This window comes from Streptomyces sp. CA-146814 (genome assembly GCF_050942385.1).
Lineage (GTDB): Bacteria > Actinomycetota > Actinomycetes > Streptomycetales > Streptomycetaceae > Streptomyces.
In genome coordinates this window covers 1,245,001-2,158,133 of sequence record NZ_CP192068.1, presented here as the reverse complement: position 1 = coordinate 2,158,133, position 913,133 = coordinate 1,245,001, and the positions used below count along the sequence as shown (strand labels likewise).

The following is a 913,133-nucleotide window of genomic DNA, read 5'->3' as shown; positions in this document are numbered from 1 at the left end:
ACAGGGCCAGGCGCAGGGGCAGGCCTCGGACGCGGGGTCGGGGTCGGGGTACGGATACGACCCGTACGGCCGGTCCCAGCAGCCCTACGACCCGTACGCGGGACAGCAGGCCCAGCAGCAGGACCAGAGCGGCCAAGGCACCGACCAGGGCTACGGCCAGGTCCAAGGCCAAGGTCAAGGCCAGGCCCAAGGTCAAGGCCAGGGGTACGGCTACGGGGGCTACACCGACTACGGCTACGCCACCGGGCAGCAGCCCGCCGCCGTCGACACCGGCCAGTGGAACATCCCGCAGCAGGGCACCGCCCCCGCACCGGAACAGGCACCGCAACACGCCCCGCAGCAGACCCAGCAGACCCAGCAGCCCACGCGCGAGCGCGCCCCCGAGCCGGAGCCCGAGACCGAGGCGGACCCCTCCGTCCCCGGGCAGCGCGGCTCCGCGCCGGACTACCGCACCGAGCAGTTCTCGTTCATCGAGGAGCCCGACGAGGACTCCGAAGACGTCATCGACTGGCTGAAGTTCACCGAGAGCCGCAGCGAACGGCGCGAGGAGGCGCGGCGCAAGGGCCGCAACCGGATGATCGCGCTGATCGTCGTCGCCGTGCTCGTGGTGGTCGGCGGCGTCGGGTACCTCTGGTCCGCCGACATGCTTCCCGGCCTCTCGGGCCCGGAGGAGAAGAAGTCCGTCGCCGTCGGCGCGCAGCAGCGCGACGTGATCGTGGTGCACCTGCACAACACCAAGAAGGGCGGCACGTCGACAGCTCTGCTCGTCGACAACGCCACCACCAAGCAGGGCACCACCGTCCTGCTGCCCAACACCCTCGCCGTCGCCGGTGACGACGGAACCACCACCACGCTGGGCAAGTCCGTCGACGACGACGGCAGGACCGGCACCAGGGAGTCGATCGAGACCCTTCTCGGCACCAGGATCAGCGGCACCTGGCGGCTGGACACCCCGTACCTGGAGATCCTCGTCGAACAGGTCGGCAACATCGAGATGGACACCGACATCGATGTGCCCGACGCCAAGAAGGGTGCCGCGCCCCTGGTGAAGAAGGGGGAGGCGCAGACGCTCAGCGGCCCGATGGCCGTCGCGTACGCCACCTACCTCGCGCCGGGGGAGGCCGAGGCCAAGCAGCTGGCGCGGTTCGGCGAGGTCATGCGCGCGGTGCTGCGCAAGATCTCGGAGGACCCCAAGGCCGCGACCGTCACCGTGGAGACGCTGGCACAGGTCCTGGACCCGTCGCTGCCCGAGAAGGACCTCGGGGCCTCGCTCGCCAAGCTGGCGTCCCGGGCCAAGGTCGGCGACTACAAGACGGCGATGCTGCCGGTCCAGGACGACGGCACCCTCACCGACGCGGCCACCCGCAGCGTCGTCAAGGACATCCTCGGCGGCACGGTGAAGGCTCCCGAGGAGGGCGCGCCCCTGAGGGTCGCCGTCCGCAACGCCACCGGGAACGCCGACGCAGGCGAATCCGCCCGGATCACGCTGGTCAACGGCGGTTACGCCTTCGTGGACAGCGGCAAGGCCGAGACCGAGGCCGAGTCCGTCGTGCTCTACCGGAGCGCCGGGGACAAGGGGAAGGCCACCGAGGTCGCCAAGACCCTGGGGCTGCCCGCCGATGCCGTGAAGAAGGGCGAGCCGGCCGCCAACGCGGACGTGTCCGCCGTGCTGGGGCAGGACTACAAGAGCAAGTAGCGGGACGGCAAGAGCAGGTAATCGTCGGCGGGAGGGGCTGTCGGCGGTCCGTGAGACCCTAGAGGTTGCATCCGACCGCCGACGAAAGCCTGCATGTGACCGCCACGGACCGCTCCATCGAGCTCATCAACGCCGCCGCTCAGGCGGCCGCCGACCGGCTCGCGCACGACATCATCGCCTACGACGTCAGCGATGTGCTGTCGATCACCGACGCCTTCCTGCTGGCCTCGGCCCCCAACGACCGCCAGGTCAAGTCGATCGTCGACGAGATCGAGGAGAAGCTCCAGAAGGAGCTCGGCGCCAAGCCGGTGCGCCGTGAGGGCGACCGCGACGCCCGCTGGATCCTCCTCGACTACGTCGACATCGTCGTCCACGTCCAGCACAGCGAGGAGCGCGTCTTCTACGCGCTGGAGCGCCTGTGGAAGGACTGCCCGGAGATCGCCCTCCCCGAGGACGCGGTCAGGACCCGAGGCAAGGCCGAGGAGCACGCACAGCTCAACGGCAGCACGGAAGGTGACCAGAGCTGAACGGCAGTCGCAGCGGCCGGGGCCGCAGGATCGTCCTCTGGCGTCACGGCCAGACCGCGTGGAACCTGGAGCGCCGATTCCAGGGCTCCACGGACATCGAGCTCACCGAGGAGGGCGTCGGGCAGGCCCGCAGGGCCGCCCGGCTGCTCGCCTCGCTGCAGCCCGACGCCCTCGTCGCCTCCGACCTCCGGCGGGCGGCTGCCACGGCCGCCGAGCTCGCCGCCGTCACCGGCCTCACCGTGGCCCACGACGCCGCACTCCGTGAGACGTACGCGGGGGAATGGCAGGGCCTGACGCACGGGGAGATCGTCGAGCGGTACGGCGAGCAGTACGCCGCCTGGAAGCGCGGCGAGCCGGTGCGCAGGGGCGGCGGTGAGCTGGAGACCGAGGTCGCCGACCGGGCCGCGCCGGTCGTCCTGGAGCACGCCGAGAAGCTGCCCGTCGACGGCACGCTCGTCGTGGTCAGCCACGGCGGCACGATCAGGACGACGATCGGCCGTCTCCTCGGCCTGGAGGCGCACCACTGGGAGGGGCTCGGCGGGCTGTCGAACTGCTGCTGGTCCGTCCTGGGCGAGGGTGCGCGTGGCTGGCGCCTGCTGGAGCACAACGCCGGCACGCTGCCGGAGCCGGTCCTCGGCGACGACGACTAGGCCGCCCCCTGGGGCCGCTCGGCCGCTGTTCGCGGGCCGTCCACGGGCGGCCACGGCCGGATTTCACTTTCCGGCAGGTCACAGGCTAAAGTTCTTCTTGTTCGCAGCGCGGAAACGCAGGGAAACAGAGCGAACAGCGGGGCTATAGCTCAGTTGGTAGAGCGCCTGCATGGCATGCAGGAGGTCAGGAGTTCAATTCTCCTTAGCTCCACAATCGAAGATCCCGTCCCCGTCTGGGGGCGGGATCTTCTGCATAGGGGGCGTGAAGCGGGCTGACCCCCTTGCGGGGTCATGGCAGAATCGGAGCGCCGGAGGGGGCGACGGACCGATCGGGAGGGAGCGCGATGCCTGCGAGTCGCGAACACGTCCCCGGCCTGCCCCTTGTCCCGGCCCCGTCCCCCGGTCCCGTAACGTCCGAAGATCGATCCCGGCTCGGCTGTCCGTCCTGCGGTTCGTCCCACGTGGCCCAGGTTCTGGGCGACAACGGAGGGGTCTCCTACGTGTGCACGGCCTGCGGCCACAGCTGGAGCTGACTGATGGGTGCACACAGGCGTAAGTGCGACTGGTGCGGCAGCGGTACGCCCATTGTCAGGGACATGGACCCGATCAACCCGGAATACCAGTACTGGTGCGAGGAATGCGCCCGGGCGCTGATCATAAAAGGCGACCCCATCGAGACCTACCGGGAGCTGGAGGGGGAGCCGATCTACGGGCGGCTCCTGGAGGAGCACTGCACGCTCAAGCGGTTCTACTCCTTCGCGACGGCATGATCCTCCGGGCCTCTGACCTGCGGCTGACGGCTCAACGCTCAGGATAATTCGGGCATATGGGCATGCATGGGAAACGATTTGGTGAAGCACCGGGGGGACCGTGTAATGTTCTCGATGTCGCCAAGGGAAACCGGGCGGCAAGCAGCAAGGGGCTATAGCTCAGTTGGTAGAGCGCCTGCATGGCATGCAGGAGGTCAGGAGTTCAATTCTCCTTAGCTCCACAAGATCCACAATCTTGGCAGTGAAGAAGCGGGCCACCCGATCCGGGTGGCCCGCTTCTTTCGTCCTGTGCGGTCCGGTCAGTCGCGTCCGCTGCCCAGGGCCCGCCGGTTGACGGCGGGCAGGGCGGGCCGCTGTTGCTGCCGCTCGGCGGCGGCCGGCTGCTCGATCCGCAGGGCCAGCGCGGGACAGCGCCGTACAGCCCGCTGGGCGCGTCCGCGCAGATGCATGGGGACCGAGGCGTCCGCCAGCGCCGGATAGCCGTCGGGGCTCAGTCTGATGAGCTCGGGGACGATGTCCGCGCAGAGGCCGTGCCCCTGGCAGAGCGTCCAGTCCACCGCCAGCTTCTCGCCGCTCGGGATCGACTCCTCCACGTCCTGGTAGCCGGAGGCGGGCAGCGGCAGCACCCCGACCGTCTCGCGGCCGCAGCCGCCGTCCAGGACATGGGCGGCGAGGTCGTCGGTGAACGCCGACAGCGTCGACATGAAGAACCGCGCCGACCCGTCCGGATGCTTGCACGCGCCCCGGCCCTTCACGGCCTGGGTCACCTCGCGCAGGGCCTCCAGCGCGGCGGGCCCGCCGCCGTTCAGCACGTCGGAGAGGCCGCCGGCCGCCGCGGGGAGCCCCAGCTTGCACGGGCCGCACTGCCCGGCGGTCTCGGCGGCCAGCCAGTTCGCGATCCGGAGGGACTCGCCGAGCGGGCAGGTGTCCGGCCCGATCGGCAGGATCGCGCCCGCACCGAGCGCGCCGCCGACGGTGGCCAGGGACTCGCGGGATATGACCGCGTTGTGGGAGGCGACCGCGTCGATCCAGTTGCCGTGGTACCCGCCGGTCAGCACACCCTGGGGGAGCGGCGGGGCTCCGGCCAGCTGGAGGATGTACCGCAGCGGCACCCCGGTCGGCACCTCGACGACCATGGGCCGCGCCACGGCGCCGGAGACGGTCAGCAGGACGGTGCCGGGTTCGTCCGGCAGCCCGGTGTGCCCGTAGCGGCGGGGGCCGATCCGGGCGGCCACGGCGAGCTGGGCGTACGTCTCCGCGTTCGACAGCAGGGTCGGTGAGCCGCCGACCCCGGTCTCCGCCGCCCGCTCGCGCCGGCCGGGTGGCAGGGCCGGGCCGCCGTTCGCCGCCCGGATCACCGAGGACGCCTCGCCGGAGACCATGCGCTCCGGGGTGCGGATCACCCGGGCGCGCAGTTGCTGGCCGCGCCGGTCGGAGAGGCCGCGCTCGGCCAGCGCCGCGCGTACGGAGACCTCGGTGGAGTTACGGGTCACGGCGACGACCAGGGTGCGCGCGCCGAGCGCCTCGGCGGCCAGCAGGGCGCCGTCCAGGATCAGGTGCGGGGCGCGGTTGAGCAGGACGGTGTCCTTGCGGCAGGCGGGCTCGCCCTCGCTCCCGTTGATCACGACGACGGGCCGCACACCGCGCCGGATGGACGCCTTCGCCACGGCCCGCAGCTTCTTCCCGAAGGGGAATCCGGCGCCGCCCCGCCCGCGCAGGGATATCGCCTCGGCCAGCCCCGCCAGCCGCTCGCCGGTCATCGGTTCGAGGGGTCCGTGCACCTTCAGGTGCATGGCGAGGTCGAGCCGCTCCACCAGGTCGAAGCCGGTGGTCAGCTGCGGCAGGCCGACGACGCGGACCTCGGGAACGTCGGGAAGAGGGGCATTCACGGTCGGTCTCCTGCGGGTGCGTGCCACGGTTCGCCGGCCGGGGGCGCGGAGAACGGTCCGGCCGACGGCTCAGCGCCGGTGCCGGGAGTGGGAGTGCTGTGGGTGGCTGTGGTGGAGGGGCCGGCCGAGGGGGCGGCCCGGGACGGTGACTCGTAGGCGGGTACGTAGGTGGCTTCGTAAGGCGCTTCGTAAGGCACTTCGTAGGCGGGCGTCCGGGCGCTGCTGGTCTGGCCGCTGCTGGTCTGGGCGCTGTCGAAAGAAGGCGTCGCGTCAGCTGTGCTGTAGGTCGGTGCGCTGTAGGTGGGGGCGCTGTAAGTCGGCGTGCTGTGGGTCGGCGTGCCGTGCGCAGAGGTGCCGTACGTCGGTGTCTCGTACGGAGGCGTGGTGTGGAGCGGTGGTGTGTACAGCGGCGGTTCCTGCGGGGGCGCGTAGGTGTGTTCGGCTCCTTGCGGGCCGTGGTGGGCCTGTGCGGGCGGTGCGGGGGACGGGGCCGGCCATCTGGAGCCGGGCGGGCGTGTGGCGTCCCCGGCCTGCGAGACGAAGCGGTATCCGGCCGATATGCCCGGCCCGCCCGCCGATCCGATCCCGGAGCCGCCCGCCGTTCCGATGCCCGGCCCGCCCGTCGGCTCGTCGGCGAGCCGGTCGGAGCTGCGGGGCGGTGGCTCGTACGCCTGGGGCTGGACCCCGTACAGCAGTTCCGTCGGCGCCTCGTGCAGGGAGTGCGTCTCGTGCGGCGCGTGCAGCGAACCGGACAGCGGTACGGGCGGTGGCATCGGCGGTGGTGCCGGCGCCGACAGGGTGCGCGGGCGCACCGGAGTGCCCCGGACCTCCCGGTCCGGCTCGCTCCACCCGGCAGGGTCTCCCGCAGGCGCCTCGCGCTCCGTGCCGGGCCGTGAGGACGCGCGCAACACCGGGTCCGGGGTGTCGAAGCCCGCGTCCGCGTTCATCAGCGTGGTGATCCGGTCGGTGATGCGGCGCTTCGTCGGGCGCGGCAGCAGCCGCAGGCAGAGAGCGCCGGCGACGGCGGTGAGGCAGAGGCCGTACATCACGACGACCCAGGTGGCCGGTGCCCGGCCCGCGTACAGGCCGTGGATCAGCGCGGCGCACCAGGCCGGGTAGGCCAGGGCGTGCAGAGCGCGCCACCGGCCCGCGATCCCGCCCGCCTCCCGGGGCGAGCCCAGCGACTGTCCGAGCCGGGTGGCCGTGGGCGAGGGGTGGGCGAACGCGCTGCGCAGGGCACCGGTCGCGGCCGTGACGACCATGAGGAGCCCGGCCAGCGACCCGAAGCCGATCAGCCCCGCCGTACCCGTGACACCGAGGCCGAAGGGTATGAGGGCGCCGATCACGGAGACGTGCCCGAGGGCGATCTTCACGGTGCCGTGCAGCAGCAGGAAGCCGAGCGCGGCGATGGCCGTGGCCCGGTGGATGCCCTGGCAGATGATCCGCTGACGGGTGGAGAGGAACAGCCGGTCCGTGGCCAGCAGGCCCCAGGCGACGGCCGCGCTGAGCGACACCAGCGACAGGACGCCGGTGGTGAAATCGAGGGTGGCGCGGAAGCCGTCGCTCCCCGCGACGGCGAGCAGAGGGACGAAAACCAGGGCGGTGACAGTCAGGCCGCCCTGTACAGGCCGACTCATTCCGGGGCTCATGCTGGGGGATACGCGGATCTTGCGATGAGAGTTCAGAGGGTTCATGGGGGCGACTCCGAATAGTTCGGCAAAGCGGTCCCGTTGCCGCATGCTAGGGCGCCCCATACCAACCAGTACGAGCTTTGCTCGGTTGCCCCGATAGAAGTCGGTACGCCGAGTAACCTCTTCGTTTCGCACCCTAGGGAGGCCGTTTTCCGGGCGCTGCGGGGCCGTTTCCCGGCGCTGCAGGGGACGGCGTCCACCCACCGGTTGCTCTCCGCAGCCCTCCGTGCCCGTGCGGTACCCTGACGCCATGCGTGCCGTACGCCTTCTGCTTAGCGAGCCGCGCTGAACAGTCCCGACCGGTGAGAACGCCTGGTCGGAGTCAGCGCGGCGTCCCCTCCTGTGCGAGGGGATTTTTCGTTTCCCGGCAGATGACGATCGATGGAGCTTTGAGGATCATGAGCGAGACGAATTCCGCAGCCGAGACGGCCGCGCCGCACCGCTACACGGCGGCGATGGCCGCCGACATCGAGGCACGCTGGCAGGACTTCTGGGACGCCGAGGGGACGTACGAGGCGCCGAACCCCACCGGGGAGCTGGCGGGCGATCCGGAGCTGGCCGCCAGGCCGAAGAAGTTCATCATGGACATGTTCCCGTACCCCTCGGGCGCCGGGCTGCACGTCGGACACCCGCTGGGCTACATCGCCACCGATGTCTACGCCCGCCACCAGCGGATGACCGGCCACAACGTGCTGCACACCCTGGGCTTCGACGCGTTCGGCCTGCCCGCCGAGCAGTACGCCGTCCAGACCGGCACGCACCCGCGGGTCTCCACCGAGGCCAACATGGAGAACATGAAGGTCCAGCTGCGCCGTCTGGGTCTGGGCCACGACAACCGCCGCTCGTTCGCGACGATCGAGGCCGAGTACTACAAGTGGACGCAGTGGATCTTCCTGCAGATCTTCAACTCCTGGTACGACACCGAGGCCGACCGGGCCCGCCCGATCGCCGAGCTGGTCGAGCAGTTCGAGAACGGCACGCGGGCGACGCCCGACGGCCGTGAGTGGAGCGCGCTGACCGCCGCCGAACGCGCCGACCTGCTGGGCGAGTACCGCCTGGCGTACGCCTCCGACGCGCCGGTCAACTGGTCGCCCGGCCTGGGCACCGTGCTGGCCAACGAGGAGGTCACCGCCGACGGCCGCTCCGAGCGCGGCAACTTCCCCGTCTTCAAGGCCAAGCTGCGCCAGTGGAACATGCGCATCACCGCCTACGCCGACCGGCTGCTGAACGACCTGGACGGGCTGGACTGGCCCGAGGCGATCAAGCTGCAGCAGCGCAACTGGATCGGCCGCTCCGAGGGCGCACGGGTCGAGTTCCCGGTCGACACCGCCGGTGGCATCACCGTCTTCACCACCCGTCAGGACACCCTGTTCGGCGCCACGTACATGGTGCTGGCCCCCGAACACGACATGGTCGAGCGGATCATCCCGGCCGCCTGGCCCGAGGGCACCCACCCGGTGTGGACCGGCGGGCACGCGAGCCCGGCCGAGGCCGTCACCGCGTACCGCAAGCAGGCCGCAGCCAAGTCCGACGTCGAGCGGCAGGCCGAGGCCAAGGACAAGACCGGTGTCTTCACCGGCGCGTACGCGACCAACCCGGTCAGCGGCGAGAAGGTCCCCGTCTTCATCGCGGACTACGTCCTGATGGGGTACGGCACCGGCGCGATCATGGCCGTACCGGCGCACGACGCGCGCGACTTCGCCTTCGCGCGCGCCTTCGAGCTGCCGATGCGCTGTGTCGTCCAGCCGTCCGACGACCGCGGCACCGACCCCGCCACGTGGAACGACGCCTTCAGCTCGTACGAGGCGAAGCTGGTCAACTCCGCCAACGACGAGGTCTCGCTGGACGGCCTGGGCGTCGTCGAGGCCAAGGCGAAGATCACCGACTGGCTGCGGGAGCACGGCGTTGGCGAAGGCACCGTCAACTTCCGGCTGCGTGACTGGCTGTTCAGCCGCCAGCGCTACTGGGGCGAGCCCTTCCCGATCGTGTACGACGAGGAGGGCATCGCCCACCCGCTGCCCGAGTCGATGCTGCCGCTGGAGCTGCCGGAGGTCGAGGACTACTCGCCGCGCACCTTCGACCCGGAGGACGCGTCCGCCCAGCCCGAGACCCCGCTGTCGCGCAACGCGGACTGGGTCGACGTGACGCTGGACCTGGGTGACGGTGCCGGTCCGCGCAAGTACCGCCGCGAGACCAACACCATGCCCAACTGGGCCGGTTCCTGCTGGTACGAGCTGCGCTACCTGGACCCGACGAACGACCGGCAGCTGGTCGACCCGTCGATCGAGCAGTACTGGATGGGCCCGCGCGAGGGTCAGCCCACGGGCGGCGTCGACCTGTACGTCGGCGGCGCCGAGCACGCCGTACTGCACCTGCTGTACGCGCGGTTCTGGTCGAAGGTGCTGCACGACCTGGGCCACATCTCGTCGGCCGAGCCGTTCCACAAGCTGTACAACCAGGGCATGATCCAGGCCTTCGTCTACCGCGACGCCCGGGGCATCGCCGTCCCCGCCGCCGAGGTGGAGGAGCGCGACGGCGCCTTCTATTACGAGGGCGAAAAGGTCAGCCGCGTCCTGGGCAAGATGGGCAAGTCCCTGAAGAACGCGGTCACGCCGGACGAGATCTGCGCCGAGTACGGCGCCGACACGCTGCGCCTGTACGAGATGGCGATGGGCCCGCTGGACGTGTCGCGCCCCTGGGACACGCGTGCCGTGGTCGGCCAGTACCGGCTGCTGCAGCGGCTGTGGCGCAACGTGGTCGACGAGGAGACCGGCGAGGTCACCGTCGTCGACACGGAGCCCGGCGAGGAGACCCTGCGGGCCCTGCACAAGGCCATCGACGGGGTCGGCCAGGACCTGGAGGGGATGCGGTTCAACACCGCCATCGCCAAGATCACCGAGCTGAACAACCACCTGACGAAGGCGGGCGGCCCGCTGTCGCGGTCCGTGGCCGAGCGGCTGGTCCTGCTGGTCGCCCCGCTGGCCCCGCACATCGCGGAGGAGCTGTGGCGCCGCCTGGGCCACGCCGAGTCGGTCGTCCACCAGGACTTCCCGGTGGCCGACCCGGCGTACGTCGTCGACGAGACCGTCACCTGTGTCGTCCAGATCAAGGGCAAGGTCCGGGCCCGCCTGGAGATCTCGCCCTCCATCACGGACGCGGAGCTGGAGGCGCTGGCCTTGGCGGACGAGGCGGTCGTCGCGGCGCTGGCCGGCGCCGGGATCCGCAAGGTGATCGTGCGGGCGCCGAAGCTGGTGAACATCGTCCCCGCATGACCCTTTTCGTACGGAGTTAGGGCCATCCCCTACGGGCAGGTTGGGGGTTCCGAAGGAACCCTCGGCCTGCCCGCTCCGTTTACGGTGGAGAGGGCGACCGGTACCGGCGGGCCGCATCGAGACACCGAGGGGCATTCATGGAAGCCGCGATCACGATCCTGGCGCTGCTCTTCGTCGCGTTCGTCGCGCTGGGCGTCTATATGACCGTGAAGGCCGTCGGCGCGGCCAAGCGCGGCGTGGACCGCACGATCACGCAGGCCCGTCGCACCGTGGAGGACACCACGCTCCGGGCCAAGAGCTTCGGCCAGCCGGGTGTGGCCGGTGAGCTGGCGCAGCTCCGGCTGGCCCTGCGCACCTCGATGCGCGCCACCCAGGACGCCCTGCACGCCGGAGTCGCCGAGGACTCCTCCCTCGCGGAGTCGGTGGGCCTCTTCCGGCGGCTGAGCGCCCACGGCCTGGAGCTCGACGAGGAGCTGAAGCGGCTGGAGCGCGAGCCCGACCGGGCGACGGTCGCCGGCCTGCTGCCGCAGCTGAGGGAGCGCACCGAGCGGATCACCCACTCGGCGGACTCGCTGCGCTGGGCGGCCCGGGACCGCGCGCGGCAGTTCGCCGACGACGACCTGGACGCGCTCAACGCGCAGATCGACATCGAGGCGGGGGCCCTGCGGCACTGGACCGTGGAGGAGCAGCAGCAGTCCGGGCAGGGGCCGGGCGCCGGGGCGCCGCAGAGGCGCGACACCGGGGTGGACTGGCCCGAGCCCGCTGCCGGAGGCGGCAGCAGCAGCACGGCGGACGACTCCTGGGGCGGACCGGCCGGCGAGGAGGCCCCGCAGGCGATCACCGCTCCGGACCCGCGCCTGCGGACGACGTACCCATGGCAGAAGTCGGCCCGGCCGGAGACGACCAACTGACGGTTGCGCGGTGACCGGACGCGTTCCGACCGGACGCGTTCCGAAGTGACCACGAATGATCGCGGGGCCGGGGCCGGGCTCCCGCACTCCCACCTCGGCAGGTAACCTCCGGCTCATGTCCCGCCATGTCGCTGTCGTCACTGATTCAACGGCCTACCTGCCGCACCGGACGATGGAACGGCACAGCATCACCGCGGTGCCGCTGACCGTCGTCCTGGGCGATCAGGCGCTGGAGGAGGGCACGGAGATCTCGGCCCGCTCGCTCGCCCTGGCCCTGCAGAAACGCCACTCCGTGACCACCTCCCGCCCCAGCCCCGAGGTCTTCGCCGCGACCTACCGGGCGGCGGCCGAGGGCGGCGCCGACGCGGTGGTCTCGCTGCACCTGTCGGCGGAGTTCTCGGGTACGTACGACGCCGCGCTGCTCGCGGCGAAGGACGCGCCGGTCCCGGTGCGCGTGGTGGACACGGGCATGGTCGCCATGGCCCTCGGCTTCTGCGCCCTCGCGGCCGCGGAGAGCGCGGAGGCGGGCGGCAGCCTGGACGAGGTCGTGGCGGCGGCGGAGAAGCGGGCCGCCGGAACATCCGCTTATTTCTATGTCGACACGCTGGACTATCTCCGCCGGGGCGGCCGTATCGGTACGGCCCAGGCGCTGCTGGGGTCCGCGCTCGCGGTGAAGCCGATCCTCCAGCTCGACGGTGGCCGGATCGAGATGCTGGAGAAGGTACGGACGGCGTCCAAGGCCATCGCCCGCCTGGAGGAGATCGTCGCCGAGCGGGCCGGTGCGGCGGCGGTGGACATCGCCGTCCACCACCTCGCCGCGCCGGAGCGCGCGGAGCGGCTCGCCGAGCGGCTGCGGGAACGGGTGCCGGGGCTGGCCGACCTCCATGTCAGCGAGGTGGGCGCGGTGATCGGGGCGCACACGGGGCCGGGGCTGCTGGGTGTGGTGATCTCGCCGCGGTGACGGTGATCTTGTATCGGTGACGGGGGCGGCGACCGTGTCGCGGTGATGGCGGCGGGGCACTGGAGGTGATGGCGACGGAGCCTCGGAGGTGATGGCGGCGAACCTCGGACGGGTGACCGAGATATCCACAACTGGCCGGTTGTCCACAGGAATCGGGGCTGCTCAGCGGGTTCGGGCGGTTGTGCCTAACGTCGTGAGGCATGGCCCTTCGAACTCCTCGGGTGTCGATGCCCGACCACGCGTCCGTGACTTCTCCGTCCTTGTCGCCGTTGCCGACCTCTGCCGCCGTGAGGGTGGCGGCGGCCGGGCGCCCGATGCGGCGTGGGCCCGGCAGCCGGCCGAGCGGGCGGGCCGGGGTACGTCCCGGTGCTCGGCCCGGCGCCCGTCACGGGCCCGCGCGAGGCCGTGCCGCCCTTGCCGCGGCGGCCGCTCGGCGTCGGGCGGACGCGCTGATGACGGGTGCGGTTCCGGAGGCCGGCCCGGGTGTGGTTCCGGCGACCGCCCCGGGTGTGGTTCTTGAGCCGAGCCCGGCCACGTACGCCCTGCACGACGCCCGTCCGGGGGAGGGCGCCCCGGACCGGCCGGAGGCGCCCCCGCGGGTCGGTCGTGTGGTGGCCGGGCTGTGGGACCGGGTGCCCATGGGGGCGCGGCTCGGGTGGGGGCTGGCACCGCGGACGATCGCGGCGCTGGCACTGGTGCTGGTGGCGGCCGCCGGCCTGGCCGCCTTCCATTTCTGGTCCGCGCGTCCGCAGGGGGTGCGTGCCCCCGAGACGGTGGAGGCCGGGGCCGCGGCGGTGGTCGACGATCCGTTACGGGCCGGAGGCGCGGGCTCGGTACCCCGACCGGTTGCCGGTGCACCGCCCACCCCTCCTCCCGAACCGGCCGGGGAGATCGTCGTGGACGTCAGCGGCAAGGTGCGCCGGCCGGGTGTCCAGCGCCTTCCGGCCGGTTCGAGGGTGGCGGACGCGCTCCGGGCGGCGGGCGGTGCGCGCGCCGGGACCGATCTCTCGGGTCTCAACCGGGCGCGCGTGCTCGTGGACGGCGAGCAGGTCGCGGTGGGACTGCCGCAGGCCCCGGCGGCCCTCGGCGCGATGGACGGGACGGCGGGCACACCGGGCGCGCCCGGTCCGGCGGCACTGCTGAGCCTGAGCGCGGCGACCAAGGAGCAGCTCGAAACCCTGCCGGGGGTCGGGCCCGTGCTGGCGCAGCACATCATCGACCACCGCACGGAGAACGGCGGATTCCGGTCCGTCGACGAGCTGCGGCAGGTCAACGGCATCGGTGACCGCCGGTTCGCCGACCTCCGACCGCTCGTACAGCCGTGAACAGCCCCACGGCGGCCGTGGCCGACCGGGCCGACCGGGACACGACTGGTGTGCGGGGCACGGCCCGTGCACGGGAGGAGGGGGCGACGGACCTCCGGCTCGTCCCGCCTGCGCTGGCGGTCTGGGCGGCCGCGGCTCTCGCGCTGGGGCTGCCGGGACGCCGGGTGGCCGCAGGGGCGGTGGTCTGTGCCGGGGTGGCGCTCGTGCTCCTGGTGGCCGGGACCGCTGCGCGGAGGAGGGCAGCAGCCGCGTCCTCCGGATCCGGGCGGCCCGACGCGCCGCAAGGATCTACGCGGGCTGCCGCACCGGCAGCATCCAGGTGGGCCGCCGCAGCGGGCAGAGGCAAGTGGGCCGTCGCTGCCGGAGCCGTGCTGCTCTGCGCGGCGGCCGGCGGTGCCACGGCAGGGTTTCACGGTGCCGATGTGAGGCGAGGGCCCGTTCCCGGGCTGGCGCAGGAGCACGCACGGGTGGACGCCGAGGTGCGGGTCGCCTCGGATCCCCGGCCGACGCGTCCCGGCGTACGGGGCAGCCACAGCACCCCGGACACGCTCCTGATCAACGCGGACATCACCGAGGTGGCCCCACCCGGCGGCCACCGCACCCGGGTCCGTACGCCCGTGCTCCTCATGGTCTCGCCCGGCGACGACCGGGCGAGGTGGCAGGAGCTGCTCCCGTCCACCCGGCTCCGCGTCGGCGGCCGCCTCTCGCCCCCTGCCCACGAGGGCGAACGCCTGGCCGCCGTCCTGCGGGTGGACACCGAGGGGCCACCCCGGATCACCGGCCCCCCTACGGCGGTCCAGCGCGCGGCCGGCGAGCTGCGCTCCGGGCTGCGGGAGGCGACGGACGGCCTCGACGCGGACGCGCGGGCGCTGCTGCCGGGGCTGGTGGTCGGGGACACCTCCAGGGTCCCGCCGGACCTCCACGACGCCTTCAAGGCCACCGACCTGACGCACTTGTTAGCTGTTTCCGGAGCAAACCTGTCGATCCTGCTCTTCCTCCTCATCGGCCCGCCCGGTTCGGCAATGAACAGTGAGAGGCGCGGCCTGGCGCCGAAGTTGGGCATCTCGCTGCGCGGAACCGCGTTGCTGGGCGGCGGGCTGACGCTCGTGTTCATCGTCGTGTGCCGCCCGGAGCCGAGCGTCCTGCGTGCGGCGGCCTGCGGCCTGATCACGCTTCTCGCCATCGGGACCGGCCGCCGCAGGTCCCTGCTCCCCGCACTGGCGGCGGCCGTGGTGCTCCTGGTGCTGTACGACCCGTGGCTGGCCCGGAGTTACGGGTTCCTGCTGTCGGTCCTGGCCACGGGCGCCCTGCTGACGCTCGCGCCGCGGTGGAGTGCGGCACTGCAACGGCGGGGGATGCCGGTGCGGTTCGCCGAAGTGCTGGCGGCGGCGGCCGCGGCGCAGGCGGTGTGCGCGCCCGTGGTGGTGGTGCTGGCCTCGCGGGTGAGTCTGGTGGCGATTCCGTGCAACCTGCTGGCGGAGTTCGCGGTGGCGCCCGCGACGGTGTTCGGGTTCGCGGCGCTGGCCGTCGCGCCGGTCGCACCTCCGGTGGCCGAACTGCTGGCCTGGGTCGCTGGTTGGCCGGCCGGATGGATCGCCGGGGTGGCCCGTACGGGGGCGGACCTTCCCGGGGCGGAGGTGCCGTGGCCCGGGGGCTGGGCCGGTGCCGGGCTTCTCGCAGTCCTCACGGTCCTCGGCGTGCTGCTCGCGCCCCGGCTGGTGCGCCACCCCTGGCTCTGCGCGGGCGCCGCGCTGCTCCTGGTCCTCGTGGTGGTGCGACCGGTCCCGCTGGCCCGGATCGTGACCGGGTGGCCGCCGCCCGACTGGGCGTTCGCGCTGTGCGACGTGGGGCAGGGAGATGCGATGGTGCTCGCGGCCGGGGAGGGTACGGGGGTGGTCGTCGACGCCGGACCCGACCCCCGCTCGGTCGACCACTGCCTGCGCGATCTCGGCGTCACCCGGGTGCCGCTGGTGATCCTCACCCATTTCCACGCCGACCATGTGCGGGGGCTGCCCGGGGTGCTGCGGGGCAGGGCCGTGGGCGCGGTCCAGACGACGAGCCTGGACGAGCCGCCCGAGCAGGCCGCGTTCGTCCGGCGCACGGCGGCCGCCGCCCGGGTCGCGACGGTGCGGGCGGTGTCCGGTGAGCGGCGTCGGGCGGGGCCGCTGGAGTGGCGGGTCCTCTGGCCGCGCGACGGGCCCGGGGGAGTCGGGGCGGTGAAGGGGGCGGGCGGGCCGAACGACGCCAGCGTGACCCTGTACGTACGGGCGGCGGGCGGCCTGACGCTGCTGCTCCTCGGCGACCTCGAACCGCCGGCTCAGCGCGGGTTGCTGCTCGGCTCCGCCGGGCTGCCCCGGGTGGACGTCCTCAAGGTGGCCCACCACGGCTCCGCCTTCCAGGACGCGGGGCTGCTGGACGGCGCGCGGCCGAGGCTCGCGCTGATCTCCTGCGGCGCGGACAACCCGTACGGCCACCCGTCGCCCCGGACCGTCGACGCGCTCACGGCCGCCGGGGCGCGGGTCCTGCGTACCGACACCCATGGCGCCATCGCGGTGACGGGGGCGGGCAAGGAGCTGCGGGCGGTGGGCCGTTCAGGAGGGGAGGGGTGACCGATCGGGGCCGGAGGCGACGGAGGAGGGCGGGACCAGCCAGGTGCCGGAGAGCATCAGGTCGCGGTCCGCCAGCTCGTTCACCTCACGCCAGGCCCGGACGGTGTACGGGGTGATGCGCAGGTACACCCACCGGGAGTCCTTGCGCGGGTCCCACGTGAGCTTCGCCGCGAAGGCGTCGCCGGTGGCGGTGGGGAGGGCCGTTCCCGCGACGATCTCCGCCTCTCCTTCGATGAGGACCACGTCACGGGTGGGGCCGAGGGTGACCCTGACCGGGCCGGTGGGGGTCACATTGACCGCCGTCGGGTTGGTCCCCCGCGTCGCCATGACCAGGGCGTCCCCGTGCCAGACGAACGACAACGGCACCAAGCAGGGGGTGCCGTCCGATGAGGCGGTCGCCACCCAGGCGTCCTCGTCCTCGCGGAGGCGGTCGAGGGTGTCGCGCAGGCGCTGTTCCGGGGTGCGGGGAGGTTCCGGGGTGCTCATGGCCGTCACGCTAACCGCCGTCCGGTGCGGGGCGCGTCGGCCGCCGGACCTAGGTCTTTCGCCCCGTGCGGGCCCGAGGCGCTACGGCTTCTCCAGCCACCCCTCGTACTCCGCGGCGAACTCGTCCAGCGCGGCCGGGTCCAGGCGTCCGGCCGGGTCTTCCACGACCACCAGCCACTGGGCGTCCTCGGCGTCGTCCTCGCCGGCCAGGGCGTCCCGTACGAGCTGGGGTTCCTCGGCGACCCCGAAGCGGTCCGCCAGCTCCCCGGCCACCTCCTCGGCGGCGTCACGGTCGGGCAGCACCAGTACGTGTCTCTCATCGTTCACCCGGACATTCTCCGGTACGGATATCTGTGCCCCGCACCCTGGGGCGGTGGGGGATCCGGGCTGTCAGTGGGCCATGGGATGCTGGAGCGCGATGGCCACCAGGAAGAATTCCACCGACGATCTGCTCGCCCCCCTCACCCTCGCCGTGGGCCAGGAGGACCTCCTCCTGGACCGTGCGGTGCAGCAGGTGGTGGCGGCCGCCCGTGCTGCCGACGCCGACACGGACGTACGGGATCTGGCGTCCGACCAGTTGCAGCCCGGCACGCTCGCCGAGCTCACCAGCCCCTCGCTCTTCGCCGAGCGCAAGGTCGTGATCGTGCGCAACGCGCAGGACCTCGCGGCCGACACGGTCAAGGACGTCAAGGCATATCTCGGCGCGCCGGTCGAGGAGATCACGCTCGTCCTGCTGCACGCGGGCGGGGCGAAGGGGAAGGGGCTCCTGGACGCGGCGCGCAAGGCCGGGGCCCGGGAGGTGGCCTGCCCGAAGACCACCAAGCCGGCCGAGCGGCTCTCGTTCGTACGGTCGGAGTTCCGGACCCACGGGCGGTCCGCGACGCCGGAGGCCTGCCAGGCCCTGGTCGACTCCATCGGCAGCGATCTGCGGGAGCTGGCCAGTGCGGTGTCGCAGCTGATCGCGGATGTCGAGGGGACGATCGACGAGGCGGTCGTCGGGCGCTACTACACCGGGCGGGCGGAGGCCTCGTCGTTCACGGTCGCCGACCGGGCGGTCGAGGGGCGGGCGGCGGAGGCGCTGGAGGCGCTGCGGTGGTCGTTGTCGACCGGGGTCGCGCCGGTGCTGATCACCAGCGCGCTGGCGCAGGGGGTGCGGGCGATCGGGAAGCTGTCGTCCGCGCGGGGCGGGCGGCCGGCGGACCTTGCCCGGGAGCTGGGGATGCCGCCGTGGAAGATCGACCGGGTGCGGCAGCAGATGCGGGGGTGGACGCCGGACGGGGTGGCCCTGGCCCTGCGGGCCGTGGCCGCGGCGGATGCGGGGGTGAAGGGCGGGGGAGATGACCCTGAGTACGCCCTGGAGAAGGCCGTTGTCGCGGTGGCTCGGGCGGCGAGGTCGGGGCGGTAGCCCTCCGGGGGCGCCGTGGTGGTGCGGGGCCCTGTGGTGACCGGTTCCGTCCTCAAGCGCCGGACGGGCTGGGATTGCCTGGGCGTCGTGCTGGGAGGATGCGGGCCCTCGTGCGAGCACCGGTTCCGTCCTCAAACGCCGGACGGGCTGGGAAGGGATGCCCCGGAAGCCTCCACGCACGGAAGCCCCGGAGCGGCGATCTGGGGAGATCGGCGGCCGGGGCTTCCGGGTGGTGCTTCGGTGCGTCGCACCCGCGTGGCGAACGCAGGTTCGGTGTGCGGCGCGGGGTGCCGGTCAGGGGCGGGAGAGAGGGCCCGTCTGGTCCGTTCCGGCGGTCACATCAGTGAGCTTCGGGAAGAAGCTCAGGCCTGGAGGGCGGCAACCTTGGACGCCAGCGCCGACTTCTTGTTGGCGGCGGCGTTCTTGTGGATGACACCCTTCGAGACAGCCTTGTCGAGCTGACGGGAAGCGTCGCGAGCGGCCGTGGTGGCCTTCTCGACGTCACCGGCAACGGCGGCCTCGCGGGCCTTGCGGATCGCGGTCTTGAGCGACGACTTGACGGCCTTGTTGCGCAGGCGCGCCTTCTCGTTGGTCTTGTTCCGCTTGATCTGGGACTTGATGTTCGCCACGAAAGAGCCTTTTCAGGTTCGTTGGATCTTCTAAGTGCGCCGCGCCGCTCGTGAGAGCCACGAGGCACAGCTGTCCACGGTAGCAGTCACCCTCCGACCGGCCCAAACCGGTCGCTGGCCCGCAGGCGTGGGACGATGGAGCCTACGTATCGATCCGACCGACGATCCGACCGACCCGACATCGACCCGAGACACGGCGTTCGGCGTCTCAAGAATCAGGACCCTGCGTGCCCGCGACTCCTTCCAACGTGCCCGAGCCGAGCCGTACCGACCCGGCGCTGATCCGCAATTTCTGCATCATCGCGCACATCGACCACGGCAAGTCGACCCTTGCCGACCGGATGCTCCAGCTGACCGGTGTGGTCGACCAGCGGCAGATGCGTGCTCAGTACCTCGACCGGATGGACATCGAGCGCGAGCGCGGCATCACCATCAAGTCCCAGGCGGTCCGACTGCCGTGGGCGCCCACCGAGGGTGAGGACACGGGGACGACCCACATCCTCAACATGATCGACACCCCGGGCCACGTGGACTTCACCTACGAGGTCTCCCGTTCGCTCGCCGCCTGCGAGGGCACGGTCCTGCTGGTCGACGCCGCGCAGGGCATCGAGGCCCAGACGCTGGCCAACCTCTATCTCGCGATGGAGAACGACCTCACCATCGTCCCGGTGCTCAACAAGATCGACCTCCCGGCCGCGCAGCCGGAGAAGTTCTCCGAGGAGCTGGCCAACCTCATCGGCTGCCAGCCCGAGGACGTGCTCAAGGTCTCCGCCAAGACCGGTGTCGGCGTGGAAGCGCTGCTCGACCGGGTCGTCCGGGACGTCCCGGCCCCGGTCGGTGTCGCGGACGCCCCCGCCCGCGCGATGATCTTCGACTCGGTCTACGACTCGTACCGCGGTGTCGTCACCTACGTCCGGGTCGTCGACGGACAGCTCAACAAGCGCGAGCGCATTCGCATGATGTCGACCGGCGCCACCCACGAGCTGCTGGAGATCGGGGTGTCCTCCCCGGAGATGACCCCGGCCGACGGCATCGGCGTGGGCGAGGTCGGCTACATCATCACCGGTGTGAAGGACGTCCGGCAGTCCAAGGTCGGTGACACGATCACCTCCCTGCAGAACGGGGCGACCGAGGCGCTGGGCGGTTACAAGGACCCGAAGCCGATGGTCTTCTCGGGGCTGTATCCGCTGGACGGCTCGGACTACCCGGACCTGCGCGAGGCGCTGGACAAGCTCCAGCTCAACGACGCCGCCCTCGTCTACGAGCCGGAGACCTCCGCCGCGCTCGGCTTCGGCTTCCGTGTCGGCTTCCTCGGCCTGCTCCACCTGGACGTGGTCCGCGAGCGGCTGGAGCGCGAGTTCGGCCTCGACCTGATCGCCACCGCGCCCAACGTGGTCTACCGGGTCGAGATGGAGGACGGCACCGAGCACATCGTCACCAACCCGAGCGAGTTCCCCGAGGGCAAGATCGACAAGGTGCACGAGCCGGTCGTCCGCGCCACGGTGCTGGCCCCCAGCGAGTTCATCGGCGCCATCATGGAGCTCTGCCAGAGCCGCCGCGGCACGCTGCTCGGCATGGACTACCTCTCCGAGGACCGCGTCGAGATCCGCTACACCCTGCCGCTCGCCGAGATCGTCTTCGACTTCTTCGACCAGCTGAAGTCCAAGACCCGCGGTTACGCCTCCCTCGACTACGAGCCCACCGGCGAGCAGTCGGCCCACCTCGTCAAGGTCGACATCCTGCTCCACGGCGACAAGGTGGACGCGTTCTCCGCGGTCACGCACAAGGACAAGGCGTACGCGTACGGCGTCCGCCTCGTCGCCAAGCTCCAGAAGCTGATCCCCCGGCAGAACTTCGAGGTGCCGATCCAGGCCGCCATCGGCGCCCGGGTCATCGCCCGTGAGACCGTCCGCGCCATCCGCAAGGACGTCCTCGCCAAGTGTTACGGCGGTGACATCTCCCGTAAGCGGAAGCTGCTGGAGAAGCAGAAGGAGGGCAAGAAGCGGATGAAGATGGTCGGCAACGTGGAGGTCCCGCAGGACGCCTTCATCTCCGTCCTGTCGACCGACGAGTCCGCCGGCGAGGGCAAGGGCAAGAAGTAGCCCCCCCCGCGTCCGTCCCCCGTCCCGCCGCTCCCGGCGACGGTCGGCCCCAGGGCCCTCACACCGCAGTAACGTGCGGAGTGAGGGCCCTTTCGTTATGAAAGCGGCGGCTCGTTGCCTCTTACGTGGCGGACGAGTGCCCTCTACTCTGATCACGCATCGATGGTTACTGGCCAGTTAAACAAGCCGAACAAGCAGGTTGCGCAGCAGGACAGCAGCACAGGACAGCGGCGCTCAGCCGCAGTAGTCGCAGTAGTCGCAGGATCAAAGAAGCCGGTCGTAGCAATGCCGCAGGCCCGGAGGACGTCGTGAGCGACACACAGACCTTGATCGATAACCGGCCGCCCTCCGTGGCGGCCCTCTTCATCGACCGCGTGGCGGCGACCCCGGACGGGGAGGCGTACCGCTACCCGGTCCCGTCGGCCTCGGGCGAGGGCCCCGACGACTGGAAGTCGCTGAGCTGGGGACAGGCCGCGAAGCGGGTCTACGCGATCGCCGCCGGGCTGATCGCGCTCGGCGTGCAGCCGGAGGAGCGGGTGGCCCTCTCCTCCGCCACCCGGGTCGAGTGGATCCTCATCGACCTCGGTGTGATGTGCGCGGGCGCCGCGACCACCACGGTCTACCCCTCGACGAACGCGGAGGAGTCCGCGTTCATCCTGGCCGACTCCGAGAGCCGGATCCTCATCGCGGAGGACGCCGAGCAGCTGGCCAAGGCCCGTGAGCGCCGCACCGAGCTGCCCGACCTCGCGCATGTCGTCGTCATCGACCCGACCGGCGTCGAGCCCGCCGAGGGCGACCCCGAGGGCTGGATCATCAGCCTCGACGACCTGGAGGCGCGGGGCAACGAGCTGCTCGCCAAGACGCCGGACGCGGTCACCGAGCGGGTCGCGGCCATCACCGCCGACCAGCTCGCCACCCTCATCTACACCTCGGGCACCACCGGCCGCCCCAAGGGTGTACGGCTGCCGCACGACAACTGGTCGTACATGGCCAAGGCCACCGTGGCGACCGGGCTGATCACCGCCGAGGACGTGCAGTACCTCTGGCTGCCGCTCGCCCACGTCTTCGGCAAGGTCCTCACCTCGGGCCAGATCGAGGTCGGCCACGTCACCGCGATCGACGGCCGCATCGACAAGATCATCGAGAACCTGCCGGTCGTTCAGCCGACCTACATGGCGGCCGTGCCCCGGATCTTCGAGAAGGTCTACAACGGGGTCGCCTCCAAGGCCCGCGCGGGCGGCGGCGCCAAGTACAAGATCTTCCAGTGGGCCGCCGGCGTCGGCCGCGAGTACGCCAAGGTCTCCCAGGACAACTACCGCCGCACCGGCAAGGCCTCCGTCCCCTTCGCGCTCGGCGCGAAGCACAAGGTCGCCGACGCGCTGGTCTTCTCCAAGATCCGCGACGCCTTCGGCGGCCGGCTGCGCGCCTGCATCTCCGGCTCCGCCGCCCTCGCCCCGGACATCGGCTACTTCTTCGCGGGCGCCGGCGTGCACATCCTGGAGGGCTACGGCCTCACCGAGACCAGCGCCGCCTCCTTCGTCAACCCGGGCGAGGCCTACCGCACCGGCACCGTCGGCAAGCCGCTCCCCGGCACCGAGGTGCGCATCGCGGAAGACGGCGAGATCCTGATGCGCGGCCCCGGCGTCATGCAGGGCTACCACAAGCTGCCCGAGAAGACCGAGGAGGTCCTGGAGTCGGACGGCTGGTTCCACACCGGTGACATCGGTGAGCTGTCGGCCGACGGCTACCTGCGCATCACCGACCGCAAGAAGGACCTGATCAAGACGTCGGGCGGCAAGTACGTCGCCCCGGCCGAGGTCGAGGGCCAGTTCAAGGCGGTCTGCCCGTTCGTCTCCAACATCCTGGTGCACGGCGCGGACCGTAACTTCTGCACCGCGCTCATCGCCCTCGACGGCCCCACCATCCTGAACTGGGCCGCCGAGAACGGCCTGAAGGGCAAGGAGTACGCGGAGGTGGTCGCCGCCCCGCAGACCGTCGAGCTGATCGACGGTTACGTACAGCGCCTCAACGAGGGCCTCCAGCGCTGGCAGACCATCAAGAAGTTCCGCCTCCTGCCGCGCGACCTGGACGTCGAGCACGGCGAGCTGACCCCGAGCCTCAAGCTGAAGCGGCCGGTCGTCGAGCGCGAGTACCAGGGGCTGATCGACGAGATGTACGCGGGATCGCGCGAGGCGTAGACGCTCGGCGCGTTCGCAGGGCGCAGAGCTGTACGCGGATGGGGCGGCCGGACACCGACGGGTGTCCGGCCGCCCCATCCGCCGTGCGCGTCCCGCCGTGCGCGTCCCGCCGTGCGCGTCCCGCCGTGCGCGTCCCGCCGTGCGCGTCCCGCCGTGCGCGTCCCGCCGTGCGCGTCCCGCCGTGCGCGTCCCGCCGTGCGCGTCCCGCCGTGACCGGCCGGGCACGCTAGCTTCCGGCGCCGCGATCGGGTGCGCTCATGTCGCCCGTCGCGGGAGTGCCGTCGGCGAGCCCGTAGCGCAGATGGACCGCGCCCTTCGGGCCGGCTGCCGGTGGCGCGAGGAGCGTCAGGTTGGTGGGCACCGCGCCCCCGTCGAACACCTTCTTGCCGACGCCGAGCACGATGGGATGCAGCCAGAGGTCGAGGCGGTCGAAGAGCTTCTCGCGCAGGAGGCTCTGCACGAGGTTCAGGCTCCCGACGACTTTCACGTGTTCGTGCCGGTCACGGATCTCGCGCACCGAGGCGGCCAGGTCCGGGCCGAGCAGCGTCGACCCCGCCCACGAGAGGTCGGGCCCGCCCCGGGAGGCCACGTACTTCGGGACGCTGTTGAAGAGCGTGGCGATCCCGTCGTCCTCGCCGCCCTCCTGGTGAGGCCAGTGGGCGGCGAAGATGTCGTAGGTCCGCCGGCCGAGCAGGAGGGCGTCCGTGCCCTCGTACGCTCCACCGATCTGCGCCTCGGTGACCTCGTCCAGCAGGGGCGCCTGCCAGCCGCCGAACGGGAACCCCGGCGGGTCCTCGTCGGGTCCGCCGGGCGCCTGGCCGACGAGGTCGAGGGTCGCGAACAGCTCGATGTGGATGAGGCCCATGGCGTACTCCTGGTGAGTCGGTGGTCTCTCCAGGGGTAGACCCGCGGACGGCCGCAGGCTCATCGCCGCGACGGAACCCGGTTTCACCACTCCTGGCCGCCGGCCGGCCCGTCGTTCAGGCCGTGGGTGTGTCCTGGGCCGCGAGTCGGACGGCCAACTCCATGCAGCGCAGACGGGCCGGGGAGAAGTCGTACGGCATTTTGCCCACGGCTTCGAGCGCTCTCATGGTGCCTGCCCTCCGTCTGCCGGAGGAACCACGGTCGGCCTCCTCCTCGTCGGCGGCAGAGTCCGGCGAGTCCCAGGTATCGATCAGGGCCTCCTCCTCCCCGGCCAGACCGGACTCCTCGATGGCGGCCTGCAAGGCGCCTTCGAAGGCGTGTCGCTCGGCGGCCACCCGGGGCACCCGCGGATCGTCGACGGCGACGGTGTCGTCGAGTACCTCCTCGGCGGCGTCGATGCGGTCGGACTCCTCCCGCAGGGCGGGGTGGGTGGCCAGGGCGATGAAACGGGTGGCCTGGATGGCCGCGCCCAAGGGGCCGAAGATCCGCTCCGTGACCAGCAGCGTGTCCAGCTCCGCCTGGCGCAGGGAGCCCTCGGGCAGGCTCTTGAAGCGGTCGGTCACGATGTCGGAGAGCAAGCCCGTACGGCTGCCTTCGGCGCGCATACGCTGCACGGCGGTCCGCTGACGGCGCAGTACGGCCTCCTGGGCGGCGAGGGAGTTCTCCAGGTGCTCCAGGGTGAGCGCGATCCCGTCGCCGCTGTCCCCGCCGCCGTCGCCGCTGTCGGTCCGCGTCTCCGCCGTGAGGGCGTCCCGGATGTCCTCCAGGGCGATTCCGGCGCCGGCCATCCTGCGGATCCACAGCAGCCGGATCATGTCCTGGTAGCCGTAGCGGCGGCGCCCGTCCCCGCCCCGCTCGGGCTCGGGAAGCAGACCGATCGCGTGATAGTGCCGGATCGCCCGCGGTGTCGTGCCGGCGAACGCCGCCGCGTCACCGATCTGCACCCGGCGCGGCGGGACGAAGGACACGTGCATGAGCGGGGCCTTTCCTCGATGGAGCGGGGAGGAAACCCACCCGACCACATGCCGTTACGGCAGGAGCGAACCCGCCCACCCTCTCGCGCCGCCACAGGGACTCCGCTGCGGGGCCGATTTCCGAAGCCTTGCGTTCGAACTGCTCGATTTTCTGCCCACTTCGGTAACTCGGTGCTTATGGGCGCGTCCGGTCTGTCACTCTGTCGGAATCATCGGACCCGGAGGAGCCGCACCGTGGCACCCATCCCCTTGCAGCGGGACCAGCGGGACACCGTGCAGCGCCCCGGCACCGCCCGTGCCGGGTACGCGCACGGCCCGCGCCTGGCCAGCCGCACCAGCCTGCCCGGCATACCTCTCGCCCCCTCCGCCGCCCGCCGGTTCGTGCGGGCCGCGCTCGCGGAGTGGACCGGGATCGGGGTGCCTGCCGCCGTGGGCTTCAGCGACCGGCTGGCCGACGACGCGGTGACCGTCACCAACGAGCTGGTCACCAACGCCGTCGTGCACGCCGGGACCACGGTCGACCTGGTCCTCAGGCTGGAGGAGGACGGCGGCGACGAGCCCTCGGCCGCCCTGGTCCTGGAGGTCACCGACCACCACCCGGCCCGCCCGGTCGGCGCCGACGAGCAGAGGGAGCCCGGCCGTACGGAGACGGAGACCGAGGCGCCCGCCGGCCTTCCCGACCCCGCCGAGTACGGGCGCGGCCTCCAGCTCGTCGCCACCCTCGCCGAGTCCTGGGGCATCACCTACCGCACCGGCCTCAAGACCGTCTGGGCCCGCCTCCCCGTCGACGACTGGAGCGGCCCGCCCGCCCCGCCCGACCAGGACTCCCTCCGGCGCGGCCTGCGCGCCGCCGAGATCCTCGCTCCCGCCGCCCGGCGCACCGAACGCGACGACGCGGTCTGGGACGGCCGGGGCGCACCCGCCTTCCTGGCCGAGGCGTCCGACCTGCTCGCCGGGCAGCTCGACGAGGACCTGGTGGCCGCCATAGCCGGCCAGCTCCTGGTGCCGCGCCTCGCCGACTGGTGCGCGATCTGGCTGGAGGCCGAGGGCGGCGGACCGGGGGCCGAACCCCGGCTCGCCCGGGTCTGGCACAGCGACGAAGCCGGTACGGAGCCCCTGCGCACGGCCCTGGAGCGCGAACCCCTCCGCCTCCCGGCCGGCGTCGGCTCCGGCCCCGTACTCGTCCCGGTGCCGTGGCCCACGCACCCCGCAGCCGGAGAGTCCACGCACCCCGCCACCGAAGAGCCCCCGCAGCCCGGCGGCCGCGACGGCGCCGCCCTCGCCTTCCGGATCACCGCGGCCGGCCGCGCGCTCGGCACCGTGCTCGTCGGCCGGGAGGGCGTCGCCCAGGTGCCCGACGCCGTCGCCTCGCTCGTCGAGGACTTCGTACGCCGCCTCGGCCTCGCCGTCGGCGCCGCCCGCGCCTACACCCGGCAGGCCACCATCAGCCGGATCCTCCAGCGCGGCCTGCTCCCCAGCAAGGTCGCAGAGATCCCCGGCGTCACCAGCGCCCTCGTCTACGAACCGAGCGACGACGGCGTGGTCGGCGGTGACTTCTACGACATCTTCCCGTGCCCCGGCGACCGCTGGTGCTTCGTCCTCGGCGACGTCCAGGGCTCCGGACCCGAGGCCGCCGTCGTCACCGGCCTCGCCCGCCCCTGGCTCCGCCTGCTCTCCCGCGAGGGTTTCGGCGTCGGCGAGGTCCTGGACCGGCTCAACCGGCTCCTCCTGGACGACGCCATGGAGGCCGCCGAGGCCGCCGCGCTGATGGTCGCCGCCGCCGGAGGCCGGCAGCTCCACGACGGCTCGCAGTCCCGCTTCCTCTCCCTGCTGTACGGGGAGGTCGTGCCGCTCCCCGGCGGCGGTGTCCGCTGCACGGTGGCCAGCGCCGGGCACCCGCTGCCGCTGCTGCTCCGTCCCGACGGCTCCGTACGCCCGGCGGCCGAGCCGCAGGTGCTGCTCGGGGTCGTCGAGGACGTGGCGTACGAGAGTCAGGTCTTCGATCTCGCGCCCGGCGACACGCTGCTCTGCGTCACCGACGGCGTGACCGAGCGGCGGTCCGGGCCGCTGATGTTCGACGACGGGGACGGGCTGGCCCGGGTGCTGGCCGGGTGCGCCGGGCTGCCGGCCGAGGCGACGGCGGACCGCATCCGGCGAGCGGTCCACGCGTTCGCCGAGCGGCCGCCGGACGACGATGTGGCCCTGCTGGTGCTGCACGCGGACTGAGACCGGTCGGGGAAGCTTCCGGCGCGAGCGACAATGGACGGTATGCCTTCCGTACTGCCCGATGGTGAGCCCGTGCCCGACGACGGGGCGCTGCCCCGCCACGCCCTGGAAGGCGCAGCCGACCGCCCGCTCGGCTTCTACCTGCACGTCCCGTACTGCGCCACCCGCTGCGGCTACTGCGACTTCAACACCTACACCGCCACCGAGCTGCGCGGCTCCGGCGGCGCGCTCGCCTCCCGCGACAACTACGCCGCCCACCTCATCGAGGAGGTCCGCCAGGCCCGCAAGGTCCTCGGCGACGACCCGCGCCCGGTCCGCACGGTCTTCGTCGGCGGCGGCACGCCCACGCTCCTGCCCGCGGCCGATCTCGTACGGATGCTGGCGTCGATCAAGGAGGAGTTCGGGCTCGCGGAGGACGCCGAGATCACCACCGAGGCCAACCCGGAGTCCGTCGATCCGGCCTACCTCGCGGCCCTCCGCGAGGGCGGCTTCAACCGGGTCTCCTTCGGGATGCAGAGCGCCAAGCAGCACGTCCTGAAGATCCTGGACCGCACGCACACCCCGGGCCGCCCCGAGGCCTGCGTCGCCGAGGCCCGCGCGGCCGGCTTCGACCACGTCAACCTCGACCTGATCTACGGCACCCCCGGCGAGTCCGACGACGACTGGCGGGCCACCCTGGACGCGGCGATCGGCGCGGGCCCCGACCACGTCTCCGCGTACGCGCTCATCGTCGAGGAGGGCACCCAGCTCGCCCGCCGCATCCGGCGCGGCGAGATCCCGATGACCGACGACGACGCGCACGCCGACCGCTACCTGATCGCGGACGAGGCCTTCGCCGCCGCCGGTTTCGACTGGTACGAGGTCTCCAACTGGGCCACCACCGAGGCCGGCCGCTGCCTCCACAACGAGCTGTACTGGCGTGGCGCCGACTGGTGGGGCGCGGGCCCCGGCGCCCACAGCCACGTCGGCGGCGTCCGCTGGTGGAACGTGAAGCACCCGGGCGCGTACGCCCAGGCACTGGCCGAAGGCCGCTCACCGGGCGCCGGCCGGGAGATCCTCGCCGAGGAGGACCGCCGGGTCGAGCGCATCCTGCTGGAGCTCAGGCTCCGCGAGGGCTGCCCGCTCGACCTCCTGAAACCCGACGGCCTCGCCGCCTCCCGCCGCGCGCTCACCGACGGGCTGCTCGATCCGGTTCCGTACGAGGAGGGCCGCGCGGTCCTCACCCTGCGCGGGCGGCTCCTGGCCGACGCGGTGGTGCGGGACCTGGTGGACTGAGGACCGGCTGCCCGCACCCGTCACGTCACTCGGGCAGCGTCACGAAGTCGATCAACTCTTCGACTCTCCCGAGCAGTTGCGGCTCCAGGTCCTTGTAGCTCCGGACCTTCGACAGGATGTGCTGCCAGGCCGCGCCGGTGTTCTCCGGCCACCCCAGCGCCCGGCACACCCCGGTCTTCCAGTCCTGGCCGCGCGGTACCACCGGCCACGCCGCGATCCCCACCGACGACGGCTTCACCGCCTCCCACACGTCGATGTACGGGTGGCCCACCACCAGCACATGCGGGTCCGAGACCTGCGCCGCGATCCTGGACTCCTTGGAACCGGCCACCAGGTGGTCCACCAGCACCCCGAGCCGCGCGTCCGGCCCCGGCGAGAACTCGCCCACGATGGCCGGGAGGTCGTCGATGCCCTCCAGGTACTCGACCACCACGCCCTCGATGCGCAGGTCGTCGCCCCACACCCGCTCCACCAGCTCCGCGTCGTGCCGGCCCTCCACATAGATCCGCCCGGCCCGCGCCACCCGGGCCCGCGCGCCGGGCACCGCCACCGAACCGGAGGCCGTACGGGTGGGGCGCGCGGGACCGCCGGGGCCGGGGCGCACCAGCGTGACCACCTTGCCCTCCAGCAGGAAGGCGCGCGGCTCCATCGGGAAGACCCGGTGCTTGCCGAACCGGTCCTCCAGGGTCACCGTCGGCCCCTGAGCCGTCTTCTCGCAGCGGATCACCGCCCCGCAGAAGCCGGTGGCGACCTCCTCCACGACCAGATCGGGTTCGGCGGGCACCTCGGGCACGGGGGCGGACCGCTTCCACGGCGGGGTCAGGTCCGGCTGGTAACTGCGCATGCGCAGACGATAATCCTCCCGCCTCCGGGCAGCCCCCCACCCCGCCCGAACCCCACCGCACGGCCCCTCACCCCACCCCGAACCGCTCCGCCAGCGCCTCCCGCTGCGCGCGGACGAACGCCGCGTCCACCACTGCCCCGTGCCCCGGTACGTACAGCGCCTCCTCGCCGCCCAGCTCAAGCAGCCGGTCCAGGGCGGCCGGCCAGCGCGAGGTGATCGCGTCCCGGCCCGCCTGCGGCTCGCCCGACTCCTCCACCAGGTCCCCGCAGAGCACCACCGGAGGCTCACCGTCCGACCCCGGGACCAGCACCGCGAGGTCGTGGCCGCTGTGGCCCGGGCCCACGTTGGCCAGCAGCACCTGACGGCCGCCGCCCAGGTCGAGCGTCCACTCGCCGGTCACCTCGTGGTGCGGCACGACCAGCGTGTCCACCGCCCGGTGCGCCTCGTCCTCCGCGAGCCCGTGGTGGACGGCCGACCCGGTCAGCTCGTCCGCCGACCGCTTCAGCAGCGCGGTGACGCCCACCGCCCCGTACACCTGCGCCCCGGCGAACGCCGCCGTCCCCAGCACATGATCGAAGTGCGGGTGGCTCAGTGCGACATGTGTCACCCTCCGGCCGAGCAGCGCCTCGGCCTGCCTCCGCAGCTCGACCCCCTCGCGCAGCGTCGAGCCGGTGTCGTACAGCAGCACCTCACCGGCCCCGGCCACCAGCGCCACCGTGGCGTCCCAGCCGGGCAGTCGACGCCGCCCGATACCGTGACCCAACCGCTCCCAGCCGAAGTCTTCCCACAACACGTCCATGGGACGACGCTATCGGCACCGTCCCGTACGGCTCGGCGGCGGCGTGGCCGGTCCGCCCTTGCCCCGGCCCCACCCCACCCCCGTACACTGACCGATGAGTAGCTGGCACTCGTACGCACCGAGTGCCAGACGGGTACCGGAAGACCGACGCCGGAGAACGACAGCTGGAGGTGTGCGCCATGCTCAGCGAACGCAGACTCGAAGTGCTGCGCGCCATCGTCCAGGACTATGTCGGCACCGAGGAGCCCGTCGGCTCCAAGGCGCTCACGGAGCGGCACCAGCTGGGCGTCTCGCCGGCCACCGTCCGCAACGACATGGCGGTGCTGGAGGACGAGGGCTTCATCGCGCAGCCGCACACGAGCGCGGGGCGCATCCCCACCGACAAGGGGTACCGCCTCTTCGTCGACAAGCTCGCGGGCGTCAAGCCGCTCTCCTCGCCCGAGCGCCGCGCCATCCAGAACTTCCTCGACGGCGCGGTCGACCTCGACGACGTGGTCGGCCGGACGGTGCGGCTGCTCGCGCAGCTGACCCGGCAGGTCGCGGTCGTGCAGTACCCCTCGCTGACCCGCTCGACGGTGCGGCACGTGGAGCTGCTCTCGCTCGCACCGGCCCGGCTGATGCTCGTCCTGATCACGGACACCGGCCGGGTCGAACAGCGTATGATCGACTGCCCCGCGCCCTTCGGCGAGGCATCCCTCGCGGATCTGCGGGCCCGGCTCAACAGCCGGGTCGTCGGACGCCGCTTCGCGGATGTCCCGCGGCTGGTGCGGGAGCTGCCGGAATCCTTCGACAGCGAGGACCGGGGGACGGTTTCCACGGTTCTTTCCACCCTCCTCGAAACCCTGGTCGAGGAGACGGAGGAGCGGCTGATGATCGGCGGCACCTCCAACCTCACCCGCTTCGGGCACGACTTCCCTGTGATGATCCGACCGGTGCTGGAAGCACTGGAGGAGCAGGTCGTCCTGCTGAAGCTGCTCGGTGAGGCCACGGACTCAGCCATGACCGTGCGGATCGGGCACGAGAACGCCCACGAGGGGCTCACCTCCACGTCCGTCGTCGCGGTCGGCTACGGTTCGGGCGACGAGGCAGTCGCCAAACTCGGCGTGGTCGGACCGACCCGCATGGACTACCCCGGAACGATGGGAGCGGTACGCGCAGTGGCACGTTACGTCGGACAGATCCTGGCGGAGTCGTAAGTGGCCACGGACTACTACGCCGTACTAGGCGTACGCCGCGACGCATCGCAGGACGAGATCAAGAAGGCATTCCGTCGGCTCGCCCGCGAGCTGCACCCGGATGTCAACCCGGATCCGAAGACCCAGGAGCGGTTCAAGGAGATCAACGCCGCTTACGAGGTGCTCTCGGACCCGCAGAAGAAGCAGGTCTACGACCTCGGCGGCGACCCGCTCTCCGCTCAGGGCGGAGGCGGCGCGGGCGGGTTCGGAGCCGGTGGCTTCGGCAACTTCTCCGACATCATGGACGCGTTCTTCGGAACGGCCTCGCAGCGCGGGCCCCGCTCGCGCACCCGGCGCGGCCAGGACGCCATGATCCGCCTGGAGATCGACCTCGCGGAGGCGGCCTTCGGCACCACCAAGGACATCCAGGTCGACACGGCGGTCGTCTGCAACACCTGCAGCGGCGAGGGCGCGGCCCCCGGTACCTCCGCGCAGACCTGTGACATGTGCCGCGGCCGCGGTGAGGTCTCGCAGGTCACCCGGTCCTTCCTGGGCCAGGTCATGACCTCGCGGCCCTGCCCGCAGTGCCAGGGCTTCGGTACGGTCGTGCCGACGCCGTGCCCGGAGTGCGCCGGCGACGGCCGCATCCGCTCGCGCCGCACGCTCACGGTCAAGATCCCGGCGGGCGTCGACAACGGCACCCGTATCCAGCTCGCCGGTGAGGGCGAGGTCGGCCCCGGCGGCGGCCCGCCCGGCGACCTGTACGTCGAGATCCACGAGCTGCCGCACTCCGTCTTCCAGCGGCGCGGCGACGACCTGCACTGCACGGTCACCATCCCGATGACCGCGGCCGCGCTCGGTACGAAGTGTCCGCTGGAGACCCTGGACGGCGTCGAGGAGATCGACATCCGGCCCGGCACCCAGTCCGGCCAGTCCGTACCCCTGCACGGTCGGGGCATCACGCACCTGCGCGGCGGCGGCCGGGGCGATCTGATCGTGCACGTCGAGGTGATCACGCCGACCAAGCTCGACGCCGAGCAGGAACGGCTCCTGCGGGAGCTCTCCAAGCTGCGCGGCGAGGAGCGGCCTCTGGGTCAATTCCAGCCAGGTCAGCAGGGTCTCTTCTCCCGGCTGAAGGACGCCTTCAACGGCCGCTGAACCCTTTTCCGCCTTTCACCGCACCGCCCATCGGTTACCCGCCGGTGGGCGGTGCGGCGTTCTGCGGGAGATCCGGTCACCGGCGAAGCTGGCTGATTCGGCCCTGTGCGGCGGACGTGGCACGATGCGGTCATGTCCTCCGCGTTGACCGATCTCTGCCGGTATCCGATCGTGCAGGCCCCCATGGCGGGCGGCGCTTCCGGACCTCAGCTCGCCGCGGCCGTCGCCGAGGCGGGCGGGCTCGGGTTCCTCGCCGCCGGGTACAAAACGGCGGACGGCATGTACAACGAGATCAAACAGCTGCGCCGGCTCACCGGCGGCTCGTTCGGCGTCAACCTCTTCATGCCGCAGCCCGCGCTCGCCGCCCCCAGTGCCGTCGAGGTCTACCGCCACCAGCTGGCCGGTGAGGTCGCCTGGTACGAGACCCCGCTCGGCGACCCCGACGGCTGCGGCGACGACGGGTACGAGGCGAAGGTCGCCATCCTGCTGGAGGACCCCGTCCCGGCGGTCTCCTTCACCTTCGGCTGCCCCACCCGCGACACGCTGGACGCCTTCGCCAAGGCGGGGACGTACACCATCGTGACCGTCACCTCCGCCGAGGAGGCCCAAGGCGCCCAGTGGGCCGGTGCCGACGCCGTCTGCGTCCAGGGCGTCGAGGCGGGCGGCCACCAGTCCACCCACCGCGACGACCCGCAGGTCGACCAGACCGGCATCGGGCTGCTGAGCCTGGTCACCCAGGTCCGCGAGACCGTGCAGATCCCGATCGTCGCCACCGGCGGCCTGATGCGCGGCTCGCAGATCGCCGCCGTTCTCGCGGCCGGCGCCGACGCCGCCCAGCTCGGCACCGCGTTCCTCATCTGTCCGGAGTCCGGCGCCCACCTGCTCCACAAGCAGGCCCTCACCAACCCGCTCTTCGTCCGCACCGAGCTGACCCGCGCCTTCTCCGGCCGTCCCGCGCGCGGCCTGGTCAACCGGTTCGTCCGCGAACACGGCCCGTACGCCCCCGCCGCCTACCCCCAGGTCCACTACCTGACCACCGGGCTGCGCCAGGCCGCCGCCAAGGCGGGGGACGCGCAGGGCATGGCGCTGTGGGCCGGGCAGGGCCACCGCATGGCCCGCGAACTGCCCGTCGGCGAGCTGATCGAACTGCTCGCCGACGAACTGGAGGCCGCCAGGGCGGCCCTGAGCATGAGGAGCCCCCGGTGACCGCACCGGTCTTCGTCGTCGAACGGATGCCCACCGGACCGGAGTTCGTGCTGGACGGACCCGAGGGACGGCACGCCGTGTCGGTCAAGCGGCTGGAGCCCGGCGAGGCCGTCACCCTCACCGACGGCCTCGGCCACTGGGCGGAGAGTGTGGTCCGGGCCGCCGAGGGCAAGGACCGGCTGACGGTCGGGGTCGAAAGTGTTCACGAGGAGCCGGAGCCCGCGCCCCGGATCACCGTCGTCCAGGCACTCCCCAAGGGCGACCGCGGCGAACTGGCCGTGGAGACCATGACCGAGACCGGCGTCGACGGGATCGTGCCCTGGCAGGCCGGCCGCTGCATCACCCAGTGGAAGGGCGAGCGGGGCGCCAAGGCCCTGTCGAAGTGGCGCAGTACGGCACGGGAGGCGGGCAAGCAGTCCCGCCGGGTGCGCTTCCCCGAGGTGGCCGAGGCCATGACGACCAAGCAGGTCGCCGCCCTGCTGGCCGGTGCCGACTTCGCCGGGGTCCTGCACGAGGACCGCGACCACGACAGCACCCCGCTCGCCACCGCCGAACTCCCGGCCACCGGCAGCATCGTCCTCGTCGTCGGCCCCGAGGGCGGCGTCTCCCCGCAGGAGCTGGCCGCCTTCGCCGAGGCGGGCGCCCGCCCGTACCGGCTGGGCCGCAATGTGCTCCGTACGTCCACCGCCGGGACGGCCGCGACCGCGCTGCTGCTGGGACGCACGGGCCGCTGGGGCTGAACAGGGCCCGGCCGCCCGGCAAGAGGCTCTAGGGCCTGTCGTCAAACTGCCGCCTGCCGGGCGACGCCTGGCACGCACTCCCCCAAGCTCTCGGCTTCGCTCGAGCAGGGAGGGACCCCCTCCGGCGTTGCCGCAATGCCCTGGTAGCTCCGCTACAAGACCATTCCGGCGCCTTGCGATCGCACGCACCAGACGCCGCCCGGCCGCCCTCCGGGCGACGACGGCAGTTTGACGACAGGCCCTAACATGAGCCGTACTGATCACCAGCGAACGAGGAGGCCCGGCGCCATGGCGGGAGAGCCGCAGACCGACTGCCTGTTCTGCAAGATCGTCTCGGGGGACATCCCGGCGACCATCGTCCGCGAGAGCGACACGACCGTCGCCTTCCGCGACATCAACCCGCAGGCCCCGACCCACGTCCTGGTCATCCCGAAGGTCCACTACCCGGACGCCGCCTCGCTGGCCGCCGCCGAACCGCAGATCGCCGCCGACGTGCTGCGCGAGGCCGGAGCGGTCGCCGCCGACGAGAAGGTGGACGCCACCGGCTACCGGATCATCCTCAACACCGGCTCCGGCGCCGGCCAGACCGTCTTCCACGCGCACGCCCATGTCCTGGGCGGCCGCGGCCTCCAGTGGCCGCCCGGATAGTTCTTCGCATCGCAGGAGCGTTTTCCCATGTCCGTACGCGAGCTGGTGGTGCTCGGCACCGCCAGCCAGGTCCCGACCCGGCACCGCAACCACAACGGCTATCTGCTGCGCTGGGACGGTGAAGGCATCCTCTTCGACCCCGGCGAGGGCACCCAACGCCAGATGCTGCGGGCCGGGGTCGCCGCGCACGACATCGACCGGATCTGCGTCACCCACTTCCACGGCGACCACTCCCTCGGGCTCGCCGGAGTGATCCAGCGCATCAACCTGGACCAGGTCCCGCACCCCGTCACCGCCCACTATCCGGCGAGCGGGCAGCACTTCTTCGACCGGCTGCGGTACGCCACGGCCTACCGCGAGACCGTCGAGCTGACCCAGACCCCGGTCGCCGGAACCGGCGGGGTCCTCGCCACCACGGCCTCGTACACGCTGGACAGCCACCGCCTCTCGCACCCCGTCGAGTCGTACGGCTACCGCCTCACCGAGCCCGACACCCGCCGCATGCTGCCCGCCCTCCTCAAGGAGCACGGGATCGCCGGACCGGACGTCGGTCGCCTCCAGCGGGAAGGCGCTCTCGACGGTGTAACGCTGGAGCAGGTCTCCGAGCACCGGCGCGGCCAGCGGTTCGCGTTCGTCATGGACACCCGGCTCTGCGACGGGGTGTACGCGCTCGCCGAGGGCTGCGACATGCTCGTCATCGAGTCGACCTTCCTCGACGAGGACGAGAAACTGGCCACCGACCACGGCCACCTGACCGCCGGACAGGCCGCCCGCGTGGCGAAGGATTCAGGCGTACGCCATCTGGTGCTGACCCACTTCTCGCAGCGCTACAGCGACCCCGAACTCTTCGAGACCCAGGCTCGCGCCGCCGGGTTCGACGGCGAACTCACCGTGGCGCAGGACCTGATCAGAGTCCCGCTCCCTCCCCGTCACCACCACTGACCCCACCAGCACCACCGTTTGCGAGACACCGTGCACCTCCCCAAGGCCGAACTCCACCTCCACATCGAAGGCACCCTCGAACCCGAACTCGCCTTCGCGCTCGCGGAACGCAACGGGGTGACCCTGCCGTACGCCACCACCGACGAACTGCGCAGGGCCTACGCGTTCGACGACCTCCAGTCCTTCCTGGACCTCTACTACGCGCTGATGGCCGTGCTGCGTACGGAGGAGGACTTCACCGAACTCGCCGACGCCTACCTCGCCCGCGCCGCAGCCCAAGGTGTCCGGCACGCCGAGATCTTCTTCGACCCGCAGGCCCACACCGCCCGCGGCGTCCCGATCGGCACGGTCATCGAAGGGCTCAGCCGGGCGCTGGAGCGCAGCGAGGAGACCCACGGCATCTCCACCCAGCTCATCCTCTGTTTTCTGCGCGACCTCTCCGCCGAAGCCGCCCTCGGCACCCTGGACGCCGCCCGCCCCTACCTGCACCGGATCAGCGCCGTCGGCCTGGACTCCGCCGAGGTCGGCCACCCGCCCGCCAAGTTCCGCGAGGTGTACGAGGCGGCCACCGCGCTCGGCCTGCGCAAGGTGGCCCACGCGGGGGAGGAGGGGCCGCCGTCGTACATCCGGGAGGCCCTGGACGTCCTCGGCGTCGAGCGCGTGGACCACGGGCTGCGCTGCATGGAGGACCCGGAGCTGGTGGCCCGGCTGGTCGCGGACCGGGTGCCGCTGACGCTCTGCCCGCTCTCCAACGTACGGCTGCGCACGGTCGACACGCTCAAGGACCACCCGCTGCCTCAGATGATGGCCGCGGGCCTCCTCTGCACGGTCAACTCCGACGACCCCGCCTACTTCGGCGGGTACGCGGGCGACAACTTCGACGCCGTACGGGACGCGCTCGCCCTGGACCCGGAGCAGCTGCGCACCCTGGCCCGGAACTCCTTCGAGGCGGCCTTCCTCGACCACGACGAGGAGCGCAGGGCGCGCTACCTGTCCGAGGTCGCGGCGTACGCGTTCGACTGACCGGGACCGCCGTCCGGACCGGCCGTCCGGATCGCGCTGCGCACCAGTCGCCTGCGCCGTACGCGGAGTTCGGTGACGGCCTGTTCCGGTGAGCCGAGCTTCGGCACCGCACCGGAGAGGCTGCCGGTGGTGGCGGCGAGCAGCGCGGCCGGGGCGCCACCGCGGCGGCGGACCGAGCCGGGCACCAGCGGACGCCCACCGGTGTGCAGCGCCACGGCGGTCACGGGCGCGGCGACCAGGAGCGTGGCCGCGCCCAGGATCAGCCCCATCGCCGGATAGCCGGCCTCCTCGGAGAGCACGCTGCCCAGCAGCGGGCCGCACGCCACGCCTACCGAGGACGCCGAGCCCGCCAGGACCGCCCAGCGGCCGCGTACGTCCAGGGAGGCGGCCAGGCCGATCAGGTAGGAGAGGACCACCGGGTAGACGGTGTTCCAGAGGATCTCGCCGGTCGCGAACGAGGCGAGGTCCCGGGCCGAGGAGCTGACCACGATGCTCCCGGCGATGACCACGGTCCCCAGCCCGATCGGCACCGCCCGGCCCACCCGCGCACCCAGCACCCCGGCGCCCATCACGCCCAGCAGACCCGCGCCGAGGGCGGCGGCGAACACCGCGCCGACGGTGACCTCGGAGAGCCCCACCTGCACCACGCCGATGCGGCTGCTGACGCCCCAGAGCGCGTTCTGCGCCATGGACCAGACGAGCATCCCGCCCGCCAGGACGAGACCGGAGCGGCGGTGCGGCAGCCGGCCGGTGACCCGGGAGGCGGACTCCTCCGGGGCCGTGGGGCCGTTCAGCCGGGTGGTCGCGGGCCAGACGAGCAGGGCGACCAGGGCGATCGCGGCGAACGGGAGGCGATGTCCGCCGCCGAGGTGCGGGATCGTCAGATAGAGCGCGCCCGCCGTCGCGGAGACGGTGAGCAGCCCGAGCGAGGACGTCCGGTGCGGGTCGCGCTGCGCGGCGATCCCGGCCGCCGCGACCGCCGTCGCCGCACCCGAGCCGAAGCCGCCGACCATCACGGAGGCCACCACCAGCGGCACGGACCCGGCCAGCGCGGCGGAGCCGTACCCGACGGCGGCCAGCAGCAGACCGGCCCGGGCCGGGGTCCGGGACCCGTACCGCTCGACCCGGCCCGCCAGCGTGAACCCGGCACTCGCCGAACTCAGCAGCAGCGCACTGCCGACCAGGCCCGCCTGCGCGGGGGTCAGCCCGAGATGGACGCTGAGGCGGCCGACGATGGTGGGCAGCAGGTAGGAGGCGAGGTAACCGGCGGTGAACACGGCAACCAAGGGCCACGCGGCACGGCGCGACGACATGGGCGTTCCTGAAGACATGCCTGAGCAGGCAGGGGGAGGGGGGAGGGTGGTGCGATGCGCGCAGGACAGGGCAGGGCAGAGCGATGCCCGGCGCACGGGAAAGGGGGAGAATGCAAGGGGGTACGGCGAAATGCGGGATATACGAGAAGTGCGGCTCTCGTCGGGCAACGTCCCCGAAGGTGCTCGCGGGGCAATTTGTATCAAGCGCTCCCAGCCGACCGAAAGTCGCCTCGCTGTGATCTGGGCCACTTATGCGTTTATGCATCTGGAGGCCGGGTATCAGCGCATGTTTATGCAGGTCAGCACCGCACGCCGAGGAACCCTCGGATCGGCGGGGAGGCTCCGCCCCGCTACCCGAATCGGGCAGACTGGCCGGATCTCACACTGTCCAGATCTGCCGCACGGCCGGGGAGCGCACGGTGAGCACTGACACTCCAGGAATCGACCCGCTACTGGCCCTGCGCGCCCCGCAGGACCCCGCCTGTGACGTCTTCCTGACGGGCACGGTCTTCCTCGACATCATCTTCACCGGCCTCGACAGCGCTCCCGTGCGCGGCACCGAGTCCTGGGCCCGCGGCATGGGCTCCAGCCCCGGCGGCGTCGCCAACATGGCCACCGCGCTCGCCCGCCTCGGCCTGCACACCTCACTGGCCGCCGCCTTCGGCGACGACCACTACGGCGAGTACTGCTGGGACGCGCTGGAACAGGGCGAGGGCATCGACCTGTCGATGTCCCACACCGTTCCCGGCTGGCACTCGCCGGTCACGGTCTCGATGGCGTACGAGGGCGAGCGCACGATGGTCTCCCACGGCCACGAGGCCCCGGCACCGGCGGCGTCCCCGGCACCGGCGGCGTCCCCGGGCCCGGCGGCGTCCCCGGATCAGGCGGCGCCCCCGGACCAGCCGGGCACGGGCCCCACGGAGACCGCCCCCGCCGCCGCCCCGGACCCCGCCTTCCCGCAGTGCCCGCCGCGCGCCCGTGCCGCGATCGCCTCGCTCGTCCCGGGCCGCAGCGAGCCCTGGGTGGCCACCGCCGCCCGGCACGGCGCGCTGGTCTTCGCCGACGTCGGCTGGGACGAGACCGGCCGCTGGGACCTGGACGCGCTGCCGGACCTGGCGCACTGCGAGGCGTTCCTGCCCAACGCGGAGGAGGCGATGCGCTACACCCGCACCGACTGTCCGCGCGCCGCCGCCCACGCGCTGGCCGAACGCGTCCCGCTCGCCGTCGTCACCCTGGGCGCCGAGGGCGCGTACGCCGTCGACGGGCGGACCGGCGCCGCCGCCCAGGTGCCCGCCATCGAGGTGGAGGCGCTCGACCCGACGGGCGCCGGGGACGTCTTCGTGGCCGGATTCGTCACCGGCACCCTCGCCGACTGGCCGCTCGCCGACCGCCTCGCCTTCGCCGGGCTGACCGCCGCGCTCTCGGTCCAGGAGTTCGGCGGCTCGCTCTCCGCACCCGGCTGGGCCGAGATCGCCGCCTGGTGGCAGCGCATCCGCACCTGCGAGAGCCAGGACCCGGCCGCCCTGGAGCGGTACGCGTTCCTGGAGGAGCTGCTGCCCACCACGGCCCGCGCCTGGCCGCTGCGGCGCGCGGTCCCCACGATCGGCTTCCGCCGGTGAACGGCCACCGGCCTCCTCGCACACACGGCCGGTAAAAGGACTCTGTGTTGTCACTGCCAGGTCGTAGGCTGGGTAATCCAGAGGTTGTCGAGCAGCGAGAACCCTGCAACGGGAGGTATGCGCAGGCCCGAGGGCCGGCCCATGACTCAGACACCCACACACCCGCAGGCGCGTGCCCAGATCCGGATCCCGGCCGCTCACCCCATGGTGATGCTCCTCGGATCGGGTGACTCGCTGTTGCGCGTGATCGAAGAGGCCTTCCCGGCGGCCGACATCCATGTCCGGGGCAACGAGATCAGCGCCACGGGCGAGGCGGCCGAAGTCGCCCTCATCCAGCGCCTGTTCGACGAAATGATGCTCGTGCTCCGCACCGGAGCGCCGATGACGGAGGACGCAGTGGAACGGTCGATCGCCATGCTCAGGGCGGCCGGCACCGGCGAGGGAGACCCCCAGGGCGAGACACCCGCCGAGGTGCTCACCCAGAACATCCTCTCCAACCGCGGCCGCACCATCCGCCCCAAGACGCTCAACCAGAAGCGGTACGTCGACGCGATCGACGAGCACACGATCGTCTTCGGTATCGGCCCGGCAGGCACCGGAAAGACCTACCTGGCCATGGCCAAGGCGGTCCAGGCGCTCCAGTCCAAGCAGGTCAGCCGCATCATCCTGACCCGCCCCGCGGTCGAGGCGGGGGAGCGGCTCGGCTTCCTCCCGGGCACGCTCTTCGACAAGATCGACCCGTATCTGCGCCCGCTCTACGACGCGCTGCACGACATGCTCGACCCCGACTCGATCCCGCGCCTGATGGCGGCGGGCACGATCGAGGTGGCGCCGCTGGCGTACATGCGGGGTAGGGCCCAGCCCGTCTTCACCAACGTGCTGACCCCCGACGGCTGGCGGCCCATCGGTAGCCTTGAGGTGGGTGACCTCGTCATCGGCTCCAACGGCGAGCCGACTCCGGTCCTCGGCGTCTACCCGCAGGGCGAGAAGGACATCTACCGCGTCAGTGCTCAGGACGGTTCCTGGACCCTGTGCTGCGGCGAGCACCTGTGGACGGTCCGGACGGCATCCGACCGCCGCCGGGACAAGGCCTGGCGGGTCCTGGAGACCAAGGAGATGATCGGCAACCTCCGAGCGGCGCACGCGCGCCGTTACGAGCTGCCGATGCTGACCGCGCCCGTCAGCTTCCCCGAGCGCGAGGTCCCGATGGACCCGTACGCACTGGGGCTGCTGCTGGGCGACGGCTGCCTCACCGGTTCCACCACGCCGTCGTTCGCCACTGCGGATCAGGAGCTTGCCGAGGCCTTGCAAGGAGCGCTCACCGGCGTCACTCTCCGCCACAAGGGCGGGCCGGACTACGTGCTGAACCGGACCAAGGTGCCGGGCGACGTGGTGACACTGGAGAACCCTGTCACCGCGATCCTGCGGGAGCTGGACCTGCTCGGGAGCCGGTCCCACTCGAAGTTCGTTCCGGACGCCTATCTGCACAATTCCGCCGAGGTCCGCCTCGGCGTGCTCCAAGGTCTCCTGGACGCCGATGGTGGTCCGGTCACGCAGTCGGACCGCACCTGCCGTATTCAGTACACGACCGCCTCGACCGTCCTCCGCGACGATGTGATCGCGCTGGTGCAGTCGCTCGGCGGAGTTGCCTACACGCGCCGTCGGCCGGCGGCGGGCCGTGCGCCCGGACGTGCCAAGGGCCGTCCGGTCCACCACCGCTACGACGCCCACATCGTCGACATCCGCCTTCCCGAGGGCATCGAGCCCTTCCGGCTGGCCCGCAAGGCCGAGAAGTACCGGGCGGCTGGCGGCGGCGGCCGCCCGATGCGGTTCATCGACAGCATCGAACCGGCCGGGCGTGAAGAGGCGGTCTGTATCCAGGTGGCGGCGGAGGACTCGCTGTACGTCACGCAGGACTACCTGCTGACGCACAACACGCTCAACGACGCCTTCATCATTCTCGACGAGGCGCAGAACACCAGCGCCGAGCAGATGAAGATGTTCCTCACCCGCCTCGGCTTCGACTCCAAGATCGTCATCACCGGTGACATCACCCAGGTCGACCTGCCGAGCGGCACCAAGAGCGGCCTCCGGCAGGTCCAGGAGATCCTGGACGGTGTGGAGGACGTGCACTTCTCCCGCCTCACCTCGCAGGATGTCGTCCGGCACAAGCTCGTCGGCCGTATCGTCGACGCGTACGAGAAGTACGACAGCCGAAACGATCAGCAGGACGGTCAGGCGGGCGGCCGGGAAGACGGCCGACGCGACCGACGTAAAGGGAAGTAGTCGCAGCGCACCATGTCGATCGACGTCAACAACGAGTCCGGAACCGAGGTCGACGAGCAGGCGATCCTCGACATCGCCCGCTACGCACTGGCCCGGATGCGGATCCACCCGCTGTCCGAGCTCTCGGTGATCGTGGTGGACACCGACGCCATGGAGCAGCTGCACATCCAGTGGATGGACCTCCCCGGTCCGACCGATGTCATGTCCTTCCCGATGGACGAGCTGCGTCCGCCGGCCAAGGACGACGAGGAGCCCCCGCAGGGGCTCCTCGGTGACATCGTGCTCTGCCCGGAGGTCGCGAAGAAGCAGGGCGAAGAGGCACCGACGCAGCACTCCATGGACGAGGAGCTCCAGCTCCTGACCGTCCACGGGGTGCTGCACCTGCTGGGGTACGACCACGAGGTTCCCGAGGAGAAGGCCGAGATGTTCGGCCTCCAGGCCGCCATCGTGGACGGCTGGCGCGGTGAGCACGGGCTCACCGGTGCGTCCCCGGCCCCGACCGTCTCGTGATCGCGCCCCTGATCACCGGTGCCGTCCTGCTGGTCATGGTCGGCTGGCTGGCCGCCTGCGCGGAGGCCGGCATCGCCCGTACGTCGAGCTTCCGGGCGGACGAGGCGGTCCGCTCCGGCCGGCGCGGCAGCGCGAAGCTCGCGCAGATCGCCGCCGACCCGACCCGCTATCTCAACGTCGCGCTGCTGGTGCGGGTGGCCTGCGAGATGTCGGCCGGGGTGCTGGTCACCTATGTCTGCCTGCAGAAGTTCCCGGAGACCTGGGAGGCGCTCGCCGTCGCGATGGGCGTCATGGTCCTCGTCAGCTATGTCGCGATCGGCGTCTCACCGCGCACCATCGGCCGCCAGCACCCGCTGAACACGGCGACCGCATCGGCGTACGTCCTGCTGCCGCTGGCCCGGATCATGGGCCCGATCCCGCAGCTGCTGATCCTCATCGGCAACGCGCTCACGCCCGGCAAGGGGTTCCGCAAGGGGCCGTTCGCCAGCGAGGCCGAGCTGCGGGCCATGGTCGACCTGGCGGAGGCGGAGTCGCTGATCGAGGACGACGAGCGCCGCATGGTGCACTCGGTCTTCGAGCTCGGCGACACCCTGGTCCGCGAGGTGATGGTGCCGCGCACCGACCTGGTCTCCATCGAGCGCTACAAGACGATCCGTCAGGCCCTCACCCTCGCCCTGCGCTCCGGCTTCTCCCGGATCCCGGTCACCGGCGAGAACGAGGACGACATCGTCGGGATCGTCTACCTCAAGGACCTGGTCCGCAAGACCCACATCAACCGCGAGTCCGAGGCCGACCCGGTCTCCACCGCGATGCGCCCGGCCGCCTTCGTCCCCGACACCAAGAACGCCGGTGACCTGCTGCGCGAGATGCAGCGGGACCGCAGCCATGTCGCCGTCGTCATCGACGAGTACGGCGGCACGGCCGGCATCGTCACGATCGAGGACATCCTGGAGGAGATCGTCGGCGAGATCACCGACGAGTACGACCGCGAGCTGCCGCCCGTCCAGAAGCTGGAGAACGGCTGCTACCGGGTGACCGCCCGGCTCGACATCGGTGACCTCGGCGACCTCTTCGGGCTCGACGAGTACGACGACGAGGACGTGGAGACCGTCGGCGGCCTGCTCGCCAAGGCGCTCGGCCGGGTCCCTATCGCCGGCGCCTCGGCCGTCGTCGACCTGCCCGACAGCCGCAAGCTCCGCCTCACCGCCGAGTCCCCGGCCGGCCGCCGGAACAAGATCGTCACGGTGCTGGTGGAGCCCCAGGAGCAGGAAGCGGAGGCGGAGACGGTATGACCCCCGAGCGGCTGCGCGCCTTCTGCCTGGAGTTCAACGCGAGCGCGGAGGAGTTCCCGTTCGGCCCGGAGACCTCGGTCTTCAAGGTGCTCGGCAAGATGTTCGCGCTCACCACGCTGGATGCCCGGCCGCTGACGGTCAACCTCAAGTGCGACCCGGACGAGGCGATCCGGCTCCGCGAGGAGCACCCTAAGGCCGTCGTCCCCGGCTGGCACATGAACAAGCGCCACTGGAACACGGTGACCGTCTCCGGCGTCCCGGACAAGCTGCTGCGCGAGCTGATCGAGGACTCCTACGACCTGGTGGTCGCCGGCCTCCCGAAGGCGGAACGGCTCCGGCTGGACCGGCCTTAGGGGTTACGTGGACGGGCCCGCGCCGGCAAGCAGGCGCGGGCCCGTCGGCGTACCCGCGTGTGGCCGGCCCGGCCCGCTTCGTATGCTCGTGCCATGACCGACAGCACCCACAGCACCGACGCCGCCGACCTCGGCGCCGAGGACCGCAAGATCGTCACCCTGGCGCGCAGCGCCCGTGCCCGCAACGGGGTGGCCGAGGGCGCCGCCGTACGCGACGAGACGGGACGTACGTATGTGGCGGGCACCGTGGCGCTGGAGTCGTTGCGGCTGAGCGCGCTGCGGACCGCAGTCGCCATGGCCGTCGCCAGCGGTGCCACCTCGCTGGAGGCCGCCGCCGTCGTCTCCGCCGCCGAGACCCCCGCGGACGAGGACCGCGCCGCCGTACGTGACCTGGGCGGACCGGAGACGCCGGTGTTCCTCGCGGGCCCGGACGGCACCCTGCGGCTGAGGGTCACGGCGGGCTGACGGGCCGGTCCCGGGGGCGGTTCCGTACGGCGTTCCGGCGCGTTCGTACGGACCGCTGTGCGGGAGTGCCGCCGCGATCGGGGAGAATGGTCGCCATGAGCGCTCGCCCGAACCAAGAATCCGCTGCCCCGCAAGCGGAGACCACCTCCCCCCACCGGGCCGGTTTCGCCTGCTTCGTGGGCCGTCCCAACGCCGGCAAGTCCACCCTGACGAACGCTCTGGTCGGTCAGAAGGTGGCGATCACCTCCAACCGCCCCCAGACCACCCGGCACACCGTGCGCGGCATCGTGCACCGCGAGGACGCGCAGCTGATCCTGGTCGACACCCCCGGCCTCCACAAGCCGCGCACGCTGCTCGGCGAGCGGCTCAACGACGTCGTACGGACCACCTGGGCCGAGGTCGACGTCATCGGCTTCTGCCTGCCCGCCGACCAGAAGCTCGGCCCCGGCGACAAGTACATCGTCAAGGAGCTCGCGGGGATCAAGAAGACCCCCAAGATCGCCATCATCACCAAGACCGACCTGGTCGAGTCGAAGGCGCTGGCCGAACAGCTCCTCGCCGTCTCCGCGCTCGCGGACGAGCTGGGCTTCGAGTGGGCCGAGATCGTGCCCGTCTCGGCGGTCAAGGACCAGCAGGTGAGCCTGCTCGCCGACCTCATCGCCCCGCTGCTCCCCGTGAGCCCGCCGCTCTACCCGGAGGGCGACCTCACCGACGAGCCGGAGATGGTCATGGTCGCGGAGCTGATCCGCGAGGCCGCGCTGGAGGGCGTACGCGACGAGCTGCCGCACTCCATCGCGGTCGTGGTCGAGGAGATGCTGCCCCGCGAGAACCGTCCGGCGGACAAGCCGCTGCTGGACATCCACGCCAACGTCTACATCGAGCGCCCCAGCCAGAAGGGCATCATCATCGGCCCGAAGGGCCAGCGGCTGAAGGACGTCGGCACCAAGTCGCGCAAGCACATCGAGGCGCTGCTCGGCACGCCGGTCTTCCTGGACCTGCACGTGAAGGTCGCGAAGGACTGGCAGCGCGACCCCAAGCAGTTGCGCAAGCTCGGGTTCTGAGCAGGCCCTAAGGAGCAGCCGGTCTCACGCGCCCTCCTTGAGGACGCGTGAGACCAGCGTGCGCTGGGCCCCGGTCAGATCGGGGTCAGCGCAGTACACGGTGCGGTCCCCGACCGTGATCCGGTACCGGAATCCGTCCGGCACCCCGGACGGCGGCGCGTCCGGGGTGCCGGACGGGGTGCCGTCCCCGGTGGCGGGCGGAGCGGCGGCGAGGACCTCCTCGGCGAGCGACTCCCACTCCGCCGCGTCCTCCCGGCCCTCGGTGTCGACCTCATGGTGGCGGGAGATGCCGGCGAAGCCGCCGGTCCTGGTGACCTGAATACGCATGGGGTCCTGTCTAGCCGGGGCCGGGTGAACGCTCAAGCCCGCCTCGCTCGGAGACGGCTCAAGCCCGCCTCGCTCGGAGACGGCTCAAGCCCGCCTCGCTCGGAGACGGTGACGCGCGCCTCGCTACGCCGTCGCCACCCCCACCTCGGACCAGGCCTTCAGCACCGCCTCCTTCTCGCCGCGCTCCCCGAAGCGGGCGCCGGCCGCCGCGACCGTCAGCCGGGCGAACTCCGCGAAGTCCGCCGTGGCCGTCAGCTCGCCGCCGGTCAGCACGTCGAACCAGATCTGCCCGGCCCGCTCCCAGGCGTTGCCGCCCAGGGCCGTGGCCAGCAGGTAGAACGCGCGGTTCGGGATGCCGGAGTTGATGTGGACGCCGCCGTTGTCCTCCTCCGTCTCGACGTAGTCCTCCATCGACGCGGGCTGCGGGTCCTTGCCGAGCACATCGTCGTCGTACGCCGTTCCCGGAGCCTTCATCGAGCGCAGCGCGTCCCCGCTGACCCGGGGCGCCAGCAGTCCGGCGCCGATCAGCCAGTCGGCCTGCTCGGCGCTCTGGCCCAGTGAGTACTGCTTGACCAGCGAGCCGAACACGTCGGAGACCGACTCGTTGAGCGCGCCCGACTGGCCCTCGTAGCGCAGGTTGGCGGTGTACTGGGTGAGGCCGTGGGCCAGTTCGTGGGCGATGACGTCGATGGCGTACGTGAAGTCGAGGAAGATCTCGCCGTCGCCGTCGCCGAAGACCATCTGCTCGCCGTCGAAGAACGCGTTGTTGTACTCGTGGCCGTAGTGGACGGAGCCGATGAGCGGCAGGCCCTTGCCGTCGATCGAGCTGCGGCCGTAGGCGGAGAGCAACAGGTCGAAGGTGGCGCCGAGTCCGGCGTACGCGCGGTTGACGCTGGCGTCCGAGGTGGGTTTGTCGCCCTCGTCGCGGACCTTGGTGCCCGGCAGCGATGTGCCGTTCTCGCAGTCGTACAGGGTGCGGTGGGGTTTGGCGGGGACCGCGCCCGCCGTGGGGGTGGCGGGCGCGGCGGCCAGGGCCGTCAGCCGGCGGCGGTCGCGGCGGAGGCCGTCGGCCTCCAGGGTGCGGCGGGCCGGTTCGGCCAGCCGGGCGTCGCCGGAGTGCGACAGCTTGTCGAGGACGTGGGGCGGCACGATGGTGCAGAAGACGGGGTGGAGCCCGTCTTCATCGGTTCGAGGCTGCATGACATCGACTGTGGCACTCCGTCACGGTCCTGTCACTGGTTGCGACGATGATTGACGAAATGGAGTGATGAGTCACCGTTTTCCCCTCATCGATGCCCGGTCCCGCATACTGATACGGACCGACACCCCGGGCCACCCTCGGCTAGGCTCGTCGCATCATGCGTTTCGGGCTGCTTCTCCTTAGCTGCCGCGGCGAGGGCCTGTAGTCGTAGGCCGACCCCCTCCCCGCGGAGTCTGGTGCTGCAGCGACACCGTCGGCCGACCCCATGTCGGACCCCGAGGAGCCCTACGTCATGACGACCCCCGTGAACCCCGCGAGCAACGCTGTCGGCCGCCCCACCCCCGTCACCAACGCGACGCAGCTCCAGAAGCCGTCCGGGATGCCGGTCCACAAGTACCGCGGTTACGAGGCCGTGGACATCGCCGGCCGCACCTGGCCGGACAACCGGATCACCGTGGCGCCCCGCTGGCTGTCCACCGATCTGCGCGACGGCAACCAGGCGCTGATCGACCCGATGAGCCCGGCCCGCAAGCGCGAGATGTTCGATCTGCTCGTACGTATGGGCTACAAGGAGATCGAGGTCGGCTTCCCGTCCTCCGGCGAGACCGACTTCGCCTTCGTCCGCTCGATCATCGAAGAGGGCGCGATCCCCGAGGACGTGACGATCTCCGTCCTGACGCAGGCCCGCGAGGAGCTGATCGAGCGGACCGTGGAGTCGCTGGTCGGTGCCCGCCGGGCCACCGTCCACCTGTACAACGCCACCGCGCCGACCTTCCGCCGCGTGGTCTTCCGCGGCTCGAAGGAGCAGGTCAAGCAGATCGCGGTGGACGGCACGCGGCTGGTCATGGAGTACGCGGAGAAGATCCTGGGCCCCGAGACGATCTTCGGCTACCAGTACAGCCCGGAGATCTTCACCGACACCGAGCTGGACTTCGCCCTGGAGGTCTGCGAGGCGGTCTGTGACGTCTGGCAGCCCGAGGAGGGCCGCGAGATCATCCTGAACCTGCCCGCCACCGTGGAGCGCTCCACGCCCTCCACCCACGCGGACCGCTTCGAGTGGATGTCGCGCAACCTGTCCCGCCGCGAGTTCGTCTGCCTGTCGGTCCACCCGCACAACGACCGGGGTACGGCGGTGGCGGCGGCCGAACTGGCCATCATGGCCGGTGCCGACCGCATCGAGGGCTGCCTGTTCGGCCAGGGCGAGCGCACGGGCAACGTCGACCTGGTGACCCTGGGCATGAACCTGTTCTCGCAGGGCGTGGACCCGCAGATCGACTTCTCGCAGATCGACGAGATCCGCCGCACCAGCGAGTACTGCAACCAGATGGAGATCCACCCGCGCCACCCGTACGCGGGCGACCTGGTCTACACCGCCTTCTCCGGCTCCCACCAGGACGCCATCAAGAAGGGTTTCGACGCGATGGAGAAGGACGCGGCGGCCCAGGGGAAGAGCGTCGACGACATCGAGTGGGCCGTGCCGTACCTGCCGATCGACCCGAAGGACGTCGGCCGCTCCTACGAGGCGGTCATCCGGGTCAACTCGCAGTCCGGCAAGGGCGGTATCGCGTACGTCCTGAAGAACGACCACAAGCTGGACCTGCCGCGCCGGATGCAGATCGAGTTCTCCCGGATCATTCAGGCCAAGACCGACGCGGAGGGCGGCGAGGTCACGCCGACGCAGATCTGGTCCACCTTCCAGGACGAGTACCTGCCGAACGGGGAGAACGCCTGGGGGCGCATCCAGCTGCGCTCCGGCCAGACCACCACCGACACCGACGGCACGGACACCCTGACCGTCGAGGCCACCGTGGACGGCGCGGACACCGTGCTGACCGGATCGGGCAACGGACCGATCTCCGCGTTCTTCGAAGCGCTGCAGGCCATCGGCATCGACGCCCGGCTGCTGGACTACACCGAGCACACGATGAGCGAGGGCGCCAGCGCCCAGGCCGCCTCCTACATCGAGTGCGCGATCGACGGCAAGGTGCTGTGGGGCATCGGCATCGACGCCAACACCACCCGCGCCTCGCTCAAGGCGGTCGTCTCCGCCGTCAACCGCGCCTCCCGCTGACCCGGCGGCGCACCCCCTCGTACAGACGTCCGCTTCGACCCCGTACGTCAGCGGTCCCAGGACCCCGATCGCCCGCTCCGGGCGGTCGGGGTTCGGCCATATTCGAAGGGTTGTGACCTCCGCGCTACTGACGCCGCCTCACGCATGTGGCTAACATCACGTCCAACACACGGCAGTGTTGCCGGAGCGTTACGGAGGTGTGCGACGTGCGGTCAGTCAAAGGACAACGCGCTCTGAGGCCGGTCCTCTGCGGTATCCGCACGGTCTGGGACGCCGTCGGCGACGGCGCCTTCTTCTGCCCCGGCTGCGGCGGCGACCGCAACTACCGCCGCCTCACCGGCCGCCGCCGGCTCACCGTCCTCGGCATCCCGCTGGCCCGCCGCGGCGAGACCGGACCCGTCGTGGAGTGCGCCGCCTGCCGCGCCCGCTTCGCCACCGACGCCCTGGACCACCCCACCACCACCCGGTTCTCCGCGATGCTCCGGGAGGCCGTCCACACCGTCACCCTGGCCGTCCTCGCGGCCGGCGGGACCACCTCCCGTACGGTCCTGGACACCGCCGTCGGCATCGTCCGGGACGCCGGGCTCGACGACTGCACCCAGGAGCAGCTCTACACCGTGGTCGAGGTGCTCGCCGCCGACACCGGCTACGGCTCCCGGACCGACCCGGCGGCCGAGGCGTGCGGCGCGACCCTCGCCATCGAGCTGCACGAGGTCCTGGCCCCGCTCGCCCCGCACCTGGCCGCCGCCGGCCGCGAGTCGGTCCTCCTCCAGGGCGCCAGGATCGCGCTCGCCGACGGCCCCTACAGCCCGGCCGAGCGCGAGGTCCTGACGACGGTGGGCGCCGCCCTGGCCCTCCCGGCCGACGACACCACCCGCCTGCTGGCAGCGGCGGCCCGCACGCCCTCCTAGGGGCTCCCGAGAGGCGCACAGGCGTACGCCCCCGTCCCGGTGTGCGCGACAATGGCCCCATGAGCTTGTTCCGGGACGACGGCGTCGTGCTGCGTACGCAGAAACTGGGCGAGGCCGACCGGATCATCACGATCCTCACCCGCGGCCACGGCCGGGTCCGCGCTGTCGCCCGGGGCGTGCGTCGCACCAAGTCCAAGTTCGGTGCCCGGCTGGAGCCCTTCTCCCATGTCGACGTGCAGTTCTTCGCGCGCGGCAGCGAGCTGGTCGGCCGCGGGCTGCCGCTCTGCACCCAGAGCGAGACGATCGCTCCGTACGGCGGTGGCATCGTCGCCGACTACGCCCGCTACACCGCCGGCACCGCGATGCTGGAGACCGCCGAGCGCTTCACCGACCACGAGGGCGAGCCGGCCGTCCAGCAGTACCTGCTCCTCGTCGGCGGCCTGCGCACCCTCGCCCGCGGCGAGCACGCGCCCCACCTGATCCTGGACGCGTTCCTGCTGCGCTCGCTCGCGGTCAACGGGTACGCGCCGAGCTTCGAGGACTGCGCCAAGTGCGGAATGCCGGGCCCCAACCGGTTCTTCTCCGTCGCGGCGGGAGGCGTCATATGCGGTGACTGCCGGGTCCCCGGCAGCGTCGTACCCTCGGCACAGGCCCTCGAACTGCTGAGCGCGCTGCTGAGCGGCGACTGGGCGACGGCGGACGCGTGCGAGGCGCGTCATGTCAGGGAGGGGAGCGGGCTGGTGTCCGCCTATCTGCACTGGCACCTGGAGCGCGGCCTGCGCTCGCTGCGGTACGTCGAGAAGTGACGCGGGCCCGTAAGGAACGTCAAGCGGCGACGCGGTACGTAAAGAAGTGACACAGGGAGACTGAGAACCTCATGGCAGTACGCGGGATCCTCGGCGGCCGTAACCGGCGCACGTACAAGACCCCCGAGCCGCACCCCTCGGGCGCGACGCCTCCGAAGATCCCCGGCGAACTGGTGCCCCAGCACGTCGCCGTCGTGATGGACGGCAACGGCCGCTGGGCCAAGGAGCGGGGTCTGCCGCGCACCGAGGGCCACAAGGTCGGCGAGGGCGTCGTCATGGACGTGCTCAAGGGCTGCATCGAGATGGGCGTCAAGAACCTCTCGCTCTACGCCTTCTCCACGGAGAACTGGAAGCGCTCGCCGGACGAGGTGAAGTTCCTGATGAACTTCAACCGCGACGTGATCCGCCGCCGCCGCGACGAGATGGACGAGCTCGGCATCCGGATCCGCTGGGTCGGCCGTATGCCGAAGCTGTGGAAGTCCGTCGTCCAGGAGCTCCAGGTCGCCCAGGAGCAGACCAAGGACAACGACAAGATGACGCTGTACTTCTGCGTCAACTACGGCGGCCGTGCCGAGATCGCGGACGCCGCGCAGGCCATCGCCCGGGATGTGGCGGCCGGAAAGCTCGACCCGTCCAAGGTCAACGAGAAGACGTTCCAGAAGTACATCTACTACCCGGACATGCCGGACGTGGACCTCTTCGTGCGTCCCAGCGGCGAGCAGCGCACCTCGAACTACCTGATCTGGCAGAGCGCGTACGCCGAGATGGTCTTCCAGGACGTTCTCTGGCCGGATTTCGACCGCCGCGACCTGTGGCGCGCCTGCCTGGAGTACGCGCAGCGCGACCGCCGCTTCGGCGGGGCGCAGGAGGCGGCGGAGGCCGCGGAGGCCGCCGAGAAGTGACGTCGTAGGACGTGAGAGGGGCCCCTGTACGCGTACAGGGGCCCCTCTCACGTTCGCGCGCTTACTTCTTGCTCGCGGCACACTCCGCACAGGTGCCGAAGATCTCCACGGTGTGCGCGACGTTCACATAGCCGTGCTGGGCGGCGATCATCTCGGCCCACTGTTCGACGGCGGGCCCTTCGACCTCGACCGCCTTGCCGCAGAGCCGGCAGACCAGGTGGTGGTGATGGTCGCCGGTCGAGCACCGCCGGTAGACGGCCTCGCCCTCGGTGGTACGCAGGACGTCGACCTCGCCCGCGTCGGCGAGGGACTGAAGGGTCCGGTAGACCGTGGTCAGGCCCACGGAGTCGCCGCGGTGCTTGAGGACGTCGTGCAGCTCCTGGGCGCTGCGGAACTCGTCGACCTCGTCGAGGGCCGCCGCCACCGCCGCCCGCTGCCGGGTGGACCGGCCGCGTACCGGCGCTGCGTTCGTGCCACTGATCGGCGCCGTGGCCACAGGTGCCTCCTCGTGTCGCCCGTACATGTGTCGGGCCATTGTGCCAGCCCGCCCGGGCGCCGCACTCAAACGCGCAGGTCGTCCGTCCCCCGGCGGGCCGCCGGTACCTCCAGGGTGCACTCGGCCCCCTTCTCCTCGCTCGTCCGGGCCCGGCGCCGGGCGAGCGGAGCCGCGAGCGCGGTCAGCGCGACGAACACCGCGATGGCCAGCAGCACGATCGTCGCGCCCGGCGGAACGTCCTGGTAGTACGAGGTCACGGTGCCGGTCAGGGTCACGGCGGTGCCGATCACCACGGAGAGCACGAACGTCACCCTGAAGGACTTGGTGATCTGCTGCGCGGCCGCCACCGGCACCACCATCAGCGCGCTGACCAGCAGCAGCCCGACGACCCGCATCGCGACGGTCACCGTCACGGCGGCGGTCACCGCGATCAGCAGGTTCAGCACCCGCACCGGCAGCCCGGTCACCCGGGCGAACTCCTCGTCCTGGCTGACCGCGAACATCTGCCGCCGCAGCCCGACGGTGACCAGCACCACGAAGGCCGCCAGCACGCAGATCGCGATCACGTCGAACTCGGAGACGGTGGAGAGCGAGCCGAAGAGGTACGAGGTCAGGTTGGCGTTGGAGCCGGTGTCGGAGAGGTTGATCAGCATCACGCCGCCCGCCATGCCCCCGTAGAAGAGCATCGCCAGGGCGAGGTCGCCGCGCGTGTGCCCGTACCAGCGGATCAGCTCCATGACGACCGCACCGGCCACGGCGACGGCGGTGGCCATCCAGACCGGGCTGGTGGAGAGCAGGAAGCCGAGGCCGACACCGGTCATCGCGATGTGTCCGATGCCGTCGCCCATCAGGGCCTGGCGGCGCTGGACCAGGTAGATGCCGATGGCGGGCGCGGTGATGCCGACCAGGACGGCCGCGATGAGCGCCCGCTGCATGAAGGGAGGGTTGAGGAATTCGAGGAACATCAGGTCAGCAGTCCCGTCCGTACGGGCTCGGCGGCCGCGTGGGGGTGTACGTGGTCGTGGCCGGGCAGCGCGTGCTGGCCGAGCGCCTCCGGCGGCGGGCCGTCGTGCGTCACGCAGCCGTCGCGCAGGACCACGGCCCGGTCGATCAGCGGCTCCAGCGGCCCCAGCTCGTGCAGCACCAGCAGCACGGAGGTGCCGAGCGCCACCTGCTCGCGCAGCGTCGAGGCGAGGATCTCCTGGCTGGCCAGGTCCACCCCGGCCATCGGCTCGTCCATGATCAGCAGCTCCGGCTCGGCGGCCATCGCGCGGGCGATCAGGACCCGCTGGTGCTGCCCGCCCGACAGGGCGCTCACGGAGTCCTTGGCGCGGTCGGCGAGGCCCACCAGCTCGATGGCCCGCTCCACGGCCGCCTTGTCGGCCTTCCTGGGCCACCGCAGCTTCGTACGGGCCAGCCGGCCGGAGGCGACGACCTCGCGGATGGTGGCGGGCACTCCGCCGGCGGCCGTGGTGCGCTGGGGCACGTAACCGATCCGGCCCCACTGGCGGAAGCGCCGCAGCTCGGTGCCGAACAGCTCGACGGTGCCGCCGGTCAGCGGGACCTGGCCGATGGCGGACCGTACGGCGGTGGACTTGCCGGAACCGTTGGCGCCGAGCAGCGCGACGACCTCGCCGCGGTGCACGGTGAGGTCCACCCCGCGCAGCACGGGCCGCGCGCCGAGGGTGGCGGTGGCGCCGCGCAGGCTGACGACGGCCTCGCGGGTGCTGTTCTCACGCTCCGGCATGAGCGCCTCCGATCCGATGGTCCTACGAGTGAAGCGGGTCGTGCGGGTCACTTCGCGCCGAGCGCCTTCTGCAGCGCGGCGAGGTTGGACTCCATGACCTCGATGTAGTCAGCGCCCTGGGACTTCTTCGTGATTCCCTCCAGCGGGTCCAGGACGTCGGTCTTGAGTCCGGTGTCCTTCGCGAGGGTCTTCGCGGTCTTGTCGCTGGCGAGCGTCTCGAAGAAGACCGTGGTGGCCTTCTCCTTCTCCGCGATGGTGTGCAGCTCCTGGATGCGCGCCGGGGTCGGCTCGGCCTCGGGGTCGATGCCCGCGATGCCCTGCTGGGTCAGCCCGTAGCGCTCGGCGAGGTAGCCGAAGGCGGAGTGGGTGGTGATGAAGGTCTTGGTGGCGGTGTTCTTCAGCCCGGTCTCGTACGCCGTGTTCAGCTTGTCCAACTCGCCGACCAGCGCCTCGGTGTTCTTCTTGTAGTCGGCGGCGTGGTCCGGGTCGGCCTTCTCCAGCGACTTGCCGACACCCTTGGCGACCTCGGCGTACTTCACCGGGTCCAGCCAGATGTGCGGGTCGGCGCCGCCCTCCTCGCCGTGGTTGTGGCCGTCGCCCTCGGAGTGCTCCTCGTGGGCCTCTTCCTCGTGGCCGTGCTCGTCCTCATGCCCGTGGTCGTCCTCGTGCCCGTGGTCGTGGCCGCTGACCTCGGCTCCGTGGTTCTCCAGCGTGGTGAGGGTCGCGGCGTCGACGGTGTTCTTGACACCGGACTGCTTGATCGCGTCGTCCACGGCGGGCTGGATGCCCTTGAGGTAGAGCACGTAGTCGGCCTCGCTGATGGAGCCGATCTGGCGCGGGGTGAGCTCCAGGTCGTGCGGCTCGACGCCCGGCTTGGTGAGGTTGGTGACCGCGACGTGCTCGCCGCCGATCCTCTCGGCCAGGAACTGCATCGGGTAGAACGACGCCGTCACCTTCAGCTGGTCGCCGTTGCTCCCGCTGCCCCCGTCGGAGGCGGCGTCGGAGGTGGAGCAGGCGGAGAGAGCGGTCAGACCGAGGACGACAGCTCCGGCGACGGCGGTGGTGGGTATCAGGCGGCGTACGTTCATGACAGTCATTTTCAACAAAAGTGGAAACGATTGTCAACAAGGCGGATGAGATGCCCGGAAGGTCACCTGGTGACGGGGCGAAGATCGTCCGAGCGCCCACCGATTTGATCCAGGGGGTGCGCCCGCCGGTAATCTGAAGCATTCGCCGTTCGTCATCGTCGTATGAAGAGAGCACCGTGGCCGCCGACAAGATCGACACCATCGTCAGCCTGAGCAAGCGCCGTGGCTTCGTCTACCCCTGCAGTGAGATCTACGGTGGTCAGCGCGCCGCCTGGGACTACGGGCCGCTGGGCGTCGAGATGAAGGAGAACCTGAAGCGTCAGTGGTGGCGCTACATGGTCACCGCGCGCGAGGACGTGGTCGGTCTCGACTCGTCGGTCATCCTGGCGCCGGACGTCTGGGTCGCCTCGGGCCACGTCGCCACCTTCTCGGACCCGCTGACCGAGTGCACCTCCTGTCACAAGCGCTACCGCGCCGACCACTTGGAGGAGGCGTACGAGGAGAAGCACGGCAAGCCGCCGGTCAACGGCCTCGCCGACCTCAACTGCCCCAACTGCGGCAACAAGGGCACCTTCACCGAGCCCAAGCAGTTCTCGGGCCTGCTCTCCACGCACCTCGGCCCGACCCAGGACTCCGGCTCGGTCGCCTACCTGCGTCCCGAGACCGCGCAGGGCATCTTCACCAACTTCGGCCAGGTGCTGCAGACCTCGCGCAAGAAGCCGCCGTTCGGTATCGCGCAGATGGGCAAGTCCTTCCGGAACGAGATCACTCCGGGCAACTTCATCTTCCGGACGCGTGAGTTCGAGCAGATGGAGATGGAATTCTTCGTCAAGCCGGGCGAGGACGAGGAGTGGCAGCAGTACTGGATGGACCAGCGCTGGAACTGGTACACGGACCTCGGCATGCGCGAGGAGAACATGCGCTGGTTCGAGCACCCGAAGGAGAAGCTCTCCCACTACTCCAAGCGCACCGCGGACATCGAGTACCGCTTCCGCTTCGGTGGCAGCGAGTGGGGCGAGCTGGAGGGTGTCGCCAACCGCACGGACTACGACCTCAAGGCGCACTCCGAGGCCTCGGGCACCGACCTCCAGTACTACGACCAGGAGGCCAACGAGCGCTGGACGCCGTACGTCATCGAGCCCGCGGCCGGTGTCGGCCGCGCGATGCTGGCGTTCCTGCTCGACGCCTACGTCGAGGACGAGGCGCCGAACGCCAAGGGCGTCATGGAGAAGCGCACCGTGATGCGTCTCGACCCGCGCCTGGCCCCGGTCAAGGTCGCCGTCCTGCCGCTCTCCCGCAACCCGCAGCTCTCGCCGAAGGCCAAGGGCCTGGCGACCGACCTGCGGAAGAACTGGAACATCGAGTTCGACGACGCCGGCGCGATCGGCCGCCGCTACCGCCGCCAGGACGAGATCGGCACCCCGTTCTGCGTCACCGTCGACTTCGACACCCTGGACGACAACGCGGTGACCGTGCGCGAGCGCGACACGATGAAGCAGGAGCGCGTCTCGCTGGACCAGATCCAGGCGTACCTCGGCGCCCGTCTGATCGGCTGCTGACGGCTCCTGTACGCCCCTGAGGGCGCGTGAGGCCCCCGGTTCCGGGTACGGAGACCGGGGGCTTCGTCGTACGGTCCACCGGGGCCCTTCCGCCGCCGTCCCGGGAGGTACGCGATGCCGTCGATCATCACCAGCAAGGTCACCAGATGGGACCAGCACGGCCGTGAACACGTCGTGCGGGTGCGGAAGTCGGGCATCGCGCGGGAGCTGACCTGCGCCACCTGCGGCTGGCGCCGCTCGGCCCAGTTCCTGCCGTGGCTCAAGGCCCAGGAGCACCTGACCGAGGCGCACCAGGCGACGGTGGACCCGACCACGGCCTGAAAAACCGGGTGCGGGTCGCTTCGGGGGCGCGGTACCGTTCCGGCATGTCTTCGTTCTTCCAGATCTACGAGTGAGAGTGCGGCGGGTGAGTCCACCCCGCCGCCACGGGGACCGGCGCGACCGGCCCCTTCGACCTTTCCCGACTCACTTCTCATCACCACGAATGGGAGAACGCCGTGGCCAAGAGCCGCAACAACCTCCTCGGCGTCGGCGGACAGCGCAAGAAGCTGTCCCGCGCCGAACAGCAGGGCGCGGGTTCCGCGCGAGGCGCCGACCGCAAGGCCGCCGAGGACAAGAAGCAGGAGCTGGTACGCAAGATGCGCGAGCGCGCCGAGGCCCAGGCGGCCACGACCGCCGAGCCGGCCGCCGACCAGGACGGCCCCGCGCAGAGCTGACACGTAGATAAGTACGACGGTGGGCCCGGATCATCCGCGATCCGGGCCCACCGCGCTTTCCCGGAGGCCTCATCGCGCTTTTCCGGAGGCCCATCGCACTTTTCCGGGGGCCCTACCGCTCGTCGATGAGCTTCCGCGCGATCGCGCCGAGGGCCGCGAGCTCCTCCGGGGTCAGGCGGTCGACGAAGTGGCGGCGTACGGAGGCGACATGGGTGGGAGCGGCGTCGCGCAAGGTGTCCCAGCCGGTCGGGGTCAGGACCAGGAGGCAGCCGCGTCCGTCGGCCGGGTCGGGCGCGCGGCGGAGGAGTTCGCGCGCCTCCATGCGGGAGGCGTGCCGGGAGAGGCGGCTGCGTGACCAGCCCATCTTGGCGGCCTGTTCGTGCAGCGTGCTGGTGCCGTCCGGGCGCTCGGACAGCGTGCTGAGCACCTCGTAGTCCGGCTCGGAGAGACCGACTGCGGCCAGGTCCTGCGCGGTGCCGACCTGGACGGCGGTGACCATGCGGTGGTACGCGCGCCAGGCGCGCTCCTCGTCGGCGGAGAGCCAGTTGACCGGGGGCTCCGCCCCATTCGTTGACATGTAACCAATCTACCGGCTAATTTCGTTTCCATGGCAACGAAACGGCTGCGCATCCTCGTCCTGACCTGCTCCACGCGACCCGGCGCGCTCGGCCCCGCCGTCGGCCGCTGGCTGACCGACACGCTCGCGGCCGACGCCGAGCTGCTCGGCGCGGACCTCGTACCGCTGGCCATCGGCGATCTGGACCTGCCGTTCCTGGACGAGGAGGAGCACCCGTCGACCGGCGTCCACCACCACGAGCACACCCGCCGCTGGAGCCGGATCGTCGACGAGGCGGACGGCTTCGTCCTTGTGACGCCGGAGTACAACTACGGCATGCCGGCCACGCTCAAGAACGCGCTCGACTACCTGAGCCCCGAGTGGGCCTGGAAGCCGGTCGGCTTCGTCAGTTACGGCCACACCTCGGCCGGCACCCGCGCGGTCCAGCACGCCAAGCAGGTGGTGACCACGCTGCGGCTGGTCCCGCTCGGCGCGACCGTCGCCCTGCGGATCGCGGACGCGCTGCGGGACGGCCGCCTGGAGCCCGAAGCGCGTCACGCGGACGCGGCGCAGGGCCTGTTGGCGGAGCTGGTACGAGCGGCCCGCGCTCTGGCCCCGATGCGCGAGCGCGAGCACGCGGCCTCCGCCGAGGGCCCGCTGCCGGGCTCGTACGCGCGTCGGCTCGGCCCGGACGACGCCGCCGAGGTGACCGTGCTCCAGCGCTGCTGCTGGATGGAGGAGGCCCTCGCCAACGACACGCTGGCCATCCCGGCGCTCCACGAGTCACCGGCCGACGTACGCGCCTGGCTGGCCGACTGGGACACCACGGGCCTCTGGCGGGACGGCCGGCTGCTCGGCATGGTCCGCACCCGCCGCACCGGCACCGACCTGCACGTCGGACGGCTCGCCGTCGCTCCCGATCTGCGCGGCCTCGGCGTGGGCCGCTGGCTGCTGAGCCGGGCCGAGTCCACGGCCGAGGAAGGCGACCGCATCGTCCTGTCCACCGGTGCCGCCAGCCACCGCAACATCGCGCTCTACCAGCGGCAGGGGTACGCCGTGCTGCCCGGCACCTGGGAAGAGGGCGTCGTGGACCTGGTCAAGCCGGCAGCGGCCTGAACGACGATGTGCGACGGAGGAGAAGAAGTGGATCAGGTGGACTGGATCGACATCCCGGCCGGGCCGGTGCGTCGCGGCACGCCCGCCGACGAGATGGCGGCCGTGGCCCGGCGCTACGCGGACACGCACGTACCGGAGTCCTGGTACCGGAAGGAGGCCCCGCGTACGGAGATTCACGTACCGGCCTTCCGGATCGCCCGGACGGCGGTCACCGTCGAGCAGTACGCGCTCTTCGCGGCGGACACCGGCCGGCCGGCGCCACGGGGCCCGGCGGCGGACCATCCGGTCATCGGGATCGCCTGGGAGGACGCGACGGCGTACTGCCGGTGGCTCGGAGAGCGCGTCGGAGGTGCGGTGCGGCTGCCGACGGAGGACGAGTGGGAGCGGGCCGCGCGGGGTGACGACGGCCGGGAGTTCCCGTGGGGCGACGAGTACCGCACCGGCCTGGCCAATCTGGTGGACCTCGGCGTCGGCACCACCACGCCGGTCGGCTCGTTCCCGGACGGCGCGAGCCCCTTCGGCGTGCTGGACATGGCGGGCAACGCCGACGAGTGGACCTCCACGCTCTACGCCCCCTATCCCGGCGCGCCCGACGACGTACCGGTCACCGAGGACTGGGCCTTCGACCGGCACATCACCCGGGGCGGCGCCTTCCGCCACGACCGGGACCTGGCCCGGTGCGCCCGGCGCCACGGCGCGTACGAGGAGGATCTCGCGGCGATCGGCGTGGGCTTCCGGCTCGCGGCCCCACCGGCCGCCGCGTAGCCGAGGGCCGCCGCGTAGCCGAGCCGACCGGGCCCCTACCGGCCGCCGCGTAGCCGAGCCGACCGAGCCCCTACCGGCCCGCCAGGTCCCTGAACCGCACCCCGGTCAGCTCCTCCGAGACCTCCCAGACCCGACGGGCCTCGTCGGCGCCGGTGAGCCGGGAGTAGAGCTTCTGCTCGGCCGGCGCACCGCCCATGTGGCCGGGCCCCTTGGGCCCGTAGAGAGCGCCGCCCCGCGAGTCGGGCGCGGTCGCGGCGTACAGGGCGGGCAGTTGGGCGCTCTCCACCGTGCCGACCAGGATGCCCCGGGCCGACAGGAACCGGATCAGCCGCACGCCCAGGGTGTCCTTGGCCCGGCCCATCTCCGGCCGGGCGGCGAGCAGGCTGGTGGGCGCGATGCCCGGGTGGGACAGGTTGCTGGTGATGCCCCAGCCCTCGGCCCGGCTGCGGCGGTCGAGTTCCAGGCCGAACAGCCCGAAGGCGATCTTCGACTGGCTGTAGGCCTTCATGCCGTTGTACGAGCGCTCCCAGTTCAGGTCGTCCCAGTTGATCGCGTTCTGGTTGGCGGAGACGCTGATCTGCGAGGTCACCCGGGCCTGCCCGGCCCGCAGGAGGGGCAGCAGGCGGCCGACGAGGGCGAAGTGGCCGAGGTGGTTGGTGCCGAACTGCGTCTCGAACCCGTCGGCGGTCGTCTGCCGGTCGGGCGGGGTCATCACGCCCGCGTTGTTGACCAGCAGGTGGATGGGCCGGCCCTCGCCGGCCAGGGAGTCGCCGAGCGCGGCGACCGAGTCCAGCGAGGACAGGTCGAGTGAGCGCAGCGACACCCGGGCGCCGGGAGCCTGCCGCCGGATCGCGTCGAGCGCCTTCTCGCCCTTGCCCTGGTTGCGGACGGGCAGGACGACCTCGGCACCGGCGGCGGCGAGGCGGGCCGCGATACCGAGCCCGATGCCGTCGCTGCCGCCGGTGACGACGGCACGCCTGCCGGAGAGGTCGGGGAGGGTGAGGGCGGGGTTCGTGCGGGGCATGCGGGTCACTCCTCGTGGGGTCCGTGAGGCCGGGTCGCTTCGACGGTGACGCCGTCGCCGCGGCCTATCCAGGGCCTGCCGATCCGCTGATCGGCGGCCCGCCGTTCGACCGGCGAGGCGACGTTACGTTCCGGGTGAGGCCGGACTCCGGGGACGCGCCCGGCCGTATGGGGGGATCGACGATCCGTGGTTGCGACGGCCGCCGGACGCTACAAAGGAGGTGGGGGCGGACGACCGGGGGCGGGGGCGGACGACCGGGAAGACGAAGACACGGACCGGAGGAGAACAGTGGAGATCGACCGCGCAGGCCTGGCGGCCTTCCTCCGGCACCGCCGGGAGCTGCTGCAACCCGAGGACGTCGGACTCCCGCGCGGACAGCGCCGCAGGACCGGCGGGCTGCGCCGCGAGGAGGTCGCCGTGCTCTGCCACATGTCGACCGACTACTACGCCCGGCTGGAACGCGAACGCGGACCGCAGCCGTCGGAGCAGATGATCGCCTCGATCGCGCAGGGCCTCCATCTCTCCCTGGAGGAGCGCGACCACCTGTTCCGCCTCTCCGGCCACACCCCGCCCGTCCGGGGAACGACCGGTGAGCACATCAACCCCGGCCTCCTCCGCATCCTCGACCGGCTGGACGACACCCCCGCCGAGATCGTCACCGAACTGGGGGAGACCCTGCGGCAGAGCCCGCTGGGCGTCGCCCTCACCGGGGACACGACCCGCTACGCGGGCTTCGACCGCTCCATCGGCTACCGCTGGTTCACCGACCCCGCCACCCGCTCGCTGTACGTGGCGGACGACCACGACTTCCTCTCCCGGATGTTCGCCTCCGGCCTGCGCGAGCTGGCCACCCTGCGGGGCGCCGGCTCCCGCGCGGCCCACTGCGCCGAGCTGCTGCTCGACCAGAGCGAGGAGTTCCGCCGCCTCTGGGACCGGCACGAGGTCGGCATCCGCCCGCACGAGGTCAAGCGCTTCATCCACCCCGAGGTGGGCGTCCTGGAACTGAACTGCCAACGGCTGCTGGACCCGGACCAGTCGCACAGCCTGCTCGTCTACACGGCGCCGCCGGGCAGCGAGAGCTATGACCGGCTGCGGCTGCTGTCGGTCGTAGGAGCACAGGCGATGACCTGATCTGACCCGCCCCGAGCGGTCCTGTGGTCCCGTCCGCGTGGTGATCGGCGCTCTAAGGTGCGGATGGGGGGCGCGATCGAGGCGAAACGAGGCGGTCTGTCATGGGGACCTATGTGCTGGTGCACGGAGCCATGCACGGTGGCTGGTGCTGGCGCTCCGTCCGCGACCTGCTCTCCCGGGCCGGCCATCAGGTCTTCACGCCGAGCCTGACCGGGCAAGGGGAGCACGCTCACCTGCTCGGCCCGGACATCGGCGTCGCCACGCACGTGGAGGATGTGGCCGGTCTCCTGCATTACGAGGACCTCAGCGAGGTGCACCTGGTCCTGCACAGCTACGCCGGTGTCCTGGCGGGCCCGGTCGCCGAGCGGGCGGCCGGTCGCCTCGCCTCGGTCACCTTCCTCGGCGCGTTCCTCGTCCGGCCAGGCGAGTGCCTGCTAAACGTCGAGCCGCCCGAGACGGCCCAGCGGTACCGTGCACTGGCAGCAGCGGGCGGGGAGGGCTGGTTTCTGCCCGCCGACGCCTCCTTTCTCGCCCAATGGGGCATCACGGAGGAGGAGTTGGCGGCCTGGGTGGCGCCCCGCCTCACCGCTTTCCCGTTGCGCTGCCAGACGGACGCCGTCGACTTCGACCCGGCACCGCTCGCGGCCCTGCCCGCGTCCTACGTACGCCACACCCGGCCGCCGCTGCCCAGCCTCGAACGGTCCGAGGACCGGGCACGAGCCCACGGCTGGGACGTCCACTCGCTCCCGACCGGCCACGACATGATGCTCGAAAGCCCGGAGGCCACAGCGCGCCTGCTGACCAGCGTCAGAACAGATCCGGGTGATGGTCCACGAGGAGCCGGGTGACGGCGTCGTCGGTGGGGTCCGTGACGAGCCAGCTGTGGGCGGAGGGGTGCGCGGCGAACAACTCACAGGCGTCGTTACGGGGGTTGAGCGCGGAACACCAGGGGAGAGGGGCGAGGGCGGCGAGCCCGGAGCCCTTCCAGCGGACCCAGACGCCGCTTCCGGGTCGTCCGCCTTCGTCCCAGAGCAGGGCGGCGTGCCGGTCGTCATGGTCGCCGCCGAGTTCGCAGAGGACATGGCCGGACTCGGGCCGTTGTCCGGGCGGCGCGAGGGCGACGAGGTGGTCCGGGGGCGGGAGGAGGGCGACGGCGGTGCACTGCTTCATGGCCGGTGGCGCTTTCGTGGGTCGTCGGATGCGTCGTCATCGGTATCGGTACCGGCCGCCCCGGCGATGAGGTCCGCGAGGGGATCGGTGATGTCCCAGGAGTGGCCGGTGGGATGGCCGGTGGGGAGGGAGCAGTGCAGGACGGCGTCGGTGCGCAGGTGCCGGAGGGCGGCCGGGCACCAGGGCGCGGTGGTGATCCGGTGGGTGCGGTCGGTCTCGGGGCCGCTCCAGAAGAACCAGAGGGCGGGCCGGTCGGGGTCTTCGGCAGGCGACAGGAGCGCGGCGTGGTCGGTGACGGCGTCGTGGTCGCCGAGCTCGCACAGCACGTAGTGGTCGAGCGTGAAGTCGTCCGGCGGGGTGTCGGGCCCGTGGGGCATGGTGACGAGGGCGGTGAGCACCTCGCTGAGGGGGAGCCGGGTGAGGGCGGTGCATTGCAGCACGGAGACCTCTTCTGCGGAGGGGGCTACAGCGGTCCGGCCGGGGCGGTGTGCCATCCGGCGAGGGTGAGGTGCAGCCCGACGGCGGGGTCGGCGACGGTGAAGTGGAGCGGGAAGCCCGCTTCGAGGGTCCGTATCGCGTCGTCCTGGCGGTACGCGTCGGTGGCCCAGAACCGCAGGCTCTCGGGTGCGTCGGTGCCGTGGAAGCGAACGGGCCGTACGTCGGCGGGTAACGCGTCCCGTACGGCGCTCCCGTGCGCGTTGGCGAGCCGGAGGGCTTGTCGCCGCAGCCACAGGAGGACGAGGCGCCGGTTGCGTACGGTGACCCCGCCGAGCGAGGCGAACCGCTGCCCGACGATGACGGTGACCTCGGCGGCGTAACGCGCGCGCATCACGCGGCCCGCCCGTGGTCGCCGGCGGCCGGGCCCCGGGTGAGGGGGCTGTTCACAGGACCTCACCCCGGCTACGGGCGTTGGCGCGGGCGGTGCGGGCGCGGAGCTGCTCTATGGGAAGCGCGGGCCGTACGTGCCGGGGCTCGACCTCCCACTCGCGCCCGCCGCCGATGGGCCGCAGCGACCAGTAGTCGCCGGCGACCCCGCGGAACTCGCCCACGCGATTGCCTCGGCTGGTGTCGACGAGGGGGGCTCCGAGGGCGGGGAGGTCAGGAGGTGGTTCTTCGGAATTCGGACGAGCGTTCACGCCGTACACCTATAGCTCCACTCTGTAGCTGAACGGCTACCGGGGCGATTCAGAGTGGCCTACCGTGAAAATCCCTTCAACTGGCTGAAGTTGAAGGAAGGGTAGGGAGCGCGGCGTGGTCAACATCAAAGAACTGAATCCCGCGAGCAGTCCGCGGGCTGCCTTCGGTGCCCGTATCCGCAGGTACCGGGTGGAGCGGGGGTGGAGCCAGGACGTGCTGGCTCCGAAGATCGGGTACTCCAGCCAGCACATCTCGGCGGTGGAAACTGTTCGCAAACCGCCAACTCTGCGCTTTGCGCGGAACTCTGATCAGGCATTTGGTACGACAGGCGCGGCTGACTCGTTCGAGCGCGAGTTCGCCGAGATGCGGAACGGCTCGCTGCTGGAAGGCTTCCCGGAGTACGTGGGGTACGAGGGGCGGGCAGTGGAGATCAGGTTGTTCGAGGTCGGCCTCATTCCCGGGCTGTTACAGACACCGGACTACGCGCGGGCCGTCGCCTACGGGGATGTGGAACGCGGGTCCATCACCTACGAACAGGCCGACGAACGCGTCGCGTTCCTGGAGGAGCGGCAGGCGGCCCTGGTGCGGTCGCAGCCGCCGATGGTGTTCGTCGTCATGGACGAGAGCTGCCTCCATCAGACTGTTGGTGGTCCGGAGGTCATGAACGCTCAGCTCCGACGGCTGGAGGAGATGGCCGCGCGGCCCAACTGGATCATCCAGGTGGCGCCGTTCAGCCTCGGCGAGCGCCGGGCATGCGACCTGCCGGTCTACCTGCTGACCATGGCCGACCGGTCCATCGTCGCGTACGCCGAATCGCAGGCGCAGGGCTATGTCGAGCGCGAAACCTCGGTGGTGGCACCGATGTTCACGACCTACCATCAACTCCAGGGTGAGGCGCTGTCGAAGGCGGCGTCTGTGGCCAAGATCAGCAAGTTGCGAAAGGGCACTCCGTGAAGACCGAATCCCCCCGCTGGTTCAAGTCCTCGTACAGCTCGAACGGCGGTGCCTGCATCGAGGTGGCCGCCAACTTCGTCGCCTCGCAGGGCATCGTCCCGGTTCGTGACTCCAAGTGCGTGGACGGCCCGGTGGTCGACGTCCGTACCGCCGCGTTCTCCGCGTTCGTCGCGGGCGTGCAGGCCGGAACGTTCGACGCCGCCTGACCGCTGCCGGTCCAGGACCGCCCCACCATGCTCGGCACGGTGGGGCGGTCCTGCTGTTCGGAGGCGGGGTGCGCGAGGGGCCCTCTGGCGTCGCTCTTAGGGCTCATGCATGGTGGAACTTCCCACGACGAAAGGGCACTTCGCGATGACCGAGCACCCGCAGTGGTTCACGTCCTCGTACAGCTCGAACGGCGGCAACTGCATCGAGGTGGCCGTCAACCTGGCCGCCGCGCGCGGCGTCATCCCGGTGCGTGACTCCAAGAGCGTGGACGGCCCGGTGGTCGACGTCCGTACCGCCGCGTTCTCGGCGTTCGTCGCGGGCGTGCAGGCCGGGACGTTCGACGCCGTAGGAAAGCCGTGAGGCGAGGAGTCCGTACGCGTACCGGCTGAGCAGCCCCCGCCCTCGCCCGCCCCCCCTTGCATCGGCCATGCTGGCCGAATTCCGCCGCTTTCCTGCGGCGCCGGGGAAATCGATAAATAGGTGAGTGATCTTCCGCTTTTGCTGGGTAGCCGGGCTCATGAGGGCCCGGGGAGGCCTTCCATTATTTCCGGGAGGGAAAGCGATGAAGAAGGTCATCCTGGCTGCGGTTTCGGTGTCTTTGGGTGCGACGGCACTGGTGGGGTGCGGCGGTGAGAGTTCCGACGACGCGTTCGAGGGAAAGAGCGCGGACACCATCGCGGCGGAAGCGGTCAAGGCGACGCGTGACGCGAAATCCCTGCGGATCGTCGGAAAGGCGGAGCAGCCCGGCGGCAACGAGATCAACCTCGATTTCCGCGTGGACGACCAGGATCTCTGTACGGGCACCATGACCGGACAGGGGGCCAAGGCCGATGTCATCCAGGTCGGGCAGAGCGTCTACGTGCGGGGCGACGAGAAGTTCTGGCAGAACACGCTGAAGGGCAAGCCCGGCACCGAGAAGGTGGTCCAGCAGGTCCAGGACAAGTGGGTGGTCTCCGATTCGGCGCAGGCCGGGGCGGAGGGGATGTGCGACAAGCAGGCCGCCCTCGCCATGCTGGACAGCGACAAGTCCGAGCGCAAGGGAATGAAGAAGGGCAAGACCACGGAGGTCGACGGCACGCCGGCGCTGATCCTGGAGAAGAAGCAGGAGAACGGCGAGAAGATCACCATGTACGTGGCCACCGAGGGCGAGCCCTACGTTCTCAAGGCGGTGTCCGAAGGCGGCGACGTGCCGAGCGAGACGGTGCTGAGCGATTACAACAAGAAGGTCGACGCGCAGAAGCCCGCCGCCGAGGACGTGGTGGACCTGAAGAAGATCAACGCCTGACGTATTCCGCTCTTCAGGCGCGCGGCACTTTCTCCGGCCTTCGAGAAAGGGGTTCCTCCACCGGACGGTGTCCGGTGGAGGAACCCCTTTCTCGACCGCAGGGCTATTTCCCGCCTTTCACCCGGTGTTGAACCGGGGCAGGATCGAGTGCTGCCGGTTTCTGCCAGGCCGCTGTGCTGGTCAGGGGGTGAGGGCGTACTCGGTGAAGTGGCCGCAGGCGGTGAAACCGAGGCGGCGGTAGACAGGTTCCCCGTCGGCGGATGCCTGGAGCACCGCGGTCTCGTAACCCGCGTCCCGGGCGGTGCGCAGGGCGGCCGCGGTGATGGCGCCGCCGTAGCCGCGGCGGCGGTCGGTGGCGAGGGTGGCGATGTTGTAGATGCCCGCGACGCCCGCGTGCAGGAAGACCTCGGCCGAGCAGACGGGACGGCCGTCGACGTAGCCGACCAGGTAGCGGGCGGGGCAGTCTGCGGTGAGGGCCGCATCGGCGGCGTCGGCGAAGAACCGGCGCACCGTGGCGGCGGGCGGGTTCCAGTTCGCGGCGAGGACCGTGGCGTAGTCGGCGAGCTGTTCCGGGGTGGTGACCGGGCGGATCTCCAGGCCGTCCACGTGTGCGTCGGGGAGGGGGTCGCGCAGGTCCTTCCCCATGCCCGTCTCCGTTTCCGACGCCTCCAGGCCGGCGGCCCGAAGATGTTCGGCGAGATGGTCGGGCGTGGAGGCGGGGCCCACCCACCAGGAGAAGGGGCGGCCGGTGGCGGCCAGGGTCCGGGCCGTCTCCGCGGCGCGGGCCGGGGCGGTGACCGGGGAGAAGCGGGCCGCCGCGACGATGTTGAAGGTGTCGTCGTCGAGACCACTGTCGGCGATCAGCAGGTCGCCGGTCTCGGTGACGGACGCGCCCTTCATGGTTCGGTGCAGGTGGCAGGCGTGCTCGGCGAGATTCTGCTCCATCGCGAGCGGAAGGTCGGCTTCGTTGACGGACAGGAGGTGCATGGGCTTCATGATGATGCATCCCAGCAGGCCGTCCGGGGCGCTCGCAGGTCCTTTTCCCGCGCCTGCTGCCGCGCCTCCTCCCGCGCTCTCCCGCGCCTGCGAACGGTTTCGGGACAACCCTCAGGAGCGAGCGTCCGACGAAGAGGCGGCCGGTGTCTCCCGGCCCAGACGGATGAGGGACCGGTCGTGGACGCGGCTGAGGAGCAGCAGGGCGCAGACGGCGCCGATGAGGGCGCAGAACATGTCCCACTGGGTGTCCCAGACGTCTCCTTGCGTGCCCAGGAAGGCGTCGGCGGCCTGGCCCCCGGTGACGGCCGCGAGCCATTCGAGCATCTCGAAGACGGCGCTGAAGGCCAGGCAGGCGCAGACGGTGAGCGGGGCGAGCCAGCGGCTGCCGCGCAACGGGGAGGTGCGGAGGAGGAGTTCGCGTACCAGGACGGCCGGGACGAAGCCCTGCACGAGGTGGCCGAAGCGGTCGTAAGGGTTGCGGTCCCAGCCGAGCCAGTCCCGCACCCAGTCCCCGGCGGGCACCTCCGCATAGGTGTAGTGGCCACCCACGATGAGGACCAGGGCGTGCGCCGCCAGCAGCCCGCACAGCAGGCCGCTCAGCGGGAAACGGTGACGCAGCAGGATCGCCAGCGGCAGCCCCACCATCACCCACACCGTCTCCAGCAGCCAGGTCGTCGGATCGGCCGCCCCGAACCACGACGCGACGAGCGCCGCGCTCACCCCGACGGCGAGGAGGGCCGGCAGACGACGCCGGGACGACAGACTCATGGCCGGCGTCGGGGCCGGGGCGGGGTGGGCACTCATGGCCTGCTCCTCAGGTTCGGTGCGGGCCCCCACTCTCGGGCCCGGCCGGAACCGCGCTCATGAGTACGTGTACTCAAACCCTCCTGGTCTTCTCCCCACGGAACCGTTCGGTGACCTTCTCCCTGAGGAACACGGTCGTCTCCGGCGGCGAGACGACGAACCTCCACTTGCCCCGCCCTCGGAGCGAGGGTGCGAAACAAGCGCGTGCGGAGGGCCTGGAACTAACGGATATTCGAGCTGCCCGGGGTCCTCCACTGTGAGAGAACCCGGCGCGCGTTCACGGTGTCGGGGTGGTCCTCGCCCAGGAGCCGCTCACTGTCGGACACCACTCGCTCCAACAGTTCCATCGCCTCCCCGGTCCGCCCTGCCTGCCAGTACGAGGCGGCGAGGTTGGCTCGGGCCGTCACGGTGGAGGGGTGGTCCTCACCGAGCAGCTGCTCGCTGTCGGTTACCACCTGCTCCTTGATCGCGATCGCCTCCCGGGTCCGCCCCGCCTGCTGGTAGGAGGCGGCGAGGTTGGCCCAGGCCCTCACGGTGTCGGGGTGGTCCTCGCCCAGGAGCCGCTCCCGGTCGGCCACCACCCGCTCCAACAGCTCGATCGCCTCCCCGGTCCGCCTCGCCTGCCAGTACGAGGCGGCGAGGTTGGCCCGGGCCCTCACGGTGTCGGGGTGGTCCTCACCGAGCAGCTGCTCCAGGTCGGCCACCACCTGCTCCTTGATCGCGATCGCCTCCCGGGTCCTCCCGGCCTGCCAGTACGAGACGGAGAGGTTGGCCCGGGCCGTCACGGTGTCGGGGTGGTCCTCACCCAGCAGCCGCTCCAGGTCGGCCACCACCCGCTCCAACAGCTCGATCGCCTCCCCAGTCCGCCCCGCCTGCCAGTACGAGGCGGCGAGATTGGCCCGGGCCGTCACGGTGAAGGAGTGGTCCTCACCGAGCAGCTGCTCCCGGTCGGTCACCACCCGCTCCTCAATCGCGATCGCCTCCCGGGTCCTCCCGGCCTGCCAGTACGAGACGGAGAGGTTGGCCCGGGCCGTCACGGTGTCGGGGTGGTCCTCACCGAGCAGCTGCTCCCGGTCGGTCACCACCCGCTCCTCAATCGCGATCGCCTCCCGGGTCCTCCCGGCCTGCCAGTACGAGGTGGCGAGGTTGGCCCGGGCCGTCACGGTGTCGGGGTGGTCCTCACCGAGGCGTTGCCGGCTGGTGGCGGCCATCGCTTGCCAGTAGGTGATGGCCGGGGCGGCCAGGCCGGTGTCACGGAGGCTGGTGCCGGCCCGGAACAGGACCGGATGCCCGTCCGGGTCCCAGAGGATGTCGGGGGCGTGGTCGGCAAGTGCGTCGGTGTTGGCACGCAGGACGGCCGCGAGGTCCGGATGTACCTGGTCCACCTCCGGCCACACCTCCAGCAGCGCGTCGGCCGCCGCCCCGGCTGCCCGGGCGAGCTCATCGGCGGTGAGTGACTCCCGTACCGCCCGCGCCGTCAGAGCGTGCACGCGCACAGCCCGCGGTTCCGCACGCTGGTCATAGGTGATCAGCGCATACCGGTCAAGTAGACGAAGCACGGTGTGGATCTGGTCGGGTGTGGCCTGCGCCTGGGAGGTGACTGGGTGCGGAGTGACGTGGGTGAGGGCAGCAGAAGCGGTCCAAAAGGCACGCGGGTGGCCTGCGGGGTCGAGGAATGCGGTGAGGTGGAGGACGGAGCGGGCGAGGGGGCCGCGGGAGTCTCGGTCGGTGGCTTCGAGGGCGAGGAGAAGGGTGGCAGTGATCTTCCGGCCGTAGCCCTCGGCGTCCGCCGTGTCGGGCAGTGCGAGTTCGAGTCGGGTCCGGCGGAAGTGGGCGTGGTACTGGGTGCACGTGAGGTCTTCGTTGACCATGTACGCGGCGGCGTGGCTCAGTGCGAGGGGAAGATGGCCGAGGGCCTGGGCGAGGGCAGGAGCCTGATCGTCGAGGAGGTGGGCGGTGTGGTCGTGGGCGAGTCGCAGGGTCAGATAGTCGGCGGCCTCCTCAGGGGTGTAGACATCGACGTCGATACGGGTGCGGTTCCCACCGGTCAGACGGGCATCCTTGAGGCGGGTGGTGGCCAAGACATGGCCGGTGCCGGTGCGGCTGGTGGGCCACCAGGGGGTGATCGCTACAGGGTCGGTGATGTCGTCGAGGACGACCAACCAGCGGCGGTCGGTGGTGGCGAGCCAGTCGAGCAGGGCGCGGGCGTCGGATTGCGGGTCCTTGCCGGTGGCGCCTGGCAGATGGATGCGGGCTGCGGCCTGCGCGTACTGGGTGATGACCTGCTGCTGCTCGGTCGCGGTCACCCAGACCACCAGGTCGACGGTATCGGTGAGGGCGTCGGCCGCGCATGCGGCGGCCAGCTGTGTTTTGCCGACACCACCCCCGCCGGAGAGGACCTGGGTGAGGACCACGGTCGTGGTGCGGGCGCGGGCGGCATCGATGTGTCGGCGCAGTGCGCTGCGGGGCTGGAAGGCCGTGGCCAGTGCCGGTACGGGGCCGACTTCTACCGGCCAGAGCACCTCGCCGCTCGGGCTCGTCGTGTGGTGAGTGTGTTCTTCGCGGATGTTGTAGACGGTGTTTCCTGTGCCGACGGCGCTTCCGTCGGTGTTCCCGCCGATGGCGATGCTGTCGCTGGCTGCGGAAACATTCGGGTGCAGGGGGGCGTGGGCACGGCTGTCCTCGGAGACAGGAGCGTGCGGGGGTCGGCCGGCGGCGGCCGTGGTGTTCTGGTCGGGAGCGGGGTGCGGAGGGCGGCTCCAGGGCCAGCCCGGGGCGCTCACTGGTCGTCTCCGCACGCGCGGGCGGGTGTTCCGGTCCCGCTCCGCATCGGGCTTGTCGTGGTGACGTGCGTGCAGATATCCACCGTCTGGTGCCCCCTGGATGGCCTGGCTACGGTCCGCCGCACCGAGGACTGGCGCGCGGCGTCTGGGTCCGGACGGATGCCTTTGAACGTAGCGTTCTTCGCTTGGCCGTTCCACCTGATCGCCGCAGTCCGAACCGGCGGCCCGCAAGGATGGTTGGAGGGGGTCTTTCTGGCCGGTTCCTATGAACTTGCCGTCGTCAGGCCGCTACGGTCGCACCAGAACTGACGGGGCATCGGAGCGCGGGCCGCCCCGGATCCAGAGGTCCGAACGGCCCGACGCGATAAGGAGGGTGGCTGATGGCGGTGACGGGGGCAGCTCGGGTGTGGGTATGGGTGACCGCGGTGATTACGAGCCTGATGTCGGTCGGCCTGGTACTCCTGGCCTTGCTGGGGGATCTCGACACCGCGGGGCAGGCCGCGACCGTGGCCGGGGCAGTCGTCGCTCTCGCCGCGCTCCTGGTCTCGGTCATCGCACTGGTCCGCACCGGTAGCGGCGGCCCCGGTGGCGGCGGCCGTCGGGTCTCTGCCGACCAAGGAAGCATCGCCGTGGGCGGCAACGTCACCGGATCCGCCGTGGGTAAGAACGCCAGAAGGACCGGCCCGTCCACGTCCCCACCGCCTACGGCCACCCCGCCCGCCAGGAACGACGACGTGAGCTCAAGGCGCGGCAGTATCGCCACCGGCGGCGACGTCACCGACAGCGCCCTGGGCGAGGGTAGCGAGCGGTGACCTGGCCGGGCAGACGGCGCCGGAACACCCCGACCGCGACCGGCCCCCTTCCCCATCAGAGGGCTGACCCGTCCTCGGTGTCCGCAGGCAACGGCGGCATCGGGGTCGGCGGAAACGTCGAGAGCAGCGCTGTCGGACCGCACAGCACCGTCAACATCTTCCACACCCCTACCCGCCCGGACAAAGCCATGTCCTGGCCGGTGGTAGTGGGCACCATTCCGGTACTGGCGACGGCTTTTCAGCCACGCAGCACCGTGCGCCGGCAGGTCAACGACGCCCGTGACCACGGCCACGCGGTCGTCCTGACGAGCGACAGCACGACCACGCGAAACCGTGATGACCCCTCGCCCCGGCCGACCGCGCCGCTGCCGGTGCAGGTGATGACCGGCGGTGGCGGGGTCGGCAAAACCCAGCTTGCCGCCGACTACGTCCGCACAGCTCTCACCGACGGCACGGATCTGGTGCTGTGGGTGCCTGCCACCGACGCCCAGCAGATCCTCACGACCTACGCGAAAGCCGCCCACCGTGTCCGAGCCCCCGGCCTCACCGGGACGGACCCGCAAGCCGACGCACAAGTCTTCCTGAACTACCTCGCTACCACCCACCGCCGCTGGCTAGTCGTCCTCGACGACATCACCGACCTCGACACCATCGAACCCTGGTGGCCCGACAGCCACCGCTCCACCGGCTGGGTCCTGGCCACCACCCGCCTCAAAGACCCCCGCCTGACCGGTGGGAACCGCACCCGTATCGACGTCGATGTCTACACCCCTGAGGAGGCCGTCGCCTACCTCACCCTGCGACTCGCCCACGACCGCACCGCCCACCTCCTCGACGATCAGGCCCTTGCCCTCGCCCAGGCGCTCGGCCACCTTCCCCTCGCCCTGAGCCACGCCGCCGCCTACATGATCCGCGAGAAGACCACCTGCACCGCCTACCTCAGCCAGTTCACCCAGCGCGCCGCACATCTGGACGAACTCCTGCCGCACTGGGCGGACACCGAGGGCTACGGCCGGGAGATCACTGCCACCCTTCTCCTCGCCCTTGAAGCCACCGACCGCGACTCCCACGGCCCTCTCGCCCGCTCCGTCCTCCACCTCATCGCACTCCTCGACCCGGACGGCCATCCCGCCAGCCTGTGGACCGCCCCCACCCTCAACACTCACCCGGACACCAGCCACGACACACAAGCCGTGCTTCGTCTTCTTGACCGGTATGCGCTGATCACCTATGACCAGCGTGCGGAACCGCGGGCTGTGCGCATGCACGCTCTGACGGGGCGGGCGGTACGGGAGTCGCTCACCGCCGACGAGTTCGCCCGGGCAGCCAGAGCGGCGGCCGACGCGCTGCGGGAGGTGTGGCCGCAGGTGGACCAGGTACGTCCGGACCTCGCCGCTGTCCTGCGTGCCAACACCGACGCACTCGCCGACCATGCCCCCGACATCCTCTGGGACCCGGACGGGCATCCGGTCCTGTTCCGGGCCGGCATCAGCCTCCGTGACACCGGCCTGGCCGCCCCGACCATCACCTACTGGCAAGCCATGGCCACCGCCAGCCGGCAACGCCTCGGTGAGGACCACCCCGATACCGTGACTGCTCGTGCCAACCTCGCCTCCTCGTACTGGCAGGCCGGGCGGACCGGGGAGGCGGTGGTGATCGAGGAGCGGGTGGTGGCCGACAGTGAGCGGCTGCTCGGTGAGGACCACCCCTCCACCGTGAGGGCCCGGGCCAATCTTGCCGTCTCGTACGGGCAGGCGGGGCGGACTGGGGAGGCGATCGAGTTGTTGGAGCCGGTGGTGGCCGACCGGGAGCGGCTGCTGGGCGAGGACCACCCCGAGACCGTGCTGGCCCGCGCCAATCTCGCCGCCTCGTACGGGCAGGCGGGGCGGGCCGGGGAGGCGATCGTGATCGAGGAGCGGGTGGTGGCCGACCGGGAGCGGCTGCTCGGTGAGGACCACCCCGACACCGTGAGGGCCCGGGCCAATCTCGCCGTCTCGTACAAGCAGGCGGGGCGGTCCGAGGAGGCGATCGAGCTGTTGGAGCGGGTGGTGGCCGACAGTGAGCGGCTCCTCGGTGAGGACCACCCCGACACCGTGGACGCGCGCCAAGTTCTCTCAAAATGCAGAGAGCCGGGGTGGTTTCTGAGAGTGGTACGCAGGCTGAGCCGGCGCGGTGGGCGGTGAGGGCCTCGCGGTAGCCCTCGGGCGGATCCGGTCGGTTGCGGAGCCGGGGTGGCGGCCGCTGTAGGGGTGAGGCCGGTCCCCACGCACGCGGGCGCCAGGACGTACCAGGGTCCGTACGTTCGCGCCTCGCCCCCGCTCGTTGGCCGCCGCAACCAGCTTCGGCGCGCTCCAGCGCAGCTGGCAGACTGGGGGCGACCTCGATCCACCTCCGTACGCCGAACGCCGAACCGCCCCCGTCAGGAAACGCCGTGCCCCACACCTCCGCCGCTCCTCGGATCGGCACTCCGGCTCCGCGCCCGCGCTCCGGCTCGCACCGGTTCTCCTCGGTGATCAGCCGGATCGCCGAGGAGATGAGCACACTCGACGACCACGGCACGCCCGCCGACTACATACCGATGCTCGCCGACGCCGATCCCCGGCGGTTCGGCATGGCAGTCGCGGAGCCGGACGGGACCGTCTACGGGGTCGGTGACTGGCGGCAGCCGTTCTCGACGCAGTCGATCTCGAAGGTGTTCGCCCTGGCCCTGGCGCTCTCCCTGGACGGCGGGCAGCTCTGGCAGGGCGTGGGGCGCGAGCCGTCGGGCAACCCGTTCAACTCGCTGGTGCAGCTGGAGTACGAGAACGGGATTCCGCGTAATCCGTTCATCAACGCCGGCGCGCTGGTCGTGACCGACCGGTTGCAGGCTCTGACCGGGGACGCCGCCGGTCAGGTGCGGGACCTGTTGCGGGCGGAGAGCGGCAACGCGGCCATCGACTTCGTCCCGCAGGTCGCCGCCTCCGAGGCGGCCTTCGGGGACCGTAACGCCGCGCTGGCCCACTTCATGGCCTCGTACGGCAACATCACGCTCCCGGTCCCGGTCCTGCTCGCCGCCTACTTCCGGCAGTGCTCCATCGAGGCCTCGTGCGCGGACCTGGCCCTCGCCGCCGGGTTCCTGGCCCGGGGCGGTGTCCGGGCCGACGGGGCGGCGCTGCTGACCCGCAGCCAGGCGAAGCAGGTCAACGCGGTGATGCTCACCTGCGGGACGTACGACGCGGCCGGGGAGTTCGCCTACCGGGTGGGGCTGCCGGGCAAGAGCGGCGTCGGCGGCGGGATCATCGCCATCGTGCCCGGCGTCTGCACCCTGTGTGTGTGGAGCCCGGGGCTCGACAAGCGCGGCAACTCGGTGGCGGGTGTGTCGGCCCTCGACCGCTTCACCACGCTCACCGGCCTGTCCGTCTTCTGACGTGCTACTTCCGTGCTGCCGGGCCTACTTGGTCCAGAACTGGCGCGGTGCGAAGCCCTCGCGCCGTAGCCAGTGCTCCGTATAGACGATCCGCTCGGCCTCGATCACGACGAGAGGGCCGGACGGGGGTTCGTCGAGCGAACGCGACCGTTCGACGTGGTCGGACTGCCAGCGGAAGGCCGGCCAGTAGTGGGCGAAGTCGGGGTCGTCTTCGCACAGCACGCGAGCCTGCCCGAAGAGCTGGGCCCCCCGGCTGCTGGCCTGTCCGACCAGCGGGGCGAAGATCCCCACCGATACGCGTGGATCGGCGGCGAGGTTCCTCATCTTCGGGGAGCCCGGAGCCGTACTGAACATCACCGCGAAGTCGAGGGAGAAGTACCGCACGGGCGTCGCGAGGGGACCTTCCGGGCCTGCCGTCGCGATCACGCACATGTTCTGCGTCGACAGCAGGTTGCGTATGCGTTCTTCCAGGCGCTCACGATCGAGACGCTTCCTCGGCGACGGGCCGGCCAGCCACGGATTGGTCACAGGCATGATCGAGTCTCCCACGCCTTGTTCTCCGGCCGCCCTGCTCTCAGGACTTCAGGGCGACGAGGCGGTATTGAGGGTCCGGACGGGCCACGTCCTGGTCCGGCAGTGCGGCGAGCCGTCGCCGTACGTCGGCCACCTGGTCCGGGGACGCGTCGGCGCACCAGAAGATGAGTCCCGCGTCGATCGCCTCGCGCCAGCTGCGCGGGCTGCGGCCCTGGCCGATGCCCGGGAACTCCGTACGGCCCGTGGGCTCCAGCCCCAGGTCCGCCGCCGCTGCGAACACCCGGGCCGAGCGGTCGGACACGCGAGGTGCGTACCGGTGCCGCAGCTCCGCCGTGATCCGGCCGATGTCGCTGTCCTCCGTGAAGTACGCGTCGTTCTTGTCGACGGTGGTGATCAGCACGCCGCCGGGCCGCAGCACCCGGGCCGCCTCGGCCAGCACCGGTTCGGGGTCCGGCAGCAGATGGAGCAGCCAGACGATCACGACAGCGTCCACCGAGGCCGCCGCGAAGGGCAGCCCGGTGGCGTCGCCCCGTACGACACCTCCCGGCATCCGCCGCCCGGCCAGGCCCAGCATCCCGGGCGAACGGTCGACGCCCACCACCGTCCGCCCCGGCCGCCGCAGCCGCTCGGTCACGATGCCCGTGCCGCACGCGATGTCCAGGACCACGCCCGAACCGCCCGGCAGGAGCCGCTCCACCGCGTCGGCGGCCGCGCGGGCTCTCGGTTCACCGCCTCGGGACGCGTCGTAGTGCCGGGCCTCTTCGTCGTAGTCGAGCATGTCCTCATCCTGTCCTGGCGGTTGCCGCGGTTTCGAACAGTCTCCCGGGGGCAACCGGCCGCCATGGAGACCAACGGAACCACCGAAGAAGCGCCGGTGACCCAGGGGGACGAGCACCATGTCCTCCTCAGCGCGGACACCAACGGCGACGGCAAGCCCGACGTGTGGATGACGGACACCACCGGTGACGGCGTCGCGGATCTCTACCAGTTCGACACCACCGGCGACGGCACGATCGACGTGACGGTGGTCGAGGGGGCGGAGGAGCCCGGCACCGACCGGCTGGTGATCGAGGGCGACGGCGGTCACCCGCAGGAGGTCTGAGGCCGTACGGAGGGCAAGCGCGGCACCACGGTCGTACGCTGCGCTGGTGCACAGCATCGAGCTCCTGCCGGACGAGGCGACCGAGCGGGTCGTACGGCGCGTGTGGCGGTCCATCGCCGACGAGGGCCTGCCCAGCCAGGCCGGCCACCGCCACCCGACCAACCGGCCGCACCTCACGCTCGCCACGGCGGAGGTCGTGCCGCCCGCCACCCGTACCGCACTGGCGGAGGCGCTCGACGTACTGCCGCTGCCGTTCCACCTGACCGGGCTGCTGCGGTTCTCCGGCCGGAGCAACGTGCTGGCCTGGGCGGTCCGGCCGGACGCGGCTCTGCTCACGCTGCACGAGCAGGTGTGGCGGATCCTGCGCGAGGCCGACGGCGACGGCCGGTCCCATCCGCTGCTCGCTCCTGGCCGATGGGTCCCGCACATCACGCTCGGCCGGGGGCGCGGTGCCGTCTGGCCCGGCCCCGACGGCCGGTGGCTTCCGCCGGGGGCGGCGGCGGTAGCGGGACGGTGGGCCGAGGCCCGTACGTACGACTCGACGAGCCGGACGACGGCGGGCATCGGCCCGGACGTGCGGTGAGCCGGGTGCCCCGGAACGAAGGGTCCCGGGGCACCCGGCACCGTACAAGGGCGTACGCTGCCTCAGCTGCCGGCCGGCCTCGGCGCCACCACGCAGTTCGACTTGCCCGACTCCAGCGCGCCGTTGACCGCCGTCATGCAGAACTCGTAGTTCCACGTCCCGGGGACCAGGAACGCGATCCCGTGGTTCGTCTCCGAGATGACCGACTCGTCGGCCGCCGACTGGCTGCCGTTGTTGATGTTGCGGATCCACACCCGGTAGCCGGCCGCCTGCGCTGAGCCCTTCCAGCTGAGCTGGACGGTCGTCGCATCGGTCGAGACGACCTTCAGGCCCGTCGGAGCGGGCGGTGTCCCCGCGCCGACGACGACGGGCCGGCCGAGGGCGGGCAGTCCGCCGCCCGCCCGGTTCCAGGTCTGCACGGCCAGGGTGTAGCGGTGGCCCGGCTTCAGCCCGTCGAAGTGGAGGGCCTTGTTCCGGGTGCCCACCGTCTGGACGAACGCGCCCGGGGTGTCCTGGTCGTACGCGATCACGCCGTAGCGGTCGATGGAGTCGGTGTACGGGCCGGTCGGCGCGCCCCAGGCGAAGTCGATGCCGGTCGCCGTGGGGCGGGTGACGATGCCGACCGGTCCGGCCGCCGTCTTGGGCCGGGCCGTGGCGCTGACGGTGGACGACCAGGCGGAGCTGGTCGCTCCGTTGTCCGTACGGACCTGGTACTCCCATTTCTGGCCGTCGGCCACCCAGGTGGTGTCGAACCGGTTGCCGATGGAGCGCGCGGTGCTCCAGTCGGGCAGCCCGGCCAGGCGGGAGCGGACCTCGTACCCGTACGCCCCGAAGACCTGGTCCCAGGTGACCACGATCCCGCTGTCCGCCGAGGTGGCCTTCACGTTGCCCGGGGTGCCGGACGGGCGGGCCGGGCCGGTGGTCGGGACGCTCGGGGCGGCGGAGCCGATGCCGAACTCCTTGTGCAGGGTGGACCCGAAGGCACCGGCGATCTGGTACTCGCCGACGGCGTTCGGGTGCAGGCCGTCGTAGGCGGCGGGGCAGGAGGCCGGAGCGCAGTCGTAGGCACCGGCCCAGTCGACGAGCTTGACCGGCGAGGAGGACGAGTGCCAGCCGGGGATGGCCTCGGCCAGCGCCTTGTTGTACGCGGTCGTCTTGGTGATCAGGTCGTCACGGCCGCCGATCTTCGCCCGCTGCGGGACGTTGGCCACGGCGAACTTGATGTTCGGCTTGGCGGCGCGGGCCTCGTCCACCAGCTTCTTCATGCTGTCGAGGGTGCCGCCGGCGTCGCTGACGAACCAGCCCATGTCGTTGAAGCCGAGGCCCACCAGCAGCAGGTCCGGCTGGTACTTCGCGACCTGCTCCTTGATCAGGGACTTGTCCTGGGCCGCCTGCCGTCCCCAGACCGCGAAGTGGTCGCTGTCGAAGTCCTGCGCGTCCTTGGCATACGCGCCGGAGGTGCGGGGCGGACCCGCCGCCGGTTCCGGCTCGCCCTGGAGACGCGGCGGCTGCGGGGCGGACGGGGTGTCCTGGGGCTTCGTACCGCTGTACGGGCCCACGAAGTCGACGGCGATCCGCTGGTCGCGGAACCACTGCCAGAGCCGGTAACGCCAGGTGTAGTCCCCTTCGTGGCCCTGGGACATGGAGTCGCCGACGACCATCACCTTGCGGGTGGAGCCGCCGGTCTCGTTGCGGCCGATGATGTCGTCGATGAGCTTCCCGCCGGGGAAGTCCATCATCACGACGCCCATCCGGTCCAGGCCGGACCGGCCGCCGAACTTGTCGCCGCGGTCCGCGTGGAACTCCGGGCACCGGTCGTTCTCGCCCTGGAGGCACTGCCGCAGGAAGGAGTTGACCCCGGTCGCCGTGGGCGTGCCGCCCGCCACGGTGTAGGGGTGGGCGCCCCCGCCTGTACCGCTGGTGTAGTTGATGTACAGCGCGCCCGGCTTGTACGGGTACTCCTTCTCACCGGGCCGTGAGGAGTCCCAGGTGCCGTTGGTCTTCCGCAGGTGGGCCCGGACCTTCTCCCACTTGCCGGCGATGTCGCTGATGGTGTCGACCTCGTACGCGTCCTGCACGTACTCCTCGTTGGAACCGCCGGCCGGGTACGGCTGCTTGATCCCGAACCCGTCGTAGATGCCGCCCTTCGTGGCCCGGTAGCCCATCAGGACCACCTTGCCGCGCACCTCACCGAGCGAGGGGACCTGGCCGGCCTGGCTCTTTCCGGTCACCGAGGGAGCCCAGAACAGGTCACGCCAGGCGGTGGACTTGGTGCTCTCGTCGCCGTCGCCGGTGTAGGAGCGGCCGTCGAGGTAGGAGTCGAAGACCTTCTTGCGCCACTCGTCCGTACGGTAGCCCTCGGCGTCCTCGCAGCCGAAGGCGCCGCCGTCGCACTCGGCCTTCAGATGCAGGAGCACCGTCTCGTCGGGCTCGTCGCGCAGGAAGTCGCGGGTCGCGTTCAGGACGTCGGTGAAGTTCGCGTACTGGTAGGCGGCGCCGTGGTGGATCGTGAACTTCAGCCCCTCGTCGCCCTTGTCGAGCCGGACCCTGATGTCGAGGGCCCGGATACCGGCGCGGAACTGGGTGGTCAGCGTCTGCGCGCTGAACCCGTGGTTCTCCTGCGTCTGCGTGATGCTGGTGGCGATGCCTCCGCACTTCCCGGTCTTCGGGTCCCGCTCGCCGCAGAGCGCGAGACTGTCGTGGGTGCCGGGCACGGAGAGCCAGGACAGGCTGGTGCCGTCCGCGATACGGGACATCCAGTCGACGTTGGACGCGGAGGCGCTGGTGATGCTGTTGTAGGCGTCACTCGCCTGCGCGGGTGTGGCGGAGAAGGTGAGCGTCGAGAGGGAGAGGGCCAGGGCGAGCCCGGCCCCGAAGAGGGTTCTCCGGCGCCTGGTCCGGCCTCTCGTCGATCGGTCGTCGGGTCTCTTCCGTAGCGGGAACGGGGACATCGGCACCTTGTCGGGGCGTGACCACGTGGGACGTGATCATCGGATGGGACATCCCGAGTCTGGCAGCGCAGCAGGACGGGAGACCTGGCCCCGAGAAGCTGTAACCAAGATCACCTGATGGGTGATCAAGTTTATTTCTACTCGCCCGGGTTGGTGCGTGGCTCCGTCCGGTGGTCGAAGTACGCCCACGCGAAGATCCCCAGCAGCGCCACACCGCCCATGGCCGCGTAGTGCACCCCGGCGGGCGCGCCCCGGGTGAGGAATCCGGTGACTCCCGCGGCCAGCGCACCGACCAGCATCACCATACGGCTGGCGAAGTACTGATCCGGGGCGGTCATCATGTTCCCCTGGCGTTCCGAGAACAGGCCCTCCGCGGCCGCCTTCACCGGACGCTCGGCACCCCGGCGCTTCTTCGCCCGGTACTCCAGCCCGTAGCCGATCAGCAGGTAGAGCACCATGACCACAGCGGCCCCCGCCCAGTCGGACGGGTCGTCCGAACCGCGCCACGCCGACACTTCCAGACCAGAGCTCATCGACGGCCCCCTTTCCGTACCGGCCCCTGTGCCCGGTCCGCGGCGGCGCATGTGAGCCAACTTCCGCCTGACGCAAGGCCGTTCCGGAGGATTTCGGTGGGCGGACCGGCCGGGGTGCGGATGCTCGGCGGGGTGCTGAAGGCCCCAGGGGGTAGGTGCCCGGAAAGAGAACGCGGCGGAGGGGGACCGGCCATGTCCGGGGCAACGGAAGAGGCGCGTACGGAGTCGGGGCGCGCGGGTGCGGTGGGAATGGTCCTCGGCGTTCTGGCGGCGGCGGCGCTGGCAGGCTTCCTGGTGGGAGCGATCCTCGGTGACGGGAGGGCGGGCGTCTCCCAGGGGCTGACGCTCGCCGCCGTCCTCGTTCTGCTGGCCGCGTTCGTGGTCGCCCTGGCCTGGTGGCAGACGCGTCGCCGGGCGGCGAGGCTGGGGCTCGGCACGGCCCGGTACATGAAGGTGGTCCGCCGGATTCGACGCGGTGAAATACCGGAGGACCCGGCGGAGTTGCCGGCCGCGATCGACAGCGCGCGGCGTGCGCGGCGTGCGTTGAACCTCCAGGACAGCCGTTTGACATGGTGGTTGCTGGGAGGCCTCGCCCTGCTGTGGCTCGTGACCGGCCTGCTCAAGGCTCTCGACGGGCACTACGTGCGAGCCGGCTACAACCTCGTGCTGGCAGGGCTGCTCCTGGTCAACCCCCTGACCATGCGCCGGCAGCGACGCCGCCTCGAAGCCGTCGAGCGAGCCCTGCGCGACCGCGGCCATCTGCGGGGCTCGTCCGACGGCACCGAGGAACCTGCCGGGCGCGCTCCCGCCGGGCCCGGACGACAGGGGGGTGGCCGCCCGGAAGATGCTGCCGCACCGGATGTTCCTGGCTCTGAGCCCAAGTAGTGGTGTCAGCAAGGAACTTCGGGGCATCCGAGGGACAGGCCGGTCCGCATCGGGATCGGGTCTCGGTGCGACCGTCCCGAAGGAGTGGCAGATGACTACGCAGTACGGCAACCAGCCGACCGGTCAGCAGAACCATGGCACGCCTCAGCGCGGGGCGAGCAGCAACGTGCTCAGCATCATCGCCATCGTCCTGGGCGTGATCGGGTTCATCATCCTGCCGATCGTCTTCGCGCTGGCCGGCCTGGTGATGGCCATCATCGCCAAGACCGTCCGGCACGAGCGGCTCTCCACGGTCGCCATCGTCGTCAGCGCCATCGGGCTGGTGGGCGGCATGATCCTGGGCGCGGTCCTCGCCAGTATGTGAGTGAGCCGGAGAACGCGGAGGAGCCCGGGGCGGACAGCGCCCCGGGCTCCTGGTCTGCGTACGCTCAGCGCGCGGCGGAGTCGGCGAGCTGCTTGATCTTCTCGAAGGGGTAGCCGCCTACGGTCACGACGACCAGGGCGTACGCCGCGAGGGCGACCAGCCCCCAGGTGGAGACCGACGCGCCACCGCCGCTCAGCAGGACGCTCCCGAGGGGCACCAGGGGAGCGAAGCCGAGGACCGCGGCGCCGGTGCACCAGAAGGCCACCAGGTCGTCGGCCCGCTTCCGTAGCGCGGGATCCGACCTCACCGCGGCGGGAACCTCGTACCCGGCGAACCGGTCGCAGACCTGGCCCCGGTACCCGGCACGGGCGGCCAGCGAGGCGGCCGCGCCCAGCAGGGCGAAGCAGCCGAAGAGAAACAGATGGGCCATGCGCACCTCACGGTCTGGTCGTGCCGGGGAGGCCCTGCGCCTGCCTTCCGCCGGCCCTCGTCGCTTCACGAGAGCATCCCCATCCTCGCAGCGGGCGGGTGGCAGGGTGGTGTCCATGCCCAGCGACCGTCTCATGCGCATCCACAGCCCCGAGTTCCAGGCCATGGCCGCCAGGGTCCTCCGCGCCACCGAACTGACCTCCCGGCTGAACGTCCTGCCGTTCGAGGACGAGGAGGGCAAGGCGGCCCTGTTCTCACAGATCCTCGGCGGGCCTCTGCCGCCCAGGACCACGGTCTACCCGCCCTTCTTCACCGACCACGGCCTCCGTCTCGACCTGGCCGACCGGGTGTTCATCAACCAGAACTGCACGTTCCTGGACTACGCGGGAATCCGGCTCGACGAGCGCGTGATGGTCGGCCCGAAGGCCACGTTCATCACCAGCGGCCACCCGGTCGACCCGGAGGAACGCCGCCACTACCTCACCGGTGGGCCCATCCACGTACAGGAGAACGCCTGGATCGGCGCCGGCGCCACGATCCTGCCGGGCGTCACCATCGGCAGGGACGCGGTGATCGCGGCGGGCGCGGTGGTGGCCGAGGACGTCCCGGCGGCGACGTTGGTGACCGGCCCGAAGGCCACGGTGAACCGCGGGTGGTGAGGGGCGTGCTCGGACGGCACGTGGGCCGCCCGTGCGCATGGTGGAGGCTGCTGGAGCACCGGGTGCACCAGAGCTGGACCGGTGGCGACGGGCGGCACTTCAGTAGGGTCTCGATGTGCGCGATGTACGGGTGGTTCTGATCGGCGGGACGTCGAACGTCGGAAAGTCGACCGTTGCCGAAGTGGTGGCGGAGAGACTCGGGTTCGCGTACCTGAGCACCGACGGGTTGGCCCGGCACCCTGGGCGACCCTGGAGAACCCCGGAGCGGGAGGTGCCGGCGCACGTGGCTGAGCACTACGGATCACTCACGGTTGACGAACTGATCGCGTCCGTTCTCGGCCACTACGATCGGCTGTGGCCCCGTATCGAAGAGTTGATCGCGACCCACACGGCCGAGGGCCATGGCCGGACGGGCATGGTTCTGGAGGGGGCGGCACTCTGGCCCGCCCACGCCGCGAGGCTCCAGGCCCCGCGCACGGCCGCCGTGTGGCTCACCGCCGACAACGCCGTCGTACGCGCCCGCGTCCGCGCGGCGGGCCGCTACGACGAGGCAACGGCCGAGGAGCAGACCCTGATGGACCAGTTCCTGGCCCGCACCGAGCGCTACCAGACACTCATGACCGAGGCCGTGGACAGGCTGGGCCTGCAACGTATCGACGCGGGCCGCGGACAGTCCGCCGAACAACTGGCCGACCAGGTGCTCACGGCAGCCGCCGCACAGACCACGGCGGGACGGCCCTAGGCAGTGTCTTCAAATGATCACCGCTGGTGGATCATGGTGTCGTGATACGTCGCCATGAACTGTCGGATGCCGAGTGGGAGTTCGTCCGGCCGCTGCTGCCCGCGTCGTTGCGGGGACGCAAGCGGTTGGACGATCGCAGGGTCCTGAACGGGATCGTGTGGAAGTTCCGGACCGGGACGGCCTGGCGGGACGTGCCCGAGCGCTATGGCCCGTGGGCCACGCTGCATACGCGTTTCCGCAGGTGGGCGGCGGACGGGACGTTCGACCGGATGCTCCGCGCCGCCCAGGCGAAAGCGGATGCGGCGGGCGACGTCGACTGGCTGGTGTCCGTCGACTCGACGATCGTCCGCGCTCACCAGCACGCGGCCGGGGCCCGAAAAGGGGGCTCCGCGACCCGGCCCTCGGCCGGTCAAGAGGCGGTCTGACCAGCAAAATCCACCTGGCCTGTGACGGGCGGGGCCGACCCCTGGCATTCGTGGTCACGGGTGGAAACACCAACGACTGCACCCGGTTCACCGCCGTGATGGAAGCGATCCGCGTGCCCCGGATCGGACCCGGCCGTCCCCGGGTCCGGCCCGATCACGTCCTGGGCGACAAGGGCTACAGCTCGAAGGCGATCCGCGCCTGGCTCCGTCGCAGGGGCATCGCCCACACGATTCCCGAACGGGCCGACCAGGCCCGCAACCGGGCCCGGCGAGGCAGCCGCGGAGGCCGCCCGCCGGCCTTCGACCGCGAGGTCTACAAGCACCGCAACGTCGTGGAACGGTGCTTCAACCGCCTGAAGCAGTGGCGCGGGATCGCCACCCGGTACGACAAGACTGCCGAGTCCTACGAAGCAGCTGTCACGCTCGCGTCACTCCTGATGTGGGCGTGACATTTGACGACAGGCCCTAGCCGAGCATTCCGGCGCGCAACACCGCCAAGGTGCGCTTGAGGATGCGCGAGACGTGCATCTGCGAGACGCCCAGGTACGCGCCGATTTCCGTCTGCGTCAGTTCCTGGCCGTAGCGCAGCCGCAACACGGTTCGCTGGCGGTCGTCCAGAGCTGCCAGGAGAGGCGCGAGCGTGTGCAGGTTCTCCACGTGCTGCAGCCTGCTGTCCTGGTCGCCGAGCGTTTCGGCCCAGCTCGGCGTGGTGCTCCCGGCACCGCTGGTGCCGGCGCTGGTGCCCAAGGGCGCGTCGAGAGAGTCGGCGGCGTAGCCGTTGGCCGCGATCAGCGCCTCTGCCACGTCGTCCTCGGGCAGACCCAGATGGACGGCCAGCTCCGAGGTCGTGGGCGCGCGGTCGAGATGCACGGCCAGATCTTCGTGGGCGGCCTTGATGGAGGAACGCAGTTCCTTGAGGCGCCTGGGTACGTGGACGGACCAGGTGGTGTCACGGAAGAAACGCTTGATTTCGCCGCTGATATAGGGGAGCGCGAAAGCGGGGAAGTCCACCTCGCGGGAGAGTTCGAAGCGCTCGATGGCTTTGATGAGGCCGATGGTGCCGACCTGGAGGATGTCTTCGAACTGCCCGGCCTGGTGGATGCGGTAGCGCCTTGCGGCGAACCGCACCAGGTTCATATGGATCTCGACCAGCGTGTTGCGGACGTACTGGTGTTCGGTGGTGCCCTCCTCCAGTTCGGCAAGGCGCGCGAAGAGCAGCCGGCCGATCTCTCGGGAGTCCTTCGGCGACGGGGCCCGCCGGCCCTGGCCGGGCGGGAAGTCGTCCGTCGTCGCACGAGCTGCGGACGGATTCCCGGTGCGAACCTTCATCAAGCATTTCCTTCGGGTGACGAGAATACCTTCACATCGAAACCTACCTGGTCCGGAGAGGAATTCTCTGACGCCATCGGGAATGCGAAAGAATGGGATGGAGTGATGAACGCGCGGGCGTACCGGAGAGGATCACGTAGGAAAAGTGGTTACCCGAAATTCCCGAGGTGATGATCCGGGGTGGTGATTCCGAGGGGAGCGCCCTCAGGGGCCGGACAGCGGCACGGCCACGGTGATCGTCTTGCCGCCGGTGGGCAGAGCCTGGACGACGACCTGGTCGGCGACCTTGTTGATCACCCACCATGCGAGGCCGGCGAGGCCGGTGCTTCCGGGCGTCGGTGCGCGCGGGCAGAGAGGAAGGATCTCCTCACAGGTGTCGGTCACGGTGATGGTGACCTCGTCGCTGTGCAGGAGGCACACGAGGAAGCAGCCGGGGGAGTGCGCCTGGTGGGGGAGCAGATCGAGGGAGTCCTCGGGATGGTGGCGCGCATCGGGGGAGTCCTCGGGATGGTGGCGCGCATCGGGGGAGTCCTCGGGATGGTGGCGCGCATCGGGGGAGCCCTCGGGATGGTGGCGCGCATCGGGGGAGTTCTCGGGGTGGTGGAGCACATGCCCGACGAGCTCGGAGGCGACCAGCATCGCGTCCTCGAAACCGGCCCGGTGCGCCCGGAGGTAGTGGTTGTCCGGCGAGCACAGCAGAGGGTGGAGAGCGAACTCCACTTCCCTGCGCGCCTCGGCCGCCGAGGCCGGCCAGCACACGTGACCGGCCGCGCCCGCTTCGTTTCCCGTCACGGAGCGTTCACCTGGCTCTCTCTGCCTCGTGGCGCTCAGGGAGCGAAGGGGTGTGAGGCGGATCCAGGCGGCGTGTTCCGCTGTCCCGGGATCTGAAGTACGGGTTGCTGATCCGTGGTTGAGGTCCGCAGGATGGCTTCCGCCGCGAGCAGAGCGTCCTGGACGGTCCGGGTGCCGGTGCTGACGCACAACGTGTACGTCACGTCCTCCAGGCTCCGCTGCAGCTCGTAGTGGGAGTCCTGGGAGTGTTCCAGCTGCAGCTCGTAGTAGCGGGCCAGCAGCGTGCGAATCGTGTCCGGGCGAGGGAGCAGCATGTGTCACCATCCGTCACATCGATCGTGTCACAGCCCTTGTGCCCCCTGTGGCCGCTCCCATCCCGGCGAGATGCCTCGTACGCCCGGACGGGCGGGTGTCGACCGGAGCCGGCCACGCGCTTCCCGAGCGTGCCGCAGTCGGACGGGTGTGACCCGCCGCGGACAGGGCAGCCGACGCACATGGCTGTTCTGCGCAGAGTCGCCCGGCCCTTGCTGGCCACGAAGTTCATCCGTGACGGGTACACGGCGGTACGCCACCCCGTCCCCCGGGACCACTCCGGTGGCACCGGCAACGATCCGGTCGCGAGACTCGCCGCCCGGTACTCCTTCCTCCCGGACGACCCCGAGCAGCTCGCCCGCCTCCAAGGCGCGGTGCAGCTCGGCGCCGGAGTCCTCCTCGCGCTGGGGCGCGCGCCACGACTGGCGTCGGCGGCCCTCGCGGTGACGCTGGTGCCGGCGGCCCTGGCGGCCTACTCCGACGGAGCGGCCGAGGATCCCGACGAACGTGCGGCCCGACGGGCCGAGTTGCTCGCCAACGTGTCCCTGGCCGGAGGCCTCCTCATCGCCGCGGCCGACACCCACGGCCAGCCCTCGCTCGCCTACCGCACCCGCCACGCCGCGGACCACGCGTCCGACGCCCTCACCCACCGGGCCCACGCCGTCGCCGACCGGCTCGGCGACGTGACGGATACGGCGGTGCACACCGTCACGGACTCCGTCGCGGCGGCCCGCAAGCACCTTCCCTGAAACACCTCGTACCGGTGACCGGCTGGCAGCGGGACTGCGGCACGGCGCACCACGCCGCTGGTCCTGTGCGGAGCCGGAATAGGGGCCCATCGCCGTCACGGCGATGGGCCCCTCTACTTTCATGGGCTTGAGCGAGTTGCGGGGGCAGGTCACGGGCACTGACGCCGTTTGCTGATGTGAGCGGCCTGTCAACAGGTGCCGGCCACGCCGTCCGGCGAAGACTCAGCGAGCCCCGGACCGTTGACGGTCCGGGGCTCACAGGCTGTTCGAGGCGCTCGTCCGCAGGTCGAACGCGAGGTGCTCGATGTCGGTGAAGCGCACCTCGTCCAGGGTGCCGACGCGACGGCCGCCATCCTGGAAGTACACCTCCCTGGGCGCTCCGGCCATCAGCCTCGGGAGATCTCACCCACGACATACGCGCCAGCCGAGATGAAACAGACCACGCCTACCCCCAGGAAGAGGAATCGGGTGACAGACTTGCCGATCACCGCGTTGCGCTCGTCCTGTCGCGCCGCGATCATTCTGCCCTGCGCCCGGGATGCGTAGATTCCGATGGCGACGAACAGCACTCCGAGCAGCACGAGCACGACAGCGACAATCATGATGAGCCTCCTGATCTGGAATTGCCTGTTGACGAAGTCTTCGGCGGCATGGCTCCCGAATTCCGTCGCCGCGTAGCAGCCGACTCCGACCGCCAGGCCCACGCCGCCGGTGGTGACGCCGAAGGCGGCTGCCGTAGCCCCGCAGGTGGCCCCTACGAGCGCGCCGCCAGCCATGCCCGCCAAGCCGGCAAAGCCTGCTTTCGTATCACCACTGGCGAAATCGCCTACGACTCCGGTGGGGTCGATGCGGTTGACGGGGTCGCCTTCGGCGTAGAGGTAGGGGTTCTTTTCCTGGCCGGAGGGGTCGGAGGTGGTGAAGCGGCCGATGTTGGGGGCGTAGTAGCGGCAAGGGCCACCCTGCCATATAGGCAGGATGGCCCTCACTTTGGGACTTTATCGCGCGGAAAATGGGTCGTCGTTCGCCCTACCTCCGATGGATCTGGCTACAGCCTCGTGAGCGTCGGAACCTCGGTGCGCAGCAGATCGAACTCAACCTCCACGACTCATGCGGGCATGAACCTGCATTCATTGCAAGGAATCCCTGCTGGCCCTGATTCCTCAGCGATCAGTCGGCGATAATGTAGCCATACCAACATCCGAGGGCGATCACAGCTATGTAGAGGGCGATCTTCCACCCCTTTTTCCCCATGCGAAATCCCTTTCAGTTTCGCGTTCTCGATGCTTTAAAGCGTACGCTTGTTTAACTCCCTTGGAAGCCTCCAACCGGGTTGGCGCATTCCCACAGGTCCGAAGCCTCCTCCTTCAAAGTTCCGTCTTCGGGTCCGCTATCTGTGGCCGAGTTGTACGTGTAGCACGCCGCGACGAAGGCGGGCGCAGGCTTTGCCCCCTTGATGACCGCCTTACCTGCCGAGACGATGGGTGAGTACCAGGCCAGTCCTGTGGGGTCGATGCGGTTGACGGGGTCGCCTTCGGCGTAGAGGTAGGGGTTCTTTTCCTGGCCGGAGGGGTCGGGGGTGGTGAAGCGGCCGATGTTGGGGTCGTAGTAGCGGGCCGCGAAGTGGTACAGGCCGGTGGGGTCCTGGTAGCCGCCGGCGAAGCGGTAGGGCTGGGGGACCTGTTCGGTCGTGCCGGCGCGCTGGACGCCGCGGGGGCTGTAGGCGTACGTGTTGACCTTCGTGCCTGCTTCGTCGGCCAGGGCCACGACGCTGCCGAGTGCGTCGGTGAGGTAGTAGTGGTTCTTCCCCCCGCGGGTCATGGAGTTCAGGGTGCCCCCGGGCTCGCGGTTGAATCCCGTGTCCACTCCGGCTGTTGAGGTGGCGGAGAGGCCGAGCGGGCCGTTGTGGAAGAAGGTGTCGCCGAGCTTGATGCGTTCGGACTGGTCGGTGGAGCCGTACTGGCCCGTGTAGGTCTTGCCGCCGGTGGTGATCGACGTCATCTGGGAGTGGTCGGTCCACTTGATGCCGGTGCGCGTGGTCTCCGGGGTGGAGGCGGCGGCGGTTTCGTTGCCGATCTGGTTGTAGGACCAGTTGGTGGTGGAGCCGTCCTTCGCGGTGATCTGCTGGGCGTCGTTGATGGTGTAGGTGGTGCCGCGCGGGCAGCCCTTGTCGGTGCCCTGGGAGGTGAGGTTGCCGGCGAGGTCGTAGCAGTACTGCCAGGAGGAGTTGAGCGTGCTGCCCTTGTTCTCCGCCGCGTAGGAGAAGCGGCCGGCGCTGTCGTACTCGTAGCTCGTCTTCGTCCCGGCGACCGCGTCCGTGGTGGTGCGGATCTTGCCGCCGTCCTTGCCGTCCGAACGGGCGTAGGTGTAGGCGAGGTCGACCAGGGTGCCCTTGGAGCTGGTGGCCTTGATCTTCTCCGGGCGGCCGGACTTGTCCGGCGTGACCGTGTGGACGGTGTTGCCGGGGTAGGTGGTCGTGGTGCGGACGTCGTTCTTGTTGTACGCGTACTTGGTGACCTTGCCCGCCGGGTCCTTCAGCTCGGAGAGCTTGTTGACCTTGTTCCAGGTGTAGTCGGTCAGGCCGGCGGGGTCCTGATAGGTGTCGACGTTGCCGGCCGGGGTGTAGGCCAGGACCGTCTGCGAGCCGTTCTGCAAGGTGCGGACCGTCTCGCGGGAGAGCGGGTCGAACTCGTACGTGATGACGCCGGTGCCGTCCGAGCGGAGGGTGAGGTTGCCGTCACTGTCGTACTCGTAGGTGACCGTCTGGTAGTTGGAGGAGTCGACCTTCTTCACCCGGTCGCGGTGGTCGTACTCGTAGGTGATGGTGATCCCGCGGGCGTCCTTGGCGGAGATCACCCGGCCGAGGTCGTCGTACTTGTAGGTGGTGGTGCCCAGCGGCGCTGGGGCCTTCACCGTCTTGAGGTTGCCCTGGGCGTCGTAGGTGAAGTTCGTGGCCACCGACTTCGAGGCGGTCATCTTCGTGGTGACCTTGCAGATCTGGCCCTCGAAGCCGCCGCAGGTGGGGGTGGCGGGGTTGTAGTCGAAGGACTGGTTGCCGCCGCCCGTGCCCTCAACGGCGACGGACTTGGTGTTTCCGGCCGTGTCGTAGGTGTAGTCGGTCTTCTCGTCGTCCGCCGTCGTCGACCGGGCGGGCCGATCCGCGCCCGCGATCGTCTGGTAGCCCTCCACGGTCGCCGATGCCCCGGTGGGGAGGGTGGAGCCGGTGGGGTTGTTGCGCGAGTCCCACCCGTACGTGGTGACGTTGCCCGGGGTGCTGCCCACACCCATGGCGTCGGTGGCCTCCTCCACGTTCCGGTTCGCGTCGTACTTCTTGGAGCGCGTCTGCTGGAGTGCGTCGGTGACCTTGGTGACCTGGCCGTCCGCGTCGTGCTCGTACTTCGTCGCGTGGGTCTCGGGGTCGGTGACCGTGGTCGTACCGGCATCGCCGTGCGAGCTGGCGGAGTAGGCGTAGGTCCAGGTCGGGCCGGTGTGGCCGGAGCCGTTCAGCTCGGTGGCGCGGAGCATCGAGGTGACGCGGTTCTGGTCGTCGTAGGTGAAGACCGTCACCCGGCCCTTCGGCGTGGTGATCTTCGTCAGGCGGCGCGAGGAGTCGTAGCCGAAGACCGTGGCCTTGCCCTCGGTGTCCGTCGTCTTCGCCAGGTCACCGGCCGGGTTGAGGTCGAAGACAGCCGTGCGGCCGGTGTGGTCCTTGGCCTGCCACTGGTTCGGATACGTCTTGACCAGATCCACCCACCGCCCGGAGCGGGCCTCCGTGATCTTGAAGCCCTTGTGTTCCGAGCCCTCGTCGTGCTGGGTGACCGTGATGGCCCCCTTGTTGCGGTCGGTGACCTTCGTCAGCGTGCCGCCGGAGTCGTAGGTGTCCTTGGAGCCGGACTTACGATCGGTCAGCGTGTACGTGCCGTCCGCGTTCTTCTTCAGGTCCTTCGAGTAGCCCTTCGGCGTGGTGAAGGTGCCGTCGGCGTTCTTCGTGAAGAACGCCGCGTCCCCGGTGGCACCGTAGAGGACCACCTCGTTCGTGAAGACGTGGAGGTACCGCTCGTACTCCTGCCACCACCGCTGCGACACCTTGCCCCACGGGGCGTCCAGCGAGTTGTACGTACGCGCCAGCCGCAGCTTCTGCCCCACACCGGCGACATCGAAGTCGGTGCCGGCCAGCATCAGGTTGCCGTTGGAGTGGTTGACCCGGGCCACCAGCGAGTCCGTGACCCGGACGTCGGAGATCTGGTGCCAGGGCACCGCCCCCTGCCCTTCCGGCACCCAACTGCGCACACCCACCGACGAACGCGCCGCAGGCGACGAGGTGCTGCCATCGGTCCGGGCCTGCTGCTTCTGTGCGGCCCGCCAGGCGGCCTCCGCCGCCGATGGCGCGGACTCCTCGACGTTGGCCGGCGGCTTGGTGGTGCCGACCTTGACCGGCGGTATGGACTCCGGATCAGCCTTCTTGCCCCACACCGACGCCGCAGCCGGAGCCGGAGCCGGGGTCGGGTCCTCGCCCGGCGCGGCCAGCGCCGGCAGTGCGGAAGCGCCCAGCGCGGCCACCACCAAGGCCGCCGTCAGAGCACTTCTGTGAGATGTACGAGATGTACGGGCACGCCGAAACGGCGTGCCGGAAGCACGCGAAACCATGCGATCCCCCCGCGGGATTCGTAGACGCGGTGACCTCCCCGGGCCACCGGAAGCCCACACGCTGCCACGGGTCCTTCACGCGACACGAACAAGTTCTCGACGAGAAATGCGTAAACGCGCCAGAACAAGCCAACTTGACTGCCCGATTCCTCCCGGAACGGTGTCCAGCTCCGCCTCTCTTTCCATGTGGCAACTGTTTCGGTGTCAACGAAATGGGGCTGAAAACCGACCGCGTGAGCGGATATTCCTCATGGTCGAACGCGTGAACAGTCAAGGTCGGGTAGAGAAGCCGCATGGTGAGGTGGGGGAGCATGGAGCGGGGCGGATCGAGGGTGTGGCCCGGGTCTCGCGGAACCGACCGGTCAACCTGTTTGGTCGACGCCGCGCTCTGCTGGTCGCACGGGATCGCCATGGCCACAGGCCGCGCCGCGTGATGACGGCCCGGGAGCCGCGGTCGCGCCGCCTGGCCATCGCGTTGCGGCCGCCGCCCCCACGTACGCGAAAGCCGAGGTCGCCGCCACCCCTCCCGCCTACGCGGAAGCCAAGTCAGCGACCCCTCCCACGTACGCGACAATGGAGCAATGACCACGCTCGCCCCCGCCCTCCCTCAGCTCCGTATCGGCCCGCACACCGTGCAGCCGCCCGTGGTGCTCGCGCCCATGGCCGGGATCACCAACGCCCCGTTCCGCACGCTGTGCCGGGAGTTCTCCGGCGGCAAGGGGCTGTTCGTCAGCGAGATGATCACCACGCGGGCGCTGGTCGAGCGCAACGAGAAGACCATGCAGCTCATCCACTTCGACGCGACCGAGACGCCGCGCTCGATCCAGCTGTACGGGGTCGACCCGGCCACCGTCGGCAAGGCCGTCCGCATGATCGTGGAGGAGAACCTCGCCGACCACATCGACCTCAACTTCGGCTGCCCGGTCCCCAAGGTGACCCGCAAAGGCGGCGGCTCCGCGCTTCCGTACAAGCGGCCCTTGCTGCGCGCCATCCTCAAGGAGGCCGTCTCGGGCGCCGGGGACCTGCCCGTCACCATCAAGATGCGCAAGGGCATCGACGACGACCACCTCACGTTCCTGGACGCCGGCCGCATCGCCGTCGAGGAGGGGGTGACGGCTGTCGCCCTGCACGGCAGGACCACCGCTCAGCATTACGGCGGCATCGCCGACTGGGACGCCATCGCGCGGCTCAAGGAGCACGTCCCGGAGATTCCGGTCCTCGGCAACGGCGACATCTGGTGCGCCGACGACGCCCTGCGGATGATGCGCGAGACCGGATGCGACGGCGTCGTGGTCGGGCGCGGGTGCCTCGGGCGGCCGTGGCTCTTCGCCGATCTGGTCAACGCCATGGAAGGGCGTACGGAACGGCACGCGCCGACCCTGCGCGAGGTCGCGGACGTCATGGTGCGGCACGCGACGCTGCTGGGGGAGTGGATCGGTGACGAGGCGCGGGGCGTCATCGACTTCCGTAAGCACGTCGCCTGGTATCTCAAGGGTTTCGCCGTCGGCTCCGAGATGCGCAAGAAGCTGGCCATCACCTCCTCGCTGGAGGAGCTGGCAGGTCAGCTGCACGAGCTGGACCTCGACCAGCCCTGGCCGGACGGCGCCGACGGACCGCGCGGGCGGACCTCCGGCAACAACCGGGTCGTCCTGCCGGACGGCTGGCTCAAGGACCCGTACGACTGCTCCGGTGTGAGCGCCGACGCCGAGCTGGACACCTCCGGCGGCTGAGTCCGTACGCGTACGAGGCGGACTGAGCACCCCGAAGCCGGTCAGCCCCGTACGTCCGGCCCCGCCCGGCGCTCCAGCGGGGCCGCGCCCGCCGAGTTCATCACGTTGAAGACGACGCTGCCCGCCCGGTAGCGGTCGTCCGTCCACTCGATGGCCCGGCCCGCCGCCGTGTACGTCAGATGGCGCTGGCGCAGAAGCGGGCTCGCCCGGCGCACCCGCAGCAGGCGCGCGTCCTCGCTGCCCGCCGCGACCGCGTCGATCAGGTGCTCGCCGTAGTGCGCGACGATGTCCGCGCGCTCCGCGATGCTGTCCATGATCGAGACGCAGTCCTCCGGCAGCTCCAGGACGGCCGGAGCCACCCAGTCCGCGTACACCGTCCGCTCGACCATCACCGGCTCGCCGTCCAGGTGACGCAGGCGCAGTACGTAGAGGACCTCGGCTCCCGGGTCTGCGTCCAGGCGCTCCGCCTCCTCGTCGGTCGCGGTCCGCACCGTGCGGGTCAGGATGCGGCTGGTGACCTCGCATCCCATCGCCTGCGCCCACTGCGCGAAGCTGTTGAGCTGCTGGAAGCTCTGGCGGCGCTCCTGACGGAGGACCACCCGGCGCGCCCCTTGCCGGGAGCCGATCAGGCCCTCGGAGGCCAGCAGCGCCACCGCCTGGCGGACTGTGCCGCGCGATACCTCCCAGCGGGCGGAGAGGTCGCTCTCGGACGGCAGCCGGGAGCCGAGCGGATAGGTGCCGGTGCGGATGGCGTGCCGCAGCGACTCGGCGATCTCCCGGTAGCGCGTAGCGCCCACACGTCCCCCTCGGCTTCATATGAACCGCGTGTTGTGTACAGGTCCGCTCTTCGGTCACGGTCCTGCCACTCACTCTAGCGTCGCCGCAGCGCGTTTCGATGCGCGGTCGTTATCTACCACAACCCCTGAATAGTGGGCTTTCCTCTTCCCGCCCTCTTGCGGCAGCAGACATGGGACGTTAACTTCCCGGACACCTGGCCCGGGCGAACTGGTGCCAGCTTGTATGAACAAGTGGCCCTCACGCTTCGCTTCAGGGAGACCTACCGTGCGCAGAGCCCGACCCCGTCCCCGTCTTCGTGCCAACAGCCGTGCCGTTGCCGCCCTCGCCCTCTCCACCGCCGCCCTCACCGCTCTCACCGCGTGCGGCGCCGCACCCGAGGAGGAGGTCACGACCGGTGCGAACGGGGTGAAGTCCACCGAGGCCACCTCGGTCGCCGACTTCGGCGGGCTGGAGAAGCTGGTCGCCGCCGCCGAGAAGGAGGGCGAGCTGAACGTGATCGCCCTGCCGCCGGACTGGGCGAACTACGGCGAGATCATCAAGAGCTTCCAGGCCAAGTACAAGATCAAGATCAAGAGCGAGAACCCGGACGGCTCCAGCTCCGACGAGATAGCCGCCGTCAAGTCCCGCAAGGGGCAGAAGCGCGCCCCCGACGTCCTCGACCTCGGCATCGCCTTCGCCCGCAGCGGCGCCGCCGAGAACCTCTTCGCCCCGTACAAGGTCGCCACCTGGGACAAGATCCCCGACAGCCAGAAGGACGCCGACGGCCGCTGGTACAACGACTACGGCGGCTACGTCTCCATCGGCTGCGACGCCGCCCGCATCAAGACCTGCCCCGAGACCTTCGCGGACCTGCTGAAGCCCGAGTACAAGGGCAAGGTCGCCCTCAACGGCAACCCGACCAAGTCCGGTTCCGCGTTCGGCGGTGTCTACGCGGCGTCCCTGGCCAACAAGGGCTCGTTCGGGGACATCCAGCCCGGCATCGACTACTTCGGCAAGCTGAAGAAGAGCGGCAACTTCATCCCCGTCGAGTCCACCCCGGCGACCGTCGAGAAGGGTGAGACGCCGATCAGCATCGACTGGGACTACCTGAACGCCGGGTACGCCGACCAGTTCAAGTCCAAGGGCGTCGACTGGAAGGTCTCCGTACCGAAGGACGGCGTCTACGCCCAGTTCTACTCGCAGGCCATCAACAAGGACGCCCCGCACCCGGCGGCCGCCCGCCTGTGGATGGAGTACCTGTACAGCGCCGAGGGCCAGAACCTGTGGCTGAAGGGGTACGCCCGCCCGGTGATGCTGCCCGCGATGACCGAGGACGGCACGGTCGACAAGACCTTCGTCTCCAAGCTTCCGGCCGTCGAGGGCACCCCGACCTTCCCCTCCTCCGAGGAGCTGGACCAGGCCAACGCCACGCTCTCCGAGAACTGGGACAAGGCCGTCTCCTGATGACCGCCTCCCACCCGTCCGCCGCCCCGGGACCCGGGGCGGCCCCCGCGAAGGCCGGCCGGAAGGCCGAAGGCCGCAGGGCCGACGGCCGTACGCGCCGCCGCCGGCGGGCGCCCCGGGCCTGGTTCGGCGCGCTCCCGCTGCTCGTCTTCGCCGGGCTCTGCTTCGGACTGCCCGCCGGCGCCCTGCTGTACGGGGCCGTCACCCGTACCGACCCGGTCGCCGGCACCACCGAGTTCACCGGCGAACACCTCCAGCGCTCGCTCCAGGGGCCCTACCTCACCTCGCTCACCGGCAGCGTCGAACTCTCCGCGCTGACCGCAGCCATCGCCACCGTCTTCGGCGTCCTCATCGCCCAGGCCGTCGTCACCTCCCGGCGCGGCGCGCTGCGCGGGGCCGTGCTCACCGCCTCCGGGGTGCTCGCCAACTTCGGCGGCATCCCGCTGGCCTTCGCCTTCGTCGCCACCCTCGGCATCTCCGGTGTGGTCACGCAGCTCGGCCACCTGGACGCGCTCGGCTGGAACCTCTACTCCTTCACCGGGCTCACCGTCATCTACCTCTACTTCCTCATCCCACTCATGGTGATCGTCGTCGTCCCGGCGCTGGACGGACTGCGCCCGCAGTGGCGCGAGGCCGCCCGCAACAACGGCGCCACCGCCTGGCAGTTCTGGCGGTACGTCGGACTGCCGGTGCTGGCACCCTCGCTGCTCGGCGGGTTCGTCCTCCTCTTCGGTAGCGCCTTCGCCGCGCACGCCACGGCCGCCGCCCTCGTCGGCGGCTCCGTACCGCTGGTCACCCTGAAGATCGCCGACGCGCTCTCCGGGAACGTCCTGGTCGGCCAGGAGAACGTGGCCCTGGCGCTGAGCCTCGACATGATCGTGATCGCCGGACTGGTGATGGCGGTCTACCTGCCCCTCCAGCGACGGAGCTCCCGATGGCTGCACTGACCACCGCCGCCCCGGCCACCGAGGCGCCCGTCCCGGTGAAGACCGCCCGCCGTCCGCGCCCGCGCTACTGGCGTGGAGCCGTCCTGGCCGTCGCCGGGCTGTACTTCATCACCCCGCTCATCTCCTCGTTCGTCTTCACGGTCCACGTACCGAACCAGGGCCTCACCTTCGAGGCGTACAGCGGCATCCTGTCCGCCGACGGCTTCACCGAGAGCCTCTTCCTCTCGCTCTCGCTCGCCGCCGCCACCATCGCGCTCGCCCTGCTGCTCGTCGTTCCGGCGCTGGTCGCGGTGCGGCTCGGACCGCCCCGGCTGCGGGCCGTCGTGGAGATCGTCTGCATGCTGCCGCTGGTGGTGCCGCCGATCGCGCTGGTCACCGGGATCGCCACCGTGCTGCGCTGGGGGCCCGACCACTTCTCGCGGACCCCGCTCTACCAGACCTTCCTGGCCGTCCAGAACGAGTCGTTCCCGGTGGTGCTGGTCCTCGCCTACACCGTGCTGGCGCTGCCGTTCGTGCACCGCTCGCTGGACGCGGGGCTGCGGGCCGTGGACGTGCCCACGCTGGTGGAGGCGGCCCGGAACTGCGGGGCGAGCCGGCTGCAGGTGATCGTCAGCGTCATCCTGCCCAACCTGCGCTCCTCGCTCGCCGGGGCCTCGTTCCTGACCCTGGCGCTGGTGCTCGGTGAGTACACGGTCGCCTCGCTGCTGGGCTTCCGGCCCTTCGCGGTGTGGATCGTCACCGTCTCCGGTGCCGAGGCCCGGATGTCGGTCGCCGTCTCGCTGCTCTCGCTCCTCATCACCTGGGCCCTGCTACTCATCCTCTCCCGCGCCGGAACCGGTTCGTCCGCCTCCGCCACCGCGATCCCGGCCGGTCCGGCCACGGTGATCCCGGCCGGTCCGGCCACGGTGACCCCGGCCGGTCCGGCCACGGTGCCCCCTGCCGGTCCGACCACGGTGACCCCGGCCGCCGGAGCCGGGGCCGGAGCCGGAAGCGGAACCGCCGCCACCCCCACTCCCGTACCTTCCGCACCTTCCGTACCCGGCAAGGAGTAGCCACCCATGTCAGCCCTGCCCACCGCCGCCCCCCGCCCCGAGCCGGCCGAAGCCGCCGCGCGGGAAGGCCGGGCCGCCACCGGAGCCCGGGTGGAGTTCCGCTCCCTGCGCCGGGCGTTCGGCCCCACCGTCGCTCTCGACGGCCTCGACCTCACCGCCCAACCCGGCGAGCTCCTCGCGCTCCTCGGCCCCTCCGGCTGCGGCAAGACCACCGCGCTCCGGGTCCTCGCCGGGTTCGAGCAGCCCGACTCCGGCGAGGTCCTCGTCGACGGCGAGGACATCACCCCGGTCCCCGCCAACCGGCGCGACGCCGGGATGGTCTTCCAGTCCTACAGCCTCTTCCCGCACCTCAACGCCCGCGACAACGTCGCCTTCGGCCCCCGGATGCGCGGTGTCGCCACGGCCGAGCGACACGCCTCCGCCCATGAGCTGCTCGAACTCGTCGGACTGCCCGACCACGGCGACCGCTTCCCGCACCAGATGTCCGGCGGCCAGCAGCAGCGCGTGGCCCTGGCCCGCGCCCTCGCCCTGCGCCCCCGCGTCCTCCTCCTGGACGAGCCGCTCTCGGCACTCGATGCCAAGGTCCGGCTCACGCTGCGCGAGGAGATCCGCCGCCTCCAGCTGGCGCTCGGGATCACCACCATCTTCGTCACCCACGACCAGGAGGAGGCCCTCTCCATGGCCGACCGGGTCGCCGTCCTCAACGCGGGCCGCCTGGAGCAGTGCGCACCACCGGCCGAGCTGTACGAGCGCCCGGCCACGCCGTTCGTCGCCGAGTTCGTCGGCACCATGAACCGGGTGCCGGGCCGGCTGACCGGGGACGGTTCGGTGGAGGTGGCGGGTGCCGTGCTCCCGGTCGACGGGGAGATCCCGGCGGGCCGAGGCCCGGTCGACGTCCTCATCCGCCCCGAGAGCATCGGCGTCAGCGCCGACGCGGACGGTACGGCCACGGTCGTCTCCGCCGCCTTCCTCGGCTCGGTCACCCGGGTCCTCCTCGACCTCCCGGACGGCGTCGCGGTCAAGGCCGACCTCCCGTCCCGGGACGCCACGGAGCTGGCTCCCGGCGTACGGGCCCGGGTCACGCCGGTCCGCCGGCCGGTGCTGGTCGTGCCCGTACGGGAGACGGCGGCACCCGATGCCGCGGCCTCCGGTGGCAAGGTGAACGCGTGAAGACAACCGCCCCCGCCGCCGTCCTCTTCGACATGGACGGCACCCTCGTCGACACCGAGGTGCTCTGGTGGGAGACGGCCCGTGAGGTCGCGGCCGGGCTCGGCCACCGGCTGACCGACGCCGACGCGCCGGAGGTCGTCGGCCGGGCCGTCGCCGACACCGCCGCTCATCTGATCGGGGTCACCGGCGGCGACTCTTCAACCCTTCCCCGTACCGCCGCCGAACTGACCGACTCCTTCTTCCGCAAGGTCGACGCGGGCGCCCCGCTCCGCCCCGGAGCCGCCGAGCTGCTCGCCTCACTCGAAGCCGCCGGAGTGCCGTTCGCGCTGGTCAGCGCCTCGCCCCGGAGCGTGGTGGACGCGGTGGTGGCCGGGTCGCTGGCCGGGGTGGACTTCGCCTTCACGCTCTCCGCCGACGACACCGTACGGACCAAGCCGCACCCTGATCCGTACCGCGCGGCCGCCGAGCGGTTCGCCGCCGATCCCGCCGCCTGCGTGGCGGTGGAGGACTCCCCGGACGGCACCGCCTCCGCCGATGCCGCCGGGTGCGCGGTCCTGGTGGTTCCGTCGCTGCTCCCGGTGGCCCCGGGGCGGGCGCGGACGTTCGCCCGTAGCCTGGAAGAAGTGGACATCGGGGTGCTCGCCGACTGCCTGAGACGTCCTTGAGACATCTCCGAGGCGTCCGAATCCTGAAACTCAGGGTCCGGAACCAGCGTGATTCGCGCCACCCTTGATCGGGGGTGCGCTCAGATGAGCGATATAGCGGTGGCTGCACTTCTGGAAGACCTGGCACTCAGTGCCAGGTGGCAGTCTTCGAGAGGTGCACTCAGGTGCGGAGTAGTCCGCTCACATGAGAGCTGAGGGTCAAGAAATGGCCATGCTGCCTTCAAGAGCTGAACGGAGAGCCGCGTCCCGCCCGCCGGAGACTTTCTTTGGATCTGCTGGCGGACGGGTGGTTGCGGCCGTATGACGACCAAGTGGACGTACCCATACACCTTCGATCTGGGTATGTTCCTCGCCGTCAGGGCAGCCACCGCGTCCTCGAGGAGTCGAGACCCGTGTCGGAAAACAAAGGTCCTCAGAAGTTCGTCTACGACTTCACCGAGGGCAACAAGGATCTGAAGGATCTTCTGGGCGGCAAGGGTGCCAACCTCGCCGAGATGACCAACCTCGGGTTGCCCGTCCCTCCGGGCTTCACCATCACCACCGAGGCGTGCAAGGTCTACCTGGAGAGCGGGCAGGCGCCGAAGGCGCTGCGCGACGAGGTGAGTGCGCACCTCACCGCGCTGGAAGAGCGGATGGGCAAGAAGCTCGGCCAGGCGGACGACCCGCTGCTGGTCTCCGTACGCTCCGGTGCCAAGTTCTCCATGCCCGGCATGATGGACACGGTCCTCAACATCGGCCTCTCCGACGCCTCGGTGGCCGGCCTCGCCACCCAGTCCGGCGACGAGCGCTTCGCCTGGGACTCCTACCGGCGCCTCATCCAGATGTTCGGCAAGACCGTGCTCGGCGTCGACGGCGACCTCTTCGAGGAGGCGCTGGAGGACGCCAAGACGGCCAAGAAGGTCACGGTCGACACCGACCTGGCCGCGGCCGACCTGAAGAAGCTGGTCAAGCAGTTCAAGAAGATCGTCCAGGACCAGGCCGGACGCGAGTTCCCGCAGGACGCGCGGGAGCAGATGGACCTGGCCATAAACGCGGTCTTCGACTCGTGGAACACCGACCGCGCCAAGCTCTACCGCCGCCAGGAGCGCATCCCCGGCGACCTCGGCACCGCGGTCAACGTCTGTTCGATGGTCTTCGGCAACCTCGGCCCCGACTCCGGTACGGGCGTCGCCTTCACCCGCGACCCGGCCAGCGGCCACCAGGGCGTCTACGGTGACTACCTCCAGAACGCGCAGGGCGAGGACGTCGTCGCCGGTATCCGCAACACGGTGCCGCTCGCCGATCTCGAGTCGATCGACAAGAAGTCGTACGACCAGCTCATGCAGATCATGGAGACGCTGGAGAACCACTACAAGGATCTCTGCGACATCGAGTTCACCATCGAGCGCGGCCAGCTCTGGATGCTCCAGACCCGGGTCGGCAAGCGCACCGCCGGTGCCGCCTTCCGGATCGCCACCCAGCTCGTGGACCAGGGGCTGATCGACGAGGCCGAGGCGCTCCAGCGCGTCAACGGCGCCCAGCTCGCGCAGCTGATGTTCCCGCGCTTCGACATCGAGGCGAAGACCGAGCTGCTCGGCCGGGGCATCGCCGCCTCGCCGGGTGCGGCGGTCGGCAAGGCCGTCTTCGACTCGTACACCGCGATCAAGTGGTCCCGCTCCGGCGAGAAGGTCATCCTGATCCGCCGCGAGACCAACCCCGACGACCTCGAAGGCATGATCGCCGCCGAGGGCATCCTGACCTCGCGCGGCGGCAAGACCTCGCACGCGGCGGTCGTGGCGCGCGGCATGGGCAAGACCTGTGTCTGCGGCGCCGAGGACCTGGAGGTCGACACCAAGCGCCGCCGGATGACGGTCGGCGGCAAGGTGATCGAGGAGGGCGACCTCGTCTCGATCGACGGCTCCACCGGCAAGGTCTACCTGGGCGAGGTACCCGTCGTACCGTCGCCGGTCGTCGAGTACTTCGAGGGCCGGATGCACGCGGGCGCCGACGACGCCGACGAGCTGGTCGCCGCCGTGCACCGGATCATGGCGTACGCGGACCGGGTGCGCCGGCTGCGGGTGCGGGCCAACGCGGACAACGCCGAGGACGCGCTGCGCGCCCGCCGCTTCGGTGCGCAGGGCATCGGGCTCTGCCGTACCGAGCACATGTTCCTCGGTGAGCGCCGCGAGATGGTCGAGAAGCTGATCCTGGCGGACACCGACGACGAGCGCGAGACCGCTCTCGCCGCCCTGCTCCCGCTCCAGAAGGCCGACTTCATCGAGCTGTTCGAGTCGATGGACGGCCTGCCCGTCACCGTACGGCTGCTGGACCCGCCGCTCCACGAGTTCCTGCCGGACATCACCGAGCTGTCGGTGCGCGTGGCGCTCGCGGAGTCCCGCAAGGACGCCAACGAGAACGACCTGCGCCTGCTCCAGGCGGTCCACAAGCTGCACGAGCAGAACCCGATGCTGGGTCTGCGCGGGGTGCGCCTGGGCCTGGTCATCCCCGGTCTGTTCGCCATGCAGGTACGGGCGATCGCCGAGGCGGCCGCGCAGCGCAAGAACGCCAAGGGCGACCCGCGCGCCGAGATCATGATCCCGCTCGTCGGCACGGTCCAGGAGCTGGAGATCGTCCGCGAGGAGGCCGACCGGGTCATCGCCGAGGTCCAGGCGGCCACCGGCACCGACCTGAAGCTGACCATCGGCACCATGATCGAGCTCCCGCGCGCCGCGCTGACGGCGGCCCAGATCGCCGAGGCCGCGCAGTTCTTCTCGTTCGGCACCAACGACCTGACCCAGACGGTGTGGGGCTTCTCCCGCGACGACGTGGAGGCCTCGTTCTTCACCGCATACCTGGAGAAGGGCATCTTCGGGGTCTCGCCGTTCGAGACGATCGACAAGGACGGCGTCGGCTCGCTCGTCCGCAGCGCCGTGGAGGCCGGCCGGGCCACCCGCCCGGACCTCAAGCTCGGCGTCTGCGGTGAGCACGGCGGTGACCCGGAGTCGGTGCACTTCTTCCACGAGGTGGGCCTCGACTACGTCTCCTGCTCGCCGTTCCGGATCCCGGTGGCCCGTCTGGAGGCGGGCCGGGCGGCGGCGCAGTCGCGCGGGAGCGACAGCCGCTGATGCGGTACGAGTGACCAACTCCGGGAATTTATAAGGGAATTGGGCCGGGTCCCTCACCGGCCCGCCATCCCGGTCGGATCCCCGGAACACCGAGAAGCGGCGGCACCCTGTGCGGGGGTGCCGCCGCTTCGCCTTGCCCGCGGAATATGTGGTGGGCGTCGCCGGAAGACCGCCCGTAGCGGAATACGCGCTACCGATGTGTCGTAGCACACATTGCTTCGTTTAATGCGCAAAGAAGTGTGGGTAGCCATCGGGTGGACCGGGGTGCGGTCCATGGATCCCCACCCATGGACCGCACCCGGCTTACCCCCGCCGGGTACGGAGCCGCACCGTCGCCCGCCGCCGCCGAACACACAAAGCCCCCCACGGCCTTCACGTGCTCATCCGGCGGGCACCGGATGCGTACCCGACGTCGTACAGCTTTTCGGCTGAAGCGGAACGGGGCGAGACGTTTCACTTCTGGCCGAAACCCCGTGGTGACCTCCTGTGACGGTCCGCATACCCTTCGGTGGGGGCAATTGCGGATGCAACAGGTGGGGGCGGTAGTGCTGCGGATCCATGTGTCCAGGCTGGACCTTTCGCGGGTGCGGATGGCCACGAGACCGGACGCGTTGTGGGAAACGATTCTCAGTTTTCATCGGCTGAGAGACCGGCGGGCTTCGACGGTCTTCGGGAAATGGCGGAGCGAAACACGGGCGCGGTTGAATGGTGAAGCACAACTGCTGGCGGCGGTCGTCCCGCCCCGCGGATATTTCCCGGATTTCCTGACGCCCTCGCAGGAAGGCGCCGAGCCTTTCGGGCTCGACGTGGGAATGGAGGCCCTGCGCGACACGCCCGCCGACCGCATCCGCCGCGAGCTGGACCTGATGGCCGCCGGCCGGCGGCGGCAGCGCGGCGGCCTGGGACCCGCGGGCCCGGACGCCGGCGCCGGCCGGATCACCGCCGCGCTGCCCGCCGCACTCTCCGAGGGCCGCGCCGAGCCGCTGGCCCGGCTCATCGGCGCCCTGCGCAGCTACCACGACGCCGCCGTCGAGCCGTACTGGCCGCACATCCGGGCCTCCATCGAGGCCGACCGGGCCGTGCGGGGCCGCGCGCTCCTGGACGGCGGCACCGACGGGCTGCTGGCCACCCTGCCGCCGATGATCCGGTGGCGGGCGCCGGTGCTGGAGGCGGACTACCCCGTCGACCGCGACCTGTATCTCGACGGGCGCGGGCTGCTGCTCCAGCCCTCGTTCTTCTGCCGGGGCACGCCGGTCGTCTACCGCGACCCGGCGCTCCCGCCCGTCCTCGTCTACCCGGTCACCCACCCCGGCGCCCCGGAGTTCGCCGAGCCCGGACCCTGGCTCGGCCGCCTCGTGGGCCACACCCGCTCCGCCGTCCTGCAGTCCATAGGCAACGGCTGCACGACCAGCGAACTGGCCCGCCGCGCCGGGGTGTCGCTCGCCTCGGCGAGCCAGCACGCCTCCGTGCTGCGCGAGGCGGGCCTGGTCCTCACCCTGCGCCACGGCAGCTCGGTGCTCCACACGCTGACGCCGCTGGGCGGTTCGCTGCTCCGGGGCGGGGCGCCGCTCGCGCTGTCCTGAGGGGCGCCGCCGGGAGACTCCTGAGGGGCGGTCGCCGGAAGTGGTCGGAAACTCGTCGCGCAGACGGCGATGAGTTCCGGGCGACCCCGCCGTCTACCCCTTCGACAGCGCCCACGGGGCAGCCCGAAGGACAGAGGAAGAGGCAACGACCATGGCTCAGATGATTTTCGTGAACCTGCCGGTGACGGACCTGGAGACCTCGAAGGGGTTCTACGAGAAGCTCGGCTACGGCATCAACCCGCAGTTCAGCGACGACAAGACCGCGTGTGTGGTCATCAGCGACACGATCTTCGTCATGCTGCTGACGGAGCCGCGCTTCAAGGACTTCACCAAGAAGGACATCGCGGACGCCTCGAAGACGACCGAGGTCATCCTCGCCCTGAGCGCCGACAGCCGCGCGAAGGTCGACGAGATCGCCGACGCGGCGCTGGCGGCCGGCGGGTCCCCGGCGGGCGAGACGCAGGACATGGGCTTCATGTACGGCCGCTCGTTCCAGGACCCCGACCACCACATCTGGGAGGTCATGTGGATGGACCAGGCAGCCGTCGAGGGCCAGGGCTGATCCACGCGGGGCCGCATCACGAGGGGCTGCATCACGCGGGGCCGCATCACGAGGGGCTGCATCACGCGGGGCCGCATCACGCGGGGCCGCATCACGAGGGGCTGCATCACGAAGGGCCGCATCACGAGGGTGTGCGCCGGGGCCACGGGGGAGCCCCGGCGCACACGAAGGGCGTCAGCCGCGGAACGGGCCCGTCACCTCGTACGTGATGCCACCGGACGAACTGCCGCTGGTGCCGCGCTGCGAGGAGAAGTACAGCCGCTTGCCGTCCGGTGAGAACGCCGGGCCGGTGATCTCCGAGGAGGACTGGCCGGTGATCCGCAGGAACGGCGCCACCGTGTCGTTCGGCGTGATCAGGCAGATCTCCATGTTGCCGCCGTCCTCCGCCACGTACAGATCGCCGGAGCCGGCCCGGGTGACGTTGTCGACGCCGGTGAGCGGGGCCGCGCCGCCCGTCACCAGCGAGTCGTCGTACGTCAGCGAGATCGACGAGGTGGTCGCGTCGTACGCCCACACCCGGTTGTCGCCCTTGGTGGTGAACCAGCAGGTACCGGCCGCGTAGAAGCAGCCCTCGCCGCCGTTGAAGACCTTGGCGCCGGAGACCTGGTGGCGGGTCTGCGTCGAGGAGGCCGCCGGGTCGGGAACGTTGGCCCAGGTCACCGGCCCGGAGGTGCCCGTACCCGCGACCAGCACCTGGAGCGTGCCGCTCGACAGGTTGCCCCAGGTGGCGGGCCGGAAGCGGTAGAAGCGGCCGTCGCTCTCGTCCTCGGTGAGGTAGATGTACCCGTGGTCGGGGTCGGCGGCCGCCGCCTCGTGCTTGAACCGGCCGAGCGCGGGCCGCCGAACGGCCGCGTTCACGCCCCACGGGTCGGTCTCGTAGACGTAGCCCCGGGTGACCTCCTCGCAGGAGAGCCAGGTCTTCCACGGGGTCGCGCCGCCCGCGCAGTTGATGTTCGTCCCCGACAGGATCCGGTACGCGGACGTCACCGTGCCCGAAGAGTTGAACCGCACCGCGCTCGCCCCGCCACCGCTGCCGGACGACACCTCGGCGTTGGAGACGTAGATCCAGCCCGACCCGTCGGCGTAGGTCGCACCGCCGTCGGGCGCGCTGTGCCAGCGGTAGGAGGTGTTCGCCACGGTCTGGCCCGACCGGGCGATGATGCGGCTGGTGAAGCCGCTCGGCAGCTGGATGCCGTTGCCGTTGGCCGCCTGCAGCGCGCCGTACGGGCCGGGGGCCGGCTGGGCGGGTGCGGCGGAGGCGGCGCCGCGCCACAGCGTGCCGCCGAAGGCCGCCGCCGAGCTGCCGACCACCGCCGTACGCAAGAAGGTCCGACGTTCCACGATTCACTCCACGGATGAGTGAGGGCCCGCCGCTCCGGACGGACCGGCGGGTCGCGCGTCAGGACTGTAGGAGTACGCAGTTGACGAGGCGTCAACCAGGAGTGAACGCCAGGGGGCCAGGGCCCGGCTTTCACTCCACCCGTACCGCGTACACCGGCACCGAGACCTCCTCGTCGTCCAGGCACCCGCCGCTCTCCAGGTCGAAGCGCTGCTTCAGCAGCGGCGAGGCCACGAACGGCCGCCCGCCCGCCGAGCCGAGCAGCCCGCGCGAGAGGACGTACGCCCCGGAGAACGGGTCACGGTTGGAGATCGCCCGCACCGTCCCCGACCGGTCCAGGAACAGCGCCGCCTGCCCGCCGTCCGGCAGCAGCACCGCGACACCGCGCCCCGGGCTCAGCAGCTCCAGGTCGCAGACGGTGAGCCAGCCGCCGGCGTGCGCGACCCGGACGACGGCGGCCGTGGTGCCCGGCGTGGTGGTGCTCAGCGTGGTGGTGGTCATCAGGACGGGGTCCCTTCGAGGGTGCGGACGGCGAGGACGGGACCCGCGAGCAGCTCCAGATCGGGTTTGATCTGGTCCCGCTCCGGGACGAACTTCACCGAGGGGTCGGGTGCGTCGGGCGCGTTGACGAAGCTCACGAACCGCCGCAGCCGCTCCGGGGCGTCGATGGTCGCGGCCCACTCGTCGCGGTAGCCGGACACATGGTCGGCCATCAGCCTCTCCAACTCGTAGCAGAGCCCCAGCGAGTCGTGGACGACGACATCCCGTACGTGCTCCAGGCCGCCGTCGATCCGCTCCAGCCAGGCCGAGGTGCGCTCCAGGCGGTCCGCCGTACGGATGTAGAACATCAGGAACCGGTCGATGAGCCGCACCAGTTCGGCGTCCGAGAGGTCCTGCGCCAGCAGATCGGCGTGGCGCGGAGTGGCCCCGCCGTTGCCGCCGACGTAGAGGTTCCAGCCGCCGGCCGTGGCGATGATCCCGAAGTCCTTGCCGCGGGCCTCCGCGCACTCGCGGGCGCAGCCGGAGACCGCGGACTTGAGCTTGTGCGGCGAGCGCAGGCCCCGGTAGCGCAGCTCCAGGTCGATCGCCATCTTCACGGAGTCCTGCACGCCGTAGCGGCACCAGGTCTGCCCGACACAGGACTTGACCGTCCGCAGCGACTTCCCGTACGCGTGCCCGGACTCGAAGCCCGCGTCGACCAACCGGGTCCAGATGAGCGGCAGTTGGTCGACCCGGGCGCCGAAGAGGTCGATGCGCTGGCCGCCGGTGATCTTCGTGTAGAGGCCGAAGTCGCGGGCGACCTCGCCGATGACGATGAGCTTCTCCGGGGTGATCTCGCCGCCGGGGATGCGCGGGACGACCGAATAGGAGCCGTTGCGCTGGAGGTTGGCGAGGAAGTGGTCGTTGGTGTCCTGGAGCGCGGCCTGTTCTCCGTCCAGGACGTAGCCGCTGGCGCCGATGGTCGGCGCGAGCGAGGCGATGACCGAGCCGACCGTCGGCTTGCAGACCTCGCAGCCCTCCCCGCCGCGCGCCTCCTCGCGGCCGTGCGAGTCGAGGAGCGCGGTGAACGAGGTGACCTCCAGGGTGCGGACGATCTCGTACAACTCGCTGCGGCTGTAGGCGAAGCAGCCGCACAGCCCGGTGTCCTGGCTCTGCGGCAGCAGCTGCCCGATCACCTTGACGCAGCTGCCGCAGCCGGTCCCGGCCCGGGTGCACTTCTTCACCTCGGGCAGTGTGGTGTGCTCGCAGATCGCGCCCTTGGTCACGTTGTGGCAGGAGCAGATGACGGCGTCGTCCGGCAGCGCGGAGGGCCCCAGCGTCACCGGCCCGCCCGCTCCGGCCGGCAGCACCAGCTGCTCCGGCGCGACCGGCAGGACGGTCCCGGTCATCGGCCGCAGCGTGCCGTATTCGGCGGCGTCCCCGACCAGCACCCCGCCCAGCAGGGTGCCGTCCGCGCCGATGACCAGCTTCTTGTAGACGCCGGAGCGGGAGTCGGCGTACACCACGTCGAGCGAGCCCTCCGCGCTCCCGTGCGCGTCACCGAAGGAGGCCACGTCCACGCCGAGCAGCTTCAGCTTCGTCGACATGTCGGCCCCGGTGAACCCGGCCTGACCGCCGCCGAGCACCTCGGCCACCGTCTCCGCCATCTCGTAACCCGGCGCGACCAGTCCGTAGACCCGCCCGTCCGATGCGAGCGCGCACTCGCCGATCGCGAACACGGCCGGGTCCGACGTACGGCACTCCTCGTCGACCACGATCCCGCCGCGCTCACCGACCGCGAGCCCGCAGTCGCGCGCCAGCTGGTCACGCGGCCGGACACCGGCGGAGAAGACGACGAGATCCGTGGCGAGCGAGGACCCGTCGGAGAGCGCCATTCCGTTCACGGCCCCGTCCGCGCCCGCGGTGACCGCCTGCGTCCCGACCCCGGTGTGAACGGAGAGACCCATGTTCTCGATGGTCCGCAGCAGCGCCGCGCCGCCGCCCTCGTCCACCTGGACCGGCATCAGCCGGGGCGCGAACTCCACCACATGGGTGCGCAGCCCGAGCCCCTTGAGCGCCCCGGCCGCCTCCAGACCGAGCAGCCCGCCGCCGACCACCGCACCGGTCTCGGCGCCCTTCGCGTACTCCTCGATCGCGAGCAGGTCCTCGATCGTCCGGTACACGAAGCAGCCCCGGGAATCCTTCCCCGGCACCGGCGGGACGAAGGGATACGAGCCCGTCGCCAGCACCAGCGTGTCGTACGGGAACACCGCCCCGGAGCGCGCGGTGACGGTCCGGGCCGTACGGTCGACGCTCTCGGCCGGGTCTCCGACGTACAGCTCGAAGCCGTGCTTCGCCATGAACTCCGGTTCCACGAGCGAGAGTTCCCCGGGCGTGCGGCCGGCGAAGTACGAGGTGAGCTGGACCCGGTCGTAGGCGGGCCGCGGCTCCTCGCAGAGCACGACGACCCGGGCCCGCCCGGCGGCCGGCGTCAGCCCGCGCGCGGCCAGCGACTCCAGGAACCGCTGGCCGACCATGCCGTGCCCGACGAGGACGAAGGTGGGGGCGGTGGTCGGGATCGTGGTCTCCGGCATGGTGGTGTCCGGCATCTCAGTGGCCTCCGTCGTCGGTGAGCAGGTGGAGCAGGGACATGGCGGGCGGCAGCGGTTCGTCGTCCTGCCAGGTACGGGCGAGTCCGGCGACCGCGCCGAGGTCGCCCAGGAGCACCCCGCCGGCCAGCCGGCCGTCCCGGACGACGACCGTGCGGTACGCGCCCCGGGTGCCGTCGGCCAGCCGGATCACGTCGTCGCCCGGCAGCGGACGGGCCTCGCCGAAGGCGGCGAGGTCGAGCCCGTCGAGCGGGCCGGGGCCTTCGGTGCCTCGGGCGCGGCTCCCGGCGCGCAGCGAGAGCCGGGTCAGGGCCCGGGTGCCTTCGTAGCGGGCCGGCCGGCCGGCCAGTACCTCGGCCAGCACGTCGGCCTGTTCCAGCGCGGGGCCGGCGAGCCCGTAGAGCGTGGCGCGGTGCTCGGCGCAGTCGCCGAGGGCGTGGATGTACGGGTCCGAGGTGCGCAGTTCGTCGTCGACCACGATCCCCTTGCGGACCTCCAGTCCGGCGGCCCGTGCGAGTCCGGTCCGGGGCCGGACCCCGCAGGCCAGCACGGTCAGGTCGGCGGCGAGCTCGTACCCGTCGGCGAGCTGGACGGCCCGTACGGACTCTCCGGTCGCCATGGTCGTGCAGCGCAGCCCGCGCACCCGGCACTCGGTGTGCACCTCCACCCCGAGCGCTTCGAGGTGGCCGCGCAGCAGGGCGGCCGCCTCCGGGTCGAGCTGGCGCTCCATGAGGTGCTCGCCCTGCTGGGCCAGGACCACCTGCGCGCCGCACTCCGCGAGCGCGCGGGCGGCCGACACTCCGAGGAGCCCGCCGCCGATGACGACCGCGCGCACTCCGGAACGTACGGCGGCGCGCAGGGCCAGGGCGTCGTCGAGCGTACGGAACGGGTGGACGCCGTCCGGCAGGGTGGCGCCGAGCCCGCGCAGCGGCGGGAGCACCGGGTTGGATCCGGTGGCCAGGACCAGCCGCCCGTAGCGCAGGACGCTGCCGTCGTCGCAGTGGACCAGCCGGTCGGCCCGGTCGATCCGGACCGCCCGCACGCCGCGCCGCACCTCGGTGGCCGGCAGCGCGATGACGTCCGGGTCGTACCGCCCGGCCAGCACGTCGGCCAGCAGCACCCGGTTGTACGGGGCGTGCCGCTCCTCGCCGACGACGGTGGCCCCGGGGACCCGCGCGGCGAGCCGGGCGCCGGCCATCCCGGCGCCGATCACCACGACGGGCGCGGCACTCTCCGTCTTCTTCCTCATGGCCAGGAGCATGCGCGGCGGGTGTTACCCAGCCGCATCCCGCCGGTTTCCCGGGCGGAACCGTGCGCTCAGCGCCGGCCGGCGGCCCCTGTGAGTTCCGGCGCCGAGGGCCCCCTTAATGTCGGGTCCATGCCCGACATCACCCTCACCACCCTGATCCTCCTCTGCCTGGCCGCGGCCGCCGCGGGCTGGATCGACGCGGTGGTGGGCGGCGGCGGGCTGCTCCTCCTGCCGGCGCTGCTGCTCGGCCTGCCGAACGTACCGGCCGCCCATGTCCTCGGCACCAACAAGGCCGTCGCGATCGTCGGCACCTCGGGCGCCGCGATCACGTACGTCCGCAGAGCCCCGGTCAAGGTGGGGCTGGCGGTACGGGTGGGGCTGATGGCGCTCGCCGGGTCGATGACCGGGGCGTTCTTCGCCGCCGGGATCAGCAGCGAGGTGCTGCGCCCGGTGATCATGGTGGCGCTGCTCGGGGTCGCGGCGTTCGTCCTGCTGCGCCCGTCGTTCGGCACGGCGGCGGCGGGCGACACCGACGCGCGGCCGGTCACCCGGGCCCGGATCGTCACCGCGATCGTGCTGGTCGGCGGCGGGATCGGCTTCTACGACGGCCTCTTCGGCCCGGGCACCGGCACCTTCCTGGTGCTCGCGCTCACCGCCGTACTCCACCTGGACCTGGTGACGGCCTCGGCCACCGCCAAGATCGTCAATGTGTGCACGAACGCGGGAGCGCTGGCGATGTTCGCGTACCAGGGCACGGTCCTGTGGCAGCTGGCGGCGCTGATGGCCCTCTTCAACCTGGCGGGCGCGATGGCGGGGGCGCGGATGGCGCTGAGCCGGGGGAGCGGCTTCGTCCGGGCGGTGCTGCTGACGGTGGTGTTCTCGCTGGTGGCGAAGCTGGGCTACGACCAGTGGACGGCATAGCCGCCGTATTGGGGCTCACCGCACGTCGGTGAGATGGGCGTAGGCCACCACGTTGCCCTGGTAGCCGGTCTCCTTGGAGAAGCCGCCGCCGCAGGTGATCAGCCGCAGCGAGGCGTGCGGGGAGTCGCCGTAGACGCGCTGGTCGGGGAAGTCCTCGTTGTCGTACACCTCGATGGCGTCGATCGAGAAGACCGCGGTGCGTCCGTCCTCGCGGACGACCTCGACGCGGGTGCCCTTGGTGAGGGCGCCGAGGGCGTAGAAGACGGAGGGCCCGTCGGCGTTGTCGACATGCCCGGCGACGATGGCGGTGCCCTGGGCGCCGGGCGGGACGCCGTCCGCGTACCAGCCCGCGAGGTTGCGGTCCTCGTCCGGCGGCACGTCCAGGCTGCCGTCGGCGCCGAGACCCAGCCGCATCATGGGCGCGTCGACGTCGATGCTCGGAATCCGGATGCGGACCGGGTCGGAGGGGCGCAGCGGTTCGGCGACCGGGGAGCCGGGCTGGAGCTGAGGCCCGGCGGCGAAGGCCTGGGCGCCGGAGGGCTGCGGCGGGATGAGCTGCTCGCCGGAGCCGTTCTGGACGAGCCAGATACCGCACAGCACGGCGATGCCCACCAGCCAGCCGCGGGCTTTCTGCGCGCTCTGGGACACGTTCGCCGTCCTCGTCAGCCGGTGCTCCGGTGGGTCTCGGGAGCCTGGCGGGTTTCGGGTCGGGGGTGGTGGACCGAGGCGGGCCGGACGCGCCCGGGGACGCGCCCGGCTCGGGTCGGTGCGGGGGAGCGGTGCGGCTCCTCGCTCCCCGGGGCGGTGGGCCGGGGGCCGCAGGCCGGGGCCCGGTGCCTGCGGCTCTTCGGGGTCTGCGGCCCTGGCCTCAGCCGGCCGGGGCCTGCGGCTCTCCGGGGCTTGCGGCCCTGGCCTCAGTTGCCGTCGGTGGGCTCGGTCCGGCGGCGCAGCAGCCACAGACCGCCGACGGCCGCCATGCCGACCACGCCGACGCCGAGGGCGACCTGCGTGGAGTTCGGCTCGACGCTGCCGCCGACCCCGGTCCGTACGTGGCCGGACGGCCGGTCGTGGTCGGGCCTGTCGTGCTTGCCGCCGCCGATCACCTTGAGGTCGCCGACGGCGTCCTTGCCGTTGTCGCAGGAGACGACGATCTCGTAGACGCCTGGCCGGGTGTCGTGCGGCACGGTGAACTGGCCGACGAGCACCTCCTTGTGCGTCCCGTGGCGGACCTCGAAGTCCCCGGCGTCCAGGGAGTTGGCGTCACCGATGCCGGAGCCCTTGGGGCCGCAGGCGGTGGTGTTCACGGTGACCTTGGCGCCGGGCGGAGCGGTGGCGGGGGTGATCTCCAGCCGGCCGAAGTCGTCGCCTGCGTACGCGGACGGGGCGGCGGTGAGACCGAGCGCTATGACGGTGGCCGCGGCGGTGGCGGTGCCGGTCATGAGGCGGGCAGGACTGCGCATGGGGATCCTCCGGGCAGACGGCGCGAGCGGTTGTGTCCTGCCCCCGACCTAACGGGCGTCCGGCACCGCATGCCTTCTGACGCCAGGTCAGCTTTCACTCGTACGGACCGGCGCGGCACTCTTGCCGTCGGGAGTCCTCGCAGGTCACGGCGGTGCGACTGGGCCGTTCGGTCCGTACTCCCGGACCGGGTGCCGATCGGGTGAGGTCGAGAACTCCAGGTTCGGCGAGAGCCTGCAGCGAGTGTGACGTACGTCACACGTATGCGCTCCCGTGAGCCGGGCACACGCAAGACACCCCCCCCACGGGACGGATCCCCGCCCCTACGGCACCCGCCCCCGCCGGGCCCACCCCCCCTGGGCCCGGTGCGGGCGGTGTCGGCTCCGGGGGTCACTCGCCGCCCGTGGCGCTCCACGAGATCAGCGGCGGCCGCACCCGGCCGCACAGCGGCTGCCCCTTCTCATCGGTCAGCCCCAGTCGCCCGGTGAGCTGCCCGGAGCGCGCGGCGGCTTCGAGGACCTCGGGCTCGATGTCGCTGAACATCAGCTTGGCGCGCCGGAACATGGAGAAGAGCCCGGCCTCGTCCACGGTTCCCCAGGACAGATAGACGAACCGCCCGCCCAGCCGATTCTGGATGTACGGCCCCGAGACGGCGACCCCGTCCGCCGTCGTTTTCGCCGCACACTCCAGAATCCAGGAAGTGCCCGGAGCGTCCCCGGGGCAGAGCCCGAGCAACTCACCGGGCCGGTCCTTGCGCTGAACGCCGACATAGATGTTCTCGAATCCGGGAAAGTCGGAGTCCGGCCCGCACGCGCGACCGGGAAGCGCGGAGGCCTCGATAAGAATCTGCATAGTCCCCATGGTCCGTCACCGCGACGGAACGACCATGGCGAGGTCGATTTCCGGCCATGTCTCAGAGCGGCTCCGCCGGCGCATCCCGATACACGGCCTCCAGCCGCCCCATCACGCCCTCCATGTCCTCATCCACGCTCGCGAAGTCCACGCTCGCGAAGTCCACGCTCGCGAAGTCCACGCTCGCGAAGTCCACGCTCACGAAGTCCGCGCTCGCAAAATCCATGCCGGCGAACTCCACCCCATCGATGCGCCGCACCGGCGCGATCCCCTGCGCGTTGCAGAGGAAGGCGCCCCGGTACGCGCCCAGCCCGTCCAGCGTCACCGTCCGCCGCACCGACGGCTCCCCGGCCGTCGCGAGGCCGCGTTCCAGGAGGGTCATGGTCGTACCGGCGAGCGCCGGGGCGTCCGGCCACACCACCGAAGTCCCGTCCCAGAAGCCGACGTTGGTGAAGGATCCTTCGGTCACCACCCCGCCCGGCGCGGTCAGCAGAGCCTCGTCGAACCCGGCCCGCGCGGCGAGCATCCCGTAGTACGTCTGCCCGAACTCGCCCGGCCGCTTGATGTGCGGCACGGCCCGCGTGTACGGCACCGACATCAGGCTCCGGGCTCCCGGAGCCATGACGGCAGCCTCGCGAACGGTGACCATGACCCGCGTACGGCTCTCCCCGGGCGGCAGGAACCCGTGCACCCGCACGGAGGCGTCCCGCAGCCCGGCCCTGTCCAGCGCGCGCCGGATCAGCTCCCTCACGTGCCCGCCGTCCAGAGGCAGGTGGAACAACTCCCGATTCGCCGCCTCCAGCCGCTCCAGATGCAGCCCGAGCCCTCGCGCCTTCAGGTCCCTCACCTGCATGGCGGTGAAGTGCCCGAACCCGAAGAGGGCGGGGACGCGGAGGTCGTCCTCGGTGGCGGGGCGACCGTCCATCTCGACGTAGGGGAGGGGGAGGGCTGATGCGCTGGGCGGGCGATGCGTCATACGACCACCGTAGGCGGGGGAGGCCGTGCCAGGGGATCGGTGAGGTTGCGCATACAGCGCCCGGGCGTGGCCCGCGTGGCGTGTGAAGTGCCTGTTCAGGTGGGGTGGGGTGAGCATGCGGGTGTCGGTCAGTCGGCAGGCAGGCCGAACCAGCGGAGGAGTACGGGCCGTGCGTCGTCGGGGGCGTCCTCGGGGCCGTGGGCATAGCGTGCGAGCAGGGCCAGATAGTCGTCGTGGAAGGCGTCCAGCTCGGCCTTGGTGAGGTGGGTGAGGCTGCGGGAACCTCGCATCCAGCCTTCGGACTCCGCCTGCCCGGCGGTGAACTGCCGGGCGAGTTCGACGTCTTCCTCCATCCTCATCCGGTCCAGCTCGGCCGACAGGGCGCGCTCGGCCTCGGTCAGCTCATCCTGCGGCGGTCTGCGGATGTCGAGCCCGCGCACACCGCGCCACCAGCGCTCCCGCCCGGTGGAGCGCTCGGGGATGTCCTCGATGAGGCCGCTGCGCTCCAGCATCCGCAGGTGGTAGCTGAGCGTCCCGGTGTTCTCGCCGAGGGCGGCGGCCAGCGTGGTCGAGGTGGCCGGGCCCGCCGTGCCGAGGTGGCGCAGGATGCGCAGGCGCAGGGGGTGTGAGAGGGCCTTGAGCGCCAGGGGGCTGTCGACCGTGCGCCGCTCGGCGGCTTCCGCTCTCCGCTCTTTCGTCATGGAGGCAGTCTACCCGAACGGCAGATATTTCTCTGCAGACCTTCCTCTGCAGAGGAAGGTCTGCAATGCTGTGGATATGACACCGAGCCGAATGACCCTGAGTCGCGCTGTCCACCGCCTCGCCGGTGCTGTCGCGGGGGCCCTGCTTGCCGGACTTGTCCTGGGGGCAGCACCCGCGCAGGGGGCTGAACGGGCCCTGGGCCTGCCCGAGTTCGACTTCTCCGCCTGCCCGGCCGTCGACGAACTGCCCGCAGGGGCGGACCCCGGGACCTGGCGCTGCGAGGTCATGCACGCCACCGGCCATCTGCGGATGGGGGCCGTCGACGAACCGCTCACCGAGCCCATGAGGATCACCTTCGCGGAAGGTCGTGTGGACGGTGAATTCCGCCAGGTCTTCGGTGAGATGACCGCTGCGCCCATCCGGGTGGGAGGCACCCCGTTGACCCTGACTCCGCGGTACGGCGGATATTCGGACTTCCTGTCCGACGACACCCGGCGCGGCGAGTTCGACCTCGCGTTCGCCATCGGCTCGGCGTACGGGCCGCCTGCCCGGCCGTCCTCGGGCTGTTCCGTGGGCAGCGACGAGGACGCGGTCCACCTCGTCCTGAAGGACACCGATCCCACCCGGGTGATATCCAGGGATCCCTTGGTCGTTGCCTTCGGTACGCAGGACGCGGAGTTCGCCGCCCCGCGCACCAGCGGCTGCGGCCCTCTGGGACGCGTGCTCGACCGCGCTCTGGGCCTGCCGTCGGCGGCGGGAGCGAACGTCTTCGCCATGGATGTCACGGTGGCCATCCGGCCCTACGCGTAAGCCCGTTCGGGCGCGACCCGCTGTCGACTTGACCTCAACCGAAGTTGAGGCTCAAGACTCGACCGCATGGACACCACCACCAAAGCCCTCACCCCTGCCCCTCTCAAAGTCGCCGTCATCCTCGGCAGCAACCGGGAAGGCCGCTTCGGGCCGGTCATCGCCGACTGGTTCCTCGGCCGGGCCGCTCGGTACGACGGCATCGAGACCGAGCTCATCGACGTCCTCACCGCCGACCTCCCCGTCTCCCTCTCCTTCCGCCCCGCCCCCGAGGACGCGGCCCGTATCGAGGCGGTCTCGGAGCGGCTGGCCGCTGCCGACGCGTTCGTCGTGGTCACGCCCGAGTACAACCACTCCTTCCCGGCCCCGCTCAAGAACCTCATCGACTGGCACCGCACCGAATGGCAGGCCAAACCCGTCGCCTTCGTCAGTTACGGCGGCAGGTCCGGCGGGTTGCGGGCCGTCGAGCAGCTCCGGCAGGTCTTCGCCGAGACGCACACGGTCTCCGTCCGCGACACCGTCTCCTTCCACAACGCGGGCGCCCTCTTCGACGACGAGGGGAACCACCGGGAGCCGGCGGACGTCGACGGCGCGGCCAAGGCACTCCTGGACCAGCTGGTCTGGTGGGGCGTCGCCCTGCGCGACGCGCGAAACCGGCATCCGTACAGCGCCTGAACGGCTCCGGGCCGACAATCGGTGCACGGGCAAGGTGCCCGCCGTACCCGAGGAGACCGACGATGACAGCGCCGCCGGCATGGCTGACCGTACTGACCACGACCGACAGCGAGGAGAAGGCCCACGAGCTGGCGCAAGGGGCGGTGGAGGCCCGGCTGGCGGCCTGCGCGCAGATCTCCGCGCCCGTCACCTCGGTCTACCGGTGGCAGAACGCCATCGAGTCCTCCGAGGAGTGGCAGGTGCTCTTCAAGACGGCGGCCGAGCGCTACGAGGAGCTGGAGGAGTACCTCCAGGGGGCGCACGACTACGAGACCCCGGAGATCATCGCCATCCCCGTCATCCGCGGCAGCGCCCGTTACCTCGGCTGGGTCACGGCGGAGACGGCTCCCGCAGCCGCCCTGTGACGGCGGCCATGAGCACCCTGGACCCCGGCCCCCCGCCCACCGACGAGCTGCCGTTCTTCGTGTACGGCACGCTGCTCCCCGGCGAACCCAACCACGACCTCTTCCTCCGGGGCCGTACGTCGAGGGAGCGGGCGGCCGTCCTGCCCCGGGCCCTGCTGTACGACGGGCCCGGCTACCCGTACGCCATCGACGGCCACGGCCGTGTCCACGGCACCCTGCTCACCGCCGCGCCCGGGGTGTACGGGGAGTTGCTCGGGCTCCTGGACCACCTGGAGGAGTACCTCGGGCCCGGCCACCCCCGCAATCTGTACGAGCGGGTCGTCCGCGAGGTCGAGCTGCCGGGGGAGGGCGGAGCGGGGGAGGGCGAACCGGGGCAGGGGCCTCCGGCGACCCGTGCCTGGGTCTACCTAGCCGCGGCCGCCGTCACCCGGTCCCTGCGGACGAGCGGCAGCGTCATCGCCGAAGGGCGGTGGATCACCGGGCGGGCTCCAGGCGGACCGCGCACACCTTGAACTCCGGCATCCGCGACACCGGGTCGAGGGCCGGGTTGGTCAGCGTGTTGGCCCGCCCCTCACCCGGCCAGTGGAACGGCATGAACACCGTGTCCGCCCGGATCGCCCCGGTGATCCGGGCCGGCGCCACCGCCCGGCCGCGCCGGGACACCACGGCGACGAGCTCGCCCTCCGCCACGCCGAGCCGCTCCGCCAGACGCGGGTGCAGCTCCACGAACGGGCCCGGAGCCGCCGCGTTCAGCTCCTCCACCCGGCGGGTCTGGGCCCCCGACTGGTACTGCGCCACCACCCGCCCCGTCGTCAGCACCACCGGATACTCCCGGTCCGTCTCCTCGGCCGCCACCCGGTGCACCACCGGCACGAACGCGGCCCGCCCGTCCGCCGTCGCGAACCGGTCCAGGAAGAGCCGCGGCGTACCCGGATGGTCCGTGTCCGGGCACGGCCAGAACACGCCGTCCTCCGCCGCGATCCGCTCGTACGTGATGCCCGCGTAGTCCGCCGCCCCGCCCGCCGAGGCCCGCCGCAACTCCTCGAACACCTCGGCCGGGTCGGCCGGGAACCCCTTGCCGTGGCCCAGCAGTCCGGCCAGCGCGTGCAGCACCTCCAGGTCGCTGCGCACCCCCTCCGGCGGGTCGAGCGCCCGCCGCCGCAGCACCACCCGGCCCTCCAGATTGGTGGTGGTCCCGCTCTCCTCCGCCCACTGCGTCACCGGCAGCACCACGTCCGCCAGCTCCGCCGTCTCGGAGAGGACGACATCCGCCACCGCCAGGAAGTCCAGGGACGCCAGGCGCTCTTCCACGTGCGAGGCGTGCGGGGCCGAGACCACCGGGTTGGAGCCCATTACCAGCAGTGCCCGCACATCCCGGCCCAGCGCGTCCAGCAGTTCGTACGCGCTCCGCCCCGGCCCCGGCAGGCTGTCCGGATCCACGCCCCACACCTCCGCGACATGGCGGCGGGCGTCCGGATCGGTCAGCTTGCGGTAGCCGGGCAGCTGGTCCGCCTTCTGGCCGTGCTCCCGGCCGCCCTGCCCGTTGCCCTGCCCGGTCAGGCACCCGTACCCGGACAGCGGCCGCCCCGCCCGCCCGGTGGCCAGGCAGAAGTTGATCCACGCGCCCACCGTGTCCGTCCCCTTGGCCTGCTGCTCCGGCCCTCGCGCCGTCAGCACCATCCCGCTCTCCGCCCCGCAGAACAGCTCCACCGCCTCCCGCAGCCGCGCCGCCTCCACCCCGCAGATCCGCTCCACCAGCTCCGGCCAGTGCGCCATCGCCCCGGCCCGCGCCTCCTCCCAGCCACGCGTACGGCTCCGTACGAACTCCTCGTCCACCCGCCCTCCCGCCACCACCAGGTGCAGCATCCCGAGCGCCAGGGCCAGATCGGTGCCGGGGCGGGGCGCCAGATGCAGGTCCGCCTGCTCGGCGGTGCGGGTGCGGCGCGGGTCGATGACGATCAGCCGGCCCCCGTTCGCCTTCAGTTCGGTGAGATACCGCAGCGCGGGCGGCATCGTCTCGGCCAGGTTCGACCCGACCAGGATCACGCATCCGGTGCGCGGGATGTCCTCCAGCGGGAACGGCAGCCCCCGGTCGAGCCCGAACGCCCGCTGGTGCGCTGCCGCCGCCGACGACATGCAGAACCGGCCGTTGTAGTCGATCTGCGAGGTCCCGAGCACCACCCGGGCGAACTTCCCGAGCGCGTACGCCTTCTCGTTGGTCAGGCCGCCCCCGCCGAACACCCACACCGCATCCGCCCCGTGCGCCGCCCGCACCCCGCCGAGCCCCTCCGCGATCCGCCCCAGGGCTTCGTCCCAGCCCGCCTCCTCCAACGCACCGCCGGGCCGCCTCCGTACCAGCGGAGAAGTCAGCCGGGCCCCTTGGCGCAGCACGGCCGGCGCGGACCGCCCCTTGCCGCACAACGCGCCCCGGTTGACCGGGAATCCGGTGCGCTCCACCACCTCGGCCACCGCCCCACCGGAGACCGGGCGCAGGCTCATCCCGCACTGGAGTGCGCAGTACGGGCAGTGGGTGGGCGTCTCGGTACCGGTCATGGGCCCAGCCTGCGAGAGCGGTATTACGGGGACGGAGGCACCCGGTTACGCCACCGGAACGCCCGCCTCAGCCTCCCGCCCACACCCCTGTGAGGTCCCAGGTCACGGCGCCGCCGACGCCGCCAGGCTTCACATCACGGCGCCGCCCGGCTTCACGTCACGGCGCCGCCGACGCCAGCGCCTCCGTCACGCCCGCCTCCTGCGGCCCGAGGAAGCGCGGGTCGGGACGGAAGAGAGCGTCCAGGGCCGCCTTGCCCGACGCGGCCAGCTCCCGGGTCCCGCCGTAATACCAGGTCGCGTCCCGGGGCTCGTCGACCGCGACCCCGTAGGCGTCGATCCCGGCGGAGCGGCACAGTGTGGTCGCCCGGTGGATGTGGAAGCCCTGGCTCACCAGCACCGCCCGGTCGACCCCGAATATCTTCTTGGCCCGCACGCACGAGTCCCAGCTGTCGAACCCGGCGTAGTCGCTGACGATCCGGTCGTCCGGCACCCCGCGCCCGGTGAGATACGTCCGCATCGCGTCCGGCTCGTCGTACTCCACCCGGCTGTTGTCCCCGGTGACCAGGACGACCTTCACCTTGCCCGTGCGGTACAACTCGGCCGCCGCGTCCAGGCGGTGGGCCAGATACGGGGTCGGCCGGCCGTTCCAGAGCCCGGCGCCGAACACCATGGCGACCTCCCGGGCCGGGGCGTCCGCCGTGGTCCCGACCCGGTCGCCCGCACCCACCCGCATCCAGGTCGCGGGCAGCAGAGCCAGCACGCAGAGGGCCATCAGCCCCTGCACGGCGAGCCGTCGGCCCCGGCGGGTGCGCGGCACCCTCAGCGCCACCCGCAGCGGCAGCCGCGCCCGCAGCCGCAGCCATGGTCCGTGTCTCTTCGCGCTGCCCTCCGGTCTCCCCGGCGCCTCCCGCACCTCCCGCGCCGCCCGTACTTCCGACGCCTCCCGCGCCCTTCGCATCCCTCGCATCCCTCGCACGCGAGCCCCCTCACCGTCCGTACCGTCGTTCGGTCCCAACTCACCTGACGAGCGAAACGCCCGAAAGGTTCGCCGACCGGCAGAAACGGGTGCAGGCCCCCGCACCGCACACCGGCCACCACCCCTCCGTGAGGCCGCGGAAAACCTCCGTGACCCTCAGGCAACGGCCCGGCAACCTCCGCCCGGCACGATCGGATTCATCACCACCCAGCCCAGCCCAGCTCGCCGCCCGCCCGCCCCACCGCCGCCTCCCGGAACGGAACCCGCAGGCCCATGCACCGCACCCGCCCCCTCGCCGTGCCCCGCCCCCTCGCCGTGCCCCGGCCCCCCGCCGCGCCCCGGCCGCCCACCAGCGCGCCCGCCCCGCCCGCCCTCCTCGCCGTCGCCCACGGCAGCCGCGACCCGCAGGCCCTGCGCACCGTCCTCGCGCTCCTGGACCGGGTCCGCGACCTGCGCCCCGGGCTCGACGTCCGCCTCGGCCACATCGAGCTGAACCAGCCGCTCCTCCCGGACACCCTGGACGGCCTGCGCGGGGCCGACGCCGTCCTCGTACCGCTGCTCCTCGGCCGCGGCCACCACGTCAAGCACGACCTGCCCACGGCCGCGGCCGCCGCCCCCTCCGTACGGACCCGGATCGCCGCCCCCCTCGGCCCGCACCCGCTGCTGGTGGAGGCGTTGTACGGGCGGCTCGTGGAGGCGGGCTGGGACCCTGCCGACGAAGGGAGCCGCCGGGCCGCCGTGGTCCTGGCCGCCGCCGGCTCCCGCGACCCCGACTCGGCCCAGGACACCCGGCGTACGGCCCGGATACTCGGCGAGCGGCTCGGCGGCGTGCCCGTGATCCCCGCGTACGCCTCCGCCGCCACCCCCACCGTCCCCGCCGCGCTGCGCGCGCTGGCCGCCCGAGGCCGGCACCGTACCTTCGTCGCCTCGTACTTCACCGCGCCCGGCCGCTTCGCGAGCGCCGCCGCGAGCGCCGCGCCCCGCACCGCCGCCGTTCCGCTCGGCGCCCACCCCGCCATGGCCCGCCTCCTCCTCCACCGCTACGACCAGGCAGTGTCCGCCACCGCGCCCTCCGAGGCAGTGAGCTTGCTCGCTTCCGCCTGACTCCCCGGCCCGCTCACGGCGCGTTGTCGGTCCCGGTCGCTACTGTCGGAACCATGGACGGCACACAGGGCGTACACGGGGCAGATCAGACACACGGCACACTCGGAGCACACCGCACACTCGGCACGCTCGGAGAGCGGGGCACCGGGAGCGGTTACGGGGCGGCCGACACCGAGCGGTTCGACACCGAGCAGGACAAGCGTCCCGGCCGCACCGCCTTCCAGCGCGACCGGGCCCGGGTGCTGCACTCCGCCGCGCTGCGCCGGCTCGCCGGGAAGACCCAGGTGGTCACGCCCGGCACGCGTTCGCTCGTCTGGGACGCCAGCCCCCGCACCCGGCTCACCCACTCCCTGGAGTGCGCGCAGGTCGGCCGGGAGCTGGGCGCGGTCCTCGGCTGCGACCCGGATCTCGTGGAGACGGCCTGCCTCTCGCACGACATGGGCCACCCGCCCTTCGGCCACAACGGCGAACAGGCGCTCAACGACTTCGCCTCCGACTGCGGCGGCTTCGAGGGCAACGCCCAGTCGCTGCGGCTGCTGACCCGCCTGGAGCCCAAGCGGTTCGTCCACGACCCGCGCACCGGCGAGCTGGTGAGCGTCGGCCTCAACCTGACCCGGGCCGCCCTGGACGCCGCCACCAAGTACCCCTGGCCGCGCGGCGCGCACCCCACCGACCCGCACTCGGTGAAGTTCGGTGTGTACGCGGACGACCTGCCGGTCTTCGCGTGGGCCCGCAAGGGGGCGCCCGAGGGCCGCACCTGCTTCGAGGCCCAGGTGATGGACTGGTCCGACGACGTGGCGTACTCGGTGCACGACTTCGAGGACGGGCTGCACGCCGGGCACATCGACCCCAACTGCCTCTACGCCGAGCCGGAGCGCGAGGACATCTTCGCCGTCGCCATCGGCCGTTACGTCCCCGCCGACACCGACCCGCAGGAGCTGGCCGAGGCGCTGGACCGGCTGATCGACCAGGAGTGGTGGCCGCACGGTTACGACGGCTCGGCCGTGGCCCAGGCCCGTCTGAAGGACGCCACCAGCCAGCTCATCGGCCGGTTCTGCACCGAGGCCGAGACCGCCACCCGCGAGGTCTACGGCCCCGGCCGCCTCACCCGGTACGGCGCGGAGCTGGTCGTTCCGCGCACCGTGCGCAACGAGTGCGCGGTCCTCAAGGCGGTCGCCGACCGTTACGTGATGCAGCGCGCCGAGCAGGAGACCCTCCGCGCCGACCAGCGCATCGTCATCGCCGAGCTGGCCGCCGCGCTCACCGCCCGCGCGCCCGAGGGGCTGGAGCCGCACTTCCGGGCGCTGTTCGACCAGGCGCCCGACGACCACTCCCGTAAGCGCGTCCTGGTCGACCAGATCGCGGCCCTGACCGACGCCTCCGCGCGATCCCTGCACGCCGCGCTCACCGCCCGCCGAGGCTGAGAGGCAGACTGGAACCTGACCACTGGGTGTGACCTGTTCCGGGCACACCCTCTTTCGCCATCACGCTGCGTGCGGGACGCTCGCAGCCGGGGGCGCCGCGCAGCACAGTACTGAGGAGGCATCAAGTGGTCGACGCACATCGGACATTCGTCATCGTCGGAGCGGGACTCGCAGGGGCGAAGGCGGCCGAAACACTCCGCGCGGAAGGGTTCACCGGCCGGGTGATCCTCATCGGGGACGAGCGCGACCACCCCTACGAGCGGCCACCGCTCTCCAAGGGCTACCTCGGCGGCAAGGAGGAACGCGACAGCGTCTTCGTCCACGAGCGCCCCTGGTACGCGGGCGCCGACATCGAGCTGCACCTCGGCCAGCCCGTCACCGCCCTCGACCGGTACGCGAAGACGGTGCAGCTCGGCGACAACACCGTCATCCACTACGACAAGCTGCTGCTCGCCACCGGCTCCGAACCGCGCCGCCTCGACGTCCCCGGCACCGACCTCGCGGGCGTCCACCACCTGCGCCGCCTCGCCCACGCCGACCGGCTGCGCAACGTGCTCGCCGCCCTCGGCCGCGACAACGGCCACCTGGTGATCGCCGGAGGCGGCTGGATCGGCCTGGAGGTCGCCGCCGCCGCCCGGGGGTACGGAGCCGAGGTCACCGTCGTCGAGCCGGAGGCCACCCCGCTGCACCAGGTCGTCGGCCCCGAGCTGGGCCAGATCTTCACCGAACTGCACAGCTCGCACGGCGTCCGCTTCCACTTCGGCGCCCGCCTCACCGAGATCACCGGCCAGGACGGCATGGTGCTGGCCGCCCGTACCGACGACGGCGAGGAGCACCCGGCCCACGACGTGCTCGCCGCGATCGGCGCCGCCCCGCGCTCGGCCCTCGCCGAGGCCGCCGGTCTGGAGATGGCCGAGCGGGCGCACGGCGGCGGCATCGCCGTGGACGCCTCGCTGCGCACCTCCGACCCGCACATCTACGCCGCCGGTGACGTCGCCGCCGTCGCCCACCCGCTGCTCGGCGTCCGCCTCCGCGTCGAGCACTGGGCCAACGCCCTCAACAGCGGACCGGCCGCCGCCCGCGCGATGCTCGGCCAGGACGTGGCGTACGACCGGGTGCCGTACTTCTTCTCCGACCAGTACGACCTGGGCCTGGAGTACTCCGGCTGGGCGCCGCCCGGCAGCTACGACGAGGTGATCATCCGGGGCGACGCGGGGAAGCGGGAGTTCATCGCGTTCTGGCTCAAGGACCGCCGTGTCCTGGCCGGGATGAACGTGAACGTGTGGGACGTGACGGAGACGATCCAGGAGCTGATCAGGGCCGGTCAGCAGCACGACCCGGAGGCGCTGGCCGATCCGTCGGTGGAGCTGTCCTCCCTGCTCTGACGACCTCCTGAAGGGTTGGGGCCTCGGTCCGGGGGGCGGGGGCCTCGGGCTGAAGGGCGGGGGCGTCGGCCCCCGCCCCCGGGGCCGGGCTCTTCGGCCCCCGCAGGAGTACGAGGAGGAGCAGGGCGGCCATCACGGCGACCCCCGCCCACATGGCCTGCTGCCAGCCGTCCACAAACGACCGCTGGGCGGCGTCCAGGAGCGCCTCCCGGTGCGGGCCCGCACCGCCGGCCGCCTCGACCGCGTTGGCGACGCCCTCCCGCGCGGTGTCCGCCGCGTCCCGGGGGATGCCGCCCAGCCGGTCGTCCACGGCGCTCCGGTAGCCGGCCGACAGCAGCGCACCGAGCAGGGCGACCCCGAGCGCGGTGCCGAACTCGCGGGTGACGTCGTTGAGCGCGGACGCCACGCCCTGGCGCTCGCGCGGCAGGGACGCGGTGATGGCCTCGGTGGACGGCGTCATCGCCAGACCCATGCCGAGGCCCATCGCGAGCATGCCGGGCAGGATCGACAGGTAGCCGCCGCCCACCGAGACGAACAGGGCCATGAGCGCCAGCCCGGCGCCGCCCAGCGCGATCCCCGTCGCCATCGTCGTACGGGCCCCGACCCGCGCCGCCAGGCGGGGGGCGAGCCCCGAGGTCAGCATCATCAGGACCGCCATCGGCATCAGCGCGAGGGTGGACAGCAGCCCGGACCAGCCCAGCACCGCCTGGAGGAACGGGAAGAGGACCACGGCGATCCCCGCCTGGACACCGAAGACCACCAGCAGCGTCACCGAACCACTGGCGAGCCGCCGCTCCCGGAAGAGCCGTACGTCCAGCAGCGCGGCCTCCCGGCGGCGCAGCTCCCGGGCGACGAAGGCGGTGGCGGCGAGGATGCCGACGGCGAGGGCGGAGAGGGTGACGGGGGCGCCCCAGCCCTTCTCCGGGCCTTCCTGGAGGGCGAAGATGAGGCCGGTCACCGCGACGACCGAGGTCAGCGCGCCGACGGTGTCGAAGGAGTGCCCGGCGTGCTCCCGGGAGTCGGGGACCGAGCGCAGCGTCATGGCGAGCGCCACCCCGACGAGAGCGACCGGCAGGAGGAACAGCCACCGCCAGCTCGCCACGTCGACGAGCAGCGCGGAGAGGAACATCCCGATGACGCCACCGCCCCCGGCGACCGCGGTCCAGACGCCGATCGCCTTTCCGCGCTCCTCCTCGGGGAAGGTGGAGGTGATCACGGCCAGGGTGATCGGCATGATCATCGCCGCTCCGACGCCGCTGAGGACGCGGGCGGCGAGCATGATCCCGGCTGTTGGCGCCAGCCCCGCCAGCACGCTCGCGACGCCGAACACGACCAGGCCCGCGATCAGCATCGGCTTCCGGCCGATCCGGTCGCCGATCGCGCCCAGCGGCAGCAGGAGCGCGGCCAGGGCGAGGGTGTAGATGTTGATGATCCACAGGACCGTGGACTGGGAGGCACCGAACTCGACGGCCAGGTCGGTCTGGGCCACGTTCAGCCCGGACACCGAGGCGATGACCGCCATCAGCGCGACCGAGACGGCGATCAGGATCATCCGGAGCTGACGGGGTCCGGGTGGGCCCGACGGTCCGGGTGGGCCGGACGGTCCGGGCGGGTTCGGCCCGGCGGCCCCGGGTCCGGAACCGGCTCCGGGCGGTGCGGGCGGATGCGTTCTCATGAGCGCCTCTCACGTCATACGGGGGCCCGGCTGTTCCGGACCCGCGCCACGACGCTAAGCGCGCTTTGCAGCAGGGGCATACGATGTTGCGCATGGAGCAAAACAATGACGAGCTGGACAGCCTCGTACGCAAGCGCATCCGGGCTCTGCGGGTGGCGCAGGGCTGGTCGCTGGAGGAGCTGGCCGGCCGGGCCAACCTCAGCCAGTCCTCGCTCAGCCGCATCGAGAACGGGCAGCGCCGCCTCGCCCTGGACCAGCTCGTCACACTCGCCCGCGCCCTGGACACCACCCTCGACCAGCTGGTGGAGACCGCCTCCGACGACGTCATCACCAGCCCGATGATCGACGGCGCCCACGGACTGATGCGCTGGGCCGTCAAAGGCGACCCCGGTATGACCGTCGTACGGCAGCGGATGACCGAGCCGCCGCCGGACAACCCGGCCCGGATGCGCGCGCACCCCGGCCACGAGTGGCTGGTCGTCCTCTCCGGCACCGCGATCCTCATGCTGGGCCACCGCCGCTTCCGGGTGGAGACCAACCAGGCCGCCGAGTTCCCGACGATGCTGCCGCACGCGATCGGCGCCGAGGGCGGCCCGTGCGAGATCCTCGGCATCTTCGACCGCGACGCCCGCCGCGGCCACCTGCGCGAGAACCGGAGCACCGGGAAGGGCTGCGCACCGGATCTGCCGCACACGACGTGAACGGTTGCGCGCCGGACCTGCCGCACACGACGTGAACGGCCGACGGGGCTACGTACTCCGACGGGGTTGCGTACTCCGCTTGCGCGCCCGGCATCGTCACCGGCGACCTTCTTGCCTGCATCGGGAGAGTGCGTGCCTTACGGGCATGGTCGCCGTAGCGTGAGGTCCATGACGCACACCCACACCCACCACGGCGAAGCCGAGATCCTCGACCTCGACGCCGAGGTCCTCGCCGACCACCTCACCGCCCTCACCGGATGGCTCCCCGTCCAGGCGCCGCCCCGCCGGATCGTCGACCTGGGCTCCGGCACGGGAACGGGCACCTTCGCGCTCCTCGACCGCTTCCCGGAGGCGCACGTCACCGCCGTCGACACCTCGGCCGCCCACCTCCAGCGCCTCCGCGAGAAGGCGTGCGCCCGGGGCGCGGAGGGCCGCGTACGGACCGTGCAGGCCGACCTCGACGCCGCCGGCTGGCCCGACCTCGGCACGCCGGACCTGGTGTGGGCGTCGGCCTCGATGCACCACATGGCCGACCCGGACCGGGCCCTGAAGGCCGTCCACGACCTGCTCGCCCCGGGTGGACTGTTCGCCGTGGTGGAGCTCTCCGGCTTCCCCCGCTTCCTGCCCGCCGACGCCCCCGAGGACCGGCCCGGCCTGGAGGAGCGCTGCCACGAGGCGAGCGACCGCTTCCACGCCGAACACGTGCCGCACCGCGGCGCCGACTGGGGCCCGAAGCTGACCGGGGCCGGATTCACGGTCGAGGACGAGCGGGTCATCACCGTGGACCTCCACGGCGCCCGCAGCGAGGCGGTCGGTGCCTACGCGCTCGGCAGCCTCCGCCGCCTGCGCCACAGCGTGGCCGGGACGCTCGCGCCCGAGGACCTGGCCGCGCTGGACCGGCTGCTCGACACCGAGGGCCCCGGCTCGCTCCTGGGCCGCGACGACCTCACCGTACGTACGGAACGCACCGTCTGGGCCGCTCGCCGCACGGCCTGACCCGCGTACGGGGCGGCGGGCGGGAACCCGGCGGGCGTCAGGTTGTCCGACCTCACCCGTAGACTTCATCCGTGGCCGGCAGGATCAACGATGACGACGTGAAGGCGGTACGGGACGCGGTCCCGATCGACTCCGTCGTGTCCGAATACCTCCAGCTGCGCAGCGCGGGCGGCGGAAACCTCAAGGGACTCTGCCCCTTCCACGACGAGAAGTCCCCCTCCTTCCAGGTCAGTCCCGGCAAGGGCCTGTTCCACTGCTTCGGCTGCCAGGAGGGCGGCGACACCATCGCGTTCGTGATGAAGATCGACCACCTCTCCTTCTCCGAGACGGTCGAGCGCCTCGCCGCCAAGGCGGGCATCACCCTGCGGTACGAGGAGGGCGGCTACAACCCCTCCCACCAGCGCGGCGAACGCATCCGGCTGATCGAGGCCCACCAGGCCGCCGCCGACTTCTACGTCCGCGCGCTGGAGAGCCCCGAGGCCGAGATCGGCCGGAAGTTCCTCGCCGAGCGCGGCTTCGACCAGGACGCCGCGACCCACTTCCGCGTCGGCTACAGCCCGGCCGGCTGGGACCACCTCACCCGCTATCTGCGCGGCAAGGGCTTCAGCGACAAGGAGCTGATCACCTCCGGCCTCTCCCAGGACGGCCGCCGCGGCCCCATCGACCGCTTCCGCGGCCGGCTGATGTGGCCGATCAGCGACACCGCCGGCGAGATCGTCGGCTTCGGCGCCCGCAAGCTCCGCGACGACGACAACGGCCCGAAGTACCTGAACACCCCCGAGACCCCGATCTACAAGAAGTCCCAGGTGCTGTACGGCATCGACCTGGCCAAGAAGGACATCGCCAAGGCCAGCCGGGCCGTCGTCGTCGAGGGCTACACCGACGTCATGGCCTGCCACCTCGCCGGCGTCACCACCGCCATCGCCACCTGTGGCACCGCCTTCGGCAACGACCACATCAAGATCCTGCGCCGCCTCCTCATGGACAACGGCAGCGCCCGCGTGATCTTCACCTTCGACGGCGACTCGGCCGGCCAGAAGGCGGCTCTGCGCGCCTTCGAGGACGACCAGAAGTTCGCCGCCGAGACCTACATCGCCATCGCCCCGGACGGCATGGACCCGTGCGACCTGCGGCTGGCCAAGGGCGACGACGCCGTACGCGACCTGGTCGAGCCGCGCACCCCGCTCTTCGAGTTCGCGCTACGGCAGATCGTCGGCCGGTACGACCTGGAGACTCCGGCGGGCCGGGCGGCCGCGCTCGACGAGGCGGCCACCGTCGTCGCCAAGATCAAGACCAGCAGCGTGCAGCGGGAGGTGGCGGTCCAGCTCGCCGGGCTCGTCGGCATCCTCGACCAGGAGTTCGTCGTCCACCGCGTCGCCCAGCTCGCCCGCTGGGCCCGTGACCGCGGCGAGAAGGGCGGCCGCGGCCCCCAGGACCGGCGCGGCGGCGCACCGCAGCAGCCCGTCCAGACCGTCCAGGCCCCCGCCGCTCCCTCCGGCCCCGCGCTCAACCTCCGCAGCCCCGCCCACCGCACCGAGCGCGAGCTGCTCAAGCTCGCCCTCCAGAAGCCCGCCCTGGTCTCCCCGGCCTTCGACGCGTACGGCGCGGACGAGTTCACCGCCCCGCCCTACGCGGCGGTGCGCCAGTGCATCGAGGAGGCGGGCGGCGCCGAACGCGGCCTCGGCGACAACCGCGAGTATCTGGTCGCCGTGATGGACGCGGCCCCCAACAACACCGTGCGCAGCCTGGTCACCGAGCTGGCCGTCGAGGTCTTCATGGGCAGGACGATCGACGAGACGTACGCGGGCATGCAGCTCGTCCACGTCCGCCTGCGCGCCGTCGACCGTCGGATCAATGACGTCCAGAGCAGCCTCGCCCGCCTCGGCAACCATGTGGCCCCCGACGATCTGGCAGCCGCGCAGAACGAGGTCTGGGTCCTCCAGCAGTACGCGCAGTCCCTGCGAGCACGAGGCGCCGACGCGCTCTAGGTGTGGTGACCCGCAGGGTTGTTCACACGGCTGTGGGTGGGTGGCCGTCGACTCCGGCGATGACCCTGACGTCCGCTTCGGAGAGGCCCAGAGCCCTGGCGATCTCCTGGGCCATAAGCGGATCCGGGTTGTGATGTCCGCTGCGCAGCATGAGGATGGTGGACCTCGAACGTGCGGTTTCCCGTGCCATCCTCGGGACCGGAATTCCGCGCAGGTCCATCAACCCGGTGAGTATCCGCGCGAACGGATGCGGCTCCAGTCGCCCGGCAGGGGCAACGGCAGGACCGAGGACCACGTCGTCGATCTTGGCCTGAAAACGGATCAGTTGGTCGCCCGCGAACCCGATCTTCGCGACGAAGGGCAGGCTCTGATCACCGCCGGGACCGACCAGGCCCGGCACGGACACCTCCGTGAACCGTGAAGGGTGGCCGTGGTGATCACTCGCGATCTCCAGAGGCCGACCCGGTTCGACGTGGCTCACCTTCCAATCGCCGTTCCACCAGGGAAGATCCGCCAGCAACGCGTTGAAGAAGGGGGGCAGAACAGTGAGGTCCACCGGGTCCGGAGGGTACTTCTGGCCTCCCCAGATGACACCAGGCCAGTACGTCAGGGCCGCGATCACGTCCGAGCTCAGCGTGCGGTCGGCAATTTCCATGTCTGTACTCTCCCACCAGCCGGCCGAGCGATCTGCCGCGACCGGGAAGACGTCGGCCGACGCGCTCCGAGCGCACACCGGGCCCCTCGTGACCGGTAACCGGCCGGTGACCGACCGGAATCAAAAAGTCCCCGCACGCCCCTCGTGGCAACCCTGTGCCGTGCCTCACACTGGGGCTCCCAGCGTCATCCGGCAGCGATCACTGGGAGGTCGCCCCCGTGCAGACCCGGACCGTGACGACCACGACCGAGCACATGTCGGCGATTCCCGTGCAGAACCGGGCCGTCCACCACCCGGAGTACCACCCGGCGAATCCGCCGGAGAACCACCCCGAGAACCGCCCGGAGACCGCGGCCCACCCGCGAGCGAGCGCACCCGAGGCCCTCATGGAGGAAGCGGAGCACACCCCCGAGCCCCGTGAGGCGCGGAGCCGGGCGGACAGCGGCGGGCCCACCTCCGACCTCTTCCGGCAGTACCTGCGCGAGATCGGCCGCATCCCGCTGCTCACCGCCGCCGAGGAGGTCGAGCTGGCCCGGCGCGTGGAGGCCGGGCTCTTCGCGGAGGAGCGCCTCTCCAGCCACCCGGACCTGGACTCCCGGCTCGCCGGCGACCTGGACCGGCTCGTCGTCATGGGCCGCACCGCCAAGCGCCGGCTCATCGAGGCCAACCTCCGCCTGGTCGTCTCCGTCGCCAAGCGGTACGTGGGGCGCGGCCTGACCATGCTCGACCTGGTCCAGGAGGGGAACCTCGGGCTGATCCGGGCGGTGGAGAAGTTCGACTACGCCCGGGGCTACAAGTTCTCCACGTACGCGACCTGGTGGATCCGCCAGGCCATGTCCCGCGCCCTGGCCGACCAGGCCCGTACCATCCGCGTCCCCGTCCATGTCGTGGAGCTGATCAACCGCGTGGTCCGGGTCCAGCGCCGGATGCTCCAGGAGCGCGGATACGAGCCGACCGCCGAAGAGGTCGCCGGCCAGCTCGACCTGACCCCGGAGCGGGTCACCGAAGTGCTGCGCCTGGCCCAGGAGCCGGTCTCCCTGCACGCGCCCGTCGGTGAGGAGGACGACGTCTCCTTCGGCGACCTCATCGAGGACGGCGACGCCGCCTCACCCGTGGAGTCCGCCGCCTTCCTCCTGCTGCGCGAGCACCTGGAGGCGGTCCTCTCCACCCTCGGCGAGCGCGAACGCAAGGTCGTACAACTGCGGTACGGCCTGGACGACGGGCGGCCCCGCACCTTGGAGGAGATCGGCCGGATCTTCGGCGTGACGCGCGAACGCATCCGCCAGATCGAGTCCAAGACCCTCAGCAGGCTGCGGGACCACGCCTTCGCCGATCAACTCCGCGGCTACCTCGACTGATCCACGCGACGGCCCGAGGCCCGCGCCTCAGTCCATCTCCGCCAGCGCCTCCGCGAACTGCGCCGCGTACAACCGCGCATACGCGCCGCCGGCCGCCAACAGCTCCTCGTGCGTGCCCTGTTCCACGATCGACCCGCTCTCCATCACCAGGATCACGTCCGCGTCCCGGATGGTCGAGAGCCGGTGCGCGATCACGAACGACGTACGTCCATGGGCCAGCCGCGCCATCGCCTTCTGGATCAGCACCTCGGTCCGGGTGTCCACCGAGCTGGTCGCCTCGTCCAGGACCAGGATGACCGGGTCGGAGAGGAACGCCCGCGCGATGGTGATCAGCTGCTTCTCGCCCGCGCTGACCCCGGAACCCTCGTCGTCGATCACCGAGTCGTACCCGTCGGGCAGCGTCCGGATGAAGCGATCGGCGTGCGCCGCCCGGGCCGCCTCCTCGATCTCTTCCCGGCTGACCTCGCGCGCAGCGCCGTACGCGATGTTCTCCGCTATCGAACCGCCGAACAGCCAGGTGTCCTGGAGCACCATGCCGATCCGCGACCGCAGATCGTCCCGGGACACCGTCGCCACATCGACCCCGTCGAGCGCGATCCGCCCGCCGGTCACCTCGTAGAACCGCATCAGCAGATTGACCAGCGTGGTCTTGCCCGCGCCCGTCGGACCGACGATCGCGACCGTCTGCCCCGGCTCCACGTTCAGCGACAGATCCTCGATGAGCGGCTTGTCCGTCTCGTAGCGGAAGGACACCTTCTCCAGCGAGACCCGACCCGTCAGCTCCTCCGGAAGCTCCCCGCGCTCCGGGTCCGTGTGCTGCTCCTCCGCGTCCAGCAGCTCGAAGACGCGCTCGGCCGACGCGATGCCGGACTGCACCAGGTTCGCCATCGAGGCGACCTGCGTCAGCGGCATCGAGAACTGCCGGGAGTACTGGATGAACGCCTGCACGTCACCGATCGACAGCGTGCCCGAGGCGACCCGCAGGCCACCGACCACGGCCACCAGCACATAGTTGATGTTCGAGATGAAGAACATCAGCGGCTGCATGAGCCCGCTGGCGAACTGCGCCTTGAACCCGGCCTCGTACAGCGCGTCGTTCTGCTCGGCGAAGTCCCGTGCCGACTCCTCCTGCCGCCCGAACACCTTCACCAGGGTGTGGCCGGTGTACATCTCCTCGATATGGGCGTTGAGCTTCCCCGTCACCCGCCACTGCTGCACGAACTGCGGCTGCGACCGCTTGCCGACCTGCGTCGCCACGACCACCGACAGCGGGATCGTCACCAGCGCGACCAGCGCCAGCAGCGGCGAGATCCAGACCATCATGATCAGTACGCCGACGATGGTCAGCAGGGAGTTGATGAGCTGGCCCATCGTCTGCTGGAGCGTCTGCGAGATGTTGTCGATGTCGTTGGTCGCCCGGCTGAGCACCTCACCGCGCTTGGCCCGGTCGAAGTACGACAGCGGCAGCCGCGCCAGCTTCGTCTGGAGGTCCTCCCGCAGCTGGAAGACGATCCGGTTGATCACCCGGATCGACAGCCGCGTCGAGACCAGCATCAGCAGCCCGGCCGCGACGTAGACCACCAGCACCGCCAGCAGGACACCGCCCACCGCGCCGAAGTCGATGCCCTCGCCCGGCGTGAAGTCCACCCCGGTGAGCATGTCGGCCATCGACCCGCTGCCCTCCGCGCGCAGCCCCTCGATCGCCTCCGCCTTCGTCGTGCCCGCCTGCATCTGCCGGCCGACCACCCCGGCGAAGATCAGGTCGGTCGCCTTGCCGAGGATCTTCGGCCCGGCCACCGACAGCGCCACGCTGACCGTCACCGCGCCCAGCATCAGCCAGAGCGAGGCCTTCTCCCGGCCGAACCGCCTCAGCAGCCGCTTGCTCGACCCCTTGAAATCCATCGACCGCTCGGTGGGCGCGCCCCCGGCCATCATCCGTCCGCCCGGACCGGCCATTACGCGGCCTCCGCTTCCGTCAGCTGGGAGAGCACGATCTCCCGGTACGTTTCATTGCCGTCCATCAGCTCGTGATGGGTTCCGCTGCCCACGACCCGCCCCTCGTCCAGCACCAGGATCCGGTCGGCGTCGCGGATGGTGGAGACCCGCTGCGCCACGATCACCACCGTCGCCCCGGCCGTCTCGCGGGCCAGCGCGGCCCGCAGCGCGGCGTCGGTCGCGTAGTCCAGCGCGGAGAACGAGTCGTCGAAGAGGTAGATCTCCGGCCGCTGCACCAGCGTCCGCGCGATCGCGAGCCGCTGCCGCTGACCACCGGACACATTGGTGCCGCCCTGCGCGATCGGCGCGTCCAACCCGTGCTCAAGCCCCTCCACGAACCCCTTGGCCTGCGCCACCTCCAGCGCGTGCCACAGCTCCTCGTCACTCGCGTCCGGGTTCCCGTACCGCAGGTTCGTCGCGACCGTCCCCGAGAAGAGGTACGGCTTCTGCGGCACCAGGGACACCGTCTTCGCCAGCAGCACCGGATCCAGCGTCCGCACGTCCTCGCCGTCGACCAGCACCTCGCCGTCCGTCACATCGAACAGCCGGGGTACGAGACCGAGCAGCGTGGACTTCCCGCTCCCGGTCGACCCGATGATCGCCGTGGTCTCCCCGGGCCGGGCCACCACATCCACAGCCCGCAGCACCGGCTCCTCGGCACCCGGATACCGGAACTCCGCACCCCGCACCTCCAGATGCCCGTGCCGCCGAAGCTCGGTGACAGGGGAGACGGGCGGCACGACGCTCGACTCCGTACCGAGCACCTCCTCGATGCGCTCGGCGCACACCTCGGCGCGCGGCACCATCATGAACATGAAGGTGGCCATCATCACGGCCATCACGATCTGCATCAGATAGGCGAGGAACGCGGTCAGCGCACCGATCTGCATCCCGCCGCTGTCGATGCGGTGCGCGCCGAACCACACCACCGCGACGGACGACAGGTTGACCACCGTCATCACCGTCGGGAACATCAGCGCCATCAGCCGCCCGGTCGCCACCGACACATCGGTCAGCTCGGTGTTGGCCCCCCGGAACCGCTCCTCCTCGTACCCGTCGCGCACGAACGCCCGGATCACCCGGTTGCCGGTGATCTGCTCGCGCAGCACCCGGTTCACCGTGTCCAGCCGCTCCTGCATCGTCCGGAACAGCGGCCGCATCTTCGCCACGATGATGCTCACCGAGATCCCGAGCACCGGCACCACCGCCAGCAGCACCGCCGACAGGGGCACGTCCTGGCCGAGCGCCATGATGATCCCGCCGACACACATGATCGGCGCCGACACCATCAGCGTGAACGCCATCAGCACCAGCATCTGGACCTGCTGGACGTCATTGGTGGTCCGGGTGATCAGCGAAGGCGCCCCGAACCGCCCGAGCTCCCGGGCCGAGAACGACTGCACCCGGTCGAAGACCGCCGCCCGCACGTCCCGCCCCAGCGCCGACGCGGTCCGGGCTCCGTAGTAGACGGCCCCGACATTGCAGAGCACCTGGAGCACGCTGACGGCGATCATGAGGCCGCCGAACTCCAGGATGTAGCCGGTGTCACCCTTCACGACACCGTTGTCGATGATGTCGGCGTTGAGGCTGGGCAGATACAGGGTGGCGCAGGTCTGGAGCAGCTGGAGGAGGACCAGCAGCGCGATGGGTTTCTTGTACGGGCCCAGATGGGCCCGCAGGAGTTTTATGAGCACGCGTGTCTCTCGGAGTCGGCGAAGGGCAGAGGCCGACCAAGTTTCGCGTACGCCGTACTCCAGCGGCGAACCCTTTTCCCCAAACTCCGGTCAAGGCTGGAGCGGGTCCCGGCCTCCTACTGGCCGCCCTCCCGCTGGCCGGCCTCCTACTGGCCGCCACCGAAAGCGCCGGGATGGATCTGATCCCGAGTCGCCCCGTACTGCTGGCGCACCGCCCGTCCGACCGCCAGCTCCTCGCCCGGCTCCAGCACCTGCGCGGCCGCGCCCTGCCAGGCCGGGGGAGTGCGCGGGTCGAGGCTGCCCTGCGAGACCCCGAGCGCCCACGCCGCCTGCCGGGCCGCGCCGAGCGCCGCGTACTGGGCGGGCTGCGGTACGACGACCTGCGTGCCGAACACCGCCGGGGCCAGCGCCTGTACGGCAGGCAGCTCGGCGGCGGCGCCCAGCAGGAACACCCGCCGCACCTCCACGCCCCGCCCGCGCAGCACGTCCAGCGCGTCGGCCAGCGAGCAGAGCATCCCCTCGAACGAGGCCCGCGCCAGGTGCTCCGGCTTCATCGACTCGCGCCGCAGCCCGCAGAGGGTGCCGGCGGTGTGCGGGAGCTGCGGGGTGCGCTCGCCCTCCAGGTACGGCAGCAGCACCAGACCGGAGGCGCCGGGCGTCGACTTCAGCGCGAGGGCGGAGAGCTCCTCCAGCCCGTCCACGCCGAGCATCTCGGCGGTCCCGCGCAACGTGCGTACGGCGTTGGAGACGTGCACCACCGGCAGGTGCATCCCGGTGGCGTCGGCGAACGAGGTGATCATCCCGCTCGAATCGGCGAGCGCCTCGTGGTGCACCGCCATCACGGACCCGGAGGCCCCGAGCGACACCACCGCGTCGCCCACCGCGACCCCGAGCCCGAAGGCCGCGGCCATCGTCTCGCCGGTCCCGGCGGAGATCAGGAGCCCCTCGGGCGTCATCCCGGCGGAGTCGGCGGGCCCGAGCACCTCGGGCAGCGCGGCCTGGTGGCCGAGGGCCAGTTCGACGAGGTCGGGCCGGTAGGCGGCGGACCCGGCCGACCAGTAACCGGTCCCCGACGCGGCGCCCCGGTCCGTGGTCCGCCGGGCGGGCCGGCCGAGCAACTGCCACACGAGCCAGTCGTGCGGCTGGAGCACGGCCGCGACCCGCTGGGCGTTCTCCGGCTCGGTCCGGGCCAGCCACCGCAGCTTCGCCACGGGCTGCGCGGCCTGCGGTACGGCCCCGACCGCCTCGGCCCAGGCCTGCCGGCCCCCGAGCGCGTCGACGAGATCGGCCGCGGCCACCTGCGCCCGCCGGTCGTTGCCGAGCAGCGCGGGACGCACGAGGTTGCCTTGCCGGTCCAGCGGGACGAGCCCGTGCTGCTGGGCGGAGACACCGATGGCCTGCACACCTTCGAGCAGCCCGCCGGAGGCCGCCTCACCGAGCGAGAGCAGCCAGGCCTGCGGATCGACCTCGGCTGCCTTGGCCTCGACCGGGTGGGCGGCATACCCCTCCCGGAGCACGGCGCCCGAGTCCGTGTCGCAGACGACGATGTGAGTGAAGGCGGAAGAACTGTCCAGCCCCGCGACTATGCCCATACGGAGATTCTGCCGCACCGCGGGACTTTCCCGTAACAGCCGCCTCACGTGACAAGGCCTACGTAAGGCTCAGCAGGTCAGGTGTTGGTCGTCCCCCAGTCGTCCTCGGCGCCGCCGTTCTGGCTGCTGCGCTCCTTCAGCGACCGGACGCGCTCGGCGACGGAGGCGGGCACCTTGTCCCCGACCTTGTCGCTGACCGAGTGGTACGCCTTGCCGGCGATGTCCCGGCCGCTGTGCGCGGCACTCTCGGCGGCGTTGCGCACGGCGGGGTTCTCCGTGAACTGCCGGGCCGACTTCTTCAACTGCTCGTAACGCTCGCGCCCGGCTCGCGTGCCGAGCACGTAACCGAGGGCCACTCCGGCGATGAACGTGAGCCGGTACCGCATGGCTGCCACCCTTCCTACGCTTGGTGCGACGTGTGCAGCCCGCCTACCCGCGAGCACCCGAGATCACCCCGGGCGATACCGATTGGCGGAGCACCCCCCTGCTTGCGCTAATGTATGTGTCGCAGCGAACGCGCGCCGCCCGGCAGCCGCCAGGCAGGTACGATTTCGAAGCAACGCAGCAATCCCCTGTAGCTCAATTGGCAGAGCAGCCGGCTGTTAACCGGCAGGTTACTGGTTCGAGTCCAGTCGGGGGAGCGCGATCCCCTGTAGCTCAATTGGCAGAGCATTCGGCTGTTAACCGGAGGGTTACTGGTTCGAGTCCAGTCGGGGGAGCGGAACGGAAGAGGACCCTTCGGGGTCCTCTTTCGCGTGCCCGCCCGGGGGCGCCCTCGGAGCCCCCGCGTGACTCTTTCGGGTCGCTTCGATCTCTCCTGCAACCGGGCAGCACGCAGCGACGTCCTCAAGATCAGCTGAAGTCGGCCAACCGAAGCGAGAGATCGTATGACCGGCTATGCTGCGACAGACGGTGCGCACACTTGTACGCGCCACGCCGAAACGGGGCGGTAGCTCAGCCGGTTAGAGCAGCGGACTCATAATCCGTCGGCCGTGGGTTCGAGTCCCACCCGCCCCACCGAGCGTCCCCAGGCAGAATCGTTTTGGCCTGGGGAAACGCGCTTTCTGGGGAACTGCGGGCTCCGCAACGGTGCAGCGAACGTGCAGCGTTCTGATTGCCTGTGAGCTTTCGTAGGGCTGTGACCTGGTGTTTTGGTCATTCTTCGTGGGACGCGTGGTGAGCGATCCCACGGCCGTTGAGGAAGGGGCCGGCCCCGCCCAGCCCGACCCGCATCGGTGCGACATCGGCCGCTTCAAACGTGGCCGGTGGGCTGCCGGCTCGAGGCTCTGACGAGTGTCTTCCGGTCTCGCGGTCGTGGGAGGGTCAACAGTGGTCCCATAGCCGCCCGGGGAAGCGGTGGGGCCGGCCTCGCCCAGGCCGATGCGGAGGATCTCGTACACGGATGATGTTGTGCCCTACGTGCCGGTACGGGTGTGCCGGGCGTTTGAGGTCACGGGCGCTTTTCTCGCGCTGACCGGGACGAGATGTGGACCGGTTCAGGAGCCGCCGGCCGAACGAGGGCCGCACCAAAAGCTGCCACGGTGGGGGCGGGGCGCCGCGATGCTCAGTCGCCCACGACGCCGGCGTCGATGCGCCGTCCGCGTGATGCATCCACCACGACGGGGATGCCGTCCGGGATTCGTCCCTGGAGCCGGTCGAGCAAGAATTCGACCGGTGGAAGATCGCCGGGGGTACGGACGCGAATGTACATCGTGCGGGATTTCGCGTCGACGCTCGTGACGGATGCCCCGGGCTTCTCGGCGAGCCACTGCTCGGCCGCGTCCTTCGTCTGGCCGACCCAGGCGTTGAGAAGGAACGTGACCACGGTGTTGGCCGTCAACGGCACGAACACGACGGCGAACAGGAGAGCCATTGCGGCGTAAGCCCTGCGGGCGGGCCGTCCGGCCGTCTTCTCTGCCTCAGCTCCGTAGCCGAGCGAGGCGAAGACCACCATGCCCCCGAAGACCAGGGCGAAGAGGTTCGACACGAACAGCACCAGCGCGCCGAGCGCCAGCCATCCCGAAGTCTGCCCGAGGCACACCCCGACGACCACCAGGGGCGGGACGAGGGAGATGGCGATCGCGACCCCTGGGAGCACCGAACCCACGTCTCGCCGGGCCAGTGCCACCGCCCCGGCGAAGCCGGTCGCCAACGCGGCAATCAGGTCCATCAGGCCCGGCGACGTCCGCGACGAGACCTGGCCGTTTGACAGCAGGTCGTAGCCGCTGGGGAGGGTCACCGACATGATCATCCCGACCGCGATCACGAGCAGGCATGCGAGGAGGACGATCGCGGCCGATCCGGTGCGGCGGCGTTGCACCGAGCCCAACGCGATGCCCATGATCGGCGTGGACAGGGGCGCGATGATCATCGCGCCGATCACCGTGGCGGTCGAGTCGGTGAGTACACCGCCGCCTGCGATGACCGACGACAGAGTCAGCATGGTCCAGAAGGCCGAACGCTTGGACGTGGTGTCTCCGGACGACAGGTCCAGATCCTCGGTCAGCTCCTCCAGCGAGCGGCGCTGGGAGGCAGGCAGAGCACGGGCACGAACTTTGCTGATCACGCCCCCAAACAACCATGGTCAGTGCCGCTCCGGCGGGCAGGACACGGACTGGTGCCCGAGCGGTGCAGGTCCCGGGCCCAGTTGAGGATCCAGCCCTCGGCCCGCGACGCCGTGAACAGCCGGCCGACTGGAGCCGGAGCGTGGAGAAGCCGACGAGCTGCTCCCTTTTGTTCTCGGCCCCGAGCACAGATGACAGCAAGCACGCCAAGGTCCCCGCACCTCCGCGCCCGAGGACCAGCGGGCCTCGCATCTTCAGGGGGGGCGGTCCTCGACGAATCGGGCCGGCGGCCGGTCCGCAGCGTGTGATCGGCGGTGGCCACGTCGTCCGGGCGGATGCGTCCCCCGACGTGTCGTGGGAGTCGCGCCCTCGACGACTCCGTTACGGCCGAGCGCGGGCGTCAAGTTCTTCACCGCCCCCGGGGCCACAGCCACCGCTCCACAGAGACCGCGTCACGGCAGTCTGCGTTAGGCCGCCCGGGGTGACTGGGCCACCGACTCGGCGCTGCGGCGGTGCGTCCCATGGACCGACGGCCACGGCACAGGCCATGTTGCTGACGCCCCCCGATCGGCGGGCAGAGGCTGGAGGCGAGGGAGATCGATGGTGGGCGGGCTGAGCATCCGCTGTCTGCTGTGAGCGGACATCCGCGCCGGGCGCTGGCTGCGCGGTTGGGGAGGCCCTTGACGGTGGACTGTGCGGTGCACGCCGCCCGGCGGGCTCCGTCGCGGCGGGGACCGAGCCGGCGCCGCCGGTTCCGTGCTACCTCCGTGACAGGTTCCTGCCGTGTGACGAGGAACAGACCGTTCGCGCAGAGTCCGTCGAGGAGGTGCCGGGCCCCCGAGCCGTTTGTCTCACCACCGTCCGGATGTACCTGACGGTGCCGCCCTCGGCTACGGCGTGGTCGTGCGGTTTGCCGTCGAAGGGCCGCCGTCCTGGTCAAGGGCTGACCTGGCTTCCGGAGGGCCGGTGGCCGCACAGTTACCCGTCTCAGCAAGGAAGGAGCCGACGATGTCGGCTGTAGGAGGCAAGGTCCCCGAGCCTGGCACGGGTGAGCCGCGGGCAGAGCTCGATGCGGAAAGGGCAGGCTCGCTCAAGCCGTTCGTCTTCTTCGGATCCGCGACGCTCATCCTGGCCATCTCGATCTGGGCGATCGTCACTCCCTCCGGCGCCGAGAAGGTCATCGGCGTAGTGGTCGACAAGATCTCCGGTTGGTTCGGTTGGTACTACTTCCTCGCCGCGACCCTGTATCTGGTGTTCGTCGTCTTCATCGGGGTGTCGAAGTACGGCACGATCAAGCTCGGTCCCAAGCACTACAAGCCTGACTACGGGCTCTTCGCCTGGGCCGCGATGCTGTTCGCGGCGGGCATCGGAATCGACTTGATGTTCTTCTCCGTCGCCGGCCCGGTGAGCCACTACCTGGTGCCACCGGAGGGGGACCCCGAGTCGCTGGAGGCGGCCCGGCAAGCCGTGGTGTGGACGCTGTTCCACTACGGCATCACCGGTTGGGCCATGTACGCGCTGATGGGTATGGCGCTCGGCTACTTCGCCTTCCGTCACAAGTTGCCCCTCGCCATCCGCTCCGCGATCTACCCGATCATCGGCCGTCGGATCCACGGCAGGATCGGTGACGCCGTCGACCTGGCGGCCATCATCGGTACGGTCTTCGGAATCTCCGTATCTCTCGGCATCGGCGTGGTGCAGCTGAACTACGGGCTCAAGGTCCTCTTCGGCGTTCCGGAGGGTCTGCCCGCACAGATCGGGCTCATTGCCGTCGCGGTGGTGATGGCCACCGTTTCGGCGGCTGCCGGGGTCGACAAGGGCATCCGCCGACTGTCGCAGCTCAACGTGCTCCTCGCCGTACTGCTGATGCTCTACATCCTGATCGTCGGCGAGCCGTTCCGGCTGCTCAACGCGTTGGTACAGAACGTCGGCGACTACCTCAGCGGATTTCCGTCGATGACACTGAACACCTTCGCCTACGATCAGCCGACCGAATGGCTGGACGCGTGGACGTTGTTCTTCTGGGCCTGGTGGATCGCCTGGGCGCCGTTCGTAGGCCTGTTCCTCGCCCGGATCTCGCGTGGCCGCACACTGCGCCAGTTCGTCGCCGCGACCCTGATCATTCCGTTCCTCTTCACCGGCCTCTTTCTGGCCGTCTTCGGCAACAGCGCACTGTTCGTGGTGCGCGACGGCAACTCCGCCTTCGGCGAGACCGCGCTCAACTCCCCCGAGCAGGCCTTCTACGGATTGCTGGACCAGTACCCCGGGGCGATGTTCAGTGCGGGACTCGCGACCTTCGTCGGACTGCTCCTCTACGTGACCTCCGCCGACTCCGGAGCCCTCGTCATGGGCAATTTGAGCTCGGACCTCCCGACACCGGTGACCGACGCCCGGACCTGGCTCCGCGTCTTCTGGGCGGTGACGACAGGCCTGCTCACCCTCGCCATGCTCCTGGTGGGCGGGGTGCAGGCTCTTACCGATGCCACGATCATCATGGGGTTGCCCTTCTCGTTCGTCATGTTCCTGATCATGGCGGGGCTCTACCTCGCGCTGCGCTCCGAACGGATGCGCGAGGAGGCGCTTACCACCACCCTGCCGGGGTCCCTCTCCGGGCGGACAACGCAACAGGGGCCTTCGGGGGCCCGGAACTGGCGGCATCGGCTGTCGCGTGCGATGTCGTTTCCGGGCAGGCGGGCCGCCGCCAGGTTCGTGGAGGACGTCTGCCGACCGGCGTTCCAGGAAGTCGCCAAGGAACTGCGTGAGCAGGGGGTGGAGGCGGAAATCCTCTCCGGCACCGACGAGGAGAACGGCCTCCCGCATGTCGGCCTTGCCGTGCCGATCGGTCCGAAGGATCAGTTCGTCTACCGGGTCTGGCCCGTCGAACGGCCGACCCCCGGCTTCGCCACCCGGTCGGTCAGCACCCACGACAACTATGTGCGCTTCGAGGTCCAGCTGGCCGAGGGCAACCAGGGTTACGACATCATGGGCTACACCAGGGAGCAGCTCATCGGCGACACTCTCGACCAGTACGAAAGGCATCTGGAGTTCCTGCGGCTGCACCACGAGGCGACGGCAGGGTCGGCTTTCCCCGACCACCGACCTGACGCCCCGGACGCGGACCAGCCGGAGTAGCGGGCGGGCTCGGCAATAGGTCAGGACCGATGTCTCCACCGGTCACACAGGTGCGTTGAGGGATCTTCGGCGTGGATCGACTGGGCTCGTCGGTACAGGCAGTCGCCTCCGAGGCGAGACCGAAGCCCCTGGCGAGTATGCCGCCACGGCCTGCTTCCGTCGTGCGCAGTCTCAGGAGTGCCCTCGCATCCGACCGGCTCGGTCTCTGCCGCCGACTCACGTCATCGAACCGTAAGCCTTGTCATGCCCGGGGGTGGTCGGGTGATTCTAGAGTGACTCCCATCCCGACAACACTGGAGTCCGCCATGCGCGCCCGCACCGTTCTGCCCGTTGTCGTCGCCGCTCTCCTCGCCCTCGCGGGATGTGGAGCGGAGAGTGGCTCCGACGAGGGGGCGGCGGGCGTACTTCCCGCGGGCTCCGCGTCCCCTGCGCGGCCGCCGGCCTCTGCCGACGCGAGCAGCGACGGAGCCGCCGAGGTCGCGGTGGCGCAGGCGCTGCGGTTCACCGCTACCACGGTGGACGGGAAGCCGTTCCAGGCCGACGTGCTGGCGGGCAAGCCGACCGTGCTGTGGTTCTGGGCACCTTGGTGCCCCAAGTGCAAGGCCCAGGCCGCGGAGACCGCGAAGGTCGCCGCCGACTACGCGGGCGAGGCCAACGTCGTCGGCGTGGCGGGTCTGGGCCGGAACGAGGCCATGAAAAACTTTGTCGCCGACACGGGTACCGGCGGTTTTCCGCAGCTTTCCGACGAGAAGGGCGAGCTCTGGAAGCGGTTCGAGGTCACCGAGCAGAGCCGCTACGTCATCCTCGACAAGAACGGGAAGACCGTCTACGAGGGCGTCCTGCCCGGAGGCGACGGGCTGGCCGAGAAGGTCGACGGACTGACCGGCTGACCCGCGATGTCCGACCTCCCGCTGGCCCTCGCGCTCACCGCAGGCGTTCTCGCCGCCGTCAACCCCTGCGGCTTCGCCCTGCTTCCCGCCTACCTCTCCCTTCTCGTCCTCGGAGCCGACAGCCCCACCCGCGGTGTCGCCGTCGGGCGGGCCCTGACCGCGACCGCCTCGATCACCCTCGGGTTCGCCGCCCTGTTCGGCATATTCGGCCTGGCGATCCAGCCCCTGGCCGGACAGGTCCAGGAGTGCCTGCCCTGGTTCACCATCACCTTCGGTGTCCTCATGGCCGCCGCCGGGGCCTGGCTGCTGACCGGCCGACAACTACCCGCCTTGATGCCGAAAGTTCGACGGGCGCCCACGGTGGCCCGGTCCATCCCCTCGATGGCCCTGTTCGGCATGGCTTACGCCACCGCTTCCCTCGGCTGCACCATCGCCCCGTTTCTCGCCATCGTCGTCTCCGCCTTCCACAGCGGCTCCACCACCGAGGGAATGGTCCTGTTCGCCGCCTACGCGGCCGGTATGGGACTCATCGTCGGCGTCGCGTCCCTGACTGTCGCCCTCACCCGCAGCACAGCTGTCAGCCACTTGCGCCGAGCCGGTGCACTCGCACCTCGCATCGGCGGCGGGCTCCTCCTCCTCGTCGGCGTTTACGTCGCCTACTACGGCTGGTACGAGATCCGTGTCCAGCGCGACCCTGCCACCGTCGACCCCGTCATCGAGGCCGTCGGCGCTGTTCAGCGCGTCGTCGCCGACATTCTGGAGGCCGTCGGCCCCGCCGCCCTGGCAGGGCTTCTGGCCTCGCTGCTCCTGTTGGCCTGGGCGATCCGTCGCCGACGAGCACGCATGGAAGCACGGCCGAGGCCTGCACGCGGCCACAACGACTGATGTGCGGGGACGTTCCGGGATGCCCCGCAGTGCACGGCCTGTCAGGGTGCGCCCACGCGTCAGGCGACGATGCTCGGGCCACCGATACGGATGCCAGTCCCGGGGCCACGCTGTCGGTTGGCGGCACCGAACCTCAAGAACGCTTCCCGACATCTGTCCAAGGCGTTCTCGGTCTTCCGGTGCGTAGGTCGGCGAAGGCCGCCTTGGCCTGTCACCTGCCGGGCCCTGTCACGGCGTTTTCGGGATACTTCCGCGCTAACGTGCCATCAGTTTGATCCGCAGCGTCATCAGGAGACCCGAGGATCGCATATGGCAGAGCAGCCACGTGAGCAATGGGCCACCCGAGCCGGCTTCCTGCTGGCGGCCATCGGTTCGGCCGTCGGGCTCGGCAATATCTGGCGGTTCCCCGCCATCGCCTACGAGAACGGTGGCGGCGCCTTCTTGCTGCCGTACCTCATCGCGCTCCTGTCGGCGGGTATCCCGTTGCTGATCATGGAGTACGCCATCGGGCGCAAGTACCGCCTGTCGCCCCCCGCCGCTCTGCGCAGGATGGCCCGGCCGGCAGAGGCGATCGGGTGGTGGCAGGTGGCGATCTCCTTCGTGATCGCCACCTACTACGCCGTCATCATCGCCTGGGCCGTGCGTTACGTGGGCTTCTCCATCGGCCGGCAGTGGGGTGACGATCCGGAGGCGTTCCTGTTCGGCGAATTCCTGCGGGCACCGGAGACACCGAGCTTCCTGGACGGCTATGTACCAGGTGTGTTCTGGCCGCTGATCATCGTGTGGGCGATTGTGCTGTTCGTCCTGGCGTTCGGTATCCGGCGAGGTATCGAACGCGCCAACAAGATCTTCATTCCGTTGCTGTTCGTCCTGTTCGCCGCGCTGGTGTTCCGCGCGCTGACGCTGGACGGTGCGGCCACCGGGCTCGACGCGCTCTTCTCGCCGAACTGGTCGGAACTCGGCAACGGCAGCGTCTGGGTCGCCGCCTACGGGCAGATCTTCTTCTCGCTGTCCATCGGCTTCGGCATCATGGTCACGTACGCGTCGTACCTGGGCCGTCGGGCCGACCTGACGGGCTCCGCGATGGTGGCGGGTTTCGCCAACAGCTCGTTCGAAATCCTCGCGGGCATCGGGGTATTCGCGACCCTGGGCTACCTCGCGACCGCTTCGGGGGTCGGCGTCGAAGACGTCGCCGGAGCGGGCATCGGTCTGGCATTCGTCGCGTTTCCCGCGGTGATCTCGGAAATGCCGCTCGGCGCCCTCTTCGGTGTGCTGTTCTTCAGTTCCCTCGTGATCGCGGGGCTTTCCTCGCTGATTTCCATCGTGCAGGTGGTCGTCTCCGCGGTGCAGGACCGGACCGGCATGCGGCGCATGCCGGCGGTCCTGGGGATCGGCGGTCTCGTGGCGCTGGTGTCGGTCCTGCTGTTCCCGACCGAGTCCGGCATCTATCTGCTCGACGCGTCCGACCACTTCATCAACCAGTACGGAATCGCGCTGGCAGCTCTGGTCGGGCTGGTCGTTATCGTCTGGGTGCTGCGGCAGCTCCCCAGCCTCCAGCAGGATGCTGACGCGACCTCCGCCATCCGGCTCGGCCGCTGGTGGCGCATCTGCCTCGGTGTCATCACGCCGCTGGTGCTGGGCTGGATGATGGTCGACAGCCTGCGGAGCGAGTTCGAAGAGAACTACGAGGGCTATTCGACCGGCTTCCTGCTCTCTGCGGGCTGGAGCGTCGCCATCGGCGCACTGCTGGTCGGGGTCATCCTCACCCTGATGCCGTGGCCGGCCGGTGGCGAGGACATCGACCTGGACACGGAGTCGCCCGCCGACCGGAAGGACCGCTGATGTCCGCCAGCGCGATCGTCATGATGGTTGTCGCCATGCTCATCGTCTGGGGTGGGCTGATCACCGCCATCCTCCGGCTGAGGAGCCACCCGGAGCCCCCGGAACAGATGCCGCCCAGTACTCACCCGGCCGAGTGACCGCGATTCCGTCACGGAACGTGACTCGCCGCGGATGAGCGGCACGGGCGGAGCTGCCCCAGCAACCCGGGGCGACTCCGGGGTGCTGAAAAGAGAGAGCTCGCCGAGCCCCACGGAGGGACAGGGCAATCCGGTGGCGGGAGCACGTGGTGCAGCGAACGCTGCACCACGTCACGGCTGACGGGGATCGAGCGGGATACAGGCGGATTGAAACGGGTGGATACGTCCGTCTTTCCTGCATCGCCGCAGGTGAGAGGCGTCACGCCTATGGGTTCGAGTCCCACCCGCCCCACCCAGTATCCCCAGGCAGAATCGTTCTGACCTGGGGAAACGTGTTTTCCCGGGGGCGTTTTCCGTGCAGCGTTCGCTGCACAGGGGTGCAGCGAACGTGGCGTTGGGGGTGTGCAGACCAGCTCTGCACGGCTGTGACCTGGGCCGTTGTGGTGCCGGGTCCGCGGGAGGGTTATGGATGCTCCCACGGCCGCCTGAGCGGCGAGATGTCCTGGTCAGTCGCAGTTGCCCTGGCTGGCGAAGGGCATCTCCGGCGAGGTGACCGCGCTGCTCACTGCCAGGCGGGGTCTCGCTGCACCTGGCTTCCAACGTCGCCTCCACGGCGGTCAACCGGCGCCTGTTCCTGCCCGGCAGCTGGGACCCCGCCTCACCGAAAGCCGATCCGGCCAAGATCGCCCGCCGTGACACGTGCGCCATTCCCGCCCAGGCGGGGTACGTCGAGAAGTGGCATCTGGCCCTCGACGTGATCGACGAGACACGGTCCTGGGGCATCGAGGTGCCCCAGGACATCGCCGACGCCGACTGCAAGGACACGGCTGCCTTCCGGATCGGCCTGGAAGAACGCTCTCTTGACTACGTGGTGGGCATCTCGACCACGACCACTGCGCAACCGGAGAACGCGCGACCATGCAATCCGGTCCATAGCGGTCGGGGCCGGCCGCCGGTTGCTACCTACCCCGAGCTGGCCCAGCGGGTGAAAAGCCTGGTCATCGCGGTCGGCGAATCTTCCGCGCGGCCGGTGCAGTGGCGGGGAGCGGCGGCAGCGGGCACAAGCGCATGTATTCGCGCTTCGTGGCCCTGCCGGTCCGGCCCGCCGGAGGTGAGATCCGGTCCCTCACCTCGGCTGGGCCGGGTCTCTGTGGCTTATGGCCGTTTGATGGTGACGTTGGCGTGGCTGCTCGCGAAGGTGGGGTCGCCGATGCGGATGTTGACGCGGACGGTGCCGGGGGTGGCGTTGGGTTCGGCTTCCATTGCGGGGTAGAGGGAGGACCATTGGCCGGGGTTGAGGTTGAGGGCTGCGGCGTTGCGGATGGTCAGGGTGCGGTTGTCGTTGGATCGTTCAGCCGCCAGTTCGACTTGATCGTCTTGTTCGCCTCTCCACATCGTCGCCCGGTCTGCGAAGAAGCACAGGCCTTCAGGGGCGGTGAAGACGACGTCGTGGGCTCCGGTCCGGTTCTGCCCGGTGTTGGTGAGCTTGAGACTGACGGGGTAGGACTCGCCTTCGCCGGGCGTGATGTGGGCTTCGTCGAGTTTGGTCTGGACGATGCTGATGCTGGGCTTTGCCGAGTTGGTGGTGACCTCGGCCCTGATCTGCACGGGGGAACGTCGGCCGATGCTGGCCGACCCGTTACTGGAGAGGCCGGGGGCGGCGTCGTCCAGGGCGCAGAGGTCGAGGGTGTAGAGGAGGGGAGCGGCGTCGGTTTCGGTGGTGTTGAGGTGCGGGTTGGCGCGGATGAGCAGAGTGCGGCCGTCGTCCTGGACCTTGTGGTCGAGGTCACCGTGCACGGCGCCCAGGGCGGTGTTCGGGTAGGTGTAGGTGGGGCGGCCGATGAAGACGAAGCCGGTGGGTGCGGTGAACCGGTGGTCGAGAACGCCGGGGTTCACCGGCTGCCCGATGGGCGCGAGCAGGCGCAGGTGGAAGCGGGCCTTCTCGCCCGGGGCGGCTTTGGGCAGGTTGTCCTGGTAGACGATCAGATCGATTTCGCCGCCGACGGGTTCGGGGACGACGACGGTGACGGGCAGGACGGCGGTGTTGTCCTTGATGTTGAGGTCTCCGCCGTACTGGATCTCCAGCGTGGACTCGTACACACCCGGTGCGGCGTCTTCTGCGGCGCGGACGCGGAACACGCCGTCGAGCGAGGCGCTGTTCGGGGCCAGCTCGGTGCCGGTGAAGGTGCGGGCCAGGCGTCCGTTGTCCGCCTGGGTGCTCTTCAGGCCGCCGGCCAGGGTGAGGACCACAGTGACGTCCTGGCCGTCGGCGGTGGCCGGACCACGGTTGTGTACACGGGCACCGATCTCGAACTCCTCACCGCGTGGAGCGGTGACGGGCAGGACGAACTTGCCGTACAGATCGGCGGCCGGCGGGGTCGGCGGGTGCAGGGACGATGCCCCGACCAGCTTGCGTACGCGATGGTTCGCACGGTCGGCGATGTACAGGTCGCCGGACGGAGCCAAGGCCACGGCGACGGGCTCATGGAGACTGATGTGTACCGCCTCTGCGCCGTCGCCGTTGTATCCGCCGTGACCGTTGCCCGCGATGGTGTTGATGATGCCGTCGGGGGTCACCTTGCGGACACGATGGTTGTCGGTGTCGGCGATGTAGAGGTTTCCTGCCGCGTCCACGGCCACGGAGTGCGGGTTGTTCAGCCACGCGTCGAGGGCGTTGCGGTTGTCACCGTTGTACCCCGGGGTGCCGTTGCCGGCGACGGTGGTGATGGTTCCGTCCGGCGCCACCTTGCGGATACGGTTGTTGCCGCTGTCGGCGATGTAGAGGTTGCCGTGCTCGTCCACCGCCATTCCGCGCGGCGAGGCGAGCCTGGCCCTCAGGGCAGGGCCGTCGTCGCCGATTGAATCGCCGGCACTGGTGCCCGCGAATGCGTGGATCTTCCCGTCCTGTGTCACCTTGCGAACATCACGGCTGGCGATGTAGACGATGCCGTCCCCGTCCACCGCCACTGCTTCGACAGTATCGAAACGGGAGTTGATGGCATCACCGCCGTCGTTGTTGTACTCGAAGTACTTGCCCTTTCCGGCGAAGAAGTAGGCTGTCCCGTCGGGCTCCACCTTGTAAACGTATCCCGCCGCAGCGATGTAGAGGTTCCCCGCTTCGTCCTTCGCGGTGTCGTAGGGACATGGGAGGTCGGTGATTGTTGTTCCGCGCAGACCTTGGCCGACGAGGGGAGAGATGGTGCCCTCGGGGGTCACCTTGCGGATACAGGCGTTGCCGTAATCGGTGATGTAGATGTTCCCCTGCTCGTCCACCATTACTGACCGGGGCTGGTTGAGCTTGGCTTCGAGGGCCGAACCTCTGTCCAGCGCGTAGCCTTTTTCGCCGTTGCCGGCGACGGTGACGAGTGTGCCGTCCCGGTAGGACGCGGTTCCGGGGTTCGTTTGCGTCATTTCAGTTCCTCCTGTTGCGGGGGCTGGGGGGCATCCGAACCGTTCCGGTGCCGGGATGCCGTGTGTGGGTGTGTTGTGGCTGCGTGCGGCGCATGGGTCGACGCGCGGAGAGGGTGGCGGGGGTCGGGGGAGTGATCGCGGTAGGCCTCGGAGTGGCAGTCCAGGACGGCCAGGTCAGGTGATCCCTGCCCTAGCGCCTCCTGTGTTTCGTTCTCTCGGCTGTCGGAGGGTCGGCCGGTCTGGTGTGGCGGGGGCCGGGCGGCCGGTACGCATGGCGTTGTCCGGGCGGCTGCGGGGTAGCAGTTTGTATACGGAGGCGCCTGCTATGAGCAGGGTGGTGGCTGCGACGACGGTGGCCAGGGTGTCGAAGCCTGTCCGGCGCCGGCAGGCGAGCGCTGATGCTCCGCCGGCTCCCAGAGCGCTGGCCAGTGGCAGGCCTGCGTACACGGATCTCCCTTCGCTCGCCGCCTGTTCCCCAACGCCGCTGTTTCCGTATGCCGCCACAGGACCGGCAGCAGGTGCTTCTGGATGCTGGCTGGGCTCCGTCAGGTCGCGCACCAGCGCTCCTCGCGGCGTCTGGCCATGTCCCACAGGGAGCGGAGGTAGACCGCGTGCTGGAACATGTCGTAGGCCAGTTCGACGGCGAGCGTGCCCGCCAGCAACTGGGACTTCCAGCCCGCGCCGTGGGCAGTGACGACCTTCTCCGCGACGAAGACCAGACCGACCGCGAGCCAGAACGGCTTGAACTCGGGCCGGCCGCGGGCCAGCATCCAGACGGTGAACACCAGATACAGGCCGAGAGCCAGCACGGACGCCCCCATCGCGGCCTGACGCACGATGTAGGGGGCGGTGACTCTGGTCAGGCCGTAGTCCCGCAGGTTCTCCAGGGCGCCGCGCTGCCAGCGCATCCGCTGGTGCCACAGCTTGGGCACCGTGGTCATCACCTCGGTGACCACCCGGCAGCCTGCGGGCGAGACGGTGCGGTAGCCGATGGTGCGCACCGCTTTGGTGATCTCGTCGTCCTCGGTGAGTGAGGCCAACGAGTAGTAGGAGGTGCCGCCGCCGATGAGTCCGTCCAGGCGTGCCTGTCTGATCTGCCGCAGGGTCGCGACGCGGAACACGGTCGCGGTCCCGGTGAGCACGTCGGCCCGGTAGGCGCGTCGGGCGATCTCTCGGGCGTAGCGCTGGAACTCGATCCGCTGCAGGAGGCCGAGCAGTCCGCCGCCCGGCTCGCCGTAGAAGATCGCGCCGACCGCCCCCACCTCGTCCGCCATGGCATCGAGGGCGCTTTCGATGAAGGTCGGGACAAGGGTGGTGTCGGCGTCCTGGACGAGCACGAGATCGTGGTCGGCCAGACCGTCGAGGGCTTGGTCGAGGGCCTGGTTGAGGGCACCGGCCTTCTTGTGGCGGTTGCCCGAGGACTCCACCACCTCCACCCCGGCCTGCCGGCCGATGTCCGCGGTGGCATCGCTGCAATTGTCGGCCACCACCGTGATCCGGTCCGGCTGCCTGCTCTGCGCACGCAAGGCCGTGATGGCCGCACCGATGCGATCGGCTTCGTTATGGGCAGGGATCAGCACGACGATACGAGGCACTGCCCTGCCGCCGGTTAACGGCCGCGCCCGGGCACGACACAGACTTCTCCGCATAACGACGCTCCTGACCGCGCACATGCGACGCCGGCGCGAGAGAGAACCGCACGCTGGCTGCTCCATCACGCCGCACAGGCATTCAAGGATAAAGCGGGGCAAATCTCTTCAATTTGATCATGGTGGGCCCTTTCGGCGGAAGCGCCACTCGCACAAGATCACCCGACGGGTCAGGCGCGTGCCGGATCACGTTGCGAAACGACTGTTCACTCCGGCGCACGCCTCTGGCCGGTGTGCGCCCCCGTATGCCGGGCGGCCGTCGCCAGCCTCAGCTCGACCGATGGCACTCCGGTAGCCCTGCCCCGCCTCGACGGAGCCGACGGTGCTGGAACTCGCCACGTTCACCGGCACGGCACCAGACCCGGAGGGGGCGGTGCGACCTCTCCCTACAGGCCGGGTCCCAAGGGGGCGGGCACGATGACAACTACCCGGCCCTCCACCGCCACCGCGACTACCTCAAGGCCATCGAACTCCTGGGCACCGAGGTCCTCCCTTCGATCCGTGCCGCACTCACCTCTCACTGAACGCCGCACCCGCCGCCGGGACCGCCCCAATGAGCCCAGCAGGCAGCGCAGCCCCTCGACCTGTGGCCGCATCCACACGAACACCGCTGCGCCCCGCCCTCATGGCGTGGCGTCCAGTCAATTGCTCTTCCTGCCATGGCAAGCACCTGATCGGCTTGGTGCGGGAGCGGGGGGCTCGCGACTCGCCCACGTGGACCTCGCCGATCGTCGGCATGTGTTGCCCACGACGGCAGGGTGGCACTACGCAGCGTCACTGCGGAGGGGGCGGCTCTGGGGTACGTTCCGGTAGATCCACGGCAGCGTGTGTGGGTGTTCGGGATCCTGGCCGGCAGAGTCTTCCCGGAGTTCGAGGGCGCGGAGAGGGTTTCGGGTGCCGGTGCAGCGAACGCTGCACCGGCACCCGATCGAGTCGGATCGAGCGGGATGCAGCCGGATGGAAACGGGTGGCTATGTCCGTTGTTTCGGCATCGTCGCAGGTGAGAGCCGTCACTCTTATGGGTTCGAGTCCCACCCGCCCCACCGAGTGTCCCCAGGCAGAATCGTTCTTGCCTGGGGATACGTGTTCCTGGGCCTGGCGCGTGCATGCCGACGGCCCCGGCCACTGGCCGGGGCCGTCTCTGCTGCTTCGGAGAAGCGGTTAGAAGCGGTTCGAGCGGTCAGAACAGCGGCTCGTACCGGAGGGAGGAGAAGTAGTCCTGCCTGTCGCCGTCACGGTGGATGTCCCACGTGGCGCAGTGGAGGGAGCCGCCGTACTCGAAGACGTTGCGGAACGGAATCGGGAAGACCTCGAAACCGTGCGAGGAGAGAAGGTCCTGGAGGGGCTTCTCCTGCTCCTCGCAGATGACCTTGGTCGGCGAGATGCTCAGCACGTTCATCGAGAGCCACTTCGACGACTGGCAGTACATCGGCATCTCGTCGTTGCTCAGGACCGGCTGGGGCACGTCGACCAGTTGCCAGTCGTTGTCGAGGAACATCTTCTCCTCGCCCTCGCGCAACGGCCGTTCCGGGTTGGTGAGGATCAGGCCGGGGCGCAGCGGTACGAAGGTGCAGTCGATGTGGGACGGGAAGAAGTCCAGCGGGAAGTGCACGGCGTGGACGCGGAAGCCGCGGGGTTCCAGGTGGCGCTTGAGCCAGTGGATGCCGGCCCGGTTGGTGGTCATCGACTCCTGGACCAGGATGTCGCGGCCCAGCCGGCTCATGTCGGCGGCGTCGAAGATCACCTCGTCCTGGGTGACGCAGAACTCGAACGAGTGCATCTTCGCGTGGCGCTCCTCCAGCGGCCACTCCCAGAAGTCCTCGCGGTACATGCCGTCCTTCATCGACGGCTTGGGCGCGGTCGTCCATCCCACCCGCGGGTCGGCGTTCCAGTACTCGTAGACCAGCTTCCGGTAGGGCTGGTACTCGAAGTAACGGGCGCGGCGCGACATGGTCGCCTCGATGATCTCGTTGCCCATGGTGATCATCACGTCGCGCGGGCAGACGGCGCAGTACTGGTTCTCGACCTCGAAGTCGGGGGTGGTGACCGGGGCGGAGAAGTCGTGCGTCTCGGGGCGGCGTACGGTCACGCCCTGGGATTCCAGGAGCCGGGCGAGACCGGTGAGTTCCTCATTGGCCAGATCGATGGCCTCTTTGGACTTCGGGCCCGTCGGGAACGGCTGGTCGGGAGCGTTGCGTATCGCGGGCCGACTGCCTGGTTCAGCCGGTTCGAAGCAGGCGTTGTCGGCGGAGCCGACCACCATTTCCTTGAGGGTGTCCCACTCGTTCCACGAGTTGACGACGGGGGGGAAGTTGTTCGGCATGTGCGGTTACCTGTCTCTGCCGGAGCGTTCGATGTGGGAAGCGGGTCAGGCCGCGTCGGTCGCGGCGAGCGAGGCGGGCCGGAGGTCGGTCCAGTTCTCCTCGATGTGGTCGAGGCAGGTCTGCCGGGTGCTGTCCGACACCACCGCGTTCCAGCCGGCCGGTACCTCGACGAACGCCGGCCACAGGGAGTGCTGACCCTCGTCGTTGACGAGCACGTGGAAGACGCCGTCTTCGTTGTCGAAGGGGTTTGTCATGGTTCCAGTCTTTCTGTTCTCGGGGTTCGGCCTGGGCTGATTCCAGGCCTTGCGTGGGCCTCAGGTGAGTGCGGTGCCGAGGGCGCGGGCGGTACGGCAGCGGAAGACGCTCTCCACGTCGACGGGCCGTCCCAGTTCCGTCTCGATCCGGCCCGCCAGGCGCAGGGCCGTCAGGGAGTCGCAGCCGAGCTCGAACACGTCTTCGTCCGCGCTGACGAAGTCGCGTCCCAGTACCTCCGCGATCAGCTCGCACATCATCTGCTGCCCTGGTTCGGCAGGTGGTGCGGGAGTGTGTTCCAGGAACCGGCCCGTCGGGAGGGCCAGCGCTCCGGGCAGCTCGATCAGCAGTTCCCGTAGACGATCGGCCACCTGCTGCCCGAGCGGTGCGTCGAACAGGTCCGGGCGGTAGCTGATCTCCAGCTCCAGCTGCCGGCCGGGTGCGGCCATCAGCTTGAGCGGATAGTGATAGGCGTCGTGGCCGACGACATCCGTCAGCCGCAAGCCGTTGTCCGGACCGCTCGGCAGGGTCTCGGCGGTCGGGAAGTTCTCGAAGACGACGCAGCTGTCGAACAGGGTCCCCAGTCCCACCGTCCGCTGGATGTCGCTCAGCGGGAGGTAGTGGTACTCGAGAAGTTCGGCGTGCTCGCCCTGGAGGCGTTCGAGCAGTTCGGCCACCGGCTCGGACGGGTCGAGACGCACCCGCACCGGCACCGTGTTGATGAACACCCCGACCATCTCCTCGACGCCGGGGAGTTCGGCCTCCCTGCCCGAGACCGTGGCCCCGAAGGTGATGTCCAGCTGCCCGGTCCGCCGGTGCAGGCACAGCGCCCAGGCGACCCGGACCAGGGTGTTGAGCGTGACACCGTGACGGCGCGAGATGTCGAGCAGCGCGGAGGTGTCCGCCTCGGAGAGGGCGACGACGATCCGCTCCGGAAGGACGCGTATCCGCGCGGTGTCCGTGCCGGGGCAGGCCAGCGTGGGCTCCTTCAGACCCGCCAGCGCCTCCAGCCAGGCCGTACGCGCCTTCTCGCGGTCCTGTTCGGCCAGCCACCGCAGATAGTCGGGGTAGTGGCCGGGCGCGGGCAGCCCGCTCGCGGTGCCGTGGTCGTAGAGAGCGAGCAGGTCGCGCAGCAGCAGCGAAGTGGTCCAGCCGTCGACCAGGAGGTGGTGCATGGTCAGGACGATTCTCTGCCTGTCCTCGCCCAGGCCGACCACGGTGCAGCGCATCAGCGGCGGGTCGGCGGGGTCGAAGCGCCGGTGCCGGTCGGCCGCCAGCACCGCCGCCAGCCGCTCGGCCTGTTCGCGCGGGTCGAGGCCGGCCAGGTCGTGGACGTGCCACGGCATGGCCGTCCGCTCCGGGATCACCTGCACCGGCTCCCCGGACCGCTTCTGCAGGAAGGCTGCCCGCAGCATCGGGTGCCGTTCCAGGAGAGCGTCGCAGGCGCTCCGGAACCGCTCGGCGTGGAGCCGGCCCTCAACCTCCAACGAGATCTGCACGTTGTAGACATCGAGGTCCCGGCTGTCGTACCGGGCGTGGAAGAGCAGCCCTTCCTGGAGCGGCGTCATCGGCAGGGCCTCGACGACCGGCAGGCCGATACGGGCGCCGAGACCGGCGAGCTCGGTGTCGTGCCGGTCGAGCGGTTCTCCGCCCAGCGGCCCGCCCTCCCGTGGCAGGGCGGGCGGCATCGCCTGCCGCGCGACGATGGCCTCCGTGCTCGTCCCGTGCTCCACCAGCGCGCGCAGAGCCGCGAACCAGAGCCGGCCCAGCTCGGCGACGTCCTGGTCGGACAGGAGCCGACGGGCCCACAGCCAGTTGGTGACCAGGCGTGGCCCTTCCGCGCCGTCGCTGACCGCCGCGGTCAGTTCGACGACGTGCGCCATGGGCATACGGGGGTCGGCACCGAGGGGCAGCACATCCGACTCGGGGGCCACGCTCCAGTCGGTGGTCCCCGCACCGCCCTGTCTCCCGAGGTAGTTGTACCCGATCTGGGGTGCGGGGCGGGCCGCCAGCTCGGCGGCAGTCGCCTGGTTCAGGTAGCGCAGCAGACCGAAGCCGGTGCCGCGCCGGGGGATGGCTTCGACCTGGGCCGTGATCCGGCGCACCGCCTCGCCGAGGCGGGCTCCGGCCGGATCGTCGTCCGGCGCCCAGTCGGCGATCCTGGCGTCGACGCGTACCGGGTACAGCGTGGTCAGCCAGCCGACGGTGCCGGACAGGTCGACGTCCTCGGACACGTGTTCGCGGCCGTGGCCCTCGACGTCAACGAGTACGGCGGTGCCATCGCCCTCAGCGGGCGAGCGGTCACGACGCCAGGCGGCGACGGCCACCGCCAGAGCCGTGAGCAGTACCTCGTTCGTGTGGGTGCCGAAGACGGCGGGCACGGTGGTGAGCAGTGGGGCGGTCAGATCCGACGGAAGGGTCAGGGAGAGTTCCCCGGCCGTCGCGTAGACGTCGTGCGACGGGGAGAGTTCCACATCGGCGAGCCTGCCGTCACCCGGCCCCCCTCCTCCGCTGAGAGTCCTCCGCCAGTGGGGCAGCTCGTCCCGCAGGGCGGGCGCTTCCGACGCGGCGTGGAGCAGCAGGCTCCACTCCCGCATCGAGAACGGCACCGGACCGGTCTCCGGGACGGCACCCGCTGCCAGGTCCTGCCAGATGCCGTACAGGTCGGTCAGCAGGATGTGCCAGGAGACCGCGTCGACGGCCAGGTGGTGGACGGTGACGAGCAATCTGCCCTGGACACCCTCGCCGGCGTCGAACCAGGTCACTCTCAGCATGGCACCGGCGCGTGGGGCGAGGGAGTCGGCGTCCTCGCGGGCGCACGCGGCGATCCGCAGACGGACGCCTTCCGGCGCGAGACCCACGACATCCACCCGGCGTACCGAGTTCCGCCAGGTGACCGGGTCCACCGGGTCCAGCGTCAGCGTCCCGTCCTCCCGGAGACGTGCGCGCAGCGACTGATGCCGCTCGGCGAGAGTCCGTACGGCGGCGGCCAGCAGGTCGGCGTCGAGTGCGGCCGGTACCCGGAGCAGTGTCGACTGGTGGTACGCGTCGGTCGTTCCGCCCTGCTCCCGCAGCCAGAGCATGATCGGCGTTGCGGGGATCACGTCCGCCGGCCACTGCGCCACCGGGTCGGCCGCGCCCGAGCCGCCGTCCGCGGACTCCACCGCGCCGGCCGGGCTCACCATGAGGAAGGCGGCGAGAGCGCTCGCGGTGCGGTGGGTGAAGATGTGCTTCGGGGTCAGGCGGAAGCCTGCGGCGCGGGCGCGGACGACGAGTTGGATGGCGGTGATGGAGTCGCCGCCGAGGGCGAAGAAGTCGTCCGCCGCCACGGCGCTGTCCACACCGAGTACCTGGACGAACAGTTCGACGAGAACGGCCTCGACGCTCTCGTCCCGCGCCTGGTCCGCCCGCTGCCGCTGCCCGGACTCGCGCGCTTCGTCCGGGGCCGGCAGCGCGGCCCGGTCCACCTTGCCGTTCGGGCTCATCGGCAGTGCGGGCAGGGTGACGAACACCGAGGGAACCATACTCGCGGGCAGCCGCGCCCCGATCCGGTCCGCCAGCGCGGCAGGGTCCGCGGACGGGTCGGCCGCGGAGACGACATAGGCCACCAACCGCTCGTTCCCGTGCCGGTCCTTCCGTACGGCTGCCGCGGCCTGGGCGACGGCGGGATCAGCCGCGACGACGGTCTCCACCTCGCCCAGTTCGATCCGGAAGCCGCGGACCTTGACCTGGTCGTCGGACCGGCCGCGGTAGACCATGGTGCCGTCGGGCCGCCAGCACGCGATGTCACCGGTGCGGTACATCCGGGAACCGGGCGGGCCGAAGGGGTCGGCGACGAAGCGGGACGCGGAGAGCCCGGGCCGGTTGACGTAGCCGCGGGCGAGCACGTCACCGCCGATGTACAGCTCGGCGGGCAGGCCCGCGGGGACGGGGCGCAGGAAAGCGTCCAGGAGGTAGACACGGGCGTCGGGGACCGGACGGCCGATCGGCACCGCACCCCCCGGCAGCGGATCGCCGGGTTCCAGGCGGTACTCCATGCATCCCACGGTGGCCTCCGTGGGTCCGTACTCGTTCACGATGGTCACGCCCGGGTGGGCCTCACGCCACTGCGCCAGCGCCTCGCCGTTCAGCTGTTCACCGCCCAGGACCAGTTCCCCGGTCGGTGAGTACCAGTCGGACGAAGCCGTCAGCACCGGCAGGTGGCTGGGCGTTGCCTTGACGAAGGTGGGCGGCGGGGTGGCGCCTTCCGGGGCGTCGAAGTCCTCCAGATCGACGATGCGCACCAGACCGCCGGAGGTCAGCGGGCCGAAGATGCCGGTGACGGTGAGGTCGAACGAGGGCGGGGAGTGCACGAGCGCCTGTCCGGCGAGGCCGGGATAGGCGGCGCGGGCGAAGGCGAGGTAGCTGTCGACCGTACGGTGCTCGACGGCGACGCCCTTGGGCCGGCCGGTCGACCCCGAGGTGTAGATGACGTACGCGGCGTCCGCGAGCCGCAGCCGCGCGCCGCGTTCGCTGTCCTCCACGCGGTGCTCGGGCAGGAGTGCCAGCTCCTCCTGGACGGCGGGGTCCGCGAGCGGGACGACCGACGGGTGCGTGATGAACGCCGGGCGGGCGGTGCCGGCGCAGATGACGACGGACGGGGAGGCGTCGTCGAGCATGAACGAGACGCGTTCGGCGGGATAGGAGGGGTCGATCGGCAGGTATCCGGCTCCCGCCTTCAGCGTGCCGAGCAGCGCCACGATCAGGGCCGTCCCGCGCGGCAGCGCCACGGCGACGAAGTCGCCGGGCTTCACCCCGCGGGCCAGCAGCAGCCGTGCCAGCCGGTTCGCCTCCGCGTCGAGCCGGCGGTAGCTGAGCGACCGCTCCCCGTCCGCCACGGCCGGGGCGTCGGGTGTGGCGCGCACCTGGTCTTCGAACCGCTGGGTGAGTGTCGCCGGTACGCGGGCGGGAACGCGACCGGACTCCGCTTGCCGGCCTCCCCAGTCGCCGATCACCTGCTCCCGTTCCTCGTGGGTGAGCAGCGGAACGGCGGCGACCGGTGTCGTGGGCTGTTCGGCGAATGTCCTGAGCAGCAACCTCAGCCGTGAGCCGATCAGTTCGACACGTTCGGCGTCGAACAGGTCGGTGCGGTAGTTGAGTTCGAGCCGCAGGCCGGGGCCGGGGGCGGCGAAGACACTCAAGGGGTAGTGGGTCGATCCGGTGATCTCCTGCTGTCCGGCCGCTTCCTCGTCCCCTTCCAGCGGCGTCACTCGCAGGCCGGCCGGACCGTCCTGTACGGCCTCCCGGTCGAAGGGCGCGTTCCCGAAGCCGGTGGAGGTGTCGAAGAGCGCGCCGAGCCCGGCCAGCCGCTGCACCTCGGCCAGCCCCAGGTGGTGGTGCGGTGCGAGTGCGGCCTGTTCGTTCTGGATCCGGGCGAAGAGAGCGGCCATCGAATCCTGGGGGGCGATCCGTACCCGTACCGGTATCGCGTTCATGAGCAGGCCCACGACCGAGTCGACCCCGGGGAGCTGTGGCGGGCGGCCGTGCACGGTCTGCCCGAAGACCACGTCGTCGCGCCCTGTCAGCAGCGAGAGGAGCAGTGACCAGGCGCCCTGAACAACGGTGTTGAGCGTGAGGCCGTGCTCCCGGGCGGTGGCGGTCAGTGCCTTGGTCGCCTGCTCGGACAGCGTCACGAAGGCCAGCCCGGGCATCGCCTCGGCGAAGGGCGCGCCAGGGGCGACGAGGGTCGGTTCGTCCAGACCGTGCAGAGCGTCGCGCCATGCCTCTTCCGCGGCGGGCCGGTCCTGGCGGGAGAGCCACCGGAGGAAGTCCGAGAAGGGGGTGAGGGGGCCAAGTCCGGCGTCGTCGCCGTCACTCCGGTAGAACGCCAACAGGTCCTGGAGGACGAGTGGCAGAGACCATCCGTCCAGCAGAATGTGATGGTAAGTCATGACGAAGGCGTGCTGGTCGGGCGCCAGACGGATCAGCGCGAACCGCATCAACGGTGGCGCCCCCATCTCGAAGCGGTGCAGCCGCTCGTCCTCGAGGAAGGCCAGCAGCCTCTTCCGCCGCCCGGACTCGGACTCCGCCGACAGATCGAGTTCCGTCCACGGCGTCTCCACGACGCGGCGTACCAACTGCACGGGCTTGCCGTTGGCACGCAGCCGGAAGCCGGCCCGCAGGACGGCATGGCGGCGGAGCGTGGCGGCGCAGGCCGCGCGCAGACGCTCCGCCGAGAGCTCCCCGGCCAGTTCGAAGCCGGCCTGGATGTTGTAGACGTCCACCGTCTCGGAGTCGTACAGCGCGTGGAAGAGCATGCCCTCCTGCAGCGGCGTGAGGGGCAGCGCCATCTCGATCGGCGACTCGGTCGCTTCGTTCACTGTGAGGTCTTCCCCGTGAGCGGTCGGTGGTGGCGGTGACAATGCGGCGGGCGGTGTGCGCAGGGCGCCGGCGCGGCCGACAGCGCGATGCTGCCGCACGGTTCGCATGCGGGGACAGGCAGCCGACCGGCAGCTTTCCCGTCCGCCCTCCGCCCTCAGCGCAGCGTCGTTCCGAGGGCGTCGAGCGCCGCTGGCGCGCCGGTGAAGAGGTAGTCGTGCCCGCCGGGCAGCAGCCGGAGGGAGAACTCGCCTGCCGCGCAGTCCCGCCAGCGCTCCAACTGCGCCCCGCTGATCAGTGGGTCGTCCGCACCGCCGAGGACATGGAGCGGGAAGTCCACCCGCTCCGGCCCGGGCGCCAGGTAGGCCTCTGTGAGGGCGAGGTCGTGGCGGACGGTGCGCAGCGCGTACCGCAAGTACGCCGGATAGCGTGACAGTTCCGAAGGAATGCCGCCGAAGCTGTTCAGCCAGGCGAGCAGCCCGGCGTCGTCCCGGTCCGATACCCGTCGGCGCACGGGGGTGTGCGGCGACCGTGCCGCGGACACCAGCAGTGCGCGTGGCGGGGTCAGGCCGCGCCGCGCGATCCCGACGGCGATCTCATAGCCGAGCAGCGCGCCGAAACTGTGGCCGAAGATCGCGTACGGCAGGTCGAACTCGTCCGAGATGCCGTCGATCACCGCGTCGGCCAGTTCCTCCATGGTCTCCGGCAGCGGGTCCGTGCCGCGTACACCTCGGCCCGGCAGCTCCACCGTCGCGAGCTCCACGCCGGAGGGCGGGGCGAGACGCCACGGGGCGAACGAGGCCGCGCTGCCGCCTGCCTGCGGCAGACAGAACAGCCGCATCCGGGGCCGGGAAGCGCGGACCCGGCCCACGATCCAGGGGCAGTCGTCCTGGGGAGCCGGCGTGCTGCGCGAGCCGGACGGGCTCCCTGAGCGGGTGGGTGGTGCGGCGGCAGTCATGCGCGTCCCGCCCCTTCGGTCGGCCGACGGTCGTGCGGGGCAGCAGCCCCTTCCGGGCATCATGGTTCGGCGGGTGGCAGCGGGCCAGGCATGGGACCGGCAACCGGTCTGCCGCCAAGTTGCCCCACGGGTGCCTGGAGAGCTGTTCCGGGGCGCGTCAGACTCCACGAGCGTCAGTCCTGTTCCGTGCCCGAGGGGTGGACCGTAATCCAATGACCACAGTTCCGGACTCGGCGACCGGCATGGCGGCCGCTCCTGGCGGGTCGGCCACCACGACCGGCTCGGCCGAATCGACCTTCTTCACACTGGACACCGTCACCGCGGACCTCATGGAGGTCGACGCGATGTTCAAGGCATTCTTGAACTGGGACTACGGCCAACGCGACAGCCGGGTGTGGAACCTCTACGAGAAGAACAAGCTCTCGCAGTGGAACGCCACCACCGACATCGACTGGGACCACGAGATCCACTTCGGGTCGGAGATGTCGGAGGAGAGCGGGGGGAGACTCGCGTCCTTCGTCGTCGGCGAGGGAAGTCCCGTGCCCCGCGAACTGCTGACGCAGTTCCGCTGGCAGTACCAGTCGTGGATGTGCAGCCAGTTCCTGCACGGCGAGCAGGGTGCGCTGGTGACCACGGCCCGGCTGGTGGAGACGGTGCCGGACATGGATGCCAAGACCTACGCGGCCTCGCAGGTCGCCGACGAGGCGAGGCATGTCGAGGCGTTCGCCCGCTATGTCGACGAGAAGCTGGGCGATTCCTACCCGATCAACCCCGGGCTCAAGACGTTGCTGCACGATCTGCTGTCGGAATCCCGGTGGGACATCGTCTATCTCGGTATGCAGGTGGTCGTGGAGGGGCTGGCAATCACCGCGCTGCGGCTCGCGAGCAGCGGCTTCGGAGACCCGATCATCCGTCAGATCACCAAGATGGTCGCGAGCGACGAGGCCCGGCACATCGCCTTCGGGGTCACCGCGCTCACCGGCATGTACGGGCAGGTGACCGCCGCCGAGCTGCGTGAGCGCGAGGACTTCCTGCTGGAGGCCATCCAGCTGATGTCGCGCCGGTTCATGCTGCGCGAGGTCTGGGAGCGGATGGACCTCGACGTGGAGAAGGGACTGCTGTTCGCGCGGACGAACCCGATGATGGCCACCTACCGGCAGATGCTGTTCCAGCAGGTCATCCATGTCCTGCGGCAGCTGGACATGCTCTCGGACCGGGTCAAGAGCCTGCTGCTGGCGGAGAACCTGGTGCGTCCCGAGATCATGGCGGTGACGCGCTGATTCCGGGCTCCTCGACCGTCGCGCCGGCGCCGATGCCACCTCGGGTGACATCGGCGCCGGCGTTCCTGCTTCCCTCGCCTGGCTCCCGTCCTACTTCTTCGCCGCGCGGAAGCTGTTGACGACGGCGATCAGGCTCGCGACCAGGACGATCAGGGCCACTCCGGTGTACACCTCGGGCGTCGTGTTGTCGGTGACGTCCGCCAGGAAGTCCGGGTTGAGGAGCTGCCGCTGCTGGAGGATCCAGGCCAGCGGCAGCACGAACACCGCCTGGGCGATGGCGTGCAGGACAGCCAGCCGGCTGGTCCAGCCGTGCGTGACCACGCGGACCAGAGCGAGCACGACGAGGCCGGCGAGCCCGATGAGGATGGGCCAGATCCACCCCGACCACAGGTCCGGGTCGAGTACGGCGATCCGCTCGCCACCGTCGGTCCGGTAGGGCTCGGAGAGCTGCTGCCAGACGGTCAGGCCGAGCAGCAGCGCGTACCAGACCGCCGTCAGGACGGCACCGAAGCCGACCTTCTGGGGCTCACGGGTCTCGGGCAGGTCGTCGGGGGTCCAGTCGGTGGTACGGATGAGAGTCCCCTTCCGGTGGCCGGCGCGCTCGGCGACGGCGAACAGCACGGTGAGTACGGTGACCATCTGGGCGCCGACCGTGAACACCGTCTCGACGCCGGCGCCCACGGCCGCCCCGAGGCCGTTGCCGTCCACGATCTCCAGCAGCACGAACACGGCGGTGAGCACCGGCAGCACGGTGGTCAGCAGGAAGACCAGCAGTCGGATGTAGGTCGGGTAGAGATCGGGGCCGATCAGGGCGAGCGGCCGGTCGGCGTAGCGCGCGGCGTGCCGGATCGGATCGCCCATCTCGCTCAGGACCTCGCGCTCGACCGTCTCGGGACGGGCCGGGTCGCGTGCTTCGATGGTGTCGGCGATGGTGGTGCGCAGCTCGTCGGCGATGTCGTCGCGCTGATCGGCGGGCAGCCGCCTGACGACCTCGTGCACGTAGCGCTCGGTGAGCGTGTTCGTGCTCATCCACTCTCCTTGGTAAGCCGTGAGATCGAGGCGACGAGGTCCTGCCATTCGCGCACCAGTGAGGTGCGTACCCGGGAGCCCTCGGGACTCACCCGGTAGAACTTCCGTGGCCGGGACTCGTCGGTGTTCCATTCGCTCGTGAGCAGGCCTTGCTTCTCGAGTCGGCGCAGCAAGGGATAGAGGGTGTTGCCGTCGACGGTGACACCCGCGTCGTTGAGTGTCTCCAGCAGTGCGTAGCCGTACTGCGGCTTGCGGAGCAGCGCGAGGCAGGCCAGGACGACCGTGCCGCGTCGCAGCTCCTGGGCCTGGCCAAGAGCGATCTCTTCTGTAGCCATGCACTGCACTGTACTGTGCGGCACACACTATTGTCACGCGTACGGTTCGTCCAGGACCGATCAGTCCGCTGCGACCGGCGCCTCCGCCTCCGCCGTCAGCGGTCGGGTCGTCGCGTCGAACTCGCCCGCGCAGAGCGCCTTCCAGATGACTCTCCGGCGTGGCTTTCCGCTCGACGTGACCGAGACACCGCCACGGGGCAGCTCGACCATGTGGAGCTCCGCGTCGCCGAGCCACTCGGAGAGAACCTCGTGGGCGGCCTCCCGCCAGCCGGGCCGCACGCCGCCGAACACCGCCACGCCGGTCGGTATCCCGTCGCGTACCCCCAGCAGGACGGCGACGCGCCGCTCGGGAATGCCCCGGTGGTGCAGCAGGGCCTCCAGGCTCTCGGCGAAGACCATCTTCCCGTTCACCTTCAGCCCGTCGCCGAGCCGGCCGATCACGAAGAGCTGCCCGTCCCGGAGGAAGCCGGCGTCACCAGTGGCGAGGCCCCCGTCATCGACGCTGGTACCTGAGGCGGACCCGGTGGTACCGATGTACCCGCTCGCGATCGACACCCCGGTGACGACGATCTCGCCGACCCGTCCGTCCGGCAGTTCCTCACCTTCCTCGGACAGGATCCGCACTGTCCTGCCCTCCAGCGGGCGGCCGCAGCCGACTACCGCCGCTCCGGCGAGAGACGCCGCGTCTCCGGCGTCCGGTGCCTGCGCCGACCAGCCCTCGCCGGGGGCCAGACCCGTCACCGCGAGGGTCGCCTCGGCGCTGCCGTACGCGGGGAGCAGCGCGCCGCGGTCGAGACCGTGCGGCCCCAGCAGCGCGTGGAAGTCCTCCAGCACCTGCCGGTCGACCCGCTCCGCGCCGATGATCACGCACCGGACCGAGTCGAAGCGCAGCTCCCGCAGGTCGGCCGGTCTCACCCGGCGAAGGATGTACGCCAGCCCGAAGTTGGGCATCGCCGTCATGACGGCGCCCTGGTCGCTGATGCAGCGCAGATACCGCAGCGGCGAGCGGATGAAGTCGTCCGGCTGCATCATCCAGCCGTCGAAACCGGTGACGACGACGTTCAGCAGGAAGCCGACGAGACCCATGTCGTGGTGGACCGGCAGCCAGCTGATCGCCGGGTACTGGGGCGCGCAGCCCAGCCACTGCCCCATGCCGGCGAGATTGGTCCGCAGCGCGTCGGCGGAGATCAGCACGCCGCGCGAGAAGCCACTGGACCCGGAGGTGAACTGGATCAACGCGGTCTCCGGCAGCGGCATCGGCCGCTCCAACGGCTCTGCCCCGGCGACGAGTTCGTCGAAGGCGACCGGCTCCTGGAGCCCCAGTCCGCTCGCGACCTTACGGATCTGCTCCAGCGACTCGTCGTCGCAGACGGTGAACCGGGGCGCGGCCGTCGCGAACAGATGGCTCGCGTGCTTCTCGTACTCGTCGGCACGCTGGAAGGCGAAGGGCGGCGGGATGGAGCACGGCGTCGCGCCGGCCGCGAGCGCGCCGAAGAACCCGGCGACGAAGCCCGGGCTGGAGCGCAGCACCAGGGCGACCACGTCGCCCTGCCCGACCCCCTGCGCCCGCAGGGCGGCGGCGGTTCTCAGCACCAGCGCGGCCAGATCACGGTAGGACCAGAAGTCCCATCCGTCGGCGGAGTCCGCGTAGTACAGGCCGCGTTCGGTGGACGGCTGGTCCAGCCAATCGAGCAGGCCTCGGTTCCGGTCTCCCAACGTCCCTGTCCTCTCCCATGGTTCACGGCACTTCCGGCACACGCGAGGCGTGGCGCCGTGCCCGGCTCGCCGCAGCATCACCCGCCTCCCGTACGAGAACCAGGCAAGCGGCCGGTAACTCGGCCCGGTCCGGGCGGCATTTCGACCAGCGCCGCTGATTGCCGGTTCGGTTGCCTGGTTACCACACGGACGGGCGATGCAGCATCGTCGCGAGATCCGGGCCTCCAGGCTCGCGGGGATGCACGAGAGAGCGGTTACGACCCGATGACTTCACGCGCCGAGAACGGTCTGCTGCCGCTGACGGCGGCCCAGCGGGGGGTGTTCTTCGCCCAACGGCTCGACCCCGCCAACCCGGCCTACAACACCATGGTCGCCATGGAGGTGCGCGGGCCGCTGGACGGCGGGCTGCTCCAGCGCGCGATCCGCCGGGCCGAGGGGGAGAGCGGAAGCTTCGACGTCGAACTGGTGGAGCGGCCGGACGGTACGTACCAGCGGCCGGTCGCACCCGGCTGTTCGACCTGGCAGGAGTACGACTTCAGCGACGAGCCGGACCCCCTCGCCGCCGCGCGGACGCTGATCGACCGCGACCGCGCGACCGCGCTCGACCTGGAGAAGGACGCGCTGTCGGCGCACATCCTGATACGGGTCGGAGCCGATCACCACGTCTGGTACCAGCGCAGCCACCACATCCTGTCCGACGCCTTCGGGTCGGTGCTGCACTCGCGCCGGATCTCCGCGTGCTACGAGGCGCTGGCCACCGGGACGGAACCCGACGGTGAACCGCTGGGCCGGCTCCAGGACCTGCTGGCGGACGAGAGCGCCTACCGTGCGTCGGCGGACTACACCGCCGACCGGGCGTACTGGGCCGGCATCTTCGCCGACCGGCCCGAGACGGCCGGTCTGGCGCCAGGAGCACCGACGACCGCGGCGGGTATGGCGATCGCCACGACGACAGTGCTTCCACCGGACGGACTGCGGGCGCTGCACACCGCCGGGCGGGCCGCCCGCACTCCCTGGACGGTGCCGATGCTGGCGGCCGTCGCCGCCTATCTGCACGGGATGACGGGGGCTCAGGACCTGACGATCGGGGTGCCCACCACCGCGCGGCTCGGGGCCAGGTCGCAGAACGTGCCCGGGATGCTGTCGAACACGCTTCCGCTGCGGATCACCGTCGACCCGGCGGCCGACCGCGCCCAACTGGTGCGGCAGGTCGCGCGGCGTCTGGGGGAACTGCTCACCCATCAGCGCTACCCGTACGACGAACTCCGGCGTGACCTGCGCATGCTCGGCACCAATGAGCAGCTGTTCGGGGTGCTCGTGAACATCATGCCGTCGGGGTCCGAGACCGCATTCACCGGGCGCGAGGCCGAGGTCATGGCCCTGTCCGGCGGGCCCGTCACCGACCTCAACATCACCTGCCACCCCGATCCGGGCGGCCGGGGCATGCGCATCGAGTTCGAGGCCAACCCCGACCGGTACGGCCTCGCCGAACTCCGCACACACCAGAACCGGTTCACGGACTTCCTCTCCCGCTTCCTCGCCGGCCCCGCAGACGTGCCGCTCGCCCGCCTCGATGTCCTGACCGCGGCGGAACGCACCCGGGCACTCGCCGCGGGCAGCCCCGGGCAGGACGTGGAACCCGTCGTCCCGCGTACCTTTCCGCAGCTGTTCGAGGAGCAGGTCAGGCGGACCCCGCACGCCTGCGCCGTGCTCTCCCCGACCGAATCCCTCGACTACGCGGCGCTCAACGTCCGTGCCAACCGGCTGGCAAGGGTGCTGGTCGGGCAAGGTGCCGGCCCCGAGCGGCTGGTGGCGGTCGCCCTCCCGCGCGGCGGTGCCGCCCTGACCGCCACGGTGGCGGTGCTGAAGTCCGGCGCGGCCTGTCTCCCGGTCGACCTCGACTACCCGCGGTCCCGGGTCACCGCCATGCTCGACGACACCGCACCGCTGCTGCTGCTCACGACCCGCGCCGCCGACGACGCCACGCTCGCCTCCGAGGTGCCGCGCCTGTACCTGGACGAGGCGGCCGCTCCCGTCGACCACCCGCCGGCGGACGGCGACACCGACGGCGGCGATCTCGACGACCGGGACCGCCGCACGTCCCTGCGCCTCACCCACCCGGCGTACGTCATCTACACCTCGGGGTCGACCGGCAGGCCCAAGGGCGTCGTCGTCACGCACACCGGCCTCGCCGCGCTGACGCGCCACCAGAGCGACCTGCTGCGCCTGACCCCCCGGACCCGCGTACTCCAGTTCTCCTCGCCCAGCTTCGACGCCTCCGTATGGGAGCTGTGTGCGGCGCTCCTCACCGGCGCCGCCGCGGTGGTCGCGCCGGCCGAACGGCTCACGCCGGGGCCACCACTGGCCGAGCTCGTCGCCGAACTCGGCGTCGACTGCCTGCTGCTGGCCCCGTCCACGCTGGCGGCCGTGCCGGCCGGGGGGCTTCCGGACGGCATCAACCTGGTCGTCGGCGCCGAGGCGTGCCCGCCAGACCTGGTCGCACGATGGTCGCCCGGCCGGCACATGGTCAACGCCTACGGCCCCACCGAGTCGACGGTCATCGCGACCCAGACCGGCGCGCTGTCCGGGCGGACCGTCCCGCCCATGGGCCGCGCCGTCCCCGGCACCCGCGTCCGGCTGCTCGACGACGCGCTGCGACCGGTGCCGCCCGGAGTGGCGGGCGAGGTGTATCTGAGCGGCGACGGGCTCGCCCGCGGCTACCTCGGCCGACCCGGAACCACCGCGGAACGTTTCGTCGCCGACCCCTTCGGCGCGCCCGGCACCCGGATGTACCGGACGGGAGACGTGGCACGGCGGTCGGAGAGCGGCGAGCTGTCCTACCTGGGCCGTGCCGACAGCCAGGTCAAGGTTCGAGGCTTCCGCATCGAGCTCGGCGAGGTCGAGAGCGTTCTCGCCGAGGCACCCGGAGTCGACCGGGCCGTTGCGGCCGTCCGCGAGGACCGGCCGGGCCACCGGCACCTGGTGGCCTATGTGTCCCCGGCGGCCTCCGGTGAGCGGCCGGATGCGGGGGCGTTGCGTGAGTTCGTGGCGGGGCGGTTGCCGGAGTACATGGTTCCGGCGGTGGTGATGGTGGTGGAGTCGTTCGCTCTGACGCCGAACGGGAAGGTGGACCGGGGGGCGTTGCCGGTGCCGGAGTTCCGGGCGGCGGAGGTGTACCGGGCTCCGGTCACCGAGCGGGAGCTGGTGTTGCACGAGGTGTTCGCGGAGCTGCTGGGGCAGCCGCGTATCGGTGTCGACGACAGCTTCTTCGATCTCGGCGGCGACTCCATCATCGCCGTACAGGTGGCGTCCGGGGCCCATCGGGCCGGCCTCGCCATCGCCGTCAAGGACGTCTTCGTCCACAAGACCATCGCCAAGCTCGCCGAGGCGGCCGAGGACGCCGGCGAGCGGGCCGCGACCCCCCGTGCCGGGAGCCTGGTGCGGATCGACGCGGAAGAACTCGACGAGCTCGAAGCCCAGTGGGGGACAGCACTGTGAGACAGACATCCCTGGAAGCGGTCCTGCCGCTCTCGCCGTTGCAGCAGGGCATTCTCTTCCACGCCCTCTACGAGGAGGGACAGGCCGACGGCGGGAACATCGACTTCTACAACGTCCAGACGCCGCTGGAGCTGACCGGGGCACTCGACACCGACCTGCTGCGTGCCTCCTGCGGCGCGCTGGTCGGCCGGCACGCGAGCCTGCGGGCAGGATTCCTGCGCCGCCGCTCGGGCGAGGCCGTCCAAGCCGTCGCGCGGGTGGTCGAGCCGCCGTGGGAGGAGATCGACCTCTCCGGCTTCGGCCAGGAGGAACTGAGGCCACGCCTCTCCCGGCTGCTCACCGAGGAGCGCGCGAGGCGCTTCGACATGGCGAAGCCGCCGCTGCTCCGGTTCACGCTGATACGGCTCGCACCTGACCGGCACATCCTGCTGATCACCAACCACCACATCCTGATGGACGGCTGGTCGCTTCCCCTGATCCTCGGCGACCTGTTCCGCATCTACGGTGACGGCGGCACGGCGGATCGGCTGGAGCCGACGGTGCCCTTCCAGGACTATCTCGGCTGGGTCGGCGAGCAGGACAGGGACCAGGCCGAGCGGGCCTGGAGGGGCGTGCTCTCGGGGGTCGACGGCGCCACGCTCGTCGCGGACGGGACAGGCACCGGCTCCTCGGACCGGGGACAGCGGCGCGTCGTGGCGGAGCTGTCCGAGCGGACCGCGGCGGAACTCACCGCCCTGGCCCGGAGCCGCGAACTCACCATCAACACCCTGGTCCAGGGCGCCTGGGCGCTGTTGCTGACCGAGCTGACCGGGCGCCAGGACGTCGTCTACGGGAACACCGTCGCCGGCCGCCCGCCGGAGCTGCCCGGCAGCGACCGCATGGTGGGCCTGATGATGAACACCGTGCCCGCCCGGGTCCGGATCGACCCGGCAGAACCGGTGGCGGACCTGCTGGCCCGTATCCAGCACGACCACACGGTCGTGATGGGTCACGAATACCTCGGCCTCGCCGAGATCCACCGCGCCGTAGGCGCCACCGAACTCTTCGACACCACCGTCGCCTTCGAGAACGTTCCCGTGGAACGGGCCGTCCAGGGCGCCTCGGTGCCCGGGCTCGACGTCGGCCTTCTGCGGGACGCCGTCGACGAGGCGTTCGAGGGCACCCACTACCCGCTGAGCCTGGCCGTCCACCCCGGCAGCCGGCTCCGCTTCGAACTCAACTACCGCGAGGACGTCTACAGCGCCGATACCGCGAGCGGCGTACTGCGGCGCCTGACCGGTCTGCTGGAGGACATCGCCGCCCGGCCCGACGAGCCGGCCGGGCGGCTCCCCGCGCGGACGGACGCCGAGCGGCGCGAGATCCTGCGCGAGGCGAGCGGACACGCCGTCGAGCGGCCGGCCGGGACGCTGCCCGGTCTGTTCGAGGCACAGGTCCGTGCGACGCCCGACGCGGTGGCCGTCACGGACGGCACGACCAGCCTCACCTTCGGCCTGCTCAACGCCGACGCCAACCGCCTGGCCCGGCTGCTCGCATCCCGTGGCGTGGGACCGGGCGACATCGTCGGTGTCGCCGTGCCGCGCTCCACGGACGCCGTGGTGGCGATCCTGGCCGTCCTCAAGTCGGGCGCGGCGTACCTGCCCATCGACATCGACCACCCCGCCGAGCGCATCGCGGCGATCTGCGCGGAGGCCCGACCGGCTCTCGTCCTGGCTTCCGTCGCCACGGCGGGCGACGTACCCGCATCGGTGCCGGCGCTGCTGCTCGACGAGACCCTTCCGCCCGCGGACGGCACGGACCTCGACGACGACGACCGCACCGGTGCGCTGCTGCCCGCCCACCTCGCGTACGTCATCTACACCTCGGGCTCCACGGGGCGCCCCAAGGGTGTGGCCGTGGAACACCGCAACCTGGCCAACATGTTCCACAGCCACCGGGTGAACTTCTTCGAACCCGAGCGGGCGAGGGCGGGCGGCCGGCCGCTTCGTGCCGCGCTCACCAACTCGCTCGGCTTCGACGCCTCCTGGAGCCAGCTCCTGTGGATGGTCGCCGGACACGAGTTGCACATCGTCGGTGACACCGTGCGCAAGGATTCTCTGGCACTCGTCCGCCACGCGGGACAAGCACGGATCGACGTCCTCGACACCACCCCCTCCGTCGCACGGCAGATGCTCGACGCGGGCATGTTCGAAGCGGCGGGGGAGCGGCACCGCGTGCGGGTCCTCGCGCTCGGCGGCGAGGAGGTGGGCGACGACCTATGGGCCGAACTCCACGCCGTACCCGGCTTGTCGGTCTACAACCTCTACGGCCCCGCCGAGTGCACGGTCGACGCGATGCTCTGGCACCCCGGCGGCTCGCCCGGTGCGGCGGCGGACGCGCCCGCCATCGGTGTCCCCGCCGACAACACCCGGGTCTATCTCCTGGACGCGTTCCTGCGGCCGGTGCCGGCCGGGGTCGTCGGCGAGCTGTACATCGCCGGTGACGGGGTCGCCCGCGGGTATCTCGGCCGCCCGGGCCTGTCGGCGGAGCGCTTCGTGGCCGACGTGTTCGGCCCGGCGGGCGCCCGGATGTACCGCACCGGCGACCTGGGGCGCCGCCGGCCCGACGGTGTCGTGGAATACCGCGGCCGGTCCGACTTCCAGGTCAAGGTACGCGGCCACCGCATCGAACTCGGCGAGATCCAGGCCGTTCTGGCCGACCACCCCTCGGTGGGCCAGGCGGTCGCGGCGGTGTCCGCCGACGCCGAGGGCGTACGGCGGATCGTCGGGTACGTACGGGCGGCCTCCGGTGAGCGGCCGGATGCGGGGGCGTTGCGTGAGTTCGTGGCGGGGCGGTTGCCGGAGTACATGGTTCCGGCGGTGGTGATGGTGGTGGAGTCGTTCGCTCTGACGCCGAACGGGAAGGTGGACCGGGGGGCGTTGCCGGTGCCGGAGTTCCGGGCGGCGGAGGTGTACCGGGCTCCGGTCACCGAGCGGGAGCTGGTGTTGCACGAGGTGTTCGCGGAGGTGCTGGGGCAGCCGCGTATCGGTGTCGACGACAGCTTCTTCGATCTCGGCGGCGACTCCATCATCTCGATGCAGCTCGCGGCCCGCGCTCACCGCGCCGGCCTCGCCGTCACCGTGAAGGACGTCTTCGTCCACAAGACCATCGCCAAGCTCGCCGAGGCGGCCGAGGACATCGAGGAGAACGGTCCCACGGGGGCGGACAGCTCCGGCGCCGGGCCGCTGCTCGCGCTGGACGACGCCGAACGGGCGGAGATCACCGCCGACGGACACGAGCTGACCGGCGTACTGCCTCTCACCCCGCTCCAGCAGGGCATGCACTTCCACGCCCTGCTGGCCGCCGACGGCATCGACGTCTACACCGCCCAGGCACCCGCACGGCTGGAGGGACCACTCACGCCCGCCGTGCTGCGCAAAGCGTTCGACGCCGCTCTGGCCCGCCACACCGCGCTGCGCGTTTCCTTCCGGCTCCTGGCATCGGGCCGTTCCGTCCAGGTGGTGCACGACGGCCTGCGCGTCCCGTGGCGGGAGATCGATCTCTCCGGTCACGGTGAGGACGAACGCCGCCGGCGACTGGCGGAGCTGGTCGACGAGGACCGCGTCACCCGCTTCGACCTCACCGCCCCTCCGCTGATGCGGGTCACCCTGGTCCGGCTCGGAACCGACGACCATGCCCTGCTGACCTCCTACCACCACGCCCTGCTCGACGGATGGTCGCTGCCGCTGTTCTTCCGTGACGTCTTCTCCCTCTACGCCCGCGGCGGAGCCGACACGGGCCGGCCGGTGGCACAGTTCACCGGCTTCCTCGGCTGGCTCACCCGCCAGGACGATGAGGGGGCGACGCGGGCCTGGAGCGAGGCCCTGGCCGGTATCGACGAACCGACCCTGGTCGCCCCGGGCGCCGACGCGGCCACCGCTACCGTGCCCCACCTGGTCACGGAGGCCCTGGACGCGGAGGGGACGGACGCGCTCACCGCCGCGGCGCGCGGCGCGGGCCTGACGCTCAACACGGTCGTCCAAGGAGCCTGGGCGGTGGCACTCGGCCACCAACTGGGACGGGACGACGTCGTGTTCGGTGCGACGACCGCCGGGCGCCCACCGGAACTGGCCGGCGTCGAGGACATCGTCGGCCTGTTCATGAACACCGTCGCCGTACGGGTACGGCTGGACCCCGCACGATCGCTCGACCAGATCCTGACCGACCTCCAGTCGCGCCAGGCCGAGCTGCGCCCGTACCACCATGTCGGGCTCCCCGACGTACAGCGGGCTCTGGGACTGGGGGAGCTCTTCGACACCGTCATCGGCTTCGAGAACACCCCCTTCGACGGGGCGGCCATCCAGGAGCAGGTCCCGGGCCTGCGGATCTCCCTCGACGAGGAGCCCGTACCCGGCGCTTCGCACTATCCGCTCAGCCTGGTCGTCATGCCCGACGAGCGTCTCAGCCTCGAACTCAGCTATCGTGCGGACCTGTTCACGGCCGAGGCGGCCGGCGCGCTGTTGGCCCGGGTGCGCAAGATCCTCGACTGCTTCGTGCACGACCGGACCGTACCTCTGGGCCGGATCGACCTGCTCACGGACCGGGAACGCGGTCAGCTCCTGGCCGCGGCGGAAGGGGCGGCCCACGAGCGGACGGCGACCTTCCCGGAGCTCTTCGAGGAGCACGTACGGGCCACACCCGACGCCGTCGCGGTGTACGACCACGAGCTGGCCCTCACCTACGGGAAACTCGATGTCCAGGCCAACCGGCTCGCACGCGCGCTGGTGGACCGGGGCATCGGCCCGGAGTGTGTCGTGGCGATCGCGATGCCGAAGTCGGCACGGTTCGTCCTCGCTGTGCTGGCGGTCCTCAAGGCCGGCGCGGCCTATCTTCCGCTGGACCTCGGCTACCCGCCGGACCGGCTCCGCTACCTGATCGGTGACGCGCGGCCGGATCTCGTCCTCACCACCGGTGAGGGAGCGGCGGTCATGGCCGAGGCCGGTGCGGGGAAGGTGCTGTGCCTGGACGGGCCTGGGCCGGATGCCGGGAACGTCACCGAACTCCTGGACCCGGAAGCGGAGCTGACCGCAGGTCGGTCCGGGGCGACTCTCACCGACGCCGACCGGATCGCGCCGCTGCGGCCCGCGAACGCCGCCTATCTGATCTACACCTCCGGGTCGACGGGCCGCCCCAAGGGCGTGGTGGTGTCCCACCTCGGGATCGCCGCTCTGATCGCCCAGCAGCGTGTCGCGCTCGCGCTCCGTCCGCAGGAGCGGGTGCTGCTGTTCGCCTCGCCGAGCTTCGACGCGTCAGTGTGGGAACTGGCCACGGCGCTCCTGACCGGGGCGAGTGCGGTGACCGCGGACCCCGACGAGCTGCTCCCCGGGCCGGCCTTGGCACGGACCGTGGCGCGCCACGGTGTGACCGCGCTCCTCCTGCCGCCGTCCTCGCTCGCCGTACTGCCCGAGGACGCCCTGCCCCACGGGGTCACCCTCGTCGTGGGCGGCGAGGCGTGCCCGCCGGACCTGGTCGCACGCTGGTCGGCCGGGCGCCGCATGGTCAACGCGTACGGTCCCACCGAGGCGACCGTCATCGCGACGATGAGCCGCCCGCTGTCCGGGCGGACCGCTCCGCCGATGGGCGGGCCGGTCGTCGGCGCCCGGGTCCATGTGCTGGACGGCTCCCTGCGGCCGACGCCCGTCGGGGTGGCGGGTGAGCTCTACCTGGCGGGCCAGGGCCTCGCCCGCGGCTATCTGCGGCGGTCCGGGCTCACCGCGGAGCGTTTCGTGGCCGACCCGTTCGGACCGCCGGGCGCGCGGATGTACCGTTCGGGCGACGTGGCGCGGCGCACGGCGGACGGGGGCCTGGAGTACCTGGGCCGCGTCGACGAGCAGGTCAAGATACGCGGCTTCCGTATCGAACCGGGTGAGGTCGAAGCGGTGCTCGCCGCCGACCCCTCGGTGGGGCAGACCGTCGTGGTCGTACGGGAGGACACCCCCGGCTCACCACGCCTGGTGGCGTACGCGGCCCCGGTGGGGACCGGCCCGCTCGACCCGGCTGCGCTCCGTGAACGCGTCGCCGCCGTGCTGCCGGAACACATGGTGCCCGTGGCCGTCGTCGCCCTCGACCGACTGCCGGTGACGCCGAGCGGCAAGCTCGACCGCGCTGCTCTGCCCGCTCCCGACTTCTCCGGAGCCGGCGGCGGCCGGGCACCGCGGACCGAGCGCGAGAAGCTGCTGTGCGCGTTGTTCGAGAAGGCACTCGGCACGGAGGGCGTCGGCATCGACGACAGCTTCTTCGACCTGGGGGGGGACTCGATCGTCTCGATCAAGCTCGTCACGATGGCCTATGCGGAGGGCCTGGACATCGCCCCGCGCGACGTGTTCGCCCACAAGACCGTGGCGGCGCTCGCCACCGCGGTCAAGGATCTCGTTCCGGCGGCGGACGCCGATGAGGCCGACTCGCAGGAACCGCTGATCACCCTGGACCAGAGCGAACTCGACGAGTTCGCCGAGGACTGGCGGTAGCCGGCCCCTCGCACATGGGGCCGACGCACCACCGAACACGCACCACCGCACCGAGCGCGATCACCGGACCACGAAAGGCCTGGACCCTGCCAGGCCGGTCCGGTGCGCACCACCACGCGGCCTGGCCACCGGCGCGGACCGCACAGGACCGAACGACGGACGACCCGAGCGGTCACGACCAGGTGAGGACAACCGACATGACCAGCAGCACCCCGACTGTTGACGTACCTTCCCCGGACGTGGCCGCGGCGGCCCTGCCGGGGAAGGACCGCGGCGACACTCCCGCCGAATACCACCTGGACACCACCGAAGTCACTCAGTTGGAGGAGGCCGCCGCACGGCTCCGGGATGCCCACGGGGCACCCGGCCTGCCGGACTTCTACGACCACGCCCACACGGCCGAGGAGCTTCTCCCCGCCGGTCTGCGCAGATTCCTCCTCTCCTACCGCAGGACCGAGAGGTCCGCGGCATGCCTGGTGCACGGCTTCCCGGTGGACGACGCGCTGATCGGACCCACACCCGACCACTGGCGCCACGCCATCCGCTCCGACGCGGCCCGGTCCCAGGAGCTGTGGTTGGCGATGTGCGGCATGGCGCTGGGCGACCCGTTCGGCTGGGAGACCCTCCAGGAAGGGCGCATCATCCAGAACATCCTGCCGATCCGGGGCGACGAGCTGCGGCAGAGCGGCTACGGCAGCGAGAGCCTGCTGGAGTTCCACACCGAGGACGGCTTCCACCCCAACCGCTGTGACTACCTCCTGCTCTTCGGGCTGCGCAACCCCGACCTGGTGCCGACCATCGTCGCCTCCGTCCGTGACGTCCGGCTGAGCGACCACGACCGCGCGGTACTCGCCGAGGCCCGCTTTCGGATCATGCCGGACACCGAGCACATACGGCAGCTGGAGGCCCTGGACCCCGCACATCCCGCGCTGGAGAAGCTGTACGGGATGATCGACAGCGCCGTTCCGACCGCCGTTCTGTCGGGCGACCGGTTCAAGCCCTACCTGCGCATCGACCGGCCGTTCATGGATGTCGCACCGGGGGACACCGAGGCCGAGGGCGCGCTCGACCGGCTGATGGCCGAGCTGCACCGGGTACAGCGGGACGTCGCTGTGGGCCCCGGCTCGCTGCTCATCGTGGACAACTACCGGGCCGTGCATGGCCGCCGGTCGTTCAAGGCCCGGTACGACGGCACCGACCGCTGGCTGAAAAAGCTCACCGTCAGCCGCAACCTGCGCCGCAACTTCAGCGGATACGTACTCGGCAACCACCGCGTCATCGTCTGAGCCGGTCGGGCGGAAGGAGCAGGAGAGGCATCATGCGCACAGTCATCGTGTCCGGCGCGTCCAGCGGTATCGGACTCGCCACCGCTGAGCGGTTCGCCCGCTCGGGCGACCACGTGGTCAATCTCGACATCCAGGCACTCACCGGGGACGCGGCGGACGGCCCTCGCGAGGGGGGAGGCGAGATCCGGACGGTCATGCTCGACATCGCCGACTGGACCGCCGTGGGTGAGGCCGTCGATCGGGTGCACGCCGAGCGCGGCCGCATCGACGTCGTCATCGCCAATGCGGGCATCAGCGTCCGGCATTCCATCCTCGACCTCACCGAGGCGGATGCCCGGCGCACCCTGGATGTCAATCTGATGGGTGTCCTGGCCCTGTGGCGGCACGCCGTTCCGCACATGCTGCGGGAGGGACGCGGGGTGCTCCTGGCGACGGCGTCCGTCAACGGGTCGCGCGGCTACCCCCTCTACGCGGACTACAACGCCAGCAAGGCGGGTGTCGCCTCGCTGTGCCAGACCTTCGCCGTGGAGCTGAGCCCGCTGATCAGGACGGCGTGTGTCGCCCCCGGCGCCGTACTGACACCCATGCAGCGCGCCGAGTACACCGACGCGATGCTCGACGAGGTCAACGAACGCATCCCGGCCCGGCGGCACGCCCTGCCCGAGGAGATCGCGGACGTGTTCCATTTCCTGGCCTCGCCGCAGGCGTCCTTCATCTCCGGTCAGCAGTTCACCGTGGACGGCGCGGAGACGGCCGGTGCCACCACAGCGTTCTTCCCCGGCCCCATCGAGCCGATGCGCTGACCCGGACGGCGGCGCCCGGCCGCCGTCCGCATCGCGCTCTCCACTGTCGCCCGCCCGTAACCGAGTCCGAGGAAACCGCCCCATGGACACCCGCCCCGCGCTCGAACAGGGCCCGCTCGACGCCGTCGATCTGGCCGATCCGCTCCTGCACGCCCACCACGACCTGGGGCCGTTGTGGCGCCGCCTGCGGGACGAGGCGCCGGTGCACTGGCAGCCCGAGAGCGACAGCCGCCCGGGGTTCTGGGTGATCAGTGGTCACGCGGACGTCGTCTCGGTGCTCAGCGACAGCGGGAGCTTCACCTCGGAGCGGGGAAACGTGCTGGACACCCTGCTCGCCGGCCGTGACTCGGCGGCCGGGAGGATGCTCGCCGTCACGGACGGGCAGCCGCACAAGGCGCTGCGCAGCGCCCTGCTGAAGCCGTTCTCGCCGCGATCCCTCGACGTGGTGGTCGAGAGCGTGCGGCGGGGTACCCGGCGGCTGGTCGAGGAGGCGGTGGAGCGGGGCGAGGTGGACTTCGCCGCCGACGTGGCCGCGCACATCCCGCTCGCAGCCATCTGCGACCTGCTCGGCGTGCCGCCCACCGACCGGCAGCACATCATCGAGCTCACCTCCTCCGCCCTGTCCACCGAGGACGGGCTCCCCGACGAGGAGGCCACCTGGGCGTCGCGCAACGGACTGCTGCTCTACTTCTCGGAGCTTGCCGCCGCCCGGCACGACAAACCGTACGACGATGTTGTCAGCCTGCTGGTGACCAAGGAGATCGACGGGCGGCCCCTCACGCACGAGGAGATCGTCTTCAACTGCTACAGCATCATCATGGGCGGTCACGAGACGACCCGCTTCTCGATGGTCGGCGGGCTCCAGGCACTGATGGAGCGGCCCGGCCAGTGGCGGGCCCTCAAGTCCGGTGAGGTGACGGTGGACTCGGCGGTCGAGGAGGTACTGCGCTGGACGAGCCCGGCCCTGCACAGCGGGCGGACCGCGACCCAGGACCTCTTCCTCGGCGACCAGTTCGTCGAGGAGGGCGACATCGTCACCACCTGGTTGGCCTCCGCCAACCGCGACGGCCGGGTCTTCGCCGACCCTGAGGAGTTCGACCTGGCGCGGACCCCCAACAAGCACCTGACGTTCGCCTACGGGCCCCACTTCTGCCTCGGTGCCTTCCTGGCCCGCGCCGAGCTGGCGGCCCTCCTGGAGAGCCTGTGCGACCTGGTCGCGGAGGCTCGCCCGACAGGCCCGCCGACCTACGTGTACTCGAACTTCCTGAGCGGTCTCTCGTCCCAGCCGGTGAGCCTCACCGGAGAGCCGACAGGGAGTCGAGCACCGCTGACATCGTCTGCCGGGGGTGGGTGCCCGGGAACGAGTGACCGCCGGGCAGCACCCGGGTCCGGTGCTCCGCCGGTGTGTACGCGGCCCACGGTCTGACCTGTGCCACCGGGACCACCGTGTCGTCCTCGCCGGCGAAGGTGAAGAGGGGGCAGCTCACGGCGACCGGGTGCGGAATGACGTAGTCCTCGGCGAGGGCCAGGTCGCCCCGGACGGCCGTCAGCAGTTCGCTCAGGAAGTCGGGGAAGGCCAGGAGTTCGCGCGGCAGCCCGCCGGTACTCAGCAGCCAGGCGATCAGCTCGTCGTCGGAGCCGGTCGAGATCGGCTCACGCATCAGGGGCAGATGCGGCGCGCGGGACGCCGAGGCCAGCAGGGCGCTGGGCGGACGCAGCCCCGCCCGCTCGATCCGCAGCGCCAGCTCGTACGCCACCACGGCGCCGAAGCTGTGGCCGAACAGGGCATAGGGCAAATCGAGTTCGGGCTCAAGGCCGTGGAGAAGGGCCTCGACCAGTGCGTCGAGATCGTCCGGTACGGGCTCGTCGATCCGCGAGCCGCGGCCCGGCAGCTCCACCGGCACCAGCTCCATGTGCTCGGGGACGTGAGGCCGCCAGGCACGGAAGGCGCCCGCGCCACTGCCCGCCCGCGGAAGGCATATCAGCCTCAGGCGCGGGTTCCCGACGGTGAACCGGGCGCTGACCCAGTCGACCGCCGACGTGCTGTCCGCTGTGCTCATGCCGGTCAGCCTCATCGCCGAGCCCGGTTCCGGCAAGGCAGGCGGGCGGCAACTTCGGCGGGGCGGCGGGTCCTCGGAGCGCTGTGCACGCCTCGACGGCCGGGCCGGGTCCACCTCCTGGGGTCATGACGACTGACGAGGCATCATGATTCCCTGGACGGACGGACGGACGGGTTGCCTGACAGGCTTCTAGTTGCCGCGCGCTTGCCGGGCCCGTTGCCTGGGCCCGGTCATCGGCAGGTCCTAGCGTCGACGGCATGACTCACACTCCTGCCGCGATCGGCACCGAGGCCATCGCTCCCGTGGTGATCGGTATGGTCCAGGTGGTCGCGCCTCGCAAGGTGGACCGGATCGATCTCGACCACCGGCTCGTCGGTGACCTCGGCTTCCACTCCTTGGTCCTCGCGGAGCTCGGATACAACCTCGAGGATCTCTTCACCCTCCAGGCGCTGAACCCTGAGGCCGCCATGAAGCTGGAGCGGGTCAGTGATGTGATCGAGCTGGTCAGCGCCGAGGTGGTTGCGGGCCGGGCGGAGCTGCCCGACGCGGAAGCCTTGGACGGCATGTTCAGCCGCTACGGCGTCGACAGCCCCCTGGTATGAGCGGCCCCGCAGGCGAGCGCCCGGCCCACGCGCTGGTCGCCGATCTGGAGCGGACGCTCGGTGACCCGGCCGCCGAGAGCGGCCCCTTCAGCTTTGCCGAGATCGTGGCGCACGAGGAGAATGACAGTCTTCCACCAGGGGCGGTGGAGCTGCTCAGATCGTGGGGATTCTCCGGATACCTGGTGCCCGAGGACTTCGGCGGCCGGCTCCGGAACCTCGAAGACCTCTTCCTGCTCACGCGTACGCTCGCGCGCCGCAATCTGACGCTCGCGGTGATGTTCGGCTCCGCGCTCCTCGGGGTCAACTCGGTCTGGCTGTGGGGGAACGACGAGCAGCGCGCACGGGTCGCGGGTGCCCTCCTGGACGGGGAACTCGCCTGCTTCGCAGTCTCCGAACCGGACCACGGCAGCGATCTCGGCACCAACGAGACCATGGCCGAGTCCGACGGTGACGATTTCCTCCTGACCGGAGAGAAGTGGCCCGTCGGCAACGCGACCCGGGGCCGCTTCGTCACCGTCTACGCCGCGGTCGACGGTTCGCGGTCCTCCCTGCTGCTCCTTGACAAGGAGCAGATGGAGAAGGGCAGTTGGACCAACCACCCGTTCGTGAGGACGGTCGGGCTGCGCGGTCACGACCTCAGCGGGATCACCTTCGACCGCACCAGGGTGCCCGCCGACGCACTCCTCGGGCGCGCCGGTGCCGGACTGGTCGGGATCCTTCAGGTGCTCCAGATCACCCGGACGGCGATCGGAGCATTGTCCATCGGCACCATGGACTCGGTGTTGCGGATCGCTCTGCGTCACGCGCGTGAGCGAGTGCTCTACGGACAGGAGATCTACCAGCTTCCGGTCATCCGGCGGCATTTGGTCCATGCCCATGTGGACCTGCTGATCGCGGAGTGCACGGCGCTGCCGGTGGCGCGTTCGCTCTCCATCGTGCCGTCCCGGCTCAGCCTGTGGTCGTCGGTGGTCAAATACCTCGTCCCGACCCTTGGCGAGGAGGTGGTGCAGGAGGCGGCCAGGGTTCTCGGAGCCCGGAGCTATCTGCGGGAAGGTGTGGCTTCCGGCGCGTTCCAGAAGCTCCAGCGCGACCATGCGATAGCGAGCATCTTCGAGGGGACCACGCACGTCAACCTCCACAGCATCGCCGCACAGCTTCCTGCGGTGGCGCGAGTGGCCGACCGTCCCGCCGTCGGCGGGGAGGAGGTCCTGCGGCAGCTCTTCGACTGGTCCGAGGACGCCCCGCAGTGGCATCCGTCGGGCAGGGCGCTGCGGCTGACCAACGCCAGTGAGGACGAGATCACCCGGGGCTGGGGTTTGGCGGCCGCCGAGGCCCGCCGGATCGCGGAACGCGAACTCGTCGGGCCCGAGGGCGCCGCGCTCGTCAAGGTTCTCAGCGAGCTCTCCCGACGCCGGACCGACTTCTACGCGCGGATCGCCGCCGAGGCGCCCGACGCCGCCTCCACGCACGGGCAGGATCAGGCCACCGAGCACAGCGTCCACCACGCGGCTGCCTCCTGCCTCTATACCTGGCTCTACTCGTTCGAGCGGGAGCGCGCGGAGCCGGGCGGCAGCGGATGGCTGGTGCTGGCGCTTCAGCGCCTGCTGCGACGGCTCGACCACACGACCGAGCTGGAGGAGAGCTGCCTGCCGTGGCTGGAGGAGCTGATGCTGTCGAGCCTCGAAGGCCCGCGGCACTTCTCGCTCCAGACGGTCAGGTCAGCTGCCGGGCCGGCGCCGGCATGAGCGGGCCGCCGTCCCCGGTGGCGCGTCAGATGGCCCGGCGTCAGGCGCTGCCCGCGAGTACAGGCCGGTCGCGGGCCTGCTCGGCGGACCGTCCGAGGTCCGACGAGGCTTCCTCCTGTGTGACCCAATGGCGTACGAGTGCGTGGACCCCGTATCTGTACTGCTGCCCCCGATTGATCTGGACCAGTGAGACGTCGGCGAGTTCGGCCAGGAGGTGGGCGACGCGTGTGCTTCCGAAACCCCCGCCCGCCTGGGCCGGGATCGCGTCCAGGGAGAACGTGCTGGGCAGCGAGGACAGCTCACGGAGCAACTCGCGATGAGGGGCGGGCAGCAGTTCGTAGCTCCACCGCACGCTGTCCGACAGCGTGCGGTGCCGCGACAGGTCACCGGCGTCGACATGTGCGAGCAGGTGGAAGAGCGTCCCGTCGTGCAGGAGAGTGGTGAGAGGGAGCGATCTGAGTCCTCGCGCGGCCACTTCTATCGCGAGTGGCATGCCGTCGAGGAGTCGGCAGAGCTGCTGAACCAGCGGCAGGCGGTTGCCCAGGTCGAGCGTCGGCAGACTGGCCCGTACCCGGCGCAGGAACAGCTCCACCGCGCTCGGGAGTTCGGTGTCCGAGCCGTCCTGCCGGTCGCACGAAAGCGGCTCGACCTCCCAGGTCTCGGCCGCGCCGACGGCCAGGGCGCGACGCGAGGTCACAATGATCTGGAGCCCGGGATGCTCGTCCAGGAGTTGCCGCGCGATCCGCGCCGTATGCTGCGAGACATGCTCGGCGCTGTCCAGGACCAGGAGCCGCCGTCCGAGCCCGGCACCGCCCCGCGCACCGCCCTTGTTGCTGCTGGTCAGGCGCCGCACTACACGCGTCAACTCAGCTGCCGAGGCGGCGGGTTCCAGATGCTGGGGCGGGATGTCGTGCAGTTCGGCGACGGCCACTCCGCCCTGGAACAGCGGGCGCAGCCGGGACGCCGCTGCCAGGGCGATGCGGGTCTTGCCCACTCCGCCGGGTCCGGTGAGAACGATCAGCCGGCTGCGCTGCGCGGCGGAGAGGACGTGCCCCAGGTCGGCCTGGCGGCCCACCAACGCGTCGCCCAAGGGCCGGGGGCCCTGCCACGGCGGGAGTGCTGTCGGGTCGGATCGGAGGTCCGGGGACTGCCCGAGCGCCGGCCCGCGCCCGCTGTCCCAGGGCGCCGGCTCGGGGAACGCGGTGGCGGTGGCGCCGAGCGCGGTGAGCAGCAGGCTGACGGAGGTCCGGCGTGGATTGGTGTTGGAGCCGGTTTCCAGATTGCGGATGGTCCGGACACTGACGCCGGAGCGGTCGGAGAGCTCCTCCTGCGTCCAGCCGGACAGTCTACGTTGATTGACCAGGAAGTCGCGGAGCTGATGAATGTCTGTTCTGTCGAAAGAGTGGTGATCCTTCAGAGTCGGCATGTAAGCCCCCCGTGAATTATTAACAGTGCCAGTCGTGCGCATCCGCGCGATGCGAAAACCCGGTCGCCGCATTCTTTATGAGAGCGGTGGTGCCGATAGGCGAGCCGTGGCGTTTGTGGCGCCGTGAGGTTCGCGTGTGCGCTGACGAGCGGCTCAGTGAAACATCTCCTGCAATTACGGAGGACCCTACTCCAAGACCTCATCCGAGTGGGAGATGTGGAGGCGGCAGAAAATTCGGCTGAGCAGGACGGCTCGGGCCGCTCCGGCTTTGACCAGCTGTGACTCGTCGGCAATCGCACGGCCCACCGGTGTACATGCTGAAATCATCAGCATGTGCCTATTCGATCCTTGTGGAGCACGTGCATGGGGAGGCGTGGGTACGGCAAGGGCATGCTTGCTCGTATCGCCTGCGCAGCGCCCGTCCAACACGTCGTCCTTCCGGGCGCCCGGACAAGAAACGCCGCACTCTTCCGAGGTCGATGGTGGCTACCGCCCCCGAAGGGGCGCTGACCGAGTCGACGAACGCTCATGACGGCTTGAAAGTACCGCATCGATGTGCTCTCGGACGGGCGAGATTGGCTTGAAATGACATTGCCGCATGGTGAAGATCACCTGTTCCGCCGGGTTGCTTGTTTCTGATTGTCCCAATTTTTACCTGCTTTCGACGCCAAATCGTCCAGAAGATCGGACGATGCATAGCTGGCCGAAAGTGCCACTACGCACAGGAGGAGGCCGGAACATGCCGCCCAGCGGCCGGTGAACCCAGCTGGGCTGCCGGATGAAATGGGTGTTTCGGGCGTCGGGGGAACTGCGAGGAACGTGCCGTCGGGCCGCAGTCGAACAGTGAAGTCCCGAAAGCCGAAACGGGTTCCCGTCCACGGCGAGAGCGCCTTGTAGGAAGCCTCTTTGGCGCAGAAGAGCAGACGGTCCAGTGGCAGGCCGGCGGCCGAGGGAAAGTCCTGCCGGAGCCAGCTCGCTTCGACGTCCGAAACGATCCGCTCCGCCATAAAGGGGGAGAGGGGCTCCCGCGGTTCCGCGTCGATGCCCAGAGCCGCGAAGTCCTTGGTCAGCGCGACAGCGGCCGCGCGATAGTTCCGGCAATGGGTCATGCTCCCCACGACCCCCGCGGGCCAACCGGGCGCGCCCAGAGGGCCGGGCACCAAGGGCGCCGGGCCCACCCCAAGGGCGGTCAGGGCCGCACGGGCGCACCCCCGCACCGTGGTGAATTCCTTGCGCCGCTCGTCGAGCACCCCTTCCACCACTGCCTGCTCGGTGGCGAAGAGGGTGACGGCGCCGTCCGGGCCGTCGTCGTCGAATGCCTCCCGTGCTCGCACCTCGGTGGGCACCACCTCAGCGATCACGCCTCGCCTCCTCCTGCTGGACAACGGGTTACGCGGGCGTCGCGATTCTTCCGGTAGCGGTGCGCCGGTCCTGCCGTCGGGGGTTCGATCCGGTGGCGGGGCGGGCCGGATCCGCGCCGGGACCATCGAGGTGTACGACCGTGGCCCGGTCGATCGAGCGGCAATTCCCGCCCCGTGAGTTGCCGGTGCGCTGCCTGGCCCGGCCCGTTCTCCATCGACCAGCATGCATCGCAGGTCGGCGGCATACGCCCGGACGAGCGTGGAGACAAAGGACAGGGGACGACTAGCCATGGCGCAGGCGCGTCCCGAGGAGACCAGGCCGGCTTCGGTCAGCCCCCCGTCACTGTGGCGGGATCGCGACTACATGTACTGGTGGTCGGGCAACGGCCTGTCGACGCTGGGCACCAGCGTGTCGACGCTCGCCTTCCCGCTGCTGGTCCTCCACCTGACCGGATCCGCCGCCCAAGCCGGCGTCATCACCGTCCTGCACATGGTCGGCAAGCTGGCTACCCTCGCGGTGGGCGGGGCGCTGGCGGACCGGGTGTCCCGCCGCGCCATCCTGTGTCTCGCACCGCTGGTCCAGGCGGTGTCGATGGGCGTCGTCGCCCTGCTGGTGTACCGGGGCGCCCCCTCGATCACCGCGATCGGAGCGATGGCCCTGGTCAGTGGTCTGGCGGCCGGCCTGCGGGTCGCTGTTTCGATGCCGGTTCTCCGCAGGATCGTCCCGAAGGAGCAGATAGCGACCGCGACTGCCCAAGGGATGGGGCGCGACATGGTCGCCCAGCTGGTCGGCGCTCCGCTCGGTGGCCTCCTCTACGCGATGGGCCGCTGGATCCCGTTCCTCTTCGACGCGGTCTCCTTCCTCTTCGTCACCTTGGGCTCCCTGTTGATCCGCCGGCCCCTCGGCCCGGATCGGCACCAGGGCGACGGGCCCAGGTCCAGCCTGGCCAAGGACGTGGGCGACGGCCTGCGCATGATCAGGCGCAGCGACTACCTGGTGTTCACGCTCATCTGGGGCGCTGTACTCAACGCCGTCGCCGAGGGCTTCATCCTGCTCTTCGTGGTGCTGATACAGCACCGGGGAGGCGGGCCCACGGCGGTCGGTCTCGCCACCTCGCTCGCGGTCACCGGTGGTGTCATCGGAGCGGTCCTCGGTCCCTTGCTGATGGGCAAGCTGGGCGCACGGCGGGTCCTGATCATCTCCGCGTGGGTCTTCATGGCCTCCTTCGCCGTGGTTGTGTCTGTCTCCCAGCCGTGGCAGATCGGCCTGGTGGTGATGGTGGCCATGATCAGCATGGTGCCGATGAACGTCGTGACCGAGTCGTACGAGGTCCGGTTGGTCCCGGACCGGTACCAGGGCAGAGTCGCGGCGACCAGTCGCTTCTTCGTCCAAGGGGTCCAGTGGATCGGCCCGTTGGGAGCGGGCATCCTCGCCGACGCGGCGGGCGTGGAGAGGGCCATCCTGGTGCTGGCCGCAGCCATGGCCCTGCTGGCTGTCACCCTGCACGCGGCGCGGCGGTATCTCAGGGTGCTCGACATCCCGCTGGCCGACGTGGAGGAACTACTCCCGCCGGGCGTCCCGCCCCCCGGTGAGGAGAGCGGGCCGACGGCCCCTCCGGAGAAAGACATCCCCACTCCGGCGACCGGTACCAAGACGCTTGGAGAGGCCCAGCAGCGGTGACGGGCCTCGGCCCGCCGACCGGAACATATGCCCGCCGACCGGAACGTATGAAGGAAACCATGGAAGATCTTGTTCAGCCCATATCGCTGACGGACGCCGCCGAAAGCCTGCGGACGGGTGCTGTCGAGCCGCAGAAGTACGCGGCGAGAACCATCGAGCGCATCGCGGAAGTGGACGGTACCGTCCAGTCCTTCGTGGCGGAGCCCGGCCGGGCGGACCGGTTGGCCCACGCGGCCCAGGAAGCCGGCCGGCGCGGGACGGAGCCGGGAGACCTGCCTCCGATGCACGGCGTTCCGGTCGGGATCAAGGACATCATCCACGTCGAGGGGCTGCCCACCGCTGCGGGTTCGGCACTGCCGCCCGAGGCCATGGCAGGAAGGCAGGCCACCGTCGTGGACCGGCTGCTCGATGCCGGGGCGATCATCGCGGGAAAGACGGTGACGGGCGAGTTCGCCGTCACGGCGCCGGGGCCCACCCGTAATCCGCACCGCCCGGAGCACACCCCGGGCGGAACGAGCAGCGGCTCCGCCGCGGCCGTCGCCGCGGGTCTGGTGCCCCTCGCCATCGGTACCCAGACCATCGGGTCGCTCATCCGCCCCGCCGCGTACTGCGGAGTGGTCGGCTTCAAGCCCAGCCACGGACGCATTCCGCTGGACGGTGTTCTCCCCGTCGCCCCGACCTTCGACACCGTCGGCATGATCACCGCTCGGGTCGCCGACGTCGCGCTGGCCGCGAGCTGTCTGTGCGACGACTGGAGGTCCGACCGTGCGGCCCCCGGCCGGCCGGTGCTCGGCATCCCGGAGGGTCCGTACATGGACTTCGCCGAGCCGGAGGCCCGTAGCGCTTTCGACGAGCAGGTGGCCGCGTTGCGCACGGCCGGCTACGACGTGGTGAGCGTCCCCATGTTCGAGAACTTCGAGGAAGAGGTCTTCGACTTCTTCGTGATCAACCTCTACGAGCTGTCCCAGGCGCACGCCGACCGGTTCGCACGCTACGAGGAGCTCTACGACGAGCGCACCGCCGAGGCCATCCGCCAGGGCCAGGGCGCCCAGGCGTCCGACCACGCCGACTCGCTGGCGCGACGCGACGCGTTCCGTGACCGGCTGGCCGCCTCCACGGCCGAGCACGGCGTCGACCTGTGGATCACCCCTGCCGCCACCGGACCGGCTCCGCTCGGCCTGGAGAGCGCCGGAGACTCGGTGATGTCCCTGCCGTGGAGCGGCGTCGGCCTCCCGTGCCTCACCATCCCCACCGCCCGTCCCACGGGCGCCCTCCCGCTCGGCTTCCAGTGCGTCGGCCGTGCCGGTGAGGACGAGTCCCTGCTGCACTGGGGCCTCGGCCTCGAAGCTGTACTCACCGCCGGGGGGACCGATACCCGTGATAATTGAAGGACGACCAGTGGAGACTCCGACGGAAATGGGCATCGTCGCGACCGGTACCGCTTTCGGCACTCCACGTGATGTGGCGGGAACCGCGCACGAGTACCTTCCCGATCCCGAGGCCGTCACCAAACTGGGCTACGAGAGCTATCACCGGGTGGCCGACGGGGTGACCGCGGTCGACCTGGCGGCTGAAGCGTGCCGCGTCGCCCTGAAGAACGCCGGCCTCGGCATCGCGGACGTGGACCTGATCGTCCTCGGCCACTCCGACATCCCTCAGTACCTGGGATGGGACCCCTCGGCGGCGGTGGCCAGGGCGCTCGACGCCCAGGGCACCCCGACCGTGCTGTTCACCCAGTCCTGCGCCGCGTGGTCGTTGGCCCTCGACCACGCGGCCGGTGCGATGGCGCTCTCGCCCGACACGGGCACCGTACTGGTGGCCATGGTCAACGTGGTCAGCGAGACGCACACCAACCGGATGGATTTCAACGGCACCATCGCCAGTGACGGAGCCGCCGCCGCTGTCCTGCGCCGGGGGCATCCACGCCTCCGCCGTCTCTCCTCCGCCAGCTTCACCAACCCTGAGTTCGCGGATCTGTTCCGTATCGACATCGGTGGTTCCGCCCACCCCGTACCGCCCCCGGGTCGTACCCACCGCGACCTGGACCCGATGATCGCGGTCTACGAGCACTTCGGCGCGGACCCCGAGCGGTTCGGGCAGTTCATCGGGGAGGTCGTCGGACGGTTCACCGACGTGGTCGATCAGGCTCTGGCGCGGGCCGGCCGGGACCGGAGCGAACTGGCCCGGCTCGTCTACTTCAACGACAGCCAACGGGCTATCCACGGTGCCGCCGACGCGATCGGCATCCACGTCGCCCGCACCAACGCCGAACTCGCCCGCCGACTCGGCCACATGGGCGCTGCCGATCAACTGGTCTCCCTTCACCTGCACGCTGAGGCCGGAGAGCTGGCGCCGGGGGACCTCGTCGCCCTCGCGGGTGTCGCCTCCCCCGGCATGCACTGGTTCTGCACGCTCCTCGAGGTGTGAGACCGGAACATCTAGACAAGGCTGTGCTCCCCATGTCACGACCCCAGGATGGGAAACAGAAATGACCACCGAGTCCGGGATCGAGCCGGAGGAACTGATCAGGATCTCCGAGGATCAGATCGCCCGATTCGTCGTCGAGCGCTTTCTCTCCGATGTCGAGTGGAACGAACTCGACCCGGATTACGATTTGTTGGTGACCGGAGTGATCGACAGCCTCGGGGTGCTGCAGATCGCGAGCTGGCTGGCGAAGCAGCACGGCATCACCCTGACCGGCCCTGAACTGACGGCCGGGAACTTCCGTTCCGTACGGACCATCCGGGCGACGGCCGAGCGCGCGGAAGCGGGTGGTGCGGCATGACCCGCTCGCTCGTCGCATCGTTCACGGCTTGCGCGGCCGCCCAGCCCGGCGCACCCGCGCTCGTCTGGGAGGACCGGCCCGTAAGTTACGGCGATCTGTACGCCATGGCGGTCAGGGCGCGCACCCAGGTCGAGGAGGCGGCGCCGGACGCCGGCCGTCCCGTCGGTCTGCTGGTACGCAAGTCACCCGAAGCCGTGGCCCTGGTGCTCGGCTGCCTGATGGCCGGCCGCTCCTTCCTCCTGCCCTCGCACGAGCTTCCCGAGGCGCCCCTGAAAGCCCTCTTCCAGCAAACGGGATGCGCGGTGGTGCTCGGCCTCGCCGACGCTCCACCCGTCGACCTGGTGGTGGAGCCAGCCGGGGCTCCTATGGGCTGTGAGGAATACCCCCCGGCTGCGGCCGTCGACGACGAAGCCGTGACCTTCATGCTCACCACGTCCGGCTCGACCGGTCTGCCCAAGGTCGTTCCGTTGTCGTCCGGAGCGGTCGGCCGTTTCACCGAGTGGGCGGCCGACACCTTCGGGATCGCGACCGGCGTCGCTGTCCTCAACTACGCGCCGCTCAACTTCGATCTCTGCATGCTGGACGTGTGGACGACGCTGGCGTACGGCGGCACCGTCGTGCTGGTCGACCCGGACAGGGGTGCCTCGGCCGGCTATCTGCGTGATCTGGTCGCCGATCACGCGGTATCCGTGGTTCAGGGTGTGCCGATGCTCTTCCAGCTGCTCGCAGAGGCGACAGCGGAAAGCGGTCCCCTCGACACGCCCGAGCACGTCATTTTCGCCGGTGACAGCATGCCCGCTCGTGTGCTGGCCGGGGTGTCCGCCACCTTCTCCAAGGCACGCTGGTACAACAACTACGGCTGCACGGAGACGAACAACAGCTTCCTCCACGAAGTGGACCAGGACCGGCCCCTCCGTATCCCGCTGCCGATCGGCCGGCCGCTGGCCGGTGTGCGCTGGCTGATCACCGGCCAGGACGGCCGGGCGTTGGCCGGCCCCGGTCAGGGTGAGCTCTTGGTCAACACCCCCTTCCAGAGCGCGGGATACGTGAACGCGCCCAACGCGAAGACCTTCGCCCCGCACCCGGACGGTGCACCCGGCCTCGTCTACTACCGCACCGGCGACGTGGTCACCCTGCACGAGGACGGCGCCCTGAGCGTGATCGGCCGGACCGACTACCTGGTGAAGGTGCGTGGTTTCCAGGTCAGCACCCAGAGTGTGGAGCAGATCCTTCTGGACCACTCGGCCGTCGCCGAGGCCGCCGTCATCGCCCTCCCCGATCCGGTCGCCGGTCATCGCCTGCATGCCCGCCTTCGGCTGACCGAGGCGGGAAGTGTGAACAGCCTTGCGCTGCGCCGGCATTGCTCGGAGCGAACGGTGCGCGCGGCGATCCCCAGCGTGATCGAGATGGTGACGGAACCGCTGCCCAGGACCTCCACCGGCAAAGTCGACCGCACTCGGATCAAGGCCTGCGTTCTCGCAGCCGAGGAGGAGCGGGCCCGGACGCCGGGGCCCTGAGGCGCCGCAGTCCGGTCGACCATGCGGCCTGGCGGTGGAACCGATGTTGCTCAGATCCCACGGTCGACGCCGACGCCGTCACACAGACCGACGCCCTGATCGGCTGTGCACCTCAGCCCTGACGTGACCTGATGCGGTGCAGCGAACGCTGCACCGCATCCGCTGGATCTGGATCGAGCGGGATTCAGCCGGACGGAAATGGGCTGCTTCGTCGGGTGTTCCGGCAGTGTCGCAGGTGAGAGGCGTCACCTCGTGGGGTTCGAGTCCCACCCGCCCCACCGGGTGTCCCCAGGCAGAATCGTTTCTGACCTGGGGATGCGCGTTTTGCGGGTGTATTCGGCGCGCATGGGCGCCCAGCGGTACCTTCGCGGCTTTGCTCCGACGGCGAAGTCCGCACTTCCACCCTGGAACTCCCGCACGCCGAACGGCTCTCCGGTCCGTCCATGGCCGAGCCCCGGCCATGGACGGACACGATCCAGAGCACTGCAGCAGTTCGTGGACGACGTGGAAGCGGGCCCCGGCGGGGCGATGGCCGACGAGTCCGGCGGCCCCGTACCGTTGTATCCCGCCGGACCGGAGGCCCTGCACCGCGAGATCTTCGACCGGATCCGCCGGAGAGGCGGCGCGCAGGCCGCGCCCTGACGGCCGGCGCGGGCCCCACGCAGGCGGTCAGGGCCTGTCGTTCACGGCTTCTCGACGACGACCACGGCGTTGCTCATCGGCCGCTCGCGCAGGGGGCCGCCCCAGTCGTCCACCGGCCGGTTGTAGAGCGTGTTCTTGGCGATGAGCGTGGTGTCGCCGCCGCTGCCCATGCCCACCGCGTCCTCGGCGCCCAGCCACTTCATCACCTCGGCCGCCTCGGGCAGCGTCGCTCCCACGCTCAGGGTGTGGTCGCGGCCGTCGATCGTGACGAGCAGCAGTTCGCCCGCGGCGGTCACCCCGGCGAGCGTACGGGGATGGCGCTGCAACAGCGTGTTGTTGGCGCGGCACTTCTGGCCCGGACCGAGCTCGGCCGGGACGCAGGACGTCTGGGACATCCCGTTGGCGGCCGGGTTCATCCACACCTCTCCGCCCCGGACCAGTGCCGGGGTACCGCCCGCCACCGCGGACAGCGTGGGCGTGGTCACGGACCTGCCGTCACGACCTCGGACCGTGGAGCCCGGCTTGAACGCCTTGCCGACCTCGCTGTGCGCGCGGAGCCAGTCGGCCCCCGTGCCGATGCCTTGGAGGACCCGGCCTCCCGGCGGGATCGGGCGCTTGCCGGCCGGAGTGTGGATCGCCTTGACGACCCAGTTGCCGTCCATGACGACGTCCACGGTGTGGTCGAGGAACTCGCGCTGGTTCGCGTACCACTGGGCCTGCCACCCCGTGGCGGGGTCGGTCCGTGTCTCGTCCCGGCGCACCGGCTCGGGGGTCGCGGCGCCCCATTCCGGGCGGAAGATCACGATCTCGTCAGGGTCGACGCAGTTGGTGTTGCGCCAGGGCTGGAGCGTCCTCAACCCGTTGGAGAGGCGGTAGTCGCCCCCGACGCCGCCGCACCCCAGGACCTGGCCGGTCGCCCGGTTGACACCGTCGATCACCCGTGTCGCGCCGTTGGGCGCGGTGATCCGTGTCTCGGAGCTGATCTCGTCGACGGCTGCCCGACCCTTGAGCCCCTCCAGCAGCAGGGCGGTTCTGCCGTTGTTCGGGACGCTGAGCAGCACGTTGTTCTGGAGGTACAGTCCCTGGGGTACGCCTTCGAAGCCTCCGAAGTCGGTGTTGCCGGGCCCGGCGATGTCGAACTCCGAGCCGTTCACCGCGACGAGCGCGCCACTGTCCTCGGCGAGCTGCCTCACGGTCTCGGAGCCCTGGACGTCCTTCCCGTGGACGGCCTTGAGCGTCACCCGGGCCGAGGGTGCGATCGTGATCACTCTGACCTGCCACGGGCCCCTGCTCGGGCCCCCGTCCTCGGCGGTGAAGAAGATCCGGCCGTTGGGGAAACCGGCGGCCGTCAGGGCCTGCCTGGCCTGGACGGCGTCCGCCCGGCGGTCGGGGGCGTACCGGCCGACCCGGACCCCGTACCCCACGATCCGGCTGTCCGTGTCGACGCTCGCCGGCACGGTGAAGGTGTCGACACGGGCGGTGAATCCGGCCGCGTTCACCTTTGCCGCCAGGTCGTTGGCGACGACGATGCTGCCGATGGTCTCCTGGCCCGTGACGGGGTGGCGGACCCAGACCGCCCAGGAGTCCGAGGCCTCGCCCTGCCAGAACTTGCGGTACGTGACACCCGGGGCGAGCACGTCGGCGGGTCTGGTGAGGGTCGGTATGTCTGCCGGGCCCAATGGCATCCGCCCCACCGGCTCGACGCCGGCCGCCACCGTGGCGCCCGTGGGCGGCAGTTGGCCTGGGGCCGACGCGCCGAGCAGCAGCACGGAGGTCACCGCCAGGGCTGCGGGAACCCGGATACACCGGGCAGATCGAAGTAGGGGGTTGTACGGCACGGCTGTCTCCGTTCGGATGCGCCCCGGTCGGGCGGATGCCTCACCCCATCACACCGGTTCCGCCCACCCCGGGGCGCCCGTTCCTCCAGGTCGCGGCGGTGCCTACCGCGTACGCCGACGGCCGCCCGGACCGCTGGGAACGGGACGTGACTACCATCCCCTGTGACCGAAACGGCCGACACGGCCGAGCCGCCTGAACCCACCAAGCGGCCTGACGCCACCAAGCCGCCTGAACCCACCGGGCCTCCCGTCCGCCGCACCCGGATATTCGCCGACCTGACCCCGCTGCGGTCCTACCCCGACTACCGGCGGCTCTGGTTCGGGAACACCGTGTCCTGGATCGGGCAGGGCATGACGGCCCTCGCCGTGTCGCTCCAGGTGTACGACATCACCGGGTCCGCGTTCTCCGTGGGGCTCATCGGGTTCTGTTCGCTCATGCCGCTCGTGGTGTTCGGGCTCTACGGCGGGGCCGTCGCCGACACCGTCGACCGGCGCAAGCTCGGGCTGTTCAGCGCCGTGGGGTCGTTCTCGCTGGCCCTCGTCCTGGCGGCCGCCACCCTCGCGGGGGTCGAGAACGTCGGCCTGCTGTACGCGATCGTCGCCCTCCAGGCCGTCTGCTTCGCGCTCAACGCGCCCGCCCGCTCCTCGATGGTCGCCCGGCTGCTGCCGCCCGAACAGCTGCCCGCCGCCAACGCGCTCAGCTCCATCACCACGACGACGGGTGCGCTCGTCGGGCCGATGCTGGGCGGGCTGATCGTCGGCTGGTGGGGGTACCGCGCCGCGTACACCGTGGACGCCGTCACCTTCACCGCCTCCCTGTACGCCATGTGGCGGCTGCCCTCGATGCTGCCCGACCGGCAGGACGGCGAGACGCGCAAACGAGCCTCTGTGCTGGACGGGCTCCGGTTCCTGGCCGGCCGGCCCAACCTCCGGATGACCTTCCTGACCGACCTGTGCGCCATGGTCCTCGCCCACCCTCGGGCGCTCTTCCCGGTCGTCGCCATACTCTGGTACGGAGGGGACGCCCGGACCACCGGCATGCTCGTCGCCGCCCCGGCGCTCGGGGCGCTCCTCGGGGGCGTGTTCTCCGGCTGGCTCGGCCGCATCCGGCTGCACGGCCTCGCCGTCCTGCTGGCCGTCGGCAGCTGGGGCGCCGCCATCGCCGTCTTCGGACTCACCCGCCACCTCTGGCTCGGGCTGCTCTTCCTGGCGATCGCCGGGTGCGCCGACACGGTGTCCATGGTCTTCCGCAACACCATGCTCCAGGCCGCCGTCCCCGACGAGATGCGCGGCCGGCTCCAGGGCGTCTTCATCGTCGTGGTGGCGGGCGGGCCCCGGCTCGGCGACTTCCTGGCCGGTTCGGTCGCCGACCTGACCTCGCCCGCCGTGGCCGTCGTCGGCGGAGGCACCGCCTGTGTCGTCGCCGTCGCTCTGCTCGCCCTGAAGTGGCGCGGCTTCGCCCGCTACGACGCCCGTGACCCGCGGCCGTGAGTGCCTTCTACCGGACGATCGAGCGCGCGATCCCCAGCTCCACCAGGTCCTGCGGCCGCAGGCGGAGCTGGTCGGCGGTGGCGCCGGTCTCCTCCGTCGGCCGCTTGAGGATCGCCGCTGCCAGCTCCGGGGCGATGACGGAGAAGTAACTGTCCACCGTGACATGGGTGTTGTCCGGTGCCGCGAGCGCCAGCGCACCGCCCGAGCCGCCCTCGCCGATCACCAGCGTCGTCACCGGGACCCGGGCCGCCGCGATCGCCGCGAAGGTATCCGCGATGGCCGCGCCCGCGCCGGCCCGTTCCGCCTCGGCGTCGTTGGCGGCGCCCGGGGTGTCGACCAGGGTGAGGACGGGGACGCCGAGCCGGTCCGCGAGCCGGATCGTGCGGGCCGCCGCGCGGTATCCGGCCGGGCGGGTCGGGGTCCCGCACTGGGCGACGTACGCGACCGGCTGCCCGTCCGCGCGTAGCCCGAAGCCGGTCAGCAGCCCGGGGTCCGTGGAGCCGCTGCGGTCGCCGTGGAGGGGGAGCCGTACGGTGAAGTAGTCGGCCAAGTACGCCTCTGCGCGCGGGCGTTGCGGATCGCGGGCCCGCGCCACCGCCTCCCGTCCGGTCGCGGGCAGCGGGGCCACCGGGCCCCTGCCGGCCGCCGATCCCGCACCGGCTTCCGTCCCGGCACCGGCTCCGGCCGACGACCCGGCCCGTGCCGTCGGCAGCGCGCGGGGCACCGGTGCGGCGGGCAGATCTTCATGCGGCCCCAGCGCGCGCAGCCACCGGCCCACCGTGCCCGGCAGCTCCCCGGCCGGGACGACCGCGTCCACCTGGCCCGCCGCGAACTGGCCCTCGGCGCCGTACGCGTACGGGTCGGCGTCCGGCGGCCGCACCCGGGACCCGGCGAACCCGACCTGCGCGCCCGGCAGCGCCAGCACCACGTCCGCGCCCGCCCCCACCGTGGCCCAGCCGCCGCCGGTCGTCGGGTCCCGGACCACGGCGAGCTGAGCGAGCCCCGCCGCCCGCAGCCGGGTGGAGGCGGCGGCCACCCGCTGGAGCTGGGTGAGCGCGACCATGCCCTCCTGCATCCGGCTGCCGCCCGTGGCGACGAGTGCCAGCAGCGGGAGGCGCCGGGCCAGGGCCAGTTCGTACGCGGCCTCCAGGCGGTCACCCGTCAGCTGACCCAACGAGCCGCCCAGGAAGCCGAATTCGAAGGAGAGGAGCACGCACTCCCGGTCGCCCACGACTCCCGTCCCGTACACCACGGACTCCGCCTCGCCCGTGCGCTCGACCGCCCGCTCCCGCGCCGCGTCGTACCCGGTCCAGCCGAGCGGGCCGTCCGGCGGCAGGGTGCGCGGCGGCGGGCGGTGCTCGGTGAAGTCCGCCGCGCCGGTGAGCAGCGCGATCGCCTCCCGGGCCGTCATCCGGGTCGACGGCTCAGCGGGCATCGAGCGACCTCTTCATGATCTTCCCCAGGTCGTTACGGGGGAGCGCGTCCAGGAAGCGCACCGTACGCGGGCGCTTGTGCGGGGCCAGCTGGCCCGCCACATGGTCCGCCAACTCTTCGGCCGGCGGCGGCGAGTCGGGGTCGGCCGCGACCACCCAGGCCACCACCCGCTCGCCGAGGTCCGGATCCGCCTCGCCGGTCACGGCCACTTCCCGGACCCCGGGGTGGGCGAGGAGCACGTTCTCGATCTCGCCCGCGCCGATCTTGTAGCCGCCGCTCTTGATCAGGTCGGTGGCCTTGCGCCCGACGATCGTGACGTACCCGTCCTCGTCCACCGTGCCGACATCCCCCGTACGGAACCAGCCGTCGGCCGTGTGGGCGGCGACCGTGGCGTCGGGCCGGTTCAGGTAGCCGGTGAACAGGTTCGGGCCGCGCACCTGGATCTCGCCGATCGCCCCGGGCTCGTCGAGCACCGTGCCGTCCTCCTCCACCAGGCGCAGCTCCACCCCGGCGAGCGGCGGGCCGACCGTGCCCGGGCGCGGTGCGCCGTCCGCCCGGATCCCCGTGTTCATCAGGGTCTCCGTCATCCCGTACCGCTCGATCACCCGCCGCCCGGTCGCCGCCGCGATGCGCTCGTGGTCGTGCACGGGCAGCGCCGCCGAACCGGAGACCAGCAGCCGCGCCCCGGCCAACGCCCGTGCCAGCGCGTCCCGTTCGGCGGCGCCCGCCGGTGTGTCCAGCACCTCCGCGAGCCGGTGGTACATCGTCGGTACGCCGAACAGCATCGTGCCCCCGGACCCCAGCTCCCGGGCCACACCCTCGGCGGAGAACTTCCCCAGGTGGCACAGCGAGCCGCCCCGGCGCAGCGGGCCGAGCACGCCCAGGATCAGCCCGTGGACGTGGAACAGCGGCAACGCGTGGACCAGGACGTCGTCACCGGTCCACCCCCAGGCGTCCTCCAGCGCGTCCAGCGATGCGGCGATGGCCCGGCGCGGCAGGACGGCACCCTTGGGCGGGCCGGTGGTGCCGGAGGTGTAGACGATGAGGGCGGGGGCCTCGGGGTCCGCCTCGACCGCCGGGTGACCGTCCGTACGCTCGAACGCCCGCGCGTCGACCGTCACCCGCCGCAGCTTCTCCAGCGCCGCGGGCAACTTGTCGTCCGGGCCGGCCAGTACGGCGGTGGGCGCGCTGTCGGCCAGGATGTGCGCCAACTCGCGTTCGCCGGTACGAGGGTTGAGCGGCACGGCCGGCACCCCGGCCTGGAGCGCCGCCACCACCGCGATCACCGTCTCCGCTGTCGGGGTGGCCCAGACGGCGACCCGGCCCGCGTCCGCGATCCGGGCGGCGAGCGCGGCCGAGGCCTCGGCCAACCGGCCGTACGTCAGGGAGAGATCACCGAAGCGGACGGCCTCCCGGGAGGCCGCCGGGCCGGTGGGGGACTGGAGCGCGGGGAGAAGGAGGGTCACGCCGGGAAGCCTAGGGCCTGTCGTCAAATGTCACGCCCACATCAGGAGTGACGCGAGCGTGACAGCTGCTTCGTAGGACTCGGCAGTCTTGTCGTACCGGGTGGCGATCCCGCGCCACTGCTTCAGGCGGTTGAAGCACCGTTCCACGACGTTGCGGTGCTTGTAGACCTCGCGGTCGAAGGCCGGCGGGCGGCCTCCGCGGCTGCCTCGCCGGGCCCGGTTGCGGGCCTGGTCGGCCCGTTCGGGAATCGTGTGGGCGATGCCCCTGCGACGGAGCCAGGCGCGGATCGCCTTCGAGCTGTAGCCCTTGTCGCCCAGGACGTGATCGGGCCGGACCCGGGGACGGCCGGGTCCGATCCGGGGCACGCGGATCGCTTCCATCACGGCGGTGAACCGGGTGCAGTCGTTGGTGTTTCCACCCGTGACCACGAATGCCAGGGGTCGGCCCCGCCCGTCACAGGCCAGGTGGATTTTGCTGGTCAGACCGCCTCTTGACCGGCCGAGGGCCGGGTCGCGGAGCCCCTTTTCGGGCCCCGGCCGCGTGCTGGTGAGCGCGGACGATCGTCGAGTCGACGGACACCAGCCAGTCGACGTCGCCCGCCGCATCCGCTTTCGCCTGGGCGGCGCGGAGCATCCGGTCGAACGTCCCGTCCGCCGCCCACCTGCGGAAACGCGTATGCAGCGTGGCCCACGGGCCATAGCGCTCGGGCACGTCCCGCCAGGCCGTCCCGGTCCGGAACTTCCACACGATCCCGTTCAGGACCCTGCGATCGTCCAACCGCTTGCGTCCCCGCAACGACGCGGGCAGCAGCGGCCGGACGAACTCCCACTCGGCATCCGACAGTTCATGGCGACGTATCACGACACCATGATCCACCAGCGGTGATCATTTGAAGACACTGCCTAGGGGCTCGGCCCGGCCGCCGCCCGGCTCCGGAGACCGATGAGGGGAGCGTCACCCGGGGGCCGGAGGCCTACGAGGGGTGCGGCACCCGGGTCCCGGCCCCGCCCCAGGGTGAGCCCTCACCCGTCGCGCTGGACGTTCCGCATCCGCCCGTACGCGTACACGCATCCCGCCAGCGCCAGATCGGACAGGAGCATGAAGCCGATCGCGTAACTGTCCTTGGCGCTGTAGATCGCGCCCATCACCAGCGGCGGTACGAAGCCGCCGAGCCCGCCCATCGCGCCGACGATGCCCGTCACACTCCCCACCTTCGGCTGCGGCGTCACCTGCGAGACCAGCGCGAACACGCTGCCGCTCGCCGTGCCGAGCCCGGCCGCCATGGCCAGCAGAGCGATGGTGCCGATCGGGTTCAGCGGCGGCTCGAAGGCCTGGACGACCGCCATCAGGGCCGCCAGCAGCAGCGCGCCGGAAGTCACCAGCGCCGGGTGGATCCGGTCCGAGAGCCAGCCGCCGATCGGCCGGAAGATGACCGTGACCAGCGCGAACCCGGCCGCCTTGGTGCCCGCCTCGGTCGGTGACATCTCGTACCAGGTCTTCAGGTACGTCGGCAGATAGACCCCGAACGCCACGATCCCGCCGAAGCCGATCGCGTACAGCGCCGACAGTTCCCACGTCACCCGCAGCTTCCCGGCCTCGCCCAGCCGGTGCACCAACGTGTCTGTGGGGACCTTCCGGCCGGGATGGTCGCTGATCAGGACGGCGGAGAGCAGGGCGAACACCACCAGCGCCCCCGCGACCACCAGGAAGGGCAGGTTGTCCCCGTGCTTCGCGATGCGCGGGGTGAAGAAGCCCGACAGCGCCACCCCGCCCATGCCCATCCCGAACACGCCCAGCGCGAAGCCCCGTTTGGCGGGCGGGAACCACGAGTTGACCAGCGGGACGCCGATCGCGAACGTCGTCCCGCCGAGCCCGAGCAGGAAGCCGACCGCGAGCATCGCCCCGTACGAGTTCTTCGCCGGGATCAGCAGCAGCACCGGCACGATGGTCAGCGCCGACACCAGCGGGAACATCAGCTTCGCGCCGTACTTGTCCGTCAGCGCGCCCACCGGGATCCGGCCGAGCGACCCGACCAGCACCGGCACGGCCACCAGGAACGACTGCTGGAACGAGCTGAGCCCGAGCCGGTCCTTGTAGTCGCCGGACATCGGCGCGATCAGGTTCCACGCCCAGAAGGTGAGGGCGAAGCCGATCGTGGCCATGACGAGATTGCGGTACGCGGCGGCGGACGGTGTCGGGGCCGGTGCGGAGGCGTCCGGCGGCTCGGGGGACTGCTTGACGGCGGTGTTCACACCTGTAAGTCAAGGACGCGGCGGAGCGCAGGGCCCGCCGGACTGCGCCGACCGGGCGACAGCGCGCTCCCGTCCGCCGGTACGCGCTCTCCTCAGCCGATATCGCCGCAAGCTGGGACAATCGCGGTATGGATCGGCTGGACAGGGAAATCCTCGGCATTCTCCAGGAGGACGCGCGGATCTCGTACCGGGATCTGGGCGTACGGGTGGGGCTCAGCGCCAACGCGGCGGGCGACCGGGTCCGCCGGATGCGCAAGGACGGGGTGATCCGCGGCTTCACCGTCATCGTCGACCCGGCCGCCGACACCCGTTCGGGCCTGGTCGTCTTCATCGATGTGACGCTGCGGCTCGACACGACGAACGAGGAGTTCGAGCGTTCGGTGCTGATGCTGCCCGGGATCACGGAGGTGGTGCACGTGACGGGCGGCCACGACTACCTGATCCGCGCCACGGCCGCCGACCCGGTGTCGCTGGACACGCTGCTGCGGCGGCTGAGACGGGAGGCCGGGGTCGCGCACTCCAACACCCGGATCGCGCTGCGGGCGGCCCCGAAGCACTGACGGCTCCGCCGCGCCGCTCGCGAGCACGCACACCGGGCGCTCACCGCGTCAGAGAGGCGTCTGCCAGGTCACCGCCGTCGGGCCGTCCCCCTCGCCCCGCCCGTCATCCGCCACCACCAGCCGCACCGCGCCCCGCCCGTCCGCCAGCCGGACCGTCGCGTCCACCGCCACGTCGATCGCCGAGACCCCGGCCCTGCGGTGCGCGGCGGCCAGCGCTCCGCGCAGCACGGCCAGCAGCTCCCGGCCCGCCTCCTCACCCACCAGCGCGTCCACCGCCCCCGTGAAGTGCACCGACGGCGGAAAACCGAGCAGCGCGGAGGCGCCGCCGGTCTCCCGCAGCACCCGGCCCCGGAACGTGCTCGGCGCCTCGGCCGGCGGCTGCTGGAGCGCGAAGATCGCGGTGCGGACCTCCTGGATGGTGGAGTCCAGCTCGTCCACGGCCCGCCCGAGCAGCTCGCTCGCGTCCTCCTCCGTGGCCGCACGCCGGCGCGTCGACTCCAGCATCATCTCCGTGGCGAAGAGCCGCTGGACCACCAGATCGTGCAGGTCACGGGCGATCCGGTCGCGGTCCTCGTACACCGCGAGCTGCTCCCGGTCCGCCTGCGCGTCGGCCATCACCAGCGCCAGGGCGGCCTGCGAGGCGAACTGGGTCGCCAGCAGCCGGTCGACCGCCGTGTACGGAGGTGCGCCGCGGTGCCGGGGCAGGGCGAGGGTGCCGATGAGCCGGCCGCCGCTCTGCAGCGGCAGCATCATGCTGGGCCCGAACCGGGACCGTACGTCGGTGGTCATCCGGGGGTCGGTGGCGGAGTCGTCGATGAAGACCGGTTCGCCGCCGAGCAGGTGGACCAGGACCGGGGAGCCGGGCGCGATGGTCGTGCCGACGATGCCCGCCGGGTCGTCGAGCGTGGAGGCGGCCACGATCTCCATGCCGCCCGCCTCGGTCGGCTGGAGGATCACTCCGGCCGAGGCACCGGCCAGCAGCCGGGCGCTCTCGGCCACGGTCATCAGGGCGTCGGCCGCGTTCCTCCCGGTCAGCAGGGCCGTGGTGACGGCCGCCGCCCCCTCGATCCACCGCTCGCGCTGCCGGGCGCTCTCGTAGAGCCGGGCGTTGCCGATCGCGATGCCCGCCTGGGCGGCGAGGACGTGCAGCAGGGCCCGGTCCGTCTCGCTGAAGGAACCCGAACTCTTCCCGGCCAGACAGAGGTGGCCGAAGAGTTCGGTGTGCACCTGGATGGGGGCGACGAGGAAGGCCGGAGCGGGCGGCCCTTCCTCCGGCGGAAGGGCCGCCCGCTCCGGGAGGAGGTGGTCGACGAGCCGCCGCTCCTCCTCCGTCATCCCGGTGGTGTAGAGCGCCTCGGTCCGGTCCTGGTCGGGCTCCAGCACACCGAGGGCGCCGTACCGGGCCCCGGTCAACGTGGTCGCGGTGTCCACGATCTGCTGGAGGGTGGCCCGGAGACCGAGGTCGCTGCCGATGCTGAGGACGGCCTCCAGGAGCATCGGCAGCCGGTCCACCGGCATCCGGGCCTAACTCGCGGTCGGGTTGAGGACCATCGGCTGGATCTTGCCGTCCAGCATCGCCCCGAGACCGAGCACCGAGCAGACGTCGGGCCGGTCGGCGATGAACACCGGCATGCCGGTCGCGTCCCGGAGCATCTCGTCGAACCCCGGCAGCAGCGCGCTGCCGCCCACCATCATGATCCCGCGGTCCGCGAGGTCGGCCACCAGATCGGGCGGGCACTCGCGCAGCACCTTGCCGACCCCGTCCAGGACGGCGGTGAGCGGGGTGTGGATGGCCTTCCGTACGGCGGCGGTGTCGACCTGCACCGAGCGGGCCAGCCCGGTCGCCACGTCCCGGCCGTGGATCTCGGTGAGGGCGGGTCCGGTGAGCTGGAGGCCGTTGCCGTGCAGCGCCAGTTGCAGCGGGCGCACGGACTGGCTCGGCAGCATCAGCGCGTGGTGCTGGCGCAGGTACTGGATCACCGCCTCGTCGATGGCGTTGCCGCCGACCGGGAGCCGGACGGCCGTCACGATCGAGCCGAGCGAGAGCACCGCGATCTGTGTGGTGGCCGCGCCGCACGCCATGATCATGGTCGCGGTCGGCTGTTCCACCGGCAGCCCGCAGCCGGCCGCCGCCGCGATCAGCGTGTCCACCAGCTCGACCCGCCGGGCGCCGAGCCCGGTGAGCGTCTCCACCGTGGCGCGCCGGGCCAGCGGATCGGCCTCGTGCGGGATGCAGGCGGCGGCGCGCAGCCGGGGCTTGCGGCGCAGCTGGCGGCGGAGCTTGTCGCCGAGCAGATGGCGCAGCATCCGCTGGGCCATCTCGATGTCGACGACGGAGCCGCCGGAGACCGGGCGGACCACCCGGATGTATTCGGGGGTGCGGCCGGTCATCTGCTCGGCGAGCACCCCGACCGCGATGAGCGATCCGGTACGGGTGTTGACGGCGGCGACGCTCGGTTCGTCGACGACGAGCCCGAGCCCCTTCACGTACACACGGGTCCTCGCGGCCCCGAGATCGACGGCGATGTGGCAACGCTGCAACTGCTCAAGGCTGACGGTCACGGCAGGTTCTCCCGAGAGCACGGATGGGGGCACCGGCGGCAGCCGGCCTCTCATCGCATCGTCGCGTCCCCCGCCGGGTCGCGCGCGCTGGGCTGCGCCGTACGAGGCCGTACGAGGGGGAGAAGCTGACGCCCCGCCAGCTCACCCCGGCAGCAGCCGCTGGAACAACCCCCAGGTGAACTCGGCGACGTACGCCTCCCCGCTCGCCGGGTCGGTGACGGCCAGCGCCCACCGGGTCGGCGCGCTGCCCTCCATGGGCCGCGCCGGCGGAAAGGCCCGCGCCACCTCGTCCACCGTGCACGACCAGGGACGGAGAGAGGGTACGGAGGTGAGCCGCGGGCCCGCCGCCTCCGGGGCCCGGACGAGCCACTCGTTCCACACGGCCCCGCCCGGCCCGGCCATCACCTCGAACCGGAGGTCCGGCCAGAGCGGCACCGGCCAGAGCAGCGCCTCGCACTCCAGGTCGCCCACGCGCCGCTTCAGCGTCAGCTCCGGCTCACCGAGCACCGAGCGGTAGCGCCGCAGCGATCCCCGGCCCCGGGGCGCGCGGACCATGGCCTGCCAGCGGCGGTTGGCCTCCCGCAGGTCGGCGAGCGAGGCGCTCAGCTCCTGGCGTGCCTCCTCGACCAGATCCGGCTGGTGGTCGGCCATCCGGCGGAGCAGGACGAGCTGGAATTCGCGCGGGCCGAAGGGGGTGGGAGCGGTCATGCCGCCCATCCTCCCGCAGGTCAGGCGTATCGGACCGGTCGTCGGCGGAATCCTCCGTTCCTCACAGGATTCTCACCTGGCCGGCTTCCTGAGGTGATCTCCGCGCGTCTAATCTGCGGGCGCCATGGATTACTGCCACCCGTGCCGACGGCATCTCAACGGAGCCCTGGCCTGCGCCGGGTGCGGGACTCCCGCCGAGGCGCTGGGCCCCTTCGCGGTGCCCGCGCCGACGCCCACGGACCACGCGCCCGCCGATGCCGCCGCGCCCGCGCCCACGACCCGCTCGCGCCGGCGTGCGCGGGGCAGCCACCGCAGACGCGGGCGTACGGTCCTGCTCGCGGTGGGCGGTCTGGTGCTGGCGGCGGGTGCGCTGAGCCTGGCGGAGCTGGCGATGGAGCCGGGCCGGGACGACACCGCCGCCGACTTCGTGGAGGACGCGCCGCGCGACCCGGACGCCCCGGTCCCGGACTCCGCCGTCGTCTCCGGTGGGCCGCAGGACCCGGGCCCGGTCACGACCGGCCGCGGCAGACCCGTGGACCCGTCGCCGTCGAGCGGCGCGCCGGCGGGCGGTCCAGCGGAGTCACCGGACCCCGACGCCACGGCCGCGCCCACCGAGTCGAAGGACCCCGGCCCCGGCTCCGGCGAGGCGACGACCGCACCCGCCGCGCCCCCGGACGCCTCGGACAGCCCGTCGGCCGACCCGTCCGGGCCGGTCGAGCCGGAGGACCCGCAGGAGCCGCCGACCGTACCGGCGCCTCCGCCCCCACCCGGAGACCCGACCGAGGAGCCGACGCCCACGCCCTCGCCGACACCGTCGCCGACCTGCACCCCGTTCCTCTGGTGGTGCCGGTAGGGGCGACGGGCCCTACGCCTCGCCCAGCATCCGCCGCAGCAGATCCCGCAGCACCGTCCGCTCCGCGTCCGACAGCTCGGCCAGCGGCTCCCGGGCGAAGGTCAGCGCGTCCCGCAGCTCCCGGGCCGTCCGCCGCCCCGACTCCGTCGCGGCGGCCAGCTTCACCCGGCGGTCGACCGGGTCCGCCCGGCGCTCGACCAGGCCGCGGGTCTCCAGGCGGTCCACGATGCCGGTCACGTTCGACGGCTCGCACTTCAGCTTGACGGCGATCTTCCGCATCGGGGTCGGCTCCATCGCCAGCAGCCCGAGAACCCGCGCCTGCGCCCCGGTGAGGGAGTGTTCGGCGGCGGCCCGGTCGTACTCCTCGTGGTAGCGCGCCACGACGGTGCCGATGAGCTCGACGACCTCAAGGGTCAGGGGGTCTGTGCGGGTGGCCATGGGGACCAGCGTACCGATTTACTTGACAATATGAAATATGAAGGAGCAGGGTTGTTTCATGTCATGAAGCTTTCCCCCGAAGCTTCCCCCGTAGGACATTGAGGAGACCCCGAGCCCATGTCTGCAGCACTTCCCGCGTCCAGCCGCGAATGGCACCTCGTCGCCCGCCCCCACGGCTGGCCCAAGGCCGAGGACTTCGCGCTGCGTGAGGCCGCCGTGGCCGCTCCGGCCGAAGGCCGCATCCTCGTCCGCAACAAGTACTTCTCCGTCGACCCGTACATGCGCGGCCGGATGAACGACGTGAAGTCGTACACCCCGCCCTTCAAGCTCGACCACCCGATGGACGGCGGCGCGGTCGGCGAGGTCATCGCCTCGAACGCGGAGGGCTTCGCCGTCGGCGACCACGTCCTGCACGGCCTCGGCTGGCGCGAGATCGCCGACGTGCCCGCCAAGCACGCGGTGAAGGTCGACCCCGACCTCGCCCCGCTCTCCGCCTACCTCGGCGTCCTCGGCATGACCGGACTCACCGCCTACGCGGGCCTGTTCGACGTCGCCTCCTTCAAGGAGGGCGACGCGGTCTTCGTCTCCGGCGCCGCCGGTGCCGTCGGCAGCCAGGTCGGCCAGCTGGCCAAGCTCAAGGGCGCCTCCCGGGTCATCGGCTCGGCCGGCTCCGACGAGAAGGTCAAGCTCCTCACCGAGGAGTACGGCTTCGACGCCGCGTTCAACTACAAGAACGGGCCGGTCCGCGACCAGCTCAAAGAAGCCGCCCCCGACGGCATCGACATCTACTTCGACAACGTCGGCGGCGACCACCTCGAAGCCGCCATCGGTGCGCTCAACGTGCACGGCCGCGCCACCATCTGCGGCATGATCGCGCAGTACAACGCCACCGAGCCGACCCCCGGCCCGCGCAACATGGCGCTGATCATCGGCAAGCGGCTGCGCCTTCAGGGCATGCTCGTCGGCGACCACGCCGACCTCCAGCCGAAGTTCGTCGAGGAGGTGGCCGGCTGGCTGGCCTCCGGGGAGCTGAAGTACCGCGAGACGACGGTCGAAGGCATCGAGAAGGGCTACGACGCGTTTGTCGGCCTGCTGCGCGGTGAGAACACCGGGAAGATGATCGTTTCGCTCGTCTGACCCGCCCCCGGGCCCGGCCCGGGTCCGCCCCCGACCCGTTCCGGTCACGCGTTAGGCTCATCCCAGGCCGTCGCGATCGTGGGCGCGAGTCGCGGCGCACCAACAGGAGGAATCCTCACATCATGACCATCCAGAAGATCGACGTCGCCTACACCGCTGTCGCCACCGCCGAGAACGGCCGTGACGGCCGCGTCTCCTCGGACGACGGCCAGCTCGACGTCGTCGTCAACCCGCCGAAGGCGCTCGGCGGCAGCGGCGCGGGCACCAACCCGGAGCAGCTCTTCGCGGCGGGCTACAGCGCCTGCTTCCAGGGCGCGCTCGGCGTCGTCGCCCGCCAGGAGAACGCCGACATCTCCGGCTCGACGGTGACCGCCTCGGTCTCCATCGGCAAGACCGAGGCCGGCGGCTTCGGCCTGGAGGTCGCCATCAGCGCGACCATCCCCAACGTCGACGCCGCCACCGCCCAGTCGCTCATCGAGAAGGCCCACCAGGTCTGCCCGTACTCGAACGCGACCCGCGGCAACATCAAGGTCGAGCTCTCCGTCGCCTGACGCACCGGCTCTGCTTGAGGACCGCACCCCGCTCCGGGGTGCGGTCCTCGCCGTTTCCGCACTGCTTCCGTACGCCAGTACGCTGACGCCATGAACGATCTCGGGGCAGGCTTCGGCTACTTGATGAAGGGCCAGCGCTGGGTCCTCGGACACGGCCGGTGGTTCGGCTTCGGGCTGCTGCCCGGACTCATCACCCTCGTCGTGTACGCCGGTGCCCTGACCGGACTCGGTTACGGCGCCGACGACTTCGTCGCCTGGGCCACCCCGTTCGCCGACGACTGGTCCTCGCCCTGGATCGGCCTGCTCCGCACCACGCTGACCGCGCTCGTCTTCCTCTTCGGCCTCTTCCTCGCGGTCATCACCTTCACCGCCGTGACCCTCCTGGTCGGCCAGCCGTTCTACGAGTCGCTCTCCGAGGAGGTCGAACGCGGTGAGGGCGGCGAGGTCCACGAGTCCGGGCTCCCGCTCTGGCGCGAACTGTGGATCTCCGCACGCGACTCCGTACGGATCCTGCTCCGCGTCGCGCTCTTCGGGATCATCCTCTTCGCCTGCGGCTTCATCCCGGTCGTCGGCCAGACCGTCGTCCCGGCGATCGGTATCTGCGTCTCCGGCTACTTCCTGGCCGAGGAGCTGACCGGCGTGACCCTCCAGCGCCGGGGGCTGCACCTGAAGAAGCGGCTCGGCCTGCTGCGCACCCGCCGACTGCTGGTGCTCGGCTTCGGCGTCCCGCTCGCGCTCTCGTTCCTGGTCCCGTTCGTCGCGGTGTTCCTGATGCCGGGAGCGGTCGCCGGGGCCACGCTCCTCGCCCGCGAGCTGGTCGACCCGGCCGCCGACCTTCCCGCCACCGCCAAGGAGCGGGCCGTATGACCGAGCTGCTGGCCGTCGCCGCCATCACCGTCCTCGCCGTCATCAGCCCGGGCGCCGACTTCGCCATGGTCGTCCGCAACAGCTATCTGTACGGGCGCACCACCGGCGTCCTCGCGGCGGCCGGGGTCGCGGCGGGTGTCCTGGTCCACGTCACGTACACGATGCTCGGCGTCGGCCTGCTGATCGCCTCCTCCACCGCTCTGTTCACCGCGGTGAAGCTCGTCGGTGCGGCCTACCTGATCTACATCGGCGTCCGCACCTTCCTGGCCCGCGCCGACCTCGACGTCGACCTCACCGACCGGCCGGGCCTCACCCGCTTCGGCGCGCTGCGCGGCGGCTTCCTGACCAACGCGCTCAACCCGAAGACGACCCTGTTCGTCGTCGCGACCTTCACGCAGGTCGTCGGCCCGGAGACCGCCCTGTGGCAGCAGGCCGGGTACGGACTCTTCATGTCGGCGGCGCACCTCGGCTGGTTCGCGCTGGTCGCGCTCTTCTTCTCGCACTCCCGGCTGCGCGGCGCGATGCTGCGCCGCCAGAAGGTGCTGAACCGGTCCATCGGCTCGGTCCTGGTCGGCCTCGGTGTCACGCTGGGCCTGGCGCGCTGAGGAACGGCAGCTGTACGAGGGGTCCTCAAAGCTCTACGAGGGTTCCCCGGGACCCCGCAACAGCCCCAGGAAGTCCCCGAACGCCTCCGGCATGTCCACCGCCTCCGGGTCCAGCAGCCACTGGTACTGCAGCCCGTCCATCACCGCCACCAGCACCACCGCCGCCCGCTCCGGGCTCAGCCCGCCCGGCAGCGTGTCGCCGTACTCGGCGCGCAGAGTGGCCGCCATGCCCGCCCGGACCTGGGTGTAGCGGCGGGTGAAGAACTCCCGGGCCGGGTGGTCCTCCGTCACGCTCTCGCCGAGCAGCGCCGAGAAGGTCCGCACGATCACCGGCCGCATCGCGTTGTACTCCACCAGCGAGCCGAGCAGCTCCAGCCGCCAGGCCCCGTCGGTACTGCCCCGGCCGCCGGTGTCCCAGCGGTCCCGGTCCTCCAGCACCGCCACCAGCAGCGCTTCCTTCGTCGGAAAGTAGTGCAGCAGCCCCTGCTGGGTCAGCCCCACCCGCTCGGCCACCGCCCCCAGCGTCGCGCCCCGGTAGCCGCGCTCGGCGATCACTTCGAGGGTGGCCCGCAGGATCTCGGCCCGCCGCTCCTCGCTCCTGGCCCGTGCCATCACCGGCCCCTTCCGTGCCGCCCGGCCCCACGTCGGCCGCGCCCACCTGGACCGTACGTCATCGCCGGACCCGCGCTCATCAACGTAACGAAGAGATAACAAAACCTACCGCTTTACCGGTCACCGCGACACCATGGAGACCTCCACCGGACTCGACCAGGAGGTACGGCCGTGGCAGCCGCATCCAGCACCAGCAACTCCGAAGCCCTCCGTCGGACCGCCGTCGACACGGCCCTCGCCGCGCTCGGCCTCGACGACAAGGCGCGCCTCCTGGCCGGTCAGGACCTGTGGTCGCTGCCCGCCCTGCCCGCGATCGGGCTGCGCTCCCTGGTGATGTCGGACGGCCCGATCGGTGTCCGGGGCGTCCGCTGGACCGCCGCCGACCCTTCCATCGCGCTGCCCTCGCCCACCGCGCTCGCCGCCACCTGGGACCCGGAGCTGGCCCGGCGCGCGGGCCGCCTGCTCGCTCAGGAGGCCCGCCGCAAGGGCGTCCACGTGCTGCTCGCCCCCACGGTCAACCTGCACCGCACCCCGCTCGGCGGCCGCCACTTCGAGGCGTACAGCGAGGACCCCTACCTCACCGGCGAGATCGGCACCGGTTACGTGCAAGGCGTCCAGGACGGCGGCGTCGGCACCACCGTCAAGCACTTCGTCGCCAACGACGCCGAGACCGACCGCTTCACCGTCAACAACGTCGTCGCCCCGCGCCCGCTGCGCGAGCTCTACCTCGCGCCCTTCGAGCGGATCGTCAGGAACGCCCACCCCTGGGGCATCATGGCCGCCTACAACCAGGTCAACGGCTCCACGATGACCGAGCACCGCTACCTCCAGAACGCGGTGCTGCGCGGCGAATGGGGCTTCGACGGCTTCATCGTCTCCGACTGGCTCGCCGCCCGGACCACCGTCGGCGCGATCACCGGCGGCCTGGACGCCGCGATGCCCGGCCCGCGCACGGTCTACGGCGAGGCGCTGGCCGAAGCCGTCCGAGCGGGCGAGGTGGACGAGAAGATCGTCGACATCGCCGTACGGAACGTCCTGCTGCTCGCCGCCCGCACCGGCGCCCTGGACCCCGCCCCGCCCGCCGTGGACCCCGCCGACCTGCCCGCGCCCGTGGACGGCGAGGCGCTGGCCCGCGAGATCGCCCGCCGCTCCTTCGTGCTCGTACGCAACGAAGCCGGTGTCCTCCCCCTGGCGCCCAACACCACCGTCGCCCTCTCCGGCGCGCTGGCCCGGGACGCCCGCGTGCTCGGCGGCGGCTCGGCGCTGGTCTTCCCGGACCATGTGGTCCCGCCGCTCGACGGACTGGCGGCCGCTCTTCCCGAGGGCGCGCTGACGTACGCGGTCGGCGCCGACCCGAGCGACGAACTGGCCATCGCCGAGGCCGGGTTCGACCTCACAGCCGTCTGCCGCGACGCCTCCGGGACCGTTCTCGCCACCGTCCCGCTGCCCAGCGGCCAGATTCAGTGGATCGGCGCCGACCTGCCCGAAGGCGTCACCCACGACACCCTGGACACCGTCGAGATCACCGGCACCTTCACCCCGCGCGAGAGCGGCGAGCACACCTTCGGCACCCGCGGCACCGGCTCCTTCGCGCTCACCGTCGACGACCGCCCGCTCTTCGACGGTACCCAGGACCGCGCCCCCGGCACCGACCCGCTCGGCGCCTTCTTCAACGAGCCGGTCGAACGCGGCCGCCTCCCGCTCACCGAAGGCGCTCCGGTCCGGGTCTCCCTGAGCCACCGCCCCGGCCCTGCCACCGGCCACCCGCTCAAGGGCGTCGCCTTCTCGCTCGTCCACCTCGCCCCGCTCCGCGACCCGGACGAGCTGATCGCCGAGGCCGTCGAGGCGGCCCGCGGCGCGGACACCGCGATCGTCGTCGTCGGCACCACCGAACGCGTCGAGTCCGAAGGCTTCGACCGCACCGACCTGAAGCTCCCCGGCCACCAGGACGCCCTGGTCCACGCGGTCGCCGCCGCCAACCCCCGTACGGTCGTCATCGTCAACTCCGGCTCCCCGGTCGAGCTGCCCTGGCGCGACGAGGTCGCCGCGATCCTGCTGACCTGGTTCCCGGGCCAGGAGGCGGGCCACGCACTCGCCGACGTACTGCGCGGGCAGGAGGAGCCGGGCGGCCGCCTCCCCACCACCTGGCCCGTCACCCTGGCCGACGTCCCGGTCTCCGCCACCACGCCCACCGGCGGCGAACTCCCGTACAGCGAAGGCGTCTTCATCGGCTACCGCGCCTGGGAGCAGGCGGGCACCACACCCGCGTACGCCTTCGGCCACGGCCTCGGCTACACCACCTGGGAGTACGACGCCGTCACTGCCACCCCGGAGTCGGCCACCGTGCGCGTCCGCAACACGGGCGCCCGCTCCGGCAGCGACACCGTCCAGATCTACCTGGCCCCCGAGCCCGTCCCGGGAGCCCCCGAGCGCCCGGCCCGCTGGCTCGCCGGCTTCGCGCGGGTCACGGCGGGCCCCGGCGAGAGCGTGGAGGTCACGGTCCCCGTCGAGCGCCGCGCGTACCAGGTCTGGGACGAGGAGACGTACGGCTGGACGACCGTCCCCGGCACGTACGGGATCCAGGCGGCCCGCTCCCTGGCGGACGTCCGGGCCACGGCGACGGTGGAGATCACCGGCGATCAGCCGAAGTAGGACTCCAGCGTCCCGCGCCGCCGCACATCGAGCGTCGCGCAGTGGAAGGAGCCGCCGAACGGCGCGTAGTGCATCAGGTCGCACGGGATCGGCTCGAAGCCCCACCGCTCCAGCGCGCGCAGCATCCCGGTGTGGTGGCGCTCCGCGATGACCCGCTTCTCGTCGACCATGAGGATGTTCATGCTGAGCCACTTGCCGCACATCGAGGTCGTCCGGAGCACGAGGTCCTTGACCGGTTCGGGCTCGGGCGCGACCAGGATGTCCCAGGAGTCCAGGACGGCGGGCAGCCGGTCGACGTCGATGTAATCGGGGTTGACCAGCGCCTTGCCGGGCGCGAGCACGAGGAACGTCGTGTCGATGTGCATGGGTGTACGGCAGCGGCTCTCGATCTCGTGGATGCGGTAGCCGGGTCCGAGGTGGCGGCGCAGCCACTCGATGCCCATGCCGTTGGTGACGTTGGAGCGCGTCACGAAGAGATCGCGTCCGGCGCGGACGAAATCCGCCGCGTCGAAGACCGGCTCGAACTCGGTGAGGATGTACCGCATGGGCTCGTCGGCCCCGGGCGTACGGAAATCCGGCTCGAAGAGCTCGTCCGTCAGCTGCGGTTTCGGCGCGGCGGTCCAGCGGGCCCCGCGCCGGAAGTAGTCCTTGAGGATCCGGCGGTAGGAGTGCGTCTCGAAGTACCGGCACGGCCACGCCATCGGGGTCTCGATGATCTCGTCGCCGATGACCAGCATGCTGTCGCGCGGGCAGGTGTTGCAGAAGCCGCGCGAGGACCAGTCCGGGGTGGCGAACCGCTTCCGGTGGTCGACCGCGTCCGGACGGGTGACGGTGATGCCGAGGGAGTGGAGCAGCGAGACGAACCCGTCCAGCTCCTGCTGTGCGGGCTCGATCAGCCGGCGCGGGTACTTGTAGCCGGCGGCGAGCCCCTGGAAGCGGGCCGCCCACGGCGGGATGTTGCAGGAGACGACGGGATGGCCGGAAGGGATCGTGGCGTCGTCGAGCCGCCCGACGACGATCTCCTCCAGCGGGTCCCACTCGTTGTGGGAACGGACCGGTGAGACGAGCGGGGCGGTGTCCTCGGCGTCCGGCACACCGGGGCTCTGCTCCACTGTCGTCATGATCAACCACCCTCGGTCGCCGACGGGCACGTCACGCTCCCCATGGTGAAGGGGGAGAGCGGGGTCCCGCCACCCGTCGGGTCCTACGCGGGGGTTCTACGCGCGGGGTCCTACGCGGGGGGTTCTACGCACAGGGCCCTACGCGGGCGGTTCGGCGGCCGTGACGGTGCGGTAGGCGATCTCCGCCAGCCGGGCCTGGCCGTCGCGGCTGGGGTGGAACCAGTCCCACGGGCTGAGCTGGGTCCCGGTGAAGCGGAAGTCGAAGACCGCGCCGCCGTCGTACCGGCAGCGCCGGTCCTTCGCGCAGACGTCCCGCAGCACCTCGTTGTACGCCACCACCCGGTCCCGCACCTCGTCCCGCCGCGCGACGGCCGCCGGCCCCAGGTCGTCCGCGTCCGCCAGCATGGACCGGCAGACGCCGAGGCTCCAGATCCTCTTGGCCCCCTCGTCCAGCCGCCCGGTCGACCAGAGCCGCTTCAGGTCCGGCACGCTGGCCACGTACACCTGCGCCTTCGGCGCCCCGGCCCGCAGCTGCCGCATCGACGCCTCGAACGACGCCCGGAAGTCCGCGACGGGCGTCATCAGCCGCACCGAGTCCCGGCAGGCGTCGTTCGCGCCCATCATCACGGTGACCAGCTCCGGCCGCTCCTTCGCCGCCAGCGCCATCTGCTCCGGCAACTGGACCATCCGGGCGCCCGACACCGCGTGGTTCCAGCTCCGGTCCGCGACCTCCGTCGTACCCAGCAGCCGGACGGCGAGACTCCGCACCAGGCTGTCGGTGCCGGTGGCCCAGGACACCTCGGGGCAGTCCGCCAGCATCGAGCAGGCGTCGAAGCCCCGGGTGATGGAGTCGCCGACGGCTGCTATGGACCCGGGCTTCGGGTTCCAGCCGGAGGCGGGGGAGGGCGATGGGGTCGGCGAGGACGAGGCGGTGGGCGCGTTCCGTGACACGCCGTCACCTGAGCTCTCGCCACTGCATCCGGCCAGCGCCGCGACGGCGACGAAAGCGAGCGCCGCCGCCCCCGCGACCCGGCGGCGCATCCGTGGGCGTGTCGTACGCTCCGTCATCCGTCGTTCCCCTCCGGTCAACCCCTGGTTTATGCCGCTGGACATGCCCCCGGCAAGCCCACGATCCCCAGGTCGTGGCCGTGCGCGCCCTGCCGGGTGAAAGCCGGCGAATCAGGGGGGCCGGACCGACGGTACGTCACACGGACGGCCCCCGCGCACGGTAGCTTTTCCCCGTCGAACCAGTGGCACCGTTCCCCACCTCGTCACGGCGGGTGGCTCCGGTACATTACGTCACGTCACACACTGTCCCTTTTCAGGAGATTAACTCCCGATGCTGTTTACTGATGACAACCTCGGGTCCTGGCCGGAAAAAGATGATCCGGAAAGAGACGGTACGGCCGCGAGGCCGCTGGGGAAGGCGTACCTCGTCCCACATGGGAGGTTCCGGTGACGACACGTGGAGTCCTGTACGTTCACTCCGCCCCGCGCGCGCTGTGCCCACATGTCGAGTGGGCAGTGGCGGGCGTCCTCGGTGTGCGGGTCCAGCTGGACTGGATCAGACAGCCGGCCGCGCCCGGCACCTGGCGGTCCGAGTTCTCCTGGAAGGGCCGCGCCGGCACCGCGTCGCAGCTCGCCTCCGCCCTGCGCGGCTGGGACCTGCTCCGCTTCGAGGTGACCGCCGAGCCGTGCCCCACCGCCGAGGGCGAACGCTACAGCTCCACCCCCGGCCTCGGCATCTTCCACGCCGTCACCGGCATGCACGGTGACATCCTGATCCCCGAGGACCGCCTGCGCGCGGCCCTGGCCCGCTCGACGCGCGGCGAGAGCGACCTGGAGGTGGAGATCGCCTCCCTCCTGGGCAAGCCCTGGGACGACGAGCTGGAGTCCTTCCGCCACGCGGGCGAGGGCGCACCTGTCCGCTGGCTGCACCAGGTCGTCTGACCGCCGGGGCTCTGCCCCGGACCCCGCCCCTCAATCGCCGGAGGGGCTTGAACGTGCGGAAGCCCGCCTCCCGACCATCGGGAAGCGGGCTTCACCCGTAAAACGCAGGGCTACACGGACCGGAACGCCAGCACCACGTTGTGCCCGCCGAACCCGAACGAGTTGTTGATCGCCGCGATCGGCCCCTCGGGCAGCACCCGGGGCTCACCGCGCACGATGTCCGCGTCGATCGCCTCGTCCAGCTCGTCGACGTTGATGGTCGGCGGAGCGATCCGGTGGTGCAGCGCGAGCACGGTGGCGACCGTCTCGATACCGCCCGCGCCACCCAGCAGGTGGCCCGTCATCGACTTCGTCGCCGAGATCGTGACATGGTCCAGGTCGTCGCCCAGCACCTTCCGCAGCGCCTTGATCTCCGCGATGTCACCCTGCGGCGTCGACGTGGCGTGCGCGTTGAGGTGAACCACCTCGGACGGCTTGAGGTCGCTGGAGTCCAGCAGGTTCTGCATGGCGGCGGCGATGCCCCGGCCGCTCGGCTCGGGCTGCGCGATGTGGTGGGCGTCGGCCGACAGGCCCTGGCCCAGCACCTCGCAGTAGACCTTGGCGCCGCGCTTGGCGGCGTGCTCGGCCGACTCCAGGATGACGACGCCCGCGCCCTCACCGAGGACGAAGCCGTCCCGGCCGGTGTCGTACGGGCGCGAGGCCTTCTCCGGCTCGTCGTTGCTCTTCGACATCGCCATCATGTTGGCGAACGCCGCGATCGGCAGCGGGTGGATCGCCGCCTCGGTGCCGCCGGCCACGACCACGTCGGCCCGGCCGGTGCGGATCATCTCGACGGCGTACCCGATGGCCTCGGCGCCGGACGCGCAGGCGGAGACCGGCGTGTGGACACCGGCCTGGGCGTTGACCTCCAGGCCGACGTTGGCCGCCGGGCCGTTGGGCATGAGCATGGGAACGGTGTGCGGGGAGACGCGGCGTACGCCCTTCTCCTTCAGCACGTCGTACTGGTCGAGCAGGGTGATCACGCCGCCGATGCCGGAGGCGATGACCGAGCCGAGCCGCTCGGGGGCGATGGACTCGTCCTCGCCTGCCTTGGCGGTGAAGCCCGCGTCGGCCCACGCCTCGCGGGCCGCGATCAGCGCGAACTGCGCCGAGCGGTCCAGCTTGCGGGCGAGCGGGCGGGGCAGTACGTCGTTCGGGTCGACGGCCGCGAGGGCGGCGATCCGGACGGGCAGTTCGGCGAAACGCTCGCCTTCGAGAGGCTTGACGCCGGACCGGCCGGCCATCAGACCTTCCCAGGTCGATGCGGAGTCGCCACCCAGCGGAGTGGTTGCGCCGATACCGGTGACGACCACGGTGCGATTGGTCGAGTTCACTGGAAAATCTTCTCCACGTGTAGAGGGTCGTGAATCAGCGGCGCCACCGCCGGGTGGCGACACAGCCGGGCTGGGATCAGCCCTGGTGCTTCAGGATGTAGTCGGCGGCGTCGCCGACCGTCTTGAGGTTCTTGACGTCCTCGTCGGGGATCTTGACGTCGAAGCGCTCCTCGGCGGCGACGACGACCTCGACCATGGACAGCGAGTCGACGTCCAGGTCGTCGGTGAAGGACTTGTCCAGCTGGACGTCCTCGACCGGGATCCCGGCGATCTCGTTGACGATCTCGGCGAGACCGGTGACGATCTCTTCCTGCGTGGCGGCCATCTTGGCGCTCCTTCGGTGGGTTTCTTCAGGGTTCGTGGTGACGGACCAAAAGGTCCGGTGTGCCTAGGGGAGGGTAACGACCGTCGCGGCGTAGACGAGACCCGCCCCGAAGCCGATGACGAGCGCGGTGTCGCCGCTCTTCGCCTGACCGGTCGCCAGGAGCCGCTCCATCGCGAGCGGGATCGAGGCGGCGGACGTGTTGCCGGTGGACTCGATGTCACGGGCGACCGTGACGTGTTCCGGCAGCTTCAGGGTCTTCACCATCGAGTCGATGATCCGCATGTTGGCCTGGTGCGGAATGAAGACGTCCAGGTCCTCGGACGAGATCCCGGCCGCGTCCAGCGCCTGCTGGGCGACCTTCGCCATCTCGTAGACGGCCCAGCGGAAGACCGCCTGGCCCTCCTGCGTGATGGCCGGGAACTTGATCTCGCCCTTGGAGTCGAGCGGCAGCCGGGAGACGTCGCCGATGTGCAGCTCGTTCCAGGACACCGTCTGCTTGATGGTCTCGGACTTGTCACCCTCGGAGCCCCACACGGTCGGGCCGATGGCCGGCTCCTGCGAGGGGCCGACGACGACCGCGCCCGCGCCGTCACCGAAGAGGAAGGCCGTCGCGCGGTCCTCCAGGTCGGTCAGGTCGCTGAGCCGCTCCACGCCGATGACGAGGACGTACTCCGCCGAGCCCTCGACGATCATGCCCTTGGCGAGGGTCAGGCCGTATCCGAAGCCCGCGCAGCCGGCCGAGATGTCGAAGGCGGCGGGCTTGCCCGAGCCGATCTTGTGGGCGATCTCGGTGGCGACGGCCGGGGTCTGCTTGAAGTGCGAGACGGTCGAGACGACGACCGCGCCGATCTGCTCGGGGTCGATGCCCGCGTCGGCGATGGCCTTGCCGGACGCCTCGATCGACATCATGGCCACGGTCTCCTCCTCGGAGGCCCAGTGGCGGGTGACGATGCCGGAGCGGGAGCGGATCCACTCGTCGGAGGAGTCGATCGTCTCGAGGATCACCTCGTTCGGCACGACCCGGGTCGGGCGGTAGCCGCCGACCCCGAGGATGCACGCGTACGGGGCGCCCTTGCTGGGCTTGATCTTCGACATGCTCGGGCTCCTTAGGCGCCTGCGTGCTCGGAGATGAGCGCGCGGGCGGCGTCGAGGTCGTCGGGGGTCTTGAGCGCGAGCGTCTTCACACCGGGCAGCGCCCGCTTGGCGAGTCCGGTGAGGGTGCCGCCGGGGCTCAGCTCGACCAGCGCGGTCACGCCGAGCTCCTGGAAGGTCTCCATGCACAGGTCCCAGCGGACCGGGTTGGCGACCTGGCCGACCAGCCGGGCGATGACCTCGGTGCCGGTGGCGACGGTGTGGCCGTCGGCGTTGGACACGTACCGCACGACCGGGTCGGTGACCGTGAGGTCCCCGACGGCCGCGCGCAGCTTCTCCACGGCCGGGGCCATGTGGTGCGTGTGGAACGCGCCGGCGACCTTCAGCGCGACGACCCGGCGTACACCCTCGGGCTTGTCGGCCTCCAGGGCGGCGATCTGGGCCGCGGTGCCGGCGGCGACGATCTGGCCGCCGCCGTTGACGTTGGCGGGGGTCAGGCCGAGCTTCTCCAGGTGCGGGACCGTCACGGCGGGGTCGCCGCCGAGCAGGGCCGCCATACCGGTCTCGGTGACCGCGGCGGCCTCGGCCATGCCGAGCCCCCGCGTCCGGACGAAGCGGAGCGCCGCCTCGTCGTCGATGACACCGGCGATCGCGGCGGCGGTGATCTCACCGACGCTGTGACCCGCGACGACGTCAGGTGAAGCGGCATCCAGAGCGGCGGCCGAGAGCAGTCCGGCGGCGACGAGGAGCGGCTGGGCGACGGCCGTGTCGCGGATCTCGTCCGCGTCGGCCTGTGTGCCGTAGTGGGCAAGGTCGAGCCCGATGGCGTCGGACCAGGCCGCGATGCGGTCGGCGGCACCGGGGAGGTCGAGCCAGGGAGTCAGGAAGCCGGGCGTCTGAGCGCCTTGGCCGGGAGCGACGAGTACGAGCACCCTCACACTCTCTCTTGTGGACGGCCCCGTACGCCGGTGGGGACAGGGACGAAGAACCGTCAGGGGAATTGTTGAAGTCCGACAAAAGTCTAGGACTGAGGATCCGTCGCGGCCAAGCGCCCCAGGATGAGGGCGATCCGCAGGGTGAACGCGGAGCGGACATCGGAGGGTGACCAGCCGGTGACGTCGGTCACACGTCGTAGCCGGTAGCGCACGGTGTTGGGGTGGACGAAAAGCATCCGCGCCGCCCCCTCCAGACTGCTCGCCTGCTCCAGATAGACACTCAGCGTTTCCAGCAGCGCCGAACCGGCTTCCTCCAGCGGTCTGTAGATCTCCTCCACCAACTGGTCCCGCGCGGCAGGGTCCCCGGCCATCGCGCGCTCGGGCAGGAGATCGTCCGCCAGCACCGGGCGCGGCGCGTCCTGCCATGCGAGGCAGGCCTTCAGCCCGGCCGCCGCGGCCTGTGCGGACCGGGTGGCCGCCAGCAGGTCCGGCACGACGGGTCCGGCGACGACCGGCCCGGCCGCGTACGGCCCGATCAGGCCCTTCGCGACCTGGAGCGGGTTGTCGCTGCCGCCCGCGATGACGACGAGCCGGTTGCCGAGTACGCCGGTGAGGACCTGGAGCTTGGCGTGGCGGGCGGCTCGCCGGATCGCCTCCACGGTCAGCTCGCTGTCGCCGTCGGGCGCGGTGCCGAGGATGACGCAGACGTGCTCGGGCGAGTTCCAGCCGAGCGCGGCGGCCCGGGACACGGCCCCTTCGTCCGCCTCACCGGAGAGCACCGCGTTCACCACCAGCGACTCCAGCCGGGCGTCCCAGGCGCCCCGGGCCTCGGCGGCCTGGGCGTAGACCTGGGCGGTGGCGAAGGCGATCTCCCGCGCGTAGACGAGCAGCGCCTCGCGCAGTACGGACTCGTCGCCCGGCGCGGCCACCTCCTCGATCGCGGCCTCCATGACCTCGATCGTCGTCCGCACCATCTCGACGGTCTGCCGCAGCGTGATCGCCCGGGTCAGCTCACGCGGGGCCGTGCCGAACACATCGGTCGAGATGGCCTGCGGGGTCTCCGGATGCCGGAACCACTCGGTGAACGCCGCGATACCGGCCTGGGCGACCAGGCCGATCCAGGACCGGTTCTCCGGGGGCATCGCCCGGTACCACGGCAGCGATTCGTCCATGCGGGCAATCGCGTTCGCGGCCAGCCGGCCGGATGACTGCTCCAGCCGTTTCAGGGTCGCGGCATGCAGATGGGCGTCGTGGGCGGCGGAATGCTCAGGATGCTCAGGATCGGGTCGGGGCACGAGGACAAGACTGCCTTATCGGGCCGGTGGATCGGTGGGGCGGGGCGAGGGTGCGGGCTACCGGTGGGTACGGGGTGCCTGGGGCCGGTGGGGTGCGGAGGGCCGGGCTACCGTGGCCGGGTGATTTCCGTACACGGGTCCGAGGACCGCTACCGGGGCGGCGAGCCGGACGCCGGCATCGAGACCCGGCACGCGCTCTCCTTCGGCTCCTTCTACGACCCCGAAAACCTCCGCTTCGGCCCTGTCCTGGCCTGCAACGAGGAGCGCCTCGCCGCCGGTGCGGGCTTCGACGAGCACCCGCACAGCCATACGGAGATCCTCACCTGGGTCGTCGAGGGCGAGCTGACCCACCGCGACTCGGCGGGTCACTCCACCGTCGTACGGGCCGGAGACCTGGCCCACCTCAGCGCCGCCGCCGGAGTCCGCCACGTCGAACGCAACGACGGGGAGGCCCCGTTGACGTTCCTTCAGGTGTGGCTGGCTCCCTTGGAGTCGGGCGGCGAACCCTCGTACACGGTCGTTCCCGGCATCGCCGACTCGACCCCGTACGCCGTGCCCGCGGCCGGTGCGATGCTGCACGTGCGCCGCCTGGCCGGGGGTGAGCGCACGGCGCTGCCGGACGCGGTGCGCCTGTATGTGCATGTGGTACGAGGCCGAGTCGCCGTGCACGGTGAGGAGTTGGGCCCGGGGGACGCGGCCCGGATCACGGGTGCGGACGGGCTGGAGGCGGCCGCGGTCGGGGAGGCGGCGGAGCTGCTGGTCTGGGAGCTGCGCTGAGGGCCTGGAGGAGTTCCCCCCTTCTGCGGCCGTCGGCGATGATGAGGCCGAGGAGTCGGGGCGGGGCGACGGGGAGGGTGGAGCCGGTGAGCGATGGTTCGAGCGCGGCCAGGAGGCGGGGATTCGTCGATACGCCCGCATTCCTCGCGCTGGTGGCGATCGTCGGCGTCTGGGACGCGGCGAGTTCCGGGTACCCGGTCCACACCCGGGTCTACGGCGGGGCGATGGGAGCGCTGGCTGCGGTGTTCCTGGTCGTCGCGTTGGTCAGGCGGCGGCGGAAACGGGCGGCTGCCGACCAGGGCTGACGTACGCGTGGAGACGGCGGAACACCGCACGGCCGCCGTGCCGTTCGCGATCAGGCGTGATGGGTCCGACGGTGGCGGGCGGGGGCTGATTCCGGCCAATGCCGTCACCGGCGGTACCGAGTGGCGCGGCGGGCGGGCGCGCCCGGTCAGCCCGCGACCTCCGCCAGGACCGCGTCCGTGAACGGCGTCCACGCCTCCGCCGCCCACGGTCCGAAGGCCCGGTCCGTCAGCGCCACGCAGGCCACCCCGGCCACCGGGTCGATCCACAGGAACGTGCCCGACTGGCCGAAGTGGCCGAAGGTCGCCGGGGAGGAGGAAGCACCCGTCCAGTGCGGGGACTTGGCGTCGCGGATCTCGAAGCCGAGGCCCCAGTCGTTCGGGCTCTGGTGGCCGTAGCCCGGCAGGACGCCCTTGAGGCCCGGGTGGACCACGCTCTGGGCTTCGAGAACCGTACGGGGGTCGAGCAGACGCGGGGCCTGGACCTCGGCGGCGAAGCGGGCGAGGTCGTCCACGGTGGAGACGCCGTCGCGGGCGGGCGAGCCGTCCAGGGTCGTGGACGTCATGGCCAGCGGCTCCAGGACCGCCTGGCGCAGATACTCCCCGAACGGAATGCCCGACGCCTTCGCGATGTGGTCGCCCAGCACCTCGAAGCCCGCGTTGGAGTAGAGGCGGCGCTCGCCGGGCGGAGCCGTCACCCGGTGCTCGTCGAACGCGAGGCCGCTGGTGTGCGCCAGGAGGTGGCGGACCGTGGAGCCTTCGGGCCCGGCCGGCTCGTCCAGCTCGACCGCCCCCTCCTCGTACGCCACCAGCGCCGCGTAGGCCGCGAGCGGCTTGGTGACCGAGGCGAGGGGGAAGCGGTGGGCGGTCGGCCCGTGCGTACCGAGGACGGTGCCGTCCGCCCGTACGACGGCGGCCGCCGCGGTCGGGACGGGCCAGGTGTCGATGATCCGCAAGCTCTCCATGGCCCCGAGCCTAACGTTCGCGCGGGCGGCACCCGCACCGCGTCCGAAAGGTGACGAAGTCACCAACTCCCGCCCCCTGAGCCGACTACTGTGCGGAGGCGAAGCGCTGCGCACCGCAGCCGGACGAGGAGGCCTCCCGTGTCAACCATGTCATCGCCCTGCGGCCCCCAGCACGCTCCCGCCGGCGATGTGGGCGCCGCGCTGCTGATGATCGACTCCCGGCTCAGGAGCATCTACGAGGGGACGAGCGAAAGTGAGGACAGGGCCGAACAGCGCGAGCTGATGGAGCACTTCACCAGCTCGATGGGCCCGCGCAGCGTCCATGACCTGCTGGACGGCGCCTGCACCCTCATCTACATGTACATGACCTGGCTACGGCAGGCGCACGAGGAGCACGACAAGGACGTCATCGAGTACGTGGTCCCTCCGCTCGTGGCCTCGATGCGCGTGATGACCCGGAGCATCCGGCCGGAGGCGATCCCCACCATGGCGGGTCTGGTCATCGCCGCCGGCACCGGCCTGAGCCCGAGCCTGTGGCGCCAGCAGTACGGGGAGTGGACGGAGGCGGAGATGACCCCGCTGGAGGCCACCTGCTTCCTGCTCGCGGAGCACATCAACCGCATCGCCGAGGACCAGGAGTTCGCCACCCGCCTGATCACCGACGCCCTCACCCGGGCCGAGGAAGAGCTCTGAGCACCTTTTCCGCTTGCTTCGAGTGCACTCCAAGGATTTAGCGTGGAGGGCATGACGGTGATCGACGGAACGTCCCGGAGCACCCCCGCGACCAGCGCACAGCCGCAGCCTTCCGCGGCTTCTTCCAACGTGAACGCCTGTACGGCCCTGCCGAAGCCGCATCCCCGGCCCACCGGCAGGGACAGCTACACCATCAGCGAGGTCGTCGCCTTCACCGGGCTCACCGCGCACACCTTGCGCTGGTACGAACGGATCGGGCTGATGCCGCACGTCGACCGCTCGCACACCGGCCAGCGCCGCTTCTCCAACCGCGACCTGGACTGGCTGGTCTTCGTCGGCAAGCTCCGGCTGACCGGGATGCCCGTCGCCGACATGGTGCGGTACGCGGAGCTGCTCCGTGAGGGCGAGTCCACCTTCGAGGAGCGGCAGGAGCTGCTGGAGTCGACCCGCCGCGATGTGATCACGCGGATCGCGGAGCTCCACGACACCCTCGCCGTCCTCGACCACAAGATCGAGTACTACGCGGGCGCCCGCACGGCGCCGGAAAGGCACAGTGCCTGATGACCGACAACGAGATGGCGCCCATCGCCACCGTCCGGCTGGGCGGCGACGGCGGGCCGGCGATCGGCGTCCAGGGGCTCGGCTGCATGGGCATGAGCGAGTTCTACGGTGACACCGACGAGCGCTCCGCCCGCGACACCCTCGACGCGGCCCTGGACGCGGGCGTCACGCTCTTCGACACCGCCGACGTCTACGGGCGCGGCGCCAACGAGGAGTTCCTCGCCCCCTTCGTGCGCGCCCACCGCGACGAGATCACCCTCGCCACCAAATACGCGCTGGTGCGCTCCGACGACCCCGAGTACCGGGCGGTGAGCAACGACCCCGCCTACATCCGCACCTCCGTCGAAGCGAGCCTCCGCCGGCTGAACACCGACGTCATCGACCTCTACTACATGCACCGCCACGACCCGGCCGTCCCGTTCGCCGAGTCGATCGGCGCGATGGCGGAGCTGGTCCAGCAGGGCAAGATCAAGCAGATCGGGCTGAGCGAGGTGACCGGCCCCGAGCTGCGCGAGGCGCACGCCGTGCACCCGGTCGCCGCGCTCCAGTCGGAGTGGTCCCTCTTCAGCCGGGACGTCGAGAGGAGCGCGCTCGGCGCGGCGGTGGAACTCGGCGTCACGCTCGTGCCGTACTCGCCGCTCGGCCGGGGCTTCCTCACCGGGTCCTTCACCGACGCGGGCAAGGACCTGTCCGAGGGCGACTTCCGTAAGCAGCAGCCCCGCTTCACCGGCGACAACGCCCGCACCAACGCGGCCCTGTTGGAGCCGGTCCACAAGATCGCCGCCGCTCGCGGGGTGACGGCCGCCCAGGTGGCCCTCGCCTGGGTGCAGCAGCGGGCCCAGGTGCACGGCCTCACCGTGGTCCCGATTCCCGGCACCCGTAAGCGCAGCCGCCTCCTGGAGAACGTGGCCGCCACCCGGCTGACGCTGACGGCGGAGGAACTGGCCCTGCTGGAGCCGATCGCGGACCAGGTGGCGGGAGACCGCTACCCGGACATGAGCCTTACGTCGGCGGCTCGCGAGTAGGCGCGGCGAGGGGCCGGGGGCGGGCTCGTGGCCATCACATGGTTCATGAAGTTCATCAGGACCAAGGACCCGGCCCCCCTCACGCCGGCCCCTGCTCACGCCAGCCCCAGTGCGAACACCGCGAACCCCGCCGCCAGCAGCCCCGCCAGCGCGCGGCGGGCATGGGCGGCGCGGGTGCCCGCCTGCCATGGGGCGTCGAAGCGGCGGGTGTACCGAGCGATCAGCACCAGCAGTCCCGCGAACACCGGCAGCCACACGATCCGGGCCAGGATCCAGCCCACCGTGTCCGGCGCGGTCGTCAGCCCCGCCACCGCCGCCGTGCCGTCGCCGAGCACCGAGGCCGGTATGGCGGCGGCCAGCATCGCGCTCTGGTGCCAGCACAGGATGGTCATCGCCGACAGGTTGACCACCACGACCGGCGCCCACAGCAGCGGCCTGCGCAACAACCGCCCCAGCCGGTCCCGTACCAGGATCGCCGCCCCGCTCTGGGCCGCCGCCAACGCCACCACCAGCAGCGACGGCGGGTGGGAGTTGGTCCGCACCTCGCCCGGCACACCGACCATCGACGCCGGGTAGTGGAAGGCCAGCAGCAGGACGGCGAAGAGCACCCCGCCCCCGAGGAGCAGCAGCCGCGCACCCCGTTTCCCGATCCGCCCCTCGCCCCACGCGACACCGAGCTGATAGGCGAAGAGCCACCCGGGCAGGATGTTCAGCACGCTCAGCCAGGACGGCATCCCGTCGGCGAAGGGCCCGTACCTCAGGAAGTCCACCACCGCGACCGACCCCAGCAGCGGCAGCGCGGCCCACCCGCCGAGCCGCCGTGCGAGGCGGACACAGAGCGGGGTGAGGGCGGTGACGACCGTGTACACGCCGACGAACCAGAGCGGCTGGATCACCAGCGTCGACCCCGTGCGCAGGGTGTCGCCCGGCACGCCGAGCCAGGACAAAGCGGCCAGCAGCACCGCCCATACGGCGGCCACTCCCAGCACCGGCCTGCCGAGCCGGACCAGCCGTCCGCGCAGCCAGGCGGCCGTGGTGGAGGGCCGGCGGTGGTAGGAGAGGACCGAGGCGTACCCGCCGACCAGGAAGAAGATCCCCAGCATCTGGAGCACCCAGCTGAGCGGGGCGAAGGCCCCGAACGCCGAGAGCGGGCTTGCGTTGTGCAGGCCGTCCGCGTCGAGCCGGAAGCCGCCGAGCATCCAGTGCCCGAGTGGCACGGCGACCAGGGCGAGGGCACGCAGGCCGTCGATGGCCCGGTCCCGGTGGGCAGGGGTGGCGGCGTTTACGCGGGCGGCGAGCCGGCGCGCACGGGAGGAAGTCGTCCTCATCGGGCCGCACCTTCCCCGGCGGCGGCTCCCCGCGCGATCGCCGCGAAGACCCGCAGCGACTCCGTGCCCGGGGCGAAGTACCCGGCGTGCCCCTCGGCGTCGCCGGCCGGGACGCGGCGGGCCCCGAACGCCGGGTCGGTGGGGTCGGTGCCGTGGCCGAGCCCGGCGAACCGCACGCTCGGCACGTCGTCGATCCAGTCGGCCGGAGCCTTCGCCGCCCACACCCGGGCCCGCGTCCGCAGCGCGTCCACATCGTCGGCCCGCATGCCGGGGGAGCCGAGGACCACCAGGTCGGTGGCGGGCAGGCGGTGGGCGGCGAGGCCGCAGACGACGGAGCCGTAACTGTGGCAGAAGACGGCCGGCTCGGGCAGCCCGTCGGCGGTCAGCCCCTTGGCGAACCGCTCCAGCCGCTCGGCGCCCGCCTCAGCGAGGCGCCCGGTCGCGGCGTCGACGCCGACACCGACCGGGGTGGTGTATCCGGCCCAGGCGATGACGGCGGTGCCCGGACCGGCCGCCTGATGCAGGGTCCTGGCCATGCCGGGCGGGGCGCCGTGGGCGGCGACCTTCCGGTCGAAGGTGCCGGCGTCGTTGTCGGAACCGGGCACCACCACCGAGATCCGGCGCGCGGTGCGCAGGTCCCCGAAGACCTCGGCGACCTGGCCGCGCCCGCGCGGGTCGAACGCGAGGATTTGGCGGCCCGGCGCGGCGAGCGAGCGGTAGCGGGGGTCGTCGGCGGTGGCGAGCGCCAGGGCGTTGGCACGGTAACGCAGCTCCAGCGGCGCGCCGTCGAGGTTCCCGACGACGGAGGCGTGCCGTACGAGGAGGAGTTGGCGCTCCCGCTCGCTCAGCTCGTCGAAGAACGCGGCGACTTCGACCGGACTCACGCGCTCCGGATCCGGCAGCTCCACTCCCAGTGCCCGGTCCGCCCGCCACGACGTGATGCCCGGCGGCGGCCCGGTCAGCGCCTGCTGCGCATCCCCCGAAACCCAGCCGGCCGTCCCCGTCACCACGCTCGTCGCCAGTGCGAACGCGACCACGGTCCTCGCGTATCGGCGCATCGTGCCCTCCCTCTCTGCCGCCGCACCGATCGGTGCGACCGGGAGGAAGGTAGGAAGACGGTGGGTGAGGAGGCGTCACACCGGAGTGCCAACTGCGAGGTGCTACTGGGGTAGGGGGTGGGGGAGGGCCGGGCCCTACGCCCCTGCGTCCCCGGCCGTCACCAGCCCCGACTCGTACGCGAAGATCACCGCCTGTGCCCGGTCCCGGAGGTCCAGCTTGGCCAGCACCCGGCCGATGTGCGTCTTCACGGTCTGCTCGGCCAGCACCAGCCGGCCCGCGATCTCCTGGTTCGACAGCCCCCGCGCGATCAGCTCCAGCACCTCCGTCTCGCGCGGAGTCAGCCCGTTGAGCCGCAGCGCCTGCCTGCCGCGCGTCGCTCCCGAGGGCCGCTGCGTCGCGAAGTCCGCGATCAGCCTCCGCGTCACCGACGGCGCCAGCAGCGCGTCGCCCGCCGCCACCACCCGTACCGCCGCGATCAGATCGGCGGGCGGGGCGTCCTTCAGCAGGAACCCGGAGGCCCCGGCGCGGAGCGCCTCGTACACATAGTCGTCCACGTCGAACGTGGTCAGCACCAGCACCTTCGGCCGGTGCACCACCCCGATCGGCGGGTTCAACAGCTCGTGGGCGGCGGCCAGTCCGTCCATCTCCGGCATCCGGACGTCCATCAGGACCACGTCCGGATGCTGGTGGCGGCTGACCTCCACACCCTTCCGGCCGTCCGCCGCCTCGCCCACCACGTCGATGTCGCTCTGCGCCGCCAGCAGCGCCGCGAACCCCGCCCGCACCATGGCCTGGTCGTCGACGATGATCACGCGGATGGTCACAGGTCCTCCGGAGGCACGGGGTCGGCTGGTGCGGCGACGGGCGGGGTGGCCGGGGGCAGCGGTATCCGGGCCGCGACCCGGAACCCGCCGTCGGGCAGCGGGGCGGTGCTCAGCGTGCCGCCGGTCAACCGTACGCGCTCACGCATCCCTACCAGTCCGTGCCCGGTCCCGCTCGTCTCCAGCGGCGAACTGCGGGTGGTGGCGGGCCCGTTGACGACCAGTACGACGAGGTCGCCGTGGTCCGGCGCGACGAGGACCCGGGTGCGGGCCCCCGGCGCGTGGCGCACCACATTGGCCAGGGCCTCCTGCACGATCCGGTACGCCGACAGATCGACGGCCGGCGGCACCTCCACCCGCCCCGGCCCCGGCTTCGAGCCCGGGTCCTTGCTCCGGCCTCCGCTCAGCTCGGCGGCGAGCGACAACTCCACCGGCAACCCCGCCCGTACCGTCGCCTCCACCAGCTGCTGGAGCCGGTCCAGGCCCGGCTGCGGAGCCCGGTCGCCGTCCGTACCGTCGCTGCGCAGCACCGACAGCAGCCGCCGCATCTCACCCAGTGACTCCCGCGCGGCCGCCGCGATGGCCGTGAACTCCTCCTCGGCGGCCTTCGACAGTCCGCTGATCCGATAGGGGGCGGAGTCGGCCTGCACGGTGATCACCGACATGTGATGAGCGACCACATCGTGCAGCTCGCGCGCGATCCGGGTCCGCTCCTCCAGCAGCGTGCGCCGGGCACGCTCGGCCTCGCTGATCGTCTCCTGCTCGGCGAGCCGGCGCTGCGCCACGCCCCTCTCCCGTACCGCACCGCCGACGAACAGCACCACCGCGCCCAGGATCGTCAGGAGCAGGGCGCTGCCGCTGCTGCGGTCCGGTGCGATCAGGTGCAGCACGGCTCCGGCGGCGCCCGTCGCCACCCAGACGGCTATCACGGTCCGCCGCGTCTCGCGCAGCCCGAGCGCCAGCAGCAGGAAGAGGTAGGCGACGATCACCGGCGGGGGCCACGGCCAGACGCCGTACCGCTCGGCGGGCTGCGCCAGCAGCACCACCGCGCCCAGGATGTCGGCCGGGAAGATGATCCACCACGCCTGGAGCGGCCGGTGGGCCAGCATCAGCAGCGGCGCCGCCTGGGCCACGCCGAGCGCCCCGGCCAGCGCGCCGGGCACGCCGTACCGGCCGGTCAGCACGGTGATCGTGACCGGGATGAAGGTCGCGGCCAGCGCGAGGACCACGGCATACGGCAGGAGCCGCTGCCACAGCTTCGGGGCGTCGGCCAGCAGCGGCGTGGACGGATGGGACGCGTGGGACAGCCCGTGGGCGAGCTCGCGCAGATTGCGGCGGGCGGCGCTCAGCAGGCCGTCGGCGGGCGGCGGAGGCCCGGCGGGGGTGGTGGACATGACGGGGTCAGCCTAGGAGCCAGAGCGCCTCCCGGGCGTCATACCGGAGTGCTGAACAGCCCGCCGCCTCCTGATACTCCGGTACGGGGTTTCACAGCTCCGCGAGCAGCTGGGCCTTCTTCGCGCTGTACTCGTCGTCCGTCACCAGCCCCGCCTGATGCAGTTCGCCGAGGTGATGTATCCGCTCGGCGATGTCCGCGGGGTCCCGCCGCCCGGCGTTCACCAGGACCGGGGCCGGAACGGCCGGTGCGCTCTGGGTCCGGCGTACGGATTCCAGTACGGCGGCGGCGAAGGGCAGCGACTCGTGCACCGGTCCGTACCCCAGGCCGAAAAGCACCGCCGCCGGATCCTGGTCCGCCGGGACGCGGCTCACGGTGGCCGAAGCGCCGTTCACCGCGATGCCCGCCGCCTCCAGGCCAGGGGTTACGGGCCCGTGCTGGTCGCCGAGGCTGCCGCCGGTGCGATGGTCAGCCGGGACGGCCGCGCGCGGCACCAACCGGAGGTAGCCGTCCAGGGCCTCGGGGGAGCGCCACTCGATTCCGGCCAATTCGCTCACCCGGTAGGTCTGGTCACCGGCCTTCCACTTCGCACTGGAGGCCCCCGTCCAGAACCACCGGAAGGAGACCCGCTCCCCGTCGAAGGCGGCTCGTCCGTCATACGCCTTGAACTGCATCGGCGCCTCGGGCGCGGAGACCAGGAACCGGTCCGCGGGCTCGTCGGACGTGGGGTCCAGACAGGACCGCAGCTCGTCCGCGTAATACTCCGCGAGCAGCTCCCGCTCCGCCGGAAGCACCAGGCGGTAGGGGTCGCACCCCTCCTTCAGCTGCCCCGCGGCAGCCTCCAGGAGCGGATCGGCACCCGGTCTCGGCACGACACGCAGCACCACCGTGTCCCGCTTGCCCGGGGTCAGCGTCACCGACGACAGCGCAGCATGCGGGATGCGGCGCTCCCGCAGGCTCTGCAGGAGCTTCGGCGTGCGGATACCCCGTTCGAAGCGGATGAGCACGGAGTCGGTGTCGAACTCCCAGGTGGCATGAATTCCGGCCAGCACATCACCCATGTGCCTCATCGTATGCGGCACAGGCGCACACGTCCCCCCTCGGCGTAAGTCCCAATTAATCGTCTTGCCACGCGGCTCTACGCGCGTCAGCTCTCCCGTTCGCCGGAAATACCACGGTGGCAAGCGCCATCGGCGGTTGCGCAGCGGACCGATCCGTAGGCGCCGACGCCGATCGCGGCGAAGTTGCCGAGGCTCTCGGTGCCGGGTTCGAAGTAGCCGCTGTGGCCTGCCGCTCCGGCCGCCGAGACCAGCCGCGCGCCGAACGCCGGGTCGACCGGGTCGGCGCCGTGGCCGATGCCGCCGAACTCCAGGTGCGGCACGTCCCGGATCCAGTCGTTTCGGTCCCGCATCGCCCAGATCCGGGCGTCGGTGTCGAGCCGTGCGGCGCTCTCGGCCCGCATGCCGGGTGATCCGGCGACCGCGATGTCGGCCACCCGGTCGGGCGCCTTGTCGGCGGCCACGCCGCACACCACGGAGCCGTAGCTGTGGCAGAACAGCGAGACCGCGGACGTGCCGGGCAACGCCTTCACCAGCGCGTTCAGCCGCAGGGCGCCTTCCGCCGCGAGCACACCGAGCGCCGCGTCCATGCCGAGACCGGCCGGTGCGGTGTAGTCGGCCCAGGCGATGACGGCGGTACGGGTCCCGGGGGAGGCGGCGCGTTCCGCCGCGTACAGGGACTTCGCCATGCCGACGGGCGCGGAGTTGACGCGGCGGCTCCGCTCCAGCGTGAGGAGGTCGGTGTCGACGCCGGGGACCACCACGGAGACCCGCGCGGCCCGTTCGAGGTCGCCGAACACCTCGGCGGCGCGGCCCCTCCCGGACGGGTCGAACGCCAGGATCTGGCGGTCCTTCGCGAGCATCGACCGGAACCTGGCCATCCGCCGGGCCGCCTCGTCTCGGCCGTCCGGTGAGAGCGCCTCGTCGCACGTACGCCGCTTCTCGACGGCCGCCGCCCGCTTCAGGGCCAGCCGGTTGGCGTGGTAGCGCAGGGTGACCGGAACCCCGTTCAGATTTCCCACGACCGAGGGGTACTTGCCGGCGAGCGCGAGTTGCTGCCCCGAGGTGAGCGTGGCGAAGAAGTGGGCCGTCCGGTAGGCGGGAGCGCCGACCTCCGGCAGCGAACGGCCCGCTATCCGATCCCGCGCCCAGGAGGCGAGGGCCAGCTCGCGCTCCCCTTCGGCGTGGTGATCCCGTACGGCGGACCAGCCTGTGGTCGCCAGCATCACGAACACGACCGCTACGGCGAGCAGCGCGCGCCAGGCGGTCAGGGTGGGGGAGGAGTCGAAAGAGGTCACTGCGCCACACCCTAGGAGACGTGCGCGTATGACCGTGATTCAGGTGAGGTACATCACCCGGCTGCAGAGGATTCAACCGAATTTCTTCACAGACGGTTATCGTCTGCCTTCTGTTTGCCGCGGGCGCCCCGGTGTCTCGCTGTCGGGTTGCGGCCGGGGGTCACTCCGCCTGACGCCAGGCGCCCGCCAGTGCCGGGACGAGCTGGTCCAGATACTCCTCCGTGAGGTCGCGCAGCGCCTCCACGCTCGGATCGTGCCCCTGGCCCCACAGCTGGCCGGTCACCCGCATGACCCCGGAGAAGGCGGCCACGGCCACCCTGGGCCGGGGGTCCTGCGTCACGTCGAGCCCCTCGCGCTCCGCGATCAGATGGGCGATCTGGTTCTCCAGGGCGATTCCGCGCCGCATATGGGCGGCGAGCAAGGAGGGGGTCGACTCGATCATCTGGTACGTGCGCATATGGAGGTCGACCGTGATGACCTCCTCGATCGCCTCGCCGATGCTGTTCCAGGCGCAGAGCACCGCCCGCCGCATGGCCTCGAAGGGAGCCTCGCAGGAAGGTCGCCGGCGCAGCTCCGCGATGAAGCGGGACTCGACCATCTCCTGTACGGCGAACGTGATGTCCTCCTTGCTCGCGAAGTAGCGGAAGAAGGTGCGCTGGGAGACGTCGACCGCCTCGACGATCTCGTCGACGGTGGTCCGCTCGTACCCCTGGGTGGTGAACAGTTCCAGGGCGGCGCGCAACAGGGCGTCGCGGGTGTGCTGTTTCTTGCGCTCGCGCAGTCCGGGCCGGGTCGCGGCTCTCTGCCCGTGGGTCACGTACCGGTCCTCTTTTCCCTCGTTTGTCCAGGTCAGCTTACCTGTGAGCTACGCGACAGCTACGGTCTCGTGAATGCGTTTGTCAACTGTCAGCGACTGTCACTAGTCTCCGCGTATGACTAGTCAGACCACCGTCGAGAAGGCGCCGCGGGAACCGGAAGACGGCCCCGTGCCCGCCGCGGCCAAGGGGCTTCGCGGCCACCCCTGGCTGACCCTGTTCGCCGTCGCCATCGGCGTGATGATGGTCGCGCTCGACGGCACGATCGTCGCCATCGCGAACCCCGCGATCCAGAAGGACCTCGGCGCCACGCTCGCCGACGTCCAGTGGATCACCAACGGCTATCTGCTCGCCCTGGCCGTCGCCCTGATCACCGCGGGCAAGCTCGGTGACCGCTTCGGCCACCGCCAGACCTTCCTCATCGGCATCGCGGGCTTCGCGGCCTCCTCCGCCGCGATCGGCTTCTCCAAGGAGATCGGCCTGGTCGTCCTCTTCCGGGTGCTCCAGGGCCTCTTCGGCGCCCTGCTGATGCCGGCCGCGCTCGGTCTGCTGCGGGCCACCTTCCCCGCCGAGAAGCTGAACATGGCGATCGGCATCTGGGGCATGGTCATCGGGGCGTCCACCGCGGGCGGCCCCATCGTCGGCGGTCTGCTCGTCGAGCACGTCAGCTGGCAGTCGGTCTTCTTCATCAACGTGCCGGTCGGCATCCTGGCGCTCGTCTTCGGCCTGGTCATCCTCAAGGACCACCGAGCCGCCAACGCACCGCGCTCCTTCGACATCCTGGGCATCGTGCTGCTCTCGGGCGCGATGTTCTCCCTCATCTGGGGCATCATCAAGGCCGGTGAGTCCTGGGGTTGGGGCGGCGGCTGGACCTGGTTCTTCCTCGGCCTCGCGATCGCCCTCTTCCTCGCCTTCGGCCTCTGGCAGACGCGGGTACGCGAGCCGCTCGTCCCGCTGGCGATGTTCCGGTCCATCCCGTTGACGGCCGGCACCGTCCTCATGGTGCTGATGGCGTTCGCCTTCATGGGCGGCCTCTTCTTCGTGACGTTCTTCCTTCAGGGCGTCCACGGCCTCAGCCCGGTCGACAGCGGTCTGCACCTGCTGCCGCTGACCGCCATGATGATCGTCTCCTCGCCGGTCGCCGGTCTGCTGATCACCAAGTTCGGCCCCCGCGTCCCGCTGGTCGGCGGCATGGTCTGCACGGCCACCGCCATGTTCGGCATGACGACGCTCAGCGAGTCCACCGGCACCTTCGCCATGTCCCTCTGGTTCGCCCTGCTCGGCTGCGGCCTGGCCCCGGTCATGGTCGGCGCCACCGAGGTCATCGTCGGCAACGCGCCCCTGGAGCTCTCCGGCGTGGCCGGCGGCCTCCAGCAGGCCGCCATGCAGGTCGGCGGCGCCCTCGGCACCGCCGTCCTCGGCGCGGTCATGTCCTCCAAGGTCAGCTCGGAGTTCGCGGGCAACTGGACGGACGCGGGCCTGCCCGGCACGCCCGACCCGAAGCTGGAGGAGGCCGCCGAGTTCGGCATGGTCCCGGTCGACGCCCTCTCCCAGGCTCCCGGCATGACGCCGGACGTCATCAACACCATCGGCGGCGTCATCCACGACACGTTCATGTCCGGCATGGGCCTCGCCTTCACCGTCGCGGGTGTCGTCGCTGTCATCGCGGCCGGTGTCGCCACCCTCACCAAGCGCGGTGCGAACGCCGAGGCGGGCGCCGGAGTCGGCCACATCTAGCCCCTGCGGCGTCAACACAGCGCACACCACAGCCCCGCCGAATCCTTTCGGCGGGGCTGTCGCCTATCAGGGTGGTGTGGGCCGTCTCCCTCTTCCGCCGGTGCCGTCCCGCTGGCCAGGGTGGTCAGGACAGCGCCGCACCACGACAGGGGCGGCGCACGACCACGGGGGTTGATCAACCATGCGTACGACCACGCGCACGAACCGTACGACCGTTCTCGCCGCGGGCCTGGCCGTCACGGCGCTCACCGCGCTCATCCCGCAGGCGCTCGCCCAGGACCGTTCCCGGGCGAGCGCGCACCCGGCCTCGGACGTCCGGCTCGGCACCTGTGAGGCGGGCCGGCTCTGCCTCTGGAAGAAGCCCGACTTCACCGGCGCCCGGCAGACGTACGAACTCTCCACCGTCGACATCGAGAGCTGCACCCCGCTCCCCAAGGGCGGCGACGCGCAGTCCCTCGCCAACCGCACCGGCCGGCCCGTCACCACCTACCAGTCGGCCGAATGCCAGGAGACGGCGGAGTTCGAGACGTACCCGGGCGGCGGGACCTGGCTGCCCCGCTCCCCGTACCAGGTGAGGGCGTTCAAGATCTGGGAGAACTAGGAGGAGCCGCTGTACGCCGAAGGGCGGCGACGCACGCGCGTCACCGCCCCTCGGATCCGTACAGCAGCTCTACGGCTACGCGTCGCCGCCCGCCGCGCCCGGATCGGCCGCGGCCACATCCAGGAGGTCGTAACGGTCCAGCGCCTTCTTCAGAGCCGACCGGTCGATCTTGCCCTCCTTCGCGAGCTCGGTGAGCACCGCGAGGACGATCGACTGGGCGTCGATGTGGAAGAACCGGCGCGCCGCACCACGGGTGTCGGCGAAACCGAAGCCGTCAGCGCCGAGCGACTGGTAGGTGCCGGGCACCCAGCGCGCGATCTGGTCCGGCACCGAACGCATCCAGTCCGAGACCGCCACGAACGGGCCCTCGGCCCCTTCCAGTTTCTTCGTCACGTACGGGACGCGCTGCTCCTCCTCCGGGTGGAGCAGGTTGTACCGCTCCACGTCCACGGCCTCGCGCCGCAGCTCGTTCCAGGAGGTGGCCGACCAGACGTCCGCCTTGACGTTCCACTCCTCGGCGAGGATCTTCTGCGCCTCGACGGCCCAAGGGACCGCCACACCGGACGCCAGGATCTGCGCCGGGACCTCGCCCGTCTCGCCCTGCTTGAAGCGGTAGACACCCTTGAGGATGCCGTCCACGTCGACGTCCTCGGGCTCGGCCGGGTGCTGGATCGGCTCGTTGTAGACGGTGAGGTAGTAGAAGACGTCCTCGTTGGCCTCGCCGTACATTCGGCGGAGCCCGTCCTGCATGATGTGCGCGATCTCGTACCCGAAGGCCGGGTCGTAGGCGACACAGCCCGGGTTGGTCGAGGCAAGCAGCTGCGAGTGGCCGTCCGCGTGCTGGAGGCCCTCACCGGTCAGCGTCGTACGCCCGGCGGTCGCACCCAGCACGAAACCGCGCGAGAGCTGGTCGGCCATCTGCCAGAACTGGTCACCGGTGCGCTGGAACCCGAACATCGAGTAGAAGACGTACACCGGGATCAGCGGCTCGCCGTGCGTCGCGTACGCCGAACCGGCGGCGATCAGCGAGGCCGTACAGCCCGCCTCGGAGATGCCGTCGTGCAGCATCTGGCCTGTCGGCGACTCCTTGTACGCGAGCAGCAGATCGCGGTCGACCGCCTCGTACTGCTGGCCCAACGGGTTGTAGATCTTCGCACTCGGGAAGAACGCGTCCATGCCGAACGTGCGGTACTCATCGGGGGCGATCAGCACGAACCGCTTGCCGATCTCCTTGTCCCGCATGAGGTCCTTCAGGATGCGGACGAACGCCATGGTGGTGGCGATCGACTGCGAACCCGAACCCTTCTTCGCAGCCGCGTACGTCTTATCCTCGGGCTGCGGCAGGGGCTTCGCACGCACCACCCGGGTCGGCACATAGCCGCCCAGACTGTTGCGGCGGTCGTGCATGTACTGGATCTCCTCCGAGTCGCGGCCCGGGTGGTAGTAGGGCGGGTAGCCCTCGTCCAGCTGCTTGTCGGTGATCGGGATGTGCAGCCGGTCGCGGAACCGCTTGAGGTCCTCGACCGTGAGCTTCTTCATCTGGTGGGTCGCGTTGCGGCCCTCGAAGTTCGGCCCCAGCGTCCAGCCCTTGACCGTCTGCGCCAGGATCACGGTCGGCTGGCCCTTGTGCGCCTTGGCCGCCGCGTAGGCCGCGTAGACCTTCCGGTGGTCGTGCCCGCCACGCCCCAGGTGCAGGATCTGGTGGTCGGTCATGTCCTTGACCATGTCGCGCAGCCGCGGGTCGTCACCGAAGAAGTGCTCGCGGATGTACGAGCCGGTCTCGGTGGCGTACGTCTGGAACTGGCCGTCCGGCGTGGTGTTCAGCTTGTTGACCAGGATGCCCGTGCGGTCCTGCGCCAGCAGCGGGTCCCAGGAGCGGTCCCAGACCAGCTTGATCACGTTCCAGCCGGCGCCCCGGAACTGCGACTCCAGCTCCTGGATGATCTTGCCGTTGCCGCGCACCGGCCCGTCGAGCCGCTGCAGGTTGCAGTTGACGACGAAGGTCAGGTTGTCCAGGCCCTCGCGGGCGGCGATGGACAGCTGGCCCAGCGACTCCGGCTCGTCCATCTCGCCGTCGCCCAGATAGGCCCACACGTGCGACTTGGAGGTGTCGGCGATGCCGCGCGCCTCCATGTAGCGGTTCATCCGCGCCTGGTAGATCGCGCCGAGCGGGCCGAGGCCCATCGAGACGGTGGGGAACTCCCAGAAGTCCGGCATCAGCCGCGGGTGCGGGTAGCTGGAGAGGCCGTTCGGCGCCTTCGACTTCTCCTGGCGGAAGGCGTCGAGCTGGGCCTCGCTCAGCCGGTCCAGCAGGAACGCGCGGGCGTAGATCCCCGGGGACGCGTGCCCCTGGAAGAAGATCTGGTCGCCGCCGTCGCCCTGGTCCTTGCCGCGGAAGAAGTGGTTGAAGCCCACGTCGTAGAGCGAGGCGGAGGAGGCGAAGGTGGCGATGTGGCCGCCGACACCGATCCCGGGACGCTGGGCCCGGGAGACCATCACGGCCGCGTTCCAGCGGGTCGCGTTGAGGACCTTGCGCTCGATCTCCTCGTCGCCGGGGAAGAACGGCTCGTCCTTCGTGGCGATCGTGTTCACGTAGTCCGTGCTGCGCATCTCGGGCACGGCGACACGCTTCTCGCGCGCGCGCTCGATGAGCCGGAGCATCAGATAGCGGGCCCGCTCACGGCCTCGCTCGTCGACGGCGGCGTCGAGGGAGTCGAGCCATTCCTGGGTCTCCTCGGGATCAAAATCCGGGACCTGGCTCGGAAGGCCGCCAATGATGATCGGGTTGCGATCGGATCCGGAAGCCACACTGTTCCTTCGCTGTTCGGTGGTGCTCTGCGGGGTCTGTTACGGGGAACGTACCCCCGGGACAACTGTGTGTGCGCCGCCTCCATCGTGCTACCGCGAGGGCCCGGACGTCATCTCTACCGTGGGGTAACCCCGAGGTTCCGAAATTTCTCCGGCGGGGCACGAGTATGGGCAGTACGCGGCGGGGTACGGGCAAACCGCAACCTTACGCCCAAGCCGTCCAAGCGTTCCCAAAGGCTGTTCGAATCCGATTGCCGGAGCGAAACGGCATAAGCTGAGGAAGGACGTAAACGGATGGGGCGACCTTGCGGAGCCCCGGAGGGACAGGCCCAGGCCCGGAGAGACCTGCCGGAGCCTGCGGTGACGTGGCAGGGAACGTCACCGTTTAGGCGGTCTCGCACGCCGGGTACTTGCGCGATTCGCCGGGCCCGTGTGGACTACGCCTACGCCCCGCGCACGCGCGTGGCTGCAGCATTTTCCGAAGACATGATCAGGAGGCATCCCGTGAGCGCGACCGCGGACCACGCGGAGGAGCGGACCAACCCGGCAGCACGCCTGGGGTTCGAGCCCGGACAGGTGGTCCAGGAGATCGGCTACGACGACGACGTCGAGCTGGAGCTCCGTGAGGGCATTGAGGCCACTACCGGCCAGGAAATCGTCGACGAGGAGTACGACGATGTCGCAGACGTCGTCCTGCTCTGGTTCCGCGACGAGGACGGCGACCTTACGGACGCGCTGGTGGATGCCATCGGTCTGCTCGAGGACGGCGGTACGGTCTGGCTGATGACGCCGAAGACCGGCCGTGACGGATACGTCGAGCCGAGCGACATCAATGAGGCTGCCCAGACGGCCGGTCTCGCCCAGACCAAGAGCATCAGCGCGGGCAAGGACTGGACGGGAAGCCGTCTGGCCACCCCCAAGGGGGCCAAGGCCAAGCGCTGAACCACTCGCAGGACCACCCGGGGCCCCCGGCGGCGCTTACGCGCTGCCGGGGGCCTTCGTACGTGCCCCGCCGGCCGTGCGTAGGGTGGGAGTCACCCGGACGGCCGGACGCGTGCGTACGGATTCGTACCGGCCGTTCCGGGAAGCGAGAAGTGGGAAGCGGCGGAAGGGATACCTGTTCCATGGCGATCGAGGTCGGCACCGAGGCCCCGGATTTCGAACTGAAGGACAACCACGGCCGGACCGTGCGGCTCGCGGACTTCCGGGGCGGGAAGAACGTGGTCCTGCTCTTCTACCCGTTCGCCTTCACCGGCGTCTGCACGGGTGAGCTGTGCGCGCTCCGGGACGAGCTGCCCCGCTTCGAGAACGACGACACCCAGCTGCTCGCCGTCTCCAACGACTCCATCCACACCCTGCGCGTCTTCGCCGAGCAGGAGGGCCTGGAATACCCGCTGCTCTCCGACTTCTGGCCGCACGGCGAGACCTCACGGGCGTACGGCGTCTTCGACGAGGAGAAGGGCTGCGCGGTGCGCGGCACCTTCATCATCGACAAGGCGGGCACCGTCCGCTGGAGCGTCGTCAACGGTCTGCCGGACGCACGTGACCTGAACGACTACATCAAGGCGCTCGAAGCGCTCTGAGGCGATCTCCTGGCGACGCCCGGCCAAAAGCCTGTTTTGGCCGGGAACCGGTCACTAGGATCCAATCGTTGATCCGATGCCAACGAACGACGGGGACGCTGGTGTCTGCCGGCCCCTGAGAAAACTACTGGAGGACTCGTGGGAGTCAGCCTCAGCAAGGGCGGCAACGTCTCGCTGACCAAGGCCGCGCCCAACCTGACCGCGGTCATCGTCGGTCTGGGCTGGGACGCCCGCACCACAACCGGCGGCGACTTCGACCTCGACGCCAGCGCGCTGCTGGCGAACGCCGAGGGCAAGGTCGCGGCGGACGGCAATTTCGTCTTCTTCAACAACCTGAAGAGCCCCGACGGCTCCGTCGAGCACACCGGTGACAACCTCACCGGTGAGGGCGAGGGCGACGACGAGGTCATCAAGGTGAACCTCGCCGGTGTCCCGGCCGACGTCGACAAGATCGTCTTCCCGGTCTCGATCTACGAGGCCGAGAGTCGTCAGCAGAGCTTCGGCCAGGTCCGCAACGCGTACATCCGCGTGGTGAACCAGGCCGACAACAGCGAGCTCGCCCGCTACGACCTGAGCGAGGACGCCTCGACGGAGACCGCGATGGTCTTCGGCGAGCTCTACCGCAACGGCGCCGAGTGGAAGTTCCGCGCCATCGGCCAGGGCTACGCCTCGGGCCTGCGCGGCATCGCGCAGGACTTCGGCGTCAACGTCTGAGCACACGCACGCCCAGCAGGACCGGGCGCGCAGCGCCGCGCCCACGCACCACCCCGTCCGGCGCCGCCCCGTGCGGCGCCGGACGCGCTCAACCGGGCGCTTTCGACGCCCGACCGCGGGTGTCGAAAGCGCCCGTCAGCGTTTCCACGACTCGGGGAGGACACACATGGGCGTCACACTCGCCAAGGGAGGCAATGTCTCCCTCTCCAAGGTCGCACCCAACCTCACGCAGGTGCTGGTCGGGCTCGGCTGGGACGCACGCTCCACCACCGGAGCCGACTTCGACCTCGACGCCAGCGCGCTGCTGTGCCGGTCGGGCCGGGTGCTCGGTGACGAGTGGTTCGTCTTCTACAACAACCTCACCAGCCCCGACGGCTCCGTCGAGCACACCGGTGACAACCTGACGGGTGAGGGCGACGGCGACGACGAGTCGGTCATCGTCCGCCTCGACCAGGTCCCCGCCCACTGCGACAAGATCGTCTTCCCGGTCTCCATCCACGACGCGGACAACCGCGGCCAGGCCTTCGGTCAGGTCAGCAACGCCTTCATCCGCGTGGTCAACCAGGCCGACGGCCAGGAGCTGGCGCGCTACGACCTGAGCGAGGACGCCTCCACCGAGACCGCGATGATCTTCGGTGAGCTCTACCGCTATCAGGGTGAGTGGAAATTCCGTGCAGTCGGTCAGGGGTACGCGTCGGGGCTGCGCGGCATCGCTCTAGACTTCGGCGTCAACGTTTCGTAACGCCGCGCACGGCGCGGGGGAGCCCCGTACACACCGGGGGAGACCCTTACATAAACACGATGGGGTAGCAGTGGTTCTGAAAACCTTCGGCTGGTCGTTCGCGGTGACCGCGCTCGGCCTGGTCGCGGCCTTCTTCTACGGGGGGTGGCAAGCATTCGGCATCGTCGCGATCCTGACGATCCTGGAGATCTCGCTGTCCTTCGACAATGCGGTGATCAACGCCGGAATCCTGAAGAAGATGAATGCCTTCTGGCAGAAGATCTTCCTCACCGTCGGCATCCTGATCGCCGTCTTCGGCATGCGGCTGGTCTTCCCCGTCGTGATCGTGGCCGTGAGCGCCCAGCTCGGACCGATCGAGGCCATCGACCTCTCCTTCAACGACCCCGAGCGCTACAAGGAACTGGTGACGGACGCCCATCCGTCGATCGCCGCCTTCGGTGGCATGTTCCTGTTGATGATCTTCCTCGACTTCATCTTCGAGGACCGTGACATCCAGTGGCTCCGCTGGATCGAGCGCCCGCTCGCCAAGCTCGGCAAGGTCGACATGCTGTCGGTCTGCGTCGCGCTGATCGTGCTGATGATCACCGCCATGACCTTCGCGACCCAGGCCCACCAGCACGGTGGCGGGCACGTGGACAAGGCGTCGACCGTCATGCTCTCGGGTATCGCCGGTCTGATCACCTACCTCATCGTCGGCGGGCTCTCCGGATTCTTCGAGGGCAAGCTCGAAGAGGAGGAGGAGCGCGAGCACGAGGCCGAGGAAGAGGCCAGGAAGAAGGGTAAGTCCGTCACCGGGGTCGCCCTCGCCGGAAAGGCCGCGTTCTTCCTCTTCCTCTACCTGGAAGTACTGGACGCCTCCTTCTCGTTCGACGGCGTCATCGGCGCCTTCGCCATCACCAACGAGATCGTACTGATGGCCCTCGGCCTCGGTATCGGCGCGATGTACGTCCGTTCGCTCACCGTCTACCTGGTCCGCCAGGGCACGCTGGACGACTACGTCTACCTGGAGCACGGCGCGCACTATGCGATCGGCGCGCTCTCGGTCATCCTGCTGGTCACCATCCAGTACGAGATCAACGAGATCATCACCGGCCTGATCGGCGTCGTCCTCATCGGCCTCTCCTTCTGGTCCTCGCTCCGCCGCAACAAGGCCATCGCCGCCTCGGGCGGAGGCGGCGGGGACATCGGTGGAAGTCCCGGTTCCAAGGCCCACGTCCACTCAGGGGTGTGACCCGGTAGGGATTGAGGAACGCTCTCTGCGGGGCGGCCCACACGGCGACGGCTCTCCGGGACTCTCCCGGACCCGGCCCGGTGGCCGCCCCGCAGTGGTGTGCCAGGCCGCGGACGGCGGGCGGGCAAGGCGACAGGCCGACACGGCGAACAGGTCGGACAGGTGGGGGTTGGGATGGGGTTCTTCGACGGCCTGTGGCCGGCGCGCGCGGCACAGTTCGACTCGGGCAACGGCACATCGAGCGCCATCGTGCTCTCGAAACGCAATGCCACGGTCTCGCTCAGCAAACAGGGCGCCCTCTCGGGCAACCTCAGGGTCAACCTGTCCTGGCGGATGCGTACGTCGGACATCGAGGGCCGCTCACGCCAGAGCGGCCGGCTGCGGCGCCCGCTCAAGCTCTTCCAGCCCGAGGTGGTGCAGGCGCACACCCAGGGCGTCGTCAACGTCGACCTGGACCTCGGCTGCATGTACGAGCTGGCGGACGGCACCAAGGGGGTCGTCCAGCCGCTGGGCAACCTGATCGGCGATCTGAACAGCCCGCCCTACATCCGGCTCAGCGGGGACGACCGCTTCGGCGCGCCCTCGGGCGAGACGGTGTACGTCAACCTCGACCAGCGCGACCAGTTCAAGCGGCTGCTCTTCTTCGTCTACATCTACGACCGGACGCCCGCGTTCGACCGGACGCACGCCAAGATCACGCTCTACCCGGGCAACGGCCCCCGGATCGAGATCGAACTCGACGAGCGCGCGCCGCAGGCCCGCTCCTGCGCGGTGTTCACCGTGGAGAACGTCAAGGGCGAGCTGATCGTGCGGCGCGAGGTGAAGTTCGTCTACGGATTCCAGTCCGAGCTGGACCGGCTCTACGGCTACGGCATGCAGTGGGGACGCGGCTACAAGTCCCGGACCTGAGCCCTCAGGACCGGATGAACTGCGGCCCCTGCGGCGGCAGGACGAAGTGCGGGTCGGGCGCGTGGGCGGCGGCCGCGGCGGGCTGCGGATAGCCGTACGCGGGCGGCGCACCGGCCGCCTGCGGGTAGCCGTACGCCGGCTGGGCGTTCGCGGCGGGCTGCGGCGCGGGCACGGCGGGCACCGGAGGCACGGCCGGGGGCGCGGCGGGTGGCGGGTAGCCGTAGGCGGGCTGCCGGTGCAGGACGGTGGCCTGGGAGTCGGGGCCCGGCGCGGAGGCGGCGTGCGGGGGCGCGGCGGGATCGGAGACGGCGTGCGCGGGAGCCTGAGCGGCACCGGCCGGCTCCTCCTCCGGCCCGTTCCCGGCTTCCGAATCGTCGACCGAGATCCCGAAGGCGGTGGCGAGACCGATCAGCCCGGTCGGATAGCCCTGGCCGACCGCCCGGAACTTCCACCCCTCGCCGCGCCGGTAGAGCTCGCCGCAGATGATCGCGGTCTCCTCCCCGGTCTCCGGCCGCACATCGAAGACGGCCAGCGGCTCGCCGTCGGCGAAGGCGGCGTCGAAGAGGAGTATCCGCAGGTCCGGCACCTGCTGAAAGGCGTCGCCGTCGGACGAGGCGGCGATGACCACCTGGTCCACCGACGGGTCGAGCGCGCCGAGATCCGCCTCGACCGTGTCCGTGAGTCCCTCGGGGACACTCCGCTTCGGCAGCCGCCGGACCAGACCGGAGGGGTGGCGGGGCTGGTTGTAGAAGACGAAGTCCTCGTCGGACCGCACACGGCCGGAGGCCCCGAGCAGCAGAGCGGAGGCGTCCACATCGGGAACGCCGGTCCCCGGGGTCCACCGCAGCACGGCCCGTACGGCCACGGCGTCGACCGGGACGTTCGAGCCCTTCAGCATCGTGTGCGTCATGGGCGTCATCCTGCCTGTCGGCGGCACGTGCGGACAACGCGGGGGGCGGCAAAGCCCCGGTCCTGTTGCGGTCCTGTTGCGCTGGTAGCGAGCCGGAGAGGGGGAAGGAGGAGGGCCGAACGGTACCGCGAGGAGAGGCCGGGTGAAGGGCGGGTAACCGGAAATTCATGTACATCGGGAACTGTTGACACTCGTCCGTACGTACTATTACCGGCCATACGTTGTCCGGCCGGTCAGGCAGTTCGGGGGAAACTCATGCGTCACTTCGGGTACATACCGCCCGCTGCCCGGGAGGGCCTGTTCTTCCGCGAGCCGTGCGAGTTCACCGCGGACTCGCCCGCGAGCCTGCTCTCCGTCGCGCTGGGCGCCACGCTCTACTCCCCGGCCACCCGGCCCACCCTGGCCGACGATGTGATGAAGCAGGCCGGGCGCGGCGTCGTCTCCATGGTGCTCTGCCTGGAGGATTCCATCGACGACGCCGAGGTGGTCGACGCCGAGGCCAACCTGGTCAGGCAGTTCACCGCGCTCGCGGAGCGGGACGCCACGGGCGCCGGACTGCCGCTCCTCTTCGTCCGAGTCCGGGAACCGGGCCAGATCACCGACCTGGTCGACCGGCTCGGCACGGCCGTCCGGACATTGTCCGGTTTTGTACTTCCCAAATTCACCGAGAAGCGCGGGACGCTCTTCCTGGAGGCCCTGGAAGAGGCCGAAGCCGCCTGCGGGCAGCGGCTGTTCGCCATGCCCGTCCTCGAATCGCCCGAGCTGCTCCACCTGGAGACGCGCGGCGAGGTCCTCCAGGGCATCGCGCGTTCTGTCGACAAGTACCGGGACCGCGTGCTCGCCCTGCGGCTCGGCGTCACCGACTTCTGCTCGGCCTACGGACTGCGCCGCGCGCCCGACATGACGGCGTACGACGTCCAGATCGTCGGCTCCGTCATCGCCGACGTGGTCAATGTGCTGGGCCGGGCCGACGGCACCGGCTTCACGATCAGCGGCCCGGTCTGGGAGTACTTCCGCCGCCAGGAGCGCATGTTCAAGCCCCAGCTGCGCCGCAGCCCCTTCCTGGAGGGCAGCGCCGAGGAGCTGCGTACGGCGCTGATCGAGCACGACCTCGACGGACTGCTGCGGGAGATCGAGCTGGACCGGGCCAACGGCCTGCTCGGCAAGACCTGCATCCACCCGTCGCATGTGGCACCCGTCCACGCACTCTCCGTGGTCAGTCACGAGGAGTTCACCGACGCGCAGGACATCCTGCGGCCCGAGCGCGGAGGCGGCGGGGTGCTGCGCTCGGCGTATACGAACAAGATGAACGAAGTGAAGCCCCACCGGGCCTGGGCCGAGCGCACGCTCCGGCGGGCCGAGGTCTTCGGTGTGGCGAGCGAGGACGTCGGCTTCGTGGACCTGCTGGCCGCCGGCCTGACGAAGTGAGCGCCCGTGGCGGCGGGTGTCGATGACCGAGCGTAGTGAGCGCGTACCGACGAGCGGGCGCGCGAGGAGAGAAGAGGCCGTGGACGTGGTGTGGTCGGGCGACTGGGTGGCCGAGCGGCTGGGGGTGGCCCTGGAGGGCGACGGGGAGCTCCAGGAGCTGCTGGGCCTCGCCCTGCGGCGCAACCCCAAGCGGGCCCACCTGCTCGTCTCCAACGTGCTGGGCAAGCATGTGCCGCAGAAGCCTTCGGTCGTGTACGGGGCCGGGTACGGGCTCGGTGAGCGCGTACGGGCGCTCCTCGGCGCCGACGAGGCCCGCCGCGCGGTGGTCCTCGGGTACGCGGAGACGGCCACCGGCCTCGGCCACGCCGTCGCGGACGGCCTGCGGGACGCCCCGTACCTCCACTCCACCCGGCGGCCCGTCGCGGGCGTCGCGCAGGCCGGCGGCTTCGAGGAGGCCCACTCGCACGCCACCTCGCACCTGCTGCTGCCGGAGGACCCCGAGCTGCTGGCGGGGGGAGCGGAGGCGTCCACTCTGGTGCTGGTCGACGACGAGTTCTCCACCGGCAACACCGTGCTCAACACCGTCCGCGCGCTCCACGAGCTGTATCCGCGCGACCGGTACGTCATCGTCGCCCTGGTCGACATGCGCTCAGCGGGCGACCGCGACCGGCTGACCGCCTTCGCCGCCGAGATCGGCGCCCGCGTCGACCTGGTGACCCGCTCCTCCGGCACGGTCACGCTCCCCGAAGGCGTACTGGAACGCGGCCAGGCCCTGGTCGCGGCCCAGGAGGCGGAGCAGACGGGCCGGGCCCACGAGGCCGACGAGCACGCCGCCCCGGTCACCCGCGTCGCGCTGGACTGGCCCGCAGGCGTTCCCGACGGCGGCCGGCACGGCTTCACCCCGGCGCACCGGGCGGCGCTCGAAGCGGCGCTCCCGGGGATGGCGGAGCGGATCGCGGACGCGCTGGACGGCGGTGCCCGCCACGGCCGCGTCCTCGTCCTCGGCTTCGAGGAGCTGATGTACGCGCCGCTGCGCCTGGGTACCGCGCTGGAAGAGGCGCTGGGATCCGACGCGGAGGTCCGGTACTCCACGACCACCCGCTCGCCCGTCCTCGCCGTCGACGACCCGGGATACGCGATACGCACCCGCCTCGTCTTCCCGGCCCACGACGGTCCGGCGGACGGCCCCGGCGACCGGTTCGCGTACAACGTGGCGGGAGCCGGGTTCGACGCGGTGGTCGCCGTCGTCGACTCCACCGCCGACACCCCCGGGCTCCACGCCCCCGACGGCCTGCTGGCCCGCCTGGCGGCCCACGCCGGCCAGGTCCTCCTCGCGGTGGTCCCGTCGTACACCCCCACACCTGTTCAGGAGCCCGCCGTGCTGCCCGAGCCCCTCCGAGGCCCCGACTTCTCCAGTTACGCGCCCGAGGACGTCGGCTGGCTGCTCCAGGACCTCTCGCACACCGAGCTGGAGGCGCCGACCGAGGAGCGCGAGGAGGCGATCCAGAGCGGCGGCGCGCACTACGCGGAGTCGCTGCCCGTCGAGTACCAGCCGAGCGCCGAGTACCAGGCCCTGTTCACGGCCGCGCTGGACGCCTCCGCCGCGCGCATCGCCCGCGCGGTCGGCACCGTCACCGAGACGGTCCTCGCCGAACGCGGCCCGCGCCCGGTCCTCGTCTCGCTCGCCCGCGCCGGAACGCCCGTCGGGGTCCTGATGCGTCACTGGGCCCGCCACCGGCACGGCCTGGACCTGCCGCACTACGCCATCTCCATCGTCCGGGGCCGGGGCATCGACGCCACCGCGCTGCGCTGGCTCGCCGCCCATCACGACCCGGCCGACGTGGTGTTCGTCGACGGCTGGACGGGGAAGGGCGCGATCACCCGCGAACTGGCGGCGGCGATCAGCGCGTTCGAGGTGTCGACCGGGATCGCCGGCTTCGACCCGGAGATCGCGGTGCTCGCCGACCCGGGCGGCTGCGTCCGTACGTACGGCACCCGCGAGGACTTCCTGATCCCCTCGGCCTGCCTCAACTCCACGGTATCCGGCCTCATCTCCCGTACGGTGCTCCGCGCCGACCTGGTCGGGCCGAACGACTTCCACGGCGGGAAGTTCTACCGCGAGCTGGCGGAGTCGGACGTGTCCGGCGACTTCCTGGCGGCGGTGACCGCGCGCTTCGACGAGGTGGCGGACCAGGTGGAGGCGGAGGCCAAGGAGCTGCTCGCCGCCGACCGGGCCCCGACCTGGGAGGGCTGGGCGGCCGTCGAGCGGATCAGCGAGGAGTACGGCATCCACGACGTCAACCTGGTCAAGCCGGGCGTCGGCGAGACCACCCGGGTCCTGCTGCGCCGGGTCCCGTGGAAGATCCTCGCCAAGCGCGGCGCGGGCGCGGACCTGACCCACATCCGGCTGCTGGCCGAACAGCGCGGCGTCCCGGTCGAGGAGGTCGACGACCTCCCGTACAGCTGTGTCGGTCTGATCCACCCCCGGTTCACGCGCGGCGCGACGGGCGCGGACGGCAAGGCGGTGCAGGGCGCATGAGCACCCCCGTTGCCGGGAACGGCTCCGCCACGCTGGTGGCGAGCGACCTCGACCGTACGCTGATCTACTCGGCCGCCTCGCTCGACCTGTCGATGCCCGACGCGGAGGCCCCTCGGCTGCTCTGCGTCGAGGTGTACGGCCACAAGCCCCTCTCGTACATGACGGAGACAGCCGCCGCGCTCCTCACCGAGGTGGCCGGCTCCACGGTCTTCGTCCCCACCACCACCCGCACCCGCGAGCAGTACCACCGCATCCACCTCCCCGGCCCCGCCCCGCGGTACGCGATCTGCGCCAACGGCGGCCACATCCTGGTCGACGGCGTCTCCGACCGGGACTGGCAGCGGCAGGTGGAGGCACGCATCGCCGACGAGTGCGCCCCCCTCACCGAGATCCGCGCCCACCTCGCCACCACCGCCGACCCGGCCTGGCTCCTCAAGGAGCGGGTGGCCGAGAACCTCTTCGCGTACCTGGTCGTCGAGCGCTCGCTGCTGCCCGAGGAGTGGGTGAAGGAGCTGGCGGTGTGGGCGGCAGAGCGCGGCTGGACGGTCTCGCTCCAGGGCCGCAAGATCTACGCCGTTCCGGTGCCGCTCACCAAGAGCGCCGCCATGAACGAGGTCGCCCGCCGCTCCGGGGCCACCCGCACGCTGGCCGCCGGGGACTCCCTCCTCGACGCGGACCTGCTGCTCGCCGCCGACCTCGGCTGGCGCCCCGGCCACGGTGAACTGGCCGACCACGACTGGCGGGCCCCGCACGTCGTGGCGCTCAAGGAGCGGGGCGGGGCGGCGGGGGAGGAGATCCTGCGCCGGTTCCTGGCGGCTTCGGCCACGTAGGTCCGGCTCCGCGCGTTCGGCTGCGCGACTGCGTGGGCTGGGGAAGGCTGGAGCCATGACCAAGGGCAACGAGACCACGATCACTCCCGAGCTGTACGCGTACATGCTGGCCCACAACCCGCCGCTGGACCCGGTCCAGCGGCAGCTGGTGGACACCACGTACGCACGCTTCCCCGACCACGCGGGCATGGTGTCGGCCGAGGAGCAGGCCCCGCTGCTCGCCTTCCTGGTCCGGCTGGTGGGCGCCCGGCACGTGGTGGAGGTCGGCACGTTCACCGGCTTCAGCGCACTGGCGATGGCCCAGGCGCTGCCCGCCGACGGCACGCTCATCGCCTGCGACATCTCGGAGGAGTGGACGGCGTACGGGCGCGAGGCCTGGGAGAAGGCGGGCGTCGCGGACCGCATCGACCTGCGCATCGCCCCGGCCCTGGACACCCTGCGCGCCATGCCCGCCGAGCCGCACATCCACTTCGCCTATCTGGACGCGGACAAGGGCGGCTACATCGCGTACTGGGAGGAGCTGGTGCCCAGGATGCGGCAGGGCGGGCTCATCGCCGTGGACAACGTGCTCTTCCACGGCGGTGTCACGGACCCGCACGCCACCGGGTCGACGGCGGCGATCAAGGAGTTCAACGACCACGCGGCCGCCGACGCCCGGATGGACAGCGTGCTGCTCACGATCGCGGACGGCCTGACGCTCGCGCGCAAGAAGTAGCGCGCGGTCTCTTTCCGCTTGCTCTGTCAAGCGGCTACTGCTTGCTCCGTTACGCGGCCGGGCTCAGCCGCAGCAACCGCCGCCGCAGCAGCCTCCGCCCCCGCCGCCGTTGGACGGCGCGGGCGCGGACGAGGCGGCGCCGCCCACGGCCACGGCGGAGAGCAGCTTGACGGTGTCGTCGTGGCCGGCCGGGCAGGAGGCCGGGTCCGAGGACTGGGCCATGGGACGGCTGAGTTCGAACGTGTCTCCGCAGGTGCGGCAGCGGAATTCATAGCGAGGCATGGCCTCAGGCTAGAGCCATCACCGCCGGACGGCTACGGCCACCTGGAACCACGCGGCTCCGGGCTCCTGGAGCGGCGAGGCTCCAGGCACGCTCCAGGCACCTGGGGCAGCGCGGACTCACGCCGCTCGGAGCAGGCAGTGCGGCTGTGGCTCCCTGGGGAACAGCGTGGCTCCGGCCACCTGGAACAGCGCGGGCTCAGGCCCCGCCGCCGCGCTCCTCGCGGATGTCGGAGACGACCCGGGCCGCGGTCTGGCGCACGGCCTCGGTCTCGGTCAGGAAGTGCCAGTAGTCGGGGTGGCGGCCCTCAAGACCGGCGATGGCCCGGTCCAGCCGTGCCACCGAGTCGTCCAGCGGCCGTGCGTGCCGGGGGTCGGGCGTGTGCCGGCCGGCCATGGCGAGGCGTTGCGCGTCCCGTACGGCGAACCGGGTCCGCTCGATCTCCTGCTGCGGGTCCTTCGCCACGGCGTCCAACCGCTGCAGCCGGTCCCCGGCGGCCGAGACCGCCTCGTCGACCGCGTTGAGCAGGGCGCGGACCGTGGAGAGCCGGGACGTGGCATCCGCCCAGCGCTGCTCGTCCCGCGCCTTCGCCGCCTCCGCCAGCTTCTCCTCGGCCTGCCGTACGTTGACGGCGGCCTGCTCCGGCACCGGCTGGAGGTCCTGCCAGCAGGCGGCCGAGAAGCGGCGGCGCAGCTCGCTCAGGACCGGCTCCACCGAGCCCGCCCGCGTCGTCAGGGCCTGTGCGCGGGTCCGCAGTGACACCAGCCGCCGGTCGATCTCGGCGGCCCGCTCCGGCAGCCGCTCCGCCTCCGCCCGCAGCGCCTCCGCGTCGCGCAGCACCACATCGGCCCGCTGGAGCGTCTCGGCGACCCCGTGCTTTCCCGCGCCCTGGTTCAGCTTGGTCAGCTCCGGGGCGAGGGCGGCGAGCCGGGCCGCGAGCTCATCGGCGCGCAGCCCCGCCGCCCGTACCGCATCGAGCGCGTTGCTCGCCCCGAGCAGCGCCTGCCGGGCCCGCTCCACGGCGGGGGCGAGCCGGGCGAGCTGGGTCTCCGCACTGCCCAGCAGCGTCCCGAGCCCTTGCCCGAACCGGTCCAGCTCGCCCTTGACCCGTACGAGATCGTCCTTGGCCCGGGTCAGCTCGGTACGGGCATTGGCGGCGACGGACGGCTCCAGATCGTCCCGGTCCAGGTCGTGGGCGTCGACGGCGGTGATGTAGGCGTGGCTGACGTCGTCGATGCGCCGTCCCAGCGCGGCGAAGTCCTCCGCCGCCTTGCGGCCGCGTGGGGAGTTGTCGACGGCGTTGATCGTCTCGATGGAGATCTTGAGGTCACGCTGGGCGGTGTCCAGCTCGTAGAAGGCCTCGGCCGCCGCGTCCCTGGCTGCCTGCGCCTCGGCACGCTGGCTCTCCCCACGCCCGCCGAACCACCGCCGGGTGCCGCCCCCGGCGAAGGCGGCGGGCAGCGTGGCGACGAGCAGGGGCACAGGCAGCAGCGCGAGGGCCAGAACATCCCGGAGCCCCTGGACTGCCGAGTCTGCCCGCCTTCCCGGCGCTCGCCGCGCATGGACCTCGCCCTGGGATCCGGCTCCGTTCCGGGCACCGGCTCCGCCCCCGGCACCGGAAACGCTCTCGACGGCGGAACTCCCACCCGCTCCTGCCTCTGGCCGCGTGTGTGTCGCCGTCACATCCCTCTCCCGTGCTGTTCCGCCCCTGCCGGTACATTCTCCCACCAGGTAAGGACGAACACACGGGCCCGATAGTTCGCGGTTCTAGTTCGCCGTTCGAACCTTCACCTCCCCGTTGTCGCTGCGGGCCTTCACCACATGGGCGCTGCTCTCGCTGCGCGGCACCTTGATGCTGACCTCGCCGTTGTCGGCGTTCGCGTTCACGGCGTACTTCTGTCCGCCCTGCGGCAGATCGATGACGATGCTCCCGTTGTCGCTGACGGTGTCCACCAGGTCGGGCACGCCGCTGAACCCCAGCCGGATCTCGCCGTTGTCCGCGCGGGCGACCACGGACTTGGTGCCTATCCGCTCGGCGAGGAGCGACCCGTTGTCGCTCTTGAGGTCGAGCGGCCCGCCGGAGTCCCGTACGACGATGTCGCCGTTGTCGGCGGAGAGCCGCAGCGGGGTGTCGAACCCGGCCGCGGCGATCCGGCCGTTGTCCGCGTCGGCCTTCACCGTCACCCCACGGGGCACCTTCACCTCGTGGCGCGCGGCACAGTTGTTGATCATGGCGTCGCACCTCACCCGGAGCGTCAGGGTGTCGTTCTCCATCTTCCAGACGGGATCGGGCCCACTCCCCAGCACGACCCACCCGTCGACCTGCCGCTCGACCTCGACCTCGTCCACATCGGCCGGCACCAGGGTCACGGTCGAGTCCTCGGCGTCGATGGTCAGCGTCTTCCCCTGCAACGCAAACGACGTGCGCTCCGCGGGCGCGTCATCGACGTCGGTGCTCCCGCACCCGGTGAGACCGAGCGCGAGCAGCGCGGCCCCGCTCCCCACGGCGAGCAGCCGGCCGGGGACCCTGCGGCGCGTGCGGGTCGGTGCGCTGGTACGGATGTCCACGATGATCGGTCCCCCAGGAGATAAGGCCGGACAGTGCCACCGGTCGTCGCTGCCGGTGTACTGCAAACCGTATGTACCGGGGCGGGGGCAGGGGCATCCGGACGGCTACCGTCTCCGAGGTGGGGTTAACCCCCCCTTCGGGGCCGGCGCTCGCGCCTCCGGACGGGCGCTTGCAACCAGCACTCCCGACCAGGACCTGCGGCTCGGGGCCGCTCCGAGCGGTTCCCGATCCGGTTTATGAACAGGTGGTCCGGTCCATGTACGCTGTTGCCTCATCCACGGGTGCGTAGCTCAGGGGTAGAGCGCTGCTCTTACAAAGCAGATGTCGGCGGTTCGAAACCGTCCGCGCCCACCGTTGCGAACGGCCAGGGCCCCGACCGTCACGGTCGGGGCCCTGGCCGTTCGTCAGCCGTCCGCAAACCCCTCGCATGCCCGCCCCGGCCCCCGCAGGTCTCAGGCGCCCGGAAGCCGCCAGGCAGCAAGGGGAATGGGCGCTCCCCGACCGACGTTGTGGAGGGGATGACCGAGGACACGCGTGGTGGCCCGTACGTCCCGCCCGAGCACGAAGCCGTACGGCAGCGGCTCCTGGCCGAACACGCCGATACGAGCGAGCGGATGGCGGCGCTGAGCCGTGACTTCGAGGCCATCGTCGAGGCGAACGCCCTGGTGGCCGTCGACGACGAGCATGACCCCGAGGGTTCGAGCACCGCCTTCGAGCGGGCCCACGTCGCCGCCTTGCTGGCGCAGGCGCGGGAGCATCTGGCCGAGCTGGACCTGGCCGTGGAACGGCTGGCGAGCGGCGACTACGGGCGCTGCGAGGTGTGCGGAGAGCAGACTCCGGCGGCCCGGCTGGAGGTGCGGCCGGCGGCCACGACCTGTGTCGGTTGTGCGGGCGGGCGCGCGGAGCGTCGCCGTTGAGCGTGCCGACGGGGTCCTACGGCGCATCCGCCGGGCACTCCATGATGGGCGCAGCCCCTATGGGTGCAGGCGTACAGGGGCGGGACGGGGAGAGGAACAGGCATGGGGCAGACACTCGCGGAGATCCTGGACGGGGCCGCGCGCGGTCGGTTTCCGGCAGCTGACGGGGGGACCACCGTGGTGGAGGCGCCGAGTGGGCGGGACAGTGGCGTGATCGCCTTCACCGCGCACTCGGTGGTGTTCACCGACGAGGATCCCGCATGGGTCCCCGCGACCCTGGCGTCCCTGGACTGCGATGCGCTGGCCGCCACCATGCACCCGCGCTTCCTGCACGCGTTCCTGGAGCGGACGGGCCGGACCACCGACACCATCGACCTCCTCACGGTCGCGCCCGCTCTCCCCGACGATCCTCCGCTGGACCTGCGGGAGATCACCGATCCCGTTCACTCCCGGGTGGTGAGCGCCCGCGGGCGGCGTGACGGCGTGCGGATGTGGGCGGTCGACGGTGGGGTGCTGGTCCTCGGGCGCGGGGTGGCGGGGCGCTGGGAAGTGGCCGTCGAGCTGGACGAGGAGGCCCGGCACCGGGGTCTCGGCCGGGCCCTGGCCACCGCCGCCGCCACCTGGTGCCCGGGGGCGAACCGCTCTGGTCGCAGCAGGCCGCGGGCAACGCGCGCAGCATCAGGGCGTTCCAGGCCGCCGGGTTCCGGCCGGTGGGGTCGGAGGCGTTGCTGCTCGGTCGGTAGGGGCGGGCTGCGGGCGGCTGACGGGTTCGGTGGGGCTACCGGTCCTGTCCGCGAGTTCCAGGGACGGCGGCGGAGCCGGGCGCGGTGAGTTCGAGTGTTCTGTCGGTGCGTCCGGCGCTCATGCCGTCGAGCCAACTCTCGTACCAGTCGAGGAAGTCGGTGGCGGGGGAGAGGTCTGGGCCCCGGTGCCCGTCGCTGTTGCCGGTGAGGATGCGGCCGGTCAGCGGGCCCGTCAGCGCGAGGACGCAGACGTCGGTGCAGCCCATTTCGATGATGTGCAGGAAGAGATCATCCGGGCCCGCCGGTCGGTCCGCTCGTTCGAATCCGCAGGGCGTTCCGGGCTCTCCGATCGGGTCCATGGCTCATCCTCTCGTGTTCAGGGCCAGGGGCCGGACGATTTTCGGAGCGGGATGCAGCCCTCGTCCGCCACCGCCACGGCCTCCCGGGATGCGCTCCCGCGAGCGCCAAGGCACCGTGGAGACATGGCCGCGCACCCGCCTGTGATCGTGTACCCGCCCTCCGCGACCGGAGCGCGGCGGGTCACCGTGCACGGGCAGATCGTGGGGCTGGCGCACGGGCGGGGTGAGGTGGCCGCGTTGTTGCGGGCCGCCGGGTTCGCGCCGGGGCCGGACGAGGCCGTCGAGCTGGACCGACCGGGGCTGATCGAATGGCGCGGCGGCGACCTCGACACCTGGAGCCCGGCCACGAACTCGTAATCCGGTGAGTACGAGTGGGCCGTCACACCCGGTGAGTACGAATGGGCCGTCACACCCGGTGAGTGCGAGAGGGCGTCACCCGAACGGGTGCGTCCAAGTGGCTTGCCGGGGCGGGCGCAGGGAACGTCGGAGCTGATCTGCACGCACCATCAGCGCAGGTCAGGACCGCAGGCGCCCGGCGTGCCTGCCCAGGCCGAGGAGTTCTCATGTCCCAGCCCAGCGCACCGACGCCCGGCAGCAGTACGTCCCGCCCCGCCGCACCCGGCGACGCCGCCGGCAACCCGTGGGCCGGCGGCGGAACGCTGTTCGCCGGGTTCCTGCTCCTCGTCGACGGTGTCCTCGGAGTGATCAAGGGCATCGCGGGGATCGCCACCAACGACGTGTACACGGTCGTCAACGAGTACGTCTTCAAGTTCAACGTCACCGCGTGGGGCTGGATCCACCTGATCCTCGGCGTGCTCCTGATCTTCGTCGGCTGGGGCATCCTCAAGGGCGCGTCCTGGGCCCGGGTCGTGGGCATCGTCCTCGTCTCGCTGAACCTGATCGCCAACTTCATGTGGCTCCCGTACACGCCGATCTGGGCCGTCGTCACCATCGCCATCGACGTCTTCATCATCTGGGCCCTGTGCACCGACCGCTCCAAGCCGGTGCTCTGACGTGGCCGACCGCACCAGGACGGAGCTCGTGGACCTCGCCGCCGAGGCGTACGTCTACGGATACCCCCTGGTGGACGACCTCTCCATGGTCGGGAGATCGCTCCGTGAAGGGTTCGGCGGGATGGCGGCCGAGCCCTTCAACCGGTTCGCCCACTCCGAGCACCTCGCCGACCACCGTACGGAGTTCGTCTCCGTCAACAACGACACCGTCTACTCCGTCGCCCAGCTCGACCTCTCCGGCGGGCCGCTGCGCCTCCACGTCCCCGGCACCGGCGGCGCGTACTACGTGCTCCAGTTCGTCGACGCCTGGACGAACCCCTTCGCGTACGTCGGCCGGCGCGCCACCGGTACCGGCGAGGGCGAGTGGCTGATCGTGCCGCCCGGCTGGGCCGGCAGCGTTCCCGGTGGCCTGCGCGGGGTCATCGACGCGCCCACCTCCGTGGTGACCGTCGTCGGGCGCTACGCCTGCGACGGACCCGGCGACCTGCCGCGCGTCCGAGCGCTCCAGGAGCGGCTCACCCTCACCCCGCTCGACGGCAGGCCCCACCGCACCGGCCTGCCCGCGCCGGAGCCCGGCGTACCCGAGGAGCTGCGATTCTTCGAGGAGCTGCGGGTGTGGATGGCCGACTTCCCGCCGTCCGCGGCCGACCAGGCGTACCAGGACCGCTTCCAGCCGCTCGGGCTGCTGGAGGAGGGGCCTTCGCCGTACGTCGCCGCCGCCCCGGACCTCGTCGACGCGTTGGCCAAGGGGCTGGAGCGGGGGCGGGCCCGGGTCGAGGGGGTCAGCCGTGCCGGGACGGGCGGCGGCGCGGGCCGGAGGCCGGGGAGCTGGGAGCTGGACCCGCACTTCTTCGACTACAACCTGGACCACTTCGGCGTCGGCACGGTCGACTCGCCGCAGTGGCGGATCGCCGACCGCGAGGCCTCCTACCTGGCCCGCGCGGTCGCCGCCCGGATCGGGCTGTGGGGGAACCACGGGTACGAGGCGGTGTACGCCCAGACTTTCCAGGACAGCGAGGGCCGGCAGCTGAACGGCGCGTACTCCTACCTCCTGCGCTTCCCGGAGCCGCCGCCCGTCGAGTCGTTCTGGTCGGTGACGATGTACAGCACGCCGGATTACCGCCTTGTCGACAATCCGGCCCACCGCTACTCGATCGGGGACCGTACGCCCGGCCTCGTCCACGCCGGCGACGGCTCGCTCACCCTCCCCCTCTCCCACGACCGGCCCGCCGACCCCGCCCACGCGGCGAACTGGCTCCCCGCGCCCGCCGGAGACTTCCGGCCCATGCTGCGGCTGTACACACCGGGTGCCGCCGTCCTCGACGGGAGGTACGAGATCCCCGTCATCGAGCGGGTCGAAGGGTAGGAGCCGGTCGCGACGCGAGCCGTTGTCAGTGGTGCGGTCCACACTGGAGTCATGTGCCGCAGCATCAAGACCCTTCGCCCGCCCGCCCTCCCCGAAGAGGCCACCGAGGAGGACATGCGGGCCGCCGCCCTTCAGTACGTACGCAAGGTGTCCGGCTTCCGCGCGCCCGCCGCGCACAACCGGGAGGTGTTCGACCGTGCCGTCGACGACATCACCGAGGCCACGATGAAGCTGCTGGACGGCCTGGAGATACGGGGCTCGGCCGCCACCCGGAGCACCGCCGAGAGCTGAGGCCCCGGCCGACGGCTCAGGGCGAGACCGGCGCCGGTGACGTGACCGGGGCGGGGCCGTTCGGCTGGCCGGGAATGGTGCCGGGGGCCGGGGCGGCCTGGGAGGTGGTGACCGAGGTGGCGGACCCGGATGCGTCCGCCGGTACGGAGGATGCCTGGAGGGCCCCCGCCGAACCCGTCCCTACTGAACCCGCCCCCGCCTCCCGCGCCGCCTTCGGGCGCTTCTTCACCACGAACGCCGCCAGCGCGCCCGCCATGAACAGGGCCAGCACCGAGACGGCCGTCCCGAACCAGGTCGAGCCGAGCCACCGGCCTCCGAAGTAGCCGAGGCCCACGCTGTAGCCCGCCCAGACCAGACCCGCCACGGCGGACCAGGGGAGGAAGTCCCGCTTCCGGCGGTGGGCCGCGCCCGCCCCGAGCGAGACCACCGAGCGGCCCGCGGGGGCGAACCGGGCGACGATCACCAGCGCCCCGCCGCCCCGGCTCAGAGCCGCGCCGAGACGTTCCTGCGCCTTGGTGAGGCGGCGCGAGCGTGCGATCGCCCGGTCCAGCCGGTCGCCGCCGCGCCAGGCGAGACGGTACGCGACGAGGTCGCCGAGGACCGAGGCGGTGGCCGCGCAGAGGATGAGGACCACGAGCGAGGGCACCTCACCGGTGGCGTCGCCCGAACCGTTGACGCCGGTCGAGCCCGCGGCGGCCGCGGTGGCGGCGGTGATCACGAGGACACCGCTGGGCAGCAGAGGGAGGAAGACGTCCAGGAGCACCGAGGCCGCGACCACCACGTAGATCCATGGGCTGCTGGTCAGTGCGGCCACACTCTCAAGCACCCGTCGACTCCCCGATCGTGTCAACGCCGCGACGTCGCAGGGGAGCGGCATGGGCGGCAGGTTCAGCTGTACAGCGTACGCGTGGAGGTTCCGCGCAGATGGCTCAGGGTCGGGTGATGTTGTGCGGGTCGTGTACACCTCGCCGGTGGTAGGGGCGTTAGGCAGGCCGAAGCGACCGGCACGAGCGAGGAGCCACAGGTGGACAGGACAGCAGAGGCAGCGGGGACGGCGGGGACGGTAGGGACGGCAGAGGTGGCAGGGGCGGCAGAGGTGTCGTCGGTGCGGGCGCCCGGGAGCGTCCGGCGGAGGCTCCTGGTCGGCGCGGCGGCCCTGGTGATGCTCGGCGGCGGCGTCTCCATCGCCCACGGCGCGGCGGACGGGCCGGACGGCGGAGGTCACGCGGCCCACACCGCCGCCGCCGGTGGTGCCGGGGAGGCGGGACCGGTCGGTGGTGCCTCGCGGAGCGGCGTGTTCTGGATGCGGGCCGACGGGGTGTTCTCGCCGCCCGGCTCCTTCGTCCCGTCCGACGCGCTGACGTACGACACCGCCCTCGTACCGGCCGCCGCGCGGATCGAGATCACGCAGTACTCCCACCGGACCAGTCACCGCGTCGGCACCCGGCTGCGCGGCCTCGTCCCGAACCGTGCGTACGGGATGCACGTCCACACCTCGCCCTGTGCGGCCGATCCCGCCTCGGCGGGGCCGCACTACCAGCACCGCGCCTCCGCCACCGCGGACCCGGTCAACGAGGTGTGGCTGGACTTCCGCACCGACCGGAACGGCGCCGGCGAGGCGGAGGCCCGGCACGAGTGGGGGTTCCGGGACGGCGGGGCGCGGTCGGTGGTCGTGCACGACGCGCAGGGCGGCGCGGGCAAGCGGGTGGCCTGCTTCACGGTGCCGTTCTCGTCCTAGCCGGCGCCTTGCCGTGTACGGCGGCGGCACCCGAGGGGAATACGGCGGTGCCCCGCTCCCCGCGACCGTCGCGTCGCGGGGAGCGGGGCACCGTACCGTCCGGGGCCGGGCCTGTGAGCCTCAGACCGAGACCGGCGTGGCGGGCTCGCGGCGGGAGTCCTCGGCCGGGGCGTGCTCGGTGCGCGAGCCGAAGAGGCGGTCCAGGGCGAAGGCGCCCGGGCCGGTGAAGACCAGCAGCAGGAACGCCCAGCAGAAGAGGGCCGACGCCTCTCCGCCGTTGCCCACCGGGGCGAGCGCCTCGGGCTGGTGGACCACGAAGTACGCGTAGGCCATCGAGCCGGAGGCGATGAAGGCGGCGATACGGGTGCCGAGGCCGAGCGCGACCAGGGTGCCGCAGACCAGCTGGATCAGGGCGGCGTACCAGCCCGGCCAGGTGCCGGCCGCCACGTCGCGGCCGCCGAGCACGCCGAAGAGGCTGGAGGCGCCGTGGACGGCGAAGATCAGGCCGACGACGAAGCGGAAGAGGCCGAGCGCATAGGGCTGGGCCCTGTTCAGGTGAAGGGGCATGGGGGGTGGGCTCCTCGGTCTGGGTGGGGGCGTGAACCGACTGAGCGCCTCAGGTTAGGGAAACCTCACCAGTACTTGCAAGTTCAACATTCTGTCGGGTGGCTGAAAATCGACTAGATCTCCTGGGTGAGTGAACGCTCAAGAACGCTCACGAGCTGGTTGTCGCCACCCACCGACTTGGCCTGGACCAATGTCAGCGCAGAGTTCCGGCCATTCAGGGTCAACGTCATCAGCTGGTTGCCGAACCACGGGCCGCCCGCTCTGCTCCAGGTGACCGGCGACGGTTCCGTACGCCCGTGGCGGGTCAGCAGGCGGCCGATGCGCCGGCCCACCCCGCTCCAGCCGAAGCGGAAGCCCAGCCGGATCGACCGGGGGACCGAGTTGTGCACGGGGGAACACGTCAGCTGGAGAACGCGGGATTCCGGGGCGCCGCCAGGGGTGGTGGCGGGCCAGTGCGGTTCGGCGATGTAGGCGTGGTGCACGTCCCCGGACAGCACACATACCGTCGCCGGAGCGTCCGGACCGCTCCCCACGCGGCACAGCAACTCCGTGAACCGGCCGAAGGATTCGGGGAACGCGGCCCAGTGCTCCAGATCGGCCGCCCGGCGCAGCTTCTCGCCGAACCGCGCCCAGCGGCCACCGCGAGCACCCGCGCACAGGGCCGCGTCCCAGGTCTCCACGTCGTGGACGAGCGGCGGCAGCAGCCACGGCAGCGAACTGCCGATGAGGAGATGGTCGTACGCGGAGGGGTCCTCCAGCACGCGCTCGCGCAGCCAGCGGGCCTCACCCTCGTCCAGCATCGCCCGGCGCCCCTCGTCCAGGACGCGGGCCGCCCGGGTGTCCACCATCAGCAGCTGTACTCGGCCGAAAATGCGTTGGTAGCTCCAGCGGGTCCGGGCCGGATCGGCGTCGGTCTCCGCCGCGAAGCGCCGGAGCGTCTCGGTGCCGTCGGGCAGGGCCGTCACGGTGGCGTACACCGGATCGGCCGCCAGCTCGGCGGGGGAGAGGTTGCCGAGGTGCTGGTAGACCCAGTACGACATCAGCCCGCTCACGATCCGCTCGTTCCACCAGGGCGTGGCGCGCATGTGCTCCTGCCAGGCGGCGCTGGTGTTCCAGTCGTCGATGACGTCGTGATCGTCGAACATCATGCAGCTCGGCACGGTGGAGAGCAGCCAGCGCACCTCGGGGTCGCGCCACGATTCGTCGTACAGGCAGGTGTACTCCTCGTAGTCCGCGACCTCCGTGCCCGGCGGCTCGCGCAGGTCGCGCCGCATCGCCAGCCTCCGCTGCGTCGCCGTCGACGTCTCGTCCGCGTACACCTGGTCGCCGAGCAGGAGCAGGACGTCGGGGCGCTCGGCGGCGGGGTCGGCGGCGAGACGGGCGGCCAGGGTGACCAGCGCGTCCGGGCCCACCGGATCGTGCCCGCCGCCCGGGGCCGCGGCCCAGCGGCACGAGCCGAACGAGATCCGTACGCCGGGTGCTTGGGGCGCACCCGCGCCCACCGGTGGCGTGGTGATGGTGCTCGGCGGCAGGCGTGCGTCCTCGGGCGGCCACACGCGCCGGTCGCCGATCAGCACCTCGTACGCCGTCGTCGTGCCGGGCGTCAGCCCCTCCACGACCACCAGCGCGTAGTGGTGTCCGGCCACCGCGAAGGTCGGGGACGACCCCGAGGCGCCGTCCGCGCACCGGACCTCCACGGTGCACGGACGGCTCGCCTCGGCCCAGACGGTCGCGGTGGAACCGGACTCCCAGTCGACGTACCGCAGCAGCGGTCCCAGCCGTAGTCCGGCCATGTCGTGCCCTCCTCGCGTCTACGTCAGGGATGGGCTCCGTAACGTACAGAACGACGGAGGAGGGTGCACGGGTTCCGGCGGCCGGGGTGGCCTGGGGGCGGTCGGGGGTGGTCGGGGGTGGCCCGGGGTGGTCGGGGGTGGCCTGGGGTCAGCAGCCGTTCAGGGCCGTCTGCAGGGCGGACTTCTCGGCGGAGTCCACGCTCAGGTTGTAGTGCTTCTTGACGTGGACCCACGCGCGGACGTAGGTGCACTTGTACGCGGCGCGCGGCGGCATCCACTTGGCCGGGTCCTTGTCGCCCTTGGCCTGGTTGACGTTGTCGGTGACCGCGATGAGCTGCGGGCGCGTCAGGTCGTTGGCGAAGGACTGGCGCTGGGCGTTGGACCAGCTGCTCGCGCCGGAGCGCCAGGCCTCGGCGAGCGGGACCATGTGGTCGATGTCCACGTCGGAGGCGGCGCTCCAGGTGGCGCCGTCGTACTGCGAGTACCAACTGCCGCTGACGGCGGCACAGGAGGCGTCCTGCTGGACGTTGGTGCCGTCGCGCTTGAGGACGACCTCGCGGGTGTTGCAGGCGCCCGACTGGGTGATCCAGTGCGGGAACTTGTCGCGGCTGTAGCCGCTGGAGGAGCCCTCGGCGCCGACGGTGAGCTGGCCGAGGTAGGTGCGCGCGGTCGCCGCGCTGACCGGGGTGGGGAGGGCGGCCTGAGCGGTCGGGGCGGTGAGCAGGACGGAGGTGGCGGCGAGGGTGGCGGTGGCGGCGGCGACGGCCGAGCGACGCGCGTAGATACCGAACATGCGAACTCCCTTTGGGGCGGGGGGTGCTGGGGCGGGCGGCATGTGGAGCCCGGCCAGCGTGGCGGCGCCAGGTTTCCTGGGGGTGGGCGTCAGGTAACAGGGTGACGACATGTGCACGTCACATCAAGAGGTGTGACGGGGCGTGTGGGAGTGAACAGACCGCCCGGTGCGTGAAGGGAGTTGCGCGGCCGGAGGTGTTCCTGGGTACGGCGCGGGGCGGTGCGGTATAGGGCTGCGGGGGGCGGCGCGGTGCGGTGTGGGGCCGTTCCGTGGGCGGCGGGAGGAGTGCCCGGCGGTTCTATCGTTGGCTCGTGCTGCTACCGGTCACGCCGGCCCTCGGGGTCGTCCTCGTCGTCCTGTTGGTGCTCGCCGCCGTTGCCGCCGCGTGGGCCCGGCTGGGGTGGTCGCGCGAGATCCTGGTGGCCGGAGTGCGGGCCGCGGCCCAACTCGCCGTGGTCTCCCTGCTGATCGGCTGGGTGGCCCAGCGGCTGGGGCCGCTGCTCGGGTTCCTGGTGCTGATGTTCGCCGTGGCCGCCTGGACGGCGGGGCGCCGCATCACCCGTAACCGCACCTGGTGGTGGGCGGCCGTGCCGATCGGGGCCGGGGCGCTCCCGGTGGTCGGGCTGCTGCTGGCCACGGGGCTGGTGCCGGTCCGGGGCCTGGCGCTCATCCCGGTGGCGGGCATCCTCATCGGAGGGGCGCTCACCGCGACCGTGCTCGGCGGGCGGCGCGCGCTGGGCGAACTCACCACGCGTCACGGGGAGGTGGAGGCGGGCATGGCGCTCGGGCTGCTCGACCGGGACGCGCGGCTGGAGATCGTCCGGCCCGCCGCGTCGGACGCGCTGCTGCCGGGGCTCGACCAGACGCGGACGGTGGGGCTCGTCACGTTGCCGGGAGCGTTCGTGGGCATGCTGCTGGGCGGCGCCTCACCGGTGGAGGCGGGCGCCGTGCAGCTCTTCGTCCTGGTGGCGTTGATGGCGGTGCAGGTGGTGGCCGTCGCGGTGGTGCTGGAGCTGGTCGCGCGCGGGTGGCTGCACCGGGAGTGGGCGCCGGGAGTGAGCGCTGGCGCCCGTCGGGGCTCAGGCGGCGCCGTCCCGGCTCAGGCGGCGCTGTCCGGGCTCAGGCGGCGCTGATGTGCAGGCGGATCGTGCCGTCGCCGGCCGTCTCCACCCGGATCTGCGTCAGGTCCTCGACGTGCGCGTCCGGCGCCAGGGCCGCGGCGCGCGGGCCGACGCCCACGACCCGCATACCGGCCGCGCGGCCCGCCGCGATGCCCGCCTCGGAGTCCTCGAACACGATGCAGTCCGCCGCACCGAACCCCAGCTCCGCCGCGCCCTTGAGGAAGCCCTCCGGGTCCGGCTTGCTGGCGCCGACCTGTTCGGCGGTGACGCGGACGGCGGGCATCGGCAGTGCGGCCGCACCCATCCGGGCCGTCGCGAGCGCGCTGTCGGCCGAGGTCACCAGGGCGTGCGGGAGGTCGGCGATCGCGGCCATGAACGCGGCGGCGCCACCGATCGGGACCACGCCGTCGACATCGGCGGTCTCCTCGGCGAGCATCACCCGGTTGTCCGCGTAGTTCTCCTCGACCGGGCGGTCCGGGAGCAGGACGGCCATCGTGGCGTACCCCTGGCGGCCGTGGACCACCTTGAGAGCGGCTTCGGGGTCCAGTCCGTGCTTGAGCGCCCACCGGCGCCAGCAGCGCTCGACGACCGCGTCGGAGTTCACGAGGGTGCCGTCCATGTCCAGCAGGAGGGCGCTTGCGGTGAGGACGGTGGCCGACATCGGCTGGCTCCAACGCGCGGGGGGTTGGTCGTGCGGTACAAGAGCAGCCCCGCCCGCCGGTCAGGGAGTGCGGGCGGGAGCTACTTTGTTCCACGAAGATACAAAAACCTGGGCCGGAAAGCCAATCCCGCCGGTCCGCCCGGTCCGGAAACCCCGCATCGCCGCTCAGCCGCGCCCCCGTCCGCTCGTCTCCGCCTCCAGCGCGCTCCGGGTGTTCGGCCCGTACACACCGGCCGCATCGCCTTCGATCGCCTTGTACGACTGGTAGATCCGTACGGCGTGCTCCACCCGGTCGTTGAAGTTCCCGTCCGCGTCGCCGTGGTAGAGCCACACCTCCTGGAGCCGGTTCTGCAACACGGCCACCTGTGGGCCCTGGTCGCCGCGCCGCAGCGAGGAAGGGGCCAGCTCGGCCGGCGGCGCGTCGGTCGGCGGCGCCGCCTCACGGGTCGCCGAGGCGGACGGCGCGTCGGGCGAGGCCGTCGCCGGAGCGGAGGCGGTCGCGCTGGGCTCGGCGCTCTCCGAGGTGGAGGGCGAGGCGGAGGGGGACGCGGAGGCGGAGGCCGACGGGGTGGACGAGGGCGATGCCGTACGGGACGGAGCGGCCGAGGCGGAAGGGGACGGGGCCGGGGCGACGGAGGCGGCGGGTTCGTCCGCGGTGTCCGGGGCGCTCGTGGTCGCCTCCGGCAGCGCTTCGCTCTGGGCCCCGTCCCGGTCGAAGAGCCCGCCGGCGAAGGCCGCCGTCCCGACCACCGCCACCACGGCCGCGCCTACGGCCAGGGCCGCGAAGGGACGCCTGCGGCGCGGCTGTACGGGGTCGGGGGCTTCCAGGGGTGCGGTGGTGCGGACGCCCGAGGCCGCGCCGAAGGCGGGTCCCGTACCGAAGGCCGGTCCGGCACCGGACTCGGAGCCCGTACCGAAGGCCGGCCCGGCACCGGACTCGGGTCCCGTACCGAAGGCCGGCCCGGCACCGGACTCGGGTCCCGTACCGAAGGCCGGCCCGGCACCGGACTCGGGTCCCGTACCGAAGGCCGGCCCGGCACCGGACTCGGGTCCCGTACCGAAGGCCGGCCCGGCACCGGACTCGGAGCCCGTACCGAAGCCGGAGCCCGTACCCACCCCCGTACGGGAGTCCACCCCGCCGCCCAGATGCAGCGGCATGGTCGTCGCGGCATCACCCGAAGCGAGCTGCGCCGGCCCCGCCGAGGGATCCCGTACCGGTCCCTCCAAGGCGTCCCCGCCCTCCGGCCCGGTGCCCTCTCCCAGCGTCACGTACGGCCTGATCCGCAGCGGGTCGAAGTCCTCCGCCGCCGCCATCTCCGCCGAGCGGGCGGCGCGCAGCTCGTCCCCCGTGAGCGGCTGCGCGCCCGTGTCCGTACCGCACCGGCAGGGCATCCGGTGCTCCGTGCCGGGCTCGCCTGCCGTCCGTCTGCCGCACTCCGGGCATGCGTGTCCGGTCATCGTGGGTCCCCTCCCCTTGAACTGCCTGCGATTATGCAGCCCGCCCCGGCGAACCCCAATGCCCCACCGGCCCACGACGGGCCACGGGCGGCGCTCGGCAGGCCATAACAGGGCGGAACGGCCAGGATGGGGGTGTAGTGGATCAGCAGATCGCAGTGGATCGGGCTGCGGTGGATCGCAGCGGATCGAGGAGACGCCCATGGCCCAGCAGCTGAGCCCGCCCATGGTCCCCGGCGAGGGGCAGTCCCGCCGGACCGTCCTGGTGGCGATCGGCGCGCTGCTCCTCGGCATGCTGCTGGCGGCACTCGATCAGACCATCGTCTCCACCGCGCTGCCCACCATCGTCAGCGAGCTCGGCGGTCTCGACCACCTCTCCTGGGTGGTCACCGCCTATCTGCTGGCGGCGACGGCGGCGACCCCGCTCTGGGGCAAGCTCGGCGACCAGTACGGCCGCAAGAAGCTCTTCCAGACCGCGATCGTCATCTTCCTGATCGGCTCCGCCCTCTGCGGCATGGCCCAGAACATGCCCCAGCTCATCGGCTTCCGCGCTCTCCAGGGGCTCGGCGGCGGCGGGCTCATGGTGCTCTCGATGGCGATCGTCGGAGACCTCGTCACCCCGCGCGAACGCGGCAAGTACCAGGGCCTCTTCGGTGCCGTCTTCGGGGCGACGAGCGTGCTCGGACCGCTGCTCGGCGGGTTCTTCACCCAGCACCTCAGTTGGCGCTGGGTCTTCTACATCAACCTGCCGATCGGCGTCGTCGCGCTGCTCGTCATCGCGGCCGTGCTGCACATCCCGGTCCACCGCGAGAAGCACACCATCGACTACCTCGGCACCTTCCTCATCGCCTCCGTCGCCACCTGCCTCATCCTCGTGGCGTCCCTCGGCGGCACCACCTGGGCCTGGGGATCGGCCCAGATCATCGCGCTGGCCGTGCTCGCCGTGGTGCTGCTGATCGCGTTCGTGGCCGTGGAGCGGCGGGCGGCGGAACCGGTGCTGCCGCTGAAGCTCTTCCGGATCAGGACCTTCAGCCTCGTCGCCGTCATCAGCTTCGTCATCGGTTTCGCGATGTTCGGGGCGATGACCTATCTGCCCACCTTCCTCCAGGTGGTCCACGGCATCACCCCCACCATGTCCGGTGTGCACATGCTGCCGATGGTCCTCGGCCTGCTGCTCACCTCGACCGCCTCCGGGCAGATCGTCAGCCGTACCGGCCGCTGGAAGGTGTTCCCGCTCGCGGGCACCGCGCTCACCGCCGCCGGCCTGCTGCTCCTCCACCGCCTCACCCCGGACAGCTCGACCTGGGAAATGAGCCTCTGCTTCTTCGTCTTCGGCGCCGGGCTGGGCCTGGTCATGCAGGTCCTCGTCCTCGTCGTGCAGAACGCCGTCTCCTACCAGGACCTCGGCGTCGCCACCTCCGGCGCGACCTTCTTCCGCTCCATCGGCGCCTCGTTCGGCGTGGCCATCTTCGGCACCGTCTTCACCAACCGGCTCATCGGCCAGCTCGACAGCGCCCTCACGGGCCGGTCCCTACCGCCGGGCGTCGACGCCGACCGGCTGGCGGCCGACCCCCGCTCCATCCAGATGCTCCCGGCCGACCTGCGCCCCTCGATCCTCGACGCGTACTCCACCTCCATCACGGACGTCTTCCTGTACGCGGCACCCGTCGTCCTCCTCGCCTTCGTGCTGGCCTGGTTCCTGCGGGAGGACAAGCTCCGGGGCTCGGTGACCGCTCCCGACACCAGCCAGACCCTCGCCTCCAACCCGGTGGAGCGTTCCTCGTACGACGAGTGCGCCCGCGCACTCTCGGTGCTCGCGACCCGGGAGGGGCGCCGGGAGATCTACGAGAAGATCACCGCGCGCGCCGGGTACGACCTGCTGCCCGCCGCCAGCTGGCTGCTGCTGCGGATCAAGCGGCACGGCACGGTCGAGCCCGCGCGGCTCGCGGAGGTGGCGCCCGTACCGCTCCGGGTGATCACCGAGGCGGCCCGGCAGGTGGAGGGGCGCGGACTGGCCCGCCGTGAGGGGCTCCAGATGATCCTCACCGACGCGGGTGCCGAGGCCGTGGTGCGGCTCTCGCAGGCCCGGGAGGACTCCCTCGCGGAGCTGCTGGGCGACTGGTGGGGGCCGGACCGGCCCACCGACCTGGTCAAGCTGGTGGCCGAGCTGACGGCGGAGGTCAGCGGGTCGAGCAAGGAGCGCCCGCACATGCCGGCACCGCCCCGCGACCACGCGGCGGACTGGCACCACGACATCGACCACCGGGACCGCCGGGACGACCACCGGCCCTGACCGGCCACCGGCCACCGGCCCGCGCCCGTGTCCACGAGGACAGGCCCTTCACAGCTCCTGAGGACGTCCAGCCCCTCCAGCTCCTCCAGACCTCACAGCTCCTTCGCGAACCAGACCTCCGCGTACGGGTTGCGCCGGTGGAAGGCCGGCACCTCCGCGTAGCCGTGCTTCGCGTACAGGCCGCGCGCCTCGACCAGGTCGAGACGGGTGTCCAGCCGGAGCAGCCGTACGCCGAGCGCCCGCGCCTCCTCCTCGATCGCGGCCAGCATCACCCCGCCGCCACCCGTCGACCGGAACGCCGGGCGTACGTACACCCGCGTCAGCTCCGCCGAACCCGGTACGGCCTCCTCCGTCAGCACCAGCCCCGCACAGCTCGCCGCCTTGCCCTCGTGGCGGCCGACGACGAACTGACCGGTCGGCGGCAGCAGCAGGTCCGCGCCGTCGTCGGCGAGCCCCTCGGCTATCTCCGCTTCGGTGGCGGGCCGCTGCCAGTAGCGGCTCGCCACCTCGTCGTAGTAGTCGCGGCGCAGCGCGGTGGCGTCGGCGGAGTCGAAGCGTTCGGCGGTCACGGTCCAGGTCATGTGCGGCATTCTTGCTCCCGCACGGCCGAAGGACGATGTGATTTATGTGCAGGGGGCACCAGTGAACCGACCTACCGCAGACGCAGACGCAGACGCAGGCACAGGCACAGGCGCAGGCGCAGGCGCCGACGCCACGACGCGGGCCCGGGCCGTCCGCCATCTCGCCGACCGCTGGATACGGGACGCGCTCGCCACCGGGAAGCCGGCGAACGGTGACAGCTTCGTCTGCTCGCCCGCCGGGCTGTGGCTGGCGCTCGCCGCCGTGGCCGCCGGAGCGCGCGGCGAGACCGCCCGGGAGCTGCGGGCGCTGCTCGGTACGGCGGACCGGGAGGCGGCACCCGCCGTGACGGCGGCGGCCCGCGAGCTGGCGCTGACCGGTGCGCTGGAGGTGGCGACCCGGGTGTGGAGCCGGGTGCCGGTACGGGAGGCGTACCGCGAGGCGCTGCCGGACGTCCGGTTCGACGACGGGATGGACCCGGCAGCCGCCGACGCCTGGGTACGGGAGGCCACCGGCGAGCTGATCGAGCGGCTGCCCCTGCAGATCACCGACGAGACCCTGCTCGCCCTGGTCAACGTCCTGGCGCTGAAGGCCCGCTGGGAGAAGCCGTTCGAGGGCTGGCTGACCCGGGACCTGCCGTTCACCGACGCGTCCGGCACGACCCGCCCGGTGCCGACCATGACGAAGGGCGTGCCGCTCGCCGATGTGTGGACGGTGGACGGCACGTACGTCGTCGAACTGCGCTGCGCCTCGGACGCTTCCGGCGGCGGAGCCCGGGTCAGGTTCGTCCTCGGCGAGCCGGGCGCGGGCGCCCGCCAGGTGCTGCCCGCCGGCTGGGCGGACCGGAGCGCCGGGGGCCGGCCGGATGCGGACCTGGTGACCATCGCGTTGCCGCGCCTCGCCCTCCGTACCCGCATCGCCGTCACCGCACAGCTGCCCGCGCTCGGCGTCCGGCTGGCCACCTCCGACGCGGCGGACTTCTCCGGCCTCTCGCCGCAGCCGCTCACCATCTCCGACGTGGTCCAGGAGTCCGTGCTGAAGGTCGCCGAGGAAGGTGTGGAGGCCGCGGCGGTGACCGTGGTCGCGATGCGGGCCGGCAGCGCGGCCCCGCCGCCGCAGCGGCTCCTGCGCCTCGCCTTCGACCGCCCGTTCGGCACCGTCGTCCTGCCCGCCGGCACCGACGTCCCGCTCTTCGCCGCCTGGCAGGCGGACACGCCCTCCGGCCCGGCGCACACCTGATCGTCCTTCCGAACAGAGATTCTCCGGACCGGAGGATGATGACAGTCAGGCAAAGAGGGGGTTGATTGTGTCTACCCCGTAGGGCAGTGCGAGGCTTCATCCGGCGCTGCCCCGAGTCGAAGGGGCGGGGCATGGAACGGCGGGAGGGGCGGCGCAGCGTGGCGAACGCGGAGCACAGTGTGCGCGGTGGCGCGGCGGCGGACGCGGTGACGAGTACGGAGACGAGGACCGGGCTGACCCGGGCCGTGCTCTGGCTGGTCGTCGCCGTGCTGGCGGTGCGGCAGATTGCGGTGGTGCTGCGGCAGCCGCCCGGCGAACGGCTCACCGATCTGGAGACCTGGATCGGCGAGAACGGTGTCCTGCGGGTGACGGGCTCGCTGTACGACAGCGGCCGGTTCACCGGCACGCCCTTCGCCGGTCTGGTGCTGAAGCCGCTCACCGCGTCGGCCGAGGCGGCCCTCGGCATCGCCTGGACCTTCGGCACCCTGCTCCTGGTGGCCGCCCTCGGTGTCGTCGCCGCGCGCGCTCTGCCCGCACCGGTGGGCCGGCGTACGGCGCTGCTCGCCGTACCCGTCGCGATCACCCTGCTCATGCTGTCGCTGCCGGTCCGCAACACCCTCCACCTCGGCCAGACCAGCATCCTGCCGGTCCTCCTGGTCCTGCTGGCCTGTTTCGCCGTCCGGGACCACCGGCTGCGAGGCGTCCTCGTCGGCCTCGCCGCCGCCCTGCAGCCGACGCTCCTCCTCTTCGCCGCCCTCCTCTGGCTGACCGGGAAGCGGCGGGCCTCCGCCGTCTCGCTCGCCACCTTCGCCTTCTGCACGGCCGCCGCCTGGGCCGCGGTGCCGGAGGACTCGTGGACGTACTGGGTGCACCACGTCGCGGGCGCCGGGCTCGGTGAGCGGCCGGACAGCCTGGCCAACCAGTCGCTGCACGGCGTGCTGCTCCGGCTCGGCTTCGAAGGACCGGCCGAGATCGCGCTGTTCCTCGTGCTCGCGGCCGCGGTCGTCGTCGTCGGTGTGCGCCGCGCGGTCCGCTACGCGCAGGACGGCCAGCTGCTCCTCGCCGTCGCCGTGACCGGGTGCGTCGTCGTGGCCGTCGCGCCGACCGCCTGGCAGCACCAGCTCCTCTGGGTGCTCCTGGCCGTCGTCGGCCGGGTCGGCAAGCGCGCCTCCGACCGGCTGGTCTGGCCCGCCGTCGTGGTGCTCGTCCTCACGCTCCCCGGCAAGATGCTCCTCCCGAACGTCGGTCCGCTCACCTTCGTACGGGACAACGGCCTGCTCCTGGTGGCGCTCGCCGCGGCCTGCGCCGCGCCCTTCCTGCCGCGCACCTCGCCGTACTGGCAGCGGCCCGTCCCCACCGACCACGCGAAGCCGGTCGCCGCGCGGTGGAGACGCGTGCCGCTCCTGCCGTTCTGGCGCCGGGCGCTCCACCGCCCGAACCTCCTGCTGGAACTCCTGCTCATCCGCGTCGTCTACTCCGCGTACGCACAGGTCCGCCTCGCCGCCACCGCGGGCCGTCCCGTCGCCGAGGAGCACGGCCGGCAGATCCACGCCATCGAGCAGTGGCTGCACATCGACATCGAACTCTGGGTCAACCACACGGTCGTGGAGATCACCTGGCTGCGGGAGTTCTTCGACTACTACTACTCGACCTTCCACTTCATCATCCCGCTGGCCATCCTCGGCGTGCTGTACGCGCGCCGCCCCACCGACTACCGCTGGGCCCGCTCCTCCATCGGCTTCGCCACGCTGCTGGCGCTCGTCGGCTTCTGGCTCTACCCGCTGGCCCCGCCGCGCCTCATGCCGGGCCTCGGCTTCATCGACACCATCCACGGCGTCCAGGACTTCGCGAAGCCCGACTACGGCACGCTGACCACCCTCACCAACCAGTACGCGGCGATGCCGTCGCTGCACTTCGGCTGGTCGCTGTGGTGCGGAGTGGTCATCGCGATTCTGGCCCCGAAGATGTGGATGAAGGCGCTCGGCCTGCTCCACCCCCTCTTCACCATCGCCGCGATCGTGGCGACCGCCAACCACTGGGTGCTGGACGCGGCCGGCGGGGCGCTGGTCGTCCTCGCGGGCTTCGGGCTGACGTACCTGCTGGCGGGCCCACGGAAGTTGGTGCCGCAGGAGAAGCCGCTGACGACGGAGCCCGCTCCCGGACCCGTACGCGCCGAGGCCGGCGGCCGGAGTCAGGAACCGGCGGCGGACGTACGCACCTGAAGCTGCTTGATCCCGTTGAGCCAGGCCGACCGCAGCCGCCGCGGATCCTCCAGCAGCCGCAGATCGGGCAGCACGTCCGCGATGGCGCTGAAGATCAGGTCGATCTCCATCACGGCCAGCGACTTGCCGAGGCAGAAGTGCGGGCCACCGCCACCGAAGCCCAGGTGCGGGTTGGGGTCGCGGGTGATGTCGAAGGCTTCCGGAGAGTCGAAGACCTCGGGGTCGTTGTTGGCCGAGGAGTAGAACAGGCCGACCCGCTCGCCCTTCCGGATGCGCTGGCCGCCGAGCTCCAGATCCTGCGTGGCGGTCCGCTGGAAGGAGACCACCGGGGTCGCCCAGCGCACGATCTCCTCGGCGGTCGTCTTCGGACGCTCCCTCTTGTACAGCTCCCACTGCTCGGGATGGGTGAGGAAGGCGTGCATGCCGTGGCTGATCGCGTTACGGGTGGTCTCGTTGCCGGCCACCGCGAGCAGGATCACGAAGAACCCGAACTCGTCGGAGGACAGGTTCCCTTCGCCCTCCGCCGCGACCAGCTGGCTCACGATGTCCTGCGCCGGACACTCCTTGCGGGCCGCCGCCAGGTTCATCGAGTACGCCACGATCTCCATCGCCGCCTCGGCGCCGACCTCCTCGGTGATCGCGTACTCCGGATCGTCGTACGCGGCCATCTTGTTGGACCAGTCGAAGATCTTGGACCGGTCCTCCTGCGGTACGCCGATGAGTTCGGCGATCGCCTGGAGCGGGAGCTCCACCGCGATGTTCGTGACGAAGTCGAACGTCCCGTCGCCCCCGGCCGCCGCCGCGTGGGCGGTCTCCACGATGGACCGGGCGCGTGCCCGCAGCGCCTGCTCCAGGGAGCGCACCGCACGCGGGGTGAAGCCGCGCTGGACGATCTGGCGGACCCGGGTGTGTTCCGGCGGGTCCATGTTGAGCATGATGAGTTTCTGGACCTCGATCTGGTCGCGGCTGATGGTCTCGTTGAAGCGGATGACCGCGGTGTTGGTGTTCGAGGAGAACAACTCGGGATGCGTGGAAACGTACTTGACGTCCGCGTGCCGGGTGACGACCCAGTACCCCTCGTCGCCGAAGCCGGAGATGTTGGCGGGCTGCGTGCACCACCAGACCGGCGCGGTCTGCCGCATCAGCGCGAACTCCGGGTGCGGGACGCGGGATTGGAGGAGATCGGGGTCGGTGAAGTCGAACCCGTCGGGCAGATGGGGGCAGCGCATGGGCACCTCTCCACTCCGGATCTGGCGGTGAACCGTCGGACGATCAGCGCGGTCTGACGCTCCATCAGAATCTGCCCGCAAGGTAGTAACGAGTTCTACAAGTCGCAAGAGCCCTGGCCGGATCCGTTCCCCGCGACTGCCGCCCACAGTCGCCCGGCCTGGTGTGGGGGCGCGCGAAAGGGGGGTACGCGGCCGGTGCGCGCCCCTTGCGCAGCCGGGCCGCCGTCATGAGACTGCTTGCAGAACTAGAACGCGTACTAGTTCCTTCCGTGGGCGCCGGGACGCCCCGACGGAAGCGCGAGGAGAGGACGAGCTCATGGCCGCGGAACCCGTCATCGTCGAAGCCGTACGCACCCCGATCGGCAAGCGTGGAGGCGCGCTCGCCCATCTGCACCCCGCCTACCTGCTGGGCGAGACCTACCGTGAACTTCTCGGCCGCACCGGCATCCAGGCCGACTGCGTCGAACAGATCGTCGGCGGCACCGTCACGCACGCCGGTGAGCAGTCCATGAACCCGGCCCGCAACGCCTGGCTGGCCGTGGGGCTGCCGTACGAGACCGCCGCGACCACCGTGGACTGCCAGTGCGGCTCCTCGCAGCAGGCGGCGCACATGGTCGCCAACATGGTGGCCGCCGGGGTCATCGACGTCGGCATCAGCTGCGGCGTGGAGGCGATGTCGCGGGTGCCGCTGGGCAGCGGCTCCAAACACGGTCCCGGCAAGCCCTGGCCCGACGAGTGGAACGTCGACCTGCCCAACCAGTTCGAGGCCGCCGAGCGCATCGCCCGCAAACGCGGCCTCACCCGCGCGCGGGTCGACGCGCTCGGCCTCCGCTCGCAGCAGCGCGCGGCCGAGGCGTGGGCCGAGGAACGCTTCAAGCGCGAGACGTACGCCGTCCAGGTCCCGACCACCGAGGAGGAGCAGGCGGCCGGCCAGGGCATGTGGCGGCTCGTCGACCGGGACGAGGGGCTGCGCGACACCTCGATGGACGTGCTCGCCGGCCTGAAGACGGTCATGCCGAGCGCGATCCACACCGCCGGCAACTCCTCGCAGATATCCGACGGGGCCGCCGCCATCCTCTGGTCCTCCAAGCGGATGGCCCGAGCCTTGAAGCTCAAGCCCCGGGCCCGGATCGTGGCCCAGGCGCTCGTCGGCTCGGACCCGCACTTCCACCTCGACGGACCCGTAGATGCCACCCGGGCGGTGCTCGGCAAGGCCGGCATGTCGCTCAAGGACATCGACCTCGTCGAGATCAACGAGGCGTTCGCGTCGGTGGTACTGAGCTGGGCCCAGGAGTTCGAGGCGGATCTCGACGGCCTGGAGAAGGTCAACGTCAACGGCGGCGCGATCGCGCTCGGCCACCCGGTCGGCGCGACCGGCGCCCGCCTGATCACCACGGCCCTGCACGAACTGGAACGCCGCGACAAGGAGTTCGCGCTGATCACGATGTGCGCGGGCGGGGCGCTGGCCACCGGCACCATCATCCAGCGGCTGTAGCGCCCGACCTGCCTCTCAGGAGCCCGGGAGCCCGGGAGCTCAGGAGTCCAGGAGCTCAGGAGTCCAGGGGGCCGTCCACCCCTAGGATCCCTACGACTGGTTGGTCTCGAACCCCACCCGCGCGTCGAACGCCGCCCGCCGGGTCGCCCGCCGCAGCGCCTTCAGCAGCGTCGGGCCGATGGTCAGCGTCAGGACCACCGTGAGCACCGCACGCCCCAGGTCCCACCCCAGCGAGGTCGCCGCGCAGTAGGCGAGGAAGCGCACCAGGTTCTCGTGGAGCGGGTCGCCCGCGACGAACGAGATGCCCGAGCCGAGTCCCGGGATGATCGTCCACCCGTACAGATTCATGATCGTGCCGTACGCGAACGCCGCCACGGACCCGTACACCGCGAGCATCGCCAGCTCGGCCCGCCCGCGCAGCCGATCCGCGCCCGGCAGCAGCCCCGCGCCCATCGTGAACCAGCCCATCGACAGCATCTGGAACGGCATCCACGGCCCCACCCCACCCGTGAGCAGGGCGGACGCGAACATGGTCACCGAGCCGAGCACGAACCCGAAGCCCGGACCCAGCACCCGTCCGCTCAGCACCATCAGGAAGAACATCGGCTCCAGGCCCGCCGTGCCCGCTCCGAGCGGGCGCAGCGCGGCCCCGACCGCCGCCAGCACGCCGAGCATCGCGACGGCCTTGGCGTCCATGCCGGACTCCGAGATCGTTGCCACCACCACCGCGACCAGCAGCGGCAGCAGCGCGGCGAACAGCCACGGCGCGTCCTGCGCGTGCGCGAGCCCGGACCCGGCACCGGCGAGCAGCGGCCACCCGAAGGCGACCACGCCGACCGCGCTCACCAGCACCAACGCGGCGACCGACTTCGGCCCGAGCCGCACGGGCCGGGGAGCCCGCACCTTCTCCGTACCACTCACGCGCCCGCCTCCAGCGCGCCGCGCACCTGCGAGACGGTCAGCCACTCCTGCGGAGCGAGGATCTTCGCGGTCTGCGGAGCGAAGGCGGGGGAGGAGACGACCACCCGGCCGGTCGGGCCGTCCGCGACGACCTCCCCGTCGGCGAGGATCACCACCCGGTGGGCCAGCTCCGCCGCCAGCTCCACATCGTGCGTGGCCAGGACGATCGCGTGCCCCTCGGCCGCCAGCGACCGCAGGACGCCGACGAGCCGGCCCTTCGCCGCGTAGTCCAGGCCCCGGGTCGGCTCGTCAAGGAGCAACAGCGGCGGCCGGGCGGTCAGCACCAGCGCGAGGGCCAGCGCGAGGCGCTGGCCCTCGGAGAGGTCACGGGGGTGTGTGCCGTCCTCCACGCCCGGCAGCAGCCCGGTGACCAGCGCCCGGCAGGTGCCCTCGTCCGCGCCCGCGTCCCGGTCGGCGGCGGCGCACTCGGCGGCCACCGTGTCCGCGTACAGCAGATCGCGCGGCTCCTGCGGGACGAGGCCGACGCGGCGGATCATGGCGCGTGGATCGGTACGGGCCGGGGCCAGGCCGCCGACACGTACGGAGCCGGAGGTGGGCTCGACCATGCCGACGAGCGCGCCGAGCAGGGTGGACTTTCCGGCCCCGTTACGGCCCATCAGCGCCACGGTCTCCCCGGGCGCCACGGTCAGCGTGACCCGCCGCAGCGCCTCGATCCGCCCGCGCCGCACGCCCAGGGACTCGACCCGGGTGACGGGGTCGGCGGGACCGGGCGCTTCGACGGCTTTCGTACGGCCCAGGAGCCGCGCGATCCGTCCGGGACGGGGGCCGCTCGACACCGGCGCAGGCGCCACGGACACGTTCATGGAAAGCTCCGGAGGCCCGGGCGGCGCGGCCGAAGCCAGCCGTTCCCGCAGCTCACCGGCCCCGCGCCGGGCGTCCCGTACCGAGAGCGGCAGCGGGTCCCAGCCCGCCAGCAGCCCCAGCTCCGCGACCGGCGGCCGGACCGGTGAGACGGCCATGATCTCGGCGGGCGCGCCCATCACGGGTGCGGCGCCCGGCGCCGGCAGCAGGACGACCTGGTCCGCGTACTGCACCACCCGCTCCAGCCGGTGCTCGGCCATCAGTACGGTCGTCCCGAGGTCGTGGACCAGCCGTTGGAGTACGGCGAGCACCTCCTCGGCCGCCGCCGGGTCCAGCGCGGAGGTCGGCTCGTCGAGTACCAGCACCTTCGGGTGCGGGGTCAGCACCGAACCGATCGCCACCCGCTGCTGCTGGCCGCCCGAGAGGGTCGCGATCGGCCGGTCCCGCAGCTCGGCCAGGCCCAGCAGATCGAGCGTCTCCTCCACGCGCCGCCGCATGACGTCCGGCGCCAGGCCCAACGACTCCATGCCGTACGCGAGTTCGTCCTCGACCGTGTCCGTGACGAAGTGGGCCAGCGGGTCCTGCCCCACCGTGCCGACCAGATCGGCCAGCTCACGCGGCTTGTGCGTGCGGGTGTCGCGCCCGTCCACCGTCACCCGGCCGCTCAGCACCCCGCCGGTGAAGTGCGGCACCAGCCCCGAGACCGTCCCCAGCAACGTCGACTTGCCGACCCCCGACGGCCCGACGAGCAGCACCAACTCCCCTTCCGGCACCGCGAGATCGACGCCGGAGAGCGTGGGCCGGTCCGTCCCGTCGTACCGCACGGAGACCTGCTCGAACCTGATCACGCCTGCTCCTTGCTGCGACGGCCGTGTTCTTCGAAGCCGCGACGGTCGTGTTCTTCCAGGCCGCGCGAGGACGGCGGTACGGGGGCGACCAGTGCGGGCAGCAGCCCGACCAGCACGGCGGCAGCGGGCCACAGCGGCAGCTCGGGCGCGGTCAGCGGGACGACACCGGGGTGCAGTGCCTCCGGATCGACCGAGCCCGCCCAGATCATCGCGGCCGCCACCACCGCACCCGACCCCGCCACCAGCCAGGCCCGCACCCCCCACCGGTCCGGCCGGTACCGGGTCCGTACCGAGCGCCGCCCGCCCAGCCGCAGCCCCGCCATCGCCGCGACGAGCCCCGCCAGCAGCACCGGCAGCCCGTACACGGCCCCTTGCGCGGCCAACAGCCCGTACGTTCCGGCGCACACGCCGAGCAGCCCGCCGAGCGTGAGGACGTTGGTGGTGTGCCGGACGGCGGGCGGAACCTCGGCGGTACGCCCGTACCCCCGCGCGTCCATCGACGCGGCCACCGCCACCGACCGCTCCAACGCCCCTTCCAGCACCGGCAGTCCGATCTGCGCGACCGCCTTCACCCCACCGGTCGGCCGCCCCCGCAGCCGCCGCGCGGTGCGGAGCCGGACCACATCGGCGACCATGTTCGGGGCGAACGTCATCGCGACGACGACGGCGACCCCGACCTCGTACAGCGCACCCGGCAGGGACTTCAGCAGCCGGGCCGGGTTGGCGAGCGAGTTCGCCGCGCCGACGCAGATCAGCAGAGCGGCCAGCTTCATCCCGTCGTAGAGCGAGAAGACCAGCTGCTCCGCCGTGACCCGGCCCCCGATCCGCACGCCCTGCGCCCAGTCGGGCAGCGGCACTTCGGGGAGCGTGAACACGGTGTGCGTGCCGGGGATCTGCGAGCCGAGGAAGACGGAGAAGAGCAGTCGCAGCGCGATGACGAAGAGCCCGAGCTTGATGAACGCCCCGTAGGAGCGGGCCCACGGCGCGTCGGTGCGCCGGGCCGCCACCACGTACCCCGCCACCCCGACCAGCAGGCCGAGCAGCAGCGGGTTGGTGGTCCGGGAGGCGGCGGTGGCCAGCCCCAGCGCCCACAGCCACCACGCCCCGGCGGGCAGCGCGTTGGAGCGGCCCGCCTCGGGCGTGTGCAGGGCACGGCGGAGCAGCCGGGCCGTCCCCGGGGCGTACGTCATCGGCGCCGGCGGGCCTGGAACACGGCGGCGACGCCCAGCAGCAGGACGGCCCCGATGCCGACGAGGAGCCCGGCGGACGGACCGCCACCGCTGTCGCTGTCGCCGTCGTCATCGGCCGCGGTCGCGGGCGCCGAGGAGGCGGAAGGGGCCTCGGAGGGCTTCTCACTTCCCTCGCCCGACACCTGCTCGCCGCAGCCCGTCCTCGGATAGCCGGAGATCGCGCAGATCATCGCGCTGCTGTCGTACCGCAGCGGCTTCGCCACCGAGGCGAGCGCCTCCGCGCTGCTGGCGTCCGGTGCGACCTGGGCACAGGCGGTGCGCAGCGCGGGCGGCTTCTCGCCGTCCGGGGCGTCCTCCGCCGTACCGGGGTCGATCACCAGCGCGACCCGCTTGGCGCCGTCCTTCGCCGGGGTGTCCGCGCAGACCGCCGCGAAGTCGGGGGCGCGGCGCGGCCGGTCGGCGTCGGCGGAGTCCTCGCTGACGGCGAACCGGAAGCCCTGGACCGTACCGTCGTCGGGGCGTACGAGGGACGGGCCCTGGGTGGCGTACGCCCAGCTCGTGCCGTCGGCCTCCCAGAAGGACCAGTAGCGGTACCCGGCCGCCTGCGCCCCGCCCGCTCCGAGCAGGACGGCGGAGGCGGCGAGGAGGACGGCGAGAAGACCGGCGACCGGAGTCCGGAGCAGCGCCGACGAGGTGCGCGTCACGGCTGCTGCTTCTTCCGGCGCATGGAGAGCAGGAAGCCGATGCCGGCGCCGAAGAACAGACCGAGGCCGACCAGCCACCACAGGCCGAGCCCGCCGTCCTCGCTCTCGGTGCCGCTGGAGGGCTGCGGACCGCTCGGCGTCGGGGAAGGGAGGGCGGTCGCGGCGGGAGCCGGGCCGGTCGCGTTGAGCTGGGCGACCAGGTCGACACCGCCGAAGTCGCGGGCGTCGGCGGCGGTGGCATGCGCGGCGAAGATCAGCTGTGCGGTCGCGGCGGGCCCGCCCTGCTCCGCCCAGGTCCTGGAGTTCTTCTCCAGCCACTCCACCGAGGCGGCGGCCTTGTCCTTGTGACCGGAGGCGGCGAGGGCGACGACCATGTCCGCGGTGTTGCCGAAGTCGGGCTGCGGCTCGTTCTCCTCGGCGCCCGGCATCGGCGGCTGCTCCAGATAAGGGGAGGCGGCGAGGGTCGCGGCGAGGTAGTGGGCGCCGTTCTGCGCGCTCTGCTCGGCGGTGAGGTCGTCGCCCTTCGTGCAGACGGGGTCCTTCACCGCGTTCGCGTCCCCGATGGCCATGCCCTTGCCCAGCAGCCCGAGCACGGCGGCCGCCGACGCGTCGTTGTTGGCGACCAGCTCGCCCTTCTTGCCCGGCTGGTAGGCGAAGGCGCCGCCGTCCTTCTTCCCGCACGGGATGGCCAGGGCCTGGAGCGCGGTGTACGGGGTGCTGCCGTCGGCGGTGGTGAGCTCGCCGACCGGGACGCTCGTACGGGCGAGGGCGCCGATCACCACGGCGGTGGAGTTGGCGTCGCTCGGGCTGCCCGGGTTGTAGCCCCAGCCGCCGTCCTCGTTCTGGACGGACTTCAGCCAGTCGGCCCCGTTGTCCGCGGCCTCCCTGTGCTGGCCCAGCTCCACGATGGCCTGGACGGCGGCGGCCGTGGCGTTGGTGTCCATCACGGTCGAGGCGTCGCACGGCGCGGAGGCGTCGCTCCGGTACGAGGTGAAGGCGCCGCTGTCGCACTGCTGCTCCAGCAGCCAGTCCACGGACTGCTGCGCCGGCGTGACGTACTCGATCTTCTGCGCGAGGAAGGCCAGCGACTGCCGCCACACCCCGTCGTACGTGGGGTCCGTGGTCCCGTAGAGCCCGAGCGGCAGCTGGACCGACGGGGACGGGCTCGGTGCGGCGACCGCGGCGGGGGCGACCGCGACGGGTGCGGCCGCGCCCAGCAGAACGGCGGTGGTCGCGAGCGCGGCTGCGCTGCGGCGTACGGTCATGGCGGGCTGTGCCTCTCCTGCGGGGGCCGGCTCTCCCGGACGCACGAGGGCACCGGGCTCCGGTCCCGTATACCTCGGTATACCTCGACGGTGCCGGCCACCGGGGCTCCGGTGACCCTGGACCACCGGAAACCCGATGGCCCGCGGGGCCCGTGGTCACACTGCCCCTGGCCGCTCACACTCCGCGACCGGAGCGGTCCCGGCTGCCGTCGGACGGACGGCTCGGACGGCTCACGGCCAGGGGCGGCCGCCGGATTCGCACCGGCTTCCCCCTGGACGGGCATGATGACGACCTACCCACTCTACCGGGCCGTAGCGTCCCTCCCCGGGGCGGCGGACCGCTCGCGTCGGTACGTCGCCGGGTATACCGCCATACCGCCAGCACGTACGTCGCCGGGTCCCCCCACGATCTACGTACGTCACCGACTCACACCGCGATGTACGTGACCGGGGCGCTGCCGGGCACCGCCTCCGCGCGTCCGAGCTTCACCAGCCGCCGCAGGTGGGACTCGGCCTCCGACACGGCGATGGACCGCGAACCGTGCGGGATCTGCTCCCAGGGCCGGTTCCACACCATCCGCTCGGCCAGCTGCCACGGGGTGAGCGGAGTGGCGAGCAGGTCGAGCAGTCCGGCCAGCCGCTCCTCGTGGTGGTCCAGCAGCTCCCGTACGCGCCCGCCCGCATCGGCGAACGCGTGCTGGTGGGCGGGCAGCACCTCGGCCACCCCGAGCCGCCCGATCCGCTCCAGCGAGGCGAGGTAGTCGCCGAGCGGGTCGGTGACGGCGGTGTCGTCCGGGTCCTCGTACAGCCCGATGTGCGGGCTGATCCCGGGCAGCAGATGGTCGCCGGAGAAGAGCCGCCCGTGCCCCGGCAGATGCGCCGGATGCCGTTCCTCCAGATGGAGGCAGACGTGGCCCGGGGTGTGGCCGGGGGTCCAGACGGCGCGGAGCCGCCGCCCGGCGAGGTCGAGCAGCTCGCCGGGGACGATGTCGCGGTCCGGCAGTGCGGCGCGCAGCCCGGGCAGGGTCCGCAGCCGCCCCGACTCGCGGGCGGCGAGGAGCGGGGCGAGGTGGTCGTCGGGGGCACCGACGTCGGCGAGCTTGCGGGTGAGGTAGTCGAGCCACGTGCCGGGCCCGGTGTCCCGGGTGCGCCGGACGATGGCGGTGTCGGCCTCGTGCATCGCGATCCACGCCCCGGAGGCCTCGCGGACCTGGCCGGAGAGGCCGTGGTGGTCGGGGTGGTGGTGGGTGATGACGACGCCGTGGACGTCGGCGACGGAGGTGGAGAGCGCGGTGAGCCCGGCGGTCAGGGTGTCCCACGACGCCGGGTCGTCCCACCCCGTATCGATGAGGACGGGCCCGCGGTCGGTGTCGACGACGTGGACGAGGGTGTGGCCGAGCGGGTTGTCCGGGATGGGGACCTTGATGCTGTGGACGCCCCCGCCGTGGTCGGTCACCTGCGGCACCTGCGGCACCTGCGTCATGGGCTTCCCATCTCTGCTCGGCGGCGTGCGCTGATCCCACTGTAACGAGAACTCGTTCCAGTGGTAGCCCAGGTCTACCAAATCGACGCCTCTCGGGTGCGGTCCGCGCCGTGGACTCCTGGAACGGGAACTGGTATCAGTTCTGACGAACAGTCAGTTGCGGTGCACGGGTTCGCTTCGCGGGAGGCAACGGCCATGACGGAACGTACGGAGCTGGTGGAACACGGAAAGCTGTTCATCGGCGGCGAGTTCACCGATCCGCTCGGCACCGACGTCATCGAGGTGATCTCCCCGCACACCGAACAGGTCATCGGCCGCGTCCCGCACGCCTCCGAGGCCGATGTGGACCGGGCGGTCGCCGCGGCCCGCCACGCCTTCGACGAGGGCCCGTGGCCGAGGATGAGCCTGGACGAGCGGATCGCGGTGATCACGCGGATCAAGGACGCCTTCGCCGTACGGTACGAGGAGTTCGCGCGCCTGATCAGCGCCCAGAACGGCACCCCGTACAGCGCGAGCGTGATGGTGCAGGCGCTGGCCGCGATGATGGTGTGGGACTCGGCGATCACGGTGGCACGCGCGTTCCCGTACGAGGAGCGGCGCGACGGAGTGCTGGGCCCGCTCCTGATCCGCCGCGAACCGGTCGGGGTGGTGGCGGCGGTCGTCCCGTGGAACGTCCCGCAGTTCACGGCCGCGGCCAAACTGGCTCCCGCGCTCCTGGCAGGCTGCACGGCGGTCCTGAAGGTCTCCCCGGAAACCCCGTTGGACGCCTACCTGTTGGCGGAGATAGCGGCGGAGGCGGGCCTGCCGCCCGGGGTCCTCTCCATCCTCCCGGCGGAGCGGGAGGTCAGCGAGTACCTGGTGGGCCACCGGGACATCGACAAGGTCTCCTTCACGGGCTCGGTAGCCGCCGGCCGCCGGGTGATGGAGGTAGCGTCGCGCAACCTGACCCGCGTCACCTTGGAGTTGGGCGGCAAATCGGCAGCAGTCATCCTCCCGGACGCGGACCTGGAGACGGCGGTCGCGGGCATCGTCCCCTTCGCCTGGATGATCAACGGCCAGGCGTGCGTGGCGCAGACGCGCATCCTGGTCCCGCGCTCCCGCTACGACGAGATGGCGGAGGCGTTCGCGGCGGCGGCGGGAGCGCTGCGGGTGGGCGACCCGATGGACCCGACGACGGAATTGGGCCCGTTGGTGGCCCAACGCCAGCAGCAACGTTCCCTGGACTACATCAAGTTGGGCCAGGAGGAGGGAGCGAAGATCCTGACGGGCGGCAGTCGCCCCGCCTCCCAGGAACGCGGCTGGTACGTCGAACCCACCCTCTTCGGCTCGGTCGACAACTCCATGCGCATCGCCCGCGAGGAGATCTTCGGCCCGGTGATCTGCCTGATCCCGTACGCCGACGAGGCCGAGGCCGTCCGCATCGCCGACGACTCCCCGTACGGCCTCAGCGGCAGCGTCTGGACGGCCGACACCGAGCGCGGCATCGACATCGCGCGCCGCGTCCGCACCGGCACGTACAGCGTGAACACCTTCAGCCTGGACATGCTCGGCCCGTTCGGCGGCTACAAGAACTCCGGCCTGGGCCGCGAGTTCGGCCCCGAGGGCTACGGCGAGTTCTTCGAGCACAAGATGATCCACCTCCCCGCCGGCCACCGGGAGGCATGATGGGCGACCGCTGGCACGTCGAGGTCGACCGCTCCCTCTGCATCGGCTCCGGCATGTGCGTCAACCACGCCCCGGACGCCTTCCACCTGGACACCGCCCGCCAGTCCCACCCCCGCGAGGAGGACCGCGACGCCGGCGAACAGGTCCTCGCGGCGGCGGAGGGCTGCCCGGTGGAGGCGATCACGCTGACGCTGGCGGGGTCGGGGGAGGTGGTGTTCCCGCCGGAGGAGTGAGGCTTCTCCAAGCCGACGGCGCCTGCCCGGTCACTGCTTCCGCTGCCTCCACAGAAGCAGCAGGAGTGCGGCCAGGGAGACGACGATGAGCGCGAGTCGTGTCCCGTCGCCCGGCAGCAGTCGGGGAAGGACTACCCCACCCACGCCGGTGATGGCCACTGCGCCCCAGAGAAACCGGTCGCGCAGGCCGCTGGAGCGCGCGGCGATGACGAAAGCGATCAGGATGCACAGGAGTCCGAGTACCACGTTCAGTATGTTCAAGATCGCTTCTCTGTGGTGGGCTGGGGAACGATGTGGGCCTGCGGGGTCCGGTGGTCACCGGACCCCGCAGGTTACTGGGAGTCACTCAGGATGTTGGGGGCATGTGCCTATCCCCACCTGCCGTCGTTCCAGGCTGACGTCTGGGTGTAGCAGCCGACCCAGGGTACGCACACCGTCATGCGAGAGCGGTCCGCGTAGTTGTAGCCTTCTTTGCCTTCTTTCCGTCGAGGTCGAATCCGTTGATCGGGTCACCCATGGCGTATTCGTAGGCGTTGGCGCTCCCCCCGTAGACGGGGTCCACGGAGCCGTGCGCGGGCGGCCCCTCGCCTCTGCGTCATCTTTGCTTATTCCATGAACCGGCCCGTCGCCCACTGGCGCTCGGCCCGGCACCTCCATCCACCCGGAACCCCAAAGCCCTTTCTGTGGCGGCGGAAACCGAGAGAAGGTTTTGGAGGCTTGCAGGGGGTACGGAGAATCCGTTCTCGACGACAAAAGAAATAAAATGCGGAGGCAGATCAATATTGTACGTTTCAATGTACGCCGACAGATCCGCGCGCCATACGAACCGTCCATCAGATACCAGTGACGAGCCGCCAGGCACCCTGAACGATCCTTTCATGACATCCAGTGTTGTTTCCATGATGTCAAAAATGGGGTGACCGGACTCAAGGTACCCCTGCACCTCTGCCTTAGGGTATGCCGCCTGGTTCCTCGCTCTATCCTGGATGGATTCGCGAAATATTTCCAAACTGCTTCCGGGTGCCATCTCCCGGAAAAATCCAATCATTTCCATTCGGTTCACCCTCTTGAGATTGTGAGGAATCTCCTCCAATATCCGTCATTGTCGATCCGCGGTGCTTGCCCGGTACCTAGGATAGGGCTCGTGCCAACCTTCTTGGTCGGTGCTCGCACGGTGGTCCTGAGCTCGTTGGCGATCTGCTGAGAAAATCCAGAACTGTCCGAACCCGAATGGCACACCATGAGACTTTACCCCCAGAATTTCCAGGAATCCGTCCCGACTGCCGTGGGCCACGACATCATTCTCACCTTCGTTCAGCGCGTTCTCAAAATTGCGCAGGCTTGACCCATCGGAGTCGATCAGTGTCCCAGTCGGGCCGTGGGTTACCGGCTGGCCGGCTGGTGCCGGAGCAATTCGTCGACGAGCTCGCTCGGAGTGCCGACATGATCGGTGGCGATGAAAAAACGTTGATCAATTATTTGCTCAGACGTCTCCTCCGTGAATCGGCGTTCAACCTGCGTGAGAGGGAGGAGCCCCTGGTGGTCCCAAGATAGGACGATGCAGTCGGCGGCAGTGCGCTCTCGGGTGGTCTACTCGGAGAGGGTAGCGCCGTCCCAGGAGAGCGTGACGTCTTCCAGGACGGCAATTTCTGTGCACTCGCTGGATGAGCGGCTATCCTGCCTGCGAGTGTTACTCGGATCGGGAGATCAACCCGACACGCACTGCCGTGAGGGACATGGTGTGTGCGCGGAACCTGACCGACATTCCCTCTGACGCGATGCTGACCGCCAACCTTTCGTCGACGTCACGCCGGATGGACACCCTCTTGCACGCCGGAGCCTCCGTCCCCGGACTATTGGGCGAACAGCCTCCGGTCGGCCAGTGCTGACAAGGTGATATCCACAGGGGTGCGGGGAATGTGCCCATGTGCTGCCAGGTCATCCACGGCCAGGAACTGCAGATGAAACTGAAGAGTGTTGTGGTCGAGACCGGACCACTCGGGTGGCGGGTGTTCCGGGTAGGAAGGCAGGTCGATCCGCGCCGTCACCGCGGGACCCCGCCAGCCGAGGTGGGAGGATCTCAGGCGCACGGAATGCAGAGGTGGAACGACGGAGTACAGGGAATCCAGGCCGTGTGCGTGCATGGCCAGGCCGGCTCCATGGCCGGTCATGGCGACGGTGCTTCTCAGCTGCGGGGATTCAGGTCGCGAACGGGATGGCCCACGTCCAGCGGCCAACCGGGACGGAAGCGCTTGACGAAGTCTGCGAAGTCGTGGCGCAGATAACGGGAATCGGACGGCTTCAGCCGGATCTGCTGACGGCTGTCGGCCCACCAGATCTCGAACGCGCTCACGGTGCCTTCTGCCGGCCAGTCCTCACCCTGTTCGGGCAGCAACAGGGCGTCGACGAAGCCACCGACGCTCAAGCTGATGTCCACGAAAATACCTATGGCGCCGGGGCGAGGAACTTTCACAACGGTGCCCTCGAAGACCTGGCCGAAGCGCAAGCCCTGGCGAATCAGGGCCCACTCGTCATCTGTCGCCACGGTCGCATCATCGCACCTTCGTCGGGATCGCAAGCGTCCGCGCCGGGCGTGCACACGGCTGCTCCCCTCCGGCGGGGTGGTCGGTCCGCCGGAGGGGAGCAGGGGGCAGGGAGGGCAGAAGGCGGGTCAGACGACCTTGAGGGTCTTGGGCCAGCCCTTGTCCGAGGCCTTGGTGAACAGGGTCTTGATGTGGGCCGGCTTCAGCTTGATGCAGGCCAGGGACTTGTAGTCGCCGTTGCCGTCCCAGCGCCACGGCGAGTCCTTGCCCTTCTTCGGGCCCTGCTTGCCGTTCTTCTTCATCTCACTGTGGATGAAGTTCGGTGCGCTTGGTGCCGTTGCTGCACTTCTTGTCCTGCAGCTTGATGACGTAGCCCTTGATGGCGCTCCCGTTGAAGTTTTTCTTGTGGAACTCGATGGTGTACGAGCCGTTGGGCAGCCACCCCGCGTTCGGCTTGCAGGCGTTCGTCGAGCCGTTGCCCGAGCCGGCCCGCCAGCTGGCGACCGACGTGTCCTTCTTCTTGCCCTTCTTCATCAGGTGGAGCTTGGAGTTGGCCGGGCTCTTCTTGTTCTTGACGAACTTGAGGTAGTGCGCCGGCGCCTTGGCCTTGCCCTTCGCCGCCAACGCCGCTGCCGCCTCCGCCGGTTGTGCGGCGGCGGGCCCGGCCGTGGCCACGGACATGCCCGTGCTCAGGAGCGCCACGGCCAGGGCGGCCGGTGCGAAGCGTGTGCGGAAGGTCTGGCTGTTCATGGAGTACATCCCCGTTCATCGCTGGTCCGGTGGGTGGGGGAGCCTCGGCGCCGCCACCCGCTGGGCCAGACCCTGCCCGTCCCGTCGGCCTGGCGTCCACGGGGATCGGCGGTGTGGGAAAAGGTGGGAGGCCAGGTTGTTTGACCTGCTGTTATGTCGTCAGCCGGGAAGCTGTGGTGGGACGTCCCACGGGCGGGACGGGCGAGGGCGGCGCCGAGCGCCATAGGCTGCATAACGCCGCATAGCCGCAATTATCAGCCTTCTTTGCGTCGCTGTGTGTGGCAGTGAAAGTTTCTGAGCAGCCCCTCGGGGGAGGGGCGACGCCAGAAAGAGGGGGAAGCGCTATGCCGCGCGGGCGCGAGCTGCCGGAGTCCTTGAGCGAGTCGGCCGCCGAGCTGGTGGTGGAGCTGCGGACGGTGAAGAGCCGCAGTGGGATGACGCTGGTGGCGCTGGAGCGGAAGACGCCGTACAGCAAGTCCTCCTGGGAGCGGTACCTGAACGGCCGCACCCTTCCTTCGGCCGACGCGGTACGGGCGTTGTGCACCGCGGCGGGGTGTGACCCGGCGCCGTTGCTGGCCCTGCGCGAGGTGGCGGTTGCGGAGGTGGCCGCGCGGAAGGAGCGGGAGGAGCGGGACGACGGTGTGGCGGCCGGCGTGGGTCCCGAGCCCCGTGCGGCTGACGCGGGACATGATCCCCGTAGGGCTGACGCCGTATCCGACCCCGAGCCCCGAACCTTGTACGGCCGACCTGCACCCCTCGCCCCGTGCAGCTGACGCTCCCGGCCACCGAACAGGCCGTCAAACGGTTGCAGGCCGGAGCGGGGATCGAGGACGACGGGCTCGTCGGGCCCGACACCTGGAAGGTGTTACGCGGATGAGCCTCCCGCCCCTGGAGCGCACCGCCGAGGAGAGTGCCTGCGCCGAGGCCTTGCGCGTCCTCCGCCGGCACAGTGGGCTCTCGCTGAAGGAGCTCGCGGCTCGGACTCCGTACAGCAAGTCGTCCTGGGAGAGGTACCTCAACGGGAAGGGCCACCCGCCGCGCGCCGCCGTCATGGCCCTGTGCAGCCTCGCCCGGCAGCCTCCCGCGCACCCGCTTGCTCTGTGGGAGCGCGCCGAGACGGCCAGGAACCGGCCCCCTCGCCGGGTCGCGCCCGCGCCCGTACCTGAAGCCGAACCCGTATCCGTACGCGAAACACCTCCGCGGACCGCGCCGCCGCGACGGCACCCCTACGCGCGCCACGTACGCGTCGCCGCTGTCCTCGCCGCCGTTCTCCTCTGCACCGGCTGGCTGGCCATGGCCGGTCCGTGGCGGTCGGAGAGCGCCGATGTTCCGGTCTCCGCCGAGCCCGAGTTCGCCTGTCGTGGACAGAACTGCACGGGCAAGGACGCCGTCGCCACCCGCTGCGGCATGCACCCCGACACGGTCAGCACCCACCGGCCCACGCCCGGCCTCCGGGTCGATCTGCGGTACGAGGCCGGGTGCGGTGCCGGGTGGGCGCGGGTCTGGGGGCAGAGCGTCGGGGACGAGTTCACCGTCTCCGCGGCGGGCGGGGAGCCGCAGACGCTCACGGTGCCGGACAAGTACGCGACCGGCGTGCGCCTCCACACGCCCATGGTCACCACCGACAACCCCGAGACCCTCCGCGTCTGCGTCCGTCTGGCCCTGGGCGAGCCTCGGCAGTGCTATCCGGCCGCGCCGCCGGCGCCCTGAGCTGCTCGCGGGTCGGCGTTACGCCAGGTCGCTGACGGACGTCCGCCGGACGGCGGGGGCAGGCGCCTGCTCCGCCGGGCTGATCCTCATGCGGGGTCGCGGTGGCGGCGCGGCGGCAGCAGCTGGCTGACGAGCAGCAGGAGCATTCCGCCGAGCAGCAGCGCGTTCCCGCCGTAGAAGCGGGCTTCCCAGGAGACGCTCGGCAGGACCTCGAAGTACAAGAAGGCTCTGCAGCACGAGTGAGGTGCCCATGAGCAGGGTGCCGAGGCCGTGGAGTGGGGGCCTGGTGACGTGGCGGCGTGCTGTGGGCACGGTCCAGCCCGTCCGGAGCGTGGCCGTTCCCATGGCGATCATCAGCAGCCCCAGGAGCATGCCTGTGCCTACTGCCCACGCCACGGTGTCGCTCCGCTCCCTTCGGTCAGGTCGATCAGGCGGCAGACCGTCTCGATGTCGATCTTGACCTGGGCGATCGACGCACGGCCCGACAGCCACGTGATCAGCGCCGAGTGCCAGGTGTGCTCGATGACCCGGACCGCCGAGAGCTGCTCCGGCGTCGGGTGTTCCAGGCCCATCGCGTCCAGGATGATCGCCGTCGTCAGGCGGGAGACCGTGTCCACCTCCGGGCTCACGCTGCGGTCCGCGAAGGTCAGGGCGCGGACCATGGCGTCCGCGAGGTGCGGTTCGCGCTGGAGGGCGCGGAAGGCGCGCATCAGGGTCTCCGCGACCCGCTGGGCCGCGTCGTCCCCGGCCGGCGGGCGCTTGCGGAGTGTGGTGTGGAGGTGCTGGAGCTGGTCCTGCATGGTGGCGACCAGCAGGTGGATCTTGGAGGGGAAGTAGCGGTAGAGCGTGCCGAGCGCGACCCCGGCCGCCTCGGCCACCTCGCGCATCTGCACCGCCTCGAATCCGCCGCGGCTGGCGAGCTGGGCGCTGGCGTGCAGGATGCGGCGGCGGCGGGCCTCCTGCCGCTCGGTGAGCGGAGGCGTCGCGCGGTCCTTGGGCGGCTGCGGCTGCGCTGCCGGTCTGGCGTCCGCGGTCATACTGCCCCCATCCGCGATCCGTACGTGGTCATGCTGTCCCCGTTCACGATCCGTGATCCACCGGTCCGTTCCCTGAGTTGCGCACCGGGCGCGCACAGCATGCCAGGGCGTCCGTCGTGGCGCGAATCACCTGATCCGGACCTCACGCCGACGCTACCTGCCGGTAGATTCGATGCACGTCGAACGATCAAGTCTGAAACTTGTTCTAGATTAGCGCTACCGGTTACGCTCCGGCGAACACGCAGTCAGAAGGGGGCCGAGTGTGACCGCTGAGGCCATAGAGACGGGCCCCCGCACGGGCGACAGCAGCTCCTCCGCCGGGGACGGCGACCGGCCGTTGCGCATCGCGCTCCTCACGTACAAGGGCAACCCGTTCTGCGGCGGCCAGGGTGTCTACGTACGGCACCTCGGGCGTGAGCTGGCCCGGCTCGGACACAGCGTCGAGGTCATCGGCGCGCAGCCGTACCCCGTGCTCGACGAGGGCGTTCCGCTCACCGAGCTGCCCAGCCTGGACCTGTACCGGCAGCCGGACCCGTTCCGTACGCCGAAGTGGCGCGAGTACCGGGACTGGGTCGACCTCGCCGAGGTCGCCACCATGTGGACCGGCGGCTTTCCCGAACCGCTCACCTTCAGCCTCCGCGCCCGCCGTCACCTCCTGGCCCGGCGCGGCGAGTTCGACGTGGTCCACGACAACCAGACCCTCGGTTACGGGCTCCTCGGCGACCTCGGGGCCCCGCTCGTGACGACGATCCACCACCCGATCACCGTGGACCGCCGGCTCGACCTGGCCGCCGCCACCAGCCGCCGCCGACGCGCCTCCGTACGCCGCTGGTACGCCTTCACCCGGATGCAGAAGCGGGTCGCCCGCAAGCTGGACACCGTGCTCACCGTCTCCGGCTCCTCCCGCGACGAGATCGTCGAGGACCTCGGCGTACGCGCCGACCGGATCAGCGTCGTCCACATCGGTGCCGACACCGACCTCTGGTCGCCCGACCCCTCCGTCCCCGAGGTGCCCGGCCGCATCGTCACCACCTCCAGCGCCGACGTCCCGCTCAAGGGCCTGGTCCACCTCGTCGACGCGCTCGCCAAGCTCCGTACCGAGAACCCCGCCGCCCACCTCGTCGTCGTCGGCAAGCGGGCCGAGGACGGGCCGGTCGCCCGGGCCATCGAGCGGCACGGGCTGGCGGACGCGGTCGAGTTCGTCAAGGGCATCAGCGATCCGGAACTGGTCGACCTCGTGCGCAGCGCCCAGGTCTCCTGTGTGCCGTCGCTGTACGAGGGTTTCTCGCTGCCCGCCGCCGAGGCGATGGCCACCGGCACCCCGCTCGTCGCCACCACCGGCGGCGCGATCCCCGAGGTCTCCGGCCGCGACGGCGAGACCTGCCTCGCGGTGGCGCCCGGTGACGCGGACGCGCTGGCCGGGGCGCTGGCCCGGCTGCTGGGCGACCCGGAGCTGCGCGCCCGGCTCGGCGCGGCAGGCCGGGAGCGGGTGCTCGCCCGCTTCACCTGGGCCCGGGCGGCCGCCGGAACGGCCGAGCTGTACCGTCAGTCGATCGCCGTCCGTAAGGCAACGGCCCGCAGGTGACGGCGATCCCGTGCACCGGCTGCCGTAACCCGCTTTTCTGAACCCGTACCTCCGACCTCGAAGGCAGGCCCTCGTGCTGACCGTCGACTTCACCCGCTTCCCGCTCGCCGCCGGCGACCGAGTGCTCGACCTGGGCTGCGGTGCCGGCCGGCATGCCTTCGAGTGTTACCGGCGCGGTGCGCAGGTCGTGGCCCTCGACCAGAACGGCGAGGAGATCCGCGAGGTCGCCAAGTGGTTCGCCGCGATGAAGGAGGCCGGCGAGGCGCCCGAAGGGGCCACCGCCACCGCGATGGAGGGCGACGCGCTCAACCTGCCGTTCCCCGACGACTCCTTCGACGTCGTGATCATCTCCGAGGTCATGGAGCACATCCCGGACGACAAGGGCGTCCTCGCCGAGATGGTCCGCGTTCTCAAGCCGGGCGGCCGGATCGCCATCACCGTCCCGCGCTACGGCCCCGAGAAGATCTGCTGGACCCTCTCCGACGCGTACCACGAGGTCGAGGGCGGCCACATCCGCATCTACAAGGCCGACCAGCTCCTCGCCCGCATCCGCGAGGCCGGACTCAAGCCGTACGGCACCCACCATGCCCACGCGCTGCACTCGCCGTACTGGTGGCTGAAGTGCGCCTTCGGGGTCGACAACGACAAGGCGCTGCCGGTGCGGGCGTACCACAAGCTGCTGGTGTGGGACATCATGAAGAAGCCGCTCGCCACCCGGGTCGCCGAACAGCTGCTCAACCCGGTCGTCGGCAAGAGCTTCGTCGCGTACGCCACCAAGCCGCACCTTCCGAAGGCCGAGGCGTGAGCACTCCCGAACAGACCGAACACCTCGTCCTGCCCGGCGTCCTGACGGCGGGTCAGGCCGCCGAGACGGTCGCCGCGCTCCTCGCCGTACAGCGTGAGGACGGGGCGCTGCCGTGGTTCCGGGGCCACCACCTGGACCCGTGGGACCACACCGAGGCCGCGATGGCGCTGGACGCGGCCGGTGAGCACGAGGCGGCGGAGCGCGCGTACGACTGGCTGGCCCGCCACCAGAACGGCGACGGTTCCTGGTACGCCGCCTACCACGACGGCGACCCGCAGCGGCCGACCGACCGCAGCCGCGAGACCAACTTCTGCGCGTACGTGGCCGTCGGCGTCTGGCACCACTACCTCGCCACCGGTGACGACGCGTTCGTCGACCGGATGTGGCCCAGCGTCTTCGCGGCGATCGAGTTCGTGCTCGGGCTCCAGCAGCCCGGCGGGCAGATCGGGTGGAAGCGGGAGGACGACGGTACGGCGGTCGACGACGCGCTGCTGACCGGCTCCTCGTCGATCCACCAGGCGCTGCGCTGCGCGCTCGCCGTCGCCGAGATGCGCGAAGAGCCGCAGCCCGACTGGGAGTTGGCGACCGGTGCGCTGGCCCACGCGATCCGCCACCACCCGGAGCGCTTCCTCGACAAGAACCGCTACTCGATGGACTGGTACTACCCGGTCCTCGGCGGCGCCATCACCGGGGCCGAGGCCACCGCCCGTATCCAGGAAGGCTGGGACCGCTTCGTCGTCCCCGGGCTCGGGGTGCGCTGCGTGCTGCCCAACCCCTGGGTCACCGGCGGCGAGAGCTGCGAACTGGCTCTCGCGCTCTGGGTGACGGGGGAGTCGGACCGGGCCCTGGAGATCCTCCAGTCGATCCAGCACCTGCGCGCGGAGGGCGGGTTGTACTGGACCGGGTACGTCTTCGAGGGCAACAAGGCCTTCTGGCCTGAGGAGTTGACCACCTGGACGGCGGGTTCGCTCCTGCTGGCGGTGGCCGCGCTCGGGGGGGACGAGGCGACCACCGCGGTCTTCTCCGGGGAGCGGCTGCCGGTCGGGCTTGAGCCGGACTGCTGCCGGTAGCCGATCGCCGGCAGGTGCTGGGCGCCGGTGCGGCCGGGCCGCCGTCAGCGGCGGATCCGGCCGGCGATGGCGTGCCCGATGAACAGGTAGACCACGGCCGCGAGACCGTAACCCGCCACGACCCGCGCCCATGCCGCGTCGAACGTGAACAGGTCGTACGACCAGCCGGCCAGCCAGGTGGCGGCGTCGTGCACCCACTGCACGAAGTCGTTGGTCCGGTTGGCGTCCAGCAGGTACATCAGGATCCAGAGAATGATGATGAAGGCCAGTATGTCGGCCACGACGGCGATGATCCTCGCCGCTGAACTGCTGCCTGAAGAACGGGTTCTGTAGGACATGGGGTCCTGGTTACCGCTTTACCCTCAGTGAAACCCGAATGGCGGTACCGGGTGGCGGCCCGTGCGGGGCCGGGCGAGCCTGGCCGGGAGTGCCGAGGTTCGTCACTCCCTGTGACGTGCCTGCCCGGGAGGCCGATGTGACCCGTTCCATGCCGATCCGTCGGCCGCTGATGGCGTTCCTGCTCGCCTGCGCCGTGCTGGTCTCCGCCACCGCGTGCGGGGATTCCGGTGATTCCGGCAGTGCGACCGGTACGGGGGTGAGTACCGGGGCGAGTGTCTCCGCGTCCGCCACCGGCCCGTCCCCTTCCGCCTCCACCGAGAAGCAGCGGCTCGCCAAGACCCGTTTCGTGGCCAACGCCGGGCTCGCGGCCGGGGCGACGTACCAGTGGATCGTGAAGCCGTACCGCGCGGGGACCTTCAAGAAGGGGGCCGATGGGCGCACCTTCGCCCTCGTCAAGGCGGGGCTCGCGGGCGGGTTCGCGTACAACCGGCTCAAGGCGGCCGCGGAGAACGCCAAGGGCGACCCGCTGCTGTCGAAGGCCGTCGCCCCGCTCACGGCCGGGATCGAGTCGCTCCAGGGGATGGCCACGAAGCTGCGCAACGGTGAGGCGGGCGAAGGGGACATCGGGGCGTTCGAGAGCGTCATCGACAGCATCAAGAACGCCGGGAAGGACGCGGGCGCCGAGGTGAAGGACAAGGTCCCCTCCACCTCGCAGCTGACGGGGTAGAGCGGCCGTCCGTTATTCAGATGATCACCGTCTGCGGCGCGGCTAGGGTCCGCGGCATGACGCTTCTTTCTTACGACCGTTACTGCGACGAGATCCTCGCGCAGACCGACGCCCTGCGCGCGACCCTCAAGGGCGCGGATCTCTCCGCGAACGTCCCCTCCTGCCCCGACTGGACCCTGCGGCAGCTCGCCGTGCATGTCGGCGGCGCCCACCGCTGGGTCGGGGAGATCGTGCGCGGTCGGGCCACCGAGGAGGTGGCGGAGGAGAAGGTGCCGGGGTTCGAGGGGCCGGGGAGCGACGCCCCGGACACGCTGGACGCCTGGCTCGCCGAGGGGGCGGCCGCCACCGTCGAGGCGTTGCGGGAGGCGGGGCCGGACGCCGAGGTGTGGACCTGGGCGTGGGAGCGGCGTACGGCGTTCTGGGCGCGGCGCATGACGCACGAGACGGTGGTGCACCGGGCGGACGCGGCGCTCGCCGCCCGGGTCCCGTACACGGTCGACGCCGAGGTGGCAGCCGACACCATCGACGAGTGGCTGCGGATCGTCTCCTTCTCGCAGGAGGAGGGCGACCCGGAGGCGGCGGACCTGCGCGGCGGTGGACGCTCGTTGCACCTGCACGCCACCGACGTACCCGGGGCGGAGTGGCTGATCGAGTTCGGCGAGGACCGCTTCACCTGGCGGCACGACCACGCGAAGGCGACGGTCGCCCTGCGCGGTTCGCTCACCGACCTGATGCTCGTCTTCAACCGCCGCCTGGAGCCGACGAGCGAGCGGGTCGAGGTGCTCGGCGACGCGGAGCTGCTGGACTTCTGGCTGGACCGGTCGTCGTTCGGGTGAGACCCGCAATTACTGAGGTTGAACTTGTGGAGTTGTTGGGGCTGATGGCTGGTCGCTCCTGCGGTATCACCGGGGTATGCGGTATCCACAAGGGAGCGGGCTAACCGCCGAGCGGCAGCAGTTCCGCGAGGAGTTGCGGGTGAAGGCGGCCGGGCGGTTCGCTCAGGGCGAGGCGATCTCGGTGATCGCCAGGGACCTACGGGGTCAGCGTCTGCTCGGTGCAGCGGTGGCGGCGGATGTGAGATGAGGGCGGTCTGCGGTCACAGGGGCCGGCATCGTTGCCGAGGCTGAGCGAGAAGCAGTTCGCCCAGCTGGAGGCGGAGCTGGCCAAGGGGCCCGCCGCGCACGGTTGGGAAGACCAGCGCTGCACCCTGGGCCGCGTGAGGACGGTGATCGGCCGGCGCTTCTATCTGACCTACACGATCCAGGGCGTGCGCAAGCTCCTGGTACGCAACGGTTGGTCCTGTCAGGTCCCGGCCCGACGCGCCACCGAGCGGGACGACGAGGCAGTGGCCGGGTGGGTCAAGGAGGTGTGGCCGTGCGCGGAAGACTCGCGACGGCCCGTGGAGCCTGGCTTGTCTTCGAGGACGAAGCCGGATTCTCCATGACGCCGCCGCAGGCGAAGACCTGGTCACAGCGCGGCCGGACCCCCCGTGGTGCGGGTTCGCGGCCGTTCCCGCAGACGCATATCCATCGCGGCGCTGACCTGCTACAAACCCGGTCACCGGTCCCGGCTGATCTACCGACCGCGCCGACGCGACGGCCGCAAGAGTCTCTCCTGGCGCGACTACCGGGACCTGCTGATCGCGCCCACCCGCAGCTCGGCGGCCCGATCGTGCTCGTCTGTGACAACCTCAACGTCCATAGGGCCGCTGCCTTGCGGGAGTTCGCCGCATCCCGTGACTGGCTGACGATCTACTACCTGCCGCCCTACGCACCCGACCTCAACCCCGTCGAGGGGATCTGGGCCCTCCTGCGACGCGGCTGGCTCTCCAACGTCGCTTTCTCCACCCTCGAACACCTCGTCCAGCGCATCTGACACGGCCTACGTCACATCCAATACCGTAGCCACCTCATAGACGGCTGCCTCGCCGCGACCGGCCTGACCATCAGAATTACCTGAGCGACCCAGCGACATCACGAGTTCAATCTCAGTAAGTCGTTTCATGCAGATATGAGGTTCAGAAGGAATGGCGATTACAGATTCGATAAGCCCCCTTGCTCAAATCGGTTGATCCACAGGTCGGCCATGTGCTCCTTATAGGTCTCGAGGATCGAGCGGGAAGGAAACACTTCGTCGGCCAGGGCGATACTCGGTCGATATCCCGCCCGAGGCGTCGACCTCGGAGGCCGGAACGCTTTACCGAAGGCGAGGGCCAAGGCCTGAGGGGTCCCGTTGTAAGCCGAGGTTGGACGACCAGGCGGCCCGCCGTCCGCACCGTTCGGCCCGCTGCACGGCGATTCGACTATCAGGATGCTAGGTTGTTCAGTTTGCCTGTCGCTTCGCCGCGGGTGGAGGTGGGGGAAATGTTCATCGGGAACGATGAACGGGGAAGTCACGAAGCTGAGTTGTTGCTCAAGTACGCCTTGATGTCGGATGCCAAGGCGTGGAGCACTCTACGGGCGGCATTCATGCCACGGCCCGCTCCCCCGGCTGCCAGAGCGTCGATCTCCTCCACCGCGGTGTTCAGATCGTCGTTGACTACCAACCGGAAGCGGTCGGCGTGTGAGATGACACCTTCGACCTCACGGAGCGCTATGGCGATGCGCTGGAAGATCGCAACCCTTCCGCCCTGCGGGTTCCGCGCACAACGATTTTCCAGTCTGCGCAGGAGTTCTGGAAGATCAGGAGGCAGTAGGAATACCATCAATAGATCAGGTAGCCCGATCCGGCCGAACTCCATGGCTCCTTGGATATCCACGTCCGTCAGGGCGGTCCCGCTCTCCCAGGCCCTCTGCAGTTCCTGGGCGCTGGTGCCGTAGAAATTACCTCCATAGCGCTTGAACTGGACGAACTTTTTGTCCCGGGCGAGATGAGCCATGCACTCGTGTGTAACGAAGTGGTACTCGACACCGTCTCTTTCAAGTACTTCGCTGTTGTAGCGTGGGGCCCGCGTGGTATGTGAAATTATTTCGCAGTAACGATGTGTTAAAAGGAGACCTCGTTTGATCGAGTCCTTTCCCACCCCAGAGGGCCCGACCAGTAGAAGAGTGGCTCGCGTAGGCGATGAGGAATCAAGATCCATATGGGGCTCGTATCCGTCGGCCAGCCTGGAAAGTTCGCTCGCCCAGTCCATCCTCACTCCTCGTCCCCTGTCGGTGGCCCAAGGGCCTCGCCGAGCTGATCTGGGGCGAACCCTGCGGGCCATACGCCACCCCGAAAACTCCCCGCTTGCGTGGCCCCGTAGAGTGGTCGATAACTTTTCGGCAGCTCGGGACTGTCGGCGGAAGCGAGCCACAGCCGTAGGAGCAAACGCGTTCCGGTACTGGCCGAATCGACGAATGCGGTCCGTGCATGGAGCGTCCGGAAGTTGTCGATCACCTGCAGGTCCCCGGGGGTCAGGATCATTTCTATCGACATTTCGGGACGTTCGAGTATCGCGTCTAGCTTGTCCATGGCGCTTCGCTGATTCGCGGTGATTCTGGGGGCGTCCGGGTAGCGCTGCGACTTCTCGATGAAGGTCCTGATATAGCGCATCACAAGCGATGAACTAGTCATGCTGAACACGGGTATTGCGTGCCAGTCGGAGAATCCTGGGAAAGCTTCACCTCGGAGATCGTTGGGTATCGGCTGATGGAGCTCGGCCCATAGTTCCGGCGATTCATTCAGTATGACGCCGTGCACGGCGGGGACGGAAGCAAGACGGCTCATTCCCCCTGCGGCTGCCTGCCGTATGCACAAGAGCGTGATTACATCGGTGCGATCTGCATGGAACGACAACGAGTCCGAACCCGTATAGCCTCGCTTCTTCCCACCATTGCGCTTAATACTGACGTCCTCCACTCGCCCGATGAGATCACCCCACCGGTTCTGTGACACCGGCCGGCCTAGAAGGTGGCCGAAAATCAAGTAGGCCCGCTCGACCAGTGAAGGATCCTCGTTCACCGGAAAGCCGGTCAGTACGGCAAATCCGAAGCCTGCTCGCAACTCCCTGCGCACGCGGGCGGCAAGAGCTCTGGACGCCGGAAGCATCTGGAGCCACAGAGCTGACTGGTAACCACCGGCCTCATGGTTCCCCAACCTCGCTGCTGCGATCAGCTCTCGTATGACAGTGGGGGGCATCTCTCTACGCCAGCGGGCTTCGTGTGGCGTGACATCCTTACGGACCCAGCCGCTACTCAAAGTGACTCTGTTCGTCACGGACGTGCTGAGTCAAGAAGTCAACCCCTTTATCGCCTCGATGACCGCGATGACCGTGCCGGAAGAAGTGGCGCTGAGCGCGAGATTCTCACTGATCCTCCTGAGCAGGGACTTATTTTCGCTGCTCATTTGTTCAAAATCGAAATCGGCGACGATGGTGTCAGCAGTGACTCCCTCAGCCAGGGTCACGTCGGTGCCGCTGATCCATTCGACGAACCGCGCAGCGTCACTTTCGGATTTCATGGCCCTCAGGAGGTGATTGGCCACTCCTGAGGAAGATATTTTCACCGTGTTGATGGTGGCCGAATCCTGAGCCACATTCACATCTCCGGTAACGTGCGACACATGGAATGATCGATCCACGATATATTCCCTTTCCGGTAGGCCTGAGTGATGATTCCTGGCGACGTCCGCGTAGCATTCGAGAGACCGCGCCAGACTGTGAGCACTTTTCCGTATCGTCGCACTCGAATGTGTCCTGGACGAGTAATGTGAAGGTCCAGTCCAAAAGAGGGAGCGTTGCCTCCGCTTTTGATAGCGTGCCAGTCCCGTCAGGTGGCGCTCCGTCCATGAGTTGGACCTAGAAATCCCTTGCGCAAACAGATCGTTCGCCAGGTACTCGCGTTCCACGCGCAGATCGTAGAGGACGGCGGCCAGCACAGGGATTGGAAGCTCGAAAAGCGGTTGATGGATGCCGAGCTCCGTGAGCATCAATTCGATGCGGCGTGCGCTGAGCGTAGGAAAGTGGGTAGGAGTGAAAACGCTCATCTCCGGGACACCGCGTCCGAAGTCCCGGAACACTGTTGCCGAGAGGCTGTCGCAGTACAAGCTGGCCCACTGGCGCGTCAGATGAGCACCCAGATCTCCTCTGAGATGGGCAGTGGCCCCTTCGGCAAGCCCTCGCAGGGATATCGCGTCCGCAATCAGATCCGCGAGGATCGGTCGATTACCGAGTTGATCCGGGAGATCAAGGAGAGCATCCAGGCGATGATCAGGAACCGGACGGCCAGCGTACAAGGTTAGGGAGAGTTGACTCTCTGGATCGACGACGCTTGTCGCCCACCATTTGCGGATGCCGAATGTCGTATTCCCTTGCTTCTCTACCCACCCCGCGCTGTACTCCTCCACCAAGCGGTTTTGCGCTGATGCGAAGAGTGGAGCGAACAGCTTCTTGTCGCTGTCGAACTGGCGGCGCCTGCTGTAGAGATTAACGCTGGGGTTGGCTCCACTGCCGGTGACACGAAGCAGATCGTTCTGGATCAGCGGGGAGAATTCCTGCAGGAGTTTGGATATCGCTATCTCTTCGTGATGGGCCGATATAGGAAAGAGAGCGGGCTCGGGGGAGACGACCGCGGATATGCGGACCAAGCGCTCGCATGTAATTAGCGGCGGTATGGAGCCTGCAGCCATGCGGGCCAAGATCTCGTGATCCGCGAAATGCAGGAAGATGCGCCTTCTCACTGTTCGTATCTCCCCGATCCTGGCGACGGGTCAACTCCAGTTTTCAGCTTGATGTAGGATCTACAGACTGAGAGCTTCGACTCCATATATGCCATGACCGAATCGACCTCGGCGACAGAAAAGCTGTCCGCGAAGAGTGAGACTGCTTCAAGCGACTTGGTTGTCACCCCAAAATCGAGAAGCTGGAACTTGACGTCGTCAAGTGTGCGGTAGGGTTCGATCGGTGTTTCGAAATGCAGTCCGTAGCTTTGGAAGAATTTTCGGGAGAACGCGACAGCCTCGGGTATCTGTTCCATGTACTCGTGTGCTTGGTAGGACGAGAATCCGGACACTACTCTTCTTATGTTCCGCTGCAGCGCAAGCGCGACCCCCTCGCATTGAATGGCCATCTGATGGCCGAGCAGAATGAGATTCGTCCGATACCTGGCGAAGTCGCTCTCGATATCGGCTATGGCTACTCTTCTGAAGATTCCGGAACTGTGCGTCAGGTGATGCTCCACCGAAACTGCTGGAAAAGCCCGGGTGATCTCCTCTACGCGCAACGGGACGACGTCTGTCTCTATGGTAGCGCCGGTACGGGCGGTCATGAGAACGAGATCACGTCCCGCATTTGCCTCCAAGCAAGCGGCTAGGGACGAGTCGCGTCCTCCAGAAAAGAGTATGAGCGACGTCTCACGCATTTTGGATGCACACTCATTTCATGGATAATGACTCATGATGAATTCATGGGCGAGGGCTCATGTGTGAAAGTTCCCGGACGAGGGTGTTGTGCACGTTTATAAAGTCCTCGGCGGCCTGGGGCGGCAATAGAGGAGTGGCGCATGATCGCCGACTCTCCACCTGTGGGCACCGGGCATCGCGAATTGCCCTGGAGCCGTTCTCGGGTAGCAGCCTTCTGGCTTCGGCCTGAAATGCTACGTTGTCGGCCGCCTTGAGGATCCTCTTATTTTCATCCGATGGTGGCATCGGGACTCCTAGAGCCTGGCCGATTGCCACGTCCATGGTTTCTGTCAGATCGGAGTATCCGGCGTACTGACCCACATCTCGCAGTCGTCTCTTCAGTGGCGTCGGCATGTCCCCCAAATAGGCCTCGTGGGAGTCGTGATGCAGTGCCAATAGGCGTAGATCCTGCCTACCCATATCAGCCACGACCTTGGAAACCAATACAGAGTGCTGGGCAACCGAGTAGAACTCCGACGTGTGACCTCCGAATCGGCAGATGCGGGACAGCGCGCCAGCGATATCCTCCAGCGTGATCGATTCAGGAGACGGGCGGGACAAATTGACTCGCCTTCCGGAGGAAGTGTCTAGCCAGCGATCTTCAGCGGACTTCATGGAGCGACTGATTCGCTTTCTCTCGCAGGGTGCGTGCTCGACCGTTTTGATCAAGGGTAGCGATCTTGCTCGTACCGCCATCCTGTCTGTTGTGCATCAAAGGATGATCCCCTAAAGCGCCGCTGCTGGCCAGTAGTTGAGCTCTTTGGATAGTGCAAAGTTCGGCGACTCATCCGGACAAGATCTCGAACGAGGCGTGACTCATATGATCAACTGGCCGCAATCCCTGATTCTCCGGCTCGTGCGGCGCAGGGGCGGAGAGGCACACGCTGGACTTAGATGGACCTGCTCAGCCCCACTTTGCGGTGAGCGACTGGGGAACCCGCCTTCCGGAAGAGGAAGACCGGAGCTCGGTGGCGGCGTGTGAGCCCTGGACCGTCAGGCTCTCCTTTCCTGGCACATCTGCGATGCGATACGGTCTACGCTCAACTCGCCACCAGGTTCGGTATCGCGACTTTGTACCGCTACATACGCGAGACGATCGACATCGTGCCCATTGCCGGGACTCTCACTGAGGTGAGGAGAGAGCTCCGGACAAGGTGTTCATCATCGTGTCCACCGCCCGCCTGTCGATCGACCGGATCGCCGCCGACGTCCTCCCCGGGAAGCGTAAGCGCCTCGGTGTGAACGTCCAGATCTTCGTTGTTCCCTTCGACCGCCTGCTGTGGGCTGTGTTGGCGCTGCCTGGGTCTTCCGAGACCTGACCGCCGCCCGCCGCCCCGGCATCGCCGACGAGGGGCTTAGCTCCGGGGCTGAAAGGGCGTACCGGTGGCTCGGCCATTCCGTGCCCAGGCCGTCGCCTCAAGCCATGGAAGCGGCGGCGATGTCGGGTCTGCTTTCTCGGTTCGCCAGGCGGTCCCGCAGCGTGAGTGCTGGGGGTCTTGATCTGGTTATCAGGCTGATCTGCGGAATGACCTAGCTGTTCAGCTCCGCCAGGACCCGTAGCGTGTGCGGGTCCGGGGCGGTGAGCAGGAGGTCGGTCACCGGGCCCTTGCGCCATTCCGCCAGTTTCTCCGCTATCCGGGCGCGCGGGCCGATGAGGGAGATCTCGTCGGCGAAAGTGTCCGGCACTGCCTGGACGGCCTCCTCCTTGCGGCCCTGGAGGAACAGGTGCTGGATGTGGCGGGCCTCCTCCTCGAACCCCATGCGGGCCATCAGGTCCGCGTGGAAGTTGCGGGCCGCGTGGCCCATGCCGCCGATGTAGAAGCCGAGCATCGCCTTCACCGGCAGCAGCCCCTCCGCCACGTCGTCGCAGACGTGCGCGCGGGCCATCGGCGCGATCATGAAGCCCTCGCGGAGACCGGCGAGCGAGGCCTCGTACACGTCCGTGCGGTACGGGGACCAGTACAGCGGGAGCCAGCCGTCCGCGATCCTCACCGTCTGCGCGATGTTCTTCGGACCCTCCGCGCCCAGCAGGACCGGGAGGGACGCCCGCAGCGGGTGCGTGATGGGCTTCAGCGGTTTGCCCAGGCCGGTGGCGTCCGGGCCCGCGTACGGGTGGGAGTGGAAGCTCCCCGCCACCTCCACCGGGGCCTCGCGGGCCAGCACCTGGCGGATCACCTCGACATACTCGCGGGTCGCGGTGAGCGGGCTCCTCGGGAACGGGCGGCCGTACCAGCCCTCCACCACCTGCGGCCCGGACAGGCCGAGGCCGAGCAGCAGCCGGCCGCCGGAGAGGTGGTCCAGGGTCAGCGCGTGCATGGCTGTCGCGGTGGGTGTGCGGGCCGCCATCTGTGCGATGCCCGTACCCAGTCGGATCCGTGAGGTGTGGGCGGCGATCCAGGTCAGCGGGGTGAAGGCGTCCGAGCCCCACGCCTCCGCCGTCCACACCGAGTCGTAGCCGAGCCGCTCCGCCTCCTGAGCGAGGGCGAGATGGCCGGGGTCCGGGCCGCGGCCCCAGTATCCGAGTGCCAGTCCGAGCCGCATTCCGTTGCCTCCAGCCGTAAGTGACGATCCGTCAGGTGGGGAGGGTGCGGGACGGACTGTACGGCAGCGGCCCCCCGCCCGGAAGGGCGAGGGGCCGCAGGCGTCACGCGTACGGGATCAGCCGCGCTGGATGCCCGTCGTGTCCTGGAGCACACCGCGACGGCCGTCCTGCGTCTGGGCGATGAGGCCCTGACCGCGCTGCTCGACCGCGAGGTACCAGGTGCCCGGCGCCAGCTCGGCGATCGGGTTCGGCGCGCCGTCCTCGCCGTACAGCGGGCGGGCCACCGGAACGGCGAACCAGAACGGGGTGAAGTCGCCCGCCGGAGCCGCGCCGCCCTGCGGTGCGGACTGCTGGGCCTGCGCGGCCTGCGCCTGCGCCGGGTCGGGCTGACCCGGCTGACCCTGCTGGCCACCGGTCTGCGCGCCCGGGTAGCCGTAGCCCTGGCTCTGCTGTGCGCCGTAGGGCTGCTGCTGGGCGCCTGGGTAGCCGTAACCCTGGCCGGGCTGGCCACCGTACGGCGGCTGCACGGCCTGCTGCGGCTTCGGGGCGCCGACGAGCGGGGCCTTGAGCGCGGGGACCAGTGGGCCGGCGACCGTGGCCGCGGCGAGCACGAGCGTCCCCAGCAGGCCGAGGATCAGGCCGGCACCGGCGTCGCTGACGTCGATGATCGTCCAGAAGGCGGTCCACAGCGCGAAGACGGTGAACGCGGTCCCGAACTGGCCGAGGTCGAGCCCCACGACCTTGCGGGGCGCCAGTCGGCCCACGATCACCAGCGCCGCGCCGATGATGCCGGCGAGGAAGACGCTCATCAGGAGCCCGAGCGAGTCCCAGGCGTTCGGGTTGGTGATGCCTGAGTAATTGAGGGAGTCGAGGAAAGAGGCGATGAACAGCACGACCGCTGCTCCGATCACCACGCCGTCGCCTCGAGTGAGGGAGCGGATATTCACGTGAAGGTCCTTAGTCGGTCGTCTCGTCGGGGCGGTCGTCGCTGCCGCCTGTGCGGCGGGCACGGCACGGAGCTCGGGGGTGGCTCCCCATCGTACGGATGAATCTATCGTCTGACCGGGCGGGTTGCGCCCGTGCCCGGTTCTTGAACAGTTATCCCCCCAATATCCCCGCAGACCCATCCCTTCCCCGCCGGGCAGACCTACCCCTTCAGGTGGGCGGCGATGCCGTCCGCCATGCCCTGGGCCGCCTTCTGCCGCCAACTCGCGTCGGTGAGCAGAGCCGCGTCCTTCGGGTCACGCATATTGCCGCATTCCACGAAGACTTTGGGCACGGTCGACAGATTGAGTCCGCCGAGATCGTCCCGGGTGTCCAGTCCGGTACCGCCGCCGATGTAATTGGAAGGCGCGCTTCCGGTCGTACGGACGAAATGGCCGGCGATACGGGCTCCGAGATCGGCCGAACTCTTCACGATCGTCGAGGTGTCCGCCCCGCCGCCCTTCACCGCGGCGGGCAGGATCACATGGAAGCCCCGGTTGCCGACCGCCGAGCCGTCCGCGTGCACCGAGACCACCGCGTCGGCCTTCGCCTCGTTGCCGATCCGGGCCCGCTCGTCGATGCAGGGCCCGAACGGCCGGTCGTCGTCGTGCGTCAGCAGGACCCGCGCCCCCTGCGCCTGGAGCAACTCCCGCAGCCGGTACGACACATCGAGGGTGAAGCGGGCCTCCGCGTAACCGGCGTCCGTGGACGTACCGGTCGTGTCGCACTCCTTGCGGCCGGTGCCGATGTCGACCTGCTCGTTGATCTCCTTGGTGTGCTCGCGGTTACGCGGGTTGTGGCCCGGGTCGATCACCACGGTCCTGCCGGTCAGCGGGCCTTGGGGGAGCGGGGTGGTGGGGGAGGGCTTCGGAGTGGGCGAGGAGGGCTCCGGGGTGGGCGACGCGGAGGCCTTCGCTCCCGCTCCGTCCGTCGTGTCCGGGGGGCCGCCGCATCCGGTGATCGTCGTCAGGCAGAGCGCGGCCAGCGCGGAGGCCGCGAGGAGCGGGCGGGCGCGGCGGGTGGGGGGAACGCTGTCGTCGTACGGCACGCGGGCGATGCTATCCGTACGGGCAGGAGGGCAGCGGAACCTCGGATCCCCGCGCCGCCACGGGTACGGGGGTGACGCGCCCGGGTACGCTCAGATCCCCGCGCCCGTGCGCCGCAGCACCCGCAGCGAGTCCGTCACGGAGACCTCGGTGAAGGCTCCCGAGGCCAGCGCCCGCAGGTACACCCGGTACGGGGCCTGGCCGCCGTCGGCCGGGTCCGGGAACACGTCGTGGATCACCAGGAGCCCGCCCTCGGCGATGTGCGGGGCCCAGCCCTCGTAGTCGGCGTTCGCGTGCTCGTCGGTGTGCCCGCCGTCGATGAAGACCAGGCCGAGCGGCCCGGCCCAGACCGCGGCGACCTGCGGGGACCGGCCGACGAGCGCCACCACGTGCTCCTCCAGACCGGCCCGGTGCAGGGTGCGGCGGAAGGTCGGGAGGGTGTCCATCAGCCCGATCTCCGGGTCCACCACGCCCGGGTCGTGGTACTCCCAGCCCGGCTGCTGCTCCTCGCTGCCCCGGTGGTGGTCCACGGTGAGCGCGCCGACCCCGGCGCTCCGGGCCGCGTCGGCCAGCAGGAGGGTGGAGCGCCCGCAGTACGTGCCCACCTCCAGCAGCGGCAGCGCCAGCGCCCCGGCCTCGGTGGCGGCCGAGTACAGGGCGAGCCCCTCGTGGACCGGCATGAAACCCTTGGCGGCCTCGAACGCGGCGAGCACGTCCGGAGTGGGAGCGGGCGCGGTCACGGGGTTCCTCCAGGTGGGGCGGGTCTGCTTACGACGGCGCTCCATCGTGCCGTACGGTCCGGCCGGCGCTCACGGCGGGGGCGGGGCCGGCCGGGGCGACAGCGGTGGAGGCCGGAGCCGCGACCGGAGCAGGCCCGGCGTCCGTGCTGCTCGCCAGCAGCACCGGGTGTCCCGACGGCCGCTGCGACGGCAGGAACGCCGCCAGCACCAGGCCCACCAGCACCGCTCCCGTCGCGATCAGGAACGAGATCCGGAACCCCTCCATGGACGGCACCTGCGCCGACCCCATCCGCACCGACGTGTTGGCCAGCACCATGCCGATGACAGCGCTCGACACCGACGTACCGATGGACCGCATCAAGGTGTTGAGGCCGTTGGCCGCGCCGGTCTCCGACGGGTCGACGGCGCCGATGATCAGAGCGGGCAGCGAGGAGTAGGCGAGGCCGATCCCGGCGCCGAGCACCACCGCGATCAGCACGGTCTGCCAGGCGGCGCTGAGCAGCCCGAGCCCGGCCCCGTAACCGATCGCGATGATCAGCATCCCGAGCATCAGCGTGGCTTTGGGGCCCCGGCGGGCCGAGATCCGGGCGTAGAGCGGGGCGACGAACATCATCGTCACGCCCAGCGGGGCCACGCAGAGCCCGGCGACCACCATGGACTGTCCGAGGCCGTAGCCGGTGGACGTGGGGAGCTGGAGCAGTTGCGGCAGGACCAGGGAGACCGCGTAGAAGGCGACGCCGACCATGATCGAGGCGAGATTGGTGAGCAGCACCTCACGGCGGGCGGTGGTGCGCAGGTCGACCAGGGGTGCCGTCGTCCGCAGCTCGAACAGGCCCCACAGCACCAAAACCGTGACGGACGCGGCGAGCAGGCCGAGCGTGGGGGCCGACGCCCAGCCCCAGTCGCCGCCCTTGGTGGTCGGCAGAAGCAGGAGGACCAGGCCGAGCGAGAGGCCGAAGGCGCCGATGAAGTCGAAGGTGCCGGGGGCGCGGAGTGGAGGTTCCGGGACGAAGGCGTACGTCAGCGCCATCGCGAGTACGCCGAGCCCGGCCGAGCCGAGGAAGAGGACGTGCCAGTCGGCGTGCTGGGCCACCAGCGCGGCGGCGGGAAGCGCGAGGCCGCCGCCGACGCCGATCGACGAGCTCATCAGCGCCATCGCCGAGCCGAGCTTCTCGCGCGGCAGCTCGTCGCGCATGATCCCGATGCCGAGCGGGATCGCGCCCATGGCGAAGCCCTGGAGCGCACGACCGGTGATCATCACGACCAGGTCGTCGGTGGAGGCGCAGATCAGCGAGCCGATCACCATCACGGCGAGCGAGGCGAGCAGCATCCGGCGCTTGCCGTACAGGTCGCCGAGCCGGCCCATGATCGGGGTCGAGACGGCGCCCGCCAGCAGGGTCGCGGTCATCACCCAGGTGGCATCGGCCGGGTCGGTGTCCAGCAGGACCGGCAGGTCCTTGATGACCGGGACGAGCAGGGTCTGCATGACCGCGACGGTGATCCCGGCGAAGGCGAGGACGGGAACGATGGGACCGGAGCGCGCTTTCGGCGGCCGGGGGAGGCCTGCTGTGTGCCGTATCTGTTTCGTCCGTCGCATCCGTGGGGCCTCCCGGGCAGCCTTGACCACCCGGGCTCCCCCCAAGTGTGTGCATGGTGAACGCTTCCCTGGCGGGCTCTATTCCGGTTCGGGCCCCGCAGCCTTCTGACTGGCCGTCAGATCTTCCGTCGCCGGGCCTTCCGTCGAAGTGAAACGTGTTCTACTCTTGCGCCGTTCCAGTGGCTGCGACCGGCGAGGATCCGCATGCGCATCGGCACGGGTATCAGCACGGGTATCGGGATCGGCACGGGTATCGGGATCGGCACGGGTATCGGCATCACCGAAGAGCACCGCGCGCTGGCGCACTCCGTACGCGGGTGGCTGGCGCGGGCCGTGCCGGCCGGTGAGGTGCGCAAGCTCCTTGACACGGGAGGCCCGGCTGCCTCCGGGGTGCGCCCCGCGCACTGGGAGGCGTTCGTCGGGCAGGGGCTGGCCGGGATCCATCTGCCCGAGGAGTACGGGGGAGGGGGCGGCGGTCTCCTGGACCTCGCCGTGGTCCTGGAGGAGGCGGCCTACGGGGCGCTGCCGGGGCCGTACCTCGCGACCGCGCTGACGGGGGCGGTGCTCGACCGGGCAGCCGGGACCGGGGGCCTGGCCCGGGGCCCGCTCCGGGACCTGCTCCGGGGGGCGCTCCGGGCTCTCGCCGCCGGAGACCGTACCGCCGCCCTCGCCCTCACCCCCGGCACCCTCACCGCCACCCCCGCCCCCACCGGCCACCGCCTCGACGGCACCGCGCCGCCCGTCCTTTCCGCCGAGGCGGCCGATCTGCTGCTCCTGCCCGCCGCCACGCCCACCGGCGAGCGCTGGTTCCTCGTGGGCGCCGGGGCCGACGGGCTCACCGTGCGCCCGCACCGCAGCGTCGACCCGACCCGGCCGACGGCGGAGGTGCGGGCCGACGCCGTTCTCGTACCGGAGCACCGCGCTCTGCCGATAGGGGACCCCGCGCTCGTCCGCGACCTGGCCGCCGTCCTCCTCGCCGCCGACGCCTGCGGCACCGCCGCCCGGAGCCTCGACATGGCCGTCCAACACGCCACCGTACGCGAGCAGTTCGGGCGTCCCATCGGCGCGTTCCAGGCGGTCAAGCACCTCTGCGCCGACATGCTCGTCCGCCTCGAACAGGCCCGCGCCCTCACCTGGGACGCGGCCCGCGCCGCCGACGAGGAGACCGGGGCCGAGGAGCGTGCGCTCACCGCCGCGCTCGCCGCCGCCACCGCGCCGGAGGCCGCGTACAGCTGCGCCAAGGACACCATCCAGATCCTCGGCGGCATCGGCTTCACCTGGGAGCACGACGCCCACCTCTCCTTACGCCGGGCCGCCCTCGCCCGCCAGCTCCTCGGTACTCCCGCCACCCACCACCTGCGCGCCACCCGCCTCGCCGAGGCCGGCGCCCGCCGCGAACTCGCCCTGGAACTCCCGCCCGAGGCCGCCCGCCACCGCGCCGAGGCCCGCCCGCACCTCACCGCCGCCCGCGGCCTGGCCCCGCGCGAGGCCCGCCGAGCCCTCGCCGCCACCGGCTACGCGGCCCCGCACCTGCCGGCCCCGTACGGACTGGGCGCAGGCCCCGTACAACAGCTCGCGATCCAGCAGGAGTTGAGCGAGCAGTCCATCCGGCTCAGCGACCTCTCCATCGCCACCTGGGTCGTGCCGTCGCTCATCGCGTACGGGACCGAGGCGCAGCGGGACCGCTATCTGCCCGCCACCCTGCGCGGCGACCTCCAGTGGTGCCAGCTCTTCTCCGAGCCCGACGCCGGATCCGACCTGGCTGCTCTGCGCACCCGTGCCGTACGGACCGCCGAAGGGTGGCGGATCACCGGGCAGAAGGTCTGGACGAGCGCCGCCCGCACCGCCGACCACGGCATCCTGCTCGCCCGCACCGACCCGGACGCGCCCAAGCACCGGGGACTCACCTACTTCCTGGTCGACATGAAGAAGGCCCGGGGCATCGACATCCGCCCGCTGAAGGAGATCACCGGAGAATCCCTCTTCAACGAGGTCTACTTCGACGATGTGCTGCTCCCCGCCGACGCCGTGGTCGGCGAGGTCGGCGGCGGCTGGCGCGTCGCCCGCAACACGCTCGGCAACGAACGCGTCCACATGGCCGACCAGATGACCTTCGACAGCGGCCTCGAAGCGCTGATCGCCCGGTCCGCGGAGACCGATGACGTGACCCGTACCCGGATCGGCGCGCTCGCCGCCGAGGCCCACGCGCTCGCCTGCATCGGGCTGCGCACCACGCTCCAGCAGGTCTCCGGCCGCGAACCGGGCGCCGGAGCCTCGGTGCGCAAGCTCGTCCAGACCGTCCACCAGCAGAAGGTCGCCGAGCTGACCCTCGAACTCCTCGGCCCCGCAGGCGCGGTGGACGAACCGGAGGCCGGTGAACGGGCCCTGCACGGCTTCCTGATGTCCCGCTGTCTGACCATCGCGGGCGGCACCACGCAGATCCAGCTCAACGTCGTCGCGGAACGGATGCTCGGCCTGCCCCGGGACTGATCCCGGCCACCACCTGAGGAGCGGAACATGAAGGCCTACATCGCCGGCGTCGGCATGACGAAGTTCGAGAAGCCCGAGACCCGCGACTGGCAGTACTGGGACATGGTCCGCGAGGCGGGCACCGCCGCGCTGGAGGACGCCGGTGTCCGGTACGAGCAGGTCGAACAGGTCCCCGTCGGCTACTGCTTCCAGCCCTCCACCGCCGGACAGCGGGCCGTCTACGAGCTGGGACTGACCGGCATCCCCGTCTACAACGTCGACAACAACTGCGCCACCGGCTCCACCGCCCTGATGCTGGCCCGGCAGTTCGTGGAAGGCGGCTCCAGCGACTGCGTCCTCGCCGTCGGCTTCGAGAAGATGGCCCGCGGGTCGCTGGGCGGTGGCACGGGAGGCGGCTCCAGCGGCAGTGACTTCGCCGCCTCGCCCGTCGCCCGGCACTACGGGATCATGGCCGCCGCCCACGGCTTCGCGGCGTCCCCGCCCACCGCGCAGATCTTCGGCAACGCGGCCCGCGAGCACATGCGGCGGTACGGGACCACGCCCGCGCAGCTCGCGGCCGTCGGGGCCAAGAACCACCGGCACTCGGTGCACAACCCGTACGCCCAGTTCCAGGACCCGTACACGGTGGAGGAGGTCCTCGCCGCCCGTACCGTCCACGACCCCCTCACCAAGCTCCAGTGCTCACCGACCTCCGACGGCGCGGCGGCCGCCGTGGTGGTCTCCGAACGGTTCGCCGAGCGCCACGGCCTGGCAGAGCGGGCCGTGGAGATCGCCGCGCAGGCCATGACCACGGACACCGACGCCTCCTTCGCCTCCGGCACCTGCGTCGACGCGGTCGGCGCTCCGATGTCCCGGGCCGCCGCCGAGCAGGTGTACGCGGCCTCCGGCCTCGGCCCCGGAGACCTCGACGTGATCGAGCTGCACGACTGCTTCTCCATCAACGAGCTGCTCACCTACGAGGCGCTCGGGCTCTGCGGCGAGGGCGAGTCCGGCAAGCTCGTGGAGTCCGGGGCGACGACGTACGGCGGGCGGTGGGTGGTGAACCCGTCGGGCGGGCTGATCTCCAAGGGGCATCCGCTGGGTGCGACCGGGATCGCGCAGGTCGCCGAGCTGACCTGGCAGCTGCGCGGCGAGGCGGGCGCGCGCCAGGTCCCGGGGGCGCGTACCGGGCTGGCCCACAACATCGGGCTGGGCGGCGCGGCGGTGGTGACGCTGCTGCGGCGGTGAGGGCCCGGCGTGTTTGCCGACGGGGGCCGGGGGCCAGGGCTGCTGCGGTGAGGCCGCCGGAGGCCGCAGGCCGGGCTGCGGCGGTGAGGTTCAGTGGCAGCCGGGTCGGGACTTCGGACCTAGGACGTCCCGGATCCCCGATCTCCGACCGATACCCGATGTACGGGGCATCCACTACCTGCGACCATGACCGGCATGGCAGACGTCCCGGCCCCCGCGCCCACCCGCACCTCCCGTTCCCGCATACCCACCGGCGCGTGGGCCGTCGTGCTCGCCGCCTGCACCGGGCAGTTCCTCGTCGTCCTCGACGTGTCCGTGGTCAACGTGGCACTGCCCTCCATGCGCGCCGACCTGGGGCTGAGCCACGGCGCGCTCCAGTGGGTCGTCAACGCCTACTCGATCGCGTTCGCCGGGTTCATGCTGCTGGGCGGGCGGGCCGCCGACATCTACGGCCGGAAGCGGATGTTCCTCGTCGGCCTCGGCGTCTTCACCGCCGCCTCCCTCGCGGGCGGCCTCGCCCAGGAGGGCTGGCAGCTCCTCGCGGCCCGGGGAGCGCAGGGCCTCGGGGCCGCCGTCCTGGCCCCCGCCACGCTCACCATCCTCACCGCCGCCGTGCCCGAGGGCCCCGCCCGGACCAAGGCGATAGCGACCTGGATGGCGGTCGGCGCGGGCGGCGGCGCGGCCGGCGGGCTCATCGGCGGGGTCCTCACCGACGCCCTCTCCTGGCGCTGGGTCCTCCTCATCAACGTGCCCGTCGGCGCCCTCGTCCTGGTCGCCGCCGCCCTGTGGATCACCGAGGGCCGCGCGGGCGACCGCCGCCGCATCGACCTGCTGGGCGCCGTCCTCGTCACCGCGGGCCTGGCCACCGTCGCGTACGGCATCGTCCAGACCGAGGCCGTCGGCTGGACGGCCGCCGCCACCCTCGTACCGCTGCTGTCCGGGGTGGCGCTGCTCGCCGCGTTCGTCCTGGTCGAGGCGCGGACGGCGGTTCCGCTGGTCCCGCTGCGGGTGTTCGGCGTACGGGCCGTCTCCTCGGCCAATGTGTCGATGTTCCTCATGGGGTCGGCGACCTTCTCCATGTGGTACTTCATGACCGTCTACGCGCAGAACGTGCTGGGCTACACGCCGTTGCAGGCCGGCCTCGCCCTGATGCCGACCTCGGCCGCCGTCATCCTCGGCTCCAAGATCGCGCCCCGGATCATGGTCCGTACGGGAGCCAAGAGCCTCGCCGTCGCCGGGGTGCTGACCACCGCCGCGGGCTTCGGCTGGCAGTCCACCATGGGCGTCGACGGCTCCTACCTCACCGCGATCATGTTCCCCGGCGTCCTGATGATGGCCGGCGCCGGACTCGCCTCCACGCCGCTGGCCACCCTCGCCACCTCCGGCGCGGCCCCCGGGGACGCCGGACTCGTCTCCGGCCTGGTCAACACCTCGCGCACCATGGGCGGTGCGCTCGGCCTCGCGGTGCTCTCCACGGTCGCGGCCGCCCGCACGGCGGGTTCCGTCGACCCGGCCGAGGTCACCGCCGGATACGCCACGGCGTTCCGTACGGCGTGCGCGGTGCTGCTGGTCGGCGTGGTCGTGATGCTGGCGTGGCTGCCGAACCACCGGACGCCTCGCGTACGGGAGGAGGAAGCGGCGGCGGCGAAGGTGCAGGCACAGGAACGGGTCTGAATCAGTCGACCTGACGTGACGTCACTCGATCTGACCTGACTCGACCTGACGTGACGTCAGCAGTCTTCCTAACTTCCTTGCGCTGAGCTATACATGGGCCATCGGCTAGAACGCGTTCTAGAACGGCGCGCTCTGCCGGTCCCCGCACGGCCTCGGTGCGGTCGGCGGTGCGGACAGGCCGCACCGAGGTCTCCCACCGTCGGTCCCTCACCGTCAAGGAGCGGCTTCGCCATGCCCATCGACACCTCAGCGGCCCTCGCCGCCGACCCCCGCCGGGCCGAGATCGCCTGGAACCACAAGGACGTCCAGCTCTACCACCTGGGCCTCGGCGCCGGCACGCCCGCCACCGACCCGGACGAGCTGCGCTACACGCTGGAGTCCCGGCTCCAGGTGCTGCCGAGCTTCGCCACCGTCGCGGGCGCGGGAACGGCCGCGTTCGGCGGGATGGGCGCGCCCGGCATCGACGTGGACCTCGCCGCCGTCCTGCACGGCGGCCAGTCCGTACGGGTCCACCGGCCGATCCCCGTCACCGGCCGGGCCGTCCAGACCTCGAAGGTGGCGGCGGTGTACGACAAGGGCAAGGCCGCCGTCATCGTGCTGCGCACCGAGGCGAGCGACGAGGACGGTCCGCTCTGGACCAACGACGCGCAGATCTTCGTACGGGGAGAAGGCGGCTTCGGCGGAGAGCGCGGGCCGTCCGACCGCCTCGCCGTACCGGACCGCGAACCCGACCGGACCGTCGAACGCCCGATCCGCGAGGACCAGGCGCTGCTCTACCGGCTCTCCGGGGACTGGAACCCGCTCCACGCGGACCCCGCCTTCGCCAAGCTGGCCGGCTTCGACCGGCCGATCCTGCACGGGCTGTGCACGTACGGGATGGTGCTCAAGGCCGTCACCGACACCCTGCTGGACGGAGACGTGTCCCGTATCGCCGCCTACCGCACCCGCTTCGCCGGAATCGTCTTTCCCGGCGAGACCCTCCGTATCCGGATGTGGTCGGTGGAGGACGGGCTGGCCCAGGTGACCGTCACCGCCGCCGAACGCGACGACGCACCGGTCCTCGCGGACACGCTCGTCGAACACTCCTGACCACTCCTGAACCCAGCAGCACTCATTCTCGGCAGCCGATTCGAGGGGAGCCGTACCCATGCGCGCAGCCGTACTGCACGAGATAGGCCAGGAGAAGCTGGAAGTCCTCGACGACGTCGAGGCGGTGGGGTTCGGCCCCGGAAAGGTCAAGCTCCGCATCCGGGCCACCGGCCTCTGTCACTCCGACGTCTCCGCGATGAGCGGCATCCTTCCGCAGCCCGCCCCGTTCATCCCCGGCCACGAGGGCGCGGGCGAGGTGATCGACGTCGGTGACGGGGTGAGCGGACTCAACGCCGGGGACCGGGTCCTCGTCTGCTGGCTGCCCGCCTGCCGGGCCTGTCCGTCCTGCAAGCGCGGCCAGCCCCAGCTCTGCCTGGCCGGCTTCATGAACGCGGGCACCCCCAACTTCAAGCGCCCCGGCGGCGACGTCTTCGGCTTCGCGGGCACCGGCACCTTCACCGAGGAGGTCGTCGTCGGCGCGGGCTGCGCGGTGCCGATCCCCGACGACGTCCCGTTCGCCATCGCCGCCCTGATCGGCTGCGGGGTCACCACCGGCCTCGGCGCGGCCATCAACACGGCGAAGGTGGAGGCGGGTTCGTCGGTCGCGGTGATCGGCTGCGGCGGCGTCGGCATCTCCACCATCCAGGGCGCCCGGGTCCAGGGCGCCGCCCAGATCATCGCCGTCGACCCGGTCGCCTCCCGCCGCGAGGCCGCCCTCCGCTTCGGCGCCACCGAGGCCGTCGCCCCCGACGAACTGGCCGACGCCAAGCAGCGCATCACCGGCGGCGAGGGGTTCGACTACGTCTTCGAGGTCGTCGGCAAGTCCGCCACCGCCCGCACCGCCTACGAGCACACCCGCCGCGGCGGCACTCTCTGCGTCGTCGGCGCCGGAGCGATGGACGACCACTTCCAGGTCAACATGTTCGAGCTGTTCTTCGACGAGAAGCGCATCCTGCCGTCGATGTACGGCGGCGGGGACGTGCTGCGCTCGTACGAGCGGGCCATCGCGCTCTGGCGGGCGGGCCGGATCGACCTGGAGTCGATGATCACCCACCGGGTCCGGCTGGAGGAGGTCAACGACGCGCTGGACCAGATGCGGACCGGGGAGTCGCTGCGTACCTGCATCGAACTCTGAACCCGGGCCCTGAACAACGACGTTGAGGAATGCCATGTCACTTCCCCTCCCGCTGGACGGGCTGTCCGCGATCGTCACCGGCGCCGGTCGCGGTCTCGGCCGCGCCGAGGCGCTGGAGCTGGCCCGGCTCGGCGCGGCCGTCGTCGTCAACGACTACGGGCAGCCCGGCCGCGACGGATCGGGCGAGGCGTCGGCCGCGCCCGCCGAGGAGGTCGCCGCCGAGATCCGCGCGGCAGGCGGCCGGGCCACCGCCCACCTCGGAGACGTCTCCGACCACGAACAGGCCCGAGAGCTGGTGGAGCTGGCGGTCTCCACGTACGGAAAGCTCGACATCCTCGTCAACAACGCGGGCATCCTCCGCGACCGGATGATCTTCTCGATGAGCGAGGACGAGTGGGACGCGGTCATCCGCGTCCACCTCAAGGGCCACTTCAACACGACGCACTTCGCCGCCGCCCACTGGCGCTCCCGCTCCAAGGAGTCGGGCGGCCCGGTGTACGGGCGGATCGTCAACACCTCCTCGGAGGCGTACCTCGCGGGCTCCGCCGGACAGCCCAACTACGCGGCGGCCAAAGGCGGGATCGTCGGCCTGACCACCTCCACCGCGCTCGCCCTCGCCAAGTACGGCGTCACCGCCAACGCCATCTGCCCGCGCGCCCGGACCCGGATGACCGAGGACGTCTTCGCGGGCTTCCAGGAACCGGCCGACGGCACGCTCGACGCACTGGCGCCCGAGCATGTCTCGCCGATCGTCGGCTACTTGGCCTCACCGGCCGCTGCTGGAGTCAACGGGCAGCTGCTCGTCGTCCACGGAGGCATGGCCGCGATCGTCGAACGGCCCAAGGTGGCGGCCAAGTTCGACGCGGCGAAGGAGACGTTCACCTTCGCCGAGCTGGACGAGCTGATCACCCCGTACTACGCGGACCGGCCACGCGGCGAGACCTTCGCGGCGGCCGAAGTGCTGGGCCTCAAGCGGGAGTAAAGAGGAGAACAGAAGGTGGGCCCGGGGGCGTACGGCGGTTCGCCGTACGCCCCCGGGCCCACCTCATGCTGCTGCGCTACGGCTCAGGCCGCCCGGGATTCCTCCTGGGCGGGCCTGCGGTGGCGTCCGTGCGGCTGCACCGACGTGTTCTCCATCGACGCACCCCCTCGGTGCTTTCCGGAACCGCCGGTCCCGGCCCCCTCCGCGCCGCCCCCCGGCGTGCGCGGCGTGGTCGTGTCGGTTCGGGCTTCAGACATCTGGGAAGTCACCCCGTTGTGATCGCTTACCTGGTACCTGTGTCGCACGTCGCACGTACGTTTTCGTGTTCTGCGGCTGCGTGGCCGGGCGCCGAGTTCAGTCAGGTGACGCCGTCCGGTGCAGAGGCGCCTGCCCCAACGGAACCGGCTTACACACGACAGGAGGGGTGACGGCGACGGACGGTTCCGTTCCGCTCGTATCGCCGTCCGTTCCGGCCGTCCCCGGCGGCGGTTCCTCGTCGCCCGGCGCGTGGAGCAGCGCCACACCGCAGGGCGTCGAGGCGTTCGCGTACGGGAGATGCAGCACGCCGTCCCGGCTCCAGTACCCGGCCCCCGCCGACCAGCCCTCCGGCGCCGCGAGCTGGTGCAGCCGCCGCCCCTGCGGACGCCAGATCCCCACCCAGCTCCCCGCCGCCCCGTCGATGCGCAGCGCGACGGCGCAGCTCTCCGGCATCAGCATCTGTCCCGGCTGTACGGCGAACGGCGTCACCGCCAGATCCGCCTGCCGCAGGCACTCCGGGAAGCGGACGGGCAGACAGCTGCCGAGGACGCCCCAGCCGAGCCGGTCGTGGCCCGGCGCGTTCGAGCGGATCAGCAGCAGCCCGCTGTCCGGGTCGGCCAGCAGCAGCCGGTCGTCGCTCTCCGGCGTGATCTGGAGCAGCGGGGTCACCTCGCCGTTCCGCTCCAGGTCCACGGCGACCGCCTTCACCGGCCCGCCGCCCGGCAGCCGCCGGTCCAGGGCCAGTATCCGGCCCGCCCGGTCCAGCCAGACGCCGCCCGAGCAGTGGCCCGGGATCTCCGCGACCAGCTCCGGCCCGAAGGCGCCGCCGGCCACCAGCCACAGCAGCGAGGAGTGGTCTCCGGGGGAGAGGCCGTACACGCTGGAGCCGTCCGGCGAAGGCGGCAGCAACGTCATCCCGTCGCACTCGACCGCGCCGAGGGCCAGTTCGCCGGTGGCGGGCCCGGTCGGGTAGAGCAGCGAGAACATCTGCCGGTCCGCCACCCGCCGCCGGATCAGCACCCGCCCGTCGGCGAGCGGCACCACCTGCGCGTCCGGCTCCTCGGGCTGGTGGAGCGGCAGCGGTACGGCGTAGGGCTCGGGCCCGTCCAGCGTCCAGCGCTCCGGGTACCAGGCCCGCTGCCCGCCGGGCGGGACGGGCGCGGCCGTCAGCCGGGCCCCGTACGCGCCGTCCGCGGTGAGCGTGAAGGTGCCGGGGGCGGGGGCGGGAGGCGGCTCGGCCCAGGGGGCGGCAGACCGCTCCGGCGGGGCAGCCTGCGCGGCCCGCTCCGGTGCGGCCGCCTCCATGGCCCGCTCCGGCACGGCAGCCTCCGCCGCCCCGACGGGTTCCTCCGGCTCGCCGGACTCTTCAGGGCCGGGATCCGCCGTCGTGGCGGCCCCGGCGGTTCCGCCCTCGATGGCACAGGCAGTCATGGGCTCGTCACCTCCGGCTACGCAAGCTAGTTTTCGCACTTCCTGCCGGACAACACGTGCCACCTCACTTCACACATAAGGGTGGTGATGCCCGGATTCTCCTGAGGTGAGGGGGGTGGGTGTGCTGCTGACGGCGGCGGCCGCGCCGGTCTGCTGGAGCGACCACCCGGGCTCCCCGCCCCACCTGCTGACGTGACGATGCGTGTCCGGCCGCCGGTCCTGGCGTACAGGTCCGGCGGCCAGGGGCGGCGGGCCTGCCCGGACAGGTAGCCTTTCCCCCGTGCCCCGTCTGTCTGAAGTCATCGCCGCCCTCGACGCCCTCTGGCCCCCCGAGCGGGCCGAAGGATGGGACGCGGTCGGCACGGTCTGCGGCGACCCGGACGCCGAGGTCGACCGGGTGCTGTTCGCCGTCGATCCGGTCCACGCGATCGTCGACGAGGCCCTGGAGCTCGGCGCCCAGCTGATCGTCACCCACCACCCGCTCTATCTGCGCGGGACGACGACGGTCGCCGCCGACACCTTCAAGGGCAAGGTCGTCCACACGCTCATCAAGCACGGCGTCGCGCTCCACGTCGCGCACACCAACGCCGACACCGCCGACCCCGGCGTCTCCGACGCGCTGGCCGGCGCCCTGGACCTGCGCGTCACCGGACCCCTCGTACCGGACCCCACCGACCCCCACGGGCGGCGCGGACTCGGCCGGATCTGCGAGCTGGACCACCCCGAGACCCTGGCCGACTTCGCCGCCCGCGCCGCCGCCCGGCTCCCCGCCACCGCGCAGGGCATCCGGCTGGCCGGCGACCCGGAGGCCCTCGTCCGTACCGTCGTCGTCAGCGGCGGCTCCGGCGACAGCCTCTTCGACGCCGTACGAGCCGCCGGGGCCGACGCCTTCCTCACCGCCGACCTGCGCCACCACCCGGCCTCCGAGGCCGTGCAGCACGCGCCGCTCGGCCTGGTCGACGCCGCGCACTGGGCCACCGAATGGCCCTGGTGCGAGCAGGCCGCCGCGCAGCTCGACGCGCTTTCCGACCGCCACGGATGGGACCTTCGGGTCCACGTCTCGAAGCAGGTCACCGACCCCTGGACCACCCACCATTCCTCTGGAGCCCCCAACTGAACGCCGCGCCCGCCGACCAGATCCGACTTCTCGACGTCCAGGCCCTCGACACCCGTCTCGCGCAGCTCTCCCACAAGAGCCGCTCGCTGCCGGAGCACGCCGAGATCGAGCAGCTGAGCAACGACCTCGCGCAGCTGCGTGACCTGCTGGTCGCCTCCTCCACCGAGGAGAGCGACACCACCCGCGAGCAGACCAAGGCCGAGCAGGACGTCGACCAGGTGCGCCAGCGCGCCGTCCGCGACCAGCAGCGCCTGGACTCCGGCGCGGTCTCCTCGCCCAAGGACCTGGAGAGCCTCCAGCGCGAGATCACCTCGCTCGCCAAGCGCCAGGGAGACCTGGAGGACGTCGTCCTGGAGATCATGGAGCGCCGCGAGGCCGCCCAGGAGCGGGTCGCCGAGCTGACCCAGCGGGTCGCCGCCGTCCAGGCCAAGGTCGACGACGCCACCGCCCGCCGGGACGCCGCCACCGCCGAACTGGACGCCGAGGCCGCCACGGTGACCAAGGACCGCCAGGTCGTCGCCGAGGTCATCCCCGCCGACCTGATGAAGCTGTACGACAAGCTCCGCGCCCAGCAGGGCGGGGTCGGCGCCGCCCGCCTCTACCAGCGCCGCTGCGAAGGCTGCCGCCTGGAGCTGAACATGGCCGAGGTGGGCGACGTGAGGGCCGCGTCCCCGGAGACCGTCCTGCGCTGCGAGAACTGCCACCGCATCCTGGTCCGCACCTCGGAGTCGGGCCTGTAATGAGCGCTGCCCGCCGGCTGGTGGTGGAGGCCGACGGCGGCTCCCGGGGCAACCCGGGGCCCGCCGGTTACGGCGCGGTCGTGCTCGACGCGGCCACCGGCGAGACGCTCGCCGAGGCCGCCGAGTACATCGGCGTCGCGACGAACAACGTCGCCGAGTACCGGGGCCTGATCGCCGGTCTGACGGCCGCGAAGGCGCTGTTGCCGGACGCGGGGGCCTCCGGGCCGGACCTGGAGGTCCACGTCCGGATGGACTCCAAGCTGGTGGTCGAGCAGATGTCGGGCCGCTGGAAGATCAAGCACCCCGACATGAAGCCGCTGGCGGCCCGCGCCGCCGCGATCCTGCCGCCGTCCTCGGTCACGTACGAGTGGATCCCGCGCGCGCAGAACAAGCACGCGGACCGGCTCGCCAACGAGGCGATGGACGCGGGCCGCGACGGCCGCCGGTGGGAGGCGTCCGCCTCCACCGCCGAACTGGACGCCCCCGCCCGCACCCCGCTGCCCGACCGGGGCCCGCCCGGCGACGCGGCGGCGGGAGCGGCGAAGGCGCGGGCGGCACTGGCGGCGGCGCGGAGCGGGTCGGACACCGGGACGCTGTTCGAGGTCGACGCCGGTGCCGCTGCTGCGGAAGAACCCGGGCCCACCGACGTCACCGAGGCCCCCGAGCCCACCGACGTCACCGAGGCCCCCGAGCCCACCGACGTCACCGCTGTGGCCGCGACCCCGGTCCCCCAGGTCGGCTGGGCCGCCGCCCCCGACCTCGGCGCACCCGCCACCTTCGTCCTGCTCCGGCACGGCGAGACGCTGCTCACCCCCGAGAAACGGTTCTCCGGAAGCGGCGGCACCGACCCCGAACTCTCCGCGGTCGGCCGCGACCAGGCCGCCCGGGCCGCCGTCCACTTCGCCGCGCTCGGCACCGTCCAGGAGATCGTCAGCTCACCGCTGCGCCGCTGCCGGGAGACCGCGGCCGCCGTCGCCGACCGCCTCGGCCTGGACGTCCGCATCGAGGACGGCCTGCGCGAGACGGACTTCGGCGCGTGGGAGGGGCTGACCTTCGGCGAGGTGCGCGAGCGGTACGGGGACGACCTGACGGCCTGGCTCGCGGACCCGGAGACCCCGCCGACGGGCGGCGGCGAGAGCTTCACGGAGGTCGCCGAGCGGGTCGCGGCCGCCCGGGACCGGCTGACCGCGCGGTACGCGGGCCGCACGGTCCTGCTCGTCACCCACGTGACCCCGATCAAGACGCTGGTCCGGCTGGCGCTGGAGGCTCCGGCGCGGTCGATGTTCCGGATGGAGCTGTCGGCGGCCTCGATCTCCACCGTCGCGTACTACGGGGACGGCAACGCCTCCGTACGCCTGCTCAACGACACCTCGCACCTGCGCTGAGCGGCCGGGGGCCGGCGAACCGGAGGCGGGGCTTCACGCCCCGAGCGCCGCCGCCTCCGCCGCGAGCCGGGCCACCCGGTCCCAGTCCTTCGCCGCGATCGCGTCACCCGGCACCATCCAACTGCCGCCCACGCACGCCACGTTCGGCAGCGCGAGGTACGACGGTGCGGAGGCGAGCGAGATGCCTCCGGTGGGGCAGAAGCGGGCCTGGGGGAGCGGGGCGGAGAGGGCCTGGAGATAGGCGGTGCCGCCCGCGGCCTCGGCCGGGAAGAACTTCATGTCGCTCACCCCGCGCTCCAGCAGGGCCACCACCTCGGAGGTGGTCGAGACGCCCGGCAGGAACGGCACACCGGACTGCCGCATCGCCTCCAGCACCGCGTCCGTCCACCCCGGGCTCACCAGGAACCTGGCGCCCGCGTCGACGGTGTCCCGTACGTGCTGCGGCGAGATGACCGTGCCCGCGCCGACGACCGCGCCCGGCACCTCGGCGGCGACGGCGCGGATGGCGTCGAGCGCGGCGGGCGTCCGCAGGGTCACCTCGATCGCCGGGAGCCCGCCCGCCACCAGCGCCCGCGCCAGCGGCACGGCGTCCGCCACGTCATGCAGGACGACGACGGGGACGACGGGGGCGAGGTCCAGGACGGAGGTGTCGGAGGGAGCGGCGGGCGGCGGCGAAGCGGGGGAGGAGGTCATGGGCCCCATCCTGCCGCGCCACGAGCGGTATCTGCAACGCCCGTTGCGGAGGACGCAATGCGACCAGGTGCGTCTCAGGTGGATCTCCGTCGCCCACCACAACTCAGCAACTCAGTGGATCTCCGTCACCACCACATCGAGCGACCACGGCCGCCCGGCGCGCGCGGGGGCCTCGGCCTCCACCACGTACCCGAGATCCCGCAACGCATCCACCAGTTCGGCCGGATCCTTGGGCCGAGCCCCCGCCGACAGCAGATCCCGGACCATCCGCCCCTTGGTCGCCTTGTTGAAGTGGCTGACGACGGACCGCTTCTCCACGCCGTCCACGATCTGCGACTGGAGCACCCGGACACTCGCCGTCCGCGCGGCCACCTCACCCTTCGGCTTCCACGCCGCCGCGTACGCCGAGGACCGCAGATCCAGGACGAGCCCGTTCCCGGCGGCCTCGGGCATGACCGCCTCCATGGGCGTACGCCAGTACGCGCCGAGCGCGCCGAGACCCGGGAGCTTCACGCCCATCGAGCAGCGGTACGGCGGAATCCGGTCGCCGATCCGGACCGCGCCCCAGAGCCCGGAGAAGACCAGCAGCGACTTCGCCGCGCGCCGGCGGGCGTCCGCGTCCAGGGAGGCCAGGCCGAGGGCGTCGTACAGGACACCGGTGTACAGCTCTCCGGCCGGCCGGGTCCCGGCGGTCCGCAGCTCGGCGTTCTTCCCGACCTCGCCGCGCAGCCCCACGCTCAGCCCGAGCACTTCGCGGGCCTTCTCCTCGTCCGCCTGACAGAGCTCGACCAGCTCCTCCAGCACCGCCGCCCGTGCCTCGGAGAGCCCCGGCAGCGACAGCGACTCCGGCTTCAGCGGAGCCCCGCGCCCCGAAGCGGCCTTTCCTTCGGAGGGCGGCAACAGCACGAGCACGGCGGTTCTCCTTCATACGCACGACGAGCGGTCCCGGCGGGCGTGCGGGCACTCCGGGGTCCTCGGCAAGGGTACGGGGGCGGGGACGGGCTTCTTGTACGGTGCCGGGGCCCCGGCACGCGCCACGGGGTATCGGGCCCCCGCCCCGTGACGATCCCCGGATGCCGCCCGCCCCATCCCCGCCTACGCTCGGTCCATGCCCCGCCGCCATCTGCGTATGACCGGAGCGGCCGACTGCTCGCTCGGGGCCGCGCTGCGCGACCTGCGTACCGAGCTCGACCTGCCCGCCGACTTCCCGGCCGCGGCTATGGCCGAGGCGGAGGCGGCCGTCCGGGACGCGGACCTGTCGGCCCACGAGGACGCCACGGACCTGCCCTTCCTCACCATCGACCCACCCGCCTCCACCGACCTGGACCAGGCGATGCACCTGAAGCGCCGGGGGCGCGGCTACCGGGTGCACTACGCCATCGCGGACGTCGCCGCCTTCGTCCGCCCCGGCGGCGCGCTCGACGCCGAGGCCCACCGCCGGGTCACCACGCTCTACTTCCCCGACGGCCGGATCCCCCTCCACCCCACGGTCCTCTCCGAGGGCGCCGCCAGCCTCCTCCCCGGCGCAACCCGCCCGGCCGCGCTCTGGCGGATCGACCTGGACAGCGACGGGCGAACGGTCGCCACCGACGTACGCCGGGCCCTGGTCCGCAGCCGCGCGAAGCTCGACTACGCGGGTGTGCAGCGGCAGATCGACGCGGGCACCGCCGAGGAGCCCCTCGCCCTGCTCCGCGACATCGGCCGGCTGCGCGAGGAACAGGAACGGGCCCGCGGCGGCATCTCGCTCGACGTCCCCGAACAGGAGATCACCGAGCACGACGGCTCGTACGGCCTCGTCTACCGTGCCCCGCTCCCCGCCGAGGCCTGGAACGCGCAGGTCTCACTTCTCACCGGCATCGCCGCCGCCCACCTCATGGCCGAGACCGGCACCGGCGTCCTCCGCACCCTGCCGATCGCCCCGGACGGTGCCGTCGCCCGGCTGCGGTGCTCCGCCCGCGCCCTGCGCATCGACTGGCCGCACCACGTCCCGTACGCGGAGGTCGTCCGCTCCCTGGACCCGGAACTCTCCCACCACGCGGCGTTCCTCCAGGAGTGCACCACCCTGCTGCGCGGCGCCGGATACACCACCTTCGACCACGGCGAACTCCCCGACCCCGCCGTGCACGCGGCCGTCGCCGACCTCTACACGCACTGCACCGCGCCGCTGCGCCGCCTCGTCGACCGGTACGCCTCCGAGCTCTGCCTGGCGGCCACCGCGGAGAGGGAACCTCCGGAGTGGGTACGGGAGGCCCTCCCCGCCCTCCCGAAGGAGATGGCCGAGGGGACGCGCCGCGCGAACACCGTGGAGCGGGCCTGCGTCGACCTGGTGGAGGCGGCGCTGCTGGAGGGGCGGGTGGGTGAGCTGTTCGACGCGTACGTGGTCGATGTCGGGGACCGGAACCCGGCCACCGGCACGGTCCACCTCCGGGACCCGGCGATCGTGGGCCGGATCGAGGGCGGTACGGCTCCGCTCCCGCTCGGCGAGCGGTTGCGGGTCCGGCTCACGCGGGCGGGCCCGGCGTCGAAGACGGTGCTGTTCGCTCCGGCGTGACCGGCTGCCGCCTGACCTGCTTCGGCCCGACCGGCTCCCGCGTGACCGGCTTCCGCCCGAGCGCGGCGACGGCCGCCCGAGCATCGTCGGCATGGAACCGGAGCGTACGCGCGCTCCCGCGCCGCCCGAGCGGCCGGACGAACTCCACCGGCTCCGCCAGCTCCACGGTCACCGTCGTCTGGCTCCCCACCGCCAGGTCCAGGACCCCGTCCTCACCGACCCGCACGAGCCCGCCGCCGTCGTAGCGCCGCTCCACCCGCGCGGCGGTGATGAGCGAGGCGGGCACCGGCAGGTCGAACAGGGCGCCGTAGCGCAGCCGCAGCGAACCGTCGGCCCCCACCACATGCGGCCGGGTCACGCAGGCCGCGTGCAGGGCGACGATGAGCACCGTCCCGTACACGCCGACCACGAGCAGGATCAGGTGGACCAGCGGCCAGGGGATCACCAGGGCCAGCACCACGGTCTCCAGGACGGAGGCGAAGAAGAACGCCCACATGGTCCCTGTCTGCGGCTCGGTGTACGAGAAGGGCAGCGCGCCCTCGGGGATCCGGTGCCGACGGCGTACGGCCCACACCCCCAGACTGTGCAGCGCCCGCAGCTCGTGCATCATCAGCCGCCGCACCGCCACCGGCACCACGGCACGCACCGCCGCCAGCGCGGCCGCCCGCCGCGGGTCGCCGGTCCGCCGCCGTGCCGTGTACAGCGGCCACATCACGGCGGCCTCCAGCGCGAGCACGCACACGACGAGCGCCTCGGCCGCCAGCAGGACCGCACCGGTGATCCGTACGCCTCCCAGCAGGCAGACCACCAGCGCCAGTTCGGCGGGCAGCAGCACCACCCACAGGGCGGCCCGAGCCGCCCGCAGAGCTGTCACTCTCACTCCGACCTCCCTCGCGTCGCGCGGACCCGGACGGCCAGCGCTTCCATCACCCGGCGCACCACCTCGCGCTGCGCGGGCGGATAGTCCTCCAGCAGCACCCGCCCGAACCCCGTCGGCGACGGCTCCCCGTCCGGGATCACCGCCAGGACCTCGTCCGGTACGGCGGCCACCAGCTCGGCCGCCAGGGGCGCGATCCGCGGATCGTCCACCCCGGCCCCGGCCAGCTCGTCCAGCCGCTCGTACAGCGCGCCGACACCGGGCTCCTCGGCCAGCGGCCGCAACGCCGCGTACAGCTCGGCCCCGGCCCCACCGCCCGCCGTGTCCAGCAAGGCCAGATGCTCCCGGTCCTTCGCCGCGGCCGGCGACCCGCCGGCGGGCGCACTCTCCAGGAGCGCGGCCAAGGCGGGCGAGAGCGGCCCGTCCGAGGTGAGCGGCGCCTCCAACAACGCCGCCAGCACCTCCCGCCGCTCCCGGATCTCCCGCTCCTGCCGCGCCAGATCCGCGTCCAGCTCCCCGAGCACCTCGACCAGCTCCCGCCCCTCGTCATCCGCCAGCACGTCCCGCACCTCGTCCAGCGAGAGCCCGATCTCGGTCAGCCGCCGGATCCGGGCCAGCAGCACGGCATCGCGGACGGTGTAGGCCCGATACCCGTTGGCCCGCCGACCGGGCTCGGGCAGCATCCCGATGTGGTGGTAGTGCCGAACGGCCCGGGAGGTGACTCCGACGAGCGCGGCGATCTCTCCGATACGCATGCGGCCAGTAGAAACCCTGACGCTGCGGCAAGGTCAAGCGCGGTTCGGCCGCCTCCGCCCTCTGCCCGTGGACTTGTGCCACGATCGGGGGAAGAACTCCCATCTCACGGACGGCTGGTCCCCCGATGTCCCAGTCTGGCGAGCGACCGAGGAAGGGGCGTGACATGACTGCCATGGCGCACGAGCCGCTCACGCAGGCGGAAGTCCTTCTGGAAGGCTTCCTGGCCCTGGACACACCGGAAGGCTTCCGGGCGGAACTGATCGAGGGGGAGATTGTCGTGACGCCGCCGCCGGACGGGGACCACGAGGACTACATCGGGCTGATCGTGGACCAAGTCGCCAGACGCGCCCGTACGCGCATGCAGTTCTCCGGGAACAAGGGCCTGAAGCTTCGCAGCGGCGGCGGCTGCCCGAAGAACCACGCCATCCCCGACGGCACCTTCGCCCCTCTTGACCTGAGACTGTTCCGCGGCGCCGACCCCTGGATGCCCTGCGAAGGCGTCGCCCTCGTCGTCGAGGTGACCTCCACCAAGCCCCAGGCCGACCGCGAGGCCAAGCGCCGCTGCTACGCCCGCGGCGGCATCCCGCTCTATTTGCTCATCGACCGCGACGCGGGCTCGGTGACCCTGTTCAGCGACCCGGAGGACGCCGACTACCGCCAGCACCTCACCATCCCGTACGGCAAGCCGCTCCCGCTCCCCGAGCCCTTCGCCTTCGATCTGGAGACCGGGGACTTCGGCTGAGCTGCCGATACGGCCCGGTAGGATGGCGGATACGGCAGACGAGCCGTGCGGACGGCCGCGTGAGGATCCTTCGGGACTCCTCCCGAGGAACGTCCGGGCTCCACAGAGCAGGGTGGTGGCTAACGGCCACCCGGGGTGACCCGCGGGACAGTGCCACAGAAAACAGACCGCCCGGGACTTCGGTCCCGGGTAAGGGTGAAACGGTGGTGTAAGAGACCACCAGCGCCTGAGGTGACTCAGGCGGCTAGGTAAACCCCACCCGGAGCAAGGTCAAGAGGGGTCGTTCCAGAGATGGAGTGGCCCTGCGTGAACGTTCGAGGGCTGCTCGCCCGAGTTCACGGGTAGACCGCACGAGGCCGGCAGCAATGCCGGCCCTAGATGGATGGCCGTCTCCCCGGCCGCCGCGAGGCGATCGGGAGACAGAACCCGGCGTACAGCGCGACTCGTCTGCCGGTGAGCGACAAGGGCCTCCGACCAGGTGTCTCACTTGGGCGGGGGCCCTTTCTCCTCCGTCGGCGGGTCCGTCGGCCAGCGGTCCGTCAGTTCTTCCGCGTACACCTGGGAGAGCGGCTGCGGACCCACGTACTGCTGGCAGGTGCACTGCCCGGCCTCGTAACGCAGCGGCTTCTTGTTCTCGTCCCAGGCCGTCGGGACCTCGACCTGTTCATGGCACCGGCCCCGCCTGTCGTGCTTGGCGAGGTGGTGGGTGCAGCCGCAGACCGGCTCCGGCGACTTGTGCGCGGCCTCCAGCGCGAGCCGCTCCTGCTTCGCGGCCTCCAGCAGTTCCAGCTTCCGTTCGTGGCGGTTGCGCAGGGCGGTGCGGACGGTGTCGGCGGCCCAGGCGAAGCCGCCGGTCCAGAACAGGATGAGAATCCACCAGAACCAGCTCATCGCGACCTTCCTCCCCCTGGACCCCCGGCCCTCTCTCGCGCCCGGGGCCCACACCGCCGTAGTAGACCAGCAATCGTGGACGGGCCTCAAGGCCGCCACGAGCCCGTCGGCGTAGCGGGTCAGATGACCGGCGGGCGGCCCAGCCTCGTCATCCGCCATACCGTCGACCAGCGCATCGGGCGCCGTTCGCCGCACGGGGTGCGGACGCCCTCGGCGAAGCCGCCGGCCCAGGCGCGCAGGCCCTTCGGGTCGCGGGTGCGGGCCAGGGTGAGGAGGGTCCAGGTGGAGAGGTAGGCCGGGACCAGGGGGAGGGGCAGGTTGCGGCGGGCGAGCCAGACGCGGTTGCGGGCCGTCATCCGGTAGTAGACCGCGTGCCGGGCCGGGCTCGTCTTCGGGTGCTGGAGCAGCAGCTCCGGCTCGTACAGCACCTTCCAGCCGGCGTCCAGCGCGCGCCAGGCGAGGTCCGTCTCCTCGTGCGTGAAGAAGAACTCCGCCGGCCACAGGCCCGTCCGCTCCAGCATCTTCATGGAGAAGGCATGGCCGCCGCCGAGGAAGGCGGTGACCTCGCCGCCGCGCATCGGGTCGCCCGCCCGCAGTCGCGGCACGTGCCGCCGCTGCGTCTCGCCGGTCTCGTCGGCGATCCGGAAGCCGACGATGCCCAGCCGGTCGTCGGCGGCGAAGTGGTCCCGGACCCGGCGGAAGACGTCCTTGTCGACCAGGAGACCGTCGTCGTCCAGCTCGATCACCACGTCCACGTCACCGATCTCGGCGAGCCGGCGCAGCCCCTCGTTCCGGCCGCCCGGGCAGCCCAGGTTCTCCGGCAGCTCGATGGTGGTCACCCCGCCGTCGAGATCCGCCAGGCCGGGGGTGGCGGCGTAGTCCGGGAGCTCCGTGCCGTTGCCGATGATCACGAGCCGGGTGGGCCGGACGTCCTGCATCGCGACCGACGCCAGCAGCGCCTCGACCGCCTGCGGGCGGTCGCCCATGGTCACGATGGATACGCCGATGCGTGGTGCGGACAAGTTCGGTACTCCTGGAGCTCGGCTGCCGTGCGGCTGCTGGTCGGCGGCGGTGCCCGCGATCGTAACGCCTCGGTGTTCAGTTCGAGGTTACCGCCCGGCCATCCACGGGCCCGTCGCTGTTCAGGAGCCCGTACACGGCCATGTCCCGGCGCTCGTCGCCCACCTGCTGCCAGCCGCGCAGCAGCCCCTCGTGCCGGTACCCGACGTCCACCGCGATCCGGGCGGAGGCGGTGTTCCACGGTTCGATGAAGAGCTGGAGGCGCGGGACGCGGAGGTCGCGCAGGGCCCAGCCCGTCACCGTACGGAGCGCGGCGCGGGTCACGCCCTGGCCACGGCCGGAGGCGACCATCCAGTACCCGATCGACGCCCGGCCCTCCGGCAGGTCCCGCAGCCAGAGCCCGATGGCGCCCACCGGCCGCCGGTCCCGCGAGCGGACGATGGCGAACGGGTACCCGGCGCCCGTCGCCGCCCGCTCCCACTGCCTGCGGACGAAGGCCTCGGCGGCCACGTCCGAGTAGCGGGGCGGGATCGTCGAGATGAGCGGGATGTACGGGTCCTGCGCGGCCTCGCGGACCAGCGGCAGATCGCTCATCTCCCACGGGCGCAGCACGAAGTCCGGGCCCGCGGACATGCTCGGGACGGTCAGCGGTTCGGGGCCGGGCCGGGGGTCCGTGCCCGCCTCCGGGTCCGTCTTCGCGTCCGCGCTCGCGTTCGCGTCGGACCCGGAGGTCGTGCCGGACGTCGTGTCGGGGGCGGGCTCGGACGTGGCGTCAGGCTTGCGGTCAGCCATGCCCGTATCCTCCCGCGATCGGCGCGGTTCCGCCCCTCGGCCCGCCGGAGCTCGACCGGCCGCACAGCCCCCGGCGGCACGTCGATAAAGTGCTGGAATGATATTCAGCAAGGCCGGGTTCGGGGGAGCGGTCGCGGACTTCGAGGCCGCGGTGGTGGCCCAGGACGCGAAACGGTCCGGCAAGGCGTTCGTCCGGTTGCAGGAGACCTTCGGGCAGGCCAAGGAGGCGGAGCTGCTGGCCGGCGGACCGCGCCTGGCCGCCGTACTGGAGCAGGTTCCGCCCGGGCCGCGTGCCGTCGTCGCGGTCCTCGTCGGGGCCTGCGTCGAGCGCGGCGCGGATGCCGAGCGCTGCGCCCCTGGCGTACTGGCCGGGCTGCGGGCGGCGGCCGAAGGGGCCGCGGCGTTCGCGGAGGCGTGGGCGGCGACCGGCGGCGGGGCGTTTCCGGAGCCGGACGCCGGTGAGCCGGGCGCGGAGACCGTCGAGCGGGCGGGGTTCGAGGCGGCGGTCGGCTGGTGGACGCTGCGCCAGTGGGAGATGGCGGCCGTCGCGCTGCTGAACCACCGGGCGGTACGCGCCGGTCTCGGCGGCCCGGACGAAGAGGCCGCCCACCAGGCCGTACGCGCCGAAGCCCGCGGCCGCCCGGACGATCAGGCCGTACGCGGCGAGCCGGACGAGCAGGCCGTACGCGGCGGCCCGGACGATCAGGCCGTACGCGCCGAGGCCCCCAGCAGCCGCCACGCGCTCCTGCGCCTCCTCGCCGCCGTGGAGCACGCCTCCGGTCAGCAGTTCCGGTCCCTCGGCTACGCCCTCCAGGTGCTGGACGGCGAACCCCTCGTCGCCCTCCACCGGCCGAGCGGTACCGGCTACGCCCTGCGGTTCTTCGGTATCGGCGACAACTTCCAGCTGCACACCCTGCTCGCCGACGCCCTCATAGGCGGCGGCCATGTGCAGGGTTACGCCCCCTCGCCGCAGGAGGTCGCCGTCTGCCGGGAGACTCCGGGGCAGGTGGACACCGTCGGCTCCTTCGAACTGGTGGCCCCGGACGGCGCGCGGCTCTGGAACGAGGGGAACCCGGCCGACATCCCTCTCGTCGACGGCGTCCGCCTCCTGGTGCTGGACGAGCCGGCCTACCGGCGGTCCTGGCCCGCGGGCCGTTTCTTCCCGGGCATGCGCGGCGACCTCATCCTGGAGCGCGCCCTCGAAGCCGAGGAGACGGAGCGCTGGTTCGCCCATGTCTCCCCGGCCAAGGAGCTCACCGGCTGACCCGGGGCGTGTCCGGCGGACCTCGACCCGGTCCGCCGGACACGCCCCGGCCCGTTCCGTACGCCTCAGCCGATCCTCGTGCCCGTTCCGCTGACCCGCACCCGGTCGTCCCCGGCGCGCAGCTCCACCGTGAGCGTGCCGGGGCGGCCCAGGTCCGCGCCCTGGTGGAGGGTGAGCGTGGCCGTCTCCGGGACGAGGCCCAACTCCCGTACGTACGCGCCGAACGCGGCCGCCGCCGCTCCCGTCGCCGGGTCCTCCACCACCCCGCCCACCGGGAACGGGTCCCTCACGTGGAAGACCTCCGGCGCCTCGCGCCACACCAGCTGCAGCGTCGTCAGGTCCAGCCGGCGCATCAGCGCCTCCAGCCGGGCGAAGTCGTAACGGAGGTCCGCGAGCCGCTCACGCGTGGCGGCGGCCAGCACCAGGTGGCGGGCGCCCGCGTAGGCGATCCGGGGCGGCAGGGCCGGGTCGAGGTCGGCGGCCGGCCAGTCCAGGGCCGCCAGCGCCTCCGCCAGGTCGGCCGGGGAGGCCTCTTCGACGTGCGGGGCCACGCTGGTCAGGGTGGCGCGCAGCTCGCCGGCCTCCCGGACCACGGTGACCGGCACCGTACCGGCGGCCGTCGCGAACTCCAGCGCGCCCGGACCGTCCCGTTCCGCCAGCGCGACGGCCGTGGCGACCGTGGCGTGGCCGCAGAACGGCACCTCGGCCTTCGGGCTGAAGTACCGGATCGTGTAAGCGCCTTCGCCGGTCCGCTCCGTGAGGAACGCCGTCTCGCTGTAGCCCAGCTCCGCCGCGACGGCGAGCATCCGCTCCTCGTCCAGACCCGACGCGTCCAGGACGACCCCGGCCGGGTTTCCGCCCTCCGGGTCGGCGGAGAAGGCGGTGTAGCGCAGGACCTCGGGACCGCGATCAGGTGTCATGAGGGGGCCAACCCTGCCGCCGCTCCCGGCATTCCCGCCCGGCTCCTCGCCGTACGGCTGCCGCGGTCCCCCCGAACCGCGGCAGCCCCACCAGCACGGTGAGCGTCAGTGGCAGTTCTTGACGCCCTTGTTCTTCGGCGTCGACTTCGGCCAGGAGCAGGAGTCCTGGAGCTTGCCGTTCGGCTTGATCAGCCGGGCCTTGTCGCCGGTGTTGTTCCAGACGTACGAGCCCCGGTTCCAGTGCACGGTGCCCGAGACGTTCTTGCCCTTGCCGGTGCGGAGCTTGACGGTCTTGCCCGCGCCGATGGCGTAGCTGCCGAAGGTGTAGGTGAAGCCGGTGTTGTCCTTCACCTGGTAGCCCTTGAGCTGGACCTTCTTCTTGCTGTTGTTGTGGATGTTCACCCACTCGGCGTTCAGGGACTTGTTCGACCGGTCGTCCTTGCCGGGGCCGTCGTACTGGATGGTGCCGAAGTGCAGCCCGCCCTGGTGGGCGGCCGCCGTGGCCGGAGCCGCCGTGGCGAGGAGCGAGCCGGCCAGTGCGGTGGCGGCGGCCAGGGCGATCGGCGCAGCGGTGCGTATGCGCATGCGGTGTTCCTTCTGTGTCGTTCTGGTGAAGGCGTAACGAGATGCGATCATACGGTGAGTACGCGCTTGCTCTCCCAGGAGTAACGAAATCCGCAAAGTCGGTCGCCCGGCGGCAACTTCGGACAGAAACGGTCACTCCGGGAGCCCGGCACGGCGGTCCAGCCTCCTCAGCCCCGTCCCACGTACGGCATGTTCGTCGCCATCACCGTCAGGAACGGGATGTTCGCCTCCAGCGGCAGCTCCGCCATGTGCACCACCGTCCGCGCCACATCGGCCGCCGCCATCACCGGCTCCACCGCCAGCTCCCCGTTCGCCTGGCGGATGCCGGTCCGCATCCGCTCGGTCATCTCGGTCGCCGCGTTGCCGATGTCGATCTGACCGCAGGCGATCCGGTACGGGCGGCCGTCCAGCGACAGCGACTTCGTCAGCCCGGTGATCGCGTGCTTGGTCGCGGTGTACGCCACCGAGTCCGGGCGCGGCGCGTGGGCGGAGATCGAGCCGTTGTTGATGATCCGGCCGCCCTGCGGATCCTGCTCCTTCATCAGCCGGTACGCCGCCTGCGCGCAGAGGAACGCCCCCGTCAGGTTCACGTCCACCACCGCCCGCCAGTCCGCCGCCGCGAGCTCCTCCACCGGCACGCCGCCCGGCCCGAACGTGCCCGCGTTGTTGAACAGCAGGTCCAGCCGGCCGAACCGCTCCCGTACGGCGGTGAAGAGCGCGGCCACCTCGTCCTCGTCGGTGACGTCCGTGGTGACGCACAGCGCGTCCGGGGCTCCGGCCGCGGCGGCCGTCTCCGCCAGCGGCTCCGCCCGCCGCCCGGCCAGCGCGAGCGACCACCCCGCGCCCGCGAGGGCGAGCGCGACGGCCCGCCCGATCCCTGAACCCGCACCCGTGACGACGGCGACTTTTCGATCAGTGTTCATGGCCCGGGAGCGTACGGGAGAGGTCGGTGCACAGGGCACACGGTGCTCATCGACCCGCCATGCGGATGTTGTGCACGCGACAACGGCGCGTCGCGCGCCGGCGGTGCGCTGGATTCCGACACCATCCGGCAGCATCCGGCAAGCGAGGGGCATATGACAGCCGCACAGAACTTCACGGGGCCCGGCCAGGGTGTCCGATCCGTCCGACCCGCCGAACTCACCGCCGCCACAGCGCCCTTATCCCGTCCGAAGAGCGGCCTGGGCGGCCGGGACGGCTTGGGCGGCCTGGGCCGGGGCGGCCTGGACCGCCGCCGATTGCTCACCGGCGCGGGAGCCGTCGCCGCGCTCGCCTTCTCGATGAACCTGCCCGCCGCCGGTACGGCCGCCGCCGCCGAGCTGGACGCCCGCCGGATCACCGAGGACCCCTTCACCCTCGGCGTGGCCTCCGGCGACCCGCTGCCCGCCTCTGTCCTCATCTGGACCCGGCTCGCGCCGCGCCCGTACGAGCCCGGCGGCGGCCTCCCGGCGGGCCGCGTCCAGGTGAGCTGGGAGCTGGCCCACGACGAGGGCTTCCGCCGCATCGTGCGGCGCGGGTCGGTCACCGCCCACGCCGAGTTCGGCCACAGCGTCCGCGCCGACGTCCAGGGCCTGGACCCCGGCCGCGGCTACTTCTACCGCTTCCGCACCGGCAGCTGGACCAGCCCGACCGGCCGCACCCGCACCGCGCCCGCCGCCGCGACCCGTAACAGCTCCCTCACCCTGGCCGCCGTCTCCTGCCAGGCGTACCACGACGGGTACTTCACCGCCCACCGCCACCTGGCCGCCGAGGACGTCGACGTCGTCTTCCACCTCGGCGACTACCTGTACGAGTACGCCGTCACCGCCACCGGCGGCGCCCGCAACTACACCGACCGCCGCCTCCCCGCGCACTACAACCGCGAGACCATGACCCTGGAGGACTACCGGCTGCGCTACGGCCTCTACAAGTCCGACCCGGACCTGATCGCCGCCCACGCCGCCCACCCCTTCGTCGTCACCTGGGACGACCACGAGACCGAGAACAACTACGCGGGCGAGATCCCGGAGAACGACGTGGAGCCCGAGGAGTTCCTGCTGCGCCGGGCCGCCGCGTACCGCGCGTACTGGGAGAACCAGCCCCTGCGCACCCCGCAGCGTCCCACCGGCCCGGACATGCGCCTCTACCGCCGCCTCACCTTCGGCCGGCTCGCCCAGTTCGACATCCTCGACACCCGCCAGTACCGCAGCGACCAGGCGTACGGGGACGGCTGGCGCACCCCCGGCCCGGAGTCCGAGGACCCGGCGCGCACGATGACCGGCGCCGCCCAGGAGCGCTGGCTGATCGACGGCTGGCGCACCTCCGCCGCCACCTGGAACGTCGTGCCGCAGCAGGTGACCTTCGCCCAGCGGCGCGATGTGCCCACCGCCGCCTACAAGCTCTCCATGGACGCCTGGGACGGCTACCCGGCCTCCCGGCAGCGGGTGCTGGCCGGGGCCGAGTCGGCCGGGGTGGAGAACCTGATGGTCCTCACCGGTGACGTCCACGTCAGTTACGCCTTCGACCTGAAGAAGGACTTCGACGACCCGGCCTCCCGGACCGTCGGCACCGAGATCGTCACCACGTCCGTCTCCAGTGGCAAGGACGGCGCGGAGCGGCCCGCCAACTGGGAGAACCAGACCCGCGCCAACCCGCATATGAAGCACTACAACGGGCGGCGCGGCTACGCGCTCGTCACGCTCACGGAGAAGCAGGCCCGCGCCGACTTCCGTACGGTGTCGGCCGTCACCACGCCCGGAGCGCCGGTCACCACCGCCGCCTCCTTCGTGACCGAGGCGGGGAACCCGGGGCTCACACCCGCGTAACCGGTTCTACGCAACCAGGCTCAGCGGTCCGCCGGGTAGCGGACGCCGATGCGGTCCCGTACCGCGTCGAGCGTCCGCATCACCGCGAGCGTGCCCTCCAGCGGTACGAGAGGCGACTGGGTCTCACCCGCCCGGACCGCGCGTGCCACCTCGGCCGCCTCGTACTGCATCCCGGACAGGCCCTGCGGCCCCGGACCCGAGGTGACCGTCTCCGGCTCCCTGCCGGGCCGGTGCAGCACGAAGTGGTCCGGGTGGAAGAAGTCGCGCGGCAGGTCGATCCGGCCTTCGGTGCCGATGACGGTGGCCGCCGTCGGGTGGTGGCCGACGATCGAGCAGGAGAGCAGCGCGGTGGCGCCTGACTCCCAGCCCAGCAGCATCCCCGTGTTCAGGTCGACGCCCTCCGGCGAGAGCAGCGCGTCGGCCTGGATCCGGTCCGGCTCGCCGAGGAGCAGGTGCGCGAAGGAGACCGGGTAGACGCCGAGGTCCAGCAGCGCGCCGCCACCCAGGTCCGGGTCGCGCAGCCGGTGGCCGGGGGCGAAGTCGCCCGCGAAGCCGAAGTCCGCCTGTACGGTACGGATCTCGCCGATCGCCCCGTCCCGCACCAGCTCGGCCAGCCGGCGGACCACCGGGTTGAGGTAGGTCCACATGGCCTCCATCAGGAAGAGGTTGTGGTCCCGCGCGAGGCCCACCAGCTCCTCGGCCTCCCGGCTGTTGAGCGTGAACGCCTTCTCGCACAGCACATGCTTTCCGGCGTTCAGCGCGAGCGCGGCCGCCGCGTGGTGCGCCGAGTGCGGGGTGGCGACGTACACCACGTCCACCGCGTCGTCGGCGACCAGCTCCGCCCAGCTCCCGTAGGCGCGCGGGATGGAGTGGCGGTCGGCGAAGGCCCGCGCCGAGGCCTCCGTACGCGAGGCGACGGCCACCACCTCGGCGCCGGGCAGCGCCTGTACGTCCGCCGTGAAGGTCGCGGCAATGCCGCCCGTCGCCAGAACGCCCCAGCGCACCGTCTCGCCCATGCCCGTGCCACCGCCGTAACAAAAGAGGTATCGACCACTCCGGCCGAGCTGAGAGCATAGATGCGGATTCAACGATGTGGAGAAGAGAATGCCGGACAGCGGCGGCAGCCGGGCCCAGCGAGAGCACATACCCACCTCCGGGACCGGTCCCGGACCCGACAGCGCGCCCCTCACCCCGCACGGTGACGCCGGCGCCCTCTCCGTCGACCCGGGAGCCCCGCAGGTCACCGCCCCCGCCGGCCTCCCGGCGGTCCCGGAGGCAGGCGGCCTCACCGCCCCCGCCGTCAAGGCGGCCCGGCGCACCGGGTTCCTGGTCACCATGGTCCTCGGCGGGCTCACCGCCCTGCCGCCGCTCTCCATGGACATGTACCTCCCGGCGCTCCCGGCCGTCACCGACTCCCTCGCCGCGCCCGCCGCCACCATCCAGCTCACGCTGACCGCCTGCCTGGCCGGAATGGCGCTCGGCCAGCTCGTCGTCGGCCCGATGAGCGACCGCTGGGGGCGCCGCAGGCCGCTGCTGCTGGGCATGGTCGTCTACGTCATCGCCACCGCGATCTGCGCGCTCGCCCCCTCCGCCGAACTCCTCATCGGCTTCCGCCTCCTCCAGGGGCTCGCGGGCGCCGCGGGCATCGTGATCGCCCGGGCGGTGGTGCGCGACCTCTACGACGGCGTGGAGATGGCCCGGTTCTTCTCCACCCTGATGCTGATCTCCGGCGTAGCGCCGATCATCGCGCCGCTGATCGGCGGCCAGGTGATGCGGTTCACCGACTGGCGCGGCATCTTCGTCGTGCTCACCGGCGTCGGCATCGTGCTCACCCTGGTCGTCTGGAAGTGGCTGCACGAGACGCTGCCGCCGGGCAGCCGCCACACCGGCGGGGTCGGCGAGGCCCTGCGGACGATGCGCGGGCTGCTGGCCGACCGGGTCTTCACCGGCTACATGGTCACCGGCGGACTGGCCTTCGCCGTCCTCTTCGCGTACATCTCCGCCTCGCCCTTCGTCGTCCAGGAGATCTACGGAGCCTCGCCGCAGACCTTCAGCCTGCTGTTCGGCCTCAACTCGATCGGCCTGATCGCCGTCGGGCAGATCAACGGCAAGCTCCTCGTCGGCCGGATCAGCCTGGACAAGGTGCTCGGCTTCGGCCTCACCGTCATCGTGCTCGCGGCGGTGGCGCTGCTGCTGATGACCACGGGCGTGTTCGGTGAGGTGGGGCTCGTGCCGATCGCGGCCGGGCTCTTCGTGCTGATGTCGGCGATGGGTGTGGCGATGCCCAACACCAACGCCCAGGCCCTCATGCGGACCAAGCACGCGGCGGGCTCGGCCTCCGCGCTGCTCGGCACGTCCTCGTTCCTGATCGGCGCGATCGCCTCGCCGCTGGTCGGGATCGCGGGGGAGGACACGGCCGTGCCGATGGCGGTCGTGCAGCTGGTGTGCGCGGTGGCGGCGGTGGGCTGCTTCCTGGGGCTGTGCCGGCCGTGGCAGCGGGCGGGGAAGGAAGCCCTCTAGGGGGTGTCTTGCCCCCTTTCCGGAGGGCCGGAGGGTCAGTCCGTACGGGGATAGCCGAGCAGACGCGTCCGCTCCTGGCGGTCCGTCCAGCGGAACACCCCGACCCCCGTCGCCTCCAGTCCCGGCAGCCGGGCGTTGCGCGACAGCTGCTCGACCGTCCAGTTCGCGAGGTCCACCGCGACCGGCAGCCCGACGCCGGAGAGCGCCTCCGCGGCGTCGCGCGCGTTCTCGGCGCCGTACGCGATGCCGTCGTCCGTCACCGTGGCCAGCGTCAGATGGGCCGCGCCGTCCGCCGCCTCGAAGCAGTGGCCCCGGCCCGCCTCCAGGTCGAAGGCCAGGTTCCCGGCGATCAGGTGGTCGCCCGAAGGGGAGAGGACGGCCTGCGGGTAGCGGCCCGGCTTTATGGCGGGCCGGTGGCACTCCACCGAGACCAGCGCCTTGCCGGTCGCCGCGTCGTGCACCGTCCACAGCTCGTGGGTGGCGGCCCGCTTCGCCTTCTTCGCCAGGGCCCACTTCGCCAGCACCCGGTCCCCGGCCACCGAGGTCACCACGCCGCTGCCCCGGTCGACGCCCTTCGGCGCCACGTTCCGGCTGAACCAGCCGCCGCGCACCCAGAACTCCCGGGCCCCGCCGACGAGCAGGCCTGCCTCGGTCTGCCCGTACACCTCGGTGAGCTGCTTGCAGGCCGGGCAGCCCTTGGGGTACTTCAGCTCGTCCGCGCTCAGTTCGGAGACCGTGCCGGTGACCGGGTCGACCAGCGCGCTGTTGGCCTTGCCGTCGCTGACCACGATCTCCGGGCCGTTCGTGTCGACGTCCGGGGCGCCGGACCACGGCACCTCGACGCGCTGCCGGGCGCCGTCCGTCACGTCGTACACGTCGAGCGAGACGAAGGTGGACGCCGGGGTCATCCCGTCGCCGACCTTCCCGTACGACCAGGTCACGAAGTACTGCCGGTCGCCCGCGGTGACGGTGGCGAGCCTCGGGTAGTGCAGCGGGTCCGGCGGCCGCCAAACCTGGCCCTGCCAGCCGAGTCCGCCGGTGGCGGTGTCGACGGTGCGCAGCCGGTAGCGGTTGCCGTCGAGGCGCTCCAGATAGGCGAGGCGGCCCGTCGCGTGGGAGACGGCGACCTCGGGGGAGGAGCCGATGATCTCCCAGCCCCGGTCGGTCGTGTACTGCGGCGGGACGGTGAGCCGGGTGACCGTCCCCGCGCTCGGCATCACCCGCTTCACCGGGACGGTGTCCTCCGGGTCGGAGCCGCAGGTCGCCAGGGAAAGGAGCAGGGCGAGGAGGACGACCCCGCCGACGAGGGCCAGCCGCACGACCTTCTGCCTCATGGCTCCCCCGATGGAACGGACGTGATCCGGTGCCTGGTGCTGTGCGTCTCGTGCCTCGCGGCACACGGCCGGTGCGCGCCTTGTGCCGATCTCGCGCGGGCCAGCGTAGCAACCGGCTTTCGACGGCGTGGAGTTCGTGGAAAACCGGTTACGCGGCTCCGCCGCAGGGGCCCCGTACCCCTCCCGGGCCGGGCCGGGCGGAATGCGCCGGCCGGGTCGCCTCCGCCTACAATTCGGCGGTGAACGCCACCCTCCCCACCGCCCAGTCCCTGCGCGCGGCCCTGGCCGGGCTGCTCGACGGGCTGCCGCCGAAGCAGGCCGCGCAGGCCGTCGACCGGCTGATCGCCAGCTACCGCGGGGAGACCCCGACGAACGCCCCGATCCTGCGGGACCGCTCCGACGTCGTCGCGTACGCCGCGTACCGGATGCCCGCCACCTTCGAGGCCGTACGCTCCGCCCTCGGCGCCTTCGCCGAGGCCGCGCCCGACTGGTCGCCCGCCACCCACACCGACGTCGGCGGCGGCACGGGAGCGGCGAGCTGGGCGGTGGCCGAGGCCTGGGAAGGCGCGGCGACGACCGTCCTGGACTGGGCCGAACCCGCCTTGGCACTGGGCCGCGAACTGGCCGAGGCGTCCGGGGTGCCGGGGCTGCGGGAGGCGCGCTGGGAGCGGGCCCGGATCGGCGCGGCGCTGGAGCTGGCACCGGCGGACCTGGTCACCGTCAGCTACGTACTCAAGGAGCTGACCGCGCAGGCCAGGGCCGAGCTGGTCGACGCGGCCGCCGAAGCCGGGCAGGCCGTGGTGATCGTGGAGCCGGGCACCCCGGACGGCTACGCGCGGATCATCGAGGCCCGGGACCGCCTGATCGCCGCCGGCCTGCGGATCGCCGCCCCGTGCCCGCACAGCGCCGCCTGCCCGATCGAGCCCGGCACGGACTGGTGCCACTTCTCGGCCCGGGTCAGCCGCTCCTCACTGCACCGCCAGGTCAAGGGCGGCTCGCTCAGCCACGAGGACGAGAAGTTCAGTTACGTCGCCGCCACCCGCTTCCCCACCACCCCGGCGCCCGCCCGGGTCACCCGCAAGCCGCAGATCCGCAAGGGCCAGGTGCTGCTGGAGCTCTGCACCCGCGACGAGGGCCTGGACCGCTCGACGGTCACCAAGCGCCACGGCGAGCTGTACCGGGCGGCCAGGAACATCGCCTGGGGCGATCCCTGGCCGCCGGAGGGCAGCGGCTAAGCCGGGCCGTGACGCGGCACGAGCCTGCTCAGACCGGACCCCGCGTCCTCCTTCCGCAGCCCCGGGGCGGCGCGCCGGATCCGTTCGGCGATGGGCTCCAGCGCGAGCACCGCGTCGGGAAGCAGCGGGACGCCGGTCCCGTCCCACAGCGCGATCGAATCCCACGCATCGGGGTCGGAGACTCCGCGCCGGTCGACGATGACGGCCCGGGTCGGCACGGGCAGACGCGTCGCGGCGGCCATGACGGCCGACTCGACGCGCCGGGCCTCGTCGGGGCGGAGGCCGTCCAGCCACAGCGTCTGCGTCTCACGGTCGACCGGTACGGCCCCGTGCGTGTCGACCACATTGATGTCCGCCGTCAGCCACCAGTTGAACGTGAGCGTGGCGAAGCGCCGCCCGATGAGACCGGCCAGCTCCTCCTGGCTCATGGGGACGTCGTTGCCTTCGATGTCGAGCACCAAGGCCGCGTTCCTGTTCGGGTGGATGAGCTTGATCCCGAACTCCGAGAAGATCTCCACCTGTTCGGCGAAGTCGGCAGTGGTCACGCCGTCCCGGTACCACTGGATGAACCCGTCAGCCATGGCCGGCGCCTCGACGGCTCGGCAGTGCGAACATCCCTCAATTCCCCCTCATAGGACACCACCGGACTCATGCCGGTGTTTCCTCACATACTCGTCGCATGGACGCCGTTTCCCCAAGGAATTACGGCGTCCACGTCCGGCCGCAGGGTGCCCCGGGTGTTCGTCAGCCCCGCAGCTCCTGCGTGCAGCACTTCACGCTGCCGCCGCCCTTGAGCAGTTCGCCCAGGTCCATCGGGACCGGCTCGAAGCCCCGGTCCCGCAGCGGGTCCAGCAGGCCCGTCGCCGCCTGGGGCAGCAGCACGTGGCGGCCGTCGCTGACCGAGTTGAGACCGAACGCCGCCGCGTCAGCCTCCCGGGCGAGCAGCGCGTCCGGGAAGAGGCGGCGCAGCACGGCCCGGCTGCCGGGGGAGAAGGCGTCCGGGTAGTACATGATCTCGTCGGCCACCGCGTCCAGCACGCAGAGCGCCGTGTCCAGGTGGTAGTAGCGCGGGTCCACCAGGTCCAGGCCGATGACCGGCAGCCCGAAGAACTCCTGGGCCTCGTCGTGCGAGAGCGGGCTGGAGCGGAAGCCGCGGCCGGCCAGGAGGTAGGAGGCGGTGACCGCGAAGTCGCCCTCGCCCTCGTTGACGTGGTCCGGCTCCCGGATGTCGGTGAAACCGTTCTCCCGGAACCACTCGCGGTGGGCCTCGGCCTCCTCGTACCGCTCCCGGTAGGCGAACAGCGCACCGAGCACCCGCCCGTCGATCACGGTGGCGCCGTTGGCCGCGAAGACCATGTCCGGGAGGTCCGGGCGCGGAGTGAGCAGCTCGACGGTGTGGCCGAGCGAGCGGTAGCGGTCCCGCAGGTCCTCCCACTGGGTCTGGGCCAGCGGCAGGTCGACGGGCTTGGACGGGTCCATCCACGGGTTGATGGAGTAGGTGACCCGGAAGTGCGCCGGAGCGCACATCAGGTAGCGACGAGGGGTGGCGTCACGGTTCAACTGGGGCTCCTCGCGATCGGCGGCCGGGGCCGCGGAACGGTGGGATGCGCACGGTCTGTGCGTGAGCCCATGGTGCGCCGTCCGGGCCGGATCCGCAGTGGACCGATCGGGTGGTTCGGCGGATCCTCCTACGGAGGCCTGACGGCGGCCCGTCTCCGAGATCGTCCTACGGAGCCCGACGGCGGCCCGTTTCCGAGATCGTCCTACGGAGCCCGACGTGGCCCGTTTCCAGCGGATTCCGGCAAGACGATACGTATCGGCTCGTCCGGTACTAGATTGGACCCATGGCACCCCACAAGGCACCCGACTCCAGCCGCCGCAGCGACCGCTCCCGCCGGGCCATCTACGACGCGGCCCTCGCCCTCGTCGGCGAGAGCGGCTACCGGCGTACGACGATCGAGGGTATCGCCGCCCGCGCCGGGGTCGGCAAGCAGACGATCTACCGCTGGTGGCCCTCCAAGGCGGCCGTCCTGATGGAGGCCTTCCTCGACCTGGCTGCCCGGGCCGCCGAGGAGGCGAACCCGCAGGCCGGCGGTGGTGCGGAGGTGGACGGCGCCGAGTACGGCATCCCCGACACCGGTGACCTGGCCGCCGATCTGAAGCTCGTCCTGCGCGCCACCGTCGACGAGCTGAACGACCCGCTGATGGAGGCCCCCACCCGGGCGCTCACCGCCGAGGGCATCGTCGACGCGAAACTCGGCGCCGAATTCGTCGAGAAGCTGCTCGACCCGCAGCTCGCGTTGTATGTCACACGACTGGAGGCCGCCAAGGAGGCCGGACAGCTCCGTCCCGACGCCGATCCGCGCATCGCCCTGGAGCTCCTGATCGCGCCACTGACCCACCGCTGGCTCTTGCGGACCCTCCCGCTCACCCATGCGTACGCCGACACGATCGTCGACTACGCCCTCGGCGGGCTCACCCCGCGACCTTGATCCTTATCCGTTATGTGATGACATCGGACGTGATGGTGCTCACTCGGTGCAGTGGTACACGGCCCCACTGGTGAACTCTGGCCACCCCAGCCGCCGGATGGTGCGACCATGGACGGGCAACGCTGAGGTGAAATGCTGAGGTGAGGGGATAGATGGGCGCCGATTCCGGCCGTTTCCGCGGCACAGAGAGCAGGATCTCCCACTGGCTGCGGCGACGTCCCAAAGCACCGGAGGCCGAAGCCGACGGGACGGCCCGGGTGGAGCTGCTCCTGGCGGTCGCCGACGCGGGCATGCCCATCGCTCCCGCCGCCCACCCCCTCGGCTACCGATGTTCGTGCGAGCGCATCGGCTGTCCCACCCCCGCCCGGCACCCCATCTCCTTCGCCTGGCAGACGCAGTCGACGACCGACCGCGCCCAGATCGAGCGCTGGGCCCGCAGCCAGCCGCTGGCCAACTTCATCACCGCGACCGGCATGATCCACGACGTGCTGGACGTCCCGCTCACCGCCGGCCTCAGCGCCCTGGAGCGTCTTCTCGCGGCGGGCATCGACGTCGGCCCGGTCGCCCGGTCCGGCGAGGACCGGATGCTCTTCTTCACCGCCACCCGTGGCACCCCCGAGGACGAGGACGAGTGGTGGCCCTGCGAGCTGGACTGCCATCCCGAGACCATGGACGCCCATCCGGGCCTGCGCTGGCACTGCCGCGGCAGCTACGTCCTCCTGCCGCCCGCCCGGCTCCCCGGTGAGCTCGACGTCCACTGGGTGCGCGGCCCCGAGCACGAGCTGCCCGACCCGCTGAACCTGCTGGAGACGCTCACCGACGCCTGCGCCCGGTACGCGGGCAGCGCCGAGCAGAGCGAGCTGGACCACGACTCGATCGCCTGGCCGTTGAGCCGTTGAGCCGTTGAGCTGCTGAGGGCGGATCGGACCGGTGAGGACGGGGCGAACCGTCGAGGGTGCGGGTCCAGGGGCGTTCCGAAGCGCCCCTCACTCGCCCTTCGCCGCGATCAGCCCCGGCAGCCGGTTCAGCATCCGTACCCGGCCGCCCGAGCCCGCGGCCTCGCCGCGCGCCGGCACGTGCACCAGCTGGCTGGAGATCCGCTCCTTGGTGAGGCTGTTGGTGACCTCGCCGGTCATCAGCGCCTTCACATCCGCGTTGACCTCCGGCTTCAGCCCCTCCGCCGTCACCTGCCGCTCGAAGTGCTTGCTGTTGAAGAAGACCAGCGCCCCGCCGTCCTCGGTGCGCAGCCCGAGCGGCCCGAACGTGCCACCGGTCAGCGGCTGGTCGACGTACTGGTACGAGAACCCGGGCCGCCGGGTCGTACGGCGCGTCTCGCGCCACTGCGAGGTCGTCGTGCCCGCCGCGAACACGTCCGGCGTGCCCTTCTGCAGGTACTCCGTGTACGCGATGCTCAAGTCGGCCGGAGACACGGTCAGTTCCGTGCTCTGCGGCTCCACCGGCGTGGCGAGCCCGTCCTCGTCCCGGGTGAACTCCGGCATCTGGGACGGCAGGACGACCCCGAGGTACGACGCCTTCCACAGCGCGTCGGGACCGCTCCGTACGAACACCACCAGCCAGCGGGTGTCCAGCTTCCCGCCGTCCTCGTCCCGGTTGGAGTCGGTGTCCGCCAGGAACCAGCGCGGCCACCCTGCCTTCTTCGGGATGATGTAGGTGGCGTCCGTCAGTTCCAGGGGCCTGTACGCCTTGTTGCCGTCCGGGCTGTACGTCTGCCGCGCCTTCAGCCCGGCCTGGTTGATCGCGCCGAGCGACCCCGTCACCCGGTCCGCGTCCAGCGCCGGATCGTACGTCTTGTCCGCCGCGTTGTAGGCGTTGACGAAGTCCGTCAGCGCCTGGGCGGCCTCGGACTCCGTCGCCCCCGGCAGCACTTCCAGCTCACCGTGGACCGTCACACAGCCGCTCGCCGTCACGCACAGCGCCGTGGCCGTAGCGAGCCCCGCCGTCAGTCGACCCAGCCTTGTCATCCGTTGCTCTGCGCCTTCTGCATCCGTCGCCCGCACTGACCGTCGAAACCCTACCGGGGCCGCGTACGGCGTGCGGGCGCGGACCGGATACAGCGTCCACACCGTGACCTGGCGGCCCCGGAGCCGGAGTTCGGGAAGCCGGAGTTCAGGCCGGGCGGCGTACGGGGACGACCAGCGGGGTCCCCGTACGCGGATGCGGGAACACCTCCACCGGCTGCCGGTACACCTCGCCGAGCAGCTCCCCGTCGAAGATCTCCCGAGGCGGCCCCACCACCGCGATCCGCCCCTCGTGCAGCACGGCCACCCGGTCCGCGTACGCCGCTGCCAGCCCCAGATCGTGCAGGACCACCACCACCGCGTCCCCGGCCGCCGCCCGCTCCCGGCAGATCCGCAGCACCAGCTCCTGGTGGCGCAGGTCCAGCGCGGCCGTCGGCTCGTCCAGCAGCATCAGCGGCGCCCGCTGCGCCAGCACCCGGGCCAGCGCCACCCGGGCCCGCTCACCGCCGGAGAGTTCGGAGAACGGGCGGGCGGCGAACCGGGTCACCTCGGTGGCCGCCATCGCCGCCGCCACGGCCGTGTCGTCCTCGTCCTCCAGCTCCGTACCGGCCCAGGGCGCACGCCCCATCCGTACGACGTCCTCCACCGGGAACGGGAAGGAGAGCACGGCGGACTGCGGCAGCACCGAGCGGCGCAGGGCCAGTTCGGGCGCGGTCCACTCGGCGGTGGAGCGGCCGCCGATCAGCACCTCGCCGCTGCCCGGGGCCAGGTCGGCGGCGAGCGCGGCCAGGAGCGTGGACTTGCCGGCCCCGTTCGGACCGACCAGCGCCACCACCTCGCCCGCGTGCGCGGTCAGGTCGACGGCATCCAGCACCTGCCGCCCGCCCAGCCGGACCGAGACCCCGGTGGCCTGGACGGCGGGCGAGCCGGGTGCGACGGGCGAGGGCAGCTCCCGGCTCCGTACCGCGAACAGGTCTCTCAGCGTCCTCATGCCCAACCACCTTGCTTACGACGGGTCCTGCGCAGCAGCCAGAAGAAGAACGGGCTGCCGAAGAGCGCGGTCAGCACCCCGAGCGGCAGCTCGGCGGGGGCGGCCACGGTCCGGGCCGCGAGGTCGCCCGCGACCAGCACCAGCGCACCGCCGAGCGCGCTGCCGGGGACCAGGAAGCGGTGACCGGGACCGTTCGCCATCCGCAGCAGGTGCGGGACGAGCAGCCCGACGAACGAGATGATCCCCGCCACGGCCACGGCGGCTGCCGTCAGCAGCGCCACCACCAGGACGAGGGTGATCCGCAGCCGCTCGACGTCCACGCCGAGATGGCGGGCGGGCCGTTCACCGAGGGCCAGGAGGTCCAGCTTGCGGGCGTAGAACGGGGCGATGAGGAGTCCGGCCAGGGCGCAGGGCAGGACCGCCAGCACCTTGGGCCAGGTCGCCTGGGAGAGCGAACCGAGCTGCCAGAAGGTGATCTGGGTGATCTGCGCGTTGTCCGCGAAGAAGATGAACAGCCCGATCAGCGCACCCGCGAAGGCGTTGACGGCGATACCGGTGAGGATCAGCGTCACCACCTCGGTCCGGCCGCCCGAGCGCGAGAGCGTGTAGACGAGCAGCACGGTGGCGAGACCGGCGATGAACGCGAAGACGGTGATCGTCCAGTTGCCGAAGAACGTCAGCCCGAGCGCGATGGAGGCGACCGCGCCGACCGCCGCGCCCGCCGAGATCCCGATGACACCGGGTTCGGCGAGCGGGTTGCCGAACACGCCCTGCATCAGGGCGCCCGCGCAGCCGAGCGAGGCGCCGACGAGCAGCGCGAGGACGACGCGGGGGAGCCGGACGTTCCACAGGACGCTCTCGCCGACCCGGTCCAGCGGCTGTCCGCCGAGCCCGATCCGGTGCTGGAGCGAGGCCAGGACGTCACCGATGGGGATGGAGTACGCGCCGATCGCGGCGGAGAGCAGACAGCCGGCGAGCAGGGCGAGCGAGAGTCCGGCGGTGAGGACGAAGGCTTTGCTGCGCGGGGACTTGGGGGTGGCCTTCGCTTCGGCGGTGCCGTCGGGGGTCATCTTGGAGAGCGGCTCTCCGGCAGCCGGGGCCTTGGAAAGGGCCGCCCCGGCCCTCGGGCCCGTGGACTCCGGCTCCCCGGTGCGTTCCTCGTACGACGTCGTCACTGGCCCGTGCCGCCCTTCGGGTACAGCTGCTCGACGATCTCGGCGAGCACCCGGTCGGTGCGCGGGCCGTAGTTCAGCAGTACGCCGTCGTCGATCGAGACGACCCGGCGGTCCATCCCGGCGGGCGTCTCCGCGATGCCGGGGATCTTCACCAGACCGTCCATGCCGCCCACCGAGTCGAGCCCCTTGCTCATCAGCAGGATCGCGTCCGGCGCGGCCTTGGCGAGCGCTTCGCTGGTGATGGCGGTGAAGTCCTTGTTCAGCCCGGACGTCTTGCCCGCGTCGACCGCGCCCGCCGCCTCCAGCAGCGAACTCGCCCCCGACTCCGCGCCGCCCAGCAGATAGACGGAGGCCGAGCCGCGCAGGTAGAGGAAGGCGACCCGCGGCTTCTTGCCGTCCGCGTGGTCCGGGATGGTCTTCTGGACGGCCGCGATCCGGGACTCGGTCCGCTTCTTCAGCTCGGTGCCGGCCGCCGGTACGCCGAGCACCTCGGCGACCGTGTCGATCCGGCGGCCGACGTCGGCGAGCTCCTTGGCGGGGTCGACGACGACCAGCGGGATGCCCGCGTCGCGGATCTGGTCGATCGCCTCGCGCGGACCGGTGGTGGTGTCCGCGAGGACGACGGTCGGCTTGAGCGAGAGGACGCTCTCGGCCGAGACGTCGTGGGCACGGGTCACCACCGGGAGCTTCTCCGCCTGTTCGAAGGTGGCGGTGATGTCCCGGGCGACGACCTGCTTCCCGAAGCCGAGGGTGAAGACGATCTCGCTCAGCGAACCGGTGAGCGGCACGATCCGGTCGGTGGAGTCGACCGTCACCTTCTTGCCGTCCGCCGAGTCCACCGTCACCGGCAGCTTCGGCGCGGGCGCGGCGGCGAGCGGCTCGACCCGGTCGGCGTCGGCGGAGCTCTTGGCGGGCGTCGATGCGGAATCGTTGCCTCCGCCGCAGCCCGTCAGCAGCAGGGCGAGAGCCATCGCGGCGGTGAGGGCGGCGCCCGCCCGGCCGCGGACCGGCCGACGGCCGAAGGCCCGCTCGGTGTCCGGGCCCTGAGGGGCGAAGTCCTGCGTGATGCGCACGGGGCACCGTCCTGTCGTTCCGCGGTCTGTGAAAGGTGGTTCAGATGTGACGTATGTGTCGGTGGTGTGGAGGTGCCGGAGGGGTTCCGGCCGGGGCTGGGAATACCTTAGGTTAGCCTTACCTGCACATCCAGCCCTCGGAGGGGTCCCTCATGCTGCCGTCCAGATCCGCCCGCGCGCTCGCCGTCGCGCTCCTCGCGGTGCTGCTGGGAGCGATGCTCCCCGCCACCACCGCGCAAGCGGCCAGCCGTACGGTGCAGGGCGGACGGCTGGACTGGGGCATCAAGTCCTCCTTCCAGAGTTACGTCACCGGCCCCATCGCCCAGGGCAGTTGGAGCCTGACCGGCGGCGCCGCCACGGTCGGCGGCAGCCAGTTCCGCTTCCACTCCGCCAACGGCTCCTACGACCCGGCGACCGGCGCCTTCAGCTCCGGGTTCTCCGGCGGGGTGCACTTCACCGGCCACAAGAAGGCCGACGGCACCAACGAGCTGGACCTCGTCATCAGCCGCCCCACCATCAGGATCAGCGGCGGCAGCGGCACGCTCTTCGCCGACATGGTCAGCAAGGAGCGGGGGACCGGCAAGGTCTCCAACCGCTCCCAGGTGCCGCTCGCCACGCTCGGCCTCGGCGGCATCAACATGAAGGGCGGCTCCACCCCCATCGCCCTCAGCAACGTCCCCACGACGCTGACCGCGCAGGGTGCGTCCGCCTTCGCCGGCTACTACACCGCCGGTACGCCGCTCGACCCGATCAGCCTCTCGGTGGACACCGAGGGCGCGCCGGCCGAGCAGCCGAAGCCGGCCCCGTCCGAGAAGAAGGACGAGGACGCCAAGAAGGACGAGGACGAGAAGAAGGACGCCGAGAAGGCCAAGAACAAGGAGAAGGCGGGCCGGTTCGAGGACGCCGCCGTCGACTGGGGCGTCCGCCGTACCTTCCGTGAGTACGTCACCGGCTCCATCGGCCAGGGCAAGTGGACGCTCGCCGACGGCGCCCAGGACGGCGGGGCGCTCTTCCGCTTCCCGCAGGGCAAGGGCACGTACGACGCGAAGAGGCAGACGCTGGCCGCGGACTTCGGCGGCAGCGTCCACTTCACCGGCGCCCATGACCTGGACCTGAAGTTCGCCGGTGTCAGGGTCGCCGTGGCCCGGGGCAAGGGCACGCTGTCGGCCGACGTCACGAGCGCGGGCACCACCCGCAAGGGCGTGCCCCTGATCACCTTCGCCGCCAAGGACTTCGCGCCGAAGGAGGGCCTCGCCGTCCTCACCGAGGTGCCCGCGACGCTCACCGAGGGCGGGGCCGAGGCGTTCGGTTCCATGTACAAGGCGGGCACCGAGATGGACCCGGTCTCGCTCGCCGTCGCCGTCGACGGCAAGGCCCAGCTGCCGCCGCTGCCCGACCTCGGCAGCGAGCCGACGGCCGCCGCCGAGCCCACCGCGAAGCCCTCGGCCGAGCCGTCGGCCGAACCGGTCGCCGCCGCCTCCGACTCGGGGCCGGGCGCCGGGACGTACGCCGCGATCGGCGGCGGTGTGCTGCTGCTCGCCGCGGCCGCTGCGTTCTTCGCGCTGCGCCGCCGCAAGGCCGGCCAGGCCCCCGGTGCCGACGCGCCCCAGACCTCCTGACGCCCCCATGTGCGCTTTATGGTTCCTCACCCCCTCCCCCCACGCCTCCCTTCCTCCCCCCGTTTCCCTAGGAGACCCACCGACATGGCAGCAACTCGCCGCCCCATAGCCCTGGCGGCAGCCGTCGCCACGGCCGCCGCCCTGGGCGCGACCTTCGCCCTCCCGGCCTTCGCGGCCGACGGCGCCCCCGCCCAGGCCGTGGCCGAGGCCGGCGCCCCCTCGGAGACGTACACGCTGGAGTCCGGCACCCTGGACTGGGGCGTCCGCGCGTCGTTCCGCTCGATGATCGACCGCCTCGGCGGCACCGCCACCCTCGCGGACGGTGCCACCAAGAACGAGGACGGCTCGTACAAGTTCCCCCTGGACAAGGGTGAGTACGAGCTCGGCACCCACGCCGTGACCTCCTCCTTCAAGGGCAGCGTCCACTACGAGGCGCACGGTGGCGCCCTGGACATCAAGTTGTCCGACGTCAAGGTCCTCACGGTCGGCAAGAGCGGCAAGATCACCGTCGACGTCACCACCAAGTCGCCGGGCAAGGACGCCGTCGTCACCGACGACCTGGCGATGGCCAACCTCGACCTCACCGACGTGGCGGCCTCGAACGGCGCCGAGGGCATGAAGTTCGCCGCCATCCCCGCCACCTTCGCCAAGGAGGGTGCGGCGGTCTTCGGCTCGGCCTACAAGGAGGGCGACCCGGTCGACCCGGCCACGCTGACGGTCAAGCCGGCCAAGCCCCCCGTCGACCCGCCGGTTGACCCCCCGGTCGACCCGCCCGTGGACCCGCCGGTCGACCCGCCCGTGAAGCCTCCGGTCAAGCCCCCGGTCAAGCCTCCCGTCAAGCCGACCCCCACCGAGTCCGCCAAGCCGACCACCGGCCCGGTCGTCGACGGCACCCTGGACTGGGGCCTCAAGCAGTCCTTCCGCTCGTACGTCGTCGGCCCGATCGCCCACGGCAAGGTCGAGACGAGCGACGGCGCCACCGCCAACGACGCCGGCTACCGCTTCACCAAGGCGACCGGTCACCTCGACGCCGCGAAGAACACGCTCGACGCCCAGTTCAAGGGCAAGGTGCGCTTCCTCGGCCACGAGACCGCCGGTGAGTACGAGCTGGACCTCTCCCTCAGCAACCTGAAGGTCGACGTCCAGGGCACCACCGGCAAGCTCCTCGCCGACGTCTCCACCAAGGACCGGGCCTCCGGCAAGGTCAACACCTTCACCGGCCTGCCCTTCGCCGACCTGAAGGTGCCCGCCGGCGCGCTCACCGCCAAGGAAGGCGTGGTGACCCTCAAGGGCATCCCGGCGACGCTCACCGAGGACGGCTCCAAGGCGTTCAGCGGCATGTACCAGAAGGGCGAGGCGCTCGACCCCCTGAACGCCGCGGTCTCGCTCGACAAGGACGCCACGCTGCCTCCGGGCGGTTCGACGGAGTACGAGAACTGCGCCGCGGCCGAGGCGGCCGGCGTGACGCCCATCAAGAAGGGCGAGCCCGGCTACGCGGCCCACCTCGACGGTGACGGCGACGGCGTGGCCTGCGAGTCCGGCGAGTCCGGCGGCTCGGGCTCGACCGGCGGTTCCACCGCGGGCGGCTCCACCACCGGCGGCGGCACCGTCGGCGGTTCGACCACCGGCGGTTCCACCACCGGCGGTTCGGTCGGCGGCTCCGGCGCCCTGGCCGCCACCGGCTCCGACACGCCGACCGGCGCGCTGATCGCCGCCTCCGGCGTCGTCGTGGCGGCCGGTGCCGGCATCGTGCTCCTGGCACGTCGTCGCCGTAACGCCACCGCCTGATCCGACCCCGCACCACCCGCAGGGCCGTACCCACCGGGTACGGCCCTGCGGCCGTCACCGGGCTCCCTCGGCCCCCGGCCCGCCACCGGGTGGTGCTTGAATGCGCACGTGAACCACGACGACGTACCCCGGGGCATCGACGTCCTGCGGGTCTTCTGCGGACCCGACGGCCGCCACGGCAACGCCCTCGGTGTCGTACGCGACGGAAGCAGCCACCCCGACGAGGCGTCCCGGCAGCGGCTGGCCCGGCAACTGGGCTTCAGCGAGACCGTGTTCGTCGACGACCCGGAGCGCGGCCGGGTGGACATCCACACACCCGGGCTGCGGCTGCCGTTCGCCGGACATCCGCTGGTCGGCGCCGCCTGGCTGCTCGATCTGGAGATCCTGGAGCTGGCCGTCGGGGACGTCTTCGCCCGCCAGGACGGCGAGTTCACCTGGATCACCGCGCGTCCCGAGTGGGCCCCGCCGCGCACGTTCCAGCAGTACGCGAGCGCCGGCGAGGTGGAGGCGCTGCCGGGCCCACCGCCCGGAGACGGCCGGCTCTACGCGTGGGCCTGGGAGGACGAGGCGGCCGGACGCGTCCGCGCGCGGGCCTTCCCGAGGCGCGGCGACGGGGTCACCGAGGACGAGGCGACCGGCGCGGCGGCCATGCTGCTGAGCGCACACCTCGGCCGGGCCCTGAACATCACACAAGGACGCGGCTCCCAGATCCTCACAGCACCCGCGCCGGACGGCACGGTGGAGGTGGGGGGCCGCGTCCTGATGGCCGCCCGGGGCTGAACTCCGGGCGGCCGTGAGCAAGATGAGCGGTATTACGCGCTGAGCGGGAACACCTCGCCCAGCTCCCGGAAGACCGCGGTGTTCAGCGCGAAGGCGCGCTTGCACTCCTCGATGATCCGCTGCTTCTCCAGGTCGTCCGCGTTCACGCCGTCCAGCAGCTCGCGGTAACTCCGCTTGAACGCGGCCGGGTTGGTGATCTCCTCGAAGACGTAGAACCGCACGCCGTCGCCCTTGCGCTCGAAGCCCCAGGTCTTCTCCGCCTTGTCGCGGATGATCTGGCCGCCCGAGAGGTCGCCGAGGTAGCGGGTGTAGTGGTGCGCGATGTATCCGGCGGGCCAGGTGCGCGCGCACTCGGTGACCCGGGCGGCGTACGCGGCGGTGGCGGGCAGCGGCTCCAGGCCCTCGCGCCAGTTCTCGCCGCGCAGGTGCGCCAGGTCGCGCTCCAGCTCGGTGGAGCGCATCAGCTCGGCCTGTATGAACGGGCCCGCGACCGGGTCGTTCCGCAGGGCCTCCGCACCCTCCTCCAGTGCCCGGTAGACGAACCACAGCTGCTCGGTGTAGCGCGTGTACGCGTCGACGCCCAGCCGCCCGCCGAGCAGGTCACCCATGAAGGTCGAGGTCTCGGCCTCGGTGTGCTGCTCGTGCGACGCGGTGCGGATGAGCGTCGAGAAGGGAGTGACGGTGGCGGTTGCGTCCAAGGCGGGCCTCCGGGGCCGAGGGGGACGGGAAGTCCAGAAACAGACGGAAATATCGGCAGGCGACCGCCGCGACGCTGCGGCGGCGCGTGCCGGTACGCCGATCCTCCTACTTAGGTTTACCTAAGTCAACTGGTTCCCGACTGTCTGTCGGTAAAAAAATACGCGATGAGAGAGCGGAGGGCCCGATAACGGACAGTCTGGGCTGATTACGGCAGGGTGAGGATCTCCGCACCGGTCTCCGTGACCACCAGCGTCTCCTCGAACTGCGCGGTCCGCTTGCGGTCCTTCGTCACCACGGTCCAGCCGTCCTCCCACATGTCGTACTCGTGGGTGCCCAGCGTCAGCATCGGCTCGATCGTGAACGTCATGCCGGGCTGCATCACGGTGGTGGCGTTCGGGCTGTCGTAGTGCGGGATGATCAGGCCGGAGTGGAACGAGGAGTTGATCCCGTGGCCGGTGAAGTCGCGCACGACGCCGTAGCCGAACCGCTTGGCGTACGACTCGATGACCCGGCCGATGACGTTGATCTGCCGCCCCGGCTTGACCGCCTTGATGGCCCGGTCCAGCGACTCCCGGGTCCGCTCGACGAGCAGCCGCGACTCCTCGTCCACGTCACCGCAGAGGTAGGTGGCGTTGTTGTCGCCGTGCACGCCGTTGATGTACGCGGTGACGTCCAGGTTCACGATGTCGCCGTCGCGGAGCACGGTGGAGTCGGGGATGCCGTGGCAGATGACCTCGTTGAGCGAGCTGCACAGCGACTTCGGGAAGCCCCGGTAGCCGAGGGTGGAGGGGTACGCGCCGTGGTCGACCATGAACTCGTGCGCGACCCGGTCGAGCTCGTCCGTGGTCACGCCCGGGGCGATGTGCTTGGCGGCCTCCTCCATCGCCTGCGCGGCGATGCGGCCCGCGATCCGCATCCGCTCGATGGTGTCGGAGTCCTGGATCTCCGGGCCGGTGTACGGCTTCGGGCCCGGCTTCCCCACGTACTCGGGGCGCCGGATGTTTCCGGGAACGGAACGGACGGGAGTGATCTCCCCTGGTACGAGAAGCGACTGGCCAGACATGCCAGCGAGTCTAACCAGGGGTCCCGGGGGCACCATGGCAACAAGGAAAGGAGCAGTCGATGGCCCTGTTCAAGAAGCGCACGGTCGGCAAGCCGGGCGAGTGGTACTACTGCCTGGAGCACAAGAAGGTCGAGGAGGGCCCGGAGTGCCCTGCCCAGAACCGGTTCGGCCCCTACACCTCCCGCGAGGCGGCCCAGCACGCGATGGACACGGCCCGCGACCGCAACCTGGAGTGGGACACGGACCCGAAGTGGCACGACGAGGACCGTTCCAGCCGGCCCGGCGATTGAGGGCATCTTTCAGCCCCTCCGGCGTCTGAGGAGCGGGGTACGGGGCGGAGCCCCGGGTCACCCCTCCACCCGGGCCTCCCGCCTCCGCACCGCGTCCTCATCCGTCTCCGAGTCGTACCGCACCAGTTTCGGCAGCGCCGCCGTCAGCAGCGCCACCGACGCCACGCACGCCACCCCGCCCGTCCAGATCGCCGACCGGGTCCCGGTCCACCCCGCCATCGCCCCGGCCCGCACCTGCCCCAGCTGCGGCCCCACGCTGTACGAGAGCACCTCGATGCCCGCCAGCCGCCCCCGCAGCTCCTCCGGAATGGTCTGGTTCCAGATGGTCGAGCGCCCCAGCCCGCTCAGCATGTCGCCCGCCCCGGCCACCCCCAGGCAGACCAGCACCACCCACACGCTGGAGAACCACCCCGCCGCCGCGATCGCCAGCCCCCACACCGCCGCCCCGAACACCACGAACAGCCCGTGCCGCCGCACCCGGGACGTCCAGCCGCTGGTCAGCCCGAGCGCCAGCGAGCCGACCGAGCCCGCCGCGTACATCAGCCCCAGCGACCACTCCGCGTCCAGCTCGTCCGCCAGGAACGGGAAGATGGTGTTCGGGAAGGCGAAGAACATCGCCGCCAGGTCGATCGCGTACGTCCCCAGCAGCACCGGCCGGCTCCAGGCGTACCGCGCCCCCTCCACGATCCCGCGCAGCGACGGCTTGGCCGCCTCCTTGGCGGGCGGCGCGGGCGAGAGCCGCAGGCAGAGCACGACGGAAACGGCGAACGTGCAGACCGTCACCGCGTACGCCGTGCCGTGACCCGCGTACGCCACCACCAGACCGGCCAGCGCCGGACCCGCGATGGCCCCGATCTGCCAGCGCAGCGAGTTCAGCGCGGCCGCCGCCGTCTGCTGGGCGTGCGGCACGATCCGGGCCATCAGCGAGTCCAGCGCGGGCCGCTGGAGCCCGGCCAGGGCGGCGACCCCGCCGGCCACCACGTACAGCGGCCACAGCAGCGGTTCCGGCAGCAACGCGTTGACCAGCAGGATCGCGGCGAGCACACCGAGCCCCGCCTCGGTGAGCAGGATGACCCGGCGCCGGTCCACGGCGTCCGCGAGCGCCCCGCCGTACAGCCCGAAGACCACCAGCGGCACCAGCTCCACCGCCCCCATCGCCCCGACCGCGAGCGGCGAACCGGTGAGGTGCTTGATCTGGAGCGGCAGCGCGATGAGGGCCATGAAGCTGCCGAAGTACGTGATCAGCCCCTGGATCCACAGCAGCCGGAAGTCGGGCGAGGAGCGCCACGGCGCGAGGTCCGGCAGCAGGGCGCGGAGCCGCGACGGGGGAGGGGAGGCAGGGGAGCCGGGGAGGCCGGGGGAAGCTTCGGTCACGAGGGGCCATGATCCGTACTGCGGGGCGCCCCGGGCAAACCGGTTTCCCCGGTCGCCTTCGCCGGACTCGGGCGGGATTCCCGGCCCTACCTCGCAGTAGGGTCGGCCCATGACTACACAGGACAGCGGCAGCGCGCCCAAGCCCCCCGCCAAGGACCCCTGGGACCTTCCCGACGTCTCCGCGCTGAGCGTCGGCGTACTCGGCGGGACCGGACCGCAGGGGCGCGGCCTCGCCTACCGGCTCGCCCGCGCCGGACAGCGCGTCACCCTCGGCTCCCGGGACGCCGGACGCGCCGCCGACGCGGCCGCCGAGCTCGGCCACGGCGTGGAGGGCGCGGACAACGCGGAGTGCGCCCGGCGCAGCGACATCGTGATCGTCGCCGTGCCGTGGGACGGCCACGCCAAGACCCTGGAGGCCCTGCGCGAGGAGCTGGCGGGCAAGCTCGTCATCGACTGCGTCAACCCGCTCGGCTTCGACAAGAAGGGCGCCTACGCCCTCAAGCCGGAGGAGGGCAGCGCCGCCGAGCAGGCCGCCGCCCTGCTGCCGGACTCCCGGGTCACCGCCGCCTTCCACCACCTCTCGGCCGTGCTGCTCCAGGACGAGTCGATCGAGGAGATCGACACCGACGTCCTGGTCCTGGGAGAGGCGCGCGCCGACACCGACATCGTGCAGGCGCTGGCGGGCCGCGTCCCCGGCATGCGCGGCATCTTCGCGGGCCGGCTGCGCAACGCGCACCAGGTCGAGTCGCTGGTCGCGAACCTGATCTCGGTCAACCGCCGCTACAAGGCCCACGCCGGACTGCGCACCACCGACGTCTGACGCGTACGGACCGGGCCCGGGGATCCGGGCCCGGCTCCCCGGGCCCGAGGCGGGGCACAACGGGGCATGGGGGACACTGGACGGGACCACGCCGTCCGTTCCCCGCCCGGTGCCCGACCGTTCCCCGACAGGAGCCGCTCCCCATGCCCCGCCTCGCTCTCTACGCCCTCGTCGTCTGCGTCCTCGCCGTCGCGGCGGCCGTGGTCTCCTTCGTCCAGGGCAGCCTGCTCGGGATCATCTGGGTGCTGATCGCGGGGCTCTCGTCGAACATGGTGTGGTTCTACGTACGCAAGCAGCGCATGGAGGCCGCGGCCGAAGCCCGCTGACCGCTGCGCCACCCCTCGCCGCTGCACCACCCCTCGTAAGCCCTGAGGCCTGAGCCCTGAGCCGTTCGGGTCGAGGGCCCTCCCTCGCGGGCGCGCCCCGGAGACCCAGCGCCCCCCGGAGCCGACCATGTGACGGCCTCGCCACGGCCGTGGCGAGGCCGACGAGGGAGGTCCGCGTGGCAGACGCGAGGGACGACGGGTACGGATCCGGCTCGACCGCACGGACGGGCGACGGCGACCGGGGCTTCCTGGGGGAGGTGCGGGACGCCGTCTCCACCCGGTCGGCGCTCGTCATGCTCGGCGTGCTCCTGCTCCAGCTGGGCTTCGCCCTCTCCTACATGGGCGCCTTCCACGCCCCGAAGCCGCACCAGGTGCCGATCACCGTCGTCGCGCCGCCCGCCGCCGAGAGCGACCTGGTCGCCCGGCTCGACGCGCTCCCCGGCGACCCGCTCCATGTCACCGCCGTCGGGAGCCGCGCCGAGGCGCGGGCCCGGCTGCTGGACCGGAGCACCGACGCCGCCCTCGTCATGGACGCGGCCGGGCGCACCGACACCCTGATCGTCGCCTCGGCGGGCGGCCCGTCGGCCACCACGGCGGCCACCGAGATCCTCCAGGAGGTCGCACGGGCGCAGAACCGGTCGATCGTCGTCCGCGACATCCGGCCGCCCGCCGCCGGCGACTCGCGGGGCCTGTCGTCCTTCTACCTGGTCCTCAGCTGGACCATCGGCGGCTACCTCGCCGCCTCGGCCCTCAACATGGCGGCCGGCTCCAAGAAGCCCACCCTGCGGCGCACCCTGGTCCGGCTCGCGGCGATGCTTCCGTACGGCTTCGTCTCGGGCATCGGCGGCGCGATCATCGTGGGCCCGGTGCTGGACTGCCTGCCGGGCGCGTTCTGGGAGCTGGTCGGGATCGGCACCCTGGTGGTCTTCGCCTCCGGGGCGGTGGGCGTCGCGCTCCAGTCCGTGGCGGGCACGGTCGGCCTCGGCCTCACCATCCTGATCTTCACGATCCTGGGCAACCCCAGCTCCGGGGGCGTCTACCCGTCCTCGCTGCTGCCGCCGTTCTGGAGCGCGATCGGCCAGGCGCTGCCTCCGGGCGCCGGGACGACCGTGGTGCGCAACACGGTCTACTTCGACGGCAACGCCACCACCGGCGCGCTGTGGATCCTCGGCGCCTGGGCGTTCGGCGGTGTCGTCGTGGCGATCCTCGCCGCCGCGCTGCGCGGCAGGCGGCAGCGCGAGGCCCGTCCCGGGGAGCCGGTGGCGGCCGCACACTGAGCCGTCCCGGGGCTCACTCCACCGCGCACACCGCGTTCTGCTCGCCGAAGAAGGACCGCCAGAAGCGGTAGAGGTCGTAGCCGCAGTACCGCTGGAGGTCGTCGACGCCCAGGACGCCCAGCAGCGCGTCGATCCCGTTGAAGAAGGCGATGTTCACGCCGGGGATCCACAGGATGGCGAAGACCGCGATCAGCCCGAACGGAGCGATCGGCTCCACCTGGCGGCGGATCTTGTACGACAGCCAGGGCTCGATCACGCCGTAGCCGTCGAGCCCCGGGATCGGCAGGGAGTTCAGGATCGCGGCCGTCACCTGGAGCATCGCCAGGAACGCCAGCGCGTACTGGAAGGCGAGCGGCACCCCGTCGAGCGCGTCCAGCCAGAACGGGGCCGTGCAGAGAATCGCGAACGCCACGTTCGTCAGCGGGCCCGCCGCCGAGATCAGGCTGTGCTTCCACCGGCCGTGGATCCGGGCCCGCTCGATGTAGACCGCGCCGCCCGGCAGGCCGATCCCGCCCATGACGACGAAGAGGACGGGCAGCACGATGCTGAGCAGCGCGTGGGTGTACTTCAGCGGATTGAGCGTCAGATAGCCCTTCGCCCCCACCGAGAGGTCCCCGCTGTGCAGCGCGGTGCGCGCGTGCGCGTACTCGTGGAGGCAGAGCGAGACGATCCACGCCCCGGTGACGAAGAGGAAGACCGCGAAGCCGGTCGCGCTCGCGAAGCCGGTCCACACGGCCCAGCCCGCGACGGCGGTGACGGCGGCGATCCCCAGGAAGACCGGGCTGATCCTCCGGTCCCCGCGGGTGGCTGCGGTGGTGGTCATCGGCACACGGCTCCTGGGGCTGGTCGGGGCGGCGACATCGTACGTACGCCGACACGGCGGGAACGACGACGACCCGGCCAGGAGTTCCACCCGGTCAACACCGTGACCGCGTCCGTCGCGGACAATGGGCCCGTGCGCTACTGCATCCTCGGCACCACCCGGGCCTTCCGCGACGACGGTACGGCCGTCGCCCTCGGCGGCGCGCGGCTGCGTGCCCTGCTCACCGTCCTCGCCCAGCACCCCGGACGGACCGTCCCGGCCGGGGTCCTCGTGGACGAGGTGTGGGACGGCGACCCGCCCGCCGACGCGGCCGGTGCGCTCCAGGCGCTGGTCGGGCGGCTGCGCCGGGCGCTGGGCCGGAGCGCCGTGGAGTCGGTGGAGAACGGCTACCGGCTCGCCGCCGAGCCGGACGCCGTGGACCTGCACCGGTTCGAGCGGCTGGCGGGGGAGGGGAGCCGGGCGCTGGAGCAGGGCGACCCGGTCAAAGCCCTCGCCGTCTTGGACGAGGCCCTCGCGCTCTGGAGCGGGCCGCCGCTCGACGACCTGCCCGACCGTACGGCGTCCGCCTCCCGCCTGGAGTCCCGCGGACTCGCCGCCCGGCGGGCCCGGCTGGAGGCGCTGCGGCTCCTCGGCCGGGCGGACGAGGCGCTGTGGGAGCTGGCCGCGCTCTGCGCCGCCCACCCGCTCGACGAACCGCTCCAGGCCCTGCGCGTCAGAGCCCTGAGGGACGCGGGACGCACGGCCGAGGCGCTGGCGGCGTACGAGGAGGTCCGCACCGTACTCTCCGACCGCCTCGGCACCGACCCCGGGCCGGAACTGCGTGGCCTGTACGCCGAACTCCTCCACCCGGAACCGGTCGGACCGAGGCACCCGGAACCGGCCGGACCGAGGCACCCGGAACCGGCGGCTCCGAAGCACCCGGAAGCGGCGGAACCCAAGCACCCGGAACCGGCCGCACCCACCGTCGTGGAGCAGCCCGCCCCCAGGAAGCCCGCCCCGCCTCCTCCCGGCAACCTCCGCGCCCGGCTCACCAGCTTCGTCGGCCGGGACGGCGACATCGCCGCCCTCCGCGACGACCTCACCCGCACCCGGCTCGTCACCCTCCTCGGCCCCGGCGGCGCGGGCAAGACGCGGCTGTCCCAGGAGACCGCGGAGGCCGTCGCCGACGCCTGGCCCGACGGGGTCTGGCTGGCGGAGCTGGCCCCGCTGGACGACCCGGACGCCGTGCCCGAGGCCGTCCTGAGCGCGCTCGGCGCCCGGGAGACCGTGCTGCGCGGTGCCGGCGCCGAGGAGCTGCGGGTCCTGGCCGAACACGGCGCCGACGACCCTCTCGTACGGCTCACCGAGTACTGCTCCCGGCGCCGCATGCTCCTCCTGCTCGACAACTGCGAACACGTCGTCGAGGCGGCCGCCGCCCTCACCGACCACCTCCTCACCCACTGCCCGCAGCTCACCGTCCTCGCCACCAGCCGTGAACCTCTCGGTGTGCCCGGCGAGTTCGTCCGCCCGGTCGAACCGCTGCCCGACCCGATGGCGCTGCGCCTCCTGGCCGAGCGCGGGGCCGCCGCCCGGCCCGGGTTCCGTACCGACGCCGACGAGGAGACCGCCGCCGCCTGTGCCGAGATCTGCCGCCGGCTCGACGGGCTGCCGCTCGCCATCGAACTGGCCGCTGCCCGGCTGCGGATGCTCACCCCGCGCCAGATCGCGGACAGGCTGGACGACCGTTTCCGGCTGCTCACCAACGGCAGCCGGACCGTGCTGCCCCGCCAGCAGACCCTGCGCGCGGTCGTCGACTGGTCCTGGGAGCTGCTGGACGAAGGGGAACGCGCGGTCCTGCGCCGCCTGGCCGTCTTCGCGGGCGGCTGCTCCCTCACCGCCGCCGAGGAGGTCTGCGCCCTGCCCGCCGGACCGGGCGGCCCCGCCGTCGACCGTCTCGACGTGGCCGCCCTGCTCGGCTCCCTGGTCGACAAGTCGCTCGTCGTCGCCGCGCCCGGCGAGGACGCGGAGATGCGCTACCGGCTGCTGGAGACCGTCGGGGAGTACGCCGCCGAGCGGCTGGCGGAGGCGGGCGAGCGGGACGCCGTCGAGCGGCGCCACCTGGTCCACTTCCGGGAGCTGGCCCGGACGACCGGGCCGGCGATGCGCGGGGCGGGGCAGCGCACGGCCATCGCGGTCATCCGCCGCGAGTACGAGAACCTGCGCACCGCGTTCCGCCACGCCGTCGCCGCCCGGGACGAGCACGAGGCGCTCTGCCTGGTGCTCTCGCTGTCCTGGTACTGGATGCTGCGCGACCTGCGCTCGGACGCCCGCCAGTGGGCCGAGGCCGCCTCCTCGCTCGGCCCCGACCCGTTCGCCCGGCCCGGCGTCCGGGCCCCCTCACTGCCGGATCCGGCCATCGACCGGCCGCCGCCCTGGGACGACGACCAGCTCGCGGAGGCGCGGCGCGGGTCCGCGCTGATCCAGGTGGCCAGCGTGGACGACGCGATCTCCGCGTGGTCGGACGCCACGGGGCAGGAGCGGCTGTGGATCATCGCCGACGCCTACCGGCCGGGGCAGCCGCAGACCTGCCGCATGCCCGGCACGTTCTGGATGTACGCGATCATGTTCACCGGGGACATGGACCGGACGCGTGACGCGCTCGACGAGACGGTCCGGGCCTCCCGCGCCTACGGCTACGAGTGGGAGCTGGCCGCCGCGCTCCAGCTGCGCGCCAACTTCCTGGCCGGTCACTCCGGCCACGCGGACCTGGCGCGCGCCGACGCCGACGAGAGCCTGGAGATCTTCACCCGGCTCGACGACGACTGGGGCACGGCCGAGGCGCTGGCGTCCCGCGGCGAGGCCAACGAACGGACCGGTCACTTCTCCGAGGCCCTGGACGACTACGCCGTCGCCGTGGAGTACGCGCGGAAGATCGGCGCCCGGTCCCAGGTGGCGCTGTTGCGCGCCCGGTACGCGGGGCCGCTCGCCGAGCTGGGCCGGCTGCCGGAGGCCGAGGCCGTGCTGCGGGAGGTGGTCGAAGCGGGCCGGCCCCCGAGCCCCGAGTCCATGGCGATCGCCCGGATGCATCTGGCCTTCGTCCTCGGCGCGCAGGGCCGGCCGGCGGAGGCCCGCGAACAGGTGGACCTGATCAGCGCGCAGCTCACCTTCGGCGATGTCGCCGTCTTCGACGGGTTCGTCTTCGGGGTGCTGTCCTGGCTGGACAACCTGGAGGGCGAGCACGCCTCCGCGCTGGGCAACGCGCTGACGGCGCTGAGGTGTTCGCGGGAACGGCTGTCGATGATGATCGCCCCGCAGATGCCGTCGGCCCATCTGACGGCGACCGCCCGCGCCCTGGCCGGGCTCGCCGCCGCCGGCGGGGCCGGGACAGGAGCGTACGCGGACGCGGCCCGGCTGCTGGGCCTCCAGGCGGCGCTGCTGCCTTCCGGGTACGTGCCGTCGACGGTCGAGCGCCGCACCCTGGCCGAGGCCGAGGAGGCCGCGCGGGCCGGCCTCGGCGACGAGGCGTACGCGGCGGCGTACGCGAGCGGCGGCGGCCTCACCGTCGACGAGGCCACCGCCCTGGCGGAGACGTACCGGCCATGACCCGGCCCCGGCTCAGGCCTTCTTGCGGAACTTGGCCACCGCCAGCGGCGCCATCACCACCGTGATCCCGGCGGCCCAGGCGAGCGTCCACCAGACCGAGTTGCCGAGCGCGCCGCCCTGCATGAGCCCGCGCGCCGCGTCCGCGAGGTTGGAGAGCGGGTTGTAGTCGGTGAACGCCTGGAGCCAGCCCGGCATCGTCTGCGTCGGCGCGAAGATCGAGGAGCCGAACTGCAGCGGCATCAGCACGAGCATCGCCGTCCCCTGGACCGCCTGGGCCGTCTTCATGGTCAGCCCGAGCAGGATGAAGATCCACATGATGGCGGCGCCGAACGCCGCCGCCAGCGCCACCGCCCCGAGGAGCCCGAACACCGAGCCGTTCAGCTCCATGCCGAGGGCGAACCCCATGGCGAGCAGGATGAGCGTGGCGACCATCAGCCGGCCCAGCTCCACCACGATCTTGGCGATGAGTACCGAGGAGCGGGCGATCGGCATCGTCCGGAACCGGTCCATGACGCCCTTGCGGAAGTCGTCGTTGACGCCGGTGCCGACGGCCATGGCGATGTTCATGCCCATCATCGCCATCAGCCCGGGCACCAGGTAGTTCACATAGTCCTGCCGGTTGCCGCCGAGGCTGGCGCCGACCGAGCCGCCGAAGACGTACACGAACAGCACGATGAAGACGATCGGCATCAGAAGGACGTCGAACATCGACTCCGGGTCCTTCTTGATCTGGAGCAGATTGCGCCGGACCAGGGCCCCGATGTGCCGCAGATTGGCCCGCAGCCCGATCCCGCCCTCCTCGGCCACCGCGGCCTTCGTCGGTACGGGGCCCGCGGGCCCGGCGGGTGCGGGGGTCAGAGTGGTGGTGCTGCTCATGCGGCGACCTCCTGGGGAGCGGCGTCGGTGAGGGGGGTGGCCTTGTCGCCGGTGATCGCGAGGAAGACCTCGTCCAGGCTGGGCAGGGCGGTGGAGACATGGGCCAGGGAGAACCCTCGTACGCCCAACAGGCCGATGACGGCGGTCAGTTGCTCGTCGCTGAGGATCGGGACGTACAGCAGCCCCTCGTCCGGCACGGCCTGCGCCCCGGCGACGCCGTCGAGTCCGGCCTCCCGGATCGCCCGGGCCATCGCGGGCAGCTCCGCCGGGTCCGAGGGCCGGATGTGTAGCGTGCGGCCGCCGACCTTCGCCTTCAGCTCGTCGACCCCGCCCCGGGCGATGATCTTCCCCTGGTCGATCACCGTCAGCTCCTTGGCGAGCTGCTCGGCCTCCTCCATGTACTGCGTGGTCAGCAGGACGGTCGCGCCCTCGGCGACCATCCGCTGCACCTCGTCCCAGACCTCGTTACGGGTCCGAGGGTCGAGGCCGGTCGTCGGCTCGTCCAGGTAGAGCACGGCCGGGCTGCCGATCATCGAGGCGGCCAGGTCGAGCCGGCGGCGCATGCCACCGCTGTACTCCATGCAGGCCCGCTTGGCCGCGCCGGTGAGCGAGAACCGCTCCAGGAGTTCGTCCGCGCGGGCCCGCGCCTGCTTGCGGGGCAGATCCAGCAGCCGCCCGATCATGTAGAGGTTCTCCCAGCCGGAGAGCTTCTCGTCGACCGAGGCGTACTGCCCGGTCAGGCCGATCCGGCGGCGCAGCTCGCGCGGCTGCTTCACCACGTCGAAGCCCGCGACGACCGCGTGTCCGGCGTCCGGGGTGATCAGCGTGGAGAGACAGCGTACGAGAGTGGTCTTGCCGGCGCCGTTGGGGCCGAGCACGCCGAGGACGGTGCCTTCGCGGACGTCGAGGTCCACGCCGTCCAGTGCCTTGGTCTCGCCGTAGTGCTTGACCAGCCCCCGTACCTCGACGGCGTTTCCGCCGCTCCTGGGGTTCGTGTCGATGCGTTCCATGTCCACCATGGGACCAGCGCCGACCGACAGCTCACCGACAGCCGGCCGACAGCCTCCCTGGACGGACGACAGCCCGCCGATGGGGGATGTCGGCGGGCTGTCGGTGGTGCGGGAAATGGTCGACGGGGATCCTGGGCGGATCCGGGTGGATCAGTGGAAGGTGTGCTCCGGCGCTGGGAACGTGCCGCCCACGACCTCCTCGGCGAACTCCTTCGCCGCGTCACCGAGGACCTGGCGCAGGTTCGCGTACTGCTTGGTGAAGCGCGGCACCTTGCCGCCGGTCAGCCCGACCATGTCGGTGTAGACGAGCACCTGCGCGTCGGTCCCCGCACCGGCGCCGATGCCGACGGTCGGGATGTGCAGCGTCCGGGTGACCTGCGTGGCCAGCTCCTCGGGCACCAGCTCCAGCACCACGGCGAACGCGCCCGCGTCCTGGACCGCCTTGGCGTCGCGGAGCAGCTGGTGGGCCGCCTCGTCGCCACGGCCCTGCACCCGGTAGCCCATGGCGTTGACGGACTGCGGGGTCAGGCCGATGTGGGCCATGACCGGGATGCCCGCCTCCACGAGCAGCCGGATCTGGTCGAGCGACCGCTCGCCACCCTCCAGCTTGACCGCGCCGACGCCCGACTCCTTGATCAGCCGCGTGGCGTTGCGCAGCGCCTGGACGGGGCCTTCCTGGTACGAGCCGAAGGGCAGGTCCGCGACGATGAGCGCGCGCTTGGTGCCCCGTACGACGGCGGCGGAGAGGATGGCGATCTCGTCCATCGTGACGGGCACGGTGGTCTCGTAGCCGAGGTGGACGTTGCCCATCGAGTCGCCGACGAGCATGACCGGGATGCCGGCCTCGTCGAAGACGGACGCGGTCATCGCGTCGTAGGCGGTGAGCATGGGCCACTTCTCGCCGCGCTCGGTGGCGGCGGCGATGTCGTGGACGGTGACGCGGCGCGTGGACTTCCCTCCGTACAGCGCCTTGCTGCTGTCGGGGGCGGAAGCGGTGGTTCCCGCGGGGGAAGACTGGTTCTGCGCAGCCTGAAGCGACATGGCCAACGGCTCCTTCGTCATCTCGAGGCGCCCTGACGGCGTCCCCGGATCCCTTCCATGGTGGCATCCCGCCGGGGCAAACGGGAAGTGGGCCCGCGCGAGGCCCGTCCGGCCGCCTTCCGTTGGGCAAAGCTTTAACAATACGAGACGGTCTCGTATCGAAACGGCGTTAGGCTCGACCCATGTCCCCATCCTCACCCCCAGCCGCTGCCGCCGAGCCCCGCATACCCGAGGCGATCCACCGCCGCCGCTGGTGGATCCTCACCGTCCTCATGTTCAGCCTGCTCATCGTGGTGCTGGACAACTCGATCCTGAACGTCGCGGTCAAGACGATCGCCAGCCCCGCGCCCACCGGCATCGGCGCCACCCAGAGCGAGCTGGAGTGGGCGATCAACTCCTACACGCTCGTCTTCGCCGGACTCCTCTTCACCGCCGGCCTCCTCGGTGACCGCATCGGCCGCAAGAAGGTCCTCCTCTTCGGCATCCTCGTCTTCGGCATCGGCTCCGCGCTGGCCGCGATGTCCGCCTCACCCGGTGAACTCATCACCTGGCGCGCGCTGATGGGCTTCGGCGCGGCCTTCGTGATGCCCGCCACGCTCGCCGTCCTGATGAACGTCTTCGAGCGCGACGAGCAGCCCAAGGCCATCGGTATCTGGGCCGGCAGCGTCGGCCTCGGCATCGCGATCGGCCCGATCACCGGCGGACTGCTCCTGGAGCACTTCTGGTGGGGCTCGATCTTCCTGGTGAACGTCCCCGTGGTCGTCCTCGCGCTCATCGCGATGGTGATCCTGGTCCCGGACTCCCGCGACCCGAAGCCCGGCAAGGTCGACCCGGTGGGCGTCGCGCTCTCCATCGTCGGCCTGGTCCTGCTGGTGTACGGGATCATCCGGGGCGGCGAGCTGGCCGACTTCACCGACACCACCGTGCTGCTCTCCATCGTCGGCGGACTGCTGGTGCTGGCCGGATTCGTGTGGCACGAGAAGCGCAGCAGCCACCCGGCGATGGACGTCACGTACTTCCGGAAGCCCGCGTTCTCCGCCGCCGTCGCCGCGATAGCGCTGGTCTTCTTCGCGCTCATGGGCGTGACCTTCTTCTCCGCCTTCTACCTCCAGAGCGTGCGCGGCTACAGCGCCCTCCAGTCGGGCCTGCTGATCGTTCCGCTCGCCGCCGCGCAGATGATCTTCGCGCCGCGGGCCCGGCTGGTCGTGGACCGCTTCGGCGCCCGCGCGGTCTGCACGGTCGGCATGCTGCTGGTCGCCGCGGGACTGGCGTGCTTCGCGCTGTTCGACACCGGTACGCCGGTGTGGGTGCTCTGCCTCGTCTTCTTCGTCCAGGGCACCGGGATGGCGCACATCATGCCGCCGGTCACCGTGGCCGTGATGCAGGCGCTGCCGCGCGAGAAGGCCGGTTCCGGATCGGCCATCAACAACACCTTCCGCCAGGTCGGCGGCGCACTCGGGATCGCGGTGCTCGGCTCGGTGCTCTCCACCGTCTACCGGGGTGACATCGAGGGCCACCTCACCGCCGTTCCGGCCGGGGCCAGGGACGTGGCCGGCGAGTCCATCGAGGCCACGCTCGGAGTCGCGGAGAGGCTCGGCCCGGTGGCCGGAAAGCCACTGATCGCCGCCGCCCACGACGCGTTCATCAGCGCCATGCACGTGACCGCGCTCGGCTCGGCGGCCGTCGCCCTGATCGGCGCGCTGGTCGTCGGCCTGTACCTGCCGGGACGCAGCCGTACGGTCCCGGAGGAGCCGGCGGACCAGGCGCCCCGGCCCACGCAGGAGCCGGTGGGCCGCTGACGTCACCGGAAGGGCCGGGCCGCGGCCGTCCGCACCGCTCCGGTCGGCGAGAATCGGGACGTACGGCCGTACGGCGACGACCGTACGGCGGCACGGCGACGACCGTACGACGGCACGGCGAGAGGCGGCACCAAGGTGCGGGACCAGGACGACGACGGCGAGCAGGACGGCGCTCGGACCGCCGTTCCGGACCACCACGGCCCGGAACGCGACCGCGCCACGCGGGACGACGGGACACCGGACCCGGAGCCCCGCCGCGGCCGCCCTCGCTCCGCCGCGGCCGAACGGGCGATCCTGGACGCCGTCATCGCCCTCCTGGAGGCCGGCGAACCCCTGGCGGGCCTCTCCATCGAACGCATCGCGCGTACGGCGGGCGTCGGCAAGGCGACGATCTACCGCCGCTGGACCGGCAAGGAGGAGCTCTTCGTCGATGTCGTACGGGACATGGAACCCGTCGACCCGCCCGTCTCCGGCACCGAGGGCCTCGCCGACCTGCGCATCATGCTGGAGTCCCTGCGCACCCGGGGCCTCGCCCAGCGCTCCTCGGTGCTGCTGCACAACATCTTCGCCCAGATGAAGAGCCACCCGAAGCTCTGGGCCGAGTACTCCGGCCGGGTCATCGCACCCCGCCGCGCCGCGATGCTGGCAGCCGTACGCCGGGCCGTCGCCGCCGGAGAGCTGCGCGACGACCTCGACGTGGAGCTGATCGACGACCTCTTCGTCGGCCCGGTCCTCGTCCGTACCGTCCACCGCCCCGACGCACCCCTCCCCGACGACCTCGTCGACCGCATCATCACGGCGCTGCTCCAGGGACTGGCCCCGGCGGCCGGGCGAGTGTGATCGTTCTGTCACAAGCGCCGACGGACCCGGCGGAAACCGGAACCTCCCGTGCCGTTCGGCTCGTCCTGATGACGGAGAGCCGCCGTCGACAGGGAAGTCGACCGGGAAGTCGACCGAGCGAACTCGGCAGAGAGACGTCGACGGCGGGAAAGACGCCACCCATCACCTAGGGTCGAGGGGCGCGGCGATGTGTACGGCAAGGCAGTGAGGACGACGCGATGGTGCAGGCGTACGGGGCGGACACGGGCAACGGCAGCGCGGAGCGGCCGCACCCCGAAGAATCCCGCTTCCGGGGCCTGCTGAACAGAGCGGGCCGGGACCGGGGGATCTGGCGGCGCGGGATCCTGCTGGCCCTCTGCTCGGTGGTGCTGACCCTCGTCATGGCCGTCCACGCGCAGATCCCGAACCGGGTCGGCAACCTCGGCAGCCTCGTCGAGACGTTCCTGCCGTGGATCGCGCTCTTCATCCCGCTCCTACTGCTCCTGGCCCTGCTGCGGCGCTCCGCCACCGCGCTGATCGCGCTGCTGCTCCCGGCCGTCGTCTGGGTCAACACCTTCGGCGGCCTGATCACCGACAAGTCCGGCACCGGCGGCGACCTCACCGTCGCCACCCACAACGTGAACGCCGACAACCCCGACCCCACCGGCACCGCCCAGCAGGTCGCGGGCTCCGGCGCCGACGTCGTGGCCCTCCAGGAACTGCCGGGCGGGCAGGTCTCCACGTACGAGAAGTCGCTGGCCGCCCGCTACCCGTACCACTCGGTCCAGGGCACGGTCGGGCTGTGGAGCAAGTACCCGCTCAGCAACACCAGGCCGGTCGACATCAAGATGGGCTGGACCCGGGCCATGCGCTCCACGGTCAAGGCACCGCAGGGCGAGGTCGCGGTGTACGTGGCCCACCTGCCGTCGGTCCGGGTGAAGCTGCACGCGGGCTTCACCGCCAACCAGCGCGACAACAGCGCCGACGCGCTCGGCGAGGCCATCGCCGACGAACCGGTCGAGCGCGTCGTCCTCCTCGGCGACCTCAACGGCACGATGAACGACCGTTCGCTGAACGCGGTCACCTCCCAGATGCGCTCCACGCAGGGCGCGGCGGGCGACGGCTTCGGCTTCAGCTGGCCCGCGTCGTTCCCGATGGCCCGGATCGACCAGATCATGGTCAAGGGCGTCGAGCCGAAGTCCTCGTGGACGCTCGCGGCCACGGACAGCGACCACCTGCCGATAGCGGCACGCGTGCAGCTGTGAAAACGATCGGGCAACCGCCCGTTCACCCTAGGGGGTGTCTTACCGACCAGGCCGGGCTTGCGGGGCTTGGTGCCGCACCTCGCGGCGTTGTCGTCACTCGCCGACTTCCCCAAGCTCTCGGCTTCGCTCGAGCAGGGGAGACCCCATCGCGTCGACTCCCTCCTCCGCCTTGCGATGCACGGCACCAAGCCCCGCTCCCTGATCCGGCCTGATCGGCAAGACACCCCCTAGCGGCATAAATCGTCTGCGACAATTTGTTCCAGTCGCATACATAAGCAGAGACTGAGCCGTCGCCCCGGTGCGGATACCGGGCGACGGTTCTTCGTTCTGCCCCCGCCCCGAGATTGTGAAGATTCACCATGCCCCTGGCCCTGCTCGCCCTGGCCGTGAGCGCCTTCGGCATCGGCACGACCGAGTTCGTCATGATGGGCCTGCTGCCCAACGTGGCGGACGACCTGGACACGTCCGTGCCGACCGCCGGCTACCTTGTATCGGCGTACGCGATCGGCGTCGTCCTCGGCGCACCCCTGCTCACCGGCCTCGGCTCCCGCGTCCCGCGCAAGAAGATGCTGCTGCTCCTGATGGCGCTGTTCACCGTGGGCAACCTCGCCTCGGCGCTCGCGCCCGACTTCGGCTGGCTGCTCGCGGGCCGGTTCCTCGCCGGACTTCCGCACGGTGCGTTCTTCGGCGTCGGCGCGGTCGTCGCCGCCCGGCTGGTCGCCGAGGGCCGACAGGCGCGGGCGGTGGCGACGATGTTCCTCGGCCTGACGGTCGCCAACATCGTCGGCGTACCCGCCGCGACCCTGCTGGGCCAGCACCTCGGCTGGCGCGCCACCTTCCTGGTGGTCGCGGCGATCGGCCTGGCGGCGATGGCGGCCCTGGCCCGCCTGGTGCCGCGCATCCCGGTCGAGGCCCACCAGGACGTACGCCGCGAACTCCGCGCCCTCGGCAACCGCCAGGTGCTTCTCGGCCTGCTCACGGCGGTCTTCGGTTTCGCCGGGGTCTTCGCGGTGTATTCGTACCTCTCGGCCATGACCACCGAGGCGATGGGCTTCGGCGAGTCCTCGGTCACCGTCGTCCTGGCCCTCTTCGGCATCGGCATGACCCTGGGTGCCTTGGCCGCGGGCCCGCTCACGGACCGAGCGCTGCGCCCGACCCTGTACGGCTCGCTCGGCGCGCTCGCGGTGGTCCTGGTGACGTTCCCGTTCACGGTCCACGTGCAGTGGGCGGCGCTGGTGATGGTGGTGCTGCTGGGCGCGGTCGGCTTCATGACGACGACGCCGCTCCAGATGCTGGTCATGAACAAGGCGAAGGACGCCCCGACCCTGGCCTCCGCCTCCAACCACTCGGCCTTCAACCTGGCCAACGCGGGCGGTGCCTGGCTCGGCGGCGTGGCGATAGCGGCGGGCTGGGGCTGGACGTCCCCGGCGTTCGTGGGCGCGGTACTGGCGGTGGCGGGCCTGGCGATCGCGGCGACGGCGGGGTTCTTGGACCGGGGCGATGGGGGAGGCTCCCGGGTGGTGGCGGCCAACCAAGCCCGCCCGGCACCCCTTCCAGGCCGGTCCGGCACCCCTTCCAGCCCGTCCGGCGTTTGAGGACGGAACCGTCGGGCCGGACGGGCCAGGCACTCGCGATCGTGCCCGCACATCCAGCCCGTCCGGCGCTTGAGGACGGAACCGAAACGCCGGACGGGCCCGAGGCCACATCGCCCCCGGGCCCGCCCGGCAAACCCAGCCCGTCCGGCGCTTGAGGACAAAGGCGGCCGCCGGACGCCCCCGGCAACCACCCCACCCCGCTAAGCCGACTCGCGCCACCGATTGGTGATCGGCAACCGCCGGTCCTTCCCGAACCCCTTCGGCGAGATCTTCGTCCCCGGCGGATACTGCCGCCGCTTGTACTCCGCGGTATCCACCATCCGCAATGTCTTCGCCACCAGCTCCGCATCGAACCCGGCCGCCACGATGGCATCCATCCCCTGATCCCGGTCCACGTACAGCTCCAGGATTCCGTCCAGCACGTCGTAGTCCGGCAGCGAGTCCGTGTCGACCTGCCCCGGCCGCAGCTCCGCGCTCGGCGGCTTGGTGATCGAGGCCTCGGGGATCGGCGGCGTCTGCCCCCGCTCCTCCGCCGCCCGGTTGCGCCACTTCGCCAGCCGGAACACCGACGACTTGTAGACGTCCTTGATCGGCCCGTACGCGCCCACCGCGTCCCCGTACAGCGTGGAGTAACCGACCGCCAGCTCCGACTTGTTGCCGGGCGCCAGCACGATCTGCCCCTCCTGGTTGGAGATGCCCATCAGCGTCGTACCGCGCAGCCGCGCCTGGAGGTTCTCCTCCGCGAGACCGGTGAGCCCCAGGGACTCCATGTACGCGTCGAACATCGGCGCGATCGACACCGTACGGAAGTTGAGCCCGGTCCGCCGCGCCAGCTCGGCCGCGTCGCCCTTGGAGTGGTCCGAGGAGTACTTGGACGGCATGGACACGCCGTACACGTTCTCCGCCCCGAGCGCATCGCACGCGATGGCCGCGCAGAGCGCCGAGTCGATCCCGCCGGAGAGCCCGAGCAGCACACTGCTGAAACCGTTCTTCGCAGCGTACGCACGGAGCCCGACGACCAACGCGGAGTAGATCTCCTCGTCGTCCTCCAGCCGCTCCGCGTACCCGCCCGCCAGCTCCGGCTCGTACGCGTCCACCGGCCGGTCCGACAGCACCACATGGTCGATCCGCAGCCCGTCGTCCACCACACCGGACGGCGCCACGGCCTCGGCCGCCGGCAGCTCCAGATCGAGGATCACGCTGCCCTCGGAGAACTGCGGGGCACGGGCGATGACCTCGCCCTCCTTGTCGACGACGATCGAGTCCCCGTCGAAGACCAGCTCGTCCTGCCCGCCGATCATCGCGAGGTACGCGGTCGTGCAGCCGGCCTCCTGAGCCCGCTTGCGGACCAGGTCGAGCCGGGTGTCGTCCTTGTCCCGCTCGTACGGCGAGGCGTTGATCGACAGCAGCAGCCCGGCGCCGGCGGACCGGGCGGCCGGCACGCGCCCGCCGTCCTGCCACAGGTCCTCGCAGATCGCGAGGGCCACGTCGATGCCGTGGACCCGCACGACGGGCATCGAGTCGCCCGGCACGAAGTACCGGAACTCGTCGAAGACGCCGTAGTTCGGCAGGTGGTGCTTGGCGAAGTTGAGCGCGATCCCGCCGCGGTGCAGCACGGCCGCCGCGTTACGGGGGGACCCGGCGGGCTGCCCGTACCGCGCGGCGGCGTGCTCGGAGCGGTCCAGGTAGCCGACGACGACCGGCAGCTCGCCGAAGCCCTCCGCGTCGAGCCGGACGGCCAGCGCGCGCAGCGCCTGCCGTGAGGCTTCGACGAAGGACGACCGCAGGGCCAGGTCCTCGACGGGATATCCGGTCAGCACCATCTCGGGGAACGCCACGAGGTGGGCGCCCTGCTCGGCGGCGTGCCGGGTCCAGTGGACGATCGCCTCGGAGTTGCCGGCGAGGTCGCCGACGGTCGAGTCGATCTGATTCAGTGCGAGGCGTAGTTGAGGCACGTCCGCCAGTGTAATCGTCTTTCTGACGCGATGTCCCGGTGGGCCGGGCAAAATCTGCCCGGCCCACCAGGAACCGCAGGTCAGCCCCGGTACCCGAGGACCGTCATCATCCCGGCCTCCGCGTGGTACACGTTGTGGCAGTGGACCATCCACAGCCCCGGATTGTCGGCGTCGAACTCCACCGTCAGCGACCGGTGCGGCAGCACGATCGCGGTGTCCTTACGGGCCCCGGCGGCGTTCCCGCCGAGCGCGAAGGTGTGCCCGTGCAGATGCAGCGGGTGCCACATGGCGGTCCCGTTGTCGAAGACGACCCGCACCCGCTCGCCCGCCTCCACCGGCCGCCGCTGCTTCGCGTCGTACGGCTGCCCGTCGAAGGCCCAGTCGTAATCGGCCATCCCACCGGTGAGCCGCATCCGGATGGTCCGGTCCGGCGCACGGCGGGCCAGAGCCGCCGACGGATCCGGCACCAGCCGCCCCGCCTCGACGAGCTTCCCGTCCAGCTCCTCGGGCCGTACGGAGGCGCCGGGTGCGGCCCCGCCCCCGGTCCGGAGCACGGCGAGCGCGGCCGCCTTCTTCCCCTCGGCCACCGCGACGAGCGGGAAGACCCCGTCCTCGGCGGTGACGAGCACGTCGTACCGCTCGCCCATCCCGAGCAGCAGCGCGTCCCCTTCGGCGTGCCGGACCGGGAACCCGTCGGTGTGCGTCACGGTCAGCCGGTGCCCGCCGAGCGCGAGGCGGAAGGCGGTGTCGCCACCGGCGTTGATGATCCGCAGCCGGATCCGGTCTCCGGCCCGCGCCCGGAAGGTCTCCGGATCGTCCGCGACCCGCCCGTTGACCAGGTAGTACGGATAAGCGACATCACCGGCATCGCCACCGAGCACCTCACTACGGGCGCCCATCATCATCCGCGAGGGCCCATCACCGTCCGGATCGTTCTCCTCGGCCCCCGACATGGTGTGCGCCCCATGATCCATCCCGTCACCCATCCCCCCGGAGAGTTCCTCCAGCACGGCATCGGGCGTCGACCCGTCCACCCCGTCGACCCAGTCATCGAGGACGACGACCCACTCCCTGTCGTACGAGAGCGGCTCCTTCGGGTCCTCCACGATGAGCGGCGCGTACAGCCCCCGGTCCTGCTGGACGCCGGAGTGCGGGTGGAACCAGTACGTCCCCGGGTGCGGCACGGCGAACCGGTACCGGAAGTCGGCGCCCGGCGCGATGGCCCGCTGCGTGAGCCCGGGGACGCCGTCCATGTCGTTGCGCAGGGCGAGCCCGTGCCAGTGCATCGAGGTGGGCTGGGGAAGGTGGTTGGCGAGGGTCAGATCGAGGGTTTCCCCGGCGGTCACCCGCACCTCACGGCCGGGCAGCCGGTCCCCGTACGCCCAGGAGGCGACGGTGGTGGAGCCGCCGAGATCGAGCCGGGTACGGGTGGCGGTGAGGGAGACCTCGCGTACGGGACCGGAGCCGCGCGCCGCCTCGGCCGCCGCGACCTTCTTGCCGCCGGGGGAGACGTACGTACCGGAGTCCTGGACGCCGCCGGGAGCGTGGGCCCCGCCGTGGCCGCTGCCGCCGTCGGAGCAGGCGGCGAGGGCTCCCGAACCGGCGACGGCGAGAGCTGCGCCGAGCACGGCGCGTCGGGTGGGTCGGTGCATGGGCATGCTGAAGACACCTCTGGAGTGCTGTGGTTCGGGCGAAGGGGCGGAGGTGAGACGCCCACTCCTAAATACGCAGCACCGAGACGCTGGCCAGCACCGATATCCGAGGAGGCGGATTCGCCCGCAGCACCCGCAGGAGCCCCGCACCCACCGGCGTACCGGGACTCCGTCCGTCCACGCGCAGCCCGAGCAGCCAGGCACCGACGAGGGCGAGGCCCCAGACACCGAGGACGGCGAGGCAGACGGAGAGCGGATCCATGCCGCTCATGGGGGTGTCGTCGGGGGAGTGGTGCGAGGGATGAGCGGCGTCGGAGGCGGCATCCGCGGCGGCCACAGGAGCCGCGGATACCGAAGGCGAGGAGGCGTGCTCAGCCGGATGCCCGACCGTATGCATGGTGACGATGCCGAGGAGCAGCGCGGCGAGCAGCAGGAGCTGCCCGTACACCGCGCTCCCGCTCCGGGCCCCGCCGACCATGCTCGCCATGGCGCCACCCTACCCCCGGTGGGTATACGGGCGGACGGCGGCCCGGCACCTCCGAGGGTGCCGGGCCGCTGCCGGAAGGGCGGGAGCGCTCAGCTGCGCGAGTACACCTTCTCGGCCCAGGCCGCGATCTGCTCCTCGGTGAGGTGCTGGGCGAGGTCGGCCTCACTGATCATGCCGACGAGCTTCTTGTTCTCGACGACGGGGAGCCGGCGGATGCGGTGGTTCTGCATCTCCGCCAGGACCGCGTTCACGTCCGCCTCCGCGTCGATCCAGCGCGGCGTGCCCTGGGCGAGGTCGCCGGCGGTCACCTTCGACGGGTCGTGGCCCTTGGCCACACAGCCGACGACGATGTCGCGGTCGGTGATGATGCCGACCATCCGGTCCGAGTCACCGTTGGCGGAGACGGGCAGCGCGCCCACGTTGTGCTCCCGCATCAGCTGCGCGGCACGGTCGAGCGTCTCGTGCGCGGGGATCCAGCGGGCCCCGCTGTGCATGATGTCTTTGGCGGTCGTCATGGGGGATTTCCTCCTGCGTGCCGATGGCACTGCCGTTCGGCCCCGAGCGCAACCCATCGTCATCGGCCCACCGGGCGGGCGCGACCGCAACCACCCGTTCGGGTGCGGTGGTACGGGGCTCCGCTTACGTACGGGCTCCGTTTTACGTACGGGCTTCCCTTCACGTACGGGCTTCCGCTTACGTACGGGCTTCCGCTCACGTACGGGGCTTCGCCCCACGGTCGGCGAGCAGGTCGCGCATGAGCCGCAGTTCGGACTGCTGGCCCTCCACCATGCCGGCGGCGAGCCGCTTCTCCGCCGGAACGGCACACAGGGACACGCACGCTTCGGCCATGGGCACGCCGCCCTGGTGGTGATCGGTCATCAACTGGAGGTGGAAGACCTCGGCCTCCTCACCACGGAGCCTCCCGAGGCGTTCGAGCTCCTCCTCGGAGGCCATCCCCGGCATGGCAGCGGCACTGCCCGCCCCATGACCACCATGGCCCCCCTCCTTCTCCATCCACACCATGGGCCCGGCTCCGTCCGGGGCGACCTTGGGCAGCTGCCACAGATCGAGCCAGCCCAGGAGCATGCCGCGCTGGTTGGCCTGGGTGTTGGCGATGTCGTAGGCGAGCCGGCGTACGTCCTCGTCGTCCGTACGGTCGCGCACGATGAAGGACATCTCCACGGCCTGCTGGTGGTGGACGGCCATGTCCCGGGCGAACCCGGCATCGGCGGAATCGACGCCGGGCACACGCGGCTCGTCGTCGCCACGGGCGAAGGCGAAGGCGAGGACCCCGGCAAGAAGCAGAGCAAGAACCGCAACCCCAGCGGCCACCACCCACCGCACAAGACGCGTCCGGCCCCGCTCCTCGCTGTCGGCCTCCCGGACGGCTACGGGCATCACGACTGCCCCGCGGCCGGCCCCTCGGCCAGCCCGCCGGTGCAAGGGGCGCCGGGCTCGGGGGTCTGCGGCCCCTGGACGTACTGCGCGAGGAACTGGCCGACGCGCCGGTCGTCGGCGCTGTCGACCGTGACCTGCTTGCCCCAGGCGGTGAGGGTGATGGCGCCTTCCTGACCGGCGTACGGACTCATGAGGGTGAAGGGGGTGCTCCGGACGCGCTCGGCCAGCTTGGTGACGTCGGCGTCGGAGGCCTGGCTGTTGTAGGTGACCCAGACCGCGCCGTGCTCCAGGGAGTGCACCGCGTTGACGTCCGGGACGGCCTTTTCGTATACGTCGCCGTCGCAGTTGAGCCAGGACGCGTTGTGGTCGCCGCCGACGGGAGGCGTCATCGGGTAGTCCACGTCCCCGGGGGCGTGGTTGCGCCCGAGCGAGGCGGAGTCCCAGGACCTGAGCCCCGCGATGGCCCCACCGGTATCGCCGCTGTCTCCGCCGGACGGCTTGTCGTCCTGGGCAGGGGAGTGGCCGGCCCACTTCTCCGCGGCCTCGGACGTGTCCAGCACCAGGTACGTACCGAACACGGTCAGACCGGCCACGACGGCCGCGCTCAGCCCTATGGCGATGGCCCGGTTACGGGTGGAGCGGGCACCACCGGAGGGCTGCTGGGGCGGGGTGGCGTACAGGGGACCGCTGGGGCCGAAACTCATGGCGACGAGTCCTTCTGCGAAGGGGCGGGAGGGGGGACGGCCGGTCCGACGACCGATGGGCGCGGGCGGGCGGGGAAGCCGCCACGGCTCTCGCGCGCCACGGTCGCCGATCGTAGTGGGTGGCCGAGTGCTCTCTCTCACACCGTGTGCGTAATCTGGGGGAAATCCCGGGTCGCGATACTGAAGTGTCCCCCTACCCCGGGCGGTGGTGCACGGACCGTCTGAACTGCAAGGATGTGGCAATGGACAAGCAGCAGGAATTCGTCCTCAGGACCCTTGAGGAGCGCGACATCCGCTTCGTGCGGCTGTGGTTCACCGACGTCCTCGGGTTCCTCAAGTCCGTCGCCGTGGCCCCGGCCGAGCTGGAGCAGGCCTTCGACGAGGGCATCGGCTTCGACGGCTCGGCGATCGAGGGCTTCGCCCGGGTGTACGAATCGGACATGATCGCCAAGCCGGACCCGGGCACCTTCCAGATCCTGCCGTGGCGCGCGGAGGCTCCGGGCACCGCGCGGATGTTCTGCGACATCCTGATGCCGGACGGCTCGCCGTCCTTCGCGGACCCGCGCTACGTCCTGAAGCGCATCCTCGCCAAGACGTCCGACCTCGGCTTCACCTTCTACACGCACCCCGAGATCGAGTTCTTCCTCCTGAAGAACAAGCCGGTCGACGGCACGCGCCCGACCCCGGCGGACAGCTCGGGCTACTTCGACCACACGCCGCAGAACGTGGGCATGGACTTCCGCCGCCAGGCGATCACGATGCTGGAATCGATGGGCATCTCGGTGGAGTTCAGCCACCACGAGGGCGCCCCGGGTCAGCAGGAGATCGACCTCCGCTACGCGGACGCGCTGTCGACGGCGGACAACATCATGACGTTCCGTCTGGTGATGAAGCAGGTGGCGCTGGAACAGGGCGTACAGGCGACGTTCATGCCGAAGCCGTTCTCGGAGTACCCGGGTTCGGGCATGCACACCCACCTCTCGCTCTTCGAGGGCGACCGCAACGCGTTCTACGAGTCGGGCGCGGAGTACCAGCTCTCCAAGGTGGGCCGCTCCTTCATCGCGGGCCTGCTGACGCACGCGGCGGAGATCTCGGCCGTCACCAACCAGTGGGTCAACTCCTACAAGCGCATCTGGGGCGGCTCGTCCCGCGCCGCCGGAGCGGGCGGCGAGGCCCCCTCGTACATCTGCTGGGGCCACAACAACCGCTCCGCACTGATCCGCGTCCCGATGTACAAGCCCGGCAAGACCGGCTCGGCCCGCGTCGAGGTCCGCTCCATCGACTCCGGCGCCAACCCGTACCTGACCTACGCGGTCCTCCTCGCCGCCGGCCTCAAGGGCATCGAGGAAGGCTACGAACTCCCGGCCGGCGCCGACGACGACGTCTGGGCCCTCTCCGACGCGGAACGCCGCGCGATGGGCATCGAACCGCTCCCGCAGAACCTGGGCGAGGCGATCTCGCTGATGGAGAAGAGCGAACTGGTCGCCGAAACGCTGGGCGAGCACGTCTTCGACTTCTTCCTGCGCAACAAGAAGCAGGAGTGGGAGGAGTACCGCAGCGAGGTCACGGCCTTCGAGCTGAAGAACTTGCTGCCGGTGCTGTAGGGCATACGCACGTACGTGACTGTGGGCGGGCCCCCGGGTTGGACCGAAGCAACCCGCCCACTACGGCAATTGTGCTGGTCATCGCGTTCTCCATCCTTCAGAGGCTAGACGTGTCATGTGGCTGAATCCGAGGGAGGCCAGCCCCTCCGAGCGGCACAGCCGATCCGAAGGGCCGCCGACCTCGGTCTGGAGAAGTTGGTAAGCGGCGCCATGGGACTGCCCCCAGTGCATGGCCGCCCGCCACAGGACGCGTCCCAGGCTCTGGCCTCGGGCCTCGGGGAGGACAGCGAAGTACTGGGGCATGAGATGGGGGCGTCCGATCGCATCCCTGCGTACTTCCATGGGGCCGATCGCGCCGACGATGCGGTCTTGGATGGCTGTGGTGAGCACGGGGCCGCATCGGCCGGCCCGCATCTGGGTGTGGAGGAAGGCCAGGCCGTCGGCGGCCATCGTCTCCGCGAACGGGGCGAAGGTGTTCTGCACGGTGGCCGGCCAGGCGGTGATGGGGCGGACCGGGCCGTCCGGGGTGGGGCAGGGGCCGGTGGTGAAGTCCTTCAGCTGGATGCGAGTGCCGCGCGGGTGTGTGGTCTCGCGGCGGAGGGGACGTACGACCCGGGCGCCCGCCACGGCGTGCCTGGATGCGAGCTTGGCGGCCAGTTCGGCGGCCTTACCCACGACGCTGTCAGAGGACCCGTAGGCGAAAACTTTGACTACGCCGTGTCCACGCCGGGCCAGCGTGGGGATGAGGGTGTGCTCGGGTTGGTGGATTACGTCCTCGCGGAGGACCTTCTCGTCCTTCTCGCCGCCCCAGCGCCGGTCCTTGTCGTAGGGCAGGAAGTCTCCGGTGCCGGCCGCTCGCAGGGTGTCTTCGAAGATGTCGAGGGTCAGGGCGTCGGGGTGGACGGGGCCGAGGGTGGGCACGATCGGTGCGGTCAGTTGGGGCCGGAGCCAGTCCCAGCGGAAGAACATGAGCGGCACCCTAGTGGCGGGGCGGACCGGGCTCAGGCCCCGACGCGAGTACGCCGGGGCCTGAACGGAGTTGACCGGTTCGTGTCGGTCAGTGGGGGTTGTCGTCTCCGGCGTCGCAGGAGCATTCCGCGCTCTCCACGATGGCGTCGAGGTCCTGGACGGTGGTGATCGACGCGGTCGCGACGGGCGGGGCCGCGCGGCGGGCTGAGGGTGGCGGGCCGGGGAAAATGGTCACCGGTACGGGCGGGGTCATGAGGCGTTCTCCTTGTCTCCGTGCTGGCAGTAGCTGTGCAGCGGCGCTTTGGCCTCCTGGTAGTGCTTGGCCAGGGGGCGGCAGACCCGGCAGGTGCCGGACAGGGCGCAGCCCTCGCACCCTCCGGTGCGAAGCAAGAGGCGGTGGGCGATGGTGCCGAGCCGGGTGAGGCCGTCGATGCCTTCGGCCATGAGATCGATCTGGTCGTCGCGGCCGACCTTGCAGATCGAGACCTTGGCGTGGGGGTCGGCGTGGAAGAAGGTGTGTCCCGCGTTGCAGCCGGCGAACGGCTTGCGCTGCCGCAGGTGGGCGGCGGACTGGGCGAGGAGCGGTTCGCCGCCGCCGTAGATCGTGGGCGTCATGTTCGTGTACGCGTGGTTCTCGACGTTCCACTCGTCGGCGAGGGCGGCCATCTCGTCGGCCTCGGAGGCGTTGTCCTCGGTCACAACGACGTTGATGCGCAGAGGAAGACCCGCCTCGCGCGCGGCGTCCATCCCACGCCGGAACGCCTTCCACGCCCCGCGGCGCTGGGTGAGCGTGTCGAAGGACTCCTCGCTCGCCCCGTACATGCTGACGACCAGGCGGTAGGGCGGGCAGTCGCGAAAGAGGTTCAGGAGGTCCGGCCGCCAGAGCAGCGAGCCGTTGGTGGAGATGGTGAGCATCATCCCGGCCTGCCAGGCGTACCGGTAGGCGTCTGGGAAGTGGGGATCCATGGTGGGTTCGCCGCCAGTGATCTGGAGCCAGAGGACGCCGGCCTCGCGCATGATGTCCAGCAGTCGCATTTTGTCGTCCCAGCCGAGGCCGGAGAAGGGCCGCTCGCCGAGGTAGCAGTGCTTGCATCCGAAGTTGCAGCCGAGGTTGATCTCCCAGGAGGCCCGGCAGTAGCCGTACGGGGACGGCTCGCGCACCAGCACGGTGTCCTGCGCGGTCCGGCCGTCCAGGTCCAGGTCCCACACGTCGGCGGCGGTCTGCACCGCCCAGAGGGGAAGCGGCTCACCGTCGGCGACCTGGCGCAGGCCCTCGTAGTGGTCGGCGGGGATGCGGGCACCGGTCCGTGCTCCCGGCTTGAGGAGAAGGTGTCCGTCGAGGAACGGGGAGGCGATCAGCACGTGGGCCATCGGTGGCCCTCCTTCCGGATTGCGGAGTGGGACAGGGCGCGGGACTTCTGGTAGCCGTTGTGGCAGTGGATCTCGCCAAGGCCGTTGCAGGTGCCGCAGGTTGTGCCGGACGAGGTGGCGCCGCTGCCGCCACAGTCCCCGCACTGTTCGTTGCGAGGCGGGCGCGGGCGGCGGGGCTTGTGCGGGCTCGCGATCAGCCGGTGCACGAGACCTCCTCAAGGGCGTCTTCCCAGGTGTGTTGTTCGGCGTGGTCGGCGAACAGACAGCAGCTGTCACCGTCGGGTCCCGGAGCGGCTACCGGGCAGTCCGGCAGCAGGACGAGTTCCGTCTCGTCCGCCCCGTGCCAGCGAAGCCACAGCGCAGCCCCGTACGTGCAGTCATCGGTCAGGAGACCGAAGTGGTCGCTGTCGTCGTGCGTGGACAGTTGGCACTGCACCGCCCTGTCGACGTACGGGACGGCCGACTTCTCCAGCGCTTCCCGTGCCAGGTCGACGGGCATGCGGCGCCAGTGCGCGCACCGCATCACGACACCGTCCGGAGGGACGCGACGGCGTTCCGGGTTTGTTGTGAGCAGCGGGGGCAGACGCACGGCGGGTAGCGGCCCGGGTTCTCCGGTGCCACCGGGTCGTCGCCCACGCGTACCTTCGCGAGAGGCCTCCACGTCAGCCCGGAGTCGCGGGAGACCCGCAACGTCATCCGTACGTCATCCTGTTCGTTCGCCATGGTCAGGAGCATGGCGATCCACCGACCAGGCCAGAAAGGCCCAGCGGATTACCCAACTTGGGTAATATCACCCTCGGTTGACCACGAGCTGCAATCCGTAGTCCTCATGCCGGAGCGTGCCGATGTCCGAGCCATCCCGCTCGAAGGAACTCCCGGTCGGCCTGCTCACGGACCCAGTGATGATCGAGGCATGCCGGGCCAGAGACTTCGGCCGCATCTTCCGGCTGGTCAAGGCACGAGCGGGCATCTATCCATCGATGATCGCGCGCCGCTGCGACCTCACCCCGAGCCGCGTGGGCGAAGTGATCGCCGGGCGGCGGCAGTTGCTGCACATGGACGTGATCGAACGGATCTCGGACGGACTGCGCATCCCCGGGCACATGCTCGGCCTCGCCCGACGCTCCTGGGAGACACCGCCCAACTTGGAGGCCACGCCCCGCGAAACGGCCCAGTCACCGACCTCAGCCATCGAACCTCTTGCCGCCGGGCTCCCGGGGGCGGACGTCGACAGCATCCTCGCCCTGGCGGCCGAGCGGGATCTCAGTCCGTCGACGCTGGACGCGCTGCATTCGTCGATCGCGGACTACTGGCGCCGGGATGACGAACACGGCGGCGAGGCCTTACGGCCGGCCGTCGTCGGCCAGCTCCGCTACGTTGTCGATCTCCTCAAGGAACAGCGCCCTGCTCCACTGTGGGACGGCCTGCACGGCATCGCGGCCGAGCTTGCCCGGCTCACCGGATGGACCTACTTCGACGCCCGCCAGTACAACCAGGCACGCGCCTACTTCACCGAAGCCCTCGGACTGGCCAAGGCCATCGACGACCGCCAGTTCATGGCCAACGTCCTTGCCTGCATGAGCCTCCAAGCCACTTACCAGGACAAGCCCGGTGACGCCCTCGCCCTGGTTACGGCCGCCCAGGACCAGGCACGAGCAGCTGCCGGAACGACACCACGCGTACTCGCCATGCTCGCGATGCGCGAAGCCTTCGCCCACGCCACCCTCGGCAACCACAGCACGGCCCACACCGCGATCTCGGAAGCCCACACCCAGTTCGGCCGGATCAGCACCGGTGATCCGGACCCGGCCTGGGTCGCCTACTTCGACGAGCCGAAGCTGATCGTGGACACCGGCATCGCGCACGGCCGCCTGGGCGAAGCAGCCCTCGCCGAACCCCTGATCGCAGACGCTCTCCGCCGCGAGCAGGCGTCGAACCACCGAGGCCGCGCCTTCCACGCCTTCTGGCTCGCTCGCACCCAGCTCCAGCGCGGCAAACTCGATGAGGCATGCCACACAGCGATGAACGCCCTCGCCCCGGCAGCGGCCGTCAGCTCGCAACGAGTCGCCGGCCACCTCAGGGAGTTCTACGAGCAGTTGGAACCTTTCCGCCGGGAACCGGCCGCAGTAGCGTTCGAGGCCCGGCTCCGGGAAATGCTGCCCCGCCAGGTCAGCGGATCGCCTCGTCCATGAGGACGTAGAGCAGTCCGACAAGAGAACCGCTGCTGACGATCTCCCGACGGTCGATCATGTCCCGCACGTCGGCCAGCGGGATCCACTCGATCCGGTCCGACTCGTTCTTCTCTGTCGGAGGCCCCTCGTACGTTGCCCCGTCGGCCCGGAAGATGTGGTGCTGGGAGTCGGTGATGCCGTTGGCCGGCTCGGCGTAGATCAGCGGGTTGATCGGACCGGGGCGCCAGCCGGTCTCCTCCAGGACTTCACGGGCTGCCGCTTCTGCGGGCGTTTCACCTTCTTCGACCAATCCCATGGGGAGTTCCCACGCCCAGGCGTTGGTGATGAAGCGGTGTCGCCACATCATCAGGATCTCGCGACGCTCGTTGACGACGGCGGCCACGGCCAAGTGGCGGAGCTTGACGACGTGGTGTTCCCAGCGGTTCCCGTCCGGGGTCTCGACGTCGGTGAGCCACAGGTTCACCCAGCTGTTCTCATAGATCGGACGTTCCCCGTGGATCTTCCACTGCATCGCTGCGACCCCTCTCGATCGGGCTTCAGGATCGCAGAGATGCGAGCTCGGCAACTGCGCATCGGACAAGTTCGCGTCACATTGACACATACGGGATTTGAGCGCAGCGTGGCACGTCAGAGACGTCGCACGAGAAGCACAACGCTGACGCGTTCCGATGGATCAGCAGTGCATCCTCCGGTGCTGGCAGAGGCAGTACGCAGGACTGAGCGAGGCGCACATCGGGCCTTCCGCGGGGCGGCCGGGCCGAAGCAGATGTGTGCTGGGCCGGTTGTTACGGGTTTCTCTACCTCATCAAGGCACCCGGCTGCGCTCCGCTCCGCCGGGCGCGCTTCCCGGCTCTGGCTGCGCCCGCGCTCCTGCCTTCGGCCCGCTCGGCGCTGCCGCCGCCGACGCGCGCCCGCAGTGGATAGGCCCGTGGGGCATGAGACGAGAACCAAGCCCGCGGCTTCAAGAGGATGCCTCCGGCGGGGGCGCTCAGACTCCGGGATGGGAGGGGCACCGTTCGCGAGTGCCGGCCGGAACGGGGCGAGCATCGTGGGGCTCCCATCCCGACCACCTTCGACCCAGGCAGAGCCGAGCAGTCGCGGCCCAGGGCGTCGAGGTCGTTCGTACAGTGGCGCGCTCCACCTTGATGCCCTGAACCACGACTGCTCCACGGTGTGTGGGTCGAAGGCGGACGGGATGGGAGCCGGGGCGAGTGGTGGGTGAGGCGAGCCTCTACCCGCTACTGGTCCAGTTGTCCTGTGTCGAAGCTAGGGGCGTCTCCGCCTAGCGCTGCCCTGGCCGCAGCAATGAAGTGATTTCTGGCTTCAACCCTTATCGGTTCCGATGTAGACCCATTCGCGTCAGCCAACATGAATAGTCTCTCCGTGGAATTACCGGCGTTCTCACCAGAAATCCGGTTGGCGTCATGGAGTGCGTCATAATTCGAGATCCAAAGATCGTGGGCTGAGGCGGCAACCTCCGCGGTTCCCTCAATGGAAACCTTCACAGCCGCTTCCCTCAATCGCTTCACTGCTGCCTCGGCTTCCCTCCAGGGCGGCCTAGGTGGATCGTTGGGGAGGCCGACTGGGAGGCCCTTCCACACATCATCCATATATTCATCGAACTCGTGAGCGGCACGGAGAACTTCAAGATAGGCGCCCCGACGTGCCTCCCGATGTAGAATTCGCCGCCCTTCGGCACGATCCCGCCGCTTTTCCCGCGCCTCCTGACGCCCTTTAAGTAGGGTGAATGCGCCGGTTACTGCGACACCGGCGAGCGCGCTTCCGGCCCCAACCAGGGCTATCCATCTGTCGGCCATGTTGAGTATTGAAGCAGAGAGCGCCCGCACGCGGGATGCAATGGCCGTCAAGTCAAGTGTGGGCTTGCTGCGTCGTGTCGGTCGAGGCGCGGCCAGCCCCAGCTTCCGGCGAGGCTGGGGCCGTCCGTGGGCCGTGCAAGGGAACCCGACAGTGAACAACGTTGACAATCGTTGACACCTCAGCTGCAGGTCGGAGCGCTAGTCGATGCGTTGCCTCAGGTCGAGGACGCTACAGATCACTTCCTCCGCAACGAGAAGCAGGAGTGGGAGGAGTACCGCAGCGAGGTCACGGCGTTCGAGCTGGAGAACCTGCTGCCGGTGCTGTAAGGCTTGCGCATACGGCTTCGGGCCGACGGCATGAACACCGTCGGCCCGACGCCGTTTTTCGTCAGACACACCAGCTTCAACCACGAGCGTTACCGGCGCCGAAACGAAGTCGAGCGGACCATCAATCAACTCAAGAAATATCGGTCTGTAGCGCTCCGTTGCGACGCATACAGGCTTACGCCAACGCGACTATCGGTCAGCAATCGGACTGAGTCGCGGAGCGAAAGACGTGCTCTTGCCCTTCGTTGTCCTCGAACTCGACAATGAATGACAAGCCCATCTCGCTCAGAGCTGCGAGAAGGTCAGCGATGCGGTCGGGGTCCACGAATCCGCGGAACGTCACAGGATCGAGTGGCAGCAGTTCGAGCTCGGCGAAGGCGGTCTCGACCGCGAACTCGGTCCAGCCCGAGCGGCGGGCCCCCCAGCCGGCGGAGTGGAACATCTCGGCCGCGCGTTGAGCGTTGGCAGTCGCTGTGAGGGCCCCCCATACGTTGTTGCCGTGTTCAGCCTGTACCTGAGCAGCGGCGTCGAGACGTGGCCCACCTGTCCCGCCAGAGGTGAAGTTCACGCTGGACGGTATCAGGCAGCTGTCTCCCGTTTGATGATCAGCCGGACAGACCCTCAGGGCGGCACCGCTGCCGTTGGACAGCGTGTTGCCGGCAGCGGTCACGAGTACGCCACAAGAGGGGTTCGGGTTCGGTGTGGCACTTCGACGGGCCTTGGGTGGCGAGGAATTCGGGTCCGACGGGCACTACACCGGCGGCGTCCCCGGCGGTGAAGGTGTCGGCGGTGGGTTGGGCAGCGGTGGGCCCGGGTTGGGTGGGGGCTGCCCGGGGTTGCCTCGGTGTTTGGCGTTCGGGGGGACCTTGCGGGGCGGCAGGCCGTAGACGCCGAGGGGCGGGAACAGGTCCACGCGGCGCGGGTAGTTCCCCTCCGCGCACTCGTCGCAGAGCAGGTCGCGGCCGGCCTCCGTGTGGCGGGCCGCCGTGACCGGGGCGGTCCAGCAGGCCTCGCAGGTGCGGACGTCCGTCGCGGACAGGGTGATCATCAGGGCCTCCCGGGGTGGGCCGGAGGTAAGGCGTGAGGTACCTGCATACGCATGAAGTGCCTCCTTCTCGTGGTGAGTTGGCGAACTGTGCCCCTTACGCGCGGGTCTCGCGCCACGCGCGGACCAACTTCGTCGCGGTGGAGCAGGCCGAGCCCGCGCGGCAGGCGTCGCACGTCGTCGTATGGGCGAGCAGGTCGCGGTAGGCCGCGTCGGGCATGTCGGTCGTGGTCACGGTCGCCTCTCTGCTGATCTCGGCCCAGACGAATTCGGCGGTGCGGGTGACGGTGTGTCCGAAGTGGTCGGCGGTGGCCAGGGCGGCGAGGACGGCCGCGTGTTCGGCCTCGGTGAGCTCGGTGGGGAGGTCCGCTTCGACGCGGATACCGGCCTCGGTGTCGGCCACGCGCGGCTCGGTGCCGATGGCTGCGGTGAGCATGCCGGTCAGTGCCGCTGCCCGCGCTTGTGCTGAGCGCACACTTCTCCCCTGGTGAAGCCGATGTCACTCCATGTAATGCTGAATACTCAGCTTCAACCTGATTGGTTAGCTTTGTCAATATCGAGCCCTGAACGCCGCACCCTCACGGAGCCGCCGAAATGCCTCGCGATACCCCGTACTTGCAGGTGGCCGACAAGATCCGTGCCCGGGTGCTGTCGGGTGAATGGGCGGTCGGTGACAAGCTGCCGTCCCGCACCCGGTTCGCCAAGGAGTACGGCGTCGGTCAGTCCGTCGCCCAGCGTGCCATGGAGCGCCTGATCATCGAGGGCATCCTCGAAGGCCGCGCCGGTTCCGGCACGTACGTCCGCAAAGCCCGCCAGCGCCTCAGGATGGTCCGCTCACGCCTCCGTCAGGAGCGGAACGGCTCCCCGTTCCGCGCCGACCTGAAGGACCACGGCGGCGAGGGCACCTGGGAGTGCAACAGCCGCGCCCGGGTCCCCGCCACGGAAGACATCGCCGCCCGGCTGGCGATCAAGCCCGGCGACCTCTGTGTCATGACCCACTACGAGTTCCTCGCGGACGGTCAGCCGGCGCAGCTCGCCACGAGTTGGGAGCCCATGGCCATCACCGGCGGTACGGAGGTCCTGCTGCCGGAGATGGGACCGCGCGGCAAGATCGGCGTGGTCGCCCGTATGCGCTCCATCAACGTGAACATCTCCACCGCACTCGAGATGCCGCGACCGGCCCGCGCCACACGCGAGCAGGCGAACTTCCTCAACATCTCCGTGGGCAGCCTGGTCACCCAACTGGAGCGCATCTACTTCGATTCGGAGGGCCGTCCGGTCGAGACCGCAGACATCATCGTCCCGGACATCCGCTGGGAGATCGCGTACGAGATCGACGTCGACGACTCCCGGTTCTGAGCCGGGTCGGTCCTGAGGGCGGCTTCCGCGCCACGGTGCGGTGAGCCGCCTTCGGGCCGTCAGGCCGTGATGACGGACGGGCCCGTGAAGTCGGTGGCCAGCGCGTCCATCAAGACCTCGTCGCACACCTCGCCGAGCCAGTAGCCCGCCTCTCGCAAGGTCCCGGCGGTCCGGAAGCCGGCCTTCTCGTAGGCGCGCCGCCCCGCCTTGTTGGGGGCCAGGACCTTCAGCCAGACCATGCGCAGGTTGGTGATGTGGAACGCGTAGTCCAGCACCAGCCGGGTGGCCCCCGTACCCAGCCCGCGCCCGCGCGCCTCGGGGGCCAGCATCACGACGTACTCCGCCGTGCGGACGGACGGGTCGGGCAGCAGCGTCGCCACCCCGGCCGGGACGGGGCTGCCGGCGGCGAGGTCGTACACCGTGAAGCGGATGTTGTCCCCGCGCAGTTGATGGGCCATGCCCTCCGTGCGGGCCTCCAGGGACTCCGGCTGCTGGCGCCCGTAGCCGACTAGGAGTGCGGGGTCCTGCTCCCAGCGCCAGTACGTCTCCACCAGGTCCGCCCGGTACGGGCCGAGCGCGCAGGTGTCGGTGCCGATCCAGAGGATGGGGTCAGGTGCGGTGCTGATGGTGGGCTCCGAAAGGTCGCAGAGACGGGCGGGGCATCAGCGTGCCACCCCTCACCCGAACCCCCGCCCCATCTCGTCCAGCACCTCGTCGATCACCGCCGCAGGATCCCGGGCCAGGTCCTCCTCGATCCACATGCGCATCGCGATCCGGAGTGAGGCGAGGAAGCCCGCCGCCAGCACGATCGGGCGGACCGGGGCCGAGGCCGGGCCCGGGCGGGAGGACACCGCTTCGGCCAGGTCGCGTTCCAGGGCCGCGTGGTTGGCCAACTGGCGGGCCAGGAGGGACGGGTGGCGCATCGCCAGGCGGGTGCGGATCGCCCAGTCGCGTTCGGGAGGTGCGACCCGTTCCGCGAACTGGGCCACCGCCGCTCGCAGCGCCGGCCAGGCCGGTTCGTCGGCGGGGCGGGCGCGGACCGTGCGGACCAGGGCCCGGATCTGCTGCTCCTCGCCGTAGAGGAGGGCGTCCTCCTTGTTGGTGAAGTAGTTCGAGAACGTCCGGCGGGAGATCCCGGCCGCGTCCGCCACCGCCTCCACCGTCACCTGGTCGAAGCCGTGCTCCACGGTCAGGCGCAGGGTCGCCTCGTGCACGGCCTGCCGGGTGGCTTCCTTCTTGCGTTCCCGGAGTCCCGGGGCCGCGGTGCTGCTGTCCATGGAGGCATTATCCCCCGGACCTGAAATTGTTGCTCAGTGGGCAAAATTGCGCAGTGTGCATGTATGGTGAAGTCTTCTCCCCCCGTACGAACCTTCCGGAGGTTGCGCGTGAGCGCAGCACACACCACCGCCGCCCCGGCCGGGGCGCCCGCGCCCGCCCCCGTACCGATGGACCACCGCCACGTCCTGCGGGCCCTCAGCGGGCTGCTCATCGTGCTGTTCGTCGCCATGATCAGCACCACCGTGGTCTCGGTCGCGCTGCCGCAGATCATCGGGTCGCTCGACGGCACCCAGTCGCAGTACACCTGGGTCGTCACCGCGACCCTGCTCGCCTCCACCGCCTCCACGCCGATCTGGGGCAAGCTCGCCGACCTCTTCAGCAAGAAGCTGCTGCTCCAGATAGCCATCGGGATCTTCGTCGTCTCGTCCGTGGCCTGCGGATTCGCCCAGTCCACCGAGCAGCTCATCGCCTTCCGCGCCGTCCAGGGGCTCGGCATGGGCGCGCTCCAGGTGCTCGTCCAGGTGATCATCGCCGCGATGATCAGCCCCAAGGAGCGCGGCCGCTACAACGGTTACCTCGGCGGTGTCATGGCCGTCGCCACCGTCGGCGGGCCGCTGCTCGGCGGGTTCATCACCGACGCCTCCTGGCTCGGCTGGCGCTGGTGCTTCTTCATCGCCGTGCCCTTCACGCTGCTCGCCTCCGTGATGCTCGCCCGCACCCTGCACCTCGCCGAGGTCCGCCGACCCGACACCAAGGTCGACTACCTCGGCGCCTCGCTCATCGCCGCCGGGGTCAGCCTCCTGCTCCTCTGGGTCACCTTCGTCGGCAACGACTTCGACTGGGTCTCCTGGCAGAGCGCCCTCATGGTCGGCGGGAGTGTCGTCATCCTCGGTGCGGCCGTCCTCGTCGAGGCGCGCGTCAAGGAGCCCGTCGTCCCGCTGCACGTCGTCCGCCGCCGCGACCCCGCCCTCGCCATCGTCGCCAGCCTCGCCGTCGGCATGGCGATGTTCGGCGGCGCGGTCTTCCTCGGCCAGTACTTCCAGATCGGCCGCGGCTACTCACCCACCGAGGCGGGGCTCCTCACCATCCCGCTCATGGCGGGCGTGCTCGTCTCCTCCACCGTCGCCGGACGCCTCGTCTCCAAGACCGGCAAGGTCAAGCCGTACATCGTCACCGGTGTCGTCGTCCTCGCCCTCGGCTTCCTAGGGCTCTCCTTCATCGACCACGAAACACCGCTCGTCGCCGTGTCGTTGGGGATGCTCGGGGTGGGGGCCGGTGTCGGTATGTCGATGCAGAATCTGGTGCTCGTCCTCCAGAACACCGTGCCCCTCAGCGAGATCGGCGCGGCCAGCGGAGCCATCACCTTCTTCCGCTCCCTCGGCGGCACCATGGGTGTCTCCGTCCTCGGTGCGGTCCTCGCCCACCAGGTCGCGAACAAGATCGCCGACGGGCTCACCCGGTTGGGCATCGATCCCGCCGCCTCCGGCTCCGGCGGGTCCACCCTGAACGTCGCCGCCATGCCGCCGCAGATCCAGGAGGTCGTCCGGGCCGCCTACGGGGACGCCACCGGGCACATCTTCCTCATCTCGGCCGGCATCGCGGTGGTCGGTGTCGTCGCGTCGTTGTTCCTCACGCCGACCAAGCTGCGTGACAGCGTGGATCTGTAGCCGGCCGGACGGCAGCCCGCGCCCAGGGGCGCGGGCTGTTGTACTGTTACGACCCCTCGTGCACCGGTACGGGGACGGACCGAGGAGGTGGGACCCATCAACGCTCGATCAGGCCGGGTGCTCACCTCGTACGATCGCGTCGACCGACCGGCGTAAGCCGGCCGGACGGCTCTGACCGATCGCGGAGCGCCCATGGGATTTCCCGAAAGGCATTGCCCCGCATGTCGGTTCACCCCGTGAGTTCCTTCTCCACCACCGCCTCCACCCTCCGCCGCGCCGGATGCGTCTTCGCCGAGGACGAGGCCCGTCTCCTCCATGAGGCCGCCGCCTCCCCGGCCGTGCTGGCCCGGCTCGTCGCGGAACGCGCCGCCGGGCTTCCGCTCGAACACGTCCTGGGCTGGGCCGAGTTCCGCGGCCGGCGGATCGCCGTGGACACCGGCGTCTTCGTGCCCCGGCGCCGTACCGAGTTCCTGGTGGCGCAGGCCGCCGCCCTCGCGCCCCGCCGGGCCGTCGTCGTCGACCTCTGCTGCGGCTCGGGCGCGCTCGGCGTCGCGCTCGCCACCGAGGCGTCCGCCACGCTGGGCCCGGTCGAGCTGCACGCCTGTGACGTCGAACCCGCCGCCGTACGCTGCGCCCGGCGCAACATCGGCGGTCTCGGGCAGGTCTACGAGGGCGACCTCTTCGCTCCCCTTCCCGCCGGTCTGCGCGGCCGCGTCGACGTGCTGCTGGCCAACGTCCCGTACGTACCGACCGCCGACGTCGAGCTGCTCCCGGCCGAGGCCCGCGTCCACGAACCGCGCGTAGCCCTGGACGGTGGCGGCGACGGGCTCGACGTCATGCGCCGCGTCGCCGCCGAGGCGCCCGGGTGGCTTGCGCCGTGCGGCAGCCTGCTGGTGGAGGCCGGCGAGCGGCAACGGGACGCGGCGGTGCGCGTTCTCCGCGACGCCGGGCTCGTCCCGCGCGTGGTGGTCTGCGAGGAGCTGTACGCGACCGTCGTCATCGGCACGGCCCCGGAGCGGCTCACGTGAAGCGGTAGCGCGTCTGGCTGTACGGCTCTCCCTTGCCGAAGCCGAACACCGTACGGGGATGGACCGCGAACACGTGTGCGTGGCCCGCCTCCGGCTGGACGAAGCTGCCGTCCGCCACGTCGAAGTGCGAGTCACCGCCGTACTTCGCCTCCCACTCCCGGGCCAGGACGGTCAGCCGGGCGTGGTCCGTCACCCGGTCCGCCCGGCCCTCGACCACCACGTCGAAGCCCGAGTCGAGAGCGTTCGCGCCCGTCGTCAGGACCACCTCGGGGTTGGCGGTGAGGTTGCGCGCCTTGCGCTCCGCCGGGCCCGTACAGAAGTGGAGGGCGCCCTGTGACCAGACGCCGATGAGCGGGGTGACGTGCGGGCGGCCGTCGGGGCGGACGGTGGAGAGCCAGTACAGCGGGGCGCCGGTGAGCACGGCGGCCGTCTCCGGCCAGGGACGGGCCGTCGCGCCCTCGCTGCTGTAGCGGGCGTCCAGCTCGGTGGTGGGCGGCTGCTCGGTGGTGGACATGGTTCCTCCGCGGGGCGTCAGGGGGTGCTGTCAGGTGCTTTCCCGGTGGGTGGACTCCGCCCCCGCACCGAATTCATCGGCACAGGACTAGGCTCGGAGAGCTGGGCGCGGTGAGAGAGCGGCCGAGCGGTTACGCAGATCGGGTCGGGCGGCGGGAGAGCGTGCAATGACGACGGTGCCGGGACGCAGGAGCAGTACGTTCATCAGGCTGCTGCGGCACGGATTCACCGACCCGTCCGCCGCCGAGCGGTTCCTGGAGCTGGACGACCTCGCCTCCGTACGGTCCGATCCCGTCCTCCTGGAGGCGCTCGGCGCCACCGCCGACCCCGATCTGGCCCTGCGCGGCCTCGTCCGGCTCGTGGAGGCCGAGGAGGAGGGCGAGCGGCAGGTGCTGCTCGACACCCTCGTCACCGCCAAGCCCCTGCGCGACCGGCTCCTCGGCGTGCTCGGCGCGTCCGAGGCGCTCGGCGACCATCTGGCCCGGCACCCGCGCGACTGGCAGGCGCTCGTCACGTACGAGTCGATCGACCTCAACCCGGGCGTCGCCGAGTTCGAGCGCGGGCTCGCCGACGCCGTCGACCCGGACTCGCTGCGCGTCGGGTACCGCCGGTGCATGCTCACCCTGGCCGCCCGCGACGTCTGCGGCACCACCGGCATCGCCCAGACCGCCGCCGAACTGGCCGACCTCGCCACCGCCACCCTCCGCGCCGCCCTCGCCATCGCCCGTACGGCGGCCCCCGAGGACGCGGCGCAGTGCCGGCTCGCCGTCGTCGCGATGGGCAAGTGCGGCGGGCACGAGCTGAACTACGTCTCCGACGTCGACGTGATCTTCGTCGGCGAGGCGCGTGACGGGGTCGAGGAGCACAAGGCCATGCAGGCCGCCACCCGGCTGGCCGCCCACATGATGCGGATCTGCTCCGAGACCACCGCCGAAGGCACGATCTGGGAGGTCGACGCCAACCTCCGGCCCGAGGGCCGCAACGGGCCGCTCGTCCGCACCCTCAGCTCGCACCTCGCCTACTACCAGCGGTGGGCCAAGACCTGGGAGTTCCAGGCGCTGCTGAAGGCGCGCGCGGTCGCCGGTGACCCGGAGCTCGGCCAGGAGTACGTCGACGCCGTCTCGCCGCTCGTCTGGCAGGCCGCCGACCGCGAGAACTTCGTCCCCGACGTGCAGAAGATGCGCCGCCGCGTGGTCGACAACATCCCCGTCGACCGCATAGACCGCGAGCTGAAGCTCGGGCCCGGCGGGCTGCGGGACGTCGAATTCGCCGTCCAGCTCCTCCAGTTGGTGCACGGGCGCAGCGACGCCTCGCTGCACAGCGGGACCACGCTGGAGGCCCTGCGGGCGCTCGCCGAGGGCGGGTACGTCGGCCGCGCGGACGCCGCCCAGCTGGACGAGGCGTACCGCTTCCTGCGCTCCATGGAGCACCGCATCCAGCTCTACCGGCTGCGCCGCACCCACCTGGTCCCCGAGGACGAGGCGGATCTGCGGCGGCTCGGGCGATCGCTCGGGATGCGGACCGACCCGGTCGCCGAGCTGAACAAGGCGTGGCGGCGGCACGCCTCCGTCGTCCGGCGGCTGCACGAGAAGATCTTCTACCGGCCGCTGCTGGACGCCGTCGCCCAGCTGGCGCCCGGCGAATCCCGGCTCAGCACCAAGGCGGCCGCGATCCGGCTGGAGGCGCTCGGGTACGCGGACCCGGCGGCGGCCCTGCGCCATCTGGAGGCCCTCTCCTCCGGGGTCTCGCGCAAGGCGGCGATCCAGCGGACGCTGCTGCCGGTGCTGCTCGGCTGGTTCGCGGACTCGGCCGACCCGGACGCCGGGCTCCTCGGCTTCCGCAAGGTGTCCGACGCGCTCGGCAAGACCCCGTGGTACCTGCGGCTGCTGCGCGACGAGGGGGCGGCGGCGGAGAACCTCGCCCGGGTCCTCTCCGCCGGCCGCCTCGCCCCGGACCTGCTGATGCGGGCCCCGGAGGCGGTGGCGATCCTGGGCGACCCGGAGGGGCTCACCCCGCGCACCCGCGAGCACCTGGAGCAGGAGGTGCTGGCGGCGGTGGGGCGTGCGGGGGGCGCGGAGCCGGCGATCGCGGTGGTACGAGGCGTGCGGCGGCGGGAACTGTTCCGTACGACGGCTGCCGACATCATCGGCTCGTACGGCACCGAGGACAGCCCGGCCGAGCAGGACCACGGGGCCCTCGTCGACCGCGTCGGCTCCGCCGTCACCGACCTCAACGCCGCCACCATCGCGGGCGCGCTGCGGGCCGCCGTACGCGAGCAGTGGGGCGACACCCTGCCGACCCGGTTCGCCGTCATCGGCATGGGCCGCTTCGGTGGCCACGAGCTGAGTTACGGCTCCGACGCCGACGTCCTCTTCGTGCACCGGCCGCGCGAGGGCGTGAGCGACGAGGAGGCGGCGCGGGCGGCCAACGCGGTGGTGGGGGAGATGCGGCGGCTGCTCCAACTTCCCACCGCCGACCCGCCGTTGCTCATCGACGCCGACCTGCGGCCCGAGGGCAAGACCGGGCCGATGGTGCGGACGCTGAAGTCGTACGGGGCGTACTACCGGCGCTGGTCGCTGACGTGGGAGAGCCAGGCGCTGCTGCGGGCCGAACGCATGGCGGGCGACGCGGAGTTGGGGCGCGAGTTCATCGAGCTGGTGGACCCGTTGCGGTATCCGGCGGAAGGGCTCGGGGACGACGCCGTACGCGAGATCCGCCGGCTCAAGGCGCGGATGGAGTCCGAGCGGATGCCGCGCGGCGCGGACCCCACGCTCCACGCGAAGCTGGGGCGGGGCGGGTTGAGCGATGTCGAGTGGACCGTGCAGCTGATGCAGATGCAGCACGGGTGGGCGGAGCCGGGGCTGCGGACGACCCGTACGCGGGAGGCGCTGGCGGCGGCGTGCGCGGCGGAGCTGATCCCGGGCGAGGACGCGCAGATGCTGGACGAGGCGTGGGTGCTGGCCACGCGGGTGCGGAACGCGGTGATGCTGGTGCGGGGGCGGTCGGGCGACACGTTCCCGTCGGACCCGCGGGAGTTGGCGGCGGTGGGGCGGTACCTGGGGTACGAGCCGGGGCATGTCGGGGACATGTTGGACGACTACCGGCGGATCACGCGGAGGGCTCGGGCGGTGGTGGAGGAGCGGTTCTACGGGGCGGTGGTCTAGGCGCGTCCTCGCGGGGCTCCGCCCCGGGCCCCGCTCCTCAAACGCCGGAGGGGCTGGGATTGCGGGCCTCCGCCGAGGCCAGGTGCCCCCGTGCGCCGGCGGAAAGATGTCCTCAAACGCCGGACGGGCTGGAATGGGCGGACGGGCTGGATTAGCGCGGGCCCAGATGGGACCGGCAGTGGTTCACGAACGCCTTCAGTGCCAGTTCGAACGCCGCGTCCGCTCGTCCCGGCCCCGTCGCCGCCAGGGCCTCCGCCAGGCTCTCCGTCCCTGACGGGTCCTGCGGCAGTTCCCACATCGTCTCCGGGGCCGCCAGGTCCAGCGCCGAGCCCAGGACCAGGTTCTCCAGGGCCGTGATCACCGTCATCACCTCCGCCACCGGGAAGCCCACCTCCAGGAGCAGGCGGACCGCGCGTTCGTACTGCTCCAGCACCTTCGGGGCCCGTACCGGTGACGTCATGAGCAGCGGGATCGCGTGCGGGTGGGCGGCGAAGGCGGCCCGGTAGGAGCGGGCCCAGGCGGTCAGGGCCGTGTCCCAGGGGTGGAGGTCCAGTGTGGCCGTGTCGATCGACGCGCTGACACGTTCGCGGACCAGTTCGATCACCCCGGCCCGGCCGTCCACATGGTGGTACACCGATCCCGTCTGTACCCCCAGCCGCCGTGCCACCTGCGGGACGCTGAACTCGCCCTGCTCGTCGATGAGTTCGAGCGCCGTGGCGCCGATGCGCTCCCGGTCGAGCAGCGGCGTGCGCGGCCGTCCCATGTGTGCGTCTCCTGATCTGCGTCGGCGAAAGGTCTTCCCCGATGACCTGGGGTGAGGCTACATTCCCCGAAACCGAAAGGCTTTAGGTTTACCGTCGCGGAAGGGCTCTTCCTGCACATGTCTGCGCCCACCCTCAGGCAAGGCACACTCGGCACCGCCGACATCGCCTTCTTCGTCATCTCCGCCGCCGCCCCGCTCACCGTCATGGCCGGCGTCGCCCCCATCGCCCTCCTCCTCGGCGGCATCGGCGCCCCCGTCGGCTACCTGGTCGCCGGCGTCACCCTCGCGATCTTCACCGTCGGGTTCACCACCATGAGCCGGCACGTCCGCAGCGCCGGGGCCTTCTACGCGTACATCACGCGCGGGCTCGGCAGGCGCGTCGGGATCGCCGCCGCGCTCATCGCCATGCTCGGCTACAACGGCATGGAGATCGGCGTCTACGGGCTCCTCGGCTCCGCCGCCGCCGACACCTCCCACGCCCTCCGGGGCATCGATGTGCCCTGGCTGCCCGTCTCCCTCCTCGGGCTGGCGCTCATCTGGTACGGCGGCTTCCGCTCCATCGACTTCGGCGCCAAGGTCCTCGGTGTTCTGCTGGTCGCCGAGACCGGGATCCTGGTCCTGCTCGCGGCCGGGGTGCTCATCGACGGAGGAACCGCCTCCGGGCTCTCCCCGGCCTCCTTCGCTCCCGGCAACGTCTTCGTCCCCGGCATGGCCGCCGTCCTCGCCTGCGCCTTCGCCGCCTTCACCGGGTTCGAGTCCACCGTCATCTACCGCCGCGAGGCACGTCACCCGGAGCGGACCGTTCCGCGCGCCACCTACATCGCCGTCACCTTCCTCGGCCTCTTCTACGCCTTCATCGTCTGGACCGTCATCCAGGCCTTCGGCGACGAGAGGGTCGTCCAGGCCGCCGCCGACGACCCCGGCGGGCTCTTCTTCTCCGCCATCACCACCTACGTCGGGCCCTGGGCCGCCGACCTGATGCACATCCTCATCGTCACCAGCGTCCTCGCCTCGCTGCTCGCCTTCCACAACGCGATCAACCGGTACGGCCTCGCCCTCGCCGAGGAAGGCGTCCTGCCCGCAGCCCTCGGCCGCGTCCACCCGCGCCACCGCTCCCCGTACGTCGCCGGGGCCGCGCAGACCGTGCTCGGGGCCCTCGTCGTCATCGGGTTCGCCGCCGCCGGGGCCGACCCGTACGCGCAGCTCCTGCTCTGGGTCAACACCCCGGGCATGATCGGGCTCATGGTCCTCCAGCTGCTCGCCGCACTGGCGGTGTTCCGGTTCTTCCGGAAGATCCCGCACCAGGAGGGCGTCCTGCGGACCGTGGTCGCCCCGCTGGTGGCGGCCGTGCTGCTGACCGGGGCCATCGGGCTCGTCTCGTACAACGTGGAGCTGTTCACCGGCGCCTCGACCGGCGTGAACGTCCTCCTCGTCGCGCTCGTGCCCGGCGTCTTCCTGCTCGGGCTCCTCCTCGCCCGCCGCCTCCGGCGCCGCCGGCCCGAGGTGTACGCCTCCTTCGCCGCCGAGCCGCCGGAGGACGGCCGCGACGACCTCCCGGACCCGCCCGCGAAACCCGTCCCCACCTCCGTAACCCTCTGACCAGCATCCAAGGAGCCTCCACCGTGCCGTCCTCAGCCGACCTCCTCATCACCGGAGCCCGTGTCCGCACCCTCGATCCGGACCGGCCCGCCGCCACCGCCGTCGCTGTCCGGGGCGGGACGATCATCGGTGTCGGGGACGCCGACGACCTGCGTGAGCTGCGTGGACCCGGTACCGAGCGGCTCGATCTCGGCGGGGCCACCCTCACTCCCGGGCTCACCGATGCCCACAGCCACCCCGTCTGGGGTCTGGAGATGGCCACCGGCACCGACCTCACCGCCGTCCGCGACCTCGATCAGCTCCGCGCCGCCCTCGCCGCCGCCCCGCGCACCGAGGGGTGGGTGATCGGGTGGGGGCTGGACCACAACGTGTTCGGGCAGCTGCCCGTCAGCCACCAGCACATCGAGGACGCCCTCGGTGGCGCGCCCGCCTTCCTCCGGCTCTACGACGGGCACTCCGCCCTCGCCTCCGCCACCGCCCTGGAGCGGGCCGGCGTCACCGGGCCCCGTACCTTCGGCCAGCGCGCCGAAGTCGTCTGCGATCCGGACGGGCGGCCCACCGGGCACCTCGTCGAGCATGCCGCGATGGATCTTCTCGCTCCGTTCCTGCCCCGGCCCTCCGTGGCCGAGCGGCGGGCCGGGCTGGTGGAGCTGCTCTCCGCGATGGCGGCCACCGGGCTGACCGGGGCACATGTGATGGACCTCGGGGACGGTTCCGTGCCCGCCTTCCTCGCCGCCGTGGAGGAGGACGCCGAGCTTCCCGTACGGCTCCGGCTCGCGCCCTGGTGCATGCCGGGCGTGGACGCGGAAGGGCTGGAGGAGCTGGTCCGGCTCCAGCGTGAGGCCGGGCGGCTGTGGCGGGTCGGCGGGGTCAAGTTCTTCATGGACGGGACCGTCGAGGGCGGCACCGCCTGGCTGGAGGAGGCCGACTGCCACGGGCAGGGCACCGAGGCGTTCTGGCCGGACCCGGCCGCGTACACCGAGGCCGTCACCCACCTCCACCGCGCCGGCGTCCGCACCGCCACCCACGCCATCGGGGACGCGGCGGTACGGCACGTCCTGGACACCGTGGAAGGGCTCGGCGGGAGCGGGAGGCTGCGCCACCGCGTCGAGCACATCGAGTCGATCCCGCACGCGGTGGCGGAGAGGTTCGTCCGGCTCGGCGTGATCGCCTCCATGCAGCCCACCCACACCGCGTACACCCGCGCCGACCACACCGACGCCTGGTCCCGGCGGCTCGGCGACGAACGCGCCGCCCGCGCCTGGCGGTGCCGCGACCTGCGCGACGCCGGGGCCTACCTGGCGCTCGGCTCGGACTGGCCCATCGCCCACTACGACGTACGCCAGGTGCTGGCGACCGCACGGCTGCGGCGGCTTCCCGGCGCGTACGACACCGAGCCCGTCGCCCCGGAACAGGCGCTGACCGGGCTGATGGCCCTGGAAGGGTGCACCTCGCACGCGGCCGTCGCGGCGGGGGAGCAGGGGGTGGCGGGACGGATCGCGCCCGGCTTCCGGGCCGATCTGACCGCCTTCGGGGTGGATCCGGTGGAGGCCCCGGCGGACGAGCTGGGCGAGGCGCCGGTCCGGCTCACGGTCACGGGCGGACGCGTCGTGCACCGGGGGTAGGGCAGCGGAAAGCGGGCGGACATGGCGTCCGCCCGCTTCTCCGTACCGGCTGAGGTCTCCGTCTCCGTACCGGCTAAGGTCTCCGCGCCCCCGCGGGCTCCGGCTCTCCGGCCGGTTCCTCCGACGGCCGTGGCAGCCGGGCCGTCGCCCGTACGCCCGTCAGCCGGCCGCCGCGCTTCGACGGGACCCACTTCGGCAGGTGGTGCGGCAGCGAGCCGTACCAGACGCGGGAGACCGCGTAGCCGAAGGCGAGACAGGCCATGCCGCCGACCGCGTCCAGCCAGAAGTGGTTGGCGGTGGCCACGATGACGACCAGCGTGAGCGTCGGGTAGAGCAGGCCCAGGATGCGGGCCCAGGGCGCCGAGGCCAGGGCGAATATCGTCAGGCCGCACCAGAGGGACCAGCCGATGTGCATCGACGGCATCGCCGCGTACTGGTTCGACATGTTCTTGAAGTTGCCCGAGGCCATCGAGCCCCAGGTCTCGTGCACGAGCACGGTGTCGATGAAGTTCGCGCCGTTCATCAGACGCGGTGGCGCGAGCGGGTAGAGGTAGTAGCCGAGCAGCGCCACCGCCGTCGTCGCGAAGAGGACGAGGCGCGTGGCCGCGTACCGGCCCGGGTGGCGGCGGAAGAGCCAGACGAGGACGCCGATGGTCACGACGAAGTGCAGCGTCGCGTAGTAGTAGTTCATCGACACGATCAGCCAGGTCACGGAGTTGACCGCGTGGTTGACCGTTTCCTCGAAGGCGAGGCCTAGGGACTTCTCCGCCGACCAGATCCAGTCCGCGTTGGCCAGCGCCTGGGTCTTCTGCTCCGGTACGGCGTTGCGTACGAGCGAGTACAGCCAGTAACTGACCGCGATGAGCAGGATCTCGAACCAGAGCCGGGGGCGACCGGGCGATCGCAAGGAGCGGAAGCGGTCCGACCAGCCGGTCTTCCCGTCTTCCTGCGCAGTCACGTCCGTTTCACCCATAGGCAGAGAGTCTTCCATAGAGATTCCCCTGCCCCCGATCATCCTCCGGTCGGGTTCCGGTCGCACATCCTGCATCTCAAGGACGAGGGCGTCGGCCTCAAGGACGAGACGGGAACCCTGAGCCGCCTGCGGGTGCCGTGCCGTTCCCCGTACCGGGTCCCGAGGCCGTCGTCCCGCGCACCACCAGCTCCGGCATGAAGACGAACTCGCTGTGCGGGGCCGGGGTTCCGCCGATCTCCTCCAGCAGCGTGCGCACCGCGGCCTGGCCCATCGCCGTCACCGGCTGGCGGATGGTGGTGAGCGGCGGGTCGGTGAACGCTATGAGGGGCGAGTCGTCGTAGCCGACCACGGAGAGGTCCCGGGGGACCTCCTTGGAGAGCCTGCGGGCCGCGCGGATCGCGCCGAGCGCCATCATGTCGCTCGCGCAGACGACCGCCGTGCAGCCGCGCTCCATCAGCGCGGAGGCGGCGGCCTGGCCGCCCTCCAGCGTGTACAGCGAGTGCTGGATCAGCTCCTCCACCGCTTCCGGGTCCAGGCCCAGCTGCTCGCGCATCGTGACGTGGAAGCCCTCGATCTTGCGGAGCACCGGCACGAAGCGCTTGGGGCCGACCGCGAGGCCGATCCGGGTGTGGCCGAGCGCCACCAGGTGGGTCACCGCCAGCCGCATCGCCGCCCGGTCGTCGGGGGAGATGAAGGGTGCCTGGACCTTGGCGGAGAATCCGTTGACCAGGACGAAGGGGACGCCTTGGCCGCGCAGTTGCTCGTAGCGCTGCATGTCGGCCGAGGTGTCGGCGTGCAGGCCGGAGACGAAGATGATGCCCGAGACGCCCCGGTCCACCAGCATTTCGGTGAGTTCGTCCTCGGTGGAGCCGCCGGGCGTCTGTGTGGCGAGGACCGGTGTGTATCCCTGCCGGGTCAGCGCCTGGCCGATCACCTGGGCCAGCGCCGGGAAGATCGGGTTCTCCAGCTCGGGCGTGATCAGTCCGACCAGGCCCGCGCTGCGCCGGCGCAGCCGTACGGGGCGTTCGTAGCCCAGGACGTCGAGCGCCGCGAGGACGGATTCGCGGGTGGTCGCCGCGACCCCGGGCTTGCCGTTCAGGACTCGGCTGACCGTCGCTTCGCTGACCCCCGCCTGAGTTGCGATATCGGCAAGCCGTGCGGTCATGTCAGTGGACTGTACCGGGCCGGTGTCGGATTGCCCACTGTGCGTCGGCACGGCACACGCACCCCTGTACGGGGCCCGTCCGGGCTTCATGCCTCGGCAAGGCCTTGCAAGCTCTTGCGGTCTTCCACTGCGGGCTGCGGTCGGATCGTCGCACTGCGGTGATGGCGTACGTATCCCGTGCGTGGCCTGCCCTTGCCAGGGTTTCACCGGTTCCGTCAAGGGGCTTGACGGCAACCTTGAGGACACGCGAATGTAACGATCAGCAGGGCTTGCAGAAATCTTCCGCAAGGTCTTTCGGCGGTCTTTCATCCTTGTTACGTTCACGTCGACCCGGCGCCGCGACGGAGCGGTACGGCAGTTGAAGGAGTTCAGATGCGACGTGGCATAACGGCCACCGCCCTGGTCGCGGCCCTGGCGCTCGCGGCGACCGCCTGCGGCAGCGGCGACGAGACCGGCGGCAGCAAGAGCTCGGGCGAGCTCTCCGGCACCGTGACCTGGTGGGACACCTCCAGCGTCGGCAGCGAGGACAAGGTCTTCAAGAAGCTGGCCGAAGGCTTCGAGAAGAAGCACCCGAAGGTCGACGTCAAGTACGTCAGCGTCCCGTTCGGTGACGCGCAGAACAAGTTCAAGAACGCGGCCCAGGCCGGCAGCTCCGCCCCCGACGTGATCCGCTCCGAGGTCGCCTGGACGCCGGACTTCGCCTCCCTCGGCTACCTGGCCCCGCTGGACGGCACCGCCGCCCTGAAGAACCAGGACGACTTCCTGCCGCAGGCCGTCGCGTCCACCAAGTACGAGGACAAGACCTTCGCCGTCCCGCAGGTCATCGACTCCATGGGCATCTTCTACAACAAGAAGCTGATGGAGAAGGCGGGCGTCGAGGCACCCACCAACCTGGCCGAGCTGAAGAGCGTCTCGAAGAAGATCAAGGACAAGACCGGCAAGACCGGTCTCTACCTGCGCGGCGACGACCCGTACTTCTTCCTCTCCTTCCTGTACGGCGAGGGCGGCGACCTGGTCGACGCCGAGTCCAAGACCGTCACCGTGGACAAGCCCGAGGGCGTCAAGGCGTTCAAGGCGGTCAAGGCCCTGGTCGAGGACGGCACCGCGAAGACGGATGCCTCCGACGGCTGGGAGAACATGATGCAGGCGTTCAAGAACGGCGACGTCGCGATGATGATCAACGGCCCCTGGGCCGTCGCCGACACGCTGACCGGCAAGGAGTTCACGGACAAGGACAACCTGGGCATCGCCACGGTCCCGGCCGGCTCCGCCGCGCACGGCGCCCCGCAGGGCGGCCACAACCTCGCCGTCTACGCCGGTTCGAAGAACCTGGAAGCCTCCTACGCCTTCGTCGAGTACATGACGTCCGTGGAGTCCCAGGCCACCGCCGCCGGTGAGCTGAACCTGCTGCCGACGCGCACCTCCGCGTACGCCAAGAAGGAAGCCGTCAACAGCGAGATCGTCGGCTTCTTCAAGCCGGTCGTCGAGACCGCCGTCGAGCGCCCCTGGATCCCCGAGGGCGGCAGCCTCTTCGCCCCGCTCGGCATCGAGTACACCAAGGTCCTCACCAACCAGACCACGCCGGAGAAGGCCGCCAAGACCACCGGCGACGCGTACCGCAAGCTCCTGAAGGACTGGAAGTAACAGGAAGGTTGGCCGACTGATGGCTGTCCACACCAGCCAGTCGGTGGTGAAGGCCGCGGGCGATGACGTCGCCCGCGGCCGGAGCCGCGGTACTGGCACCCCACCACCGGCCCCCGGCCGTTTCCGGCGCGGCCTGTCGACCCACTGGTACGCCTGGACCATGGTCGCCCCGGTCGTCGTCGTGATCAGCGTGATCATCGGCTACCCGCTGCTGCGCGGGATCTACCTGTCGATGACCGACGCCGACGAGCGCAACGTCGCACGCACCATCGGCGTCAACGAACTGCCCGCCACCTACGAGTTCGTCGGCGCGGACAACTACATCGACGCGCTGACCGGCTCGCAGTTCCTCGGCACGCTCGGCTGGACGCTGGTGTGGACGGTCTCCTGCGTGAGCATCACGTTCGCGCTCGGCATGGCGCTGGCCAACATCCTCAACCGCAGGATCGCCGGCCGCTCCGCCTACCGCATGGCCCTCATCCTGCCCTGGGCCATCCCCGGCTTCGTCTCGGTCTTCGCCTGGCGCTTCCTCTACAACGAGGAGCGCGGCCTGCTCAACACGGTCCTCGGCGGCATCGGCATCGACGGCATCCCGTGGCTGAACGACCCGACCTGGGCCAAGTTCGCGGTCATCGCCGTCAACGTCTGGCTCGGCGTCCCGTTCATGATGGTCGCCCTGCTCGGCGGACTGCAGTCCATCCCCTCGGAGCAGTACGAGGCCGCCGAGATGGACGGGGCCACCGCCTGGCAGCGGTTCCGCCACATCACGCTGCCCGGCCTGCGCCCGGTCTCCACCACGGTGATCCTGCTCTCCACCATCTGGACCTTCAACATGTTCCCGGTGATCTTCCTGCTGACCCGCGGCGGACCCGGTGAGGCCACCCAGATCCTCGTCACCCAGGCGTACAAGTTCTCCTTCGAGATCAGCCCGCGCGACTTCGCGCAGTCCTCCACGTGGGGCGTGCTGATCCTCGTACTCCTGATGCTCTTCGCCGTGGTCTACCGGCGAGTCCTGCGCTCCCAGGGAGACAACTGGTGACCACCACCACCGACACCCGCGCGCGTCACGCCGGGGCCAAGGTCCGTCTCCGCGGCGACCGTTCGCCCCTCGCCTCCGTCGCCCTGCACCTCACGCTGATCGTCACCTCGGTGATCGCGGTCTTCCCGGTGCTGTGGGTCCTGCTGACCTCGCTCAAGCCCGCGAAGTACGCGACGACCACGGACTTCTTCCGCGAGACCACGTTCGTCAACTACACGAACCTGATCCGCGACACCGAGTTCCTCGCCTGGTTCGCCAACTCCGCGATCATCGCCGGGCTCTCCACCGTCATCGGTGTCTTCGTCGCCGCCACCACCGGCTACGCGGTGAGCCGCTTCCGCTTCCCCGGCAAGCGCGGGCTGATGTGGACGCTGCTGATCACCCAGATGTTCCCGGTCGCCGTCCTCATCGTGCCGATCTACAACATCATGGCCAACCTGGGCCTGCTCAACCAGCCCGCCGGTCTCGTCATCACCTACCTCACCATCTCGGTGCCGTTCTGCGCCTGGATGATGAAGGGCTTCTTCGACACCATCCCGCGCGAGATCGACGAGTCGGGCGAGGTCGACGGCCTCACCCCGTTCGGCACGTTCTGGCGTCTGATCCTGCCGCTGGCCAAGCCGGGCCTCGCGGTCACCGCGTTCTACTCCTTCATCACCGCCTGGGGCGAGGTGGCGTACGCCTCCGCCTTTTTGGTCGGTGACGAGAACCTGACGCTCGCCGGCGGACTCCAGAAGTTCGTCAACCAGTACGGCGCCCAGTGGGGCCCGATGACGGCCGCCTCCGTGCTCATCGCCATCCCGGCCGCCCTGGTCTTCCTGTTCGCGCAGAAGCACCTGGTCACCGGCATGTCCGCCGGAGCCGTCAAGGGCTGACAACGCCAGGACGACGCCACCACCCGCACGCACCACCGCATTCGTCACGGCGGCGCCGGACACACCCCGACCGGTCACCGGCGCCGCCCCCCACCCAGACACCCCAGGGACGACATGACCCAGCACCTCGCTGCCCCCTCCACCGGCACGTCCGACGACGCCCCGGGCCACCGCACCGGCTGGTGGCAGGACGCGGTGATCTACCAGGTCTATCCGCGGAGCTTCGCCGACGGCAACGGCGACGGCATGGGCGACCTCCCCGGCGTCACCGCCCGCCTGCCCTACCTGCGGGACCTCGGGGTCGACGCGGTGTGGCTCTCCCCCTTCTACGCCTCCCCGCAGGCCGACGCCGGGTACGACGTCGCCGACTACCGGGCCATCGACCCGATGTTCGGCACCCTGCTGGACGCCGACGCCCTGATCCGCGAGGCGCACGGCCTGGGCCTGCGCATCATCGTCGACCTGGTCCCCAACCACTCCTCCGACCAGCACGAGTGGTTCAAGCGCGCCCTGGCCGAGGGCCCCGGCTCCGCCCTGCGCGAGCGCTACCACTTCCGCCCCGGCAAGGGCGCGGACGGCGAACTCCCGCCCAACGACTGGGAGTCCATCTTCGGCGGCCCGGCCTGGACCCGTACGGTGAACCCGGACGGCACCCCCGGTGACTGGTACCTCCACCTCTTCGCCCCCGAGCAGCCCGACTTCAACTGGGAGCACCCGGCCGTCGCCGACGAGTTCCGTTCCATCCTGCGCTTCTGGCTCGACATGGGCGTCGACGGCTTCCGGGTCGACGTCGCCCACGGCCTGGTCAAGGCGGAGGGCCTGCCCGACCTCGGCGCCCACGACCAGCTCAAGCTGCTCGGCAACGACGTCATGCCCTTCTTCGACCAGGACGGCGTCCACGCGATCTACCGCAGCTGGCGCACGATCCTGGACGAGTACCCCGGCGAGCGCATCGCCGTGGCGGAGGCCTGGACCCCGACCGTCGAGCGCACCGCCAACTACGTGCGTCCCGACGAGATGCACCAGGCCTTCAACTTCCAGTACCTGTCGACCGCCTGGGACGCGGCCGAGCTCCGCAAGGTCATCGACGTCTCGCTCGACGCCATGCGCCCGGTCGGCGCGCCCACCACCTGGGTGCTCTCCAACCACGACGTCACCCGGCACGCCACCCGCTTCGCCAACCCGGCGGGCCTGGGCACCCAGATCCGCACCCCCGGCGACCGCGAACTCGGCCTGCGCCGGGCCCGCGCCGCCACCCTCCTGATGCTCGCCCTGCCCGGCTCCGCCTACGTCTACCAGGGCGAGGAGCTCGGCCTGCCCGACGTCACCGACCTGCCCGACGAGGCCCGCCAGGACCCCTCGTTCTTCCGCGCCGAGGGCCAGGACGGCTTCCGCGACGGCTGCCGCGTCCCGATCCCGTGGAACCGCGAGGGAACGAGTTACGGCTTCGGCGAAGGCGGCAGCTGGCTCCCGCAGCCCGCCGGCTGGGGCGAGCTGTCGGTGGAGGCGCAGACCGGTGTGGAGGGCTCCACGCTGGAGCTGTACCGGGCCGCGATCGCCGCCCGCCGGGAGCACCCGGGGCTCGGCGCGGGCGCGGACGTGGAGTGGCTGGACGGCCCCGAGGGCGTCCTCGTCCTCGCCCGCCCCGGCTTCGTCTGCACCGTCAACACCACCGGCGCCCCGGTCCGCATCACCGCCCGCGGCCGGGTGCTGCTCGCCAGCTCCCCGGTCACCGTCGACGGCGCCGAGGCCGTGCTGCCCGCCGACACCACGGTGTGGTGGACGGTGTGACACTGCCCGCACCCAGGACCACGGCCACGCCGCGCCTCTCCGACATCGCCGGACAGGCGGCGGTCAGCGAGGCGACGGTCAGCCGGGTTCTGAACGGGAAGCAGGGCGTCGCGGACACCACGCGTCAGCGGGTGCTCGCGGCGCTCGACATCCTGGGCTACGAACGGCCCGTACGGCTGCGCCAGCGCAGCGCCGGTCTGATCGGCCTGGTGACGCCCGAACTCACCAACCCGATCTTCCCGGCGTTCGCGCAGTCCGTGGAACAGGTGCTGGCCGGACACGGCTACACGCCCGTGCTCTGCACCCAACTCCCGGGCGGCGCAACCGAGGACGAGCTGGTCGAACAGCTGGTGGAGCGCGGCGTCGGCGGCATCGTCTTCCTCTCCGGCCTGCACGCCGACACCTCGGCCGACCCGGCCCGGTACGCCGCGCTCACCGAGCGCGGTGTGCCGTTCGTCCTGATCAACGGCTACAACGAGCGCATCAGCGCCCCGTTCGTCTCACCCGATGACAACGCTGCCGTACGGATGGCCGTCGGCCACCTCGCCGACCTCGGCCACCGCCGGATCGGCCTGGCCATCGGCCCGCAGCGGTACGTGCCGTCCCGGCGGAAGCGGGACGGGTTCGTGGAGGCGGCCATCTCGCTGCTGGGCACGGACCGGGCGGAGGCCGAAGGGCTCGTCTGCTCCACCCTGTTCAGCGTCGAGGGCGGCCAGGTGGCGGCGGGCGCGCTGCTGGACGCGGGGTGCACCGGCATCGTCTGCGGCAGCGACCTGATGGCGCTGGGCGTGGTGCGTACGGCCCGGGGGAGGGGACTCGACGTGCCGCGTGACGTCTCGGTCGTCGGCTTCGACGACTCGCAGCTCATCGCCTTCACCGACCCGCCGCTGACCACCGTGCGCCAGCCGGTGCAGGCGATGGCTGCGGCGGCGGTGGGCGCGTTGCTGGAGGAGATCGGCGGAAGTCCGGTGCAGCGCACGGAGTACGTCTTCCAGCCGGAGCTGGTGGTACGGGGGTCGACGGCGGCGGTACGCGCGTAGGCGGGGCCGCGAGGGACACGTACAGAGAGGCGTCCAGGAGTCGGCCCAGGAAGGGCCGGCGGGGAGTTGTGCGACTCCTGGACGCCTCTCTTGTCGTGACCGGCCCGGCCGGCCGGGCGCGTGGAGTCCGGGCACGGTGAAGCGCCGGAACCCTCGGCCGACCGGACCGGAGTCGGATGAAACGTAACAGGCCCGCAATATCTTGCGAAAGACCTTGCAGCAAGAAACCGCGAAGAAAAATGGCTTGTTTCGTGGATGTGAGCGGGGCGTGTCCAAAGGGTTGACCGGTGACTGGCGGCCTCGTACGGTCTGGTCCGCGGCAAGGTTTGCATTCTTGCAGCAAGAACCTTCAGGAGCCTTGAGGGCATGGCGCGTTGCCGGCTGAGGCTGCACCGTCACCCGCGTTTCCCCCACCCCCGCAGGAGGAAAGACATGGCACGCAGACCCCTGTCTGCCGCGCTCGCCCTCGTGGCCGGCGCCGCTGCCGCTCTTGTCATCCCCACCGGATTCGGCACCGCGTCCCCCGCGCAGGCCGCCGCTCCGGGCGACAAGGACGTCACCGCCGTGCTGTTCGAGTGGAAGTTCGCCTCCATAGCCAAGGCCTGCACGGACACCCTCGGTCCGGCGGGCTACGGCTACGTCCAGGTCTCGCCGCCCCAGGAGCACATCCAGGGCGCCCAGTGGTGGACGTCCTACCAGCCCGTCAGCTACAAGATCGCCGGCCGCCTTGGCGACCGGGCCGCCTTCTCCGCCATGGTCAACACGTGTCACTCGGCCGGGGTCAAGGTCATCGCGGACTCCGTCATCAACCACATGGCGGCGGGCAACGGCACCGGCACCGGCGGCTCGTCGTACACGAAGTATGACTATCCGGGCATCTACTCCGGCAGCGACATGGACGACTGCCGCGCCCAGATCACCAACTACAACGACCGTGCCAACGTCCAGAACTGCGAACTCGTCGGCCTGGCCGACCTGGACACCGGCGAGGAGTACGTACGCGGCAGGATCGCCGGCTACCTCAACGACCTGCTCTCGCTCGGCGTCGACGGCTTCCGGATCGACGCGGCCAAGCACATGCCCGCCGCCGACCTCGCCAACATCAAGACCCGGCTCACCAACCCGAACGTCTACTGGAAGCACGAGGCGATCTACGGGGCCGGTGAGGCCGTCCCGCCGTCCGAGTACCTCGGCAGCGGCGACGTCCAGGAGTTCCGTTACGGGCGGAGCCTCAAGCAGGTCTTCCTCAACGAGAACCTGGCCCACCTGAAGAACTTCGGCGAGGGCTGGGGCTTCATGGAGTCCGGCAAGTCCGGCGTCTTCGTCGACAACCACGACACCGAGCGCGGCGGCGACACCCTCAACTACAAGAACGGCTCGGCCTACACGCTCGCCAACGTCTTCATGCTGGCCTGGCCCTACGGCTCCCCGGACGTCCACTCCGGCTACGAGTTCAGCAACCACGACGCCGGACCGCCCAACAACGGCCAGGTGAACGCCTGTTACAGCGACGGCTGGAAGTGCCAGCACGACTGGCGCGAGATCTCCTCCATGGTCGGCTTCCGCAACACCGCACGCGGCCAGGCCGTCACCAACTGGTGGGACAACGGCGGCGACCAGATCGCCTTCGGCCGGGGGAACAAGGCGTACGTGGCCATCAACCACGAGTCCTCCTCGCTGACCCGGACCTTCCAGACCTCGCTGCCGGCCGGTGACTACTGCGATGTGCAGTCCGGCCGCGGAGTGAGCGTCAACGGCTCCGGCCAGTTCACCGCCACGCTCGGCGCCGGGACCGCTGTCGCCCTGCACGCGGGCGCCCGTACGTGTTCCGGAGGCGGCGGCGGTACGACCCCGAGCCCCGGCCCCGGCAACGGCCAGTCCGGCGCCTCCTTCGGCGTCAACGCCACCACCCAGCTCGGCCAGAACATCCACGTCACCGGCGACCAGGCGGCCCTCGGCAACTGGAACCCGGCCAACGCGCCGAAGCTCGACCCGGTCACGTACCCCGTCTGGAAGCTGGACGTGAACCTGCCCGCCGGGACCACCTTCGCGTACAAGTACGTCCGCAAGGACGCAGGCGGCAACGTCACCTGGGAGAGCGGCGCCAACCGCACCGCCACCGTCCCGTCCTCCGGAAAGGTCACGCTGACCGCCGACGTCTGGCGCAGCTGACCCGTAGCTCCCCGTGGGCCGGAGGCGCGCTGCCTCCGGCCCACAGCCAACCCTCCTGCCACACCAGCCGAGGAGCGAACCCTCTCGTGTCCAGAACCACCCTCAGGCGAGGGGTGATCGCCGCACTCTGCGTGGCGCTGCTGCCCGTCGTCCCGGCGGCCACCGCCGCCGCTGCGCCCCGACCGCCCGCCCCGCCCTCCGACGCGAAGCTCGCGCGCGAGGCGGCCCGGCACGACCTCACGCGTGAGCAGTTCTACTTCGTGCTGCCGGACCGGTTCGCCAACGGCTCGACCGCCAACGACCGCGGCGGGCTGAAGGGTTCGCGCCTGGAGCACGGCTTCGACCCGACGGACAAGGGGTTCTACCAGGGCGGCGACCTCAAGGGCCTGACCCAGAAGCTGGACTACATCAAGGGCCTCGGAACCACCGCCATCTGGATGGCCCCGATCTTCAAGAACCGTCCGGTCCAGGGCACCGGCAAGGACGCGTCGGCGGGCTACCACGGTTACTGGATCACCGACTTCACCCAGGTCGACCCGCACTTCGGCACCAACGCCGACCTGGAGAAGCTGATCGACAAGGCCCACGCCAAGGGCATGAAGGTCTTCTTCGACGTCATCACCAACCACACCGCCGACACCGTCGACTACGCGGAGAAGGCCTACGGCTACAAGCCCAAGGGCGCCTTCCCGTACCTGGACAAGGACGGCCGCCCCTTCGACGACCGGGACGGCATCAAGAAGGTCGACAGGGACTCCTTCCCGTACACCCCGGTCCAGGCGCCCGGCGCGGAGAAGAAGGTCCCGTCCTGGCTCAACGACCCGACGATGTACCACAACCGGGGCGACTCGACGTGGGCCGGCGAGTCCAACGAGTACGGCGACTTCTCCGGGCTCGACGACCTGTGGACCGAGCGTCCCGAGGTCGTGAAGGGCATGGAGAAGATCTACGAGAAGTGGGTCCGCGACTTCGACATCGACGGGTTCCGCATCGACACCGTCAAACACGTCGACCTGGACTTCTGGACCCAGTGGGCCACCGCGCTCGACGCCTACGCGGCCAAGCGGGGCCGGGACGACTTCTTCATGTTCGGCGAGGTCTACTCGGCCGACCCGGCGATCACCTCCCCGTACGTCACCCGGGGCCGGCTGGACTCGACGCTGGACTTCCCGTTCCAGGAGGCCGCCCGGCAGTTCGCCTCGCAGGGAGCCCCGGCCGACCGGCTCGCCTCGGTGTACGGCCAGGACTACCGCTACACCACGGACAAGGCCAACGCCTACGAGCAGGTCACCTTCCTCGGCAACCACGACATGGGCCGCATCGGGACCTTCCTCAAGCAGGACAACCCGAAGGCCGACGACGCGGAACTGCTGAAGCGGGCCCGCCTCGCCAACGAGCTGATGTTCCTCGGCCGGGGCAACCCGGTGATCTACTACGGCGACGAGCAGGGCTTCACCGGAGCGGGCGGCGACAAGGACTCCCGCCAGACCCTCTTCGCCTCGCAGACCGCCGACTACCTGGACGACGACCAGCTCGGCACCGACCGCACCCACGCCTCGGACGCGTACGACACCCAGCACCCGATCTACCGCTCCATCGCGGGCCTCGCCAAGCTCACCAAGGAGCACCCGGCGCTGCGGGACGGCGTGCAGAGCGAGCGGTACGCCGATGGTTCGGTCTACGCCACCTCCCGTATCGACGCCAAGCGGCCGTACGAGTACCTCGTCGCCTCCAACAACGCGACCACGCCGAAGACGGTCCAGCTCTCCACCGAGTCGGCCGGGGTCAACTTCCGTAAGATCTACGGTGGTTCCGGCGCGGTCCGCAGCGGTACGGACAAGAAGGTCACCGTCACCGTGCCCGCGCTCTCCAGCATCGTGCTGCGCGCGGACAAGCCGCTCGGCGCCCCCGCCGCCAAGCCCGTGATCGCCCTGAAGGCCCCGGCCGCCGGCGCCACCGGCACCGTCGAGATCACCGCCGACGTGGACGGCGGCCAGCTCAACCGGGTCGTCTTCGCGGCGCAGGTCGGCAACGGGAAGTGGCAGACCCTCGGTTCGGCCGACTACGCCCCGTACAAGGTCACGCAGTACCTCGACGAGTCGGTGAAGGCCGGAACGCCGCTGCGCTACAAGGCCGTTGTCGTCGACCGCACGGGCCGCACCTCCAGCGCTCTCGCCGCCACCACCGCCGGACAGACCCCGCCGACGCCGAAGCCCGTCGCGATCGAGCGCGACCGGGCCGTCGTCCACTACCAGCGTGCCGACGGCGACTACGAAGGCTGGCAGCTCAAGTCCGGTGAGAGGACGGCCGAGTTCATCGGTCGGAGCGCGTACGGCGCGTTCGCCTGGCTCGACCTGGAGAAGGGCACGGACTCCGTCCCGTACACCGTCGAGAAGAACGGCACGGCGGACGGGCCGCGGCGGACCATCGACCTCGGGGTGACCGGGCAGGTCTGGATCGAGCAGGGCAAGGACGAGCAGGCGGTCGAAGCCCCCGAGGCACCTCCGCAGGACACCACGAAGGCCGTCCTCAACTACCACCGGGTCGACGGGAATTACGACGGCTGGGGGCTGCACACCTGGACCGGCGCCAAGGAGCCCACCGACTGGGCCAAGCCGCTGATGCCGGTCAAGAAGGACGCCTACGGGGTCACCTTCGAGGTCCCGCTCACTGACGGGGCCACCTCGCTCAGCTACATCCTGCACAAGGGCGACGAGAAGGACCTCCCCAGCGACCAGTCCCTTGACCTCGCCACGTACGGCCACGAGGTCTGGCTGCTCGGCTCCAAGCCCGGCTACCTGCTCCCGCAGGTCGGCGGCGGCGCGGCCCCCGACCTCACCAAGGCGGAGGCGCAGTGGATCGACGCGAACACCGTCGTCTGGAAGGTGAAGGCGACCGACGCCACCAGCCAGCAGCTCGTGTACGCCAAGAAGGGCGGCATCTCCGTCGTCGACGGGGCGCTCTCCGACGAGGGCCAGTGGCTGCGGCTCACTGCCTCCGCGCTCAGTGACGCGCAGAAGGCCAAGTTCCCGCACTTGAAGGACTATCCGGCCTTCACCGTCGACCCGCGTGATCGCGACCGCGTCCGTGAGTCCCTGCGCGGCCAGCTCATCGCCACGCAGCGCGCCGCCAATGGCGCTCTGCTCGCCGCAACCGGCGTACAGACGGCGGGAATTCTGGACGACCTGTACGGGAAGAAGGCGGCCACCGCCGAACTCGGCCCGGTATTCAAGAAGTCGACCCCCACGCTCTCCGTGTGGGCGCCGACCGCCGCGACCGTCGCACTCGAACTCGACGGCCGTATGCACCCGATGAAGCGCGACGACCGCACCGGCGTCTGGTCGGTCACCGGGAAGAAGGACTGGCGGGGCAAGCCCTACCGGTACGTGGTCACCGTCTGGGCGCCCACCGTCCAGAAGCTGGTCACCAACAAGGTCACCGACCCCTACTCCACCGCCCTGACCGCCGACTCCGCCCGCAGCCTCGTCGTCGACCTCACCGACCCGAAGCTGGCGCCGCGCGGCTGGTCCGGCCTGAAGAAGCCCGCTGCCACTCCGCTGCGGGACGTCCAGATCCAGGAGCTGCACGTCCGGGACTTCTCCATCACGGACCGCACGGCGACCCACCCCGGTGAGTACCTGGCCTTCACCGACACCCGCTCCAAGGGCATGCGGCACCTGAAGAAGCTCGCCGACTCCGGCACCAGCTACGTCCACCTGCTGCCCGTCTTCGACATCGGGACCATCCCCGAGAAGAAGAAGGACCAGGCCAAGCCCGCCTGCGACCTGCACGTCTACGCCCTCGACTCCGAGGAGCAGCAGGCCTGCGTGAGCAAGGCCGCCGCGAAGGACGGCTTCAACTGGGGGTACGACCCCTTCCACTACACCGTCCCCGAAGGCTCGTACGCCTCCGACCCCGACGGCACCAAGCGCACCGTCGAGTTCCGGCAGATGGTCCAGGGCCTCAACCAGGCCGGACTGCGCACGGTCATGGACGTCGTCTACAACCACACCGTCGCCTCCGGCCAGGACGACAAGTCGGTGCTCGACCGGATCGTGCCCGGCTACTACCAGCGGCTGCTGGAGGACGGCACCGTCGCCACCTCCACCTGCTGCGCCAACACCGCGCCCGAGAACGCCATGATGGGCAAGCTCGTCGTGGACTCGATCGTCACCTGGGCCAAGGAGTACAAGGTCGACGGCTTCCGCTTCGACCTGATGGGCCACCACCCCAAGGACAACATCCTGGAGGTCCGCAAGGCGCTGGACCGGCTCACGCCCGCCAAGGACGGCGTCGACGGGAAGAAGATCATCCTGTACGGCGAGGGCTGGAACTTCGGCGAGATCGCGGACGACGTCCGCTTCGTCCAGGCCACCCAGAAGAACATGGCCGGCACCGGCATCGCGACCTTCTCCGACCGGGCCCGTGACGCCGTGCGCGGCGGCGGCCCCTTCGACGAGGACCCGGGTGTCCAGGGCTTCGCCTCCGGCCTCTACACCGACCCCAACTCCTCGACCGCCAACGGCACCCGCGCCGAGCAGAAGGCCCGGCTGCTGCACTACCAGGACCTGATCAAGGTCGGCCTCTCCGGCAACCTCGCCGACTACACCTTCACCGACACCTCCGGCCGTACGGTCAAGGGCTCGGACGTCGACTACAACGGGGCGCCCGCCGGATACGCGGCCGTCCCCGGTGACGCGCTGGCCTACTCCGACGCCCACGACAACGAGACGCTCTTCGACACCCTCGCCTTCAAGCTCCCGGCCGACACGACAGCCGCCGAGCGGGCCAGGGCCCAGGTCGTCGCGATGGGCGCCTCCGTCCTCTCCCAGGGTCCTTCGCTCTCCCAGGCGGGCACCGACCTGCTGCGCTCCAAGTCGCTGGACCGCAACTCCTACGACAGCGGCGACTGGTTCAACGCCCTGCACTGGGACTGCCGTGACGGCAACGGCTTCGGCCGGGGCCTGCCGCCCGCCGCCGACAACCAGGACAAGTGGTCGTACGCGAAGCCGCTGTTGACGGCCTCCGCGACGATCGCACCCAACTGCGCGCAGATCGACGGCGCCTCGGCCGCCTACCGCGACCTGCTCACCATCCGTGGCACCGAGAAGGAGTTCTCGCTCTCCACCACCGGCCAGGTGCAGTCCGCCCTGTCCTTCCCGCTCTCCGGCCCGGCCGAGACCCCCGGCGTGATCACCATGCGCCTGGGCAAGCTGGCCGTCGTCCTCAACGCCACCCCGGACACCGCAGTGCAGAAGCTCGCCGCACCGGCGGGCAAGACGTACGCGCTGCACCCGGTCCAGGCCAAGGGCGCGGATCTTACGGTCAAACGAGCCAGGTACGACGGGAAATCAGCCAGTTTCACCGTACCGGGACGCACGGTGGCGGTCTTCGTCCTGCGCTGACACCGACCGGCACTACGGTGACGGCAGACGTCGGCGATGGAGCCGCGACAGCCGTCCTGGTCCACCACCGGGCCGGTCCCGCCTCCCCCCGCGTCGGGGAGGCGGGACCGGCCCGGTCCGCGTGGCAGGAAGCCCCGGCCGGGGCGGCCGGCTCACCGGCGCCCTCTGCCCCAGCGTGCCGGACGGTGTGATGATGACCCTGGTGGGATTCCTTCCCGAGGAGACGAGCAGCTTCGTCGGGAGGCGGGCCGAACTGGCCCGGCTGGAGACCGCGTTGGCCACGCACCGGATGACCACCTTGATCGGGCCCGGCGGCGTCGGCAAGACCCGGCTCGCGCTCCGGGCCGCCCGCGCCGCCGCCGACCGCTACCCGGACGGCGCCTGGTGGGCCGACCTCTCCCCGCTCTACGACGACGCGCTCCTGCTCCCCACCGTCTCCGACGCGGTCGGGCTGGCCGACCACACGCTGCGGATGCCGGTGGAGGCGCTCTGCGAGTGGCTCAGCGACAAGCGCCTCCTCCTCGTCCTGGACTCCGCCGAGCACCTCCGCGCCCCCTGCTCCCACCTCCTCGCCGAGCTGATCACCACCTCGCCCGGCCTGACCGTCCTGGTCACCAGCAGGCAGCCGATCGGCACCCGGGGCGAGCACGTGGTACGGATCCCGCCGCTGCCGGTCGACGGCGCCCCGGACGCGCTCCAGCTCTTCGAGGACCGGCTGCGGGCGTCCGATCCGCACGCGGGGCTGGACGCGCCGGGCGACCGGGCCGCCGCCGCCGACATCTGCCGCCGCCTGGAAGGCATCCCGCTCGCCATCGAACTGGCCGCCGCCGGTATCGGCCGCCACACCGTGGCCCAGCTCGCCACCCGCATCGGAACCCGCTTCGACGCCCCGGTCGACGCCGAGGACCTCACCGCATCCCGGCTCGACCTCCTCGCCGACGACTCCCTCTGGCCCCGCCGCCACCGCACCCTGCGCACCACGATCGGCTGGAGCCATGAGCTCTGCACCCCGCTGGAGCGGCTGCTGTGGGCCCGGCTGACCGTGCTGCGTACCGACTTCGACGAGGAGACCGCGCGCGAGGTCTGCACCGGCGGGCCGCTCACTCCGGACGAGGTGGACCGGGCGCTGCAAGGGCTCGTCGCGCAGTCCGTCGTCCAGTGGGACGGCACCCGCTACCGCATGCTCGACACGCTGCGCGAGTACGGCCGCATGTGGCTCGCCGAACTAGGTGAGGAGCGGGCCGCCGCCGACCGGCACGCGGCCAGCTTCCTCGGCCTCGCCCGCCGCGCCCACGCGGGCTGGACCGGGCCCGACCAGATCTCCTGGTACCACAAGGTCTCCGACACCCACCTCGACCTCTGCGCCGCCCTGGACCACCTGCTCGCCCACGATGTGGCGGGCGCACAGGAGATGGCGGGCCGGGTCGGCTTCTTCTGGGCCTGCTGCGGCCATCTGTCGGAGGCGCGCGGCTACGCCCAACGGGCCCTGGAATCAGGCCCGGTGGAGGGCCCGCACCGGACCCGGCTCCAGTGGGTGCTCGGCGTCGCGGCGCTGCTCCAGGGCGACTTCGCGACCGCCGAGAAGTACGGGGCGCTCTGCACGGCCATCGCGCTGTACGACCGGGACGACGAGGGCATGCTCGGCGCCACGTATCTCTCGGGCCTCACCCAGCTGATGACGGGGGAGCCGGCGGCGGCGCTGGAGGCGGCGGAACGGGTGCTGCGGATGACGGAGACGGCGCCGCCGGACGGAGGGCCCGTGGAGCAGCGGGCCACCGCGGCCTCCGGGTCCGGTGGGGGCATGCCTCCCGTGGAGTCCGCCCACCGGCTGCGCTGCCGCCTCATCACCGTCTTCGCGCTCACCGCGCTGGGCCGGCTCACCGAGTCCGGGCGGGCCGCCGCCGCGCTGCGCAGGGCCTGCGAGCGGGGCGGCGAGTACTGGACCCGGTCCTACGCCGACTACCAGCTCGCCCTGATCGCCCTGCTCCAGGGCCGCCCGGCGGACTCCGCCGCCCACGCCCGGGCCATGCTCGCGGGCAAGCACCGGCTCCGCGACAGCTTCGGCATCGCGCTGGGCCTGGACATCCTGGCCGCCGCCATCGCCGCGCAGGGCGCGGGGGCGCAGGCTGCCAGGGTGTACGGCACCGGGCACGCGTACTGGCGGATGGTCGGCCACCCGCAGCGCGGTACGCCGGAGCTGGGCGCGGTCCGCGAGACCTGCGAGCTCCAGGCCCGGGCGGCGGTGGGGGACGAGGCGTACCAGCGCGCTTTCGAACGCGGTCAGGCGGACAACGCGGAGGTCGGTCTCGCGGCGGCGCTGCAGAGCGAGCTCCAGCTCTGAGAGGGCCCCGGAGGAGTGACGCACGGGACCGATCCATGCAGCGGACTACCCCGACCCGCGCATCATGGGTTAGGTTAGGCATACCTAAGTGACCGCTTGGGTTTCCTGACCGCCTCTGGAGAGTTCGGATGCGTCCTTTCAGCCCCCGTGCCACGCAGCCGACCCGCGCCGAGCGCGTCCGGTCGATCCTCGTCGTCGCCCACTCGATGACGGTGGTGAGCGACGGGGTGCAGACCGAAGTCCGCCGCCTGGACGGCACGGGAGCGATGGGCCACATCCACCTGCACGCCCCGTCCGAGGACGGCCACGCACCGGCCGGGCAGCGGGTCCCGGCGCGCCTGGAGTTCACGGACATCGCGCCCACTCCGGTACGGGAGCGGTTGCGCGCCCGGGTCACGGTGACCGGGCTGCTGGCGGCGCCGTACAGCACGGACACCGAGGCCTCCACCTGCATGGAGTTCGGCCAGGCGGTCCTGGAGGACGCCGAGGGCCGGACGTTCGTCACGCTGGAGGAGCTGGAGCGGACGGAGACGGACCCGGTCGCCGCCTGCGAGGCGGGCATGCTGACGCACCTGGTCGACGACCACAGCGAGCTGGTGCCGCTGCTGCTGCGCCTGGTCCGCCCGCATCCGGACCGGGGGATGGTGCGGGCCGTGCCGCTGGCGATGGACCGGTACGGAGTGACGCTGCGCCTGGAGTACCCGCGCAGCCACCGTGACGTACGGCTGCCGTTCCCGAAGCCGGTGACCGACATCGACCAGGCGGGCCCGCAGATCCACGCCCTGCTGGCCGCCGCCCGCCGCGTCTCGCACCGCAACGGCCTGCCGGCCTAGGGCCTCAGGCCTCTTCGTGCGGAAGCCGCTGTGCCGGGACGGCCGGAGCGAGCGCCGAGAGGCGGGCCAGCAGGTCGCCGAACGGGCCCTCGGCCGGCTCCCGGGAGAGCGCCCGCAGCACGATGCCCGCCATCTCCTGGTCGTACGCGGCGCTGACGGCGGCCAGCGCCGCGAAGTCGTGCACGAGCTGGACCTCCAGCTCCTCGCGCGGGATGCGCCGCCCGTCCAGCCAGATCAGCGCGGTCGACTCGGCCAGCGAGACCCAGGAGCGGACCACCAACTCCAGCCGGGCGGGCGGGTCTTCCACACCCAGATGCGTGATGATCTGTTCGTACGCGGCCTGCCGCACACCGTCGATCATGGCGTTGGCCGTGGAGGAGCCGACCGCCGGGCCGCCGCGCATCAGCGCCGAGAAGCCCGGCCCGTGCTCGTCGACGAAGTCGAAGAACCGCCCCATCACCCGCAACAGCCGTGCGCCCAGCGGCCCTTCGAGCGGCTCCAGGAAGCGGGCGGCCAGCTCGTCGGCGGCTCGCCGCAACGCCGCCTCGTACAGGCTCTGCTTGCCCGGGAAGTAGTGGTAGACCAGCGGCCGTGAGATGCCGGCGGCAGCGGCGATCTCGTCGATCGACACCTCCTCGGGGGAGCGCCGGCTGAACAAGTCCAGCGCTACGCCGATCAGTTGCTGCCTGCGCTCGTCGACGCCCATCCTGCGCCGTACCCCGGTCGTCGTCATCCGGACAGCCTAACCGGAGTGCGGCCGGGTGGCTCCTACAGGTCCAGCACCAGCCGCCCGCCCCGGCAGCGCGAGACGCAGATCAGCATGGAATCGGCGCGCTCGTCGTCGGTCAGCAGCTCGTCGCGGTGGTCGATCTCGCCTTCCAGGACGCGCTGTTGGCAGGTTCCGCAGAAGCCCTGCTCGCAGGAGTACGCGATATGGGGCAGCTCCTCGCGGACGGCGGCCAGCACCGACTGCCCGGCCGCGACCCGCACGGTACGGCCGGTGCGGTGCAGCTCCACCTCGAAGGCGTCGGAGTCCGCCGGGCCCGTCGCGTCCGTCCCGCCCGTCGTCGCGGAGAACCGCTCCAGGTGCAGGGTGCAGCCTTCGGGGAGCGCGGCGGTGACGGCGGCCATCAGCGGCTCGGGCCCGCAGCAGTAGACGGCCGTGCCGGGCGCGATGTCCGCCAGCGTGGCGGCGGCGTCCGGATGTCCCGCCTCGTCCTGCGCGACCACGGTCACCCGGTCACCGTCGGCGCCGAGCTTCTCGACCTCGTCCAGGAACGGCATCGACCCGCGCGACCGGCCCCCGTACACCAGCCGCCAGTCGGCCCCCCGCGCGGCCAGCGCACGCAGCATCGGCAGGACCGGCGTGATCCCGATCCCGCCCGCCACGAAGACGTACGCCTCCGCCTCCACCAGCGGGAACCGGTTGCGCGGCCCGCGCACCTCGATCTCCGCGCCCTCCCGGAGCTGCTCATGCACCTCCCGCGACCCGCCCCGCCCGTCCGCCACCAGCCGGGTTGCGACCGTGTACGTACCCGGGTCGTCCGGATCACCGCAGAGCGAGTACTGCCGCACCAGCCCGGAGGGCAGGACGAGGTCCAGGTGGGCGCCCGGCTGCCAGCTCCGCAACCCGGTTCCCTCCAGCCGGAGTTGTACGACCCCGTCGGCGACGGAGGAGCGCTCGGTGACGGTCAGCCGCCGGATGGTCGTCGCCCGTCGCCGCGAGTGCCCGGAGACCGGATCGGGCAGCGCGGGCATCGGCCACAGCGGCGACCGGGCGATCCGGCGGCGCAGCGCCCGCCGGGTGAGCAGGGCGGTACCGGCGACGAGGACGGCGGTACGGAGACGCGGCAGGGCCATGGGTCAGGACGTTCCCGTCGTACGGGCCTCGGCGGCGAGCGCCGCGGGCGACTGGGCGAGGTAGTCGACGGCCTGGGCCGTGCTGCCCTCCTGGGAGGGGTGGTAGGAGCGGCTGAGGTAGCTGGGTATGGACCGCAGGATCGCGCCCGTGCTGGGCAGCGTCCCCTCCTTCCCGCTGGCGTGGAACGCCTTGAACGACGCCTTGCCGTCCAGCAGGCTCGGGTCGTTCTCCATGAAGAACCGGATGCCGCGCTGCCAGAGGAAGACCAGCGCCGAGAAGGCCGCCGCCCACGTCCGCACCCGCCTGCGGTAGCCGCCGTCGACATGCATGAACACCTCGAACGCCACCGACCGGTGCTCCACCTCCTCCGCACCGTGCCAGCGCAGCAGGTCCAGCATGGTCGGATCGGCGCCCTTGCGGTCCAGCGCCTCGGCGTTGAGGATCCAGTCGCCGAGGAAGGCGGTGTAGTGCTCGATGGCCGCGATCATCGCCACCCGCTCCATCAGCCACCACTGCGAGGGCCGCCCCGGCGGCAGCGTCCGGTCCCCGAGCAGCTTCTCGAAGAACCAGTCGACCTGCGCGGTGTACGGCGTCGGGTCGAGCCCCAACTCCCGCATGTGCGGCAGCACATCGTCGTGCGCCTGCGAGTGCACGGCCTCCTGGCCGATGAACCCGATGACGTCCTCGCGGAGTTGGTCGTCATGGATGTACGGCAGGATCTGCCGGTACACATGGATGAACCAGCGCTCTCCGGCAGGGAGCAGCAGATGGAGCACGTTGATGGTGTGCGTGGTGAACGGATCGCCCGGCACCCAGTGCAGGGGGGTCTTCTCCCAGGCGAAGGAGACCTTGCGGGCCTTGAGCGCCGTCCGCTCCGACGCGACCGCCGCTGGCTGCGTGTTAGACATGGTGTCAATGTACTGACGGGTACCCGGTGGGGCCAGGGGTCTGCACGGATTTCCCGCCGCCCTGTACGGGAATGGGGCCGGGCCATGATGAAGGGATGACGACGACGAATTCATCCCGTGCCCGCTCGTTCGACGCGATCGCCGCCTCCTACGCCGCCCACCGGCCCTCCTACCCGCCTGCCCTGCTCGACGCGATCGAGGAGCTGTCCGGCTGTCCGCTGGCCGGGGCCCGCGTCGCGGACGTCGGTGCCGGCACCGGGATCGCCACCGCTCTGCTGGACGGCCGGGGCGCGAGGGTTACGGCGGTGGAGCCCGGTGACGGGATGGCGGGGCAGCTCCGCCGGGGCCTGCCGCACGTGCCGGTGGTCCGGGGTGACGGCAACCGGCTGCCGCTGCGGACCGGGTCGCTGGACCTGATCACGTACGCCCAGTCCTGGCACTGGACCGACCCCCACCGTTCGGTCCCCGAGGCGCGCCGGGTGCTGCGCCCGGGCGGGGCGCTCGCGCTGTGGTGGAACGACTCCGACCCGCGCGTGGAGTGGATCGGCGAGCAGCGGCGGCGGGTGCTGGACGCCTTCGGCGAGGGTCAGGAGGACCAGCACGTGGCGGCGTACGACCCCGACGCCAGGCTCCGCGCCGAGCTGCCCGCCGGGGTCGACTTCCGTACCCGGCAGGTGGAGTGGAGCCGTGAGGTGACGCTCGACGTCCACCTCGCCAACCTCGCCAGCCATTCCATCTTCCTGGTCGCGGAACGGGCGGTGGCGGAGCCTGTGTTGGAGCGGGAACGCGCCCTGCTGGCCGACGCCTTTCCCGGCGGCACCGTCCGGGAGGCCTATGTGACGAGCCTGGCCGTCACCCGTACCTGAGACCGGATTTGGGTGCAGGATGGGCCGATGGCGACAGAACCGGAATGGCGAGTCGGAGCCGGCCCCCGGGCCGCGGGCACCCTCCTGGCAGCGCTGCTGCTTCTGACCGGGTGCAGCGCGGACGGCAAACAGAACGCGGCCGACGGCGCCGGGAACGACCGTCCCTCGGCACCGCCGACCGCGACGGGAACCCTGGAGCAGCTGGCCGAGAAGGCAGGCTGCGAACCCAACGTACAGACCGACGCCCAGGAGCTCCGGCAGGCCAACTGCAAGATCGCGAGCGGGCGTTACGTACTGACCACCTTCGCCACCGACCGCGGCCAGCGCGAGTGGATCAACGAGGCCAAGGACTACGGCGGTTCGTACCTCGTCGGCCGGCGCTGGGTCGCCGTCGGCGAGGCGAAGGTGGTCGCGGCGCTGCGCGGCCGGCTCGGGGGGACGGTGGAGACCGCCTCGCCGCACCACTCGGGGGAGAGCGGGGATGGGGGGAGCGAGGAAGGGCACTCCGGTCACCACGGGAGCTGACCGCGCAGGTTCGGGGGGACGGGCCTCACGGGGGCCGGTGCCGGTGCCGAATCACCGGCACCGGCCCCCTCGGTGTCACAGGTGTCACAGGTGTCACAGGTGTCGCAGATGGCGTATCAGCGGCACCTGCGCCCGTCGTTGATGCACCGCACCATCTTCTTCATCAGCCTCTGGTCGAAGACGTTGATGAAGTCGCCGTGGTCGGTGATCGGCTTGTGCAGCTGCTCCGGGAAGGAGTCGACGGCGAAGCCGGGCCCCGGCGGCACGTCGTACACGATCCGCTGGACCAGCTGCGGAACCGCCCGGAACCCGTTCGGGCACCGTCCGTTCGGCTGCGCGAACGCCACATGGGTGCGGTGGTTGGCGCTGTCGGTGTTCTGCCCGTCCCAGCAGTTCTGGAAGGCGAACGTACGGACCACCTGGCTGCCCTCGGGGCAGATCGGGTACTTGTCCTTCAGCTGGCGGTTCTCGAAGCCGGTGCAGCTCCAGGAGGCGTTGGCGTTGGCGTCGCCGTTGGTGAACGCCTTCGCGTCGCCGGTGATGATCCGCAGGAAACGCGGCATCGCGGTGACCCTGCCGACGGGGGAGCCGACGAACTTCAGGGTCACCTGGGACGGTGTCTGGATCTGGCCGACGTTCTGGTCGCGCCCGCCGCCGTCGGCGTTCACGTCGGCCTCGTCCTGCCCGTTCTGCAGGCGCAGCACGGGCCAGTAGTAGGTCGACCGGTCGCCCTGATTACGGCAGGTGGTGGCGCCGTTCGCCAGGTCGTCGTCGCTGGCGAAGGCGTCGTTGGCCTGGTTGCCGATGTAATCGTGCATATGGTGCGCGCCGTTGCTCACGCCGGGCGCGACGATGACGTTGTCCGGGTTGAACTTCCCGTTCTCGTTACGGCCGCAGTCGGTGGTGAAGGTGCCCCGGGAGGCGCCGCGGCGCTGGCGGGGGCGCTGGACATTGGGCTGGACGGACTGGATGTCGACAAAATCGGACGGCTCGGGCCCGTTGCCGCCCTGACCGCCCTGGCCCTGACCCTGTCCAGGGTCCTGGCCGTTGCCTTGGTTGTCACCCCGGCCTTGGTTGTCACCTTGGCCCTGGTCATCGCCCTGGCCTTGATTCTGGCCCTGGTCCTGCCCCTGGCCGTCGTCCTGGCCGCCATCGCCGTTGCCGCCGTCACCGCCGTTGCTGCCGTTGCCGCCGGCACCCGTGTCTCCGCCGGGATTGCCGCCAGGGTTGCCGGAGGCGCTGTCGTCGGCGCGCAGGTTGCACCCGGCGAGGCCTTCGATCCCCGCGGGCCGCTCTCCGACGCGTCCGATCGCGATGCCGATGCGGTCGAGGCTCGCCGTCCGCTTGTTCCGCAACGGGCCGAGCACAGTGTTCTCGGCGAGCCCCGGATCCTGGGATATCTGCTCCTTCCGGTCGGCGAACTGCCGGTAGGCATCGGTGATCTGGGTATCCATCGCGGCGAGCTCGCGGTCGACCTCGGGGCGTGCCTGCTCGGGCACGTCGGGCAGTTCGTTACCGGCATCGGGACAGTCGATGGTGGACATCTGGCGGCCCGTGTTCTGGGCCCGGGTGGTGGGCGGCGATCCGGACGGCCCTTCCCCCGCGGAGGCGTAGACATTGACCGCCACCAGCCCGCCCCCGCCCAGGATCAGGGCGGCGGAGGCGGCTATGGCCCGGTTGGCCAGGCTTGAGCGTTTCTTGCGGGACGTACGGGGTGTACGTGCTGTGCGTCGCATGGGACTCCTCTGCTTCGAGGGAGAAGCGTGACGTCCCATACGCGCGGCCCCGGCGCCCTGTTCAGCCCCGCGGCCGATTCGTGCGAAGCTCCAGCGGGAAAGCGGCCCGAATGCCCAATTCTCAGGCGAAGGCGGCCAATGGGGTGTCCACCGGTGCTCCGGTGAGCCGGTTGGCGAGCGTGGACAGCGTGTAGGCGCCGATGCCCAGGACCACTTCCAGGGCGTTCTGTTCGGTGTAGCCGTACGACAGGAAGTCCCGCAACGCCTCGTCGTCGACCGCCCCCGCCGAGGCGAGCACCTCCAGCGTGAACCGGCGTACGGCTTCCAGGTGTTCGTCGGGAAGCGGGGGGTTCGTGCGGTCGCGGAGGGCGGCGAGGAGTGCCGGGTCTGCGCCCATGCGGGTCAGCTTCGCCGTGTGCATGGCCACGCAGACGTGGCAGTCGTTACGGGTGGCCATCGTCATGATCAGGACCTCGCGGGAGAGCGGGTCCAGGGTGCAGGACTCGAAGATCGCGCTGATCTTGAGGAAGCCGTCCAGGGTGTGCGGCGAGGTGGCGAGCCGGGCGACGGCGGCGGGTCGGTAGCCCAGGCGCTCCGTCACCGACTCCAGCGCTCGCCGTGCGGCGGGCGGGGCGGTGTCGGGAGTGTGGTCGGGGAAGGGCATGGCAAACCTCTCGCAGCGCTAGGGTGGACAACATGGTTGACGAAAAAAAGGTAAACCAGGTTGTCGAGTCCCGCAACGGCTTTGAGCTGCCGCTGCTCCTCTTCGCAGGCTTCCGCTCGATCATCGACACCCTGCACCGGGACCTCGCCGAGCACGGACACCCCGAGACCCGGCCCGCGTACGGCTTCGCCCTCCAGGCGGTGGGGCGCGACGGCGCGGCCATCAGTGACATCGGGCGGCGCCTTGGGGTCTCCAAGCAGGCGGCCGGGAAGACCGTCGAGAAGCTGGAGACCCTCGGTTACGTGGAGCGCGCCCCGGACCCCGCCGACGGCCGGCGCACCCTGATCCGCCTCACCTCGCACGGCGTCGACCTGCTGGCCCGGTCCGCCGAGGGCTTCGACCGGCTGCGGGCCGAGTGGGCCCGGGAGCTGGGGGAGGAACGGCTGGCCGCCCTGGAGCAGGACCTCCGCGCGATGGCCCCGGGCGGCGCGTTCCGGCTGGACGCGGCGGGCTGGTTCACGGGCTGAGCACCGCTCCGCGCACCCCTGCCGCGCGTACCGGCGCTCAGCCGCGGTCCAGATAGGCCAGCACCGCCAGCACACGGCGGTTGTCGTCGTCCGAGGGCGGCAGGCCGAGCTTCCCGAAGATGTTCGACGTGTGCTTGGCGATCGCCCGCTCTGTGATCACCAGCTGGGCGGCGATCGCCGTGTTGGACCGGCCCTGCGCCACCAGCTCCATCACCTCCCGCTCGCGCGGGGTGAGCCCGCCCATCGGCTCGTCCCGCGAACGGCGGGAGAGCAGCTGGGAGATGACCTGCGGGTCCATCGCCGTGCCGCCCGCCGCCACTCGTCGTACGGCGTCGATGAACTGGTCCGCGTCGAAGACCCGGTCCTTCAGCAGATAGCCGATGCCCCCGTTGCCGTCGGCCAGCAACTCCCGCGCGTACAACTGCTCCACGTGCTGGGAGAGCACCAGCACCGGCAGCCCCGGCCGGGCCCGCCGGGCGGCCAGGGCGCACTGCAGCCCCTCGTCCGTGTGGGACGGCGGGAGCCGGACGTCGACGACCGCGACGTCCGGCTCCGACTCGGCCAGGGCCTTGCTCAGTTCGGGCCCGGTCTCCACGGCTGCGGCGATCTCGAACCCGTACGCCTCCAGCATGCGCACCAGTCCGTCGCGCAGCAGGAAGAGGTCTTCGGCTAGGACAACACGCAAGGCAGCTCCATGGTGACCATAGTGGGGCCGCCCGCGGGGCTGCTGACGGCCAGGACGCCGTCGAATGTACCGAGTCGCCGTTCGATTCCGCTCAGCCCGGAGCCCGACCCGATCCGCGCACCGCCCCCGCCGTTGTCCGTCACGGAGATCCGGAGCATGCCTTCGCCGTGGTGCAGGTCCACCCGGATTCGGTCGCCGCCGGAGTGCTTCACCGCATTGGTCAGGGCCTCGCTCACCGCGAAGTACGCCGCCGACTCCACCGACGCCTCCGCCCGCCCCGGCAGCTCCACCGTCACCTCCGTGGCCACCGGCAGCCGCAGGGCCAGCGCCTTGACCGCGTCGCCGAGGCCCCGTTCGGCGAGAACCGGCGGGTGGATGCCCCGGACCAGGTCACGCAGCTCGGTCAGGGCCTCCGCCGACGACTCCCGGGCCATGGCCAGCAACTTCTTCGCCTGCGCGGGGTCCTTCTCGATGAGCGCCTCGATCGTGCCCAGGTTCATCCCCATCGCGACCAGCCGCGCCTGCGCCCCGTCGTGCAGGTCCCGCTCGATGCGCCGCAGCTCGGAGGCGGCGGTGTCCACCGCCTCGTGCCGCGTCTCGGTGAGCCGGTCCACCCGCTGCGCCAGCGTCTGCTCGGGCGTCGGCGCCAGCAGCGGGCGGGCGATCACGAAGTGCAGCCGCAGCAGCGGCGCCGCGGCCCTGAGGCCGACGGCGAAGATCACCGCCCCGAGCGCCAGCGCGGCCAGCCCCGTCGCCTGGCTGTCCACGGGCACGAACCCGTACCAGTACGGGCTGCCGTCCTGGAACACCCGCCACAGCCCCGCCGCCAGGACCAGCCCCTCGACCGGGTAGATCATCAGGGCGGCGGCCAGTATCGCCACGACCGGGCCGACCGTCATGTCGGCCAGCAGCCACTGGAGGTCCCGCCAGGTCGCCGGGTCCTTCAGCAGCAGCGTGGTCCGCTCCACCTGCCCGGTCACGCCTCTCCGCAGATCCGGCGGGAACGGGCGGTACGGCACCGGTATCCGTACGCCGGACCAGTCGGCCGCCCACAGCCGCCGCTGGTTCGCGTGGCGGCGCACCCCCTCCAGCACCAGCGGGGTCGTGAACACCCCGATGCCCAGCAGGATGAAGGCGATCGAGAGCACCGCGAGGACGAACAGGATGATGGAGACCGCCAGCCCGTAGACCGACAGGACGAGCCCCCGTCCCGCCGCCAGCATCGGCGGCCGTATCCGTGTCGCGAGTGCGTTCATCGTGATCCCTCTCCCCTCACGGGACCCGAGCCGGCCCCCGTCGTGCTGCAAGTCTCGCCCCCGCCCACCCCACGGCGGCAGCCGGTACGCCACCCACCCGGGGGTGTAGCCAGCACCACCCCGGGACCTCGTGCCGGCCCCTCGCGATGGGGGGCTCCGACGGCTGGGGCGGCCGGGCCGCCGTTCCTAGATTCGATGCGTTCCGACGTACGGCCCTTTCCGAAGCCTGTCCCTGGGGGGAACCGCATGAAGCGCAACCGCGCGAGGCACAACCTCGCCGCACGCATCGGCGTGTGGAGCACACACCACCGCAAGACCGCCGTTCTCGGCTGGCTGCTCTTCGTCGTGCTCGCCGCGGGCATCGGCGGGGCCACCGGCATGGTCGAGATGTCCGACGCGGAGAACGGGGCCGGCGACTCCGCCCGCGCCGAGCAGATCCTCCAGGACGCGGGCCTCGCCAAGCCCGCCGGCGAGCTGGTCATGGTCTCCGCCCCCGCCGCCGGGGAGTGGGAAACGGCCGCCGCGGCCCTGGCCGACGCCGTAGGTGACACCGGCGCGGTACGGGACCTGGCCGCGCCCCTCCCCTCCGAGGATGGCAAGGACGCCCTGGTCACCTTCGCGATGCGCGGCGACGCACGGACCGCCCCGGACCGGGTCCAGCCCGTGCTGGACGCCGTGGCCGCCGTGGCGAAGGCCCATCCGGACGTCGAGATCCACCAGTTCGGCGAGGCGAGTGCGGGCAAGTGGCTCGGTGACCTGCTGGCCGACGACTTCCGGCGGGCCGAGTTCACCGCCGTACCGCTCGCCCTCGGCATCCTCCTCGTCGCCTTCGGCGCCGTCGTCGCCGCCCTGCTCCCGGTCGGCCTCGCGCTCACCGCGTGCCTGGCCGCCTTCGGCCTGCTCTCCCTCGCCAGCCACCAGCTGCACCTGTTCCAGACGACGTACTCGGTGATGTTCCTGATGGGGTTCGCCGTCGGCGTCGACTACTGCCTCTTCTACCTGCGCCGCGAGCGCGACGAGCGGGCGGCGGGCCGGGACGCCGGGACCGCCCTGCGGATCGCCGCCGCCACCAGCGGCCGGGCGGTGCTCGTCTCCGGGCTGACCGTGATGGTCGCGATGGGCGGCATGTTCCTCTCCGGGCTCCTGCTGTTCAAGGGGTTCGCCCTCGCCACGATCATCGTCGTGTTCATCGCCATGCTCGGCTCGGTGACCGTCCTGCCCGCGCTGCTCTCCTGGCTCGGCGACCGCGTCGACGCGGGCCGCATCCCGTTCCTCAACCGCCGCGCCCGGCAGGGAGGCCACATCAGCGGCCGCGTCCTCGGCCCCGTACTCGCCCGCCCCCGCCTCTTCGCCGTCGCCGCCACCGTCCTCCTCCTCGGCCTGGCCGCCCCCGCGCTCGGCATGAAGACCGAAACCCTGGGCCTGGAGAAGCAGTTCGGCTCCGACTCGCAGCTCTCCGTCGCCCACCGCACGATCACCGAGAGCTTCCCCGGCGGCCCCGCCCCCGCCCTGGTCGTCGTCCGGGCACCCGATATCACCGCCCCGGACGTCGGCAAGGCCCTCGCGGGCTTCGACAACGTCACCGTCCACCGCGACCGGAACATCGCCGAGATCGAGGTCCCCCTCCCCGGCGGCACCACCGGCCTCACCGAACTCCGCGAGCAGCGGCTGCCCGCCGCCTTCGACGGGACGGGAGCGGAAGCGTACGTCACCGGGGAGACCGCCTCCTCCGTCGACTTCAACGACCAGCTGCGGCGCGGCATCGTCCCGGTCTTCGCGTTCATCACCGCGGTGACGTTCCTGCTGACGCTGTTCTGCTTCCGGTCGTACGTCATCGCCATCACCTCCATCGTCCTCAACCTGCTCTCCGTGGCCGCCGCCTACGGGGTGATGACCGCCGTCTTCCAGCACGGCTGGGGCGCCTCGCTCATCGGTTCGGAGGGGGTCGGCGCCATCGAGGCGTGGATGCCGCTCTTCGTCCTGGTCGTGCTGTTCGGCCTCTCCATGGACTACCACGTGTTCGTGGTCTCCCGGATCCGCGAGGCCCGCGGCGCCGGCCAGGACAACCGGGCGGCGATCGAGACCGGCATCCGCCGCACGGCCGGGGCGGTGACCGGCGCGGCCGCGATCATGGTGGCGGTCTTCGCGGTGTTCGGCACGCTCTCCATGCAGGACATGCAGCAGATGGGCGTCGGCCTCGCCGTGGCGGTGCTCCTCGACGCCACCGTCGTACGGATGGTGCTCCTGCCCTCCGTGATGCTGCTGCTCGGCGAGCGCAACTGGCGCACACCGAGGGGCCTTTCGCGGCTGCCGAGCCTGGAGGGCGGCGAGCCGGACCTGCGGGCGGAGGCCACCCCCGTAACCGCGAAGGTGTGACACACGGGGACGGCCCCGGACCACGGTACGAGACCGTGGTCCGGGGCCGCCGCGCGGGCAACAGACAGCTCAGGGCGTGTACTTGTACCCCACCCGGCGGACCGTCTGGATCGAACGCCGGTGCTCCGCACCGAGCTTGCGGCGCAGCCGGGCGACATGGACGTCGACGGTGCGCCCGTCGCCCACATGCCCGTACCCCCACACCGTCGTCACCAGCTGGTCCCGGGTGTGCACCCGGTGCGGGTGCGCCACCAGGTGGGCCAGCAGCTCGAACTCCAGGTACGTGAGGTCGAGGGTGACGCCGTCGACGGAGGCCGTACGCCGGGTCGCGTCGATCCGGACCGGCCCGGGCGGCGCCGCCTCCTCGGCCGGCTCCGGCGCCGACTGCTGGGCGAAGGGCCCGCGGCCCTGACGGTCGCCCGGCCGGTCGGTCTGCCGGTCACCCTGGCGGTCGAGCTGCCGGGCGTGCTGCGAGGCGGCGACCGCACCGGCCAGCGCCGGCTGCTGGTCGGCCGGCACGAGCACCAGGTAACCGATCATCGGCGGCTGGCCCGGCAGGGCGGGAAGCGTGTGCTGGGGGGCGGGCAGCCACGTCGCGCCCGGCGGCAGGAAGTCGGCCACGTCGGAGAGCCGGGCGACCTCGTCACGGTCGACGGCGCGCAGACGGTGCCGGTTGGGGGAGAGGGAGCGGGCGGTGGGGTTGGCCGCAGCGGGCGCCGGGGAGGCTGCGGTGGCAGCGGAAGCGGCGGAGAAAGTACGGGTGTTCGCCATGGAGGGTCAGCTCTTTCGCGCGAGGAGTCGTCGAGGACGGACTTACGTCGTGCGCGCGGACCGAAGGCCGGGGTGAGCGGCTTTAGAGGGCCTGCGCGTTCCACGCGCGGCAACACACCCGGTCGAAATCATGGTGCTGACGGGAAGGCCAGAACGGCTCAAGGTCGCTGCGACCCGACGCGATGTACTGGAAGCTGGCCATGGCTCCATTGAAGCAGACATTGCGGCAATGCATCAGACTCCTCTCACCCGTCGATACGGCCTCTTGGCGTTACCTTCCTCACGCTGCGCTTTTTCTTGCTCACTTTTCCTTCCCCCGGTCTCGAACGAGCGGGGAAACAAACGGGAAGGGGCCCGCCGGTGTGAACCGGCGGGCCCCTGGGACATCCGATGGGACACCCGTTGGGATGCCCGTCGGGGCATCCGTGGCGTCGGGATCAGACCTGGTCGGCCTTCTCCAGCGCGGTGCAGCAGGTGTCCACGATGAGCCGCGTGACGACGTACGGGTCGACGTTGGCGTTGGGACGGCGGTCCTCGATGTACCCCTTCTGGTCCTGCTCGACCTGCCAGGGGATACGGACCGAGGCGCCGCGGTTGGAGACGCCGTAGCTGTACTCGTTCCACGGGGCGGTCTCGTGCAGACCGGTGAGCCGGTCGTCGATGCCCGCGCCGTAGTTCTTCACGTGGTCCAGCGGCTTGGAACCCTCACCCAGCGACTCGCACGCGGTGATGATCGCCTCGTACCCCTCGCGCATCGCCTTGGTGGAGAAGTTGGTGTGCGCGCCCGCGCCGTTCCAGTCGCCCTTGACCGGCTTCGGGTCCAGCGTCGCGGAGACGTCGAAGTCCTCGGCGGTGCGGTAGAGCAGCCAACGGGCCACCCACAGCTGGTCGGAGACCTCCAGCGGGGAGAGCGGGCCCACCTGGAACTCCCACTGGCCCGGCATGACCTCGGCGTTGATGCCGGAGATCCCGAGCCCGGCGGCCAGGCAGTTGTCGAGGTGCTTCTCCACGATCTCGCGGCCGAAGATCTCGTCCGCGCCGACGCCGCAGTAGTAGCCGCCCTGCGCGGCCGGGAAGCCGCCCTCGGGGAAGCCGAGCGGCCGGTGGCCGTCGAAGAAGGTGTACTCCTGCTCGATGCCGAAGATCGGGGCCTGGCCCGCGAACTGCTCGGCGACCGGACGGAGCACGGCCCGGGTGTTGGACTCGTGCGGCGTCATGTCGATGTTGAAGACCTCGCACAGCACGAGGATGTCTTCACCGCCGCGGATCGGGTCCGGACAGGTGAAGACGGGCTTCAGCACCCGGTCGGAGGCGTGGCCCTCGGCCTGGTTGGTGCTCGAACCGTCGAATCCCCAGATCGGGAGATCCGCCACGTCGCCCGACGGCGTGCCGTCCATGATCTTCGTCTTGGAGCGAAGCTTGGCGGTCGGCTCGGTGCCGTCTATCCAGATGTACTCAGCCTTGAACGTCACGGACGCCATCCTTTGCGGGTGCAGCGGTCTATGCCGCGCAGCTTGGCAAGACGCGATTTCCCGTCCGTTGCCCGAGTGTGAACCCCGTGTTACCGAGGTTTCCTGCGATAAAAGGCCACCTTGTAGGGACTCGTCATATGTTGCCCTTGAGCCTCATACGTTGCCCTTGAGCAGCTGGGCGAACCCGGCGGCACGGATCCGCCGCACGAGTTCCTCCCGGCTCGACCCCAGCGTGGCGGCCGCCCGGGACAGCTCCCAGTCCGCGCCCGCGAGGACGTGCAGCAGATAGCCGCGCCGGATCTGGGCGTCGGAGAGCCGGAACGTCTTGAGGTAGGCGACCCGCCCCTTGTGGTCGGTGACCGTCTCGCCGATGTGCTGCCCGCTGCCGTCCCGGACGAACGGAGGCAGGAACCGCCACAGCGTGAACGACCCCATGCGGTAGACGCGGTCGAAGCCGTACGAGGAGTCCAGCAGCTCCCGCGCGAACAGGCTCTCGTGCGCCTCCTCCCACACCCGCTGCTGCCCCCGCGCGGCCGCCCGCAGTTCGGCGAGCGTACGGATGTGCGCCCCGTCCCCGAGCCGCGCCCCGAACTCCGGCACCGGCGCCCCGTACAGCGCGTACTGGTGCACCAGCTCCCCGTACAGGTCCTCCACCAGCGAGGCGTGCAGCAGCCGGTAGTCCTCCGGGTGCGGCACCACGAAGGCGGCGGCGAGCGCGTCGGAGACGTACACCATGACCCCGCACTGGTCCGGGTGGATCTCGAAGATCCGCAGCGCGTCCCCGAGCCCGCACACTGACCACCCGAGGTACGCGTCCTCCGCGCGCGGCGACAGCCCGTCGCGCAGCGCCCGGCGCGACCACTCCTCCCAGGCGGTGGACGGGCCGCCGAAGTGCAGCGCGAGGTACCCCTCCAGGGCCATATGGAGCGGCAGGAACCGCAGCCGGTCGCCGGGGCGGCGCTTGGCCATGCGGTGGAGGGGCGGCCGGGGCAGGCGAAGGCTACGGGGCGTGTCCGGCCCGCCGAACTGGGTCCCGTACGCGGCCGACTGCCCGCCCTGCCCTTCGGCGCCCGAGCCTGACCAGTCGGCGACCAGGCCGTCCGGGATGTACGAGACGTAGTGCGTACGGGTCCCGAGCTCGACGACCCCCGCCCCGAGCCCGTCATACACCTCCCGGTGCAGCCGGAGCCCCTCCACCGGCGCCTCACGCACCAGCGGTACGAGCCGGACGCCGCCCCAGACCTGCGAGGGCCGGGTGGTGAGCCCGGTCAGCTCCAGCCGGTTCACGCCACCGCCCCCTTCTCCGTCTCCTTCTTTCCCAGGAACAGCGCCGCCCGCCGGTCCAGATACGCGTGCAGCTCCGCCGCCCCGGTCCGGCCCTCCGCGAACCGGGCGATCTCCACCAGCGCGGGCAGATCCTCCGCGTCCCGGATCCCGGCCGTCGGCACCCCCGCCGCGAGCCGCCGCACGTCGAAACCGTCCGCGTCGTATACGGGGTTCACGTGCACCACCGCCGTCCGCCGCCCCGGATCCAGCCGCTGCCGCCACACCCGCAGCACCTCACCCGCCAGGCCCACCGGAGCGTTGTCCCAGCCGTCCGACACGATCACCAGCCGGTCCGGCTCCGCGCCACCGGGACCGGGCTCCAGCGCGTCCAGGACCCGCATCCCCAGCGGGGTCGGGCCCCACGGACGTACGAGCAGGGCGTCGTCCCGCCCCGAGGTCCACAGCCCCCGGTACGCACCCGGCGCCGCGAGCGCCTCCAACAGGTGGTGGCAGGCCAGAGCCACGGCGAGCGGCCGCCGCCGCTTCTGCCCCGACCCGGACGAGGAGAAGCTGTCGTCGAGCACCGCGTGCACCCGGCCCCAGCTCCCCGCGTGCTTCCCCGCGGTCCGGCGCGCGGCCGTGCGCAGCGCACCGGTCAGCTCGGTGCGCCGGGCGGCGCGCTGCTCGAAGGGGAGCGCGAGGACGTACAGCGCCAGCCGGGTCAGCGGCATCACGCCCAGGTCCACGTCCGGCCGCTGAGCCACGGCGTGGGTGCGCAGCCGCTCCAGCCGGGTCATCCTGGGCGCGGCCCGCTTCAGGAACGCCTCGCGCTCCATCCCGTGCCGGGCCGCGAACCCCTCCGCGACGGTGAACGGCAGCTCGGCCACGGCCCCCTGCTCGTAGTGGGCGCGCCGCCACGCGTCCAGCATCGGGTGCGCGTACCGCGGCAGCTTCCCCGGCCGGAACAGGAACGCCCCGATCTCGGCGAGCGGGCCCGTCCCCTGCGGGCACCGCAGATGGACATGGCGGGCGGCCGTCTTCACCCCGCTCCGGTACTTCACCGCGTCGTGCCCCAGATCCGGCCGGGCCGCCAGCCAGTCGCGCATGATCGCCCGGGTCCGCCGGTTGTTGAAGCCGGCCCTCGGTGCGCCGCTCCTCGGCGCTCGCCTCGCCCGCCGTTCCCAGCAGGCCGAGGACGATGCGGGCGGCGTTGTGGTCGTTGATGTCGAGGGCGAGGGAAGCGGCGTACACACGGCGGTAGTTGACCCGTACGTAGGCGTGCAGGAAGTCCAGCGACAGTTGCTGGTCGAGGGCGCCGGAACGGAACTCGCGCTGTCCGGTCGCGGTGATCGCCGCGTTCGCGAAGAGCAGGACGTCTTCGGCGGCGACGAGGTCGGCGAGCGTCTCGGGCGGCGGGTTCATGGACTTCCCCCAGTACGGACGGTGTTCATGCGCTTCCCCCGGTGCGGACGGTGTTCACGCACTTCCCCGGTGCGGACTGCGGACTGCGGATGCCGGCCGGGGAATGGAGGCGCGAACAACGAAATCATCGCTTCACAGGCACGTCCCGGTAGTCGCAGCCGAAGTCCCGCGGCCGGCCCCGGAAACGTAACGGGCCGCGCCCGCCGCGCGCCACCGCATTCGGGCGACGCCGCGCGCCGAGGCCGCACCGACGCGCCTGGTGGCGGCCGGCACGAGCTCGCACCGCTGTCCAGGCGCCGACCGGCACCAGCTCGCACCGCCGTCCAGGCACCGACCGGCACCAGCTCGCACCACTGTCCAGGCGCCGACCACCACCAGGCACACTGGCCCCCATGACGACACCCGCCACCCCCGCCTCCACCTCCGCCCCCACCCCCTTGCGCATCGGCCTCCTCGGCACCGGCCCCTGGGCGCGCAACACCCAGGCCCCCGCGCTCGCCGCCCATCCCGGCGTCGAGCTGAGCGGGGTGTGGGGCCGCCGGGCCGAGGCGGCCGAGGCCCTGGCCGCCGCCCACGGGACCCGGGCGTACACGGGGGAGGCGGGGATCGACGCGCTGCTGGAGGCGAGCGACGCGGTGGCGTTCGCGCTGCCGCCGGACATCCAGGCGCCGCTCGCGGTCCGGGCGGCGGAGGCGGGCTGCCACCTTCTGATGGACAAGCCGGTCGCCACGACGGTGGACGGGGCCCGCGCGGTCGCGGAGGCGGCGGAGAAGGCCGGGGTCGCCTCGGTGGTCTTCTGCACGCTCCGCTTCGCGCCGGAGACCACCGCGTGGATCGCCGAACAGACGGCGGTGGGCGGCTGGTTCACCGCCCGGGCGCAGTGGCTCGGCTCGCTCTACGCCGAGGGTTCGGCCAGCGAGTACGCCGACTCGCCGTGGCGGCGCGAGAAGGGCGGTCTGTGGGACGTCGGCCCGCACGCGCTCTCGGTGCTGATCCCGGTCCTGGGTGAGGTCGAGCAGCTGACCGCCGCCCGCGGCCCCGCCGACACCACCCACCTCATCCTGCGCCACACCTCCGGCGCCTCCAGCACGGTGGCCCTCGGCCTGAGCGCCCCGCCGGCCGCGGCGGGCATGGACATCGAGGTGCGGGGCGAGCACGGTACGGCCGCGGTCCCGGACTGGGATGGGGCGGAGGCGGCGTTCCGGGCAGCGGTGGACGCGCTGGCCGAAGCGGTACGTACGGGGGTGCCGCACGCCTGCGACGCCCGCTTCGGCCTCCGGCTGACGGAGCTGCTGGCGGAGGCGGAGACCCAGGCGGGCCGGTAGCCGGATCGGCTCACCCCGGAGGCGGAAGGGCCCGGCACAGGGCCTCCAACGCCTCCGGGTAGGCGTGTTCGGCAGGCGTGGCGTACCCCACGACGAGCCCGTCCCGCGCACCGTCCGCCTGCTCGCTGTCCGCCTGTTCGCCCTTCGCCGGCTCCGCCCCCGGATGCCGGTAATCGGCGAGCCCCTCCACCGCGAGCCCCTGCCAGGCCGCCGCCCGGACCACCGACCGCTCGGTGCCGGGCGGCAGCTCCACCACCGCGTGCAGCCCCGCCGCGATGCCGGTGACCCGGACGTGCGGAGCCCGGGACGCCAGCGCCGCCACCAGCTGGTCCCGGCGCCGCCGGTGGCGCTGGCGCATCCGGCGTACATGACGGTCGTACGCGCCCGAGTCCACGAAATCCGCCAGCGTCAGCTGATCGGTGGCGCTGGAGAACTGCTCGCGCTCGCCCTTCGCCGCGACGACGGGCGCCACCAGCCGCTCGGGCAGGACCATCCAGCCGATGCGCAGGGCGGGGGAGAGGCTCTTGCTCACCGACCCGAGCAGCACCACATGCTCGGGATCGAGTCCTTGAACGGCCCCCACGGGCTGGCGGTCGTAGCGGAACTCCCCGTCGTAGTCGTCCTCCACGACGAGCCCGCCGGAGGACCGCGCCCAGTCGACCACGGCCGCCCGCCGCGCGGGGTGCAGCGGACCGCCGGTGGGGAACTGGTGGGCGGGCGTGAGGAGGACGGCCCGGTCGCGGCGGGTCAGTTCACCGACCCGGGCCCCGTCGCCGTCCACGCCCACGGGCCGGGTGCCGACGCCGTGCGAGGCGAGCAGCTCGCGGTGGAACGGCAGCCCGTACGCCTCCGCCGCCCACGGCCCGCCCATGACGTCCGCCAGCAGCCGCAGCCCGTGCGCGGCGCCGGAACAGATCACGATGCGCTCCGGCGTGGCCCGTACGCCGCGTACCCGGGCCAGATAGCCGGCCAGCGCCCGCCGCAGCTCGGGCCGCCCGTGCGGATCACCGGGCCCGAACGCGTCGTTGGGTGCGGTGGCGAGCGCCCGCCGTGCCGAGGCCAGCCAGGCGGTACGCGGGAAGGCGGCGGGGTCCGGTTGCCCCTGGACCAGGTCGTGGACGGGGCGGGAGGGGCGTTCCGGGGTGCGCGGGCGGTGGGCCGGGGTGACGGGCGCGGCCCGCTCGGCGACCCGGGTGCCCGAGCCCTGACGGGCGGCGAGCCAGCCCTCCGCGACGAGCTCCGCGTAGGCGTCGGCGACGGTGTTACGGGCGAGGCCGAGGTCGGCGGCCAGGGAACGGTACGGCGGCAACCGCGTACCCGGGGCCAGCCGCCCACTGCGCACGGCCTCGCGGAGGGCGCCCATCAGGACGGCCCGGCGGTTCCCCGTACCGGAAAACTCCAACGGCAGATCGCTGCCCAGGATCTCCGCGGAATTGACCCACGATTCAGCCATCAGAATGCACCCCACAACCGGTCGCCTGCGCCCATAGATTCGTACCCATGACGACGACAGAGATCAAGCCGCAAAACCGCACCGCCACCCCCGCCCCCACCGCCCGGCTCAATTTCGCGAAGGCCGCCCCGAAGGTGTTCCGGGCGGTGATCGGCCTGGACGCGGCGGCCCGCGAGGGCCTGGACCCCACGCTGGTGGAGCTGGTCCAGATCCGCTCCTCGCACCTGAACCACTGCGCGTACTGCCTCCACATGCACACGAAGGACGCGCGGAAGGCGGGGGAGAGCGAGGAGCGGCTGCACATGGTGGCGGTGTGGCAGGAGGCGGAACACTTCTTCACGGAGCGGGAACAGGCAGCCTTGGCCCTGACGGACGCGGTCACACGGATCGCGGACGCGGGGGTCCCGGACGCGATCTACGCCAGGGCGGCGACGCACTTCACCGAGGAGGAGCTGGCCCAGCTCCTCGCCCTGATCCTCACGATCAACACCTGGAACCGCATAGCCCTCGCCACGGCGAAGCGAGCGGGCACGGACGAACGCTGACGCCCCCCTGGCTACCGGCGCCCCAACGCATCCCGCACGGCTTCCTCGCTCCGCGCCACCACGGCGGTCCCGTCGTCGGCGGTGATGATCGGCCGCTGGATCAGCTTGGGGTGCTCGGACAGGGCGGCGATCCACCGCTCCCGCGAACCGGCGTCCCGAGGCCACTCCTTGAGCCCGAGCTCCTTGGCCGCCGCTTCCTGTGTCCGCGTGATGTCCCAAGGCTCCAGGCCGAGCCGATCCAGAACGTCCTGGATCTCCTCTGCCGACGGCACGTCCTCCAGGTAGCGCCGGACGGTGTAGTCGGCCCCTTCGGCATCCAGCAAACTCACTGCGCCACGGCACTTGGAACAGGCCGGATTGATCCAGATCTCCATGGGGCCAAGGTTACGCGAGGGGTTGCCGAAGGCGCCTCTGGCCAGGGGCGATTGTCAGTGGGGGGCAGTAAAATGGAGGGAGTTCGTGAGGGTTCCACCACCCTGCCAGGAGGATGCCGATGGCCGTTGCCGCAGTCACGACCGAGCCGCTCGACCGACAGCTCCCGATGCCCTATCACCCGCCGCTGCCGACCCCGCCGACGAAGAAGCGCCTGCCCGCCGGCCGCCCCCGCGAGTGGTACGTCTCGCACAACCGCCGCCTGAAGGCCATGCGCCTGGCGATCGCCCTGCTGGACAGCGGGGTCTACCAGCCGGCCAGCGCCGGAAACCACAAGATACGGACCACCGCCGAGCGCCTCGGCATGCACCCGCCGTCCGACACCACGTGCCGCATGGTCCGCGCCCTGATCCGCTACGGCCGCTGACACCACCTGCCCGCCTGCCGACAGCCCTGTGCCCCCGGCCCGATGTTCGGACCGGGGGCACAGGCGCATGCCTGGCCGACGTCAGAAGCCGTTGCATGAGGCGCTGGCGAAGGCGCCCGATGCCGTGGCCGTGCGCGGTGCGTCGTCGTCCACCGTCACGGAACAGGCTGCCTTCCCGCCGGACTCGCCGAGGGTGATGTTCAGCGAACCTCCCTTCATGAACCCCTTCGTCGTGACCTCCTTGGTCCACGGCAGGCTCTGTGCCGTCTCCTGGCTTGTCGACATGTCGCCGTTCCGCCAGGTGGAGTAGGAGATGGAGACGTTCTCGGCCGTGCCCGTCACCTCGTACCGGATCCGGACCGTCCGTTCGCTCTCGTCCGAGACCCCCTTGAAGACCGAGGCGGCCACGGCAACGCAGCCGCCGATCACCAGGAGGGCCAGCACGAGCAGGATCCATGGCCATTTGCGTCGCTTCTTCGGAGGCGCGGCGGGGGGAGGGCCTGCCCAGCCGCCGCTCGAAGCCCCGTACGGGGACTGTTCACTCATCCTCACAGGCTCGGACGCACCCGTGCCCGCCGCCACTCGATGCCTCCGGTCTGCGTACACACAGTCGAATGCCTCTACTGTGACCGAATGACGACCGAGGTGATCACGCCGAAGAACGGACCCGGCCCCGGCCCCGCCCAGCGCCTCCACGCCGGGGGAGCACGATGAGCGACCTGTGGACCGGCGAGAGAGTACGCCTCCGAGGCATCGAACCCACGGACTGGGAGGGCTTCCGGGCCCTGGCCCTGCACACCGTGGACGCCCGCAACGCCGACGTGGTCGACCCCCCGCGCTCGGACGAGAGCTTCCGCACCTTGGTCGCCGACCGAGCCGACCGCCCCCCGAACCCGGCCGCGTACCAACTGGTCATCGAGACCCGCTTCGAGCACGCCTTCGTCGGCGCGGTGTCGGTCGGCGAGACGGACGCCCGCGCCGGCCGCTTCCGTACGGGCATCGAGGTCACCCGCGAACACCGCTGCCAGGGCTACGCGGCCGAGGCCACCGAACTGGTCCTCACCTACATGTTCGCCGAACAGCGCAGCCACAAGTGCGAGGTCGAGGTCTACGCCTTCAACGACGCCTCCCTCGCCCTCTACCGCAAACTCGGCTTCGTCGAGGAGGGCCGCCTACGCCAGCACGAGTTCTTCGCCGGCGCCTACCACGACGTGGTCCTGCTGGGCATCACGGCGGACGAGTACTGGGCTGGGCGGGCGCGGCCGTCGCTGCGCTGAGACCGAGTCGGGAACCGGTCGCCCTAGGCCTGAAATCAGCCGAAACGCACGGGTCGACGGACACAGAACATGCCCGCCCCTGACGATGCCTTCAGTGCACCGACCGACGGCACGGGAGGGCTCATGGGCAAGCAGGTCACGTGCGGATCGACGAAGACCACGACCGGCAAGCCGTGCAAGAACCCGGCGATGGTCGGCTACTCCCGGTGCCAACTGCACCGAGGCGAGTGGACACCACGCCAGAAGAGGAACACCAAGAAGCGCTGACCGCGCCAAATCCTTCCGGCCAAGTTCGCTGTCCGGCGACGGCTGACTCCCGACGGTCGTTCAGTGATCAGGTGCTTGGGGGCGTGGCAGGCGGGTCAAGGCTTCTCGGATCGTGTTGCCGAGGTTGGGCACCGAAAGGCCCAGCTGCGTCAGCCAGTCAACTGCTTGGGCGAGCGGGACTCGGCAGTGCGCGGCTCGCTCTAGCAGGTCCTGCAAGGGCAAATAAGATTCCTTCGAAAGATACATTCCTTCCTCTTGCCCAAAGGACAGTAGCTCGTGGGCCCTAGTCGAACTGAGCCCTGGCGGTAGGCTGGTGCACGACAGAGGAATTCCATAGCTTTCAATTCTTCTGGCGATTGTCTGGGGGCTATTGAATGTAGCTCTAGCCGCTGCTAGGACATGGGCGTAGGGCATGCTGTCGCCGGTGTAGACATCCCACCAAGAGCAAGGGCTTAACGTGGAGAGAAGCTGTGCGTCGAGCTCGTCCGGGGTTTCTGGGGCCACCATCGGTACGGTGAAACCGTACTTTCGCAGTCGCGTGATCACGTCTCGGAGAGGGCGATCTTTCTGCACGGCGTCGAGTATCAGCTGATAGGGGATCGGGCCTGGGGCAACCCAAACGGAGTGATCTTCGTCCGGGCTCTCGAAGATTGATAGATCGCCCATTGTTGCGTCGGAGGGAAAATGAACGGGGCCCTCGATACCCAGATCGTGATACTTGCGTAGTGCAGCCGCAGGGGTAACTTCCAGCTCGTGAGCAGCAATGAGTACCTGAGCGGGAGGCATCGGATTCTCAGCCACTAGCCAGGACTTTTGGTGGGCACAGTGGTCCCGCAGTAGTTTTACGATCTCTGAGTTGGCTCCGCCAGCCAGCCTGCCGGGCTCTGCCCGCAGCCCATACGATCGGTAGCGATCACAGATTTCGGTGACGGAGACGTCGAGTTCGACCGCGGCCTGTGCGATCCGGCCCAGTGGCACGGTATTTCCGGGGTCGAAGAATCCTGCCCCTGTGGTCTTGCCGTCGCGCAGCAACAGCGGTTCGTTCGGAATGGCTTCGGCGAGGGCAACGACCTGGTCCGACACTTTGATGCCCAAACCGTGCCAGAACGAGGCAACCTCACGTGGCGAGAGGTCGGTCTGCGCAGCTTTGGCGGCCAGGAGTTGGACGCCTGGCTGCGTGCTGCGGGAAATGAAGGAACGCTGGTGGTCGAGGGATTCGGAGAGCAGAGGGAGAATCCTGGTCAACTCGATGCGTTGATCCGGAAATCCTTCCGGTAGCAGGTCATGGATTCCGAGGCGTGCTGCTCGCGATGCCGCCTGACGTGGAGGTAAGTCAAATTTCTCGATAGCTGAAAGGAAATATTCAGTCTGAGATCGATAGCTGCCCCCGGTCCAATGCCAGTAGTCGCGGTCATCATCCATTGCGCTGAGTAGCAATTGATCAGATGGTAATGCGGTGAGGGTGGGGCTGGATTTTATGATCTCTGGGCAGAAAGTGCTCAGCTGACTTAGGATTCGCTGATCGCTATGGGCGATAATTCGCCACAGGTAGATGTAGTTCGGTGGATCGCCGACAGTGCGCCAGAGAGATTCCCGTCTGTCGGAGGCACTTCTGCGGATAATTTTATTCTCCGCATCCGAGGGGAAAATTCCTGTCGCTCGAATGTCCAGCTTCCGTACCCCGTCCGTCAGTTGCCGTCCTGTCTTCAATAGGGAAATGGTCAAGAGGTCGGCCAGGTCAGGGCTTTCATAAGCGATCCGATTTATCCATGTCAACTTTGGGAGGGATTCCTCTTGCGATGCCAAGGACTTTGAGGCCTCAATGAGTAGGCTGCGCAACAGAGGTGAGACGTCGTCGAGGACCTGCGCGCGGTCGGCGGAGAGGCGCGCGGGAGCATAGGCGCCCGTCAGGTTAACCACGACCCCGGTCAGCCCAGACTGCGAGGAAGACAAGACGCCCTTGCGATGGGTGGGCTGTACCACCAAGCCGTCCACTAGGAGACCACCCCCGTGTTCGGTCCAGGTGACTTGGACACCGGGTGGTGGCTCCGACCAGTCCACCTGGTCGCCGTGGGCATTGAGGCCGAAGCGCTCCCTGGAGGGTTGCTCTCTGCTGTGAAGGCGGCCCACTTCCCATGCCTTGTGGCGCCCGCCATCACGGGCCGACATAGGAAATTCCGCAATGCCCAGTAACTGGTCCAGCACATCGATGCTGGACCAACGTTCCTCTGCTGTCGGCGTCTCTCGCAGGTAGAGCCGGATCCGAGTGCCGGGCTCAGTACCCTGTTCGGCCGTCTTGACGATACGGAATAGATGACCCGGACCATGGATCGAGGCTTCCAGGACGGGACCAGGCCTGCCGTCCAACCCCATGCGGCAGGTCGTAACGGTAAGTTCGTCGGCCAGCATGAAGTAGCTGAGCACTCCGATGCCGAAACGGCTGTTGGGAAAGAGCTCCACCGGCGGGTCCAAGCGCCCCCATGCCGTGCGCTCCAGCTTGAAGTCGGGCTGATCGGCGAATCGGGCGCCGGCTTGGGAGAACACACCTCGCAGTTCGGCGTCTCCCATGCCGATGCCGTTATCACCGCACTCCAGGTAGAGACGGCCGTTCGCGTCCGACGCCTGCTCGAAGGTGATACGACCCTCGTAGGAATAGGACATCGGCTCGGTCCGGTCCAGGTATTGAGTCCTGGCGCGTCGGTATCGGCAGGCATCCAGGGCGTTCTGGTACAGCTCACGGACAGCCAGGTTCTGGTCCTTGTACAGCTGGACGCCCATCAACATTTCGCGGACTCTGCGTTCATCCAGACGGAAGGAGGCCCAACCATCGAAGATTCCGTTGGCGGGGCGTACGTTGTCTGCAGATAGCCGAGTGGGTAAGACCGGCATGGGATGGGTGAGCCGCTCCCGGGCAGTTCGGTGGACCCGGTGAAGGATGTCATCCGCCCGTGCGACGTGCGCTCGCAGCCCTTCGATGACAGCTTCATGATGGCAGTCGGCCCGCAACACGGGAAAGAAGGGTTGGCCTCCCCAGGTCGCATGCTCCAAGGTTTCACGAAGTCGGTCCAAGTCAACCGGACGGGGAATGCCAAGATGTTCCGCGACGATGTCCGGCATGGTCGCCATATCAACGCACGTTCCGTATGCCAGCGCGGTGATGAGAGCCACCCGCTGGTCACGAATACGCTGGTGGCCGGGGGCGCGAACCCGGTCATCGGACGGCAGACGTTCCAGGAATTCGGGGTTCGTTACGTCCGGACCACGGCGCACCCCGTGTAGTAAGCCGATCAAACGATCAGGACTGAGGACCTCTCCCAGTGCCCTGCCGTGTTCGCCAAGGAGACCGATCAGCTCCTGCACGCCATGACGATCCGCGTGGAACCCACGATGTAGCAACCACCGGTGGAAGATCCACCAGCCGACGGGGACTGCAGCCTCGGGCCTTAGCACCGTCCGATTGACCAGCAGGCTGTGCTCTTCCACAAACGCCTCGAAGGAAACCCGGTCAGCGTCCGCATGCGCGTCGTTCTCCAGGATCTCCGGGTTGACCGACGCGTAGCGTGCTGCCACGCGCATACAGTTGGCCGCATACAGAAACGGTGCGAGGACGAGCAGGGCGGCTTCCGCTGCGTATAAATCGAGTGGTGCCGTCGCGTTTGGTTCCCCCAGCAGCCATTCAACTCGTTCCGCGAACCGTACGGCCATGCCCGGGTCTTGCCATGGATCGCTTGCGAGGTCGGCGTGGGAATCATCGCGCAGCATGGTCAGCTTTTCCACCACTCCGATGACGTGGTTCTGGAACGCCGACAGGTCCCGCGTCGGCGGTACGTGATCCCATACCCTGGAATGAGCAGCCGCCTGTATCCATGGGTCTGTGTGCAGCGCTGCATCTCCGCCATCATGATGGTCGTGCTGAAACTGCACGTGGATGGAGTGCGCCTGGAAGACAGGCCCATGCATCGTTCCGCCTGAGATCCGGTTGCTGGTCCCGCTGTCCTCGGTGTTGATCGGCAGGCCTCACGATCGTTGACTGCGCCGTTGGGTGACCCGGCTGGGCTGCCCATGCTAAGCCTGATCGTGGCTACGGTTGGAAGCGAATGTAGACATCGGAGAAGGTGCCGAGCGTCCTGAACGCCATGACGTTGGAGCTTGTGACCCAGCCTGGTGCTAGGCCTGTCCATACCTCTTCGTGGACAGCGCCGCCATGAGCACGGCCAGGTCTCCGGTGTAGACGATGACGTGTCCATCGTCGGCCGGGGGATCGAATCGGGCGAAGAAGTCGTCCAGGGCTTCGGGTGTGACTGTGAGCGCGTTGGCGTCGTCGCGCATATTGCGCTCGGCGAGGCGCTTCAGTAGCTCTTCCCGACTGGCAGGGAGGTAGACCACGACCGGGTGGCCGCCTGCTTCGCGGGCGGCCTGCTGCCAGGCGTCACGCTCCTCGCGCAGCCACAGGCCATGGTCCAGGACGATGTCGTTCCCGGCCTCCAGCTCCTTGGCGAACCGGTGACGGATCGCCTCGACCACGGGTCGTTGGCGCTCGAAGTAGGTGTGCTCGGGGTAGTCGACTCCGTATCGGCCGTGGAGGCGATGCACTTCCTCGTCCACGGACAGCCGTGTGTAGCCATGGTCGGCCAAGGCTTGGGCGACGGTTGTCTTCCCGGAGCCGGTGATGCCTACCAGAAGAACGGCGAGGGGCACGCCTCAATCCTTCCGCGAGGAGCCGTGCGTGGGAGCTTCCATTGTCTCGAATCCTGGTTGGTGCACGACGGGCGGTCGCCACGTCGTGAAGATGCTGCGAGCCTCGTCGGACCAGTTGTACGGCAGACGGTCAAGGCTTACCCGGCGGAAGGCGAATCGCTGATCGCTCGTGTTGATCACTCCGCCATGCTGGTCGACGTGCGACAGAAGCCGGCCGGCCTCGTCGCGTACGGCCGGGGTCTGTTCCTGCCATGTGCCGGTCGAGAAGTGCTGCACTCGGCGACGGAGGTCGTCGAGGACGCCCGAACGCCACTTGAAGTGGTGAACCGCGCAGATACGATCGACGTCCGGACGCAGTCCGGGGGCTCTGTGGTTGCCACTCGACACGGTGACATCGTGGCGAGCGAGCACGATTTTGCGTGGGTCTCCGTGCAGGAGCCGGTGGGTGAGATGCCCGCCGAACGGATAGGCCGTGTCCAGTTCGCCGTGAGGCCTCCAGTCGGTGAGGCGCCCACTCGCGGCAATCCGGTCGAGCATCAATCCGCCCACCACTCGACGGCCTGAGTCCTCGGCTTGAGCGATCACCTCATGCAGCGGGACCGCGTACTGCTGGAACTCGTCGGTGTCGGCGAGCAGATGCCAGCCCGAGCCGGCCTGATGCCGCAGTGCGTCACGGAGCAGGGTGTTGGTGTGCTCGTGCCATGGGCCCAAGCTGGTGCCCATGGGAACGATGCCCAGCTCGCGGCCGGCGGCCTGGATCTCGCGCTGCTGCTGGACAGACACATGCTCGGGAAAGTGGAAGGCGATCAGGAACCGCTCGACGCCCAACGATCGGTAATGGCGGACCCAGGCGGCCAGCAGTGGGGGTTCGACAGGGCCGACAACTGCGATCAGTGCAGGAGGGGTGCTCAGCATCGGCGGTCCTTCGTACGCAGTGAGGCGAAGGTGAGGGCGAGGAAGTCGGCCTGCCCGGCGGCCGACCACATCCCCAACAAGCGGGGCACCTCCGGCCCGGGCCGCGCGGGCGGTCGCCGGATGACTTCGTGCAGAGCCTCGACCAGGGCGTCCGGGGTGCTGTCGGTGAAGGTCAGAGCCCAGGGCCTGCCGCTGAGGCGAGCGGCGAGATCGGGGTCATGGTCGGAGACAACCAAGGGGACGCCGAGACGGGCGGCATCCATCACGAGCCCGGACTCCTTGCCGATGCCGGCGTGGCGAGCGACCAGGGTGGCGTCGGCGGCGGCATAGACCAGCCGTAGTACCGCTTCGCTGACCGGCCCGGGCACGTAGTGAAGGCGTACGTTCGACAGGCCACGCCATCGGACGAGCACGGCTTCGTCGAGCGGGGTGCCGGTGACCACCAGGTGCAGCGGCCGCTTCAGCCGAGTCAGGGCGGCGTCGACGACGCCGATGTCCTTGTACGGCCACCAGCCGCCGATCAGGGACACTGCGGCTTCGCCGGTGGGAATGTCGAAGGCAGTACGGCCGCCGACGCGTTCAGCGTCGGTGAGGCGCCGACCGTCGTCGACTGCGCAGGCCCGAACCACCATGGGCAGACCCGGGAAGGCAGCCATAAGCTGATCACCTACAGCCTGGGTCGGGCAGACCGCTACTGTCTGCCTCTCGCCCCGCCGGGCGAGCTGGCCGAGAAACCGCACGGCGGCATCCTCAGTGGTTACTTGTTCGTGGACGAACCGCAGGTGCGGCAGTCCACCGAGGAGTGCGGCGGCGCCGTGCAGGCCCTCGCTCGCGCTGAGGATCACCACCGCTTCAGCGTCGGGCTCCAGTCGACGGGCGGTCCGTAAGGCCGACGCTTCCGCAAGGCACCGAGCGATGAGAGTGAGCTGATGCGGGAACCTCCGCAGGAAGCCCGGCCAGCGGCGCGAGCGGAAGGCCCGCAGGCCAGCGCAGGAAAGCCCGGCCGCAAGCTGTGAGGCTGCCAGTAGTGCGGCTGCGGGGTGTCTGGCCGGTGAGGTCACCAACTGGGCGTCTGCCTCGCGCAACGCCGCCACCGTGTCGAGGGCGACCCCGCGCGGGGCAATGACCAGGCTGCCCGGCCGCGCCTGAGCGAGGCCTACCAGCGTGCGCTGGTGGTGCCCGCCCAGGCGGTCGGCGTACGGCTCGATCAGTACGAGGGGGCCGGTCACCCTGCCACCGCCTGGTCCCCGTGAGCGGCGGCAAACCGAGCCCGCAGCCACGTGGGGTCGTTCAGGTGGTCGAACTGTCCGGAGGTGCGCGCGAACTCCCGTGCGAAGGCGACGCCTTCGCGAGCCCCGGCGGCGGCGTACGGGGCGAACTCGCCGTTGCGGCTGTTGGCCCACGCCTCCACCCGCTGGCGGGAGCCGTCGTCGGCCATGCCGTACTCGCTGCCGCGAGCAAGCATCGCGCACTCTCGGAAACTGGCCTTCCAGGCGTGGAAGGGGCTCTGGTTGAACCTTGTGATCCCAGCGATCTGCTGGGCGAACTCGATCCGGCCCGGCAGGGCGGCGAGCACGTCCACGGCCTGGCCCATCTCTCGCAGAGCGCTGCGGCGGATGAGCTTGAGCCCGCCGTATCCGTACGCCAGGCCGTTGACCGGGTTGATCGCCTGCCACACGCGCATGGAAACCCCCTCGTCCAGCGGTTCGACTGCAGCCACATCGAAGTCGGCGGCAATGGCGAAGTCCCCGTCGGCCAGGAAAAACTGTTCGCGGTCCACGACCTCGGCGCACAGCCGGTAGGCCCTGCGCATTCCGTGCACCCCGTGCAGCCGTTTGACGGAACCGCCAAGGGTCCGCTGCAGCCGCGAGTACAGAGCGTCGGCCATGGGCTCGTCGTACGACAGGAGAACGGCGTCGAAGTTCGTCACGACAGAGCCTCCAAGTAGCGCGCCGCGACCAGCGCGGGCGTGAAATCAGCGGTGGAGGCGTAAGCACGTTTGGCGTGCAGGGAGTGGAACTCGTCGTCGGCGGCGAGGCGCTCGGCGAGGCCGACGGCTTCAGCCGCCGTGGTGAAGCAGAGATCAGGATCGATGTGCTCGGCGAACCAGCCCAGTCGGGGCGCGATGACCGGCAGTCCCATAGCCTGGCAGTCGATCACGCTCATCGACCAAGGACAGCCGGGGCGGAACGGGGCGATCCCGAAGCGGGCACCGGCCATGAGGTTCTTGTAGCGGAGCCGGTCACCTCGGTCGGACACGAGCTGCACGTGCGGCAAGACGGCGAGCTGGTCGCGCATTCGTTCAGGGCTGTCGTCCAGGCTCTTCCGCCCCGCCCGACGTGGCCCGAAGAGATCCATGACCCACAGCCGGACCGTGCCGGATGCGGCGAGTTGCCGTGCGAGATCCACGAACTGCTCAGTGCCGTAGTGCGCGTACAGCCGGTGGTTGTAGACACCGATCGAACCAGCGCTGTATTCGGGCTTGGTATGGGCCGGGTCTCGGACGAGCCGCTCGTCCCGGGGAGCGGGTACGACGCGCAGCTTGTCATCGAGATTCACCGTCATCCGCGCGGCAGCGGCGGACACCCAGGACGCGGCCACGCCCGAGTGGACCAGCACCCGGTCGCAAGCGGCCAGCCCGGCGGCGAACGCCAGCAGCACGGGCCTGCCCATTCCGGCGTCGTTCATGGCGGGGTCGAGCAGAAGCTGCCCCTCAGCAGTGAACGAGAACGGAAGGTAGTGGCAGTAGCCGACCAGCAGCGCGTTCGATCCGGCCTCCATCAGGGCGATACGTAGTGCGGCAGCCTCCTCGATCTGGTTCGCCACCACCACGTCCGGCCGCTCTTCCCGGATCAGTTCCGTCAACTCGTCGAGGTCGGAAGAGAAACGCGCCCGGTACTTCGTTTCCGGCACTCCGGTCAGGTAGAAGCCGCAACGCTCGTCCCCGACTGCCGCCGGCGCGGCTACTGTCACGCTCGCTCCGGCGTCCACGAAGGCAGGGGCGAGGAGGTCCGCGAAGATCCATCCTGAATCAGCGGACAGACGATCAGGGTTGGAGATGTTGAGCAGGTACAAGATGTGCATTGAGCTTCGCCTTCCGCAGATGCCCGGACTGGTCGATCCGGGGGTGATGAGGGAAGGAAACCGGTGACGTGGGCCGTGACGGGATGATGAACTGTGATCACTCACGGTTCATTCATGCTCACTGACCATCACGCGGGGCGGGACGTTCGATGGACGCGCAAGACGAAGAGACCACCGTCGACCAGGCGGCCGAGGACTTCGCGGCGGAAGTGGCACGCTGGCGCGAGATGCGCGGCATGTCCAAACGGGCTCTGGCCATGGCGATGGGCTTCGACCCGTCCTACGTCAGCCACGTGGAGTCGGGCCGCCACAAGCCCAGCGAGGACTTCGCCCGGCTGGCCGACGAAGCGCTGAACGCGGGGAAGTCGATCTGGCGACGATGGCTCACCTACGAGAAGGCGCGGGTACGTACCAGCCTCACGCCATCAACTCTGTCGGCTCCCCACCGTCCCGAGCAGCCGTACGCAACTGATTCAGCTCTCGTCGTCCAACACGACGCCGCCTCCCTCCAGTACGACGGCCGCTCCTATCGACTCACCATGCGCCGATTACTGCGCAACACCGGCACCGAGCCGGTGACCCGCTATCTGATCCGTATCTCCGTCGATCGTTACCCCGGCGACCCCGAGCAATCCAACGCCCACTACCGAGCACACCCTCTGACCTGGGATGAACTCGATCTCACCGCCACCTGTCGAGGCGAGAAGATGCGGTGGCAGGCGAAGCACGATCGCGACGCCTTCAAGGAAGTCTGGCTGCTCTTCGACAACGAACACGGTCGTTTTCCTCTCTATCCGGGCGAATCCGTCTGGATCGAGTACACCTACACCGTGGGCCATGAGAAATGGGGCAACTGGTTCCAGCGGGCCGTGCGTCTGCCCACCGAGCAGCTCGAAGTCCAACTGGTCTTCCCGGCCGCTCTCGACCCCGTCGTCTGGGGCACCGAGACATCCATGACCGCCGAAGCCTCGCCGTTGCGTACCTCGCCCATCCGCGGTGACGCCGGTGAACAGCGGACGTTCACGTGGATCACGACTGCACCCGCGCTGCATGCTCGGTACCGTCTGGAATGGCGGTTCCGGGCACAGCCCGAACCCGATTCGGACCAAGGAGAGTTCAGGTGACGGACATGCGGCCAAGCCAGCGGATGCGAGACCTCGGAGTTGTCCAACAGGGTGCCGCCATCCTCACCGAACAGGCCCGCGCGTTCGACCTGCCTGCCGAACGGGACGAAGCGGAAAGGGTCGTAGACGAGTTGTTCGCCGCCATGGACCGCATCGGCCAGGTGCACCCCTTCGCCAAGGGCATGGGCCTAGCGGCCCCACAAATCGGCATCAGCCGAGCCGTCGCCGTCGTCCAGCCGCCCGGTGACGCGCCCTCAATCGTCCTGCTAAACCCCCGGATCACTGAGAGCTGCGACGAGACAGATGAGCAATACGAGGGCTGCCTGAGCTTCTTCGACGTACGGGGCCTAGTGCCCCGCCCCATGACGATCACCGTCGAAACCACGGCCCAGTCCGGCGAGACCGTGACCACTGCGTATGAACGCGGCCTCGCCCGCCTCATCCATCACGAGATCGATCACCTCGGCGGGCTGCTTTACACCGCGCGTATGAACGCGGGAGTCACCCCCATTCCCGTGGAGCAGTACCGGCAGACCGGGCAGGCATGGGCCTACAAACGCTCGTGATCTCCGGCGCTGCTCTGAGCAGAGGCCGATGCGTTCGTACGGTCTCTGCGAACCCACGGGCCCGACCGGATCAGGATGAGGAGATACAAGTGACCAGTTCCGTTCCTTGGCAGGTGCGCTTGTCCGCAGGCACGGAAGCGGTTCAGGAAAAACTCCTTGGTAAAGCTCTGTCCTTCTAGGGTGACATCCGGGACGCATAGCGGACCGTGGCCTTCCGCCGGATGCGAGGCGCGAGAGGCTCCTCGCATCCGGCAGAGCCAACCTCACCATTCCTATGGCTCACTGGAAGGTAACTCGCGTTGCGGCTCCGTTACGCTGGCCGTGTGCAACGAGGCGGCGAGGATTCGACAGACCTCAACTCGTTGCTGTTGATCACAGCCGTCGAGAAGTCGTTCCAGGCGGCGAAGCACGGAAAGGTCCCGTATGTAGCGTGCGACGACCCCCAGAGCTATGCACACCGGTACAGTGAAGGCCATTTCAGAGAGAGTCACGACCTGTAGCCCTTCCTGATGGACTCCGCGAGGCGCTGCGCGTTGCGGCCGTACAAACATGATCCGTGGCGATTCAAGATCACTGTCCAATCGCCTAGGTGAGCAGAGTGTCGAGAGGCCAGCTTGATCGCGTTCGCACGAGGTACGGCATCAGCGAATCCATGGGCCAAGAGGGTTGCACAGAGCGATTCCACGGTGACACCGCAGCACCACTCAATCACCAGATCGCCTGCGTGGTGGGTGTAGCAGTTGGCGAATCCGTGCGGTGTGGCAGTCCTGTTGATCAAATCCGGGCAACGCAGCATTCGGCTGAACAACAAGTCGCGTACCTGTAGGTCGTCGATTGCTCTTGAGTCTGTCCAGCCCTTGGCCTCCTGCCGTTCGTTGCGAGAGGGGCCATCAGGAAATTTCTTCCACAGAAGAACCTCGCTGTCGCGGGCGGTTGGCAGACGGAAGGCGCCACGATCGTCGCGCGTCACAGTGACCTGCGCCGAGCTGGCAGCGTCATGGAGAATCAGCTGATTTTGATTACCTCGCACGCGCAGCCCGGGCACACCGCGAAGCCCGCCGTAAAGATGGTCAAACCGTGGGAGAAGCTCGCGGAGAACCTCGTCCGCCATTTCTGATTCCAGGGTCAGCTTCACGCCCTGAGCCTCTGGCTCCGCTTTTCGAATACCAAAGAGAGCGCCGTTGAGCTGGTGATCCTGAAAGCTGCTGGCCAACACGTGGGCCATGTGGGCTTCCAGACGACGCTGTCGTGGGTCAGGGGAGTCTTCGATCGATGGCCCGAAATAGACATCAGCTTGTTGTGCCAGCCTGGAAGCAGTTGAGAGCGTCAGCTGTGTCTGATTTCGGATTCTCTTGGCCAAACGGTTGGCATTACGCGACCTGGACATACCTAGCCCCTTCCACTTGCCGCCCGGCGACGACAGGAGAGACAGTTCGGATGTCCTGATACGTGTTGACTGCCAACTGCGGGTGACTCTCAAGAGCCCGTTGCTCGCTCCGGCGCCGGGACCGGTTGTGTAGCGAGACACGCTGCCGCAGCAGCGCTGGAAGCAGGCTACATCAACATCACTCCGCCAGGAGGTCAAGAACTCCTGGCGGAAGGCACCGGACTTTTCGGGAGGCAGCAGCACGGCAGTGGGCCGCCAGCTCCAAGAGAAACTGGCGGCCCACGGTGTGCTCACTCGGGTGCGGGTGACTGGGGCCCGCAGAGAGATTTAGATGTCGAAGAACTGATGCTGCCTCTCCGACACCTCGGACTCTCGCCCAGGCGACATCGATGACCTGCGGGGGAGTGGTGGGTATTGGTCATCGCTGGCCGCCATTGGTTGACCCCTGACGGCCCGGGGGCGGCCCAGGTCCTCAGTCACGGTAGTCATAGAGGCGGTCACGCCGCGCCGACATGCTTGAGGGCGACCCGCGCTTACGGCCGGAGCCCCTCCCGGGGGCGTTACGGCCCGGCTCGCCCATGACTGCCTGTAGGCTGACTGCCCCTTGCCCTAGGCGGCCAACACGCTTCCCAACTGTCCGCGCGGCCGTACGGAGGCGTTCGCTTAGGTTGCCGGGGCAGGTCACGTGAGGTGCACGTACGTCGGTGAACGGTGGCGGCCGTCGGCGTACTGGACAAAGACCAGGACAACGAAGCATGCCGAGCAGTATGTGATGACACCTAGTCGGCGCAACGCCGCCGTGCCCTCGCACGCTGGACGTCTGGCCAGCGGCCCGAGGTAGAAAATATGTTCGATTATAGCGCTATATCCATGTACTTCCCAGTGAACACTATCGCCCTTATCGTGAGGGTCAGGGTCACGCACGTGGGCTACGTGTAGGGGGATTTATGAAGCTGACGGTGCATCTCGCTCGGGAAGACGTTGCCGATTTCTCTGAACTCATCAGGCCTGTCTATATCGAGAGTCTGGGACTCGAAAAGCTAGACCCTGCCGACTCTCTCGGATTTCCCGTGCAGGCTTACATCCAACAGGACAAACCGACTCAACCTAAATGGCTCGGGTTCCTGAAGCCTCATTTTGACGTTTCTGGCATATCGAATACGTCAACTTCATTCGTCCTCTTGGTCAAGGTGGCCGGGCGAATATTTGCACTCACGTTTGGTATGTCAGGTTACAGCGCATTGGACCCTGCAAGGTTGGAAAAAGGGTTCGGATTGCGAGTTTCCGCGAACTCGGTGGATGAAAATGACCTGATCACCGTGGATACGCGCAACCTTGATGCGGTAACCCGCCAACAGCGTACCCATCTGAGTACCGGTAGTAGAATCTCGGAATTCTCCATTCCTCTTGAGCAGGATTGGGTGCGTCGAATTCAAGGGAAGACCGACAAGCTTTCCTATGTCAGCAGCATCGCCGGAGCGGACTCGCTTCAGGTCAACCTCTCCGTCTCCTTGGATCGGCTTCCTGAGGTTCTCACTGAACTGCTAGAGCGGTACGAGGCAACGGATTATAAGAAGGGCTTCCCGTTCCTGGACTACTTCCAACCCCTCAGTGTGGGATCTGAAATAGTTTCCACCCTTGATGAAATGCTGCTTGAGCGCGTGCAAGAGCGAAAGGAGGATAAGGTATCTCTGGCCATGCCGCAAATAATCGATGATGAGCAAGTCAATCACTTCGAGATTTCTGCCCGACGGAAAGTAGTTGAACTTGACGAAGTTACTTTGAGCGGCGCATACAGATTCCTTGATGAGTATTACACGGGTGAAGACCCTCTAGGTGATACCAAGATTGTCCCCATTGCGGATTCAGGCCAGGCGTCAGGGAAAAAGCGTACCCTGCGCGATTGGGTGGTCTGCGAGTTGGAGCACTCGGGAAAGACTTACGTGCTTTCCCTCGGGGATTGGTATGAGGTAAATAGGGATTACGTGACATCGGTTAACGATGCCATCCGCAAGATCCCTGACATGACGGATGATTTCAACTTCGAGGAATGGGACCCGAAGGAGAAAGAAGGTGACTATAATGAACGGGTAGCAAAGAAGCGGAAGTGGGTTCTGCTGGACAAGGATAATTACTACATTGGGGGGCCTTCGCAGAAGATTGAGATTTGCGATCTGCTGAGCGAGGATATACACCTAATCTGTGTAAAGCAGCAATCGAGTTCGGCCACCCTATCTCACTTGTTTAGTCAAGGCAGCGTCTCGGCGGAACTCTACAGAGGCGAACAGGACTACAAAGATCGCATCTATCGGGATGCCTCCGAATACTGGAAGAAAAACATAGATGAGCCCGCTGGCGGTCCTGTCATCGTTTATGCGATAGCTAACGACCGTTCAGGGGATCTCGCGGACACTCTTTTCTTCTTCAGTAAAATTAGCCTTCTCTTCAATGCGCGAATAGTGCAGCGGCTAGGGCTGGGTGTGGCTTTGGCACGCATCCCAATGCCTGAAGGGTCACTTCGTCGTAAGAAGAGGAAGCCCCGCAAGGCGTCGGCTTCCCGGCCAAGCTAGAATGAGATATCAAAGTCGGAGGGCCGGTACTGAATTCAGTACCGGCCCTCTGCTCTGCTGCTTAGCTGTCAGGATAGGTGCCCGCGACCTCTTCGCCTGCACGGAGCTTCGGGCTGGTTAGCTTTTTCCTCTGCTGGTTAAATGGTGCATCGGCTGCCCATCTCCGGTCGAGTGCGTTCGGCCCCCGAGCGCGAGGGTCAACGCGCAACGGGCGGCATCAGAAGAGCCTCAGCGACTGTGGCCATGGTCGTGACGATTGCCCCGGCTCCAGCCGCAGCAAGACTTGCCTCTTTGCCTGGCTTGTTGGCGAAGCCGATCGTCATGGAGCCAGCTCGGGTGGCCGCCTCGATGTCCGTAGTGGAATCACCGATCAGAGTGCACGTGCTCGCTTTGACCCCAAGTTCTTTAGCGGCCCTTTCAAGAGAGTACGGCGAGGGTTTCATGAGGTCAGGTCGGCTCGGGTATCGCCCGATCACTTGGTCAACGAATCGATCGAGGTTGTGAAGCGCCAGGAACTCCCGCACGGACGCCGCTGAGTTGTTGCTGACGATTGCGACCTGTCGGCCGGACGTATGGGCCGCATTAAGGGATTCCACAGCACCCGGAACGGGCATGCCCGCCGCTTTGACGGCCGTGACCTCTGCTGCTGTGAGGGACTCCTCGATTCGGCACACGGCTTTCTCGCCGGCATGCGGCGCCAATCGCAGCACTTCCATCGGGTCGTCCGTTTCGAGGGCCCGCTTGCCAGTAGTCGCGTCGATCCGGGCGAGGATGGCAGCTAGCTCTCGCGCGACCCCGGGGGCGGGGCACCCGGCGAACACGTCGCAGACAGGCCCGTCGAAGTCGAAGAGCACTCCGCTGGTAGCGGCGACGGTCGCCGCCAGGTTCTCAGGCACCATAGGGATCGAAGTCCCTTCCAATGGTGGTCCAGACGCTCTCGAACCAGAGTCGGGCCTGTTCGACTTGCTGTGCGCCGCTGGTCGCGTCTCCTTCATTGGTGGAGTAGTGGAACAGTGCGGCGTCCGCGCCTACCAGGTCGTAGATGTCGATAGCTTCCCCTCCGGCGGACACTTTGTTCGGGCGGATGGGGTAGTACCCGAAGAACGCGTCTCCCTGGTTGATGACGTAGAGCTTGAAGAACTGCGTTCCGCTGTGAACCCGCACGCTGACCGTGGCTTCTTGGACCAATCCGAGGTGCTGGAGCTCCCCGACGGCGTTGGCGATGCTTCGGGTGAAGCCGACCATCATGTCGTGCATGCGGGCTCGGAGGCGGGGGTCGTCGGCGCCATCCCCCCGACGCACCGGGGCGGCCTGGGGCACGGTCATGTCCGGCACCAGGATGCGGATGTTGATGCTGGTCGGCGTTAGCCGGCCGACCCGGATCTTGTCGATGGGTTCCTGCAGGGCTCCATGCAGCGTCTCACTGGAGAAGCCAGCGAAGTCGATTGAGACGTTCGGGCTTGCGAAAGCTTGCTCGACGTAGGGCCGGAGACCGGCCGGCCGTTCGGTCCGGTTCCGGACGTACACGCCACTTCCCTTGCGGGAGACGACCAGTCCCTCATCCTCCAGGTCCCGCAGAGCGCGCTGAATCGTCGCCCGGGCGAACCCGAACAGCTCGGTGAGGTTCTTGTGCGACGGCAGCTTGTCGCCTGGGGCGAGCCTCCTCGTCCGAATGGCTGCGGCAAGGCTGCTCGCGACCTGCTCGTAGGGCGGACGGCTGTCGTCCGGGTCCAGCGGTTCGGGCGTGAAAGTCATGCCTCGATGTTACGCCCCAAAGCGGCGATCGGAGCAGCCAAGCTAGCCAGATGTTGACATGGCTAGTCATGCTGGTTACGTTGGGAACAGCTCAGCCGGGCTAGCCAAGCTGTTCAGGTCCGGGGGGCTGGGCCCTTCTTTGGGCTGCTCTAGCTGGTTCGGGATTGCTCGTCTGAAGGTGGCTTCGGCCGCACGCTGCGTGGCCCTGAGCTGGTCGTTCCTTGAGAACTGAACAGCGTGCCAAGGATTCGCCGCCTCTCCTGTGCCACAAGTAGGCGGCAGCGCGGGGCACAGTCCCGCGCGCTAAGCCACTCCGCAGCGCCCATGACTGCTGCGGTCGGTTGCCTCCTCCGCCCGTCCAGTCCGCTTCGCGCGGTGCTGTACGGGCGGGGCTGAGGGGAGCCGGTTCCTGGTTCCAACGGCGAGAACCCCCGGAGCAGCAACTCCGGGGGTTCGTGTTGAGCCGTTCCTTCCTGAGAGGAACAGACCCATGAAGAGCATCGCAGCACTTCAGGCGGCCGTTACGGCCGCCGCCCCGTTCGACGGTGAGCCGTCGGACGCCGAGCTGGACGCGATCGACCAGGAGATGCCCGCCATCCTCGCGGACGTCGTCCTGCTGGACGCGCAGATCATGACCATCGACCGCACGCCGACCGAGCTGGATGAGCGGCGTATCCGTAGGGCGCGGCGGCGGGTGCTGGCGGCTCGTCGGGAGCTGGCGAACCGGTCGGCCGACGTGAGCCTGTCGGGGGGTGCTGCCTGATGGGTGGTCGCTTCGATCTCACCGCGTACGACCGCAGCGTGATCGTCGCTGCCCGGCAGGCGCTGGCGGATGCACGGGTGATGCCCCTGCTGGATGCGTCCGCCATGGCCCGGATGATCGGTCGCCTTGAGGTGACCGTGGAACGTCTGGTCGAGATGGTCGACGCGCCGCCCGCCGGGACTGCGGTGCGGTGCCCGGCCGCGCACCCGGAGGACTCGACGCCGTGCGAGGGGCCGGTCGTCGTGACCGTCGTCGATGCGGAGAACGCGGGTGCCGACGGGTGCGAGCACCATGCCGCCCGCATGCTGGCCTCGATCAGCGGCGCTCGCCCGGTCCCCAAGCCCGACGCCCCCGCCGGGGTGGCCGTACGGATCTTCCGCACCGCCCACCACGCTCGCCCCTTCCCGTGGCGGGGGGAGCAGTCATGAACCGCTTGGGCAAGGGTCTGCTGGTCGCCGCTCTGGTCGGTGTGGTCGGGATGGCGTTCCGGGTGTCCTGGAACGCGCTGCGGGACGTCGCCACCGCCACCGGCGCCGACTCCACGGCCGCGATGCTCTATCCGTTCGTCGTCGATGGACTGATGGCGCTCGCTCTGGTCGCCACGCTGGTCCTGACCGGTGATGCCCGCCGTTTCGCACTGCGGGTGCTGGCCGCCTACACCCTGGCCTCGCTCGTCCTGAACTACGTCCACGGTCTCGTCCCGCAGTTGCATGACGAGGTGGTCGACTGGGGTCGCCTGGCCGACTGGGCCCCTGCCAACTGGGCGTTGGTGCTGCTGGCCACGTCGCTGCCGGTTGGGTCGATCTACTTCGGCTCCGACCTCGTCGCCAAGGTGCTCCACCACCAGCTGATCGAGCCTCCGGCCGATTCCACGAATCAGGAGGAATCGACCGAGACCACCGTAAAACGGTCGACGGCTGACCTGGACGTATCGACCCCCGCCCCGATCACCCCGGCCCCGGTACCTGCGGCGCTGGAAGCCCAGGTAGTGGTCGACCTGGTGAAGCCGACCGATCGGGCCCCGGTCGGTGCGGTGGCCGCCGAGTCGACCCGCCCGCGTCGGGCGACCGGCCGCGTCCCCGATGCCGCCCGATCGAGTCGACCGACCCGCACCGCCGAACAGCTCCTGATCGAGGCCCGTACGGCTACAGCCGATTGGCCGGTGAAGGAGCTGACGGCCGAGGGCATCCGGCGGGCCGTGCGGACGTCGCCCGCCAGGGCGCGCGATCTGCGCGAGACCCTGCGCGCCGAACGCACCGCAGCCTGATGGCCGACGTCTACCGGTGGCGTCTCGCCCCCGATGGTCTGGCCACCCGCCGTCAGCTCCGAGCGCTGGGGCTGCGACCGGGTGGTCAGGACGTCGTCGCCGAAGTCCACCGCCCCCGCCGGCGCAAAGCCCCGCTGGTCGCCTACCTCTACCGCGTCGACCGGGCCAAACCCGTACGCCCCATGACCCCGGCCCGCGCCGCTGCTCTGGCTGCGGCGATGCGGGCCCGGCGCACCTGCCCCAACTGCCGCGTCGACGCCGGGTATTGCATCCCACGTTCGCTCGGCATGTGCGTGCCCTGCCACGACTCCCCTTGAGAGGTCACCGCATGGAACCCCACCTGCCCGCCCCCCGTCCGCCGGCCGTCGTGCACCTTCCGGACGGTACCCCCGCCTACACCGATCACCTCCCCACCACCTGCCAGCCCACCAACGCGGTGCCGCAGGTCGTCCACGTTCACCAGGCTCCGCCGGACCGCACGGTGCAGCGCCTCGCGCTCGGCTCCGGCATGGGCGCCGGGGCGGTGGCCGCCGGGGTCTACTTCGGCCCGCTCCTCGTCGGTGCTCTCACCGCGATCGCCGCGAACCTGGCGATCCTCACGTTCCTCGCCGTCGCCCTGACCTGGGGCGTGGTCACGGTCGTGAAGTCGGTCGGCGGCTCGGACGGCAAGGCCGCCGCCTCTTCGCTGCGTAGGGGCCGCCGTCGCTGACGGCCCTCCGTCCGTCCGGTCTCGTACCGGGCGGGTGGAGGGCCGGACAGACCGGCCCGCCCGAGGAGGTTCACCGTGCACAGCTACACCCGAGCCGAGTCCCGCGAGCGCAACAAGCTGTTCCGCAAGGGCTTCAAGCAGGCCCTGGCCGACTGCGTCGACGCCAAGGTCACGGCCCGCATCCACGCCATCGACGCCGTGGCCGCCGAGCGCGGCCAGCGGGAGCTGAACGCGCTGCACGAGGTGCAGGCCACCGCCCGGCAGAATCTTGCCGCCGCGAAGGCCGCCGAGCGCACCGCCCCCCGCGCCGACAGGGCCGCCGCCCGCGAGGCCCGCAAGCAGGCCGAGCAGCGCGTCCGCCTCGCTGAGCGGGCCGTTCACAAGGCCGAGCGCGACTGAGCGGGGGCGGCCGGACCCGGCCAAGGAAGCCGGCCACCCCCCTTTCCCCCGGGTCCCGAACCATCGAGCAGGAGGAAGTACCAGCATGACGGACACCGCCGCCCCGGCCGCGCATCTGCGGCCGGTCCCCGACCTGGACGACGACCACGAAACGACCGTGCCGGTCGCGGTCGACAACCCCGCGCTGCCCGAGCCGAAGGTGAGCGTGGAGAAGCGCAAGCCGGTGCTTGCCGGTTGGCTGACCGACCGGCGTGACTTCACCGCCACTGCCCGCCACGCGGGGGCGAACGCCGGGTACAGCGCTCTGTTCCACGGCGTGCGGCTCCCGGTGTACGCCGGGCGTCTCGCGCTGATGTCGCCGCGGGGAGCCTGCCGGTTCATCGCCACCACCAACCGGTGGGTCTGGGACCGCGAAGCCGCCCCCCTGCGCGCCGCCGCCGTCCGCGCCGAAGACGTCGAGGAGTACATGCGGCTGTCCCGGCTGCGGGCCGGACGGGTGCGGCTGCGCGGCCTGGTCACTCTGGTCGCGGCCGTGTTCGGCGTCGGCTTCGCCCTGTGGCTTTACGTCATGGCCCCCGCGCTGATGTACGCGTTCGCGGCCGGCGGGGTGCTGCTTCTCGGCATGGCCGGCCAGCAGCCCGACGCCCCGGTCATCGGCCCGGCGGTGCTGAAGACGGAGGTGCAGAAGCTCACCGGGTCGATCGTGCTGCGCGGTCTCGACTCCATCGGGAACGCGAAGATCTCCGCCGCGATCAAGAAGGGCGGTGAGATGAACGGGCTGCGCTTCACCAGTGAGATCGTGCGTGACGGCCCCGGCTACCGTGCCGACCTCGATCTCCCGTACGGGGTGACGCCGGAGGACATCATGGAGGCGCGCAAGCCGTTGGCGTCCGGGCTGCGCCGCAAGGTCGGCTGCGTCTGGCCCTCACCCGACCCCACCGAGCACGAAGGACGCCTGGTCCTGTGGGTCGGGGACAAGCCGATGAACGAGACCACCAAGCCCGCCTGGCCTCTCCTCAAGACGGGGCAGGTGGATCTGTTCCGGCCGGTGGTGTTCGGCAACGACCAGCGCATGCGCGACGTGTCCGTCACGCTCATGTTCGCCGCCGTCGTCGTCGGCTCGATCCCCCGCATGGGCAAGACGTTCCTGATGAGGCTGTTCCTCCTCATCGCCGCACTCGACCCGCGCGCCGAGCTGCACGCGTTCGACTTCAAGGGCACCGGCGACTTCGGCGCCCTGGAACCCGTCTGCCACCGCTACCGGGCAGGCGAGGAGAACGACGACATCGAATACGTGCTGCACGCTCTGCGGGAGCTGAAGGAGGAGCTGCGCCGCCGGGCGAAGGTCATCAAGTCCCTGCCGCGCTCCCGCTGCCCGGAATCCAAGGTCACCCCCGAACTGGCCAGCGACAAGAGCCTGGGGCTGCACCCGATCGTCGCGGGGTTCGACGAGTGCCAGGTGCCCTTCGAGCACGAGGAGCACGGCAAGGAGATCGAAGCCATCTGCACCGACCTCGTCAAGCGCGGGCCCGCACTCGGCATCGTGACCTTGTTCGGGACGCAGCGCCCGGACGCGAAGTCGCTGCCCACCGGGATCAGCGCCAACGCGGTGCTGCGGTTCTGCCTCAAGGTCATGGGCCAGCCCGCCAACGACATGGTGCTCGGCACGTCGATGTACAAGGCCGGGTACCGGGCCACGATGTTCTCCCGCTCGGACCGGGGCATCTGCTGGATGGCCGGTGAAGGCGACGACCCGCGCATCGTGGCGTCCGCGTTCGTGGACGCGGTGGCCGCCGAGCAGATCGCCGCCCGCGCCCGGCAGGTCCGCGAGGAGTACGGCAACGTCACCGGCCACGCCATCGGCGCCGGCCCTGAGAAGTCCGGGCAGTCCGATGTGCTGGCCGACGTCCTCGCGGTCATCGCCCCCGACGAGAAAGCCGTCTGGTGCGAGCGCCTGGCCGCTCGGCTGGCCGCGGCGCAGCCGGAGGTCTACGGCGGGTGGAAGGGCGAGAACGTGACCGCCGCCCTCAAGCCCCACGGCATCAAGGCCGGGCAGGTCTGGGGACAGACCGACACCGGCGAGGGCAAGAACCGGCGCGGCATCGACCGCGCCGACATCACCACCGCCATCACCCACCGTAACCAGAACAAGATGGTCGCCTGACCCCAGCGGCGCTGCTAGACCTAGCACCCCCGGCTGCTAGGTCTAGCACCCTCGCTAGCACCCCGCACCCGCCCTGGGCTGCGACCTAGCGTCTAGCAGCCCACCTGCGGAAACACCCGGAAACCCGCCTGATGAAGGGATGTGAGCCCCTCGTGGCGCTCGCTAGCCTCCTCGCTCTGCTCGCCATCGCTGGTTACGCAGTGTTGTGCGCGGTGAAGCCGTTCGCCCCGTGCCGGATGTGCTCCGGCACCGGCGTCCGCACCCGCCGCCGCACCGTGACCCTCTGCCGCCGCTGCCACGGCGACCGCGCCCGACTCCGCATCGGACGCCGGCTCCTCAACAACAGCCGCACCATCCACGCGCACGGCACCCGCCCCCACGTCACCGACCGGAAGGCCACCCCATGGCAGTGACCCTCTCCCTCGTCGCCCTCTTCGGACTCGTCCTCTTCTTCCTGCTGCGCTCCCGCAGCCTCACCCCGGGGGCCGCGTTCACCGCTGCCGGGTTCGGGTTCTTCCTCGCCTCCACCGGAGCCGCCGGACCCATCAACGAGATGGCCGCGGCCATCGTCGACGCCATCCCGCCTCTCTAGGACACAGGCTGCGGGGCCCGGCTGGCGGGCACGGTCACGAGCGCGGTCCAGTGCTGGCGCCAGTGGGCAGCCAGCCACACCTCGTGCTCAGGCCGCAGGCTGACCAGGGGAGCCCTGCCGTGCAGCTCTGCGTACATCGGGTAGCCCAGGAGTTCGTCGTCGACCTCGATGCACCCGGTGCCGGGGTTGACGCCGATCTGGCCGCGGTCGAAGAGGCTATGGACGTCGTTGCGCAGGAGCAGGCCGCCCCATTCGTGGTGCTCTTCCTCGTCGGCATAGCTGTACAGATGTGCCGCCTGAAGAGCCCCAGCCGGCGCGGGCCCGGTGAACGCGCACACCTGGCCGTAGTCGTCCAGCAGCTGCTGCCGGAAGGGCCCCTGTCCCACGCGAGCGCGGACCTTCGAGATGCGGTGCCCGCCCGCGATCTTCCTCCGCTCCCTGCCGCCTGCCGGGTTCCCGCGGTCGCCCTCCCTCTCGTCATCGTCCAAGCCCAGGTCGCTGAAGTCGACTCCGTCCAGCGCGAGGAGGGCATCGCGCAACTTCTCCCAGCGGGCGGGACGCATGCTCAGCTGGGAGTCGGGCGAGTCACACAAGGCCCGCAACTGCTTGCCGTCAAGCAGGCCCCGGCCATCCATCCATACCTCGCCGTGGCGCGACCGGTACGTGACCACACGCTTCTGCTTGCTGCCGGGTTCCTCGAACATGGCGGGGCACTTGTTGCAGCGCCACGTCGGCTTCAGCCGCTTGCGCCGCTTGAAGTCGGCCTTCTTGCACTCCGGGCAGAAGTAGAGCGTCTTGATCTCGCTCCCGGTCTCGATCCCGGAAATCACTCCGAGGCCGAGCAGCTGCTTCTTGTCCCACAGCGCGATCACGTCCCCCACAGCGATACGCGCGTGATTGGGGACCGTGTCGTCCCAGCTGTAGTGCTGCGACGGGTCGTCGTCATACCCGTCATTGCCCCCGTGCTGCCGGTCCTCATCGCCCACAGCCAGCACCAGCCATGCCGTCGTCACTGCGCCCCCTTCACGTGCCAATGAGCCGGGGCAGCCGCCCATCTCGCAAAAGAACGCGGCTGCCCCACACCCCCAGCCCACTCAACAGAACTGGAGAACACCAGGATGCCGTACCCCACTGACACCCGGCCCCGAACAAGGCCCAAGCCGCGGTTACTCGACCTGTTCTGCTGCCAGGGCGGCGCCGCCAAGGGCTACGCCGATGCCGGATTCGACGTCACCGGCGTCGACACCGCACCGCAGCCCCGCTACCCCTTCCGGTTCGTCCAGGCCGACGCCATCGCCTACGTGCTGGAGCACGGCGCGGAGTTCGACGTCATCCACGCGTCGCCGCCGTGCCAGCACGACAGCGACTGCCAGCGCCTCCAGGGCAACACCCACCCCGACCTCATCGCCCCCACCCGCACCGCCCTCCAGACCACTGGGCGGCCGTGGGTGATGGAGAACGTACGCGGAGCCCTGCCGAAGCTGGACCGCCCGGTGATGCTGTGCGGGCCCATGTTCGGCGTTCAGACCTACCGGCACCGGTACTTCGAGACCGGCGGCGGACTCACCCTCACCCAGCCCCACCACCCCCCGCACCTGGTACCGCAGGCGAAGATGGGCCGCCCCATCCCGCCCGGCCACTACGGACAGTTCGTCGGCAACTTCTCCGGCGTCGACCTCGCCCGCCGGGTGATGGGGGTGCCGTGGATGAACCGCGACGGCATCCGCGAATGCATCCCCCCGGCCTACACCCACCGCATCGGCACCCAGGCTCTTGCTCTGCTGGCCGTGCACGGTCTGGGGGTGGCCGCGTGAATGCCCGTGTGCTGCCGCTGCGCAAGCCGAACGGGCTGCGGGTGCTGGACCTCTGCTGCGGGGCCGGTGGCCTGTCCATGGGCTACTACCTCGCCGGATACGACGTCACCGGCGTCGACGTGAACCCGCAGCCGAACTACCCGTTCACCTTCCACCAGGCCGACGCCCTCGCCTTCCCCCTCGACGGCTACGACCTGGTCCACGCTTCCTGGCCCTGCCAGCACTTCGCCCGCGTCACCGCCTGGCGCGGCACCCAGAACAACCACCCCGACCTCCTCACCCCCGGCCGCGACCGCCTCAAGGCATCCGGCATCCCCTACGTGATGGAGAACGTCCCCGAAGCGCCCCTGCGCCCCGACTACCTGCTGTGCGGGTCCCAGTTCGGGCTCAACGTGCGCCGGCACCGGGCCTTCGAGACCTCCTGGGGCGGCGGCGGTGACCTGGTCCCGCCCTGCTGGCACCACAAAGGGCTCCTCGCTTTCGAGCACAAGGGCGAGCGGGCCTACGCGGACGCCATGGGCTGCACCTGGATGACCAACGTCGAAGCCCGCCAAGCCGTACCCCCGGCCTACACCCAGTGGATCGGCCACCAGTTCCTCACCCACGAAAGGACGGCCGCAGCATGAACACCCTCCACCTCACCACCGCCCTCGACCTGGCGAACCGGTCCGTCCCCGTCCTCCCCCTGCGGGCGGGCAAGGTCCCGTTCGGGAACTGCCCGGCCTGCCGGGACAACGCCTGCGGCGGCCGGCCGAACATGAAAACCCCCGGCCCCTGCACCTGCCCCCGCCCCTGCCACGCCTGGGCCGCCGCCACCACCGACCCCGACGTCATCACCGGGCCCACCTGGTCGACGGCATGGAAGCAAGCGGCGGCCGTCGCCTACCACCCCGGCGGCATCGGCCTCACCGTCGTCGACCTGGACCACGCCGACGCGGTCGCCTGGGCCCGCCGGACGCTCCCCGCCACCCGGACCGTGCCGACCACGCGGGGCGAGCACTGGATCTACCGGGGCGCGATGTCGTCCGCGAACGCCGTGCGGGATGGCGTCGACATCAAGTCGACCATGGTCTACGCCCGGTGGCTCGGCCCTGGCTCCGGCACCATGACCGCGCTGCCTGACGTCGTGCGTGCCCTGGTCGTCAAGGAGCTGGCGCCGGTCCGGCCCGTAGCGCGCGCTGTGACGGTGAGCGTGCCGGTCGGGGGCGGGGAGTGCCCTCACCGGATGGCCGCCTATCTGGAGCGCGGCATCGCCATGGCGGAGCAGAGCATCACCCAGGCTGCCAACGGCGTGCACGCGGCCGTCTACCGCGTCTTTCTCGCTGTGCTGTCCGCGCACGGCCGGTGCGGTTGCCTCACCGACGCTCACATGGCGCGGCTGTTCGCCGCCGCGCAGGCCAAGGGCGAGAGCCTGCGGCACTGCACGGACGCGTGGACCAATGCCCTCACCCGGTTGGGACTGTGATCATGGCTGACGACGAGAAGAATCCCGCCCGCGAGATCATCACGGACTACGCGCAGTCCCACTTCCGGTACTTCCGCACCGCCGACGGCACCGTCTACGCGCAGAGGAACGGCCACCCGGTGGCCCGCCCGATCCGTTCCCAGGGCACCACGGGCAGCCACCGGCAGGAACTCATGGTCGGCATGTTCAAGGACGGGGTTGGCGTCTTCAACGGGACCGCGCTGAAAGAGGCGCTGGATCTGATCGAGGCGCTGGCGCTGACCGAGGACACCCAGGCCGTGAACATCCGCGTCGCCCCCGGCTTCGACGGGGCGACGTGGCTGGACCTGGGCCGCGACGACGGGCAGTCCGTCCGCATCCACCCCACCGGCTGGGAGATCACCGTTCCCGACCCGCGGGAAGTGTGCTGGCGGCGCACCCAGCTCACCGGGGAACTCCCCCTGCCGGCCAAGGACACCGACGGCAAGGGCATCGACCTGCTGATGCGGCTGTGCAACTTCGCCAACGCGGAAACCGAGTGCTTGGCCATCGCCTGGCTGATCGGCTGCCTCGGCCCTTCCGTGCCCGTCCCCGCCCCGTTCCTCACCGGGCCGCAGGGGGCCGGGAAGTCGACCGGTGGGCGGATGCTGGTGCGGATCATCGAGGGGATGAGCGGGGACCTGCGGCGGGCGCCGAAGGATGAGGAGAACCTGATCGCGGCCGTGGCCGCGGGATGGGTCACCGCGCTGGACAACCTGTCCCACATGAGCCCGGAGCTGTCCGACGCCATGTGCTGCATCGTCACCGGAGCCGAATCCGTGAAGCGCGCCCTGTTCACCGACGGCGACGTCTTCCGCGTCGGCTACCGCCGCCCCCTCCTCCTCACCGGCATCGACGTCGGAATCATCCGCCCCGACTTCGCAGAACGCCTCCTGCCCCTGCGACTGGAACGACCCACCGTCCGGCGCACCGAAGCAGAACTCTGGGCGGAGTACGCGGAAGTGCTGCCCGTCGTCCTCGGCTCGCTCCTGGACCTCACCGTCAAGGTGCGCGCGGCCCAGGCAGAGACGCCCACCGATCTGCGGATGGCGGATTTCGCCCACCTGTGTGCACAGCTTGACGCGGCGACCGGTCTCGGGGCGCTGCCCGCGTACCGGGCGAGCCTGGACGACCTGAACGACGACGTCATCGAAGGCGACCTGTTGGCGCAGACGGTCCTTCAGCACGCCGACACCATGGCCCCCGGCGCCGAGCAGCGCATGACATCGACCGAGTGGCTGCACTGCCTCAGCCGCCTCTACAGCGGCGATGAACTGCGCCCCTTGCCTAAGGGGTGGCCTACCACGGGCAAAGTCCTCTCCGACCGCCTCAAGCGCCTCCAGCCCACCCTGGCGGCCCGGGGGGTGCTCATCGACAGCGGCCGTACCAGCGAGGGCCGCTACCTCGAAATGGTCCGCAAGGGCGCCCCAAAACCGCATCACCAGACGGGAGCGTTCTGACCCGCCGCCCGGGCCTCCGGACAAGCAAGAAGAGCACCCGGCGGCGCGTGCTCTTCTTGCTGTTCGGCGGCAGCGCCGCCCCAAGGTCGCGCCGCGCCGCGGCTCCCCTTTCACGCTGTGAGGCGCACCGCACTACTACAGGCACCCCCTCTTTTGTCCTAAGAGGGAAGACGCTGCGTCATCTGCGTCATGCAGGCCGGAAACCAGCCTCTGACCTGCGGCTTCATACATGACGCAGACGGCAGTCTCTGCGTCATCCTGCGTCATCTGCGTCATGGCATGACGCGGCCCATGACGCACCGATGACGCAGCCCTGAGCCTCTGCGTCACACAGATCCGCAGGTCAGAGGTCCGGATGACGCTGATGACGCAATGACGCAGAAATCCACACCTCGGACAGGCGCGGCCACCTCGCCAGACAACGACGAGGGCCACAGAGCGCCGGGCTCCCTCCCACATCCAAGGAGATGCAGTGGCTGCGACGGCTACCAGAGACCCCCGGTCCACGCTCCGGGGCGGACTCCCGGACCGCTACCTCACCCCCGAAGACCTCACCACCCTCCTCTCCGTCCCGCTCGAAACCGTCTACGCCTGGCGCAAGAAGCGCACCGGCCCGCCCGGCTTCCGCGTCGGCAAGCACCTCCGCTACGACCCCGCCGCCGTGCACGCATGGATCAGCAGCCTGTCCGAGCGCGAAGCGGCTTGACCTACATCACGACCACCCGCAGGGGCACGACCACCACCAGGTCGTGCCCCTGCCGCGTACCCAACAGGAGCACCCCTTGGCCGGCCACATCCAAGACCGCTGGTACAAAACCGAAACCGGACCCGCCGGGAAGCCCCGGCGGGTCAAGAGCGACCGATACGGTTCCGGACTCCGCTACCGCGCCCGGTACATCGGCCCCGACGGCACCGAGAAGTCCAAGAGCTTCCCCAACAAGCAAAAGCGGCTTGCGGAGGCATGGTTGACGCAGCTTTCCGCCGACATGGCACGCGGGCAGTACGTCGATCCGAGCGAAGGCAGGGTCACCTTCCAGCAGTTCGCCACGACGTGGCTCGCGTCACAGACGACCGACGTGTCCACCATCGCGGCAATGGAGCTGAGGTTTCGGCTCCATGCCAACCCGTACATCGGTTCCCGCTCGATGTCTGCGTTCCAGCCTGGGCACATCCGCACGTGGGCCCGGGGTCTCCAAGAGGCGGGGCTTGCGGCCTCTTACCAGCGCGTCATCTTCGCGAATGTCTCCGCTGTCTTCGCCGCGGCCGTGGACGACGGGATCATCGCCCGGAACCCCTGCCGGGCTGGATCAGTTCGTGCCCCGAAGCTCGACGCCAGGAAGCTCAAGCCCTGGACCCGTGAACGGGTCCTCGCCGTCAGAGAAGGGCTCCCGCAGCAATACAAGGCGATCGTCGATGTCGGTGCCGGATGCGGCTTGAGGCAAGGGGAGGTCTTCGGGTTGGCCGTCGACGAAGTCGACTTCCTCGGAGGAACCGTCCACGTCGTCCGACAGGTCAAGATGGTGGGATCTCACCTCGTATTCGCTCCGCCCAAGGGCGGAAAGCTGAGGGAGGTGCCCTTGCCGGAAGTAGTCGCCCAGGCCCTGGCCCGGCACATCACTCAGCGCCCGCCCATCGAGATCACGCTCCCGTGGAAGACGCCCGATGGGCCGCCCGTTACGGCGACGCTGCTGTTCTACTCTCGCGAACGCAAGGCGCTGAACCGGAACTACTCCAACATGTACCTCTGGAAGCCTGCCCTCGTCTCCGCCGGCGTCATCCCGGATCGTCTGCCGGGGGAGAGGTTCAAGCAGTCGCGAGAGCACGGTATGCACGCGCTTCGGCACTACTACGCGTCGGTTCTCCTCGACGCAGGGGAGAACATCCGGGCTCTCTCCGAGTACCTCGGACACTCGGACCCGGGCTTCACGCTCCGGACGTACACCCACCTCATGCCCAACAGCCAGGACCGGGCGCGCAAGGCCATCGACGCGGCGTTCGGCCCGGCCGCCGAGGACGACGGCGACGACGGAGCAGTGCCCGTCGCGGTGTGACGGAAGCAGAAAAGGCCGTCGGCCGCACCCCCGGAGGGATACGGCCGACGGCCCACAGACGGCCCAGGTTAGAGGGAAACCCCTCTGACCTGCGGCGGTCCTAGATGTCGAAGTACAGCTCAAACTCGTGCGGGTGCGGCCGCAGCTGGATCGGGGCGATCTCGTTCGTGCGCTTGTAGTCGATCCACGTCTCGATCAGGTCCGACGTGAAGACGCCGCCCGCCTGGAGGTACTCGTTGTCCGCCTCCAGGGCGTCGAGCACGGCCGGGAGGGAGGTCGGGACCTGCTGGACGTTGGCGTGCTCCTCGGGAGCCAGCTCGTAGAGGTCCTTGTCGATCGGCTCGGCCGGCTCGATCTTGTTCTTGACGCCGTCCAGGCCCGCCATCAGCAGCGCGGAGAACGCGAGGTACGGGTTGGAGGACGGGTCCGGGGCGCGGAACTCGACGCGCTTGGCCTTCGGGTTCGAGCCGGTGATCGGGATGCGCATCGCGGCGGAACGGTTCCGCTGCGAGTACACCATGTTGACCGGGGCCTCGAAGCCGGGGACCAGGCGGTGGTACGAGTTCACCGTCGGGTTGGTGAAGGCCAGCAGCGACGGGGCGTGCTTCAGGATGCCGCCGATGTAGTAGCGCGCCATGTCCGAGAGGCCCGCGTAACCCTGCTCGTCGTAGAAGAGCGGCGAGCCGCCCTGCCACAGCGACTGGTGCACGTGCATGCCCGAGCCGTTGTCGCCGAAGATCGGCTTCGGCATGAAGGTCGCGGTCTTGCCGTTGCGCCATGCGACGTTCTTCACGATGTACTTGAAGAGCATCAGGTCGTCGGCGGCGGCCAGCAGCGTGTTGAACTTGTAGTTGATCTCGGCCTGGCCGGCGGTGCCGACCTCGTGGTGCTGGCGCTCGACCTGGAGGCCGTTCTTGTCCAGCTCCAGGGAGATCTCGGCACGCAGGTCGGCGAAGTGGTCCACCGGCGGGGCCGGGAAGTAACCGCCCTTGTAGCGGACCTTGTAGCCACGGTTGTTCTCGACCGCACCGGTGTTCCAGGCGCCGGCCTCGGAGTCGATGTGGTAGAAGCTCTCGTTCGCCGACGTCTGGAAGCGGACGTTGTCGAAGACGTAGAACTCGGCCTCCGGGCCGAAGTACGCGGTGTCCGCGATGCCGGTCGAGGCGAGGTAGGCCTCGGCCTTCTTGGCGATGTTGCGCGGGTCGCGGCTGTACTGCTCGCCCGTGATCGGGTCGTGGATGAAGAAGTTGATGTTGACGGTCTTGTCACGGCGGAAGGGGTCCACCCGAGCCGTCGACAGGTCGGCGCGCAGCGCCATGTCGGACTCGTGGATCGCCTGGAAACCGCGGATCGACGAGCCGTCGAAGGCGAGTTCCTCGGCCGGGTCGAAGGTCGCTGCCGGGATCGTGAAGTGCTGCATCACCCCGGGCAGGTCGCAGAACCGGACATCGATGAACTTGACGTCGTTGTCCGCTACGTACTTCTGCACTTCGTCGGCGTTCTGGAACATCCAACTCCTCCTACTCCCGACCCGGGACGGGCGGGGTTGTAGCTCGTGGTGCGGCCAGTGCGGTGGCACACGCTGGTCCCGACCATAGGCAGGCGTGATTTCTCAAGCATGACCCATTTGTTTCGCCCAAGTTAACCGGGGCGAGGGTGACCGGCATCTCAGCGGCTGTCTCCGCGCGGCTGTTTTCGTGCCCCGCCCGGCCGGGTCCAAACACGGGCGCAGTACCGTGGACGGGTGGACAACAGGCAAGCAATCGGATCGTGGCTCTCAGGGCCCCGCGCGGCCGCCGAAGACATGGGTGCCGATTTCGGCCACCGCGGCAAGCGCCTCGGGCTGCCCGCGGAGGGGCCGGGGGCCGTCGCCTCGTTCGGCCGCCGTCTCGGGGCCGTCTTCATCGACTGGTCGATCTGCATGGTGATCGCATACGGGTTGCTCGCTCGCGGTGACCAGCAGGCGGCGGGGAACTGGGCGCTCGGCGTCTTCCTCCTCATGAGCGCCCTCACCGTCGGCACCATCGGCTGCACCCCCGGCAAGCGCCTCCTCGGGCTCCGCGTGGTCTCCGAGGACGGCGGCCGTCTCGGCTTCGGACGTGTCGTCGTACGGACCGTCCTGCTGCTGCTCGTCATCCCGGCCCTCGTCTGGGACCGCGACGGGCGTGGCCTCCACGACCGCCTCGGCCGCGCCGTACAGGTCCGGATGTAGCCCCACCCCACAGCCCCATCAGCCCAACCCGTACGCGCCAACCCGTACGCGCAAACGCGGCGGCCCCGGACCGATCCTCGGTCCGGGGCCGCCCTGCGTTCTCGCGTACGCGCGTTCAGCGCATCTTTCCGCCGCGCGGCATCCGCATGCCCTTGGGCATCGGGCCCTTCGGCAGCGGCATGTTGCTCATCAGGTCGCCCATCGCGCGCAGCCGGTCGTTGGTGGTGGTCACCTGCGGGCCGGTCAGGACGCGGGGGAGCTTCAGCATCTTGGTGCGGACCTTCTTCAGGGGCACCTGGCCCTCGCCGTTGCCGACGATGATGTCGTGGACCGGGACGTCCACCACGATGCGGGCCATCTTCTTCTTCTCGGCCGCCAGCAGGCCCTTCACCCGGTTCGGGTTGCCCTCGGCGACCAGGACGATGCCGGCCTTGCCGACCGACCGGTGCACGACGTCCTGGCTGCGGTTCATCGCCACCGCGGGGGTCGTGGTCCAGCCGCGTCCGATGCGGTCCAGGACGGCGGCCGCCGCACCGGGCTGGCCCTCCATCTGCCCGAAGGCCGCTCGCTCGGCCCGTCGTCCGAAGACGATCGCCATCGCGAGGACGGCCAGGACGAAGCCCAGGATGCCCAGGTAGACCGGGTGGCCGATCAAGAAGCCGATGCCGAGGAGGACACCGAACGTGGCGATTCCCACGCCCGCGACGATGAACCCGATCTTGCTGTCGGACCGCTTGGTCATCTTGTAGGTCAGGGCGATCTGCTTGAGCCGCCCTGCGTTCTCGGCGCTGTCCGCGCCTTCGGTTTTTGCCTTCCTCGCCATGTACCGAAGTTTACGTGGCGTGGAAGCGGCCTAGGAACGGTGGTCGGCCACCGCGTCCGGTACGTACGGGGACTCCACCCGGTCCTTGGCCCGGCGGCGGTCCTCCAGGACGGCCGTCCAGGCGTTGCGGCGGGCGGTGCGCTGGCCGCTGCTCAGGAGCAGCGACTCGACGGCGCGCAGGGCGGTGGTGACGGACGGAAGAGCGTGGGCGCGGACCGGTGCGGCCTGCATGGTGTTTCCCCTCGGAGTGGATGCGCCACCCGGGCGCGGACTGAGTACGGGAAGCAGTGACGGCGACGGCTGTGGAAGCTGCCGCTGCACGTGTACCTAGGGTCACTGCTCGGTGTTACCAGTGCGTGACCGGTGGGTCAAACACCAATGAACCCTTCATTCCGGTGCCCCGCACGCCGAAGCGGCCCATCCGCGCCCCTCACCTGCGGGGAGCGTACGAGCCGCCTCGGCCTTGCGGTTACTGCTCGGTAGCTCAGGTGAGCGGACTCACACGGCCTGGGCCGTCGGGACGGTCGTCGCGGCCGCGCCGCGCGCCTCCATCGCCTGCTGGAAGAGACGGCCCGCGCGGTACGAGGAACGCACCAGCGGCCCCGACATCACGCCGGAGTAGCCGATCGCGTCGGCCTCGTCCTTCAGCTCCACGAACTCCATCGGCTTCACCCAGCGCTCCACCGGGTGGTGGCGCACGGTGGGCCGCAGGTACTGCGTAATCGTGATGAGCTCGCAACCCGCGTCGTACAGGTCCTGGAGCGCCTCGCTGACTTCCTCGCGGGTCTCGCCCATGCCGAGGATCAGGTTCGACTTGGTCACCAGGCCGGCCTCGCGGGCCCGCGTGATGACCTCCAGGGACCGCTCGTAGCGGAAGCCGGGGCGGATGCGCTTGAAGATGCGCGGCACCGTCTCCACGTTGTGCGCGAGCACCTCGGGGCGCGAGGAGAAGACCTCGGCCAGCTGCTCGGGCTCGGCGTTGAAGTCGGGGATCAGCAGCTCGACCTTGGTGGCGCCCGCCTCCCGCTCCGCCGTCAGCGTGTGGATCTGGCGGACGGTCTCGGCGTACAGCCAGGATCCGCCGTCCTCCAGGTCGTCGCGGGCGACGCCGGTGATGGTGGCGTAGTTCAGGTCCATCTTCACGACGGACTCGCCGACCCGGCGGGGCTCGTCACGGTCCAGCGCCTGCGGCTTGCCCGTGTCGATCTGGCAGAAGTCGCAGCGCCTCGTGCACTGGTCGCCGCCGATGAGGAAGGTGGCCTCGCGGTCCTCCCAGCACTCGAAGATGTTGGGGCAGCCCGCCTCCTGGCAGACCGTGTGCAGCCCCTCGCCCTTCACGAGATTCTGCAGCTGCTTGTACTCGGGGCCCATCTTCGCCCGCGTTTTGATCCACTCGGGCTTGCGCTCGATGGGGGTCTGGCTGTTTCGGACCTCCAGGCGCAGCATCTTGCGCCCGTCGGGTGCGACAGCGGACACTCCGGCTCCCCTTTGCTTTCTGCTGCGTGGGATTCGCATGGGATTCTTCGGCGAACACCAGGGTACGCCCGTAAATCAAACGGCCTTACGTCTGGCCAACCTGCGGCCGACGGGGCCTATTCCCCGGCCGGTGGCGGCGGTCGGGGCTACTGACCGGTACTACTTTCCGGTAATGGATCGCGTCACGCCGGGGCCACGGCCTTCGGCTGTTCGATCTCGCGGGGCGCGAGCTCCGCGTTCTCCAGGATGTCCCGCAGGTGCTTCTCGGCGACCGGCAGCACCTCCTCGATGGTGATCTCCCGGCCCACCTCGTTCGAGAGCGAGGTGACCCCCGCGTCCCGGATGCCGCACGGCACGATCCGGTCGAACCAGGTGTTGTCCGGGTTCACGTTCAGTGCGAAGCCGTGCATGGTCACGCCCTTGGCGACCCGGATCCCGATCGCGGCCAGCTTGCGGTCCTCGCGGCGCTGGCCCGCGTTGGACGGGGCGTACTCCGGACCGTTCAGCCGCGGGTCGAACTCCTCGTCCTGGAGCCTGGGGTCGAAGTCCAGCGCGAGCCCGCCCAGCGCCTGCCGCTGCTCGACCGGGTCGCCGAGCACCCAGACCCCGCTGCGGCCCTCCACCCGCGAGGTCTCCACCCCGAAGTCGACGGCCGTACGGATCAGCGCGTCCTCCAGGCGGCGGACGTGCGCGACGACGTCGACCGGACGCGGCAGCTTCTGGATCGGATAGCCGACGAGCTGGCCCGGACCGTGCCAGGTGATCTTGCCGCCGCGGTCCACATCGATGACCGGGGTGCCGTCCAGCGGACGTTCGCTGTCCGCCGTACGACGGCCCGCCGTGTAGACCGGCGGGTGCTCCAGGAGCAGACAGGTGTCCGGCACCAGGTCCTCGAACCGGGCCGCGTGCACCTCGCGCTGCTTCTGCCAGGCCTCCGTGTACTCGACGGCCTCGTCACCGAAGCCCAGACGGACGAACCGCAGCTCGCTCACGACAGATGCCTCCCTACGTCGGGCGCCGTGTGCCCGAAGGGGTGTCCCCGGGATGACGGCACCCTGCACTGATCGCGCCCTCAACCACTGTACGGCCGTCACCCGTCCGGCCCACCGGCAGGTGTCCAGGCCTGGCGGAGCACGCGCGTCCCGACCCGAGAGGGGTCCGGCCCCTTCTGTCAGCTCTGTCCACAATCCTCACACGATCGGATGAACGTGGAGCAAAGGGTGGCTCCGACCGCCCCGGTGGACGCTAAATTCGCGCCGTTCCCCAGGGGCTGCCCGGGCCCCCGAAGGCAGGAGACCGTACAGCTGATGTCGGAACGACCCCCGCAGCGCACGCCCAACCGCCGCCTCGCCGCACTCATCGCGGAAGCCGGGTTCTCCCATGCGGGCCTCGCCCGCCGGGTCGATCAGCTCGGCCTCGAACACGGACTGGACCTGCGGTACGACAAGACCTCGGTCACCCGCTGGCTGCGGGGACAGCAGCCGCGCGGCACCACGCCCGCCCTGATCGCCGAGGTCTTCACCCGGCGCCTCGGGCGGCGGCTCTCCGCGCAGGACCTCGGCCTCGACGCCTGCGCGCCCGTCTACGCGGGCCTGGAGTTCGCCGCCACGCCCACCGAGGCCGTCGACATCGTCAGCGGCCTGTGGCGCAAGGACTCCGGTACGCACACCGAGCTGCGCAAGATCGCCTTCACCCCCGCCGGCCTGGTCGTCCCCAGCCGCGACTGGCTGATCGGCCGCGCCGACGAGTGGGTGGCCCGCGACGGAGGGGCGGACCGGCCACCCGCCGCGCACCGCAGAGGCGGCGCCGGAGCCCCGGCACCGACACACGGCCGTACGGACGGGACGGCAGGCGCCCTGCGCACCGACGCCCGTGGCGTGGCCCGCCCCGGCGGCCCCGTACGCCCGGTCGGCAGGCCCACCACCGGCCACCCCGTCCCGGCCGGCGGCCGCCCCTCCACGGCGACGGACCCGACCGGAACGGCCCGGCCGGGAGCAGGCGCGGGTACGGGAGTGGGAGCCCTGCCCGGCGGAGCGTCCGGTTCCGGAGCGTCGTCCGGTACGGAGACGCTCCCCGTCGTCCCCCGCCAGCGGCAGACCGAGCGCGGACCCGGCCTGAGGGTCGGCAACGGCGATGTCGCGGCGCTGCGCTCGGTCGGTGAGCTCTTCCGCACCCTCGACCACACCTACGGCGGCGGCCACGCCCGCCAGGCCCTCGTGCGCTATCTGGAGCACGAGGCCGAGCCGATGCTCCGCGGGAGTTACGGCGAAGCCACCGGGCGCCGCCTCTTCGCCGCGGTCGCCGACCTGACCCGGCTGGCCGGCTGGACCTCCTTCGACATCGCCGCCCACGGCCTGGCCCAGCGGTACTTCGTCCAGGCCCTGCGGCTCGCCCAGGCCGCCGGAGACCGCGGCTACGGGGCGTACGTCCTGATCACCATGAGCCGCCAGGCCGTCTACCTCGGCCACGGCAGAGAAGCCGTCCAGCTCGCCCGGGTCGCGCAGCAGGGCATCGGCTCCGCCGCCCCGCCGCTCGTCCAGGCCCTGCTCCACTCGGTCGAGGCGCGCGGCCACGGGATCCTCGGCGAGGCGCGGGCCTGCACCGCCGCGCTGACCCGGGCCGAGCACGCCCTGGAGACCGCGCGACCCGGCGACGATGCGCCGCTGTGGGCCCGCCCCTTCGACGAGGCGCAGCTCGCCCACGAGCTCGGCCACTGCCACCGCGACCTCCAGCAGTACCGGGCCGCCGCCCAGCACGCGGAGCGCTCGCTCCAGCTGCGCGCTCCGGCGTACGCCCGCAGTCGGCTCTTCTGCCGGGTGGTGCTGGCCTCCGCCCGGCTGGGCCTCGGCGAGCTGGAGCAGGCCTGCCAGCTGGGGGCCGAGGCGGCTCAGCAGGCCTCCGAGATGCGTTCGGTCCGGGCCGCCGAGTACGTACGCGCCTTCGAGCGCAGCCTGGAGCCGTACCGGGACGCCGCGCCCGTACGCGGCTACCGCGACCGGGTGGCGGCGCTCGGCTGAGACGCGCGCGGGCGCCTTCGAAAGGGGCGCCCGCCCCCTACGCGCCGCGCCCTCTACGCACCGCCCCCTACGCCGCCTCCGGCACCCGCGCGCCCCCCTGACGCGCCGGAGCCACCCCCAGGTCCGTCAGGATCGCCTCCGCCGCCCGGCGCCCCGAGTGCAGCGCCCCCTGGACCGAGCTGGTGTCCCGGTGGTCGCCGCACAGGTACAGCCCGGCCAGCACCCGCACCGGCCGACGCGGGTCGTGCGGGGCCTCCATCGCGGGCACGGCCTCCGGGTCGTGGTGGGCCGCCAGCAGCTCCCAGTCGTCCGTCGGCGTCCCGTACAGCCTCGCCAGATGGGCACGTACGGAACGGTCCAGGTCCGGCGGCGGCGTCCCGAGCACCGTCGAGGTGACCAGCGCCCGGCCCTCCGGCGCGCGCGAGGGGTCGACCGCGCTCATCACCGCCGTGTACGCCACCGGCCCCGACCGGTCGCCGTCCAGCACCAGCGACCTGCCGGTCGGCGGCGGCGCGGGCGCGGTGTGGTGCAGGACCGTCACCGGGCGGAAGGCGGGCACCCGCAACCCCGGCAGCAGCTCGGCCGCCGCACCCGCACCGGTGGCCAGCAGCAGCGAACGGCACCCCAGTTCGCCGTGCTCCTTGGTCCGTACGGTGGTGATGTCGGCGGCCGTGACATGCACCCCGGTCCGTACCGTGCCCGGCGGCAGCGCGGCGGCCAGCAGATCCGGCAGCGTTCCCGAACCGCCCGCCGGTACACACAGTCCGCCCCGCGCATAGTCGCGCAGCGCCAGATCCGCGTACCGGCTCGACGTGGTGAGACCGGGGTCGCCGAGCAGCGCCGAGAGCAGTGGGCGCAGGACGCCGTCCACCGTACGGGCGGGCATCTGGCCGGCCCGCAGTGCGGCGAGCGCCGTCCGCTCGGGGCGCGCCAGGATCCGGGCCGTCGGCGTGGCGGCCAGCCGGGAGAGCGCGGCGCCGAGCCGGGCCCGGTCGATCGCGTCGGACACGGTGGCGGTGGAGCGGAGGCCCGAGCCCTTCGTGCCCAGGCCGGCCCGGGAGACGAGCCGCAGGTGGTTCCCGTAGCCGCCCGGCGAGGCGTGGGGGGCGCTCGATCGGGTGCGTACGGCCCTGAGTGCGCCCCTCGCGCTCCGTATGTCACCGGTGCGGTGGCGACGGCCCTCGCTGTGCACCAGCACCCCGGGCGTGAACTCCCGCAGCTCCGGGGTGCCGAGGCCCGGCGTGGAGGTCAGCTCCGGCCAAGAGGCGCAGAGCAGGGGGCCGAACTGGTCGAGACGGAAGCCGTCCACCTCACGGGTGGCCAGCCGGCCGCCCACGGTGGGGGCCGCCTCCAGAACACTGACGCCGACTCCGGCGCCGGTCAGCAGATGGGCCGCTGAGAGGCCGGCGATCCCGGCCCCGATGATGATCACGTCCGCGTGGTGTGCCGTGCTGCGCACAAGGCCCTCCCCGAGTCGGTGCGACTGGTGGGGGCTTCTTGCCCCCAACAGGTCCCCGGAATGCCGGAGTTCGCACCGAGGTTAGGAGGATGGCTGATAGTGGGTCAGACGCGCGTGGCCGGGGGCACCGGGGCACGGGGTCGCACACGCGGCCGCCGGGCGTCCCCTCGGTCGCGGAGCCGGCTCAGCGCGGCGCCGCGTGGAAAGCCGCGTCGCGCTTAGCGCAGGGCGGCGCGGATCGCCGCGTCGATGCCGGTGAACGCGAACGAGAAGCCGGAGTCGAGCAGCTGACCGGGGATCACGCGCTGACTGCCCAGCACATCGCCGGCGAACTCGCCGAGCGCGACCCGCAGCGCGGGCGCCGGGGCGGTGAACAGGGTCGGGCGGCGCAGGACGCGGCCCATCGCGGCGGTCACCTCGGCGTTGGTGACCGGGTCGGGACCGGTCAGGTTCACCGGGCCGGTCAGCGACTCGGTGTCCAGGATGTGGCGCAGCGCCGCGACCTCGTCGTGCAGCGCGATGAAGCTCCAGTACTGGCGGCCGTCGCCCATCCGCCCGCCGAGCCCCGCCTTGAACAGCGGGAACAGCCGCCCCCACGCCCCGCCCTCGCGGGCCACCACCAGTCCGGTACGGGCGTGCACCGTGCGGATGCCGCGCTCCTCGGCGGCGGCCGTCGCGGCCTCCCACTCCTCGCAGACGGAGGGCAGGAAGCCTTCTCCGGGCGGCGCGCTCTCGTCCACGGCCCGGTCGCCCGTATCGCCGTAGTAGCCGATGGCCGAGCCGGAGAGCAGCACCTTCGGCGGGGTGTCGAGCGAGGCGACGGCCTCGGCGATCGCGGCCGTGCCCAGCACCCGGCTCTCGCGGATCTCCCGCTTGTAGGCGTCGGTCCAGCGATGGTCGCCGACCCCGGCCCCGGCGAGGTGGACGACCGCGTCGCAGCCCACGAGCCCGGCCGCGTCCACATAACCGCGCTTGGGGTCCCACTCCACCTCATCACCGGACCGGGCGGGCCTTCGCACCAGGCGGGCCACCTCGTGCCCGTCGGCGCGCAGCGAGCGCACGAGCGCCGCTCCGATGAGTCCGGACGATCCAGTGACGGCGATACGGGAGGTCGGCATGGTGCCATCCTGCCCCAGGGATGGGGGGAAACACGGCACTGGATACGGGGGAAAACACCATGGAGTACGAAGAACCCGGCATGGGACAGTGACGTCATGTCCGCAACCACCACCCTCCACTCCGTCTCCGTCCGTCCCGCCCGGCCCGCCGACGAGGAAGCCCTCGGCGAGCTCGACCGCTCCACCTGGTCCACGCTGCACGCGGTGGTGCCGCGGCCCCGGCCGCCGTACGAGCCGTTCTTCGACGAGCGGCACCGGCCCGAGGACTTCCTGGTGGCCGAGGCCGCGACGATGGCCGAGTCCGATTCCGGGTCCGAGTCCGAGCCCGAGGCCGAGTCGGGGTCGGGGTCCGGCCGGACACGCATCGCCGGTTACATACGCCTGGTCCCGCCCACGCCTCTCGTCTGCAACGCCCATGTCCGCCAGATACAGGGCCTTGCCGTGGCGTCCTGGGCGCGCGGGGCCGGGGTCGGGCGGACCCTGCTGCGGGCCGCGTGCGCCGAGGCGCGGCGGCAGGGCGCCAACCGGATCACGCTGCGCGTGCTCGGGCACAACACCCCGGCCCGGGCGCTGTACGCCTCCGAGGGGTTCGCCGTGGAAGGGGTGCTGAGCGGGGAGTTCTTCCTGCACGGGCGCTATGTCGACGACGTGCTGATGGGCCGTTCGCTGGCACCCTGAGCAGTGGGGTCCAGCAGCTCGGCGGCTCAGCTGGGTGCGAAGCGGTCCCAGAGCTCCGGGTAGCGGGCGGCCAGCGCCTCCTCGTCCTCGAAGTCGACCGGGGAGCCCAGCGGCTCGGTGGGCTGCGGCGGGAGTCCCAGATCGGGCGCGACCACACCCGTGAGCTGTTCGTACGCCTCGTCGGCGGCGTAGCCCAGCTCCTCGCCGTCCCCGTCGATCTCCTCGTCGAAGTCGTCCAGCAGCTCCGCCAGATCGTCCGGGTCGTGCAGCGCACCCTCGAACACCTCCCGGCCCTGGCCGATCAGCCAGCACCGGAAGTAGTCGAAGGCGTCGTCGCTCGCACCGCCGAGCAGCACGGCGGCCGCACCCCACAGGTCCCAGCGATAGGCGCGGTTGTAGCGGGCCTCGAAGTGCCGGGCGAAGTCCAGCACGGAATCGGGGTCGAGCCGCACCAGCCGTTCCACGAGCAGATCGGCCTGCTCCTCGGGGTCGCCCTCGGCTCCCTCGCGGCTGCTGTCGATGAGCTCCCAGAATTCCGTCTCGTCCATCACGGGTCCAGCATCCAGCCTGCCGGGACCCCTCGCACGCCCAGACGGCGAAAAGAAGCCTTTCAGCGATACAGCTCGTCCAGGCGTTCGGCCGCCGCGGCGAACCGGCTCCGGAGCGACTCCGGCGCCACGACCTCCAACTCGGGACCCAGCGAAAGGAGCTGGCTGTATGCCACGTCCAGTGATTCCACGGGAAGGAGCACCGTGCGCCACCCGTCCGGGCCGGCGGGAGGGGCCTCGGAGAGGGCCGTAGCGGCGGCCGCCCGGTCGCCGGTGTACGCGAGCTGCCGCGCACCGCTCTCGGACACGCGTACGGTCACCTCGGTACGGAGGAGGGACCGGGCGAAGTCGGCGGCACGCTCCTCCCAGAACGCGGGCAGGTCGAAGCTCTCGTCCCGGTCGAAGCGCTCGTCGGCCGGCTCCACCGAGGTGAACCGGTCGATCCGGTAGACCCGGAAGTCGTCCCCGACCCTGGCGCAGAGGTACCAGACCCCGGCCTTGAGGACGAGCCCGTACGGAGCGAGCTCCCGCGCCACCTCCGTACCCTCGCGTCCGTGTCCCCGGCCTCCGCCCTTGCGGTAGCGGGCCCGAAGCAGGCGGTCGTCCCAGACGGCGTCGGCGACGGCGGGCAGGAGGTCGGGCGGCTCCGGCTCGTGGTACCAGGACGGGGCGTCCAGGTGGAAGCGCTGGGCGGCGGAGGCCGAGGCGTCACGCAAGGAGGGCAGCAGCGCGGCCGAGACCTTGAGGCGGGCGGCCGACGCCGCGTCCTCCAGGCCCATCTCGCGGAGCGCGGAGGGCAGGCCGGAGAGGAAGAGGGCCTCCGCCTCGTTGCGGGCGAGGCCGGTCAGCCGGGTGCGGTAGCCGCCGATGAGCCGGTAGCCGCCCGCCCGGCCGCGCTCGGCGTAGACCGGGACGCCGGCCTCGGAGAGCGCTTGGGCGTCACGGGTCACCGTGCGCTCCGACACCTCCAGCTCCGCCGCCAGTTCGGCGGCGGACATGACGGGACGGGACTGAAGAAGGAGGACCATCTTGATCAGCCGAGCAGCACGCATGAGCCCATTGTGGCGGCAGCGAGGCTCATGGGCCGCAACCCGGCCGACCGCGCCGAAACCCCCGGCCGCCGGGGCGGGCACGTTGTCGGACGCGCTCGCCCCGGTGAGCGGGGGTTTCGGATCGGTGCGGGAGCGGGGCTCAGAGGCCGTAGCGCTCCCGGGCCTCCTTGACCGCCGAGGCCGGGACCTCGCCGCGCTTGGCGAGCTGGGCCAGCGAGGCGACGACGATCGACTGCGCGTCGACGCCGAAGTGGCGGCGGGCCGCCTCGCGGGTGTCGGAGAGGCCGAAGCCGTCCGTGCCGAGCGAGGACCAGTCCTGCTCCACCCACTGGCTGATCTGGTCCGGCACCTGGCGCATCCAGTCGCTGACCGCCAGCACCGGGCCCGGCGCACCGGAGAGCGCCTGCGTCACGTACGGGACCTGCACCTCACCGCGGAGGAGCGCCTCGTCGGCCTCCAGCGCGTCGCGGCGCAGCTCGCCCCACGAGGTGGCGGACCAGACGTCGGCCGTGACACCCCAGTCGGCGGCCAGCAGCTCCTGGGCCTCCAGGGCCCAGTGGATCGCCGTGCCGGAGGCCAGCAGCTGCAGGCGCGGCGCGTCCGCCTTCGCGGGCGTGCCCTCCTTGAAGCGGTACAGGCCCTTGACGATGCCCTCCTCGACGCCCTCGGGCATCGCGGGCTGGGGCTTCGGCTCGTTGTAGACCGTCAGGTAGTAGAAGACGTCCTCGGCATCGGGGCCGTACATCCGGCGCAGACCGTCCTTGACGATCACCGCCACCTCGTACGCGAACGCCGGGTCGTAGTTGAGCGAGGCCGGGTTGGTGGCCGCGATCAGGTGCGAGTGGCCGTCCGCGTGCTGGAGGCCCTCACCCGTCAGCGTCGTACGGCCCGCGGTGGCACCGACGATGAAGCCCTTGCCGAGCTGGTCGGCGAGCTGCCACATCTGGTCGCCGGTCCGCTGCCAGCCGAACATCGAGTAGAAGATGTAGAACGGGATCATCGTCTCGCCGTGCGTCGCGTACGACGTGGCGGCGGCGATGAAGTCGGCCATGGCGCCGGCCTCGGTGATCCCCTCGTTGAGGATCTGGCCGTCCTTGGCCTCCTTGTAGTACATCAGCTGGTCACGGTCGACCGGCTCGTACGTCTGGCCCAGCGGCGAGTAGATACCGGCCGACGGGAACAGGGACTCCATCCCGAAGGTACGGGCCTCGTCCGGGACGATCGGCACCCAGCGTTTGCCGGTCTCCTTGTCCCGCATCAGGTCCTTCACCAGGCGGACGAAGGCCATGGTGGTGGCCATCTCCTGCTTGCCGGACCCCTTGTACAGCGCCTTGAACGCGCGCTCCTCGGGCTGCGGCAGCGGAGCGGAGGCGTGCATCCGGCGAGCCGGAGCCGGACCGCCGAGGGCCGCGCGGCGCTCCTGGAGGTAGCGGACCTCCGGCGAGTCGGCGCCGGGGTGGCCGTAGGGAACCAGGCCGTCCTCGAAGGCGCTGTCGGGGATCGGGAGGCCGAGCAGCTCGCGCATGCCCTTGAACTCGTCGATCGACAGCTTCTTCATCTGGTGGTTGGCGTTCTTGGACTCGAAGCCCTTGCCGAGCGTGTAGCCCTTGACCGTCTGGGCCAGGATCACGGTCGGCGCGCCCTTGTGCTCCACGGCCGCCTTGTACGCCGCGTACACCTTGCGGGCCTCGTGGCCGCCGCGCGAGGTGTAGAAACACTCGGCGATCTTCGCGTCGGTGAGCAGCTTCGCCAGCTCGACGAGAGCGGGCTCGGCACCGAAGAAGTGCTCGCGGATGTAGGCGACGTCACGGGTGGCGTACGTCTGGAACTGCGCGTCCGGGACCTCGCGCAGGCGGCGCAGCAGCGCGCCCGTGGTGTCCAGCTGGAACAGCTCGTCCCAGGCGTTGCCCCAGAGCGTCTTGACGACGTTCCAGCCGGCCCCGCGGAACTGCGCCTCCAGCTCCTGGACCACGCGGAAGTTGGCGCGGACCGGGCCGTCGAGGCGCTGCAGGTTGCAGTTGATGACGAAGGTCAGGTTGTCGAGCTGCTCACGGGCCGCGAGGGCCAGGGCGGCGGTCGACTCGGGCTCGTCCATCTCGCCGTCGCCCAGGAAGGCCCAGACGTGCGAGTTGGCGGTGTCCTTGATGTTGCGGTTGGTCAGATAGCGGTTGAAGCGCGCCTGGTAGATGGCCGAGAGCGGGCCGAGGCCCATCGACACGGTGGGGAACTCCCACAGCCAGGGCAGCCGCCGCGGGTGCGGGTAGGAGGGCAGGCCCTCGCCACCGGACTCCTGGCGGAAGTGGTCGAGCTGCTGCTCGCTGATCCGGCCGTCGAGGAAGGCGCGGGCGTAGATGCCGGGGGAGGCGTGGCCCTGGATGTAGAGCTGGTCGCCGGAGCCGTCCCCCTCCTTGCCGCGGAAGAAGTGGTTGAAGCCGGTCTCGTAGAGCCAGGCCGCCGAGGCGAAGGTGGCGATGTGGCCGCCCACCCCGTACCGGGCTCCCCGGGTCACCATCGCGGCCGCGTTCCAGCGGTTCCACGCGGTGATCTTCGACTCCATCTCCAGGTCGCCGTCGAACGCGGGCTCGGCGGCGGTCGGGATGGAGTTGACGTAATCGGTCTCCAGCAGCTTGGGCAGCGCGAGACCGGCGCCCTCGGCGTGCTGCAGCGAGCGGCGCATCAGGTACGCGGCGCGGTGCGGGCCGGCGGCCTGGGTGACGGCGTCCAGGGAGGCCGCCCATTCGGCGGTCTCCTCGGGGTCACGGTCCGGGAGCTGGTCGAGCTCGCTCGGAAGCTTTCCTACGGGGTCGGTCATGATCGCCGCCTTCCGGAGAGGAGGGGGGTGGAGAAGGCCCTATCTGGCAGGACAGAGCGATGGGGCCGGTGGGCCCGCGAAGTGAACTGTAAGGCGCTGATCGATGATCGATCAAAGGATTGAAGGCAAAACTTCTCGATACGAAGAAAAGTGGCATGGGGTGCCTCGAAAGGGGGCACGGAGTGACGCGAAATAGCGCGCAAATAGGGCGCTGACCTGCACGGAAGAGCAGGTCGCACGCCAGATGATCGGAGTCTGCCGGTCGGGTCAGGCGCGTGGTGCGCAGCCCAGCACATGGGCCTTCACCAAGGCGCCGATCTGCGGATCCCCGGCGAGGAACGCGTCGATGAGGGCCTGGTGCTCCTCGGCGTACGACTTCTGCACCGTGCCGAGCCAGCGGATGGAGAGGGCGGTGAACACCTCGATGCCGAGCCCCTCCCAGGTGTGCAGCAGCACCGCGTTCCCGGCGGCCCGGACCATCTCGCGGTGGAAGCCGACCGTGTGCCGGACCTGGGCCTCGCCGTCGGCCAGCCGGTCCGCCTCGTACAGCGCGGCCACATGCGGCTCCAGCGCCGAGCAGTCCCGGCCGAGCAGCGGGGCCGCCAGCTCGGCGGCGATCTGCTCCAGGCCGGCCCGTACCGGGTAGCTCTCCTCCAGGTCGGCGGCGGTGAGGTTGCGGACCCGGACTCCCTTGTTCGGGGCCGACTCGATCAGCCGGAGCGTCTCCAGCTCCCGCAGCGCCTCGCGTACGGGCGTCTGGCTCACCTCCAGCTCGGTGGCGATCCGGCGCTCCACGATCCGCTCGCCCGGCTTCCAGCGCCCGCTGACGATCCCCTCCACGATGTGCTCGCGGATCTGTTCGCGCAGCGAGTGGACGACGGGCGGGCTCATGTGGTGCTCCTTCAGGGCAGACCGGTGCTGCCTACATCATCACGGTGGCGGTGGGCCTCCCGGGCTGTTTAGACAATACGGCGGCGCCCCCGTCCGGAAGAGTTCCGGACGGGGGCGCCGCTGGTGAGGCTGGTTACAGCCGGAGCGTTCAGAGGCCGAGCTCGACCTCGAACTCACCGGCCTCCAGGATCGCCTTGACCGACGTCAGGTAGCGGGCGGCGTCCGCGCCGTCCACCAGACGGTGGTCGTAGGAGAGCGCGAGGTACGTCATGTCGCGCACCGCGATGGTCTCGCCGAGGTCCGGGTGGTCGATGACCACCGGGCGGCGGACCGTGGCGCCGATGCCCAGGATGGCTGCCTGGTTCGGCGGCACGATGACGGTGTCGAACAGCGCACCGCGCGAACCGGTGTTGCTGATGGTGAAGGTGGCACCGGACATGTCGTCCGGGGTCAGGCCGCCACCGCGGGCCTTGCCGGCCAGCTCGGCGGTCTTCTTCGAGATGCCGGCGAGGTTCAGGTCGCCCGCACCCTTGATGACCGGGGTCATCAGGCCCTTCTCCGCGTCCACGGCGATGCCGATGTTCTCCGCGTCGAAGTACGTGATGGTGCCCTCGTCCTCGTTGATCCGGGCGTTGATGACCGGGTGGGCCTTCAGCGCCTGGGCCGCCGCCTTCACGAAGAACGGCATCGGGGACAGCTTGACGCCCTCACGGGCGGCGAACGCGGCCTTCGCCTGGTTGCGCAGCTTCATCAGCTTCGTGATGTCGACCTCGACGACCGAGGTCAGCTGGGCCTGCGAGTGCAGCGCCTTCATCATGTTGTCGCCGATGACCTTGCGCATGCGGGTCATCTTGACCGTCTGACCGCGCAGCGGGGAGGCCTCCAGCTTCGGCGCCTTGGCGGCGGCCGGAGCAGCGGGGGCAGCCGGGGCAGCGGCGGCGGCCTTGGCGGCCTCCGCGGCGGCGACGACGTCCTGCTTGCGGATACGGCCACCGACGCCGGTGCCCTTGACCGAGCCCAGGTCCACGTTGTTCTCGGACGCGAGCTTGCGGACCAGCGGCGTGACGTAGGCGCCGTCGTCACCGGAGGGCGCGGCCGGGGTGGCGGCCGGTGCCGGGGCGGCGGGGGCGGGCTGCGCCGGGGCGGCCGGAGCGGGAGCGGGGGCCGCGGGGGCCTCCTGCTTCGGAGCCTCAGCCTTGGGAGCCTCCTGCTTCGGCGCCTCGGCCTTGGGGGCCTCGGCCTTCGGAGCCTCCTCCTGCTTCGGAGCCTCCTCCTGCTTCGGAGCCTCCTCCTGCTTCGGCGCCTCGGCCTTCGGTGCCTCGGCCTTCGGGGCCTCCTGCTTCGGGGCGGCGCCCGGAGCACCGATGACGGCGAGCTTGGCGCCGACCTCGGCGGTCTCGTCCTCGCCGACCACGATCTCCAGCAGCACACCGGCGACCGGGGCGGGGATCTCGGTGTCGACCTTGTCCGTGGAGACCTCAAGGAGGGGCTCGTCCTCCGCGACCTCCTCGCCGACCTCCTTCAGCCAGCGGGTGACGGTGCCTTCGGTGACGCTCTCGCCGAGCGCCGGAAGGGTGACGTCGGTGCCCTCGGCGGACGAACCGCCGGTGGCCGCCTCGGCGGTCGGGGCCTCGGCCGGAGCCTCGGTCTCGGTCGACGGGGCGGTGGGCGCCTCTTCGGCGGCCGGGGCCGGGGTGGCGGCCGGCTCGGTGGACTCGGCCTCAGCCGGAGCCTCGTCCTCGGCCGGAGCGCCGGAGCCGTCGTCGATGACGGCCAGCTCGGCGCCGACCTCGACGGTCTCGTCCTCGGCGACCTTGATGGAGGTCAGAACACCGGACGCGGGGGCCGGGATCTCGGTGTCGACCTTGTCGGTCGAGACCTCGAGCAACGGCTCGTCGGCCTCGACGCGCTCGCCCTCGGCCTTCAGCCAACGGGTGACGGTGCCTTCGGTGACGCTCTCGCCGAGCGCCGGAAGGGTTACGGAAACCGACATGGTTTCAGTTGCTCCTTACGAAAATGCGGAAGTGATCGGTCGTCGCGCCCGGAACGGGGGGATCAGTCGTGGGCGTGGAGGGGCTTGCCCGCCAGCGCCAGGTGAGCCTCGCCCATCGCCTCGTTCTGCGTCGGGTGGGCGTGGATGAGCTGGGCGACCTCGGCGGGCAGCGCCTCCCAGTTGTAGATCAGCTGGGCTTCGCCGACCTGCTCGCCCATGCGGTCGCCCACCATGTGGACGCCGACCACGGCACCGTCCTTGACCTGGACGAGCTTGATCTCGCCCGCGGTCTTCAGGATCTTGCTCTTGCCGTTGCCCGCCAGGTTGTACTTGAGGGCGACGACCTTGTCCGCACCGTAGATCTCCTTGGCCTTGGCCTCGGTGATACCCACGGAGGCGACCTCGGGGTGGCAGTACGTCACCCGGGGCACACCGTCGTAGTCGATCGGGACGGTCTTCAGACCGGCGAGCCGCTCCGCCACCAGGATGCCCTCGGCGAAGCCGACGTGGGCGAGCTGGAGGGTCGGGACGAGGTCGCCCACGGCCGAGACCGTCGGGACGTTGGTCTGCATGTACTCGTCGACCAGGACATAGCCGCGGTCCATCGCGACGCCCTGCTCCTCGTAGCCGAGGCCCTGCGAGACCGGGCCGCGGCCGATGGCCACGAGCAGGATCTCCGCCTCGAAGGTCTTGCCGTCGGCGAGGGTGACGCGGACGCCGTCCTGCGTGTACTCGGCCTTCTCGAAGAACGTACCGAGGTTGAACTTGATGCCGCGCTTGCGGAACGCGCGCTCAAGAAGCTTCGAGCTGTTCTCGTCCTCGACCGGGACGAGGTGCTTCAGGCCCTCGACAACGGTGACCTCGGTGCCGAAGGACTTCCACGCCGAGGCGAACTCGACGCCGATGACGCCGCCGCCCAGCACGATCGCCGACTTCGGGACGCGGTCCATCTTCAGCGCGTGGTCCGAGGAGATGATCCGGTCGCCGTCGATCTCCAGGCCCGGCAGCGACTTCGGCACGGAGCCGGTCGCCAGCAGCACGTGGCGGCCCTGGACGCGCTGGCCGTTCACATCCACCGAGGTGGGGGAGGAGAGCTTGCCCTCGCCCTCGATGTAGTGGACCTTGCGCGAGGCGATGAGACCCTGGAGACCCTTGTACAGGCCCGAGATCACATCGTCCTTGTACTTGTTGACGGCCTCCATGTCGATGCCCTCGAAGGTGGCCTTCACGCCGAACTGGGCCGACTCGCGGGCCTGGTCCGCGATCTCGCCCGCGTGCAGCAGCGCCTTCGTGGGGATGCAGCCGTTGTGCAGGCAGGTGCCGCCGACCTTGCCCTTCTCGATCAGGGCGACGTCCAGGCCCAGCTGCGCTCCGCGCAGGGCCGCGGCGTACCCGCCACTGCCACCGCCGAGGATCACTAGGTCGAAAACGGTGCTGGCGTCGTTCGCCACGTCACGTCCTCCATGCATGTGCGCCGTACGCCGGGCCCCGTCGCTGGGGTGTGACCGGCCGGTCGGCTGGTGTTCGGCCGCTTTTGTCTTCGGCCCTGTGGTGGGGGCCCTGTCCTGCCGAGAACCCATCTTCGCACTTGTCGACGGCGGGCGGGACGCGGGGCCCGGGTCCGGGACGGATGATCGTCCGTTCCGGAGGGTTACTGCTGCGTAGATACCTACGGATTCCGCTGCTGTTCGTCGAGAGCGAAACCCTGTCTCCTTCTGACCGGTTCCGCCCGGACAACACGTACGGCCCCGGACCTATGCCCGGGGCCGTACGCATCGGTCACTCAGCCCAGGTCGCCGTCGGCGGTCCGCTCGGCGAGCCGCACCAGGGTGCGGACGGCGGAGCCGGTGCCGCCCTTGGGCGTGTAGCCGTACGGAGCGCCTTCGTGGAAGGCCGGGCCCGCGATGTCCAGGTGCGCCCAGGCGATGCCCTCGCCCACGAACTCCTTGAGGAACAGGCCGGCCACCAGGCCGCCGCCCATCCGCTCGCCCATGTTGGCGATGTCGGCGGTCGGGGAGTCCATGCCCTTGCGGAGGTCGGCGGGGAGCGGCATCGGCCAGGAGGCCTCGCCGACCTCCTCGGCGATCTCGTGGATCGACGTACGGAAGGCGTCGTCGTTGGCCATGATCCCGAAGGTGCGGTTGCCGAGCGCCAGCACCATCGCGCCGGTCAGGGTCGCCACGTCGACGATCGCGTCCGGCTTCTCCTCCGAGGCGCGGGTCAGCGCGTCACCCAGGACGAGCCGGCCCTCGGCGTCGGTGTTGAGGACCTCGACGGTCTTGCCGCTGTACATCCGCAGCACGTCACCGGGGCGGGTGGCGTTGCCGGACGGCATGTTCTCGGCGAGCGCCAGCCAGCCGGTCACGTTGACCTTGAGGCCGAGGCGGGCGGCCGTGACGACGGCGGCGAACACGGCGGCGGCACCGCTCATGTCGCACTTCATCGTCTCGTTGTGGCCGGCCGGCTTGAGCGAGATGCCGCCCGAGTCGTAGGTGATGCCCTTGCCGACGAGGGCCAGGGTCTTCTCCGCCTTCGGGTGGGTGTAGGCGAGCTTCACCAGGCGCGGGCCGTTCGCGGAGCCCTGGCCGACGCCGAGGATGCCGCCGAAGCCGCCCTTGACGAGAGCCTTCTCGTCGAGCACCTGGACCTTGATGCCGTGCTCCTTGCCGGCGGCGGTGGCCACGGCGGCGAAGGACTCGGGGTAGAGGTCGTTGGGCGGGGTGTTGATCAGGTCGCGGGCGCGGTTGATCTCCTCGGCCAGCGCGAGGGCGCGCTCGACGGCCGCCTTGTACGCCTTGTCGCGCGGCTTGGTGCCGACCAGGGTGATCTCGGCGAGCGGGAGCTTCGGGCCGCTGTCCTTGGACTTGGCGTCCTTGGGCGCGAGCTTGTTCTCGCCGCCCTGGTAGGCGGTGAAGGCGTACGCGCCGAGCAGGGCGCCCTCGGCGACGGCCGCGGCGTCCTCGACGGAGCCGGCGGGCAGCGCGAAGCCGGCCTTCTTGAAGCCGGAGAGCGCACGGGCGGCGGTGCCGGCGGCGCGGCGCAGCGCCTCCGCGTCGTACGCGTCCTCCTTGTCCGGGACCGGACCGAGGCCGACCGCGATGACGACCGGGACCTTGAGGCCGGACGGCGCGGGCAGCTTGGTCAGTTCGCCCTCGGCACCCACGGCCCCCAGGGTCGCGAGAACGGAGGCGAGCTTTCCGTCGAACGCCTTGTCCACGGCCTCGGCGCCCGGCGCCAGGAGCGGCCCCTTGGCGGTCTTCGCGACGCCGACGACGAGTGCGTCGGCGCGCAGCGTCGCCGCACCGGCAGTGCTGAGAGTGAGAGCAGTCACGGTGGTGAAATCTCGCTTCCGTTGAGTTCCAGTTCGGTCGAGGGGTGGGCCGACCGTGCCCGGCGCATCGTAGACGCCTCCGCAATGTGCCGGGATCGAGCCTACGCGCGTCGTTCGCCGGGGGATGCGGCGGCGGGCCGTTCCCGACCGTACGCAGGCCCGTCCCGCAGGCGTACGTGAAGGAGGGCGGCCCCCGCTCAAGGGCCGAGTCAAGGGCCGGGTCAAGGGCCGAGCGCCAGCACCACCAGCGCCGCCGTGGCCGCCGCCTCCGCCACCCCGCCGAACACGTCCCCGGTCACCCCGCCGAACCGCGTGACGCAGTGGCGCAGCAGGAGTTCGGCGGCGGCCAGGGCCCCGAGCACCGCGAGCGCGTGGTGCAGCGCCCCGTACGGCCCGAACACCGCACCGGCCGCCGCGCACAGACCCACCGTCACCGCCGCCACCAGCACCGCCCGCCCCACCGGGACCGTCGCCGCCACCACCGCGCCGAGCCCCTCCGGCCGGGCCGCCGGGACGCCCTGGCGGGACGCCAGGGTCAGCGCGAGCCGGGCCGCGACGGCCGCCACGACGGCCCCGAGCGCCCCGTGCGCCCACCCCTGCCCGTACAGCTCGAAGACCACCGCGACCTGCGCCAGCAGCACCAGCAGCAACGTGATGACACCGAACGGCCCAATGTCCGACTGCTTCATGATCCGCAGCGCGTCCCCGGCCGGTTTCCCGCTGCCGAGGCCGTCCGCCGTGTCCGCGAGGCCGTCCAGGTGCAGCCCCCGGGTCAGTGCGGCCGGCACCGCGACGGAGGCGACCGCCGCGAGCAGCGGACCGGACCCGGCCAGCAGCGACAGCGCGCCGAGCGCCGCGGCGAGCAGCCCGACGACGAGCCCGGCGAGCGGGGCGCAGAGCATGCCGGTCCGGGCGGTCGCGCGGTCCCAGCGGGTCACGGAGACGGGCAGCACGGTGAGGGTGCCGAAGGCGAAACGCAGCCCGTGGCTGTTCAGGGAGGTCACCGCGGGCAGGTTAGCCGCTCTCGCGCACGGATAGATTGGTCAGAACGTCAGAAAAGCCGCAGAACTGGGTGTATCGGGAGCGGGTGGCATGGGTAACTGGTGGCACACCAACATCGCCGAACCGGGCAAGCTCCCGCTGCTCCTCGCGCTGGCCGCCTTCGTCCTCACCTTCGCGATCACCCGCACGATCACGCGGATGATCCGCGCCGGGAAGGGCCCGTTCCGCAACATCACGCCGGGCGGGATCCACATCCACCACGTGGTGCCCGGCGTCGTGCTGACGGTGGTCGGCGGCTTCGGCGCGGTGGCGGCGGGACGGCACGGGGTGGCCGCCGGGATCTGCGCGGTGATCTTCGGGGTCGGGGCCGGACTGGTGCTGGACGAGTTCGCGCTGATCCTGCATCTGGACGACGTGTACTGGACCGAGGAGGGCCGCCAGAGCGTCGAGGTGGTCGTGCTGACCGCCTCACTGGTGGCGCTGGTCCTGGCGGGGTTCTCGCCGCTCGGCGTGGACGACGTGACCGACGAGGAGCAGCAGAGCAGGCTCGGCGTCATCACCTCGTACGCGGTCAACTTCTGCTTCGTCCTGATCGCGCTGTTCAAGGGCAAGACCCGGATGGCGGTGCTCGGCACGCTCGTCCCGTTCGTCGCGCTGGTCGGCGCGCTCCGCCTCGCCCGTCCCACCTCGCCGTGGGCCAAGCGGTTCTACCGCCACCGCCATCGGGCCCGCTCCAAGGCGGTGCTGCGCGCCTACCACCACGATGTGCGGTGGGTGGGGCCGCGCCGGAAGTTTCAGGACCTCATCGGCGGCACCCCGGACCGGGTCCCGCTGCCGCCCGCCCGCAAGCCCTGACCCGGGCCCTCCCGCCGCCGCCCGAGCCACTCCCGTACGGCACAGATCACCAGGACCGCGGCGATGGAGGCCAGATGTTCCCGGCCCGCCAGGTTGTCCTTCACCAGGACCTCCACCACCATCGCGAGGACCACCAGCGCCCCGGTGAACCAGGCCCGGTAGGCGTGGCAGACGTACACCGCGAGCCCCACCACCGCGGCCGACGGCCCGGTGTCCACCACCTGCGCGTCCGAGGCCGGCAGCCCCAGGAACGCGTCCGGGCCGAGCGCGATGCCGACCCGGGCGTACAGCGTCCCGGCCAGCGTGGCCACGTACGCGATCGCGAGCGTCCGCCACCGCCCCAGGCACACCTCCGCGATGCCGAACACCAGCAGGATCTGCGCCAGCGCGCCCCAGACCGGCAGGTCGAGGGCGGGGACGAACAACGACAAGGGTGTACGCAGGAGAGCCGGCCAGAGGGGGTCCTCGGCCCGCACCGCGCCCAGCTCCTGCACCGGCCCGTAGCCCCACGGCTGGTTCTGGATCAGCTGCACGGTCGCGGTCAGCGCCACCGCCGTCAACGTCAGCGCGAGCGCCCGCACTCCGTGGTCGTGCAGCCCCGTCCGTACGGTGGTGACGAGCGGGCCCCACTCGCGCAGCGCGGCCCGGCGCAGCGCCGGGAAGCGGCTCATCTATGCGCGCCGAGACGCGCGCGGTGCAGCCACTTCGGCAGCCCCGGCGCTTCCAGGAACCCTTCGGCGCGGCCCGCCGCGATGGAGATGCGCGCCAGGTCGGCGCTCTTCTCGAACAGCATGAAACGCGGCTCCCAGATCGGTCGGTACTTGGCGTTGGCCCGGTAGAGCGACTCGATCTGCCACCAGCGCGAGAAGAAGCTCAGCAGCGCACGCCACAGCCTCAGCACCGGTCCCGCGCCGAGCCGCGATCCCCTCTCGAAGACGGACCGGAACATGGCGAAGTTGAGCGAGACCTGCGTGATCCCGATCTCGCCGGAGCGTTGGAGGAGCTGGATCACCATGAACTCCATGAGGCCGTTCTCCGCCTCGCGGTCGCGGCGCATCAGGTCCAGCGAGAGGCCGTGCGGGCCCCAGGGGACGAAGCTGAGGAGCGCGCGGAGTTCGCCGCTCCCGCCGCCGTCCTCACTCGCGTTCCGGCACTCCAGCATCACGCACTGCCCGTCCGCCGGGTCGCCGAGGCGGCCGAGCGCCATGGAGAAGCCGCGCTCGGTCTCGCCGTCGCGCCACGCGTCCGCGCGCCGGACCAGCTCGGCCATCTCGGCCTCCGGGATGTCCGCGTGGCGCCGGATGGTGACCTCGTAACCGGCGCGCTTGACCCGGTTGTAGGCCTGGCGCACGCCGCGCATCGCCCGTCCGTCGAGCGTGAACTCCGCCGTCTCCACGATCGCCTCGTCACCCAGCTCCAGCGCGTCCATCCCGTGCCGGGCGTAGACCGTGCCGGCCTCCTCGCTCGCGCCCATCACGGCCGGGATCCAGCCGTGCTCGCGGGCCTCGGCGAGCCACGGTTCGATCGCGCCGGGCCAGGCCTCCGGGTCGCCGATCGGGTCGCCGGAGGCCAGCGAGACGCCGCCGACGACCCGGTGGACCACGGCGGCCTTGCCGGTCGGCGACCAGACGGCGCTCTTCTCCCGGCGCAGCGAGAAATACCCGAGCGAGTCCCGGTCGCCGTGCTGGTCCAGCAGCGCGCGCAGCTTCGCCTCGTCCTCGGCGGTGAGCGGGTCGACGGCGCGGCGGGAGCGGAACGCGGCGTAGACGACGGCGATCAGGAGCAGCGTCGAGAGGACGTTGATGACGACGTTGACCCAGCCGGGGGTGGTGATCCCGGGGAAGCGCGAGTCGTCGGCGGCCACGGAGACCAGCCGCAGCGCGCCGTAGCGCCAGCGGTCGAGGAAGGTGGAGCGGTAGTCGTCGTGTGCGGTGTTGGTGACCGTGACCAGGGCTGTCGCGATCAGTGAGGTGACCAGCAGCCCCACCACGGCGACCAGGGCCGCCAGCTTCGGGTTGGAGCGGTCGCCCTTGGCGTAGAACTCCCGCCGCCCCAGCACCAGCGCCACGACGAAGGCGGCCGTCAGCGCCAGCGAGATCCAGTTCTGGGCGTGCTGCCGGATCTCCGCGAAGAAGAACGCGAGGACCAGCGCCAGGAGGACGAGCCCGCCGAGGACCATGTTCACGATCCAGGCGGCCCGCTTGCGGCGGCGCATCGTGACCGCCAGGAAGAGCGCGATCACGCCGGAGGAGAACCCGGCGGTGAGCAGGTACGGCGTGAAGTAGTTCTCGGTGTTGTGGCGGCGCAGGTCCTGGCCGAGGGTGACCCAGACGGCGCTCAGGAAATTGATGAACGAGACGACGCGCAGGTACCAGATGGCGAACGCCGCGCTCCGCCGGGACCGGACGGTACTGCGCCGGGCTGCCTCTTCGGCCGATCGAACCTCTCCCATAGGAGTGGATCATATGGCGCATTACGGACATGGGGGCGGTGAAAGTCGCTCACAGGACCTGACCTGCACCGCCCCCGGTCGCTCAGGTCGCGTCGAGAGCCTGTACGTCGTACTCCCCGCTCCCGGAAGGCCCGGCGTCCCCCTCCTCGCCCTTCTCCGGCGTACGCTCCGGCAGCTCGGCGGCGAACGCGGCCGCGGCCTGCACCAGCGGCAGGGCCAGCAGCGCACCCGTACCCTCGCCCACCGTCACCCCGTGGTCCAGCAGCGGCGTCAGCGCCATCCGGTCCAGCGCCTTCGCCTGCGCGGGCTCCCCGCTGACCTGCCCGGCCAGCCACCAGTCCGGCGCCCGGAACGCCGCCCGCTGCGCCACCAGCGCACAGGCCGACGCGACGACCCCGTCCAGGATCACCGGCATCCGCCGCACCGCCGACTGGAGCAGGAACCCCGTCATCGCGGCCAGATCCGCCCCGCCCACCGTGGCCAGCAGCTCCAGCTGGTCACCGAGCACCGGCCGGGCCCGGCGCAACGCGTCCCGGATCGCGGCGCACTTGCGCATCCAAGCGAGATCGTCGATCCCCGCACCACCGCGCCCGGTCACCACCGAGGCGTCGGTGCCGCAGAGCGCGGCGACCAGCGTGGCGGCGGCCGTGGTCCCGCCGACGCTCAGGTCGCCGAGCACCACCAGATCGGTGCCGGAGTCGGCCTCCTCGTCGGCGATCGCCATGCCCAGGCGGACGGCCCGCTCGGCCTCCTCGGCACTCAGCGCGTCCTCGATGTCGATGCGGCCCGACCCGCGCCGCACCCGGTGCCGGACGACGGACTCGGGCAGCAGCTCCGGGTCGCAGTCGATGCCGGCGTCCACGATCCGCAGCGGTACGGAGAACCGCCGGGCCAGCACCGCCACCGGGCTCGCGCCGTCCAGGGCCGCCCGCACCAGCTCATGCGTGGTGCCCGCCGCCCGCCCGGAGACGCCCAGCTCCGCCACCCCGTGGTCACCGGCGAAGAGCACCACGCGCGGCTGCGACACGGCCTTGACCGGTACGGACTGCTGCGCGGCGCTCAGCCACTCGCCGAGCTCGTCGAGCCGGCCCAGGGCGCCCGGCGGGACGATCAGCCGCTCCCGCCGTTCCTCGGCGTCGCGCCGCACGCCCCCGTCGGGGCGTTCGATCAGGTCGGAGAAGTCGTCCAGGTTCACGGAGGTCTGCCTCGCGGGTCGTCACGTCGGTTTCCGGTCCGGGTACCCGGCGGGCCCCTGCCGGGAACAGTACCGGTCGGCCTGGAGGAGCCGATGCCCCGCGTACTGACGCCCCCTCACCCCCGCAACACCACCGCCTGCCCCGCCACCACCAGCAGCACCTCCTCGCACTCCGCCGCCACCGCCGCGTTCAGCCGTCCCAGCTCGTCCCGGAACCGCCGTCCCGCCGCAGTCGCCGGCACCACCCCCGCACCCACCTCGTTCGTCACCAGCACCACCTGACGCCGGGCCCCGCGCACCGCGGCCACCAGCTCCGCCACCCGTGCCCGCAGCGCCTCCTGGCCGCCCTCCCGCCACCGCGCGTCCTCCCAGGCGTCCACCCGGTCCATCGCGTCCGTCAGCCACAGCGACAGGCAGTCCACCAGCAGCGGCGGCCCCTTCGCTCCGAGCAGCTCCGCCACCTCGCACGTCTCCTCGGTCCGCCACGCGCCCGGCCTGCGCTCCCGGTGCAGCGCCACCCGCGCCGCCCACTCCGGGTCCCCTTCGCGCCGCCCGCCGGTCGCCACGTACACCACCTCCGGGAACGTCTCCAGACGCCGCTCCGCCTCCAGCGACTTCCCCGACCGCGCGCCGCCCGTCACCAGCACCCGGCGCGGCACGTCCGGCACCACCGGATACTCACCCACCACCAGCGTCGTCCCGTCCGGCACCGCCCGCGCCCCGGCCGCCGCCAGCAGCCGGTCCAGGGCCGGGCCCGGCGGCGCGTCGTGGTCCAGGTGGACCGCGACCACCTCGGTGGCCGGGCCGACCGCGCCGGCCGACCGCAGCCGCGCCACCGCGTCGGGCCGCCCGACGACATCGCAGAGGACCAGGTCGTACGGGTGCTCGGCCCGCCCGTCGAGACCGGCGGGCGCGGCCCCCGGCGGCAGGTACAGCAGCCGCTCGCCGTCCGGTGAGCCCACCTCGTAACCCGTCCCCGGCGCGTCCATCGGCACCGCCCGCACCCGGTGCCCGCTGATCAGCGTCAGCACCTGGCCGTCCGGCACCCGTCCGGCAGGCGGCAGCGAGGGCGGCAGTTCGACGGCGGGCCCGTCGTGCGGATGGGTCAGCAGCACCTGGCGCACCGCGCCCAGCGAGCGCCCCGCGCGGGCGGCCGCGAACACGGCCCCCGGGGTCAGGTCCAGCAGCAGTGCGTCGTCGACCAGCAGCGCGGTCGCGGCACGCGCCCACGGGCCACGGGCACGCGCACAGGCCGCACAGGGGCAGGAGGGGCGCGGCAGCCCGTCGGGGGCTCCGGTGCCGAGCAGAGTCAGTTCCACACCTTGATCCTCCCGTGTCCCCACGCCAGGTGCGCGCCCGGCTAGGCTTCGGGAACCGACCCAGGAGCGGCGACGGGCCCAGGAGTCGGTCGGCAACGTGACCCAGGAGGCGCACATGGCGTGGACGTGGCGGTTCGAGAAGTCCGACGGTACGGAGACGGAGCCGGCGCTGCAGCCGGAGGAGTTCACCACCCAGGGCGACGCGGAGTCCTGGATCGGTGAGTACTGGAAAGAGCTCCTGGAGGGCGGCGCCGCTCAGGTGACGCTCTTCGAGGACTCGACCAAGATCTACGGCCCGATGAGTCTGCAGGCCGACGGCGCCTGAGAACCACAGCCGGAGGGCCGTAGGAGCGGCCGGAGGGCCACAGGAGAGGGCGGTACGGGAGATCCCGTACCGCCCTCTCCCCTGCGGGTCTCAGATCTCCCCGAGCGTGACCTCCGCCGTCCTGCTGTCGTCGTCCCGCGTGTACGTCACGGTCACCTTCTCGCCCGGCTTGTCGCCCGCCAGGGCCTCGGAGAGCGAGGTGATGGTGGTGACGGCCGTGCCGCCGATCTTCGTGACGATGTCCCCGGCCCGCAGCCCCGCCTCGTCCGCAGCCCCGCCCCGCTCCACGCTCACCAGCGCCACTCCGGCCGGCCGGTAGGAGTCGTCGACGACCGTACGGCCGGTGATCTCCAGCGCCGCCCGGCCCGAATCGGTGACCCGGCCGTCCTTGACGATCTGGTCCGCGACCGTCCGCACCATCGAGACGGGGATCGCGAAGCCGATGCCCGGTGCCGCGCTGTCGCCCATCTGCGGGTCGGTCGCCGCGAGGGTCGGGATGCCGATCACCTCACTGTCCAGGTTGACCAGCGCCCCGCCGCTGTTGCCCGGGTTGATCGCGGCGGAGGTCTGCACCATGTCGGCGATCGTCGCGCCCGTCCCGCCGCCCGCCCGGCTCTCGCTCACCGTCCGGCCGAGCGCCGAGACGATGCCCTGGGTGACGCTGCTGGAGAGGCCGAGCGGCGAGCCCATCGCCATCACGATCTGCCCCACCTCGACCTTCTCCGCGTCACCGAACTTCGCGGGCTTCAGGCCGTCGGGGACCTCGTCCAGCTTGATGACCGCCAGGTCCTGCTCCGGATAGGAGGAGACCAGCGAGGCGTTCAGCACCGCCTCGCCGGTGGCGGCGGTGACCTTGAACTTCTTCTCGTCACCGATCACATGGGCGTTGGTGACGATATGGCCCTTGCCGTCGTAGACGATCCCGGAACCGAGACTGTCCGACGCGTCGATCTGGACGACCGACGGCAGGACGTCGTTGATGACGTCCTGGTAGGCGCTCTCCAGGTCGTTGGTGGCGCGGGCCGCCGAGCCCTGGGCCGTACCGGAAGGGCTGGCCTGCGGGGCGGGAGCGGCTGCCGGGGACCCGCCGGAACAGCCGGCCGTCGCCGCCAGGGCGATCGCACAGACACCTGCGGACAGGGACAGCGGCAGACGGCGTGCGGAGCGGCGGGAGGAGGATGCGTCCATATCCGGAGTCTGGTGGACCCACCCTTTCGGGTGCCTGTGCTGATGGGCCGAACGAGGCCCGTACGGTTTCCTAGCCGCGCACTCCGCACAGATGCAGCAGCGCCGCGACACCCCGGTACGGGTCGGTCCGCCCGGCCCGGTCCTCCAGGGTCAGCACCCGCTCCAGCTCTCCGGCCGGCAGCTCGGTCCCGTCGGCCACGTTGTCCGTGAAGACCCGCACGCCGTACCAGGCGTGCAGCGGCGCGGCGATCCCGGCCAGGGTGGCCCGCAGCGCGTCGAGCCGGTCGGCCCGCACGGTGAGGCCGAGGTCGTTCGTGTACGTCGCCGAGTCGAAGGCCGCCAGCGCCGCACCGAAGTCGCCGGTGAGGCCGGGGCGCATCGCGAGCGCGTCCGCGTTCCGCACGAGCAGCGAGAGCAGGCCGCCCGGCGCCAGCATCCGGGCCAGCCCGGCCAGCATCGGGTCGGGCTCCTCGACGTACATCAGGACGCCGTGGCAGAGCACCAGGTCGAAGCTGCCCGGCAGGAAGTGCACACCGGTCTCCCGGCCGTCCCCCTCAATCAGCCGGACCCGCTCCCGGATCCCCTCCGGTTCGCCCCCCAGCTCCTCGCGGGCCGCCCGCAGCAGCTCGGCGTCGGCCTCCAGACCGGTCACCGAGTGACCGGCCCGCGCGAGCCGCAGCGCCTGGACGCCCCGGCCCATGCCGACGTCCAGCACGCGCAGCCGCTGTCCGACCGGGAACCGCCCGGCTATCTGCTCGTCCAGCTGCCGGGCCACGAGCTCCTGGCGGACGGTGTCCCGTACGCCCACGGCTCCACGCACACCGTCGGGGCTCACCGGACGGACCCCGGTGGAGCCGGAGGTTTCCGTGCTCAGGGCCGCTCTCCGCGCTTGACCTGCGGCTTCGGGAGCCGCAGACGACGCATCTGGAGCGTGCGCATCAGGCCGTAGGCGACGGCACCGCGCTTGGGCGTGTCCGGGAAGCGCTCCCGCAGCTGCTTCTTCAGCCGGATCGACAGACCGATCGAGTCGATCACGATCAGGATGATCACGGCCATCCAGAGCATCAGCGAGATGGTCTGGATGTTCTGCACCTGGATCACGCTGAGGATCAGGATGACCACGGCGAGCGGCAGGAAGTACTCCGCGATGCAGAAGCGCGAGTCCACGAAGTCGCGGACGAAGCGCCGCACCGGGCCCTTGTCGCGGACCGGGAGGTACCGCTCGTCGCCCGAGGCGAGCGCCTCACGCTGCCGGGCCAGGTCGGCCCGGCGCGCTTCGCGCTGGCGCTTCACGGCCGACTTGCGGTCGGCCGGAGCGCTGGACGCGGCACGCCGGCGCTGCGTCTGGGCCTCGCTGCGCTTGGGGGTGGGGCGACCCTTGGGAGCCTGCGGGTCGCGGGGCTGCTGGGAGAGATCCGCCGTCACCTTGTCGGTGGGGGTCTTCTCTGTCTTGGCACGGCTACGGAACACAAAACCCAAGGGTACGGGGTCGGCACACGGGTTCGCGGACCAGGGCGGGAACGATCCGGCAACGGACGGCGTCCCTGTAGGCACCCGACCCGGGCAGAACAGGCCTTAACCACCGGTTTCCCTGACCGTCACCTACACCCTGGGCGGGAGCGTCGGCGGGGCGCAGTCGTCCTTGGGGAGGAGCACATCGGGACTCGAACAGTGCGGTAATAGAGACAGGGCCCGTACTGTGGGTTCTATCGGGAGTGCTGGAGCTCAGTCCGTCAGAAGGGGGCGCGCGAAGCCCATGAGCGGTGTCATGAAGCGTATGGGGATGCTTTTCCGCGCGAAGGCAAACAAGGCCCTTGACCGGGCCGAGGATCCGCGCGAGACCCTGGATTACTCGTACCAGAAGCAGCTGGAGCTGCTTCAGAAGGTGCGTCGCGGCGTCGCCGACGTCGCGACGTCCCGCAAGCGGCTGGAGTTGCAGCTGAACCAGCTGCAGGGCCAGTCGTCCAAGCTGGAGGATCAGGGCCGCAAGGCGCTGGCGCTCGGCCGCGAGGACCTGGCGCGTGAGGCGCTGTCCCGGCGTGCCGCCCTCCAGCAGCAGGTCACCGACCTGGAGACGCAGCACACGACGCTGCAGGGCGAGGAGGAGAAGCTCACCCTCGCGGCCCAGCGGCTGCAGGCCAAGGTCGACGCCTTCCGCACCAAGAAGGAGACCATCAAGGCGACCTACACGGCGGCCCAGGCGCAGACCCGGATCGGCGAGGCCTTCTCCGGCATCTCCGAGGAGATGGGCGACGTCGGCCTGGCGATCCAGCGGGCCGAGGACAAGACGCAGCAGCTCCAGGCGCGGGCCGGCGCCATCGACGAGCTGCTCGCCTCCGGTGCCCTGGACGACCCGACCGGCACGGCGAAGGACGACATCGCCGCCGAGCTGGACCGGATCTCCGGCGGCTCGGACGTGGAGCTGGAGCTCCAGCGCATGAAGGCCGAGCTGGCCGGCGGCTCCTCGTCCTCGCAGCAGGCGATCGAGGGCGGCGCGCAGGACGGCACACAGCAGTCGCAGCAGTCCCCGCACAAGTTCGACAAGCAGTAGTGAGGGCGGCGTCATGATCGTACGGATCATGGGGGAAGGCCAGGTCAAGCTGGCCGACAGTCACTTCGTCGAACTCAACGAGCTCGACGACGTCCTGCTCAAGGAGATGGACAGCGGGGACGGTCCCGGCTTCCGCACCACGCTCCACGCACTCCTCGACAAGGTGCGCGAGCTCGGCACGCCGCTGCCCGACGACTCCCTGGAGCCGTCGGAGCTGATCCTGCCGGCGCCCGACGCGACCCTCGAAGAGGTGCGCGCCATGCTCAGCGACGACGGGCTCATCCCGAACTAGTCCATCCCGAACCAGCTCATCTCGAACTGGCTCATCCCCCACCAGACGCACCTGCTCCACCAGCACTCGTGGTCACGCCTGTGCCCCGCGCCCGGTCCGCCGACGCGGGGTACAGGCGTGACCGCTCCCGTACGGTTCCGTGGCCGTACCGGCACACCGCGGAGACGGATCCGTACGCGACACGCCGTACCGTTGCTGGACGTGACCACCCTTCCCTCCGGGTTCGCGCGCGCCCGCCGCTGGCTCCGGGACCACCCGCTCGCGTTCGACGCGGCCCTGGCGTTCTGCGTCCTGATCGCGATGATCTGCGGTTCGTTCGCGGACCCGGGCAAGGGCCACGGGCCGACGTTCGGGACCCGCACGCCCGAGGCCTTCAGCGTGCTGCTGATGGTGCTCGCCGCCTCGGCGCTCGTCCTGCGCCGACGGCACCCCATGCCGGTCCTGGCGGTGACCGGTGGCTTCGCTGCCATCGAGTACATCTTCATCGACCCGCCGGCCCCGGTCGTGATGAGCACCGTCATCGCGCTCTACACCGTCGCCTCGCGCACCGACCGCCCGACCACCTGGCGGGTCGGCCTGCTGACCATGGGGATCCTGACGGTGGCCGCGATGGTCTTCGGCTCGACGCCCTGGTACAGCCAGGAGAACCTCGGCGTCTTCGCCTGGACCGGGATGGCGTCGGCCGCCGGGGACGCCGTACGCAGCAGGCGCGCCTTCGTCGACGCGATCCGGGAGCGCGCGGAGCGGGCCGAGCGCACCCGGGAGGAGGAGGCCCGGCGCCGGGTCGCCGAGGAGCGGCTGCGGATCGCCCGGGACCTCCACGACGTCGTCGCCCACCACATCGCGCTGGTCAACGTGCAGGCCGGGGTCGCCGCCCACGTCATGGACAAGCGCCCGGACCAGGCCAAGGAGGCGCTCGCCCACGTCCGGGACGCCAGCCGCTCCGCGCTCAACGAGCTACGCGTCACCGTCGGCCTGCTCCGCCAGTCCGGCGACCCCGAGGCCCCCACCGAACCGGCCCCCGGCCTCGCGGTCCTGGACGAGCTGGTGGCCACCTTCCGCAACGCGGGCCTCCCGGTCGAGGTGGTCGGCGCCGACCGCGCCCCGCGCCTGCCCGCCGCCGTCGACCTGGCCGCGTACCGGGTCATCCAGGAGGCCCTGACCAACGTACGCAAACACGCGGGCGCGGACGCCAGGGCCGAGGTCAGCGTCGTACGGGTCGGAACGACCGCCGAGATCACGGTGCTGGACAACGGCCGGGGGAGCGCGGCGCGGGGCCCGGGTGCCGAGAGCGCTCCGGACGGCGGCGGCCACGGCCTCCTAGGCATGCGCGAACGCGTCACCGCCCTCGGCGGCGCCCTCACGGCGGGACCTCGCTACGGGGGCGGCTTCCGGGTCCATGCGATCCTGCCCATCGAGGCCCGCACGGGTGAACCGGAACCGCCCGGCCCGGCGGTCACGACGGGGGAGCGCCGATGACGCAGCCTGCACCAACGACCGAGGCACCCATCAAGGTGCTGCTCGCCGACGACCAGGCACTGCTGCGCAGCGCGTTCCGGGTGCTGGTGGACTCCGAACCCGACATGGAGGTCGTCGGCGAGGCGGCGGACGGCGCCCAGGCGGTCGAGCTGGCCCGGGAGACCGGCGCCGACGTGGTGCTGATGGACATCCGGATGCCGGGCACGGACGGGCTCGCCGCCACCCGCATGATCAGCGCCGACCCGGCGCTGGCGGCGGTACGGGTGGTCATGCTCACCACGTTCGAGGTCGACGAGTACGTGGTCCAGGCCCTGCGCGCCGGAGCCTCCGGCTTCCTCGGCAAGGGCGCGGAGCCGGAGGAGCTGCTCAACGCGATCCGGATCGCCAACGCGGGCGAGGCGCTGCTCTCGCCGGCGGCGACCAAGGGGCTCATCGCCACCTTCCTTGCGCAGGGCGGGAGTTCGGGGGAGGGGCCGGACAGCGCGGAGTACGCGGAGAGGCTGGCCGCGCTCACCGTGCGCGAGCGGGAGGTGCTCGTCCTGGTGGCGGGCGGCCACTCCAACGACCGGATCGCCGAGCGGCTGGCGGTCAGCCCGCTCACCGTCAAGACCCATGTGAACCGGGCGATGGCGAAGGTGGCGGCCCGGGACCGGGCCCAGCTGGTGGTCATCGCGTACGAATCGGGCCTGGTACGACCCCGGGTGGAGTGACGGGCGGCCGGAGGACGCGGAGGGTGGAGAGACGGCGTACTCCACCTGCGGTATGCGCGGCATAAGAAGGCAGCCCGGGGACCGACGTCCGGGCGGTCCGGGTCGGAGATCGTATAGGCGGGCGGGCTTGTCCCCGTAGCGCCCCGATTTCCCCCTCCTCCCGCCCCTCCGTCCCGCACGCCACAGAAGAGAGACCCACCCATGTCCTGGCTGTCCAGATTCAGCCTCGCGCAGCGGGCCCTGATCGGGCTGATCTCGATCGTCGCGCTCGTCTTCGGCGCGATCGCGATACCGCAGCTCAAACAGCAGCTGCTGCCCACCATCGAACTCCCGATGGTCTCGGTCCTGGCTCCTTACCAGGGTGCGTCTCCCGATGTGGTGGAGAAGCAGGTCGTCGAGCCGCTGGAGAACTCGCTCAAGGCCGTCGACGGCGTCGAGTCCATCACCTCCACCGCCAGCGAGGGCAACGCCCTCATCATGGCCACCTTCGACTTCGGCGACGAGGGCACCAAGCAGCTCGTCGCGGACATCCAGCAGGCGGTGAACCGGGCCCGCGCCCAGCTGCCGCCGACCGTCGACCCGCAGGTCATCGCCGGCTCCACGGACGACATCCCGACCGTGGTCCTCGCCGTCACCTCCGACAAGGACCAGCAGGCGCTCGCCGACCAGCTGGACCGCACGGTCGTCCCGGCCCTCCAGGACATCGACGGCGTCGGCCAGGTCACGGTGGACGGCGTCCAGGAGCTCCAGGTCTCCGTCGTCCCCGACGACAGGAAGCTCGCCGCGGCCGGCCTGAACGCCGGCGCGCTCGCGCAGGCGCTCCAGGCGGGCGGCGCCACGCTGCCGGCCGGCTCCTTCTCCGAGGCCGGCAAGAACCGCACCATCCAGGTCGGCGGCGGCTACACCTCGCTGCAGCAGATCGAGGACCTCCGGATCGCCCCCCAGCCTCGGCCCGGCGCCACGGAGCAGGGCCCGGCCGAACCGGTCCGGCTCGGCGACGTCGCCGAGGTGAAGCAGGAGCCGTCCACCGCGGTCTCCATCACCCGGACGAACGGCAGGCCGAGCCTCGCCGTGATGGCCACGATGGACAAGGACGGCAGCGCCGTCGCCATCTCCGACGCCGTCAAGGAGAAGCTCCCCGACCTCCGTAAGGACCTCGGAGCGGGCGCCGAGCTGACCGTCGTCTCCGACCAGGGCCCGGCCGTCTCCAAGTCGATCTCCGGCCTCACCACCGAGGGCGCGCTCGGCCTGGTCTTCGCGGTCCTGGTGATCCTGGTCTTCCTCGCCTCGATCCGCTCGACCCTGGTCACCGCGGTCTCGATCCCGCTCTCGGTCGTCCTCGCGCTGATCGTGCTGTGGACCCGCGACCTGTCGCTCAACATGCTGACGCTCGGTGCGCTGACCATCGCGATCGGCCGGGTCGTCGACGACTCGATCGTGGTGCTGGAGAACATCAAGCGCCACCTCGGCTACGGCGAGGAGCGCGAGACCGCGATCATCACAGCGGTCAAGGAGGTGGCCGGAGCGGTCACCTCCGCGACGCTCACCACCGTCGCCGTGTTCCTGCCGATCGGTCTGGTCGGCGGCATGGTCGGCCAGCTCTTCGGCTCGTTCTCGCTGACCGTCACCGCCGCGCTCCTGGCCTCGCTGCTGGTCTCGCTCACGGTGGTCCCGGTCCTCTCGTACTGGTTCCTCCGCGCCCCCAAGGGCACCCCCGAGGACGCGGCGGAGGCCCGCCGCCTGGCCGAGGAGAAGGAGGCGGCGAGCAAGCTCCAGCGCCTGTACGTCCCGGTCCTGCGCTTCGCGACCCGCCGCCGGATCACCAGCCTGGTCATCGCCGCGGCGGTACTGCTGGCCACCTTCGGCATGCTCCCCCTCCTCAAGACCAACTTCTTCGACGCGGGCGAGCAGGAAGTCCTCACCGTCAAGCAGGAGCTGGAACCCGGCACCAGCCTCCAGGCCGCCGACGAGGCGGCGCGCAAGGTCGAGAAGGTCCTCTCCGAGGACAAGGGCGTCAAGGACTACCAGGTCACCGTCGGCTCCTCCGGCTTCATGGCGGCCTTCGGCGGCGGTACGGGCTCCAACCAGGCGTCCTACCAGGTCACGCTGAAGGACGCGGCGGACGGCGCGGACGCCCAGGACCGCATCTCCGAGGCCCTCGGCAAGCTCGACTCCATCGGGGACACCACCATCGCCGCGGGCGACGGCTTCGGCTCCCAGGACCTGAGCGTCGTGGTCAAGGCGTCCGACGGCGACGTCCTGAAGAAGGCGGCCGAGGCGGTACGGACCGAGGTCGCCACCATCAAGGACGTCACCGACGTCCAGAGCGACCTCGCCCAGAGCGTCCCGCGCATCGCGGTCACCCCGAACGACAAGGCGGCAGCCGCCGGATTCGACGCGACCACCCTCGGCGGGATCGTCGCCGGAGCCGTACGCGGCACCCCGGCCGGCTCCGCGATGCTGGACGACACCGAGCGCGACATCGTCATCAAGTCGGCGCGCCCGGCGGCCACCATGGCCCAGCTCAAGGCCCTCCCGCTCGGCCCGGTGAAGCTCGGCGACATCGCCACGGTCGAACTGGTCCCCGGCCCGGTCTCGATGACCCGCATCGACGGCCAGCGCTCGGCGACGATCACCGCCAAGCCGGTCGGCGACAACACCGGCGCGGTCAGCACCACCCTCGCCACGAAGATCGACGCACTGGACCTCCCCGAGGGCGCCACCGCCACCATCGGCGGCGTCACCGAGGACCAGAACGAGGCGTTCGCGCAGCTCGGCCTCGCCATGCTGGCGGCCATCGCGATCGTCTTCATGCTGCTGGTGGCCACGTTCCGCTCGCTCATCCAGCCGCTGATCCTGCTGGTCTCGGTCCCGTTCGCGGCGACCGGCGCCATCGGCCTCCTGCTCATCACGGGCACCCCGCTGGGTGTCCCCGCGATGATCGGCATGCTGATGCTCATCGGCATCGTGGTCACCAACGCGATCGTGCTGATCGACCTGATCAACCAGTACCGCGCCCGCGGCCTCGGCATCGTCGAAGCCGTCATCGAGGGCGGCCGCCACCGCTTCCGCCCGATCCTGATGACGGCCCTGGCCACGATCTTCGCCCTGCTCCCGATGGCGCTCGGCGTCACCGGCGAGGGCGGCTTCATCTCGCAGCCGCTGGGCGTCGTGGTGATCGGCGGCCTGATCAGCTCCACGGTCCTCACCCTGGTGCTGGTCCCGACGCTGTACGCGCTGGTCGAGCTCCGCAAGGAACGCCGAGCGAAGAAGAAGGCCGCCAAGCGCGCGGCCAAGGCCGGTGTCCCGGAACAGGCGGAGCCGGAGCAAGCGAAGGAGGCCGAGCCCGCGAAGGCCTGACGACGAGAAGGGGCCTGTCCCACGCGGGTGCGTGGGGCAGGCCCCTTCGGGTTCCTCGCCTGAGGGAAGTAGGCGGGTGTCAGGCGTCCCCGCCCAGGGCCTGGATGATCCGGCGCAGCGTCTCACCGTTCCGTTCCGGGTGGCGGGCGCCTACGGCGATGGTCTCCTTCAGCAGGCGGATACGGGTCTCCTCGTCGGACTTGTGCCGGAGCGCGGCCAGGTCGCCGGGGTCGAAGCCCTCGCTCTCGCCGGAGAGGACCAGGGCCACCTGGGCGTGGGTGAGGGAGGAGAGGCGGTCGCCGAAGACCTGGCCCTCGATGCCTCCGCCGTGCATCAGCGAAGTGCCGTCACCGGCCTCCAGCGACCGGTCCACGTACGCCTGGAGGGCCTCGCGGTCCGCCACCAGGCGGTACGCCGCGTCCAGGCCCTCCGCGCGGCCGATGTCGAGCATGGCGACGTGGGCCAGCGGGGTGTCCTGCGGCGGCGCCACGGTCAGCAGGCGCGGGTGCTCCTCGAGGTAGGCCCGGGACTCCGTCCAGTCCGCGCACTCCAGCCACTCCGCCAGCTGCTCGTTCAGGATCAGCGGATCGTAGGCGGCGGTCACCCCGTGGACGAGTACGGCGTCGCGGAGCGCGGCGTGCCGTTGCGCGCCGCGCGGGTCCAGGACCGCCAGCTCGTCCAGGGCCGTCGCCGCCTCCTCGCCGCCGAGGATGTCGGCGTTCTCGGACCAGAAGTCCCGCGACCGGGGCCAGTTGGGCGCGAACATCCACGCGCTGACCAGGTCCAGGGTCTCCGGCCGCAGCGTCAGCCAGTCCGGTACGGGCGTGAACGTCTCCTCCTCCCACGCCGTGCGCACCGCCGCCGTGTCGCCGTACGCGCGCAGCGCCTGCCGGGCCCGCACGGTCACGGTGTCCGCGCTCACGCCACCCTCCGCCTCGCGGTCCAGCCACGCCACCAGCTCGGTCATCCCGTTCCCGGGCCACGGCTCGGGGCAGCGCAGCAGGAAGATGTCCCGCTCCACGCCCAGGCGCCGGGCGGTCGGCGGGTCGGTCTCCTCGAACTCCTTGACGGTCTCCTCGAACTCGTGGATCGCCGCCAGATGCTCACCGGTCCGTGCGAGCGCCCGGGTCAGGTCGTCCAGCGCCGCGACCAGAGCGGTGACCGAGGCGGCGGAGGCGCCCGGGTGCTCCAGCGCCAGCGACCGGTGGAGCGCCACCGCCTCCCAGAACGCCTCCACCGCCCCCTCTGCGTCACCGGCCGGCTCCACATACGTACCGAGCAGCTGAAGGGCGCCGGCCAGCTCGGCCAGGAAGGAGTCCCCCAGCTCCCGCAGCAGGTCGACGGCCTCCCGTACCGGCGGCAGCGCACCCACCGGGTCCCCGGTGGCGGCCAGGCACCGGCCCAGCGTGAGCAGGGCGGCGGCGAGGCCGGGACGGAAGGCGTCGGGGTCCTGTGCGGCCGGTTCGCGGTGCAGGGCCACGGCCTCCTCGGCCGCCCGCAGGCCCGCCGCCGGGTCACCGGCCTTGCTCAGGTGACCGGCGAGGCCGTCGAGCGCGGTGGCCAGCTCCGGGCGGAAGGCGTCCGGCCGCTGATCGGCGAGTTCGCCGAGGACGCCGCACGCCTCCTGGGCCGCCTCGACCGCCCCGGACACGTCGCTGACGGCCGCCCGGTGGCCGCCCAGCGCGTGCAGGGCGGTGGCCAGCCGGGGCCGGAACGCCTCCGGGTCCTCCGCGGCGAGGCTCCGGAGATGGCCGACCGCCTCCTCGGCCCGGGGCACGGCCTCCACCGGCTCCCCGGCGGCCGCCAGATGCCGGGCGTAGTTCAGCAGGTACGCCACGAGCGCCGGTACGGACGCGTCCGGCTGCTCCTCCTCCACCAGCTCCCGCTGGAGCCGTACGGCCTGCTTCGCGAACGGCACGGGCGTGATCCGGTCCCCGCTGTCGGCGATCCGGTCGCCCAAGGCGTCCATGGCCTCGGCCAGCTCCGCCTGGTAGCGGTCCGGGCGCTTCATGCCGAGCTCGGCGTACAGCGTCGCGGCCTCCTTCGCCGGGGGCAGGGCGGCGGCGTGGTCCCCGGTGGCGGCGATCCGGTTCGACAGCTGGTGCAGGGCCCCGGCCAGCGTGGGTACGAAGCCGTCCTCGGGGTTCTCGCTGAGCGACCGGTAGATCTCGACCGCCTCCCGGGCCGGAGCCACCGCCCCTTCCCGGTCACCGGCCTCGGCCCGGAGCGCGGAGAGGGCACCCAGGGCGGCCGCCAGCCCGGGCCGACCGGCGGCGGGGTCATGCTCGGCCGCGCCACGCCGACTCCGTACCTCCTCCTCGGCCTGAGCGAGGCTGCCGGGCTCCACGCCGTCCCGGCCTACCGCGACCCCCACGCCCGCCCCACGTGCCTCGTCGCCCGCACCCGTTCCACGGTCCTCGTAACTCATGCCCGCCCCACCGTCCTCGCCGTTCCGTCACCATCCGGTCAGTGCCGCGCGCGCCAAGGCCCGCTGCGGTGAGTAGCAGCGTAATTACGAGGAGGAGGGGTCGGGGGGTGTATGGAGCAGATTCAGCCTCCCCGCGAACGCGCGAAAAGCCCCGCTCGGCAGCGAAAAGCCCGGGTATGCCGCACCTGCGGCATACCCGGGCTTTCCTGGCGGACGAGGCCCCGCCGCTACGGCAGCGCCAGCATCCGCTCCAGCGCGAGCTTCGCGTACTTCTCCGTCTCCGGGTCGACCTCGATCCGGTTCACCAGCTTGCCGTCGGCCAGCGACTCCAGGGTCCAGACCAGGTGCGGCAGGTCGATGCGGTTCATCGTCGAGCAGAAGCAGACCGTCTTGTCGAGGAAGACGATCTCCTTGTCCTCCGAGGCGAAACGGTTCGCCAGGCGGCGGACCAGGTTCAGCTCCGTACCGATGGCCCACTTCGAACCGCGCGGAGCCGCCTCCAGGGCCTTGATGATGTACTCCGTCGAGCCGACGTAGTCCGCGGCCGCCACGACCTCGTGCTTGCACTCCGGGTGCACCAGCACGTTGACCCCGGGCATCCGGGCCCGGACGTCCTCGACCGACTCGACCGAGAAGCGGCCGTGGACCGAGCAGTGGCCGCGCCACAGGATCATCTTGGCGTTCCGCAGCTGCTCGGCGGTGAGGCCGCCGTTCGGCTTGTGCGGGTTGTAGAGGACGCAGTCGTCCAGGCTCATCCCCATGTCCCGTACCGCCGTGTTGCGGCCCAGGTGCTGGTCGGGGAGGAAGAGGATCTTCTCGCCCTGCTCGAAGGCCCACTCCAGGGCCCGCTTCGCGTTGGACGAGGTGCAGATCGTGCCGCCGTGCTTGCCGGTGAAGGCCTTGATGTCGGCGGAGGAGTTCATGTACGAGACGGGCACCACCTGGTCGGCGACCCCGGCCTCCGTCAGGACGTCCCAGCACTCGGCGACCTGCTCGGCGGTGGCCATGTCGGCCATCGAGCAGCCCGCCGCCAGGTCCGGCAGCACGACCGCCTGGGCGTCCGTCGTCAGGATGTCCGCGGACTCGGCCATGAAGTGGACACCGCAGAAGACGATGTACTCCGCCTCCGGGCGCGCGGCCGCGTCCCGGGCGAGCTTGAACGAGTCGCCGGTGACGTCCGCGAACTGGATGACCTCGTCGCGCTGGTAGTGGTGGCCGAGGACGAAGACCCGGTCACCGAGCTTCTCCTTCGCCGCGCGGGCGCGGGCGACCAGGTCCGGGTCGGAGGGGGAGGGGAGGTCGCCGGGGCACTCGACGCCCCGCTCGCTCCTCGGGTCGGCCTCGCGGCCGAGCAGCAGCAGCGCGAGGGGTGTCGGCTGTACGTCCAGGGGCTGGGCCGTGGTCACGTCACGCACTCTTTCTTCTCTGCGTTCTGCTCTGCGCTTCTGCGAACGCGCCTTTTCGTCTATTTGACGTTATCTATCATAGCTCCTTCGTGTCACTTTGACGATGCCGATAGCGTCGATGTGACGCATCCCCCGGGCGACCGGGTGTGCGAGCATGAAAAGGAACAGACAAGCGCTTGGCCCGGAATGAATCCGCGGCTCTGGCGGTTGAACCGTCGGCAAGCAGTCCGTACAACCCGGGAGAGAAGCAGATGTCCGTATCGGACGAGACCACCACCGTGAGCGACGGCATCCTCCTGTCCGACGCCGCCGCAGCCAAGGTCAAGGGCCTGCTGGAGCAGGAAGGCCGCGAGGACCTGGCGCTGCGCGTCGCCGTCCAGCCCGGCGGCTGCTCCGGCCTGCGCTACCAGCTCTTCTTCGACGAGCGTTCGCTCGACGGTGATGTCGTCAAGGACTTCGACGGCGTCAAGGTCGTCACCGACCGGATGAGCGCCCCGTACCTGGGCGGCGCCTCCATCGACTTCGTCGACACCATCGAGAAGCAGGGCTTCACGATCGACAACCCGAACGCCACCGGCTCCTGCGCCTGCGGCGACTCGTTCAGCTAACCGCTGCGAGAACGCGTACGTACGAGGGCGGCCCCGGGAGTGATTCCCGGGGCCGCCCTCGTACGTCACCGCACACTCAGCTGCGCGGCACCGTCGCCCCGCTCTCCGCGTCGATCACCGTCCGGTCGCCCAGCGGCTTCTCCAGCGTCACCGTCTGCTTGAGCTCCTTGGCGATCATGATGCAGGCGCCGCCCTTCTGCGGCTTCTCCGTGATGGTGATCCGCACCTGCCCCGGGCTCTCCTCGGCGCTCGCCGAGTACGTGGAGCAGACGCTGCCCCAGAACGTCACCTCGACCGTCCGGCCGTCGGCCGCGTACGAGGTCGCCTTCCGGTCGCCCGAAGGCGTCGGCCCGGCCGGCTTCTCGACGAACTCCGGCGCCACCGCGATCTGCGTCACCGTGCTCTCCGGCCCGCCCGGCGCCTGCCGGACGTGGAACAGCCACGACGGTACGAGGGTCTGCCGGCCGTCCACGTAGCTCAGCGCCAGACCGAACTCCGCGTGCTCGACCGTCTGCGTCACCGGCGCCCGCTTGCCGTTCGACGGCACGCACTGCGGGTCCGAGGGCTTCGGCTCACCCTCCAGCGGTACGGGAGTGGCGCACCCGCCGATGTCCCCGCTCGCGTCCCCCTTGGCCTTGCCCGCCTCGTTGAGCTGCTTCAGCGCGTCCTCGGCGCCGACCACGGGATACGTGTCGCCCTTCTCCAGCGCCTTCAGCTGCCCGCTGCCTCCGGCCACCTTGCCGTCCGGCCCGATCTGCACCCCGGTCGACCAGCCGTACGTCGGCAGCCCGTCCACCTTCGGATCGGCGTTCACCACGCGTACGTCGCCCATGAGCTGGCCCGCGTTCAGCGCCGCGTCGTCCTGGCCGACGGCCTTGAGCACCGGCACCGCGGCGGCCTTCGCCGCCTTCTCGCTCACCGGCTGCCCGTCGGCCTCCGGCGGGCTCTGGTTCGCGCACATCCGGCCCGGGTCGCAGGGCTTCGCCGCTGTGGTGCGGGCGAACGTCCAGGTGCCCGGGGCCTGCTTGGTGACCTTCAGCAGCGCACCGGGCCCGTCCTCGTCACCGACCACCCAGGACGCGTCCACGGTCCGCGGGGTCCCCGGAATGCCGAGCGCCTCCGCCAGCCGGGCCACCTCCGCCGAGGCGACCGTCCCCGTGGCGCGGTGCACCGCCGCCTCGTCCGGCCCGTCGGGCAGCTGGCCCGCCGCCCGGTAGACCACCGGCGGACCGCCCGGGTCCGGCTCACCGGGTGCGATGCCCGGCGGCGGGCCGCTCGGGTCGCCGGGCGTGGCCGGGGCCGCCTCGGCGGCGTCCAGCGCCAGCACCGGGGCCTTGTCGCGGGAGGCGGAGCCGCTGTCCGCCGCGCTGCCGTCACCGGAGGCGGTGGCGGCCCAGTAGGCCCCGCCGCCTCCGGCCAGCAGCACCGCCGCTGCCACCGAGGCCACCGCGAGCGGCGGACGCCGCCGCCGGGGGCCGGTCACGTCGTTGTCGGGTCGCTCGGTGCTCACCGGATCGCTCCTTCGACTGCGTTGCCGTCGCGTTCACTACCGCGTGCCCCCGGACGGGGACACCGATGGGACGGAGCGGAAGAGGATGCGGTTCCCGTACGACGGCGAACCGGGCGCGGAGCCCGTACGGTTCCGGCCGAAGAACGCGCCGAACTGCGCCGAAGTGCGTCTGAGCGCGTCGAAGTGCGTCGACGTGCTCAGTCCCCGTACTCGGACATCGCGTCGATCAGCCGCGCCGAGGCGGGCGGCACCGTCACTCCGTGGATCAGGGACGGCTTCACCGGCGTGGTCACGGCCTTCTTGGGTGCGGCCCAGTGCGGAGCCATGCGCGCGCAGTCCCCGCGCAGCTCGGCCAGGCTCACTTCGGACTCTCGCGATGCGGTGTGGTTCGACATATCCGCACCGTAACCACGGTCACGCTCAGGTAGAAAGACCTACTATCGGGTAGTTTTCCCTTTTCCCGCCCGGAGGAGTCACCCGGTAGCGTGAACTGTCACGCCGTCCCGGAGGGCGCACCTCGGCCCTTCGCCTTCCGCAGGAGAAGCCTCCCCGTGCGTATCGCAGTCACCGGCTCCATCGCCACCGATCACCTCATGACCTTCCCCGGCCGCTTCGCCGACCAGCTGGTCGCGGATCAGCTGCACACGGTCTCCCTCTCCTTCCTGGTCGACAACCTCGATGTGCGCCGGGGCGGTGTCGCCGCCAACATCTGCTTCGGCATGGGCCTGCTCGGCACCAAGCCGATCCTCGTGGGCGCCGCGGGCTCCGACTTCGACGAGTACCGCGCCTGGCTCGACCGGCACGGCGTGGAGACCGGCTCGGTCCGGATCTCCGAGGTCCTGCACACCGCCCGCTTCGTCTGCACCACCGACGCCGACCACAACCAGATCGGCTCCTTCTACACGGGCGCGATGAGCGAGGCCCGCCTGATCGAGCTGAAGAGCGTCGCGGACCGGGTCGGCGGCCTCGACCTGGTCTCGATCGGCGCGGACGACCCGGAGGCGATGCTCCGCCACACGGAGGAGTGCCGCTCCCGGAACATCCCGTTCGCCGCCGACTTCTCGCAGCAGATCGCGCGGATGAACGGCGAGGAGATCCGCATCCTGCTGGACGGCGCCACGTACCTCTTCGCCAACGAGTACGAGAAGGGGCTCATCGAGTCCAAGACCGGCTGGAGCGACGAGGAGATCCTCTCCAAGGTCGGCCACCGCGTCACCACGCTCGGCTCGCGCGGGGTCCGGATCGAGAAGGCCGGCGAGCCGGTCATCGAGGTCGGCTGCCCCGAGGAGGACACCAAGGCCGACCCGACCGGCGTCGGCGACGCCTTCCGCGCCGGCTTCCTCTCCGGTCTCGCCTGGGGTGTCAGCCTGGAGCGCGCGGCCCAGGTCGGCTGCATGCTCGCCACGCTGGTCATCGAGACGGTCGGCACCCAGGAGTACACCCTGCGCCGCACCGCCTTCATGGACCGCTTCACCAAGGCGTACGGCCACGAGGCCGCCGCCGAGGTCCAGCAGCACCTGGCCTAGTCCTCAGGAGAGCCGGCGGACCACATAGGCCGAGCCCCGGTCCGCCGGCTCCTCACCCACGTACTCCTGCTCCCGCATCTCGCACCAGGCCGGGATGTCCAGCCGCGCCGCCTCGTCGTCGGCGAGGACCGTCACCGTGGCGCCCACCGGTACCTCTCCGATCACCTTTGCGAGCTCGATCACCGGGATCGGGCAGCGTCGGCCGAGCGCGTCGACCACCAGGGACCGGGCCGGTGCGGGGGAGGGGGGAGCCGACACGGGCGCGCCGAGCCGCTCCCGTACCTCCGCGACCACCCCGGGCACCACCTCCAGGAAACGGTCCACATCCGCCTCCGCCGTGCCCGTCGGCAGCGACACCCGGACGTTCCCTTCCGACAGCACGCCCATCGCCTTGAGCACATGGCTCGGCTCCAGCGTGCTGCTCGTGCAGGACGAACCGGATGATACGGAGAAACCGTGCCGGTCCAGTTCGTGCAGCAGGGTCTCTCCATCGACATAGAGACAGGAGAAGGTGACCAGATGCGGCAGCCGTCGCTCCGGATCGCCGACCACCTCCACATCGCCGACCCGCTCGGCCACCACCGCCCGGATCCGGTCGACCAGCCCGCGCAGCCGCACCGCCTCGGCCGCCGCCTCCTCCCGTACCGCGCGCAGCGAGGCCGCCGCCGCCACGATCGCCGGCAGGTTCTCGAACCCCGGCGCCCGGCCCGACTCCCGCTCACCGGCCGGACCTTGCGGCGCGAACCGGACCCCCTTCCGTACCGCCAGCAGCCCCACCCCGGCCGGCCCGCCCCACTTGTGCGCGCTCCCCGTCAGCACCGACCAGCCACCCGCCACCGGCCCCCACCCCAGCGACTGCGCGGCGTCCACCAGCAGCGGCACCCCGGCCTCGGCGCAGAGCGCGGCCACCTCGGCCACCGGCTGCTCGGTCCCCACCTCATGGTTGGCCGACTGGAGGCAGGCCAGCGCGGTGTCGGGCCGGAGCGCTCCGGCGTACGCCACCGGGTCCACCGCCCCCGACCGCGCCACCGGCACCTCGGTGAACGAGCCGCCCGCCGCCTCGTGCGCCGCCGCCGCATGGAGTACGGAGGAGTGCTCGACGGCCGAGAGGGCCAGATGGCGGCCGACACGCCGACGGCCCGAAAGAGCGCCGGCAATTCCCGCGTGCACGGCGGTGGTCCCCGAAGAGGTGAAGACCAGTTCGTCCGGACGGCAGCCGACCGCGTCCGCCGCGGCCTCCCGGGCGGCGTCCAGCAGCAGCCGGGCGCGCCGGCCCTCGCGGTAGAGCCGGGCGGGATCGGCCCAGCCCTCGTCCAGCGCGGCAAGCAGCGCCTGGCGTGCGACGGGGTGCAGAGGGGCGGCGGAGGCGGCGTCGAAGTAGGGCACACCGTCACGCTAGCCCGCACCGCCTCCCACCCCGGCGCCCACCTGCCCGGCCGCCCGTCCTAGAGGGCGTCAGATGACGGCCGGAGGCCCGGATTCCACCCCTTCGGGGAGTCGGGCGGCGCGTTGGGCACCCTCCCCGCGCGACCCCAAATAGCGTCCAGTAGGGTTTGGTCCGCATAAACATCCAAACCCCTGCCCGCGACAGGGACGGCGACCGACCAGCGAGACGGGCGCGCCGACCGTGCGGGCGAGACTCTCGGGAAGGCGCTACGTGAGTCCCAACGGCTCCGACCGCTCGTCGCGGCGCCCGATGCGGCGGAAGCTGCCGCAGGTGCTGACTGCGGGCCTGGTCCTGGCGACGGCCTCCGGTTGTTCATACAACTGGGAGGATTTTCCCCGCCTCGGTATGCCCACCCCGGTAACGGAAGAGGCCCCTCGGATCCTCTCCCTCTGGCAAGGCTCGTGGGCGGCAGCGCTCGTCACGGGTGTCCTTGTCTGGGGGCTGATCCTCTGGAGCGTCTTCTTCCACCGGCGTAGCCGGACCAAGGTGGAGGTACCTCCGCAGACCAGGTACAACATGCCCATCGAGGCGTTGTACACCGTGGTACCGCTCATCATCGTCTCGGTGCTCTTCTACTTCACCGCGCGTGATGAGTCGAAGCTTCTTGAGCTCTCCGACAAGCCGGCCCACACCATCAACGTGGTCGGCTACCAGTGGAGCTGGGGCTTCAACTACATCGAGAAGGTGGAAGGCCAGTCCGCCCCGGCGGGCAACGAGATCCCCAAGGAGCTCGACGCCATCCCCAAGAAGTTCCAGGACGACTTCCCCGCGGACGCCACCGGCGTCTACGACGCGGGCATCCCCGGAACGCGCAACCCCCAGAACGGCAACCCGGGTCCGACCCTGTGGCTGCCGAAGGGGGAGAAGGTCCGCTTCGTCCTCACTTCGCGTGACGTCATCCACTCCTTCTGGGTGGTGCCGTTCCTCATGAAGCAGGACGTCATCCCGGGCCACACCAACGTCTTCGAGGTCACTCCCAACCGGGAGGGCACCTTCATGGGCAAGTGCGCCGAACTCTGTGGCGTCGACCACTCCCGGATGCTCTTCAACGTCAAGGTTGTCTCCCCGGAGCGGTACCAGCAGCACCTCAAGGAGCTGGCTGAGAAGGGTCAGACGGGCTACATGCCGGCAGGTATCGAGCAGACCGACCCGGCCAGGGATTCGGAGAAGAAGCAACTGTGAGCATCCTCAACGAACCTCAGGGTGCGGCACCGGCAGACGACTCGTACGAGGACGAGCTGCCCGTCCGCCGCAAGGAGCCGGGAAACGTCGTCATCAAGTGGCTGACCACCACTGACCACAAGACGATCGGCTCGCTCTACCTGGTCACGTCGTTCGCCTTCTTCATCATCGGCGGACTCATGGCGCTCTTCATGCGCGCCGAGCTCGCTCGTCCCGGCACGCAGATCATGTCGAACGAGCAGTTCAACCAGGCGTTCACGATGCACGGCACGATCATGCTGCTGATGTTCGCGACGCCGCTGTTCGCCGGATTCGCCAACTGGATCATGCCGCTGCAGATCGGCGCGCCCGACGTGGCGTTCCCGCGGCTGAACATGTTCGCGTACTGGCTGTACCTCTTCGGCTCGCTCATCGCGGTGGCCGGCTTCCTCACGCCGCAGGGCGCCGCCGACTTCGGCTGGTTCGCCTACGCGCCGCTGAACGACGCCGTCCGCTCGCCGGGCATCGGCGCCGACATGTGGATCATGGGTCTGGCCTTCTCCGGCTTCGGCACGATCCTCGGCTCGGTCAACTTCATCACCACGATCATCTGCATGCGCGCCCCCGGCATGACGATGTTCCGCATGCCGATCTTCACCTGGAACGTCCTGCTGACCGGTGTCCTGGTCCTGCTCGCCTTCCCGGTTCTCGCCGCCGCGCTCTTCGCGCTGGAGGCGGATCGTAAATTCGGTGCGCATATCTTCGACTCCGCCAATGGCGGCGCGTTGCTGTGGCAACACCTCTTCTGGTTCTTCGGACACCCAGAGGTGTACATCATCGCCCTGCCGTTCTTCGGAATCATTTCCGAGGTCATTCCGGTATTCAGCCGCAAGCCGATGTTCGGCTACATCGGCCTGATCGCCGCGACGATCGCCATCGCCGGTCTTTCGGTGACGGTGTGGGCGCACCACATGTATGTGACGGGCGGCGTGCTGTTGCCGTTCTTCTCCTTCATGACGTTCCTCATCGCGGTGCCGACCGGTGTGAAGTTCTTCAACTGGATCGGCACGATGTGGAAGGGGTCGTTGTCCTTCGAGACACCGATGCTCTGGGCCGTCGGCTTCCTCATCACCTTCACCTTCGGTGGTCTGACCGGCGTCATCCTGGCCTCGCCGCCCATGGACTTCCACGTCTCCGACTCGTACTTCGTCGTCGCGCACTTCCACTACGTCATCTTCGGCACCGTGGTCTTCGCGATGTTCTCCGGATTCCACTTCTGGTGGCCGAAGTTCACCGGCAAGATGCTGGACGAGCGGCTCGGGAAGATCACCTTCTGGACGCTGTTCGTGGGCTTCCACGGCACGTTCCTGGTGCAGCACTGGCTCGGTGCCGAGGGAATGCCGCGTCGCTACGCGGACTACCTCGCCGCCGACGGCTTCACCGCGCTGAACACGATCTCCACGATCGCGTCCTTCGTGCTCGGCCTGTCGATGCTGCCGTTCTTCTACAACGTCTGGAAGACCGCCAAGTACGGCAAGAAGATCGAGGTCGACGACCCGTGGGGCTACGGCCGTTCGCTGGAGTGGGCGACCTCCTGCCCGCCGCCGCGGCACAACTTCCTCACCCTGCCGCGGATCCGTTCCGAATCCCCGGCGTTCGACCTGCACCACCCGGAGATCGCGGCGCTCGAACAGCTTGAGCACCACTCCGAGTCGGACAAGGCCATCGTCGGCGGCAAGGAGGCAGGCAAGTGAAGATCCAGGGACATCTGTTCCTCTGGCTGAGCGCCTTCATCCTCATCATGGCCGGCGTGTACGGCTGGTGGTCGAAGGAGCCGGTCGGCACCACGGCCCTCTTCCTGGCCTTCGGGCTCTCGGTCATGATCGGCTTCTACCTGGCCTTCACGGCCAACCGGGTCGACGCCATGGCCCAGGACAACAAGGAAGCGGACGTCGCCGACGAGGCGGGCGAGCTGGGGTTCTTCTCCCCGCACAGTTGGCAGCCGCTCGCCCTGGCCGTCGGTGGCGCCTTCGCCTTCATGGGCGTCGTCTTCGGCTGGTGGCTGATGTACTTCTCGGCTCCGCTGCTCCTGATCGGCCTCTTCGGCTGGGTCTTCGAGTACTACCGGGGCGAGAACCGCACCCAGTGACACCCTCCCGAGGGTGACACCGCACTACCCCACGAGGGGCCCGCGTCGCAAGGAAGCGACGCGGGCCCCTCGCTCGTTCGGAGTCATTGAACGCGCTGGATCGGATGAATCTTCTTAGCGTGATGACATGAACCACACGCCGCGCATCCGCACCGTAGTGAGCTGCACTCTGCTGGTCGTGACCCTTGGCGCGGGTGCGACCGCCTGTGGTGAGCCCGACGGACACCCGCTGTCGACGAAGCCGTACGACGCCGGGGACCAGGTCTCCTTCAACGGCCCCTCCAAGAACGAGAAGGCCGACCCCGACAAGCCGCTCGAAGTCACCGTCAAGGGCGACGACGGCCGGATCACCGACGTCAGCGCCGTCGACACCGGCGGCCGCCACCTCGCCGGCGAGCTCTCCGCCGACGGCAGGCGCTGGCGCTCCACGGCCCCGCTGGCCGCCGGCACCGGATACACCGTCAGGGTCTCCACCGAGAACGGCGACGGCGCCCCCGGCACCCGTACGCTCTCCTTCGACACCTCCTCGCCCAAGAAGCTGCTGAAGGTCGCCTTCGGCCCGCAGACGGGCACCTACGGCGTCGGACAGCCCATCACGGCGGAACTCAGCGCTCCGGTCACCGGCAAGGCCTCCCGCGCCACCGTCGAGCGCGCCCTGAAGGTCCGGTCCACCCCGGCCTCCACCGGCTCCTGGTACTGGGTCGACGACAAGAAGCTGCACTACCGGCCCAAGGAGTTCTGGCCCGCCAACGCCACCATCGAGGTCCGCTCCAACCTCACCGGCATCAAGGTGACCAACGCGCTCTACGGGGCCGAGGCCAAGCCCCTGAAGATCACCACCGGCGACCGGATCGAGGCCCTCACCGACGCCTCCACCCACACCATGACGGTCCTGCGCAACGGAGAAGTGATCAACACCATTCCGGTCACCACCGGCAAGCCCGGCTTCTCCACCCGCAACGGCGTCAAGGTGATCCTCGCCAAGGAGCAGTTCGTACGGATGCGCGGGGAGTCCATCGGCATCGCGGCCGGCTCGTCGGAGTCGTACGACCTGCCGGTCTACTGGGCCACCCGGGTGACCTGGAGCGGTGAGTACGTCCACGCCGCGCCGTGGTCCGTCGGCTCGCAGGGCAGCGCCAACGTCAGCCACGGCTGCACCGGGATGAGCACGAGCAACGCCGAGTGGTTCTTCGACACCGTGCGCCAGGGCGACATCGTGAAGGTCGTCGGCAGCGCCGGGGAGACCATGACCCCGTTCGACAACGGGTTCGGCGAGTGGAACCTCTCCTGGGAGAAGTGGCAGAAGGGCAGCGCCCTCAACGAAGGGGTGCCGGACAGCCCGCAGACGCTCCAGGCCGCCCGCCTGCGCCCGCATGTCTGACCGGACACAGCAGGAGCGCCCCGCACGGCGGGGCGCTCCTCACGGGCTCACAGGGCCCGCTCAGGCCTCCACGGCGAGCCGCGCGCGCAGCAGGGCCGCCAGCGCGTCGGCGAACTCCACCGGGTCCACCGGCAGCGTCACAGCGGCCTCGGCACGGCTCCAGGTGGCCAGCCAGGCGTCCTGCGGACGGCCGATCAGCAGGAGGACCGGGGGGCAGTGGAAGATCTCGTCCTTGATCTGACGGCAGACGCCCATGCCGCCGATCGGAGCCGTCTCGCCGTCCAGGACACAGACGTCGACCCCGCCGCCGTCCAGCGCCGCCAGGACGGCCGGAAGCGTGGCGCACTCCAGGAACGTCACCGGTGGCACGTCGGCGGCAGGCCTGCGGCCGGCTGCCAGCTTCACCTGCTCGCGGATGTTGGCGTCGTCGCTGTAGACCAGGACCGTGGCGGTCGCCTGCATTGTTCCTCCGTGACATCTGTGTCTTCGGGGCTCTCGGGGCATGAACCGATGCGCGGATCGTACTCCGGTCGACCGGCCGTCAGCACCGGTAAGGACACCGATTCGATGGGCCGTTCGGGCAGGACACACGGGACTGACACACCGAACGGCACCCCCCGGAGTGAGGGCGGGATAAGCGACCGACATAATGTCGGTCGTGGCGACAGCAACGACAGTAGAAACCGGGCACGCGCACCCGTCGGTCAATCGGCCGAACCTCACCAGCGTCGGAACCATCATCTGGTTGGCGTCCGAGCTGATGTTCTTCGCGGCCCTCTTCGCGATGTACTTCACCCTTCGATCGGTGATGGGACCCGATTACTGGAAGGAGATGGCCGGGCATCTGAACTTCCCGTTCTCGGCCACGAACACCACGATCCTGGTGCTCTCCTCACTCACCTGCCAGCTCGGCGTCTTCGCCGCCGAGCGGGGCGACGTGAAGAAGCTCCGCACCTGGTTCATCGTGACGTTCGTGATGGGCTCGATCTTCGTCGGCGGCCAGGTCCTGGAGTACGTGGAGCTGGTCAAGGAGGCGGGGCTCTCCCTCTCGTCCGACCCGTACGGCTCGGTGTTCTACCTGACCACCGGCTTCCACGGTCTGCACGTGACGGGCGGTCTCATCGCCTTCCTGCTGGTCCTCGGCAGGACGTACGCGGCCAAGAGGTTCACCCATGACCAGGCCACCGCAGCCATCGTCGTGTCCTACTACTGGCACTTCGTCGACGTGGTGTGGATCGGCCTGTTCGCAACGATCTACATGATCAAGTAACCGGGCTCGCACCCACCCACCATCGACGCAGAAGATCCTGACACCGGGGTAATCCGTGAAAAAGCTCTCCGCACGACGACGCCATCCGCTGGCGGCGGTCGTCGTACTACTCCTCGCGCTGGCGGCTACCGGGGGGCTGTACGCCGCGTTCGCGCCTGCGGGTAAGGCGCAGGCCGAAGAAACCGCCCAGTCCCTCGCCATCGACGAGGGCAAGAAGCTCTACACCGTAGGCTGCGCCAGCTGCCACGGAACCGGCGGTCAGGGCACCACCGACGGGCCGTCCCTCGTGGGCGTGGGCTCCGCCGCCGTCGACTTCCAGGTCGGTACGGGCCGTATGCCCGCGCAGCAGCCGGGCGCCCAGGTACCGAAGAAGAAGGTCATCTACACCCAGGCGGAGATCGACCAGCTCGCGGCGTACGTCGCGTCGCTCGGCGCCGGTCCGATCACGCCGACCGACAAGCAGGTCGACCCGGCCGGCGCGGACGTCGCCAAGGGTGGCGAACTGTTCCGCAACAACTGCGCCCAGTGCCACAACTTCACGGGCAAGGGCGGCGCCCTGACCAAGGGCAAGTACGCCCCGGACCTCGAAGGCGTGAGCCCGAAGCACATCTACGAGGCCATGCAGACCGGCCCGCAGAGCATGCCCTCCTTCCCGGACACGACGATGCCGGAGCAGGAGAAGAAGGACATCATCGCGTACATCCAGACCGTGAACGGTTCGGAGACGGCGAGCCCCGGTGGCCTCTCCCTCGGCGGTCTGGGTCCGGTCAGCGAAGGTCTGTTCGCCTGGATCTTCGGGCTCGGCGCTCTCATCGCAACCGCCGTCTGGGTCGCGGCCCACACCGCTAAGGCCAAGAAGTCATGAGTAGCCAACAGATTCCAGAAGACAACCTGCCCGTAGTGCAGGAGACCGCGCACGGCGCGGTGGAGGGTACGGACGACCCGTTCGCCGACCCGGGGCTGCCGGCCCACAAGCCGCGCATCCAGGACCTCGACGAACGCGCAGCGAACCGCTCGGAGCGGGCCGTCGCGTTCATGTTCGTCCTCTCGATGCTGTCGACGGTGGGCTTCATCGCCTCCTACGTCATCTTCCCGGTGGACAAGATCGTCTACATCTGGCCCTTCGGCCATGTGAGCGCGCTCAACTTCTCCCTGGGACTGACGCTCGGCTTCGCGCTCTTCTTCATCGGAGCGGGCGCCGTCCACTGGGCGCGCACCCTGATGTCCGACGTCGAGGTCGCCGCCGAACGGCACCCGATCGAGGCGCCGGCCGAGGTCAAGGCCCAGGTCCTGGCGGACTTCAAGGCCGGTGCCGAGGAGTCCGCGATCGGCCGTCGCAAGCTGATCCGCACCACCATGTTCGGCGCGCTGGCCCTGGTCCCGCTCTCCGGTGTGGTGCTGCTGCGCGACCTCGGTCCGCTCCCGGAGAAGAAGCTCCGGACCACGATGTGGGCCAAGGGCAAGCTGCTCGTCAACATGAACACGGGTGAGCCGCTGCGTCCCGAGCACGTGGCCGTGGGGTCGCTGACCTTCGCCAAGCCCGAGGGGCTCGAGGACGACGCGCACGACTTCCTGTCGCAGATCGCCAAGGCCGCCCTGATGATCGTCCGCATCGAGCCGGACGACATCAAGGACAAGCGCCAGCGCGACTGGGCCCACGAGGGCATCGTGGCCTTCTCCAAGATCTGCACCCACGTCGGCTGCCCGATCAGCCTGTACGAGCAGCAGACACACCACGTGCTCTGCCCGTGCCACCAGTCCACCTTCGACCTCTCCGACGGCGCCCGCGTCATCTTCGGTCCGGCCGGCCACGCGCTCCCGCAGCTGCGGATCGGCGTGAACAGCGAGGGCAACCTCGAGGCGCTCGGTGACTTCGACGAGCCCGTCGGCCCTTCCTTCTGGGAGCGCGGATGAGTACTGCAGCAACCAACGAGCCCGCCGACCAGGCGGGACAGCGCAAGGCACCCGCGGGCGAGCGGGTCGCCGACTGGGCGGACGGCCGGCTCGGCATCTACGGCCTGGCCAAGGCCAACATGCGCAAGATCTTCCCGGACCACTGGTCCTTCATGCTCGGTGAGGTCGCGCTCTACAGCTTCATCATCATCATCCTCACGGGTGTGTATCTGACGCTGTTCTTCCAGCCGAGCATGAACGAGATCGTCTACCACGGTCCGTACGAGCCCATGCAGGGCATCCGGATGTCGGAGGCCTACGCCTCCACGCTGAAGATCAGCTTCGAGGTCCGCGGTGGTCTGCTCGTCCGGCAGATCCACCACTGGGGCGCGCTGATCTTCCTGGCCGCCATGTTCGTGCACATGTGCCGTGTCTTCTTCACCGGTGCCTTCCGCAAGCCGCGTGAGGTCAACTGGGTCTTCGGCTTCCTGCTCTTCGTGCTGGGCATGTTCACCGGCTTCACCGGCTACTCCCTCCCGGACGACCTGCTCTCCGGTACGGGTGTCCGCTTCACCCAGGGCGCGATCCTGTCCGTGCCGATCGTCGGTACGTACATCTCGATGTTCCTGTTCGGCGGCGAGTTCCCCGGCCACGACTTCGTGGCCCGGTTCTACTCGATCCACATCCTGCTGCTGCCGGGCATCATGCTCGGGCTGCTGGTGGCCCACCTGATCCTGGTCTTCTACCACAAGCACACGCAGTTCGCGGGTCCCGGCCGGACCAACAAGAACGTCGTGGGCATGCCCCTGCTGCCGGTGTACATGGCGAAGGCCGGAGGCTTCTTCTTCCTGGTCTTCGGCATCATCGCGATCATCTCGGCCATCGCCACGATCAACCCGATCTGGGCGCTCGGCCCGTACCGCCCGGACCAGGTGTCCACCGGCGCCCAGCCCGACTGGTACATGGGCTTCGCCGAGGGTCTGGTCCGTGTCATGCCGGGCTGGGAGATCGTGTTCTGGGGTCACACGCTCAACCTGGGCGTGTTCATCCCGCTGGTCCTCTTCGGCCTGGTGCTCTCGCTGCCCGCGGTGTACCCGTTCGTCGAGTCCTGGATCACCGGGGACAAGCGCGAGCACCACATCCTGGACCGCCCGCGCAACGCCCCGACCCGTACGGCGCTCGGTGTCGCCTGGATCACGGCGTACTTCATCGGCCTCGTCGGCGGTGGTAACGACCTGTGGGCCACGCACTTCCACCTGTCGCTGAACGCCATCTCCTGGTTCGTCCGGATCTTCTTCTTCGCCGGACCGGTCATCGCGTTCATCGTCACCAAGCGGATCTGCCTCGGCCTCCAGCGCCGCGACAAGGAGAAGGTGCTGCACGGTCGCGAGACCGGCATCATCAAGCGCCTGCCGCACGGTGAGTTCGTGGAGATCCACGAGCCGCTCTCGCCCGGTCAGCTGCACACGCTCACCGCGCACGAGCAGTACAAGCCGGTCGAGCTCGGCCCCGAGGTCGACGAGAACGGCGTCAAGCGCAAGATCTCCCCGGTCCAGAAGGTGCGAGCCAAGCTCAGCAAGGGCTACTACGGCGAGAACAACCAGATCGCCAAGCCCACCGCGGAGGAGTACAAGGAGATCACTTCGGGCCACGGCCACCACTGATCTCCTGACCTGATCGCCACCGTGAGAGCCCCGTCCATCCGATGGACGGGGCTCTTCGCGGTCCCGGCGGCTGGATAGGGTGGAGCCGTATCTCTTCCGGCTGTGGACCCCTGGAGCGGACCATGAACGTTGTGACCCCGAGCGGCGGCGACAGCGTGGCGGACCGTTCCTGGCCCGGCCTGCTGAACCCCCTGCTCCGCGGCGAGAACCTCTCCACCGAGGAGACCGCCTGGGCGATGGACCGCATCATGAGCGGCGAGGCGACCGACGCGCAGATCGCCGGCTTCGCGGTCGCGCTGCGGGCCAAGGGCGAGACCGTCGAAGAGGTCACCGGTCTGGTGCGCGCGATGTACGCGCACGCCAACACCATCCATGTGCCCGGCCGCACCGTCGACATCGTCGGCACCGGCGGCGACCTCGCCAAGACGGTCAACATCTCCACCATGTCCGCGATCGTCATCGCCGGGACCGGCGCCAAGGTCGTCAAGCACGGCAACCGGGCCGCCTCGTCGGCGAGCGGCTCCTCCGACGTACTGGAGAAGCTCGGCGTCAACCTGGAGCTGACCCCGCAGCGGGTGGTCGAGGTCGCCGAGGCGGCGGGCATCACCTTCTGCTTCGCCGTCAAGTTCCACCCGGCCCTGCGGTACGCGGCCAAGGCCCGCCGGGAGCTCGGCGCGCAGACCACGTTCAACATCCTGGGCCCCCTCACCAACCCGGCCCAGGTGCGCTCCCAGGCCATCGGCGTGGCCGACGCCAGGATGGCGCCCATCGTCGCGGGCGTCCTCGCGGAGCGCGGCAACTCGGCCCTCGTCTTCCGCGGCGACGACGGGCTCGACGAGCTGACCACCACCGCCACCTCGCGGGTCTGGGTGGTCCGGGACGGCAGTGTCCGCGAGGAGCCCTTCGACCCGCGCGACGTCGGCCTCCCGCTCGTCCCCGTCGAGGCGCTGCGCGGCGCCGACGCCTCGTACAACGCCGATGTGGCCCGCCGCCTGCTGGACGGCGAGACCGGCGCGGTACGGGAGGCGGTGCTGCTCAACTCGGCGGCGGCGCTGGTCGCGCTCGACCCGGGCACCGGCACGCTGACCGAGCAGATCGCGGCGAAGATCCAGGTGGCCGCCGAAGCCGTCGACTCCGGTGCGGCCAAGCACGCGCTGGAGCGGTGGGTGGCGGCCAGCAACGTCTGAAACCGGCCAAGGGCGCAGTCCGGATGCCGGACTGCGCCCTTGCGCGTGCGCATACATATGGCAAGATGCTGCGCAGGTCATGAGTGACAGCGACTACGGCCCCGGCCCGCTGTCCGGCAACCCTCCGTCCGTGGCGGGGTGCCCCGGGTGAAGACCAGGCCGTAGGCAGCGAGGTCTGCGGCAAGCGCGGGCCCCTCGGCGTCCAGTGGACGTCAGCCCCCGGGGTCCTGGTCCCTAGGGAGCCTTCTGTGAGCAAGCGAATGCGCTAGGGCTTCATCGCCCTCCTTCAGCGCACCCTTTTCCTTCCCCCTCCCGCGCCGCCGCGTATCCGCAGGCGCGTGAGTTTCGCCTGCCTTTTACGGGAGTTCGCCATGTCTGTCTCCACCGCTGCCATCGACCCGTCGGTTTGTGCCCCGCTGCCCGTTCTGGGGCAGGATGTCACCGTTCCGCTCGTCACCGGCGGTGAAGTCACCTACGCCGCACTCGACTACGCCGCCAGCGCCCCGGCCCTCCAGCGGGTCTGGGACGACGTGGCCGCGTACGCCCCGTACTACGGCAGCGTCCACCGCGGGGCCGGATACCTCTCGCAGCTCTCCACCGACCTCTTCGAGAGCAGCCGCCGCACGGTCGCCGAGTTCCTCGGCTGCCGCGCGGAGGACCAGGTCGTCTTCACCCGCTCGACCACCGACTCCCTCAACCTGCTGGCCGCCGCGCTCCCGGCGGACTGCCAGGTCTTCGTGTACGAGACCGAGCACCACGCCTCCCTGCTGCCCTGGCGCGACGCCCAGGTCACCTACCTCAACGCGCCCCGTACGCCGGGCCAGGCGGTCGAGAGCCTGGAGCGGGCGCTGGCCGACCGCGACCCCTACGGCCCGGCCCTCGTCTGTGTCACCGGCGCCTCCAACGTGACCGGTGAGCTGTGGCCGGTGAAGGAACTGGCCGCCGCCGCCCACGCACACGGCGCCCGCATCGTCCTGGACGCCGCCCAGCTGGCCCCGCACCACCCGGTGGACATCGCCGAACTGGACGTCGACTGGGTCGCGTTCTCCGGCCACAAGCTGTACGCGCCCTTCGGCTCCGGGGTCCTCGCGGGCCGCGCCGACTGGCTCCAGGCGGCCGAACCGTACCTCGCCGGCGGCGGCGCCTCCCGCAAGGTCGCCCGGCGCGCGGACGGCGGCGTGGACGTCGACTGGCACACCACGGCCGCCCGCCACGAGGCCGGTTCGCCCAACGTGATCGGCGTCTACTCCATCGCCTCCGCCTGCAAGGCCCTCACCGAGGCGGGCTTCGACACCCTGGTCGCCCGGGAGCAGGAGCTGGTGCGCCGGGTCCGCGAAGGGCTCGCCGAGGTCCCCGAGGTCCAGGTGCTCTCGCTCTTCGGCGACGACGCGCCCCGCGTCGGCGTCATCTCCTTCGTGGTGCGCGGCTGGAACAGCTCGCACTTCGCCGCCGCGCTCTCCGCCGAGTACGGCATCGGCGTCCGCGACGGCCTCTTCTGCGCCCACCCGCTGGTCCGCACCCTCCTCGGCAGCGACCCGCAGGACCCGGGCGAGTGCGGCGCGCCGGAGGCCGAGCCGGGCGAACGCTCGCTCAACGCCATCCGGGTCAGCTTCGGCGCCGGTACGCCGGACGAGCACATCGAGCGGTTCCTGCGCGCGGTCTCCGAGCTGGTTCGCGAGGGCGCCCAGTGGAAGTACCGCACCGAGGACGGCCGTTGCGTCCCGGACCGTGGCGAGGGAGCCCGTACGGTCTGACAACACCTCGGCCGGGGACGGGCGCGCTGCCCGCCCCCGGCCGGAATACGTGGAGTTACGCGTCCAGGCCGATGGCGAACGCCGCTTCCAGGTCGTGCTGGGAGTACGTACGGAACGCCACATGCGTGTCCGTGCCCTCGACCCCCGGGATCTTGCTGATCCGGCCGGGGATGACGTCGGCGAGGTCGTCGTGGCGGGCCACCCGGACCATGGCGATCAGGTCGTAGGTGCCGGTGACGGAGAAGACCTCGCTGACACTGTCCAGCGCGGCGATGGCCTCGGCGATCTCCGGAATCCGGTCCACGCTGGTCTTGATGAGCACGATCGCGGTGATCACGGCTGTCTGTCTCCCTCGGTCGCCGTGGCTGGAACCTTCACCTTAGGGCCTTCCGCTCGGGCCCCTCCCCGATAGCGCACCCAGGCGTACAGAAACCCCGCCGCGAACCCCGCCACATGCGCCAGATACGCCACCCCCGGCCCGGCGTCCGCCGCCTGCGCCGCCGCCCACTGGAGCCCGAACCAGAAGACCAGCACGATCCAGGCGGGAAACCGCAGCGGCAGGAAGAAGAGGAACGGGAACAGGCTGGTCACCCGGGCCTTCGGGAACAGGTACAGGAACGCCCCGAGCACCGCCGAGATCGCGCCCGACGCGCCGACCAGCGTCTGCTCCGAGTCCGCGTGCACCGCCGCGTAGCAGACCAGCGCCAGGTAGCCGCACCCCACGTAGAAGAGCGCGAAGTGCACATGGCCCATGCGTTCCTCGGCCATCGCCCCGAACACGTACAGGAAGAGCAGGTTGCCCAGCAGGTGCAGCCAGCTGCCGTGCACGAACAGCGCGGTGAACGGGGTGGCCAGGGCGCGCGCCGAGCCCTCCCACAGCTCGGCCGGGATCACCCCCCACCGCTCGAAGTACCCGGCCTGCGCGGCGAGCAGTGCGTCCTGGCTGCCGTAGGAGGCGCCGCCGAATCCGGAGAGCGGGCTGATCACGAAGATCGCGCAGCACAGGGCGATCAGCCCGTACGTCACCGGCACCCCGCCCACCGTCCCGCCCGCCGCGCTGTCCCGGACCTTCCCGGCCGAGGCCCGCCAGTCGAACCGCCGTACGTCGATCATGTACAGAGCATGGCGTACCGGCGGAGAACGGGACGGAGCGCCTCGCCGTGCCGATGCCTATACGCGAGGCCGTAGGGTTACGCCAGGACTTCCGCAGTTCGACGGCGCACCGCGAGATCCTTGACGTAGGACAGGAAGCGACACGGCGGCACGCCCCGCGCGCGCTGTCGGAGACGACGAAAGAGGACGCAACGATGACGACGGTTCCCCTGCCGACCGACGGGACCCGCTGGCGCTGCACCCTGTGCGGCAATCTCACGCGCTTCGACGTGACGCGGTCCTCCAAGGTCGTGGAGTACGTGCACCTCGACCTGGCCGGTGAGTCCAGTGTCGAGGAGCGGGAGGTGGTCAGTGAGACCATCGAGTCGGTCCGCTGTCGTTGGTGCAACGCGGTGGACCAGATCGAACTGGTGGACAGGCCGGGTGCCGCCTCCTGAGGGAGCGCGCCGACAGACATATCTATGGGGTGACGGACGGTGGATCAGCCGACCAGCGGCGCCGAACCGGCCGATGCGGCCGACGGCGGTGCCGAGGCGCTCGACCGCCCGCTGCCCGAAGGCGTACGGCGGCGGGTCGTCGCCCTGGTCGCGGACGCCTTCGGCGGTCTGACCATCGCCGAACTGCCCGCCCAGTTGCGGCAGTACGCCCGGTTCACCCCGACCCGGCGGGCCAAGTTCGCCGGGAACGCGATGGCCGCCGCGCTGGAGAGCGACCCGCTCTTCCGCCAGCGCATCGGTGAGCGGCTGAGCCAGGCCCAGCCGGAGCTGGCCGGTGCGCTGGAGGCGGGTTCGCCGCCCGCCGCCGCCGACCCCGTCGATGTGGCCGCCGCCGCCTATGTGCTGCGCCCGGTCGGCTGGGTCAAGCTGGTCGAGGCGGCCGGCGAGGAGGCCCAGCGGGCCGACGCGGAGCGGGTGGACGAGGAGACGCGGCGCGAACTGCTCCAGCTGCGCGAGGAGCTGGAGCGGGCGCGCGCCCACACCCGCAGCGAGACCGAGCGGCTGCGGGCCGAGCTGGACGCGGCCCGCAAGGAGTCCGAGTCGCTCCACCGCAAGCTCCGCTCCGCGCAGAGCGAGGTCAAGCGCGGCGAGGCCGCTCTGCGCCGCTCCACCGCCGAGGCGGAGGTCCAGCGGGCCGAGGCGGCCGCCCAGCTCTCCGCCGCCGAGAGCGAGTCGCGCCGGCTCAAGCACCGGCTCGGCGAGGCCGAGGCGGCCGTGGAGGCGGGCCGCCGGGCCTCCCGCGAGGGCCGTTCGGTGGAGGACATGCGGCTGCGGCTGCTCCTGGACACCGTGCTGGACGCGGCGTCGGGGCTCCGCCGCGAGCTGGCCCTGCCCCCGGTGACGACCCGCCCGGCCGACAGCGTGGACGCGGTCGAGCCCGGCCGGATGTCGCCCAAGGACATCGCCGCCAGGGCGCTTTCGGACACCGATCCGGCCCTGCTCGACCAGCTGCTGGCGCTGCCGCAGGCCCACCTCATCGTGGACGGCTACAACGTCACCAAGACCGGCTATCCCCAGATGCCGCTGGAGAAGCAGCGGTTGCGGCTGCTGGGCGGCCTTTCGGTGCTCGCCGCGCAGACCGGCGCCGAGATGACCTGTGTCTTCGACGGCGCCGAGCTGGCCGCCCCGGTGCTGCTCGCGCCGCCGCGCGGGGTGCGGGTGCTGTTCAGCAAGGCGGGGGTCACGGCGGACGAGCTGATCCGCCAACTGGCCCGCGCGGAACCGCCGGGACGGCCCGTGGTGGTGGTCTCCACCGACCGCGAGGTGGCGGACGGGGTGGCCAAGGCCGGTGCCCGGCCGGTCGCGTCCGTCTTGCTCCTCAAGCGGCTTTCGCGCGTCTAGGTACAGTTGTACGGCATGTGTGGCATGCCGGATTTTTGGGAACGTACCGTCAAGTCCCCGCTACACGTGGTGGAGTGAGAGTAAAGAAGTGCCTGATGTGACAAGAAAAATCCTGTGAGGATTTGAACTGATCACAAGATGGTCACTAGGTTTAGCCCTCGAACCTTCGCACGGTTGATCACCCATTGGGGGTGGCGGCGAAGGAACCGCCGAATCCGTGAGTGCACGGAGCCGGGGATTCTTTCCCCCAGCCCGGTAGGCGGCTCTGAGGAAGAAGGAGCTCGCCTTCGTGGCGTCCCACCGTCGTCCCAAGCAGCCGAGCCGCGCCCGTGTGACCGTGCTCACCGCGACCGCCGCCGCGGCTGTGGCCCTGACCTCCCAGGCCGCCCACGCCGACCCCAAGCCGACCAAGGACGAGGTCAAGGCGGAGGTCGACAAGCTCTACCACGAGGCCGAGGCCGCCACCGAGAAGTACAACGGGGCCAAGGAGCAGCAGGACAAGCTGAAGAAGCAGGTCGACGCGCTGCAGGACAAGGTCGCCCGCGGCCAGGACGAGCTCAACACCCTGCGTGGCGAGTTGGGTTCGATCGCCACCGCGCAGTACCGCTCCGGCGGCATCGACCCCTCGGTCGCCCTCTTCCTCGCCTCGGACCCGGACAGCTTCCTCGACCAGGCCTCCGCGCTCGACCAGCTGACGGTCAAGCAGACGGAGTCGCTGCAGAAGATCCAGGCCAAGCAGCGCACCCTCGCCCAGCAGCGCAAGGAGGCCCAGGACAAGCTCGGCGACCTCGCCGACGTCCGCAAGCAGCTCGGCGAGAACAAGAAGAAGTACCAGGGCAAGCTGGCCGACGCGCAGCGCCTCCTCAACAGCCTGACCGCCGCCGAGCGCGCGAAGATCCAGGAGGAGGAGGCGGAGAAGGACCGCGCCAGCCGCGCCACCAGCGAGCGCGTCGAACTCGGCAACGAGGCCCCCGCGTCGGGCCGTGGAGCCGCCGCCCTCAGCGCCGCCGCCACCCAGCTCGGCAAGCCGTACGTCTCCGGCGGCTCGGGCCCCAACTCGTACGACTGCTCCGGGCTGACCCAGTGGGCCTTCGCCCAGGCCGGTGTCGGCATCTCCCGGACCACGTACACCCAGCAGAACGACGGCACGAAGATCGGCCGCAGCGAGCTCAGGCCCGGCGACCTGGTCTTCTTCAACGGCCTGTCGCACGTCGGCTTCTACGCCGGTAACAACCAGATCCTGCACGCCCCGAAGCCGGGCACCGTCGTCCGCTACGAGTCGATGGACTACATGGGCACCTTCCAGTTCGGCGTCCGCATCTGACGCGTCCGCACGGACGCTTCCGACGCGTACACATCTGACGCGTCCGAACCGACGCCGCGCCCGCCCGGAGCGACGCCCGAACGAGGGAATCGCCCCACCCCGCACTGACGCCCTGCCCCGCCCGGAGACCGAGGTCACCGGCGGGGCAGCGCCGTTTCGACGCCTCTTCCGCCACCGCCGAGGTCTTTGGCCGCCCGGTGGTCGTCCGATTACTGTCTGGCTGCTGCGCGGCTCCCGGTACGGACCCGCGCGTTCCTGCGTCAACTGCGTCAGCGGAAGGAAGTGCGGCTTCCTGTGGTGTCCCATCGCCGTCCCACCCAGTCCGGCCTCCATCGGAGCGTCCGCGTCACGGTCGTCTCGGCGGCCGCCGCCACCGCGGCCGCCACCCTGACCGGAGCCCCGGCGAGCGCCGACCCCCAGGACACCCGCGCGAGCGCCAAGGCGGCCGTCGACCGGCTCTACGGCGAGGCCGAGCAGGCCACCGAGCTCTACAACGAGGCCGGCGAGCGGGTGGAGCGGCTGCGCGGCGAGGCGGACCGGGCCCAGGACGCGACCGCCCGCGGCCAGGAGGCCATCAACCGGATGCGGAACTCGCTCGGTGCGATGGCGGGCGCCCAGTACCGCACCGGCTCGATCGACCCGGCCCTCGCGCTGCTGCTCTCCTCCGACCCGGACACCTACCTGGAGCGGGCCGCGGCGCTCGACCGGGCCGGGGTGCGCCAGGCGCTGACCCTGGACAAGCTCCGGCACGCCCAGCGCAAGGTGGCCCAGACCCGCGCCGAGGCCGGCCGCGCCCTCGCCGGGCTGGAGCGCGACCGGGCCGCCGTCACCCGCCACAAGCGGACCGTCGAAGCCAAGCTCCGCCAGGCCCGGCAGCTGCTGAACTCGCTGCCGGCCCAGGACCGCGCCGCCTTCGACCGCGCCTCCCGCTCCGGCCGCGACGCCGCCCCCGACCTCTCCGGTGTCGCGCCCGGCTCGGCCCGCGGGATGTCGGCCGTCGCCGCCGTTCGCCAGGCGCTCGGCAAGCCGTACGTGTGGGGCGCCAACGGGCCCTCCGGCTTCGACTGCTCCGGCCTCATGCAGTGGGCCTACGGCCAGGCCGGGGTGAGCCTGCCGCGCACCTCGCAGGCCCAGCGGTACGCCGGCCGCATGGTCCCGCTCTCCCAGGCCCAGCCCGGCGACTTGGTCGCCTACCGCGCCGACGCCAGCCACATCGGCATGTACGTCGGCAACGGCCAGGTCATCCACGCCCCGTACCCGGGCGCCGCGATCCGCTACGACCCCGTCGGCATGATGCCGGTCTCCTCGGTCACCCGGATCTGACCGTACGATCGGCAGGGTGGCCGTAGGAGTACGTGGTGCGCGAGGGGGACGACCCCGGTCTCCTCGGCGTGCGGCGGGCGTGGTGCTCGCCGCCCTGCTGACCGCCTCCGGCTGTGTGGCCCCGGCCGATGCCGACACCTCGCTCACCGTCCGGGAGATCGACGCCACCCTGGAGCGCCGGGCCGCCGCCGTCCTCGCCCGGGACCCGGCGGGCTACCTCGACGCGCTGGCCCCCGACGCCGTGAAGCTGCGGGCCGTCCAGCGCACCGAGTTCGCCAACCTCGCCGACGTACCGCTGAACTCCTGGTCGTATGAGGTGAAGGGCATCACCGCGGAGGACGGCGACTGGGCCACCGCCGAGGTGGAGCTGCGCTACCGGATCGACGGGTATGACACCGCGCCCGTCGCCACCCGCCGCACCCTGGAGCTGATGCGCGACGGCGAGAAGTGGTACGTCAGCGCCGACCGGCCCGCCAAGGGCGCCTCCGAACAGCTCTGGCACCAGGGGGAGGTGGAGGTCGTGCGGGGCGCCCACAGCCTCGTCCTGGGCGTCGGGCGGCCGCAGGAGGAGCTGCGCCAGGTCGCGGACACCGTGGACCTCGCCGTACCGGCCGTCTCCGACGCCTGGCCGGGGTCCTGGGCGCGCCGGGTGGTCGTCCTCGTCCCGGACTCCACGGAGTCCATGGCGGACCTGCTGGGCTCGCCGGAGACCAGCTACCGGGGCATCGCCGCCGTCACCACCGGCGAGGCCGGCGCCGCCGGGGAGCGGCCGGCGCTCGCGGACCGGGTGATCGTCAACCCGCAGGCGTACGCCACGCTCGGCAGCTTCGGCCAGCGCGTCGTCCTGACCCATGAGACGGTCCATGTCGCCACCCGGACCAGCACCTCCACGGCCACGCCGGTCTGGCTCTCCGAAGGGTTCGCCGACTGGGCCGCCTACCGGGGCGAGGACCGCACGCCCGACCTCATCGCCCCCGAGCTGACCGGCGCGGTCCGGGCCGGTGAGCTACCCGCCGAACTCCCCGTCGACCAGGACTTCGGCTTCGACGGCGACCCGGCCAAGCTGTCCCGGGCCTACGAGAGCGCCTGGATGGCCTGCGAGCTCATCGCCGAGCGGTGGGGCCAGGAGAAGCTCACCGCCTTCTACGCGGCGGTCGGCGCCCATCCCGGGCGGGACGGGGCGGTGGAGCAGGCGCTGGGGTCGGTGCTCGCCACGACGCCGGAGCAGTTCACCGCCGACTGGCGCGACTACCTGAGCACCCGGCTCGGCTGATCCCCGCCGACCGGAGGCAGACCGGCCACCGCCCTCGGCACCGTCTCCCGCCACAGCCGCCGCGCGGCCGTCACCGAGGCCGCCACCAGCAGCCCGTTCCGTACGACGAGGAGCGCCACGCCCCACGCGTCGCTCGCCACCACCTCGGCGAAGTACACCGGGAACTCCAGCACCGTCACTCCGGCCGCCACCAGCACCAGTACGGCGGGCCGCACCATTCCGCCGTTCCGGAAGGCGAGGCAGACGGCAGCGAGTCCGACCAGCCACACCATGTACTGCGGGCTGATCACCCGGCTCGTCGTGGTGAACAGCAGCACCGCCGTGAACGCGGCCTGCGCCGGGGTGTGCGCGGCGAACGTCCGGGCCCGCAGCCGCCACACCAGCAGCCAGCCCAGCGCGAGCACGGCCAGCCCCAGCGCGAGCGTCGAGACCAGCTCCACCTGCGGGCCGAGGAACTCCATCGAGCCGTAGTGCAGCTCCACCCGCCCCTCCCAGCCGACCTGGCGCGCGAGGTGGAAGTACAGCGCGCCCAGCGACTCGATCTCCAGGCCCCGGTCCCGCTGGAACGCCAGGAACGCGTACGCCCCCGGCATCCACAGCGCGAACCCCACCGCCAGACCGGCCCCCGTCAGCACCGCCACCGACCAGGCCGCCCGGGTCGGCCGCCCCCGCCGGACCCCGATCAGCACCAGCGCCGGCCACACCTTCAGCAGCGCCCCGAACGCGGCCAGCGCGCCCAGCACCTTCGGGTGGCGCACCCCGGCCAGCAGCGCCGCCACCGCGACCGCCGTCACCATCAGGTCGTACCGCGCGTACACCGTCGGCCCCAGCAGCGGCACCCCCACGATCCACACCCACGTGCCCGCCGCCCTTATCCCCGGCCGCCGCCCCGCGTACAGCAGCAGGCCGAAGACCAGCGCGTCGCAGAGCAGCACGAGGACGTAGAAGGCGCTGGCGTACTCCCAGAAGGGCAGCAGGGAGGGGGAGAGGATGGCGAGGGCGGCGCCGGGCGGGTACTGCCAGGTGACGTCGTCCAGCGGGTACGTGCCGGTCAGCAGCGTCTCGTACCAGCCCCGGTAGATCACCGACACGTCCACCGTGACATCGAGGGTGCCCAGGGTGAGCACCCCGAACACCCAGAGCAGCAGCGCCGCCCGGGTCACCGCCCAGGCCGCGCACGGCAGGAGCCCCGCGCCCTTGGATGTCCGGCCTGTCATCCGGATGCCCGCCCTGTCATCGCCGCCGCCCTGGATCGTCCCGGCTCCCGTTCGGCGGCCCATGATGCCGGGGGGTGAGGGCGTGGACGGTGAGGCGCGGCCGTTCGGTACTGTCAGCCGCGATGGACAAGACCTTGATCGTGACCAACGACTTCCCGCCCCGCCCCGGTGGCATCCAGGCGTTCCTGCACAACATGGCGCTCCGCCTGGACCCCGACCGGGTCGTCGTCTACGCCTCCACCTGGAAACGCGGCGATGAGGGTACGGCGGCCACCGCCGCCTTCGACGCCGAGCAGCCGTTCACCGTGGTCCGCGACCGGACGACGATGCTGCTGCCGACCCCGCGCGTCACCCGGCGGGCCACCGACCTGCTGCGGGAACACGGCTGCACCTCCGTCTGGTTCGGCGCCGCCGCCCCGCTCGGCCTGATGGCCCCGGCGCTGCGCCGCGCGGGCGCGAAGCGGCTGGTGGCCACCACCCACGGCCACGAGGCCGGCTGGGCCCAGCTGCCCGCCTCCCGGCAGCTGCTCCGGAGGATCGGCGAGTCCACGGACACGATCACCTATCTGGGGGAGTACACGCGCTCCCGGATCGCCGAGGCCCTCACTCCGGACGCGGCCGCCCGCATGGTGCAACTGCCGCCGGGCGTCGACGAGAAGACCTTCCACCCGGCCTCCGGCGGTGACCAGGTCCGGGCCCGCCTCGGCCTGACCGACCGGCCGGTGATCGTCTGCGTCTCCCGTCTGGTCCCGCGCAAGGGCCAGGACACGCTGATCCTGGCCATGCCCGCGATCCTGGCGCAGATCCCGGACGCGGTGCTGCTGATCGTCGGCGGCGGCCCGTACGCCAAGGAGCTGGAGCGGCTCGCGGCGGAGACCGGGGTGGCGGGCTCGGTGCGGTTCACCGGGTCGGTGCCGTGGGCGGAGCTGCCCGCGCACTACGGGGCGGGGGACGTCTTCGCCATGCCGTGCCGGACCCGGCGGCGGGGGCTCGACGTGGAGGGGCTCGGGATCGTCTACCTGGAGGCGTCCGCGACCGGGCTGCCGGTGGTGGCCGGGGACTCGGGCGGCGCCCCGGACGCGGTACTCGACGGCGAGACCGGGTGGGTGGTGCGCGGCGGTAGTACCGAGGAAGCGGCGGACCGGATCGTGACGCTGCTCGGGGACGCGGAGCTGCGGCAGCGGATGGGGGAGCGGGGGCGGGCCTGGGTCGAGGAGAAGTGGCGCTGGGACCTGCTGGCGGAGAAGCTCAAGACGCTGCTGTGAGTACGCGGAAGGGGCCCGCGCCTGACGATTCAGGTGCGGGCCCCTTCGTACGCGTAACACCGCTCAGGCGCGGTAGATCGACTCCACCTCGTCCGCGAAGTCCTTCGCCACCACGTTCCGCTTCAGCTTCAGCGACGGCGTGATGTGGCCCGCCTCCTCGGTGAACTGGGCGGGCAGGATCCGGAACTTGCGTACGGACTCGGCCTTGGAGACCGCCGCGTTCCCGTCGTCCACCGCCCGCTGCACCTCGGCCAGCAGCTCCGGGTCCTCGCGCAGCGACAGGGCCGTCGAACCGGCCGGCTTGCCGTGCTCCTCGGCCCAGCGGCCCAGGAAGTCCTCGTCCAGCGTGACCAGCGCACCGACGAACGGGCGGCCGTCGCCGACCACCATGCACTCGGCGACCAGCGCGTGGGCGCGGATACGGTCCTCGATCACCGCCGGGGCGACGTTCTTGCCGCCCGCCGTGACGATGATCTCCTTCTTGCGGCCGGTGATCGCGAGGTAGCCGTCCTCGTCGAGCGTGCCGATGTCCCCGGTGTGGAACCAGCCGTCGGCCAGCGCCTCGGCGGAGGCCGCCTCGTTCTTCCAGTACCCGGTGAACAGGTGCTCGCCGTGGAGCAGCACCTCGCCGTCGTCCGCGATCCGGACCACCGAGCCGGGCAGCGGCTGGCCGACCGTACCGATCTTCTGCCGGTCCCACGGGTTGAACGCGGTCGCCGCACAGCTCTCGGTGAGGCCGTAGCCCTCCAGGACCGTGAAGCCGATGCCTCGGTAGAAGTGGCCGAGCCGCTCACCGAGCGGGGCGCCGCCGGAGATCGCGAACTCGCCCTTGCCGCCCAGGACGTTGCGCAGCTTCCCGAAGACCAGCTTGTCGAAGAGCTTGTGCTTGAGCTTCAGCCCGAGGGAGGGGCCCTGCGGAGTGGACAGCGCCCGGCTGTAGGCGATCGCCGTGTCGGCGGCCCGGTCGAAGATCTTGCCCTTGCCGTCCGCCTGCGCCTTGGCGCGCGCCGCGTTGTAGACCTTCTCGAAGACGCGCGGCACACCGAGGATCAGCGTCGGCCGGAACGAGGCCAGCTCATCGGTGAGGTTCTTGATGTCGGGGACGCAGCCGAGCCGGATCGGGGCCATCACCGAGGCCACCTCGACCATCCGGCCGAAGACGTGCGCCGCCGGCAGGAACAGCAGCACCGAGCACTCGCCCGTACGGAACAGCGGCTTCAGCCGCTCCACCACGTTGCCGCACTCCGCGAAGAAGCTGCGGTGGGTGAGCACACAGCCCTTGGGGCGGCCGGTCGTGCCGGAGGTGTAGACGATGGTCGCCGGGTCGTCCGCCTTGGCGCTGACCATCCGCAGGTCCATGGTCTCGTCGGAGACCTCGGCGCCCGCCTCGCCCAGGGCCTTCACCGCGCCCGCCTCGATCTGCCAGACGTGCGCGAGATCCGGCAGCCCCTCCCGTACGGAGGCCACCGCCGCCGCGTGCGCGTCGCTCTCCACGAACACCGCCACCGCGCCGGAGTCGCTGAGGATCCACTGCACCTGCTCGGCGGAGCTGGTCTCGTACACCGGCACGGTCACCCCGCCCGCGCTCCAGATCGCGAAGTCCAGCAGCACCCACTCGTACCGGGTGCGCGACATCAGGGCGACCCGGTCGCCGGGCTGCACGCCCGAGGCGATCAGCCCTTTGGCGGCGGTGCGCACCTCGGCCAGGAACTGGGTGGCGGTGACATCGGACCACGCACCGGCCACCTTGCGGCTCATCACCGCAACTTCGGGATGCTGAGCGGCGTTGCGGCGGATCAGATCCGTCAGATTGCCGTCCGTCGGGACCTCGTACAGGGCCGGAAGGCTGAACTCGCGCAAGACTGCTGCTCCTCATCGGGCTCCGGTGCCACGGCTCTGTGTGACGCACCGGCTGCGGTCCAAGAATGGCGGGTGCTCAGTGGGGTGAGCACGACTGGACTGCCCGGACGTTACCCACCGGTACTGGGTTCCCGATAGGGGGTTCCGGCCAGATGTCTTATGCATCACACAGGTAAATGGCCCTTTTCGCGCACACTAGTCCACCGGCCCGACGACTCGAAAGTAACCGCAGGTCCGGCCGGATCTACCCGCACGCGGGCGGCCGTCCTAGGGTGATCCGTATGCGAGGCAGCGAAGCGGACGGGCCGGCGGCGGGCGCACGCCGCTCCACCCGGATCCACGTGGTCAGCGATGTGCACGGCAACGCCGAGGCCCTGGCCCGCGCGGGGGAGGGGGCCGACGCCCTGATCTGCCTCGGTGACCTGGTGCTTTTCCTCGACTACGCCGACCACTCGCGCGGTATCTTCCCCGCCCTCTTCGGCAAGGAGAACGCCACCCGCATCGTCGAGCTGCGCACCGCCCGCCGCTACGAGGAGGCCCGCGCCTTCGGCCGCGAGCTGTGGGCGGGCCGCGACCGCTTCACCGAGATCATCGGCGCCGTACGCACGCAGTACGCCGAACTCTTCGCCGCCTTCCCCACCCCGACGTACGCCACCTACGGCAACGTCGACGTCCCCGACCTGTGGCCCGAGTACGCCCGCCCCGGCACCACCGTGCTGGACGGGGAGCGGGTGGAGATCGGCGGCCGGGTCTTCGGCTTCGTCGGCGGCGGCCTCAGGACCCCGATGAACACCCCGTACGAGATCAGTGACGAGGAGTACGCCGCCAAGGTCGAAGCGCTCGGCCCGGTCGACGTGCTCTGCTCGCACATCCCGCCCGAGGTCCCGGAGCTGACGTACGACACCGTCGCCCGCCGCTTCGAACGCGGCTCCACCGCCCTGCTGGAAGCCATCCGCACCACCCGTCCCCGGTACGCGCTTTTCGGCCATGTTCACCAGCCGTTGGTCCGCAGGATGCGGATCGGTACCACCGAGTGCGTCAACGTCGGCCACTTCGCCTCCACCGGCACGCCCTGGGCGCTGACCTGGTGACCGGAAGGGCCCGGGGCGTGGACCGGAGCGCGGCGGGCACGCGATAGCCTGCACAGCGGCAGGCTTCTGCCGAACGCGACCGGTAACACCGCACTGGAGGGCCACGGCGATGGCTGAACACACCAGCTCGAGCATCACGATCGAGGCGGCACCGGCCGACGTCATGGCGGTGATCGCCGACTTCGCCCGCTACCCGGAGTGGACCGGCGAGGTCAAGGAGGCCGAGGTCCTGGCGGTGAACGACCAGGGCCGCGCCGAGCAGGTCCGCCTCGTCCTGGACGCCGGAGCCATCAAGGACGACCACGTCCTGCAGTACACCTGGCTCGGCGACAAGGAAGTCAGCTGGACCCTGGTCAAGTCCCAGATGCTGCGCTCGCTGGACGGCACGTACGCCCTCGCGTCGATGGCCGGCGGCGTCCGCACCGAGGTCACCTACAAGCTCGCCGTGGACGTCAAGATCCCGCTCCTGGGCATGATCAAGCGCAAGGCCGAGAAGGTCATCATCGACCGCGCGCTCGCCGGTCTGAAGAAGCGCGTCGAGTCCGTCCCGCAGGGCTGAGAGCCATGCGTACGGTCCTGGCCACCGGTCCCGGCGGCGCGGGCCGTACCACCCTCGCCGCGGCGACCGCGCTGGCCGCCGCCGCGCACGGCCACCGCACCCTCCTGGTCTCCGCCGAGCCGATACCCGGCATCCCCGCGGGCCCCGAGCCCACCGCCGTCACCGACCGCCTCGACCACGCCCGGATCGACTCCGGCGCCCACTTCCGCGCCGAACTCACCGAGCTCCAGGAGCGCGCATCCGGCGTCCTGGACCTGCTCGGCGCCGGACGCCTGGACGGCGAGGAGCTCACCGAACTCCCCGGCGCCCCGCAGCTCGCCCTCCTCCACACCCTGCACCGGGCCGCCGCCGGCGACTGGTCCACCGCCGGCTACGACACCCTCGTCGTCGACCTCCCGCCGCTCACCGAGGCCCTCGCGCTGCTGGCCCTGCCCGAGCAGCTCCGCCGCTACCTGCGCCGCCTGCTCCCCGCCGAACGCCAGGCCGCCCGCGCCCTGCGCCCGGTCCTCGCCCAGCTCGCCGGGGTCCCGATGCCCGCGCAGTGGCTGTACGAGGCCGCCGCCCGCAAGGACGAGGAGCTGGCCGCCGTCCAGGCCCTGGTCGAGGACGGCGCCACCACGCTCCGCCTGGTCGCCGAGCCCGGGCCCGCCGCCGAGGACGCCCTGCGCACCGCCCGCACCGGCCTCGCCCTGTACGGGCTCCGCGCCGACCTGCTGGTGGCCAACCGGGTCCTGCCGCGCCACTCCTCCGACCCCTGGTTCGCCGATCTCGCCGCCCGGCAGGAGAAGTGCCTGGGCCACTGGCACGAGGAGTGGGCCCCGCACGTCCCGGTCCACGAGGCCGCGCACCTGGGCCGCGACCCGCGCTCCGCCGACGACCTGGCCGCGCTCGCCGTCCCCGCGCCGGACGAGCGCGCGCCGGGCCGGGCGGACGACCCGTGGTGGATCGAGGAGGAGCCGGGCGAGGAGGGCGGCCCGTCCGTGCTGGCCTGGTGCCTGCCGCTGCCCGGCGCGGTGAAGCAGGACCTGCGCCTGGTCCGTCGCGGCGAGGAACTGCTCCTGACCGTGGGCCCGTTCCACCGGATCCTCAAGGTCGCCTCGGCCCTGCGCCGCTGCACGGTCTCCGGCGCGGCCCTGACCGACGGCGTCCTGCGGGTCCGCTTCACCCCGGACCCGGCGCTCTGGCCGCGTACCCCGTGACCCGTACCTCCTGAACGGTCCGCGGCCATTCGGGTAACGTCGGTGGTACGAGTTCGAGCCCGGCCGGCCGGCGCCGGCTGCCTCCACCCCGCGTCGCAGGAGTCCGCCATGAGTGAAGCCACCGATCGTCCCGTCGACGGCGACGCGTGGGCCGACGCCTGCGCCGAGGACCTCGCGGAGGAGAAGGCCCGCCGCCGCGCCCAGTACGGCCCGCAGCCCGGCTCCGCCGCCGAGGAGCTGCGCAAGCTGGTCGACGCGGTCGCCGACAAGGTCTCCTCGCTCCAGTCGCCGCTGCTCGGCGTCGCCGCCCAGGGCGCGGTCCAGCAGGCCATCCGGCAGGCACGGTCCGCCGTGGAGCCGGTCATCGAGCGCAACCCGCAGGTCTTCGACCACCTCGCCGCCGCCGGGAACGAGCTGCTCGCCGCCTACCGCTCGGCGGTGGAGGGCCAGGAGAGCCGCTGGACCCGCACCGCCGCCGACCCCGCCAAGCCCGCCCCCGCCGAGAAGGCCGCCGACGACCCGTCCGATCCGCGTGACGAAGGCCGCGACGAAGGCCCCTCCGGCACCGAACGCATCGACCTGGACTGACCGGACGGGCCGGCCGGCCGCGCGCTCCACATCGGCCGGGACCGACCGGTCCCGGCCGGGCCGGGCGCTGCCTCGGGTACGGTTGCCCTTAGCGGGGCTCGACCGAAACTGAGGGATTCATGGGACTCACCATCGGCGTCGATATCGGCGGCACGAAGATCGCGGCTGGAGTGGTCGACGAAGAGGGCCGGATCCTCTCGACGTTCAAGGTGGCGACCCCGCCGACGGCCGAAGGCATCGTCGACGCGATCTGCGCGGCGGTGGCCGGGGCGAGCGAGGGTCACGACGTGGAGGCCGTCGGCATCGGCGCCGCCGGTTACGTCGACGACAAGCGCGCCACCGTGCTCTTCGCACCCAACATCAACTGGCGCCACGAGCCGCTCAAGGACAAGGTCGAGCAGCGCGTCGGCCTGCCCGTCGTCGTCGAGAACGACGCCAACGCGGCCGCCTGGGGCGAGTACCGCTTCGGCGCCGGCCAGGGCCACGACGACGTCATCTGCATCACGCTCGGCACCGGCCTCGGCGGCGGCATCATCATCGGCAACAAGCTGCGCCGCGGACGCTTCGGCGTGGCCGCCGAGTTCGGCCACATCCGGGTCGTCCCGGACGGCCTGCTCTGCGGCTGCGGCAGCCAGGGCTGCTGGGAGCAGTACGCCTCCGGCCGCGCCCTGGTGCGGTACGCGAAGCAGCGCGCCAACGCCACCCCCGAGAACGCGGCCATACTGCTCGGCCTCGGCGACGGCACGGTGGACGGCATCGAGGGCAAGCACATCAGCGAGGCCGCCCGCCAGGGCGACCCGGTCGCGGTCGACTCGTTCCGTGAGCTGGCCCGCTGGGCCGGCGCCGGACTGGCCGACCTCGCCTCGCTGTTCGACCCGTCCGCGTTCATCGTCGGCGGCGGCGTCTCGGACGAGGGCGAGCTGGTCCTCGGCCCGATCCGCAAGTCGTTCCGGCGCTGGCTGATCGGCGGCGAGTGGCGCCCGCACGCGCAGGTGCTCGCCGCCCAACTCGGCGGCAAGGCAGGCCTCGTGGGCGCGGCCGACCTGGCCCGCCAAGGCTAGTCACCCGGCCCGTACGACGCACACGGCGCCCGTCGCCGCCCTCCGGGGCAGCGGCGGGCGTCCGTCGTATCGTGGCCCGCATGGTCCTGACGCCGCTGCCCGACTCCCGTACCGAACCGGACGGTTCAGCCGTGATCCGGGTGCTGAGCTACAACGTCCGCTCGATGCGCGACGACACCGCGGCCCTGGCCCGGGTCATCCGCGCCTGCGCCCCCGACCTCGTCCTCGTCCAGGAGGCGCCGCGCTTCTTCCGCTGGCGCAAGGCGGCCGCGCGGCTGGCCAAGAGCAGCGGCCTGGTGGTCCTCGGCGGCGGCGCCACCGCCGCCGGACCGCTGCTGCTCTGCTCGCTGCGCGCCACCGTCGAGCGCACCGAGGACGTCCTGCTGCCGCTCACTCCGGGCCGGCACCGCAGGGGCTTCGCCACCGCTGTCGTACGGATCGGCGGGGCCCGGCTCGGGGTGCTGAGCTGCCATCTGAGCCTCCAGCGCGACGAACGCCTCACCCAGGCCGGTCTGCTGCTGGAGCGGCTGGCGTCCCTGGGCGTCCAGCACGCCGTGGCGGGCGGCGACCTCAACGACGTACCGACCGGAAAGGCGTTCCAGCACCTGGCCGGGCAGCTTCAGGACTGCCGGGCCGTCGCCCCGTGGGGCGGCGAGCTGACGTTCCCGCCCGACGGGCCCCGTAAGCGCATCGACGCCGTCTTCGCGACGCCGGGCATCGAGGTGCTCGGCTGCGGAGTCCCGGCCGGGCTTTCCGGCGTCAGCGACGCGGACCTGAGGGCGGCCACCGACCATCTGCCGGTCCTGGCCGCCCTCAAAGTGCCTGCTGGCTGAGCTTTCAGACGACCGCGCCGCGCCCCGGGTCGCCGTAGGTGTCGTCATCGTCGTCGTGCGGCATCCGGGCCACCAGCGTGGCGAAGCCGCCCAGGAAGCCGCCGATGCAGAGCGTGGTGAGCCACCACGTCATCTCCCACTGGAGCAGCACCGCGAGCAGCATCAGCACCGGCCCGCCGAGCACCGCGAGCCAGGCGAACTTCGCCGTGGTGTCGGCCTCCGGCAGCGGCGGTGGCTCCGGAGGCACGAAGTGGCCCTCCTCGCCGTCGTCCGGCGCGTCGATGCCGTCGTCCTTGGACTCGGGCAGCTCGTAGTCGCGCGGACCGGCGACACCGGGCGCGAAGACGACGGAGCTGCCGAGCGGCTTCTTCTCCGGCGGCTTCGGCGGCTTCCCGGCCCCCTTGTCCGCCGGACTCCCGGCCCGGCCGTCCTCCGGCCCCACCACATTGCGCTGGTCGTCCTCCAGCAGGGCCAGATCCTCGACGGACTTGAACGGCTTGGCCCCCGGCGGGTCCGGCGGCTCCTCCCCGTACCCCGCGACGATCGCGGCCCAGGCCGCGTCCTCGTCGATCACCCGCTCCTCGTCCGGCCGCTTCTCCGGCTCGGCCCCTTCCGGGACGGCCGGCTTCGTCGTCCCCTCCGGGACGGCCGCGCTCTCCGTGGGGCGCGGTTCGCGCTCCTCGTCGCTGCCTGTGCGTTCCGCGTCGTGCTCAGCCACCGGACGTGCTCCCCTTCATCCCGACGCTCGGTGCGAGACGGCCGATGAACCGGTAGCTCTCATCGAAGATCCGCTCCGCATCATGGTCCAACGTCGCCACGTGGTAGCTCTGTTCCAGCAAGATCTCGGAAACATCCGTGGAGGAGATCCGGCTGAGGATCCGCGCGCTGTCCGCCGGCGGTACGACATGGTCCTGCGGGCTGTGCAGCACCACCACCGGCTGGGTCACCTGCGGCAGCTCGCCGTCGACCAGCCGGAAGAACTTCCGCACCGAGTGCGCCGCGTGCAGCGGCACCTTGTCGTAGCCGACCTCGTGCGAGCCCGGCAGCGCGATGTCGTCGGCCAGCCCCTTCGTCGTACGCACCAGATGGCGGGCGACCGGCAGCGCGTACGCCGAGAGGCCGTGCACCTTGTTGGCCGGGTTGACCAGCACCAGACCGCTGATCGCGTCCCCGTGCTTGGCCGCCAGCCGCAGGGACAGCGCGCCGCCCATGGAGAGGCCGAAGACGAAGACCCGCTCGCACTTCTCGCGCAGCACCCGCAGCTCGCGGTCCACCTCCGCGTACCAGTCCTGCCAGCCGGTGACCGCCATGTCCTCCCAGCGGGTGCCGTGGCCGGGCAGCAGCGGCAACGAGACGGTGAGCCCGCGCTCGGCGAGGTAATCGGCCCAGGGACGCAGGGACTGCGGCGAGCCGGTGAAGCCATGACAGAGGAGGACGCCGACCTCTCCGCCCTCGTGGCGGAACGGCTCGGCTCCAGGGAGGACCGGCACCGGGGTCTCCTGTTCGTGAGGTGAGGCGGGGCGGGGGCGCGCACCGGGGGCGTGCTTGACGGATGACTTCACCGTACGCGACCGGACCGACACCGACCAGGGCCGTCACGGACCCCGCGCACGCCCCGGGTCGCGGACCCCGCGCACGCCCCGGGATAAGGTCTGAGCCACAGCACACAGGAGGCAGAGCAGTTGATCTACGGCGCAATGAAGTTCTCCATCGGCGGCTCCTTGAAGCTCGCCTTCCGGCCGTGGGTGGAGGGCCTGGAGAACATCCCCGAGCGGGGGCCGGCGATCCTCGCGAGCAACCATCTCTCCTTCTCCGACTCGTTCTTCCTCCCGGCCGTCCTGGACCGCAAGGTCACCTTCATCGCCAAGGCCGAGTACTTCACGGCCCCGGGCGTCAAGGGCAAGCTCACCGCCGCCTTCTTCAAGGGCGTCGGCCAGCTCCCCGTCGATCGCTCCGGAGCCCGTGGCGCCGGTGAGGCGGCGATCAAGGCGGGCATCCAGGTCGTCGAGAGCGGCGGCCTCTTCGGCATCTACCCGGAGGGCACCCGCTCGCCCGACGGCCGCCTCTACCGCGGCAAGCCCGGCGGCCTGGCCCGCGTCGCGCTGGCCACCGGCGCCCCGGTCATCCCGGTCGCGATGATCGACACCGAGAAGATCCAGCCGCCCGGCCAGGTGATGCCCAAGCTCATGCGCCCCGGCATCAGGATCGGCAAGCCGCTGGACTTCAGCCGCTACCAGGGCATGGACGGCGACCGCTTCATCCTGCGCTCGGTGACCGACGAGGTCATGTACGAGATCATGAAGCTCTCCGGCCAGGAGTACGTGGACATCTACGCCACCGCCGCCAAGCGCCAGATCGACGACGAGGCGAAGGCGAAGGCGGAGGAGGCCAAGCGGGAGCGGAAGCAGGCGCAGGCGGCGGGCGACGAGGACGGAACGGAACGGTCCGGCGCGTAACGGCGTCGTGGACGGTCGGGGGGTGGGGCGACATGGCCAAGCGTGAGCGGGTCGTACGGATGTCGGTCGAGCAGCCGCTGTGGCGTGCGCTGACGGGCTACCGCGTACTGACGATAATCTACGCGGTGCTGCTCGCGATCTTCGGGAAGGACAACTTCGGCCAGCAGAGGTTCGAGCGGCCCTGGGTGGCCTGCGCCTACCTCGCGTTCCTCTTCGTGTGGACGCTCGCCACCCTGCCCAAGGTCCGCTCGGCCGCGAGCTGCACCAAACGCTTCCTCGGCGCGGACCTCGTCGTCGCGCTGACCGGGATCATGCTCACCCCGGTCGCCGACGTCCACTCCCAGACCTTCGACGGCCCGACGCTGCCCTCGATCTGGACGGCCGGAGCGGTTCTCGCCTTCGCCATCAAGGGCGGCTGGCGGTGGGCGGCCTTCGCCTCCACCTTCGTCGCCGTCGCCAACATCATCCAGCGCGGCGACCCCAGCCGGGACACCTTCCACAACGTCCTGCTGGTCTGGGTCGCCTCCATCGCCATCGGGTACGTCGTCGAGGTCGCCCGCGCCAGTGAACGCACCCTGGCCCGCGCCCTGGAGATCGAGGCCGCGACCCGCGAGCGCGAGCGGCTGGCCCGGGACATCCACGACAGCGTGCTCCAGGTCCTCGCCATGGTGCAGCGCCGGGGCACCGCGATCGGCGGTGAGGCGGCCGAGCTGGGCCGGATGGCCGGGGAGCAGGAGGTCGCCCTGCGCACCCTGGTCTCCAGCGGCCTGGTCCCGCCGACCCGGGTCTCCGAGGACGCCGCGGAGGGGGCCGTCGTCCGCACGGTCGACGTGGACGAGGACTCCGGCGCCGAGGCCACCACCTGCGACCTGCGCGCCCTCCTCGCCCCGCACGCCGGCTCCCGTACCAGCTTCGCGGAGCCCGGCGCTCCGGTCGTCCTGCCTGCGGAGGCCGCCCGTGAGCTGGCCGCCGCAGTCAGTGCCGCGTTGGACAATGTGCGGGTGCACGCCGGCGACGGGGCGCAGGCGTGGATCCTGGTCGAGGACGAGCCCGGCGAGGTCGTCGTCACCGTCCGGGACGACGGCCCCGGCATCCCGGAGGGCCGCCTCGCCCAGGCGGAGGGGGAGGGGCGGATGGGGGTCGCGCTCTCCATCCGCGGCCGGCTGCGCGATCTCGGCGGCACGGCCGAGGTGATCTCGGTGCCGGGACAGGGCACCGAGGTCGAGTTGAAGGTTCCGAAAGCACAGGTTTCCCGGGGGAAGGCAGGATCGGCCCGATGAGCACGCAGAACGCAGGACCGCAGGACGCGACGACGCAGAACGCACCACAGGACGCGGCACCACAGGACGCACTTCGGAGCGCACCGCAGCAGGACGGCGCGGAGCCGACCGACCGGCCGATCAAGGTCATGGTGGTCGACGACCACCCCATGTGGCGCGACGCCGTCGCCCGCGACCTCGCCGAGTCCGGCTTCGACGTCGTCGCGACCGCCGGGGACGGCCCGCAGGCGGTCCGCCGCGCCAAGGCGGTCAACCCGGACGTCCTGGTCCTCGACCTGAACCTGCCCGGCATGCCCGGCGTCCAGGTCTGCAAGGAACTGGTCCCCTCCCACCCCGGCCTGCGCGTCCTGGTCCTCTCCGCGAGCGGCGAGCACGCCGACGTCCTGGAGGCGGTGAAGTCCGGCGCCACCGGCTATCTCCTCAAGTCCGCCTCCACCCAGGAGCTGACCGACGCCGTCCGCTCCACCGCCGACGGCGACCCGGTCTTCACCCCGGGCCTCGCCGGCCTGGTCCTCGGCGAGTACCGCAGGCTCGCCTCCGACCCCGCGCCCGCCGCCTCCGACGAGCCCAAGGCCCCGCAGCTCACCGACCGGGAGACCGAGGTGCTGCGGCTGGTCGCCAAGGGACTCTCTTACAAGCAGATCGCGGAGCGCCTGGTCATCTCGCACCGCACCGTCCAGAACCACGTGCAGAACACCCTCGGCAAGCTCCAGCTGCACAACCGGGTGGAGCTCGTGCGGTACGCGATCGAGCGCGGCCTCGACGACGCCTGACCGGGACCCGGGGCCGATCCAGGACCGACCCGGGGCCGGGACCTGTGGCCGGGAGCGCCGGGACCTCCGGCCCGACCGGCGGGCCGTCCGGCCGCAGGCGCGCCCCGGTGCGGAGCCTTATATTCGCGCTATGGAGATCCTGGCGTTCGGTGTGCAGTCAGACGAGAAGCCCCTGATCGAGAAGGCCTTCGCCGGGTTGCACGAGGTGCGCTGCCTGGACGTCTTCCTGAACCGGGACACCGCTCCCATCGCGGCCGGGTACGAGATCATCTCCACCAGCGTCAACGCCGACCTCGGCTCCCAGGTCCTCCAGACCCTGGCCACCGGCGGCACGCAGATGATCGCCCAGCGCTCCACCGGCTTCAACAACATCGACCTGGACGTCGCCGAGCGCCTGGCCCTGCGCGTCGCCCGGGTCTCGTACTACTCGCCGTACTCGGTCGCCGAATTCGCCTGGACCCTGGCCATGGCGGCCAACCGGCGCGTGATCCGGGCCGCGAGCCGCACCCGCGACTTCGACTTCCGGCTCGACGGACTGCTCGGCCGCGACATGCACGGCCGGACCGTCGGCGTGGTCGGCACCGGCAAGATCGGTGAGGCGTTCGCCAAGGTCGCCCACGGCTTCGGGATGAAGCTGCTCGGCTGGGACGTCGTGGAGAACCCGGCCTGCCTGGAGCTCGGCATGGAGTACGTGGAGAAGGAGCGGCTCTTCGCCGAGGCCGACCTGATCAGCCTGCACGTCCCGCTGCTCCCCGCCACCCAGCACATCATCAACGAGGCGGCCCTCAAGTCGATGAAGGACGACGCGATCCTGGTCAACTCCAGCCGCGGCGGCCTCATCGACACCGCGGCCCTGGTCACCGAGTTGCGGGCCGGACGGTTCCTCGGCGTCGGACTCGACGTGTACGAGGCGGAGGCCGGGCTCTTCTTCCTGGACAAGTCCCTGGAAGGCGTCGACGACGACACTCTGGCCCGGCTGGTGACCTTCCCGAACGTCATCGTCACCTCGCACCAGGCGTACTACACCGAGGACGCGGTGGGCCAGATCATCGACGCGACCGTACAGAACGTCACCGACTACCTGGCCCGCCGCCACAGCGAGAACGTGCTCGTGCCCCGTAGGTGAGCTCGGAAGCTCAGCTCAGCACCGGCAGCCCCGCCAGCAGCTCCGTCACGATCGCGGACCCGCGCACGGTCAGCACCGACTCCGGATGGAACTGCACCGAGGCGAAGCCGGGCCCGCGCAGCGCGTGCAGCTCACCGCTCTCCTCGTCCCGGCTCACCGCGATGCCGTGCGCGGCCAGCTCGACGGCGGCAGGGGAGTCGCACCGAGCGGTGAAGCTGTTGTAGAAGCCGACCGTCTCCGGCCGCCCGAACAGTTCGATCCGCGTCTGCGCCCCTTGGTACGGCACCGCCTTGCGTACGATCTCCAGCCCCACCTCCGCCGCGATCAGCTCATGGCCGAGGCAGACACCGAGCAGCCCGTACCGGTGCTCCCGGACCAGTTCGGCCGCCAGCTCCCGCAGCAGCCGCATCTTCGGGTCCGTGAGATCGCCCGGATTCCCGGGGCCGGGTCCCAGCACGACCGGCCCCTGATGCGCCCGCACCACCTCACGCAACCCCGGCTCGTCGTACCGGCGCACCGACACATCGAGCCCGGAGGAGCGCAGCAGGTGGGCCAGCATCGCGGTGAAGGTGTCCTCGCCGTCCACCACCAGGGCGTGCCCGGTCAGCTCCCGGGTCCGCTCCTGCATCCGCAGCCAGAACGGGGCGAGCCCGCCCCGCCGGTCGTCCAGCGCCGCCTGCACCCGGGGATCGGCGGCCAGCAGCGGACGGCCCGCCTCCGCCTCCGGCCGCCCCGGCCGCACCCCGAGCGCCGCCAGCACCCCGGCGGCCTTGGCGTGCGTCTCGGCGACCTCGCTCTCCGGGTCCGAGTGGCGTACGAGGGTGGCGCCGACCGGGACCGCGAGGCTGCCGTCCGGAGCGATGTCGGCGGTCCGGATCAGGATCGGCGAGTCCAGCGTCTGCGCCCCGTTCGCGTCCCGGCCCAGCAGCGCCAGCGCGCCCGCGTAGTAGCCGCGCCCGCCGTGCTCGTACCGCTCGATCACCCGGCAGGCGTTCTGCACCGGAGAGCCGGTGACGGTCGCCGCGAACATGGTCTCGCGCAGGACGTCCCGTACATCCAGCGAGGAGCGCCCCCGCAGCTCGTACTCCGTATGGGCGAGGTGGGCCATCTCCTTGAGCCGGGGTCCGACGACCACGCCGCCCATGTCGCCGACCGTGCACATCATCTTCAGCTCCTCGTCGACCACCATGGACAGCTCCTCGCTCTCCTTGCGGTCACCGAGGAAGGCCAGCAGGCTCTCGGGGGTCGGCCCTTCGGCCGGGTAGCGGTAGGTCCCGCTGATCGGGTTCATCACGACGGTCCCGCCGGACATCCGCACATGCACCTCGGGGCTGGCCCCCACCAGCGTCCTGTCGCCCGTGTGCACCACGAACGTCCAGTACGCGCCCCGCTCACCCGCCAGCAGCCGCCGGAACAGCGCCAGCGCGTCGGCCCGCCCGAACCCCAGGATCTCGCCCCGGAACGTCCGCCGGATCACGAAGTTCGCGCCCTCGCCCTGCCCGATCTCGTCCCGGATCACCCGCCGCACGATCTCCGCGTACTCCCCGTCCGGCACATCGAAGCCCCGGTCCTCCACCTTCACGTCATGGCCGGGCAGCGCGGCCAGCACCTCCGTCAGCTCCACCTCGTGCGTCTCGTCGGCGACCAGGACGCTCAGCGGCGTCCCGTCGTCCCGCACGTCGAAGCCGCGCTCGGCGATCTGCCGGAACGGCACCAGCGCGAGCGCGGGCCGCTCGCCCACCGGCAGATCGGCCAGCCGCTCCGCCTGACGCACCGGGCCGATCAGCACCTCCACGTGATCGTGGTCACGGCCGGGTGTACGCCGGCGCAGCAGGGCGAAGGGCGGGGCGTCGTCGGCGAGCAGCCGGCGGACGAGTTCAACGGCGGTACGGGACATGGGAGCGGGTTCCTTCCGGACGGTCCGTACGAGGGCCTCGTACGGGATTCACGGGGGAGAGGAACGGCTCCGAAACGCAGGAAAGGCCGCCCCTCGGGCGGCCTTCGCGGTGTCTGTCAGCGCGATGATTCAGCGGGCCGCCGGATGAGCGGTCCACCACCAGTTCTGGATCGAGATCTGGATCTGTTGCGTCGACATGCTGCGACCCTAGCGGACGTTCCGGGCATCGGAGCGGGTGTCTCAACTGTTGAGCGCTCGAATGGACGCCCCGCGCGACCCCGTAATGTGGTCCATGTGACCGTGAACGCCAATACCTCCGTCGCCGGTGGCAACACCTGGCGAGACCTTCCCGCGGCGCAGCAGCCCGAGTACCCCGACTCCGAGGCCCTGCGCGATGTACTCGCGGACCTCGCGTCGTATCCGCCGCTCGTCTTCGCGGGCGAGTGCGACCAGCTGCGCGCCCGTCTGGGAGCCGTCGCCAAGGGCGAGGCGTTCCTGCTGCAGGGCGGCGACTGCGCCGAGGCCTTCGACGCCGTGTCCGCCGAGCACATCCGGGCCAAGCTGAAGACGCTCCTCCAGATGAGCGCCGTCCTGACCTACGCCGCCTCCGTGCCGGTCGTCAAGGTCGGCCGGATCGCGGGCCAGTACTCCAAGCCGCGCTCCAAGTCGACCGAGACCCGCGACGGCGTGACCCTGCCGACCTACCGCGGCGACTCGGTGAACGGCTTCGCCTTCACCGAGGAGGCCCGGATCCCGGACCCCGCGCGGCTGAAGCAGATGTACCACGCGTCCAGCTCCACGCTGAACCTGGTGCGCGCCTTCACCACCGGTGGTTACGCGGACCTGCGCCAGGTGCACGCCTGGAACCAGGACTTCGTGAAGTCGTCCCCCGCAGGCCAGCGCTACGAGGCCCTGGCCCGCGAGATCGACAACGCGCTGAACTTCATGAAGGCGTGCGGCACCGACCCGGCCGAGTTCAAGGCGGTCGAGTTCTACGCCTCGCACGAGGCGCTGCTGCTGGACTACGAGACGGCGCTGACCCGCACCGACTCGCGTACGGGCGAGCTGTACGACACCTCCGGCCACATGGTCTGGATCGGTGAGCGCACCCGGCAGATGGACGGCGCGCACATCGAGTTCGCCTCCAAGGTCCGCAACCCGATCGGCATCAAGCTCGGCCCGACGACCACCGTCGACGAGGCCCTCGGCTACGTCGACCGCCTGGACCCCGAGCGCGAGCCCGGCCGGCTGACCTTCATCGTCCGCATGGGCGCCGACAAGGTCCGCGACAAGCTCCCCGAGCTGGTCGAGAAGGTCACCGCGTCCGGCGCCACCGTGGCGTGGGTGACCGACCCGATGCACGGCAACACCTTCGAGGCCGCCTCCGGCCACAAGACGCGCCGCTTCGACGACGTCCTGGACGAGGTCAAGGGCTTCTTCGAGGTTCACAAGGGCCTCGGCACCCACCCGGGCGGCATCCACGTGGAGCTGACCGGCGACGATGTCACCGAGTGTGTGGGCGGCGGGCACGAGATCTTCGTGGACGACCTGCACCAGCGCTACGAGACGGCCTGCGACCCGCGGCTCAACCGCAGCCAGTCGCTCGACCTGGCCTTCCTCGTCGCCGAGATGTACCGCGACCAGTAAGCAGTCCCTGGTGGGTGTTCCCGCCGGACGCACCTGTGGGGCACGGATCCATGTGATCCGTGCCCCACAGTCCGTTCCCGGGCTTTTGCGCGGCTCGCCAGGCGGGTAAGGTTAGGTTAGCCTCACCGACGAAGACGGGGACGGCACCAGCGACCGGCCCGCAGGGAGGTGAACCGCATGTACGTCTGCTCCTGCTTCGGCATCACCGAGGCGCAGGTCAAGAAGCATGCGGACGCCGGGGCCTGCACCCCGCGCCAGATCGCCTCGGCCTGCAAGGCCGGCACCGACTGCGGCGGCTGTGTCCGCCGGATCCAGGCCCTGCTGGGGCGCGACTGCTCGCGCCGCGACCTCGTGAGCCAGCAGCGGGAGCCCGTGGCGGCCTCCGTCGGCCACCCGGTGGCCCTGCCGGTGGCGGCGGCCCAGGACACCCGTCTTCCCGACGCGGCCTGACCCTTCCCCGTACAGCGGCTGTCAGCTCTCCGGCTGCTCGATCAGCTGCGCGATGTACAGCGGCTCACCGAGCTTCTCCACCAGCTCCAGCTGGGTGTCGAGGTAGTCGATGTGGTGCTCCTCGTCCTCCAGGATGGACTCGAAGATGTTCGCCGAGGTGATGTCCCCCTTGGCGCGCATCACCTCGATCCCACGCTTGAGGCGGTCGATCGCCTCCACCTCGACCTGGCGGTCCGCCTGGAACATCTCGGTGACCGTCTGGCCCACGCGCACGTGGAAGAGCCGCTGGTAGTTCGGCAGCCCGTCCAGGAACAGGATCCGGTCCGTGAGGATCTCGGCGTGCTTCATCTCGTCGAAGGACTCGGCCCGGGTGTACTTGGCGAGCTTGGTCCAGCCGAAGTTGTCCTGCATCTTCGCGTGCAGGAAGTACTGGTTGATAGCGGTCAGTTCGGCAGTCAGCTGTTCATTGAGGAACTCAAGGACCTCGGGGTCGCCCTGCATCGCAGAGGCTCCTTCCAAGCGTGATCGACAAGGTGGCCGCATCCTCGCACCGCACTCACCGGCCGTCCAGTAAGTGCACGCTTAGTACGAGTTGACCCCGCGGGGGTCTGCCCTGGTCATGACCACCCCTGCCTGTCTGTCACCATGGAGACATGGGTCAGCCGGAAAGCCGGGAAAACCGCGAGTCAGAGCAGTCCGAGCTTCCGCCGGGACAGCGCCTGCAGCGCGGATGGCCGGTCACCCACTACGGGCCCGTTCCCAAGTTCAAACCGGAGCGCTGGGAGTTCCGGGTCTTCGGGGCCACCGCCGACGGCGACAAGCACTGCTGGAACCACCAGGACTTCTCGGCGCTGCCGTTCTCCTCCGTCGTCGCCGATCTGCACTGCGTGACGAAGTTCAGCATGATCGGCGCCGAGTGGGGCGGAGTCTCCGCCCGTACGGTGCTCGACCTGGCACCACCGGCGCCCGGCGTCACCCATGTGATGGTCTGGGCCGAGTACGGCTTCTCCTCGAACCTGCGCCTGGCCGACTTCGCCTCCGACCGCACGCTCTTCGCCACCCACAAGGACGGCGAGCTGCTCACCGCCGAGCACGGCTTCCCGCTCCGCCTCGTCGTCCCGCACCTGTACGCCTGGAAGGGCCCGAAGTGGGTCCGGGGCGTGGAGTACATGACGGCCGACCGGCGAGGCTTCTGGGAGGAGCGGGGCTACCACAACATCGGCGACCCCTGGAGCGAGCAGCGCTATTCGTACCAGGAGGAGCCGGGGGACGGCCCCGAGCTCTAGGGCTTCTTCAGCCCCGGGGCTACTTCCGGACGTTCTCCCGGAGCTCCAGGGCTACTTCCGGACGCTCTCCCGCAGCTCCTTCAGCCGGGCCACGTCCGCCGCGTGCCCCTCCTTGCCGCCGGGCGTCTCGATGACCAGCGGTACGCCCTCGGTCGCCGGGTGCGTGAACAGCTCCCGGAACGGCTCGGCGCCGATATGGCCGGAGCCGATGTTCTCGTGCCGGTCCTTGTGCGCGCCGACGACGTCCTTGGAGTCGTTGGCGTGGATCAGCTTCAGCCGCCCCTCACCGACCGTCTCCACCAGCAGATCGAGCGTCTGCCGCATCCCGGACGGTCCGGCCAGATCGTGGCCCGCCGCGTAGATGTGGCAGGTGTCCAGGCAGATGCCCAGCTTGGGGTGGGCGTCCAGCGCCTCGAAGTACGGTCCGAAGTCCCACGTACGGGAGCAGAGCGAGGAGCCCTGGCCCGCCGTCGACTCCAGCAGCAGATACGGGTCGTCGTCATGGGTCAGCTCGTCCAGCAGCGGCCGCATGTGCTCCCGCACCTGCGCCAGCGCCTCGGCGCGGGGCCGCCCGCCGGTCGCCGAGCCGGTGTGCACCACCACGCCCAGCGCGCCGATCTGCCGGGCCCGCCGCAGCGAGTGGCGCAGCGACTCCACGGACTTCTCGACCGTCGCCTCGGTGTGCGACCCGAAGTTGATCAGATACGGGGCGTGGACGTACGCCGGTATCGACGCGGCCGCGCACTCCGCGCGGAACAGCTCGTCCTGCGAAGGGTTCCCGGCGGGCGTCGCCCAGCCGCGCGGATTGGCGACGAAGACCTGCACGGCCTCGGCCGCCAGCTCCCGGGCGTACTCCAGACCGACCTTGGCGAGGCCGCCGGCCACCGGGACGTGTCCGCCCACAGGGTTACGCATGTCTAGAGCCCCTTGGTCCTGATCGTGATGGTGGAACCTTCGGGAGCCTGCTCGCCGCCGTCCACGGACTGGCGCGCGACGGTGTCGCTGAAGGAGAGGAACGGCCGGTCGACCTTCACGTCGAAGCCCGCCTCCTCCAGGGTGGCCCGGGCCTCGTCGACGTCCCGCCCGGTGACGTCGGGGACGTCCAGCATGCGCGGTCCCTTGGAGACGGTCAGCTCGATCGTGTCACCCTCCGCCGCCTCGTCGCCGGCGCCCGGGGACTGCTTGGCGATGTCCCCGTCGGCCTCGGTGGAGTGGACCCGGCCGGGCAGCACCTCCACCTTCAGCCCCTCGCCCTCCAGCTCGGCGGTGGCGTCCTCGACGGAGAGGCCGGTGACGTCCGGGACGTCGATCGGGCTGCCCTTGCTGACGACCAGGGCCACGGCGGTGTCCGGGTTGCGGTCGGTGCCCGCACGCGGATCCGTACGGATCACCTCACCGCGCGCCACCTCCTCGCTGAACTCCCTGGCCACCATGCCGGGGACCAGGCCCACCTTCTTCAGCGAGCGCTTGGCGTCCGCGAGGGAGGAGCCCGCCACATCGGGCACCCGGACGATCTCCGGGCCGCGCGAGACGACGAGCTTCACCGAGCCGTTGCCCCGGATCCGGTCGCCGGAGGCCGGGTCGCTGCCGACCACCGAACCCCGCTCCACGGTGTCGCTGAAGACCCGTTCCACGCCCTTCAGCCCGAGCCCCTCGTCCGAGAGCCGCTGCTCCGCCGCCTTCTGCGTCTGGCCGAGCAGCGAGGGGACCTGGGTGAACTGGCCGGAGTTGATGTACCAGACGCCCAGGCCGACGCCGAGCGTCAGCAGGACGGCGGTGATGATCGTGATCAGCTTGCGGTGCGGGCCGCCGAACGGACCGCGCCGGGCGGCCCTGCGCCGGGGCGGTGCGACCGGCGGCGGCATCTCCAGCCGGCTGGTGCGGTGCACGCCGTCCCCGGGCCCGTCCGCCGGAAGGGCCCGCGGGATCACGCTCGTACGGTCCTGTGCGCCGTCGTGCGTGTCCGAGAGCGCCTGCGGCGGTACGGCGTCCAGCTCGGCCTCGGTCAGCCCGGCACGGGCCTCCCGGGCCTCGGCCAGCAGCAGCACCGCGTCGTACGGGCGCACCTCGGGATTGCGGGCGGTCGCGCTCGCCACCAGGCTGTCCAGCGCCACCGGCAGCCCCGGCACCATGGCGGACGGGGCCGGGACGTCGTTGTTGAGGTGCTGGTAGATGACCTGGGCGGCGTTCTCGCCGGTGTGCGGCTTGGCGCCGGTCAGCATCTCGTACAGCACGACCCCGCAGGCGTACACATCGCTGCGGGTGTCGGCGGTGCCGTGCTCGATCTGCTCCGGCGCCAGATACGAGACCGTGCCCAGCAGCGAACCGGTGGTGTCGGTGGCCGTGCCGACCGCTCTGACCAGCCCGAAGTCGGCGACCTTCACCCGGCCGTCGTCGCCTATCAGGACGTTCTCCGGCTTCATGTCCCGGTGCACGAACCCGGCCCGGTGCGCGGCGCCGAGCGCGGCGAGGACCGGCTCCAGGATGTCCAGCGCGGCCCGGGGCTGGAGGGCGCCGCGCTCGCGCAGGACGTCGCGCAGGGTGCAGCCCGCCACATACTCCATCGCGAGATAGACGTACGCGCCCTCGGCGCCCTGGTCGAAGACCGCGACGACGTTGGGGTGGGCGAGCCGCGCCACCGACTTGGCCTCGCGGATGAACCGCTCGACGAAGGCGACGTCGACGGCGAGCGCCGGATGCATCACCTTGAGGGCGAGCACCCGGTCCAGGCGGGTGTCCACGGCCCGGTAGACCGTGGCCATCCCGCCGACCGCGATGCGCGCCTCAATGCGATACCGGCCGTCGAGCAGCTGCCCGACGAGAGGGTCCTGGAGGGTCGTGTCCACCCCGAGAGTCTACGAGCCGCCACCGACAGCCCGGACGGGCCGGGGCACTCCCGGGGCCGTTCCCTTACCGACCTGTGACGTGCGATTCAAGCCCCTCCGGCGTTTGAGGAGCGGGGGCTCGGGGGCAGTGCCCCCGACCACGCACCGGCGCGTACCGCCGCTCAGAACGCCGGCCGCTCCGGATCCAGCGCCGCCCGCCCGTCCACCGGCGACGACGCCTCGGCGAAGTGGCGGCGCGGAATCCGGCCCGCCCGGTACGCCAGGCGCCCGCCCTCCACCGCGTGACGCATCGCACCCGCCATCAGCTCCGGCTCCTGCGCCCGGGTCACCGCCGAGGCGAGCATCACCGCCGCGCACCCCAGCTCCATCGCCAGCGCCGCGTCCGACGCCGTCCCGGCCCCCGCGTCCAGGATCACCGGCACCCCGGCCCGCTCCACGATCAGCTCGAAGTTGTGCGGGTTGCGGATGCCGAGCCCGGAGCCGATGGGGGAGCCGAGCGGCATGATCGCCGCACACCCGACGTCCTCCAGCTTCCGGGCCAGGACCGGGTCGTCGTTGGTGTACGGCAGCACGGTGAACCCGTCGTCGACCAGGACCTCCGCCGCGTCCAGCAGTTCGATCGGGTCCGGCAGCAGCGTCCGCTCGTCGGCCACCACCTCCAGCTTGACCCAGTCGGTGCCGAGCGCCTCCCGGGCCAGCCGCGCGGTCAGCACCGCCTCCCCGGCGGTGAAGCAGCCCGCCGTGTTCGGCAGCACCTGAATGGAGAGCCGCTCCAGCACGGAGAGCACCGAGCCCTGCACGGTCGGGTCGAGCCGCCGCATGGCGACGGTGGTCAGCTCGGTCCCGGAGGCGATCAGCGACCGCTCCAGCACCTCCAGGCTCGGCGCCCCGCCGGTGCCCATGATCAGCCGGGAGCCGAAGACGGCCGGTCCCAGGGTGAAGACGTCGTCGGACACGGTCAGCCTCCCTGGACGGCGGTCAGGACCTCGACGCGGTCGCCCTCGCCGAGCGTGGTGGCGGCCCACCGGCCGCGTGGCACGACGCTCTCGTTGACGGCGGCGGCGACCCCGGAGGGCGCGGCGGTCAGGGTGGCGACGAGCCGGTCCAGTGCGGTGCCCGCGTCGAGCGTGCGCGGCTCGCCGTTGACCGAGACGGATACCTGTGGGGTCATGCGGACTGCTCCTGGAGTACGGGGGTGGCGACGGCGGACGTGAACCGGCCCGGCGCGAAGGGGCGGGCCACCTCGGGCAGCTCGCCGGTGGTCAGCGCTTCGGCCATCGCGTCACCGGTGACGGGCGTCAGCAGGACGCCGTTGCGGTGGTGGCCGGTGGCGAGGAGGAGACCGGGCAGGGCGGTCGGGCCGAGCAGCGGGGCGTTGTCGGGCGATGCGGGGCGCAGGCCCGCGCGGGTCTCGGTGAGCGGCAGCTCGGTGATGCCGGGCACCAGCTCATGGGCGTCGCGCAGCAGCTCGTAGACCCCGCCGGCGGTGACCGTGGTGTCCCAGCCCATCTCCTCGCTGGTGGCGCCGACGACCAGCTCACCGTTCTCGCGCGGTACGAGGTAGAGGTGGCCGCCCCGGACCACGGCACGGACGGTCCGGCTGAGGAACGGGGCGTATGCCGGTGGCACGGTGAGCCGCAGGACCTGGCCCTTGACCGGCCGGACCGGCGGCAGGACCTCCTCGGGCACGCCCGCGAGCCGCCCGCTGAGGCTGCCCGCCGCCAGGACGACCTGGTCGGCCTGGACCTCCGTACCGTCGTCGAGCGAGGCTCCGGTGGCCCGGCCTCCGGCGACGGTGAGCCGCTCGGCGGAAGCCCTGCAGAACACCACCCCCGCCCGCTCGCACGCGGCCAGCAGCGCCGCGGCCAGCCGGCGCGGATCCACCTGGTGGTCAGCGTCCACCCGCAGCCCGCCCCGGACCCCCGGCGCGAGCATCGGCTCCAGGCGGCGGCACTCGCGGCCGCTCAGCCAGACCGACTCCAGGCCCGAGCGCTCCTGGAGGGCGTGCAGCTCCCGCAGATGCGCCCGGTCGTCGGAGTCCAGCGCCACGGCGAGCGTCCCGCAGGTCCGGAAACCGGTCTCCCGGCCGCTCGCCGCCTCCAGCTCCGCGACGAACTCCGGATAGCGGGCGGCGGAGGCCAGGTTGAGCCCGAGGAGCATCTCCTCGCCGTAGTGCAGTTCGGTGACGGCGGCCAGCATGCCCGCCGCGACCTGGGCGGCGCCGCCGCCCGGACCGGGATCGGCCACGGTGACGGCCAGCCCGCGCTGGGCCGCCCGCCACGCGGTGACCAGGCCGATGATGCCGCCGCCGATGACGAGGACATCGGATCCTGTTTTCTCCCCCGGGCTTCCGGAGGTCTTCCCCGAGACGCGCATGGGTGTCCAGCCCCTCCCTTCGCCGGCATGACCCGGATCAGGTTCGTACGGTCGGAGGCGCTTCAGCCTCCCTCTCAGCCCGGTGCGTCCGGGCTCCCGCGAGTGTTCTACGTTGGCCAGCCTAGACCCACCCGCCTTCCGACCGGCAAGGGAGCAGCCACCGTGGCCCGTTCGCTCGACGGACTCGTCCTCTCACCCGTAGCCGACCAGGCCCCGGGCCAGGTCGGCACCCGGACCAGCTTCACGTACCACGAGCAGGACGGCCGGATCTGGGCCGAGTACGCGGGCGGTGACGTGGTCCGCGGCCATCTCGTCGGCACCCGCGAGGCGGATGAACTCGACTTCCGCTACGTCCAGCTGAAGCAGGACGGAACGACCTCCTCCGGACACTGCCTCTCCACCGTCACCGACCTCCCGGACGGCCGGGTGCGGCTGGAGGAGCGCTGGGAATGGGAGTCACAGGAAGGCAGCGGAACGAGCGTGGTGGAAGAAGTCCCCCATTGACGTCGCGTCAGCTGAATAGAGTGGTACACGTGAGCGAGCAGACGGAAGAGCATGTGGCCGGGCGGCCGACACGGAACGTCGTGGTCGTCGGAGCGGGCATGGCGGGCGTACAGACCGCCGTCGCCCTGCGGGAAGCCGGCTTCACCGGTCCCGTCACCCTGATCGGCGCCGAACCCCACCAGCCCTACGACCGGCCGCCGCTGTCCAAGGCGGTGCTGCTCGGCAAGGCCGAGGACTCCGCCTTCGACGTCGACTTCGAGGCCCTGGAGATCACGCTCCGCCTCGGCCTGGACGTCACCGCCCTGCGCGCCGCCGACCACGTCCTGGACACCGCCGACGGCCCCGTCCCGTACGACGTCCTGGTCCTGGCGACCGGCGCCGAGCCCATCGCCCTGCCCGGCACCGAAGGCGTCCCCGGCGTCCACCTGCTGCGCACCCTGGACGACGCCGCCCGGCTGCGGCCCGTCCTGGAGGAGCAGCACGACGTGGTGGTCGTGGGCGCCGGGTGGATCGGCGCCGAGTTCGCCACCGCCGCCCGCGCCGCCGGCTGCGCGGTCACCGTGGTCGAGGCCGCCGCCCGCCCGCTGGCCGGCACCCTGCCCGCCGAGGCCGCCGCCCCGATGGCCGACTGGTACGCGGAGAGCGGCGCCGCACTCCTCACCGACGCCCGGGTCGAGCGCGTCGAGCCCGGCACGGTGGTCCTCGCGGACGGCCGCGTACTGCCCGCCGGGGCCGTCGTCGTCGGCATCGGCGCCCGCCCCGCCACCGGCTGGCTCGCCGGGTCCGGGATCGAACGCGGCCCGGACGGCTCGATCACCGCGGACAGCGCGCTGCGCACCTCGCTGCCCGATGTGTACGCCGTCGGCGACTGCGCCTCCTTCCCCTCCGCCCGCTACGGCGAACGCCTGCTCATCCACCACTGGGACAACGCCCTACAGGGCCCGCGCACCGCGGCCGCCGCGATCCTCGCCGCCGAGAGCGGCGACCCGCTGCCGGTCCACGACCCCGTCCCGTACTTCTGGTCCGAGCAGTTCGGCCGCTTCGTGCAGTACGCCGGCCACCACGCCCACGCCGACACCCTGGTGTGGCGCGGCGACGGCACGGAGGCCACCTGGTCGGTCTGCTGGCTGAAGGCCGGCGCCCTGGTCGCCGTCCTCGCGGTGGGCCGCCCGCGCGACCTCGCCCAGGGCCGCAAGCTCATCGAATCCGGGGCCGTCCTCGACCCGGACCGGGTCGCCGACCCCGCCGTACCGCTGAAGTCCACCGCGCTCTGAATCGCCAGGTCCGACCCCCGGACGGTCGGCCCGGCTACCGGCTGTCAGTCCTGGATGGCACGCTTGTCCTTGTGACCGAGATTGACGCAAAGACCGACGCACTCGTCCCCGCCTGGCTCCACCTGCCCGACATCGCGGAGAAGCTCGATGTCGAGGTGACGCGTGTACGGCAGCTGGTCAAGGAAGGCCAGCTCATCGCCGTACGCCGTGGTGAGAACCGGACGCTCCAGGTGCCTGCCGCCTTCATCGACGGCGACAAGGTGGTCAAGGGCCTCTCCGGCACCCTGACCCTCCTGAGGGACGACGGCTACTCCGACGAAGAGATGCTGGAGTGGCTCTTCACTCCCGACCCGACCCTGCCCGGCACCCCCGCACAGGCGCTGAGCGAGAATCGCGGTACGGAGGTGAAGCGCCGAGCCCAGGCGCTCGCCGTCTGACCGACACGACCGGAAGCGGTGTACGGGCCCCGCGTGGTGCGCGGCCCGTGCTCCGCCACGACCACGGGGGGACTCCACCATGCCCACGCCTCGCGAGCAGCTGTCCGACGCCCGGCTCTACCTCTGCACGGACGCCCGCAAGCGCCAGGGCGACCTCCCGGCCTTCCTGGACGCCGTGCTCTCCAGCGGCGTCGACATCGTCCAGCTCCGGGACAAGGGCATGGAGGCCGCCGAGGAGCTGGAGCACCTCGCGGTCTTCGCCGACGCCTGCCGACGCCACGGCAAGCTCCTCGCCGTCAACGACCGGGCCGACGTCGCCCACGCCATCGGCGCCGACGTCCTCCACCTCGGCCAGGGCGACCTGCCGGTGGGCGCGGCCCGCGCGATCATCGGCCAGGAGAAGGTGATCGGCCGCTCCACGCACGCCGAGTCCGAGGTCGACGCCGCCGTCGCCCAGGACGGCGTGGACTACTTCTGCACCGGCCCCTGCTGGCCCACCCCCACCAAGCCCGGCCGCCACGCCCCCGGCCTGGACCTCGTGCGGTACGCCGCCTCCCTGGCCCAGCCGCGCCCCTGGTTCGCGATCGGCGGGATCGACGCGGGCAACCTGGACGAGGTGCTGGAGGCCGGTGCCCGCCGCATCGTCGTCGTCCGGGCGATCACCGAGGCGGACGACCCGGCGGCCGCCACCGCCGACCTGGCGGAGCGGGTCCGGGCGCACACCCTCTGAGCAGGTCTTACGAGCTCTCCGGGGGCGCCTTCGTCCCAAGGGGTGGACGGCAAACCGGCAAAACGAGACAATCTCGCCCGCTCTGGTTGGGGGAGTGTCCACCCCCTGGTTAACCTCGCCGTATGGCCCTTGGGACAGCTTCCACCAGGACGGACCACGCACGCACGGTGCGTGACCTTCTCGCGACCGGCAAGACCTCGTACTCCTTCGAGTTCTGGGCGCCCAAGACCGAGAAGGGCGAGCGCAACCTCTGGAACGCGCTGCGCCGGATCGAGTCCGTGCGCCCGAGCTTCGTCTCGGTGACCTACGGGGCCGGCGGCTCCACCCGGGCCGGGACCGTGCGCGCGACCCAGCAGATCGCCGCCGACTCCACGCTCACCCCGGTCGCCCACCTCACCGCCGTCAGCCACTCGGTGGCCGAGCTGCGCAACATGATCGGCCAGTACGCCGACGCCGGGATCAGGAACATCCTTGCGGTCCGCGGCGACCCGCCCGGCGACCCCATGGGGGAGTGGGTCGAGCACCCGCAGGGCGTGAAGTACGCGGCCGACCTCGTCCGCCTCATCAAGGAGTCCGGCGACTTCTGCGTCGGCGTCGCCGCCTTCCCCGAAATGCACCCGCGCTCCACCGACTGGGAGACCGACATCGGTCATTTCGTCGACAAGTGCCGGGCCGGGGCCGACTACGCGATCACCCAGATGTTCTTCCGCCCGGAGGACTATCTCCGGATGCGTGACCGGGTGGTCGCCGCCGGTTGCGATACGCCGGTGATTCCCGAGGTCATGCCGCTCACCAGTGTGAAGCAACTGGAAAGATTCTCGCAGCTCAGCAACGCGACCGTCCCGGAGCCGCTGAAAGAGCGCATCCTCGCGGTCAAGGACGATCCCGCCGCTGTACGCTCCATCGGTATCGAGTTCGCAACGGAGTTCTGCGCGAAACTGCTGTCCGAGGGTGTACCCGGGCTGCACTTCATCACGCTCAACAACTCGACGGCAACGCTCGAAATCTACGAGAATCTCGGACTGCACAAGCAGTCGTGACCGGCCGTACCCGCCCCCGAGCGGCTGCGGCCGCAGGAGGGGGCGGGCGTGGGCTGGACGGTCCTCTACATCGCATTCGGTCTGGTGGCACTGTGGCTGCTGGGTGAGGTGCTGCTGCAGTACAAGGCGCGGCTGCGCTGGCGGCTCCTCGCCTTCGGCGGCTTCCTCGGCGTCGTCATGGGGGTCCTGCTCGCCTCCGTCCCGGTCATCGTCGTCGGCACCCTCGCCTTCGCCACCGGCCAGACCTATGTGACGCTCTCCTTCCGGCGCGGCTTCTCCACGGGCTGGGCCATAGGCGGCAGCCCGGGCGAGAGCCGCCGCCGCAAGGGCGGCGAGCGCGCGGCCGCCAAGGAGCCCACGTTGGAGGTCTCCGGCCTGGAGGTCTCGGACCCGGCCGCCGACTCCGGCTTCGACTCCTTCGGCCACTCCACCGGGACCCCGGCCACCGCCTCCGACGAGCCGACGTCGGTGTACGAGCCGCAGCCGCTGCCCGACGACACCGGTCAGTACGGCGTGTACAGCGACTCCGGCTACGGGACGGGCGGCTCCGACGGCCAGGACCAGCACGCGTACGAGCCGGACCCGGCGGGAGCGCCGCAGTTCGCCGCGTACGACCCGTACACCGGCTACGACCCGCAGCAGGCCCAGGACACCTACACGGGCCCGTACGACTACGGGACGACCGGCCAGCAGAGCTACGCCGCCTACTCCGACCCGTACATCGGCACCACCAACGGGACGGCCTCCTACGCCGGTTACGACGCCTACGGGAACGGCGGCAACGGCTACGACAGCCAGGGCGGCCGGCAGGGCTACGCCGACCCCTACGCCCAGGGCTACGGCACGGACGCGTACACCACGGACACCCCGCCCGGCGGCGTCTGGGTCCCGCAGCAGCGCGACGCCGAGCAGTACCCGCCGATGCCTCCCGAGCAGCCCGCTCCGTACGGCCGGAGCAACGGCAACGGGTACGACACCGGCCAGAACGAGCAGTACCGCTACTGAGGCGGCGCGCCCTCGCGGCCCCTACTGCGAGCCGCGGAAGCCGTCGCCCTCCACCACCAGCCCGGCCACCAGCGTCCCCGACATCCCGGCGTGCGCGAGCCCGCCGCCCGGGTGCGACCAGCCGCCCGCCAGATAGAGCCCCGGCAGCCGGGTGAGGTTGCCGGGGTGCAGATACGCGCCGTGCGCACCGGCCAGCGCCGGCGGCGGCACCGCCCCACCCTCGGCGCCGGTCTGAGCCTCCGTCTCCGCAGGCGTACGGACCTCCGTGTGCAGGATCCGCTCCCGCAGCCCGGGAACGGCCGCCTCCGCCCGCTCCACCAGCAGCTCCGCGAACTTCCGCCGCACCACCGGGTCCGTCCACTCCACCGGGCCCTGCGGAGCCACCACCGCGGTCAGCGTCACCGCCTCGTGCGCCTCGTCCGGACGGGTCGCCGGGTCGTCGGGGCACAGCACCGTCACCGTCGGGTGCGCGGCGACCCGGCCCCCGAACACCGCCTCCTGCTCCGCCGCCGCGTCGGCGCTGTGCACCACGGTCCGGTGCACCGCGTCCGCCTCCCGGCCCCCGCGCAGCGACAGCAGCACCACGAACCGCCCCGGCACCGCCGCACCCGCCCGGACCCGCACATCGTCCGCGCCCCACACCTGCTGACCCGGCACCAGATCCGCGTGCGGCCGCGCTCCGAGCACCACCCGGTCCACCTCGGCCACCTCACCGCCGGCCAGCTCCACGCCCGCCGCCCGGCCGTCCTTCTCCACGACCCGGACCACCTCGGCCCCGAAGACGAACTCCACCCGCCGCGCCACGCACCGCTCGTACACCGCCCGGGCCAGCTCCCGCATCCCGCCCACCACGTACCAGCTGCCGAAGGTCTGCTCCATGTACGGCAGCAGCGCGGCGCTCGCGGGGGCGGTGCGCGGGTCGAGGCCGTAGGAGAGCGCGTACCCGTCGAGCAGGGCGGCGAGCCGGGCGTCCGCCAGCTCCCACGCGCCGATCTCCGCCACCGTGGCCGCCTGCCGGGTGCGCAGCAACCGCCGCTGCTTCAGGGCGGGATACGGGTCGCGCCCCAGCACCTGGTGGTCCGCCCGCAGCGGCTCCTCCAGCAGCGGCCGCCGCGACCGGTCCCAGGCGTCCCGGGCCCGCTCCAGGAACCCGCTCCACCGCTCACCGGCACCGGCTCCGAGCGCCGCGTCCAGGGCGGAAGCCACTCCGGCGCGGGAGGCGTTGGGCAGGGAGACCGCCGTGCCGTCGGCGAAGAGGTGACGGCTCGCCGGGTCGACCTGGGTCAGCGTGACGCACTGCTCCAGGGACTCCTTGCCGGTCTTGACGAAGAGGTCCCGCTGGACGGCGGGCAGATGCAGCAGCCCGGGCCCGGTGTCGAAGACGAAGCCCTCGTGCTCATGGCGGCCGAGCGAGCCGCCGTAGCTCGCGGACCGCTCGTACACCGTCACCTTGTTGCCCGCGACGGCGAGCCGGGCGGCCGCCGCCATGGCGCCCGTCCCGGCGCCGATCACCGCAATTCGTGCCATGCCGGTGACTTTATCGACCGCCACTGACACACCGGCCGGGAGGCCGGGGCCCCACCACGTACAGCTCAGCCGGGAGGCCAGGGCCCTTCCGCGCCGGCCAGGCGTTTCTCCTCGCGGCGCTGGGCCCGGCGGCGCAGGAAGCGGCGGATCCGCGAGGCCAGGAAGATCACTATGACGATCCCGAGGACCAGCAGAACGGCGGCGATGATCGCCGCCGCCACCGGATTGAATATGGCGAACGTGACGACCCCGGCGACCCCGAGGTCCTCGGCGACGCTCATCCCGATGTTGCTGAAGGGCTCCGGCGAGGTGTTGACCGCCATCCGCGTGCCGGCCTTCACCAGATGGCTCATCAGCGCCGTCGACCCGCCGATGGCCCCGGCCGCCAGCTCCGGCAGCGACCCGTTCTCCCCGGCGAGCAGCGCGGCGATCACCGCTCCCGCCACCGGACGGATCACCGTGTGCGCGGTGTCCCAGACGGAGTCCACGTACGGGATCTTGTCGGCCACCACCTCGCAGAGGAAGAGCACACCGGCCACGATCAGCACGTCGGTGCGCTGCAACGCGGCGGGCACCTCGTCGGAGACGCCGGTCGCGCCGAAGACGCCGAGCAACAGGACCACCGCATAGGCGTTGATCCCGCTCGCCCAGCCACTTGTGAACACCAGAGGGATTACGGACACGCAGGAGATCGTAACGACCCGGTCCGACAACCGGCTGGGGTCGGGTGCGCAGCTCTGAGTACCCGTACTCAGGGAGCGAGATGAGTAGGTGCGCGGATAGGCCCGGACCTGCGGGGACGGAAGAGTGGTGACCACGGAAGGGGCGCGGCGCCCGGACCGCCGACACGGGGCGGCGGACCGGCGCGGCCCCTGACGGAACGGGGGTGCACGACGTCAGGACCCGGGGGCCACGGGGGACATACGGGGTCACGGGGAACGGGCCCGACGGATGCACGGAAGACGCCGGTCCGGTGGAGTTCGCAGGGGGATGCGAACTGCGCCGGCCGGCGTCCTCGTGTCTCCGGACCCTGAGCTCTCCGTTCGTCCGGGCCCTGCGCCCTCAGTGGCCGCTGACCCGCCCGTGCAGCAGCAGGGACAGCGCCGAGTGGACCTCGTCGATCGACCGCTCCGGCTGGAACGCCTGCCAGTCCAGCGCCGCGACCAGCACCATCCCGACCAGGGCCGCGGCCGTCAGCGGGATGTCGATCTCCTCGCTCAGCTCACCGCTGCGCACCGCCTCGCGCAGCACGTCCTCCACCACCGCGACGGCCTCCTGCCGCACCACCAGCAGCGTGGACTGCCAGGCGCGGTTGGTGCGCCAGAGCTCGGCCACGTACAGCTGGGTGAAGGCCGGGTAGCGGTCGATGAAGGCGAGGCCGGCCCGGATCATCGCGTCCAGCGCCTCGACCCGGGTGCCGCCGCGCTCCTCGGACTCCTCGGCGGCGGCCCGCAGCGAGGCGGTGAGCAGCCCGACGCCGTGCCGGAGCAGCTCCTCGAACAGTTCGGTCTTGCTCTTGAAGTTGTAATAGACCGTGCCCTTGGCGACCCCGGCCCGCTCGGCGATCTCGTCGACGGTGGTCGCCGAGAACCCCTTCTCGGCGATGAGGGTCACCGCCGCCTCGTAGAGCCTCTGCCGGGTGGCCTGGCGGCGCGTGGTGCCACTGCTTTCCATGAGGCCGATTCTCCCAGCTTCCGGCGCGCTCACAGGCTCAGCTCCGGGTGCAGCCGGCTCAGGCTCCACACCTGCTTGCGGCGCGCGGTCCAGGCGGTGAGGGCGAGCGCGCCGACGGTGAAGGCCGCCAGTACCGCGCAGCCCAGCCAGACCGGGCCGAGGGGACCGCCGGTGATGAGCCTGCGGAGCCCCTCGACGACGTATGTCATGGGCAGGTACGGGTGGATCGCGCCGAAGAAGCCGGGGCTGGTCTGGACGGGGTACGTGCCTCCGGCCGAGGTCAGCTGGAGCATCAGGACGACCAGCACCAGGATGCGTCCCGCCGCGCCGAAGCAGGCGTTCAGCCACTGCACGATCGCGCCGAAGCAGCAGGTCACCAGCGCCAGGAAGGCGATCGTCCCGGCCGAGCGCTCCATCTGGAGCCCCAGGCCCCAGTGCAGGACGGCCATCAGGGCGCCGACCTGGAGGATGCCGATCGCGGCGACCGGGAGCCAGCCCGCGAAGGCGATCCGCCAGGCGGAGGCGCCGGTCGAGAGCGCCCGCTTGTTGAGCGGCTGGATGATCATATAAGCGACCATCGCGCCGACCCATAGAGAGAGCGGGATGAAGTACGGGGCGAAACCGGTGCCGTAATTGGGTGCCGCGTGAAGAGACTTGGACGCCAGCTTCACCGGGTCGGCCATGACGTCGGTCCGAGCGTCGCGGTCCTTCTTGTCGTAGTCCGGGATCTTCTCCACGCCGTCGTTGAGTCCCTGGGCGAGCTCGGCCGAGCCGTCGCCGAGCCGGAACAGCCCGCCGTCCAGGTTCTCGGCGCCCGTCTTGAGCTTGCCCATGCCGGTGTCGAGGTCGGCCGAGCCGGTACGGGCGTTGCCGAGGCCGGTGTGCAGGTCCGCCGCGCCCTTGGCGACCTTGTGGGCACCGGTGTTGAGGGCGTTGACGTCCTTGACGGCCTTCTCCAGGTCGGACTGCAGGGTCGGCGCGCGCTGCGCCAGGTTCTCGGCCTGCTTCTGGAAGGCGGCCAGGTGGGTGCTGAGCGTCTTCAGTTCGCCGTTCTGGCTGGTGACCAGCTTGCTCACGTCGGCGGCCGTCGTGGCGGCGTCGGACGCCGTCTCACTGGCCTTCTTCAGCGCCGGGCAGGAGGCCTCGTCGGGCTCGGCGGCCTCCTCGCACCGGGTGCGGTACACCTCGCCGAGTTCGTCGGCGGCGGTGCGGGCGTCGGCTGCCGCCGCCGGGGCGGCGGCCACCAGCTTGCCGAGGTCCTCGCGCGCGGTCTTCGCCCCGTCGGCGGCCAGACTTGCGGCCTCCCCGATGCTCTTCCCGTTCTCCTTGAAGTACGTGAAGAAGGGGCGGGCCTGACCGGCGGCGCCGTTGACCTTGTCGGCCAGCTGCTGGGTGCCGCCGGCCACCTGACGGGCACCGGAGGCGACTTCGCCCGCACCGGTGTTCAGCTTGACGATCCCGTCGGAGAGCCGCTTGCTGCCCGCCTTTGAGTCCTTGAGGCCGTTCGCCAGCTCGTGGGAACCCTTCTTCGCCTTCGATATGCCGCCCTTGAGCTCATCGGCGCCCTTGGCCGCGTCGGCGGTCTTGTCGTGCAGATCGGAGAAGTTGATGAAGATGCGGTCCAGGAAGCCCCGGGAGGCGTTGGTGGAGGCGGCGTTGCGTACCTCGCCGAAGACCGTCTTGGAGATCTGCCCGACGATGTAGTTGTTGGCGTCGTTCGTCCGCACCTGGAGCGCGCCCGTCTCCGGTGAGTCGCCGCCGCTGGAAGCGATCTTCTCGCTGAAGTCGGACGGCATCGTCAGCGAGAGGTAGTACGTCCCGTCCTCGACGCCCTTGTCCGCTTCCGCGGAGCTCACTTCATGCCACGAGAACACCTTGGAGTCGAGCAGCTTGTCGCTGATCTCGTCCCCCGCCTCGACGCGCTTGCCGTCATTGGTGGCCCCCTTGTCGTTGTTGACCAGGGCGACGGGCAGCTTGTCGAGATTCCCGTACGGGTCCCAGAACGAGAACAGGTACAGGGCGCCGTAGAGCAGCGGCAGGAGCAGCAGGGCGACCAGCGCGGCGGCCGGCAGCTTCCCCCTGCGGAACCGCCTCAGCTCAAGCGCGGCCAGCTTCGGCGATCGCATCGGCGCTCTCCTTCTCGGTGGTGGGTGCGGTCGGGATGTCTTCGGCGGCGGGCTCGGTACGGACGACCTGGGCGTCCTGCGGAGCCTCGCTGCACACGGCGAGCACGGTGGTGCCGGACTCGGCCACGGACCGCAGCAGCGCCCAGGCGTCGGCCCGTTCGGCCGGGGCGAGCTTGAGGTCGGCGTCGTCCAGGGCCAGCAGCCGGGGGGTGCCGATCAGGGCCAGAGCGACGGAGAGCCGCAGCGCCTCGATCCGCTCCAGATCCCGTACGGAGGTCCGCTCGGCCTTCGGCAGGGTGGCCGGGTCGAGCCCCGCGGCTTCGAGGGCCGTGTCGATCCGGGCCCGGGCGGTGGCCCGGCGTTCGGCGCGCGGGCGGAGCAGGGTGCGCAGGGAGGACCCGTAACGGCCCTGGAGCAGGGCCCGTTCGCGCAGGTGCTCGGCGACGGTGAAGGCCGGGTCCAGCTCGCTGACGCCCGGCACCGGGCCGAGGGCCGCGATCCTGCGCACGGGCGCCGCCTTGCGGGGCAGTTCGAGGCCGCCGACCCGCGCGCTGCCCTCGGTGGTACGCATACGGCCGGTCAGAGCGAGCAGAAGGCAGGTACGTCCGGAGCCGGAAGGCCCTTCGACGGCGACGAGCGACCCCGGCGGAGCGCTGAACTCCACGCCGCGAAAGGCCCAGCCGCGTGGCCCTTTGAGTCCGAAGTCCTCGGCGCTCACTGCGGCGCCGTGCGGGCTCTCCACAGACCCTCCCCTGATTTCGTCCGTGCTGCGGTCTTTTGAACTGACTGGTCAGTGCAAAAAGTTAGCCCGAACTCGCGCTCGAAGCAAAACGGCAGGTCAGGGAAGGGTTCTGACCGATTGTCAGTGGGGACCGTCACCATGGATACAGATGGCCACGGAGCCGTCACACGACGACAGGAGGTTCGTCATGGCCAGCTCGTCCGCAGCCGCCGCCCCGCGGCGCCGCGCAGGCAGCCCTGCCCCCTCACTGACCGGTCCCGCCGACGATGTGCACCCCGTGCTGCGCCGCACCACGGCACCGCCCGCCGCCCTCGACCTGCTCGCCAAGGCCCGCACCGGCCTGGACGAGGCCGCCGTGCTCCACGAACCGAACGAGCGCTACGCCACCGCCCACCTCGCGGCCCTGCGCACGGCGGCCGCCGTGCTGGCCGCCCGTGGCCGCCCCGAGACGAACAAGCGCCACCGCGACCGCATCCGGAGCGTCTGGGAAGTCCTCCCGGAGATAGCCCCGGAGCTCACCGACTGGAGCGACCTCTTCGCCTCCGGAGCGACCCGCCGGGCCCGCGCCGAGGCGGGCATGCCCGGAGCCGCAGACGACCGGGACGCGGACGGCCTGCTGCACGACGCCGCCCGGTTCCTGCGCCTGGTGGAGCGGCTGCTGGTCCTCCAGCCGGTCCTCCCGCAGCCCAGGCCGGGGAGGCCGGCCACGGGGTGAGACGAGCCGGTGCCGGGTGACCGGGACGGCGGTGCGAGGCAATAGGGTGGTCAACGCTCACATCACCACCCGCACTGTTCACGCTCCGCCGTCCCAGGCGGCACCGTGCCGAGGAGTCATCTGCCGTGTCGGACCAGCTGCGCCCCCGCGCCTCCCTCCGTACCGCCGTGGTCTGGGAGGTCCTGAAGGACGCTCTGGACCGTCAGGTCAAGGCGGCCGGCCGGGACGCCCTGGATGTCCTGGACACCGGCGGCGGCACCGGCAACTTCGCGGTGCCCGCCGCCCGGCTCGGCCACCGCGTCACCGTCGTCGACCCCAGCCCCAACGCGCTCTTCGCGCTGGAGCGCCGCGCCGCCGAGGCCGGGGTCGCCGACCGGGTCCGCGGTGTCCAGGGCGACATCCTCGGCCTCTTCGACGTCGTGGAGCGCGGCGGCTTCGACGCGGTGCTCTGCCACGGCGTCCTGGAGTACGTCGACGAGCCCGCCGAGGGCGTGCGGAACGCGGTGGAGGCCCTGCGCCCCTCCGGCGCCCTCAGCCTGCTCGCCGCGGGGCTGGGCGGGGCCGTGCTGGCCCGCGCGCTGGCCGGTCACTTCACCGAGGCCCGGCGGGCGCTCACCGACCCGGCGGGCCGCTGGGGCGAAGGCGACCCGGTGCCCCGCCGCTTCACCGCCGAGCAGCTCACCGAGCTGGTCTCCGGCGCCGGTCTGGAGGTCGGCGCCGTCCACGGTGTACGGGTCTTCGCCGACCTCGTCCCCGGCGTCCTGGTGGACACCGAGCCCGGCGCCGTGGACGCGCTCCTCAAGCTCGAAGCCGCCGTCGCCGAGCTGCCCGCCTTCCACTCCGTCGCGACCCAGCTGCACGTTCTCGGCGAGAAGCGCGGCTGAACCGACCGCGCGGACCGGCCCCCGGGAGCCTCCGCGAGGGCCGGTACGGGGCTGATCAGCAACGAAGCTGTGAACGGAGTAGGACTCGGGACCCCCGTAGCGGGCAGGAGCCCCGTATGATCGGGTGACACCATCCGGCATGACGGATCGGTCGTCGGGGAATCTACGCCTCAGCAGCCGAGCCGACATAGCGGTCCGGACTGGCTGAACGCTAGAGGGCGGGTTTCACGGGGGCGAATCCCTGCCTATCCTGGAAGGGCCGCATACCGGTCGCCCCCGCGGCCGACGACGAGGAGGATCCCGTGCCGCTCTCGGAGCACGAGCAGCGCATGCTCGAGCAGATGGAGCGAGCGCTGTACGCCGAAGATCCCAAGTTCGCGACAGCGCTCGAGGGAAGCGGGCTGCGTACTTACACCCGTAAAAGGGTCTACCAGGCGGTCGCTGGCTTCCTGGTGGGTATCGCGCTCCTCATGGCCGGAATGGTCGCCCAGCAGATCTGGATCAGCGTGGTGGGGTTCCTCGTCATGCTCGGCTGTGCCGTGCTCGCGGTCACCGGATGGCGCAAGGCGCCGAAGCCCGGTGAACAGCAGCAGGCCACCGCCGCGGACGGCGGGGACGGCGGCTCGCGCCGACGACCCAGACAACGCCGGTCGGTGATGAACCGCATCGAGCAGCGGTGGCAGCGCCGCCGCGACGAGCAGGGCCAGTAAAGAATCTTTCCGGCCCGGCCCCGGCGCAGATGACGGGTCCGGGCCGCGCTCGGCACGACGTACGACACTGATGGGTGAGGGGCGGCCGCATTTCTGCGGCCGCCCCTCAGCCGTTGCCGCATAAATTCTGTGTGACGGGCGGGCAGGCGGGCGGAAGGACAGACGGGGCGGGTCTGGCCAGGACCGCATGGTCCTGGCCAGACCCGCCCCGGCTTCAGCCGTGCTGGCGTGACAGCCGGCGCCACCGGGCCGTCCAGCGGCCGCGCCCCGGACGGTCCGTCCACCGCTGGACGAGCGACGCCCACCGGTCCGAGACCGCCCACGCCACCCGGACGGCCGAGCGCGGTGCCAGCTTCGCCCGCAGCCGTGCGCCCCGGCCGGCGTTGGCCTCCAGCCCGGCCCGTACCGCCAGCGCGTCCTCGGTCAGCCCAGCCGCGAGGCGCGGCTCGGGCGCGTACAGCACCTGCTCCACCGCGCCCGCGATCCGGTGCACGGCCTCGGCCGCCATGGTGTCGAGCCCGCCCAGCCGCACGATCCGGGCCGCCGCCTTCCGGGGCGTCAGCGACTCGTCCGGCGCGATGCCGTAGTCCCAGGCGCAGTCGGTGACCTCCTGCCAGGCCGCCAGAGCCCTGGTCGCCGCGTCCGCCGGCGTACGCCCTCCGGAGCCGAGCCGCCGGTTTCTCGCGCGGGTCCGCCAGAGCAGCGGCAGCAGAGGCAGCAGCAGGACCGCGAGCGCACCGGCACCCACCAGCAGGACCGTGCCGACCGGCGTGCCCCGGTCGGTCGGAGCCGTCGGGCCGGGCGCGGCGGAGACGCCGCACTCACCCTGTCGGCGCATCTGCGGCGAGCAGCTTTCCGGGGCCGACGGGACCGCGGACGGCGCGATGGAGGCATCGGCCGACGGCTGCGCCGGATCGCTCGGACCGCCCGTGGGGGTCTCCGGCAGCGTGTACGACGGTGTGTTGCCGCGGCTCGGGGTGGGCTCGAACCGGGTCCACCCGACGCCTTCGAAGTACAGCTCGGGCCAGGCGTGCGCGTCGCGCAGGCCGACCGAGTACGAGCCGTCGCCCTGAAGGGCGCCCGGAGTGAAGCCCACGGCGACCCGGGCCGGGATGTCCAGGGTCCGGGCCATCGCGGCCATGGAGAAGGAGAAGTGGATGCAGAACCCCTCCTTGTCCCGGAGGAACCGCGCTATCGCCGAGGAGCCCGTCCCGGAGCTGACCGAGGTGCTGTACCGGAAGCCGCCCTCGGAGGCGAACCAGCTCTGGAGCTTCACGGCCCGCTCGTAGGCGTTGGCCGAGCCCTCGGTGATCTCCCGGGCCTGCTCGGCCACCACACCCGGCAGCGAGTCGGGGACCTGCGTGTACTCGTCGAACAGCTTCTGCGGCGGCGGCCCGGCCGCCGCCAGCTGGGCCGCGGTCGGCTCGACGACCAGCGAGGAGACCTCGTACTGCGCGCCGCCGGTGTTCTGCCTCTTGTCGCCGATGAGCGTGCGGCCCTCCGGCTCGTACCGCCAGCGGCCCTCGATCTCCACCTCGCTCGCCGGGTAGGGGAGCGGCAGATAGTCCTGCTGGTACGAGGGTGAGGAGGAGATGTTCGTCCGGATCTCGGTGACGGCGACGTCCCGGCCGAGACCGGTGGGCTGCGGGAGGCGGTCCGGCACGTCCGTCAGCCGGCGGGTCGAGGAGCGCCAGTCGCTGCCGTTGAACTCGTCCAGGGAGAGGATCCGCAGATAGAGGTCGCGCGGGTCCTCGGCGTTCGTGCGGTACGTCATCACCTGCCGGTTCTCCGGCTGGTTGAGGTTGTCCTTGAGCGAGACCAGCGGATTCACCGCGGAGATGGTGCCGCCGCCGCTGCCCTTGCCGTTCCCGCCGCCCCGGCCGCCCAGCAGACCGCTGTCCATGGCGGGCAGGGCCAGCGGGACCACCAGGGCGATGCCGAGGGCCAGCACACCGATGCGCCGCCCGGTACGGACCGGCGCGGAGGCCCCGCCGCCCCGGCCGGAGAGACCGTCCGACAGACCACCCGGGGACCGGTTGGCGCCGCCGAAGACGCGCCCCCACCGGGAGAGCCGGTCGCGGCCCTCGGCCAGCAGGAGCAGCAGATAGCCGCAGGCGGCCAGCAGGAACCAGAGCCAGCCCGTCGTGCCGTCGCCGAGCCCGGCGGCGATCGAGTACAGGGCGAGCAGCGGCAGTCCGGCCGGGGCCGCGCTGCGGAAGGTCACCGCCAGCGCATCCACCGTCAGCCCGATCAGCAGCACCCCGCCGACCATCATCAGCCGGATACCGTCCGTCGTCGGGGCCGGGATGGCGTACGTGCCGATGTCCTCGCCGCCCGCCACCAGCAGCTCACCGAGGCGCGCGAGGGCCTGCGGGCCCGGGACCACGCCGAACAGGGCCTGGTCGCGCGCGAAGACCACGGTCAGCAGCAGCAGGGTCACCAGCGTCTGGGCGGCGATCGTCAGCGACCGGGCCAGCGGAACCCGGCGCGCGAGCGCGCCCACTCCGCTCTGGACCGCGAGCAGCAGCGCCGCCTGCGGGAGCCAGCCGGCCCCTTCCACCAGCGGGATCAGCGCTCCCGACGCCAGGAGTGTCGCCGCAAAGGCGCACAGCGCCAGCCGGGCCCGCCCGCTCATGACCATCCCCCCGGGAAACCTGTCGAACCGCCGTTGCCGGCGGACTGGGTGTCGGTGCGCATCTGGCCCGCCAGCTGCCACAGCGCCGGAAGCTCGGCCCCCGGCGGCACGGGCACCACGATCCAGCCCGCCTCGCGCAGCTGCCGCAGCCGCTCCTCGGTCTGCCCGGGCGGGGGGCCGAGGAGCAGCTCCATGCCGCTGGACCAGCGGGCGCTGTCCAGGACGAAGGCGACCGCCGCACCGGCACGCTGCCGCATCCGGGCCGCGACCGAGGTCTGCTCCTCGTCGAGATCGCCGAAGAACGCGATCAGCAGCCCCTCGTTGCCGCCGCGCAGCACGTCGTGGGCGCGCGAGAGCCCGCCGCCGTCGGAGTGGCCGACGACCGCGAGGGTGTCGAGCATCAGGCCCGCCGAGTCCGCGGACTCCTGGGTCGAGCCCGCGAAACCGTCGGAGCCCTCGCCGGGCACCGCGTTCCCGTCGTCGGTGAGCAGCCGTACGGCGAAGCCGCGCTCCAGCATGTGCACCAGCGCGGAGGCCGCACCCGAGACCGCCCACTCGAACGCCGAGTCGGGTCCGGCGCCCGCGTACCCGACCTGACGGGTGTCCAGCAGCACCGTGCACCGGGCCCGCTGCGGCTGTTCCTCACGGCGGACCATCAGCTCGCCGTAGCGCGCGGTGGAGCGCCAGTGGACCCGGCGCAGGTCGTCGCCGTGGCGGTAGCCGCGCGGAATGATGTCGTCCTCACCGGCCAGCGCGAGCGAGCGCTGCCGCCCGTCCCCGTACCCCGACGCCTCGCCCGCCAGCCGCAGAGCGGGCAGCGGCACCGTGCGCGGGACGACGACGAGGGTGTCGTACGCGCTGAAGGAACGGGTCAGCTCGCACATCCCGAACGGGTCGCTCAGCCGCAGCTGCAACGGGCCCAGCGGATAGCGGCCGCGCAGGTCGGAACGGACCCGGTAGGACACCTCGCGCCGGCCGCCCGCCTCCACCCGGTCCAGCACGAACCGGGGCCGGGGCCCCAGCACGTACGGCACCCGGTCCTGGAGCATCAGCAGCCCCGTGGGCAGCCGGGACACGTTGTCCATGCGCAGGTGCACCCGCGCCTCCGCGCCCGCGGGCACCCGGGACGGCGTCAGCCGCCGGGTCCCCGTCACCCGGTAGCGGGTGCGGTAGAGCACGGTCACGCAGACCAGGGGCAGCACGGCCAGCAGCAGCCCGACGCGCAGCAGGTCGGCCTGGCCCAGGACGTACGCGCAGACGGCGGCGGCCACCCCGGCGGCGAGGAAGGAGCGCCCCCGGGTGGTGAGCCCGCCGAGAGCCGCGCGCAGGCCGCCCTTGCTGGAGCCGTCCTCCACCGCGCCGGGCTCGCCGGCCGCCATCACAGCCGCCGGGTGCCGGGCTGCTGCTGGCCGTAGAGCGGGCGGCCCGGCTCGTGCGCGCCCTGCGCCGGGGGAACGGGGCCGCCTGGCGAGGTCGGGACCGGGGTGCGCTGGACGATCTCCAGCACCACCTGCTCCGCCGTGCGGCGGTTGAGCTGGGCCTGGGCGGTGGGCAGCAGGCGGTGGGCGAGGACGGGCGCGGCCAGGGCCTGGACGTCGTCCGGCAAGGCGTAGTCACGGCCGCTGAGGGCCGCCGAGGCCTTCGCGGCGCGCAGCAGGTGCAGCGTGGCGCGCGGCGACGCGCCGAGTCTGAGGTCGGGGTGGCTGCGGGTGGCCCCGACCAGCTCCACCGCGTACCGCCGGATCGCGTCGGCGACGTGCACCGTACGGACGGCGTCGATCAGCTTCACGATGTCGTGGGCGTGCGCCACCGGCTGGAGGTCGTCCAGCGGGGAGACGCCGCCGTGCACATCGAGCATCTGCAGCTCGGCCGCCGGGCTCGGATAGCCGATGGAGACCCTGGCCATGAACCGGTCGCGCTGGGCCTCGGGCAGCGGGTAGGTGCCCTCCATCTCCACCGGGTTCTGGGTGGCCACCACCATGAAGGGGTCGGGCAGCTCGTAGGTCTGCCCGTCGATGGTGACCTGGCGCTCCTCCATCGACTCCAGCAGCGCCGACTGCGTCTTCGGCGAGGCCCGGTTGATCTCGTCGCCGATCACGATCTGCGCGAAGATCGCACCGGGCTTGAACTCGAAGTCGCGCCGCTGCTGGTCGAAGATCGACACACCGGTGATGTCGGACGGCAGCAGGTCCGGCGTGAACTGGATGCGGCGCACCGAACAGTCGATGGACCGCGCCAGCGCCTTGGCCAGCATGGTCTTGCCGACCCCGGGGACGTCCTCGATGAGGAGATGCCCCTCCGCGAGCAGCACGGTCAGCGAAAGCCGTACGACCTCAGGCTTGCCCTCGATCACACCCTCCACCGACCTGCGCACCCGCTCCGCTGTGGTGGTCAGATCTGTGAGGCTCGCTCGATCGTCATAGGTCGTCACCCGGCCCTCCTCGGCCTTTCCTGCGCACGGACCGGCGCACTGCCCGCCCGGCCCACCCCGAAATTCGTGACTCTCCTCCGGAAGGCCCGGTGGAGGTCACCCCCGCATTCTTGTTGCCGTTACCGCTTCGTGTCACTCGCCTGTGGATAAGTGGGTGTGATTTGTCAGTCTCTGCCGTGTTTCGGGGGGTGGGCCGGGCGTGCGCGATGTTCAGGAAGCGGGCTTGATCTCGCGGAGCAGACCGGTGGTCACGTCGAAGACGAAACCGCGGATGTCGTCGGTGTGCAGGAGGAACGGCGAGGTACGCACCCGCTGCATCGACTGGCGTACGTCCTGGTCGGCGTCCGTGTACGCCTCGACCGCCCAGACCGGCCGCTGGCCGACCTCGCGCTCCAGGTCCTGCCGGAACTCCTCGGTGATGGCTTCCAGGCCGCAGCCCGTGTGGTGGATGAGGACGATGCTGCGGGTGCCGAGCGCCCGCTGGCTGATGGTGAGCGAGCGGATCACGTCGTCGGTGACGACACCGCCGGCGTTGCGGATGGTGTGGCAGTCGCCGAGTTCGAGACCCAGCGCGGCGTGGAGGTCGAGACGGGCGTCCATGCAGGCGACGATGGCGACCTGGAGGACCGGCTTGGCGTCCATGCCGGGATCGCGGAAGCTCTTCGCGTACGTGGAGTTCGCCTCGACCAGCTGATCGGTGACCTGGCCCCCCTCGCGGACCGTGACGGACTCGGCGGGGGAGTGAGCTGAAGTCGACATGGTGACGACGTTAGCCTTCCCACCTGGCCCGGGTGGGCTGTGAGAGCGGACAAAGAACATCAACGTGTCTTGTTGTGAGCTAACCCACAAGCACCAAGGGACGCGGCCGTTCGGGTGACGTCGCCGCTTCCGGACGGGTGGTGCGACTCGCTGCCCGGTTCGTTGATCGTGCATCGATCGAATGGCAGGGTGGACTAAAGTAACGCGAAGTCACCACCCTGAACCCGTATCACCCACTCCGCACACCCTGCACCTCCTGCATATTCCGTTTTTCCCCCGTGATGTGCGGCGTACGTGCGGCCCGGCCCTCTCCCGCTCCCGGTCGGCCGACGCCCCTTCCCCGGCGCCGGCGGACCTCCCCTTCGGAGCGGGCGGGGACCAGGACGTACGTACCGGCCGCGCGGTACAGAGCCTGAGAGGGCGCATTGAGCCAGACCCGACACGTCCCGGTGATGCTCCAGCGGTGTCTGGACCTGTTGGCCCCGGCTCTCCAGGACCCGGCCCACCCCGAGCCCGTGGTCGTCGACTGCACCCTCGGCCTCGGCGGACACAGCGAGGCGCTCCTCGAAGCCTTCCCCACCGCCCGGCTGATCGCGCTGGACCGGGACAAGGAGGCTCTTCGGCTCTCCGGCGAGCGGCTCGCCCCGTACGGCGACCGCGCCACCCTCGTCCACGCCGTCTACGACGAACTCCCCGACGTCCTTGCCCGACTCGGCACCCCCAAGGTCCAGGGCGTCCTGTTCGACCTCGGCGTCTCCTCCATGCAGCTCGACGAGGCCGACCGCGGCTTCGCGTACGCCCAGGACGCCCCGCTCGACATGCGCATGGACCAGACGACCGGGATCGGCGCCGCCGAGGTGCTCAACACCTATCCGCCCGGCGAACTCGTGCGGATCCTGCGGGCGTACGGCGAGGAGAAGCAGGCCAAGCGGATCGTCTCCGCCGTCGTGCGCGAGCGCGAGAAGGAGCCCTTCAGCAACAGCGCCCGGCTCGTCGAGCTGATCCGCGACTCCCTGCCGCAGGCCGCCAAGCGCACCGGCGGCAACCCCGCCAAGCGGACCTTCCAGGCCCTGCGCATCGAGGTCAACGGCGAGCTGAGCGTGCTGGAGCGGGCCGTTCCGGCGGCCGTGGCGAGCCTCGCCGTCGGCGGCCGGATCGCCGTCCTCTCGTACCACTCGCTGGAGGACCGGCTGGTCAAGCAGGTGTTCGCGGCCGGCGCCGCCAACACCGCGCCGCCCGGCCTACCCGTCGTCCCCGAGCGCTACCAGCCCCGCCTGAAGCTCCTCACCCGGGGCGCCGAGCTGCCCACCGAGGAAGAGGTCGCCGAGAACCGCCGTGCCGCCCCCGCCCGGCTGCGCGGCGCCCAGCGCATCCGGGAGGACGAGCGATGAGCACCACGGGGGGCGCGCGGTGAGCAGGCCGGCCGCACCGCTGATGGGGCGGGCCGGACGGCTCGCCCGGCTGATGCCGTCCGCGTCCCCCAGCAGCGCGGCCCGCACGCCCTTCGTGCTCCTGGTCGTGCTCCTCCTGGGCGGCGGGCTCATCACCCTGCTCCTGCTGAACTCGGCGCTCAACGAAGGATCGTTCAGGCTCAGCGAGCTCAAGCGGGACACCACCGAGCTCACCGACGAGCAGCAGGCCCTCCAGCGCGACGTCGACAGCTACTCCCAGCCCGACGCCCTCGAGCGCCGAGCCCGGGAGCTGGGCATGGTCCCCGGCGGCAGTCCCGCCTTCCTGAACCCGGACGGCACGGTCCGCGGAGTCCCCACCGAGGCCACCGCCCCACCGCCCCCGCCCAGCCCCACCCCGAGCCCGGAGCCGGCCCCCGAGGACGGCGTGCCGGCCGACGCGGCGGACGCCGAGGAACCCGCGGCCACGCCCTCCGCCTCCGCGAGCCCTTCACCGGCCGCATCCGCGGCCCCCCAGGCGCAGAGCGCCCCGGCAGAGCCCGAGGCCCAGCCCGGCACCGCCCCCGCCACAGAGAACACCCCGCCCCCGACCACCCCCGGCAGGTGACGCAGTGCCGCCCAAGGAACCGCCGCGCCGCCGCGTACCCGGCCCGGCGCGCCCCCGTAACGGGGCCAACGGCCGCTCCGGCGCACGCCCCCCGGCCCGCGCCCCCCGCCCCGCCCCACGGCGCACCACCGCACGCGGGCGCGCGCCCCGCACCCTGCGCCTCGGCTCCCCGCGCCCCCGGCTCCGGCTGGTCAGCCTCGGGCTGACGCTGGTCATGCTGCTCTTCGTGGTCCGGCTGCTCCAGGTCCAGGCCGTCGACGCCACCGCGTACGCGGCCAAGGCCGAGAAGAACCGCTACCTGGAGTACACGGTGGCCGCCGAGCGCGGGGAGATCACCGACCGCCGCGGTGTCGCGCTGGCCACCAGCGTGGACGCGCACAACATCACGGCCGACCCGAAGATGTTCACGCCCGAGGACAGCAAGGCCCCGGACGCGCCCCAGCAGGCCGCAGCCCTGCTCGCCCCGATCCTCGGCAAGGACGTCGACGAGCTGGTCAAGAAGCTCTCGGCCCCCAAGAGCCGCTACACCGTGCTCGCGTACCGCCAGACCCCCCAGGTCTGGAAGCAGATCAAGGACCTCAAGGCGGTCTTCGCGGAGAAGGCCCTGGAGGACGAGCGCAACGGCGGTACGGGCGCCAACGTGCTGGCCGGCGTCCTCCAGGAGCCGACCACCAAGCGGGTCTATCCCAACGGTGGCCTCGCCGCCGGGATACTGGGATTCGTCAGCGCCGACGGCAAGGGCGGCGGCGGGCTCGAATCGCAGCTGGACAAGGAGCTGGCGGGCGAGGACGGGAAGATCCGCTACGCCCAGTCCGGCGGCCGCCGCGTCCCGACCGCCGGCGGCAGCGAGGACCCGGCCGTGCCCGGCTCCGACATCGAGCTGACCATCGACCGCGACATCCAGTGGGCCGCGCAGAAGGCCATCAGCGACCAGGTAGCCGCGTCCAAGGCCGACCGCGGCTACGTCATCGTGCAGAACACCCGGACCGGCGAGCTGCTGGCCATGGCCAACGCGCCCGGCTACGACCCCAACGACCTCTCCCAGGCCACCTCGGCCTCCCTCGGCAACGCGGCCCTCCAGGACGTGTACGAGCCCGGCTCCACCAGCAAGGTCATGTCGATCGCCGCCGTGCTGGAGGAAGGTGCCGCCACGCCCGGCACCCATGTCACCGTCCCCAACCGGCTGCACCGCGGCGACCGGCTCTTCAAGGACGACGTCGACCACCCCACCTGGTACCTCACGCTCAACGGGGTCCTCGCCAAGTCCAGCAACATCGGCACCATCCTGGCGACCGGTCAGCTCGGCAAGACCCAGGCCGAGTCGAACCAGGTGCTCTACGACTACCTGCGGAAGTTCGGCCTCGGCAAGAAGACCGGGCTCGGCTACCCCGGCGAGTCACCCGGCCTCCTCGCGCACCCGAAGGACTGGTCGACCTCGCAGCAGTACACGATCCCCTTCGGCCAGGGCCTCTCCATCAACGCCGTCCAGGCCGCCTCGGTCTACTCCACGGTCGCCAACGGAGGCGTACGCGTCGCTCCCACGCTCGTCCGCGGCACCAAGGGCGCCGACGGCCGCTTCACCGCCGCCGACGCTCCCGAGGAGACCCGGGTGGTCAGCGAGAAGACCGCCAAGACCCTGGCGGCCATGCTGGAATCCGTCGTCGACGACCAGGAGGGCACCGGCACCAAGGCCGCCATCCCCGGCTACCGGGTCGCGGGCAAGACGGGCACCGCCAACCGGGTCGACCCGGTCCGCGGCGTCTACAAGGGGTACACCGCCTCCTTCGCCGGCTTCGCACCGGCCGACGATCCGCAGATCACCGTCTACTGCGCGATCCAGAACCCCACCAAGGGAAGCTACTTCGGCGGCCAGATCTGCGGCCCGATCTACAAGCAGGTCATGGAGTTCGCGCTCAAGACGCTCCAGACCCCACCGTCCGGCAGCAAGCCGCCCCGGCTGCCGGTGTCCTTCAAACCCGGCGAGTGAACACGGGGATGCGCGAGCATCTCCGCCAAGGGAACCCTCAGTGACAACCATCACCCCCGATCCCGGGAACCGGAACGAGAACTTCCCGGCACCCGGTCCCTCGCTTCGCGAGAGCCCGCACCGGCCCGGTACGCTCACCGCCGTGCCCCACGCTGATCAGTCCCAAACCTCTCAGAAGGACGCGCCTGTGACCTACCCGGGAGCGCCCCGACCGGACCGGCTCCGGCCCACCCCCCTCGGCGAGCTGGCCGACCGGCTCGGCGTCGAGACCGCCGGGAGCGGTGACGTCACCGGCATCACGCACGACTCACGGGCCGTGCGACCCGGAGACGTGTACGCGGCCCTGCCCGGCGCCCGTATGCACGGCGCCGACTTCGCCGCCCAGGCCGCGGGCCTCGGTGCCGTCGCCGTCCTCACCGACCCGACGGGCGCCGAACGCGCCGCCGCCACCGGCCTGCCGGTCCTGGTCGCCGAGGACCCACGCGGCGTCATGGGCGAGCTGGCCGCCGACATCTACGGGCGGCCCGGCATCGGCCTCCTCCAGATCGGCATCACCGGAACCTCCGGCAAGACCACCACCGCGTACCTGGTCGAAGGCGGACTGCGCGCCGCGGGCCGGCCCACCGGGCTCATCGGCACCGTCGAGATGCGCATCGGCGACGAGCGCATCAAGTCCGAGCGCACCACCCCCGAAGCCACCGACCTCCAGGCCCTGTTCGCCGTCATGCGCGAACGCGGCGTCGAGGCCGTCGCGATGGAGGTCTCCAGCCACGCCCTCGTGCTCGGCCGGGTCGACGGCTGCGTCTTCGACGTCGCCGTCTTCAACAACCTCAGCCCGGAGCACATGGAGTTCCACTCCGGCATGGAGGACTACTTCCAGGCCAAGGCGCAGCTCTTCACCCCCGAGCGCAGCCACCGCGGCGTCGTGAACTTCGACGACGAGTACGGCCGCCGGCTCATCACCGAGTCCGGCGTCCCCGTCACCACCTTCTCCACCGAGGGCCACCCGGACGCCGACTGGCACGCCGAGGACGTCCAGGTCGGCCCGCAGGACAGCACCTTCACCGCCGTCGGCCCCAAGGGCGAGCGGATCGCCGCCCGCGCCCCGCTGCCCGGCCCGTTCAACGTCGCCAACACCCTCGCCGCGATCGTCACCCTGGCCGTCGCGGGCGTCGACCCGCAGACCGCCGCCGACGGCATCTCCGCCGTCCCCGGCGTCCCGGGCCGGCTGGAGCGGGTGGACGCCGGACAGCCGTACCTCGCCGTCGTCGACTACGCGCACAAGACCGACGCCGTCGAGTCCGTGCTCCGCTCCCTGCAGAAGGTCACCGAGGGCCGGGTGCACATCGTCCTCGGCTGCGGCGGCGACCGCGACACCACCAAGCGCGGCCCGATGGGCGCCGCCGCGGCCCGCCTCGCCCACACCGCCGTACTGACCTCCGACAACCCCCGCTCCGAGGACCCGCTCGCGATCCTCGCCGCGATGCTCTCCGGCGCCGCCGAGGTCCCCGTCCACGAACGCGGCGACGTCCTGGTCGACGCCGACCGGGCCTCGGCCATCGCCGCCGCCGTCGCGCGCGCCGAGCCGGGCGACACCGTCCTCGTCGCGGGCAAGGGCCACGAGCAGGGCCAGGACATCCACGGGGTCGTACGCCCCTTCGACGACCGCAAGGTCCTGCACGACGCCATCGAGCGGTCGCTGGGGCGCACCGGCGCCGCCGACCGTGCCCCGCACCACGAGAACAACAGTCAGGGATGACCAAGTGATCACCCTTTCCCTCGCCGAGATCGCGGACATCGTCGGCGGGCAGCCGCACGACATACCGGATCCGGCAGTCACCGTCACCGGCCCCGTCGTCATCGACTCCCGCGAGGTCGGACCCGGCAGCCTGTTCGCCGCCTTCGCCGGCGAGCGCGTGGACGGTCACGACTACGCGCAGCGCGCCGTCGAGGCGGGCGCGGCAGCCGTCCTGGCCGCCCGTCCCGTCGGCGTTCCGGCGATCGTCGTGGACGACGTCGTCGGCGCGCTCGGCGCGCTCGCCCGTACCGTCGTCGAACGCCTCGGCACCACCGTCGTCGCGCTCACCGGCTCCGCGGGCAAGACGTCCACCAAGGACCTGATCGCGCAGCTCCTCCAGCGCCACGGCCCGACCGTCTGGACGCCCGGCTCCCTCAACAACGAGATCGGCCTGCCGATCACGGCCCTGAGCGCCACCTCCGAGACCCAGCACCTGGTCCTGGAGATGGGCGCCCGCGGCATCGGGCACATCCGCTACCTCGCCGAGCTCACCCCGCCCCGCATCGGCCTGGTCCTCAACGTCGGCTCCGCCCACCTCGGGGAGTTCGGCAGCCGCGAGGCGATCGCCCAGGCCAAGGGCGAGCTGGTCGAGGCGCTCCCCGAGGACGGCTGCGCCGTACTCAACGCCGACGACCCTCTCGTACGCGCGATGGCTTCGCGCACCAAGGCCCGCGTCCTGCTCTTCGGAGAAGCCCCGGAAGCGGACGTACGGGGCGAGAAGGTCCGGATGACCGCCGACGGGCGGCCCGCGTTCGAGCTCCACACACCCACCGGGTGCAGCGACGTGACCTTGCGCCTGTACGGTGAGCACCACGTGTCGAACGCGCTCGCCGCGGCCGCCGTCGCCCATGAGTTGGGCATGTCCGTGACCGAGATCGCCGATGCGCTCTCGGAGGCGGGCACCCTCTCCCGCTGGCGCATGGAGGTCACCGAGCGCGGGGACGGTGTGACGGTTGTCAACGACGCCTACAACGCGAACCCCGAATCCATGAGAGCCGCACTGCGTGCGCTGGCTGCCATGGGCCAGGCCCGAGCGGCCGACGGGGGGCGCACCTGGGCGGTGCTCGGTCAGATGGCCGAGCTCGGTGACGCGTCGCTCGCCGAGCACGACGCGGTCGGACGGCTCGCCGTCCGGCTCAACGTCAGCAAGCTCGTCGCTGTCGGGGGGAGAGAAGCCTCCTGGCTGCAACTGGGCGCATATAACGAGGGTTCGTGGGGTGAGGAGTCGGTGCACGTGTCCGACGCACAGGCGGCCGTCGACCTGTTGCGCAGTGAACTGCGCCCGGGAGACGTCGTGCTGGTGAAGGCGTCCCGGTCGGTCGGCCTGGAGAAGGTCGCCCAGGCACTGCTGGAGAACTCGACCGAGGGCGAGGTCGCCGGCCGATGAGGCAGATCCTCTTCGCGGGGGCCATCGGGCTCTTCCTGACCCTGGTCGGTACCCCGCTGCTGATCAAGCTGCTGGCCCGCAAGGGATACGGGCAGTTCATCCGGGACGACGGCCCGCGCACCCACGGCAGCAAGAAGGGCACGCCCACGATGGGCGGCATCGCCTTCATCCTGGCGACGATCATCGCGTACGTCCTGGCGAAGGTGATCACCGGCGAGGACATCCGGTACTCCGGCATCCTCGTGCTGTTCCTGATGGCCGGGATGGGCCTCGTCGGCTTCCTCGACGACTACATCAAGATCGTCAAGCAGCGTTCGCTGGGTCTGCGGGCCAAGGCGAAGATGGCCGGCCAGCTGATCGTCGGCATCGCCTTCGCGGTGCTCTCGCTCCAGTTCGCGGACTCCCGGGGCAACACCCCCGCCTCCACCCGGCTCTCCTTCGTGGAGGACTTCGGCTGGTCGATCGGCCCGGTGCTCTTCTGCGTCTGGGCGCTGTTCATGATCCTCGCCATGTCCAACGGCGTGAACCTGACGGACGGCCTGGACGGACTGGCCACCGGCGCCTCGGTGATGGTCTTCGGCGCCTACACCTTCATCGGCCTCTGGCAGTTCCAGGAGTCCTGCGCCTTCGCGGACAACCTGACCAACCCCAGCGCCTGTTTCGAGGTACGGGACCCACTCGACCTCGCCGTCGTCGCCTCCGCCCTCATGGGCGCCTGCTTCGGCTTCCTGTGGTGGAACACCTCGCCCGCCAAGATCTTCATGGGCGACACCGGCTCCCTCGCCCTCGGCGGCGCCCTCGCGGGCCTCGCGATCCTGTCCCGCACCGAGTTCCTGCTCGCCATCCTCGGCGGCCTCTTCGTGATGATCACCATGTCCGTGGTCATCCAGGTCGGCTCGTTCAAGATGACCGGCAAGCGGGTCTTCCGGATGGCACCGCTCCAGCACCACTTCGAACTCAAGGGGTGGTCCGAAGTCCTGGTCGTGGTCCGCTTCTGGATCATCCAGGGCATGTGCGTGATCGTCGGCCTCGGCCTCTTCTACGCGGGATGGGCAGCCAAGAAGTGAGCACCGTGGACTGGCAGGGCAAGCACGTCACCGTCGCCGGACTCGGCGTCAGCGGCATCCCCGCGGCCCGCGCCCTGCACGAGCGCGGAGCGGTCGTCACCGTCGTCAACGACGGCGACGACGAGCGCGCCCGCGCGCAGGCCGCCGAACTGGAGGCGCTCGGCATCACCGTGCGCCTCGGCGACGGCGCCACCCTGCCGCCGTCCACGGAACTCGTCGTCACCGCCCCCGGCTGGCAGCCGGACAAGCCGCTCTTCCTGGCTGCCGCCGAGGCGGGCGTCGACATCTGGGGCGATGTCGAACTCGCCTGGCGGCTGCGCGGGACGAACGGCCGCAAGGCCGCGCCCTGGCTCGCCGTCACCGGCACCAACGGCAAGACCACCACCGTACGGATGCTGGCCTCGATCCTTCAGGCCGCGGGCCTGCGCACGGCCGCGGTCGGCAACATCGGCGTCTCGCTGCTGGACGCGGTGCTCGGCGAGCAGGAGTACGACGTCCTCGCCGTCGAACTCTCCAGCTACCAGCTGCACTGGGCACCCTCCCTGCGCGCCCACTCCGCCGCCGTCCTCAACCTGGCGCCGGACCACCTCGACTGGCACGGCTCGATGGAGGCGTACGCGGCCGACAAGGGCCGGATCTACGAGGGCAACACGGTGGCCTGCGTCTACAACGCGACCGACCCCGCCACCGAGGACCTCGTCCGCGAGGCCGACGTCGAAGAAGGCTGCCGCGCCATCGGCTTCACCCTCGGCACCCCCGGCCCCTCGCAGCTCGGCGTGGTCGACGGCATCCTCGTCGACCGGGCCTTCGTGGCCAACCGCCAGAAGCAGGCCCAGGAGCTCGCCGAGGTCTCCGACGTCAACCCGCCGGCCCCGCACAACATCGCCAACGCGCTCGCCGCCGCCGCCCTCGCCCGCGCCTTCGGCGTGGAACCGGCCGCCGTCCGCGACGGGCTGCGCACCTTCCGCCCCGACGCCCACCGCATCGAACACGTCGCGGACATCGCCGAAGTCGCGTACGTCGACGACTCCAAGGCCACCAACACCCACGCCACCGAGGCCTCGCTCGCCGCCTACGACTCCATCGTCTGGATCGCCGGCGGCCTCGCCAAGGGCGCCACCTTCGACGAGCTGGTCACCGGCGCGGCGAAGCGGCTGCGCGGGGTCGTCCTGATGGGCGCCGACCGCGCGCTGATCCACGAAGCCCTGACGCGACACGCCCCCGAAGTCCCGGTGGTCGACCTCGACCGCACCGACACTGGGGCCATGTCCGAGGCGGTCGAACAGGCCGCACGGCTCGCGCGGCCGGGCGATACGGTACTGCTGGCCCCGGCCTGCGCCTCGATGGACATGTTCACCAACTACATCAAGCGGGGCGAGGCCTTCGCGGACGCGGTCCGCGAACGCGCCGAGAAGAGCGCCTGACCGACCGGGCTCCGCGCCGGGGCCGCGCCCTGGGGCACGAGCAGTGGAGGGGACAGCGACAATGCCGGCCGAGAAGAGCTCCGCCGTACGCAGCCGCCGGCCGGCGCCGCCCCGTGGCGCGGGACGCGGCTCCCCGGCACCCAGGACCCCGCGCGGCAGCGGGGTCCGGCGCCTCTACGAGCAGGCACGCCGGGCCTGGGACCGCCCTCTGACCGCCTACTACGTGATCCTCGGCTCCAGCCTCCTGATCACCGTGCTGGGCCTGGTGATGGTCTACTCCGCCTCGATGATCAAGGCGTTGAGCATCGACAAGTCGTCGACGTACTTCTTCGGCAAGCAGTTCGTCGCCGCCGTCATCGGCGGCGCGCTGATGATGGTCGCCTCCCGGATGCCGGTGAAGCTCCACCGCGGCCTGGCCTACCCCATGCTCATGGTCACCGTCTTCCTGATGGTCCTGGTCCAGGTGCCGGGGATAGGGATGTCGGTCAACGGCAACCAGAACTGGCTCTATCTCGGCGGCCCGTTCCAGGTCCAGCCCAGCGAGTTCGGCAAGCTCGCCCTCATCCTGTGGGGCGCCGACCTGCTCGCCCGCAAGCAGGACAAGCGGTTGCTGACGCAGTGGAAGCACATGCTCGTCCCGCTCGTCCCGGTCGCCTTCATGCTCCTCGGACTGATCATGCTCGGCGGTGACATGGGCACCGCGATCATCCTCACGGCCATCCTCTTCGGCCTGCTCTGGCTGGCCGGAGCCCCCACCCGGCTCTTCGCCGGAGTCCTCGGATTCGCCGCCGCCATGGCGTTCCTGCTGATCTGGACCAGCCCCAACCGGATGTCCCGGCTCTCCTGCATGGGCATCATCGGCGAACCCGACCCGGACGACGGCTGCTGGCAGGCCGCCCACGGAATCTACGCTCTGGCCTCCGGCGGATGGTTCGGTTCCGGGCTGGGTGCGAGTGTGGAAAAATGGGGCCAACTCCCGGAACCCCACACCGACTTCATCTTCGCGATCACCGGTGAGGAACTGGGTCTGGCGGGGACGCTGTCCGTGCTCGCCCTCTTCGCGGCTCTAGGCTATGCGGGTATCCGCGTGGCCGGACGCACGGAGGACCCCTTCGTCAGGTATGCCGCGGGAGGCGTGACCACCTGGATCATGGCCCAGGCCGTGATCAACATCGGTGCGGTGCTCGGCCTGTTGCCGATCGCCGGTGTCCCGCTCCCGCTGTTCTCCTACGGAGGATCCGCCCTGCTGCCGACGATGTTCGCGGTCGGGCTCATGATCGCCTTCGCGCGGAACGATCCCGCCGCGAAGGCGGCCCTGGCCATGCGGAGGCCCGGGGTGAGATGGAAGACGATGAGACGGCGCGTCACGAAGCGTCCGTCCGGAGAGCGGTGAATTTCGGTGCATGTCGTACTCGCCGGCGGGGGGACCGCCGGACACATCGAGCCCGCGCTTGCCCTCGCAGACGCCCTGCGCAGGCAGGACCCGACCGTGGGAATCACGGCCCTCGGCACGGAACGCGGCCTGGAGACCAGGCTCGTACCCGAGCGGGGGTACGAGCTGGCGCTCATCCCGGCCGTACCGCTGCCGCGTAAGCCCACGCCCGAGCTGATCACCGTCCCGGGCCGGCTGCGCGGCACCATCAAGGCCGCCGAGCAGATCCTGGAACGCACCAAGGCGGACTGCGTGGTCGGCTTCGGCGGTTACGTCGCGCTGCCCGGCTACCTCGCCGCCAAGCGCGTCGGCGTGCCGATCGTCGTCCACGAGGCCAACGCCCGCCCGGGCCTCGCCAACAAGATCGGCTCGCGGTACGCCCACGGGGTCGCCGTCTCCACGCCGGACAGCAAGCTGCGCGGCGCCCGCTACATCGGCATCCCGCTGCGCCGCACCATCGCCACCCTGGACCGCGCCCGGGTCCGCCCGGAGGCCCGCGCCTCCTTCGGCCTCGACCCCAACCTGCCCACGCTGCTGGTCTCCGGCGGCTCGCAGGGCGCCCGCCACCTCAACGAGGTGGTCCAGCGGGTCGCGCCACTGCTCCAGCGCTCCGGGATCCAGATCCTCCATGTGGTCGGCCCGAAGAACGAATTGCCGCAGATCGACAACATGCCCGGGATGCCGCCGTACATCCCGGTACCGTACGTGGACCGGATGGACCTCGCGTACGCCGCGGCCGACATGATGCTCTGCCGCGCGGGCGCGATGACCGTCGCCGAACTCTCCGCCGTCGGGCTCCCCGCCGCCTACGTCCCGCTGCCCATCGGCAACGGCGAACAGCGGCTCAACGCCCAGCCGGTGGTCAACGCCGGCGGCGGCCTGCTGGTGGACGACGCGGCGCTGACGCCCGAGTGGGTGCAGGGCAACGTGCTGCCGGTGCTGTCGGACCCCCACCGGCTGTACGAAATGTCCCGTGCCGCGGCCGAGTTCGGCCGGCGCGACGCCGACGACCTGCTCGTCGGCATGGTGTACGAAGCGATTGCCTCCCGCCGCCAGGCGTGAGGCGGTGCGGACCCGGGGCGGGCGCCCCGGGTCCGGCGAAGGAGCGAGCGTGGCCGGACCGACGACCGCCCAGCGCGGCGCAACGGGACGGGCGGACACCACCGCCCGCCCGCCGCACATCGGCCCCGAGGGGCGCCGGCTCAGCCGCCGTACGCTCCTGATCCTCATCGGCGTCGCGGCGGCCCTGCTCACCGCGTTCGTCATCTGGGCGCTGTACGGCTCCTCCTGGCTGCGCGTCGAACGCGTCTCCACCACCGGTGTCGAGGCGCTGACCCGCGAAGAGGTGGAAGCCGTCGCCGCCGTGCCGCTCGGGGCCCCGCTGATCTCCGTGGACACCGGCGCGATGGAAGGCCGGTTGCTCCAGAAGTTGCCACGTATCGACTCCGTGGATGTCGTGCGGTCCTGGCCGGACCGCATCAGCCTTAAGGTGACGGAACGCAAGCCGGTCCTTCTGGTGGAAAAGGGCGCGAAGTTCGTCGAAGTCGACGGAACAGGCTTCCATTTCGCCACGGTGGACCGGGCACCCAAGGGTGTACCGCTGCTGGAGCTGAAGCCGGAACGGTCCGCGAGTCTGCGCAGGTTCGGCAGTGACGGTCTGTCGGCGGAAGCCGTCCTGGTCGCGGGCGAGCTGCCGAAGCGTCTCGCGAAGGAGGTCGAGGCGGTGCGGATCACCTCGTACGACGGGATCTCCTTGCGGCTCACCCGTGGCCGGACGGTGATCTGGGGCAGTAGTGAGGACGGGCCGGTGAAGGCGGATGTTCTCACCGCTCTCATGAAGGCGGAGCCCAAAGCGGGACAGTTCGACGTGAGTGCCCCCAGCGCCCCTGCGGTATCGGGGAGTTGACGTGCATTTGTGCTGGCCAGCCCCCTGGTTGGTCAGCGCTACGGGTGATCACATAGGGTGAAAAGAAAAACGGGAGGTTCGGCGTGTTCGTTGAACGTGCGCCACTTGTCGACTTAGTGTCCTGTTCGGAAGAGTCCAGGAAGCAGACACACTGGTAACCCTAAACTTGAACGTTAGGGTTTGGGTCGGCGTTCGGACCGTCCCCATCGACATCAGTCGTCGCCGCGGATCACCCGCAGAGCGACGACACGTAACTCGAGGCGAGAGGCCTTCGACGTGGCAGCACCGCAGAACTACCTCGCAGTCATCAAGGTCATCGGTGTCGGCGGCGGTGGTGTCAATGCCATCAACCGAATGATCGAGGTCGGTCTCAAGGGCGTCGAGTTCATCGCGATCAACACGGACGCACAGGCCCTGTTGATGAGCGACGCCGACGTCAAGCTCGACGTCGGCCGCGAACTCACCCGGGGCCTCGGCGCCGGGGCGAACCCGGCCGTCGGTCGTAAGGCGGCAGAGGACCACCGTGAGGAGATCGAGGAGGTCCTCAAGGGGGCCGACATGGTCTTCGTCACCGCCGGAGAAGGCGGCGGCACCGGCACCGGCGGCGCACCCGTCGTCGCCAACATCGCGCGCTCGCTCGGCGCCCTGACGATCGGTGTGGTCACCCGCCCGTTCACCTTCGAGGGCCGGCGACGCGCGAACCAGGCGGAGGACGGCATCGCCGAGCTCCGCGAAGAGGTCGACACCCTCATCGTCATCCCCAACGACCGCCTGCTGTCCATCTCGGACCGCCAGGTCAGCGTGCTCGACGCCTTCAAGTCGGCCGACCAGGTCCTGCTCTCGGGTGTCCAGGGCATCACCGACCTGATCACCACGCCGGGCCTGATCAACCTCGACTTCGCCGACGTCAAGTCGGTCATGTCCGAGGCCGGATCGGCGCTCATGGGCATCGGCTCGGCGCGCGGCGACGACCGCGCGGTCGCCGCGGCGGAGATGGCGATCTCCTCGCCGCTCCTGGAGGCGTCCATCGACGGCGCCCGCGGTGTCCTGCTCTCCATCTCCGGCGGCAGCGACCTCGGTCTCTTCGAGATCAACGAGGCCGCCCAGCTGGTGAGCGAGGCGGCGCACCCGGAGGCCAACATCATCTTCGGCGCCGTCATCGACGACGCCCTCGGCGACGAGGTCCGGGTCACCGTGATCGCGGCGGGCTTCGACGGCGGACAGCCGCCGGCCCGGCGCGAGAGCACCCTCGGCGCCAACACGAACAAGAGGGAGGAGCCGGCCGCCCCGGCCAGGTCCTCCGCCGAGCCCGCGCGTCCGTCGGGCGGACTCGGTTCCGTACCTCCGCGCGAGGAGAGCCCGGCTCCGGCCGAGCCCGCCCCCGCGTCGGCTTCGAGCGAGAGCCCGCTGTCGCCGGTCTCTCCGCCGCACGTCCCGCCGGCCCGTCCCTACCAGGACACCCAGGCCGAAGAGCTGGACGTACCGGACTTCTTGAAGTGATAGGTCAGGACCGGGCGGAACCCGTCACGGGCAGCGCTCACTTCGCCTTCACCGACCGGTGGGGCGGAGTGAGCGCCGCTCCGTACGGTGAGCTCAACCTCGGCGGCGCGGTCGGTGACGACCCCGCCGCCGTCGGCGCGAACCGCGAGCGCGCGGCCCGTCGGCTCGGCCTCGACCCGGCCTCGGTCGTCTGGATGAACCAGGTGCACGGCCGGGACGTGGCGGTGGTCGACGGGCCCTGGGGCGCGGAGGCGGAGATCCCGGCCGTGGACGCGGTGGTGACCACGCGGCGCGGACTGGCGCTCGCGGTCCTCACCGCCGACTGCACCCCGGTCCTCCTCGTCGACCCGGTCGCCGGAGTCGTCGGGGCGGCGCACGCCGGGCGGCCGGGGCTGGTCGCCGGAGTCGTCCCCGCGGTGGTCGCGGCGATGACCGCGCGGGGCGCACACCCGTCCCGGATCACCGCGCACACCGGACCGGCCGTCTGCGGACGGTGTTACGAAGTGCCCGAGGAGATGCGGGCCGAGGTCGCCGAAGCCGTCCCCGGCACCTGGTCCGAGACCAGCTGGGGGACGCCGGCGGTCGACGTCACCGGCGGAGTCCACGCCCAGCTCGCCGCTCTCGGCGTGAGCGACCTGCACCGTTCGCCGGTCTGCACCCGTGAATCGGGCGATCACTTCTCGTACCGCCGCGACCGCACCACCGGGCGGCTCGCCGGATATGTCTGGTTGGACTGATAGGGCATGACGGACCGTAAGGCTCAACTCGCGGCGAATCTGGCGCAGGTGGAGGAAAGGATCACCTCCGCCTGTGCGGCGGCCGGCCGCAGGCGCGAGGACGTGACCCTGATCGTGGTCACCAAGACCTACCCCGCGAGCGACGTCCGCATGCTGCATGAACTGGGTGTGCGCCATGTCGCGGAGAATCGTGACCAGGACGCGGCACCGAAAGCCACCGCTTGTGCGGATCTTTCCCTGACATGGCACTTTGTCGGACAATTGCAGACGAACAAGGTTCGTTCTGTGACGAGATATGCCGATGTCGTGCAGTCGGTCGACCGGATCAAGCTCGTCACCGCCCTCTCGTCCGCCGCGGTCCGCGCGGAGCGCGAGCTCGGCTGTCTGATCCAGGTCGCCCTGGACGCGGAGAGCGGCGAGCGCGGTGAGCGCGGCGGGGTCGCGCCGGACGGCATCGAGGAGTTGGCGGCCGCGGTCGACGCGGCGGAGGGTCTGCGGCTGGACGGTCTGATGACCGTGGCGCCGCTGGCCGGACCGTTTGCCGGCAGGCAACGGGCCGCGTTCGACCGGCTGATGGAAATCGCCACCCGCCTGCGCGCCGGTCATCCGGCTGCCACCATGGTCTCCGCAGGTATGAGTGCGGACCTGGAGGACGCGGTGGCGGCCGGAGCGACACATGTACGCGTCGGTACGGCGGTACTCGGAGTCCGACCCGGGCTCGGGTAACGTCGCGAAGCAAGTCGGACCACAGCAGAAAATATGGTCATTGCCCGGCACGGCGGGGCTGACCACCGTGGATCGCGGGCACTTGGTGACGAATGCCGATCCACCACAGAGCGGAGGACTCGGAGCATGGCCGGCGCGATGCGCAAGATGGCGGTCTACCTCGGCCTCGTGGAGGACGATGGGTACGACGGCCCGGGGTTCGACCCCGATGACGAATTCGAACCTGAGCCGGAGCCCGATCGGCGACGGCATCAGCCCCCGCACCAGGTGGAACGCGAGCGCGAGCGGGAGCGCGAAAGGGACGAACCGGTACGAGTGGTACAGCCGCCCGCCCAGCGTGAGCCGGTTCGGCTCCCCGCGGAAAGCGTGCGACCCGCCCGGATCGCACCCGTGGCATCCATCACACCTGAACGCCCGAACATGGAGAAGAACGCACCGGTGATCATGCCCAAGGTCGTGTCCGAGCGGGAGCCGTACCGCATCACCACGCTGCATCCCAGGACCTACAACGAGGCCCGTACCATCGGGGAACACTTCCGTGAGGGCACTCCGGTGATCATGAATCTCACGGAGATGGACGATACGGACGCGAAGCGACTTGTCGACTTTGCCGCAGGACTCGTCTTCGGGCTCCATGGCAGCATTGAACGCGTGACGCAGAAGGTGTTCCTGTTGTCGCCTGCTAACGTCGATGTCACGGCGGAGGACAAGGCCCGCATCGCAGAGGGCGGATTCTTCAACCAGAGCTGAGAACACGACACCGGGAACAACCCGGCCGCGAGGCCGGAACCGGCCGAGCGGCCGGAGCTATGAGAGCCAGGGGAGAGGGAACAGCGGGACATGGGCGTCGCACTGGATGTGGTCTATATCGTGCTGATGTGTTTCCTCATCGTGCTGATCTTCCGGCTCGTCATGGACTACGTCTTCCAGTTCGCACGTTCATGGCAACCCGGCAAGGCGATGGTGGTCGTACTGGAGGCCACCTACACTGTCACCGATCCACCGCTCAAGCTTCTGCGGCGGTTCATTCCGCCGCTGCGTCTCGGGGGCGTGGCACTCGACCTGTCCTTCTTCGTTCTGATGATCATCGTCTACATCCTGATCAGCGTTGTGGTCAGGTTGTGAGCGATACGGTCTTGCCGACTGCCGACGACTACGTAGAGGTGAAGAAGAGATGCCGTTGACCCCCGAGGACGTGCGGAACAAGCAGTTCACGACCGTCCGCCTCCGAGAAGGCTATGACGAGGACGAGGTCGATGCCTTTCTCGACGAGGTCGAATCGGAGCTGACCCGTCTGCTCCGTGAGAACGAGGACCTGCGCGCGAAGCTGGCCGCCGCGACGCGCGCCGCCGCGCAGAACCAGCAGCAGCAACAGCAGCAGGGTATGCGTAAGCCCCCGGAGCAGCAGGACCGCCCGGGCGCACCCGTCCCCGCCGCCATATCTGGACCGCCGCAGCAGCAGCCCCCGCAGATGGGTCCGCCCCAGCTGCCCGGTGGCGCGCCGCAGCTGCCTGCCGGCCCCAGCGGTCACGGCCCCCAGGGCGGCCACGGCGGCCCGCAGGGCCAGGGCCCGATGCAGGGCGGTCCCATGGGTGGCCCGATGGGCGGCCCCATGGGCCAGCACCCCCAGCAGCAGCAGATGCAGCAAATGCAGCAGATGCAGCAGCCGCAGATGCAGCAGCAGGGGCAGGGCCCCGGTGGCGACAGTGCCGCCCGTGTCCTCTCGCTCGCGCAGCAGACCGCCGACCAGGCGATCGCGGAGGCCCGTTCCGAGGCCAACAAGATCGTCGGCGAGGCGCGCAGCCGTGCCGAGGGTCTGGAGCGCGACGCCCGTGCCAAGGCGGACGCCCTGGAGCGGGACGCGCAGGAGAAGCACCGCGTGGCGATGGGCTCGCTGGAGTCGGCCCGCGCGACGCTGGAGCGCAAGGTCGAGGACCTGCGGGGCTTCGAGCGCGAGTACCGCACGCGGCTGAAGTCCTACCTGGAGAGCCAGCTGCGTCAGCTGGAGACCCAGTCGGACGACTCGCTCGCGCCGCCGCGTACGCCGGCGACGGCCTCGCTGCCGCCGTCCCCCTCGCTGGCCCCGGCCGGTGCGGGTGCGATGGGTCACTCCATGGGCAGCTCCAACCACGGTGGCCACGGTGGCCAGCAGATGGGTGGCGGCCAGTCCATGGGCGGTGCGCCGTCCTACGGCGGGCAGCAGCAGATGTCGCCCGCGATGACGCAGCCGATGGCGCCGGTTCGGCCTCAGGCGCCGCAGCCGATGCAGCAGGCGCCGTCGCCGATGCGTGGGTTTCTGATCGACGAGGACGACAACTGATCGGTACGCGCTCGCTGAGCGCGTAGCCGTCGGCAGTCAGAGGGCCGGGCCCCGGGGTTTTCCCCGGGGCCCGGCCCTCTGCCGTGGGCGGCGGCCGGTGTGGCCGGGCCCCCTCTGTCCTCAAGCGCCGGACGGGCTTGATTTCGGGGCGCTGCCCCGAACCCCGCTCCTCAAGCGCCGGAGGGGCTGGAAAACTCAGCCTCGCCGGCGTTTGAGGCGCGGGGGTTCGGGGGCGGAGCCCCTGAGGGGGTACGTGGGAGGGCCCGGCTGGAACCTCCCAGCCGGGCCCTCCTCCTTACTGCGGGCTACCGCTACTGCTTGCGCAGGCGGAACACCAGGGACAGGCCCTCGTCCTCGAACGGGGCGCCGTACGTGTCGTCCGCCTCGCCCTCCGCGTAGTCCACGGCCAGGACCTCCTCGGAGATCAGCGGCGCGTGGTCCGTGAGGGCCTCCGCCGTTGCCGGGGATGTTGTGGTCCAGCGGACGGCGATGCGGTCCGCCACGTCCAGGCCGCTGTTCTTGCGGGCCTCCTGGATCAGGCGGATCGCGTCACGGGCCAGGCCCGCGCGCCGCAGCTCCGGGGTGATCTCCAGGTCCAGGGCCACCGTCGCGCCCGCGTCCGAGGCGACCGACCAGCCCTCGCGCGGGGTCTCCGTGATGATCACCTCGTCGGGGGAGAGGGTGATGCTCTCGCCCTCCACCTCGACCGACGCCGTACCCTCGCGCAGAGCCAGGGACAGCGCTGCCGCGTCCGCCTCGGCCACCGCCTTGGCCACCGCCTGTACGCCCTTGCCGAACCGCTTGCCCAGCGCCCGGAAGTTCGCCTTCGCCGTCGTGTCGACCAGCGAGCCGCCGACCTCCGAGAGCGAGGCGAGCGATGTGACGTTCAGCTCCTCCGTGATCTGCGCCCGCAGATCGGCGGGGAGAGCGTCGAAGCCCGCCGCCGCCACCAGCGCCCGCGACAGCGGCTGGCGCGTCTTCACACCCGACTCCGCGCGCGTCGCCCGGCCCAGCTCCACCAGGCGGCGCACCAGCGCCATCTGGGTCGAGAGGGTCGGGTCGATCGCCGTCGCGTCCGGCTTCGGCCAGGAGGACAGATGCACCGACTCCGGGGCCTCCGGCGTGACCGGCGCGATCAGGTCCTGCCAGACCCGCTCCGTGATGAACGGGACCAGCGGCGCCATCAGCCGCGTCACCGTCTCCACCACCTCGTGCAGCGTGCGCAGCGCCGCCTTGTCGCCCTGCCAGAAGCGGCGGCGCGAGCGGCGTACGTACCAGTTGGAGAGGTCGTCCACGAACGCCGAGAGCAGCTTGCCGGCGCGCTGGGTGTCGTAGCTCTCCATCGCGACCGTCATCTGGTCGACCAGCGCGTTGAGTTCGCTCAGCAGCCAGCGGTCCAGGACCGTACGGTCCGCCGGGGCCGGGTCGGCCGCCGACGGGGCCCAGCCCGACGTGCGCGCGTACAGGGCCTGGAAAGCGACCGTGTTCCAGTACGTCAGGAGCGTCTTGCGGACGACCTCCTGGATCGTGCCGTGGCCCACCCGCCGCGCCGCCCACGGAGAGCCGCCCGCCGCCATGAACCACCGCACCGCGTCCGCCCCGTGCTGGTCCATCAGCGGGATCGGCTGGAGGATGTTGCCCAGGTGCTTGGACATCTTGCGGCCGTCCTCGGCGAGGATGTGGCCCAGGCAGACCACGTTCTCGTACGAGGATTTGTCGAAGACCAGTGTTCCTACCGCCATCAGCGTGTAGAACCAGCCGCGGGTCTGGTCGATGGCCTCCGAGATGAACTGCGCCGGGTAGCGGCTCTCGAAGACTTCCTTGTTCTTGTACGGGTAGCCCCACTGCGCGAACGGCATCGAACCCGAGTCGTACCAGGCGTCGATGACCTCCGGGACGCGGTACGCCTCCAGCTGGCAGTTCTCGTGCGTGCAGGTGAAGGTGATCTCGTCGATGAAGGGGCGGTGGGGGTCCAGACCTGATTGGTCGGTGCCCGTGAGTTCCGTAAGTTCCGCGCGGGAGCCCACGCACGTGAGGTGGTTGTCCTCGCAGCGCCAGATCGGCAGCGGCGTGCCCCAGTAGCGGTTACGGGAGAGCGCCCAGTCGACGTTGTTGTTCAGCCAGTCGCCGAAGCGGCCGTTCTTGACCGAGTCCGGGTACCAGTTGGTCTTCTCATTCTCCTGGAGGAGACGGTCCTTGATCGCGGTCGTACGGATGTACCAGGACGGCTGCGCGTAGTAGAGCAGCGCCGTGTGGCAGCGCCAGCAGTGCGGGTAGCTGTGCTCGTACGGCACGTGGCGGAAGAGCTTGCCCCGCGCGTCCAGGTCCGCGGTGAGCGCCTCGTCGGCCTTCTTGAAGAAGACGCCGCCGACCAGGGGGAGGTCCTCCTCGAACGTGCCGTCCGGGCGGACCGGGTTGACCACCGGGAGACCGTACGCACGGCAGACCAGGAGGTCGTCGGCGCCGAACGCGGGGGACTGGTGGACCAGACCCGTACCGTCCTCGGTCGTGACGTACTCGGCGTTGACCACGTAGTGCGCCTCGGCCGGGAAGTCGACGAGGTCGAAGGGGCGCTCGTACGTCCAGCGCTCCATCTCCGCGCCGGTGAACGACTGGCCGGTCGCCTCCCAGCCCTCGCCGAGCGCCTTCTCCAGGAGCGGTTCGGCGACGACGTGCTTCTCCTCGCCGTTCGTCGCGACGACGTAGCGGACCTCGGGGTGCGCGGCGACGGCCGTGTTGGAGACCAGCGTCCACGGGGTCGTCGTCCAGACCAGGAGCGCCGCCTCGCCGGCCAGCGGGCCGGAGGTGAGCGGGAAGCGGACGAAGACCGAGGGGTCGACGACCGTCTCGTACCCCTGGGCCAGCTCGTGGTCGGAGAGGCCGGTGCCGCAGCGCGGGCACCAGGGGGCGACGCGGTGGTCCTGGACCAGCAGGTCCTTGTTGAAGATCTCCTTCAGCGACCACCAGACGGAGTCCACGTACTCCGGGTCCATCGTGCGGTACGCGTCGTCCAGGTCGACCCAGTACCCCATACGGGTCGTGAGCTCGGCGAAGGCGTCGGTGTGGCGGGTCACCGACTCGCGGCACTTGGCGTTGAACTCGGCGATGCCGAACGCCTCGATGTCCTTCTTGCCGTTGAAGCCCAGTTCCTTTTCCACGGCGAGCTCGACCGGCAGGCCGTGGCAGTCCCAGCCGGCCTTGCGGCCCACGTGGTAGCCCTGCATGGTGCGGAAGCGCGGGAAGACGTCCTTGAAGACGCGGGCCTCGATGTGGTGGGCGCCGGGCATGCCGTTGGCGGTGGGCGGGCCCTCGTAGAACACCCACTCCGGGCGGCCCTCGGACTGGTCCAGGCTCTTGGCGAAGACCTTGTTCTCGCGCCAGAAGTCGAGCACGGCGTGCTCCAGCGCGGGCAGGTCGACCTGAGCGGGTACCTGGCGGTACTGCGGCGATGTCATGTGCGGCTTCCTCCGGCGGACGTCTTCCACTTCCGTCGGAGGGACGAGAGCGTCTGGCGCTCCCGCGGTACCACCCTCCTTGGCCCCGGGCGTGCGCCCGTGGCCCCCTCATTGGGGTCGCGATGCCGGGTCTAGTGGCCTCGCCGTCCGTGGGCGGTGCCCATGGGCCGAGACTTTCTTCCGGCGGCTCCGGGGTGATCTTCACGACGCGCTCGCCCCCGGGCTCCCACCGTCCCCGGGTCGCTGCTGGCTGCGTACGACGCTACTCGTCCCATCCACGCCTCTCGCTGGGCTCAGTGTACGGGCCCGTACGGCTGACGGCCGACCGGTTTAACCCGGCGCCCGGGCGTGACCCGAATGGCCAGTCGGAGGCGTACGGAGTTGGCCGCGGCGGTGCGGGGGCGGCCAGGGGCGGATTACCGGGCGGGGAGCTGGGAACAACCGATGCAGACGCGCCACGACCGGGCAGGGGGAGGGGCGAAAGGGCGGCGTGCCCCGTTGCCGCGGGGCTGGGGTCGATTTATCGTCCCAGCACGATTCGCGAGCAAGATCACAATATGTGAAGGGGCCGCGGCCATGGTGGCGAAGAAGACGGCGGAAGAGACCGCGGCCGGGCAGAAGGCCGACGGGAAGCCACCGGCCGGCGAGACGTCCCAGGACGACACGGCTGCCGGGAAGACGACCGCCAAGAAGGACGTCGCGAAGAAGACGCCTGCCAAGAAGGGTGCGGCGAAGAAGACCGCCGCCAAGAAGAGCACGACGAAGAGCACGACCAAGAGCAGCGCGAAGAAGAGCGCGGCCAAGAAGGCTTCGAAGACGGCCGCAGAGACGGCCACGGGGGCGGCTGCGGCCGCCGAGGAGACGGGAGCCCACACGGTGGTAGCCAAGAAGAGCGCGAGTCGCCCCGCAGCCGGTACGGACGAGGCGGCCGTGCCGCCGGCCCGGGCCGCCGCCGCGACCGCTCCCGGCGAACTGGCGGTACGGCCCGGTGAGGACCCCTGGACGCCCGAGGAGGTCACCGAGGCGCGCACCCTGCTGACCAGCGAGATCATGCGGCTGCGCAGCGAGCTGGAGGCCTCCGGCGCCGCGCTCGCCGGGCTGATGCGGGACTCCGGGGACGGCGCCGGCGACGACGAGGCCGACACGGGCACCAAGAACATCACGCGGGAACACGAGCTGTCGCTCGCCGCCAACGCCCAGGAGATGCTGGAACAGACCGAGCGGGCCCTCGCCCGGCTCGAAGCGGGCACCTACGGGCTCTGTGAGATCTGCGGCAAACCGATCGGCAAGGCACGGATGCAGGCATTTCCCCGCGCCACCCTCTGCGTCGAGGACAAACAGAAGCAGGAGCGGCGCGGCTGACCCGCACAGGTGTGTCGTACCCTCGTCCTCAGTCAGGCACCTAGGTTGAGGGACTCACGTGGCAGAGGCGGAGCGCATCATCGGTACGCCGGACAATCCCGAGGCCGAGCACACGGACGAAGGCGGCTCCACGGCCGCCGACGCCGCCGTGAACGCGGGTGTGGGCAAGCGCAAGATCCTGGCGCTCGTCGGCGTCGCGATCGTCGCCTATCTGCTGGACCTGGTCACCAAGCTGATCGTGGTCGCCAAGCTGGAGCACCAGCCGCCGATCGACATCATCGGTGACTGGCTGCAGTTCCGGGCGCTGCGCAACCCGGGCGCCGCGTTCGGGTTCGGCGAGGCGTTCACGGTGATCTTCACCATCATCGCGGTCGGCGTGATCGTGGTCGTGATCCGCCTGGCCCGCAAGCTCTACAGCCTGCCGTGGGCCATCGCCCTGGGGCTGCTCCTCGGCGGTGCGCTCGGCAACCTCACCGACCGGATCTTCCGGGCGCCCGGCGTGTTCGAAGGGGCGGTGGTCGACTTCATCGCCCCCAAGCACTTCGCCGTCTTCAACCTCGCCGACTCCGCCATCGTCTGCGGCGGCATCCTCATCGTGATCCTCTCCTTCAAGGGGCTGGACCCCGACGGGACCGTCCACAAGGACTGACCGTCCACAGGGACTGACCGTCCACAGGGACCGACCGGGCTGCGCGGGCAAGGCTGCGCGCAAGGCATACTCGACTGGTGAGTACGCACCCCGAGATCCGCACCCTGCCCGTACCGGACGGCCTGGAAGGCGAGCGTGTCGACGCCGCCATCTCCCGGATGTTCGGTTTCTCCCGCACCAAGGCCGCCGAGCTGGCCGCCGCCGGGAAGGTCCAGGTGGACGGTTCGGTGGCCGGCAAGTCCGAGCGCGTGCACGGCGGTGCCTGGCTGGAGGTCGAGATGCCGGGCGCGCCCGCCCCAGTCCAGATCGTCGCCGAGCCCGTCGAGGGCATGGAGATCGTCCACGACGACGACGACATCGTGGTCATCATGAAGCCGGTCGGCGTCGCGGCCCACCCCAGCCCCGGCTGGACCGGCACCACCGTCATCGGCGGCCTCGCCGCCGCCGGGTACCGGATCTCGACCTCCGGCGCCGCCGAGCGCCAGGGCATCGTGCACCGCCTCGACGTCGGCACCTCCGGCCTGATGGTCGTCGCCAAGTCCGAGCGCGCCTACACGCTGCTCAAGGGCCAGTTCCGCGACCGGGTCGTCGACAAGAAGTACCACGCGCTCGTCCAGGGCCACCCGGACCCGATGAGCGGCACCATCGACGCCCCCATCGGGCGCCACCCCAACCACGACTACAAGTGGGCCGTCACCGCCGAGGGCAAGCCGTCGGTGACCCACTACGACCTGATCGAGGCGTACCGCGCCGCCAGCCTCCTGGACATCAAGCTGGAGACCGGCCGCACCCACCAGATCCGGGTCCACATGTCCGCCCACCGCCACCCGTGCGTCGGCGACCTGACGTACGGCGCCGACCCGACCCTGGCCAAGCGGCTCGGGCTGACCCGGCAGTGGCTGCACGCGGTGCGCCTGGGCTTCGAGCACCCGAGCGACGGCTCCTGGGTGGAGTTCTCCAGCACCTATCCGGCCGACCTCCAGCACGCCCTCGACACCATCGCGGCGGAGAGCCAGTGACCTCGTATTCCACCCGCAGGGCCGTCGAGGAGAGCGACCTCGCCGCCTGCTTCCAGGTGCGCAAGGAGGTCTTCGTCGGCGAGCAGAACGTGCCCGAGGAGATCGAGTACGACGCCTACGACCCGACAGCCGTGCACGTCCTGGCCGTGGCGGCCGACGGCACCGCCCTCGGTACGGGGCGGCTGCTGCACGGCGCCGACGCGGCCGGGAAGACCGGCGGCGACCTCACCGTCGGCTCGCTCGGCCGGCTCGCGGTGACCCGGCAGGCGCGCGGCCTCGGCGTCGGCGCCGCACTCGTGCGGGCCATCGAGGACGAGGCGGCCCGGCTCGGCCTCGCCGCCGTCGACCTGCACGCCCAGACCCACGCCCTCGGCTTCTACGAACGGCTCGGATACGTCGCGTACGGCCCCGAGTTCCCGGACGCGGGCATTCCGCACCGGGCGATGCGCCGGGAGATCGGCGCCGCCTGACCCCGCCCACCGGGAGGTTCCGGCCCGCCCACCGGGAGGTCCGGCCCCGGTCCACGGGGGGTCTCGGCCTCCTCGCGGGTCCCGCATGGCAGGGTGGAGGACCGCCCGGCCGGTGATCCGGCCGGGCTTCCTGACGGCCGTTCACCTCGGGGGGTGTCCTGGAGGACACGGTGAGCGGCCCGGAACCGTACGCTCCGGAAGGCGCCTCCCGTGGATCAAATGGCCCTGCTGCTCCTGCTGCTGCTCGGAGCCGTGGTCACGGTGCCGCTCGGCGCCCGGCTGGGGCTGCCGGCACCGGTGCTGATGACGCTGGCCGGGGTCGCCATGGCGTTCGCGCCCTTCGTGCCGAACGTCGACATCCCGCCCGAGATCATTCTCCCGGCCCTGTTGCCGCCGCTGCTCTACGCCTCCGTGCAGCGGACCTCCTGGCGCCAGTTCGCCGCCAACAAACGCCCGATCTTCCTGCTGGCCGTCGCCCTGGTCTTCGTCACCACGGCCGCCGTCGCCGCCGTCGCCAACTCCGTCGTTCCCGGGCTGCCGATCGCCGCCGCCGTGGCGCTCGGCGCGCTGGTCGCCCCGCCCGACCCGGTCGCCGCGACCGCCGTGGCGGGCTCGGTCGGACTGCCGCGCCGGCTCGTCTCCATCCTGGAGGGCGAGGGGCTCTTCAACGACGTCACCGCGATCGTGCTCTACCACGTGGCCATCGCCGCGGCGGTGAGCGGCACCTTCTCGGTGCCCGAGGCCTTCGGCCTGCTGATCCTCTCCGCCGTGGTCGCGGTCGCCGTCGGCCTCGCGCTCGGCTGGCTCACCATCAAGCTGATGGGACTGCTCGGCGACGCCACCCTCCAGGTCGGCCTGAGCCTGCTGGTGCCGTTCGCCGCCTACGTCCTGGCGGAGGAGCTGATGGGCTCCGGTGTGCTCGCCGTCCTGACCATCGCGCTCTACCTCGCCGAGCACACCGCCGACGCCGACGACGTGCTGGGCCGGCTCACCGGACGCACCTTCTGGGAGATCGTCGACACTCTGGTCACCGGGGTGGCCTTCGGGCTGATCGGCCTGGAGCTGCACAGCGTGTTCGGCACCTCCGGCGGGCGCGAGTTCCAGATGGTCGGTTGGGGGCTCGCGATCGTCGCGGTCGTCGTCGGCGTACGGCTGGCGTGGCTGCTGCCCGCCACCTGGCTCGCCAAGAAGCTGCACACCCGGCGGGACGTCAGCGAGGAGATCCCGACCAGCTGGCGGGAGACCGTCGTCATGTGGTGGGCCGGGATGCGAGGCGTGGCCTCCGTCGCGCTGGCGCTCGCCATCCCGCTGGAGACCGACGACGGACAGCCCTTCCCCGGCCGCGACGAGATCATCTTCATCGCCTTCTGCGTGATCATGGTCACCCTCGTCTTCCAGGGGCTGACCCTGCCCTGGCTGGTCCGCAAGCTGCGCGTGCGCGCCGACGCCGCCGCCGAGGAGGCCCTGGAACGGGACCTCGCCCTGCGCGCCGCCAAAGCCGCCAAGTACCGGCTCAAGGAGATCCAGGAGGTCGAGGAGTTCCCGGACGAGGTCGTGGAGCGGCTCCAGAAGGCCGCGTACGACATCGGCGCCCGGATCAACCCGGAGATCGTCGGCGAGGAGCGGCGCGAGGCGTACGCGAAACGGGCCGAGCGGTTCCAGGCGGTCAGCCGGATCCAGCGCGAGATGATGTCGGCCGCCCGCCATGAGGTGCTCTCCGCGCGCAACGAGCCCGGCTCCGACCCCGAGGTGGTCGACCGGGTGCTGCGCCAGCTGGACTTCCGCTCGCTGCGCTGAACCCGGCGGTCTCAGCCGCGGCCCGTCCGGGGCGCCTTGGAGTCCTCCAGGTCAGGGGAGGGGCCGGAGCCGTTGCGGCCGGGCCGGGGCCGCGCCCCTGTCAGCTCCGCCCACTGTTCGCCCGGCGGCAGGGCGGCGGGCGAGCTGGCGATGCGCGGCAGCGCGTACGGGTGGTGGTCGCGCAGCCAGCCGATCAGCTGCTCGCGCACCGCGCACCGCACCGTCCAGATGTCGTCCGCGTCCTTCGCCGTGACCACCGCCCGCACCTGGATCGTGGACGGCGTCGTGTCGGTGACGGCGAGGGACCAGTCCCGGCCGTCCCACGCGGCGATGTCGCCGAGGATGTCCCGCAGCTTCTTGCGCATCGCGGACACCGGCGCCGCGTGGTCCAGGTGGAAGAAGACCGTGCCGGTCATCTGCACCCCGCCGCGCGACCAGTTCTCGAACGGCTTGCTCGTGAAGTACGAGACCGGCATCGTGATCCGCCGCTCGTCCCAGGTCCGTACCGCCAGGAACGTCAGCGTGATCTCCTCGATCGTGCCCCACTCGCCGTCCACCACCACGGTGTCACCGAGCCGGACCATGTCGCCGAACGCGATCTGGAGCCCCGCGAAGAGGTTGCCGAGGGTCGACTGGGCGGCCACACCCGCGACGATGCCGAGCACACCGGCCGAGGCCAGCATCGAGGTGCCGACCCCGCGCATCGCCGGGAACGTCAGCAGCATCGCCGCGATGGCGACCACCATCACGACCGCGATGACGACACGCTGGATCAGCGTCACCTGCGTACGGACCCGGCGGACCCGGGCAGGATCGCGGGTGGCTGTCGCGTACCGGGCGTAGCTGGCCTCGACGACCGTCGCGGCGGCCCGGACCACCAGCCAGGCCGTGGCGCCGATCAGCACCAGGGAGAGGGCCTGGCCGATGCCGACCCGGTGCTCCCACACCCAGGGGATCTTCGTCTGCCGGTAGGAGCCGCGCAGCAGCGCCGCGATGATCACCACCTGCAGCGGTGGCCGGCACCGCCGCAGCAGACCCCACAGCGGGGTCTCGTGGTGGCGGCTGTCGGCCCTGCGCAGCAGCCGGTCGACCAGCCAGCCGATCAGCAGGGTGATCACCACGGATCCGCCGAAGACGATCAGCGGGCGCAGCACGTTCTCCATCTCCCAGTCCTCCAAGCATTGAGGCGCAGCTGGCACCATGGGCCTCATGGACATCATGCTTTTCCACTCGACCTACGGGCTCACGCCCGCAGTGCACGCCGCAGCCGCACGTCTGAGGGACGCCGGCCACGAGGTGCGCGTGCCCGATCTCTTCGAGGGCCACACCTTCGACACGGTGGAGGAGGGCATGGCCTTCAAGGAGGAGGTCGGCAAGGAGGAGCTGCTGAAGCGCGCGGTGCTCGCCGCGGCCCCCTACTCCGACCAGGGGCTCGTCTACGCCGGCTTCTCGCTCGGTGCGGCGACCGCGCAGACCCTGGCGCTCGGCGACGCGAAGGCGCGTGGTCTGCTGCTCCTCCACGGCACCTCGGACATCGCGGAGAACGCCACGGTGGAGGAGCTTCCGGTCCAGCTGCACGTCGCGGACCCGGACCCCTTCGAGTCCCACGACTGGCTGAACAGCTGGTACCTCCAGATGCAGCGGACCGGCGCGGACGTGGAGATCTACCGCTACCCCGGGGCCGGCCACCTGTTCACCGACCCCGACCTCCACGACTACGACCAGGCGGCCGCCGAGCAGACCTGGAAGGTCGCGCTCGGCTTCCTGGCCACGCTGTAGGGGCCGCTGTAGGGGCCTGACGGCGGGCGGGCGAACAGGGCACGTCCGCCCGCCCGGAGGCGTTACGCCTTCAGCGCCTGGTCCACCGCCGCCGTGAAGTCGGCCGCCGTCATCGGGGCGTTGTCGCTGCCCTCCTTCGTGACCTTCTTGCCGTCCATCTTCAGCGTCGGTGTGCCCTCCACGCCGCTCTTGCCGAACGCGTCGGACATCTTCATCGCCCAGGCGTCGTACGTACCGTCCTCGACGTCCTTCTGGAACGCCTTGTTCCCCTTGAGCGCGTCCACCGAGTCGGCGACCTCGATGAGGTAGCTGTCCTTGGCGAACTTGTCCTCGCTCTCCTGCGGGTGGAACTTCGCGGAGTACAGCGCGGCCTTGTACTCCATGAACGCCTCGGGGCTCACGTTCAGCGCGGCGCCGAGCGCGCTGAGGGCGTTCTTGGAGCCCTCACCGTTGTCGGTGTTGTCGATGAAGGTCGCACCGACGTACTTGACCTTGTACTTGCCGGCCTCGACGTCCTTCGCGAGGGTCTCGCCGACGCCCTGCTCGAACGTGGCGCAGACCGGGCAGCGGGAGTCCTCGTACAGCTCCAGCGTCTTCTTCGCGTCGGACTTGCCGATCACCACGGTGGTGCCGTCGGTGCCGGAGGTGTTCTTCGGCGCGCTGACGTTCTTCGCGTCGGCGGCGGTCTCCCAGGCGGACGGCTTGTTCAGCTGCATCACGCCGTAGCTGATACCGCCGACGACGGCGAGGGCCGCGACGACCGAGACGCCGACGACGAGCTGCTTGCGGGTCCTGTCCTTCTTGGCCTGCGCCTCGCGCTCGGCGCGCAGCCGCTCACGGGCCGCTGCCTTGTTCTGCTGGGTGTTGCGCTTGCTCATGATCGTTCTCCGTGAAGGTGTGGGGAGTGGAAGGGGTGCTGCTCGGCGCCGGCCGTCCTGCCCTCAGGCAGCGGTGGCGTACGCGGTGAGCGGCGGCCCCCTCCGTCCCACGGAGTGCACGGGGAAGCTGGCCGGGGAGAGCGGGTGCACGCGCCCGGCGGCGCGCGGCAGACGGGGGGCGGACCGGACGGTTCCGCGCACCACGGCGACCGCGGTGAGCAGCGGCCGGAACGCCACCAGCGCCGCCGTGCGCACCAGCCCGGCCAGCGCCGCCTCGCCGCGCCGCAGCCAGGCGGCGGCGAGCAGCCCGACGGCCACATGCGCGGTGAGCAGCAGCCACGGCACGGCCGGACCCGGCTGCGCCAGCAGGGCCGCCGCGCGGTCGCCCGCACCCGTCATCCCGGCGAGCGGCGTGCCCACCGCGCCGACGCCCGCGATCCGCGCACCGGTCGCGCCGACCTCGCCGCCTCCGCAGAGCACGTCGAAGCCCACCGCGCGCAGCGGGCCCGCGATGGGCCCGCCGGCCGCTCCGTAACAGAGGTGCTGGCCGGTGGTGAAGAGCGTGTCGGCCGCCAGCTCCAGCGGGACCAGCAGCCCCGCGATGGCGCCGAAACCGCGCTCCCGGCCGGCCAGCGCGTACGCCACGGTGAAGACGACGGCCGCGAGCAGCGCCACCGCCGTCAGTGGCAGCGGCACCCCGGAGAGCAGCACATGGGACGCGGTGGACAGGGTGACGACGAGCGCGGCGAACAACGCCGCGCGCACCACCCTGAGCTGCGTACCTGAAATGTCCATCGCCGGAAAGTGTGTCATGTGCGGAGGTAAGCGGACCTTAAAAGAAGCTGAGAGTCACAGCACGGCCGGGTGCGGGCGGCCTACAGCCCCGGGATCCTGCCGTTGCGGAACAGGTCCACGAAGATCTGGTGGTCCGCGCGGGCCCGGGCCCCGTAGCTGTGGGCGAAGTCGACCAGCAGCTCGCCGAACCCCTCCTCGTCGGCCGCGATGGCCGCGTCGATCGCCCGCTCCGTGGAGAACGGCACCAGCGAGTGGCCGCTCTCGTCGTCCGCCGCCGCGTGCATGGTGGCCGTGGCCCGGCCGAGGTCCGCGACGACCGCCGCGATCTCGTCCACCTCGTCGATCTCGGACCAGTCCAGGTCGACCGCGTACGGCGAGACCTCGGCGACCAGCTGTCCGGAGCCGTCCAGCTCGGTCCAGCCCAGCCACGGGTCCGCGTGCGCCTGCAGCGCGCGCTGCGAGATCACCGTCCGGTGCCCCTCGTGCTGGAAGTAGTCCCGCACGGCGGCGTCCGTGATGTGCTGGGAGACCGCCGGGGTCTGCGCCTGCTTGAGGTAGATCACCACATCGTTCTCCAGGGCGTCGCTGTTGCCCTCCAGGAGGATGTTGTACGACGGCAGCCCGGCCGATCCGATGCCGATGCCCCGCCGGCCCACCACGTCCTTGACCCGGTAGGAGTCGGGGCGGGTCAGGCTCGACTCCGGCAACGTCTCCAGATAGCCGTCGAACGCGGCCAGCACCTTGTACCGCGTGGCGGCGTCCAGGTCGATCGCGCCGCCGCCGTCGGCGAAGCGGCGCTCGAAGTCCCGGATCACCGTCATCGAGTCCAGCAGCGAGAACCGGGTCAGCGAGCGCGCGGCGCGCAGCGCGTCCAGCAGCGGGCCCTGGGCCGTGTCCAGCGTGAAGGGCGGCACCTCGTCGTTCTTCGCGCCCGTCGCCAGCGCGTGGATCCGCTCCCGGTAGGCGGCGGCGAAGATCCGGACCAGGTCGGTGATCTGCTCGTCGGCCAGCGCCTTCGCGTAACCGATCAGTGCCACGGAGGCGGCGAACCGCTTCAGGTCCCAGGTGAAGGGGCCCACGTAAGCCTCGTCGAAATCGTTGACGTTGAAGACGAGGCGGCCGTTGGCGTCCATGTAGGTGCCGAAATTCTCCGCGTGGAGATCACCGTGGATCCAGACCCGGCCCGTGCGCTCGTCCAGATACGGGCCGCCGCGCTGCTCGCGCTCCAGGTCGGTGTAGAACAGGCAGGCCGTGCCCCGGTAAAAGGCGAAGGCCGAGCCCGCCATCTTGCGGAACTTGACCCGGAAAGCGGCCGGATCGGCGGCCATCAGCTCCCCGAAGGCGGCGTCGAAAACGGCGAGAATCTGCTCCCCGCGCTGCGCTGCGCCGGTCTGCGTTTCCGACATCTCTTGCTGCCTCCTGCTGTCGTTGGCGTACCTGCCGGGGAACCCGGTGCGTGTGACGGAGTGCATCACAAAACGGACACCCGTCCCGCTCTCTCCAACGCTCGGCGGAAGCCGGGAGTGCCCGTCGTCCGACTCCGTCACGTCGTAGACTTCCACGCTGTCCCCCCGTCCGTCATCGCCCGACTTCCCGGAGGCCCGACGCCGTGACCAAGCCGCCCTTCACGCACCTGCACGTTCACACCCAGTACTCGCTGCTGGACGGTGCGGCGCGGCTCAAGGACATGTTCGAGGCGGCCAACGAGATGGGCATGACGCACATCGCGATGACCGACCACGGCAACCTCCACGGGGCGTACGACTTCTTCCACTCGGCGAAGAAGGCGAACGTCACACCGATCATCGGCATCGAGGCGTACGTCGCTCCGGAGTCGCGCAAACACAAGCGGAAGGTGCAGTGGGGACAGCCGCACCAGAAGCGCGACGACGTGTCCGGATCCGGTGGTTACACCCACAAGACGATCTGGGCGTCGAACAAGACCGGGCTGCACAACCTCTTCCGGCTCTCCTCCGACGCGTACGCCGAAGGCTGGCTCCAGAAGTGGCCCCGGATGGACAAGGAGACCATCTCCCAGTGGTCCGAGGGGCTCATCGCCTCCACCGGCTGCCCCTCCGGCGAGGTCCAGACCCGGCTCCGGCTCGGCCAGTTCGACGAGGCGGTCCAGGCCGCCTCCGACTACAAGGACATCTTCGGCGCGGGCCGGTACTTCCTGGAGCTGATGGACCACGGCATCGAGATCGAGCGCCGGGTCCGCGACGGGCTGCTGGAGATCGGCAAGAAGCTCGACATCCCGCCGCTGGTCACCAACGACTCCCACTACACGTACGCGCACGAGGCCACCGCCCACGACGCCCTGCTCTGCATCCAGACCGGCAAGAACCTCTCCGACCCCGACCGCTTCCGCTTCGACGGCACCGGCTACTACCTGAAGACGACGGACGAGATGTACGCCGTCGACTCCTCCGACGCCTGGCAGCAGGGGTGCGCCAACACCCTTCTGGTCGCCGAGCAGATCGACACCTCCGGCATGTTCGAGGCGAAGAACCTCATGCCGAAGTTCGAGATCCCGGACGGCTTCACGGAGATCACCTGGTTCCAGGAGGAAGTCCGGGCCGGGATGGCCCGCCGCTTCCCGAACGGTGTGCCCGACGACCGGCAGAAGCAGGTCGAGTACGAGATGGACATCATCATCCAGATGGGGTTCCCGGGGTACTTCCTGGTCGTCGCGGACTTCATCATGTGGGCCAAGAACAACGGCATCGCCGTGGGCCCCGGTCGTGGTTCGGCGGCCGGTTCGATCGTGTCGTACGCGATGGGCATCACCGACCTCGACCCGATCGAGCACGGGCTGATCTTCGAGCGGTTCCTCAACCCCGAGCGCGTCTCCATGCCCGATGTCGACATCGACTTCGACGAGCGCCGGCGCGTCGAGGTGATCCGGTACGTGACCGAGAAGTACGGCGCCGACAAGGTCGCCATGATCGGCACGTACGGCAAGATCAAGGCGAAGAACGCCATCAAGGACTCGGCCCGCGTGCTGGGCTACCCGTACGCCATGGGCGACCGCCTCACCAAGGCGATGCCCGCCGACGTCCTCGGCAAGGGCATCGACCTCAACGGCATCACCGACCCGAAGCACCCGCGCTACAGCGAGGCGGGCGAGATCCGGGGGATGTACGAGAACGAGCCGGACGTCAAGAAGGTCATCGACACCGCGAAGGGTGTCGAGGGCCTGGTCCGGCAGATGGGCGTGCACGCCGCCGGCGTCATCATGTCCAGCGAGCCGATCGTCGACCACGCACCGGTCTGGGTCCGGCACACCGACGGCGTCACCATCACGCAGTGGGACTACCCGCAGTGCGAGTCGCTCGGCCTGCTGAAGATGGACTTCCTCGGCCTGCGCAACCTGACGATCATGGACGACGCCATCAAGATGGTGAAGTCCAACAAGGGCATCGACCTGGAGATGCTCTCGCTGCCGCTGGACGACCCCAAGACGTACGAACTGCTCTGCCGCGGTGACACGCTCGGCGTCTTCCAGTTCGACGGCGGGCCGATGCGCTCCCTGCTCCGCCAGATGCAGCCCGACAACTTCGAGGACATCTCCGCCGTCTCGGCCCTCTACCGGCCGGGCCCGATGGGCATGAACTCGCACACGAACTACGCGGAGCGCAAGAACGGCCGCCAGGAGATCACCCCGATCCACCCGGAGCTGGAGGAGCCCCTCAAGGAGGTCCTCGGCCTCACCTACGGCCTGATCGTCTACCAGGAGCAGGTCCAGAAGGCCGCCCAGATCGTCGCCGGGTACTCGCTCGGCGAGGCCGACATCCTGCGCCGCGTGATGGGCAAGAAGAAGCCCGAGGAGCTGGCGAAGAACTTCGTCCTCTTCGAGAAGGGCGCCAAGGGCAAGGGCTTCTCCGACGCGGCGATCAAGGCGCTGTGGGACGTCCTGGTGCCGTTCGCCGGGTACGCGTTCAACAAGGCGCACTCCTCGGCGTACGGCCTGGTCACCTACTGGACCGCCTACCTCAAGGCGAACTACCCCGCCGAGTACATGGCGGCCCTGCTGACCTCGGTCAAGGACGACAAGGACAAGTCCGCGGTCTACCTAAACGAGTGCCGCCGCATGCGCATCAAGGTGCTCCCGCCGAACGTCAACGAGTCGCTGTCCAACTTCGCCGCCCAGGGCGACGACGTGATCCTCTTCGGCCTGACCGCCATCCGCAACGTCGGCCAGAACGTCGTGGACTCGATCATCCGGTCCCGCAAGGCGAAGGGGAAGTACAGCTCCTTCCCCGACTTCCTGGACAAGGTCGAGGCGGTCGTCTGCAACAAGCGCACCGTCGAATCGCTGATCAAGGCCGGCGCCTTCGACGAGATGGGCCACACCCGCAAGGGCCTCGTCGCCCACCACGAGCCGATGATCGACAACGTGGTCCAGGTCAAGCGCAAGGAGGCCGAGGGGCAGTTCGACCTGTTCGGCGGCGGCGAGGAGGAGAGCGGCGAGCCGGGCTTCGGGCTCGACGTGGAGTTCTCCGACATCGAGTGGGAGAAGGCCTATCTGCTCGCGCAGGAGCGGGAGATGCTCGGCCTGTACGTCTCCGACCACCCGCTGTTCGGCCTGGAGCACGTGCTGTCCGACAAGGCCGACTCCTCGATCTCCCAGCTGATGGGCGGGGACTACGGGGACGGCGCCATCGTCACCGTCGGCGGCATCATCTCCGGCCTCCAGCGCAAGATGACCAAGCAGGGCAACGCCTGGGCCATCGCCACCGTGGAGGACCTGGCCGGCTCCATCGAGTGCATGTTCTTCCCCGCCACCTACCAGCTGGTCTCCACCCAGCTCGTCGAGGACACCGTCGTCTTCGTCAAGGGACGGCTCGACAAGCGCGAGGACGTGCCCCGGCTCGTCGCCATGGAGATGCAGGTCCCGGACATCTCCAACGCCGGCACCAACGCGCCGGTCATCCTCACCATCCCGACCGTGAAGATCACCCCGCCGATGGTCACCCGGCTCGGCGAGGTGCTCAGCCACCACCGGGGCGACACCGAGGTACGCATCAGGCTCCAGGGCCCGAGCAAGACCACCGTGCTCCGGCTCGACCGGCACCGGGTCAAGGCCGATTCGGCCCTCTTCGGCGACCTGAAGGTGCTGCTCGGCCCGTCCTGCCTGGCCGGCTGAGGCTTTTCGGAACGGCGTACGAACGAGTTTCGGAAACGGCGTAACGAGTTTCAGAACGGCGTACGACGAGAGGGGCGTCCCGCACCGGCGGGACGCCCCTCTCGTCGTACGACCGCGAGCGGCCGACGCGTCAGTTGTGACCGAAGCGCCGCTGGTGCTTGCGCGCCACGTCGGACGGGCTGCCCTGGGACTGCGTCTGCGACTGGGTCTGCGACTCGAACGCCGTCGACTTGGCCTGCTCGGCGCTACGCTCCGACGCGGACGCGCGATCGTGCTGGCTGCCCTGCTTGCGGTTCTTGTTCTTGGCCATGATGAATGCCTCCTGTGGGGAATCCTGGGGGGCCAGGACCATCGTCAGACTCACATAGCGCCGCAAACCGTGCATGTTGGATCATTACCGTGCGTAGCGGTATCCGCAGTGAGGACCGTTCCCGCTGTCCGCCCCAGACCTTTTCCGGCCCTTTCCCGATTCGCCACGCCGATGATCGAGTTCCGGCCGTTAACCCTTGTGCGGTCGGGCAGACTCGAAGGAAACCCTGGGTAAGCGGACCCGGTCATCGAGGGGCGGGCCGCTGAACCGTTCCCGAACTCCTGGAAGAGGGTGGAACGCGTGGACCGTTGCGTCGTCCTGGTGGACGCCGGCTACTTGCTGGGCGCAGCCGCGAGTCTGCTGGCCGGAGAGCCCGCCCGTTCCCGGATCACCGTCGACCACGCGGCCCTCATCCAGGGGCTGCGCGAGCGGGCCGAGGCCGACACGCAGCAGCCGCTGCTGCGGATCTACTGGTTCGACGGCGCCCCCGACCGGGTGCCCCAGCCCGAGCACCGCAGGCTCCGGGTGATGCCCCGGGTGACCGTACGGCTGGGAGCCCTGACCCGCAGCGACGGACGCTGGGCGCAGAAGGGCGTGGACGCCGCCATGCACGCCGAGCTCACCGAGCTGGCCAGGAACCGGGCCTGCTCCGACGTGGTCCTGGTGACCGGTGACGGCGACCTGCTGCCCGGCCTCATGTCCGCCAAGGAGCACGGCGTCGCCGTCCACCTCTGGGCCGTCCAGGCCGCCGACGGCGACTACAACCAGTCCGAGGACCTCGTCGCCGAGGCGGACGAACGCCGCGTCCTCGACCGGGCCTGGATCACCAAGGCCGTCCGCGCCAAGGACACCGGCGGCAGCTGCCCGCCGCCGCCCGCCCCGCGCCCCGAGATCGCCGCCATCCTCTCCGCACCACTGCCCGAGGCCGCCCTCGCCGCCTCCGCCGAGCGGGCCTCCGAAGCGGCCCAGGCCGCGCAGGCCGCCGCCCGCAACGGCCCCGCCGCTCCCGCCGAGACCGAACCCTCCCAGACCCCGCCGGCCCCCGGCCACAAGACCGTTCCCACCCCCAAGGACCTCGCCGCACTCCGCGCCCACGCCACCCACCCCGACCGGAGTGCCGCCCAGCACGCGGCCCCCGCCAGCGCCACCCTGCGCTGGTCCTCCGACAAGGGCTGGGTCGAGCGCTCCGGCCCGCTCGGCGAACCGGCCGAGACCGCCTCCCTGCCGACCCTCGCCCAGCTCACCAGCGCCGAACAGCGGTGGGCCGACCGGGAGGAGGACATCACCACCGTCGGCGGCGACCCCTTCGAGGTCGGCCAGGTCTTCGCCCGCCGCTGGATGGAGCGCCTCCCGGAGACCGTCCACCTGCAGAAGCTCTCCACCATGTACCCGCGCATCCCGCACCGCATCGACGGCGAACTCCTGCGGTACGCGGCCCGCTTCGGGCTCCTCGCCCACAAGGACGACCAGATCGACGAGCACGACCGGTACGCGATCCGGGCCGGGTTCTGGCGCGAGATCGACGTGCGCGCGGCGGCGGAGCACGTGCCCGCGGGGGAGTAGGCGCCTACGCGGGGTGCGCGACGCGTGTCTCCCGCGGATCGTGCCGGGCGGGCGACGTATGCCTCCCGCGGATCGCGCCGGGTCCCGCGACGCGTGATGGCCCCGGACGCGAACCGGGGCATGTGACCCCGTACCCTCGTACCTCGTGAGTACGGGCACAGCACAGGCGCAGAGCGACACCGGCACCGTGTGCGCGGTGCGTGACCTCGTCAAGACCTATCCCGCCGTCCGGGGCCGCCGCGGCGCGCCCGCCACGCCCGAGGTGCGGGCCACCGACGGGATCAGCCTCGACGTCGAGCGCGGCGAGATCTTCGGACTGCTCGGCCCCAACGGCGCCGGCAAGTCCACCCTCGTCCGTCAGCTCACCGGGCTGATGCGCCCCGACTCCGGCTCCGTCGAAGTCCTCGGCCACGACCTCGTACGCCACCCCGAGCGGGCCTCCCGGCTGATCGGCTACCTCGGGCAGGAATCCACCGCCCTGGACGAGCTGACCGTCTCGCTGGCCGCCGAGACCACCGGACGGCTGCGCGGCCTCCACGTCCGCGAGGCCCGCGCCGAACGCGACGCCGTACTGGAGGAGCTCGGCCTCACCGAGCTGGCCGGGCGGCCCCTGAAGAAGCTCTCCGGCGGACAGCGCAGGCTCGCCTGCTTCGCCGCCACGCTCGTCGGGGACCGGCCCGTACTGGTCCTGGACGAGCCCACGACCGGCATGGACCCGGTGGCCCGGCGGGCCGTCTGGGCCGCCGTCGACCGCCGCCGGGCCGAGCGCGGCGCGACCGTCCTGCTGGTCACCCACAACGTCATCGAGGCCGAGACCGTCCTCGACCGGGTCGCCGTCCTGGAACGCGGCCGGGTCATCGCCTGCGACACCCCCTCCGGGCTCAAGGAGAAGGTCGCCGGCGAGGTCCGCGTCGAGCTCATGTGGCGCGAGCGGGCCCCGCTGGACGTCCCGGAGGTCGCGGCGCTGCGCCCGTCCGCCCAGGAGTCCGGGCGGCGCTGGGTGCTGCGGCTCGGCCCCGACGAGGCCCGGGCCGCGGTCGCCGCGGTGACGGGCGGCGCGGCCTTCGCCGCGCTCGACGATTTCACCCTGGCCACACCCAGCCTGGAAGATGTGTACCTGGCGCTCGGCGGGGACGCGGCCAATGCGAGCAAGGGGCTGGTGAAGGCGTGATGATCCGGGGACGCGGAGCGGGAGCGCTGAACGGGGCGCAGGCACCGTACGTAGTGGTGGGCGCGGTGGATGTACTGGACGGGTGTAAGGGGAGCGGCCTCAGGTGACGAGCATCATTCCGGCCAGGACCGCACCGTCGCGCGTCCGGCCCATGCCCCGCCCCTCCGGCCCCGGCTCCGCCGCGCGGACCGTGCCCGCCCCGCTCGCGCCGCGCGCCCGGCTGCTGCCCTCGCTGGCCGCCGTCTACCGCGCCCAGCTCTCCCGGGCGCGCGTCGCCCGGATCCCGCTGCTCTTCGTGGCGACCTTCCAGTCCGTCGGGATCATGGTCCTGATGCGGGGCGTCGTCGACGGCGGGGCCGAGGCCCGTGCCGTGGTCGCCGGCTCCAGCGTCCTGGTGGTGGCGTTCGTCGCGCTCAACCTGCTCGCCCAGTACTTCGGCCAGCTGCGGGCCGGCGGCGGGCTCGACCACTACGCCACGCTGCCGGTGCCGCCGGCCGCGGTGGTGCTGGGGGCGGCGGCCGCGTACGCCTCGTTCACCGTGCCCGGCACGGTCTTCACGGCGATTACCGGCAGCGTGCTGTTCCAGCTCCCGATGACCCATCTCTGGGTCCTGGTCGCCGTCATCCCGCTCTCCGGCGCCGCGCTGGCCGGGCTCGGCGCCGCGCTCGGGCTGCTCGCACCGCGCCAGGAGCTGGCCACGCTGCTGGGCCAGCTCGGCATGTCCGCCGCGCTGCTGCTCGGCGTGCTGCCGGCCGACCGGCTGCCGGAGCCGGTGGGGTGGGCGCGGGACCTGCTGCCGTCGACGTACGGGGTCGAGGCGCTGGCCCGCTCCTTCGACGCGTCACCGGACTGGGGCATGATCGGCCTCTTCCTCGCGGTGTGCGCGGTGGTGGGGGTGCTGTCGCTGGCGGTGGCCACGTGGGCGTACCGGCGGGCGGCGGTGCGGTAGGGCGGTTGGCGGTCGGTACGTCGGTGGCGTGCCGTACGCCGGTGGCGTGTCGTGCGCACGCGTGCGGCAGCCGGTGAGGCGCCGCACAGGGTGGCCTGGCACGATGGCACGGTGACCGCACCTCTGACGCCGCCTCACCAGCCGGACCCCCACGATCCGTGGCAGGCCCCGCCCTCGGGCTCCCACCTCGCGCCCGCGTTCGACTCGCCCGACGACCCGGACACGGCGACGGAGCTCCGTCAGGCCGCTGTGGTCACCGTGCTCGTGGCGCTCGCCGGTGTCGCGCTCGGGCTGCTGTGGCTGTGGCTCGCGCCCCGGGTCCCCCTGGTCTCCGACGGCAGCGCCGTCTTCCTGGAGAACAGCGAGGGCGAGGAGGCGATCGGGGCGGACGGAACGTTTGTCCTGCTGGCGGCCGTGTTCGGCCTGCTGTCGGCGGCCGCCGTCTTCTGGCGGCTGCGGCGGGGCGGGGTCCTCGTGGTGATCGCTCTCGCGCTGGGCAGTGTGCTCGGCTCGCTCGCGGCGTGGCGGGTCGGGGTCTGGCTGGGCCCGTCCTCCGACGTGGTGGCCCGGGCGCGGGAGGTCGGCAAGGGAGTCGTCTTCGACGCGCCGCTGGAGCTGCACGGGGTGGCGGCGGCGGTGCTGGTGTGGCCGTTCGTGGCGCTGGCCCTGCATGTCCTGCTGACGGCGGCGTTCGGGGAGCGGGAGCCGGAGCCGGAGTGGGCGGGGCTGGGGTGGTCGTCGTATTACGGGGAGCCGGGGGCGGGTGGGCCGCCGCCTGGGCCGGGTGGGGCTGGGCCGGGCGGGCCGCCCGCAGGGGGGCCGGGGGGCCTGTAGGGCGCCTGCGGCGGGCTGATCCCCTCCCCGCCCCTTCCCGAAACCGGAGCTCCGCCCCGGACCCCCTTCGTCCTCAAGCGCCGGACGGGCTGGTTTCGGGGCGCTGCCCCGGACCCCGCTCCTCAAGCGCCGGAGGGGCTGGGTTTCAGGTGCTGCCCCGGGCCCCGCTCCTCAAGCGCCGGAGGGGCTACAGATCGGGGCTCCGCCCCCGGGAGGGCCTAGGCAGTGTCTTCAAATGATCACCGCTGGTGGATCATGGTGTCGTGATACGTCGCCATGAACTGTCGGATGCCGAGTGGGAGTTCGTCCGGCCGCTGCTGCCCGCGTCGTTGCGGGGACGCAAGCGGTTGGACGATCGCAGGGTCCTGAACGGGATCGTGTGGAAGTTCCGGACCGGGACGGCCTGGCGGGACGTGCCCGAGCGCTATGGCCCGTGGGCCACGCTGCATACGCGTTTCCGCAGGTGGGCGGCGGACGGGACGTTCGACCGGATGCTCCGCGCCGCCCAGGCGAAAGCGGATGCGGCGGGCGACGTCGACTGGCTGGTGTCCGTCGACTCGACGATCGTCCGCGCTCACCAGCACGCGGCCGGGGCCCGAAAAGGGGGCTCCGCGACCCGGCCCTCGGCCGGTCAAGAGGCGGTCTGACCAGCAAAATCCACCTGGCCTGTGACGGGCGGGGCCGACCCCTGGCATTCGTGGTCACGGGTGGAAACACCAACGACTGCACCCGGTTCACCGCCGTGATGGAAGCGATCCGCGTGCCCCGGATCGGACCCGGCCGTCCCCGGGTCCGGCCCGATCACGTCCTGGGCGACAAGGGCTACAGCTCGAAGGCGATCCGCGCCTGGCTCCGTCGCAAGGGCATCGCCCACACGATTCCCGAACGGGCCGACCAGGCCCGCAACCGGGCCCGGCGAGGCAGCCGCGGAGGCCGCCCGCCGGCCTTCGACCGCGAGGTCTACAAGCACCGCAACGTCGTGGAACGGTGCTTCAACCGCCTGAAGCAGTGGCGCGGGATCGCCACCCGGTACGACAAGACTGCCGAGTCCTACGAAGCAGCTGTCACGCTCGCGTCACTCCTGATGTGGGCGTGACATTTGACGACAGGCCCTAGGGGCGCCCGATCTCCGCGAACACCGCCCCCGTCAGCCCCGCCAGATCCTCCGCCGCCAGCTCCACCTCCAGGCCCCGGCGGCCCGCCGAGACGCAGATCGTGGCGTGTGAGCGGGCCGACGCGTCCAGCACCGTACGCAGGCGTCTGCGCTGGCCCAGCGGGGAGATGCCGCCGCGGACGTAGCCCGTCGTGCGTTCCGCCGCCGTCGGGTCCGCCATCGTGGCGCGTTTGCCGCCCACCGCCGCCGCCAGGGCCTTGAGGTCCAGGGAGCCGGCCACCGGGACGACCGCGACCGTCAGTTCGCCGTCGACCTCCGCGACCAGGGTCTTGAAGACCCGGTCGGGGGAGACGCCCATGGCCTCGGCGGCCTCCTCGCCGTAGGAGGGGGCCGCCGGGTCGTGGTGGTAGGCGTGGACCGTGAAGGCGGTGCCCGCCTCGGTCAGGGCGACCGTGGCGGGGGTGCCGCCCGACTGCTTCTTCGGCTTCTTCGCCACCGGTGGGGAGTCCTTGGTCAGTTGGGGTGCGTCGGGGCGCGGGTCAGGTCCGGCGCGGGCAGTGACGGGAGGTGGCGGATGACCGCCGTCTCCCGGCGCAGCAGCGTCAGCTCCTCGCGCAGCCGGGTCGCGGTGTCCGGGGCCTGGAGGAGGCGCTGCCTGGTCGGGACGTCCAGGACGGTGGCCGCCGCGACCAGGTAGGAGACGACGGACGGGTCGTCGGGCAGCTCGGTGCCGGTGGCGAGCGAGCGCTCGGTCGCTCCGGCCAGCCGCTTCTGGTAGGCGCGGAACGCCCGCAGCACGCCTTCGGCGAGGGCTCCGGCCTCGTCGGCCTCGTCCTCGGCGGGCGGCTCCTCGGTGACCTCCTCGACCTCGGCGGTCAGATACGGGCCGCTCGCGTCGACGGAGAGCAGCCGGACCCGGGTGGTGCCGGTGGCCAGGATCTCGAAGCTGCCGTCCGGCCGCTCGCGGATGGTCGCCGCGTCGGCGACGCAGCCGACCCGGTGGAAGGTCTGGATCGGGTCGGGGCCGAAGCCCTCGGCCGGAGCGCGCTCGGCGGGAGGCGCGGAGGCGACGGGGTCCGGCATGCCGGTGCCCGTCACCGCGGTCTCGCGGCCGTCGCGGATCGCGACCACGACGAAGCGGCGAGGTTCGTCCTCGTCGCTCTTCAGCAGCTCCCGCATCATGGCGCGGTAGCGCTCCTCGAAGACGTTGAGCGGCAGCACGAGGCCCGGGAACAGCACCGTGTTGAGCGGGAAAAGGGGGAGACGGGCGGTGGTCACAACGCTCAAGCGTAATGGCCACGCGGACGTCCGCGGTCGGCCCGGCCGCGCAAGGGCGTCACGGAGGCCACCTGGAGCCGCGCGCCGTCCCGTGCGTCGAGGAACCGGCCCAGGGCGTCGTCGGAGACCGAGGACCACGGGAACGACGTCGCGTGCTGCCCGATCAGCGTGAACTGCTCCAGCGCCTCGGCCCAGCGCCCACGGGCGAGGAGCACGTACGCGAGGAGGTTGCGCACCTCGGCGGGCCACGGGTCGCCGGGCCGGTAGGCGGCCGACAGCCGGATGGCCGCGTCCGCCGCCGCGTCGATCCGCTCCTCCAGTACGGAGGTGGTGCGGCCCACCGCCTGCGCGTCCAGGAGCAGCGCGAAGGCCGCCCGGACCGGCAGGGCCTGCACCAGCGAGTGCGGTACGGCGTCCTCGGCGGCCCGCTCGGCGAAGTCGAAGCACTCGCGGTGCGAGCCGTACCAGGCGGCGGAGAGGTAGCGCAGCGCCGCCACATGACAGCCGTAGTGGTGCGCGGAGCGCCGTATCGCCTGTTCCCACAGCGACTCGAAGGAGGTGTGCGTGGCGTGGCTGCCGCGCGCGTGGTCCAGCGCGAGCCGCCACGGCACCGGGTCGCGCGGGTCCGCCTCGGCGGCGGCCGTGATCAGCGGGCCGACCTCGTGGAGCCGTTCCGCGCGGGCGGGCGACTCCCAGGCCCGGCGGACCGCGAGCTCCGCCTTGACCAGCAGCGCGTCCGGGTCGCGCGGGGCCGTGGCCAGCCAGTCGGTGAGCCAGCCGTCCCGGTGGCGGGCGAAGGTGACGAGTCTGCCGAGGTAGCGGTCGCGGTTCTCCCAGTCGGCGGCGTCCCGGGTGGTCGCCAGCAGCTTGGCGGCCGGTTCGTGGTCGCCGAGGGCCGCCGCCACCAGCGCCGGGGAGAGCCGCTCGTCGGGGGCGTCGAGCAGCACGGCGTCATCCGCGGGCAGTCCGGCGGACAGCGGAGGGCTGTGCCGGATCATGCGCGCGGTACTGAGCAGAGCGCGAAGGAAGGCCATGGTGCAGACCATTGAAAAGCGCTGGTGAGGGCCGCGCCAGGGGTGCGCTGTGAAGCTTCTGTGCCGAGTGCATGGGTTGTATCGGGCCGGGTCAAGAAAGGGCAAAGGAAATGTCCGGTGGTGGCTTGAACATGACCCTCCGGTCACCGCGTCACCGCCGCCACAGTGGCCCCGCACACCTCCCGGACCCGCCGGTCCCGGCCGCCCTCACCCCGTACGAACTGCCCTTTCGGTCAGCCCCTGCGCAGCAGCCGGGAGGCTCCGGCAGCCACCGTCGTGGCCAGAACCCACCCCACGAGCACCAGAGCGGCCGCGGCCCACTGCCAGCCGCCCTCCATCCGCCAGTAGCCGTCCTGGCCGAGGTTGATCACCGGGATCAGGAGGTCCAGGGCGTAGAGCGCCGGATTCCACTCGGGGGACTCGTCGTTCTTGATCGACGCCGGGTCGTACCGCGAGAAGGCCGCCGTGCCCGCCGCCCACAGCACCGCCATCCACACCAGCGCCCGCCCCGGCCGGTACCCGTACGCCACCGTCCAGTCCTGGAGGAACCCCCACGCCTTCGCGGCCGGCGGCAGCGTCTCCCGGCGGCGCCGCTGCTTGGCCAGCAGCACCTCCCGCGCGTCCGAGTCCTCGCCGCTGCCGCGCAGCACTGTCGCGAGCCGCTCGTACGGCTCGGGGACGTACTCCGGCGTCGCCGCCGACACCCACTCCAGCCGCCGCGAGAGCGGGAAGTGGCCGTACGGGACGAGGTTCTCGTAGACGAATCCGCCCATAGCCAGACCGCCGGGCCCCGGCCAGCTGGTGGACAGGTCGATCAGCGTCACCACCTTCGCGCCGTTCAGCACGACCCGGCCCTCCTCCGGCCGCTCCGCGTTGAACCGCAGCTCCGGCGTGACGATCCGGCGCAGCGACAGCTCCTCCTGCCGCGTCATCGAGAACCGGGCCTTGTGCAGGTCCACCGCGTCCCCGAACCGCCCGTCGTCCAGCCGCACCCCGCCCTTGCACTCGAAGATCTGCGACCGGGTCCCACGCGCCGGGGTCGGCGCGTAGACCACGCCGTACGGAGGTGTCGTGCCCTGGTTCCCGGTGTCGACGCTCACCCACGCCTCGGTCATGTACAGCGTCCGCTCCACCGTCAGCTGCGGCGCGTTCAGCGCGCGCCGGTCCTCCGCCGCCCGCAGATGGCTGCCGCGCAGACTCAGCGAGCCGCCCACCTTCGCCCCGCGCAGACTCAGCTCACCGTGCGTCTCGATCATCTCGGCCTGGATGTCCTGCGCCACCGACATGCCGTCCCCGACGAAGGCCCGGCCGTGCCGGTCCGGCCCCACGCTCAGCTGGCTGATCAGCAGATCCGTACCGATCTGCGCGTCGGTCAGCCGGATGCCCCGGTCGATCCGGCAGCGCGGCAGATGCAGATCGCCCTCCGTGTGCAGCCGGGCCGCCTCCAGCCGCGGCAGCAGGCAGCCCACCATGCGCAGGGTGGTGAAGTGGCACTCCGGCAGCACCACCTCCTGCTCGAAACGGCACCCCGTCAGCTCCACGTACGGCGAGACCCGCCCGCCCGCCAGATCCAGCTTCCCGGTGATCCGCACCCCCCGGAGCTTCAGCGCCGCCACCCGGCCCGGCCGCGCCGGCGGCCCGCTCAGCAGCAGCCGCGCCACCGTCCGCGCGCCGACACTCCGCTCCGGCCCCCAGGAGTGCGGGCCGAACGGATCGTTGCGGGCGGAGTCGTACGTACGTAAGTCGTAGGTCGTCCCGTTCCGGAAGGACTGCCACATGCCCAGCTCCGCCGCGCTGAGCCCGTCCGGGATATCGCCTTCGTGCGGCTCGGTCACGGCCGCTCCCTCCGTGCACACATGCTGTAGTGCTGTTCTTCCCGTTGCGTCACGGCGTGAAAGCTATCGGTCAGCAGTGACAACCGGTGCGGCCCGAGTTGGCCGAGACATGTATCAGCCAGTGATACGGGCGACCGGCGCTCCTGAGCGGTCTGCGAGAATTGCGGTGTGATCTCTCGAATCGATCTGCGCGGCGACACCCTCCCCGAGGGTGCGGCCCTGCGCGACCTGCTGCCCCGTGCCGAGTTCGACGTGGAAGCCGCCCTGGAGACGGTGCGGCCCATCTGCGAGGACGTACGCCATCGTGGCTCCGCGGCAGTGATCGAGTGGGGGGAGAAGCTCGACGGTGTCCGGATCTCGTCGGTCCGGGTGCCCGCCGAGGCGCTGAAGCAGGCGCTGGAGGAGCTGGACCCGGCCGTCCGCGCCGCGCTGGAGGAGTCGATCCGCCGCGCCCGCCTCGTCCACCGCGAGCAGCGCCGCACCACGCACACCACCCAGGTCGTCCCCGGCGGCACCGTCACCGAGAAGTGGGTCCCGGTCGAGCGCGTCGGGCTCTACGTCCCCGGCGGCCGCTCGGTCTACCCGTCCTCCGTCGTGATGAACGTCGTCCCGGCCCAGGAGGCGGGCGTCGAAGGCGTCGCCGTCGCCTCCCCGCCCCAGAAAGACTTCGGCGGCCTCCCGCACCCCACGATCCTCGCCGCCTGCGCCCTGCTCGGCGTCGACGAGGTGTACGCGGCGGGCGGCGCCCAGGCCGTCGCGATGTTCGCGTACGGCACCGAGGACTGCCCCCCGGTCAACCTGGTCACCGGCCCCGGCAACATCTACGTCGCCGCCGCCAAGCGCCTCCTCAAGGGCCGCATCGGCATCGACGCCGAGGCCGGGCCCACCGAGATCGCGATCCTCGCCGACGCCACCGCTGACCCGGCGCACGTCGCCGCCGACCTGATCAGCCAGGCCGAGCACGACCCGATGGCCGCCGCCGTCCTGGTCACCGACTCCGAGGAGCTGGCCGCCGCCACCGAGGCGGAGCTGGCCCCCCAGGTCGCCGCGACCAAGCACATCAAGGACCGCATCGAGCCCGCGCTGGCCGGCCGCCAGTCCGCGATCGTGCTGGTCTCGTCCATCGCGGACGGCCTCAAGGTCGTCGACGCGTACGGTGCCGAGCACCTGGAGATCCAGACCGCCGACGCCGCCGCCGTCGCCGACCGGGTCCGCAACGCCGGAGCGATCTTCGTCGGTCCCTGGTCCCCGGTCTCGCTCGGCGACTACTGCGCCGGCTCCAACCACGTCCTGCCCACCGGCGGCTGCGCCTGCCACTCCTCGGGCCTCTCCGTGCAGTCCTTCCTGCGCGGCATCCACATCGTCGACTACAGCCGCGACGCGCTCGCCGAGGTCACCCACCATGTCGTGACCCTCGCCGAGGCGGAGGACCTCCCCGCCCACGGCGCCGCGCTCAAGGCCAGGTTCGGATGGAAGGTCCCCCAGCAGTGACGAACGTCGGCACCACCCCCCGTAACCCCTGGGACGAGCTCCCCATCCGCGACGAGCTGCGCGGCCAGTCCCCGTACGGCGCGCCGCAGCTCGACGTCCCCGTACGCCTCAACACCAACGAGAACCCGTACCCGCTGCCCGAGGCGCTCGTCGACCGGATCGCCGAGCGCGTCCGCGAGGCCGCCCGCGACCTCAACCGCTACCCGGACCGGGACGCCGTCGAGCTCCGCACCGAGCTGGCCCGCTACCTCACGCGGACCGCCGGACACGAGGTCACCGCAGCCCACGTCTGGGCCGCCAACGGCTCCAACGAGGTCCTCCAGCAGCTGCTGCAGACCTTCGGCGGGCCCGGCCGCACCGCGATCGGCTTCGAACCCTCGTACTCGATGCACGCCCTGATCTCGCGCGGCACCGGCACCGGCTGGATCTCCGGCCCGCGCTCGGCGGACTTCACCATCGACGTGGAGGCCGCCCGCGCCGCCATCGCCGAGCACCGCCCCGAGGTCGTCTTCATCACCTCGCCCAACAACCCCACCGGCACGGCGGTGAACGCCGACACCGTCCTCGCGCTGTACGACGCCGCCCAGGCCGCCGGGCCCTCGGTCGTCGTCGTCGACGAGGCGTACGGCGAGTTCAGCCACCACGCCTCGCTCCTCCCGCTGATCGCGGGCCGCCGCAACCTGATCGTCTCGCGGACCATGTCCAAGGCGTTCGGCGCCGCCGGGCTGCGCCTGGGCTACCTCGCCGCCGACCCGGCCGTCGTCGACGCGGTCCAGCTGGTCCGGCTCCCGTACCACCTCTCCTCCGTCACCCAGGCCACCGCGCTCGCCGCCCTGGAGCACACCGATACGCTGCTCGGGTACGTCGCGCAGCTCAAGAGCGAGCGCGACCGGCTGGTGGCCGAGCTGCGCGCCATCGGCTACGAGGTCACCGAGTCGGACGCCAACTTCGTCCAGTTCGGCCGCTTCGACGACAGCCACGCCGTCTGGCAGAGCATCCTCGACCGGGGCGTCCTGGTCCGGGACAACGGCGTACCGGGATGGCTGCGGGTCACCGCGGGAACCCCGGCAGAGAACGACGCGTTCCTCGATGCGGTACGCGAACTCAAGAAGGAGCACGACGCATGAGCCCCCGCGTAGGCCGCGTGGAACGCACCACGAAGGAAACGTCCGTGCTGGTCGAGATCAACCTCGACGGCACCGGAAAGGTCGATGTCGCCACCGGGGTCGGCTTCTACGACCACATGCTCGACCAGCTCGGCCGCCACGGCCTCTTCGACCTCACGGTCAAGACCGAGGGCGACCTGCACATCGACAGCCACCACACCATCGAGGACACCGCGCTGGCGCTCGGCGCCGCCTTCAAGCAGGCCCTCGGCGACAAGGTCGGCATCTACCGCTTCGGCAACTGCACCGTCCCGCTGGACGAGTCGCTCGCCCAGGTCACCGTCGACCTCTCCGGCCGCCCGTACCTTGTGCACACCGAGCCCGAGAAGATGGCGCCGATGATCGGCGCGTACGACACGACGATGACCCGGCACATCCTGGAGTCCTTCGTCGCGCAGGCGCAGATCGCCCTGCACGTCCACGTGCCGTACGGGCGCAACGCGCACCACATCGTGGAGTGCCAGTTCAAGGCGCTCGCCCGCGCCCTGCGGTACGCCTCCGAGCACGACCCCCGCGCCGCCGGCATCCTGCCCTCCACGAAGGGCGCCCTGTGACCGGCCTCAACACCATCCTGATCGTCGTCGGCCTCTTCCTGGCCGGCGGCGTCTACTCCTTCGCCAAGCAGGGGATGCCCAAGGGCGTCATCGTGCTGCTGTCGATCGGCTCCGTGATGTGCCTGGTGGCGGGCATCCTGCGGATCCAGGGCCTGTGGGACTGAGGGGCGCACCATGACCGACACCAAGAAGGTCGTCGTCTTCGACTACGGCTTCGGCAACGTCCGCTCCGCCGAACGCGCTCTCGCCCGCGTCGGCGCGGACGTCGAGATCACCCGTGACTTCGACCGCGCGATGAACGCCGACGGGCTCCTCGTCCCCGGCGTCGGCGCGTTCTCCGCCTGCATGGAGGGGCTGAAGCGGGCCCGCGGCGACTGGATCGTGGGCCGCAGGCTCTCCGGCGGCCGCCCGGTGATGGGCATCTGCGTCGGGATGCAGATCCTCTTCGAGCGGGGCATCGAGCACGGCGTGGAGACCGAGGGCCTGGACGAATGGCCCGGTACGGTCGGCCCGCTGAAGGCGGATGTCGTCCCGCACATGGGCTGGAACACCGTGGACGCCCCCGAGGACTCCCGGCTCTTCGCCGGCCTGGACGCCGAGGCCCGCTACTACTTCGTGCACTCCTACGCGGCGCACGACTGGTCCCTCGAAGTCACCAACGCCAAGATCCGTGCGCCCAAGGTCACCTGGGCCACGCACGGCGAACGGTTCGTGGCCGCCGTGGAGAACGGCGCGCTGTGGGCCACCCAGTTCCACCCCGAGAAGTCCGGCGATGCCGGCGCCCAGCTGCTGACCAACTGGATCGAGACGCTGTAATGCCGAAGCTTGAACTGCTCCCCGCCGTCGACGTCCGTGACGGCCAGGCCGTCCGCCTCGTCCACGGCGAGTCCGGCTCCGAGACCTCCTACGGCTCCCCGCTGGAGGCCGCCCTCGCCTGGCAGTCCGCCGGCGCCGAGTGGCTGCACCTCGTCGACCTGGACGCCGCCTTCGGCACCGGTGACAACCGGGACCTGATCGCCGAGGTCGCCGGGGCCATGGACATCAAGGTGGAGCTCTCCGGCGGCATCCGCGACGACGCCTCGCTCGCCGCCGCCCTCGCCACCGGCTGCCGCCGCGTCAACCTCGGCACCGCCGCCCTGGAGACCCCCGAGTGGGTCGCCAAGGTCATCGCCGAGCACGGCGACAAGATCGCCGTCGGCCTCGACGTCCGGGGCACCACCCTGCGCGGCCGCGGCTGGACCCGCGACGGCGGCGACCTCTACGAGACCCTCGCCCGCCTCGACGCCGAGGGCTGCGCGCGGTACGTCGTCACCGACATCGCCAAGGACGGCACCCTCCAGGGCCCCAACCTCGGCCTCCTGCGCGACGTCTGCGCCGTCACCGACCGCCCGGTCGTCGCCTCCGGCGGCGTCTCCTCGCTCGCCGACCTCCGCGCCATCTCGCTCCTCGTCCCCGAAGGCGTCGAGGGCGCGATCGTCGGCAAGGCGCTGTACGCGAAGGAGTTCACGCTGGAAGAGGCGCTGAAGGCGGTCGCCGCATGAGCGATGCCGCCACCTCCGTACGCCGGATCTCCACCGGCGCCCCCTGGGAGGAGAAGTTCGGCTACTCGCGCGCGGTCGAACTCCCCAACGGCCTCGTCCTGGTGGCCGGCTGCACCTCCGTGATCAACGGCGAGATCGCCGCCGGCTCCCCGTACGAGCAGGCGATCACCGCCTTCGACGTCGCCTTCGCCGCGCTGGAGCAGGTCGGCCTCGGCCGCGAGGACGTCGTCCGCACCCGGATGTACCTCACGCACGCCCGGGACGTGGAGGACATCGGCCGCGCCCACAAGGAGCTGTTCGACGCGGTACGCCCCGCCGCCTCCATGATCATCGTGTCCGGGTTCGTCGACCCGAGCCTGGTCGTCGAGGTCGAGATCGAGGCCTACCGAGGAGGCGCGAAGTGACGCTCGCCGTACGGGTCATCCCCTGCCTGGACGTCGACAACGGCCGGGTCGTCAAGGGTGTCAACTTCCAGAACCTGCGCGACGCGGGCGACCCCGTCGAGATGGCCAAGCTGTACGACGCCGAGGGCGCGGACGAGCTGACCTTCCTGGACATCACCGCCTCCAGCGGCGACCGCGAGACGACGTACGACGTGGTCCGCCGCACGGCGGAGCAGGTCTTCATCCCGCTCACCGTCGGCGGCGGCGTCCGCACCCCCGACGACGTGGACAAGCTGCTGCGCGCCGGAGCGGACAAGGTCGGCGTCAACACCGCCGCCATCGCCCGCCCCGACCTCATCCGCGAGATCGCCGAACGCTTCGGCCGCCAGGTCCTGGTGCTCTCGGTCGACGCCCGCCGCACCCCGGAGGGCACCTTCGAGGTCACCACCCACGGCGGCCGCAAGGGCACCGGCATCGACGCCGTCGAGTGGGCGCACCGCGCCGCCGAGCTGGGCGCGGGCGAGATCCTGCTCAACTCGATGGACGCGGACGGCACGAAGGACGGCTACGACACCGAGATGATCGAGGCGGTACGGAAGCACGTGACCGTCCCCGTCATCGCCTCCGGCGGCGCGGGCCGCCTCGCCGACTTCGCCCCGGCCATCGAGGCGGGCGCGGACGCGGTGCTGGCCGCGTCGGTGTTCCACTTCGGCGACCTGCGGATCTCGCAGGTGAAGGACGCGCTGCGGGAAGCGGGACAGCCGGTCCGCTGAGCACCTAAGGAGCTGAGGCGGTATCACCGGTCCGCGAAGACCGGTGATACCGCCGATGCGTGCGCACGGGACGCACCGTGAGAGTGGCGACCGCCGACGAACGACGACGGCAGCCACGCGGCGCACCCCGACAGCCCCCGGACGACGGGCTCATGGGCCTCCGCGTGGTGTGGTTCCCCCCGCCACCACCGAGAGGATCCCCCCGTGCAGCAGCACCTCCTCGCACGCCGACAGGCCCCACGCCCGAGCCGCTTCCCCACCCTCACCGGTTTCGTGACCGCCGCGGCCACCGCCGGCCTCCTGCTGACCGGCCTGGCACCCGGCGCCCAGGCCGTCGCCGCCAACCCCTACGAGCGCGGCCCGGCCCCCACCAACGCCTCCATCGAGGCCAGCCGCGGCTCGTACGCCACCTCCCAGACCTCCGTCTCCTCGCTCGCCGTGAGCGGATTCGGCGGCGGCACGATCTACTACCCGACCTCCACCGCCGACGGCACCTTCGGCGCGGTCGTCATCTCGCCCGGGTTCACCGCCTACCAGTCCTCCATCGCCTGGCTCGGCCCACGCCTGGCGTCCCAGGGCTTCGTGGTCTTCACCATCGACACCAACACCACCCTCGACCAGCCCGACAGCCGGGGCCGCCAACTCCTCTCCGCGCTGGACTACCTGACCCAGCGCAGCTCGGTACGGACCCGGGTCGACGCGAGCCGGCTCGGTGTGATGGGCCACTCGATGGGCGGCGGCGGCTCGCTGGAGGCCGCCAAGAGCCGTACGTCGTTGAAGGCGGCCATCCCGCTGACCGGCTGGAACACCGACAAGACCTGGCCCGAACTCCGCACGCCCACCCTGGTGGTGGGAGCGGACGGCGACACGGTGGCCCCGGTCGCCTCGCACTCCGAGCCGTTCTACCAGTCGCTGCCCGGGTCGCTGGACAAGGCGTACCTGGAGCTGCGGGGCGCCTCGCACTTCACGCCCAACTCGTCCAACACCACGATCGCCAAGTACAGCCTTTCGTGGCTGAAGCGCTTCATCGACAACGACACCCGCTACGAGCAGTTCCTCTGCCCGATCCCGCGGCCGAGCCTCACCATCGCGGAGTACCGGGGCACCTGCCCGCACACGTCGTAGACCCGCGCACGTCCTGGAAAGGCTCCTTCCGGCGGCTCCGGTGCTGTGCCCGCGCACAGCACCGGAGCCGTTCGGCTGGGAGCCCGCACCGCTGACCGGACGCGCGCCTTCCTCCGTCGGTGGGGCGACCGTACCGTGCCGATGTGACCCCATCGACGACCGTGCGCAGTCCGCTCCGGCTGTACGGCCGCAGCGGTGAACTCGCCATCCTGGAAGGCTTTTTGGCGCGGCTGTGGCAGGGGGACGGCAGCGCTCTCGTGCTGGCGGCACCGCCCGGCCTCGGCCGCACCGCACTGCTCCACGAAGCGGCCGCCGCGCACCGCCCCCGGGGCCCGGTGCTGCACGCGGACGGACGCGGCCTGCCGGCCCCCGAGGCGCTGCGCGAACTGGCCGCCGGGCGCCCCCTGCTGGTCTGCGCCGACGACGCCCACACCTGGGGCCGGGCCTCCCGCACGGCCCTCATCTCCGCGGCCCGCGGCCTCGACGCGGGCAGCCGGGCGGCCGTCCTGATCACGGCGGACGACGGCCCCGCCTTCGCCGGACTGCCCGCACTCCGGCTCGGCCCACTGGACGAGGACGCCTCGGCGGCGCTGCTGGACCGGCTGACCGGAAGTGCGGAGGAGCGCCCCTGCGGCGCGCCAGGTGCTTTCAGCGGTACGGAGGGACTCGACCCGGTCGTCCGCGCCGAGCTCCTCCGGGAGGCGGCCGGCAACCCGCGTCTCCTCACCGCGCTCACCGGCCGCCTCACCCCGGACCAGCTCGCCGGGCGTACTCCGCTGCCGTGTCCGCTGCCCGGCGCCGAGGGCGTGCTGGCCGCGCACGCGGACCGGCTCGACGGGCTCCCGGCGCACACCAGGGCGCTGCTCCTCCTTGCCGCCGCCGCCCAGGAGCACGAGCCCGCCGGCGCCGGGGCGGACGCGTTGCTCCTGTTGCGCGCCGGCACCCGGACCGGGCTGCCCCGGGACTTCCTGGACGGCGTCCTGTTCGGCTCGGCCGCCACCGAGGGGTTCCTCCAACGGGCGGGCAGCCGGGTCCACTTCAGCCACCCGCTGGACGCCCGCGCGGTCCTGCACCACGCCTCACCCGCCTGCCGCCGAGCCGCCCACGAGCTGCTCGCCGCGTTGCTGGCGGAGACCGGGGGCCATCGCGTCCCCCTCGCCTCCCTCGTCCAGCTCTCCTGCGCCGCCTCCGGCCCGGACCACGCGCTCGCCGCCCGCCTGGAGGCCGCCGCGACCTCCCCGTACCCCCACGCCCAGCGCTCCTCGGCCCTCGCCCGTGCCGCTGCCCTCGCCGTCGACCAGCCCCTGCGCTCGGCCCGGTTCGCGGCGGCGGCCGAGCAGGCGGCCCTCTCCGGTGACCCGGCCCTCGCGCGCGCCCTGCTGGCCCGGACCGGTCCCTCCGCGGGCGAGCCCCGCCACGGCCTCGCCCCGTACGTCCACGGCCTGCTCGCCCTGCGCACCGGGCCCGCCGCCGACGCTCACGAAGCCCTCCTCGCCGCAGCCGAACTGCTCGGCCCGTACGACCCCCGGCGGGCCCTCGACGCCCTCGTCGGTGCGGCGGAGGCGGCCTGGGTGATGGGCGACGCGGCCGGTTACCTGGAGGCCATGGCGCGCGTCGAGCCGGACCCGTACGACCGTGTGTCCGCCGCCTATCGGGCCGGGATGTGCGCGGTGCTCGCCGGACGTACGGCGGCGGGGCACGCGCTGCTCCGCCAGTGCCTCGACCCGGTGGACCCGGCACCCGCCGCCCTCCTCCGCGCCGGAGTCGCCGCGCTCGTCCTCGGGGAGGTCGCCGTCGCCTGCCGGACCGGGGCGCGGGCGCTCGCCGCCGTACGGGCCAAGGGGCCCGACGCCCTGCTGCCGCAGGCGCTGGAGCACCTCGCCTACGCCGAGCTGCGGGCCGGGCGCCACGCCGCCGCCCGCGCCCATGCGCTGGAAGGGCTGCACGCGGCACGCCGTACCGGGCAGCCCAACAGCTCCGTCCACCTCCACGCCGTCCTCGCGCTCGCCGCCTCCGTGGAAGGGCCCGCCGAGGCCTGCGCCGCCCACAGCGACGCCGCACTGGCCGGTGCGGGACCGCACGGGCTCGCCCAGGCCGCCACCCTCGCCACCTGGGCCCGGGCCCGCGCCGATCTGGCCGCCGGGCGCTCCGACGAGGCCGCCGCCCGGCTCGGACCGCTGGTGCGCCCCGGGCCACGGCAAGGCCACTTCGCCGCCCGGATGCTCGCCGTGCCCTGCTATGTCGAGGCCGCCGTCCTCGGCGGAAGAGGAGGGGAGGAGGCCGGCGAACTCCGCGCCGCCGTGGCCGAGTTCGCCCGGTGGACCACCCGGACCACCGACCCTCAGGCCCCCGCCCAACTGGCCCGCTGCCGCGCCCTGCTGGCACCGGCGGAGGAGGCCGACGCCCGGTACGCGGAGGCCCTGGCCCACCACGACCGGGCCGGCGGCGACTTCGAACGGGCCCGCACCCAGCTCCTGTACGGGCAGTGGCTGCGCCGCCGCCGACGTACCCGCGAGGCCCGCACCCCGCTGCGCGACGCCCTGGTCGCCTTCCAGCGCTGCTCGGCCCGCGCGTGGGCGGAGCGGGCGGCCGGGGAGTTACGGGCGGCGGGGGAGCAGGGCCCGTCGGTGCGGCCCGCCGCGGGCGATGTGCTCTCCGCCCTCACCCCGCAGCAGCAGCGCATCGCCCGCTGCGTCGCCGAGGGAGCCACCAACCGCGAGGTCGCGCTCCGGCTCTCGCTCAGCCCGCGCACGGTCGACCACCACCTGCGCAACGTCTTCGCCGCCCTCGCCATCCGCTCCCGCACCGAACTGGCCCGGCTGCTGGGTCCCGAGGACCCGTGAAGGCCGGTGGTTGCGAGACCGTGATGACAAGTTCCGCGCAGACCCCTAGGTACCGACCGGGCGGTATGCCATTCTGCGGGCGTCAGGATCGCCCGGTCGATCTCCGGTGGAGGCCGCCATGCCACAGGTCGTACGTCCTCGGTTCGCGGTGCTGCACGGCACCCACCCCGCGGCGCCGTTGCCCCAGCGCTTCCGTTCCCTGGCCGACCGCGAAGCCGTCGAGGTGCTGCACCGGGCCGCCCGGGTCCTCGTCGCCTCGCTCCCGGTCCTCACCGACCGGCTGGTCGAGGCCCTGTACGAACAGGAGCCCGGCTACCGCGCGGCCATCGACTCCGACCGCGCCGAGGTCTGGCAGGAGGTCCACCACTCGCTGCGCCACAACGTCGGCTCGCTCCTCCAGCCCAAGGAGTTCCGCGACGCCGCCCACCGCACCTCCCGCTGGATCGGCGAGATCCGTGCCGGACAGGGCGTACCGCTCGACGCCGTCCTGCACGCCTTCCGGATGGGCGGCGCGATGGTCTGGCAGGACCTGGTGGACGAGACGGCCCGCCGCGACCCCGACGACGTACGGCTGCTCGTCCATGTCGCCGCCGACGTGTGGAACTTCGTCGACGAGCACTGCGGGATCGTCGCGGACGCCTACCGGCAGGCCGAGCGGCGGCTCTCCTGGCGGCGCGAGAACCAGCAGCGGCTGATGATCGCGGCCCTGCTCGACGGGACCGCCCGGATCGCGGACCTCTGCGAGGCGGCGGCGATGCTGGGGCTGCCGGAGCAGGGCCGGTACGCCGTCCTCGCGGTGGCCTCCGTACGATCCGGCGGACCGCAGCAGCCGGCCCCTGCCCGGCCACGGGTGACCCTGCCGGCCGCGCTGCCACCGGGCGCAGCCCCGCCCGGGGCACCGGACGCGGGACCGGACGGGCCCCCGTACGCGGCACCGGACGGGCCCCCGTACGCGGCCCCCGCCACCCCCCTCTGGCACACCGGACCCGACGCCGAGTTCGCCATCCTCCGGCTCACCGGCGAACCGGGCGACCCCGGCGAGCTGCGCGCCATCGCCGCCGCCCTGGACGCCCCCGCCGGCACCCGGACCGGCATCGGCTCCGCCGTCGACGGCCTGGCCGCCCTCGGCGACGCCCGGAGGCTGGCGGAGACCGCCCTGCGCGCCTGCCCGGCCTCCGGGGGCACCGTCGTACTCGACGAGCACCTCCCGGACGCCCTCGTCGTCTCGTCCCCGGCCCTCGGTTCCGTCCTCGCCGACCGGGTGCTCGGCCCGCTGGACCGGCTGGACCCCTCGGACCGGGACGTCATCCTGGAGACCCTGACCGCCTGGCTGGACGCGGACGGCTCGGCGCAGCGGGCGGGTGCGCGGCTCTACTGCCACCGCAACACCGTCCTCAACCGGCTCCGCCGCTTCGAACAGCTCACCGGCCGCTGCCTCACCCGCCCCCGCGACGCCGTGGAGGTCTCCCTCGCCCTGGCGGCCCGGCGGCTGCTGGGCGGGTAGCGGGACTACATCCCCAGCTCCGCCCGGTGCAGCCGGTCCACCGCCTCCTTCTCGCCCTCCACCTGCACGTCCGCCGTGTCCTGCCGGCCGAACGCGAACAGCAGCAGCTCCGCGGGCTCCCCGGTCACCGTCACCACCGGGGTGCCCTTGTGGGCCACCGCCGTCCGGCCGTCCGGGCGGCGCAGCACGAGCCCCACCGGGGACTTGCGCCCCAGCATCCGGGAGGTCTTCTCGGTGTGCGACCAGAGCACATCGGCGAAGACCGGGTCCAGCTCGCGCCGGGACCAGTCCGGCTGGGCCCGGCGTACGTCCTCCGCGTGCACGAAGAACTCCACCGTGTTCGCCGCCTCGTCGATCTGCTTGAGGGACATCGGCGAGAACCGGGGCGGGCCGGTCCGGATCAGCTGGATCAGCTCCTCGTACGGCTTCGCCGCGAACTCGGCCTGCACCCGATCGAGACGGTTCTTCAGCGCGGAGATCAGCAGCCCGCCCGCCGCGTCGGCGCGGCGCTCACGGACCACCACATGGGCCGCCAGATCGCGGGTCTTCCAGCCCCCGCACAGCGTCGGGGCCTCGGGGCCGGCCGCTTCCAACAGATCGGCGAGCAGAAGACGTTCACGCTTCGCATGGGTCGACATGCCCGCCAGCGTACGACCGTCACCCGTGGTCCGCCCAGTGGACGTCCGCCCGGAGACCGGTCGCGGCCACGGCACAATGGGCCCATGACCAGCACGCCCGGCCCCACACCGCCCGCCAGCAGCCTCGATCCCGCCATCGCCGCCCGCCTCAAGCGCGGCGCCGACGGTCTGGTCCCGGCCATCGCCCAGCAGTACGACACCGGCGAGGTGCTGATGCTCGGCTGGATGGACGACGAGGCGCTGCACCGCACCCTCACCACGGGCCGGGCCACCTACTGGTCGCGCAGCCGCCAGGAGTACTGGGTCAAGGGCGACACCTCCGGCCACATCCAGCGGGTGAAGGCCGTCGCGCTGGACTGCGACGCCGACACCGTGCTGGTCAAGGTCGACCAGACGGGCGCCGCCTGCCACACCGGCGACCGCACCTGCTTCGACGCCGACGTCCTCACCCTCCTCGACAGCTAAGGTCCGGCCATGGATCTCGACACCTTCCGCAAGCTGGCCGTCGACCGGCGCGTCGTCCCTGTCAGCCGCCGCCTCCTCGCGGACGGCGACACCCCGGTCGGCCTGTACCGCAAGCTCGCCGCCGAGCGCACCGGCACCTTCCTGCTGGAGTCCGCGGAGAACGGCCGCACCTGGTCGCGCTACTCCTTCATCGGCGTACGCAGCGACGCCACCCTCACCGCCCGCGACGGCGCGGCCCACTGGCTCGGCACCCCGCCCGTCGGCGTCCCCGTCGACGGCGACCCGCTCGACGCCCTGCGCGCCACCGTCGAGACCCTGCACACCCCGCGCGACCTGGTGAGCGACCTGGGCCTGCCGCCGTTCACCGGCGGCATGGTCGGCTACCTCGGCTACGACGTCGTCCGCCGCCTGGAGAAGATCGGCGAGCACGGCGGCGACGACCTGAAGCTGCCCGAGCTGACCATGCTCCTCACCTCGGACCTCGCCGTCCTCGACCACCAGAACGGCACCGTCCTGCTGATCGCCAACGCGATCAACCACAACGACCTCTCCACGGGCGTCGACGAGGCGTACGCGGACGCCGTCGCCCGGCTCGACGCGATGGAGCAGGACCTGCGCCGCCCGGTCGAGAACGCCCCCGCCGTTCTCCCGCCGTCCGAGCTGCCGCCGTACACCGCGCTCTGGGGCGGCGAGGCCTACCAGGAGGCCGTCGAGGACATCAAGGAGCGCATCCGCGCCGGCGAAGCCTTCCAGGTGGTCCCCTCCCAGCGCTTCGAGACCCCGTGCACCGCGAGCGCCCTGGACGTCTACCGGGTGCTGCGGGCCACCAACCCGTCCCCGTACATGTACCTCTTCCGCTTCGACGGGTTCGACGTCGTCGGCTCCAGCCCCGAGGCCCTCGTCAAGGTCGAGGACGGCCGAGCGATGGTCCACCCGATCGCCGGGACCCGGCACCGCGGCGCCACCCCGCAGGAGGACCAGGCGCTCGCCGAGGAGCTGCTCGCCGACCCCAAGGAGCGTGCCGAGCACCTCATGCTCGTCGACCTCGGCCGCAACGACCTGGGCCGGGTCTGCGAACCGGGCAGCGTGGAGGTCGTCGACTTCATGTCGATCGAGCGGTACTCCCACGTGATGCACATCGTCTCCACCGTCACCGGCCGCGTCACCGAGGACCGCACCGCCTTCGACGTCCTCACCGCCTGCTTCCCCGCCGGCACCCTCTCCGGCGCCCCCAAGCCCCGCGCCATGCAGATCATCGAGGAGCTGGAGCCGAGCCGGCGCGGACTGTACGGAGGCTGCGTCGGCTATCTCGACTTCGCCGGGGACTCCGACACCGCCATCGCCATCCGCACCGCGCTGCTGCGCGACGGTACGGCGTACGTGCAGGCGGGCGCCGGTGTCGTCGCGGACTCGGACCCGGTCGCGGAGGACACCGAGTGCCGCAACAAGGCCGCCGCCGTCCTGCGCGCGGTCCATACGGCCAACCGGCTCCACGACCGCTGAGGCGGTAGGGGATAGTGGAACGCGTGAGTGCTGTTCCCGTACCCCAGCCCCGTACCGACACCGCCGACCCCGCGCCCGACTCCCCGGCCGACTCCTCGGACGGCCGGGGCGGCCGCCGGTCCCTCGCGGCCGGACTGTTCCTGGGCGCGGCCGGTGCGACCGTCGTCCTCCTGGCCTCCGGCCAGATCTGGGCCGAGGGCCGCGCGGCCACCGGCGGCGGCGCCCTGCCGCTGACCGCCGACGGCCGGGACGTCACCGGCGCCCCGGCCGCCCTGGCGATCGTCGGCCTGGCCGCCCTCGTCGCCGTCTTCGCCGTCCGCGGCGCGGGCCGCCGCCTCGTCGCCGCCCTGCTCGCCCTCAGCGGCCTCGGGGCCGCGCTCAGCGCCTGGGCGGGCGCCTCCGACAGCTCGGCCCTCGACGAGCAGGCCGCCCGCACCACCGGCGACACGGCCGCCACCATCGACGCCCTCACCCACACCGCCTGGCCGTACGTCACCGCCGCCGGGGGCCTGCTGATCCTGCTCGCCGGGCTGCTCGCCCTCCGCTTCGGCAGCCGCTGGCCCACGATGTCGGGCCGGTACGAACGCGACGGCACCCCGCGCCCCCGCAAGGCGCCCCGCACCGCCCCGGACCCGGACCGGCCCGAGGAGCTGTGGAAGGCCCTGGACCGCGGCGAGGACCCGACAGGCTGAACGCCGGACGAGGGTGGACCCCCGGCGTACCCCCGGTGCTCCCGTACGGGACAATGGAGGGGAGCCGTCCCCCGAGCGACAGCTGCAGCGACACCCACCGCGATACCCACTGCGCAACATCAACAAGGAGCAACTCATGGCGGGCACGAGCCACGGACACACCCCGGCCGCCTGGACCGGTGTCATCATCGCCTTCATCGGCTTCTGCGTCGCCGGCGTCTTCATGGTCGCGGCCAACCCGCTCGGCTTCTGGGCCGGTATCGCCGTCATCTTCGCCGGTGGCGTCGTCGGTTACGCCATGAGGCTGGCCGGCCTCGGCATGCCGAAGGAGTCCGCCGAGCTGGTGGAGGCCCGGGCGCGCGCCGGAGAGGCCCAGGTCTCCCACTGACCGGCGCGGCCGACACGCAGCAAGGCGCAGCCCCGGGTGGGCTGCGCCTTTCCGTATGACCGGCGACAATCACCGGGTGGACGCCACCCCGAACCCGCCGCTGAAGCCCGAAGCCGAGCCCGAGGGCGTCGGCCCCTGGAACATGCCGCTGACGGTCTGCCCGACCCCAGACATGGCCCGCCCCGCGCTTGAGGACGAAACCCGCGCCATTCCAGCCCGTCCGGCATTTGAGGACGGAACCCTTTCCGGGGTGGGCCCGGAGCGCACAGGCCCCTCGGGCGAGGAACCCTCTCAGGCACCCGGCCCCCCAGGCCACGGTTCCGTCCTCAAACGCCGGACGGGCTGGGGAGGAAGCCGGACGGGCTGGATGCGCCTCGCCACTCCCCTCGGCATCCTCGCCACCGTCACCGCCGCCTTCGCCTACGTCGGCACCGTCGACCCCAACGAGCCCGGCCACTACCCCGTCTGCCCGCTGCTCAAGATCACCGGCGCCTTCTGCCCCGGCTGCGGCGGCCTCCGCAGCGCCCACGCCTTCATCCACGGCGACCTCGGCGCCGCCTTCTCCGCCAACGCGATCGCCACCACCGGCTACTTCCTCTTCGCCGCCGTCTGGATCCTCTGGCTCGTCCGGGCCTGGCGCGGACAGCCCCTGCGGATCGCCCTCGCCCCCGCCTGGTGGTGGAGCATCGGCGCGCTGCTCCTGGTCTTCACCGTCGTCCGGAATCTGCCGTTCGGCTCCGCACTGGCGCCCTGAATGCCCAGGTAGTGGGACGCGGCGTGGCCGGATGCGGGCCCCAGGGCCTCCTGCGGATACCATCGGTATGGCTGATCCTGTTCACCGTCAACCGTTCCGGAAGGGGGCCGCTCGCGTGAGTGTGCTCGACGAGATCATCGACGGCGTTCGCGCCGACCTCGCGGAGCGGCAGGCGCGCGTCAGCCTCGACGAGCTGAAGGAGCGCGCCGCCCGCGCTCCCCAGGCCAAGGACGGAGTCGCCGCCCTGCGCGGCGAGGGCGTCACCGTCATCTGCGAGGTCAAGCGCTCGTCCCCGTCCAAGGGGGCCCTTGCCGCCATCGCGGACCCCGCCGCCCTCGCCGCGGACTACGAGGCCGGTGGCGCGTCCGTCATCTCGGTCCTCACCGAGGAGCGCCGCTTCGGCGGCTCGCTCGCCGACCTGGAGGCCGTCCGCGCCAAGGTCGACACCCCGATCCTGCGCAAGGACTTCATCGTCACCTCGTACCAGCTGTGGGAGGCCCGGGCGTACGGCGCCGACCTCGCTCTGCTGATCGTCGCCGCCCTGGACCAGGAGGCCCTGGTCTCCCTGATCGAGCGCGCCGAGTCCATCGGGCTCACCCCGCTCGTCGAGGCGCACGACGAGGAGGAGGCGGAGCGCGCCGTCGACGCCGGAGCGAAGATCATCGGTGTCAACGCGCGCAACCTGAAGGACCTCAAGGTCGACCGCTCCACCTTCGAGCGCGTCGCCCCCGAGATCCCCGACCACATCGTCAAGGTCGCCGAGTCCGGCGTCCGCGGCCCGCACGACCTGATCGCGTACGCCAACGCCGGCGCCGACGCCGTCCTGGTCGGCGAGTCCCTGGTCACCGGCCGCGACCCGCGCGCCGCCGTCGCCGACCTCGTCGCCGCAGGCGCCCACCCGGCCCTCCGCCACGGCCGCGGCTGACCGGGAGCACGACGACCATGACCGACCGTCCCGCCGCCGCCCGCACCCGGCCGGGCCTGCGCCCCGCCGGGGCCCCGGCCCGGGACCCGCACGCCCCGCTGGCGCGCGGGTGCAGGCCGCGAGGCTGCCGCGCCCCCGCCCGGCGCGTGCACGGCCGGCGGGTGCGGTACGTGATCGGTGACGAGCCCGGCCAGGTGAACGGGATGCGATGGCGCCCGGGGACCGCGCTGTAGCGAGCCCCGGCCGACGTACCGCAGTACCCCCATCTCCACCCGTACGTACGACCGCACCACCCCGACCGCACGCCGGTCCCGGTGGCGCTCGCTCCTCCGCGCATACGGTGAACCCACCCGTTGCCCTGCACGCCAAGGAGCACATCGCATGACGTCCGAATTCTTCATTCCGGACCCCGAGGGTCTGACCCCCAGCGCCGAAGGCTACTTCGGTGCCTACGGCGGCAAGTTCATCCCGGAGGCGCTCGTCGCCGCCGTGGACGAGGTCGCCGTCGAGTACGACAAGGCCAAGTCCGACCCGGCCTTCGCCGCCGAGCTCAACGAGCTGATGGTGAACTACACCGGCCGGCCCAGCGCGCTGACCGAGGTCCCGCGCTTCGCCGAGCACGCGGGCGGCGCCCGGGTCTTCCTCAAGCGCGAGGACCTGAACCACACCGGCTCGCACAAGATCAACAACGTGCTCGGCCAGGCGCTCCTCACCAAGCGCATGGACAAGACCCGGGTCATCGCCGAGACCGGAGCCGGCCAGCACGGCGTCGCCACCGCCACCGCCTGCGCCCTCTTCGGCCTCGACTGCACCATCTACATGGGCGAGATCGACACCGAGCGCCAGGCGCTGAACGTGGCCCGGATGCGGATGCTCGGCGCCGAGGTCGTCGCCGTGAAGTCCGGCAGCCGGACCCTGAAGGACGCCATCAACGAGGCGTTCCGCGACTGGGTCGCCAACGTGGACCGTACGCACTACCTCTTCGGTACGGTCGCGGGTCCGCACCCCTTCCCCGCGATGGTCCGCGACTTCCACCGCGTCATCGGCGTCGAGGCCCGCCGCCAGTTCCTGGAGCGCACCGGCCGCCTCCCGGACGCGGCGGTCGCCTGTGTCGGCGGCGGCTCCAACGCCATCGGCCTCTTCCACGCCTTCATCCCGGACGCCGACGTCCGCCTGGTCGGCTGCGAGCCCGCCGGACACGGCGTGGAGACCGGCGAGCACGCGGCCACCCTGACGGCGGGGGAGCCGGGCATCCTGCACGGGTCCCGCTCCTACGTCCTCCAGGACGACGAGGGCCAGATCACCGAGCCGTACTCCATCTCCGCCGGGCTGGACTATCCGGGCATCGGCCCCGAGCACTCCTACCTCAAGGACATCGGGCGCGGCGAGTACCGCGCGGTCACCGACGACGCCGCCATGCAGGCCCTGCGCCTGCTCTCCCGCACCGAGGGGATCATCCCGGCCATCGAGAGCGCCCACGCGCTCGCCGGTGCGCTGGACCTCGGCAAGGAGCTCGGCAAGGACGGGCTGATCCTCATCAACCTGTCCGGCCGCGGCGACAAGGACATGGACACCGCCGCCCGCTACTTCGGGCTGTACGACACCGACGCCGCCGTCGAGGCGGACGCCGACAGCGACCGCGCCGAGATCGAGGGGGACGCCAAGTGAGCGGCAACATCGAGCTGTTGAGCACCACCCTCGCCGCCGCGAAGGCCGAGGACCGGGCCGCGCTGATCGCCTACCTCCCGGCCGGCTTCCCGACCGTCGACGGCGGCATCGAGGCGGTCAAGGCCGTCATCGCGGGCGGCGCCGATGTCGTCGAGATCGGCCTCCCGCACAGCGACCCGGTGCTCGACGGGCCGGTCATCCAGACCGCCGACGACATCGCCCTGCGCGGCGGCGTCCGCATCGCCGACGTGATGCGGACGGTCCGCGAGGCGTACGAGGCCACCGGGGTCCCGATCCTGGTCATGACGTACTGGAACCCCATCGACCGGTACGGCGTCGAGCGGTTCACCGCCGAGCTGGCCGAGGCGGGCGGCGCCGGGTGCATCCTGCCCGACCTGCCGGTCCAGGAGTCGGCGCTGTGGCGCGAGCACGCCGAGAAGCACGGTCTCGCCACCGTCTTCGTCGTCGCTCCCAGCAGCCAGGACGCCCGCCTCGCCACCATCACGGCGGCGGGCAGCGGCTTCGTCTACGCGGCGTCCCTGATGGGCGTCACCGGCACCCGCGTCTCCGTCGGCGCCCAGGCCCAGGAGCTGGTCGGCCGCACCCGCGCCACCACCGACCTGCCGGTCTGCGTCGGCCTCGGCGTCTCCAACGCCGCGCAGGCCGCCGAGGTCGCCGGATTCGCCGACGGCGTGATCGTCGGCTCGGCCTTCGTCAAGGCCATGCTGGACGCCCCCGACGAGGCCGCCGGCCTCGACGCCGTCCGCTCGCTGGCGGGCGAGCTGGCCCAGGGCGTTCGAAAGCGGTGACCCTCGAAGTCACCTGAATGGGTGGAATATGGACGGGGAGGCGCGCAGGCGCCTCCCCGGTTCGTTGCTGCGGGTGTGAGCGACAAGAACCCTGAGGGAAACCGAAGTGCGCGTGAGCGCCTGGCCCAGCAGCGCGAGCGGGAAAAGGGCCGCGACAAGCGCCGCCGTACGCTGATCGTCTCCTCCGCCGTGGTCGGCGTCCTGGCGCTGGCCGCCGTGGTCGGCCTGATCGCGGCCAACGTCGGCAAGGACAGCGGCGGCGACACCGCCTCCGGCCCCGCCATCACCCCGTCCGGAGCGACCGGCGAGGACTCCCTGACCCTGCCGGTCGGCGCCTCCGACGCCCCGTCCACGCTCACGATCTGGGAGGACTTCCGCTGCCCGGTCTGCGCCCAGTTCGAGAACGCCTTCCGGGACACCATCACCGAGCTGGTGGAGGCGGGCCAGCTCAAGGTGGAGTACCACCTGGCGACGATCATCGACGGCAACCTCGGCGGCAAGGGCTCGCTCCGCGCCGCCAATGCCGCCGCCTGCGCCCAGGACGTCGGCAAGTTCGCGCCGTACCACGACGTCCTCTTCCGCAACCAGCCTCCCGAGCCGGACGACGCCTTCGCCAAGAACAGCCGGCTGATCGAGCTGGCCGGTGAGGTCGAGGGGCTCGACACCCCCGCCTTCCGCAGCTGTGTGGAGGACGGCGAGCACGACAGCTGGGTGCAGAAGTCCGACACGGCGTTCCGCGAGGGCGGCTTCCAGGGCACTCCGACCGCGCTTCTCAACGGCGAGTCGATCTTCCCGAAGAAGGGCGACGAGCAGATCTCCGTGGAGAACCTGAAGAAGTGGGTAGCCGAGGCCAACAAGGGCAAGAAACCCGGCACCGCCACCCCGTCCGCCCCCGCTTCCTGAGGGAGCGGGGCAGGGTCCTCGTTATCCAGACGTTGCCGGGTGGCTTGCGGTACCCACCGCCCGGCAAGGTAGCGTCGACCCCGTCATGAACCTTGCCTCCCTTCCCAGCCCGTCGACCGGCGTGATCGAGCTCGGCCCGATCCCGCTCCGCGGCTACGCGTTCTGCATCATCATCGGTGTCTTCGTCGCCGTCTGGATCGGCAACAAGCGCTGGGTCGCCCGGGGCGGCAAAGCCGGCACGGTGGCCGACATCGCCGTCTGGGCCGTGCCCTTCGGCCTCGTCGGCGGCCGGCTCTACCATGTGATCACCGACTACCAGCTCTACTTCAGCGACGGCCAGAACTGGGTCGACGCCTTCAAGATCTGGGAAGGCGGACTCGGCATCTGGGGCGCGATCGCCTTCGGTGCGGTCGGCGCCTGGATCGGCTGCCGCCACCGGGGCATCCCGCTGCCCGCCTGGGCGGACGCGCTGGCCCCCGGTATCGCCGTCGCGCAGGCCATCGGCCGCTGGGGCAACTGGTTCAACCAGGAGCTGTACGGCAAGCCGACCGACCTGCCGTGGGCGCTGGAGATCAGCGAGGGCCCGAACCGGGTCGCCGGGACGTACCACCCGACCTTCCTCTACGAGTCGCTGTGGTGCATCGGCGTCGCGCTGCTGGTCATCTGGGCCGACCGCCGCTTCAGGCTCGGCCACGGACGGGCGTTCGCGCTGTACGTCGCCGCCTACTGCGCCGGTCGCGGCTGGATCGAGTACATGCGGGTCGACGAGGCCCACCACGTCCTGGGCCTCCGCCTGAACGTGTGGACCGCGATCATCGTCTTCGTCCTCGCCGTCACCTACATCGTGATCTCCGCCAGGCTCCGCCCGGGCCGCGAGGAGATCGTCGAGCCGGACAAGGCCGCCGAGGCCGCGAAGGACGCCGAGAAGAAGGACGACGCGGAGGCCGCCGACGCGGACGGCGACCCGCTGAAGAAGGACGACAGCGACCCGCTGACGAAGAAGGACGCCGCCGCCGAGGCAGCCGACAAGAGCTGACCTCCCGCGCGCGCACTGCCCCCGATCGCCGGGCGGACCTGGGAAAACCTCAGGACCGCCCGGCGATCGCCAGTGTGCGGCGCGCCGACGCCACCACCGCCGCGTCCACGAACCGCCCGTCCGGCAGCGCCAGCGCCCCCGCCTCCACCGCCGACGCCGCGACGATCTCCTCCGCCGCCTCGATCTCCCGGGCCGTCGGCCGGAACGCCCGCTCGATCACCTCCAGCTGACGCGGATGGATCGCCGCCCGCCCCAGCAGCCCGAGCCCCCGCCCCCGTACGCAGGAGGTCCACAGCCCGTCCAGGTCCCGCACATCCGGGAAGACCGACTGCGCGGGCGGCGGCAGTGCGGCCGCGCGGGCCGCCACCACGAGCCGGCTGCGCGACCAGTCCAGCCCGCAGTCCTCCCGTACGCCGAGATCGGCGCGGAGGTCCGCCTCGCCCAGCGCGATGCCCCGGACGGCGGGGTCGGCCGACGCGATCGAATACGCGTGCTCCACGCCCAGCGCCGACTCCAGCAGCGGATAGAGCGGTACGCCGGGGGCCACCGCCGCCACATGGTGGACGGAGACCGCGTGCGTGATCTTGGGCAGCCGGAAGCCGGAGAGGCCCGGCAGGTGGGCCAGCGCGCGGATGTCGTCCTCGCCGTGCACCCGGACATGGACGGGTACGGCGTCGGGGGCGGCGGTCTGCGGGTCGGCGAGGAGTTCGGCGGTGGCGGCCCGCGCGTACTCCTTGCGGTCGGGAGCGACCGCGTCCTCCAGGTCGACGATCACCACGTCCGCCCCGCAGCCGAGCGCCTTGGCCACCACCTCCGGCCGGTCCCCGGGGACGTACAGCCAGGTCAGCGGGGGCCGGCCGAGGGGCGGCGGCGTGTCCTCCGGGAGCGGAGGGACGGCGGGGGCCGTGCAGTCGCTCACAGCGCCCCCTGCTCCCGCAGCGCCGCGATCCGGGTCGCCGAGAGGCCGAGCCCGGCCAGGATCTCCTCGGTGTCGGCGCCGTGCGGGCGGCCCGCCCAGCGGATGGCGCCCGGCGTCTCGGAGAGCCGGAAGAGGACGTTCTGCATCCGCAGCGGTCCCAGCTCCGGGTCGTCGACCTCGGCGAGGGTTCCCAGCGCCCGGTACTGCGGGTCCTCCATCACCTCCCGTACGTCATGGATCGGCGCCACGGCCGCCTCCGCCTTCTCGAAGCCGTTGAGCACCTCCTCGCGGCTGTGGCGGGAGATCCAGTGGCCGACGGCGCTGTCCAGCTCCTCGGTGTGCTCGGCCCGGCCGGTGCCCGACCCGAACCAGGGCTCCTCGATCAGTTCCGGGCGGCCCACCAGCCGCATCACCCGCTCGGCGACGGACTGCGCGGAGGTGGAGACCGCGACCCAGTGGCCGTCGGCGGTGCGGTAGGTGTTGCGCGGGGCGTTGTTGCGGGAGCGGTTGCCGGTGCGCGGCTGGACGTAGCCGAGCTGGTCGTACCAGAGCGGCTGCGGGCCCAGCACGGTCAGGATCGGCTCGATGATCGCCAGGTCCACCACCTGTCCCTCGCCGGTCTTCTCCCGTCCGGCGAGTGCGGCCATCACCGCGTACGCCGTCGCCAGCGCCGCGATGGAGTCCGCGAGACCGAACGGCGGCAGCGTCGGCGGCCCGTCCGGCTCCCCGGTGATCGCCGCGAACCCGCTCATCGCCTCGGCCAGCGTGCCGAACCCGGGCCGGTGCGCGTACGGCCCGAACTGGCCGAAGCCGGTGACCCGGGCCAGCACCAGCCGCGGGTTGACGGCGTGCAGCTCCTCGGGACCGAGGCCCCAGCGCTCCAGCGTCCCGGGCCGGAAGTTCTCGACGATCACGTCGGTCCCGGCGGCCAGCTGGAGCAGCACGTCCCGGCCGCCGGGGGCGGACAGGTCCAGCGTCAGGGTGCGCTTGTTGCGGCCGAGCAGCTTCCACCACAGGCCGATGCCGTCCTTGGCGGGTCCGTGCCCGCGCGAGGGGTCCGGCTTACGGGGGTGCTCGACCTTGATCACATCGGCACCGAAGTCGCCGAGCATGGTGGCGGCGAGCGGCCCGGCGAAGAGGGTGGCGAGGTCGATGACCTTCAGCCCGGTCAGGGGTCCTGCCGCTGTCGTACTCATGCTGCCTCGATCTCGCCGCGGTACGGCATGGACGTGGACGCGCCCGGCTTCTGGACGCAGAGCGCGGCGGCCGAGGAGGCGAACGCCAGCGCCTTCGCCACCGGCCGCCCCTCACCGAGCGCCACCGCCAGCGCCCCGACGAACGTGTCCCCGGCCCCGGTCGTGTCCACCGCGCTCACCTCGGGCGCCGCGAACAGCACCGGTTCGCCGCCCCGGGCCGCGTACAGGGAGCCCTTCGCGCCGAGCGTGATGATCACCTCGGGCACCTGCCGGAGCAGGATCTGCGCGGCGGCGTGCGGTTCGGCCTGTCCGGAGAGTTCGGCGGCCTCGTGCTCGTTGGGGACCAACAGGTCGATGTGGTCCAGGAGTTCATCGGGCAGTGGCTGTACGGGGGAGGGGGTGAGGATGGTCCGTACGCCCTGGGACCTGGCGGCTCGGGCGCCCTCCACGACGGCGGAGAGCGGGAGTTCGAGCTGCATCAGCAGCAGCTCGGCGGCGGCGATGGCCGCGATCTCGCCAGGGCCGAGCGCGGTGACCACGCCGTTGGCGCCGGGGACGACCACGATCGCGTTGGCCCCGGTGTCGTCGACCACGATGTGAGCGGTGCCGCTCGGGCCTTCGGCGGTGTGCAGCAAGTCCGTGTCGACTCCGGCGTGTTCGAGGCCGTCGCGCAGCTGGACGCCGTACGCGTCGTCGCCGACCGCGCCGATCATCGTCACCTCGCCGCCCGCGCGGGCGGCGGCGACGGCCTGGTTGGCGCCCTTGCCGCCGGGGATGGTCCGGAACTTCCGGCCGGTGACGGTCTCCCCGAGGCCCGGGGCGCGGGCGGTGTAGGCGACGAGGTCCATGTTGGTGCTGCCGAGCACCGCGATACGGGTCATGGGCGCAGAGCCTCCTGGTGGGTCAGAGCGGCGAGGGTGTCGAATCCGGCCTGGTCGTAGCCGGGTACGGAGGTGGTGAGGCGGTTCTTGAGCGGGGCGGTCCAGTGGTCGGGCAGGGCGGCCGGGGTGGCGGCGAGGAGTCCGGCGAGCGAGCCCGCGGTGGCTCCGTTGGAGTCGGTGTCCCAGCCGCCGGAGACCGCGTTGCCGATCGACCGGGTGAAGTCGCCGTCGGCGTGGGTGAGCGCGGCGGCGAGCAGTGCGGCGTTGGGCAGCACGTGTACCCAGTGGTGGGTGTCGGCATACGCGGCGTGCAGCCGGTCCACCACGGTGTCGAACTCCCTTTCCGCGCGCGCCGTTTCGATCCCGAGCCGGATCGCGCGGGCGTACCGCGAGTGCGGCGGCACGACCCGCAGCCCGGCGGCCAGGCAGCCATGCACATCGCTCTCGCCGCCCGCCGCCACGGCGAGCGCCGCCGCCGTGAACATCGCGCCGTAGACCCCGTTGGCGGTGTGGGTCAGGACCGCGTCGCGGTGGGCCTGGGCGGCGGCCCCGGCCGGGTCGCCGGGGTGGGTCCAGCCGTGCACGTCGGCCCGGATCTGGGCGCCGATCCACTCCCGGAACGGGTTGCGGAAGCGGGCCGTCTCCGGGGGTTCGACGCCTGCGAGGAGATTGCCGTACGCGATGCGCTCGGCAGTGAAGGTGCGGCCGGCCGGGAGTTCGTCGAGCCAGAGGCGGGCCAGGTCGGCGGTGGTGAAGGTGCGGCCGTGCCGTTGGAGCAACAGCAGGGTGAGGAGCGGGTAGTTGAGGTCGTCGTCCTCCGGCATGCCGTCGATGTTCTCGGCGAGCGAGGTGGGGGCCGAGCGGCGGTTCCAGGGGTGGGCGGCGAGCAGTTCGGCGGGCACGCCATGTGCGGTGAACCAGGTGGTGAGGGGCCAGTTCCCGGTGGCGCGGGCGAGTGCGCGGATGCCGGTCAGCGGCAGCTTCTCGACCGGTTTGCCGAGCAGACAGCCCGCCGCCCGGCCGAGCCAGGCGGCGTGCAGGCGGTCGCGGTCGACGGAGGGCGCCCGGTCCCGGACGGTGGTGGGCCGCCGGTCCTGGCCGGCCAGGACCGGCCCGGTCTCCGGCGGTCCTGGCCACTGCGGGCAGGCCGCGATGATCGCGTCCAGGCCGGTCGGCTCGTCCGCCGCCAACGGCGATTCCAGCGTGGCGAGTTCGTCGAGGAGCTGCCCCGCCAGCGCGCGCAGACGCGGCGGTGCGGGCGGCTCGGACGCGCCCGCACGGTCCGGAGCGGGGCTGCCCCCGGCCGCGTACCACCGCTCCGCGATCTCCCGCGCGTCCCGCCCGTCCTGCGCGGCCTGCCGCAGCTCGTGCCCGACCAGATCCTCGGGCTGCACCCAGGTGAGGCGGACGTTCACGTCCTGGGGCGGGCGGAGGCTCACCGCTCACCGGCCATCGCGGTGAACGCCTCCTCGTGGGCCGCGCGGCGCTCCAGGTCCCGGGCGAAGACCTCGCGGGCGACCTGTGCCAGGGTCCGGGCCGGGGCCTCCAGGTCCAGTCGGCTCGCCTCCGCGACCGTCTCCGCCCAGTCGGCCGGGACCTCGCTGCCCAGCGCACCCGCGAGGGCGCCGCTCATGGTGGCGATGGAGTCGCAGTCCCGCCCGTAGTTGACCGAACCGAGCACCGTACGCCGGTAGTCACCGCCGCCGACCAGCAACATGCCCAGCGCGATGGGCAGTTCCTCGATGGAGTGCAGCCGGGACGGGCGGCGGGCGCCGAGCGAAGGGGAGCGGTAGTCGGGGCCGACCGTGTCGAACGGCTCCACCGCCGCCCGCAGCGGCGCGAGCGCGGACTCGAAGTCGTCGTGGTGCGAGGCGACTTCGCAGACCGCCTCGATCGCGTACCGGGTGCCGTCCTTGGCCGGCGCGAGGGCCGCGTCGATCACCGCGTCCGGCGTCGCGCCCGGGTGGCAGGCGGCGGCGACGGCGGCCGCGAAGACCCCGGCGGCCTCCCGCCCGTACGAGGACTGGTGCGGCGCGGCGATCTCCAGCGCCTCGGCGTACGCGGCCTCCGGATTTCCGGCGTTGACCAGGCCGACCGGGGCCATGTACATCGCGGCCCCGCAGTTGACGATGTTGCCCGCACCGGCCTCGCGCGGGTCGACGTGCCCGTAGTGCAGCCGGGCGACGAGCCACTTCTCGGCCAGGAAGATCCGCTGGAGCGGCAGCGCCTCGGCCTCCAGCTCCGGGATCCAGCGCGGCGAGAGCAGGTCCGGGACGAGGTGGTCGGCGATGGCGTACGCGTCGAGGTGGTCGCGGACCTTCTCGTACACGCGGATCAGCGCGTGGGTCATCAAGGTGTCGTCGGTGACGTGCCCGTCGCCCTTGTGGTACGGGGCGATGGGGCGGGCGGTGCGCCAGTCCTCGCCGTGCCAGGGGCCGACGATGCCGGTCACCCGGCCGCCGTGGCGCTCGGCGATCTGCTCGGGCGTCCACCCCTCGACCGGGCCGCCGAGGGCGTCTCCTACGGCGGCGCCGACGAGGGCGCGGGTGATGCGGTCATCGAGTCCGGGCGTGGTCGGGGAGGTCTGCGGGACCGAGGCGGCGGGAGCCGTGGCCGTTGTGGGCGTCATGCCGGAATTGTCCACCCGGAGCGGCCGGTTCCGTGGCTGCCAGCAGCCCGGCGAGTTCGACCAGATCCGTGCCCGCGAGCCGGGGCAGCGCACAGCCGGCGAGCGTGCGGCACGCCTCGAGCCAGCCCGCCGGTACGGCGGTGACCGAGCCGATCGCTCCGGTCAGCGCCCCGGCCAGCGCGGGCGCGGAGTCCGCGACCCGGGAGAGGCAGGCGGCGGCCGGGAGCGCCTGGGCGATCTCGCCCCGGGCGGCGGTGGCGAGGGCCAGGGCCACGGGTACGGTCTCGGCGGCGGCGATCCCGTAGCTGTAGACGTGGTCCACGATCTGGTGCTCCAGGACCGGGACCAGGGCGAACGCCCCGGCGGGCTCGTCGGCGAACTCCCGGGCCAGGCGGACCGCGTGCGCGGCGTTGCGGGCGATCTCGGTGGAGTCGGGGAGCTGGGCCAGCGCCGCGTTCACCACCGCGTCGACGTCCGCCCCGGCCAGCGCCACGGCGATCGCGGCGGCCATGGCGCGGGCGCCGTGCACGCCGTCGCCGTCCTGGGTGTAGCGGGCGTCGAACTCGGCGAGCGCCGCCGCCTCCTCGGGATCGCCCGGGTGGACGACGGCGAGGACGGCGGCCCGTACGCAGGCGGCGTCGTCGAAGTAGTGCGGGTTGTCGTGGCCGGTGGCGGGCGGCCGGAGCCCGGCGGCCAGGTTGCCGAGCCCCGCCCGTACCGAGATCCGGGCGCGCAACGGCATCACCGCCGCCTCCACCTCGGGGGCCCGGGCGCTCGCGGCGGCGACGGTGGCGGCCAGCGCGTTCCAGGACCGGTCCACCGCGTCCCGCATCCGGCGGCCGGTGGAGAGCCCGTCCGCGTCGGCGGCCGCCGCCAGCACCGTACGCCCGGCGAACGCGGCCCACTCGGCGTCGTCGGACGGCCCGAGCCGCAGCGGTTCGGGCGGCTGGTTGAGCGCGATGGGCACCGGGAGCGTGGTGGTGGCGTTCTGCTCGGCGAAGGTGTCCAGCTCCCGGGTGAGCCGCCGGGTCCACTCGGGCATCCGGGCCGCCCGGTGCCGCGCGGCGGGCCACCCGGCGGCGTCCCCGGAGGCGAGGCCGAGGAGCAGGCCCTCGATCCGGGCGCGCCGGGAGGGTGCGGCGACGCTCGCGGGCAGCCTGGGTGTCGTCATCGCCGCTCCTCCCGTACGGGCTCGAAGGACGCGGCCACCGACGCCATGTCCCGTACGGCGGAAGGCTCACGCCCGCCGCCACGGCCCTGGCTCTCCGCCGCCTCCGCGCCCTCCGGTGTCAGCAGGTCGGCGATGTCCAGCACGTGGTAGCCGCGCATCGACGGCAGGCAGCTCCCGCGCACCGGCCCGATCGCCGCCGCCCACTCCGGCGGGATCGCGTCCGAGCCGTGCAGCGCACCGGCCAGGGACCCCGCCACCGCCGCCGTCGTGTCCGCGTCGCGGCCCATGTTCACGGCCGTCAGCACCGCCGTACGAAAATCGCCCCGGGCCGCCGTGAACGCGCCGAACGCCAGGCCCACCGCCTCCGGCGCCAGGTCCGTCCACGGATAGCCGCCGATCACCACCGCCGAACGCACCGCCCGCTCCATCGTGAGCCGGTCCGGGTACGGGCGCTGGGCCGCCGCCACCGCGCGGCGCAGCGAGCGGGCCGTCCAGGAGTCCATCGGCACCACCGAGAGCGCGGCCGCGATCACCGAGGCGAGGCCCGCGCCGACCATCGCCGCCGCCACTCCGGCCGCCACCGCCTGGCCCCCGTAGATCCCCTCGCCCTCGTGGCTGACCCGGCCGTCCACCGCCACCAGCCGGGCCGCCTCGGCGGGACGTCCGGCCGCGAACACGCCGAAGGGGGCCGCCCGCATCGCCAGGCCGTCGCTCCAGGCGTGCCGGTGCTGGGCCGAGATCGGTGCGGCGAGGCCCCGGCGCAGGTTCTCCAGCGTGCCGCGCTCACTGAACCCGGCGCCCCGGAACGGGCCCTCGTCCAGGTCCGCGATCCAGTGGTGCCAGGCCCGCTCCACATGGGAGACGGTGAGCGCGGAGCCGTGCCGGGCCAGCAGCAGCCCGGAGAAGATCGCGTACTCCGTGTCATCGGTCCCCGCCGGGTCCTCGCTCACGAACCCTTCGATCCGCCCCCAGCGGCGGCGGATCTCGGAGGGCCGCAGGTTCTCCGCCGGGGCGCCCAGCGCGTCCCCGACCGCGAGACCCAGCAGCGCACCCCTGGCCCGTTCCTTGCCGACGGCCGTGTCCATCGCGTCGCCCTCCGCTCGTCCGGCGAGTCCGTTTCCGGGCTCTGTCCGCATCTGTGCCACGCGGAGGGCGGTCGGAGGCGGGAAACGGGCAGAAAGGGTCCGGTCGGATGACGGCCGGTCATCCTGAGGCTGCCCTTTCTTCGCAGGTCAGAGGGGGTGTTAAGGCAGGCTTGCCTTCCTGGCGAAGATCGCCCGGCAGGCATACTTTGGACTTTGTCGAAAGTTGTACCGCATAGGGAGAAGTGAGCAGTGGCCATCATCGAGACCGACGCCGTCCTGCACGAGGCGCACCGGGACAACCACACCCACCGGGATGTGAACGGCGGCTGGCTGCGCCCCGCCGTCTTCGGCGCCATGGACGGCCTGGTCTCCAATCTCGCCCTGATGACCGGTGTCGCCGGAGGTGCGGTCTCGCAGCAGACCATCGTCATCACCGGGCTCGCGGGTCTGGCCGCCGGGGCCTTCTCCATGGCGGCCGGTGAGTACACCTCCGTCGCCTCCCAGCGTGAGCTGGTCGAGGCCGAGCTGGCCGTCGAGCGCCGGGAGCTGCGCAAGCACCCCCAGGACGAGATGGCCGAGCTCGCCGCGCTGTACGAGGCCCGGGGCGTGGACGCGCCGCTGGCCGGAGAGGTGGCCCGGCAGCTCTCGCGCGACCCGGAGCAGGCGCTGGAGATCCACGCCCGCGAGGAGCTGGGCATCGACCCGAACGACCTGCCCTCCCCGCTGGTCGCCGCCGTCTCCTCCTTCGGCGCCTTCGCGCTCGGCGCCCTGCTGCCCGTGCTGCCGTACCTCCTCGGCGCGAGCGCCCTGTGGCCCTCGGTGCTCCTCGCGCTGCTCGGCCTCTTCGGCTGCGGTGCGGTGGTGGCCCGGGTGACGGCCCGCAGCTGGTGGTTCAGCGGGCTGCGGCAGCTCGCCCTCGGTGGCGGCGCGGCGGCGCTGACGTACGGGCTCGGCACGCTGTTCGGTGTGGCGGTCGGCTGACGGGGGGGGCGTCCAGGGAACCGGGGCGTACGGCGTAACGGACCCGCCCGAACGGCTTAACCGCGCGGCAACCCGTGTGACGTACGTCTTGGCGCCGGACCCTGGGCGGGACGGGCTCCGCGGCCGTAAAATGAGTCTCTATGCAGGGCTACACATAAGTAGCCGTTACTCGGTGGTTTCGTTTCCTTTGCCGCCGGGCATGAGCCGTAGGCACCGCAGGCAACGACGCCTGCTCTCTGCGGGTCCCCGGGCGCCGATCCAGCCGACAGCGACCCACCCCCGGTCAGCCGGTCACCTCTGGTCACCCAGTCACTTCCGGTCACCGCGGTGTCCGTATGTTGGAACGAGCCTTCCGCTTCTTGAGAAGCGCCCCATCATGTAACCTGCACGAAATTTCGCAGAGGGCCAACGTCGTCCCTCGGCACTGCATATGCCACGACGACGACGGGAGAGCCGATGCGTATCGACGCCTGGTCGCCCATGGACGGTCGCCCCGCCCAGCAGGGGATGTACGACCCCCGTAACGAGCACGACGCCTGTGGCGTCGGGTTCGTGGCCACTCTGACCGGTGTGGCCAGCCATGAGCTGGTCGAGCAGGCGCTGACCGTTCTGCGCAACCTCGAACACCGCGGCGCCACCGGCTCCGAGCCCGACTCCGGCGACGGTGCCGGCATCCTGTGCCAGGTCCCCGACGCCTTCCTGCGCGCCGAGACCCCGTTCGAGCTGCCCGAGGCGGGTTCGTACGCCGTCGGTATCGCCTTCCTCCCCGCCGACAGCTCCACCGAGGCCGTCCGCACGATCGAGGAGATCGCCACCCAAGAGGGCCTCACCGTCCTCGGCTGGCGTGACGTCCCGGTCACCCCCGCACTTCTCGGCAACGGCGCCCGCGCCACCATGCCCGAGTTCCGCCAGGTCTTCGTCGCCGACGGCGAGTCCACCGGCATCGTCCTGGACCGCAAGGCGTTCGTCCTGCGCAAGCGTGCCGAGCGTGAGGCCGGGGTGTACTTCCCCTCGCTCTCCGCCCGCACCATCGTCTACAAGGGCATGCTCACCACCGGGCAGCTGGAGCCGTTCTTCCCGGACCTCTCCGACCGCCGCTTCGCCTCCACGGTCGCGCTGGTCCACTCCCGCTTCTCGACCAACACCTTCCCGAGCTGGCCGCTGGCCCACCCGTACCGCTTCGTCGCTCACAACGGCGAGATCAACACGGTCAAGGGCAACCGCAACTGGATGAAGGCCCGCGAGTCCCAGCTCGCCTCCTCCCTCTTCGGGCAGGCGCAGCTCGACCGGATCTTCCCCGTCTGCACCCCGGACGCCTCCGACTCGGCCTCCTTCGACGAGGTCCTGGAGCTGCTCCACCTCGGCGGCCGCTCCCTGCCGCACGCGGTGCTGATGATGGTCCCCGAGGCGTGGGAGAACCACGACTCGATGGACCCGGCCCGGCGCGCCTTCTACCAGTACCACTCCGCGATGATGGAGCCCTGGGACGGCCCGGCCTGCGTCACCTTCACCGACGGCGTCCAGGTCGGCGCGGTCCTCGACCGCAACGGTCTGCGCCCCGGCCGCTACTGGGTCACCGACGACGGTCTCGTCGTGCTCTCCTCCGAGGTCGGCGTCCTGGACATCGACCCGGCCAAGGTCGTCCGCAAGGGCCGCCTCCAGCCCGGCCGGATGTTCCTCGTCGACACCGCCGAGCACCGCATCATCGAGGACGACGAGATCAAGGCGTCCCTCGCCGCCGAGCAGCCGTACCAGGAGTGGCTGGAGACCGGCGAGATCGAGCTGAGCGACCTGCCCGAGCGTGAGCACATCGTGCACACCCACGCCTCGGTCACCCGCCGCCAGCAGACCTTCGGCTACACCGAGGAAGAGCTCCGCGTCATCCTCGCGCCGATGGCCCGCACCGCCGGTGAGCCGCTCGGCTCCATGGGCACCGACTCGCCGATCGCCGCGCTCTCCGAGCGCCCCCGGCTCCTCTTCGACTACTTCACCCAGCTCTTCGCCCAGGTCACCAACCCGCCGCTGGACGCCATCCGCGAGGAGCTCGTCACCTCGCTGCGCTCCTCGCTCGGCCCCCAGGGCAACATCCTGGAGCCGACCGCCGCCGCGGCCCGCAGCGTCACGCTGCCGTTCCCGGTGATCGACAACGACGAGCTCGCCAAGCTGATACACATCAACGCCGACGGCGACATGCCGGGCATGAAGGCCGCCACGCTGGCCGGTCTCTACCGGGTCAGCGGCGGCGGCGACGCGCTGGCCGCGCGGCTCGAGGAGATCTGCACCGAGGTCGACGCCGCCATAGAGGACGGCGCCCGCCTCATCGTCCTCTCCGACCGGCACTCCGACGCCGAGCACGCCCCGATCCCCTCGCTGCTGCTCACCTCCGCCGTCCACCACCACCTCATCCGCACCAAGCAGCGCACCCAGGTGGGGCTGCTGGTCGAGGCCGGGGACGTCCGCGAGGTCCACCACGTCGCGCTGCTCATCGGTTACGGCGCCGCCGCGGTCAACCCGTACCTCGCGATGGAGTCCGTCGAGGACCTGGTCCGCGCCGGCACGTTCATCGAGGACATCGACGTCGAGCAGGCCATCCGGAACCTGATCTACGCGCTCGGCAAGGGCGTCCTCAAGGTCATGTCCAAGATGGGCATCTCCACGGTCGCCTCCTACCGCGGCGCCCAGGTCTTCGAGGCCGTCGGCCTGGACGAGGAGTTCGTCGGGACGTACTTCAACGGCACCGCTACCAAGATCGGCGGCGCCGGCCTGGACGTCGTCGCCAAGGAGGTCGCCGCCCGGCACACCAAGGCGTACCCCGCCTCCGGCATCGCGGCCTCGCACCGCGCGCTGGAGATCGGCGGCGAGTACCAGTGGCGCCGCGAGGGCGAGCCGCACCTGTTCGACCCGGAGACGGTCTTCCGCCTCCAGCACGCCACCCGCAACCGGCGCTACGACATCTTCAAGCAGTACACGGACCGGGTGAACGAGCAGTCCGAGCGCCTCATGACGCTCCGCGGCCTCTTCGGCTTCACCTCCGGCCGGGCCCCGATCTCGATCGACGAGGTCGAGCCCGCCTCCGAGATCGTCAAGCGGTTCTCCACCGGTGCCATGTCGTACGGCTCGATCTCCCGCGAGGCGCACGAGACGCTCGCCATCGCGATGAACCAGCTCGGCGGCAAGTCCAACACGGGCGAGGGCGGCGAGGACCCGGACCGCCTGTACGACCCGGCGCGCCGCTCCTCCATCAAGCAGGTCGCCTCCGGCCGCTTCGGTGTGACCAGCGAATACCTGGTCAACGCGGACGACATCCAGATCAAGATGGCCCAGGGCGCCAAGCCCGGCGAGGGCGGCCAGCTGCCCGGCCACAAGGTCTACCCGTGGGTCGCCAAGACGCGTCACTCGACGCCGGGCGTCGGCCTCATCTCGCCGCCGCCGCACCACGACATCTACTCCATCGAAGACCTCGCGCAGCTGATCCACGACCTGAAGAACGCCAACCCCGTGGCCCGCATCCACGTGAAGCTGGTCTCCGAGGTCGGCGTCGGCACGGTCGCCGCCGGTGTCTCCAAGGCGCACGCGGACGTCGTCCTCATCTCCGGCCACGACGGCGGAACGGGCGCCTCCCCGCTCACCTCGCTCAAGCACGCGGGCGGACCCTGGGAGCTCGGCCTCGCCGAGACCCAGCAGACGCTGCTGCTCAACGGCCTGCGCGACCGCATCGTCGTGCAGACCGACGGCCAGCTCAAGACCGGCCGCGACGTCGTCATCGCCGCGCTGCTCGGCGCCGAGGAGTTCGGTTTCGCGACCGCGCCGCTCGTCGTCTCCGGCTGCGTCATGATGCGCGTCTGCCACCTGGACACCTGCCCGGTCGGCATCGCCACCCAGAACCCGGTGCTCCGCGACCGGTTCTCCGGCAAGGCCGAGTACGTCGTCAACTTCTTCGAGTTCATCGCCGAAGAGGTCCGCGAGATCCTCGCCGAGCTGGGCTTCCGCACCATCGAGGAGGCCGTCGGCCACGCCGAGCTGCTCGACACCGACCGGGCCGTCACCCACTGGAAGGCGCAGGGCCTGGACCTGGCTCCGCTCTTCCACGTGCCCGAGCTGCCCGACGGCGCGGTCCGCCACCGGATCGTCGAGCAGGACCACGGTCTGACCAAGGCGCTCGACAACCAGCTGATCAAGCTGGCCGCCGACGCGCTCGGCGCCGACAGCCCCGAGGCCGCCCAGCCGGTCCGCGCCCAGGTCGCCATCCGCAACATCAACCGCACGGTCGGCACCATGCTCGGCCACGAGGTGACCAAGAAGTTCGGCGGTGCGGGCCTGCCCGAGAACACCATCGACATCACCTTCACCGGCTCCGCCGGCCAGTCCTTCGGCGCCTTCCTCCCGCGCGGGGTCACCCTGCGCCTGGAGGGCGACGCCAACGACTACGTCGGCAAGGGCCTCTCCGGCGGCCGGGTGATCGTCCGCCCGGACCGGGGCGCCGACCACCTCGCCGAGTACTCCACCATCGCCGGCAACACCATCGGCTACGGAGCCACCGGCGGCGAACTCTTCCTCCGCGGCCGCACCGGCGAACGCTTCTGCGTCCGCAACTCCGGCGCGACCGTCGTCTCCGAAGGCGTCGGCGACCACGGCTGCGAGTACATGACCGGCGGCCACGCCGTCGTCCTCGGCGAGACCGGCCGCAACTTCGCCGCCGGTATGTCGGGCGGCGTCGCGTACGTCATCGACCTGGACCGCGACAACGTCAATGTGGGCAACCTCGGCGCGATCGAGGAGCTCACCGACACCGACCGGCAGTGGCTGCACGACGTCGTGCGCCGCCACCACGAGGAGACCGGCTCCACCGTCGCGGAGAAGCTCCTCGCCGAGTGGGACACCGCCGTGGCCCGCTTCAGCAAGATCATCCCGTCCACGTACAAGGCAGTGCTCGCCGCCAAGGACGCCGCTGAGCTCGCCGGTCTCTCCGAGCAGGAGACCACCGAGAAGATGATGGAGGCGGCGACCAATGGCTGACCCCAAGGGCTTCCTGACCACCGGACGCGAGGTCGCCCAGACCCGCCCCGTGGCCGAGCGCGTCAAGGACTGGAACGAGGTCTACGTTCCGGGCTCGCTGCTCCCGATCATCAGCAAGCAGGCCGGCCGCTGCATGGACTGCGGCATCCCGTTCTGCCACAACGGCTGTCCGCTGGGCAACCTCATCCCCGAGTGGAACGACTACGCCTACCGCGGGGACTGGACCGCCGCCTCCGAGCGGCTGCACGCCACGAACAACTTCCCGGAGTTCACCGGGCGGCTCTGCCCGGCCCCCTGCGAGTCGGCGTGCGTGCTCGGCATCAACCAGCCGGCCGTCACCATCAAGAACGTCGAGGTCTCCATCATCGACAAGGCGTGGGACAGCGGCGACGTCACCCCGCAGCCGCCCGAGCGCCTCTCCGGCAAGACCGTCGCCGTCATCGGCTCGGGCCCGGCGGGACTCGCCGCCGCCCAGCAGCTGACCCGGGCCGGCCACACCGTCGTCGTCTACGAGCGCGCGGACCGCATCGGGGGCCTCCTCCGCTACGGTATCCCCGAGTTCAAGATGGAGAAGTCGCACATCAACCGCCGCATCGAGCAGATGCGCCTGGAGGGCACCAAGTTCCGTACGGGGGTGGAGATCGGCCAGGACATCGACGCCGCGAAGCTCCGCCGCCGCTACGACTCGGTCGTCATCGCGGCCGGTGCCACCGTCTCCCGCGACCTGCCGGTCCCCGGCCGTGAGCTGGGCGGCATCCACTTCGCGATGGAGTACCTGCCGCTCGCCAACAAGGTGCAGGAGGGTGACCTGACGGTCGCCCCGATCCACGCCGGCGGCAAGCACGTCGTCGTCATCGGCGGCGGCGACACCGGAGCCGACTGCGTCGGCACCGCCCACCGCCAGGGCGCGGCCTCCGTCACCCAGCTGGAGATCATGCCGAAGCCGGGCGAGGACCGGAACGCCAACCAGCCCTGGCCGACCTTCCCGATGCTCTACAAGGTCACCTCCGCGCACGAGGAGGGCGGCGAGCGGGTCTACTCCGTCTCCACCACCCACTTCGAGGGCGACGAGGACGGAAACGTCGCGGCCCTCCACCTGGTCGAGGTCGAGTTCAAGGACGGTAAGCTGGAGCAGAAGCCCGGCACGGAGCGGCGCATCCCCGCGCAGCTTGTCACCCTCGCCATGGGCTTCACCGGAACCGACCAGTCCAACGGTCTGGTCCAGCAGTTCGGCCTGGAGCTCGACGCACGGGGCAACGTCGCCCGCGACGAGCACTACGCGACCAACGTCGACGGCGTCTACGTCGCCGGTGACGCGGGCCGCGGCCAGTCGCTGATCGTCTGGGCGATCGCCGAGGGCCGCTCCGCCGCCCGCGGAGTGGACCGCTTCCTGACCGGGACCAGCGCCCTGCACGCGCCGATCCGCCCGACGGACCGGTCCCTGCTGGTCTGAGCACCACCCGGGTTCCCCCTGGGCCACGCGGCCCGGGGGAGCCCCACAGAAACGTCCCGTACAACGGCGTACGGAACTGAACGCGGCGCCCGCCCGTCCCCGACCGGACTCAGTGGGCGCCGTGGCGCGTCCGGGGCCGGTTCGGCCCGGCGGGCTCAGCCGGTCAGTGCCGAGGTCTTCAGCGCCACCGCCACCGCGAACAGCCCCACCAGCACCACCGCACCCGCGAGCTGCACCGGCCAGGTCCGCAGCCGCGCCGGCGCGTAGGCGAGTCCGTACGTCACCAGCGCCCCGGTCAGCAGCCCGCCCAGGTGCCCCTGCCACGAGGTGAACAGCGCCGAGAGCACCATCCAGAGCAGGAACCCGGCCATGAACCGGTTCACCGCCGCCATGTCCCGGCCGAGCCGCCGGTTGATCACCCAGAACGCGGCGGCAAGACCGAAGACCGCACCGGAGGCGCCCACGGTGGAGGTGTCCGGGGCCAGCAGGTACACCACGACGGAACCGCCGACCGCCGACAGCAGGTACAGCGCCAGATAGCGGGCCCGGCCGAGCTGCCCCTCCACCACCCGCCCGATGTTCCACAGCGCGAACATGTTGAACAGCAGGTGCATCACCCCGAACGAGGCATCCGGCGGCAGGTGCAGAAAGGCCCCGGTCACCAGCCGGTACCACTCGCCGCCCGCGATGCCCGTCAGCTCGTACCCGGCGAACGTCTCGCCCCGGTAGTAGTACCGCTCCCCGTCCGGCCCGGTCAGCGCGGCGCCGAGCACCGCGAACCGGTCCACGATCTCCGGCCGCACCACCTCACCGAGGTAGGCCAGGATGTTCAGCGCCATCAGGACGTACGTCACCACCGGCGCCGCCGCCCCGGTCACCGCACCGCCGAACACCGTCCGGGCCTGCCGCACCGAGCTCCGGCCCTCCTTCACGCACTCGGCGCAGTGGTAGCCCACCGAGGCCTCGTGCATGCAGTCCGGGCAGATGGTGCGCTCGCAGCGGGTGCAGCGGACATACGTCTCGTACGACGGATGGCGGTAACACGTGGTGGCGGCGGCCTCCATGACCGGCTCCTTCACTGGGAGTGCGCTGCGGGGCCGGCGCGGGTCGGCGGCGATCAAGATAGCGAACCGGTACGGGGGACTCCGGTGCCGGGGCACCCCTATGCTCTAGGTCCGCAGAGCACGGACCGCACAACGGACCGCACAAGGGGGGCGCCATGCACGGCGTGAACACGGCGGCCGCCACCGGCCCGGCCATCAGCCTGGAGAAGGTACGGGAGACGGCTCCCGGCCTCGTCAGCCTCTACAAGAGCGCCGGCGTCTCGCTGGAGAAGCACGGACTGAACGGCCGGCGCGCGGCCGTCTACCTGGTCCTCGACTACTCCGGCTCGATGCGGGACTACTACAAGGACGGCACCGTCCAGGCGCTGGCCGACCGGGTGCTGGGGCTCTCGGCCCACCTCGACGACGACGGCCGGGTGCCCGTCGTCTTCTTCTCCACGGACATCGACGGGTTCGGAGAGGCCGGGCTGAGCGGCCACCACGGGATCATCGACAAGATCGTGGCGAACCTCGGGCACATGGGCCGGACGAACTACCACGCCGCCATGGACGCGGTCATCGACCACTACCTCGACAGCGGCTCCACCGAACCCGCCCTGGTCGTCTTCCAGACGGACGGCGGGCCCACCAGCAAGCTCGCCGCCGAGCGCTACCTCTGCAAGGCCGCGAAGCTGCCGCTGTTCTGGCAGTTCGTCGGCTTCGGCGACACCCGCAGCACCCAGTTCGACTTCCTGCGCAAGCTCGACGAACTGGCTGTTCCCGCCAAGCGGGTCGTCGACAACGCCGGGTACTTCCACGCCGGGCTCGATCCGCGGAAGGTCTCGGACGCCGAGCTGTACGACCGGCTGGTCGCGGAGTTCCCGTCCTGGCTGGCCGCCGCCGAGGCCCAGGGGATCGTCCGATGAATACGCGGATCCTGCGCGCTGCCGACCGTACGCCCGTCCCGTGGAAGAACGGCGGCGGCCTCACCCGCGAGGTGGCGGCCGCGCCCGCGGGAGCCGACGCGTTCGACTGGCGGGTGAGCCTCGCCGACGTCACCGCCGACGGGCCGTTCTCGCTCTTCCCGGACGTCGACCGCACGCTGACCGTCGTCGAAGGCGCGGGCATGGACCTCGTCGTCGGCGGCGAGCACCACATCGTCGACGAGCCGCTGTGGCCGCACGACTTCGCCGGCGACCGGCCGACCGACGGCTTCCTGCTGGCCGGACCCGTGGTCAACCTGAACGTCATGTACCGCAGGGGGCGTACGCGGGCGGAGACCGCCGTCGTCTGCGGCACCGTACGCCTCATGGCCCCGCCGGGCGGCGCGGTGCTGGCCCTCTCGCTGGACGACGGTGCCGTGCTCGACGGGACCGGTGTCCGGCTCGACCGCTACGACGCGGTGCTCGCCGAGGGCGGCTCGCCCGGGGTGCTGCGGACGATGGGCCAGGCGGTGGTCATCACGTTCTCGGACGTGTGAGCGGCCGGGGCCGGTCGGTGATACCGGACAGAAGGTGTCGGGTATCGGGTGTTCCATGGCGGCCATGACGTCTTCCGCACCCCTCTCCTGGAGCGGCTTCGCCGCCGCCGAGCCCGTCTTCGCCGACACCGTGCGCCGGCGCTTCCAGCTCTACAAGCACCACGTCCTCGCCACCGTCCGCGCGGACGGCTCACCCCGCGCCACCGGCCTGGAGGCCGACTTCCGCTTCGACGAGCTGCTGCTCGGCATGATGCCGGACTCCCGCAAGGCCTTGGACCTGCGCCGCGACCCGCGCTTCTCCCTCCACGCCAACCCGGGGCCCGACGCCGAGATGAACGACGGCGACGTACGCGTCAGCGGCCGGGTCGTCGAGATCACCGACCCCGAGTACCTCGCCCGCTTCGTCGAGGACGCCACGCCGCCGGAGCCCTTCCACCTCTTCCGGGCCGAGCTGACGGAGGCGGTCCGCATCGGGCTGGACGGCGACTTCCTGGTCATCGAGTCCTGGCGGCCCGGACAGCCGCTGCGCACGGCACGCCGGAAGTGACGCCGCTCGGGACCTGAGAGGCCTTCACTCCGTCAGGGCCGGAAGTGACGCCGCTCGGCGGGACCTGAGAGGTCCTCACCCCGCCAGCACCCGTGCCCGGCACGCCGACGGCGTCCCCCACGCGTCCCGCAGCGGCCGGGCCCGGCGCAGCCACCACGCCAGGTCCAGCTCCTCGGTGTACCCCACCGCGCCGTGCAGGTGCAGCGCGGTGCGGGCCGCCGCGTACGCCGCCTCGCCCGCCGCCACCTTCGCCGCCGCCACCGCAGCCCCGGCCCCGGGCGCGCCCTCGGCCAGCTCCACCGCCGCCCCGTACAGCAGCGGGCGTGCGAACTCCAGGCCGAGCAGGGTGTCCGCGAGGCGGTGTTTGACGGCCTGGAAGGAGCCGATGGGCACACCGAACTGGGTGCGCTGCTTGGCGTACGCCACCGTCGCCCGCAGCAGCGCCTCCCCGCAGCCGAGCGCCTGGGCCGCCGTCGCGAAGGTGGCCCAGGTGCCCGCCGCCGTCGCCGCCTCGCGCACCCGGGCCCCGGAGGCCGCCGCCTCGCCGCCCGCCTCCGGCCGGAAGAGCCGCCGCGCCGGGTCCATGGAGGACGTGGGCCTTCCGGGGCCCCGCGCCAGCCGCAGCTCGTCCCCGGCCACCACGAACACCGCCTCCGCCACATCGGCGTCCAGGGCGTACGGCCCGTACGCCCCCAGGGCCAGCGATGCCACCGCCGTACCGTCCGCGATCCCCGGCAGCCACTCCCCGGCCGCCGGACCGCCCACCGCGCCCAGCAGCACCGCCGCCGCCACGCTCTCCACCACCGGCCCCGGCACCCCGTGGCGGCCCAGCTCCACGAAGGCGACGGCCGTCTCCACCGGGAGCGGGCCCACACCTCCGTACGCCTCCGGCACCGCCAGCGCGAACACGCCCGCCTCCGCCAGCCGCCGCCACAGACCGAGCCCCGGCCCGTGATCGCCGGCGGCCCACGCCCGTACCACCGCAGGCGTATCGGACGCCGTCAGCAGCGCGTCCAGCGAGCGCGCGAACTCCCGCTGCTCGTCGGTGAGGAGAAAACGCATCACCGCCGTCCCTTCGGCAGACCGAGCAGCCGCTCGGCGACGATGTCGCGCTGGATCTCGTTGGTCCCGGCGTAGACCGGCCCCGCCAGCGCGAAGACGTACCCCTCCGCCCACGGCCCGTCCGCCGCCTCCGCGTCCGGGCCGAGCAGGTCGAGCGCGGTCTCGTGCAGCGCGATGTCGTACTCCGACCAGAAGATCTTGTTCAGGCTGGACTCCGCGCCGAGCGCCGCGCCCGCCGTGAACCGGGACGCGGAGGCGGCCGTGAACAGCCGGTACGCCCGCGCCCCGATCACCGCGTCCGCCACCCGGTCGCGCACCGCTGTGTCCGCCGGGTCGCCCGCCGCGCGCCACAGGGCCGTCAGCCGGTCGGCGGCGGCCAGGAAGCGGCCGGGGGAGCGGAGGGTGAGGCCGCGCTCGTTGCCGGTGGCCGCCATGGCGATGTGCCAGCCCCGGCCCGGCTCACCGATGACGTCCTCGTCCGGTACGAAGACCTCGTCCAGGAAGATCTCGGCGAACGCGGGCTTCCCGTCCAGCCGCCCGATCGGCCGGACCGTGACCCCGGGGTCCCGCAGCCCGAACATCAGGTACGTGAGCCCCTGATGCGGCTTCGCCGCCGCCGGGTCCGTGCGGAAGATCCCGAACGCCCGGTCCGCGAACGCCGCCCGCGACGACCACGTCTTCTGCCCCGACAGCAGCCAGCCGCCCGCCGTCCGCACCGCACGCGACCGCAGCGCCGCCAGATCCGACCCGGCCTCCGGCTCCGACCAGGCCTGCGCCCAGATCACCTCGCCGCCCGCAATCGGGGGCAGCACCCGGGCCCGCTGCTCGGCGGTGCCGTGGTCGAAGAGGGTCGGGGCGAGGAGGCTGATCCCGTTCTGGGAGACCCGGCCCGGCGCGCCCGCCGCCCAGTACTCCTCCTCGAACGCCAGCCACCCGAAGAGGTCGGTGTCCCGGCCCCCGTACTCCTCCGGCCAGGAGAGAGCCGACCACCCGCCCGCGTACAGCTCCGCCTCCCACTCCCGGTGCGCGGCGAACCCCTCCGCCGTCTCCAGGGAGGGGAGGGGCCGGGCGGGCACATGAGTGCGCAGCCATTCCCTCGCCTCGGCCCGCAGCGCCTCGGTCCGTGGTGTCTGCGCCAGATCCATGGGGCTGCCTTCCGTGAGGCCGTTCCCTAACAAGTGTTTGGTAGGTTAACGTACGGTCCAAGCACCGTCGAGGAGTGGGGGAGGGGTCGATGGGCGCGCCGGACTACCTGCCGGGCCACGGACTGCTCACCGGCCGCACCGCCGTCGTCACCGCCGCCGCCGGAGCCGGGATCGGCGGCGCCACCGCCCGCCGCCTCCTGGAGGAGGGGGCGCGAATCGTCATCAGCGACGCCCACGCCCGGCGGCTCAAGGAGAGCGCGCACACCCTCGCCGAGGAGTTCGGCGCCGACCGTGTCACCGCTCTGACCTGCGATGTCACCGACGAGGGCCAGGTGCAGGCCCTCTTCGCCCACGCCGAAGCCGCCCACGGCCGCCTGGACATCGTCGTCAACAACGCGGGCCTCGGCGGCACCGCCGAACTCACCGAGATGACCGACGACCAGTGGACGAAGATCCTCGACGTCACGTTGAACGGCACCTTCCGCTGCACCCGCGCGGCCCTGCGCTCCCTCAAGGCCGCCGGCACCGGAGGCGTGATCGTCAACAACGCCTCCGTCGTCGGCTGGCGCGCCCAACGCGGGCAGGCCCACTACGCCGCCGCCAAGGCCGGTGTCATGGCCCTCACCCGCTGCGCCGCGCTCGAAGCCGCCGACTACGGCGTACGCGTCAACGCCGTCGCCCCCAGCCTCGCCCTGCACCCGCACCTGGCCAAGGTCACCTCCGCCGAGCTGCTCGCGGAGCTGACGGAGAAGGAGGCCTTCGGGCGGTACGCCGAGCCCTGGGAGATCGCCAACGTCATCGTCTTCCTCGCCAGCGGCTACTCGTCCTACATGACCGGTGAGGTCGTCGCCGTCAGCAGCCAGCATGCGTGAACGCGGCGGTGGCGGGCGGACAATGGACCGGTGCCTACCAAGAAGAAGCCCCAGGTGACCCCCACCCCCGAACGGCGCCGCGAACTCCTCGCCACCGCCGCCGAGGTCTTCGCCGCCCAGGGATACAACGCCACCACCGTCCGCCGCATCGCGGACGAGGCGGGGATGCTCGCCGGCAGCCTCTACTACCACTTCGATTCCAAGGAATCGATGATCGACGAGATCCTCTCCGCCTTCCTGGACGAGCTCTGGCAGGGGTACGACGCCGTCCTGGCGGCCGGACTCGGCCCCCGCGAGACCATCGAGGCACTGGTCACCGAGTCCTTCCGGGAGATCGACCGGCACCGCCCCGCCGTCGCGATCTACCAGAAGGAGTCCAAGCACCTCGCGACCCAGCCGCGCTTCGCCTACCTCACCGACTCGCAGACGAGGTTCGAGAAGGCCTGGCTCTCCACGCTGGAGCGCGGCGTCGCGGAAGGCGCCTTCCGCGACGACCTGGACATCCGCCTCACCTACCGCTTCGTCCGCGACACCGTCTGGGTCGCCGCCTCCTGGTACCGGCCCGGCGGACACCACAGCCCCGAGGAGATCGCCCGCCAGTACCTGTCGATGGTGCTGGACGGGATCGCCCTGCGTACCTAGCCCCCTCTCGATGACCGAGGAGCAGCAGCCATGGCCGAGGCCTACATCGTCGAAGCGGTACGGACACCCGTCGGACGGCGCAAGGGAGGCCTCGGGGCCGTCCACCCCGCCGACCTCGGCGCCCATGTGCTGCGCGAGCTGATGGCGCGCTCGGGCGTCGACCCGGCGGCCGTGGAGGACGTCGTCTTCGGCTGCCTGGACACCGTGGGACCGCAGGCCGGCGACATCGCGCGTACGTCATGGCTGGCCGCCGGGCTCCCCGAAGAGGTGCCGGGCGTCACCATCGACCGGCAGTGCGGCTCCTCCCAGCAGGCCCTCCACTTCGCGGCCCAGGGCGTCCTCTCCGGCACCCAGGACCTCGTGGTGGCGGGCGGCACGCAGAACATGACCCAGATCCCCATCGCCTTCGCCTCCCGCCAGGCCGCCGAACCCCTCGGCCTCACCGAGGGCCCGTACGCGGGCAGCGAGGGCTGGCGCGCCCGGTACGGCGACGCGCCCGTCAACCAGTTCCACGGCGCCCAGCTCATCGCGGAGAAGTGGGACATCAGCCGCCGGGACATGGAGGAGTTCGCGCTCACCTCCCACCGGCGGGCCGTCCGCGCCATCGACGAGGGCCGCTTCGCCCGCGAGACCGTGGCGTACGGGGACGTCACCGTGGACGAGGGGCCGCGCCGTGACACCACCCTGGCCAAGATGGCCGCCCTCAGCCCCGTCCTGCCCGGCGGTACGATCACCGCTGCCTGCTCCTCGCAGGTCTCCGACGGGGCCGCAGCCCTGCTCATCGCCTCCGAGCGGGCCGTCGCCGAACACGGCCTGACCCCGCGCGCCCGGATCCACCACCTCTCCGTACGGGGCGAGGACCCGATCCGCATGCTCTCCGCGCCGATCCCCGCCACCGCGTACGCCCTGAAGAAGACCGGCCTCACCATCGACGCCATCGACCTCGTCGAGATCAACGAAGCCTTCGCGCCGGTCGTCCTCGCCTGGCTGAAGGAGACCGGCGCGGACCCGGAGCGCGTCAACGTCAACGGCGGGGCCATCGCGCTCGGCCATCCGCTCGGCGCGACCGGCGCCAAGCTGATGACCACGCTCCTGCACGAACTGGAACGCACCGGCGGCCGGTACGGGCTCCAGACCATGTGCGAGGGCGGCGGCCAGGCCAACGTCACCATCGTCGAGCGCCTGTGACGGTCTCCTCCCGCTGCGGCGTGGCGTGATCCACCACCGGCGGGGAGGACGTGCTACGGTGTTCCCGTTGCAGTTTTGGTACCCATGAACTTTATGTGCGCCTGACGGGAATGCTTCCTCAGGCGCTTTATTGTTTTCCGGCTTTCTCCGGATGGGGCTCAATGCGGCGACTTGGAATCCGTAAAGTGCGGGTTCTCGGCACTGCACCTGTTTTAGGAGAATGACATGGCCACCGGCACCGTGAAGTGGTTCAACTCGGAAAAGGGCTTCGGCTTCATCGAGCAGGACGGCGGCGGCGCCGACGTCTTCGCCCACTACTCCAACATCGCCACCTCGGGCTTCCGTGAGCTCCAGGAGGGCCAGAAGGTCTCCTTCGACGTCACGCAGGGCCAGAAGGGCCCGCAGGCGGAGAACATCGTCCCGGCCTAATTGCCGCGACGCGTACCTCGCTGACCGGGGCCCGCACCGTGAAGGTGCGGGCCCCGGTTTGTGCTGTCCGAGCAACAACCCGTTCTGTGCGCGCATCCTGGGGGCGCACGACAAGCGGTAGGACAAGCACATCGGCAGTGATCCGAATCCGTAGTTGCCCAGGAATCCCCCAGGAGGGCAATTCCGTATGACCCGCTTCGAACGCCAGGACCGCACCCCCCGCTCCCGCCCCGCCCGTGGCGGCGGCGCTCAGGCACCGTCGGGCAACCGGGGTGGCGGCGCCCGTTCCAAGGCCCCGGCCCGTCGCCGCGCCACCCCGCCGCAGGGCGAGTTCGCGCTGCCGGAGACGGTGACCCCCGCGCTGCCCTCCGTCGACGCCTTCGCCGACCTCGACATGCCGGCCGCGCTCCTGAAGACCCTCGCCGCGCAGGGCGTCACCGAGCCGTTCCCGATCCAGGGCGCGACCCTGCCGAACTCGCTGGCCGGCCGGGACATCCTCGGCCGTGGCCGCACCGGCTCCGGCAAGACCCTCGCCTTCGGCCTGGCCCTGCTCGCCCGCACCGCCGGGCGCCGCAGCGAGCCGCGCGCCCCGCTGGCCATGGTCCTCGTCCCGACCCGTGAGCTGGCCCAGCAGGTCACCGACGCGCTCACCCCGTACGCCACCGCCGTGAACCTGCGGCTCGCCACCGTCGTCGGCGGCATGTCGATCACCCGGCAGTCCGCCACGCTGCGGCGCGGCGCCGAAGTGCTCGTCGCCACTCCGGGCCGGCTCAAGGACCTCATCGAGCGCGGCGACTGCCGGCTGGACCAGGTCTCCATCACCGTCCTCGACGAGGCCGACCAGATGGCCGACATGGGCTTCATGCCGCAGGTCGTCGCCCTGCTCAAGCAGGTGGAGGCGGACGGGCAGCGGATGCTGTTCTCCGCGACCCTGGACAAGAACATCGACCGCCTCGTCAAGATGTTCCTCACCGACCCGGTCGTCCACTCCGTCGACCCGTCCGCCGGTGCGGTCACCACGATGGAGCACCACGTCCTCCACGTCCTGGACGAGACGGACAAGAAGGCCGTCGCCACGAAGATCGCCGCCCGCGAGGGCCGCGTGATCATGTTCGTCGACACCAAGCGCGCCGCCGACCGATTCGCCAAGCGGCTTCTCGCCAGCGGTGTACGGGCTGCCGCCCTGCACGGCGGCCGCTCCCAGCCGCAGCGCAACCGGACGCTCGACCAGTTCAAGAACGGCCAGGTCACCGCGCTCGTCGCGACGAACGTCGCCGCCCGCGGCATCCACGTCGACGACCTCGACCTCGTCGTCAACGTGGACCCGCCGACCGACCACAAGGACTACCTCCACCGCGGTGGCCGCACGGCCCGCGCCGGGGAGTCCGGCAGTGTCGTCACGCTGGTGCTGCCCGAGGAGAAGCGGGAGATGACCCGGCTGATGCAGGACGCGGGCATCGCGCCGCGCACCACGCGGGTCACCTCCAGCGACGAGGAGCTGTCCCGCATCACGGGGGCGCGTGAGCCGTCGGGGATCGCGATCGTGGTCGAGGTCCCGCAGCCGACGCCGCCGAAGCAGCGGACGCGGTCGGGCGGTTCGGGTTCGGCCGGCTCCGGCGGCGGCACGGTGCGCTCCGGGAGCCGGGGCCGGGGACGGCGGGGTTCCGGTGCGGGTGGCGCCGGTGGCGGTGCCCAGGGGGGTGGCGCGGGTCGTTCCGGCGGTGCGGCGCGCTCCGGTGGCGAGTCCCGTGGTGCGGGCCGCTCCGGTGCGGCTACGCGGGGGCGTCGCGCCGCGTAGCGGCATTTCAAGCCGTCCGGCACGCACCCAGTCGTCCGGCGCCGCTTGAGGACCGGGGCCACTTCCAGCCGTCCTCAAGCGCCGGACGGGCTGGAGATGACCCCGGTCGTCCGGCGCAGGACCGACGTGGTGTCCTCAAGCGCCGGACGGGCTCGAAGTGGCGCCCAGGGCCGCGAGGGTCCGCTCCGCCTCCGCCATCACCCGCCCCACCAGCACCCCCACGCTCGGCAGGTCCTCGATCAGGGCCGCCACCTGGCCAGACGCCATGATGCCCGCATCCGCGCGGCCGTCCACCATCGCCGCCCTCAGCAGCATCGGTGTGTTCGCCGCCATCAGAACCTGGCTCCAGGCCAGCTCCTTGCCGTGCCGCAGTGCCAGACCGTCCCGCACCATCCCCGGCCAGCTCAGGCCCGAGATCCGCCGGAAGCGGGCGGCCTGCCGCACCGCGCGGGACAGGGCGCGGACCCGTCCCGCACCCTCCAACTCCGCCACCATCTCCGTGCGAAGCATCCGGTGCGGGAGCCCGTCCACGGCGGTCGTCAGCGTGATGTCCCTGACCCCGGCCGCCAGATACCGCGCCTTCACCGCATCCGGCACCGTCGAGTCCGAGGTCAGCAGGAACCTGGTCCCCATCGCAACGCCCACCGCCCCGTACGCCAGCGCCGCCACCAGCCCACGCCCGTCGTGGAACCCGCCCGCCGCGATCACCGGGATGTCCACGGCGTCGACCACCTGTGGCAGCAGCACCGTCGTCGCCACGCTTCCCGTGTGGCCGCCGCCCTCGCCGCCCTGCACGATCACCGCGTCCGCGCCCCAAGCCGCCACCTTCTCCGCATGCCGCCGGGCCCCCACCGACGGGACGACCACCACGCCGGCGTCCTTCAGCTCCGCGATCAGCTCCTTCGACGGGGCCAGCGCGAACGACGCCACCCGGACGCCCTCCTCCACGATGATCCGCACCCGCTCCCGCGCGTCCCCGGCGTCGGCGCGCAGGTTCACCCCGAACGGAGCGTCCGTCCGGGACCTCACCTCCCGTACGGCGGAACGCAGTTGGTCCGGCGTCATCGTCGCGGAGGCCAGGATGCCGAGCGCCCCGGCCCGCGCGGTCGCGGTGACCAGGCGGGGGCCGGAGACCCACCCCATCCCCGTCTGCACGATCGGGTACCGCACCCCCGTGAGTTCCGTGAGCGCCGTGCGCATCAGGCCCGCACCTCGCGGTTCCGGGTGCCCGAGGGGTCGATGACCTCGCGGATCAGGGCGAGTTCGGCGGGGGAGGGGTCGCGGGTGTACGGGACGTCGGCGGGTACGGTCAGGGCGAAGCCGGTCGCTTCGCGGACCTGGTCCACCGTGACGCCCGGGTGGACCGAGGCCAGCCGCATCGAACGGTCCGGGGTCGCGAAGTCGAACACCCCGAGATCGCTGACGACTTGAGGGATGCGGTGGAAGCGCGTGGCGGAAGGGCCCGCCGCCTCGGCCCGGTCGTGACCGACCCCGCAGACCATGTCGACCCGCTCGACGAAGACCCGGGCCGAGTGCCGGGGGATCCAGTAACTCACCGGGTTGTTGAGTGTGTTGACCGGTGCTCCGCGTACGCCCAGGAGTTGACGCGTGGGCTGTTCCCAGTCGCCGACGCAGGAGATGTTCTGGTTGCCGAACCGGTCGATCTGGCTCGCGCCCATCATCACGTGCCGCCGCCCGCCGGTGACCAGGGTGAGGTGCTTGCGGTACGGGAGCCACCCTTCCACCTCGCCGTCCGCGTCGACGATCATCGCCTCGCCGTCGGTGAGCAGCAGTTCGGGTGCGAAGGTCAGCCGGGCCAGCCGCGCGCCGACGGACGGGACCGCGCCCATCGGGCTGGCCAGGATCTCACCGTCGCCGCGCCAGGCCTCCGCGCAGGCGATCACGCAGTACTCGGCGCGGGTGATGTCCTTGACGGCGGATGGGGTCATCTCTGCTCCTCGTGCCATGTGCGGACCGCCTGGTGGTAGCTCTTCTCGTCGCCGTCGGGAGGCAGGAAACGCGCGCTGAACTCGGCCCAGGCCGCCGGATCCGCCGCCGCGGCCGCGTACGCCTTCTGGAACGGCTCGTCGCGCGGCTGGTCGGGAACACATGAGGTGAAGTGCGCGCCGCCCGGTGTCTCCGCCACCCCGGTGACGGAGTGCCGTTGGACGAGGAGGGTCTGCGGCGCCACGGACCTCTTCGTCAACTCCACGGTCTCCACCAGGCGTTCGCAGGAGACGTACGCCTCGTCCGCCGCCTCGCAGAACAGATCGTCGAAGTACGGGTCGGGGCCCAGGTACTGGCCGTTGCCCAGCCGGTCCGCCCGGTTCAGGTGGACCAGTGCCGCGTCCATCCGCAGGGCCGGCATCGCGACGAACTCCTCGCCGTCCTCGTACGGTGAAGTCACCGTCCGCAGCTCCGGGTTGACCCGCATCACATCGGAGCCGAGCCCCGCCCGCACCGGCAGGAACGGCAGCCGGTTCGCCGCCGCGTGCAGCCCCCACAGGAACATCGCCTCGTCGATCTCCGTCAGCGCGAACGCCCCGCGCTGCCGGGCCGCCCGGTAGTGCGGCTCCAGCGGGATCGAGTCGAGCGTCACGAACGCCGTGACCAAGCGGGAGATCCGGCCGGCGGCGGCGAGCAGCCCGACGTCCGGGCCGCCGTAGGAGATCACCGTCAGATCGGTGACGGAGGAGCGGAGCAACGCCCGCACCAGAGCCATCGGTTTGCGCCGTGAGCCCCAGCCGCCGATGCCGATCGTCATGCCACTGCGCAGCCGGGCGGCCACCTCGTCAGGCGTCATCGTCTTGTCGCGCGCGGCGGACACCGTACGGGAGCGGGCTCGGTCGGCATCCATCTCTCAGGCCTCCTTGCCGAAGGCGGCGCGGACCCGGTCGGCGGTCCCGGACAGGCTCGCCTCGAAGGTGAAGCCCTGTTCGTAGCGGTAGCTCCGGCGTACGTCGACGGGATCGATGCCGTTGAGCGCGGCCTTCGCCAGCCGCAGCAGGTGTCCGTCCTTACGTGCGATCTCCACGGCCAACTCCAGCGCCGCGGCCGGCACTTCCTCCGGAGGGACGACCCGCCAGACCGAGCCGTGGGACAGCAGCTCGGCCGCCGTCACCGTGCGCGCGGTGTAGTACAGCGTCCGCATCAGGTGCTGCGGGACCAGCCGGGCCAGATGAGTGGCCGCCCCGAGCGCGCCCCGGTCCAGCTCCGGCAGGCCGAAGACCGCGTCCTCGCCCGCCACGATCGCGTCGGCGTTCCCGACGAGGCCGACACCACCGCCGAGGCAGAACCCCCGCACGGCGGCGACGACCGGGACCTCGCACGCGTACACGGCCTCGAACGCCTCCGCACAGCCCCGGTTGACGCCGATCAGGGAGCCGGCTCCCGGGTCGCGCTGCAACTCCTTGATGTCCACACCGGCGTTGAAGCCGCGCCCGGCGGCGGCCAGGACGACACACCGTACGTCCGGGTCGCGGCCCGCGGCCCGGACGGCGTCGGCCAGGTCGTACCAGCCCTGTACGGGAAGGGCGTTGACGGGTGGGTGGTCGACGGTGACGACACACACGCCTTCGGCGCCGGCCGGATGTGCGGTGGAGACAGTCATCGGAGGATCAGCTACCTTTCCACCAAACATTTGTTAGGTGGACGGTAGCAGTCACGCCTCCGGCCGCCAACCAGGCCCACGCGAACGGGAGATGCGATGACCTCATCCACCAGCGGACGGCTCTGCGCGGGCCGGGTCGTCGCCGTCACCGGCGCCGGACGCGGCCTCGGCCGGGCCCACGCGCTCGCCTTCGCCGCCGAAGGCGCCCGGGTCGTCGTCAACGACCTCGGCGTCGGCCCCGGCGGCGACGGCACCTCCGCAGGACCCGCCCGGCGGGTCGTCGAGGAGATCGTGGCCGGGGGAGGGGAAGCGGTCGTCCACGACGGCGACATCGCCACCACCGAGGGCGCCGCCTCCCTCGTCACCACCGCACTGGACGCCTTCGGCCGCCTCGACACCCTGGTCAACAACGCGGGCTTCCTCCGCGACCGGATGCTGGTCAACCTGGAGGAGGACGACTGGGACGCGGTCATGCGCGTCCACCTCAAGGGCCACTTCCTGCCGCTGAAACACACCGCCGCCCACTGGCGCTCCGAGGCCAAGGCGGGCCGCCCGCCCGTCGCCCGGGTGGTCAACACCAGCTCCGGCGCCGGACTCCTCGGCAGCGTCGGCCAGAGCAACTACGCGGCCGCCAAAGCCGGAATCGTCGCCCTGACCCTGGTCGCGGCCGCCGAACTCGGCCGGTACGGAGTCCACGTCAACGCCCTCGCCCCGGCCGCCCGGACCCGGATGACCGAGCAGACCTTCGCCGCGACGATGGCGGCCCCGGGAGAAGGGCGATTCGACGCGATGGCCCCCGAGAACGTCTCGCCCCTCGTCGTCTGGCTCGGCTCATCGGCCAGCGACGGCGTGACCGGCCGCGTCTTCGAGGCCGAGGCGGGCCGCATCACCGTCATGGAGGGCTGGCGCCCCGGCCCCACCGACGACCGGCGCGCGCGCAGGTCCCCGGCCGAGGCGGGAGAGGCGGTGCGCCGGCTGCTGGGGGACGCGGAGGCGCCACAGCGGGTGTACGGGACGTCGTAGGAGAAGGCCCGGACCACGGGTCGCGGGGAAACTCGCTTGCGGAGGCGTCCGCGCTCCCGGTATCCAGCACAGGACACCGAGGAGCGCACGATGACACGGCACGGCCCGCTGAACGAGTTCTGCTGGATGGACCTGAAGACCCACGACCCCTCCGGCACCGCCGCCTTCTTCTCCTCGGTGCTGGGCTGGGAGTTCGCCGTGGACGAGGAGGACTGGCGCCGGGCCGTGAAGTTCTCCGCCGGCGGCCACCGCATCGGCGGCATCAGCGACCTCGCGCAGCCGGTCTACCCGCCGGGCACACCCGCCCATATCGCCTACTACCTGGCGGTCGACGACGTGGACCACCGTACGGCCGTGGCGGCGGAGAACGGGGCGGAGATCCTCGTACCGCCGTTCGACGCGGGGGACCAGGGCCGGATCGCCACGCTGATCGACCCGATGGGAGCGGCCTTCTCCCTCTGGCGGCCGTCCGGGTACGCGGGGTGGCCGCCACCGCCTCTGGAGGAGGACAAGGGTGGGGACGAGGGCGCGCCCCGCATCGAGGCCGCTCCCCACCGTATGGTCCTGGTCTGCGAAGACCCCACGCGGGCCCGGGACTTCTACACCGAGACGGCAGGCACCCCGCTCGCCCGGACCACCTTCCAGCAGGGCCCCTACGGAGCCACCTCCGCGCCGCGGTGGGAGCTGGCCATCGGCGTGCACGACGTGGAAGCCGTCGTCACCCGGGCCTGCGCGCACGAATGCGGCCTCGTCACCCTGTCCCGGGAGTGCGGCCGGCCCCGCGCGCAGCTGAGGAGCCCGGAGGGGCTGACCTTCCGCATCCACCCGCTGGGCCTGTGAGCCCCGCGCCCGTCCGGTGGCGGGACCCGGCCGCATACCGAGAGGATCACCGCATGCCCGCCTTCCTGGAGACCGACCGGCTCGTGCTGCGCCCGTTCACGGACGCCGACGCCCCCCACCTGCTCGCCCTCGACAACGACCCCGAGGTCATGCGGTACATCAACGGCGGCCGGCCCACCACCGCCGACGCCATCCGGGACCGGACCCTGCCGAGGCTCCTCCACGACCACCCCTGCACCGGCACCCGTGGGTTCTGGGCCGCCGAGGAGAAGGCCACCGGCACCTTCCTCGGCTGGTTCGAACTCCGGCCCCTCGCCGACCACGACCCCACCGTCGTCGAGCTCGGCTACCGGCTCGACCGGGCGGCCTGGGGCCGTGGTTACGCCACCGAGGGCGCGCGGGCCCTGGTGGACAAGGGGTTCACCGGCCTCGGGGCGGAGCGCGTGACCGCCAACACCATGGCCGTCAACGCGGGCTCCCGGCGGGTGATGGAGAAGGCGGGCCTGACCTTCCTCCGCGCCTACACCGAGGACTGGCCGGACGCCATCGCGGGCTCGGAACACGGCGAGGTGGAGTACGTACTCACCCGGGCGGAGTGGGAGGCGCGCCGGGCGGACCGGTAGCACCGCCGGCCGGACCGGCCCCACCGCCACGCACCACCCCCTCCAGCAGCCCCACGACCTCCGCATGCCCCGTATGCCGGTCCACCCCCGCCGCCGTCACCCCGTCCCGCAACAGCTCCACCGCCACCGTCTCCTCGCCGTCGACCACCTCCCGCCGCACCACCGCGTCGAGCCCGGTCCCGTACGCCTCCTCCAGCTGCCCCATCAGCTCCCGCTCCAGGTCCACCCCGGCCAGCCGCCGCGCCTCGGCCAGCGCCACCCCGACCACCGCTTCCTGCCCCCCCGCTCCCGCCCCGTACTCCAGCAGCGCCCGCACCGTCCGCCCCGAGCCCCGCTGCGCCGCCAGAACCAGCATCGGCTCGCCCTGCGGGCCCGGCAGCAACGGGTCCGCGCCTTTGGCGAGCAGCGCCTCCACCGTGGCGGCGTGGCCGAGACCCACCGCCCAGCGCAGCGCCGTGAACCCGAACTCCTCGCGCAGATCCGGCCGCGCCCCGGCGGCCAGCAGCGCCTCCACCACCTCGGTGTGCCCGCCGCACGCCGCCCCGCACAGCGGAAGGTCGCCCGCCTCGGGGCCGCTCGCCCGGTCGGGGTCGGCGCCCGCCGCGAGCAGCAGCCGCACCGTTCCGGGCAGGTCCTGCACCGCCGCCAGATAGAGCGCCGTCGTGCCTTCCTCGTCGCTCGCCTCGGCCTGCGCACCCGCGCGCAGCGCCCGTACGACAGCGTTCTCGTCCTCGTACAGCGCATCGAACAGGCTTGGTTCGTCCCCGATCGGCTCGTTCGTCATGCTTCGACCCTACGGTGGCCGAAATGATGCTCAGGTGTCGCACTCCAGTCGCGTACGACACAGCCCGCACCGCGCGACCACCCGGCCCCGCACCGGGAGCCGGATGCGCTGGTGGCAGGTGGGGCAGGCGAAGGAGACCCGCAGGCCCTCGCCGCCGGACTCGAAGGCGTACGGAACATCCGGTTCAGCGGCCGTGCCGGGGTGGTCCTGGGCGTACCGGCGGTCCTTGGCGTACCGCCGCCGTCCCGCCCAGCCCGCCGCCGTCAGCGGAGGCCGGCGCAGATCGTGCAGCGCCTGCGCCCGGCCCTTGGTGTACGCCGTGTACGCCTGCGGGCTGGTGAACCACGGCGAAGGGTCCTCGTCGAACGCCCACGCCCGCTTGGCCAGGACGTATCCGAACTCCTCCGGCGTCAGATACCCCAGCTTCTGCCGGGACGTGGCGTCCTCCCGGAAGGCGTCCAGCAGCAGCCAGCCCGCGCCGAGGTAGGCGGTCACCGTATCGGTGAGGATCTCGTTGTCCCGCGTGCCGGCGAACTCCAGACCCAGCCGGTGCAGCAGGACATGGGTGATCTCATGCGCGAGCGCCGCGCCGATGTCCCTGCGGTGGGTGCGGAAGCGGTCGTTCAGCTCGATGAAGTACTCGGGGCCCGCGGTCAGTTCCACGCTCGCCGCGTGCTCCATCGTGCGGAAGCCGACGATCACGCGGGCGTCGGGCAGATGGAGGTGCTGGACCAGGGCCCGGGCCACCCGCTGGGCGCCGAGATGGAGGTCGTCCGCGTCGGAGAAGGCGGCGTCGGCCGGGACCAGGCTGGTGCCGTAGGAGTGGACGCCGTCGGAGGAGAGGCGCCGGTACAGCGCGGTGATCGCGGACCGGACCGTCTCCAGATGCGGAAAGCCGTGGACGACCGGTGCGCCCGGACTGCCGTTGCTCACGTCCGTACCCCCATCCGCTCCGGCCGGGAACCCCCGCCCCCGGCCGGTCTCCACTGTAGGCCGGGGTGTCCGAGGGGTGCGGGAATCGCCGAGGGCGAGCTTGGCCGAAAAGTACGCCTTGTGGCAGCGGTGAACGGCTCCCGATAATCGGATGGCCTTGACGGGTTCATGACCAAGATGGAGTCGTCCCGTCGTGGTTCCCACCGCAACCCCCCACGAAAGAAGGCAGTCCGTGAAGCAACTCCTGCGTGCGCTGAAGAGATGTTCCGTCGTCGTCGCCACCGTCGCGATCGCCGTCGTCGGCCTCCAGCCCGTCACCGCCTCGGCCGCCCCCAACCCCGTCGTCGGCGGAACCCGCGCCGCCCAGGGCGAGTTCCCCTTCATGGTCCGGCTCTCCATGGGCTGCGGCGGCGCCCTCTACGCCAAGGACATCGTCCTCACCGCCGCCCACTGCGTGAACGGATCGGGCAACAACACCTCGATCACCGCCACCGGCGGCGTCGTCGACCTCCAGTCGCCCAACGCCGTCAAGGTCCGCTCCACCAAGGTCCTCCAGGCCCCCGGCTACAACGGCACCGGCAAGGACTGGGCGCTGATCAAGCTCGCCCAGCCCATCAACCAGCCCACCCTCAAGATCGCCACCACCACCGCGTACAACCAGGGCACCTTCACCGTCGCCGGCTGGGGCGCCAACCGCGAGGGCGGCAGCCAGCAGCGCTACCTGCTCAAGGCCAACGTCCCGTTCGTCTCCGACGCCGCCTGCCGCTCCGCCTACGGCAACGAGCTCGTCGCCAACGAGGAGATCTGCGCCGGCTACCCCGACACCGGCGGCATCGACACCTGCCAGGGTGACTCCGGCGGCCCGATGTTCCGCAAGGACAACGCCAACGAGTGGGTCCAGGTCGGCATCGTCAGCTGGGGTTACGGCTGTGCCCGGCCCGGCTACCCCGGCGTCTACGCCGAGGTCTCGACCTTCGCCTCCGCCATCGCCTCCGCGGCCCGCACGCTCTGACGCCGGTGACCACCACTCGCCGCCCCGCGGGTGGTGGTCACGGCTGAACCACCCCGGGGACGATCACGGCTGAACCACCCCGGGGGCGCCCGAGCACCGTACGGGCGCCCCTGGGCCCAGCTCCCCCCACGCCTCGCCCGCACCCTCCAGCTCCAGCACCCACATCTCGTTGACGCCGTCCCGGAGCACCGGACCCGGTACGTACAGCGTCTCCTGCGGGCCCACCGACCAGTACCGGCCCAGACAGAAACCGTTCACCCAGACGAACCCACGCGTCCAGCCCGGCAGCCGCACCCCCGCGTGACCGACGCCCTCCGCCGTATCGACGGTGAACGCCCCCCGGAACAACCCGGTCCGCTCCCCTCCCGCGTGCATCGGAGAAGGCACCGGCCCGAACGGCACCCCCGCCACCGCACCCGCCTCCTCGAACGCGTCCAGCCGCAGCCCCCGCGCCCGTACACCGTGCAGGTACTGCCGCTCGTGCAGCACCCCGCCCGTGATCCCCTTCGGCTCACCCAGGCGCGGCCCGTAGTTGACCCGGCCCAGCGACTCCACCCACAGCTCCACCTCCGCCGGACCCGCCACCGGCTCCGGCAGCGTCGGGCTCTCCTCGGTCAGCACCCCCGCCCGCACCCCGTCGACGTACACCACCGCCCGGTCCCGCAACCCCGCCACCGTCAGCGGATACGGCATACGCGGCCCCGGCACCGCCACCCGGTAGCGCACCAACCCCCGGCCCACGCCCAGCTCCTCGAACGTCGGTGCCACCCCCGACTCCGGCCCCTCCGGATCACCCAGCGCCTCCAGTACGTCACCGAGCCCGGCCCACCCGTCCAACTCCACCCGCACCGGCGGCCCGGCCGGCCCCACCGGCTCCGGCGGCACCGCGGGCAACGGGCCCTCCACGTATCCCTCCAGCACCTTCCGGAACAGGTGGAACTTCTCCGTGGCCCGCCCGTACTCGTCGACCGGCGCGTCATAGTCGTACGACGTCACCGTCGGCTGGAACTCCCCGTCCTGCACCGGCCCACCCCGGTTCGCCCCCGCCCACCCCGCGAAGTTCGTCCCGCCGTGCGCCATGTAGATGTTCACCGACGCCCCGCACTCCAGGATCTCCCGCAGCGCCCCGGCCGCCTGCGCCGCATCCCGTACGACCGGTTCCGCACCCCAGTGGTCGAACCAGCCGCACCAGAACTCCATGCACATCAGCGGCCCCTCCGGCTGATGGCGGCGCAGCACCTCGAACGCCTCCCGCGCACCGGAGCCGAAGTTCGCCGTGGCCAGCAGCCCCGGCACGGACCCGCCGGTCAGCATGTGGTCCTCGGGCCCGTCCGACGTGAACAGCGGGACGCTCACCCCGCACTCCCGCAACAGCCCCGCCAGCCACTCCAGATACACCGCGTCGCTGCCGTAACTCCCGTACTCGTTCTCCGCCTGCACCAGGATCACCGGACCGCCCCGGCCGATCTCCCGCTCCACCACCTGCGGCAGCAGCTCCCGGAACCACCGCTCCACCACCGCCCGGAACCCCGCGTCCCGCGTCCGCACCCGCCGGCCGAACCGGCCCGTCACCCAGACCGGCAGCCCGCCGTTCTCCCACTCGGCACAGATGTACGGACCCGGCCGCACGATCGCCCACAGCCCGGCCCGCTGCACCGCGTCCAGGAACCGCCCCAGCGCCCCCACATCCCGGTACGCCCCCTCGCGCTCCTCGTGCAGATTCCACGGCACGTACGTCTCGACGCAGTTCAGCCCCATCGCCGCCAGCATCGCCAGCCGGTGCTCCCACTGCTCCTCGTGCACCCGGACGTAGTGCAGCGCACCCGACAGCAGCCGTACGGGCTTCCCATCCAGCCGGAAGTGGTCGGTCCCCACGGTGAAGTCGGACATCGTGTACGTACGCTCCTGCGCTCGGCCCACCCGGCGGCCCGGGCGTGCAATGGTCCGACCACTGTGACCTCTGGTGTTACGACGGTCCATGGACAAAGATCGCTGCTGATTGGACGCAAGGGACCGTCGGACGCAACGGGCCTCTCGGGCGCAAGGGACCCGTCGCCCGCAACGGACCCGCCGGATGCGACGGGTTCAAGGACCCTGGGAGGGGAAGGCCGCGATGTACCACACCTGGATGCGCTTCTTCACCCCCAGCCCGCTCCACCACCGCCTCGGCCTCGTCTGCCTCGGCGTCGGCCTCCAGCACGGCGCACTGCCCACCGTCGGCCCCCGCACCCTGGACCACCACGTCGCCGTCATCGTCAACTCCGGCACCGGCTGGTTCAGCGGCCCCGACGGCCGCCGCACCCCTGTCACCGGCCCCACCCTCATCTGGCTCACCCCCGGCACCCCGCACCACTACGGCGCCGACCCGGGCACCGGCTGGGACGAGAGCTTCGTCGACTTCACCGGCCCCGCCACCACCACCTACACCGAGCTCGGCTGCATCGAACCCGACCGCCCCCTCGTCCCGCTCTCCGACACCGCCGCCCCCCGCGCCGCCGTCGGCCGCATCGTGCGCGCCGCCCGCCGCGGCAACCCCTTGCTGGAGGTCGAGACGGCGGCCGCCGTCCACGAGCTCCTCGTCGCCCTGCGTCGCGCCCGCGCCGACCTCGGCCCCGACGGCGACCCGGTCCTCCAGGCCCTCGCCCGCGACGCCTACCAGCCGCTCACCGTCGCCGAACACGCCGCGAAGCACGGCATGACCCCCGCCGAACTGCGCACCGCCGTCCGGCGCGGCGCCGGGTGCAGCCCCAAGGACTACCTCCTCACCATCCGCCTCGGCCGGGCCAAGGAACTCCTCGCCGCCACCGACCTCCCGGTGGCAGCCGTCGCCCGCCGCGTCGGCTACGACGACCCCGCCTACTTCTCCCGCCTCTTCGCCCGCCGCGTCGGCACCGCCCCCGTCCGCTTCCGCGAACAGCAGGGCCGCAGCGTGCCCGGCGGCTGGAGCGACCAGGTGCCCGACCCGGACCACCCGCCGATGATCGGGCCGTGAGGAGGACGTCTAAGCTCGCTGACCATGAGTACGAGCGAGAACGACGCGTCGGCGCCCGCGTCCACGTCCCAGCTGATCGACCCGTCCGTCCAGGCGGAGCTGAACCGGCTGCGCGAGTCCATCGACAACATCGACGCCGCCGTCGTCCACATGCTCGCCGAGCGCTTCAAGGCCACCCAGCAGGTCGGCCGCCTCAAGGCCGACCACCAGCTGCCGCCCGCCGACCCGGCCCGCGAGACCCGCCAGATCACCCGCCTGCGACAGCTCGCGCAGAGCGCCAACCTGGACCCGGCCTTCGCCGAGAAGCTGCTGAACTTCATCATCGCCGAGGTCATCCGCCACCACGAGCGCATCGCGGAGGAGACGGGCAACGGGAACGCTGCCGACGCCGACGACGGGAACGCTACGGCTGCCGGAGCCTGACGGACGCCACGGCCACCGGGGCCTGACGGGCGGGGGCGTTAAGGCCTCCGGGGCCTGAGGGGCGGGGCGTTAAGGCCTCCGGGGCCTGACGGGCGGACGACCGCCGAGCCTCCTGTACGCCACCGCCACCGCCGCGAGCTCCGCGCCCAGCCTCCCGCGCACCACCGTCACCAGCCCCGCCCCGGCCACCGCCCCCAGCACCGGCCCGGCCACGTACACCCACAGCAGCCCGGCCTCCCCGGACAACAGCGCCGGGCCGAACTGCCGCGCCGGATTGGCCGATCCGCCGCTCAGCGGCCCGAGCACCGTGATCATGAGCGCGGTGACCAGACCGACGGCGTACGGGAGAAGTCTCCGGCCCACCGGATGCGCCAGGAGCCCCGCGAGCAGCAGCGTCGACCCGGCCAGCACCTCGGCCTCCGCCACCAGCACGGCCCCCTCGCTCCAGCCGGGACCGGGCCGCACCACCGCGTGGACGACCGGCGGCCGGACGACCACGGACCCCCACACCAGCCCCGCCAGCCACGTCCCCACCACCGAGCCGCCCCCCTGCGCGACGACGTACGGCACCACCTCCCGCCCCGGGAACGCCCCGAGCCGCCACAGGGCGACGGTGACGGCCGGATTCAGATGCCCGCCCGACCACCGCCCCGGCGCGGAGAGCATGAGGACGGCGAGCAGCGCGCCGACCTCCGCCCCGAGCAGCGCGAACGCCGCCCCACCGCCTCCGTACCCGTCCGGCGCGAAGAGCCACCGCACACCGCTCACCACGGCCAGGAGCAGCAGCGCGGTCAGCCCGAACTCGCAGCCGGCACGGCACATCAGGCCGGGGGAGAGGGAAGGCGAAGGGGAAGGGACCCGATCAGGAAGGCGGGCGGCGGCAGCGCGCGCAGGCGTGAGCGTCATGAGGATGTCCTCGGTACTCGGTGTGCCGCACCGAGGAGATGGTAAGCGCCGACAGCCCCCAGGGGGTATACGCCCCCTCCCGTACACCGGCACACCTCACCCCCTCCTGGGGCAGGCCCCCCTTCCCGTACGCCCAGGGAGAACCCCCCTGCCCGCTCTCGATCCCGTACGGCAGCATGGGCCCATGTCCGTACTGACGCGCGACGAAGCGCAGACCCGAGCCCAGATCATCGACGTGGAGCGGTACACGATCGCCCTCGACCTCACCACCGGCGAGGAGACCTTCGACTCGCGGGCCGCGATCCGGTTCACCGCCCGCACCGCCGGAGACACCTTCGTCGAGGTCAAGCCCGCCACCCTGCGCTCGATCAGTCTGGACGGACAGCCGCTGGACCCCGCCCTCCTCGACGGCAACCGCTACCCCCTCACCGGCCTCGCCGCCGGCCCGCACGAACTGCACGTCGACGCCGCGATGAGCTACTCGCGCACCGGCGAGGGCATGCACCGCTTCACCGACCCCGCCGACGGCGAGACGTATGTCTACACCCAGCTGTTCATGGAGGACGTCCAGCGCGTCTTCGCCGCCTTCGACCAGCCCGACCTCAAGTCCGTCTTCGCCATCGACGTGACCGCCCCCGAAGGCTGGACCGTCCTCGGCAACGGCGTCGCCGACCGCACCGAGGACGGGCACTGGACCATCGCGCCCACACCGCTCATCTCCACCTACCTCGTCGCCGTCGCCGCCGGCCCCTGGCACTCGGTCACCACCCAGCACGCCGGACTGCCCTTCGGCCTCCACTGCCGCCGCTCCCTCGCGCCCCACCTGGACGCCGACGCGGACGAGATCCTCGGTATCACCCGCGCCTGCTTCGACCGCTACCACGAGAAGTTCGACGAGCCCTACCCGTTCGACTCCTACGACCAGGCCTTCGTTCCCGAGTTCAACGCGGGCGCCATGGAGAACCCCGGACTCGTCACCTTCCGCGACGAGTTCATCTACCGCTCGGCCGTCACCGACACCGAACGCCAGACCCGCGCCATGGTCGTCTCCCACGAGATGGCCCACATGTGGTTCGGCGACCTCGTCACTCTCAGCTGGTGGGACGACATCTGGCTCAACGAGTCCTTCGCCGAGTACATGGGCTACCAGACCCTCACCGAGGCCACGGCCTTCACCGACACCTGGGTCGAGTTCGGCGTCGCCCGCAAGGGCTGGGGCTACGACGCCGACCAGCGCCCCTCCACCCACCCGGTCGCCCCCGACCCCGACGCCGTCCCCGACACCGCCTCCGCCCTCCTCAACTTCGACGGCATCAGCTACGCCAAGGGCGCCTCCGCACTCCGCCAACTCGTCGCCTGGCTCGGCGAGAAGGACTTCCTCGCCGGCATCAACACCCACTTCGCCCGGCACAAGTTCGCCAACGCGACCCTCGCCGACTTCATCGACAACCTCGCCTCCGCCACCGACCGCGACGTCCACGCCTGGGCCGAGCAGTGGCTGCGCACCACCGGCGTCGACACCCTCACCGCCGACGTCCACGAACCCACCGGACCCACCGAGGCCGGCCAGTCCTGGGCGCTCGCCGTCGAGCGCGACGGCAGCCGGCCCCACCGCATCACCGTCGCCACCTTCGACCACGCCCTCAACACCCAGGCCGGCCCCGGCCACCTCGCCCCCCGCGACCGCTTCGAACTCGACATCCCCGGTGACTCCACCCCCACCGTCCGCACCGGTCGCCGCCCCGCCCTCGTCGTCCTCAACGACGGCGACCTCACCTACGCCAAGATCCGCCTCGACACCACCTCCTGGGAGACCGCCCTCGGCCACCTCTCCGCCATCCCCGACGCCCTGACCCGCGCCGTCATCTGGAACGCCGCCCGCGACATGGTCCGCGACGGCGAGCTCGACCCCGCGCACTACCTCACCGCCGCCCGCACCCACCTCCCGTACGAGAGCGACCTCGCCCTCGTCCAAGGCGTCCTGGCCTTCGCGGGCGGCCAGATCGCCGACCGCTACGTCACCCCCGAGGCCCGCCCGGCCGCCCTCGCCACCCTCACCAGCCTCTGCCGCGACCTGATCCGCCGCACGGAGGACGGCTCCCACCCGGGCCTGCGCCTCACCGCCGTACGCCACTTCATCGACGCCGCCACCCAGCCCGACACCCTCCAGGCCTGGCTCACCGAAGGCACCGTCCACGGCGGACCCGAACTCGACCCCGAGCTGCGCTGGCGCATCCTCACCCGCCTCGCCGCCCTCGGCGCCACCGACGAAAGGGCCATCGACGCCGAACTCGCCGCCGACCCCAGCGCCACCGGCCGCGAAGGAGCCGCCCGCTGCCGGGCCGCACTGCCCACGCCCGAGGCCAAGGCGGCGGCCTGGCAGGCCATGTTCGGCGACGACACCCTCTCCAACTACCTGTTCACCGCCACCGCCCAGGGCTTCTGGCAGCCCGGCCAGGACGAGCTCCTGACCGCGTACGTCGACCGCTTCTACCCCGACGCCACCGCACTCGCCGCCCGCCGGGGCCCGGCCATCGCGGAGGCCGCCGGACGGTACGCCTTCCCCGCGTACGCCATCGACCCCGACAGCCTCGCCACCGGCACCCGGGCCCTCAAGGACCCGGCCCTCATCCCGGCGCTGCGCCGCAAGCTGGTCGACCAGCTCGACGACCTCCGCCGGGCCCTGGCTGTACGGGCGACGGAGCACTGACCCGGCAGAACCGGGGGAGGACCGGCGGGCGCGCGAAGACACCCTTCGCGCGCCCGCAGGCTTTTCAGCCGGTCATGCACCGACGGCCCCGCGACTGACCGCCGACGGACCGACGATCGGGGGATAGACCGCCGGTGGACCGCCCGTCTCTGGACCGCCCGCCCCCGGACCGCCGGCCCGTAGAACCGCCGGCAGTTCCGCCTGGCCGCCAGCGCCTCGGTCAGGATCGCCCGCGTCCCCTCGCGCCGCCGCACCCCGCGCCGCCACCTTTGCCGGAAGGCCTCGGCCTCCGCCGGAAGCCCCCCTGGCCTCGGCCTCCGCCGGAAGCCCCCCGAGCCTCCGCCCCCGCCTCCGCCGGCCCCCCGAGCCTCCGCCTGAAGCGCACCCCGCCCCCACCGGAACCGCCCCGACCGCCCCTCACCGAAGCCACCCCGCGAGGCACCCCCGTACGCCCGTCCCGAAACCGCACATCTATACCACCCGAACCCCCGGCAAAGGGCCCACACCGGCCACCAGTACCCCTTTCGAGTTCAGATCGTTGACCTCTTCGGCCGCCCCGCCCGAAACCCGGGACAAGCTGGCATGTCCACCCCCGCCCTCCCGAAGGACCACCCCACCCATGCCCACCCCACCCCTCGCCGGAGGCACCGCAGGGCCCGCCGCACTGCGCCCCCTCATCGACACCGTGCTCACCGCACTCCACGACGGCGCGGCCCTCCGGGACGGCCCCCTCCCCGCCGGCGGACCCGACACCGTCACCCCCCGCACCCGCACCGCCACCCACCCCCTCATCCCCGACCACGGCACCGGCGCCCACCACGCCCTCCGCGCCCTCGTCACCGCCCTCACCGAAGGCGCCGCCGACCCCGCCCACCCCCACTGCGCCGCCCACCTCCACACCCCACCCCTCGCACTCGCCGCCGCAGCCGACCTCGCCGCCAGCGCCCTCAACCCCTCCATGGACTCCTGGGACCAGGCCCCCGCCGCCGCCACCCTCGAAGCCGACCTCACCACCGCACTCGCCACCGAGATCTACCCCCACGCCCCCTCACCCGACGCCGTCATCACCACCGGCGGCACCGAAGCCAACCAACTCGCCCTCCTCCTCGCCCGCGAACGCCACGGCCCCGTCCAGACCGTCTGCGCCACCAACACCCACCACAGCGTCGCCCGCGCCGCCTGGCTCCTCGGCCTCCCCGAACCCGTCACCGTCCCCGCCCCCGACGGCACGATGGACCCCGCCGCCCTCGACCAGGCCCTCACCCGCCTCGACCGGCCCCTCCTCGTCGTCGCCACCGCCGGCACCACCGACACCGGCGCCATCGACCCCCTCGACACCATCGCCGACCTCTGCACCACCCACGGCGCCGAACTCCACATCGACGCCGCCTACGGCGGACCCCTCCTCTTCAGCCCCACCCACCGCACCCTCCTCCACGGCCTCCACCGCGCCCACAGCGTCACCCTCGACCTGCACAAACTCGGCTGGCAACCCGCATCCGCCGGCCTCTTCGCCGTCCCCGAACGCCACCACCTCACCCCCCTCCACCACCACGCCCCCTACCTCAACGCCGACGACGACACCGAAGCCGGCCTCCCCGACCTCCTCGGCCGCTCCCTGCGCACCACCCGCCGCCCCGACGCCCTCAAGATCGCCGTCACCCTCCAGGCCCTCGGCCGCACCGGACTCGCCGACCTCATCGACCGCACCCTCGCCACCGCCCACCACCTCGCCGACCTCATCACCAAAACCCCCACCCTCGACCTCTACCGACGCCCCACCATCTCCACCGTCCTCTTCCGCCCCACCGACGCCGACGACCACACCGTCGCCACCCTCCGCCGCACCCTCCTCAACCGCGGCCACGCCGTCCTCGGCCGCGCCCACGCCGCCGGCCGCCTCTGGCTCAAGGCCACCCTCCTCAACCCCCACACCACCCCCCAGGACCTCCAGGCCCTCATCGACCTCGTCACCGCCACCACCACCGACCTGGCAGTCACCACCACCCCCCGCACAGAAGGCGACACCCCGCGATGACCGACCGGCCCGCCCCCGCCCCCGACCGGCCCCACGACCTCGTCGGCATCGGCATCGGCCCCTTCAACCTCTCCCTCGCCGCCCTCGCCCACAACATCCCCGCCACCCCTGACGACCCCCGCCCCCTCGCCGCGACCTTCTACGAACAACGCCCCGCCTTCCACTGGCACCCCGGCCTCCTCCTCGACGGCGCCAGCCTCCAAGTCCCCTTCCTCGCCGACCTCGTCACCCTCGCCGACCCCTCCAGCCCCTGGAGCTTCCTCAACTACCTCCGCACCCGCGACCGCCTCTTCCCCTTCTACTTCGCCGAGCGCTTCCACATCCAACGAGCCGAATACGACGCCTACTGCCGCTGGGTCAGCGAACAACTCCCCGGACTCCACTTCGGCCACCAGGTCGACGCCGTCCGCTGGAACACCGAACGCGCCCTCTTCGAAGTCGACTTCACCCAACTCGACCCCGACGGCGAAGCCGAAGCCCTCGGCCGCGCCTACGCCCGCCACATCGCCCTCGGCATCGGCACCGAACCCTTCATCCCCGAACCCCTCCGCCCCCTCGCCGAAGCCGAATCCGTCCCCGTACTCCACTCCGCCGACTACCTCCGCCACCGCGAACAACTCCTCGCCGCCGACCACATCACCGTCATCGGATCCGGCCAGTCCGGCGCCGAAGTCTTCCTCGACCTCCTGCGCGCCCGCCCCGAAGGCGCCGAGAACATCCACTGGCTCGCCCGCACCCAGGCCTTCGCCCCCATGGAATATTCCAAGCTCGGCCTGGAGCACTTCACCCCCGACTACAGCCGCTACTTCCACGCCCTCCCCGAAACCGCCCGCGACGAACTCGTCCCCCGCCAATGGCAGCTCCACAAAGGCATCGACGCCGACACCATCGCCGCCATCCACGACGAGCTCTACCGCCGCACCCTCCACGGCGGCTGGCCCGACGCCACCCTCACCCCCGGCGTCCACGTCCGCACCGCAGGACGCCTCGCCAACACCCGCGTCGAACTCCACCTCGAACACACCCAGCAAGGCACCCGCTCCCGCCTCACCACCGACGCCGTCATCCTCGCCACCGGCTACCGCGAACGCCCCCTCGACGCCCTCCTCGGCGGCCTCGACCCCTACCTCAGCCGCGACGCCTCCCACCGCCCCCGCATCGACGACCAGTACCGCCTGATCCTCGACCGCGCGGTCACCGGACACGTCTACGTACAGAACGCCGAACGCCACACCCACGGCGTCGGCGCCCCCGACCTCGGCCTCGCCGCCTGGCGCAGCGCCACCATCCTCAACAACCTCACCGCCACCACCCCCTACCCCCTCCCCGAACGCACCGCCTTCACCACCTTCGGCCTCACCACCGGCCACCCCCGCGTCCCCGCCCAGCCCCCCGCCCTCATCCCCCTCAGCCAGTCCGTCTAGCCGGCGCACGGCAGACACAGAACGGCCCGGGACTCCACCACACGGAGACCCGGGCCGAACGAACAGCACACCGCCCAGAGTTACGGGAACACCGGCGTCCCCTCACGCGTCAGCCGCCACCCCACCGAAGCGAACGCCGCCGGATCCACCGACCCCTTCGCCTGCACCCACCCGATGATCGTGTTCCGGATCTCATCCGAATTCGCCCACACCTGCTTCGCCCCCGGCACATGCGGAAAATTACCCCCACCGCTCGCCCGGTAATTGTTCACCGCGAACACGAACCGCGCCGCCGGATCCACCGGCCTCCCCCCGAACGAAAGCCCCACGATCCGCGACCCCACCGGCTGAGCGATATCGATGTCGTACGTCACCCCCGACACCGCGTCATAGTTGTAATCCGGAATCCCGTCCGCATTCGTCAGCTTCGCCGTATCCACCGGACCACCCGGAGCGGTCCGCACGTAATACCGCGCCGAATACTCCAGATACTCCTTCAACTGCGCACCCGTCAGCAGCCGCGCCTCCAACGTGTTCTCGAACGGATACAGCCCCGCCGCATCCCGGATCGTCACCTCACCCGCCGGAATCCCCGCCGTACGCGAGAAGCACGACGCCTGCGACAACACCGGCAGCTCCGCGTACTCCCCACCCGCCAGCGCCGCCGCCACCGTCTCCGTCTGCACCTGGTTGATCAGATCGATGATCGGCTCGTCCTTCCACGGCGCGTCCGCCGTCGACATCGCCACCACCGACGTACCGATCACCTGATTGACGTACGCCACCACCTTCCGGTGCTCCCCCCGCAACAGCGAGACCACCTTCCGGTCCTCGGCCACCGCATTCGAATTCAGCACCTGCGAACCGGCCTTCTCGACCGTCCAGCGCCCCTTCTCCCACACCAGATCGAAATCGAAAACCGTCAGCCGCTGCCCCCACTTCGCCGGCTCCGACAGCACCACACGCTTCCCAGTCTCCTTGTTCACCACAAAATGCTCGGCGATCTCCACATGCGCGTGCCCCACCAGAATCGCGTCGATCCCCGGCACCTGCTCCGCCACCAGACCCGCCGCATTCTCGACGTACGGCAACTGATCCCCGTACGACGACGTCCCCGACGAACCCGAATGCGCCGACACGATCACCACATCAGCACCCATCGACCGCAGCCTCGGCACCCACTTCGCCGCCTGCTCCTCCAACCCCGGGAACACCATCTTCCCGCCCACATTCACCTTGTCCCAGATCGCGATCCCCGGATTCGTCAACCCGAGAACCGCCACCCGCACATCACGCCCGAACGGCGTCCGCAACCGCTTGATCACATACGGGGCGAACGCGGGCCGCAACGTCCTCGCATCCAGCGCATTCGCCCCCAGCAGCGGAAAATCACACTGCTCCTCGAACTTCCGCAGCACCGGAATCCCGTAATTGAACTCGTGATTCCCCAGCGCCGCCGCGTCATAACCGATCGCGTTCATCGCCTTCGCCATCGGATGCACCGGACCACGCCGCGCGGTGATCGGATCGACCTTCGCGTAGTAGTACGACAACTGCGTGCCCTGGATCGTGTCGCCCGCGTCGATCAACAACGTGTTCCGGCGCCCCTTCTCCCGGCGCACCTGATCCACCAGCGTCGAGATCTTCGCCAGACCGATGTCGTTGCGGGCCGCGTCGTCGTACTCCTTGTCGGTGAAGTAGTCCCAGTTGAAGACGTTCCCGTGCAGATCGGTCGTGCCCATGACGGTGAAGGAGTACCGCCGGCCCGGCCGCCCATGACCGTGACCGTGGCCCCGGCCCTGCGCCCGAGCCTCACCACCCGCCACCACCACACCGGCGGCACCCGCACCGACAGCGGCCGAACGGCCCAGAAACGTCCTACGGTCCCACCGGTCCAACGCCATGCTTCTCACTCCTCGTTCAGTAGGGCAACGCGCGTAGATTCTGGCCCGCCCCCGTCACACGCAACACCCCCGGCAGATGAGGATCCGATGACCACCCCACACACCTCCTCCACAACCACCCCCGCCCGCCATGCCACAGTGAACGCATGACCGAAACCCCCACACCCACGCCCGCACCCGCCCACCACCCCTACGGCACCCCCGACACCCCCCACATCACCGTCCGAGGCGAAGCCCACCTCGAAGTCGACCCCGAACTCGCCCACATCACCCTCACCACCACCGCCCGAGGCACCGACCGCCGCACCACCCTCGACGACCTCACCCGCCGCAACACCACCACCCTCGACCTCATCAAGAGCTACGGCGACACCATCGAAAAACTCGAAACCGGCACCCTCACCATCAACCCCGAACTCACCCGCCACGGCCGCGCCGAACGCATCCGCGCCTACCACGGCCACATCCAACTCACCCTCACCATCAACGACTTCACCACCCTCGGCGAACTCATCACCCGCCTCGCCGACCAGGAACTCACCCGCATCGACGGCCCCTGGTGGTCCCTCCGCCCCACCTCACCCCACCACGCCACCGCACGCCGCCAAGCCGTCCGCGAAACCCTCCAACGCGCCCGCGAATACGCCGAAGCCCTCGACACCCGCCTCGGCGCCCTCCTCGAACTCAACGACACCGGCACCCACCACACCCCCCTCGGCCGCGCCGCCTTCGCCGAATCCATGCCCTACGCGGCAGCGGCAGGCGGAGCAGAGGCCGCCGACGCCGCACCCGTCGACCTCGAACCCGTACGCCAGACCATCGACGCCCAGGTCGAAGCGTCCTTCACCCTCATCCCCCCGAACCTCGGATAAACGCTCATCAGAGCGGACCGCCGCACAATTCAACACTTGTCAATAACCCTTCACCCAAAGGTTGTTGAGGTGTCATGCCAAGCCAAATACCTACCCGTAGGTAAGGTTTAGGCTCGAACCATGCGCCGAGCAAAAATCGTTTGTACCCTGGGACCCGCAACCGACACATACGACCAGATCAAGGCCTTGGTCGAAGCGGGAATGGACATCGCCCGCTTCAACCTCAGCCACGGCTCCTACGCCGAACACGAGCAGCGATACCACCACGTCCGCAAAGCCGCCGAAGAGACCGGCCGCAGCGTCGGCATCCTCGCCGACCTTCAAGGCCCGAAGATCCGCCTCGGACGCTTCCGCGAAGGCCCCGTACTCCTTGAACGCGGCGACACCTTCACCATCACCGTCGAACCCCTCGAAAACGAAGGCAACGGCGACATCTGCGGCACCACCTACGACGGCCTCGCCGCCGACGTCACCACCGGCGAACGCATCCTCGTCGACGACGGCCGCGTCACCCTCGAAGTCACCGACGTCGACGGCCCCCGCGTCCACACCACCGTCATCGAAGGCGGCATGGTCTCCGACAACAAGGGCCTCAACCTCCCCGGCGTCGCCGTCTCCGTCCCCGCCCTCTCCGAGAAGGACATCGACGACCTCCGCTGGGCCCTGCGCACCGGCGCCGACCTCATCGCCCTCTCCTTCGTCCGCACCGGACGCGACATCGACGACGTCCACCGCATCATGGACGAAGAAGGCCGCCGCCTCCCCGTCATCGCCAAGGTCGAAAAACCCCAGGCCGTCGAGAACATCGACGACATCGTCGCCGCCTTCGACGGCATCATGGTCGCCCGCGGCGACCTCGGCGTCGAAATGCCCCTGGAACAGGTCCCGATCGTCCAGAAGCGCGCCATCAAACTCGCCAAGCGCAACGCCAAACCGGTCATCGTCGCCACCCAGATGCTCGACTCGATGATCGACAACTCCCGCCCCACCCGCGCCGAAGCCTCCGACGTCGCCAACGCCATCATCGACGGCACCGACGCGGTGATGCTCTCCGGCGAGACCAGCGTCGGCAAGTACCCCATCGAGACCGTACGCACCATGTCCCGCATCGTCGAAGCAGCCGAGGAAGACATCCTCGCCAAGGGCCTCCCGCCCCTCACCGAACGCAGCAAACCCCGCACCCAGGGCGGCGCGGTCGCCCGAGCCGCCGCCGAGATGGGCGACTTCCTCGGCGCCAAATTCCTCGTCGCCTTCACCCAGAGCGGCGACACGGTGAAACGCCTCTCCCGCTACCGCTCACCCATCCCGCTCCTCGCCTTCACCCCCGACGAAGCGACCCGCGCCCAGCTCAACCTGACGTGGGGCGTCGAGACCTTCCTCGGCCCGAAGGTCGACTCCACGGACGCGATGGTCGCCCAGGTCGACGAGGAACTCCTGCGCATCGGCCGCTGCGCGAAGGGCGACATCGTGGTGATCACCGCCGGCTCCCCGCCCGGCGTGGCCGGCTCCACCAACCTGGTCCGCGTCCACCACATCGGCGAGGACGACAGCCCGAAGTAGGGCGGCTCAGTATTTCGGCCCGACGTGCGCATCCATGAGGGCGACGGATGCCCGTCGGGCTACGGAGATGTTGAGCGGTTTGCTACCGCGCGCAAGGGTGGTCCACTCGACGCCTACGGCGGTGAGAGTGTCGCTGAAGAGCTTGCGGATGTCGTCGGACTTGTTGGTGAAGGAGTACCGGGGGTATTCGTAGCGCTTGCGTTCGCCGCGAACCATGCGCGTGGCCCAGTTGATGATGCGACAGCCGTCGGAGTGGATGAGCCCACGGATGAATTCCCAGGGGTGGGCGTCCACGATCTGCTGCTGCCAGGGTTCGAGGACGATCCGGCGGTCGTGCTTCTTGCCGGGGCCGTGCTGGGGGAAGAGGCAGGGCCAGTGCTTGCTCCAGCAGGTGACGTTCTTGCAGCCTTCCCGCTGAAGCCGGAAGACCTTGTTGTCCGGTCGAACAAGCTGTACGGCGTCTGCGCACGCGTCGATGAGCCCGGGCCAGGCGTCATCGCAGGCGATCCGGAGAAAGTGCACCCCGCGTCGAGAAGTGCTGATCCAGCCGTCTCCGAGGTAGAGCCCCAGTAAGTAGGCGTACGCGGACGGGTTCTCGATCGCCGTGGGTTCCTCGGAGCACCTCGGGCAGGGTTTGCCCCGGTCCGTTTCGAGCGGTTCGAGGCGCGTCTGCCAGGAGCGGATCGCGGCGCGCGATATGCCGGTCTGCTTGCTCACGGAATTGAGGCTGCGGCCCTGGGCGACCAGAGCCAGAACTCGCTCGCGGGTTCTCACGTCGTACATGCTGCCGAGTTTCGCCGTGGAGGCGGCTTCCCGGCCTGAAATGGCACAGGCGTACCCAGATCAAGTGAAGTTCGCCGAATCGCCTTGCGCCTTGGAATCCAAGGAAAAGTGCCCCAGGTGGGATTCGAACCCACACTGTCCGCTGTTTGAGAGCGGCCTCTCTAACCAGTTGGAGTACTGGGGCCTTAGAAAGGAAGGGTCATTGCTGCCCTGCGCGTCACTACCTTACAGGAGCTAGGTAGGCTCGTGGCAGCAGTATCTGCCCCATATCAAGGAGCCCCGTGACCACCCCCGAGTCGCCCCAGCCCGTAGACGCCGTCGACGACGACAAGTCGCACGTCCCGCCGCTGACGACCCGCGTCGTCATCGCCGAGGACGAGGCCCTCATCCGCCTCGACCTCAAGGAGATGCTGGAGGAGGAGGGCTACTCCGTCGTCGGTGAGGCGGGTGACGGGCAGCAGGCCGTCGAGCTGGCCCGGGAGCACAAGCCGGACCTGGTCATCCTGGACGTGAAGATGCCGGTCCTCGACGGGATCTCCGCCGCCGAGAAGATCGCCGAGGAGTCCATCGCGCCCGTCCTCATGCTCACCGCCTTCTCGCAGCGCGACCTGGTCGAGCGGGCCCGGGACGCCGGGGCGATGGCGTACCTGGTGAAGCCGTTCAGCAAGAGCGACGTCGTGCCGGCCATCGAGATGGCCGTCTCCCGGTTCGCGGAGCTGAAGGCGCTGGAGAGCGAGATCGCGGACCTGTCGCAGCGGCTGGAGACCCGCAAGCTGGTGGACCGGGCGAAGAGCATCCTGCAGACGGATTACGGGCTCTCCGAGCCGGCCGCGTTCCGGTGGATCCAGAAGACGTCGATGGACCGCCGGATGTCGATGCAGCAGCTGGCGGAGGCGCTGATCGCGGACGCCGAGGAGAAGAAGAAGGCGGCCGAGTAGCCGCGTACGCACCCAAGCGAAAGGCCCGCACCCGGGAAGAACCGGGTGCGGGCCTCTTCACGTACAGAGGAGAAAGGACCTCAGTCCTCGCCCAGGTACGCCTTGCGGACCGAGTCGTCGTGCAGCAGGTCCTGGCCGGTGCCGGAGAGGACGATGCTGCCGACCTCCATCACGTGCGCGTGGTTGGCGAGCGAGAGCGCCGCCTGGGCGTTCTGCTCCACGAGCAGGATGGTGGTGCCCTGGGCGCGCAGCTCGGTGATGGTCGCCATGATCTTCTGCATCATGATCGGGGAGAGGCCCATGGAGGGCTCGTCGAGCATGAGCAGCTTGGGCTGGGACATCAGGGCCCTGCCCATGGCGAGCATCTGCTGTTCGCCGCCGGAGAGGGTTCCGGAGGCCTGCTTCCGGCGTTCCCCGAGGATGGGGAAGAGGTCGTAGGCGCGCTGGATGTCCTTGTTGATCCCGTCGTTGTCCTTGCGGAGGAAGGCGCCGAGGCGCAGGTTGTCCTCGATGGACATGCGGGGGAAGATGTGGCGGCCCTCGGGGGAGTGGGCGAGTCCGAGCGAGACGACCTGGTGGGCCGGGATCTTGCGGAGGGACTTGCCGTTGAACTTGATCTGGCCGGTGAGGGGTTTGATCAGTCCGGAGAGGGTGCGCAGCGTCGTGGTCTTGCCGGCGCCGTTGGTGCCGATGAGGGTGACGACTTCGCCTTCTTCGACCTTGAACGAGATTCCCTTGACGGCCTCGATCTTGCCGTAGGCGACGCGCAGGTCCTCGACTTCGAGTAGTGCGGTCATCGGTCGTTCTCCTTGCTGGTGCTCTCGCCGGGGGTGGCGGGAGCGTCCTCGGTGGTGGCCTCGGTCGTGGCCTTCGCCGTGGGGGTGGTGGCTTCCGGGGTGGTGGCCTCGGGGGTTTCCGATGCCGCGGCGGCTTCGGCGGCTTCGACTTCGGCGACTTCGGCCGCGCCGGGGTCGCCTTCGAAGGGTTCGCCGAGGTAGGCGGCGACGACGCGTTCGTCGCCCTGGACCTCGGCGGCGGTGCCTTCGACCAGTTTCTCGCCCTGGACGAGGCAGGCGACGCGGTCGCAGAGGTTGAAGATGAAGCGCATGTCGTGCTCGATGACGAGGACGGCGATGCCCTTGTCGCGGATGGCGAAGATGAGTTCTTCGGCCGCGCGGGTCTCCTGCGGGTTCATGCCGGCGGTGGGCTCGTCGAGGAGGAGGAGGCCGGGTTCGCTGGCGAGTGCGCGGGCGATCTCCAGCTTGCGCTGTTCGCCGTAGGGGAGGTTGCGGGAGAGGTGTTCGGCCTTGTGGTCGAGGCCGACGAACTCCAGCAGTTCCATGGCGCGGGCCTTGGATTCGGCTTCGGCGCGGTGGAAGCCGGGGCCGCGGAGGAGGGCGGACCAGAGGCCTTCCTTGGTGCGGGTGTGGCGTCCGACGAGGACGTTCTCCAGGACGGTCATGTTGGAGAAGAGCCGGATGTTCTGGAAGGTGCGGGCGATGCCGGTCGCCGTGATCTTGAAGGATTTGGCGGGGAGGACGGTGCCCTTGTAGCGGACTTCGCCTTCGGTGGGGATGTAGAGGCCGGTGAGGCAGTTGAAGAAGGTGGTTTTGCCTGCGCCGTTGGGGCCGATGAGGCCGACGATCTCGCCGGAGTTGACGGTGAGGTCGACGGAGCGGACGGCGGTGAGGCCGCCGAAGCGCATCGTGACGCCGCGGGCGTCGAGGACGGTTTCGCCGGGGGTGCTCACGGCTGTGGCCTCGGCGGTGGTGGTGTCGGTGGTCATCGTCAGGCCCCTGCCTTGGTGAGAGTGGCGGGCGCTTCGTCCTTCTCGTGGAATTCGAGCTGTCGGCGGCGGTTGGCGATGAGGCCCTCGGGGCGGAAGCGCATCAGCAGGACCAGTGCGAGGCCGAAGGCGAAGAGCTGGTAGTCGCTCATGAACTGGAGCTTGGCGGGGATGAGGAAGAGCAGTGCGCCGCCGACGAGCGGGCCGCTGATGGTGCCCATGCCGCCGAGGACGACCGCTGCGAGGAGGAAGGCCGAGTTGGGCGGGACGGCGTGGGCGAACTGGTACTGCTCGGGGGTCACGGTGTAGGTGACGTGTGCCTGTACGGCTCCGGCGAGGCCGGCGAGGGTGGCGCCGAGGGCGAAGGCGATGAGCTTGGTGCGGAAGCCATTGATGCCCATGGCTTCTGCGGCTGTCTCGTCCTCGCGGATGGCGACCCAGGCGCGGCCGATGCGGGATTCGGCGCTGCGGCGGAAGACCACGACCACGATGAGGGTGACCAGCAGCATCAGGAAGAAGTAGTTCGCGAAGCGGCCGATGGTGAATCCGGCGATGGAGTGGGTGGCGCCGAAGTCGAAGCCGAAGATGGAGAGGTTTGGGATCGAGGAGATGCCGTTGGAGCCGTTGGTGACGTCGGGTCCGGAGGTGCCGTCGAGGTTGAGGACGGCGATGCGGAAGATCTCTCCGAAGCCGAGGGTCACGATGGCCAGGTAGTCGCCGCGCAGTCGCAGGGTGGGGGCGCCGATGAGGACGCCGAAGACCATGGAGGCGGTGGCGCCGACCAGGATGGCCTGCCAGAACGGCAGCTGGATGCCGAGCGGGGAGGTCGGGGAGCCGGAGACCAGGGCCGCGGCGTAGGCGCCGACGCCGAGGAAGGCGACGTATCCGAGGTCGAGGAGGCCGGCGAGGCCGACGACGATGTTCAGGCCGAGGGCGACGGTGGCGAAGATGAGGATGTTGACGCCGATGGTCGCGTACTGGTCGTCGGACTGGGTGAACGGGAAGGCCGCGGCGGCGACGAAGGCGCCGACGAGGGTCACGTTGCGGTGGCGTGCGGTGAGGGTGGAGACGCGCTGGATGAGGCCGGCTTTCTGGATCGCCGCGAAGCCGAAGCCGGCGGTGATGAGGAAGCCGATGAAGAGCTCGTCGTACTCGGTGGTGATGCCGTAGGTGAAGACGGCGAGGCCGAGGGCGAGGACGACCGCGACGATCAGGATCTCGATGTACGAGGGGAGGGTCTTCGCGGGCGGGGCGGTGGTGGTGGCGAGGGTGCCCTTGTAGGTCGCCCAGCGGTTGCTCAGGTTGTGCTTGAACTGGTCGTAGGCGCTGTCCTCGGGGTCTGCCGGGGTGATCTCGGGCCGCTCGTAGGGCAGGGAGCGGGCGCCGAGCCAGCCGATGAGGGTGGCGACGAGGGCGACGTAGGCGCCGGGTTCGAGGTTGACGACGCCGCCGAGGCTGACGCTGATGGCGATGATCGAGAACCAGGCGGTGGCGAGGGCCGCGTAGGAGGCGAGCCGGATCGCGGGGTCGGCGCCCTGGGGGGTGAGCCAGGTGAGGCCCTTGATCCCGTAGGAGGAGAGGCCGAAGAGGGTGAGGAGGGCGCCGCTGACGAGGACGAGCCACTGGAGGCCGCCGGGGTAGCCGTAGACCGTGAGGTCGCCCGGGAAGGCGGAGGTCCAGGTCCAGGCGAGGAAGGCGGAGACGACGGTGAGTGCGCCGCCGGCGGTGGCGGTGGCCCGGGCTATGTGCGGCGGGAGGGTGAGTGCGCCGCGGTGGGTGGTGGCGGTCGGTGCGGGTGCGGTGACCGTGGTGGTGGTCTGTGTGGTGGTCATGGTGGTCACGCCCTGTCCGCGACGCGCTCGCCCATGATGCCCTGGGGCCGGAAGAGGAGCACGAGGATGAGGAGTACGAACGCCCAGGCGTTGGCCCAGGACTGGCCGCCGAGCTGTTCGAGGCCGGGGACTTCGGCGATGTAGGCGGCGGCCATGGTCTCGGCGACGCCGAGGGTGAGGCCGCCGATCATGGCGCCGTAGATGTTGCCGATGCCGCCGAGGACGGCTGCGGTGAAGGCCTTGAGGCCGAGGAGGAAGCCCATGCGGAACTGGACTTCGCCGTACTTGAGGCCGTAGGCGACGGCGCCGATGGCGGCGAAGGTGGCGCCGAGGGCGAACGCGACCACGATGATGCGGTCGGTGTTGATGCCCATGAGCTTGGCGGTGTCGGGGTCCTGCGCGGTGGCCTGCATGCCGCGGCCGGTGCGGGTCTTGATGACGAAGTAGCCGAGGACGGCCATCGACAGGGGGGCGGCGATGAGCAGGAAGACGTCACCGGTCTGGATGGTGACGGGGCCGAGCTCGAAGGGGCCGCCGGGGATTTCGGGGAAGGTGCGGGCGGACTTGGCGCCCGGGTACCAGGCCCATACGGCTTGCTGGAGGGCGAGCGAGAGGCCGATGGCGGTGATGAGGGGGGCGAGGCGTGGTCCGCCGCGCAGGGGTCGGTAGGCGAATCGTTCCGCTCCGACGGCGATGGTGGTGGCGACGACGATCGCGCCGATGAGCATGAGGGGGAGTGCGAGCAGCACGCTGGTGCCGCTGGGGAGTATGAGCCAGACCGTGAGGGCCCCGAAGCCGCCGGTCATGAAGATCTCGCCGTGGGCGAAGTTGATGAGCTGGACAATGCCATAGACCATCGTGTAGCCGATGGCGACGAGCCCGTACATCGATCCGAGTAGCAGGCCGTTGACCAGCTGTTGCGGCAGTTCGTTCACCGCGGGTCCTCCGTGTCTTTCGCCGGGTATAGAGCAGCGCGGGGCGCCTGGTGTGCGGCGCCCCGCGCTGCCGGTGGTGGGTCAGGCTGGGTGGTGTCAGCTGGTGAGTTCGCCGGACTTGACCGCGGCCCAGGCGCCGTCCTTGTACTCGTAGACGGTGAGCTGCTTGTTGGTGGTGTCACCGAACTCGTCGAAGGAGACCTTGCCGGTCACGCCTTCGAAGTCGACCTTGCCGACGGCCTCGGCGACCTGGGCGCGGGCGTCGCTCGGGAGCTTGCCGTCGTTGGCCTCGACGACGGCCTTGACGGCCTCGATGATCGACCAGGCGGCGTCGTAGGAGTAGCCGCCGTAAGCCTCGAAGGGCTCCTTGTAGCCGGCCTTCTCGTAGTTCGCGACGAACTCCTTGGCGGACGGCAGGGTCTCGATCGGCGCGCCGACCGAGGTGGCGAGGTCGCCCACGCCTTCGGCGCCGGAGAGCTTGATGTACTCGGCGCTGTAGATGCCGTCGCCGCCGACGACGGGGATCTTGGCGCCGGCCTTCTTGATCTGCTTGCTGAGGGGACCGGCCGCGGGGTACTCGCCGCCGTAGTAGACGACGTCGGCGCCGGAGCTCTTGACCTTGGTGGCGACCGAGGAGAAGTCCTTGGTCTCGGGGTCGATGTGCTCGGTGCCGGCGATCTTGCCGCCGAGCTTCTCGAACTCGGCCTTGAAGGTGCCGGCGAGGCCGGCGCCGTAGGTCTTCTTGTCGTCGATGACGAAGACCTTCTTCTTCTTGGCGTCGTTGAAGAGGTACTGCGCCGCGAAGGGGCCCTGGACCGCGTCGGTGGTGGCGGTGCGGAAGTAGGAGGCGAAGGGGCGCTCCTTGGTGCCCTCGTTCCACTTCTGGCCCTGGGTGAGGGAGGGCGAGGTGTTGGCCGGGGAGACCTGGACGAGCTTGGCGTCGGCCAGGACCTTCTGCATGGACTCGCCGACGGACGAGTTCAGCGGGCCGACGGTGCCGAGGACCTTCTTGTTGGCGACGAACTTGCTCGCGTTCTGCTGGCCGGACGACGGCTGGGCCTGGTCGTCGAGGGCCTGGATCTCGAAGGTGACGCCGTCGACGTACTTCTTGGCGTTGGCCTGCTTGACGGCGAGGTCGGCGGAGTTCTTGATGCCGAGGCCGAGGGCGGAGAGGTCGCCGGTGAGCGGGGCGTCGAGGCCGATGACGACGGTCGTGGTGCCGCCGTCGCCGCTGCTGTTGTTGCTGTCGTCGCGCGAACCGCAGGCGGTGAGGGTGAGTGCCCCGGTGGTGAGCACGGCGGTGAGTATGAGCAAAGAACGGTGTCGCACGAAAAGTCCTTTCCCTGGCGCGGCCTCCTCTGCTTGAGGTGCCGTGTCGGTCGCCGGGCCGTTCTGGGGTGGTGCGAGGGACTGTGCAGCTGACGTGCCCGGCGGCGCGGTGACTGGCGGTGACTCTAAGCGCAGCTGGGGGCGTCCGGGACGGGTCGGCGACGGATGTGACGCTCTTGTTATGCCGTTGAGCAAGGCTTGAGGTTTCCGGGTGCGGATGTGTGGCTTTGGCACGGAGTGCGGAGTGACCACATGCTGAGAACGCGCAGCTCTGCTAAGGGGCTTGGGGTGATCTTGGTGCTGACGCGGGGTGGGGGCGGCGTCGGGCGTGCCGGGGTGCCCCGGGGGCCTCGGGCCGGGGTGGGCGGCTGGTTTTCACATTTCGTACTTGTTACGCAGTGTTACGACGGCGAAGGTGCGTTCGAGTTCGCTGAGGCCGATGTGGCTGCTGAGTGGCTCATGGAACGTCGTTCGCCGTCAAGGGTGTTGACCGAGGGTGGTGATCAACGCCGTTGGGATTGGTGGGGGTTTGGCGCTGCCCGGCCGGAATGCGGGGGGCGATTCCGGCCGGGCAGTGGGGTTCTGGCGGCGGTGGTACGGGGGTGACGCGGCGTGCTTCCGGGGTGCGGGGTCAGCCGGCGTCGGGGCGGGGGGCGTCGCGGAGGAGGCAGGTGAGGCGGGCGGTGCAGACCCGCTTGTCCTGTTCGTCGGTGATGACGATCTCGTACGTGGCGGTCGAGCGGCCGCGGTGTACGGGGGTGGCGACGCCGGTGACGAGGCCGCTGCGGGCGGAGCGGTGGTGGGTGCAGTTGAGGTCGACGCCGACGGCGATCTTGTTCGCGCCGCCGTGGAGCATGGAGCCGATGGAGCCGAGGGTTTCGGCGAGGACGGCCGAGGCGCCGCCGTGCAGGAGGCCGTAGGGCTGGGTGTTGCCTTCGACGGGCATGGTGCCGACGACGCGGTCGGCGGCGGCTTCGACGATGGTCACGCCCATGCGTTCGCCGAGGTGGCCGGCGGAGAAGAGGGCGGGCAGGTCGATGCCGAGTGCCGCGTACTCGTCGATGACTTCCTTGGGGAAGAGGGGGGTGGTGTGCTCGCCCATGGGTCCGGCTCCGATCGTCTGCGCTGGTTCATCGCTGTGTGCACTGTTCTTACCAGAGTGCTGAGCGGACGCTTAGGGGGTGGCGGCTTTCAGCCGTTGGCCTCCGCTTCTTCGAAACGGATGACGACCGACTTGCTGGCCGGGGTGTTGCTGGTGTCGGCGGTGGAGCCGAGGGGGACCAGGACGTTGGTCTCCGGGTAGTAGGCGGCGGCGCAGCCTCGGGCGGTGGGGTAGTGGACGACGCGGAAGCCCTCCGCGCGGCGCTCGACACCGTCCTTCCACTCGCTGACGAGGTCGGTGTAGGAGCCGTCGGTGAGGCCGAGCGCGGCGGCGTCGTCGGGGTTGACCATGACGATGCGGCGGCCGCCCTTGATGCCGCGGTAGCGGTCGTCGAGGCCGTAGATGGTGGTGTTGTACTGGTCGTGGGAGCGCAGGGTCTGCAACAGGAGCCTGCCTGCGGGGAGTTCGGGGAACTCGACGGGGGCGGCGGTGAAGTTGGCGCGGCCGGTGGCGGTGGGGAAGCGGCGTTCGTCGCGGGGGGCGTGGGGGAGGGTGAAGCCGCCGGGGTGGGCGATGCGGGTGTTGAAGTCCTCGAAGCCGGCGACGACGCGGGAGATGCGGTCGCGGATGGCGGCGTAGTCGCGCTCGAACTCCTCCCACGGCGTACGGGAGTCGGCGCCGAGGGCTGCGCGGGCGAGGCGGGCCACGATGGCGGGCTCGGAGAGGAGGTGGGGGCTCGCGGGGGTGAGGTTGCCTCGGGATGCGTGGACCATGCCCATGGAGTCCTCGACGGTGACGAACTGCTTGCCGCTCGCCTGGACGTCCTTGTCGGTGCGGCCGAGCGTCGGCAGGATCAGGGCGCGGGTGCCGGTGACGGCGTGGGAGCGGTTGAGCTTGGTGGAGACGTGGACGGTGAGGCGCGCGCGGCGCATCGCGGCCTCGGTGACGGCGGTGTCGGGTGTGGCGGCGACGAAGTTGCCGCCCATCGCGAAGAAGACCTTCGCCTCGCCGTCGCGCAGCGCCTGGATGGAGCGCACCACGTCGTAGCCGTGGTGGCGCGGCGAGGTGATGCCGAACTCCTGGTCCAGGGCGTCGAGGAAGGCCGGTGCGGGCCGTTCGAAGATGCCCATGGTGCGGTCGCCCTGGACGTTGGAGTGGCCGCGCACCGGGCAGACGCCGGCGCCGGGGCGGCCGATGTTGCCGCGCAGGAGAAGGAAGTTGACGACTTCGCGGATGGTGGGCACGGAGTGCTTGTGCTGGGTGAGCCCCATGGCCCAGCAGACGATCGTGCGTTCCGAGGCGAGGACGAGGGCGAGGGCCTGCTCGATCTCGGCGCGGGTGAGGCCGGTGGCGGTGAGGGTCTCGTCCCAGTCGGCGGCTTCGGCGGCCTTGGCGAACTCCTCGTAACCGTGGGTGTGTTCGGTGACGAACGCGGTGTCGACGGCGCCTTCGGTGGCGAGGATCAGCTTGTTGAGGAGGCGGAAGAGGGCCTGGTCGCCGCCGATACGGATCTGCAGGAAGAGGTCGTTGAGCGGTGTGCCCTTGAGCATGCCGTGCGGTGTCTGCGGGTTCTTGAACCGCTCCATGCCGGCCTCGGGCAGCGGGTTCACCGAGATGATCTTCGCGCCCGCGTTCTTGGCCTTCTCCAGGGCGGAGAGCATCCGGGGGTGGTTGGTGCCGGGGTTCTGTCCGGCGACGATGATCAGGTCGGCCTGGTGGATGTCCTCCAGGGAGACGCTGCCCTTGCCGATGCCGATGGTCTCGTTGAGCGCCGAGCCGGAGGACTCGTGGCACATGTTGGAGCAGTCGGGCAGGTTGTTGGTGCCGAACTCGCGGGCGAAGAGCTGGAGGAGGAACGCGGCCTCGTTGCTCGTACGTCCGGAGGTGTAGAAGAGGGCCTCGTCGGGTGAGGAGAGCGCGGTCAGCTCCTCGGCGATGATCGCGAAGGCGCGTTCCCAGGTGATGGCCTCGTACCGGTCGGCGCCTTCGGGGAGGTAGACCGGCTCGGTGATCCGGCCCTGCTGGCCGAGCCAGTAGCCGCTGCGTCCGGCGAGGTCGGCGACCGGGTGTGCGGCGAAGAAACCGGGCGTCACGCGGCGCAGCGTCGCTTCCTCGGCGACGGCCTTGGCACCGTTCTCGCAGAACTCGGCGGTGTGCCGCTTGTCGCCTTCGGGCCAGGCGCAGCCGGGACAGTCGAAGCCGTCCTTCTGGTTGACCTTGAGGAGGGTCTGCGCGGTGCGGCGCACGCCCATCTGCTGCTGCGCGATGCGCAGGGAGTGGGCGACGGCGGGCAGGCCGGCGGCGGCGTGCGGGGCCGGTTCGACCTGCGGGGCGTCCTGGACCGGGTCACCTGTGGGCGGCTTGCTGGCCATGATGCTGCTCCCCTTCGAGCGCTTCTTCGGCGGTCGTGTGTCCTCACCATCGATCCTGTCACGCCTCCGCAAGGCCGTGCCGGTCCGGATTGTCAGTGGGCCGTGGCAGGATCGGGGGCGTGGCTGAGACGGCATCGAAGAAGACGGCAGACAACCGACCGCGCCTGCTCCTCATGGACGGGCACTCCCTGGCGTACCGGGCGTTCTTCGCCCTGCCCGCGGAGAATTTCACGACGGCGGTGGGGCAGCCGACGAACGCCGTGTACGGCTTCATGTCGATGCTGGCGAACACCCTGCGTGACGAGGCCCCTACGCACTTCGCGGTGGCGTTCGACGTGTCCCGCAAGACCTGGCGGGCGCAGGAGTTCCCGGAGTACAAGGCGAACCGCTCCAAGACCCCCGACGAGTTCAAGGGCCAGGTCGAGCTGATCGGCGAGCTGCTGGACGCGATGCACGCGGACCGGTTCGCGGTGGACGGCTTCGAGGCGGACGACGTCATCGCGACGCTGGCGACCCAGGCCGAGGCGGCCGGGTTCGAGGTGCTGATCGTCACCGGCGACCGGGACTCCTTCCAGCTGATCACGGAGAACGTGACCGTGCTGTACCCCACGAAGGGGGTCTCCGAGCTGACCCGGTTCACCCCGGAGAAGATCGTCGAGAAGTACGGGCTCACCCCGCAGCAGTATCCGGACTTCGCCGCTCTGCGCGGCGACCCGTCGGACAACCTTCCGAGCATTCCCGGCGTCGGTGAGAAGACGGCCGCGAAGTGGATCAACCAGTTCGGTTCGTTCGCCGAGCTGATGGAGCGGGCCGAGGAGGTCAAGGGCAAAGCCGGGCAGAACCTCCGCGACCACCTGGACGCGGTGAAGATGAACCGGGTGCTGACCGAGATGGTCCGGGATGTGGAGCTGCCGAAGTCCGCGACCGACCTGGAGCGCGCTCCGTACGACCGCTCGGCGGTCACCGGCATTCTGGACATACTGGAGATCCGCAACCCGAGCCTGCGCGAGCGCCTCCTCGCCGTCGACCCGGGTGCGGCGGAGGCCGAGCCGCCCGCGCCCGCCGCCGGAATCGAGCTGGACGGCACGGTCCTCGGCTCGGGCGAGGTCGCCCCGTGGCTGGAGGCGCACGGCGCGCAGCCGCTCGGCGTCATGACCGTCGACACCTGGTCGCTCGGCGCCGGTACGGTCACCGAGGTCGCGCTCGCCGCCGCCGACGGAACCGCCGCCTGGCTGGACCCGACGCAGCTGGAGGAGGCCGACGAGCAGGCGTTCGCCGCCTGGGTGGCGGACCCGCAGCGGCCGAAGGTCCTGCACAACGCGAAGAACGTGATGCGGGTCTTCCCGGAGCACGGCTGGCAGCTCGAAGGCGTCACCATGGACACCGCGCTCGCCGCGTACCTGGTGAAGCCGGGCCGCCGCTCCTTCGCCCTGGACGCGCTGGCCGTGGAGTATCTGGGCCGCGAGCTGGCCCCGGCCGCCGCCTCCGACGGGCAGCTGGCCTTCGGCGCCGACGACCGGGCCGAGCAGGACGCCCTGATGGCGCAGGCCCGCGCCGTGCTGGACCTGGGCGACGCGTTCACGACGCGGCTGAAGGAGGTCAACGCCACCGAGCTGCTCCATGACATGGAGCTGCCGACCTCGATCCTGCTGGCCCGTCTGGAGCGGCACGGCATCGCGGCGGACCGGGCCCATCTGGAATCCATGGAGCAGCAGTTCGCCGGGACCGTGCAGCAGGCGGTGAAGGAGGCGCACGCGGCGGTGGGCCGCGAGTTCAACCTCGGTTCGCCCAAGCAGCTCCAAGAGATCCTCTTCGGCGAGCTGGGCCTGCCGAAGACGAAGAAGACCAAGACCGGATACACGACGGACGCGGACGCGCTGGCCTGGCTGGCCGCGCAGACCGAGCACGAGCTGCCGGTGCTGATGCTGCGCCACCGCGAGCAGGCCAAGCTCCGGGTCACGGTCGAGGGCCTGATCAAGACGATCGCCGCCGACGGCCGCATCCACACCACGTTCAACCAGACGGTCGCGGCGACCGGCCGCCTCTCCTCCACCGACCCCAACCTGCAGAACATCCCGGTCCGCACCGACGAGGGCCGGGCCATCCGCCGCGGGTTCGTCGTCGGTGAGGGCTTCGAGACGCTGATGACGGCGGACTACAGCCAGATCGAGCTGCGGGTGATGGCCCACCTCTCCGAGGACGCCGGTCTCATCGAGGCGTTCACCTCCGGCGAGGACCTCCACACCACGGTCGCCTCGCAGGTCTTCGGCGTGGACAAGGACGCCGTCGACCCGGAGATGCGCCGCAAGATCAAGGCCATGTCGTACGGCCTGGCCTACGGCCTCTCCGCGTTCGGCCTCTCCCAGCAGCTGAACATCGACCCGGCCGAGGCGCGGGTGTTGATGGACACCTACTTCGAGCGGTTCGGCGGCGTACGGGACTACCTCCACCGGGTCGTCGAGGAGGCGCGGGCCACCGGCTACACGGAGACGATCCTCGGCCGCCGCCGCTATCTCCCCGACCTCAACAGCGACAACCGCCAGCGCCGCGAGGCCGCCGAGCGCATGGCGCTCAACGCCCCGATCCAGGGCACCGCGGCGGACATCGTGAAGGTGGCCATGCTCCGGGTGGACAAGGCGCTGCGGGAGGCGGAGCTGACCTCGCGGATGCTGCTCCAGGTCCACGACGAAATCGTGCTGGAGATCGCCAAGGGCGAGCGGAAGCAGGTGGAGGAGATCCTGCGCCGCGAGATGGCGGACGCGGTCGAGCTGCGCGCCCCGCTGGACGTCTCGGTCGGCGTCGGCAAGGACTGGGAGTCGGCGGCGCACTGACCGACGGCGGAGGGCCCGGAACCGGGATGCGGTTCCGGGCCCTCACCCGTCCTGCTACGTCCGGTCGGCGGCGGACTCCTCCGCACGGGACCCGTCCGCCATGGACGGTACGGATACGGCTTCCGGGCTCTCCGCCGGCCGCCCGCGCCCGCGCAGCAGCCGCATCCACACCCCGTACAGCAGCAGTCCGCCCGCCAGCCCCGCGCCCGCGCCGAAGCAGGCGGTCGGGATGATGTCGAGCGGGTTCTCGATGCGCCCGAAGTGAGCGTAGAAGCGCAGGCACCGGTGGAGGATCCCGACCGCCATGCAGCCGCCCAGCAGCCCGAGCGCGCCCCACCGTTCGCCACGGGCGAGCTCCGGCAGCGCCTCCGGCACCGGGGTCACGACCGTGCGCCGCAGCGCGGTGAGCAGGAACCAGCCGAGCACCACCAGTGCCAGGGCCGAACTGCCGTACTGCGCGAACAGGTAGAGCGGGAAGCCGCCGACGCTCCGGTTCAGGAACGGCAGCAACTCCGTGCCCCACCGGCTGTGATGGGTGAACGCGTCCCACACCACATGCGTGGCCGCGCCCAGTGCGGCCGATCCCACGAACACCAGCCAGGCGTGCGGCCCGAACGTCCGCCGGGTCCACCGCTGTCCCCGTACGAGCGTGTGGACGCGACCCCGTACGCGTACCGGAAGGAGCGCCACCAGCGGCTCGCGCAGCGCCGCCCAGACCGCCACCAGCACGGCGGCGATCAGCACGTTCACCGTGACGACACCGAGGAAGGTGTGCGTGAAGTCGCCGAACCTCATGGCCCCGGGGATCAGCGTGTCCGCGAAGTAGGTGACGTCGGGCGCGAACGAACCGGCGACGAGGGCCGAGGGGTACAGCCGCCAGCGGGCGGTCCCGTTCCGGCGGATCGCCGGGAGCACGGCGGCGGCATGGCTGAGGGTGAACGGCATGGCGGCAAGTATGCGCGAACGCCCCGAGCCGTACGTCAGGGCACCCTCCGTTGCCCTCCCGGACCACGCGAGCGCCGGAACGTGGAAAAACAGTAAGAAGCGGTCAGGGTGCGGTGCCCGGGCGCCACGAGGTGCCGTAGGGTCGCTTGAGTCTTGCGCTGGGGAGCGCGATCAGCCTTCGAGGGGGAGGGACCGGAACGTATGGCAGCGCACATGCGCCGACGGCTGCGCAAGGGAGCCACGACCACAGCGGTGGCGGCGGCCGCCGTGGCGGCGCTCGCGGCGTCCCAGGCACCCGCGGCCCCGCTGGCCGAAGGGTCCACGGGCGGCGACCAGCAGACCGCCGGCGGTGAGTCGGGCGGCCCGGACGACGGCGCCGCCACCGGCAACTCGCCGTACTACACCGACCTTCCGCCCCTCGTCACACCCAACCGGCCCGGTTCGTCCAGTAATCTCCCGGCCGCCACCGGCAGCGCGGAAGCGGGCATCCCGGCCTCGGTCCTGGCCGCGTACAAGCAGGCCGAGCGGACCGTCACGACCACCGACCCGGCCTGCCGGCTGCCCTGGCAGCTGCTCGCCGCGATCGGCAAGGTCGAGTCCGGCCAGGCCCGCGGCGGCCAGGTCGACGCGAACGGCACCACCCCGACCCCGATCCTCGGCCCGGCCCTCAACGGCCAGGGCTTCGCGCTCATCAAGGACACCGACGGCGGTGCGTACGACGGCGACGCCGTCCACGACCGCGCGGTCGGCCCGATGCAGTTCATCCCGTCCACCTGGGCCATCTGGGGCCAGGACGCGAACGGCGACGGCCGCAAGGACCCCAACAACATCTACGACGCGGCGCTCGCCGCCGGCCGCTACCTCTGCGCCGGCGGCCGGAACCTCGCCGTCGCCGCCGACCTCGACCGGGCGGTGCTGAGCTACAACCAGTCGACGGAGTACCTGCGTACGGTCCGGTCCTGGTTCGCGTACTACCAGCGCGGTGCGCACGAGGTGCCCGACGGCAGCGGTGTCCTCCCGACCGCGCCCAGCACCCCGGCGCCGAGCCCGACCCTCACCCCCGGCGGGACGACGAGCCCGACGCCCTCCCCGTCCCCGTCCTCACCCGGCGGTACGAAGCCGAGCCCGGGCCCCACGAAGCCCGGCGGCGGCTCCACCAGCCCGACGCCGACGCCGACACCGCCCACCACGCCGCCGAAGCCGACGCCGCCCCCGAAGCCGACCCCGTCCCCGGCCGAGACCTTCGGCTCCCTGGAGAACGCGGGCACCGGCCCCCTCCGCGCCACCGCCGGCGCCACGTTCGAGGAGCGGGTCTCCGTCCGCGCCCGCAACGCCCTCGGCGCCCCGATGGCCCAGCTGCCCGTCACCTTCACCATCACCGGGACCACCGGCACCCTCTTCGACGGCGGCAAGAAGAAGGTCACGGTCATCAGCAAGGCCGACGGCACCGCCACCGCACCCGCGCTCAAGGCGGGCGAGAAGACCGGCGAGTTCAGCGTGACCGCCACCGCCGGCACCACCCGGCCGCGCACCCTGACGTACGCGGCGAGCGTCACCGCCCGCCAGGCCGACAAGATCATCCGGGTCGACGACAAGGCGCTCGTCGCAGCGCCCGGCGAGAAGTTCGCCGACGCCGTCACCGTCAAGGCCACCCACAAGGGCGTCGCCGCCCCCGGAGTGGCCGTCACCGCCACCATGGTCAAGGACAGCCTCGGGCTCATCGACAACGACAAGGGCCCGTACTTCAAGGACGCGGCCGGAAAGCCGCTGCGGACCCTGGAGCTCACCACCGACGCCGACGGCCTGCTCCAGCTCCCGGAGATCTTCGCCGACGAGAACCCGGGCACGTACAAGCTGCGGCTCACCACCGAGGGCGGCGGCTCGGTCGTCATCGAGCTGACCGTCCAGGCGCCGGAGGAGACGGCCCCGGAGGAGACCGAAACCCCCGAAGCCTGACCCGGCCGCTCCCGAAGATCTCACCGCTCCCACCGACAGCCCCCGCGCCCACCCGGCGCGGGGGCTGTCCGCGCTGTTCTCATCTCACGCCACGGTTGCTACGGTGCCCCATCCCTGACGAACCATCAGATCGCCGCCGTACCGTTCCGGGAGGTCGAGCATGCGTGCCCTCGTCGCCGCCGCCATCGGGCTGGCCGCAGCCTTCGCGCTCGTGTTCACCCTCTCCGCCGTCGGCTCACCGCCCGGCGAGACCTCGCCGAAACCCCTGCTCACCACGGTCCCGGGCCCCAAGAGGTAGTACCGCAGAGGGAGAGGTCACCACCACCATGCGCCGCCGAGCCGGTCTCGTACTCCTGGCCTTCGCCGTCTTCTTCGCCGCCCTGTCCCCACTGCTGCGCTGGTACGCCTTTCCCCGCCTGGCCAAGGTGCCGCCGAACCAGTACCAGGAGGTCGTGCTGGAGGCGAAGCCCGCGACCCTTCTCGACTACACGACGCTCAAGGCGAAGGAGGTCGAGAAGGTCACCATCGTCCAGACGCTCAAAGGCAACGTGGAGGAGTCCGAGAAGATCGAACGCAGCGCCGGACGCGACGTCGTCGTCTGGGACGCGCTCTCCTACATCGAGGGCCCCGAGGGCAAGATGGTCTCCGCCATACCCGAGCGCTACATCTTCGACGCCCACACCCAGGACCCGGTCAACGCCACCGGTGAGATGGTCGACGGCGACCCGGTCCGCCGTACCGGCATCGAGTTCAAGTGGCCCTTCCTCACCGAGAAGCGGGACTACGAGTACTTCGACGCCCAGTCCCGTGCCACCGCCCCCATCCACTACAAGGGCACCCGCACCTTCCGTGGCCTGGAGGTCTACTACTTCGAGCAGACCATCCCGTGGACCGAGGTCCCGATGCCGAAGAAGATGCCCATCGAAGGCGTCACCGCCGAGCAGATCGCCCAGACCGGCATCACCCGCTGGTACACCACCAAGCGCATGTTCTGGGTCGAGCCGGTCACCGGAGCCCCGGTCAACGGCGAGGAGATCCACGAGGAGGAGCTGCGGAACGCGAAGAAGATGGGCATGTCCGAGGACACCGTCACCGCGTTCTCCGGCCATGTGAAGATGCGCGAGGACTACATCGTGGACACCGTCGAGCTGGTGAAGTCCCAGCGCGTCCTGGTCCTCCTGCTCACCTCGTACCTGCCGTGGGGCTTCCTCGGCCTCGGCATCGGACTACTGGCGCTCGCGCTGTGGCTGGAGGCGCGGTCGCGACGGCCGGAGGGTGTTACGAGCGCTTGAGACGTGCGGAGGTGTACCGCGTCGCTTGTACGGTTGCGGGGTCCTCCGGCCACGGATGCTTCGGGTAGCGGCCGCGCAGCTCCGCCCGTACGGCCTTGTAGCCGTCCCGCCAGAACGACGCCAGGTCGGCGGTGACGGCGGCGGGCCGGCCGGCGGGGGAGAGGAGGTGGACCAGGACCGGTACGCCGGCCACCCGGGGCGTCTCGCCCAGCCCGAACAACTCCTGGAGCTTCACGGCGAGTACGGGCTGCTCGCCGCCGTATTCGACCCGGATACGGGAGCCGCTCGGCACCTCGATCCGCTCCGGCGCCAGCTCGTCCAGCCGCACCGCCTCACCCGTCGCCCACGGCAGCAGCCGGCGCAGCGCCTGCCCCGCGTCGATCCGGCCCAGGTCCGCGCGCCGCCGGGCCCGCGACAGCTCCGGCTCCAGCCAGCCCCCCGGGTCCGCGAGCAGCGCCTCGTCCGACACGTTCGGCCACGGCGCGCCCACCACCCGGTGCAGGAACGCCAGCCGCAGCCGCATCTGCTCACCGTCCCGGCTCCACCGCAGCAGCCCGAGCCCTTCCCGCGCGAGCCCCTCCACCAAGGCCCCGCGCACCAGCTCCGGATCCGGCTGCTTCAGCGGCCGCACCGCCAGCTCCACCGCCCCCACCCGGTCCACCGACCGGGCCACCACCTCACCGTCGACCCAGCGCACCTCCTCGCCCCGCACCCGCAGCTGCCCGGCGGCCAGCAGCGCGGTCTCCTGGTCGACCACCGCCGCCAGCCGCACCCGGGCCGAGGCCGCGTGGGAGGGCCGGTCCGCGACGGCGACGGCCAGCCAGGGTGCGCTGCGCAGCCGCGAGGTCTCCCGCAGCTCCGCGCCCGTACCCGACACCATCAGGAACGCCCCGTCGCCCCGGGCCCGCGCCACCCGCTCCGGAAAGGCCAGCGCGGCGACGAGCCCGACGACGGCGTCATCGGAGCCGTGTCCGGAAGCCCCGTCCACCTGGGACGACAGCCGCCGCACCTCCTGCTTCCACCGCGCCGCGTACCCGTCCTGGCCCCGGCGGGCCGTCCGCAGCGCCGCCGCCAGATCGTCCCCGTACTCCCTCGGCGGCTCCTCGCTCAGCAGCGCCACCACCTCCGCCGCCCGCCGCGCCCCGGCCTCCCGCGCACCGTCCAGCAACGCCCGCGCCAGCCGGGGATGCAGCCCGAGGCGGGACATCCGTACACCGCGCTCGGTGACCCGGCCGTCCGCGTCCACCGCCCCGATCGCGCCCAGCACCTCACGGGCGGCGGCCATGGCCCCGGCGGGCGGCGGGTCCAGCAGGGCGAGCGAGGAGGCGTCCGGATCGCCCCAGCACAGCGCCTGGAGCGCGAACGCCGCGAGGTCGGCCACCTTGATCTCCGGGGCCGGGAACCGCGCGAGCCGCCCGTCCTCGGCCTGCTCCCAGCACCGGTACACCGCCCCGGCCGCCTCCCGCCCCGCCCGGCCCGCACGCTGCCGACCGGCCGCCTGCGAGGCCCGTACGGTGGTCAGCGCGCTCAGGCCCCGGGCGTGGTCGGTACGGGGTTCCCGGGCCAGGCCCGAGTCGACGACGACCCGCACGCCCGGCACCGTCAGCGACGACTCCGCCACCGAGGTCGCCAGGACCACCCGCCGCCCCTCGGACGCCCCGGCCAGCACCGCGTCCTGCACGGCGGCCGGAGCGCGCCCGTGCACCTGGAGCACCTCCGCGTCCACCCCGGCGAGCTGCCCGGCCACCCGCGCGATCTCCCCGACACCGGGCAGGAAACAGAGCACGTCCCCGTCCCGCTCGGCCAGCGCCCGCCGAACGGTGGCGGCCACATGCGTCAGCAGCGCCGGATCGACGCGCATCCCGTGTGGAGGCTTCACCGGCCGGGCGGGCGGCGCCCAGACGACCTCCACCGGGTACGAGACCCCCTCGGCCTCGACCACCGGCGCATCGCCCAGCAGTCGCGCCCACCCCTCCGCGTCCGTCGTCGCGGAGGCCGCCACCAGCCGCAGAGCGGGCCGGATCGCCTCCCGTACGTCCAGGAGGAAGGCGGCCACCGTGTCCGCGTCCAGGTGGCGCTCATGGCACTCGTCGATGATCACCACGTCGACCCCGGCCAGTTCCTGGTCCCGCTGGAGCCGCTGGAGCAGCACCCCGGTGGTCACGACCTCCACCACGGTGTCCCGCCCCACCACGCGCTCGCCGCGCACGGTGAAGCCGATCCGCCCGCCCGGCTGCTCGCCCAGCAGCCACGCCATCCGCCGCGCCGCCGCCCGTGCGGCGATCCGGCGCGGCTCGGCGACCACGACGCGGCGCACCGGTCCGTCGCCGGTCAGCCCGGCCAGGACCAGCGGCACGAGGGTCGTCTTGCCGGTGCCGGGTGGGGCGCAGAGGACGGCGACGCCACGGTCGTCGAGCGCGCGCCGGAGGGCGGGGACGGCGGTGCGGACGGGGAGGCGGTCCAGGGCTTCGGTGCGGATCACGGTCCCAGTGTCGTACGGGCACTTCCGGTGCGGACGGTCAGTCCCGCCCGCACACGAAGAACCTCAGTGCCGCCCGCACACGAAGAACCTCAGTCCCGCTCGCACACGAAGATCGCCGTGCCCGGGATCAGGTTGCCCCGGAGAGGCGACCAGCCGCCCCACTCCTGGTCGTTCCACTCGGGCCATTCCGGCTCGACGAGGTCGACCAGCCGGAACCCGCCCGCCACCACGTCCCGCACCCGGTCGCCGAGCGTGCGGTGGTGTTCCACGTAGACGGCGTTGCCGGCCTCGTCCTGCTCGACGTAGGGGACGCGGTCGAAGTAGGAGGCGGCGACGGAGAGGCCTTCGGGCCCCGGCTCGTCCGGGAACGCCCAGCGGATCGGGTGCGTCACGGAGAAGACCCAGCGCCCGCCGGGCCGCAGTACCCGGTGCACCTCGCGGAAGACCTGTACGGGTTCGGCGACGAAGGGCACCGCCCCGTACGCGGAACAGGCCAGGTCGAAGGAGGCGTCCCGGAACGGCAGCCGGCCCGCGTCCGCCTCGACCAGCGGCATCCCCTCGCCGATGCGCAGCGCGTGCTGGAGCTGGCGGTGGGAGAGGTCGAGCGCCACCGGCCGGGCGCCCTGTCCGGCCAGCCAGCGCGAGCACTGTGCGGCCCCCGCGCCGATCTCCAGGACATCGAGCCCCTTGAGGGAGGCGGCGGGCCCCAGCAGGCCGGCCTCCGCCTCGTCGAGCCCCTCAGGGCCCCAGACGAAGCGGTCGTCGCCGAGGAAGCCGCCGTGGTCCAGCTGGTACTCGTCGGCGTTCCGGTCCCACCAGCCGCGGCTGGCCCGGCTGCTCTCGGCCTCGTCCGCCGCGCGGCGGGTCGCTTCGGGTTCTGCGGGTTCCTCTGTGTAGGTCCCGTGGATCTCTTGGCTCATCGTGCCCGTCGTTGTAGTTTGCCTTCACTCGCCGCACGCGGTACGGACCAGAGGTGGTACCGGGTGGACACGTGTGTGCGCGACGCCTTGCCGCACTGCCGTATTGTGTACGGGTCGATCGGCCCGAACGCGCCTCGGAGAACAGGAGTTGCTCCGGTACAGAGCCGGTACAGAGCCGGTACGGGGCCGTGGTGCCCCTCGGTTCGCGCCTGCGCGCATTGACCCTGTCCGGCTGCCCCCGTATGCTACAAGTTGCGCTGCGAGCCTGCGCGCCTCAGACCTAGCAGGCCGCGCTCGCGTCTGTTGCATGTCCCCTCGGTTGTCGAGAGCGTCTCTCCGGAAACGGATTGCGTGCTTTCCAGGCTGTCCGGCTTCTGCAGAGGCGATACGGGCTTTCGGCGTAGCAGTACCTACGACTCTCTGTCCGTACCGGAGCCCTTTCCCACATGACGAGCAGCACCGAGACCACCGCCACCACTCCGCAGGTTGCGGTCAACGACATCGGCGACGCGGACGCGTTCCTCGCGGCGATCGACGAGACGATCAAGTACTTCAACGACGGCGACATCGTTGACGGTGTCATCGTCAAGGTTGACCGGGACGAGGTTCTCCTCGACATCGGTTACAAGACCGAAGGTGTCATCCCGAGCCGTGAGCTCTCGATCAAGCACGACGTCGACCCGAACGAGGTCGTCAAGGTCGGCGACGAGATCGAGGCCCTGGTTCTCCAGAAGGAGGACAAGGAAGGCCGCCTGATCCTCTCGAAGAAGCGCGCTCAGTACGAGCGTGCCTGGGGCACCATCGAGAAGATCAAGGAAGAGGACGGCATCGTCACCGGTACCGTCATCGAGGTCGTCAAGGGTGGTCTCATCCTCGACATCGGCCTCCGCGGCTTCCTCCCGGCGTCGCTCGTCGAGATGCGTCGTGTCCGCGACCTCCAGCCCTACGTGGGCAAGGAGCTCGAGGCGAAGATCATCGAGCTGGACAAGAACCGCAACAACGTGGTCCTGTCCCGCCGTGCCTGGCTCGAGCAGACCCAGTCCGAGGTGCGCCAGACGTTCCTCACCACCCTCCAGAAGGGTCAGGTCCGCTCCGGCGTCGTCTCCTCGATCGTCAACTTCGGTGCCTTCGTGGACCTGGGTGGCGTCGACGGTCTCGTGCACGTCTCCGAGCTCTCCTGGAAGCACATCGACCACCCCTCCGAGGTTGTCGAGGTCGGCCAGGAAGTCACCGTCGAGGTCCTCGACGTCGACATGGACCGCGAGCGCGTCTCCCTGTCGCTCAAGGCGACGCAGGAAGACCCGTGGCAGCAGTTCGCCCGGACGCACCAGATCGGTCAGGTCGTCCCGGGTAAGGTCACCAAGCTCGTTCCGTTCGGTGCGTTCGTCCGCGTCGACGAGGGCATCGAGGGTCTGGTCCACATCTCCGAGCTGGCCGAGCGCCACGTGGAGATCCCGGAGCAGGTCGTCCAGGTCAACGACGAGATCTTCGTCAAGGTCATCGACATCGACCTCGAGCGCCGCCGCATCAGCCTCTCGCTGAAGCAGGCCAACGAGTCCTTCGGTGGCGACCCGGCCTCGGTCGAGTTCGACCCGACCCTGTACGGCATGGCCGCGTCCTACGACGACCAGGGCAACTACATCTACCCCGAGGGCTTCGACCCCGAGACCAACGACTGGCTCGAGGGCTTCGAGTCGCAGCGTGAGGTCTGGGAGACGCAGTACGCCGAGGCGCAGCAGCGCTTCGAGCAGCACCAGGCCCAGGTCATCAAGTCCCGCGAGGCCGACGAGGCCGCCGCTGCCGAGGGTGCTGCCGCCCCGGCCGGCGCCGCTCCGGCCGCCTCGGGTGGCTCCGGTGGCGGTTCGTACTCCTCGGAGTCGGCGGACAACTCCGGCGCCCTGGCGTCGGACGAGGCCCTCGCTGCCCTGCGCGAGAAGCTGGCGGGCGGCCAGAGCTGACGCTCCGGATCCCGACGGCTCATCGGCTGCGGTAAAGCTGTAGAGCGGTAAGTGTGAGGCCCGTTCCCTTCGGGGGGCGGGCCTCACTCGCGTAAGGAGACGTCTACGGGGTGACGGTGATGTTGGTCAGGCCCTTGCCGCCGGTGACGGTGTTGCTCGCGTGGACCGTGGTGCGGCAGGTGGCGCTGTTGTTGGTGACGTTGATGGCCAGCTGCCGGTCGCCGGTGGCGCCGGTCAGGTTCGAGGTGTTGTCGCGGAAGACGGTGCCGCAGCCCCAGCCGCTCCGCTGGGTGTGGGTCTCGTAGCCGTTGTTGGTGGTACGGGAGCCCCGGTTGCCCTCCACCAGGACGTTGTTGCCCTTCACGTCGACCCAGGAGTCGTCGTAGTTGGCCCCGGTGAGCCCGTTGCCGTCGAAGGTGTTGCCGATGATGCGGGCGCCGGTGGTGCCTTCCTTGATGTCGACGTTCTCGCCGCGGACATCCGGCCCGATCGTGTTGTTCAGGATCTGTGCGTTGTCGCTCCGGTCGGAGAGGTCGTTCGCCGTCCCGACGTACACGCCCTCGCCCATGCCGCGCCCGTTCTGCCCGATGTCGTAGATGCGGGAGTTCTTCAGTACGCCGTCGCGCGAGGACTTGCGGAAGTGGACGCCCTCCATGTCGAGGTCGTGGACGGTCACCGAGTCGATGACGACGCCGTTCGCCGCGTCGGCCATGATCCCTTTCTGCCCGCCCTTGATCGTGACCCCGTGGACCGTCCAGTACGAGGCGCCGTTCAGGTGCAGCCCGTAGCCGCCGCCCGCTGTCAGGACGGCTCTGCTGGAGCCGGTGAGGATGATCCGGGCGCCGGAGGTGCCGGGCCGGGTGGCCTTGAAGTTGCCGGTGTACGTGCCGTCGGCGAGCCGGATCGTGTCGCCGGGGGAGACGGTGGTGAGCGCCGACTTCAGCTGGGCCGCCGTGGACACGTCGATGACGGCCGCGTGCGCGGGCCCGGCACCGGTCAGGAGCAGCCCACCGGTGGCGAGGACGGCGGCGAGCAGGGCGGTGAGGGGAGTGCGGGGGCGCATGGGGGAGGCCTTCCCGTCGGAGGGGGGTCCAGGGGCGTCCCGTACATTCCTGCACATTCCTGTACGTGAATGGAGGCCGCATCTCTGAACGTGTCGCCCAGTGACGGTAGGGACGGCGATCGGGCCCGTCAAGGTCTGGACCAATAACTTCCCGGCCCCGACCGGCAACTGACGCGCCGTGAAGCTCCGTTGCCGGAAAGTGCGGTCGCGGGGAATGCTCATGCGGCCGGCCGTGTTCTTCCCAGGGAACACGAGGAGGAGCGGTAACCGTGCCTGATCCGCAGAGTCTGTACGAATGGGAGCCGAAGGGCCTGGCCGTCGTCGACATGGCGCTGGCCCAGGAGTCGGCCGGCCTGGTCATGCTCTACCACTTCGACGGATACATCGACGCGGGCGAGACCGGCCAGCAGATCGTCGAGGGCCTGCTCGAAACGCTGCCCCACCAGGTCGTGGCCCGCTTCGACCACGACCGGCTCGTCGACTACCGCGCCCGCCGGCCCCTGCTGACCTTCCGGCGCGACCGCTGGACCTCCTTCGAGGCCCCGACCCTGGAGGTCCGGGTCGTCCAGGACGCCACCGGAGCGCCCTTCCTGCTGCTGTCGGGCCCGGAGCCGGACGTGGAGTGGGAGCGGTTCGCCGCCGCCGTCGAGGAGATCGTCGAGCGCCTCGGCGTCCGCCTCACGGTCAACTTCCACGGCATCCCGATGGGTGTCCCGCACACGCGGCCCGTCGGCATCACGCCGCACGGCAACCGCACCGACCTGATGCCGGGCCACCGCAGCCCCTTCGACGAGGCGCAGGTCCCGGGTTCGGCGGAGTCCCTCGTCGAGTACCGGCTGATGGAGTCCGGCCACGACGTCCTCGGAGTCGCCACCCACGTCCCGCACTACGTGGCCCGCTCCGCCTACCCGGACGCGGCCCTGACCGCGCTGGAGGCCATCACCGCCGCGACCGGCCTGGTCCTGCCCGCCCTCGCGCACTCCCTGCGCACCGAGGCGCACCGCACACAGACCGAGATCGACCGGCAGATCGGCCAGGGCGACGAGGAGCTGGTCTCGCTCGTCGAAGGCCTTGAGCACCAGTACGACGCGGTCGCCGGCTCCGAGACCCGCGGCAACCTGGTCGCCGAACCGGTCGACCTGCCGTCCGCCGACGAGATCGGCCGCGAGTTCGAGCGCTTCCTCGCGGAGCGGGAGGGCGACGGCTGAGCTGCCGGGCCGCCTGCGACCGGGAGGGCGGCGGTCGGGCGTCCCGGCGGGGCCCGTAGGCTGCGGCCCATGCTGAAAGTGGGCCTGACCGGCGGGATCGGCGCCGGCAAGAGCGAAGTGTCACGGCGACTCGTCGCGTACGGTGCCGTCCTGATCGACTCCGACCGGATCTCGCGCGAGGTCGTCGAGCCCGGCACCCCCGGGCTCGCGGCCGTGGTCGAGGAGTTCGGGCCGGACATCCTGGCGGCCGACGGCACGCTGGACCGCCCGGCGCTCGGCCGCATCGTCTTCGCCGACCCGGACCGCCGCGCGGCGCTCAACGCGATCGTCCACCCGCTGGTCGGCGCCCGCTCCGCCGAGCTGGAGCGGGAGGCGGGTGCGGACGCCGTCGTCATCCACGACGTACCGCTGCTGGCCGAGAACGGCCTCGCACCCTTCTACGACCTGGTCGTCGTCGTGGACGCCTCGCCCGACACCCAGCTGGACCGGCTGGTGAACGTACGCGGAATGACCGAGTCCGACGCCCGCGCCCGGATGGCCGCCCAGGCGACCCGCGAGGAACGCCTCGCCGTCGCCGATCTGACCGTGGACAACGACGGGCCGCTGGAGGCGCTGGAGCCGCAGGTCCGCGGAGTGTGGGAGGAGCTGCTCCGCAGGGCCGCCGCCACGCGCTGATCGCCGTACCGGAATACCCGCTCCCGGGTGGACGTTGGAAACCCGGGAGCGAAGGGAAGGATGCGACCGTGCCCGAGAGCAACCCGGAAACCCATGTCATCGACTTCCGCGCGGCCGAGCAACTGCTCGACGCCCGGGACCCCCGGGGCGCGGTCAAACTGCTCGACTCGGTGATCGCCGCCCACCCGGAGAACACCGCCGCCCGGCTGCTCCGGGCCCGCGCCTTCTTCGCCGCCGCCCAACTGCGCCCGGCCGAGCTGGAGTTCGAGCTGGTGCTGGAGCGCGAGCCGGACAACGCGTTCGCCCACTACGCACTGGCCCGCACCTTCGAGCGGGCGGGCCGCCCGGAGGCGGCGACGCGGCACTTCCGGCTCGCGGCGGCGCTGGACCCGAAGCCGGAGTACATGAAGGCGGCCAGGTTCGACGCGGACGAGTGAGCGCCGGAGGCCGGGCCCGACGCGGAGGTCCCGGGGCCGTCACGGCGGTTTCGTACGGTCCCCGGGGTCCGGCCTCCGCCACCGAGGACGCCCGGCGCGGTCGGGTTCGTACGGCGGCACGTCCCGGCCCGGCTGGAAGTGCGCTCCCTGGCGCATGCGGTACGTGACCACGCAGAGGTCCAGGAGCGTGAGGGCCAGGAGCACCGCGCAGGCCGCCGCCCAGCCCACCCGCCCGACCAGCAAGAACGCCACCAGGCCGAAGAGCGCCCAGAACGTCCCCCAGATACTCAGCCAGAGCCGCATCCGCAGCGGACTGCGGGCGGTCGCGGGCTCACTGCCGGTACGCATGGCCATCACCTCCCCTCCAGCATGGACCCGTGAGCCCTGCGGCGGGAACCGATGCCCCGGCGCGGACCGTTGATCCTTCTCCGGTCCCGGCCGGGTGGATCGCTCAGTGCACGAAGGTGTAGCTGCGCCACGGCGGGCCGCTCTCGGGAGCCACGTCGCTGAACCGGGTCGCCACGTACGCCGTGCCCTGCCCGGAGCAGTCGCGGGTCGGGTAGAGGACGATGTCGACCAGCGTGCCGTTCTCCAGCTCGCGGGCTCCGGCGGGCGCCAGCCGGTGGCAGCCGCGCACGGAGGGGCTGTTCACCTGCACCACCGCCTCGCGGTCGGTGTGGTAGGTCACCGGGCCGACCGCGGTGCGGCCGAGACCGGAGCAGCCCGAGACGGTGAGGGCGAGGAGCGAGGCGGCGGCGACGGCGCCGAGACGGCGTCGGCGGGGATCGGGCGCGGTCACGGACATGGGCGGGTCCTCGTCTGCTCGTCCGGTGCTCGTCCGGCTCGTTCGGTACGTCTCCGGCCCTCATCGGTACGCCGGGAAGACGTGCTGGCGCTGGCCACCCTGCCCGCTCCCCACCGCCCCGGCATCCGGTGCGCGGCCGACCGGGCGAGGGCCGGGACGGGGGAGCGCACCCCGACCCCGGACCGGGAGCCGCTCGTCCATCACTGGGTGTGACCGGTTCCGGATCGGCCGCAGGAGCGCCGCATACGGCTCTGAGCTGCGATGACGTGACCGCGAGAAGCGTTGTCAGACCTCCCGCCTAGACTCGCAGAGTCAGCATGAACCGTGCTGACCGACTGACTCGTCGGAGCAGCCGGGAGCAGGTGGGAGGGGGTGGCCGGAATGACGGCGGAGGACCCGCGCGACCCGCGCGGCGGCGGGCCGCGCACCGCGGACGTCGGCCGCCTGCTGCGCTGTGCGGCGGTCTTCCTGCCGGGCCCGGTTCCGCGCGAGGGCCGGATCGCCTTCTGGGACCCGCACGCGGAGGCGCCTGGCGGGTCCTCCTTCGCCTACGCGGACGGGGCCCACGCCGACGACCGGGCCCCGGCCGACGCCGTGCCGTACAGCCCGGACCAGCTCACCGTCCTCCGGCGGGACGGGGCCGCGCCACCCCCCGGTATCCGGAGCGCCGAGGTGCCCGCCGCGCTGCTCTCCGTGGCCGACGCGCTCCCCGTGCTCGTCCGCGCCCGCCACCAGACGTCCGCGCATCCCGCCACCCGCTGCTGGGGCGCGGCCGCACTGCACGCTCTCCACCTGGTCGCGCGCGGCAGGCTCCTGCCCGGACTCACGGCGGACGGCCACGACGCCTGGCGTGCGGGCCCACGGGACGCCGAGGACGTCGCCCACCTGCGGGCCACCGCGGCGGCGATGCCGTACGAGGGGTACGCGACGCCGCTCCCGGAGCAGGACCCGCCCCGGCTCCCCGACCCGGAGGCGCTGATCGGGTCCTTCCTGGACGCGGTCGCCGACACGCTCCCGCGCACCCCGGCCGCCGCTTTCGCGATGGGCGCGCCCTTCGCCGCCCGGGAGCCGCAGCACCTGCCCCACTCCGCCGCCTGGGCCGTCGAGGTGGCCTCCGGCCTGGACGCGGGGGTGCGGGTCTCGCTCCGGCTCGACCTCTCCGCCTACGAGCTGTTCGACACCGCCGACACCTACGCCGTCACGGCCTCCGGAGAGGGGGGCGACGAGAGCGCCCCGGCGCACCCGGACGACCCGGCGCTCCGCCACGCCGCCGCGGCCGTCGTCCAGGTGCACAGCCTCGCCGACCCGACGTACGTGGTCGACGCGGCCGCCCTCTGGAACGGGCTGGCGGGCGAGCCGTTCGGGCCGCGCGCCCGGGTCGACGCGGTGCTCGCGCTGCGCCGGGCCGCCCGGGTCTGGGGACCGCTGGAGCGGCTGCTGGACCAGCACGTGCCCGATGTGCTCGCGATCACCGAGGACGAGCTGTACGAGCTGCTGAGCGACGCGGGAGCCCGGCTGGCGGCGGCCGGGGTCCATGTCCACTGGCCCCGCGAGCTGGCCCGTTCGCTCACCGCGGCCGCCGTCGTGCGGCCCGCGCCCGGATCGGCCACCGACGGCACCTCGTTCTTCGACGCCGAGCAGCTCTTCGCCTTCAACTGGCAGTTGTCCCTGGGCGACGAGCGGCTCACCGAGGCCGAGATGGACACCCTCGCCGAGGCCCACCGCCCGGTGGTGCGGCTGCGCGACCAGTGGGTGGTCGTCGATCCGAACCTCGTCCGCAAGGCGCGCAAGCGGGAGCTGGGACTGCTGGACCCGGTGGACGCGCTGGCCGTCGCCCTCACCGGCAGCGCCGAGGTGGACGGGGAACAGGTCGAGGCCGTCCCGGTCGGGGCCCTCGCCGCGCTCCGTGCGCGGATCCTCGCCGACGACGTGGTGATCGCACCGCCGCCAGGCCTCGGCGCCACCCTGCGCGACTACCAACTGCGCGGTCTGGCCTGGCTGGACCGGATGACCTCGCTCGGGCTCGGCGGCTGCCTCGCCGACGACATGGGCCTCGGCAAGACGATCACCCTCATCGCCCTCCACCTCCACCGCGCGCGGAAGGCCCCCACCCTGGTCATCTGCCCGGCCTCCCTCCTCGGCAACTGGCACCGGGAGATCCACCGCTTCGCCCCCGGCATCCCGGTCCGCCGCTTCCACGGCACCGACCGCACCCTCGGCGAGATGGACGGCGGCTTCGTCCTCACCACGTACGGCACCATGCGCTCCAGCGCACCTCAACTCGCCGCGCACACCTGGGGTCTGGTCGTCGCCGACGAGGCCCAGCACGTCAAGAACCCGCACTCCTCCACCGCCAAGGCCCTGCGCACCATCCCGGCCCCGGCCAGGGTCGCCCTGACCGGCACCCCGGTGGAGAACAACCTCTCCGAGCTGTGGGCCCTGCTCGACTGGACGACCCCCGGACTGCTCGGCCCGCTCAAGGCGTTCCGAGCCCGGCACGCCCGGATCGTGGAGAACACCGGCACGGCCGCCGGCCTCGGCAACGAGGAGGCCGTCGAGCGGCTCTCCCGGCTGGTCCGCCCCTTCCTCCTCCGCCGCAAGAAGTCCGACCCCGGCATCGCCCCCGAGCTGCCGCCCAAGACCGAGACCGACCACCCCGTCTCCCTCACCCGCGAGCAGGCCACGCTCTACGAGGCGGCGGTGCGCGAGACGATGGCGCAGATCGAGGCGGCCGAAGGCATCGCCCGCCGCGGCCTGGTCATGAAGCTGCTGGCCTCGCTCAAGCAGGTGTGCAACCACCCGGCGCAGTATCTGAAGGAGGAGCCCACCCGGCTCACCGGCCGCTCCGGCAAGCTCGCCCTGCTGGACGAGCTGCTGGACACGATCCTCTCCGAGGACAGCTCGGTCCTGATCTTCACGCAGTACGTGACCATGGCCAAGCTCCTCTCCGCGCACCTCGCCTCCCGCGCCATCCCCTCCCAACTCCTGCACGGCGGTACGCCGGTGGCCGAGCGGGAGCGGATGGTGGACCGCTTCCAGTCCGGCGAGGTCCCCGTCTTCCTGCTCTCCCTCAAGGCCGCCGGCACCGGGCTCAACCTCACCCGCGCCGCGCACGTCATCCACTACGACCGCTGGTGGAACCCGGCCGTGGAGGAGCAGGCCACCGACCGCGCGTACCGCATCGGCCAGACCCAGCCCGTGCAGGTCCACCGGCTCATCGCCGAGGGCACGGTGGAGGACCGGATCGCCGAGCTGCTGGAGTCCAAGCGCGCCCTCGCCAACGCGGTCCTCTCCACGGGCGAGACCGCCCTCACCGAGCTGAGCGACCGCGACCTGGCCGACCTCGTCTCCCTGCGGAGGCCCGCATGAGCCCGTCATCGCGGAGGCCCGCATGAGCCCGCGCCCGACCACCGGCCCGGCCGCCCGGAGATCGGCCCCCCGCGCCCGCCCCGGCCCCGACGACCTGCGCCGCACTTTCGAAGCGGTGCCCGCCCGCACCTCCCCGGAGGGCGAGCCCTTCGCGGACAGCTGGTGGGGCCGCGCCTGGGTGGCCGCGCTGGAGTCGCTGTCGATGGACGGGGCCCGGCTCGCCCGCGGCCGTGCGTACGCCGACGAGGGCAAGGTCGCCGCGATCACCGTCACCCCCGGTCGCGTCGTCGCCTATGTGCACGGCAGCCGCGCCCGTCCCTACCGCGCCGAGCTGCGCCTGCGCACCTTCACCGACACCGGCTGGGACACCTTGCTCGACGCGGTCGCCGCCCACCCCGGCCACCTCTCCGCGCTGCTGGCCAAGGAGATGCCGCACTCCCTCGCCGACACCGCGCGGGAGGCCGACGTCCGGCTGCTGCCCGGTGGCAACGACCTGGACCCGAGCTGTACGTGCCCCGACCACGGCCGGCCCTGCAAGCATGTCGCCGCCCTCTGTTACCAGAGCGCACGGCTGCTCGACAGCGATCCGTTCGTCCTGCTGCTGATGCGGGGCCGGGGCGAGCGCGAGCTGCTGGACGAGCTGGGCCGCCGCAACGCCGTCCACACCGCCCGCGAGCGCCCCGCCGCCCCGGCCGTCCCCTCGGTCCCGGCGGCGGAAGCGCTCGCGGACCGCTACCTGCCGCCGCTCCCGGCGCCCCTTCCCGTACCGCCGAATCCGGGTCAGCCGCCGTCCTACCCGGACCTGCCGGGCGCACGCGATCCGCTGGGCCTGGACCACCTCGCCACCGATGCCGCCGCCCGCGCCCACGCGCTCCTGACGACCGGCGGTGATCCGCTGGCCGGGCTCACCGCCTGGCAGGACGCGGTCCGGATCGCCGCCTCCCGTCCGACCGCCGGGCTCACCGCCACCACCCGCGCGCTCTACCGGGAGCTGGCCCACGCCACCGGCCGCAACACCACCGACCTGGCCCGCGCGGTGGCCGCCTGGCGGCAGGGCGGGGCCGAGGGCCTCGCGGTCCTGGAGGAGCCCTGGGACCCGCCGGCCGGCCCCTTTGACCGGGCCAGGCCGCTGCTGGCCGCCGCCGAGTTCCCGCGCTTCACGCCCTGGCGCAACCACCTCACCCACCCGGCCGGCACGCTCCAGCTCCGCTTCGGCCACGACGCCCGCTGGTACGGCTACGAGTCCGACCCCGGCACCGAGGACTGGTGGCCCCGCGCCACACCCGACCCCGACCCGGTCGCCGCCCTCGAAGGACTGCTGGCCGGCGACACGGACACCACGGCCCCGGACGACATCGACCCGTCGTACGTCAGATGACACCTACGGACGACAAAACCTTTGGCCACAGCCCAGTTGACGCTGTTACCGTCCTCGACGTGGCGAAACTCAATCAGATCATCGCAGTGGAGAAGGGCGTCAAGTCCAAGGCGCACCAGGACCTGACGGCGGCCCACCACGGCCTGCAGAAGGCCGGACTGCTGGCCGGGATCTCCCGGACCTACCAGCCCAAGGACGAGGAGGGCGAGCAGCTTCCGCCCGAGTCGACGCTGGTCCAGGTCAAGGCCGAGGACGTGCTGCGGGACACCGCGAGCACCCTCACCCGGCTCTTCGATGTGACCGCCACGAAGGACTGGGCGAACTGCTCGGCCCGGGCCGACGTGAAGGTCGACGGCCGGGTGCTGGTGGCCGAAGTGCCGGTGTCGTACCTGCTCTTCCTGGAGAAGCAGCTCACCGACCTCAACACCTTCATCCGCAAGCTGCCGGTGCTGGACGCCGCCGAGGCCTGGGTGCAGGACCCGTCCACCGACTCCTGGAAGACCGAGCCGGTCCGCACGCTCCGGACGAAGAAGGTGCCCCGCAACCATGTGAAGGCGGAGGCCACCGAGAAGCACCCGGCGCAGGTCGAGGTGTACTACGAGGACATCCCGATCGGTTACTGGACGACGGTCAAGTTCTCCGGCGCACTGCCCGCGCGGCGCGTCAACGAGCTGCTGGACCGGGTCGAGAAGCTCCAGCAGGCCGTGAAGTTCGCCCGCGAGGAGGCCAACGGCGTCGAGGTCACCGACCAGCGGGTGGGTGATGCGGTATTCGGTTACCTCTTCGGGTGACCGGCCTCGGTCATCCCCTCGGGTGACCGACCATGGATTCCCCGGCCGCCGATGACGGTGACCGGGGTGCGCGAGGAGCGCAAGCTGAAACTGAAGCTTGTCGTGAAGGCGCGGTTCCAGTGGAGGTTCGACTCCTCCCTCCGGCACGGGCCGGAGTAGCCCAAGCAGGCAGAGGCAGACCGCCGTCAATCTCAGACTCTTGCTCCAGACTCAGCATTCGCCGCCGATCGCCGGATCGAACGGGCCCGGGCCCGCGCGCGTCGAGATGCCGGTTCAAGTCCGGCCCGCAGAGCTCCGATCTGCGGTGGTCCAAAGGCAGGACGCGACGACATCATGACTGACCCGGACCCTTAAACGCGCCGGCGTGCAAGATGGGCGGCACTCTCAGGGCCCGGAGGCCGGCTACGCCTCCGGGCCCGCTCCCGTTCCCGGTACCTCTGCTGCTCCGAGCGACACGCCCCGCCCCGCGAAGAAGCGCTCGAACTCCGCCGCCGGCAGTACGGCCGCCCGCGTCCCGGCGTCCGTCCCCGACGGGTTGTGGAAGTGGAGGCCGGTTCCGTCGGCCGTCCGCGCGGTCACCAGCACCAGATGCCCGCCGCGTCCCGGAGCCGGCCGCTCCGGATGCCGGATCCCGTAGTGGACGGAGGTCAGCACCGTCCGGCCCGCGTCCAGCAGCTCAGGGATCTCGTCCACCTCCAGGTGCCGGTGGACCGTGGCCTCGCGCCCGTACACCTCGCTGACGTACTCCGCGAAGGGCGCGTAGACCAGGCCCCGGATCACACCCTCCGCGTCCTCCGTGTACGCCCCGTACTTCAGCGCTCCCTCGCGCAGTTCGAAGAGCGAGGGCGCGTCGGCGCCGAGCGCCATGCGCAGGCAGGTCATACCGCACAGATGACCTGCCCACCGCGCGTACTCCTCGCGCGAACCCGCGCCCGACTCAGCCCAGCCCGGGTCCTCGGCCGGATCCAGCCCGCCCTCCACGATCGGCCCGACCAACTCGGCCGTGGCGAACTGCGTGTGGACGGGGAGGGAGCAGAGAGCACACGTCACTGGCGGTATCCGTTCAGGAAGCGGCCGATGCGGCTGATCGCCGCGTCGAGATCATCAGCGTACGGAAGGGTCAGGATGCGGAAGTGGTCCGGGCGCGGCCAGCTGAAGCCCGTGCCCTGCACCACCTGGATCTTCTCGCGCAGCAGCAGGTCCAGGACGAACTTCTCGTCGTCGACGATGGGGTGCACCTTGGGGTCGATGCGCGGGAACGCGTACAGCGCGCCCTTCGGCTTCACGCACGAGACGCCGGGGATCTCGTTCAGCCGCTCCCAGGCCCGGTCGCGCTGCTCGTGCAGCCTGCCGCCCGGCGCCACCAGCTCCCGGATGGACTGCCGTCCGCCGAGCGCGGCCTGGATGGCGTACTGCGCGGGCGCGTTGGGGCACAGGCGCATGGAGGCCAGCATGGTGAGGCCCTCCAGATAGTTGCGCGCGTGCTGCTGCGGACCGGAGACCACCATCCAGCCGGAGCGGAACCCGGCCACCCGGTACGTCTTCGAGAGCCCGCTGAAGGTGAGGCAGACCAGGTCCGGGGCGAGGACGGCCGCGCTGTGGTGCTCGGCGCCGTCGTACAGGATCTGGTCGTAGATCTCGTCGGCGAACACCATCAGCCCGTGCCGACGCGCGAGATCGAGGATGCCCTCCAGGATCTCGCGCGGATACACCGCGCCGGTGGGGTTGTTCGGGTTGATGATCACGACGGCCTTGGTGCGGTCGGTGATCTTCGAGGCCATGTCGGCGAGGTCCGGGTTCCAGTCGGACTCCTCGTCGCAGATGTAGTGCACGGCCTTGCCGCCCGCGAGGGTGGTGACGGCGGTCCAGAGCGGGAAGTCGGGAGCCGGGATCAGTACTTCGTCGCCGTCCTCCAGCAGCGCCTGTACGGCCATCGAGATCAGCTCGGAGACCCCGTTGCCGAGGAAGATGTCGTCCACGCCGACCTCGGTCAGCCCCATGGCCTGGTAGCGCTGCGCCACCGCCCGCCGCGCGGAGAGGATGCCGCGCGAATCGGTGTAGCCGTGGGCCTGGGGCAGCATCCGGATCATGTCCTGGACGATCTCCTCCGGCGCCTCGAAGCCGAAGAGTGCCGGGTTGCCCGTGTTGAGCCGGAGCACGCTGTGGCCCGCCTCCTCCAGGGCGTTGGCGTGCTCGATGACCGGGCCCCGGATCTCGTAACAGACCTCGTTGAGCTTGCTGGACTGCCGGAACTCCATGCGGTGCCTCCCCGAGCCGAACTGCGATACTTGGTTTTACCAAGTGTGAGCTTGGAAAGTCCAACAACATGTCTAGACTGCGTCGCATGCCACGTCAGCAGCCCGCCGCCGCACGCCCCGTCAGACGCCGGAGCTACGACCAGTTCTGCGCCTCCGCCCGCGCCCTCGACTCCGTCGGCGACCGGTGGACGCTGCTGATCGTCCGCGAACTGCTCGCCGGACCCCGCCGCTACACCGACCTCCACGCCGACCTGCCGGGCGTCTCCACCGACGTCCTGGCCTCCCGCCTCAAGGACATGGAACAGGGCGGCCTCGCCGTACGCCGCAGACTCCCGCCCCCCGCCGCCGCCTCGGTCTACGAGCTGACCGAACGCGGCCACGGCCTGCTCCCGGTCCTCGCCGCCCTCGCCGAGTGGGGAGCCCCGGCCCTCACCGAACGCCGCCCCACCGACGCCGTACGCGCCCACTGGTTCGCCCTGCCGCTGCTGCGCGCACTGGTCGGGCTGACCCAGGAAGGCGTGCTCGAAGTGCGGCTGGACGAGGGCGAGTTCCACGTCCGTACGGGAGTGGGTGCGGCGGTCGAGCCGTACGGGTTCGGTCCGGCTCCGCGGCCCGACGCCCGCATCACCCTGGACGCGGAGCTGTGCCTGGAGCTGGGACGCGGCGAGGTCACGTTCGCGGAGGCGGTCAAGGACGGGCGGATCGAGGTGACGGGGGATGGACCGCTCGCCGCCGAGCTGCGGGGCGGGTGAGCGGCACCAGGGATGATGGAGGGGTGCGACTCGAAGCGATCACCTGGGAGCGGCTGGCCGGCGAGCTGGCCCGGCACGGCGACGGCCTCTCCGCCGCCGACGGATCACCCTGGCTCGCCCTCGGCATCGACGGCGCCCCGGCCGCCGGCACCGGTGACCTGGCGGAACGCCTCGCCGATGAGCTGCGGCTGCGCGGCCGTTCGGTGCTCGTGGTCTCCACCGAGGGCTTCCTGCGCCCGGCGAGCCTGCGGTTCGAGTACGGGAAGGAGGACCCGGACGCGTACGCCGACAGCTGGTTCGACACGGGCGCGCTCTGGCGCGAGGTGTTCGGGCCGCTGGAGGCGGGCGGTACCGGGCGGGTGCTGCCCGATCTGTGGGACCCGGTGACGGACCGGGCCACGCGCACGCCGTACCACCAACTGCCGGAGGGCGGCGTGGTGATCGTGCACGGGCCGCTGCTGCTCGGCCACTGGTTCCCGTTCGCGCTGAGTGTCCATGTGCGGCTCTCACCGGGCGCGTTGCGGCGGCGTACGGCGGAGGCGGCGCGGTGGACGCTGCCGGCTTTCGCGCGGTACGAGGAGGAGGTGGCGCCGGTCGACGCGGCGGACGTGGTCGTGCGCGCGGACGACCCGGGCCATCCGGCGTGGTCGGGGCTGGGTCTCTAGGGCAGGGGCGGGCGGCCGCCCACCGTGGTCACCGCCTCGGCCCCGGCCCGGCAGCCCTCCGCCGCCGCTGCCTCGTCGTCGGCCCCGGCCAGCAGAGCCGCGAGGAACCCGCCGGTGAACGCGTCGCCCGCGCCCGTCGAGTCGACCGGCTCCCGGACCGGCCGGGCCAGGACCCGCCCCGTCACCACACCCCCGGCGGCCACCACCGCACCCCGCCCGCCCAAAGTGACGGCGACCCGGGGGAACGTACGGCTCAACTCGGCCGCCGCTTCCTCCGGTTCGGGCAGTCCGGTCAGCAGCCGGGCCTCGTCCGCGTTCGGCAGCAGCAGCTCGGCCCCCTCCGCGAGCTCCAGGAACCGCTTCGGTCCCAGCTCGGCGAGGAATCCCGCCGACGCCGGATCCACGCTCACCGGAACGCCTCGTTCCACGGCCGTACGCAGAGCGAGCAGCGCCGTGGCCCGGCTCGCCGCGGCGAACAGGAGATAGCCGGAGAGGTGCAGCCGCCCCACGTCGTCCAGCATCGACGGCGCGAAGTCCTCGGTGGCCAGGCGCAGTACGGCCCCGCTGTCGGTGAGGAACGTCCGCTCGGCGGCGGCGTCCACCAGCGCGATGACGGTCGCGGTCGCCACCTCGTCGTCCACCGCCAGCAGCGCCCGCACCCCGGCCCGCTCCAGCGCCTCCCGGTGCCAGCCGGCGGACTCCGTGCCGGCCCGCGCCACCAGCGCCACATCCCGGCAGCCCGAACGCACTGCCCAGCAGGCCACGTTGGCGCCCGCGCCACCCGGCACGCTCAGAATGTGGGCGGAGGTGTCCGTGCCGTGGACGAGAGGCGAGCCGTGCCTCGCCACGACATCGGTGACCACCTCACCGACCACCAGGAGCCCGCGCCCCGCCGCCGGGTCGGCGTCGGTCACCGTACGGCCGCCGCCGCCGCTGCGGCTGCTGCGATGCGTGCCGCGAGCCGCACGTTCCCGCGTACCGCCGCCAGGTTCGCCTCCAGCGACGCGCCCTCGGTCCGCCGCATCAGCTCCGCCAGCAGGAACGGCGTGACGCCCTGCCCGGAGATCCCGCGCTCCCGGCACGCGGCGAGCGCCTCGGCGAGCACCCGGTCGTGCAGCGCCGGATCCAACTGGTCCGCTTCCGGTACGGGATTGGCGACGATCAGCGCGGCTTCCGGGCCGCCCAGCGCCTCCTTCGCCCGGACCACCTCCACCACCTCCTCGGGGCTGTGCACGGTCCAGTCGACGGGCCGGCCGGAGCTGCTCAGATAGAAGCCGGGGAAGTGGCCGGTGCCGTAGCCGAGGATGCCCACGCCCAGGGTCTCCAGCCGCTGGAGCGTCGCGGGGACGTCGAGGATCGACTTCACGCCCGCGCAGACCACCGTGATTCCGGTGCGGGCGAGCAGCCGCAGGTCGGCGGACTCGTCCTGGCTGTCGGCCCACTCACGGTGTACGCCTCCGAGTCCGCCGGTGGCGAAGAAGCGCAGGCCCGCCCGTGCAGCGAGGAACCCCGTCGCGGAGACCGTCGTCGCTCCGCTCGCCCCGAGTGCGAGGGCGGGCGCGAGATCGCGGTGGCCCAGCTTCCGGACCTCCGGGTCGGCGGCCACCCGCTCCAACTGGTCCTTCTCCAGACCCACATGGGCCTGCCCGTCCAGGACGGCGATGGTGGCCGGGACAGCGCCGGCGGACCGGAGGATCCCTTCCAGCTCGACGGCCACCTTGAGGTTGCGCGGGCGTGGCAGCCCGTGCGCGATGATCGTCGACTCCAGGGCCACGATGGGCAGTCCGCCGGCCAGCGCCGCCCGTACCTCGGCGGAGAGGACCGGCTCGTACGAGGTATCGCTGTTCTGTGGCATGTCCCCATCCCTGTCGCGGGCGGGAGGGCCGCAAACCATGGAGAGGCGGGTTCCGGCCGGTCCTGGTGACGGGTCGGCCGGAAGTGGTCGCTAAGGTGACCGGCCATGACGACAAACGACCAGGCCCCCGCCTCCTTCGCCGTACACATCCCGGACGCCGAGCTCGAACCGGAGCCGCTGGATCCGGCCCAGATCGTCTCGGGCGAGCCCGTGGTGACGGGCAAGGTGCTGTGGGAGTCGGCCGACGGCACGCAGATCCGGGGGATCTGGCAGATCACGCCGGGCGTGGTCACCGACACCGAGGCGAACGAGCTGTTCGTCGTCGTCAGCGGGCGGGCGACCGTGGCGGTGGAAGGCGGCGCGACGCTGGAGATCGGCCCGGGGGACGCCTGTGTCCTGCGGGAAGGTGACCGGACGACGTGGACGGTCCACGAGACACTCCGCAAGGCGTACCACATCAGCCTCTGAGGCTCGGGTGGTCCAGGCTCCCGTGGCGGGCGGCTTCAGGCTTCCGTGGCGGGACGGCTTCAGGCTCCGGCGGCGGGCGGTTTCACGCTCCGGCGCAGCGCGAGCGCGGCCACCGGCAGCAGCAGGGCGGCGCCGACCGCGTTCAGCGGGCCGTACCCCCACTGGGCGACGATCACTCCGGCCGTCGCTCCGCCGATGCCCGCCGCCGCGTTCATGGTCAGGTCCGACAGGCCCTGGACGGCGGCCCGGTCGTCCTGCGGTACGGAGTCGGTGAGCAGTGCCGAACCGGCGATCATGCCCGCAGACCAGCCGAGGCCGAGCACGAACAGGCCCAGCGCGGTCTGGCCGTGCCGGGGCCCGGCGGTGCCCGCGAGCAGTGCGGCGCAGCTGAGCAGACCGACCGCGAGGCCGATCACCGAGAGCCGGCCGAACCGGTCGGCCAGCCATCCCATCACCGGCGAGAACGCGTACATGCCCGCGATGTGGCCGCTGATGACCAGCCCGATCAGCTGGAGACCGGCGCCGTGCCCGCCCAGGTGGACCGGGGTCATGACCATGATCGACACCATCGCGGTGTGCGACACGGTGACGGTCCCGAGCGCCAGCTTGGCCATCGGCGACTCGCGGACGGCCGCCACCCCGGCGCGCAGGGACCGCTTCCGCACTCCTTGCGGGCTCTGCGGGGCCAGGGCGCGGGCCGTGAGGAGCGGGTCCGGGCGCAGCAGTACGGCCACGGTCACTCCGGCGAGGAGGAAGGCGACGGCCGACCAGAGGTAGGGGCCCGCGGTCTCGGGCACCGGACCGCCGCGGAACACCCGGCCCGCCGGGGCCGCGATGTTGGGGCCCACCACCGAGCCGATGGTGGTGGCCCAGACGACGGTGGAGATCGCCCGGCCCCGCCGCTCCGGCCCGACCAGGTCGGCCGCCGCGAACCGGGCCTGGAGGTTGGCGGAGGACCCGGCGCCGAACGCGGCCATCCCGAGCAGCAGCAACGGGAAGCTGCGCACCACCGTGCCGAGGACCACCAGAGCGCCGCCGAGCGCGCCGATCAGATAGGCGAGCACCAGACCGGGGCGCCGGCCGCGCGAGGTCATCAGGGCGGCCAGTGGCAGCGACAGCAGCGCCGTACCGGCGACGGACGCGGTCGGGGCCAGCCCGGAAAGGGCCTCGGAGCCGGTCACCTCGGTGGCCAGCATCGGGGCCAGCGCGATGCCGATGGCCACACCGAGGCCGCCGAGTATCTGGCTGACGACGAGCACGGCCGACGTCCGGCGCTGGAGTGCGGGCAGTTCGGCGGCGGTGAGCGGGGGTGCGGCGGAACGGGGGAGCGATGGTGTCACCGGCGCAGTGTGCCATCAGATGAACGGCGTGTTGCACCCGTACGAGTGAACCGGCGGCCGATGCGCCGGAACAGCGGGCCCTGAAGCAGCAGGCCCTGGAGCAGCGGGCTCTAGAACAGCGGCTGCGGGAGCACCCCCTCCAGCGCCAGCAGCTGCCGCTTCGTCTCCAGCCCGCCCCCGAACCCGCCGAGGCCGCCGTCGCTCTCCACCACCCGGTGGCACGGCACCACCACCGGCAACGGGTTCGACCCCATCGCGGCCCCCACCGCCTGTGCGCCCTCCGGCCGGCCGACCCGCGCGGCCAGCTCCCCGTACCCGACGACCGTCCCGTACGGCACTCCGGACTCCAGCTCGCGGAGCACCTCGCGGTGGAAACCGGCCGTCAGCGACCAGTCCAGCGCCAGGCCGAAGTCCTGCCGCTCGCCCGCGAAGTAGGCCGCGAGCCTGCGTATCGGCTCGGCGAGCCGCTCCGAGCCGGGCGCCTCCACCGGCTCGGAGCCGAGCCGGGTCCGCAGCTGGGAGAGCGCCGCGTCCCGCACGTCGGGACGGGCGTGGAAGGCCACGCTCACCAGGCCGGCGGAGGTCGCGGCGAGCAGCAGCGGCCCGATCGCGCTCTCCACGACGGACCACTCGACGGCCGGCTCTCCGGACCCGTAGCTGTTCATGCCGTCCACGGTACGACCGGCCACTGACAACGCCGGGCCCGTCGGTCTCCGCCGCCGGGCCCGTCGGTCTCCGCCGCCGGGCCCGTCGGTCTCCGCCGCCGGGCCCGTCGGTCTCCGCCGCCGGGCCCGGCGCCCGCCTCCGCCGCGTCAGCGCGTCGCGTCCCGCACCACGTCGGGATAGTTGGTGATGATGCCGTCCACGCCGTAGGCGTGGACCTTGGCCGCGTTCGCCGCGTCGTTGACCGTCCACGTGTTGACCCGCAGTCGCTTGCCGTGCGGGCCCTTGAACCGCTGGACGGCCGCCACGTAGTCGGCGTCGATCGTCGTGTGCGAGGGGTTGATCTGGTCGGTGAACGCCGCGTACCCGGGAAGGTCGGCCACCGGCGGGGTGCCCAGGAAGCCGGTGGTGATGTCGGGGCGCAGGGCGTGCACCTTCTTGACGCTGTCGGCACCGAAGCTCTGGATGACCAGCCGGTCCCGTACGTGCGAGCGGTCCAGCCACCCCTCCTGGCGCAGCACGCGCAGGATGTCCCGCTCGATCCCCGGGTAGGAGGCCGGGCTCTTGATCTCCAGGAGCAGCTTCTGCCGGTTGCGCTCCAGACGGTTCACGAACTGGGTGAGCGTCGGCACCCCGGCTCCGGCGAACTGCTTCCCGAACCAGCTGCCCGCGTCGAGCTTCGCGATCTCCGCGGCGGTGAAGTCCTTGACCGCCCAGGGCGCACGGTCGGGGAAGACCTCTTCGGCGTTCGTCGTGCGCTTCAGGTCGGTGTCGTGCAGGACGACCAGCACACCGTCCCTGGTGCGGTGGACGTCGTTCTCCACCCACTCGATCCCAAGCGCCTTCGCGGCGTCCGCCGCGGCGAGCGTGTTCTCCGGCGCGTAGCCCGACGCGCCCCGGTGGGCCACGACGACCGGGCTCGTCCGACGGTCGGAGGTCAGGGTGGTCGCCGTCTCCTGCGGCTGGGCGGCGGGCAGCAGCAGGGCGCCGGCGCCGAGTACGGCCGCGGCGGTGGAGGCGGTTGCGGTGCGTACGGACACGTGGACTCCTCGTATCGGAGTGTGCGGACACGACGAGACTGACAGCGGCCCACCAACGCCGGGCGGGGCGGCGATGGCCGCGGAGTGAACGGAATCACGGGATCCGTGCCGCCGCGGTGACCAGGAGAGAGCCACCGCGGTGACCAGGGGAGAGAGCCACGGGAGCGACCAGGGAAAAGGAGCCACCGGAGTGGCACGGGGAACACACCGGACGGCCGGGAGCACCGTCCCGTGCCGATAAAATGTGTTCCCTACATATGCCTGTCGGGCCCTGGGAGACCCCCATCGAACCCGGGCTTTCTCGAAGGGCGTGCCGGAGTGCAGGGAACGGTTGACGGATTCACCCATGGCCCGGTGATCCCGGTCCTGGCCTTCCTCGTGGCTTGCCTGGGAGCCGCTCTGGGGCTCCGCTTCACCATCAGGTCTCCCCGCACGGCGCGCTCCTTCAAGGCCGGCCGGCTGGCGCTCGGTGCGCTGTCCATCGGCTCCGGGATCTGGACCATGCACTACGTGGCGATGACGGGCTTCACCGTCGTGGAGGCACCGCTCTCCCACGACAAGCCCCACATCCTCGCCGGTCTGGCCGTGGCCGTCGTGATGGCCGGCGTCGGCCTCTTCATTGTCGGGTACCGGGGCGCGACCCGCATGGCGCTGATCACCGGCGGCACCCTCACCGGCCTCGGCATCGCCTCCACGCACTACCTGGGCATGGCGGGCATCCGCTTCCGGGGGCACTTCACGTACGAGACGCCGCTCGTCGTCCTCTCGGTCCTGATCGCCGCGACCGCCGCCACGGCCGCGCTCCGCGCCGCCCTCTCCACCCGCGTCCTCCTCTCCGGCCTGGGCGCGGGTGCCATGATGGCCGTCGCGGTGACCGGGATGCACTACACCGGGATGGCCGCGCTCGGGGTACAGCTGCACCCGACCGCGCCCGGCCTCACCTCCGACCACCTCACAGCGGACTGAGCGCCTCCGCCGCACCCGCGCGAGGCCACCGGACGGTCCTCGTCGCGCCGATCCGAGGCCGTTGTCAGTGGGGGGCCGTACGGTGGTTGCATGCGGCCCGTTTCCAAGATCGAACGTTCGGTGGCGCCCTTCGAGGTCGTCAGTCCCTACCAGCCCAGCGGCGACCAGCCGGCGGCCATCGCCGAGCTGGACCGGCGTATCCGCGCAGGTGAGAAGGATGTCGTCCTGCTCGGCGCGACCGGCACCGGCAAGTCGGCGACCACCGCCTGGATGATCGAGAAGCTGCAGCGCCCCACCCTGGTGATGGCGCCGAACAAGACGCTCGCCGCCCAGCTGGCCAACGAGTTCCGCGAGCTCCTGCCGAACAACGCGGTGGAGTATTTCGTCTCGTACTACGACTACTACCAGCCCGAGGCGTACGTCCCGCAGTCGGACACCTACATCGAGAAGGACTCCTCGATCAACGAGGAGGTCGAGCGGCTGCGCCACTCCGCGACCAACTCGCTGCTCACCCGGCGCGACGTCGTCGTGGTCGCCTCCGTCTCCTGCATCTACGGCCTGGGTACGCCCCAGGAGTACGTGGACCGCATGGTCCAGCTCAAGGTCGGCGAGGAGATCGACCGCGACCAGCTGCTGCGCCGGTTCGTGGAGATGCAGTACACGCGCAACGACCTCGCCTTCACCCGCGGCACCTTCCGGGTGCGCGGCGACACCATCGAGATCTTCCCGGTCTACGAGGAGCTCGCCGTCCGCATCGAGATGTTCGGCGACGAGATCGAGGCCCTCTCCACGCTCCACCCGCTGACCGGCGAGGTCATCAGCGAGGACCGGTCCCTGCACGTCTTCCCCGCCAGCCATTACGTGGCCGGGCCGGAGCGGCTCCAGAAGGCCGTCCGGGGCATCGAGGAGGAGCTCGAAGCCCGCCTGGCCGAGCTGGAGAAGCAGGGCAAGATGCTGGAGGCCCAGCGGCTGCGGATGCGCACCACGTACGACATCGAGATGCTCCACCAGATCGGCAGCTGCTCCGGCATCGAGAACTACTCGATGCACTTCGACGAGCGGGCCCCCGGCACCGCCCCCAACACCCTCCTCGACTACTTCCCCGAGGACTTCCTGCTCGTCCTCGACGAGTCGCACGTCACCGTGCCGCAGATCGGCGCGATGTACGAGGGCGACGCCTCCCGCAAGCGGACGCTCGTCGACCACGGCTTCCGGCTGCCGTCCGCCATGGACAACCGCCCGCTGAAATGGGAGGAGTTCCTGAAGCGGATCGACCAGACCGTCTACCTCTCCGCCACCCCGGGCAAGTACGAGCTCTCGCGCGGCGACGGCTTCGTCGAGCAGATCATCCGCCCCACCGGCCTGGTCGACCCCGAGATCGTCGTCAAGCCGACCGAGGGCCAGATCGACGACCTGGTGCACGAGATCCGCAAGCGCACCGAGCGCGACGAGCGGGTCCTGGTCACCACGCTCACCAAGAAGATGTCGGAGGACCTCACCGACTACTTCCTGGAGCTCGGCATCCAGGTCAGGTATCTCCACAGCGACGTCGACACCCTGCGCCGCATCGAGCTGCTCCGCGAGCTGCGCTCCGGTGAGTACGACGTCCTGGTCGGCATCAACCTGCTGCGTGAGGGCCTCGACCTCCCCGAGGTCTCCCTCGTGGCCATCCTCGACGCCGACAAACAGGGCTTCCTGCGCTCGGGCACCTCGCTCATCCAGACCATCGGCCGCGCCGCCCGAAACGTCTCCGGCCAGGTCCATATGTACGCCGACAAGGTCACCCCGGCGATGGCGCAGGCCATCGACGAGACGAACCGCCGCCGCGAGAAGCAGATCGCGTACAACACCGAGCGCGGCCTCGACCCGCAGCCGCTGCGCAAGAAGATCAACGACATCGTCGCCACCATCGCCCGCGAGGAGATCGACACCGAGCAGCTCCTCGGCACCGGCTACCGGCAGGGCAAGGAGGCCAAGACGCCGGTGCCGACGCTCGGCGCCAAGGCGGCCAAGGGCGGCGCGAAGGCCAAGGGCACCTCGGCCGGTGCGGTGGTCAGCGACCGCCCCGCGGCCGAACTGGCCGGAATCATCGAGGAGATGACCGACCGCATGCGGGCCGCCGCCGCCGACCTGCAGTTCGAGGTCGCCGCCCGGCTGCGTGACGAGGTGGGCGAGTTGAAGAAGGAGCTGCGCCAGATGAAGGAGGCGGGCCTCGCCTGAGGCCCGGGGCGTTTCCGGCGGCCTGTCCGGCGGCGCGGCGACCGCCGCCCGCCGGTGGACCGCCCGGTGTGTTGCAAGACCGACACAAAAACGGACCGAACCTGCTGCCGCGCCGGGGGGAATGCGTAGGGTGCGGGGAAACCGCACACCGACGGTTGCGGGGCAATGCCGAGAGGGGACAGCGCGTGACGGTCAACATGACCAAGGGTCAGGCCATCAGCCTGCAGAAGAGTGACGGGGGGACCCTGACGGCGGTACGGATGGGGCTCGGCTGGCAGGCGGCTCCGCGCCGCGGTCTGTTCGGCTCGCGCACCCGCGAGATCGACCTGGACGCCTCGGCGGTGCTCTTCGCCGACAAGCAGCCGGTCGATGTCGTGTTCTTCCGTCACCTCGTCAGCGACGACGGCTCGGTCAAGCACACCGGCGACAACCTGGTCGGCGGCGCCGGCTCCGGCGGCGACGACGAGGCGATCCTCGTCGACCTCCAGCGCGTCCCGGTCCACATCGACCAGATCGTCTTCACGGTGAACTCCTTCACCGGCCAGACGTTCCAGGAGGTGCGACACGCCTTCTGCCGCATCGTGGACGAGACCAACGGCCAGGAGCTCGCCCGGTACACGCTGGACGGCGGCGGCCAGTACACCGCCCAGATCATGGCCAAGGTGCACCGCGCGGGCAGCGGCTGGCAGATGACGGCCCTCGGAAACCCGGCCAACGGCCGCACCTTCCAGGACCTGATGCCGTCCATCCTGCCCCACCTGTAGGACGGCCGGACCGGATTCAGGCCGGCACCGGCACCTGCGGCTCCCGGAGGCACCCGCCTCCGGGAGCCGCACCGCGCGTGGTGCGCGGGCACAGCACACATCGTCGAGGGGGACAGCGCAATGACGGCCGAACTGGTCCGCGGGCAGAACCACACCTTGCCCCAGACCCGTCTGGAGATCCGGGTGTCCGCGGGCTCACCCGTCGTGGCCGGCGCCACCCTCGGCGACGAGAGGGGCGTGGTGCGCGGCGCCGAGTGGATCGCCCACCCTGGCTCGCCCCAGCTCCCCGGCCTCGAAGTCTCCCAGCAGGCCGCGGCCGGCCACCGCCTCGCCGTCGACCTGGAGGCGCTGCCCGAGGCGGTGCACCGGGTCACCGTGCTGCTCGCCCTCCCGGTCGGCGTCGGCGGCCCGGCCCGGTTCGGCGCCACCGCCGCGCCCTTCGTCGCCGTCACCGGGCTCGACGGCACCGAGATCGCCACCTTCACTCTCACCGGTCTCGACAGCGAGTCGGCGGTCACCGCCCTGGAGCTCTACCGCCGCCAGGACGCCTGGAAGGTCCGGGCTGTCGGCCAGGGGTACGCGGCCGGGCTGGCCGAGATGCTCGCCGACCAGGGCCTGTCCGGAGCGGCCGAGCTGGCCGCGTCCATCCAGGAGGCGGTGGCCCGCTCCCTGGCCCGCTCGGTGGCCCCGCCACCGCCCCGCACACCCGAAGGCGACCGCGTACGACAGGCGTCCGGGCCGCCGGACCCCGGCCCCGCGCCCGCCACGCCCCCGGCAGCCACCCCCGCGCAACCGCCGACCGTCACCAGCACCGACACGGCCGCCGCCCCCGCCCCCGGCGGCCCCATCAACTACGCGCACCCGCGACGGCAGCACGCCGCCCCGCCGACGCCACCGCCCACCGCGCCCCCCGCCCAGCCCGGGCAGGCCGCGCAGCCGGTGGCCGGGGACGCCACCGGCTGGTCGATGGACGAGCGGCTCTACAACCAGATCTGGGGCATGTTCGAGGACCTGGCACGGGCCGCCGCGGCCTACCGCAGCGCCGTGGACTTCGCCGAGTCCCGGATGGACCAGGAGCTCGACCGGTCGCTCTCCGACCCGCGCAACCGGATCGGCGGCGCGGGCGACCGCGCCCGCGAGGAGGCCCGCGCCAAACGCGACGAGCTGACCGCCCGGGCCCGCGAGGTCCTCGACCGCGACCTCGCCCAGCTGGCCGCCGAGGCCGCCGTCGTCGAACCCGCGCTCCCCGCCGCGTACGCCGGCTGGGACAACCCCGTCTGGCACGCCCACCGCATCCCGATGGAGCTGCCGATGGCCCTGCGCCTGGGCGACCTCCATCTGCCCGAGCGCACCGACCTGCGCATCCCGCTGCTGGTCCGGCTGCCGCTGGAGCGGGGGATGTGGGTGGACAGCGGGCGTACGGCCTCCGAGGCCGCAGCGCTCATGGACGGCGACCGGCTCCGCCGCCTCGCGATGGAGACCGCCGTCCTGCACGCGGCCCGGCTGCTCGCGGTGTACCCGCCCGGCGAGTTCTCGGTGCACGTCATCGACCCGGCCGGTTCGGCGGCGGGACCGCTGGCGCCGCTGGTCGACGCGGGCGTCCTCGCCGGACCACCGGCCGCCGGACCTCAGGGCGTGGCCGCGGTCCTCGCCCACCTCACCCGCCGCGTGGACCTGGTGCAGATGGCGGTGCGGGCCGGCGCGGCCGACTCGCTCCCGCCCGACCTGGACACCGGCGAGCAGCTCCTGGTGGTCAACGACTTCCCGCACGGCTTCGACGACCGGGCCGTGACCCAGCTCCGCTACCTCGGGGACGAGGGCCCGGCCGTCGGCGTACATCTGCTGATGGTCGCGGATCGCGAAGATGCGAGTGCGTACGGTCCGTTGCTCGACCCGCTCTGGCGGTCGCTGCTGCGGATCACCCCGGTCGCCGACAGCCACCTCGCCGACCCCTGGGTCGGTCACGCCTGGACATATGAGCCGCCGGTGACGCCACCGGGCAGCCGCGTCCTGGAGCAGGTCCTCGCGGCGGTCACGGCCGCCCGCAGAGCCGCCGGCCGATGACCACAGAATCGTATCTGACCTGCTGATTTTACCTCATCTTTACCTTCTCCTTTACCTATCCTTGGTGGTACATGTACTGTACGGACCACGGAGGGGAGTACTCCTTACGCGACGTCCCGTCAGTACGGACCGTGACCGGTCCCGGGGCGTCGGCCCGGCACGCATCCCGTGTGCCAGGGTGGAAGAGACCTCCGGCAGCGACGACGCTGATCAGTAGCCGTAGCGAACTGCCGGAGGCGCAGTGGACGTTTCATGGACCCTTTGGGCTGTGACCATCATTGGTCTGTCAGCCTTGATCGCCGTCGACTTCTTCATCGGGCGCAAGCCCCATGACGTGTCGACCAAGGAAGCCGGGATCTGGACGATCGTCTGGATCGCGCTGGCCGTCATCTTCGGACTCGGCCTGCTGGTGTTCGGCAGCAGCCAGGCGTCCGGCGAGTTCTTCGCCGGATTCATCACCGAGAAGTCGCTCAGCGTCGACAACCTCTTCGTCTTCGTCCTGATCATGGCGAAGTTCTCGGTGCCCTCGCACCTCCAGCAGCGCGTGCTGCTCATCGGTGTGCTCATCGCCCTGGTGCTCCGCGCGATCTTCATCGCCGCCGGTGCCGCCGTGATCGCGAACTTCTCGTGGGTGTTCTACATCTTCGGCGCGTTCCTGATCTACACCGCCTGGAAGCTCATCCAGGAGGCCCGGGCCGGCGAGGAGGAAGAGGAGTTCGAGGAGAACCGTCTCCTCAAGTCGATCGAGAAGCGCTTCGGCGTCTCCGACCAGTACCACGGCACGAAGCTCTTCATCCAGAAGCACGGCAAGCGCGTCATGACCCCGTTGATGGTGGTCATGCTCGCCATCGGTACCACCGACGTCCTGTTCGCGCTGGACTCGATCCCGGCGATCTTCGGCCTGACCCAGGATCCGTACATCGTCTTCACGGCCAACGCGTTCGCGCTGATGGGTCTGCGCCAGCTGTACTTCCTCATCGGCGGTCTGCTGAAGAAGCTGGTCCACCTCAGCTACGGCCTGTCGGTGATCCTCGGCTTCATCGGCGTCAAGCTGGTGCTGCACGCCCTGCACGAGTCCGGGGTGCACGTGCCCGAGATCTCCATCCCGTTCTCCCTCACCGTCATCTGCGGCGTCCTGGTGGTCACCACGATCACCAGCCTGATCGCCAACAAGAAGCGTGAGGAGGCGGAGGCGGCGGCGAAGGCGAAGTCCGTCGACGCGTCCGACGAGCAGCCGGAGAGCGTCAGCAGCTGACCCCGGGCCGCCGAGGGCGGCACAGGGACCCACCGGCAGCGGCCGGGGCGGAAGGGCGCGAGCCCGACCACCCCGGCCGCTGTGCGTGTACCCCCGTCAAAGCTCCCCGAGGAGCGGAAGGTCTCCGAGGAACGCACGGACAGCGGTGGCGAACCCGTCGGGGGCGGTCTCGTGGACCGTATGGCCGGTGGGCAGACGGACCAGGCGGGTGTGCGGGCGCCGGTCCGCCATGGCCTGCGCGTGCCCGGCGGAGAGGGTGGAGCTGCGGACGCCGTGCACGAGGAGGGCCGGGCAGTCGGTGGCCAGCCAGTCGCCCCAGTGATCGCCCTGGAGCAGCCGCTGCGAGGCGACCATGTCCTCCGGCCGGAAGGCCAGCCCCCACCCGTCGTCGTACGAGCGGATGGCGTCGCCCAGATAGCGGGCGGACGCGCCCAGCCCCGCGACCAGGGCCTCTCGGTCCGGCGCCCGGCGAGGCCAGGAGAGGCAGAAGGACAGGTCGTCCTCCACGACGGCGCCGGTGTCCTCGATCACCAGGGCGCCAACCCGCTCCGGATGGTGTGCGGCGAGCTGGTAGGCGTTGACGCCGCCCAGTGAATGGCCGAGGACGACGGCCGGGCCGAGGCCGAGATGGTCGAGGACGGCGAGGGCGTCCCCGAGATAGCCCCGGCGGCCGTAGTCGCCCGGACGGTCCGACTCCCCGTGCCCCCGCTGGTCGGGCGCGATGACCCGCCAGCCGGGAGCCAGCGCCCCGGCAAGCCGGGCGAAGGTCCGGCCTTCCGAGAAGTGGCCGTGCAGGGCCAGCAGGGGCCGGCCAGGCCCGCCGAAGTCGAGGAGGGACAGTCGGCGCCCGTCGAGGTCCAGATCGACGCGGGTCGCCTCGGGCACGGTGAAGGTCATGCCGGGACCCTGCTGAGCGGGTCTGACACAGCCCGCAGCACAAGGCGTCCGTCGACTACCAGCCCCGCGCCCGCCACTCCGGCAGGTGCGGACGCTCGTCGCCGAGGGTCGTGTCGTTGCCGTGGCCCGGGTAGACCCAGGTCTCGTCGGGAAGCCGGTCGAACAGCTTCGTCTCGACGTCGTGGAGCAGGCTCGCGAACGCCTCGGGGTCCTTGTGCGTGTTGCCGACGCCGCCGGGGAAGAGGCAGTCCCCGGTGAACAGGTGCGGGGCCCCGTGCGGGTCGTCGTAGACCAGCGCGATCGAGCCGGGCGTGTGGCCGACCAGGTGGCGGGCGGTCAGCTCCACCCGGCCCACCGTGATCGTGTCCCCGTCCTCCACGAGCACGTCCGTGGCGACCGGGATGCCCTCGGCGTCGTACCGGCCCGCGTACGTCCGGGCGCCGGTGGCCGCCGCCACCTCGGCCAGCGCCTGCCAGTGGTCGCCGTGGCGGTGGGTGGTGACGACGGACGCGATGGAGTCGTCGCCGATCAGCGCCAGCAGGGTGGCGGGCTCGGCCGCCGCGTCGATCAGGAGCTGCTCGCCGGTGGCCCGGCAGCGCAGCAGATAGGCGTTGTTGTTCATCGCGCCGACGGCGACCTTGGAGATCATCAGATCCGTCAGTTCGTGCACGCTCGCCGGTCCGCCGACCTTCACCGCTCCGCTGTACGTCATACGGATCACCCTAATCCGTATGACGTACAGCGGGGACGGAGTCCGGACAGCCGCTACAACGGCGGCAGCCCCGGCAGCGCGCCCCCGCTCACGGTCAGCGCCGAGCCGTCGCGGCGGCCGGCCAGCCAGCCGAGGAGATCGGCGGCCGTACCCCGTACGGACACGGCCGGACCGTCCGACCCGCCGCCCGTGGTCCAGGTGCGGCCGTCCTCGGCGGTCACCGTGGTGGCGGGGACGTCCGGGTGGCCGGCGAAGCGGTCGGTGAGGAAGGCGATCTCCCGCTCCGTGAAGTCCGCCGACAGGTCCTCCAGCTCGTAGCCGACGTCCAGGTCGACATGGTGGATCTCCACCTCGATCAGGCGCCGGAAGGGGACCCGCGACGCGGAGTCCGTCACACCGTTGCGGAGGGCGACCGTACGGGACCAGTCGGCCGGTTCGTCGGCCACCGCCCGCAGACGGTCCGCGCTCTCCCGGAAATCGGCCAGCTGCTCGTCCAGCGGGCGTGAGGCGCCGGCCGCGATGTCGGCGTCCCTCGTTTCGCTGCTCGCGTACATCGGCAGACCCCGGAGAACATTTCCGAGCGCGTCGGCGTTACGTGACAAGTGGGTCAGGACATGGCCCCGACTCCATCCGGGCAGCCGTGACGGCTCGGCGAGTGCGGCGTTGTCCCACTTACCCGCTTCGTCGAGCAGTCGATCGGTCGCTTCGCGTACAGCTCCCAGGTCATGCGCATGATCCATCATGCGGCCGAGCCTAGCTCCGCCACTCATTCGGGTGAAGGTGTCCTAGCGCGACCGTAAATCGAATGTGCGTGCTATACGCTCGGAGGAGACAAAGCTTCCCACATCGCTGTGGCGCCCCCCATAACCTGGACCGGGGGCTGAGTTCCCCCGTTTCTCTCTAGAAAGGTGCGGACCGGCGTGGCCGACCGTCTCATCGTCCGTGGCGCGCGCGAGCACAACCTGAAGAACGTCTCGCTCGATCTCCCCCGTGACTCCCTCATCGTCTTCACCGGGCTCTCCGGGTCGGGCAAGTCGTCCCTCGCGTTCGACACGATCTTCGCCGAGGGCCAGCGGCGCTATGTGGAGTCCCTCTCCTCGTACGCCCGGCAGTTCCTCGGCCAGATGGACAAGCCGGACGTCGATTTCATCGAAGGTCTCTCCCCGGCCGTCTCCATCGACCAGAAGTCGACCTCGCGCAACCCGCGCTCGACGGTCGGCACCATCACGGAGGTCTACGACTACCTCCGGCTGCTCTTCGCCCGGATCGGCAAGCCGCACTGCCCCGAGTGCGGCCGCCCCATCGCCCGCCAGTCGCCGCAGGCCATCGTGGACAAGGTCCTCGGCCTCCCCGAGGGCAGCCGCTTCCAGGTGCTCTCGCCGCTCGTGCGCGAGCGCAAGGGCGAGTTCGTCGACCTCTTCGCCGACCTCCAGACCAAGGGGTACAGCCGCGCCCGGGTCGACGGCACCACCATCCAGCTCTCCGAGCCGCCCACGCTCAAGAAACAGGAGAAGCACACCATCGAGGTGGTCATCGACCGCCTCACCGTCAAGGACAGCGCCAAGCGCCGGCTCACCGACTCGGTGGAGACCGCGCTCGGCCTCTCCGGCGGCATGGTCGTCCTGGACTTCGTCGACCTCCCCGAGGACGACCCCGAGCGCGAGCGGATGTATTCCGAGCACCTCTACTGCGCCTACGACGACCTCTCCTTCGAGGAGCTGGAGCCGCGCTCCTTCTCCTTCAACTCGCCCTTCGGCGCCTGCCCCGACTGCACGGGTATCGGCACGCGCATGGAGGTCGACCCGGAGCTCATCGTTCCGGACGAGGAGAAGTCGCTCGACGAGGGCGCGATCCACCCCTGGTCGCACGGCCACACCAAGGAGTACTTCGGCCGGCTGATCGGCGCGCTCTCCAAGGCGCTCGGCTTCCGCACGGACATCCCGTGGGCCGGACTCCCGCAGCGCGCCAAGAAGGCCCTGCTGTACGGACACAAGATCCAGACCGAGGTCCGCTACCGCAACCGTTACGGGCGCGAGCGCGCCTACACGACGCCCGCCTTCGAAGGCGCGGTCCAGTTCGTCAAGCGGCGCCACACCGAGGCCGAGAGCGACTCCAGCCGGGAGCGCTTCGAGGGCTACATGCGTGAGGTGCCCTGCCCCACCTGTGAGGGCACCCGGCTCAAGCCGATCGTCCTCGCGGTGACGGTGATGGAGAAGTCCATCGCCGAGGTCTCCGCGATGTCGATCAGCGAGTGCGCCGAGTTCCTGGGCCGCCTCAAGCTGAACGCCCGCGACAAGAAGATCGCCGAACGGGTCCTCAAGGAGGTCAACGAGCGGCTGAAGTTCCTGGTCGACGTCGGCCTGGACTACCTCTCGCTGAACCGCGCGGCCGGCACGCTCTCCGGCGGCGAGGCCCAGCGCATCCGGCTCGCCACCCAGATCGGCTCCGGCCTGGTCGGCGTGCTGTACGTCCTGGACGAGCCGTCCATCGGCCTCCACCAGCGCGACAACCACCGCCTGATCGAGACCCTGGTCCGGCTCCGCGACATGGGCAACACGCTCATCGTCGTCGAGCACGACGAGGACACCATCAAGGTCGCCGACTGGGTCGTCGACATCGGCCCCGGCGCCGGCGAGCACGGCGGCAAGGTCGTCCACTCCGGCTCGCTCAAGGAGCTGCTGACCAACAAGGAGTCGATCACCGGCCAGTATCTGTCCGGCAAGCGGGCCATCCCGACGCCGGACATCCGCCGCCCGGTCGACCCGGCCCGCAGCCTCACGGTGCACGGTGCCCGGGAGAACAACCTGCACGACATCGACGTCTCCTTCCCGCTCGGCGTGCTCACGGCGGTCACCGGGGTCTCCGGGTCGGGGAAGTCGACCCTGGTCAACGACATCCTCTACACCCACCTGGCCCGCGAGCTGAACGGCGCCAAGTCGGTCCCCGGCCGCCACACCCGGGTCGACGGCGACGACCTGGTCGACAAGGTGGTCCACGTCGACCAGTCGCCGATCGGCCGGACGCCCCGGTCCAACCCGGCGACGTACACCGGCGTCTTCGACCACGTCCGCAGGCTGTTCGCCGAGACGATGGAGGCGAAGGTGCGCGGCTATCTGCCGGGCCGCTTCTCCTTCAACGTCAAGGGCGGCCGCTGCGAGAACTGCTCCGGCGACGGCACGATCAAGATCGAGATGAACTTCCTGCCCGATGTGTACGTCCCGTGCGAGGTCTGCCACGGTGCGCGCTACAACCGGGAGACCCTGGAGGTCCACTACAAGGGCAAGTCCATCGCCGAGGTGCTGGACATGCCGATCGAGGAGGGCCTGGAGTTCTTCGAGGCCGTCCCGGCCATCGCCCGCCACCTCCGGACGCTGAACGACGTCGGCCTCGGATACGTCCGGCTCGGCCAGTCCGCGCCGACCCTCTCCGGCGGTGAGGCGCAGCGCGTCAAGCTGGCGAGCGAGCTCCAGAAGCGCTCCACCGGCCGCACGGTCTACGTCCTGGACGAGCCGACCACCGGGCTCCACTTCGAGGACATCAGCAAGCTGATCACGGTCCTCTCCGGCCTGGTCGACAAGGGCAACTCGGTGATTGTCATCGAGCACAACCTGGACGTCATCAAGACCGCCGACTGGGTCATCGACATGGGCCCCGAAGGCGGCAATGGCGGCGGACTGGTCGTCGCCGAGGGCACGCCGGAGCAGGTCGCCTCGGTCCCGGCCAGCCACACCGGGAAGTTCCTCCAGGGGATCCTGGACGCGGACCGGATCAGCGAGGCCGCGGTGCCGTCGGGGCGGGGGACGGCTCGTAAGACCGCCGCCCGGAAGACCACCACGGCGAAGAAGGCGGCAGCGCCCAAGAAGGCGGCTGCCACCAAGGCCACGGCGGCGAAGAAGGCCACCGCCACCAAGGCGACCAAGGCCGCCCCCGCGAAGAAGGCGACGCGCGCCCGCAAGGCGTGAGCCGACGACTGTGGCCCCCTCCCGCCCGGGAGGGGGCCACAGCCATGAACCAGGACCAGGACCAAGGCCGGGCCCGGCCGCAGGCCGTCCGTTCCCCGCCGGTATCGTCGGTTCCGTCACCGGCGGCACCAGCCTTCGCCGCTTCCCGGCGACACCCGCCCCACCCCGAACAACGATCCGTGGAGTCCGCATGCCCGGCCTGCCCGCCGCCCGCCGTACCGTGCTGAAGGGCGCCGCGCTCGCCGGTGCCGCCGGGCTGGGAGCGGCCGCCTGCTCCACCGAGTCCAAGCTCGGCCACGCCAAGTCGCCCACGCCCACGGCGCCCGTCGCGCTCGGCGAGGCCTCCGAGGTGCCCGTCGGCGGTGCCAAGCTCTACCGCGAGCAGCGCCTGGTCGTGAGCTGCCCGGCGAAGGGCGAGTACAAGGCGTTCAGCGCCCAGTGCACGCACGGCGGCTGCGTCCTGACCAAGATCGAGGGCACCGAAGGCCACTGCGCCTGCCACGGCAGCCGCTTCGACACGACCACCGGCGAGGTCATCCAGGGCCCGGCCACCGTCCCGCTGCCCGCAGTCCCGGTCACGGCCGACGGCGGAAAGCTCGTCGCGGGCCCGGACGCCTGACGAGCCGTACGACCACGACGCCTGACCCCACCCCGTAACGCCGGAGCCGCACCCCGTCCTCACTCCCAGTCCCAGTCGATGCCGACCAGCCCCGGCCGCACCCCCTCCTCCACCACGTGCACCGTCCGGTGCAGGCCGGTGAGCGTCAGGTCCCGGCGGGCCGCGCGCGCCGCGGCGGCCGACGACTGCTCGAAGCGGCGGCACCGCACCGGCAGCGCGGCGCCGTCGAAGCCGACCTGGAGCACGTACTGCCCGCCGCCGAAGGTGAAGCCGCGCACGTACTCGCCGCTGGGGCCGCCCGTACCGTCCTCGAAGCCGTAGCCGAAGACGTACGTCTCACCCGACCGCAGCCGGGTGTCGAAGAGCAACTCCGCCACCAGCACGCCTGCCTCCGCGTCCCAGCGCACCCGTCCGGTCCGGCAGTTCTCTCCCGCCCGCACCGCGATCCGCGACGGGTCGCACCCCGGATCGCCTCGGTGGACCGCCAGATAGCGGTCGACGCCGTCCCGGTGCGCGCGTACGACGTGGAGCGAGGTACGGCCCGCCAGCTCGCGCCGCGCCCCGATCCGGACCCGCTCCTGGTGGTCCACCGTGTGCAGCCCGCCGTCCACCGGTGACTCCATCGCCGCCAGCAGCCGTTCCACCGCACCCGAGGACTCCAGTAGCGAGCGGTACGAGCGTGCCGCCGGGCGCTCCCCGTCCGTGCCACCGGAACCGTCGTCCCGCAGCAGCCGCAGCAGCGAGTCGTCCGGCAGTGCGAGCACGTCCTCCAGCGCGCGGACGGCCCGCAGCGACTCCGGGCGGCGCGGCCGCCGTACGCCCTGCTGCCAGTAACTCAGGCTGGTCACACCGAGCTTGACGCCCCGGTGCGCCAGATGGTGCTGCACCCGGTGGAGCGGCAGCCCGCGCACCGAGAGGGCGGTGCGCAGGGCCAGATGGAAGGGGCCGGTGTCCAGCACCCGGTCCAGTTCTCTCTCGGTATGCCGCATAAGGGCCTCCGGTGAACGTTCACGTGGGGGAGAGGCGACACCGCCCCCGGGGGATGCGGGGGAGCAGGTGACGGGGCTGCGCCGTTCACACGGGCGTCGCGCCGTTCACACCGTGATGTCACTCCGCATTGAAGCGTGTTGACCTGTTCCGGACAACGGTCGATGCTCCTCATCAGCGTCCGGACGCGCTCCTCCGATCCCCGCCCCCCGCCTTGGGAGGAACGCCATGCGCAACCGAAGAATCCGTCCCCGAAGGCTGTCCTTCACCGCCCTTCTGGCCGCCGCCCTCCTCGCCGTCCCCGCGGCCACCGCCACCGCGGCCCAGTCGGACAGCGGTGTCTCCATCGCCGCCGCGCAGCGCCTCAACATCACCATGCAGGCCCAGCAGAAGAGCAACTGGTGCTGGGCGGCCGGCGGCAACACCATCGCCGCCTGGTTCGGCCGCAGCTACTCGCAGAACCAGTTCTGCAACGCCTCCTTCAACCGCTCGCAGAACACCGAGTGCCCCAACTCGCAAGCCACCCTCGGCAACGTCCAGACCGGCCTCTCCTGGGCCGGCGTGCGGCCCGGCAGTTACGTCACCGGCTGGCTGCGCTACCCGACCGTGCAGGCCGAGATAGCCGCCCAGCGGCCCATCGAGACCCGCATCCAGTGGTCGTCCGGCGGCGGTCACATGCACGTGATCTACGGCTACGACGACGCCAACAGCTGGGTCTACTGGGGCGACCCGTGGCCCTCCAGCGACCGCTACAACTGGGCCTCGCACTCCTGGTACGTGAACAACAACCAGTTCTCCTGGACCCACTCGCTCTACCGGATCGGGGCGTGAGGACATGACCGCGACCACCCGGCGCCTCGCCGTAGCCACCGCTCTCGCCGCCACCGCCCTGCTCGCCGCAGCCCCCGTGGCCTCCGCCGACGGGACGCCCGCCCCGCCCAAGCTGACCGCCGCCACCCTCGAAGCGGCCCACGAGGCCGCCTCCGCACCGGCGACCCTGGACACCCTGTCCCGGTTCTTCGCCCGGGAGGGAGCGGTGGCGCGTACGGCGGCCGCCCCGCGCATCGAGGCGAAGACCGTCCCCGTACGTACGCTCTCGGCCGCGTTCGTCGCCGGGAAGCCCGGGGCCGCGCCCAGCACCCTGGACTACCTCGCCGCGACCGCCGTCTCCTCCGACGGCCAGAAGGCCTCCCTGTGGACCGTCCCCGGCTCGGGCGGCAGCGGAGAGTGGCAGGTGGTGAACATCGCCACCGACGACGACGAGGCCCGCTACACCGCGCAAGGGGCCCGCGCGCTCCCCGGCGGCACGGTCTTCCGGGAGCCGCAGATCGACGCCTGGTACGTCCACGACGCCTCCCGCGTGCTGCCGCTGGACGAGGACGCGACGGCGGCCGTGGGCGCGAAGGGCACCAGCCTGAACGCGTACCGGGCCCGCGTGAAGGAGGCGTACGGCGACAAGCTGCCCGGCTCCGGCTACGCGCAGTCCGGCAAGGCGGGAGGCTACGGCCCCGGGGCGGCGGGTGCCGACACCGGGCAGGCTCCGGCACCCGGCCCCGCGCTCGCCGACGCGGTCGGCACCGGCACCCCGGACACCGCGCTGACCGCCGTCTCCACGATGGCCGGAGCCGGGGCCCTGCTCGCCCTGGCGCTCGGCGGAGCCGCCGCCGTACGCCACCGGACCCGCGCCCGGCAGACCTCCGCGCCGGACGCCTGAGCGGACCGCTCCGGGGCACGCACGCCCCGGAACGGCCGTTCATGAAGCCGCGCTCCGGGGCCGCCGGCACCACCGGTGCCCCGGAGCGCACCGGTCACCTCGCGGACGACGTCCTGTCACACCCCGCAAGTAGGGTGTGAACCATGGCAGACCCCTCCAGCTACCGCCCCAGCCCGGGGCAGATCCCCGACTCCCCGGGGGTCTACAAGTTCCGCGACGAGCACCGCCGGGTGATCTACGTCGGGAAGGCCAAGAACCTCCGCCAGCGCGTGGCCAACTACTTCCAGGACCTGGCCAATCTCCACCCGCGTACGCGCTCGATGGTCACGACCGCCGCCTCCGTGGAGTGGACGGTGGTCTCCACCGAGGTCGAGGCGCTCCAGCTGGAGTACACCTGGATCAAGGAGTTCGACCCCCGGTTCAACGTCAAGTACCGGGACGACAAGAGCTATCCCTATCTCGCCGTCACGCTGAACGAGGAGTTCCCGCGCGTCCAGGTGATGCGCGGCGCCAAGAAGAAGGGCGTGCGCTACTTCGGTCCGTACGGGCACGCCTGGGCGATCCGCGAGACCGTCGACCTGATGCTCCGCGTCTTCCCCGTCCGCACCTGCTCCGCCGGCGTCTTCAAGAACGCCGCCCGCACCGGCCGCCCCTGCCTCCTCGGCTACATCGACAAGTGCTCGGCCCCCTGCGTCGGCCGCGTCACCCCCGAGGAACACCGGGAGCTGGCCGAGGACTTCTGCGACTTCATGGCCGGGCGCACGGGCACGTACATCCGGCGCCTGGAGAAGGACATGGCGCAGGCGGCCGAGGAGATGGAGTACGAGCGCGCCGCCCGCCTCCGGGACGACGCCGGGGCCCTCAAGCGGGCCATGGAGAAGAGCGCCGTCGTCCTCGCCGACGCCACCGACGCCGACCTGATCGCCGTCGCCGAGGACGAGCTGGAGGCCGCCCTCCAGATCTTCCACGTGCGCGGCGGCCGGGTGCGCGGCCAGCGCGGCTGGGTCACCGACAAGGTCGAGGCGGTCGACACGGCCGGCCTCGTCGAACACGCGCTCCAGCAGCTGTACGGCGAGGAGCGCGGCGACGCCGTCCCCAAGGAGGTCCTGGTCCCGGCCCTGCCCGAGGACACCGAGGCGGTCTCCCAGTGGCTCGCCGAGCGCCGGGGCTCGCAGGTCAGCCTGCGCATCCCGCAGCGCGGCGACAAGAAGGACCTCATGGCGACGGTCCAGCGCAACGCCCAGCAGGCGCTCGGCCTGCACAAGACCAAGCGCGCCTCCGACCTCACCACCCGCTCCCGGGCCCTGGAGGAGATCGCGGAGGCGCTCGGCCTGGACACGGCCCCGCTGCGCATCGAGTGCTACGACATCTCGCACCTCCAGGGCGACGACGTGGTGGCCTCCATGGTGGTCTTCGAGGACGGCCTGGCCCGCAAGAGCGAGTACCGCCGCTTCCAGATCAAGGGCTTCGAGGGCCAGGACGACGTCCGCTCGATGCACGAGGTGATCGGCCGCCGCTTCAAGCGCTACCTCCAGGAGAAGGAGCGCACGGGGGAGTGGGACCAGGCGCCGCAGGAGACCGCTCCCGGCCCCATCGCCGAGGTCACCGGCCCCGCTCCCACCGGCCCCGCTCCCACCGGCCCCGCTCCCACCGGCCCCGTCGCGGCCCCCGCCTTCACCCCCGCCTCCCCGGCCGACGAGATCGAGCCCCGTGAGGACGACGGCCGCCCCAAGCGGTTCGCGTACCCGCCGCAGCTCGTCGTGGTCGACGGCGGACAGCCGCAGGTCGCCGCCGCCCAGCGCGCCCTGGACGAGCTGGGCATCGACGACATCGCCGTCTGCGGCCTGGCCAAGCGGCTGGAGGAGGTCTGGCTCCCCGATGACGACGACCCCGTCGTCCTGCCCCGCTCCAGTGAGGGCCTCTACCTCCTCCAGCGCGTCCGGGACGAGGCCCACCGCTTCGCCATCACCTACCAGCGCGCCAAGCGGGCCAAGCGCATCCGTACGAGCCCTCTGGACGACGTCACCGGGCTCGGCGAGACCCGTAAACAGGCCCTGATCAAGCATTTCGGCTCCGTGAAGAAGCTCCGGCAGGCGACAATCGAGGAGATCTGCGAGGTCCCCGGGATAGGGCGCAGGACGGCCGAATCGGTGGCGGCCGCCCTCGCCTCGGCGGCTCCCGCGGCCCCTGCCGTGAACACGGCCACAGGAGAGATCATGGAAGAGGACGACGGGGGCACGTCATGACCGAGCACACCCGCCGGGCCACCGGGCAGGGCAGTGGCGCCCGCCCCGGCGACCACGACCAGCAGCAGCACCGACACCACCAGCACCAGCACGAACGAACAGACCGAGCAGACGGAGCAGACGTGAGTACGAACACCACGAACGAGACGGGCGAGGCAATCGCGCCGGCCATCCCCGAGCTGGTGATCATCTCCGGCATGTCCGGCGCCGGACGCAGCACCGCCGCCAAGTGTCTGGAGGACCTCGGCTGGTTCGTCGTCGACAACCTGCCGCCCGCGCTGATCCCCACCATGGTGGAGCTCGGCGCCCGCTCGCAGGGCAACGTGGCGCGGATCGCCGTCGTCGTCGACGTGCGCGGCCGCCGCTTCTTCGACAACCTCCGCGAGTCCCTCGCCGACCTGGAGGCCAAGCACGTCACCCGGCGGATCGTCTTCCTGGAGTCCTCCGACGACGCGCTGGTGCGCCGCTTCGAGTCCGTCCGCCGCCCGCACCCCCTCCAGGGCGACGGCCGCATCGTCGACGGCATCGCCGCCGAGCGCGACCTGCTGCGCGAGCTGCGCGGCGACGCCGACCTGGTCATCGACACCTCCAGCCTCAACGTGCACGAGCTGCGGGCCAAGATGGACGCCCAGTTCGCGGGCGAGTCCGAGCCGGAGCTGCGCGCCACGGTGATGTCCTTCGGCTACAAGTACGGCCTGCCCGTCGACGCCGACCTCGTCGTCGACTGCCGCTTCCTGCCCAACCCGCACTGGGTCCCGGAGCTGCGCCCCTTCACCGGCCTCAACGAGGAGGTCTCCGGTTACGTCTTCGACCAGCCCGGGGCCAAGGAGTTCCTCAACCAGTACACGGAGCTGCTCCAGCTGATCGCCGCCGGCTACCGCCGCGAGGGCAAGCGGTACGTGACCATCGCCGTGGGCTGCACCGGCGGCAAGCACCGCTCCGTCGCCATGTCGGAGAAGCTCTCCGCCCGCCTGGCCGCCGAAGGCATCGAGACCGTCCTCGTCCACCGGGACATGGGGCGAGAGTGACCGGTCGCAATCTGCGGATGCGGCGGCTGAGCCGCGCCACCTCGGCGCTCTCCGGCCGCAAACGCGGTGCACAGCCCAAGGTCGTCGCGCTCGGCGGCGGCATGGGCCTCTCGGCGTCCCTGGCGGCGCTGCGCCGGATCACCGGCGACCTCACGGCCGTGGTCACCGTCGCCGACGACGGCGGCTCCAGCGGCCGGCTCCGCGAGGAGCTGGGCGTCCTGCCGCCCGGAGACCTGCGCAAGGCGCTCGCCGCGCTCTGCGGCGACGACGACTGGGGCCGCACCTGGGCCCGGGTCATCCAGCACCGGTTCGAGTCCAAGGGCGACCTCCACGAGCACGCGGTCGGCAACCTGCTGATCGTGGCCCTCTGGGAGCAGCTCGGCGACCATGTCCAGGCCCTCGACCTCGTCGGCAAGCTGCTCGGCGCGCAGGGCCGCGTGCTGCCCATGTCCGCCGTGCCGCTGGAGCTCCAGGCGCTGGTCAAGGGCCACGACCCGGAGCTGCCCGACGCGATCGTCACCGTGCGCGGCCAGGCCACGGTGGCGCTCACGCCGGGCGAGGTGCAGTCCGTGCACGTCGTCCCGCCCGACCCGCCGGCCGTCCCGGAGGCCGTCGCGGCGGTCCTCGACGCGGACTGGGTGGTGCTCGGCCCGGGCTCCTGGTTCTCCTCGGTGATCCCGCATCTGCTGGTGCCGGAACTGCTCGACGCACTGGTCACCACGAAGGCCCGCAAGGTCCTGTCGTTGAATCTCGCACCACAGCCCGGTGAAACCGAGGGGTTCTCACCGCAGCGTCATTTGGAGGTTTTGGGACGACACGCCCCTAAACTCGCCTTGGACGTGGTGCTGGCCGACGAGGCAGCCGTGCCCGACCGCGCATCGCTCGACGACGCCGCCCAGCGGCTCGGGGCGGCGGTCGAGCTGGCGCCGGTGGCATCGCCCGACGGCGTTCCGGTCCATGATCAGGAGCTGTTGGCCGCCGCGTACGACCGTATTTTTCGGATGCATGGAAGGATCGGCCCATGGCGATGACGCCAGCGGTGAAGGACGAAATCTCTCGGCTTCCCGTCACCCGGACCTGCTGCAGGAAAGCAGAGGTCTCGGCGATTCTTCGGTTCGCGGGCGGGCTGCACCTGGTGAGCGGCCGCATTGTGATCGAGGCGGAGCTGGACACCGCGATGGCGGCGCGCCGGCTCAAGCGCGACATCCTCGAAATCTTCGGGCACAGCTCGGAGCTGATCGTGATGGCCCCCGGCGGACTGCGGCGCGGCTCGCGCTATGTCGTACGGGTGGTGGCGGGCGGCGACCAGCTGGCCCGCCAGACCGGCCTGGTGGACGGCCGCGGCCGCCCCATCCGCGGTCTGCCGCCGCAGGTGGTCTCGGGGGCCACCTGCGACGCCGAGGCCGCCTGGCGCGGGGCCTTCCTGGCCCACGGCTCGCTCACCGAGCCCGGCCGCTCCTCCTCGCTGGAGGTCACCTGCCCCGGCCCGGAGGCCGCCCTCGCCCTGGTCGGCGCGGCCCGCCGGCTCTCCATCGCCGCCAAGGCCCGCGAGGTGCGCGGCGTGGACCGGGTCGTCGTCCGCGACGGCGACGCCATCGGCGCCCTGCTCACCCGGCTCGGCGCCCATGAGTCGGTGCTGGCCTGGGAGGAGCGCCGGATGCGGCGCGAGGTCCGCGCCACGGCCAACCGGCTGGCCAACTTCGACGACGCCAACCTGCGCCGCTCGGCCCGCGCGGCGGTCGCCGCCGGCGCCCGGGTCGGACGCGCGCTGGAGATCCTCGGCGAGGAGGTCCCCGAGCACCTCGCGGCGGCCGGCCGGCTCCGCATGGAGCACAAGCAGGCCTCGCTGGAGGAGCTGGGAGCGCTCGCCGACCCGCCGCTGACCAAGGACGCCGTCGCCGGCCGGATCCGCCGCCTGCTGGCCATGGCCGACAAGCGCGCCCAGGACCTCGGCATCCCGGGCACGGAAGCCACCCTCAGCGAGGAGCTGGCGGACGGCCTGGTCGGCTGAGCCGCCGACGGCCCGGGACCAAGGTCCCGGGCCGCACCGGGACGAAGGTCCCGCGGCCGTGCGGAGGCCCGTGCACCCTACTGGGGAGTACGGGCCTCCCGCCGTATTCCGCTGGCGCGTACGGCCCCTGTCGATGTCACCCCGGGGCCCTCGTAGAGGTAGGGTCGATAGCGGTCGGGGACATCCCTATACACCCTCGCCGGCGTCAGAAACCGGCGTACCTATACGAGGAGATCGGTTCGTGACGATCCGCGTAGGCATCAACGGCTTTGGCCGCATCGGTCGTAACTACTTCCGCGCGCTGCTGGAGCAGGGTGCGGACATCGAGATCGTGGCTGTCAACGACCTGGGTGACACTGCGACCACGGCCCACCTGCTGAAGTACGACACCATCCTGGGTCGTCTCAAGGCAGAGGTCAGCCACACCGCCGACACCATCACCGTCGATGGTCACACCATCAAGGTGCTCTCCGAGCGCAACCCGGCCGACATCCCCTGGGGTGAGCTGGGCGTCGACATCGTCATCGAGTCGACCGGCATCTTCACCAAGAAGGCCGACGCCGAGAAGCACATCGCCGGTGGTGCCAAGAAGGTCCTCATCTCGGCTCCGGCCAAGGACGAGGACATCACCATCGTGATGGGCGTCAACCAGGACAAGTACGACGCGGCCAGCCACCACGTCATCTCCAACGCCTCCTGCACCACCAACTGTGTGGCGCCGATGGCCAAGGTTCTCGACGAGAACTTCGGCATCGTCAAGGGCCTGATGACGACGGTCCACGCGTACACCAACGACCAGCGCATCCTGGACTTCCCGCACTCGGACCTGCGCCGCGCCCGCGCCGCCGCCGAGAACATCATCCCGACCACGACCGGCGCCGCCAAGGCCACCGCTCTGGTCCTCCCGCAGCTCAAGGGCAAGCTCGACGGCATCGCGATGCGCGTCCCGGTCCCGACCGGCTCCGCCACCGACCTCGTCGTCACCCTGGACCGCGAGGTCACCAAGGACGAGGTCAACGCCGCGTTCAAGAAGGCCGCCGACGACGGCGCCCTCAAGGGCTTCCTGACGTACACCGAGGACCCGATCGTCTCCTCGGACATCGTCGGCGACCCGTCGTCCTGCACCTTCGACTCCTCCCTGACCATGGTCCAGGAGGGCAACTCGGTGAAGATCCTCGGCTGGTACGACAACGAGTGGGGCTACTCCAACCGCCTCGTCGACCTCACGGTCTTCGTCGGCGAGCAGCTCTGACCCTCGGGTCGGCAGGCACAACGATGTGAGTAAGAGGCTCGACCGGCGCAACGAGGCGCCGGTCGAGCCTCTTAGCATGTTCATCCGTCCTTGCAAGGAGTAACGGAAGACCAGATGAAGACGATCGACGAACTTCTCGCCGAAGGGGTCGCGGGCAAGCGGGTATTCGTCCGCGCCGACCTCAACGTGCCGCTCGACGGCACCACCATCACCGACGACGGCCGCATCCGCGCCGTCCTGCCGACCGTCGCCAAGCTCGCCGAGGCCGGCGCGCGGGTCGTCGTCGCCTCGCACCTGGGCCGCCCCAAGGGCGCCCCGGACCCGGTGTTCTCGCTGGCGCCCGCCGCCGCGCGGCTCGGTGAACTCCTCGGTGCGGACGTCGCCTTCGCGACCGACACCGTCGGTGACTCCGCCCGCTCCGTCGTCGCGGGCCTCACCGACGGCCAGGTCGCCGTGATCGAGAACCTCCGCTTCAACGCCGGTGAGACCTCCAAGGACGACGCCGAGCGCGGCGCCTTCGCCGACCAGCTGGCCGAGCTGGCGGACGTGTACGTGGGCGACGGCTTCGGGGCCGTACACCGCAAGCACGCCTCGGTCTTCGACCTCCCGGCGCGGCTTCCGCACTACGCGGGCTACCTCATCGCCACCGAGGTCGGCGTGCTGAAGAAGCTGACCACCGACGTCAAGCGGCCGTACGCCGTCGTCCTCGGCGGGGCCAAGGTCTCCGACAAGCTCGGCGTCATCGACCACCTGCTGGAGCGGGCCGACCGCATCCTGATCGGCGGCGGCATGGCGTACACCTTCCTCAAGGCCCAGGGCCACGAGGTCGGCAGCTCGCTGCTCCAGGAGGACCAGATCCCCGCCGTGCAGGAGTACCTGCGGCGCGCGGAGGAGAAGGGCGTGGAGTTCGTCCTCCCGGTCGACGTCGTCGTCGCCCCCGCCTTCCCCGACCTGAAGACCAAGGCCCCGGCCGACGCCACCACCGTCGCCGCCGACGCCATCCCGGCCGGTCAGATGGGTCTGGACAACGGGCCGGAGACCAACAAGCTCTACGCATCGAAGCTCGCCGACGCGGCCACCGTCTTCTGGAACGGCCCGATGGGCGTCTTCGAGCACCCCGACTTCGCCGACGGCACCCGCGCGGTCGCCCAGGCGCTCGTCGGCTCCCCGGCCTTCAGCGTCGTCGGCGGTGGCGACTCCGCCGCGGCCGTCCGCATCCTGGGCTTCGACGAGAATGCTTTCGGACATATTTCGACCGGTGGCGGCGCCAGCCTCGAATACCTCGAGGGCAAGACGCTTCCCGGCCTCGCCGCACTGGAGGACTGAACCTCAATGACCACCCGCACCCCGCTGATGGCGGGCAACTGGAAGATGAACCTCAACCACCTTGAGGCCATCGCCCACGTCCAGAAGCTCTCCTTCGCCCTGACCGACAAGGACTACGACGCCGTCGAGGTCGCCGTCCTGCCGCCCTTCACCGACCTGCGCTCCGTGCAGACCCTGGTGGACGGGGACAAGCTGAAGATCAAGTACGGCGCCCAGGACATCTCGGCGCACGAGTCCGGCGCGTACACCGGCGAGATCTCCGGCCCGATGCTCGCCAAGCTGCGCTGCACGTACGTGGCCGTCGGCCACAGCGAGCGCCGCCAGTACCACGGCGAGAGCGACGAGATCTGCAACGCCAAGGTGAAGGCCGCCTACCAGCACGGCCTGACCCCGATCCTCTGCGTCGGCGAGGGCCTGGACATCCGCAAGGCCGGTGACCAGGTCTCGTACACGCTCGCGCAGCTCGACGGCGCCCTGAAGGACATCCCGGCCGAGCAGGCCGAGACCGTCGTCATCGCCTACGAGCCGGTCTGGGCGATCGGGACCGGCGAGGTCGCCACCCCCGAGGACGCTCAGGAGGTCTGCGGTGCGATCCGCCGCCGGCTGGCCGAGCTGTACTCGCAGGAGCTGGCCGACGCCGTCCGCATCCAGTACGGCGGCTCGGTGAAGTCCGGCAACGTGGCCGCCATCATGGCGCAGCCCGACGTCGACGGCGCCCTGATCGGCGGCGCCGCGCTGGACGCCGACGAGTTCGTCAAGATCGTCCGCTTCCGCGACCAGTGAGTATGCGGTAGCGCGGATCCGTCGTACCCTTGCGGGGGCCGAGGGGGTTGTCACCCTCCGGCCCCCGCTGTACGTACAGGCAGTAGTCGAGAATTCTGAAAGTAGGGACCAGCCGTGGTTATGGCGTTCCAGATCGCTCTGATCGTCTTCAGCCTGCTGCTGATGCTGCTGGTGCTCATGCACAAGGGCAAGGGCGGCGGCCTCTCCGACATGTTCGGTGGCGGAATGCAGTCCTCCGTCGGCGGCTCCTCCGTGGCCGAGCGCAACCTCGACCGCATCACCGTCGTGGTCGGCCTGATCTGGTTCGCGTGCGTCGTCGTCCTCGGTCTGCTGGTCAAGCTGGGCGACTGACCGTCGTCCGCGATCCCCGGTGAGGGTGTAACTCCTTTCACTGGACGCGCGTTGGGCCTTACGTAGACTGGGGCTTCGTCGAGCACCATCAGGCAGGGAGTTACGACCGTGGCAAGTGGCAACGCGATCCGGGGAAGCCGGGTCGGAGCGGGGCCGATGGGGGAGGCCGAGCGGGGCGAGTCCGCGCCGCGCCTCCGCATCTCCTTCTGGTGCTCGAACGGGCACGAGACGCAGCCGAGCTTCGCCCATGACGCGCAGGTGCCGGACACCTGGGACTGCCCGCGCTGCGGCTTCCCGGCCGGCCAGGACAAGGACAGCCCGCCCGACCCGCCGCGCACCGAGCCGTACAAGACGCACCTCGCGTACGTACGTGAGCGGCGCAGCGACGAGGACGGCGAGGCGATCCTCGCCGAGGCCCTGGCCAAGCTCCGCGGCGAGATCTGACGTTCCCCGCACCGCTCCACGGACCACCCCAGTCGTTCACCGGCCGGACACCCCACGGGTGTCCGGCCGGACCGCTTCACCGCGCCGTGGCCCGCGTCCGCGCCACCCGCCTCCTCGATCAATTAGGTTGGTGGGGCAGCGGGGATGCTGACGTACAAGAAGAAGTGGGCTGATATCCGGGATGAACGCAGCAAGCCGAACCAAGCTCAACCAGACCCCCGAGTGGACCGCTCTCGCCAAGCACCGTGAGGAGTTCGGCGCCACCGAGCTCCGCGAGCTGTTCGCGCAGCAGCCGGACCGGGGCACCGCCTACACCCTCCGGGTCGGCGACCTCCACCTCGACCACTCCAAGCACCTGGTCACCGACGAGACGCTGCGCCTGCTGCGCGAACTCGCCGCCGCCACCGGGGTCGCGGAGCTGCGGGACGCGATGTTCCGCGGCGAGAAGATCAACACCACCGAGGACCGGGCCGTCCTGCACACCGCGCTCCGCGCCCCGCGCGGAGCGGTCATCGAGGTCGACGGCGAGAACGTCGTCCCGGCCGTGCACGCCGTCCTGGACAAGATGGCCGCCTTCGCGGACAAGGTCCGGGCGGGCGAGTGGACCGGCCACACCGGCAAGCCCATCAAGAACATCGTCAACATCGGCATCGGCGGCTCCGACCTCGGCCCCGCCATGGCGTACGAGGTGCTGCGCTCCTTCACGGACCGCTCCCTCACCGTCCGGTTCGTCTCCAACGTCGACGGCGCCGACCTCCACGAGGCCGTCCGCGACCTGGACCCGGCCGAGACGCTGTTCATCGTCGCCTCGAAGACGTTCACCACCATCGAGACGATCACCAACGCCACCTCCGCCCGCGACTGGCTCCTCACCGAGCTGCGCGCCGGTCAGGACGCCGTCGCCAAGCACTTCGTGGCGCTGTCGACCAACGCGGAGAAGGTCGAGGAGTTCGGTATCGACACGGCCAACATGTTCGAGTTCTGGGACTGGGTCGGCGGCCGCTACTCCTACGACTCCGCGATCGGCCTCTCGCTGATGATCGCCATCGGCCCGGACCGGTTCCGCGAGATGCTCGACGGCTTCCACCTCGTCGACGAGCACTTCCGCACCGCCCCCGCCGAGGAGAACGCCCCGCTCCTGCTCGGCCTGCTCGGCGTCTGGTACGGCAACTTCTTCGACGCCCAGTCGCACGCGGTGCTGCCGTACAGCCACTACCTCTCCAAGTTCACCGCCTACCTCCAGCAGCTCGACATGGAGTCCAACGGCAAGTCCGTCGACCGCGAGGGCCACCGCGTCGACTGGCAGACCGGACCGGTCGTCTGGGGCACGCCGGGCACCAACGGGCAGCACGCGTACTACCAGTTGATCCACCAGGGTACGAAGATGATCCCGGCGGACTTCATCGGCTTCGCCGCCCCGGTCCACGACCTGCTGCCCGGCCTGATCGCCCAGCACGACCTGCTGATGGCCAACTTCTTCGCCCAGACCCAGGCGCTCGCCTTCGGCAAGACGCCCGACGAGGTCCGTGCGGAGGGCGTGCCGGAGGAGCTGGTCCCGCACAAGACGTTCCGCGGCAACCACCCGACGACGACGATCCTCGCCGACAAGCTGACCCCGTCGGTCCTCGGCCAGCTCATCGCGCTCTACGAGCACAAGGTCTTCGTCCAGGGCGCCATCTGGAACATCGACTCCTTCGACCAGTGGGGCGTCGAACTCGGCAAGGTCCTCGCCAAGAAGATCGAGCCGGTCCTGACCGGTGAGGCCGGCACGGAGGAGCTCGACAGCTCCACCGCCGCGCTGGTCACCGCCTACCGCACGCTGCGGGGGCGCTGAGCCCATGCCGGAGGGGGAGGGGGACGGGACGACGGCGGAGATACGGCTGCGGCCGCCGCGCAACACGCTGAACGGGCGGGTCGTGGGCTGGTGGCGGGTCCAGTGGCTGCTGATGACCGCCGTCCCCGTCGTGCCGCTGGTCGTGCTCGGCGCGCTGATCGAGCCCGCCCGCCTCTGGCTCCTGCTGCCCGCCGCGGTGTTCGCCGCGGCGGGCGTGGCCTTTGCCGTCCTCCTCCCGCTCTGGTGGTTCCGCACGCACCGCTGGGAGGTCACCGAGGACGCGGCGTACGTACGCACCGGGTTCTTCTGGCAGGAGTGGCGGATCGCGCCGATGTCCCGGATCCAGACCGTGGACACCGTGCGCGGCCCGCTGGAACAGCTCTTCCGGCTCGCCACCGTCACGGTCACCACCGCCTCCTCCAAGGGCGCGGTACGGATCGAGGGCCTGGACCACGAGGTCGCCGCCGAACTGGCCGAGCGCCTCACCCGCATCACCCGTAACACCCCCGGCGACGCCACATGAGCACCCCGCGCCCTCCCTACGACGACTGGCTCCGCCTCGATCCCCGTACGGTCCTGGTCTCCGCCCTCGTCGTGGCGGGCGTCGTCGCCGGCGCGGCCCTTCCCGCCGCGCTCGGCCTCTCCAACTGGCTGGGGCTCCCGGGCGGGGTGCTCGCCGTCCTCGGCGCCGGCCTCCTGGTCATCGGCGTGGCGGCGGGCGCCGACCGGGTCCGCTGGCACCGCACCCGCTACCGCGTCGGCGAGGAGCGCGTCGACCTCCACACCGGCCTCCTCCTGGTCAAGCGCCGCTCGCTGGCCCGCAGCCGCATCCGTACGGTCGACCTCACCGCCAACCTGCTGCTGCGCCTCTTCGGCCTGGTCACCGTCAGGATCGGCACCGGCGAACAGGGCAGCGACTCCACCCTGGAGCTCGACCCGGTCACCCGCGCCGAAGGCGAACGGCTCCGCCGCCTCCTGCTGGAACGCGCCACCACCGCGCCTGCCGGAGTCCACCGCGACGGCGAACTGGCCATGCTCGACCCGCGCTGGATCCGGTACGCACCGGTCTCCTTCGTCGCGCCCATGCTCGGCGGCGCGGCCGTCGGAGCCGTGATGCAGATCAGCGAATGGGTCGGGGCGCAGGGCGAGGTCATCGCGTGGGTGGGGGACCGGTTCCGGGACACCCCGCTGCTCTGGACGATCGTCATCCTGGTCCTCGCCGCGCTGGTCGCCGGTGCCGTCGGGGCGCTCGGCCTCTGGATCGAGATGTGGTGGAACTACCGCCTGGAGCGCGAGCCCGGCGGCACCATCCGGGTCCGGCGCGGGCTCTTCACCTCCCGGTCGATCTCCGTCGAGGAGGCCCGGCTGCGCGGGGTCGACCTGGTCGAACCGCTCGGCGTACGGCTGTTCGGCGCCGGCCGGCTGGACGCCATCACCACCGGACTCGCCAAGGACAAGGAGTCCAGGAACGCCGACCACAACACGGTCCTCCCGGCGGTGCCGCGCCCACGGGCCGACTCCGTCGCCGCCGCGATACTCCGCGAGGAGGCGACGCCGACCGGCGCCCCGCTGACCCGCCACCCGCGCGCCGCCCGGGGCCGCAGGCTGCGCTGGTCGCTGGCCGCCGCCCTCGCCCCGGTGCTGCTCCTCACCGTCCTCGGGGCGCTGTTCACTCCCGTACTCCTCTGGATCGCGCTCGGCTGCGCGGCGGTGTTCCTGCCGCTCGCGGTGGCGCTGGCGCTGGACGCGTACCGCAATCTCGGCCACGGGCTCTCCGGCCGCTACCTGGTGACCCGCTCCGGCACGCTGCGCCGCTCCACCGCCGCGCTGGAGCGGGCCGGAGTGATCGGCTGGACCGTCAGGCAGTCGTACTTCCAGCGGCGGGCCGGACTGCTCACGATCACGGCCACCACGGCCGCCGGAGGAGGCGCGTACACGGCGTACGACACCGACGCGGCCGAGGGCCTCACCTTCGCCGCCGAGGCCGTCCCCGGGCTGCTGGAGCCGTTCCTGGAGCGCGGTGACCGCCCCGCCCCGTGACCGACGGCACCACCCCGGCGCCGGGCGCCGGACCCGCGTCGGCGACGATACGGATCATGACCTTTGCCAACCGTCGTACGGTCCTCACCGCCCTGGCCACCGCCGCCGTCAGCGGCCCGCTGCTCGGCTCGCTCACCGCGACCCCGGCCCACGCCACGGACGACCTGGACATCTACACCTCCAACACCGACCTCTACAAGAAGCTCGCCGGACAGGAAGGCGTCGAGTTCGCCCGCCGCTACAAGAGACACGAGTACGCCGACCACTCGACGCCGCAGAGATACCCGTACAACCGGACCACCGTCATGGCCCTGCACGGCGGCGGCATCGAGACCGGGACCTCCGAACTCTGCCTCGCCATAGCCGGCTACCACCCGGCCACGCTCGCGCCGCTCCAGGACGGCCACGGCGTGCACGACTACTGGATGTTCGAAGGGCTGCGCACCTCGGGCAACCGCGACCTGCACGTCACCGCCAAGAACTGCGACGACCACGTCGCGATCTCCATGGCGGCCGGCAGCCTCAACGTCCTGAGCCTGCACGGCTGTACGTCGGCACAGGCGGGCACCGTCCCGCAGGCCGTGGTGGTCGGCGGGCTCAACACCCGCTTCAAGACCCTGCTCAAGGCCGAGTTCGACAAGGTGGGCATCGCCTGGCGGGACGGGAACGAGACGCCCGACCTGGCCGGCGTCAACCCCACCAACCCGGTCAACCGCACCATGCTCTCCAAGGGCGGTCAGCTGGAGCTCACCACGGAGCTGCGCGCCGCCATGTTCACCAACAACACCCGCGCGGGCCGGGCCGGCTCCACGACCGCGGTCTTCGACCGCTTCACCGCCGCCTGCCGGGCCGCGATCACCAAGCTGGAGCAGGGCACGGACCAGGTCATCCTCTGATCCGCGGGGTCCTCAGGCGTTGTGCGTCGTGTCGATGACGCAGAAGCGGTTGCCCTCGGTGTCGGCGAGGACCACGAAGTCCGGGTCCGGCGGATAGAGCTCCCACGCGACCCGCTCCGCGCCCAGTCCCATCAGCCGCTCCACCTCGGCCTCCTGCTCGTCGGAGTAGAGGTCGAGGTGGACCCGGGGGACCTCCTGGACGGGTGAGGTGGAGCGCCCCAGCGCCACGCCGACGCCGGGCCCTTCGACCGGGACCAGCACCACCCAGTCGTCCGTTCCCGGCTCGCGCTCGGTGTACGTGAGCGCCGCCTTCCAGAAGGCGGCCGCCCGTCGTACGCCGGTCGCGCCCATCACCACGGTTCCGATATGCACCATGGGCGCGAGCCTTTCACGCACCAGGCCCGGCCCGCTCGGATAAAGAGCGGGCCGGGCCTGGTGGCGTAAAGCCGGAAACGGTCAGGCGGACGCCGGTGGATACAGCGCGCGCGGCAGTTGCGAGGCCGCCGCCGCGTCCAGCAGCCAGAGCGTCCGGCTGCGGCCGTACGCGCCCGCCGCCGGGGCCTGGATCTCCCCGGCCCCGGACAGGGCGATGGCCGCCGCCTCCGCCTTGTCCTCGCCGGCCGCCAGCAGCCACACCTCACGCGCCGCGCGGATCGCGGGGAGCGTGAGAGAGACGCGGACCGGCGGCGGCTTGGGCGCTCCGTGCACACCGACGACGGTGCGCTCGGTCTCCCGTACCGCCGGCAGCTCCGGGAAGAGCGAGGCGACATGCGTGTCCGGGCCGACGCCCAGCATCAGCACGTCGAACGCCGGTACCGGACCGTGGTCCTCCGGTCCTGCGGCGGCGGCGAGTTCGGCCGCGTACGCCGCCGCCGCCTCGTCCACGTCCTTGCCGTACGGGCCGTCGGACGCGGGCATCGCGTGCACCCGGGCCGGGTCGAGCGGCACCGCGTCGAGCAGCGCCTCGCGGGCCTGGGTGACGTTCCGCTCGGGGTCGCCCTCCGGCAGGAACCGCTCGTCGCCCCACCACAGGTCCAGCCGCGACCAGTCGACCACGTCCCGGGCGGGCGCGGCGGCGAGTGCGGCCAGCAGGCCGTTGCCGTTGCGCCCGCCGGTCAGCACCACCGAGGCGTGGCCCCGGGAGGCCTGGGCGTCCACGATCCTGGTGATCAGCCGGGCCGCCGCGGCCTGCGCCATCAGCTCCTTGTCCCGGTGCACGACCAGCTGAGGAGGCGTCACTTGGCGGCCGCCTTCTTCGCCGGGGCCTTCTTCGCGGCCGGCGCCTTCTGTTCGCCCTCCGCAGGCTTCTTCTCGGCCGAGGCAGCGGAGGCAGCCGGGGCCGCCTTCACCTCGCCGCCCGCGTGGAGCTTCTCCACCCCGAACTTCACCGCGGACTCGTAGGTGTTGTCCGGGTCCAGCCGGCGCAGCTCCTCCGCCAGCAGCTCGGCGGTCTCCCGGCGCTTGAGCGCCACCGCGCGGTCCGGCTGGCCCTGCATGGAGAGCGTGGCCAGCGAGCCGTCGGCCCGGTCGAGGACGATGACGCCGTTCTTCGTCTCCATCCGGACCGCGGTCAGACCCGGCCCGGCGGAGTACGTACGCTCCACCGGTACGCCGAGCCGGTCCGCGAGCCACATCGCGAGCAGCTCGCAGCTCGGGTTGTCGCTCTCGCCCTCGACGGTCGCGCCGATCACCGTCGCGGGCTGCTGGTCGAGCGCCGCGGCCAGCATCGAGCGCCACGGCGTGATCCGGGTCCACGACAGGTCGGTGTCGCCGGGGCTGTACGTCGCCGCGCGCACCGCCAGCTCGTCGATCGGCCGCTCGGCGGAGTAGCTGTCGGTGATCCGGCGCTGGGCGAGCGCGCCCAGCGGGTCCTTCGCCGCGTCGGCGGGCGCGTCCTCGGGCCACCACACCACCACCGGGGCATCCGGCAGCAGCAGCGGGAGGACCACCGACTGGGCGTGGTTGGCCAGCTCGCCGTGCAGGCGCAGGACGACGGTCTCGCCGGTCCCGGCGTCGGAGCCGACCCGGACCTCCGCGTCGAGCCGGGCGTCCCGGCGGGCCCGCGGCGAGCGGCTGACCCGCTTGATCACCGCGATGATCCGCGAGGGGTGCTCGCGGGAGGCGTCACCGGCCGACTTGAGCGCGTCGTACGCGTTCTCCTCGTCGGTGACGATGACCAGCGTGAGCACCATGCCGATGGCCGGGGTGCCGATCGCCCGGCGGGCCGAGACCAGCGCCTGGTTGATCTTGCTGGACGTGGTTTCCGTGAGATCGATCTTCATGGCCGCCTCCAGCTCCGTCCGTCACGTGCGAGCATCTCGTCGGCCTCGGCCGGACCCCAGGTGCCGGCCGCGTACTTCGCGGGCTTGCCGTGCTTGTCCCAGTACTCCTCGATCGGGTCGAGGATGGTCCAGGAGAGTTCGACCTCCTGGTGGCGCGGGAAGAGGTTGGCGTCGCCGAGCAGCACGTCCAGCAGGAGCCGCTCGTACGCCTCCGGGCTGGACTCCGTGAAGGACTCCCCGTACGCGAAGTCCATCGTGACGTCCCGGACCTCCATCGAGGTGCCGGGCACCTTGGAGCCGAAGCGCACGGTGACGCCCTCGTCCGGCTGGACCCGGATGACCAGGGCGTTGCCGCCGAGCTCCTCCGTGGCGCCGGACTCGAACGGCAGGTAGGGAGCGCGCTTGAAGACGACCGCGATCTCCGTGACCCGGCGGCCGAGCCGCTTTCCGGTCCGGAGGTAGAACGGCACGCCCGCCCAGCGGCGGTTGTTGATCGTCAGCTTGATCGCCGCGTAGGTGTCGGTCGTCGACTTGGGGTCGATGCCCTCCTCCTCGCAGTAGCCGAGGACCTCCTGGCCGCCCTGCCAGGCGTGCTCGTACTGCGCGCGCACGGTGTGCAGGCCGAGGTCCTCGGGCAGCTCGACGGCGGTGAGCACCTTGAGCTTCTCGGCGACCAGGGCCTTCGGGTGGAAGGAGCCGGGCTCCTCCATCGCGGTCAGCGCCAGCAGCTGGAGCAGGTGGTTCTGGATGACGTCACGGGCGGCGCCGATGCCGTCGTAGTAGCCGGCCCGGCCGCCGATGCCGATGTCCTCGGCCATCGTGATCTGTACGTGGTCGACGTAGGACCGGTTCCAGATCGGCTCCCACATCGTGTTGGCGAACCGCAGCGCCAGGATGTTCTGGACCGTCTCCTTCCCCAGGTAGTGGTCGATCCGGAAGACCTCGTTGGGCGGGAAGACGTCGTGCACGAGCTGGTTGAGCTCCTGCGCGCTGGCCAGGTCGTGGCCGAACGGCTTCTCGATGACGGCCCGCCGCCAGGAGCCCTCCTTCTGGTCGGCCAGGCCGTGCTTCTTCAGCTGCTGGACGACCTTCGGGAAGAACTTCGGCGGCACGGAGAGGTAGAAGGCGAAGTTGCCGCCCGTCCCCTGCGCCTTGTCGAGCTCCTGGATGGTGGCCTTGAGCGTCTCGAACGCCTCGTCGTCGTCGAAGTTGCCCTGGACGAAGCGCATCCCCTGGATGAGCTGCTGCCAGACCTCCTCGCGGAACGGCGTACGGGCGTGCTCCTTGACGGCGTCGTGGACGACCTGCGCGAAGTCCTCGTCCTCCCAGTCGCGGCGCGCGAAGCCGATGAGCGAGAAGCCCGGTGGCAGCAGGCCGCGGTTGGCCAGGTCGTAGACGGCAGGCATCAGCTTTTTACGGGACAAATCGCCCGTGACGCCAAAGATGACCAGGCCCGACGGCCCCGCGATACGCGGGAGCCGTCGGTCCTGTGCGTCACGGAGCGGGTTGGCTCCGGGAACAGCAGACAAAGTGGTCAGCCCTCCGAGGGGGCGAGGCGCGAGAGCTCCGCCTCGGTCGACTTGAGCAGGTCGTTCCAGGACGCCTCGAACTTCTCGACGCCCTCGTCCTCCAGCAGCTGTACGACCTCGTCGTACGAGATGCCGAGCTTCTTGATCGCGTCGAGGTCGGCGCGCGCCTGGTCGTAGCCGCCGGCGACGGTGTTGCCGGTGATCTCGCCGTGGTCGGCCACGGCCTCCAGGGTCGCCTCCGGCATGGTGTTCACCGTGTTGGGGGCGACGAGGTCGTCGACGTACAGGGTGTCCTTGAGGGACGGGTCCTTGACGCCGGTGGAGGCCCAGAGCGGACGCTGCTTGTTGGCCTGCGCCTTGTCCAGCGCCTCCCAGCGCTCGCCCGCGAAGACCTCCTCGTACGCCTCGTAGGCCAGGCGCGCGTTGGCCAGGGCGGACTTGCCCTTGGCGGCCTTCGCCTCGTCGGAGCCGATGGCGTCCAGGCGCTTGTCGATCTCGGTGTCCACGCGGGACACGAAGAAGGACGCCACCGAGTGGATCTTGGAGAGGTCCAGGCCCGCGGCCTTCGCCTTCTCCAGGCCCGCCAGGTAGGCGTCCATGACGGCGCGGTACCGCTCCAGCGAGAAGATCAGCGTCACGTTGACGCTGATGCCCCGGCCGATGGTCTCGGTGATCGCCGGCAGACCGGCCTTGGTCGCCGGGATCTTGATGAGCGTGTTCGGCCGGTCGACCAGCCAGGCCAGCTGCTTGGCCTCGGCGGTGGTGGCCAGGGTGTTGTGCGCCAGGCGCGGGTCCACCTCGATGGAGACCCGGCCGTCCTGGCCGCCGGTCGCGTCGAAGACCGGGCGCAGGATGTCGGCGGCGTCGCGGACGTCCGCCGTCGTGATCATGCGGACCGCTTCCTCGACGGTGACCCGGCGGGCGGCGAGGTCGGTGAGCTGCTGCTCGTAACCGTCGCCCTGCGAGATCGCCTTCTGGAAGATCGACGGGTTGGTGGTGACGCCGACGACGTGGCTCTGGTCGATCAGCTCGGCCAGGTTGCCGGACGTGATGCGCTTGCGCGACAGGTCGTCGAGCCAGATCGCCACGCCCTCGTCGGAGAGGCGCTTGAGTGCGTCTGTCATGGGTTGCATCTCCTACTAGTCGTATATCTACGTCGTATATACGGCGTCAGCGCGCTGCGGCTTCGAGGGATTCCCGCGCTACGGCGGCCACGTTCTCGGCGGTGAAGCCGAACTCGCGGAAGAGGACCTTCGCGTCGGCCGAGGCACCGAAGTGCTCCAGCGAGACGATCCGGCCGGCGTCCCCGACGTACCGGTACCAGGTCAGGCCGATGCCGGCCTCCACGGCGACCCGCGCCTTGACCGACGGCGGGAGCACGCTCTCCTTGTAACCCTGATCCTGCTCCTCGAACCACTCGACGCACGGCATCGAGACGACCCGGGTCGGCACACCGGCGGCCTGGAGCTGCTCGCGCGCCTCCACGGCGACGTGGACCTCGGAGCCGGTCGCGATGAGCAGCACCTGCGGCTCTGCGCTCTGCCCGGAGGGCCTCTCCGCCTCGAAAAGGACGTAACCGCCCTTCGCCGCGTCCTCGTTCGCCTCGTACGTCGGCACGCCCTGGCGGGTCAGCGCCAGACCGTGCGGGGCGCCCACGCCGAACTCCTTGGTGTAGCGGCGCAGGATCTCGCGCCAGGCGATGGACGTCTCGTTGGCGTCGGCCGGGCGCACGACGTTCAGGCCCGGGATGGCGCGCAGCGCGGCCAGGTGCTCCACCGGCTGGTGGGTCGGGCCGTCCTCGCCGAGGCCGATCGAGTCGTGCGTCCACACGTAGGTCACCGGCAGGTGCATCAGCGCGGAGAGCCGCACCGCGTTGCGCATGTAGTCGGAGAACACCAGGAAGGTGCCGCCGTAGATGCGGGTGTTGCCGTGCAGCGCGATGCCGTTCATCGCGGCCGCCATCGCGTGCTCGCGGATTCCGAAGTGGATCGTGCGGCCGTACGGGTCGGCCTCCGGCAGCGGGTTGCCCACCGGGAGGAACGACGACGTCTTGTCGATCGTGGTGTTGTTCGAGCCGGCCAGGTCGGCGGAGCCGCCCCACAGCTCGGGCACGACCTCGCCCAGCGCCTGGAGCACCTTGCCGGACGCGGCACGGGTGGCCAGGCCCTTTCCGGGCTCGAAGACCGGGAGCTTCTCCTCCCAGCCCGCGGGCAGCTCGCCCGCGGCGATCCGGTCGAAGTCGGCGGCGCGCTCCGGGTTGGCGGTGCGCCACGCGGCGAACGCCTTGTCCCACTCGGCGCGGGCCTCGCGGCCGCGGTCGAGCGCCTCACGGGTGTGGCCGATGACCGCGTCGGAGACCTCGAAGGTCTGCTCCGGGTCGAAGCCGAGGACCCGCTTGGTGGCCGCGATCTCCTCATCGCCGAGCGCCGAGCCGTGCGCGGCCTCGGTGTTCTGCGCGTTCGGCGCGGGCCAGGCGATGATCGAGCGGGCCGCGATGAACGAGGGGCGCTCGGTCTCGGCCTTGGCCGCCTGCAGCGCCGCGTACAGACCCGCCGGGTCCAGGTCGCCGTTGGCCGCCTGCTCGACGCGCTGGACGTGCCAGCCGTACGCCTCGTACCGCTTCAAGGTGTCCTCGGAGACCGCGGTCTCCGTGTCGCCCTCGATGGAGATGTGGTTGTCGTCCCAGAGCAGGACCAGGTTGCCGAGCTTCTGGTGGCCGGCCAGCGAGGACGCCTCGGCCGAGATGCCCTCCTGGAGGCAGCCGTCACCGGCGATGACCCAGACCGTGTGGTCGAACGGGGAGGTGCCGGGGGCCGCCTCGGGGTCGAACAGGCCGCGCTCGTAGCGGGCGGCCATCGCCATGCCCACCGCGTTGGCGACACCCTGGCCCAGCGGACCGGTCGTCGTCTCGACACCCGTCGTGTGGCCGTACTCCGGGTGGCCCGGGGTCTTGGAGCCCCAGGTCCGGAAGGACTTCAGGTCCTCCAGCTCCAGGCCGTAACCGGCGAGGTAGAGCTGGATGTACAGGGTCAGGCTGGAGTGACCGGCCGACAGGACGAACCGGTCGCGGCCGGTCCACTCCGCGTCCGCGGGGTCGTGCCGCATGACTTTCTGAAACAGGGTGTACGCGGCGGGAGCCAGGCTCATGGCCGTACCCGGGTGGCCGTTTCCGACTTTCTGTACGGCGTCCGCGGCGAGGACGCGGGCGGTGTCCACGGCCCGCTGGTCCAAATCGGTCCACTGGAGGTCTGTGGTGGTCGGCTTGATGCTCACCCTGAGTCAGGGCTCCTCTCCACTGTTCGTAAGCCGGTGACTGTTACCGCACCGGGCGCTGTCGAGCCTACCCCCGCCACAGGGCGCGCTTTCCGGGCACTTTCCAGGGTGCGGGCGAGCTGCCCACTTCGCCTCCCGGCGGACGGGTCCCGTACATCGCACAGTCACCCTCAACACGACCCCACCCCCGCGAAGGGCGGTGTATCCCCAACGTCTAGAGTGGTCGAGTTCGCGCAAGTCTTCACAAGGGCCTTTCCGGCCCGGAGCTTGCTGGGATTTCTCTGTCAGGGGTGTGCGTGACGGCCGTCGAGTCCCGACCCGCAGGGGTCGCCTTGACTCCCAGCCCAAGGGGCCATCGCCCGTACGGGGCCCGTGTCAAGGCATTCGTGGCGCTTACCAAGCCACGGATCATCGAGCTGTTGCTCATCACCACCGTTCCGGTGATGTTCCTCGCCGCCCAGGGCGTACCCGACCTGTGGCTGGTGCTCGCCACCACGCTGGGGGGTTACCTCTCGGCGGGCGGCGCCAACGCGCTGAACATGTACATCGACCGCGACATCGACGCGCTGATGGACCGTACGTCGCAGCGTCCGCTGGTCACCGGGATGGTCAGCCCGCGCGAGTGCCTGGTCTTCGGTATCTCGCTCGCGGTGATCTCGACGCTCTGGTTCGGACTGCTCGTCAACTGGCTGTCCGCCGCGCTCGCTCTCGGGGCGCTGCTCTTCTACGTCGTCGTCTACACGATGCTGCTGAAGCGCCGCACCTCGCAGAACATCATCTGGGGCGGCATCGCCGGCTGCCTGCCGGTGCTCATCGGCTGGTCCTCCGTGACGAACTCCCTCTCCTGGGCCGCCGTCATCCTCTTCGCCGTCATCTTCTTCTGGACGCCGCCGCACTACTGGCCGCTCTCCATGAAGGTGAAGGAGGACTACGCCCGGGTCGGCGTCCCGATGCTCCCCGTCATCGCCTCCAACCAGGTGGTGGCCCGGCAGATCGTCATCTACAGCTGGGTGATGGTCGGCGTCTCGCTGCTGCTCACCCCGCTGGGCTACACCGGCTGGTTCTACCTCTCGGTGGCGCTGCTGGCGGGCGGCTTCTGGCTCTGGGAGGCCCACGGGCTGCAGAACCGGGCCAGGGCCGGGGTGAGTGGCGCCAAGCTCAAGGAGATGCGGCTGTTCCACTGGTCCATCACCTACGTCTCGCTGCTCTTCCTGGCCGTCGCGGTGGACCCCTTCCTCCGCTAGCCCAGGTCTCACGGGCGGGTCACGTGGCACAAGCCACGTGACCCGCCCGTCGCCGTTCCTCCTACCCGTCGGTAGCATCCTGTCCATGGCAGAGACGGCAGCAGACGCAGCAGACACGGAGCAGACCTCACGGACGGACGCCAGGAAGGCGGCCCGCGCGGAGCGCAAGGCGGCGAAGCTGGCCCGCGAGATCGGCGCCTTCGCCAAGGAGCACGGCGGCGCCGAAGGGCAGCTCGCCTACATCGGCCAGGCGGGCGCCCGCATCGTCCTGGTCGGCCAGGACGGCGCCTGGGGTGACCTGGTGGCGCCGACGTACGCGGTGGCCGAGAGCGCGGCGGAGAAGTCCGGCATCACGATGCACGAGGAGTTCGACGGCGACTTCGCGCTGAAGGTCCGCACGGGCCCGTACGAGTGGTCGCGGATGGCCGGGATCCAGGTCGGCGGCCCGTCCAACGACAGCTGAGCGGGTACGGAGAAGGGGCGGCAGGCACAGGCCCGCCGCCCCTTCTCCGTATGCAGGGTCTCTCAGACCGCCTGCGACTCCCGCTGCTCGGCGGAGGCGGATGGACCCGGCAGCGTGGTCGGCTGCTCGTCGCCGCGCTCGCGCATGCTCAGCACCAGCCGGACCACGGCGATCCACATGATGGCGGAGCCGAACATGTGGACGCCGACCAGGATCTCGGGGACGTCGGTGAAGTACTGGACGTACCCGATCGCGCCCTGGGCGAGCAGCACGACCAGCAGGTCACGGGCGCGCGCCCGGGTGTCGGCGGGGGCGTCGACCACCCGCAGGGCCAGCCACATCGCGATGGCCAGCGCGCAGACCACCCAGGCGGCGATGGCGTGGATGTGTGCGGCGGCCGACCAGTCCCACGGCATGCGCGGTACGTCGCTGCTGTCGCCCGCGTGCTTGCCGGAACCGGTCACCGAGGTGCCGAGCACGATGAGCACCACGGTGGTCGCCAGGATCGCCCAGGAGAGCCGGCGTACGGGCAGGGGCGCGCGGGGGCGGGCCGGGCCGTCGCCCTCGCCGATCCGCACCCAGGTGATCACGGCGACCGCGAGCAGCGCGTTGGCGAGCAGGAAGTGTCCGGCCACCGTCCACGGGTTGAGCCCCGCCCAGACGGTGATGCCGCCGAGGATCGCGTTGCCGAGCACGATCCAGAACTGCGTCCAGGCCAGCCTGGTCAGCTTGCGGCGACGCGGCTTCATCGAGCTGACGGCGATGATCGCCCAGCCGACGGCGGCCGACAGGACGTACGTCAGCAGCCGGTTGCCGAATTCGATCGCACCGTGCATGCCCTGCGCGGGCGTCGCGAAGAGGCTGTCGTCGGTGCACTTGGGCCAGGTGTCGCAGCCGAGACCGGAACCGGTCAGCCGGACGGCGCCGCCGGTCACGATGATGAAGACGCTCATCATCACGGCGGAGAGCGCGGCACGCTTCACCACTTTGGTGGACGGCGTCCAGCGCTTGGCGATGGCAGTGATGGGGGTTTCCACGCGGACCATCGTAGGACGTGGCTTGTGCACGTTTTCACGAGGGGTGGTTCGTGGCGGCTTGCCCGCGAAGATCCCTGCGGACGGGGCTACTCCCAGCGGAAGAACTTCGCCGCCGCGCCCAGCCCCAGCACCGCCCACACCGCCAGGATCCCGGCCTGGCCCCACGGCATCGACGCGCCGTGCTGGAGGACGTCCCGCAGCCCCTCGGAGAGCGCCGAGATGGGCAGCAGCCCCAGCACCGACTGCACCGCGTCCGGGAACTTGTCCAGCGGCACGATGACCCCGCCGCCGACCAGCAGCAGCAGGAAGACCAGGTTGGCGGCGGCCAGCGTCGCCTCCGCCTTCAGCGTCCCGGCCATCAGCAGCCCGAGCCCCGAGAACGCGGCGGTCCCCAGTACCAGGAGCAGCAGCACGGAGAGGGGGTTGCCCTGCGGCGACCAGCCCAGTGCGAAGGCGATCGCGGTCAGCAGCAGCACCTGGAGCACCTCGGTGACCAGCACCGACAGCGTCTTCGCCGTCATCAGGGCCCAGCGCGGCAGCGGAGAGGCCCCGAGCCGCTTCAGGACTCCGTAACGCCGCTCGAAGCCGGTGGCGATGGCCTGGCCGGTGAAGGCCGTGGACATCACCGCGAGCGCGAGGATGCCCGGCGCCAGGAAGTCGACCGACGCGCCCGAGCCGGTGTCGACGATGTCCACCGCGCTGAACAGGACCAGCAGCAGCGTCGGGATGATCACCGTCAGCAGCAGCTGCTCCCCGTTGCGCAGCAGCATCCGGGTCTCCAGCGCGGTCTGCGCGCCGATCATCCGGGGGAGCGGGGCGGCGCCGGGGCGCGGGGTGTACGTACCGGCGCTCATGCGCGCAGCTCCTTGCCGGTCAGTTCGAGGAAGACGTCCTCCAGGGTGTGCCGCTCCACCGAGATGCCGTCGGGCATCACGCCGTGCTGCGCGCACCAGGAGGTGACGGTGGCGAGCAGCTGCGGGTCGATGGTCCCGGTGATGCGGTACGTCCCCGGGAGCGGCTCGGCGGCCTCGGAGCCGTCGGGCAGCGCCTTGACCAGCGAGCCGAGGTCGAGCCCCGTACGGCCGGTGAAGCGCAGGGTGTTCTCGGCGCCGCCCCGGCAGAGCTGCTCCGGGGAGCCCTGGGCGATGACCCGGCCGGCGTCGATGATCGCGACGTCGTCCGCGAGCGCCTCGGCCTCGTCCATGAAGTGGGTGGTCAGCACCACGGAGACGCCGTCGGCGCGCAGCTCGCGCACCAGGTCCCAGGTGGAGCGGCGGGCCTGCGGGTCGAGCCCGGCGGTCGGCTCGTCCAGGAAGACCAGCTCGGGCCGGCCGACGACCGCGAGGGCCAGGGCGAGGCGCTGCTGCTGGCCGCCGGAGAGCCGGCGGTAGGTGGTGCGGCCGCAGGAGCCGAGGCCGAGGCGCTCGATCAGGGCGTCGACGTCCAGCGGGTGGGCGTGGAGCCTGGCCATGTGGCGGAGCATCTCGTCGGCGCGGGCGCCGGAGTAGACGCCGCCGGACTGGAGCATGACCCCGATCCTGGGGCGCAGCCGCTCGGCGTCGGCGACCGGGTCGAGTCCGAGGACGCGTACGGTGCCGGCGTCGGGGCGGCGGTAGCCCTCGCAGGTCTCGATCGTGGTGGTCTTGCCGGCGCCGTTCGGGCCGAGCACGGCGGTCACCGCGCCCGACGCCACGACCAGATCGAGGCCGTTCACCGCGGTCTTCGTGCCGTACCGCTTCACCAGGCCGGTGACCTGTACGACGGGCTCGTTCTCCATGGCAGGGAAGTCTAGGCAGGGTCCGGCGGCGGCCCGGTCCCGGGGCCAGATTAGGTAACCCTAAGTGACGAACCACACCGTAGATCGTTCCGGACCGTGGTTGTCATGGCCGAATGAATTACGCAACAATGGTGTTGTGAAATACGACGGTGAGGCTCCTCAGGAGGAACTCGCGACCGGTGAGCGCTCGACGCGCAACCGGGTCGCGCGCTCCATCCTGGACCACGGCCCGTCCACCGCCGCCGACCTCGCCAAGCGCGTCGGCCTCACCCAGGCCGCCGTCCGCCGCCACCTGGACGCCCTCGTCTCCGACGATGTCGTCGAAGCCCGTGAACAGCGGGTCTACGGGGCGCGGACCCGCGGCAGGCCCGCCAAGGTGTTCGCCCTGACCGACTGCGGCCGGGACGCCTTCGACCAGTCCTACGACAAGCTGGCCGCGGACGCGCTGCGGTTCATCGCCGCATCCGGCGGGGACGAGGCGGTCACCGCCTTCGCCCGCGCCCGGATGGCGGCGATGGGCGAGGCGTACCGCGCCGCCGTCGAGGCCGCGGAGCCCTCCGAGCGCACGGAGGCCCTAGCCAGGGCCCTGAGCGCCGACGGGTACGCTGCAACGGCGCGCAGCGCGCCGGGCCCGCAGCAGGGCGAGCAGCTGTGCCAGCACCACTGCCCGGTGGCGCATGTCGCCGAGCAGTTCCCACAGCTGTGCGAGGCGGAGACGGAATTCTTCTCCAGCCTCCTCGGGACCCATGTGCAGCGTCTGGCCACCCTCGCCCACGGCGACGGCGTGTGCACGACCTATGTGCCGCGCAGCGGTCAGACAGCACCCCCACAGACCACCCATTCAGCATCTGCAAGCACGGCCGGGAGGAACCCCGCATGACGCTCCCCACGGAGACTGCCCACCCTGAGCTCGAGGGTCTGGGTACGTACGAATTCGGCTGGGCCGACTCCGACGCGGCAGGCGCGGCGGCGAAGCGCGGCCTCTCCGAGGCTGTCGTCCGCGACATCTCGGAGAAGAAGAACGAGCCCGAGTGGATGCTGAAGCTGCGGCTCAAGGGCCTCAAGCTCTTCGACAAGAAGCCCATGCCGAACTGGGGCTCCGACCTGTCGGGCATCGACTTCGACAACATCAAGTACTTCGTGCGGTCCACGGAGAAGCAGGCGGCCTCCTGGGAGGAGCTGCCCGAGGACATCAAGAACACGTACGACAAGCTCGGCATCCCGGAGGCGGAGAAGCAGCGCCTCGTCGCCGGTGTCGCCGCGCAGTACGAGTCCGAGGTCGTCTACCACCAGATCAACGAGGAGTTGGAGGCGCAGGGTGTCATCTTCATGGACACCGACACCGCGCTGAAGGAGCACCCGGAGCTCTTCAAGGAGTACTTCGGCACCGTCATCCCCGTCGGTGACAACAAGTTCGCCTCGCTGAACTCGGCCGTGTGGTCCGGCGGCTCGTTCATCTACGTGCCCAAGGGCGTCCACGTCGAGATCCCGCTCCAGGCCTACTTCCGTATCAACACGGAGAACATGGGCCAGTTCGAGCGGACGCTGATCATCGTCGACGAGGACGCCTACGTCCACTACGTCGAGGGCTGCACCGCCCCGATCTACTCCTCGGACTCGCTGCACAGCGCCGTGGTCGAGATCATCGTGAAGAAGGGCGGCCGCTGCCGCTACACGACCATCCAGAACTGGTCGAACAACGTCTACAACCTGGTCACCAAGCGGGCCGTGGCCTACGAGGGCGCGACCATGGAGTGGGTCGACGGCAACATCGGCTCCAAGGTGACCATGAAGTACCCGGCCATCTACCTGATGGGCGAGCACGCCAAGGGCGAGACCCTCTCCATCGCCTTCGCGGGCGAGGGCCAGCACCAGGACGCCGGCGCCAAGATGGTCCACATGGCGCCGAACACCTCCTCGAACATCGTCTCCAAGTCGGTGGCGCGAGGCGGCGGCCGTACGTCCTACCGCGGACTGATCGAGATCGGCGAGGGCGCGCCGGGCGCGAAGTCCAACGTCCTCTGCGACGCTCTCCTCGTCGACACGATCTCCCGCTCGGACACCTACCCCTACGTCGACGTCCGCGAGGACGACGTGTCGATGGGCCACGAGGCGACCGTCTCCAAGGTCTCCGAGGACCAGCTCTTCTACCTCATGAGCCGCGGACTCACCGAGTTCGAGGCCATGGCGATGATCGTGCGCGGCTTCGTCGAGCCGATCGCGAAGGAGCTGCCCATGGAGTACGCCCTGGAGCTCAACCGGCTGATCGAGCTGCAGATGGAGGGTTCGGTCGGCTAGGACCTCGTACGAGGATCCTGTGGGGCGGCCCTCGCGGCCGCCCCCGCCCTCACCGAACCACCCCCCTTCTTGACTGAGAAAGCGAGCACTACGACAGCCATGGCTGAGGCTCAGAACACTCCGGTGGGCTCCACCACCGCCGGCTCCATCGCGGTGGCCGCCGAGTCGACCGTCGCCACGCGCATGAGCGCACCCCCGTCCTTCGACGTCGCGGACTTCCCCGTCCCGCACGGTCGCGAGGAGGAGTGGCGCTTCACCCCGCTGGAGCGGCTGCGCGGACTGCACGACGGCACCGCCGTCGCTAACGGCGGCGGCGTGAAGGTCGCGATCGAGGCGCCCGAGGGCGTCACGGTCGAGACCGTCGGCCGCGACGACGCCCGGCTCGGCAAGGCCGGTACGCCGGTGGACCGGGTCGCCGCCCAGGCGTACTCCTCCTTCGAGCAGGCCTCGGTCGTCACCGTCGCCAAGGAGGCCGTGCTCACGGAGCCGATCCGGATCGCCGTGCACGGCGAGGGCGGCACCGCCTACGGCCACCAGCTCATCGAGCTGAAGGCCTTCGCCGAGGCCGTCGTCGTCATCGACCACACCGGTGACGCGGTGCTCGCCGCCAACGTCGACTACGTCCTCGGTGACGGCGCCAAGCTGACCGTCGTCTCCGTCCAGGACTGGGACGACACGGCCGTCCACGTCGGCCAGCACAACGCGCTGGTCGGCCGGGACGCCTCCTTCAAGTCGATCGTCGTCACCTTCGGCGGTGACCTCGTCCGGCTGCACCCGCGGGTCGCCTACGCGGCCACCGGCGGCGAGGCGGAGCTCTTCGGCCTGTACTTCACCGACAAGGGCCAGCACCAGGAGCACCGCCTCCTGGTCGACCACAACACCCCGCACTGCAAGTCCAACGCGGTGTACAAGGGCGCGCTCCAGGGCGACGGCGCCCACGCCGTCTGGATCGGGGACGTCCTCATCCAGGCCGCGGCCGAGGGCACCGACACCTACGAGATGAACCGGAACCTCGTCCTCACCGACGGCGCCCGGGTCGACTCCGTACCCAACCTGGAGATCGAGACCGGCGAGATCGTCGGCGCCGGCCACGCCTCGGCGACCGGCCGCTTCGACGACGAGCAGCTCTTCTACCTCCAGTCCCGCGGCATCCCGGCCGAGGAGGCCCGCCGTCTGGTCGTGCGCGGCTTCTTCGCCGAGCTGGTCCAGCAGATCGGCCTGCCGGACGTGGAGCAGCGGCTGCTCGACAAGATCGAGGCCGAGCTGAAGGCGTCGGTCTGATGACCTTCGTCAAGGCGTGCGCGCTCAGTGAGCTGGAGGACGACACCCCGAAGCGGGTCGAGCTCGACGGCACACCGGTCTCCGTCGTCCGCACCGAGGGCGAGGTGTTCGCGATCAACGACATCTGCTCGCACGCGAACGTGTCGCTCTCGGAGGGCGAGGTGGAGGACTGTGCGATCGAGTGCTGGCTGCACGGCTCGTCGTTCGACCTCCGCACCGGCAAGCCGTCCGGCCTTCCCGCGACGCGCCCCGTCCCCGTATACCCCGTAAAGATCGAAGGGGACGATGTGCTCGTCTCCGTCACCCAGGAGTCCTGAGTCACCCATGGCAACGCTTGAAATCCGCGACCTGCACGTCTCCGTCGAGGCCGACAACGCCACGAAGGCGATCCTCAAGGGCGTCGACCTGACCGTGAAGCAGGGCGAGACCCACGCCATCATGGGCCCCAACGGGTCCGGCAAGTCCACCCTCGCGTACTCGCTGGCGGGTCACCCCAAGTACACGATCACCGGCGGCACGGTCACCCTGGACGGCGAGGACGTCCTGGAGATGTCCGTCGACGAGCGCGCCCGCGCCGGCCTCTTCCTCGCCATGCAGTACCCCGTCGAGATCCCCGGTGTCTCGGTCTCCAACTTCCTGCGCACCTCCGCCACCGCCGTCCGCGGCGAGGCCCCCAAGCTGCGTACGTGGGTCAAGGAGGTCAAGGAGACGATGGCCGGGCTCCAGATGGACCCGTCCTTCGCCGAGCGCAACGTCAACGAGGGCTTCTCCGGCGGTGAGAAGAAGCGCCACGAGATCCTTCAGCTGGAGCTCCTCAAGCCGAAGATCGCCGTCCTGGACGAGACCGACTCCGGCCTGGACGTCGACGCGCTCAAGACCGTCTCCGAGGGTGTCAACCGGGTCCGCGCGACCGGCGAGGTCGGCACGCTGCTGATCACGCACTACACCCGCATCCTGAAGTACATCCAGCCCGACTTCGTGCACGTCTTCGCCAACGGCCGGATCGCGGCCTCCGGCGGTGCCGAGCTGGCCGACCAGCTGGAGAACGAGGGCTACGAGGCATACACGAAGGGTGGCGCTTCCGCGTGACTGACGCCCGACAGGGGCTCACCGGCCTCCTCGACACCGAGGCGATCCGCAAGGACTTCCCGATCCTGGACCGCACGGTCCACGACGGCAAGAAGATCGTTTACCTGGACTCCGCGGCGACCTCGCAGAAGCCGCGCCAGGTCCTCGACGCGCTCAACACGTACTACGAGCGCCACAACGCGAACGTGCACCGAGGCGTCTACACGGTCGCCGAGGAGGCCACCGCGCTGTACGAAGGCGCCCGTGACAAGGTCGCGGCCTTCATCAACGCGCCGAGCCGCAACGAGGTGATCTTCACGAAGAACGCCTCGGAGTCGCTCAACCTCGTGGCCAACATGCTCGGCTGGGCGGACGAGCCCTACCGGGTGGACCGCGAGACCGAGATCGTCACCACGGAGATGGAGCACCACTCCAACATCGTGCCGTGGCAGCTGCTCGCGCAGCGCACCGGTGCGAAGCTGAAGTGGTTCGGCATCACCGACGACGGCCGGCTCGACCTGTCGAACATCGACGAGATCATCACCGAGAAGACGAAGATCGTCTCCTTCACGCTGGTCTCCAACATCCTGGGCACCGTCAACCCGGTCGAGCAGATCATCCGCCGTGCCCAGCAGGTCGGCGCGCTGGTCTGCATCGACGCCTCGCAGGCCGCCCCGCACATGGTGCTGGACGTGCAGGCGCTCCAGGCCGACTTCGTGGCCTTCACCGGCCACAAGATGGTCGGCCCGACCGGCATCGGCGTGCTCTGGGGACGGCAGGAGCTCCTGGAGGACCTGCCGCCGTTCCTCGGCGGCGGCGAGATGATCGAGACCGTGTCGATGCACTCGTCCACATACGCTCCGGCGCCGCACAAGTTCGAGGCCGGTACGCCCCCGATCGCGCAGGCCGTCGGTCTCGGCGCGGCCGTGGACTACCTCTCCGCGATCGGCATGGAGAAGATCCACCAGCACGAGAAGGCGATCACCGAGTACGCGGTGAAGCGCCTCCTGGAGGTCCCGGACCTGCGGATCATCGGCCCGGCGACGGCCGAGGACCGCGGCGCGGCGATCTCCTTCACGCTCGGCGACATCCACCCGCACGACGTGGGACAGGTCCTCGACGAGCTGGGCATCTGCGTCCGGGTCGGCCACCACTGCGCCCGCCCGGTCTGCCTGCGGTACGGAATTCCCGCGACGACGCGAGCGTCGTTCTATCTGTACTCCACGCCCGCCGAGGTCGACGCACTGGTGGACGGGCTGGAGCACGTCCGGAACTTCTTCGGCTGAGGGTGGAACGGTGAAGCTCGATTCCATGTACCAGGAAGTGATCCTGGACCACTACAAGCACCCCCACGGGCGCGGCCTGCGGGACGGCGACGCCGAGGTGCACCACGTCAACCCGACGTGCGGTGACGAGATCACGCTCCGGGTGAAGTACGACGGCGAGACCATCGCCGACGTCAGCTACGAGGGCCAGGGCTGCTCCATCAGCCAGGCCTCCGCCTCCGTGCTGAACGAGCTGCTCGTCGGCAAGGAGCTGGCCGAGGCGCAGAAGATCCAGGCCACCTTCCTGGAGCTGATGCAGTCCAAGGGCCAGCTGGAGCCGGACGACGCGATGGAGGAGGTGCTGGAGGACGCGGTCGCGTTCGCCGGCGTCTCCAAGTACCCCGCCCGGGTCAAGTGCGCGCTGCTGAGCTGGATGGCGTGGAAGGACGCGACGGCCAAGGCGCTGTCCGAAGGGAAGACCGCATGAGCGAGAACGAGACCGCGACCATGAAGCCGGCCTCCGAGGAGGAGGTCCGCGAGGCGCTGTACGACGTCGTCGACCCCGAGCTGGGCATCGACGTCGTCAACCTGGGCCTGATCTACGGCATCCACGTCGACGACGCCAACATCGCCACCCTCGACATGACCCTGACGTCCGCGGCCTGCCCGCTGACCGACGTCATCGAGGACCAGGCGAAGTCCGCCACGGACGGCATCGTCAACGAGCTCCGGATCAACTGGGTCTGGATGCCGCCGTGGGGCCCGGACAAGATCACGGACGACGGCCGCGAGCAGCTGCGCGCGCTGGGGTTCAACGTCTGACGCGCCCTGAGCATCACGGATGCGGCCATGCCCGCCAGTCATACTGGCGGGCATGGCCGTATCCCTGTATCACCTCGCCGTCGATGCCCACGACCTGCCGCTCATGGCCCGTTTCTGGAGCGCGGTGCTGGACTGGCAGGTGCTCTACGAGGACGAGCACGAGATCGTCATCGGCGCCCACGAGACCGCGCTGCCGGGCATGTGCTTCCTCCCCGTGCCGGAGGAGAAGACCGTGAAGAACCGGCTGCACATCGACCTGAACCCCGACGACCAGGCCGCCGAGGTCGAGCGGATCATCGCGCTCGGCGCCCGCCGGGTGGACGTCGGGCAGGGGCCGGACGCCACCTTCGTGGTGATGGCCGACCCCGAGGACAACGAGTTCTGCGTGCTGCGCCCCAAGCGGACCCTGCTGGACTGAGCCCTTGCCTTACGCGGGGGTGGCCGGCGCCGGTCCGTACTGCTCGGGCAGCGTCGCTCCCGCCGCCGCGGCCAGGACCGGGCCCAGGTTCTCCGTACGCATCCGGAGGTCGACGTAGAGCAGGCCGGTCACCAGCGGCGGGAGGATCATCGTGATCAGCTGGGAGATCATCTGGCTGATGAACGACAGCACCATCACGCCGCCGAACATGGCGATGAGCGCCCCGTTGCTCGGTTCGGAACCCATGTCCGCGGGGTCGAACAAGCCGGGAAGCACGCCGATCATCTGGAACGGCATCTGGATCATGAAGCCGATCATGGCCGCAAGACCGAGGCCGAGCAGCGTGATGCCGAAGACCCGCCACCACGTGCCGCGCACGAGCTGGGCCGAGCGGCGCAGGGCCGCCAACGGGCGCTGGTTCTCGAAGACCACGACGGTCGGGGCCAGGCAGAACCGCACCCACAGCCACATCGCCACCGGAGCGATGAGCAGCCCGACGAGGGAGCCGACGAGCGCCACCGGCAGCGCGCCGTCCTCGTCGCCCAGCGAGACCGCGTAGACCATCAGCCCGGCGAAGGCGGCCAGGAGGGGCGCCATCGGGACGAGCATGATCAGCCCGGTCAGGAACACCGTGCCGATGATCGACCAGACCCGCGCCCACGCCCGCTTCCAGACCTCCCCGAAGCGGACCGGGCGGCCCAGGACGGCTTCCTGGAGGACGACGGGGACCGCCGCCTGCATCATGGCCGACGCCAGCAGGTAGACGATCATGCCGACGGCCATCAGTACGCCGAACGCCACGGCGAGCGGAACGAGTTCGGCGTCGGGGGAGCTCGAGGAGCCGGACGTCAGCTCGTCCCACTGGCTTGCCACGGCCGAGGCGGCCACCACCAGGGCGACGACCATCACGAGCGTCGCCGCGCCGAACAGCGTCAGAGCCACGCCGATCAGCGGCTTCCAGTACCGCCCGATGGTCGCGAAGGCGCCGCTGAGCATGTCCGAGACCCTCAGCGGCGCCAGGGGTATCACCCCCGGCTTGGGCGGCGCCCATCCGCCGTTCCAGCCGACCGGCCCCTGCGCTCCCCCGTAGAAGGGCCCCCCACCGTGGGGCGCGCCCCCGTACGGGTCACCGTCCCGCCCTGCGTCCTGCGCCACTGCTTCTCCGCTCAGCTCCGCCGGCCCGTGGTCCCGGGCCGTGTCATCGGTCGGGACACCGTAGCGCCCCCGACGTGGGCCGATGATATGTACAGCTGTACGCAACGATGCGTACAGTCGTCCCTATGGGATACGCATACGGACTGCTGGCCGCGGCGATCGCGGCGGAGGTGGCCGGGACGACGGCCATGAAGTACAGCGAGGGCTTCACCCGCCTCTGGCCCTCGATCGGTACGGCGGTGGGCTACCTGATCGCCTTCACCCTGCTCGCGCAGACCCTCAAGACCCTCTCCGTCGGCACCGCGTACGCGATCTGGGCCGGCGTCGGCACGGCGGCCGTGGCCCTCATCGGCATCCTGTTCCTCGGCGAGTCCAGCAGCCTGGTCAAGATCGTGGGGGTCGGTCTGATCGTCGTCGGGGTCGTCGTGCTCAACCTGGGAGGCGCGCACTGATGGCCCGCCGGTACGACCCCGACCGGCGGACGCGGATCATCGACGCGGCGCTGCGGGTGATAGCGGCCGACGGGATAGCCGGGCTCAGCCACCGCACCGTGGCCGCCGAGGCGGACGTGCCGCTCGGCTCGACCACGTACCACTTCGGTTCGCTGGACGAGCTGCTGACGGCGGCCCTGCGCCGGTCCAACGAGAACTTCGCGCAGGCGCTGCGTGACAGCGAGGTCTGCGCCGGGGAGGCGTCCTCCGGCGCCGGGCTGGCCGATGAGCTGACCCGGGTGCTGGGGGAGTGGTTCGCGGGCGAGCGGGGCGCGATCGAGCTGGAGTACGAGCTGTACCTCGCCGCCCTGCGCCGCCCGGCCCTGCGTCCCGTCGCCGCCGAGTGGACCACGTCGGCGGTCGAGCTGCTGTCCACCCGCACCGATCCGGCCACCGCGCGGGCGCTCGTCGCGCTGATGGACGGCGTCTGCCTCCAGGTGCTGCTGACCGGCTCCGCCTTCGACCCCGCCTACACCCGCGAGATGCTGGCGCGGGTGGTGGAGGGGCGGGGATGAGAGGGGGCGCGGGCGGCGGTGCCGGCGGCGCGGCGGCTGCCCGGGCGGGGGGAGTCGGTGCGGGTCACGGAGAACCGGCCGGAGGCTGAGACCGGTTCGCCCGAGCGGGCTCCGGCCGGTTAGGTTTCTGTCCATGACCGACACGACTTCCCAGGCCACTTCCCGTACCACCGGCGCCGTCGCCGCCGGCCTCGCCACCGTCGCCGGTGACGGCACCGTCCTCGACACCTGGTTCCCCGCCCCCGAGCTGAACGCCGAGCCCGGCCCGGCCGGTACGCAGCGGCTCACCCCGGACGAGGCCGTCAACCGCCTCGGCGAGGGCGCCGCCAAGGCCATCGGCGTGGACGCCCGGCGCGGGGTCGAGGTCGTCGCCGTCTCCACGGTCATCTCCTCGCTGGAGGACAAGCCGCTCGACGCGCACGACGCGTACCTGCGCCTGCACCTGCTCTCGCACCGGCTCGTCCAGCCGCACGGCCAGAACCTGGACGGCCTCTTCGGCATGCTCGCCAACGTCGCCTGGACCTCGCTCGGCCCGGTCGCCGTCGACGACCTGGAGCGGGTCCGCCTCAACGCCCGCGCCGAGGGGCTGCACCTCCAGGTGACCTCGGTCGACAAGTTCCCGCGCATGACGGACTACGTGGCCCCCAAGGGCGTACGGATCGCCGACGCCGACCGGGTCCGGCTCGGCGCGCACCTCGCCGCCGGGACCACCGTCATGCACGAGGGCTTCGTCAACTTCAACGCGGGCACGCTCGGCACCTCCATGGTCGAGGGCCGCATCTCCGCCGGTGTCGTCGTCGGTGACGGCTCGGACATCGGCGGCGGCGCCTCCACCATGGGCACCCTCTCCGGCGGCGGCAACGTCCGCATCGTCATCGGCGAGCGCTGCCTGGTCGGCGCGGAGGCCGGCGTCGGGATCGCGCTCGGCGACGAGTGCGTGGTGGAGGCCGGGCTGTACGTCACGGCCGGCACCCGGGTCACGCTGCCGGACGGCCAGGTCGTCAAGGCCCGCGAGCTCTCCGGCGCCTCCAACATCCTCTTCCGCCGCAACTCGGTCACCGGCACGGTCGAGGCCCGCCCGAACAACGCGGTGTGGGGCGGGCTGAACGAGGTCCTGCACGCCCACAACTAGCTCGCGCTTCAGGCGGAGGCCAGGAGCTCCCCGTACGCCGCACGCAGCCCGTCGACCGCCTCGCGGCCGGCGGGCTGCAGCGGTTCCCGGACCGGGCCCGCGTCCAGCAGGGCCTTCGCGGTGACGGTGCCGGGCAGGCCGCTCGCCATCATCAGCTCGGTGAGGCGGCTGGTCAGCCCGTTGAGCCGGGCCGCCTCGCCCGTGTGCCCCGCGTCGAACGCGTCCAGCGGCGCCCGCATCCGGCCCGGGGCCACGTTGGCCACGGTGGAGACGTAGCCCGCGCCGCCGAGCGCGTACAGCGGCAGGTTCAGCTCCTCGCACCCCGAGTAGTACGCCAGCCCGGTGCGGGCGATCACCTTCGTCGACCCGAGCAGGTCGTACGCGCAGTCCTTCACCGCGACGATCCGCGGGTCGTCCGCGAGCCGCAGCAGGGTCTCCGGTTCGATCCGGACGCCGGTGCGGCCGGGGATGTCGTACAGCATCAGCGGTACGCCGGTGGCCTCGGCGACCCGCAGGAAGTACGCCTCGACGGCGGTCTGCTGCGGGCGGCTGTAGTACGGCGGCACCACCAGCAGCCCGTCCGCGCCTGCCTCTTCGGCCTCCCGCGCGAGCCGCACCGCGTGCGCGGTGTCCGCGCTGCCGACGCCCGAGACCAGCGGCACCCCGTTTCCGACCTCCGCCCGCACGGCCCGCAGCAGCTCCGCCTTCTCCGCGTCCGAGGTGGTCGGCGACTCGCCGGTGGTCCCGCTGAGCACCAGCCCGTCGCAGCCCTCGGCCACCAGGTGCGCGGCGTGGGCGCGCGCGGCGTCGAGGTCCAGTGCGCCGGTGGTGGTGAACGGCGTGATCATGGCGCAGAGCGCGCGGCCGAAGGGGCGGGGACGGGGGCGGGGTGCGGTGGTGGTCATGTCCGCAGTGTCGGCCGGGGTGACCGTGAAGGTCCACTTAGATCTGTTTGGCCGGATCGGGAAGAGATGCTGAACGGTGCTGTGGGTGGGCCCGCCTGCTGACATGATCGAACACGCGGACGACGTACGGCCGGGGGCTGTGATGAGGGGCGGGCGAGGGATGGGCGAGACGGGCGAGCGGGCGCGGATGTGGAGACTGGTCCCGGTGGCGGTGGCGGTGGCGGTGGTGCTGGCGGCGCTGGCCGGCTGTTCGGGGTTCCTCGTACCGGCCGGTGAGGGCGAACCGGAGCCGGCCCCGTCCGCCCGGGCCGTGGCGCCTCCTTCCGTGACGCCGCCTTCCGTGACGCCGCCGACCGCCGACGTACCGGCTCAGGGTCCGGACCCGTCGCCCACGCCCACCCCCACCCCCACCGGCGACTGTCCCGCCTCCGGGGCCGTGGTGACCATGGGGGAGGTGCAGACCGGGATGATGAGCCGCGCGGTCGTCCTGACCCTGACCAACTGCGGCACGAAGCCCTACCGGGTCGACGGCTACCCGTCGGTCCAGGCGCTCGGCGAGGACGGCGAACGCCTCCCGGTGAAGGTCAACCCTGGCGGCTCGATGTTCGGCCACGACAAGGGCCCCGAGGCTCGCACCCTGAAGCCCGGGGCCACCGTACGGTCGATGCTCGCCTGGGTCTCCACCCAGGAAGGCGGCGAACTCATCATGGCCGACGCCCTGGAACTGGCCGCCGCTCCGGACGCAGGGGCGCGCGTCTACCGGCTGGAGGGCCACGACATCCGGTACATGGACGAGCTGAACATGACGGCGTGGCGAGCGGAGCTGCCCGAGTGACCGCGCTTGACCTCAAGGTGACTTGAGGTGTGACGGTGGTGGCAACCGCTCGCCGACCGGTGCGCGGGGGAGGGGAGAGCCACCATGACCGTGCAGTTCACCGACCGCCCGGACCCGGCCCGCACCGACGCCGGGATCGTCAAGGTCAGTACCTGGGACGTCGGTACGCCGGAGCGGCAGCGGCAGGCCGTCGACGCCATCCGGAAGGCGTGGGAGAGCCGGGAGTGGCCGCATCCCGGGCTGCTCTCGTACAGCGTCCACGCGGGTGAGGACGGCAGGACCCTGCTGCACCACTCCCAGTGGTCCGGTGAGCAGGCCTACCGGGACTTCGTCCGGGAGAGCCGCGACGCCCGCAGCGCCGACATCGACGCCGCCGTGCCCGGCATCGAACGCCTCGCCCTGCACACGTACGAGCTGTACCGCTCCGGGCTCCGGGCCGAGGGCGACCTCCGCGAGCCCGGGTGCGTCGTGATCGTCGACGTGGAGTTCGCCGGTCCCGACCCGGCGCGGCAACGGGACTGGGTGGACGTCGTGTTCGAGGCGCTCGCCGAGGACCACGCCCTCGCCGGCGCCATCGCCGCCCACTTCCACGTCAGCACCGACGGCACCAGGGTCCTCAACTACGCCGAGTGGGAGAGCGCCGACCACCACATCGCGGCACTGGCCGCGCCCGGCGAGGGGATCGGTTCCCCGTCCCCGCTGTGGGAACGCGTCCAGACGTACCCGGGGATGACCGGCGGGGGCGTGAACCGCTACACGCCCGCGCTCAGCATGGAGGCGGGCGCGGGCGCGTGAGGGGGCGCGGCGGGCAGCGGGTGGTGAAGGACGTCTAGGGTGTGTCCGGCGGATCAGGGCCATGCAGGCCGCGGCGAGGTGCCGTGCCAGGCGTCGTGGGCCCGGTCGAGATCCGCCGGACACGCCCTAGGCTTGGGCGGCTGAACCGCGTACCCGTTCCGTACGCCCCCGAGCACGCACCGAGGAGAACCCCCGATGTCCGCAGAGCGCCCCATCCTGCCGCCGGTGCGGCTGCACTCCGAGGCCGAACTGGCGCGGGACGCGCTCGCCGCACCGCTGTTCGTGCGGGCCGTGAAGCTCGCCCGGTGGGCCGGGCCCGACGCGCGGGTCGGCGCCGGCGGCGAGCTGGTGGAGGCGCAACTGCCCGCCGCCGCCCAGCACCTCGGCCTGACGGACGACGGCGACGGTGCCGCGTACGCCAGCGAGGCCTGGCGGCTCGCCGTGGACACCGGGCTCCTCGACGTCACGGACCCCGAGAACGAGGACGGTGAGGGCACCGTCACCGTGGGCGAGAACCTGGCGCTGCTCACCTCCGGCTCCCCGCAGGACGTCCTCTCCATCTGGCTCGACGGGCTCGACGCCGTGCACGCCGACGCCACCGCACCCGTCCTGGACGACTTCGCCGACCTCGTCGGTGAGGACGGCTCGATCGACTTCGACGCCCTGGACTGGGACCCGGAGGCCGAGGCGGAGTTCCTCGACGGGGTGCTCGGCAACCTCTACCTGCTCACCCTCGCCGACCACGGCGCGGGCGAGGGCCCGGTGCCGCTGCCGGCCCTCGCCGCGTCGATGATCGTCCCCGACGACATGGGCGAGCCCACCGACGACATCCTGGAGCAGGTGTCGGAGGCGATGATGCGTCTCGACGACCAGTTCCGGCTGCTCGAACCCATCGGGATCGTCGCCTACCAGCCGGTGGACGAGTCGCTGATGGCCGAGGAGGGTGACCCGGCGGAGGCCGCGGTCACCGAAGCCGACGAGGACGACGTCACGCGGTACGGCATGGTCAGGCTCACCCCGCTCGGCCTGTACGGCATCCGAGCCCGGATGCTGGAGGCCGGCGTGGACGCCCCGGCCGTCGGCGACTTGGCCGACAAGGGGGCCGAAGCCCTTCTCGACGGCATCGCCTCCTACCCGGAGGCCGCCGCCCGCGCCGAGATCCAACTCTGGCTCGCGGCGCACGGGGCCGCAGGCGCGGTCCCGGCCGCCACCGAGCTGCTGGCCGCCGCACGCGGTACGGACGAGGGCGCACCGCTGCGCCGCCTCCACTGCCAGCAGGCCCTCGCGCTGGCCGGTGAGGAGGCCGAACCGGCCGTACGCGCCGTCCTCGGCGACCAGGAGCTCGGCGGTCTGGCCCGTGTCTGGCTCGCGGAACACGGCGCGTCCGACGTCCCGGCCCCGCCGGAGGCGATGGTCTTCTGGCTGGCCATCGACACGATCGCCGCCCAACTGGACGCCGACGGCGAACTCGACGAGCTCCAGGGCCTGGTCGAAGGGCTCTCCGCGCAGCACAGCGGCTTCTTCGACGAGGTCTGGCGGGTCGACCACCCGGCCACCGCCGATGTGCTGGAGGCCATGGGCCGCCTGCACAGCGACAAGAAGGCGGCGAAGGCCGCCCGGAAGGCCGCGTTCAAGGCCCGGTCGCGCGCGGGCGGCGAGGGAGCGTAGCTCAGGCGGGCTCCTCTCCTACCGAGCAGGTGTCCGCGGTCACTCAGGTCGGCCGGTTCAGCTCCGGAAACGCCTCCCGCACCTCCGCCAGGAGGTCCGGGTAGGCGCTGCCGTACGTGGCGGCGGCCGCGTACACGGCATCCAGCGCGGCGCGCAGCGGATCCTCCTCCACCGCGGCGAACAGCGCGCGTACCGCCATGGCCTGCTGCAACAGGTCGTCCCGGGGACCGTGCGGAGCGCGTACGAAGGTCCGCGGGACGTTCTCCTGGGCGAAGAACCACTTCCAGGCCTTCTCCCGGTCCTCGAAGGGGCCGGACAACGGCTCGCCGGTGTGCAGGTCCCGAGCCGCGCGGGCGAACGCGTAGAACGTGTGGAGCTCGGCCCTGACGAGGGCGCGGCTGACGGCCCACCGGGCGATGGCCCGCTGCGTGGCCGCGTCGGCGGTGTCCACGGCGTCCACCAGGTCACGGTCCAGGAGGATGAGGCCCCACAGGTCGCCGCCCGCCTCACGCAGCGCCGGGCTCGGCTCCCGGCCACCCCACTCGCCCGCCGGCGCCCGCCACTCCGCGTCGCGGACGATCTTCTCCTCCGCTTCACGCCGAGGGCGCTCGGCCTCGGCGCGCTCCTCGGGCGTGGGCGGCGGTGGCAGCGCGCGGGCGTGGTCGTGCCAGTACGCGGCGCTCCGCGTCGTCTGCTTGACCACGCGGTCCGCGGCGGGCTCCGCCGGCCAGAACTGCAGCAGGTAGTGATCGACGACGGGGCCGCCGTCCAGAACGGAGAGCTCGTCGTCCGACGTCATGTCCATGCCTCGTGCGCAGTAGCGGACCCGGTGGTCGGCGATCGGCAGACCGAGCGAGCAGAGGGGTCCGTCGCCCCACGGTACGACGGCGGTCTCCGTGGAGCCGGGGCGGAAGGAGACCTCGACGATCTCCTCCCACCGCTCATCGATCGGCGGCTCGGCCTCGTGGACCTCCACGGTCAGCCCCACCCGTCCCGTGTGCAGTCCCGTCGTCAGGAACAGGTGGCCCGGATTGGCTCCTCCGCACAGCCCGTTGCTCTGCCCGGCCCTGTGCGCCACCTCCTCCTCATGAGCGCCATAGGGGCGGCTCTCGACATAGAACTGCCCATAGCTGACTTCCAGAACACCGTCGTAGACCGTTCGCACAACCGCCCCCTGGCCGAGTATTCACCTGGGGGGCAGTATGCGACCCGGCACTCCTTGTCCGGGCACGGGTCACGGCCCGCGGTGCTGATCGTCACCGTCGAGCAGGCTCCGTACACCCACCGTGGCGACGCCACCCGGAGCGTTCCGGACACCGTGCCCGTCCGCGCCCGCGATCTGGCCGGATACCGGCTCGGCCACGCCCCGTACGGCGAGGGAAACCGCCACACGTTCGGGGGGCTTTCCGAGGCCGTGTTCCGCGTGGTTCCGCTGCCGGCGGCGGGGGTAAGCGCTGACCGGGGCCGGTGGGCGCGGGTCACGAATCCGGCACTTCTGGGACCCGGGCGGCAAACGGGCATGGCGTCGGGCCTTCACAGGGCGCATACTCGACTTAATGAAACAGTCAGCCGGATCCCGGCGTCACCTGCCTTCCAGTCCCTTCAACCGCCCGGCCCAGGAGGCCCCACCGGTCGAATGCTTCGATGTGGGCGACAGGGTGTCGCACGACCAGTTCGGGCTCGGCAGAATCCTTGCTGTCGAGGGCGACAACGACGCAGTCCTCATCGACTTCTCGGGGCGACAGGGGAGGATCCTGAGCCCCTACTCCAAGCTGACCAAGCTCTGAGACACCGGGCGAGCACGAGCAGCGTCAGCGCCCGTCTCCTCCTTCTCCGGATCCGGGGCACCTGAAGAACCACTTCAGGTGCCCCGGATGCCGTTGTGGCCCGGACGGACGGCTGTGGCCCGGGCGGACGGCTCAGAGGGACTTGGCGGCGGGCTTCACCATGCCCCGTACGGTCCGCGACTTCACGAACTCGCCCATGGCCGTCATCTCCCACTCGCCGCTGAACTGCTTGATCAGCTTGGCCATCATGACGCCCGTCTGCGGCTCGGCGCCGGTCAGGTCGAAGCGGACCAGCTCCTCGCCGGTGGCCGCGTCGATCAGGCGGCAGTAGGCCTTGGCGACCTCGTTGAACTTCTGGCCGGTGAACGAGTTCACCGTGAAGACCAGGCCCGTCGCCTCGGCCGGGATCCGGCCCAGGTCCACGACGATCACCTCGTCGTCGCCCGCGCCCTCGCCCGTGAGGTTGTCGCCGGAGTGCTTGATCGCGCCGTTGAGGATGGAGAGCTTGCCGAAGTAGCAGCTGTCCAGGTGGTTGCGGTTGGGGCCGTAGGCGATGACCGAGGCATCCAGGTCGATGTCCTTGCCGCGGAACGCCGGCTCCCAGCCGAGGCCCATCTTGACCTGGGAGAGGAGCGGGGCGCCTCCCTTGACCAGGGAGACGGTCTGGTTCTTCTGGAGGTTGACCCGGCCCTTGTCGAGGTTGATCTTCCCGGTGGCGGCGGGCGCGGGCGGGGCCGGGGGAGCGGCGGGGGCGGGCGGGGCGATGCGCGGGTCGACCGGGGCGGCCGCGGGGGCCACCGGGGCGGCGGCCGCCGGGACCGGCGGGGCGGCCGGCTCCTCCACCGAGACGCCGAAGTCCGTGGCGATACCGGCCAGCCCGTTCGCATAGCCCTGGCCGACCGCGCGGGCCTTCCAGGCGCCGTTGCGCCGGTAGACCTCGATGACCACGAGCGCCGTCTCGCCGCCCAGCTGGGGCGGGGTGAACGTGGCCAGCGCGGTGCCGTCGTCGGCGTTGCGCACGGTGGCGGTGGGCTCGACGCCCTGGAAGGTCTGTCCTGCGGCGTCGGGGCTCGCGGTGACGACGATCTTCTCGATGCCGGGCGGGACCGCGGTGGTGTCCACCACGATGGCGTCGGGCGCGGAGCCCCCGCCGGCGCGGTAGGTCACACCGGGGCCCGAGGGCTGGTTGTAGAAGATGAAGTCGTCGTCGGAGCGCACCTTGCCGTCGGCGGTGAGCAGCAGGCCCGAGACGTCGAGCCGCACCGGAGCGGCGACGTCCACCGCCACGCGGACGGCGGAGAGAGGGATGTTCGAGCCGGGGGTCATTGCGGTCATGCACGGGGTAACGAACGACCCGGCTTTGCCGTTCCCTTACCTTCGGGGCTCTCCGGCCGCTCCTCCTCCCCGCCTCCGGTCTCCGCGTCCGGCCGTGCGCCGTGGTGGGCGGAGTGGCAGAGGAGGTAGCCGAGGTGCGTGCGGTTCTTCGCACCGAGGCATTTCTTGATGTGCGCGATGTGTGCCTGCAGCGAGCGCTCGCTGATGCCGAGGCGGCGCGCGATCGCCTTGTCCGAATGTCCCTGCGCGAGCAGTTGCCGGATGGCGGCGCGGATCGGTTCGATCACCTCGGAGGCCGCCTGCGCGGCGTAGTTGGGGACGAACGGGAAGGGCTCCGCGCGGTCCCAGGCACGCTCGAAGACGTCGGCGAGGAAGTGGACCACGGACGCCTCGGTGATCGCGACGGCGATGGTGCGCTCGGAGTTGGCCGGGATGAAGGCGGTGGAACGGTCGATGATGATCAGCCGGTCGAAGAACTCGGGCAGGGTCCGGACCTCGGCGCCGTAGCCCGTGACGGCACGGACGTAGGACTTGGTCGCCTCGTCGAAGCGGGCCGAGTGCTGATAGATCGTCCGCATGCCGACGCCGTCGTCGATCCTGAGGCGGACCGACTCCAGGGCCCCGGTCAGCACTTCCTTCGGCCGCGCGCCGTCCGGCTGGGCCGTGAGGATCTCCGACACGGCACCGTCCAGGCTGGAGCTGATGGCCGCGTTGATCGTCGCCACGCCGTGCAGGTTCAGCAGCCCCGGCCGGCTCCGGGGACCGGTGGAAGGCGGCGCGTTCGTCAGGGATCCGGCCCGGTCGTCGTGGTCCGCCTGCCGCAGAACCCGCCGGGACAGCTCGGCGAGCGTTTCCGCGATCTCTTTCCAGCCATGGGAACCCGATGGATCCGAGCCGCCGGTTCTCGCCGGGTCGTCGTCCGGGTCGGGGCCGGTACGGTCCCGGACCGCCGCGAGCCCGGAACCGGGGCCCACCCCTCCCGACCTGCTCGTCATCAGCCGTCGCCCCCAGACTCGTGCACCGTGGAGACGGCCCGTCGCCGCCCGCCGTGTGCCAAGCGAGATGGCTCCAATAGTAGCAATGCGATTACCTGAACCATCATGGATCTTTCCTCCGACCCGTGCAGTACTGGACACTCGCTTGAAGATGGAGCCAAGACGGCGATGCGTTGGCCAGAATCATCTGGTGTGTGGCCGGATACATCTATGGGGGGAAGTTCTGATGGAGTGTATGGATCGTGGCTCGGGCCCAGTGATTCGACCTGACGGCCCGCATGTCACCCCGAGGTGCTGTTCCCGGTAGCCGGCTCTCGTAGCCACTCGCGGTACCCCTGCCCGAGGATGTCCGAAATCTTTCGGCAGGAGATGTCCTAAAACTCTCGGCGGGCTGCCCTTGCGGCAGGGGCCGACCATCACTTCTCATGTCACGGAGCGGCGCGAACCGGCAGGGCCTCGATACCGGAAGGGACTCCGGAGGGGCCTTTCCGGAAGATGAAATCCGGCCGGAACGGATCCGGCCAGAACAGATCAGTGACATCGGCGGGCAGCAGACAATAGGGCTGCTGGAATGCGCCCGAGGCAACCGCCGTGTGTCACCGAGGACATTCATAAGCTCCGGGTCAAGCCTTTCGTCGGCCGACCCATTCCGAAGTCAGGACAGTCATGAGCTCCCACCGTTCCGGACCGCTTCCGGACGCGGCCCCGGCCCGCCCGCTCCCCGCACCGCGGGTCGAGACCCTCGCCGCCACGGCGGCCGTCGCGCCGTGGACGGCTCCGGCGCCGGCCACCCTCCCGCCCTCCGACGACGTCGGATGGAACGCCTCCGGAAGCGGCCGCTGACAGCCCTTCCCCACGCCCGGTCATACCCAGCGGTCCTCTCCCTGACGGGACGCGGCCCCTGCATGTCCGCACGCCTGGATTCACATCCGTTCGACGGCTAGGAGGAGGGAATTATGAACACGTCCGCGACGCGGGCCGCACTCGTACTCGAGAACGGGAAAGTGTTCTGGGGCAGAGAATTCGGTGCCCTTGGACGCTCCCTGGGCGAAGTGGTTTTCCAGACCGGCATGACGGGTTACCAGGAGACGCTCACCGACCCGTCGTACCACGGTCAGATCGTCGTACAGACCTCCCCGCAGATCGGCAATACGGGATGGAACGACGACGATGACGAATCGGCCCGGATACAGGTGGCCGGATACGCGGTGCGCGATCCTTCCCGGGTCGCCTCGAATTGGCGGTCGCGCGGAGAACTCGCGGACGAGCTGGTACGGCAGGGCGTCGTCGGGATTTCCGAGATCGACACCCGGTCCCTCACCCGGCACATTCGCGAGGCCGGAGTGATGCGTGCCGGAGTCTTCTCGGGCGACGCCCTGGCCGGCCCCGACACCATGACGGAACAGGTGCTGACCGCGCCGCGGATGGCCGGCGCCGACCTCGCGACCCGCGTCGGCACCGTACGGCCCTACGTCCGGCCGGCGGTCGGCAGCCGCCGGTTCCGGGTGGCCGCGCTGGACCTCGGCGTGAAGACCAGCACGCTGCGCATGTTCGCCGACCGCGGGATCGAGACGCATGTGCTGCCTCCGGCCACCACACTGGACCAGCTCCTGGAGACCGAGCCGGACGGGGTGTTCCTCTCCAACGGCCCCGGCGACCCGGCGGCGATGACCCAGGCGGTCGCCCTGACCCGGGAGGTGCTGGAGCGCCGCATCCCGCTCTTCGGCATCTGCTTCGGCAACCAGATCCTCGGACGGGCGCTGGGCCGGGCGACGTACAAGATGCGCTACGGCCACCGGGGCATCAACATCCCGGTGATCCACGCCGGCGACGGCCGGGTGTCGATCACCTCGCAGAACCACGGGTTCGCCGTCGAAGGCGAGGCCGCGGAGCGGTTCGACACCCCGTACGGCCGGGCCATGGTCTCCCACCACTGCCCCAACGACGGTGCCGTGGAGGGTCTGCGCTGCCTGGACGTCCCGGCCTTCTCCGTCCAGTACCACCCCGAGGCCGCGGCCGGGCCGCACGACGCGGCCGCCCTCTTCGACGAGTTCACCACCCTGATGAGCGGGGACCGCTGATGCCGAAGCGTACGGACCTCAGACATGTCCTGGTGATCGGTTCCGGACCGATCGTGATCGGGCAGGCGTGCGAGTTCGACTACTCGGGTACGCAGGCGTGCCGGGTGCTGCGCGAGGAGGGGCTCCGGGTCAGCCTGGTGAACTCCAACCCGGCGACGATCATGACCGACCCGGAGTTCGCCGACGCCACCTACATCGAGCCGATCACCCCGGAGTTCGTCGAGAAGATCATCGCGCTGGAGCGGCCGGACGCGATCCTCGCGACGCTCGGCGGACAGACCGCGCTGAACTGCGTCGTCGAGCTGCACGAGCGGAACGTGCTGGACAAGTACGGCGTCGAGCTGATCGGCGCGGACGTCGAGGCGATCGCCCGCGGTGAGGACCGGCAGCGGTTCAAGGACATCGTCGCCTCCGTCGGCGCCGAGACCCCGCGCAGCGCCGTCTGCCGGACGATGGACGAAGTGCGCGCCACGGTCGCGGAGTTGGGCCTGCCGGTGGTGATCCGGCCCTCCTACACCATGGGCGGCCTCGGCTCCGGCATGGCATACACCCCGAGCGATCTGGAGTCCCTGGCCGGGGACGGGCTGGCCCAGAGCCCGCTCGGCGAGGTGCTGGTCGAGGAGAGCGTGCTCGGCTGGAAGGAGTACGAGCTCGAACTCATGCGGGACCGCAACGACAACGTCGTCGTGGTCTGCTCGATCGAGAACGTCGACGCGATGGGCGTGCACACCGGCGACTCGGTCACCGTGGCACCCGCGATGACCCTCACCGACCGCGAGTACCAGCACATGCGCGACGTCGGCATCGACGTGCTGCGCGCGGTCGGCGTCGACACCGGCGGCTGCAACATCCAGTTCGCCGTGCACCCCGCCACCGGCCGGCTGGTGGTGATCGAGATGAACCCGCGCGTCTCGCGCTCCTCCGCGCTGGCCTCGAAGGCGACCGGCTTCCCGATCGCCAAGATCGCCGCGAAGCTGGCCATCGGCTACACGCTGGACGAGATACCCAACGACATCACCGGCGAGACCCCGGCCAGCTTCGAACCGACCCTCGACTACGTGGTCGTCAAGGTCCCCCGCTTCGCCTTCGAGAAGTTCCCGACCGCCGACGCGACCCTCACCACCACGATGAAGTCCGTCGGCGAGGCCATGGCGATCGGCCGCAACTTCGCCGAGGCGCTCGGCAAGGCGCTCCGCTCGACCGAATCCGCCACCGCCGGCTTCTGGACCGGCCCCGACCCCGAGGGCGCCGACCGGTCCGCCACCCTGGAGGCGCTGCGGACCCCGCACGACGGGCGGCTGTACACCGTCGAGCGCGCGCTGCGGCTCGGCGCCACGGTCGCGCAGGTGCACGAGGCCTCGGGCATCGACCCCTGGTTCGCCGACCAGATCCTCGGCCTCGTCGAACTGCGCCAGGAGCTGCTGGACGCCGAGACCGTCGACGCCGAACTGCTGCGCCGGGTCAAGCGGATGGGCTTCTCCGACCTGCAGATCGCGCTGCTGCGGCCCGAGTTGGACGGCGAGGACGGCGTACGGGCGCTGCGTGACCGCTGGGCGGTCCGGCCGGTCTACAAGACGGTCGACACCTGCGCCGCCGAGTTCGCCGCGACCACGCCGTACCACTACTCCGCCTACGAGACCGACCCGGCGGCGGAGTCGGAGGTGGTGGCGCGGAGCGAGCCGCTGCCGAAGGTGCTCATCATCGGCTCCGGGCCCAACCGCATCGGCCAGGGCATCGAGTTCGACTACTCCTGCGTCCACGCGGCGCTGACCCTGCGGTCGGCCGGCTACGAGACCGTCATGGTCAACTGCAACCCGGAGACCGTCTCCACCGACTACGACACCTCCGACCGGCTCTACTTCGAGCCGCTGACCTTCGAGAACATCATCGAGGTCTACCGCGCCGAGTGCGCGACCGGTGAAGTCGCAGGAGTCATCGTGCAGTTGGGCGGCCAGACACCGCTGAAGCTCGCGCGGCGGCTGGCCGAGGCCGGGCTGCCCGTCGCGGGCACCTCGCCGGACGCCATCCACCTGGCCGAGGACCGCGGCGCCTTCGCCGACGTGCTGGACGCGGCCGGGCTGACGGCCCCGCGCAACGGCATGGCCGTCACCTTCGAGCAGGCCAGGAGCGTCGCCGACCGGATCGGCTATCCGGTGATGGTGCGCCCCTCGTACGTCCTCGGCGGACGCGGCATGGAGGTGGTCCACGACGAGGAGGCGCTGGCCGCCTACGTCCGGCAGGCCACCGAGGTCGACCCCGAACGCCCGCTGCTGATCGACGAGTTCCTGGTGGACGCGATCGAGATCGACGTCGACGCGCTCTGCGACGGACACGAGGTCTACCTCGGCGGCGTGATGGAGCACATCGAGGAGGCCGGGGTCCACTCCGGCGACTCGGCCTGCGCCCTTCCGCCGCTCACGCTGGGCCGGGCCGACATCGACACGGTGCGCGCCCACACCGAGGTGATCGCCGCCGGGCTGGGCGTGCGCGGTCTGCTGAACATCCAGTTCGCGCTCAAGGACGGCGTCTTCCACGTCCTGGAGGCCAATCCGCGAGCCAGCCGCACGGTGCCGTTCGTCTCCAAGGCGACCGGCGTCCCGCTGGCCAAGGCCGGTGCCCGGATCATGCTCGGCGCCACCGTCGCCGGGCTGCGCGCCGAAGGGCTGCTGCCGGCGACCGGCGACGGCGGCCACCGCAGGACCGGCTCGCACATCGCGGTCAAGGACGTGGTCCTGCCGTTCCACCGGTTCCGCACCGGCGACGGCGAGGGCCTGGACAGCCTGCTCGGGCCGGAGATGAAGTCCACCGGCGAGGTCATGGGCATGGGCACCGGCTTCGACGTGGCCTTCGCCAAGGCCCAGCTGGCGGCCGGCTTCGCCCTGCCGCTCTCGGGCCGCGTCCACGTCTCCTCCGCCCTCGAACACCTGACCCGCGTGCTGCCCTCGCTGCGGACCCTTCGCGGGTACGGCTTCGAGATCACGGCCGAGTCCGGTACGGCGGAGCTGCTGCAGGTCGCCGGGTTCCTGCCGGACGAGGTGGTCGAGGCCGGCCCCGGCGACCCGACCGTCGACCGGCTCCGCGACGGCGAGGTCCACTTCGTCATCAGCCTCGCGGCGCACGACGCCGACCGGCCGGTCCGCACGGCGGCCGCACAGTACTCCGTCCCCTACGTGACGACGGCTTCCGGGCTGCTGGCCATGGTCAGGGGCATCCGGGCCAGAAGCCGCATGGAATTCGAGGTGAGTTCACTTCAGGAGCTGCAGCAACGCAGTCGCAGGCACAGCTGAGGCACCATCCCTACTCGCTTCGGGAATGAAGTTGATCGCTGAGCATGTCTATGACCTTATCCTGGACGACATATATCTCCGAGTTTCCGGGATCGACAACCTGAACCGGCTCTATTTCAAGGTCGAAGGATTCAACCCCGGCGGCTCGATCAAGATGAAGACCGCCCGCGGCCTCATCCAGGCCGCGGAGGATTCCGGACGGGACCTGACCGAACTCCGGCTCATCGAGTCGACATCCGGAAATCTCGGAATCTCCCTCGCCGTCATCTGCGCGGCGAAGGGATACCGGCTGACCCTGGTGACCGACCCGAATTCCAACGCGACGGCCGTGGCCATCATGCGCGCTCTCGGAGCGGAGGTCGTGGAGATCACCGAACGGGACGCCAACGGCGGATTCCTGGGATCCCGGATCTCCTACATCCAGCAATTACAGGCCGCCGATCCCGATGTCTACTGGCTCAACCAGTACGAGAACCCGACCAACCCCACAGCACATGAACAGGCCACCGCGCCGTCCATGCTCAGGGAGTTCGGCAAGGTCGACTACCTCTTCCTGGGAGTGGGGACCGGAGGCACCCTGATGGGCTGCGTCGACTACTTCCGCCGCCGCAGTCCGCATACCCGGATCATCGCGGTCGACACCGCCGGCTCGGTCAACTTCCAGGCCACCGCCGGCCCCCGGCACATCCCGGGGCTCGGGACCAGCAAACGGCCGCCGATCCTCGACAACCAGGCGCCCGACGAGGTCGTGCTCATCCCCGAGTGGGAGACGGTACGCGAGTGCCGCTGGCTGGCCGAGAAGTCCGGCCTCCTCGCCGGCGGTTCGACCGGCACGGTCCTGGCCGGAATCCGCCGCCTCGCGCCCGGCATCCCGCAGGACGCCACCGTGGTGGCGATCTCGCCCGACCTCGGCGAGCGCTACCTGAACTCCGTGTACGACGACGCGTGGGTGGCCGAACGAGGCCTGGACAAGGCCCACTTCGATGATGAAAAGCTGCCCGAGGAGGAGCTCGATGTTCTCGTTTGATGTGGTGCCCGGCAAGGTCGTCAAGGACATCCTGGACAGCTCGGCCGCACAGATCGTCGACCTGGTGGAGGACGCCTACCTGCGTCACGACGCCGGGAAGACGGTCAACCCGGACAGCTACTTCCTGCGCTTCCCCGCGAAGCCGGACGCCCGGATCATCGCCCTGCCCGCCGCGATCGAGCTGCCCGAGGACCACGCCGTCGGGATCAAGTGGATATCCAGCTTCCCCGGCAACGTCGCCGACGGCATACCCCGCGCCTCCGCCGCGCTGATCCTCAACGACTACGCCACCGGCTACCCGAAGGCGCTGCTGGAGGCCGCCAACATCAGCGCGGTCCGCACCGCCGCCTCGGCCGCCGTGGCGGCCCGCGCCTTCGCCCGTCACGTCACCCCGGACGGCCGGGTCTCCTTCATCGGCGCCGGAGTCATCGCCCGGACCATCCTCCGGTACCTCGTGGCCACCGGCTATCCGCTGGACTCCGTCGAGATCTTCGACCTGCACGCCGAGTCGGCCCAGCACCTGGCCCGCTTCGCCACCGAGGAGCTCGGCCTCACGGCCAAGGCGGTCGGCACGCTGGGCGAGGCGCTGGCCGCCCAGACCGTGATCACGACCACCACGGCCGGTACCCCGTACATCGGGCAGCTGCTCCGCCCGGGACAGCTGGCGCTCAACATCTCGCTGCGCGACTTCCAGCCGACCGTCATCCTCGCCGCCGAGAACTACTTCGACGACGTCGAGCACTGCATGAAGGCCAACACCTCCCCGCACCTGGCCGAACAGGCCACCGGGAGCCGGGACTTCGTCAGCGGGACCCTCGCGGACGTGCTCAAGGGCCGGACCCAGCCGCAGGGCCGGCGCGGCCTGGTCTTCTCCCCGTTCGGCCTCGGCGTCCTGGACCTCGCGGTCGGCCAGTACGTCCTCACCGCGGCCCGCGCCCAGGGCCTCACGGTCGAGATCCCGAACTTCTTCGGCGAGACGAGCCGCTGGTGACTCCCGTACGCATCGCCGTGGTCGGCCTCGGTCCGCGCGGGCTCTCCGCGCTGGAGCGGGTCATCAGCCACACCCGGCTCGAAGGCCCGCCCGTCGAACTGCTGCTGATCGAGCCCGGTGAGCCCGGCATCGGCATGCACGAGGTCAAGCAGCCGGACTACCTGCTGCTCAACACCATCGCCTCGCAGCTGACCATCTTCTCCGACGAGCGGATGACCCCGGACGCACCGGTCACGCCCGGACCCGGCTTCCTGGAGTGGTGCCAGGAGCGCCACGGCCCCGTCGCCTTCGACGCCTTCCTGCCGCGCCGCCTGCTCGGCGAGTACCTGCAGTGGGCCGCGGGTGAGCTGCTGGACCAGGCCTCGGCCTCCGAGCGGCTGACCGTACGCCACCTGCCGGCCGTCGCCGCCTCCGTACACCAGGACGCCGAAGGCGCCACGGTGACGCTCGCGGACGGCGCCGAGCACCGTGTGGACCTGGCCGTCGTCACCACCGGCCACGGCCTCACCCGGACCCCTCCGACGGCACGGGACGGCTTCATCGCCATGCCCTACCCGCTGCCCGATCAGGTGGAGGCCATCCCCGAGGACGCCACGGTCGCGCTGCTCGGCACCGGCCTGAGCGCCATGGACGTCATCGCGGCGCTGACCGTGGGCCGCGGCGGAGAGTTCACCGAGGACGGCTACCGCGCCTCGGGCCGCGAGCCGCGCATCGTCCTGGTGAACCGGACCGGCGGACTGCCCCGCGCCCGCCCGGCCACCACCCGCGACCGCCGCGCCGCACCGGCCGCCTTCCTCACCCAGGAGGCCGTCGCCGCACTCCGCGAGGGCACCGAGGACGGCCGGCTCGACTTCCGGCGGGACGTCGAACCGCTGATCCTCCGCGAGGCCCGCGCCCGGATGGCCGGCGCCACGCCTGAGGAGACCGCGGCCGTCGAGCGCTCCCTGCGGCCCGACGCCCGCACCTCGCCCGGCTACCAGGAGTACGTGGCCGAGCTGGTCGAGGAGGCGGCGGCGGACCTGCGCGAGGCCGAACGCGGCCTCGGCACCAGCCCGGTCAAGGAGGCCCTGGAGATCCTCCGCGACCACCGCGACGGCGTGCGCGCGGCCCTGGACCCGCCGGGCCTGACCGACGCATCGCACCGCTACTTCATGAGCGCGTACGTCCCTCTGGTGAACCGGACCGTCATCGGCCCGCAGAAGGAGCGCATCCACGAGCTGCTCCAGCTCATCGATGCCCAGGTGGTCGTGCCCGGCCCCGGAGCCGCACCCGAGGTGACCCGGGACGGCGACCGCTGGACGATCGCCTCGACCACGCTGGAGCGGCCGCACCGCATCGAAGCCGATGTGGTGATCAAGGCCAACATGGACTGGCCGGTCCTCGACCCCCGGATCGACCCGGTCGCCTGCTCGCTGCGCGAGTGGGCCACCCCCGGGCCCCGCGGCGCGCTCCGCCTGGACCGGGACGGATTCGTCGTACCGCGCGAGCCCTCCGGCTCCGCCCGGTCGGTCGCCGTCTTCGGGCCGCCCGCCGAAGGGGCCAGCTACTACAACCACTACGTGCCGTCACCAGGCGTCTGGTCCCGTGCACTGACCGACCTCGACCGCGTCCTCGGGCCCGTGCTCGGCACCGGACGTGCCACCGGCCGCCCCGACGGCGACCGGCCGGCGCAGTAACCCGACATCCCTTACGGAAAGGTTCTCCCACACATGTTGATCCTGGGTTTCAAAGAGGGCCATGACGGCGGAGTCGTCGCCATCGAGGACGGCAAGCTTCTCTTCGCGCTGGAGGCGGAGAAGGACAGCTTCCCGCGCTACGACCGGCTGACCGCCGAGGTGATCACCCGGGCCGCCGGGATGCTGGACCGCCAGCCCGACGTGATCTCGCTGAGCGGCTGGGTCAAGGGCTTCCACTCCGTCGAACCGAAGCTGCGGGCCGGCTACTTCGGCGTCGGCGAGGGCTCCATACAGGACGACCCGGGCAAGTGGTTCGGCAAGGACGTCCGGATCTTCTCCTCCACCCACGAGCGCTCGCACATCATGACCGCGTACGGGATGGCCCCGGCGGCCACCGGCAAGGCGCACTACTCGCTGGTGTGGGAGGGCAGCATCGGCGACTTCTACCGGATCGACGAGTCCGGCGAGGTCACCCACCTCCAGCACGTGATGACCGACCCGGGCAACAAGTACGCCTACCTCTTCTCCCTCGCCGACCCCAAGCACCCGGCGGGCAAGGGCTACTTCAACTACAGCCACGCCGGCAAGCAGATGGCGCTGACGGCCTTCGCCGACGACTCCCCGATGTCCAGGGAGGAGAAGGAGACCATCGACTTCATCCTGAAGCAGGACGGCATCGTGCTCGGTGTCTCCAAGGACGAGATGTCCTGGTCGCACCTGTACAACGCCGGTGTCGACTCGCAGGCGTACCGCAACGCCGCCGCGAAGCACTCGGACGCGATCTTCGGCCGGTTCTACGACTACGCGGCGAAGAACATGACCGAGGGGCTGCCGCTGCAGATCTCCGGCGGCTGCGCGCTCAACTGCAACTGGAACGCGGAGTTCCGTCAGAGCGGCCTGTTCGAGTCCGTCTTCGTGCCGCCGTGCCCCAACGACAGCGGCGCGGCGCTCGGCACCGCCATCGACGCCCAGCTCTTCTACACCGGCCAGGCGACCATCGACTGGGACGTCTACGCGGGCGAGGAGTTCCAGGAGGACATCCAGCCGGACCCCTCGGTCTACGAGACCCGGCCGCTGGTCGCCGCCGAGGTGGCCCGCTTCCTGGAGCAGGGCAACATCATCGGCTGGGCCCGCGGCCGCTACGAGATGGGCCCGCGCGCGCTCGGCAACCGGTCCATCCTGGCCGCGCCGTTCACCGAGGAGACCACCGTCCGGCTCAACACGATCAAGGGCCGCGAGGGCTACCGCCCGATCGCCCCGATCGCGCTGGAGGCGGACGCCGACAAGTGGTTCGTCGGCTCGGTCCACGACCCGTACATGCTCTTCTTCAACCGGGTGACCACCGAGGAGCTGAAGGCCGTCACGCACATCGACGGCTCCGCCCGCACCCAGACGGTCACCCACGAGCGGAACCCGGGCATCGCGACGCTGCTGGAGGCGTTCCGCGACATCACCGGGTTCAGCGTCCTGTGCAACACCTCCCTCAACTTCAACGGCCGCGGGTTCATCAACACCACCAGCGACCTCCTGAAGTACGGCGAGGAGCACGGTCTCGACGGCTACGTCATCAACGACACCTTCGTCACCCGCCGTAAGGGCTGACCTCCCCGCCGTATACGACAAGCACTTGCGGTGCCGCACCCAAAAGGTGACGCGGCCACCGCAAGTGCTGCGTTGTTGTTATCCGCTCACACAGAAAGTCGCACTCATGACCACATCCACCGCAGCCCTGCGTCGCGCGCCGCTCTCGTTCGGCCAGGAGCAGCTCTGGTTCCTGGACCAGCTGACCCCCGGTGTGACGGCCTACAACATCCTGCTCGCCTCCCGCCTGCGCGGCCCGCTCCGCACCGACCTGCTCGGGCGCGCCCTCACGCTGGTGCTGGCCCGGCACGAGGCCATGCGCGTGACGATCCACGCCGACGAGGGCGGCATCCCCTACCAGGAGGCGGCGGACTCCTCCGAGGTGGACCTCCCCGTCACCGACCGGACCGGCCTGGACGCCGAGGCCCAGGACCGCTTCGTCCAGGAGACCCTCGGTGAGCTCTCCGGCAAGCCGTTCGACCTCCAGAACGGGCCGCTCTACCGCTACAGCGTGATCAAGCTGGCCGACGACGACCACGTCTTCGTCCAGAACCTGCACCACATCGCGACGGACGGCTGGTCCTCCGGCATCGTCAACGCGGAGCTGCGGACCGCGTACGACGCCCTGCTCGCCGGCCGTGAGCCGGAGTTCGAGAAGCCGGGCTCGCAGTACCTGGACGCCGCCCGCGCGCAGCGCGAGTACATGCAGGGCGAGGTGCTCAAGGAGGAGCTGGACTTCTGGGCCGGCCGGCTGGCCGACCTGCCCACCCTGGAGTTCCCGACCGACCGGCCCCGGCCCGCCACCGCGACCCGCGGCGGCGGCGCGGTGGTCGGCGAGTTCCCGACGGAGCTGCTGGAGCGGGCGCGCGCGCTCGCCAAGGAGCACAACGTCTCGCTCTACATGGTGCTCTCGGCCGCCCTCCAGGTGGTGCTGAGCCGCTACACCGGCCAGGAGGACCTCCCGATCGGCGTGCCGATGCTGAGCCGGACCGAGGTCGAACTGGAGGACGTGGTCGGCCTCTTCGTCAACATGGTCGTCGCGCGCTCCGACGTGTCGGGCGACCCGACCTTCGCCGAGCTGCTGGACCGGACGCTCGACGCCAACCTGGACCTCTACGAGCACCAGGAGGTCCCCTTCCACCTGATCGTCGAGCGCGTGCAGCCGGAGCGGGTGGCCGGCCGCAACCCGCTCTTCCAGGTCTCCATGCAGCTGCTCGGCGCCGCCAACTCCGGTGGCAGCGTGGCCTTCTCGGGTGTGACCAGCACGCCGGTCAGCCCGCCCGGCGCCTCCTCGCGCTTCGACATGGCGATCGACTTCGTCGAGTCCGGTGACACGCTCAAGGCGTTCGTCGAGTACAGCAAGGACCTCTTCGACGAGTGGCGGATCACGGCGCTGCTCGGCCACATCGAGACGGTGCTCTCCGCCGCGGCGAAGGACACCTCGCTCCGCGTCTCCCAGCTCCCGCTGCTCACCGACGCCGAGCGCGAGGAGGCCTTCGCCATCGGCAAGGGCGAGGACGCCGAGTACAGCGAGGACGCGCTGCACGTCGGCCTCGCGAAGATCGCGCGTGAGACGCCGGACGCGGTGGCCGTGGTCTGCCGCAACGTCGAGATCACCTACGGCGAACTCGACCGGCGCGCCGACCGCCTCGCCCGCCACCTGAGGGCCCTCGGCCTGCAGCACGGCCAGGTCGTCGCCACCGTGATCGACCGCGACGTGGACGCGTACGTCGCGATGGCCGGCATCCTGAAGGCCGGCGGCGCCTTCGCGATGATGGACCCGAAGCTGCCCGCGGCCCGCCTGGACTACATGATCAAGGACACCGCAGCCCCGGTGGTGCTGACCCGCTCCCCGCTGGCCGACCGGCTGCCGGAGTCCACCGGCTGGGCCCGGGTGCTCATCGACACCGACTGGCCGCAGATCGAGGCCGTCCCGGCCGACGAGCCGCTGGAGGAGTGGGCGACCCGCGAGTCCCTGGCGTACGTCCTCTACACCTCGGGCTCCACCGGTACGCCCAAGGGCGTGATGATCGCCCACCGCGCGGTCTCGTTCTTCTGCGAGGCCTACCGGCGGACGTTCGACTTCGGCCCCGAGGACCGGCTGCTCCAGCTGCCCGCGCTGAACTTCGACATGTCGCAGGGCGAGATCTGGACGGCGTTCCTGGTCGGCGCGCGGGTGGTGGCGGTGTCGCCGGAGGACGCCCAGTCGCCGGAGGCGCTGACCGCGCTGCTGCGGGACCAGAAGGTCACCTACGCCGGACTGCCGCCGGCGATGCAGTCGGTGATGGAGCCCGGACCGTACCCGGACCTGAAGTACGTCATGGGCGGCGCCGAGGTGCTGCCTCCCGAGCTCGTCAACAAGTGGAACCTGCCGGGCCGCAAGTACCTCAACCTGTACGGCCCCACCGAGTGCGCGATCGGCCAGACCGAGTACCACGTCGAGCAGATCGAGTGGACGACGCCGCCGCCGATCGGCCGCCCGCAGCTCAACCGGCAGGTCTACATCGTCGACCCGCGGAACAACCTGGTGCCCAAGGGCGTCTACGGCGAGCTGCTGATCGGCGGCAAGGAGGGCGGGCTGGCCCGCGGCTACCTGAACCAGCCGGAGATGACGGCGGCCAAGTTCATCCAGGACCCCTTCGACCCGGAGAGCAAGGTCTACCGCAGCGGTGACCTGGTGCGCTGGACCGAGGGCGGCCAGATCGAGTTCCTCGGCCGGATGGACAACCAGGTCAAGCTGCGCGGCCTGCGCGTGGAGCTCGGCGAGATCGAGACCGCGCTCCAGCTGCACCCCGGCATCCTGCGGGCCGTCGTCCTGATGCGGCCCGACCGGCGCGGCGAGAACCGGCTGGTGGGCTACTTCACCTCGGTCGGCCAGGTGCCGGACATCGACGACCTGCGCAAGCACCTGGCCGAGTCGCTGCCGGACTACATGGTGCCGACCGCCTGGGTGCCGCTCGACAAGTTCCCGATGAACAACGACGGCTGGAAGATCAACCGGAACGGGCTTCCGGAGCCGGCGGACGAGGACGGCGACCGCGACTTCACCGCGCCCCGGACCCCGACCGAGGAGCAGGTCGCCGCCGCCTTCGCCGACGTCCTGGCGCTGAAGCAGGTCGGCGCCGACGACAGCTTCTTCGACATCGGCGGCAACTCGCTCCAGGCGTTGCGCGTGGTGAGCCGGATCAACAAGACCCTGAAGATCCGCATCAGCGTCCGGCTGCTCTACGGCAACGCCACGGTCGCCGCCATCTCCACCGTGGTCGACGAGCTGATCGAGGCGAAGACCCGTGGCTGACCTGGACCGCATCGTCCCGCTGCGGACCGAGGGCGACCGGACACCGCTGTTCTGCGTGCACGCGGTGTCCGGCTCGGCCTACTCGTACGCGGGCCTGGCCCGGCTGCTCGACGAGGGCCGGCCGGTGTACGGGTTCGAGGCGCCCGGCTTCGACAACGACCGCACCCCGGTGCGGTCGTTGCCGGACCTGGCCGACGAGTACACCGAGATCCTGCGGGAGTTCCGGCCCGAGGGCGAGTACCGGCTGCTCGGCTGGTCGCTCGGCGGGCTGCTGGCCCACGAGATGGCGAAGCGGCTGACGGCGGCCGGCCACCGGGTCGCCAACCTGATCATGGTGGACACCGGTCTGCCCGTGGTGTCGCCGCTCCCGCCGGAACGGGACATCCTGATCCGCTACATCCGGGACATGATGGGCCTCGAAGAGGAGCCGGCCGAGCTCAAGCGGCTCTTCGCGGCCTTCCCGCCGGACGTCGAACCCGACACCGTCTTCGAAGCGGTGGAGGAGTCCGGCCTGCTGCCGGAGGAGTTCGACGCCTATCTGCTGGCGGGCCAGTACGACGTCTTCCGCTCGCACCTGGAGGGCTTCTACTCCATCGACGTCACCGGCGGCTACGACGGACCCGCGATCCACATCATGGCGAGCGGGTCGGTCGCGGAGGACATGCCGTGGAAGCGGCTGATGCCCGACCTCCGCGAGCACACCGTGCCGGGCACGCATCACACCATCTGGAACGGCGCGAGCCTGGAGACCCTGACCCGGATCGTCCAGGACGCTCTCGACGCCGAGAACTACGGTTAGGGGCAGCGATGTCGGTCACATCGGAAACCGGGAGCGAACCCGAGGAACGGGTACGGAGCCTGTGGCACAACCCGGACTTCCTGCGGTTCTGGGTCGGCGAGACCGTGTCGCTGCTCGGCACCCAGGTCACCAACCTGGCGCTGCCGCTCACGGCGATCTACGCCTTCAACGCCAGCGACGAGCAGGTCGGCTTCCTGCGGTTCCTGCAGCTCGTCCCGTACATCGGGTTCGCCCTGCTCTTCGGGGTCTGGGTGGACCGGGTCCGGCGGCGGAACGTCATGCTGGCGACCAACATGTTCCGCGCGGTGCTGATCGGGCTGATACCCGTGCTGCACTGGCTGGACGTGCTCAACATGCCGGTGCTGCTGGTCATCGCCTGCGCGCTCGGCACCGCCTCGTGTCTCTTCGACGTGAGCTGGATGCCGTTCGTGCCGACCCTGGTCAAGGATCCCAAGCACTACGTCGAGGCCAACGCCAAGATGGGCATCAGCCAGTCGGTCTCCGACGTCGCCGGGCCCGGTATGGCCGGTGTCCTGGTCTCCGTGCTGACCGCTCCGGTGGCGCTGATCGTCAACGCGGGCTCGTACCTCTTCTCCACTTTCATGCTGCTGCTGGTCCGCACCCGGGAAGCCGTCCCGGAGCCGGGCGTGAAGCGGCACGTGTGGCGGGAGCTGCGGGAGGGCATCGAGTGGGTCTTCCGCAAGCCGATCCTGCGCTGGCTGGCGATCGTCGGATTCTGCTGCAACTTCTCGATGATCACCGTGTGGACCATGTTCCTGCTCTACGGCACCCGTGACCTCTCGCTCAGCGCCTCGACGCTGGGCGCGATCTTCGGGACCGCATCGGTGGGCGGCCTGATCGGCGCGATCGCCTCGCGCAAGGTGGTGCAGCGCTGGCCGATCGGGCGCGTCTACTTCGTCGCGCAGACGGCGCTGCTGCTCGGCCCGATCCTGATCGTCCTGGCCGGCGGGCCCCAGCTGGTGGTCATCGGGCTGGTCACGCTGTCCTTCTTCACGACTTACCTGGGCCTCGGCATCGCCAACGTCATCATCGTCAGCGTGCGGCAGACCACCACGCCGCACTCGATGATGAGCCGGATGACCGCCTGCTTCCGCACGCTGCTCTTCGGCGGCGGCGCGCTCGGCGGTCTGGTGGCCGGTCTGCTCTCCGGCGCGATCGGCAACCGCAACGCCCTCATCGTCGCCGCCGCCTTCTCGGCCGCGGTGGTGGTGGCCCTGGTCAAGTCGCCGGTCAGCCGGTTGCGGGAGCTGCCGCCCGCGGCGCCCGAACCGACGGCGAAGACCTCGTCCTAGCCGGCCTGACGGCGTTCGGTCCCCGCACCTCCGGCCAGGAGGTGCGGGGACCGGTCCGGCGTCACCGGGAGACCGATCCGTCCGTACGGTGCTCCTCGGCGCGCTCCACGAAGATCCGGTGCAGGTCGCGGGCGGTCCGCGTCACCGAGGCCGAGCGGTTGCGCTGCACCACCAGCACCACGGTGGTGGAGCCGTGCCCCAGCGGACGGCAGGTGATCGCGCCGCTGCGCTCCAGCGGGTCGCCGACCACGCTGTAGTCCGGCAGCAGCGTGACGCCGAGCCCCTCCGCCACCATCAGCTTCCCCATCTCCGCGCCGTCGGCGGAGTACGAGAACGACGGCACCCGGCCCTTCAGCAGCCGGTGCGTGAACCGGTGCATCACATAGCCCGACCGCATCACGATCAGCGGCTCGCGCAGCAGCTCCTCCACACCGACCGACTCCAGGGCCGCCAGCGGACTGTCGGGACGCACGCAGACCACCGGACGGCCCCGGATCAGCTCCGTGGTGTCCAGGTCCGGCGCGATGTCGTCGCCCTCCAGGTAGTTCACCAGCCCGAGGTCCACGCCGCCCTCCAGCAGCGAACGGTGGATCACCGACTGCTGGGCCGCGATCACCTCCACCTCGGTCGCCGGATGCAGCGTGCGGAACTCCCGGATCGCCGGTACGAGCAGCGGCACCGTCGCCGCGAACACCGTGCCGAGCCGGACCGAACGGCTGGTGCGGTGCTGCTCGTCGGCGGCCCGCCGCAGCCGGTCCACCGCGTCCAGCACCCCGATGATGTGCGGCAGCAGCTCGCGGCCCGCCTCGCTGATCGTCGCCCCCGACCGCTTCCGGTCCAGCACGGCCACCCCGAGCTCGCGCTCCAGATTCCGTACGGTCTCGCTCAACGCGGGCTGCGACAGGTGCAGTTCCTCCGCCGCCCGGCGCAGCGAACCGAGCCGCGTGACGGCCTCGATGTACTCCAGCTGTTCGATCCGCACGGCGGCCCTTCCCACGACCGGGCATCAGGTGGAAGGGGAACCCTATCGCTCCCTCGCCGATGCCTTCTCGACCCGGAGCGTTCCGGCACCCTACTCTGGAACCCGAAGGCGCCCCGGCATCCACCGGGTGCCCGCCGCGGGACGCGAAAGGAGAGGGATGTGCGCCGCTTGACCCGTCGCCGCCACATCGACCTCGGCCGCGTTTCCAGCGCCTTCTGTTGTCGCGAAGTCTGAGGAGAGCCCTCCTCCTTCGCGTCCCCGAGTCCGTGGTCCGCCTGTGCCGCCGTCGCACGCGTGCGGTGACCGACGCGACCGGGACGCTCCTCCCCTCCCGCGCTCCTCGCCCCTGATCGGGTTTCTCGATCACCGGGGCCAATCCGCCGTGCTCAGCTCTCCTGGAGGCAGGCCGTGACCGCGCCGACCCGACGACGACCACCGCTCACCGCGCGGGTGATCCGCGACGGTGCCGAGGCGCTGCGCACCGCCGCCGAACTCGCCGAGGAGTTCCGTCCGGGCGCCTCCGGCCGGGACGCGCGCCGCGAGCTGCCGCGCGCCGAGCTCGACCGCCTCACCGCCACCGGTCTGCTCGCCGTCACGGTCCCGGCCGAGCACGGCGGGGCCGACGTCTGCGCCGCCACGCTCGCGGAGGTCTTCCGGCTGCTCGCCTCCGCCGACGCCAGCCTGGCGCAGATCCCGCAGAGCCACTTCGCGTACGTCAACGTCCTGCGGCAGCAGGGGAGTCCGGAGCAGCAGGCCTTCTTCTTCGCCGAGGTGCTGGCCGGCCGCCGCTTCGGCAACGCCCAGTCCGAGGCCGGGACCAAGCACCTCCAGGACATCCGGACGCGGCTGGTGGCCGCCGGTGACGGCTCGTACCGCCTGACCGGTGTGAAGAACTACTCCACCGGCGCTCTCTTCGCCGACTGGATCCCCGTCCTCGCCCGCGCCGAGGACGACCTGCTCCATGTCGCCTACGTCCCCGCCGACGCGCCCGGCCTCACGGTCACCGACGACTGGGACGGCATGGGCCAGCGGACGACCGCGAGCGGCACGGTCGAACTGGCTGACGTGGCGGTCCCCGCAGCCCACGTCGTCCCGCACCACCTCACCTTCAACGGCCCTCAACTGCACGGCGCCATAGCCCAGTTGCTGCACGCCGCCATCGACGCCGGGATCGCGGCCGGAGCGCTGGCGGAGGCAGCCGACTTCGTACGGAACCGGAGCAGGCCCTGGTTCGAGAGCGGGTACGAGAGCGCCGCCGAGGACCCGCTCCTCATTCAGCGCTTCGGCGAACTGGAACTCCGCCGCCGGGCCGCCGACGCCCTGCTGGCCACCGCCGCGCGGGCCGTGGACGCGGCACGCGCCGACCTGGACGACGACAGCGCGGCCGAGGCGTCGATCGCGGTCGCGGCGGCGAAGGCGTACGCCGGGAGCGCGGCGCTGGAGATCGCGGACGCGCTCTTCGAAGTCTCCGGCACGCGCGCCGCGCTCGACAGCCTCAACCTGCACCGGCACTGGCGCGACGCCCGCACCCACACCCTGCACGACCCGGCGCGCTGGAAGATCCAGCACCTCGGGCGGTACGTCCTCAACGGCACCCGCCCGCCCCGCCACGGCCTGCTCTGAACCACCATCCTGCGGAGAGAACCGATGTCCCTGACCTTCCACTGGTTCCTGCCCACCAACGGCGACAGCCGCCATGTCGTCGGCGGCGGCCATGGCACCCCGGTCACCGCGGCCGGTGGCGACCGCCCGCCGTCCGTCCGCTACCTCGCCCAGATCGCCCGCGCCGCCGAGGACGTCGGCTTCACCGGAGTGCTCACGCCGACCGGCGCCTGGTGCGAGGACGCCTGGCTGACCACCGCGATGGTCAGCCAGCACACCGAGCGGCTGAAGTTCCTCGTCGCCTTCCGGCCCGGCTTCATCTCGCCGACGCTGGCCGCCCAGATGGCCTCCACCTACCAGCGGCAGACCGGCGGCCGGCTGCTCCTGAACGCCGTCACCGGCGGCGAGAGCCACGAGCAGCGCGCGTACGGCGACTTCCTGGACAAGGACGCCCGCTACGCCCGCACCGGCGAATTCCTGGAGATCGTGCGGCAGTTGTGGGACGGCAAGACCGTCGACCTGGACGGCGACCACCTCCACGTCGAGCAGGCCCGCCTCACCCAGCTCCCCGACCCCGTCCCCGAGGTCTACTTCGGCGGCTCCTCCCCGGCCGCCGGACGCGTCGCCGCCCGCCACGCCGACGTCTACCTCACCTGGGGCGAGCCGCCGGCGCAGGTGGCGGAGAAGATCGCCTGGATCCGGTCGCTCGCCGCCGAGCAGGGCCGTACCGTACGGTTCGGCATCCGGCTGCACGTGATCACCCGGGACACCTCCGAGGCGGCCTGGGCCGAGGCGGACCGGCTGCTCGCCGGCTTCGACCCGGAGACCGTGCGCTCGGTCCAGGAAGGGCTGGCGCGCAGCGAGTCGGAGGGCCAGCGGCGGATGCTGGAGCTGCACGGCGGCGGCCGGGACGGCCTGGAGATCCACCCGAACCTGTGGGCCGGTATCGGCCTCGTCCGAGGTGGCGCGGGCACCGCGCTGGTCGGCAGCCACGCGGAGGTCGCGGACCGGATCCGGGAGTACCACGCGCTCGGCATCGACGAGTTCGTGCTCTCCGGCTATCCGCACCTGGAGGAGGCGTACTGGTTCGGCGAGGGCGTGCTGCCCCGGCTGGCGGACGCGGGACTCTGGACGCACCCGGCGGGGCCGGTCCGGCCGGGCGGCGCGGCGGAGGTCCCGTTCGCGGGCGGGGCGCGGTAGGAGGCAGGGGGAGGAGGCAGGGGTACGAGGTGGGGTCACCGGCCTCGGAGGACCGACCGCCGTATCTCCTCGGCCAGTTCCGCCGCCGAGGTGGTCAGCACCATGTGGTCCGCATCCGGCAGCACCACATGGCGGCCGTGCGGTGACTGGCGGGCCCGGTACGCGTGCGAGACCGTGGCCCGCTCCCGTACGGCCTTCGGCATGCCGGGGGAGACCCGGCCCGCCGACACCACCGTCACCGGCAGCCCCGCGAGACCCGGCGGACTCTCCAGCAGCGCCCGCAGGTCGCCCGCCGCGTCCTCCAGCTCGCGGCCCCGGGTGCGGGTCATGGCGACCGTGTACCCCTCGGCCCGCATGTCGGCGGCGGCGTCGGGCGGCAGTGCGGCGGTGAGGGAGCGGTAGGCGCGGCCCAGCAGCCCGAGCCGGGCCAGCAGCACCGTCGCCATCTGGCCGACCCGCTCGACCCGCCGCATCGAAGGCCGGAACAGCAGCTCGCACGCCTCGTCGGAGGGGTCCACGAGCACCAGCCCGGCCACCCGCGCGGGCCGGGCGGCTGCGGCCAGCCGCACCAGGGGCCCGCCCCAGCTGTGGCCGACCAGGACGTACGGTCCGCCTGGGCGTCCGGGTCCGCCGAGGCCGTCCAGGTGGTCCAGCAGATCGCCCAGGTCGTCGGCGAGCGCGTGCACCGGCGCGAGGCTCCGGCCGGGGCGGCGGGGCTGCGGCCGAGACCGCTGCGGTCGTACACCACGGTCGGCGCGGCACCGGCGAGCGCGGCCTGCACGGGCGCCCAGTACGAGCGTCCGGCGGCCAGCCCGCCTTCGAAGACCACCGTGGGCGCCGTCGCCGGCCCGGCGAGCCGCTGGTAGTACAGCTCCCGCCCGTCCCGCGTGCGCGCGATCCCCGGTTCGCCCTGGCTGTGGGAGGAGGGGGCCGTGGCCCCGCTGTGCTCCGCCGGACCCATCCCCGTACCCCCGCACGTCGTCACGTTGGCGCCCCGGGACCGTCCGGGGCGCCAAGTAAGGCAAGGGTAACCTAAGTCGTAAGTCGGGGTGGACGACTCACCGTTCCAGCGCAGCCTTCATCATCCTCTGCGCGATCGGCGCCGCCAGGCCGTTGCCGCTGACCTCGGAGCGCGCCGAGCCGGAGTCCTCGACGATCACCGCGACGGCGACCTCCTTGCCGCTGCTGTCGTCCTTCGCGTAGGAGGTGAACCAGGCGTACGGGGTGTTGCTGTTGTCCACGCCGTTCTGCGCGGTCCCGGTCTTCCCGCCGACCTCGGCCCCGTCGATCTTCGCGTTGGTGCCGGTGCCCTCCTCGACGACGGTCACCATCGCGCTGCGCAGCTGCTCGGCGGTCTTCTCGTCCACCACCCGCTCCGTGTCGCCGTCCTCGCTCTCCTCCAGCGCGGAGCCGTCGCCGTCCGTCACCGACGAGACCATGTGCGGCGCGGCCAGCTCACCGCCGTTGGCCAGGGCCGAGGTGACCATCGCCATCTGGAGCGGGGTCGCGGTGACCTCGAACTGGCCGATGCCGGTCAGCGCCGTCTGCGCCTTGTCCATACCGGTCGGGTAGACGCTCTCCGCCGCCCGCACCGGGACGTCCAGCTTCTCGGTGTCGAAGCCGAACGCGTCCGCCATCTCCTTGACCTTGTCCTGGCCGAGGTCGGCGGCGGCCTTCGCGAAGACGTTGTTGCAGGAGTACTGGAGGGCGGTGCGCAGGGTCGCGTTCTCGCAGGGCGCGGAGGCGTTCTCGTTGCGCAGGACCGTACGGGTGCCGGGGAGCGTGTACGGGTCGGGGCTCTCGGTGGCATCGTCGACGGAGCCGTACAGCCCGTTCTCCAGCGCCGCCGCCGCGACCACCAGCTTGAACGTGGAACCCGGCGCCAGCGGCTGCCGCAGCGCCCGGTTGACCAGCGGCTTGTCCTCGTCGTCCAGCAGCTTCTGCCAGGCGTCGCCGTCGTCCGTACCGCTGATCTCCGACGGGTCGTACGAGGGCGTGGAGACCATGCCGAGGATGCGGCCGGTCTTCGGGTCGATGGCCACGGCCGCGCCCTTGTCGTCGCCGAGCGCCTCGTACGCCGCCTTCTGGACGCCCGGGTCGATCGTGGTCAGGACGTTGCCCGGGGCGGCCTGCTCGCCGGTGAGCAGGTCGGCCGGGTTCTTCAGGCGGTCGTCCGTGCCGTCCAGGACATGGCTGTAGATGCCTTCGAGCTGGGTCGCCCCGTACGCCTGCGAGCTGTAGCCCGTCACGGCCGCGTACAGCTCGCCCTGCGTGTAGGTCCTCTTGTACCGGAGGTCGCCGCCACTGGTCCCCTTCGATCCGGTGACCGGCGAACCGGCCACGATGATGTCCCCGAGCGGCTGCGCGTACTGCGCGATGGTGTTCCGCCGGTTGTGCTCGTCGTCTGCGAGCGCCTTGGCCTGGTAGCCCTGCACCCACGTCGCCCGCACCAGGAGGGCGAGGACCGCGAGCAGGCAGAAGACCGAAGCGCGCCTGATTGTCTTGTTCATCCCGCTGGAGGGACGAGCGGGGCCGCCCCGCCCGTTCCCGGTTGTGCCGCTTCTCACCGATTTCTCACGCGGCCCGCCCGGCTGTGAAGACCGGGTTCGGGGGCCCCAGGCTCTCAGCCCGGGGTGATGAACCCGGACTCGTAGGCCGCGATGACCGCCTGCGTACGGTCCCGGGCGCCGGTCTTCGCCAGGACCGCCGCCACATGGGTCTTCGCCGTCGCCGGACCCACCGCGAGCCGGCCCGCGATCTCGGCGTTGGTCAGCCCCGCCGCCATCAGCCGCAGCACGTCCGCCTCCCGCCCGGTCAGCCGCGCCACCCAGGCCGGGGCCCGTGGCGCCCGCCGCCCGGTGTGTTCGGCGGCCAGGGTGCGGACCGCCGCCGGATACAGCAGCGAGTCGCCGCACGCCACCAGCCGGACCGCCTGCACCAGCTCCTCGGCCGCCGACCGCTTCAGCAGGAACCCGGCGGCTCCGGCGCGCAGGGCGTCGTACACGTACGCGTCGTTCTCGAAGGTCGTCACGACGACGATCCGCGGTGGGTCCTCCAGGGTGGCGAGGATCTGCTCGGTGGCCCGGATGCCGTCGGTCTCCGGCATCCGCACGTCCATCAGCACCACATCGGGCCGCAGCGCGCGCACCACGGAGACGGCCTCCGCCCCGGTGGCGGCCTCCCCGACCACCTCGATGCCGTCCTCGGCGCCGAGGATCGCGCGCAGCGCCGTACGGACCATCTCCTCGTCGTCCGCGACCACGACCCGGACCGGCGGCTGCGCCCCGCTCATGACCGCTCCTCGGCGCGGACCGTCAGCGGCAGCCGGACGGCCAGCCGCCAGGTGGAGCCGGCGGGGCCCTCGTACGGTCCCGCCTCGCTCCGGCCGCCCAGCAGCGCCGCCCGCTCCGCGACACCGCGCAGTCCGCGACCGCCGCCGGGGCGCACCACCGCGGGCCGCCCGTCCAGGGGGTTCTCCATCACGATCTCCAGCTCCCTCTCCCGTACCGCGATCAGCAGCCGCACCGGCGACGGGCCGCCACCGCCGTGCCGCAGCGCGTTGCTCAGTCCTTCCTGCACGATCCGGTACGCCTCCCGCGAGACGACCGGCACCACGGAGTCCGGGTCGCCCTCGTGCTCGTACGCCACCGGCACCCCGCAGTGCTCCAGCAGCCCGCCGAGCGCGTCCAGCCCGGGCCCGTACGCGCTCCCGCCGCTGCCCGGCTCCTCGTCCCGGCGCAGCAGCCCGACCACCGCGTCCAGCTCGCCGACCGTCCGCCGCGTCGTCTCCTCGATCGCGGTCAGCGCCCGGCGGACGAACTCCGGATCCCGGTCCAGCACCCGCCGGGCCGCACCGGCCTGCAGGGTCACCGCGCTCAGCGCGTGGCCGACCGAGTCGTGCAGCTCCCGGGCGAGCCGGTTCCGCACGGCCAGCTCCGCCGCCCGGCGCTCGGCGGCGGCGAGCCGGTCCTCCGGCGCCGGCCCCAGCAGCACCGGCACCCACCGGGCCAGCAACTTCCCGGCGGCGGCCGCGACCGCCGCCATCGCCGCCAGCATCGCGATCCCGGCGAACGGCGCGAGAGCCAGGGCCCACGGCTCCACCAGCACGTCGCTGCCCGCAGCCAGCCAGGAGTCCCGCAGCGCCGCCGAGAACGGCAGGCCCATCACCGCCACGGCGAACGGCGTCAGCGCCAGCGTGATCCCGCTGACGATCCCGCCGAGGCCCAGGTGCAGCGTGAACCAGGCGGCGGCCCGCACCCGCGCCTGCCGGGTCCGGGCGGGCCCGTCGGCCAGCAGCGCCGGCGGGATCCCGCACAGGGCGCGGGCCGCGGCCACGGAGAGCGGCCGGACGAGCGGGAAGAAGCCGCTGACCGCCACCATGGGAAGGGCGCAGGCGAACGCGGTCAGCTGGGCGGGCAGGGAGGAGAAGAGCCCCGCGCCGGCGCCCGCCAGGCTGACCAGGACCGTGCCGACCAGGAAGTACGGCATCAGCAGCGCGCCGCCGATGATCAGATGCAGCCACCGCAGCCGCGACCGCCGCCCGAGCAGCGGGGTGAGCAGTTTCACGTGTGACTGCCGGAGGTCCCGGAGGCCGCCGCGCGCTCCGCGAGGAGGTGCGCGGCCGGCAGCGCGATGAGCGTCCCGACCAGCATCTGCCCAGCGTAGATCAGCACCATCACCGTCGTCGGCCGATCGGCGACGTCACCCGCACCCACCAGGGCTGCGAGGCTCAACCACCCTCCCCAGCAGACCACTTGAGCTGACCCGGTCCAGACCAGCAGGAGCGGCACGCGCAACGGGAGCCGCCCGCCGCGCCGGAAGGCGAGCAGCAGCACCCCGGCGACGGCGACACCGACGAAGAGCGCGTTGACGGCTTCGAGCACGAAGAAGTCGCTGCTCCGCCCCGCCACGCGCCCGCTGTTGAGCCCGGCGGTCGACCCGGCCGCCCAGAACAGATGGACGAGGCCCGGTGCGAGGGCGAGCAGCGCGGCGGCCACGGCGGTGACCCGCAGCACGGAGGAGGACGGCGTACGGGGAAGCTCCCGCAGCCGGCCCTGCCAGAGGTGGCCCCACCGCTCCCTGGCGTACAGCGCGAAGAGGGTGCCGAGCGCCAGGCCCTGGACGATGAAGCCGCCGTAGACGACACCGAAGACCCACGGTTCGAGGAACGGATCGCCACCGCCACCGCCACCGTCCCCGCCGAGGAGCCGCACCACCAGCTGCAACGGGTAGGCCGTCATGATCGGCAGCAGCAGCCCGCTCGCCACCCACATCGGCAGGACCAGCAGCCAGGCGGGCACGCGCAGCCCCCACGGCCGGGTGAGCAGCAGAGCGAGGACGACCACGCAGCCGTCCAGCAGCACGGTGGCCGCGTTGCCGACGACCAGCACGGCGTCGGCGTCGAGCAGCGGGCTCCCGTCCGGGATCCCGACCCGACTGCCCGCCATCCAGGCGGTCTTGAGCCCGACGTACGGCACGCAGGACACGATGGCGAGCACCCGCGCCACGGCCCGGACCCGGCCGATGCGGTACGGGGCCTTCGGTGACGGGCCGGTCGGTGCGGTCGGGGCCTCGGGGGACGGGCCGGTCGGTGCGGCTGGGGGCGGGTGCTGCGTCGGAAGCGGGACGGTCGAGGGCTCGGCGGTGGTCCGGTTCGCTGGCGTCATGACGTCCACGCTCCCGTGGAGCCGCCGCCCGCACCTCCTGCCCGCCGACGATCCGCCTCCGCCGCGCGGGGGAGACGGGGCGGACAGCCTCAGCCGTGCAGCGTCGCGCGAACCTCGTCAGAGCCTCCGCGTGGCCAGCGTGAGCCGGTCGCGGGCGTCCAGCAGGGCTTCCTTGACCGTCTGTTCGTGGCCGGGGGTGAGGCGGGCCACCGGGACCGAGCAGCTGACCGCGTCGCGGGCCGGGGTCCGGTACGGGACGGCCACGCCGAAGCAGCGCAGGCCGAGGGTGTTCTCCTCGCGGTCCACCGCGTACCCCTGTTCGCGGACCAGGCGCAGCTCCTCGATGAGCTTCTCGCGGTCGGTGATGGTGTGTTCGGTCAGCGCGGGCAGCGTCTCGGGGAGCAGCTTGCGGACCTGCTCGTCGCTGTGGGTGGCCAGCAGCGCCTTGCCGAGCGCGGTGGAGTGCGCGGGGAGCCGGCGGCCGACCCGGGTGAAGGGGCGCAGATAGTGCTGGGACTGGCGGGTGGCGAGGTAGACCACGTTGGTCCCGTCGAGCCGGGCCAGGTGGATGGTCTCCGTGGTGTCGTCGGAGAGCCGGTCCAGGGTCGGGCGGGCGGCGGCCACGACCTCGTCGCCGTCGATGTAGGAGGTGCCCACGAGGAGCGCGCGCACCCCGATCCCGTACCGCGTGCCCGTCGCGTCCGTCTCCACCCAGCCGAGCTCGACCAGCGTGCGCAGCAGCATGTAGAGGCTGGACTTGGGGTAGCCCACGGCTTCCTGGACGGTGGCGAGCGTGTGCATGCCGGGGCGGCCCGCGAAGTATTCGAGCAGCTCCACCGTCCGTACGGCGGACTTCACCTGTGCCCCGCCGGGCTCGGCGACCGACATCGCCCCACGCTCCTTCTTCGGCTTCTGCGGCCGTTGCCAACACGGAAGGCCCGGAAATAGAGTCCGGGCACATTCACGATCAGGAACTCTGTTCAGAATACCGAACGTGTTCGGCCGGTGTTCCAGGACCCGAGGGGAATCACGGTGAGTGCAGCACCAGTCTGGAGTGTCGACCCCCGCAGCGGGAACCCGCGCGAGCAGGTCGCGGTGGGGGCCGGCGCCGAGGAGGTCGACCGCGCGGTCCGGGCGGCCCACTGCGTACGCGAGGCCCTGGCCGACCGCACCGCACGCGCCGCGTTCCTGCGTACGGCGGCGGAGCTGCTGGAGGCGTCCGGAGCGCACATCATCGAGGCCGCCGACGCGGAGACCGCCCTCGGCCCGGTCCGGCTGACCGGTGAACTCGCGCGGACCGCAGCGCAGTTGCGGGCCTTCGCGGAGGTCGTCGAGGAGGCCGCGTACCTTGACCTCCGCATCGACCACGAGGACGGCTCCCGCACCCCGCCCTGGCCCGACCTGCGCCGCTGGAAGGTCCCGCTCGGGGTGGTCGCCGTCTACGCGGCGAGCAACTTCCCGCTCGCCTTCTCCGTACCCGGCGGCGACACCGCCAGCGCGCTGGCCGCCGGCTGCCCGGTCGTCGTCAAGGCCCACCCGGGCCACCCGGCCACCTCCGAGCTCTGCGCCTCGGTCCTCCGCCGCGCCGCCGCCCGCACCGGCCTGCCCGAGGATGTGGTGACGCTGGTCCACGGCTTCGACGCGGGCGTCGAACTGGTCCGCCACCCGCTGGTGAGCGCGGCGGGCTTCACCGGCTCGGTGCGCGGCGGCCGCGCGCTGTTCGACGCGGCCGCCGCCCGTCCCGCCCCCATCCCCTTCCACGGCGAACTCGGCTCGCTCAACCCGGTCGTGGTCACCGAGGCGGCCGCGGCCGAGCGTGCCCCGGAGATCGGCAGCGGGCTCGGCGGCTCCATGACGCTGGGCGTCGGCCAGTTCTGCACCAAGCCCGGCTTCGTCCTCGTCCCGGCCGGTGACGCGGGCGACCGGCTGGTCGAGGCCCTCACCGAGACGGTCAGCTCCACCGGTTCCGGCGTGATGCTGGACCACCGGATGCGGGACGCGTTCCTCGCGGGCGTACGGGAACGGGCCGGACTCCCGGACGTCGGGGCCCCGGTCACCCCCGGCGCGGGCAGCGACCACACGGTCTCCGCAGGATTCCTGACCGTGCCGGCGCGCCACCTGACCGCCGAGGGCCCGCACGACGCGCTCCTGGAGGAGTGCTTCGGCCCGGTCACCGTGATCGCCCGGTACGGCGCACCGGACGAGGTCGCCGCCGTCCTCGCCCGGCTCCCCGGCAACCTCACCGCCACGCTCCAGGCCGCGACGGAGGGCGACGACCCGGAGGCCGCCGCGCTCCTCACCGCCCTCACCCCGCTCGCCGGGCGCATCCTGGTCAACGGCTGGCCGACCGGCGTCGCCGTCGCCCCGGCCCAGCACCACGGCGGCCCGTACCCGGCCACCACCTCGCCCACCACCTCGGTCGGCGCGACGGCCGTCGAACGCTGGCTGCGCCCGGTGACGTACCAGAACACGCCCGACGCGCTCCTCCCGCCGGAGCTGCGCGAGGCGAACCCGCTGGGCCTGCCCCGGTGGGTGGACGGCCGCCGCGTGGGCTGACGGTTCCCGCTACGGCGCCGGGGCGCGCAGGCGGCGGTGTTCGAGCGGCGCGGCGACGGCGTACGCGCCGCCGCCCGCCACGGCGAGGATCCAGAACAGGGCGGGGGACGCGAACCAGAGCGCCGCCGTGGAGACCAGGGCCAGCCAGACGCCGAGACCGTAGTGCAGCAGGTTGCGGCGTACGGAGCCCTCGGCGAGGTAGAGCAGCCCGACGACCAGGCCGGAGCCGGCGGGCCAGAGGACGTCCTGGAGCTCCGGCCGGTCCAGGACGGACGTGAGGCCCGTGATGGCGAGGAACAGGGCCGTGAACGCGACGATCCAGGCGGTGCCGAGCAGTTTGCCGGAGAGCACGTCCGGTGCGGCCGCGCCGCGTTGGGCCCGCAGGGCGGCGCGGGTGGCGAGGGCGATGCCGGTCACCAGCCCGGTGCCGAGGAGCGTCACGGGCAGCCAGCCGGGCAGGGCGATCCAGGGCGTGCCGCCTCCGGACACCGCGGCGGCGCCGTGGCCGAGGACGTAGGCGAGCCCGAAACTCACGTAGGCCGCGCGGTTGTCGGTCTCGCGGGCCCGTGACACCGGAAGGGCCGTGGGCGGCGGGAGGGTGGCGGCTATGGCGGTGCTGGTCATGGCGGATTCCTTCGCGATCGGGGGAGGGGGCGGGGCGGCGGGCGGGACGCCCGCCGCCCCGGTGTGCGGGTGTCCCATCAGGGCCGGAGGCCGTCCAAGGCGTCGTCGGGGATCCAGGAGCCGTGGATGCCCGCGGTGACGCGGCGCGGCAGATGGACGGTGGCGACCCGGTCGAGTCCGGAGGCGTCCAGCACCAGGAGCTGCGAGGCGTCCTGCTTGAGGTCGGAGACGACCGTCAGGAGGTAGCCGTCGTCCTCGTTCGTCCCGCTGGCCGCGGGGACGAAGACGGCCTCGCTCGGCAGCCGCGCGTCACCGACCTGGTGGATGCGGCGGGCGCCCGTGACACGGTCGTACTTGACCACGCCGTAGCCCCCGAAGCCCTCCTGGTCCGGGAAGGACACCGCGTACTGGTAGCGGTGCTCGGCGCCCAGGTACTCCTCGTTGAGGGTGGGGAACTCCACCGCCAGGTCGTCGATGATCTGCTCGTCGACGGAGCCGGTGTCCAGGTCGATCACCCAGCGGCGGGTGTAGGAGCGGGTGTTGGGCTCGGCGCCGCGTCCCGGTGCGCCGACCCACCAGTTCCACGAGAGCCGGAACCCCTCGCGGTCGACGGTGGGCCCTTCCAGCGCGATCCGGCCCTGGCTGTCCTCGTAGGCGTTGCCGACGTGCAGCATGTTGCCGGGTTCGACGGAGAACCACCGGACGTGCCGGGCCCCGTCCGCACCGCGTGGCATGACCCCGATACGGGAGGGCTGCGCGTCGCTCCAGCCGTACGGAATGCCGGAGTGCTCGGCCGGGTCGAAGGTGACGTTGCCCTCGACGAAGACGACGTGGCGGCGGGTCAGCGCGAAGTCGTGCTTGAGGGAGGCGGTCGCGCCGGGGACCTCGGCGCTGTGGATCAGCTCGCCCTTCGCGTCGGCGACATGGTGGGTCAGGAACGGCGGGAACGGGGACGAGCCGAAGAAGTGCAGCTCTCCGGTGACCGGGTCCTCCTTCGGGTGGGCGGTCATGGCCGTGCGCAGCTTCCCGCCGAAGTCGTGGGCACCCACGGTCTCCAGGTCCGGGGTCAGCTCGAACGGGAGGTTGGCCTCGCAGAGGGCGAGGAGGCGTCCGGCGTGTTCGATGACGTGCGTACCGGCGGTGCTGGCGGTGAGGTCGGGGCCCCGGTCGGTCATGTAGGGGGCGCCGTCCAGGGCCGGGGTGTGGACCCAGCGGTTGCGGTACCACTCGGCGCGGCCCTCGCGCAGGCGGATGCCGTGGACCATGCCGCTGCCCTTGAACCAGTGGGTGGGCGTGACGCCGGGCTTGGGGTTGTGGCTGTTGCGGATCAGCCGGCCGGTCAGTTCGGGCGGCAGGGTGCCGTCGACGGTGAGGCCGGTGGCGGTGATCTCGTCGGCGACGGGGGTGTAGTGGCCGGTCAGGAAGGGCGGGGTGGTCATGGTCGGTCCCTCGGTCTCTCGGATTCTCGGATCGGTTTCGCGGTTGGTTCGGCTTCGCGGTTCGGGTTCGCGGTTGGTTCGGTCTCGTGGTTCGGTTCGCGGTTCTGTTCTTCGGTTCTCCGGATCGCTTCGGCCGTGCGTGGTCTGGGAGGGGTGAGCTCAGACGTGCTGCGGCAGGGCGGTGGCCTCGGTGGCCGCCGTGCCGTCGGCCGTCGTCACGCCACGGGCGCTCTCCGTGCGGCTGCCGCCGCACCGGCGGCCCCGGTCGCCCCGGCGGGTCAGCAGCGGCGTGAGCAGCGCCGTGGCGGCCAGGATCGCGGCGGAGACCGCGAAGGCGGCCCGGTAGCCGGCGGTCAGGGCCTCCGGCACCGACGCGTGGCCCGAGGCTTCGGCCGTCACGGAGCCGGCCAGGGTGGCGAGGAAGGCCAGGCCGACCACTCCGCCGATCTGGCGCGTGGTGTTCACCAGCCCGCCGGCCAGGCCCGCGTCCGGTCCCGGGACGCCGTCCACGGCGAGCGCGGTGAGCTGGACGAAGGCGATGCCGAGGCCGAGGCCGACGAGGACGGTCGGGCCGAGGACGTCGACGGCGTAGCTTCCGCCGGAGTCGATACGGGACAGCCACAGCAGCCCCGCGCCTTCGACGAGCAGGCCCGCGGTCAGCGTCGCGGTGGCGCCGGTACGGCGGGCCAGACGCGGTGCCGCCAGCGCGCCCAGCATGTTGGCGGCGGCGAGCGGGAGTTGGCCCACGCCGGTGGCCAAGGCGCTCATGCCGAGCACCTGTTGCATGTAGAGCGGCAGGAAGAAGAAGAGCGCGATCCACACGGAGCCCAGCAGCGCCATCAGCAGATTGCCCGAGGTGACGCGGCCGGCGGTGAACAGCCGAGGCGGTACGAGGGCGTCCGGCCGGCTCCGCTCGATGACGGCGAAGACCGCGAACAACACCACGGCGCCGAGGAGCCCACCGAGCACTCCGGGGTCCGTCCAGCCGGCTTCCCGCGCACCGGTCAGCGCCCAGACCAGGCCCGTCAGGGCCAGGGTCACGGTGACCGTGCCCGGCAGGTCGAGCCGGCCGGCCGTACGGCCACCGCTCCGGGGCACCAGGGCCACCACGGCGGCGAGGACCAGCACCGTTCCGACGGCGACGGCGTGGAAGATCCACGGCCAGCCCCACGCCTGGGTGAGGATGCCGCCCAGCAGCACCCCGGCCGCCCCTCCCGCGCCGGAGACCGCGCCCCACACCGTGAGCGCCCGGTTCCGGCCAGGGCCGGACGGGAACAGCCCGATCGTCAGGGCCAGGGCGGCCGGGGCGATGGCGGCGGCACCGAGGCCCTGCGCGGTGCGGGCGGCGATCAGCGGGCCCGGCGAGGACGCCAGGCCCGCCGCCGCCGACGCCCCGGCGAACAGCACCAGGCCCGCGACCAGCACCCGGCGGCGGCCGAGCAGATCGCCCGCCCGGCCCCCGGCCAGCAGCAGCGCCCCGAACGCCAGGCTGTAGGCGTTGACCACCCAGGTGACGCCCCCGTCCGACAGGCCCGCCCCGAGGCGGATCTGCGGGAGGGCCACGTTCACGATCGAGGTGGCGAGCATGACGGTGAACTGCGCCGCGGCCAGCGCCGCGAGTGCGGCTCCCCGGCGGGGCGCGGCCGTCCCGTCCTTCGTACGTCCAAGGTTCATGACGCACAGCCTCGGGTCGGCCGCTGTCCACTATCCAGGGCCTGCGGAGGCCGCGACTGTCCACCGCTGTCCGCACCTGTCCACCCGGTGGAACAGGGAGGTGCCCCGCCTACCGCCGGCCGTACAACTCCCGCTGCCACAAGGCGTCGCAGAGCAGGTCCAGGCCCTGGCGCACATGACGCCGGTAGGTGCCGTACGGCAGGCCGAGCCGGCGGGCGGCGGCCTCCTGGGTCGGCACCCGGGAGAAGTAGCCCGCCGTCAGCGCCTCACGGGCGCGCACCCCGCGCGGGTCACCGGCCAGCTCGTCCACGGCCCGGCGCAGCAGGTCGCGCAGGTGCGGGACGGGTTCCGTGGCGTCGGCCGCCAGCCGGCTGCGCAGCAGCGCGCACGCGGCGAAGGCCGAGGCGTCGCCCCAGTGCGTCAGCGCCTCCCGTACCGCCTGGTCGAACGCCGTACGGGGAAGAGGTGAGGGTCCCGGCGAGAGCGGCTCGTCGGTGGTGGCGGAGATGAAGTGGCCGAGCCAGGTCTCCACCGGCGTGCGGCGCCAGTCCACGCCGAACAGCCCGTAGGTGTGGTCACCGACCCGCGGGCGCTCCCCGGTGTCGGCGAGCGTGCCCCGCACCCGCTCGGCCCAGGTCTCGGCGTCCCGGTAGACGGCGAACCCGTAGGCGCGGCCACGGGCGCGGGCCGCCTCCGCCTGGGCCCGGGAGCTGCTCAGGTCGATGACGCGCGACGGGACCTGGTAGCGCTCGGGGTAGACCGAGAAGCGGCTGATGCCGATGTGCTCGCCGGGGTCCACCGGCGCGGTGGCCTCCGCGTACCGCCAGGCGGCGGCGACCACCGGATCGGCGGCCAGGTCCTCGGCGTCGGGCGGGGCGGGCAGGACGAGGCGGGCGGTGAACGCCACCATCCGGCCCGTGCTGACCAGCCGGTAGACGCTGAACGCCTGCGGCTGGCGCCGCGCCCAGTGGCGTACCAGCTCCGCCGACGCCGGGCCCTCGGTCTCCTCGGCCATGGCGAGCACCGCGCCGAGGTCGTCCGGGTGGAGCGGGCGGTCGTGCACCTCGTCCTCGCGGGACCAGGTGCGCAGCCGGGCGAGGATCCGGCTCTCCCGGAAGAGGTGGAAGAGGTCGTCGGTGACCGTCCAGACCCGTTCCTCCGGCGCCTCCCGCAGCAGGCGCAGATACTCGTCCGCCAGCCGCCGCCGCACGGCCTCGAAGGCGTTGGGCGCCCGCCAGCGCAGATCGGCGGCGAGCGTCTCGCGGGCCGCGTCGTGCGGGTGGAGGCCGCGGTGCGTGGACTCCATGAAGGGCAGGTCCCGCAGCCACGAGAAGAGCAGGTGGGCGTCCTCGTCGGGGAGCACGGATGCGAGCAGCTCCTCGGAGGTCGAGTGGGCCTGCGCCGCCACCTCCAGGGCCCGGCGGTGCGCGGCCGTGGGCACCTCGCCGATCAGCCCCGCCAGCAGGGTGCGCAGGACGTCCGCCGACGGGGTCCAGATCTCCTCGCGGCCGCAGCCCTTCGATCCGGCCGCCGCCGCCAGGGAGAGGGCCAGCGGGTTGCCGCCGGCGAAGCGCAGGACCCGGTCGCGCAGTTCGGGCCGGATCCGCGCCGAGGTCAGCAGCGCGCGGGCCTGCTCCTCGGTGAACGGCTCCAGTTCGGTGACGTGCAGGAGCCGGGACCAGGCGGGGTCGGCGGTCCACTCCGGCTCCGGCGGGCGCCGGCCGGCCAGGACGACCAGGGTGTCGTCGGCGGCGCGCGGCAGGAACCGGTGGCGCAGCCAGCTCTCCAGCCACTGGCAGTGCTCGAAGGAGTCCACCAGCAGCACCGTTCCCGGCACGTCCAGGAAGGCGGTGGCGGCCTGCTCGAAGTCGGCCGGGTCCCGGCTGACGAACCGGCCGTCCAACTCGACGAGTCGGCGGTCCGCCGCACGGGCGCCGTCCGCCATGCGCCGCAGCAGCGTCGACTTCCCGATGCCTCCCGGCCCGCACACGAAGAACGCGAACGGGGCGTGCGGCCCGCCGGCCAGAGCCTCCTCGAAGCGCTCCAGCTCCCCGTCCCGGCCGACGAACGCCTGGACGCGCGCTCTGCTCAGCCGCTCCCCGACCGATGCCATCCCGGCTCCCGAACTCCTTTGTCTCTCCCGCTACTTGACGCTTCCGAGGTTCCGGTCGTCGGCGTGGCCGGAGAGCAGGAGGGTCGTCTCCTCGACCCGCCGGAAGCGGCCGTCGGGAGCCATCTCGGCGAAGAGGTAGACCTCGGTGACCGAGACGCCGCCGTCGTTCCTGGTGAGGGTGACGGTGTGGCGGTCGGCGTAGCGCGGTCCGTCGCGGAGTTCGTCGTGGACCTCGACCCGCCCGTCCCGGACCAGGGAGCGCAGGGCCGTCATGTGCTGGACGAAGCCCTCCCGGTCGCTCCACACGCCGTTGGTGCGCTGGCGGTAGTCGGGCGCGAAGTGCCGTTCGACGGCGGCGGCGAGGTCGCCGTCCGGCGTGAACAGCAGGTCGTTGAGGGCTCTGGTGATGTCGGTCGTCGTCATCGTCTCGGTCGCCTGGGGGAGTGGAGGAGTACGTACGGGTTCCGGGCACGAGGTGTGCGCTGCCGGAGCCGTCGTACAAGACGCCGGCCGGCCGCCGCGGGTTGCGTCCACGAGGAGCGGAGTCCGTACGGGGGTGAAGACCAGCGGCAGGGAGACGGGGCCGCGGGTGTAGAGGCCGGTCTCCCGGTAGCGGGAGCCGGGACGGTGGCGGACCTGGTCGAGCCGGGGCAGGAGCATCGCGGCGACGGTCTCGATCTCGGCGCGGGCGAAGGCGGCGCCGACGCACTGGTGGAGTCCGGTGCCGAAGGCGAGGTGCTGGGCGGCGGCGGTGAAAGAGCGGGCGGTGCCGAGGTCGGCGCGGTGGAGGTCGAAGGCGTCCGGGTCGGTGAAGGCGGCCGGGTCGCGGTTGGCCGCGCCGATCATGCAGAACACCGTGGCACCGGCCGGGACGGTGGTCCCGGCGATCACTGTCGCCTCCTTCGCGCGGCGAGGCACCAGCTGCACCGGCGGTGTGAGACGCAGCGTCTCCGCGATCGCGGCGGGCAGCAGATCCGGGTCCCGGCGCACCTGCGCCAGCTGCTCGGGATGGTCGATCAGATGCTTGAAGAGCAGCGCGAGGGTCTTGTCGGCGGGCTCGGTGGCGGCGGCGAGCACATTGATGATCAGCGCGGTGACCTCCCGGACGCTCAGTGTGGTGGAGTCGAACTCCGCGGTGCACAGCCGCGATATGAGGTCCGGGCCCGGGTCGCGGCGCCGTTGTTCGGTGACCGGGACGAGGTAGGCCTCCAGCTGCTCGGCGCACTCCAGGCAGTGCCGGCGGCGCTCGGGGGTCAGGGCCAGGCTGGTGATGAACTCGGCGACCCCGCTGTGCCAGGCGGCCACCCGCCGCCAGTCCTTCCGGTCCAGCCCGAGGACGTCCATCGTCACCTGTACGGCGAACGGCCTGCCGAAGTCCGCCACCAGATCCATCCGGCCCCGGGCCAGCAGCGGCGCCATCAGCTCGGCGGCGCGTGCGCGGACGGCGTCCAGTTGGCCGCGCAGGGCCTCGCCGGTCAGGCCCCGGACGACGATCCCGCGCTTGGCGGTGTGCTCGGCGCCGGTCATCTGGGCGAGGACCGGTCCGCGCATCACCGGTTCGGCGCGCGCCTGCAGGGTCTCGGTGGTGAACGCCCGGTGGTCGGTGAGCACCCGCCGGACGTCCTGGTGGCGGGAGAGGAAGTAGCTGTCGATCGCCGGCTCGTGGTGCACCGGGGCCTGTTCCCTCAGCCGGGCGAAGTGGCGGTAGGGGTCGGCCTCGAACGCGTCCGACAGGACGCTGAAGCCGGAATGCGCCAGGGGCATGGTGGGACCTCTCACAAGGGCACGGCCATCAGAGGGCACGGTCACCGCAGTGCGCGGTCACCGCAGTGCACGGCCGCCGGGGCCCGCGTCGGACCGGCCACAGATTAACAACCGTGCCCCGCGCCCCGGAGGCGTCCGACGGCTGCCGGGAATGACCAGGTCAGGTTCGGTGTTCGACTCAGAGGTCCGCCCCGCGGGGCGGCATCCCCGACCCGTCCACACCCCCTGGAGAGAAGAAGAGTCATGCGCGTCGAGATCTGGTCCGATATCGCCTGTCCCTGGTGCTACATCGGCAAGGCCCGCTTCGAGAAGGCGCTCGCCGAGTTCGCCCACCGGGACGAGGTCGAGGTCGTGCACCGCTCCTTCGAGCTCGACCCCGGGCGGGCCAAGGGCGAGACCGAGCAGGTCGTCGACATGCTGGCGAGCAAGTACGGGCGGACCCGCGAGGAGGCCGCCGGTATGGAGGCCAACGTCGCGGCCAACGCGCAGGCCGAGGGGCTCGGTTACCGCACGGAGGGCCGGGACCACGGCAACACCTTCGACATCCACCGGCTGCTGCACCTGGCCAAGGCCCGCGGCCGCCAGGACGAGCTGCTGACCCTCACCTACCGGGCCAACTTCGCCGAGGAGCGGTCCGTCTTCGACGACGACGTGCTGCTCGCGCTCGCCGTGGAGGCCGGTCTCGACGGTGACGAGGCGCGTGCGGTGCTCGCCGACCCCGAGGCGTACGCCGGCGAGGTCCGGGCCGACGAGCGCGAGGCAGCCGAACTGGGCGCCAACGCGGTGCCGTTCTTCGTGCTCGACCGGCGGTACGGGATCTCCGGCGGCCAGCCCTCCGAGGTCTTCGTCCAGGCGCTGGAGCAGGCCTGGAAGGACCGTCCGGCCACCGCGCTGACCACCGTCGGCGGTGACGCGGCCGCCTGCGACACGGACGGCGCCTGCGAGGTCCCGAAGAGCTGAGCACCGCCGACGGTATAAGTGTTTCTTGGATGCGCACCGCAGATTCCGGCAATTGACTATGAGTCGCGGGGGCTCCAGGCTGAGCCCATGACGATCTCTCCGCTCAGCCAGGTGGCCGCCGCCGAGTTCGCACCCGAGGTCACCTACCTCAACACCTCCAGCTGGGGGCTGCTGCCCCGCCGCACCATCGCCGCCGTCAAGGCCCTCGCCGACGAGAACGCCGCCGGCCGCCGGATCGGCGCGGGCAGCTTCGACGTGGTGGAGGCGGCCCGGGCCGGTTTCGCCCGGCTCGCCGGGGTCGAGCCGGACCGGGTCGCCACCGGCAGCTCGGTCACCGTCCATGTCGGGCTGATCGCCGCCTCGCTCCCGGCGGGCGCCGAAGTCCTGGCGCCCGAGGGCGAGTTCTCCTCCGTCGTCAGCCCATTCGCGCTCCGCGGCGACCTGCGGATGCGGTACGTCCCGCTCGCGGACCTCGCCGATGCCGTACGGCCCACCACCGCGCTCGTCGCCTTCTCCTCGGTCCAGTCGGCCGACGGCCGGGTCGCCGACCTCGCCGCCGTCCGCGCGGCCGCCGCCGCCCATGGCACCCGGACCCTGCTGGACGCCACCCAGTCGGCGGGCTGGTTCCCGCTGGAGGCGGGGGCGTACGACTACACCGTCACCGGCGGGTTCAAGTTCCTGCTCTGCCCACGCGGTACGTCGTTCCTCACCGTGACCGAGGAGGCGCAGGGCACCCTGCCGCACCTCTTCGCGGGCTGGGTCGCCGCCGGTGCGCCCTGGGCCGGCAACTACGGGCCGCTGGAGCGTGTCGCCCCCGGTGCGCGCGGCTTCGACGAGCCGCCCGCGTTCCTCTCGTACCACGGGGCCGAACACTCCCTCGCGCTGCTCGCGGAGATCGGCACCGACGCGCTGTACGCGCACGCCACCTCGCTCGCCGCCCGGCTGCGCTCGGGGCTGGTGGAGCGGGGCCACAAGGTGGTGCCGGGGGAGTCGGCGATCGTCTCCGTGCCGGGTCTCGAAGGCCGTCACGACGAACTGACGCGGGCCAGGATCGCGGTCTCGGCTCCCGCCGGGAATCTGCGGATCTCCTGCCACCTGTACAACACGGAGGCGGATGTGGACCGGGTGCTGGACGTGCTGGACTGAGGAGGGATCAGGCTGAGGAGGGATCGGAGGAGGGGGAAGAGGAGGGGTCAGCCGCGCTCCGGGCACCCCTGCGTCTCCTGGCAGAGGTTCGCCTCCACCTTCGCCAGCAGCCGCGTCAGCTCCGTACGCTCATCGCTCTCCAGGCCCGCCAGCGTGTGCTCCTCCAGGCTGCACCACGCGTCCCGCACCGCCGTGTGCAGCGCGCAGCTCTCCGCCGTCGCCTCCACCAGGACCGCCCGCCGGTCGTCCGGGTCGGGGCGGCGGCGCACATGGCCGGTCTGCTCCAGGCGCTGGAGCATCTTGGTGACCGTCGACGGGTCCAGGTCCAGCGTCCTGATCAGCTCGGACTGGCGGACCGGCCCCGAGTCCCACAGCTGCATCATCAGCAGTTCCTGGCCCGGATAGAGTCCCAGCCCCTTGAGCAGCTTGCCCGCCGCGATCCGGTGCAGCCGGGCGACGCGGGAGACGGCGTGGCTCACGGGCCCGCCGAGCGCTGCTCCGGGCAGCGCGTCGGTACAGGGGGCTTCCGCGGTGGCGTTGGTGGCGGTGTTCATGGCGGGCTCCTCGGTGCTGCTCCGATGGGGGGCTTCTCTGGCGACCGGAGCCTTCCGGACACTTTACCTTGGTCGGCCAATCAATGCGCTACAGTGGCCGTCAGCGCCAATGGTTGGCCGACCACATACCTAATTTATTGGTCGACCACATAATCTTCTGGGAGCCTTGATGACCACCGCTTTCGACCCCATCGACCTCTCCGGCATCCCGCTGGCCAACCGCATCGTGATGGCCCCGATGACCCGGAGCCGGGCGGGCGAGGGCGGTACGGCCACCGAGCTCACGGCCGCCTACTACGCCCAGCGCGCCTCGGCCGGCCTCGTCATCACCGAAGGCATCCAGCCCTCCGCCGTCGGCCAGGGCTACCCGTTCACACCCGGGCTGCACAGCGCCGAGCAGGTCGCCTCCTGGCGCAAGGTCACCGACGCGGTGCACGCCGAAGGCGGCCGGATCTTCGCCCAGATCATGCACGCCGGCCGCATCGGCCACCCGGATCTGCTTCCCGACGGCCTGGTCCCGGTCAGCGCCTCGCCGGTCAAGGCCGCCGGTCAGGTCTACTCCGCCGAGGGCCCCAAGGACTTCGTCGAGCCGCACGAGCTGACCGGTGCCGAGATCCGGCAGACCATCGCCGACTTCGCCGCCGCCGCCCGCAACGCCGTCGAGGCCGGATTCGACGGCGTGGAGCTGCACGGCGCCAACGGCTACCTCATCCACCAGTTCCTCGCGCCCAACACCAACCTGCGCACCGATGAGTGGGGTGGCTCGGAGAGCGCGCGCATCCGGTTCGCCGTGGAGGTGGTCAAGGCGGTCGCGGCCGAGATCGGCGGAGCCCGCACCGGACTGCGGATCTCGCCGTCCAACCCGTACAACGACATCGACGAGCCCGCTCCGGACGCCGTCTACACCGCGCTGGCCCAGGAGATCGAGCCGCTCGGCCTCGCCTATCTGCACATCCTGGAGGGCGCGCCGATCCGCGAACTGACCCTCCAGCTGCGCAAGGTGTTCACCGGCACCGTCCTGATCAACGTGCACTCCGACGGGCCGACCGGCCCGGACGACCACACCGTGATCGACGACGGCATCGCCGACCTCATCTCGTACGGCGTCCTCTTCCTCGCCAACCCGGACCTGCCCGCCCGCCTCAAGGCCAAGGGCCCCTTCAACGCCCCCGACCCGTCGTCCTTCTTCGGCGGCGACGCCAAGGGCTACACCGACTACCCGGCGCTCGACGCCGTCTGATCCTCCAGGGGCCGCCCGTCCCACCGCCACTGTGTGCGGCGCGGGTGGTCCGGCAACTCCTCGCGGCCGGTGGCCCAGAGCAGCACGGTCCACCGGTCGCCGCCCGCCGGCGCTGCGGGGAAGAGCCGGGCCAGCACCCGGTCGCAGAGCGCGGCGGGCGGCGCCCACGTGAGGCCGAGGCCCTCCGCGAGGTCATGGGTGTGCACCAGGGTCTCCACCACGCCCATCGCGGCGAAGCCCTCCGGGTCGGAGATCCCGAACCCGTGGTACGAGCGCACCTCCGGCGGCGTCGTCCGCGCCATCGAGGCCAGCAGCGCACCGCTCGCCTCCAGCGTGGCCAGCAGCCCGGCGGGCCCGGCCGCCCGGTCCGCGAAGACGGCGTTGTACGGCCCGCCCGGCCGCTCCGGCGCCCACCGGTAGGGCACCTCACCGTCGAGCGGAGGCGTACGCGGGCCCAACTGGACGGCGTACGCGAAGAGATCGTCGCCCAGGTGCTCCACCGTCTCCCAGCAGCTCCACTCCAGCGTCCCGGCAGGCGCGTCCCAGCGGTCCGCCGGAGCTCCGGCCAGCACGTCCACCGCGAGCCGCACTGCGGTGGTCACATCGTCGGCCGTCACCGGCAGCCGCGTCCCGCTCAGCGCGGCCCGCTCGGCGGCCGAACACTCCACGCAGAACTCGTTCCCCTCCGGATCCGCCAGCGTCGCCCACCCCCGCCCGTTCGGCCTCCGGTGGTCACCGACCAGCGTGGCGCCGAGCCCGAGAAGCCGCTCCACCTCCTCGTCCCGGGTGCGGTCCTGCGGCTGGATGTCGAGGTGCACCCGGTTCTTGGCCGTTTTGGCGTCGGGGCCCTGAACGAAGAGGATCGCGGCGCCCGGGGTTTCGAGCAGGGCCTCCGGGTCGCCGGGGAGGTCGTCGTCGGCGAGCGGCGCGCCGAGCACCTGGGACCAGAAGGTGCCGAGCGCGTGGGCGTCGGCGCAGTCGACGGTGATGTGCCGTACGTGAGAAGTCATGGTCGCCACCCTGACCGGTGGCCGGTGCCGGGTCCAGCGAGATACGCGCCGGGGCCCGGGACGGCTTACCGTCCCGGGCCCCTGTGTGCCTGCGCGTGGCGCTACTTCACCGGCGTGAAGTCCCGCGCCCCGATGAACTCCGGGCGGCGGATCGGCGCCGCGAACGGCTCCTGCGCCTCGTTCTCCACGCTGTTGAAGACGATGAAGACGTTCGAGCGCGCGTACGGGGTGATGTTGTCGCCCGAGCCGTGCATGGCGTTGCAGTCGAACCAGGTCGCCGAACCGGCCTTGCCCGTGAAGAGCCTGATGCCGTGGCGGTCGGCCATCTTCGTCAGGGCTTCGTCGGACGGGGTGCCGGCGTCCTGCATCTGGAGCGACTTCTTGTAGTTGTCCTTCGGCGTCTCGCCCGCACAGCCGAGGAACGACTTGTGCGAACCGGGCATGATCATCAGCCCGCCGTTGGTGTCGAAGTTCTCGGTGAGCGCGATCGACACGGAGACGGTCCGCATGTTCGGCAGACCGTCCTCGGCGTGCCACGTCTCGAAGTCCGAGTGCCAGTAGAAGCCCGTGGCCCCGAAGCCCGGCTTCACATTGATCCGGGACTGGTGGACGTACACGTCCGAGCCGAGGATCTGGCGGGCCCGGCCCACCACCCGCTCGTCGCGGACCAGAGCGGCGAAGACCTCGCTGATCTTGTGGACCTCGAAGACGGACCGTACGTTCTGCGACTGCTTCTCCACGATGGAGCGCTCGTCGGCACGGATCGCCGGGTCGGTGATCAGCCGGTTCAGCTCCGCCTCGTAGACGGCGACCTCGTCCGGGGTGATGAGCTGGTCGACGGTGAGGAAGCCGTCGTGTTCGTAGCCCTGGAGATCCTTGGCGGCGATCGGGCCCGGTGCGCCCGGCGCGGACCAGATGACCGGGTCCTGGCGGGGAGTGGTCATCTCGGCGGCGCCGCGCGAGGGGTACAGATCGGCGCGTACTTCGGTGGTCATGGTGGTTCAGGCCTCCTCGGTCAGCAGTGGGTAGACACCGTTCTCGTCATGGTCCTCCCGTCCGGTGACGGGGGGGTTGAAGACGCACACGCAGCGGAAGTCGGTCTTGGGCCGCAGGGTGTGCCGCTCATGCCCGTCCAGCAGGTACATCGTGCCGGGGGAGATCCAGTGGGTCTCGCCGGTCTCGTCGTTGGTGAGCTCGGCCTCGCCCTCGGTGCACAGGACGGCCTCGATGTGGTTCGCGTACCACATGGAGGTCTCCGTACCCGCGTAGAGCACGGTCTCGTGGAGCGAGAAGCCCACCTTCTCCTTGGCGAGCACGATGCGCTTGCTCTCCCAGGTGCCGGACGCGGACTTCACATGCCGGTCGGTGTTCTCGATGTCCTTGAACGATCGGACGATCACGGTGAGCAGTGCCTTTCTCTTGAACTCCGCCCCGGGCCCGTGAGGCCCGGGGCGCTACTTCCCGCCTGCCCCGGACTCGCCGGGTCAGGCCGTCTCGCGGACGCAGCGGGCCAGCGTGCGCAGGCCCTCGTCCAGCTCGTCGGTGGTGACGGTCAGCGGCGGCAGCAGCTTGACGACCTCGCTCTGCGGGCCGGAGGTCTCCAGCAGGAGCCCCAGCTCGAAGGCGCGGGCGCAGACCGCCGAGGCGCGCGCCGGGTCCTGGAACTCCATGCCCCAGACCAGGCCGCGACCGCGGAACTGCGCGGTCGGCTCCTCGGCGCAGATGGCCAGCAGCGCCTGCTCGACCTGTTCGCCGCGGGCCTGGGTCTGCTTCTCCATCTGGCCGTCGGCCCAGTAGGCGTCCAGCGCGGCGGCGGCCGTGACGAAGGCCGGGTTGTTGCCGCGGAAGGTGCCGTTGTGCTCGCCCGGCTCCCAGATGTCCAGCTCCGGCTTGAACAGGCAGAGCGACATCGGCAGGCCGTAGCCGCTGATGGACTTCGACAGCGTGACGATGTCCGGGACGATGCCGGCCTCCTCGAAGGAGAAGAAGCCGCCGGTACGGCCGCAGCCCATCTGGATGTCGTCGACGATCAGCAGCATGTCCTGGCGCTCGCACAGCTCCTTGAGCGCGCGCAGCCACTCGGCGCGGGCGACGTTGATGCCGCCCTCGCCCTGGACGGTCTCCACGATCACGGCGGCGGGCTTGTTCAGCCCGGAGCCCTGGTCCTCCAGCAGCCGCTCGAACCAGAGGAAGTCGGGGACCGTACCGTCGAAGTAGTTGTCGAACGGCATCGGCGTGCCGTGCACCAGCGGGATCCCGGCGCCGGCCCGCTTGAACGCGTTGCCGGTGACGGCGAGCGAGCCCAGCGACATGCCGTGGAAGGCGTTGGTGAACGAGACGACCGACTCGCGGCCCTTGACCTTACGGGCCAGCTTCAGCGCCGACTCGACGGCGTTGGTGCCCGTCGGGCCGGGGAACATGACCTTGTACGGCAGGTCGCGCGGGCGCAGGATGACGTTCTGGAACGTCTCCAGGAAGGCGCGCTTGGCGGTGGTCGCCATGTCCAGGCCGTGGGTGATGCCGTCGCGCTCGATGTAGTCGATCAGCGCTCGTTTCAGCACCGGGTTGTTGTGGCCGTAGTTGAGCGAGCCGGCGCCGGCGAAGAAGTCCAGGTAGGAGTGGCCGTCCTCATCGGTCAGCCGGGCGCCCTGCGCGCGGTCGAACACAGCCGGCCAGCCGCGGCAGTAGCTACGGACCTCCGACTCCAGGGTCTCGAAGACGCTCAGTGCGGGCGGGGTGATGGTCACAGCGAATCTCCTGCGTGAGGGGGTGTGACGGGCAAGGTGGTCGGTGCTCCCTGCCGCGCGGAGGCGGCCGGGACCGCGCCGGATGGTCGGCCGGCGCGAAAAGTCGTGGGGAAACCGGCGTACGGGTCAGGTACGCCGGACCGCGAGCGGAGCCTGTCCGCTCAGGTCACTCGGGCGGCTCGGGGTGGCTCAGGCGGCTCAGTCCGCGAAGGGACCTATCCGGTAGAGGACCTCCGGCAGGTGCGTCCCTTCGGGGAACAGCCCGCCGTCGAAGAGCACCTCCTGCTCCAGCGGCACGTCGTGCCGCTGGGCGAAGGACGTGAAGAGCCGGTCGGACGCGGTGTTGTCCGGGGTGATCGTCGTCTCGACGCAGGAGAGCCCCTGGTCGGCGGCGACCCGCGCGGTCAGCGCGTCCAACAGGGTTGCGGCGAGTCCCTTGCCGCGGTGCGCCCCGTCGACGGCGACCTGCCAGACGACGAGGGTCTCCGGGCGGTCGGGACGGATGTAGCCGGTGACGAAGGCGATCGGCTCGCCGTCCTCGCCACGGGCGACGGCGGACGTCGCGGCGAAGTCACGACACCACAGCAGGTAGCTGTACGAGGAGTTCAGGTCCAGGACCTCGGAGTCGCGGGCGATGCGCCAGATCGCGGCTCCGTCCTCCACTCGTGGCGTGTCGATACTCAGGAATTCGCTTCGGGCACGGGCAAAATCTGCTGGTGCGGCGGTCATGTGAATTGAATTTACCCAGCAAATTTCTAAATTGCATCGCGGCAAAGGGTTGGGCGGAGCGCCTGTATGTGTTATCAGGCGTGCGCGAGATCCCCCAGGATCCGGGCACGATTTCGCGCTCTTTGTCCTGAATTTTTCGGGCATAACGTCGATCGTGTGGAGTCGGTCACAGGGTTGTAACTCCTGTGAGACGTGTCCGAATCATGAAGTTCGAGCCCCGAAAAAACTTCCGCGTTTAGCGGGCAGGAAAGCGGGCAGAAGAATGCGGGGAGCTGCTTACGGTAAAGCAGCTCCCCGCATTATGAATATCAGAGGCCCGGCCAGGTTTCCGAGGCCGCACGGCGGGCAGCATCGAAGTCGACCGTCCGCCCGGTATCGGACAGCGCGGCCCCCAGTGCCGCGAGCGAGGTCAGCACCGCGCTCCCCGTCGCGTCCGCCCCGTAGTGATTGACCCGGATCATCTCCTTGGCCAGCGCCCCGCCGCCCGCGATGAGCGGCAGCGAGGGCTCCAGCTCCAGCGCCCGCGCGACCAGCGCGGAGGCGTCCGTCCCGGCCGGCGCGCGCAGCGTCGTGGCCACCGGAGCGGCGTCCCGCGCCTGAAGGACGTACGGCTCCAGACCGCCGCCGAGCGCCACCTCACCCGCCCGGGTCGCCGCCGCGGCGTAGGCGTGGCGGGCCGTCACCGTCTCCAGCCCGTCCTCCTCGATCCGCTCCAGGCACGCCTCCAGACCCAGCATCTCCAGCTGCGCCGGAGCGTGCGGCAGAGCCGTGCGGCCGCCGTCGATCCAGCGCTCCTTCCAGTCCAGCAGCGAGAGGTACGAGCGCCGGGGCGCGGCCGGGTTGGCGGCGATCCGCTCCCAGGCCCGTGCGCTCACCGACACCGCCGACACACCCGCCGGACCGCCCATCGCCTTCTGCGCACCGATCACGCACAGGTCCACGCCCCAGGCGTCCGGCAGCAGCGGCTCGGCGGCCACCGAGGCGACCGCGTCCAGCATGAACAGCGCCCCGTGCGCCCGGACCACCTCGCCGATCTCCGCGACCGGGTTGGTGTTGCCGGTCGCCGCCTCCGCGTGCACCAGCGAGACGAAGTCGATCTCCGGGTGCTCGGCGAGCGCCTCGGCCACCTGGTCGGCGGTGACCGCGGTGTGGAAGGGCACGCTGAGGTCGACGACCTCGGCGCCGCAGTCCCGCAGCCAGTTGCCGAAGGTCTGCCCGTACGGTCCGGTGACCACGTTCAGCGCGGTCGAGCCGGGCCTGGCACCGCTGCGGATGCAGCCCTCCAGCGGCAGCAGCGCCTCGCCCTGCGTGATGACGACGTCCTGCTCGGTGGCGAGGAGCGCGGCCACCCGCCGCTCGATGGCCGCGAAGTGCGCGGCGGTCAGCGGGGGGAGGTCGAGGAAGGGGTGCGTCACGGTGGGGCTCTCTCCGGGTCGGTCGGGTCGTCTTCTCTGGTGCGGGCGGCGGGGTCCGGCTCGCGGCCGACGCCCTCCTCGCAGCCTACCGAGGGCCTCGTACAGTGCCGCTATGAGTGATCAGGTGCGCGAGCGGGACGGGCAGCGGGTGCTGCGGGTCAAGGGACGGGTCCTCGTCGGGCCGGACGAGGTGCGCGACGAACTGTGGGCCGTCGACGGACACATCACCTACGAGCGGCCGCCGGGCGCGGAGAGCGCGGAGACCGTCACCGGCTGGGCGCTGCCCGGACTCGTCGACGCGCACTGCCATGTCGGCCTGGACCGGCACGGCCCGGTCGACGCGGCGACCGCCGAGAAGCAGGCCCTCACCGACCGCGAGGCCGGGACCCTGCTCATCCGGGACGCCGGATCGCCGTCCGACACCCGCTGGATCGACGGCCGCGAGGACCTGCCGAAGATCATCCGGGCCGGCCGCCACATCGCCAGGACCCGGCGCTACATCCGTAACTACGCGCATGAGATCGAGCCCGGCGACCTCGTGGCGTACGTCGCGCAGGAGGCCCGGCGCGGTGACGGCTGGGTCAAGCTGGTGGGGGACTGGATCGACCGGGACGCGGGCGACCTCACCGCCTGCTGGCCGCGCGGCGAGGTCGCGGCGGCCATCGCGGAGGCGCACCGGCTCGGCGCCCGCGTCACCGCGCACTGCTTCGCCGAGGAGTCGCTGCGCGATCTGGTGGAGGCGGGCATCGACTGCGTCGAGCACGCCACCGGCCTCACCGAGGAGACCATCCCGCTCTTCGCGGAACGCGGCGTCGCGATCGTCCCGACGCTGGTCAACATCGCCACGTTCCCGGACCTCGCGGCGGGCGGCGAGGCCAAGTTCCCGCGCTGGTCGGCGCATATGCGGCAGTTGTACGAGCGGCGCTACGACACCGTCCGGTCCGCGTACGACGCCGGCATCCCGGTCTACGTCGGCACCGACGCGGGCGGCTCGCTGGCGCACGGCCTGGTCGCGGGCGAGGTCGCCGAGCTGGTGAAGGCGGGCATCCCGCCGCTGGAGGCGCTCTCGGCCACGGCGTGGGGAGCGAGGCGGTGGCTGGGGCGGCCGGGTCTGGAGGAAGGCGCTCCGGCGGACCTGGTCGTGTACGAGGAGGACCCGCGCGCGGACGTCCGGGTGCTGGCGGCCCCGCGCCACATCGTGCTGAACGGGCGGGTCGTCGGGTGATGGTGCGCCTGGTTGACCGGCAGTGACGGATCGGCCTTCCGGCTCGTTGATGTGGTCCGCTCGTCGACGTACCTGGGCTCACGGTGTGTGAAACGGGTGAGTACGTGGGGTGGGAGGGAACGCACGTGCCGAAAGATTCGAATATGCGCGCGGAAACCCCCCTTTGGGGTGAACTCACGCCAGGTGTCCGCCAGTTCACCCACAGTGCGTAAAGATTCACGGAGTCGAGGCCACCGGCACAGGCGATGTCCCCCATTGGACTGTGCCGGTGGCTCCATGTCTCTTGTGGGGGTTCCACCATCTTGAACAGCAACACCTTCCGTCTCGCTGCCCTGGCGGTCGCCGCCGCTCCCGTCGCCCTGTTTGCCGCCGTCCCCGCGCAGGCAGCCCCGGCGACGCCCGCCACCGGCGGCGAGGGCAAGGCGAGCGCGGTCGTGCTCCGTACCGCGCTCGACGTCCCGCTCCTCAACAAGTCCGTCCAGGTGCCCCTCAAGGTCACGCTCAACGAGGTGCAGGCACCGGCCAGCGCCGAGCAGACCGCGCTCTCGGTGAACCTGGACGGTGTGGCGGGCGGAAAGCCGGTCAGTGTCCTGCGCGCCGACGTGGCCACGGCCGACGCCACCGTGGACGAGAAGAAGGCCGAGGGCCACGTCAACCTGGTCAAGGCCCGCGTCCATGTGCCCGGACTGCCGCTGCTCTCGCTCATCGAGGTCGAGAAGGTGACCTCCAAGGCGCTCTGCGAGGTCGGCAAGGAGCCCGTCGCCGAATCGAACGTGCTCGGCCACGTCAAGGTGCTCGGCAAGAAGGTGACGCTCTCCGCGGGCGGCCCGACCCTGGTCACGGTTCCGGGCGTCGGTGAGGTGAGCCTCGACCTGTCGAAGACGGAGACCACCGCGCGTACGGCGGCGGCGACGGCGCTCCAGCTGAAGGTCGCGATCAACCCGCTCAAGCTCAACGTGGCCGAGGTAAACGGCGAGGTCACGCTGGCCCAGGCGACCTGCGAGACCCCGAAGGCGCCGGAGGAGCCGGGCGGCAGCGACGGCGGTTCGACGGACGGCGGTGCCACGGGCGGTTCCACGGGCGGCTCCGGCGGCGGTGACACCGGAGGCTCCACGGGCGGGTCCACCGGTGGCGGCGACACCGGTGGTTCCGACGGCGGCTCCACCGGTGGCGACCAGGGCGACGGCGGCTCCGACGTGAAGCCGCAGACCGGTTCCGACTCCGGCAAGGCCCCCACCACGGCCAACCTCGCCGAGACCGGTGGCAGCTCCTCCACCCCGTACATCGCGGGCGGCGCGGCCCTGCTGCTCGCGGTCGGCGCGGGCGCCACGGTGGTCGCGCGCCGGCGCAGCGGCAGCGCCCAGAGCTGATCCCGGCTCACCCACGAAACCCGGCGGCGGCGTTCGTCCGACGGAACGCCGCCGCCGGCAGGGGCCCTTCCGGCAGGGTCCTCAGAGCCCGGTGCGCGCGGGCAGCGCCTGAACCGCCTGGTCCAGGGCCTGGAGGAAGCGGTTGGTCGTCGCCCGGTCGCGGACGGCCAGCCGCAGCCACTGCGGGCCGAGCCCCGGGAACGTATCGCCGCGCCGGGCCGCGAAGCCCAGCAGCCGCAGCCGCTCCCGGATCTCCGCCGCCCGTTCCAGCCGGACCAGGACGAACGGCCCCCGCGCCGCCTCCACCGCCCGCACCTCGCTGAACTCCGCCAGCCCGGCCAGCAGATGGGTCCGGTCCACCGTGATCCGGTCCGCCGCCTCCGCCGCCTCCACCAGCGCCCGCGGCTCCATGCACGCCTGGGCCGCCGCCAGCGCCGGGGACGACACCGGCCACAGCGGCTGCGCCTCCGCCAGCAGCGCGATCGTCTCCGGCTCGGCCAGCACATAGCCGATCCGCAGCCCGGCCAGCCCCCAGGTCTTGGTCAGGCTGCGCAGCACGACCAGACCCGGAATGTCCGTCCGCCCGCACAGCGCCTCGCGCTCGCCCGGCACCACATCCATGAACGCCTCGTCCACCACCAGCGTCCGCCCGGGTCTGGCCAGCCGCTCCAGCAGCGCCGCCGGATGCAGCACGGAGGTCGGGTTGGTCGGGTTGCCGACCACCACCAGATCCGCCTCCTCCGGCACCGCCGCCGGGTCGAGCCGGAAGCCGTCCTCCGCCCGCAGCAGCACCCGCCCCACCCCGTGCCCGGCCGCCCGCAGCGCCGCCTCCGGCTCGGTGAACTGCGGGTGTACGACCACCGGGCAGCGGGCCGGCAGCGCCCGCGCGATCAGCACGAACGCCTCCGCCGCCCCGGCCGTCAGCAGGACGCGCTCCACCGGCAGTCCGTGCCGCTCGGCGACCGCCGCCCGGGCCGCCGAGCCGTCGGGGTAGGCGGCCAGCGAGACGAGCGAGGCGGCTATCCGCTGGCGCAGCCACTCCGGTGGTGTGTGGGTCCGGACGTTCACGGCGAGATCGGTCAGATTCTCGCCGCGCACCTCCGCGTCGCCGTGGTGCCGCAGGTCGGGCCCGGCGCTCTCGATGTCTCGCGTGGGGGGATGTGTGGGGGGAGTCATGGCTGCCATGGTGAACGGGCCGGGGCCTTCCGTCACGAGTGGGGTGGAAGTTTTCTCGCCGGAAACAGGGAAAGGCGCAAGGACGGCCGGAAAGCGGCGGGCCACCGCGCAAGTCGCCAGACCCTGGCCGACGGCCTTCCCGACGACCAGCTCGTCCGCGCCGATCAGCGCCGCCGCCTCCGCCACCGACGGCGTCCCCACCGCCTCGGCCGCCGCACCCGACGGATTCGGTACGCGCACCGCCGCCAGCGCCGCCGCCGGATAGGTCCGCACCGGCACCCCGAGCCGCGCCGCGGCCCCCACGATCCCCGGCTCGTCCGCCTTCGCGTCGACGGTCGCCACCTCCACCACATCGGCGGTCCGCAGCCCGGCCGCGCGCAGCGTCCGCTCGATCAGGCCGAACACCGCGTCGGCCGGCGCGTCCCGGCGGGCGCCGACCCCGACGACCAGGTTCCGCACACCGGGCTCGGAGGTGGGGGTCGTCATGGCGGAGCCTGCCTTTCACATCAAGCGGTGGGGGGTGGAGCTGTTCCGTATACGGTCACGGACCCGGCGGCCGTACGGCTCACGGACCTGGCGGCCTTACGGCTCACGGGCCTCGGCGTACGGGCGGACGCGGGCGGCCCCGGTAAGGACACCCTGAGATGCGGCCGACCGTGCCGATCGACTAGCAAGACCCCATGGCGGTGTTCGTCGCGCTCGGCGCGTTCCTGATGACTCTGGCCGGCGGCTGGGTCGCGCAACGCGTCACCGACCGCCGCCACCTGGTGCTCGGCTTCGCGGGCGGGCTGATGCTCGGCGTGGTCGGCCTGGACCTCCTGCCGGAGGCGATGGAGGCCGCGGGCACCCCGGTCTTCGGTGTGCCCGCCGCTCTGCTGCTCTTCGTCGGCGGCTTCCTGGTGGCCCACCTGGTGGAGGGACTGCTCGCCGTACGCCAGGTGGCACATGGGGCGAGCGGTGAGCGCGTGCCGCAGGTGGGGCTGACGGCGGCCGCCGCGATGGTCGGCCACAGCCTGATGGACGGCATCGCGCTCGGCGCCGCCTTCCAGGTCAGCGGAGCCATGGGCGTGGCCGTCGCGCTGGCGGTGATCAGTCATGACTTCGCCGACGGATTCAACACGTACACCCTCACCAGTCTTTACGGGAACGCCCGTCGCAAGGCGCTCCTGATGCTGTTCGCGGCAGCCGTGGCCCCGGTCGTGGGCGCCGCGACGACGCTGCTGTTCACCCTTCCGGAGGAACTGCTCGGCGGCTATCTCGGATTCTTCGGCGGAGCCCTGCTCTACCTGGCCGCTGCGGAGATTCTTCCCGAGGCACACCACACCCATCCCGCCCGTTCCACCCTTCTCTGCACCATCGGGGGCGTGGGCTTCATCTGGCTGGTGGTCGGCATCGCCGAGTGAGCTGTACGTGCGCCGGCGTGCGCCCTGGTACGCCTCACCGCACCCGGCAGTGCTCCACGAACTCACCGCACCCGGCAGGGCTCCACGAACCGCCGGGCCACCCCGGGCGAGGCCGCCCAGTGGGTGTGCAGATAGCTGGCGTGCACGCCCCGCTGGACGTACCCCTCCACCCGCCGCCCCGGCTGGTGCATGCCCCAGGCGGGCACCGGCCCCGCTCCCGGCTCCAGCACCGTCCGGTGGAACTCATGGCCGCGCATCCGGGTCCCGGCCGCCGCCAGCGGGCTGTCCGAGACCGCCACCGCCTGCCGGTACCCGAGCGTGAGCCGCTCCGACATCCGGGCCTCCGCGTCCAGCACCCCGCACATCGGCTTTCCGTCCAGCTCCCGTGCCAGATAGAGCAGCCCCGCACACTCGGCCGCCACCGGAGCACCGCTCAGGGCCAGTTCGGTCACCGCCCGTCGCAGCGGCTCGTTGGCCGACAGCTCGGGGGCGTACATCTCCGGGAACCCGCCGCCGATCACCAGCCCCGCCGTCCCCGCCGGCAGCTTCTCGTCCCGCAGCGGGTCGAAGACCACCACCTCCGCACCGGCCGCCGTCAACAGCTCGGCGTGTTCCGCGTACGCGAAGGTGAACGCCGCCCCGCCGGCGACGGCGACGACGGGCCTGGGGCCCTCCGCAGAGGCGTACGCGGGCTCCCACGGCTCGTCCGCCAGCGCGGGCGCCGTCCGCGCCAGCGCCATCAGCGCGTCCAGGTCACACCCGGCGAGGACCCGCTCACCCATGGCCCGTACGGCATCCACCGCATCGCCCTGCCGCTCGGCCACCGGCACCAGACCCAGGTGGCGCGAGGGCGTCGCGACCTGAGGGGCCCGCCGGATCACGCCGAGCACCGGCAGGCCCGACTCGTCCAACGCGTCCCGCAACAGCGCCTCGTGCCGGTCCGAGGCCACCTTGTTCAGGATCACCCCGCCGATCCGCACCTGAGGGTCCCAGGAGGCGAATCCGTGCACCAGCGCCGCCACCGAACGCGACTGCGAGGACGCGTCGACCACCAGCACCACCGGCGCCTTGAGCAGCTTCGCCACCTGCGCGGTCGACGCCAGCTCACCCTGACCCGAGGCACCGTCGTACAGCCCCATCACGCCCTCGACCACGGCGAGGTCGCACCCCGCCGCCCCGTGTGCGAAGAGCGGAGCGACCAGCTCCGGCCCGCACATGTACGCGTCGAGATTCCGGCCGGGACGGCCCGTCGCCAGCGAGTGGTACCCGGGATCGATGTAGTCCGGCCCCACCTTGTGCGGCGAGACGGCGAGCCCGCGCGCGGTGAAGGCGGCCATCAGGCCGGTGGCGACGGTGGTCTTGCCGCTGTTGGAGGCCGGAGCGGCGATGACCAGACGGGGCGTACTCACCACTCGATGCCCCTCTGGCCCTTCTGCCCCGCGTCCATCGGGTGCTTGACCTTCGACATGTCGGTCACCAGGTCGGCGGCCTCGATGAGCGCGTCCGGCGCGTTGCGGCCGGTGATCACCACATGCTGGGTGCCGGGCCGGTTCCGCATGACCTCGACGACCTCGTCGGTGTCGATCCAGCCCCAGTGCAGCGGATAGGCGAACTCGTCGAGCACATACAGCTTGTACGTCTCCGCCGCGAGGTCGCGCTTGACCTGCTCCCAGCCCTCGCGGGCCTTCTCCTCATTGTCGAGCTGGCCGTCGCGCTGGACCCAGGACCAGCCCTCGCCCATCTTGTGCCAGTCGACCGTGCCGCCCTCGCCGCTCGCGCCGAGCACCTTCAGCGCGTTCTCCTCGCCGACCTTCCACTTCGCCGACTTCACGAACTGGAACACCCCGATCGGCCACCCCTGGTTCCAGGCCCGCAGCGCGAGCCCAAAAGCTGCTGTCGACTTGCCCTTGCCTATGCCCGTGTGGACGAACAGGAGCGGGCGGTTGCGCCGCTGACGGGTGGTGAGCCCGTCGTCCGGCACCGATGTCGGCTGTCCCTGCGGCATTAAGCGGCCCTCCCGGCTGCGGTGACGTCCTTGACGAGCCCGGCGATCGAGTCGGCCCGCAGCTCGTCGAGCGTGACGGCGGTGCCTCCCAGTTCCCGGGCCAGCTCCCCGGCGAGACCGAGGCGTACGTACCCCGACTCGCAGTCCACGACGACCGAGGCCGTCCCCTCCGAGCGGTGCAGCCGTCCGGCCCGTCCCGCGAGCGCCACCGGCTCCGGCCCGCCGGTCGCCCGCCCGTCCGTGACGACGACGAGCAGCGGCCGGCGCGACGGGTCGCGCAGCCGCTCGACGCGCAGCACGTCATGGGCCTTGAGCAGCCCGGCGGCCAGCGGAGTACGGCCCCCGGTCGGCAGCGACTCCAGCCGGGCGGCGGCCGCGTCCACGGAGGAGGTCGGCGGCAGCGCCACCTCGGCCTGCTTGCCCCGGAAGGTGACCAGACCGACCTTGTCCCGCCGCTGGTAGGCGTCGAGCAGCAGCGACAGCACAGCCCCCTTGACCGCGCTCATCCGCTGCCGGGCCGCCATCGACCCGGACGCGTCCACGACGAACAGCACGAGGTTGCCCTCGCGTCCCTCCCGGGTCGCCTGCCGCAGATCGTCCCGCCGCACCACGAGCCCGCGCCCAGAGCGCCCGCGCGCATGCTGGTGCGGTGCGGCGGCCTGGACGGTGGCGGCGAGGTGCAGTTTGGTGAGAGCGCCTTGTGGCCGGACCGATCCTGTGGTCCGACCCTGCGCAGTTCGGGCCCGGGAACGCCGTCCCGCAGCACCTTCACCCAGCCCGGGAACGCTGAGCACCTTCGTACGGAACGGCTCGGCGGCCGCCACCGGCTGCTGCTCGGCTCCGGCGGACCGGCCGGGCGCGTCGGGGGCGGACTCGGGGGCCTGGGACGGCGTGTCGTCGCCCTCCGACCCCTGCGGCGGGGTGCGGTCCCCATCGGCCTGAGGCGGCACACCACCGCCACCCCCACCGTCACCGCCGCCATCAGGACCGGGATCGGGATCGTCGTCGCCGTCGTTGTCCTCCTGCGGGCCTGCCTCGTCCAAGGTCTGATCGAGCTTGTCCTCGTCCAGGCCCGGCGCGTCGAACGGGTTGCGGCGCCGCCGGTGGGGGAGCGCCAGCAGAGCGGCCTGCCGTACGTCGTCGGCGGTGACCTCCTCGCGTCCGGCCCAGGCGGCGAGCGCGGTCGCGGTACGGGCCATCACGATGTCGGCCCGCATCCCGTCGACCTCGAACGCGGCGCAGGTGGCGGCGATCTGCCGCAGCACGCCGTCACCGAGCACGACCCGGGGCAGCAGGGCGCGCGCGGCGGCGATCCGCTCGCGCAGGGCGCTCTCCTCCTCGGCCCAGCGCGCGGCGAACCCCTCGGGATCGTCGTCGTACGCGAGCCGGCGCCGTACGACCTCCACCCGCTCTTCGGTGTCCCGGGAGGCGGCCACCTCCACGGTCAGCCCGAACCGGTCCAGCAACTGCGGCCGCAGCTCGCCCTCTTCCGGGTTCATCGTCCCGACCAGCAGGAACCGTGCCGCATGCCGTACGGAGACGCCTTCGCGCTCCACGTACGAGGCACCCATGGCCGCCGCGTCCAGCAGCAGGTCCACCAGGTGGTCGTGGAGGAGGTTGACCTCGTCGACGTACAGGATCCCGCGATGCGCGTCCGCCAGCAGCCCCGGCTCGAACGCCTTCACGCCCTCGGACAGCGCCCGCTCGATGTCCAGCGCCCCCACGAGCCGGTCCTCGGACGCCCCGACGGGCAACTCCACGGTCCGCGCGGCCCGCGACACACCGGCCGCCTCCGCGTGCGGCCCGTCAGGACACGCCGGATCGGGCGAGACCGGATCACAGGAGAACCGGCACCCGGGGACGACGGAGACCTCCGGCATCAGCGCGGCGAGCGCCCGCACGGCGGTGGACTTGGCGGTCCCCTTTTCACCCCGCACGAGCACACCGCCGACGGCCGGACTGACGGCATTCAGCAACAGCCCGAGCCGCAGATCGTCCTGCCCGACGATCGCGGTGAAGGGATACGGCGTACTCACAAGGCCTCCTCGTTGACATGCTCTTCAGCTTCGACGCGACCGGTCGCTACAAGCCCCTCGCCCTTTGACCCAGCGGACCCGGCGAAATCAAGCCCCTGGCCCTTTGACCCAGCGGACCCGGGATTTTCAAGCCCCTCCGGCGATTGAGGAGCGGGGTCCGGGGCAGCGCCCCGGCTCTCCGACGAACCCGCACCCGTCCCCAACGGCGGCGCCCCCGGCGGCACGAACGGCAACCCCACCGGCGCGCCCCCCTCGATCAACCGCCACAACGCATCCGTATCCGCGTGCTCCTCCACCAGATCCCCCAGCCGATCCAGCTGCTCCTCCCGCAGCTCCCCGAAACAGGTGTCCGGCGCAGGCACGAACCGCCGCCCGGCGGCCCGCGCCACCTCCTCCAGGAACCGCCGCCGGAACCCATCGCTCTCCAGCGACCCGTGCCAGTGCGTCCCCCACACCGCCCCGACCCGGCACCCGTCCAGGAACGGCTCGCCGCCCCGTACGTCGGCCACCCCGTGGTGGATCTCGTACCCCTCCACCGTCTCACCGAGCGCCGAACCCACCGGCCGCGCCAGCGTCTTGGCCCGGTCGAAGCGCACGCGTACGGGAAGGACCCCCAGCCCGTCCACGACCCCTGCCCGCGACTCCACCTCGTCCTCGATCCGCTCACCGAGCACCTGGAACCCACCGCAGATCCCCAGCACCGGCCGGCCCTCGCGCGCCCGCCGCACCAGCGCCTCCGCGAGACCGCGCTCACGCAGCCAGGCCAGCGCCTTCACCGTGCCGCGCGTCCCGGGCACGACGACCAGGTCCGCGTCGGCCAGCTCCTCGGCCCGGTCCACGAACCGCACGACGACGCCCGGTTCGGCGGCCAGCGCGTCCACGTCCGTGAAGTTGGACATCAACGGCACCGCGCAGACCGCGACCCGCAACACGTCCTCCCCGTGCGGCGGCGCCACGACCGACTCCCGCACCGCCCCGCGCAGGGACACCCGCAGGCCGTCCTCCTCGTCGATGCCGAGCCCATGGGCGTACGGCAGCACTCCGTACGTACGGCGCCCGGTCAGCCCGTACAGCATGTCCAGCCCCGGCTCCAGCAGCGAGACGTCACCCCGGAACTTGTTCACCAGGTACCCGGCGACCAGCGCCTGGTCCTCCGCGCTCAGCAGCGCCGTCGTCCCGAAGAACGACGCGAAGACCCCGCCCCGGTCGATGTCCCCGACCACCAGCACCGGGAACCTCGCGGCCCGTGCGATCCCCATGTTCACGATGTCGGTCCGCCGCAGATTGATCTCCGCAGGCGAGCCCGCCCCCTCACAGATCACCGCGTCATAGGTCGACCGCAGCCGCTCCAGACAGTCCGTGACCGTCCCGAGCAGCGCCTCCTGCCGGCCGCCGTGGTACCCCCGGGCGCTCATCTCGCCGACCGGCTTGCCCATCAGGACGACCTGGCTGGAGCGGTCGCTGCCGGGCTTGAGCAGCACCGGGTTCATCAGCGCGGTCGGCTCGACCCGGGCGGCCTGTGCCTGCATGGCCTGCGCGCGTCCGATCTCCGCGCCCTCACGGGTCACAAAGGAGTTGAGGGACATGTTCTGCGCCTTGAACGGCGCGACCTTCACGCCCCGGCGCACCAGCCAGCGGCAGATGCCCGCCGTGACGACGCTCTTGCCCGCGTCCGAGGTCGTCCCCGCGACCAGCAGCCCACCACTCATGCCAGTCCCCGCCCCTGTCCTGCCGACGACCGCCCCGCGACCACACGCCCCACAGCCAACCGGCCCACCACGCACACCCCGAGGGCCAGCACACTCACCCGCCGCGACAGCCGCACCGCGCGTTCGATGTCGGAGCTCCGGACCTCCCGGCCCGACTCCCCGTTCAGCACCGGCCGGTGCTCGACGCGCCCCGCGTACGCCAGCGTCCCGCCGAGCCGTACACCGAGCGCCCCCGCGAACGCGGCCTCCACCGGCCCCGCGTTCGGGCTCGGGTGCCGCCCCGCGTCCGCCTTCCAGGCGCGTACGGCCTCCGCAGGCCGCCCGCCGCCCACCACGGCCAGCGCGGCCGTCAGCCGGGCGCCGGGCCATCCCGCCACGTCGTCCAGGCGGGCCGAGGCCCAGCCGTAACGCCGGTGGCGGGGCGACTTGTGGCCGACCATCGCGTCGAGCGTGTTCACGGCCCGGAAGCCGACGAGCCCCGGCACCCCGCCGATCGCGCCCCACACCAGCGCGCCGACGACGGCGTCCGAGGTGTTCTCCGCGACCGACTCCACGACCGCGCGGGCGATCTGCGGCCCGTCCAGGGCCTGCGGATCGCGCCCGCACAGATGCGGCAGCCGCTCCCGGGCCACCTCCAGGTCACCGGCGGCCAGCGCGCCCCCGATGGCGCGGGCCTCCCGGCCCAGCGACGTACCGCCGACGACCGACCAGGTGGTGGCTGCCGTCAGCGCGACGGCGAGCGCGGGACGGTTCCGTACGGCACGGGCGGCCAGCGCGGCGGCCCCCACGGCGCCTCCGGCGCAGAGCAGGGTGTGCAGCGCGCCCCGGCCCCGGTCGTCCCGCCACAGCAGGGACTCCACCCGCGCGGCCGCCCGGCCGAACCCGGCGACGGGGTGGCCCCGGCGCGGGTCGCCGAGAGCCGCGTCGGCGATCAGCCCGGCGGTGGCGCCGTACGCGAAAACGCGATCGACACGCACGGTTCAGTCTGCCGTGGGCAGAGGCGTTCCGGCACGGAGAGGTACCGCGAGAGGTACCGGAAGAGGTGTCGGAACAGGCACAGGATGCGGCGCACGGCGGCCGGGCATGGCTTATGTCCTCACTCAGGGTCCGCGCCCTGGTTCGACGTGACCGGCGACAAGAGTCTCCTGGCTTCCGGATCCGCACTTCCCCCGGCCTTCCAGCCCTCGGTCAGGAGGGCCGTGACATCCGGTGTGGGGGAGTGCTCCCCGGTGACAGTGGCGGGACCGCGCCGGATTCGCACCGGCTTCCTCTTCTGTCGCCGTAAATGGCTCCGGCAGTCCACCACGCTGCGAGAACGGCCGTCAACTTGCTGTTGACCTGCGAAGGGCCGGTGTGCGCAGACGCACATCGGGCCGGACACACGGTGGTGTGTCCGGCCCGGAGGAACGTGTCGCGGTGCGGTCAGGCGACGATCAGATAGATCCCGTACGCGACCGCCGCCACGCAACCCGCGAAGGCGGCGTACGCGCCGGTGCGCGCCAGTGCGGCCGAACCGCCGGTGGCACCGGTGGCACTGCCGGCCGGGGCCGACAGCTTGGAGAGGGCGACGATGCCCAGGGTGAAGACGCCGACCAGTGCGACGGTGACCACGAGACTGACACCGAAGACGGAGGCGAGTGCTGCCCAGTCGATTTTCATACGGATCTGTCCTTACACCGTGGCCGCGGGGCGGGGCGTGTCGTCGGATGCCGCGGCCGGGGCCGGGATGGTGGTCGAGAGCTCGGAGACCGCACCGGCGGTGGGCGGCGGCGCGACCGCGGCCATGGCGGTGGTGACGACGCCCTGCGGCTCGTCGGCCGTCGTGCCGTCGGTGTCGTTGACGTTGGTGTGGTCGACCGGCTCGCGGCGCGAGGCCAGCCAGATGGCGAAGGAGCCGCCGACCAGGATGACCGCCGTGACGGCGATGCCCCAGGGGCCCTGCTTGGTGAGGAACTCGGCGCCCGCGCCGACCAGGCCCGCGGCCGGGAGCGTGAGGCCCCAGGCGACGAACATCCGGGTGGCGGTGGACCAGCGGACCACGCCGCCCTTGCGGCCGAGACCCGCGCCCATCACGGCACCCGAGCAGGACTGGGTGGTGGAGAGCGAGAAGCCGAGGTGCGAGGAGGCCAGGATGACGGTCGCCGCGCTGGTCTGGGCGGCGAAGCCCTGCGGCGGCTGGAGGTCGGTGAGGCCCTTGCCCATGGTGCGGATGATGCGCCAGCCGCCGAGGTAGGTGCCGAGCGCGATGGCGACACCGGCCGAGACGATGACCCACATGGGCGGGTTGGAGCCCGGGGCCAGGACACCGCTGGTGACCAGCGCCAGCGTGATGATGCCCATCGTCTTCTGCGCGTCGTTGGTGCCGTGGGCGAGCGAGACGAGACCGGCGGAGGCGATCTGCCCGGCCCGGTAGCCCTTGGCGGTCGACTTCTGCTGGTTCGGGTCGGTGACGTTCCGGTTGATCCGGTACGTCAGCCGGGTGGCCAGCATCGCGGCGATACCGGCGACCAGCGGGGCGGCGATCGCGGGGAGCAGCACCTTGGTGACGACGGTGCCGCCGTTGATCGAGGACCAGCCGGCCGACATCACGGCCGCACCGATCAGACCGCCGAACAGGGCGTGGGAGGAGCTGGAGGGAAGCCCCAGCAGCCAGGTGAAGAGATTCCACAGGATGGCGCCGACGAGCGCCGCGAAGATGACCTCTGTTCTGATGCCGTTTTCGTTGACGATCCCGCCGGAGATCGTCTTGGCGACCTCCACCGACAGGAACGCGCCGATCAGGTTGAGAACGGCGGACATGGCCACCGCTGTCTTGGGCTTCATCGCGCCGGTCGAGATGGTGGTCGCCATCGCGTTGGCGGTGTCGTGGAAACCGTTCGTGAAATCGAACACGAGAGCTGTTACGACCACAATCGCAAGCAGCAGCGTGATGTGTTCCATTTACCCAGGCAATCGTTCGACGTCAGTGGCTCGTGGACCGTAGGCAACCTGGGTGAACGGAAGATGAACTGGGCGGGGCGCTGTGGTGACCCGAATCGGAGTGCGGTGGTTCCGTTTGTGTGCGGGAGGGGCTGCGGGACGCCCGTGGGGCACCGGCTGGTCTGCCCTTTACCCCTCGTTGGCGAAGTTTTTGACGGTCACATATGGCCCCGAAAGAGATCCCGGTCACGTGGGGCATCACGTTCCGCTTTCCCACGGTCACCCCTACGCTCGCCGCATGAGCGAGCAGCAGCCGGAATCGGTCCTCCAGGCCTGGCGGGACGTGGTCGCGACCGCCCGCCGCAGCGCCGCCGACGGCCTGGTCGTCGGCACCTCCGGCAATGTGTCGGCCCGCGTCGGAGACCTGGTCCTGGTGACGCCCACCGGAGTCCCGTACGACCGGCTCGGAGCCAAGGACGCGGTCGGCGTCGACCTGGCCGGGCGGCAGGTGCTGGGGGAGCTCAGGCCCACCAGCGAACTCCCGCTCCACCTCGCGGTCTACGCGGAGACCGACGCCGCCGCCGTGGTCCACACCCACGCGGTGCACGCCACCGCCGTCTCCACCCTCGTCACCGAGGTGCCGCTCGTCCACTACGCGGCCGCACTCCTCGGCGGCCCCGTACGCACCGCCCCGTACGCCCGCTACGGCACGCCCGAGCTGGCCGACGCCATGCTCACCGCGCTGCGCGGCCGCACCGGCTGCCTGCTGGCCAACCACGGCACCGTCACCTACGGCTCCACCCTCGACCAGGCCTACGAGCGCACCGCCCAGCTGGAGTGGCTCTGCCGCCTCTGGCTCACCGCGAGCGCGCTGCCCGGCCGCACCCCGTCCCTGCTCAGCGCGGCCCAGCTCGACGAGGTGACCGAGGCGCTCAAGGGATACGGCCAGCCCGGCTGACCTGGAGAGCCGCCGCACCGGACGGCCCCCGCCCACTGGCACCACGGCGGCCGTACCACGACACTGAAGCGGTGCGCCCGGCAACTGCGACGGCAACGGCCGTCACCACGATCCTCGGCGCCGGCGCGGCAGCGGTCGCGGCCGGCCGGTACGCCAGCGACGCCGCCCTCAAGGCGGCGCCCGGACGGCCCCTGCCCGCCGACCGCAGACTCACCGTGCACGCCACGGCGATCGAGCGGATCACGCTGACCCGCTCCCTCACCGCGCTCCGCCCCGGTACGTACGGGATCGAGGGCTCCGGAGTCCACGCCGTGGTCGGGCCCGTCGTGGAAGGGGCCGAGTCCACCGCCGACACCGTCGTCCGCACCCTGGAGCGGATCACCCACGGCCTCCTCGAACCCGGCGACAAGGTCCGCCTCACCCCCGAGCTGTACCGCGGCGACCCGGGCAGCGCGCTCGGCCTGGAGTTCCGGGAGGTCGAGATCCCCGGCGAGCTCGGCGGACTGCCCGCCTGGTGGGTCCCCGGCAAGCGCGACACCTGGATCATCACCGCGCACGGCCTCGGCACCACCCGCGCGCACCCCATGAACCTGATGGGCTTCCTGAGCGACCAGCAGTTCCCCGTGCTGGACCTCGCCTACCGAGGTGACGCCGGAGCCCCGCGCCCCGCCGACGGCCTCGGCCACCTCGGCGCCTCCGAGTGGCGTGACCTGGACGCCGCGATGCGCTTCGCCGTCCGCTACGGCGCCCGGAACGTGATCCTGTACGGCTGGTCCACCGGCGCCTCCATGGCCCTGCACGCCGCCGTGAACTCCCCGCTGCGCGACCGCGTCGGCGGCCTCGTCCTGGACTCCCCGGTCCTGGACTGGCCGACCACGCTGCGCGCCCTCGCCGCCGCCCGGGGCGTTCCCGCCGCCCTGCTGCCGCTGGCCGTCCGCGCAGCCCAGGGCCGGACCGGGATGACCTCGGCCCCGCTCCTGGACGCCTCCCTGGCCGACGCGCTGCCCGCCCCGACGCTGATCGTGCACGGCCCGGACGACACGATCGCGCCGTGGGGCCCGTCGCGGGTGCTCGCGGCCCGCCGCCCGGACCTGGTCAGCCTCCACGCCGTACAGCAGGCTCCGCATGCGTCGATGTGGAACGCGGACCCCGGCCGCTACGAAGAGACCCTCAGGCGTTTCCTCACGCCCCTGATGTGAGGTGATGGGCGCATCGGTCCCTTTGGCCGCCGCACCCCCGGTAACCCCGCGCGTACCGGTGAAACGGCTTCCGTTTGGGCTTTCGGGCCGTCAGAGGCAAGACTGCTCCCGTGACGTCCCGTACCCCGCGCGACTCCAGGCTGCGACTTGTCCGCCCGCGACCCCTTGCCACCGCCCGCAGGGCCGTGTCCACCCGGCGCACCAGGCCGGCCCCCAGGCCCCCCGAGGGCACCCCGCCCCGCACCGAACTGGCCCGCCAGGCCCGGTCGGTCCTCGCCGACGCCGTGCGCATCGCCCACTGGGCCGCCGGCGCCCCCGCCCCCGGCAGCACCGCCCCGCTCGCCACCCAGGCGCTCGAACGGGCCGCGACGGCCCTGGAACTCTCCCCGGCCCAGGTCCGTGCGGGCTGGGACCGGGCCCGGCTGGCCGGCCTCATCGAGCTGCACGGCGACACCGCCCGCCCCGGCTGGCGGCTGCGCGCCTGGGACCGGGACGACTCGGCCGTGCTGCGCGGCTGGGTGGCGCTCTTCGACGCCTGGTCGCTCGTCCACGCCGCGCCCGAGGGCATCGAGACCGGCGCGGTCGCCGAAGCCGTCGAAGCCGTGCCCCAGGTGCTCTCCCTCCTCCAGCTCTCCGCGGGCCCCGTCCCCGTACCCGCCCTCCTGGACCTCCTCGCCCAGCGCATCGCCGAGCTCCAGGAGGAGCGCTGCGAAGTCCCGTACGGCGGTGGCCGTGCGGTCGCCGAGAGCGCTCCCACCGCCGGACGCCCCGCGCCCGCCCGCAGCGCCGGCCTCGACGCCCTCCTGCTCGACTGGGCCCTCGAAGGCCTCGCCGCCGTCGGCGCGCTGACCCTCGGCAACGGCCACGCCACCCTCACCCCGCTCGGCAACTGGGCGGTCTGGGTCAAGCTGGAACAGATCTGCGTGGCCGCCCAGAGCCCGGCCGGGAACATCGAGCAGTCCGCCGCCGACATGCTGCTCGGCTGCGCCCGCCTCACCCCCGGACCGGCCCGCGCCGAATACCGGGCCTGGCTCGCCGCCCGTACGGTCGGCAGCGCCGTCGCCGAACTGCTCGCCGTCGCCCGGGGCGAGGACGCGCTGCTGCGGGGCCTGGCCTTCGAGGCGCTCCGCGTCGTCGGAGCCCCCGCCGAGCCCGAGGTCCGGGCCGTGGTCACCCATCCGTCGCTGCGGCCCTACGCGCTGCTCTGGCTCGCCGAGTACGAAGGGGCCGACCCGGACGACGCGCAGGAGATCCTCAGCCGTGAGGAGGCCACCTGGCTCTGGGTCGACACCGCCGCCGCCGTCGCCGACCACGGCGAGACCGGACTGCTGGTGCGCCACCTCGACTCCGCCGTCCAGGGCACCGTCCCGGCCCTGCTCGACGAGGTCAGAGCCGTCGGCCACCCGCGCACGGTCCAGGTCCTGGTCGCCCTGGCCGCCGCCCACCCGGACCCGGCCCTGGCCAAGGCGGTCCGCCGGGCAGCCTTCCAGGTCCACACCGGCGGAGCCTGAGCGTCCGTACGGCCCCGGGCCCACCGCTCAGCCGGCGGGCCCGGGGCCACCCGCGCACGGTCCACGGCTCAGGCGAAGGTGTCGCACCGCCCCATGTCACCGCTGCGGAACCCGGTCGAGAACCACTGCTGGCGCTGCGCGGACGAGCCGTGCGTCCAGGACTCCGGCGTGACCCGGCCCTGGAACCGCTCCTGGATCCGGTCGTCCCCGACCGCCGCCGCCGCGTCCAGGCCGTCCCGGATGTCCGCCCGGGTCAGCTCCGTGATCAGCGGCCGGCCCGTCGACTCGTCCGGCGTCGTCGTCGCGTGGTGCGCCCAGACCCCGGCGTAGCAGTCGGCCTGCAGCTCCACCTTCACCGCGTTGCTGTCCGCCCCCTGCCGCCCGTCCTGCGACCGGCTCAGCGTGCCCGTCTGGTTCTGCACATGGTGGCCGTACTCGTGCGCGATCACGTACGCCTGCGCGAACGGGCCGCCGCTGGAGCCGAACTTCGTCCGCAGCTCGTCGAAGAAGCCCAGGTCCAGATAGACCTTCCGGTCGCCCGGGCAGTAGAACGGACCCACCGCCGAGGTCGCCGCCCCGCACGCGGTCCCGACCCGCTCGCTGAACAGGACCGTCGGGGCGGCCCCGTAACTCCCGCGCCGCCGCTCGAACTCCTGACGCCAGAAGTCCTGCACGCTGTTGACCACCGCCACCGTCCGGCAGTCGTCCCGGCTGTTGGCGTCCTGGCCCTTCAGGCAGCTCTCCTGCACCTGCGCCGCCGACGACGAGGCCGCCCCCGGCTCCGTATCACCGGACGAGAGGCCCAGCTGGTCCGGGCCGACGCCGAACAGCAGCCCCAGGATCAGCGCGATCACGCCCACGATGCCGCCGCCCACGGTGGCCCGCCCGCCCGGAATCCGGCTGCCGCGCACATCCTGGACCTCGGACGTGTCCAGATCGGCGTCGTCGTCGAACTGCACGGGCGCACCACCCTCGGCTCGGGGCGGGCGACGGGGAGCCGCCCTGCGCCGAGTATCGGACGGTTCGTCCCGGCGGGCACGCGGAAAAGCAGTTGCACACCGCCAGTAGAATGGGGGCCATGGCCATTCTCCTTGCGCATTAGCGGCGTCGAGAGACCTCCGCCCTCGTCCCTCCGCCGTCCAACCTGCCCTGGAGTTTTTCCGTGATCACCGCCTCCGGCATCGAGCTGCGCGCCGGCGCCCGCATCCTCATCGAGTCCGCCTCCTTCCGTATCGCCAAGGGCGACCGCATCGGCCTGGTCGGCCGCAACGGAGCGGGCAAGACCACCCTCACCAAGTGCCTCGCCGGCGAGGGCACCCCCGCCGGCGGCACCATCAGCCGCTCCGGCGAGGTCGGCTACCTCCCGCAGGACCCGCGCACCGGCGACCTCGACATCCTCGCCCGCGACCGCATCCTCTCCGCCCGGGGTCTCGACGAGATCCTGCGCAAGATGCGCGAGAACGAGGAGCGGATGTCGAACGGCAAGGGCGCCACCCGCGAGAAGGCGATGAAGAAGTACGAGCGCCTGGAGACGGAGTTCCTCACCAAGGGTGGGTACGCCGCCGAGGCCGAGGCCGCCACCATCGCCGCCGCGCTCAGCCTGCCCGACCGGGTGCTCGGCCAGCCCCTGCACACGCTCTCCGGCGGTCAGCGCCGCCGCGTCGAGCTGGCCCGGATCCTCTTCTCCGACGCCGACACGCTGCTCCTCGACGAGCCGACCAACCACCTCGACGCGGACTCCATCGTCTGGCTGCGCGACTACCTGAAGAACTACCGCGGCGGCTTCGTCGTCATCTCCCACGACGTCGACCTCGTGGAGACCGTCGTCAACAAGGTCTTCTACCTGGACGCCAACCGCTCCCAGATCGACGTCTACAACATGGGGTGGAAGCTCTACCAGCAGCAGCGCGAGGCCGACGAGAAGCGCCGCAAGCGCGAGCGCCAGAACGCCGAGAAGAAGGCCGCGACCCTCAACGCGCAGGCCGACAAGATGCGCGCGAAGGCCACCAAGACCGTCGCCGCCCAGAACATGGCCAAGCGCGCCGACCGCCTCCTCTCGGGCCTGGAGGCCGTACGGGTCTCCGACAAGGTCGCCAAGCTGCGCTTCCCCGACCCCTCGCCCTGCGGCAAGACCCCGCTGATGGCGGAGGGCCTCTCCAAGTCCTACGGATCGCTGGAGATCTTCACCGACGTCGACCTCGCCATCGACAAGGGCTCCCGCGTCGTCATCCTCGGCCTCAACGGCGCCGGCAAGACGACGCTGCTGCGGCTGCTCGGCGGCGCCGAGAAGCCCGACACCGGCCAGATCATCGAGGGCCACGGCCTCAAGCTCGGCTACTACGCCCAGGAGCACGAGACCCTCGACCCGGAGCGCACGGTCCTGGAGAACATGCGCTCCGCCGCGCCCGACCTCGACCTCGTCGCGGTCCGCAAGACGCTCGGCTCGTTCCTCTTCTCCGGCGACGACGTCGACAAGCCGGCCGGAGTGCTCTCCGGCGGTGAGAAGACCCGGCTCGCGCTCGCGACCCTGGTCGTCTCCTCCGCCAACGTGCTCCTGCTCGACGAGCCGACGAACAACCTCGACCCCGCCAGCCGCGAGGAGATCCTCGGCGCGTTGCGCACGTACAAGGGCGCCGTCGTCCTCGTCACCCACGACGAGGGCGCGGTCGAGGCGCTCCAGCCGGAGCGCATCATCCTGCTCCCGGACGGTGTCGAGGACCTCTGGGGTGCCGACTACCGGGACCTCGTCGCCCTCGCCTGATCCCGCTCGGAGGCAGCTCCGGAGGGGGTGTGGACCCCCTCCGGATAGATCATTCGGCCTACGTGTGATCCACCATCTGCGTGAGGACGTCTCGTACCCCGGTGGTGCGCCCCGCGCTCGCCCGCCGCGTGCCCCTTTCCGGACCCCCGCTCCCCGTACGGCTCTGACCTGCCGGTTCTTTCGCCGGCGGATGCCGCACGTCCCTGTGGCCGCTCGGAATCAGGCATTCCGCATGGATCGGAGCGCCCTGCGGTCCGGAATCCGGTCGCACCGACCTTGCCGAATGGGTGGCCAGGAAGCGCGGGAGGGGTGATCATGAGAGTCCAGAGCGCACTTCCCATAGAGGAGGCACGGGTGGCCGAGACTCTGAAGAAGGGCAGCCGGGTGACCGGCGCCGCGCGTGACAAGCTCGCGGCAGACCTGAAGAAGAAGTACGACTCCGGTGCGAGCATCAGGGCGCTGGCCGAGGAAACCGGCCGCTCCTACGGGTTCGTCCACCGGATGCTCAGTGAGTCCGGAGTGACGCTGCGAGGACGCGGCGGAGCCACACGAGGCAAGAAGGCCGCTTCGGCCTGAGTGGACCGGAGGCGTGCGGGCTCATCGGAATTCGGGGTGGCCACCCGGCTGACCGTGAGGTCGTCCGGGTGGTTACTGTTCAGTCACTTAGTTACTGAGTGCTGACTGCACCCGATCCGGAGGCGCCTCATGACCTCGCTCGACCCTGTGCTCGACAAGGACGGCGTACGGCTCACCGTCGAAGACGCGGTCGCCACGGTGACGCTCACCAACCCGGCCAAGCGCAACGCCCAGTCTCCCGCTCTGTGGCGGGCGTTGACCGAGGCCGGACGGGTGCTGCCCGGCGATGTCCGCGTCGTGGTGCTCCGCGGCGAGGGCAAGTCCTTCTCCGCGGGCCTCGACCGGCAGGCCTTCACGCCGGAAGGGTTCGACGGCGAGCCGTCCTTCCTCGACTTGGCGCGCGGTCCGGAGGCCGAGCTCGACGCGACCATCGCCGAGTACCAGGAGGCGTTCATCTGGTGGCGCCGCAACGACCTCGTGTCGATCGCGACCGTCCAGGGCCACGCCATCGGCGCCGGCTTCCAGCTCGCCCTCGCCTGCGATCTGCGGATCGTCGCCGAGGACGTGCAGTTCGCCATGCGCGAGACCAGCCTCGGCCTCGTCCCCGACCTCACGGGCACCCACCCCCTGGTCAACCTCGTGGGGTACGCCCGCGCGCTGGAGATCTGCGCCACCGGCCGGTTCGTCCACGCCGAGGAGGCCGAGCGCACCGGCCTCGCCAACCTCGTGGTCCCCGCCGACCAGCTGGACGCGGCCGCCCGCGACCTGGCCGCCGCGCTGATCTCCGCCCCGCGCGACGCCGTCGTGGAGACCAAGGCCCTGCTGTCCGGCGCCCTTTCGCGTGACTACGAGGCGCAGCGCACCGCCGAGCGCGCCGCTCAGGGCCGCAGGCTGCGCGACCTGGCGGGCATCACCGACTAGCGGGTCCCGCCGGGGCTCGCGCGTCACCAATGTCCCGGGAGGCCGACCTAGCGGGCCCCGCCGGGCTCGCGGGCCCCGGCACGCGCGTCACCAACGACCCGGGAAGCACCCCTAGCGGGTCCCGCCGGGTTCGCGGACCCCGGGCACGTGCGTCACCAACGACCCGGGAAGCACCCCTAGCGGGTCCCGCCGACCGTCTCCACCACGTCGGTGACCAGCACCGACACCGGCAGCCCGGTCCCCGTGGCCGCCGACACCGCCGTGCGCACCGACCGGGCCACATCGAGGGCCCGGCGGTCCACGGCCGTCGCCACCTCGACGCGGATGTGGTCCTCGGCGGTGTGTACGGGGCTGCCGAGGACCCGGGTCAGCGAGACGACACCGGGGACCGCCGCGGCGGCCTCTCCCGCAGGTCCGTCGGCCTTCCCCACCGGGGCCGGGGCGGGCGCGGGCGGGTCCGTCACCTGATCGGGCGCAGCGTCGTCGAACAATGCAGTCACCCGCAGGTCCACCTCCACGATGTCCAGGCCGAGCCGGGCGGCGGCCGCCGTGACGAGCGCCGCGCGCAGGGCGGCCGCCGCGTCGGGCAGCGGGCGGTCGCCTGCCGCCCGGAACTCCGCCTCGATCCGCAGCGGCCCCGGCGGCAGCCCACTCGGCGGCGCCGGAGGCACCGCCACCACCGCGGCCGGCCCCCCCGTCCGCGCCGGACCTCCCGCCCCCACCGGACCGCCCGCCTCCGCCCGCGTGTCCGCGTCGAGCGCCGCCCGGGCCGGCCCGATCCTCAGCGTCCCCAGCACCGCGCCCTCCACAGCCGCTCCGCGCAGCACCGAGGCCGCCGCCGTCTCCGCGATCCAGGTGCCGTCCACGGCACCACCCAGGGGGAGCAGTCTGCCGAGGCCCAGCCGTTGCCGTACCGCAGCCGTCCATCCGTCGGCCCTCTGCGGGCCCCGCTCCGTCGTCATCGCCCCAGCCTGCCGTATCCACGGCGCGGGACCGGGCAAGCGCACTTAACGTGGGCAAGGAAGTCCCCACCCCGCCCCGAAGGGAAGAGCGGCGATGACTGAGACCCCCCAGCGCAACAGCCCCGACAGCGGTTCGGGCAAATCCCCTCTGAGCAAGCGCGGCGGAGGCGATCCCGGCACCCGCGGCCGCACCACCATCGCCGACGGCGTCGTCGAGAAGATCGCCGGAATGGCCGCACGCGATGTGGTCGGCGTCCACGCGATGGGCAGCGGCCTGTCCCGGACCTTCGGCGCGGTCCGCGACCGCGTCCCCGGCGGCGGCAAGTCCGTCACCCGAGGGGTGAAGGCCGAGGTCGGCGAGTCCCAGGCCGCCCTCGACCTGGAGATCGTCGTCGACTACGGCGTCGCCATCTCCGACGTGGCCCGCGATGTGCGCCAGAACGTCGTCGCCGCGGTCGAGCGCATGACCGGGCTCGAAGTCGTCGAGGTCAACATCGCGGTCAGCGACGTCAAGCTGCCGGACGAGGACGACGACGAGGACGACGGCGATCAGAGCCGCGTCCAGTAGGTTCCGGGTTCCCCGCCGAAGGACGGTTCCCGCCGCAAGGCAGGTGTCGCCGAAAGACATGGACGCCGCAAGGCAGTTGAGGAGAGACGATGAGCATGGCTGTGGCCGGTCTGCTGGCCGGCATGGCGCTCGGGTTCGCCGGTTATTTCGGCGGCTTCGGAGCCTTCGTACTGGTGGCCGCGCTGGGTGCGGTCGGCTTCATCGCCGGCCGCTTCCTGGACGGTGACCTGGAGCCCGGCGACTTCTTCCGGAGTCGCGAGCGCGGCGACCGGCGACGGTGACGGCGGTGACCGGGCGGGTCGCCGCCGCCGACCGGGGCGAGACCCGGATCGCCGACCGGGTCGTCGCCAAGATCGCCGCCCAGGCGGCGAAGGAAGCCGTCGACGATCCGCCCGAGAACGGTGCCTCCCCGCGCGCCACGGTCACCGTGCACCGCGACGCCGCCCGCGTCCGGATCAGCCTGGAGCTCGGCTACCCCGGTGACATCGGCCGCCAGTGCGGTGCCGTACGGAGCAGGGTCGCCCAGCGGGTCAAGGCGCTGGCGGGCATGGAGGTGCCCGAGGTGGCCGTCCAGGTCGAACGGCTGCACCCGGCCACGAGCGGAGCACAGGGGAGGATCCGATGACCGAACCCGGCGACCACGGCGACCCCGCCGGCTCCACCCGGCGCATGCCCACGGTGGACCGGGACGAGCCCGGCACGCCCGCCGCCCACGACCGGGTCCCCACGCTGGAGCAGGGCGGCGGCCGGGCGGGCCGCTTCTGGTCCGCGCGCCGGATCCCGGCCGCGCTGCTGGCCCTGGTGCTCCTGGGCGCGGCCGCGCTGCTGCTCTACGACATCGCCGCCGTACGCGCCGGGCACCCGGCCATGCAGTGGCGCCGCTCCCTGGCCGACGGCCTCGCGGAGCGGCAGCTCGACGATGTCGCGGTGCTCGTCGGGGCCGGGGTCGCGGCGGCCGTCGGCCTCTGGCTGCTCCTGCTCGCCCTCACCCCCGGGCTGCGCGACCTGCTGCCGATGCGCCGCGACCGCGCCTCCGTACGCGCCGGACTCGACCGCACCGCCGCCGCGCTGGTCCTGCGGGACCGGGCCGTGGAGGTGTCCGGCGTGCAGTCCGTACGGGTCCGGATGGGGCGGCGCAAGGCCAAGGTGCGGGCCCTCTCGCACTTCCGGGAACTCGACGACGTACGCGACGACCTGAACACCGCGCTGGCCAAGGCCGTCGGGGAGCTGGGCCTGGCGAAGGAGCCGGGTCTCTCCGTCCAGGTGCACCGGCCGGCGAAGAAGGGATGAGCGGTATGCGCTCCACCGTCAACCGGGTCCTGCTGGCCCTTGCCGGGCTCGTGCTGATCGTCGTCGGCGGAGCGGTGCTCGCCGTCGGCCTCGGCGCCTCCCTGCCCACCTGGTGGCCCTGGGACGGCAAGAACGACGTGCTGCTCAGCGCCGCCGACCGGGGCCGCTGGCGCGACGAGGGCTGGTGGTGGCCGACCGTGATCGCGATCCTCGCCGTGCTGGTCGTCCTCGCCCTGTGGTGGCTCCTCGCCCAGCTCCGGCGCGGCCGGCTCGCCGACGTCCTGGTCGACAGCGGCGACGGCGAGGGCGCGCAGGTGCGGGGCAAGGCGCTGGAGGGCGTGCTCGCCGAGGAGGCGGGCCAGGTGGCCGGCGTGGCCCGCGCCCAGGCGGCCCTGACCGGCCGACGGACCGCGCCGCGCGCCCGGATCCGGCTGCTGATGGAGCCGGACGCCGCGCCCGGGGAGGCGCTGAACGCGGTGGCCGACGGAGCGCTGGCGCACGCCCGCGAGTCGGCGGGACTGGACGAGCTCCCGGCCGAGGTACGGCTGCGGGCCGTCAAGCACCGCGCGGAACGGGTGTCCTGACGGCCCGTGGACGTACGGGACGGAGCGGAACGCGCGTTGTCCCTTCGGCCCGTGGACGTACACGGGCCGAAGGGCGGCGGTTCAGAGTTGCCCGTGGGCGTACCGGGCGGACGCCGGCGGCTCAGAACCCGCGCCGCGACCCGCCGTCGACCGGCACCATGATCCCGGTCAGATACGAGGCGGCGGGGGAGAGCAGGAAGGCCGCCGTCTTCCCGAACTCCTCCGGCGTCCCGTAACGGCGCAGCGGGATGCGCGCCTCATTGGCCGTACGGGCCGCCTCGGCGTCACCCGAGAGGGCGTCCAGTTCGCGGACCCGGTCGGTGTCGATCCGGGCGGGCAGCACGCCGACGACCCGGATGCCGCGCGGCCCCAGCTCGTCGGCGAGCGACTTGGCGAAACCGGCGAGACCGGGGCGCAGCCCGTTGGAGATGGTGAGTCCGCCGATCGGCTCGTGCACCGAACCGGAGAGCACGAACCCGATGACACCGCCCTCGCCCAGCGCGGCGGCGGTCGTCCGGGCCAGCCGGACCGCACCGAGGAACACCGTCTCGAACGCCGTCTGCCACTGGTCGTCGGTGTTGTCGGCGGCGGAGCCGGGCGCGGGCCCGCCGACGCTGATCAGCACGCCGTCGAGCCGCCCGAACCGCTCCCGGGCCGTGTCCACCAGCCGCTGCGCGGCGCTCGGGTCGGCGTTGTCGGCGGCGAGCCCCACGGCGTCCGGCCCCAGCTCGGCGGCGGCCTCCTCGGCGCCCTTCGCGTCCCGGCCGGTGATGATCACCTTCGCGCCGTCGGCGGCCAGGGCCCGCGCCGTGGCGTTGCCGAGGCCCCGGGTCGCGCCGGTGACGATGTACACGCGGTCCTTCAGTCCAAGATCCATGGCCCTATCCTGCCGGGTCCACCCCGGCGAGGTCGACCGCGGAGTTGACCAGTCCGATATGGCTGAACGCCTGTGGGAAGTTGCCCAGCTGCCGCCCGGCCGCGACGTCGTACTCCTCGGCCAGCAGTCCCATGTCGCTGCGCAGCTCCAGCAGATGCTCGAACAGCTCCCGCGCCTCGTCCGGCCTGCCGATCCGCTGCAACGCGTCCACCAGCCAGAACGAGCAGGCCAGGAACGCCCCCTCGTCGCCGGGCAGCCCGTCGACGGAGGCGCCCTCGGTGCTGTAGCGGCGGACCAGCCCGTCGCTGCCCAGCTCGGCGCGGACCGCGTCGACCGTGCCGATGACCCGCGGGTCGTCCGGCGGCAGGAACCCGGTCCGCACGATGAGCAGCGTCGCGGCGTCCAGCTCCTCGGACCCGTAGGACTGGGTGAAGGTGTTCCGGACGGGGTCGTACCCCTTCTCGCAGACCTCGGCGTGGACGGCGTCCCGCATCGCCCGCCAGCGGTCCGCGTCGCCGGGCAGCTCCGGGTTCTCCTCCAGCGAGCACACCGCCCGGTCGGCGGCGACCCAGGCCATCACCTTGGAGTGCACGAAGTGGCGCCGCGCACCCCGGATCTCCCACAGTCCCTCGTCCGGCTCCCGCCACGACGACTCCAGGAAGCCGAGCAGGCTGAGCTGGAGGTTCCAGGCGTGCGGCTTGTCGTCCAACCCGGCGACCTTGGCGAGCCGGAGCGCGTCGATGACCTCGCCGTACACATCCAGCTGACGCTGGCGGACGGCCGCGTTGCCGATGCGTACCGGGCGGGAGTTCTCGTACCCGCCGAGCCAGGGCAGCTCCATCTCGGGCAGCCGGCGCTCGCCCGCGAGCCCGTACATGATCTGGAGGTCCGCCGGGTCCCCGGCGACGGCCCGCAGCAGCCAGTCGCGCCAGGCCGCCGCCTCCTCCAGATAGCCGGCCGAGACCATGGCGCCGAGGGTGAGCGTGGCGTCCCGCAGCCAGCAGAAGCGGTAGTCCCAGTTCCGTACGCCGCCGATCTCCTCCGGCAACGAGGTGGTCGGGGCCGCGACGATGCCGCCGGTCGGGGCGTACGTCAGCGCCTTGAGCGTGATCAGCGAACGCAGCACGGCCTCGCGGTACGGCCCTTCGTACGTACACCGCTCCGTCCACTTCGCCCAGTCGTGCAGCGTGTGTTTCAACGCCTTGTGCGGGTCGATCAGCTTCGGCCGCTGCGAGTGCGACGGGTGCCAGGTGAGGACGAACGCCACGCTCTCGCCCTCGGTGACGGTGAACGAGGAGCAGGTGCTGAACTGCTGGCCCCACGTCTTGACCGGCGGTTCGCTGCGCAGCCAGACGGAGTCGGGACCGGCGACCGCGACCCGGTGGCCGTGCGACCGGCGCACCCACGGCACCACGGATCCGAAGTCGAACCGCAGCCGCAGCACGGAGCTCATGTCGACGGTCCCGCTGACGCCCTCGACGATCCGCATCACATCGGGCGACCTGTCGCGCTGCGGCATGAAGTCGATGACCTTGACCGTGCCGGTCCGGGTCTCCCAGTACGTCTCCAGGACCAGCGAATCACCCGCATAGCCGCGCCGGGTACAGGTGTCCGATGGGTCCGTGCCCGCAGGCGCGATGCGCCAGTGGCCGTTCTCCTCCTCACCGAGCAGGGCGGCGAAGCAAGCGCCGGAGTCGAAGCGCGGCAGGCAGAGCCAGTCGATCGAACCGTTCCTGCCGACGAGCGCGGCGGTCTGGAGATCGCCGATCAGAGCGTAGTCCTCGATGCGTGGGGTCACGCTCTGGCGTGTTCCCGAACCGGACCCTCGTCAACCAGCCACCCGGTGTGCCGGAGCTCTCAGAGCCCGGAGCTTCAGGCGCTCGCGGTCTCCGGCTGCCCGGCGGTGGTACCGGCCGGCTCACCCTTCGCGGCGGCCTCCTCACGGTCGCGCTTCTCCCGCCGTACGAGGATGATCCAGCCGACCGGGACGGCGGCGACGAACAGCCACCACTGGACGGCGTACGCCATGTGCGCGCCGATCGAACTGTCGTCCGGGGAGGGGATCTGCTCGGGCAGTCCGGCCGAGGGCGCCGGGGCGGTCTGCTCGATGTAGCCGCCGAGGACCTCACGGGAGAGCAGGTGCGCCTGCTGCTCGCTGTTGATCAGCATCACCTGCCGGTCCGGCAGCCCCGCCAGGTCCCTGATCCCGCTGCTGCCGGTCGTCTCGTCCGCCTTGAGCCGCCCGGTGACGGTCACTTCGCCGCGCGGTGCGGGCGGCACGTCCGGGAACGCCGTCTGGTTCGGCGCGGCGGGCACCCAGCCGCGGTTGACGAGAACGGTTCCGCCGTCCTTGAGGTCCAGCGGCGTCAGCACGTGGACGCCGATCTTGTCGTCCTCGGACGTACGCCGGCGCACCACCACCTCGTGCTCGCTGTCGAACGTGCCGGTCGCGGTCACCGCCCGCCAGTAGTCGGCGCGCGGGACGGTGTGGCCGGGAGAGGTGAGATCGGTGACCGGGGCCGGATCGGCCTTCAGGTTCCGCGAGATCAGCTCGTTCTGCGCGACCCGGTGCTGATGGCGGTGGAACTGCCAGAAACCCAGCTCGACCATCGTCGGCATCAGTACGAGAGCCAGCAGGGTGAGGATCACCCACTGCCGGGTCAACAGGAAGCGGTACACCCCATGACCGTACAACCGGCGTCATGGGGTGCGGCACTCAGGGGTGGGTGCCGGGGCTGCCCGGCAGTGATGGTTCTCCTCATACTTTGTCCACGATGCCCGCCTTTCCCTCGGCGCGGGCGCAGTGGGCACCGCAGTACCAGTGCCCGTCCGCCTCGACGCCCTGCCCGATCACCTGGACCCGGCAGTGCTCGCAGATCGGCGCCATGCGGTGGATGGCGCAGGAGAAGCAGTCGAAGACGTGCACCGCACCTTGTGCGTGCACCTCGAAGGACATGCCGTAGTCGTTTCCGCAAACCTCACAACGTGCCATGCGCCACAGGGTGGGACGCCCGGCTCCACCGGGCGAGCGGCAACCGGGCGAGTCGCGCCGGGTTCACTCCGGCGGCGGGGTCGCCTGCGGCGGCACCGACCCCCGTGCGCCCTGGTCGGCGGGGGCCACATCGCGCAGCAGATGGGTGAAGGCGCTCTCCTCCAGGATCGGTGTGCCGAACGTCTTCGCCTTCTGCGTCTTGGAGGTCGCCGCGTCCGGATCGTTGGTCACCAGCAGACTGGTCAGCCGCGACACGCTGGTCGCCACATGCAGCCCCGCCTCCACCGCCCGGTCTTCCAGCAGCTCCCGGTCGACCGAGGTGTCCCCGGAGAACGCCACCCGCATCCCCTGCTGGAGCGGCTTCTCCTTCTCGTACCGCCCAGGATTGGGATACGGGCAGGCCGGCCGCTTCCGCGAGGGCCGCCAGCTGTTCGGCTGCCGCGCGGGGCGGTACCCGACGCGCGGGGTCACGGGGGAGTCGGACCACTCGGTCAGCGGCCGGCACTCCAGCAACGGCAGCCGCACCCCGCCCCGGGCCGCCGCGTGCAGACTCGGCCGGAACGCCTCGGCCAGCACCCGGGCGTCGTCCAGCGCGTGGTGCGCGTGCTGCTGTACGACGCCGAAGTGGGCGGCGAGCGAGGCCAGCTTGTGGTTGGGCAGCGGCAGCCGCAGCTCCTTGGCGAGCGCGATCGTGCAGAGCCGCTGCTCGACCGGGGCGACCACGGAGGCCCGTGCGTACTCCCGGGCGATCATCGACCAGTCGAACGCCGCGTTGTGCGCGACGAGCACCCGGTCCGCGAGCCGCGCCGACAGCTCCTCGGCCACCTCAGGGAAGAGCGGCGCGCCTTCCAGCACATCGCTCGTCAGCCCGTGGATCCAGACGGGCCCGGGGTCCCGCTCCGGATTCACCAGCGTGTACCAGTGGTCCTCGACGTTGCCGAGGGCGTTGAGCCGGTAGACGGCGGCGGAGATGATCCGGTCGTCCCGGGCGAGGCCGGTGGTCTCCACGTCGACGACCGCGTACCCCTGGGGGTAGGCGGTCGGCCATGGTGCGGCTGTCTGGCGGTCGTCGAGCATGGTCACAGAGAATACGGGCCGGGACTGACAGGGCCCTATTCGGCGGGGTGGGGCGGGGTGTTCAGGGGAGGCGGACGATGCGGTCGGGTGGGAAGAGGTGGGTGCCGGTGACGTCGGAGCCATAGCCGATCTCGATCGTCAGATGCTCCGTATCGGCGAGGGGAGTGAGGTCGACCGGCCCTCTGGGGTTGTGGAGGACCAGCTTGGTGAGGGCGGGGAGGCCGGCCAGCGGAGCGAGATCTGGGGCGGTCAGGGAGCAGCCGAACAGGAACAGGTCGGTCAGTTGGCCGAAGGGGGCCAGTTGGCGTAGGTCCAACTCCGGCATGTAGTAGAGCAGCAGATGGGTCAGCCTGAACAGCGACTCCTCGTGGCTGAGCTGCTGCAGATGATCGGAGGAGTACAGCCCCAGCCGTTCGAGCCCCGGCCAGCGGCTGCTGATGCCTGCCAGGTGGAGGTACCGGGTCTGGGGCAGCAGGGCGAGAGAGGTCGCCTTCTCGCAGACGGGCAGCTCACCCGTGTGGTTGCCGAGCGTCAGATGCCGGAGGTCCGGCATGTCGCTCAGCGGCGTGAGGTCGCGTGTTCCGTGGAGCTGGACGAGGGTGAGCGATGTCAGGCCCGGCCGCGCCAGCGGAGCGATGTCCCGGATCCCCGGGCAGTGGCTCAGGCCGATCTCGTGGATCCGTTCCATCCGCGCCAGCGGGCGGAGATCGGTCAGTTCCCCGTTACGGAAGAGGAAGACCCGCTCCGTCTCCGATCGGGTCCACAGCGCTGAGAGGTCGGCGTGGTCACCTGTCACCTGCGCGGCCTTCAGATGCGGGATGTGCCGGAGCGCGGACAGTTGTGCGGACGTCCGCACCTGGGCGTAGGCGTCGTCCCAGGTCCGGGCCGCCATGACCTCCCGCGCGTAGCGCTCCGCGTCGAAATGCTCCCAGGAGACGGAGACCTGGTGAGCGACCAGGCTCCGCGGATCGTCCCGGAACTGCTTCACCAGCTCGTACGCCATGTCCGTGCGCACAGCCGCCGCTGTCCGCACCACGGCCTCGGCCTGCCGGTCCGTCAAGCCTTCCGCCATCGGTGACAGGAGTTCCAGAGCGAGATCACCCACTTTGGCCAGCTCGTCGATGCTCTCCTCACTGTCCGGCGGCAACAGCCTCTCCGTCCGCGCTTCCACCATCGCCCGCACCGCCGGATCCAGCTCCGGCGCATGCGCCAGACTCCCCGCCGCCAGCAGCACCACCCGGTTCCCGTGCTCCGGCTCCCGGTCCGCCCGCTCCAGCAACCCCCGCAACAGCAACGCCCGCTCGTCCGGCCGCGCGTGCCCCACCGCCATCTGGAGCACGTCCTCCCACTGGTCCTCGTGGGCATGACTGACCAGCACGCCGAAGTCGCGGGCCTCCACCGCCGCCTTCGCGCCCAGGTAGTCCTGGAAGGTGCGGTGGACGAACCCCACCGCGCCGAGGGCCGGTTCGCGCAGGAGGCCGCTGCGGTTCAACAGGTGGGCGAAGACCTGGTCCGGGGTGCCCCGGACCTGGGACATCGCGTGCAGCCAGTCGGTGAGCAGGCCCACCGTCTCCTCCTGCCACGCCTCCACCAGCCCGTTCCGGATCAGCCAGTACGCCAACCGCTGCAGCAGCGCCATCTGCTCCTCGCGGGTCAGGTCGACGCCCTCCACCCCGACGATCTCGCGCTCGGTGTCGCGCCGGACCAGCAGCATGTCGAGCGCCGCGTCGTACAGCTCCTTGCGCGCCCGGGGCAGTTGCATCCGCCGGTCCCGGTTCAGCGCGCAGAGCAGGGCGCACATCAGCGGGTTGGTCGCGAGCAGCCCCAGGTCCCGGCGGGTGCCGACGGCCCGACGCAGGGCGCTCTCGTACCGGTCCAGCTCGGCGCCCTCCTCCTCGGACCCGCACTCCGAGCGCGCCGCCCGGTGCCAGTGGCCGATGAACGCGCGTACGTCCTCCTGGCGCATCGGCAGCAGGGTGTGCGGCTCGAAGCCGGAGGCGGAGAGCCAGGTCTCGGGGACGGCGGACGGGCGCGTCGTCACCACGTACTTGGCCTGCGGATAGGCGGTGATCAGGTCCTTCAGCCAGCGCTCCGTGCGCTTGCGTAGCCGCTCCGGCACCTCGTCGACCCCGTCGACCAGCACCAGCGCCCGGCCCTGCCGCATCATCCGGTCCGCCCAGCCCACCGGGGTCGAGCCATGCAGCGGTACGCCGGTGGCGCGAAGGAAGTCCGCCGGAGCGGGCAGCGTGTCGAGGGCGGTGAACGCTCGGAGCCGCAGCACGAAAGGCACCGAGCGGTTCCAGTCCGCCAGCTCGCTGCCGAACGACTGCCGGGCCGTGTTCAGCGCCAGCCACTGCACCAGCGTGCTCTTGCCGGAACCGGCAGGGCCCCGCAGCAACAGCCGGTCCCGCTCGCCGAGCGCCTGCTCGATCCTGACCGTGGTCCGGAGCGGATGATTCAGGCTGAACCGGTCGGTGACCTCGTACTCCCCGCTCACCTCCAGACCGATGTACGCCGTCTTCAGCGGCCACCCGCCCGCCGACCGTCCCAGCGTCAGCCCGAATAGCTCCACCCGGCTGTTGGCCGCCGCCATGAACTCCGCGTACCGGTCCTCGAACTCCAGGTCCGCCGTGTCCGGGCTCGGGCCGACCCGGTCCCGTACGTCCTCCACCAGCGTTCGCGTCCGCTCCGCCTCCCGGACCTGCTCCACCGCCGCCCGTGCCGTGAACGACGGGTGGGCGGTCAGCTGTTCCAGCAGGTGTGCGCAGCAGCGGCCGAGCAGCTCCTCGTACAGCTCGCAGGCGCGTTCCGAGAGTCCGGTGGCAGGCGCCGACAGCTCCGCCCGCAGTCGCTCCGGGTCCAGCTTCATCGCGAACAGCCGGTCGATATCCGCGACGCTTGCCTCGAACGTGTCCTGTACGGAGGCGAGCGCGGCCAGCCGCTCGTGCTCGGGGAGATCCGCGTACGACTCGGATATCCGTCCCGCCAGCACCCTCGCCAGCCGGTCCGGCTTGGCGGGGCGGGGGAGCGGGCGGACCGGGTCCGGGACCAGGCCCGCCCCCGGCCTGGGGGTCAGCAACGCCCTGGTGGCCGCGCCGATCACCGTCGTGGCCAGCCGTAACAGGGCAACTTCCGTACCGGACACGTGCGTTCCTCCCCCTCCGCGACACGAGTGCCGTAAATCCTACGGCCGGCCCCTTGGCAGAAGGTGCCAAATTCTGCTGACAGCAGGTCTCGCATACTTGTGGGTAACAACCTCTAGCCCTCACCGACCGGCGGCCCTACGGTGCTCGCATGGAGCCGAACCTGCCCGATGTCGTGCTGTGGTCAATACCGGCCTTCGTGCTGCTCACCGTGATCGAGATGGTCAGCTACCGCTTCCATCCGGATGAGGACGCGGCCGGCTACGACAGCAAGGACGCCGCGACCAGCGTCACCATGGGGCTCGGCAGCCTCGGGTTCGACTTGCTGTGGAAGATCCCCATCCTCGCCATCTACATGGGCCTCTACGAACTGACGCCGCTGCGGGTGCCCGTCGTGTGGTGGACCGTCCTGCTGATGCTCCTGGTCCAGGACTTCTTCTACTACTGGTCCCACCGCGGTCACCACGTCATCCGGATCCTGTGGGCCTGCCATGTGGTCCACCACTCCAGCCGCAAGTTCAACCTCACCACCGCGCTGCGCCAGCCCTGGACCTCCGCGACCTCCTGGCCCTTCTACCTGCCGCTGATCGCCTGCGGTGTCCACCCGGCGGCGCTCGCCTTCTGCCAGTCGGCCAACCTCGTCTACCAGTTCTGGGTGCACACCGAGCGCGTCGGCAAGCTCCCGCGCCCCTTCGAGTACGTCCTGAACACGCCCTCCCACCACCGCGTCCACCACGCCTCGCAGGGCAGCTACCTGGACCGCAACTACGGCGGCATCCTGATCATCTGGGACCGGATGTTCGGGTCCTTCGCGGCGGAGACCGAGCGGCCCGTCTACGGCCTCACCAAGAACATCGCCACCCACAACCCGCTGCGCGTGGCGACCCACGAGTACGCCGCCATCGCCCGGGACGTCCGGGCCGCCGGGAGCTGGGGCGAGCGCGCCGGACGGGTCTTCCGGGGGCCGGGCTGGCAGCCCGTCGCGAAGGCGGGAGCCCTCACCGAGGCGCCCGTCGAAGCCGTCGTACCCGATCCCGTTCCCGTACGCGCCGAAGCCGCCGCACCCACTCCCGTACGCGCCGAAGCCGCCGGTCCTGTACCCGCACCCACTCCCGTACGCGCCGAAGCCGCCGGTCCTGTACCCGCTCCCGCCGAAGTGTCCGCCCCCGCCCCGGAGCCCACCCGATGAGCGCCACCGCCTCCCGTCCCACCGACCCGGGACGCGCCACCACCCCACGGGCCGAGCGGTTCGCGCGGCCCCTGCTCATCGCCTTCCTCCTCGCGGCCGCCGTCGACCTGGCCGGGGTCCTCGCCGGTCTCGACACCCTCCACCTGGTCGCCAAGCCGCTGCTGATGCCGCTGCTCGCCGGGTACGCGGCCGTGCGGGGCGGGCCGCGGCTCCTGATCGCCGCGCTGCTGTTCGGGTGGGGCGGTGACGTGTTCCTGCTCGCCGACAACGACCTGGCGTTCCTGCTCGGGATGGGATCGTTCGCCGTCGGCCACGTCTGCTACCTGACGCTGTTCGGGCGAGGGCGAGGGCAGGGACACGCCCGGACCCGTGCGTCGCTGGCCGCCGGGATCGCGTACGCCGTCGTGCTCGTCGTCTTCCTCGTCCTGATCTGGCCCGACCTCCCGGCCGAGCTGCGCGCACCGCTGACCGGCTACAGCCTGCTGCTCACCGCGATGGCGTGGCGGGCCGGCGTCCTCGGCCGGTACGCGGCGGCCGGCGGGGCGCTCTTCCTGCTCTCCGACGCCCTCATCGCCACGGGCATCGCCGAGTGGCCCCGGCTGCCCGCACCTGATTTCTGGGTGATGCTCACCTACATCGCCGCCCAGTTCCTGCTGGCCCTCGGGGTGCTCACGGCCGCACGAACCGCGGTGGACGGGGGCCGGGGCAGAGGGGACTGAGACCGGCAGGGACCCCGGCGGACAGGCCGGCGCACCCGTCACCGCGACTCCTCGGAGCGGCGGTGACGGGTGCGCCGGTTTTCGCTGTCGCGGACCTGGGTGCTGCCGTGCCCTTCGCCGCAAAGGAGCGCGTTCAGGACGCCGGGATGCGGCCGAGAAGGCGAAAGATCCGGTGAACCGCTTCGTCGCGCCCTCCGTGCCGTTGTCCAGGAGGCACGTCACCGTTCCCGGTAAACGAGGCCTCCCATGACACCCCCCGTCCCCCAGTTCACCGCACCCGCGTCGCGAGGAGATTCCGTGGCTACCGATGCACCGCCGCCCGAGGGCCGTTCCGACTCCAGCCCGGCCCAGCCCACCACCGAGGCGTACAACGCGGTGCAGGCGAGTGCCGAGTTCGCCGACCTGCGCCGCTCGTTCCGGTCGTTCGCCTTTCCGCTCACCGTCGCCTTCGTGACCTGGTACCTGCTCTACGTCCTGCTCTGCAGCTACGCGGGCGACTTCATGGCCACCAAGATCGTCGGCAACATCAACATGGCGCTCGTCCTCGGCCTCGCCCAGTTCGCCACCACCTTCCTCATCGCCGTGCTCTACTCCCGGCACGCCGCCACCAAGCTCGACCCGAAGGCCGAAGCGATCAAGTCCCGTATGGAGGCCGACGTATGAGCGCCGCCCACACCCTCTATCCGACCGTCCAGCTCGCCGCCGACAGCGCGGGCGAGCACCGGCCGCTGATCATCACCCTCTTCGCCGCCTTCGTCGTCGCGACCCTCTTCATCACCGTGTGGGCCGGCCGCCAGACCAAGAGCGCCGCCGACTTCTACGCGGGCGGCCGCCAGTTCACCGGGTTCCAGAACGGGCTCGCGGTCTCCGGCGACTACATGTCCGCGGCGTCCTTCCTCGGCATCGCGGGCGCCATCGCCCTCTTCGGCTACGACGGCTTCCTCTACTCCATCGGCTTCCTCGTCGCCTGGCTCGTCGCCCTGCTCCTGGTCGCCGAACCGCTGCGCAACTCCGGCCGCTACACCATGGGCGACGTCCTCGCCTACCGGATGCGCCAGCGGCCCGTCCGTACCGCCGCCGGTACGTCCACCATCGTCGTCTCGATCTTCTACCTGCTGGCCCAGATGGCCGGCGCGGGCGTCCTCGTCTCGCTGCTGCTCGGCATCACCAGCGACTTCGGGAAGATCGTCATCGTCGCCCTGGTCGGCGTGCTGATGATCCTGTACGTCACCATCGGCGGCATGAAGGGCACCACCTGGGTGCAGATGGTCAAGGCCGTCCTGCTCATCGCGGGCACCCTGCTCATCACCTTCCTGATCCTGCTGAAGTTCAACTTCAACATCTCCGACCTGCTCGGCACCGCCGCCAGCAACAGCGGCAAGGGCGCCGCCTTCCTGGAGCCCGGCCTGAAGTACGGCGTCTCCGGCATCTCCAAGCTGGACTTCATCTCGCTCGGCCTCGCCCTGGTCCTCGGCACCGCGGGCCTGCCGCACATCCTGATCCGCTTCTACACCGTGCCCACCGCCAAGGCCGCCCGTAAGTCCGTGAACTGGGCGATCGGCATCATCGGCGCCTTCTACCTGATGACGATCGTCCTCGGCTTCGGCGCCGCCGCGATCCTCAACCCCGACGACATCATCGCCTCGAACAAGGCGGGCAACACGGCGGCGCCGCTCGCCGCCCTGGAGATCGGCGGCGGCTCCGGCTCCACCGGCGGTGCCATCCTCCTCGCGGTGATCTCCGCCGTCGCCTTCGCGACCATCCTCGCCGTCGTCGCCGGACTCACCCTCGCCTCCTCCTCGTCCTTCGCGCACGACATCTACGCCAACGTGATCCGCAAGGGGAAGGCCACCGAGAAGGAGGAGGTCCGCGCCGCGCGCTGGGCCACCGTCGCCATCGGCATCGTCTCCATCGCGCTCGGCGCACTCGCCCGCGACCTCAACGTGGCCGGCCTCGTGGCCCTCGCCTTCGCGGTCGCCGCCTCCGCCAACCTGCCGACGATCCTCTACAGCCTCTTCTGGAAGCGCTTCACCACCCAGGGCGCCCTCTGGTCCATCTACGGCGGGCTCTCCTCCTCCGTCCTGCTGGTGCTCTTCTCACCGGTCGTCTCCTCCAAGCCGACCTCGATGTTCCCGAGCGTCGACTTCGCCTGGTTCCCGCTGGAGAACCCTGGCCTGATCTCGATCCCGCTCGGCTTCCTGCTCGGCTGGCTCGGCTCGGTGATCGGCAAGGAGAAGGCCGACGCGGACAAGTACGCCGAGCTGGAGGTCAAGTCCCTCACCGGCACCGGAGCGCACTGAGAGAAGGAACTCACGGAGCCGTTCGGTTCATCACCCACCCCCGCGGCCGGGCCGCGTCGTAGAGTCCTACGACGCGGCCCGGCCGCACCTCGTGGCAAACGGGCCCCTGCGATGTCCCCGGTCTCACGTAGGCTCGGAAGAGATCGACCGTACCGACACCACACCGACCGCACCGACACCACCGGGGGAGGAGAGCCACCGTGCTCATCGACACCTTTGACAGGGTCGCCACCGACCTGCGCGTGTCACTGACCGACAAGTGCAATCTGCGGTGCACCTACTGCATGCCGGAAGAGGGCCTGCAGTGGCTCGGCAAGAGCGAGCTGCTCTCGGACGACGAGATCGTGCGCCTGATCCGCATCGCGGTCACCGACCTCGGCATCACCGAGGTCCGCTTCACCGGCGGCGAGCCCCTGCTCCGCCCCGGCCTCGTCTCCATCGTCGAGCAGTGCGCCGCCCTCACCCCGCGCCCGCGCATGTCCCTCACGACCAACGGCATCGGCCTCAAGCGCACCGCCGCCGCCCTCAAGGCCGCGGGCCTCGACCGGGTCAACGTCTCGCTGGACACCCTGCGCCCCGACGTCTTCAAGACCCTCACCCGCCGCGACCGCCACAAGGACGTCCTGGAAGGCCTCGAAGCCGCCCGCGAGGCCGGCCTCACCCCGGTGAAGGTCAACTCCGTCCTGATGCCGGGACTCAACGAGGACGAGGCGCCCGAGCTGCTGGCCTGGGCCGTGGCCAACGCGTACGAGCTCCGCTTCATCGAGCAGATGCCGCTCGACGCCCAGCACGGCTGGAAGCGCGACGGCATGATCACCGCAGGTGACATCCTCGCCTCGCTGCGCACCCGCTTCACCCTCACCGCCGAGGACGAGACCGTACGGGGCTCCGCCCCCGCCGAGCGCTGGACCGTCGACGGCGGCCCGCACCGCGTCGGCGTGATCGCCTCGGTCACCCGCCCGTTCTGCCGCGCCTGCGACCGCACCCGGCTCACCGCCGACGGCCAGGTCCGCACCTGCCTCTTCGCCCGCGAGGAGACCGACCTGCGCTCCGCCCTGCGCTCGGACGCGCCGGACGCGGAGATCGCGCGGCTCTGGAAGGTCGCCATGTGGGGCAAGAAGGCGGGCTCCGGACTGGACGACCCGTCCTTCCTCCAGCCCGACCGCCCGATGTCGGCGATCGGCGGCTGACGGCAGGCCTTTAAGCCCCGGACTGCCAGTCGGTCAAGTCCCGGACTCCCAGTCGGTCAAGCCCCGGACTCCCAGTCGGCGAGCGCCACGACGTCCTTGAGGAACCCTCGTACGCCCAGGAACTGCGACAGGTGCTCCCGGTGCTCCTCGCAGGCCAGCCAGGTCTTGCGCCGCTCGGGCGTGTGCAGCTTCGGGTTGTTCCAGGCGAGCACCCAGACCGCGTCGGCCCGGCAGCCCTTGGCGGAACAGATCGGGGCACCTGCGGCGCTCTCGGCGGATGTCTCGGGGAAGATCACGGGACCCAGCCTAAGTCAGGTGCTCCGCACGCTGAACGACGCATCCCCGGCCGGAGAAACGGCGACGCCGAGCAGCCACGGGGGGAGCTGCCCGGCGTCGGTCCATCGCTCCGACGGGGGATGCGGAGCGCCTCTGAAGTATGTCACGGGCACCGGGGTGCGGTGCACCGGAACGTCATGATTGATCTGAGCTTTTCCTGAGCTTCGCGGGACACGCGGGCTCAGTTGTGCTCCTGTGGCGGCGGCACCCGGCCGGCCCGCCCGTCGGGGCCCGCGGACTCGGCGCGACCGGTGGCCTCGGCCGCCTCGACGGCGGGTCGCACCGGTGCGGTGAGATACGTCGACGGCAGCGAAGGGGCATTCTCCCGGCCCGCGTTGGCGATGACCACCGCCACGTACGGCAGCAGCACGCCCAGAGCGAGCGCCACGATCGCGACATGCCGCTCCACGTTCCACAGCACCGCGGCCAGCACCACCGACACCGTACGCACGGACATCGAGATCACATAGCGCCGCTGCCTGCCCCGCACATCGTCGGCCAGCCCCTGACGGGCCCCCGTGATCCGGAAGACCTCCACCTCGTCGCTCTTCCGCAGCATGTGTTCCACCACCAGATCTCTGTGCCGGACGCTCCGGGACCGGGCCGCATCCACGGTACGCCGAGCTCCCGGCGTACCGAAGACCGGGGCGGCGCACCACCGCCGCCCGAGCGCGCCCCACCCGCACGGCCCACCCGCACGGCCCACCCGTACGGCCCCGCCCGGAATGCGGTCCTCCGCCCGCCGTCCAAGACTGGGCGGACGCGCACTCCGCGCCGCACGAGGAGGCGAAATGAGCTGGTTGTGGGCAATCATCGTGGGCCTTGTGCTCGGTGTGATCGCACGGGCGATCCTGCCGGGCAAACAAGACATCCCACTCTGGCTGACGGCCGTCTTCGGTATTCTCGGCTCCATCCTCGGTAACGCCGTGGCCGGCTGGATCGGCGTCGAGGACACCAAGGGCATCGACTGGATCCGTCATCTGCTCCAGTTGGCCGGTGCCGTGGCGGTGGTCGCCGTCGGAGACATGGCCTGGCAGTCCATCCGGGGCAACAAGCGCAGAACCTGAGCCCGGAGCAGACAGCACAGCACAGCGCCGTGGCCGGACACGCGAGGAATCGCGTGTCCGGCCACGGCGCTGTTCAGGCGTACGGCGTACGTCAGCCGGCCGGGACGACCTCCACGGCCGCCAGGTTCTTCTTGCCCCGGCGCAGCACCAGCCAGCGCCCGTGCAGCAGCTCCCCGGCGTCCGGCGCGACCTCACCGTCGGCGACCTTCACGTTGTTCACGTACGCGCCGCCCTCCTTGACCGTGCGCCGCGCACCCGACTTGCTCGGTGCCAGCCCGACCTCCACCAGGAGGTCCACCAGCGGACCCAGCTCGGCGACCCGCACGTGCGGCACCTCGGAGAGGGCCGCGCTCAGCGTCGCCTCGTCCAGCTCCGCCAGGTCACCCTGGCCGAACAGCGCCTTCGACGCCGCGATGACCGCCGCGCACTGCGCCCCGCCGTGCACCAGCGTGGTCAGCTCCTCGGCCAGCGCCCGCTGCGCGGAACGCGCCTGCGGCCGCTCCTCGGTCAGCTGCTCCAGCTCCTCCAGCTCGGCCCGGCTCTTGAAGCTGAGGATGCGCAGGTACCGCGAGATGTCCCGGTCGTCCACGTTCAGCCAGAACTGGTAGAATGCGTACGGCGTGGTCATCTCCGGGTCCAGCCAGACGGCACCGCTCTCGGACTTGCCGAACTTGGTCCCGTCCGCCTTCACCATCAGCGGCGTCGCCAGCGCGTGCACGGTGGCACCCGGCTCAAGACGGTGGATCAGGTCGATGCCCGCCGTGAGGTTGCCCCACTGGTCGCTGCCGCCCTGCTGGAGGACACAGCCGTAGCGGCGGTACAGCTCCAGGAAGTCCATCCCCTGGAGCAGCTGGTAGCTGAACTCCGTGTAGCTGATGCCCTCCTGCGACTCCAGCCGGCGGGCGACCGAGTCCTTGGTGAGCATCTTGTTGACCCGGAAGTGCTTGCCGATGTCCCGCAGGAACTCGATCGCGGACATGCCCGCGGTCCAGTCCAGGTTGTTGACCATCGTCGCCGCGTTCGGCCCCTCGAAGGTGAGGAAGGGCTCGATCTGCTCCCGCAGCCGCTGCACCCAGGCCGCGATGGTCTCCGGGTCGTTCAGCGTGCGCTCGGCGGTCGGGCGCGGGTCACCGATCTGACCGGTGGCCCCGCCGACCAGGGCGAGCGGACGGTGGCCCGCCTGCTGGAGCCGGCGCACGGTGAGGACCTGCACGAGGTGCCCCACGTGCAGGCTCGCCGCCGTCGGGTCGAAGCCGCAATAGAAGGTGACGGGACCGTCCGCGAGAGCCTTGCGCAATGCGTCCTCGTCAGTGGACTGGGCGAACAGCCCGCGCCACTTCAGCTCGTCGACGATGTCCGTCACGGTTCCGGTGCTCCTTGTGGGTGTAGGGGTTTACGAGCCAGTCTAGGCGGGTCATACGCCCTGGCTGACCGAGCTCATGTTGAAGTCCGGGATGCGCAGCGCGGGCATCGCGGCCCGGGTGAACCAGTCGCCCCACTCGCGCGGCAGCGTCTTCTCCGTACGGCCCGCCTCGGACGCCCGCGACAGCAGGTCCACCGGCGACTCGTTGAACCGGAAGTTGTTCACCTCGCCGACCACCTCACCGTCCTCCACCAGATAGACGCCGTCCCGGGTCAGCCCGGTCAGCAGCAGCGTCGCCGGATCCACCTCCCTGATGTACCAGAGGCAGGTCAGCAGCAGCGCCCGGCCGGTCGTCGCGGCCACCATCTCCTCCAGCGACCGCTCACCGCCCCCGTCCAGCACCAGGTTGTCGACGGCCGGGGCGACCGGCAGCCCGGTGAGGGCCGCGGTGTGCCGGGTCGTCGTCAGCCGCTCCAGCTTCCCGTCCCGGATCCAGTCCGTCGGGGCCAGCGGCAGCCCGTTGTCGAAGACGGAAGCGCTGTCGCCGGAGGCGTGGGCGACCACGAACGGCGCCGACTCCAGACCCGGCGCGTGCGGGTCGCTGCGCAGGGTGAGGGGGAGCGGAGCCAGCATCTCGCCGAGCCGGGTTCCGCCGCCCGGCTGGGAGAAGACCGTCCGGCCCTCCACGGCGTCCCGCGCGGTGGACGACCAGAGCTGGTAGATCAGCAGGTCCGCCACGGCGGTCGGCGGCAGCAGGGTCTCGTACCGCCCGGCGGGCAGGTCGATCCGCCGCTCCGCCCAGCGCAACCGCTGCGCCAGCTCCGCGTCCATCGCCGCCGGGTCGACGTCCTTGAAGTCCCGCGTCGACCGGCCCGCCCACGCGGAACGGGTCCGGTCCGGCGACTTGGCGTTCAGCTCCAGCGTCCCGGTCGGCTGGTCGTGGCGGAGCCGCAGCCCCGTCGACGTACCGAGGTAGGTGGAGGTCAGCTCGTGGTTGGCGAACCCGTACAGCTCGCGGCCGCCGGAGCGGGCCCGGGCGAAGGCGTCACCGAGGGCCGGGGCGAAGTCGGCGAAGACCTCGGAGCCGGTCTCGGCGGGCGCGTCCGTGAAGTCGGGGGAGGAGGGCACTCCGCCGACCAGGGGCTGCGCGTCCTCGGCGGGACCGGCACCCCGGGCGGCGGCCTCGGCGGCCCGGACCAGCGGCTCCAGGTCGTCGGCGGTCACGGCGGACCGGGAGACGACACCGGACGCCGTGCCCTCGGCGCCGTCGACGGTCGCGATGACGGTGAGGGTCCGACCCCGGGTGACGCCGTTGGTGGTGAGCGCGTTGCCGGCCCAGCGCAGGTTGGCGGAGGAGTGCTCGTCGGCGATGACCACCAGACCGTCCGTGGTGGACAGCTCCAGGGCCCGCTCGACGATCTCGTACGGCTTGCTGACGCGGCTCATCGTCCGGCCTCCTGCGTCGTGTTGAGGATGTTGACGCCCCGGAAGAGGGCGGAGGGGCAGCCGTGGGAGACCGCGGCGACCTGGCCCGGCTGGGCCTTGCCGCAGTTGAACGCGCCGCCGAGCACGTACGTCTGCGGGCCGCCGACCTTCTCCATCGAGCCCCAGAAGTCCGTGGTCGTCGCCTGGTACGCCACATCGCGTAGCTGTCCGGCGAGCTTCCCGTTCTCGATCCGGAAGAACCGCTGCCCGGTGAACTGGAAGTTGTAGCGCTGCATGTCGATCGACCAGGACCGGTCACCGACCACGTAGATCCCGCGCTCGACCCCGCCGATCAGGTCCTCCGTCGACAGCCCGCCCGGGTCCGGCTGGAGCGACACGTTCGCCATGCGCTGTACGGGGACATGGCCCGGCGAGTCCGCGTACGCGCAGCCGTTGGAGCGGCCGAGCCCCGTGAGCTTCGCGATCCGGCGGTCCAGCTGGTAGCCGACCAGCGTGCCGTCCTTGACCAGGTCCCAGGACTGCGCCTCGACGCCCTCGTCGTCGTACCCGATGGTCGCGAGGCCGTGTTCGGCGGTGCGGTCACCGGTCACGTTCATGACGGAGGAGCCGTACGCGAGCTTGCCCAGCTGGTCGAAGGTGGCGAACGACGTGCCCGCGTACGCCGCCTCGTAACCGAGCGCCCGGTCCAGCTCGGTGGCGTGGCCGATCGACTCGTGGATGGTCAGCCAGAGGTTCGACGGGTCGACCACCAGGTCGTACGTCCCCGCTTCGACGCTCGGCGCCCGCATCTTCTCCGCGAGCAGCCCGGGGATCTGCTCCAGCTCGGCGTCCCAGTCCCAGCCGGTGCCGGTCAGATACTCCCAGCCGCGCCCGGCCGGCGGGGCGATGGTCCGCATCGAGTCGAACTCACCGGTCGTGGAGTCCACCGCCACGGCCGTCAACTGCGGCTGGATGCGCACCCGCTGCTGCGTGGTGACCGTCCCGGCCGTGTCCGCGTAGAACTTGTTCTCGTGGACGGTCATCAGGGACGCGTCCACATGCGCCACCCCGTCCGCGCCCAGCAACGGCCCGCTCCACTCCGCGAGCAGCGCCGCCTTCTCCTCGTCCGGTACGGAGAACGGGTCGACGTCGTACGCCGAGACCCAGGTCCGCTCGCCGTGCACCGGCTCGTCCGCCAGCTCGACGCGCTCGTCGGAGCCCGCCGCCGCGATCACCTTGGACGACAACTTCGCCATCGCGACGGCCTGCGAGGCCACCTTCGCCGCCGCGTCCATCGTCAGGTCGACACCCGAGGCGAACCCCCACGCCCCGCCGTGCACCACCCGCACCGCGTACCCGAGGTCCGTACTGTCCGAAGCCCCGGCCGGCCGCGCGTCCCGCAGCCGCCAGGAGGCGCTGCGCACCCGCTCCAGCCGGAAGTCGGCGTGCGCGGCGCCCAGCGCGCGCGCCCGCGCGAGCGCCGCGTCGGCCAGCGCGCGCAGCGGGAGGGCCAGGAATGACTGATCTACCTCGTGGGGCACAGGGAATTCCCTTCTCGATACACGACGGCAGTGAACCATGCGGAAGGCGTGGACAGCCGGGGATATCGCGGACAGGTGTGCCCGGCACGCAACCGTGCGAACTGTAGGAACCCCACAGCACCCCGGACAAGCCACTGTCAGGGCCCGATTCCTCGATCGGCGCACGGTACCGATAGGTTTTCGACGTACCAGCCCGTCATGGACTGCGCACCACACCGCCAAGGAAAGGGTGATCCGTTGAGCCGCTCGGTTCTCGTCACCGGAGGAAACCGGGGCATCGGCCTCGCCATCGCCCGCGCCTTCGCCGACAACGGCGACCAGGTAGCGATCACCTACCGCTCCGGCGAGCCGCCCCAGGCCCTCACCGAGGCCGGTGTCCTCGCGGTCCGCTGCGACATCACCGACGCCGAGCAGGTGGAGCAGGCCTACAAGGAGATCGAGGAGAAGCACGGTCCCGTGGAGGTGCTGGTCGCCAACGCCGGTATCACCAAGGACCAGTTGCTGATGCGGATGTCCGAGGAGGACTTCACCTCCGTCGTCGACACCAACCTCACCGGCACCTTCCGGGTCGTCAAGCGCGCCAACCGCGGCATGCTGCGCGCCAAGAAGGGCCGCGTCGTCCTGATCTCCTCCGTCGTCGGCCTCCTCGGCTCGGCGGGCCAGGCCAACTACGCGGCCTCCAAGGCCGGACTCGTCGGGTTCGCCCGGTCGCTGGCCCGTGAGCTCGGCTCGCGGAACATCACCTTCAACGTCGTCGCACCCGGTTTTGTCGACACCGACATGACCCAGGCGCTCACCGAGGAGCAGCGCAAGGGCATCGTGTCCCAGGTGCCGCTGGGCCGTTACGCGCAGCCCGACGAGATCGCCGCCGCCGTGCGCTTCCTCGCCTCCGACGACGCGTCGTACATCACTGGAGCCGTCATCCCCGTTGACGGCGGATTGGGCATGGGTCACTGATCACCATGAGCGGAATTCTCGACGGCAAGCGCATCCTCATCACCGGGGTGCTGATGGAGTCGTCCATCGCGTTCCACACCGCGAAGGTGGCCCAGGAGCAGGGCGCCGAGGTCATCCTCACCGCCTTCCCGCGCCCGACCCTGACCGAGCGCATCGCCAAGAAGCTGCCGAAGCCCGCCAAGGTCATCGAGCTGGACGTGACGAACCAGGAGCACCTGGACCGGCTGGCGGGCCTGGTCCGCGAGGAGCTCGGCTCGCTGGACGGCGTCGTCCACTCCATCGGCTTCGCGCCGCAGGACGCGCTCGGCGGCAACTTCCTCAACACGCCGTTCGAGTCCGTCGCCACCGCGATGCACGTCTCGGCGTTCTCCCTGAAGTCGCTGGCCATGGCGTGCAAGCCGCTGATGAGCGAGGGCGGCTCGATCGTCGGCCTCACCTTCGACGCGCAGTACGCCTGGCCGCAGTACGACTGGATGGGCCCGGCCAAGGCCGCGCTGGAGGCCACCTCCCGCTACCTCGCCCGTGACCTGGGCAAGGACGGGCTGCGCTGCAACCTGATCTCCGCCGGACCGATCGGCTCCATGGCCGCCAAGTCCATCCCGGGCTTCTCGGAGCTGGCCGACGTCTGGAACCACCGCGCACCGCTCGCCTGGGACATGTCCGACCCGGAGCCGGCCGGCCGCGGCGTCGTGGCGCTGCTCTCCGACTTCTTCCCGCGCACGACGGGCGAGATCATCCACGTCGACAGCGGCGTGCACATGATGGGCGCCTGACCGCGCGCAGCCCCTGATGACGGCCCCCGGCCGCGTACCCCCTCCTGGCTTTTCGAGGCGGTACGCGGCCGGGGGTCGTCGCCGTCCGTGACTCCCTGCCGCCGCTCCGGTCGAAAAGTCTGACGTTCCACCGCAGAATGTGGAGGAACCGGACTTCTGTCAGGCTGCGGGAGGGAGATCGCTGTGCGCCCCACGCGTCGCCGCACCCGTCTCCTGCTGGCCGCCTCGGTCGCCGTCGCCGCGCTCGCCGTACCTCTGGGGGTCCACGTGGCCAGAGGCGCCGACTCCGGTACGGCGGCGGCGCCTCCGGAGCCCGAACCGGCCGGCTCCGAGTGCCGTACGACGATCGAGGGCTCCCGGGTCGTCGCGTACTGCTACAACCCCTACCCCTCCACCGACCTGGTCCAGCTCCACACCGAATGCGTCCGCTGGTGGGACGTCGACGCGGACGGCGCGGCGGTCGCGGTGGCGCCGGGGCGGACCGTACGGCTGGAGGACCGCTGCTGGAAGGAGATCGCGACGGCCTGGGTCAGCCACCGGCCGGCGCCGCTCTGAGGAGCCCGGCGTTATACGCGGTCTGCCAGGCAGTTCAGCGCGTGGCCCGCCGCCTCGGCCGCCGCCGTCTCCGCGTCCCCGGCGCGGATCGCCTCGACCAGTCGCGCGTGATCCATATGGTTCTCGGGGCGCAGCTCAGGTCCCACGTCACCCCGTAGGTAGTCGCGCAGCAGATCTCCGAGGTCCGCGTAGAGCCCGGTCAGTACGTCGTTGTGCGAGGCGGCGACCACCGCCAGGTGCAGCGTCGCGTCGGCCGCCACGAACGCCTCCGCGTCGCCCGAGGCCCACGCCTCCTCCCGGCGCGCCATCAGGGTGTCGAGCTGCCGCAGATCGCGCTCGGTGCGGCGTACGGCGGCGAGCCGGGCGGCCGACGACTCCAGCGTCGAGCGCAGCTCCGCGATGTGGCGCGGGTCGGCGGCGGCGAAGCGGCGGTGCATCACCCCGGCCAGCTCGCTCGTGGCGATCACATAGGTGCCCGAGCCCTGCCGGATGTCCAGCAGCCCGTTGTGCGCCAGGGCCCGGACCGCCTCGCGCACGGTGTTACGGGCCACGCCGAGCTGCTCGACCAGCTCCGGCTCGGTCGGAATCCGCGAGCCGACCGGCCACTCGCCCGAGGTGATCTGGTTCCGCAGTTGCGCGATCACCTGGTCGGCGAGTGCCGAACGCCGGGGAGACGTCAGCGCCATGGTGCTCCTTGCTCGTGAGCTGAGAGGGCGGGTCCGGGGGATTCTCTCAGGGGGACCGGGGGGAGGCCGGGTCGCCGGGAAAGGGATTGGACAACCAATCATCCCATGATTCTATGATGGCCTCATGCCGGACGACGAGACCCAGACCCAGACCCTGAACCGCGGCGCCGCCGCGCGCACCCCCACCGCCCCCCAGGCCCCGCGGCTCCCCGGAGCCGCCGAGGCCCCGGCCCCCTGGCTGCTGCGGCTGATCGCCGTCGGGCTCGTCCTGGCCGCCCTCAACCTCCGCCCCGCCATCACCAGCCTCGGCGCCCTCCTCGAAGAGGTCCGCGACGGGCTGCACATGAGCGGCAGCGTGGCGGGCGTGCTCACCTCCGTACCGCCGCTCTGCTTCGCGGTCTTCGGGGTCATGGCACCCCGCCTCGCCCGCCGCTTCGGCGCGGGCGCCGTCGTCTGCGCGGGCATGGCGGCCATCGCGGCGGGCCTGGTGATCCGCCCGTACATCGGCTCCACCGCCGGGTTCCTGGCCGCCAGCGCGCTGGCTCTGATGGGCATCGCCGTCAGCAACATCCTGATGCCGGTGATCGTCAAGCGCTGGTTCCCCGACCGCGTCGGCACGATGACCGGCCTCTACTCCATGGCCCTGGCTCTCGGCACCGCTCTCGCCGCCGCCGTCACCGTGCCGCTGACGAGCGCCATGGGCGGGAGCTGGCAGTCCGGGCTGGCCGTCTGGGCCGTGCTCGCCGCCCTCGCGGTGCTGCCGTGGATCGTCCTCGTACGGGACAAGACCCCGGCGCCCGGGACGCCCGCACCGGACCGGTCCGCGTCCGGTCAGACCTCCCGGCCCGCCGACGCCCCGGAGCTCCGGATCACCCGCAGCCGGACCGCCTGGGGGCTCGCCTGCTTCTTCGGGCTCCAGGCGACGGCCGCGTACATCACCATGGGCTGGATGCCGCAGATCTTCCGCGACGCCGGGGTCTCGGCCGGTACGGCGGGCGTCCTGCTCGCGGTCACCATGGCGATGGGCGTCCCGCTCGCCTTCGTCATCCCCAGGGTCGCCGGCCGGCTCAAGCAGCAGGGCCCCATCGTGGTCGTCCTGGGTCTGTGCGGCCTGATCGGTTACGGCGGCCTCTACCTGGCCCCAGCCGCCGGTGCCTGGGTCTGGGCGGTGCTGCTCGGCGTGGCCAACTGTGCCTTCCCGCTCGCCCTCACCATGATCGGCATGCGCTCGCGGACCGGGGCGGGCGTGGTCCGGCTCTCCGCCTTCGCCCAGTCCACCGGCTACCTGCTGTCCATCCCGGGCCCGCTGCTCGTCGGCGTGCTCTACCAGCACAGCGGCGGCTGGGGACTGCCGATCGCACTGATGGCGGGGCTGATGATCCCGCAGATGGTGGCCGGAGTGCTGGCCGGGCGGGACCGGACCGTCGAGGACGAATGCTGAGATGCGAGACTGGCTCCATGCCAGTGCTCGATCCGCAGCCCAAGAACGGTCAGAAGAAGCTCCTCCTCGTCTTCGGGGCGATGCTTCTCGTCACGGTGGTCATCGGTGTGATCGCCTCGATCGCCTCGCCCTGACGTCCGGCGGCCCCGCCCGTGGACTGCCGCCTCGCCCATGGTGGGGCTGGCCCCCTGTCCCCTAGGGGGCCAGGGTCAGGGTGAAGTGGGTGGATCACCGGATGGGACCGGCCCGATCCGTTCCGTAGGTTCTTCGGTAACGAACCGAACACCCCACGGAGGCGGACATGCCGGTCCCTGCGCACCTCAGGTCCCACCGACCGGCCGCCTCCTCGCGACCCGCCGCCGCTTCCCACCGGCCGACCACGGCTTCCCACCGGCCGGCCACCGCTTCTCACCGACCGGCCGCCGACCGTGTCGAGATACGGCTGTCGTGGTGGGCCGTGGCGCTCCCGGCCGTCGCGTTTGCCGCGCTGCTGCTCATGATCATGAGCCCGGGCCAGGCGCAGGCGGCCACCGCCGACCCCGCACTCGGACAGCTGATCGAGCGCGCGCTCCACCTGCTCGCCCCTTGATCCACGCGTCGCGGCGAAACCGTCCCGGACCGGCGCGTCCACCTTCCGGATGAGGCTGTCAACACCCTGCGCCGGAGGCCGCGTTTCATGCGAAGCTGAGGTGTATGAGCGTCGAGACACCTCGCAGGATCGTCCTTCTCAGGCATGCCAAGGCGGAATGGTCGCAGAGTTCGGATCATGAGCGCCCGCTGGCCGAGCGCGGTCGTAAGGACGCGCCCGTGGCCGGCCGCAGGCTCGCCGACTCCAACATCGACTTCGATCTGGCCCTCTGCTCCAGCGCCGTCAGGACCCGGGAGACCTGGAAGCTGGCGGTCCACGAGTTCGCCCAGCGCCCCAGGACCGTCTACGAGGAGAGGCTGTACGAGGCCTCCCTCGGCGAACTGATCGCCCTGTTCAACGAGGTCCCGGACGACGTCCACAACCTCCTGGTCATCGGCCACAACCCGGGCATGCACAGCGCCGCCGACGCCCTCTCCGGATCGGCCGAGGGCGACACCCTGGCCCGGATGACCCGGGACGGCTTCCCGACGGCGTCCTACGCCGTGGTGGAGTTCCCCGGCTCCTGGAAGAGCGTGGAGCACGGGGCGGGCAGGCTCACCGAGTACTGGACGCCGAACGACTGAGTGCCCCGGTCTCACCGGCACACATGAACACGCAGGGCCCCGGCACGCGTCCCGTGCCGGGGCCCTCTTCCGTACGCTGCCGGAGACCGTCGGGCGACTCCGTACGCTGCCGAAACCGTCAGTCGACGACGCCGTCCGCCGCCTCGACCTCTTCACGGGTGATGCCGAGCAGATAGAGCACGGTGTCCAGGAACGGCACGTTCACCGCCGTGTGCGCCGCCTCGCGGACCACGGGCTTGGCGTTGAAGGCGACCCCGAGCCCCGCCGTGTTCAGCATGTCGAGGTCGTTCGCCCCGTCCCCGATGGCCACGGTCTGGTCCAGCGGCACCCCCGCCTGCTCGGCGAAGCTCCGCAGCAGACGGGCCTTCCCCGCCCGGTCCACCACATCGCCGACGACCCGCCCGGTGAGCTTGCCGTCCACCACCTCCAGGGTGTTGGCGGAGGCGAAATCGAGGCCGAGGCGCTCCTTGAGGTCGTCCGTGACCTGGGTGAATCCGCCCGAGACGACGCCCACCTGGTATCCGAGGCGCTTCAGCGTACGGATCAGGGTGCGGGCGCCGGGCGTGAGCCGGACCTCGGCGCGCACCTTGTCCACCACCGAGGCGTCCAGCCCCGCCAGCAGCGCGACCCGGGCGTGCAACGACTGCTCGAAGTCCAGCTCGCCGCGCATCGCCTGCTCGGTGACCTCGGCGACCTTGTCCTCACAGCCCGCGTGGGCCGCGAAGAGCTCGATCACCTCGTCCTGGATCAGCGTGGAGTCCACGTCCATCACGACCAGCCGCTGCGCCCGCCGGCTCAGCCCGGCCGAGACCACGGCGACGTCCACGCCGATCTCCGCGGCCTCGGTCGCCAGCGCGGTCCGCAACTCCGCCGTCCCGGTCCCCGACACCGCGAACTCGACCGCCGTGACCGGGTACTTCGCCAGCCGGAAGATGCGGTCGATGTTGCCGCCGGTCGCGGTGATCGCGGCCGCTATGGCGGCGGTCGACTCCGCGGTGAGCGGGTGGCCCAGCACGGTCACATGGGAACGGCCGCTGCCTCGGGGCCGGTTGTCACCGGTGCCCGAGATGATCTCGGCCTGGAGCTTCAGGGATTCGGCCCAGCTGTGCACGGTCGCCCGCAGATCGCCCTCGGTCGTCCCGCCCGCGGTGGGCGAGGTGACCAGGGCGCACAGCACGATGCGGCCCCGGGTGACGACCTGCTCGATGTCCACGACGTCGACGGCGTACGCGGCGAGGGTGTCGAACAGCCCGGCGGTGATGCCGGGGCGGTCCTTGCCGAAGATCTTGACGAGGAGCGTGGGGGTGCTGTCCGCAAGGTCCACAGGTTCCGCAAGGTCCACAGGTTCCGCCGGATTCACAGGTTCCGCCGGGTTCACGGGAGGTTCGGAGGAGGAGGAAGGCTGAGGTGGCTGAGATGCGCTCATGGTGATCCCACCGTATCGGTCTCGAGGCCGCGCCCGGCTGCCCGTCCCGAGTGCCGGACGGACGACACGGAGCAGACCCGGGGCAGACCCGGGGCAGACCCGGGCGTTCCGCCCGCTGTCCCCTTTGTTCCGGGATCACACCGCTTCTCCGCTTCCAGGACCGGCTTCTCCGGCCCGACTTTCGGATAAGGGACTGCTCCTGGAATAGTTCCCCACGATGTTCAGCATCCCTAGACTCCCTGCGACGGGGGTAACACGGGGGACAACTAGTGGGGCGCGGAGTGCCGGAACTCGTACTGGAATTGAATGGCAGCACCTGGACGCTCGATCCGTCCAGGCCGTACACCCTGGGGCGTGACCCGCAGGGGGACCTGACGATCGACGACGCCAGGGTCTCGTGGCGGCACGCCACGATCAGCTGGGGCGGCCGGAGTTGGTTCATCGAGGACCACGGCTCCACCAACGGCACGTATGTGCAGGGACAGCGGATCCAGCGGACGGAGATCGGGCCCGGCTCCGCCGTGCGCCTGGGCAACGCGACCGACGGCCCGCAGCTGAATCTCACCGCCGGTGCCGGTGCTCACGGCGGCCGGCCGGCCGCCGCAGCCCACCAGGCCCCCGCGCACCAGCAACACCAGCCGCAGCAGCACGCGCAGGCGGGCGGCGGCGCCTGGCCCGGACAGCAGGCAGCCGCCCAGCACCAGGCCCCGCCCCAGCAGGCGTGGCAGCAGCAGGCACCGGAGCACCAGCAGCAGGCCCCGCACCAGCAGCAGGTTCCGCACCAGCAGGGCCCGGCCCGGCCCGCCGCCCCGGCCCACGGCGGCGGACCGGTCCACGGCGGTGCCGCAGGTGCTCCGCCCGCCTACGGCGACCGCAGCCCGACCACGTTCCACCAGCTGGCGCTCGGCCGGGTCATGCGCATCGGCCGTGCGCTGGAGAACGAGCTGGTCGTCTCCGACCTCCAGGTCTCCCGCAACCACGCCGAGTTCCACGCGACGCCCGACGGCCGGTTCGAGATCCGCGACCTCGGCTCGCACAACGGCACGTACGTCAACGGTCTGCCGCTCCAGAAGTCCGGCTCGGCGCTGCTCGGCCCGAACGACATCGTCGGCGTCGGCCACTCGACGTTCCGCCTGGTCGGCGACCGGCTGGAAGAGTTCGTCGACACCGGCCAGGTCTCCTTCTCGGCCCGCCACCTCACGGTGACGGTCGACGGCGGCAAGCAGATCCTCAAGGACGTCTCCTTCGGCGTCCCGGAGAAGTCGCTGGTCGCGGTCATCGGCCCCTCCGGCTCCGGGAAGTCGACTCTCCTCAAGGCCCTCACCGGCTACCGGCCCGCCGACGAGGGCGACGTCCTCTATGACAACCGGAACCTGTACAAGCAGTTCGCCGAACTGCGCCAGCGCATCGGTCTGGTCCCGCAGGACGACATCCTGCACAAGGAACTGACCGTCACCAAGGCCCTCAAGTACGCGGCCAGGCTCCGCTTCCCCGCGGACACCACCGAGGCCGAGCGCCAGGCCCGGATCACCGAGGTCCTCGCCGAGCTCAAGCTCGACATCCACAAGGACAAGAAGATCACCTCGCTCTCCGGCGGCCAGCGCAAGCGCGTCTCGGTCGCCCTGGAGCTGCTGACCAAGCCGTCGCTGATCTTCCTGGACGAGCCGACCTCCGGCCTCGACCCGGGCATGGACCGCGATGTCATGCAACTGCTGCGCGGCCTCGCCGACGACGGCCGTACCGTGCTCGTCGTCACGCACTCCGTGGCCGAGCTGGCCATCTGCGACAAGCTGCTCGTGATGGCGCCCGGCGGCGCCGTCGCGTACTTCGGTCCGCCGGAGGAGGCGCTGAACTTCTTCGGCTACAGCTCCTGGGCCGACGTCTTCTCCGCCTTCGAGAACTACCGCGACTACGACTGGGCGGGCCGCTGGCGCGGTTCGCAGCACTACCAGATGTACGCCGCCGACATCGACGCCGTCGCCGCGCAGTCCGTCCACATGCCGCCGCCCCAGCAGATGCGGCCGCCGAAGCCGCAGAGCTGGGGGACGCAGCTGTGGACCCTGGTGCGCAGATACACCTCGGTCATCGCCTCCGACAAGGCCTTCCTCGGTCTGATGGTGGCGCTGCCGGCGGTGATCGGTGTGCTGGCCGCGGTCATCCCGGCCGACTTCGGACTGGCCCCGCCGACCCCGCCGACCCAGTTCAACGGCAAGGCCGGAATGATCCTGCTGATCCTCGCGGTCGGCATCTGCCTGGCCGGTTCGGCCAGCTCCGTACGGGAACTGATCAAGGAACGCGTCATCTACGAACGGGAACGGGCCACCGGCCTCTCCCGCTCGGCCTACCTGGTGTCCAAGGTGATCGTGCTCGGCGTGATCACGGCCTTCCAGAGCGTCATCCTCTGCGGAATCTGCTTCGCCGCCCGTGACCTGCCGGCCGAGGGCCTGTTCATGTCTCCGGCCGTCGAGATCTGCCTCTCCATCGTGGCCCTCGGGTTCACCTCGATGATGTTCGGCCTGATGATCTCCGCGCTGGTCAAGACCTCCGAGATGACCATGCCGCTGCTGGTCATGTTCGCGATCGTCCAGCTGGTGTTCACCGGGGTCCTCTTCCAGGTGTACGGTACGCCCGGCCTGGAGCAGCTCACCTGGCTGATGCCGTCCCGCTGGGGCGTGGCCGCGGCCGGCACCACCCTGGACCTGGCCAACCTGATGCCGCCGTGGGACCCGAAGAACCCGACCGACCTGGACCCGCTCTGGGAGGCCACGGCGACCCAGTGGGGGATCAACATCTTCGTGCTGCTGGTGCTCGGCCTCCTCTGCGCCTTCGCCGTCGCCCGGCTGCTGCGCCGCCACGAGCCGGAGGTCATGCGCAAGTAAGGCCCGTACGGAGGCTTGTACGGTACGACGCCGAGGCCGGCACCCCGTGGGGTGCCGGCCTCCGGCATGTGCGCTGCTGGGCTCAGTACGCGCTGTCGACGTTGTCCATGGTGCCGTAGCGGTCGGCCGCGTAGTTGCAGGCGGCGACGATGTTGGCGACCGGGTCGTACAGGTCCTTCTTGGTGCCCTTGACGTGGTACCGGTCGAAGGTCGGCTGGATCACCTGGAGAAGGCCCTTGGAGGGGACGCCGTTGCGGGCGTTGATGTCCCAGTTGTTGATCGCCCAGCGGTTGCCGCTGGACTCCCGGATGATGTTGCGGTGGATCCCCTCGTAGGAGCCGGGGATGCCTTCCTTCTTCATGATCGCCATGGCCTCGCGGATCCAGCCGTCCAGGTTGTTGGCGTAGACGGGCTTGCGCGCGGTGGAGCGGTTGGCGGCCTCGGCGCCGCGCTTCTTCGCGTCGGCCTTGGCCTTGGCGGCCTTCTCGGCCTTGTCCTTCGCGTCCGCCGCGGCCTTGGCCTTCGCGGCCTTCGCCTTGGTCTCGGCGGCGGCCTTCGCCTTGGCGGCGTCGGCGGCCTTCACGAGCTGCTCGGCGGTGGAGTGCTGCTCGATGATGCTGTTCTGCACGGTCTTGGCCTGTGCGGAGCCACCGGTGAAGGCGACGGGGGCGGCAGCGCCTGCTGCCTGCGGGGCGACCTCGGCCTCGGCGTTCGACGGGACGAGCGAGAAGGTCAGGGAGGCGACGGCCAGGGCCGACACACCGGCCACGGAGATCTTCTGGACCTTGTTCAGACGACGGACACGGCTGGGGATGCGAGTCGCAGACATGTAGGGCTACCTCTTCGAATGCTCAGGTGTCCTCACGGAGGACGAGACCGGAGGCGGCGATGCGCACCTCCGTCGGGGACGAGAGCAATTCTTAGCGGCAGCAAAATTGCGTGGCAAAGGTGTGACGTACGAAGCCGGGTAGTGGAACAGGGTCCTGTTCGTCCGAAATAACCCCCGCTCATGCCCACCCAAAACGCCCTTTTGGGTCCACTAGGGACGTTCGTAAGTGACCTGCGCCCTATGCCTGGGCTCACATCGGCGACGCGCCGACCTCACCACTCGTTGCTGGAGCAATTCGGAGCGTTACGTTCCTCATCCGGCAGGATGAGGTGGACGTCGCCGAACTCGTGCCAGAGGTAGCGCCGCTCCAGCGCCGCCTCGTACCCGAGGCGCAGCGCCTCACGCCCCGCCACCGCCTCCAGCATCAGCAGGTGCGAGGCCTGCGGTTCGTGCAGCCCGGTCAGCAGCCCGTCCACCACCCGCACACCCCGGCGCGGCGTCACCACCAGGTCCGTCCAGCCCGCGGCGGGCCGCACCACTCCGTCCGCGTCCGCCGCCGACTCCAGCGCCCGCACCGCCGTCGTCCCGACCGCGACCACCCGGCCGCCCGCCGCCCGCGCCGCGTTCACCAGCCACGCCGTGGCGGACGGCACCGCGAACCGTTCCGGGTACGGCGGCTCGTGCGCCTCCGCCGACGCCACCCCCGTATCCAGCGACAGCGGCGCGAACTGCACCCCGCGGCTCACCAGCTCCGCCACCAGGGCGGCGGTGAAGGGCCGGGCGGCGCTCGGCATCTCCGCCGAACCGCTCCCGTCGGCCCCCTGGACCGCGAACACCGTCTGGTACGCCGAGAGCGGCTGGTCCCGCTCCGTGTACGCGTACCGGATCGGCCGCCCGTACCGCCGCAACAGCTCCGGCACCCGCTGCGGAACCCGCGCCCACCACAATCGCGCGCCCACGGCGGGGCCCGGGGCGCGGCGCCGGTCCGGCCCGCCCGGCAGACCGCCTCCCACCGGCTCCTCCAGCACCAGCTCCCGCCCGCCCGGCAGCCGTACGACGGCACCGGCGGGCCCGCCCGGACGCGGCCCGCTGGCCCCCGAGGCGCCGGGCGCCCGCAGCTCCACCGCCCACCGCCCGTCCTCACCCCGCGTGGAGAAGTGCACGACGACCCGCTCGCCGCCCACCCGCCCGTTCACCGCGGCCGGCAACGTCGCCGACGTGTTCACCACCAGCACGTCACCGGCCCGCAGCTGCCCCGGCAACTCCCGGAACGCATGGTGCGAGACGGCCGGCCCCCGCGTCACCAGCAGCCGTACGTCGTCCCGCCCCGACCCCCGCTGCTCGGCCGGCACCCGGGCCGACAGCTCCACCGGCACCCGCAACGCCTCCAGCGACGACGCCCGGCACCCCTCATCCGCCGGAGCACCCGGGCTCCCGTCCCGCCGCGCCGCCTCCACCGCACTCACCGCGCACCCCCGAAAGCCCCCGGGCCCTCCTCCAGCAGCGCCGGAGCGGCGAACCGGCCGCTCGCCGGCCGCTCCCGCACCAACCGCAGGAACGCGGGCGCCACGCTCGCCGGCGACGGGCGCGTCTCCCCGCCGTCGTCCGGCACCGCGGCCTCGTACAGATCCGTGTCCATGTCCCCCGGATCGACCGCCCACACCCGCAGCCCCGGCTCCTCCACGCCCAGCACCGCCGCCAGCTGGTCCAGCGCCGCCTTCGACGCCCCGTAACCGCCCCACGTCTCGTACGCCTCCGCCGCCGCGTCCGAGCTGACCATCACAACCGCCCCCGAGGCCGACGCCCGCAGCAACGGCAGCGCCTCCTGTACGAGGCCGAGCGCGGCCACCACATTGGTCTCCAGCGCCTGCCGCAACCCCTCCAGCGGCTGCGCCTCCAGCCGGACCAGCGGCTCGGCACCCAGCACGCTGGCATTGCTCACCAGCAGATCGAGCCCGCCCAGCTCCCCGGCGGCCGCCACCAGCTCCGCCCGGTGCGCCGCGTCCGTGACATCGCCCGGCACGGCCACCACCCGCGCCCCGTACCGCTCCCGCACCTCCTTCGCCGCCGCCTCCAGCACCCCGGACGTCCGCGCGTCCAGCACCAGATCCCACCCCTGCCGGGCCAGCGCCTCGGCCAGCGCGCGCCCCAGCCCCTTCGAACCACCCGTGATCAACGCAACCGGCATCGTGACCGTCCCCTTACAGCGCATCGGCGTCCACCGGGCCGACCCCGGCGACTCCAACCTAGGAAGCCCTGATCACGGAGCGCCTCGCCCAGGAGCCGCACCCGCACCCGGCACTTCGTCCTAGGACCGGGGAGGTCCTAGGACCTGCGACCGGCTACGGGCCACGACCGGCCTAGGTCCACGGCCCGCCCGCAGCCGTCCTCGGCCCGATACGGCCCCCGTACCCCCGCCGGTACGGTGATCCCATGAGTCATCGCCCACCGTCGGCCCTCGCCGCGGTGAGTGCCGCGCTGCTCGCCATGAGCCGGCACCTCGAAGTAGGAGACGTCCTCAAGACGATCGTCGCCTCCGCCCGCGACCTGCTCGACGCCCAGTACGCGGCCCTGGGCGTCCCGGACGACCACGGCGGCTTCGCCCAGTTCGTCGTCGACGGCGTGAGCGACGAACAGTGGAAGGCCATCGGCCCGCTGCCCCGCCAGCACGGCATCCTCGCCGCGATGCTGCACCAGGCGAAGCCCGAGCGGCTCGCCGACGTCCGCAAGGACCCACGCTTCGAGGGCTGGCCCGACGCGCACCCGGACATGTCCGACTTCCTCGGCCTGCCCATCACGGACGGCGACGAGATCATCGGCGCGCTCTTCCTCGCCAACAAGATGTGCCCCAAGCCCGACGGCGGCTGCGGCTTCACCGCCGAGGACGAGGAACTGCTCTCGATCCTCGCCCAGCACGCCGCGATCGCCCTCACCAACGCCCGCCTCTACGAGCGCAGCCGCGAGCTGACCATCGCCGAGGAACGCTCCCGCCTCGCCCACGAGCTGCACGACGCGGTCAGCCAGAAGCTGTTCTCGCTCCGGCTCACCGCCCAGGCCGCCGCCGCACTCGTCGACCGCGACCCGGCCCGCGCCAAGGGAGAGCTCCAGCAGGTCGCCGTCCTCGCCGCCGAAGCCGTCGACGAGCTGCGGGCGGCCGTCGTGGAGCTGCGCCCGGCCGCACTCGACGAGGACGGCCTGATCGCCACCCTCCGTACCCAGATCCAGGTCCTGGACCGGGCCCACGCGGCCGCGGTCACCTTCGGCAGCAGCGGTGTACGCGCCCTGCCCGCCGCCCAGGAGGAGGCGCTGCTCCGGGTCGCCCAGGAGGCCCTGCACAACGCGCTGCGCCACTCCGGCGCCGAGCGCGTGCACGTCACCCTGACCCGGCGCGCGGCCGCGACCGTCCTGCTCATCACCGACGACGGCATCGGCTTCGACCCCATGGCCGTCCGGCGGGCGGGCCGCCACCTCGGGCTCGTCTCCATGCGCCACCGGGCCAAGAGCGTCGGCGGCCGCCTCACCGTTGTTTCGGAGCCCGGAAAGGGCGCCACGATCGAGATGGAGGTCCCCGGTGGCTGAGAAGATCATCAAGGTGCTGCTGGTCGACGACCACCAGGTGGTCCGCCGTGGACTGCGTACGTTCCTGGAGATCCAGGAGGACATAGAGGTCGTCGGCGAGGCGTCCGACGGCGCGGAGGGCGTGGCCCGCACCGTGGAGCTGCGGCCCGACGTCGTCCTCATGGACATCAAGATGCCCGGCACCGACGGCATCGAGGCCCTGCGCAGGCTCCGCCGGCTCGACAACCCGGCCAAGGTCCTCATCGTCACCAGCTTCACCGAACAGCGCACGGTGGTCCCGGCCCTGCGCGCCGGAGCCTCCGGTTACGTCTACAAGGACGTCGACCCGGACGCCCTGGCCGGTGCCATCCGGTCGGTCCACGCCGGACACGTCCTGCTCCAGCCGGAGGTCGCCGGCGCACTCCTCGCCCAGGAGGACGCGGGCAGCGGTACGGGCCGGGGGAGCACCCTCACCGAGCGCGAGCGCGAGGTCCTCGGCCTCATCGCCGACGGCCGCTCCAACCGGGAGATCGCCCGCGCGCTCGTCCTCTCGGAGAAGACGGTCAAGACCCATGTGTCGAACATCCTGATGAAACTCGACCTGGCGGACCGCACGCAGGCGGCGCTGTGGGCGGTCCGGAACGGGGCCGCGGGCTGACCAGCGCCACCCCAGCCCGTCCGGCGCTTGAGGCCGGACCCCTCGCGCAGGAGCCCCCGAGGCAACGGAGCACCGAGCCCGGCAAACCCCAGCCCGTCCGGCGTTTGAGGACGGAACCCTCACCCCCGGTGGGCCCGCCCAGAACACGCCCCCCGCCCAGGGGCACCCGGGAATCAGCCCGTCCGGCGCCTGAGGACAAAGGCCCGCGGCTACCGCGCCACCTCCCCGCCCTCCACATACGCGTTGTACGCGGCGACAACCGCCCGCCGAGCCACCCGCTCCACCGGCCGCAACGCATCCCCCCGAGCCGCGATCTCCGACGCGCTCACCGCACCCCCGTGCCCCGACCCGTACGCCACCGAGACCAGCAGCCCCACCCGCCGCGCCAGCTCCAGCACCCGCACCGCCCGCGGCGGATACCCGGGCGCCAGCACATCCCGCCCCCGGCCCCCCTCCGCCCGCGCCCGGTACGCGTCCACCGCCGCCTCCGCCACCGGCCCGGAACCGGCCACATCCAGCCGGGACAGCGCCGCCGTCGCCTCCCGCAACGCCTCCGCCAGCTCCCGCTCCGCCTCGCTCAGCGACGGCACGTCCGCCGGCGGCGCCTCCCGTACCGGCAGCACCCGCCACACCACCTCGACGTGCAGATCCCCGGCCGGCCCGACCTCGCTCACCTCCGGCACCAGCCCGTACGGCACCCCGTACGCGATCACCGCCTCCTCCGCCTCCAGCGCCCGCGCGTTGAAGTCCGGCGGACCGGACAGCCCCAGCGGATGCCCCGGCACCGGCAGCGCGACCCGGAAACCGGTCGCCCCCAGCGCCCGCAGCCGCCCGAGCGCCAGCGTGAGTCCGACCGGCCCCGCCTCACCCGGCAGCCCCTCGACGCGGTGCACCGCGTCCTCCCCGACAACCGCGAGAGCCGCGTCGTCCGGCGAGACAAGTCCCGCCAGAAGCGCGTTCCCCCAGGCGGCCAACAACCCTGAACGTGGTTCCACAAGCATGGAGACAGCCTAGAGAACGAACCGGGAACGGACCGGAGACGGACCGGGACCGGACCTCACGGCCGGACCACTCGCGCGGTGGCGTAGGTTTTCTCCTGGGACTGTGCCCACAGGCACGCGACGATCTCGACGAGACTGCATGGGGAGACAACGCGCTCATGAGCGATGTACTGGAGCTGGTGGACGTATCCGTGGTCCGCGACGGACGCGCTCTGGTGGACGACGTCTCCTGGTCGGTCAAGGAGGGGGAGCGCTGGGTCATCCTGGGCCCCAACGGCGCCGGCAAGACGACGCTCCTCAACCTGGCGTCCAGCTACCTCTTCCCGAGCAAGGGAACGGCCACCGTCCTCGGTGAGCAGCTGGGCGGCGTCGGCACCGACGTCTTCGAGCTCCGCCCCCGCATCGGCATGGCGGGCGTGGCGATGGCCGACAAGCTGCCCAAGAAGCAGACGGTCCTGCAGACCGTGCTCACCGCCGCGTACGGCATGACCGCCACCTGGCACGAGAACTACGAGGCCGTCGACGAAGAGCGCGCCCGCGCCTTCCTGGACCGCCTCGGCATGACCGAGTACCTGGACCGCAAGTTCGGCACGCTCTCCGAAGGAGAGCGCAAGCGCACGCTGATCGCCCGCGCGATGATGACCGACCCCGAACTGCTGCTCCTCGACGAGCCCGCCGCCGGACTCGACCTCGGCGGCCGCGAGGACCTGGTCCGCCGCCTCGGCCGCCTCGCCCGCGACCCGTACGCCCCCTCCATGATCATGGTCACCCACCATGTCGAGGAGATCGCGCCCGGCTTCACCCACGTCCTGATGATCCGCCAGGGCAGGATCCTCGCGGCCGGACCCATGGAGACCGAGCTCAGCTCCCGTAACCTCTCGCTCTGCTTCGGCCTGCCGCTGATCGTCGAGCACACCGGCGACCGCTACACCGCCCACGGCCTGCCCCTCTCCTGACCGGCCCGGGGCGATCCCCGGAACAAGCCCTGCGGCGCGTACCGCAGTTGACGACAGTTGACCACCCCTGCGCCCTGTCGGTGACGCACCGACAGTCCTACGATGACCATGTGGACATCGACGCGTGGGTGTGGTGGCTGATCATCGCGGTGGGGCTGGGCATCCCCCTCGTCCTGACCGCGATGCCCGAGTTGGGAATGTTCGCGGTCGGGGCGCTGACAGCGTCGCTCGTCGCCGCGCTCGGCGGCGGCATCGTCGCCCAAGTGCTGGTCTTCGTCGGGGTGTCGGTGGCGCTGCTCGTCGTCGTCCGCCCGATCGCCGCCAGACACCGGGCCGGACAGACCGGACACGCCAGCGGTATCGACGCGCTGAAAGGCCGTCAGGCGGTCGTGCTGGAACGGGTCAGCGCCGCCGGCGGCCGCATCAAGCTCGCCGGCGAGGTCTGGTCGGCGCGCTCGCTCGACGAGGACCAGGTCTACGAGCCCGGCCGACAGGTCGATGTCGTGGACATCGAGGGAGCGACGGCCGTCGTCATGTGAGCGAACCACGCACGGGGCGGGCGCAGTTCTGCGAGACTCGAAGTCGATCATGTCGATCATCATGAGATCCGCCGGCAACCGAAGGGCACGAGAGACACGATGCAACCGATCATCATCGTCCTGATCATTCTGGTGGTGCTCGTCTTCATCGCCCTGATCAAGACGATCCAGGTCATCCCGCAGGCCAGCGCCGCCATCGTCGAGCGCTTCGGCCGCTACACGCGCACCCTCAACGCGGGCCTGAACATCGTCGTCCCGTTCATCGACTCGATCCGCAACCGGATCGACCTCCGTGAACAGGTCGTGCCCTTCCCGCCGCAGCCGGTGATCACCCAGGACAACCTGGTCGTCAACATCGACACCGTCATCTACTACCAGGTGACCGACGCCCGCGCCGCGACCTACGAAGTCGCCAGCTACATCCAGGCGATCGAGCAGCTCACCGTCACCACCCTCCGCAACATCATCGGCGGCATGGACCTGGAGCGGACCCTGACCTCCCGCGAGGAGATCAACGCGGCCCTGCGCGGCGTCCTCGACGAGGCCACCGGCAAGTGGGGCATCCGCGTCAACCGCGTCGAGCTCAAGGCCATCGAACCGCCCACCTCCATCCAGGACTCGATGGAGAAGCAGATGCGCGCCGACCGCGACAAGCGCGCCGCGATCCTCACCGCCGAAGGTATCCGGCAGTCCCAGATCCTCACCGCCGAAGGTGAGAAGCAGTCCGCGATCCTGCGCGCCGAGGGCGAGTCGAAGGCAGCGGCCCTCAGGGCCGAGGGCGAGGCCCAGGCGGTACGTACGGTCTTCGAGGCCATCCACGCCGGCGACCCGGACCAGAAGCTGCTGTCGTACCAGTACCTCCAGATGCTCCCGAAGATCGCCGAGGGCGACGCCAACAAGCTCTGGATCGTGCCCAGCGAGATCGGCGACGCCCTCAAGGGCCTCAGCGGCGCCTTCGGCAACATCGGCGGCGGCGCCCCGGGCTTCAACACCGGAGGCAACGAGGGCAATGGAGGCAACGGCGGAAACGGGGGCAACGGCGGCAACGGAGGCGGTCCCGGCGTGGTCAACCCCCGTGGCACCGCCGTCGAACGCCGCGAAGAACCCCCGGTCCACTGACGCGCCACCCCCTTCGTGCATGATCAGTGAGGCCCCTCGACCTTCATGGCGGGGAGGCATCACTGACCATCGAAGGAGATGGCCTTGTCCATCTGGGAAATACTCGCCGTCTTCGCGGCGGGAGTCGGCGCGGGCACGATCAACACGATCGTCGGCTCAGGCACCCTGATCACCTTCCCCGTCCTGCTCGCCACCGGCCTCCCGCCGGTCACCGCCACCGTCTCCAACGCGCTCGGCCTCATCCCCGGCTCCATCAGCGGAGCCATCGGCTACCGCAAGGAGCTGGCCGGCCAACGCCGCCGCATCCTCAAACTGAGCGTCGGAGCCGCCATCGGCGGCCTCACCGGTGCCACCCTCCTGCTCGCGCTGCCCTCCACCGCGTTCGAGACGATCGTCCCGGTCCTGGTCGCCCTGGCCCTCGTCCTGGTGATCCTGCAACCACGCATCAGCAAAGCCGTCCAGCGCCGCCGCGAACGCACCGGCACCCCGCCCCGCCCCGACGGCGGCCCGATCCTCTTCACCGGCCTGACGCTCGCCAGCGTCTACGGCGGCTACTTCACGGCCGCCCAGGGGATCATCTACCTCTCCCTGATGGGCATGCTGGTCGACGACACCCTCCAGCGCCTCAACGCCGTCAAGAACGTCCTGGCCGCCGTGGTCAACACCATCGCCGCGCTGTTCTTCCTCTTCGTCGCCGACTTCGACTGGACGGCGGTCGTGCTGATCGCGGCCGGCTCGGCCATCGGCGGCCAGATAGGCGCCAAGGTCGGCCGCCGCCTCAGCCCCACCCTCCTGCGCGCCCTGATCGTCGTGGTCGGCTCGGCGGCCATCGTCCAGCTGCTGCTCCGCTGACCCCCGTGGGCCCGCCCCCGCACAGGGACGGGCCCACGCACACAGCATCAGCCGTACGTCATCTACGCCATGGCTCTACGCGGCAGCCGCCGCCCGGTCCAGCCACTCCGGCAGCTCCGCCCGGTCACCGGCCCCCATCGCCAGCAGCATCGCCTCGGCGGGGGAGGGGACGAACGGCTGCTTCAGCAACGGCATCCCCGCCTGCTCCGGCGTCCGGGCCGCCTTGCGGTGGTTGTCCTCGGCGCAGGACGCCACCGTGTTCAGCCAGGTGTCCTGACCGCCCTGGGCCCGCGGCACCACATGGTCCACGGTGGACGCCCGCCTCCCGCAGTACGCGCACCGGTGCTGGTCCCGGATCAGCACGCCCCTCCTCGACCACGGCGCCTGTCTTCGGAACGGCACCCGCACGTACCGGCAGAGCCTGATCACCCGGGGCGCCGGAATGTCCACGGCGGCACCACGCATACGGAGCTCGGGGTGCGACTGCTCGACGACGGCCTTGTCCGTCAGGATCAGGACCACCGCACGGTTGAGCGTCACTGTCGACAGCGGCTCGAAGCTCGCGTTGAGAACCAGCGTGTCACGCATCCTGCCCACCTCCCGTGTGCCGCCCGCCCCCTGGCAGGCCCGGATCAACTCTGGCTGGGCAGGCCGCGATGGACAACGCAATAAAAAATGCCCTGCTCTGATCTCTCCAAGACCAGAGCAGGGCAAACAACAGGCGAACTAATCGGCGGCGGGAGCCTCGTACTCACCGACCAGCTGAGCACGCCCCAGCGTGTGGAACCGGAGGTTGAAGCCGACCACCGCGGGCGAGGAGTCGCTGTCGATACCGAGCTTCTCGGTGTCCACCGCGTACACGGTGAACACATAGCGGTGGTTCTCCCCGGCCGGCGGCGCGGCCCCGCCGAACTCCTTCGCCCCGTAGTCGTTACGGGCCTGGACGGCGCCCTCGGGCAGCCCCGCGAACGCACCGCTGCCCGCGCCGGCCGGCAGCTCGGTCACCGACACCGGAATGTCGAAGACCACCCAGTGCCAGAACCCGCTCCCCGTCGGGGCATCCGGATCGAAACACGTCACGGCGAAGCTCTTGGCCTCCGCCGGGAACCCCTCCCACCGCAGGTGCGGCGACGTGTTCCCGGACGCAAGCACCTGCGCGTCCCCCAGCACGGCACCCGGCGCGAGATCCTTGCTCGTCACGGTGAACGCGTGCACCTCCGGATGGAAGTCGTGCGGCAGCGGGGCCCTCTTCGGCTCGGTCACGTCTCGTACCTCTCCTGATCGGCGTCGGCTCGTCGTCATCGGGTTTCCCCACCTGACGGATCTACCCCACCCGACCCTAGAGCCCTAGGCAGTGTCTTCAAATGATCACCGCTGGTGGATCATGGTGTCGTGATACGTCGCCATGAACTGTCGGATGCCGAGTGGGAGTTCGTCCGGCCGCTGCTGCCCGCGTCGTTGCGGGGACGCAAGCGGTTGGACGATCGCAGGGTCCTGAACGGGATCGTGTGGAAGTTCCGGACCGGGACGGCCTGGCGGGACGTGCCCGAGCGCTATGGCCCGTGGGCCACGCTGCATACGCGTTTCCGCAGGTGGGCGGCGGACGGGACGTTCGACCGGATGCTCCGCGCCGCCCAGGCGAAAGCGGATGCGGCGGGCGACGTCGACTGGCTGGTGTCCGTCGACTCGACGATCGTCCGCGCTCACCAGCACGCGGCCGGGGCCCGAAAAGGGGGCTCCGCGACCCGGCCCTCGGCCGGTCAAGAGGCGGTCTGACCAGCAAAATCCACCTGGCCTGTGACGGGCGGGGCCGACCCCTGGCATTCGTGGTCACGGGTGGAAACACCAACGACTGCACCCGGTTCACCGCCGTGATGGAAGCGATCCGCGTGCCCCGGATCGGACCCGGCCGTCCCCGGGTCCGGCCCGATCACGTCCTGGGCGACAAGGGCTACAGCTCGAAGGCGATCCGCGCCTGGCTCCGTCGCAGGGGCATCGCCCACACGATTCCCGAACGGGCCGACCAGGCCCGCAACCGGGCCCGGCGAGGCAGCCGCGGAGGCCGCCCGCCGGCCTTCGACCGCGAGGTCTACAAGCACCGCAACGTCGTGGAACGGTGCTTCAACCGCCTGAAGCAGTGGCGCGGGATCGCCACCCGGTACGACAAGACTGCCGAGTCCTACGAAGCAGCTGTCACGCTCGCGTCACTCCTGATGTGGGCGTGACATTTGACGACAGGCCCTAGAGCCAGTTGCGCTGTCCGCCGACCTGGGCGAGCCACTGGTTGAGGTACGCGGCCCAGTCGGTCTGCTGGAAGTCGTGCAGACCCACCTTGAACGCGCGGTACGAGTCGCTGCCCTCGCTGAACAGCCCCGGCTTCTTGTCCATCTCCAGGATCACGTCCATCTCCCGGTCGTCCGCGACGAACGTCAGCTCGACCTGGTGGAGCCCGCGGTACTGCGACGGCGGGACGAACTCGATCTCCTGGTAGAAGGGCAGCCGCTGACGCGACCCGCGGATGTGACCGCGCTCCATGTCCGCGCTGCGAAAGCGGAAGCCCAGCTGTCCGAAGGCGTCGAGAATGGCCTGCTGCGCCGGCAGCGGGTGCACATTGATCGGGTCCAGGTCACCGGAGTCCAGCGCGCGGGCGATCTCCAGCTCGGTGGTCACCCCGATGTCCATACCGCGCAGATGCTGACCGGCGAACATCGTGACCGGGGTCTCCCACGGGATCTCCAGACCGAACGGCACCACGTGCACCGCGCCCGCCTGCACCTCGAAAGCACCGCCGAGCCGCACCTTGGCGAACTCGATGTTCTGCTTCGTCTCCTGGTCACCGCTCTCGACCTCGACCCGCGCCTGCAGACCGACGGAGAGCCCCTCGATCTGCTGGGCCACCGACCCGCCCTGGATCCGCACCTCACCCTGTACGACCCCACCGGGGACGACGTTCACCTCGGTGAGCTCGGTCTCCACCGAGGCACCTCCGGCACCCAGACTCGCGAGCAGCCGCTTGAAGCCCATGTTCACTCCTTCTTGGTCCTGACCCCTAGATACGCGCCATGACCGTAGCCGGTTCCCGCTCCCGCCTTCCCAGTACCCTCGGACGGCATGACCAAGGGCCCCGACCGCACACCGCTCACCCGTGACTTCTTCGACCGCTCCGTCCTGGACGTCGCCCCCGACCTGCTGGGCCGCACGCTCGTCCGCCGCAGCGACGAGGGCACGATCGAGGTCCGCCTCACCGAGGTGGAGGCGTACGCAGGCGAGGTCGACCCCGGCTCGCACGCCTTCCGGGGCCGCACGGCCCGCAACAGCGTGATGTTCGGCCCGCCCGGCCATACGTACGTCTACTTCACGTACGGGATGTGGCACTGCCTCAACCTGGTCTGCGGCCCCGAGGGCCACGCGAGCGGGGTGCTGCTCCGGGCCGGCGAGATCAACGTGGGCGCAGGCCTCGCCCGCGTACGAAGGGTCTCGGCCCGCAATGACAAGGAACTGGCCAAAGGCCCGGCCCGCCTCGCCACCGCCCTCGACGTCGACCGCACACTGAACGGCAGCGACCTGTTCGCCGGCCCCACCCCCGCACTCTCCGTCCTCCACGGCACTCCGCCCGCGCCTGACCAGGTACGGAGCGGCCCCCGCACCGGAGTCGGCGGCGACGGGGCACACCAGCCATGGCGCTTCTGGATCGAGAGCGACCCCACGGTGAGCCCCTACCGCGCCCACGCTCCCCGTCGCCGCCGGGCGA

810 protein-coding genes, 7 tRNA genes, 1 other RNA gene, 12 pseudogenes and 3 riboswitches (2 of these 833 only partly in view) are annotated in these 913,133 nt (G+C 71.2%); of the genes and pseudogenes, 460 read left to right on the top strand and 370 right to left on the bottom strand.

Translation table 11 applies throughout. The features are described 5' to 3' along the window. From ACQP09_RS09625 to ACQP09_RS09595, 7 genes are all read left to right on the top strand, one after another. A protein-coding gene (locus ACQP09_RS09625; RefSeq protein WP_433397584.1) for an LCP family protein crosses the window boundary here: on the top strand, positions 1–1,696 show its 3' portion. Its footprint begins 149 nt before the window's first position; 1,696 of the gene's 1,845 nt are visible here — the last part of the coding sequence; its start codon lies off the left edge, out of view; the stop codon is at positions 1,694–1,696. A gap of 95 nt (positions 1,697–1,791) precedes the next feature. Beyond that, the gene (rsfS, locus tag ACQP09_RS09620) at positions 1,792–2,223 is read left to right on the top strand and encodes a ribosome silencing factor (RefSeq protein ID WP_356750299.1); all 432 of its coding nucleotides are present in this window, start codon (positions 1,792–1,794) and stop codon (positions 2,221–2,223) included. After that, a complete protein-coding gene (locus ACQP09_RS09615) occupies positions 2,220–2,873 on the top strand; it encodes a histidine phosphatase family protein (RefSeq protein ID WP_404058689.1) in 654 nt (217 codons plus the stop codon). Before rsfS ends, ACQP09_RS09615 begins: the two co-directional genes overlap by 4 nt. A 138-nt stretch (positions 2,874–3,011) precedes the next feature. Next, positions 3,012–3,084, top strand: a tRNA-Ala gene (locus tag ACQP09_RS09610). A gap of 133 nt (positions 3,085–3,217) precedes the next feature. Further along, complete coding sequence (locus ACQP09_RS09605; protein ID WP_433397581.1) at positions 3,218–3,406, top strand: hypothetical protein; 189 nt, start codon at positions 3,218–3,220, stop codon at positions 3,404–3,406. A 3-nt stretch (positions 3,407–3,409) separates the two neighbouring features. Further along, entirely contained in the window at positions 3,410–3,643 is a 234-nt protein-coding gene (locus ACQP09_RS09600; RefSeq protein WP_015608461.1) for a hypothetical protein, read from the top strand. Between the two features lie 148 nt (positions 3,644–3,791). Then, a tRNA-Ala gene (locus ACQP09_RS09595) sits at positions 3,792–3,864 on the top strand. Positions 3,865–3,942: 78 nt separating this feature from the next. Here ACQP09_RS09595 and ACQP09_RS09590 read toward each other — a convergent pair. Further along, on the bottom strand, positions 3,943–5,532 hold the full coding sequence (locus ACQP09_RS09590) for a ferredoxin (RefSeq protein WP_433397577.1): 1,590 nt from the start codon (positions 5,530–5,532) through the stop codon (positions 3,943–3,945). Continuing rightward, a complete protein-coding gene (locus tag ACQP09_RS09585; RefSeq protein WP_433397575.1) occupies positions 5,529–7,169 on the bottom strand; it encodes a hypothetical protein in 1,641 nt (546 codons plus the stop codon). The genes ACQP09_RS09590 and ACQP09_RS09585 overlap by 4 nt, the downstream gene beginning before the upstream one ends. A 452-nt stretch (positions 7,170–7,621) precedes the next feature. On the opposite strand from ACQP09_RS09585, the gene leuS reads away from it, so the two are divergent. The 5 genes from leuS (at position 7,622) to ACQP09_RS09560 (ending at position 16,301) form a co-directional block, all read left to right on the top strand. After that, complete coding sequence (gene leuS, locus ACQP09_RS09580) at positions 7,622–10,495, top strand: leucine--tRNA ligase (RefSeq protein ID WP_433397573.1); 2,874 nt, start codon at positions 7,622–7,624, stop codon at positions 10,493–10,495. A 137-nt stretch (positions 10,496–10,632) separates the two neighbouring features. Next, positions 10,633–11,406, top strand: a complete 774-nt coding sequence (locus ACQP09_RS09575; RefSeq protein WP_433397571.1) for a hypothetical protein — start codon at positions 10,633–10,635, stop codon at positions 11,404–11,406. Between the two features lie 115 nt (positions 11,407–11,521). Next, positions 11,522–12,367: a DegV family protein gene (locus ACQP09_RS09570; RefSeq protein WP_433397569.1), complete on the top strand. Its 846-nt coding sequence runs from the start codon at positions 11,522–11,524 to the stop codon at positions 12,365–12,367. A gap of 452 nt (positions 12,368–12,819) precedes the next feature. Further along, positions 12,820–13,692, top strand: a complete 873-nt coding sequence (locus ACQP09_RS09565; RefSeq protein WP_433397567.1) for a ComEA family DNA-binding protein — start codon at positions 12,820–12,822, stop codon at positions 13,690–13,692. Then, positions 13,689–16,301, top strand: coding sequence for a ComEC/Rec2 family competence protein (locus ACQP09_RS09560; protein ID WP_433397565.1), 2,613 nt, complete (start codon positions 13,689–13,691; stop codon positions 16,299–16,301). Before ACQP09_RS09565 ends, ACQP09_RS09560 begins: the two co-directional genes overlap by 4 nt. On the opposite strand, the gene ACQP09_RS09555 is transcribed toward ACQP09_RS09560, so the two are convergent. After that, on the bottom strand, positions 16,284–16,787 hold the full coding sequence (locus ACQP09_RS09555; protein WP_433397563.1) for a pyridoxamine 5'-phosphate oxidase family protein: 504 nt from the start codon (positions 16,785–16,787) through the stop codon (positions 16,284–16,286). The two genes, ACQP09_RS09560 and ACQP09_RS09555, sit on opposite strands and share 18 nt — an antisense overlap. A gap of 81 nt (positions 16,788–16,868) precedes the next feature. Further along, complete coding sequence (locus tag ACQP09_RS09550; RefSeq protein ID WP_433397562.1) at positions 16,869–17,114, bottom strand: hypothetical protein; 246 nt, start codon at positions 17,112–17,114, stop codon at positions 16,869–16,871. 91 nt (positions 17,115–17,205) lie between these two features. Here ACQP09_RS09550 and holA point away from each other — a divergent pair, with 91 nt between their 5' ends. Next, the gene (gene holA / locus ACQP09_RS09545; protein WP_433397560.1) at positions 17,206–18,192 is read left to right on the top strand and encodes a DNA polymerase III subunit delta; all 987 of its coding nucleotides are present in this window, start codon (positions 17,206–17,208) and stop codon (positions 18,190–18,192) included. Between the two features lie 362 nt (positions 18,193–18,554). On the opposite strand, the gene rpsT is transcribed toward holA, so the two are convergent. Then, positions 18,555–18,821, bottom strand: coding sequence for a 30S ribosomal protein S20 (gene rpsT, locus ACQP09_RS09540; RefSeq protein ID WP_363199484.1), 267 nt, complete (start codon positions 18,819–18,821; stop codon positions 18,555–18,557). A 227-nt stretch (positions 18,822–19,048) separates the two neighbouring features. Here rpsT and lepA point away from each other — a divergent pair, with 227 nt between their 5' ends. Together lepA and ACQP09_RS09530 are read left to right on the top strand one after the other, a co-directional pair. Then, the gene (gene lepA, locus ACQP09_RS09535; protein ID WP_433397559.1) at positions 19,049–20,923 is read left to right on the top strand and encodes a translation elongation factor 4; all 1,875 of its coding nucleotides are present in this window, start codon (positions 19,049–19,051) and stop codon (positions 20,921–20,923) included. 308 nt (positions 20,924–21,231) lie between these two features. After that, positions 21,232–23,121, top strand: a complete 1,890-nt coding sequence (locus ACQP09_RS09530) for an AMP-dependent synthetase/ligase (RefSeq protein WP_433397557.1) — start codon at positions 21,232–21,234, stop codon at positions 23,119–23,121. A gap of 226 nt (positions 23,122–23,347) precedes the next feature. On the opposite strand, the gene ACQP09_RS09525 is transcribed toward ACQP09_RS09530, so the two are convergent. Both ACQP09_RS09525 and ACQP09_RS09520 read right to left on the bottom strand, forming a co-directional pair. Beyond that, positions 23,348–23,986, bottom strand: coding sequence for a dihydrofolate reductase family protein (locus tag ACQP09_RS09525; protein ID WP_433397555.1), 639 nt, complete (start codon positions 23,984–23,986; stop codon positions 23,348–23,350). A gap of 115 nt (positions 23,987–24,101) precedes the next feature. Next, entirely contained in the window at positions 24,102–25,019 is a 918-nt protein-coding gene (locus ACQP09_RS09520) for a MerR family transcriptional regulator (protein WP_433397553.1), read from the bottom strand. A 234-nt stretch (positions 25,020–25,253) separates the two neighbouring features. Here ACQP09_RS09520 and ACQP09_RS09515 point away from each other — a divergent pair, with 234 nt between their 5' ends. Both ACQP09_RS09515 and hemW read left to right on the top strand, forming a co-directional pair. Then, positions 25,254–27,245 carry a SpoIIE family protein phosphatase gene (locus ACQP09_RS09515; RefSeq protein ID WP_433397551.1) on the top strand — a complete coding sequence of 664 codons (1,992 nt, stop codon included), beginning with the start codon at positions 25,254–25,256 and terminating at the stop codon, positions 27,243–27,245. 33 nt (positions 27,246–27,278) lie between these two features. Continuing rightward, positions 27,279–28,520, top strand: coding sequence for a radical SAM family heme chaperone HemW (gene hemW, locus ACQP09_RS09510; RefSeq protein WP_433397549.1), 1,242 nt, complete (start codon positions 27,279–27,281; stop codon positions 28,518–28,520). Between the two features lie 25 nt (positions 28,521–28,545). Here hemW and ACQP09_RS09505 read toward each other — a convergent pair whose 3' ends face one another. Together ACQP09_RS09505 and ACQP09_RS09500 are read right to left on the bottom strand one after the other, a co-directional pair. Beyond that, positions 28,546–29,364 (bottom strand): DUF3097 domain-containing protein, encoded by an 819-nt coding sequence (locus tag ACQP09_RS09505; RefSeq protein WP_432152267.1) that lies wholly within the window; start codon positions 29,362–29,364, stop codon positions 28,546–28,548. Positions 29,365–29,431: 67 nt separating this feature from the next. After that, positions 29,432–30,163 (bottom strand): MBL fold metallo-hydrolase, encoded by a 732-nt coding sequence (locus ACQP09_RS09500; RefSeq protein WP_433397547.1) that lies wholly within the window; start codon positions 30,161–30,163, stop codon positions 29,432–29,434. Positions 30,164–30,342: 179 nt separating this feature from the next. Between ACQP09_RS09500 and hrcA the strand changes: the two genes are divergently transcribed. The 7 genes from hrcA (at position 30,343) to ACQP09_RS09465 (ending at position 37,055) form a co-directional block, all read left to right on the top strand. Continuing rightward, positions 30,343–31,359, top strand: coding sequence for a heat-inducible transcriptional repressor HrcA (gene hrcA, locus ACQP09_RS09495; protein WP_030563440.1), 1,017 nt, complete (start codon positions 30,343–30,345; stop codon positions 31,357–31,359). Then, positions 31,360–32,496, top strand: a complete 1,137-nt coding sequence (gene dnaJ / locus ACQP09_RS09490) for a molecular chaperone DnaJ (RefSeq protein ID WP_432152265.1) — start codon at positions 31,360–31,362, stop codon at positions 32,494–32,496. It abuts the gene before it with no gap. Positions 32,497–32,628: 132 nt separating this feature from the next. Then, entirely contained in the window at positions 32,629–33,702 is a 1,074-nt protein-coding gene (locus tag ACQP09_RS09485; RefSeq protein WP_433397545.1) for a nitronate monooxygenase, read from the top strand. Continuing rightward, positions 33,699–34,442, top strand: coding sequence for a 16S rRNA (uracil(1498)-N(3))-methyltransferase (locus ACQP09_RS09480; protein WP_433397543.1), 744 nt, complete (start codon positions 33,699–33,701; stop codon positions 34,440–34,442). Before ACQP09_RS09485 ends, ACQP09_RS09480 begins: the two co-directional genes overlap by 4 nt. A 288-nt stretch (positions 34,443–34,730) precedes the next feature. After that, entirely contained in the window at positions 34,731–35,090 is a 360-nt protein-coding gene (locus tag ACQP09_RS09475; RefSeq protein ID WP_404057846.1) for a histidine triad nucleotide-binding protein, read from the top strand. A 27-nt stretch (positions 35,091–35,117) separates the two neighbouring features. Next, positions 35,118–36,032 (top strand): ribonuclease Z, encoded by a 915-nt coding sequence (locus ACQP09_RS09470; RefSeq protein WP_433397541.1) that lies wholly within the window; start codon positions 35,118–35,120, stop codon positions 36,030–36,032. A 30-nt stretch (positions 36,033–36,062) separates the two neighbouring features. Beyond that, complete coding sequence (locus tag ACQP09_RS09465; protein ID WP_433406533.1) at positions 36,063–37,055, top strand: adenosine deaminase; 993 nt, start codon at positions 36,063–36,065, stop codon at positions 37,053–37,055. On the opposite strand, the gene ACQP09_RS09460 is transcribed toward ACQP09_RS09465, so the two are convergent. Continuing rightward, the gene (locus ACQP09_RS09460) at positions 37,019–38,368 is read right to left on the bottom strand and encodes an MFS transporter (RefSeq protein WP_433397539.1); all 1,350 of its coding nucleotides are present in this window, start codon (positions 38,366–38,368) and stop codon (positions 37,019–37,021) included. The two genes, ACQP09_RS09465 and ACQP09_RS09460, sit on opposite strands and share 37 nt — an antisense overlap. 419 nt (positions 38,369–38,787) lie before the next feature. On the opposite strand from ACQP09_RS09460, the gene ACQP09_RS09455 reads away from it, so the two are divergent. The 7 genes from ACQP09_RS09455 (at position 38,788) to era (ending at position 45,954) form a co-directional block, all read left to right on the top strand. Continuing rightward, positions 38,788–39,987 carry a carbohydrate kinase family protein gene (locus ACQP09_RS09455; RefSeq protein WP_433397538.1) on the top strand — a complete coding sequence of 400 codons (1,200 nt, stop codon included), beginning with the start codon at positions 38,788–38,790 and terminating at the stop codon, positions 39,985–39,987. Positions 39,988–40,128: 141 nt separating this feature from the next. Next, positions 40,129–42,273: a PhoH family protein gene (locus ACQP09_RS09450; RefSeq protein ID WP_433397537.1), complete on the top strand. Its 2,145-nt coding sequence runs from the start codon at positions 40,129–40,131 to the stop codon at positions 42,271–42,273. 12 nt (positions 42,274–42,285) lie between these two features. Continuing rightward, complete coding sequence (gene ybeY, locus ACQP09_RS09445; protein WP_366421992.1) at positions 42,286–42,783, top strand: rRNA maturation RNase YbeY; 498 nt, start codon at positions 42,286–42,288, stop codon at positions 42,781–42,783. After that, positions 42,780–44,075 carry a hemolysin family protein gene (locus tag ACQP09_RS09440; RefSeq protein ID WP_433397535.1) on the top strand — a complete coding sequence of 432 codons (1,296 nt, stop codon included), beginning with the start codon at positions 42,780–42,782 and terminating at the stop codon, positions 44,073–44,075. Before ybeY ends, ACQP09_RS09440 begins: the two co-directional genes overlap by 4 nt. Beyond that, positions 44,072–44,428, top strand: a complete 357-nt coding sequence (locus ACQP09_RS09435) for an MmcQ/YjbR family DNA-binding protein (RefSeq protein ID WP_433397533.1) — start codon at positions 44,072–44,074, stop codon at positions 44,426–44,428. The genes ACQP09_RS09440 and ACQP09_RS09435 overlap by 4 nt, the downstream gene beginning before the upstream one ends. A gap of 93 nt (positions 44,429–44,521) precedes the next feature. Continuing rightward, positions 44,522–44,893, top strand: coding sequence for a cytidine deaminase (locus ACQP09_RS09430; RefSeq protein WP_433397531.1), 372 nt, complete (start codon positions 44,522–44,524; stop codon positions 44,891–44,893). Between the two features lie 86 nt (positions 44,894–44,979). Next, positions 44,980–45,954: a GTPase Era gene (gene era, locus ACQP09_RS09425; protein WP_433397529.1), complete on the top strand. Its 975-nt coding sequence runs from the start codon at positions 44,980–44,982 to the stop codon at positions 45,952–45,954. Positions 45,955–45,978: 24 nt separating this feature from the next. Here the strand turns inward: era and ACQP09_RS09420 are convergent, their stop codons facing one another. Beyond that, a complete protein-coding gene (locus ACQP09_RS09420) occupies positions 45,979–46,281 on the bottom strand; it encodes a protealysin inhibitor emfourin (protein ID WP_433397528.1) in 303 nt (100 codons plus the stop codon). A 123-nt stretch (positions 46,282–46,404) separates the two neighbouring features. Next, positions 46,405–47,481 carry a M4 family metallopeptidase gene (locus ACQP09_RS09415; protein ID WP_433397526.1) on the bottom strand — a complete coding sequence of 359 codons (1,077 nt, stop codon included), beginning with the start codon at positions 47,479–47,481 and terminating at the stop codon, positions 46,405–46,407. 293 nt (positions 47,482–47,774) lie between these two features. On the opposite strand from ACQP09_RS09415, the gene leuA reads away from it, so the two are divergent. The 4 genes from leuA to ACQP09_RS09395 all read left to right on the top strand — a co-directional run bounded on the left by leuA (position 47,775) and on the right by ACQP09_RS09395 (position 52,172). Then, the gene (gene leuA / locus ACQP09_RS09410) at positions 47,775–49,553 is read left to right on the top strand and encodes a 2-isopropylmalate synthase (RefSeq protein ID WP_433397525.1); all 1,779 of its coding nucleotides are present in this window, start codon (positions 47,775–47,777) and stop codon (positions 49,551–49,553) included. 206 nt (positions 49,554–49,759) lie between these two features. After that, complete coding sequence (locus ACQP09_RS09405) at positions 49,760–50,464, top strand: TerB family tellurite resistance protein (RefSeq protein ID WP_433397523.1); 705 nt, start codon at positions 49,760–49,762, stop codon at positions 50,462–50,464. A 59-nt stretch (positions 50,465–50,523) separates the two neighbouring features. Then, positions 50,524–51,270: a DNA repair protein RecO gene (gene recO, locus ACQP09_RS09400; protein ID WP_073873640.1), complete on the top strand. Its 747-nt coding sequence runs from the start codon at positions 50,524–50,526 to the stop codon at positions 51,268–51,270. A 71-nt stretch (positions 51,271–51,341) separates the two neighbouring features. After that, entirely contained in the window at positions 51,342–52,172 is an 831-nt protein-coding gene (locus tag ACQP09_RS09395) for an isoprenyl transferase (protein ID WP_433397520.1), read from the top strand. Positions 52,173–52,233: 61 nt separating this feature from the next. Here ACQP09_RS09395 and ACQP09_RS09390 read toward each other — a convergent pair whose 3' ends face one another. The 4 genes from ACQP09_RS09390 to ACQP09_RS09375 form a co-directional block, all read right to left on the bottom strand. Continuing rightward, positions 52,234–52,668 carry a Fur family transcriptional regulator gene (locus ACQP09_RS09390; protein ID WP_030563397.1) on the bottom strand — a complete coding sequence of 145 codons (435 nt, stop codon included), beginning with the start codon at positions 52,666–52,668 and terminating at the stop codon, positions 52,234–52,236. A 65-nt stretch (positions 52,669–52,733) separates the two neighbouring features. Beyond that, positions 52,734–53,633, bottom strand: a complete 900-nt coding sequence (locus tag ACQP09_RS09385) for a metal ABC transporter permease (protein WP_433397518.1) — start codon at positions 53,631–53,633, stop codon at positions 52,734–52,736. Then, entirely contained in the window at positions 53,633–54,415 is a 783-nt protein-coding gene (locus ACQP09_RS09380; RefSeq protein ID WP_433397516.1) for a metal ABC transporter ATP-binding protein, read from the bottom strand. The genes ACQP09_RS09385 and ACQP09_RS09380 overlap by 1 nt, the downstream gene beginning before the upstream one ends. 47 nt (positions 54,416–54,462) lie before the next feature. Next, positions 54,463–55,503 carry a metal ABC transporter substrate-binding protein gene (locus tag ACQP09_RS09375; RefSeq protein ID WP_433397514.1) on the bottom strand — a complete coding sequence of 347 codons (1,041 nt, stop codon included), beginning with the start codon at positions 55,501–55,503 and terminating at the stop codon, positions 54,463–54,465. Between the two features lie 176 nt (positions 55,504–55,679). Here ACQP09_RS09375 and ACQP09_RS09370 point away from each other — a divergent pair, with 176 nt between their 5' ends. The 3 genes from ACQP09_RS09370 (at position 55,680) to ACQP09_RS09360 (ending at position 57,778) form a co-directional block, all read left to right on the top strand. Next, positions 55,680–57,062 carry a glycine--tRNA ligase gene (locus ACQP09_RS09370; protein WP_366422001.1) on the top strand — a complete coding sequence of 461 codons (1,383 nt, stop codon included), beginning with the start codon at positions 55,680–55,682 and terminating at the stop codon, positions 57,060–57,062. 114 nt (positions 57,063–57,176) lie between these two features. Further along, positions 57,177–57,383 carry a hypothetical protein gene (locus ACQP09_RS09365; RefSeq protein ID WP_433397512.1) on the top strand — a complete coding sequence of 69 codons (207 nt, stop codon included), beginning with the start codon at positions 57,177–57,179 and terminating at the stop codon, positions 57,381–57,383. Between the two features lie 176 nt (positions 57,384–57,559). Then, complete coding sequence (locus ACQP09_RS09360; RefSeq protein ID WP_433397510.1) at positions 57,560–57,778, top strand: DUF6243 family protein; 219 nt, start codon at positions 57,560–57,562, stop codon at positions 57,776–57,778. Positions 57,779–57,890: 112 nt separating this feature from the next. Here the strand turns inward: ACQP09_RS09360 and ACQP09_RS09355 are convergent, their stop codons facing one another. Next, the gene (locus tag ACQP09_RS09355; RefSeq protein WP_433397508.1) at positions 57,891–58,355 is read right to left on the bottom strand and encodes a MarR family winged helix-turn-helix transcriptional regulator; all 465 of its coding nucleotides are present in this window, start codon (positions 58,353–58,355) and stop codon (positions 57,891–57,893) included. A gap of 30 nt (positions 58,356–58,385) precedes the next feature. Between ACQP09_RS09355 and ACQP09_RS09350 the strand changes: the two genes are divergently transcribed. Then, positions 58,386–59,450: a GNAT family N-acetyltransferase gene (locus ACQP09_RS09350; protein WP_433397506.1), complete on the top strand. Its 1,065-nt coding sequence runs from the start codon at positions 58,386–58,388 to the stop codon at positions 59,448–59,450. Positions 59,451–59,456: 6 nt separating this feature from the next. Next, entirely contained in the window at positions 59,457–60,215 is a 759-nt protein-coding gene (locus ACQP09_RS09345) for a formylglycine-generating enzyme family protein (RefSeq protein ID WP_433397505.1), read from the top strand. A gap of 70 nt (positions 60,216–60,285) precedes the next feature. Here ACQP09_RS09345 and ACQP09_RS09340 read toward each other — a convergent pair whose 3' ends face one another. Further along, entirely contained in the window at positions 60,286–61,239 is a 954-nt protein-coding gene (locus tag ACQP09_RS09340; RefSeq protein WP_433397503.1) for an SDR family oxidoreductase, read from the bottom strand. A 288-nt stretch (positions 61,240–61,527) separates the two neighbouring features. On the opposite strand from ACQP09_RS09340, the gene ACQP09_RS09335 reads away from it, so the two are divergent. Together ACQP09_RS09335 and ACQP09_RS09330 are read left to right on the top strand one after the other, a co-directional pair. Next, the gene (locus ACQP09_RS09335) at positions 61,528–62,370 is read left to right on the top strand and encodes a helix-turn-helix transcriptional regulator (RefSeq protein ID WP_433397501.1); all 843 of its coding nucleotides are present in this window, start codon (positions 61,528–61,530) and stop codon (positions 62,368–62,370) included. Positions 62,371–62,471: 101 nt separating this feature from the next. Continuing rightward, positions 62,472–63,218, top strand: coding sequence for an alpha/beta fold hydrolase (locus ACQP09_RS09330; RefSeq protein ID WP_433397499.1), 747 nt, complete (start codon positions 62,472–62,474; stop codon positions 63,216–63,218). On the opposite strand, the gene ACQP09_RS09325 is transcribed toward ACQP09_RS09330, so the two are convergent. Genes ACQP09_RS09325 through ACQP09_RS09310 form a run of 4 tightly spaced genes read right to left on the bottom strand, consistent with a single transcriptional unit; the run spans position 63,178 to position 64,685 of the window. Beyond that, positions 63,178–63,540, bottom strand: a complete 363-nt coding sequence (locus tag ACQP09_RS09325) for a hypothetical protein (RefSeq protein WP_433397498.1) — start codon at positions 63,538–63,540, stop codon at positions 63,178–63,180. The genes ACQP09_RS09330 and ACQP09_RS09325 overlap by 41 nt on opposite strands. Further along, a complete protein-coding gene (locus ACQP09_RS09320; RefSeq protein WP_433397496.1) occupies positions 63,537–64,034 on the bottom strand; it encodes a hypothetical protein in 498 nt (165 codons plus the stop codon). Before ACQP09_RS09320 ends, ACQP09_RS09325 begins: the two co-directional genes overlap by 4 nt. After that, a complete protein-coding gene (locus tag ACQP09_RS09315) occupies positions 64,004–64,369 on the bottom strand; it encodes a hypothetical protein (RefSeq protein ID WP_433406532.1) in 366 nt (121 codons plus the stop codon). Before ACQP09_RS09315 ends, ACQP09_RS09320 begins: the two co-directional genes overlap by 31 nt. A 52-nt stretch (positions 64,370–64,421) precedes the next feature. Next, on the bottom strand, positions 64,422–64,685 hold the full coding sequence (locus ACQP09_RS09310) for a hypothetical protein (protein WP_433397494.1): 264 nt from the start codon (positions 64,683–64,685) through the stop codon (positions 64,422–64,424). Between the two features lie 106 nt (positions 64,686–64,791). Here ACQP09_RS09310 and ACQP09_RS09305 point away from each other — a divergent pair, with 106 nt between their 5' ends. The 4 genes from ACQP09_RS09305 (at position 64,792) to ACQP09_RS09290 (ending at position 67,123) form a co-directional block, all read left to right on the top strand. Then, complete coding sequence (locus tag ACQP09_RS09305) at positions 64,792–65,631, top strand: helix-turn-helix domain-containing protein (protein WP_433397492.1); 840 nt, start codon at positions 64,792–64,794, stop codon at positions 65,629–65,631. Then, the gene (locus ACQP09_RS09300) at positions 65,628–65,837 is read left to right on the top strand and encodes a DUF397 domain-containing protein (protein ID WP_433397490.1); all 210 of its coding nucleotides are present in this window, start codon (positions 65,628–65,630) and stop codon (positions 65,835–65,837) included. Before ACQP09_RS09305 ends, ACQP09_RS09300 begins: the two co-directional genes overlap by 4 nt. 145 nt (positions 65,838–65,982) lie before the next feature. After that, positions 65,983–66,198, top strand: coding sequence for a DUF397 domain-containing protein (locus ACQP09_RS09295; protein WP_433406531.1), 216 nt, complete (start codon positions 65,983–65,985; stop codon positions 66,196–66,198). 202 nt (positions 66,199–66,400) lie between these two features. Further along, positions 66,401–67,123, top strand: coding sequence for a hypothetical protein (locus ACQP09_RS09290; RefSeq protein ID WP_433397488.1), 723 nt, complete (start codon positions 66,401–66,403; stop codon positions 67,121–67,123). A gap of 180 nt (positions 67,124–67,303) precedes the next feature. On the opposite strand, the gene ACQP09_RS09285 is transcribed toward ACQP09_RS09290, so the two are convergent. From ACQP09_RS09285 to ACQP09_RS09275, 3 genes are all read right to left on the bottom strand, one after another. After that, positions 67,304–68,068, bottom strand: coding sequence for a GNAT family N-acetyltransferase (locus ACQP09_RS09285; protein WP_433406529.1), 765 nt, complete (start codon positions 68,066–68,068; stop codon positions 67,304–67,306). Positions 68,069–68,230: 162 nt separating this feature from the next. Further along, entirely contained in the window at positions 68,231–68,923 is a 693-nt protein-coding gene (locus tag ACQP09_RS09280; RefSeq protein ID WP_433397486.1) for a DUF2238 domain-containing protein, read from the bottom strand. Positions 68,924–69,144: 221 nt separating this feature from the next. Continuing rightward, positions 69,145–71,706, bottom strand: coding sequence for a tetratricopeptide repeat protein (locus ACQP09_RS09275; RefSeq protein ID WP_433397484.1), 2,562 nt, complete (start codon positions 71,704–71,706; stop codon positions 69,145–69,147). Between the two features lie 416 nt (positions 71,707–72,122). On the opposite strand from ACQP09_RS09275, the gene ACQP09_RS09270 reads away from it, so the two are divergent. The 3 genes from ACQP09_RS09270 to ACQP09_RS09260 all read left to right on the top strand — a co-directional run bounded on the left by ACQP09_RS09270 (position 72,123) and on the right by ACQP09_RS09260 (position 75,924). Beyond that, positions 72,123–72,518, top strand: a complete 396-nt coding sequence (locus tag ACQP09_RS09270; protein ID WP_433397482.1) for a hypothetical protein — start codon at positions 72,123–72,125, stop codon at positions 72,516–72,518. A 77-nt stretch (positions 72,519–72,595) separates the two neighbouring features. Then, positions 72,596–74,701, top strand: coding sequence for a tetratricopeptide repeat protein (locus ACQP09_RS09265; RefSeq protein WP_433397481.1), 2,106 nt, complete (start codon positions 72,596–72,598; stop codon positions 74,699–74,701). A 248-nt stretch (positions 74,702–74,949) separates the two neighbouring features. Further along, positions 74,950–75,924: a glutaminase gene (locus ACQP09_RS09260; RefSeq protein ID WP_433397479.1), complete on the top strand. Its 975-nt coding sequence runs from the start codon at positions 74,950–74,952 to the stop codon at positions 75,922–75,924. Between the two features lie 24 nt (positions 75,925–75,948). Here the strand turns inward: ACQP09_RS09260 and ACQP09_RS09255 are convergent, their stop codons facing one another. Both ACQP09_RS09255 and ACQP09_RS09250 read right to left on the bottom strand, forming a co-directional pair. Further along, complete coding sequence (locus ACQP09_RS09255) at positions 75,949–76,458, bottom strand: pyridoxamine 5'-phosphate oxidase family protein (protein ID WP_433397477.1); 510 nt, start codon at positions 76,456–76,458, stop codon at positions 75,949–75,951. A 40-nt stretch (positions 76,459–76,498) separates the two neighbouring features. Continuing rightward, positions 76,499–77,236 carry a class I SAM-dependent methyltransferase gene (locus ACQP09_RS09250; RefSeq protein WP_433397476.1) on the bottom strand — a complete coding sequence of 246 codons (738 nt, stop codon included), beginning with the start codon at positions 77,234–77,236 and terminating at the stop codon, positions 76,499–76,501. Positions 77,237–77,299: 63 nt separating this feature from the next. On the opposite strand from ACQP09_RS09250, the gene ACQP09_RS09245 reads away from it, so the two are divergent. Together ACQP09_RS09245 and ACQP09_RS09240 are read left to right on the top strand one after the other, a co-directional pair. Beyond that, a complete protein-coding gene (locus tag ACQP09_RS09245; protein ID WP_355870213.1) occupies positions 77,300–77,560 on the top strand; it encodes a hypothetical protein in 261 nt (86 codons plus the stop codon). Between the two features lie 46 nt (positions 77,561–77,606). Next, positions 77,607–78,143, top strand: coding sequence for a 2'-5' RNA ligase family protein (locus ACQP09_RS09240; protein WP_433397474.1), 537 nt, complete (start codon positions 77,607–77,609; stop codon positions 78,141–78,143). 62 nt (positions 78,144–78,205) lie between these two features. On the opposite strand, the gene ACQP09_RS09235 is transcribed toward ACQP09_RS09240, so the two are convergent. Together ACQP09_RS09235 and ACQP09_RS09230 are read right to left on the bottom strand one after the other, a co-directional pair. Continuing rightward, positions 78,206–81,094 carry a phosphatidylinositol-specific phospholipase C domain-containing protein gene (locus ACQP09_RS09235; RefSeq protein ID WP_433397472.1) on the bottom strand — a complete coding sequence of 963 codons (2,889 nt, stop codon included), beginning with the start codon at positions 81,092–81,094 and terminating at the stop codon, positions 78,206–78,208. A 137-nt stretch (positions 81,095–81,231) separates the two neighbouring features. Next, positions 81,232–81,627 (bottom strand): hypothetical protein, encoded by a 396-nt coding sequence (locus ACQP09_RS09230; RefSeq protein WP_433397470.1) that lies wholly within the window; start codon positions 81,625–81,627, stop codon positions 81,232–81,234. Positions 81,628–81,819: 192 nt separating this feature from the next. Between ACQP09_RS09230 and ACQP09_RS09225 the strand changes: the two genes are divergently transcribed. Further along, positions 81,820–82,512: a hypothetical protein gene (locus ACQP09_RS09225; protein ID WP_433397469.1), complete on the top strand. Its 693-nt coding sequence runs from the start codon at positions 81,820–81,822 to the stop codon at positions 82,510–82,512. A 91-nt stretch (positions 82,513–82,603) separates the two neighbouring features. Then, complete coding sequence (locus tag ACQP09_RS09220; protein ID WP_356750404.1) at positions 82,604–82,876, top strand: hypothetical protein; 273 nt, start codon at positions 82,604–82,606, stop codon at positions 82,874–82,876. 64 nt (positions 82,877–82,940) lie between these two features. Here the strand turns inward: ACQP09_RS09220 and ACQP09_RS09215 are convergent, their stop codons facing one another. Continuing rightward, positions 82,941–83,306, bottom strand: a complete 366-nt coding sequence (locus ACQP09_RS09215) for a hypothetical protein (protein WP_433397467.1) — start codon at positions 83,304–83,306, stop codon at positions 82,941–82,943. Between the two features lie 115 nt (positions 83,307–83,421). On the opposite strand from ACQP09_RS09215, the gene ACQP09_RS09210 reads away from it, so the two are divergent. The 3 genes from ACQP09_RS09210 to ACQP09_RS09200 all read left to right on the top strand — a co-directional run bounded on the left by ACQP09_RS09210 (position 83,422) and on the right by ACQP09_RS09200 (position 85,580). After that, complete coding sequence (locus ACQP09_RS09210; protein WP_433397465.1) at positions 83,422–83,964, top strand: DapH/DapD/GlmU-related protein; 543 nt, start codon at positions 83,422–83,424, stop codon at positions 83,962–83,964. Between the two features lie 283 nt (positions 83,965–84,247). Then, on the top strand, positions 84,248–84,706 hold the full coding sequence (locus ACQP09_RS09205) for a hypothetical protein (RefSeq protein ID WP_433397463.1): 459 nt from the start codon (positions 84,248–84,250) through the stop codon (positions 84,704–84,706). A gap of 44 nt (positions 84,707–84,750) precedes the next feature. Further along, a protein-coding gene (locus ACQP09_RS09200; protein WP_433406501.1) for an IS5 family transposase occupies positions 84,751–85,580 on the top strand; the annotation gives its coding sequence in 2 pieces (ribosomal slippage) (positions 84,751–85,090 and positions 85,090–85,580; 831 coding nt in all). A gap of 16 nt (positions 85,581–85,596) precedes the next feature. On the opposite strand, the gene ACQP09_RS09195 is transcribed toward ACQP09_RS09200, so the two are convergent. From ACQP09_RS09195 to ACQP09_RS09185, 3 genes are all read right to left on the bottom strand, one after another. Then, positions 85,597–86,460, bottom strand: coding sequence for a SigB/SigF/SigG family RNA polymerase sigma factor (locus ACQP09_RS09195; protein WP_433397461.1), 864 nt, complete (start codon positions 86,458–86,460; stop codon positions 85,597–85,599). Between the two features lie 204 nt (positions 86,461–86,664). Further along, a complete protein-coding gene (locus tag ACQP09_RS09190) occupies positions 86,665–87,252 on the bottom strand; it encodes a hypothetical protein (RefSeq protein ID WP_433397459.1) in 588 nt (195 codons plus the stop codon). Positions 87,253–87,287: 35 nt separating this feature from the next. Next, positions 87,288–87,566 carry a DUF5133 domain-containing protein gene (locus tag ACQP09_RS09185; protein ID WP_433397457.1) on the bottom strand — a complete coding sequence of 93 codons (279 nt, stop codon included), beginning with the start codon at positions 87,564–87,566 and terminating at the stop codon, positions 87,288–87,290. A 180-nt stretch (positions 87,567–87,746) separates the two neighbouring features. Between ACQP09_RS09185 and ACQP09_RS09180 the strand changes: the two genes are divergently transcribed. Then, positions 87,747–88,313, top strand: a complete 567-nt coding sequence (locus tag ACQP09_RS09180; protein WP_433397455.1) for a DoxX family protein — start codon at positions 87,747–87,749, stop codon at positions 88,311–88,313. A 386-nt stretch (positions 88,314–88,699) separates the two neighbouring features. Here ACQP09_RS09180 and ACQP09_RS09175 read toward each other — a convergent pair whose 3' ends face one another. Then, positions 88,700–89,299 (bottom strand): RHS repeat-associated core domain-containing protein, encoded by a 600-nt coding sequence (locus ACQP09_RS09175; protein WP_433397454.1) that lies wholly within the window; start codon positions 89,297–89,299, stop codon positions 88,700–88,702. A gap of 316 nt (positions 89,300–89,615) precedes the next feature. Continuing rightward, positions 89,616–92,873: an RHS repeat-associated core domain-containing protein gene (locus tag ACQP09_RS09170; RefSeq protein WP_433397452.1), complete on the bottom strand. Its 3,258-nt coding sequence runs from the start codon at positions 92,871–92,873 to the stop codon at positions 89,616–89,618. Between the two features lie 665 nt (positions 92,874–93,538). Here ACQP09_RS09170 and dusB point away from each other — a divergent pair. Continuing rightward, a complete protein-coding gene (gene dusB / locus ACQP09_RS09165) occupies positions 93,539–94,687 on the top strand; it encodes a tRNA dihydrouridine synthase DusB (RefSeq protein WP_433397450.1) in 1,149 nt (382 codons plus the stop codon). 41 nt (positions 94,688–94,728) lie between these two features. Here dusB and ACQP09_RS09160 read toward each other — a convergent pair whose 3' ends face one another. Then, complete coding sequence (locus ACQP09_RS09160) at positions 94,729–95,484, bottom strand: GntR family transcriptional regulator (protein WP_404057733.1); 756 nt, start codon at positions 95,482–95,484, stop codon at positions 94,729–94,731. 265 nt (positions 95,485–95,749) lie between these two features. On the opposite strand from ACQP09_RS09160, the gene ACQP09_RS09155 reads away from it, so the two are divergent. The 8 genes and pseudogenes from ACQP09_RS09155 to ACQP09_RS09120 all read left to right on the top strand — a co-directional run bounded on the left by ACQP09_RS09155 (position 95,750) and on the right by ACQP09_RS09120 (position 106,011). Next, entirely contained in the window at positions 95,750–96,928 is a 1,179-nt protein-coding gene (locus tag ACQP09_RS09155) for an ABC transporter substrate-binding protein (RefSeq protein WP_433397448.1), read from the top strand. Beyond that, positions 96,928–97,875: an ABC transporter permease gene (locus tag ACQP09_RS09150; protein ID WP_433397446.1), complete on the top strand. Its 948-nt coding sequence runs from the start codon at positions 96,928–96,930 to the stop codon at positions 97,873–97,875. Before ACQP09_RS09155 ends, ACQP09_RS09150 begins: the two co-directional genes overlap by 1 nt. Continuing rightward, positions 97,863–98,735: pseudogene (locus ACQP09_RS09145) on the top strand (ABC transporter permease); the annotation flags it as partial. The gene ACQP09_RS09150 and the pseudogene ACQP09_RS09145, both read left to right, overlap by 13 nt. Positions 98,736–98,933: 198 nt before the next feature. Continuing rightward, positions 98,934–100,097, top strand: coding sequence for an ABC transporter ATP-binding protein (locus tag ACQP09_RS09140; protein ID WP_433397444.1), 1,164 nt, complete (start codon positions 98,934–98,936; stop codon positions 100,095–100,097). Then, positions 100,094–100,762, top strand: coding sequence for an HAD family hydrolase (locus tag ACQP09_RS09135; protein ID WP_433397442.1), 669 nt, complete (start codon positions 100,094–100,096; stop codon positions 100,760–100,762). The genes ACQP09_RS09140 and ACQP09_RS09135 overlap by 4 nt, the downstream gene beginning before the upstream one ends. 392 nt (positions 100,763–101,154) lie before the next feature. Further along, positions 101,155–103,866: a pyruvate, phosphate dikinase gene (gene ppdK / locus ACQP09_RS09130; RefSeq protein WP_433397440.1), complete on the top strand. Its 2,712-nt coding sequence runs from the start codon at positions 101,155–101,157 to the stop codon at positions 103,864–103,866. Positions 103,867–104,411: 545 nt separating this feature from the next. Beyond that, positions 104,412–105,449, top strand: a complete 1,038-nt coding sequence (locus ACQP09_RS09125) for an ArsR/SmtB family transcription factor (protein WP_433406528.1) — start codon at positions 104,412–104,414, stop codon at positions 105,447–105,449. Between the two features lie 151 nt (positions 105,450–105,600). Beyond that, on the top strand, positions 105,601–106,011 hold the full coding sequence (locus ACQP09_RS09120) for a VOC family protein (protein ID WP_399561826.1): 411 nt from the start codon (positions 105,601–105,603) through the stop codon (positions 106,009–106,011). A gap of 174 nt (positions 106,012–106,185) precedes the next feature. Here ACQP09_RS09120 and ACQP09_RS09115 read toward each other — a convergent pair whose 3' ends face one another. The 4 genes from ACQP09_RS09115 to ACQP09_RS09100 all read right to left on the bottom strand — a co-directional run bounded on the left by ACQP09_RS09115 (position 106,186) and on the right by ACQP09_RS09100 (position 111,688). Next, positions 106,186–107,352 (bottom strand): alkaline phosphatase PhoX, encoded by a 1,167-nt coding sequence (locus tag ACQP09_RS09115; RefSeq protein WP_404057717.1) that lies wholly within the window; start codon positions 107,350–107,352, stop codon positions 106,186–106,188. 130 nt (positions 107,353–107,482) lie between these two features. Further along, positions 107,483–107,851: a nitrite reductase small subunit NirD gene (gene nirD / locus ACQP09_RS09110; protein ID WP_433397438.1), complete on the bottom strand. Its 369-nt coding sequence runs from the start codon at positions 107,849–107,851 to the stop codon at positions 107,483–107,485. Further along, positions 107,851–110,424 (bottom strand): nitrite reductase large subunit NirB, encoded by a 2,574-nt coding sequence (gene nirB / locus ACQP09_RS09105; protein ID WP_433406526.1) that lies wholly within the window; start codon positions 110,422–110,424, stop codon positions 107,851–107,853. The genes nirD and nirB overlap by 1 nt, the downstream gene beginning before the upstream one ends. A 16-nt stretch (positions 110,425–110,440) precedes the next feature. Next, positions 110,441–111,688, bottom strand: coding sequence for an NAD(P)/FAD-dependent oxidoreductase (locus ACQP09_RS09100; RefSeq protein WP_433397436.1), 1,248 nt, complete (start codon positions 111,686–111,688; stop codon positions 110,441–110,443). A 129-nt stretch (positions 111,689–111,817) separates the two neighbouring features. Here ACQP09_RS09100 and ACQP09_RS09095 point away from each other — a divergent pair, with 129 nt between their 5' ends. After that, positions 111,818–112,609, top strand: a complete 792-nt coding sequence (locus ACQP09_RS09095; protein WP_433397434.1) for a TSUP family transporter — start codon at positions 111,818–111,820, stop codon at positions 112,607–112,609. Between the two features lie 15 nt (positions 112,610–112,624). Here ACQP09_RS09095 and ACQP09_RS09090 read toward each other — a convergent pair whose 3' ends face one another. From ACQP09_RS09090 to ACQP09_RS09070, 5 genes are all read right to left on the bottom strand, one after another. Next, complete coding sequence (locus ACQP09_RS09090; RefSeq protein WP_404057707.1) at positions 112,625–113,257, bottom strand: class F sortase; 633 nt, start codon at positions 113,255–113,257, stop codon at positions 112,625–112,627. A gap of 266 nt (positions 113,258–113,523) precedes the next feature. Continuing rightward, complete coding sequence (locus tag ACQP09_RS09085) at positions 113,524–114,069, bottom strand: hypothetical protein (RefSeq protein WP_433397432.1); 546 nt, start codon at positions 114,067–114,069, stop codon at positions 113,524–113,526. A gap of 388 nt (positions 114,070–114,457) precedes the next feature. Next, complete coding sequence (locus ACQP09_RS09080) at positions 114,458–114,919, bottom strand: DUF5990 family protein (protein WP_433397430.1); 462 nt, start codon at positions 114,917–114,919, stop codon at positions 114,458–114,460. 61 nt (positions 114,920–114,980) lie between these two features. Continuing rightward, positions 114,981–115,895, bottom strand: coding sequence for an aminotransferase class IV (locus ACQP09_RS09075; protein WP_433397428.1), 915 nt, complete (start codon positions 115,893–115,895; stop codon positions 114,981–114,983). A 128-nt stretch (positions 115,896–116,023) separates the two neighbouring features. Further along, positions 116,024–116,596: an ArsR/SmtB family transcription factor gene (locus ACQP09_RS09070; RefSeq protein ID WP_433397426.1), complete on the bottom strand. Its 573-nt coding sequence runs from the start codon at positions 116,594–116,596 to the stop codon at positions 116,024–116,026. A gap of 91 nt (positions 116,597–116,687) precedes the next feature. Between ACQP09_RS09070 and ACQP09_RS09065 the strand changes: the two genes are divergently transcribed. The 4 genes from ACQP09_RS09065 to ACQP09_RS09050 all read left to right on the top strand — a co-directional run bounded on the left by ACQP09_RS09065 (position 116,688) and on the right by ACQP09_RS09050 (position 118,995). Then, a complete protein-coding gene (locus ACQP09_RS09065; RefSeq protein ID WP_433397424.1) occupies positions 116,688–117,407 on the top strand; it encodes a hypothetical protein in 720 nt (239 codons plus the stop codon). A 66-nt stretch (positions 117,408–117,473) separates the two neighbouring features. Next, positions 117,474–118,079, top strand: coding sequence for an NADPH-dependent FMN reductase (locus ACQP09_RS09060; RefSeq protein WP_433397422.1), 606 nt, complete (start codon positions 117,474–117,476; stop codon positions 118,077–118,079). Between the two features lie 62 nt (positions 118,080–118,141). Further along, complete coding sequence (gene cutA, locus ACQP09_RS09055; protein ID WP_404057695.1) at positions 118,142–118,483, top strand: divalent-cation tolerance protein CutA; 342 nt, start codon at positions 118,142–118,144, stop codon at positions 118,481–118,483. Positions 118,484–118,491: 8 nt separating this feature from the next. Beyond that, complete coding sequence (locus tag ACQP09_RS09050) at positions 118,492–118,995, top strand: gamma-glutamylcyclotransferase family protein (protein ID WP_433397421.1); 504 nt, start codon at positions 118,492–118,494, stop codon at positions 118,993–118,995. On the opposite strand, the gene ACQP09_RS09045 is transcribed toward ACQP09_RS09050, so the two are convergent. Together ACQP09_RS09045 and ACQP09_RS09040 are read right to left on the bottom strand one after the other, a co-directional pair. Then, complete coding sequence (locus ACQP09_RS09045; RefSeq protein WP_433397419.1) at positions 118,958–121,036, bottom strand: molybdopterin oxidoreductase family protein; 2,079 nt, start codon at positions 121,034–121,036, stop codon at positions 118,958–118,960. The genes ACQP09_RS09050 and ACQP09_RS09045 overlap by 38 nt on opposite strands. Before the next feature lie 157 nt (positions 121,037–121,193). After that, entirely contained in the window at positions 121,194–122,003 is an 810-nt protein-coding gene (locus ACQP09_RS09040; protein ID WP_433406525.1) for a SanA/YdcF family protein, read from the bottom strand. 282 nt (positions 122,004–122,285) lie between these two features. Here ACQP09_RS09040 and ACQP09_RS09035 point away from each other — a divergent pair, with 282 nt between their 5' ends. The 3 genes from ACQP09_RS09035 (at position 122,286) to ACQP09_RS09025 (ending at position 125,925) form a co-directional block, all read left to right on the top strand. Then, positions 122,286–123,116 (top strand): sirohydrochlorin chelatase, encoded by an 831-nt coding sequence (locus ACQP09_RS09035; protein ID WP_433397417.1) that lies wholly within the window; start codon positions 122,286–122,288, stop codon positions 123,114–123,116. Positions 123,117–123,169: 53 nt separating this feature from the next. Next, complete coding sequence (locus ACQP09_RS09030) at positions 123,170–124,540, top strand: deoxyguanosinetriphosphate triphosphohydrolase (RefSeq protein WP_433397415.1); 1,371 nt, start codon at positions 123,170–123,172, stop codon at positions 124,538–124,540. 125 nt (positions 124,541–124,665) lie between these two features. Beyond that, the gene (locus ACQP09_RS09025; RefSeq protein ID WP_433397413.1) at positions 124,666–125,925 is read left to right on the top strand and encodes an NAD(P)/FAD-dependent oxidoreductase; all 1,260 of its coding nucleotides are present in this window, start codon (positions 124,666–124,668) and stop codon (positions 125,923–125,925) included. On the opposite strand, the gene ACQP09_RS09020 is transcribed toward ACQP09_RS09025, so the two are convergent. Further along, positions 125,855–127,477, bottom strand: coding sequence for an MFS transporter (locus tag ACQP09_RS09020; RefSeq protein WP_433397411.1), 1,623 nt, complete (start codon positions 127,475–127,477; stop codon positions 125,855–125,857). The genes ACQP09_RS09025 and ACQP09_RS09020 overlap by 71 nt on opposite strands. 215 nt (positions 127,478–127,692) lie before the next feature. Here ACQP09_RS09020 and ACQP09_RS09015 point away from each other — a divergent pair, with 215 nt between their 5' ends. The 3 genes from ACQP09_RS09015 (at position 127,693) to dnaG (ending at position 131,285) form a co-directional block, all read left to right on the top strand. Beyond that, a complete protein-coding gene (locus ACQP09_RS09015) occupies positions 127,693–128,301 on the top strand; it encodes a helix-turn-helix domain-containing protein (RefSeq protein ID WP_433397409.1) in 609 nt (202 codons plus the stop codon). Between the two features lie 168 nt (positions 128,302–128,469). Next, positions 128,470–129,297 carry a class I SAM-dependent methyltransferase gene (locus tag ACQP09_RS09010; RefSeq protein WP_433397407.1) on the top strand — a complete coding sequence of 276 codons (828 nt, stop codon included), beginning with the start codon at positions 128,470–128,472 and terminating at the stop codon, positions 129,295–129,297. A 71-nt stretch (positions 129,298–129,368) separates the two neighbouring features. Then, positions 129,369–131,285: a DNA primase gene (gene dnaG, locus ACQP09_RS09005; RefSeq protein ID WP_433397406.1), complete on the top strand. Its 1,917-nt coding sequence runs from the start codon at positions 129,369–129,371 to the stop codon at positions 131,283–131,285. 22 nt (positions 131,286–131,307) lie between these two features. Here dnaG and ACQP09_RS09000 read toward each other — a convergent pair whose 3' ends face one another. Next, positions 131,308–131,940, bottom strand: a complete 633-nt coding sequence (locus tag ACQP09_RS09000; protein WP_433397404.1) for an XRE family transcriptional regulator — start codon at positions 131,938–131,940, stop codon at positions 131,308–131,310. Positions 131,941–132,158: 218 nt separating this feature from the next. Here ACQP09_RS09000 and ACQP09_RS08995 point away from each other — a divergent pair, with 218 nt between their 5' ends. Next, complete coding sequence (locus ACQP09_RS08995; protein ID WP_433397402.1) at positions 132,159–133,298, top strand: RNA polymerase sigma factor; 1,140 nt, start codon at positions 132,159–132,161, stop codon at positions 133,296–133,298. Positions 133,299–133,325: 27 nt separating this feature from the next. Here ACQP09_RS08995 and ACQP09_RS08990 read toward each other — a convergent pair whose 3' ends face one another. The 4 genes from ACQP09_RS08990 to ACQP09_RS08975 form a co-directional block, all read right to left on the bottom strand. Next, positions 133,326–135,254 (bottom strand): ABC transporter ATP-binding protein, encoded by a 1,929-nt coding sequence (locus ACQP09_RS08990; RefSeq protein WP_433397400.1) that lies wholly within the window; start codon positions 135,252–135,254, stop codon positions 133,326–133,328. Then, positions 135,254–136,987, bottom strand: a complete 1,734-nt coding sequence (locus ACQP09_RS08985) for an ABC transporter ATP-binding protein (protein ID WP_433397398.1) — start codon at positions 136,985–136,987, stop codon at positions 135,254–135,256. The genes ACQP09_RS08990 and ACQP09_RS08985 overlap by 1 nt, the downstream gene beginning before the upstream one ends. 146 nt (positions 136,988–137,133) lie before the next feature. Then, a complete protein-coding gene (locus ACQP09_RS08980; RefSeq protein ID WP_432151869.1) occupies positions 137,134–138,579 on the bottom strand; it encodes an FGGY family carbohydrate kinase in 1,446 nt (481 codons plus the stop codon). A gap of 77 nt (positions 138,580–138,656) precedes the next feature. Next, the gene (locus tag ACQP09_RS08975; protein WP_030564731.1) at positions 138,657–138,965 is read right to left on the bottom strand and encodes a hypothetical protein; all 309 of its coding nucleotides are present in this window, start codon (positions 138,963–138,965) and stop codon (positions 138,657–138,659) included. A gap of 182 nt (positions 138,966–139,147) precedes the next feature. Between ACQP09_RS08975 and ACQP09_RS08970 the strand changes: the two genes are divergently transcribed. The 3 genes from ACQP09_RS08970 (at position 139,148) to ACQP09_RS08960 (ending at position 139,596) form a co-directional block, all read left to right on the top strand. Further along, positions 139,148–139,220 (top strand) — tRNA-Asn (locus ACQP09_RS08970). A 5-nt stretch (positions 139,221–139,225) separates the two neighbouring features. Beyond that, positions 139,226–139,298, top strand: a tRNA-Asn gene (locus ACQP09_RS08965). A gap of 224 nt (positions 139,299–139,522) precedes the next feature. Beyond that, positions 139,523–139,596: transfer RNA gene (locus ACQP09_RS08960), tRNA-Ile, on the top strand. A 547-nt stretch (positions 139,597–140,143) separates the two neighbouring features. Here ACQP09_RS08960 and ACQP09_RS08955 read toward each other — a convergent pair. Beyond that, the gene (locus tag ACQP09_RS08955; RefSeq protein ID WP_433397396.1) at positions 140,144–141,145 is read right to left on the bottom strand and encodes a TIGR00341 family protein; all 1,002 of its coding nucleotides are present in this window, start codon (positions 141,143–141,145) and stop codon (positions 140,144–140,146) included. A 1,006-nt stretch (positions 141,146–142,151) separates the two neighbouring features. Here ACQP09_RS08955 and betT point away from each other — a divergent pair. The 6 genes and pseudogenes from betT to ACQP09_RS08925 all read left to right on the top strand — a co-directional run. Continuing rightward, positions 142,152–144,275 carry a choline BCCT transporter BetT gene (betT, locus tag ACQP09_RS08950; protein ID WP_433397394.1) on the top strand — a complete coding sequence of 708 codons (2,124 nt, stop codon included), beginning with the start codon at positions 142,152–142,154 and terminating at the stop codon, positions 144,273–144,275. Between the two features lie 305 nt (positions 144,276–144,580). Beyond that, positions 144,581–145,165, top strand: a complete 585-nt coding sequence (locus ACQP09_RS08945) for a redoxin domain-containing protein (protein WP_433397392.1) — start codon at positions 144,581–144,583, stop codon at positions 145,163–145,165. Between the two features lie 6 nt (positions 145,166–145,171). After that, positions 145,172–146,050 carry a cytochrome c biogenesis CcdA family protein gene (locus tag ACQP09_RS08940; RefSeq protein WP_433397390.1) on the top strand — a complete coding sequence of 293 codons (879 nt, stop codon included), beginning with the start codon at positions 145,172–145,174 and terminating at the stop codon, positions 146,048–146,050. Positions 146,051–146,359: 309 nt separating this feature from the next. Beyond that, positions 146,360–147,892 carry a sodium-dependent transporter gene (locus tag ACQP09_RS08935; RefSeq protein ID WP_433397388.1) on the top strand — a complete coding sequence of 511 codons (1,533 nt, stop codon included), beginning with the start codon at positions 146,360–146,362 and terminating at the stop codon, positions 147,890–147,892. Further along, positions 147,892–148,029 carry a methionine/alanine import family NSS transporter small subunit gene (locus ACQP09_RS08930; RefSeq protein WP_359974881.1) on the top strand — a complete coding sequence of 46 codons (138 nt, stop codon included), beginning with the start codon at positions 147,892–147,894 and terminating at the stop codon, positions 148,027–148,029. The genes ACQP09_RS08935 and ACQP09_RS08930 overlap by 1 nt, the downstream gene beginning before the upstream one ends. A gap of 574 nt (positions 148,030–148,603) precedes the next feature. Further along, positions 148,604–149,190: pseudogene (locus ACQP09_RS08925) on the top strand (transposase); the annotation flags it as partial. On the opposite strand, the gene ACQP09_RS08920 reads toward ACQP09_RS08925, so the two are convergent. The 6 genes from ACQP09_RS08920 to ACQP09_RS08895 form a co-directional block, all read right to left on the bottom strand. After that, positions 149,185–151,440, bottom strand: coding sequence for a hypothetical protein (locus ACQP09_RS08920; protein ID WP_433397386.1), 2,256 nt, complete (start codon positions 151,438–151,440; stop codon positions 149,185–149,187). The pseudogene ACQP09_RS08925 and the gene ACQP09_RS08920 sit on opposite strands and share 6 nt — an antisense overlap. A gap of 545 nt (positions 151,441–151,985) precedes the next feature. Next, on the bottom strand, positions 151,986–153,089 hold the full coding sequence (locus tag ACQP09_RS08915) for a glycosyltransferase (protein ID WP_433397384.1): 1,104 nt from the start codon (positions 153,087–153,089) through the stop codon (positions 151,986–151,988). 1,180 nt (positions 153,090–154,269) lie between these two features. After that, entirely contained in the window at positions 154,270–155,412 is a 1,143-nt protein-coding gene (locus ACQP09_RS08910; RefSeq protein WP_433397382.1) for a glycine amidinotransferase, read from the bottom strand. Between the two features lie 45 nt (positions 155,413–155,457). After that, positions 155,458–155,667 (bottom strand): MbtH family protein, encoded by a 210-nt coding sequence (locus ACQP09_RS08905; protein WP_433397381.1) that lies wholly within the window; start codon positions 155,665–155,667, stop codon positions 155,458–155,460. 60 nt (positions 155,668–155,727) lie between these two features. Further along, positions 155,728–162,024, bottom strand: coding sequence for an amino acid adenylation domain-containing protein (locus ACQP09_RS08900; protein WP_433397379.1), 6,297 nt, complete (start codon positions 162,022–162,024; stop codon positions 155,728–155,730). A 155-nt stretch (positions 162,025–162,179) separates the two neighbouring features. Then, positions 162,180–162,980: a thioesterase II family protein gene (locus ACQP09_RS08895; protein ID WP_433397377.1), complete on the bottom strand. Its 801-nt coding sequence runs from the start codon at positions 162,978–162,980 to the stop codon at positions 162,180–162,182. 212 nt (positions 162,981–163,192) lie between these two features. On the opposite strand from ACQP09_RS08895, the gene ACQP09_RS08890 reads away from it, so the two are divergent. Then, positions 163,193–164,260 (top strand): diiron oxygenase, encoded by a 1,068-nt coding sequence (locus ACQP09_RS08890; RefSeq protein WP_433397375.1) that lies wholly within the window; start codon positions 163,193–163,195, stop codon positions 164,258–164,260. Positions 164,261–164,350: 90 nt separating this feature from the next. On the opposite strand, the gene ACQP09_RS08885 is transcribed toward ACQP09_RS08890, so the two are convergent. Genes ACQP09_RS08885 through ACQP09_RS08875 form a run of 3 tightly spaced genes read right to left on the bottom strand, consistent with a single transcriptional unit; the run spans position 164,351 to position 167,340 of the window. Next, positions 164,351–165,289 carry an HAAS signaling domain-containing protein gene (locus ACQP09_RS08885; protein WP_433397373.1) on the bottom strand — a complete coding sequence of 313 codons (939 nt, stop codon included), beginning with the start codon at positions 165,287–165,289 and terminating at the stop codon, positions 164,351–164,353. Beyond that, on the bottom strand, positions 165,286–165,624 hold the full coding sequence (locus tag ACQP09_RS08880; RefSeq protein ID WP_433397371.1) for a PadR family transcriptional regulator: 339 nt from the start codon (positions 165,622–165,624) through the stop codon (positions 165,286–165,288). The genes ACQP09_RS08885 and ACQP09_RS08880 overlap by 4 nt, the downstream gene beginning before the upstream one ends. 60 nt (positions 165,625–165,684) lie before the next feature. After that, entirely contained in the window at positions 165,685–167,340 is a 1,656-nt protein-coding gene (locus ACQP09_RS08875; protein WP_433397369.1) for an AMP-binding protein, read from the bottom strand. Between the two features lie 264 nt (positions 167,341–167,604). Between ACQP09_RS08875 and ACQP09_RS08870 the strand changes: the two genes are divergently transcribed. The 5 genes from ACQP09_RS08870 to ACQP09_RS08850 all read left to right on the top strand — a co-directional run bounded on the left by ACQP09_RS08870 (position 167,605) and on the right by ACQP09_RS08850 (position 180,856). Then, positions 167,605–170,838, top strand: coding sequence for an amino acid adenylation domain-containing protein (locus ACQP09_RS08870; protein ID WP_433397367.1), 3,234 nt, complete (start codon positions 167,605–167,607; stop codon positions 170,836–170,838). After that, complete coding sequence (locus tag ACQP09_RS08865; RefSeq protein WP_433397365.1) at positions 170,835–177,341, top strand: amino acid adenylation domain-containing protein; 6,507 nt, start codon at positions 170,835–170,837, stop codon at positions 177,339–177,341. Before ACQP09_RS08870 ends, ACQP09_RS08865 begins: the two co-directional genes overlap by 4 nt. 197 nt (positions 177,342–177,538) lie before the next feature. Further along, on the top strand, positions 177,539–178,627 hold the full coding sequence (gene gntD, locus ACQP09_RS08860) for a guanitoxin biosynthesis L-enduracididine beta-hydroxylase GntD (RefSeq protein ID WP_433397364.1): 1,089 nt from the start codon (positions 177,539–177,541) through the stop codon (positions 178,625–178,627). A 32-nt stretch (positions 178,628–178,659) separates the two neighbouring features. Beyond that, positions 178,660–179,430: an SDR family NAD(P)-dependent oxidoreductase gene (locus tag ACQP09_RS08855; protein ID WP_433397362.1), complete on the top strand. Its 771-nt coding sequence runs from the start codon at positions 178,660–178,662 to the stop codon at positions 179,428–179,430. 82 nt (positions 179,431–179,512) lie between these two features. Then, complete coding sequence (locus ACQP09_RS08850) at positions 179,513–180,856, top strand: cytochrome P450 (protein WP_433397360.1); 1,344 nt, start codon at positions 179,513–179,515, stop codon at positions 180,854–180,856. Here ACQP09_RS08850 and ACQP09_RS08845 read toward each other — a convergent pair. Then, positions 180,813–181,490, bottom strand: a pseudogene (locus tag ACQP09_RS08845) (thioesterase II family protein); the annotation flags it as partial. The gene ACQP09_RS08850 and the pseudogene ACQP09_RS08845 overlap by 44 nt on opposite strands. 257 nt (positions 181,491–181,747) lie before the next feature. Here ACQP09_RS08845 and ACQP09_RS08840 point away from each other — a divergent pair. Continuing rightward, the gene (locus ACQP09_RS08840; RefSeq protein ID WP_433397358.1) at positions 181,748–182,092 is read left to right on the top strand and encodes an acyl carrier protein; all 345 of its coding nucleotides are present in this window, start codon (positions 181,748–181,750) and stop codon (positions 182,090–182,092) included. Beyond that, a complete protein-coding gene (locus ACQP09_RS08835) occupies positions 182,089–183,837 on the top strand; it encodes an acyl-CoA dehydrogenase family protein (protein ID WP_433397356.1) in 1,749 nt (582 codons plus the stop codon). The genes ACQP09_RS08840 and ACQP09_RS08835 overlap by 4 nt, the downstream gene beginning before the upstream one ends. A gap of 40 nt (positions 183,838–183,877) precedes the next feature. Here ACQP09_RS08835 and ACQP09_RS08830 read toward each other — a convergent pair whose 3' ends face one another. Continuing rightward, positions 183,878–185,263: a helix-turn-helix domain-containing protein gene (locus ACQP09_RS08830; RefSeq protein WP_433397354.1), complete on the bottom strand. Its 1,386-nt coding sequence runs from the start codon at positions 185,261–185,263 to the stop codon at positions 183,878–183,880. A 608-nt stretch (positions 185,264–185,871) separates the two neighbouring features. Then, on the bottom strand, positions 185,872–186,624 hold the full coding sequence (locus tag ACQP09_RS08825; RefSeq protein WP_433397352.1) for a 4'-phosphopantetheinyl transferase family protein: 753 nt from the start codon (positions 186,622–186,624) through the stop codon (positions 185,872–185,874). A 289-nt stretch (positions 186,625–186,913) separates the two neighbouring features. Here ACQP09_RS08825 and ACQP09_RS08820 point away from each other — a divergent pair, with 289 nt between their 5' ends. The 6 genes from ACQP09_RS08820 (at position 186,914) to ACQP09_RS08795 (ending at position 193,249) form a co-directional block, all read left to right on the top strand. Next, positions 186,914–188,305: an MFS transporter gene (locus ACQP09_RS08820; RefSeq protein WP_433397350.1), complete on the top strand. Its 1,392-nt coding sequence runs from the start codon at positions 186,914–186,916 to the stop codon at positions 188,303–188,305. A gap of 59 nt (positions 188,306–188,364) precedes the next feature. After that, positions 188,365–189,693 carry an amidase gene (locus ACQP09_RS08815; protein WP_433397348.1) on the top strand — a complete coding sequence of 443 codons (1,329 nt, stop codon included), beginning with the start codon at positions 188,365–188,367 and terminating at the stop codon, positions 189,691–189,693. A gap of 10 nt (positions 189,694–189,703) precedes the next feature. After that, on the top strand, positions 189,704–190,732 hold the full coding sequence (locus ACQP09_RS08810; RefSeq protein WP_433397347.1) for a 3-oxoacyl-ACP synthase III family protein: 1,029 nt from the start codon (positions 189,704–189,706) through the stop codon (positions 190,730–190,732). Between the two features lie 61 nt (positions 190,733–190,793). Further along, entirely contained in the window at positions 190,794–191,090 is a 297-nt protein-coding gene (locus ACQP09_RS08805; RefSeq protein ID WP_433397346.1) for an acyl carrier protein, read from the top strand. Beyond that, positions 191,087–192,607 carry an AMP-binding protein gene (locus ACQP09_RS08800; RefSeq protein ID WP_433397344.1) on the top strand — a complete coding sequence of 507 codons (1,521 nt, stop codon included), beginning with the start codon at positions 191,087–191,089 and terminating at the stop codon, positions 192,605–192,607. The genes ACQP09_RS08805 and ACQP09_RS08800 overlap by 4 nt, the downstream gene beginning before the upstream one ends. A gap of 495 nt (positions 192,608–193,102) precedes the next feature. Continuing rightward, positions 193,103–193,249 (top strand): hypothetical protein, encoded by a 147-nt coding sequence (locus tag ACQP09_RS08795; protein ID WP_433397343.1) that lies wholly within the window; start codon positions 193,103–193,105, stop codon positions 193,247–193,249. A gap of 41 nt (positions 193,250–193,290) precedes the next feature. Here ACQP09_RS08795 and ACQP09_RS08790 read toward each other — a convergent pair whose 3' ends face one another. Then, on the bottom strand, positions 193,291–195,027 hold the full coding sequence (locus ACQP09_RS08790; protein ID WP_433397341.1) for a phosphodiester glycosidase family protein: 1,737 nt from the start codon (positions 195,025–195,027) through the stop codon (positions 193,291–193,293). A gap of 345 nt (positions 195,028–195,372) precedes the next feature. On the opposite strand from ACQP09_RS08790, the gene ACQP09_RS08785 reads away from it, so the two are divergent. Then, positions 195,373–196,578 carry an MFS transporter gene (locus tag ACQP09_RS08785; RefSeq protein WP_433406524.1) on the top strand — a complete coding sequence of 402 codons (1,206 nt, stop codon included), beginning with the start codon at positions 195,373–195,375 and terminating at the stop codon, positions 196,576–196,578. Positions 196,579–196,585: 7 nt separating this feature from the next. On the opposite strand, the gene ACQP09_RS08780 is transcribed toward ACQP09_RS08785, so the two are convergent. From ACQP09_RS08780 to ACQP09_RS08765, 4 genes and pseudogenes are all read right to left on the bottom strand, one after another. After that, complete coding sequence (locus ACQP09_RS08780) at positions 196,586–198,013, bottom strand: carboxyl transferase domain-containing protein (protein ID WP_433397339.1); 1,428 nt, start codon at positions 198,011–198,013, stop codon at positions 196,586–196,588. Further along, on the bottom strand, positions 198,003–199,478 hold the full coding sequence (locus ACQP09_RS08775) for an acyl-CoA synthetase (RefSeq protein WP_433397337.1): 1,476 nt from the start codon (positions 199,476–199,478) through the stop codon (positions 198,003–198,005). Before ACQP09_RS08775 ends, ACQP09_RS08780 begins: the two co-directional genes overlap by 11 nt. 30 nt (positions 199,479–199,508) lie before the next feature. Then, positions 199,509–200,340: pseudogene (locus ACQP09_RS08770) on the bottom strand (IS5 family transposase). A gap of 161 nt (positions 200,341–200,501) precedes the next feature. After that, positions 200,502–201,731, bottom strand: coding sequence for a nitrate/nitrite transporter (locus ACQP09_RS08765; protein WP_433397335.1), 1,230 nt, complete (start codon positions 201,729–201,731; stop codon positions 200,502–200,504). Between the two features lie 128 nt (positions 201,732–201,859). Here ACQP09_RS08765 and ACQP09_RS08760 point away from each other — a divergent pair, with 128 nt between their 5' ends. Next, a complete protein-coding gene (locus tag ACQP09_RS08760; protein ID WP_404057618.1) occupies positions 201,860–202,291 on the top strand; it encodes an Lrp/AsnC family transcriptional regulator in 432 nt (143 codons plus the stop codon). A 48-nt stretch (positions 202,292–202,339) separates the two neighbouring features. Here the strand turns inward: ACQP09_RS08760 and ACQP09_RS08755 are convergent, their stop codons facing one another. From ACQP09_RS08755 to ACQP09_RS08745, 3 genes are all read right to left on the bottom strand, one after another. After that, a complete protein-coding gene (locus ACQP09_RS08755; protein WP_433397333.1) occupies positions 202,340–203,809 on the bottom strand; it encodes a GAF domain-containing protein in 1,470 nt (489 codons plus the stop codon). Between the two features lie 6 nt (positions 203,810–203,815). Further along, positions 203,816–204,853: a rod shape-determining protein gene (locus ACQP09_RS08750; protein ID WP_432148405.1), complete on the bottom strand. Its 1,038-nt coding sequence runs from the start codon at positions 204,851–204,853 to the stop codon at positions 203,816–203,818. A gap of 141 nt (positions 204,854–204,994) precedes the next feature. Beyond that, positions 204,995–205,561 carry a hypothetical protein gene (locus ACQP09_RS08745; RefSeq protein ID WP_433397331.1) on the bottom strand — a complete coding sequence of 189 codons (567 nt, stop codon included), beginning with the start codon at positions 205,559–205,561 and terminating at the stop codon, positions 204,995–204,997. Positions 205,562–205,685: 124 nt separating this feature from the next. Between ACQP09_RS08745 and ACQP09_RS08740 the strand changes: the two genes are divergently transcribed. Continuing rightward, positions 205,686–206,414 (top strand): SCO2400 family protein, encoded by a 729-nt coding sequence (locus ACQP09_RS08740; protein ID WP_433397329.1) that lies wholly within the window; start codon positions 205,686–205,688, stop codon positions 206,412–206,414. 12 nt (positions 206,415–206,426) lie between these two features. Here ACQP09_RS08740 and ACQP09_RS08735 read toward each other — a convergent pair whose 3' ends face one another. Continuing rightward, positions 206,427–206,852 carry a MarR family winged helix-turn-helix transcriptional regulator gene (locus ACQP09_RS08735; RefSeq protein ID WP_404057612.1) on the bottom strand — a complete coding sequence of 142 codons (426 nt, stop codon included), beginning with the start codon at positions 206,850–206,852 and terminating at the stop codon, positions 206,427–206,429. Positions 206,853–206,969: 117 nt separating this feature from the next. On the opposite strand from ACQP09_RS08735, the gene ACQP09_RS08730 reads away from it, so the two are divergent. The 4 genes from ACQP09_RS08730 to ACQP09_RS08715 all read left to right on the top strand — a co-directional run bounded on the left by ACQP09_RS08730 (position 206,970) and on the right by ACQP09_RS08715 (position 210,012). Beyond that, complete coding sequence (locus ACQP09_RS08730; RefSeq protein ID WP_433397327.1) at positions 206,970–207,989, top strand: NADP-dependent oxidoreductase; 1,020 nt, start codon at positions 206,970–206,972, stop codon at positions 207,987–207,989. A gap of 122 nt (positions 207,990–208,111) precedes the next feature. Next, a complete protein-coding gene (locus tag ACQP09_RS08725; protein WP_404057608.1) occupies positions 208,112–208,540 on the top strand; it encodes an organic hydroperoxide resistance protein in 429 nt (142 codons plus the stop codon). Between the two features lie 90 nt (positions 208,541–208,630). After that, positions 208,631–209,407, top strand: a complete 777-nt coding sequence (locus ACQP09_RS08720) for an EI24 domain-containing protein (protein ID WP_433397324.1) — start codon at positions 208,631–208,633, stop codon at positions 209,405–209,407. Next, entirely contained in the window at positions 209,404–210,012 is a 609-nt protein-coding gene (locus ACQP09_RS08715; RefSeq protein ID WP_433397322.1) for a LysE family translocator, read from the top strand. The genes ACQP09_RS08720 and ACQP09_RS08715 overlap by 4 nt, the downstream gene beginning before the upstream one ends. Before the next feature lie 33 nt (positions 210,013–210,045). Here the strand turns inward: ACQP09_RS08715 and ACQP09_RS08710 are convergent, their stop codons facing one another. After that, positions 210,046–210,624, bottom strand: coding sequence for a TetR/AcrR family transcriptional regulator (locus tag ACQP09_RS08710; RefSeq protein WP_433397320.1), 579 nt, complete (start codon positions 210,622–210,624; stop codon positions 210,046–210,048). Between the two features lie 171 nt (positions 210,625–210,795). Here ACQP09_RS08710 and ACQP09_RS08705 point away from each other — a divergent pair, with 171 nt between their 5' ends. After that, positions 210,796–213,276 (top strand): glycoside hydrolase family 3 protein, encoded by a 2,481-nt coding sequence (locus tag ACQP09_RS08705; protein ID WP_433397318.1) that lies wholly within the window; start codon positions 210,796–210,798, stop codon positions 213,274–213,276. Here ACQP09_RS08705 and ACQP09_RS08700 read toward each other — a convergent pair. Next, on the bottom strand, positions 213,264–214,397 hold the full coding sequence (locus ACQP09_RS08700) for an amidinotransferase (RefSeq protein WP_433397317.1): 1,134 nt from the start codon (positions 214,395–214,397) through the stop codon (positions 213,264–213,266). The genes ACQP09_RS08705 and ACQP09_RS08700 overlap by 13 nt on opposite strands. A 138-nt stretch (positions 214,398–214,535) precedes the next feature. Continuing rightward, positions 214,536–215,465: an SGNH/GDSL hydrolase family protein gene (locus ACQP09_RS08695; protein ID WP_433397315.1), complete on the bottom strand. Its 930-nt coding sequence runs from the start codon at positions 215,463–215,465 to the stop codon at positions 214,536–214,538. Positions 215,466–215,852: 387 nt separating this feature from the next. On the opposite strand from ACQP09_RS08695, the gene ACQP09_RS08690 reads away from it, so the two are divergent. Next, positions 215,853–216,347 carry a DUF3145 domain-containing protein gene (locus tag ACQP09_RS08690; RefSeq protein WP_015608304.1) on the top strand — a complete coding sequence of 165 codons (495 nt, stop codon included), beginning with the start codon at positions 215,853–215,855 and terminating at the stop codon, positions 216,345–216,347. A 110-nt stretch (positions 216,348–216,457) separates the two neighbouring features. Here the strand turns inward: ACQP09_RS08690 and fabF are convergent, their stop codons facing one another. The 5 genes from fabF to ACQP09_RS08665 form a co-directional block, all read right to left on the bottom strand. Beyond that, entirely contained in the window at positions 216,458–217,720 is a 1,263-nt protein-coding gene (gene fabF / locus ACQP09_RS08685) for a beta-ketoacyl-ACP synthase II (RefSeq protein WP_433397312.1), read from the bottom strand. Positions 217,721–217,796: 76 nt separating this feature from the next. Beyond that, the gene (locus ACQP09_RS08680) at positions 217,797–218,045 is read right to left on the bottom strand and encodes an acyl carrier protein (protein WP_014045780.1); all 249 of its coding nucleotides are present in this window, start codon (positions 218,043–218,045) and stop codon (positions 217,797–217,799) included. Positions 218,046–218,108: 63 nt separating this feature from the next. Further along, positions 218,109–219,140, bottom strand: coding sequence for a ketoacyl-ACP synthase III (locus tag ACQP09_RS08675; protein ID WP_433397310.1), 1,032 nt, complete (start codon positions 219,138–219,140; stop codon positions 218,109–218,111). Positions 219,141–219,151: 11 nt separating this feature from the next. Beyond that, positions 219,152–220,069, bottom strand: coding sequence for an ACP S-malonyltransferase (locus tag ACQP09_RS08670; RefSeq protein WP_432148391.1), 918 nt, complete (start codon positions 220,067–220,069; stop codon positions 219,152–219,154). 89 nt (positions 220,070–220,158) lie between these two features. Then, positions 220,159–221,367 carry a PucR family transcriptional regulator gene (locus tag ACQP09_RS08665; protein ID WP_433397308.1) on the bottom strand — a complete coding sequence of 403 codons (1,209 nt, stop codon included), beginning with the start codon at positions 221,365–221,367 and terminating at the stop codon, positions 220,159–220,161. 120 nt (positions 221,368–221,487) lie between these two features. Here ACQP09_RS08665 and ACQP09_RS08660 point away from each other — a divergent pair, with 120 nt between their 5' ends. Together ACQP09_RS08660 and ACQP09_RS08655 are read left to right on the top strand one after the other, a co-directional pair. After that, entirely contained in the window at positions 221,488–222,144 is a 657-nt protein-coding gene (locus ACQP09_RS08660; protein WP_433397306.1) for a pirin family protein, read from the top strand. Between the two features lie 86 nt (positions 222,145–222,230). Beyond that, the gene (locus tag ACQP09_RS08655) at positions 222,231–222,449 is read left to right on the top strand and encodes a GlyGly-CTERM sorting domain-containing protein (protein ID WP_433397304.1); all 219 of its coding nucleotides are present in this window, start codon (positions 222,231–222,233) and stop codon (positions 222,447–222,449) included. 146 nt (positions 222,450–222,595) lie between these two features. Here the strand turns inward: ACQP09_RS08655 and ACQP09_RS08650 are convergent, their stop codons facing one another. Then, positions 222,596–223,411 carry a serine hydrolase domain-containing protein gene (locus ACQP09_RS08650; RefSeq protein WP_433397303.1) on the bottom strand — a complete coding sequence of 272 codons (816 nt, stop codon included), beginning with the start codon at positions 223,409–223,411 and terminating at the stop codon, positions 222,596–222,598. Positions 223,412–223,558: 147 nt separating this feature from the next. Here ACQP09_RS08650 and ACQP09_RS08645 point away from each other — a divergent pair, with 147 nt between their 5' ends. From ACQP09_RS08645 to ACQP09_RS08635, 3 genes are read left to right on the top strand one after another with little or no spacing between them, the layout of a single operon-like run. Continuing rightward, positions 223,559–224,104 (top strand): hypothetical protein, encoded by a 546-nt coding sequence (locus tag ACQP09_RS08645; RefSeq protein WP_433406523.1) that lies wholly within the window; start codon positions 223,559–223,561, stop codon positions 224,102–224,104. A 51-nt stretch (positions 224,105–224,155) separates the two neighbouring features. Further along, the gene (locus ACQP09_RS08640) at positions 224,156–224,665 is read left to right on the top strand and encodes a MerR family transcriptional regulator (RefSeq protein ID WP_433397301.1); all 510 of its coding nucleotides are present in this window, start codon (positions 224,156–224,158) and stop codon (positions 224,663–224,665) included. Beyond that, positions 224,665–225,690, top strand: coding sequence for an aldo/keto reductase (locus ACQP09_RS08635; RefSeq protein WP_433397299.1), 1,026 nt, complete (start codon positions 224,665–224,667; stop codon positions 225,688–225,690). Before ACQP09_RS08640 ends, ACQP09_RS08635 begins: the two co-directional genes overlap by 1 nt. Before the next feature lie 95 nt (positions 225,691–225,785). Here the strand turns inward: ACQP09_RS08635 and ACQP09_RS08630 are convergent, their stop codons facing one another. The 7 genes from ACQP09_RS08630 to ACQP09_RS08600 form a co-directional block, all read right to left on the bottom strand. Beyond that, the gene (locus tag ACQP09_RS08630; protein WP_433397297.1) at positions 225,786–227,018 is read right to left on the bottom strand and encodes an acyltransferase family protein; all 1,233 of its coding nucleotides are present in this window, start codon (positions 227,016–227,018) and stop codon (positions 225,786–225,788) included. Beyond that, a complete protein-coding gene (locus ACQP09_RS08625) occupies positions 227,015–228,076 on the bottom strand; it encodes an alpha/beta hydrolase (RefSeq protein WP_433397295.1) in 1,062 nt (353 codons plus the stop codon). Before ACQP09_RS08625 ends, ACQP09_RS08630 begins: the two co-directional genes overlap by 4 nt. Before the next feature lie 135 nt (positions 228,077–228,211). Beyond that, entirely contained in the window at positions 228,212–228,901 is a 690-nt protein-coding gene (locus ACQP09_RS08620) for a response regulator (protein ID WP_433397293.1), read from the bottom strand. After that, on the bottom strand, positions 228,898–230,292 hold the full coding sequence (locus ACQP09_RS08615; protein WP_433397291.1) for a sensor histidine kinase: 1,395 nt from the start codon (positions 230,290–230,292) through the stop codon (positions 228,898–228,900). The genes ACQP09_RS08620 and ACQP09_RS08615 overlap by 4 nt, the downstream gene beginning before the upstream one ends. A 91-nt stretch (positions 230,293–230,383) precedes the next feature. Further along, positions 230,384–231,352 (bottom strand): DUF4429 domain-containing protein, encoded by a 969-nt coding sequence (locus tag ACQP09_RS08610; protein WP_433397289.1) that lies wholly within the window; start codon positions 231,350–231,352, stop codon positions 230,384–230,386. 86 nt (positions 231,353–231,438) lie between these two features. Next, positions 231,439–232,647, bottom strand: a complete 1,209-nt coding sequence (locus tag ACQP09_RS08605) for an alpha/beta hydrolase (protein WP_433397287.1) — start codon at positions 232,645–232,647, stop codon at positions 231,439–231,441. A 160-nt stretch (positions 232,648–232,807) separates the two neighbouring features. Next, positions 232,808–233,464 carry a TetR family transcriptional regulator gene (locus ACQP09_RS08600; protein WP_433397285.1) on the bottom strand — a complete coding sequence of 219 codons (657 nt, stop codon included), beginning with the start codon at positions 233,462–233,464 and terminating at the stop codon, positions 232,808–232,810. Between the two features lie 115 nt (positions 233,465–233,579). On the opposite strand from ACQP09_RS08600, the gene ACQP09_RS08595 reads away from it, so the two are divergent. Next, complete coding sequence (locus ACQP09_RS08595; RefSeq protein ID WP_433397283.1) at positions 233,580–235,199, top strand: MFS transporter; 1,620 nt, start codon at positions 233,580–233,582, stop codon at positions 235,197–235,199. A gap of 181 nt (positions 235,200–235,380) precedes the next feature. Then, entirely contained in the window at positions 235,381–235,800 is a 420-nt protein-coding gene (locus tag ACQP09_RS08590) for a peptidase inhibitor family I36 protein (RefSeq protein ID WP_433397281.1), read from the top strand. A 75-nt stretch (positions 235,801–235,875) separates the two neighbouring features. Here ACQP09_RS08590 and aceE (ACQP09_RS08585) read toward each other — a convergent pair whose 3' ends face one another. Continuing rightward, entirely contained in the window at positions 235,876–238,608 is a 2,733-nt protein-coding gene (gene aceE / locus ACQP09_RS08585; RefSeq protein WP_433397279.1) for a pyruvate dehydrogenase (acetyl-transferring), homodimeric type, read from the bottom strand. 504 nt (positions 238,609–239,112) lie between these two features. Between aceE (ACQP09_RS08585) and ACQP09_RS08580 the strand changes: the two genes are divergently transcribed. The 6 genes from ACQP09_RS08580 (at position 239,113) to ACQP09_RS08555 (ending at position 243,787) form a co-directional block, all read left to right on the top strand. Continuing rightward, on the top strand, positions 239,113–239,550 hold the full coding sequence (locus ACQP09_RS08580) for a DUF3052 domain-containing protein (protein ID WP_433397278.1): 438 nt from the start codon (positions 239,113–239,115) through the stop codon (positions 239,548–239,550). Between the two features lie 182 nt (positions 239,551–239,732). Further along, positions 239,733–240,191: a peroxiredoxin gene (locus ACQP09_RS08575; RefSeq protein ID WP_433397276.1), complete on the top strand. Its 459-nt coding sequence runs from the start codon at positions 239,733–239,735 to the stop codon at positions 240,189–240,191. 138 nt (positions 240,192–240,329) lie between these two features. Continuing rightward, a complete protein-coding gene (locus ACQP09_RS08570; RefSeq protein ID WP_018511706.1) occupies positions 240,330–240,905 on the top strand; it encodes a TerD family protein in 576 nt (191 codons plus the stop codon). A 166-nt stretch (positions 240,906–241,071) separates the two neighbouring features. Further along, on the top strand, positions 241,072–241,647 hold the full coding sequence (locus tag ACQP09_RS08565) for a TerD family protein (RefSeq protein ID WP_070203934.1): 576 nt from the start codon (positions 241,072–241,074) through the stop codon (positions 241,645–241,647). A 70-nt stretch (positions 241,648–241,717) separates the two neighbouring features. After that, the gene (locus tag ACQP09_RS08560) at positions 241,718–242,878 is read left to right on the top strand and encodes a DUF475 domain-containing protein (RefSeq protein ID WP_433397273.1); all 1,161 of its coding nucleotides are present in this window, start codon (positions 241,718–241,720) and stop codon (positions 242,876–242,878) included. Between the two features lie 174 nt (positions 242,879–243,052). After that, a complete protein-coding gene (locus tag ACQP09_RS08555; protein WP_404057552.1) occupies positions 243,053–243,787 on the top strand; it encodes a TerD family protein in 735 nt (244 codons plus the stop codon). Positions 243,788–243,791: 4 nt separating this feature from the next. On the opposite strand, the gene ACQP09_RS08550 is transcribed toward ACQP09_RS08555, so the two are convergent. Beyond that, complete coding sequence (locus ACQP09_RS08550; protein ID WP_433397271.1) at positions 243,792–244,706, bottom strand: TerD family protein; 915 nt, start codon at positions 244,704–244,706, stop codon at positions 243,792–243,794. Positions 244,707–244,952: 246 nt separating this feature from the next. On the opposite strand from ACQP09_RS08550, the gene ACQP09_RS08545 reads away from it, so the two are divergent. From ACQP09_RS08545 to ACQP09_RS08530, 4 genes are read left to right on the top strand one after another with little or no spacing between them, the layout of a single operon-like run. After that, the gene (locus ACQP09_RS08545) at positions 244,953–246,125 is read left to right on the top strand and encodes an HpcH/HpaI aldolase/citrate lyase family protein (RefSeq protein ID WP_433397269.1); all 1,173 of its coding nucleotides are present in this window, start codon (positions 244,953–244,955) and stop codon (positions 246,123–246,125) included. Between the two features lie 22 nt (positions 246,126–246,147). Beyond that, positions 246,148–248,664 carry a phosphoribosyltransferase gene (locus ACQP09_RS08540; protein ID WP_433397267.1) on the top strand — a complete coding sequence of 839 codons (2,517 nt, stop codon included), beginning with the start codon at positions 246,148–246,150 and terminating at the stop codon, positions 248,662–248,664. Next, on the top strand, positions 248,661–249,494 hold the full coding sequence (locus tag ACQP09_RS08535; protein ID WP_433397266.1) for an HAD family hydrolase: 834 nt from the start codon (positions 248,661–248,663) through the stop codon (positions 249,492–249,494). The genes ACQP09_RS08540 and ACQP09_RS08535 overlap by 4 nt, the downstream gene beginning before the upstream one ends. A gap of 55 nt (positions 249,495–249,549) precedes the next feature. After that, a complete protein-coding gene (locus ACQP09_RS08530) occupies positions 249,550–250,209 on the top strand; it encodes an O-methyltransferase (RefSeq protein ID WP_433397264.1) in 660 nt (219 codons plus the stop codon). A gap of 63 nt (positions 250,210–250,272) precedes the next feature. Here ACQP09_RS08530 and ACQP09_RS08525 read toward each other — a convergent pair whose 3' ends face one another. The 3 genes from ACQP09_RS08525 to ACQP09_RS08515 all read right to left on the bottom strand — a co-directional run bounded on the left by ACQP09_RS08525 (position 250,273) and on the right by ACQP09_RS08515 (position 253,057). Next, a complete protein-coding gene (locus tag ACQP09_RS08525; protein WP_433397262.1) occupies positions 250,273–250,491 on the bottom strand; it encodes an FmdB family zinc ribbon protein in 219 nt (72 codons plus the stop codon). Between the two features lie 196 nt (positions 250,492–250,687). Then, positions 250,688–251,992 carry a hypothetical protein gene (locus ACQP09_RS08520; protein WP_433406521.1) on the bottom strand — a complete coding sequence of 435 codons (1,305 nt, stop codon included), beginning with the start codon at positions 251,990–251,992 and terminating at the stop codon, positions 250,688–250,690. Positions 251,993–252,256: 264 nt separating this feature from the next. Then, on the bottom strand, positions 252,257–253,057 hold the full coding sequence (locus ACQP09_RS08515) for a DUF4097 family beta strand repeat-containing protein (protein ID WP_433397260.1): 801 nt from the start codon (positions 253,055–253,057) through the stop codon (positions 252,257–252,259). Between the two features lie 280 nt (positions 253,058–253,337). Here ACQP09_RS08515 and ACQP09_RS08510 point away from each other — a divergent pair. The 3 genes and pseudogenes from ACQP09_RS08510 (at position 253,338) to ACQP09_RS08500 (ending at position 254,718) form a co-directional block, all read left to right on the top strand. Continuing rightward, a tRNA-Val gene (locus ACQP09_RS08510) sits at positions 253,338–253,409 on the top strand. A 167-nt stretch (positions 253,410–253,576) separates the two neighbouring features. Further along, positions 253,577–253,975, top strand: a complete 399-nt coding sequence (locus tag ACQP09_RS08505; protein WP_433397258.1) for a TraR/DksA family transcriptional regulator — start codon at positions 253,577–253,579, stop codon at positions 253,973–253,975. Between the two features lie 102 nt (positions 253,976–254,077). After that, a pseudogene (locus ACQP09_RS08500) lies at positions 254,078–254,718 on the top strand (GNAT family N-acetyltransferase). A gap of 35 nt (positions 254,719–254,753) precedes the next feature. On the opposite strand, the gene ACQP09_RS08495 reads toward ACQP09_RS08500, so the two are convergent. Then, positions 254,754–255,077 carry a hypothetical protein gene (locus tag ACQP09_RS08495; protein ID WP_433397256.1) on the bottom strand — a complete coding sequence of 108 codons (324 nt, stop codon included), beginning with the start codon at positions 255,075–255,077 and terminating at the stop codon, positions 254,754–254,756. Positions 255,078–255,200: 123 nt separating this feature from the next. Here ACQP09_RS08495 and ACQP09_RS08490 point away from each other — a divergent pair, with 123 nt between their 5' ends. The 4 genes from ACQP09_RS08490 (at position 255,201) to ACQP09_RS08475 (ending at position 257,747) form a co-directional block, all read left to right on the top strand. Then, a complete protein-coding gene (locus ACQP09_RS08490) occupies positions 255,201–255,434 on the top strand; it encodes a hypothetical protein (RefSeq protein WP_404057528.1) in 234 nt (77 codons plus the stop codon). Positions 255,435–255,640: 206 nt separating this feature from the next. Then, the gene (locus ACQP09_RS08485) at positions 255,641–256,090 is read left to right on the top strand and encodes a DUF7144 family membrane protein (RefSeq protein ID WP_433397254.1); all 450 of its coding nucleotides are present in this window, start codon (positions 255,641–255,643) and stop codon (positions 256,088–256,090) included. A gap of 1 nt (position 256,091) precedes the next feature. Beyond that, a complete protein-coding gene (locus ACQP09_RS08480) occupies positions 256,092–257,456 on the top strand; it encodes a DUF1254 domain-containing protein (protein WP_433397252.1) in 1,365 nt (454 codons plus the stop codon). Positions 257,457–257,507: 51 nt separating this feature from the next. Next, positions 257,508–257,747, top strand: coding sequence for a DUF2277 domain-containing protein (locus tag ACQP09_RS08475; RefSeq protein ID WP_433397250.1), 240 nt, complete (start codon positions 257,508–257,510; stop codon positions 257,745–257,747). A gap of 16 nt (positions 257,748–257,763) precedes the next feature. Here ACQP09_RS08475 and ACQP09_RS08470 read toward each other — a convergent pair whose 3' ends face one another. Beyond that, positions 257,764–258,573, bottom strand: coding sequence for a DedA family protein (locus ACQP09_RS08470; RefSeq protein ID WP_433397248.1), 810 nt, complete (start codon positions 258,571–258,573; stop codon positions 257,764–257,766). 336 nt (positions 258,574–258,909) lie between these two features. On the opposite strand from ACQP09_RS08470, the gene ACQP09_RS08465 reads away from it, so the two are divergent. Further along, entirely contained in the window at positions 258,910–259,485 is a 576-nt protein-coding gene (locus tag ACQP09_RS08465; RefSeq protein ID WP_433406520.1) for a superoxide dismutase family protein, read from the top strand. A 120-nt stretch (positions 259,486–259,605) separates the two neighbouring features. Here ACQP09_RS08465 and ACQP09_RS08460 read toward each other — a convergent pair whose 3' ends face one another. From ACQP09_RS08460 to ACQP09_RS08450, 3 genes are all read right to left on the bottom strand, one after another. Next, positions 259,606–260,052, bottom strand: a complete 447-nt coding sequence (locus ACQP09_RS08460; protein WP_433397246.1) for a DoxX family protein — start codon at positions 260,050–260,052, stop codon at positions 259,606–259,608. Positions 260,053–260,165: 113 nt separating this feature from the next. Beyond that, entirely contained in the window at positions 260,166–261,845 is a 1,680-nt protein-coding gene (locus tag ACQP09_RS08455) for an alkaline phosphatase D family protein (protein ID WP_433397244.1), read from the bottom strand. A 148-nt stretch (positions 261,846–261,993) separates the two neighbouring features. Then, positions 261,994–262,638, bottom strand: coding sequence for an HNH endonuclease family protein (locus tag ACQP09_RS08450; RefSeq protein ID WP_432148359.1), 645 nt, complete (start codon positions 262,636–262,638; stop codon positions 261,994–261,996). Between the two features lie 311 nt (positions 262,639–262,949). Between ACQP09_RS08450 and ACQP09_RS08445 the strand changes: the two genes are divergently transcribed. Then, positions 262,950–263,771 carry an ABC transporter permease gene (locus ACQP09_RS08445; RefSeq protein ID WP_433397242.1) on the top strand — a complete coding sequence of 274 codons (822 nt, stop codon included), beginning with the start codon at positions 262,950–262,952 and terminating at the stop codon, positions 263,769–263,771. On the opposite strand, the gene ACQP09_RS08440 is transcribed toward ACQP09_RS08445, so the two are convergent. Both ACQP09_RS08440 and ACQP09_RS08435 read right to left on the bottom strand, forming a co-directional pair. Further along, a complete protein-coding gene (locus ACQP09_RS08440; RefSeq protein WP_433397240.1) occupies positions 263,758–264,420 on the bottom strand; it encodes an HAD-IA family hydrolase in 663 nt (220 codons plus the stop codon). The genes ACQP09_RS08445 and ACQP09_RS08440 overlap by 14 nt on opposite strands. Before the next feature lie 165 nt (positions 264,421–264,585). After that, positions 264,586–265,878: a peptidoglycan-binding domain-containing protein gene (locus tag ACQP09_RS08435; protein WP_433397238.1), complete on the bottom strand. Its 1,293-nt coding sequence runs from the start codon at positions 265,876–265,878 to the stop codon at positions 264,586–264,588. Between the two features lie 199 nt (positions 265,879–266,077). Between ACQP09_RS08435 and ACQP09_RS08430 the strand changes: the two genes are divergently transcribed. Next, positions 266,078–268,168 carry a DHA2 family efflux MFS transporter permease subunit gene (locus ACQP09_RS08430; RefSeq protein ID WP_433397236.1) on the top strand — a complete coding sequence of 697 codons (2,091 nt, stop codon included), beginning with the start codon at positions 266,078–266,080 and terminating at the stop codon, positions 268,166–268,168. Positions 268,169–268,260: 92 nt separating this feature from the next. On the opposite strand, the gene ACQP09_RS08425 is transcribed toward ACQP09_RS08430, so the two are convergent. After that, on the bottom strand, positions 268,261–268,749 hold the full coding sequence (locus ACQP09_RS08425) for a GNAT family N-acetyltransferase (RefSeq protein ID WP_433397234.1): 489 nt from the start codon (positions 268,747–268,749) through the stop codon (positions 268,261–268,263). Positions 268,750–268,810: 61 nt separating this feature from the next. Here ACQP09_RS08425 and ACQP09_RS08420 point away from each other — a divergent pair, with 61 nt between their 5' ends. Together ACQP09_RS08420 and ACQP09_RS08415 are read left to right on the top strand one after the other, a co-directional pair. Further along, positions 268,811–269,986 (top strand): serpin family protein, encoded by a 1,176-nt coding sequence (locus ACQP09_RS08420; RefSeq protein WP_433397232.1) that lies wholly within the window; start codon positions 268,811–268,813, stop codon positions 269,984–269,986. Positions 269,987–270,117: 131 nt separating this feature from the next. Then, complete coding sequence (locus tag ACQP09_RS08415; protein WP_433397230.1) at positions 270,118–272,208, top strand: bifunctional glycosyltransferase 87/phosphatase PAP2 family protein; 2,091 nt, start codon at positions 270,118–270,120, stop codon at positions 272,206–272,208. On the opposite strand, the gene ACQP09_RS08410 is transcribed toward ACQP09_RS08415, so the two are convergent. Then, a complete protein-coding gene (locus ACQP09_RS08410; protein WP_433397228.1) occupies positions 272,178–273,437 on the bottom strand; it encodes a cytochrome P450 in 1,260 nt (419 codons plus the stop codon). The genes ACQP09_RS08415 and ACQP09_RS08410 overlap by 31 nt on opposite strands. A 316-nt stretch (positions 273,438–273,753) precedes the next feature. Here ACQP09_RS08410 and ACQP09_RS08405 point away from each other — a divergent pair, with 316 nt between their 5' ends. After that, positions 273,754–274,932 carry a steroid 3-ketoacyl-CoA thiolase gene (locus ACQP09_RS08405; RefSeq protein WP_433397226.1) on the top strand — a complete coding sequence of 393 codons (1,179 nt, stop codon included), beginning with the start codon at positions 273,754–273,756 and terminating at the stop codon, positions 274,930–274,932. A 90-nt stretch (positions 274,933–275,022) separates the two neighbouring features. Here the strand turns inward: ACQP09_RS08405 and ACQP09_RS08400 are convergent, their stop codons facing one another. The 6 genes from ACQP09_RS08400 to ACQP09_RS08375 form a co-directional block, all read right to left on the bottom strand. Then, positions 275,023–275,853, bottom strand: coding sequence for an ECF transporter S component (locus ACQP09_RS08400; protein ID WP_433397224.1), 831 nt, complete (start codon positions 275,851–275,853; stop codon positions 275,023–275,025). Then, positions 275,850–277,562: an ABC transporter ATP-binding protein gene (locus tag ACQP09_RS08395; protein ID WP_433397222.1), complete on the bottom strand. Its 1,713-nt coding sequence runs from the start codon at positions 277,560–277,562 to the stop codon at positions 275,850–275,852. The genes ACQP09_RS08400 and ACQP09_RS08395 overlap by 4 nt, the downstream gene beginning before the upstream one ends. Beyond that, positions 277,559–278,752 (bottom strand): energy-coupling factor transporter transmembrane component T, encoded by a 1,194-nt coding sequence (locus ACQP09_RS08390; RefSeq protein ID WP_433397220.1) that lies wholly within the window; start codon positions 278,750–278,752, stop codon positions 277,559–277,561. The genes ACQP09_RS08395 and ACQP09_RS08390 overlap by 4 nt, the downstream gene beginning before the upstream one ends. Further along, a complete protein-coding gene (locus ACQP09_RS08385) occupies positions 278,749–279,456 on the bottom strand; it encodes an SCO2322 family protein (protein ID WP_433397218.1) in 708 nt (235 codons plus the stop codon). The genes ACQP09_RS08390 and ACQP09_RS08385 overlap by 4 nt, the downstream gene beginning before the upstream one ends. Beyond that, positions 279,453–280,721 carry a prenyltransferase/squalene oxidase repeat-containing protein gene (locus ACQP09_RS08380; RefSeq protein WP_433397216.1) on the bottom strand — a complete coding sequence of 423 codons (1,269 nt, stop codon included), beginning with the start codon at positions 280,719–280,721 and terminating at the stop codon, positions 279,453–279,455. The genes ACQP09_RS08385 and ACQP09_RS08380 overlap by 4 nt, the downstream gene beginning before the upstream one ends. Before the next feature lie 427 nt (positions 280,722–281,148). Continuing rightward, on the bottom strand, positions 281,149–282,204 hold the full coding sequence (locus ACQP09_RS08375; RefSeq protein ID WP_433397214.1) for an MBL fold metallo-hydrolase: 1,056 nt from the start codon (positions 282,202–282,204) through the stop codon (positions 281,149–281,151). Positions 282,205–282,399: 195 nt separating this feature from the next. Here ACQP09_RS08375 and ACQP09_RS08370 point away from each other — a divergent pair, with 195 nt between their 5' ends. Both ACQP09_RS08370 and ACQP09_RS08365 read left to right on the top strand, forming a co-directional pair. Further along, a complete protein-coding gene (locus ACQP09_RS08370) occupies positions 282,400–283,869 on the top strand; it encodes an aldehyde dehydrogenase (RefSeq protein ID WP_433397213.1) in 1,470 nt (489 codons plus the stop codon). Further along, a complete protein-coding gene (locus ACQP09_RS08365) occupies positions 283,869–284,102 on the top strand; it encodes a ferredoxin (protein WP_432148342.1) in 234 nt (77 codons plus the stop codon). Before ACQP09_RS08370 ends, ACQP09_RS08365 begins: the two co-directional genes overlap by 1 nt. Positions 284,103–284,132: 30 nt before the next feature. On the opposite strand, the gene ACQP09_RS08360 is transcribed toward ACQP09_RS08365, so the two are convergent. From ACQP09_RS08360 to ACQP09_RS08335, 6 genes are all read right to left on the bottom strand, one after another. After that, positions 284,133–284,363, bottom strand: coding sequence for a hypothetical protein (locus tag ACQP09_RS08360; RefSeq protein WP_433397211.1), 231 nt, complete (start codon positions 284,361–284,363; stop codon positions 284,133–284,135). Between the two features lie 334 nt (positions 284,364–284,697). Further along, positions 284,698–285,165, bottom strand: coding sequence for a hypothetical protein (locus tag ACQP09_RS08355; RefSeq protein ID WP_433397209.1), 468 nt, complete (start codon positions 285,163–285,165; stop codon positions 284,698–284,700). 790 nt (positions 285,166–285,955) lie between these two features. Continuing rightward, positions 285,956–286,273: an Imm50 family immunity protein gene (locus ACQP09_RS08350; protein WP_433397207.1), complete on the bottom strand. Its 318-nt coding sequence runs from the start codon at positions 286,271–286,273 to the stop codon at positions 285,956–285,958. 14 nt (positions 286,274–286,287) lie between these two features. Then, positions 286,288–286,647, bottom strand: coding sequence for a hypothetical protein (locus ACQP09_RS08345; protein WP_433397205.1), 360 nt, complete (start codon positions 286,645–286,647; stop codon positions 286,288–286,290). A gap of 126 nt (positions 286,648–286,773) precedes the next feature. Next, on the bottom strand, positions 286,774–286,947 hold the full coding sequence (locus ACQP09_RS08340; RefSeq protein WP_433397204.1) for a hypothetical protein: 174 nt from the start codon (positions 286,945–286,947) through the stop codon (positions 286,774–286,776). Position 286,948: 1 nt separating this feature from the next. Next, positions 286,949–287,395, bottom strand: a complete 447-nt coding sequence (locus tag ACQP09_RS08335) for a hypothetical protein (protein ID WP_433397202.1) — start codon at positions 287,393–287,395, stop codon at positions 286,949–286,951. 344 nt (positions 287,396–287,739) lie between these two features. On the opposite strand from ACQP09_RS08335, the gene ACQP09_RS08330 reads away from it, so the two are divergent. Genes ACQP09_RS08330 through ACQP09_RS08320 form a run of 3 tightly spaced genes read left to right on the top strand, consistent with a single transcriptional unit; the run spans position 287,740 to position 289,105 of the window. Further along, positions 287,740–288,168, top strand: coding sequence for a helix-turn-helix domain-containing protein (locus ACQP09_RS08330; protein ID WP_433397200.1), 429 nt, complete (start codon positions 287,740–287,742; stop codon positions 288,166–288,168). After that, positions 288,159–288,272: a peptidoglycan-binding domain-containing protein gene (locus ACQP09_RS08325; RefSeq protein ID WP_433397199.1), complete on the top strand. Its 114-nt coding sequence runs from the start codon at positions 288,159–288,161 to the stop codon at positions 288,270–288,272. The genes ACQP09_RS08330 and ACQP09_RS08325 overlap by 10 nt, the downstream gene beginning before the upstream one ends. Beyond that, positions 288,269–289,105 (top strand): helix-turn-helix domain-containing protein, encoded by an 837-nt coding sequence (locus tag ACQP09_RS08320; protein ID WP_433397197.1) that lies wholly within the window; start codon positions 288,269–288,271, stop codon positions 289,103–289,105. Before ACQP09_RS08325 ends, ACQP09_RS08320 begins: the two co-directional genes overlap by 4 nt. A gap of 86 nt (positions 289,106–289,191) precedes the next feature. On the opposite strand, the gene ACQP09_RS08315 is transcribed toward ACQP09_RS08320, so the two are convergent. Together ACQP09_RS08315 and ACQP09_RS08310 are read right to left on the bottom strand one after the other, a co-directional pair. Further along, a complete protein-coding gene (locus ACQP09_RS08315) occupies positions 289,192–289,326 on the bottom strand; it encodes a hypothetical protein (protein WP_433397195.1) in 135 nt (44 codons plus the stop codon). A gap of 159 nt (positions 289,327–289,485) precedes the next feature. Further along, on the bottom strand, positions 289,486–290,142 hold the full coding sequence (locus ACQP09_RS08310; protein ID WP_433397194.1) for a TetR family transcriptional regulator: 657 nt from the start codon (positions 290,140–290,142) through the stop codon (positions 289,486–289,488). Between the two features lie 262 nt (positions 290,143–290,404). On the opposite strand from ACQP09_RS08310, the gene ACQP09_RS08305 reads away from it, so the two are divergent. From ACQP09_RS08305 to ACQP09_RS08295, 3 genes are all read left to right on the top strand, one after another. Then, positions 290,405–291,727 (top strand): glycosyltransferase family 4 protein, encoded by a 1,323-nt coding sequence (locus ACQP09_RS08305; RefSeq protein WP_433397192.1) that lies wholly within the window; start codon positions 290,405–290,407, stop codon positions 291,725–291,727. Between the two features lie 73 nt (positions 291,728–291,800). Further along, on the top strand, positions 291,801–292,532 hold the full coding sequence (locus tag ACQP09_RS08300; protein ID WP_019764966.1) for a class I SAM-dependent methyltransferase: 732 nt from the start codon (positions 291,801–291,803) through the stop codon (positions 292,530–292,532). After that, a complete protein-coding gene (locus ACQP09_RS08295; RefSeq protein WP_433397189.1) occupies positions 292,529–293,602 on the top strand; it encodes a prenyltransferase in 1,074 nt (357 codons plus the stop codon). The genes ACQP09_RS08300 and ACQP09_RS08295 overlap by 4 nt, the downstream gene beginning before the upstream one ends. Before the next feature lie 44 nt (positions 293,603–293,646). Here the strand turns inward: ACQP09_RS08295 and ACQP09_RS08290 are convergent, their stop codons facing one another. Continuing rightward, positions 293,647–293,940: a hypothetical protein gene (locus ACQP09_RS08290; RefSeq protein WP_404057453.1), complete on the bottom strand. Its 294-nt coding sequence runs from the start codon at positions 293,938–293,940 to the stop codon at positions 293,647–293,649. A 137-nt stretch (positions 293,941–294,077) separates the two neighbouring features. Between ACQP09_RS08290 and ACQP09_RS08285 the strand changes: the two genes are divergently transcribed. From ACQP09_RS08285 to ACQP09_RS08270, 4 genes are all read left to right on the top strand, one after another. Continuing rightward, on the top strand, positions 294,078–294,668 hold the full coding sequence (locus ACQP09_RS08285; protein ID WP_433397187.1) for a hypothetical protein: 591 nt from the start codon (positions 294,078–294,080) through the stop codon (positions 294,666–294,668). Positions 294,669–294,724: 56 nt separating this feature from the next. Further along, the gene (locus tag ACQP09_RS08280; RefSeq protein ID WP_433397185.1) at positions 294,725–295,504 is read left to right on the top strand and encodes a maleylpyruvate isomerase family mycothiol-dependent enzyme; all 780 of its coding nucleotides are present in this window, start codon (positions 294,725–294,727) and stop codon (positions 295,502–295,504) included. 278 nt (positions 295,505–295,782) lie between these two features. After that, positions 295,783–296,112, top strand: a complete 330-nt coding sequence (locus tag ACQP09_RS08275) for a helix-turn-helix domain-containing protein (RefSeq protein ID WP_433397184.1) — start codon at positions 295,783–295,785, stop codon at positions 296,110–296,112. Then, positions 296,109–296,543 carry a transposase gene (locus ACQP09_RS08270; RefSeq protein WP_433397183.1) on the top strand — a complete coding sequence of 145 codons (435 nt, stop codon included), beginning with the start codon at positions 296,109–296,111 and terminating at the stop codon, positions 296,541–296,543. Before ACQP09_RS08275 ends, ACQP09_RS08270 begins: the two co-directional genes overlap by 4 nt. Positions 296,544–297,060: 517 nt before the next feature. Here ACQP09_RS08270 and ACQP09_RS08265 read toward each other — a convergent pair. The 4 genes from ACQP09_RS08265 to ACQP09_RS08250 form a co-directional block, all read right to left on the bottom strand. Further along, positions 297,061–297,801: a guanylate kinase gene (locus ACQP09_RS08265; RefSeq protein WP_433397181.1), complete on the bottom strand. Its 741-nt coding sequence runs from the start codon at positions 297,799–297,801 to the stop codon at positions 297,061–297,063. A 2-nt stretch (positions 297,802–297,803) separates the two neighbouring features. Continuing rightward, a complete protein-coding gene (locus ACQP09_RS08260; RefSeq protein WP_433397179.1) occupies positions 297,804–298,787 on the bottom strand; it encodes a TauD/TfdA family dioxygenase in 984 nt (327 codons plus the stop codon). Between the two features lie 90 nt (positions 298,788–298,877). Then, on the bottom strand, positions 298,878–300,326 hold the full coding sequence (locus tag ACQP09_RS08255) for a hypothetical protein (RefSeq protein WP_433397177.1): 1,449 nt from the start codon (positions 300,324–300,326) through the stop codon (positions 298,878–298,880). Continuing rightward, positions 300,323–300,913, bottom strand: a complete 591-nt coding sequence (locus tag ACQP09_RS08250; RefSeq protein WP_433397175.1) for a hypothetical protein — start codon at positions 300,911–300,913, stop codon at positions 300,323–300,325. The genes ACQP09_RS08255 and ACQP09_RS08250 overlap by 4 nt, the downstream gene beginning before the upstream one ends. Positions 300,914–302,200: 1,287 nt before the next feature. Here ACQP09_RS08250 and ACQP09_RS08245 point away from each other — a divergent pair. After that, the gene (locus tag ACQP09_RS08245) at positions 302,201–302,365 is read left to right on the top strand and encodes a hypothetical protein (protein ID WP_433397173.1); all 165 of its coding nucleotides are present in this window, start codon (positions 302,201–302,203) and stop codon (positions 302,363–302,365) included. 211 nt (positions 302,366–302,576) lie between these two features. On the opposite strand, the gene ACQP09_RS08240 is transcribed toward ACQP09_RS08245, so the two are convergent. From ACQP09_RS08240 to ACQP09_RS08220, 5 genes are all read right to left on the bottom strand, one after another. Further along, positions 302,577–303,587 (bottom strand): LLM class F420-dependent oxidoreductase, encoded by a 1,011-nt coding sequence (locus ACQP09_RS08240; protein WP_433397172.1) that lies wholly within the window; start codon positions 303,585–303,587, stop codon positions 302,577–302,579. A 117-nt stretch (positions 303,588–303,704) separates the two neighbouring features. Continuing rightward, on the bottom strand, positions 303,705–304,502 hold the full coding sequence (locus ACQP09_RS08235) for a hypothetical protein (RefSeq protein ID WP_433397170.1): 798 nt from the start codon (positions 304,500–304,502) through the stop codon (positions 303,705–303,707). Between the two features lie 233 nt (positions 304,503–304,735). Beyond that, entirely contained in the window at positions 304,736–305,620 is an 885-nt protein-coding gene (locus ACQP09_RS08230) for an N-acetylmuramoyl-L-alanine amidase (protein ID WP_433397168.1), read from the bottom strand. 90 nt (positions 305,621–305,710) lie between these two features. Then, a complete protein-coding gene (locus ACQP09_RS08225; protein WP_433397167.1) occupies positions 305,711–306,403 on the bottom strand; it encodes a class I SAM-dependent methyltransferase in 693 nt (230 codons plus the stop codon). Continuing rightward, on the bottom strand, positions 306,387–307,955 hold the full coding sequence (locus ACQP09_RS08220) for an MFS transporter (protein WP_433397165.1): 1,569 nt from the start codon (positions 307,953–307,955) through the stop codon (positions 306,387–306,389). Before ACQP09_RS08220 ends, ACQP09_RS08225 begins: the two co-directional genes overlap by 17 nt. A 204-nt stretch (positions 307,956–308,159) precedes the next feature. Here ACQP09_RS08220 and ACQP09_RS08215 point away from each other — a divergent pair, with 204 nt between their 5' ends. The 6 genes from ACQP09_RS08215 (at position 308,160) to ACQP09_RS08190 (ending at position 316,552) form a co-directional block, all read left to right on the top strand. Next, positions 308,160–310,445 (top strand): acyl-CoA dehydrogenase, encoded by a 2,286-nt coding sequence (locus ACQP09_RS08215; RefSeq protein ID WP_433397163.1) that lies wholly within the window; start codon positions 308,160–308,162, stop codon positions 310,443–310,445. A 27-nt stretch (positions 310,446–310,472) separates the two neighbouring features. Next, complete coding sequence (locus ACQP09_RS08210) at positions 310,473–311,672, top strand: lipid-transfer protein (RefSeq protein ID WP_433397162.1); 1,200 nt, start codon at positions 310,473–310,475, stop codon at positions 311,670–311,672. A 186-nt stretch (positions 311,673–311,858) separates the two neighbouring features. Then, the gene (locus ACQP09_RS08205) at positions 311,859–313,346 is read left to right on the top strand and encodes a DHA2 family efflux MFS transporter permease subunit (protein ID WP_433397160.1); all 1,488 of its coding nucleotides are present in this window, start codon (positions 311,859–311,861) and stop codon (positions 313,344–313,346) included. Positions 313,347–313,577: 231 nt separating this feature from the next. Further along, entirely contained in the window at positions 313,578–314,435 is an 858-nt protein-coding gene (locus tag ACQP09_RS08200; protein ID WP_433397158.1) for a MaoC/PaaZ C-terminal domain-containing protein, read from the top strand. Positions 314,436–314,493: 58 nt separating this feature from the next. Beyond that, positions 314,494–315,570: a Zn-dependent alcohol dehydrogenase gene (locus ACQP09_RS08195; RefSeq protein ID WP_433397157.1), complete on the top strand. Its 1,077-nt coding sequence runs from the start codon at positions 314,494–314,496 to the stop codon at positions 315,568–315,570. A gap of 34 nt (positions 315,571–315,604) precedes the next feature. Then, the gene (locus ACQP09_RS08190; RefSeq protein ID WP_433397155.1) at positions 315,605–316,552 is read left to right on the top strand and encodes a 3-oxoacyl-ACP reductase; all 948 of its coding nucleotides are present in this window, start codon (positions 315,605–315,607) and stop codon (positions 316,550–316,552) included. Positions 316,553–316,906: 354 nt separating this feature from the next. On the opposite strand, the gene ACQP09_RS08185 is transcribed toward ACQP09_RS08190, so the two are convergent. After that, positions 316,907–318,241, bottom strand: coding sequence for a hypothetical protein (locus tag ACQP09_RS08185; protein WP_433397154.1), 1,335 nt, complete (start codon positions 318,239–318,241; stop codon positions 316,907–316,909). Positions 318,242–318,521: 280 nt separating this feature from the next. Here ACQP09_RS08185 and ACQP09_RS08180 point away from each other — a divergent pair, with 280 nt between their 5' ends. Genes ACQP09_RS08180 through ACQP09_RS08170 form a run of 3 tightly spaced genes read left to right on the top strand, consistent with a single transcriptional unit; the run spans position 318,522 to position 321,483 of the window. Further along, positions 318,522–319,358: a Nif3-like dinuclear metal center hexameric protein gene (locus ACQP09_RS08180; protein ID WP_433397153.1), complete on the top strand. Its 837-nt coding sequence runs from the start codon at positions 318,522–318,524 to the stop codon at positions 319,356–319,358. After that, entirely contained in the window at positions 319,355–320,098 is a 744-nt protein-coding gene (locus ACQP09_RS08175) for a zinc ribbon domain-containing protein (RefSeq protein WP_404058663.1), read from the top strand. Before ACQP09_RS08180 ends, ACQP09_RS08175 begins: the two co-directional genes overlap by 4 nt. Further along, positions 320,098–321,483 carry a bifunctional RNase H/acid phosphatase gene (locus ACQP09_RS08170; RefSeq protein ID WP_433397151.1) on the top strand — a complete coding sequence of 462 codons (1,386 nt, stop codon included), beginning with the start codon at positions 320,098–320,100 and terminating at the stop codon, positions 321,481–321,483. The genes ACQP09_RS08175 and ACQP09_RS08170 overlap by 1 nt, the downstream gene beginning before the upstream one ends. Positions 321,484–321,516: 33 nt before the next feature. Here ACQP09_RS08170 and eda read toward each other — a convergent pair whose 3' ends face one another. Both eda and yaaA read right to left on the bottom strand, forming a co-directional pair. Next, positions 321,517–322,176 carry a bifunctional 4-hydroxy-2-oxoglutarate aldolase/2-dehydro-3-deoxy-phosphogluconate aldolase gene (gene eda / locus ACQP09_RS08165; RefSeq protein WP_433397149.1) on the bottom strand — a complete coding sequence of 220 codons (660 nt, stop codon included), beginning with the start codon at positions 322,174–322,176 and terminating at the stop codon, positions 321,517–321,519. A 111-nt stretch (positions 322,177–322,287) separates the two neighbouring features. After that, positions 322,288–323,088 (bottom strand): peroxide stress protein YaaA, encoded by an 801-nt coding sequence (gene yaaA / locus ACQP09_RS08160; protein ID WP_433397147.1) that lies wholly within the window; start codon positions 323,086–323,088, stop codon positions 322,288–322,290. Between the two features lie 196 nt (positions 323,089–323,284). Between yaaA and ACQP09_RS08155 the strand changes: the two genes are divergently transcribed. Next, a complete protein-coding gene (locus ACQP09_RS08155; RefSeq protein ID WP_433397145.1) occupies positions 323,285–324,727 on the top strand; it encodes an RNB domain-containing ribonuclease in 1,443 nt (480 codons plus the stop codon). On the opposite strand, the gene ACQP09_RS08150 is transcribed toward ACQP09_RS08155, so the two are convergent. Together ACQP09_RS08150 and ACQP09_RS08145 are read right to left on the bottom strand one after the other, a co-directional pair. Then, positions 324,678–325,607, bottom strand: a complete 930-nt coding sequence (locus ACQP09_RS08150; protein ID WP_433397144.1) for a hypothetical protein — start codon at positions 325,605–325,607, stop codon at positions 324,678–324,680. The two genes, ACQP09_RS08155 and ACQP09_RS08150, sit on opposite strands and share 50 nt — an antisense overlap. Continuing rightward, positions 325,604–326,359 (bottom strand): MerR family transcriptional regulator, encoded by a 756-nt coding sequence (locus ACQP09_RS08145; RefSeq protein ID WP_433397142.1) that lies wholly within the window; start codon positions 326,357–326,359, stop codon positions 325,604–325,606. The genes ACQP09_RS08150 and ACQP09_RS08145 overlap by 4 nt, the downstream gene beginning before the upstream one ends. A 173-nt stretch (positions 326,360–326,532) precedes the next feature. Between ACQP09_RS08145 and ACQP09_RS08140 the strand changes: the two genes are divergently transcribed. Together ACQP09_RS08140 and rnpB are read left to right on the top strand one after the other, a co-directional pair. Further along, positions 326,533–327,102, top strand: coding sequence for a Uma2 family endonuclease (locus tag ACQP09_RS08140; RefSeq protein ID WP_319173532.1), 570 nt, complete (start codon positions 326,533–326,535; stop codon positions 327,100–327,102). A gap of 39 nt (positions 327,103–327,141) precedes the next feature. Beyond that, positions 327,142–327,552: RNase P RNA component class A (gene rnpB / locus ACQP09_RS08135), an RNA gene on the top strand. A gap of 33 nt (positions 327,553–327,585) precedes the next feature. On the opposite strand, the gene ACQP09_RS08130 is transcribed toward rnpB, so the two are convergent. The 3 genes from ACQP09_RS08130 to ACQP09_RS08120 all read right to left on the bottom strand — a co-directional run bounded on the left by ACQP09_RS08130 (position 327,586) and on the right by ACQP09_RS08120 (position 329,805). Then, the gene (locus ACQP09_RS08130; RefSeq protein WP_433397140.1) at positions 327,586–327,993 is read right to left on the bottom strand and encodes a hypothetical protein; all 408 of its coding nucleotides are present in this window, start codon (positions 327,991–327,993) and stop codon (positions 327,586–327,588) included. Positions 327,994–328,112: 119 nt separating this feature from the next. Then, positions 328,113–329,015: a glycosyltransferase family 2 protein gene (locus ACQP09_RS08125; protein WP_433397138.1), complete on the bottom strand. Its 903-nt coding sequence runs from the start codon at positions 329,013–329,015 to the stop codon at positions 328,113–328,115. Positions 329,016–329,091: 76 nt separating this feature from the next. Further along, on the bottom strand, positions 329,092–329,805 hold the full coding sequence (locus tag ACQP09_RS08120) for a GNAT family N-acetyltransferase (RefSeq protein ID WP_433397136.1): 714 nt from the start codon (positions 329,803–329,805) through the stop codon (positions 329,092–329,094). A gap of 97 nt (positions 329,806–329,902) precedes the next feature. Between ACQP09_RS08120 and ACQP09_RS08115 the strand changes: the two genes are divergently transcribed. Beyond that, complete coding sequence (locus tag ACQP09_RS08115; RefSeq protein WP_433397135.1) at positions 329,903–331,069, top strand: hypothetical protein; 1,167 nt, start codon at positions 329,903–329,905, stop codon at positions 331,067–331,069. A gap of 65 nt (positions 331,070–331,134) precedes the next feature. Here ACQP09_RS08115 and ACQP09_RS08110 read toward each other — a convergent pair whose 3' ends face one another. From ACQP09_RS08110 to ACQP09_RS08100, 3 genes are all read right to left on the bottom strand, one after another. Next, positions 331,135–331,989 (bottom strand): PhzF family phenazine biosynthesis protein, encoded by an 855-nt coding sequence (locus tag ACQP09_RS08110; RefSeq protein ID WP_433397134.1) that lies wholly within the window; start codon positions 331,987–331,989, stop codon positions 331,135–331,137. Positions 331,990–332,094: 105 nt separating this feature from the next. Then, positions 332,095–332,574, bottom strand: a complete 480-nt coding sequence (locus ACQP09_RS08105) for a lamin tail domain-containing protein (RefSeq protein ID WP_404057395.1) — start codon at positions 332,572–332,574, stop codon at positions 332,095–332,097. Between the two features lie 167 nt (positions 332,575–332,741). Further along, positions 332,742–333,497: an SDR family oxidoreductase gene (locus ACQP09_RS08100; protein WP_433397132.1), complete on the bottom strand. Its 756-nt coding sequence runs from the start codon at positions 333,495–333,497 to the stop codon at positions 332,742–332,744. A 153-nt stretch (positions 333,498–333,650) separates the two neighbouring features. Between ACQP09_RS08100 and ACQP09_RS08095 the strand changes: the two genes are divergently transcribed. Further along, entirely contained in the window at positions 333,651–335,378 is a 1,728-nt protein-coding gene (locus ACQP09_RS08095; RefSeq protein ID WP_433397130.1) for an alkaline phosphatase D family protein, read from the top strand. A gap of 20 nt (positions 335,379–335,398) precedes the next feature. Here ACQP09_RS08095 and ACQP09_RS08090 read toward each other — a convergent pair whose 3' ends face one another. Next, entirely contained in the window at positions 335,399–336,394 is a 996-nt protein-coding gene (locus ACQP09_RS08090) for a Gfo/Idh/MocA family protein (protein WP_433397128.1), read from the bottom strand. An 88-nt stretch (positions 336,395–336,482) separates the two neighbouring features. On the opposite strand from ACQP09_RS08090, the gene ACQP09_RS08085 reads away from it, so the two are divergent. Further along, entirely contained in the window at positions 336,483–337,898 is a 1,416-nt protein-coding gene (locus ACQP09_RS08085) for a multidrug effflux MFS transporter (protein WP_433397126.1), read from the top strand. 35 nt (positions 337,899–337,933) lie between these two features. On the opposite strand, the gene ACQP09_RS08080 is transcribed toward ACQP09_RS08085, so the two are convergent. Beyond that, positions 337,934–339,232, bottom strand: coding sequence for a hypothetical protein (locus tag ACQP09_RS08080; protein ID WP_433397124.1), 1,299 nt, complete (start codon positions 339,230–339,232; stop codon positions 337,934–337,936). Between the two features lie 239 nt (positions 339,233–339,471). On the opposite strand from ACQP09_RS08080, the gene ACQP09_RS08075 reads away from it, so the two are divergent. Continuing rightward, positions 339,472–340,467, top strand: coding sequence for a small ribosomal subunit Rsm22 family protein (locus tag ACQP09_RS08075; RefSeq protein WP_433397122.1), 996 nt, complete (start codon positions 339,472–339,474; stop codon positions 340,465–340,467). Here ACQP09_RS08075 and ACQP09_RS08070 read toward each other — a convergent pair. Both ACQP09_RS08070 and ddaH read right to left on the bottom strand, forming a co-directional pair. Beyond that, positions 340,464–341,048, bottom strand: a complete 585-nt coding sequence (locus ACQP09_RS08070; RefSeq protein ID WP_433397120.1) for a hypothetical protein — start codon at positions 341,046–341,048, stop codon at positions 340,464–340,466. The two genes, ACQP09_RS08075 and ACQP09_RS08070, sit on opposite strands and share 4 nt — an antisense overlap. A gap of 163 nt (positions 341,049–341,211) precedes the next feature. After that, positions 341,212–342,060, bottom strand: a pseudogene (ddaH, locus tag ACQP09_RS08065) (dimethylargininase); the annotation flags it as partial. A gap of 251 nt (positions 342,061–342,311) precedes the next feature. Between ddaH and ACQP09_RS08060 the strand changes: the two are divergent. Continuing rightward, the gene (locus ACQP09_RS08060; RefSeq protein ID WP_433397119.1) at positions 342,312–342,959 is read left to right on the top strand and encodes a TetR/AcrR family transcriptional regulator; all 648 of its coding nucleotides are present in this window, start codon (positions 342,312–342,314) and stop codon (positions 342,957–342,959) included. A 152-nt stretch (positions 342,960–343,111) separates the two neighbouring features. Beyond that, complete coding sequence (locus tag ACQP09_RS08055) at positions 343,112–343,858, top strand: bifunctional DNA primase/polymerase (RefSeq protein WP_433397117.1); 747 nt, start codon at positions 343,112–343,114, stop codon at positions 343,856–343,858. Between the two features lie 87 nt (positions 343,859–343,945). Here the strand turns inward: ACQP09_RS08055 and ACQP09_RS08050 are convergent, their stop codons facing one another. The 4 genes from ACQP09_RS08050 to ACQP09_RS08035 all read right to left on the bottom strand — a co-directional run bounded on the left by ACQP09_RS08050 (position 343,946) and on the right by ACQP09_RS08035 (position 348,177). After that, the gene (locus tag ACQP09_RS08050) at positions 343,946–344,941 is read right to left on the bottom strand and encodes a hypothetical protein (protein WP_433397115.1); all 996 of its coding nucleotides are present in this window, start codon (positions 344,939–344,941) and stop codon (positions 343,946–343,948) included. Positions 344,942–345,086: 145 nt separating this feature from the next. After that, entirely contained in the window at positions 345,087–345,929 is an 843-nt protein-coding gene (locus ACQP09_RS08045; protein ID WP_432148297.1) for a heme ABC transporter ATP-binding protein, read from the bottom strand. Beyond that, entirely contained in the window at positions 345,926–347,104 is a 1,179-nt protein-coding gene (locus ACQP09_RS08040; RefSeq protein ID WP_433397113.1) for a FecCD family ABC transporter permease, read from the bottom strand. Before ACQP09_RS08040 ends, ACQP09_RS08045 begins: the two co-directional genes overlap by 4 nt. Continuing rightward, entirely contained in the window at positions 347,101–348,177 is a 1,077-nt protein-coding gene (locus tag ACQP09_RS08035; protein WP_433397111.1) for a heme/hemin ABC transporter substrate-binding protein, read from the bottom strand. Before ACQP09_RS08035 ends, ACQP09_RS08040 begins: the two co-directional genes overlap by 4 nt. 152 nt (positions 348,178–348,329) lie before the next feature. Here ACQP09_RS08035 and ACQP09_RS08030 point away from each other — a divergent pair, with 152 nt between their 5' ends. From ACQP09_RS08030 to ACQP09_RS08020, 3 genes are all read left to right on the top strand, one after another. Beyond that, on the top strand, positions 348,330–349,796 hold the full coding sequence (locus tag ACQP09_RS08030; RefSeq protein WP_433397109.1) for an HtaA domain-containing protein: 1,467 nt from the start codon (positions 348,330–348,332) through the stop codon (positions 349,794–349,796). Positions 349,797–349,880: 84 nt separating this feature from the next. Then, a complete protein-coding gene (locus ACQP09_RS08025) occupies positions 349,881–351,584 on the top strand; it encodes an HtaA domain-containing protein (protein ID WP_433397107.1) in 1,704 nt (567 codons plus the stop codon). 108 nt (positions 351,585–351,692) lie between these two features. Further along, positions 351,693–352,364 carry a PhzF family phenazine biosynthesis protein gene (locus tag ACQP09_RS08020; protein WP_433397105.1) on the top strand — a complete coding sequence of 224 codons (672 nt, stop codon included), beginning with the start codon at positions 351,693–351,695 and terminating at the stop codon, positions 352,362–352,364. 32 nt (positions 352,365–352,396) lie between these two features. On the opposite strand, the gene ACQP09_RS08015 is transcribed toward ACQP09_RS08020, so the two are convergent. Further along, positions 352,397–353,062 (bottom strand): heme oxygenase (biliverdin-producing), encoded by a 666-nt coding sequence (locus ACQP09_RS08015; protein WP_432148291.1) that lies wholly within the window; start codon positions 353,060–353,062, stop codon positions 352,397–352,399. Between the two features lie 206 nt (positions 353,063–353,268). Beyond that, entirely contained in the window at positions 353,269–354,126 is an 858-nt protein-coding gene (gene map / locus ACQP09_RS08010; protein WP_433397102.1) for a type I methionyl aminopeptidase, read from the bottom strand. Between the two features lie 59 nt (positions 354,127–354,185). Here map and ACQP09_RS08005 point away from each other — a divergent pair, with 59 nt between their 5' ends. Further along, positions 354,186–354,416, top strand: a complete 231-nt coding sequence (locus ACQP09_RS08005; protein WP_433397100.1) for a hypothetical protein — start codon at positions 354,186–354,188, stop codon at positions 354,414–354,416. Positions 354,417–354,473: 57 nt separating this feature from the next. Here ACQP09_RS08005 and ACQP09_RS08000 read toward each other — a convergent pair whose 3' ends face one another. Then, positions 354,474–355,790 carry an MFS transporter gene (locus ACQP09_RS08000; RefSeq protein ID WP_433397098.1) on the bottom strand — a complete coding sequence of 439 codons (1,317 nt, stop codon included), beginning with the start codon at positions 355,788–355,790 and terminating at the stop codon, positions 354,474–354,476. A gap of 109 nt (positions 355,791–355,899) precedes the next feature. On the opposite strand from ACQP09_RS08000, the gene npdG reads away from it, so the two are divergent. The 3 genes from npdG to ACQP09_RS07985 all read left to right on the top strand — a co-directional run bounded on the left by npdG (position 355,900) and on the right by ACQP09_RS07985 (position 358,213). Next, on the top strand, positions 355,900–356,610 hold the full coding sequence (gene npdG / locus ACQP09_RS07995; RefSeq protein ID WP_433397096.1) for an NADPH-dependent F420 reductase: 711 nt from the start codon (positions 355,900–355,902) through the stop codon (positions 356,608–356,610). 143 nt (positions 356,611–356,753) lie between these two features. Continuing rightward, positions 356,754–356,936, top strand: a complete 183-nt coding sequence (locus ACQP09_RS07990; RefSeq protein WP_355868218.1) for a hypothetical protein — start codon at positions 356,754–356,756, stop codon at positions 356,934–356,936. A gap of 176 nt (positions 356,937–357,112) precedes the next feature. Further along, the gene (locus ACQP09_RS07985; protein ID WP_433397094.1) at positions 357,113–358,213 is read left to right on the top strand and encodes a DUF3533 domain-containing protein; all 1,101 of its coding nucleotides are present in this window, start codon (positions 357,113–357,115) and stop codon (positions 358,211–358,213) included. 13 nt (positions 358,214–358,226) lie between these two features. Here the strand turns inward: ACQP09_RS07985 and ACQP09_RS07980 are convergent, their stop codons facing one another. Continuing rightward, on the bottom strand, positions 358,227–359,036 hold the full coding sequence (locus ACQP09_RS07980) for a site-2 protease family protein (protein ID WP_433397092.1): 810 nt from the start codon (positions 359,034–359,036) through the stop codon (positions 358,227–358,229). Between the two features lie 132 nt (positions 359,037–359,168). Here ACQP09_RS07980 and ACQP09_RS07975 point away from each other — a divergent pair, with 132 nt between their 5' ends. Beyond that, the gene (locus tag ACQP09_RS07975; protein ID WP_433397090.1) at positions 359,169–362,618 is read left to right on the top strand and encodes an AfsR/SARP family transcriptional regulator; all 3,450 of its coding nucleotides are present in this window, start codon (positions 359,169–359,171) and stop codon (positions 362,616–362,618) included. 12 nt (positions 362,619–362,630) lie between these two features. On the opposite strand, the gene ACQP09_RS07970 is transcribed toward ACQP09_RS07975, so the two are convergent. From ACQP09_RS07970 to panB, 3 genes are all read right to left on the bottom strand, one after another. Then, the gene (locus tag ACQP09_RS07970; protein ID WP_433397088.1) at positions 362,631–363,494 is read right to left on the bottom strand and encodes an ABC transporter permease; all 864 of its coding nucleotides are present in this window, start codon (positions 363,492–363,494) and stop codon (positions 362,631–362,633) included. Beyond that, positions 363,491–364,513 carry an ATP-binding cassette domain-containing protein gene (locus ACQP09_RS07965; protein WP_433397086.1) on the bottom strand — a complete coding sequence of 341 codons (1,023 nt, stop codon included), beginning with the start codon at positions 364,511–364,513 and terminating at the stop codon, positions 363,491–363,493. Before ACQP09_RS07965 ends, ACQP09_RS07970 begins: the two co-directional genes overlap by 4 nt. Before the next feature lie 141 nt (positions 364,514–364,654). Continuing rightward, positions 364,655–365,545 (bottom strand): 3-methyl-2-oxobutanoate hydroxymethyltransferase, encoded by an 891-nt coding sequence (panB, locus tag ACQP09_RS07960; RefSeq protein WP_433397084.1) that lies wholly within the window; start codon positions 365,543–365,545, stop codon positions 364,655–364,657. A 182-nt stretch (positions 365,546–365,727) separates the two neighbouring features. Between panB and ACQP09_RS07955 the strand changes: the two genes are divergently transcribed. The 4 genes from ACQP09_RS07955 to ACQP09_RS07940 all read left to right on the top strand — a co-directional run bounded on the left by ACQP09_RS07955 (position 365,728) and on the right by ACQP09_RS07940 (position 371,023). Beyond that, positions 365,728–367,344: an MFS transporter gene (locus tag ACQP09_RS07955; RefSeq protein ID WP_433397082.1), complete on the top strand. Its 1,617-nt coding sequence runs from the start codon at positions 365,728–365,730 to the stop codon at positions 367,342–367,344. A gap of 135 nt (positions 367,345–367,479) precedes the next feature. Further along, positions 367,480–368,184 (top strand): TetR/AcrR family transcriptional regulator, encoded by a 705-nt coding sequence (locus ACQP09_RS07950; protein ID WP_433397081.1) that lies wholly within the window; start codon positions 367,480–367,482, stop codon positions 368,182–368,184. A gap of 218 nt (positions 368,185–368,402) precedes the next feature. After that, a complete protein-coding gene (locus tag ACQP09_RS07945; RefSeq protein ID WP_433397079.1) occupies positions 368,403–369,428 on the top strand; it encodes an endonuclease/exonuclease/phosphatase family protein in 1,026 nt (341 codons plus the stop codon). Positions 369,429–369,787: 359 nt separating this feature from the next. After that, positions 369,788–371,023, top strand: a complete 1,236-nt coding sequence (locus tag ACQP09_RS07940; protein ID WP_433397078.1) for an MFS transporter — start codon at positions 369,788–369,790, stop codon at positions 371,021–371,023. A 200-nt stretch (positions 371,024–371,223) separates the two neighbouring features. On the opposite strand, the gene ACQP09_RS07935 is transcribed toward ACQP09_RS07940, so the two are convergent. The 6 genes from ACQP09_RS07935 to ACQP09_RS07910 form a co-directional block, all read right to left on the bottom strand. Further along, positions 371,224–372,978 carry an NAD+ synthase gene (locus tag ACQP09_RS07935; protein ID WP_433397076.1) on the bottom strand — a complete coding sequence of 585 codons (1,755 nt, stop codon included), beginning with the start codon at positions 372,976–372,978 and terminating at the stop codon, positions 371,224–371,226. An 80-nt stretch (positions 372,979–373,058) separates the two neighbouring features. Beyond that, the gene (locus tag ACQP09_RS07930) at positions 373,059–374,636 is read right to left on the bottom strand and encodes a multicopper oxidase family protein (RefSeq protein ID WP_433397074.1); all 1,578 of its coding nucleotides are present in this window, start codon (positions 374,634–374,636) and stop codon (positions 373,059–373,061) included. Positions 374,637–374,697: 61 nt separating this feature from the next. After that, the gene (locus ACQP09_RS07925; protein WP_433397072.1) at positions 374,698–375,117 is read right to left on the bottom strand and encodes a hypothetical protein; all 420 of its coding nucleotides are present in this window, start codon (positions 375,115–375,117) and stop codon (positions 374,698–374,700) included. Between the two features lie 89 nt (positions 375,118–375,206). Next, entirely contained in the window at positions 375,207–375,632 is a 426-nt protein-coding gene (locus ACQP09_RS07920) for a CBS domain-containing protein (RefSeq protein ID WP_433397070.1), read from the bottom strand. Between the two features lie 196 nt (positions 375,633–375,828). Continuing rightward, positions 375,829–376,515, bottom strand: a complete 687-nt coding sequence (locus tag ACQP09_RS07915) for a DUF305 domain-containing protein (RefSeq protein WP_433397068.1) — start codon at positions 376,513–376,515, stop codon at positions 375,829–375,831. Further along, positions 376,515–377,219 carry a DUF3105 domain-containing protein gene (locus tag ACQP09_RS07910; RefSeq protein ID WP_433397066.1) on the bottom strand — a complete coding sequence of 235 codons (705 nt, stop codon included), beginning with the start codon at positions 377,217–377,219 and terminating at the stop codon, positions 376,515–376,517. The genes ACQP09_RS07915 and ACQP09_RS07910 overlap by 1 nt, the downstream gene beginning before the upstream one ends. A 242-nt stretch (positions 377,220–377,461) precedes the next feature. Between ACQP09_RS07910 and glnA (ACQP09_RS07905) the strand changes: the two genes are divergently transcribed. Further along, positions 377,462–378,823, top strand: a complete 1,362-nt coding sequence (glnA, locus tag ACQP09_RS07905; RefSeq protein WP_003969536.1) for a type I glutamate--ammonia ligase — start codon at positions 377,462–377,464, stop codon at positions 378,821–378,823. Positions 378,824–378,901: 78 nt separating this feature from the next. On the opposite strand, the gene ACQP09_RS07900 is transcribed toward glnA (ACQP09_RS07905), so the two are convergent. The 4 genes from ACQP09_RS07900 to ACQP09_RS07885 form a co-directional block, all read right to left on the bottom strand. Then, positions 378,902–379,792: a GNAT family N-acetyltransferase gene (locus ACQP09_RS07900; RefSeq protein ID WP_433397064.1), complete on the bottom strand. Its 891-nt coding sequence runs from the start codon at positions 379,790–379,792 to the stop codon at positions 378,902–378,904. An 88-nt stretch (positions 379,793–379,880) separates the two neighbouring features. After that, a complete protein-coding gene (locus tag ACQP09_RS07895) occupies positions 379,881–380,045 on the bottom strand; it encodes a hypothetical protein (RefSeq protein ID WP_433397062.1) in 165 nt (54 codons plus the stop codon). Then, a complete protein-coding gene (locus ACQP09_RS07890; RefSeq protein ID WP_433397060.1) occupies positions 380,042–381,163 on the bottom strand; it encodes a radical SAM protein in 1,122 nt (373 codons plus the stop codon). Before ACQP09_RS07890 ends, ACQP09_RS07895 begins: the two co-directional genes overlap by 4 nt. Positions 381,164–381,356: 193 nt before the next feature. After that, complete coding sequence (locus ACQP09_RS07885; protein ID WP_433397058.1) at positions 381,357–381,662, bottom strand: hypothetical protein; 306 nt, start codon at positions 381,660–381,662, stop codon at positions 381,357–381,359. Between the two features lie 346 nt (positions 381,663–382,008). On the opposite strand from ACQP09_RS07885, the gene ACQP09_RS07880 reads away from it, so the two are divergent. Beyond that, positions 382,009–383,355 (top strand): hypothetical protein, encoded by a 1,347-nt coding sequence (locus ACQP09_RS07880; RefSeq protein WP_433397056.1) that lies wholly within the window; start codon positions 382,009–382,011, stop codon positions 383,353–383,355. On the opposite strand, the gene ACQP09_RS07875 is transcribed toward ACQP09_RS07880, so the two are convergent. Both ACQP09_RS07875 and ACQP09_RS07870 read right to left on the bottom strand, forming a co-directional pair. Next, on the bottom strand, positions 383,333–383,866 hold the full coding sequence (locus ACQP09_RS07875) for an NUDIX hydrolase (RefSeq protein ID WP_433397054.1): 534 nt from the start codon (positions 383,864–383,866) through the stop codon (positions 383,333–383,335). The two genes, ACQP09_RS07880 and ACQP09_RS07875, sit on opposite strands and share 23 nt — an antisense overlap. Positions 383,867–384,593: 727 nt before the next feature. After that, a complete protein-coding gene (locus ACQP09_RS07870) occupies positions 384,594–385,223 on the bottom strand; it encodes a hypothetical protein (protein ID WP_433397053.1) in 630 nt (209 codons plus the stop codon). A 171-nt stretch (positions 385,224–385,394) separates the two neighbouring features. Here ACQP09_RS07870 and ACQP09_RS07865 point away from each other — a divergent pair. Continuing rightward, a pseudogene (locus tag ACQP09_RS07865) lies at positions 385,395–385,499 on the top strand (glutamine synthetase); the annotation flags it as partial. A 63-nt stretch (positions 385,500–385,562) separates the two neighbouring features. Continuing rightward, a pseudogene (locus ACQP09_RS07860) lies at positions 385,563–385,664 on the top strand (IS5/IS1182 family transposase); the annotation flags it as partial. Positions 385,665–385,695: 31 nt separating this feature from the next. Here the strand turns inward: ACQP09_RS07860 and ACQP09_RS07855 are convergent. The 3 genes from ACQP09_RS07855 to ACQP09_RS07845 form a co-directional block, all read right to left on the bottom strand. Beyond that, complete coding sequence (locus ACQP09_RS07855) at positions 385,696–386,169, bottom strand: hypothetical protein (protein WP_433406850.1); 474 nt, start codon at positions 386,167–386,169, stop codon at positions 385,696–385,698. Positions 386,170–386,250: 81 nt separating this feature from the next. Beyond that, complete coding sequence (locus ACQP09_RS07850) at positions 386,251–386,547, bottom strand: hypothetical protein (RefSeq protein ID WP_433397051.1); 297 nt, start codon at positions 386,545–386,547, stop codon at positions 386,251–386,253. A 94-nt stretch (positions 386,548–386,641) separates the two neighbouring features. Further along, positions 386,642–386,980 carry a hypothetical protein gene (locus ACQP09_RS07845; protein WP_433397049.1) on the bottom strand — a complete coding sequence of 113 codons (339 nt, stop codon included), beginning with the start codon at positions 386,978–386,980 and terminating at the stop codon, positions 386,642–386,644. Positions 386,981–387,138: 158 nt separating this feature from the next. On the opposite strand from ACQP09_RS07845, the gene ACQP09_RS07840 reads away from it, so the two are divergent. Next, positions 387,139–387,903, top strand: coding sequence for a GntR family transcriptional regulator (locus ACQP09_RS07840; RefSeq protein WP_433397048.1), 765 nt, complete (start codon positions 387,139–387,141; stop codon positions 387,901–387,903). Between the two features lie 59 nt (positions 387,904–387,962). Here the strand turns inward: ACQP09_RS07840 and ACQP09_RS07835 are convergent, their stop codons facing one another. Beyond that, positions 387,963–388,508: a GNAT family N-acetyltransferase gene (locus ACQP09_RS07835; RefSeq protein WP_433406518.1), complete on the bottom strand. Its 546-nt coding sequence runs from the start codon at positions 388,506–388,508 to the stop codon at positions 387,963–387,965. 72 nt (positions 388,509–388,580) lie between these two features. After that, on the bottom strand, positions 388,581–389,180 hold the full coding sequence (locus ACQP09_RS07830; RefSeq protein ID WP_433397046.1) for a TetR family transcriptional regulator: 600 nt from the start codon (positions 389,178–389,180) through the stop codon (positions 388,581–388,583). Positions 389,181–389,348: 168 nt separating this feature from the next. Between ACQP09_RS07830 and ACQP09_RS07825 the strand changes: the two genes are divergently transcribed. Next, the gene (locus ACQP09_RS07825; RefSeq protein WP_433406517.1) at positions 389,349–390,848 is read left to right on the top strand and encodes an MDR family MFS transporter; all 1,500 of its coding nucleotides are present in this window, start codon (positions 389,349–389,351) and stop codon (positions 390,846–390,848) included. A gap of 221 nt (positions 390,849–391,069) precedes the next feature. Next, positions 391,070–391,876 carry a putative protein N(5)-glutamine methyltransferase gene (locus ACQP09_RS07820; RefSeq protein ID WP_433397044.1) on the top strand — a complete coding sequence of 269 codons (807 nt, stop codon included), beginning with the start codon at positions 391,070–391,072 and terminating at the stop codon, positions 391,874–391,876. Here ACQP09_RS07820 and ACQP09_RS07815 read toward each other — a convergent pair. Then, positions 391,869–392,390, bottom strand: a complete 522-nt coding sequence (locus ACQP09_RS07815) for a pyridoxamine 5'-phosphate oxidase family protein (RefSeq protein ID WP_433397042.1) — start codon at positions 392,388–392,390, stop codon at positions 391,869–391,871. The genes ACQP09_RS07820 and ACQP09_RS07815 overlap by 8 nt on opposite strands. A 166-nt stretch (positions 392,391–392,556) precedes the next feature. Between ACQP09_RS07815 and ACQP09_RS07810 the strand changes: the two genes are divergently transcribed. After that, entirely contained in the window at positions 392,557–395,553 is a 2,997-nt protein-coding gene (locus tag ACQP09_RS07810) for a bifunctional [glutamine synthetase] adenylyltransferase/[glutamine synthetase]-adenylyl-L-tyrosine phosphorylase (protein WP_433397040.1), read from the top strand. Between the two features lie 151 nt (positions 395,554–395,704). On the opposite strand, the gene ACQP09_RS07805 is transcribed toward ACQP09_RS07810, so the two are convergent. Continuing rightward, positions 395,705–396,316, bottom strand: a complete 612-nt coding sequence (locus ACQP09_RS07805; RefSeq protein WP_433397038.1) for a TetR/AcrR family transcriptional regulator — start codon at positions 396,314–396,316, stop codon at positions 395,705–395,707. A gap of 117 nt (positions 396,317–396,433) precedes the next feature. Between ACQP09_RS07805 and ACQP09_RS07800 the strand changes: the two genes are divergently transcribed. Continuing rightward, positions 396,434–397,915, top strand: coding sequence for an APC family permease (locus tag ACQP09_RS07800; protein ID WP_433397036.1), 1,482 nt, complete (start codon positions 396,434–396,436; stop codon positions 397,913–397,915). 23 nt (positions 397,916–397,938) lie between these two features. Next, the gene (locus ACQP09_RS07795) at positions 397,939–399,540 is read left to right on the top strand and encodes an amidohydrolase (RefSeq protein ID WP_433397034.1); all 1,602 of its coding nucleotides are present in this window, start codon (positions 397,939–397,941) and stop codon (positions 399,538–399,540) included. A 73-nt stretch (positions 399,541–399,613) separates the two neighbouring features. On the opposite strand, the gene ACQP09_RS07790 is transcribed toward ACQP09_RS07795, so the two are convergent. Both ACQP09_RS07790 and ACQP09_RS07785 read right to left on the bottom strand, forming a co-directional pair. Further along, positions 399,614–400,513 carry a phosphatase PAP2 family protein gene (locus ACQP09_RS07790; protein ID WP_433397032.1) on the bottom strand — a complete coding sequence of 300 codons (900 nt, stop codon included), beginning with the start codon at positions 400,511–400,513 and terminating at the stop codon, positions 399,614–399,616. Between the two features lie 97 nt (positions 400,514–400,610). Then, positions 400,611–401,678: a LacI family DNA-binding transcriptional regulator gene (locus tag ACQP09_RS07785; RefSeq protein WP_433397030.1), complete on the bottom strand. Its 1,068-nt coding sequence runs from the start codon at positions 401,676–401,678 to the stop codon at positions 400,611–400,613. Positions 401,679–402,050: 372 nt separating this feature from the next. On the opposite strand from ACQP09_RS07785, the gene ACQP09_RS07780 reads away from it, so the two are divergent. From ACQP09_RS07780 to ACQP09_RS07740, 9 genes are all read left to right on the top strand, one after another. Beyond that, entirely contained in the window at positions 402,051–403,322 is a 1,272-nt protein-coding gene (locus tag ACQP09_RS07780) for an extracellular solute-binding protein (protein WP_403107670.1), read from the top strand. A 19-nt stretch (positions 403,323–403,341) separates the two neighbouring features. Then, entirely contained in the window at positions 403,342–404,361 is a 1,020-nt protein-coding gene (locus tag ACQP09_RS07775) for a carbohydrate ABC transporter permease (RefSeq protein WP_433397028.1), read from the top strand. Beyond that, the gene (locus ACQP09_RS07770; RefSeq protein WP_433397027.1) at positions 404,358–405,236 is read left to right on the top strand and encodes a sugar ABC transporter permease; all 879 of its coding nucleotides are present in this window, start codon (positions 404,358–404,360) and stop codon (positions 405,234–405,236) included. The genes ACQP09_RS07775 and ACQP09_RS07770 overlap by 4 nt, the downstream gene beginning before the upstream one ends. 114 nt (positions 405,237–405,350) lie before the next feature. Beyond that, positions 405,351–407,027, top strand: a complete 1,677-nt coding sequence (locus ACQP09_RS07765; protein WP_433397025.1) for a glycoside hydrolase family 13 protein — start codon at positions 405,351–405,353, stop codon at positions 407,025–407,027. After that, positions 407,012–408,067 carry a LacI family DNA-binding transcriptional regulator gene (locus ACQP09_RS07760; protein WP_433397023.1) on the top strand — a complete coding sequence of 352 codons (1,056 nt, stop codon included), beginning with the start codon at positions 407,012–407,014 and terminating at the stop codon, positions 408,065–408,067. The genes ACQP09_RS07765 and ACQP09_RS07760 overlap by 16 nt, the downstream gene beginning before the upstream one ends. Before the next feature lie 432 nt (positions 408,068–408,499). Next, entirely contained in the window at positions 408,500–410,239 is a 1,740-nt protein-coding gene (locus ACQP09_RS07755) for a carbohydrate-binding module family 20 domain-containing protein (protein WP_433397021.1), read from the top strand. Between the two features lie 86 nt (positions 410,240–410,325). Continuing rightward, on the top strand, positions 410,326–415,644 hold the full coding sequence (pulA, locus tag ACQP09_RS07750) for a pullulanase-type alpha-1,6-glucosidase (protein WP_433397019.1): 5,319 nt from the start codon (positions 410,326–410,328) through the stop codon (positions 415,642–415,644). A gap of 190 nt (positions 415,645–415,834) precedes the next feature. Next, complete coding sequence (locus ACQP09_RS07745; protein WP_433406516.1) at positions 415,835–417,985, top strand: ATP-binding protein; 2,151 nt, start codon at positions 415,835–415,837, stop codon at positions 417,983–417,985. A gap of 128 nt (positions 417,986–418,113) precedes the next feature. After that, positions 418,114–418,818 carry a DUF2470 domain-containing protein gene (locus ACQP09_RS07740; RefSeq protein ID WP_433397017.1) on the top strand — a complete coding sequence of 235 codons (705 nt, stop codon included), beginning with the start codon at positions 418,114–418,116 and terminating at the stop codon, positions 418,816–418,818. A 4-nt stretch (positions 418,819–418,822) separates the two neighbouring features. On the opposite strand, the gene ACQP09_RS07735 is transcribed toward ACQP09_RS07740, so the two are convergent. The 3 genes from ACQP09_RS07735 to ACQP09_RS07725 form a co-directional block, all read right to left on the bottom strand. Next, positions 418,823–419,524 carry a TetR/AcrR family transcriptional regulator gene (locus ACQP09_RS07735; protein WP_433406515.1) on the bottom strand — a complete coding sequence of 234 codons (702 nt, stop codon included), beginning with the start codon at positions 419,522–419,524 and terminating at the stop codon, positions 418,823–418,825. Positions 419,525–419,586: 62 nt separating this feature from the next. Then, the gene (locus tag ACQP09_RS07730) at positions 419,587–420,678 is read right to left on the bottom strand and encodes a PDR/VanB family oxidoreductase (RefSeq protein WP_433397015.1); all 1,092 of its coding nucleotides are present in this window, start codon (positions 420,676–420,678) and stop codon (positions 419,587–419,589) included. Between the two features lie 3 nt (positions 420,679–420,681). Next, positions 420,682–421,587 (bottom strand): metal-dependent hydrolase, encoded by a 906-nt coding sequence (locus tag ACQP09_RS07725; RefSeq protein ID WP_433397013.1) that lies wholly within the window; start codon positions 421,585–421,587, stop codon positions 420,682–420,684. Positions 421,588–421,682: 95 nt separating this feature from the next. On the opposite strand from ACQP09_RS07725, the gene ACQP09_RS07720 reads away from it, so the two are divergent. After that, positions 421,683–422,453 carry a class I SAM-dependent methyltransferase gene (locus ACQP09_RS07720; protein ID WP_433397012.1) on the top strand — a complete coding sequence of 257 codons (771 nt, stop codon included), beginning with the start codon at positions 421,683–421,685 and terminating at the stop codon, positions 422,451–422,453. Between the two features lie 27 nt (positions 422,454–422,480). Continuing rightward, complete coding sequence (locus tag ACQP09_RS07715) at positions 422,481–422,978, top strand: hypothetical protein (RefSeq protein ID WP_433397010.1); 498 nt, start codon at positions 422,481–422,483, stop codon at positions 422,976–422,978. Between the two features lie 116 nt (positions 422,979–423,094). Here the strand turns inward: ACQP09_RS07715 and ACQP09_RS07710 are convergent, their stop codons facing one another. Further along, positions 423,095–424,714, bottom strand: a complete 1,620-nt coding sequence (locus ACQP09_RS07710) for a DUF1996 domain-containing protein (protein WP_433397008.1) — start codon at positions 424,712–424,714, stop codon at positions 423,095–423,097. A gap of 121 nt (positions 424,715–424,835) precedes the next feature. Further along, positions 424,836–425,378, bottom strand: coding sequence for a carboxymuconolactone decarboxylase family protein (locus tag ACQP09_RS07705; RefSeq protein ID WP_433397006.1), 543 nt, complete (start codon positions 425,376–425,378; stop codon positions 424,836–424,838). Positions 425,379–425,410: 32 nt separating this feature from the next. Between ACQP09_RS07705 and ACQP09_RS07700 the strand changes: the two genes are divergently transcribed. Then, the gene (locus ACQP09_RS07700; RefSeq protein ID WP_026241457.1) at positions 425,411–425,905 is read left to right on the top strand and encodes a MarR family winged helix-turn-helix transcriptional regulator; all 495 of its coding nucleotides are present in this window, start codon (positions 425,411–425,413) and stop codon (positions 425,903–425,905) included. A gap of 37 nt (positions 425,906–425,942) precedes the next feature. Here the strand turns inward: ACQP09_RS07700 and ACQP09_RS07695 are convergent, their stop codons facing one another. Next, a complete protein-coding gene (locus tag ACQP09_RS07695; protein ID WP_433397004.1) occupies positions 425,943–426,590 on the bottom strand; it encodes a LuxR C-terminal-related transcriptional regulator in 648 nt (215 codons plus the stop codon). Next, positions 426,575–427,846 (bottom strand): sensor histidine kinase, encoded by a 1,272-nt coding sequence (locus ACQP09_RS07690; protein ID WP_433397002.1) that lies wholly within the window; start codon positions 427,844–427,846, stop codon positions 426,575–426,577. The genes ACQP09_RS07695 and ACQP09_RS07690 overlap by 16 nt, the downstream gene beginning before the upstream one ends. A gap of 246 nt (positions 427,847–428,092) precedes the next feature. Here ACQP09_RS07690 and ACQP09_RS07685 point away from each other — a divergent pair, with 246 nt between their 5' ends. Next, positions 428,093–430,222 (top strand): MMPL family transporter, encoded by a 2,130-nt coding sequence (locus ACQP09_RS07685; protein WP_433396999.1) that lies wholly within the window; start codon positions 428,093–428,095, stop codon positions 430,220–430,222. A gap of 69 nt (positions 430,223–430,291) precedes the next feature. Here ACQP09_RS07685 and ACQP09_RS07680 read toward each other — a convergent pair whose 3' ends face one another. The 4 genes and pseudogenes from ACQP09_RS07680 to ACQP09_RS07665 all read right to left on the bottom strand — a co-directional run bounded on the left by ACQP09_RS07680 (position 430,292) and on the right by ACQP09_RS07665 (position 435,153). Continuing rightward, positions 430,292–430,993, bottom strand: a complete 702-nt coding sequence (locus ACQP09_RS07680; RefSeq protein ID WP_433396997.1) for a winged helix-turn-helix domain-containing protein — start codon at positions 430,991–430,993, stop codon at positions 430,292–430,294. 437 nt (positions 430,994–431,430) lie between these two features. Next, on the bottom strand, positions 431,431–432,465 hold the full coding sequence (gene glnII, locus ACQP09_RS07675) for a glutamine synthetase (protein ID WP_433396995.1): 1,035 nt from the start codon (positions 432,463–432,465) through the stop codon (positions 431,431–431,433). Between the two features lie 153 nt (positions 432,466–432,618). Beyond that, on the bottom strand, positions 432,619–433,752 hold the full coding sequence (locus tag ACQP09_RS07670) for an ARPP-2 domain-containing protein (RefSeq protein WP_433396993.1): 1,134 nt from the start codon (positions 433,750–433,752) through the stop codon (positions 432,619–432,621). Next, positions 433,749–435,153, bottom strand: a pseudogene (locus tag ACQP09_RS07665) (hypothetical protein). The gene ACQP09_RS07670 and the pseudogene ACQP09_RS07665 overlap by 4 nt, the downstream one beginning before the upstream one ends. 392 nt (positions 435,154–435,545) lie before the next feature. Here ACQP09_RS07665 and ACQP09_RS07660 point away from each other — a divergent pair. After that, entirely contained in the window at positions 435,546–436,478 is a 933-nt protein-coding gene (locus ACQP09_RS07660; RefSeq protein ID WP_433396992.1) for a Gfo/Idh/MocA family protein, read from the top strand. A 10-nt stretch (positions 436,479–436,488) separates the two neighbouring features. Here the strand turns inward: ACQP09_RS07660 and ACQP09_RS07655 are convergent, their stop codons facing one another. Beyond that, positions 436,489–437,931 (bottom strand): PLP-dependent aminotransferase family protein, encoded by a 1,443-nt coding sequence (locus ACQP09_RS07655; protein WP_433396990.1) that lies wholly within the window; start codon positions 437,929–437,931, stop codon positions 436,489–436,491. Between the two features lie 47 nt (positions 437,932–437,978). Between ACQP09_RS07655 and ACQP09_RS07650 the strand changes: the two genes are divergently transcribed. After that, positions 437,979–438,476: a carboxymuconolactone decarboxylase family protein gene (locus ACQP09_RS07650; protein ID WP_433396988.1), complete on the top strand. Its 498-nt coding sequence runs from the start codon at positions 437,979–437,981 to the stop codon at positions 438,474–438,476. A gap of 11 nt (positions 438,477–438,487) precedes the next feature. Here the strand turns inward: ACQP09_RS07650 and ACQP09_RS07645 are convergent, their stop codons facing one another. After that, a complete protein-coding gene (locus ACQP09_RS07645; RefSeq protein WP_433396986.1) occupies positions 438,488–438,850 on the bottom strand; it encodes an arsenate reductase family protein in 363 nt (120 codons plus the stop codon). 119 nt (positions 438,851–438,969) lie between these two features. Here ACQP09_RS07645 and ACQP09_RS07640 point away from each other — a divergent pair, with 119 nt between their 5' ends. Continuing rightward, entirely contained in the window at positions 438,970–439,275 is a 306-nt protein-coding gene (locus ACQP09_RS07640) for a hypothetical protein (protein WP_433396985.1), read from the top strand. An 81-nt stretch (positions 439,276–439,356) separates the two neighbouring features. On the opposite strand, the gene ACQP09_RS07635 is transcribed toward ACQP09_RS07640, so the two are convergent. Beyond that, positions 439,357–439,821, bottom strand: a complete 465-nt coding sequence (locus ACQP09_RS07635; protein WP_433396983.1) for a hypothetical protein — start codon at positions 439,819–439,821, stop codon at positions 439,357–439,359. Positions 439,822–439,985: 164 nt separating this feature from the next. On the opposite strand from ACQP09_RS07635, the gene ACQP09_RS07630 reads away from it, so the two are divergent. Continuing rightward, on the top strand, positions 439,986–440,552 hold the full coding sequence (locus ACQP09_RS07630; protein WP_433396981.1) for a GNAT family N-acetyltransferase: 567 nt from the start codon (positions 439,986–439,988) through the stop codon (positions 440,550–440,552). Between the two features lie 123 nt (positions 440,553–440,675). Continuing rightward, positions 440,676–440,819, top strand: a complete 144-nt coding sequence (locus tag ACQP09_RS07625) for an HGGxSTG domain-containing protein (RefSeq protein WP_433396979.1) — start codon at positions 440,676–440,678, stop codon at positions 440,817–440,819. Positions 440,820–440,879: 60 nt separating this feature from the next. On the opposite strand, the gene ACQP09_RS07620 is transcribed toward ACQP09_RS07625, so the two are convergent. The 6 genes from ACQP09_RS07620 to ACQP09_RS07595 form a co-directional block, all read right to left on the bottom strand. Further along, the gene (locus ACQP09_RS07620; RefSeq protein ID WP_433396977.1) at positions 440,880–444,743 is read right to left on the bottom strand and encodes an HD domain-containing protein; all 3,864 of its coding nucleotides are present in this window, start codon (positions 444,741–444,743) and stop codon (positions 440,880–440,882) included. A gap of 243 nt (positions 444,744–444,986) precedes the next feature. Further along, positions 444,987–445,517, bottom strand: a complete 531-nt coding sequence (locus ACQP09_RS07615) for an AAA family ATPase (RefSeq protein ID WP_433396975.1) — start codon at positions 445,515–445,517, stop codon at positions 444,987–444,989. A gap of 3 nt (positions 445,518–445,520) precedes the next feature. Further along, complete coding sequence (locus ACQP09_RS07610) at positions 445,521–446,432, bottom strand: glycosyltransferase family 2 protein (protein WP_433396974.1); 912 nt, start codon at positions 446,430–446,432, stop codon at positions 445,521–445,523. Then, positions 446,426–447,661 carry a hypothetical protein gene (locus tag ACQP09_RS07605; protein WP_433396972.1) on the bottom strand — a complete coding sequence of 412 codons (1,236 nt, stop codon included), beginning with the start codon at positions 447,659–447,661 and terminating at the stop codon, positions 446,426–446,428. Before ACQP09_RS07605 ends, ACQP09_RS07610 begins: the two co-directional genes overlap by 7 nt. Beyond that, positions 447,658–448,362 (bottom strand): hypothetical protein, encoded by a 705-nt coding sequence (locus ACQP09_RS07600; protein ID WP_433396970.1) that lies wholly within the window; start codon positions 448,360–448,362, stop codon positions 447,658–447,660. The genes ACQP09_RS07605 and ACQP09_RS07600 overlap by 4 nt, the downstream gene beginning before the upstream one ends. After that, positions 448,359–449,516, bottom strand: coding sequence for a glycosyltransferase family 1 protein (locus ACQP09_RS07595; RefSeq protein ID WP_433396968.1), 1,158 nt, complete (start codon positions 449,514–449,516; stop codon positions 448,359–448,361). The genes ACQP09_RS07600 and ACQP09_RS07595 overlap by 4 nt, the downstream gene beginning before the upstream one ends. Positions 449,517–449,665: 149 nt before the next feature. On the opposite strand from ACQP09_RS07595, the gene ACQP09_RS07590 reads away from it, so the two are divergent. Both ACQP09_RS07590 and ACQP09_RS07585 read left to right on the top strand, forming a co-directional pair. After that, entirely contained in the window at positions 449,666–450,640 is a 975-nt protein-coding gene (locus tag ACQP09_RS07590) for a helix-turn-helix domain-containing protein (protein WP_433396966.1), read from the top strand. Between the two features lie 5 nt (positions 450,641–450,645). Then, entirely contained in the window at positions 450,646–451,206 is a 561-nt protein-coding gene (locus ACQP09_RS07585) for a peptide deformylase (RefSeq protein WP_433406514.1), read from the top strand. 487 nt (positions 451,207–451,693) lie between these two features. Here ACQP09_RS07585 and ACQP09_RS07580 read toward each other — a convergent pair whose 3' ends face one another. Next, positions 451,694–452,593: a hypothetical protein gene (locus ACQP09_RS07580; protein WP_433396965.1), complete on the bottom strand. Its 900-nt coding sequence runs from the start codon at positions 452,591–452,593 to the stop codon at positions 451,694–451,696. Positions 452,594–453,540: 947 nt separating this feature from the next. Between ACQP09_RS07580 and ACQP09_RS07575 the strand changes: the two genes are divergently transcribed. Beyond that, on the top strand, positions 453,541–455,163 hold the full coding sequence (locus ACQP09_RS07575; protein WP_433396963.1) for a DUF6119 family protein: 1,623 nt from the start codon (positions 453,541–453,543) through the stop codon (positions 455,161–455,163). Positions 455,164–455,360: 197 nt separating this feature from the next. On the opposite strand, the gene ACQP09_RS07570 is transcribed toward ACQP09_RS07575, so the two are convergent. After that, on the bottom strand, positions 455,361–456,062 hold the full coding sequence (locus tag ACQP09_RS07570; RefSeq protein WP_433396961.1) for an HAD family hydrolase: 702 nt from the start codon (positions 456,060–456,062) through the stop codon (positions 455,361–455,363). After that, on the bottom strand, positions 456,052–456,918 hold the full coding sequence (locus ACQP09_RS07565; protein ID WP_397730315.1) for a GntR family transcriptional regulator: 867 nt from the start codon (positions 456,916–456,918) through the stop codon (positions 456,052–456,054). The genes ACQP09_RS07570 and ACQP09_RS07565 overlap by 11 nt, the downstream gene beginning before the upstream one ends. A gap of 490 nt (positions 456,919–457,408) precedes the next feature. On the opposite strand from ACQP09_RS07565, the gene ACQP09_RS07560 reads away from it, so the two are divergent. The 9 genes from ACQP09_RS07560 (at position 457,409) to ACQP09_RS07520 (ending at position 462,812) form a co-directional block, all read left to right on the top strand. Then, positions 457,409–457,681, top strand: coding sequence for a DUF6284 family protein (locus ACQP09_RS07560; RefSeq protein ID WP_397730317.1), 273 nt, complete (start codon positions 457,409–457,411; stop codon positions 457,679–457,681). Then, the gene (locus ACQP09_RS07555) at positions 457,681–458,109 is read left to right on the top strand and encodes a hypothetical protein (RefSeq protein WP_433396958.1); all 429 of its coding nucleotides are present in this window, start codon (positions 457,681–457,683) and stop codon (positions 458,107–458,109) included. Before ACQP09_RS07560 ends, ACQP09_RS07555 begins: the two co-directional genes overlap by 1 nt. Continuing rightward, on the top strand, positions 458,106–458,948 hold the full coding sequence (locus tag ACQP09_RS07550; RefSeq protein WP_433396956.1) for a DUF2637 domain-containing protein: 843 nt from the start codon (positions 458,106–458,108) through the stop codon (positions 458,946–458,948). The genes ACQP09_RS07555 and ACQP09_RS07550 overlap by 4 nt, the downstream gene beginning before the upstream one ends. Then, positions 458,948–459,265, top strand: a complete 318-nt coding sequence (locus ACQP09_RS07545; protein WP_433396954.1) for an RRQRL motif-containing zinc-binding protein — start codon at positions 458,948–458,950, stop codon at positions 459,263–459,265. The genes ACQP09_RS07550 and ACQP09_RS07545 overlap by 1 nt, the downstream gene beginning before the upstream one ends. 11 nt (positions 459,266–459,276) lie before the next feature. Then, positions 459,277–459,657 carry a DUF6251 family protein gene (locus ACQP09_RS07540; RefSeq protein WP_397730325.1) on the top strand — a complete coding sequence of 127 codons (381 nt, stop codon included), beginning with the start codon at positions 459,277–459,279 and terminating at the stop codon, positions 459,655–459,657. A 75-nt stretch (positions 459,658–459,732) separates the two neighbouring features. Continuing rightward, positions 459,733–460,056: a hypothetical protein gene (locus ACQP09_RS07535; RefSeq protein ID WP_397730327.1), complete on the top strand. Its 324-nt coding sequence runs from the start codon at positions 459,733–459,735 to the stop codon at positions 460,054–460,056. 85 nt (positions 460,057–460,141) lie between these two features. Continuing rightward, on the top strand, positions 460,142–462,220 hold the full coding sequence (locus ACQP09_RS07530) for a cell division protein FtsK (RefSeq protein WP_433396952.1): 2,079 nt from the start codon (positions 460,142–460,144) through the stop codon (positions 462,218–462,220). A gap of 152 nt (positions 462,221–462,372) precedes the next feature. Beyond that, positions 462,373–462,633: a hypothetical protein gene (locus tag ACQP09_RS07525; protein WP_433396951.1), complete on the top strand. Its 261-nt coding sequence runs from the start codon at positions 462,373–462,375 to the stop codon at positions 462,631–462,633. Next, positions 462,624–462,812 carry a hypothetical protein gene (locus ACQP09_RS07520; protein ID WP_433396949.1) on the top strand — a complete coding sequence of 63 codons (189 nt, stop codon included), beginning with the start codon at positions 462,624–462,626 and terminating at the stop codon, positions 462,810–462,812. The genes ACQP09_RS07525 and ACQP09_RS07520 overlap by 10 nt, the downstream gene beginning before the upstream one ends. Here ACQP09_RS07520 and ACQP09_RS07515 read toward each other — a convergent pair. After that, on the bottom strand, positions 462,809–463,825 hold the full coding sequence (locus tag ACQP09_RS07515; protein ID WP_433396947.1) for an HNH endonuclease: 1,017 nt from the start codon (positions 463,823–463,825) through the stop codon (positions 462,809–462,811). The genes ACQP09_RS07520 and ACQP09_RS07515 overlap by 4 nt on opposite strands. 105 nt (positions 463,826–463,930) lie before the next feature. Here ACQP09_RS07515 and ACQP09_RS07510 point away from each other — a divergent pair, with 105 nt between their 5' ends. The 6 genes from ACQP09_RS07510 (at position 463,931) to ACQP09_RS07485 (ending at position 469,620) form a co-directional block, all read left to right on the top strand. Further along, positions 463,931–464,626 carry an SAM-dependent methyltransferase gene (locus ACQP09_RS07510; protein WP_433396946.1) on the top strand — a complete coding sequence of 232 codons (696 nt, stop codon included), beginning with the start codon at positions 463,931–463,933 and terminating at the stop codon, positions 464,624–464,626. Then, on the top strand, positions 464,623–465,252 hold the full coding sequence (locus ACQP09_RS07505; RefSeq protein WP_397730340.1) for a class I SAM-dependent methyltransferase: 630 nt from the start codon (positions 464,623–464,625) through the stop codon (positions 465,250–465,252). The genes ACQP09_RS07510 and ACQP09_RS07505 overlap by 4 nt, the downstream gene beginning before the upstream one ends. Further along, positions 465,249–466,091: a DNA primase gene (locus ACQP09_RS07500; protein WP_433396944.1), complete on the top strand. Its 843-nt coding sequence runs from the start codon at positions 465,249–465,251 to the stop codon at positions 466,089–466,091. The genes ACQP09_RS07505 and ACQP09_RS07500 overlap by 4 nt, the downstream gene beginning before the upstream one ends. Before the next feature lie 2 nt (positions 466,092–466,093). Then, positions 466,094–467,569 carry an ATP-binding protein gene (locus ACQP09_RS07495; protein WP_433396942.1) on the top strand — a complete coding sequence of 492 codons (1,476 nt, stop codon included), beginning with the start codon at positions 466,094–466,096 and terminating at the stop codon, positions 467,567–467,569. Between the two features lie 472 nt (positions 467,570–468,041). Then, on the top strand, positions 468,042–468,275 hold the full coding sequence (locus ACQP09_RS07490) for a helix-turn-helix transcriptional regulator (protein ID WP_128844427.1): 234 nt from the start codon (positions 468,042–468,044) through the stop codon (positions 468,273–468,275). 76 nt (positions 468,276–468,351) lie between these two features. Next, positions 468,352–469,620, top strand: a complete 1,269-nt coding sequence (locus ACQP09_RS07485; protein WP_433396940.1) for a tyrosine-type recombinase/integrase — start codon at positions 468,352–468,354, stop codon at positions 469,618–469,620. A gap of 100 nt (positions 469,621–469,720) precedes the next feature. Here ACQP09_RS07485 and glnA (ACQP09_RS07480) read toward each other — a convergent pair whose 3' ends face one another. Beyond that, a complete protein-coding gene (gene glnA / locus ACQP09_RS07480; protein ID WP_030080762.1) occupies positions 469,721–471,130 on the bottom strand; it encodes a type I glutamate--ammonia ligase in 1,410 nt (469 codons plus the stop codon). Positions 471,131–471,424: 294 nt separating this feature from the next. Between glnA (ACQP09_RS07480) and ACQP09_RS07475 the strand changes: the two genes are divergently transcribed. Then, positions 471,425–471,832, top strand: coding sequence for an RDD family protein (locus tag ACQP09_RS07475; RefSeq protein WP_433396937.1), 408 nt, complete (start codon positions 471,425–471,427; stop codon positions 471,830–471,832). 115 nt (positions 471,833–471,947) lie between these two features. Here ACQP09_RS07475 and ACQP09_RS07470 read toward each other — a convergent pair whose 3' ends face one another. The 4 genes from ACQP09_RS07470 to lipB form a co-directional block, all read right to left on the bottom strand. Then, positions 471,948–472,655 carry a DUF4191 domain-containing protein gene (locus ACQP09_RS07470; protein WP_018511895.1) on the bottom strand — a complete coding sequence of 236 codons (708 nt, stop codon included), beginning with the start codon at positions 472,653–472,655 and terminating at the stop codon, positions 471,948–471,950. A gap of 30 nt (positions 472,656–472,685) precedes the next feature. Further along, positions 472,686–472,886 carry an SCO2195 family GlnR-regulated protein gene (locus ACQP09_RS07465; RefSeq protein WP_030564323.1) on the bottom strand — a complete coding sequence of 67 codons (201 nt, stop codon included), beginning with the start codon at positions 472,884–472,886 and terminating at the stop codon, positions 472,686–472,688. Positions 472,887–473,153: 267 nt separating this feature from the next. Beyond that, a complete protein-coding gene (gene lipA / locus ACQP09_RS07460; RefSeq protein ID WP_433396935.1) occupies positions 473,154–474,131 on the bottom strand; it encodes a lipoyl synthase in 978 nt (325 codons plus the stop codon). A 182-nt stretch (positions 474,132–474,313) separates the two neighbouring features. Next, complete coding sequence (lipB, locus tag ACQP09_RS07455; protein ID WP_433396933.1) at positions 474,314–475,123, bottom strand: lipoyl(octanoyl) transferase LipB; 810 nt, start codon at positions 475,121–475,123, stop codon at positions 474,314–474,316. 315 nt (positions 475,124–475,438) lie between these two features. Between lipB and ACQP09_RS07450 the strand changes: the two genes are divergently transcribed. Then, positions 475,439–477,148: a regulator gene (locus ACQP09_RS07450; RefSeq protein WP_433396931.1), complete on the top strand. Its 1,710-nt coding sequence runs from the start codon at positions 475,439–475,441 to the stop codon at positions 477,146–477,148. Positions 477,149–477,215: 67 nt separating this feature from the next. On the opposite strand, the gene ACQP09_RS07445 is transcribed toward ACQP09_RS07450, so the two are convergent. Further along, the gene (locus tag ACQP09_RS07445) at positions 477,216–478,607 is read right to left on the bottom strand and encodes an FAD-dependent oxidoreductase (RefSeq protein ID WP_433396930.1); all 1,392 of its coding nucleotides are present in this window, start codon (positions 478,605–478,607) and stop codon (positions 477,216–477,218) included. Positions 478,608–478,825: 218 nt separating this feature from the next. Next, complete coding sequence (locus ACQP09_RS07440; protein WP_433396928.1) at positions 478,826–479,725, bottom strand: TIGR01777 family oxidoreductase; 900 nt, start codon at positions 479,723–479,725, stop codon at positions 478,826–478,828. A 96-nt stretch (positions 479,726–479,821) separates the two neighbouring features. On the opposite strand from ACQP09_RS07440, the gene ACQP09_RS07435 reads away from it, so the two are divergent. Beyond that, on the top strand, positions 479,822–480,403 hold the full coding sequence (locus ACQP09_RS07435; RefSeq protein ID WP_433396926.1) for an N-acetyltransferase family protein: 582 nt from the start codon (positions 479,822–479,824) through the stop codon (positions 480,401–480,403). Between the two features lie 26 nt (positions 480,404–480,429). On the opposite strand, the gene ACQP09_RS07430 is transcribed toward ACQP09_RS07435, so the two are convergent. From ACQP09_RS07430 to ACQP09_RS07395, 8 genes are all read right to left on the bottom strand, one after another. After that, on the bottom strand, positions 480,430–480,951 hold the full coding sequence (locus ACQP09_RS07430) for a DUF4240 domain-containing protein (protein WP_433406512.1): 522 nt from the start codon (positions 480,949–480,951) through the stop codon (positions 480,430–480,432). A gap of 62 nt (positions 480,952–481,013) precedes the next feature. Then, positions 481,014–482,003, bottom strand: coding sequence for a helix-turn-helix transcriptional regulator (locus tag ACQP09_RS07425; protein ID WP_433396924.1), 990 nt, complete (start codon positions 482,001–482,003; stop codon positions 481,014–481,016). A 139-nt stretch (positions 482,004–482,142) separates the two neighbouring features. Then, on the bottom strand, positions 482,143–484,815 hold the full coding sequence (gene aceE / locus ACQP09_RS07420; protein WP_433396922.1) for a pyruvate dehydrogenase (acetyl-transferring), homodimeric type: 2,673 nt from the start codon (positions 484,813–484,815) through the stop codon (positions 482,143–482,145). Between the two features lie 267 nt (positions 484,816–485,082). Continuing rightward, positions 485,083–485,706: a GntR family transcriptional regulator gene (locus tag ACQP09_RS07415; protein WP_433396920.1), complete on the bottom strand. Its 624-nt coding sequence runs from the start codon at positions 485,704–485,706 to the stop codon at positions 485,083–485,085. 148 nt (positions 485,707–485,854) lie between these two features. After that, entirely contained in the window at positions 485,855–487,699 is a 1,845-nt protein-coding gene (gene sucB, locus ACQP09_RS07410) for a 2-oxoglutarate dehydrogenase, E2 component, dihydrolipoamide succinyltransferase (protein ID WP_433396918.1), read from the bottom strand. A 62-nt stretch (positions 487,700–487,761) separates the two neighbouring features. After that, positions 487,762–489,150, bottom strand: a complete 1,389-nt coding sequence (gene lpdA, locus ACQP09_RS07405; protein WP_432148214.1) for a dihydrolipoyl dehydrogenase — start codon at positions 489,148–489,150, stop codon at positions 487,762–487,764. Between the two features lie 332 nt (positions 489,151–489,482). Continuing rightward, positions 489,483–491,030 carry a leucyl aminopeptidase gene (locus ACQP09_RS07400; RefSeq protein ID WP_433396916.1) on the bottom strand — a complete coding sequence of 516 codons (1,548 nt, stop codon included), beginning with the start codon at positions 491,028–491,030 and terminating at the stop codon, positions 489,483–489,485. A gap of 221 nt (positions 491,031–491,251) precedes the next feature. After that, entirely contained in the window at positions 491,252–492,034 is a 783-nt protein-coding gene (locus ACQP09_RS07395; RefSeq protein ID WP_433396914.1) for an adenosylcobinamide-GDP ribazoletransferase, read from the bottom strand. Positions 492,035–492,122: 88 nt separating this feature from the next. Here ACQP09_RS07395 and ACQP09_RS07390 point away from each other — a divergent pair, with 88 nt between their 5' ends. Beyond that, the gene (locus tag ACQP09_RS07390) at positions 492,123–492,887 is read left to right on the top strand and encodes a hypothetical protein (protein ID WP_433396912.1); all 765 of its coding nucleotides are present in this window, start codon (positions 492,123–492,125) and stop codon (positions 492,885–492,887) included. On the opposite strand, the gene ACQP09_RS07385 is transcribed toward ACQP09_RS07390, so the two are convergent. The 4 genes from ACQP09_RS07385 to ACQP09_RS07370 all read right to left on the bottom strand — a co-directional run bounded on the left by ACQP09_RS07385 (position 492,827) and on the right by ACQP09_RS07370 (position 497,853). Continuing rightward, positions 492,827–493,558 carry a hypothetical protein gene (locus ACQP09_RS07385; protein WP_433396910.1) on the bottom strand — a complete coding sequence of 244 codons (732 nt, stop codon included), beginning with the start codon at positions 493,556–493,558 and terminating at the stop codon, positions 492,827–492,829. The two genes, ACQP09_RS07390 and ACQP09_RS07385, sit on opposite strands and share 61 nt — an antisense overlap. Further along, positions 493,555–495,339 carry a phosphatidylglycerol lysyltransferase domain-containing protein gene (locus tag ACQP09_RS07380; RefSeq protein ID WP_433396908.1) on the bottom strand — a complete coding sequence of 595 codons (1,785 nt, stop codon included), beginning with the start codon at positions 495,337–495,339 and terminating at the stop codon, positions 493,555–493,557. The genes ACQP09_RS07385 and ACQP09_RS07380 overlap by 4 nt, the downstream gene beginning before the upstream one ends. An 82-nt stretch (positions 495,340–495,421) precedes the next feature. Continuing rightward, positions 495,422–496,534: a nicotinate-nucleotide--dimethylbenzimidazole phosphoribosyltransferase gene (gene cobT, locus ACQP09_RS07375; RefSeq protein WP_433396906.1), complete on the bottom strand. Its 1,113-nt coding sequence runs from the start codon at positions 496,532–496,534 to the stop codon at positions 495,422–495,424. Between the two features lie 116 nt (positions 496,535–496,650). Next, the gene (locus ACQP09_RS07370) at positions 496,651–497,853 is read right to left on the bottom strand and encodes a bifunctional adenosylcobinamide kinase/adenosylcobinamide-phosphate guanylyltransferase (protein WP_433396904.1); all 1,203 of its coding nucleotides are present in this window, start codon (positions 497,851–497,853) and stop codon (positions 496,651–496,653) included. 115 nt (positions 497,854–497,968) lie between these two features. On the opposite strand from ACQP09_RS07370, the gene ACQP09_RS07365 reads away from it, so the two are divergent. After that, positions 497,969–498,178 (top strand): hypothetical protein, encoded by a 210-nt coding sequence (locus ACQP09_RS07365; protein WP_006123939.1) that lies wholly within the window; start codon positions 497,969–497,971, stop codon positions 498,176–498,178. Between the two features lie 90 nt (positions 498,179–498,268). Here ACQP09_RS07365 and ACQP09_RS07360 read toward each other — a convergent pair whose 3' ends face one another. The 3 genes from ACQP09_RS07360 to ACQP09_RS07350 form a co-directional block, all read right to left on the bottom strand. Further along, on the bottom strand, positions 498,269–499,366 hold the full coding sequence (locus ACQP09_RS07360; RefSeq protein WP_433396902.1) for a S1C family serine protease: 1,098 nt from the start codon (positions 499,364–499,366) through the stop codon (positions 498,269–498,271). A 70-nt stretch (positions 499,367–499,436) separates the two neighbouring features. Continuing rightward, positions 499,437–500,141 carry a class I SAM-dependent methyltransferase gene (locus ACQP09_RS07355; protein WP_433406511.1) on the bottom strand — a complete coding sequence of 235 codons (705 nt, stop codon included), beginning with the start codon at positions 500,139–500,141 and terminating at the stop codon, positions 499,437–499,439. A gap of 95 nt (positions 500,142–500,236) precedes the next feature. Next, the gene (locus tag ACQP09_RS07350) at positions 500,237–500,836 is read right to left on the bottom strand and encodes a DUF3043 domain-containing protein (protein ID WP_404070372.1); all 600 of its coding nucleotides are present in this window, start codon (positions 500,834–500,836) and stop codon (positions 500,237–500,239) included. Between the two features lie 298 nt (positions 500,837–501,134). Between ACQP09_RS07350 and ACQP09_RS07345 the strand changes: the two genes are divergently transcribed. The 5 genes from ACQP09_RS07345 to ACQP09_RS07325 all read left to right on the top strand — a co-directional run bounded on the left by ACQP09_RS07345 (position 501,135) and on the right by ACQP09_RS07325 (position 507,758). Then, positions 501,135–501,917 carry a PspA/IM30 family protein gene (locus ACQP09_RS07345; RefSeq protein WP_018511919.1) on the top strand — a complete coding sequence of 261 codons (783 nt, stop codon included), beginning with the start codon at positions 501,135–501,137 and terminating at the stop codon, positions 501,915–501,917. Positions 501,918–501,930: 13 nt separating this feature from the next. Continuing rightward, positions 501,931–502,209 carry a PspA-associated protein PspAA gene (gene pspAA, locus ACQP09_RS07340; protein WP_018511920.1) on the top strand — a complete coding sequence of 93 codons (279 nt, stop codon included), beginning with the start codon at positions 501,931–501,933 and terminating at the stop codon, positions 502,207–502,209. 201 nt (positions 502,210–502,410) lie between these two features. After that, positions 502,411–503,688 carry a sensor histidine kinase gene (locus tag ACQP09_RS07335; protein ID WP_433396899.1) on the top strand — a complete coding sequence of 426 codons (1,278 nt, stop codon included), beginning with the start codon at positions 502,411–502,413 and terminating at the stop codon, positions 503,686–503,688. Further along, positions 503,685–504,398 (top strand): response regulator transcription factor, encoded by a 714-nt coding sequence (locus ACQP09_RS07330; RefSeq protein ID WP_326706252.1) that lies wholly within the window; start codon positions 503,685–503,687, stop codon positions 504,396–504,398. Before ACQP09_RS07335 ends, ACQP09_RS07330 begins: the two co-directional genes overlap by 4 nt. A 201-nt stretch (positions 504,399–504,599) precedes the next feature. Then, complete coding sequence (locus ACQP09_RS07325) at positions 504,600–507,758, top strand: efflux RND transporter permease subunit (RefSeq protein WP_433396896.1); 3,159 nt, start codon at positions 504,600–504,602, stop codon at positions 507,756–507,758. A gap of 79 nt (positions 507,759–507,837) precedes the next feature. On the opposite strand, the gene ACQP09_RS07320 is transcribed toward ACQP09_RS07325, so the two are convergent. Together ACQP09_RS07320 and nadA are read right to left on the bottom strand one after the other, a co-directional pair. Then, positions 507,838–510,186, bottom strand: coding sequence for a tetratricopeptide repeat protein (locus tag ACQP09_RS07320; RefSeq protein WP_433396895.1), 2,349 nt, complete (start codon positions 510,184–510,186; stop codon positions 507,838–507,840). Between the two features lie 227 nt (positions 510,187–510,413). Next, positions 510,414–511,592, bottom strand: a complete 1,179-nt coding sequence (gene nadA, locus ACQP09_RS07315) for a quinolinate synthase NadA (protein ID WP_030564260.1) — start codon at positions 511,590–511,592, stop codon at positions 510,414–510,416. Between the two features lie 251 nt (positions 511,593–511,843). On the opposite strand from nadA, the gene ACQP09_RS07310 reads away from it, so the two are divergent. Continuing rightward, on the top strand, positions 511,844–512,200 hold the full coding sequence (locus ACQP09_RS07310; protein ID WP_003969624.1) for a HesB/IscA family protein: 357 nt from the start codon (positions 511,844–511,846) through the stop codon (positions 512,198–512,200). A 76-nt stretch (positions 512,201–512,276) separates the two neighbouring features. On the opposite strand, the gene ACQP09_RS07305 is transcribed toward ACQP09_RS07310, so the two are convergent. Further along, positions 512,277–513,710, bottom strand: coding sequence for a hypothetical protein (locus ACQP09_RS07305; protein WP_433396892.1), 1,434 nt, complete (start codon positions 513,708–513,710; stop codon positions 512,277–512,279). Positions 513,711–513,907: 197 nt separating this feature from the next. Continuing rightward, entirely contained in the window at positions 513,908–514,105 is a 198-nt protein-coding gene (locus ACQP09_RS07300; protein ID WP_404070357.1) for a hypothetical protein, read from the bottom strand. A 156-nt stretch (positions 514,106–514,261) separates the two neighbouring features. Here ACQP09_RS07300 and ACQP09_RS07295 point away from each other — a divergent pair, with 156 nt between their 5' ends. Continuing rightward, a complete protein-coding gene (locus ACQP09_RS07295; protein ID WP_433396890.1) occupies positions 514,262–515,236 on the top strand; it encodes a carbohydrate kinase family protein in 975 nt (324 codons plus the stop codon). 3 nt (positions 515,237–515,239) lie between these two features. On the opposite strand, the gene ACQP09_RS07290 is transcribed toward ACQP09_RS07295, so the two are convergent. Next, the gene (locus ACQP09_RS07290) at positions 515,240–516,622 is read right to left on the bottom strand and encodes a cysteine desulfurase/sulfurtransferase TusA family protein (RefSeq protein ID WP_433396888.1); all 1,383 of its coding nucleotides are present in this window, start codon (positions 516,620–516,622) and stop codon (positions 515,240–515,242) included. Positions 516,623–516,893: 271 nt separating this feature from the next. On the opposite strand from ACQP09_RS07290, the gene ctaC reads away from it, so the two are divergent. From ctaC to ACQP09_RS07270, 4 genes are all read left to right on the top strand, one after another. After that, positions 516,894–517,865, top strand: a complete 972-nt coding sequence (gene ctaC / locus ACQP09_RS07285) for an aa3-type cytochrome oxidase subunit II (RefSeq protein WP_433396886.1) — start codon at positions 516,894–516,896, stop codon at positions 517,863–517,865. After that, on the top strand, positions 517,862–519,598 hold the full coding sequence (ctaD, locus tag ACQP09_RS07280) for an aa3-type cytochrome oxidase subunit I (protein WP_433396884.1): 1,737 nt from the start codon (positions 517,862–517,864) through the stop codon (positions 519,596–519,598). Before ctaC ends, ctaD begins: the two co-directional genes overlap by 4 nt. Then, positions 519,595–519,993, top strand: a complete 399-nt coding sequence (locus ACQP09_RS07275) for a cytochrome c oxidase subunit 4 (RefSeq protein ID WP_433396882.1) — start codon at positions 519,595–519,597, stop codon at positions 519,991–519,993. Before ctaD ends, ACQP09_RS07275 begins: the two co-directional genes overlap by 4 nt. 127 nt (positions 519,994–520,120) lie before the next feature. Further along, entirely contained in the window at positions 520,121–521,374 is a 1,254-nt protein-coding gene (locus ACQP09_RS07270) for an Ig-like domain-containing protein (protein ID WP_433396880.1), read from the top strand. Between the two features lie 60 nt (positions 521,375–521,434). Here ACQP09_RS07270 and ACQP09_RS07265 read toward each other — a convergent pair whose 3' ends face one another. Further along, complete coding sequence (locus ACQP09_RS07265; RefSeq protein ID WP_433396878.1) at positions 521,435–521,836, bottom strand: hypothetical protein; 402 nt, start codon at positions 521,834–521,836, stop codon at positions 521,435–521,437. A gap of 187 nt (positions 521,837–522,023) precedes the next feature. On the opposite strand from ACQP09_RS07265, the gene ctaE reads away from it, so the two are divergent. From ctaE to ACQP09_RS07235, 6 genes are all read left to right on the top strand, one after another. Further along, positions 522,024–522,644, top strand: a complete 621-nt coding sequence (ctaE, locus tag ACQP09_RS07260) for an aa3-type cytochrome oxidase subunit III (protein WP_026241469.1) — start codon at positions 522,024–522,026, stop codon at positions 522,642–522,644. 55 nt (positions 522,645–522,699) lie between these two features. Beyond that, positions 522,700–523,509 carry a cytochrome bc1 complex diheme cytochrome c subunit gene (gene qcrC / locus ACQP09_RS07255; protein ID WP_404070342.1) on the top strand — a complete coding sequence of 270 codons (810 nt, stop codon included), beginning with the start codon at positions 522,700–522,702 and terminating at the stop codon, positions 523,507–523,509. Then, positions 523,506–524,558: a cytochrome bc1 complex Rieske iron-sulfur subunit gene (gene qcrA, locus ACQP09_RS07250; RefSeq protein ID WP_432148191.1), complete on the top strand. Its 1,053-nt coding sequence runs from the start codon at positions 523,506–523,508 to the stop codon at positions 524,556–524,558. The genes qcrC and qcrA overlap by 4 nt, the downstream gene beginning before the upstream one ends. Then, positions 524,555–526,201 (top strand): cytochrome bc1 complex cytochrome b subunit, encoded by a 1,647-nt coding sequence (qcrB, locus tag ACQP09_RS07245; protein WP_432148190.1) that lies wholly within the window; start codon positions 524,555–524,557, stop codon positions 526,199–526,201. The genes qcrA and qcrB overlap by 4 nt, the downstream gene beginning before the upstream one ends. Before the next feature lie 122 nt (positions 526,202–526,323). Continuing rightward, positions 526,324–527,388, top strand: a complete 1,065-nt coding sequence (trpD, locus tag ACQP09_RS07240) for an anthranilate phosphoribosyltransferase (protein WP_433396875.1) — start codon at positions 526,324–526,326, stop codon at positions 527,386–527,388. Positions 527,389–527,463: 75 nt separating this feature from the next. After that, positions 527,464–527,581: riboswitch (SAM riboswitch) on the top strand. A 178-nt stretch (positions 527,582–527,759) separates the two neighbouring features. Continuing rightward, positions 527,760–529,142 (top strand): aminotransferase class V-fold PLP-dependent enzyme, encoded by a 1,383-nt coding sequence (locus ACQP09_RS07235; RefSeq protein ID WP_433396873.1) that lies wholly within the window; start codon positions 527,760–527,762, stop codon positions 529,140–529,142. Positions 529,143–529,197: 55 nt separating this feature from the next. Here the strand turns inward: ACQP09_RS07235 and ACQP09_RS07230 are convergent, their stop codons facing one another. Continuing rightward, entirely contained in the window at positions 529,198–529,479 is a 282-nt protein-coding gene (locus ACQP09_RS07230) for an Lrp/AsnC family transcriptional regulator (RefSeq protein ID WP_003969641.1), read from the bottom strand. After that, positions 529,476–530,255 carry a rhomboid family intramembrane serine protease gene (locus tag ACQP09_RS07225; RefSeq protein ID WP_433396871.1) on the bottom strand — a complete coding sequence of 260 codons (780 nt, stop codon included), beginning with the start codon at positions 530,253–530,255 and terminating at the stop codon, positions 529,476–529,478. Before ACQP09_RS07225 ends, ACQP09_RS07230 begins: the two co-directional genes overlap by 4 nt. 194 nt (positions 530,256–530,449) lie before the next feature. On the opposite strand from ACQP09_RS07225, the gene ACQP09_RS07220 reads away from it, so the two are divergent. From ACQP09_RS07220 to ACQP09_RS07200, 5 genes are all read left to right on the top strand, one after another. Further along, positions 530,450–530,692: a hypothetical protein gene (locus tag ACQP09_RS07220; protein WP_015608051.1), complete on the top strand. Its 243-nt coding sequence runs from the start codon at positions 530,450–530,452 to the stop codon at positions 530,690–530,692. Between the two features lie 39 nt (positions 530,693–530,731). Continuing rightward, complete coding sequence (locus ACQP09_RS07215) at positions 530,732–532,093, top strand: NYN domain-containing protein (RefSeq protein WP_433396869.1); 1,362 nt, start codon at positions 530,732–530,734, stop codon at positions 532,091–532,093. A gap of 289 nt (positions 532,094–532,382) precedes the next feature. Beyond that, positions 532,383–533,417 carry an NlpC/P60 family protein gene (locus ACQP09_RS07210; RefSeq protein WP_432148185.1) on the top strand — a complete coding sequence of 345 codons (1,035 nt, stop codon included), beginning with the start codon at positions 532,383–532,385 and terminating at the stop codon, positions 533,415–533,417. A 294-nt stretch (positions 533,418–533,711) separates the two neighbouring features. Then, complete coding sequence (locus ACQP09_RS07205) at positions 533,712–534,740, top strand: NlpC/P60 family protein (RefSeq protein ID WP_433396867.1); 1,029 nt, start codon at positions 533,712–533,714, stop codon at positions 534,738–534,740. Positions 534,741–534,756: 16 nt separating this feature from the next. Continuing rightward, positions 534,757–536,013 carry a hypothetical protein gene (locus tag ACQP09_RS07200; RefSeq protein WP_433396865.1) on the top strand — a complete coding sequence of 419 codons (1,257 nt, stop codon included), beginning with the start codon at positions 534,757–534,759 and terminating at the stop codon, positions 536,011–536,013. Here the strand turns inward: ACQP09_RS07200 and ACQP09_RS07195 are convergent. Next, entirely contained in the window at positions 535,989–537,230 is a 1,242-nt protein-coding gene (locus ACQP09_RS07195) for a glycosyltransferase 87 family protein (protein ID WP_433396864.1), read from the bottom strand. The genes ACQP09_RS07200 and ACQP09_RS07195 overlap by 25 nt on opposite strands. A gap of 122 nt (positions 537,231–537,352) precedes the next feature. Between ACQP09_RS07195 and ACQP09_RS07190 the strand changes: the two genes are divergently transcribed. Continuing rightward, positions 537,353–538,495 carry a glycosyltransferase family 4 protein gene (locus ACQP09_RS07190; RefSeq protein WP_433396862.1) on the top strand — a complete coding sequence of 381 codons (1,143 nt, stop codon included), beginning with the start codon at positions 537,353–537,355 and terminating at the stop codon, positions 538,493–538,495. A 63-nt stretch (positions 538,496–538,558) separates the two neighbouring features. Here ACQP09_RS07190 and ACQP09_RS07185 read toward each other — a convergent pair whose 3' ends face one another. Continuing rightward, complete coding sequence (locus ACQP09_RS07185) at positions 538,559–540,355, bottom strand: AMP-dependent synthetase/ligase (protein WP_433396860.1); 1,797 nt, start codon at positions 540,353–540,355, stop codon at positions 538,559–538,561. Between the two features lie 281 nt (positions 540,356–540,636). On the opposite strand from ACQP09_RS07185, the gene ACQP09_RS07180 reads away from it, so the two are divergent. From ACQP09_RS07180 to ACQP09_RS07155, 6 genes are all read left to right on the top strand, one after another. Then, positions 540,637–541,446 (top strand): metallophosphoesterase family protein, encoded by an 810-nt coding sequence (locus tag ACQP09_RS07180; RefSeq protein WP_433396858.1) that lies wholly within the window; start codon positions 540,637–540,639, stop codon positions 541,444–541,446. A gap of 109 nt (positions 541,447–541,555) precedes the next feature. Continuing rightward, on the top strand, positions 541,556–542,005 hold the full coding sequence (locus ACQP09_RS07175) for an SRPBCC family protein (RefSeq protein WP_404070313.1): 450 nt from the start codon (positions 541,556–541,558) through the stop codon (positions 542,003–542,005). Positions 542,006–542,010: 5 nt separating this feature from the next. Next, on the top strand, positions 542,011–543,204 hold the full coding sequence (locus ACQP09_RS07170) for an ArsA family ATPase (RefSeq protein ID WP_433396856.1): 1,194 nt from the start codon (positions 542,011–542,013) through the stop codon (positions 543,202–543,204). A gap of 108 nt (positions 543,205–543,312) precedes the next feature. Beyond that, positions 543,313–543,792 carry a DUF5304 domain-containing protein gene (locus ACQP09_RS07165; protein WP_433396854.1) on the top strand — a complete coding sequence of 160 codons (480 nt, stop codon included), beginning with the start codon at positions 543,313–543,315 and terminating at the stop codon, positions 543,790–543,792. 119 nt (positions 543,793–543,911) lie between these two features. Further along, entirely contained in the window at positions 543,912–544,853 is a 942-nt protein-coding gene (locus ACQP09_RS07160; protein ID WP_432148176.1) for an ROK family glucokinase, read from the top strand. Between the two features lie 80 nt (positions 544,854–544,933). Continuing rightward, positions 544,934–545,686, top strand: a complete 753-nt coding sequence (locus ACQP09_RS07155) for an endonuclease/exonuclease/phosphatase family protein (RefSeq protein ID WP_433396851.1) — start codon at positions 544,934–544,936, stop codon at positions 545,684–545,686. 4 nt (positions 545,687–545,690) lie between these two features. Here ACQP09_RS07155 and ACQP09_RS07150 read toward each other — a convergent pair whose 3' ends face one another. Both ACQP09_RS07150 and ACQP09_RS07145 read right to left on the bottom strand, forming a co-directional pair. Next, positions 545,691–546,404 carry a hypothetical protein gene (locus ACQP09_RS07150; protein ID WP_433396849.1) on the bottom strand — a complete coding sequence of 238 codons (714 nt, stop codon included), beginning with the start codon at positions 546,402–546,404 and terminating at the stop codon, positions 545,691–545,693. Next, complete coding sequence (locus tag ACQP09_RS07145; RefSeq protein WP_432148173.1) at positions 546,397–547,176, bottom strand: alpha/beta hydrolase; 780 nt, start codon at positions 547,174–547,176, stop codon at positions 546,397–546,399. Before ACQP09_RS07145 ends, ACQP09_RS07150 begins: the two co-directional genes overlap by 8 nt. Positions 547,177–547,368: 192 nt before the next feature. Between ACQP09_RS07145 and ACQP09_RS07140 the strand changes: the two genes are divergently transcribed. From ACQP09_RS07140 to ACQP09_RS07125, 4 genes are all read left to right on the top strand, one after another. Beyond that, positions 547,369–548,142, top strand: a complete 774-nt coding sequence (locus ACQP09_RS07140; RefSeq protein WP_433396847.1) for a lysophospholipid acyltransferase family protein — start codon at positions 547,369–547,371, stop codon at positions 548,140–548,142. 32 nt (positions 548,143–548,174) lie between these two features. Beyond that, entirely contained in the window at positions 548,175–549,422 is a 1,248-nt protein-coding gene (gene macS, locus ACQP09_RS07135) for a MacS family sensor histidine kinase (RefSeq protein ID WP_433396846.1), read from the top strand. A 128-nt stretch (positions 549,423–549,550) separates the two neighbouring features. Further along, complete coding sequence (locus ACQP09_RS07130) at positions 549,551–550,195, top strand: response regulator (protein WP_433406510.1); 645 nt, start codon at positions 549,551–549,553, stop codon at positions 550,193–550,195. A 130-nt stretch (positions 550,196–550,325) separates the two neighbouring features. Beyond that, complete coding sequence (locus ACQP09_RS07125) at positions 550,326–551,321, top strand: 2-hydroxyacid dehydrogenase (RefSeq protein WP_433396844.1); 996 nt, start codon at positions 550,326–550,328, stop codon at positions 551,319–551,321. Between the two features lie 10 nt (positions 551,322–551,331). Here the strand turns inward: ACQP09_RS07125 and ACQP09_RS07120 are convergent, their stop codons facing one another. Further along, positions 551,332–553,218 (bottom strand): anthranilate synthase family protein, encoded by a 1,887-nt coding sequence (locus ACQP09_RS07120; protein WP_433396842.1) that lies wholly within the window; start codon positions 553,216–553,218, stop codon positions 551,332–551,334. Positions 553,219–553,347: 129 nt separating this feature from the next. Then, entirely contained in the window at positions 553,348–553,416 is a 69-nt protein-coding gene (locus ACQP09_RS07115; protein WP_106429850.1) for a trp operon leader peptide, read from the bottom strand. A 102-nt stretch (positions 553,417–553,518) separates the two neighbouring features. On the opposite strand from ACQP09_RS07115, the gene ACQP09_RS07110 reads away from it, so the two are divergent. After that, positions 553,519–554,865, top strand: a complete 1,347-nt coding sequence (locus ACQP09_RS07110; RefSeq protein ID WP_026241475.1) for a class II 3-deoxy-7-phosphoheptulonate synthase — start codon at positions 553,519–553,521, stop codon at positions 554,863–554,865. A gap of 177 nt (positions 554,866–555,042) precedes the next feature. After that, the gene (locus ACQP09_RS07105; protein ID WP_432148168.1) at positions 555,043–555,315 is read left to right on the top strand and encodes a (2Fe-2S)-binding protein; all 273 of its coding nucleotides are present in this window, start codon (positions 555,043–555,045) and stop codon (positions 555,313–555,315) included. A 21-nt stretch (positions 555,316–555,336) separates the two neighbouring features. On the opposite strand, the gene bfr is transcribed toward ACQP09_RS07105, so the two are convergent. Beyond that, positions 555,337–555,816: a bacterioferritin gene (gene bfr, locus ACQP09_RS07100; RefSeq protein WP_387550899.1), complete on the bottom strand. Its 480-nt coding sequence runs from the start codon at positions 555,814–555,816 to the stop codon at positions 555,337–555,339. 152 nt (positions 555,817–555,968) lie between these two features. Between bfr and ACQP09_RS07095 the strand changes: the two genes are divergently transcribed. After that, entirely contained in the window at positions 555,969–556,601 is a 633-nt protein-coding gene (locus tag ACQP09_RS07095) for a sulfite oxidase-like oxidoreductase (RefSeq protein ID WP_404070289.1), read from the top strand. Between the two features lie 51 nt (positions 556,602–556,652). Here ACQP09_RS07095 and ACQP09_RS07090 read toward each other — a convergent pair whose 3' ends face one another. From ACQP09_RS07090 to thiO, 5 genes are all read right to left on the bottom strand, one after another. Further along, positions 556,653–557,516 carry a deoxyribonuclease IV gene (locus ACQP09_RS07090; RefSeq protein ID WP_433396839.1) on the bottom strand — a complete coding sequence of 288 codons (864 nt, stop codon included), beginning with the start codon at positions 557,514–557,516 and terminating at the stop codon, positions 556,653–556,655. A 2-nt stretch (positions 557,517–557,518) separates the two neighbouring features. Beyond that, positions 557,519–559,447 carry a Stk1 family PASTA domain-containing Ser/Thr kinase gene (gene pknB, locus ACQP09_RS07085; RefSeq protein ID WP_433396837.1) on the bottom strand — a complete coding sequence of 643 codons (1,929 nt, stop codon included), beginning with the start codon at positions 559,445–559,447 and terminating at the stop codon, positions 557,519–557,521. 161 nt (positions 559,448–559,608) lie between these two features. Next, positions 559,609–560,403, bottom strand: coding sequence for a thiazole synthase (locus ACQP09_RS07080; RefSeq protein ID WP_433396835.1), 795 nt, complete (start codon positions 560,401–560,403; stop codon positions 559,609–559,611). A 2-nt stretch (positions 560,404–560,405) separates the two neighbouring features. After that, positions 560,406–560,618 (bottom strand): sulfur carrier protein ThiS, encoded by a 213-nt coding sequence (gene thiS, locus ACQP09_RS07075; RefSeq protein WP_433396834.1) that lies wholly within the window; start codon positions 560,616–560,618, stop codon positions 560,406–560,408. Continuing rightward, complete coding sequence (thiO, locus tag ACQP09_RS07070) at positions 560,615–561,823, bottom strand: glycine oxidase ThiO (protein WP_433396832.1); 1,209 nt, start codon at positions 561,821–561,823, stop codon at positions 560,615–560,617. The genes thiS and thiO overlap by 4 nt, the downstream gene beginning before the upstream one ends. Continuing rightward, a riboswitch (TPP riboswitch) is annotated at positions 561,821–561,933 on the bottom strand. (Overlaps the previous gene by 3 nt.) Before the next feature lie 52 nt (positions 561,934–561,985). Between thiO and ACQP09_RS07065 the strand changes: the two genes are divergently transcribed. The 6 genes from ACQP09_RS07065 (at position 561,986) to ACQP09_RS07040 (ending at position 566,813) form a co-directional block, all read left to right on the top strand. Further along, positions 561,986–562,327 (top strand): hypothetical protein, encoded by a 342-nt coding sequence (locus ACQP09_RS07065; RefSeq protein ID WP_433396830.1) that lies wholly within the window; start codon positions 561,986–561,988, stop codon positions 562,325–562,327. A gap of 29 nt (positions 562,328–562,356) precedes the next feature. Beyond that, a complete protein-coding gene (locus ACQP09_RS07060) occupies positions 562,357–563,601 on the top strand; it encodes an NAD(P)/FAD-dependent oxidoreductase (protein ID WP_433396828.1) in 1,245 nt (414 codons plus the stop codon). 71 nt (positions 563,602–563,672) lie between these two features. Then, positions 563,673–564,038, top strand: a complete 366-nt coding sequence (locus ACQP09_RS07055) for an Rv2175c family DNA-binding protein (RefSeq protein ID WP_030564177.1) — start codon at positions 563,673–563,675, stop codon at positions 564,036–564,038. A 79-nt stretch (positions 564,039–564,117) separates the two neighbouring features. Next, entirely contained in the window at positions 564,118–564,768 is a 651-nt protein-coding gene (gene thiE / locus ACQP09_RS07050; RefSeq protein WP_433396826.1) for a thiamine phosphate synthase, read from the top strand. Positions 564,769–564,890: 122 nt separating this feature from the next. Beyond that, on the top strand, positions 564,891–565,808 hold the full coding sequence (gene metF / locus ACQP09_RS07045; protein ID WP_433396824.1) for a methylenetetrahydrofolate reductase [NAD(P)H]: 918 nt from the start codon (positions 564,891–564,893) through the stop codon (positions 565,806–565,808). Positions 565,809–565,856: 48 nt separating this feature from the next. Next, positions 565,857–566,813 (top strand): hypothetical protein, encoded by a 957-nt coding sequence (locus tag ACQP09_RS07040; protein WP_433396822.1) that lies wholly within the window; start codon positions 565,857–565,859, stop codon positions 566,811–566,813. Positions 566,814–566,834: 21 nt separating this feature from the next. On the opposite strand, the gene ACQP09_RS07035 is transcribed toward ACQP09_RS07040, so the two are convergent. The 5 genes from ACQP09_RS07035 to ACQP09_RS07015 form a co-directional block, all read right to left on the bottom strand. Next, positions 566,835–568,340, bottom strand: a complete 1,506-nt coding sequence (locus ACQP09_RS07035; protein WP_433396820.1) for a phytoene desaturase family protein — start codon at positions 568,338–568,340, stop codon at positions 566,835–566,837. A gap of 65 nt (positions 568,341–568,405) precedes the next feature. Then, a complete protein-coding gene (locus tag ACQP09_RS07030; RefSeq protein ID WP_433396818.1) occupies positions 568,406–569,023 on the bottom strand; it encodes a DUF4126 domain-containing protein in 618 nt (205 codons plus the stop codon). A gap of 379 nt (positions 569,024–569,402) precedes the next feature. Beyond that, complete coding sequence (locus ACQP09_RS07025) at positions 569,403–570,014, bottom strand: TetR/AcrR family transcriptional regulator (protein ID WP_093692959.1); 612 nt, start codon at positions 570,012–570,014, stop codon at positions 569,403–569,405. 29 nt (positions 570,015–570,043) lie between these two features. After that, the gene (locus ACQP09_RS07020) at positions 570,044–572,140 is read right to left on the bottom strand and encodes a YhgE/Pip family protein (protein WP_433396816.1); all 2,097 of its coding nucleotides are present in this window, start codon (positions 572,138–572,140) and stop codon (positions 570,044–570,046) included. Beyond that, positions 572,112–572,882: an ATP-binding cassette domain-containing protein gene (locus ACQP09_RS07015; RefSeq protein WP_433396814.1), complete on the bottom strand. Its 771-nt coding sequence runs from the start codon at positions 572,880–572,882 to the stop codon at positions 572,112–572,114. The genes ACQP09_RS07020 and ACQP09_RS07015 overlap by 29 nt, the downstream gene beginning before the upstream one ends. Before the next feature lie 187 nt (positions 572,883–573,069). Between ACQP09_RS07015 and ACQP09_RS07010 the strand changes: the two genes are divergently transcribed. The 3 genes from ACQP09_RS07010 (at position 573,070) to ACQP09_RS07000 (ending at position 575,191) form a co-directional block, all read left to right on the top strand. After that, positions 573,070–573,597 (top strand): SAV_6107 family HEPN domain-containing protein, encoded by a 528-nt coding sequence (locus ACQP09_RS07010; protein WP_433396812.1) that lies wholly within the window; start codon positions 573,070–573,072, stop codon positions 573,595–573,597. A 125-nt stretch (positions 573,598–573,722) separates the two neighbouring features. Next, a complete protein-coding gene (locus tag ACQP09_RS07005) occupies positions 573,723–574,481 on the top strand; it encodes a class I SAM-dependent methyltransferase (protein WP_433396810.1) in 759 nt (252 codons plus the stop codon). Between the two features lie 302 nt (positions 574,482–574,783). Continuing rightward, positions 574,784–575,191 (top strand): DUF3040 domain-containing protein, encoded by a 408-nt coding sequence (locus tag ACQP09_RS07000; RefSeq protein WP_432148150.1) that lies wholly within the window; start codon positions 574,784–574,786, stop codon positions 575,189–575,191. A gap of 214 nt (positions 575,192–575,405) precedes the next feature. Here the strand turns inward: ACQP09_RS07000 and ACQP09_RS06995 are convergent, their stop codons facing one another. From ACQP09_RS06995 to ACQP09_RS06980, 4 genes are all read right to left on the bottom strand, one after another. Further along, the gene (locus tag ACQP09_RS06995; RefSeq protein WP_433396808.1) at positions 575,406–577,826 is read right to left on the bottom strand and encodes a transglutaminase TgpA family protein; all 2,421 of its coding nucleotides are present in this window, start codon (positions 577,824–577,826) and stop codon (positions 575,406–575,408) included. After that, complete coding sequence (locus tag ACQP09_RS06990; protein WP_433396807.1) at positions 577,823–579,205, bottom strand: DUF58 domain-containing protein; 1,383 nt, start codon at positions 579,203–579,205, stop codon at positions 577,823–577,825. Before ACQP09_RS06990 ends, ACQP09_RS06995 begins: the two co-directional genes overlap by 4 nt. After that, complete coding sequence (locus ACQP09_RS06985) at positions 579,205–580,257, bottom strand: AAA family ATPase (RefSeq protein WP_433396805.1); 1,053 nt, start codon at positions 580,255–580,257, stop codon at positions 579,205–579,207. The genes ACQP09_RS06990 and ACQP09_RS06985 overlap by 1 nt, the downstream gene beginning before the upstream one ends. Before the next feature lie 210 nt (positions 580,258–580,467). Beyond that, positions 580,468–581,016: a beta-class carbonic anhydrase gene (locus tag ACQP09_RS06980; protein WP_433396803.1), complete on the bottom strand. Its 549-nt coding sequence runs from the start codon at positions 581,014–581,016 to the stop codon at positions 580,468–580,470. 425 nt (positions 581,017–581,441) lie between these two features. On the opposite strand from ACQP09_RS06980, the gene rsmH reads away from it, so the two are divergent. The 16 genes from rsmH to ACQP09_RS06900 all read left to right on the top strand — a co-directional run bounded on the left by rsmH (position 581,442) and on the right by ACQP09_RS06900 (position 599,316). After that, a complete protein-coding gene (gene rsmH, locus ACQP09_RS06975) occupies positions 581,442–582,407 on the top strand; it encodes a 16S rRNA (cytosine(1402)-N(4))-methyltransferase RsmH (RefSeq protein ID WP_433396801.1) in 966 nt (321 codons plus the stop codon). Positions 582,408–582,426: 19 nt separating this feature from the next. Further along, on the top strand, positions 582,427–583,032 hold the full coding sequence (locus tag ACQP09_RS06970; RefSeq protein ID WP_433396799.1) for an FtsB family cell division protein: 606 nt from the start codon (positions 582,427–582,429) through the stop codon (positions 583,030–583,032). Positions 583,033–583,036: 4 nt separating this feature from the next. Further along, complete coding sequence (locus ACQP09_RS06965) at positions 583,037–585,019, top strand: peptidoglycan D,D-transpeptidase FtsI family protein (RefSeq protein WP_433396797.1); 1,983 nt, start codon at positions 583,037–583,039, stop codon at positions 585,017–585,019. Between the two features lie 40 nt (positions 585,020–585,059). Then, a complete protein-coding gene (locus ACQP09_RS06960) occupies positions 585,060–586,778 on the top strand; it encodes a UDP-N-acetylmuramoyl-L-alanyl-D-glutamate--2,6-diaminopimelate ligase (RefSeq protein ID WP_433396795.1) in 1,719 nt (572 codons plus the stop codon). Positions 586,779–586,782: 4 nt separating this feature from the next. After that, complete coding sequence (locus ACQP09_RS06955) at positions 586,783–588,204, top strand: UDP-N-acetylmuramoyl-tripeptide--D-alanyl-D-alanine ligase (protein ID WP_433396793.1); 1,422 nt, start codon at positions 586,783–586,785, stop codon at positions 588,202–588,204. Beyond that, on the top strand, positions 588,201–589,271 hold the full coding sequence (gene mraY, locus ACQP09_RS06950) for a phospho-N-acetylmuramoyl-pentapeptide-transferase (RefSeq protein ID WP_380955654.1): 1,071 nt from the start codon (positions 588,201–588,203) through the stop codon (positions 589,269–589,271). The genes ACQP09_RS06955 and mraY overlap by 4 nt, the downstream gene beginning before the upstream one ends. Then, positions 589,253–590,695, top strand: a complete 1,443-nt coding sequence (murD, locus tag ACQP09_RS06945; RefSeq protein WP_433396791.1) for a UDP-N-acetylmuramoyl-L-alanine--D-glutamate ligase — start codon at positions 589,253–589,255, stop codon at positions 590,693–590,695. Before mraY ends, murD begins: the two co-directional genes overlap by 19 nt. 61 nt (positions 590,696–590,756) lie before the next feature. After that, positions 590,757–592,088 (top strand): putative lipid II flippase FtsW, encoded by a 1,332-nt coding sequence (gene ftsW, locus ACQP09_RS06940; protein WP_404070235.1) that lies wholly within the window; start codon positions 590,757–590,759, stop codon positions 592,086–592,088. A gap of 6 nt (positions 592,089–592,094) precedes the next feature. Beyond that, positions 592,095–593,189 (top strand): undecaprenyldiphospho-muramoylpentapeptide beta-N-acetylglucosaminyltransferase, encoded by a 1,095-nt coding sequence (murG, locus tag ACQP09_RS06935; protein WP_433396789.1) that lies wholly within the window; start codon positions 592,095–592,097, stop codon positions 593,187–593,189. A 49-nt stretch (positions 593,190–593,238) separates the two neighbouring features. After that, on the top strand, positions 593,239–594,033 hold the full coding sequence (locus ACQP09_RS06930) for a cell division protein FtsQ/DivIB (RefSeq protein ID WP_433396787.1): 795 nt from the start codon (positions 593,239–593,241) through the stop codon (positions 594,031–594,033). Between the two features lie 276 nt (positions 594,034–594,309). Next, positions 594,310–595,533, top strand: coding sequence for a cell division protein FtsZ (gene ftsZ / locus ACQP09_RS06925; protein ID WP_404070231.1), 1,224 nt, complete (start codon positions 594,310–594,312; stop codon positions 595,531–595,533). Beyond that, entirely contained in the window at positions 595,530–596,270 is a 741-nt protein-coding gene (pgeF, locus tag ACQP09_RS06920; RefSeq protein ID WP_433396785.1) for a peptidoglycan editing factor PgeF, read from the top strand. Before ftsZ ends, pgeF begins: the two co-directional genes overlap by 4 nt. Before the next feature lie 6 nt (positions 596,271–596,276). Continuing rightward, complete coding sequence (locus ACQP09_RS06915) at positions 596,277–596,996, top strand: YggS family pyridoxal phosphate-dependent enzyme (RefSeq protein ID WP_433396783.1); 720 nt, start codon at positions 596,277–596,279, stop codon at positions 596,994–596,996. Between the two features lie 126 nt (positions 596,997–597,122). Then, positions 597,123–597,746 carry a cell division protein SepF gene (locus tag ACQP09_RS06910; protein WP_433396781.1) on the top strand — a complete coding sequence of 208 codons (624 nt, stop codon included), beginning with the start codon at positions 597,123–597,125 and terminating at the stop codon, positions 597,744–597,746. Positions 597,747–597,836: 90 nt separating this feature from the next. After that, positions 597,837–598,121 (top strand): YggT family protein, encoded by a 285-nt coding sequence (locus ACQP09_RS06905; protein ID WP_432148135.1) that lies wholly within the window; start codon positions 597,837–597,839, stop codon positions 598,119–598,121. A 49-nt stretch (positions 598,122–598,170) separates the two neighbouring features. Then, a complete protein-coding gene (locus ACQP09_RS06900; RefSeq protein WP_380983495.1) occupies positions 598,171–599,316 on the top strand; it encodes a DivIVA domain-containing protein in 1,146 nt (381 codons plus the stop codon). A 311-nt stretch (positions 599,317–599,627) separates the two neighbouring features. Here the strand turns inward: ACQP09_RS06900 and ileS are convergent, their stop codons facing one another. Then, the gene (gene ileS / locus ACQP09_RS06895) at positions 599,628–602,771 is read right to left on the bottom strand and encodes an isoleucine--tRNA ligase (protein WP_433396778.1); all 3,144 of its coding nucleotides are present in this window, start codon (positions 602,769–602,771) and stop codon (positions 599,628–599,630) included. 576 nt (positions 602,772–603,347) lie between these two features. Between ileS and ACQP09_RS06890 the strand changes: the two genes are divergently transcribed. The 5 genes from ACQP09_RS06890 to ACQP09_RS06870 all read left to right on the top strand — a co-directional run bounded on the left by ACQP09_RS06890 (position 603,348) and on the right by ACQP09_RS06870 (position 608,068). Beyond that, positions 603,348–604,133 (top strand): TraR/DksA family transcriptional regulator, encoded by a 786-nt coding sequence (locus ACQP09_RS06890; RefSeq protein WP_433396776.1) that lies wholly within the window; start codon positions 603,348–603,350, stop codon positions 604,131–604,133. Between the two features lie 58 nt (positions 604,134–604,191). Then, positions 604,192–604,782, top strand: a complete 591-nt coding sequence (lspA, locus tag ACQP09_RS06885) for a signal peptidase II (RefSeq protein WP_432148131.1) — start codon at positions 604,192–604,194, stop codon at positions 604,780–604,782. A gap of 77 nt (positions 604,783–604,859) precedes the next feature. Next, the gene (locus ACQP09_RS06880; protein ID WP_433396774.1) at positions 604,860–605,801 is read left to right on the top strand and encodes an RluA family pseudouridine synthase; all 942 of its coding nucleotides are present in this window, start codon (positions 604,860–604,862) and stop codon (positions 605,799–605,801) included. After that, on the top strand, positions 605,798–606,271 hold the full coding sequence (locus ACQP09_RS06875; RefSeq protein ID WP_433396772.1) for a GNAT family N-acetyltransferase: 474 nt from the start codon (positions 605,798–605,800) through the stop codon (positions 606,269–606,271). The genes ACQP09_RS06880 and ACQP09_RS06875 overlap by 4 nt, the downstream gene beginning before the upstream one ends. Before the next feature lie 210 nt (positions 606,272–606,481). Beyond that, positions 606,482–608,068 (top strand): Na+/H+ antiporter, encoded by a 1,587-nt coding sequence (locus ACQP09_RS06870; RefSeq protein ID WP_433396770.1) that lies wholly within the window; start codon positions 606,482–606,484, stop codon positions 608,066–608,068. Between the two features lie 11 nt (positions 608,069–608,079). Here the strand turns inward: ACQP09_RS06870 and ACQP09_RS06865 are convergent, their stop codons facing one another. Further along, on the bottom strand, positions 608,080–609,231 hold the full coding sequence (locus ACQP09_RS06865; RefSeq protein ID WP_433396768.1) for a mechanosensitive ion channel family protein: 1,152 nt from the start codon (positions 609,229–609,231) through the stop codon (positions 608,080–608,082). Between the two features lie 37 nt (positions 609,232–609,268). Here ACQP09_RS06865 and ACQP09_RS06860 point away from each other — a divergent pair, with 37 nt between their 5' ends. Then, entirely contained in the window at positions 609,269–609,847 is a 579-nt protein-coding gene (locus ACQP09_RS06860; protein ID WP_404070210.1) for a dienelactone hydrolase family protein, read from the top strand. A gap of 62 nt (positions 609,848–609,909) precedes the next feature. Here the strand turns inward: ACQP09_RS06860 and ACQP09_RS06855 are convergent, their stop codons facing one another. From ACQP09_RS06855 to ACQP09_RS06845, 3 genes are all read right to left on the bottom strand, one after another. Continuing rightward, positions 609,910–610,725 carry a DsbA family protein gene (locus ACQP09_RS06855; protein ID WP_433396766.1) on the bottom strand — a complete coding sequence of 272 codons (816 nt, stop codon included), beginning with the start codon at positions 610,723–610,725 and terminating at the stop codon, positions 609,910–609,912. Between the two features lie 63 nt (positions 610,726–610,788). Beyond that, positions 610,789–611,520, bottom strand: coding sequence for a hypothetical protein (locus ACQP09_RS06850; protein ID WP_433396765.1), 732 nt, complete (start codon positions 611,518–611,520; stop codon positions 610,789–610,791). A gap of 80 nt (positions 611,521–611,600) precedes the next feature. Then, positions 611,601–612,926 carry a DUF2252 domain-containing protein gene (locus ACQP09_RS06845; RefSeq protein ID WP_433396763.1) on the bottom strand — a complete coding sequence of 442 codons (1,326 nt, stop codon included), beginning with the start codon at positions 612,924–612,926 and terminating at the stop codon, positions 611,601–611,603. A gap of 203 nt (positions 612,927–613,129) precedes the next feature. Here ACQP09_RS06845 and dnaE point away from each other — a divergent pair, with 203 nt between their 5' ends. Continuing rightward, positions 613,130–616,666: a DNA polymerase III subunit alpha gene (gene dnaE / locus ACQP09_RS06840; RefSeq protein ID WP_433396761.1), complete on the top strand. Its 3,537-nt coding sequence runs from the start codon at positions 613,130–613,132 to the stop codon at positions 616,664–616,666. A 130-nt stretch (positions 616,667–616,796) separates the two neighbouring features. On the opposite strand, the gene ACQP09_RS06835 is transcribed toward dnaE, so the two are convergent. Next, positions 616,797–616,976 carry a hypothetical protein gene (locus tag ACQP09_RS06835; RefSeq protein WP_404070200.1) on the bottom strand — a complete coding sequence of 60 codons (180 nt, stop codon included), beginning with the start codon at positions 616,974–616,976 and terminating at the stop codon, positions 616,797–616,799. Positions 616,977–617,267: 291 nt separating this feature from the next. Between ACQP09_RS06835 and ACQP09_RS06830 the strand changes: the two genes are divergently transcribed. The 5 genes from ACQP09_RS06830 (at position 617,268) to ACQP09_RS06810 (ending at position 622,589) form a co-directional block, all read left to right on the top strand. After that, the gene (locus tag ACQP09_RS06830; RefSeq protein ID WP_433396759.1) at positions 617,268–618,539 is read left to right on the top strand and encodes an NYN domain-containing protein; all 1,272 of its coding nucleotides are present in this window, start codon (positions 617,268–617,270) and stop codon (positions 618,537–618,539) included. Between the two features lie 187 nt (positions 618,540–618,726). Continuing rightward, the gene (locus ACQP09_RS06825) at positions 618,727–619,710 is read left to right on the top strand and encodes an ABC transporter ATP-binding protein (protein WP_084753379.1); all 984 of its coding nucleotides are present in this window, start codon (positions 618,727–618,729) and stop codon (positions 619,708–619,710) included. Between the two features lie 103 nt (positions 619,711–619,813). Continuing rightward, entirely contained in the window at positions 619,814–620,659 is an 846-nt protein-coding gene (locus ACQP09_RS06820; protein WP_433396757.1) for an ABC transporter permease, read from the top strand. Between the two features lie 90 nt (positions 620,660–620,749). Continuing rightward, on the top strand, positions 620,750–621,493 hold the full coding sequence (locus ACQP09_RS06815; protein WP_433396755.1) for an ABC transporter permease: 744 nt from the start codon (positions 620,750–620,752) through the stop codon (positions 621,491–621,493). A 266-nt stretch (positions 621,494–621,759) separates the two neighbouring features. After that, a protein-coding gene (locus tag ACQP09_RS06810; RefSeq protein ID WP_433406508.1) for an IS5 family transposase occupies positions 621,760–622,589 on the top strand; the annotation gives its coding sequence in 2 pieces (ribosomal slippage) (positions 621,760–622,101 and positions 622,104–622,589; 828 coding nt in all). Positions 622,590–622,605: 16 nt separating this feature from the next. On the opposite strand, the gene ybaK is transcribed toward ACQP09_RS06810, so the two are convergent. The 4 genes from ybaK to ACQP09_RS06790 all read right to left on the bottom strand — a co-directional run bounded on the left by ybaK (position 622,606) and on the right by ACQP09_RS06790 (position 626,754). After that, positions 622,606–623,103, bottom strand: coding sequence for a Cys-tRNA(Pro) deacylase (ybaK, locus tag ACQP09_RS06805; RefSeq protein WP_433396753.1), 498 nt, complete (start codon positions 623,101–623,103; stop codon positions 622,606–622,608). A 17-nt stretch (positions 623,104–623,120) separates the two neighbouring features. Continuing rightward, a complete protein-coding gene (locus ACQP09_RS06800; RefSeq protein WP_433396751.1) occupies positions 623,121–623,885 on the bottom strand; it encodes an LON peptidase substrate-binding domain-containing protein in 765 nt (254 codons plus the stop codon). A 5-nt stretch (positions 623,886–623,890) separates the two neighbouring features. After that, complete coding sequence (locus ACQP09_RS06795) at positions 623,891–624,931, bottom strand: hypothetical protein (RefSeq protein WP_432148119.1); 1,041 nt, start codon at positions 624,929–624,931, stop codon at positions 623,891–623,893. A 221-nt stretch (positions 624,932–625,152) separates the two neighbouring features. Continuing rightward, positions 625,153–626,754 (bottom strand): oxidoreductase, encoded by a 1,602-nt coding sequence (locus ACQP09_RS06790; protein ID WP_433396749.1) that lies wholly within the window; start codon positions 626,752–626,754, stop codon positions 625,153–625,155. Positions 626,755–626,922: 168 nt separating this feature from the next. On the opposite strand from ACQP09_RS06790, the gene hisD reads away from it, so the two are divergent. From hisD to ACQP09_RS06735, 11 genes are all read left to right on the top strand, one after another. Continuing rightward, the gene (hisD, locus tag ACQP09_RS06785; RefSeq protein WP_433396747.1) at positions 626,923–628,245 is read left to right on the top strand and encodes a histidinol dehydrogenase; all 1,323 of its coding nucleotides are present in this window, start codon (positions 626,923–626,925) and stop codon (positions 628,243–628,245) included. Continuing rightward, positions 628,242–629,372: a histidinol-phosphate transaminase gene (locus tag ACQP09_RS06780; protein WP_433396745.1), complete on the top strand. Its 1,131-nt coding sequence runs from the start codon at positions 628,242–628,244 to the stop codon at positions 629,370–629,372. Before hisD ends, ACQP09_RS06780 begins: the two co-directional genes overlap by 4 nt. Continuing rightward, positions 629,369–629,965: an imidazoleglycerol-phosphate dehydratase HisB gene (hisB, locus tag ACQP09_RS06775; RefSeq protein WP_030583332.1), complete on the top strand. Its 597-nt coding sequence runs from the start codon at positions 629,369–629,371 to the stop codon at positions 629,963–629,965. Before ACQP09_RS06780 ends, hisB begins: the two co-directional genes overlap by 4 nt. Further along, complete coding sequence (locus tag ACQP09_RS06770; RefSeq protein ID WP_003969742.1) at positions 629,962–630,129, top strand: hypothetical protein; 168 nt, start codon at positions 629,962–629,964, stop codon at positions 630,127–630,129. Before hisB ends, ACQP09_RS06770 begins: the two co-directional genes overlap by 4 nt. 10 nt (positions 630,130–630,139) lie before the next feature. After that, positions 630,140–630,781: an imidazole glycerol phosphate synthase subunit HisH gene (gene hisH / locus ACQP09_RS06765; protein WP_433396743.1), complete on the top strand. Its 642-nt coding sequence runs from the start codon at positions 630,140–630,142 to the stop codon at positions 630,779–630,781. Continuing rightward, on the top strand, positions 630,781–631,506 hold the full coding sequence (gene priA / locus ACQP09_RS06760; protein WP_018512033.1) for a bifunctional 1-(5-phosphoribosyl)-5-((5-phosphoribosylamino)methylideneamino)imidazole-4-carboxamide isomerase/phosphoribosylanthranilate isomerase PriA: 726 nt from the start codon (positions 630,781–630,783) through the stop codon (positions 631,504–631,506). The genes hisH and priA overlap by 1 nt, the downstream gene beginning before the upstream one ends. After that, entirely contained in the window at positions 631,503–631,910 is a 408-nt protein-coding gene (locus ACQP09_RS06755; RefSeq protein WP_433396740.1) for a RidA family protein, read from the top strand. The genes priA and ACQP09_RS06755 overlap by 4 nt, the downstream gene beginning before the upstream one ends. Continuing rightward, positions 631,907–632,662 (top strand): imidazole glycerol phosphate synthase subunit HisF, encoded by a 756-nt coding sequence (gene hisF / locus ACQP09_RS06750; protein ID WP_151512858.1) that lies wholly within the window; start codon positions 631,907–631,909, stop codon positions 632,660–632,662. Before ACQP09_RS06755 ends, hisF begins: the two co-directional genes overlap by 4 nt. A 204-nt stretch (positions 632,663–632,866) precedes the next feature. Continuing rightward, on the top strand, positions 632,867–633,787 hold the full coding sequence (bdeA, locus tag ACQP09_RS06745; RefSeq protein ID WP_433396738.1) for a bis(hydroxyethyl) terephthalate hydrolase: 921 nt from the start codon (positions 632,867–632,869) through the stop codon (positions 633,785–633,787). 143 nt (positions 633,788–633,930) lie between these two features. After that, positions 633,931–636,630, top strand: a complete 2,700-nt coding sequence (locus tag ACQP09_RS06740) for a LuxR C-terminal-related transcriptional regulator (protein WP_433396736.1) — start codon at positions 633,931–633,933, stop codon at positions 636,628–636,630. Between the two features lie 118 nt (positions 636,631–636,748). Continuing rightward, on the top strand, positions 636,749–638,134 hold the full coding sequence (locus ACQP09_RS06735) for a PucR family transcriptional regulator (protein ID WP_433396734.1): 1,386 nt from the start codon (positions 636,749–636,751) through the stop codon (positions 638,132–638,134). Between the two features lie 5 nt (positions 638,135–638,139). Here ACQP09_RS06735 and ACQP09_RS06730 read toward each other — a convergent pair whose 3' ends face one another. Beyond that, a complete protein-coding gene (locus ACQP09_RS06730) occupies positions 638,140–638,772 on the bottom strand; it encodes a TIGR03085 family metal-binding protein (RefSeq protein WP_433396732.1) in 633 nt (210 codons plus the stop codon). Positions 638,773–638,856: 84 nt separating this feature from the next. Between ACQP09_RS06730 and hisI the strand changes: the two genes are divergently transcribed. The 11 genes from hisI (at position 638,857) to lgt (ending at position 647,915) form a co-directional block, all read left to right on the top strand. Then, positions 638,857–639,237, top strand: a complete 381-nt coding sequence (hisI, locus tag ACQP09_RS06725) for a phosphoribosyl-AMP cyclohydrolase (protein WP_433396730.1) — start codon at positions 638,857–638,859, stop codon at positions 639,235–639,237. A gap of 9 nt (positions 639,238–639,246) precedes the next feature. Beyond that, complete coding sequence (locus ACQP09_RS06720; RefSeq protein ID WP_433396729.1) at positions 639,247–640,740, top strand: anthranilate synthase component I; 1,494 nt, start codon at positions 639,247–639,249, stop codon at positions 640,738–640,740. Between the two features lie 14 nt (positions 640,741–640,754). Continuing rightward, positions 640,755–641,432 carry a TIGR02234 family membrane protein gene (locus ACQP09_RS06715; RefSeq protein WP_433396727.1) on the top strand — a complete coding sequence of 226 codons (678 nt, stop codon included), beginning with the start codon at positions 640,755–640,757 and terminating at the stop codon, positions 641,430–641,432. A gap of 136 nt (positions 641,433–641,568) precedes the next feature. Next, a complete protein-coding gene (locus ACQP09_RS06710) occupies positions 641,569–641,820 on the top strand; it encodes an HGxxPAAW family protein (RefSeq protein ID WP_432148105.1) in 252 nt (83 codons plus the stop codon). Positions 641,821–642,187: 367 nt separating this feature from the next. Then, positions 642,188–642,574 (top strand): DUF2752 domain-containing protein, encoded by a 387-nt coding sequence (locus ACQP09_RS06705; RefSeq protein ID WP_433396726.1) that lies wholly within the window; start codon positions 642,188–642,190, stop codon positions 642,572–642,574. 115 nt (positions 642,575–642,689) lie between these two features. After that, positions 642,690–643,499, top strand: a complete 810-nt coding sequence (gene trpC / locus ACQP09_RS06700; RefSeq protein WP_010064524.1) for an indole-3-glycerol phosphate synthase TrpC — start codon at positions 642,690–642,692, stop codon at positions 643,497–643,499. Positions 643,500–643,516: 17 nt separating this feature from the next. After that, positions 643,517–643,732 (top strand): tryptophan biosynthesis modulator TrpM, encoded by a 216-nt coding sequence (trpM, locus tag ACQP09_RS06695; RefSeq protein ID WP_030564052.1) that lies wholly within the window; start codon positions 643,517–643,519, stop codon positions 643,730–643,732. Positions 643,733–643,880: 148 nt separating this feature from the next. Further along, positions 643,881–645,167 (top strand): tryptophan synthase subunit beta, encoded by a 1,287-nt coding sequence (trpB, locus tag ACQP09_RS06690; protein WP_433396724.1) that lies wholly within the window; start codon positions 643,881–643,883, stop codon positions 645,165–645,167. Further along, positions 645,164–645,976, top strand: a complete 813-nt coding sequence (gene trpA / locus ACQP09_RS06685; protein ID WP_433396722.1) for a tryptophan synthase subunit alpha — start codon at positions 645,164–645,166, stop codon at positions 645,974–645,976. The genes trpB and trpA overlap by 4 nt, the downstream gene beginning before the upstream one ends. Before the next feature lie 75 nt (positions 645,977–646,051). Then, positions 646,052–646,879, top strand: a complete 828-nt coding sequence (locus ACQP09_RS06680; RefSeq protein ID WP_432148100.1) for a DsbA family protein — start codon at positions 646,052–646,054, stop codon at positions 646,877–646,879. Between the two features lie 85 nt (positions 646,880–646,964). Continuing rightward, positions 646,965–647,915 (top strand): prolipoprotein diacylglyceryl transferase, encoded by a 951-nt coding sequence (gene lgt / locus ACQP09_RS06675; RefSeq protein WP_433396721.1) that lies wholly within the window; start codon positions 646,965–646,967, stop codon positions 647,913–647,915. A 49-nt stretch (positions 647,916–647,964) separates the two neighbouring features. Here the strand turns inward: lgt and ACQP09_RS06670 are convergent, their stop codons facing one another. From ACQP09_RS06670 to ACQP09_RS06640, 7 genes are read right to left on the bottom strand one after another with little or no spacing between them, the layout of a single operon-like run. Beyond that, entirely contained in the window at positions 647,965–648,834 is an 870-nt protein-coding gene (locus ACQP09_RS06670; RefSeq protein ID WP_433396719.1) for an HpcH/HpaI aldolase/citrate lyase family protein, read from the bottom strand. Next, on the bottom strand, positions 648,831–650,030 hold the full coding sequence (locus ACQP09_RS06665) for a CaiB/BaiF CoA transferase family protein (RefSeq protein ID WP_433396717.1): 1,200 nt from the start codon (positions 650,028–650,030) through the stop codon (positions 648,831–648,833). Before ACQP09_RS06665 ends, ACQP09_RS06670 begins: the two co-directional genes overlap by 4 nt. Further along, on the bottom strand, positions 650,027–650,911 hold the full coding sequence (gene rbsK / locus ACQP09_RS06660) for a ribokinase (RefSeq protein WP_433396715.1): 885 nt from the start codon (positions 650,909–650,911) through the stop codon (positions 650,027–650,029). Before rbsK ends, ACQP09_RS06665 begins: the two co-directional genes overlap by 4 nt. After that, positions 650,908–652,326: an ADP-ribosylglycohydrolase family protein gene (locus ACQP09_RS06655; RefSeq protein WP_433406507.1), complete on the bottom strand. Its 1,419-nt coding sequence runs from the start codon at positions 652,324–652,326 to the stop codon at positions 650,908–650,910. The genes rbsK and ACQP09_RS06655 overlap by 4 nt, the downstream gene beginning before the upstream one ends. A gap of 20 nt (positions 652,327–652,346) precedes the next feature. Next, the gene (locus ACQP09_RS06650) at positions 652,347–653,540 is read right to left on the bottom strand and encodes an ADP-ribosylglycohydrolase family protein (RefSeq protein ID WP_433396714.1); all 1,194 of its coding nucleotides are present in this window, start codon (positions 653,538–653,540) and stop codon (positions 652,347–652,349) included. Then, the gene (locus ACQP09_RS06645) at positions 653,467–654,711 is read right to left on the bottom strand and encodes an ADP-ribosylglycohydrolase family protein (protein ID WP_433396712.1); all 1,245 of its coding nucleotides are present in this window, start codon (positions 654,709–654,711) and stop codon (positions 653,467–653,469) included. The genes ACQP09_RS06650 and ACQP09_RS06645 overlap by 74 nt, the downstream gene beginning before the upstream one ends. Beyond that, positions 654,708–655,796, bottom strand: coding sequence for an ADP-ribosylglycohydrolase family protein (locus ACQP09_RS06640; RefSeq protein WP_433396710.1), 1,089 nt, complete (start codon positions 655,794–655,796; stop codon positions 654,708–654,710). Before ACQP09_RS06640 ends, ACQP09_RS06645 begins: the two co-directional genes overlap by 4 nt. A 249-nt stretch (positions 655,797–656,045) precedes the next feature. Here ACQP09_RS06640 and ACQP09_RS06635 point away from each other — a divergent pair, with 249 nt between their 5' ends. From ACQP09_RS06635 to ACQP09_RS06625, 3 genes are all read left to right on the top strand, one after another. Further along, positions 656,046–656,777, top strand: coding sequence for a VIT1/CCC1 transporter family protein (locus ACQP09_RS06635; protein ID WP_327217715.1), 732 nt, complete (start codon positions 656,046–656,048; stop codon positions 656,775–656,777). 456 nt (positions 656,778–657,233) lie between these two features. Then, positions 657,234–661,793, top strand: a complete 4,560-nt coding sequence (gene gltB, locus ACQP09_RS06630) for a glutamate synthase large subunit (RefSeq protein ID WP_433396708.1) — start codon at positions 657,234–657,236, stop codon at positions 661,791–661,793. Then, a complete protein-coding gene (locus tag ACQP09_RS06625) occupies positions 661,786–663,246 on the top strand; it encodes a glutamate synthase subunit beta (RefSeq protein ID WP_433396706.1) in 1,461 nt (486 codons plus the stop codon). The genes gltB and ACQP09_RS06625 overlap by 8 nt, the downstream gene beginning before the upstream one ends. Before the next feature lie 155 nt (positions 663,247–663,401). On the opposite strand, the gene ACQP09_RS06620 is transcribed toward ACQP09_RS06625, so the two are convergent. Beyond that, positions 663,402–664,310, bottom strand: a complete 909-nt coding sequence (locus ACQP09_RS06620) for a rhomboid family intramembrane serine protease (RefSeq protein WP_433396704.1) — start codon at positions 664,308–664,310, stop codon at positions 663,402–663,404. Between the two features lie 155 nt (positions 664,311–664,465). Between ACQP09_RS06620 and ACQP09_RS06615 the strand changes: the two genes are divergently transcribed. From ACQP09_RS06615 to ACQP09_RS06605, 3 genes are read left to right on the top strand one after another with little or no spacing between them, the layout of a single operon-like run. Then, a complete protein-coding gene (locus ACQP09_RS06615) occupies positions 664,466–665,215 on the top strand; it encodes a vWA domain-containing protein (RefSeq protein WP_433396702.1) in 750 nt (249 codons plus the stop codon). Beyond that, entirely contained in the window at positions 665,212–665,769 is a 558-nt protein-coding gene (locus tag ACQP09_RS06610; protein ID WP_433396700.1) for a HutD/Ves family protein, read from the top strand. The genes ACQP09_RS06615 and ACQP09_RS06610 overlap by 4 nt, the downstream gene beginning before the upstream one ends. Before the next feature lie 55 nt (positions 665,770–665,824). Beyond that, positions 665,825–666,316: a pyridoxamine 5'-phosphate oxidase family protein gene (locus ACQP09_RS06605; RefSeq protein WP_433396698.1), complete on the top strand. Its 492-nt coding sequence runs from the start codon at positions 665,825–665,827 to the stop codon at positions 666,314–666,316. A 75-nt stretch (positions 666,317–666,391) separates the two neighbouring features. Here the strand turns inward: ACQP09_RS06605 and ACQP09_RS06600 are convergent, their stop codons facing one another. Both ACQP09_RS06600 and ACQP09_RS06595 read right to left on the bottom strand, forming a co-directional pair. Next, complete coding sequence (locus tag ACQP09_RS06600) at positions 666,392–667,378, bottom strand: acyl-CoA dehydrogenase family protein (protein WP_433396696.1); 987 nt, start codon at positions 667,376–667,378, stop codon at positions 666,392–666,394. Further along, entirely contained in the window at positions 667,378–668,523 is a 1,146-nt protein-coding gene (locus tag ACQP09_RS06595) for an acyl-CoA dehydrogenase family protein (protein ID WP_433396694.1), read from the bottom strand. Before ACQP09_RS06595 ends, ACQP09_RS06600 begins: the two co-directional genes overlap by 1 nt. An 89-nt stretch (positions 668,524–668,612) precedes the next feature. On the opposite strand from ACQP09_RS06595, the gene ACQP09_RS06590 reads away from it, so the two are divergent. The 5 genes from ACQP09_RS06590 to ACQP09_RS06570 all read left to right on the top strand — a co-directional run bounded on the left by ACQP09_RS06590 (position 668,613) and on the right by ACQP09_RS06570 (position 673,452). Continuing rightward, positions 668,613–669,395, top strand: a complete 783-nt coding sequence (locus tag ACQP09_RS06590) for an SDR family oxidoreductase (RefSeq protein ID WP_433396692.1) — start codon at positions 668,613–668,615, stop codon at positions 669,393–669,395. A gap of 30 nt (positions 669,396–669,425) precedes the next feature. Continuing rightward, the gene (locus ACQP09_RS06585) at positions 669,426–670,037 is read left to right on the top strand and encodes a TetR/AcrR family transcriptional regulator (protein ID WP_433396690.1); all 612 of its coding nucleotides are present in this window, start codon (positions 669,426–669,428) and stop codon (positions 670,035–670,037) included. Positions 670,038–670,067: 30 nt separating this feature from the next. Next, the gene (locus ACQP09_RS06580) at positions 670,068–671,225 is read left to right on the top strand and encodes an acetyl-CoA C-acetyltransferase (protein WP_433396688.1); all 1,158 of its coding nucleotides are present in this window, start codon (positions 670,068–670,070) and stop codon (positions 671,223–671,225) included. A 225-nt stretch (positions 671,226–671,450) separates the two neighbouring features. Continuing rightward, positions 671,451–671,654, top strand: coding sequence for a cold-shock protein (locus ACQP09_RS06575; protein ID WP_003969786.1), 204 nt, complete (start codon positions 671,451–671,453; stop codon positions 671,652–671,654). A gap of 187 nt (positions 671,655–671,841) precedes the next feature. Continuing rightward, positions 671,842–673,452 carry a DEAD/DEAH box helicase gene (locus tag ACQP09_RS06570; RefSeq protein WP_433396686.1) on the top strand — a complete coding sequence of 537 codons (1,611 nt, stop codon included), beginning with the start codon at positions 671,842–671,844 and terminating at the stop codon, positions 673,450–673,452. A 135-nt stretch (positions 673,453–673,587) separates the two neighbouring features. Here ACQP09_RS06570 and ACQP09_RS06565 read toward each other — a convergent pair whose 3' ends face one another. Genes ACQP09_RS06565 through ACQP09_RS06550 form a run of 4 tightly spaced genes read right to left on the bottom strand, consistent with a single transcriptional unit; the run spans position 673,588 to position 677,062 of the window. Next, positions 673,588–674,652, bottom strand: a complete 1,065-nt coding sequence (locus ACQP09_RS06565; RefSeq protein ID WP_433396684.1) for an NAD(P)H-dependent flavin oxidoreductase — start codon at positions 674,650–674,652, stop codon at positions 673,588–673,590. Further along, positions 674,652–675,401 (bottom strand): CoA-transferase subunit beta, encoded by a 750-nt coding sequence (locus ACQP09_RS06560; RefSeq protein ID WP_433396682.1) that lies wholly within the window; start codon positions 675,399–675,401, stop codon positions 674,652–674,654. Before ACQP09_RS06560 ends, ACQP09_RS06565 begins: the two co-directional genes overlap by 1 nt. Beyond that, a complete protein-coding gene (locus ACQP09_RS06555; RefSeq protein ID WP_433396680.1) occupies positions 675,398–676,309 on the bottom strand; it encodes a CoA transferase subunit A in 912 nt (303 codons plus the stop codon). The genes ACQP09_RS06560 and ACQP09_RS06555 overlap by 4 nt, the downstream gene beginning before the upstream one ends. Before the next feature lie 3 nt (positions 676,310–676,312). Then, complete coding sequence (locus tag ACQP09_RS06550; protein WP_432150797.1) at positions 676,313–677,062, bottom strand: enoyl-CoA hydratase family protein; 750 nt, start codon at positions 677,060–677,062, stop codon at positions 676,313–676,315. A gap of 96 nt (positions 677,063–677,158) precedes the next feature. Here ACQP09_RS06550 and ACQP09_RS06545 point away from each other — a divergent pair, with 96 nt between their 5' ends. From ACQP09_RS06545 to ACQP09_RS06535, 3 genes are all read left to right on the top strand, one after another. Then, complete coding sequence (locus ACQP09_RS06545; RefSeq protein WP_433396678.1) at positions 677,159–678,085, top strand: SDR family oxidoreductase; 927 nt, start codon at positions 677,159–677,161, stop codon at positions 678,083–678,085. 90 nt (positions 678,086–678,175) lie between these two features. Then, positions 678,176–678,925 (top strand): VOC family protein, encoded by a 750-nt coding sequence (locus ACQP09_RS06540; protein WP_433396677.1) that lies wholly within the window; start codon positions 678,176–678,178, stop codon positions 678,923–678,925. Between the two features lie 53 nt (positions 678,926–678,978). Further along, the gene (locus ACQP09_RS06535; RefSeq protein WP_433396676.1) at positions 678,979–679,548 is read left to right on the top strand and encodes a GNAT family N-acetyltransferase; all 570 of its coding nucleotides are present in this window, start codon (positions 678,979–678,981) and stop codon (positions 679,546–679,548) included. Here ACQP09_RS06535 and ACQP09_RS06530 read toward each other — a convergent pair. Both ACQP09_RS06530 and ACQP09_RS06525 read right to left on the bottom strand, forming a co-directional pair. After that, a complete protein-coding gene (locus ACQP09_RS06530) occupies positions 679,508–680,332 on the bottom strand; it encodes an ankyrin repeat domain-containing protein (protein WP_433396675.1) in 825 nt (274 codons plus the stop codon). The genes ACQP09_RS06535 and ACQP09_RS06530 overlap by 41 nt on opposite strands. A 30-nt stretch (positions 680,333–680,362) precedes the next feature. Next, positions 680,363–681,265 (bottom strand): hypothetical protein, encoded by a 903-nt coding sequence (locus ACQP09_RS06525; RefSeq protein ID WP_433396673.1) that lies wholly within the window; start codon positions 681,263–681,265, stop codon positions 680,363–680,365. A gap of 232 nt (positions 681,266–681,497) precedes the next feature. Here ACQP09_RS06525 and ACQP09_RS06520 point away from each other — a divergent pair, with 232 nt between their 5' ends. After that, positions 681,498–682,277 carry a S1 family peptidase gene (locus ACQP09_RS06520; RefSeq protein WP_237325333.1) on the top strand — a complete coding sequence of 260 codons (780 nt, stop codon included), beginning with the start codon at positions 681,498–681,500 and terminating at the stop codon, positions 682,275–682,277. 63 nt (positions 682,278–682,340) lie between these two features. Here ACQP09_RS06520 and ACQP09_RS06515 read toward each other — a convergent pair whose 3' ends face one another. Next, positions 682,341–684,167, bottom strand: a complete 1,827-nt coding sequence (locus tag ACQP09_RS06515; protein WP_433396671.1) for a glycoside hydrolase family 35 protein — start codon at positions 684,165–684,167, stop codon at positions 682,341–682,343. 223 nt (positions 684,168–684,390) lie between these two features. Here ACQP09_RS06515 and ACQP09_RS06510 point away from each other — a divergent pair, with 223 nt between their 5' ends. Further along, positions 684,391–685,269: an AraC family transcriptional regulator gene (locus ACQP09_RS06510; RefSeq protein ID WP_326706383.1), complete on the top strand. Its 879-nt coding sequence runs from the start codon at positions 684,391–684,393 to the stop codon at positions 685,267–685,269. 24 nt (positions 685,270–685,293) lie between these two features. Further along, positions 685,294–685,692: a chorismate mutase gene (locus ACQP09_RS06505; RefSeq protein ID WP_433396669.1), complete on the top strand. Its 399-nt coding sequence runs from the start codon at positions 685,294–685,296 to the stop codon at positions 685,690–685,692. Between the two features lie 69 nt (positions 685,693–685,761). Here the strand turns inward: ACQP09_RS06505 and ACQP09_RS06500 are convergent, their stop codons facing one another. Beyond that, a complete protein-coding gene (locus ACQP09_RS06500; RefSeq protein ID WP_433396667.1) occupies positions 685,762–686,598 on the bottom strand; it encodes an MIP/aquaporin family protein in 837 nt (278 codons plus the stop codon). 184 nt (positions 686,599–686,782) lie between these two features. Between ACQP09_RS06500 and pepN the strand changes: the two genes are divergently transcribed. The 3 genes from pepN to ACQP09_RS06485 all read left to right on the top strand — a co-directional run bounded on the left by pepN (position 686,783) and on the right by ACQP09_RS06485 (position 692,770). Continuing rightward, positions 686,783–689,308: an aminopeptidase N gene (pepN, locus tag ACQP09_RS06495; RefSeq protein WP_433396665.1), complete on the top strand. Its 2,526-nt coding sequence runs from the start codon at positions 686,783–686,785 to the stop codon at positions 689,306–689,308. 619 nt (positions 689,309–689,927) lie between these two features. Beyond that, complete coding sequence (locus ACQP09_RS06490; RefSeq protein WP_433396664.1) at positions 689,928–691,346, top strand: pyridoxal phosphate-dependent decarboxylase family protein; 1,419 nt, start codon at positions 689,928–689,930, stop codon at positions 691,344–691,346. Then, positions 691,343–692,770, top strand: coding sequence for a lysine N(6)-hydroxylase/L-ornithine N(5)-oxygenase family protein (locus ACQP09_RS06485; RefSeq protein WP_433396662.1), 1,428 nt, complete (start codon positions 691,343–691,345; stop codon positions 692,768–692,770). Before ACQP09_RS06490 ends, ACQP09_RS06485 begins: the two co-directional genes overlap by 4 nt. An 80-nt stretch (positions 692,771–692,850) precedes the next feature. Here the strand turns inward: ACQP09_RS06485 and ACQP09_RS06480 are convergent, their stop codons facing one another. Continuing rightward, complete coding sequence (locus ACQP09_RS06480) at positions 692,851–694,674, bottom strand: bifunctional metallophosphatase/5'-nucleotidase (protein WP_433396661.1); 1,824 nt, start codon at positions 694,672–694,674, stop codon at positions 692,851–692,853. A gap of 146 nt (positions 694,675–694,820) precedes the next feature. Here ACQP09_RS06480 and ACQP09_RS06475 point away from each other — a divergent pair, with 146 nt between their 5' ends. Beyond that, a complete protein-coding gene (locus tag ACQP09_RS06475; RefSeq protein WP_433396660.1) occupies positions 694,821–695,546 on the top strand; it encodes an SIMPL domain-containing protein in 726 nt (241 codons plus the stop codon). A gap of 120 nt (positions 695,547–695,666) precedes the next feature. Further along, complete coding sequence (gene pyk / locus ACQP09_RS06470) at positions 695,667–697,106, top strand: pyruvate kinase (protein WP_433396658.1); 1,440 nt, start codon at positions 695,667–695,669, stop codon at positions 697,104–697,106. A gap of 6 nt (positions 697,107–697,112) precedes the next feature. Here pyk and ACQP09_RS06465 read toward each other — a convergent pair whose 3' ends face one another. Both ACQP09_RS06465 and ACQP09_RS06460 read right to left on the bottom strand, forming a co-directional pair. Then, entirely contained in the window at positions 697,113–697,889 is a 777-nt protein-coding gene (locus ACQP09_RS06465) for a transcriptional regulator (RefSeq protein ID WP_433396656.1), read from the bottom strand. Positions 697,890–697,998: 109 nt separating this feature from the next. Beyond that, positions 697,999–698,073 (bottom strand) — tRNA-Leu (locus ACQP09_RS06460). Between the two features lie 97 nt (positions 698,074–698,170). Here ACQP09_RS06460 and ACQP09_RS06455 point away from each other — a divergent pair. After that, the gene (locus tag ACQP09_RS06455) at positions 698,171–698,827 is read left to right on the top strand and encodes an ANTAR domain-containing response regulator (protein WP_018512090.1); all 657 of its coding nucleotides are present in this window, start codon (positions 698,171–698,173) and stop codon (positions 698,825–698,827) included. A gap of 80 nt (positions 698,828–698,907) precedes the next feature. Here ACQP09_RS06455 and ACQP09_RS06450 read toward each other — a convergent pair whose 3' ends face one another. The 7 genes from ACQP09_RS06450 to ACQP09_RS06420 form a co-directional block, all read right to left on the bottom strand. Then, positions 698,908–699,624: an ABC transporter ATP-binding protein gene (locus ACQP09_RS06450; protein ID WP_433396654.1), complete on the bottom strand. Its 717-nt coding sequence runs from the start codon at positions 699,622–699,624 to the stop codon at positions 698,908–698,910. Continuing rightward, positions 699,621–700,613 carry an ABC transporter ATP-binding protein gene (locus ACQP09_RS06445; protein ID WP_433396653.1) on the bottom strand — a complete coding sequence of 331 codons (993 nt, stop codon included), beginning with the start codon at positions 700,611–700,613 and terminating at the stop codon, positions 699,621–699,623. Before ACQP09_RS06445 ends, ACQP09_RS06450 begins: the two co-directional genes overlap by 4 nt. 2 nt (positions 700,614–700,615) lie before the next feature. Continuing rightward, a complete protein-coding gene (locus ACQP09_RS06440; protein WP_433396651.1) occupies positions 700,616–702,454 on the bottom strand; it encodes a branched-chain amino acid ABC transporter permease in 1,839 nt (612 codons plus the stop codon). Next, positions 702,451–703,380: a branched-chain amino acid ABC transporter permease gene (locus ACQP09_RS06435; protein ID WP_326706399.1), complete on the bottom strand. Its 930-nt coding sequence runs from the start codon at positions 703,378–703,380 to the stop codon at positions 702,451–702,453. Before ACQP09_RS06435 ends, ACQP09_RS06440 begins: the two co-directional genes overlap by 4 nt. Before the next feature lie 96 nt (positions 703,381–703,476). Then, on the bottom strand, positions 703,477–704,709 hold the full coding sequence (locus ACQP09_RS06430) for a branched-chain amino acid ABC transporter substrate-binding protein (RefSeq protein ID WP_433396649.1): 1,233 nt from the start codon (positions 704,707–704,709) through the stop codon (positions 703,477–703,479). A gap of 631 nt (positions 704,710–705,340) precedes the next feature. Beyond that, positions 705,341–705,811, bottom strand: coding sequence for a PaaI family thioesterase (locus ACQP09_RS06425; RefSeq protein ID WP_433396648.1), 471 nt, complete (start codon positions 705,809–705,811; stop codon positions 705,341–705,343). 89 nt (positions 705,812–705,900) lie between these two features. Further along, positions 705,901–708,183 carry an FdhF/YdeP family oxidoreductase gene (locus tag ACQP09_RS06420; protein ID WP_433396646.1) on the bottom strand — a complete coding sequence of 761 codons (2,283 nt, stop codon included), beginning with the start codon at positions 708,181–708,183 and terminating at the stop codon, positions 705,901–705,903. Positions 708,184–708,302: 119 nt separating this feature from the next. Here ACQP09_RS06420 and polA point away from each other — a divergent pair, with 119 nt between their 5' ends. Then, complete coding sequence (gene polA / locus ACQP09_RS06415; RefSeq protein WP_433396644.1) at positions 708,303–711,014, top strand: DNA polymerase I; 2,712 nt, start codon at positions 708,303–708,305, stop codon at positions 711,012–711,014. Positions 711,015–711,068: 54 nt separating this feature from the next. Here polA and ACQP09_RS06410 read toward each other — a convergent pair whose 3' ends face one another. Further along, positions 711,069–711,959 carry a DUF4184 family protein gene (locus ACQP09_RS06410; protein ID WP_433396642.1) on the bottom strand — a complete coding sequence of 297 codons (891 nt, stop codon included), beginning with the start codon at positions 711,957–711,959 and terminating at the stop codon, positions 711,069–711,071. A gap of 201 nt (positions 711,960–712,160) precedes the next feature. Here ACQP09_RS06410 and ACQP09_RS06405 point away from each other — a divergent pair, with 201 nt between their 5' ends. The 3 genes from ACQP09_RS06405 (at position 712,161) to ACQP09_RS06395 (ending at position 715,207) form a co-directional block, all read left to right on the top strand. Further along, positions 712,161–713,915, top strand: a complete 1,755-nt coding sequence (locus tag ACQP09_RS06405; protein WP_433396641.1) for a lytic transglycosylase domain-containing protein — start codon at positions 712,161–712,163, stop codon at positions 713,913–713,915. 160 nt (positions 713,916–714,075) lie between these two features. Next, positions 714,076–714,213, top strand: a complete 138-nt coding sequence (locus tag ACQP09_RS06400) for an SPW_0924 family protein (RefSeq protein ID WP_356748673.1) — start codon at positions 714,076–714,078, stop codon at positions 714,211–714,213. A gap of 28 nt (positions 714,214–714,241) precedes the next feature. Further along, entirely contained in the window at positions 714,242–715,207 is a 966-nt protein-coding gene (locus ACQP09_RS06395; RefSeq protein WP_433396639.1) for a DUF3068 domain-containing protein, read from the top strand. On the opposite strand, the gene hrpB is transcribed toward ACQP09_RS06395, so the two are convergent. Together hrpB and ACQP09_RS06385 are read right to left on the bottom strand one after the other, a co-directional pair. Continuing rightward, positions 715,194–717,689 (bottom strand): ATP-dependent helicase HrpB, encoded by a 2,496-nt coding sequence (gene hrpB / locus ACQP09_RS06390; protein ID WP_433396638.1) that lies wholly within the window; start codon positions 717,687–717,689, stop codon positions 715,194–715,196. The two genes, ACQP09_RS06395 and hrpB, sit on opposite strands and share 14 nt — an antisense overlap. Positions 717,690–717,778: 89 nt before the next feature. Beyond that, on the bottom strand, positions 717,779–718,609 hold the full coding sequence (locus tag ACQP09_RS06385; protein WP_433396637.1) for a class I SAM-dependent methyltransferase: 831 nt from the start codon (positions 718,607–718,609) through the stop codon (positions 717,779–717,781). 446 nt (positions 718,610–719,055) lie between these two features. Between ACQP09_RS06385 and rpsA the strand changes: the two genes are divergently transcribed. Further along, positions 719,056–720,567 carry a 30S ribosomal protein S1 gene (gene rpsA / locus ACQP09_RS06380; RefSeq protein ID WP_018488074.1) on the top strand — a complete coding sequence of 504 codons (1,512 nt, stop codon included), beginning with the start codon at positions 719,056–719,058 and terminating at the stop codon, positions 720,565–720,567. A 103-nt stretch (positions 720,568–720,670) separates the two neighbouring features. Here rpsA and ACQP09_RS06375 read toward each other — a convergent pair whose 3' ends face one another. Next, on the bottom strand, positions 720,671–721,630 hold the full coding sequence (locus ACQP09_RS06375; protein ID WP_433396635.1) for a right-handed parallel beta-helix repeat-containing protein: 960 nt from the start codon (positions 721,628–721,630) through the stop codon (positions 720,671–720,673). A 269-nt stretch (positions 721,631–721,899) separates the two neighbouring features. On the opposite strand from ACQP09_RS06375, the gene ACQP09_RS06370 reads away from it, so the two are divergent. From ACQP09_RS06370 to ACQP09_RS06360, 3 genes are all read left to right on the top strand, one after another. Next, positions 721,900–722,838 (top strand): PAC2 family protein, encoded by a 939-nt coding sequence (locus ACQP09_RS06370; RefSeq protein WP_432150829.1) that lies wholly within the window; start codon positions 721,900–721,902, stop codon positions 722,836–722,838. 69 nt (positions 722,839–722,907) lie between these two features. Beyond that, a complete protein-coding gene (gene coaE / locus ACQP09_RS06365; protein WP_433396634.1) occupies positions 722,908–723,513 on the top strand; it encodes a dephospho-CoA kinase in 606 nt (201 codons plus the stop codon). Positions 723,514–723,581: 68 nt separating this feature from the next. Continuing rightward, the gene (locus tag ACQP09_RS06360) at positions 723,582–723,950 is read left to right on the top strand and encodes a tetratricopeptide repeat protein (RefSeq protein WP_433396633.1); all 369 of its coding nucleotides are present in this window, start codon (positions 723,582–723,584) and stop codon (positions 723,948–723,950) included. Between the two features lie 39 nt (positions 723,951–723,989). Here ACQP09_RS06360 and ACQP09_RS06355 read toward each other — a convergent pair whose 3' ends face one another. Further along, positions 723,990–724,298 carry a DUF6343 family protein gene (locus ACQP09_RS06355; RefSeq protein ID WP_433396631.1) on the bottom strand — a complete coding sequence of 103 codons (309 nt, stop codon included), beginning with the start codon at positions 724,296–724,298 and terminating at the stop codon, positions 723,990–723,992. Between the two features lie 103 nt (positions 724,299–724,401). Then, positions 724,402–724,755 (bottom strand): hypothetical protein, encoded by a 354-nt coding sequence (locus tag ACQP09_RS06350; RefSeq protein ID WP_432150833.1) that lies wholly within the window; start codon positions 724,753–724,755, stop codon positions 724,402–724,404. Positions 724,756–724,836: 81 nt separating this feature from the next. Here ACQP09_RS06350 and ACQP09_RS06345 point away from each other — a divergent pair, with 81 nt between their 5' ends. From ACQP09_RS06345 to ACQP09_RS06330, 4 genes are all read left to right on the top strand, one after another. Further along, the gene (locus ACQP09_RS06345; RefSeq protein ID WP_433396629.1) at positions 724,837–724,968 is read left to right on the top strand and encodes a hypothetical protein; all 132 of its coding nucleotides are present in this window, start codon (positions 724,837–724,839) and stop codon (positions 724,966–724,968) included. Between the two features lie 168 nt (positions 724,969–725,136). Beyond that, positions 725,137–728,124 carry an SNF2-related protein gene (locus ACQP09_RS06340; protein ID WP_433406506.1) on the top strand — a complete coding sequence of 996 codons (2,988 nt, stop codon included), beginning with the start codon at positions 725,137–725,139 and terminating at the stop codon, positions 728,122–728,124. 22 nt (positions 728,125–728,146) lie between these two features. Beyond that, positions 728,147–729,502: an SWIM zinc finger family protein gene (locus ACQP09_RS06335; protein WP_433396627.1), complete on the top strand. Its 1,356-nt coding sequence runs from the start codon at positions 728,147–728,149 to the stop codon at positions 729,500–729,502. Between the two features lie 59 nt (positions 729,503–729,561). Further along, positions 729,562–730,293, top strand: a complete 732-nt coding sequence (locus tag ACQP09_RS06330) for a hypothetical protein (RefSeq protein WP_404070019.1) — start codon at positions 729,562–729,564, stop codon at positions 730,291–730,293. A 402-nt stretch (positions 730,294–730,695) separates the two neighbouring features. On the opposite strand, the gene ACQP09_RS06325 is transcribed toward ACQP09_RS06330, so the two are convergent. Together ACQP09_RS06325 and ACQP09_RS06320 are read right to left on the bottom strand one after the other, a co-directional pair. After that, positions 730,696–731,343, bottom strand: a complete 648-nt coding sequence (locus ACQP09_RS06325) for a peptidase (RefSeq protein WP_433396625.1) — start codon at positions 731,341–731,343, stop codon at positions 730,696–730,698. After that, a complete protein-coding gene (locus ACQP09_RS06320) occupies positions 731,340–732,551 on the bottom strand; it encodes a pyridoxal phosphate-dependent aminotransferase (RefSeq protein WP_433396623.1) in 1,212 nt (403 codons plus the stop codon). The genes ACQP09_RS06325 and ACQP09_RS06320 overlap by 4 nt, the downstream gene beginning before the upstream one ends. Before the next feature lie 86 nt (positions 732,552–732,637). Here ACQP09_RS06320 and ACQP09_RS06315 point away from each other — a divergent pair, with 86 nt between their 5' ends. Beyond that, positions 732,638–733,303 carry a winged helix-turn-helix transcriptional regulator gene (locus ACQP09_RS06315; RefSeq protein ID WP_433396622.1) on the top strand — a complete coding sequence of 222 codons (666 nt, stop codon included), beginning with the start codon at positions 732,638–732,640 and terminating at the stop codon, positions 733,301–733,303. A 23-nt stretch (positions 733,304–733,326) separates the two neighbouring features. Further along, positions 733,327–733,968, top strand: a complete 642-nt coding sequence (locus ACQP09_RS06310) for a uridine kinase (RefSeq protein WP_433396620.1) — start codon at positions 733,327–733,329, stop codon at positions 733,966–733,968. Here ACQP09_RS06310 and ACQP09_RS06305 read toward each other — a convergent pair. After that, positions 733,965–734,882, bottom strand: coding sequence for a carbohydrate kinase family protein (locus tag ACQP09_RS06305; RefSeq protein WP_433396618.1), 918 nt, complete (start codon positions 734,880–734,882; stop codon positions 733,965–733,967). The genes ACQP09_RS06310 and ACQP09_RS06305 overlap by 4 nt on opposite strands. Further along, a complete protein-coding gene (locus ACQP09_RS06300) occupies positions 734,879–735,823 on the bottom strand; it encodes a pseudouridine-5'-phosphate glycosidase (protein ID WP_433396616.1) in 945 nt (314 codons plus the stop codon). Before ACQP09_RS06300 ends, ACQP09_RS06305 begins: the two co-directional genes overlap by 4 nt. Before the next feature lie 105 nt (positions 735,824–735,928). Here ACQP09_RS06300 and ACQP09_RS06295 point away from each other — a divergent pair, with 105 nt between their 5' ends. Continuing rightward, positions 735,929–736,291 (top strand): cupin domain-containing protein, encoded by a 363-nt coding sequence (locus ACQP09_RS06295; protein WP_433396614.1) that lies wholly within the window; start codon positions 735,929–735,931, stop codon positions 736,289–736,291. 59 nt (positions 736,292–736,350) lie between these two features. On the opposite strand, the gene ACQP09_RS06290 is transcribed toward ACQP09_RS06295, so the two are convergent. The 3 genes from ACQP09_RS06290 to ACQP09_RS06280 form a co-directional block, all read right to left on the bottom strand. After that, on the bottom strand, positions 736,351–737,550 hold the full coding sequence (locus ACQP09_RS06290) for an MFS transporter (protein WP_433406505.1): 1,200 nt from the start codon (positions 737,548–737,550) through the stop codon (positions 736,351–736,353). Between the two features lie 191 nt (positions 737,551–737,741). Then, on the bottom strand, positions 737,742–738,296 hold the full coding sequence (locus ACQP09_RS06285) for a methylated-DNA--[protein]-cysteine S-methyltransferase (RefSeq protein WP_433396612.1): 555 nt from the start codon (positions 738,294–738,296) through the stop codon (positions 737,742–737,744). Between the two features lie 147 nt (positions 738,297–738,443). Further along, positions 738,444–739,334, bottom strand: a complete 891-nt coding sequence (locus ACQP09_RS06280; protein WP_433396611.1) for a glycerophosphodiester phosphodiesterase family protein — start codon at positions 739,332–739,334, stop codon at positions 738,444–738,446. 318 nt (positions 739,335–739,652) lie between these two features. On the opposite strand from ACQP09_RS06280, the pseudogene ACQP09_RS06275 reads away from it, so the two are divergent. The 5 genes and pseudogenes from ACQP09_RS06275 to ACQP09_RS06255 all read left to right on the top strand — a co-directional run. Continuing rightward, a pseudogene (locus ACQP09_RS06275) lies at positions 739,653–740,297 on the top strand (MHYT domain-containing protein); the annotation flags it as partial. A gap of 93 nt (positions 740,298–740,390) precedes the next feature. Beyond that, positions 740,391–742,520: an excinuclease ABC subunit UvrB gene (gene uvrB / locus ACQP09_RS06270; RefSeq protein ID WP_433396609.1), complete on the top strand. Its 2,130-nt coding sequence runs from the start codon at positions 740,391–740,393 to the stop codon at positions 742,518–742,520. A 185-nt stretch (positions 742,521–742,705) separates the two neighbouring features. Continuing rightward, the gene (locus ACQP09_RS06265; RefSeq protein WP_015607863.1) at positions 742,706–743,284 is read left to right on the top strand and encodes a TerD family protein; all 579 of its coding nucleotides are present in this window, start codon (positions 742,706–742,708) and stop codon (positions 743,282–743,284) included. Between the two features lie 120 nt (positions 743,285–743,404). After that, a complete protein-coding gene (locus ACQP09_RS06260; RefSeq protein WP_433396607.1) occupies positions 743,405–745,348 on the top strand; it encodes a TerD family protein in 1,944 nt (647 codons plus the stop codon). A 241-nt stretch (positions 745,349–745,589) separates the two neighbouring features. Continuing rightward, positions 745,590–746,603 (top strand): TerC family protein, encoded by a 1,014-nt coding sequence (locus ACQP09_RS06255; protein ID WP_433396605.1) that lies wholly within the window; start codon positions 745,590–745,592, stop codon positions 746,601–746,603. Positions 746,604–746,699: 96 nt separating this feature from the next. Here the strand turns inward: ACQP09_RS06255 and ACQP09_RS06250 are convergent, their stop codons facing one another. From ACQP09_RS06250 to ACQP09_RS06240, 3 genes are read right to left on the bottom strand one after another with little or no spacing between them, the layout of a single operon-like run. Further along, positions 746,700–747,500 (bottom strand): alpha/beta fold hydrolase, encoded by an 801-nt coding sequence (locus tag ACQP09_RS06250; RefSeq protein ID WP_433396604.1) that lies wholly within the window; start codon positions 747,498–747,500, stop codon positions 746,700–746,702. A 55-nt stretch (positions 747,501–747,555) separates the two neighbouring features. Beyond that, the gene (locus ACQP09_RS06245; protein WP_433396603.1) at positions 747,556–748,212 is read right to left on the bottom strand and encodes an MBL fold metallo-hydrolase; all 657 of its coding nucleotides are present in this window, start codon (positions 748,210–748,212) and stop codon (positions 747,556–747,558) included. A gap of 53 nt (positions 748,213–748,265) precedes the next feature. Further along, positions 748,266–748,955 carry a maleylpyruvate isomerase family mycothiol-dependent enzyme gene (locus ACQP09_RS06240; RefSeq protein WP_433396601.1) on the bottom strand — a complete coding sequence of 230 codons (690 nt, stop codon included), beginning with the start codon at positions 748,953–748,955 and terminating at the stop codon, positions 748,266–748,268. Positions 748,956–749,132: 177 nt separating this feature from the next. On the opposite strand from ACQP09_RS06240, the gene uvrA reads away from it, so the two are divergent. Further along, complete coding sequence (uvrA, locus tag ACQP09_RS06235; RefSeq protein ID WP_433396599.1) at positions 749,133–752,174, top strand: excinuclease ABC subunit UvrA; 3,042 nt, start codon at positions 749,133–749,135, stop codon at positions 752,172–752,174. Positions 752,175–752,364: 190 nt separating this feature from the next. Then, positions 752,365–752,793 carry a Rieske (2Fe-2S) protein gene (locus tag ACQP09_RS06230; RefSeq protein WP_356748619.1) on the top strand — a complete coding sequence of 143 codons (429 nt, stop codon included), beginning with the start codon at positions 752,365–752,367 and terminating at the stop codon, positions 752,791–752,793. A 59-nt stretch (positions 752,794–752,852) separates the two neighbouring features. On the opposite strand, the gene ACQP09_RS06225 is transcribed toward ACQP09_RS06230, so the two are convergent. Then, positions 752,853–753,782, bottom strand: a complete 930-nt coding sequence (locus ACQP09_RS06225; RefSeq protein ID WP_433396596.1) for a hypothetical protein — start codon at positions 753,780–753,782, stop codon at positions 752,853–752,855. Positions 753,783–754,008: 226 nt separating this feature from the next. On the opposite strand from ACQP09_RS06225, the gene ACQP09_RS06220 reads away from it, so the two are divergent. From ACQP09_RS06220 to ACQP09_RS06150, 15 genes are all read left to right on the top strand, one after another. Further along, positions 754,009–754,611, top strand: a complete 603-nt coding sequence (locus ACQP09_RS06220; protein WP_433396595.1) for a papain-like cysteine protease family protein — start codon at positions 754,009–754,011, stop codon at positions 754,609–754,611. 4 nt (positions 754,612–754,615) lie between these two features. Continuing rightward, on the top strand, positions 754,616–755,494 hold the full coding sequence (locus tag ACQP09_RS06215; protein ID WP_433396594.1) for a hypothetical protein: 879 nt from the start codon (positions 754,616–754,618) through the stop codon (positions 755,492–755,494). A 143-nt stretch (positions 755,495–755,637) separates the two neighbouring features. After that, positions 755,638–757,740: an excinuclease ABC subunit UvrC gene (gene uvrC, locus ACQP09_RS06210; RefSeq protein WP_433396592.1), complete on the top strand. Its 2,103-nt coding sequence runs from the start codon at positions 755,638–755,640 to the stop codon at positions 757,738–757,740. Next, on the top strand, positions 757,737–758,768 hold the full coding sequence (rapZ, locus tag ACQP09_RS06205) for an RNase adapter RapZ (RefSeq protein WP_433396590.1): 1,032 nt from the start codon (positions 757,737–757,739) through the stop codon (positions 758,766–758,768). Before uvrC ends, rapZ begins: the two co-directional genes overlap by 4 nt. Further along, positions 758,765–759,799, top strand: coding sequence for a gluconeogenesis factor YvcK family protein (locus ACQP09_RS06200; RefSeq protein ID WP_432150857.1), 1,035 nt, complete (start codon positions 758,765–758,767; stop codon positions 759,797–759,799). Before rapZ ends, ACQP09_RS06200 begins: the two co-directional genes overlap by 4 nt. Continuing rightward, positions 759,790–760,779 carry a DNA-binding protein WhiA gene (gene whiA / locus ACQP09_RS06195; RefSeq protein ID WP_084745309.1) on the top strand — a complete coding sequence of 330 codons (990 nt, stop codon included), beginning with the start codon at positions 759,790–759,792 and terminating at the stop codon, positions 760,777–760,779. The genes ACQP09_RS06200 and whiA overlap by 10 nt, the downstream gene beginning before the upstream one ends. A 241-nt stretch (positions 760,780–761,020) precedes the next feature. Further along, positions 761,021–762,031, top strand: a complete 1,011-nt coding sequence (gene gap / locus ACQP09_RS06190; RefSeq protein WP_433396588.1) for a type I glyceraldehyde-3-phosphate dehydrogenase — start codon at positions 761,021–761,023, stop codon at positions 762,029–762,031. A gap of 114 nt (positions 762,032–762,145) precedes the next feature. Then, a complete protein-coding gene (locus ACQP09_RS06185; RefSeq protein WP_433396586.1) occupies positions 762,146–763,357 on the top strand; it encodes a phosphoglycerate kinase in 1,212 nt (403 codons plus the stop codon). A 6-nt stretch (positions 763,358–763,363) separates the two neighbouring features. Next, positions 763,364–764,140 (top strand): triose-phosphate isomerase, encoded by a 777-nt coding sequence (gene tpiA / locus ACQP09_RS06180; RefSeq protein WP_433396584.1) that lies wholly within the window; start codon positions 763,364–763,366, stop codon positions 764,138–764,140. A 114-nt stretch (positions 764,141–764,254) separates the two neighbouring features. Continuing rightward, complete coding sequence (secG, locus tag ACQP09_RS06175) at positions 764,255–764,491, top strand: preprotein translocase subunit SecG (RefSeq protein ID WP_026237546.1); 237 nt, start codon at positions 764,255–764,257, stop codon at positions 764,489–764,491. 108 nt (positions 764,492–764,599) lie between these two features. Next, entirely contained in the window at positions 764,600–764,935 is a 336-nt protein-coding gene (locus ACQP09_RS06170) for an RNA polymerase-binding protein RbpA (protein WP_073217477.1), read from the top strand. A gap of 181 nt (positions 764,936–765,116) precedes the next feature. Further along, the gene (pgi, locus tag ACQP09_RS06165) at positions 765,117–766,769 is read left to right on the top strand and encodes a glucose-6-phosphate isomerase (RefSeq protein WP_433396582.1); all 1,653 of its coding nucleotides are present in this window, start codon (positions 765,117–765,119) and stop codon (positions 766,767–766,769) included. Between the two features lie 4 nt (positions 766,770–766,773). Beyond that, complete coding sequence (locus ACQP09_RS06160; RefSeq protein ID WP_433396580.1) at positions 766,774–767,292, top strand: PH domain-containing protein; 519 nt, start codon at positions 766,774–766,776, stop codon at positions 767,290–767,292. Then, entirely contained in the window at positions 767,289–768,809 is a 1,521-nt protein-coding gene (locus ACQP09_RS06155; protein WP_433396578.1) for a PH domain-containing protein, read from the top strand. Before ACQP09_RS06160 ends, ACQP09_RS06155 begins: the two co-directional genes overlap by 4 nt. A 56-nt stretch (positions 768,810–768,865) precedes the next feature. Beyond that, positions 768,866–769,705: a poly-gamma-glutamate hydrolase family protein gene (locus ACQP09_RS06150; protein ID WP_433396576.1), complete on the top strand. Its 840-nt coding sequence runs from the start codon at positions 768,866–768,868 to the stop codon at positions 769,703–769,705. A 12-nt stretch (positions 769,706–769,717) separates the two neighbouring features. Here the strand turns inward: ACQP09_RS06150 and ACQP09_RS06145 are convergent, their stop codons facing one another. From ACQP09_RS06145 to tkt, 6 genes are all read right to left on the bottom strand, one after another. After that, positions 769,718–770,080: a VOC family protein gene (locus tag ACQP09_RS06145; protein WP_433396574.1), complete on the bottom strand. Its 363-nt coding sequence runs from the start codon at positions 770,078–770,080 to the stop codon at positions 769,718–769,720. 81 nt (positions 770,081–770,161) lie between these two features. Beyond that, a complete protein-coding gene (pgl, locus tag ACQP09_RS06140) occupies positions 770,162–770,944 on the bottom strand; it encodes a 6-phosphogluconolactonase (RefSeq protein WP_433396572.1) in 783 nt (260 codons plus the stop codon). Further along, complete coding sequence (gene opcA, locus ACQP09_RS06135) at positions 770,941–771,987, bottom strand: glucose-6-phosphate dehydrogenase assembly protein OpcA (protein ID WP_433396570.1); 1,047 nt, start codon at positions 771,985–771,987, stop codon at positions 770,941–770,943. Before opcA ends, pgl begins: the two co-directional genes overlap by 4 nt. After that, positions 771,984–773,516, bottom strand: a complete 1,533-nt coding sequence (gene zwf / locus ACQP09_RS06130; protein ID WP_433396568.1) for a glucose-6-phosphate dehydrogenase — start codon at positions 773,514–773,516, stop codon at positions 771,984–771,986. The genes opcA and zwf overlap by 4 nt, the downstream gene beginning before the upstream one ends. A 5-nt stretch (positions 773,517–773,521) precedes the next feature. After that, positions 773,522–774,640 carry a transaldolase gene (gene tal / locus ACQP09_RS06125; RefSeq protein WP_433396566.1) on the bottom strand — a complete coding sequence of 373 codons (1,119 nt, stop codon included), beginning with the start codon at positions 774,638–774,640 and terminating at the stop codon, positions 773,522–773,524. A gap of 46 nt (positions 774,641–774,686) precedes the next feature. Then, entirely contained in the window at positions 774,687–776,789 is a 2,103-nt protein-coding gene (gene tkt / locus ACQP09_RS06120) for a transketolase (protein WP_433396564.1), read from the bottom strand. A 290-nt stretch (positions 776,790–777,079) separates the two neighbouring features. Here tkt and ACQP09_RS06115 point away from each other — a divergent pair, with 290 nt between their 5' ends. Then, entirely contained in the window at positions 777,080–778,033 is a 954-nt protein-coding gene (locus ACQP09_RS06115) for a heme o synthase (RefSeq protein ID WP_433396562.1), read from the top strand. An 85-nt stretch (positions 778,034–778,118) separates the two neighbouring features. Then, positions 778,119–778,496: a hypothetical protein gene (locus ACQP09_RS06110; RefSeq protein ID WP_404069944.1), complete on the top strand. Its 378-nt coding sequence runs from the start codon at positions 778,119–778,121 to the stop codon at positions 778,494–778,496. 62 nt (positions 778,497–778,558) lie between these two features. Here ACQP09_RS06110 and ACQP09_RS06105 read toward each other — a convergent pair whose 3' ends face one another. From ACQP09_RS06105 to ACQP09_RS06095, 3 genes are all read right to left on the bottom strand, one after another. Then, the gene (locus ACQP09_RS06105) at positions 778,559–779,542 is read right to left on the bottom strand and encodes a COX15/CtaA family protein (protein WP_433396560.1); all 984 of its coding nucleotides are present in this window, start codon (positions 779,540–779,542) and stop codon (positions 778,559–778,561) included. 77 nt (positions 779,543–779,619) lie between these two features. Next, a complete protein-coding gene (locus tag ACQP09_RS06100; protein WP_433396558.1) occupies positions 779,620–780,387 on the bottom strand; it encodes an ABC transporter permease in 768 nt (255 codons plus the stop codon). Further along, positions 780,384–781,310, bottom strand: coding sequence for an ABC transporter ATP-binding protein (locus tag ACQP09_RS06095; protein WP_433396557.1), 927 nt, complete (start codon positions 781,308–781,310; stop codon positions 780,384–780,386). The genes ACQP09_RS06100 and ACQP09_RS06095 overlap by 4 nt, the downstream gene beginning before the upstream one ends. Positions 781,311–781,446: 136 nt before the next feature. On the opposite strand from ACQP09_RS06095, the gene ACQP09_RS06090 reads away from it, so the two are divergent. From ACQP09_RS06090 to ACQP09_RS06050, 9 genes are all read left to right on the top strand, one after another. Then, positions 781,447–782,190 carry a helix-turn-helix transcriptional regulator gene (locus tag ACQP09_RS06090; protein WP_433396556.1) on the top strand — a complete coding sequence of 248 codons (744 nt, stop codon included), beginning with the start codon at positions 781,447–781,449 and terminating at the stop codon, positions 782,188–782,190. After that, positions 782,187–783,608: a Fe-S cluster assembly protein SufB gene (gene sufB, locus ACQP09_RS06085; protein ID WP_356376931.1), complete on the top strand. Its 1,422-nt coding sequence runs from the start codon at positions 782,187–782,189 to the stop codon at positions 783,606–783,608. Before ACQP09_RS06090 ends, sufB begins: the two co-directional genes overlap by 4 nt. 99 nt (positions 783,609–783,707) lie before the next feature. Beyond that, positions 783,708–784,889 carry a Fe-S cluster assembly protein SufD gene (sufD, locus tag ACQP09_RS06080; protein ID WP_433396554.1) on the top strand — a complete coding sequence of 394 codons (1,182 nt, stop codon included), beginning with the start codon at positions 783,708–783,710 and terminating at the stop codon, positions 784,887–784,889. Continuing rightward, complete coding sequence (locus ACQP09_RS06075; RefSeq protein ID WP_031125577.1) at positions 784,889–785,206, top strand: bifunctional 3-phenylpropionate/cinnamic acid dioxygenase ferredoxin subunit; 318 nt, start codon at positions 784,889–784,891, stop codon at positions 785,204–785,206. Before sufD ends, ACQP09_RS06075 begins: the two co-directional genes overlap by 1 nt. Positions 785,207–785,213: 7 nt before the next feature. After that, positions 785,214–785,978, top strand: a complete 765-nt coding sequence (gene sufC, locus ACQP09_RS06070; protein WP_084745288.1) for a Fe-S cluster assembly ATPase SufC — start codon at positions 785,214–785,216, stop codon at positions 785,976–785,978. Continuing rightward, positions 785,975–787,243: a cysteine desulfurase gene (locus tag ACQP09_RS06065; RefSeq protein ID WP_433396552.1), complete on the top strand. Its 1,269-nt coding sequence runs from the start codon at positions 785,975–785,977 to the stop codon at positions 787,241–787,243. Before sufC ends, ACQP09_RS06065 begins: the two co-directional genes overlap by 4 nt. Before the next feature lie 10 nt (positions 787,244–787,253). Next, the gene (gene sufU, locus ACQP09_RS06060; RefSeq protein WP_380954345.1) at positions 787,254–787,709 is read left to right on the top strand and encodes a Fe-S cluster assembly sulfur transfer protein SufU; all 456 of its coding nucleotides are present in this window, start codon (positions 787,254–787,256) and stop codon (positions 787,707–787,709) included. Further along, on the top strand, positions 787,706–788,044 hold the full coding sequence (locus tag ACQP09_RS06055; RefSeq protein WP_015607822.1) for a metal-sulfur cluster assembly factor: 339 nt from the start codon (positions 787,706–787,708) through the stop codon (positions 788,042–788,044). The genes sufU and ACQP09_RS06055 overlap by 4 nt, the downstream gene beginning before the upstream one ends. A gap of 52 nt (positions 788,045–788,096) precedes the next feature. Continuing rightward, entirely contained in the window at positions 788,097–788,462 is a 366-nt protein-coding gene (locus ACQP09_RS06050) for a VOC family protein (protein WP_433396550.1), read from the top strand. A 9-nt stretch (positions 788,463–788,471) separates the two neighbouring features. On the opposite strand, the gene ACQP09_RS06045 is transcribed toward ACQP09_RS06050, so the two are convergent. Next, positions 788,472–789,458 carry a hypothetical protein gene (locus tag ACQP09_RS06045; RefSeq protein WP_433406504.1) on the bottom strand — a complete coding sequence of 329 codons (987 nt, stop codon included), beginning with the start codon at positions 789,456–789,458 and terminating at the stop codon, positions 788,472–788,474. 284 nt (positions 789,459–789,742) lie between these two features. On the opposite strand from ACQP09_RS06045, the gene ACQP09_RS06040 reads away from it, so the two are divergent. The 3 genes from ACQP09_RS06040 to dapD all read left to right on the top strand — a co-directional run bounded on the left by ACQP09_RS06040 (position 789,743) and on the right by dapD (position 791,755). Next, a complete protein-coding gene (locus ACQP09_RS06040) occupies positions 789,743–790,069 on the top strand; it encodes a DMT family transporter (RefSeq protein ID WP_018512172.1) in 327 nt (108 codons plus the stop codon). Continuing rightward, positions 790,069–790,623, top strand: a complete 555-nt coding sequence (locus ACQP09_RS06035) for a TetR/AcrR family transcriptional regulator (RefSeq protein WP_433396548.1) — start codon at positions 790,069–790,071, stop codon at positions 790,621–790,623. Before ACQP09_RS06040 ends, ACQP09_RS06035 begins: the two co-directional genes overlap by 1 nt. Before the next feature lie 133 nt (positions 790,624–790,756). Further along, complete coding sequence (gene dapD, locus ACQP09_RS06030; protein ID WP_433396546.1) at positions 790,757–791,755, top strand: 2,3,4,5-tetrahydropyridine-2,6-dicarboxylate N-succinyltransferase; 999 nt, start codon at positions 790,757–790,759, stop codon at positions 791,753–791,755. 8 nt (positions 791,756–791,763) lie between these two features. Here dapD and dapA read toward each other — a convergent pair whose 3' ends face one another. Further along, positions 791,764–792,660, bottom strand: a complete 897-nt coding sequence (gene dapA / locus ACQP09_RS06025; protein ID WP_433396545.1) for a 4-hydroxy-tetrahydrodipicolinate synthase — start codon at positions 792,658–792,660, stop codon at positions 791,764–791,766. A gap of 160 nt (positions 792,661–792,820) precedes the next feature. On the opposite strand from dapA, the gene ACQP09_RS06020 reads away from it, so the two are divergent. From ACQP09_RS06020 to ACQP09_RS06010, 3 genes are all read left to right on the top strand, one after another. After that, positions 792,821–793,495, top strand: coding sequence for a DUF4232 domain-containing protein (locus tag ACQP09_RS06020; protein ID WP_433396543.1), 675 nt, complete (start codon positions 792,821–792,823; stop codon positions 793,493–793,495). A gap of 84 nt (positions 793,496–793,579) precedes the next feature. Next, entirely contained in the window at positions 793,580–794,290 is a 711-nt protein-coding gene (locus ACQP09_RS06015) for an antibiotic biosynthesis monooxygenase (protein WP_433396541.1), read from the top strand. Positions 794,291–794,485: 195 nt separating this feature from the next. Further along, positions 794,486–795,958, top strand: a complete 1,473-nt coding sequence (locus tag ACQP09_RS06010; RefSeq protein WP_433396539.1) for a hypothetical protein — start codon at positions 794,486–794,488, stop codon at positions 795,956–795,958. 43 nt (positions 795,959–796,001) lie between these two features. Here ACQP09_RS06010 and ACQP09_RS06005 read toward each other — a convergent pair whose 3' ends face one another. Then, entirely contained in the window at positions 796,002–797,036 is a 1,035-nt protein-coding gene (locus ACQP09_RS06005) for a hypothetical protein (RefSeq protein WP_433396537.1), read from the bottom strand. A 478-nt stretch (positions 797,037–797,514) separates the two neighbouring features. On the opposite strand from ACQP09_RS06005, the gene ACQP09_RS06000 reads away from it, so the two are divergent. Beyond that, positions 797,515–797,745, top strand: a complete 231-nt coding sequence (locus ACQP09_RS06000) for a hypothetical protein (protein ID WP_003969918.1) — start codon at positions 797,515–797,517, stop codon at positions 797,743–797,745. Between the two features lie 132 nt (positions 797,746–797,877). Here ACQP09_RS06000 and ACQP09_RS05995 read toward each other — a convergent pair whose 3' ends face one another. Further along, the gene (locus tag ACQP09_RS05995) at positions 797,878–799,080 is read right to left on the bottom strand and encodes a TerD family protein (RefSeq protein WP_404069910.1); all 1,203 of its coding nucleotides are present in this window, start codon (positions 799,078–799,080) and stop codon (positions 797,878–797,880) included. After that, positions 799,077–800,075: a LuxR C-terminal-related transcriptional regulator gene (locus tag ACQP09_RS05990; protein ID WP_433396535.1), complete on the bottom strand. Its 999-nt coding sequence runs from the start codon at positions 800,073–800,075 to the stop codon at positions 799,077–799,079. The genes ACQP09_RS05995 and ACQP09_RS05990 overlap by 4 nt, the downstream gene beginning before the upstream one ends. Positions 800,076–800,741: 666 nt before the next feature. On the opposite strand from ACQP09_RS05990, the gene ACQP09_RS05985 reads away from it, so the two are divergent. From ACQP09_RS05985 to ACQP09_RS05940, 10 genes are all read left to right on the top strand, one after another. After that, positions 800,742–800,918, top strand: coding sequence for a hypothetical protein (locus ACQP09_RS05985; protein ID WP_432150889.1), 177 nt, complete (start codon positions 800,742–800,744; stop codon positions 800,916–800,918). 113 nt (positions 800,919–801,031) lie between these two features. Beyond that, positions 801,032–802,156 carry a glutamine-hydrolyzing carbamoyl-phosphate synthase small subunit gene (gene carA / locus ACQP09_RS05980; RefSeq protein WP_433396533.1) on the top strand — a complete coding sequence of 375 codons (1,125 nt, stop codon included), beginning with the start codon at positions 801,032–801,034 and terminating at the stop codon, positions 802,154–802,156. Beyond that, the gene (gene carB, locus ACQP09_RS05975) at positions 802,156–805,443 is read left to right on the top strand and encodes a carbamoyl-phosphate synthase large subunit (RefSeq protein ID WP_433396531.1); all 3,288 of its coding nucleotides are present in this window, start codon (positions 802,156–802,158) and stop codon (positions 805,441–805,443) included. The genes carA and carB overlap by 1 nt, the downstream gene beginning before the upstream one ends. A 25-nt stretch (positions 805,444–805,468) precedes the next feature. Beyond that, a complete protein-coding gene (gene sbnA, locus ACQP09_RS05970; protein WP_404069900.1) occupies positions 805,469–806,470 on the top strand; it encodes a 2,3-diaminopropionate biosynthesis protein SbnA in 1,002 nt (333 codons plus the stop codon). After that, positions 806,457–807,461 (top strand): 2,3-diaminopropionate biosynthesis protein SbnB, encoded by a 1,005-nt coding sequence (gene sbnB, locus ACQP09_RS05965; RefSeq protein ID WP_432150893.1) that lies wholly within the window; start codon positions 806,457–806,459, stop codon positions 807,459–807,461. The genes sbnA and sbnB overlap by 14 nt, the downstream gene beginning before the upstream one ends. Then, on the top strand, positions 807,458–809,137 hold the full coding sequence (locus tag ACQP09_RS05960) for an FAD/NAD(P)-binding protein (protein WP_433396529.1): 1,680 nt from the start codon (positions 807,458–807,460) through the stop codon (positions 809,135–809,137). The genes sbnB and ACQP09_RS05960 overlap by 4 nt, the downstream gene beginning before the upstream one ends. Before the next feature lie 33 nt (positions 809,138–809,170). Then, on the top strand, positions 809,171–810,739 hold the full coding sequence (locus ACQP09_RS05955; protein ID WP_433396527.1) for a carbamoyltransferase C-terminal domain-containing protein: 1,569 nt from the start codon (positions 809,171–809,173) through the stop codon (positions 810,737–810,739). A 106-nt stretch (positions 810,740–810,845) separates the two neighbouring features. Beyond that, positions 810,846–814,016 carry a non-ribosomal peptide synthetase gene (locus tag ACQP09_RS05950; RefSeq protein WP_433396525.1) on the top strand — a complete coding sequence of 1,057 codons (3,171 nt, stop codon included), beginning with the start codon at positions 810,846–810,848 and terminating at the stop codon, positions 814,014–814,016. Next, entirely contained in the window at positions 814,009–814,815 is an 807-nt protein-coding gene (locus tag ACQP09_RS05945; protein ID WP_433396523.1) for an alpha/beta fold hydrolase, read from the top strand. Before ACQP09_RS05950 ends, ACQP09_RS05945 begins: the two co-directional genes overlap by 8 nt. Before the next feature lie 8 nt (positions 814,816–814,823). Continuing rightward, positions 814,824–816,128 (top strand): MFS transporter, encoded by a 1,305-nt coding sequence (locus tag ACQP09_RS05940; protein ID WP_433396521.1) that lies wholly within the window; start codon positions 814,824–814,826, stop codon positions 816,126–816,128. 61 nt (positions 816,129–816,189) lie between these two features. On the opposite strand, the gene ACQP09_RS05935 is transcribed toward ACQP09_RS05940, so the two are convergent. Further along, on the bottom strand, positions 816,190–817,110 hold the full coding sequence (locus ACQP09_RS05935) for a LysR family transcriptional regulator (protein WP_433396519.1): 921 nt from the start codon (positions 817,108–817,110) through the stop codon (positions 816,190–816,192). Here ACQP09_RS05935 and ACQP09_RS05930 point away from each other — a divergent pair. The 3 genes from ACQP09_RS05930 to ACQP09_RS05920 all read left to right on the top strand — a co-directional run bounded on the left by ACQP09_RS05930 (position 817,033) and on the right by ACQP09_RS05920 (position 819,912). Then, entirely contained in the window at positions 817,033–817,344 is a 312-nt protein-coding gene (locus ACQP09_RS05930) for a putative leader peptide (RefSeq protein ID WP_433396517.1), read from the top strand. The two genes, ACQP09_RS05935 and ACQP09_RS05930, sit on opposite strands and share 78 nt — an antisense overlap. Positions 817,345–817,560: 216 nt before the next feature. Continuing rightward, positions 817,561–818,733: an SfnB family sulfur acquisition oxidoreductase gene (locus ACQP09_RS05925; protein WP_433406503.1), complete on the top strand. Its 1,173-nt coding sequence runs from the start codon at positions 817,561–817,563 to the stop codon at positions 818,731–818,733. A gap of 24 nt (positions 818,734–818,757) precedes the next feature. Further along, positions 818,758–819,912 (top strand): LLM class flavin-dependent oxidoreductase, encoded by a 1,155-nt coding sequence (locus ACQP09_RS05920; protein WP_433396515.1) that lies wholly within the window; start codon positions 818,758–818,760, stop codon positions 819,910–819,912. 35 nt (positions 819,913–819,947) lie between these two features. On the opposite strand, the pseudogene ACQP09_RS05915 reads toward ACQP09_RS05920, so the two are convergent. The 6 genes and pseudogenes from ACQP09_RS05915 to ACQP09_RS05890 all read right to left on the bottom strand — a co-directional run bounded on the left by ACQP09_RS05915 (position 819,948) and on the right by ACQP09_RS05890 (position 826,466). Continuing rightward, a pseudogene (locus ACQP09_RS05915) lies at positions 819,948–820,873 on the bottom strand (alpha/beta fold hydrolase). Positions 820,874–820,970: 97 nt separating this feature from the next. Then, positions 820,971–822,422, bottom strand: a complete 1,452-nt coding sequence (locus ACQP09_RS05910; RefSeq protein ID WP_433396513.1) for a peptidoglycan D,D-transpeptidase FtsI family protein — start codon at positions 822,420–822,422, stop codon at positions 820,971–820,973. Between the two features lie 113 nt (positions 822,423–822,535). After that, a complete protein-coding gene (locus ACQP09_RS05905; RefSeq protein ID WP_433396511.1) occupies positions 822,536–823,204 on the bottom strand; it encodes a response regulator in 669 nt (222 codons plus the stop codon). Further along, positions 823,201–824,478: a sensor histidine kinase gene (locus tag ACQP09_RS05900; RefSeq protein ID WP_433396510.1), complete on the bottom strand. Its 1,278-nt coding sequence runs from the start codon at positions 824,476–824,478 to the stop codon at positions 823,201–823,203. The genes ACQP09_RS05905 and ACQP09_RS05900 overlap by 4 nt, the downstream gene beginning before the upstream one ends. Next, the gene (locus tag ACQP09_RS05895) at positions 824,475–825,578 is read right to left on the bottom strand and encodes a hypothetical protein (protein WP_433396508.1); all 1,104 of its coding nucleotides are present in this window, start codon (positions 825,576–825,578) and stop codon (positions 824,475–824,477) included. Before ACQP09_RS05895 ends, ACQP09_RS05900 begins: the two co-directional genes overlap by 4 nt. Positions 825,579–825,695: 117 nt before the next feature. Continuing rightward, positions 825,696–826,466 carry an IclR family transcriptional regulator gene (locus ACQP09_RS05890; protein WP_433396506.1) on the bottom strand — a complete coding sequence of 257 codons (771 nt, stop codon included), beginning with the start codon at positions 826,464–826,466 and terminating at the stop codon, positions 825,696–825,698. Between the two features lie 144 nt (positions 826,467–826,610). Here ACQP09_RS05890 and ACQP09_RS05885 point away from each other — a divergent pair, with 144 nt between their 5' ends. Further along, complete coding sequence (locus tag ACQP09_RS05885; protein WP_433396504.1) at positions 826,611–828,134, top strand: aldehyde dehydrogenase (NADP(+)); 1,524 nt, start codon at positions 826,611–826,613, stop codon at positions 828,132–828,134. 9 nt (positions 828,135–828,143) lie between these two features. Here ACQP09_RS05885 and ACQP09_RS05880 read toward each other — a convergent pair whose 3' ends face one another. The 5 genes from ACQP09_RS05880 to ACQP09_RS05860 form a co-directional block, all read right to left on the bottom strand. After that, positions 828,144–828,758, bottom strand: coding sequence for an ABC transporter permease (locus ACQP09_RS05880; protein ID WP_433396502.1), 615 nt, complete (start codon positions 828,756–828,758; stop codon positions 828,144–828,146). 77 nt (positions 828,759–828,835) lie between these two features. Further along, positions 828,836–830,197, bottom strand: coding sequence for a carotenoid oxygenase family protein (locus ACQP09_RS05875; RefSeq protein WP_433396500.1), 1,362 nt, complete (start codon positions 830,195–830,197; stop codon positions 828,836–828,838). A 159-nt stretch (positions 830,198–830,356) separates the two neighbouring features. Then, entirely contained in the window at positions 830,357–831,871 is a 1,515-nt protein-coding gene (locus tag ACQP09_RS05870) for an MFS transporter (RefSeq protein WP_433396499.1), read from the bottom strand. A 109-nt stretch (positions 831,872–831,980) separates the two neighbouring features. Continuing rightward, positions 831,981–833,984 carry an ATP-binding protein gene (locus ACQP09_RS05865; protein ID WP_433396497.1) on the bottom strand — a complete coding sequence of 668 codons (2,004 nt, stop codon included), beginning with the start codon at positions 833,982–833,984 and terminating at the stop codon, positions 831,981–831,983. A gap of 30 nt (positions 833,985–834,014) precedes the next feature. Then, on the bottom strand, positions 834,015–835,748 hold the full coding sequence (locus ACQP09_RS05860; RefSeq protein WP_433396495.1) for a cytochrome P450, cyclodipeptide synthase-associated: 1,734 nt from the start codon (positions 835,746–835,748) through the stop codon (positions 834,015–834,017). Positions 835,749–835,991: 243 nt separating this feature from the next. Between ACQP09_RS05860 and ACQP09_RS05855 the strand changes: the two genes are divergently transcribed. Both ACQP09_RS05855 and ACQP09_RS05850 read left to right on the top strand, forming a co-directional pair. Continuing rightward, positions 835,992–836,708 carry a DsbA family oxidoreductase gene (locus tag ACQP09_RS05855; RefSeq protein WP_433396494.1) on the top strand — a complete coding sequence of 239 codons (717 nt, stop codon included), beginning with the start codon at positions 835,992–835,994 and terminating at the stop codon, positions 836,706–836,708. An 87-nt stretch (positions 836,709–836,795) separates the two neighbouring features. Beyond that, entirely contained in the window at positions 836,796–837,854 is a 1,059-nt protein-coding gene (locus tag ACQP09_RS05850) for an aminotransferase class V-fold PLP-dependent enzyme (protein ID WP_433396493.1), read from the top strand. Positions 837,855–837,901: 47 nt separating this feature from the next. Here the strand turns inward: ACQP09_RS05850 and ACQP09_RS05845 are convergent, their stop codons facing one another. Next, complete coding sequence (locus ACQP09_RS05845) at positions 837,902–838,408, bottom strand: MarR family winged helix-turn-helix transcriptional regulator (protein ID WP_433396491.1); 507 nt, start codon at positions 838,406–838,408, stop codon at positions 837,902–837,904. A gap of 169 nt (positions 838,409–838,577) precedes the next feature. Between ACQP09_RS05845 and ACQP09_RS05840 the strand changes: the two genes are divergently transcribed. Further along, the gene (locus ACQP09_RS05840; protein WP_433396489.1) at positions 838,578–839,648 is read left to right on the top strand and encodes an alkene reductase; all 1,071 of its coding nucleotides are present in this window, start codon (positions 838,578–838,580) and stop codon (positions 839,646–839,648) included. Here ACQP09_RS05840 and ACQP09_RS05835 read toward each other — a convergent pair. The 6 genes from ACQP09_RS05835 to ACQP09_RS05810 form a co-directional block, all read right to left on the bottom strand. After that, positions 839,624–840,658 (bottom strand): VOC family protein, encoded by a 1,035-nt coding sequence (locus tag ACQP09_RS05835; protein ID WP_433396488.1) that lies wholly within the window; start codon positions 840,656–840,658, stop codon positions 839,624–839,626. The two genes, ACQP09_RS05840 and ACQP09_RS05835, sit on opposite strands and share 25 nt — an antisense overlap. Positions 840,659–840,759: 101 nt before the next feature. Beyond that, a complete protein-coding gene (thpD, locus tag ACQP09_RS05830; protein WP_018512206.1) occupies positions 840,760–841,653 on the bottom strand; it encodes an ectoine hydroxylase in 894 nt (297 codons plus the stop codon). A gap of 6 nt (positions 841,654–841,659) precedes the next feature. Continuing rightward, positions 841,660–842,058: an ectoine synthase gene (locus tag ACQP09_RS05825; protein ID WP_018512207.1), complete on the bottom strand. Its 399-nt coding sequence runs from the start codon at positions 842,056–842,058 to the stop codon at positions 841,660–841,662. An 84-nt stretch (positions 842,059–842,142) separates the two neighbouring features. After that, positions 842,143–843,405, bottom strand: coding sequence for a diaminobutyrate--2-oxoglutarate transaminase (gene ectB / locus ACQP09_RS05820; protein ID WP_433396485.1), 1,263 nt, complete (start codon positions 843,403–843,405; stop codon positions 842,143–842,145). Positions 843,406–843,603: 198 nt separating this feature from the next. Beyond that, positions 843,604–844,134 (bottom strand): diaminobutyrate acetyltransferase, encoded by a 531-nt coding sequence (ectA, locus tag ACQP09_RS05815; RefSeq protein WP_432151720.1) that lies wholly within the window; start codon positions 844,132–844,134, stop codon positions 843,604–843,606. Positions 844,135–844,442: 308 nt separating this feature from the next. Next, on the bottom strand, positions 844,443–845,549 hold the full coding sequence (locus tag ACQP09_RS05810; RefSeq protein WP_433396484.1) for a pyridoxal-phosphate-dependent aminotransferase family protein: 1,107 nt from the start codon (positions 845,547–845,549) through the stop codon (positions 844,443–844,445). 112 nt (positions 845,550–845,661) lie between these two features. Between ACQP09_RS05810 and ACQP09_RS05805 the strand changes: the two genes are divergently transcribed. Further along, the gene (locus tag ACQP09_RS05805) at positions 845,662–846,774 is read left to right on the top strand and encodes an amidohydrolase family protein (protein WP_433396482.1); all 1,113 of its coding nucleotides are present in this window, start codon (positions 845,662–845,664) and stop codon (positions 846,772–846,774) included. A gap of 302 nt (positions 846,775–847,076) precedes the next feature. Then, on the top strand, positions 847,077–848,144 hold the full coding sequence (locus ACQP09_RS05800) for an SCO1860 family LAETG-anchored protein (protein ID WP_433396480.1): 1,068 nt from the start codon (positions 847,077–847,079) through the stop codon (positions 848,142–848,144). Positions 848,145–848,225: 81 nt separating this feature from the next. Here the strand turns inward: ACQP09_RS05800 and cobC are convergent, their stop codons facing one another. Then, positions 848,226–849,806: an Rv2231c family pyridoxal phosphate-dependent protein CobC gene (gene cobC / locus ACQP09_RS05795; RefSeq protein WP_433396479.1), complete on the bottom strand. Its 1,581-nt coding sequence runs from the start codon at positions 849,804–849,806 to the stop codon at positions 848,226–848,228. Positions 849,807–850,000: 194 nt separating this feature from the next. Between cobC and ACQP09_RS05790 the strand changes: the two genes are divergently transcribed. After that, positions 850,001–850,723, top strand: a complete 723-nt coding sequence (locus ACQP09_RS05790; protein ID WP_093688274.1) for a ZIP family metal transporter — start codon at positions 850,001–850,003, stop codon at positions 850,721–850,723. A gap of 62 nt (positions 850,724–850,785) precedes the next feature. On the opposite strand, the gene ACQP09_RS05785 is transcribed toward ACQP09_RS05790, so the two are convergent. From ACQP09_RS05785 to ACQP09_RS05755, 7 genes are all read right to left on the bottom strand, one after another. Then, positions 850,786–852,135, bottom strand: coding sequence for a cobyrinate a,c-diamide synthase (locus ACQP09_RS05785; RefSeq protein ID WP_433396476.1), 1,350 nt, complete (start codon positions 852,133–852,135; stop codon positions 850,786–850,788). Beyond that, the gene (gene cobO, locus ACQP09_RS05780) at positions 852,129–852,728 is read right to left on the bottom strand and encodes a cob(I)yrinic acid a,c-diamide adenosyltransferase (RefSeq protein ID WP_026237554.1); all 600 of its coding nucleotides are present in this window, start codon (positions 852,726–852,728) and stop codon (positions 852,129–852,131) included. The genes ACQP09_RS05785 and cobO overlap by 7 nt, the downstream gene beginning before the upstream one ends. After that, a complete protein-coding gene (locus ACQP09_RS05775) occupies positions 852,728–854,764 on the bottom strand; it encodes a putative cobaltochelatase (RefSeq protein ID WP_433396474.1) in 2,037 nt (678 codons plus the stop codon). Before ACQP09_RS05775 ends, cobO begins: the two co-directional genes overlap by 1 nt. Further along, positions 854,761–856,473 (bottom strand): cobyric acid synthase, encoded by a 1,713-nt coding sequence (locus tag ACQP09_RS05770; protein WP_433396472.1) that lies wholly within the window; start codon positions 856,471–856,473, stop codon positions 854,761–854,763. The genes ACQP09_RS05775 and ACQP09_RS05770 overlap by 4 nt, the downstream gene beginning before the upstream one ends. After that, positions 856,470–857,450, bottom strand: coding sequence for a cobalamin biosynthesis protein (locus ACQP09_RS05765; RefSeq protein ID WP_433396471.1), 981 nt, complete (start codon positions 857,448–857,450; stop codon positions 856,470–856,472). The genes ACQP09_RS05770 and ACQP09_RS05765 overlap by 4 nt, the downstream gene beginning before the upstream one ends. Before the next feature lie 144 nt (positions 857,451–857,594). Then, positions 857,595–857,776: riboswitch (cobalamin riboswitch) on the bottom strand. Positions 857,777–857,895: 119 nt separating this feature from the next. Beyond that, positions 857,896–858,132 (bottom strand): hypothetical protein, encoded by a 237-nt coding sequence (locus ACQP09_RS05760; protein ID WP_432151730.1) that lies wholly within the window; start codon positions 858,130–858,132, stop codon positions 857,896–857,898. A gap of 12 nt (positions 858,133–858,144) precedes the next feature. Next, the gene (locus ACQP09_RS05755) at positions 858,145–859,413 is read right to left on the bottom strand and encodes an anion permease (protein ID WP_433396469.1); all 1,269 of its coding nucleotides are present in this window, start codon (positions 859,411–859,413) and stop codon (positions 858,145–858,147) included. Positions 859,414–859,690: 277 nt separating this feature from the next. On the opposite strand from ACQP09_RS05755, the gene ACQP09_RS05750 reads away from it, so the two are divergent. The 3 genes from ACQP09_RS05750 (at position 859,691) to ACQP09_RS05740 (ending at position 863,060) form a co-directional block, all read left to right on the top strand. Next, on the top strand, positions 859,691–860,350 hold the full coding sequence (locus ACQP09_RS05750; RefSeq protein WP_433396467.1) for a class II aldolase/adducin family protein: 660 nt from the start codon (positions 859,691–859,693) through the stop codon (positions 860,348–860,350). Between the two features lie 71 nt (positions 860,351–860,421). Then, positions 860,422–861,549 (top strand): alpha/beta hydrolase, encoded by a 1,128-nt coding sequence (locus ACQP09_RS05745; protein ID WP_433396465.1) that lies wholly within the window; start codon positions 860,422–860,424, stop codon positions 861,547–861,549. A gap of 185 nt (positions 861,550–861,734) precedes the next feature. Further along, positions 861,735–863,060, top strand: a complete 1,326-nt coding sequence (locus ACQP09_RS05740; RefSeq protein ID WP_433406502.1) for a hypothetical protein — start codon at positions 861,735–861,737, stop codon at positions 863,058–863,060. 68 nt (positions 863,061–863,128) lie between these two features. On the opposite strand, the gene ypfJ is transcribed toward ACQP09_RS05740, so the two are convergent. Beyond that, positions 863,129–864,019, bottom strand: a complete 891-nt coding sequence (gene ypfJ / locus ACQP09_RS05735) for a KPN_02809 family neutral zinc metallopeptidase (RefSeq protein WP_030568156.1) — start codon at positions 864,017–864,019, stop codon at positions 863,129–863,131. Positions 864,020–864,222: 203 nt separating this feature from the next. Here ypfJ and ACQP09_RS05730 point away from each other — a divergent pair, with 203 nt between their 5' ends. The 3 genes from ACQP09_RS05730 to ACQP09_RS05720 all read left to right on the top strand — a co-directional run bounded on the left by ACQP09_RS05730 (position 864,223) and on the right by ACQP09_RS05720 (position 867,318). After that, positions 864,223–865,821 carry an ABC-F family ATP-binding cassette domain-containing protein gene (locus ACQP09_RS05730; protein ID WP_404069840.1) on the top strand — a complete coding sequence of 533 codons (1,599 nt, stop codon included), beginning with the start codon at positions 864,223–864,225 and terminating at the stop codon, positions 865,819–865,821. Between the two features lie 354 nt (positions 865,822–866,175). Then, positions 866,176–866,397: a helix-turn-helix domain-containing protein gene (locus ACQP09_RS05725; protein ID WP_006123601.1), complete on the top strand. Its 222-nt coding sequence runs from the start codon at positions 866,176–866,178 to the stop codon at positions 866,395–866,397. Positions 866,398–866,526: 129 nt separating this feature from the next. Next, a complete protein-coding gene (locus ACQP09_RS05720; RefSeq protein WP_433396461.1) occupies positions 866,527–867,318 on the top strand; it encodes an enoyl-CoA hydratase/isomerase family protein in 792 nt (263 codons plus the stop codon). Between the two features lie 176 nt (positions 867,319–867,494). On the opposite strand, the gene ACQP09_RS05715 is transcribed toward ACQP09_RS05720, so the two are convergent. Beyond that, entirely contained in the window at positions 867,495–868,280 is a 786-nt protein-coding gene (locus ACQP09_RS05715) for a hypothetical protein (RefSeq protein WP_433396459.1), read from the bottom strand. A 94-nt stretch (positions 868,281–868,374) separates the two neighbouring features. On the opposite strand from ACQP09_RS05715, the gene ACQP09_RS05710 reads away from it, so the two are divergent. The 5 genes from ACQP09_RS05710 to amaP all read left to right on the top strand — a co-directional run bounded on the left by ACQP09_RS05710 (position 868,375) and on the right by amaP (position 870,722). Then, positions 868,375–868,848: an Asp23/Gls24 family envelope stress response protein gene (locus ACQP09_RS05710; protein WP_432151737.1), complete on the top strand. Its 474-nt coding sequence runs from the start codon at positions 868,375–868,377 to the stop codon at positions 868,846–868,848. An 89-nt stretch (positions 868,849–868,937) separates the two neighbouring features. Then, positions 868,938–869,129, top strand: a complete 192-nt coding sequence (locus ACQP09_RS05705) for a hypothetical protein (RefSeq protein WP_012381448.1) — start codon at positions 868,938–868,940, stop codon at positions 869,127–869,129. Beyond that, positions 869,126–869,473 (top strand): hypothetical protein, encoded by a 348-nt coding sequence (locus tag ACQP09_RS05700; protein ID WP_404069832.1) that lies wholly within the window; start codon positions 869,126–869,128, stop codon positions 869,471–869,473. The genes ACQP09_RS05705 and ACQP09_RS05700 overlap by 4 nt, the downstream gene beginning before the upstream one ends. Beyond that, positions 869,470–870,138, top strand: a complete 669-nt coding sequence (locus tag ACQP09_RS05695) for a DUF6286 domain-containing protein (protein ID WP_433396458.1) — start codon at positions 869,470–869,472, stop codon at positions 870,136–870,138. Before ACQP09_RS05700 ends, ACQP09_RS05695 begins: the two co-directional genes overlap by 4 nt. Further along, positions 870,135–870,722, top strand: a complete 588-nt coding sequence (amaP, locus tag ACQP09_RS05690) for an alkaline shock response membrane anchor protein AmaP (protein WP_433396456.1) — start codon at positions 870,135–870,137, stop codon at positions 870,720–870,722. Before ACQP09_RS05695 ends, amaP begins: the two co-directional genes overlap by 4 nt. Positions 870,723–870,843: 121 nt before the next feature. On the opposite strand, the gene ACQP09_RS05685 is transcribed toward amaP, so the two are convergent. The 6 genes from ACQP09_RS05685 to ACQP09_RS05660 form a co-directional block, all read right to left on the bottom strand. Continuing rightward, complete coding sequence (locus ACQP09_RS05685; RefSeq protein WP_326706512.1) at positions 870,844–871,599, bottom strand: SDR family oxidoreductase; 756 nt, start codon at positions 871,597–871,599, stop codon at positions 870,844–870,846. A gap of 4 nt (positions 871,600–871,603) precedes the next feature. Continuing rightward, on the bottom strand, positions 871,604–873,397 hold the full coding sequence (locus ACQP09_RS05680; protein WP_433396454.1) for a glycoside hydrolase family 15 protein: 1,794 nt from the start codon (positions 873,395–873,397) through the stop codon (positions 871,604–871,606). Between the two features lie 74 nt (positions 873,398–873,471). Then, complete coding sequence (locus ACQP09_RS05675) at positions 873,472–874,278, bottom strand: SURF1 family cytochrome oxidase biogenesis protein (protein WP_433396452.1); 807 nt, start codon at positions 874,276–874,278, stop codon at positions 873,472–873,474. A 79-nt stretch (positions 874,279–874,357) separates the two neighbouring features. Further along, positions 874,358–874,591 (bottom strand): hypothetical protein, encoded by a 234-nt coding sequence (locus tag ACQP09_RS05670; RefSeq protein ID WP_006123591.1) that lies wholly within the window; start codon positions 874,589–874,591, stop codon positions 874,358–874,360. 63 nt (positions 874,592–874,654) lie between these two features. Next, entirely contained in the window at positions 874,655–875,674 is a 1,020-nt protein-coding gene (locus ACQP09_RS05665; protein ID WP_433396450.1) for a DEDDh family exonuclease, read from the bottom strand. 55 nt (positions 875,675–875,729) lie between these two features. Further along, a complete protein-coding gene (locus tag ACQP09_RS05660; RefSeq protein WP_433396448.1) occupies positions 875,730–878,813 on the bottom strand; it encodes an NACHT domain-containing protein in 3,084 nt (1,027 codons plus the stop codon). Positions 878,814–878,962: 149 nt separating this feature from the next. On the opposite strand from ACQP09_RS05660, the gene ACQP09_RS05655 reads away from it, so the two are divergent. The 5 genes from ACQP09_RS05655 to moaA all read left to right on the top strand — a co-directional run bounded on the left by ACQP09_RS05655 (position 878,963) and on the right by moaA (position 884,209). Then, complete coding sequence (locus ACQP09_RS05655) at positions 878,963–880,000, top strand: sterol desaturase family protein (RefSeq protein WP_433396446.1); 1,038 nt, start codon at positions 878,963–878,965, stop codon at positions 879,998–880,000. Beyond that, positions 879,997–880,719: a lysoplasmalogenase gene (locus tag ACQP09_RS05650; protein ID WP_433396444.1), complete on the top strand. Its 723-nt coding sequence runs from the start codon at positions 879,997–879,999 to the stop codon at positions 880,717–880,719. The genes ACQP09_RS05655 and ACQP09_RS05650 overlap by 4 nt, the downstream gene beginning before the upstream one ends. Positions 880,720–881,016: 297 nt before the next feature. After that, the gene (locus ACQP09_RS05645; protein WP_432151746.1) at positions 881,017–881,382 is read left to right on the top strand and encodes a DUF485 domain-containing protein; all 366 of its coding nucleotides are present in this window, start codon (positions 881,017–881,019) and stop codon (positions 881,380–881,382) included. Continuing rightward, positions 881,379–883,019, top strand: coding sequence for a solute symporter family protein (locus ACQP09_RS05640; RefSeq protein WP_404069812.1), 1,641 nt, complete (start codon positions 881,379–881,381; stop codon positions 883,017–883,019). The genes ACQP09_RS05645 and ACQP09_RS05640 overlap by 4 nt, the downstream gene beginning before the upstream one ends. Positions 883,020–883,219: 200 nt before the next feature. After that, positions 883,220–884,209, top strand: coding sequence for a GTP 3',8-cyclase MoaA (gene moaA / locus ACQP09_RS05635; RefSeq protein ID WP_433396441.1), 990 nt, complete (start codon positions 883,220–883,222; stop codon positions 884,207–884,209). Between the two features lie 56 nt (positions 884,210–884,265). Here moaA and ACQP09_RS05630 read toward each other — a convergent pair whose 3' ends face one another. Together ACQP09_RS05630 and ACQP09_RS05625 are read right to left on the bottom strand one after the other, a co-directional pair. Next, positions 884,266–884,505: a hypothetical protein gene (locus ACQP09_RS05630; protein WP_326706521.1), complete on the bottom strand. Its 240-nt coding sequence runs from the start codon at positions 884,503–884,505 to the stop codon at positions 884,266–884,268. Positions 884,506–884,726: 221 nt separating this feature from the next. Beyond that, positions 884,727–885,104 (bottom strand): DUF3099 domain-containing protein, encoded by a 378-nt coding sequence (locus ACQP09_RS05625; RefSeq protein ID WP_433396439.1) that lies wholly within the window; start codon positions 885,102–885,104, stop codon positions 884,727–884,729. A 232-nt stretch (positions 885,105–885,336) separates the two neighbouring features. Here ACQP09_RS05625 and ACQP09_RS05620 point away from each other — a divergent pair, with 232 nt between their 5' ends. Continuing rightward, on the top strand, positions 885,337–885,612 hold the full coding sequence (locus ACQP09_RS05620; protein WP_015607737.1) for a GlsB/YeaQ/YmgE family stress response membrane protein: 276 nt from the start codon (positions 885,337–885,339) through the stop codon (positions 885,610–885,612). A 91-nt stretch (positions 885,613–885,703) separates the two neighbouring features. Here ACQP09_RS05620 and tyrS read toward each other — a convergent pair whose 3' ends face one another. From tyrS to ACQP09_RS05605, 3 genes are read right to left on the bottom strand one after another with little or no spacing between them, the layout of a single operon-like run. Next, on the bottom strand, positions 885,704–886,975 hold the full coding sequence (gene tyrS, locus ACQP09_RS05615; protein WP_433396437.1) for a tyrosine--tRNA ligase: 1,272 nt from the start codon (positions 886,973–886,975) through the stop codon (positions 885,704–885,706). A 51-nt stretch (positions 886,976–887,026) separates the two neighbouring features. Continuing rightward, positions 887,027–888,421 carry a metallopeptidase TldD-related protein gene (locus ACQP09_RS05610; RefSeq protein WP_433396435.1) on the bottom strand — a complete coding sequence of 465 codons (1,395 nt, stop codon included), beginning with the start codon at positions 888,419–888,421 and terminating at the stop codon, positions 887,027–887,029. Beyond that, a complete protein-coding gene (locus tag ACQP09_RS05605; protein ID WP_433396433.1) occupies positions 888,418–889,941 on the bottom strand; it encodes a TldD/PmbA family protein in 1,524 nt (507 codons plus the stop codon). The genes ACQP09_RS05610 and ACQP09_RS05605 overlap by 4 nt, the downstream gene beginning before the upstream one ends. Before the next feature lie 237 nt (positions 889,942–890,178). Here ACQP09_RS05605 and fabG point away from each other — a divergent pair, with 237 nt between their 5' ends. From fabG to ACQP09_RS05590, 3 genes are all read left to right on the top strand, one after another. Continuing rightward, positions 890,179–890,898: a 3-oxoacyl-[acyl-carrier-protein] reductase gene (fabG, locus tag ACQP09_RS05600; protein ID WP_093693181.1), complete on the top strand. Its 720-nt coding sequence runs from the start codon at positions 890,179–890,181 to the stop codon at positions 890,896–890,898. A 5-nt stretch (positions 890,899–890,903) separates the two neighbouring features. Continuing rightward, complete coding sequence (gene fabI / locus ACQP09_RS05595; RefSeq protein ID WP_404069794.1) at positions 890,904–891,671, top strand: enoyl-ACP reductase FabI; 768 nt, start codon at positions 890,904–890,906, stop codon at positions 891,669–891,671. A gap of 183 nt (positions 891,672–891,854) precedes the next feature. Further along, positions 891,855–892,226, top strand: coding sequence for a hypothetical protein (locus tag ACQP09_RS05590; protein ID WP_433396431.1), 372 nt, complete (start codon positions 891,855–891,857; stop codon positions 892,224–892,226). An 11-nt stretch (positions 892,227–892,237) separates the two neighbouring features. Here the strand turns inward: ACQP09_RS05590 and ACQP09_RS05585 are convergent, their stop codons facing one another. Next, positions 892,238–892,912 carry a FadR/GntR family transcriptional regulator gene (locus ACQP09_RS05585; RefSeq protein WP_432151755.1) on the bottom strand — a complete coding sequence of 225 codons (675 nt, stop codon included), beginning with the start codon at positions 892,910–892,912 and terminating at the stop codon, positions 892,238–892,240. Between the two features lie 124 nt (positions 892,913–893,036). Between ACQP09_RS05585 and ACQP09_RS05580 the strand changes: the two genes are divergently transcribed. The 4 genes and pseudogenes from ACQP09_RS05580 (at position 893,037) to ACQP09_RS05565 (ending at position 895,565) form a co-directional block, all read left to right on the top strand. Then, a complete protein-coding gene (locus ACQP09_RS05580) occupies positions 893,037–894,353 on the top strand; it encodes a CynX/NimT family MFS transporter (RefSeq protein ID WP_433396428.1) in 1,317 nt (438 codons plus the stop codon). Positions 894,354–894,370: 17 nt separating this feature from the next. Further along, positions 894,371–894,487, top strand: coding sequence for an SGM_5486 family transporter-associated protein (locus ACQP09_RS05575; RefSeq protein WP_256859158.1), 117 nt, complete (start codon positions 894,371–894,373; stop codon positions 894,485–894,487). A 266-nt stretch (positions 894,488–894,753) separates the two neighbouring features. After that, positions 894,754–894,942: pseudogene (locus ACQP09_RS05570) on the top strand (hypothetical protein); the annotation flags it as partial. Positions 894,943–895,046: 104 nt separating this feature from the next. Next, positions 895,047–895,565, top strand: coding sequence for a SixA phosphatase family protein (locus ACQP09_RS05565; RefSeq protein WP_433396426.1), 519 nt, complete (start codon positions 895,047–895,049; stop codon positions 895,563–895,565). 118 nt (positions 895,566–895,683) lie between these two features. Here the strand turns inward: ACQP09_RS05565 and serB are convergent, their stop codons facing one another. Continuing rightward, complete coding sequence (gene serB / locus ACQP09_RS05560) at positions 895,684–896,991, bottom strand: phosphoserine phosphatase SerB (protein WP_433396425.1); 1,308 nt, start codon at positions 896,989–896,991, stop codon at positions 895,684–895,686. Positions 896,992–897,260: 269 nt separating this feature from the next. Here serB and ACQP09_RS05555 point away from each other — a divergent pair, with 269 nt between their 5' ends. Continuing rightward, positions 897,261–899,870, top strand: a complete 2,610-nt coding sequence (locus ACQP09_RS05555) for an FHA domain-containing protein (protein ID WP_433396423.1) — start codon at positions 897,261–897,263, stop codon at positions 899,868–899,870. Positions 899,871–899,952: 82 nt separating this feature from the next. On the opposite strand, the gene ACQP09_RS05550 is transcribed toward ACQP09_RS05555, so the two are convergent. From ACQP09_RS05550 to ACQP09_RS05540, 3 genes are all read right to left on the bottom strand, one after another. Further along, entirely contained in the window at positions 899,953–900,699 is a 747-nt protein-coding gene (locus tag ACQP09_RS05550; RefSeq protein ID WP_432151761.1) for a transglycosylase SLT domain-containing protein, read from the bottom strand. Positions 900,700–900,971: 272 nt separating this feature from the next. Next, positions 900,972–902,165 carry an S-adenosylmethionine:tRNA ribosyltransferase-isomerase gene (locus ACQP09_RS05545; RefSeq protein WP_433396421.1) on the bottom strand — a complete coding sequence of 398 codons (1,194 nt, stop codon included), beginning with the start codon at positions 902,163–902,165 and terminating at the stop codon, positions 900,972–900,974. Next, complete coding sequence (locus ACQP09_RS05540) at positions 902,162–902,887, bottom strand: SDR family NAD(P)-dependent oxidoreductase (RefSeq protein ID WP_433396419.1); 726 nt, start codon at positions 902,885–902,887, stop codon at positions 902,162–902,164. Before ACQP09_RS05540 ends, ACQP09_RS05545 begins: the two co-directional genes overlap by 4 nt. 245 nt (positions 902,888–903,132) lie before the next feature. Between ACQP09_RS05540 and ACQP09_RS05535 the strand changes: the two genes are divergently transcribed. Beyond that, the gene (locus ACQP09_RS05535) at positions 903,133–904,278 is read left to right on the top strand and encodes a GAF domain-containing sensor histidine kinase (RefSeq protein ID WP_433396417.1); all 1,146 of its coding nucleotides are present in this window, start codon (positions 903,133–903,135) and stop codon (positions 904,276–904,278) included. Next, positions 904,271–904,915 carry a response regulator gene (locus tag ACQP09_RS05530; RefSeq protein WP_433396415.1) on the top strand — a complete coding sequence of 215 codons (645 nt, stop codon included), beginning with the start codon at positions 904,271–904,273 and terminating at the stop codon, positions 904,913–904,915. Before ACQP09_RS05535 ends, ACQP09_RS05530 begins: the two co-directional genes overlap by 8 nt. A 209-nt stretch (positions 904,916–905,124) precedes the next feature. On the opposite strand, the gene ACQP09_RS05525 is transcribed toward ACQP09_RS05530, so the two are convergent. Beyond that, positions 905,125–905,916: a hypothetical protein gene (locus ACQP09_RS05525; RefSeq protein WP_433396414.1), complete on the bottom strand. Its 792-nt coding sequence runs from the start codon at positions 905,914–905,916 to the stop codon at positions 905,125–905,127. A gap of 158 nt (positions 905,917–906,074) precedes the next feature. Between ACQP09_RS05525 and ACQP09_RS05520 the strand changes: the two genes are divergently transcribed. From ACQP09_RS05520 to ACQP09_RS05505, 4 genes are all read left to right on the top strand, one after another. Then, the gene (locus ACQP09_RS05520; protein ID WP_433396413.1) at positions 906,075–906,872 is read left to right on the top strand and encodes an ABC transporter ATP-binding protein; all 798 of its coding nucleotides are present in this window, start codon (positions 906,075–906,077) and stop codon (positions 906,870–906,872) included. A 110-nt stretch (positions 906,873–906,982) separates the two neighbouring features. After that, the gene (locus ACQP09_RS05515; RefSeq protein WP_433396411.1) at positions 906,983–907,411 is read left to right on the top strand and encodes an NfeD family protein; all 429 of its coding nucleotides are present in this window, start codon (positions 906,983–906,985) and stop codon (positions 907,409–907,411) included. 99 nt (positions 907,412–907,510) lie between these two features. Next, positions 907,511–908,530: an SPFH domain-containing protein gene (locus ACQP09_RS05510; RefSeq protein WP_432151766.1), complete on the top strand. Its 1,020-nt coding sequence runs from the start codon at positions 907,511–907,513 to the stop codon at positions 908,528–908,530. Between the two features lie 78 nt (positions 908,531–908,608). Further along, positions 908,609–909,382, top strand: coding sequence for a sulfite exporter TauE/SafE family protein (locus ACQP09_RS05505; protein ID WP_433396409.1), 774 nt, complete (start codon positions 908,609–908,611; stop codon positions 909,380–909,382). Positions 909,383–909,457: 75 nt separating this feature from the next. Here the strand turns inward: ACQP09_RS05505 and ACQP09_RS05500 are convergent, their stop codons facing one another. Both ACQP09_RS05500 and ACQP09_RS05495 read right to left on the bottom strand, forming a co-directional pair. Next, positions 909,458–909,970, bottom strand: a complete 513-nt coding sequence (locus ACQP09_RS05500; RefSeq protein ID WP_030586321.1) for an HNH endonuclease — start codon at positions 909,968–909,970, stop codon at positions 909,458–909,460. 138 nt (positions 909,971–910,108) lie between these two features. Next, positions 910,109–910,645 (bottom strand): YbhB/YbcL family Raf kinase inhibitor-like protein, encoded by a 537-nt coding sequence (locus ACQP09_RS05495; protein ID WP_433396408.1) that lies wholly within the window; start codon positions 910,643–910,645, stop codon positions 910,109–910,111. A gap of 132 nt (positions 910,646–910,777) precedes the next feature. On the opposite strand from ACQP09_RS05495, the gene ACQP09_RS05490 reads away from it, so the two are divergent. After that, a protein-coding gene (locus tag ACQP09_RS05490) for an IS5 family transposase (RefSeq protein WP_433406501.1) occupies positions 910,778–911,607 on the top strand; the annotation gives its coding sequence in 2 pieces (ribosomal slippage) (positions 910,778–911,117 and positions 911,117–911,607; 831 coding nt in all). 16 nt (positions 911,608–911,623) lie between these two features. Here the strand turns inward: ACQP09_RS05490 and ACQP09_RS05485 are convergent. After that, positions 911,624–912,406, bottom strand: coding sequence for a sporulation protein (locus ACQP09_RS05485; RefSeq protein ID WP_018512274.1), 783 nt, complete (start codon positions 912,404–912,406; stop codon positions 911,624–911,626). An 87-nt stretch (positions 912,407–912,493) separates the two neighbouring features. Between ACQP09_RS05485 and ACQP09_RS05480 the strand changes: the two genes are divergently transcribed. Further along, positions 912,494–913,133: the 5' portion of a DNA-3-methyladenine glycosylase gene (locus ACQP09_RS05480; protein WP_433396406.1), read on the top strand. It continues 5 nt past the right edge of the window; the window shows 640 of its 645 coding nt (coding positions 1–640); it begins with the start codon at positions 912,494–912,496; the stop codon falls past the right edge of the window.

What these genes read in the sequence shown, in the direction of transcription:
- ACQP09_RS09605 (WP_433397581.1), top strand. Translation starts at nt 3,218, where the DNA reads ATGCCTGCGAGTCGCGAACACGTCCCCGGCCTGCCCCTTGTCCCGGCC.
- ACQP09_RS09600 (WP_015608461.1), top strand. Translation starts at nt 3,410, where the DNA reads ATGGGTGCACACAGGCGTAAGTGCGACTGGTGCGGCAGCGGTACGCCC.
- ACQP09_RS09585 (WP_433397575.1), bottom strand. Translation starts at nt 7,169, where the DNA reads ATGAGTCGGCCTGTACAGGGCGGCCTGACTGTCACCGCCCTGGTTTTC.
- leuS (WP_433397573.1), top strand. Translation starts at nt 7,622, where the DNA reads ATGAGCGAGACGAATTCCGCAGCCGAGACGGCCGCGCCGCACCGCTAC.
- ACQP09_RS09575 (WP_433397571.1), top strand. Translation starts at nt 10,633, where the DNA reads ATGGAAGCCGCGATCACGATCCTGGCGCTGCTCTTCGTCGCGTTCGTC.
- ACQP09_RS09570 (WP_433397569.1), top strand. Translation starts at nt 11,522, where the DNA reads ATGTCCCGCCATGTCGCTGTCGTCACTGATTCAACGGCCTACCTGCCG.
- ACQP09_RS09565 (WP_433397567.1), top strand. Translation starts at nt 12,820, where the DNA reads ATGACGGGTGCGGTTCCGGAGGCCGGCCCGGGTGTGGTTCCGGCGACC.
- ACQP09_RS09555 (WP_433397563.1), bottom strand. Translation starts at nt 16,787, where the DNA reads ATGAGCACCCCGGAACCTCCCCGCACCCCGGAACAGCGCCTGCGCGAC.
- holA (WP_433397560.1), top strand. Translation starts at nt 17,206, where the DNA reads ATGGCCACCAGGAAGAATTCCACCGACGATCTGCTCGCCCCCCTCACC.
- ACQP09_RS09525 (WP_433397555.1), bottom strand. Translation starts at nt 23,986, where the DNA reads ATGGGCCTCATCCACATCGAGCTGTTCGCGACCCTCGACCTCGTCGGC.
- ACQP09_RS09520 (WP_433397553.1), bottom strand. Translation starts at nt 25,019, where the DNA reads ATGCACGTGTCCTTCGTCCCGCCGCGCCGGGTGCAGATCGGTGACGCG.
- hemW (WP_433397549.1), top strand. Translation starts at nt 27,279, where the DNA reads ATGGACGGTATGCCTTCCGTACTGCCCGATGGTGAGCCCGTGCCCGAC.
- ACQP09_RS09505 (WP_432152267.1), bottom strand. Translation starts at nt 29,364, where the DNA reads ATGCGCAGTTACCAGCCGGACCTGACCCCGCCGTGGAAGCGGTCCGCC.
- ACQP09_RS09500 (WP_433397547.1), bottom strand. Translation starts at nt 30,163, where the DNA reads ATGGACGTGTTGTGGGAAGACTTCGGCTGGGAGCGGTTGGGTCACGGT.
- hrcA (WP_030563440.1), top strand. Translation starts at nt 30,343, where the DNA reads ATGCTCAGCGAACGCAGACTCGAAGTGCTGCGCGCCATCGTCCAGGAC.
- ACQP09_RS09485 (WP_433397545.1), top strand. Translation starts at nt 32,629, where the DNA reads ATGTCCTCCGCGTTGACCGATCTCTGCCGGTATCCGATCGTGCAGGCC.
- ACQP09_RS09475 (WP_404057846.1), top strand. Translation starts at nt 34,731, where the DNA reads ATGGCGGGAGAGCCGCAGACCGACTGCCTGTTCTGCAAGATCGTCTCG.
- ACQP09_RS09470 (WP_433397541.1), top strand. Translation starts at nt 35,118, where the DNA reads ATGTCCGTACGCGAGCTGGTGGTGCTCGGCACCGCCAGCCAGGTCCCG.
- ACQP09_RS09460 (WP_433397539.1), bottom strand. Translation starts at nt 38,368, where the DNA reads ATGTCGTCGCGCCGTGCCGCGTGGCCCTTGGTTGCCGTGTTCACCGCC.
- ACQP09_RS09450 (WP_433397537.1), top strand. Translation starts at nt 40,129, where the DNA reads ATGACTCAGACACCCACACACCCGCAGGCGCGTGCCCAGATCCGGATC.
- ybeY (WP_366421992.1), top strand. Translation starts at nt 42,286, where the DNA reads ATGTCGATCGACGTCAACAACGAGTCCGGAACCGAGGTCGACGAGCAG.
- ACQP09_RS09435 (WP_433397533.1), top strand. Translation starts at nt 44,072, where the DNA reads ATGACCCCCGAGCGGCTGCGCGCCTTCTGCCTGGAGTTCAACGCGAGC.
- ACQP09_RS09430 (WP_433397531.1), top strand. Translation starts at nt 44,522, where the DNA reads ATGACCGACAGCACCCACAGCACCGACGCCGCCGACCTCGGCGCCGAG.
- era (WP_433397529.1), top strand. Translation starts at nt 44,980, where the DNA reads ATGGTCGCCATGAGCGCTCGCCCGAACCAAGAATCCGCTGCCCCGCAA.
- ACQP09_RS09420 (WP_433397528.1), bottom strand. Translation starts at nt 46,281, where the DNA reads ATGCGTATTCAGGTCACCAGGACCGGCGGCTTCGCCGGCATCTCCCGC.
- ACQP09_RS09415 (WP_433397526.1), bottom strand. Translation starts at nt 47,481, where the DNA reads ATGCAGCCTCGAACCGATGAAGACGGGCTCCACCCCGTCTTCTGCACC.
- leuA (WP_433397525.1), top strand. Translation starts at nt 47,775, where the DNA reads ATGACGACCCCCGTGAACCCCGCGAGCAACGCTGTCGGCCGCCCCACC.
- recO (WP_073873640.1), top strand. Translation starts at nt 50,524, where the DNA reads ATGAGCTTGTTCCGGGACGACGGCGTCGTGCTGCGTACGCAGAAACTG.
- ACQP09_RS09395 (WP_433397520.1), top strand. Translation starts at nt 51,342, where the DNA reads ATGGCAGTACGCGGGATCCTCGGCGGCCGTAACCGGCGCACGTACAAG.
- ACQP09_RS09385 (WP_433397518.1), bottom strand. Translation starts at nt 53,633, where the DNA reads ATGTTCCTCGAATTCCTCAACCCTCCCTTCATGCAGCGGGCGCTCATC.
- ACQP09_RS09380 (WP_433397516.1), bottom strand. Translation starts at nt 54,415, where the DNA reads ATGCCGGAGCGTGAGAACAGCACCCGCGAGGCCGTCGTCAGCCTGCGC.
- ACQP09_RS09375 (WP_433397514.1), bottom strand. Translation starts at nt 55,503, where the DNA reads ATGAACGTACGCCGCCTGATACCCACCACCGCCGTCGCCGGAGCTGTC.
- ACQP09_RS09365 (WP_433397512.1), top strand. Translation starts at nt 57,177, where the DNA reads ATGCCGTCGATCATCACCAGCAAGGTCACCAGATGGGACCAGCACGGC.
- ACQP09_RS09355 (WP_433397508.1), bottom strand. Translation starts at nt 58,355, where the DNA reads ATGTCAACGAATGGGGCGGAGCCCCCGGTCAACTGGCTCTCCGCCGAC.
- ACQP09_RS09350 (WP_433397506.1), top strand. Translation starts at nt 58,386, where the DNA reads ATGGCAACGAAACGGCTGCGCATCCTCGTCCTGACCTGCTCCACGCGA.
- ACQP09_RS09345 (WP_433397505.1), top strand. Translation starts at nt 59,457, where the DNA reads ATGTGCGACGGAGGAGAAGAAGTGGATCAGGTGGACTGGATCGACATC.
- ACQP09_RS09340 (WP_433397503.1), bottom strand. Translation starts at nt 61,239, where the DNA reads ATGCCCCGCACGAACCCCGCCCTCACCCTCCCCGACCTCTCCGGCAGG.
- ACQP09_RS09330 (WP_433397499.1), top strand. Translation starts at nt 62,472, where the DNA reads ATGGGGACCTATGTGCTGGTGCACGGAGCCATGCACGGTGGCTGGTGC.
- ACQP09_RS09325 (WP_433397498.1), bottom strand. Translation starts at nt 63,540, where the DNA reads ATGAAGCAGTGCACCGCCGTCGCCCTCCTCCCGCCCCCGGACCACCTC.
- ACQP09_RS09320 (WP_433397496.1), bottom strand. Translation starts at nt 64,034, where the DNA reads ATGGCACACCGCCCCGGCCGGACCGCTGTAGCCCCCTCCGCAGAAGAG.
- ACQP09_RS09315 (WP_433406532.1), bottom strand. Translation starts at nt 64,369, where the DNA reads ATGCGCGCGCGTTACGCCGCCGAGGTCACCGTCATCGTCGGGCAGCGG.
- ACQP09_RS09295 (WP_433406531.1), top strand. Translation starts at nt 65,983, where the DNA reads ATGACCGAGCACCCGCAGTGGTTCACGTCCTCGTACAGCTCGAACGGC.
- ACQP09_RS09290 (WP_433397488.1), top strand. Translation starts at nt 66,401, where the DNA reads ATGAAGAAGGTCATCCTGGCTGCGGTTTCGGTGTCTTTGGGTGCGACG.
- ACQP09_RS09285 (WP_433406529.1), bottom strand. Translation starts at nt 68,068, where the DNA reads ATGGAGCAGAATCTCGCCGAGCACGCCTGCCACCTGCACCGAACCATG.
- ACQP09_RS09280 (WP_433397486.1), bottom strand. Translation starts at nt 68,923, where the DNA reads ATGAGTGCCCACCCCGCCCCGGCCCCGACGCCGGCCATGAGTCTGTCG.
- ACQP09_RS09255 (WP_433397477.1), bottom strand. Translation starts at nt 76,458, where the DNA reads ATGCCTGTGACCAATCCGTGGCTGGCCGGCCCGTCGCCGAGGAAGCGT.
- ACQP09_RS09250 (WP_433397476.1), bottom strand. Translation starts at nt 77,236, where the DNA reads ATGCTCGACTACGACGAAGAGGCCCGGCACTACGACGCGTCCCGAGGC.
- ACQP09_RS09245 (WP_355870213.1), top strand. Translation starts at nt 77,300, where the DNA reads ATGGAGACCAACGGAACCACCGAAGAAGCGCCGGTGACCCAGGGGGAC.
- ACQP09_RS09235 (WP_433397472.1), bottom strand. Translation starts at nt 81,094, where the DNA reads ATGTCCCCGTTCCCGCTACGGAAGAGACCCGACGACCGATCGACGAGA.
- ACQP09_RS09230 (WP_433397470.1), bottom strand. Translation starts at nt 81,627, where the DNA reads ATGAGCTCTGGTCTGGAAGTGTCGGCGTGGCGCGGTTCGGACGACCCG.
- ACQP09_RS09225 (WP_433397469.1), top strand. Translation starts at nt 81,820, where the DNA reads ATGTCCGGGGCAACGGAAGAGGCGCGTACGGAGTCGGGGCGCGCGGGT.
- ACQP09_RS09220 (WP_356750404.1), top strand. Translation starts at nt 82,604, where the DNA reads ATGACTACGCAGTACGGCAACCAGCCGACCGGTCAGCAGAACCATGGC.
- ACQP09_RS09215 (WP_433397467.1), bottom strand. Translation starts at nt 83,306, where the DNA reads ATGGCCCATCTGTTTCTCTTCGGCTGCTTCGCCCTGCTGGGCGCGGCC.
- ACQP09_RS09210 (WP_433397465.1), top strand. Translation starts at nt 83,422, where the DNA reads ATGCCCAGCGACCGTCTCATGCGCATCCACAGCCCCGAGTTCCAGGCC.
- ACQP09_RS09195 (WP_433397461.1), bottom strand. Translation starts at nt 86,460, where the DNA reads ATGAAGGTTCGCACCGGGAATCCGTCCGCAGCTCGTGCGACGACGGAC.
- ACQP09_RS09185 (WP_433397457.1), bottom strand. Translation starts at nt 87,566, where the DNA reads ATGCTGCTCCCTCGCCCGGACACGATTCGCACGCTGCTGGCCCGCTAC.
- ACQP09_RS09180 (WP_433397455.1), top strand. Translation starts at nt 87,747, where the DNA reads ATGGCTGTTCTGCGCAGAGTCGCCCGGCCCTTGCTGGCCACGAAGTTC.
- dusB (WP_433397450.1), top strand. Translation starts at nt 93,539, where the DNA reads ATGACCACGCTCGCCCCCGCCCTCCCTCAGCTCCGTATCGGCCCGCAC.
- ACQP09_RS09150 (WP_433397446.1), top strand. Translation starts at nt 96,928, where the DNA reads ATGACCGCCTCCCACCCGTCCGCCGCCCCGGGACCCGGGGCGGCCCCC.
- ACQP09_RS09140 (WP_433397444.1), top strand. Translation starts at nt 98,934, where the DNA reads ATGTCAGCCCTGCCCACCGCCGCCCCCCGCCCCGAGCCGGCCGAAGCC.
- ACQP09_RS09120 (WP_399561826.1), top strand. Translation starts at nt 105,601, where the DNA reads ATGGCTCAGATGATTTTCGTGAACCTGCCGGTGACGGACCTGGAGACC.
- nirD (WP_433397438.1), bottom strand. Translation starts at nt 107,851, where the DNA reads ATGACCACCACCACGCTGAGCACCACCACGCCGGGCACCACGGCCGCC.
- nirB (WP_433406526.1), bottom strand. Translation starts at nt 110,424, where the DNA reads ATGCCGGAGACCACGATCCCGACCACCGCCCCCACCTTCGTCCTCGTC.
- ACQP09_RS09100 (WP_433397436.1), bottom strand. Translation starts at nt 111,688, where the DNA reads ATGAGGAAGAAGACGGAGAGTGCCGCGCCCGTCGTGGTGATCGGCGCC.
- ACQP09_RS09095 (WP_433397434.1), top strand. Translation starts at nt 111,818, where the DNA reads ATGCCCGACATCACCCTCACCACCCTGATCCTCCTCTGCCTGGCCGCG.
- ACQP09_RS09085 (WP_433397432.1), bottom strand. Translation starts at nt 114,069, where the DNA reads ATGCGCAGTCCTGCCCGCCTCATGACCGGCACCGCCACCGCCGCGGCC.
- ACQP09_RS09080 (WP_433397430.1), bottom strand. Translation starts at nt 114,919, where the DNA reads ATGCAGATTCTTATCGAGGCCTCCGCGCTTCCCGGTCGCGCGTGCGGG.
- ACQP09_RS09075 (WP_433397428.1), bottom strand. Translation starts at nt 115,895, where the DNA reads ATGACGCATCGCCCGCCCAGCGCATCAGCCCTCCCCCTCCCCTACGTC.
- ACQP09_RS09070 (WP_433397426.1), bottom strand. Translation starts at nt 116,596, where the DNA reads ATGACGAAAGAGCGGAGAGCGGAAGCCGCCGAGCGGCGCACGGTCGAC.
- ACQP09_RS09065 (WP_433397424.1), top strand. Translation starts at nt 116,688, where the DNA reads ATGACCCTGAGTCGCGCTGTCCACCGCCTCGCCGGTGCTGTCGCGGGG.
- ACQP09_RS09060 (WP_433397422.1), top strand. Translation starts at nt 117,474, where the DNA reads ATGGACACCACCACCAAAGCCCTCACCCCTGCCCCTCTCAAAGTCGCC.
- cutA (WP_404057695.1), top strand. Translation starts at nt 118,142, where the DNA reads ATGACAGCGCCGCCGGCATGGCTGACCGTACTGACCACGACCGACAGC.
- ACQP09_RS09050 (WP_433397421.1), top strand. Translation starts at nt 118,492, where the DNA reads ATGAGCACCCTGGACCCCGGCCCCCCGCCCACCGACGAGCTGCCGTTC.
- ACQP09_RS09045 (WP_433397419.1), bottom strand. Translation starts at nt 121,036, where the DNA reads ATGACCGGTACCGAGACGCCCACCCACTGCCCGTACTGCGCACTCCAG.
- ACQP09_RS09040 (WP_433406525.1), bottom strand. Translation starts at nt 122,003, where the DNA reads ATGCGAGGGATGCGAAGGGCGCGGGAGGCGTCGGAAGTACGGGCGGCG.
- ACQP09_RS09035 (WP_433397417.1), top strand. Translation starts at nt 122,286, where the DNA reads ATGCACCGCACCCGCCCCCTCGCCGTGCCCCGCCCCCTCGCCGTGCCC.
- ACQP09_RS09030 (WP_433397415.1), top strand. Translation starts at nt 123,170, where the DNA reads ATGGACGGCACACAGGGCGTACACGGGGCAGATCAGACACACGGCACA.
- ACQP09_RS09020 (WP_433397411.1), bottom strand. Translation starts at nt 127,477, where the DNA reads ATGATCCTGATCGCCGTCTCGGTCGCGCTGATGGCGGTCATCGCCTCG.
- ACQP09_RS09015 (WP_433397409.1), top strand. Translation starts at nt 127,693, where the DNA reads ATGGAGCAAAACAATGACGAGCTGGACAGCCTCGTACGCAAGCGCATC.
- ACQP09_RS09010 (WP_433397407.1), top strand. Translation starts at nt 128,470, where the DNA reads ATGACGCACACCCACACCCACCACGGCGAAGCCGAGATCCTCGACCTC.
- ACQP09_RS09000 (WP_433397404.1), bottom strand. Translation starts at nt 131,940, where the DNA reads ATGGAAATTGCCGACCGCACGCTGAGCTCGGACGTGATCGCGGCCCTG.
- ACQP09_RS08990 (WP_433397400.1), bottom strand. Translation starts at nt 135,254, where the DNA reads ATGGCCGGTCCGGGCGGACGGATGATGGCCGGGGGCGCGCCCACCGAG.
- ACQP09_RS08980 (WP_432151869.1), bottom strand. Translation starts at nt 138,579, where the DNA reads ATGGGCATAGTCGCGGGGCTGGACAGTTCTTCCGCCTTCACTCACATC.
- ACQP09_RS08975 (WP_030564731.1), bottom strand. Translation starts at nt 138,965, where the DNA reads ATGCGGTACCGGCTCACGTTCATCGCCGGAGTGGCCCTCGGTTACGTG.
- betT (WP_433397394.1), top strand. Translation starts at nt 142,152, where the DNA reads ATGTCGGCTGTAGGAGGCAAGGTCCCCGAGCCTGGCACGGGTGAGCCG.
- ACQP09_RS08945 (WP_433397392.1), top strand. Translation starts at nt 144,581, where the DNA reads ATGCGCGCCCGCACCGTTCTGCCCGTTGTCGTCGCCGCTCTCCTCGCC.
- ACQP09_RS08940 (WP_433397390.1), top strand. Translation starts at nt 145,172, where the DNA reads ATGTCCGACCTCCCGCTGGCCCTCGCGCTCACCGCAGGCGTTCTCGCC.
- ACQP09_RS08935 (WP_433397388.1), top strand. Translation starts at nt 146,360, where the DNA reads ATGGCAGAGCAGCCACGTGAGCAATGGGCCACCCGAGCCGGCTTCCTG.
- ACQP09_RS08930 (WP_359974881.1), top strand. Translation starts at nt 147,892, where the DNA reads ATGTCCGCCAGCGCGATCGTCATGATGGTTGTCGCCATGCTCATCGTC.
- ACQP09_RS08920 (WP_433397386.1), bottom strand. Translation starts at nt 151,440, where the DNA reads ATGACGCAAACGAACCCCGGAACCGCGTCCTACCGGGACGGCACACTC.
- ACQP09_RS08915 (WP_433397384.1), bottom strand. Translation starts at nt 153,089, where the DNA reads ATGCGGAGAAGTCTGTGTCGTGCCCGGGCGCGGCCGTTAACCGGCGGC.
- ACQP09_RS08910 (WP_433397382.1), bottom strand. Translation starts at nt 155,412, where the DNA reads ATGCCGAACAACTTCCCCCCCGTCGTCAACTCGTGGAACGAGTGGGAC.
- ACQP09_RS08905 (WP_433397381.1), bottom strand. Translation starts at nt 155,667, where the DNA reads ATGACAAACCCCTTCGACAACGAAGACGGCGTCTTCCACGTGCTCGTC.
- ACQP09_RS08895 (WP_433397377.1), bottom strand. Translation starts at nt 162,980, where the DNA reads ATGACTGCCGCCGCACCACCCACCCGCTCAGGGAGCCCGTCCGGCTCG.
- ACQP09_RS08890 (WP_433397375.1), top strand. Translation starts at nt 163,193, where the DNA reads ATGACCACAGTTCCGGACTCGGCGACCGGCATGGCGGCCGCTCCTGGC.
- ACQP09_RS08885 (WP_433397373.1), bottom strand. Translation starts at nt 165,289, where the DNA reads ATGAGCACGAACACGCTCACCGAGCGCTACGTGCACGAGGTCGTCAGG.
- ACQP09_RS08880 (WP_433397371.1), bottom strand. Translation starts at nt 165,624, where the DNA reads ATGGCTACAGAAGAGATCGCTCTTGGCCAGGCCCAGGAGCTGCGACGC.
- ACQP09_RS08870 (WP_433397367.1), top strand. Translation starts at nt 167,605, where the DNA reads ATGACTTCACGCGCCGAGAACGGTCTGCTGCCGCTGACGGCGGCCCAG.
- gntD (WP_433397364.1), top strand. Translation starts at nt 177,539, where the DNA reads ATGACCAGCAGCACCCCGACTGTTGACGTACCTTCCCCGGACGTGGCC.
- ACQP09_RS08855 (WP_433397362.1), top strand. Translation starts at nt 178,660, where the DNA reads ATGCGCACAGTCATCGTGTCCGGCGCGTCCAGCGGTATCGGACTCGCC.
- ACQP09_RS08850 (WP_433397360.1), top strand. Translation starts at nt 179,513, where the DNA reads ATGGACACCCGCCCCGCGCTCGAACAGGGCCCGCTCGACGCCGTCGAT.
- ACQP09_RS08840 (WP_433397358.1), top strand. Translation starts at nt 181,748, where the DNA reads ATGACTCACACTCCTGCCGCGATCGGCACCGAGGCCATCGCTCCCGTG.
- ACQP09_RS08835 (WP_433397356.1), top strand. Translation starts at nt 182,089, where the DNA reads ATGAGCGGCCCCGCAGGCGAGCGCCCGGCCCACGCGCTGGTCGCCGAT.
- ACQP09_RS08830 (WP_433397354.1), bottom strand. Translation starts at nt 185,263, where the DNA reads ATGCCGACTCTGAAGGATCACCACTCTTTCGACAGAACAGACATTCAT.
- ACQP09_RS08820 (WP_433397350.1), top strand. Translation starts at nt 186,914, where the DNA reads ATGGCGCAGGCGCGTCCCGAGGAGACCAGGCCGGCTTCGGTCAGCCCC.
- ACQP09_RS08815 (WP_433397348.1), top strand. Translation starts at nt 188,365, where the DNA reads ATGGAAGATCTTGTTCAGCCCATATCGCTGACGGACGCCGCCGAAAGC.
- ACQP09_RS08805 (WP_433397346.1), top strand. Translation starts at nt 190,794, where the DNA reads ATGACCACCGAGTCCGGGATCGAGCCGGAGGAACTGATCAGGATCTCC.
- ACQP09_RS08800 (WP_433397344.1), top strand. Translation starts at nt 191,087, where the DNA reads ATGACCCGCTCGCTCGTCGCATCGTTCACGGCTTGCGCGGCCGCCCAG.
- ACQP09_RS08780 (WP_433397339.1), bottom strand. Translation starts at nt 198,013, where the DNA reads ATGCCCGCTGAGCCGTCGACCCGGATGACGGCCCGGGAGGCGATCGCG.
- ACQP09_RS08760 (WP_404057618.1), top strand. Translation starts at nt 201,860, where the DNA reads ATGGATCGGCTGGACAGGGAAATCCTCGGCATTCTCCAGGAGGACGCG.
- ACQP09_RS08755 (WP_433397333.1), bottom strand. Translation starts at nt 203,809, where the DNA reads ATGCCGGTGGACCGGCTGCCGATGCTCCTGGAGGCCGTCCTCAGCATC.
- ACQP09_RS08745 (WP_433397331.1), bottom strand. Translation starts at nt 205,561, where the DNA reads ATGACCGCTCCCACCCCCTTCGGCCCGCGCGAATTCCAGCTCGTCCTG.
- ACQP09_RS08740 (WP_433397329.1), top strand. Translation starts at nt 205,686, where the DNA reads ATGGATTACTGCCACCCGTGCCGACGGCATCTCAACGGAGCCCTGGCC.
- ACQP09_RS08735 (WP_404057612.1), bottom strand. Translation starts at nt 206,852, where the DNA reads ATGGCCACCCGCACAGACCCCCTGACCCTTGAGGTCGTCGAGCTCATC.
- ACQP09_RS08730 (WP_433397327.1), top strand. Translation starts at nt 206,970, where the DNA reads ATGTCTGCAGCACTTCCCGCGTCCAGCCGCGAATGGCACCTCGTCGCC.
- ACQP09_RS08725 (WP_404057608.1), top strand. Translation starts at nt 208,112, where the DNA reads ATGACCATCCAGAAGATCGACGTCGCCTACACCGCTGTCGCCACCGCC.
- ACQP09_RS08720 (WP_433397324.1), top strand. Translation starts at nt 208,631, where the DNA reads ATGAACGATCTCGGGGCAGGCTTCGGCTACTTGATGAAGGGCCAGCGC.
- ACQP09_RS08715 (WP_433397322.1), top strand. Translation starts at nt 209,404, where the DNA reads ATGACCGAGCTGCTGGCCGTCGCCGCCATCACCGTCCTCGCCGTCATC.
- ACQP09_RS08710 (WP_433397320.1), bottom strand. Translation starts at nt 210,624, where the DNA reads ATGGCACGGGCCAGGAGCGAGGAGCGGCGGGCCGAGATCCTGCGGGCC.
- ACQP09_RS08700 (WP_433397317.1), bottom strand. Translation starts at nt 214,397, where the DNA reads ATGACGACAGTGGAGCAGAGCCCCGGTGTGCCGGACGCCGAGGACACC.
- ACQP09_RS08695 (WP_433397315.1), bottom strand. Translation starts at nt 215,465, where the DNA reads ATGACGGAGCGTACGACACGCCCACGGATGCGCCGCCGGGTCGCGGGG.
- ACQP09_RS08680 (WP_014045780.1), bottom strand. Translation starts at nt 218,045, where the DNA reads ATGGCCGCCACGCAGGAAGAGATCGTCACCGGTCTCGCCGAGATCGTC.
- ACQP09_RS08675 (WP_433397310.1), bottom strand. Translation starts at nt 219,140, where the DNA reads ATGTCGAAGATCAAGCCCAGCAAGGGCGCCCCGTACGCGTGCATCCTC.
- ACQP09_RS08650 (WP_433397303.1), bottom strand. Translation starts at nt 223,411, where the DNA reads ATGGAGAGCTTGCGGATCATCGACACCTGGCCCGTCCCGACCGCGGCG.
- ACQP09_RS08645 (WP_433406523.1), top strand. Translation starts at nt 223,559, where the DNA reads ATGTCATCGCCCTGCGGCCCCCAGCACGCTCCCGCCGGCGATGTGGGC.
- ACQP09_RS08640 (WP_433397301.1), top strand. Translation starts at nt 224,156, where the DNA reads ATGACGGTGATCGACGGAACGTCCCGGAGCACCCCCGCGACCAGCGCA.
- ACQP09_RS08635 (WP_433397299.1), top strand. Translation starts at nt 224,665, where the DNA reads ATGACCGACAACGAGATGGCGCCCATCGCCACCGTCCGGCTGGGCGGC.
- ACQP09_RS08630 (WP_433397297.1), bottom strand. Translation starts at nt 227,018, where the DNA reads ATGAGGACGACTTCCTCCCGTGCGCGCCGGCTCGCCGCCCGCGTAAAC.
- ACQP09_RS08625 (WP_433397295.1), bottom strand. Translation starts at nt 228,076, where the DNA reads ATGCGCCGATACGCGAGGACCGTGGTCGCGTTCGCACTGGCGACGAGC.
- ACQP09_RS08615 (WP_433397291.1), bottom strand. Translation starts at nt 230,292, where the DNA reads ATGTCCACCACCCCCGCCGGGCCTCCGCCGCCCGCCGACGGCCTGCTG.
- ACQP09_RS08610 (WP_433397289.1), bottom strand. Translation starts at nt 231,352, where the DNA reads ATGGGTGATGTGCTGGCCGGAATTCATGCCACCTGGGAGTTCGACACC.
- ACQP09_RS08595 (WP_433397283.1), top strand. Translation starts at nt 233,580, where the DNA reads ATGACTAGTCAGACCACCGTCGAGAAGGCGCCGCGGGAACCGGAAGAC.
- ACQP09_RS08590 (WP_433397281.1), top strand. Translation starts at nt 235,381, where the DNA reads ATGCGTACGACCACGCGCACGAACCGTACGACCGTTCTCGCCGCGGGC.
- ACQP09_RS08575 (WP_433397276.1), top strand. Translation starts at nt 239,733, where the DNA reads ATGGCGATCGAGGTCGGCACCGAGGCCCCGGATTTCGAACTGAAGGAC.
- ACQP09_RS08565 (WP_070203934.1), top strand. Translation starts at nt 241,072, where the DNA reads ATGGGCGTCACACTCGCCAAGGGAGGCAATGTCTCCCTCTCCAAGGTC.
- ACQP09_RS08555 (WP_404057552.1), top strand. Translation starts at nt 243,053, where the DNA reads ATGGGGTTCTTCGACGGCCTGTGGCCGGCGCGCGCGGCACAGTTCGAC.
- ACQP09_RS08550 (WP_433397271.1), bottom strand. Translation starts at nt 244,706, where the DNA reads ATGACGCCCATGACGCACACGATGCTGAAGGGCTCGAACGTCCCGGTC.
- ACQP09_RS08545 (WP_433397269.1), top strand. Translation starts at nt 244,953, where the DNA reads ATGCGTCACTTCGGGTACATACCGCCCGCTGCCCGGGAGGGCCTGTTC.
- ACQP09_RS08540 (WP_433397267.1), top strand. Translation starts at nt 246,148, where the DNA reads ATGACCGAGCGTAGTGAGCGCGTACCGACGAGCGGGCGCGCGAGGAGA.
- ACQP09_RS08535 (WP_433397266.1), top strand. Translation starts at nt 248,661, where the DNA reads ATGAGCACCCCCGTTGCCGGGAACGGCTCCGCCACGCTGGTGGCGAGC.
- ACQP09_RS08530 (WP_433397264.1), top strand. Translation starts at nt 249,550, where the DNA reads ATGACCAAGGGCAACGAGACCACGATCACTCCCGAGCTGTACGCGTAC.
- ACQP09_RS08525 (WP_433397262.1), bottom strand. Translation starts at nt 250,491, where the DNA reads ATGCCTCGCTATGAATTCCGCTGCCGCACCTGCGGAGACACGTTCGAA.
- ACQP09_RS08505 (WP_433397258.1), top strand. Translation starts at nt 253,577, where the DNA reads ATGACCGAGGACACGCGTGGTGGCCCGTACGTCCCGCCCGAGCACGAA.
- ACQP09_RS08495 (WP_433397256.1), bottom strand. Translation starts at nt 255,077, where the DNA reads ATGGACCCGATCGGAGAGCCCGGAACGCCCTGCGGATTCGAACGAGCG.
- ACQP09_RS08490 (WP_404057528.1), top strand. Translation starts at nt 255,201, where the DNA reads ATGGCCGCGCACCCGCCTGTGATCGTGTACCCGCCCTCCGCGACCGGA.
- ACQP09_RS08485 (WP_433397254.1), top strand. Translation starts at nt 255,641, where the DNA reads ATGTCCCAGCCCAGCGCACCGACGCCCGGCAGCAGTACGTCCCGCCCC.
- ACQP09_RS08475 (WP_433397250.1), top strand. Translation starts at nt 257,508, where the DNA reads ATGTGCCGCAGCATCAAGACCCTTCGCCCGCCCGCCCTCCCCGAAGAG.
- ACQP09_RS08465 (WP_433406520.1), top strand. Translation starts at nt 258,910, where the DNA reads ATGCTCGGCGGCGGCGTCTCCATCGCCCACGGCGCGGCGGACGGGCCG.
- ACQP09_RS08460 (WP_433397246.1), bottom strand. Translation starts at nt 260,052, where the DNA reads ATGCCCCTTCACCTGAACAGGGCCCAGCCCTATGCGCTCGGCCTCTTC.
- ACQP09_RS08455 (WP_433397244.1), bottom strand. Translation starts at nt 261,845, where the DNA reads ATGGCCGGACTACGGCTGGGACCGCTGCTGCGGTACGTCGACTGGGAG.
- ACQP09_RS08450 (WP_432148359.1), bottom strand. Translation starts at nt 262,638, where the DNA reads ATGTTCGGTATCTACGCGCGTCGCTCGGCCGTCGCCGCCGCCACCGCC.
- ACQP09_RS08440 (WP_433397240.1), bottom strand. Translation starts at nt 264,420, where the DNA reads ATGTCGGCCACCGTCCTCACCGCAAGCGCCCTCCTGCTGGACATGGAC.
- ACQP09_RS08435 (WP_433397238.1), bottom strand. Translation starts at nt 265,878, where the DNA reads ATGACCGGACACGCATGCCCGGAGTGCGGCAGACGGACGGCAGGCGAG.
- ACQP09_RS08430 (WP_433397236.1), top strand. Translation starts at nt 266,078, where the DNA reads ATGGCCCAGCAGCTGAGCCCGCCCATGGTCCCCGGCGAGGGGCAGTCC.
- ACQP09_RS08425 (WP_433397234.1), bottom strand. Translation starts at nt 268,749, where the DNA reads ATGACCTGGACCGTGACCGCCGAACGCTTCGACTCCGCCGACGCCACC.
- ACQP09_RS08415 (WP_433397230.1), top strand. Translation starts at nt 270,118, where the DNA reads ATGGAACGGCGGGAGGGGCGGCGCAGCGTGGCGAACGCGGAGCACAGT.
- ACQP09_RS08410 (WP_433397228.1), bottom strand. Translation starts at nt 273,437, where the DNA reads ATGCGCTGCCCCCATCTGCCCGACGGGTTCGACTTCACCGACCCCGAT.
- ACQP09_RS08405 (WP_433397226.1), top strand. Translation starts at nt 273,754, where the DNA reads ATGGCCGCGGAACCCGTCATCGTCGAAGCCGTACGCACCCCGATCGGC.
- ACQP09_RS08390 (WP_433397220.1), bottom strand. Translation starts at nt 278,752, where the DNA reads ATGACGTACGCCCCGGGGACGGCCCGGCTGCTCCGCCGTGCCCTGCAC.
- ACQP09_RS08380 (WP_433397216.1), bottom strand. Translation starts at nt 280,721, where the DNA reads ATGACCGTACGCCGCAGCGCAGCCGCGCTCGCGACCACCGCCGTTCTG.
- ACQP09_RS08375 (WP_433397214.1), bottom strand. Translation starts at nt 282,204, where the DNA reads ATGACGCAGGTGCCGCAGGTGCCGCAGGTGACCGACCACGGCGGGGGC.
- ACQP09_RS08370 (WP_433397213.1), top strand. Translation starts at nt 282,400, where the DNA reads ATGACGGAACGTACGGAGCTGGTGGAACACGGAAAGCTGTTCATCGGC.
- ACQP09_RS08365 (WP_432148342.1), top strand. Translation starts at nt 283,869, where the DNA reads ATGGGCGACCGCTGGCACGTCGAGGTCGACCGCTCCCTCTGCATCGGC.
- ACQP09_RS08350 (WP_433397207.1), bottom strand. Translation starts at nt 286,273, where the DNA reads ATGACCGGCCATGGAGCCGGCCTGGCCATGCACGCACACGGCCTGGAT.
- ACQP09_RS08340 (WP_433397204.1), bottom strand. Translation starts at nt 286,947, where the DNA reads ATGAAGAAGAACGGCAAGCAGGGCCCGAAGAAGGGCAAGGACTCGCCG.
- ACQP09_RS08335 (WP_433397202.1), bottom strand. Translation starts at nt 287,395, where the DNA reads ATGAACAGCCAGACCTTCCGCACACGCTTCGCACCGGCCGCCCTGGCC.
- ACQP09_RS08330 (WP_433397200.1), top strand. Translation starts at nt 287,740, where the DNA reads ATGCCGCGCGGGCGCGAGCTGCCGGAGTCCTTGAGCGAGTCGGCCGCC.
- ACQP09_RS08320 (WP_433397197.1), top strand. Translation starts at nt 288,269, where the DNA reads ATGAGCCTCCCGCCCCTGGAGCGCACCGCCGAGGAGAGTGCCTGCGCC.
- ACQP09_RS08310 (WP_433397194.1), bottom strand. Translation starts at nt 290,142, where the DNA reads ATGACCGCGGACGCCAGACCGGCAGCGCAGCCGCAGCCGCCCAAGGAC.
- ACQP09_RS08290 (WP_404057453.1), bottom strand. Translation starts at nt 293,940, where the DNA reads ATGTCCTACAGAACCCGTTCTTCAGGCAGCAGTTCAGCGGCGAGGATC.
- ACQP09_RS08280 (WP_433397185.1), top strand. Translation starts at nt 294,725, where the DNA reads ATGACGCTTCTTTCTTACGACCGTTACTGCGACGAGATCCTCGCGCAG.
- ACQP09_RS08270 (WP_433397183.1), top strand. Translation starts at nt 296,109, where the DNA reads ATGACGCCGCCGCAGGCGAAGACCTGGTCACAGCGCGGCCGGACCCCC.
- ACQP09_RS08265 (WP_433397181.1), bottom strand. Translation starts at nt 297,801, where the DNA reads ATGGACTGGGCGAGCGAACTTTCCAGGCTGGCCGACGGATACGAGCCC.
- ACQP09_RS08260 (WP_433397179.1), bottom strand. Translation starts at nt 298,787, where the DNA reads ATGCCCCCCACTGTCATACGAGAGCTGATCGCAGCAGCGAGGTTGGGG.
- ACQP09_RS08250 (WP_433397175.1), bottom strand. Translation starts at nt 300,913, where the DNA reads ATGACCGCCCGTACCGGCGCTACCATAGAGACAGACGTCGTCCCGTTG.
- ACQP09_RS08240 (WP_433397172.1), bottom strand. Translation starts at nt 303,587, where the DNA reads ATGCGGCTCGGACTGGCACTCGGATACTGGGGCCGCGGCCCGGACCCC.
- ACQP09_RS08225 (WP_433397167.1), bottom strand. Translation starts at nt 306,403, where the DNA reads ATGGAGCGCCGTCGTAAGCAGACCCGCCCCACCTGGAGGAACCCCGTG.
- ACQP09_RS08220 (WP_433397165.1), bottom strand. Translation starts at nt 307,955, where the DNA reads ATGCGACGGACGAAACAGATACGGCACACAGCAGGCCTCCCCCGGCCG.
- ACQP09_RS08215 (WP_433397163.1), top strand. Translation starts at nt 308,160, where the DNA reads ATGCGCATCGGCACGGGTATCAGCACGGGTATCGGGATCGGCACGGGT.
- ACQP09_RS08210 (WP_433397162.1), top strand. Translation starts at nt 310,473, where the DNA reads ATGAAGGCCTACATCGCCGGCGTCGGCATGACGAAGTTCGAGAAGCCC.
- ACQP09_RS08205 (WP_433397160.1), top strand. Translation starts at nt 311,859, where the DNA reads ATGACCGGCATGGCAGACGTCCCGGCCCCCGCGCCCACCCGCACCTCC.
- ACQP09_RS08200 (WP_433397158.1), top strand. Translation starts at nt 313,578, where the DNA reads ATGCCCATCGACACCTCAGCGGCCCTCGCCGCCGACCCCCGCCGGGCC.
- ACQP09_RS08195 (WP_433397157.1), top strand. Translation starts at nt 314,494, where the DNA reads ATGCGCGCAGCCGTACTGCACGAGATAGGCCAGGAGAAGCTGGAAGTC.
- ACQP09_RS08190 (WP_433397155.1), top strand. Translation starts at nt 315,605, where the DNA reads ATGTCACTTCCCCTCCCGCTGGACGGGCTGTCCGCGATCGTCACCGGC.
- ACQP09_RS08185 (WP_433397154.1), bottom strand. Translation starts at nt 318,241, where the DNA reads ATGACTGCCTGTGCCATCGAGGGCGGAACCGCCGGGGCCGCCACGACG.
- ACQP09_RS08170 (WP_433397151.1), top strand. Translation starts at nt 320,098, where the DNA reads ATGAGCGCTGCCCGCCGGCTGGTGGTGGAGGCCGACGGCGGCTCCCGG.
- eda (WP_433397149.1), bottom strand. Translation starts at nt 322,176, where the DNA reads ATGACCTCCTCCCCCGCTTCGCCGCCGCCCGCCGCTCCCTCCGACACC.
- ACQP09_RS08155 (WP_433397145.1), top strand. Translation starts at nt 323,285, where the DNA reads ATGCCCCGCCGCCATCTGCGTATGACCGGAGCGGCCGACTGCTCGCTC.
- ACQP09_RS08145 (WP_433397142.1), bottom strand. Translation starts at nt 326,359, where the DNA reads ATGCGTATCGGAGAGATCGCCGCGCTCGTCGGAGTCACCTCCCGGGCC.
- ACQP09_RS08140 (WP_319173532.1), top strand. Translation starts at nt 326,533, where the DNA reads ATGGCGCACGAGCCGCTCACGCAGGCGGAAGTCCTTCTGGAAGGCTTC.
- ACQP09_RS08130 (WP_433397140.1), bottom strand. Translation starts at nt 327,993, where the DNA reads ATGAGCTGGTTCTGGTGGATTCTCATCCTGTTCTGGACCGGCGGCTTC.
- ACQP09_RS08120 (WP_433397136.1), bottom strand. Translation starts at nt 329,805, where the DNA reads ATGGCTGACCGCAAGCCTGACGCCACGTCCGAGCCCGCCCCCGACACG.
- ACQP09_RS08115 (WP_433397135.1), top strand. Translation starts at nt 329,903, where the DNA reads ATGATATTCAGCAAGGCCGGGTTCGGGGGAGCGGTCGCGGACTTCGAG.
- ACQP09_RS08110 (WP_433397134.1), bottom strand. Translation starts at nt 331,989, where the DNA reads ATGACACCTGATCGCGGTCCCGAGGTCCTGCGCTACACCGCCTTCTCC.
- ACQP09_RS08105 (WP_404057395.1), bottom strand. Translation starts at nt 332,574, where the DNA reads ATGCGCATACGCACCGCTGCGCCGATCGCCCTGGCCGCCGCCACCGCA.
- ACQP09_RS08100 (WP_433397132.1), bottom strand. Translation starts at nt 333,497, where the DNA reads ATGAACACTGATCGAAAAGTCGCCGTCGTCACGGGTGCGGGTTCAGGG.
- ACQP09_RS08095 (WP_433397130.1), top strand. Translation starts at nt 333,651, where the DNA reads ATGACAGCCGCACAGAACTTCACGGGGCCCGGCCAGGGTGTCCGATCC.
- ACQP09_RS08090 (WP_433397128.1), bottom strand. Translation starts at nt 336,394, where the DNA reads ATGGGCGAGACGGTGCGCTGGGGCGTTCTGGCGACGGGCGGCATTGCC.
- ACQP09_RS08085 (WP_433397126.1), top strand. Translation starts at nt 336,483, where the DNA reads ATGCCGGACAGCGGCGGCAGCCGGGCCCAGCGAGAGCACATACCCACC.
- ACQP09_RS08080 (WP_433397124.1), bottom strand. Translation starts at nt 339,232, where the DNA reads ATGAGGCAGAAGGTCGTGCGGCTGGCCCTCGTCGGCGGGGTCGTCCTC.
- ACQP09_RS08070 (WP_433397120.1), bottom strand. Translation starts at nt 341,048, where the DNA reads ATGGCTGACGGGTTCATCCAGTGGTACCGGGACGGCGTGACCACTGCC.
- ACQP09_RS08060 (WP_433397119.1), top strand. Translation starts at nt 342,312, where the DNA reads ATGGCACCCCACAAGGCACCCGACTCCAGCCGCCGCAGCGACCGCTCC.
- ACQP09_RS08055 (WP_433397117.1), top strand. Translation starts at nt 343,112, where the DNA reads ATGGGCGCCGATTCCGGCCGTTTCCGCGGCACAGAGAGCAGGATCTCC.
- ACQP09_RS08050 (WP_433397115.1), bottom strand. Translation starts at nt 344,941, where the DNA reads ATGACAAGGCTGGGTCGACTGACGGCGGGGCTCGCTACGGCCACGGCG.
- ACQP09_RS08045 (WP_432148297.1), bottom strand. Translation starts at nt 345,929, where the DNA reads ATGAGGACGCTGAGAGACCTGTTCGCGGTACGGAGCCGGGAGCTGCCC.
- ACQP09_RS08030 (WP_433397109.1), top strand. Translation starts at nt 348,330, where the DNA reads ATGCTGCCGTCCAGATCCGCCCGCGCGCTCGCCGTCGCGCTCCTCGCG.
- ACQP09_RS08025 (WP_433397107.1), top strand. Translation starts at nt 349,881, where the DNA reads ATGGCAGCAACTCGCCGCCCCATAGCCCTGGCGGCAGCCGTCGCCACG.
- map (WP_433397102.1), bottom strand. Translation starts at nt 354,126, where the DNA reads ATGTCTGGCCAGTCGCTTCTCGTACCAGGGGAGATCACTCCCGTCCGT.
- ACQP09_RS08005 (WP_433397100.1), top strand. Translation starts at nt 354,186, where the DNA reads ATGGCCCTGTTCAAGAAGCGCACGGTCGGCAAGCCGGGCGAGTGGTAC.
- npdG (WP_433397096.1), top strand. Translation starts at nt 355,900, where the DNA reads ATGACTACACAGGACAGCGGCAGCGCGCCCAAGCCCCCCGCCAAGGAC.
- ACQP09_RS07990 (WP_355868218.1), top strand. Translation starts at nt 356,754, where the DNA reads ATGCCCCGCCTCGCTCTCTACGCCCTCGTCGTCTGCGTCCTCGCCGTC.
- ACQP09_RS07980 (WP_433397092.1), bottom strand. Translation starts at nt 359,036, where the DNA reads ATGACCACCACCGCAGCCACCCGCGGGGACCGGAGGATCAGCCCGGTC.
- ACQP09_RS07970 (WP_433397088.1), bottom strand. Translation starts at nt 363,494, where the DNA reads ATGAGCAGCACCACCACTCTGACCCCCGCACCCGCCGGGCCCGCGGGC.
- ACQP09_RS07965 (WP_433397086.1), bottom strand. Translation starts at nt 364,513, where the DNA reads ATGGTGGACATGGAACGCATCGACACGAACCCCAGGAGCGGCGGAAAC.
- panB (WP_433397084.1), bottom strand. Translation starts at nt 365,545, where the DNA reads ATGTCGCTTCAGGCTGCGCAGAACCAGTCTTCCCCCGCGGGAACCACC.
- ACQP09_RS07955 (WP_433397082.1), top strand. Translation starts at nt 365,728, where the DNA reads ATGTCCCCATCCTCACCCCCAGCCGCTGCCGCCGAGCCCCGCATACCC.
- ACQP09_RS07945 (WP_433397079.1), top strand. Translation starts at nt 368,403, where the DNA reads ATGGTGCAGGCGTACGGGGCGGACACGGGCAACGGCAGCGCGGAGCGG.
- ACQP09_RS07940 (WP_433397078.1), top strand. Translation starts at nt 369,788, where the DNA reads ATGCCCCTGGCCCTGCTCGCCCTGGCCGTGAGCGCCTTCGGCATCGGC.
- ACQP09_RS07930 (WP_433397074.1), bottom strand. Translation starts at nt 374,636, where the DNA reads ATGCCCATGCACCGACCCACCCGACGCGCCGTGCTCGGCGCAGCTCTC.
- ACQP09_RS07925 (WP_433397072.1), bottom strand. Translation starts at nt 375,117, where the DNA reads ATGGCGAGCATGGTCGGCGGGGCCCGGAGCGGGAGCGCGGTGTACGGG.
- ACQP09_RS07920 (WP_433397070.1), bottom strand. Translation starts at nt 375,632, where the DNA reads ATGACGACCGCCAAAGACATCATGCACAGCGGGGCCCGCTGGATCCCC.
- ACQP09_RS07915 (WP_433397068.1), bottom strand. Translation starts at nt 376,515, where the DNA reads ATGCCCGTAGCCGTCCGGGAGGCCGACAGCGAGGAGCGGGGCCGGACG.
- ACQP09_RS07910 (WP_433397066.1), bottom strand. Translation starts at nt 377,219, where the DNA reads ATGAGTTTCGGCCCCAGCGGTCCCCTGTACGCCACCCCGCCCCAGCAG.
- glnA (WP_003969536.1), top strand. Translation starts at nt 377,462, where the DNA reads ATGGACAAGCAGCAGGAATTCGTCCTCAGGACCCTTGAGGAGCGCGAC.
- ACQP09_RS07900 (WP_433397064.1), bottom strand. Translation starts at nt 379,792, where the DNA reads ATGTTCTTCCGCTGGGACTGGCTCCGGCCCCAACTGACCGCACCGATC.
- ACQP09_RS07895 (WP_433397062.1), bottom strand. Translation starts at nt 380,045, where the DNA reads ATGACCCCGCCCGTACCGGTGACCATTTTCCCCGGCCCGCCACCCTCA.
- ACQP09_RS07890 (WP_433397060.1), bottom strand. Translation starts at nt 381,163, where the DNA reads ATGGCCCACGTGCTGATCGCCTCCCCGTTCCTCGACGGACACCTTCTC.
- ACQP09_RS07885 (WP_433397058.1), bottom strand. Translation starts at nt 381,662, where the DNA reads ATGCCCGTCGACCTGGCACGGGAAGCGCTGGAGAAGTCGGCCGTCCCG.
- ACQP09_RS07880 (WP_433397056.1), top strand. Translation starts at nt 382,009, where the DNA reads ATGTCCGAGCCATCCCGCTCGAAGGAACTCCCGGTCGGCCTGCTCACG.
- ACQP09_RS07875 (WP_433397054.1), bottom strand. Translation starts at nt 383,866, where the DNA reads ATGCAGTGGAAGATCCACGGGGAACGTCCGATCTATGAGAACAGCTGG.
- ACQP09_RS07850 (WP_433397051.1), bottom strand. Translation starts at nt 386,547, where the DNA reads ATGATCACCCTGTCCGCGACGGACGTCCGCACCTGCGAGGCCTGCTGG.
- ACQP09_RS07845 (WP_433397049.1), bottom strand. Translation starts at nt 386,980, where the DNA reads ATGCTCACCGCAGCCATCGGCACCGAGCCGCGCGTGGCCGACACCGAG.
- ACQP09_RS07840 (WP_433397048.1), top strand. Translation starts at nt 387,139, where the DNA reads ATGCCTCGCGATACCCCGTACTTGCAGGTGGCCGACAAGATCCGTGCC.
- ACQP09_RS07830 (WP_433397046.1), bottom strand. Translation starts at nt 389,180, where the DNA reads ATGGACAGCAGCACCGCGGCCCCGGGACTCCGGGAACGCAAGAAGGAA.
- ACQP09_RS07825 (WP_433406517.1), top strand. Translation starts at nt 389,349, where the DNA reads ATGGACCACCGCCACGTCCTGCGGGCCCTCAGCGGGCTGCTCATCGTG.
- ACQP09_RS07820 (WP_433397044.1), top strand. Translation starts at nt 391,070, where the DNA reads ATGTCGGTTCACCCCGTGAGTTCCTTCTCCACCACCGCCTCCACCCTC.
- ACQP09_RS07815 (WP_433397042.1), bottom strand. Translation starts at nt 392,390, where the DNA reads ATGTCCACCACCGAGCAGCCGCCCACCACCGAGCTGGACGCCCGCTAC.
- ACQP09_RS07810 (WP_433397040.1), top strand. Translation starts at nt 392,557, where the DNA reads ATGACGACGGTGCCGGGACGCAGGAGCAGTACGTTCATCAGGCTGCTG.
- ACQP09_RS07805 (WP_433397038.1), bottom strand. Translation starts at nt 396,316, where the DNA reads ATGGGACGGCCGCGCACGCCGCTGCTCGACCGGGAGCGCATCGGCGCC.
- ACQP09_RS07800 (WP_433397036.1), top strand. Translation starts at nt 396,434, where the DNA reads ATGTCTGCGCCCACCCTCAGGCAAGGCACACTCGGCACCGCCGACATC.
- ACQP09_RS07790 (WP_433397032.1), bottom strand. Translation starts at nt 400,513, where the DNA reads ATGGGTGAAACGGACGTGACTGCGCAGGAAGACGGGAAGACCGGCTGG.
- ACQP09_RS07785 (WP_433397030.1), bottom strand. Translation starts at nt 401,678, where the DNA reads ATGACCGCACGGCTTGCCGATATCGCAACTCAGGCGGGGGTCAGCGAA.
- ACQP09_RS07780 (WP_403107670.1), top strand. Translation starts at nt 402,051, where the DNA reads ATGCGACGTGGCATAACGGCCACCGCCCTGGTCGCGGCCCTGGCGCTC.
- ACQP09_RS07775 (WP_433397028.1), top strand. Translation starts at nt 403,342, where the DNA reads ATGGCTGTCCACACCAGCCAGTCGGTGGTGAAGGCCGCGGGCGATGAC.
- ACQP09_RS07765 (WP_433397025.1), top strand. Translation starts at nt 405,351, where the DNA reads ATGACCCAGCACCTCGCTGCCCCCTCCACCGGCACGTCCGACGACGCC.
- ACQP09_RS07755 (WP_433397021.1), top strand. Translation starts at nt 408,500, where the DNA reads ATGGCACGCAGACCCCTGTCTGCCGCGCTCGCCCTCGTGGCCGGCGCC.
- ACQP09_RS07745 (WP_433406516.1), top strand. Translation starts at nt 415,835, where the DNA reads ATGATGACCCTGGTGGGATTCCTTCCCGAGGAGACGAGCAGCTTCGTC.
- ACQP09_RS07740 (WP_433397017.1), top strand. Translation starts at nt 418,114, where the DNA reads ATGCGTCCTTTCAGCCCCCGTGCCACGCAGCCGACCCGCGCCGAGCGC.
- ACQP09_RS07735 (WP_433406515.1), bottom strand. Translation starts at nt 419,524, where the DNA reads ATGGGCGTCGACGAGCGCAGGCAGCAACTGATCGGCGTAGCGCTGGAC.
- ACQP09_RS07730 (WP_433397015.1), bottom strand. Translation starts at nt 420,678, where the DNA reads ATGGCCCTGCCGCGTCTCCGTACCGCCGTCCTCGTCGCCGGTACCGCC.
- ACQP09_RS07725 (WP_433397013.1), bottom strand. Translation starts at nt 421,587, where the DNA reads ATGTCTAACACGCAGCCAGCGGCGGTCGCGTCGGAGCGGACGGCGCTC.
- ACQP09_RS07720 (WP_433397012.1), top strand. Translation starts at nt 421,683, where the DNA reads ATGACGACGACGAATTCATCCCGTGCCCGCTCGTTCGACGCGATCGCC.
- ACQP09_RS07715 (WP_433397010.1), top strand. Translation starts at nt 422,481, where the DNA reads ATGGCGACAGAACCGGAATGGCGAGTCGGAGCCGGCCCCCGGGCCGCG.
- ACQP09_RS07710 (WP_433397008.1), bottom strand. Translation starts at nt 424,714, where the DNA reads ATGCGACGCACAGCACGTACACCCCGTACGTCCCGCAAGAAACGCTCA.
- ACQP09_RS07705 (WP_433397006.1), bottom strand. Translation starts at nt 425,378, where the DNA reads ATGCCCTTCCCCGACCACACTCCCGACACCGCCCCGCCCGCCGCACGG.
- ACQP09_RS07700 (WP_026241457.1), top strand. Translation starts at nt 425,411, where the DNA reads ATGGTTGACGAAAAAAAGGTAAACCAGGTTGTCGAGTCCCGCAACGGC.
- ACQP09_RS07690 (WP_433397002.1), bottom strand. Translation starts at nt 427,846, where the DNA reads ATGAACGCACTCGCGACACGGATACGGCCGCCGATGCTGGCGGCGGGA.
- ACQP09_RS07685 (WP_433396999.1), top strand. Translation starts at nt 428,093, where the DNA reads ATGAAGCGCAACCGCGCGAGGCACAACCTCGCCGCACGCATCGGCGTG.
- ACQP09_RS07680 (WP_433396997.1), bottom strand. Translation starts at nt 430,993, where the DNA reads ATGGCGAACACCCGTACTTTCTCCGCCGCTTCCGCTGCCACCGCAGCC.
- ACQP09_RS07660 (WP_433396992.1), top strand. Translation starts at nt 435,546, where the DNA reads ATGACGACACCCGCCACCCCCGCCTCCACCTCCGCCCCCACCCCCTTG.
- ACQP09_RS07655 (WP_433396990.1), bottom strand. Translation starts at nt 437,931, where the DNA reads ATGGCTGAATCGTGGGTCAATTCCGCGGAGATCCTGGGCAGCGATCTG.
- ACQP09_RS07650 (WP_433396988.1), top strand. Translation starts at nt 437,979, where the DNA reads ATGACGACGACAGAGATCAAGCCGCAAAACCGCACCGCCACCCCCGCC.
- ACQP09_RS07645 (WP_433396986.1), bottom strand. Translation starts at nt 438,850, where the DNA reads ATGGAGATCTGGATCAATCCGGCCTGTTCCAAGTGCCGTGGCGCAGTG.
- ACQP09_RS07640 (WP_433396985.1), top strand. Translation starts at nt 438,970, where the DNA reads ATGGCCGTTGCCGCAGTCACGACCGAGCCGCTCGACCGACAGCTCCCG.
- ACQP09_RS07635 (WP_433396983.1), bottom strand. Translation starts at nt 439,821, where the DNA reads ATGAGTGAACAGTCCCCGTACGGGGCTTCGAGCGGCGGCTGGGCAGGC.
- ACQP09_RS07630 (WP_433396981.1), top strand. Translation starts at nt 439,986, where the DNA reads ATGAGCGACCTGTGGACCGGCGAGAGAGTACGCCTCCGAGGCATCGAA.
- ACQP09_RS07625 (WP_433396979.1), top strand. Translation starts at nt 440,676, where the DNA reads ATGGGCAAGCAGGTCACGTGCGGATCGACGAAGACCACGACCGGCAAG.
- ACQP09_RS07610 (WP_433396974.1), bottom strand. Translation starts at nt 446,432, where the DNA reads ATGCTGAGCACCCCTCCTGCACTGATCGCAGTTGTCGGCCCTGTCGAA.
- ACQP09_RS07595 (WP_433396968.1), bottom strand. Translation starts at nt 449,516, where the DNA reads ATGCACATCTTGTACCTGCTCAACATCTCCAACCCTGATCGTCTGTCC.
- ACQP09_RS07590 (WP_433396966.1), top strand. Translation starts at nt 449,666, where the DNA reads ATGGACGCGCAAGACGAAGAGACCACCGTCGACCAGGCGGCCGAGGAC.
- ACQP09_RS07585 (WP_433406514.1), top strand. Translation starts at nt 450,646, where the DNA reads ATGCGGCCAAGCCAGCGGATGCGAGACCTCGGAGTTGTCCAACAGGGT.
- ACQP09_RS07580 (WP_433396965.1), bottom strand. Translation starts at nt 452,593, where the DNA reads ATGTCCAGGTCGCGTAATGCCAACCGTTTGGCCAAGAGAATCCGAAAT.
- ACQP09_RS07575 (WP_433396963.1), top strand. Translation starts at nt 453,541, where the DNA reads ATGAAGCTGACGGTGCATCTCGCTCGGGAAGACGTTGCCGATTTCTCT.
- ACQP09_RS07570 (WP_433396961.1), bottom strand. Translation starts at nt 456,062, where the DNA reads ATGGTGCCTGAGAACCTGGCGGCGACCGTCGCCGCTACCAGCGGAGTG.
- ACQP09_RS07565 (WP_397730315.1), bottom strand. Translation starts at nt 456,918, where the DNA reads ATGACTTTCACGCCCGAACCGCTGGACCCGGACGACAGCCGTCCGCCC.
- ACQP09_RS07560 (WP_397730317.1), top strand. Translation starts at nt 457,409, where the DNA reads ATGAAGAGCATCGCAGCACTTCAGGCGGCCGTTACGGCCGCCGCCCCG.
- ACQP09_RS07555 (WP_433396958.1), top strand. Translation starts at nt 457,681, where the DNA reads ATGGGTGGTCGCTTCGATCTCACCGCGTACGACCGCAGCGTGATCGTC.
- ACQP09_RS07550 (WP_433396956.1), top strand. Translation starts at nt 458,106, where the DNA reads ATGAACCGCTTGGGCAAGGGTCTGCTGGTCGCCGCTCTGGTCGGTGTG.
- ACQP09_RS07545 (WP_433396954.1), top strand. Translation starts at nt 458,948, where the DNA reads ATGGCCGACGTCTACCGGTGGCGTCTCGCCCCCGATGGTCTGGCCACC.
- ACQP09_RS07540 (WP_397730325.1), top strand. Translation starts at nt 459,277, where the DNA reads ATGGAACCCCACCTGCCCGCCCCCCGTCCGCCGGCCGTCGTGCACCTT.
- ACQP09_RS07530 (WP_433396952.1), top strand. Translation starts at nt 460,142, where the DNA reads ATGACGGACACCGCCGCCCCGGCCGCGCATCTGCGGCCGGTCCCCGAC.
- ACQP09_RS07520 (WP_433396949.1), top strand. Translation starts at nt 462,624, where the DNA reads ATGGCAGTGACCCTCTCCCTCGTCGCCCTCTTCGGACTCGTCCTCTTC.
- ACQP09_RS07510 (WP_433396946.1), top strand. Translation starts at nt 463,931, where the DNA reads ATGCCGTACCCCACTGACACCCGGCCCCGAACAAGGCCCAAGCCGCGG.
- ACQP09_RS07500 (WP_433396944.1), top strand. Translation starts at nt 465,249, where the DNA reads ATGAACACCCTCCACCTCACCACCGCCCTCGACCTGGCGAACCGGTCC.
- ACQP09_RS07495 (WP_433396942.1), top strand. Translation starts at nt 466,094, where the DNA reads ATGGCTGACGACGAGAAGAATCCCGCCCGCGAGATCATCACGGACTAC.
- glnA (WP_030080762.1), bottom strand. Translation starts at nt 471,130, where the DNA reads ATGTTCCAGAACGCCGACGAAGTGCAGAAGTACGTAGCGGACAACGAC.
- ACQP09_RS07475 (WP_433396937.1), top strand. Translation starts at nt 471,425, where the DNA reads ATGGGTGCCGATTTCGGCCACCGCGGCAAGCGCCTCGGGCTGCCCGCG.
- ACQP09_RS07470 (WP_018511895.1), bottom strand. Translation starts at nt 472,655, where the DNA reads ATGGCGAGGAAGGCAAAAACCGAAGGCGCGGACAGCGCCGAGAACGCA.
- ACQP09_RS07465 (WP_030564323.1), bottom strand. Translation starts at nt 472,886, where the DNA reads ATGCAGGCCGCACCGGTCCGCGCCCACGCTCTTCCGTCCGTCACCACC.
- ACQP09_RS07450 (WP_433396931.1), top strand. Translation starts at nt 475,439, where the DNA reads ATGTCGGAACGACCCCCGCAGCGCACGCCCAACCGCCGCCTCGCCGCA.
- ACQP09_RS07440 (WP_433396928.1), bottom strand. Translation starts at nt 479,725, where the DNA reads ATGCCGACCTCCCGTATCGCCGTCACTGGATCGTCCGGACTCATCGGA.
- ACQP09_RS07435 (WP_433396926.1), top strand. Translation starts at nt 479,822, where the DNA reads ATGTCCGCAACCACCACCCTCCACTCCGTCTCCGTCCGTCCCGCCCGG.
- ACQP09_RS07430 (WP_433406512.1), bottom strand. Translation starts at nt 480,951, where the DNA reads ATGGACGAGACGGAATTCTGGGAGCTCATCGACAGCAGCCGCGAGGGA.
- ACQP09_RS07425 (WP_433396924.1), bottom strand. Translation starts at nt 482,003, where the DNA reads ATGCGTGCTGCTCGGCTGATCAAGATGGTCCTCCTTCTTCAGTCCCGT.
- aceE (WP_433396922.1), bottom strand. Translation starts at nt 484,815, where the DNA reads ATGACCGACCCCGTAGGAAAGCTTCCGAGCGAGCTCGACCAGCTCCCG.
- ACQP09_RS07415 (WP_433396920.1), bottom strand. Translation starts at nt 485,706, where the DNA reads ATGAGCCCGCCCGTCGTCCACTCGCTGCGCGAACAGATCCGCGAGCAC.
- sucB (WP_433396918.1), bottom strand. Translation starts at nt 487,699, where the DNA reads ATGTCGGTTTCCGTAACCCTTCCGGCGCTCGGCGAGAGCGTCACCGAA.
- ACQP09_RS07390 (WP_433396912.1), top strand. Translation starts at nt 492,123, where the DNA reads ATGGGTAACTGGTGGCACACCAACATCGCCGAACCGGGCAAGCTCCCG.
- ACQP09_RS07385 (WP_433396910.1), bottom strand. Translation starts at nt 493,558, where the DNA reads ATGAGCCGCTTCCCGGCGCTGCGCCGGGCCGCGCTGCGCGAGTGGGGC.
- ACQP09_RS07380 (WP_433396908.1), bottom strand. Translation starts at nt 495,339, where the DNA reads ATGGGAGAGGTTCGATCGGCCGAAGAGGCAGCCCGGCGCAGTACCGTC.
- ACQP09_RS07365 (WP_006123939.1), top strand. Translation starts at nt 497,969, where the DNA reads ATGGCGTGGACGTGGCGGTTCGAGAAGTCCGACGGTACGGAGACGGAG.
- ACQP09_RS07360 (WP_433396902.1), bottom strand. Translation starts at nt 499,366, where the DNA reads ATGGACGCATCCTCCTCCCGCCGCTCCGCACGCCGTCTGCCGCTGTCC.
- ACQP09_RS07345 (WP_018511919.1), top strand. Translation starts at nt 501,135, where the DNA reads ATGAAGCGTATGGGGATGCTTTTCCGCGCGAAGGCAAACAAGGCCCTT.
- pspAA (WP_018511920.1), top strand. Translation starts at nt 501,931, where the DNA reads ATGATCGTACGGATCATGGGGGAAGGCCAGGTCAAGCTGGCCGACAGT.
- ACQP09_RS07330 (WP_326706252.1), top strand. Translation starts at nt 503,685, where the DNA reads ATGACGCAGCCTGCACCAACGACCGAGGCACCCATCAAGGTGCTGCTC.
- ACQP09_RS07325 (WP_433396896.1), top strand. Translation starts at nt 504,600, where the DNA reads ATGTCCTGGCTGTCCAGATTCAGCCTCGCGCAGCGGGCCCTGATCGGG.
- ACQP09_RS07320 (WP_433396895.1), bottom strand. Translation starts at nt 510,186, where the DNA reads ATGAGTTACGAGGACCGTGGAACGGGTGCGGGCGACGAGGCACGTGGG.
- ACQP09_RS07310 (WP_003969624.1), top strand. Translation starts at nt 511,844, where the DNA reads ATGTCCGTATCGGACGAGACCACCACCGTGAGCGACGGCATCCTCCTG.
- ACQP09_RS07300 (WP_404070357.1), bottom strand. Translation starts at nt 514,105, where the DNA reads ATGTCGAACCACACCGCATCGCGAGAGTCCGAAGTGAGCCTGGCCGAG.
- ACQP09_RS07270 (WP_433396880.1), top strand. Translation starts at nt 520,121, where the DNA reads ATGAACCACACGCCGCGCATCCGCACCGTAGTGAGCTGCACTCTGCTG.
- ACQP09_RS07265 (WP_433396878.1), bottom strand. Translation starts at nt 521,836, where the DNA reads ATGCAGGCGACCGCCACGGTCCTGGTCTACAGCGACGACGCCAACATC.
- ctaE (WP_026241469.1), top strand. Translation starts at nt 522,024, where the DNA reads ATGTCGGTCGTGGCGACAGCAACGACAGTAGAAACCGGGCACGCGCAC.
- qcrA (WP_432148191.1), top strand. Translation starts at nt 523,506, where the DNA reads ATGAGTAGCCAACAGATTCCAGAAGACAACCTGCCCGTAGTGCAGGAG.
- qcrB (WP_432148190.1), top strand. Translation starts at nt 524,555, where the DNA reads ATGAGTACTGCAGCAACCAACGAGCCCGCCGACCAGGCGGGACAGCGC.
- trpD (WP_433396875.1), top strand. Translation starts at nt 526,324, where the DNA reads ATGAACGTTGTGACCCCGAGCGGCGGCGACAGCGTGGCGGACCGTTCC.
- ACQP09_RS07235 (WP_433396873.1), top strand. Translation starts at nt 527,760, where the DNA reads ATGTCTGTCTCCACCGCTGCCATCGACCCGTCGGTTTGTGCCCCGCTG.
- ACQP09_RS07225 (WP_433396871.1), bottom strand. Translation starts at nt 530,255, where the DNA reads ATGATCGACGTACGGCGGTTCGACTGGCGGGCCTCGGCCGGGAAGGTC.
- ACQP09_RS07220 (WP_015608051.1), top strand. Translation starts at nt 530,450, where the DNA reads ATGACGACGGTTCCCCTGCCGACCGACGGGACCCGCTGGCGCTGCACC.
- ACQP09_RS07195 (WP_433396864.1), bottom strand. Translation starts at nt 537,230, where the DNA reads ATGACAGGCCGGACATCCAAGGGCGCGGGGCTCCTGCCGTGCGCGGCC.
- ACQP09_RS07190 (WP_433396862.1), top strand. Translation starts at nt 537,353, where the DNA reads ATGGACAAGACCTTGATCGTGACCAACGACTTCCCGCCCCGCCCCGGT.
- ACQP09_RS07180 (WP_433396858.1), top strand. Translation starts at nt 540,637, where the DNA reads ATGCGAGGCAGCGAAGCGGACGGGCCGGCGGCGGGCGCACGCCGCTCC.
- ACQP09_RS07175 (WP_404070313.1), top strand. Translation starts at nt 541,556, where the DNA reads ATGGCTGAACACACCAGCTCGAGCATCACGATCGAGGCGGCACCGGCC.
- ACQP09_RS07170 (WP_433396856.1), top strand. Translation starts at nt 542,011, where the DNA reads ATGCGTACGGTCCTGGCCACCGGTCCCGGCGGCGCGGGCCGTACCACC.
- ACQP09_RS07165 (WP_433396854.1), top strand. Translation starts at nt 543,313, where the DNA reads ATGAGTGAAGCCACCGATCGTCCCGTCGACGGCGACGCGTGGGCCGAC.
- ACQP09_RS07160 (WP_432148176.1), top strand. Translation starts at nt 543,912, where the DNA reads ATGGGACTCACCATCGGCGTCGATATCGGCGGCACGAAGATCGCGGCT.
- ACQP09_RS07155 (WP_433396851.1), top strand. Translation starts at nt 544,934, where the DNA reads ATGGTCCTGACGCCGCTGCCCGACTCCCGTACCGAACCGGACGGTTCA.
- macS (WP_433396846.1), top strand. Translation starts at nt 548,175, where the DNA reads ATGGCCAAGCGTGAGCGGGTCGTACGGATGTCGGTCGAGCAGCCGCTG.
- ACQP09_RS07130 (WP_433406510.1), top strand. Translation starts at nt 549,551, where the DNA reads ATGGTGGTCGACGACCACCCCATGTGGCGCGACGCCGTCGCCCGCGAC.
- ACQP09_RS07125 (WP_433396844.1), top strand. Translation starts at nt 550,326, where the DNA reads ATGGAGATCCTGGCGTTCGGTGTGCAGTCAGACGAGAAGCCCCTGATC.
- ACQP09_RS07120 (WP_433396842.1), bottom strand. Translation starts at nt 553,218, where the DNA reads ATGTCCCGTACCGCCGTTGAACTCGTCCGCCGGCTGCTCGCCGACGAC.
- ACQP09_RS07105 (WP_432148168.1), top strand. Translation starts at nt 555,043, where the DNA reads ATGTACGTCTGCTCCTGCTTCGGCATCACCGAGGCGCAGGTCAAGAAG.
- bfr (WP_387550899.1), bottom strand. Translation starts at nt 555,816, where the DNA reads ATGCAGGGCGACCCCGAGGTCCTTGAGTTCCTCAATGAACAGCTGACT.
- ACQP09_RS07095 (WP_404070289.1), top strand. Translation starts at nt 555,969, where the DNA reads ATGGGTCAGCCGGAAAGCCGGGAAAACCGCGAGTCAGAGCAGTCCGAG.
- ACQP09_RS07090 (WP_433396839.1), bottom strand. Translation starts at nt 557,516, where the DNA reads ATGCGTAACCCTGTGGGCGGACACGTCCCGGTGGCCGGCGGCCTCGCC.
- thiS (WP_433396834.1), bottom strand. Translation starts at nt 560,618, where the DNA reads ATGACCCCACAGGTATCCGTCTCGGTCAACGGCGAGCCGCGCACGCTC.
- thiO (WP_433396832.1), bottom strand. Translation starts at nt 561,823, where the DNA reads ATGCGCGTCTCGGGGAAGACCTCCGGAAGCCCGGGGGAGAAAACAGGA.
- thiE (WP_433396826.1), top strand. Translation starts at nt 564,118, where the DNA reads ATGCCCACGCCTCGCGAGCAGCTGTCCGACGCCCGGCTCTACCTCTGC.
- metF (WP_433396824.1), top strand. Translation starts at nt 564,891, where the DNA reads ATGGCCCTTGGGACAGCTTCCACCAGGACGGACCACGCACGCACGGTG.
- ACQP09_RS07035 (WP_433396820.1), bottom strand. Translation starts at nt 568,340, where the DNA reads ATGGCACGAATTGCGGTGATCGGCGCCGGGACGGGCGCCATGGCGGCG.
- ACQP09_RS07025 (WP_093692959.1), bottom strand. Translation starts at nt 570,014, where the DNA reads ATGGAAAGCAGTGGCACCACGCGCCGCCAGGCCACCCGGCAGAGGCTC.
- ACQP09_RS07020 (WP_433396816.1), bottom strand. Translation starts at nt 572,140, where the DNA reads ATGCGATCGCCGAAGCTGGCCGCGCTTGAGCTGAGGCGGTTCCGCAGG.
- ACQP09_RS07010 (WP_433396812.1), top strand. Translation starts at nt 573,070, where the DNA reads ATGGCCAGCTCGTCCGCAGCCGCCGCCCCGCGGCGCCGCGCAGGCAGC.
- ACQP09_RS06995 (WP_433396808.1), bottom strand. Translation starts at nt 577,826, where the DNA reads ATGAGCGGGCGGGCCCGGCTGGCGCTGTGCGCCTTTGCGGCGACACTC.
- ACQP09_RS06990 (WP_433396807.1), bottom strand. Translation starts at nt 579,205, where the DNA reads ATGGCGGCCGGCGAGCCCGGCGCGGTGGAGGACGGCTCCAGCAAGGGC.
- ACQP09_RS06980 (WP_433396803.1), bottom strand. Translation starts at nt 581,016, where the DNA reads ATGTCGACTTCAGCTCACTCCCCCGCCGAGTCCGTCACGGTCCGCGAG.
- mraY (WP_380955654.1), top strand. Translation starts at nt 588,201, where the DNA reads ATGAGGCAGATCCTCTTCGCGGGGGCCATCGGGCTCTTCCTGACCCTG.
- murD (WP_433396791.1), top strand. Translation starts at nt 589,253, where the DNA reads ATGGGCAGCCAAGAAGTGAGCACCGTGGACTGGCAGGGCAAGCACGTC.
- ftsW (WP_404070235.1), top strand. Translation starts at nt 590,757, where the DNA reads ATGCCGGCCGAGAAGAGCTCCGCCGTACGCAGCCGCCGGCCGGCGCCG.
- ACQP09_RS06915 (WP_433396783.1), top strand. Translation starts at nt 596,277, where the DNA reads ATGACGGACCGTAAGGCTCAACTCGCGGCGAATCTGGCGCAGGTGGAG.
- ACQP09_RS06910 (WP_433396781.1), top strand. Translation starts at nt 597,123, where the DNA reads ATGGCCGGCGCGATGCGCAAGATGGCGGTCTACCTCGGCCTCGTGGAG.
- ACQP09_RS06905 (WP_432148135.1), top strand. Translation starts at nt 597,837, where the DNA reads ATGGGCGTCGCACTGGATGTGGTCTATATCGTGCTGATGTGTTTCCTC.
- ACQP09_RS06900 (WP_380983495.1), top strand. Translation starts at nt 598,171, where the DNA reads ATGCCGTTGACCCCCGAGGACGTGCGGAACAAGCAGTTCACGACCGTC.
- ileS (WP_433396778.1), bottom strand. Translation starts at nt 602,771, where the DNA reads ATGACATCGCCGCAGTACCGCCAGGTACCCGCTCAGGTCGACCTGCCC.
- ACQP09_RS06890 (WP_433396776.1), top strand. Translation starts at nt 603,348, where the DNA reads ATGGTGGCGAAGAAGACGGCGGAAGAGACCGCGGCCGGGCAGAAGGCC.
- ACQP09_RS06865 (WP_433396768.1), bottom strand. Translation starts at nt 609,231, where the DNA reads ATGGAGAACGTGCTGCGCCCGCTGATCGTCTTCGGCGGATCCGTGGTG.
- ACQP09_RS06860 (WP_404070210.1), top strand. Translation starts at nt 609,269, where the DNA reads ATGGGCCTCATGGACATCATGCTTTTCCACTCGACCTACGGGCTCACG.
- ACQP09_RS06855 (WP_433396766.1), bottom strand. Translation starts at nt 610,725, where the DNA reads ATGAGCAAGCGCAACACCCAGCAGAACAAGGCAGCGGCCCGTGAGCGG.
- ACQP09_RS06850 (WP_433396765.1), bottom strand. Translation starts at nt 611,520, where the DNA reads ATGGACATTTCAGGTACGCAGCTCAGGGTGGTGCGCGCGGCGTTGTTC.
- ACQP09_RS06845 (WP_433396763.1), bottom strand. Translation starts at nt 612,926, where the DNA reads ATGTCGGAAACGCAGACCGGCGCAGCGCAGCGCGGGGAGCAGATTCTC.
- ACQP09_RS06835 (WP_404070200.1), bottom strand. Translation starts at nt 616,976, where the DNA reads ATGGCCAAGAACAAGAACCGCAAGCAGGGCAGCCAGCACGATCGCGCG.
- ACQP09_RS06795 (WP_432148119.1), bottom strand. Translation starts at nt 624,931, where the DNA reads ATGGTCTGCACCATGGCCTTCCTTCGCGCTCTGCTCAGTACCGCGCGC.
- hisB (WP_030583332.1), top strand. Translation starts at nt 629,369, where the DNA reads ATGAGCCCCCGCGTAGGCCGCGTGGAACGCACCACGAAGGAAACGTCC.
- hisH (WP_433396743.1), top strand. Translation starts at nt 630,140, where the DNA reads ATGACCGACACCAAGAAGGTCGTCGTCTTCGACTACGGCTTCGGCAAC.
- priA (WP_018512033.1), top strand. Translation starts at nt 630,781, where the DNA reads ATGCCGAAGCTTGAACTGCTCCCCGCCGTCGACGTCCGTGACGGCCAG.
- ACQP09_RS06755 (WP_433396740.1), top strand. Translation starts at nt 631,503, where the DNA reads ATGAGCGATGCCGCCACCTCCGTACGCCGGATCTCCACCGGCGCCCCC.
- ACQP09_RS06735 (WP_433396734.1), top strand. Translation starts at nt 636,749, where the DNA reads ATGCCACAGGTCGTACGTCCTCGGTTCGCGGTGCTGCACGGCACCCAC.
- ACQP09_RS06730 (WP_433396732.1), bottom strand. Translation starts at nt 638,772, where the DNA reads ATGTCGACCCATGCGAAGCGTGAACGTCTTCTGCTCGCCGATCTGTTG.
- hisI (WP_433396730.1), top strand. Translation starts at nt 638,857, where the DNA reads ATGACCAGCACGCCCGGCCCCACACCGCCCGCCAGCAGCCTCGATCCC.
- ACQP09_RS06720 (WP_433396729.1), top strand. Translation starts at nt 639,247, where the DNA reads ATGGATCTCGACACCTTCCGCAAGCTGGCCGTCGACCGGCGCGTCGTC.
- ACQP09_RS06710 (WP_432148105.1), top strand. Translation starts at nt 641,569, where the DNA reads ATGGCGGGCACGAGCCACGGACACACCCCGGCCGCCTGGACCGGTGTC.
- ACQP09_RS06705 (WP_433396726.1), top strand. Translation starts at nt 642,188, where the DNA reads ATGCGCCTCGCCACTCCCCTCGGCATCCTCGCCACCGTCACCGCCGCC.
- trpM (WP_030564052.1), top strand. Translation starts at nt 643,517, where the DNA reads ATGACCGACCGTCCCGCCGCCGCCCGCACCCGGCCGGGCCTGCGCCCC.
- trpB (WP_433396724.1), top strand. Translation starts at nt 643,881, where the DNA reads ATGACGTCCGAATTCTTCATTCCGGACCCCGAGGGTCTGACCCCCAGC.
- lgt (WP_433396721.1), top strand. Translation starts at nt 646,965, where the DNA reads ATGAACCTTGCCTCCCTTCCCAGCCCGTCGACCGGCGTGATCGAGCTC.
- ACQP09_RS06665 (WP_433396717.1), bottom strand. Translation starts at nt 650,030, where the DNA reads ATGAGTACGACAGCGGCAGGACCCCTGACCGGGCTGAAGGTCATCGAC.
- rbsK (WP_433396715.1), bottom strand. Translation starts at nt 650,911, where the DNA reads ATGACCCGTATCGCGGTGCTCGGCAGCACCAACATGGACCTCGTCGCC.
- ACQP09_RS06650 (WP_433396714.1), bottom strand. Translation starts at nt 653,540, where the DNA reads ATGACGCCCACAACGGCCACGGCTCCCGCCGCCTCGGTCCCGCAGACC.
- ACQP09_RS06645 (WP_433396712.1), bottom strand. Translation starts at nt 654,711, where the DNA reads ATGACGACACCCAGGCTGCCCGCGAGCGTCGCCGCACCCTCCCGGCGC.
- ACQP09_RS06640 (WP_433396710.1), bottom strand. Translation starts at nt 655,796, where the DNA reads ATGGACACGGCCGTCGGCAAGGAACGGGCCAGGGGTGCGCTGCTGGGT.
- gltB (WP_433396708.1), top strand. Translation starts at nt 657,234, where the DNA reads ATGCGTATCGACGCCTGGTCGCCCATGGACGGTCGCCCCGCCCAGCAG.
- ACQP09_RS06625 (WP_433396706.1), top strand. Translation starts at nt 661,786, where the DNA reads ATGGCTGACCCCAAGGGCTTCCTGACCACCGGACGCGAGGTCGCCCAG.
- ACQP09_RS06620 (WP_433396704.1), bottom strand. Translation starts at nt 664,310, where the DNA reads ATGGAGGCCGCCGCCACCACGTGTTACCGCCATCCGTCGTACGAGACG.
- ACQP09_RS06615 (WP_433396702.1), top strand. Translation starts at nt 664,466, where the DNA reads ATGCACGGCGTGAACACGGCGGCCGCCACCGGCCCGGCCATCAGCCTG.
- ACQP09_RS06610 (WP_433396700.1), top strand. Translation starts at nt 665,212, where the DNA reads ATGAATACGCGGATCCTGCGCGCTGCCGACCGTACGCCCGTCCCGTGG.
- ACQP09_RS06605 (WP_433396698.1), top strand. Translation starts at nt 665,825, where the DNA reads ATGGCGGCCATGACGTCTTCCGCACCCCTCTCCTGGAGCGGCTTCGCC.
- ACQP09_RS06600 (WP_433396696.1), bottom strand. Translation starts at nt 667,378, where the DNA reads ATGCGTTTTCTCCTCACCGACGAGCAGCGGGAGTTCGCGCGCTCGCTG.
- ACQP09_RS06595 (WP_433396694.1), bottom strand. Translation starts at nt 668,523, where the DNA reads ATGGATCTGGCGCAGACACCACGGACCGAGGCGCTGCGGGCCGAGGCG.
- ACQP09_RS06590 (WP_433396692.1), top strand. Translation starts at nt 668,613, where the DNA reads ATGGGCGCGCCGGACTACCTGCCGGGCCACGGACTGCTCACCGGCCGC.
- ACQP09_RS06580 (WP_433396688.1), top strand. Translation starts at nt 670,068, where the DNA reads ATGGCCGAGGCCTACATCGTCGAAGCGGTACGGACACCCGTCGGACGG.
- ACQP09_RS06575 (WP_003969786.1), top strand. Translation starts at nt 671,451, where the DNA reads ATGGCCACCGGCACCGTGAAGTGGTTCAACTCGGAAAAGGGCTTCGGC.
- ACQP09_RS06570 (WP_433396686.1), top strand. Translation starts at nt 671,842, where the DNA reads ATGACCCGCTTCGAACGCCAGGACCGCACCCCCCGCTCCCGCCCCGCC.
- ACQP09_RS06565 (WP_433396684.1), bottom strand. Translation starts at nt 674,652, where the DNA reads ATGCGCACGGCGCTCACGGAACTCACGGGGGTGCGGTACCCGATCGTG.
- ACQP09_RS06560 (WP_433396682.1), bottom strand. Translation starts at nt 675,401, where the DNA reads ATGACCCCATCCGCCGTCAAGGACATCACCCGCGCCGAGTACTGCGTG.
- ACQP09_RS06555 (WP_433396680.1), bottom strand. Translation starts at nt 676,309, where the DNA reads ATGGATGCCGACCGAGCCCGCTCCCGTACGGTGTCCGCCGCGCGCGAC.
- ACQP09_RS06550 (WP_432150797.1), bottom strand. Translation starts at nt 677,062, where the DNA reads ATGACTGTCTCCACCGCACATCCGGCCGGCGCCGAAGGCGTGTGTGTC.
- ACQP09_RS06545 (WP_433396678.1), top strand. Translation starts at nt 677,159, where the DNA reads ATGACCTCATCCACCAGCGGACGGCTCTGCGCGGGCCGGGTCGTCGCC.
- ACQP09_RS06540 (WP_433396677.1), top strand. Translation starts at nt 678,176, where the DNA reads ATGACACGGCACGGCCCGCTGAACGAGTTCTGCTGGATGGACCTGAAG.
- ACQP09_RS06535 (WP_433396676.1), top strand. Translation starts at nt 678,979, where the DNA reads ATGCCCGCCTTCCTGGAGACCGACCGGCTCGTGCTGCGCCCGTTCACG.
- ACQP09_RS06530 (WP_433396675.1), bottom strand. Translation starts at nt 680,332, where the DNA reads ATGACGAACGAGCCGATCGGGGACGAACCAAGCCTGTTCGATGCGCTG.
- ACQP09_RS06515 (WP_433396671.1), bottom strand. Translation starts at nt 684,167, where the DNA reads ATGTCCGACTTCACCGTGGGGACCGACCACTTCCGGCTGGATGGGAAG.
- ACQP09_RS06510 (WP_326706383.1), top strand. Translation starts at nt 684,391, where the DNA reads ATGTACCACACCTGGATGCGCTTCTTCACCCCCAGCCCGCTCCACCAC.
- ACQP09_RS06505 (WP_433396669.1), top strand. Translation starts at nt 685,294, where the DNA reads ATGAGTACGAGCGAGAACGACGCGTCGGCGCCCGCGTCCACGTCCCAG.
- ACQP09_RS06500 (WP_433396667.1), bottom strand. Translation starts at nt 686,598, where the DNA reads ATGACGCTCACGCCTGCGCGCGCTGCCGCCGCCCGCCTTCCTGATCGG.
- pepN (WP_433396665.1), top strand. Translation starts at nt 686,783, where the DNA reads ATGTCCGTACTGACGCGCGACGAAGCGCAGACCCGAGCCCAGATCATC.
- ACQP09_RS06490 (WP_433396664.1), top strand. Translation starts at nt 689,928, where the DNA reads ATGCCCACCCCACCCCTCGCCGGAGGCACCGCAGGGCCCGCCGCACTG.
- ACQP09_RS06485 (WP_433396662.1), top strand. Translation starts at nt 691,343, where the DNA reads ATGACCGACCGGCCCGCCCCCGCCCCCGACCGGCCCCACGACCTCGTC.
- ACQP09_RS06480 (WP_433396661.1), bottom strand. Translation starts at nt 694,674, where the DNA reads ATGGCGTTGGACCGGTGGGACCGTAGGACGTTTCTGGGCCGTTCGGCC.
- ACQP09_RS06475 (WP_433396660.1), top strand. Translation starts at nt 694,821, where the DNA reads ATGACCGAAACCCCCACACCCACGCCCGCACCCGCCCACCACCCCTAC.
- pyk (WP_433396658.1), top strand. Translation starts at nt 695,667, where the DNA reads ATGCGCCGAGCAAAAATCGTTTGTACCCTGGGACCCGCAACCGACACA.
- ACQP09_RS06465 (WP_433396656.1), bottom strand. Translation starts at nt 697,889, where the DNA reads ATGTACGACGTGAGAACCCGCGAGCGAGTTCTGGCTCTGGTCGCCCAG.
- ACQP09_RS06450 (WP_433396654.1), bottom strand. Translation starts at nt 699,624, where the DNA reads ATGACCGCACTACTCGAAGTCGAGGACCTGCGCGTCGCCTACGGCAAG.
- ACQP09_RS06445 (WP_433396653.1), bottom strand. Translation starts at nt 700,613, where the DNA reads ATGACCACCGACACCACCACCGCCGAGGCCACAGCCGTGAGCACCCCC.
- ACQP09_RS06425 (WP_433396648.1), bottom strand. Translation starts at nt 705,811, where the DNA reads ATGGGCGAGCACACCACCCCCCTCTTCCCCAAGGAAGTCATCGACGAG.
- ACQP09_RS06420 (WP_433396646.1), bottom strand. Translation starts at nt 708,183, where the DNA reads ATGGCCAGCAAGCCGCCCACAGGTGACCCGGTCCAGGACGCCCCGCAG.
- ACQP09_RS06410 (WP_433396642.1), bottom strand. Translation starts at nt 711,959, where the DNA reads ATGCCGTTCACCCTCAGCCATGCCGCCGCCGTGCTCCCGGCGATCCGC.
- ACQP09_RS06405 (WP_433396641.1), top strand. Translation starts at nt 712,161, where the DNA reads ATGGCAGCGCACATGCGCCGACGGCTGCGCAAGGGAGCCACGACCACA.
- ACQP09_RS06400 (WP_356748673.1), top strand. Translation starts at nt 714,076, where the DNA reads ATGCGTGCCCTCGTCGCCGCCGCCATCGGGCTGGCCGCAGCCTTCGCG.
- ACQP09_RS06395 (WP_433396639.1), top strand. Translation starts at nt 714,242, where the DNA reads ATGCGCCGCCGAGCCGGTCTCGTACTCCTGGCCTTCGCCGTCTTCTTC.
- ACQP09_RS06385 (WP_433396637.1), bottom strand. Translation starts at nt 718,609, where the DNA reads ATGAGCCAAGAGATCCACGGGACCTACACAGAGGAACCCGCAGAACCC.
- rpsA (WP_018488074.1), top strand. Translation starts at nt 719,056, where the DNA reads ATGACGAGCAGCACCGAGACCACCGCCACCACTCCGCAGGTTGCGGTC.
- ACQP09_RS06375 (WP_433396635.1), bottom strand. Translation starts at nt 721,630, where the DNA reads ATGCGCCCCCGCACTCCCCTCACCGCCCTGCTCGCCGCCGTCCTCGCC.
- coaE (WP_433396634.1), top strand. Translation starts at nt 722,908, where the DNA reads ATGCTGAAAGTGGGCCTGACCGGCGGGATCGGCGCCGGCAAGAGCGAA.
- ACQP09_RS06355 (WP_433396631.1), bottom strand. Translation starts at nt 724,298, where the DNA reads ATGCGTACCGGCAGTGAGCCCGCGACCGCCCGCAGTCCGCTGCGGATG.
- ACQP09_RS06350 (WP_432150833.1), bottom strand. Translation starts at nt 724,755, where the DNA reads ATGTCCGTGACCGCGCCCGATCCCCGCCGACGCCGTCTCGGCGCCGTC.
- ACQP09_RS06340 (WP_433406506.1), top strand. Translation starts at nt 725,137, where the DNA reads ATGACGGCGGAGGACCCGCGCGACCCGCGCGGCGGCGGGCCGCGCACC.
- ACQP09_RS06335 (WP_433396627.1), top strand. Translation starts at nt 728,147, where the DNA reads ATGAGCCCGCGCCCGACCACCGGCCCGGCCGCCCGGAGATCGGCCCCC.
- ACQP09_RS06320 (WP_433396623.1), bottom strand. Translation starts at nt 732,551, where the DNA reads ATGGAGTTCCGGCAGTCCAGCAAGCTCAACGAGGTCTGTTACGAGATC.
- ACQP09_RS06315 (WP_433396622.1), top strand. Translation starts at nt 732,638, where the DNA reads ATGCCACGTCAGCAGCCCGCCGCCGCACGCCCCGTCAGACGCCGGAGC.
- ACQP09_RS06300 (WP_433396616.1), bottom strand. Translation starts at nt 735,823, where the DNA reads ATGCCACAGAACAGCGATACCTCGTACGAGCCGGTCCTCTCCGCCGAG.
- ACQP09_RS06295 (WP_433396614.1), top strand. Translation starts at nt 735,929, where the DNA reads ATGACGACAAACGACCAGGCCCCCGCCTCCTTCGCCGTACACATCCCG.
- ACQP09_RS06285 (WP_433396612.1), bottom strand. Translation starts at nt 738,296, where the DNA reads ATGAACAGCTACGGGTCCGGAGAGCCGGCCGTCGAGTGGTCCGTCGTG.
- uvrB (WP_433396609.1), top strand. Translation starts at nt 740,391, where the DNA reads ATGCGGCCCGTTTCCAAGATCGAACGTTCGGTGGCGCCCTTCGAGGTC.
- ACQP09_RS06260 (WP_433396607.1), top strand. Translation starts at nt 743,405, where the DNA reads ATGACGGCCGAACTGGTCCGCGGGCAGAACCACACCTTGCCCCAGACC.
- ACQP09_RS06250 (WP_433396604.1), bottom strand. Translation starts at nt 747,500, where the DNA reads ATGACCTTCACCGTGCCCGAGGCGACCCGCGTCGATCTGGACCTCGAC.
- ACQP09_RS06245 (WP_433396603.1), bottom strand. Translation starts at nt 748,212, where the DNA reads ATGACGTACAGCGGAGCGGTGAAGGTCGGCGGACCGGCGAGCGTGCAC.
- ACQP09_RS06240 (WP_433396601.1), bottom strand. Translation starts at nt 748,955, where the DNA reads ATGATGGATCATGCGCATGACCTGGGAGCTGTACGCGAAGCGACCGAT.
- ACQP09_RS06230 (WP_356748619.1), top strand. Translation starts at nt 752,365, where the DNA reads ATGCCCGGCCTGCCCGCCGCCCGCCGTACCGTGCTGAAGGGCGCCGCG.
- ACQP09_RS06225 (WP_433396596.1), bottom strand. Translation starts at nt 753,782, where the DNA reads ATGCGGCATACCGAGAGAGAACTGGACCGGGTGCTGGACACCGGCCCC.
- ACQP09_RS06220 (WP_433396595.1), top strand. Translation starts at nt 754,009, where the DNA reads ATGCGCAACCGAAGAATCCGTCCCCGAAGGCTGTCCTTCACCGCCCTT.
- ACQP09_RS06215 (WP_433396594.1), top strand. Translation starts at nt 754,616, where the DNA reads ATGACCGCGACCACCCGGCGCCTCGCCGTAGCCACCGCTCTCGCCGCC.
- uvrC (WP_433396592.1), top strand. Translation starts at nt 755,638, where the DNA reads ATGGCAGACCCCTCCAGCTACCGCCCCAGCCCGGGGCAGATCCCCGAC.
- rapZ (WP_433396590.1), top strand. Translation starts at nt 757,737, where the DNA reads ATGACCGAGCACACCCGCCGGGCCACCGGGCAGGGCAGTGGCGCCCGC.
- whiA (WP_084745309.1), top strand. Translation starts at nt 759,790, where the DNA reads ATGGCGATGACGCCAGCGGTGAAGGACGAAATCTCTCGGCTTCCCGTC.
- ACQP09_RS06185 (WP_433396586.1), top strand. Translation starts at nt 762,146, where the DNA reads ATGAAGACGATCGACGAACTTCTCGCCGAAGGGGTCGCGGGCAAGCGG.
- tpiA (WP_433396584.1), top strand. Translation starts at nt 763,364, where the DNA reads ATGACCACCCGCACCCCGCTGATGGCGGGCAACTGGAAGATGAACCTC.
- pgi (WP_433396582.1), top strand. Translation starts at nt 765,117, where the DNA reads ATGAACGCAGCAAGCCGAACCAAGCTCAACCAGACCCCCGAGTGGACC.
- ACQP09_RS06160 (WP_433396580.1), top strand. Translation starts at nt 766,774, where the DNA reads ATGCCGGAGGGGGAGGGGGACGGGACGACGGCGGAGATACGGCTGCGG.
- ACQP09_RS06155 (WP_433396578.1), top strand. Translation starts at nt 767,289, where the DNA reads ATGAGCACCCCGCGCCCTCCCTACGACGACTGGCTCCGCCTCGATCCC.
- ACQP09_RS06150 (WP_433396576.1), top strand. Translation starts at nt 768,866, where the DNA reads ATGACCTTTGCCAACCGTCGTACGGTCCTCACCGCCCTGGCCACCGCC.
- ACQP09_RS06145 (WP_433396574.1), bottom strand. Translation starts at nt 770,080, where the DNA reads ATGGTGCATATCGGAACCGTGGTGATGGGCGCGACCGGCGTACGACGG.
- opcA (WP_433396570.1), bottom strand. Translation starts at nt 771,987, where the DNA reads ATGAAGATCGATCTCACGGAAACCACGTCCAGCAAGATCAACCAGGCG.
- tal (WP_433396566.1), bottom strand. Translation starts at nt 774,640, where the DNA reads ATGACAGACGCACTCAAGCGCCTCTCCGACGAGGGCGTGGCGATCTGG.
- ACQP09_RS06110 (WP_404069944.1), top strand. Translation starts at nt 778,119, where the DNA reads ATGGCAGAGACGGCAGCAGACGCAGCAGACACGGAGCAGACCTCACGG.
- ACQP09_RS06105 (WP_433396560.1), bottom strand. Translation starts at nt 779,542, where the DNA reads ATGGTCCGCGTGGAAACCCCCATCACTGCCATCGCCAAGCGCTGGACG.
- ACQP09_RS06100 (WP_433396558.1), bottom strand. Translation starts at nt 780,387, where the DNA reads ATGAGCGCCGGTACGTACACCCCGCGCCCCGGCGCCGCCCCGCTCCCC.
- ACQP09_RS06095 (WP_433396557.1), bottom strand. Translation starts at nt 781,310, where the DNA reads ATGGAGAACGAGCCCGTCGTACAGGTCACCGGCCTGGTGAAGCGGTAC.
- sufB (WP_356376931.1), top strand. Translation starts at nt 782,187, where the DNA reads ATGACGCTCCCCACGGAGACTGCCCACCCTGAGCTCGAGGGTCTGGGT.
- sufD (WP_433396554.1), top strand. Translation starts at nt 783,708, where the DNA reads ATGGCTGAGGCTCAGAACACTCCGGTGGGCTCCACCACCGCCGGCTCC.
- ACQP09_RS06075 (WP_031125577.1), top strand. Translation starts at nt 784,889, where the DNA reads ATGACCTTCGTCAAGGCGTGCGCGCTCAGTGAGCTGGAGGACGACACC.
- sufC (WP_084745288.1), top strand. Translation starts at nt 785,214, where the DNA reads ATGGCAACGCTTGAAATCCGCGACCTGCACGTCTCCGTCGAGGCCGAC.
- ACQP09_RS06055 (WP_015607822.1), top strand. Translation starts at nt 787,706, where the DNA reads ATGAGCGAGAACGAGACCGCGACCATGAAGCCGGCCTCCGAGGAGGAG.
- ACQP09_RS06050 (WP_433396550.1), top strand. Translation starts at nt 788,097, where the DNA reads ATGGCCGTATCCCTGTATCACCTCGCCGTCGATGCCCACGACCTGCCG.
- ACQP09_RS06045 (WP_433406504.1), bottom strand. Translation starts at nt 789,458, where the DNA reads ATGCTCAGCGGCGCCTTCGCGACCATCGGGCGGTACTGGAAGCCGCTG.
- ACQP09_RS06040 (WP_018512172.1), top strand. Translation starts at nt 789,743, where the DNA reads ATGGGATACGCATACGGACTGCTGGCCGCGGCGATCGCGGCGGAGGTG.
- ACQP09_RS06035 (WP_433396548.1), top strand. Translation starts at nt 790,069, where the DNA reads ATGGCCCGCCGGTACGACCCCGACCGGCGGACGCGGATCATCGACGCG.
- dapD (WP_433396546.1), top strand. Translation starts at nt 790,757, where the DNA reads ATGACCGACACGACTTCCCAGGCCACTTCCCGTACCACCGGCGCCGTC.
- dapA (WP_433396545.1), bottom strand. Translation starts at nt 792,660, where the DNA reads ATGACCACCACCGCACCCCGCCCCCGTCCCCGCCCCTTCGGCCGCGCG.
- ACQP09_RS06020 (WP_433396543.1), top strand. Translation starts at nt 792,821, where the DNA reads ATGGGCGAGACGGGCGAGCGGGCGCGGATGTGGAGACTGGTCCCGGTG.
- ACQP09_RS06015 (WP_433396541.1), top strand. Translation starts at nt 793,580, where the DNA reads ATGACCGTGCAGTTCACCGACCGCCCGGACCCGGCCCGCACCGACGCC.
- ACQP09_RS06010 (WP_433396539.1), top strand. Translation starts at nt 794,486, where the DNA reads ATGTCCGCAGAGCGCCCCATCCTGCCGCCGGTGCGGCTGCACTCCGAG.
- ACQP09_RS06000 (WP_003969918.1), top strand. Translation starts at nt 797,515, where the DNA reads ATGAAACAGTCAGCCGGATCCCGGCGTCACCTGCCTTCCAGTCCCTTC.
- ACQP09_RS05995 (WP_404069910.1), bottom strand. Translation starts at nt 799,080, where the DNA reads ATGACCGCAATGACCCCCGGCTCGAACATCCCTCTCTCCGCCGTCCGC.
- ACQP09_RS05990 (WP_433396535.1), bottom strand. Translation starts at nt 800,075, where the DNA reads ATGACGAGCAGGTCGGGAGGGGTGGGCCCCGGTTCCGGGCTCGCGGCG.
- ACQP09_RS05985 (WP_432150889.1), top strand. Translation starts at nt 800,742, where the DNA reads ATGAGCTCCCACCGTTCCGGACCGCTTCCGGACGCGGCCCCGGCCCGC.
- carA (WP_433396533.1), top strand. Translation starts at nt 801,032, where the DNA reads ATGAACACGTCCGCGACGCGGGCCGCACTCGTACTCGAGAACGGGAAA.
- carB (WP_433396531.1), top strand. Translation starts at nt 802,156, where the DNA reads ATGCCGAAGCGTACGGACCTCAGACATGTCCTGGTGATCGGTTCCGGA.
- sbnA (WP_404069900.1), top strand. Translation starts at nt 805,469, where the DNA reads ATGAAGTTGATCGCTGAGCATGTCTATGACCTTATCCTGGACGACATA.
- sbnB (WP_432150893.1), top strand. Translation starts at nt 806,457, where the DNA reads ATGTTCTCGTTTGATGTGGTGCCCGGCAAGGTCGTCAAGGACATCCTG.
- ACQP09_RS05955 (WP_433396527.1), top strand. Translation starts at nt 809,171, where the DNA reads ATGTTGATCCTGGGTTTCAAAGAGGGCCATGACGGCGGAGTCGTCGCC.
- ACQP09_RS05950 (WP_433396525.1), top strand. Translation starts at nt 810,846, where the DNA reads ATGACCACATCCACCGCAGCCCTGCGTCGCGCGCCGCTCTCGTTCGGC.
- ACQP09_RS05940 (WP_433396521.1), top strand. Translation starts at nt 814,824, where the DNA reads ATGTCGGTCACATCGGAAACCGGGAGCGAACCCGAGGAACGGGTACGG.
- ACQP09_RS05920 (WP_433396515.1), top strand. Translation starts at nt 818,758, where the DNA reads ATGTCCCTGACCTTCCACTGGTTCCTGCCCACCAACGGCGACAGCCGC.
- ACQP09_RS05910 (WP_433396513.1), bottom strand. Translation starts at nt 822,422, where the DNA reads ATGAACAAGACAATCAGGCGCGCTTCGGTCTTCTGCCTGCTCGCGGTC.
- ACQP09_RS05905 (WP_433396511.1), bottom strand. Translation starts at nt 823,204, where the DNA reads ATGAGCGGGGCGCAGCCGCCGGTCCGGGTCGTGGTCGCGGACGACGAG.
- ACQP09_RS05895 (WP_433396508.1), bottom strand. Translation starts at nt 825,578, where the DNA reads ATGACGCCAGCGAACCGGACCACCGCCGAGCCCTCGACCGTCCCGCTT.
- ACQP09_RS05890 (WP_433396506.1), bottom strand. Translation starts at nt 826,466, where the DNA reads ATGTCGGTCGCCGAGCCCGGCGGGGCACAGGTGAAGTCCGCCGTACGG.
- ACQP09_RS05880 (WP_433396502.1), bottom strand. Translation starts at nt 828,758, where the DNA reads ATGACCAGCACCGCCATAGCCGCCACCCTCCCGCCGCCCACGGCCCTT.
- ACQP09_RS05875 (WP_433396500.1), bottom strand. Translation starts at nt 830,197, where the DNA reads ATGACCACCCCGCCCTTCCTGACCGGCCACTACACCCCCGTCGCCGAC.
- ACQP09_RS05870 (WP_433396499.1), bottom strand. Translation starts at nt 831,871, where the DNA reads ATGAACCTTGGACGTACGAAGGACGGGACGGCCGCGCCCCGCCGGGGA.
- ACQP09_RS05865 (WP_433396497.1), bottom strand. Translation starts at nt 833,984, where the DNA reads ATGGCATCGGTCGGGGAGCGGCTGAGCAGAGCGCGCGTCCAGGCGTTC.
- ACQP09_RS05860 (WP_433396495.1), bottom strand. Translation starts at nt 835,748, where the DNA reads ATGCCCCTGGCGCATTCCGGCTTCAGCGTCCTGTCGGACGCGTTCGAG.
- ACQP09_RS05855 (WP_433396494.1), top strand. Translation starts at nt 835,992, where the DNA reads ATGCGCGTCGAGATCTGGTCCGATATCGCCTGTCCCTGGTGCTACATC.
- ACQP09_RS05850 (WP_433396493.1), top strand. Translation starts at nt 836,796, where the DNA reads ATGACGATCTCTCCGCTCAGCCAGGTGGCCGCCGCCGAGTTCGCACCC.
- ACQP09_RS05845 (WP_433396491.1), bottom strand. Translation starts at nt 838,408, where the DNA reads ATGAACACCGCCACCAACGCCACCGCGGAAGCCCCCTGTACCGACGCG.
- ACQP09_RS05840 (WP_433396489.1), top strand. Translation starts at nt 838,578, where the DNA reads ATGACCACCGCTTTCGACCCCATCGACCTCTCCGGCATCCCGCTGGCC.
- ACQP09_RS05835 (WP_433396488.1), bottom strand. Translation starts at nt 840,658, where the DNA reads ATGACTTCTCACGTACGGCACATCACCGTCGACTGCGCCGACGCCCAC.
- thpD (WP_018512206.1), bottom strand. Translation starts at nt 841,653, where the DNA reads ATGACCACCGAAGTACGCGCCGATCTGTACCCCTCGCGCGGCGCCGCC.
- ectA (WP_432151720.1), bottom strand. Translation starts at nt 844,134, where the DNA reads ATGACCGCCGCACCAGCAGATTTTGCCCGTGCCCGAAGCGAATTCCTG.
- ACQP09_RS05805 (WP_433396482.1), top strand. Translation starts at nt 845,662, where the DNA reads ATGAGTGATCAGGTGCGCGAGCGGGACGGGCAGCGGGTGCTGCGGGTC.
- cobC (WP_433396479.1), bottom strand. Translation starts at nt 849,806, where the DNA reads ATGACGACCCCCACCTCCGAGCCCGGTGTGCGGAACCTGGTCGTCGGG.
- ACQP09_RS05790 (WP_093688274.1), top strand. Translation starts at nt 850,001, where the DNA reads ATGGCGGTGTTCGTCGCGCTCGGCGCGTTCCTGATGACTCTGGCCGGC.
- cobO (WP_026237554.1), bottom strand. Translation starts at nt 852,728, where the DNA reads ATGCCGCAGGGACAGCCGACATCGGTGCCGGACGACGGGCTCACCACC.
- ACQP09_RS05770 (WP_433396472.1), bottom strand. Translation starts at nt 856,473, where the DNA reads ATGAGTGGTGGGCTGCTGGTCGCGGGGACGACCTCGGACGCGGGCAAG.
- ACQP09_RS05760 (WP_432151730.1), bottom strand. Translation starts at nt 858,132, where the DNA reads ATGAAAATCGACTGGGCAGCACTCGCCTCCGTCTTCGGTGTCAGTCTC.
- ACQP09_RS05755 (WP_433396469.1), bottom strand. Translation starts at nt 859,413, where the DNA reads ATGGAACACATCACGCTGCTGCTTGCGATTGTGGTCGTAACAGCTCTC.
- ACQP09_RS05750 (WP_433396467.1), top strand. Translation starts at nt 859,691, where the DNA reads ATGAGCGAGCAGCAGCCGGAATCGGTCCTCCAGGCCTGGCGGGACGTG.
- ACQP09_RS05720 (WP_433396461.1), top strand. Translation starts at nt 866,527, where the DNA reads ATGACCTCGCTCGACCCTGTGCTCGACAAGGACGGCGTACGGCTCACC.
- ACQP09_RS05715 (WP_433396459.1), bottom strand. Translation starts at nt 868,280, where the DNA reads ATGACGACGGAGCGGGGCCCGCAGAGGGCCGACGGATGGACGGCTGCG.
- ACQP09_RS05710 (WP_432151737.1), top strand. Translation starts at nt 868,375, where the DNA reads ATGACTGAGACCCCCCAGCGCAACAGCCCCGACAGCGGTTCGGGCAAA.
- ACQP09_RS05705 (WP_012381448.1), top strand. Translation starts at nt 868,938, where the DNA reads ATGAGCATGGCTGTGGCCGGTCTGCTGGCCGGCATGGCGCTCGGGTTC.
- ACQP09_RS05695 (WP_433396458.1), top strand. Translation starts at nt 869,470, where the DNA reads ATGACCGAACCCGGCGACCACGGCGACCCCGCCGGCTCCACCCGGCGC.
- amaP (WP_433396456.1), top strand. Translation starts at nt 870,135, where the DNA reads ATGAGCGGTATGCGCTCCACCGTCAACCGGGTCCTGCTGGCCCTTGCC.
- ACQP09_RS05685 (WP_326706512.1), bottom strand. Translation starts at nt 871,599, where the DNA reads ATGGATCTTGGACTGAAGGACCGCGTGTACATCGTCACCGGCGCGACC.
- ACQP09_RS05670 (WP_006123591.1), bottom strand. Translation starts at nt 874,591, where the DNA reads ATGGCACGTTGTGAGGTTTGCGGAAACGACTACGGCATGTCCTTCGAG.
- ACQP09_RS05655 (WP_433396446.1), top strand. Translation starts at nt 878,963, where the DNA reads ATGGAGCCGAACCTGCCCGATGTCGTGCTGTGGTCAATACCGGCCTTC.
- ACQP09_RS05650 (WP_433396444.1), top strand. Translation starts at nt 879,997, where the DNA reads ATGAGCGCCACCGCCTCCCGTCCCACCGACCCGGGACGCGCCACCACC.
- ACQP09_RS05640 (WP_404069812.1), top strand. Translation starts at nt 881,379, where the DNA reads ATGAGCGCCGCCCACACCCTCTATCCGACCGTCCAGCTCGCCGCCGAC.
- ACQP09_RS05625 (WP_433396439.1), bottom strand. Translation starts at nt 885,104, where the DNA reads ATGCTGCGGAAGAGCGACGAGGTGGAGGTCTTCCGGATCACGGGGGCC.
- ACQP09_RS05620 (WP_015607737.1), top strand. Translation starts at nt 885,337, where the DNA reads ATGAGCTGGTTGTGGGCAATCATCGTGGGCCTTGTGCTCGGTGTGATC.
- ACQP09_RS05610 (WP_433396435.1), bottom strand. Translation starts at nt 888,421, where the DNA reads ATGAGCCGCGTCAGCAAGCCGTACGAGATCGTCGAGCGGGCCCTGGAG.
- fabI (WP_404069794.1), top strand. Translation starts at nt 890,904, where the DNA reads ATGAGCGGAATTCTCGACGGCAAGCGCATCCTCATCACCGGGGTGCTG.
- ACQP09_RS05585 (WP_432151755.1), bottom strand. Translation starts at nt 892,912, where the DNA reads ATGGCGCTGACGTCTCCCCGGCGTTCGGCACTCGCCGACCAGGTGATC.
- ACQP09_RS05580 (WP_433396428.1), top strand. Translation starts at nt 893,037, where the DNA reads ATGCCGGACGACGAGACCCAGACCCAGACCCTGAACCGCGGCGCCGCC.
- ACQP09_RS05575 (WP_256859158.1), top strand. Translation starts at nt 894,371, where the DNA reads ATGCCAGTGCTCGATCCGCAGCCCAAGAACGGTCAGAAGAAGCTCCTC.
- ACQP09_RS05565 (WP_433396426.1), top strand. Translation starts at nt 895,047, where the DNA reads ATGAGCGTCGAGACACCTCGCAGGATCGTCCTTCTCAGGCATGCCAAG.
- serB (WP_433396425.1), bottom strand. Translation starts at nt 896,991, where the DNA reads ATGAGCGCATCTCAGCCACCTCAGCCTTCCTCCTCCTCCGAACCTCCC.
- ACQP09_RS05550 (WP_432151761.1), bottom strand. Translation starts at nt 900,699, where the DNA reads ATGTCTGCGACTCGCATCCCCAGCCGTGTCCGTCGTCTGAACAAGGTC.
- ACQP09_RS05540 (WP_433396419.1), bottom strand. Translation starts at nt 902,887, where the DNA reads ATGCCGGTTGCGTTGATCACGGGTGGTTCGAAGGGGCTGGGGCGCGCG.
- ACQP09_RS05535 (WP_433396417.1), top strand. Translation starts at nt 903,133, where the DNA reads ATGAGTCATCGCCCACCGTCGGCCCTCGCCGCGGTGAGTGCCGCGCTG.
- ACQP09_RS05525 (WP_433396414.1), bottom strand. Translation starts at nt 905,916, where the DNA reads ATGCTTGTGGAACCACGTTCAGGGTTGTTGGCCGCCTGGGGGAACGCG.
- ACQP09_RS05520 (WP_433396413.1), top strand. Translation starts at nt 906,075, where the DNA reads ATGAGCGATGTACTGGAGCTGGTGGACGTATCCGTGGTCCGCGACGGA.
- ACQP09_RS05510 (WP_432151766.1), top strand. Translation starts at nt 907,511, where the DNA reads ATGCAACCGATCATCATCGTCCTGATCATTCTGGTGGTGCTCGTCTTC.
- ACQP09_RS05505 (WP_433396409.1), top strand. Translation starts at nt 908,609, where the DNA reads ATGGCCTTGTCCATCTGGGAAATACTCGCCGTCTTCGCGGCGGGAGTC.
- ACQP09_RS05500 (WP_030586321.1), bottom strand. Translation starts at nt 909,970, where the DNA reads ATGCGTGACACGCTGGTTCTCAACGCGAGCTTCGAGCCGCTGTCGACA.
- ACQP09_RS05485 (WP_018512274.1), bottom strand. Translation starts at nt 912,406, where the DNA reads ATGGGCTTCAAGCGGCTGCTCGCGAGTCTGGGTGCCGGAGGTGCCTCG.